General features: G+C 69.3%; 781 protein-coding genes, 7 tRNA genes, 3 rRNA genes, 39 pseudogenes and 1 riboswitch (1 of these 831 cut by a window edge). Of the genes and pseudogenes, 484 read left to right on the top strand and 346 right to left on the bottom strand.

From position 1 onward, the window contains the following. Positions 1 to 137: 137 nt before the first annotated feature. The 7 genes from OG609_RS11500 to OG609_RS11470 all read left to right on the top strand — a co-directional run bounded on the left by OG609_RS11500 (position 138) and on the right by OG609_RS11470 (position 1,862). On the top strand, positions 138 to 515 hold the full coding sequence (locus OG609_RS11500; RefSeq protein WP_327272721.1) for a hypothetical protein: 378 nt from the start codon (positions 138 to 140) through the stop codon (positions 513 to 515). Between the two features lie 18 nt (positions 516 to 533). Beyond that, entirely contained in the window at positions 534 to 1,229 is a 696-nt protein-coding gene (locus OG609_RS11495; RefSeq protein WP_327272720.1) for an HAD family hydrolase, read from the top strand. A 148-nt stretch (positions 1,230 to 1,377) separates the two neighbouring features. Next, positions 1,378 to 1,449 (top strand) — tRNA-Gln (locus tag OG609_RS11490). A 25-nt stretch (positions 1,450 to 1,474) separates the two neighbouring features. Next, positions 1,475 to 1,547: transfer RNA gene (locus OG609_RS11485), tRNA-Glu, on the top strand. Between the two features lie 60 nt (positions 1,548 to 1,607). After that, a tRNA-Glu gene (locus OG609_RS11480) sits at positions 1,608 to 1,680 on the top strand. A 12-nt stretch (positions 1,681 to 1,692) separates the two neighbouring features. Then, positions 1,693 to 1,764: transfer RNA gene (locus OG609_RS11475), tRNA-Gln, on the top strand. Between the two features lie 25 nt (positions 1,765 to 1,789). Further along, a tRNA-Glu gene (locus OG609_RS11470) sits at positions 1,790 to 1,862 on the top strand. 92 nt (positions 1,863 to 1,954) lie between these two features. Here the strand turns inward: OG609_RS11470 and OG609_RS11465 are convergent. Further along, entirely contained in the window at positions 1,955 to 2,596 is a 642-nt protein-coding gene (locus OG609_RS11465; protein ID WP_327272719.1) for a MerR family transcriptional regulator, read from the bottom strand. 92 nt (positions 2,597 to 2,688) lie between these two features. Between OG609_RS11465 and OG609_RS11460 the strand changes: the two genes are divergently transcribed. Continuing rightward, complete coding sequence (locus OG609_RS11460) at positions 2,689 to 3,186, top strand: DUF4188 domain-containing protein (protein ID WP_327272718.1); 498 nt, start codon at positions 2,689 to 2,691, stop codon at positions 3,184 to 3,186. Positions 3,187 to 3,242: 56 nt separating this feature from the next. On the opposite strand, the gene ndgR is transcribed toward OG609_RS11460, so the two are convergent. Then, positions 3,243 to 3,959 carry an IclR family transcriptional regulator NdgR gene (gene ndgR, locus OG609_RS11455; RefSeq protein WP_018521358.1) on the bottom strand — a complete coding sequence of 239 codons (717 nt, stop codon included), beginning with the start codon at positions 3,957 to 3,959 and terminating at the stop codon, positions 3,243 to 3,245. Between the two features lie 174 nt (positions 3,960 to 4,133). Here ndgR and leuC point away from each other — a divergent pair, with 174 nt between their 5' ends. The 4 genes from leuC to OG609_RS11435 all read left to right on the top strand — a co-directional run bounded on the left by leuC (position 4,134) and on the right by OG609_RS11435 (position 7,301). Continuing rightward, complete coding sequence (gene leuC / locus OG609_RS11450; protein WP_327272717.1) at positions 4,134 to 5,558, top strand: 3-isopropylmalate dehydratase large subunit; 1,425 nt, start codon at positions 4,134 to 4,136, stop codon at positions 5,556 to 5,558. Positions 5,559 to 5,563: 5 nt separating this feature from the next. Beyond that, positions 5,564 to 6,157 carry a 3-isopropylmalate dehydratase small subunit gene (gene leuD / locus OG609_RS11445; protein WP_114246873.1) on the top strand — a complete coding sequence of 198 codons (594 nt, stop codon included), beginning with the start codon at positions 5,564 to 5,566 and terminating at the stop codon, positions 6,155 to 6,157. Between the two features lie 104 nt (positions 6,158 to 6,261). Continuing rightward, complete coding sequence (locus OG609_RS11440) at positions 6,262 to 6,489, top strand: hypothetical protein (RefSeq protein ID WP_072487271.1); 228 nt, start codon at positions 6,262 to 6,264, stop codon at positions 6,487 to 6,489. Between the two features lie 143 nt (positions 6,490 to 6,632). Further along, entirely contained in the window at positions 6,633 to 7,301 is a 669-nt protein-coding gene (locus OG609_RS11435; protein ID WP_327272716.1) for an HU family DNA-binding protein, read from the top strand. Between the two features lie 91 nt (positions 7,302 to 7,392). On the opposite strand, the gene OG609_RS11430 is transcribed toward OG609_RS11435, so the two are convergent. Both OG609_RS11430 and cofC read right to left on the bottom strand, forming a co-directional pair. Further along, the gene (locus tag OG609_RS11430; RefSeq protein WP_327272715.1) at positions 7,393 to 7,596 is read right to left on the bottom strand and encodes a hypothetical protein; all 204 of its coding nucleotides are present in this window, start codon (positions 7,594 to 7,596) and stop codon (positions 7,393 to 7,395) included. Positions 7,597 to 7,606: 10 nt separating this feature from the next. Further along, the gene (cofC, locus tag OG609_RS11425; RefSeq protein WP_327272714.1) at positions 7,607 to 8,290 is read right to left on the bottom strand and encodes a 2-phospho-L-lactate guanylyltransferase; all 684 of its coding nucleotides are present in this window, start codon (positions 8,288 to 8,290) and stop codon (positions 7,607 to 7,609) included. 149 nt (positions 8,291 to 8,439) lie between these two features. On the opposite strand from cofC, the gene OG609_RS11420 reads away from it, so the two are divergent. From OG609_RS11420 to OG609_RS11410, 3 genes are all read left to right on the top strand, one after another. Beyond that, positions 8,440 to 9,192: a lysophospholipid acyltransferase family protein gene (locus tag OG609_RS11420; RefSeq protein ID WP_327272713.1), complete on the top strand. Its 753-nt coding sequence runs from the start codon at positions 8,440 to 8,442 to the stop codon at positions 9,190 to 9,192. Then, positions 9,189 to 10,199 (top strand): NAD(P)H-dependent glycerol-3-phosphate dehydrogenase, encoded by a 1,011-nt coding sequence (locus OG609_RS11415; RefSeq protein WP_322110114.1) that lies wholly within the window; start codon positions 9,189 to 9,191, stop codon positions 10,197 to 10,199. Before OG609_RS11420 ends, OG609_RS11415 begins: the two co-directional genes overlap by 4 nt. Positions 10,200 to 10,316: 117 nt before the next feature. Next, a complete protein-coding gene (locus tag OG609_RS11410) occupies positions 10,317 to 11,474 on the top strand; it encodes a D-alanine--D-alanine ligase family protein (RefSeq protein WP_327272712.1) in 1,158 nt (385 codons plus the stop codon). Between the two features lie 49 nt (positions 11,475 to 11,523). Here OG609_RS11410 and OG609_RS11405 read toward each other — a convergent pair whose 3' ends face one another. Further along, positions 11,524 to 11,979, bottom strand: a complete 456-nt coding sequence (locus tag OG609_RS11405) for a DUF3515 domain-containing protein (protein ID WP_327278010.1) — start codon at positions 11,977 to 11,979, stop codon at positions 11,524 to 11,526. Between the two features lie 50 nt (positions 11,980 to 12,029). Then, on the bottom strand, positions 12,030 to 12,263 hold the full coding sequence (locus OG609_RS11400; protein ID WP_093899132.1) for an Lrp/AsnC family transcriptional regulator: 234 nt from the start codon (positions 12,261 to 12,263) through the stop codon (positions 12,030 to 12,032). A gap of 336 nt (positions 12,264 to 12,599) precedes the next feature. Here OG609_RS11400 and OG609_RS11395 point away from each other — a divergent pair, with 336 nt between their 5' ends. Continuing rightward, positions 12,600 to 13,571, top strand: coding sequence for a thiamine-phosphate kinase (locus OG609_RS11395; protein ID WP_327272711.1), 972 nt, complete (start codon positions 12,600 to 12,602; stop codon positions 13,569 to 13,571). A gap of 10 nt (positions 13,572 to 13,581) precedes the next feature. After that, positions 13,582 to 13,767 (top strand): annotated as a pseudogene (locus tag OG609_RS11390) (bifunctional hydroxymethylpyrimidine kinase/phosphomethylpyrimidine kinase); the annotation flags it as partial. 115 nt (positions 13,768 to 13,882) lie between these two features. On the opposite strand, the gene rpmB reads toward OG609_RS11390, so the two are convergent. Continuing rightward, on the bottom strand, positions 13,883 to 14,068 hold the full coding sequence (gene rpmB, locus OG609_RS11385) for a 50S ribosomal protein L28 (RefSeq protein WP_030928661.1): 186 nt from the start codon (positions 14,066 to 14,068) through the stop codon (positions 13,883 to 13,885). A 258-nt stretch (positions 14,069 to 14,326) separates the two neighbouring features. Between rpmB and OG609_RS11380 the strand changes: the two genes are divergently transcribed. The 9 genes from OG609_RS11380 (at position 14,327) to mutM (ending at position 23,688) form a co-directional block, all read left to right on the top strand. Then, positions 14,327 to 15,940: a DAK2 domain-containing protein gene (locus OG609_RS11380; RefSeq protein ID WP_327272710.1), complete on the top strand. Its 1,614-nt coding sequence runs from the start codon at positions 14,327 to 14,329 to the stop codon at positions 15,938 to 15,940. Between the two features lie 321 nt (positions 15,941 to 16,261). After that, positions 16,262 to 18,532, top strand: a complete 2,271-nt coding sequence (gene recG / locus OG609_RS11375) for an ATP-dependent DNA helicase RecG (RefSeq protein ID WP_327272709.1) — start codon at positions 16,262 to 16,264, stop codon at positions 18,530 to 18,532. Positions 18,533 to 18,628: 96 nt separating this feature from the next. After that, complete coding sequence (gene rsmD / locus OG609_RS11370; protein ID WP_327272708.1) at positions 18,629 to 19,213, top strand: 16S rRNA (guanine(966)-N(2))-methyltransferase RsmD; 585 nt, start codon at positions 18,629 to 18,631, stop codon at positions 19,211 to 19,213. Positions 19,214 to 19,239: 26 nt separating this feature from the next. Further along, positions 19,240 to 19,719 (top strand): pantetheine-phosphate adenylyltransferase, encoded by a 480-nt coding sequence (gene coaD / locus OG609_RS11365; protein WP_327278009.1) that lies wholly within the window; start codon positions 19,240 to 19,242, stop codon positions 19,717 to 19,719. Positions 19,720 to 19,817: 98 nt separating this feature from the next. Then, positions 19,818 to 20,885, top strand: coding sequence for an ATP synthase F0 subunit B (locus tag OG609_RS11360; RefSeq protein WP_327272707.1), 1,068 nt, complete (start codon positions 19,818 to 19,820; stop codon positions 20,883 to 20,885). 147 nt (positions 20,886 to 21,032) lie between these two features. Next, positions 21,033 to 21,704, top strand: coding sequence for a YceD family protein (locus tag OG609_RS11355; RefSeq protein ID WP_327272706.1), 672 nt, complete (start codon positions 21,033 to 21,035; stop codon positions 21,702 to 21,704). Positions 21,705 to 21,706: 2 nt separating this feature from the next. Further along, positions 21,707 to 21,880, top strand: a complete 174-nt coding sequence (gene rpmF, locus OG609_RS11350; RefSeq protein ID WP_003965982.1) for a 50S ribosomal protein L32 — start codon at positions 21,707 to 21,709, stop codon at positions 21,878 to 21,880. 19 nt (positions 21,881 to 21,899) lie between these two features. Beyond that, on the top strand, positions 21,900 to 22,724 hold the full coding sequence (gene rnc, locus OG609_RS11345) for a ribonuclease III (RefSeq protein WP_327272705.1): 825 nt from the start codon (positions 21,900 to 21,902) through the stop codon (positions 22,722 to 22,724). Between the two features lie 94 nt (positions 22,725 to 22,818). Then, positions 22,819 to 23,688, top strand: a complete 870-nt coding sequence (gene mutM, locus OG609_RS11340) for a bifunctional DNA-formamidopyrimidine glycosylase/DNA-(apurinic or apyrimidinic site) lyase (protein ID WP_327272704.1) — start codon at positions 22,819 to 22,821, stop codon at positions 23,686 to 23,688. On the opposite strand, the gene OG609_RS11335 is transcribed toward mutM, so the two are convergent. Next, positions 23,661 to 24,089: a winged helix-turn-helix transcriptional regulator gene (locus OG609_RS11335; protein ID WP_327272703.1), complete on the bottom strand. Its 429-nt coding sequence runs from the start codon at positions 24,087 to 24,089 to the stop codon at positions 23,661 to 23,663. The two genes, mutM and OG609_RS11335, sit on opposite strands and share 28 nt — an antisense overlap. Positions 24,090 to 24,162: 73 nt before the next feature. Next, entirely contained in the window at positions 24,163 to 25,104 is a 942-nt protein-coding gene (locus OG609_RS11330) for a CAP domain-containing protein (protein ID WP_327272702.1), read from the bottom strand. Between the two features lie 145 nt (positions 25,105 to 25,249). Here OG609_RS11330 and OG609_RS11325 point away from each other — a divergent pair, with 145 nt between their 5' ends. The 5 genes from OG609_RS11325 (at position 25,250) to OG609_RS11305 (ending at position 31,752) form a co-directional block, all read left to right on the top strand. Then, positions 25,250 to 25,531, top strand: coding sequence for an acylphosphatase (locus tag OG609_RS11325; RefSeq protein ID WP_093778642.1), 282 nt, complete (start codon positions 25,250 to 25,252; stop codon positions 25,529 to 25,531). Positions 25,532 to 25,740: 209 nt separating this feature from the next. Beyond that, positions 25,741 to 25,881: a hypothetical protein gene (locus OG609_RS11320; protein WP_229846040.1), complete on the top strand. Its 141-nt coding sequence runs from the start codon at positions 25,741 to 25,743 to the stop codon at positions 25,879 to 25,881. Between the two features lie 88 nt (positions 25,882 to 25,969). Next, positions 25,970 to 26,182: a hypothetical protein gene (locus OG609_RS11315; RefSeq protein ID WP_327272701.1), complete on the top strand. Its 213-nt coding sequence runs from the start codon at positions 25,970 to 25,972 to the stop codon at positions 26,180 to 26,182. Positions 26,183 to 26,485: 303 nt separating this feature from the next. Then, the gene (smc, locus tag OG609_RS11310) at positions 26,486 to 30,106 is read left to right on the top strand and encodes a chromosome segregation protein SMC (RefSeq protein ID WP_327272700.1); all 3,621 of its coding nucleotides are present in this window, start codon (positions 26,486 to 26,488) and stop codon (positions 30,104 to 30,106) included. Positions 30,107 to 30,333: 227 nt separating this feature from the next. Next, positions 30,334 to 31,752 carry a sugar porter family MFS transporter gene (locus OG609_RS11305; RefSeq protein WP_327272699.1) on the top strand — a complete coding sequence of 473 codons (1,419 nt, stop codon included), beginning with the start codon at positions 30,334 to 30,336 and terminating at the stop codon, positions 31,750 to 31,752. Positions 31,753 to 31,828: 76 nt separating this feature from the next. Here OG609_RS11305 and OG609_RS11300 read toward each other — a convergent pair whose 3' ends face one another. Both OG609_RS11300 and OG609_RS11295 read right to left on the bottom strand, forming a co-directional pair. Next, the gene (locus OG609_RS11300) at positions 31,829 to 32,794 is read right to left on the bottom strand and encodes an LLM class flavin-dependent oxidoreductase (protein WP_327272698.1); all 966 of its coding nucleotides are present in this window, start codon (positions 32,792 to 32,794) and stop codon (positions 31,829 to 31,831) included. A gap of 58 nt (positions 32,795 to 32,852) precedes the next feature. Further along, complete coding sequence (locus OG609_RS11295; RefSeq protein ID WP_327272697.1) at positions 32,853 to 34,253, bottom strand: purine-cytosine permease family protein; 1,401 nt, start codon at positions 34,251 to 34,253, stop codon at positions 32,853 to 32,855. Between the two features lie 109 nt (positions 34,254 to 34,362). On the opposite strand from OG609_RS11295, the gene ftsY reads away from it, so the two are divergent. Further along, complete coding sequence (ftsY, locus tag OG609_RS11290) at positions 34,363 to 35,574, top strand: signal recognition particle-docking protein FtsY (RefSeq protein WP_327272696.1); 1,212 nt, start codon at positions 34,363 to 34,365, stop codon at positions 35,572 to 35,574. A gap of 164 nt (positions 35,575 to 35,738) precedes the next feature. On the opposite strand, the gene OG609_RS11285 is transcribed toward ftsY, so the two are convergent. Further along, on the bottom strand, positions 35,739 to 36,398 hold the full coding sequence (locus OG609_RS11285; protein WP_327272695.1) for a bifunctional DNA primase/polymerase: 660 nt from the start codon (positions 36,396 to 36,398) through the stop codon (positions 35,739 to 35,741). 422 nt (positions 36,399 to 36,820) lie between these two features. Between OG609_RS11285 and nsdA the strand changes: the two genes are divergently transcribed. The 5 genes from nsdA (at position 36,821) to ffh (ending at position 44,533) form a co-directional block, all read left to right on the top strand. After that, positions 36,821 to 38,296 carry a transcriptional repressor NsdA gene (gene nsdA, locus OG609_RS11280; RefSeq protein ID WP_327272694.1) on the top strand — a complete coding sequence of 492 codons (1,476 nt, stop codon included), beginning with the start codon at positions 36,821 to 36,823 and terminating at the stop codon, positions 38,294 to 38,296. Positions 38,297 to 38,667: 371 nt separating this feature from the next. Continuing rightward, positions 38,668 to 40,026 (top strand): ammonium transporter, encoded by a 1,359-nt coding sequence (locus OG609_RS11275; protein ID WP_327272693.1) that lies wholly within the window; start codon positions 38,668 to 38,670, stop codon positions 40,024 to 40,026. Next, the gene (locus tag OG609_RS11270) at positions 40,023 to 40,361 is read left to right on the top strand and encodes a P-II family nitrogen regulator (RefSeq protein ID WP_327272692.1); all 339 of its coding nucleotides are present in this window, start codon (positions 40,023 to 40,025) and stop codon (positions 40,359 to 40,361) included. Before OG609_RS11275 ends, OG609_RS11270 begins: the two co-directional genes overlap by 4 nt. A 29-nt stretch (positions 40,362 to 40,390) precedes the next feature. Beyond that, positions 40,391 to 42,850 carry a [protein-PII] uridylyltransferase gene (locus OG609_RS11265; RefSeq protein WP_327272691.1) on the top strand — a complete coding sequence of 820 codons (2,460 nt, stop codon included), beginning with the start codon at positions 40,391 to 40,393 and terminating at the stop codon, positions 42,848 to 42,850. Positions 42,851 to 42,982: 132 nt separating this feature from the next. Further along, on the top strand, positions 42,983 to 44,533 hold the full coding sequence (gene ffh / locus OG609_RS11260) for a signal recognition particle protein (protein WP_327272690.1): 1,551 nt from the start codon (positions 42,983 to 42,985) through the stop codon (positions 44,531 to 44,533). Between the two features lie 59 nt (positions 44,534 to 44,592). Here ffh and OG609_RS11255 read toward each other — a convergent pair whose 3' ends face one another. The 8 genes from OG609_RS11255 to yhfZ all read right to left on the bottom strand — a co-directional run bounded on the left by OG609_RS11255 (position 44,593) and on the right by yhfZ (position 52,485). After that, a complete protein-coding gene (locus tag OG609_RS11255; RefSeq protein ID WP_327272689.1) occupies positions 44,593 to 45,834 on the bottom strand; it encodes a phosphopentomutase in 1,242 nt (413 codons plus the stop codon). 163 nt (positions 45,835 to 45,997) lie between these two features. After that, positions 45,998 to 47,161 carry an alanine racemase gene (locus tag OG609_RS11250; protein ID WP_327272688.1) on the bottom strand — a complete coding sequence of 388 codons (1,164 nt, stop codon included), beginning with the start codon at positions 47,159 to 47,161 and terminating at the stop codon, positions 45,998 to 46,000. Between the two features lie 2 nt (positions 47,162 to 47,163). Further along, the gene (locus tag OG609_RS11245; protein ID WP_327272687.1) at positions 47,164 to 48,279 is read right to left on the bottom strand and encodes an aminotransferase class V-fold PLP-dependent enzyme; all 1,116 of its coding nucleotides are present in this window, start codon (positions 48,277 to 48,279) and stop codon (positions 47,164 to 47,166) included. A gap of 2 nt (positions 48,280 to 48,281) precedes the next feature. Further along, the gene (locus tag OG609_RS11240; RefSeq protein WP_327272686.1) at positions 48,282 to 49,238 is read right to left on the bottom strand and encodes a phosphotriesterase family protein; all 957 of its coding nucleotides are present in this window, start codon (positions 49,236 to 49,238) and stop codon (positions 48,282 to 48,284) included. A 35-nt stretch (positions 49,239 to 49,273) separates the two neighbouring features. Beyond that, a complete protein-coding gene (locus OG609_RS11235) occupies positions 49,274 to 50,608 on the bottom strand; it encodes a YhfT family protein (protein ID WP_327272685.1) in 1,335 nt (444 codons plus the stop codon). Between the two features lie 41 nt (positions 50,609 to 50,649). Continuing rightward, positions 50,650 to 51,006, bottom strand: a complete 357-nt coding sequence (locus OG609_RS11230; protein WP_327272684.1) for a DUF2620 domain-containing protein — start codon at positions 51,004 to 51,006, stop codon at positions 50,650 to 50,652. Positions 51,007 to 51,073: 67 nt separating this feature from the next. Continuing rightward, entirely contained in the window at positions 51,074 to 51,460 is a 387-nt protein-coding gene (locus OG609_RS11225) for a PRD domain-containing protein (protein ID WP_327272683.1), read from the bottom strand. An 86-nt stretch (positions 51,461 to 51,546) separates the two neighbouring features. Further along, positions 51,547 to 52,485, bottom strand: coding sequence for a GntR family transcriptional regulator YhfZ (yhfZ, locus tag OG609_RS11220; protein WP_327272682.1), 939 nt, complete (start codon positions 52,483 to 52,485; stop codon positions 51,547 to 51,549). Positions 52,486 to 52,650: 165 nt separating this feature from the next. On the opposite strand from yhfZ, the gene ftsH reads away from it, so the two are divergent. Further along, positions 52,651 to 54,564 carry an ATP-dependent zinc metalloprotease FtsH gene (ftsH, locus tag OG609_RS11215; RefSeq protein ID WP_327272681.1) on the top strand — a complete coding sequence of 638 codons (1,914 nt, stop codon included), beginning with the start codon at positions 52,651 to 52,653 and terminating at the stop codon, positions 54,562 to 54,564. A gap of 31 nt (positions 54,565 to 54,595) precedes the next feature. On the opposite strand, the gene OG609_RS11210 is transcribed toward ftsH, so the two are convergent. After that, positions 54,596 to 55,456 carry a methyltransferase domain-containing protein gene (locus OG609_RS11210; protein ID WP_327272680.1) on the bottom strand — a complete coding sequence of 287 codons (861 nt, stop codon included), beginning with the start codon at positions 55,454 to 55,456 and terminating at the stop codon, positions 54,596 to 54,598. Positions 55,457 to 55,694: 238 nt separating this feature from the next. Here OG609_RS11210 and proS point away from each other — a divergent pair, with 238 nt between their 5' ends. From proS to OG609_RS11110, 20 genes are all read left to right on the top strand, one after another. Continuing rightward, positions 55,695 to 57,110, top strand: coding sequence for a proline--tRNA ligase (gene proS, locus OG609_RS11205; RefSeq protein ID WP_327272678.1), 1,416 nt, complete (start codon positions 55,695 to 55,697; stop codon positions 57,108 to 57,110). Positions 57,111 to 57,325: 215 nt separating this feature from the next. After that, complete coding sequence (locus OG609_RS11200; protein WP_030928573.1) at positions 57,326 to 57,919, top strand: hypothetical protein; 594 nt, start codon at positions 57,326 to 57,328, stop codon at positions 57,917 to 57,919. Between the two features lie 157 nt (positions 57,920 to 58,076). Beyond that, the gene (gene rpsP, locus OG609_RS11195) at positions 58,077 to 58,520 is read left to right on the top strand and encodes a 30S ribosomal protein S16 (RefSeq protein WP_030928571.1); all 444 of its coding nucleotides are present in this window, start codon (positions 58,077 to 58,079) and stop codon (positions 58,518 to 58,520) included. 2 nt (positions 58,521 to 58,522) lie between these two features. Then, positions 58,523 to 58,762, top strand: a complete 240-nt coding sequence (locus tag OG609_RS11190; RefSeq protein ID WP_005311361.1) for an RNA-binding protein — start codon at positions 58,523 to 58,525, stop codon at positions 58,760 to 58,762. An 80-nt stretch (positions 58,763 to 58,842) separates the two neighbouring features. Further along, positions 58,843 to 59,427 carry a ribosome maturation factor RimM gene (gene rimM / locus OG609_RS11185; protein ID WP_327272677.1) on the top strand — a complete coding sequence of 195 codons (585 nt, stop codon included), beginning with the start codon at positions 58,843 to 58,845 and terminating at the stop codon, positions 59,425 to 59,427. Then, the gene (gene trmD / locus OG609_RS11180; RefSeq protein ID WP_266357523.1) at positions 59,427 to 60,248 is read left to right on the top strand and encodes a tRNA (guanosine(37)-N1)-methyltransferase TrmD; all 822 of its coding nucleotides are present in this window, start codon (positions 59,427 to 59,429) and stop codon (positions 60,246 to 60,248) included. Before rimM ends, trmD begins: the two co-directional genes overlap by 1 nt. A 129-nt stretch (positions 60,249 to 60,377) precedes the next feature. Further along, positions 60,378 to 60,728 (top strand): 50S ribosomal protein L19, encoded by a 351-nt coding sequence (gene rplS, locus OG609_RS11175; protein ID WP_096626352.1) that lies wholly within the window; start codon positions 60,378 to 60,380, stop codon positions 60,726 to 60,728. 45 nt (positions 60,729 to 60,773) lie between these two features. Further along, the gene (gene lepB, locus OG609_RS11170; RefSeq protein ID WP_327272676.1) at positions 60,774 to 61,544 is read left to right on the top strand and encodes a signal peptidase I; all 771 of its coding nucleotides are present in this window, start codon (positions 60,774 to 60,776) and stop codon (positions 61,542 to 61,544) included. Continuing rightward, positions 61,537 to 62,613 (top strand): signal peptidase I, encoded by a 1,077-nt coding sequence (lepB, locus tag OG609_RS11165; protein WP_327272675.1) that lies wholly within the window; start codon positions 61,537 to 61,539, stop codon positions 62,611 to 62,613. The genes lepB (OG609_RS11170) and lepB (OG609_RS11165) overlap by 8 nt, the downstream gene beginning before the upstream one ends. After that, positions 62,513 to 63,409, top strand: coding sequence for a signal peptidase I (lepB, locus tag OG609_RS11160; RefSeq protein WP_327278008.1), 897 nt, complete (start codon positions 62,513 to 62,515; stop codon positions 63,407 to 63,409). Before lepB (OG609_RS11165) ends, lepB (OG609_RS11160) begins: the two co-directional genes overlap by 101 nt. 164 nt (positions 63,410 to 63,573) lie before the next feature. Continuing rightward, a complete protein-coding gene (locus OG609_RS11155) occupies positions 63,574 to 63,981 on the top strand; it encodes a hypothetical protein (protein ID WP_327272674.1) in 408 nt (135 codons plus the stop codon). Positions 63,982 to 64,306: 325 nt separating this feature from the next. After that, complete coding sequence (gene lepB / locus OG609_RS11150; protein ID WP_327278007.1) at positions 64,307 to 65,212, top strand: signal peptidase I; 906 nt, start codon at positions 64,307 to 64,309, stop codon at positions 65,210 to 65,212. A 51-nt stretch (positions 65,213 to 65,263) separates the two neighbouring features. Next, positions 65,264 to 66,010 carry a signal peptidase I gene (gene lepB, locus OG609_RS11145; protein WP_327272673.1) on the top strand — a complete coding sequence of 249 codons (747 nt, stop codon included), beginning with the start codon at positions 65,264 to 65,266 and terminating at the stop codon, positions 66,008 to 66,010. After that, positions 66,000 to 66,488, top strand: coding sequence for an NUDIX hydrolase (locus OG609_RS11140; RefSeq protein ID WP_327272672.1), 489 nt, complete (start codon positions 66,000 to 66,002; stop codon positions 66,486 to 66,488). The genes lepB (OG609_RS11145) and OG609_RS11140 overlap by 11 nt, the downstream gene beginning before the upstream one ends. A 64-nt stretch (positions 66,489 to 66,552) precedes the next feature. Beyond that, complete coding sequence (locus OG609_RS11135; protein WP_003965949.1) at positions 66,553 to 66,861, top strand: DUF2469 domain-containing protein; 309 nt, start codon at positions 66,553 to 66,555, stop codon at positions 66,859 to 66,861. 126 nt (positions 66,862 to 66,987) lie between these two features. After that, positions 66,988 to 67,347: a YraN family protein gene (locus tag OG609_RS11130; protein WP_093899088.1), complete on the top strand. Its 360-nt coding sequence runs from the start codon at positions 66,988 to 66,990 to the stop codon at positions 67,345 to 67,347. Then, the gene (locus OG609_RS11125) at positions 67,347 to 68,972 is read left to right on the top strand and encodes a YifB family Mg chelatase-like AAA ATPase (RefSeq protein ID WP_327272671.1); all 1,626 of its coding nucleotides are present in this window, start codon (positions 67,347 to 67,349) and stop codon (positions 68,970 to 68,972) included. The genes OG609_RS11130 and OG609_RS11125 overlap by 1 nt, the downstream gene beginning before the upstream one ends. An 86-nt stretch (positions 68,973 to 69,058) precedes the next feature. Then, positions 69,059 to 70,213: a DNA-processing protein DprA gene (gene dprA, locus OG609_RS11120; RefSeq protein WP_327272670.1), complete on the top strand. Its 1,155-nt coding sequence runs from the start codon at positions 69,059 to 69,061 to the stop codon at positions 70,211 to 70,213. A 242-nt stretch (positions 70,214 to 70,455) separates the two neighbouring features. Further along, positions 70,456 to 71,292, top strand: a complete 837-nt coding sequence (gene whiG / locus OG609_RS11115; RefSeq protein ID WP_093899085.1) for an RNA polymerase sigma factor WhiG — start codon at positions 70,456 to 70,458, stop codon at positions 71,290 to 71,292. A 117-nt stretch (positions 71,293 to 71,409) separates the two neighbouring features. Next, positions 71,410 to 71,976, top strand: coding sequence for a TetR/AcrR family transcriptional regulator (locus OG609_RS11110; RefSeq protein WP_327278006.1), 567 nt, complete (start codon positions 71,410 to 71,412; stop codon positions 71,974 to 71,976). 221 nt (positions 71,977 to 72,197) lie between these two features. Here the strand turns inward: OG609_RS11110 and OG609_RS46175 are convergent. Then, a pseudogene (locus OG609_RS46175) lies at positions 72,198 to 72,692 on the bottom strand (peptidoglycan DD-metalloendopeptidase family protein); the annotation flags it as partial. A gap of 277 nt (positions 72,693 to 72,969) precedes the next feature. Between OG609_RS46175 and rpsB the strand changes: the two are divergent. The 10 genes from rpsB (at position 72,970) to OG609_RS11055 (ending at position 83,592) form a co-directional block, all read left to right on the top strand. Next, positions 72,970 to 73,893, top strand: coding sequence for a 30S ribosomal protein S2 (rpsB, locus tag OG609_RS11100; protein ID WP_266748965.1), 924 nt, complete (start codon positions 72,970 to 72,972; stop codon positions 73,891 to 73,893). Positions 73,894 to 73,995: 102 nt separating this feature from the next. Further along, positions 73,996 to 74,832 carry a translation elongation factor Ts gene (gene tsf / locus OG609_RS11095; protein ID WP_327272669.1) on the top strand — a complete coding sequence of 279 codons (837 nt, stop codon included), beginning with the start codon at positions 73,996 to 73,998 and terminating at the stop codon, positions 74,830 to 74,832. A gap of 160 nt (positions 74,833 to 74,992) precedes the next feature. Beyond that, the gene (gene pyrH / locus OG609_RS11090; protein ID WP_266357511.1) at positions 74,993 to 75,769 is read left to right on the top strand and encodes a UMP kinase; all 777 of its coding nucleotides are present in this window, start codon (positions 74,993 to 74,995) and stop codon (positions 75,767 to 75,769) included. 180 nt (positions 75,770 to 75,949) lie between these two features. Further along, complete coding sequence (frr, locus tag OG609_RS11085; RefSeq protein WP_037690170.1) at positions 75,950 to 76,507, top strand: ribosome recycling factor; 558 nt, start codon at positions 75,950 to 75,952, stop codon at positions 76,505 to 76,507. Further along, the gene (locus OG609_RS11080; protein ID WP_327272668.1) at positions 76,507 to 77,592 is read left to right on the top strand and encodes a phosphatidate cytidylyltransferase; all 1,086 of its coding nucleotides are present in this window, start codon (positions 76,507 to 76,509) and stop codon (positions 77,590 to 77,592) included. The genes frr and OG609_RS11080 overlap by 1 nt, the downstream gene beginning before the upstream one ends. Before the next feature lie 102 nt (positions 77,593 to 77,694). Then, positions 77,695 to 78,801 (top strand): 23S rRNA (adenine(2503)-C(2))-methyltransferase RlmN, encoded by a 1,107-nt coding sequence (gene rlmN / locus OG609_RS11075; RefSeq protein ID WP_093899078.1) that lies wholly within the window; start codon positions 77,695 to 77,697, stop codon positions 78,799 to 78,801. A gap of 232 nt (positions 78,802 to 79,033) precedes the next feature. Next, positions 79,034 to 80,143 carry a thiamine ABC transporter substrate-binding protein gene (locus tag OG609_RS11070; protein ID WP_327272667.1) on the top strand — a complete coding sequence of 370 codons (1,110 nt, stop codon included), beginning with the start codon at positions 79,034 to 79,036 and terminating at the stop codon, positions 80,141 to 80,143. Between the two features lie 146 nt (positions 80,144 to 80,289). Next, on the top strand, positions 80,290 to 81,903 hold the full coding sequence (locus tag OG609_RS11065; RefSeq protein ID WP_327278005.1) for an ABC transporter permease: 1,614 nt from the start codon (positions 80,290 to 80,292) through the stop codon (positions 81,901 to 81,903). A gap of 2 nt (positions 81,904 to 81,905) precedes the next feature. Beyond that, positions 81,906 to 82,931: an ABC transporter ATP-binding protein gene (locus OG609_RS11060; RefSeq protein ID WP_327272666.1), complete on the top strand. Its 1,026-nt coding sequence runs from the start codon at positions 81,906 to 81,908 to the stop codon at positions 82,929 to 82,931. Positions 82,932 to 83,139: 208 nt separating this feature from the next. Beyond that, positions 83,140 to 83,592, top strand: coding sequence for an SRPBCC family protein (locus OG609_RS11055; RefSeq protein WP_327272665.1), 453 nt, complete (start codon positions 83,140 to 83,142; stop codon positions 83,590 to 83,592). 12 nt (positions 83,593 to 83,604) lie between these two features. Here OG609_RS11055 and OG609_RS11050 read toward each other — a convergent pair whose 3' ends face one another. From OG609_RS11050 to OG609_RS11030, 5 genes are all read right to left on the bottom strand, one after another. After that, positions 83,605 to 84,729 carry an LOG family protein gene (locus OG609_RS11050; RefSeq protein WP_327272664.1) on the bottom strand — a complete coding sequence of 375 codons (1,125 nt, stop codon included), beginning with the start codon at positions 84,727 to 84,729 and terminating at the stop codon, positions 83,605 to 83,607. Positions 84,730 to 84,784: 55 nt separating this feature from the next. Further along, positions 84,785 to 85,969 carry a hypothetical protein gene (locus OG609_RS11045; protein ID WP_327272663.1) on the bottom strand — a complete coding sequence of 395 codons (1,185 nt, stop codon included), beginning with the start codon at positions 85,967 to 85,969 and terminating at the stop codon, positions 84,785 to 84,787. Further along, entirely contained in the window at positions 85,951 to 86,688 is a 738-nt protein-coding gene (locus OG609_RS11040) for an ABC transporter ATP-binding protein (RefSeq protein ID WP_327272662.1), read from the bottom strand. Before OG609_RS11040 ends, OG609_RS11045 begins: the two co-directional genes overlap by 19 nt. A 334-nt stretch (positions 86,689 to 87,022) precedes the next feature. Beyond that, on the bottom strand, positions 87,023 to 88,402 hold the full coding sequence (locus OG609_RS11035; RefSeq protein WP_327272661.1) for an aspartate aminotransferase family protein: 1,380 nt from the start codon (positions 88,400 to 88,402) through the stop codon (positions 87,023 to 87,025). Beyond that, the gene (locus tag OG609_RS11030; protein ID WP_327272660.1) at positions 88,387 to 88,893 is read right to left on the bottom strand and encodes an Lrp/AsnC family transcriptional regulator; all 507 of its coding nucleotides are present in this window, start codon (positions 88,891 to 88,893) and stop codon (positions 88,387 to 88,389) included. The genes OG609_RS11035 and OG609_RS11030 overlap by 16 nt, the downstream gene beginning before the upstream one ends. Positions 88,894 to 89,056: 163 nt before the next feature. Here OG609_RS11030 and OG609_RS11025 point away from each other — a divergent pair, with 163 nt between their 5' ends. From OG609_RS11025 to OG609_RS11015, 3 genes are all read left to right on the top strand, one after another. Further along, a complete protein-coding gene (locus OG609_RS11025) occupies positions 89,057 to 90,496 on the top strand; it encodes a gamma-aminobutyraldehyde dehydrogenase (protein ID WP_327272659.1) in 1,440 nt (479 codons plus the stop codon). A 215-nt stretch (positions 90,497 to 90,711) separates the two neighbouring features. Beyond that, complete coding sequence (locus OG609_RS11020; protein WP_327278004.1) at positions 90,712 to 91,875, top strand: ABC transporter substrate-binding protein; 1,164 nt, start codon at positions 90,712 to 90,714, stop codon at positions 91,873 to 91,875. 53 nt (positions 91,876 to 91,928) lie between these two features. After that, entirely contained in the window at positions 91,929 to 92,471 is a 543-nt protein-coding gene (locus OG609_RS11015; protein ID WP_327272658.1) for a hypothetical protein, read from the top strand. 1 nt (position 92,472) lies between these two features. On the opposite strand, the gene OG609_RS11010 is transcribed toward OG609_RS11015, so the two are convergent. The 4 genes from OG609_RS11010 to OG609_RS10995 all read right to left on the bottom strand — a co-directional run bounded on the left by OG609_RS11010 (position 92,473) and on the right by OG609_RS10995 (position 95,492). Further along, a complete protein-coding gene (locus tag OG609_RS11010) occupies positions 92,473 to 92,679 on the bottom strand; it encodes a hypothetical protein (protein ID WP_382906169.1) in 207 nt (68 codons plus the stop codon). Between the two features lie 184 nt (positions 92,680 to 92,863). Further along, positions 92,864 to 93,664, bottom strand: a complete 801-nt coding sequence (locus tag OG609_RS11005) for an SAM-dependent methyltransferase (protein WP_327272657.1) — start codon at positions 93,662 to 93,664, stop codon at positions 92,864 to 92,866. Between the two features lie 66 nt (positions 93,665 to 93,730). Next, on the bottom strand, positions 93,731 to 94,435 hold the full coding sequence (locus OG609_RS11000) for a glycerophosphodiester phosphodiesterase (RefSeq protein ID WP_327272656.1): 705 nt from the start codon (positions 94,433 to 94,435) through the stop codon (positions 93,731 to 93,733). Between the two features lie 22 nt (positions 94,436 to 94,457). Beyond that, positions 94,458 to 95,492 carry an adenosine deaminase gene (locus tag OG609_RS10995; protein ID WP_327272655.1) on the bottom strand — a complete coding sequence of 345 codons (1,035 nt, stop codon included), beginning with the start codon at positions 95,490 to 95,492 and terminating at the stop codon, positions 94,458 to 94,460. A gap of 134 nt (positions 95,493 to 95,626) precedes the next feature. On the opposite strand from OG609_RS10995, the gene OG609_RS10990 reads away from it, so the two are divergent. Beyond that, on the top strand, positions 95,627 to 96,352 hold the full coding sequence (locus OG609_RS10990) for a DUF4190 domain-containing protein (protein WP_327272654.1): 726 nt from the start codon (positions 95,627 to 95,629) through the stop codon (positions 96,350 to 96,352). 110 nt (positions 96,353 to 96,462) lie between these two features. Here OG609_RS10990 and OG609_RS10985 read toward each other — a convergent pair whose 3' ends face one another. Next, on the bottom strand, positions 96,463 to 97,002 hold the full coding sequence (locus tag OG609_RS10985) for an NADAR family protein (protein WP_442818069.1): 540 nt from the start codon (positions 97,000 to 97,002) through the stop codon (positions 96,463 to 96,465). 215 nt (positions 97,003 to 97,217) lie between these two features. Here OG609_RS10985 and OG609_RS10980 point away from each other — a divergent pair, with 215 nt between their 5' ends. The 8 genes and pseudogenes from OG609_RS10980 to OG609_RS10945 all read left to right on the top strand — a co-directional run bounded on the left by OG609_RS10980 (position 97,218) and on the right by OG609_RS10945 (position 106,992). Beyond that, complete coding sequence (locus tag OG609_RS10980; protein WP_327272652.1) at positions 97,218 to 98,732, top strand: gamma-aminobutyraldehyde dehydrogenase; 1,515 nt, start codon at positions 97,218 to 97,220, stop codon at positions 98,730 to 98,732. A 40-nt stretch (positions 98,733 to 98,772) separates the two neighbouring features. Continuing rightward, positions 98,773 to 100,023 carry a polyamine ABC transporter substrate-binding protein gene (locus tag OG609_RS10975; RefSeq protein WP_327272651.1) on the top strand — a complete coding sequence of 417 codons (1,251 nt, stop codon included), beginning with the start codon at positions 98,773 to 98,775 and terminating at the stop codon, positions 100,021 to 100,023. Between the two features lie 55 nt (positions 100,024 to 100,078). Next, a complete protein-coding gene (locus OG609_RS10970; protein WP_327272650.1) occupies positions 100,079 to 101,227 on the top strand; it encodes an ABC transporter ATP-binding protein in 1,149 nt (382 codons plus the stop codon). Then, positions 101,224 to 102,150: an ABC transporter permease gene (locus OG609_RS10965; RefSeq protein WP_327272649.1), complete on the top strand. Its 927-nt coding sequence runs from the start codon at positions 101,224 to 101,226 to the stop codon at positions 102,148 to 102,150. The genes OG609_RS10970 and OG609_RS10965 overlap by 4 nt, the downstream gene beginning before the upstream one ends. Next, positions 102,150 to 102,950: an ABC transporter permease gene (locus tag OG609_RS10960; RefSeq protein ID WP_093899058.1), complete on the top strand. Its 801-nt coding sequence runs from the start codon at positions 102,150 to 102,152 to the stop codon at positions 102,948 to 102,950. Before OG609_RS10965 ends, OG609_RS10960 begins: the two co-directional genes overlap by 1 nt. A 24-nt stretch (positions 102,951 to 102,974) precedes the next feature. Beyond that, complete coding sequence (locus tag OG609_RS10955; protein WP_327272648.1) at positions 102,975 to 104,390, top strand: NAD(P)/FAD-dependent oxidoreductase; 1,416 nt, start codon at positions 102,975 to 102,977, stop codon at positions 104,388 to 104,390. A gap of 149 nt (positions 104,391 to 104,539) precedes the next feature. Beyond that, a pseudogene (locus OG609_RS10950) lies at positions 104,540 to 105,000 on the top strand (hypothetical protein). A 171-nt stretch (positions 105,001 to 105,171) separates the two neighbouring features. After that, entirely contained in the window at positions 105,172 to 106,992 is a 1,821-nt protein-coding gene (locus OG609_RS10945; RefSeq protein WP_327272647.1) for a chitinase, read from the top strand. On the opposite strand, the gene OG609_RS10940 is transcribed toward OG609_RS10945, so the two are convergent. Continuing rightward, positions 106,943 to 107,758, bottom strand: a complete 816-nt coding sequence (locus OG609_RS10940; RefSeq protein ID WP_327272646.1) for a phosphatase PAP2 family protein — start codon at positions 107,756 to 107,758, stop codon at positions 106,943 to 106,945. The genes OG609_RS10945 and OG609_RS10940 overlap by 50 nt on opposite strands. A gap of 148 nt (positions 107,759 to 107,906) precedes the next feature. Continuing rightward, entirely contained in the window at positions 107,907 to 109,247 is a 1,341-nt protein-coding gene (gene gabT, locus OG609_RS10935; protein WP_327272645.1) for a 4-aminobutyrate--2-oxoglutarate transaminase, read from the bottom strand. A 301-nt stretch (positions 109,248 to 109,548) separates the two neighbouring features. Between gabT and OG609_RS10930 the strand changes: the two genes are divergently transcribed. The 3 genes from OG609_RS10930 to OG609_RS10920 all read left to right on the top strand — a co-directional run bounded on the left by OG609_RS10930 (position 109,549) and on the right by OG609_RS10920 (position 115,316). Beyond that, entirely contained in the window at positions 109,549 to 111,942 is a 2,394-nt protein-coding gene (locus tag OG609_RS10930; RefSeq protein WP_327272644.1) for an ATP/GTP-binding protein, read from the top strand. A gap of 123 nt (positions 111,943 to 112,065) precedes the next feature. Then, the gene (locus tag OG609_RS10925; protein ID WP_327272643.1) at positions 112,066 to 113,652 is read left to right on the top strand and encodes a PucR family transcriptional regulator; all 1,587 of its coding nucleotides are present in this window, start codon (positions 112,066 to 112,068) and stop codon (positions 113,650 to 113,652) included. 218 nt (positions 113,653 to 113,870) lie between these two features. After that, the gene (locus OG609_RS10920; protein ID WP_327272642.1) at positions 113,871 to 115,316 is read left to right on the top strand and encodes an aldehyde dehydrogenase family protein; all 1,446 of its coding nucleotides are present in this window, start codon (positions 113,871 to 113,873) and stop codon (positions 115,314 to 115,316) included. A gap of 217 nt (positions 115,317 to 115,533) precedes the next feature. On the opposite strand, the gene OG609_RS10915 is transcribed toward OG609_RS10920, so the two are convergent. The 6 genes from OG609_RS10915 to OG609_RS10890 all read right to left on the bottom strand — a co-directional run bounded on the left by OG609_RS10915 (position 115,534) and on the right by OG609_RS10890 (position 119,374). After that, positions 115,534 to 116,277, bottom strand: a complete 744-nt coding sequence (locus OG609_RS10915) for a helix-turn-helix transcriptional regulator (RefSeq protein WP_327272641.1) — start codon at positions 116,275 to 116,277, stop codon at positions 115,534 to 115,536. Positions 116,278 to 116,289: 12 nt separating this feature from the next. Next, positions 116,290 to 117,090: a hypothetical protein gene (locus OG609_RS10910; protein WP_327272640.1), complete on the bottom strand. Its 801-nt coding sequence runs from the start codon at positions 117,088 to 117,090 to the stop codon at positions 116,290 to 116,292. Positions 117,091 to 117,404: 314 nt separating this feature from the next. After that, the gene (locus OG609_RS10905; protein ID WP_327272639.1) at positions 117,405 to 118,064 is read right to left on the bottom strand and encodes a hypothetical protein; all 660 of its coding nucleotides are present in this window, start codon (positions 118,062 to 118,064) and stop codon (positions 117,405 to 117,407) included. Next, positions 118,061 to 118,261, bottom strand: a complete 201-nt coding sequence (locus tag OG609_RS10900) for a DUF5999 family protein (RefSeq protein ID WP_327272638.1) — start codon at positions 118,259 to 118,261, stop codon at positions 118,061 to 118,063. Before OG609_RS10900 ends, OG609_RS10905 begins: the two co-directional genes overlap by 4 nt. A 337-nt stretch (positions 118,262 to 118,598) precedes the next feature. Beyond that, positions 118,599 to 119,048, bottom strand: coding sequence for a DUF6415 family natural product biosynthesis protein (locus OG609_RS10895; RefSeq protein ID WP_327272637.1), 450 nt, complete (start codon positions 119,046 to 119,048; stop codon positions 118,599 to 118,601). Then, complete coding sequence (locus tag OG609_RS10890; RefSeq protein ID WP_327272636.1) at positions 119,045 to 119,374, bottom strand: ATP-binding protein; 330 nt, start codon at positions 119,372 to 119,374, stop codon at positions 119,045 to 119,047. The genes OG609_RS10895 and OG609_RS10890 overlap by 4 nt, the downstream gene beginning before the upstream one ends. A gap of 375 nt (positions 119,375 to 119,749) precedes the next feature. Between OG609_RS10890 and OG609_RS10885 the strand changes: the two are divergent. After that, a pseudogene (locus OG609_RS10885) lies at positions 119,750 to 120,019 on the top strand (transposase); the annotation flags it as partial. Between the two features lie 134 nt (positions 120,020 to 120,153). On the opposite strand, the gene OG609_RS10880 reads toward OG609_RS10885, so the two are convergent. From OG609_RS10880 to OG609_RS10840, 9 genes are all read right to left on the bottom strand, one after another. After that, entirely contained in the window at positions 120,154 to 122,241 is a 2,088-nt protein-coding gene (locus tag OG609_RS10880) for a SpoIIE family protein phosphatase (protein ID WP_327278003.1), read from the bottom strand. A 652-nt stretch (positions 122,242 to 122,893) separates the two neighbouring features. After that, positions 122,894 to 123,736 carry an IS5 family transposase gene (locus OG609_RS10875; protein ID WP_327272635.1) on the bottom strand — a complete coding sequence of 281 codons (843 nt, stop codon included), beginning with the start codon at positions 123,734 to 123,736 and terminating at the stop codon, positions 122,894 to 122,896. 111 nt (positions 123,737 to 123,847) lie between these two features. After that, positions 123,848 to 125,038 (bottom strand): helix-turn-helix domain-containing protein, encoded by a 1,191-nt coding sequence (locus tag OG609_RS10870; RefSeq protein WP_327272634.1) that lies wholly within the window; start codon positions 125,036 to 125,038, stop codon positions 123,848 to 123,850. A gap of 544 nt (positions 125,039 to 125,582) precedes the next feature. Beyond that, complete coding sequence (locus tag OG609_RS10865; protein WP_327272633.1) at positions 125,583 to 126,071, bottom strand: response regulator transcription factor; 489 nt, start codon at positions 126,069 to 126,071, stop codon at positions 125,583 to 125,585. 200 nt (positions 126,072 to 126,271) lie between these two features. Further along, a complete protein-coding gene (locus OG609_RS10860; RefSeq protein WP_327272632.1) occupies positions 126,272 to 126,718 on the bottom strand; it encodes a hypothetical protein in 447 nt (148 codons plus the stop codon). Positions 126,719 to 126,825: 107 nt separating this feature from the next. Continuing rightward, a complete protein-coding gene (locus OG609_RS10855; protein ID WP_327272631.1) occupies positions 126,826 to 127,608 on the bottom strand; it encodes an aldo/keto reductase in 783 nt (260 codons plus the stop codon). Next, positions 127,605 to 128,201, bottom strand: coding sequence for an AAA family ATPase (locus OG609_RS10850; protein ID WP_327272630.1), 597 nt, complete (start codon positions 128,199 to 128,201; stop codon positions 127,605 to 127,607). Before OG609_RS10850 ends, OG609_RS10855 begins: the two co-directional genes overlap by 4 nt. After that, positions 128,198 to 128,800 carry a 3'-5' exonuclease gene (locus OG609_RS10845; RefSeq protein WP_327272629.1) on the bottom strand — a complete coding sequence of 201 codons (603 nt, stop codon included), beginning with the start codon at positions 128,798 to 128,800 and terminating at the stop codon, positions 128,198 to 128,200. The genes OG609_RS10850 and OG609_RS10845 overlap by 4 nt, the downstream gene beginning before the upstream one ends. Then, positions 128,797 to 129,885 (bottom strand): radical SAM protein, encoded by a 1,089-nt coding sequence (locus OG609_RS10840; RefSeq protein WP_327272628.1) that lies wholly within the window; start codon positions 129,883 to 129,885, stop codon positions 128,797 to 128,799. Before OG609_RS10840 ends, OG609_RS10845 begins: the two co-directional genes overlap by 4 nt. A gap of 118 nt (positions 129,886 to 130,003) precedes the next feature. Here OG609_RS10840 and OG609_RS10835 point away from each other — a divergent pair, with 118 nt between their 5' ends. Further along, complete coding sequence (locus OG609_RS10835; RefSeq protein ID WP_327272627.1) at positions 130,004 to 131,068, top strand: DNA-binding protein; 1,065 nt, start codon at positions 130,004 to 130,006, stop codon at positions 131,066 to 131,068. Here OG609_RS10835 and OG609_RS10830 read toward each other — a convergent pair whose 3' ends face one another. Continuing rightward, the gene (locus OG609_RS10830) at positions 131,069 to 132,082 is read right to left on the bottom strand and encodes an NAD-dependent epimerase/dehydratase family protein (RefSeq protein WP_327272626.1); all 1,014 of its coding nucleotides are present in this window, start codon (positions 132,080 to 132,082) and stop codon (positions 131,069 to 131,071) included. Positions 132,083 to 132,113: 31 nt separating this feature from the next. Here OG609_RS10830 and OG609_RS10825 point away from each other — a divergent pair, with 31 nt between their 5' ends. Continuing rightward, the gene (locus tag OG609_RS10825) at positions 132,114 to 132,293 is read left to right on the top strand and encodes a hypothetical protein (RefSeq protein ID WP_327272625.1); all 180 of its coding nucleotides are present in this window, start codon (positions 132,114 to 132,116) and stop codon (positions 132,291 to 132,293) included. A gap of 173 nt (positions 132,294 to 132,466) precedes the next feature. Here the strand turns inward: OG609_RS10825 and OG609_RS10820 are convergent, their stop codons facing one another. Continuing rightward, positions 132,467 to 133,696, bottom strand: coding sequence for a PP2C family protein-serine/threonine phosphatase (locus tag OG609_RS10820; RefSeq protein ID WP_385654977.1), 1,230 nt, complete (start codon positions 133,694 to 133,696; stop codon positions 132,467 to 132,469). A gap of 739 nt (positions 133,697 to 134,435) precedes the next feature. Between OG609_RS10820 and OG609_RS10815 the strand changes: the two genes are divergently transcribed. Further along, entirely contained in the window at positions 134,436 to 135,071 is a 636-nt protein-coding gene (locus OG609_RS10815; protein WP_327272624.1) for a hypothetical protein, read from the top strand. 200 nt (positions 135,072 to 135,271) lie between these two features. Here the strand turns inward: OG609_RS10815 and OG609_RS10810 are convergent, their stop codons facing one another. Continuing rightward, complete coding sequence (locus tag OG609_RS10810) at positions 135,272 to 135,565, bottom strand: hypothetical protein (RefSeq protein ID WP_327272623.1); 294 nt, start codon at positions 135,563 to 135,565, stop codon at positions 135,272 to 135,274. A gap of 1,165 nt (positions 135,566 to 136,730) precedes the next feature. On the opposite strand from OG609_RS10810, the gene OG609_RS10805 reads away from it, so the two are divergent. Continuing rightward, positions 136,731 to 136,946, top strand: coding sequence for a hypothetical protein (locus OG609_RS10805; protein ID WP_327272622.1), 216 nt, complete (start codon positions 136,731 to 136,733; stop codon positions 136,944 to 136,946). On the opposite strand, the gene OG609_RS10800 is transcribed toward OG609_RS10805, so the two are convergent. Together OG609_RS10800 and OG609_RS10795 are read right to left on the bottom strand one after the other, a co-directional pair. After that, complete coding sequence (locus OG609_RS10800; RefSeq protein WP_327272621.1) at positions 136,903 to 137,730, bottom strand: hypothetical protein; 828 nt, start codon at positions 137,728 to 137,730, stop codon at positions 136,903 to 136,905. The genes OG609_RS10805 and OG609_RS10800 overlap by 44 nt on opposite strands. A 66-nt stretch (positions 137,731 to 137,796) precedes the next feature. Beyond that, on the bottom strand, positions 137,797 to 138,303 hold the full coding sequence (locus tag OG609_RS10795) for a SigE family RNA polymerase sigma factor (protein ID WP_327272620.1): 507 nt from the start codon (positions 138,301 to 138,303) through the stop codon (positions 137,797 to 137,799). 233 nt (positions 138,304 to 138,536) lie between these two features. On the opposite strand from OG609_RS10795, the gene OG609_RS10790 reads away from it, so the two are divergent. Next, entirely contained in the window at positions 138,537 to 138,671 is a 135-nt protein-coding gene (locus OG609_RS10790; protein WP_327272619.1) for a hypothetical protein, read from the top strand. 536 nt (positions 138,672 to 139,207) lie between these two features. Here OG609_RS10790 and OG609_RS10785 read toward each other — a convergent pair. Further along, positions 139,208 to 140,908, bottom strand: a complete 1,701-nt coding sequence (locus OG609_RS10785) for an amidohydrolase (protein ID WP_327272618.1) — start codon at positions 140,906 to 140,908, stop codon at positions 139,208 to 139,210. Positions 140,909 to 141,114: 206 nt separating this feature from the next. Next, on the bottom strand, positions 141,115 to 141,285 hold the full coding sequence (locus OG609_RS10780; protein WP_327272617.1) for a hypothetical protein: 171 nt from the start codon (positions 141,283 to 141,285) through the stop codon (positions 141,115 to 141,117). Between the two features lie 342 nt (positions 141,286 to 141,627). Between OG609_RS10780 and OG609_RS10775 the strand changes: the two genes are divergently transcribed. Beyond that, a tRNA-Met gene (locus OG609_RS10775) sits at positions 141,628 to 141,701 on the top strand. A gap of 73 nt (positions 141,702 to 141,774) precedes the next feature. Here the strand turns inward: OG609_RS10775 and OG609_RS10770 are convergent. Beyond that, a complete protein-coding gene (locus OG609_RS10770; protein ID WP_327272616.1) occupies positions 141,775 to 142,284 on the bottom strand; it encodes a hypothetical protein in 510 nt (169 codons plus the stop codon). A gap of 1,278 nt (positions 142,285 to 143,562) precedes the next feature. Next, on the bottom strand, positions 143,563 to 143,727 hold the full coding sequence (locus tag OG609_RS10765) for a helix-turn-helix domain-containing protein (protein WP_327272615.1): 165 nt from the start codon (positions 143,725 to 143,727) through the stop codon (positions 143,563 to 143,565). A gap of 212 nt (positions 143,728 to 143,939) precedes the next feature. Here OG609_RS10765 and OG609_RS10760 point away from each other — a divergent pair, with 212 nt between their 5' ends. Beyond that, on the top strand, positions 143,940 to 144,881 hold the full coding sequence (locus OG609_RS10760) for an N-acetylmuramoyl-L-alanine amidase (RefSeq protein ID WP_327272614.1): 942 nt from the start codon (positions 143,940 to 143,942) through the stop codon (positions 144,879 to 144,881). Beyond that, positions 144,881 to 145,000: a holin gene (locus OG609_RS10755; protein ID WP_327272613.1), complete on the top strand. Its 120-nt coding sequence runs from the start codon at positions 144,881 to 144,883 to the stop codon at positions 144,998 to 145,000. The genes OG609_RS10760 and OG609_RS10755 overlap by 1 nt, the downstream gene beginning before the upstream one ends. Positions 145,001 to 145,112: 112 nt before the next feature. Here OG609_RS10755 and OG609_RS10750 read toward each other — a convergent pair whose 3' ends face one another. Then, positions 145,113 to 145,802 (bottom strand): GNAT family N-acetyltransferase, encoded by a 690-nt coding sequence (locus tag OG609_RS10750; protein ID WP_327272612.1) that lies wholly within the window; start codon positions 145,800 to 145,802, stop codon positions 145,113 to 145,115. A gap of 13 nt (positions 145,803 to 145,815) precedes the next feature. Between OG609_RS10750 and OG609_RS10745 the strand changes: the two genes are divergently transcribed. Further along, the gene (locus OG609_RS10745; protein WP_327272611.1) at positions 145,816 to 146,271 is read left to right on the top strand and encodes a TetR family transcriptional regulator C-terminal domain-containing protein; all 456 of its coding nucleotides are present in this window, start codon (positions 145,816 to 145,818) and stop codon (positions 146,269 to 146,271) included. Between the two features lie 246 nt (positions 146,272 to 146,517). Here OG609_RS10745 and OG609_RS10740 read toward each other — a convergent pair whose 3' ends face one another. Then, a complete protein-coding gene (locus OG609_RS10740) occupies positions 146,518 to 147,603 on the bottom strand; it encodes a PP2C family protein-serine/threonine phosphatase (RefSeq protein ID WP_327272610.1) in 1,086 nt (361 codons plus the stop codon). A gap of 845 nt (positions 147,604 to 148,448) precedes the next feature. Between OG609_RS10740 and OG609_RS10735 the strand changes: the two genes are divergently transcribed. The 9 genes from OG609_RS10735 (at position 148,449) to OG609_RS10695 (ending at position 159,894) form a co-directional block, all read left to right on the top strand. After that, on the top strand, positions 148,449 to 150,395 hold the full coding sequence (locus OG609_RS10735; RefSeq protein ID WP_327272609.1) for an acyl-CoA dehydrogenase family protein: 1,947 nt from the start codon (positions 148,449 to 148,451) through the stop codon (positions 150,393 to 150,395). An 82-nt stretch (positions 150,396 to 150,477) separates the two neighbouring features. Beyond that, the gene (gene aroA, locus OG609_RS10730) at positions 150,478 to 151,719 is read left to right on the top strand and encodes a 3-phosphoshikimate 1-carboxyvinyltransferase (RefSeq protein WP_327272608.1); all 1,242 of its coding nucleotides are present in this window, start codon (positions 150,478 to 150,480) and stop codon (positions 151,717 to 151,719) included. A gap of 34 nt (positions 151,720 to 151,753) precedes the next feature. Then, positions 151,754 to 152,383: an LppU/SCO3897 family protein gene (locus OG609_RS10725; RefSeq protein ID WP_327272607.1), complete on the top strand. Its 630-nt coding sequence runs from the start codon at positions 151,754 to 151,756 to the stop codon at positions 152,381 to 152,383. A gap of 179 nt (positions 152,384 to 152,562) precedes the next feature. Next, entirely contained in the window at positions 152,563 to 153,825 is a 1,263-nt protein-coding gene (dxr, locus tag OG609_RS10720) for a 1-deoxy-D-xylulose-5-phosphate reductoisomerase (RefSeq protein WP_327278001.1), read from the top strand. Beyond that, entirely contained in the window at positions 153,822 to 155,132 is a 1,311-nt protein-coding gene (locus tag OG609_RS10715) for a M50 family metallopeptidase (protein WP_327272606.1), read from the top strand. Before dxr ends, OG609_RS10715 begins: the two co-directional genes overlap by 4 nt. Before the next feature lie 179 nt (positions 155,133 to 155,311). Beyond that, positions 155,312 to 156,466: a flavodoxin-dependent (E)-4-hydroxy-3-methylbut-2-enyl-diphosphate synthase gene (gene ispG, locus OG609_RS10710; protein WP_327272605.1), complete on the top strand. Its 1,155-nt coding sequence runs from the start codon at positions 155,312 to 155,314 to the stop codon at positions 156,464 to 156,466. A 167-nt stretch (positions 156,467 to 156,633) separates the two neighbouring features. Further along, a complete protein-coding gene (locus OG609_RS10705; protein WP_327272604.1) occupies positions 156,634 to 157,479 on the top strand; it encodes a GNAT family N-acetyltransferase in 846 nt (281 codons plus the stop codon). 64 nt (positions 157,480 to 157,543) lie between these two features. After that, positions 157,544 to 158,113: a GNAT family N-acetyltransferase gene (locus OG609_RS10700; protein WP_327272603.1), complete on the top strand. Its 570-nt coding sequence runs from the start codon at positions 157,544 to 157,546 to the stop codon at positions 158,111 to 158,113. An 80-nt stretch (positions 158,114 to 158,193) separates the two neighbouring features. After that, positions 158,194 to 159,894 carry a proline--tRNA ligase gene (locus OG609_RS10695; protein ID WP_327272602.1) on the top strand — a complete coding sequence of 567 codons (1,701 nt, stop codon included), beginning with the start codon at positions 158,194 to 158,196 and terminating at the stop codon, positions 159,892 to 159,894. A 62-nt stretch (positions 159,895 to 159,956) separates the two neighbouring features. Here OG609_RS10695 and OG609_RS10690 read toward each other — a convergent pair whose 3' ends face one another. Genes OG609_RS10690 through OG609_RS10680 form a run of 3 tightly spaced genes read right to left on the bottom strand, consistent with a single transcriptional unit; the run spans position 159,957 to position 161,933 of the window. Continuing rightward, complete coding sequence (locus tag OG609_RS10690; protein ID WP_327272601.1) at positions 159,957 to 160,862, bottom strand: aminoglycoside phosphotransferase family protein; 906 nt, start codon at positions 160,860 to 160,862, stop codon at positions 159,957 to 159,959. A 28-nt stretch (positions 160,863 to 160,890) separates the two neighbouring features. Then, positions 160,891 to 161,409 (bottom strand): ferritin-like domain-containing protein, encoded by a 519-nt coding sequence (locus tag OG609_RS10685; RefSeq protein WP_327272600.1) that lies wholly within the window; start codon positions 161,407 to 161,409, stop codon positions 160,891 to 160,893. Further along, the gene (locus tag OG609_RS10680) at positions 161,406 to 161,933 is read right to left on the bottom strand and encodes a hypothetical protein (protein WP_327272599.1); all 528 of its coding nucleotides are present in this window, start codon (positions 161,931 to 161,933) and stop codon (positions 161,406 to 161,408) included. The genes OG609_RS10685 and OG609_RS10680 overlap by 4 nt, the downstream gene beginning before the upstream one ends. Before the next feature lie 176 nt (positions 161,934 to 162,109). On the opposite strand from OG609_RS10680, the gene rimP reads away from it, so the two are divergent. The 9 genes from rimP (at position 162,110) to OG609_RS10635 (ending at position 174,084) form a co-directional block, all read left to right on the top strand. Then, positions 162,110 to 162,607, top strand: coding sequence for a ribosome maturation factor RimP (gene rimP / locus OG609_RS10675; protein ID WP_327272598.1), 498 nt, complete (start codon positions 162,110 to 162,112; stop codon positions 162,605 to 162,607). Between the two features lie 2 nt (positions 162,608 to 162,609). Next, entirely contained in the window at positions 162,610 to 163,650 is a 1,041-nt protein-coding gene (nusA, locus tag OG609_RS10670) for a transcription termination factor NusA (protein WP_327272597.1), read from the top strand. Between the two features lie 188 nt (positions 163,651 to 163,838). Next, positions 163,839 to 164,117, top strand: a complete 279-nt coding sequence (locus OG609_RS10665; protein WP_327272596.1) for a YlxR family protein — start codon at positions 163,839 to 163,841, stop codon at positions 164,115 to 164,117. 147 nt (positions 164,118 to 164,264) lie between these two features. Continuing rightward, a complete protein-coding gene (gene infB / locus OG609_RS10660; protein ID WP_327272595.1) occupies positions 164,265 to 167,381 on the top strand; it encodes a translation initiation factor IF-2 in 3,117 nt (1,038 codons plus the stop codon). Between the two features lie 137 nt (positions 167,382 to 167,518). Continuing rightward, positions 167,519 to 167,815, top strand: a complete 297-nt coding sequence (locus OG609_RS10655) for a DUF503 domain-containing protein (protein ID WP_093894188.1) — start codon at positions 167,519 to 167,521, stop codon at positions 167,813 to 167,815. A gap of 25 nt (positions 167,816 to 167,840) precedes the next feature. Continuing rightward, complete coding sequence (gene rbfA / locus OG609_RS10650; protein ID WP_093894187.1) at positions 167,841 to 168,293, top strand: 30S ribosome-binding factor RbfA; 453 nt, start codon at positions 167,841 to 167,843, stop codon at positions 168,291 to 168,293. Continuing rightward, the gene (gene truB / locus OG609_RS10645; protein ID WP_327272594.1) at positions 168,290 to 169,189 is read left to right on the top strand and encodes a tRNA pseudouridine(55) synthase TruB; all 900 of its coding nucleotides are present in this window, start codon (positions 168,290 to 168,292) and stop codon (positions 169,187 to 169,189) included. Before rbfA ends, truB begins: the two co-directional genes overlap by 4 nt. Positions 169,190 to 169,391: 202 nt before the next feature. Next, complete coding sequence (locus OG609_RS10640; RefSeq protein ID WP_327272593.1) at positions 169,392 to 173,087, top strand: serine protease; 3,696 nt, start codon at positions 169,392 to 169,394, stop codon at positions 173,085 to 173,087. 43 nt (positions 173,088 to 173,130) lie between these two features. Further along, on the top strand, positions 173,131 to 174,084 hold the full coding sequence (locus OG609_RS10635) for a bifunctional riboflavin kinase/FAD synthetase (protein WP_327272592.1): 954 nt from the start codon (positions 173,131 to 173,133) through the stop codon (positions 174,082 to 174,084). Between the two features lie 66 nt (positions 174,085 to 174,150). On the opposite strand, the gene OG609_RS10630 is transcribed toward OG609_RS10635, so the two are convergent. Further along, the gene (locus OG609_RS10630) at positions 174,151 to 174,597 is read right to left on the bottom strand and encodes an MFS transporter (RefSeq protein ID WP_327278000.1); all 447 of its coding nucleotides are present in this window, start codon (positions 174,595 to 174,597) and stop codon (positions 174,151 to 174,153) included. Positions 174,598 to 174,739: 142 nt separating this feature from the next. Here OG609_RS10630 and OG609_RS10625 point away from each other — a divergent pair, with 142 nt between their 5' ends. Then, positions 174,740 to 175,864: an XdhC family protein gene (locus OG609_RS10625; RefSeq protein ID WP_327272591.1), complete on the top strand. Its 1,125-nt coding sequence runs from the start codon at positions 174,740 to 174,742 to the stop codon at positions 175,862 to 175,864. A gap of 72 nt (positions 175,865 to 175,936) precedes the next feature. On the opposite strand, the gene OG609_RS10620 is transcribed toward OG609_RS10625, so the two are convergent. From OG609_RS10620 to eccE, 9 genes are all read right to left on the bottom strand, one after another. Continuing rightward, complete coding sequence (locus tag OG609_RS10620; protein WP_327272590.1) at positions 175,937 to 176,932, bottom strand: ABC transporter ATP-binding protein; 996 nt, start codon at positions 176,930 to 176,932, stop codon at positions 175,937 to 175,939. Then, the gene (locus OG609_RS10615) at positions 176,929 to 177,957 is read right to left on the bottom strand and encodes an ABC transporter ATP-binding protein (protein ID WP_327272589.1); all 1,029 of its coding nucleotides are present in this window, start codon (positions 177,955 to 177,957) and stop codon (positions 176,929 to 176,931) included. The genes OG609_RS10620 and OG609_RS10615 overlap by 4 nt, the downstream gene beginning before the upstream one ends. Beyond that, positions 177,954 to 178,889: an ABC transporter permease gene (locus OG609_RS10610; protein ID WP_327272588.1), complete on the bottom strand. Its 936-nt coding sequence runs from the start codon at positions 178,887 to 178,889 to the stop codon at positions 177,954 to 177,956. The genes OG609_RS10615 and OG609_RS10610 overlap by 4 nt, the downstream gene beginning before the upstream one ends. After that, positions 178,886 to 179,968: an ABC transporter permease gene (locus OG609_RS10605; protein WP_327272587.1), complete on the bottom strand. Its 1,083-nt coding sequence runs from the start codon at positions 179,966 to 179,968 to the stop codon at positions 178,886 to 178,888. The genes OG609_RS10610 and OG609_RS10605 overlap by 4 nt, the downstream gene beginning before the upstream one ends. A 91-nt stretch (positions 179,969 to 180,059) precedes the next feature. Further along, positions 180,060 to 181,931, bottom strand: coding sequence for an ABC transporter substrate-binding protein (locus OG609_RS10600; protein WP_327272586.1), 1,872 nt, complete (start codon positions 181,929 to 181,931; stop codon positions 180,060 to 180,062). A 197-nt stretch (positions 181,932 to 182,128) separates the two neighbouring features. After that, entirely contained in the window at positions 182,129 to 184,861 is a 2,733-nt protein-coding gene (locus OG609_RS10595; RefSeq protein WP_327272585.1) for an SCO5717 family growth-regulating ATPase, read from the bottom strand. Positions 184,862 to 185,189: 328 nt separating this feature from the next. Next, positions 185,190 to 185,423 carry a DUF397 domain-containing protein gene (locus tag OG609_RS10590; RefSeq protein WP_327272584.1) on the bottom strand — a complete coding sequence of 78 codons (234 nt, stop codon included), beginning with the start codon at positions 185,421 to 185,423 and terminating at the stop codon, positions 185,190 to 185,192. Between the two features lie 85 nt (positions 185,424 to 185,508). Next, the gene (locus tag OG609_RS10585; RefSeq protein ID WP_327272583.1) at positions 185,509 to 186,219 is read right to left on the bottom strand and encodes a hypothetical protein; all 711 of its coding nucleotides are present in this window, start codon (positions 186,217 to 186,219) and stop codon (positions 185,509 to 185,511) included. Then, positions 186,216 to 187,556 (bottom strand): type VII secretion protein EccE, encoded by a 1,341-nt coding sequence (gene eccE / locus OG609_RS10580; protein WP_327272582.1) that lies wholly within the window; start codon positions 187,554 to 187,556, stop codon positions 186,216 to 186,218. The genes OG609_RS10585 and eccE overlap by 4 nt, the downstream gene beginning before the upstream one ends. A 183-nt stretch (positions 187,557 to 187,739) precedes the next feature. Between eccE and eccB the strand changes: the two genes are divergently transcribed. The 3 genes from eccB to OG609_RS10565 all read left to right on the top strand — a co-directional run bounded on the left by eccB (position 187,740) and on the right by OG609_RS10565 (position 191,185). Next, on the top strand, positions 187,740 to 189,272 hold the full coding sequence (gene eccB / locus OG609_RS10575; RefSeq protein ID WP_327272581.1) for a type VII secretion protein EccB: 1,533 nt from the start codon (positions 187,740 to 187,742) through the stop codon (positions 189,270 to 189,272). Between the two features lie 13 nt (positions 189,273 to 189,285). Further along, entirely contained in the window at positions 189,286 to 190,542 is a 1,257-nt protein-coding gene (gene mycP / locus OG609_RS10570) for a type VII secretion-associated serine protease mycosin (RefSeq protein WP_327272580.1), read from the top strand. Between the two features lie 172 nt (positions 190,543 to 190,714). Continuing rightward, positions 190,715 to 191,185: a hypothetical protein gene (locus OG609_RS10565; RefSeq protein WP_327272579.1), complete on the top strand. Its 471-nt coding sequence runs from the start codon at positions 190,715 to 190,717 to the stop codon at positions 191,183 to 191,185. A 604-nt stretch (positions 191,186 to 191,789) separates the two neighbouring features. Here OG609_RS10565 and OG609_RS10560 read toward each other — a convergent pair. Then, complete coding sequence (locus OG609_RS10560; RefSeq protein WP_327272578.1) at positions 191,790 to 192,239, bottom strand: hypothetical protein; 450 nt, start codon at positions 192,237 to 192,239, stop codon at positions 191,790 to 191,792. A gap of 716 nt (positions 192,240 to 192,955) precedes the next feature. Here OG609_RS10560 and OG609_RS10555 point away from each other — a divergent pair. The 3 genes from OG609_RS10555 to OG609_RS10545 all read left to right on the top strand — a co-directional run bounded on the left by OG609_RS10555 (position 192,956) and on the right by OG609_RS10545 (position 195,021). Further along, on the top strand, positions 192,956 to 194,215 hold the full coding sequence (locus OG609_RS10555) for a S8 family serine peptidase (protein WP_327272577.1): 1,260 nt from the start codon (positions 192,956 to 192,958) through the stop codon (positions 194,213 to 194,215). Between the two features lie 79 nt (positions 194,216 to 194,294). After that, positions 194,295 to 194,654 (top strand): WXG100 family type VII secretion target, encoded by a 360-nt coding sequence (locus tag OG609_RS10550; RefSeq protein WP_327272576.1) that lies wholly within the window; start codon positions 194,295 to 194,297, stop codon positions 194,652 to 194,654. A gap of 64 nt (positions 194,655 to 194,718) precedes the next feature. Beyond that, positions 194,719 to 195,021, top strand: coding sequence for a WXG100 family type VII secretion target (locus OG609_RS10545; RefSeq protein ID WP_327272575.1), 303 nt, complete (start codon positions 194,719 to 194,721; stop codon positions 195,019 to 195,021). 549 nt (positions 195,022 to 195,570) lie between these two features. On the opposite strand, the gene OG609_RS10540 is transcribed toward OG609_RS10545, so the two are convergent. Further along, positions 195,571 to 195,840, bottom strand: coding sequence for a hypothetical protein (locus tag OG609_RS10540; RefSeq protein WP_327272574.1), 270 nt, complete (start codon positions 195,838 to 195,840; stop codon positions 195,571 to 195,573). A 96-nt stretch (positions 195,841 to 195,936) separates the two neighbouring features. Continuing rightward, a complete protein-coding gene (eccCa, locus tag OG609_RS10535) occupies positions 195,937 to 199,911 on the bottom strand; it encodes a type VII secretion protein EccCa (RefSeq protein WP_327272573.1) in 3,975 nt (1,324 codons plus the stop codon). A gap of 235 nt (positions 199,912 to 200,146) precedes the next feature. On the opposite strand from eccCa, the gene eccD reads away from it, so the two are divergent. The 6 genes from eccD to OG609_RS10505 all read left to right on the top strand — a co-directional run bounded on the left by eccD (position 200,147) and on the right by OG609_RS10505 (position 207,389). Continuing rightward, positions 200,147 to 201,649 (top strand): type VII secretion integral membrane protein EccD, encoded by a 1,503-nt coding sequence (gene eccD, locus OG609_RS10530; RefSeq protein WP_327277999.1) that lies wholly within the window; start codon positions 200,147 to 200,149, stop codon positions 201,647 to 201,649. A 278-nt stretch (positions 201,650 to 201,927) separates the two neighbouring features. Continuing rightward, positions 201,928 to 202,218 (top strand): 30S ribosomal protein S15, encoded by a 291-nt coding sequence (gene rpsO / locus OG609_RS10525; protein ID WP_003965855.1) that lies wholly within the window; start codon positions 201,928 to 201,930, stop codon positions 202,216 to 202,218. Positions 202,219 to 202,551: 333 nt separating this feature from the next. After that, positions 202,552 to 204,765 (top strand): polyribonucleotide nucleotidyltransferase, encoded by a 2,214-nt coding sequence (locus OG609_RS10520; protein ID WP_327272572.1) that lies wholly within the window; start codon positions 202,552 to 202,554, stop codon positions 204,763 to 204,765. Beyond that, entirely contained in the window at positions 204,762 to 206,141 is a 1,380-nt protein-coding gene (locus OG609_RS10515) for a M16 family metallopeptidase (RefSeq protein WP_327272571.1), read from the top strand. The genes OG609_RS10520 and OG609_RS10515 overlap by 4 nt, the downstream gene beginning before the upstream one ends. A 24-nt stretch (positions 206,142 to 206,165) precedes the next feature. Then, positions 206,166 to 206,918 carry a 4-hydroxy-tetrahydrodipicolinate reductase gene (dapB, locus tag OG609_RS10510; protein ID WP_327272570.1) on the top strand — a complete coding sequence of 251 codons (753 nt, stop codon included), beginning with the start codon at positions 206,166 to 206,168 and terminating at the stop codon, positions 206,916 to 206,918. A 12-nt stretch (positions 206,919 to 206,930) separates the two neighbouring features. Beyond that, positions 206,931 to 207,389 carry a tetratricopeptide repeat protein gene (locus tag OG609_RS10505; RefSeq protein WP_327272569.1) on the top strand — a complete coding sequence of 153 codons (459 nt, stop codon included), beginning with the start codon at positions 206,931 to 206,933 and terminating at the stop codon, positions 207,387 to 207,389. Between the two features lie 91 nt (positions 207,390 to 207,480). On the opposite strand, the gene OG609_RS10500 is transcribed toward OG609_RS10505, so the two are convergent. Further along, entirely contained in the window at positions 207,481 to 208,032 is a 552-nt protein-coding gene (locus OG609_RS10500; protein WP_327272568.1) for a hypothetical protein, read from the bottom strand. Positions 208,033 to 208,126: 94 nt separating this feature from the next. Continuing rightward, entirely contained in the window at positions 208,127 to 208,366 is a 240-nt protein-coding gene (locus tag OG609_RS10495) for a hypothetical protein (RefSeq protein ID WP_327272567.1), read from the bottom strand. Positions 208,367 to 208,552: 186 nt separating this feature from the next. On the opposite strand from OG609_RS10495, the gene thyX reads away from it, so the two are divergent. The 7 genes from thyX to OG609_RS10460 all read left to right on the top strand — a co-directional run bounded on the left by thyX (position 208,553) and on the right by OG609_RS10460 (position 218,214). After that, entirely contained in the window at positions 208,553 to 209,290 is a 738-nt protein-coding gene (gene thyX / locus OG609_RS10490; RefSeq protein ID WP_327272566.1) for an FAD-dependent thymidylate synthase, read from the top strand. Between the two features lie 152 nt (positions 209,291 to 209,442). After that, positions 209,443 to 210,342, top strand: a complete 900-nt coding sequence (gene dapA, locus OG609_RS10485; protein WP_327272565.1) for a 4-hydroxy-tetrahydrodipicolinate synthase — start codon at positions 209,443 to 209,445, stop codon at positions 210,340 to 210,342. Positions 210,343 to 210,471: 129 nt separating this feature from the next. Further along, on the top strand, positions 210,472 to 212,157 hold the full coding sequence (locus OG609_RS10480; RefSeq protein ID WP_327272564.1) for a ribonuclease J: 1,686 nt from the start codon (positions 210,472 to 210,474) through the stop codon (positions 212,155 to 212,157). A 618-nt stretch (positions 212,158 to 212,775) separates the two neighbouring features. Beyond that, a 16S ribosomal RNA gene (locus OG609_RS10475) occupies positions 212,776 to 214,301 on the top strand. Positions 214,302 to 214,599: 298 nt separating this feature from the next. Further along, positions 214,600 to 217,724: ribosomal RNA gene (locus OG609_RS10470) — 23S ribosomal RNA — on the top strand. 79 nt (positions 217,725 to 217,803) lie between these two features. After that, positions 217,804 to 217,920 (top strand): 5S ribosomal RNA (rrf, locus tag OG609_RS10465). The 16S, 23S and 5S rRNA genes sit together here with 1 tRNA gene alongside, the layout of an rRNA operon. A gap of 221 nt (positions 217,921 to 218,141) precedes the next feature. Further along, a tRNA-Thr gene (locus OG609_RS10460) sits at positions 218,142 to 218,214 on the top strand. Positions 218,215 to 218,353: 139 nt separating this feature from the next. Here the strand turns inward: OG609_RS10460 and OG609_RS46170 are convergent. Continuing rightward, the gene (locus OG609_RS46170; RefSeq protein ID WP_385656294.1) at positions 218,354 to 218,506 is read right to left on the bottom strand and encodes a hypothetical protein; all 153 of its coding nucleotides are present in this window, start codon (positions 218,504 to 218,506) and stop codon (positions 218,354 to 218,356) included. 312 nt (positions 218,507 to 218,818) lie between these two features. Beyond that, positions 218,819 to 221,434, bottom strand: a complete 2,616-nt coding sequence (locus tag OG609_RS10450; RefSeq protein WP_327272563.1) for a SpoIIE family protein phosphatase — start codon at positions 221,432 to 221,434, stop codon at positions 218,819 to 218,821. A gap of 415 nt (positions 221,435 to 221,849) precedes the next feature. Between OG609_RS10450 and OG609_RS10445 the strand changes: the two genes are divergently transcribed. The 8 genes from OG609_RS10445 to OG609_RS10410 all read left to right on the top strand — a co-directional run bounded on the left by OG609_RS10445 (position 221,850) and on the right by OG609_RS10410 (position 235,650). Then, positions 221,850 to 227,279 carry a HAMP domain-containing protein gene (locus OG609_RS10445; protein ID WP_327272562.1) on the top strand — a complete coding sequence of 1,810 codons (5,430 nt, stop codon included), beginning with the start codon at positions 221,850 to 221,852 and terminating at the stop codon, positions 227,277 to 227,279. A gap of 244 nt (positions 227,280 to 227,523) precedes the next feature. Continuing rightward, on the top strand, positions 227,524 to 228,201 hold the full coding sequence (locus OG609_RS10440) for a response regulator (protein WP_327272561.1): 678 nt from the start codon (positions 227,524 to 227,526) through the stop codon (positions 228,199 to 228,201). Between the two features lie 251 nt (positions 228,202 to 228,452). Beyond that, positions 228,453 to 231,233, top strand: coding sequence for a DNA translocase FtsK (locus tag OG609_RS10435; RefSeq protein ID WP_327272560.1), 2,781 nt, complete (start codon positions 228,453 to 228,455; stop codon positions 231,231 to 231,233). Positions 231,234 to 231,437: 204 nt separating this feature from the next. After that, the gene (locus tag OG609_RS10430) at positions 231,438 to 232,238 is read left to right on the top strand and encodes a helix-turn-helix domain-containing protein (protein ID WP_327272559.1); all 801 of its coding nucleotides are present in this window, start codon (positions 231,438 to 231,440) and stop codon (positions 232,236 to 232,238) included. A gap of 149 nt (positions 232,239 to 232,387) precedes the next feature. Continuing rightward, positions 232,388 to 233,863 carry a 30S ribosomal protein S12 methylthiotransferase RimO gene (gene rimO, locus OG609_RS10425; RefSeq protein WP_114247011.1) on the top strand — a complete coding sequence of 492 codons (1,476 nt, stop codon included), beginning with the start codon at positions 232,388 to 232,390 and terminating at the stop codon, positions 233,861 to 233,863. After that, positions 233,860 to 234,651, top strand: coding sequence for a CDP-diacylglycerol--glycerol-3-phosphate 3-phosphatidyltransferase (gene pgsA / locus OG609_RS10420; RefSeq protein ID WP_327272558.1), 792 nt, complete (start codon positions 233,860 to 233,862; stop codon positions 234,649 to 234,651). The genes rimO and pgsA overlap by 4 nt, the downstream gene beginning before the upstream one ends. Beyond that, on the top strand, positions 234,648 to 235,157 hold the full coding sequence (locus OG609_RS10415) for a CinA family protein (RefSeq protein WP_327272557.1): 510 nt from the start codon (positions 234,648 to 234,650) through the stop codon (positions 235,155 to 235,157). Before pgsA ends, OG609_RS10415 begins: the two co-directional genes overlap by 4 nt. Before the next feature lie 109 nt (positions 235,158 to 235,266). Continuing rightward, a complete protein-coding gene (locus OG609_RS10410; RefSeq protein ID WP_030927058.1) occupies positions 235,267 to 235,650 on the top strand; it encodes a helix-turn-helix domain-containing protein in 384 nt (127 codons plus the stop codon). Between the two features lie 712 nt (positions 235,651 to 236,362). On the opposite strand, the gene OG609_RS10405 is transcribed toward OG609_RS10410, so the two are convergent. The 3 genes from OG609_RS10405 to OG609_RS10395 form a co-directional block, all read right to left on the bottom strand. Then, the gene (locus tag OG609_RS10405) at positions 236,363 to 237,127 is read right to left on the bottom strand and encodes an SDR family NAD(P)-dependent oxidoreductase (protein WP_327272556.1); all 765 of its coding nucleotides are present in this window, start codon (positions 237,125 to 237,127) and stop codon (positions 236,363 to 236,365) included. A 36-nt stretch (positions 237,128 to 237,163) separates the two neighbouring features. Next, positions 237,164 to 237,964, bottom strand: coding sequence for a DNA-formamidopyrimidine glycosylase family protein (locus OG609_RS10400; RefSeq protein ID WP_327272555.1), 801 nt, complete (start codon positions 237,962 to 237,964; stop codon positions 237,164 to 237,166). 101 nt (positions 237,965 to 238,065) lie between these two features. Next, positions 238,066 to 242,757: an Lhr family helicase gene (locus OG609_RS10395; protein WP_327272554.1), complete on the bottom strand. Its 4,692-nt coding sequence runs from the start codon at positions 242,755 to 242,757 to the stop codon at positions 238,066 to 238,068. Positions 242,758 to 242,847: 90 nt separating this feature from the next. Here OG609_RS10395 and OG609_RS10390 point away from each other — a divergent pair, with 90 nt between their 5' ends. From OG609_RS10390 to OG609_RS10380, 3 genes are read left to right on the top strand one after another with little or no spacing between them, the layout of a single operon-like run. Then, entirely contained in the window at positions 242,848 to 243,711 is an 864-nt protein-coding gene (locus OG609_RS10390; protein ID WP_327277998.1) for an AraC family transcriptional regulator, read from the top strand. Between the two features lie 10 nt (positions 243,712 to 243,721). After that, on the top strand, positions 243,722 to 244,525 hold the full coding sequence (locus OG609_RS10385; RefSeq protein ID WP_327272553.1) for an AzlC family ABC transporter permease: 804 nt from the start codon (positions 243,722 to 243,724) through the stop codon (positions 244,523 to 244,525). Continuing rightward, a complete protein-coding gene (locus OG609_RS10380) occupies positions 244,522 to 244,827 on the top strand; it encodes an AzlD domain-containing protein (RefSeq protein ID WP_327272552.1) in 306 nt (101 codons plus the stop codon). Before OG609_RS10385 ends, OG609_RS10380 begins: the two co-directional genes overlap by 4 nt. Before the next feature lie 76 nt (positions 244,828 to 244,903). Here the strand turns inward: OG609_RS10380 and OG609_RS10375 are convergent, their stop codons facing one another. Further along, entirely contained in the window at positions 244,904 to 245,053 is a 150-nt protein-coding gene (locus OG609_RS10375) for a hypothetical protein (protein WP_327272551.1), read from the bottom strand. Positions 245,054 to 245,746: 693 nt separating this feature from the next. Next, positions 245,747 to 246,661, bottom strand: coding sequence for a hypothetical protein (locus OG609_RS10370; protein WP_327272550.1), 915 nt, complete (start codon positions 246,659 to 246,661; stop codon positions 245,747 to 245,749). A 79-nt stretch (positions 246,662 to 246,740) separates the two neighbouring features. Between OG609_RS10370 and OG609_RS10365 the strand changes: the two genes are divergently transcribed. Both OG609_RS10365 and OG609_RS10360 read left to right on the top strand, forming a co-directional pair. Continuing rightward, positions 246,741 to 246,935, top strand: coding sequence for a DUF3046 domain-containing protein (locus OG609_RS10365; protein WP_266357346.1), 195 nt, complete (start codon positions 246,741 to 246,743; stop codon positions 246,933 to 246,935). 172 nt (positions 246,936 to 247,107) lie between these two features. Next, positions 247,108 to 248,274 carry an AI-2E family transporter gene (locus OG609_RS10360; protein WP_327277997.1) on the top strand — a complete coding sequence of 389 codons (1,167 nt, stop codon included), beginning with the start codon at positions 247,108 to 247,110 and terminating at the stop codon, positions 248,272 to 248,274. A 59-nt stretch (positions 248,275 to 248,333) separates the two neighbouring features. On the opposite strand, the pseudogene OG609_RS10355 reads toward OG609_RS10360, so the two are convergent. Then, a pseudogene (locus OG609_RS10355) lies at positions 248,334 to 248,518 on the bottom strand (short-chain dehydrogenase); the annotation flags it as partial. A gap of 240 nt (positions 248,519 to 248,758) precedes the next feature. Here OG609_RS10355 and recA point away from each other — a divergent pair. Next, complete coding sequence (recA, locus tag OG609_RS10350) at positions 248,759 to 249,886, top strand: recombinase RecA (RefSeq protein WP_114247024.1); 1,128 nt, start codon at positions 248,759 to 248,761, stop codon at positions 249,884 to 249,886. A gap of 3 nt (positions 249,887 to 249,889) precedes the next feature. Further along, positions 249,890 to 250,618 (top strand): recombination regulator RecX, encoded by a 729-nt coding sequence (gene recX / locus OG609_RS10345; protein ID WP_327272549.1) that lies wholly within the window; start codon positions 249,890 to 249,892, stop codon positions 250,616 to 250,618. 33 nt (positions 250,619 to 250,651) lie between these two features. Here the strand turns inward: recX and OG609_RS10340 are convergent, their stop codons facing one another. After that, entirely contained in the window at positions 250,652 to 251,290 is a 639-nt protein-coding gene (locus OG609_RS10340) for a DUF6197 family protein (RefSeq protein ID WP_327272548.1), read from the bottom strand. Positions 251,291 to 251,493: 203 nt separating this feature from the next. Between OG609_RS10340 and OG609_RS10335 the strand changes: the two genes are divergently transcribed. After that, positions 251,494 to 251,721, top strand: coding sequence for a hypothetical protein (locus OG609_RS10335; RefSeq protein WP_327272547.1), 228 nt, complete (start codon positions 251,494 to 251,496; stop codon positions 251,719 to 251,721). After that, the gene (locus OG609_RS10330) at positions 251,718 to 254,276 is read left to right on the top strand and encodes an FtsX-like permease family protein (RefSeq protein ID WP_327272546.1); all 2,559 of its coding nucleotides are present in this window, start codon (positions 251,718 to 251,720) and stop codon (positions 254,274 to 254,276) included. The genes OG609_RS10335 and OG609_RS10330 overlap by 4 nt, the downstream gene beginning before the upstream one ends. A gap of 114 nt (positions 254,277 to 254,390) precedes the next feature. Here OG609_RS10330 and OG609_RS10325 read toward each other — a convergent pair whose 3' ends face one another. From OG609_RS10325 to OG609_RS10290, 8 genes are all read right to left on the bottom strand, one after another. Beyond that, the gene (locus OG609_RS10325; RefSeq protein ID WP_327272545.1) at positions 254,391 to 254,798 is read right to left on the bottom strand and encodes a rhodanese-like domain-containing protein; all 408 of its coding nucleotides are present in this window, start codon (positions 254,796 to 254,798) and stop codon (positions 254,391 to 254,393) included. Beyond that, positions 254,795 to 255,316: a cysteine dioxygenase gene (locus OG609_RS10320; RefSeq protein ID WP_327272544.1), complete on the bottom strand. Its 522-nt coding sequence runs from the start codon at positions 255,314 to 255,316 to the stop codon at positions 254,795 to 254,797. The genes OG609_RS10325 and OG609_RS10320 overlap by 4 nt, the downstream gene beginning before the upstream one ends. 103 nt (positions 255,317 to 255,419) lie before the next feature. Continuing rightward, positions 255,420 to 255,467, bottom strand: a complete 48-nt coding sequence (locus OG609_RS10315; RefSeq protein WP_309506048.1) for a hypothetical protein — start codon at positions 255,465 to 255,467, stop codon at positions 255,420 to 255,422. A gap of 71 nt (positions 255,468 to 255,538) precedes the next feature. Continuing rightward, positions 255,539 to 257,152 (bottom strand): FAD-dependent monooxygenase, encoded by a 1,614-nt coding sequence (locus tag OG609_RS10310; protein WP_327272543.1) that lies wholly within the window; start codon positions 257,150 to 257,152, stop codon positions 255,539 to 255,541. Between the two features lie 209 nt (positions 257,153 to 257,361). Next, the gene (locus tag OG609_RS10305) at positions 257,362 to 258,273 is read right to left on the bottom strand and encodes an amino acid ABC transporter permease (RefSeq protein WP_327272542.1); all 912 of its coding nucleotides are present in this window, start codon (positions 258,271 to 258,273) and stop codon (positions 257,362 to 257,364) included. Beyond that, positions 258,270 to 258,935 (bottom strand): amino acid ABC transporter permease, encoded by a 666-nt coding sequence (locus OG609_RS10300; RefSeq protein WP_327272541.1) that lies wholly within the window; start codon positions 258,933 to 258,935, stop codon positions 258,270 to 258,272. Before OG609_RS10300 ends, OG609_RS10305 begins: the two co-directional genes overlap by 4 nt. A 75-nt stretch (positions 258,936 to 259,010) precedes the next feature. Further along, positions 259,011 to 259,856: a glutamate ABC transporter substrate-binding protein gene (locus OG609_RS10295; protein WP_327272540.1), complete on the bottom strand. Its 846-nt coding sequence runs from the start codon at positions 259,854 to 259,856 to the stop codon at positions 259,011 to 259,013. A 70-nt stretch (positions 259,857 to 259,926) separates the two neighbouring features. After that, complete coding sequence (locus OG609_RS10290; protein ID WP_327272539.1) at positions 259,927 to 260,712, bottom strand: amino acid ABC transporter ATP-binding protein; 786 nt, start codon at positions 260,710 to 260,712, stop codon at positions 259,927 to 259,929. 353 nt (positions 260,713 to 261,065) lie between these two features. Between OG609_RS10290 and OG609_RS10285 the strand changes: the two genes are divergently transcribed. Together OG609_RS10285 and OG609_RS10280 are read left to right on the top strand one after the other, a co-directional pair. After that, a complete protein-coding gene (locus OG609_RS10285; RefSeq protein WP_189279749.1) occupies positions 261,066 to 261,758 on the top strand; it encodes a response regulator transcription factor in 693 nt (230 codons plus the stop codon). A 15-nt stretch (positions 261,759 to 261,773) separates the two neighbouring features. Beyond that, positions 261,774 to 263,168, top strand: a complete 1,395-nt coding sequence (locus OG609_RS10280) for a sensor histidine kinase (RefSeq protein ID WP_327272538.1) — start codon at positions 261,774 to 261,776, stop codon at positions 263,166 to 263,168. A gap of 57 nt (positions 263,169 to 263,225) precedes the next feature. On the opposite strand, the gene OG609_RS10275 is transcribed toward OG609_RS10280, so the two are convergent. Beyond that, positions 263,226 to 264,224: a TAXI family TRAP transporter solute-binding subunit gene (locus tag OG609_RS10275; protein ID WP_327272537.1), complete on the bottom strand. Its 999-nt coding sequence runs from the start codon at positions 264,222 to 264,224 to the stop codon at positions 263,226 to 263,228. Positions 264,225 to 264,404: 180 nt separating this feature from the next. Here OG609_RS10275 and miaB point away from each other — a divergent pair, with 180 nt between their 5' ends. Together miaB and OG609_RS10265 are read left to right on the top strand one after the other, a co-directional pair. Further along, on the top strand, positions 264,405 to 265,898 hold the full coding sequence (miaB, locus tag OG609_RS10270) for a tRNA (N6-isopentenyl adenosine(37)-C2)-methylthiotransferase MiaB (RefSeq protein WP_327277996.1): 1,494 nt from the start codon (positions 264,405 to 264,407) through the stop codon (positions 265,896 to 265,898). A gap of 68 nt (positions 265,899 to 265,966) precedes the next feature. Beyond that, complete coding sequence (locus OG609_RS10265) at positions 265,967 to 266,680, top strand: class III extradiol dioxygenase subunit B-like domain-containing protein (RefSeq protein WP_327272535.1); 714 nt, start codon at positions 265,967 to 265,969, stop codon at positions 266,678 to 266,680. 93 nt (positions 266,681 to 266,773) lie between these two features. On the opposite strand, the gene OG609_RS10260 is transcribed toward OG609_RS10265, so the two are convergent. Then, positions 266,774 to 267,094: an antitoxin gene (locus tag OG609_RS10260; protein ID WP_327272533.1), complete on the bottom strand. Its 321-nt coding sequence runs from the start codon at positions 267,092 to 267,094 to the stop codon at positions 266,774 to 266,776. A 296-nt stretch (positions 267,095 to 267,390) separates the two neighbouring features. Here OG609_RS10260 and miaA point away from each other — a divergent pair, with 296 nt between their 5' ends. The 6 genes from miaA (at position 267,391) to hflX (ending at position 275,383) form a co-directional block, all read left to right on the top strand. Then, on the top strand, positions 267,391 to 268,329 hold the full coding sequence (gene miaA, locus OG609_RS10255) for a tRNA (adenosine(37)-N6)-dimethylallyltransferase MiaA (RefSeq protein WP_327272532.1): 939 nt from the start codon (positions 267,391 to 267,393) through the stop codon (positions 268,327 to 268,329). Between the two features lie 107 nt (positions 268,330 to 268,436). After that, entirely contained in the window at positions 268,437 to 268,874 is a 438-nt protein-coding gene (locus OG609_RS10250; RefSeq protein WP_114249333.1) for a hypothetical protein, read from the top strand. A gap of 126 nt (positions 268,875 to 269,000) precedes the next feature. Next, positions 269,001 to 269,873, top strand: coding sequence for a diaminopimelate epimerase (dapF, locus tag OG609_RS10245; RefSeq protein WP_327272531.1), 873 nt, complete (start codon positions 269,001 to 269,003; stop codon positions 269,871 to 269,873). Between the two features lie 140 nt (positions 269,874 to 270,013). Continuing rightward, positions 270,014 to 272,170 (top strand): RelA/SpoT family protein, encoded by a 2,157-nt coding sequence (locus tag OG609_RS10240; protein ID WP_327272530.1) that lies wholly within the window; start codon positions 270,014 to 270,016, stop codon positions 272,168 to 272,170. A 96-nt stretch (positions 272,171 to 272,266) separates the two neighbouring features. Beyond that, the gene (locus OG609_RS10235) at positions 272,267 to 273,721 is read left to right on the top strand and encodes a M1 family metallopeptidase (RefSeq protein WP_327272529.1); all 1,455 of its coding nucleotides are present in this window, start codon (positions 272,267 to 272,269) and stop codon (positions 273,719 to 273,721) included. Between the two features lie 141 nt (positions 273,722 to 273,862). Continuing rightward, entirely contained in the window at positions 273,863 to 275,383 is a 1,521-nt protein-coding gene (gene hflX, locus OG609_RS10230; protein WP_327272528.1) for a GTPase HflX, read from the top strand. A gap of 79 nt (positions 275,384 to 275,462) precedes the next feature. Here the strand turns inward: hflX and OG609_RS10225 are convergent. Then, a pseudogene (locus OG609_RS10225) lies at positions 275,463 to 276,077 on the bottom strand (trypsin-like serine peptidase); the annotation flags it as partial. A gap of 326 nt (positions 276,078 to 276,403) precedes the next feature. Further along, positions 276,404 to 277,624, bottom strand: coding sequence for a trypsin-like serine peptidase (locus tag OG609_RS10220; RefSeq protein WP_327272527.1), 1,221 nt, complete (start codon positions 277,622 to 277,624; stop codon positions 276,404 to 276,406). 328 nt (positions 277,625 to 277,952) lie between these two features. On the opposite strand from OG609_RS10220, the gene OG609_RS10215 reads away from it, so the two are divergent. Genes OG609_RS10215 through OG609_RS10195 form a run of 5 tightly spaced genes read left to right on the top strand, consistent with a single transcriptional unit; the run spans position 277,953 to position 286,088 of the window. Next, a complete protein-coding gene (locus OG609_RS10215; protein WP_327272526.1) occupies positions 277,953 to 279,332 on the top strand; it encodes a diaminobutyrate--2-oxoglutarate transaminase family protein in 1,380 nt (459 codons plus the stop codon). Positions 279,333 to 279,361: 29 nt separating this feature from the next. Continuing rightward, complete coding sequence (locus OG609_RS10210) at positions 279,362 to 281,251, top strand: IucA/IucC family protein (RefSeq protein WP_327272525.1); 1,890 nt, start codon at positions 279,362 to 279,364, stop codon at positions 281,249 to 281,251. Positions 281,252 to 281,295: 44 nt separating this feature from the next. Further along, complete coding sequence (locus OG609_RS10205; protein WP_327272524.1) at positions 281,296 to 282,102, top strand: GNAT family N-acetyltransferase; 807 nt, start codon at positions 281,296 to 281,298, stop codon at positions 282,100 to 282,102. Between the two features lie 60 nt (positions 282,103 to 282,162). Next, positions 282,163 to 284,067, top strand: coding sequence for an IucA/IucC family protein (locus tag OG609_RS10200; protein ID WP_327272523.1), 1,905 nt, complete (start codon positions 282,163 to 282,165; stop codon positions 284,065 to 284,067). Between the two features lie 50 nt (positions 284,068 to 284,117). Beyond that, the gene (locus tag OG609_RS10195; RefSeq protein ID WP_327272522.1) at positions 284,118 to 286,088 is read left to right on the top strand and encodes an ATP-dependent DNA helicase; all 1,971 of its coding nucleotides are present in this window, start codon (positions 284,118 to 284,120) and stop codon (positions 286,086 to 286,088) included. Positions 286,089 to 286,171: 83 nt separating this feature from the next. Here OG609_RS10195 and lexA read toward each other — a convergent pair whose 3' ends face one another. Further along, positions 286,172 to 286,966, bottom strand: coding sequence for a transcriptional repressor LexA (lexA, locus tag OG609_RS10190; protein ID WP_093898912.1), 795 nt, complete (start codon positions 286,964 to 286,966; stop codon positions 286,172 to 286,174). A gap of 534 nt (positions 286,967 to 287,500) precedes the next feature. Here lexA and nrdR point away from each other — a divergent pair. Both nrdR and OG609_RS10180 read left to right on the top strand, forming a co-directional pair. Beyond that, positions 287,501 to 288,013 carry a transcriptional regulator NrdR gene (gene nrdR / locus OG609_RS10185; protein ID WP_327272521.1) on the top strand — a complete coding sequence of 171 codons (513 nt, stop codon included), beginning with the start codon at positions 287,501 to 287,503 and terminating at the stop codon, positions 288,011 to 288,013. Between the two features lie 162 nt (positions 288,014 to 288,175). After that, positions 288,176 to 291,079, top strand: coding sequence for a vitamin B12-dependent ribonucleotide reductase (locus OG609_RS10180; protein WP_327272520.1), 2,904 nt, complete (start codon positions 288,176 to 288,178; stop codon positions 291,077 to 291,079). Between the two features lie 164 nt (positions 291,080 to 291,243). Here OG609_RS10180 and OG609_RS10175 read toward each other — a convergent pair whose 3' ends face one another. Then, positions 291,244 to 291,780 carry a TerD family protein gene (locus tag OG609_RS10175; RefSeq protein ID WP_327272519.1) on the bottom strand — a complete coding sequence of 179 codons (537 nt, stop codon included), beginning with the start codon at positions 291,778 to 291,780 and terminating at the stop codon, positions 291,244 to 291,246. A 133-nt stretch (positions 291,781 to 291,913) separates the two neighbouring features. Next, positions 291,914 to 292,870: a DUF1152 domain-containing protein gene (locus OG609_RS10170; protein ID WP_327272518.1), complete on the bottom strand. Its 957-nt coding sequence runs from the start codon at positions 292,868 to 292,870 to the stop codon at positions 291,914 to 291,916. 89 nt (positions 292,871 to 292,959) lie between these two features. Between OG609_RS10170 and OG609_RS10165 the strand changes: the two genes are divergently transcribed. Next, positions 292,960 to 293,565: a YdbC family protein gene (locus OG609_RS10165; protein WP_114247054.1), complete on the top strand. Its 606-nt coding sequence runs from the start codon at positions 292,960 to 292,962 to the stop codon at positions 293,563 to 293,565. A gap of 57 nt (positions 293,566 to 293,622) precedes the next feature. Here OG609_RS10165 and OG609_RS10160 read toward each other — a convergent pair whose 3' ends face one another. Further along, a complete protein-coding gene (locus tag OG609_RS10160) occupies positions 293,623 to 294,330 on the bottom strand; it encodes a TetR/AcrR family transcriptional regulator (RefSeq protein ID WP_327272517.1) in 708 nt (235 codons plus the stop codon). Between the two features lie 167 nt (positions 294,331 to 294,497). Between OG609_RS10160 and OG609_RS10155 the strand changes: the two genes are divergently transcribed. The 6 genes and pseudogenes from OG609_RS10155 to OG609_RS10130 all read left to right on the top strand — a co-directional run bounded on the left by OG609_RS10155 (position 294,498) and on the right by OG609_RS10130 (position 301,104). Beyond that, a complete protein-coding gene (locus tag OG609_RS10155) occupies positions 294,498 to 296,108 on the top strand; it encodes an ABC-F family ATP-binding cassette domain-containing protein (RefSeq protein ID WP_327272516.1) in 1,611 nt (536 codons plus the stop codon). Positions 296,109 to 296,133: 25 nt separating this feature from the next. After that, the gene (locus OG609_RS10150) at positions 296,134 to 296,793 is read left to right on the top strand and encodes a histidine phosphatase family protein (protein WP_327272515.1); all 660 of its coding nucleotides are present in this window, start codon (positions 296,134 to 296,136) and stop codon (positions 296,791 to 296,793) included. A 12-nt stretch (positions 296,794 to 296,805) separates the two neighbouring features. Continuing rightward, positions 296,806 to 297,708, top strand: a complete 903-nt coding sequence (locus OG609_RS10145; protein WP_327272514.1) for an ADP-ribosylglycohydrolase family protein — start codon at positions 296,806 to 296,808, stop codon at positions 297,706 to 297,708. 449 nt (positions 297,709 to 298,157) lie between these two features. After that, positions 298,158 to 299,314, top strand: a pseudogene (locus OG609_RS46165) (DUF4153 domain-containing protein); the annotation flags it as partial. 398 nt (positions 299,315 to 299,712) lie between these two features. Then, the gene (locus OG609_RS10135; RefSeq protein ID WP_327272512.1) at positions 299,713 to 300,423 is read left to right on the top strand and encodes a ribonuclease HII; all 711 of its coding nucleotides are present in this window, start codon (positions 299,713 to 299,715) and stop codon (positions 300,421 to 300,423) included. Between the two features lie 60 nt (positions 300,424 to 300,483). Further along, positions 300,484 to 301,104 carry a hypothetical protein gene (locus OG609_RS10130; RefSeq protein WP_327272511.1) on the top strand — a complete coding sequence of 207 codons (621 nt, stop codon included), beginning with the start codon at positions 300,484 to 300,486 and terminating at the stop codon, positions 301,102 to 301,104. A gap of 67 nt (positions 301,105 to 301,171) precedes the next feature. Here the strand turns inward: OG609_RS10130 and OG609_RS10125 are convergent, their stop codons facing one another. Then, on the bottom strand, positions 301,172 to 301,810 hold the full coding sequence (locus OG609_RS10125) for a hypothetical protein (protein ID WP_327272510.1): 639 nt from the start codon (positions 301,808 to 301,810) through the stop codon (positions 301,172 to 301,174). Positions 301,811 to 302,027: 217 nt separating this feature from the next. Continuing rightward, on the bottom strand, positions 302,028 to 302,219 hold the full coding sequence (locus OG609_RS10120) for a hypothetical protein (RefSeq protein ID WP_327278409.1): 192 nt from the start codon (positions 302,217 to 302,219) through the stop codon (positions 302,028 to 302,030). A 226-nt stretch (positions 302,220 to 302,445) separates the two neighbouring features. Between OG609_RS10120 and OG609_RS10115 the strand changes: the two genes are divergently transcribed. Continuing rightward, positions 302,446 to 303,594 (top strand): PP2C family protein-serine/threonine phosphatase, encoded by a 1,149-nt coding sequence (locus OG609_RS10115; protein ID WP_327272509.1) that lies wholly within the window; start codon positions 302,446 to 302,448, stop codon positions 303,592 to 303,594. A 14-nt stretch (positions 303,595 to 303,608) separates the two neighbouring features. On the opposite strand, the pseudogene OG609_RS46160 reads toward OG609_RS10115, so the two are convergent. The 3 genes and pseudogenes from OG609_RS46160 to OG609_RS10105 all read right to left on the bottom strand — a co-directional run. Continuing rightward, positions 303,609 to 303,782 (bottom strand): annotated as a pseudogene (locus tag OG609_RS46160) (transposase family protein); the annotation flags it as partial. Between the two features lie 221 nt (positions 303,783 to 304,003). Next, positions 304,004 to 304,712 (bottom strand): annotated as a pseudogene (locus tag OG609_RS10110) (cation transporter). 2 nt (positions 304,713 to 304,714) lie between these two features. Further along, a complete protein-coding gene (locus OG609_RS10105) occupies positions 304,715 to 305,050 on the bottom strand; it encodes an ArsR/SmtB family transcription factor (RefSeq protein WP_327272508.1) in 336 nt (111 codons plus the stop codon). A gap of 780 nt (positions 305,051 to 305,830) precedes the next feature. Between OG609_RS10105 and OG609_RS10100 the strand changes: the two genes are divergently transcribed. Then, complete coding sequence (locus OG609_RS10100) at positions 305,831 to 307,990, top strand: RecQ family ATP-dependent DNA helicase (protein WP_327277995.1); 2,160 nt, start codon at positions 305,831 to 305,833, stop codon at positions 307,988 to 307,990. Between the two features lie 31 nt (positions 307,991 to 308,021). Then, a pseudogene (locus OG609_RS46155) lies at positions 308,022 to 308,322 on the top strand (DUF4158 domain-containing protein); the annotation flags it as partial. On the opposite strand, the gene OG609_RS10095 reads toward OG609_RS46155, so the two are convergent. From OG609_RS10095 to OG609_RS10070, 6 genes and pseudogenes are all read right to left on the bottom strand, one after another. Further along, positions 308,226 to 308,546, bottom strand: coding sequence for a hypothetical protein (locus tag OG609_RS10095; RefSeq protein ID WP_327272507.1), 321 nt, complete (start codon positions 308,544 to 308,546; stop codon positions 308,226 to 308,228). The pseudogene OG609_RS46155 and the gene OG609_RS10095 overlap by 97 nt on opposite strands. A 26-nt stretch (positions 308,547 to 308,572) precedes the next feature. Further along, a complete protein-coding gene (locus tag OG609_RS10090) occupies positions 308,573 to 309,850 on the bottom strand; it encodes a glycosyltransferase family 39 protein (RefSeq protein ID WP_442818068.1) in 1,278 nt (425 codons plus the stop codon). Beyond that, on the bottom strand, positions 309,850 to 311,073 hold the full coding sequence (locus tag OG609_RS10085; RefSeq protein ID WP_327272506.1) for a bifunctional glycosyltransferase family 2/GtrA family protein: 1,224 nt from the start codon (positions 311,071 to 311,073) through the stop codon (positions 309,850 to 309,852). The genes OG609_RS10090 and OG609_RS10085 overlap by 1 nt, the downstream gene beginning before the upstream one ends. Before the next feature lie 69 nt (positions 311,074 to 311,142). Further along, positions 311,143 to 311,649 (bottom strand): hypothetical protein, encoded by a 507-nt coding sequence (locus tag OG609_RS10080; protein ID WP_327272505.1) that lies wholly within the window; start codon positions 311,647 to 311,649, stop codon positions 311,143 to 311,145. Positions 311,650 to 311,660: 11 nt separating this feature from the next. After that, positions 311,661 to 312,167 (bottom strand): SigE family RNA polymerase sigma factor, encoded by a 507-nt coding sequence (locus tag OG609_RS10075; protein WP_327272504.1) that lies wholly within the window; start codon positions 312,165 to 312,167, stop codon positions 311,661 to 311,663. Between the two features lie 151 nt (positions 312,168 to 312,318). After that, a pseudogene (locus OG609_RS10070) lies at positions 312,319 to 312,516 on the bottom strand (IS701 family transposase); the annotation flags it as partial. A 288-nt stretch (positions 312,517 to 312,804) separates the two neighbouring features. Here OG609_RS10070 and OG609_RS46150 point away from each other — a divergent pair. From OG609_RS46150 to OG609_RS10035, 10 genes and pseudogenes are all read left to right on the top strand, one after another. Further along, positions 312,805 to 312,924, top strand: a pseudogene (locus OG609_RS46150) (SDR family NAD(P)-dependent oxidoreductase); the annotation flags it as partial. Further along, positions 312,899 to 313,123: pseudogene (locus OG609_RS46145) on the top strand (SDR family oxidoreductase); the annotation flags it as partial. The pseudogenes OG609_RS46150 and OG609_RS46145, both read left to right, overlap by 26 nt. 47 nt (positions 313,124 to 313,170) lie before the next feature. Further along, positions 313,171 to 313,263, top strand: a pseudogene (locus OG609_RS46140) (hypothetical protein); the annotation flags it as partial. A gap of 80 nt (positions 313,264 to 313,343) precedes the next feature. Beyond that, positions 313,344 to 313,442 (top strand): annotated as a pseudogene (locus tag OG609_RS46135) (hypothetical protein); the annotation flags it as partial. 245 nt (positions 313,443 to 313,687) lie between these two features. Further along, positions 313,688 to 314,986 carry a DUF4192 domain-containing protein gene (locus OG609_RS10060; protein ID WP_327277993.1) on the top strand — a complete coding sequence of 433 codons (1,299 nt, stop codon included), beginning with the start codon at positions 313,688 to 313,690 and terminating at the stop codon, positions 314,984 to 314,986. A gap of 375 nt (positions 314,987 to 315,361) precedes the next feature. Continuing rightward, positions 315,362 to 316,126 carry an NUDIX hydrolase gene (locus tag OG609_RS10055; protein ID WP_266357133.1) on the top strand — a complete coding sequence of 255 codons (765 nt, stop codon included), beginning with the start codon at positions 315,362 to 315,364 and terminating at the stop codon, positions 316,124 to 316,126. Between the two features lie 112 nt (positions 316,127 to 316,238). After that, the gene (locus tag OG609_RS10050) at positions 316,239 to 318,002 is read left to right on the top strand and encodes an ATP-binding cassette domain-containing protein (protein WP_327272503.1); all 1,764 of its coding nucleotides are present in this window, start codon (positions 316,239 to 316,241) and stop codon (positions 318,000 to 318,002) included. A 160-nt stretch (positions 318,003 to 318,162) separates the two neighbouring features. Next, the gene (locus tag OG609_RS10045) at positions 318,163 to 319,050 is read left to right on the top strand and encodes a FadR/GntR family transcriptional regulator (RefSeq protein WP_327272502.1); all 888 of its coding nucleotides are present in this window, start codon (positions 318,163 to 318,165) and stop codon (positions 319,048 to 319,050) included. Between the two features lie 324 nt (positions 319,051 to 319,374). Beyond that, positions 319,375 to 320,922, top strand: coding sequence for an RNA polymerase sigma factor (locus OG609_RS10040; protein ID WP_327272501.1), 1,548 nt, complete (start codon positions 319,375 to 319,377; stop codon positions 320,920 to 320,922). A 131-nt stretch (positions 320,923 to 321,053) separates the two neighbouring features. After that, entirely contained in the window at positions 321,054 to 321,884 is an 831-nt protein-coding gene (locus tag OG609_RS10035; protein ID WP_327272500.1) for a S1 family peptidase, read from the top strand. Between the two features lie 100 nt (positions 321,885 to 321,984). Here the strand turns inward: OG609_RS10035 and OG609_RS10030 are convergent, their stop codons facing one another. Continuing rightward, positions 321,985 to 322,218, bottom strand: coding sequence for a DUF7455 domain-containing protein (locus OG609_RS10030; protein WP_024489001.1), 234 nt, complete (start codon positions 322,216 to 322,218; stop codon positions 321,985 to 321,987). A 434-nt stretch (positions 322,219 to 322,652) separates the two neighbouring features. On the opposite strand from OG609_RS10030, the gene OG609_RS10025 reads away from it, so the two are divergent. From OG609_RS10025 to OG609_RS10000, 6 genes are all read left to right on the top strand, one after another. After that, positions 322,653 to 324,773, top strand: a complete 2,121-nt coding sequence (locus OG609_RS10025) for a DNA gyrase/topoisomerase IV subunit B (RefSeq protein ID WP_327272499.1) — start codon at positions 322,653 to 322,655, stop codon at positions 324,771 to 324,773. Between the two features lie 128 nt (positions 324,774 to 324,901). Next, entirely contained in the window at positions 324,902 to 325,420 is a 519-nt protein-coding gene (locus OG609_RS10020) for a DUF1453 domain-containing protein (protein ID WP_327272498.1), read from the top strand. Continuing rightward, complete coding sequence (locus OG609_RS10015) at positions 325,417 to 326,580, top strand: sensor histidine kinase (protein ID WP_327272497.1); 1,164 nt, start codon at positions 325,417 to 325,419, stop codon at positions 326,578 to 326,580. Before OG609_RS10020 ends, OG609_RS10015 begins: the two co-directional genes overlap by 4 nt. Next, positions 326,577 to 327,254, top strand: a complete 678-nt coding sequence (locus OG609_RS10010; protein ID WP_327272496.1) for a response regulator transcription factor — start codon at positions 326,577 to 326,579, stop codon at positions 327,252 to 327,254. The genes OG609_RS10015 and OG609_RS10010 overlap by 4 nt, the downstream gene beginning before the upstream one ends. 130 nt (positions 327,255 to 327,384) lie before the next feature. Beyond that, a complete protein-coding gene (locus OG609_RS10005) occupies positions 327,385 to 327,828 on the top strand; it encodes a DUF485 domain-containing protein (protein WP_327277992.1) in 444 nt (147 codons plus the stop codon). Next, complete coding sequence (locus tag OG609_RS10000) at positions 327,825 to 329,417, top strand: solute symporter family protein (protein WP_327272495.1); 1,593 nt, start codon at positions 327,825 to 327,827, stop codon at positions 329,415 to 329,417. The genes OG609_RS10005 and OG609_RS10000 overlap by 4 nt, the downstream gene beginning before the upstream one ends. 31 nt (positions 329,418 to 329,448) lie before the next feature. On the opposite strand, the gene OG609_RS09995 is transcribed toward OG609_RS10000, so the two are convergent. Beyond that, positions 329,449 to 330,132, bottom strand: coding sequence for a DUF7342 family protein (locus tag OG609_RS09995; RefSeq protein WP_327272494.1), 684 nt, complete (start codon positions 330,130 to 330,132; stop codon positions 329,449 to 329,451). Beyond that, entirely contained in the window at positions 330,129 to 331,820 is a 1,692-nt protein-coding gene (locus OG609_RS09990; RefSeq protein WP_327272493.1) for a sensor histidine kinase, read from the bottom strand. Before OG609_RS09990 ends, OG609_RS09995 begins: the two co-directional genes overlap by 4 nt. A 117-nt stretch (positions 331,821 to 331,937) precedes the next feature. On the opposite strand from OG609_RS09990, the gene OG609_RS09985 reads away from it, so the two are divergent. Continuing rightward, a complete protein-coding gene (locus OG609_RS09985) occupies positions 331,938 to 332,957 on the top strand; it encodes a LacI family DNA-binding transcriptional regulator (RefSeq protein ID WP_327272492.1) in 1,020 nt (339 codons plus the stop codon). A gap of 29 nt (positions 332,958 to 332,986) precedes the next feature. On the opposite strand, the gene OG609_RS09980 is transcribed toward OG609_RS09985, so the two are convergent. Next, the gene (locus tag OG609_RS09980) at positions 332,987 to 334,303 is read right to left on the bottom strand and encodes a citrate synthase (RefSeq protein WP_327272491.1); all 1,317 of its coding nucleotides are present in this window, start codon (positions 334,301 to 334,303) and stop codon (positions 332,987 to 332,989) included. Positions 334,304 to 334,413: 110 nt separating this feature from the next. Between OG609_RS09980 and OG609_RS09975 the strand changes: the two genes are divergently transcribed. Both OG609_RS09975 and OG609_RS09970 read left to right on the top strand, forming a co-directional pair. After that, complete coding sequence (locus OG609_RS09975; RefSeq protein WP_382910159.1) at positions 334,414 to 335,574, top strand: citrate synthase/methylcitrate synthase; 1,161 nt, start codon at positions 334,414 to 334,416, stop codon at positions 335,572 to 335,574. Positions 335,575 to 335,595: 21 nt separating this feature from the next. Then, a complete protein-coding gene (locus tag OG609_RS09970; RefSeq protein WP_327272489.1) occupies positions 335,596 to 336,729 on the top strand; it encodes a CobW family GTP-binding protein in 1,134 nt (377 codons plus the stop codon). 29 nt (positions 336,730 to 336,758) lie between these two features. Here the strand turns inward: OG609_RS09970 and OG609_RS09965 are convergent, their stop codons facing one another. Beyond that, the gene (locus tag OG609_RS09965; RefSeq protein WP_327272488.1) at positions 336,759 to 339,209 is read right to left on the bottom strand and encodes a DNA gyrase/topoisomerase IV subunit A; all 2,451 of its coding nucleotides are present in this window, start codon (positions 339,207 to 339,209) and stop codon (positions 336,759 to 336,761) included. A gap of 270 nt (positions 339,210 to 339,479) precedes the next feature. On the opposite strand from OG609_RS09965, the gene OG609_RS09960 reads away from it, so the two are divergent. The 4 genes from OG609_RS09960 to OG609_RS09945 all read left to right on the top strand — a co-directional run bounded on the left by OG609_RS09960 (position 339,480) and on the right by OG609_RS09945 (position 344,552). After that, on the top strand, positions 339,480 to 340,868 hold the full coding sequence (locus tag OG609_RS09960; protein ID WP_327272487.1) for a M16 family metallopeptidase: 1,389 nt from the start codon (positions 339,480 to 339,482) through the stop codon (positions 340,866 to 340,868). Positions 340,869 to 340,894: 26 nt separating this feature from the next. Then, the gene (locus tag OG609_RS09955) at positions 340,895 to 342,277 is read left to right on the top strand and encodes a M16 family metallopeptidase (RefSeq protein WP_327277991.1); all 1,383 of its coding nucleotides are present in this window, start codon (positions 340,895 to 340,897) and stop codon (positions 342,275 to 342,277) included. 352 nt (positions 342,278 to 342,629) lie between these two features. After that, positions 342,630 to 342,796: riboswitch (cyclic di-AMP (ydaO/yuaA leader) on the top strand. 13 nt (positions 342,797 to 342,809) lie between these two features. After that, entirely contained in the window at positions 342,810 to 343,610 is an 801-nt protein-coding gene (locus tag OG609_RS09950; protein ID WP_327272486.1) for a M23 family metallopeptidase, read from the top strand. Positions 343,611 to 343,838: 228 nt separating this feature from the next. After that, a complete protein-coding gene (locus tag OG609_RS09945) occupies positions 343,839 to 344,552 on the top strand; it encodes a GntR family transcriptional regulator (protein WP_327272485.1) in 714 nt (237 codons plus the stop codon). A gap of 146 nt (positions 344,553 to 344,698) precedes the next feature. Here the strand turns inward: OG609_RS09945 and OG609_RS09940 are convergent, their stop codons facing one another. After that, positions 344,699 to 344,980, bottom strand: coding sequence for an HPr family phosphocarrier protein (locus tag OG609_RS09940; RefSeq protein WP_093898943.1), 282 nt, complete (start codon positions 344,978 to 344,980; stop codon positions 344,699 to 344,701). Positions 344,981 to 345,152: 172 nt separating this feature from the next. Between OG609_RS09940 and OG609_RS09935 the strand changes: the two genes are divergently transcribed. From OG609_RS09935 to OG609_RS09915, 5 genes are all read left to right on the top strand, one after another. Beyond that, positions 345,153 to 348,107 carry a bifunctional acetate--CoA ligase family protein/GNAT family N-acetyltransferase gene (locus OG609_RS09935; protein WP_327272484.1) on the top strand — a complete coding sequence of 985 codons (2,955 nt, stop codon included), beginning with the start codon at positions 345,153 to 345,155 and terminating at the stop codon, positions 348,105 to 348,107. A 129-nt stretch (positions 348,108 to 348,236) separates the two neighbouring features. Then, positions 348,237 to 348,833: a DUF5998 family protein gene (locus OG609_RS09930; protein ID WP_093898945.1), complete on the top strand. Its 597-nt coding sequence runs from the start codon at positions 348,237 to 348,239 to the stop codon at positions 348,831 to 348,833. Beyond that, positions 348,833 to 350,020, top strand: a complete 1,188-nt coding sequence (locus OG609_RS09925; RefSeq protein ID WP_327272483.1) for an alkaline phosphatase family protein — start codon at positions 348,833 to 348,835, stop codon at positions 350,018 to 350,020. The genes OG609_RS09930 and OG609_RS09925 overlap by 1 nt, the downstream gene beginning before the upstream one ends. An 81-nt stretch (positions 350,021 to 350,101) precedes the next feature. Then, positions 350,102 to 350,752: a thymidine kinase gene (locus OG609_RS09920; RefSeq protein WP_327272482.1), complete on the top strand. Its 651-nt coding sequence runs from the start codon at positions 350,102 to 350,104 to the stop codon at positions 350,750 to 350,752. 43 nt (positions 350,753 to 350,795) lie between these two features. Then, the gene (locus OG609_RS09915; RefSeq protein WP_327272481.1) at positions 350,796 to 351,674 is read left to right on the top strand and encodes a PaaX family transcriptional regulator; all 879 of its coding nucleotides are present in this window, start codon (positions 350,796 to 350,798) and stop codon (positions 351,672 to 351,674) included. A 20-nt stretch (positions 351,675 to 351,694) separates the two neighbouring features. Here OG609_RS09915 and OG609_RS09910 read toward each other — a convergent pair whose 3' ends face one another. Then, positions 351,695 to 352,471: a VOC family protein gene (locus OG609_RS09910; RefSeq protein ID WP_327272480.1), complete on the bottom strand. Its 777-nt coding sequence runs from the start codon at positions 352,469 to 352,471 to the stop codon at positions 351,695 to 351,697. A 233-nt stretch (positions 352,472 to 352,704) separates the two neighbouring features. Here OG609_RS09910 and OG609_RS09905 point away from each other — a divergent pair, with 233 nt between their 5' ends. After that, the gene (locus OG609_RS09905) at positions 352,705 to 353,532 is read left to right on the top strand and encodes a sulfurtransferase (protein WP_327272479.1); all 828 of its coding nucleotides are present in this window, start codon (positions 352,705 to 352,707) and stop codon (positions 353,530 to 353,532) included. Positions 353,533 to 353,703: 171 nt separating this feature from the next. Here OG609_RS09905 and sepH read toward each other — a convergent pair whose 3' ends face one another. Then, complete coding sequence (gene sepH / locus OG609_RS09900; protein WP_327272478.1) at positions 353,704 to 354,771, bottom strand: septation protein SepH; 1,068 nt, start codon at positions 354,769 to 354,771, stop codon at positions 353,704 to 353,706. A 497-nt stretch (positions 354,772 to 355,268) separates the two neighbouring features. On the opposite strand from sepH, the gene OG609_RS09895 reads away from it, so the two are divergent. Beyond that, positions 355,269 to 356,222 (top strand): hypothetical protein, encoded by a 954-nt coding sequence (locus tag OG609_RS09895; protein ID WP_327272477.1) that lies wholly within the window; start codon positions 355,269 to 355,271, stop codon positions 356,220 to 356,222. A gap of 13 nt (positions 356,223 to 356,235) precedes the next feature. Here the strand turns inward: OG609_RS09895 and OG609_RS09890 are convergent, their stop codons facing one another. Together OG609_RS09890 and OG609_RS09885 are read right to left on the bottom strand one after the other, a co-directional pair. Then, entirely contained in the window at positions 356,236 to 357,558 is a 1,323-nt protein-coding gene (locus tag OG609_RS09890; RefSeq protein ID WP_327272476.1) for a D-arabinono-1,4-lactone oxidase, read from the bottom strand. Continuing rightward, the gene (locus OG609_RS09885) at positions 357,515 to 358,762 is read right to left on the bottom strand and encodes an MFS transporter (RefSeq protein WP_327272475.1); all 1,248 of its coding nucleotides are present in this window, start codon (positions 358,760 to 358,762) and stop codon (positions 357,515 to 357,517) included. Before OG609_RS09885 ends, OG609_RS09890 begins: the two co-directional genes overlap by 44 nt. Before the next feature lie 154 nt (positions 358,763 to 358,916). On the opposite strand from OG609_RS09885, the gene OG609_RS09880 reads away from it, so the two are divergent. Further along, the gene (locus tag OG609_RS09880) at positions 358,917 to 360,044 is read left to right on the top strand and encodes a ferrochelatase (RefSeq protein ID WP_327272474.1); all 1,128 of its coding nucleotides are present in this window, start codon (positions 358,917 to 358,919) and stop codon (positions 360,042 to 360,044) included. Between the two features lie 201 nt (positions 360,045 to 360,245). Continuing rightward, positions 360,246 to 361,064, top strand: coding sequence for an inositol monophosphatase family protein (locus tag OG609_RS09875; RefSeq protein ID WP_327272473.1), 819 nt, complete (start codon positions 360,246 to 360,248; stop codon positions 361,062 to 361,064). 82 nt (positions 361,065 to 361,146) lie between these two features. Here OG609_RS09875 and OG609_RS09870 read toward each other — a convergent pair whose 3' ends face one another. Next, positions 361,147 to 361,320 (bottom strand): hypothetical protein, encoded by a 174-nt coding sequence (locus OG609_RS09870; RefSeq protein WP_327272472.1) that lies wholly within the window; start codon positions 361,318 to 361,320, stop codon positions 361,147 to 361,149. A gap of 373 nt (positions 361,321 to 361,693) precedes the next feature. Between OG609_RS09870 and OG609_RS09865 the strand changes: the two genes are divergently transcribed. The 4 genes from OG609_RS09865 (at position 361,694) to OG609_RS09850 (ending at position 365,259) form a co-directional block, all read left to right on the top strand. Next, the gene (locus OG609_RS09865) at positions 361,694 to 362,347 is read left to right on the top strand and encodes a response regulator transcription factor (protein ID WP_093898955.1); all 654 of its coding nucleotides are present in this window, start codon (positions 361,694 to 361,696) and stop codon (positions 362,345 to 362,347) included. A 6-nt stretch (positions 362,348 to 362,353) separates the two neighbouring features. Then, positions 362,354 to 363,583 (top strand): sensor histidine kinase, encoded by a 1,230-nt coding sequence (locus OG609_RS09860; protein ID WP_327272471.1) that lies wholly within the window; start codon positions 362,354 to 362,356, stop codon positions 363,581 to 363,583. A 404-nt stretch (positions 363,584 to 363,987) separates the two neighbouring features. Further along, positions 363,988 to 364,284 carry a DUF4193 domain-containing protein gene (locus OG609_RS09855; RefSeq protein WP_003965732.1) on the top strand — a complete coding sequence of 99 codons (297 nt, stop codon included), beginning with the start codon at positions 363,988 to 363,990 and terminating at the stop codon, positions 364,282 to 364,284. A gap of 12 nt (positions 364,285 to 364,296) precedes the next feature. Further along, complete coding sequence (locus OG609_RS09850) at positions 364,297 to 365,259, top strand: hypothetical protein (RefSeq protein ID WP_327272470.1); 963 nt, start codon at positions 364,297 to 364,299, stop codon at positions 365,257 to 365,259. Positions 365,260 to 365,358: 99 nt separating this feature from the next. Here the strand turns inward: OG609_RS09850 and OG609_RS09845 are convergent, their stop codons facing one another. Beyond that, positions 365,359 to 365,814 carry a DUF3093 domain-containing protein gene (locus OG609_RS09845; RefSeq protein ID WP_093898958.1) on the bottom strand — a complete coding sequence of 152 codons (456 nt, stop codon included), beginning with the start codon at positions 365,812 to 365,814 and terminating at the stop codon, positions 365,359 to 365,361. 58 nt (positions 365,815 to 365,872) lie between these two features. Here OG609_RS09845 and OG609_RS09840 point away from each other — a divergent pair, with 58 nt between their 5' ends. The 7 genes from OG609_RS09840 to OG609_RS09810 all read left to right on the top strand — a co-directional run bounded on the left by OG609_RS09840 (position 365,873) and on the right by OG609_RS09810 (position 372,671). Beyond that, positions 365,873 to 366,457, top strand: a complete 585-nt coding sequence (locus tag OG609_RS09840) for a PaaI family thioesterase (RefSeq protein WP_327272469.1) — start codon at positions 365,873 to 365,875, stop codon at positions 366,455 to 366,457. Beyond that, positions 366,457 to 366,990: a dUTP diphosphatase gene (gene dut / locus OG609_RS09835; RefSeq protein WP_093898960.1), complete on the top strand. Its 534-nt coding sequence runs from the start codon at positions 366,457 to 366,459 to the stop codon at positions 366,988 to 366,990. The genes OG609_RS09840 and dut overlap by 1 nt, the downstream gene beginning before the upstream one ends. 1 nt (position 366,991) lies before the next feature. Beyond that, positions 366,992 to 367,765 (top strand): DUF3710 domain-containing protein, encoded by a 774-nt coding sequence (locus tag OG609_RS09830; protein ID WP_093898961.1) that lies wholly within the window; start codon positions 366,992 to 366,994, stop codon positions 367,763 to 367,765. A 346-nt stretch (positions 367,766 to 368,111) separates the two neighbouring features. Continuing rightward, positions 368,112 to 368,201: a K(+)-transporting ATPase subunit F gene (gene kdpF, locus OG609_RS09825; protein WP_327272468.1), complete on the top strand. Its 90-nt coding sequence runs from the start codon at positions 368,112 to 368,114 to the stop codon at positions 368,199 to 368,201. Between the two features lie 7 nt (positions 368,202 to 368,208). Continuing rightward, positions 368,209 to 369,873, top strand: coding sequence for a potassium-transporting ATPase subunit KdpA (gene kdpA, locus OG609_RS09820; protein WP_327272467.1), 1,665 nt, complete (start codon positions 368,209 to 368,211; stop codon positions 369,871 to 369,873). Then, positions 369,870 to 371,996: a potassium-transporting ATPase subunit KdpB gene (kdpB, locus tag OG609_RS09815; protein ID WP_327272466.1), complete on the top strand. Its 2,127-nt coding sequence runs from the start codon at positions 369,870 to 369,872 to the stop codon at positions 371,994 to 371,996. Before kdpA ends, kdpB begins: the two co-directional genes overlap by 4 nt. Before the next feature lie 6 nt (positions 371,997 to 372,002). Then, complete coding sequence (locus tag OG609_RS09810; RefSeq protein ID WP_327272465.1) at positions 372,003 to 372,671, top strand: potassium-transporting ATPase subunit C; 669 nt, start codon at positions 372,003 to 372,005, stop codon at positions 372,669 to 372,671. A 61-nt stretch (positions 372,672 to 372,732) separates the two neighbouring features. On the opposite strand, the gene OG609_RS09805 is transcribed toward OG609_RS09810, so the two are convergent. Then, the gene (locus tag OG609_RS09805) at positions 372,733 to 374,163 is read right to left on the bottom strand and encodes a M1 family metallopeptidase (protein ID WP_327272464.1); all 1,431 of its coding nucleotides are present in this window, start codon (positions 374,161 to 374,163) and stop codon (positions 372,733 to 372,735) included. 22 nt (positions 374,164 to 374,185) lie between these two features. Further along, a complete protein-coding gene (locus tag OG609_RS09800) occupies positions 374,186 to 375,094 on the bottom strand; it encodes a M28 family peptidase (RefSeq protein ID WP_327272463.1) in 909 nt (302 codons plus the stop codon). 253 nt (positions 375,095 to 375,347) lie between these two features. Here OG609_RS09800 and OG609_RS09795 point away from each other — a divergent pair, with 253 nt between their 5' ends. The 8 genes from OG609_RS09795 to OG609_RS09760 all read left to right on the top strand — a co-directional run bounded on the left by OG609_RS09795 (position 375,348) and on the right by OG609_RS09760 (position 387,960). Next, complete coding sequence (locus OG609_RS09795; protein ID WP_327272462.1) at positions 375,348 to 378,638, top strand: ABC transporter permease; 3,291 nt, start codon at positions 375,348 to 375,350, stop codon at positions 378,636 to 378,638. Then, a complete protein-coding gene (locus tag OG609_RS09790) occupies positions 378,635 to 381,457 on the top strand; it encodes an FtsX-like permease family protein (protein ID WP_327272461.1) in 2,823 nt (940 codons plus the stop codon). Before OG609_RS09795 ends, OG609_RS09790 begins: the two co-directional genes overlap by 4 nt. Before the next feature lie 22 nt (positions 381,458 to 381,479). Further along, entirely contained in the window at positions 381,480 to 382,382 is a 903-nt protein-coding gene (locus OG609_RS09785; protein WP_327272460.1) for an ABC transporter ATP-binding protein, read from the top strand. Positions 382,383 to 382,465: 83 nt separating this feature from the next. Continuing rightward, positions 382,466 to 383,215 carry an ABC transporter ATP-binding protein gene (locus tag OG609_RS09780; protein ID WP_327272459.1) on the top strand — a complete coding sequence of 250 codons (750 nt, stop codon included), beginning with the start codon at positions 382,466 to 382,468 and terminating at the stop codon, positions 383,213 to 383,215. A gap of 155 nt (positions 383,216 to 383,370) precedes the next feature. Continuing rightward, positions 383,371 to 385,914 carry a sensor histidine kinase KdpD gene (locus OG609_RS09775; protein WP_327272458.1) on the top strand — a complete coding sequence of 848 codons (2,544 nt, stop codon included), beginning with the start codon at positions 383,371 to 383,373 and terminating at the stop codon, positions 385,912 to 385,914. A 70-nt stretch (positions 385,915 to 385,984) separates the two neighbouring features. After that, positions 385,985 to 386,677: a response regulator gene (locus OG609_RS09770; protein ID WP_327277990.1), complete on the top strand. Its 693-nt coding sequence runs from the start codon at positions 385,985 to 385,987 to the stop codon at positions 386,675 to 386,677. 98 nt (positions 386,678 to 386,775) lie between these two features. Further along, entirely contained in the window at positions 386,776 to 387,192 is a 417-nt protein-coding gene (locus OG609_RS09765; protein ID WP_327272457.1) for an OB-fold nucleic acid binding domain-containing protein, read from the top strand. 3 nt (positions 387,193 to 387,195) lie between these two features. Next, positions 387,196 to 387,960, top strand: coding sequence for a DUF3159 domain-containing protein (locus OG609_RS09760; RefSeq protein ID WP_266357071.1), 765 nt, complete (start codon positions 387,196 to 387,198; stop codon positions 387,958 to 387,960). A gap of 80 nt (positions 387,961 to 388,040) precedes the next feature. Here OG609_RS09760 and OG609_RS09755 read toward each other — a convergent pair whose 3' ends face one another. Next, positions 388,041 to 388,721 carry a potassium channel family protein gene (locus OG609_RS09755; protein ID WP_327272456.1) on the bottom strand — a complete coding sequence of 227 codons (681 nt, stop codon included), beginning with the start codon at positions 388,719 to 388,721 and terminating at the stop codon, positions 388,041 to 388,043. Further along, positions 388,721 to 389,389 carry a potassium channel family protein gene (locus OG609_RS09750; protein WP_072485889.1) on the bottom strand — a complete coding sequence of 223 codons (669 nt, stop codon included), beginning with the start codon at positions 389,387 to 389,389 and terminating at the stop codon, positions 388,721 to 388,723. The genes OG609_RS09755 and OG609_RS09750 overlap by 1 nt, the downstream gene beginning before the upstream one ends. Positions 389,390 to 389,651: 262 nt before the next feature. On the opposite strand from OG609_RS09750, the gene OG609_RS09745 reads away from it, so the two are divergent. From OG609_RS09745 to OG609_RS09710, 8 genes are all read left to right on the top strand, one after another. Continuing rightward, positions 389,652 to 390,308, top strand: a complete 657-nt coding sequence (locus OG609_RS09745; protein WP_327272455.1) for a GntR family transcriptional regulator — start codon at positions 389,652 to 389,654, stop codon at positions 390,306 to 390,308. 94 nt (positions 390,309 to 390,402) lie between these two features. After that, a complete protein-coding gene (locus tag OG609_RS09740; protein WP_327277989.1) occupies positions 390,403 to 391,428 on the top strand; it encodes a 1-aminocyclopropane-1-carboxylate deaminase in 1,026 nt (341 codons plus the stop codon). Positions 391,429 to 391,540: 112 nt separating this feature from the next. Then, positions 391,541 to 393,589 (top strand): APC family permease, encoded by a 2,049-nt coding sequence (locus tag OG609_RS09735; protein WP_327272454.1) that lies wholly within the window; start codon positions 391,541 to 391,543, stop codon positions 393,587 to 393,589. Between the two features lie 100 nt (positions 393,590 to 393,689). Next, positions 393,690 to 395,018, top strand: coding sequence for a class I SAM-dependent RNA methyltransferase (locus tag OG609_RS09730; RefSeq protein ID WP_327272453.1), 1,329 nt, complete (start codon positions 393,690 to 393,692; stop codon positions 395,016 to 395,018). A gap of 1,277 nt (positions 395,019 to 396,295) precedes the next feature. After that, positions 396,296 to 396,499, top strand: a complete 204-nt coding sequence (locus OG609_RS09725; protein WP_045556499.1) for a cold-shock protein — start codon at positions 396,296 to 396,298, stop codon at positions 396,497 to 396,499. 346 nt (positions 396,500 to 396,845) lie between these two features. Further along, positions 396,846 to 398,339 carry a DEAD/DEAH box helicase gene (locus tag OG609_RS09720; RefSeq protein ID WP_327272451.1) on the top strand — a complete coding sequence of 498 codons (1,494 nt, stop codon included), beginning with the start codon at positions 396,846 to 396,848 and terminating at the stop codon, positions 398,337 to 398,339. Positions 398,340 to 398,385: 46 nt separating this feature from the next. Then, positions 398,386 to 398,790: a CBS domain-containing protein gene (locus OG609_RS09715; RefSeq protein WP_327272450.1), complete on the top strand. Its 405-nt coding sequence runs from the start codon at positions 398,386 to 398,388 to the stop codon at positions 398,788 to 398,790. 50 nt (positions 398,791 to 398,840) lie between these two features. Next, positions 398,841 to 399,149, top strand: coding sequence for an SCO5918 family protein (locus OG609_RS09710; RefSeq protein ID WP_327272449.1), 309 nt, complete (start codon positions 398,841 to 398,843; stop codon positions 399,147 to 399,149). 264 nt (positions 399,150 to 399,413) lie between these two features. On the opposite strand, the gene OG609_RS09705 is transcribed toward OG609_RS09710, so the two are convergent. Both OG609_RS09705 and OG609_RS09700 read right to left on the bottom strand, forming a co-directional pair. Beyond that, a complete protein-coding gene (locus OG609_RS09705; RefSeq protein ID WP_327272448.1) occupies positions 399,414 to 399,773 on the bottom strand; it encodes a hypothetical protein in 360 nt (119 codons plus the stop codon). Positions 399,774 to 400,058: 285 nt separating this feature from the next. Then, positions 400,059 to 400,406 (bottom strand): helix-turn-helix domain-containing protein, encoded by a 348-nt coding sequence (locus OG609_RS09700; RefSeq protein WP_327272447.1) that lies wholly within the window; start codon positions 400,404 to 400,406, stop codon positions 400,059 to 400,061. 800 nt (positions 400,407 to 401,206) lie between these two features. Between OG609_RS09700 and OG609_RS09695 the strand changes: the two are divergent. The 6 genes and pseudogenes from OG609_RS09695 to OG609_RS09670 all read left to right on the top strand — a co-directional run. Continuing rightward, a pseudogene (locus tag OG609_RS09695) lies at positions 401,207 to 401,399 on the top strand (ATP-binding protein); the annotation flags it as partial. Between the two features lie 799 nt (positions 401,400 to 402,198). Next, the gene (locus tag OG609_RS09690) at positions 402,199 to 402,372 is read left to right on the top strand and encodes a hypothetical protein (RefSeq protein ID WP_327272446.1); all 174 of its coding nucleotides are present in this window, start codon (positions 402,199 to 402,201) and stop codon (positions 402,370 to 402,372) included. A gap of 1,248 nt (positions 402,373 to 403,620) precedes the next feature. Then, positions 403,621 to 403,959 (top strand): helix-turn-helix domain-containing protein, encoded by a 339-nt coding sequence (locus tag OG609_RS09685; RefSeq protein ID WP_327272445.1) that lies wholly within the window; start codon positions 403,621 to 403,623, stop codon positions 403,957 to 403,959. A 241-nt stretch (positions 403,960 to 404,200) separates the two neighbouring features. After that, a complete protein-coding gene (locus OG609_RS09680) occupies positions 404,201 to 404,404 on the top strand; it encodes a cold-shock protein (protein WP_019072426.1) in 204 nt (67 codons plus the stop codon). A gap of 1,354 nt (positions 404,405 to 405,758) precedes the next feature. After that, the gene (trhA, locus tag OG609_RS09675) at positions 405,759 to 406,412 is read left to right on the top strand and encodes a PAQR family membrane homeostasis protein TrhA (protein WP_327272444.1); all 654 of its coding nucleotides are present in this window, start codon (positions 405,759 to 405,761) and stop codon (positions 406,410 to 406,412) included. Positions 406,413 to 406,623: 211 nt separating this feature from the next. Beyond that, a pseudogene (locus tag OG609_RS09670) lies at positions 406,624 to 406,997 on the top strand (PRC-barrel domain-containing protein). A 281-nt stretch (positions 406,998 to 407,278) separates the two neighbouring features. Here OG609_RS09670 and OG609_RS09665 read toward each other — a convergent pair. Beyond that, positions 407,279 to 408,445, bottom strand: coding sequence for a PP2C family protein-serine/threonine phosphatase (locus OG609_RS09665; protein WP_327272443.1), 1,167 nt, complete (start codon positions 408,443 to 408,445; stop codon positions 407,279 to 407,281). A 1,475-nt stretch (positions 408,446 to 409,920) separates the two neighbouring features. Further along, positions 409,921 to 410,454, bottom strand: coding sequence for a hypothetical protein (locus OG609_RS09660; RefSeq protein ID WP_327272442.1), 534 nt, complete (start codon positions 410,452 to 410,454; stop codon positions 409,921 to 409,923). A gap of 167 nt (positions 410,455 to 410,621) precedes the next feature. Here OG609_RS09660 and OG609_RS09655 point away from each other — a divergent pair. The 6 genes and pseudogenes from OG609_RS09655 to OG609_RS09630 form a co-directional block, all read left to right on the top strand. Further along, a pseudogene (locus tag OG609_RS09655) lies at positions 410,622 to 411,056 on the top strand (TetR-like C-terminal domain-containing protein); the annotation flags it as partial. A gap of 172 nt (positions 411,057 to 411,228) precedes the next feature. Continuing rightward, entirely contained in the window at positions 411,229 to 411,786 is a 558-nt protein-coding gene (locus OG609_RS09650; RefSeq protein WP_327272441.1) for an EF-hand domain-containing protein, read from the top strand. 176 nt (positions 411,787 to 411,962) lie between these two features. Then, positions 411,963 to 412,637, top strand: coding sequence for a TenA family transcriptional regulator (locus tag OG609_RS09645; protein WP_327272440.1), 675 nt, complete (start codon positions 411,963 to 411,965; stop codon positions 412,635 to 412,637). A gap of 612 nt (positions 412,638 to 413,249) precedes the next feature. Next, the gene (locus OG609_RS09640; RefSeq protein ID WP_442817959.1) at positions 413,250 to 414,443 is read left to right on the top strand and encodes a serine/threonine-protein kinase; all 1,194 of its coding nucleotides are present in this window, start codon (positions 413,250 to 413,252) and stop codon (positions 414,441 to 414,443) included. A 106-nt stretch (positions 414,444 to 414,549) separates the two neighbouring features. Next, entirely contained in the window at positions 414,550 to 417,582 is a 3,033-nt protein-coding gene (locus tag OG609_RS09635; protein ID WP_327272438.1) for an SNF2-related protein, read from the top strand. 1 nt (position 417,583) lies between these two features. Beyond that, positions 417,584 to 423,130, top strand: a complete 5,547-nt coding sequence (locus OG609_RS09630; RefSeq protein WP_327272437.1) for a DNA methyltransferase — start codon at positions 417,584 to 417,586, stop codon at positions 423,128 to 423,130. A 44-nt stretch (positions 423,131 to 423,174) separates the two neighbouring features. Here the strand turns inward: OG609_RS09630 and OG609_RS09625 are convergent, their stop codons facing one another. Both OG609_RS09625 and OG609_RS09620 read right to left on the bottom strand, forming a co-directional pair. Further along, the gene (locus tag OG609_RS09625) at positions 423,175 to 423,360 is read right to left on the bottom strand and encodes a DUF397 domain-containing protein (protein WP_327272436.1); all 186 of its coding nucleotides are present in this window, start codon (positions 423,358 to 423,360) and stop codon (positions 423,175 to 423,177) included. After that, the gene (locus tag OG609_RS09620) at positions 423,357 to 424,244 is read right to left on the bottom strand and encodes a helix-turn-helix domain-containing protein (protein WP_442817958.1); all 888 of its coding nucleotides are present in this window, start codon (positions 424,242 to 424,244) and stop codon (positions 423,357 to 423,359) included. The genes OG609_RS09625 and OG609_RS09620 overlap by 4 nt, the downstream gene beginning before the upstream one ends. A 639-nt stretch (positions 424,245 to 424,883) precedes the next feature. On the opposite strand from OG609_RS09620, the gene OG609_RS09615 reads away from it, so the two are divergent. Together OG609_RS09615 and OG609_RS46130 are read left to right on the top strand one after the other, a co-directional pair. Further along, on the top strand, positions 424,884 to 425,933 hold the full coding sequence (locus OG609_RS09615; protein ID WP_327272435.1) for a MarR family transcriptional regulator: 1,050 nt from the start codon (positions 424,884 to 424,886) through the stop codon (positions 425,931 to 425,933). A 51-nt stretch (positions 425,934 to 425,984) separates the two neighbouring features. Then, positions 425,985 to 426,239: pseudogene (locus OG609_RS46130) on the top strand (inositol monophosphatase family protein); the annotation flags it as partial. A 200-nt stretch (positions 426,240 to 426,439) separates the two neighbouring features. Here OG609_RS46130 and OG609_RS09610 read toward each other — a convergent pair. From OG609_RS09610 to OG609_RS09600, 3 genes are read right to left on the bottom strand one after another with little or no spacing between them, the layout of a single operon-like run. Beyond that, positions 426,440 to 427,090 (bottom strand): hypothetical protein, encoded by a 651-nt coding sequence (locus OG609_RS09610; RefSeq protein ID WP_327272434.1) that lies wholly within the window; start codon positions 427,088 to 427,090, stop codon positions 426,440 to 426,442. Between the two features lie 57 nt (positions 427,091 to 427,147). Further along, on the bottom strand, positions 427,148 to 429,442 hold the full coding sequence (locus tag OG609_RS09605) for a hypothetical protein (RefSeq protein WP_327272433.1): 2,295 nt from the start codon (positions 429,440 to 429,442) through the stop codon (positions 427,148 to 427,150). A gap of 13 nt (positions 429,443 to 429,455) precedes the next feature. After that, a complete protein-coding gene (locus tag OG609_RS09600; RefSeq protein WP_327272432.1) occupies positions 429,456 to 429,911 on the bottom strand; it encodes a hypothetical protein in 456 nt (151 codons plus the stop codon). Positions 429,912 to 430,283: 372 nt separating this feature from the next. On the opposite strand from OG609_RS09600, the gene OG609_RS09595 reads away from it, so the two are divergent. The 6 genes from OG609_RS09595 to OG609_RS09570 all read left to right on the top strand — a co-directional run bounded on the left by OG609_RS09595 (position 430,284) and on the right by OG609_RS09570 (position 443,433). Continuing rightward, entirely contained in the window at positions 430,284 to 430,742 is a 459-nt protein-coding gene (locus OG609_RS09595; protein ID WP_327272431.1) for an ATP-binding protein, read from the top strand. A gap of 101 nt (positions 430,743 to 430,843) precedes the next feature. Further along, positions 430,844 to 432,130 (top strand): DUF262 domain-containing protein, encoded by a 1,287-nt coding sequence (locus OG609_RS09590; protein WP_327272430.1) that lies wholly within the window; start codon positions 430,844 to 430,846, stop codon positions 432,128 to 432,130. Continuing rightward, positions 432,127 to 433,314, top strand: a complete 1,188-nt coding sequence (locus tag OG609_RS09585; RefSeq protein WP_327272429.1) for an AAA family ATPase — start codon at positions 432,127 to 432,129, stop codon at positions 433,312 to 433,314. The genes OG609_RS09590 and OG609_RS09585 overlap by 4 nt, the downstream gene beginning before the upstream one ends. Before the next feature lie 48 nt (positions 433,315 to 433,362). Beyond that, positions 433,363 to 434,307 (top strand): hypothetical protein, encoded by a 945-nt coding sequence (locus tag OG609_RS09580; protein ID WP_327272428.1) that lies wholly within the window; start codon positions 433,363 to 433,365, stop codon positions 434,305 to 434,307. Between the two features lie 106 nt (positions 434,308 to 434,413). Further along, positions 434,414 to 441,169, top strand: coding sequence for a DEAD/DEAH box helicase (locus tag OG609_RS09575; protein WP_327272427.1), 6,756 nt, complete (start codon positions 434,414 to 434,416; stop codon positions 441,167 to 441,169). Continuing rightward, positions 441,166 to 443,433 (top strand): UvrD-helicase domain-containing protein, encoded by a 2,268-nt coding sequence (locus tag OG609_RS09570; RefSeq protein WP_327272426.1) that lies wholly within the window; start codon positions 441,166 to 441,168, stop codon positions 443,431 to 443,433. The genes OG609_RS09575 and OG609_RS09570 overlap by 4 nt, the downstream gene beginning before the upstream one ends. Before the next feature lie 41 nt (positions 443,434 to 443,474). Here OG609_RS09570 and OG609_RS09565 read toward each other — a convergent pair whose 3' ends face one another. The 12 genes and pseudogenes from OG609_RS09565 to OG609_RS09510 form a co-directional block, all read right to left on the bottom strand. Beyond that, positions 443,475 to 443,705, bottom strand: a complete 231-nt coding sequence (locus OG609_RS09565) for a hypothetical protein (RefSeq protein WP_327272425.1) — start codon at positions 443,703 to 443,705, stop codon at positions 443,475 to 443,477. 117 nt (positions 443,706 to 443,822) lie between these two features. Next, the gene (locus OG609_RS09560; protein ID WP_327272424.1) at positions 443,823 to 446,393 is read right to left on the bottom strand and encodes a GmrSD restriction endonuclease domain-containing protein; all 2,571 of its coding nucleotides are present in this window, start codon (positions 446,391 to 446,393) and stop codon (positions 443,823 to 443,825) included. A gap of 83 nt (positions 446,394 to 446,476) precedes the next feature. Beyond that, positions 446,477 to 446,623: a hypothetical protein gene (locus OG609_RS09555; RefSeq protein WP_327272423.1), complete on the bottom strand. Its 147-nt coding sequence runs from the start codon at positions 446,621 to 446,623 to the stop codon at positions 446,477 to 446,479. A 40-nt stretch (positions 446,624 to 446,663) separates the two neighbouring features. Then, a complete protein-coding gene (locus OG609_RS09550; RefSeq protein WP_327272422.1) occupies positions 446,664 to 447,377 on the bottom strand; it encodes an HAD family hydrolase in 714 nt (237 codons plus the stop codon). Between the two features lie 6 nt (positions 447,378 to 447,383). Beyond that, a complete protein-coding gene (locus OG609_RS09545; protein ID WP_327272421.1) occupies positions 447,384 to 450,425 on the bottom strand; it encodes an alpha-mannosidase in 3,042 nt (1,013 codons plus the stop codon). 136 nt (positions 450,426 to 450,561) lie between these two features. Further along, positions 450,562 to 450,913 (bottom strand): annotated as a pseudogene (locus OG609_RS09540) (alpha-amylase family glycosyl hydrolase); the annotation flags it as partial. A gap of 244 nt (positions 450,914 to 451,157) precedes the next feature. Then, positions 451,158 to 452,912 carry a glycoside hydrolase family 35 protein gene (locus tag OG609_RS09535; RefSeq protein WP_327272420.1) on the bottom strand — a complete coding sequence of 585 codons (1,755 nt, stop codon included), beginning with the start codon at positions 452,910 to 452,912 and terminating at the stop codon, positions 451,158 to 451,160. 57 nt (positions 452,913 to 452,969) lie between these two features. Next, positions 452,970 to 454,934, bottom strand: a complete 1,965-nt coding sequence (locus OG609_RS09530; protein ID WP_327272419.1) for a glycoside hydrolase family 5 protein — start codon at positions 454,932 to 454,934, stop codon at positions 452,970 to 452,972. A gap of 85 nt (positions 454,935 to 455,019) precedes the next feature. Beyond that, on the bottom strand, positions 455,020 to 455,865 hold the full coding sequence (locus OG609_RS09525; protein ID WP_327272418.1) for a carbohydrate ABC transporter permease: 846 nt from the start codon (positions 455,863 to 455,865) through the stop codon (positions 455,020 to 455,022). Between the two features lie 5 nt (positions 455,866 to 455,870). Then, positions 455,871 to 456,863 carry a carbohydrate ABC transporter permease gene (locus OG609_RS09520; RefSeq protein ID WP_327272417.1) on the bottom strand — a complete coding sequence of 331 codons (993 nt, stop codon included), beginning with the start codon at positions 456,861 to 456,863 and terminating at the stop codon, positions 455,871 to 455,873. After that, the gene (locus tag OG609_RS09515; protein WP_327272416.1) at positions 456,860 to 458,134 is read right to left on the bottom strand and encodes an ABC transporter substrate-binding protein; all 1,275 of its coding nucleotides are present in this window, start codon (positions 458,132 to 458,134) and stop codon (positions 456,860 to 456,862) included. The genes OG609_RS09520 and OG609_RS09515 overlap by 4 nt, the downstream gene beginning before the upstream one ends. Before the next feature lie 141 nt (positions 458,135 to 458,275). Beyond that, complete coding sequence (locus tag OG609_RS09510) at positions 458,276 to 459,433, bottom strand: ROK family transcriptional regulator (RefSeq protein WP_327272415.1); 1,158 nt, start codon at positions 459,431 to 459,433, stop codon at positions 458,276 to 458,278. Positions 459,434 to 459,670: 237 nt separating this feature from the next. Here OG609_RS09510 and OG609_RS09505 point away from each other — a divergent pair, with 237 nt between their 5' ends. The 4 genes and pseudogenes from OG609_RS09505 to OG609_RS09490 all read left to right on the top strand — a co-directional run. After that, entirely contained in the window at positions 459,671 to 461,707 is a 2,037-nt protein-coding gene (locus OG609_RS09505; RefSeq protein ID WP_327272414.1) for an alpha-galactosidase, read from the top strand. Between the two features lie 44 nt (positions 461,708 to 461,751). Beyond that, entirely contained in the window at positions 461,752 to 462,612 is an 861-nt protein-coding gene (locus OG609_RS09500) for an alkaline phosphatase family protein (protein WP_327272413.1), read from the top strand. 99 nt (positions 462,613 to 462,711) lie between these two features. Beyond that, positions 462,712 to 464,544, top strand: coding sequence for a glycoside hydrolase family 36 protein (locus OG609_RS09495; protein ID WP_327277987.1), 1,833 nt, complete (start codon positions 462,712 to 462,714; stop codon positions 464,542 to 464,544). A 68-nt stretch (positions 464,545 to 464,612) separates the two neighbouring features. After that, positions 464,613 to 464,876: pseudogene (locus OG609_RS09490) on the top strand (transposase); the annotation flags it as partial. 368 nt (positions 464,877 to 465,244) lie between these two features. Here the strand turns inward: OG609_RS09490 and OG609_RS09485 are convergent. After that, a complete protein-coding gene (locus tag OG609_RS09485; protein WP_327272411.1) occupies positions 465,245 to 465,421 on the bottom strand; it encodes a hypothetical protein in 177 nt (58 codons plus the stop codon). Positions 465,422 to 465,740: 319 nt separating this feature from the next. On the opposite strand from OG609_RS09485, the pseudogene OG609_RS09480 reads away from it, so the two are divergent. The 4 genes and pseudogenes from OG609_RS09480 to OG609_RS09465 form a co-directional block, all read left to right on the top strand. Next, positions 465,741 to 466,100, top strand: a pseudogene (locus OG609_RS09480) (MMPL family transporter); the annotation flags it as partial. Between the two features lie 395 nt (positions 466,101 to 466,495). After that, positions 466,496 to 467,185, top strand: coding sequence for a 4'-phosphopantetheinyl transferase family protein (locus tag OG609_RS09475; RefSeq protein ID WP_327272410.1), 690 nt, complete (start codon positions 466,496 to 466,498; stop codon positions 467,183 to 467,185). Positions 467,186 to 467,395: 210 nt separating this feature from the next. Continuing rightward, the gene (locus tag OG609_RS09470) at positions 467,396 to 468,517 is read left to right on the top strand and encodes a DmpA family aminopeptidase (protein WP_442818067.1); all 1,122 of its coding nucleotides are present in this window, start codon (positions 467,396 to 467,398) and stop codon (positions 468,515 to 468,517) included. Between the two features lie 112 nt (positions 468,518 to 468,629). After that, complete coding sequence (locus OG609_RS09465; protein ID WP_327272408.1) at positions 468,630 to 469,184, top strand: hypothetical protein; 555 nt, start codon at positions 468,630 to 468,632, stop codon at positions 469,182 to 469,184. A 302-nt stretch (positions 469,185 to 469,486) separates the two neighbouring features. On the opposite strand, the gene OG609_RS09460 is transcribed toward OG609_RS09465, so the two are convergent. Beyond that, complete coding sequence (locus tag OG609_RS09460) at positions 469,487 to 470,323, bottom strand: acyl-CoA thioester hydrolase/BAAT C-terminal domain-containing protein (protein ID WP_327272407.1); 837 nt, start codon at positions 470,321 to 470,323, stop codon at positions 469,487 to 469,489. 118 nt (positions 470,324 to 470,441) lie between these two features. Next, positions 470,442 to 471,326 (bottom strand): SIS domain-containing protein, encoded by an 885-nt coding sequence (locus OG609_RS09455; protein ID WP_327272406.1) that lies wholly within the window; start codon positions 471,324 to 471,326, stop codon positions 470,442 to 470,444. 186 nt (positions 471,327 to 471,512) lie between these two features. Between OG609_RS09455 and OG609_RS09450 the strand changes: the two genes are divergently transcribed. The 22 genes from OG609_RS09450 to OG609_RS09345 all read left to right on the top strand — a co-directional run bounded on the left by OG609_RS09450 (position 471,513) and on the right by OG609_RS09345 (position 496,543). Further along, positions 471,513 to 472,313 carry a DeoR/GlpR family DNA-binding transcription regulator gene (locus tag OG609_RS09450; RefSeq protein ID WP_093899008.1) on the top strand — a complete coding sequence of 267 codons (801 nt, stop codon included), beginning with the start codon at positions 471,513 to 471,515 and terminating at the stop codon, positions 472,311 to 472,313. 515 nt (positions 472,314 to 472,828) lie between these two features. Beyond that, positions 472,829 to 473,803 (top strand): ABC transporter permease, encoded by a 975-nt coding sequence (locus tag OG609_RS09445; protein WP_327277986.1) that lies wholly within the window; start codon positions 472,829 to 472,831, stop codon positions 473,801 to 473,803. Next, on the top strand, positions 473,800 to 474,759 hold the full coding sequence (locus OG609_RS09440; RefSeq protein WP_327272405.1) for a carbohydrate ABC transporter permease: 960 nt from the start codon (positions 473,800 to 473,802) through the stop codon (positions 474,757 to 474,759). Before OG609_RS09445 ends, OG609_RS09440 begins: the two co-directional genes overlap by 4 nt. Before the next feature lie 52 nt (positions 474,760 to 474,811). Then, positions 474,812 to 476,452, top strand: a complete 1,641-nt coding sequence (locus tag OG609_RS09435) for a hypothetical protein (protein ID WP_327272404.1) — start codon at positions 474,812 to 474,814, stop codon at positions 476,450 to 476,452. A 62-nt stretch (positions 476,453 to 476,514) separates the two neighbouring features. Continuing rightward, a complete protein-coding gene (locus tag OG609_RS09430) occupies positions 476,515 to 477,687 on the top strand; it encodes a Gfo/Idh/MocA family protein (RefSeq protein ID WP_327272403.1) in 1,173 nt (390 codons plus the stop codon). Between the two features lie 335 nt (positions 477,688 to 478,022). Further along, complete coding sequence (locus tag OG609_RS09425) at positions 478,023 to 479,024, top strand: MBL fold metallo-hydrolase (protein WP_327272402.1); 1,002 nt, start codon at positions 478,023 to 478,025, stop codon at positions 479,022 to 479,024. Between the two features lie 83 nt (positions 479,025 to 479,107). Next, complete coding sequence (locus tag OG609_RS09420) at positions 479,108 to 480,484, top strand: ATP-binding protein (protein WP_327272401.1); 1,377 nt, start codon at positions 479,108 to 479,110, stop codon at positions 480,482 to 480,484. Beyond that, the gene (locus OG609_RS09415; RefSeq protein ID WP_327272400.1) at positions 480,481 to 480,906 is read left to right on the top strand and encodes a roadblock/LC7 domain-containing protein; all 426 of its coding nucleotides are present in this window, start codon (positions 480,481 to 480,483) and stop codon (positions 480,904 to 480,906) included. The genes OG609_RS09420 and OG609_RS09415 overlap by 4 nt, the downstream gene beginning before the upstream one ends. Then, positions 480,903 to 481,256, top strand: coding sequence for a DUF742 domain-containing protein (locus OG609_RS09410; protein ID WP_327272399.1), 354 nt, complete (start codon positions 480,903 to 480,905; stop codon positions 481,254 to 481,256). The genes OG609_RS09415 and OG609_RS09410 overlap by 4 nt, the downstream gene beginning before the upstream one ends. Then, a complete protein-coding gene (locus OG609_RS09405; RefSeq protein ID WP_327272398.1) occupies positions 481,234 to 481,848 on the top strand; it encodes a GTP-binding protein in 615 nt (204 codons plus the stop codon). Before OG609_RS09410 ends, OG609_RS09405 begins: the two co-directional genes overlap by 23 nt. After that, positions 481,845 to 483,119 (top strand): cytochrome P450, encoded by a 1,275-nt coding sequence (locus OG609_RS09400; protein ID WP_327272397.1) that lies wholly within the window; start codon positions 481,845 to 481,847, stop codon positions 483,117 to 483,119. The genes OG609_RS09405 and OG609_RS09400 overlap by 4 nt, the downstream gene beginning before the upstream one ends. Positions 483,120 to 483,223: 104 nt before the next feature. Further along, a complete protein-coding gene (locus OG609_RS09395) occupies positions 483,224 to 483,622 on the top strand; it encodes a cell division protein SepF (protein ID WP_327272396.1) in 399 nt (132 codons plus the stop codon). Between the two features lie 161 nt (positions 483,623 to 483,783). Then, positions 483,784 to 485,067, top strand: a complete 1,284-nt coding sequence (locus OG609_RS09390) for an ATP-binding protein (RefSeq protein ID WP_327272395.1) — start codon at positions 483,784 to 483,786, stop codon at positions 485,065 to 485,067. After that, entirely contained in the window at positions 485,064 to 485,432 is a 369-nt protein-coding gene (locus tag OG609_RS09385) for a nucleotide pyrophosphohydrolase (protein WP_327272394.1), read from the top strand. Before OG609_RS09390 ends, OG609_RS09385 begins: the two co-directional genes overlap by 4 nt. A 124-nt stretch (positions 485,433 to 485,556) precedes the next feature. Beyond that, complete coding sequence (locus tag OG609_RS09380; RefSeq protein ID WP_327272393.1) at positions 485,557 to 486,093, top strand: DUF6099 family protein; 537 nt, start codon at positions 485,557 to 485,559, stop codon at positions 486,091 to 486,093. A 136-nt stretch (positions 486,094 to 486,229) separates the two neighbouring features. Beyond that, entirely contained in the window at positions 486,230 to 487,153 is a 924-nt protein-coding gene (locus tag OG609_RS09375; protein ID WP_327272392.1) for an LLM class F420-dependent oxidoreductase, read from the top strand. A gap of 114 nt (positions 487,154 to 487,267) precedes the next feature. Beyond that, the gene (gene mmuM / locus OG609_RS09370) at positions 487,268 to 488,233 is read left to right on the top strand and encodes a homocysteine S-methyltransferase (protein ID WP_327272390.1); all 966 of its coding nucleotides are present in this window, start codon (positions 487,268 to 487,270) and stop codon (positions 488,231 to 488,233) included. 52 nt (positions 488,234 to 488,285) lie between these two features. Further along, positions 488,286 to 489,827, top strand: a complete 1,542-nt coding sequence (locus tag OG609_RS09365; RefSeq protein WP_327272389.1) for a 3' terminal RNA ribose 2'-O-methyltransferase Hen1 — start codon at positions 488,286 to 488,288, stop codon at positions 489,825 to 489,827. Beyond that, the gene (locus OG609_RS09360; protein ID WP_327272388.1) at positions 489,824 to 492,397 is read left to right on the top strand and encodes a polynucleotide kinase-phosphatase; all 2,574 of its coding nucleotides are present in this window, start codon (positions 489,824 to 489,826) and stop codon (positions 492,395 to 492,397) included. The genes OG609_RS09365 and OG609_RS09360 overlap by 4 nt, the downstream gene beginning before the upstream one ends. A gap of 92 nt (positions 492,398 to 492,489) precedes the next feature. Then, on the top strand, positions 492,490 to 493,722 hold the full coding sequence (locus tag OG609_RS09355; protein WP_327272387.1) for an arginine deiminase: 1,233 nt from the start codon (positions 492,490 to 492,492) through the stop codon (positions 493,720 to 493,722). A gap of 186 nt (positions 493,723 to 493,908) precedes the next feature. Next, on the top strand, positions 493,909 to 494,916 hold the full coding sequence (gene argF / locus OG609_RS09350) for an ornithine carbamoyltransferase (protein WP_327272386.1): 1,008 nt from the start codon (positions 493,909 to 493,911) through the stop codon (positions 494,914 to 494,916). Between the two features lie 187 nt (positions 494,917 to 495,103). After that, a complete protein-coding gene (locus tag OG609_RS09345) occupies positions 495,104 to 496,543 on the top strand; it encodes an amino acid permease (protein ID WP_327272385.1) in 1,440 nt (479 codons plus the stop codon). Positions 496,544 to 496,575: 32 nt separating this feature from the next. Here OG609_RS09345 and OG609_RS09340 read toward each other — a convergent pair whose 3' ends face one another. Further along, positions 496,576 to 497,007, bottom strand: coding sequence for an ATP-binding protein (locus OG609_RS09340; protein WP_327272384.1), 432 nt, complete (start codon positions 497,005 to 497,007; stop codon positions 496,576 to 496,578). 227 nt (positions 497,008 to 497,234) lie between these two features. On the opposite strand from OG609_RS09340, the gene OG609_RS09335 reads away from it, so the two are divergent. Together OG609_RS09335 and OG609_RS09330 are read left to right on the top strand one after the other, a co-directional pair. Then, positions 497,235 to 498,062 (top strand): enoyl-CoA hydratase family protein, encoded by an 828-nt coding sequence (locus OG609_RS09335; protein ID WP_114247191.1) that lies wholly within the window; start codon positions 497,235 to 497,237, stop codon positions 498,060 to 498,062. A gap of 4 nt (positions 498,063 to 498,066) precedes the next feature. After that, positions 498,067 to 500,409: a bifunctional salicylyl-CoA 5-hydroxylase/oxidoreductase gene (locus tag OG609_RS09330; protein WP_327272383.1), complete on the top strand. Its 2,343-nt coding sequence runs from the start codon at positions 498,067 to 498,069 to the stop codon at positions 500,407 to 500,409. Here the strand turns inward: OG609_RS09330 and OG609_RS09325 are convergent. The 3 genes from OG609_RS09325 to OG609_RS09315 form a co-directional block, all read right to left on the bottom strand. Next, positions 500,396 to 500,707, bottom strand: a complete 312-nt coding sequence (locus OG609_RS09325) for a hypothetical protein (RefSeq protein ID WP_442817957.1) — start codon at positions 500,705 to 500,707, stop codon at positions 500,396 to 500,398. The genes OG609_RS09330 and OG609_RS09325 overlap by 14 nt on opposite strands. Before the next feature lie 115 nt (positions 500,708 to 500,822). Further along, positions 500,823 to 501,644: a GNAT family N-acetyltransferase gene (locus tag OG609_RS09320; protein WP_327272382.1), complete on the bottom strand. Its 822-nt coding sequence runs from the start codon at positions 501,642 to 501,644 to the stop codon at positions 500,823 to 500,825. A 48-nt stretch (positions 501,645 to 501,692) separates the two neighbouring features. Then, the gene (locus OG609_RS09315) at positions 501,693 to 503,294 is read right to left on the bottom strand and encodes an AMP-binding protein (protein WP_327272381.1); all 1,602 of its coding nucleotides are present in this window, start codon (positions 503,292 to 503,294) and stop codon (positions 501,693 to 501,695) included. 104 nt (positions 503,295 to 503,398) lie between these two features. On the opposite strand from OG609_RS09315, the gene OG609_RS09310 reads away from it, so the two are divergent. Together OG609_RS09310 and OG609_RS09305 are read left to right on the top strand one after the other, a co-directional pair. Next, positions 503,399 to 504,526, top strand: a complete 1,128-nt coding sequence (locus OG609_RS09310) for an acyl-CoA dehydrogenase family protein (protein ID WP_327272380.1) — start codon at positions 503,399 to 503,401, stop codon at positions 504,524 to 504,526. Continuing rightward, entirely contained in the window at positions 504,523 to 504,924 is a 402-nt protein-coding gene (locus OG609_RS09305; RefSeq protein ID WP_327272379.1) for a RidA family protein, read from the top strand. Before OG609_RS09310 ends, OG609_RS09305 begins: the two co-directional genes overlap by 4 nt. 58 nt (positions 504,925 to 504,982) lie before the next feature. Here the strand turns inward: OG609_RS09305 and OG609_RS09300 are convergent, their stop codons facing one another. Further along, positions 504,983 to 506,116, bottom strand: coding sequence for an FAD-dependent monooxygenase (locus tag OG609_RS09300; protein ID WP_327272378.1), 1,134 nt, complete (start codon positions 506,114 to 506,116; stop codon positions 504,983 to 504,985). 43 nt (positions 506,117 to 506,159) lie between these two features. After that, positions 506,160 to 506,369, bottom strand: a pseudogene (locus OG609_RS09295) (ATP-binding protein); the annotation flags it as partial. A gap of 405 nt (positions 506,370 to 506,774) precedes the next feature. On the opposite strand from OG609_RS09295, the pseudogene OG609_RS09290 reads away from it, so the two are divergent. The 8 genes and pseudogenes from OG609_RS09290 to mnhG form a co-directional block, all read left to right on the top strand. Then, positions 506,775 to 507,055: pseudogene (locus OG609_RS09290) on the top strand (response regulator transcription factor); the annotation flags it as partial. A 118-nt stretch (positions 507,056 to 507,173) separates the two neighbouring features. Further along, a complete protein-coding gene (locus OG609_RS09285) occupies positions 507,174 to 507,860 on the top strand; it encodes a hypothetical protein (protein ID WP_327272377.1) in 687 nt (228 codons plus the stop codon). 423 nt (positions 507,861 to 508,283) lie between these two features. Next, complete coding sequence (locus OG609_RS09280; protein ID WP_327272376.1) at positions 508,284 to 511,211, top strand: Na+/H+ antiporter subunit A; 2,928 nt, start codon at positions 508,284 to 508,286, stop codon at positions 511,209 to 511,211. Continuing rightward, positions 511,208 to 511,813 (top strand): Na(+)/H(+) antiporter subunit C, encoded by a 606-nt coding sequence (locus tag OG609_RS09275; protein ID WP_327272375.1) that lies wholly within the window; start codon positions 511,208 to 511,210, stop codon positions 511,811 to 511,813. Before OG609_RS09280 ends, OG609_RS09275 begins: the two co-directional genes overlap by 4 nt. Continuing rightward, a complete protein-coding gene (locus tag OG609_RS09270) occupies positions 511,810 to 513,465 on the top strand; it encodes a Na+/H+ antiporter subunit D (protein ID WP_327272374.1) in 1,656 nt (551 codons plus the stop codon). The genes OG609_RS09275 and OG609_RS09270 overlap by 4 nt, the downstream gene beginning before the upstream one ends. After that, positions 513,462 to 514,085 (top strand): Na+/H+ antiporter subunit E, encoded by a 624-nt coding sequence (locus OG609_RS09265; RefSeq protein ID WP_327272373.1) that lies wholly within the window; start codon positions 513,462 to 513,464, stop codon positions 514,083 to 514,085. Before OG609_RS09270 ends, OG609_RS09265 begins: the two co-directional genes overlap by 4 nt. Next, on the top strand, positions 514,082 to 514,444 hold the full coding sequence (locus tag OG609_RS09260) for a monovalent cation/H+ antiporter complex subunit F (protein WP_327272372.1): 363 nt from the start codon (positions 514,082 to 514,084) through the stop codon (positions 514,442 to 514,444). The genes OG609_RS09265 and OG609_RS09260 overlap by 4 nt, the downstream gene beginning before the upstream one ends. Continuing rightward, positions 514,441 to 514,794, top strand: coding sequence for a monovalent cation/H(+) antiporter subunit G (gene mnhG, locus OG609_RS09255; protein ID WP_327272371.1), 354 nt, complete (start codon positions 514,441 to 514,443; stop codon positions 514,792 to 514,794). The genes OG609_RS09260 and mnhG overlap by 4 nt, the downstream gene beginning before the upstream one ends. Positions 514,795 to 514,907: 113 nt before the next feature. Here mnhG and OG609_RS09250 read toward each other — a convergent pair whose 3' ends face one another. Then, the gene (locus OG609_RS09250; RefSeq protein WP_327272370.1) at positions 514,908 to 515,726 is read right to left on the bottom strand and encodes an AraC family transcriptional regulator; all 819 of its coding nucleotides are present in this window, start codon (positions 515,724 to 515,726) and stop codon (positions 514,908 to 514,910) included. 73 nt (positions 515,727 to 515,799) lie between these two features. Here OG609_RS09250 and OG609_RS09245 point away from each other — a divergent pair, with 73 nt between their 5' ends. The 4 genes from OG609_RS09245 to OG609_RS09230 all read left to right on the top strand — a co-directional run bounded on the left by OG609_RS09245 (position 515,800) and on the right by OG609_RS09230 (position 518,782). Continuing rightward, positions 515,800 to 516,375 (top strand): TIGR03086 family metal-binding protein, encoded by a 576-nt coding sequence (locus OG609_RS09245; RefSeq protein WP_327272369.1) that lies wholly within the window; start codon positions 515,800 to 515,802, stop codon positions 516,373 to 516,375. A gap of 177 nt (positions 516,376 to 516,552) precedes the next feature. Beyond that, positions 516,553 to 517,146, top strand: coding sequence for a DUF5994 family protein (locus OG609_RS09240; RefSeq protein WP_327272368.1), 594 nt, complete (start codon positions 516,553 to 516,555; stop codon positions 517,144 to 517,146). A 60-nt stretch (positions 517,147 to 517,206) separates the two neighbouring features. Beyond that, the gene (locus OG609_RS09235) at positions 517,207 to 517,680 is read left to right on the top strand and encodes a DUF5994 family protein (protein WP_327272367.1); all 474 of its coding nucleotides are present in this window, start codon (positions 517,207 to 517,209) and stop codon (positions 517,678 to 517,680) included. Positions 517,681 to 517,939: 259 nt separating this feature from the next. After that, on the top strand, positions 517,940 to 518,782 hold the full coding sequence (locus OG609_RS09230; RefSeq protein ID WP_327272366.1) for a hypothetical protein: 843 nt from the start codon (positions 517,940 to 517,942) through the stop codon (positions 518,780 to 518,782). 485 nt (positions 518,783 to 519,267) lie between these two features. Here the strand turns inward: OG609_RS09230 and OG609_RS09225 are convergent, their stop codons facing one another. Further along, positions 519,268 to 519,459, bottom strand: a complete 192-nt coding sequence (locus OG609_RS09225) for a hypothetical protein (RefSeq protein WP_327272365.1) — start codon at positions 519,457 to 519,459, stop codon at positions 519,268 to 519,270. Between the two features lie 317 nt (positions 519,460 to 519,776). On the opposite strand from OG609_RS09225, the gene OG609_RS09220 reads away from it, so the two are divergent. Both OG609_RS09220 and OG609_RS09215 read left to right on the top strand, forming a co-directional pair. After that, the gene (locus tag OG609_RS09220; protein WP_327272364.1) at positions 519,777 to 522,416 is read left to right on the top strand and encodes an SdrD B-like domain-containing protein; all 2,640 of its coding nucleotides are present in this window, start codon (positions 519,777 to 519,779) and stop codon (positions 522,414 to 522,416) included. Between the two features lie 117 nt (positions 522,417 to 522,533). Further along, positions 522,534 to 523,364, top strand: coding sequence for a hypothetical protein (locus tag OG609_RS09215; RefSeq protein WP_327272363.1), 831 nt, complete (start codon positions 522,534 to 522,536; stop codon positions 523,362 to 523,364). Positions 523,365 to 523,472: 108 nt separating this feature from the next. Here the strand turns inward: OG609_RS09215 and OG609_RS09210 are convergent, their stop codons facing one another. Next, positions 523,473 to 524,813, bottom strand: a complete 1,341-nt coding sequence (locus OG609_RS09210) for a right-handed parallel beta-helix repeat-containing protein (RefSeq protein ID WP_327272362.1) — start codon at positions 524,811 to 524,813, stop codon at positions 523,473 to 523,475. Between the two features lie 57 nt (positions 524,814 to 524,870). Here OG609_RS09210 and OG609_RS09205 point away from each other — a divergent pair, with 57 nt between their 5' ends. Beyond that, positions 524,871 to 526,082, top strand: a complete 1,212-nt coding sequence (locus tag OG609_RS09205) for a Dyp-type peroxidase (protein WP_327272361.1) — start codon at positions 524,871 to 524,873, stop codon at positions 526,080 to 526,082. 205 nt (positions 526,083 to 526,287) lie between these two features. Here the strand turns inward: OG609_RS09205 and OG609_RS09200 are convergent, their stop codons facing one another. Beyond that, positions 526,288 to 527,658 (bottom strand): tyrosine-type recombinase/integrase, encoded by a 1,371-nt coding sequence (locus OG609_RS09200; protein ID WP_327272360.1) that lies wholly within the window; start codon positions 527,656 to 527,658, stop codon positions 526,288 to 526,290. 321 nt (positions 527,659 to 527,979) lie between these two features. Between OG609_RS09200 and OG609_RS09195 the strand changes: the two genes are divergently transcribed. Beyond that, the gene (locus OG609_RS09195) at positions 527,980 to 528,213 is read left to right on the top strand and encodes a helix-turn-helix transcriptional regulator (RefSeq protein WP_327272359.1); all 234 of its coding nucleotides are present in this window, start codon (positions 527,980 to 527,982) and stop codon (positions 528,211 to 528,213) included. Between the two features lie 26 nt (positions 528,214 to 528,239). On the opposite strand, the pseudogene OG609_RS09190 reads toward OG609_RS09195, so the two are convergent. Next, positions 528,240 to 528,647 (bottom strand): annotated as a pseudogene (locus tag OG609_RS09190) (transposase family protein); the annotation flags it as partial. 523 nt (positions 528,648 to 529,170) lie between these two features. Between OG609_RS09190 and OG609_RS09185 the strand changes: the two are divergent. From OG609_RS09185 to OG609_RS09175, 3 genes are all read left to right on the top strand, one after another. Beyond that, entirely contained in the window at positions 529,171 to 529,503 is a 333-nt protein-coding gene (locus OG609_RS09185; RefSeq protein ID WP_327272358.1) for a hypothetical protein, read from the top strand. Beyond that, positions 529,496 to 530,074 (top strand): hypothetical protein, encoded by a 579-nt coding sequence (locus tag OG609_RS09180; RefSeq protein ID WP_327272357.1) that lies wholly within the window; start codon positions 529,496 to 529,498, stop codon positions 530,072 to 530,074. The genes OG609_RS09185 and OG609_RS09180 overlap by 8 nt, the downstream gene beginning before the upstream one ends. Before the next feature lie 290 nt (positions 530,075 to 530,364). Continuing rightward, on the top strand, positions 530,365 to 530,739 hold the full coding sequence (locus OG609_RS09175) for a transposase family protein (protein ID WP_442817956.1): 375 nt from the start codon (positions 530,365 to 530,367) through the stop codon (positions 530,737 to 530,739). 153 nt (positions 530,740 to 530,892) lie between these two features. On the opposite strand, the gene OG609_RS09170 is transcribed toward OG609_RS09175, so the two are convergent. From OG609_RS09170 to OG609_RS09160, 3 genes and pseudogenes are all read right to left on the bottom strand, one after another. Next, positions 530,893 to 531,780 (bottom strand): phosphotransferase family protein, encoded by an 888-nt coding sequence (locus OG609_RS09170; RefSeq protein ID WP_327272356.1) that lies wholly within the window; start codon positions 531,778 to 531,780, stop codon positions 530,893 to 530,895. After that, on the bottom strand, positions 531,777 to 532,790 hold the full coding sequence (locus OG609_RS09165; RefSeq protein WP_327277985.1) for an XRE family transcriptional regulator: 1,014 nt from the start codon (positions 532,788 to 532,790) through the stop codon (positions 531,777 to 531,779). The genes OG609_RS09170 and OG609_RS09165 overlap by 4 nt, the downstream gene beginning before the upstream one ends. A 228-nt stretch (positions 532,791 to 533,018) precedes the next feature. Beyond that, a pseudogene (locus OG609_RS09160) lies at positions 533,019 to 533,168 on the bottom strand (helix-turn-helix domain-containing protein); the annotation flags it as partial. Between the two features lie 175 nt (positions 533,169 to 533,343). On the opposite strand from OG609_RS09160, the gene OG609_RS09155 reads away from it, so the two are divergent. From OG609_RS09155 to OG609_RS09125, 7 genes are read left to right on the top strand one after another with little or no spacing between them, the layout of a single operon-like run. Further along, positions 533,344 to 533,817, top strand: a complete 474-nt coding sequence (locus OG609_RS09155; protein ID WP_327272355.1) for an ATP-binding protein — start codon at positions 533,344 to 533,346, stop codon at positions 533,815 to 533,817. Positions 533,818 to 533,856: 39 nt separating this feature from the next. Continuing rightward, positions 533,857 to 534,309 (top strand): DUF6415 family natural product biosynthesis protein, encoded by a 453-nt coding sequence (locus OG609_RS09150; RefSeq protein WP_327272354.1) that lies wholly within the window; start codon positions 533,857 to 533,859, stop codon positions 534,307 to 534,309. Next, the gene (locus OG609_RS09145; protein WP_327272353.1) at positions 534,306 to 534,710 is read left to right on the top strand and encodes a DUF6302 family protein; all 405 of its coding nucleotides are present in this window, start codon (positions 534,306 to 534,308) and stop codon (positions 534,708 to 534,710) included. Before OG609_RS09150 ends, OG609_RS09145 begins: the two co-directional genes overlap by 4 nt. Then, a complete protein-coding gene (locus OG609_RS09140) occupies positions 534,674 to 534,784 on the top strand; it encodes a DUF6302 family protein (protein ID WP_327277984.1) in 111 nt (36 codons plus the stop codon). The genes OG609_RS09145 and OG609_RS09140 overlap by 37 nt, the downstream gene beginning before the upstream one ends. A gap of 44 nt (positions 534,785 to 534,828) precedes the next feature. After that, positions 534,829 to 534,987, top strand: coding sequence for a DUF5999 family protein (locus OG609_RS46125; RefSeq protein WP_389904472.1), 159 nt, complete (start codon positions 534,829 to 534,831; stop codon positions 534,985 to 534,987). Next, the gene (locus tag OG609_RS09130) at positions 534,984 to 536,186 is read left to right on the top strand and encodes a tyrosine-type recombinase/integrase (protein ID WP_327272352.1); all 1,203 of its coding nucleotides are present in this window, start codon (positions 534,984 to 534,986) and stop codon (positions 536,184 to 536,186) included. The genes OG609_RS46125 and OG609_RS09130 overlap by 4 nt, the downstream gene beginning before the upstream one ends. After that, positions 536,179 to 538,638: a tyrosine-type recombinase/integrase gene (locus OG609_RS09125; protein WP_327272351.1), complete on the top strand. Its 2,460-nt coding sequence runs from the start codon at positions 536,179 to 536,181 to the stop codon at positions 538,636 to 538,638. The genes OG609_RS09130 and OG609_RS09125 overlap by 8 nt, the downstream gene beginning before the upstream one ends. Positions 538,639 to 538,675: 37 nt before the next feature. On the opposite strand, the gene OG609_RS09120 is transcribed toward OG609_RS09125, so the two are convergent. Continuing rightward, on the bottom strand, positions 538,676 to 539,008 hold the full coding sequence (locus tag OG609_RS09120) for a hypothetical protein (protein WP_327272350.1): 333 nt from the start codon (positions 539,006 to 539,008) through the stop codon (positions 538,676 to 538,678). 43 nt (positions 539,009 to 539,051) lie between these two features. Here OG609_RS09120 and OG609_RS09115 point away from each other — a divergent pair, with 43 nt between their 5' ends. The 8 genes from OG609_RS09115 to OG609_RS09080 all read left to right on the top strand — a co-directional run bounded on the left by OG609_RS09115 (position 539,052) and on the right by OG609_RS09080 (position 548,780). Then, positions 539,052 to 539,276, top strand: coding sequence for a DUF5999 family protein (locus tag OG609_RS09115; protein ID WP_327272349.1), 225 nt, complete (start codon positions 539,052 to 539,054; stop codon positions 539,274 to 539,276). Next, positions 539,273 to 539,926, top strand: coding sequence for a hypothetical protein (locus OG609_RS09110; RefSeq protein WP_327272348.1), 654 nt, complete (start codon positions 539,273 to 539,275; stop codon positions 539,924 to 539,926). Before OG609_RS09115 ends, OG609_RS09110 begins: the two co-directional genes overlap by 4 nt. Before the next feature lie 188 nt (positions 539,927 to 540,114). Next, positions 540,115 to 540,294, top strand: coding sequence for an FxLD family lanthipeptide (locus OG609_RS09105; RefSeq protein WP_327272347.1), 180 nt, complete (start codon positions 540,115 to 540,117; stop codon positions 540,292 to 540,294). 110 nt (positions 540,295 to 540,404) lie between these two features. After that, a complete protein-coding gene (locus OG609_RS09100; protein ID WP_327272346.1) occupies positions 540,405 to 543,500 on the top strand; it encodes a lantibiotic dehydratase in 3,096 nt (1,031 codons plus the stop codon). Next, entirely contained in the window at positions 543,497 to 544,762 is a 1,266-nt protein-coding gene (locus OG609_RS09095; protein WP_327272345.1) for a lanthionine synthetase C family protein, read from the top strand. Before OG609_RS09100 ends, OG609_RS09095 begins: the two co-directional genes overlap by 4 nt. A gap of 21 nt (positions 544,763 to 544,783) precedes the next feature. Beyond that, positions 544,784 to 546,853, top strand: a complete 2,070-nt coding sequence (gene fxlM / locus OG609_RS09090) for a methyltransferase, FxLD system (protein WP_327272344.1) — start codon at positions 544,784 to 544,786, stop codon at positions 546,851 to 546,853. Between the two features lie 90 nt (positions 546,854 to 546,943). Continuing rightward, on the top strand, positions 546,944 to 548,074 hold the full coding sequence (locus OG609_RS09085) for a hypothetical protein (protein WP_327272343.1): 1,131 nt from the start codon (positions 546,944 to 546,946) through the stop codon (positions 548,072 to 548,074). Between the two features lie 196 nt (positions 548,075 to 548,270). Then, on the top strand, positions 548,271 to 548,780 hold the full coding sequence (locus OG609_RS09080) for a topology modulation protein (RefSeq protein WP_327272342.1): 510 nt from the start codon (positions 548,271 to 548,273) through the stop codon (positions 548,778 to 548,780). A gap of 85 nt (positions 548,781 to 548,865) precedes the next feature. On the opposite strand, the gene OG609_RS09075 is transcribed toward OG609_RS09080, so the two are convergent. The 4 genes from OG609_RS09075 to OG609_RS09060 form a co-directional block, all read right to left on the bottom strand. Then, the gene (locus OG609_RS09075; protein WP_327272341.1) at positions 548,866 to 549,369 is read right to left on the bottom strand and encodes a DUF6924 domain-containing protein; all 504 of its coding nucleotides are present in this window, start codon (positions 549,367 to 549,369) and stop codon (positions 548,866 to 548,868) included. A gap of 64 nt (positions 549,370 to 549,433) precedes the next feature. Further along, positions 549,434 to 550,612, bottom strand: a complete 1,179-nt coding sequence (locus OG609_RS09070) for a cytochrome P450 family protein (protein ID WP_327272340.1) — start codon at positions 550,610 to 550,612, stop codon at positions 549,434 to 549,436. Positions 550,613 to 550,631: 19 nt separating this feature from the next. Further along, complete coding sequence (locus OG609_RS09065; RefSeq protein WP_327272339.1) at positions 550,632 to 551,798, bottom strand: MAB_1171c family putative transporter; 1,167 nt, start codon at positions 551,796 to 551,798, stop codon at positions 550,632 to 550,634. Next, on the bottom strand, positions 551,795 to 552,337 hold the full coding sequence (locus OG609_RS09060) for a regulator component (RefSeq protein WP_327272338.1): 543 nt from the start codon (positions 552,335 to 552,337) through the stop codon (positions 551,795 to 551,797). Before OG609_RS09060 ends, OG609_RS09065 begins: the two co-directional genes overlap by 4 nt. Before the next feature lie 344 nt (positions 552,338 to 552,681). Between OG609_RS09060 and OG609_RS09055 the strand changes: the two genes are divergently transcribed. After that, positions 552,682 to 553,524 (top strand): MmyB family transcriptional regulator, encoded by an 843-nt coding sequence (locus OG609_RS09055; protein WP_405668214.1) that lies wholly within the window; start codon positions 552,682 to 552,684, stop codon positions 553,522 to 553,524. A 42-nt stretch (positions 553,525 to 553,566) separates the two neighbouring features. Here OG609_RS09055 and OG609_RS09050 read toward each other — a convergent pair whose 3' ends face one another. Further along, positions 553,567 to 554,013: a Secondary metabolite protein gene (locus OG609_RS09050; protein ID WP_093798523.1), complete on the bottom strand. Its 447-nt coding sequence runs from the start codon at positions 554,011 to 554,013 to the stop codon at positions 553,567 to 553,569. A gap of 440 nt (positions 554,014 to 554,453) precedes the next feature. On the opposite strand from OG609_RS09050, the gene OG609_RS09045 reads away from it, so the two are divergent. From OG609_RS09045 to OG609_RS08985, 13 genes are all read left to right on the top strand, one after another. Beyond that, entirely contained in the window at positions 554,454 to 554,780 is a 327-nt protein-coding gene (locus tag OG609_RS09045; protein ID WP_327272337.1) for a transcriptional regulator, read from the top strand. Between the two features lies 1 nt (position 554,781). Further along, the gene (locus tag OG609_RS09040; protein WP_327272336.1) at positions 554,782 to 555,801 is read left to right on the top strand and encodes a hypothetical protein; all 1,020 of its coding nucleotides are present in this window, start codon (positions 554,782 to 554,784) and stop codon (positions 555,799 to 555,801) included. Beyond that, positions 555,801 to 556,505: an ATP-binding protein gene (locus OG609_RS09035; RefSeq protein WP_327272335.1), complete on the top strand. Its 705-nt coding sequence runs from the start codon at positions 555,801 to 555,803 to the stop codon at positions 556,503 to 556,505. The genes OG609_RS09040 and OG609_RS09035 overlap by 1 nt, the downstream gene beginning before the upstream one ends. A gap of 115 nt (positions 556,506 to 556,620) precedes the next feature. Next, on the top strand, positions 556,621 to 557,187 hold the full coding sequence (locus OG609_RS09030) for a WhiB family transcriptional regulator (RefSeq protein ID WP_040025632.1): 567 nt from the start codon (positions 556,621 to 556,623) through the stop codon (positions 557,185 to 557,187). Beyond that, positions 557,184 to 558,251, top strand: coding sequence for a DUF2637 domain-containing protein (locus OG609_RS09025; RefSeq protein ID WP_040025634.1), 1,068 nt, complete (start codon positions 557,184 to 557,186; stop codon positions 558,249 to 558,251). The genes OG609_RS09030 and OG609_RS09025 overlap by 4 nt, the downstream gene beginning before the upstream one ends. Before the next feature lie 102 nt (positions 558,252 to 558,353). Beyond that, positions 558,354 to 558,578 (top strand): hypothetical protein, encoded by a 225-nt coding sequence (locus OG609_RS09020; protein ID WP_327272334.1) that lies wholly within the window; start codon positions 558,354 to 558,356, stop codon positions 558,576 to 558,578. Then, positions 558,575 to 559,240: a MobC family plasmid mobilization relaxosome protein gene (locus OG609_RS09015; RefSeq protein ID WP_040025635.1), complete on the top strand. Its 666-nt coding sequence runs from the start codon at positions 558,575 to 558,577 to the stop codon at positions 559,238 to 559,240. Before OG609_RS09020 ends, OG609_RS09015 begins: the two co-directional genes overlap by 4 nt. Continuing rightward, on the top strand, positions 559,240 to 561,012 hold the full coding sequence (locus OG609_RS09010; RefSeq protein ID WP_327272333.1) for a relaxase/mobilization nuclease domain-containing protein: 1,773 nt from the start codon (positions 559,240 to 559,242) through the stop codon (positions 561,010 to 561,012). The genes OG609_RS09015 and OG609_RS09010 overlap by 1 nt, the downstream gene beginning before the upstream one ends. A gap of 106 nt (positions 561,013 to 561,118) precedes the next feature. Further along, the gene (locus OG609_RS09005; RefSeq protein ID WP_327272332.1) at positions 561,119 to 561,523 is read left to right on the top strand and encodes a hypothetical protein; all 405 of its coding nucleotides are present in this window, start codon (positions 561,119 to 561,121) and stop codon (positions 561,521 to 561,523) included. Positions 561,524 to 561,717: 194 nt separating this feature from the next. Then, positions 561,718 to 561,870 carry a hypothetical protein gene (locus tag OG609_RS09000; protein ID WP_234308088.1) on the top strand — a complete coding sequence of 51 codons (153 nt, stop codon included), beginning with the start codon at positions 561,718 to 561,720 and terminating at the stop codon, positions 561,868 to 561,870. Positions 561,871 to 561,889: 19 nt separating this feature from the next. Beyond that, entirely contained in the window at positions 561,890 to 562,042 is a 153-nt protein-coding gene (locus tag OG609_RS08995; protein ID WP_327272331.1) for a hypothetical protein, read from the top strand. A 41-nt stretch (positions 562,043 to 562,083) separates the two neighbouring features. Then, on the top strand, positions 562,084 to 562,182 hold the full coding sequence (locus OG609_RS08990) for a hypothetical protein (RefSeq protein ID WP_327272330.1): 99 nt from the start codon (positions 562,084 to 562,086) through the stop codon (positions 562,180 to 562,182). Then, on the top strand, positions 562,179 to 562,484 hold the full coding sequence (locus tag OG609_RS08985) for a MerR family DNA-binding protein (RefSeq protein WP_327272329.1): 306 nt from the start codon (positions 562,179 to 562,181) through the stop codon (positions 562,482 to 562,484). Before OG609_RS08990 ends, OG609_RS08985 begins: the two co-directional genes overlap by 4 nt. A 90-nt stretch (positions 562,485 to 562,574) precedes the next feature. Here OG609_RS08985 and OG609_RS08980 read toward each other — a convergent pair whose 3' ends face one another. Together OG609_RS08980 and OG609_RS08975 are read right to left on the bottom strand one after the other, a co-directional pair. After that, positions 562,575 to 563,084: a hypothetical protein gene (locus tag OG609_RS08980; RefSeq protein ID WP_327272328.1), complete on the bottom strand. Its 510-nt coding sequence runs from the start codon at positions 563,082 to 563,084 to the stop codon at positions 562,575 to 562,577. Between the two features lie 90 nt (positions 563,085 to 563,174). Further along, the gene (locus OG609_RS08975; protein WP_327272327.1) at positions 563,175 to 563,438 is read right to left on the bottom strand and encodes a hypothetical protein; all 264 of its coding nucleotides are present in this window, start codon (positions 563,436 to 563,438) and stop codon (positions 563,175 to 563,177) included. A 140-nt stretch (positions 563,439 to 563,578) separates the two neighbouring features. Here OG609_RS08975 and OG609_RS08970 point away from each other — a divergent pair. Beyond that, positions 563,579 to 563,831 (top strand): annotated as a pseudogene (locus OG609_RS08970) (YnfA family protein); the annotation flags it as partial. Between the two features lie 204 nt (positions 563,832 to 564,035). On the opposite strand, the gene OG609_RS08965 reads toward OG609_RS08970, so the two are convergent. The 5 genes from OG609_RS08965 to OG609_RS08945 form a co-directional block, all read right to left on the bottom strand. Beyond that, on the bottom strand, positions 564,036 to 564,269 hold the full coding sequence (locus OG609_RS08965) for a hypothetical protein (protein WP_327272326.1): 234 nt from the start codon (positions 564,267 to 564,269) through the stop codon (positions 564,036 to 564,038). A 31-nt stretch (positions 564,270 to 564,300) separates the two neighbouring features. Further along, entirely contained in the window at positions 564,301 to 564,537 is a 237-nt protein-coding gene (locus OG609_RS08960) for a MarR family transcriptional regulator (protein WP_327272325.1), read from the bottom strand. A 102-nt stretch (positions 564,538 to 564,639) separates the two neighbouring features. Next, on the bottom strand, positions 564,640 to 564,957 hold the full coding sequence (locus OG609_RS08955; protein WP_327272324.1) for an esterase: 318 nt from the start codon (positions 564,955 to 564,957) through the stop codon (positions 564,640 to 564,642). 101 nt (positions 564,958 to 565,058) lie between these two features. Continuing rightward, on the bottom strand, positions 565,059 to 565,271 hold the full coding sequence (locus OG609_RS08950) for a hypothetical protein (protein WP_129826083.1): 213 nt from the start codon (positions 565,269 to 565,271) through the stop codon (positions 565,059 to 565,061). 100 nt (positions 565,272 to 565,371) lie between these two features. Further along, a complete protein-coding gene (locus tag OG609_RS08945) occupies positions 565,372 to 565,719 on the bottom strand; it encodes a DUF317 domain-containing protein (protein WP_327272323.1) in 348 nt (115 codons plus the stop codon). A gap of 217 nt (positions 565,720 to 565,936) precedes the next feature. Here OG609_RS08945 and OG609_RS08940 point away from each other — a divergent pair, with 217 nt between their 5' ends. Continuing rightward, positions 565,937 to 566,200 (top strand): hypothetical protein, encoded by a 264-nt coding sequence (locus tag OG609_RS08940; protein WP_327272322.1) that lies wholly within the window; start codon positions 565,937 to 565,939, stop codon positions 566,198 to 566,200. Between the two features lie 4 nt (positions 566,201 to 566,204). Here OG609_RS08940 and OG609_RS08935 read toward each other — a convergent pair whose 3' ends face one another. The 16 genes and pseudogenes from OG609_RS08935 to OG609_RS08865 form a co-directional block, all read right to left on the bottom strand. Continuing rightward, entirely contained in the window at positions 566,205 to 566,693 is a 489-nt protein-coding gene (locus OG609_RS08935; RefSeq protein ID WP_327272321.1) for a hypothetical protein, read from the bottom strand. Positions 566,694 to 566,750: 57 nt separating this feature from the next. After that, a pseudogene (locus OG609_RS08930) lies at positions 566,751 to 567,694 on the bottom strand (DUF317 domain-containing protein). A gap of 115 nt (positions 567,695 to 567,809) precedes the next feature. Continuing rightward, on the bottom strand, positions 567,810 to 568,649 hold the full coding sequence (locus OG609_RS08925) for a winged helix-turn-helix transcriptional regulator (protein ID WP_327272320.1): 840 nt from the start codon (positions 568,647 to 568,649) through the stop codon (positions 567,810 to 567,812). A 24-nt stretch (positions 568,650 to 568,673) separates the two neighbouring features. Then, positions 568,674 to 569,495: a large ATP-binding protein gene (locus tag OG609_RS08920; protein WP_327272319.1), complete on the bottom strand. Its 822-nt coding sequence runs from the start codon at positions 569,493 to 569,495 to the stop codon at positions 568,674 to 568,676. Then, positions 569,492 to 570,157 carry a hypothetical protein gene (locus tag OG609_RS08915; RefSeq protein WP_327272318.1) on the bottom strand — a complete coding sequence of 222 codons (666 nt, stop codon included), beginning with the start codon at positions 570,155 to 570,157 and terminating at the stop codon, positions 569,492 to 569,494. The genes OG609_RS08920 and OG609_RS08915 overlap by 4 nt, the downstream gene beginning before the upstream one ends. Beyond that, on the bottom strand, positions 570,154 to 570,630 hold the full coding sequence (locus OG609_RS08910; protein ID WP_327272317.1) for a type II toxin-antitoxin system RelE family toxin: 477 nt from the start codon (positions 570,628 to 570,630) through the stop codon (positions 570,154 to 570,156). Before OG609_RS08910 ends, OG609_RS08915 begins: the two co-directional genes overlap by 4 nt. After that, a complete protein-coding gene (locus OG609_RS08905; RefSeq protein ID WP_327272316.1) occupies positions 570,627 to 571,397 on the bottom strand; it encodes a glycosyl hydrolase in 771 nt (256 codons plus the stop codon). Before OG609_RS08905 ends, OG609_RS08910 begins: the two co-directional genes overlap by 4 nt. Further along, positions 571,394 to 571,993, bottom strand: coding sequence for a DUF4913 domain-containing protein (locus tag OG609_RS08900; protein ID WP_327272315.1), 600 nt, complete (start codon positions 571,991 to 571,993; stop codon positions 571,394 to 571,396). Before OG609_RS08900 ends, OG609_RS08905 begins: the two co-directional genes overlap by 4 nt. A 93-nt stretch (positions 571,994 to 572,086) precedes the next feature. Next, positions 572,087 to 572,992, bottom strand: a pseudogene (locus OG609_RS08895) (DNA cytosine methyltransferase); the annotation flags it as partial. 121 nt (positions 572,993 to 573,113) lie between these two features. Further along, positions 573,114 to 573,215 (bottom strand): annotated as a pseudogene (locus tag OG609_RS08890) (DNA cytosine methyltransferase); the annotation flags it as partial. A gap of 153 nt (positions 573,216 to 573,368) precedes the next feature. Further along, on the bottom strand, positions 573,369 to 574,541 hold the full coding sequence (locus OG609_RS08885) for a DnaB-like helicase N-terminal domain-containing protein (RefSeq protein ID WP_327272314.1): 1,173 nt from the start codon (positions 574,539 to 574,541) through the stop codon (positions 573,369 to 573,371). Beyond that, positions 574,538 to 574,768, bottom strand: coding sequence for a hypothetical protein (locus OG609_RS08880; RefSeq protein WP_327272313.1), 231 nt, complete (start codon positions 574,766 to 574,768; stop codon positions 574,538 to 574,540). Before OG609_RS08880 ends, OG609_RS08885 begins: the two co-directional genes overlap by 4 nt. Further along, positions 574,765 to 576,033, bottom strand: a complete 1,269-nt coding sequence (locus tag OG609_RS08875) for a type IV secretory system conjugative DNA transfer family protein (RefSeq protein WP_442817955.1) — start codon at positions 576,031 to 576,033, stop codon at positions 574,765 to 574,767. The genes OG609_RS08880 and OG609_RS08875 overlap by 4 nt, the downstream gene beginning before the upstream one ends. A gap of 79 nt (positions 576,034 to 576,112) precedes the next feature. Continuing rightward, positions 576,113 to 576,553, bottom strand: coding sequence for a hypothetical protein (locus OG609_RS46120; RefSeq protein ID WP_442817954.1), 441 nt, complete (start codon positions 576,551 to 576,553; stop codon positions 576,113 to 576,115). Between the two features lie 853 nt (positions 576,554 to 577,406). Beyond that, positions 577,407 to 578,132 carry a hypothetical protein gene (locus OG609_RS08870; RefSeq protein ID WP_327272312.1) on the bottom strand — a complete coding sequence of 242 codons (726 nt, stop codon included), beginning with the start codon at positions 578,130 to 578,132 and terminating at the stop codon, positions 577,407 to 577,409. Positions 578,133 to 578,289: 157 nt separating this feature from the next. Beyond that, entirely contained in the window at positions 578,290 to 578,526 is a 237-nt protein-coding gene (locus OG609_RS08865; protein ID WP_442817953.1) for a hypothetical protein, read from the bottom strand. A 530-nt stretch (positions 578,527 to 579,056) separates the two neighbouring features. Here OG609_RS08865 and OG609_RS08860 point away from each other — a divergent pair. The 3 genes from OG609_RS08860 to OG609_RS08850 all read left to right on the top strand — a co-directional run bounded on the left by OG609_RS08860 (position 579,057) and on the right by OG609_RS08850 (position 584,451). Further along, on the top strand, positions 579,057 to 581,174 hold the full coding sequence (locus tag OG609_RS08860; RefSeq protein WP_327272311.1) for an ATP-binding protein: 2,118 nt from the start codon (positions 579,057 to 579,059) through the stop codon (positions 581,172 to 581,174). 140 nt (positions 581,175 to 581,314) lie between these two features. Next, positions 581,315 to 583,624 (top strand): WD40 repeat domain-containing protein, encoded by a 2,310-nt coding sequence (locus OG609_RS08855; RefSeq protein ID WP_327272310.1) that lies wholly within the window; start codon positions 581,315 to 581,317, stop codon positions 583,622 to 583,624. Next, on the top strand, positions 583,624 to 584,451 hold the full coding sequence (locus tag OG609_RS08850) for a hypothetical protein (protein ID WP_327272309.1): 828 nt from the start codon (positions 583,624 to 583,626) through the stop codon (positions 584,449 to 584,451). The genes OG609_RS08855 and OG609_RS08850 overlap by 1 nt, the downstream gene beginning before the upstream one ends. A 318-nt stretch (positions 584,452 to 584,769) precedes the next feature. On the opposite strand, the gene OG609_RS08845 is transcribed toward OG609_RS08850, so the two are convergent. The 11 genes from OG609_RS08845 to OG609_RS08795 form a co-directional block, all read right to left on the bottom strand. Then, positions 584,770 to 585,534 carry a hypothetical protein gene (locus tag OG609_RS08845; protein ID WP_327272308.1) on the bottom strand — a complete coding sequence of 255 codons (765 nt, stop codon included), beginning with the start codon at positions 585,532 to 585,534 and terminating at the stop codon, positions 584,770 to 584,772. 50 nt (positions 585,535 to 585,584) lie between these two features. Then, positions 585,585 to 585,980: a hypothetical protein gene (locus OG609_RS08840; RefSeq protein WP_327272307.1), complete on the bottom strand. Its 396-nt coding sequence runs from the start codon at positions 585,978 to 585,980 to the stop codon at positions 585,585 to 585,587. Then, complete coding sequence (locus OG609_RS08835) at positions 585,981 to 586,196, bottom strand: hypothetical protein (protein WP_327272306.1); 216 nt, start codon at positions 586,194 to 586,196, stop codon at positions 585,981 to 585,983. A 130-nt stretch (positions 586,197 to 586,326) separates the two neighbouring features. After that, positions 586,327 to 586,962 (bottom strand): hypothetical protein, encoded by a 636-nt coding sequence (locus tag OG609_RS08830; protein WP_327277982.1) that lies wholly within the window; start codon positions 586,960 to 586,962, stop codon positions 586,327 to 586,329. Between the two features lie 95 nt (positions 586,963 to 587,057). After that, positions 587,058 to 588,563: an ATP-binding protein gene (locus OG609_RS08825; protein ID WP_327272305.1), complete on the bottom strand. Its 1,506-nt coding sequence runs from the start codon at positions 588,561 to 588,563 to the stop codon at positions 587,058 to 587,060. 25 nt (positions 588,564 to 588,588) lie between these two features. Beyond that, positions 588,589 to 589,041: a DUF6238 family protein gene (locus OG609_RS08820; RefSeq protein ID WP_327272304.1), complete on the bottom strand. Its 453-nt coding sequence runs from the start codon at positions 589,039 to 589,041 to the stop codon at positions 588,589 to 588,591. Between the two features lie 25 nt (positions 589,042 to 589,066). Then, positions 589,067 to 590,533 carry an SCO6880 family protein gene (locus OG609_RS08815; RefSeq protein ID WP_327272303.1) on the bottom strand — a complete coding sequence of 489 codons (1,467 nt, stop codon included), beginning with the start codon at positions 590,531 to 590,533 and terminating at the stop codon, positions 589,067 to 589,069. 131 nt (positions 590,534 to 590,664) lie between these two features. Further along, the gene (locus OG609_RS08810) at positions 590,665 to 592,074 is read right to left on the bottom strand and encodes an SCO6881 family protein (RefSeq protein WP_327272302.1); all 1,410 of its coding nucleotides are present in this window, start codon (positions 592,072 to 592,074) and stop codon (positions 590,665 to 590,667) included. Between the two features lie 28 nt (positions 592,075 to 592,102). Continuing rightward, positions 592,103 to 592,783, bottom strand: coding sequence for a hypothetical protein (locus tag OG609_RS08805; protein ID WP_327272301.1), 681 nt, complete (start codon positions 592,781 to 592,783; stop codon positions 592,103 to 592,105). Then, positions 592,783 to 593,091 carry a DUF6112 family protein gene (locus tag OG609_RS08800; RefSeq protein ID WP_023421641.1) on the bottom strand — a complete coding sequence of 103 codons (309 nt, stop codon included), beginning with the start codon at positions 593,089 to 593,091 and terminating at the stop codon, positions 592,783 to 592,785. Before OG609_RS08800 ends, OG609_RS08805 begins: the two co-directional genes overlap by 1 nt. An 89-nt stretch (positions 593,092 to 593,180) precedes the next feature. After that, complete coding sequence (locus tag OG609_RS08795) at positions 593,181 to 594,326, bottom strand: C40 family peptidase (RefSeq protein ID WP_327272300.1); 1,146 nt, start codon at positions 594,324 to 594,326, stop codon at positions 593,181 to 593,183. 578 nt (positions 594,327 to 594,904) lie between these two features. Between OG609_RS08795 and OG609_RS08790 the strand changes: the two genes are divergently transcribed. Beyond that, positions 594,905 to 595,651: a DNA-methyltransferase gene (locus OG609_RS08790; protein WP_047471334.1), complete on the top strand. Its 747-nt coding sequence runs from the start codon at positions 594,905 to 594,907 to the stop codon at positions 595,649 to 595,651. 54 nt (positions 595,652 to 595,705) lie between these two features. On the opposite strand, the gene OG609_RS08785 is transcribed toward OG609_RS08790, so the two are convergent. Beyond that, on the bottom strand, positions 595,706 to 596,635 hold the full coding sequence (locus tag OG609_RS08785; protein ID WP_327272299.1) for a DUF5655 domain-containing protein: 930 nt from the start codon (positions 596,633 to 596,635) through the stop codon (positions 595,706 to 595,708). Positions 596,636 to 597,137: 502 nt separating this feature from the next. Here OG609_RS08785 and OG609_RS08780 point away from each other — a divergent pair. The 3 genes from OG609_RS08780 to OG609_RS08770 all read left to right on the top strand — a co-directional run bounded on the left by OG609_RS08780 (position 597,138) and on the right by OG609_RS08770 (position 601,041). Next, entirely contained in the window at positions 597,138 to 597,521 is a 384-nt protein-coding gene (locus tag OG609_RS08780; protein ID WP_327272298.1) for a hypothetical protein, read from the top strand. Positions 597,522 to 597,610: 89 nt separating this feature from the next. Continuing rightward, positions 597,611 to 599,068, top strand: a complete 1,458-nt coding sequence (locus OG609_RS08775) for an ATP-binding protein (RefSeq protein ID WP_129266099.1) — start codon at positions 597,611 to 597,613, stop codon at positions 599,066 to 599,068. Further along, positions 599,065 to 601,041 carry a Druantia anti-phage system protein DruA gene (locus OG609_RS08770; RefSeq protein WP_327272297.1) on the top strand — a complete coding sequence of 659 codons (1,977 nt, stop codon included), beginning with the start codon at positions 599,065 to 599,067 and terminating at the stop codon, positions 601,039 to 601,041. Before OG609_RS08775 ends, OG609_RS08770 begins: the two co-directional genes overlap by 4 nt. A 195-nt stretch (positions 601,042 to 601,236) precedes the next feature. Here the strand turns inward: OG609_RS08770 and OG609_RS08765 are convergent. From OG609_RS08765 to OG609_RS08740, 6 genes and pseudogenes are all read right to left on the bottom strand, one after another. After that, a pseudogene (locus tag OG609_RS08765) lies at positions 601,237 to 601,362 on the bottom strand (IS5/IS1182 family transposase); the annotation flags it as partial. Between the two features lie 310 nt (positions 601,363 to 601,672). Next, positions 601,673 to 602,866 (bottom strand): hypothetical protein, encoded by a 1,194-nt coding sequence (locus OG609_RS08760; protein WP_327272296.1) that lies wholly within the window; start codon positions 602,864 to 602,866, stop codon positions 601,673 to 601,675. Then, a complete protein-coding gene (locus OG609_RS08755) occupies positions 602,863 to 603,429 on the bottom strand; it encodes a DUF4365 domain-containing protein (RefSeq protein ID WP_327272295.1) in 567 nt (188 codons plus the stop codon). The genes OG609_RS08760 and OG609_RS08755 overlap by 4 nt, the downstream gene beginning before the upstream one ends. 503 nt (positions 603,430 to 603,932) lie before the next feature. After that, the gene (locus OG609_RS08750) at positions 603,933 to 609,497 is read right to left on the bottom strand and encodes a DEAD/DEAH box helicase (protein WP_327272294.1); all 5,565 of its coding nucleotides are present in this window, start codon (positions 609,495 to 609,497) and stop codon (positions 603,933 to 603,935) included. Next, positions 609,494 to 610,585: a hypothetical protein gene (locus tag OG609_RS08745; protein ID WP_327272293.1), complete on the bottom strand. Its 1,092-nt coding sequence runs from the start codon at positions 610,583 to 610,585 to the stop codon at positions 609,494 to 609,496. Before OG609_RS08745 ends, OG609_RS08750 begins: the two co-directional genes overlap by 4 nt. Further along, complete coding sequence (locus tag OG609_RS08740) at positions 610,582 to 613,479, bottom strand: hypothetical protein (protein WP_327272292.1); 2,898 nt, start codon at positions 613,477 to 613,479, stop codon at positions 610,582 to 610,584. Before OG609_RS08740 ends, OG609_RS08745 begins: the two co-directional genes overlap by 4 nt. A gap of 190 nt (positions 613,480 to 613,669) precedes the next feature. On the opposite strand from OG609_RS08740, the pseudogene OG609_RS08735 reads away from it, so the two are divergent. Beyond that, positions 613,670 to 614,160: pseudogene (locus OG609_RS08735) on the top strand (hypothetical protein). 1,094 nt (positions 614,161 to 615,254) lie between these two features. On the opposite strand, the gene OG609_RS08730 reads toward OG609_RS08735, so the two are convergent. Both OG609_RS08730 and OG609_RS08725 read right to left on the bottom strand, forming a co-directional pair. Beyond that, positions 615,255 to 616,784: a helix-turn-helix domain-containing protein gene (locus OG609_RS08730; RefSeq protein ID WP_327272290.1), complete on the bottom strand. Its 1,530-nt coding sequence runs from the start codon at positions 616,782 to 616,784 to the stop codon at positions 615,255 to 615,257. A 275-nt stretch (positions 616,785 to 617,059) separates the two neighbouring features. After that, positions 617,060 to 617,683 (bottom strand): RraA family protein, encoded by a 624-nt coding sequence (locus OG609_RS08725; RefSeq protein ID WP_327272288.1) that lies wholly within the window; start codon positions 617,681 to 617,683, stop codon positions 617,060 to 617,062. A 338-nt stretch (positions 617,684 to 618,021) separates the two neighbouring features. Here OG609_RS08725 and acnA point away from each other — a divergent pair, with 338 nt between their 5' ends. Continuing rightward, on the top strand, positions 618,022 to 620,736 hold the full coding sequence (gene acnA / locus OG609_RS08720; protein ID WP_327272287.1) for an aconitate hydratase AcnA: 2,715 nt from the start codon (positions 618,022 to 618,024) through the stop codon (positions 620,734 to 620,736). A gap of 86 nt (positions 620,737 to 620,822) precedes the next feature. On the opposite strand, the gene OG609_RS08715 is transcribed toward acnA, so the two are convergent. Beyond that, on the bottom strand, positions 620,823 to 621,020 hold the full coding sequence (locus OG609_RS08715) for a DUF397 domain-containing protein (RefSeq protein ID WP_327272286.1): 198 nt from the start codon (positions 621,018 to 621,020) through the stop codon (positions 620,823 to 620,825). After that, on the bottom strand, positions 621,017 to 621,847 hold the full coding sequence (locus OG609_RS08710; RefSeq protein ID WP_327272285.1) for a helix-turn-helix domain-containing protein: 831 nt from the start codon (positions 621,845 to 621,847) through the stop codon (positions 621,017 to 621,019). Before OG609_RS08710 ends, OG609_RS08715 begins: the two co-directional genes overlap by 4 nt. A gap of 204 nt (positions 621,848 to 622,051) precedes the next feature. Here OG609_RS08710 and OG609_RS08705 point away from each other — a divergent pair, with 204 nt between their 5' ends. Beyond that, positions 622,052 to 622,936, top strand: coding sequence for an aminoglycoside phosphotransferase family protein (locus tag OG609_RS08705; protein ID WP_442818066.1), 885 nt, complete (start codon positions 622,052 to 622,054; stop codon positions 622,934 to 622,936). Positions 622,937 to 622,968: 32 nt separating this feature from the next. Here the strand turns inward: OG609_RS08705 and OG609_RS08700 are convergent, their stop codons facing one another. Continuing rightward, the gene (locus OG609_RS08700) at positions 622,969 to 623,244 is read right to left on the bottom strand and encodes an ArsR/SmtB family transcription factor (protein WP_327272283.1); all 276 of its coding nucleotides are present in this window, start codon (positions 623,242 to 623,244) and stop codon (positions 622,969 to 622,971) included. A 287-nt stretch (positions 623,245 to 623,531) separates the two neighbouring features. Here OG609_RS08700 and OG609_RS08695 point away from each other — a divergent pair, with 287 nt between their 5' ends. After that, positions 623,532 to 624,194 carry a histidine phosphatase family protein gene (locus OG609_RS08695; RefSeq protein ID WP_327272282.1) on the top strand — a complete coding sequence of 221 codons (663 nt, stop codon included), beginning with the start codon at positions 623,532 to 623,534 and terminating at the stop codon, positions 624,192 to 624,194. A 168-nt stretch (positions 624,195 to 624,362) separates the two neighbouring features. Here the strand turns inward: OG609_RS08695 and OG609_RS08690 are convergent, their stop codons facing one another. Further along, a complete protein-coding gene (locus OG609_RS08690) occupies positions 624,363 to 628,208 on the bottom strand; it encodes a GH92 family glycosyl hydrolase (RefSeq protein ID WP_327272281.1) in 3,846 nt (1,281 codons plus the stop codon). A gap of 503 nt (positions 628,209 to 628,711) precedes the next feature. Here OG609_RS08690 and ngcE point away from each other — a divergent pair. The 9 genes from ngcE to OG609_RS08645 all read left to right on the top strand — a co-directional run bounded on the left by ngcE (position 628,712) and on the right by OG609_RS08645 (position 640,922). Next, positions 628,712 to 630,160, top strand: a complete 1,449-nt coding sequence (gene ngcE / locus OG609_RS08685) for an N-acetylglucosamine/diacetylchitobiose ABC transporter substrate-binding protein (protein WP_327272280.1) — start codon at positions 628,712 to 628,714, stop codon at positions 630,158 to 630,160. A 50-nt stretch (positions 630,161 to 630,210) separates the two neighbouring features. Then, positions 630,211 to 631,134, top strand: coding sequence for a carbohydrate ABC transporter permease (locus OG609_RS08680; protein ID WP_327272279.1), 924 nt, complete (start codon positions 630,211 to 630,213; stop codon positions 631,132 to 631,134). Between the two features lie 91 nt (positions 631,135 to 631,225). Further along, complete coding sequence (locus OG609_RS08675; protein WP_327272278.1) at positions 631,226 to 632,143, top strand: carbohydrate ABC transporter permease; 918 nt, start codon at positions 631,226 to 631,228, stop codon at positions 632,141 to 632,143. Positions 632,144 to 632,341: 198 nt separating this feature from the next. Next, positions 632,342 to 633,541, top strand: coding sequence for an ROK family transcriptional regulator (locus tag OG609_RS08670; RefSeq protein WP_327272277.1), 1,200 nt, complete (start codon positions 632,342 to 632,344; stop codon positions 633,539 to 633,541). Between the two features lie 123 nt (positions 633,542 to 633,664). Further along, positions 633,665 to 634,762 (top strand): substrate-binding domain-containing protein, encoded by a 1,098-nt coding sequence (locus OG609_RS08665; RefSeq protein ID WP_442817952.1) that lies wholly within the window; start codon positions 633,665 to 633,667, stop codon positions 634,760 to 634,762. Positions 634,763 to 635,041: 279 nt separating this feature from the next. Beyond that, a complete protein-coding gene (locus tag OG609_RS08660) occupies positions 635,042 to 635,836 on the top strand; it encodes an ATP-binding cassette domain-containing protein (RefSeq protein WP_327277980.1) in 795 nt (264 codons plus the stop codon). Further along, positions 635,833 to 637,146 (top strand): sugar ABC transporter permease, encoded by a 1,314-nt coding sequence (locus tag OG609_RS08655; RefSeq protein WP_327272276.1) that lies wholly within the window; start codon positions 635,833 to 635,835, stop codon positions 637,144 to 637,146. Before OG609_RS08660 ends, OG609_RS08655 begins: the two co-directional genes overlap by 4 nt. A 167-nt stretch (positions 637,147 to 637,313) precedes the next feature. Beyond that, positions 637,314 to 639,236, top strand: coding sequence for a 1-deoxy-D-xylulose-5-phosphate synthase (gene dxs / locus OG609_RS08650; protein ID WP_327272275.1), 1,923 nt, complete (start codon positions 637,314 to 637,316; stop codon positions 639,234 to 639,236). A 174-nt stretch (positions 639,237 to 639,410) separates the two neighbouring features. Next, positions 639,411 to 640,922 (top strand): amino acid permease, encoded by a 1,512-nt coding sequence (locus tag OG609_RS08645; protein WP_327272274.1) that lies wholly within the window; start codon positions 639,411 to 639,413, stop codon positions 640,920 to 640,922. 68 nt (positions 640,923 to 640,990) lie between these two features. Here OG609_RS08645 and OG609_RS08640 read toward each other — a convergent pair whose 3' ends face one another. Beyond that, positions 640,991 to 642,097 (bottom strand): LCP family protein, encoded by a 1,107-nt coding sequence (locus tag OG609_RS08640; protein WP_327272273.1) that lies wholly within the window; start codon positions 642,095 to 642,097, stop codon positions 640,991 to 640,993. A 181-nt stretch (positions 642,098 to 642,278) separates the two neighbouring features. Here OG609_RS08640 and galE point away from each other — a divergent pair, with 181 nt between their 5' ends. The 7 genes from galE to OG609_RS08605 all read left to right on the top strand — a co-directional run bounded on the left by galE (position 642,279) and on the right by OG609_RS08605 (position 654,002). Next, positions 642,279 to 643,265, top strand: a complete 987-nt coding sequence (gene galE, locus OG609_RS08635) for a UDP-glucose 4-epimerase GalE (protein ID WP_114247269.1) — start codon at positions 642,279 to 642,281, stop codon at positions 643,263 to 643,265. 107 nt (positions 643,266 to 643,372) lie between these two features. Continuing rightward, positions 643,373 to 644,482: a hypothetical protein gene (locus OG609_RS08630; RefSeq protein ID WP_327272272.1), complete on the top strand. Its 1,110-nt coding sequence runs from the start codon at positions 643,373 to 643,375 to the stop codon at positions 644,480 to 644,482. A 348-nt stretch (positions 644,483 to 644,830) separates the two neighbouring features. Beyond that, entirely contained in the window at positions 644,831 to 646,687 is a 1,857-nt protein-coding gene (locus OG609_RS08625; protein ID WP_327272271.1) for a stealth family protein, read from the top strand. Continuing rightward, positions 646,684 to 647,625, top strand: a complete 942-nt coding sequence (locus tag OG609_RS08620) for a hypothetical protein (RefSeq protein WP_327272270.1) — start codon at positions 646,684 to 646,686, stop codon at positions 647,623 to 647,625. The genes OG609_RS08625 and OG609_RS08620 overlap by 4 nt, the downstream gene beginning before the upstream one ends. 9 nt (positions 647,626 to 647,634) lie before the next feature. After that, positions 647,635 to 650,508: a stealth conserved region 3 domain-containing protein gene (locus OG609_RS08615; RefSeq protein WP_327272269.1), complete on the top strand. Its 2,874-nt coding sequence runs from the start codon at positions 647,635 to 647,637 to the stop codon at positions 650,506 to 650,508. A gap of 58 nt (positions 650,509 to 650,566) precedes the next feature. Next, positions 650,567 to 652,570 carry a PIG-L family deacetylase gene (locus tag OG609_RS08610; protein ID WP_327272268.1) on the top strand — a complete coding sequence of 668 codons (2,004 nt, stop codon included), beginning with the start codon at positions 650,567 to 650,569 and terminating at the stop codon, positions 652,568 to 652,570. 43 nt (positions 652,571 to 652,613) lie between these two features. Next, positions 652,614 to 654,002 carry a hypothetical protein gene (locus OG609_RS08605; RefSeq protein ID WP_327272267.1) on the top strand — a complete coding sequence of 463 codons (1,389 nt, stop codon included), beginning with the start codon at positions 652,614 to 652,616 and terminating at the stop codon, positions 654,000 to 654,002. A gap of 15 nt (positions 654,003 to 654,017) precedes the next feature. Here OG609_RS08605 and OG609_RS08600 read toward each other — a convergent pair whose 3' ends face one another. The 6 genes from OG609_RS08600 to OG609_RS08575 form a co-directional block, all read right to left on the bottom strand. Next, the gene (locus OG609_RS08600) at positions 654,018 to 654,365 is read right to left on the bottom strand and encodes an NYN domain-containing protein (protein WP_327272266.1); all 348 of its coding nucleotides are present in this window, start codon (positions 654,363 to 654,365) and stop codon (positions 654,018 to 654,020) included. A 329-nt stretch (positions 654,366 to 654,694) separates the two neighbouring features. Beyond that, entirely contained in the window at positions 654,695 to 656,824 is a 2,130-nt protein-coding gene (locus OG609_RS08595) for a 3-hydroxyacyl-CoA dehydrogenase NAD-binding domain-containing protein (RefSeq protein ID WP_327272265.1), read from the bottom strand. Next, complete coding sequence (locus OG609_RS08590; RefSeq protein ID WP_327272264.1) at positions 656,821 to 658,050, bottom strand: thiolase family protein; 1,230 nt, start codon at positions 658,048 to 658,050, stop codon at positions 656,821 to 656,823. The genes OG609_RS08595 and OG609_RS08590 overlap by 4 nt, the downstream gene beginning before the upstream one ends. Before the next feature lie 325 nt (positions 658,051 to 658,375). Then, complete coding sequence (locus OG609_RS08585) at positions 658,376 to 659,650, bottom strand: ribonuclease D (RefSeq protein WP_327272263.1); 1,275 nt, start codon at positions 659,648 to 659,650, stop codon at positions 658,376 to 658,378. A 117-nt stretch (positions 659,651 to 659,767) separates the two neighbouring features. After that, the gene (locus tag OG609_RS08580; RefSeq protein ID WP_093899280.1) at positions 659,768 to 660,430 is read right to left on the bottom strand and encodes a helix-turn-helix transcriptional regulator; all 663 of its coding nucleotides are present in this window, start codon (positions 660,428 to 660,430) and stop codon (positions 659,768 to 659,770) included. 250 nt (positions 660,431 to 660,680) lie between these two features. Next, on the bottom strand, positions 660,681 to 661,340 hold the full coding sequence (locus tag OG609_RS08575; RefSeq protein ID WP_327272262.1) for a DUF3000 domain-containing protein: 660 nt from the start codon (positions 661,338 to 661,340) through the stop codon (positions 660,681 to 660,683). A 91-nt stretch (positions 661,341 to 661,431) separates the two neighbouring features. Between OG609_RS08575 and hemE the strand changes: the two genes are divergently transcribed. Then, on the top strand, positions 661,432 to 662,505 hold the full coding sequence (gene hemE, locus OG609_RS08570; protein ID WP_442817951.1) for a uroporphyrinogen decarboxylase: 1,074 nt from the start codon (positions 661,432 to 661,434) through the stop codon (positions 662,503 to 662,505). A 28-nt stretch (positions 662,506 to 662,533) separates the two neighbouring features. On the opposite strand, the gene OG609_RS08565 is transcribed toward hemE, so the two are convergent. Both OG609_RS08565 and OG609_RS08560 read right to left on the bottom strand, forming a co-directional pair. After that, the gene (locus OG609_RS08565) at positions 662,534 to 663,922 is read right to left on the bottom strand and encodes an FAD-dependent oxidoreductase (protein ID WP_327272261.1); all 1,389 of its coding nucleotides are present in this window, start codon (positions 663,920 to 663,922) and stop codon (positions 662,534 to 662,536) included. A gap of 37 nt (positions 663,923 to 663,959) precedes the next feature. Continuing rightward, complete coding sequence (locus OG609_RS08560; RefSeq protein ID WP_327272260.1) at positions 663,960 to 664,937, bottom strand: DUF4349 domain-containing protein; 978 nt, start codon at positions 664,935 to 664,937, stop codon at positions 663,960 to 663,962. A 127-nt stretch (positions 664,938 to 665,064) separates the two neighbouring features. Here OG609_RS08560 and hemG point away from each other — a divergent pair, with 127 nt between their 5' ends. Beyond that, positions 665,065 to 666,552: a protoporphyrinogen oxidase gene (gene hemG / locus OG609_RS08555; protein ID WP_327272259.1), complete on the top strand. Its 1,488-nt coding sequence runs from the start codon at positions 665,065 to 665,067 to the stop codon at positions 666,550 to 666,552. 4 nt (positions 666,553 to 666,556) lie between these two features. Further along, complete coding sequence (gene hemQ / locus OG609_RS08550; protein ID WP_327272258.1) at positions 666,557 to 667,270, top strand: hydrogen peroxide-dependent heme synthase; 714 nt, start codon at positions 666,557 to 666,559, stop codon at positions 667,268 to 667,270. Between the two features lie 351 nt (positions 667,271 to 667,621). On the opposite strand, the gene OG609_RS08545 is transcribed toward hemQ, so the two are convergent. The 5 genes from OG609_RS08545 to OG609_RS08525 form a co-directional block, all read right to left on the bottom strand. Continuing rightward, a complete protein-coding gene (locus OG609_RS08545; protein ID WP_442818065.1) occupies positions 667,622 to 668,164 on the bottom strand; it encodes a DoxX family protein in 543 nt (180 codons plus the stop codon). A 454-nt stretch (positions 668,165 to 668,618) separates the two neighbouring features. Continuing rightward, a complete protein-coding gene (locus OG609_RS08540) occupies positions 668,619 to 669,410 on the bottom strand; it encodes a TIGR04222 domain-containing membrane protein (RefSeq protein WP_327272256.1) in 792 nt (263 codons plus the stop codon). 97 nt (positions 669,411 to 669,507) lie between these two features. After that, positions 669,508 to 670,551 carry a TIGR04222 domain-containing membrane protein gene (locus OG609_RS08535; protein WP_327272255.1) on the bottom strand — a complete coding sequence of 348 codons (1,044 nt, stop codon included), beginning with the start codon at positions 670,549 to 670,551 and terminating at the stop codon, positions 669,508 to 669,510. A gap of 5 nt (positions 670,552 to 670,556) precedes the next feature. Further along, positions 670,557 to 671,864, bottom strand: a complete 1,308-nt coding sequence (locus OG609_RS08530; RefSeq protein ID WP_327272254.1) for a DUF692 domain-containing protein — start codon at positions 671,862 to 671,864, stop codon at positions 670,557 to 670,559. Positions 671,865 to 672,078: 214 nt separating this feature from the next. Next, the gene (locus OG609_RS08525) at positions 672,079 to 672,837 is read right to left on the bottom strand and encodes a peptidyl-tRNA hydrolase (protein WP_327272253.1); all 759 of its coding nucleotides are present in this window, start codon (positions 672,835 to 672,837) and stop codon (positions 672,079 to 672,081) included. Between the two features lie 72 nt (positions 672,838 to 672,909). On the opposite strand from OG609_RS08525, the gene OG609_RS08520 reads away from it, so the two are divergent. Genes OG609_RS08520 through OG609_RS08505 form a run of 4 tightly spaced genes read left to right on the top strand, consistent with a single transcriptional unit; the run spans position 672,910 to position 675,351 of the window. After that, on the top strand, positions 672,910 to 673,587 hold the full coding sequence (locus OG609_RS08520; RefSeq protein WP_327272252.1) for an AIM24 family protein: 678 nt from the start codon (positions 672,910 to 672,912) through the stop codon (positions 673,585 to 673,587). Then, complete coding sequence (locus tag OG609_RS08515; RefSeq protein ID WP_442818064.1) at positions 673,584 to 674,483, top strand: ATP-binding cassette domain-containing protein; 900 nt, start codon at positions 673,584 to 673,586, stop codon at positions 674,481 to 674,483. The genes OG609_RS08520 and OG609_RS08515 overlap by 4 nt, the downstream gene beginning before the upstream one ends. Continuing rightward, positions 674,480 to 675,148, top strand: a complete 669-nt coding sequence (locus OG609_RS08510; RefSeq protein ID WP_327272251.1) for an ABC transporter — start codon at positions 674,480 to 674,482, stop codon at positions 675,146 to 675,148. The genes OG609_RS08515 and OG609_RS08510 overlap by 4 nt, the downstream gene beginning before the upstream one ends. Before the next feature lie 14 nt (positions 675,149 to 675,162). Continuing rightward, entirely contained in the window at positions 675,163 to 675,351 is a 189-nt protein-coding gene (locus OG609_RS08505; RefSeq protein ID WP_327278407.1) for a hypothetical protein, read from the top strand. On the opposite strand, the gene OG609_RS08500 is transcribed toward OG609_RS08505, so the two are convergent. The 4 genes from OG609_RS08500 to zapE all read right to left on the bottom strand — a co-directional run bounded on the left by OG609_RS08500 (position 675,348) and on the right by zapE (position 679,567). Further along, positions 675,348 to 676,238, bottom strand: coding sequence for a polysaccharide deacetylase family protein (locus OG609_RS08500; RefSeq protein ID WP_442817950.1), 891 nt, complete (start codon positions 676,236 to 676,238; stop codon positions 675,348 to 675,350). The genes OG609_RS08505 and OG609_RS08500 overlap by 4 nt on opposite strands. 228 nt (positions 676,239 to 676,466) lie before the next feature. Beyond that, entirely contained in the window at positions 676,467 to 677,843 is a 1,377-nt protein-coding gene (locus OG609_RS08495; RefSeq protein ID WP_327272250.1) for an alkaline phosphatase PhoX, read from the bottom strand. A gap of 125 nt (positions 677,844 to 677,968) precedes the next feature. Continuing rightward, positions 677,969 to 678,394: an OsmC family protein gene (locus OG609_RS08490; protein ID WP_327272249.1), complete on the bottom strand. Its 426-nt coding sequence runs from the start codon at positions 678,392 to 678,394 to the stop codon at positions 677,969 to 677,971. Between the two features lie 81 nt (positions 678,395 to 678,475). Continuing rightward, entirely contained in the window at positions 678,476 to 679,567 is a 1,092-nt protein-coding gene (zapE, locus tag OG609_RS08485) for a cell division protein ZapE (protein ID WP_327272248.1), read from the bottom strand. A gap of 37 nt (positions 679,568 to 679,604) precedes the next feature. Here zapE and OG609_RS08480 point away from each other — a divergent pair, with 37 nt between their 5' ends. The 4 genes from OG609_RS08480 (at position 679,605) to msrB (ending at position 682,822) form a co-directional block, all read left to right on the top strand. Beyond that, positions 679,605 to 680,369 (top strand): pyrimidine reductase family protein, encoded by a 765-nt coding sequence (locus OG609_RS08480; protein ID WP_327272247.1) that lies wholly within the window; start codon positions 679,605 to 679,607, stop codon positions 680,367 to 680,369. A 147-nt stretch (positions 680,370 to 680,516) separates the two neighbouring features. Further along, positions 680,517 to 680,969, top strand: a complete 453-nt coding sequence (locus OG609_RS08475) for an indole-3-glycerol phosphate synthase (RefSeq protein ID WP_327277976.1) — start codon at positions 680,517 to 680,519, stop codon at positions 680,967 to 680,969. Positions 680,970 to 681,010: 41 nt separating this feature from the next. After that, entirely contained in the window at positions 681,011 to 682,405 is a 1,395-nt protein-coding gene (gene murC / locus OG609_RS08470; protein WP_327272246.1) for a UDP-N-acetylmuramate--L-alanine ligase, read from the top strand. Positions 682,406 to 682,414: 9 nt separating this feature from the next. Continuing rightward, positions 682,415 to 682,822, top strand: a complete 408-nt coding sequence (gene msrB / locus OG609_RS08465; RefSeq protein ID WP_327272245.1) for a peptide-methionine (R)-S-oxide reductase MsrB — start codon at positions 682,415 to 682,417, stop codon at positions 682,820 to 682,822. Between the two features lie 34 nt (positions 682,823 to 682,856). On the opposite strand, the gene OG609_RS08460 is transcribed toward msrB, so the two are convergent. Beyond that, entirely contained in the window at positions 682,857 to 683,327 is a 471-nt protein-coding gene (locus OG609_RS08460) for a hypothetical protein (RefSeq protein WP_327272244.1), read from the bottom strand. Positions 683,328 to 683,462: 135 nt separating this feature from the next. After that, the gene (locus OG609_RS08455; RefSeq protein ID WP_327272243.1) at positions 683,463 to 685,892 is read right to left on the bottom strand and encodes a GTPase-associated protein 1-related protein; all 2,430 of its coding nucleotides are present in this window, start codon (positions 685,890 to 685,892) and stop codon (positions 683,463 to 683,465) included. Positions 685,893 to 686,150: 258 nt separating this feature from the next. On the opposite strand from OG609_RS08455, the gene OG609_RS08450 reads away from it, so the two are divergent. From OG609_RS08450 to OG609_RS08440, 3 genes are all read left to right on the top strand, one after another. Then, positions 686,151 to 686,579 (top strand): hypothetical protein, encoded by a 429-nt coding sequence (locus OG609_RS08450; RefSeq protein WP_327272242.1) that lies wholly within the window; start codon positions 686,151 to 686,153, stop codon positions 686,577 to 686,579. 142 nt (positions 686,580 to 686,721) lie between these two features. After that, complete coding sequence (locus tag OG609_RS08445) at positions 686,722 to 686,829, top strand: hypothetical protein (protein WP_327277975.1); 108 nt, start codon at positions 686,722 to 686,724, stop codon at positions 686,827 to 686,829. Between the two features lie 199 nt (positions 686,830 to 687,028). Then, complete coding sequence (locus OG609_RS08440; RefSeq protein ID WP_327272241.1) at positions 687,029 to 687,913, top strand: peptidase S1; 885 nt, start codon at positions 687,029 to 687,031, stop codon at positions 687,911 to 687,913. 87 nt (positions 687,914 to 688,000) lie between these two features. Here the strand turns inward: OG609_RS08440 and OG609_RS08435 are convergent, their stop codons facing one another. The 3 genes from OG609_RS08435 to OG609_RS08425 form a co-directional block, all read right to left on the bottom strand. After that, complete coding sequence (locus OG609_RS08435; protein WP_327272240.1) at positions 688,001 to 688,198, bottom strand: DUF397 domain-containing protein; 198 nt, start codon at positions 688,196 to 688,198, stop codon at positions 688,001 to 688,003. A 170-nt stretch (positions 688,199 to 688,368) separates the two neighbouring features. After that, positions 688,369 to 689,013: a response regulator transcription factor gene (locus OG609_RS08430; RefSeq protein WP_327272239.1), complete on the bottom strand. Its 645-nt coding sequence runs from the start codon at positions 689,011 to 689,013 to the stop codon at positions 688,369 to 688,371. Next, positions 689,001 to 690,155: a sensor histidine kinase gene (locus OG609_RS08425; protein WP_327272238.1), complete on the bottom strand. Its 1,155-nt coding sequence runs from the start codon at positions 690,153 to 690,155 to the stop codon at positions 689,001 to 689,003. Before OG609_RS08425 ends, OG609_RS08430 begins: the two co-directional genes overlap by 13 nt. A 188-nt stretch (positions 690,156 to 690,343) precedes the next feature. Here OG609_RS08425 and OG609_RS08420 point away from each other — a divergent pair, with 188 nt between their 5' ends. Then, a complete protein-coding gene (locus OG609_RS08420; protein ID WP_327272237.1) occupies positions 690,344 to 691,501 on the top strand; it encodes a serine hydrolase domain-containing protein in 1,158 nt (385 codons plus the stop codon). Positions 691,502 to 691,905: 404 nt separating this feature from the next. Here OG609_RS08420 and OG609_RS08415 read toward each other — a convergent pair whose 3' ends face one another. Continuing rightward, positions 691,906 to 692,436: a TetR/AcrR family transcriptional regulator gene (locus OG609_RS08415; RefSeq protein WP_327277974.1), complete on the bottom strand. Its 531-nt coding sequence runs from the start codon at positions 692,434 to 692,436 to the stop codon at positions 691,906 to 691,908. A 137-nt stretch (positions 692,437 to 692,573) separates the two neighbouring features. Here OG609_RS08415 and OG609_RS08410 point away from each other — a divergent pair, with 137 nt between their 5' ends. Continuing rightward, positions 692,574 to 693,317, top strand: coding sequence for an SDR family NAD(P)-dependent oxidoreductase (locus tag OG609_RS08410; RefSeq protein WP_327272236.1), 744 nt, complete (start codon positions 692,574 to 692,576; stop codon positions 693,315 to 693,317). A gap of 235 nt (positions 693,318 to 693,552) precedes the next feature. Here OG609_RS08410 and OG609_RS08405 read toward each other — a convergent pair whose 3' ends face one another. Next, positions 693,553 to 694,281: an SDR family NAD(P)-dependent oxidoreductase gene (locus OG609_RS08405; RefSeq protein WP_327272235.1), complete on the bottom strand. Its 729-nt coding sequence runs from the start codon at positions 694,279 to 694,281 to the stop codon at positions 693,553 to 693,555. Between the two features lie 320 nt (positions 694,282 to 694,601). Between OG609_RS08405 and OG609_RS08400 the strand changes: the two genes are divergently transcribed. Continuing rightward, positions 694,602 to 695,426, top strand: a complete 825-nt coding sequence (locus OG609_RS08400; RefSeq protein ID WP_327272234.1) for an LLM class F420-dependent oxidoreductase — start codon at positions 694,602 to 694,604, stop codon at positions 695,424 to 695,426. A 79-nt stretch (positions 695,427 to 695,505) separates the two neighbouring features. Further along, on the top strand, positions 695,506 to 695,934 hold the full coding sequence (locus OG609_RS08395; RefSeq protein ID WP_327272233.1) for a TIGR03668 family PPOX class F420-dependent oxidoreductase: 429 nt from the start codon (positions 695,506 to 695,508) through the stop codon (positions 695,932 to 695,934). 133 nt (positions 695,935 to 696,067) lie between these two features. Here the strand turns inward: OG609_RS08395 and OG609_RS08390 are convergent, their stop codons facing one another. The 8 genes from OG609_RS08390 to OG609_RS08355 form a co-directional block, all read right to left on the bottom strand. Further along, positions 696,068 to 696,790: an SGNH/GDSL hydrolase family protein gene (locus OG609_RS08390; RefSeq protein ID WP_327272232.1), complete on the bottom strand. Its 723-nt coding sequence runs from the start codon at positions 696,788 to 696,790 to the stop codon at positions 696,068 to 696,070. A 184-nt stretch (positions 696,791 to 696,974) separates the two neighbouring features. Then, positions 696,975 to 697,748 (bottom strand): sugar phosphate isomerase/epimerase family protein, encoded by a 774-nt coding sequence (locus OG609_RS08385; RefSeq protein WP_327272231.1) that lies wholly within the window; start codon positions 697,746 to 697,748, stop codon positions 696,975 to 696,977. Positions 697,749 to 698,150: 402 nt separating this feature from the next. After that, a complete protein-coding gene (locus OG609_RS08380; protein WP_327272230.1) occupies positions 698,151 to 699,578 on the bottom strand; it encodes a polysaccharide lyase 6 family protein in 1,428 nt (475 codons plus the stop codon). Between the two features lie 129 nt (positions 699,579 to 699,707). Further along, entirely contained in the window at positions 699,708 to 701,141 is a 1,434-nt protein-coding gene (locus tag OG609_RS08375; RefSeq protein ID WP_327272229.1) for a polysaccharide lyase 6 family protein, read from the bottom strand. A gap of 45 nt (positions 701,142 to 701,186) precedes the next feature. Continuing rightward, entirely contained in the window at positions 701,187 to 702,542 is a 1,356-nt protein-coding gene (locus OG609_RS08370; protein WP_327272228.1) for an alpha-L-fucosidase, read from the bottom strand. 298 nt (positions 702,543 to 702,840) lie between these two features. Then, positions 702,841 to 703,707: a carbohydrate ABC transporter permease gene (locus OG609_RS08365; RefSeq protein ID WP_327272227.1), complete on the bottom strand. Its 867-nt coding sequence runs from the start codon at positions 703,705 to 703,707 to the stop codon at positions 702,841 to 702,843. Beyond that, positions 703,704 to 704,678, bottom strand: coding sequence for a carbohydrate ABC transporter permease (locus OG609_RS08360; protein WP_327272226.1), 975 nt, complete (start codon positions 704,676 to 704,678; stop codon positions 703,704 to 703,706). The genes OG609_RS08365 and OG609_RS08360 overlap by 4 nt, the downstream gene beginning before the upstream one ends. Continuing rightward, complete coding sequence (locus tag OG609_RS08355) at positions 704,675 to 706,003, bottom strand: sugar ABC transporter substrate-binding protein (RefSeq protein WP_327272225.1); 1,329 nt, start codon at positions 706,001 to 706,003, stop codon at positions 704,675 to 704,677. Before OG609_RS08355 ends, OG609_RS08360 begins: the two co-directional genes overlap by 4 nt. A gap of 460 nt (positions 706,004 to 706,463) precedes the next feature. Between OG609_RS08355 and OG609_RS08350 the strand changes: the two genes are divergently transcribed. Next, entirely contained in the window at positions 706,464 to 707,474 is a 1,011-nt protein-coding gene (locus OG609_RS08350; protein WP_327272224.1) for a hydroxyacid dehydrogenase, read from the top strand. Between the two features lie 319 nt (positions 707,475 to 707,793). Then, positions 707,794 to 708,666, top strand: a complete 873-nt coding sequence (locus OG609_RS08345) for an alpha/beta fold hydrolase (protein WP_327272223.1) — start codon at positions 707,794 to 707,796, stop codon at positions 708,664 to 708,666. Positions 708,667 to 708,858: 192 nt separating this feature from the next. On the opposite strand, the pseudogene OG609_RS08340 reads toward OG609_RS08345, so the two are convergent. Continuing rightward, positions 708,859 to 710,472: pseudogene (locus OG609_RS08340) on the bottom strand (SGNH hydrolase domain-containing protein); the annotation flags it as partial. Positions 710,473 to 710,474: 2 nt separating this feature from the next. Here OG609_RS08340 and OG609_RS08335 point away from each other — a divergent pair. The 4 genes from OG609_RS08335 (at position 710,475) to OG609_RS08320 (ending at position 715,736) form a co-directional block, all read left to right on the top strand. Then, entirely contained in the window at positions 710,475 to 712,130 is a 1,656-nt protein-coding gene (locus OG609_RS08335) for an alkaline phosphatase family protein (RefSeq protein ID WP_327272221.1), read from the top strand. 294 nt (positions 712,131 to 712,424) lie between these two features. Next, positions 712,425 to 713,453: an L-threonine 3-dehydrogenase gene (tdh, locus tag OG609_RS08330; protein WP_327272220.1), complete on the top strand. Its 1,029-nt coding sequence runs from the start codon at positions 712,425 to 712,427 to the stop codon at positions 713,451 to 713,453. Between the two features lie 36 nt (positions 713,454 to 713,489). Next, a complete protein-coding gene (locus OG609_RS08325; protein WP_327272219.1) occupies positions 713,490 to 714,683 on the top strand; it encodes a glycine C-acetyltransferase in 1,194 nt (397 codons plus the stop codon). Between the two features lie 120 nt (positions 714,684 to 714,803). Further along, complete coding sequence (locus OG609_RS08320; protein WP_327272218.1) at positions 714,804 to 715,736, top strand: LysR family transcriptional regulator; 933 nt, start codon at positions 714,804 to 714,806, stop codon at positions 715,734 to 715,736. 77 nt (positions 715,737 to 715,813) lie between these two features. Here OG609_RS08320 and OG609_RS08315 read toward each other — a convergent pair whose 3' ends face one another. Then, positions 715,814 to 718,492: an ABC transporter permease gene (locus OG609_RS08315; protein ID WP_327272217.1), complete on the bottom strand. Its 2,679-nt coding sequence runs from the start codon at positions 718,490 to 718,492 to the stop codon at positions 715,814 to 715,816. Between the two features lie 14 nt (positions 718,493 to 718,506). Beyond that, positions 718,507 to 719,232: an ABC transporter ATP-binding protein gene (locus OG609_RS08310; RefSeq protein ID WP_327272216.1), complete on the bottom strand. Its 726-nt coding sequence runs from the start codon at positions 719,230 to 719,232 to the stop codon at positions 718,507 to 718,509. A 164-nt stretch (positions 719,233 to 719,396) separates the two neighbouring features. Between OG609_RS08310 and OG609_RS08305 the strand changes: the two genes are divergently transcribed. Continuing rightward, entirely contained in the window at positions 719,397 to 720,626 is a 1,230-nt protein-coding gene (locus OG609_RS08305; RefSeq protein ID WP_327272215.1) for a sensor histidine kinase, read from the top strand. Continuing rightward, positions 720,614 to 721,273 carry a response regulator transcription factor gene (locus tag OG609_RS08300; RefSeq protein WP_327272214.1) on the top strand — a complete coding sequence of 220 codons (660 nt, stop codon included), beginning with the start codon at positions 720,614 to 720,616 and terminating at the stop codon, positions 721,271 to 721,273. The genes OG609_RS08305 and OG609_RS08300 overlap by 13 nt, the downstream gene beginning before the upstream one ends. A 360-nt stretch (positions 721,274 to 721,633) precedes the next feature. Here OG609_RS08300 and OG609_RS08295 read toward each other — a convergent pair whose 3' ends face one another. Then, the gene (locus OG609_RS08295; protein WP_327272213.1) at positions 721,634 to 722,026 is read right to left on the bottom strand and encodes a VOC family protein; all 393 of its coding nucleotides are present in this window, start codon (positions 722,024 to 722,026) and stop codon (positions 721,634 to 721,636) included. Between the two features lie 132 nt (positions 722,027 to 722,158). On the opposite strand from OG609_RS08295, the gene OG609_RS08290 reads away from it, so the two are divergent. Together OG609_RS08290 and OG609_RS08285 are read left to right on the top strand one after the other, a co-directional pair. Beyond that, entirely contained in the window at positions 722,159 to 722,794 is a 636-nt protein-coding gene (locus OG609_RS08290; protein WP_327272212.1) for a nucleoside/nucleotide kinase family protein, read from the top strand. A 171-nt stretch (positions 722,795 to 722,965) separates the two neighbouring features. Continuing rightward, complete coding sequence (locus OG609_RS08285) at positions 722,966 to 724,093, top strand: aminopeptidase P family protein (protein WP_327272211.1); 1,128 nt, start codon at positions 722,966 to 722,968, stop codon at positions 724,091 to 724,093. Between the two features lie 9 nt (positions 724,094 to 724,102). Here the strand turns inward: OG609_RS08285 and OG609_RS08280 are convergent, their stop codons facing one another. Continuing rightward, entirely contained in the window at positions 724,103 to 725,110 is a 1,008-nt protein-coding gene (locus tag OG609_RS08280; protein WP_327272210.1) for an aldo/keto reductase, read from the bottom strand. A 63-nt stretch (positions 725,111 to 725,173) separates the two neighbouring features. Continuing rightward, entirely contained in the window at positions 725,174 to 726,955 is a 1,782-nt protein-coding gene (gene treZ / locus OG609_RS08275) for a malto-oligosyltrehalose trehalohydrolase (RefSeq protein ID WP_327272209.1), read from the bottom strand. Between the two features lie 183 nt (positions 726,956 to 727,138). Between treZ and OG609_RS08270 the strand changes: the two genes are divergently transcribed. Then, positions 727,139 to 728,506 (top strand): GH1 family beta-glucosidase, encoded by a 1,368-nt coding sequence (locus OG609_RS08270; RefSeq protein ID WP_327272208.1) that lies wholly within the window; start codon positions 727,139 to 727,141, stop codon positions 728,504 to 728,506. Here OG609_RS08270 and OG609_RS08265 read toward each other — a convergent pair. Then, entirely contained in the window at positions 728,495 to 729,721 is a 1,227-nt protein-coding gene (locus tag OG609_RS08265; protein WP_327272207.1) for an MFS transporter, read from the bottom strand. The genes OG609_RS08270 and OG609_RS08265 overlap by 12 nt on opposite strands. Before the next feature lie 95 nt (positions 729,722 to 729,816). Between OG609_RS08265 and OG609_RS08260 the strand changes: the two genes are divergently transcribed. The 4 genes from OG609_RS08260 to OG609_RS08240 all read left to right on the top strand — a co-directional run bounded on the left by OG609_RS08260 (position 729,817) and on the right by OG609_RS08240 (position 731,787). After that, positions 729,817 to 730,935: an alpha-L-fucosidase gene (locus OG609_RS08260; RefSeq protein WP_327272206.1), complete on the top strand. Its 1,119-nt coding sequence runs from the start codon at positions 729,817 to 729,819 to the stop codon at positions 730,933 to 730,935. Positions 730,936 to 731,110: 175 nt separating this feature from the next. Then, positions 731,111 to 731,350: a tyrosine-type recombinase/integrase gene (locus tag OG609_RS08250; protein ID WP_327272205.1), complete on the top strand. Its 240-nt coding sequence runs from the start codon at positions 731,111 to 731,113 to the stop codon at positions 731,348 to 731,350. After that, complete coding sequence (locus tag OG609_RS08245; protein ID WP_327272204.1) at positions 731,340 to 731,498, top strand: hypothetical protein; 159 nt, start codon at positions 731,340 to 731,342, stop codon at positions 731,496 to 731,498. The genes OG609_RS08250 and OG609_RS08245 overlap by 11 nt, the downstream gene beginning before the upstream one ends. Positions 731,499 to 731,541: 43 nt before the next feature. Further along, positions 731,542 to 731,787 (top strand): hypothetical protein, encoded by a 246-nt coding sequence (locus OG609_RS08240; protein WP_327272203.1) that lies wholly within the window; start codon positions 731,542 to 731,544, stop codon positions 731,785 to 731,787. Positions 731,788 to 731,953: 166 nt separating this feature from the next. On the opposite strand, the gene OG609_RS08235 is transcribed toward OG609_RS08240, so the two are convergent. Further along, positions 731,954 to 732,907, bottom strand: coding sequence for a GNAT family N-acetyltransferase (locus tag OG609_RS08235; RefSeq protein ID WP_327272202.1), 954 nt, complete (start codon positions 732,905 to 732,907; stop codon positions 731,954 to 731,956). A gap of 183 nt (positions 732,908 to 733,090) precedes the next feature. On the opposite strand from OG609_RS08235, the gene OG609_RS08230 reads away from it, so the two are divergent. The 3 genes from OG609_RS08230 to OG609_RS08220 are packed head-to-tail and all read left to right on the top strand — an operon-like array spanning position 733,091 to position 735,040. Next, a complete protein-coding gene (locus tag OG609_RS08230; protein WP_327272201.1) occupies positions 733,091 to 733,657 on the top strand; it encodes a DUF1707 and FHA domain-containing protein in 567 nt (188 codons plus the stop codon). Between the two features lie 40 nt (positions 733,658 to 733,697). Next, positions 733,698 to 733,961: a hypothetical protein gene (locus tag OG609_RS08225; RefSeq protein WP_327272200.1), complete on the top strand. Its 264-nt coding sequence runs from the start codon at positions 733,698 to 733,700 to the stop codon at positions 733,959 to 733,961. Between the two features lie 44 nt (positions 733,962 to 734,005). Then, positions 734,006 to 735,040, top strand: a complete 1,035-nt coding sequence (locus tag OG609_RS08220; protein WP_327272199.1) for a cytochrome P450 — start codon at positions 734,006 to 734,008, stop codon at positions 735,038 to 735,040. Here OG609_RS08220 and treY read toward each other — a convergent pair. Beyond that, positions 735,000 to 737,396, bottom strand: coding sequence for a malto-oligosyltrehalose synthase (gene treY / locus OG609_RS08215; RefSeq protein WP_327272198.1), 2,397 nt, complete (start codon positions 737,394 to 737,396; stop codon positions 735,000 to 735,002). The two genes, OG609_RS08220 and treY, sit on opposite strands and share 41 nt — an antisense overlap. Before the next feature lie 102 nt (positions 737,397 to 737,498). After that, complete coding sequence (glgX, locus tag OG609_RS08210) at positions 737,499 to 739,664, bottom strand: glycogen debranching protein GlgX (RefSeq protein ID WP_327272197.1); 2,166 nt, start codon at positions 739,662 to 739,664, stop codon at positions 737,499 to 737,501. Between the two features lie 356 nt (positions 739,665 to 740,020). On the opposite strand from glgX, the gene OG609_RS08205 reads away from it, so the two are divergent. Both OG609_RS08205 and OG609_RS08200 read left to right on the top strand, forming a co-directional pair. Further along, positions 740,021 to 741,253 carry an SAV2148 family HEPN domain-containing protein gene (locus tag OG609_RS08205; RefSeq protein ID WP_327272196.1) on the top strand — a complete coding sequence of 411 codons (1,233 nt, stop codon included), beginning with the start codon at positions 740,021 to 740,023 and terminating at the stop codon, positions 741,251 to 741,253. A 188-nt stretch (positions 741,254 to 741,441) separates the two neighbouring features. Next, positions 741,442 to 742,170, top strand: coding sequence for a 3'-5' exonuclease (locus OG609_RS08200; protein WP_327272195.1), 729 nt, complete (start codon positions 741,442 to 741,444; stop codon positions 742,168 to 742,170). Positions 742,171 to 742,194: 24 nt separating this feature from the next. Here OG609_RS08200 and OG609_RS08195 read toward each other — a convergent pair whose 3' ends face one another. From OG609_RS08195 to OG609_RS08170, 6 genes are all read right to left on the bottom strand, one after another. Beyond that, positions 742,195 to 742,548, bottom strand: coding sequence for a DUF4333 domain-containing protein (locus OG609_RS08195; RefSeq protein ID WP_327272194.1), 354 nt, complete (start codon positions 742,546 to 742,548; stop codon positions 742,195 to 742,197). A gap of 197 nt (positions 742,549 to 742,745) precedes the next feature. Next, positions 742,746 to 743,258 carry a hypothetical protein gene (locus tag OG609_RS08190; protein WP_327272193.1) on the bottom strand — a complete coding sequence of 171 codons (513 nt, stop codon included), beginning with the start codon at positions 743,256 to 743,258 and terminating at the stop codon, positions 742,746 to 742,748. Between the two features lie 60 nt (positions 743,259 to 743,318). Continuing rightward, positions 743,319 to 743,816, bottom strand: a complete 498-nt coding sequence (locus OG609_RS08185) for a hypothetical protein (protein WP_327272192.1) — start codon at positions 743,814 to 743,816, stop codon at positions 743,319 to 743,321. A 58-nt stretch (positions 743,817 to 743,874) separates the two neighbouring features. Continuing rightward, entirely contained in the window at positions 743,875 to 745,185 is a 1,311-nt protein-coding gene (locus tag OG609_RS08180) for a hypothetical protein (protein ID WP_327272191.1), read from the bottom strand. 11 nt (positions 745,186 to 745,196) lie between these two features. Continuing rightward, positions 745,197 to 745,601, bottom strand: coding sequence for a hypothetical protein (locus tag OG609_RS08175; protein WP_327272190.1), 405 nt, complete (start codon positions 745,599 to 745,601; stop codon positions 745,197 to 745,199). 244 nt (positions 745,602 to 745,845) lie between these two features. After that, on the bottom strand, positions 745,846 to 746,712 hold the full coding sequence (locus tag OG609_RS08170; protein ID WP_327272189.1) for a phosphotransferase enzyme family protein: 867 nt from the start codon (positions 746,710 to 746,712) through the stop codon (positions 745,846 to 745,848). Positions 746,713 to 746,837: 125 nt separating this feature from the next. On the opposite strand from OG609_RS08170, the gene OG609_RS08165 reads away from it, so the two are divergent. The 7 genes from OG609_RS08165 to OG609_RS08135 all read left to right on the top strand — a co-directional run bounded on the left by OG609_RS08165 (position 746,838) and on the right by OG609_RS08135 (position 753,776). Continuing rightward, a complete protein-coding gene (locus OG609_RS08165; protein ID WP_327272188.1) occupies positions 746,838 to 747,788 on the top strand; it encodes a carbohydrate ABC transporter permease in 951 nt (316 codons plus the stop codon). Continuing rightward, positions 747,785 to 748,624: a carbohydrate ABC transporter permease gene (locus tag OG609_RS08160; protein WP_327272187.1), complete on the top strand. Its 840-nt coding sequence runs from the start codon at positions 747,785 to 747,787 to the stop codon at positions 748,622 to 748,624. The genes OG609_RS08165 and OG609_RS08160 overlap by 4 nt, the downstream gene beginning before the upstream one ends. Continuing rightward, positions 748,624 to 749,919 carry an ABC transporter substrate-binding protein gene (locus tag OG609_RS08155; protein ID WP_327272186.1) on the top strand — a complete coding sequence of 432 codons (1,296 nt, stop codon included), beginning with the start codon at positions 748,624 to 748,626 and terminating at the stop codon, positions 749,917 to 749,919. Before OG609_RS08160 ends, OG609_RS08155 begins: the two co-directional genes overlap by 1 nt. A 17-nt stretch (positions 749,920 to 749,936) precedes the next feature. Next, positions 749,937 to 751,169, top strand: coding sequence for a macrolide-inactivating glycosyltransferase (mgt, locus tag OG609_RS08150; RefSeq protein ID WP_442817949.1), 1,233 nt, complete (start codon positions 749,937 to 749,939; stop codon positions 751,167 to 751,169). Between the two features lie 314 nt (positions 751,170 to 751,483). Beyond that, positions 751,484 to 752,686, top strand: a complete 1,203-nt coding sequence (locus OG609_RS08145; protein WP_327272184.1) for a S8 family peptidase — start codon at positions 751,484 to 751,486, stop codon at positions 752,684 to 752,686. A gap of 122 nt (positions 752,687 to 752,808) precedes the next feature. After that, entirely contained in the window at positions 752,809 to 753,384 is a 576-nt protein-coding gene (locus tag OG609_RS08140) for a DUF1697 domain-containing protein (protein WP_327272183.1), read from the top strand. Then, on the top strand, positions 753,381 to 753,776 hold the full coding sequence (locus tag OG609_RS08135; RefSeq protein WP_327272182.1) for a nuclear transport factor 2 family protein: 396 nt from the start codon (positions 753,381 to 753,383) through the stop codon (positions 753,774 to 753,776). Before OG609_RS08140 ends, OG609_RS08135 begins: the two co-directional genes overlap by 4 nt. Before the next feature lie 6 nt (positions 753,777 to 753,782). Here OG609_RS08135 and OG609_RS08130 read toward each other — a convergent pair whose 3' ends face one another. Together OG609_RS08130 and OG609_RS08125 are read right to left on the bottom strand one after the other, a co-directional pair. After that, positions 753,783 to 754,568 (bottom strand): ABC transporter ATP-binding protein, encoded by a 786-nt coding sequence (locus OG609_RS08130; RefSeq protein ID WP_327277973.1) that lies wholly within the window; start codon positions 754,566 to 754,568, stop codon positions 753,783 to 753,785. 83 nt (positions 754,569 to 754,651) lie between these two features. After that, positions 754,652 to 755,521, bottom strand: a complete 870-nt coding sequence (locus tag OG609_RS08125; protein WP_327272181.1) for an aldo/keto reductase — start codon at positions 755,519 to 755,521, stop codon at positions 754,652 to 754,654. 127 nt (positions 755,522 to 755,648) lie between these two features. On the opposite strand from OG609_RS08125, the pseudogene OG609_RS08120 reads away from it, so the two are divergent. The 4 genes and pseudogenes from OG609_RS08120 to OG609_RS08105 all read left to right on the top strand — a co-directional run. Further along, positions 755,649 to 755,999 (top strand): annotated as a pseudogene (locus tag OG609_RS08120) (ketopantoate reductase family protein); the annotation flags it as partial. A gap of 71 nt (positions 756,000 to 756,070) precedes the next feature. Then, on the top strand, positions 756,071 to 756,655 hold the full coding sequence (locus tag OG609_RS08115) for a TIGR03086 family metal-binding protein (protein ID WP_327272180.1): 585 nt from the start codon (positions 756,071 to 756,073) through the stop codon (positions 756,653 to 756,655). Between the two features lie 68 nt (positions 756,656 to 756,723). Next, positions 756,724 to 757,356, top strand: coding sequence for a mycothiol-dependent nitroreductase Rv2466c family protein (locus OG609_RS08110; protein ID WP_327272179.1), 633 nt, complete (start codon positions 756,724 to 756,726; stop codon positions 757,354 to 757,356). 155 nt (positions 757,357 to 757,511) lie between these two features. Then, positions 757,512 to 760,133 (top strand): right-handed parallel beta-helix repeat-containing protein, encoded by a 2,622-nt coding sequence (locus OG609_RS08105; RefSeq protein WP_327272178.1) that lies wholly within the window; start codon positions 757,512 to 757,514, stop codon positions 760,131 to 760,133. Positions 760,134 to 760,183: 50 nt separating this feature from the next. Here the strand turns inward: OG609_RS08105 and OG609_RS08100 are convergent, their stop codons facing one another. The 14 genes from OG609_RS08100 to OG609_RS08035 all read right to left on the bottom strand — a co-directional run bounded on the left by OG609_RS08100 (position 760,184) and on the right by OG609_RS08035 (position 773,672). Beyond that, complete coding sequence (locus tag OG609_RS08100) at positions 760,184 to 760,948, bottom strand: sirohydrochlorin chelatase (RefSeq protein WP_327272177.1); 765 nt, start codon at positions 760,946 to 760,948, stop codon at positions 760,184 to 760,186. 8 nt (positions 760,949 to 760,956) lie between these two features. Continuing rightward, positions 760,957 to 761,835: an ABC transporter permease gene (locus OG609_RS08095; RefSeq protein ID WP_327272176.1), complete on the bottom strand. Its 879-nt coding sequence runs from the start codon at positions 761,833 to 761,835 to the stop codon at positions 760,957 to 760,959. Beyond that, positions 761,822 to 762,610 (bottom strand): ABC transporter ATP-binding protein, encoded by a 789-nt coding sequence (locus tag OG609_RS08090; RefSeq protein WP_327272175.1) that lies wholly within the window; start codon positions 762,608 to 762,610, stop codon positions 761,822 to 761,824. Before OG609_RS08090 ends, OG609_RS08095 begins: the two co-directional genes overlap by 14 nt. 42 nt (positions 762,611 to 762,652) lie before the next feature. Next, complete coding sequence (locus tag OG609_RS08085) at positions 762,653 to 763,768, bottom strand: aliphatic sulfonate ABC transporter substrate-binding protein (protein WP_327272174.1); 1,116 nt, start codon at positions 763,766 to 763,768, stop codon at positions 762,653 to 762,655. 245 nt (positions 763,769 to 764,013) lie between these two features. Further along, positions 764,014 to 765,363 carry a sulfate adenylyltransferase subunit 1 gene (locus OG609_RS08080; protein WP_327272173.1) on the bottom strand — a complete coding sequence of 450 codons (1,350 nt, stop codon included), beginning with the start codon at positions 765,361 to 765,363 and terminating at the stop codon, positions 764,014 to 764,016. 1 nt (position 765,364) lies between these two features. Further along, entirely contained in the window at positions 765,365 to 766,300 is a 936-nt protein-coding gene (gene cysD / locus OG609_RS08075; RefSeq protein WP_327272172.1) for a sulfate adenylyltransferase subunit CysD, read from the bottom strand. Continuing rightward, positions 766,297 to 766,842, bottom strand: coding sequence for an adenylyl-sulfate kinase (gene cysC, locus OG609_RS08070; RefSeq protein ID WP_385647836.1), 546 nt, complete (start codon positions 766,840 to 766,842; stop codon positions 766,297 to 766,299). The genes cysD and cysC overlap by 4 nt, the downstream gene beginning before the upstream one ends. Positions 766,843 to 766,865: 23 nt before the next feature. Beyond that, the gene (locus OG609_RS08065; protein WP_327272170.1) at positions 766,866 to 767,579 is read right to left on the bottom strand and encodes a phosphoadenylyl-sulfate reductase; all 714 of its coding nucleotides are present in this window, start codon (positions 767,577 to 767,579) and stop codon (positions 766,866 to 766,868) included. Next, the gene (locus OG609_RS08060; protein ID WP_093895403.1) at positions 767,576 to 767,755 is read right to left on the bottom strand and encodes a hypothetical protein; all 180 of its coding nucleotides are present in this window, start codon (positions 767,753 to 767,755) and stop codon (positions 767,576 to 767,578) included. Before OG609_RS08060 ends, OG609_RS08065 begins: the two co-directional genes overlap by 4 nt. After that, positions 767,752 to 769,449: a nitrite/sulfite reductase gene (locus tag OG609_RS08055; protein WP_327272169.1), complete on the bottom strand. Its 1,698-nt coding sequence runs from the start codon at positions 769,447 to 769,449 to the stop codon at positions 767,752 to 767,754. Before OG609_RS08055 ends, OG609_RS08060 begins: the two co-directional genes overlap by 4 nt. A gap of 114 nt (positions 769,450 to 769,563) precedes the next feature. Beyond that, entirely contained in the window at positions 769,564 to 769,647 is an 84-nt protein-coding gene (locus OG609_RS08050; RefSeq protein WP_317864749.1) for a putative leader peptide, read from the bottom strand. A gap of 170 nt (positions 769,648 to 769,817) precedes the next feature. Next, positions 769,818 to 770,411 (bottom strand): GNAT family N-acetyltransferase, encoded by a 594-nt coding sequence (locus tag OG609_RS08045; protein ID WP_327272168.1) that lies wholly within the window; start codon positions 770,409 to 770,411, stop codon positions 769,818 to 769,820. A gap of 91 nt (positions 770,412 to 770,502) precedes the next feature. Then, positions 770,503 to 771,789, bottom strand: coding sequence for a helix-turn-helix domain-containing protein (locus OG609_RS08040; RefSeq protein WP_385647838.1), 1,287 nt, complete (start codon positions 771,787 to 771,789; stop codon positions 770,503 to 770,505). Positions 771,790 to 772,034: 245 nt separating this feature from the next. Continuing rightward, positions 772,035 to 773,672 carry an acyl-CoA dehydrogenase family protein gene (locus OG609_RS08035; protein ID WP_327272166.1) on the bottom strand — a complete coding sequence of 546 codons (1,638 nt, stop codon included), beginning with the start codon at positions 773,670 to 773,672 and terminating at the stop codon, positions 772,035 to 772,037. 104 nt (positions 773,673 to 773,776) lie between these two features. On the opposite strand from OG609_RS08035, the gene OG609_RS08030 reads away from it, so the two are divergent. Then, positions 773,777 to 774,862, top strand: a complete 1,086-nt coding sequence (locus OG609_RS08030) for a YihY/virulence factor BrkB family protein (RefSeq protein WP_382902885.1) — start codon at positions 773,777 to 773,779, stop codon at positions 774,860 to 774,862. Positions 774,863 to 774,940: 78 nt separating this feature from the next. Further along, positions 774,941 to 775,624, top strand: a pseudogene (locus OG609_RS08025) (DUF6597 domain-containing transcriptional factor); the annotation flags it as partial. A 38-nt stretch (positions 775,625 to 775,662) separates the two neighbouring features. Here OG609_RS08025 and OG609_RS08020 read toward each other — a convergent pair. From OG609_RS08020 to OG609_RS08010, 3 genes are all read right to left on the bottom strand, one after another. Then, on the bottom strand, positions 775,663 to 776,055 hold the full coding sequence (locus OG609_RS08020; protein ID WP_327272164.1) for a VOC family protein: 393 nt from the start codon (positions 776,053 to 776,055) through the stop codon (positions 775,663 to 775,665). Positions 776,056 to 776,197: 142 nt separating this feature from the next. Then, positions 776,198 to 777,757 (bottom strand): 3-hydroxyacyl-CoA dehydrogenase, encoded by a 1,560-nt coding sequence (locus tag OG609_RS08015; RefSeq protein ID WP_327272163.1) that lies wholly within the window; start codon positions 777,755 to 777,757, stop codon positions 776,198 to 776,200. Then, complete coding sequence (locus tag OG609_RS08010; protein ID WP_327277972.1) at positions 777,649 to 778,602, bottom strand: CoA transferase subunit A; 954 nt, start codon at positions 778,600 to 778,602, stop codon at positions 777,649 to 777,651. The genes OG609_RS08015 and OG609_RS08010 overlap by 109 nt, the downstream gene beginning before the upstream one ends. A gap of 199 nt (positions 778,603 to 778,801) precedes the next feature. On the opposite strand from OG609_RS08010, the gene OG609_RS08005 reads away from it, so the two are divergent. After that, a complete protein-coding gene (locus OG609_RS08005) occupies positions 778,802 to 779,731 on the top strand; it encodes a LysR family transcriptional regulator (protein WP_327272162.1) in 930 nt (309 codons plus the stop codon). Positions 779,732 to 779,834: 103 nt separating this feature from the next. After that, positions 779,835 to 781,064 carry an acetyl-CoA C-acetyltransferase gene (locus OG609_RS08000; protein ID WP_327272161.1) on the top strand — a complete coding sequence of 410 codons (1,230 nt, stop codon included), beginning with the start codon at positions 779,835 to 779,837 and terminating at the stop codon, positions 781,062 to 781,064. Positions 781,065 to 781,179: 115 nt separating this feature from the next. Here the strand turns inward: OG609_RS08000 and OG609_RS07995 are convergent, their stop codons facing one another. The 4 genes from OG609_RS07995 to OG609_RS07980 form a co-directional block, all read right to left on the bottom strand. Next, positions 781,180 to 782,646: a sialate:H+ symport family MFS transporter gene (locus tag OG609_RS07995; RefSeq protein ID WP_327272160.1), complete on the bottom strand. Its 1,467-nt coding sequence runs from the start codon at positions 782,644 to 782,646 to the stop codon at positions 781,180 to 781,182. 63 nt (positions 782,647 to 782,709) lie between these two features. After that, the gene (locus OG609_RS07990) at positions 782,710 to 783,390 is read right to left on the bottom strand and encodes an N-acetylmannosamine-6-phosphate 2-epimerase (RefSeq protein ID WP_327272159.1); all 681 of its coding nucleotides are present in this window, start codon (positions 783,388 to 783,390) and stop codon (positions 782,710 to 782,712) included. Further along, a complete protein-coding gene (locus OG609_RS07985; RefSeq protein WP_327272158.1) occupies positions 783,387 to 784,376 on the bottom strand; it encodes an ROK family protein in 990 nt (329 codons plus the stop codon). The genes OG609_RS07990 and OG609_RS07985 overlap by 4 nt, the downstream gene beginning before the upstream one ends. After that, complete coding sequence (locus tag OG609_RS07980; RefSeq protein ID WP_327272157.1) at positions 784,373 to 785,332, bottom strand: dihydrodipicolinate synthase family protein; 960 nt, start codon at positions 785,330 to 785,332, stop codon at positions 784,373 to 784,375. The genes OG609_RS07985 and OG609_RS07980 overlap by 4 nt, the downstream gene beginning before the upstream one ends. Positions 785,333 to 785,485: 153 nt before the next feature. On the opposite strand from OG609_RS07980, the gene OG609_RS07975 reads away from it, so the two are divergent. Continuing rightward, the gene (locus tag OG609_RS07975) at positions 785,486 to 786,184 is read left to right on the top strand and encodes a FadR/GntR family transcriptional regulator (protein WP_327272156.1); all 699 of its coding nucleotides are present in this window, start codon (positions 785,486 to 785,488) and stop codon (positions 786,182 to 786,184) included. 57 nt (positions 786,185 to 786,241) lie between these two features. Here the strand turns inward: OG609_RS07975 and OG609_RS07970 are convergent, their stop codons facing one another. Next, positions 786,242 to 786,832 (bottom strand): TetR/AcrR family transcriptional regulator, encoded by a 591-nt coding sequence (locus OG609_RS07970; protein ID WP_327272155.1) that lies wholly within the window; start codon positions 786,830 to 786,832, stop codon positions 786,242 to 786,244. Between the two features lie 115 nt (positions 786,833 to 786,947). Here OG609_RS07970 and OG609_RS07965 point away from each other — a divergent pair, with 115 nt between their 5' ends. Both OG609_RS07965 and OG609_RS07960 read left to right on the top strand, forming a co-directional pair. Then, the gene (locus tag OG609_RS07965) at positions 786,948 to 788,069 is read left to right on the top strand and encodes an ABC transporter permease (RefSeq protein ID WP_327272154.1); all 1,122 of its coding nucleotides are present in this window, start codon (positions 786,948 to 786,950) and stop codon (positions 788,067 to 788,069) included. After that, a complete protein-coding gene (locus tag OG609_RS07960; RefSeq protein ID WP_327272153.1) occupies positions 788,066 to 788,758 on the top strand; it encodes an ABC transporter ATP-binding protein in 693 nt (230 codons plus the stop codon). Before OG609_RS07965 ends, OG609_RS07960 begins: the two co-directional genes overlap by 4 nt. A 20-nt stretch (positions 788,759 to 788,778) precedes the next feature. Here the strand turns inward: OG609_RS07960 and OG609_RS07955 are convergent, their stop codons facing one another. From OG609_RS07955 to OG609_RS07940, 4 genes are all read right to left on the bottom strand, one after another. Further along, positions 788,779 to 789,957: an FAD-dependent monooxygenase gene (locus tag OG609_RS07955; RefSeq protein WP_327272152.1), complete on the bottom strand. Its 1,179-nt coding sequence runs from the start codon at positions 789,955 to 789,957 to the stop codon at positions 788,779 to 788,781. Positions 789,958 to 790,073: 116 nt separating this feature from the next. Next, complete coding sequence (locus tag OG609_RS07950; RefSeq protein ID WP_327272151.1) at positions 790,074 to 791,513, bottom strand: sialidase family protein; 1,440 nt, start codon at positions 791,511 to 791,513, stop codon at positions 790,074 to 790,076. A gap of 206 nt (positions 791,514 to 791,719) precedes the next feature. Next, a complete protein-coding gene (locus OG609_RS07945; RefSeq protein ID WP_327272150.1) occupies positions 791,720 to 792,733 on the bottom strand; it encodes an acetylxylan esterase in 1,014 nt (337 codons plus the stop codon). 183 nt (positions 792,734 to 792,916) lie between these two features. Then, entirely contained in the window at positions 792,917 to 793,648 is a 732-nt protein-coding gene (locus OG609_RS07940) for a FadR/GntR family transcriptional regulator (protein WP_327272149.1), read from the bottom strand. Between the two features lie 172 nt (positions 793,649 to 793,820). On the opposite strand from OG609_RS07940, the gene OG609_RS07935 reads away from it, so the two are divergent. The 5 genes from OG609_RS07935 (at position 793,821) to OG609_RS07915 (ending at position 800,427) form a co-directional block, all read left to right on the top strand. After that, complete coding sequence (locus OG609_RS07935; protein ID WP_327272148.1) at positions 793,821 to 795,416, top strand: ABC transporter substrate-binding protein; 1,596 nt, start codon at positions 793,821 to 793,823, stop codon at positions 795,414 to 795,416. Positions 795,417 to 795,571: 155 nt separating this feature from the next. Further along, complete coding sequence (locus tag OG609_RS07930; protein ID WP_327272147.1) at positions 795,572 to 796,522, top strand: ABC transporter permease; 951 nt, start codon at positions 795,572 to 795,574, stop codon at positions 796,520 to 796,522. A gap of 1 nt (position 796,523) precedes the next feature. Then, positions 796,524 to 798,491, top strand: coding sequence for a dipeptide/oligopeptide/nickel ABC transporter permease/ATP-binding protein (locus OG609_RS07925; RefSeq protein ID WP_327272146.1), 1,968 nt, complete (start codon positions 796,524 to 796,526; stop codon positions 798,489 to 798,491). Beyond that, positions 798,488 to 799,495, top strand: coding sequence for an ABC transporter ATP-binding protein (locus tag OG609_RS07920; RefSeq protein ID WP_327272145.1), 1,008 nt, complete (start codon positions 798,488 to 798,490; stop codon positions 799,493 to 799,495). Before OG609_RS07925 ends, OG609_RS07920 begins: the two co-directional genes overlap by 4 nt. Next, on the top strand, positions 799,492 to 800,427 hold the full coding sequence (locus OG609_RS07915; protein WP_327272144.1) for a dihydrodipicolinate synthase family protein: 936 nt from the start codon (positions 799,492 to 799,494) through the stop codon (positions 800,425 to 800,427). The genes OG609_RS07920 and OG609_RS07915 overlap by 4 nt, the downstream gene beginning before the upstream one ends. Positions 800,428 to 800,589: 162 nt before the next feature. Here OG609_RS07915 and OG609_RS07910 read toward each other — a convergent pair whose 3' ends face one another. Beyond that, positions 800,590 to 801,423 carry a chaplin gene (locus tag OG609_RS07910; RefSeq protein WP_327272143.1) on the bottom strand — a complete coding sequence of 278 codons (834 nt, stop codon included), beginning with the start codon at positions 801,421 to 801,423 and terminating at the stop codon, positions 800,590 to 800,592. 460 nt (positions 801,424 to 801,883) lie between these two features. On the opposite strand from OG609_RS07910, the gene OG609_RS07905 reads away from it, so the two are divergent. The 6 genes from OG609_RS07905 (at position 801,884) to OG609_RS07880 (ending at position 804,937) form a co-directional block, all read left to right on the top strand. Continuing rightward, positions 801,884 to 802,285 (top strand): rodlin, encoded by a 402-nt coding sequence (locus OG609_RS07905; protein ID WP_327272142.1) that lies wholly within the window; start codon positions 801,884 to 801,886, stop codon positions 802,283 to 802,285. Between the two features lie 295 nt (positions 802,286 to 802,580). Then, positions 802,581 to 802,814 carry a chaplin gene (locus OG609_RS07900; protein ID WP_327272141.1) on the top strand — a complete coding sequence of 78 codons (234 nt, stop codon included), beginning with the start codon at positions 802,581 to 802,583 and terminating at the stop codon, positions 802,812 to 802,814. A 246-nt stretch (positions 802,815 to 803,060) separates the two neighbouring features. Continuing rightward, positions 803,061 to 803,351: a hypothetical protein gene (locus tag OG609_RS07895; protein WP_327272140.1), complete on the top strand. Its 291-nt coding sequence runs from the start codon at positions 803,061 to 803,063 to the stop codon at positions 803,349 to 803,351. A 186-nt stretch (positions 803,352 to 803,537) separates the two neighbouring features. Beyond that, positions 803,538 to 803,948, top strand: coding sequence for a rodlin (locus OG609_RS07890; protein ID WP_327272139.1), 411 nt, complete (start codon positions 803,538 to 803,540; stop codon positions 803,946 to 803,948). A gap of 258 nt (positions 803,949 to 804,206) precedes the next feature. Next, positions 804,207 to 804,407, top strand: coding sequence for a hypothetical protein (locus OG609_RS07885; protein ID WP_114247398.1), 201 nt, complete (start codon positions 804,207 to 804,209; stop codon positions 804,405 to 804,407). A 119-nt stretch (positions 804,408 to 804,526) separates the two neighbouring features. Then, positions 804,527 to 804,937 (top strand): rodlin, encoded by a 411-nt coding sequence (locus OG609_RS07880; RefSeq protein ID WP_327272138.1) that lies wholly within the window; start codon positions 804,527 to 804,529, stop codon positions 804,935 to 804,937. Between the two features lie 160 nt (positions 804,938 to 805,097). Here OG609_RS07880 and OG609_RS07875 read toward each other — a convergent pair whose 3' ends face one another. Next, a complete protein-coding gene (locus OG609_RS07875) occupies positions 805,098 to 805,598 on the bottom strand; it encodes a DUF5949 family protein (protein ID WP_327272137.1) in 501 nt (166 codons plus the stop codon). Positions 805,599 to 805,973: 375 nt separating this feature from the next. Between OG609_RS07875 and rsgA the strand changes: the two genes are divergently transcribed. After that, positions 805,974 to 807,149, top strand: coding sequence for a ribosome small subunit-dependent GTPase A (rsgA, locus tag OG609_RS07870; protein ID WP_327272136.1), 1,176 nt, complete (start codon positions 805,974 to 805,976; stop codon positions 807,147 to 807,149). A gap of 70 nt (positions 807,150 to 807,219) precedes the next feature. Further along, positions 807,220 to 808,569, top strand: coding sequence for a DNA-3-methyladenine glycosylase 2 family protein (locus tag OG609_RS07865; RefSeq protein ID WP_327277971.1), 1,350 nt, complete (start codon positions 807,220 to 807,222; stop codon positions 808,567 to 808,569). On the opposite strand, the pseudogene OG609_RS07860 reads toward OG609_RS07865, so the two are convergent. The 4 genes and pseudogenes from OG609_RS07860 to OG609_RS07845 all read right to left on the bottom strand — a co-directional run bounded on the left by OG609_RS07860 (position 808,566) and on the right by OG609_RS07845 (position 813,138). After that, positions 808,566 to 808,909, bottom strand: a pseudogene (locus OG609_RS07860) (PPOX class F420-dependent oxidoreductase). The gene OG609_RS07865 and the pseudogene OG609_RS07860 sit on opposite strands and share 4 nt — an antisense overlap. Before the next feature lie 79 nt (positions 808,910 to 808,988). Continuing rightward, positions 808,989 to 811,373 (bottom strand): glycosyl hydrolase family 95 catalytic domain-containing protein, encoded by a 2,385-nt coding sequence (locus OG609_RS07855; RefSeq protein WP_327272135.1) that lies wholly within the window; start codon positions 811,371 to 811,373, stop codon positions 808,989 to 808,991. A gap of 165 nt (positions 811,374 to 811,538) precedes the next feature. Continuing rightward, positions 811,539 to 812,021 (bottom strand): DUF456 domain-containing protein, encoded by a 483-nt coding sequence (locus tag OG609_RS07850; RefSeq protein WP_327272134.1) that lies wholly within the window; start codon positions 812,019 to 812,021, stop codon positions 811,539 to 811,541. A 127-nt stretch (positions 812,022 to 812,148) separates the two neighbouring features. Further along, the gene (locus OG609_RS07845; RefSeq protein WP_327272133.1) at positions 812,149 to 813,138 is read right to left on the bottom strand and encodes a helix-turn-helix domain-containing protein; all 990 of its coding nucleotides are present in this window, start codon (positions 813,136 to 813,138) and stop codon (positions 812,149 to 812,151) included. A gap of 210 nt (positions 813,139 to 813,348) precedes the next feature. Between OG609_RS07845 and OG609_RS07840 the strand changes: the two genes are divergently transcribed. From OG609_RS07840 to OG609_RS07830, 3 genes are all read left to right on the top strand, one after another. Next, the gene (locus OG609_RS07840; protein WP_327272132.1) at positions 813,349 to 817,113 is read left to right on the top strand and encodes a S8 family peptidase; all 3,765 of its coding nucleotides are present in this window, start codon (positions 813,349 to 813,351) and stop codon (positions 817,111 to 817,113) included. A gap of 126 nt (positions 817,114 to 817,239) precedes the next feature. After that, entirely contained in the window at positions 817,240 to 818,868 is a 1,629-nt protein-coding gene (locus OG609_RS07835; protein WP_327272131.1) for a protein phosphatase 2C domain-containing protein, read from the top strand. Positions 818,869 to 818,933: 65 nt separating this feature from the next. After that, the gene (locus OG609_RS07830) at positions 818,934 to 820,676 is read left to right on the top strand and encodes a pyruvate dehydrogenase (protein ID WP_327272130.1); all 1,743 of its coding nucleotides are present in this window, start codon (positions 818,934 to 818,936) and stop codon (positions 820,674 to 820,676) included. Positions 820,677 to 820,735: 59 nt separating this feature from the next. Here OG609_RS07830 and OG609_RS07825 read toward each other — a convergent pair whose 3' ends face one another. Beyond that, positions 820,736 to 823,849 carry an alpha-mannosidase gene (locus tag OG609_RS07825; protein WP_327272129.1) on the bottom strand — a complete coding sequence of 1,038 codons (3,114 nt, stop codon included), beginning with the start codon at positions 823,847 to 823,849 and terminating at the stop codon, positions 820,736 to 820,738. Between the two features lie 161 nt (positions 823,850 to 824,010). Between OG609_RS07825 and OG609_RS07820 the strand changes: the two genes are divergently transcribed. From OG609_RS07820 to OG609_RS07790, 7 genes are all read left to right on the top strand, one after another. Next, the gene (locus OG609_RS07820; protein ID WP_327272128.1) at positions 824,011 to 825,171 is read left to right on the top strand and encodes an NAD(P)/FAD-dependent oxidoreductase; all 1,161 of its coding nucleotides are present in this window, start codon (positions 824,011 to 824,013) and stop codon (positions 825,169 to 825,171) included. Between the two features lie 37 nt (positions 825,172 to 825,208). Then, positions 825,209 to 825,535, top strand: a complete 327-nt coding sequence (locus tag OG609_RS07815; RefSeq protein WP_327272127.1) for a (2Fe-2S)-binding protein — start codon at positions 825,209 to 825,211, stop codon at positions 825,533 to 825,535. Then, positions 825,516 to 826,994: an FAD/NAD(P)-dependent oxidoreductase gene (locus OG609_RS07810; protein ID WP_327272126.1), complete on the top strand. Its 1,479-nt coding sequence runs from the start codon at positions 825,516 to 825,518 to the stop codon at positions 826,992 to 826,994. The genes OG609_RS07815 and OG609_RS07810 overlap by 20 nt, the downstream gene beginning before the upstream one ends. Positions 826,995 to 827,094: 100 nt before the next feature. Further along, complete coding sequence (locus OG609_RS07805; RefSeq protein ID WP_327272125.1) at positions 827,095 to 828,003, top strand: dihydrodipicolinate synthase family protein; 909 nt, start codon at positions 827,095 to 827,097, stop codon at positions 828,001 to 828,003. Between the two features lie 89 nt (positions 828,004 to 828,092). Beyond that, on the top strand, positions 828,093 to 829,094 hold the full coding sequence (locus OG609_RS07800; RefSeq protein WP_327272124.1) for a proline racemase family protein: 1,002 nt from the start codon (positions 828,093 to 828,095) through the stop codon (positions 829,092 to 829,094). Then, a complete protein-coding gene (locus OG609_RS07795; RefSeq protein ID WP_327272123.1) occupies positions 829,091 to 830,035 on the top strand; it encodes an ornithine cyclodeaminase family protein in 945 nt (314 codons plus the stop codon). Before OG609_RS07800 ends, OG609_RS07795 begins: the two co-directional genes overlap by 4 nt. An 88-nt stretch (positions 830,036 to 830,123) precedes the next feature. Further along, entirely contained in the window at positions 830,124 to 830,852 is a 729-nt protein-coding gene (locus OG609_RS07790) for a GntR family transcriptional regulator (protein WP_327272122.1), read from the top strand. A gap of 264 nt (positions 830,853 to 831,116) precedes the next feature. On the opposite strand, the gene OG609_RS07785 is transcribed toward OG609_RS07790, so the two are convergent. Further along, entirely contained in the window at positions 831,117 to 832,589 is a 1,473-nt protein-coding gene (locus OG609_RS07785) for an aminopeptidase P family protein (protein ID WP_327272121.1), read from the bottom strand. A 338-nt stretch (positions 832,590 to 832,927) separates the two neighbouring features. Here OG609_RS07785 and OG609_RS07780 point away from each other — a divergent pair, with 338 nt between their 5' ends. Next, positions 832,928 to 835,315 carry a M9 family metallopeptidase gene (locus OG609_RS07780; RefSeq protein ID WP_442817948.1) on the top strand — a complete coding sequence of 796 codons (2,388 nt, stop codon included), beginning with the start codon at positions 832,928 to 832,930 and terminating at the stop codon, positions 835,313 to 835,315. A gap of 97 nt (positions 835,316 to 835,412) precedes the next feature. Here the strand turns inward: OG609_RS07780 and OG609_RS07775 are convergent, their stop codons facing one another. Together OG609_RS07775 and OG609_RS07770 are read right to left on the bottom strand one after the other, a co-directional pair. Next, positions 835,413 to 835,799, bottom strand: a complete 387-nt coding sequence (locus OG609_RS07775) for a barstar family protein (RefSeq protein ID WP_327272119.1) — start codon at positions 835,797 to 835,799, stop codon at positions 835,413 to 835,415. 92 nt (positions 835,800 to 835,891) lie between these two features. Continuing rightward, a complete protein-coding gene (locus OG609_RS07770; protein WP_327272118.1) occupies positions 835,892 to 836,284 on the bottom strand; it encodes a ribonuclease domain-containing protein in 393 nt (130 codons plus the stop codon). A 341-nt stretch (positions 836,285 to 836,625) separates the two neighbouring features. On the opposite strand from OG609_RS07770, the gene OG609_RS07765 reads away from it, so the two are divergent. Then, positions 836,626 to 836,988 carry an ATP-binding protein gene (locus OG609_RS07765; protein ID WP_327277970.1) on the top strand — a complete coding sequence of 121 codons (363 nt, stop codon included), beginning with the start codon at positions 836,626 to 836,628 and terminating at the stop codon, positions 836,986 to 836,988. A 43-nt stretch (positions 836,989 to 837,031) separates the two neighbouring features. Here the strand turns inward: OG609_RS07765 and OG609_RS07760 are convergent, their stop codons facing one another. Both OG609_RS07760 and OG609_RS07755 read right to left on the bottom strand, forming a co-directional pair. Beyond that, entirely contained in the window at positions 837,032 to 838,108 is a 1,077-nt protein-coding gene (locus OG609_RS07760) for a DUF2637 domain-containing protein (protein WP_327272117.1), read from the bottom strand. A gap of 191 nt (positions 838,109 to 838,299) precedes the next feature. Then, positions 838,300 to 839,148, bottom strand: a complete 849-nt coding sequence (locus OG609_RS07755) for a (2Fe-2S)-binding protein (RefSeq protein WP_327272116.1) — start codon at positions 839,146 to 839,148, stop codon at positions 838,300 to 838,302. A gap of 146 nt (positions 839,149 to 839,294) precedes the next feature. Between OG609_RS07755 and OG609_RS07750 the strand changes: the two genes are divergently transcribed. Then, positions 839,295 to 840,059 (top strand): GntR family transcriptional regulator, encoded by a 765-nt coding sequence (locus OG609_RS07750; protein WP_327272115.1) that lies wholly within the window; start codon positions 839,295 to 839,297, stop codon positions 840,057 to 840,059. Positions 840,060 to 840,081: 22 nt separating this feature from the next. Here the strand turns inward: OG609_RS07750 and OG609_RS07745 are convergent. Then, positions 840,082 to 840,866: pseudogene (locus OG609_RS07745) on the bottom strand (hypothetical protein). Positions 840,867 to 841,029: 163 nt separating this feature from the next. Next, positions 841,030 to 842,757, bottom strand: a complete 1,728-nt coding sequence (locus tag OG609_RS07740; RefSeq protein ID WP_327272114.1) for a PucR family transcriptional regulator — start codon at positions 842,755 to 842,757, stop codon at positions 841,030 to 841,032. Between the two features lie 433 nt (positions 842,758 to 843,190). Between OG609_RS07740 and OG609_RS07735 the strand changes: the two genes are divergently transcribed. From OG609_RS07735 to OG609_RS07705, 7 genes are all read left to right on the top strand, one after another. Beyond that, a complete protein-coding gene (locus tag OG609_RS07735; protein WP_327272113.1) occupies positions 843,191 to 844,081 on the top strand; it encodes an FAD binding domain-containing protein in 891 nt (296 codons plus the stop codon). A 2-nt stretch (positions 844,082 to 844,083) separates the two neighbouring features. Further along, positions 844,084 to 844,677, top strand: a complete 594-nt coding sequence (locus OG609_RS07730; RefSeq protein ID WP_327272112.1) for a (2Fe-2S)-binding protein — start codon at positions 844,084 to 844,086, stop codon at positions 844,675 to 844,677. Between the two features lie 2 nt (positions 844,678 to 844,679). Next, a complete protein-coding gene (locus OG609_RS07725; RefSeq protein WP_327272111.1) occupies positions 844,680 to 847,064 on the top strand; it encodes a xanthine dehydrogenase family protein molybdopterin-binding subunit in 2,385 nt (794 codons plus the stop codon). A 349-nt stretch (positions 847,065 to 847,413) separates the two neighbouring features. Next, positions 847,414 to 848,865, top strand: coding sequence for an NCS2 family permease (locus OG609_RS07720; RefSeq protein WP_327272110.1), 1,452 nt, complete (start codon positions 847,414 to 847,416; stop codon positions 848,863 to 848,865). A gap of 57 nt (positions 848,866 to 848,922) precedes the next feature. Then, a complete protein-coding gene (locus tag OG609_RS07715) occupies positions 848,923 to 850,074 on the top strand; it encodes an XdhC family protein (protein WP_327272109.1) in 1,152 nt (383 codons plus the stop codon). A 105-nt stretch (positions 850,075 to 850,179) separates the two neighbouring features. Further along, positions 850,180 to 853,938, top strand: a complete 3,759-nt coding sequence (locus tag OG609_RS07710) for a S8 family serine peptidase (RefSeq protein WP_327272108.1) — start codon at positions 850,180 to 850,182, stop codon at positions 853,936 to 853,938. Positions 853,939 to 854,189: 251 nt separating this feature from the next. Continuing rightward, complete coding sequence (locus OG609_RS07705) at positions 854,190 to 854,918, top strand: DUF4097 family beta strand repeat-containing protein (RefSeq protein ID WP_327272107.1); 729 nt, start codon at positions 854,190 to 854,192, stop codon at positions 854,916 to 854,918. Here the strand turns inward: OG609_RS07705 and OG609_RS07700 are convergent. After that, complete coding sequence (locus OG609_RS07700; protein WP_327272106.1) at positions 854,905 to 856,137, bottom strand: MFS transporter; 1,233 nt, start codon at positions 856,135 to 856,137, stop codon at positions 854,905 to 854,907. The two genes, OG609_RS07705 and OG609_RS07700, sit on opposite strands and share 14 nt — an antisense overlap. Positions 856,138 to 856,369: 232 nt before the next feature. Here OG609_RS07700 and OG609_RS07695 point away from each other — a divergent pair, with 232 nt between their 5' ends. From OG609_RS07695 to OG609_RS07680, 4 genes and pseudogenes are all read left to right on the top strand, one after another. Beyond that, complete coding sequence (locus OG609_RS07695; RefSeq protein ID WP_327272105.1) at positions 856,370 to 856,885, top strand: DinB family protein; 516 nt, start codon at positions 856,370 to 856,372, stop codon at positions 856,883 to 856,885. Positions 856,886 to 856,999: 114 nt separating this feature from the next. After that, positions 857,000 to 857,676: pseudogene (locus tag OG609_RS07690) on the top strand (RNA-guided endonuclease TnpB family protein); the annotation flags it as partial. Positions 857,677 to 857,700: 24 nt separating this feature from the next. Further along, positions 857,701 to 858,279: a dihydrofolate reductase family protein gene (locus tag OG609_RS07685; RefSeq protein ID WP_327272104.1), complete on the top strand. Its 579-nt coding sequence runs from the start codon at positions 857,701 to 857,703 to the stop codon at positions 858,277 to 858,279. A 105-nt stretch (positions 858,280 to 858,384) separates the two neighbouring features. Beyond that, positions 858,385 to 858,810: a nuclear transport factor 2 family protein gene (locus tag OG609_RS07680; RefSeq protein WP_327272103.1), complete on the top strand. Its 426-nt coding sequence runs from the start codon at positions 858,385 to 858,387 to the stop codon at positions 858,808 to 858,810. A gap of 89 nt (positions 858,811 to 858,899) precedes the next feature. Here the strand turns inward: OG609_RS07680 and OG609_RS07675 are convergent, their stop codons facing one another. The 10 genes from OG609_RS07675 to OG609_RS07630 form a co-directional block, all read right to left on the bottom strand. Further along, entirely contained in the window at positions 858,900 to 860,039 is a 1,140-nt protein-coding gene (locus OG609_RS07675; protein ID WP_327272102.1) for a zinc-binding dehydrogenase, read from the bottom strand. After that, positions 860,036 to 860,338, bottom strand: coding sequence for a putative quinol monooxygenase (locus OG609_RS07670; RefSeq protein ID WP_327272101.1), 303 nt, complete (start codon positions 860,336 to 860,338; stop codon positions 860,036 to 860,038). Before OG609_RS07670 ends, OG609_RS07675 begins: the two co-directional genes overlap by 4 nt. A 7-nt stretch (positions 860,339 to 860,345) precedes the next feature. Then, entirely contained in the window at positions 860,346 to 861,005 is a 660-nt protein-coding gene (locus OG609_RS07665; RefSeq protein ID WP_327272100.1) for a glycerol-3-phosphate responsive antiterminator, read from the bottom strand. A 43-nt stretch (positions 861,006 to 861,048) separates the two neighbouring features. Beyond that, entirely contained in the window at positions 861,049 to 862,602 is a 1,554-nt protein-coding gene (locus tag OG609_RS07660) for an FAD-binding oxidoreductase (protein ID WP_327272099.1), read from the bottom strand. Then, positions 862,599 to 864,272 carry a glycerol-3-phosphate dehydrogenase/oxidase gene (locus tag OG609_RS07655; RefSeq protein WP_327272098.1) on the bottom strand — a complete coding sequence of 558 codons (1,674 nt, stop codon included), beginning with the start codon at positions 864,270 to 864,272 and terminating at the stop codon, positions 862,599 to 862,601. Before OG609_RS07655 ends, OG609_RS07660 begins: the two co-directional genes overlap by 4 nt. 75 nt (positions 864,273 to 864,347) lie before the next feature. Then, a complete protein-coding gene (locus tag OG609_RS07650; protein WP_327272097.1) occupies positions 864,348 to 865,925 on the bottom strand; it encodes an FGGY family carbohydrate kinase in 1,578 nt (525 codons plus the stop codon). Between the two features lie 90 nt (positions 865,926 to 866,015). Then, positions 866,016 to 867,470 (bottom strand): MFS transporter, encoded by a 1,455-nt coding sequence (locus OG609_RS07645; protein WP_327272096.1) that lies wholly within the window; start codon positions 867,468 to 867,470, stop codon positions 866,016 to 866,018. Between the two features lie 457 nt (positions 867,471 to 867,927). Continuing rightward, complete coding sequence (locus OG609_RS07640; RefSeq protein ID WP_327272095.1) at positions 867,928 to 869,481, bottom strand: peptidoglycan-binding protein; 1,554 nt, start codon at positions 869,479 to 869,481, stop codon at positions 867,928 to 867,930. A 216-nt stretch (positions 869,482 to 869,697) separates the two neighbouring features. Next, complete coding sequence (locus OG609_RS07635) at positions 869,698 to 869,964, bottom strand: hypothetical protein (protein ID WP_327272094.1); 267 nt, start codon at positions 869,962 to 869,964, stop codon at positions 869,698 to 869,700. A gap of 27 nt (positions 869,965 to 869,991) precedes the next feature. Further along, complete coding sequence (locus tag OG609_RS07630) at positions 869,992 to 872,409, bottom strand: endonuclease/exonuclease/phosphatase family protein (RefSeq protein WP_327272093.1); 2,418 nt, start codon at positions 872,407 to 872,409, stop codon at positions 869,992 to 869,994. A gap of 237 nt (positions 872,410 to 872,646) precedes the next feature. On the opposite strand from OG609_RS07630, the gene OG609_RS07625 reads away from it, so the two are divergent. Further along, entirely contained in the window at positions 872,647 to 873,456 is an 810-nt protein-coding gene (locus tag OG609_RS07625; RefSeq protein ID WP_327277969.1) for an ArsR/SmtB family transcription factor, read from the top strand. Positions 873,457 to 873,559: 103 nt separating this feature from the next. After that, entirely contained in the window at positions 873,560 to 873,736 is a 177-nt protein-coding gene (locus tag OG609_RS07620) for a hypothetical protein (protein ID WP_327272092.1), read from the top strand. 21 nt (positions 873,737 to 873,757) lie between these two features. Here the strand turns inward: OG609_RS07620 and OG609_RS07615 are convergent, their stop codons facing one another. Next, positions 873,758 to 874,126, bottom strand: coding sequence for a nuclear transport factor 2 family protein (locus tag OG609_RS07615; protein WP_327272091.1), 369 nt, complete (start codon positions 874,124 to 874,126; stop codon positions 873,758 to 873,760). Between the two features lie 225 nt (positions 874,127 to 874,351). Beyond that, on the bottom strand, positions 874,352 to 874,804 hold the full coding sequence (locus OG609_RS07610) for a DUF5709 domain-containing protein (RefSeq protein WP_327272090.1): 453 nt from the start codon (positions 874,802 to 874,804) through the stop codon (positions 874,352 to 874,354). A 244-nt stretch (positions 874,805 to 875,048) separates the two neighbouring features. Here OG609_RS07610 and OG609_RS07605 point away from each other — a divergent pair, with 244 nt between their 5' ends. Further along, positions 875,049 to 875,279, top strand: coding sequence for a DUF6296 family protein (locus OG609_RS07605; RefSeq protein WP_327272089.1), 231 nt, complete (start codon positions 875,049 to 875,051; stop codon positions 875,277 to 875,279). Positions 875,280 to 875,363: 84 nt separating this feature from the next. Here the strand turns inward: OG609_RS07605 and OG609_RS07600 are convergent, their stop codons facing one another. Further along, positions 875,364 to 875,789, bottom strand: coding sequence for a cold-shock protein (locus OG609_RS07600; protein ID WP_327272088.1), 426 nt, complete (start codon positions 875,787 to 875,789; stop codon positions 875,364 to 875,366). Positions 875,790 to 875,935: 146 nt separating this feature from the next. Further along, positions 875,936 to 876,811 carry a DMT family transporter gene (locus OG609_RS07595; RefSeq protein WP_327272087.1) on the bottom strand — a complete coding sequence of 292 codons (876 nt, stop codon included), beginning with the start codon at positions 876,809 to 876,811 and terminating at the stop codon, positions 875,936 to 875,938. Positions 876,812 to 876,941: 130 nt separating this feature from the next. On the opposite strand from OG609_RS07595, the gene OG609_RS07590 reads away from it, so the two are divergent. Continuing rightward, the gene (locus tag OG609_RS07590) at positions 876,942 to 878,096 is read left to right on the top strand and encodes a winged helix DNA-binding domain-containing protein (RefSeq protein WP_327272086.1); all 1,155 of its coding nucleotides are present in this window, start codon (positions 876,942 to 876,944) and stop codon (positions 878,094 to 878,096) included. Positions 878,097 to 878,111: 15 nt separating this feature from the next. Here OG609_RS07590 and OG609_RS07585 read toward each other — a convergent pair whose 3' ends face one another. Next, positions 878,112 to 878,954 (bottom strand): response regulator transcription factor, encoded by an 843-nt coding sequence (locus OG609_RS07585; RefSeq protein ID WP_327272085.1) that lies wholly within the window; start codon positions 878,952 to 878,954, stop codon positions 878,112 to 878,114. A gap of 133 nt (positions 878,955 to 879,087) precedes the next feature. On the opposite strand from OG609_RS07585, the gene OG609_RS07580 reads away from it, so the two are divergent. After that, the gene (locus tag OG609_RS07580) at positions 879,088 to 880,764 is read left to right on the top strand and encodes an AMP-binding protein (RefSeq protein WP_327272084.1); all 1,677 of its coding nucleotides are present in this window, start codon (positions 879,088 to 879,090) and stop codon (positions 880,762 to 880,764) included. Beyond that, the gene (locus OG609_RS07575; protein WP_327272083.1) at positions 880,761 to 882,368 is read left to right on the top strand and encodes an AMP-binding protein; all 1,608 of its coding nucleotides are present in this window, start codon (positions 880,761 to 880,763) and stop codon (positions 882,366 to 882,368) included. Before OG609_RS07580 ends, OG609_RS07575 begins: the two co-directional genes overlap by 4 nt. A 22-nt stretch (positions 882,369 to 882,390) precedes the next feature. On the opposite strand, the gene OG609_RS07570 is transcribed toward OG609_RS07575, so the two are convergent. The 3 genes from OG609_RS07570 to OG609_RS07560 form a co-directional block, all read right to left on the bottom strand. After that, positions 882,391 to 882,612: a hypothetical protein gene (locus OG609_RS07570; protein ID WP_327272082.1), complete on the bottom strand. Its 222-nt coding sequence runs from the start codon at positions 882,610 to 882,612 to the stop codon at positions 882,391 to 882,393. 76 nt (positions 882,613 to 882,688) lie between these two features. Continuing rightward, positions 882,689 to 883,243: a GNAT family N-acetyltransferase gene (locus OG609_RS07565; RefSeq protein ID WP_327272081.1), complete on the bottom strand. Its 555-nt coding sequence runs from the start codon at positions 883,241 to 883,243 to the stop codon at positions 882,689 to 882,691. A 73-nt stretch (positions 883,244 to 883,316) separates the two neighbouring features. Then, positions 883,317 to 884,045, bottom strand: a complete 729-nt coding sequence (locus OG609_RS07560) for a hypothetical protein (RefSeq protein ID WP_327277968.1) — start codon at positions 884,043 to 884,045, stop codon at positions 883,317 to 883,319. Between the two features lie 341 nt (positions 884,046 to 884,386). Here OG609_RS07560 and gcl point away from each other — a divergent pair, with 341 nt between their 5' ends. Then, complete coding sequence (gene gcl, locus OG609_RS07555; protein ID WP_327272080.1) at positions 884,387 to 886,162, top strand: glyoxylate carboligase; 1,776 nt, start codon at positions 884,387 to 884,389, stop codon at positions 886,160 to 886,162. Positions 886,163 to 886,538: 376 nt separating this feature from the next. Here gcl and OG609_RS07550 read toward each other — a convergent pair whose 3' ends face one another. From OG609_RS07550 to OG609_RS07540, 3 genes are all read right to left on the bottom strand, one after another. Next, positions 886,539 to 887,996 carry a catalase gene (locus OG609_RS07550; RefSeq protein ID WP_327272079.1) on the bottom strand — a complete coding sequence of 486 codons (1,458 nt, stop codon included), beginning with the start codon at positions 887,994 to 887,996 and terminating at the stop codon, positions 886,539 to 886,541. 229 nt (positions 887,997 to 888,225) lie between these two features. Next, a complete protein-coding gene (locus tag OG609_RS07545; RefSeq protein ID WP_327272078.1) occupies positions 888,226 to 889,125 on the bottom strand; it encodes a 2-hydroxy-3-oxopropionate reductase in 900 nt (299 codons plus the stop codon). A 47-nt stretch (positions 889,126 to 889,172) separates the two neighbouring features. Beyond that, a complete protein-coding gene (locus OG609_RS07540) occupies positions 889,173 to 890,012 on the bottom strand; it encodes a TIM barrel protein (RefSeq protein ID WP_327272077.1) in 840 nt (279 codons plus the stop codon). A gap of 224 nt (positions 890,013 to 890,236) precedes the next feature. Between OG609_RS07540 and OG609_RS07535 the strand changes: the two genes are divergently transcribed. From OG609_RS07535 to OG609_RS07495, 9 genes are all read left to right on the top strand, one after another. Continuing rightward, positions 890,237 to 891,433 (top strand): lactonase family protein, encoded by a 1,197-nt coding sequence (locus OG609_RS07535; protein ID WP_327272076.1) that lies wholly within the window; start codon positions 890,237 to 890,239, stop codon positions 891,431 to 891,433. Between the two features lie 98 nt (positions 891,434 to 891,531). Further along, positions 891,532 to 891,783, top strand: a complete 252-nt coding sequence (locus OG609_RS07530) for a hypothetical protein (protein ID WP_327272075.1) — start codon at positions 891,532 to 891,534, stop codon at positions 891,781 to 891,783. Beyond that, positions 891,780 to 892,157, top strand: a complete 378-nt coding sequence (locus OG609_RS07525; protein ID WP_093895924.1) for a helix-turn-helix domain-containing protein — start codon at positions 891,780 to 891,782, stop codon at positions 892,155 to 892,157. Before OG609_RS07530 ends, OG609_RS07525 begins: the two co-directional genes overlap by 4 nt. 191 nt (positions 892,158 to 892,348) lie before the next feature. Continuing rightward, positions 892,349 to 892,861 carry a 2-oxo-4-hydroxy-4-carboxy-5-ureidoimidazoline decarboxylase gene (gene uraD / locus OG609_RS07520; RefSeq protein WP_327272074.1) on the top strand — a complete coding sequence of 171 codons (513 nt, stop codon included), beginning with the start codon at positions 892,349 to 892,351 and terminating at the stop codon, positions 892,859 to 892,861. Continuing rightward, a complete protein-coding gene (gene uraH / locus OG609_RS07515) occupies positions 892,861 to 893,250 on the top strand; it encodes a hydroxyisourate hydrolase (RefSeq protein ID WP_327272073.1) in 390 nt (129 codons plus the stop codon). The genes uraD and uraH overlap by 1 nt, the downstream gene beginning before the upstream one ends. A gap of 7 nt (positions 893,251 to 893,257) precedes the next feature. Next, the gene (pucL, locus tag OG609_RS07510; protein ID WP_327272072.1) at positions 893,258 to 894,214 is read left to right on the top strand and encodes a factor-independent urate hydroxylase; all 957 of its coding nucleotides are present in this window, start codon (positions 893,258 to 893,260) and stop codon (positions 894,212 to 894,214) included. Between the two features lie 68 nt (positions 894,215 to 894,282). Further along, positions 894,283 to 895,680 carry a nucleobase:cation symporter-2 family protein gene (locus OG609_RS07505; RefSeq protein ID WP_327272071.1) on the top strand — a complete coding sequence of 466 codons (1,398 nt, stop codon included), beginning with the start codon at positions 894,283 to 894,285 and terminating at the stop codon, positions 895,678 to 895,680. A gap of 44 nt (positions 895,681 to 895,724) precedes the next feature. Further along, a complete protein-coding gene (locus tag OG609_RS07500) occupies positions 895,725 to 897,122 on the top strand; it encodes an 8-oxoguanine deaminase (protein WP_327272070.1) in 1,398 nt (465 codons plus the stop codon). A 246-nt stretch (positions 897,123 to 897,368) separates the two neighbouring features. Beyond that, the gene (locus OG609_RS07495; RefSeq protein WP_327272069.1) at positions 897,369 to 898,823 is read left to right on the top strand and encodes a nucleobase:cation symporter-2 family protein; all 1,455 of its coding nucleotides are present in this window, start codon (positions 897,369 to 897,371) and stop codon (positions 898,821 to 898,823) included. Between the two features lie 93 nt (positions 898,824 to 898,916). Here the strand turns inward: OG609_RS07495 and OG609_RS07490 are convergent, their stop codons facing one another. From OG609_RS07490 to OG609_RS07475, 4 genes and pseudogenes are all read right to left on the bottom strand, one after another. After that, positions 898,917 to 899,795 (bottom strand): chitosanase, encoded by an 879-nt coding sequence (locus tag OG609_RS07490; protein WP_327272068.1) that lies wholly within the window; start codon positions 899,793 to 899,795, stop codon positions 898,917 to 898,919. 170 nt (positions 899,796 to 899,965) lie between these two features. Next, positions 899,966 to 900,247 (bottom strand): annotated as a pseudogene (locus OG609_RS07485) (transposase); the annotation flags it as partial. Positions 900,248 to 900,400: 153 nt separating this feature from the next. Continuing rightward, a complete protein-coding gene (locus tag OG609_RS07480) occupies positions 900,401 to 900,709 on the bottom strand; it encodes an SH3 domain-containing protein (RefSeq protein ID WP_327272067.1) in 309 nt (102 codons plus the stop codon). Positions 900,710 to 900,898: 189 nt separating this feature from the next. Then, positions 900,899 to 901,678 (bottom strand): chitosanase, encoded by a 780-nt coding sequence (locus tag OG609_RS07475; RefSeq protein WP_390094525.1) that lies wholly within the window; start codon positions 901,676 to 901,678, stop codon positions 900,899 to 900,901. A 120-nt stretch (positions 901,679 to 901,798) separates the two neighbouring features. Here OG609_RS07475 and OG609_RS07470 point away from each other — a divergent pair, with 120 nt between their 5' ends. Beyond that, on the top strand, positions 901,799 to 902,482 hold the full coding sequence (locus OG609_RS07470) for an alpha/beta fold hydrolase (protein WP_327272065.1): 684 nt from the start codon (positions 901,799 to 901,801) through the stop codon (positions 902,480 to 902,482). Positions 902,483 to 902,584: 102 nt separating this feature from the next. Next, positions 902,585 to 904,714: a hypothetical protein gene (locus OG609_RS07465; protein WP_327272064.1), complete on the top strand. Its 2,130-nt coding sequence runs from the start codon at positions 902,585 to 902,587 to the stop codon at positions 904,712 to 904,714. Positions 904,715 to 904,837: 123 nt separating this feature from the next. On the opposite strand, the gene OG609_RS07460 is transcribed toward OG609_RS07465, so the two are convergent. Then, complete coding sequence (locus tag OG609_RS07460; RefSeq protein WP_327272063.1) at positions 904,838 to 905,452, bottom strand: TIGR03086 family metal-binding protein; 615 nt, start codon at positions 905,450 to 905,452, stop codon at positions 904,838 to 904,840. Positions 905,453 to 905,488: 36 nt separating this feature from the next. Further along, the gene (locus OG609_RS07455) at positions 905,489 to 905,713 is read right to left on the bottom strand and encodes a hypothetical protein (protein WP_327272062.1); all 225 of its coding nucleotides are present in this window, start codon (positions 905,711 to 905,713) and stop codon (positions 905,489 to 905,491) included. Positions 905,714 to 906,311: 598 nt separating this feature from the next. Here OG609_RS07455 and OG609_RS07450 point away from each other — a divergent pair. Further along, positions 906,312 to 907,304, top strand: a complete 993-nt coding sequence (locus tag OG609_RS07450) for a fibronectin type III domain-containing protein (RefSeq protein ID WP_327272061.1) — start codon at positions 906,312 to 906,314, stop codon at positions 907,302 to 907,304. A 63-nt stretch (positions 907,305 to 907,367) separates the two neighbouring features. Here the strand turns inward: OG609_RS07450 and OG609_RS07445 are convergent, their stop codons facing one another. Beyond that, on the bottom strand, positions 907,368 to 908,003 hold the full coding sequence (locus tag OG609_RS07445) for a vWA domain-containing protein (RefSeq protein ID WP_327277967.1): 636 nt from the start codon (positions 908,001 to 908,003) through the stop codon (positions 907,368 to 907,370). Between the two features lie 145 nt (positions 908,004 to 908,148). On the opposite strand from OG609_RS07445, the gene OG609_RS07440 reads away from it, so the two are divergent. Next, positions 908,149 to 910,437 carry a glycosyl hydrolase family 18 protein gene (locus OG609_RS07440; RefSeq protein WP_327272060.1) on the top strand — a complete coding sequence of 763 codons (2,289 nt, stop codon included), beginning with the start codon at positions 908,149 to 908,151 and terminating at the stop codon, positions 910,435 to 910,437. A gap of 873 nt (positions 910,438 to 911,310) precedes the next feature. Next, positions 911,311 to 912,501: a hypothetical protein gene (locus OG609_RS07435; RefSeq protein WP_327272059.1), complete on the top strand. Its 1,191-nt coding sequence runs from the start codon at positions 911,311 to 911,313 to the stop codon at positions 912,499 to 912,501. 512 nt (positions 912,502 to 913,013) lie between these two features. On the opposite strand, the gene aceB is transcribed toward OG609_RS07435, so the two are convergent. Together aceB and OG609_RS07425 are read right to left on the bottom strand one after the other, a co-directional pair. After that, positions 913,014 to 914,633, bottom strand: a complete 1,620-nt coding sequence (gene aceB / locus OG609_RS07430) for a malate synthase A (RefSeq protein WP_327272058.1) — start codon at positions 914,631 to 914,633, stop codon at positions 913,014 to 913,016. A gap of 235 nt (positions 914,634 to 914,868) precedes the next feature. Then, the gene (locus tag OG609_RS07425) at positions 914,869 to 915,474 is read right to left on the bottom strand and encodes a nucleotidyltransferase family protein (protein WP_327272057.1); all 606 of its coding nucleotides are present in this window, start codon (positions 915,472 to 915,474) and stop codon (positions 914,869 to 914,871) included. Between the two features lie 237 nt (positions 915,475 to 915,711). Between OG609_RS07425 and OG609_RS07420 the strand changes: the two genes are divergently transcribed. Next, complete coding sequence (locus OG609_RS07420) at positions 915,712 to 916,026, top strand: DUF5955 family protein (protein WP_327272056.1); 315 nt, start codon at positions 915,712 to 915,714, stop codon at positions 916,024 to 916,026. A gap of 16 nt (positions 916,027 to 916,042) precedes the next feature. Here OG609_RS07420 and OG609_RS07415 read toward each other — a convergent pair whose 3' ends face one another. Continuing rightward, a complete protein-coding gene (locus OG609_RS07415; protein ID WP_327272055.1) occupies positions 916,043 to 916,675 on the bottom strand; it encodes a response regulator transcription factor in 633 nt (210 codons plus the stop codon). After that, on the bottom strand, positions 916,672 to 917,889 hold the full coding sequence (locus OG609_RS07410; RefSeq protein ID WP_327272054.1) for a sensor histidine kinase: 1,218 nt from the start codon (positions 917,887 to 917,889) through the stop codon (positions 916,672 to 916,674). Before OG609_RS07410 ends, OG609_RS07415 begins: the two co-directional genes overlap by 4 nt. A gap of 110 nt (positions 917,890 to 917,999) precedes the next feature. Between OG609_RS07410 and OG609_RS07405 the strand changes: the two genes are divergently transcribed. After that, complete coding sequence (locus tag OG609_RS07405; RefSeq protein ID WP_327272053.1) at positions 918,000 to 919,094, top strand: ABC transporter permease; 1,095 nt, start codon at positions 918,000 to 918,002, stop codon at positions 919,092 to 919,094. Further along, positions 919,091 to 919,771, top strand: a complete 681-nt coding sequence (locus tag OG609_RS07400) for an ABC transporter ATP-binding protein (protein WP_327272052.1) — start codon at positions 919,091 to 919,093, stop codon at positions 919,769 to 919,771. Before OG609_RS07405 ends, OG609_RS07400 begins: the two co-directional genes overlap by 4 nt. Positions 919,772 to 919,804: 33 nt before the next feature. Here the strand turns inward: OG609_RS07400 and OG609_RS07395 are convergent, their stop codons facing one another. After that, positions 919,805 to 920,605: an IclR family transcriptional regulator gene (locus OG609_RS07395; protein ID WP_327272051.1), complete on the bottom strand. Its 801-nt coding sequence runs from the start codon at positions 920,603 to 920,605 to the stop codon at positions 919,805 to 919,807. A 341-nt stretch (positions 920,606 to 920,946) separates the two neighbouring features. Between OG609_RS07395 and allB the strand changes: the two genes are divergently transcribed. Together allB and alc are read left to right on the top strand one after the other, a co-directional pair. Next, positions 920,947 to 922,290 (top strand): allantoinase AllB, encoded by a 1,344-nt coding sequence (gene allB, locus OG609_RS07390; RefSeq protein ID WP_327272050.1) that lies wholly within the window; start codon positions 920,947 to 920,949, stop codon positions 922,288 to 922,290. A 2-nt stretch (positions 922,291 to 922,292) separates the two neighbouring features. Further along, positions 922,293 to 922,746 carry the 5' end (the start) of an allantoicase gene (gene alc, locus OG609_RS07385; RefSeq protein ID WP_327272049.1) on the top strand. 662 nt of this gene lie beyond the right edge of the window, so the window shows 454 of its 1,116 coding nt (coding positions 1–454); it begins with the start codon at positions 922,293 to 922,295; its stop codon lies beyond the right edge, outside the window.

Genomic DNA, 922,746 nt, shown 5'->3' with positions numbered 1-922,746 from the left:
TGCTTCTGTGCCCGTCGCGCGATCGAACTCGCCGCGCACTGGATGTACGACCGGGGCAGCTCACTCCGGGCGCCGTACAAGACGGATCTGAACGCGATGCTGCACGAGCCTCGTTCCAGAAGCTCGGCGGGCCCACCGTGAACGCCAAGATGGACATCGTCCCGCGCCAGGGGAGCCACGCCGTGCACAAGCAGGCGACCGTGCCCCCGCAGACCGCCGTCGCCGGCTTGCGTGAGCTTTCCCGCTCCCTCTACTGGTCCGCCCGCACCTGCACCGGTAAGAACCACGAGCTTCCCACCGCAGGCATGGCGTTCGATACCGCCGCCATCCCACACCTCATCTCGCCGGAGGCCCGTCTCAAGAAACAGGCCGAACTGCGAATGCGGGTGGCAGCCCCTTCCATGACCGGCGCCCGGCGGTCCGGACGACCTGTTCATCCCGAGGAGAGCGACGACCTGAAGGTTGTCTTCATCGGCCTCCAGCGCACCGCGAAGCCCACCGCGCTCGCCGCGTAGGAACCTAAGCTGGGCCGCATGACGATCCGCGCGGTCCTCTGGGACATCGACGACACGATCTTCGACTACACGGGCGCCGACCGCGCCGGCATGAGCAAGCATCTCGAACACGAGGGCCTGCCCGACGGATACGACTCCGTCGAGCAGGCCCTCGCTGCGTGGCGGGCGATCACCGATGTGCACTGGGCACGGTTCGCCGCCGGGGAGACGGACTTCCAGGGGCAGCGCCGGGACCGGGTCCGGGAGTTCCTCTCGCGGGCGCTGGAGGATGCCGAGGCCGACGACTGGTTTGCTCGGCACGCGGCCCACTACGAGGCCGCCTGGTCGCTCTTTCCCGATGTGCTGCCCGTGCTGGATGTGCTGGCGGGCGGGTTCCGGCACGCGGTGCTGTCGAACTCCAGCATTCACAACCAGGACCGCAAGCTGCGCACGCTCGGTGTGCGGGAGCGGTTCGAGGCCGTGGTGTGCGCTGTGGAGCTGGGCGTCTCCAAGCCCGAGGCCGGTGCCTTCCACGCCGCCTGCGACGCGCTGGCGCTGGAGCCGCAGGAGGTCGCGTACGTGGGGGACGAGCCGGACATCGACGCGGGCGGCGCGGTCGCCGCGGGACTGATGGGGATCTGGCTGGATCGGGGCGGACGTGGCGGGCGGCCCGAGCTCGTCCGTATCAGCGGGCTCGATCAGCTGCCCGGCCTGCTGAGGCCTGCCCGACCCTGATCCGCCGGACAAGCCCTGGCGGGCAATACCCGTTTTGGAGCGCCGGACACCTTCAGGTAATGTTCTTCCTGCGCCGCCCGAGCGGGACGGAAGATCCGAACGGAAAGCGCAAACCGAACAAAACCCCTTCCGGGGGGTTGAGTTTTGGTGGGCTATGGTGTAATTGGCAACACTACGGTTTCTGGTACCGTCATTCTAGGTTCGAGTCCTGGTAGCCCAGCGCAGAAATGCAACAGTAGTAACAAGCCCCCGTTGTGTAGCGGCCTAGCACGCTGCCCTCTCACGGCAGTAGCGCCGGTTCGAATCCGGTCGGGGGTACAGATCCTTCCCGCGAGATCATCTGGGTCGCACCCACGATCTCGATGCAGGATCGCTAGGGCCCCCGTTGTGTAGCGGCCTAGCACGCTGCCCTCTCACGGCAGTAGCGCCGGTTCGAATCCGGTCGGGGGTACTTGCAACACCATGGGCTATGGTGTAATTGGCAACACTACGGTTTCTGGTACCGTCATTCTAGGTTCGAGTCCTGGTAGCCCAGCGCAGAAATGCAACAGTATTAACAAGCCCCCGTTGTGTAGCGGCCTAGCACGCTGCCCTCTCACGGCAGTAGCGCCGGTTCGAATCCGGTCGGGGGTACAACAGAGCGACAGACAAGGGCCCTTCACCTCGGTGAGGGGCCTTCTGCTTGCCCGCCAGAACGCCCGCCGGAATGTCTGCCGGATTGTCCGTCAGAGTCCGTACCGCCGGGCCGACTCCTCCTCCTGGGCCATCCTGCGCAGCGACATCAGCAGCGGCTCGTAGAGCACGGCCGACGCGACCGCCGTCTCCACCTGCTCCACCTCCGTGGGGTACGTATCCATCATGTCCAGGTCCTGGACGGCGACTTGGTGCATGAGGCGGGCCTGCTCAGCCAGATATTCGACATCGCAGGGATAGCCGAGCCGGATGAGGGTGGCCACCGACGACACCAGCGCGCGATGGGCGGGGGACAGGGAGCCGAGCTCCTGCGAGGTCGCCCAGCCGAGCCGGTCCAGGAGCCGTTCGACCTCCGCGCGGGCGGTCGCTGTCTCAGGGGCATCCTCGTCGGGGTCCGGACCGTGCGGGAGCGACCACAGGGCGGCGCCCAGGCGGATCGTGCGACCCAGGGACTCGTCGTCGACATGGGAGAGGACCTCGCGGGTCGTGGCCACGGGGAGACGGCCGACCTGGATCAGGGCCCGCACCAGGCGCAGCCGACGCAGATGGCTCTCGTCGTACTCGGCCTGCGTCGCGCTGACCCGGTGACCCGGCCGCAGCAGTCCCTCGCGCAGGTAGTACTTGATCGTCGCGGTCTTGACGCCGCTCTTCTCGCTCAGTTCCGACAGTCGCATGTTCCGTGCCTTCCCTTGCGCCACCCCTTGGGCAGTGCCACTATCCAACCATTGGATAGTGGCACTCTCCAACAGGAGAAGGGGGTACGGCCATGTTCGCGAAGCCGATTCCGGGGCGGACGACCGCCGCAGCCGAGGGGGAGGTGGCCGTCCTGCTCATCGGGATGCGCATCAACCACTTCCGGGGCGTGCATCATTGGCTGCCGGTGCTGGTGGCAATGCCGCGCATGCTCCGGGAGTTGAGCAAGGACAAGGGGCGCGGTCTGCTCGGCTACACGCTGCTGTCCGGCTCGCCCAGGACGTACTACGTCGTCCAGTACTGGGAGTCGAAGGAGAAGCTGTACGCGTACGCGAGCGCTCCCGACATGTTGCACCGCAAGGCGTGGGCGATGATCAACCGCAACGAGAAGAAGTCCCGGCAGCACGTGGGCCTGTGGCACGAGACCTACATAGTGCCCGAGGGCGGCTACGAATCGATCTACGCCGATATGCCGACCTATGGACTGGCCGCGGCGACCGGCGTACTGCCGATCGAGGGGCGGGGTCGCCGGGCGGCGGACCGTCTCGCGCACCGCTCGTCCGCGAAGTGAGGTGCTGAGAGGGAGGCCGCCACGACGCTGGGGCGGCCAGGAGGTGCGCGCGGGCGTCAGCCGTTGCGGCGCAGGGCCTCGCTGAGCCTGGCCGCCGAGTCGATGACCGCCTGGGCGTGCATCCGGCCCGGGTGCCGGGTCAGCCGCTCGATCGGTCCGGAGACCGAGACGGCGGCGACCACCCGGTTCGAGGGGCCGCGCACCGGCGCGGAGACCGACGCGACACCCGGCTCGCGCTCGCCGATCGACTGGGCCCAGCCCCTGCGCCGTACGCCCGAGAGCGCCGTCGCCGTGAAACGGGCGCCCTGGAGGCCGCGGTGCAGGCGCTCCGGCTCCTCCCAGGCCATCAGGATCTGCGCCGACGAGCCGGCCTTCATGGTGAGCGTGGAGCCGACCGGCACGGTGTCCCGCAGACCGGACAGCCGCTCCGCCGCCGCCACGCAGATCCGCATGTCGCCCTGTCGCCGGTAGAGCTGCGCGCTCTCGCCGGTGATGTCACGGAGGTGGGTGAGCACCGGTCCCGCCGTGGCCAGCAAGCGGTCCTCGCCCGCCGCCGCCGCCAGTTCCGACAGCCGGGGGCCGAGAATGAAACGGCCCTGCATGTCCCTCGCCACCATGCGGTGGTGTTCGAGTGCCACGGCCAGTCGATGAGCCGTGGGTCGTGCGAGCCCGGTCGCCGCGACCAGTCCGGCGAGGGTGGCCGGACCGGACTCCAGGGCGCTCAATACCAGAGCTGCCTTGTCGAGAACGCCGACGCCGCTAGAGTTGTCCATACGACGATACTCCCGTCTCACTCTGTGAAACGCAAGTTCAATTTTCGGCGGAAGTTGCGAACCTGTAGGGGCGGCCACACAACGGCCCGTAGCCACCGCCCCGCACGGGGGTCCGGACGGCGGCGCACCGAATCTCTAGTTGGGCCGGCGAAGACGCCGGCCGGAGGGAAAGCGATGGGTAGGACACTCGCGGAGAAGGTCTGGGACGACCATGTCGTCCGGCGCGCCGAAGGTGAGCCCGACCTCCTCTTCATCGATCTGCACCTGCTGCACGAGGTGACCAGCCCCCAGGCCTTCGACGGCCTCCGTCAGGCCGGGCGCCGGGTGCGACGCCTCGACCTCACCATCGCCACCGAGGATCACAACACCCCGACCCTCGACATCGACAAGCCCATCGCCGACCCGGTCTCCCGTGCCCAGTTGGAGACGCTGCGCAAGAACTGTGCGGAGTTCGGTGTACGGCTGCACCCGCTGGGCGACGTCGAGCAGGGCGTCGTGCACGTGGTCGGCCCGCAGTTGGGGCTGACCCAGCCCGGCACCACGGTCGTCTGCGGCGACTCCCACACCTCCACACACGGTGCGTTCGGCGCGCTGGCGTTCGGCATCGGCACCAGCCAGGTCGAGCACGTGCTGGCCACCCAGACGCTGCCGATGGCCCGCCCGAAGACGATGGCGATCACCATCGACGGCGAACTGCCCGACGGCGTCACGGCCAAGGACCTGATCCTGGCGATCATCGCCCGGATCGGCACCGGCGGCGGCCAGGGCTACATCCTCGAATACCGCGGCTCGGCCATCGAGAAGCTCTCGATGGAAGCCCGGATGACCATCTGCAACATGTCGATCGAGGCCGGCGCCCGGGCAGGCATGATCGCCCCGGACGAGACCACGTTCGACTACTTGAAGGGCCGCGACCACGCCCCGCAGGGCGAGGACTGGGACGCCGCCGTCGCGTACTGGAAGACGCTGCGCACGGACGACGACGCGGTCTTCGACGCCGAGGTCGTCATCGACGCCGCAGAACTGGCCCCGTTCGTCACCTGGGGCACCAACCCCGGCCAGGGCGCGCCCCTGTCGGCCAACGTCCCCGACCCGGCATCGTACGAGGACGCCTCGGAGCGCAACGCCGCCGAAAAGGCCCTGGAATACATGGGGTTGACCGCCGGCCAGCCGCTGCGCGAGATCAACGTGGACACCGTCTTCGTAGGCTCCTGCACCAACGGCCGGATCGAGGACCTGCGTAACGCCGCCGCGATCCTGGACGGCCGCAAAGTCGCGAGAGGCGTACGGATGCTGGTCGTCCCGGGCTCGGTCCGGGTCGCCCTGCAGGCCGTCGAGGAGGGCCTGGACAAGGTCTTCACCGCCGCCGGCGCCGAATGGCGTCACGCGGGCTGCTCGATGTGTCTCGGCATGAACCCCGACCAGTTGGCCCCCGGCGAGCGCTCCGCCTCCACCTCGAACCGCAACTTCGAGGGGCGGCAGGGCAAGGGTGGCCGTACGCACCTGGTCTCCCCGCAGGTCGCCGCCGCCACCGCCGTCCTGGGCCACCTGGCCTCGCCGGCCGACCTGTCCGACGCCCGTACGCCCGCCGGAGTCTGAGAATCATGGAAGCTTTCACCACACACACCGGCCGGGCCGTCCCGCTGCGCCGCAGCAACGTCGACACCGACCAGATCATCCCCGCCCACTGGCTGAAGAAGGTCACCCGCGACGGCTTCGAGGACGGACTCTTCGAGGCCTGGCGCAAGGACGAGAACTTCGTCCTCAACCGCCCGGAGCGCAGCGGCGCCACGGTGCTGGTGGCCGGTCCCGACTTCGGCACCGGATCCTCCCGCGAACACGCCGTGTGGGCGCTGCAGAACTACGGTTTCAAGGCCGTCATCTCCTCCCGGTTCGCCGACATCTTCCGGGGCAACTCGCTGAAGAACGGGCTGTTGACCGTCGTCCTCGACCAGAAGGTCGTCGACGCGCTCTGGGAGCTGACCGAGGCCGACCCGACCGTCGAGATCACCGTCGACCTGGAGGCGCGCCAGGTCCGTGCCGAGGGCATCACGGCCGACTTCGAGCTCGACGAGAACGCCCGCTGGCGACTGCTGAACGGGCTGGACGACATCAGTCTCACCCTTCAGAACGAAGCGGACATCGCGACTTATGAGGTGGCAAGGCCGACCTTCAAGCCGCGTACAATTAACGCCTGAGCAGCGCGTTTCCAGGACTGCGCCCCCTGCCATCTGGTAGGGGGCGCAGTCGCTTGTTGAGACCCCGTCGGGCGACAACTCGCCCCAGATGGCACAATCGGTGCATGGAACGCGACAGCCAACTCAAGCTTTACGGCCAAGTCGCCGACCGATTGAAGGAAGCGCACACAAGAGTGCGCGCACTGCAAGTCCCGGAGGGCGTAAGGATGGCGCTGTCCCGGAAGCTGTTGGTCATCACGGCCGCGGCTAAGCACGATCTCCCGGATGCGGCAAGGCGTCTGGACCGGTTGATGAAGGACCTCGATGAGGGCCGATTCCCCGAAGGTGACTGACTCTGCGGAACTGCGCAGCGGTCGACTTCGTTGCGGCACTAGGGTGATTAGCCCGTTTCGTGTTTGATTTGCGGTATATATCTGCCTAACGTGCGAAAACGCTTGAACACTTTCGTTCTGGCAATGTCTCCGAAGGGGAAGACGTGAACAAGGCGCAGCTCGTAGAAGCGATTGCCGACAAGGTCGGCGGCCGTCAGCAGGCCGCAGACGCCGTCGATGCGGTGCTCGACGCGATCGTCCGTGCGGTTGTCGCGGGGGACCGTGTCTCGGTCACCGGCTTCGGCTCGTTCGAGAAGGTCGACCGCCCCGCCCGCTACGCCCGCAACCCGCAGACGGGTGAGCGGGTGCGGGTCAAGAAGACCTCGGTGCCCCGCTTCCGCGCGGGACAGGGCTTCAAGGACCTGGTGAGCGGCTCGAAGAAGCTCCCCAAGCACGATGTGGCCGTGAAGAAGGCGCCCAAGGGCAGCCTCACGGGCGGTGTTGCCCGTACGACGGCCAAGGCCGCGGCCAAGAAGGCCACCGCCAAGAAGGCCGTCGCGAAGAAGGCCGTCGCGAAGAAGGCCGTGACCGCGGCGAAGACCACCGCCGCCAAGAAGACCACCGCGAAGAAGACCACCGCGGCGGCCAAGAAGACCACGGCGGCGGCCGCGAAGAAGACCACCGCCGCGGCGGCGAAGAAGACGACGGCCGCCAAGAAGGCCGTCGCCAGCAAGACCGCGCCCGCCAAGAAGGCCACGGCGAAGAAGGCGCCCGCGAAGAAGGCCACGGCGCGCAAGACCACGGCGAAGAAGGCCACTGCACGGAAGAAGTGAGGCCGAGCAGCGCAGGGCTACTCACGCGCCGGGCCGGGCTCCCCTCGGGGAGCCCGGCCCGCGGGCTGTTGTGGGCAGTGTGCGGAGCCGTTCAGAACGTCTGCAGCGTCACCAGCGTGATCTGCAGATCCGCGCCCTCGCCGGTGACCTCGATCCGCACCCGCTGCCCCGGACGCAACAGCCGCAGACCGCCCGCGTCGAAGGCCCGGGCGTCGAATTCCACCGGGGTGCCGTCGTCGAGCAGCACACTGCCGGTGCGGGTCTCGGGGTCGTACGTGTACGAGGTCGCCTGCATGAACGGCAGCCTATCGGTCCCCGAGGGGCGCTCCGGCGGCCCAGCGCCCCGCCGTGTGCGGGCCGACGCCCAGGGCCAGGGCCGCCCGCAGATCGTCACCGGTGTCCACGTCCTGGCGGACCGAATCGATGCCGGTCAGGCTGATTTCCACCGCCCCCGAGTCCAGATGCCGGGCCCGGGAAGAACCCCCGAAAGCCGGTCGCAATTCCACTCCCGGCGCAGCCGACAGAAATGTTGTACCGATTCCCGCCGCATCGGTGACAAATGCGCGGGGAAATGCGGCGGAAAAATTGAGCACCCGGGACAATTCTCCGGGGCGCAGCGCGGGAAGATCCGCATTGAGAGCGGCGAGAGCCGCCCCTGGCCGCTCGGCCCGCACGGTCCGCTCACCATGCGCCAGGGCGGCGTTGAGCCCGTGGTCCGGTTCGTCGGGGACGATTCGCGCCCCGAGTGCCGCGAGGGCCGCCCCGGCCTCCGTGTCGTCCGTGACGACCACCACATCCCGTACCGCCGGGCAGGACAGGGCGGCGGCCACGGTGTCCCGGGCGAAGGCGAGGGCGAGCCGCGGGCGCAGCGCGGCGCCCGTCGCAGGTGCGAGCCTGCTCTTGGCCCGTGCCAGGGGCTTCAACGGGACGACCAGCGACCAAGGACCGGCCGGGTCGGTGTTCGTGGCGATCTGCCTCTCGATGCGCATCGCCGCTTATTCTCGCCTGCCGGTGCGAGAACCCGGGGGTTCGGTCCCGAAAGCGGGGCGTACGGTGTTCTCGACAGAGCAGGGGCCTGGGGCGAGACTTGACCGTCGGTAGCCAGGCAGCAGTCAGGTCCTTAGAGGAAGGTGTCCGAGTGTCCCGCCGCAGAATCGGCTTCTGGTACCGCCTGGCGGCGGTCATCGCAAAACCGCCGTTGGTGGTTCTGTTCAAGCGTGACTGGCGGGGGATGGAACACATTCCGGCCGACGGCGGATTCATCACTGCGGTCAATCACAACTCGTATCTGGACCCGCTTTCCTACGGTCACTTCCAGTACAACACCGGCCGGGTGCCGCGGCTTCTCGCAAAGGCGGGCCTCTTCAAGACCCCCTTTGTCGGAATGATGCTGCGCGGTACCGGACAGATCCCCGTATACCGCGAGACGACCAATGCGCTGGACGCCTTCAGGGCCGCCGTCGACGCCATTGAACGCGGTGAATGCGTCGCCTTCTACCCGGAGGGCACCCTCACCCGCGACCCCGACATGTGGCCGATGGCCGGCAAGACCGGTGCGGCCCGCGTCGCGTTGATGACGAAGGCCCCGGTCATCCCCGTCGCCCAGTGGGGCGCCAACCTGGTCATGCCGCCGTACGCCAAGGAGAGCAAGCTCCGGCTCTTCCCCCGCAAGACCCTTCAGGTGCAGGCCGGACCGCCCGTCGACCTCTCCCGGTTCTACGACAAGGATCCGACGCCGGACGTCCTGCGCGAGGCGACCGAGGTCATCATGGCTGCGGTGACCGCGCAGCTGGAGATCGTGCGGGGCGAGAAGGCACCCGCGGAACCGTACGACCACCGCAAGGCCCGTGCAGAACAGCGGCGCAAGGCCGAAGGAAAGGGACCCAAGTGACGCACCCCGCAAAGGCAGCCGTCTTCGGAACCGGCTCATGGGGTACGGCCTTCGGCATGGTTCTCGCCGACGCCGGCTGCGAGGTCACCCTCTGGGGCCGTCGCGCCGAAGTCGCCGAGGCCGTCAATACGACCCGTACCAACCCGGACTATCTGCCGGGAATTGAACTTCCCGCGTCGATCCGGGCCACCACCGACGCCGCAGAGGCGCTGCACGGCGCCGACTTCGCCGTGCTCGTGGTGCCCTCGCAGACACTGCGCGCCAATCTCGCCGACTGGGCCCCGCACCTCGGCTCCGACACCGTCCTCGTCTCGCTGATGAAGGGCGTCGAACTCGGCACCGCGAAGCGGATGAGCGAGGTCATCGAGGACGTCACCAAGGTCTCCGCGGACCGCGTCGCCGTCATCACCGGCCCCAACCTGGCCAAGGAGATCGCCGAACGCCGCCCCGCCGCGGCCGTTGTCGCCTGCCAGGACGAGTCGGTGGCCCGTCGTCTCCAGGCCGCCTGCCACACCTCGTACTTCCGCCCGTACACCATCACCGATGTGGTCGGTGCCGAACTCGGCGGCGCGGTCAAGAACGTCATCGGTCTCGCCGTGGGTATCGCCGACGGCATGGGTCTCGGTGACAACGCCAAGGGCTCGCTCATCACCCGCGGTCTCGCCGAGACCACCCGTCTCGGCCTCGCCATGGGCGCCGACCCACTGACCTTCTCCGGACTCGCGGGCCTCGGCGACCTGGTGGCGACCTGCTCCTCGCCGCTGTCGCGCAACCACACCTTCGGCACCAACCTCGGCCGCGGCATGACGCTGGAAGAGACCATCGCCGTCACCAAGCAGACCGCCGAGGGCGTCAAGTCCTGTGAATCAGTGCTCGATCTGGCGCGCAGGCACGGCGTCGACATGCCCATCACCGAGACGGTCGTCGGCATCGTCCACGAGGGCAAGCCGCCGATGGTCGCACTGGGTGAGCTGATGTCGCGCAGCGCGAAACCCGAGCGACGCTGACGGGTTCACCGGGGGAGGACCTGAAAGGGGCGCAAGCCGGTGAACGTCCGCGGCCATCGCTCCAGCGGCCCCGGCCACGCTGACGCGATTGGTACCAGCAGGTACGCTCAACGCGATATGAGCAGCGAGAACCTCCCCCAGAGCCCGGAGCAGCAGCTCCGCAAGCCGCGCGTGGCCGTCGTGTTCGGCGGCCGCAGCTCCGAACACGGCATCTCGGTCGTCACGGCAGGTGCCGTCCTGAACGCCATCGACCGGACGAAGTACGACGTCCTGCCGATCGGCATCACGACGGACGGCCGCTGGGCGCTCACCGCCGACGAGCCCGAGCGCATGGCCATCACGGACCGGAAGATGCCGGACGTGGCCCAGCTGGCCGAGTCCACCGAGGGCGGCGTGGTGCTCTCCGTCGACCCCGGCAGCCGTGAAGTGGTGTACAGCGAGCCCGGCTCGGTCCCCAAGGCGCTCGGCGAGGTCGACGTCGTCTTTCCCGTGCTGCACGGCCCGTACGGCGAGGACGGCACCCTTCAGGGGCTCCTGGAGCTCTCCGGCGTGCCGTACGTCGGCGCCGGGGTGCTCGCCTCGGCGGTCGGCCAGGACAAGGAGTACATGAAGCGGGTCTTCACCTCGTTCGGGCTGCCGGTCGGCCCGTACGTCGTGGTACGTCCCCGCGAATGGGACACGGACCCCTCCGCTGCCCGCAAGCGCATCGTGGACTTCGCCGGTGACCACGGCTGGCCGCTCTTCATCAAGCCCGCCCGGGCCGGCTCGTCGATCGGCATCACCAAGGTCGACGATCTCTCCGGTCTCGACGAGGCGATCGAGGAAGCCCGCCGTCACGACCCCAAGTTCCTGGTCGAGTCGCTGCTGCGCGGCCGCGAGATCGAGTGCGGGGTGCTGGAGTTCGAGGACGGACCGCGCGCCAGCGTGCCCGCCGAGATCCCGCCGGTGACCTCGCACGACTTCTACGATTTCGAGGCCAAGTACATCGACTCGGCCTCCGGGATCGTGCCCGCCCCGCTCACCGAGGAGCAGACGGCCGAGGTTCAGCGGCTGGCGGTCGACGCCTTCGAAGCCGTGTCCTGCGAGGGCCTGGTGCGGGCCGACTTCTTCCTCACCGAGGACGGCAGCTTCGTGATCAACGAGATCAATACGCTGCCGGGCTTCACCCCGATCTCCATGTACCCGCGGATGTGGCAGGAGAGCGGCGTGAGCTACCAGGAGCTGGTGGACCGGCTGATCCAGGCCGCGTTGAACCGGCCGACCGGCCTGCGCTGAGAAGAGTCCCGCGCCGTAGGGCGTGCGCTCCCGCCCGGGAGCGCACGCCCTACAGGCTGCTGGGGACCGTCTTGCGGATGGCCGGGCCGAACGCTGCCAACGGGCTCGCGTCGTGGGCGTACGCCGTCGACAGGCTCACCTCGACATACGCCTTGCGGTAGGTCGTCGTAAAACGCGGACCGGCGTCCTCCGGCTGCTCCAGCAGCCAGTTGACGCGGTCCGCTTCGGCCCCCTTCGCCATGGGGTCGTCCATCTTCGCGGGCCGGGGGACACCACAGCGCAGTACGATCGCTCCGTCCCCCCACTCAGCGGTCAGTTCGGACTTCGTTCCGGTGTCACCGCGGTCGAGTCCGGCAACGGTCTTCGGCAGCTCCTTGTGCAGTGCACGGCAGTAAGCTGCGGCTTCCGGTGACGGCGTGGGAACCGTGATCGACGCCGCGGCGTCGGTTGAGGAGCAGCCCGCCGCGGCCAGCAGCAGCGCGGCAACGGACGGACCGAGAAACACGGGGTGGCGGAACCGGCGCAATGATCTCACCGGCCCAGCGTAGACGGGGACTACAGATGAACGACCGGGCAGGTCAGGGTTCTGGTGATGCCTTCCACTTGCTGGACCTTGGCGACCACCATGCGGCCGAGTTCATCGACCGTGTCGGCCTGGGCGCGCACGATCACGTCGTAGGGGCCGGTGACGTCCTCTGCCTGGATCACTCCCGGAACTTTGGCGATGGTCTCGGCGACGGTCGACGCCTTGCCCACCTCGGTCTGAATAAGGATGTACGCCTGTACCACGGAACCTCCAGGGCGGCCACGAGGATCATGTGGGGGAAAGGGACGCCACGGTATCGCGTTGCCGCGGGCTGCGGGGAGACCTACGGGGCGGTTGACGTCCACAGCGTGGCGCACGCAAGACACAAGTTGACGTATCTATTGACAGTACCGACAGCAGTGACGGCCCGCGACCGCATGTGCAGCGGTGCGGAAGAGCGTTGCGGGAGGGGGACAGACATGCCGATGAGAACCGGTGCAGACTGCTCCCTGCGGCGGCGGCCGGTCCACGATCCGGACCCCCGGCCGCTGAAGCAGCCCGGACGATCGTCCGGGGCGATAGATGAGAGGTGAGACTCGGTGAAGGGAACCGTGGGCGAGTTGGGGGAGTTCGGGCTCATCAGGGAGCTCACTTCCCGGCTCACCACCACTCCGGCGGTACGGCTCGGCCCCGGCGACGACGCCGCGGTCGTGTCCGCTCCCGACCGCAGGGTCGTGGCCAGTACGGACATCCTGTTGGAGGGACGGCACTTCCGTCGCGACTGGTCGACGGCGTACGACGTCGGCCGCAAGGCCGCCGCCCAGAACCTCGCCGACATCGCCGCCATGGGCGCCGTGCCCACCGCGCTGCTGCTCGGCCTGGTCGTCCCCGCCGAACTCCCGGTCACCTGGGCCGGCGAGCTGATGGACGGCATCCGTGACGAGTGCCAGGTCGCCGGCGCGGCCGTGGTCGGCGGCGATGTGGTGCGCGGCGAGACGATCACCGTCTCGATCACCGCACTCGGCGATCTGCGCAACCATGAACCGGTCACCCGGTCCGGCGCCCAGCCCGGCGACGTCGTCGCCGTCACCGGCTGGCTCGGCTGGTCCGCTGCCGGATACGCCGTGCTCTCCCGCGGCTTCCGCTCGCCCCGCGCCTTCGTCGAGGCCCACCGGCGCCCCGAACCGCCGTACCACGCAGGCCCCGCGGCCGCCGGACTCGGCGCCACCGCGATGACGGACGTGAGCGACGGACTCGTCGCCGACCTCGGGCACATCGCCGAGGCCAGCAAGGTCCGGATCGATCTGCGCTCCGGACTCATCGACATCCCCTCGCAGATGTCCGACATCGGACAGGCCGTCGGCGTGGACCCGCTGCAGTGGGTGCTGACGGGGGGAGAGGACCACGCGATCGTCGCCACTTTCCCGCCGGACGTGAAACTGCCCGCCCGCTGGAAGGTGATCGGCGAAGTCCTCAACCCCTCGGCGCTGCCACAGGTGACGGTCGACGGGGCGCCCTGGACCAGCAAGGGCGGCTGGGACCATTTCGGGGACATCGAGGACGCTCAGTAGATTTCGGCGTATGCCCATATCCGCTGCTGTACCCGCCCGTGCACGCACCGTCGCCGGTTCCGATTCCGGCGGCGGTGCGGGCATTCAGGCCGATCTGAAGACGATGCCGGCGCTCGGTGTGCACGGAATGAGCGTGCTGAGCGCCGTCACGGCCCAGAACTCGCTGGGGGCGCAGGGCGCCGGAATCGGCCCCGTCGGCCATGGCCGGCGGACGCGCACCGTGTGAGGGCCCCCGGAGCACAGCAAAAAGCCGGTCCACCGAGGTGGACCGGCTTTTTGGGCAACCGGAAGGCTGCGCTACGACGGGAACGTCAGCGCGCGACCTTGCCGGCCTTGATGCACGAGGTGCAGACGTTGAGCCGCTTCGGCGTCCGACCGACCACGGCACGCACGCGCTGGATGTTGGGATTCCAGCGACGGGACGTACGGCGGTGCGAGTGCGAAATGTTGTTGCCGAAGCCCGGCCCCTTGCCGCAGACGTCGCAGTTGGCAGCCACGGGTCACTCCAAAGACTTCAGGTGCACTTACAGTGAATTCCGGCGCGCCGGAATCATTTGACTGAAGTGGCGGCACCGGAGGAATGGCCCGACTCTCATCGGGCAACCGAAGCAGCATACAACGGCTGCGTCGGTAGAACGAAACTACCATGGGTTCCGCCGCCCCCTGCCCCGCCCCTGTCCCCGCCGGACCCGGCGCGCGGAGCTACTCTGCGGTGCAGCCGGCCACCCACGGCCGATTTCGAGGAGGACCGACAGGTGCCGCAGACCGCCGACGACATGGGCGCCGTCGCGGTGCGTACCTGGTGCTCACTGGCCCTGGAGGCACTGGGCCGGGAGCGCGAGGCGATCGACGCGATCAACGTCTACCCCGTCGCCGACGGGGACACCGGTACGAACCTCTATCTCACAGTGGAGTCCGCGACCCAGGCCGTCGAAGCGGTCTTCGCCGCCCATGAGACCGGTACGACCGTGCCCGTCGCCGCCGACGCGGTACGGGCCATGGCGCACGGAGCACTGATCGGTGCGCGCGGAAACTCCGGCACGATCCTGGCTCAACTGTTGCGCGGCATGGCAGGGGTGCTGGCCGACGGGCACGACGCGGACCATCTGCGCCGGGCGCTCACCAGGGCCGCCGCATCCGCCCGGCAGGCCGTCGCCCACCCCGTCGAGGGCACCGTGCTGACCGTGGCCACCGCGGCCGCCGAGGCCGCCGGGCGCGCGGCGGACGACGCCGGAACCGCGGCGGTCGCACGGGCGGCGTACGAGGGAGCGCGGACGGCCCTGGAAGCGACCCCCGGACAGCTCGCCGTCCTCGGACGGGCGGGCGTCGTGGACGCCGGCGGACGGGGCCTGGTGACGGTGCTCGGGGCGCTCGTCGAAGCGGTCTCCGGGCGGGCTCCCGAGCGCACATACGTGGCCGTGCCCGCGGCCGTGGTCCCTGTGCCGCAGGACTGCGCGGAGGGCGGACCGGCCTTCGAGGTCATCTATCTGCTGGAGGCCACGGACAACGCCGTGGACCGGCTGCGGGCCCGGCTCGACAGGCTCGGCGACTCGCTCGTGGTGGTGGGCGGCGACGGGCTGTGGAACGTCCATGTGCATGTCGACGACGCGGGTGCGGCGGTGGAGGCCGGTGTCGAGGCGGGGCGGCCGTACCGCATCCGGATCACCCACTTCGGCGCGGACCGGGTGCACCCCCACACCGAACCCGTGCAACGCGCGGTCGTCGTGGTGGTCCCCGGCGACGGGCTCCGCGGCCTGTGCAAGGAGGCCGGGGCGACGACGGTCCTGGCGCGCCCCGGGGAGCCGCCTGCCAGCGGCGAACTGGTCGACGCGATCCGCCGGGCGCACGCCCGTGAGGTGGTTCTGCTGCCCAACGACGCGGAGCTGCGCCACACCGCCGCTGCCGCCGCCGAACAGGCCCGCGCGGAGGGTGTCCGGGTCGCCCTGATCCCGACCCGGGCCGCCGTCCAGGGCATCGCGGCCCTCGCCGTCCACGAACCCGACCGCAGCTTCGACGAGGACGTGGTGGCGATGACCGCCGCGGCCGGTGCCACCCGCTACGCCGAACTGGCCGTCGCCGAGCGGCAGTCCTGGACCATGGCGGGTATCTGCCAGGCCGACGACATCCTGGGCCTGATCGACGGCGATGTCGCGGTCATCGGCGAGGACGTACCGGAAACGGCCCGGAACGTGCTGGACCGCATGCTGGCGGCGGGTGGCGAATTGGTCACCCTGGTACTCGGCGAGGACGTCCCCGACAGCCTGGCCGACGAGCTGGAGGAGCATGTACGCGAGGGCTATCTGGCGGTCGACACGGTGGTGTACCGGGGCGGCCTCCAGTGCGCTCCGCTGCTGATCGGGGTGGAGTAGGGCGGCGCACGGCCGGCGCGGGTGTCCTCAAGCGCCGGACGGGATTGGATTCCTGGCCAGGTACTTCAGCAGCGCCTCCGCCTCCGCCGGGCGTGCCCGGCCCCGTCTCGCCCGGTTCCTCGTCCCCGTACGCATCGAGGACACTGCGAGCCCGTGCCCGGGCCGCGTCCGGGCATGGGCGCGGGTCGGGCGATCCCGTGAGAGGTGATCGCGAGCCGGAGGCGCGGGAGCCGATCCTGGAGGCGTGGCGACAATTCCAACCAGCGGATTCCGGTGTACCGGGTGGTGCCCGGCGGACATCTGTCAGTGGTGTGGTGTGCAATGGATCGCGTGTCTGCGTTCGATGAACCCCTCAAGAAGCTGCTCGGCGGAGCCACCGCGAAGGTGATGGCCGAACACCTCGACCTGCACACGGTCGGTGATCTGCTGCACCACTACCCGCGGCGGTACGAGGAGCGCGGTCGGCTCACGGCGCTGACCGACCTTCCGCTGGACGAGCATGTGACGGTGGTCGCCCAGGTCGCCGACGCACGCGTCATGATGTTCAACAACGGCCGCGGCAAGCGCCTCGAAGTGACCCTCACCGACGGCAGCGGCCGCCTCCAGCTGGTCTTCTTCGGCCATGGCGTCCACAAGCCGCACAAGGAGCTGTTGCCGGGCCGGCGGGCGATGTTCGCGGGCAAGGTCTCCGTCTTCAACCGGAAGATGCAGCTGGCCCACCCCACGTACCAGCTGCTGGACGCCGAGTCCGTCGACGGGGCCGAGACCACGGAAGCGGTGGACGCGTTCGCCGGGCGGCTGCTGCCGATCTACCCGGCCTGCAAGCAGCTGGACTCGTGGCGGATCGCCAAGGCCGTCGACACCGTGCTGCCCAGCGCGCGGGAGGCCGTCGACCCGCTGCCGCCGAGTCTGCGCGAGGGCCGCGGGTTCACCCCGCTCCCGGAAGCGCTGCTGAAGGTCCACCGCCCGCAGACCAAGGCGGACATCGCACAGGCCAGGGACCGGCTGAAGTGGGACGAGGCCTTCGTCCTCCAGGTCGCGCTGGCCCGCCGCAGATACGCCGACACCCAGCTCCCGGCAGTGGCCCGCAGACCCAGGCCCGGCGGACTGCTCGACGCCTTCGACGCCAAGCTGCCCTTCACCCTCACCGAGGGACAGCAGAAGGTCTCCAAGGAGATCTTCGACGACCTCGCGACCGAGCACCCGATGCACCGGCTCCTCCAGGGCGAGGTCGGGTCCGGGAAGACCATGGTCGCGCTGCGCGCGATGCTCGGCGTCGTCGACGCGGGCGGGCAGGCCGCCATGCTCGCGCCCACCGAAGTGCTCGCCCAGCAGCACCACCGCTCCATCACCGAAATGATGGGCGAGCTGGCCGAGAAGTGGGGCCTGTGGCGCGAAGCGCCTCCTCAGGAGGGGCGGCGGTCGGGCGACGGGCGGGAGCTCGGCGGCTCCGAGCAGGGGACGAAGGTGGTGCTGCTCACCGGCTCCATGGGCGTCGCGGCCCGCCGCCAGGCCCTGCTCGACCTCGTCACGGGCGAGGCCGGGATCGTGATCGGCACACATGCGCTGATCGAGGACAAGGTGCAGTTCCACGACCTGGGGCTGGTCGTCGTCGACGAACAGCACCGCTTCGGGGTGGAACAGCGCGACGCCTTGCGCTCCAAGGGAAAGCAGCCGCCGCACCTGCTGGTCATGACCGCGACCCCCATTCCCCGTACGGTCGCCATGACCGTCTTCGGCGACCTGGAGACGTCCGTACTGGACCAGCTGCCGGCCGGCCGCTCGCCGATCGCCAGTCATGTCGTACCCGCCAAGGACAAGCCGCACTTCCTCAGCCGCGCCTGGGAACGGGTCCGCGAGGAAGTGGAGAACGGGCACCAGGCCTATGTGGTCTGCCCCCGCATCGGCGACGACGCCGAAGACGAGGCGACGGGCAAGAAGGGGAAGAAGAAGGCGGCCGAGGACGACGGCGAGAAGCGCCCGCCACTCGCCGTCCTGGAGATCGCCGAACAGCTCGCCAAGGGCCCGCTCGCCGGTCTGCGCGTCGAGGTACTGCACGGCAGGATGAACCCCGACGACAAGGACGAAGTGATGCGCCGCTTCGCCGCGGGCCAGGTCGACGTCCTCGTCGCCACCACCGTCATCGAGGTCGGGGTCAACGTCCCCAACGCCACCGCCATGGTGATCATGGACGCCGACCGGTTCGGGGTCTCCCAGCTCCACCAGCTGCGCGGCCGGGTCGGCCGCGGCTCCGCCCCTGGACTCTGTCTGCTGGTCAGCGAGGCCCACGAGGCCAGCCCCGCCCGCGCCCGGCTCTCCGCCGTCGCCGCCACCCTCGACGGCTTCGAGCTGTCCCGGATCGACCTTGAACAGCGCCGTGAGGGCGATGTCCTCGGTCAGGCCCAGTCCGGGGTCCGCTCCTCGCTGCGGATGCTCACCGTCATCGACGACGAGGAGGTCATCGCCGCCGCCCGCGAGGAGGCCGCCACGATCGTCGCAGCCGACCCGGAGCTGGAACACCTGCCCGCGCTGCGGATCGCGCTGGACGCGCTGCTCGACAAGGAGCGCGAACAGTACCTCGACAAGGGGTGACGGGTGCGCGGGCCCCATCCGCCACGACGCCATATCGTGGGTGGCACGGCGCCGCAGCATCCTGTGGGCCACCCACGAACCGAGGATCAGACACCCATGACCCGCGTGATCGCCGGCTCGGCCGGCGGACGCCGCCTGGCCGTCCCGCCCGGCACCGGCACCCGCCCCACCTCCGACCGTGCACGCGAGGGCCTCTTCTCCACCTGGGAAGCCCTCCTGGGCAGCCTCCACGGCACCCGTATCGCGGATCTGTACGCGGGTTCCGGCGCCGTCGGCCTGGAAGCACTCTCCCGCGGCGCGGTCCACGCCCTGCTCGTCGAGGCCGACCCCAAGGCCGTCCGCACCGTCCGGGACAACGTCCGCACACTCGGCCTGCCCGGCGCCGAAGTCCGTACCGGCAAAGCCGAACAGATCGTGACGGGACCGGCGCCCGCGGAGCCGTACGACGTGGTGTTCCTGGACCCGCCGTACGCCGTGACCGACGACGATCTTGGCGAGATACTGCTCACACTCCGTGCCCAGGGGTGGCTCACGGCCGACGCCCTCGTCACCGTGGAACGCAGCACCAGAGGCGGAGAATTCAACTGGCCCAAGGGATTCGAGCCACTGCGGGCCCGTCGCTACGGCGAGGGAACGCTTTGGTACGGTCGCGCCGCCTCTACGTGCGAAGACGCACGATGACCGGACCGGAGAGCGAGGGAACCAAGTTGCGCCGCGCCGTCTGCCCGGGGTCATTCGACCCCATCACCAATGGACACCTCGACATCATTGGCCGTGCCTCGAAGCTGTACGACGTCGTACATGTCGCGGTGATGATCAACCAGTCCAAGAAGGGCCTGTTCACGGTCGACGAGCGGATCGACCTCATCCGCCAGGTCACCGCGGACTTCGGCAACGTCGAGGTCGAGTCCTTCCACGGTCTCCTGGTCGACTTCTGCAAGCAGCGCGACATCCCGGCGATCGTGAAGGGCCTGCGGGCCGTCAGCGACTTCGACTACGAGCTGCAGATGGCCCAGATGAACAACGGCCTCTCCGGCGTCGAAACGCTCTTCGTGCCGACCAATCCCACCTACAGCTTCCTGTCGTCCTCCCTGGTCAAGGAGGTCGCCACCTGGGGCGGCGACGTCTCCCACCTGCTGCCCCCGGTGGTCCATGAAGCCCTCACCGAACGCCTCGCTCAGCACTGAATAACTGACGAACCGTCAGCAGGTGTCGGGCGGGCGCCGACTGGCCGTACAGTCGTCCCGTCCGTCTCCAATCGGCTGTAGAGAGTGGCGAGCACACGGTGGACGTGCAGAAGAAGCTCGACGAGATCGTCGAGGCGGTCGGGAGCGCCCGGTCCATGCCCATGTCGGCTTCGTGCGTGGTCAACCGCGCCGAGCTGCTCGCGATGCTCGAAGAGGTGCGCGAGGCCCTGCCCGGCTCGCTCGCCCACGCTCAGGAGCTCATCGGTGGGCGGGAGCAGATGGCCGAGCAGGCCCGTCAGGAGGCCGAGCGGATCATCGAGGCCGCACGCGCCGAACGCGCCTCGCTGATCTCCGGGACCGAGGTCGCCGTGCAGTCCCGCAGTGAGGCCGACCGCATCCTCGGCGAGGCCCGCCGGGAGGCCGAGGAGGTCCGTGCCGAGGCCGACGAGTACGTCGACAGCAAACTCGCCAACTTCGAGGTCGTCCTCACCAAGACCATCGGCTCCGTCGACCGGGGCCGCGAGAAGCTCCTCGGCCGTGGCCAGGCCTTCGACGAGCAGGGATACGAGGACCCGGACTTCGCCGAGGCCCCCGAGCGCAGCACCGACCCGGCCACGCTCCAGCGCCGTGCGGACGAGTACGTCGACACCAAGCTCGGCGCCTTCGAGGCCGTGCTCGCCAAGACCCTGGAGGCGGTCGGCCGCGGCCGGCAGAAGCTGCACGGCCGGGTCGCCACCGACGAACTCGGCGCGCACGTGGCCGCCCAGGACGCGGCGGGCAATCAGGGGCACATGAGCGACGAGGACCACTGGGCCGGCCTCGCCGAGCTCGCCACCCCGCAGCCGGTGCACCAGCAGGTCCAGCCGCACTTCCCCGCCCCGGCCCAGCCGAGCTACGCGGAGACGTACGCGTACCAGGAGCAGCCGCAGCAGGACGTCTACGGGTACCAGCAGCAGCCGGACCCGTACGCCGCCTATCAGCAGCAGGGCTACGACCAGAGCCAGGCCCAGATCCCGGCCCAGGGGTACGACGGCTGGCAGCAGCAGCCCGTGCAGCCCCAGCAGGCGCTCCAGCCGCAGGGTGAGAGCGCCCTCGACGAGACCAGCCTGTTCGACACCAGCATGATCGATCTGGACCAGCTCCGCCGGTACGAACAGGAGCGCTGACCGGGCGGCACATAGCCGGGGCGGACCGGATTGGGAGCTGGGCGGCGCGTCCAGTATCCTGGCTCTTCGGTCGCGCGTATGTCCGCGATCCCGGCTGCCCGTTTCGAATCCGAATCCGGTCGGCCCTCCCCACGATGCGCGATGCACATGATTCCGAAAGCAGGAAAAGCCCTGAACGGCCACCTCGACCACCGAAACCCCCTCGTGTTCGATACGCACGAGCTGGGTCGGCGTCCCGGTGCCCTCCAGCGGCTGACCCGCTCGGTGGACGCACCCGGTTCACCGGCCCTCGGCATCGACGGGGTCATCGGTGTGCCGGAAGGCGCACCCGTGGAGCTGGACCTCCGTCTCGAATCGGTCATGGAAGGGGTGCTTGTCACAGGCACCGCCCGTGCGTCGGCCGAGGGGGAGTGCGTAAGGTGTCTGGAGCCGCTGCACCAAGAGGTTGTGGCGGACTTCCAGGAGATGTTCTCGTACCCTGACGCCGATGACCGGGGCCGCAGCAGCAAGGCGGAACCGGCCGACGACGCCGAGGACGACGAGGACAGGCTCTTCATCGAGGACGGCCTGTTCGACCTCGAACCAGTGCTGCGCGATGCGGTGGTGCTCGCACTGCCGATGCAGCCGGTGTGCCGGGAGTCCTGTGCAGGTCTGTGTTCCGAATGCGGAATCAGGCTGGACGAGAACCCCGGTCACCACCACGATGCCGTCGACATCCGTTGGGCGGCATTGCAAGGACTCGCCGACACCGTTCAGGACGGCGAGAAGGACAACATGGGCGGCGCCGAAGCGGGCGTCGACGAGAAGCAGGAGAAGTAGCCGTGGCTGTTCCGAAGCGGAAGATGTCGCGCAGCAACACGCGCCACCGCCGGTCGCAGTGGAAGGCTGCGGTCCCCACCCTGGTTTCGTGTGAGCGTTGCCAGGAGCCGAAGCTGCAGCACATCGCGTGCCCCAGCTGCGGCACGTACAACAAGCGCCAGGTCCTCGAGGTCTGAGCGGCTGGTGAGAGGCCCGATGTCTGAGTTGTCCAACGCCAAGAAGCAAGCAGACAACGTCAACACAGCCTCGTCCCACACGCTTCTGGAAGGGCGGCTCGGGTATCACCTCGAGTCCGCCCTTCTGGTGCGTGCGCTGACCCATCGTTCGTACGCATACGAGAACGGCGGTCTGCCCACCAACGAGCGGCTCGAATTCCTCGGGGATTCGGTGCTCGGCCTGGTGGTCACGGACACGCTGTACCGTACCCACCCCGATCTGCCCGAAGGCCAGCTGGCCAAGTTGCGGGCCGCGGTGGTCAACTCGCGTGCACTTGCGGAGGTGGGCCGCGGCCTCGAACTCGGCTCCTTCATCCGGCTCGGCCGGGGTGAAGAGGGCACGGGCGGCAGGGACAAGGCGTCCATCCTCGCCGACACCCTTGAAGCGGTGATCGGCGCGGTCTACCTCGACCAGGGTCTCAGCGCGGCCTCGGAGCTGGTCCACCGGCTCTTCGACCCGCTGATCGACAGGTCCTCGAACCTCGGCGCCGGCCTGGACTGGAAGACCAGCCTCCAGGAACTCACCGCGAGCGAGAGCCTCGGCGTCCCCGAGTACCTCGTCACGGAGACCGGCCCGGACCACGAGAAGACCTTTACTGCTGCTGCTCGCGTCGGTGGTGTCTCGTACGGCACCGGCACCGGCCGTAGCAAGAAGGAAGCGGAGCAGCAGGCGGCGGAGTCCGCCTGGCGTGAGATCAGCGCCGCCGCGGAAGCGCGGGAGGCTGCGGCGAAGGCCGCCGCCGACGGAGGGGCCGCCGACACCCCTGCCGACCCGTCGCCGTCCACGGACGCCGCTCCGGCCTGACCCGAGAACCCCCTCGGTGCCCTGTGCACCGAGGGGTTTTTCCTGCCCGGATATTCTTTTCATCTCTCCAGTTCACTTCTCCAGGAGCGACACCGTGCCCGAGCTGCCCGAGGTCGAAGTCGTACGACGGGGTCTTGAGCGCTGGGTCACCGGCCGAACCGTCGGCGACGTCGAGGTGCTGCACCCGCGCGCGGTCCGCCGCCATCTCGCGGGCGGCGTGGACTTCGCGGCCCGGCTCGGCGGCGCCCGCTTCGGAACGGCCATGCGCCGCGGGAAGTACCTCTGGGTGCCGTTGAACGATGCGTCCAGCTCACTGCTGGGCCACCTCGGCATGAGCGGCCAGCTGCTCGTACAGCCGCAGGACACCCCCGACGAGAAGCATCTGCGCGTCAGGATCTGCTTCGACGACTCGCTCGGCACCGAGTTGCGCTTCGTCGACCAGCGGACCTTCGGCGGGCTCTCTCTCCACGAATGCGCCGCCGACAGCACGGACGGGCTGCCCGACACCATCGCGCACATCGCCCGCGACCCCCTGGACCCGGCGTTCGACGACGACGCCTTCCACACCGCGCTGCGTCTGCGCCGTACGACGGTCAAGCGCGCCCTGCTCGACCAGTCGCTGATCAGCGGCGTCGGCAACATCTACGCGGACGAGGCGCTCTGGCGCACCAAGCTGCACTACGACCGGCCCACCGCAACCCTCACCCGCCCCAAGTCGGCCGAACTGCTGGGCCATGTCCGCGACGTGATGAACGCGGCGCTCGAACAGGGCGGCACCAGCTTCGACAGCCTCTACGTCAATGTGAACGGCGAGTCCGGCTACTTCGACCGCTCGCTCGACGCGTACGGGCGGGAGGGCGAGCCCTGCCACCGCTGCGGTACGCCGATGCGCCGCCGCCCGTGGATGAACCGCTCCAGCTACTTCTGCCCGCGCTGTCAGCGATTGCCGCGCACGGCTTCCTGAGCGCCGGTCTCCGGACTCGGGTGGGCCTCGTCGTAACGGTCACGGGCCTGGAGCACCTCGGGCATCCGGCCCTCGACGAGCTCGATCAGTCCGAGCAGCCGCTCGGCGACCTGCCGGCCCAGAGGCGTCAGCTCGTAGTCGACGCGCGGGGGATTGGTCGGCTGGGCCTCGCGGTGGACCAGGCCGTCGCGCTCCAGGGCGTGGAGCGTCTGCGAGAGCATCTTCTCGCTCACCCCGTCGACCCGGCGACGGAGTTCGTTGAAGCGGAAGCTGCCCTCGTACAGCGCTCCCAGCGTCAGACTGCCCCAGCGCCCGGTGACATGCTCCAGGGTGCCGCGTGAGGGGCACTGTCTGGAGAACACATCAAAAGCGAGCGCATCCAGACGGGTGTTCTCGTCCATGCCGACCAGCGTACGCCGCACAGCGCTTACCACTGGGGTGCGCTTTCTCCCGGTGGGCGCCCCCCGGGAGTGCTCAGAAACCGAAGTCCTGGGTCCACCAGGGGCCGCCCGCACCGAAGTGCACGCCGACGCCGAGCGTCTTGTAATCGCAGTTGAGAATGTTTGCCCGATGGCCGTCGCTGCTCATCCAGGAGTCCATCACGGCCTGCGCGTCGGCCTGGCCGCGGGCGATGTTCTCGCCGCCGAGCCCCTGCACGCCGGCCTTCGAGGCACGGTCCCAGGGGGTCCGGCCATCGGGGTCGGTGTGGTCGAAGAAGCCGCGGGCAGCCATGTCGTCGCTGAAGTCCTGAGCCAGCGAGGCCAGTGGGGCGCTGGCCGTCACGGGGCTGCAGCCGACCTTCGCGCGCTCCTGGTTGACCAGGGTGAGCACAGCGGCCTGCGTGGAGCCGGCGGCGGCCGGCGTCGGCTCCACGGACCTGCGGGCGGCCGGAGTGGAGGCCGCGGCCGTCGGCGCGGCCGACGACTCCTCGACCGTGGCCGGGGCGGTGCTCTTCCCGGCTTCCGTCGCAGCGGACTCGGACGACGTCGGAGATTCGGACGGCTTTGCCCGCCCGGTCGGTCCGGATGTCTTCGACGCGGAGGCGGACGACGGGGACCCGGTGGGGGACTTCGCCTTCGTCGGGCCGTCGGCACGCCCGACGCCGCGGCCGGCCGCGGCGTCGCGGTCGGCAGGGCCGGTGGTGGAGGCGCCCTGGGTCAGCAGATCCGGGGCTCCTTTGGTACGCACCTGGTCGGCAGCCGTGTCGCCGCCGACCGTGTAGGTGTCGCCGCCGGGCAGCAGACCGGAGGCGACCGCCACGGCCCCCATGGCAAGGGCCGCGGACGCGCCGATCAGTCCCGTACGAACAGGTATCGCGGACCGCTTCCTGCGACGCGCACCCCGGTGCCGGCCCGCGTCCCCCGCCGCCTGGTACTCAGCGGCAGGAGCTGCGGCGGAGCGTCGATGGCGTCCCATCTGCTGAACCCTTCCGGGGGTCTGGACGCCGCTCTCGGCGTCAACACGATTCACCCGATGGGGTGAAGCTATTGCGACGGGACTGTAGCCCATGCCCTATCGGCAGGAAGTGTTCCGAGAGCAATTGGCCGGTTAGCGTTCGGGCATGAACGAAGATGTACGACTCACCGCCTGGGTACGCGGCCGAGTACAGCAAGTAGGGTTCCGCTGGTTCACCAGGGCAAACGCTCTGGAGATCGGTGGCCTCACCGGATTCGCCCTGAATCTCGACGACGGCAGAGTGCAGGTCGTCGCCGAGGGGCAACGTGAGAATTGCCACCGTCTGCTGGAATGGCTGCGCTCGGACGACACACCCGGGCGCGTTGACGGAGTCACTGAGATCTGGGACACCCCGCGCGGCGGATACGAGGGTTTCGCGATCCGCTGATCCGGGCTCGATCCGGGGCCGTCCAGGGAGGCTGTGTTCGGACCGTGTTCGATGGGCGCCGCGGGGTGACGGAGCGGGCGCTCATCTGTGTACACATGAAATGACCTGCGGAATGACCGGGTGGTTGCCAAGATTCGGTCGGCGTGCCAGGCTGCGGCAGTAAGGATGATCTCCACGCCCCCGAGGGTCCCGCAGGAGAGTCGCGCCGCATGATCGTCAAGCCGCGCGCCCCGGGCCGCCCGTCTCTACAGGGCGTGATCGTGTTGACCGTCAAACTTTTTGGTGAGACGCTGAAATCCCCGCGCACCTTAGCTGTTTGGCAGAGCTGTTTGGCAGCAGAACAGCAGTGAATACAGAGCACTGCCGAGCACCGCGGGTGCGATTCCCTCACGACCCACACCGCATCGGTCGGTCACTCAGTGTGGAGGACCATCCATCATGGCAAAGGCGCTTCTCGGTTACGTCGGCGGTTCCGACCCGCGACTCCTCGCCGAGATGCGACGGCTCCAGCAGCGCGTCCAGGACCTCGAATCCGAGCTCGTACGGATTCAGGACGAGAACGACGCACTCAATGCCGCCGCCCAGCACCAAGAGTCGCTGCTCGACAGCATCGACATCGACGTACCTCGGGCGGAGCCGGCGCTGACCTGACCGATGGCCCTCAGGGCCGGTCGGGCTGTCCGCGTCAACCGTCCGAGATCATCACCCGGATCGTCGCCGGATCATTGAAGATCACTGCTCTTGATCTGTCACCACCGTGACATGTCCTTGATCCGTCATGCGCTGCACCAGCAACACCGCACAAGATTTACAAGGGGCGCTTCGGCGTCCCTTCTTTCTTTTCCGCTCGGACCTGTGCGGGACCCGCCCCGGACCTACACCCCTTCCCTTACCGTCTGATGTGCCCTGCACCTTCATCAGCGAAACCGAGAGTGAAAGGTAGAGTCCGGCGGCGTGCACCTCAAGGCCCTGACCCTGCGTGGTTTCAAATCCTTCGCCTCCGCCACGACGCTGCGGTTCGAACCCGGTATCACGTGCGTCGTCGGTCCCAATGGGTCGGGCAAGTCCAATGTGGTGGATGCGCTCTCCTGGGTCATGGGGGAGCAGGGTGCCAAATCCCTGCGCGGCGGCAAGATGGAAGACGTGATCTTCGCCGGCACCACCGGGCGGCCACCGCTCGGGCGGGCGGAAGTTTCGCTGACCATCGACAATTCCGACGGCGCACTGCCCATCGAGTACGCCGAAGTGACGATCACTCGGATCATGTTCCGCAACGGCGGCAGCGAATACCAGATCAATGGCGACACCTGCCGGCTCCTGGATATCCAGGAACTCCTCTCGGACTCCGGCATCGGCCGCGAGATGCATGTCATCGTCGGCCAGGGCCAGCTGGACTCCGTACTCCATGCCGATCCGATGGGGCGGCGCGCATTCATCGAGGAAGCCGCGGGCGTGCTCAAGCACCGCAAGCGGAAAGAGAAGGCGCTGCGGAAACTGGACGCGATGGGGGCCAATCTGGCGCGCGTCCAGGACCTGACCGACGAGCTGCGACGGCAGCTGAAACCTCTGGGCCGGCAGGCAGCCGTGGCGCGCCGGGCCGCCGTCATCCAGGCCGACCTGCGCGACGCCAGGCTGCGGCTGCTCGCCGACGACCTGGTGCGGCTGCACACCGCGCTGCGCAGCGAGATCGCCGACGAAGCGGCGCTCAAGCAGCGTAGGGAGGCCGCGGAGGCGGATCTCAAGTCCGCCCTGGCGCGCGAGGCGGAGCTGGAGGACGAGGTACGGCGGCTGGCGCCGCGGCTGCAGCGCGCCCAGCAGACCTGGTACGAGCTCTCACAGCTGACCGAACGGGTGCGCGGCACGATCTCGCTGGCCGATGCCCGGGTGAAGAGCGCCGGCGCCGCCCCCCTGGAGGAGCGGCGCGGCGCGGGATTCAGGGACCCTGAAAGCATGGAGCGCGAGGCAGCCCGGATCCGTGAGCAGGAGGCGGAGCTGGAGGCCGCGCTGGAGGCGGCGGAACGCGCACTGGAGGACACTGCCGCCCACCGGGCCGAACTGGAAAGGGAGTTGGCGGCCGAGGAACGCAGGCTCAAGGATGCCGCCCGCGCCATCGCGGACCGCCGAGAGGGGCTCGCCCGGCTGAACGGACAGGTCAACGCGGCCCGTAGCCGGGCCGGTTCGGCGCAGGCGGAGATCGACCGGCTTGCCGCCTCGCGCGACGAGGCGCAGGAGCGGGCGGTCGCCGCGCAGGAGGAGTACGAACAGCTCAAGGCCGAGGTCGAGGGCCTGGACGCGGGCGATGTGGAGCTGGGTGAGCGGCACGAGGCCGCCAAGCGGGAACTCACGGAGGCGGAGGCGGCGCTCTCGGCGGCCAGGGAGGCCGCCACCGCCGCCGAACGGAAGCGGGCGGCGGTCGCGGCCCGCCATGAGGCACTTGCCCTCGGTCTGCGCCGCAAGGACGGTACCGGTGTGCTGCTCGGCGCGCGGGACCGCCTGTCGGGCCTGCTCGGTCCGGCCGCGGAACTCCTGACGGTGGCGCCGGGGCACGAGGTGGCGGTGGCGGCGGCACTGGGCGCGGCGGCGGACGCGGTCGCGGTGACGGACCCGGCCACGGCAGCGGAGGCGATCCGGCTGCTGCGTAAGCAGGACGCGGGGCGGGCGGCGCTGCTGTTGGGCGGGGCGCGCGATGGGGTACCTGATCAGGGTGGTGCCGGTGGGGTCGGTGGTGCTTCTGGTGCCTCTGGCGTCGATGTGGCCGGAGCGCCCGCCGGGGGGCCGCCCGCAGTGGCCGACCTCGTCCGTGGGCCCGTCGAACTGGTGGGCGCCGTACGGAGGCTGGTGCGGGACATGGTGGTCGTCGGCACCCTGGAAGATGCCGAGGATCTCGTCGCCGTACACCCGGAACTGACGGCCGTGACCGCCGAGGGGGACATCTTCTCGGCCCACTTCGCGCACGGCGGTTCCGCCGGGGCGCCGAGCCTCCTCGAAGTGCAGGCATCGGTCGACGAGGCCGCTGCCCAGTTGGAGGAACTGGCCGTACGGTGCGTGGAGTTGACAGAGGCCCAGCGGCTCGCGGGGGAGCGCCGCAGCGCGAGCGCCGGGCTGGTCGAGGAGTTGGGGGAGCGGCGTCGGGCCGCCGAGCGGGAGAAGTCCGGGGTGGCCCAGCAGCTCGGGCGGCTCGCCGGGCAGGCCCGTGGCGCCGCGGGCGAGGCCGAGCGGATGACCGCGTCCGCCGCCCGTGCCCAGGAGGCGCTGGAGCGGGCGACGGAGGAGGCCGAGGAGCTGGCCGAACGGCTGCTCGTCGCCGAGGAGATGCCGGTCGAGGAGGAGCCGGACACCTCCGTACGCGACCGGCTCGCCGCCGACGGTGCCAACGCCCGCCAGACCGAGATGGAGGCACGCCTCCAGGTGCGTACCCATGAGGAGCGGGCCAAGGGACTTGCGGGCCGCGCGGACTCCCTCGACCGGGGCGCCCGCGCCGAACGCGAGGCCCGTGCCCGCGCCGAGCAGCGCCGCGCCCGACTGCGGCACGAGGCGGCGGTGGCCTCCGCCGTCGCGTCCGGCGCCCGTCAACTGCTGGTCCATGTCGAGGTGTCCGTCGTACGGGCCGGGCAGGAGCGGGTCGCGGTCGAGGCGGCGAAGGCGGAGCGGGAGCGGGAACTGGCGGCCGAGCGCAACCAGGGCCGCGAGCTCAAGAACGAGCTGGACAAGCTCACCGACTCCGTCCACCGCGGCGAGGTGCTCGGTGCCGAGAAGCGGCTACGGATAGAGCAGCTGGAGGCGAAGGCGCTGGAGGAGCTGGGCGTCGAGCCGGCCGGGCTGGCCGCCGAGTACGGCCCCGACCAGCTCGTACCGCCGTCACCGGCCGCCGAGGGCGAGGAGCTGCCGGAGGACCCGGAGCACCCGCGCAACCAGCCGAAGCCGTTCGTCAGGGCCGAGCAGGAGAAGCGGCTGAAGTCGGCCGAACGGGCGTATCAGCAACTCGGGAAGGTGAATCCGCTTGCGCTTGAGGAGTTCTCGGCGCTGGAGGAGCGGCACAAGTTCCTCTCCGAGCAGCTCGAAGACCTGAAGAAGACCCGGGCTGATCTGATACAGGTCATCAAGGAGGTCGACGAGCGGGTCGAGCAGGTGTTCACCGAGGCGTACCGGGACACGGCCCGTGAGTTCGAGGGTGTCTTCTCGCGGCTCTTCCCGGGCGGCGAGGGGCGGCTCATCCTGACCGACCCGGACAACATGCTCGCGACCGGTGTGGACGTCGAGGCCCGGCCGCCCGGCAAGAAGGTCAAGCGGCTCTCGCTGCTGTCCGGCGGGGAACGCTCGCTCACGGCGGTGGCGTTGCTGGTCTCGATCTTCAAGGCCAGGCCGAGTCCGTTCTATGTGATGGACGAGGTCGAGGCGGCGCTCGACGACACCAATCTGCAGCGGCTGATCCGGATCATGGAGGAGCTCCAGGAGAGCTCTCAGCTGATCGTGATCACGCACCAGAAGCGGACGATGGAGGTCGCCGACGCGCTGTACGGCGTCTCGATGCAGGGAGACGGCGTCTCCAAGGTCATCAGCCAGCGGCTGCGCTGAGCCTTTACCAAATCTTCAATACTTCAACGTACCTTTCGGGCGTTCCTGTGAGATGTGCACCAATGGCAAATCTTGACTTCGAAACTTAAAGACATACTCTCTGAAACGTCGTCTTTACATTCAAGTGGTGTCCGTTGTGAAGTTATGCGCCACTTGGAAGAGCTCGCGCCCCCACGAGAGCTCGCCCCCCCCACACCTGACGACGCGGCCAGGCATCAGGAGTACATGTGACCAGCACATCGCAGGGACCGGCGTCCGGAGCCCGAGAAGCCCATCCGGACCACCTCGGCCATGTCATCTTCATCACGGCAGCCGCTGCGATGGGTGGCTTCCTGTTCGGCTACGACAGCTCCGTCATCAACGGCGCCGTCGAGGCGATCCGCAGCCGGTACGACATCGGCTCGGGGACGCTCGCCCAGGTCATCGCCATCGCCCTGATCGGCTGCGCGATCGGCGCGGCGACTGCGGGGCGCATCGCCGACCGCATCGGCCGGATTCGCTGCATGCAGATCGCCTCCGTGCTCTTCACCATCAGCGCCGTCGGTTCCGCGCTCCCGTTCGCCCTCTGGGACCTGGCGATGTGGCGCATCATCGGCGGCTTCGCCATCGGTATGGCCTCCGTGATCGGCCCGGCGTACATCGCCGAGGTCTCGCCGCCCGCCTACCGCGGCCGGCTCGGCTCCTTCCAACAGGCGGCGATCGTCATCGGCATCGCCATCTCCCAGCTGGTCAACTACGGCATTCTCCAGCTCGCCGGCGGAGATCAGCGCGGCAAGATCGCCGGCATCGAGGCCTGGCAGTGGATGCTCGGCGTGATGGTCGTCCCCGCCCTCCTGTACGGACTCCTGTCGTTCGCGATCCCCGAGTCGCCGCGGTTCCTGATCTCGGTCGGCAAGAAGGACCGGGCCCGGCAGATCCTCGAGGAGGTCGAGGGCAGGAACGTCGACCTCGACGCCCGGGTGGCCGAGATCGAGACCGCCATGCACCGTGAGCACAAGTCCAGGTTCAAGGACCTGCTCGGCGGCCGCCGAGGATTCCTGCCGATCGTCTGGGTCGGTATCGGCCTGTCGGTCTTCCAGCAACTCGTCGGCATCAACGTGGCGTTCTACTACTCGGCGACGCTGTGGCAGTCCGTCGGCATCAACCCCTCGGACTCGTTCCTCTACTCGTTCACCACGTCGATCATCAACATCGTCGGTACCGTGATCGCGATGGTGCTGGTGGACCGGGTGGGCCGCAAGCCGCTCGCGCTGGTCGGCTCCACCGGTATGGCCATCGCCCTCGCCTTCGAGGCCTGGGCCTTCTCCGCCCACCTGGTCGACGGCAAACTGCCACACACCCAGGGCATCGTGGCGCTCGTCGCGGCCCATGTGTTCGTGCTCTTCTTCGCCCTGTCGTGGGGTGTCGTGGTCTGGGTCTTCCTCGGTGAGATGTTCCCGAACAAGATCCGCGCCGCCGCGCTCGGCGTGGCCGCGTCCGCGCAGTGGATCGCCAACTGGGCGATCACCGCGAGCTTCCCGAGTCTGTCCGACTGGAACCTGTCGGGCACGTACATCATCTACGCATGCTTCGCCACGCTCTCGATCCCCTTCGTGCTCAAGTTCGTGAAGGAGACCAAGGGCAAGGCGTTGGAGGAGATGGGCTAATCCCCGCTGCCCCTCTCCTCGACCACGGAATGCCCCGGCCCGCACCCGCGCGCCGGGGCAGTTCCGGTGGCCCGGGTCAGCGCGCGACCGCCTCGCAGAACAGCCGCAGACTGCGCCACCCCTCCTCGACGGGCATCCCGCCGCACAGCGGATGCAGCACCAGGCTGTCCAGTTCCCCGGCCGCCCCGGCGCACTCGTCCGGCGTGATGACCCGGTAGACCCCCTCGTCCCGCAGCTCCGCCACAGTCGTCGCCGCCGAGCGTACGGCCGAGCGGATGTCCTTGGACTGCCAGGAGCTGTACGTGCGAGCCTCGTGCAGGAAGTGCTCGCCGTACTCCACCCAGGTCCGGTCCGGGTTCTCGGACACATGCAGCAGCGGCGTCTCGGCGGACGGCATCATGCAGAAGCCTTCCGTCCCGAATTCCGCGCGCCGCTCGTGGTAGTACGCCTCCAGTTCCGGCAGATGCGCGCTCGGGAAGAACGGCAGCCCGAACCGGGCCGCCCGCCGCGCCGCCGCCCGCGAGCTGCCGCCCACCAGCAGCAGCGGATGCGGCTGGGTGTACGGGCGTGGCGTGATCCGGACCGTACGGCCCCGGTACGGGAACGGTTCCCCGGTCCACGCCTGCAGCAACGTCTCCAGCAGCTCGTCCTGGAGCCGGCCGCGCCTGCTCCATTCGACACCCGCCTGTTCGTACTCCTCGGGCCGGTAGCCGATCCCCGCCACCGTGACCAGCCTGCCCGCGCTCAGCAGGTCGAGGACCGCGATGTCCTCGGCCAGCCGCAGCGGGTCGTGCAGGGGGCCGATGATCGCCGAGACGGTGACCGCGATCCGGCGGGTGGCGCCGAAGACCGAACCCGCGAAGACGAAGGGGGAGGGCAGCCAGGAGTTGACGGCGCCGTGGTGCTCCTCGGTCTGTACGGTGTCGACGCCGTGCTCGTCGGCGTACGCGGCCATCTCCAGCGCGGCGCGGTACCGGGCCGAGAGCGACTCGGGGGTGGCATCGGGATCGACGAGATTGAGCCGGACCACTGTGAAGGCCATGACACTTGTCCCCTGCGTCGGGCGGACTCGGCGAGGAGGGACATTAACTGACACGGCGTCAGAAGTGTAGAGGTGCGATGTCTTCGGGCCGTTCCCGGCCGGCGGGACGCGGCAGGATCGCGTACAGCGCGGCGGACACGGCGATCGTGGCCGCCCAGCCCAGTCCGTGGCGCCCGATCCAGGTGGCGGCGAGCGGGCCGGAGAACCACTCCACGCCGGTGAAGAGCAGGCCCACCGCCAGGCCCACGGTCCACGCGGCCACGGCGGTCACGGCGAAACCTCCGGTGTACCAGTAGGCGCTGGCGGGTGTGGTGTCCAGGAGCGCCGCGGAATCGTACGTACGCCCCCGCAGCTGATCCACACCGAAGACGCCGATCCATGCCGAGAACGTCACCGCGAGCAGCGTCAGAAAAGAGACGAAGGAATCCAGGAAACCCGCCGCCGTCATCATCAGCAACGAGCCCAGAAACAGACTGATAGCGGCATTCACCCCGACCGCCCACGCACGGGGGATCATGAATCCCAGTGTCTGTGCGGTGAATCCGGCCGAATACATCGACATCGCATTGATCAGCACCATGCCGACCACGGCGATCAGCAGATACGGCACCGAGAGCCAGTCCGGCAGCAGGGGGCCGATGAACGAGACCGGATCCTGGCTGACGGCCAGGCCGGGCGTGGCGACCGCCATCACGGAGCCCATCAGCACCATCGGCAGAAACACGATCCCGGCGCCGCCAACGGTCGCCACGATCATCGCCCGGCCGGACGCGGTGCGCGGAAGATAGCGGGCGAAGTCGGGTCCGGTCGGAACCCAGCTGATCCCGCCGGCCGCCAGTGTGCCGACTCCGGCGATCATCATCGCCGTGGGGCCGGCGGGCCTGTCCAGGACATCCCGCCATTCGGTCCGGTCGATGAGGTGGATCAGCGCGAGGACGCTGAAGCCCCCGAAGAGATACGCCGACCAGGTGCAGCACACCCGCAGAGCGCGCACGCCCAGCCCCGACACCAGGAAGCTGCTCCCCACGAAGGCGAGCAGGGTCGCCATGATCAGGGTGTTGCTGCTCTCGATGGAGAAGAGCAGATTCAGTACGGCGAGCAGGGCGTAGGCGCCGGTTACCCCGTTCACCGTCTCCCAGCCCCAGCGGGCAACCCAGATCAGCGCACCGGGCAGCAGATTGCCGCGCTGGCCGAAGACGGCCCGGGAGAGTGCCATGCCGGGAGCCCCGCCCTGCTTGCCCGCGATCGAGACCAGGCCGACCAGTCCGAAACCGACGACCGGCGCCGCGATCGCGACGGCCAGCACCTGCCAGAAGTTCAGCCCGTTGAAGACGACGAGCCCTGCACCCATGGTGAGCAGCAGCACGGTCAGGTTCGCGCCGACCCAGGTGGGGAAGAGGGTCCGGACCCGGCCGGTGCGCTCGCTGTCGGGGACTGGTTCCAGGCCACGGGTCTCCACAGGCAGGATCGTACCTTTACCCCCAAAGGGGGCATTACGGTCAAAGTGCTTCGAGGGTGATCCTGCGGGGCGGCCCCCCGTGGCGGACGTGACTGATACTGGGTGGGTTATGGAATTCGTCATCCTTGCTGTAGTCATCGCCCTGGTCGCGGTCGGCGTGATCAGCGGGCTCGTGGTCAGCAGCCGCAAGAAGAAGCAGCTGCCCCCGGCGCCGTCGAGCACGCCGACCATCACTCCTCCCGCCGAGCCCCATGTCGGCGAGGAAGCCGAGACGCCGCGCGAGGAACCGCGCCGCACCATTGAGGAGGTCGGTCCCCCTTCGGCCGAGGCTCCCGCCGAGGAAGCCCCCGAGGCCGTCGAGCCGGAGGCGCCCGCCGCCCCCGCCATCGAGGTGCCCGAGCCCACTGCGGGCCGTCTGGTACGGCTGCGTGCCCGGCTCGCCCGCTCGCAGAACTCCCTCGGCAAGGGGCTGCTCACGCTCCTGTCCCGCGACAACCTCGACGAGGACACCTGGGAGGAGATCGAGGACACCCTCCTCACCGCCGACGTCGGCGTCGCACCCACACAGGAACTGGTGGAGCGGCTCCGTGAACGCGTCCGTGTTCTCGGCACCCGTACCCCCGAAGGGCTGCGCTCGCTGCTGCGCGAGGAGCTCCTCACCCTGCTCGGCACCGACTTCGACCGTGCGGTCAAGACGGAGAGCGGTGTCGACACACCCGGTGTCGTGATGGTCGTCGGTGTCAACGGAACCGGCAAGACCACCACCACCGGCAAGCTGGCCCGGGTGCTCGTCGCCGACGGCCGCAGCGTCGTGCTCGGCGCCGCCGACACCTTCCGGGCCGCCGCCGCCGACCAGCTCCAGACCTGGGGCGAGCGCGTCGGCGCCCGCACCGTGCGAGGACCCGAGGGCGGCGACCCGGCGTCGATCGCCTTCGATGCGGTGAAGGAAGGGATCGCCGAGGGCGCCGATGTCGTCCTCATCGACACCGCGGGACGGCTGCACACCAAGACCGGACTCATGGACGAGCTCGGCAAGGTCAAGCGCGTCGTCGAGAAGCACGGACCGCTCGACGAGATCCTGCTCGTCCTCGACGCCACGACCGGACAGAATGGTCTGGTGCAGGCCCGGGTGTTCGCCGAGGTCGTCGACATCACCGGCATCGCGCTGACCAAGCTGGACGGCACCGCCAAGGGCGGCATCGTCATCGCCGTCCAGCGTGAACTGGGCGTGCCGGTGAAGCTGGTCGGTCTTGGTGAGGGACCGGACGACCTGGCTCCGTTCGAGCCGGAGGCGTTCGTGGACGCCCTGATCGGAGACTGACGCCTCACGCGCCGACAACAGAGCCCGACCGCATGATGCAACTGCGGTCGGGCTCTTCGTCTTGTCGGGCCCTGCGCCTGGACTGTCGGGCTCTGCGTCCGAGAGCGACCACCGGTTGAGCAACCCCGACGGCGGGACCTCACCTCCGCGAAAGCGGCGGCGGTTCAGCCGCAAAGGGGGGCGCGATGGCAGCTGTACGCCAGCGTGCCCAGCAGCAGTCGCGCCTGCGGCGGTGCGGCCGCCGTGTCCAGCACCGGCGGGCGCAGCCACCGGACCGGGCCCAGGCCGCCCTCGTCGGACGGCGGGGCGGTGATGTGGCAGCCGGGCCCCAGTGCCCGCAGGTCCAGACCCGCGTCGTCCCAGCCCATCCGGTACAGCAGCTGCGGGAGTTCGGCGGCGGCACCCGGGGCCACGAAGAACTGCGCGCGCCCGGCCGGCGTCACCGCGACCGGGCCGAGTGGCAGCCCCATCCGCTCCATGCGGACCAGGGCCCGGCGCCCGGCCGCTTCGGCGACGTCGAGGATGTCGAAGGTGCGGCCCACCGGAAGCAGCATCGAGGCGCCCGGCACCTGGGCCCAGGCGTCCGCCGCCGCGTCGAGAGTGGCCCCTGCGGGGACCTCTCGGGCGAAGTCCAGTGGATGGGCGCCGGGGGAGGGGCACCTCGCCTCCCCGCACGAGCAGCGGCCGGCCGCTGCCCGCGCTCCCGGCGCGACGGCCCAGCCCCACAGCCCTGTGTACTCGGCCACTGCCGTGCACTCGGCCGCACGGCCGCGGCGCCGTGAGCCGGTGCGCATCTCGCGGATGCCGCCGATCGTGAAGCCCATGCCCCCTCCAACGTGTCCGACTCGCCAGTGGTTACGACGTGGATTCCAATCGTGACGCTCCGTCGTCGCTGTCGATCCGTGGCGCGCCGGTGCACTCGGAGTCTTGCGACATGTTCCATGCGCCCCGTCGTGCGTCACTGCGCCCACTGCTGATCGCCGTGTGTCAAGTGAATCGCGCCCGGCTGCGGTGGCGTTCATTCGAAGGGGTGGCGAATGGTGGCGTTTCTGTAATCGCCCTCGCGGAGGCGGTGATCGTAGGATTACCGTCGGTACACGAACCATGGAAGTATGTGCGCCCATGGGTATGCCGGAGGCAATCCGATTTCCTGTTCGATCGTGCGCAACCTCCGTATGGGCAGTACCGGATCAGGGCAATCTGATAGTGGTTCGCGCGACAGTATTCAGCGGATGGGGGCGTTCCAGTGAGTGGCAGCGGCGCAGGCGACACGAATGCCGGTAAGCGCCCCAACGGGCAATTGGGCTCGTGGTTCGTGCGCAGCGGCTGGTCGAAGGGTGAGCTGGCGCGGCAGGTGAACCGCCGGGCGCGCCAGATGGGCGCTCACCACATCAGCACCGACACCTCCCGGGTGCGGCGCTGGCTCGACGGTGAACAGCCGCGCGAGCCGATCCCGCGCATCCTCTCCGAACTCTTCTCGGAGCGCTTCGGCTCCGTCGTCGCCATCGAGGACCTCGGACTGCGCGCGGCGCATCAGTCACCATCCGTGTCCGGCGTCGACCTGCCCTGGGCGGGCCCGCAGACCGTCGCCCTGCTCAGCGAGTTCTCCCGCAGCGATCTCATGCTCGCCCGCCGCGGATTTCTCGGCTCCTCGCTCGCGCTCGCCGCAGGACCCGCCCTGATCGAGCCCATGCAGCGCTGGCTGGTGCCCGTCGCCGCCACCGGACCCGCACAGCCGGAGTCGGCTGCCGCGGCCCGCCGACCCTCCCGGCTCTCCAGCCCCGAGCTCGACCTGCTGGAGTCGACCACCGCGATGTTCCGCCAGTGGGACGCGCAGTGCGGCGGCGGACTGCGCCGCAAGGCCGTCGTCGGTCAACTCCACGAGGTCACCGACCTGCTGCAGGAACCGCAGCCGGCGGCCACCGCGAAGCGGCTCTTCCGCTGCGCGGCCGAACTGGCGGAGCTGGCGGGCTGGATGAGCTACGACGTCGGCCTCCAGCCCACCGCCCAGAAGTACTTCGTTCTCGCGCTCCACGCCTCGAAAGAGGCCGGCGACAAACCGCTCGGTTCGTATGTTCTGTCCAGCATGAGCCGCCAGATGATCCACCTCGGACGGCCCGACGACGCCCTCGAACTGATCCATCTCGCGCAGTACGGCAGCAGGGACTGCGCCACTCCGCGCACCCAGGCCATGCTGTATGCGATGGAGGCTCGTGCCTACGCCAACATGGGCCAGCCCAGCAAGTGCAAACGAGCCGTCCGGATGGCCGAGGACACCTTCCTCGATGTCGGGATCGACGGCGAGCCCGAGCCCGACTGGATCCGGTTCTTCTCCGCGGCCGAGCTCGACGGCGAGAACTCCCACTCGTACCGCGACCTCGCCTATGTCGCGGGCCGCAGCCCCACGTACGCCACGCTCGCCGAACCCCTCATGGAGAAAGCCGTCCAGCTCTTCGGCGAGGACGACGAGCACCAGCGGTCGTACGCACTCAACCTGGTCGGCCTCGCCACCGTCCACCTCCTCCAGCGCGAGCCCGAGCAGTCCGCGGTGCTGGCCGAGAAGGCGCTGCGCGTCGCCAAGAAGATCCGCTCCGAGCGCGTCAACACCCGGCTCCGCAAGACCGTCGACACCGCTGCCAGGGACTTCGGGGACATTCCCGAAGTCGCCAGGCTCACCGATCTCCTCACCGAGCAGCTGCCCGAGACCGCAGAAGCGGTCTGAGCCGCACCCCAGGCCCCGGCCACGGCGACCACCCCGCACAGACCGACTTCGGCTCCCCCAATTGCCAGGTCAGTGGGTGGTCGGCGTGGCCGGTTCGCGTTGCCGTTCCCGTACGGGAGAGTCATAACCGCACCGTATGCGGCCGCGGCATGAGGCCGCGGCCGCAGAGTAGCCCCGGCCCCGGATACGCCACGGCCGGTTCATGGCGACGTAACACACCGGACCTCTTCGTCACTACCGCGAAACACCGTGCGGCATCGACGGAAACCGTGCTGGGCGAATCTCATGGCGCATAACCGGCCCGCACCTTTTCCCCAGTGGCCCCGCTCTTATCGCCCGCACGCGGCCGCACCGACGACGAGGAGACGCCGATGCCCCCAGGCATCACGACGCTAGCCGCAGACGCCCCGACGCTGTCTGCCGCCAACACCGGGTTCATGCTCATCTGCTCCGCCCTGGTGATGCTCATGACCCCGGGCCTGGCCTTCTTCTACGGAGGCATGGTCCGCGTCAAGAGCACCCTCAACATGCTGATGATGAGCTTCATCAGCCTCGGGATCGTCACGATCCTGTGGGTGCTCTACGGATTCAGCCTCGCCTTCGGCACCGACATCGGCTCCGTCATCGGCTGGAGCTCGGACTACGTCGGCCTCAGCGGGATCGGTATCACCCAGCTCTGGGACGGCTACACGATCCCCGTCTACGTCTTCGCCGTCTTCCAGCTGATGTTCGCCGTCATCACCCCCGCACTGATCAGCGGCGCCCTCGCCGACCGGGTCAAGTTCACCTCCTGGGCCCTGTTCATCACGCTCTGGGTCACCGTCGTCTACTTCCCCGTCGCCCATTGGGTCTGGGGCGCGGGCGGCTGGCTCTTCGAGCTCGGCGTCATCGACTTCGCCGGCGGCACGGCCGTCCACATCAACGCAGGTGCCGCGGCGCTCGGCGTGATCCTCGTCATCGGCAAGCGCGTCGGCTTCAAGAAGGACCCGATGCGGCCGCACAGCCTGCCGCTCGTCATGCTCGGTGCCGGACTGCTCTGGTTCGGCTGGTTCGGCTTCAACGCCGGCTCGTGGCTCGGCAACGACGACGGCGTCGGCGCGGTCATGTTCGTCAACACCCAGGTCGCCACCGCTGCCGCGATGCTCGCCTGGCTCGGTTACGAGAAGCTCCGCCACGGCTCCTTCACCACCCTCGGTGCGGCCTCCGGCGCGGTAGCGGGCCTCGTCGCCATCACACCTTCCGGCGGCGCGGTCAGCCCGCTCGGCGCCATCGCGGTCGGCGCCATCGCCGGTGTCCTGTGCGCCATGGCCGTCGGCCTGAAGTACAAGTTCGGCTACGACGACTCCCTGGACGTCGTCGGCGTCCACCTCGTCGGCGGTGTCGCCGGTTCCCTCCTCATCGGCTTCTTCGCCACCGGTGGTGTCCAGTCCGACGCCAAGGGCCTCTTCTACGGCGGCGGCCTCGACCAGCTCGGCAAGCAGGCCGTCGGCGTCTTCGCCGTCCTCGCGTACTCTCTGGTCGTCTCCGCGATCCTCGCCTTCCTCCTGGACAGGACGATCGGCATGCGGGTCGACGAGGACGACGAGATCTCCGGCATCGACCAGGTCGAACACGCCGAGACCGCGTACGACTTCAGCGGAGCGGGCGGCGGCGCGGCCCCGCGCACCAACGCCTCCTCAAACGCACCGGGCACGACGGCAGCATCGCAGACGAAGAAGGTGGACGCATGAAGCTCATCACCGCAGTCGTGAAGCCACACCGGCTCGATGAGATCAAGGAGGCCCTGCAGGCCTTCGGCATCCAGGGCCTCACGGTCACGGAAGCCAGTGGATACGGGCGTCAACGCGGCCACACCGAGGTCTACCGGGGCGCCGAGTACACCGTCGACCTCGTCCCCAAGATCCGTATCGAGGTCCTTGTCGAGGACGAGGACTCCGAAGAGCTCATCGACGTTGTCGTGAAGGCCGCCCGAACCGGCAAGATCGGTGACGGCAAGGTCTGGAGCGTGCCGGTCGACACCGCGATTCGCGTACGAACGGGCGAACGCGGCCCGGACGCACTCTGACCCACGGTCCCGAAACGAAAGGCAGCCGGGTGACGAGCACCGAAGTGACCACCGAATCCGATGACTCGGAACCCAGCAGCTACGCGGCGGCCCGGCTGCGCCTCCTCCAGGAGAAGGCGCAGTCCGGGCCGCCGCGCCGTGCGGCCCTCGCTTCGCTCACCGACGACTGGCTCACCACGCTGTTCACCGCCGCGGCCGAACAGACCGGCGTCCGCGGCGCCGCCCTCGTCGCCGTCGGCGGCTACGGCCGCGGTGAACTCTCCCCGCGCAGCGACCTCGACCTCCTGCTCCTGCACGACGGCAACGCCGACGCCGGGGCCATCGCCTCCCTCGCCGACCGCATCTGGTACCCCGTCTGGGACCTCGGCCTCGCTCTCGACCACTCCGTACGCACCCCCGCCGAAGCCCGGAAAACGGCCGGCGAGGACCTCAAGGTCCAACTCGGACTGCTCGACGCCCGGCCCGTCGCCGGAGACCTCGGCCTCGTCGCCGGTATGCGCACCGCGATCCTCGCCGACTGGCGCAACCAGGCTCCCAAACGCCTCCCCGCCCTCGATGAGCTCTGCCGCGAACGCGCCGAACGCCAGGGCGAGCTCCAGTTCCTCCTCGAACCCGACCTCAAGGAGGCCCGCGGCGGACTGCGCGACGCCACCGCCCTGCGCGCCGTCGCCGCCTCCTGGGTGGCCGACGCCCCCCGCGAAGGCCTCGCCGAAGCCCGTCGCCTCCTCCTCGACGCCCGCGACGCGCTCCACCTCACCACCGGCCGTGCCACCGACCGCCTCGCCCTTCAGGAACAGGACCAGGTCGCCACCGCCCTCGGGCTCCTCGACGCGGACGCCCTGCTCCGCCAGGTGTACGAGGCCGCCCGCACCGTCTCCTACGCAACCGACGTCACCTGGCGCGAGGTCAACCGCGTCCTGCGCGCCCGCTCGGCGCGCCCCCGGCTCCGCGCGATTCTCGGTGGCGGCAAGACCGCCGCCACCGAACGCACCCCGCTCGCCGAGGGTGTCGTCGAGGCCGACGGCGAAGTCGTCCTCGCCCGCTCCGCCCGCCCCGAACGTGACCCCGTGCTCGTACTGCGCGCCGCCGCAGCGGCCGCCCAGTCCGAACTCCCGCTCTCCCGCCACGTCGTACGCCACCTCGCCACCGCCGCGCGCCCGCTGCCGGTGCCCTGGCCCGCCGAGGCCCGTGAGGAACTCGTCACCCTCCTCGGCGCGGGCGAGGCCACCGTCCCCGTCTGGGAAGCACTCGAAGCCGAAGGACTGATCACCCGGCTGCTCCCCGACTGGGAACGCGTCCACTGCCGCCCCCAGCGCAACCCCGTCCACACCTGGACCGTCGACCGCCACCTCGTCGAAGCGGCCGTCCGCGCCTCCTCCCTCACCCGCCGCGTCGGCCGCCCCGACCTCCTCCTCGTCGCCGCACTCCTGCACGACATCGGCAAGGGCTGGCCCGGCGACCACTCCGCCGCCGGGGAGGTCATCGCCCGCGACATGGCGGCCCGGATCGGCTTCGACCAGCACGACGTGGGCGTCATCGCCACCCTCGTACGCCACCATCTGCTGCTCATCGAGACCGCCACCCGCCGCGACCTCGACGACCCGGCGACCGTGCGCTCCGTCGCCACCGCCGTCTCCACCACTTCCACCCTGGAGCTCCTGCACGCCCTCACCGAGGCCGACGCACTCGCCACCGGGCCCGCCGCCTGGTCCACCTGGCGCGCCTCCCTCGTCGCCGATCTCGTCAAACGCGTCACCGCCGTGCTCGCCGGCCAGGCCCCGGAGGAACCGGAACCTGCCGCCCCCAGTGCCGAACAGGAACGCCTCGCCATCGAGGCCCTGCGCACCGGCGAACCCGTCCTCGCCCTGCACGCTCAGGCCGAGACCCCGAACGGGGACGGCGAACCGGAACCCGTCGGCGTCGAACTCCTCATCGCCCTGCCCGACCGCCCCGGCGTGCTGCCCGCGGCGGCGGGCGTCCTCGCCCTGCACCGCCTCACCGTGCGAGCAGCCGACCTGCGGGCCGTGGAACTCCCCACCGAGCTCGGCGAGGGCGAATCCACCGACCTGCTGCTGCTCAGCTGGCGGGTCGCGGCCGAGTACGGCTCCCTGCCGCAGGCCACCCGCCTCCGCGCCGACCTCGTACGCGCCCTGGACGGCTCCCTCGACATCCGGGCCCGCCTCGCCGAACGCGAGGCCGCCTACCCGAGGCGGCGCGGGGTGAAGGCCCCGCCGCCGAGGGTGACGGTCGCGGCGGCCGGTTCACAGCTGGCGACGGTGATCGAGGTACGGGCCCAGGACGCCCCGGGACTGCTGCACCGGATCGGCCGGGCGCTGGAGCAGTGCGACGTACGGGTGCGCAGCGCACATGTTTCGACGCTGGGTGCGAACGCGGTGGACGCGTTCTACGTCACGGATACGGACGGTGAGCCGTTGCCCGAGGTACGGGCCGCGGAGGTGGCCCGGGAGGTCGAGAAGGCGCTGGGCTGAGCCACGCTGCCGCGCCCGCAGGCCCTCGTCCGTCAACGAGAATCGGGCGAGGGCTTTGTGTTTCCCGGGGTCCGGATACCCTTGGGGACGACTGACCTGCCCCGCCCCCGACCCTGAGGACCGACGAGCGCCGTGTTCGATACTCTCTCCGACCGCCTTAGCGCGACTTTCAAGAACCTCCGGGGCAAGGGCCGCTTGTCCGAGGCGGACATCGACGCCACGGCCCGCGAGATCCGTATCGCCCTGCTCGAAGCGGATGTCGCGCTGCCCGTCGTCCGCGCCTTCATCGGCAACGTCAAGGAGCGGGCGCGCGGCGTCGAGGTCTCCCAGGCGCTGAATCCCGCCCAGCAGGTCGTCAAGATCGTCAACGAGGAGCTCGTGGGCATCCTCGGCGGCGAGACCCGGCGGCTGCGGTTCGCCAAGAACCCGCCCACCGTGATCATGCTCGCCGGTCTCCAGGGTGCCGGTAAGACCACCCTCGCCGGAAAGCTCGGCCTCTGGCTCAAGGGCCAGGGCCACTCCCCGCTGCTCGTCGCCTGTGACCTCCAGCGCCCCAACGCCGTCAACCAGCTCAGCGTCGTCGCCGACCGCGCCGGTGTCGCGGTGTACGCGCCGCAGCCGGGCAATGGCGTCGGTGACCCGGTCCAGGTCGCCAAGGACTCGATCGAGCACGCCCGCTCCAAGCAGTACGACGTCGTGATCGTCGACACCGCCGGCCGCCTCGGCATCGACCAGGAGCTGATGCAGCAGGCCGCGGACATCCGCGACGCCGTCAGCCCCGACGAGATCCTCTTCGTCGTCGACGCGATGATCGGCCAGGACGCGGTCAACACCGCCGAGGCCTTCCGCGACGGTGTCGGCTTCGACGGCGTGGTGCTCTCCAAGCTCGACGGTGACGCCCGCGGTGGTGCGGCCCTGTCGATCGCCCACGTCACGGGCAAGCAGGTCATGTTCGCGTCGAACGGTGAGAAGCTCGAGGACTTCGACGCCTTCCACCCCGACCGCATGGCGTCCCGCATTCTCGACATGGGTGACCTGCTCACCCTGATCGAGCAGGCGGAGAAGACCTTCAGCCAGGAAGAGGCCGCCAAAATGGCCTCCAAGCTGGCGTCCAGCAAGGGCAAGGACTTCACGCTCGACGACTTCCTGGCCCAGATGGAGCAGGTCCGGAAGATGGGCTCCATCTCCAAGCTGCTCGGGATGCTGCCCGGCATGGGGCAGATCAAGGACCAGATCAACAACATCGACGAGCGCGACGTGGACCGTACCGCCGCGATCATCAAGTCGATGACCCCGAAGGAGCGCGCCGAGCCGACGATCATCAACGGCTCGCGCCGGGCCCGTATCGCCAAGGGCTCCGGTGTCGAGGTCAGCGCAGTGAAGAACCTGGTGGAGCGGTTCTTCGACGCGCGCAAGATGATGTCGAAGATGGCGCAGGGCGGCGGCATGCCGGGGATGCCCGGGATGCCGGGCATGGGTGGCGGTCCCGGCCGGCAGAAGAAGCAGATCAAGCAGGCCAAGGGCAAGCGCAAGAGCGGCAACCCGATGAAGCGCAAGGCCGAGGAGCAGGCCGCGGCGGCCCGTCGCGAGCAGGCGGCGGCTCAGGGCGGTGCGTTCGGTCTGCCGGCGCAGGAGGACAAGAACTTCGAGCTGCCGGACGAGTTCAAGAAGTTCATGGGCTGATCGCCCGGGAACGTGCGCAAGGGGCGCCCACCGCCGGTGGGCGCCCCTTGCGCACGCTTCTATGCTGCGTGCCGTCCCGGCCGCAGCGTCGTGCCGTTGGCCAGCCCCGCCGGGTCCAGGGACAGCGATGCGGCCGCGGTGGCGCCCACATCCGCGAGGCTGTCCGCGTCCGGCAGCAGTTCCACGCCGTCCGTGCCGGGCCGGTGGATCAGCACCGGCACGTACTCGCGGGTGTGGTAGGCGTGCCCGATCGTGGGGTCGTTCCCGTGGTCGCCGGTGACGATCAGCCGGTCGCCGGGGCTGTCGAGCAGCGCCACGAGCCCGGCGAGCCCGGAGTCCACCTGCTCCAGGAGGTGTCCGTAGCACTCGGTGTCCTGCTGGTGCCCCGCCAGGTCGGTCTCCTGGACGTTGGCGACGACGAGCGCGTCGCCGGGGGCGCGTACCGCTTCGAGGGTGTGGGAGAGCACGTCGGCCGTCTTCACGGCCGGGTGTCGCCGCGCCGCCTCGCAGGCCAGGATGTCGGCGGCCTTCCCCACCAGGGTGACCGGGATGCCCGCGCGGGCGGCCAGACCGGGGAGCTGGCGGGTGTGGTCGAGCTCGGCGCCCAGGTGCTGAACTTCCAGGCCGCCGTTGCGGTAGAAGCCGGTGGCGGGGGTGTCGAGTCCGACGGTTCCCGCATCGCCGGGGCGCACGAACTGCCTCAGCGGGCCGTCCGCGTGGCCGCCGACCGCGATGACCCGGGCGACGGGCGCGACCGCGCGGACGGTACGGGCGACGGAGAGGATTCCGCCGGGGCCGTCGAAGGACAGGTCGTCCAGGCGGCCGGAGGCGTTCCAGTTGATCCCGGGGTCGGCCTCCAGGTTGTCGTGGACGAGGACCGTGCCGTCGACGACGAGGAGCGGCTTGCCGTCCAGCGGTTCGACGCGGTGGCCGGCCGCTTCGAGGGCGGCGGCCACCGCGGCCAGATGGTCGGCGAGCCGGGCCACGGTGACCCGGCTGAAGTCGGCGCCCATCATCGTCTGGTGGCCCGCGAAGGTGTCGGCGCCGGGATAGCCGAGCGCGGCGCGGCCCGCGGCGACGGGCAGATGGGTACGGCGGGCGAGGTCCTGGTGCGGGTGGACCAGGCCGAGACCCAGCGCGCCGAGCACGGGCAGGCGCAGCGGCCGGCCGAGGGCCACGCGGCAGTGGTCGAGGACGTGTCCGCAGGTGTCGGCGGTGAGATCGCCGGGGCGCAGGGTGCCCGCGTCGGGCATGGCGCCGATGCCGAATCCGTCGATGACGACGATGACGGTCTTGGCCATGGGTGCCTCCTATTCAGGGGTCGGCCTTACGACCTCGCCCGCGATTGTCAGCGGCGTCGCGGTGTCCGGGACCTCCGCCTCCGGCGTCGGCGACTGACGACAACGCCGAGGCGGAGGTCCCGGACGCCGCTCCCTCTCCCACTGCCAATCGTGGGCGAGGTCGTTACAGGGCCCGGCCCTGGGCGTCGTACAGCCCGCTCAGCCGGGGTGTGCCGGAGGCGAGTCCGGAGACGACGGCAACGGTCGAGCGCGTGACGAAGATCTGGGTACGGAAGGCGAGCAGTGCGGTGTCGCCGAGCCGGACGTCCTGGCCGTCGGCGGGAGCGTCGAGCAGCCGGTAGTAGTCGATGTTCTCGGCGGGTGCGTCCTGTACGCCGAGGCGTGCGCCGGTGCGCGGCAGCAGAGCGCTGCGGATGTGGGACCGGGCGTAGAAGCCGCCGCCGCGGATCGCCGGGCGGCCGTCGTCGAGGGTATGGGCGATCTCGCTGACGTACACGTACGCGGGCTTCTCGGGCTGCTGCGGGTCGAGGGCGTGCAGCGGGGTGGTGCCGGTGAGGGCGTGGCCGGGTTCGCCGTGGGTGGCGCCGAGTTCGGCGAGCAGCGGGAGGGACGCCATCGAGGTGGCGCTGGGGGCGCTCAGCTTCAGGTGTTCGTGTCCCCGGGCGGCCAGGACTTCTCGGGCCTTGAGGGCGAGCGCGAAGTTGGGGGTGGCGCGGGGGACGCCGGTTGCCGGGTCGCACAGGACGCAGGGGAAAGCGGTGACGCCCGCGATCCGGATGCCGGGCAGTTGCTCGGCCGCTTCGGCGAACGAGTCGAGGCGGCCGAGCGGGACGCCGCCCTCCTGGCCGGGGTAGACGGCGCCCTCGGCGCCTTCGAGGCGTACGAGAACGTCCTGGACGAAGCCGAGCCGCTGGGCGGTCTCGGACACGGCCCGGGCGTTGGCGAGGTCGAACACGGTGACGGTCTCGGGGCGCCAGGCCAGCATTTCGGGCAGTGCGCGGCGGGGGATCTGGACCAGGTGGCCGAGGTTGCCGGCCTGTGCGCCCGCGGCGTGCAGGGTGCGGGCCTCGGGTGGGTCGATGGCGGCGAACCTGGGGATGTGCCGGGCGACGGCCCTGATCAGCTCGGGGTTGCGGCCCAGCTGTTTGACGACGAACCAGAGGCCGATGCCGACCCGTTCGGCCTCGGCCGCCAGCAGCGCGGCGTTGGCCTCGACGCCGTCGAGGTCCATCACGTAGGTGTCGGGCGGGATCTCGCCGCGCCGGTGAAGGGTGGCCGCGGCGTCGACGAGCTCGGGGTTGCGGGTGAGCACGGTGTCGAGAAACACGGTCAGTCGTCCTTCGGGTCGTTCAACACGTCGAGCGAGCGGCGCAGGATGTCGATGACGAGATCCGCGCCCGCCCGCATCGGGTTGATGCGTACGGTCCAGTCGGCCAGCTCGGGGGAGTCGTCCAGGGCGGAGCTGGACATCCGGTAGAAGAGCGGCGCGATCTCGTAGCGCGAGTTGGAGCCGACGGGGTAGGGAGCGGCTCCGAAGCGGGCGGCGACGGCGGGCAGTTCCTTCGCGGCCGGCCGGTCGAGGCGGACGAGCAGGCAGCGGTCCTGGGCGTTGGCGATCCGTACCTCGGCGACGCCGTCCACTTCGCCCGCGGCCAGCCGCTCGGCGACCTCGGCGCCGACCCGGGACTGCACGGACCACATGACCGGTACGTGGGTGAGGGCGCGCAGGGCGTCGAGCGCCTGATGGCCCTGGACCTGTCCGCCGCCGGAGTAGTTGTCGCGGCGGATGCGCCCGACCAGATCGCGGGCGCCGACCACGATGCCGACGCCCTCTGGGCCGTGCAGTTTGAACAGGGAGAAGCAGGAGGCGTCGGCGCCGAGCTCCACCCCCGAGGCGGGGGTGCGCATGACGGCGTAGTTGTCGTCGACGAGGGTGCGGACTCCGGCGGACCGGCAGGCGGCGAGGACCTCCGCGGGGTCGTACGAGTCGGCGAGCCGCTGCCGGGTGTGCTGGACGTAGGCCCACCGGAACCGGCCGGACTCCAGGGCCTCGTGCAGCGCCCGCGCGTCGTTGAAGTCGACCTCGGCGGTCCGTACACCGATGCCGCGCAGCGTGACCTCGGTGGTGCGGTAGACAGGGGCCCGGTGGATGAGCAGCGGGTCGCCCGCCCGTACGGCGGCGCCCAGGGCGGCGCGGATCGCGCCGGTGCCCGCGCCCTGGACGAAGGCGGCGTCCTCGGCGCCGAAGAAGTCCGCGAGTACGGCTTCGACGCGGGCGGTGGTGCGGGGGCGGCCGAGACCTGGGACGACTCCGGCGTCCGCGTCGAAGAGCTGGGGGCCCTCGAAGTGCGCGGCGGTGGCCTCCAGGAGCCGGAACTGTCTGGCGATCGCGTCGTCCAGCTCCACCGTCGCGAGCGGGAAGGTCTGCGGAAGTACAGGGCTCATGGTCAGAACTCCTCCACGCGGGCGCCGGTCAGGAAGCAGAGCGGATTACGGCGGGTCATCAGGTCGATCAGGTCGTCGTCGACACCGGCCGCGCGGGCCTTGGGCAGGAAGCTCCGGAAGAGATGTCCGTATCCCCGGCCGCCCTCGTCGAGGAGGTAGCCGTGGCGGGAGATGTCGCAGCTGAGCAGCACCCGGTCGGCGTGCCCGGCCTCGACGAGGGCGAGCAGCAGTCGCAGCCGGGTGTCGTCGCTCTGGTAGCCGTCCTTGCCGACGGTGTCGAACGCGACGTACGCCCCGCTCGCCGCGAGCTCCTTGTGGACGGCGGGGTCGTCGAGCAGATCCTGGTGGCCGATGCTGATGCGATGGGCCGGCAGGCCCTCTCCGGTCAGCAGCTCCAGCTGGGCGATTCCGCCGCGGCCGAGCTGGGCGTGGGTGGCGACGGAGAGGCCGGTGGCGAGGGCGGCCCGCGCACTGGCGCGCAGCACCTTGGCCTCGGGCGTGGTCGGGGTGTCGCCGTGGCTGCCGATCTCGCCGAGAACACCGGGGCGGATGCCGGTGGCACCGATACCGCCGTCGATCTCCTGGACGAGCGCGCCGGTGAGCTCCTCGACGCTGCTGCCGTCGATCTCGGGGGTGTGGAACGGTTCGTAGTACCAGCCGGTCGCGGCTACGACGGCGATACGCGCGTCCCGGGCGATGCGGGCCAGGGCGCGTACGTCGCGGCCCATGCCGCGGCAGGTCAGCTCGACGACGAGGGAGAGACCGAACTCGGCGCGCAGCGCGGCGAGCTCGGCGGTGACCGCCGCGGAGTGGAGTTCCGGGTCGAGGACGGCCGCGCCGTCGCCCTTGTGGTCCAGGTCGAGGACGAGGTGCTCATGGGCGAGGGCGGGGCCGGCCACGGAATCGGCTGCGAGATCGCCGACGACGGTGCGCAGGACGGGCGGTGCGGGGTGGTTCATCGTGGGGGGTTCCTTCTTCGTGTACGTACCCGGCCTCAGCCCTTGATCGGGGTGAACAGGTCGAGCCAGTACAGGACGTTGAGGAGGATGCCGCCGACGATCACCGCGGCGGGAGCGGCGGCCATCTTCACGACCGGCCGGCCCATCGCCTCGTTCAGCAGGTAGAGCCCGCCGACGACGAGGATGCCGAGTCCGCCGCCCATGGCGTTGGCGGCCATCAGCGAGCCGAAGAGGATCGCGAGCTGCAGGGTGTCCCCGATGGCGCTGCGCAGGTGTTCCGAGGAGTCACGGACGCTGGGGAGCTTGCCGAGGACCTTGCCGATGTACGAGAGGGCCAGGACCTCGGCGGCGAAGACGACGGCGCCGACGACCGCTGCCAGGAACGGGTTCGGCATCAGATAGCCGATCGGGTACACCAGCGTGAATCCCGCGATGCCGTACGCGCCGGAGGCCAGCGCGGTCGTCGCGATCAGCGGGATGAAGCCGAAGACCCGGTAGAAGTCGACCTGGGCGGCCTCGGAGTACTGCCCCTTGGCGATCAGGAAGCTGGTCGCTTCGCCGCCGCCGAATATGTGCATCTGGGCCAGCACGCAGACTCCGGCGCCGAGCACCATGAACAGCGGGAGGTACTTGCGCAGGCGGGCCGCGCTGGCGCTGAAGAGCGAGGCCATCGGGTCGTCCTCCAGGACGACCTCGGTGACACCCGCGGCCCGGTCGGCCCTGCGCTGTTTCATGTCCTTGGCGACGGCCAGGGCGATCAGCATCAGCACGCCGACGGCCATGGCCAGCGCCCCGGCGAACATCTTCGGCCAGACCTTCATGGTCATGACCACCAGGGCGAGTTCCAGGACTCCGGCGATGCTGCCCCACTTGCGGCCGAACTGCTTGGTGATGGCGAGCACCGGGAACAGCGTGAAGAGGAAGAGGATCGGCGTCGACATCTGCTGCATGGCGGTGATGAAGTCGACGGGCAGGTCGTGCGCGACGTTGTTGGCGCCGTTCAGTCCGAAGACGACGACCGCGCCCCAAGCGCCGCCGAGGATCGGCGCGAGCCACTTCTTCGGCGCGAGCATGCCGAGGATGTCGGTGGGCAGGAAGACGAGCCACGGGTTGAGCACGCCGGTGGAGAGTGCCATCGGGGCGCCGAGTCCGAAGATGAACCCGGCGGAGAGGCCGAAGGAGACCGCCGTCGTGGCGCTGCGGGTGGTGCGCCCCTGGATGAAGTCCAGCAGGAACGGACGTACGCCGTCGTTGAAGACGGCCAGAGCCATGTGCGAGATGTATGCCGTCAGCGCACAGAGGGCTATTACGGTCAGTTGCTGGGCCAGCGTGAAATCAAGGCTGGTACCGGCGGCGAGTGTGGTGCTCACGAATCACTCCTTCGTGCCCGGGACGGGGAGATGCGGCCGGGTCAGCCGCGGGCGGCGATGGCGCGCGCCATGAGTGGGGCGATGGCGTCGATCTGGTCCATCGAGAAGCCGAAGACCTTCTTGCCGTCGGCGATCAGGGCGCTGATCGCCTCCTCGGTGGGCACGCTGCGGCCGAAGGTGTGGCAGGCGGCGCTGCCCATGAGGCCGACGAGGACGCCGAGGGAGGCACCGGCACCGGTGTGGCACGTACCGAGGAAGTAGTCGGCCTGCCCGACACGGAGCTTCATCGCTGCGTCCATGTCGCTGGAGGTGACGACGTCGAGGGAGTCGATCCCGAGCTTGCCGATGGCCTGGGCGACCTCGACCTTGCCGACTCCGCCGGTGAGGATCTTCGTCATGGCTGTCTCTTCTCTCTGTGTCTGTTTCCGCGTGCCGGGGCGTGTCTGTTCCGTGCGCCGGGACCGGTCACGAAGTGGGGGTGGCCGGTGACTGCTGGGCCAGGACGGCGAGGTGCATGCCGAGGAAGTTGACCTCCGAGTCGGGGAGCGCGGCGCCGAGCTCCCGCTCGGCCCGCGCGGATACGGCGCGGGCGCGTTCGACGGCGTCGGGGTGTCCGGCCAGCTCGGCGGCGACCTGGTCGTCGGTGAGGAACTGTTCGATCGGTTCGCCGTCGAGCAGCCGGGTGAGCGCCATCATCAGATGGCTGGTCAGCATGCCCGCGGTCGCTTCGGTGACGGTGCGGCCGTCGGCTTCGAGGGCGGTCAGCTCGGCGGCGACGAAGTCGGCCACCTCGGGCCGGACCTGACCGCCTTCGCGGAAGAGCTGGATCCGCAGTGCGAGCTGGTCGTCCATGGTGATCCTCCTAAAATCAACAGTAACCAGGATTCTGTATTTTGATCACGGGCGTCCCGCGAGATCTACGTCACCCGACCCGCCGGTCAGTACGAGGGCACGCGCTCGCCCCGCAGTACTTCGCTCTGCAGCCGGGTCACCAGGGACAGGTCGAGCGAGTCCCGGACCGCGGCGAGGGCCTTCGCCCCGTCGGTCCGGCCGATGACGGCAGCACTGGAGTTGCGCAGCGACAGCTCCCGGGTGACCTCGTCGCCGAGCGGGAGCACGTCGACGCCGAGCCCGAGCCGGTCCTGCACCTCGTCCAGGTTCCAGACGGTGGCGTCGACCTCGTTGCGGGCGAAGAGATCACGCAGCTGCATGTACGAGACCTCCAGCCATTCGATGTCCTGCCGGCCGGCGAAGACCCGCTCCACGAGCATCCGCAGATCCTCGGATGCGTGGTCGACGGCCACCCGCAGCCCGGGGGAGTCCAGGTCGACGCCGTGCCGCAGCAGCATGCCGTGCGCGCCGACGTAGGTGGCGGGGCCCAGGTCGGCGACCAGCTCCACCGGGTGCTCGGCGATCAGCTGGTCGGCCGCGAAGCGGGACAGGACGACGAGGTCGACCTTGCCCTCCAGCAGCGCGGCCGTACGGGCTCCGGCGCCCCGCATGAACGTGATCGCGAACGGGGCGCCCGCCTTCTCGAAGGCGCCGCGCAGCCCGGTCGCCAGGCCTTCGTACCTGCGTGAGTACGGGAGCGGCATCGCGGCGAGCAGTGTGCCGAGTCCGGACAGCCGCCAGAGGACGGAGCGGTCCGAGCGGACGAGGAACGTGCCCAGATGGCCGCGGGCGGTCGTCTCGATCGCCCCGGAATCCTCCAGCAGTTGCAGGGCCGCCTGAACGGTCCCGTTTCCGCAGCCCAGCTCCTCGGCGAAGTCGCGCACTCGGGGCAGGCGGGTGTCCGGCTCATGGTTGAGCAGCAGGACGGCGAGCTGCCGGGCGGCGAGGCCGTTCCGGGTGAGGAAACGGTCATCGAAATCGTTCACGAATCAAACAGTAAACAGGATTCTGGATATTGACAAGGGGTTCGCAAGGGACTCATCCGTCGGGCGCCGCTTCCCTCTGTGGGCCCACTGAAAGGGTCCACGGGGAGCTTTGGGTCGGTTTCTCATCTAATGTCACATTCACTGGCTGTCGGCAGAGGAGCGCGCGTGACCACCCCCGTACCTCCCCGCGATCGAACCGATCAGCCGTGGCGCTCCGAGGGCGCACCGCCGCCCCCACCGCCGGGCCGCAAGATGCCGGGAGGCTGGGGCGGGCTGCTGCTGACCGCGCTCGCCGTATATCTGATCGCCAATCTGGTGCTGTCCTTCTTCAACGGGGCGGAGGAGCGGACGATCGCGTACACGGAGTTCAGCAAACAGGTCACCTCGGGCAATGTCTCCAAGATCTACTCCAAGGGCGATGCCATCCAGGGACAGCTCAAGAAGGAGGCGAAGGTCCCGGGGAGCGACAAGAAATACACCAAGTTCGTCACTCAGCGGCCTGCCTTCGCGGACGACAACCTCTGGGCCGAACTGGTCAAGGGCGACGTCACGGTCACCGCCGAGCCGGTCGTCCAGCAGCGCAGCTTCCTCGCGAATCTGCTGATCTCGCTGGCCCCTATGCTGCTGCTCGTCCTGCTCTGGGTGTTCATCGCCCGGCGGATGTCCAGGGGCATGGGCGGCGGGATGGGCGGCTTCGGGCGCAAGGCGCCGCCCAAGCCCGTCGAGCTGGAGGGCGGGAAGCGCACCACCTTCCAGGACGTGGCCGGGATCGACGAGGTCGAGGGCGAGCTCAACGACGTCGTGGACTTCCTCAAGAACCCGCAGGCGTACCGGAAGATGGGCGCCCGGATGCCCGGGGGAGTGCTCCTCGCCGGACCGCCCGGCACCGGCAAGACACTTCTCGCACGGGCCGTCGCGGGTGAGGCCGGGGTGCCGTTCTTCTCGGCATCGGCCTCCGAATTCATCGAGATGATCGTCGGCGTCGGCGCGAGCCGGGTGCGGGAACTCTTCGCGGAGGCACGCAAGGTCGCCCCCGCCATCGTCTTCATCGACGAGATCGACACCATCGGCCGGGCTCGTGGCGGCGGTTCCGGCATGGGCGGCCACGACGAGCGCGAGCAGACGCTCAACCAGATCCTCACCGAGATGGACGGTTTCTCCGGTTCGGAGGGCGTCGTCGTCCTCGCCGCCACCAACCGCGCCGACGTCCTCGACCCCGCCCTCACCCGGCCCGGCCGCTTCGACCGGATCGTTCAGGTGAGCCCGCCGGACAGAGGCGGCCGAGAGGCGATCCTGGAGATCCACACCCGGCAGATCCCGCTTGCCGAGGATGTGAACCTGGCCCAGGTCGCCGGTACGACCCCCGGTATGACGGGCGCCGATCTCGCCAACCTGGCCAATGAGGCCGCGCTGCTCGCGGTCAAGCGCGGGCAGTCCGAGGTCGGCCAGTCCGATCTCTCGGACGCCCTGGAGAAGGTCCAGCTGGGGGCGGAGCGCTCACTGGTCATGTCGGACGAGGAACGCCGCAGGACCGCGTACCACGAGAGCGGGCACGCCCTGCTCGGCATGGTCCAGCCGGGCGCCGACCCGGTCCGCAAGGTCACCATCGTGCCGCGCGGCCGGGCCCTGGGCGTCACCATCTCGACGCCGGACGCCGACAAGTACGCGTACACCGAGGAGTATCTGCGTGGCCGCATCATCGGTGCGCTCGGCGGCATGGCTGCCGAGCAGGTGGTCTTCGGCATGGTCACCACAGGTGCGGAGAGCGACCTGGAACAGGTCACCAACCTGGCCCGCGGCATGGTCGGCCGCTGGGGCATGAGCCACAAGGTGGGCAGGCTGACGGCGATCCCGAGCGATGCACAGCAGGCGTACGGACTCTCCGCAGCCCCGGCGACGCTCGACGCGGTGGACGGCGAGATGCGGCGCATCGTCGACGAGTGCTACGAGGTGGCGTGTCGGCTCCTGGGCGAGAACCGGGACAGGCTGGACTCGCTGGCCGCGGCGCTGCTGGACAGCGAGACGCTGGACGAGGCCGCGGCCTACCGTGCGGCCGGTATCACCCGTCTGGGCAAGTAGCGGCCGGTGCACATGAGGTTCACGGAACGGCTCAGGTGGTGCACACGAGATAGCGGAAGACGTTCGGCATCCAGATCGTGCCGTCCCGGCGCCGGTGCGGGTGCAGGGCCTCCGCGACCTCTTTGGCCACCTGGTCCCGGTCCGTCGCCCGCACCGCCGTATCGAAGAGCCGCGTCGACAGCAGCCCCCGCACCGCACTGTCCATGTCCGCGTACCCGAACGGGCACGCGACCCGGCCGGAGCCATCCGGATTCAGACCGGCCCGGAACGCCACTTCTTCCAGATCGTCCCGGCTCCACGGCCGCCAGCCGCCCGTGCGCGGCGCCCGCGACCCGTCGGAGAGCCGGCCCGCCACCCGCAGCACCGGCGCCGTCGCGCACCGCTCCGGCGGACCCCACCCGGTCAGTACGACCGTGCTGCCCCGGGCGGCCAGCGGTACGGCGGACCGCAGCGCGTCCACGAGCCCTTCCCCGTCGCCGGGCGAGCAGCCGATCGGGGTGAACGCGGTGAGCAGGTTGTACGGCGTTCCGTCGGCAGGGGCGGCCGCGGACGGATCGCCGTCCAGGAGCCGCGGATGCCCGGTCGGCGGCCCGGGGTCGCTCCCCGGACCGGGCAGCAGCCGGGCCCGGGCGAGTGCCAGCCGTTCGGGGTCGGTGTCGACGCCGGTGACGAGCGCTCCGCGCGCGGCCGCGATCAGCAGCGCGAGACCGGAGCCGCAGCCGAGGGAGAGCAGCCGGCTGCCGTTTCCCACTTCGAGCCGCTCGTACACCGCTTCGTACAGCGGTGCGAGCATCCGCTCCTGAATCTCGGCCCAGTCCCGGGCACGGTTACCGGAGTCCACCGGGGTGTCCGTGTGCGCGTAGCTGTGGTGCCGGACGAGCGTTGGTGTCATGGAAGCGCCCCAATCCGCCGAGAGGTCGGTCATGTCCGATCGGTCGTGCCCCGAGTGGATGTCCCCCTGTGCGTGTGCGCCCGCACCCCCCGTATGTCAGAGAACTGCGCATCCGCGCCCGCGTCCAGGGGGCTGATGGCAATGCTTTCGTGCTCCGGTGGTGAGCCCGTGGGGACGGCCCGTGGAAGCAGGGCCCGTCGCCCTGTGTGGTGGGCGGTATCGCCGTACGATGCGCGCCATGGCAAAGGCACCCGTTCTCACGCCCCAGGCCGAGGACTTTCCCCGCTGGTACCAGGATCTGATCAACAAGGCCGAACTCGCGGACAACGGTCCGGTGCGCGGCACCATGGTCATCCGGCCGTACGGATACGGCCTGTGGGAGCGGATGCAGCAGGAGATGGATGCCCGTATCAAACAGGCGGGCGCCCGGAACGCCTACTTCCCGCTCTTCATCCCCCAGTCTTACCTGACACGCGAAGCCGAGCACGTCGAGGGCTTCGAGCCGGAGCTCGCGATCGTGACCCACGCCGGTGGAAAAGAGCTCGAAGAGCCCGTGGTGGTGCGGCCGACGTCCGAAACGATCATCAACGAGTACTTCTCGAAGTGGGTGCAGAGCTACCGGGATCTGCCGCTGCTGATCAACCAGTGGGCGAACGTCGTGCGCTGGGAGATGCGCCCGCGGGTCTTTCTCCGTACGACGGAATTCCTCTGGCAGGAGGGCCACACCGCCCACGCCACCTACGAGGAGGCCCGGGAGTACGCGGCGTACATCCAACGGGACGTCTACGCGGACTTCATGGTCGAGGTACTCGGCATCGATGTGGTCCTCGGCCGCAAGACCCCCGCCGAGCGGTTCGCCGGGGCCGTCAACACCCTGACGCTCGAAGGGATGATGCGGGACGGCAAGGCCCTGCAGATGGGTACGAGCCATGAGCTCGGCACCAACTTCGCCAAGGCCTTCCACACCAGCTACCTGTCCAGGGAAGGCAGGCAGGAACTGGTCTGGCAGACCTCGTGGGGCTCGTCGACCCGCATGGTCGGCGGGCTGATCATGGCGCACGGCGACGATCACGGCCTCCGGGTGCCGCCGCGGCTCGCGCCCGTCCAGGCGGTCGTCCTCGCGATCAAGGGCGACGAGGCGGTGCTGACCGCGGTCCGGTCCATCGGGGAGCGGCTGCGCGCCGCGGGGATCAGGACCGAGGTCGACGACCGCACCGACACCCCGTTCGGCCGCCGCGCGGTCGACTGGGAGCTGAAGGGCGTGCCGGTACGGATCGAGATCGGCCCGCGCGATCTGGAGAACGGCACCGCGATGCTGGCCCGGCGTATCCCCGGCGGGAAGGAGCCGGTCGCGATCGAGGCCCTGCCCGCGCTGCTTCCGGCGGTTCTCGAGGAGGACCAGGCGACGCTGCTGAGGGAGTCCCGGAGCCGGCGCGAGTCGTCCACCAGCGAGGTCGCGTCCGTCGACGAGGCCGTGGAGGCGACGGCCGCGGGCGGCTGGGCGCGTATCGACTGGTCGGCCCTCGGCGCGGCGGGGGAGGCCCGGCTCGCGGAGCACGGGGTGTCCGTACGGTGTCTGGTCGCCGAGGACGGGTCGGTGCCGGACGCGGACGACGCCCCCGGTACTGTCGCCCTGGTGGCCCGTGCCTACTGACGCGGAGCCGCTCGGCACTCCGGCGTACGGTTGCCGCCTACGCGTCCGGGCGTACGGGTCGCTACGTACCACCTTGGTGTGAGCTGTGAGACTTCTCCGCAGATCTGCGCACCCGCCCTCGTCAGGACGCATCAACGGCAACTGACTGGTACGTGCAAATTATTTGGGATGGCCCGGAATCGGAACACCTGGGCACTCGCGCTCGTTGTCACGACGTGAGCACGACACCACCTGTACTTGCCGCAGAGCTGGCGCAGGCGTGGGCCGACATTCAGCGGTACCACCCCGAGCTGCCGGATCTAGCCGCGCCCGAGTCCCTGATCGGAGAGTCCTCGTCCGCCTGTGGCGCCGAGCTCTCCTTCGAACGACTGCTGCACGAGGCAGTCCATGGCATCGCCGCCGCGAGAGGTGTCCGCGACACCTCACGAGCCGGCCGTTACCACAACCGTCGATTCCTCGCGATCGCCGAGGAGCTGGGCCTCGACCATGCCGAGGAGCCCCACCCCAGCAGTGGCTTCTCGCTGGTCACGCTCAACCCCGAGGCCAAGCGCAGGTACCGCCCGACGATCGAGCGGCTGCAGCGCGCCCTCAAGGCGCATACGGTCGCCACCGCCGCCGACACCAAGCGTTCCTTCCGTGGCCCGGCCGCCCGGCACGGCTCCTCCGGCGGAGGCGTCCGCGTCAAGGCCGTCTGCGACTGCGGACGCAATGTGCGCGTCGTCCCGTCGGTCCTGGCGCAGGCTCCGATCGTCTGCGGTGGCTGCGGAAAGCCGTTCCGCATCCCGGAAGCCGCGGTCGCGGTGGGGTGACCCGATGTGGTGTGGCACAATGGCTAGCTGTACTCGACAGTCGCACAGGACCCCTCTCTCCTCCGGCTGACGCGTCCATCGGGCACCCGAGTACCGCAACCCCACGTGGCATCTTCGTTGTGCCCAACCACGTCATAGACCAGGAGACACCACTTCCGTGGCAGTCAAGATCAAGCTGAAGCGTCTGGGCAAGATCCGTTCGCCTCACTACCGCATCGTCGTCGCCGACTCCCGTACCCGCCGTGACGGCCGGGCCATCGAGGAGATCGGCCTGTACCACCCGGTGCAGAACCCCTCGCGCATCGAGGTCAACTCGGAGCGTGCGCAGTACTGGCTGTCTGTCGGCGCCCAGCCGACCGAGCCGGTTCTCGCGATCCTGAAGCTCACCGGTGACTGGCAGGCCCACAAGGGTCTCCCGGCCCCCGCGCCGCTGCTGCAGCCGGAGCCCAAGGCCGACAAGCGCGCCCTGTTCGAGGCCCTGGCCAAGGACACCGGCGAGGAGTCCAAGGGCGAGGCCATCACGCAGAAGGCGAAGAAGGCCGACAAGAAGGCGGACGAGGCTGCTGACGCCGCCGCGCCCGCCGAGTCGACCGAGGCCTGAGCATGCTCGAGGAGGCTCTCGAGCACCTCGTGAAGGGCATCGTCGACAACCCCGACGATGTGCAGGTCGCCTCGCGCAACCTGCGCCGTGGTCGCGTACTCGAGGTCCGGGTCCATCCCGACGACCTCGGTAAGGTGATCGGCCGCAACGGCCGCACCGCACGCGCACTGCGAACCGTCGTGGGCGCCATCGGCGGCCGTGGCATCCGCGTCGACCTCGTCGATGTGGACCAGGTTCGCTGACAGAGTTGAACACCGGCACGGGCCGGGGAGGGCCAATGCGCCCGCCCCGGCCCGTCGTCGTATGACAGGAGAGACACAAGGTGCAGTTGGTAGTCGCGCGGATCGGCCGTGCCCACGGCATCAAGGGCGAGGTCACCGTCGAGGTGCGTACGGACGAGCCGGAGCTGAGGCTCGCGCCCGGGGCCGTACTCGCCACCGAACCGGCCACCGCCGGACCGCTGACGATCGAGACCGGCCGGGTGCACAGCGGAAGGCTGCTGCTCCGCTTCGAGGGCGTACGCGACCGTACGGCTGCCGAGGCCCTGCGTAACACGCTCCTGATCGCCGAGGTCGACCCGGCGGAACTCCCCGAGGACCCCGAGGAGTTCTACGACCATCAGCTCATGGACCTCGACGTGGTCCTCGCCGACGGCACCGAGATCGGCCGGATCACCGAGATCACGCATCTGCCGTCCCAGGATCTCTTCATCGTCGAGCGGCCGGACGGCAGCGAGGTGATGATTCCGTTCGTCGAGGAGATCGTCACCGAGATCGATCTGGAGGAGCAGCGTGCGGTGATCACCCCGCCGCCCGGTCTGATCGATGAGAGCCAGGCCGTGATCGACTCCTCGCGCGACGAAGAGGGCGACGGGGACGAGGCGCCCGAGCCCGGGAGGGATGCCTGATGCGCCTCGACGTCGTCACGATCTTCCCGGAGTACCTGGAACCGCTGAACGTCTCGCTCGTCGGCAAGGCCCGCGCGCGCGGTCGCCTGGATGTGCACGTGCATGACCTGCGGGACTGGACGTACGACCGGCACAACACGGTCGACGACACCCCCTACGGCGGCGGCCCCGGCATGGTCATGAAGACCGAGCCGTGGGGCGAGGCGCTGGACGACGCCCTGGCGGGCGGGTACGAGGCCGGGGCGCACTCCCCGGTACTCGTGGTGCCCACACCCAGCGGCCGCCCGTTCACCCAGGAGCTCGCCGTCGAGCTCTCCGAGCGGCCTTGGCTGATCTTCACACCGGCCCGCTACGAGGGCATCGACCGGCGGGTGATGGACGAGTACGCGACCCGCATGCCGGTCGTCGAGGTGTCCATCGGGGACTATGTGCTGGCCGGCGGGGAAGCCGCGGTGCTGGTGATCACGGAGGCGGTGGCCCGACTGCTGCCCGGCGTGCTCGGCAACGCCGAATCGCATCGGGACGACTCCTTCGCCCCCGGCGAGATGGCCAATCTGCTGGAGGGACCCGTCTACACCAAGCCGCCCGAGTGGCGCGGCAGGGGCATCCCGGACGTCCTGCTCAGCGGTCACCACGGGAAGATCGCACGCTGGCGGCGGGACGAGGCGTTCCGTCGTACCGCGCTCAACCGGCCCGATCTCATCGAGCGCTGCGAGGCGAGCGGCTTCGACAAGAAGGACCGTGAGATCCTCTCCATCCTCGGCTGGTCCCCGGAGCCCGGTGGCCGATTTTGGCGCAGGCCCGAGGCCGTGGAAGAATAGGCCGCTGCTGTACGTCCGGCGTGCGCCCCTGCCACAGGGGGAACGACGCCCGCCCGACGCGATCAGCACCCCCATCTCCTTACTATCTCCCGTCGATGACCTGTGGCATCGGCGAAGAAAGCAGACAACATGGCTTCCCTGCTCGATGGCGTCAACGCCGCATCGCTGCGTACCGACGTCCCGGCGTTCCGCCCCGGTGACACCGTCAACGTCCACGTCCGAGTGATCGAGGGCAACCGCTCCCGTATCCAGCAGTTCAAGGGCGTAGTCATCCGTCGCCAGGGTTCGGGCGTCAGCGAGACCTTCACGGTCCGCAAGGTCTCCTTCAGCGTCGGCGTCGAGCGCACCTTCCCGGTGCACAGCCCGATCTTCGAGAAGATCGAGCTCGTCACCCGCGGTGACGTCCGTCGCGCCAAGCTGTACTTCCTCCGTGAGCTGCGCGGCAAGGCCGCGAAGATCAAGGAGAAGCGCGACAACTGAGCTGACTCCGAGGTCCACAGGACGGCCGGATAAGCTCTGGCCCCGATGGACACGGAAGCCAAGCCCTCGGAGCGCGACCGCTCCTCCGCACCCGCAGCAGGGTCGGAGGAGAGGTCGCGCTCCTCGCGTATTCCGGACCGGTTGACCGCCTCGATCTCGTGGCGGCGGACCGCCGCACTCGGAGCGGTCTGCTCGGTCTTCGTGCTGCTCCTCAGCGCCTTCGTGGTGCAGCCCTTCCTGATTCCCAGCGGTTCGATGGAGCCCACACTGCGAGTGGGGGACCGGGTGCTGGTCAATAAATTGGCGTACCGTTTCGGCTCCGTACCGCAGCGCGGCGATGTGGTGGTCTTCGACGGCACCGGATCGTTCGTGCAGGAAGCTCCCCAGGTGAATCCCGTCACCGGGCTGCTGCACGGTGTGGCAGCGTCCCTCGGGCTGGCAGAGCCTGCCGAGACCGACTACGTGAAGCGGGTGGTGGGCGTGGGAGGCGACCGGGTGGTCTGCTGCGACAAGCGCGGAAGGGTCGAGGTGAACGGCCGGCCGGTCGACGAGGGCTACCTGTATCCGGGAGATGCGCCGTCCGGGGTGCGCTTCGACATCGTCGTTCCCGACGGCACGCTGTGGATGATGGGCGACCACCGCAGCAATTCCCGCGACTCACGTGACCACCTGGGAGAACCGGGCGGTGGCATGGTCCCGGTCGACATGGTGATCGGCAGGGTGGACTGGATCGGCTGGCCGCCGGCCCGGCTGGGCTCGCTGCCGGACAGTGCCGCCTTCGCCGGTGTGCGGGCGACGGGCGGGGCCCATGGGTAACCGCGGGCGGCGGCAGGGCGGGTCCGACCCCGAGATACCGGTGCCGACCGGCAGCCGGCCGACGGCCACGCGCTCACTGCCGACCAGGGCGGAGCGGCGCAAGCTGGCCCGCAAGGTCAAGCGGCGGCGGCGCAGGTCGGCGGTGCGGGAGATCCCCCTTCTCATCACTGTGGCGCTGCTGATCGCGCTCGTGCTCAAGACCTTCCTGGTGCAGGCCTTCGTGATCCCGTCGGGGTCGATGGAGCAGACCATCCGGATCGGCGACCGGGTGCTCGTGGACAAGCTGACGCCCTGGTTCGGATCCAGGCCCCAGCGCGGCGATGTCGTCGTCTTCAAGGACCCGGGCCGCTGGCTGAAGCAGGAGAAGACCGGCAAGAAGAACCCGCCCGTCGTCGTCAAGCAGCTGAAGGAGGCACTGACCTTCATCGGGCTGCTGCCGTCCGACGACGAACAGGATCTGATCAAGCGGGTGGTCGCCGTCGGCGGCGACACGGTGAAGTGCTGCGACAAGGACGGCCGGATAACCGTCAATGGCGTGCCCCTCGATGAGCCCTATCTGCATCCCGGTAATCCGCCCTCCCTCATCAAATTCGAGGTAAAGGTTCCGGCCGGCCGGATCTTTGTGATGGGCGACCATCGGTCCGATTCGGCCGATTCGCGCTATCACCTGGACGAGCCGGAACACGGCACGGTTTCCGAGGACGAGGTCGTGGGACGGGCTGTGGTGATCGCCTGGCCCTTCGGTCACTGGCGAGAACTGGAGGAACCAGCGACATTCGACTCGATCCCTGACGCGCGCGCCGGGACGGCTGCTGCGTCGGGCCCGTCGAATAGTGTGTTGTCCAAGGATCCCAACGGAATGATCCCTCTCCCGACCCCTGCGGAACTCCCGCTCGTTATGGGAGTGGTGGGCCTGCACCGGCTAGGGCGCAGGCGGTGGCACGGAGTAAGGAGTGGATGTGGGGGATTTGGCGGTCGGCGCACGATCCGGACACGAGGAACCCGAGGACCGGCCGGACCATTCGGGGAATGCCGAGTCTGCCGGGACGACGGGCCGCACGGGGAGTGACGGCGACTCTCCGGAGGGCGCTGTTGGGGCCATGAGGAAGCCGCGCTCCTTCTGGAAGGAGCTCCCCCTGCTCATCGGTATCGCGCTGGTTCTCGCGCTGCTGATCAAGACGTTTCTGGTGCAGGCGTTCTCGATCCCCTCGGACTCGATGCAGGACACGCTCCAGCGGGGCGACCGGGTGCTGGTCGACAAGCTGACCCCTTGGTTCGGCGCGGAGCCCAAGCGCGGCGAGGTCGTGGTCTTCCACGACCCGGGCGGCTGGCTGGAGGAAACCCAGACGCCCAATCCGAATGTGGTGCAGAAGTTCCTCAGCTTCATCGGACTGATGCCCTCCGTCGAGGAGAAGGACCTGATCAAGCGGGTCATCGCCGTCGGCGGCGACACGGTGGAGTGCAAGGAGAACGGCCCTGTCGTGGTCAATGGCAAGGCCCTGGACGAGAAGTCGTTCATCTTCCCGGGTAACACGCCCTGCAACGACGAGCCGTTCGGCCCGATCAAGGTGCCTGAGGGCCGGATCTGGGTGATGGGTGACCACCGCCAGAACTCCCGCGACTCCCGATACCACCAGGAACTGCCGGGCAGCGGCACGGTCTCCAACGACGAGGTCGTCGGCCGGGCCATCGTCGTGGCATGGCCGATCAACCGCTGGGCGACCCTGCCGGTCCCGAACACCTTCGACCAGCCGGGCCTGAGTGCCGTGGCGGCCGCGGCGCCCGGTGCGATCGGCCTCGCCGCCGCCGTGCCGATCGTGATCTGGCGCAGGCGGGCCGGCCTGAATTCCGGACGGCAGAATTGACTGACGGACTGTCATGATCTTTTGATTCGCGTTGATTTGGCAGGATGCCGCCGTGAAGTCGTGATCAAAGCAACAGCAAAATTAGGTAGATGTGGAGTTGCTCGCAGGACTGCTCTTCATAGGATCTTGAAGACCGTTCAGTACAGCTGCTCAAGGGGGAAGATGTGGCACGTATTTCTCGGTTGAAGGTCATGGGCGCTGTTGCCGCGGCCGTCGTAGGCGTGGCAGTTGCGAGCTCTCCGGCTACCGCCGACACGGGGCACTCCTACGGTTACGGCTCCTGCACCCACACGTCCGACGGCTGGTTCATCAGCAACGGGGACACGCTGTACCTCAAGGACACGTGTGCGGACGGCTTCTCCGCCGCTCTCAAGGTCGACGTGGCGCCCATCAAGACGGGCGAGGGCTACGACTTCATGGTGTGGAACAGCAACGGCAACGGCACCACGAAGAAGGAAGACAGTCACAATTTCCCGGAGGGCGTGAAGATCTGCATCAAGGCCGGCCTCGGCCACCCGTCCACCGGTGAGATCGGCGGGTTCGCCTCCGGCTGGGTGTGTGGCACGACCTGAACCCGGTCCCCCGTCTCCGCTGGTCGGAGATGGGCCGGACAGCCCAGGCCGTCCGGTACGCGATAAAGGATGCTGGTGCCCGTGACGCGGGTACCAGATGGCACGATGAACCGCCCTCCGGTTGCTCGACGAGCACGCTGAGCAACCGGAGGGCGGTTGTCGGTGGTGGGTGGGCCGGGATGCCAGGCAGCCCGCAGACGGCAAGGTGGTCGGACAAGCAGTAGCCCTGGGGAACTCCCGCTCGTTGTTCGGGGCAGTGGGTCTGTGAATGGACAGGGCCCAGAGGGCAGGTGTGGACGCAGAGTGAGGACTGGATGTGAGCGACGTGGCTGCCGGTGCACGACCTGGACATGGAGAGCCCACGAAGAGGCCCGAGCAGCCCGCTGAGTCTGCCGTCGATCCTGAAGGAGAGACACGGGATCCAGACGCGCTCGCGAATGCCCACGCTGCGGACGGGGGCGGCAAGGGAGTAGGGAAGCAGCGTTCCTTCTGGAAGGAGCTGCCCCTGCTCATCGGTATTGCGCTGGTTCTCGCGCTGCTGATCAAGACGTTTCTGCTGCAGGCGTTCTCGATTCCGTCGGACTCGATGCAGGACACGCTGCAGCGTGGCGACCGGGTGCTGGTGGACAAGCTGACACCGTGGTTCGGCGGGGAGCCCGATCGTGGTGAGGTGGTCGTGTTCCATGATCCGGACAACTGGCTGGACGGGGAGCCGACTCCTGAGCCGAACGTGGTGCAGGACTTTCTGAGTTTCATCGGTCTGATGCCGTCGTCCAAGGAGAAGGACCTGATCAAACGGACGATCGCGGTCGGTGGCGACACCGTGGAGTGCGCGAAGGGTGGCCCGATCAAGGTCAACGGGAAGGCGCTCGACGAGCCGTACATCTTCCCAGGTGACACGGCGTGCGACGACATGCCCTTCGGGCCGCTCAAGGTGCCCGAAGGCAAGATCTGGGTGATGGGCGACCACCGGCAGAACTCCTGGGATTCGCGCTATCACACCGAGGATGCGACCAAGGGCTTTGTACCCGTCAAGGACGTCGTGGGGCGGGCCGTAGTGGTGGCGTGGCCGATCAACCGCTGGGCGACGCTGCCGGTCCCGGACACCTTCGACCAGCCGGGTCTGAGTGCCGCGGCGGCCGCGGCGCCCGGTGCGATCGGTATCGCCGGCGCTGTGCCGATCGTGATCCGGCGCAGGCGGAGGCTGACCAGCAGGCGTACCGCCGGGTAGGGTGCCGACTCGGATCAGCGATTGTCGATCTCCGAGGTGGGGGACGCTGGGATGAGTGGAACAGGACGTACGGATGGCGGCCACGGCCGGCTCGGCAGCATGCTGTCGGGGCTGGCCGTGGCCGTCGGCTGTGTGCTCTTCCTCGGCGGCTTCGCCTGGGGAGCCGTGGTGTACAAGCCGTACACCGTGCCGACCGAGTCGATGACACCGACGGTGCACGCCGGTGACCGGGTGCTCGCACAGCGGATCGACGGCAGCGAGGTGCACCGGGGCGACGTGGTGGTCTTCACCGATCCGGTATGGGGTGACATGCCGATGGTGAAGCGGGTTGTCGGGATCGGCGGCGACAAGATCGCCTGCTGCGACAAGGGCCGGCTCACCGTCAACGGCAAACCCATTGAGGAACCGTATCTGCAGACCAAGGGCCTCGCTTCGGTGAACGACTTCACCGCCGATGTTCCCAAGGGGCAGCTCTTCCTGCTCGGGGACGAGCGCAGCGCCTCGCTGGACTCCCGGGTCCACCTGGACGACCCGGGGCAGGGCTCCGTGCCGCGCAGCGCGGTGCAGGCCCGGGTGGACGCCATCGCCTGGCCGCTGGGCGGCATGGTCGGACGGCCGCGGATCTTCGCCTCCTTCCCCGGTGGGGTGTCGTCGCCCGGACCGCTGCGGCTGCAGCTCGGGGCCGTGGTGGCGGGTGTGGCGCTCATCCTCGTCGGTGCCGCATCCGGCCCGATCGCGGCACGGTCCGCGCGGTCGGCACGGAACAGGCGCGAAAGGGTGCCTGCCGGTGCGCGTTGAGGAGCGGAAGGTCGCCAGGGTGGTGCTCCTGGACCCTGATGACCGCATTCTCCTGATACACGGGTTCGAGCCGGAGGACCCCGAGAGCACCTGGTGGTTCACCCCCGGCGGCGGTCTGGAGGGCGACGAGACCCGGGAACAGGCCGCGCTGCGGGAGCTCGCGGAGGAGACCGGGATCACCGATGTCGAGCTGGGCCCGCTGCTCTGGCAGCGGATGTGCTCGTTCCCGTTCGACGGGCGACGCTGGAACCAGGACGAGTGGTACTTCCTGGCCCGTACGACGCAGACCGACACCGATACCAGTGGGCTGACCGGGCTGGAGCAGCGCAGCGTCGCGGGTCTGAGGTGGTGGACCTCCGCCGAACTGTCGGTGGCGCGTGAGACGGTGTACCCGACCAGACTCGCCGAGCTGCTGCGCACGCTGCTCGACGAGGGTCCTCCGCGTACGCCACTGGTTCTGGCTCCCGAAATCGCCTAAGTGCCCAGGGGCACCGGAGCCTGGCGCACAATGGGGGCACGTACGGCTGAAGGGGAACATGCCAATGAGCGCCGAGGACCTCGAAAAGTACGAGACCGAGATGGAGCTGAAGCTCTACCGGGAGTACCGAGATGTCGTCGGTCTGTTCAAATATGTGATCGAGACCGAACGGCGCTTCTACCTCACCAACGACTACGAGATGCAGGTGCACTCGGTTCAGGGTGAGGTGTTTTTCGAAGTATCCATGGCGGACGCCTGGGTCTGGGACATGTACCGGCCCGCACGGTTCGTCAAGCAGGTACGGGTGCTGACGTTCAAGGACGTCAACATCGAGGAGCTCAACAAGAGCGATCTCGAACTTCCGGGTGGCTGAGCCCTTTTTCCGGGGGATTGATTCCCACTTCCGGGTGGCTGAGTTATCCACAATCCCGGAGTTGTCCACCAAGATCCACCAGCTGGGACCGGACGCGTCAGAGTCGGTGCCGGAGGTGGTGCCGATATGAACGCACGGGGGGCACTCGGGCGGTACGGCGAGGATCTGGCGGCGCGGCTGCTGACCGACGCCGGCATGTCCGTACTGGAACGGAACTGGCGCTGTCGTGCCGGTGAGATCGACATCGTTGCGATGGACGGCGACGCACTCGTGGTCTGCGAGGTGAAGACCCGCAGGGCAGGTGCCTTCGAGCATCCGATGGCAGCCGTCACACCGGTCAAGGCTGAGCGGCTGCGGAGGCTGGCCGGGATCTGGCTCCACCGGCACGGCGGTCCGCCGCCCGGTGGGGTCCGGATCGACCTGGTCGGCGTCGTGCTGCCCAGGCGCGGAGCACCCGTCGCCCAGCATGCACGGGGGGTGGCCTGATGGGGTTCGCTCGGGCGTGTTCGGTGGCGCTCGTCGGCGTCGAGGGTGTGGTGGTGGAGGTCCAGGCGGACCTGGAGGCGGGGGTGGCCGCATTCACCCTGGTGGGGCTGCCGGACAAGAGCCTGGTGGAGAGCCGGGACCGGGTCAGGGCCGCGGTTGCGAACTCAGGGGCCGAGTGGCCGCAGAAGAAGCTCACGGTGGGCCTGTCACCGGCCTCCGTACCCAAAGGCGGCTCCGGTTTCGATCTGGCGGTTGCCTGTGCGGTGCTGGGCGCGGCCGAGCGGATCGACCCGGCCTCCATCGCCGATGTGGTGATGATCGGTGAGCTCGGGCTGGACGGCAGGGTGCGGCCGGTGCGCGGCGTGCTGCCTGCCGTGCTCGCCGCGGCAGAGGCCGGGTACCGCCAGGTCGTCGTGCCCGAGCAGACCGCGGGGGAGGCGGCGCTGGTGCCCGGGGTCTCGGTCCTCGGGGTACGGAGCCTGCGGCAGCTGATCGCGGTGCTCTGCGACGAGCCGGTGCCGGACGAGCGGCAGGCACACGACGAAGGGCGCCCCGACACCATGCTGGCCGGGCTGATGGTGCCCGGCGCGGGTATCGGCACCGGGCTCGCCCGGGTGCCCGGGCAGGGTGATGGCAACCCGCCGGATCTGGCGGATGTGGCGGGGCAGGAGCGGCCCCGCAAGGCGCTGGAGGTCGCCGCGGCGGGCGGTCACCACCTGCTGCTCTCCGGACCGCCGGGCGCCGGCAAGACCATGCTGGCCGAAAGGCTGTCGGCGATTCTGCCGATGCTGACCAGGAAGGAGTCCCTGGAAGTCACCGCGGTGCACTCGGTGGCAGGCATTCTGCCGCCGGGGGAACCACTGGTCACCCGGGCGCCGTACTGCGCACCGCACCACTCGGCGACCATGCAGTCGCTGGTGGGCGGGGGAAACGGGCTGCCGCGGCCCGGTGCGGTCTCTCTGGCCCACCGGGGCATTCTCTTTCTGGACGAGGCGCCGGAATTCTCCGTGCGGGCGTTGGATGCGCTGCGCCAGCCGCTGGAGTCGGGGCATGTGGTGGTGGCACGCAGCGCCGGGGTGGTGCGGCTGCCCGCCAGATTCCTGATGGTGCTGGCCGCCAATCCCTGCCCGTGCGGCCGGCACACCCTCAGCGGTGCCGGTTGCGAGTGCGCGCCCTCGATGGTCCGGCGCTATCAGGCCAGACTCTCCGGACCGTTGCTGGACCGGGTGGATCTGAGGGTGGTTGTCGACCCGGTCAGGCGCGAGGACCTGATGGGGCAGGGCGGCAGGGGTGAGTCGACGGCCACCGTCGCGGCCCGGGTCCGGGAGGCCAGGGCGCGGGCGGCGGACCGGTTGGCCGGCACCGTGTGGACCACCAACAGCGAGGTGCCCGGCCATGAGTTGCGGACCCGGCTGGTCGTGGCGCCGGGCGCGCTGATGGAGGCCGAACGGGACATGGAACGGGGCGCGCTCACCGCACGGGGCCTGGACCGGGTGCTCAGGGTGGCGTGGACGGTCGCCGATCTGCGCGGTGCCGACCGCCCGGACGCCTCCGACATCGCGGTGGCGCTGGAACTGCGGACCGGGATCCCACGGGGCGCCTTGACGAAGGCCGGAGCGTCATGAATCCGCGGCCGGACCCTGGGCAGGGGCAGGAACCGGGGTGCCTTCCGGCGCGGGACCCGGAGCGGGGCACGCGGCCGGGGGCGGCGGTGAGCGATCGGGAACGGCTGGCGCGTGCTGCGCTGACCCGCATTCTGGAGCCGGGGGACGAGCGCGGCGGCCGCTGGCTGCGCGAGTGCGGTGCCGTCGAACTGTTACGGCGGATCACCACCAGGGACGGGGCCGCGGAGCGGCTGAGCGGAATGACTCCGAAACGTCTGGAGGGATACCGGTTACGGGCCGAGAGCGCCGAGCCCGAGCGGGACCTGGCGGTGGTCGCCGCGCTCGGCGGGCGGTTCGTCTGCCCCGGCGACCGGGAATGGCCCAGCCAGCTCGACGACCTGGCAGACGCCAGGCCGACCGGCCTCTGGGTGCGGGGGCCGCGCGATCTGCGGCTCTGGGCGCTGCGCTCGGTCGCCGTGGTCGGCAGCCGTGCCTGCACACCGTACGGATCCCATATGGCGGCGAGCCTCGGCGCGGGGCTCGCGGAGCTGGGATGGGTGGTCGTGTCGGGAGCGGCGTTCGGGGTGGACGGGGCAGCCCATCGTGGTGCGCTCGCCGTTGACGGGGCGACGATGGCGGTCCTGGCCTGCGGGGTGGACGTCGCCTATCCCCGGGGACATGCCGAGCTGATCGGACGCATGGCGGAACAGGGGCTCGTCATCGGCGAATTACCACCGTCCGATCATCCGACCAGCCGCAGATTCATTCTTCGGAACCGGGTCATCGCCGCGTTGACGCGCGGGACGGTCGTGGTCGAGGCCGAATACCGCAGCGGTTCGCTGGTCACCGCGCGCAGCGCGCTGCGGCTCGGCCGCTTCACCATGGGCGTGCCGGGCCCCGCCACCAGCGGGTTGTCAGCAGGAGTCCATGAACTCCTCCGGGGGGAGGGCATCCTGGTGACGGATGCCTCGGAAGTCGCCGAACTGGTGGGGGACATCGGCGAACTCGCTCCGGCCAGACGCGGCCCCGTACACCCCAGGGACCTGCTGGACGAGGTCTCCGCCAGGGTTCTCGACGCGCTGCCGTCCCGCGGCGCCGTCGGCGGGCGCGATGTGGCCCGCGGTGCGGGAACCAGCATCGATGAAGCGCTCGGCAGACTGTACGAACTGCACTCACTGGGGTTCGTCGAACGTGATGGCGATGGATGGCGGTTGACGCCGAGACCGACATGCAATGGCGACGCGCGGCGAGGCGGTACTTGACCTGGAGCATTCGGGTGAAAAGGTGATGCCGATGACCTCGGCGGATCCTTCAGTGACGCCTCCGGGGCCGGCGCACGTGGCGACGGCCTCGGACCTCAGTCATGTTCGATCGGCCGGAATCGCACAGCGCCGATCCACTGTCCTGCGCGGACCGCGACGCTTCAGTCACGCTACGCTCACATGAATTCCGACTCAGACATAAGTCCCCCAGCACTTCACAGCAGAACGGCTCAAGGCACCACATGCCCCAGCACACCTCCGGGTCTGACCGCGCGGCAGTACCACCGGCTGCGCGTGGCACTGTGCGCCCCCCCGCCCCCTCCTCGCTCGACGAGTTGTGGCGTTCATACAAGTCCACGGGCGACGAGCGGCTGCGGGAGCAGCTGATCCTGCACTACTCGCCGTTGGTGAAGTACGTCGCGGGCCGGGTGAGTGTGGGCCTGCCTTCCAATGTCGAGCAGGCGGACTTCGTCTCCTCAGGGGTGTTCGGACTGATCGACGCGATCGAGAAGTTCGACATCGAGCGCGCGATCAAGTTCGAGACGTACGCGATCACCCGCATCCGTGGCGCGATGATCGACGAACTCCGTGCGCTGGACTGGATCCCACGCTCGGTGCGCCAGAAGGCGCGGGCCGTGGAACGCGCCTATGCCACGCTGGAGGCGCAGCTGCGACGCACGCCTTCCGAGCCGGAGGTCGCTGCGGAGATGGGCATTGCGCTGGAGGAACTGCACGCGGTTTTCAGCCAGTTGTCGCTGGCGAACGTGGTCGCGCTGGAGGAACTGCTGCATGTCGGCGGCGAGGGTGGTGACCGGCTGAGCCTGATGGACACGCTGGAGGACACCGCCGCCGACAATCCGGTGGAGGTCGCCGAGGACCGTGAGCTCAGACGGCTGCTCGCCCGGGCGATCAATACGCTTCCGGAGCGCGAGAAGACGGTCGTCACGCTCTACTACTACGAGGGCCTCACCCTCGCCGAGATCGGCAATGTGCTCGGGGTGACCGAGAGCCGTGTGAGCCAGATCCACACCAAGTCGGTGCTGCAACTGCGCGCGAAACTGGCCGACGCCGGACGCTGATGCCACCAGTGGCCGCTGACGGCCATGGCTGCTTCGGCCACTGATCGGGGCCGCACCCGCCCTCCCGAACACCGGTCGCCGTAGAGTGGATGCGTGCCCAGGATTCGAGCGGCCTCGGTGGCCGAGCACCGGACCATGCAGCGCGGCGCCCTCCTGGACGCTGCCCGCTCCCTGCTGTCCGAGGGGGGGACGGAGGCATTGACCTTCCCCGCCCTCGCCGAACGCACGGGCCTCGCCCGGTCCTCCGTCTATGAGTACTTCCGCTCCCGTGCGGCCGTCGTCGAAGAGCTCTGCGCCGTCGACTTCCCCGTCTGGGCGGCCGAGGTCGAGAACGCGATGGAGCAGGCCGCCACGCCCGTGGGAAAGATCGAGGCCTACGTACGACGGCAGCTCGACCTCGTCGGAGACCGCCGCCACCGAGCGGTCGTCGCGATCTCGGCGAGCGAGCTGGACGCGGGCGCACGCGAGAAGATCCGGGCCGCGCACGGCGGGCTCATCGCCATGATCGTCGAGGCGCTCGGCGATCTCGGCCACGAGCAGCCGAGACTGGCGGCGATGCTGCTGCAGGGCTCGGTGGACGCCGCGGTGAGGCGTATCGAACTCGGCGTGGCGGAGGAGCCGGCCGTGATCGCGGACACCGCCGTCGCCATGGTCCTGCGAGGCGTACAGGGCGTACTGGACTGACGTCGGTGCCGCGCCGCGGCACCGACGAACAGAACGCCGGGGGCGGCGAGTCCGTCCCCCTCCCCGGCCCCCTCGGCCGAGGGCCGGGGCTCCGGCACGCCGAACACCGGCAGCAGCCGGGACGGGCCCCGTCGCAGCAGCTCCGGCGGCAGCAGCGACAGCGGATCCAGATATGCGTCAGCGCGCCGCAGTCCCCAGTGCAGACAGCCCGATGTGCAGTGGAAGGGCCCCGCCTCCACGACCGCCACTACTTGTCCTGCCGTCACCTTCTCGTCCTTCGCGACCAGCGCGCGCACCGGCTCGTACGTGGTCCGCAGCGGCGGAGCGCCGGTCCCGGCCACCTCGATCGCCATCACCCCACGCCCCGCCACACGCCCTGCGAACGAGACCCGGCCCGAGACCGCGGCGAGCACCGCCGTGCCCGGCTCTGCGGCAAGATCCACCCCGCGGTGGCCTCGTCCGTAGGCACTCGCCGGCGGCTCCCATCCCCGTACGACCGCAGGCCGCCCGGCAAGCGGCCACAACCGGTCACCGTCCGGCCGGGGCTCCGGTGGGGGCGCGGGCGCGGGAACAGGCGCGGGCGCCGACTCCTCGGCTGCCGCGACCGGCGCGCCGCACAGCGCTGAGAGAAGGACCAACAGCGCCACGAGCGCGGCGTCGCAGAAGCGGAATCTGTGCCTGAAAAGGGAAACGGTCGGATCCGTTGTGCATCGCATGGCAGAACCGTCCCGCACCGCCCGGGATCGCGGGGATCATGAACCGGATCTGTGGACTACCGACCGGTTGTGGACAGCGCCGTCACCCGGCACCCGACCTGTCCCGTACACTTCCTATGGCGATCCGGGTCACCGGGTCGACTTCGCACGCCCCGCCACCTCCCACTCTGCGGACGGTGGCCGCGCTCCTCGGTCCCTTGTGGCACGGCGCGTCGGGGCGTCAGGCGCGACAGCAATCCTGCGGTCGCGACAACCGAGCACCTCAAGGAGTACGGCCATGGCCGTCGTCACGATGCGGGAGCTGCTGGAAAGCGGCGTCCACTTCGGTCACCAGACCCGTCGCTGGAACCCGAAGATGAAGCGCTTCATCTTCACCGAGCGCAACGGCATCTACATCATCGACCTGCTCCAGTCGCTGTCGTACATCGACCGCGCCTACGAGTTCGTCAAGGAGACCGTCGCCCACGGCGGTTCCATCATGTTCGTCGGTACCAAGAAGCAGGCGCAGGAGGCCATCGCCGAGCAGGCGACGCGCGTCGGCATGCCGTACGTCAACCAGCGTTGGCTCGGTGGCATGCTCACCAACTTCTCCACCGTCTACAAGCGCCTTCAGCGTCTGAAGGAGCTCGAGCTCATCGACTTCGAGGACGTGGCCGCCTCCGGCCTCACCAAGAAGGAGCTCCTGGTTCTCTCCCGCGAGAAGGCCAAGCTGGAGAAGACCCTCGGTGGTATCCGCGAGATGCAGAAGGTGCCGAGCGCCGTCTGGATCGTCGACACCAAGAAGGAGCACATCGCCGTCGGTGAGGCGCGCAAGCTCCACATCCCGGTCGTCGCGATCCTCGACACCAACTGTGACCCCGACGAGGTCGACTACAAGATTCCGGGCAACGACGACGCGATCCGCTCCGTCACCCTGCTCACCCGCGTGATCGCCGACGCCGTCGCCGAGGGCCTCATCGCCCGTTCCGGTGCCGCCACCGGTGACTCGAAGCCGGGCGAGAAGGCTGCCGGCGAGCCGCTCGCCGAGTGGGAGCGCGACCTGCTCGAGGGCGACAAGAAGGCCGACGCCGAGGTGCAGACCTCTGCTGAGACCGAAAAGGTCGCGGACGCCGCCGAGACGCCGGCCGAGGCCGCTGCCGAGGCCCCTGCTGCCGAGGCCCCCGCTGCCGAGGCTCCGGCCGCGGACGCCGAGCAGGCCTGACACCTCCGTCACGGCTGAATGACGGCGGGGGCCGGTGCCACGAGCACTGCCCCCGCCGTCCACCCGTAGATCTTTCAGACTTCGAGAGAGAAACACAGACTCATGGCGAACTACACCGCCGCTGACGTCAAGAAGCTCCGCGAGCTGACCGGCGCCGGCATGATGGACTGCAAGAAGGCGCTCGACGAGGCCGAGGGCAACGTCGACAAGGCCGTCGAGGCGCTCCGTATCAAGGGTCAGAAGGGCGTCGCCAAGCGCGAGGGCCGTTCTGCCGAGAACGGCGCCGTCGTCTCCCTCATCTCCGAGGACAAGACCTCCGGCGTTCTGCTCGAGCTGAAGTGCGAGACGGACTTCGTCGCCAAGGGCGAGAAGTTCCAGACCGTGGCCAACACGCTCGCCGCCCACGTCGCCGCGACCTCCCCTGCCGACCTGGCCGCGCTGCTCGCCTCCGAGATCGAGGCCGGCAAGACCGTTCAGGCATACGTCGACGAGGCCAACGCCAACCTCGGCGAGAAGATCGTCCTGGACCGCTTCGCGCAGTTCACCGGCGGTTACGTGGCTGCGTACATGCACCGCACGATGCCCGACCTCCCGCCGCAGGTCGGCGTCCTGGTCGAGCTCGACAAGGAGAACGCCGAGGTCGCCAAGGACGTCGCGCAGCACATCGCCGCCTTCGCCCCGAAGTACCTCAACCGCGACGAGGTCCCGGCCGAGACGGTCGAGAACGAGCGTCGTGTCGCCGAGGCCACCTCTCGCGAGGAGGGCAAGCCCGAGGCCGCCCTTCCGAAGATCGTCGAGGGCCGCGTCAACGGTTTCTTCAAGGACGTCGTCGTCCTGGAGCAGGCGTTCGCCAAGGACAACAAGAAGTCCGTCCAGAAGGTTCTGGACGAGGCCGGTGTCACCCTGAAGCGCTTCTCGCGCATCAAGGTCGGCATCTGAGTCCGTCCGCGAACAACGGTGGACCCCGATAGGGTCTGGTGCAGTCGTCGGCCGCACACATGCCGTACGACCGCAGATCTTGACGAGGAGGCCATTGCCGCTGAGGGACACCAGACCCACCGGCAATGGCCTTCTTCGTATGTGCACGAGGAGAATCTCCATGAACAAGGGCGCGGACGCCGCAACAGGTGACCACAAGCGCGACGACGGCAAGGTACCCGGGCGCTTCATGCTGAAGCTGTCCGGAGAGGCGTTCGCCGGCGGCGGGGGTCTCGGTGTCGACCCCGACGTCGTACACGCCATCGCCCGGGAAATCGCGGCAGTCGTCCGCGACGGCGCGCAAATCGCGGTCGTCATCGGCGGCGGCAACTTCTTCCGCGGTGCCGAGCTCCAGCAGCGCGGCATGGACCGGGCCCGCTCCGACTACATGGGCATGCTCGGCACGGTCATGAACTGCCTGGCACTCCAGGACTTCCTGGAGAAGGAGGGCATCGACTCCCGCGTCCAGACCGCCATCACCATGGGACAGGTCGCGGAGCCGTACATCCCGCTGCGCGCCGTGCGCCATCTGGAGAAGGGCCGTGTCGTCATCTTCGGCGCCGGCATGGGGATGCCGTACTTCTCCACCGACACCACTGCCGCCCAGCGCGCCCTGGAGATCGACGCCCAGGGTCTGCTGATGGGCAAGAACGGGGTGGACGGGGTCTACGACTCCGACCCGAAGACCAACCCCGACGCGGTGAAGTTCGACGCCCTTGAGTACAGCGAGGTGCTCGCCCGCGATCTCAAGATCGCCGACGCCACCGCCATCACGCTCTGCCGTGACAACCAGCTGCCGATCCTCGTCTTCGAGCTGACCGCCACGGGCAATATCGCCCGCGCGGTCAAGGGTGAGAAGATCGGCACGCTCGTGAGTGACCAGGGCACCCGGGCCTGAGAACCGGGGGACCTTCCCGGGAAGTCGAGGGAAGGTCCGGGGCCTGCGGGGAACACCCCGGGACAGGTCCCGAAGGATGGACAACGGCCTGCCGGTCGGACACCGTGCAGGTGAGGACGCGACGCAGGACCCGCCGGGCCCGAGCACGCCGGGCCCACTCAAGACACGCAGGAGCACGTGGTGATCGAAGAAACCCTCCTTGAGGCCGAGGAGAAGATGGAGAAGGCCGTCGTCGTCGCGAAAGAGGACTTCGCCGCGATCCGTACCGGCCGTGCGCACCCGGCGATGTTCAACAAGATCGTCGCCGACTACTACGGCGCGCTGACCCCGATCAACCAGCTCGCCTCGTTCTCGGTGCCCGAGCCGCGCATGGCCGTCGTGACGCCGTTCGACAAGACCGCGCTGCGCAACATCGAGCAGGCCATCCGCGACTCGGACCTCGGCGTCAACCCGAGCAACGACGGAAATATCATCCGGGTGACCTTCCCGGACCTCACCGAGGAGCGTCGCCGCGACTACATCAAGGTCGCGAAGACGAAGGCCGAGGACTCCAAGATCTCCATCCGGGCCGTGCGCCGCAAGGCCAAGGAGACGCTCGACAAGCTGGTCAAGGACAAGGAGTCCGGCGAGGACGAGGTGCGTCGCGCTGAGAAGGAGCTCGACGACACCACCGCGAAGTACGTCGCACAGGTTGACGAGCTGCTCAAGCACAAGGAAGCCGAGCTGCTCGAAGTCTGATGAACGACTCTTCCTGGGGCGCCCCGCAGGGAGCCGGCCGCTGGGGTGCGCCCGAGATGCAGGCCGCCCCGGCGGGTCCTGCATACGATGTGCATGACGCCCAGCAGACTCGGCCCATGCCCATAGTGCCGGACGGTCCCGACGCAGGTAGAGACGCTGACGACCGTGATGACCGGGACCAGGGGGCCGCACGCCTGAGCGGCGGCCCCCTGTTCCGTGACGAGAAGCCGCAGGAGCCCATGTCCACCGCGCCACCGCCCCCGCAGAAGAAACGTGCGGGCCGTGATCTGCGATCCGCAATAGGGGTCGGTGTGGGGCTCGGCGCCGTCATCGTCGCCTCGCTGTTCATCGTGAAGGCCGTCTTCGTCGGTGTGATCGCCGTCGCCGTCGTCGTGGGGCTGTGGGAGCTCACCTCCCGGCTGGAGGAGCGCAAGGGCATCAAGGCGCCGCTCATCCCGCTGGCGGTCGGTGGCGCGGCGATGGTGGTGGCCGGATACGCACGGGGTGCCGAGGGCGCCTGGGTGGCGATGGCGCTGACCGCACTCGCGGTGCTCGTCTGGCGGATGACCGAGCCTCCCGAGGGCTACCTCAAGGACGTTACGGCCGGCGTCTTCGCCGCGTTCTACGTACCGTTCCTGGCCACCTTCGTCGCCATGCTCCTGACCGCGGACGACGGCCCTCAGCGGGTGCTCACCTTCCTCCTGCTGACCGTGGTCAGCGACACGGGTGCGTACGCCGTCGGCTGGCGCTTCGGCAAGCACAAGCTCGCGCCGCGCATCAGCCCCGGAAAGACCCGCGAGGGCCTGTTCGGGGCCGTCGCCTTCGCGATGGTCGCCGGTGCGCTGTGCATGCAGTTCCTGATCGACGGCGGTTCCTGGTGGCAGGGACTGCTGCTGGGGCTCGCGGTCGCGGTCAGTGCCACTCTCGGTGACCTGGGCGAGTCGATGATCAAGCGGGACCTCGGGATCAAGGACATGGGCACGCTGCTGCCGGGCCACGGCGGCATCATGGACCGGCTGGACTCGCTGCTGCCGACCGCCCCGGTGGTCTGGCTGCTGCTGGTGCTGTTCGTGGGTTCCGGCTGATCCCCGAGCTCTACCGTCCCTGACCTGGGCTTTTGCCGGTGAGGGTCCGTTGTCCACAGGGCGGCGGGCCCTCACTGTTCTGTCTGCGACACTGGATGAACCATGCCTAAGCCCGGAGAACTCACTTTCGTCGCGCCCCGCGGAGCCAAGAAGCCACCGCGGCACCTCGCCGACCTCACGCCCGCCGAGCGCAAGGAAGCCGTCGCCGCGATCGGCGAGAAGCCGTTCCGCGCCCAGCAGCTCTCACAGCACTACTTCGCGCGGTACGCGCACGACCCGGCCGAGTGGACCAACATCCCGGCCGGTTCGCGGGACAAGCTCGCCGAGGCGATGTTCCCCGACCTGATGTCGGTGGTCCGCCACATCAGCTGTGATGACGACACCACCCGTAAGACGCTGTGGAAGCTGCACGACGGGACACTCGTCGAGTCCGTCCTGATGCGTTACCCGGAGCGGGTGACGATGTGCATCTCGTCGCAGGCGGGATGCGGGATGAACTGCCCGTTCTGCGCCACGGGCCAGGCCGGTCTCGACCGCAATCTGTCGACCGCGGAGATCGTCCACCAGATCGTGGACGGCATGCGCGCGCTGCGCGACGGGGAGGTCCCCGGTGGTCCGGCGCGGCTCTCCAACATCGTCTTCATGGGCATGGGCGAGCCGCTCGCCAACTACAACCGAGTGGTCGGCGCGATCCGCCGGCTGACCGACCCGGAACCGGACGGGCTGGGGCTCTCGCAGCGCGGGATCACCGTCTCCACTGTGGGCCTGGTGCCCGCGATGCTCCGCTTCGCCGACGAGGGCTTCAAGTGCCGCCTCGCCGTCTCCCTGCATGCACCGGACGACGAGCTGCGCGACACGCTCGTCCCCGTGAACACGCGCTGGAAGGTGGGCGAGGTGCTGGACGCCGCGTGGGAGTACGCAGAGAAGTCCGGCCGCCGCATCTCCATCGAGTACGCGCTGATCCGGGACATCAACGACCAGGCGTGGCGCGGTGACCGGCTCGGCCGGCTCCTCAAGGGCAAGCGGGTGCACGTCAACCTGATCCCGCTGAACCCGACGCCCGGCTCCAAGTGGACCGCCTCGCGGCCCGAGGACGAGAAGGCGTTCGTCGAAGCGATCGCGGCACACGGAGTGCCGGTGACCGTGCGGGACACCCGCGGTCAGGAGATCGACGGGGCCTGCGGGCAGTTGGCGGCAGCCGAGCGCTGAGGCCGGAACGGCCCGTGTAGCCTGGGCCTGAAATCAACTTCATATTCCGACAGGGGAGCGCCACAGCGCTGAGAGTGCGGCACCGAGAACAGGTCGGCCGCAGACCCTCTGAACCTCGCCCGGGTCATTCCGGGTAGGAAGTTCGGTCATCAACTCATGCTGTTGCGCCCTGCCCGCTTCTCCAGGGGTGGGGCCGCGTCTCTTCCTGGCCAAAACCCAGGAGGAATCCACAATGAGCACCACACGCAGAACCAAGCAGCTTGCGGCGACGGCTGTCGCCGCCGCGCTCGGTGTCACGGCACTTGCCGGATGCGGGAGTTCCGACAAGTCGGACTCCGGTTCCGGCTCCACGAAGAGCTCCGGTTCGAAGACCGTGACTCTCGTCAGCCATGACTCCTTCAACGCCTCCAAGGATGTGCTCAAGGAGTTCACCGAAGAGACCGGTTACACCGTCAAGGTGCTGAAGAGCGGTGACGCGGGTGTTGCGCTCAACCAGGAGATCCTGACCAAGGGCTCCCCGCGCGGCGATGTGTTCTTCGGCGTCGACAACACCCTGCTCTCCCGCGCTCTCGACAGCGGTCTCTTCACGCCGTACGAGGCGAAGGGCCTCGACCAGGTGGCGGCCGGCACCCAATTGGACGCCGAGCACCGGGTCACCCCGGTCGACACCGGCGATATCTGCGTCAACTACGACAAGAAGTACTTCGCCGACAAGAAGCTCGCGCCGCCTCAGTCCTTCGACGACCTGGCGAAGCCCGAGTACAAGAACCTCCTCGTCACGGAGAATGCCGGGACCTCCTCGCCCGGCCTCGGCTTCCTCCTCGGTACCGTCGCCAGCTACGGCGAGAAGGGCTACCAGGACTACTGGAAGAAGCTGAAGAGCAACGGCGTCAAGGTCGTCGACGGCTGGGAGCAGGCGTACAACGAGGAGTTCTCCGGCTCCGCGGGCGGCAAGAAGGCCAAGGCCGACCGGCCGCTCGTCGTCTCGTACGCCTCCAGCCCGCCCGTCGAGGTGCTGTACGCGAAGCCGCAGCCGGCCGAGGCCCCGACCGGGGTCGCCACCGGGACCTGCTTCCGCCAGATCGAGTTCGCGGGTCTGCTGAACGGCGCGAAGAACGAGGCGGGCGGCAAGGCCCTGCTGGACTTCCTGATCAGCAAGAAGTTCCAGGAGGACATGCCACTCAACATGTTCGTGAACCCGGTCACCAAGAGCGCGGAACTGCCGGAACTCTTCACGAAGTTCGGCGTGACGGTGGACAAGCCGACGACCGTCGCCCCCGACAAGATCTCCAAGAACCGTGAGCAGTGGGTCCAGTCGTGGTCCTCGCTCGTAGTGAAGTAGCGAAGACTCCCGTACGCGGAACGGACGCGGGCGGGAAGAGCGAGCACGGGGAGGGGGCGCGCGGGAAGAGGCCGCGCGCCCGCTCCGGGCACGCGAACTCGGCGCGCGCAAAGGCCTGGCGTGCGAGCGCGGTGCGGCTCGGCCTGATGGCCGTGCCTGTCGCGTTCTTCGCGTTGTTCTTCGCCTACCCCGTCGCCGCGATCGTCGGCCGCGGGCTGAAGGTGGACGGTGTCTGGCAGTTCGGCCGGATCGGCGAGGTGCTGACCCGGCCGGACATTCGCGACGTCCTCTGGTTCACCACCTGGCAGGCGCTCGCCTCGACCGCGCTGACCATGCTGATCGCGCTGCCCGGCGCCTATGTCTTCGCCCGCTTCGACTTCCCCGGCAAACAACTGCTGCGGGCGGTCGTCACCGTGCCGTTCGTCCTGCCGACCGTTGTCGTCGGGACCGCCTTCCTGGCGCTGCTGGGACGCGGCGGCTTCCTCGACGAACTCTGGGGCGTACGGCTCGACACCACCGTCTGGGCAATTCTGCTCGCCCATGTGTTCTTCAACTACGCGGTGGTCGTACGGACCGTGGGCGGGCTGTGGTCACAACTCGACCCACGGCAGGAGGAGGCCGCCCGGGTGCTGGGCGCCGGGCGGTTCGCCGCCTGGCGGCGGGTCACCCTGCCGGCCCTCGCGCCCGCCGTGGCCGCCGCCGCGCTGATGGTCTTCCTCTTCACCTTCACCTCCTTCGGGGTCGTACAGATCCTCGGCGGCCCGGGGTACTCCACGCTGGAGGTGGAGATCTACCGGCAGACCGCCCAACTGCTCGCCCTGCCGACAGCCGCCGTGCTGACGCTGGTGCAGTTCGCCGCGGTCGGCGCGATCCTCGCCGTCCACGCGTGGACCGTACGGCGCAGGGAGACCGCGTTGAAGCTGGTCGACCCGGCACAGACTGCCCGCAGGCCGCGCGGCGCCGGGCAGTGGGCGCTGCTCTGCGGGGTGCTGCTGACCGTGCTCGTGCTGATACTGCTGCCGCTCGGGGTGCTGGTCGAGCGCTCACTGGACACACCCGGCGGCCATGGCTTCGACTTCTACCGCGCCCTGCGGTCCGCCGACGCCGGCGGCGGTACGTTCCTGGTCCCCCCGCTCGAAGCGATCTGGAACTCAACTCAGTACGCACTGGTCGCGACCGTCATCGCGCTGGTCATCGGCGGGCTCGCCGCCGCGGCGCTGACCCGGCGCGCGGGGCGGCTCGTTCGCGGCTTCGACGCCTTGCTGATGCTGCCGCTCGGGGTGTCCGCGGTCACCGTCGGGTTCGGCTTTCTGATCACCCTGGACAAGCCACCGCTGGACCTGCGGACGTCATGGATTCTGGTGCCGCTCGCCCAGGCGCTGGTCGGTGTGCCCTTCGTCGTACGGACCATGCTGCCGGTCCTGCGGGCGGTGGACGGACGGCTGAGGGAGGCGGCCGCGGTGCTCGGGGCGTCACCCCTGCGGGCCTGGCGGGAGGTCGATCTGCCGCTGGTGCGGCGGGCGTTGCTGGTCGCGGCCGGCTTCGCGTTCGCCGTGTCGCTCGGTGAGTTCGGCGCGACGGTGTTCATCGCACGGCCCGACCGCCCGACGCTGCCGGTGGCCGTGGCCCGGCTGCTGGGACGGGCCGGGGAGCTCAACTACGGCCAGGCAATGGCCCTCAGCACCATTTTGATGGTGGTCTGCGCCCTCTCGCTGCTGCTGCTCGAACGTATCCGCACCGACCGATCCGGGGAGTTCTAGAAATGCTGACACTGGAATCGGCCACGGTCCGCTTCGGTGAGCGGGCGGCACTCGACAGGGTGGATCTGGAGGTCGCCGAGCACGAGATCGTGTGCGTGCTGGGGCCGAGCGGCAGCGGCAAGTCGACCCTGCTGCGGGTGGTCGCCGGACTGCACCCGCCGGACGGCGGCCGGGTGCTGCTGGACGGCGCGGACCAGGCCGGGGTGCCGGTGCACCGGCGCGGACTCGGCCTGATGTTCCAGGACCACCAGCTCTTCCCGCACCGGGATGTCGGCGCCAATGTCGCCTTCGGGCTGCGGATGCGCGGGGTGTCGCGGCGCGATCAGGAGCGCAAAGTCGGTGAACTCCTCGACCTGGTGGGCCTGCCCGGCTCCGAACGGCGGGCCGTCGCCGCGCTGTCCGGCGGTGAGCAGCAGCGCGTCGCCCTCGCGCGGGCGCTCGCGCCGAGCCCGAAGCTGCTGATGCTGGACGAGCCGCTCGGCCAGCTCGACCGCGGCCTGCGTGAACGGCTCGTCGTCGAACTGCGCACGCTCTTCGGGCAGTTGGGTACGACGGTGCTCGCCGTCACCCATGACCAGAGCGAGGCGTTCGCCCTCGCCGACCGGGTGGTGGTGATGCGCGGCGGGCGGATCGCCCAGGTGGGCACGCCGATGGAGGTCTGGCAGCAGCCCGCCTCCGCCTTCGTCGCCCGGTTCCTCGGCTTCGACAACGTGGTGGAGGCGACGGTGGCCGGCACGGCCGCCGACACGGTGTGGGGCAAGGTGCCGGTGCCCACGGGCTCGCCGCAGGGGGCGTGCGATCTGCTGGTGCGCCCGGCCGGGGTCCGGATCGGTTCCCCGGACGGGGGGCTGCGCTGCACGGTCGGGGCGCGAACGTTCCGGGGCAACCACGTCGCCGTACAGCTGACGCCGGTGGTCGGTCCGGTCCTGGAGGCGGAGTGTGCGCTGCGGGAGGCCCCGCAGGAGGGCGCGACGGTCGGGGTCGGCTTCGACGCGGCGGAGACCGTCGTCCTGCCCGCCGTCTTCTGACCGGCCTCGCGCCTCCGGCAAAGGACGTGGCCAGGTTCACTTGACCGGCCGAGCCGTATCCGACGATCCCGCCCGCCGTCTCCCGGCCTCCGGAACTGCTGGAGCGGCCCGGACCGAATCACACGCGGCGGGTCTGCGCAGTGGTGTCCGTGCAAGCTGTAGGAGGACATGCGGCAGATCCGGAACGACTCCGAGAAGGACGGGAACAATGACTGAGTCAGCACGCGAGGGCATCGACATCACCCGCGTCCTCGACGCCCCGCGGGAACTGGTCTTCGAGGCCTGGACGACGCCCGAGCACTTCGCCGCCTGGTACGGCGGGGACGCCGAGGTGCCGCTCGAGCGGGTGTCGATGGATGTCAGGCCGGGCGGCGCCTGGAGCCTGGTCATCGTGGTGCCGGGCACCGAGATGCCCTTCCACGGGGTCTACCGCGAGGTCCTTGCCCCCGAGCGGCTGGTGTTCACGCTGAAGGACGCCACCGCACCCGCCGACGTCGAGGGCGAGACCGTCACCGTCACCTTCACCGACCGCGGCGACAAGACCACCGAAATGGTCTTCAAGCAGCGCGGCGGCAACCTCACGGCAGAGCAGTACGCAGCCGCCGAGGACGGCTGGGAGGCCTTCTTCGACGCGCTCGTGGCCCGTCTCGCGTCCCTCTGAACCGGCCTCGGCCTACCGCTTCGCAGACAACCGGGCGAGTGCCTCGGCGGCCTCGTCCACCGTGTCGACGAGCGCGATACGGGACTCCATCGGCCGGCTGTCGGCCAGTGCGCGCAGCAGTGGCCACGCGGGCAGCTCCCTCGTCCAGTGCGCGCGGCCGACCAGCACCATCGGGGCCGGCCTGCCTCGGGAGCCGTAGTAGTTCGGCGTCGCGTTGTCGAAGATCTCCTGAACGGTGCCGGCCGCGCCCGGCAGGAAGATCACGCCCGCCGAGGAGCGGGCGAGCAGCCCGTCCTCGCGCAGTGCGTTGGCGAAGTACTTGGCGATGTGATCCGCGAACGGGTTCGGCGGCTCATGTCCGTAGAACCAGGTGGGGATCGAGACCGAGCCGCCGCCACCCGGCCAGCGCTCCCGTACGGCGAAGGCGGCCAGCGCCCAGTCGGTGACCGACGGGGTGAACGAGGGGGTGGCGGCCAGGAGTTCGCAGGCCTTGTCCAGCATCGGATCGGGGTGCGGCGCCGCGTACGCCCCGAGGTTCGCGGCCTCCATCGCGCCCGGCCCGCCACCGGTGGCCACCGTCAGGCCGCTCCGGGCCAGCGTCCGGCCCAGCCGGGCCGCGGCCGCGTACTCCGCGCTGCCGCGGGCCGTCGTATGGCCGCCCATCACCCCGACGACAGAAGCGCCGACGAGGTGTTCGTCCAGCGCGTCGGAGACCGCGTCGTCGTGGAGCGCACGCAGCATCGACGCGAAGGTGTCGCCGCTCGCCCGGGTCTCCTGGAACCAGCGGTACGCGCGGGCATCGGGCGTCGCCGCGTAGCCGCCGTCCGTAAGCCCTTCGTAGAGCGCGTCGGGGGAGTAGAGCAGGCCGCGGTACGGATCGAAGGGCAGTCCGGGCACCGGCGGGAAGACGAACGCACCGTCGGCCCGTACCTTCGCGGCCGTTCCGGGCGTCATCAGACAGCCGAGGAAGACGGTACCGGCCGTATCGGCGGCCAGCAGGGCGGCGCCCCGGTCCGTCAGGTCGACGGACTGGACCCGGTGTCCGGCCAGCCTCCCGGAGGCGACCGCCGCGTCGAATTCGGCGAGCGACTCGATCTCCGGGCCGGGTACGGGATTGCTGTCGTCCGGGTTGTCCACGTTGTCATGCTACGTAGCGGCCGAGGTGCACGGGCGTGGCCGGGACGCGGTGCCCTCAGGCCGTCAGCGGCAGCGCCGCCAGCTCGGCGACCAGCCAGGTCAACGGGGCGAAGACGACCAGCAGCGCGGCGGCGCGAAGGGCCGTCGCGGCCCACAGCACCGAGGCCGGGGCACCCAGCCGCGACAGCGCCTGCGCCGTCCGGGTGCGGGCCTGCTTCGCCTCCAACGCCGAGGTCAGCAGCGTCGCCGACGTACAGCCGAGGACGAGCACCGCTCCCAGTGCCGTGAGCGGGCCGAAGGGGCGTGGCCCCGTCCCGTACAGCGCGTAGGCGGCGATCATCGCGGAGAGCACCGCGCAGACCACACCGAGCGGCCCGCCGATCCGGCGCGCCTCGCCCATCAGCACGCGGCCGGCCAGCAGCCGTACGGCGCCGGGGCGCACCGCCTGCAGCAGCCGCCCGCAGAGATATGCCAGGCCGGATCCGGCCACGGCCAGGCCGATCGCCGTCAGCATCCACCCCGCCAGCACTCCGGCCGGGGTGGCGTTGAACCTGCCGGGGAGCGGGAGCAGACTGCGCCCGTCGCCGCGGCTCAGGTAGGCCTCTACGGCGAGACCGGCCGCGATCAGCGCCACCCCCCACGGCAGCCCGGTCGGGGGCGCCGCCGGAGTGGGTGGCCGGTGCTCCGGCGCGTCGTCCGAGGAGACGTTGTCCGGGACCGCTGCCTGGACCGGCCGGGTGCGCAGCGCCAGCCCGCACGCCGTCGCCGCGGCCACCGGGACCAGGGCCAGCAGCATGAGCACGGCTGCGAGCGGCAGCGGGGCGTCCGCGTCGAGCAGCCCTGCTGCCGCACCGTCGAACGGCAGCCCGGACAGATCGCCGCGCAGATGCAGGAAGAACAGCAGCGCCACCATCGAGCCGAGGGTGCAGGAGACGGCTGTGGAGACCGCGGCGAGCGCCGTGAGCCTGACCGGCCCGAGGCCCACGGCGGACAGCCCGGAGCGTGGCCGGGTGCTCGGGTCCGTACGGGCCACCGCGACCGCGAGCTGCACGGTGGCGGCGAGCGGTACGAAGCACCACAGCAGCCGCAGCCCGGCCGCAGCGGAGTGCGCCGGGTGCCCCGATGCGTAGCCCAGGGCACACAGCAGCAGGAAGCCGACCCCGGCGGAGGCGGCCGCGACCAGCAGCCGCCGCATCAGGACCAGCGGATGGGAACCCCGGGCTAGACGGAGAGCGAGCACGCCGCCCTGCCCTCCGCATCGGATACTCCGGGCAGGGCGACGGTGGCGACGGGGCGGCCGTCCAGCAGCGGGACCGTACGGTCGGCGAGGGCGGCGACCTCCGCGTCATGGGTGGCGAGCACGACCGTGATGCCGTGCGAGCGGGCCGCGCTGGTGAGGGTGCGCAGCACATGCGTCCGGTCGGTGCGGTGCAGGGTCGCGGTCGGCTCGTCGGCGAAGATCACCGAGGGGGAGGCAGCCAGCGCGCGGGCCACGGCGATCCGCTGGCGCTGCCCCTGGACCAGCGTGTGCGGTCGCTTCTTGGCGCACGCGCCGATGTCCAGCCGCTCCAGCCACTCCAGGCCGGTCTTCTTCGCCTCCCGGTGCGAGGCGCCGCGAAGCAGCAGCGGAAGAGCCACGTTCTCCCAGGTGTTCAGCTCCGGTACGAGCTGGGGCTCGGGGGCGATCCAGCCGAACTTGTCGCGGCGCAGCCGTTCGCGCAAGCGGGGGCCCATGGTGTGGACGGGGACGCTGTTGAACCACACCTCGCCCTGCTGGGGCACCAGTTGACCGGAGAGGCAGTGCAGCAGGGTCGTCTTGCCGCTGCCCCTGGGGCCGGTCACGGCGAGGATCTCGCCGTCGTGGACACCCATGGAGACGCCACCGAGCGCGGGTGAGCCGTTGTGGGAGTGGTGCAGGGAACGCGCCCAGATCACGTCGTTGTCCGGCGGGGCCACCATGGCGTACACCTCGGTTCAGATCGTATGTCCCGTCCCCCTTACGGGGGAACGAAGAGGGGGCCGATCGGTCACTCGGCACCGTAAGGATTCGAACCGCGGTGTGGGCACAGCACACGGCCCGGGTGCGCTCCATCCCACTCGAATGGGCGCATCCGGGCCGTGTGGACCGTATGAAATGACCGCTGGAAGCCGGTCAAGCGGTGGTCAGCCGGTGGTCAAGCCACAGGGCCGTCCGGCGGATCACGGCCGGACAGATCCTGGCCCGTCGGGCGGACGGGCGGACAGGGGCGATCGGCCGGCCGGTCCGTGGCCGGTCAGCCGATCGAACCGCCGGTCAGAGCTTGGTCCACGCCTCGGTGAGGACGGTCCGCAGAATGCCCTCGATCTCGTCGAACGTCGACTGGTCGGAGACCAGCGGCGGCGCGAGCTGGACGACCGGGTCGCCGCGGTCGTCGGCCCGGCAGTACAGGCCGTTGTCGTACAGCGCCTTGGAGAGGAAGCCGTACAGGACGCGCTCGGTCTCCTCGTCGGTGAAGGTCTCCTTGGTAGCCTTGTCCTTCACCAGCTCGATGCCGTAGAAGAAGCCGTTGCCGCGGACGTCGCCGACGATCGGCAGGTCGAGCAGCTTCTGCAGCGTCGTGTAGAAGGCGTTCTCGTTGTCCAGGACGTGCTGGTTGAGGCCCTCGCGCTCGAAGATGTCGAGGTTGGCGAGGCCGACCGCCGCGGAGACCGGGTGGCCACCGAAGGTGTAGCCGTGCAGGAAGGTGTTGTCACCCTCGTAGAACGGCGCGGCGACGCGGTCCGAGACGATGCAGGCACCGATCGGGGAGTAGCCCGAGGTCATGCCCTTGGCGCAGGTGATCATGTCCGGCACGTAGCCGAACTTGTCGCAGGCGAACATCGTGCCGAGACGGCCGAAGGCGCAGATGACCTCGTCGGAGACGAGCAGCACGTCGTACTTGTCGCAGATCTCGCGCACGCGCTGGAAGTATCCGGGCGGCGGCGGGAAGCAGCCGCCTGCGTTCTGTACCGGCTCCAGGAAGACCGCGGCGACCGTCTCCGGTCCCTCGAAGAGGATCTCCTGCTCGATCTGGTCGGCGGCCCAGCGGCCGAAGGCCTCCGGGTCGTCGCCGTGGATCGGGGCGCGGTAGATGTTCGTGTTCGGCACCTTGTGCGCGCCGGGGACCAGCGGCTCGAAGGGGGCCTTCAGGGCCGGCAGGCCGGTGATCGACAGGGCGCCCTGCGGGGTGCCGTGGTAGGCGACCGCACGCGAGATGACCTTGTACTTGGTCGGCTTGCCCTGGAGCTTGAAGTACTGCTTGGCCAGCTTCCAGGCGGTCTCCACGGCCTCGCCGCCACCGGTGGTGAAGAAGACCTTGTTGAGGTCGCCCGGCGCGTAGTCGGCGAGGCGCTCGGCGAGCTCGACGGCCTTCGGGTGGGCGTAGGACCAGACCGGGAAGAAGCCCAGCTCCTGGCCCTGCTTGTACGCCGCCTCGGCGAGCTCGTGACGGCCGTGACCGGCGTTGACCACGAACAGGCCGGACAGGCCGTCGAGGTAGCGCTTGCCCTGGTCGTCGTAGATGTAGGTGCCCTCGCCACGCACGATGGTGGGAACGGGCGCGTTCTCGTAGTCCGACATGCGGGTGAAATGCATCCACAGGTGGTCGTACGCGGTTCGGCTGAGGTCCTTGCTCACGGCTATCGGGTTCCCCACATATAGGTCTGCTTCTTGAGCTTCAGGTACACAAAGCTCTCGGTGGAGCGCACACCGGGGATGGCCCGGATGCGTTTGTTGATCGTTTCCAACAGGTGGTCGTCGTCCTCGCAGACGATCTCCACCATCAGGTCGAAGGAGCCCGCGGTCATCACCACGTACTCGCACTCGGCCATGGCCGACAGCGCCTCGGCGACGGGATCGAGGTCGCCGTCGACATTGATGCCGACCATCGCCTGTCGTCGGAATCCCACGGTGAGTGGGTCCGTGACGGCGACGATCTGCATCACGCCCTGGTCGAGCAGCTTCTGGACACGCTGCCGCACGGCCGCCTCGGAGAGGCCGACGGCCTTGCCGATCGCGGCGTACGGACGACGCCCGTCCTCCTGGAGCTGCTCGATGATTGCGAGGGATACGGCATCGACCGCTGGGGACGATCCGCTCCCGGTCCTGGAGTCTGCGCTGCGACTGGCCACGCATCCACTGTGCACCGGGACTCGTCGGTCTGGCAACCCCGAATCGATGAAATTCGTTGTCTGAGGGTCCAGATCTCACTGAATCCGAAGTTCACGGCGGTTGGGCATGTCGAAAGCGATACCTGAGCGACTAGGCTGGTCATCTCATCCATTGGACGTGTCGACAGGAGGGGTGGTTGTGACCACCGAGGTGCGCCGTCTGCGCAACTACATCAACGGAGAGTTCCGGGACGCCGCTGACGGGCGGACCATCGACGTGGTCAATCCGGCGACGGAAGAGGTCTACGCGACCTCGCCGCTCTCCGGCCAGGCCGATGTCGATGCCGCGATGGACGCCGCCGCGGCCGCTTTCCCCGCCTGGCGCGACGCCACGCCCGCCGAGCGCCAGAAGGCCCTGCTGAAGATCGCGGACGCCTTCGAGGAGCGCGCCGAGGACCTCATCGCAGCCGAGTCGGAGAACACGGGCAAGCCGATCGAGCTCACCCGCACCGAAGAGATCCCGCCGATGGTGGACCAGATCCGCTTCTTCGCGGGTGCCGCGCGGATGCTCGAGGGCCGCTCGGCCGGCGAGTACATGGAGGGCCTCACCTCGATCGTCCGCCGCGAGCCGGTCGGCGTCTGCGCACAGGTCGCGCCGTGGAACTACCCGATGATGATGGCCGTCTGGAAGTTCGCCCCGGCGCTCGCCGCGGGCAACACCGTCGTCATCAAGCCGTCCGACACCACCCCGGCATCGACCGTGCTGATCGCCGAGATCATCGGCCAGATCCTCCCCAAGGGCGTCTTCAACGTCATCTGCGGCGACCGCGACACCGGCCGCGCGATGGTCGAGCACCCGACCCCGGCGATGGCCTCCATCACCGGTTCGGTACGGGCCGGCATGCAGGTCGCCGAGTCCGCCGCCAAGGACGTCAAGCGGGTGCACCTGGAGCTCGGCGGCAAGGCCCCGGTCGTCGTGTTCGAGGACACCGACATCGCCAAGGCCGTCGAGGGCATCTCCGTCGCGGGCTACTTCAACGCGGGCCAGGACTGTACGGCCGCGACCCGCGTCCTGGTCCACGAGTCGATCCACGACGAGTTCGTCACCGCCCTCGCCAAGGCCGCCGCCGACACCAAGACGGGGCAGCCGGACGACGAGGACGTGCTGTACGGCCCGCTCAACAACGCCAACCAGCTGAAGCAGGTCAGCGGCTTCATCGAGCGGCTCCCCGCCCACGCCAAGGTCGAGGCGGGCGGCCACCGGGTCGGAGAGAAGGGCTACTTCTACGCCCCGACCGTCGTCTCCGGCCTCCAGCAGGACGACGAGATCATCCAGAACGAGGTCTTCGGCCCGGTCATCACCGTCCAGAAGTTCACGGACGAGGCCCAGGCCGTCGAGTACGCCAACGGTGTCGAGTACGCCCTGGCCTCCTCGGTGTGGACCAAGGACCACTCCCGCGCCATGCGGATGTCCAAGAACCTCGACTTCGGCTGTGTGTGGATCAACACCCACATTCCGCTCGTCGCCGAGATGCCGCACGGCGGGTTCAAGAAGTCCGGCTACGGCAAGGACCTCTCCGCGTACGGCTTCGAGGACTACACCCGCATCAAGCACGTCATGACCTCGCTCGACGGCTGAGTCTTCGTCAGTTGCGGTGAGCGGCCCCGGGCATGAGTCCGGGGCCGTTTCCGTTCGGCATCGGCATCGGCATCGGCATCGGCATCGGCATCGGCACCGGCGACGGCATCGACAGGGTGTGCGGACGGAGCGTGTGCCGCTGGACGGTTGGTCCATTGCCCCCGCCGTCGCCCGACCGGCATCCTGCGCAGGTGCGAGCAACCCCGAAGAACCTCATGTCCCGCCGGTCCCTGCTGCGCGCCTTCGGGGCCACAGCGGCCGGCGTCACGCTGGCCGGCTGCGGAGTGCCCGCCGCCTATGTGGAGCCCGGTGACCGCGCCGGTCGCGACACATCGGCGCGTGACCACTTCCTGCACTTCGCGAACTGGCCCCTGTACATCGACACCGACGACGAGGACACGTCGAAGCGGCCCACACTCGACGCGTTCAGCAAGCGGACCGGGATCTCCGTCACGTACACCGAGGAGATCAACGACAACGACGAGTTCTTCGGAAAGATCAGCCCGGCCCTGATGAACCACCAGGAGACCGGCCGGGACCTGATCGTCATCAGCGACTGGATGGCCGCCCGGTTCGTCCGGCTCGGCTGGGTGCAGGAGATGGACCGGGCCGAGCAGCCCAACGTCGCCAAGTACCTGGATCCGCAGCTGCGTTCGCCCGCCTTCGACAAGGGCCGGATGCACAGCGTCCCCTGGCAGTCCGGGATCACCGGCATCGCGTACAACCGCAAGAAGCTCGGTCGGGAGATCAAGCACCTGAGCGATCTGTGGGCGGACGACCTGCGCGGCAAGGTGACGCTGCTGTCCGGGCTCGACGAGTCCTTCGCCCTTCTGATGCAGGGCAACGGCGTCGACATCACCCGCTGGAAGCGGGACGACTTCTACGAGGTGTGCGAGCAGGTGGAGAAGCTGGTGAAGAAGAGGCACATCCGCCGCTTCACCGGCAACGATTACATCAAGGACCTGTCGACCGGCGATGTGCTCGCCTGCCAGGCCTACTCCGGCGATGTCATCCAGCTCCAGGCAGACAACCCGGAGATCGAGTTCGTGGTGCCCGAGGAGGGCGCCGAACTCTGGGCGGAGTCCCTCATGATCCCCAACCTCGCCCGCCACAAGCGCAACGCCGAGAAGCTCATCGACTACTACTACGAGCCGGAGGTGGCCGCGGAGCTGGCGACCTGGGTGAACTACGTCTGCCCCGTCCCGGCCGCCCGCGAGGTGCTGGCCTCCTCCAAGGACGAGGAGGCCGCCGCGCTGGCCGAGGACCCGCTGATCTTCCCCGACGACGCGATGCGCAGACGGCTGGCGATCGCCCGCGACATCACGTCCGAGGAGCGCACCGAGTTCGCCAAGAAGTGGAACTCCGTAGTCGGCCTGTGAGCCGTATCGGGGGTGGCGTAAAGAGCCGGTAAATACGGGCGTACGCTGCAGACATGAGCGAGCGAAGCGCCCTGCTGAGGCACATACGCGTGTGGTTGGTCGCCTTTGTCGTCTGTCTGGCGCTGAGCGGGCTGACCGCCTTCCCGCTCGTCCATGAACTCCACTGGGCCGAGGACCTGTTGAAGTCCTCGGCCTCTCCGGTACCTGAGCACTTCCCGGCCCTGATGGAGTGGATCACCCGGGTCCGCACCGGTCTCGACGAGGCAGACGCGAAGTACCCCTTCGTGCTGTACGGCACCGACTGGCTGGCCTTCGCGCACCTCGTGATCGCGGTCGCCTTCTACGGCCCCTACCGAGACCCGGTCCGCAACATCTGGGTCGTCGAGTTCGGCATGATCGCCTGCGCGGGGATCATCCCGCTCGCCCTGATCTGCGGACCGATCCGGGACATCCCCTTGTGGTGGTCGGTCATCGACATGTCGTTCGGGGTCTTCGGGATGATCCCGCTGCTCGTCGTACGCCGCATGATCAAGCGGCTGGAGGCCCTGCCGCAGACACCGTCACCGGAACCGCTCTCCGCCGCGACGGCCGTCTGAGTCACTCCCGCGCCGGGGCTCCGAAGGCGCTGACGATCAGGCCCACCACGACGTCGTTGGTGCCCTGCCCCTTCGCGTCCGTGGAGTTCACGCTGTGGACGAGGGTGCGGGAGAGATCGCGGGTGCCCCCTGTTCCCGCGTTGTAACCCCAGCGGCCACCGGTCTTGCCCCAGACCTCGTGGCCGCCCAGCCGCCACGACGCCGCCACACCAGCGGCACCACGGTGAGGGTGGTCAGCAGATACGCCGTCGCCGGCTCCAGACGGGGGATCCCGGGGGACGACCCACGGCATCGACAGGCGGCCTGCACCAGCGGGGCCACCCCGATGTCCGTCGCCCAGGGGCCGGTGTTCCACAGCTCCCGGGCGCGCGCCCACACCCCACGTATGTCCATTACGGCTTCCGCGCCACCGCGCCGAACTGGGCGACCTCCATCGCACCGGGCTCGGCGCGCCAGCGTGCGCACGACACGATGCCCGGCTCCACGAGTTCGAGCCCCGTCAGGAACGCGGCGAACTCGGCGCGGCTGCGCGCGGTGATCGGCGGGGTGGCGTTCTCGTTCCAGAACCGCATCGCCGCCTCGTTGCCCTCGCCGCCCAGCTCCAGCGTGGGGTGGGTGAGCACCAGATGGCTGCCGGACGGCATCGCGTCCATCAGCGTCCGGACGATGCGCTGCGCCTCGTCCGCGTCGAGGACGAAGTTGAGGATGCCGAGCAGCATGACCGCGACCGGCTTCTTCAGGTCCAGCGTCGGTTCGACGGCCCGCAGGACCTGCTCCGGGTGGCGCGCGTCCGCGTCGATGTACTCGGTCGCGCTCTCCGGTGAGCTGGTGAGCAGCGCGCGGGCGTGCGCCAGCACGATCGGGTCGTTGTCGACGTACACGATGCGGGAGTCGGGGGCGGTGTGCTGGGCGACCTCGTGCGTGTTGTCGGCGGTCGGCAGGCCGGTGCCTATGTCGAGGAACTGGCCGATCCCCGCGTCACCGGCGAGATACCGGACGGCCCGCCCCAGAAACGCCCGGTCGGCGCGTGCCACTTCACCGATGCTCGGATACATGCCGGTGACCTGGTCGCCGACGGCGCGGTCCACGGGGTAGTTGTCCTTGCCGCCGAGCCAGTAGTTCCAGACCCGCGCGTTGTGGGCGATGTCGGAACGGATGCGGTCGTTGTGAAGGGTGGTGCGGGCTTCGGTCACGTCTCTGCTCCTCTGGCTCCCGGCCTGGCATCACGGCGGATGCGGCTGTCCATGATGCCGGACCGATCAAGTGGAGCCGGTGGCCGAGGAGTTGGTGAGAACGCTCTGCAGGGCGTCGACCCGGTTGGTGGTGATCGAGTCGACTCCCTGCCGGACGAGGCGGCGCATGGTGCGCTTGGTGTCTGCCGTCCAGGCGGAGACCAGCAGTCCGTCTTGGTGGAGACGGTCCGTCAGCTCCCGGTCCACCAGGCCGAACCGGTAGTTCAGCCACCTCGGCCTCACCGCGTCGAGCAGCGCGGCGCGTGGTGGCGCGAGTGTCGTCCAGGTCAGGGCGATCTCCGCGGACGGATCGGCGGCGCGCACCCGCAGCATGGCATCCGGGCCTGCGCAGTAGTACGCCCGCTCACCTGCCCCGCACTCGCGCACCACGCCGACGATCCTGCGTACCGAATCACCGGTGGAGCCGGGCAGATCAACCATGACGCGGTGCGTCCCCGCGGCGAGCAGCGCGTCGCGCAATGTGGGCACACCGCCCGCGGTCAGCTCGATGAGCTCCTCGTGGGTCAGTCGGTCGAGACGCACGTCATGGCCCCACAGCCGCTCCAGCGTGGAGTCGTGCAGCAGGACCGGTACACCGTCGCGGGTGACACGCACATCGACCTCGACCGCGTCCGCCCCCCGTTCGAGGGCGGAGCGGATCGAGGGCAGCGTGTTCTCGCGGACACGGTACGGATCGCCGCGATGGGCTACGGCGGTGACAGTGGTGGCCATGGGGCCATTGTGGCCACCGGGGTCAGCGGCCGGTGCGCTCCAGCCAGTTCGTCGTGTACGTGTCGATCTCGGCGGCCAGCGTCCGCTTGCCGGCCGCGTCGAGGTACGACGCCTCGACCGCGTTCTTCGCCAGCGCCGCGAGACCCCGCTCGTCGAGACCGAGGAGACGGGCGGCCACCCCGTACTCGTTGTTGAGGTCCGTGCCGAACATCGGCGGGTCGTCGCTGTTGATGGTGACCAGGACGCCCGCCTGCACCATCTCCCTGACCGGGTGCTGCTCGATGTCGGCCACCGCGCGGGTCGCGATGTTCGAGGTCGGGCAGACCTCCAGCGGGATGCGGTGCTCGGCGAGGTGGGCCAGCAGGTTCGGGTCCTGGACGGAGTTGGTGCCGTGGCCGATGCGTTCGGCGCGCAGATGGGTCAGCGCGTCCCAGACGGTCTGCGGCCCGGTGGTCTCCCCGGCGTGCGGTACGGAGTGCAGGCCCTCGGCGATCGCCCGGTCGAAGTAGGGCTTGAACTGCGGGCGCTCCACGCCGACCTCCGGGCCGCCGAGCCCGAACGAGACGAGCCCCTCGGGACGGAGGTCCACGGCGAGCCGGGTGGTCTCCTCGGCTGCTTCGAGCCCGGCCTCGCCGGGAATGTCGAAGCACCAGCGCAGAACGACCCCGAGCTCGGCCTCGGCGGCCTTGCGGGCGTCCTCTATCGCCTCCATGAACCCCTGCTCCGGGATGCCGCGCCGGGTCGAGCTGAACGGGGTGACGGTCAGCTCCGCGTAACGGATGTTCTGCCGGGCCATGTCACGGGCGACCTCGAAGGTCAGCAGCCGGACGTCCTCCGGGGTGCGGATCAGGTCCACGACGGAGAGATACACGTCGATGAAGTGGCTGAAGTCCGTGAACGTGAAGTAGTCGGCCAGTGCCTCGGGGTCGGTGGGGACCTTGGAGTCGGGGTGGTGCGCGGCCAGCTCGGCGACGATACGGGGCGAGGCGGACCCGACGTGGTGGACATGCAGTTCCGCCTTGGGCAGCCCCGCGATGAAGGGGTGCAGATCGGTCATCGGATACTCCGGGGGCGTGGGACGGTTCGGGTGCCGGGCGCGGTCGGCCGGGCAGGGGACGGGGATCATCGTAGGCCGGGTCCTGCCGGACGGTGGTGGGCCGTAGCATGACGGGATCACGATGGGGGAGGCCCATGTCAGACAACACAGAGCAGCCCGCGGGCGGGGCCGCGCCGCGCGATCCGTGGGCTCCGCCGGACAGCAGGGTGCCGCTGGAGAAGCCGGCCGGTGATCCCCGGCCGCCTGCTGTGCACGGTCAGCCGACGGTGACCTCGATGCCGGGTGTGGGGGACGGCCCCACGCCGGCCACGGGACCGGGGTTCGGCCCGGGAGGGCAGACCGGGCCGGTGTCCGGCTCCGGGGCCGGGTTCGGCCCCGGGGAGGTGCCGCCGCCGCCGATCGCACCGAACGGACCGGGCCAGCAGGTCCCGCCGGCCGCGGGGCAGTACGGCTACCCTGCCGCGCCGGCTCCGCAGTACGGCAGCTACCCGGGGTACACCGGCTACAACCAGGCACCCTGGGGCGGAACCACGCCGTCCAACGGCATGGGTACGGCAGCCATGGTGCTCGGCATCCTGGCCATCTGCCTGTTCTGCATCTACGGGATACCCAGCCTGATCCTGGGCGTACTCGCCCTGATCTTCGGCATCCTGGGCCGCAAGCGGGTGCAGCGCGGCGAGGCGACCAACAGCGGTCAGGCGCTCGCCGGGATCATCATGGGGTCAATCGGCATCGTTTTCGGTGTGGCGATCATCAGCTTCTTCATCTGGCTGTTCGCCACCCACGCCGATGAATTCAACGACAACTCGTACAACGACGACCCGTACTCCACGTCTCTGGTCGTCGACGTCACGCGATAGCCGACGTCGAGCGCCGGTGCCGGATCCCTTGCGGTGCCGGTGCCGTATCCCACCCGATGGCCGGGCGGGCCGGACTGCGGCCCGCCCGGCCATCGGTCATCCCGGCCGCCTCATGGAGCGCGCAGCTCCGCCCGCGCGTCCATCAGCGCGAACCCCAGCAGATTCAGCCCCCGCCAGGTCGCCGGATTCTCCGCCCGCGGGTCGTCCGCCGCCAGCCCGATGCCCCAGATCCGGTCCATCGGGCTCGCCTCGACCAGCACCCGGTCCCCGGTGTTCAGCAGGAACTCCCGCAGCTCCGGGGCCTGGGCGAACTTGTGGACGCTGCCGGCCACCACCAGTGCGTACCGCTCGCGCTCCCACACCGCCTCGTCGAAACCGCGGACCAGCCGGCCCACCTTCTTCGCCTGGGCCGGGCTCTTCGCCTCCACCGCCTTGGCCTCCGACTCCGTGTCGCCAAAGAGCCGCGCCTTGGCGGCCATCATCCAGTGCTCGGCCGACGCGTACGTCACCCCGTCGACCGTGAAGGGGGCCGGCCACCACTGGCTGAGACAGCTCGCACCGATGCTGCCGTCGGGCCGCGGGCGATGCCCCCAGAAGTGCAGGTACTTCACCTTCTCGCCGCGCTCGGTCCGAGCCAGGAGATCGTGCATGTGTTCCATGACACGCGAGTCTGGCATCCGCCACTGACACTCCGTACGGGGAATTCCGCAAGAACGCGACACATGGTCGACAGATTCCGTTGCGTAACCAAAAGGCAACAACGGAATCACTTGTTGGGGTCGATCCGCTCTGTCAGGATCGGCACTCAAATCGAGCAAAGGCTACGCCGCCCCACATTCCAGGGACTGCGGCGGAGGAGAGCGTCATGGGCAACGGCATCCAGGTGCGGGACCGCTTCGCGGACGGCGCACAATTCATCGGCGGAAAGCTGCGGTCCGGTACATCGGGACGTCATCACGAGGTGGTGAACCCGGCGACGGGCGAGACCGTCTACACCTACGAACTGGCGGGCACCGCCGATGTCGACGCGGCCGTCGCCGCCGCACGTGAGGCGTTCCCCGGCTGGTCGGGTGCGACTTTGGCGGAGCGGGCCGAGGCGATGCACCGCTTCGCCGCCGTCCTCGCCGAGCAGGCCGACGACTTCGCCTACGTCGAGTCCCTCCAGTGCGGCAAGCCGATCAAGCTCTCCACCGAGTTCGATGTGCCCGGCACCGTCGACAACACCTCCTTCTTCGCGGGCGCCGCCCGCCATCTGGAGGGCAGGTCGGCCGCCGAGTACGACGGCGACCACACCTCCTACGTACGCCGTGAGGCGATCGGCGTCGTCGGCTCCATCGCACCCTGGAACTACCCGCTCCAGATGGCCGCCTGGAAGATCCTCCCAGCCATCGCCGCGGGAAACACGATCGTGCTGAAGCCCGCCGAGATCACCCCGCTGACCTCGCTGATGTTCGCCCAGGCGGCCACGGAGGCGGGCATCCCCGACGGTGTGATCAACATCGTCACCGGGGCGGGCAAGGAGGCCGGTGAGCATCTCGTCGGCCACCCGGACGTCGTCATGACCTCATTCACCGGCTCCACCGCCGTCGGCAAGCGGGTCGCGGAGATCGCCACCTCCACCGTCAAGCGCCTCCACCTCGAACTCGGCGGCAAGGCTCCCTTCGTGGTCTTCGACGACGCCGACCTCGAAGCCGCGGTTCACGGCGCGGTCGCCGGAGCGCTCATCAACACCGGCCAGGACTGCACCGCCGCCACCCGCGCCTATGTCCAGCGCCCGCTCTACGACGCCTTCGTGCAGGGCGTCGCCGAGCTGATGGAAACGGTCCGGCTCGGCGACCCCTTCGACCCGTCGACCGACCTCGGCCCGCTGATCAGCCACGCCCAGCGGGACCGGGTCGCCGGATTCGTCGAGCGAGCCCGCGCATACGCCACCGTCGTGACCGGCGGCGAGGCCCCCGGCGGCGAACTGGCGGCAGGTGCCTACTACCGGCCGACCCTGGTCGCCGGTGCCGCCCAGGACAGCGAGATCGTCCAGTCGGAGATCTTCGGCCCGGTCCTGGTCGTGCTGCCCTTCGACACGGACGACGAGGGCATCCGCCTCGCCAACGACACCCCGTACGGCCTCGCCGCCTCCGCCTGGAGCCGCGACCTGTACCGGGCGAACCGTGCCACCCGCGAGATCAAGGCGGGCTGCGTCTGGATCAACGACCACATTCCGATCATCAGCGAGATGCCGCACGGCGGATACAAGGCCAGCGGCTTCGGCAAGGACATGTCGGTGTACTCCTTCGAGGAGTACACGCAGGTCAAGCACGTCATGTACGACAACACCGCGGTCGCCCGGAAGGACTGGCACCGCACGATCTTCGGGGACCGATAACCCGGCCGACCCCGGCCACACACCCGAAAGGGCAACGCGCATGGAGCAGTACGAGCCCGAGCGTCTCTCCGCGGCCCAACTGGCCGCGATGCGACGCAGTCTGACCAGCGGCCGGGGCGCCCTGACCCGCCGATCGCTGCTGCGCGCCTCCGGCATGGGGGCGCTCGCGATCGGCGGTCTCGGCACGCTGAGCGCCTGCGGCATCCCGCCGGCGAAGCGGGAGGGGGACGCCGCGGCGGCTTCCGACGACCACTCGGCGACGGAGAAGCAGGTCAACTTCTCCAACTGGACCGAGTACATGGACGTCACCGACGACGGCAAGCACCGGCCCACCCTGGAGGCGTTCACGGAGCGCACCGGGATCAAGGTCAAGTACACCGAGGACATCAACGACAACGTCGAGTTCTTCGGCAAGATCAAGCCGCAGCTCGCGGCCGGCCAGGACACCGGCCGCGACATCATCTGTGTCACCGACTGGCTCGCCGCCCGCATCGTCCGACTCGGCTGGGCGCAGAAGCTCGACCCCTCGCACCTGCCGCACGCCTACGCCAACCTGTCGGCGCAGTTCCGCTCCCCGGACTGGGACCCCGGCCGCGCCTACTCGTACCCGTGGGCGGGCATCCCCGCCGTCATCGCCTACAACTCCAAGGCGACCGGGGGCCGCAAGGTCGATTCCGTCAGCCAGCTGCTCGACGACCCGAAGCTCAAGGGACGGGTCAGCTTCCTCTCGGAGATGCGCGACTCCGTCGGTCTGACCCTGCTCGACATGGGCAAGGACCTCGGCACATTCACCGACGCCGACTACGACGCCGCGATCGGCCGGCTCCAGAAGGGCGTCGACAAGAACCAGATCCGGCGGTTCACCGGCAACGACTACACGGCCGATCTCGACAAGGGCGACATCGCCGCCTGTGTCGCCTGGGCCGGTGACATCATTCAGCTCCAGGCCGGAAACCCGGACATCAAGTACGCCGTCCCGGCCGCCGGATACGTCATATCCAGCGACAACCTGCTCGTCCCGGTGAAGGCCAGGCACAAGACCAACGCCGAGAAGCTCATCGACTACTACTACGAGCCGACGGTCGCCGCCCAGCTTGCCGCGTACATCAACTTCGTCTGTCCGGTCGACGGGGTCCGCGACGAACTGGCGAAGATCGACCAGGCGATGGCCGACAACGTCCTGATCCTTCCGGACAAGGAGATGGCGGCCAAGTCGCACGCCTTCCGCTCCCTGACGGCCGAGGAAGAGACGGCGTACGAGGAGAAGTTCGCCAAGCTCATCGGTGCCTGACCGCCGCGCGTTTTCCTTTTTCCGATCTCCCCTGACACCAATGGGACCGCGATCCATGACACAGCAGCAGACAGGCGGCGACGTCCGCCTCACCGGGATCAGCAAGACGTACGGCTCCTTCGCCGCCGTCAAACCGCTCGATCTGACCGTCCCGCAGGGCTCCTTCTTCGCGCTGCTCGGCGCGTCCGGCTGCGGCAAGACCACCACCCTGAGGATGATCGCGGGCCTGGAGGAGGCGACCACCGGCACCGTCTCGCTCGGTGGCCGGGACATCACCGACCTGCCCCCGTACAAGCGGCCCGTCAATACGGTCTTCCAGAGCTATGCGCTCTTCCCGCACCTCGACATCACCGAGAACGTCGCCTTCGGTCTGCGCCGGCGCGGCATCAAGTCGGTGAAGAAGCAGGTCGACGAGATGCTGGAGCTCGTCCAGCTCGGCGACTTCGCCAAGCGCAAACCGCACCAGCTCTCCGGCGGCCAGCAGCAGCGCGTCGCCGTCGCCCGCGCCCTGATCAACCACCCGCAGGTACTCCTTCTCGACGAGCCGCTCGGCGCCCTCGACCTCAAGCTGCGCCGCCAGATGCAGCTGGAGCTCAAGCGCATCCAGACCGAGGTCGGCATCACGTTCATCCATGTCACCCACGACCAGGAGGAGGCCATGACCATGGCCGACACCGTCGCGGTGATGAACGGGGGCCGGGTCGAGCAGCTCGGCGCCCCCGCCGATCTGTACGAGAACCCCAAGACGACCTTCGTCGCCAACTTCCTCGGCACCTCGAATCTCATCGAGGGCGAGATCGTCTCCGCGGGCACGGACATCGTCGTGGCGGCTGGCGGCGGAAAGCTGCGGCTGCCCACCGAGCGATGTTCGGCCCCGACCGCCGACGGCGGCAAGCTGCTGCTCGGCGTACGCCCGGAGAAGATCTCGCTCGCGCACGCCGACGACGCGGACGCGATAGCCGAGGGCCGCAACCGGGTCACCGGCCGGATCGTCGACTCCAGCTTCATCGGAGTGTCCACGCAGTACGTGGTGGAGAGCCCGGCCGGCAAGGCGCTGCAGGTGTACGAGCAGAACGTCGAGAGGCGCGCGGGACTCACGGCCGGTGCCGAGGTCGTCCTGCACTGGAACCCGGCCCACACCTTCGGCCTGGACGCCGCCCAGGACATCGACGCCGGTGTGGAGACGGTGGAGGACGCGGCGTGACCGTCACCCAGGCGCCACCTGTCGCGCCGCTCACGGAGCCGAAAGTACGCAAGGCCTCCACCCGCAAGCGCCTCGTCCCCTACTGGCTGCTGCTTCCCGGCATCCTGTGGCTGGTCGTCTTCTTCGCGCTGCCGCTGGTCTACCAGGCATCGACCTCCGTACAGACGGGATCCCTGGAGAAGGGATTCGAGGTCACCTGGCACTTTCAGACCTACTGGGACGCGCTGAAGGACTACTACCCGCAGTTCATCCGGTCCCTGCTGTACGCGGGCACCGCCACGCTCCTGTGCCTGCTGCTCGGCTACCCGCTCGCGTACCTCATCGCCTTCAAGGCGGGCCGCTGGCGCAATGTCGTCCTCGTGCTGGTCATCGCGCCGTTCTTCACCAGCTTCCTGATCCGTACGCTCGCCTGGAAGACGATCCTCGCGGACGGCGGCGCGGTTGTGGACGTACTGAACACGCTGCACATCCTGGACGTCACCAGCTGGCTCGGCTGGACCGAGTCGAACCGGGTGCTGGCCACGCCGATGGCGGTGGTCTGCGGTCTCACATACAACTTCCTGCCGTTCATGATCCTGCCGCTCTACACCTCGCTGGAGCGGATCGACGGCAGGCTGCACGAGGCGGCCGGCGATCTGTACGCCACCCCCGCCACCACCTTCCGAAAGGTGACCTTCCCGCTCTCCATGCCGGGTGTCGTCTCCGGAACTCTGCTGACCTTCATCCCGGCCAGCGGTGACTACGTCAACGCGGAACTGCTGGGTTCCACCGACACCAAGATGGTCGGCAGCGTCATCCAGACCCAGTTCCTGCGCGTCCTCGACTATCCGACGGCGGCCGCGCTCTCCTTCATCCTCATGGCGGTCGTCCTGATCATGGTCACCGTCTACATCCGCCGCTCCGGGACGGAGGACCTGGTCTGATGCCCGTACTGCGCTGGATACGCCGGAATCTGATCGTCATCGCTGGTCTGCTGACCCTGGCCTACATGATCCTTCCGAACATCGTCGTGATGGTGTTCTCGTTCAACAAGCCGAAGGGGCGCTTCAACTACGCCTGGCAGCACTTTTCGCTGGACGCCTGGAAGGACCCCTGCGGCGTCGCCGACATGTGCGGCTCGCTCTCCCTGTCCCTGCAGATCGCCACCTGGGCCACCGTCGGCGCGACCGTCCTCGGCACGATGATCTCCTTCGCGCTGGTCCGCTACCGCTTCCGGGCGCGCGGCGCGATCAACTCGCTGATCTTCCTGCCGATGGCGATGCCCGAGGTCGTCATGGCCGCCTCGCTGCTCACGCTCTTCCTCAACATGGGCGCACAGCTGGGCTTCTGGACGATCCTGATCGCGCACATCATGTTCTGCCTGAGCTTCGTGGTGACGGCTGTCAAGGCGCGTGTGATGTCGATGGACCCGCGGCTGGAGGAGGCGGCCCGCGATCTGTACGCGGGACCCGTGCAGACCTTCCTGCGGGTGACGCTGCCGATCGCCGCCCCCGGAATCGCGGCGGGAGCGCTGCTGGCCTTCGCGCTCTCCTTCGACGATTTCATCATCACCAATTTCAACGCGGGCTCCACCGTGACCTTCCCCATGTTCGTCTGGGGATCGGCACAGCGCGGCACGCCCGTGCAGATCAACGTCATCGGTACGGCGATGTTCATCATTGCGGTGCTGGTGGTTGTCGTCGGTCAGCTGATCGCGAACCGGCGGAAGAACACCGCACGATAGAAAGCCCTGAAGGAGTTGGAAACCATGGCCCCAGCTGCCATGCGTACTGCTGCACAATCACTCTCCGACGCCAAGCCGGTCTCGTTCTGGCTCGACGACCCCGGCAGGCTCGAAGCGCTGCCCGCGCTCACCGGTGACGAGCACTGCGATCTCCTCGTCATCGGCGGCGGCTACAGCGGACTATGGACCGCGCTGATCGCCAAGGAACGTGACCCGGAGCGTGACGTCGTACTGATCGAGGGGCACGAGGTGGGCTGGGCCGCCTCGGGCCGCAACGGCGGATTCTGCGCCGCCTCCCTCACCCATGGCCTGCCCAACGGGCTGGAGCGCTGGCCGGACGAGATCAGGAAGCTGGAGGAGCTGGGCGAGCGGAACCTCGACGCCATTGAGGCCGCCGTCGCCCGCTACTCCATCGACTGCGAATTCGAGCGCACCGGCGAAATCGATGTCGCCACCGAACCCCACCAGCTGGCAGAGCTTCAGGAATGGCACCAGGAGGCCGAAAGGCTCGGCTTCACGGGGGTGGAATTCCTGGACCGGGACGCGCTGCGCGCCGAGGTCGACTCGCCCACGTTCCTCGGCGGGCTGTGGGACCGGCGCGGGGTCGCCATGTTGCATCCCGCCAAGCTGGCCTGGGGCCTGAAGCAGGCATGCCTGGACCTCGGGGTGCGGATGTACGAGCACACCCGAGGCCTCGAACTGGCCAGGTCCACCACGGGAATGGCGGTCCGCACGCCGTACGGGAGGGTCTTCGCACGCCGTGTCGCCCTCGGTACGAACATCTTCCCTTCGCTGGTCAAGCGGGTGCGCCCGTACACCGTGCCGGTCTATGACTACGCGCTGATGACCGAGCCTCTCACTGCCGACCAGCTCGCCTCGATCGGCTGGAAGAACCGGCAGGGACTGGGCGACAGTGCCAACCAGTTCCACTACTTCCGGATGTCGGCCGACAACCGGATTCTGTGGGGCGGGTATGACGCGATCTATCCGTACGGGGGTCGGCTGAGCGCCGATCTCGATCAGCGACCGGAGACCTTCCTCAAGCTCGCGGGCCAGTTCTTCGACTGTTTCCCGCAGCTGGCCGGTGTCCGTTTCAGCCATGCCTGGGGCGGGGCGATCGACACCTGTTCCCGCTTTTCCGCATTCTTCGGTACGGCCCATCAGGGCCGGGTCGCCTATGCCGCCGGATATACCGGACTCGGCGTCGGAGCCACCCGGTTCGGGGCCGATGTGATGCTCGATCTGCTGGCGGGCGAACAGAATGAGCGGACCGCTCTGGAAATGGTCCGCAGCAAGCCGATGCCGTTCCCGCCGGAGCCCTTCGCCTGGGCCGGGATCGAGCTCACCAAGCGGTCCCTGGCCAGGGCGGACAACAATGGCGGCCATCGCAATCTGTGGCTGCGGACGATGGACCGGCTGGGGCTCGGCTTCGACAGCTGAGCACGGCGTGCGCCCGCCCCGGCGGGGGGCGTGAACCAGTTCACTGCCAACCGGTGGCCCGAACCCGCGTAATGATTCGGCGTCGCCCCTCTCTTCCGTGTGGACGCACCGGCAACGCATGGCCGGTACACACGGAATGGAGGTCGGTCATGGCTGGCGCGGGGGCCAAAGCTGCGGTCGAGTGGCTCGCATCGGTGGCACCGGAGCCGGACGCCTGCCGGCGGGAGTGGGAGCGCGATCCCCAGGGGGTCGCGTTCCTTCCCGCCGGTCGGCGCTGGGACGTACTGATTCTTCCGGGGGAGCTGGGCTGTCCCACGCGCGATGCGCTCACCCGTCTCATCGACTGCCCCGGGCCGGTTCTCTCCGACTCGGCGATGCCCGCATGGGCTTCTTCGTGCCGCCGGGCACCGTCACCCGCTGGGTCGGCACCGGTGTACGGGGAGCGGGGCGGGGGACCTGGAGAGTCGTGCCGTACCCGGGGCGGGAGGCCGCGGGAGGGGTGCGCCGGCTGATACCGCCGGACGGCTCGGGAACGCTCACCGACGCGACACTTCTGGAGCTTGCGATACATGAGGCGGCGGAGGGAAGGGCCGGGAGCGGCGGGAACTGACGGGGAACGGCGGGGCCGGAGACAAGGGCCGCGGGGATCGGGCGTCGGGAACGGCGGACGCCGCCGCCGGCACCCCGGCGGGCCGGGGTGCTGCCAGAGGTCTTGACAACCTGATTGGTCTGGACCATGTTGTGGCCGCCGCACTCAATTCCCCCATGCACGGAGGCCGTTGTGGAACGCACGGGACCCCCCGCCCGATTTACCGGACTTCTGGCCGCTTTCTCGGCGGCCCTGCTCGCCGCCGGCGGCCTGGCCGCCACCGCACCGTCCGCCGCCGCTGCCGACTCCGATCTGGCGCGCAACGGCGGCTTCGAGGCCGGCCTGGACGGCTGGAGCTGTACCGGCGGCAGCGGAGCCATCGTCAGCATGCCGTCCCACAGCGGAACTTCGGCGCTGAAGGCGACCCCGGCCAGCAGCGACAACGCCAAGTGCTCCCAGTCCGTGACGGTCAAGCCGGACTCCACGTACACGCTGAGCGCCTGGGTGCAGGGCAGTTACGTCTACCTCGGAGCGGACGGCACCGGCACGACCGACGTGTCCGCCTGGACGCAGTCGGCGGCCGGCTGGCAGCAGCTCACGACCACGTTCAAGACCGGCCCGTCCACCACCTCGGTGACCGTCTACACCCATGGCTGGTACGGCACACCCGCCTACTACGCCGACGACCTCACGCTGGTCGGCCCCGGCGGCGACCCGGTCGCGCTTCCGGCCGCCCCCACCGGACTGAAGACCGGCACGACCACCGCCTCCTCGGTCGCCCTCTCCTGGACCGGCTCCACGGGGGCCACCGGCTACAACGTCTACCAGGGCGGCACAAAGGTCCTCTCGGTCACCGGAACCTCCGCCACCGTGACGGGCCTGGCCGCGTCGACCGCGTACAGCTTCCAGGTCGCCGCAGCCAACTCCGCCGGCGAGTCCGCCAAGTCCGCCGCCGTCTCTGCCACCACCACGGCGGGCGGCGGAGGCGGCTCCGGCCTCCCCACCCACGCACTGGTCGGCTATCTGCACTCCAGCTTCGCCAACGGCTCCGGCTACACGCGGATGGCGGACGTCCCCGACTCCTGGGACGTCATCGACCTGGCCTTCGGTGAGCCGACCTCCGCCACCTCGGGCGACATCCGGTTCTCGCTCTGCCCGATCGCCGAGTGCCCGAACGTCGAGTCCGTGGCCGAGTTCAAGGCGGCCATCAAGGCCAAGCAGGCCGCGGGCAAGAAGGTGCTGATCTCCATCGGCGGCCAGAACGGCCAGGTGCAACTCTCCACCACCGCCGCCCGTGACACCTTCGTCTCCTCGGTCAGCAAGATCATCGACGAGTACGGTCTGGACGGCCTGGACATCGACTTCGAGGGCCACTCGCTCTCGCTGAACACCGGCGACACCGACTTCCGGAACCCCACCACCCCGGTCATCGTCAACCTGATCTCCGCGGTGAAGACCCTCAAGGCCAAGTACGGCGACAAGTTCGTCCTCACCATGGCCCCCGAGACCTTCTTCGTACAGCTCGGCTACCAGTACTACGGCTCGGGCCCCTGGGGCGGTCAGGACCCCCGTGCCGGTGCCTACCTCCCGGTCGTCCACGCGTTGCGCGACGACCTGACCCTGCTGCACGTCCAGGACTACAACTCGGGCTCCATCATGGGTCTGGACAACCAGTACCACTCGATGGGCGGCGCGGACTTCCACATCGCCATGACCGACATGCTGCTCGCCGGTTTCCCGGTGGCCGGCGACCAGACCAAGGTGTTCCCCGGGCTCCGTCCCGACCAGGTCTCCATCGGTCTGCCGGCCTCCACCCAGGCGGGCAACGGCTACACCACGCCCGCCGAGGTCACCAAGGCGCTGAACTGCCTGACGAAGAAGACCGACTGCGGCTCGTACGCCACCCACGGGACGTGGCCGGGGCTGCGCGGACTGATGACATGGTCGATCAACTGGGACCGCTTCAACAACGGGGAGTTCTCGAAGAACTTCGACGCCTACTTCGGCAGCTGAGGCCCAGCGGCAGGAGCAGCAGCCCGCACAGGAACCAACTGCCCAGCACATCCAGCGGCCAGTGATAGCCGCGCAGCACCAGACCGATGCCCGTCGCCGCTGTCAGTGAGACGGCGGCGACGGGCATCATCCACGACCGCCTCGCATACGGCGAGGTCAGCAGCGCCGCCGCCCCGTACGCCACCGCGGCCGTCGCCGCATGGCCGGACGGGTAGTAGCCGGTGGCGTCGGTCAGGGGGCCCGGGCGGGCGATCCAGTCCTTCAGCGGGACGACCAGCAGGGGCACCGCCACCATGGTGAGCGCCGCGTACAACGGCTCACGGCGGGCGCCGCGCACCAGAGCCCAGACGATCGCGCAGCCCAGCACCGGGAGTGCGAGCTGCATATTGCCGAGGTCGGCGAGGAATTCGGTCAGCCGGGCGGGGCCGTGTCCCACGACGGCCCGGCCGGTCCGCTCGTCCAGCGAGCGCAATGGACCGTCGGCCGCGACCTGCCAGGTGGTGAGCGCGAGGAGTGCCAGGAGGGACGACACCAGAGAAATGAGAAGAGCCGGCCGCCCGGGAACAGGGGGGGTGGTTCCGGGGCGGCCGGTCGGATCGGTTTGCCGCGCGCCCCGGGGGGTTTGGGGCGAGCGGCCATCCGATCGGTGAGGAGTTCCGGAGCCAGAGGCTCCAGTGGTGTGCGCGAAGGCACGGCCAGGACGGTGCTGGGGAAGCTCCGGCCCGGCGTCGCCGGCAGTCCCCTGCGGGCGGGGTGTTTCTCTCATCTGCGGAAACCGTACGTCAGCCGACGGGGGACCGACAGACGGAAACGGATCCCGCCATCGGCCCCCCACACGTTCTTCACAGGCCGTCACGCGGGCCCCCTGCAGCCCCGGCGAAAACGTCTTCCGCCACCGCCGGGGTTCGCACAGGTCAGATCTGGCCGAAAGCCTGCTCGATGACGTCGAGAGCCTCGTTCAGCAGGTCCTCGCCGATCACCAGCGGCGGCAGGAAGCGCAGGACGTTGCCGTACGTGCCACAGGTCAGGACCAGCACGCCCTCCGCGTGGCAGGCCTTGGCGAGCTTCGCGGCGGCCTCCGGGTTCGGGTCCTTCGTGCCGGACTTCACCAGCTCGATCGCGATCATCGCACCGCGGCCGCGGATGTCACCGATGAGATCGCCGTTCGGCAGCTTCGCCTGCATCTCGGCGAGGCGGCCCTTCATGATCTCCTCGATGCGCTTCGCCTTCCCGTTCAGGTCCAGCTCGCGCATCGTCTCGATGGCGCCGAGCGCACCCGCGCAGGCCACCGGGTTTCCGCCATAGGTGCCACCGAGGCCACCGGCGTGGGCGGCGTCCATGATCTCGGCGCGGCCGGTCACGGCGGAGAGCGGCAGACCACCCGCGATGCCCTTGGCGGTGGTGATCAGGTCGGGGACGATGCCCTCGTCCTCACAGGCGAACCACTGGCCGGTGCGGCAGAAGCCGGACTGGATCTCGTCGGCGACGAAGACGATGCCGTTGTCCTTGGCGAACTGCGCGATCGCCGGGAGGAAGCCCTTGGCCGGCTCGATGAAGCCGCCCTCGCCGAGCACCGGCTCGATGATGATCGCGGCGACGTTGTCCGCGCCGATCTGCTTGGTGATCTGGTCGATGGCCTGAGCGGACGCCTCGGCGCCGGCGTTCTCGGCACCGGTCGGCCAGCGGTAGCCGTACGCCACCGGCACCCGGTAGACCTCGGGTGCGAACGGGCCGAAGCCCTGCTTGTACGGCATGTTCTTGGCGGTCAGCGCCATCGTCAGGTTGGTGCGGCCGTGGTAGCCGTGGTCGAAGACGACGACCGCGGTGCGCTTGGTGTACACGCGGGCGATCTTCACGGCGTTCTCGACGGCCTCGGCGCCCGAGTTGAACAGCGCGGACTTCTTGGCGTGGTCGCCCGGCGTCAGCTCGGCGAGCTGCTCACAGACCTCGACGTACCCCTCGTACGGCGTGACCATGAAACAGGTGTGGGTGAAGTCGGCGAGCTGCGCGGACGCACGGCGTACGACGGCCTCGGCGGAGGCGCCGACCGACGTCACGGCGATACCGGAACCGAGGTCGATCAGACGGTTGCCGTCCACGTCCTCGATGATCCCGCCACCGGCGCGGGCGGTGAACACCGGCAGGGTGGAGCCCACACCTGCGGCCACCGTCGCGAGACGGCGGGCCTGCAGCTCCACCGACTTCGGGCCGGGAATGGCAGTGACGACGCGGCGCTCCTGCGGAATTGCGGTCATGAGGGGCTCCTGTGGGGTGTTTCGGACGCTTCTCTTTCTGCAGGCTATGGGCGAGGCCCGGGGTCCGGCATGTTCCGTTCGGGAGTGGTGGCCGGACGCGGTTGTCCGCCAAGGACATAGCGACGGGGTGCGGGGGCCGGGCCGAGGCGGTGCGCGGGCGGGACGAAGGGCTCCGGGGCACGGGCGAAGACTTCCCGCCGTACCGCGTCCGACGGGGTGGTACGGGGCACTAGATTGATGACTTCGGGCGCCTGCGCCCGGAGTTACCGGTCGGCGCTGGTCAGGGGACGAGGGACAGCACATGGACACCGAGGGCACGTACGACTCGCGGGGCACCCGCTCCGGTCATCCGGTGCCGCGCCCGGCCGGCCCGCCACCGCCCGAACTGCCGCCCAGGCCTGGCTACGCCCCCGCGTCCGGCCCCTCCCTCGGGGACTGGCTCCGCACCCCGAGGCCCGTCGCGGATCCCGGTGTCTGGCGGCTCGGCCATGCCCCCCGGCCCGCCGAGGAGAAGGAGCGCACCCCGGACCGCACGCTGGTGAGCGGCGCGGTGATCTCGCTGCTGGCCTGCATCCTCGTCTGGTCGCTCTGGCGCAACAACTACATCCCGTACTGGCGGGTTCCGCTGAAGCTCTTCACCCCCGGCGACTGGTGGGGGCCGTTCGGCGACGAGCCGCAGACCCGGGGCGCGGTCCGTGCGCTCGACATCTACCGTCTGCTGATCATCGGGGGCCTCGTCTACGGATTCGGCCGGCTGGGCAACTGGCCCGCCGCATTCGAGCGGTGCGTCGCCGCCAAGGGGGCCGCCGCACGGGCGGGCGGTGCGGCGATCGGTGCGCTGCTGGTCTGGCTCCTCGTCTGGAACGGGACCGTGCCGGGGATGGGACTGGTCTTCGGCCTGGTGCCGGATGGCTGGCTGGGCCACGACCGCACGCAGTCCACGCTGATCAGCTACGGGCTGTACACCCTGCTCACCCTGGTGATCGTGTGGCCGTTCGCCAGGCTCGGGCGCTGGGCCGAGCTGTGGCGCCGCAGCCGCTCCGGGCAGCCGGCTCCCGGCCGGGACGGCCGCGACCCGGCGAAGCCGCACGCGCCCGACGGTGCGGACGTCATCGTCGAAGGCAGCGAGGAGGACCCGGCCGAATGGCCCGATCTGCGCGCCGCCGGACAGCACCAGGCCGCCGCCGCGCTCGCCAGGGAAACCCGGTCCGGGCGGATGAACGATGTCGACTACGCCCGCATCCGCCGCGCCTGGACATCCGTGCGCGCCGACCACTCCAGGCTCTCCGCCTTCACCGACACCGTGCTGCGCAACGGCTCCGCCGCCTGTACCCACCCCTCCGGCGCACGTGACCTCCCGGTACGCGCCGCCCGGCACGATCTGCTGGTCCAGCAGGTCAGGCTCGGCACCGTCGAGGGCGGCGAGCGCAACCCGTACGCCCGCCGCGGCAGCGGCATCGCCCTCGATCCCGGGCTGCTGGGCACATCCCTGCTCGCCGTCGGCCCGCCCGGCGCGGGCAAGAGCCGGGCACTGATCCGGCCCGTCGTCGAATCCCTCGCACTGCAGGCGCTCGCCGGACAGGCCGCCGTCGTCGCCGTGTGCGCCGCCGGTACCCAGCTCGGCGGCGACCAGGGGTTCGACGTCGTCATCAAGGTCGGCGACCCGTCATCCGTGCACGATCTCGATCTGTACGGCGGCACCACCGACCCCGACGAGGCCGCGACCGTCCTCGCCGACGGCCTGGTCGGTGACCTCCCCGAGGTGGACGGCAGACGCGCCGCCACGGCCCTCGCCCAGCTCCTCGGCCCCTTCCGGGCCGCCCACGGCCGTTTCCCCTCCGTACCGGAGCTGCGGGAACTCCTGGACGGTGTGCCCGGCGCCCTCGCCGCTCTGCGAGAGGCGCTCGACGCGACGGGACACCCCGGCATGCAGCGCGAGCTCGACGGCCGCGCCCGCCAGTCCGGTGCGCCCGGCGACCCGGGCCCGGCTCTCGCCGACCGCGTCGCCCTGCTCGACCGGCCCGCCTTCACCGAGTTCTTCGACACCACGGGCAAGGCCCGCCCCTTCTCGCTGCGGGCCCTGGAACACCCGCTCCGGGTCCGTATCGATCTACCCGAACGCGGCCACGCCGAGGCGTCCCGGGTACTGGCACGTCTGGTACTCGCGCAGTTCACCGCGAGCGCCGCGGCCCGCACCGACCGTTCCCTCTTCGCCTGTCTGGTCCTCGATGACGCGACCCACACCCTGACCCCCGACACCGTTCGCGGAATCCAGCGGCTGCGCTCCGCGCACGCCGGGGCCGTACTCACCCTGCGCACCCTCGACGACGTACCGGAGCAACTGCACACGGCGCTGCTCGGTGCGGTCGGCTGCCGGATGGCGTTCTCCGGAATCACGACGTGGGACGGGAAGAAGTTCGCCGAGGCCTGGGGAACGGAGTGGGTCGAGACCCGCGACGTCACCCAGCGCACCGTCTTCGCCGACCAGCCGATGACCCGGGCCATCCACGCCTTCCGCAAACTCGTCACAGGCAAGGCGGTCACCACGGACGCGGTGACCGTGCGCCAGGTCGAGCGGGAACGCTGGTCGGCCTCCGAACTGGCCCACCGGGTACCCGCCGGACATGCGGTGCTGTCCCTGACGACCGTACGGGGGGAGCACGCGCCGCCCCTGCTGGTGGATCTGAACGGCTGAGCGGTACGCAGAGTGGCCCGCGGCGCCGGAGCGGTTACGGCAACCCTGCCGCCCTGGCAGAATCGGTAGGAGTCGTTCGTACGGGACGGCGAAAATCGAACTCCCTGAGGTCCCGCGGTCCCCATGCCCCCCACTCTCGCCTCGCTCGTCCAGCATTCGGCGCTCAAACTCACGGTGCGTGCGGGGGCGGACCGGCTCGACGCGCCCGTCCGCTGGGCGCACGCCAGCGAGCTGACCGACCCCGTCCCGTACATGGAGGGCGGTGAGCTCCTGCTCGTCACCGCCACCAACCTCGACGCCGGGAACCCCGAGGCGATGCGGCGGTACGTGCGGCGGCTGGCCGGGGCCGGAGTCGTCGGGCTGGGCTTCGCCGTCGGCGTCCACTACGACGACGTACCGCAGGCGCTGATCGACGCCGCCGAGGAATCGGGACTGCCGCTTCTCGAAGTGCCGCGCCGCACCCCGTTCCTCGCCATCGCCAAGGCCGTGTCGTCGGAGATCGCCGCAGATCAGTACCGGGCGGTGACGGCGGGGTTCGAGGCCCAGCGGGAGCTGACGAAGGCCGCACTCGCGGGCGACGGCCCCGGCGAAATCCTCACCCGGCTCGCCGCCCATGTCGACGGCTGGGCGGCGCTGTACGACGCCTCCGGCGCGGTCGTCGCCGCGGCCCCCGACTGGGCCGCCCGCCGGGCCGCCCGGCTCACCCCCGATGTGGAACGGCTGCGGGAGCGCCCCGCCCCGGCCAGCATGGTCGTCGGCGACACCGAAGACCGGGTCGAGCTCCAGTCCCTGGGCACCGGCCGCCGGGTCCGGGGCGCGCTGGCCGTCGGTACCGGCGCGGCACTGGGCACCGCCGAGCGGTACGCCGTGCACTCGGCGGTCGCGCTGCTGACCCTGACCACTGCCCGCTCCCGGTCCCTCCAGGGTGCGGAGCAGCGACTGGGCGCGGCGGTGCTGCGCATGCTGCTCGCCGGCCAGCCGGACCACGCACGGGCGGTCGCCGGGGATCTGTACGGCGGGCTGCTCGACGCCCCGTTCCGGCTGCTCATCGCGGAGGCGTCCGCCCCCTCGACACCGGCCCCGCTCGGCGAGGCGATGGAGGCGGCGGCCTTCCGGACCGGAGAGACCCTGCTGGCCGTGCCCGAGGGCGAACGGCTCGTCGTCCTGGCCGCGGACGGCGGAGCGGCGGTCGCGGCCTGTGCGGCGTACGCGGAGGCACAGGAGGCCCAGCAGGCGCGGGCCCCGCGCGAACCGGCGACGGCGGAGGAGGGCCAGGTGGTCATCGGCCTGTCCGCACCAGCGGGCCCCATCGCCGTCTCCGCCGCGTATAAGCAGGCGGAGCAGGCCCTGTCGGTGGCCCGCCGCCGGGGCAGGGCGCTGGTCGAGCACGAGGAGCTGGCGACCGGCTCGGTGCTGCCGCTGCTGGCGGACGACGCCGTACGGGCCTTCGCCGACGGAATGCTCCGCGCCCTGCACGAGCACGATGCCAAGGGCCGCGGCGACCTGGTCGCCTCGCTGCGGGCCTGGCTCTCCCACCACGGCCAGTGGGACGCGGCAGCGGCGGACCTGGGCGTGCACCGCCACACCCTGCGCTACCGGATGCGCCGGGTGGAGGAGATCCTGGGCCGCTCACTCGACGATCCGGACGTGCGGATGGAGCTGTGGCTGGCGCTGAAGGCCACGAGCTCCCCGTCGACGCCGGAGCCGTAGCGGTTGCCGTCGTCGTCGGCGGAAGGGCAACGAACTCCCCGCCGACGCCGGTGCCGTAGCCGCTGCCGGAAGGCCGTGCGCCCCTGCTCACGCCGACGCATCCGACAAACCGGCGTGTACCCGCCGTGCTCTGCTCCACGCCGGACAAACGCCAGGTCGGCCGCACGGCCCTACGGTGGGGGCAACACACCCCACGACTCCGAAGGGCCGGAACCTCCATGACTTCCACCCACGCCTTCTGGCTCGCCGGCCGCCAGGCCACCGGCGAGGACAGCTTCGACGTCACCAACCCCTGGGACGGCCGTCTCGTCGGCACCGTCAGCGTGCCGACCGACGCGCAGATCGAGGAGGCCGTCGCGGCCGCGCACGCCGTGCGCGAGGAGTTCGCCGCGACCCCGGCCCACGTCCGGGCCGCCGCGCTCGATCACGTCGTACGGCGCCTGGTGGAGCGCACGGAGGAGATCGCCCAGCTGATCTCCGCCGAGAACGGCAAGCCCATCAAGTGGGCGCGCGGCGAGGTCGGCCGTGCCGTCTCCGTGTTCCGGTTCGCCTCCGAGGAAGCCCGCCGCTTCAACAGCGGTGACGCCCAGCGCCTCGACACCGACGCCGGTGGCACCGGCCGTCTCGGCCTGACCCGGCGGTTCCCGCGTGGCACGGTCCTCGGCATCGCACCGTTCAACTTCCCGCTGAATCTGAGCGCCCACAAGGTGGCCCCGGCCATCGCCGTCGGTGCCCCGATCATCCTGAAGCCCGCCCCGGCCACCCCGATCTCGTCGCTGATCCTGGGTGAGCTGCTGGCCGAGACCGACCTGCCGGCCGGTTCGTGGTCCGTGCTGACGGTCCCCAACGACCGGATGCCCGCCCTCGTCCAGGACGAGCGGCTGCCCGTGATCTCCTTCACCGGGTCCGCCCCGGTCGGCTACTCGATCATGGAGTCGGTGCCGCGCAAGCACTGCACCCTGGAGCTCGGCGGCAACGGCGCCGCGGTCGTCCTCGGCGACTACGCCTCCGACGAGGACCTGGACTGGGCCGCGACCCGTATCGCGACCTTCTCCAACTACCAGGGCGGCCAGTCCTGCATCTCGGTGCAGCGCGTCATCGCGGACGCCGCGGTCTACGACCGGCTCCTCCCGAAGATCGTGGCGGCCGTCGAGGCCCAGGTCACCGGCGACCCGTCCGACGTCGCCACGGACGTCGGCCCGCTGGTCAACGAGGATGCCGCCAAGCGCGTCGAGTCCTGGGTCGACGAGGCCGTGGAGGCCGGCGCCCAGCTGCTCACCGGCGGCAAGCGGGACGGTGCCACCTACGCGCCGACCGTGCTCGCCGAACTCCCGGACAACGTCACCCTCTCCTCCGAGGAGGTCTTCGGACCGGTGCTGTCCGTGCAGAAGGTGGACGGCGAGGCCGAGGCCTTCGCAGCCGTCAACTCCTCCAAGTACGGCCTGCAGGCAGGTGTGTTCACGCACGACCTGCAGACCGCCTTCCGTGCCCACCGCGCCCTCGAGGTCGGCGGCGTGATCATCGGCGACGTCCCCTCCTACCGCGCGGACCAGATGCCGTACGGCGGCGCCAAGCAGTCCGGCGTCGGCCGTGAGGGCGTCCGCTACGCCATGGACGACTACACCTACGAGCGCGTGCTGGTCCTCACCGGCCTTGCCCTGTAGGTCCATGAACAGGATCGAACCGATCCACCAGCGTCGCCTGTGATCCGCCTGGACAGCACGACAGCAGGCGGCAGATGAACGGCCGGAGCCCACTGTGCGGGGGCTCCGGCCGTTCCTGTCGACGTCGCCCCGTACGAGGTCGGCCCACGCGGTGAGGAGATGCCGTTCTGTTGCACCCCAGCGCTGTGCCCCCGCCCACCGCGGCCGTACCCGTCGGTCAGATCAAGCCCTGGCGCATCGCGAACGCAACGGCGTGGCTCCGGTTGCGAAGCTGGTAGCGGGTCATCACCCCTTGCAGCGCGTTCTTGATCGTGCGCTCGGAATAGGCGAGCTTCGTCGCGATGACTTCGGTGTCGTGTCCTTCGGCGACGAGGCGGAGCACGTCGATCTCACGGGCGGACAGACCGCTGAAGTGCCGTCCCTGCGGGAGGAGCACGTTCTCCTGCAGCGTGCCAACTTCCGACATGAGCGCCCCCAGCAGGTTGGGGGGCATGTAGCCGTCGCCCGCCGCCACGGTCTCTATGACGTGGACCAGATGTTCCGGCGTGGCCTCGCTGCGGGGCACGAGCCCCGCTCGCGGGTCGGCCAGGACCCGGTCGGGCATGGCCTTCGCGTGGTGCCCGCCGACCATCAGGGCGATGGCCGGGTCCAGGCTGGCCGCGATGCGCGCGGACATTTCGTAGGTTGGGGCGAGGAGGTTCATGGCCGCCCACCGGGGCCGTGCTGCGTTGACGAGCTCCGCGGTCTCGACTATGCCCAGTCCGTGCGCCTCGGCGTCGAGCACCCCTACGTTGAAGCCGGCCTTCTGCGCGTACGTGGCGATGTAGGCCATGCCCAGTACCGGCAGGGTGTAGTCGTTGGTTCGCGGGCGCTGGTCGTAGTCGCGCAGTGGTGCGTTCACGAACAGCGCGTCGAGCGAATGGGCCGGATCGGAACCTGTGATCAGCGATAACTGCGGCATTGATCCTCCTGGTCAGCGGGCATGGGAGCCCCAGGTGAGGGTGGAGAGGGTCAGGGTGTGCAGAGCAGTACGGTCGGGGCCGGCCATGCCGGTCCACATCGGGCCGAACGCCTTGTCCTTCTTGTCCGGCCAGGGGTAGGCGGGCGCGATCTGCGCGGCCCAGGTACGCACGGCGAGGTCGTCGTGCGGGTAGACGCTGAAGTCGCCGGTGACGTCGGCTGCGGCTGCCGCAGCGGTCCACGGGCCGATGCGGGGCACGCTCGTCAGCGCGGCTGCCAATTCGGGGGCGTCCATACAGAGCCAGTCGACGGCGTGCAGCTCGTAGTGCTGGGCGGCGGCCTGCAACACGCTGCGGTGAAACTTGGCTCCGACGGCTGCGAACTGTTCATCACCCAGCGCCAGCACCTGCATGGGCGTGGGAGCGACGGCAAGCTCACCAAAGGGGCTGGCGAGGGTGGTTCCGTAGGTCTTGCACCAGGCCCGGTAGAGCTTGCGGGCCTGCCCGGCGCGCACGACCTGACGCAGGATCGCCGTGGTGATCGCGTCCCACAGCCACGGGTTGGCGAGCCGCCGCGTGAGACCGAGGTCATCGAGCCCCGCCTTGAGTTCGGCGGGGACGCTGCTGGGCAGGCGAGCGGGATCGGTGGTGACGAACTCCGGCTTCACGTCCTCGGTGCCGTCCACACAGTTCATGTGCAGGCCGCTTCGGTCCCACGACAGGACCCAGACCCCGGTGGCCGCGTGCACGGCTCGCGCGCGGCCACCGGCCTCGGTCTCGATCCAGGCGGGGTGATCGGTCGTCAGGACGCTCATGGGGGTGCTCCTCATGTGGTGCGGTTGTTGCGCCGTAGCCTCTCGCGTCGAGGAAGGTCTGTGCGCGCGGCCACGGGAAGCGGAGCGAGTTCAGTCGATGAGACGGCGCCGGACCAGATAGCTGCGCATCATGCGGAACTCGCCCAACGCTGCGGGCCTGGACTTGGTGGGCCCTCTTGCGCGTCGGGGGAGGGGCGGAAGTTGGTCAGCCAGAGCGGCGGGGCGCGCACTCGGCGGCGGTGACGATGAAGACGATGGCAGTCAGGAAGGCTGCTGCCTGGTACACGCGACGGGACATGGGCCCTCCAGGACGTTCAGGCATACGAGTCGGGCGTCGTGAGGTCGTCCAGGTCGACGACCGTGAAGTCCTGCAAGCAGCGAACGAGCTGTGAGGCCAGGAACCACCTCAGCTTTGACGTTCGGTACGGAATGGGCGTGTCGTCCCCGGGCAGTGCCTTGATCCCCTGGGCAGTCCACTGGTAGGGCGTGCCGATGACCCCGTAGAGGGGGGCGCTGCGCACCATCAGGGCGGTGTAGCCCTTCTGAAGATGCGGACACTGCTTGACTGCGACGTGCCGGTGCGCCAGGCAGACCGGGGGCTGAGCGGTGCGGAGAATGTCCCCAGGCCGTGCAACGCCGCTGGCGGCGCGTGGTTCCAGGAACAGGTGTCCCTCCGGTGTTCTGGTAGGGCCTACACAGATCTGGCAGCGCAGCTGTGTCATCGTTTCGCGCTGCCTGGCGGGGTGGACGAGCCGCCACTGTGGCCGCCCGGACGGCAACCCGTCCCGACCGATCAACTGCGAGCACCGGCCCCACAGCACACCCCGCGGATCGCGGTCCTCTCGGCTCTCGTCCCAGTAGCCCAGGGCTGACCGGCCGGCGCGGTCAAAGGTGGCGCGCAGGGCCAGGATCGATTCGGGTTCCTCGCCTTCGCGGGCTGTGATGTACGGGACGAGGCGGCTCACCGTGCTCATGCGGCTGCTCCTGTCAGCGCAGTGGGGCGGCGCGGGGGAATGATCTTGCCGTCGGGCAGCAATTCACCAGTGTCGTCAAAGAGCAATACGCCGTTGCAAAGCAGGGTGTAACCCAAGACGTCGTCTCGTGCCACGGCTCTGGCCGCCTCGCGATCCGATGCGTCCGTGCTGGGGCAGGGAGTCTTGTGCTGGCACATGTGCGTCGCATTCCTCTCGGACGTGCTGCGGTGGGGGCCCTCTCCGGCTGAACCTACGAACCGCGGGGGAGCGGAGTTGGATCGCCGGAGAGGGAGTTTTCGGGGGAGGAACTGTTGGGCGGCCCGGCCGCCCTACTTCATCCACAAGCAGGGCGGCCGGGGCTCACACCCGTGGTTGGCGGGGGAGTGTGAGCCGGTCCTCCGTTCGCGCAGTTCCGCCGACCAGCGCCCGCCGGTGCAGGGGCGGGGCGATCGAGGCGGAATCGGAGGACCCCGATGGAAGGTCGTCTCCACGGAGCGACAACACAGCGGCGTGGAGACGACCAGCTCTGAGGCGTCATGCGACGTCCTTGATGTACCGCCCCTCGATCAGTTTCTCGACGAGGTCGGAAGTCACGAAAGCCATGCACCGAGCCATCCCGACGGCCTCCTGATGGTCGTCTGGCAGACGCGCATCCTGCATGGAGCGTCCTCGCTCGATGAGCTGCGCCATTTCATCGGTGGGCGGGAACTTGGTGTCGGCTACCGCGATTGTGCTGAGCCGTTTCAGATAGCTACGCAAGCGTTCGACAAGCGCCGGGATCGCGGCCTCGGGCGGCGGCTGGTTTCCGATCGTCGTGTCCAGGTCGTCGAAGATCGCCTCGACGTCGAGCGGAGTCCACGCAGCAACCCGCTTCAGGACATGCCTCAAGGCGTCCGGGTCGAGCGGAGGTGTCCACTTCGGGACGTTGGCCATAGGACGAACGACGCGCTTGTCCAGAACCGGAGCGGTGAGAGAGATCGTCATGCCGCTACCGGCCCTGGTGTCATACGTGCGCGCACCGTCTTGCCGACGCGTTCGTGGCACAGGAACCACGACAGTTCACCGCCGAGCCGACGGAGTGTCCAGAGACCGCGCCCCTCCTGACCGGCCGCGGCTTGCTCGAAGTCCCGGAACTGCGGGATCGGATCACGGACGTCGATCGTCAGCTCGTGGGCCTCGGTGACGGCGAGCCTGAGCCGCACCTGCCGGTTCTCTGCCGTCGGGCCCGGGTCGGCATGGTCCACGGCGTTGCGGACGAGGATTCCTACGACAGCCGTTGCGCCTTCGACGTTCCCGGCCCACTTGAGCATGGTCAGCCGTGTCCGCGTGTGCAGGCGAGCTAACTGGGAAGCCGGCAGTAAGAGATCAAACGTCCTCGACCACTCCTGAGTGACCAGTGAAGCGGCGAGTAATGGTGCTCGGGCGGGTACAGCAGCGCCTCGACTGGAGCGGTGCTGGGCCGCGGATTGCTGTGTAGTCGTCATGGTCGGCTCCATGTCGAAGTGGCAGTGACGACATGGTGGCGGCACGACAAGGCCCCAACTGACAGTGAATTACTGTCAGTTGGGGCCAAGGCTTTACTTAGAGCTCGCGCAGATAGGCGGCGTGGGCAGCCCCGGCAACAAGGTGGGAACAGGTCCCGGTGATCATGGAGTTGCGACGCTCTGTGACCACTGGGGAGATCTGTGCCCGTCCTTCCATCATGGCTGACCGACCCGCTCTGGGATCAATTCGTGGCACTGCTGCCCGGGCGCCCTGCGGTCGATCCGGCCCACCCGCTGGGTTGCCACCGCCGCCGTATCAGCGACCGGATCGTGTTCGACAAGCTGCTCCAGATCCTGCGGTTCGGCTGCTCCTACCAGGCGGTCTCCGACACGACCTGCTCGGCGACCACGATCCGCAACCGCCGCAACGAGTGGATCCGGCTCGGCGTCTTCGCCCGGCTCAAACAGATCGCGCACGTCTGGCAGAACGCTTTCCACCGGCTCCGATCGGCGGTGGGCTCGGAAAGGGAGGCATGCTTCACCGAGCCCGGCGGCGTCGGCGGGGCGGAGACTGGAGCCCCGCCGAGCCGGGCGGGCCTTTGGTGTCAGCGGTCGTGTTGTTGAGGCCGGATGAGGAGCAGGGCGATGTCGTCGTTGCGGGGGGCGGACCGTTGGGCGTGGTGGATGAGGGTGTCGGCGAGGGCGTCCAGGGTCTGGCCCTGGGCCTGTGCGAGCTGGGCGGCGAGGTCGGCGGTGGCGTCCTCGATGTCGATGCCGGGGGTTTCGACGAGTCCATCGGTGTACAGGGCAAGCACGGCCCCGGGCGGTAGGGGGATGTCGGTTTCCGGGTAGTCGGCCGCGGGGTCGATGCCGAGCAGGAGCCCGGGCGTCAGCGGAAGGATCTCAGTGTGTAGGTCGGGGTGGCGCAGGAGTGGGGGCGGGTGGCCGGCGGTGGCCAGGCAGGCGCGGTGGCGTGCCAGGTCGAGCTGGACGTAGAGGCAACTGGTGAACAGGCCGGGGTCAAGGTCGGTGAGCAGGCGGTTGGTGCGGGCGAGGACTTGGCCGGGCGATGCGCCGGCGGTGGCGTGGACGGCGGTGCGGACCTGCCCCATGAGGACGGCGGCGTTCACGTTGTGGCCTTGGACGTCGCCGATTGTTGCGGCGGCTAGGTCGGTGTCGAGATGAATGAGGTCGTAGAAGTCGCCGCCGACGTCGATGCCGTGAGCGGTGGGGAGGTAGCGGGTGGCCACGTCCAGGCCGGGGACGTGGGGTAGTGCTTGGGGCAGCAGGCTGGCTTGCAAGCTGTGGGCGAGAGCCTGTTTGGCGTCGTAGAGGCGGGCGCGGTCCAGGGCCTGGGCGATCAGCCCGGCGGTCGAGGTGAGGACAGCTCGTTCCTCGGGCGTGAAGGGATGCGGCCGGTCGTACGCGAGGACCAGCGAGCCGACGGGGCGGCCGGAGGTGATCAGGGGCAGGAAGGCCCAGGCGGCCTTGCCGTCCTGCAGGACGGCGGGGGGATGAGCGCGCTTGAGGTCCGCGAAGGTGGCGTAGAAGCTGGGGACGCCGCTGGTCAGGACACGCACGGCAGGGGTGTTGGAGGCCAGGGGGGTGCCGTCGAAGCGGTCCATGAGTTCGGCGGGGTAGCCGCGGTAACCGATGATCCGCAGCCGGCCCTCCTCGGCGATCATCAGGGCGAGGGCTTGGGCCTCGAAGGCGGTCGGGACCAGGTCATCGATCCGGGCGATCACGTCCATGACCCCGACGGCCTCGGTCAGCGTGGCGGCGAGGTGCATCAGGAGGTGGTGGGCGGTCGACCGACCCGGTGCGGCCGACGGTGCGGGGTGCAGAACCTCTGACGTCTCCGAGGCAGGGGACGGGGAGGCCGGGGCGATGCGGACGCTGATGCCGCAGACGTCCGGGTACAGGTGGAAGGACAGCCACCGGTCCGGTGGGCGCAGGGCGGTGAAGGAGGTGGCCTCCTGGCTGAGCACCGCGGCCCGGTAGCGGTCTTCGACGACTGGGTCGTCCAGCCACGGCAGGACCTGCCGGGGCAGGACGCCCAGCAGGTCGACGGCGCTGGCGCCGAGGAGGTCGGCGGCGGTGGTGGTGATGAAGGTGATCCGGCCGTCAAGGTCCAAGGTGCAGCATCCTCCGGGCAGGCGCTCGGCGAAGTCCGCCGCTGCCGCCTCCTGGGTTGGCCCGCGAGCGCGGGCACGCAGGGGGGCCAGGACCTGCGGCTCGGACCCGGGCAGCAGCGGGTGGCCGCTGTCGGCTGCCTGCCGCAGGAGAAGGCCCAGGCGGCGGCAGGAGGTACGGACCGCGTTGCGTTCGTGTCGGGTCAGCGGCGATGGATGCGAGCTGGGCCACCGCGCAACCAGGGCGCCCCAAGCGGTGGTGCCGGTGGTGATCGGGGCAGCGGCCGCCGAGAAGGGGTAGGGCAGCGCGAGCGCCATCTGCGGGTAGTGCCGCGCCATCTCTTCCTGGCCGCCTATCCACACCAGACGCCGCTCGCGCACGGCGTCGGTCGCCGGGGTGCGGGCCGCCAGCGGCACCTGCGTCCAGTGCGCGGCGATCTGCCGGGGAACCCCCCTCAGCACCGCCAGCCGCAGCACCCGCTCGCCCGGCGGCAGCAGGTATACCAGGCCCCCGGAGGCGCCTGTCTCCCGCATGAACTGGTCCAAAGCGGCGCAGAGCATATGCGTGCCGGAGCCTGTGCCGGTGCCGAAGCCGGCAAGGTCCCTCGTGCTCTCGCCCTCCCGAGCGGCACCAGGCAGGGATTCCTGCAGGCGCCTGAAGCGGCATCTGGCCGCCTCCGCGCTGATGCCCAGGCCAGCACCGATCTGCGCCCAGCTGGCCCCGGTTCGTCGGTCCGCCAGCACCGCGGAGCGCATCAACTGCCCGGCCAGCCCGGGTACCTCCGCCACGGCGGCAACATGGCAGCTCTCCGCTCCTCGCCCCGGGCGCGAGTCGCTCGCCTGCTGGGTTGCGGCCTGCACCTGTGTCAGGAGATCCGCTTCCGCGAACGCCAGCGCCTGCCGCGCATCCGCCGCCGCCTGCCAGCGACGCCTGGCTCGCCAGGCCGCCTGCCGATGCGCCTGACCGCAATACCGCCGACCCGGGCCTGCCGACTCCGGCAGTGGAGCTTCGCACCAGCCACACCGATCGTCACCCATATACCGATCGTCGCCCATATAGGGGAAATATGCTCTACTGCCGTGACGACGTGCTGCACACGTCCACCGGGGCGGTGGCGGCCGTACCTATACGTCGGCAGGCATACGTACCGATCATGTCGGCATCAAGATGCCCAAACTGCTGCACTTAGACGCTGCGTAGATCGGCACTCGCTCATGGGCGGCGGTTCGGACGGTTGTCCCAGCGGTGGGTCGTCCATGCCCTGCGGAGCAGGCTACGGACGGTGATGATCGTATCGGCGAGGTCGAAGAACGCGTCGATGACCGCGACACGGCGTTCGTAGCATCGGGCGAGCCGGTAGAAGGCGTTCTGCCAGGCGTGGGTGCGCTCGACGTGCCACCGCTGGCTCGCCTGGATCGGTACCTTCTCGCCCTTGTGCGCGATGCGGCCGTGCAGACTGCGCGCGGCGAGTTCGGCGCGGGTCTTGTCCGAGTCGTAGCCGGCGTCCAGGTGCACAGTGATGGCCTCGGGCAGCGGTCCCAGGTCCACCAGCAGGTCCAGGGTCGGAGCCAGCAGCGGAGAGTCGTGGCGGTTCGCTCCGGCGAGGACCCTGCCGAGCGGGATCCCATAGCCATCCGTCATGCCGGAGCGTTTCAGGCCCTGTTTGCCGCGGTCGACCGGCGAGCGCCCGGCCGCTTCACTGCCGCCGGGGGCCTTGGTGATGGAGCCGTCGACGGCGATCTGGTCGAGCACGAGCCCGACGATCCGGTCGTAGGACTCAAGCGCGATCTGTTTGAGTCGGGCGAAGACGCCGAGCCGGATCCACTCGTTGCGGCGGTTGCGGATCGTGGTCGCCGAGCAGGTCGTGTCGGAGACCGCCTGGTAGGAGCAGCCGAACCGCAGGATCTGGAGCAGCTTGTCGAACACGATCCGGTCGCTGATACGGCGGCGGTGGCAACCCAGCGGGTGGGCCGGATCGACCGCAGGGCGCTTGGGCAGCAGTGCCGCGAATTGATCCCAGAGCGGGTCGGTCAGCCATGATGGAAGGACGGGCACAGATCTCCCCAGTGGTCACAGAGCGTCGCAGCTCCATGATCACCGGGATCTGTTCCCACCTTGTTGCCGGGGCTGCCCACGCCGCCTATCTGCGCGAGCTCTTAGAGCAACTTAGCGTGAGGAGCTGAGCCAGGAGCCGTAGGAGAGGAAGCTGTCAGGAAGCTGGCGGTGGGCGGCTTCCAGGCCCTCGTACGTTTCCCTGACGGTCGGGTGATACTTCGCCTGCTGTGGTGCGATCTTCCGTGCCATCAGCAGGTTGCTGAACGCCCCGTCCAACTTGCCCGTCCACATCTGGGCGCGGGCCACCTCGGCGAGGTGGTGGCTTGTGCGCGACTTAGGCCAGTCGCGCGGAATGGCGATGTCGGCTGACGCCTCGACGGCTTCGCCGTACTTGTCCAGCTCGGCGAGAACCGCGACCCGATGCACCTTGACGTTCGTCGGCCCGTACGCGAGCCAGTGAACCTTCACGGCCTCGCCAGTCTCGCCAGCGATGTGTTCGGAGCTCAACAGGTGTCCCTGGGCGCGGTCCTCATCGTGGGCGCGGCCGGCCATCACCGCGGCCCCGAGGTGGAGCTGCCCCGTGAGGATCTGGCGTTCACGGCTTGCATCGGATTGTTGCAGAGTCGAGAGCCCCATGGAGATGAGGCGGTCGCCTGTGCGGTACTGCCCCTCCCGCAGGTAGGTGAGGGCACGTAGGTAGTGGAACATGCCACCGAGTACCGCATCCGAGCCCATTTGTGCGGCCCAGTCCAGACGTGCGAGGGAGAGAGCGGCCAGGTCAGGGAACCCCAGCTTTGCGGCAACGTCGTAGGCGGTTCGGTAGAGACTCGCGAGGGTGAGCCACCCTTCGTGCGCCCCCGCTGCATGCGCTGCGGTCGTCGCTTCCTGGATGAGGCCGGCGACTTCACTTGCGGCCATCTTGATTTCGCCGCCGCGAACGGCGGCACACAAGCGCTCGGCTTCTGTGTTCAGATCAGCAATGCTTCGTGCGTTGATCTCGGGGTCTACGCCGAGGTCGTAGACGTCCAGAGCCTCGCGAATGGGCCTTATCAGTACGTCTAGTTCATCGGCTCGAAGTTCGTCCACGTATGGCTGGCCAACGATGGTTGCTACCGACACACCCAGGGCCCGCGCGAAGCACGCGGAAACGTGCGGAGTGAGGGGGAGTACGCCCCGCTCGGTCTTCGTCACGAGACTGGCTGACACGCCTGCCAGTTGAGCAAGTGCCGTTTGTGTCAGGTGGCGCTCTCGACGGAGGCGCGCGATGCGCGTTCCGGTGTGGTCGTGCGGCAGAGCATGCATACTGGCTCCTGTTCTGACTCGACAACAGAACAGTACTCGCGGTCGGCTCCGGGGGTACACGATCGGCCCCGCCCCTGATATGGGGTGGGGCTTCGTGCTTGTCTGGGGGCTGACCCGCACAGTCCCCGGATCCCGCATTGCGGTCGGCGTAGTGCCGACCACGGAGCGCGACCGTGGGCAGCCATCCACGTGGATCTTTTTGGCCAGCTTGGGTCCTGGCGCAGGCTCGTGGAGCCCGGGTGTGGATAGCGCAGGTCTGGGCACTTCGCGTTCGCCGCATTCCCATGGTTTTCCCGCGGGAAAACGGCGGCGGGCCGAAACGGCTGGAGACGGGCCAGGACGGGCCAGGACGGGCCGAAGCGCTGAGCATTCGTGCAGGTCAGGGGAAAACCGCAGGTCAGGGCGCTGTGGGGGGCCCACTGTGCGGGGGCTCCGGCCGTTCCTGTCGACGTCGCCCCGTACGAGGTCGGCCCACGCGGTGAGGAGATGCCGTTCTGTTGCACCCCAGCGCTGTGCCCCCGCCCACCGCGGCCGTACCCGTCGGTCAGATCAAGCCCTGGCGCATCGCGAACGCAACGGCGTGGCTCCGGTTGCGAAGCTGGTAGCGGGTCATCACCCCTTGCAGCGCGTTCTTGATCGTGCGCTCGGAATAGGCGAGCTTCGTCGCGATGACTTCGGTGTCGTGTCCTTCGGCGACGAGGCGGAGCACGTCGATCTCACGGGCGGACAGACCGCTGAAGTGCCGTCCCTGCGGGAGGAGCACGTTCTCCTGCAGCGTGCCAACTTCCGACATGAGCGCCCCCAGCAGGTTGGGGGGCATGTAGCCGTCGCCCGCCGCCACGGTCTCTATGACGTGGACCAGATGTTCCGGCGTGGCCTCGCTGCGGGGCACGAGCCCCGCCACCCCGCACCCCACTGCCCTGAACACCGCCTGCTCCGTGAGTTCAGCCAGGATGAGGAGGACGCGGGTGGTGCTGGTACGCCGGGTCTTGCGCAGCAGCACCAGTACATCCTCGCTGACGGTGTCGGCCACTATGACTGTCACCTGCGGGTCATCGGATGGATCTCCGCCTACTGCGAGGGCGATCTCGGGGCGTGTCCGCAGGTGTGTGCGAACTCCCGCTTCAGAGACAGGGTCTCCGGCAAGAACCTTGACCGTGGTCCGGGTGCTGCCAGCGGGAGATTCGATAGTTCTCATTGGTGGCCCAGCTCCAGTTGTGCCTTGGTTTGACGCTACAGCTCCGGGCCGGCGCTGTAGCACCCGCTGGAGGCGACCGACTCAAGTTGCTGCACCGTTCCGGATTGGAGATGAGCGACTGCGCCGATCGCGAGTGCCTGGAGACCGATGAGCGCTCGTGCCCGCGCATCTTCCGGGAGTTCAGCGATGGCCCGGACGGTGGGCAGGGCGCGTAGGACGGCCCGCGGGTCGCGGTAGCTGAGGAAGGCGGTGTCCTCGCGGGTGATCGGGCCAGTCACCAGGATGTGCGTGATGATCTTCCGGCGTCGCATCTGGACTTCGTCCACGGCGACCCGCCGCAGGATGGGGAGACCGCTCGGCACGCCGGCCAGTACGTGCTGAGCTGCCTGCTCCGGTGTCTTACCGTCCTCTACGGGACCGACAGGGAGCACGAGGTCACCGTGACCAGTCATGTCGGCGAGGAGCAGACCGTCGCCCCCCACGGGGACGAGTAAGGACACTCCGATCACTGGTGGTCGCCAGTTCTCGTACGGTGCACGGGCCCGCAGTGCACTTTCTCGTGCGGCTGGTATCGCCGGGGTGGTCCGCATCAGGACCAGCCCCCGGCCGTTACGGCTCTCACGATCTCTTCGAGGTGTTTCGGCTGGCTCGTGCTGGGGATGGGCGCCACGATATCGCCGAGCTGGAGAAGCCAGTTGAGGGCGGCGAATACCCCGTGAGCTTTCGCCAGAGTGCCCGCGTCGAGTGGCCGGTAGGGCACGTAGGGGATGCCGAGGTCTCGGCAGAGTTCGAGGGCTGGATCGTGGCGGTCGGTCATGTTGAGCACGTTCTGGACCGCCGCGATGGTCACCTCTTTCCCGGCTCTGCGGATGTCTTCGGAAGTGACCTTCGAGAGGCCGATGTGCCCGATCTTGCCTTCGTCCTTGAGCGCGTGGAGGGTGCCGAGCTGGTCCGCGAGCGGCACTTCCGGGTCGATGCGGTGCAGGTAGCACAGGTCCAGCCGCTCTGTGCCCAGTCGGCGGAGGCTGGCTTCGACGCAGGCCCGCAGATAGACGGGGTGGCCGTGTGGCGCCCACAGGTTGGGGGCCGGTCGCACCATGCCGACCTTCGTCGCGATCAGCAGTTCCTGGGGGTACGGGTACAGCGCATCGTGGATCAGGTGCTCGGCGGTGTGTGGGCCGTAGGCGTCCGCGGTGTCGATGTGCGTGATGCCGTGGGTGTGGACGGCCTGCCGGAGGACACGCACCGCCTGGTCGCGGTCGACGGGGTCGCCCCAGGTGCCGGGCCCGGTCAGCCGCATCGTCCCGAATCCGAGGCGGGACACGGTCTTTCCAGCGAGCCCGATCACGCCCCCGGGCCGCGCGGCGTTCATACGGCGGCCGCCTTGAGGTAGATCTCAAGTGCCTGTGCGACGGCGTTCGCCTGGCTGGCGGGGTCGCTGGTGACGCGCAGGTGGGGAATCGTCTCGGCGGCGAGGAGCGCGTGTACGTGGTGGTCGACCAGTACGCGGTACCGGGGGTCGTAGTCGTGCTTCTGCTCGACCGGAATCGTCTTGTCGAGCACCGTCGCCAGGAGCAGGTCGTACTTCGGCAACTGTGTAGAAGCCAATAGCAGCAGCCGCTCCCGCTCCAAGCGGTGGATCTGCTCACCGCGGAACTGAAGAGCGGCGTTGAAGTAGGCGAGGGCGTCGTGGGCAGCGCGGTCCGCCAGGATGACGTCCGCGCCCTGGGCGGCTGCGGCGATCTCGTCGGCGATGCCCTGCGTAATGATCCACTCGGTGGACGCCACGGTGTGCTTCTGCATCTTGGGCAGCCCGTTGAGGGCGGCACGCTTCCCGATGCTGCCGGTCCTCGCCGGGGTCACACCGTTGCCTCGCAGCTCCATCTCGATGCGCTTGAGCAGCATGGTCTTGCCAGTGGAATGAGCGCCGAGCACGCCGATACGAATGGGCGAAGTCGTAGTCACCACAGGGTGGGTTCCTCTTCTGGTTCGGGGGCTCCGGGCGGGCCGGGCGGCACAGCCGCGGCGACGAGCTGGTCCCAGGTGTCGTAGTGGGCGGCCATGGCGATCAGAAGCTGCGCCGTGGCATAGGCGTCGAACGTGGCGCGGTGCCGCTGTGCGGAGGCCGCGCGCAGGTCCGGCTGGACGTGCTCGATCAGGGCGTCGAGCGAGTATTTCGGCAGGCCCGGGTAGGTGGCCTTGGCCAGACGGAGCGTGTCGAGCACTCCGGCCGGCCGCCATTGCGGAAGGTGCGCCGACAGCACCTTGTAATCCACATGCGCGTTGTGGGCGCAGATCCACGAGTCACCCAGGAGCGTGTGGACCTTGTCGGCGATCTCCTCCCAGCCCGGCTCGCGCTCCAGCCGCAGATTGGTCAGGCCATGGACGCGGGCGGCGAACGGCGTGACGGGGCGGCGCGGCTTGGTCAGCCACGCCCCTGCCGTACTCGTGTCCGGCCGCCCGTCACGTACGGGAAGCGCGGCGACCTCGACCAGGTCGGGCGGGTTGGTGCCGTTGCCCTCGACATCGACAACGAGGAGTGAGGGCCAGGAGGAGAAGTTCATGCGGCTCCGGTTCCGTTCCCCGCCTTCCAGCCGATGGGAGCACGGCCGTGCTGGCGGTGGTGGTGAGGCTTGCTTCGGTCGTGGCACTGGTAGCCGAAGCCGTGCTGGAGGAAGTAGCGCGGCGGTTCGTCCAGTCCCTCCACGACGATGGCACGATCGTTGATCTCAATCTCACCCGTTGCGCCGAGGACTCGGGCTTCCTGGGTGACTGTCGCCAGATCCGGCTTGACCCACGCCGCCTGGCATCGCGCGATCTGGTCCTCGGGACAGATGTCGCACAGCTCGCGGACGCCGTAGTGGCCGTTGTAGTCGGCCTCTTTGTGGGCGTAGGCGACACCGCAGCTCGTCTTGCGGAACAGAGCCCCCCAGGCGCTGTCTTGGAAGGCGGCGAGTATCCGCTCTTCGGCGGCCTCCGGCGTGATCTTCCGCCGTGCCGTCTCGTCGTACGGCATCGGCAGGCCGTGCGACTCGTAGTAGGAGGCGATCTCCTCGCGGAAGAACAGGCCAGTGAAGACGGTGGCGTGTGCGTGCTGGGACAGCTCCCGGGCCCGCTCGATGTCGGTGTCGGAGTCGTTCAGGCCGGGCACGATCGGCCGCCAGTACAGGACGGTGCGGTACCGCTCGGCGTGCTCGTACAGGGTGCGCAGGCTCTCTGCGGCGATGCGGGAGTCCACGGGCTCGATGGCCGGGTCGGCGATGTTGGAGTGCGTGACCAGCACGGTCAGACGCAGGTTCGTGAAGCTGTTGAGGACGGCGCAGTCCTTGGGGGTCACCCGCCACCGAGTGATGATCAGGACGTGATTGGTCAGGCCCTGCTCGTCCAGGTTCCGCAGCACGTTGAAAACATGCGGCTTGACGATCGGCAGCATGGGGTCGGTGGCCCGGTTGAGAAGCTGGATGGGCGTCTTGTGGGCCCGGAAGTACGGGTGGCTGACGAGGCGGGTGACGGCCTCCTCGTCGCTCATCAGGCGGCGGGGAACCTTCATCTCGAAGTTGTCGAAGAGGTGCCGGACGCAGTATCCGCACTCCAGCGGGCAGCCGACGATCCAGTTCAGCGACAGACCCGACTTGCGGTACTCGATCACGTCGGCCCCGCCAGCGACTTCCCTACCTGGCCACACGCAAGGCCAACCCGGTCTTCCAGTTCGCTGAAGCCCTTTGGTACCTGGCCGACGCCGTAGCCTCTCGCGTCGAGGAAGGTCTGTGCACCCCGATGTACCGACGTTCGACTTGGAAGCCGAGATCGCAATGACCGCACATGAAGCACAGGACGATGCTGGCGCCGCTGCCGCATCCTCCGTCTCCGACCTGACCGTCGACCAACTGCGTGACGACGTACACGCGCTGGCCAGGAACTACGGCAACTTGACGGCTCTCGACGTCTGGCAGCAAGCCAAGAATCTGCGGGAGGACGTGCAGAACAACCGCGACCGCACCGCCGTCCCCGCTCAGCAACAAGCGCTGCTCATTCTCGCGGGCGAGGCATCCGCGCTGCTGGCTACCGCTGCGTTCGACCTGGGCTCTCTCGACGCAGCCAAGCGTCTGGCACGCACGGCTGCACTCTACGGCGAGACCGCGCGGTACGAGCCGCTACGTGCCTATGCCGCAGGCAGCCTCGCTTACATCGCCTACTACTCCGGCGATCTGTCGCTGGCCCCTGTCCACGCCCGACACGCGCTCACCTACGGAGGTCTTGGAGACGTAGCGGCGCGGCGTCTTCACTCGATCGAGGCTCGGGCCTATGGACACCTTGGGCATACAAAGGCAGCCCGACGTGCACTGAGCATGTCGGAAGAGGTGGACACCGACACCACGGACGAACTACACGACTGCGTTGGCGGCGAGTTCGGGTTCGCCGACGACCGGTTGGCCATGTCGAATGCCTCGACCGCTTTGCTCCTGGGCGACGGCCGCACCGCGGAGGTGTCAGCCCTGCGGGCGCTTGAACTTGTGGCGGCCAAGCCGGCTAAGCACCGATCCTCCATCGTTTCCGGAAAGGCATCAGCCGACCTCGCCACGGCCCGGCTGCTGACGAATAATCTGGACGGGGCAGCAGAAGCCATTGAGGCGATGCTGTCGATCAACAGCACGCATCGGGGGACCGGGCTCGTGACCAGGGCTATGAGTCTGCGGCGCGCTCTCACCCAGCAGCACCTGCAGGGGACGGCCCTCGCCGCCGATCTCGGCGAGCGGCTGGAGGAGTTCACCCGCTTTCCAGTCCAGCATCAGCTCCTCCCCCCGTACGGAATGCCCGCGCTGGACGCCTGATCAGAGCGAAGCGAGAATCTTCTCCTCCTTCTCAGGGCTGATCCCGTGTTCCGCCCACCGCGGGTGGTCCACGGGACAGCCGTCGTTCTGCAGCCAATTCCAGGTGTCGCGAATGGTCTCGCGCAGCGGCCGGCAGCGGAGTCCTGCGGCAACAGCGTGACTCGAATCCACTGACCAGACACCGCCGTGGGTACGCCACAGGGGAAGTTCGGTCCACTGCTTCACGCCGTTTTCGATGAGGATGGCGGGGTCCACCCATACGGGGCGCCCGGCTCCGCCCGTGGCTTCTAGGCAGGCCGCCACGAAGTCCTCGAAAGTGATGCCTTCCGGGTGGGTGACGTTGTAACTGCTGGTCTCATCGCTTGCGGCCTGATGGAGCGCGAAAGCAGCAACATCGCGGACGTCCACCGGCTGGATCAGCTGCTTTCTAGGTGCGGGCGCCAGGACGTGACCTCCCTGATGTGCACGGCGCAGCCACCACGGCAGGCGTCCGACGTACTCGCCAGGGCCGAGGATCACGCCAGGGCGAAGGATTACGGATCGGCCGGCGAATGACTCGGTCACGGCTCGCTCGCCACCCGCTTTCTGGTAGCCGTAGACCGTCGGGCTGCCGTCCTCGCCGGTATAGCCGTAACTTTCATCCGCGTCCGCCGGGCACTCCAAAAGCTCTGAGCCGTCAGTCAGGTGGTGGTGGGGCCAGCCTCGGTAAACGGACACGGTAGAGACGTGAACCCAGCGGGCAGCACAGTCCTTCAGCGTCGAGGCCGCCAGCAGCACATCGCGTGGCGGCAACTCGGAACTCGATGTGTCGATGACGGCATCCCACGGACCATGCGCTGCGAGCCCCCGCACGTCGTCGATGACGGTTCGGTCCCCGTGAACAAGCTTGACTCCGGACACGTCCTTGCCGGTCCGACCCCGGTTGAAGGTCGTCACGTCCCAGCCCCTGGCCAGGGCCTCTTCGGCAATGTGCCTGCCCAAGAACCAAGTGCCACCCATCACGAGGAGTCTCATAGCTACGGATCCTCCCCTAAAAGCTGTACCGATGTTCCCTGAGACCGGCGAATCACCTCAGAACTGTGCTCACTACCTGCGCGGTGTGCTGATCAGTCAGCTCGTGCGCCGGATGAACGGGGTCACCGTGGTCGACCTCGACCAGGAGCTGACCGCAGACCCGCAGCGCGCCGGTACCGAGACCTGCCCCGGCGGGCAGCTCGCGCGGTGAACCCGTAAGACCACCTTGGTCGGCCACCCTCTTTGGCCGGCTGAGGCCTCTACTCCCGCTCGCAGCTGATGATTGCGCCGACCAGCTGCGGGCGGGGCACGCCCGTACCCGGGGCTGGCGGTGGCGAGGCGCGGCCGACGACCCGGCGGTGAGCGCGGTGGTGGCCGCCTCTGTCACAGGCGTAGGACGACCAGGGCGGTGTCGTCGATGGCACCGGCAGGTGGGGTCAGGTCAGCCAGGAGGGCGTCGGCGAGCGTTTCGGGATCGGCGCCCTGGTGGCGGGCGAGGGAGTCGGCAAGTCGGGTCAGGCCGACATCGATGTCCTCGCTGCGGCGCTCGATCAGCCCGTCGGTGTACAGCACAAGGGTGGCCCCCTCGGTGAACGCGGTCTCGGCCTGGGGGCGGGGGATATGTTCGGGGCGGGCGCCGAGCGGGGGGTCGGTGGCCTGGTCGAGGAAGTCCACGGTGCCGTCAGGGTGCAGCAGAGCTGGTGGAAGGTGGCCGGCGCTGCTGTAGGCGATGGTGCGGTTGGTGCCGTCGATGACGGACAAGACGGCCGTTGTCGATTCCGCGCCGTCGACCGAGCGGGCGTACAGGCCGAGGGCTTCCAGGGCCTGGGCGGGGCCGTCGGCGACGCGGGAAGCGGCGCTGAGGGCGCTGCGCAGCTGGCCCATGACGCAGGCGGCGGCCAGGCCGCAGCCGACGACATCGCCGACGGCCACCGCGATGCGGTCGCCAGGCAGGTCGACGAGGTCGTACCAGTCCCCGCACACGTTCAGCCCCCCGACCGCCGGGCGGTAGCGCACTGCTGCGCGGTGATGCCTCACAGGCCCGGGGGCGGGCAGCATCGCCTCTTGCAGGCTCAGGGCGACTTCGTGTTCGCAGGCGTGCGCCTCACGCAGCCGTTCGTTGACCCCCTGGAGTTCCCCGGCCCGGGTGTACAGCTCGGCTTCCAGTACCGTCGGCCGGTCCCCGCTGCCTCGGCCACTGAGGGTGCGGACCAGCTCGGTGATGTCCTCCTCCCGGTGCAGCAGCAGCGCCACCCGCCCGTCCGGGCCGAAGACGGGGACGTTCACCGGACTCCAGTACCGCTCCTCCCACACCCCGGGCCGGTCCGGGAGCTCCACGTCGTAGCGGTGCAGCGTCATGGCGTCGCGCTTCCCTGTGGCAGCCACCCACCGCAGCGATGCCTGCAGCTTGCGCATACCGGTTACGGCAGGGTCCTTGGGGTCGTCGGGGAAGGCATCAAACAGGTAGCGGCCTACCACCTGGCCACGGGTACGCCCCATGCTGCTCAGGAACGCCTCGTTGACGTCGACGTACACCAGGTCCGTGGTGAACAGGGCTACCGCGCTCGGCAGCGCCTGGAATACCGCCTCGTAGTCGATCCCAGATGCGTTCACGATGCCACCTGCCCACGACGCTATGTCGATCACGTGCACTTTCACGATAGGCACCAGCGGCGCTCCGGGCAGGTCAGCACTCCAGGGCTCCGCGGCCGCTAGGTGTGGGCGCGGACTGCTCCTATGTGCACGAGCCGCGCACCAGTGAGCCCCGGCTCACGGATCATTCCGCGCTGTCGCGGAATCTGGCTCTGCGGCCGGTGGCGCCGCTGCCGGTCACTGTCCCGGCCCATGCCGCTGACGCGGTCACGTGAGGCCGGATGCCCACCTGCCGCGCTCGCCCACACCGTCGACCGCCTATCACCGCAGCGGTCGTGCTCGTGCTCGTCTACGTGGTGATCGTGTTTGCTGCCATGCACCGCCCGATCTGACGGGACAGGCGAGGAGTTTACGATCACCACCAACACCGACGAACTCGCACGCTGTGGACGGGTGTCCCAGTCTGAACCGAGGCTTTCGGTCACGCTTGGCGGCCAGTGCGGGCTCGTGGGGCACTGGAGCGGATACCCGCAGGTCAGGGCGCACTTCGCTTTCGTGGCTTCCGTGGTGCTCCCGTGGGAGCACGAGGGCGGGCTGAAACGGCTTGAGACGGGCCAGGACGGGCCGGGACGGGCCGAAGCGCTGAGCATTCGTGCAGGTCAGGGGAAAACCGCAGGTCAGGGCGCTGTGGGGGGCCACTGTGCGGGGGCTCCGGCCGTTCCTGCGTATCTGCACCCTGACCTGCAAGTATCGCTAGATCTTGGCTAGTTCAAATGGGTGGCAGTGCGAGCGCTTCGACAACGAGGGCTCGGCCAAGGTCTTCAAGGATGCCGTTGACGAGGCCGGGCAGCACTGGCCCCCCGGCTGGGTGAAGGGCAACGGCTACATCGCCCCGACGGCTGCGGACGAGCTGCGCTACCGCTGGTCCGTTGAGTCCGTCGGGAACCGCACCGCGAGCAAGGGCTACAAGCAACAGCGCATCCGTGCGCTGGAGATGTACATGTTCTCCTCGCGGCCCCGCTGCCGGGCATCCGCGAAGCGCTCGGCGCCGCAGCCACGTACATTCCGCGGCCCGACACCGCCCGCTGGGTCGGCGAGATTCGCCGGTTGTCTCATCCGGCGACCTGCGTTGCGGCGTCAGCCAGGGCTACAGCTCACGCCGGTGCCCTCGACTACCCGGGAAATCTCGCCGAGTTCGGGGCCGCGTGCCTCAGCCTGCGAGCCCGTAAACCCCCGACGCTCGGCAGCGCGCGCCGCCGATGAGCGCAACGGCGGGTGGCTGACCGTCAGCGGGGGCGCGGACGTGTTCGCCGTGGTACCCGATGGATACCGCGAGGTCAGCGAGGCCGAGTTCAACAAGGCGGCCGGCACGATCATTCTGCCTGCTCCCCAGTAGGGCCAGCCCGCCCCGGACTGCGCGGTGCAGTCGGCTCGTCCCGGCGGCACCGCGCACCGTCTCCGTAGGTGGGCGTCTGATGGATACCCCGCGGTCGGGGGCGAGCCATCGTCATGGCGTGGCCGTTGCGCCCCGCCACGGGGGTGTGAACGACGTTGAGACGGGGCCGGGCTCCGGGGGCGGCCGATTCTGAAAGCCCATCAGGCGTGAATCACGGACACGGCGACTGCACTGATGATCAGGAGCCCCAGGGCGGTCTGAGCCCCACCCAAGATGCGTACGCGCCGCTGCTGGTGCTCTGTATTGGCGAGAAAGACCATCCCGGGGTGGTCGACGCCCCGTCGCTTGAGGCGGCGGAGATGGTAGGGGTCGAAGAAGGCGGGGTTCAGATAGATGTTCACGACTCGGTGTGCGAGGCCGCGGTAGTTCGCTGCCAGGGCGAGGCCGAAGAGGAACAGGCCAGCTCCGAGCAGCAGAGGCACAACGAGTTTCATCTGACCCTCCGAGGTGAGAGTTGCCGGATCCGGTGACAATACGCGGCGGCCTACGTGGGCCGACATGGCTGGAAACGGCAGTCTGCGGCCCGGCATACTGCCGGGCCGACACGGGGGTGCGAGGTCTCTTGCCGACCCCGCTGGCGAGAGCGCAGCGACCGAGATATGAGGCCGCAACTGCCGTGTCAGGGGTGTAAGTGCTGCGCCCCCACTGGGCGTTGCGCCCCCCCGTGCTGCTGTGCCCCGATCAATGCGGTCCTGCGGATAGCTACGGTGAAGGCAGCAAGAAGCCCGCAGCGGAGGCTTCCCAACCAACACGCTGCGGGCATCCACCCAGGCAGAACCTGAAAGGTGGTCCCTGTGACCGTACCGCAGTCAATCCCTCTTCCCCACGGCGCTCAGTGGGGGTACGAAGTCGTCGTCATTGTGTTGGTCATCGTCGTCGTGCTCGCCTGCGCGGGTGTGAGCCCTGAATGGGTGACGGCAGCTACGTCGCTCGTGGTTGCTGTGGCGGCAGCGAACCGAGCGAGCCGATAGCGGCACACGCCACACATACCGTACCGGGCGGGGGTGCTCAGCCAAGAGTGCCCCCGCTCCTGCACGGCTGGACTTCCCGTGCAGCCGCTGGTTCTGGGCCGGGCCGACCAACCCTTATTGGAGGCCCCGTGTCCGGCCCGCTCCTCGCCCATGCGAGCACCTTCCGTACAACGCGTATCGATGGCTGTGGGCGCCCTGTCTGCGGACCCGATAGCGCCTACGTCACCGACTGCTTCGCCTCCCTCGCGATGAACGCCAACATCGAGGACGGCGAGGACATCACGTTCAAGGCGGCGAACGGCCGCCAGTGCGGTTACAAGAAGGGCTGCCCGACCCCCAACGGGTGCGACATCGAACTCGTCTTCTACCAAGCGTCGCCCGAACTGATCGAGATCACGACCGGCAGCCCGGTGCTCTACGACTATGCCGGCAAGCCGATCGGGTTCTCCGACGGCTACGCGAGGCGGACCGCTACACCCGCCATCCGGTCTCGCAGTACATCGTGCGCAAGAAAGACCAGTTCAGGCGAGGGATACGACGGGTTCCGGAGAAGGTCATCACCCTTACGCCCGCGATACTTCAGTAGCTCAAGCAACGGCGTTGCGACAACGGCATCAAGTGGCGGGCGATGCCAGCGGACTTCCCACCGTGGGACCGGGTATACGCGTTCTTCCGCCGCTGGCGCGCGGTGTACCACTACTTCGGCCTGTGGCGGGACGACGGCACCGACCAGAACCTCCATGACCTGTCGGTGCAGCAAGTCATGGAGGTTCTGCCCCCATTTTCGGCAATGCAACGGGTCAGCCGACGGCACCGAGGATCAGCGCCCAGGTGGGACCGGTGAGTGCGGCCACCGCCTGCTTCTGGGAGAGCGGGGGAGCGTCACGGGTCGGCTTCAGCCTGTTTCCGCTACCGAAGTCGTCGGCGGTGTTCCACTGCACCATCTGAAGCTGGGCGCCGGTCGACTTCAGGGTCACCGTCGTCGTCCAGCGGTGAGCGATGTCGGAGTCGGGGACGGGGTCGGCACCAATCGGCTGAATTTCCGCGATCTTCTCCGACATCACCAGGGCTCCGCCGGGAAGCGCGGCGCTGCTCGGCAGCTCGCTCAGCTCGCAGGTGTCGCCAACCTCAGCACGCCCGGCCGTATTGTCGCAGTTCAGCCCTTCGCCGTCCCTGAGCGGCAGCTTGAGCCGCAGGGCCGAGACACCGACGTTGGCGGCGCCGTGCCCGTCGTTGACGTCCACTCCGCCGTTGGCGACCCACCCGCTGGACGGATTCGAGGGGTCGTTGCTCTGTCCGTCCTCGTGGCCGAACCGGCTCCCGGGGAACGTCTTCTTCACAGCGTCGATCATCTGGGTGCCGCTGATCGCGGAACGGGGCATCGCCAGCGCCACCGTTTCCATGCCGGATCCTGCGGAGCGAGTCCCTGCGAGCGCGCCGGGGAGCACCAGGCCGGCTGCCGCGATCGCGGCGCAGGCGCCGACCCCGGCGATGACGGCGGCGCTGCGCCGACGCCGACTGCGGCTCCGCCCGCGCTCGACGGCTCCGCTCGTGAGCGTGGTGAGATCGGGTTCGAGGGAGTCGGTCGTGCGGTCCAGGGCGTGTGCGAGGTCTGCTTCGAACGGCATGCTGGCGTCACCTTTTCTGTCGCTGATGGGGATTTTGCGGTGGGTTCGACCTGTGTGCACCGGTGTTCAGTGCGGAACCAGGTCGGACAGGCTGTCGCCGAGCAACGCACGCACCCTGTTGAGTGCCCGGGTGCCCTGGGAGCGGACCGCGCTGCTGCTCAGCTTGAGCATCTGGGCGGTCTCCTCGATGCTGCGGTCCTCCCAGTAGCGCAGCAGCAGCACCGCCCGGCCTCGGGGTGGCAGTTGGCCGAGCGCGTCCAGCAGGGTGAGCCGCAGTGCGGCGTCCGGGCCGGCCGCCGCGCTGTCGGGCATCTTCCCGATGGGGCGCTCGCCGGTGCTTCGCCGACGCCGCAGGGTGAGGGAGGTGCGGACCAGAACCGTCTGGGCGTAGGCCGCCGGGCTGTCCGCTCTGGCCACCCGCTTCCAATGCACGTACACCCGGCTGAGGGTTTCCTGGACCAGGTCCTCGGCAAGATGTGTGTCGCCCGCCGCGAGAACGTACGCCGAGCGGTACAGCGCCTTCGCCCTCGCGGCCACGAACTCCAGGTACTGATCCTCCTGTGCTGATTTCACTCGGCCCCCGCTTGTTCTCTTGTTCCGTGATCCCCGTGCATACCCCTCTTGACTACGTGAGACGGCAGGATGTCGCGCGGCAGGAGCACCTTCTTTTCCACCGCTGCCGCGTCCGCAGTGTTCCGCGGGGGGCGGAGGCGCGATGCCCGGCCCGGCGGGGGCCGACTGGGGTGCGTTGTCGGTACCTCTCAAGTCTTCGCCGAAACCGGCCGATCGATGCGGGCCCGGGACCTGTGCGAGGCGAGGCCCTCGACCTGCCCATCCTGCCGAAGAACACCGAGGGCATCCGCTTCAAGTTCAAGCGCATGGTCAGCCGGGGGATCCTCACCGAGCCCGAACCCGGCTTGTTCGCCCAGCCCCAGCCGTAACGCCGGCTACGAACCCGCGACCAGCGAACCTCACCCAACCCCAAGAATGAAACCGACATCAAACCTCATAACGCCCTCCGAGAAAGCTCGGGCCTCTCGCAGCCACCGCCTTCGACCGCTCTCCTCCCGTCGCCTACGCCCAGGGCGCCGGGCGCGTGGAGTTCGCCGAGTTCGTCGCAACTACGCCGCGAACGAGGCCGTGCTCTGCCCCATCCGCACCCGCTGTCAGGGAGGACGACCGGTGGACGTCGTCCTTTTTGGCAGCATGGAGCACGTCGAAGGGTTTCGTCCCGGAGACGCGATCGACGCGGGTCGGGTCTCGTCCGCGGCCCCGGCGATCGAGGAGCGTCGAGGGCCTCCAGCGTGATCAGTTCCTTTCCCCCGTGCTTGTGACCTGCGGCGACCAAATCAGCTGAGACAAGCAGCGGCTCGAAATCTCAACTGATCTGGTCCGGTGCGTGTGGATGCTGCACGTCGTCCCGGTCGATCTGGTCTGCTGGTGCTCAGCCCCTCAACTGGGTGACCTTCCCGGGGCGTCAGCAGTGGTGGGCAAAGGCTGCGGACATTGCCTTATGCAGGACGGGGGCGGGCTCTGGGCGTGCGGGAGGGGGCGGGAAGACGGTCCTGCCCTCCTTAATGGTCTCCACGACGGTGATGTCCTTGATCTTTTGCTCGGGGATCGTCAGCGGGTTGTGGCTGAGGATCACAAAGTCGGCGAGCTTGCCAACCTCGATGCTGCCCTTGGTGTCCTCTTCGAAGTACTGGCGGGCGGCGTTGATGGTGATGGACTTCACCGCGTCCAGGACCGACACGCACTGGTCCGGGCCCAGGACGCTTCCTGAGGTCCGGGTGACACGGGTGACCTGGCTGGACAGGATGGCGATCGAGTTGGGCAGGGCGACGGGGGCGTCGTGATGTGAGGTGTAGGCCATGCCGCGGTCCACCGCCCACCGGGCCGGCGAGATGTTGACAGCCCGTTCGGGGCCGAGCACGGTCTTGCGGTACCAGTCGCCCCAGTAGTAGGTATGCATGGAGAAGAACGACGGGATGATGCCGAGTTCCCGAAACGCCTCGACCTGGTCCTCGCGGGCGGTCTGGCAGTGGATGGCAGTCGTGCGCCGGTCCTGCCCGGCTTCCTTGGTGGCCGCGCGCACGCACTGGAGGAGTTGGTCGATGGCGGCGTCGCCGTTCACGTGTGCGATGACGTGCCAGTTGTTGGCGAAACCCGCCCGGACCTGGGCCAGGACGTCCTTGTCCGGCAGGGTCGCATAGCCGCGGTAGTCCTCGTCCTGACCGTCGGGCGGCGTGAGGTAGGGCTCGGTGAGCCAGGCGGTGCGCCCCTGCGGCGAGCCATCCAGGACCAACTTCACCCCGGCCGCACGCAGGCCCTTGGTGTACTCCCGGCTCGCCTGGACCGTGTCAGGGGATTTCATGGCCTGGTCAGCCTTTACGTAGACGACCACATCGGTGGGCAGGCCGGCGGGGTGGGCGTCCGCGACCTGCCGCAGGAGGCCCAGGACCTCCAAGCTCGCTGCCCCCTCCTGCACGGTCGTGAAGCCGAAACTCGCCGCCGACAGGAGGCCCACGGGCAGGAACTGCCCGCTGTCGATGGGGTCCATTCCGGCGACGGCCAGGTCGGCGGCGGGGTTGAACGCAGTCTCCTCCAGCACCCCGTTCGGCTCCCCGTACACGGGCCCGGATTCGGTCCCGCGCTCCAGCCTCCGCCGGATCACCCCGCCCTCCGGGTCCGGTGTCATGGCGGTGTACTGGAGCCGTTCGAGTCCCAGGCTGTTGACCACTCCCAGATGGAAGGACTGGTGGATCGCCAGGACAGGCTTCTCGGTGGATACCACGTCCAGGTCGTGGCGGGTGGGGTGCTTGCCCTCGGTGAGCATGGAGTCGTCGTAACCGAAACCGACGATCCAGTCCGAGCGTTTCCCCACCGCGCTTTCGGCGAACTCGCGCAGCTTGCCCTGGAGGGACGCGATGTTGGTGACGTTGCCGTCGGGAGCGGCCAGGAGGTTGGCGATCGTGGCCTGCAGGCCGGTGCCGACCACGTGGCCGTGCGCATCGATGAAGCCCGGCAGCAGGGCCTGGTCCGGCAGCAGGTCGTGCAACCGCGTGTCCGGCCCCCGCCACTCGGCTTGCGCCTGGGACAGGTTGCCGACGAAGACGATCCGGCCGTCCTTGACTGCCACCGCCTCGGGCGCCACCGACTTCTCGTCGGTAACCGTCACGATGGAACCGCCGGAGAAGATGATGTCGGCATCTCCAGACCGCGTTCCCGGCAAGTTTTCCTGGGACATCACGCACCGCCTGTTCCCCTGAGAATGATCAGCTTTCACTGCGAAGAGTAGCCTTTTGTGCACGGAACGTAATTGATTGAGGTCGGCCAGTAGCCGGATGAAGCCGACTTGACGCATCGCACACGAAACTCACAGATCTACATGACCGACACGATGTTCTTGGCTTCGAGTAGATCCCCATCCGCGTTGACCATGGCCGAAGCCTGGGTGTACGGGGAGGTCACCGGCTTCGGGGCCGCGTGGGCGGCCGGAGCGAGGGCGGCCGTCAGGGCGACGGCGAGCAGCAGAGCGGCAACGATGCGTCGCATCATTGTCCTTTCGACTCGTGCGCTGAAGATGCGCGTTAACTTCACGAGCCGAGAAGTGCCCCCTCACTCCTCCGCGGACATGCCGACGGTCCCCTGGTTCCGCCGCAGTCCACCCACAAGGGGCGCAGTGAACCCGCCGGATGGGCGGCACACCCAGCTAGTGAGCCCCGTGCCGCGCCGCCATCTCGCCCCGAGGATGAAGGTCCCACTGCCGCGTCTCCTGGCGTGGGGCGAGACTCGGATGGTGGCCGGCCGACAGCGGCCACAGATGCGCTGGCACTGCCTCCAAGCGAAAGCCGATTCGGCCGAGCCGGGTCGGTGCCGTACAGTTCACCGTACCGACGCGGGGTGGAGCAGCTCGGTAGCTCGCTGGGCTCATAACCCAGAGGTCGCAGGTTCAAATCCTGTCCCCGCTACTCAAACGTGAAGGCCCGGTGGATACCGGGCCTTCACTGCGTCTGGCCCCGCTCGAACCTGGTCCTTAGTAGCTCATGACGCGCCGCCTGGCCCGGCCACGCCCTGCGCGAGCGTGAACCGGCCCGGTGCCGGCTCGGCCAGCCAGCCGCGCGCGACCAGGCGTTTCGCCTTCGACCGCAGGGCTTCCACCCGCGCCGGCACTACCTCCATGCCGAACATGGCAGCCATCTCCTGGCAGGTCAGCGGACCTTGCCCGAGCCGGAGACGGTCCGCGAGGGTCTGCAGGATGCGCTGGTAGTCCACCGAGAGCACCGACCAGGAAAGGCCCTCACGCCACACCGGCACCTGCGACTTCGGCTTCGCCGCATCCCCCGGACCCGGGGCGTCCTCCGTGTCGGCGGTGCCGCCGCCATCCGGAGCCAGCACCGTATCGACTCGCCTGCGAGCGATCGCCCACTCCTGCCATTCCTGCTCGGCCACGGCCAGCTCGGCCTGGATGCGGTCGGCCTCCTCACGCAGCCCGTCGACCCGACGGCGAGCGGCGAGCTCGTACTGTTCCAGCAGTCCAACAACCGACGGCATCCGCGATCTCCCAGGGAGCGACAACACGACAGGCCACGACTCCCACGGAATCACCACCCCTATGCCTGACCAGTGAAAACGCCGTCCTCAAGTCCGGAAAGACAACAGCTTCTAAAAGACGGCGTCCTGTTTATCTGGTGCGGCGGCCTCTTTCGGTCGCTGCACGGCCACCGGGTTTGCCCCCCCCTATGCTTAGGGCTATTTTCCAGCGCTGACGCGAGGTCCTCATGAAGTTCCTGCATCACATCGTGGCTACGACCGCTGTCTTAGGGATGGCAGCAGGCGCCGCTCCCGTCGTTGCCTCAACCTCGACGGGTACCGATCACGCTCCGACTGAGGCCGCAGCGGCCGGCCGGCCGCTGGCATATGAGGCGGACTCCAAGACAGGGCGCTACGTCCCCCTGGGGTTCGTAAGTCCAAACGGCCAAGTGGTGCCGTTTTCTGCAGGGCAGCAGGGCTACATTGCTGATCCGCGTACCGGCAAGCTCGCGCCCGTAAGGGAGGGGCAGCTCTCCTCCCCGGCGCCGGCCGACTACACCCAGCAGCCAAGGTGAAGAGCGGCAATGCCCCACCGTCGGGTGGGGCGTTGCCGTTTGTGGCGCGTGCCAGACGTCCTGAAGTGCTCCAGGTGCTCAGGGCAATCGCCGTTGGGCGGAACCGGGCTCGTCCCTACGACGCGAGGGCGCTCCCTAACAGCGCGGACGAACGTGCGGTGCTGTGTCTCCGAGGCCCGGCCGGGGGCTGTCCAGGATCCGAGGTCAAATCCCAGGTTCGTACGCCCAAAGGCTTCACGGAGATCCGGCCGGGTGCCGATGTTGTACCTGGTGCCGCGCGGATCTTCCGCAGGGCCTGGGGGGAGCACAGTGTCTTTCGGCGGTCGCCGAAGTGCCTGACGTAATGGCGTCTGCCTTTAAGACGGGCCAGGACGGGCCAGGACGGGCCGAAGCGCTGAGAGTTCACGCAGGTCAGAGGAAAATCGCAGGTCAGGGCGCTGTGGGGGCCCACTGTGCGGGGGCTCCGGCCGTTCTGCGTGTCTTCGCCCTGCCCTGCAAGTACCGCTAAATCTTGGCCGGTTCAAACGGGTGGCTGGGAAAACGGTGGGAATACGGAGCTTGTGGCTCGTCACGCAGCCTTGGCCGGGTTGGAGGGCGGCGAGCATGTGCCGCACGCCGTCGTACCGGTTGTAGGTGGCCCACAGCCTGCGCGGACGCCTTGCCGGTCCCCACACCTTGCCCTTGTGGGGCATCAGGTTCAGCGGTCCGAACTCGTCGACGCGTATCACCCGCCCGTCGGGGGCGGGGTCTTGGGGTGTCCCTCGCTCCATCTTGGGTCCAGCGCGTCGAACCCCCGCTCGTTGAAGGCGTGGATGACATCGCGGACGTAGTCCTCGCCAACCCGCATCAGCGTGGTGATGTCCTTGACCGTCTGCCCCCGGGCGGACATCAGCACCAGCTACGTGCTGGCAGTGCCGCCGTCGCGGATCACGTGGACGCGCACCACCAGCTGGGGCACGAAGTACACGGACCCCGCTGCGGATTCCACGTGGCGGGGTCCGTATGTCGGGGTGGAGAAGGTAGAAGGAACCGACGAGGGGAAGAACGGTTACCAGGGGAATGTTCCGCAGCATCATCTACACCGCAGGATAGGGAAATCGCATGGCAAACCCGATGTCTGCTGCTCAGGTCATATCTGCTTTGCGTGCCGAGGGAGTGCGCGTGGTGGAGGTCGGTAACTGGCGTACGCACAACCGGAACTCGAAGGGTGCATGGGGTCCGGTCAACGGCAGCATGGTGCACCACACGGTCACCAAGGGGACCGCGGCGACCGTGGCCATGGTCCGGGACGGGTACGCGTCCCTGCCCGGTCCGCTGTGTCACGGGATGATTGCGAAAGACGGCCGGGTGCACCTGGTCGGCTGGGGCCGCGCGAATCACGCGGGCGGCGGTGACCCACGCGTTCTGGAGCAGGTGATCGCCGAGTCGTACGGCAGCCGGCCGACCCCGCCCACGAAGGGCAATGCGAACGGAACCGACGGCAACGCGCGCTTCTACGGCTGGGAGTGCGAGAACCTCGGCGACGGCAAGGACCCCTGGCCCAAGGCGCAGTACGACGCGATCGTCCGGGTGCAGGCGGCGTTGTGCCGGGCGCACGGCTGGTCGGCGAAGTCCGTGATCGGCCACCTGGAGTGGTCGAACGACAAGGTCGACCCCCGTGGTTTCACCATGGCCGAGCTCCGCGCCGATGTGGCTGAGCGGCTGAAGCACCCCGCGAGCTGGAACCCGAATGAGGAGGACCCCATGGCAGGGATCACCAAGCGCGACATTTTCGACGCCGTCTGGAAGACCGACGCGATCGGCGGCCCGACAGACGCGGCAGACCACGGGACGAATCCCACGTGGCAGCCGCAGTCCATCTTGAAGGACATGCAGGCCCGCATCCGTTCCATGGACAAGCGGATGGCCGCCCAGACCGCCGCGATCACCGCGCTCGCCGGTCAGGTCGGCACGGGCGCCGACACTCAGACCATCGTCGCCACGGTGGAGGCCGCGATCGAGCGGGCCGTCATCGACGTCGACATCAACACCAGGGAGACCTGATGACGTCGATCTCCACTGCCACGTTCTGGGGCGCGACGGCGGAGCGCACTGTGCGGACCGCGCAGACCTTCATCGCAACGCTCGGCCTCGACACCGCCGGTGTCCTCGACGTCGACTGAGGCCAGGGCCTCTCGCTCGCCGGCAGCGCCGCACTCCTCACCGTCCTTACCGCGATCACCGCGATCACCGCGTCCGGGAGATCTGGCCCGAGGGCGGCTGACGCTTCGGGCTTCAGGGCCGGTAGACGCACTCCGCCATGGTCGCGTGCTTCTTCCAGCCCAGCGTCTCGTACAGCGCGCGCCCGGCGGCGGTCGCGCCGAGGACTCCGAGGCCGGCACCCTCCTTCAGGGCATGGTCGGCGAGCGTGCGCATCACCAACTGCCCCAGCCCGCGCCGACGGTGGGCATCCTCGGTCCGCACTCGGTCCACGACTGCCGCATCCCCGAGCAATGCCATCTGCCCCTGGGCCGCCTGCTCGCCCGCCGCGTCCAGCACCCGCGCGAAGACGACGGCTCCGACGGTCTCCACCGTCACGGTGTATCCCTCTGGCTCGACCCGGTGGGCGGCCATGAGATCGGTGACCATCAGGTGTCCGGTCTCCTCGTACGCCACCACCCACCCGGGGGACAGCCACGGCTCGATCACCTCTGGCTCCACGGGCATCTTCATCCAGGTCCGCGGCACGGCCACTGAGGCACAGGCGCTGCGGACCCGCAACTCATCGGCTTCGGGCAGGACATGGCGTCCCACTTCACCCGGGCTGTCGGCCACCGCGATGTAGAACCCCCAGGGCATCTCGACCGGCGGCGGCGTCCGCCGCGATACGGCCCAGCCCGCCACCCAGGTCTCGACCAACTCCGCAACCATCAAATCCTCCCGTGCCACCAGCAGTTGAGTAATAGTTACTCGCCTGGTGTGCACGTTACATCTCCGTATGCGGTGGCGGCACCCTTCTGGCGAACGCCGCAGGTTGACACGTCGGCCGCGACCGAGATCGGCAGCACGGTCGGCGCTTTGCATGCAGGGAGACCGGAAGCCGGCCTCGGTGACGGCTCCGCGTCCGCGCACCGTCGAGGAACTGGTCGATGGCATGGTGCTGCTCGCCCGACACCGACTCACCGGCAAGGGCCGCCGCCGATCGCTCGCCCGTTACGCCTGCGCCGTTGAGAGTGTGCGCGACCCGGAGCTGCGCGAAATCCTTGCGCCCCGCGAGAACGCCGGCCGGGAGGCCGTTCGACTGTTCCTCGCAGGCCACGGTGTGACGGACGTCGAGAACCGTACGCACACCCTGCTGACCTGCATGGACGGACTGGTCTTCGACGGGCTGGTCAGTGGCGGCGAAGTGCCACGCCAGGCCCTCGAAGACCTGGTCGCCGCCGCCCTGCGTTAGGAGCCGGCGGTCCACGGTTCCAGCCTGAGCGATATGTGGCCGTCGCCGCCCAGGAGCGGGCTCACTACACGCCATACGTGCGTTCCTCGTGGGACCAGCCGGGCAGGTCCTGGCCCGCCAAATGAACTTCCGCTCGCAGCTGACAATCGCGCCGACCAGCTGCGGGCGGGGCGCACCCGTACCCGAGGCCGGCAATGGCGGGGGTGCGGGGTGCAAGGCGGGCGGGATCTCAAGATCTTCAGGACGCTAGTCGGGCAGGTGGTAGATGGCGAGGGCCGCGGTGTCGTCGTCGAGGTGGTTGTTGCTGTAGATGAGCAGATCGTGGTGGAGGCGGTCGAGGAGTTCCCGGGGCTGGAGAGGACCCCAGGAGAGGACACGCTGGGGGAGGGGGTAGAAGGCCCCGGTGTGGTCGCGTGCTTCGGTGACGCCGTCGGTGTAGAGCAGCAACTGGTCGCCGGGACCGAAGGGGTACTCGTCGACCCGGTAGGCCTCCGTGATGAGCATGCCCAGGTTGAGGGGCGGTGCGGGGTCGGCCGTCTCCAGCTCGGTGACCCCGTCGGAGCGGATGAGGAGGGGCGGGGGATGGCCGCAGTTGACGATGCGGACCACGTGACGGTGGGGGATCTCCGCGAAGACAGCGGTGACGAAGCGCTCGCCCACGTCGTTTCCGGCCAGGCGGGCGGCCCTGCGATTCATGCTCGTCTCCGCCCGGCGGGCAACGGCGGCGAGGTCGGGTTCGTCGTGGGCGGCCTCGCGAAAGGCGCCGAGGAGCGTAGCGGCCGTCTCGACGGCGGGGAGTCCCTTGCCGCGGACGTCGCCGATGACAAGGCGGAGTCCGTACGTGGTGGGGACGGCCTCATACAGGTCACCGCCGATGCGTGCTTCCGCGGCGGCGGACAGGTAGAGGGCTTCAACCAGAATGGGGCCGACGCGGTGAGGGACCGGGCTGAGCAGGACACGCTGCGCGATCTCGGCCACGAAGCGCACGTTGGCGAGGGTGCGTTCCCGGCGCACGCGGTGGGCAGCCAGGATTGTTCCGAGGACGCCGACCACAGCGGTGCTCAGGTAGGTGGCCACGTAGTGGCGCTCCCACACGTAGCTCACCGGTCGGCCCGCGCAGCACGGGGTGCCGGCCAGGACCCCTTCGAACGCGATCGCGAACACGGTGACGCCGGCGACGGCGGCGGGGCCGTGGGCGAAGGCGGCGATCACGGGGAGGGCGATGAGCAGGAAGCTCACCGGCCACTGCACGGGCGTAAGGGGTTCGAGCACCAGGATGCCCGCGATATAGAAGGCGGGCAGCCAGCGCATCCATGCGGGCGCGGCCGGCACCTGCGGCCCCCCATCGCCGGGCCGCGCTGCCCAGTCGCTCGCCGCCCCGGGGCGGCCCGGCCACCTCACTGCTCACTCCGTCGCAGAGCGAGCGGCGCGAGCACGGACGCTGCCCAGTCGCAGGACGGAGCCGCCGCGTGGGCCTGCATGCGGACGGTGCTCCTGGCGGCTCCACTCAAACAGCCTGTACACGCGGGACTCCTGGCACATGACGTGGTCAAGACGTCCATCCTGCTGCCCTGCAACGCTTCGGACCGGCCATTGCTCCAGCCAATGGCATGTCAGGGCCTTCGCGCGGGGTTGGTCCGCCGGGACCGGGGGGAAGGCCGTGTATGTCAGGATCGCGCCTCAGTCCTGCCTGGTCGGGCCATGACCATCGTGTGGCCGCACCCGTGTGGCCATGGCCGCACCGGCGCGGACGCGCACGCGTACCCGCAGGTCAGGACTGCTTCGTGTGCGCGGTTCCCATGAGGTGTTCCCGCGGGAACATGACGGCGAGCTGAAGCGGCTCAAAGCGGGCCGGGACGGGTCGATACGGGCCGAAGCGCTGAGCATTCGTACAGGTCGGAGGAGAACCGCAGGTCAAGGCGGTGCGAGGGGCCCACAGTGCGGGGGCTCCAGCCGTTTCCGCTTCCCCCGCTCACGACCTGGCCGCCGTGTCACTGCGGGGCTGGCCAGTGGAGTGGCTCCCGACCCGATCGGCGTCCGGGGGATGGTGGGAGTGCCGGTAATCGGGTACATCAGGACAAGTAGCACCGGTTGGTACGGCTCGGCAGGCGCCCATGCGCGCTCCGCGCGGACCGGCCGCGTCCGCCCACCCCACAAAGCGGCGAGGTGAGCTCCTCATGTCCGCACCATCCGCTCCGAAGAACACGCCCAAGGTCACCGAGCGTGAAGCGCGCCAAGTGGCCGAGGCCGCTCGCGAACAGGACTGGCACAAGCCCAGTTTCGCCAAGGAACTCTTCCTCGGGCGCTTCCGGCTCGACCTGATCCATCCGCATCCGCTGCCGGCCGCGGACGACGTCCGGCGCGGCGAGGCGTTCCTCGCCCGGCTGCGCGATTTCTGCGAAACCAGGATCGACAGCGCCCTCATCGAGCGTGAGGCGAGGATTCCCGACGAGGTGATCAACGGCCTCAAGGAACTCGGCGCGCTCGGGATGAAGATCGACCCGAAGTACGGCGGCCTCGGCCTCACCCAGGTCTACTACAACAAGGCCCTCGCCATGGTCGGCTCCGCCAGCCCCGCGATCGGTGCACTGCTCTCCGCCCACCAGTCCATCGGCGTACCGCAGCCGCTGAAACTCTTCGGCAGCCAGGAACAGAAGGACACCTTCCTGCCCCGGTTGGCCAGCACCGACATCTCGGCGTTCCTGCTCACCGAACCGGACGTCGGCTCCGACCCGGCCAGGCTCGCCACCTCGGCGGTTCCGGAGGGACCGGACTACATCCTCGACGGTGTGAAGCTGTGGACGACGAACGGTGTCGTCGCCGACCTCCTCGTCGTGATGGCCCGCGTCCCGAAGTCGGAAGGCCACAAGGGCGGCATCACGGCCTTCGTCGTCGAGGCGGACTCCCCGGGCATCACCGTCGAGAACCGCAACGCCTTCATGGGCCTGCGCGGCCTCGAGAACGGCGTCACCCGCTTCCACAGGGTCCGGGTCCCGGCCGCGAACCGCATCGGCCCCGAAGGCGCAGGGCTCAAGATCGCCCTCACCACGCTCAACACGGGACGGCTCTCCCTGCCCGCCATGTGCGTCGGCGCCGGGAAGTGGTGTCTGAAGATCGCCCGCGAGTGGTCGGCGGTCCGTGAGCAGTGGGGCAGGCCGGTCGCCCGGCACGAGGCTGTCGGCGCCAAGATCTCCTTCATCGCCGCAACCACCTTCGCGCTCGAAGCGGTGGTCGACCTCTCCTCCCAGATGGCGGACGAGAACCGCAACGACATCCGGATCGAAGCGGCCCTCGCCAAGCTGTACGGCTCCGAGATGGGCTGTCTGATGGCCGACGAACTGGTCCAGATCCGGGGCGGCCGGGGCTTCGAGACAGCCGCGTCCCTCGCCGCCCGCGGCGAACGGGCCGTCCCTGCCGAACAGCTCCTGCGCGATCTGCGGATCAACCGGATCTTCGAGGGCTCCACCGAGATCATGCATCTGCTGATCGCCCGTGAGGCCGTCGACGCCCATCTGAAGGTCGCGGGGGACATCATCGACCCCGACAAACCCCTTTCCGCCAAGGCGAAGGCGGGCGCGAACGCGGCCGGCTTCTACGCCCGATGGCTTCCCAAGCTCGTCGCAGGGCCAGGACAACTCCCGCGTACGTACGGGGAATTCAACCCATCCGGACACCCGGACCTGTCCACCCATCTGCGCTACGTCGAACGCTCCGCCCGCAAGCTCGCGCGCTCCACCTTCTACGCCATGTCGCGCTGGCAGGGCCGGATGGAGACCAAGCAGGGCTTCCTCGGCAGGATCGTCGACATCGGTGCGGAACTCTTCGCGATGAGCGCCGCCTGCGTCCGTGCCGAACTGCTGCGCTCCTCCGACGACCACGGCCGCGAGGCCTACCGGCTCGCCGACACCTTCTGCCGCCAGTCCCGCGTCCGGGTCGAGGAACTCTTCACCCGCCTGTGGTCCAACACCGACGACCTGGACCGGCGCGTGGTCGACGGCGTCCTGTCCGGCGCGTACACGTGGCTGGAGGAAGGCATCATCGATCCGAGCGGCGAAGGCCCGTGGATCGCCGACGCCACTCCCGGGCCGTCCGTCCGGGTCGACGTCCACCGCCCCGTTCGCTGAACCACGGACCGCCGGGCGGGCGCACGTCCACTCACCGGACGTACCCCGCCCGGCCGTGCGGGGTACGGCAGGATGACGGCCCGTGACCGTCATCCACATCCCCGGCTCCAAGTCCGTCACCGCGCGTGCCCTGTTCCTGGCCGCCGCCGCGAACGGCACCAGTACCCTCGTACGGCCCCTGCGCTCGGACGACACCGAGGGGTTCGCCGGAGGCCTCACGCGCCTCGGCTACCGCGTCGGGCAGGAAGCGGACCGCTGGCACATCGAGGGCAGCCCCTCCGGCCCCGCCGTCACCGACGTCTACTGCCGCGACGGCGCCACCACGGCACGCTTCCTGCCGACCCTTGCCGCGGCCGCCGCCTCCGGCACGTACCGCTTCGACGCCTCCGCCCAGATGCGCCGCCGCCCCCTCGCCCCGCTCACGGAGGCCCTGCGCACGCTCGGTGTCGACCTGCGCCACGACGCGGCCGAGGGCCACCACCCGCTGCGGATCAGCGCATCCGGCATCAGGGGCGGCGAACTCACCCTGGACGCGGGGGAGTCCTCCCAGTACCTCACCGCGCTCCTGATGCTCGGACCGCTGACCGCTCAGGGGCTCCGGATCACCGTCACCGACCTGGTCTCCGCCCCGTACATCGAGATCACCCTCGCGATGATGCGCAGCTTCGGCGTCGAGGTGACCCGCGGCGGCCACGACAACAACGTCTTCACCGTGCCACCCGGCGGCTACCGGGCCACCACCTACGCCATCGAGCCCGACGCCTCCACCGCGAGTTACTTCTTCGCCGCGGCGGCCCTCACCGGCCGTGAGATCACCGTCCCCGGCCTCGGCACGGACGCACTCCAGGGCGACCTCCGGTTCGTCGATGTGCTGCGCCGCATGGGCGCCGAGGTGCACACCACCGCCGAAGCCACCACCGTCCGCTCCAGTGGCGCTCTCTCGGGCCTCACCGTCAATATGCGCGACATCTCCGACACCATGCCGACGCTGGCGGCGATCGCCCCCTTCGCCTCGGGGCCGGTACGCATCGAGGACGTGGGCAACACCCGGGTGAAGGAGTGCGACCGGCTGGAGGCCTGCGCCCAGAACCTCAGGCGGATGGGCATCACGGTCAAAACGGGCCGGGACTGGATCGAGATCCATCCCGGCGCACCCCGCCCCACCGAGATCGCCACCCACGGTGACCACCGCATCGTCATGTCGTTCGCCGTCGCCGGCCTGCGGGTGCCGGGCATCACGTTCGACGACCCCGGTTGCGTACGGAAGACGTTTCCCGGGTTCCATGAGGCCTTCGCCGGGTTCGCGGAACTCACGAACCGTTAGGGTTCCTGGGCCCACGCCGTCTCCGGGAGTTCTCATGTCCACGCCGCCCCACCACCCGCCGACCTCCTACGGATCCGTTGCGTCGTGCCATATCTGCGGCGCGATACCGGCGGTCCACGCCGTGGTGCGTGGACACCGCGGGCTCGTCGTCACACTGCGCTTCCTGACCGAGGAGGGCGCCTTCTGCCGGACCTGCGGAACGGCCACATACCGCCGGATGACCTCGGACACCCTCTGGCAGGGCTGGTGGGGTCTGCTGTCGGTGTTCGCCGCACCGGTCACGATGGTGATGAACATCGGCGCCCGCTCCCGGATCCGCGCCCTGCCCCACCCGGTGGGCAGTCTGCGGCCCCAACTCGCCCCGGGGCGCCGGGTCCTGGCCCGGCCGCCCGCGCTGGTCATCCTGGCCGCCCTGGTCGTGGCCCTGGGCGCGGTCGTGGTCCCTAAGCTGATTCCGCACACCCAGCCCACGTTCACCGCCGGTGACTGCATCCGCAACCATGCGAAATGGCCCGAGCAGGACCTCGAAGAGGTCGGCTGCAGCTCCCCCGAGGCCGAGTACTGGATCTCCGACGGGGACAAGTGCTGGGGCAAGGACTGGCTGCTGTACCTGGAGTACAGCGCGGAGAAGAAGACCCTGTGCGCTCACCCCATGTCGAAATGACCGCCCCGGCGACTCCAAGGATTACGGCGGCCCGGTGGGCGGTTCCGCGCCAGGACGGCTGAGATCGGCCCCGGGCGGACCGCGCCGGCCCGGCGTGGGGGACGCACTGTCCGCACCCACAGCCGATGCGGCAACAAGTGGGGGACGCACTGTCCGCCCCCACAGCCGATGCGGCAACAATGGGGGGCATGAGCGACAGCCCTGCCCCCCTCGCCGACCCGCACGTCGTCTTCGATGCCACGGAAGGACCCCGGGATCTCGTCATCCTCGGCTCCACCGGCTCCATCGGCACCCAGGCCATCGACCTGGTGCTGCGCAACCCCGACCGCTTCCGCGTCACCGCGCTCTCCGCCGCGGGCGGCCGGGTCGCACTCCTCGCCGAGCAGGCGCGGCAGCTGCGGGTGCGTACCGTGGCCGTCGCCGCACCGGACGCCGTACCGGCCCTCCGCGAGGCGCTGCGCGAGCAGTACGGGACCGGCGAGCCGCTCCCCGAGATCCTGGCAGGGCCCGAAGCCGCCACCCAGCTCGCCGCCGGCGACTGCCACACCGTGCTCAACGGAATCACCGGATCGATCGGTCTCGCCCCCACGCTCGCCGCACTCGAAGCGGGCCGCACGCTCGCCCTGGCCAACAAGGAGTCGCTGATCGTCGGCGGCCCGCTGGTCAAGGCGCTGGCCGCGCCCGGCCAGATCATCCCGGTCGACTCCGAGCACGCCGCCCTCTTCCAGGCGCTCGCCGCCGGGACCAGGGCCGACGTACGCAAGCTCGTCGTCACAGCATCCGGCGGCCCCTTCCGGGGACGAACCAAGAGCGAGCTCGTGAGGGTCACCCGCGAGGAGGCCCTCGCGCACCCGACCTGGGCCATGGGGCCGGTCATCACGATCAACTCCGCCACCCTGGTCAACAAGGGACTGGAGGTCATCGAGGCGCATCTCCTCTACGACATTCCGTTCGACCGGATCGAGGTCGTGGTCCACCCCCAGTCGTACGTTCACTCCATGGTGGAGTTCACCGACGGCTCCACCCTCGCCCAGGCCACACCCCCGGACATGAGGGGCCCGATCGCCATCGGCCTCGGCTGGCCCCAGCGCATCCCGGACGCCGCACCGGCCTTCGACTGGTCGAAGGCGTCCAGCTGGGAGTTCTTCCCCCTCGACAACGAGGCCTTCCCGTCCGTGGGACTGGCCAGACACGTGGGCACGCTCGGCGCCACCGCCCCGGCCGTGTTCAACGCCGCGAACGAGGAATGCGTCGACGCATTCCTGGCAGGACGGCTGCCGTTCAACGGAATCATGGATACGGTCACGGCGGTGGTGGCCGAACACGGCACCCCCGCCACGGGAACTTCGCTCACGGTCGCAGACGTCCTCGAAGCGGAGACCTGGGCACGCGCCCGGGCCCGTGAACTCTCGGCGAAAGCGACAGCGGAGGCGCGCGCATGAGTATTACGACGGTCCTGTTGACGATTCTGGGCATCGTCGTCTTCGTCATCGGGCTGCTGTTCTCGATCGCCTGGCACGAGCTGGGGCACCTGTCGACCGCGAAGCTCTTCGGCATCCGCGTCCCCCAGTACATGGTCGGCTTCGGACCGACGGTCTGGTCGCGGAAGAAGGGCGACACCGAGTACGGGATCAAGGCCATTCCGGCCGGCGGCTACATCCGCATGATCGGCATGTTCCCGCCGGGTCCGGACGGGCGCCTGGAGGCGCGTTCCACGTCGCCGTGGCGCGGCATGATCGAGGACGCCAGGTCCGCGGCCTTCGAAGAGCTCGAACCAGGTGACGAGAAGCGGCTCTTCTACACGCGCAAGCCGTGGAAGCGCATCATCGTGATGTTCGCCGGACCGTTCATGAACCTGGTCCTCGCCGTCGCGATCTTCCTCGGTGTGGCGATGACCTTCGGGTTCCAGACCCAGACCACCGAGGTGGCGGGTGTCCAGAAGTGCGTGATCGCCCAGAGCGCGAACCGCGACACCTGCAAGAAGTCCGACCCGGTCTCGCCCGCACAGGCCGCAGGACTCAAGAAGGGCGACAAGATCGTCGCCTTCGACGGCCAGAAGGTCGACGACTGGGCCACGCTCTCCGACAAGATCCGCGACACCATCGGCCCCGCCACGATCACGGTCCAGCGCGACGGCCGGGAGCAGACCCTCCACGCGGTGCTGAAGAAGAACGCGGTGGCGAAGAAGGACTCCAAGGGAGAGGTGGTCCCCGGTCAGTACGTGACGGCCGGCTACCTCGGCTTCGCCGCCCAGACCGAGATCGTTCCGCTCTCCTTCGGAGACTCGGTCGTCCGCATGGGAGACATGATCGAGAACGGCGTCGACTCGATCATCGCCCTGCCCTCCAAGATCCCGGACCTGTGGAGCGCAGCCTTCGGCGGCGGTGAGCGCGCAGCGGACTCCCCGGTCGGTGTGGTCGGTGCGGCCAGGATCGGCGGCGAGGTGATGACGCTCGACGTCCCGGCGACGAACCAGATCGCGATGATGCTGTTCCTGCTGGCCGGCTTCAATCTCTCGCTGTTCCTCTTCAACATGCTGCCCCTGCTGCCGCTCGACGGCGGGCACATCGCCGGAGCGCTCTGGGAGGCCCTGCGCCGCAATGTGGCACGGGTCTTCAGGCGCCCCGACCCGGGCCCCTTCGACGTGGCCAAACTGATGCCGGTCGCCTATGTCGTCGCAGGTGTATTCATCTGCTTCACACTGCTGGTGCTGGTGGCCGACATCGTCAACCCGGTCAAGATCTCCTGATCTCCCGACCGGCCCGGTGAACCATGGGTGACGGCCCGGCACGCAGCGTGTGTACGGGCCCGCCCCGTTGCGCGGCACTCCCGGACGCGGTGTGCTCCGGGGTCACCGGTGCCGTAACCTCGAAGCCCGGAGCCCGCCGATCTCGGGACCTTGATCCACACCTTGGGGATGCTCAGCGCATGACTGCGATTTCTCTCGGAATGCCGTCCGTTCCGACCAAGCTCGCCGACCGGAGGGTCAGCCGCCAGATCCAGGTCGGGTCGGTTGCGGTGGGCGGGGATGCGCCGGTGTCGGTGCAGTCGATGACCACGACGCGTACGTCGGACGTCGGTGCGACGTTGCAGCAGATCGCGGAGCTGACGGCGTCGGGCTGTCAGATCGTGCGGGTGGCGTGTCCGACGCAGGACGATGCGGACGCGCTGGCGACGATCGCGAGGAAGTCGCAGATTCCGGTGATCGCGGACATTCATTTCCAGCCGAAGTATGTGTTCGCGGCGATTGATGCGGGCTGTGCGGCGGTGCGGGTGAATCCGGGGAACATCAAGCAGTTCGACGACAAGGTGAAGGAGATCGCGCGGGCCGCGAAGGATGCGGGTACGCCGATCCGGATCGGTGTGAATGCCGGTTCGCTGGATGCGCGGCTGCTGAAGAAGTACGGGAAGGCGACTCCGGAGGCTTTGGTGGAGTCGGCTCTGTGGGAGGCGTCGCTCTTCGAGGAGCACGGTTTCCGGGACATCAAGATCTCGGTGAAGCACAACGATCCGGTGGTGATGGTCAATGCGTACCGTCAGCTGGCGGCGCAGTGCGATTATCCGCTGCATCTGGGTGTGACGGAGGCGGGGCCGGCGTTCCAGGGGACGATCAAGTCGGCGGTGGCGTTCGGTGCGCTGCTGAGCGAGGGGATCGGGGACACGATCCGGGTGTCGCTGTCGGCGCCGCCGGCCGAGGAGGTCAAGGTCGGGCTGCAGATTCTGGAGTCGTTGAATCTGAAGCAGCGGCGGCTGGAGATCGTGTCGTGTCCGTCGTGCGGTCGGGCGCAGGTGGATGTGTACAAGCTGGCGGATCAGGTCAGTGCGGGTCTTGAGGGCATGGAGGTGCCGTTGCGGGTGGCCGTGATGGGCTGTGTCGTCAACGGTCCGGGTGAGGCCCGTGAGGCGGACCTGGGTGTCGCTTCCGGGAACGGCAAGGGGCAGATCTTCGTGAAGGGCGAGGTCATCAAGACCGTGCCCGAGTCGAAGATCGTCGAGACGCTGATCGAAGAAGCCCTGAAGATCGCCGAGCAGATGGAGAAGGACGGCATCGCCTCGGGCGAGCCCCAGGTCTCCATCAGCTGAACCAGAACCCGCACCACCGCGCCCCGCCGGACGAACACCGCCCGGCGGGGCGCGGTCGTGAGCGACCTCACGAGCCCCCGCAGCCGCTGTTCCCGGGCACGGGCGGCGCCGATGAGCCTCTTTCGGTACAGTGCGGAAATCAGCAGACCGCATGGTGAGGCCCCCTCGTGTTGACGCAGACCACCACCCGGGTCCTCGAACCCAGCGACCTCGGCGCCGTTCTCGCCATCCTGGAGAGCGAACCCGTCGCCAATGCCTTCGTGACGTCCCGGGTCCAGATCGCAGGTCTCGATCCCTGGCGCCTCGGCGGCGAGATGTGGGGCTGGTACGCCGATGGACGGCTGCGCTCGCTGTGCTACTCGGGCGCCAACCTCGTACCGATCTGCGCCACCCCCGAATCTGTCAGGGCCTTCGCCGACCGGGCCCGCCGGGTCGGCCGACGCTGCTCCTCGATCGTCGGCCCCGCAGAGCCCACCACCCAGCTGTGGCGGCTCCTCGAACCCGGCTGGGGCCCCGCCCGCGAGGTCCGGGCCCATCAGCCGCTCATGGTCACCCAGAGCCCGTCCGCCGACGTCACACCCGACCCCCTGGTCCGCCGGATCCGCAAGGACGAGATGGACGTCCTGATGCCGGCCTGCGTGGCCATGTTCACCGAGGAGGTCGGCATTTCCCCGCTCGCGGGCGACGGCGGACTCCTCTACCAGGCACGCGTCGCCGAGCTCATCGGCGCCGGCCGCTCGTTCGCCCGGATCGAGGACGGCCGGGTCGTCTTCAAGGCGGAGATCGGCGCGGCCACCTCGCAGGCCTGCCAGATCCAGGGTGTCTGGGTCGCCCCCGAACACCGCGGCCGAGGACTCTCCGAGACCGGCATGGCGGCGGTCCTGCGCTACGCACTGGCCGATGTCGCACCCGTCGTCAGCCTGTACGTGAACGACTACAACACTCCTGCGCGCAAGGCCTACACCAGGGTCGGCTTCCGCGAGGTCGGCGCGTTCATGAGTGTGCTGTTCTGACCGGTCGGCGGCCGGTGCCACAGACCCGTACCACCCACCCCACCCGGGCCAGTAGGGTCGGCGCATGGCAGCAGTTTCCGGGGACGGCCCCCACACTCCCAGCGTCCGGATCGGACCGATCGATCTTGCCGCGCGCGTGGACGAGGCGCTCGCGGTGCAGGCTGTCGCCTTCGGCCTGGGACCGGAAGAGATCGAAGTACGGCGCCACATCGTCCTCAGACACCTCGACCACCCCTGCGCCCGCGCGCTGGGCGCCACCACCCCGGGCGGCCGGCTCGTCGGCTTCGTCTACGGCCTGCCGAACGAACGCGGCCAGTGGTGGTCCACCGTCGTCGAGCCCTACCTCCGCGCCACCGGCTGTGCGCACTGGCTCGACGACTCGTTCGTCATCACCGAGCTGCACGTCCTGCCGAAGTTCCAGAACCGCGGCATCGGCCGCGCGCTGATCACCGCCATCACGGACGCCGTCGACCAGCCCCGGTCCATCCTCTCCGCGATCGACACGGAGAGCCCGGCACGTGGTCTCTATCGCAGTCTCGGCTACCAGGACCTGGCCCGGCAGGTGCTCTTTCCCAGCGCTCCCAAGCCGTACGCGGTGATGGGAGCCCCGCTTCCGCTGCGTCGCAAGGGCTAGGACGGAAGCCAATGGATTTCCGCCCACCCGTACGACCCGGCTAACCTCCTGCACATCACCCTTCCGAGCAGGAGTTCATCATGGCCCAGGTCCAGCGCATGTCCCGATTGATGATCAAGACACTGCGCGATGACCCGGCGGACGCCGAGACGCTCAACCACAAGCTGCTCGTCCGGGCCGGATACGTACGCCGCACGGCGGCCGGAATCTGGACCTGGCTGCCGCTCGGCAAGAAGGTCCTGGAGAACATCACCCGCGTCGTGCGCGAGGAGATGGACGCCATCGGCGGCCAGGAAGTGCTGCTGCCCGCGCTGCTCCCCAAGGAGTCGTACGACGCCAGCGGCCGCTACCACGAGTACGGCGATCTGCTCTTCAAGCTCAAGGACCGCAAGGGCGCCGAGTACCTCCTGGGCCCCACCCACGAAGAGATCTTCACCCAGGTCGTCAAGGATCAGATCACGTCCTACAAGGACCTGCCCGTGATCCTGTACCAGATCCAGACCAAGTACCGGGACGAGGCCCGCCCGCGCGCCGGTGTGCTGCGCGGCCGCGAGTTCCAGATGAAGGACTCGTACTCCTTCGACACCACGGACGAGGGGCTCATCGAGGCGTACCAGCTGCACCGCGCCGCCTACATCCGGATCTTCGAGCGGCTCGGCCTCGACCACCGCATCGTCTCCGCCGTCTCCGGTGCGATGGGCGGCTCGGCCTCCGAGGAGTTCCTGGCCCCCGCCCCGGCCGGTGAGGACACCTTCGCCGACTGCCCCGCCTGCGACTACGCCGCAAACACCGAGGCGGTGACCTTCAGGACCACCCCCGTGGACGGCTCGGCGCACGGCCCCGTCGAGGAGCTGGACACCCCCGACACCCCGACCATCGAGACGCTCGCCGCGCACTTGGGCGTCCCGGCCTCCGCGACCCTGAAGAACCTGCTGGTCAAGGTCGACGGCGAGATCGTCGCCGTGGGCGTGCCCGGCGACCGCGAGGTCGACCTCGGCAAGCTCGGCGAGCACCTTGCCCCCGCTGTCGTCGAACTGGTCACCGCGGAGGACTTCGAGGGCCGCGCCGACCTGGTGCGCGGCTACGTCGGCCCGCAGGGTCTGGAGAAGGTCCGCTACATCGCCGACCCACGCATCGCCGCCGGCACCGCCTGGATCACCGGCGCGAACAAGCCCGGCACCCACGCGAAGAACGTCGTCGCCGGCCGTGACTTCGAGGTCGACGACTACCTCGACGTCGTCGTCGTCGAGGCGGGCGACCCGTGCCCCAAGTGCGGCACCGGCCTCAGGCTGGACCGCGCCATCGAGATCGGCCACATCTTCCAGCTGGGCCGTAAGTTCGCGGACGCCTTCCAGCTCGATGTGCTCGGCCAGAACGGCAAGCCGGTCCGGGTCACCATGGGTTCCTACGGCATCGGCGTCTCCCGCGCCGTCGCCGCGCTCGCCGAGCAGACCGCCGACGAGCAGGGGCTGTGCTGGCCCCGCGAGATCGCCCCGGCCGATGTCCATGTCGTCGCGGCGGGCAAGGCGCTCCAGACGGAGCTGGCCCTCGACGTCGCCGAGAAGCTCGCCGCCGCCGGTGTGAGGGTCATGGTCGACGACCGCGCGGGCGTCTCGCCCGGTGTGAAGTTCACCGACGCCGAGCTGATCGGCATCCCGAAGATCCTGGTCGCCGGCCGCCGCTCGGCAGAGGGCGTCCTGGAGCTCAAGGACCGCCGTACGGGCGAGCGCGAGGAGCTCACGGTCGACGAGGCGATCGCCCGCTTGACCGCTCAGGGCTGACACCGCGACGCAAAGCCGTAGGCCCCCGCGCACCGCGGGGGCCTACGGCTTTGCGAGGGCATTCACAGCCAGCCCGCGAACTCCAGCGTCAGCTCGCCCTCCTGGCGACGGCCGACCGCCAGCGCCCGGGTTCCCGACTCCACCGCGCGGAACAGCGTCCAGCCGTGCAGCCGCTCCCGGTCCACGTCCAGCGAATCGGCGAGCTTCTTGATCCGCCGACGGGCCGTCACCGGGCCGCCGGGGGAGGCGATCAGATCCTCGACGCGGTCACGCACCAGGCGCGCCAGATCGTAGGCCCGCTCACCGACCAGCGGCTCCGGCCCGACCGTCAGCCAGGGCACCCGCTCGCCCGCGAGCACCTTGCTCTGACGGAAATTGCCGTGCAGCAGCAGGAGTTCGGGGGAGTGGGCGACAAGCTCCTCACGCGCCGCGAGCGCCGCGGAGACCAGCGGCTCCAGGCTCGGGTCGGCTGCGGCGTAGGCGCGCATCGGCTCCGTACGGCGCCCGGTCCGCTCGGCGACCGTCTCGAATCCATGGCCGGCCGGCGGCTCGACCCAGAGCCGGCGCACCGTCCCCGCCGCCTCCAGCAGCGCCTTCGCCTCCGGCAGTGAGCGCAGCGACACCTCGGGATGCAGTCGTTCGAGCAGCAGTGCGTTGGGGCCGCCGTTGAGGAGCTGCACCGCGCCCCAGCCGTTCCAGTGAGCGAGCGCCGCCTGCTCCAGCTCGGGCGCGGCCCCGGACGGAGCGATCTTCAGCGCGGCCGGGGTGCCGTCGGAGCATGTCACCAGCAGGACCAGACTGCTGCGGCCCCCGGGGGCCGCGACCCGTTCCACGGTCAGCTGCTGCCCGGTCGAGGACAGCGCTTCCTCGGTCAGTGCGGGAAGCTGCGCGAGCCAGTCGGCGGCGGCCGCATCCCCGTACGACTCGCCGAGCGCTCGCACCAGACGCTGCGGCGGTTCGAAACCCATACGTGCTTTGTTCCCTTTCAGAGGTTCTTCAGTGCGTCGCGCCGGTCCGGTTCGTCACATCGGTCCCGTGGATCGCGTCGGACCCGGCGTTCGCATTGGTCCCTGCCGTCGCGCGGGTCCCGGCGGCGGTCCGCTCGGCGAGCCCGGGAAAGGGTACGCCGCTGCCCCGCCAACGGACCGCACGCACCGCGGCCTCCCGCAGCGCATCCGCGGCCTCGCGCCTGAGCGGACCCGCGGCGGCCCGTACGAGATCGGAGTACACGTCCGCGACCCGGTCCTCGAGCAGGGCGGCCAGTCGCACCGCCGCAGCCTGGTCCGGCACCGCGAACGGCAGAGCGTAAGCGGCCTGGGCCGCCACAGGTTCACCGCCCAGGTCGCGCACGGTCCGTGCCAGCGCATCGCGCCGGGCCCGGTGCGCGTGGTAGGCCGCAGTGGCCTCGGCCCGTCGGCCGTCGGCGACCCGGCCGCCGACCACCCCGTACGCGTACACCGCCGCGTGTTCGGCGGCCAGGGCCGCCTGAGCCGCCTTCTGTGTTCCGGCGCTCATGACGAGGTCTCCTTGGCCAGTTCGGTCAGCAGATAGGCATGGGCCGCGCCCGCCGCCGCGATCGACGCCAGCAGCCGGGCCAGCTCCGGCGGCGCTTTCAGCAGCGTCGCCGTGTGGGCGTCCGCGGTGCGGCGTTCCGCCGCGGCCAGCTCCTTGAGGGCGGCCTCGGCGTCGGTCGCCCGTGTCCGCGAGAACACGAGCGTCTTGCCGCCATCAGGCACCAGTGCCTTGGCATGGGCCCGTACGGCGTCCTGCAGCGGCGAGAGCCCGGCGGCGGTCGCCGGATAGGCCCTGACCACCTGTTCGTACCGGGCGAGCAGCTCCCTGCTGGTACGCGCGGCACCCGCCCGCAGCGTCTTCTCCGCCCGTGCGGCGGCGGCCTGCTCGGCCGCGGTCGCCGCGTCGGCCCGTGCGGAGCCCTTCCGGGGCCCGGTCCCGTCGCCGCAGCCGGCCAGCACCGCCGCCATGGCGATCGCCCCCGTCGCGGTGAACGCACCTCTGCGCGTCGTCCCCGTGCGCCGCACTTGTTCTCCTTCGGGCTTGGACCTGTCTTGACTGGATCTGTCCTGAAGTGATCACCGCAGGCGAGCGTACCCGCGGCAGCGGAGCAGGCGGACGGCAACACCCCTCGGGACCGGATACCCTTTGACCTGACACGCGAGATCCCCACAACAGCACACGCGGCCGAGGAGTCACCCGGATGAGCACCACCCAGAGCGAGAGGCTGCGCGGACTGCTCGAACCGCTCGTCAGCGCCGAGCAGCTGGATCTCGAAGAGATCGAGGTGTCCCGGGCGGGCCGCCGCCGGGTGCTGCGGATCACCGTGGACTCCGAAGAAGGCGTGGAGCTGGACACCTGCGCCGAGCTGAGCCGCGCGATCTCCGAGAAGCTCGACGAGACCGACGCGATGGGCGAGGGCGAGTACGTCCTCGAAGTCAGTTCCCCCGGTGCCGACCGACCGCTGACGGAGCACCGCCACTACGTACGTGCCACGGGCCGCCTGGCCAAGCTGCACCTGCGCGAGGGAGACGAGCTGGTGGCTCGCATCCTCGCCGTGGACGAAGAAGGACTCGACCTCGAAGTGCCGGGCGTCAAGGGCCGCAAGCCCACGTCCCGCCGGGTCGCCTTCGACGAGATCGCCAAGGCGCGCGTGGAGATCGAATTCAGCCGCAAGGACAAGAAGGAAGAGGAGGCGTAGCCGTGGACATCGATGTGAAGCTCTTGAAGGGCTTGGCACAGGACAAGGAGATCCCCTTCGACGTGCTCGTCGAGGCGATCGAGTCGGCCCTCCTCATCGCCTACCACCGTACGGACGGCAGCCACCGCCGCGCGCGCGTGAAGCTCGACGAGCGCGGCCATGTGACGGTGTGGGCGAAGGAGGACCCGGCCGACCTCGAACCGGGCCAGGAGGCCAAGGAGTTCGACGACACCCCGTCCGGCTTCGGCCGGATCGCCGCGACCACCGCCAAGCAGGTCATCCTGCAGCGACTGCGCGACGCCGAGGACGACAGGACGTTCGGCGAGTACGCGGGCCACGAGGGCGATGTCGTCACCGGCGTCGTCCAGCAGGGCAAGGACCCGAAGAACGTCCTGGTCGACATCGGCAAGCTGGAAGCGATCCTGCCGGTGCAGGAGCAGGTGCCGGGCGAGGAGTACACCCACGGCCTGCGTCTGCGTACGTATGTCGTACGGGTCGCCAAGGGCGTGCGCGGTCCGTCCGTGACGCTGTCGCGGACCCACCCCAACCTGGTGAAGAAGCTCTTCGCGCTGGAGGTCCCGGAGATCGCGGACGGTTCCGTCGAGATCTGCGCGATCGCCCGCGAGGCAGGTCACCGCACCAAGATCGCGGTCCGTTCGACCCGTTCCGGGCTGAACGCCAAGGGCGCCTGCATCGGCCCGATGGGCGGCCGGGTGCGCAATGTCATGGCCGAGCTGCACGGCGAGAAGATCGACATCGTGGACTGGTCGGACGACCCGGCCGAGATGGTCGCCAACGCCCTGTCGCCCGCGCGGGTGAGCCAGGTCGAGGTCGTGGACCTCGGCGCACGGTCCGCCCGGGTCACCGTTCCGGACTACCAGCTGTCGCTCGCGATCGGCAAGGAGGGACAGAATGCCCGCCTCGCCGCCCGCCTCACCGGCTGGCGCATCGACATCCGTCCGGACACCGAGACCGACGCCGAGCGCGACGTCGCCGACCGGGAGCGGGCCGAGCGGGCCCGCGAGCGTTCGGAGCGCCGCTGACCGACCCGGCGGTCGCCGGGCTGCGGCCCGCGCCGGACTCCTGGCGCCTCCCCGGAAGGGGTGCCAGGGGGCTCGGTCGCGCGGGCCGCAGGGAATACATCTGGGCGGCATACCGCTGAGAACACGACAACATCCGTTCGATTTTTGCCCCAAAGGGGTGAGGTCGGCGCGGGGAGGTAGACTTAAGCGTGTCTGGCCGGACGCACGCCCGCGCTTGCCCTGAGCGAACCTGTGTGGGATGCCGGGAGCGGGCGGCCAAGAGCGAGCTGCTGCGCATCGTCGCGGACGAGGACGCCTGCGTCCCTGATCCTCGCGGTACGCTGCCCGGCCGGGGTGCATACGTACACCCCGTCTCTGTCTGTCTGGACCTGGCGGTTCGCCGCCGGGCGTTCCCCCGGGCCTTCAAGGCCAAGGGGCCGTTCGACCCCGCCGCAGTGCAGCGGTTCGTCGAGCGGGTGACACCGTAAGAAGTGAACGGCACGGGACCCCGTGCGGTCAGGTACCTCGCGAGTTGGAAGTAGGTCGAGATTGCGATGAGCACTCGATGAGTACGCGATGAGTACGCCCATGAAGTAGCGACGGTCCGGCGGTAACCCGGACCTAAAAGGAGCGAAGTGGCTAAGGTCCGGGTATACGAACTCGCCAAGGAGTTCGGCGTCGAGAGCAAGGTCGTCATGGCCAAGCTCCAAGAACTCGGTGAATTCGTACGTTCGGCGTCCTCGACGATCGAGGCGCCGGTTGTACGCAAGTTGACTGACGCACTGCAGGGGCCCGGCGGCAACGCCGGCAAGTCCGCTGCAAAGCCTGGCGCGCCCCGCAAGGCGACGCCCGCAAAGCCCGCAGCGCCCTCCCCGGCCGCTGCGGCACGTCCCGCTGCCCCGAAGCCCGGCGCCCCGGCCCCCAAGCCGGCCGCAGCCGAGGCCCCCAGCAGTACCCCTTCCGCTGCCGCGCCTTCCGCGCCGTCGGCGGGCCCGCGTCCGGGTCCCAAGCCCGCGCCGAAGCCCGCTCCGGTCACCCCGGTGCCCGTAGCGGAGTTCTCCGCTCCGGCTCCGGCCCAGCCGGCCGCGCCGCAGCAGGCCCCGCGTCCCGCGGGTGCCACCCCCGGGCCCCGTCCTGCCGGTGGTCATGCCCGTCCGGCTCCGGCCGGCGGTCAGCGTGACGGCGGCCGTGGTGGCGAGCGCGACGGTGGCCGTGGCGGCGACCGTCCGGCCCGTCCCGCAGGCCAGGGTGCCCCGCGCCCCGGCGGCGCCCGTCCGGCGGGTCCCCGTCCGGGCAACAACCCCTTCACTTCCGGCGGCTCGACGGGCATGGCCCGTCCGCAGGCGCCCCGTCCCGGCGGCGCACCGCGTCCCGGTGGCGGTCAGGACCGTCCGGGCGCCCCGCGTCCCCAGGGCGGCCCCGGTGGTGCCCCGCGTCCCCAGGGTCAGGGCGGTGCCCGTCCGACCCCGGGCGGCATGCCCCGTCCGCAGGCTCCCCGTCCGGGCGGTGCCCCCGGTGGTAACCGGCCGAACCCGGGCATGATGCCGCAGCGTCCCGCTGCGGGCCCGCGTCCCGGTGGTGGCCCCGGCGGTGGCCGTGGTCCCGGTGGTGGCGGTCGTCCGGGTGGCGGTGGCGGCGCAGGCCGTCCCGCCGGCGGCGGCTTCGCAGGCCGTCCGGCCGGTCCCGGTGGTGGCGGCGGCGGTTTCGCCGGTCGTCCCGGTGGCGGCGGTGGCGGTGGCGGTGCGGGTCGTCCCGGTGGTGGCGGCGGCTTCGGCGGTCGTCCCGGCTTCGGCGGACGTCCCGGCGGCCCCGGTGGCCGTGGTGGCACACAGGGTGCGTTCGGCCGTCCCGGCGGTCCCGCGCGTCGTGGTCGCAAGTCGAAGCGGCAGAGGCGCCAGGAGTACGAGGCCATGCAGGCCCCGTCGGTGGGCGGCGTCATGCTGCCTCGCGGCAACGGACAGTCCGTCCGTCTGTCGCGCGGTGCCTCCCTCACCGACTTCGCGGAGAAGATCAACGCCAACCCGGCGTCGCTCGTCGCCGTGATGATGAACCTCGGCGAGATGGTCACGGCGACGCAGTCGGTCTCCGACGAGACGCTGAAGCTGCTCGCCGAAGAGATGAACTACGTCCTGGAGATCGTCAGCCCGGAGGAGGAGGACCGCGAGCTGCTCGAGTCCTTCGACATCGAGTTCGGCGAGGACGAGGGCGGCGAAGAGGCTCTGGTCTCGCGTCCGCCGGTCGTGACCGTCATGGGTCACGTCGACCACGGTAAGACCCGACTTCTGGACGCGATCCGCAAGACGAACGTCGTTGCGGGCGAGGCCGGCGGTATCACGCAGCACATCGGTGCGTACCAGGTCTCCTCCGAGGTCAACGGCGAGGACCGCAGGATCACCTTCATCGACACCCCGGGTCACGAGGCGTTCACCGCCATGCGTGCCCGTGGTGCGAAGTCCACCGACATCGCGATCCTCGTGGTGGCGGCGAACGACGGTGTGATGCCCCAGACGATCGAGGCGCTGAACCACGCCAAGGCGGCCGACGTGCCGATCGTGGTCGCGGTCAACAAGATCGACGTCGAGGGCGCGGACCCGACCAAGGTGCGCGGCCAGCTCACCGAGTTCGGTCTGGTGGCCGAGGAGTACGGCGGCGACACGATGTTCGTCGACATCTCCGCCAAGCAGGGCCTCAACATCGAGGCTCTTCTGGAGGCCGTCGTCCTCACCGCCGACGCCTCGCTCGACCTGCGGGCCAACCCGGAGCAGGACGCGCAGGGTATTGCGATCGAGTCCCACCTCGACCGCGGCCGCGGTGCCGTTTCGACCGTCCTGGTCCAGCGCGGCACGCTGCGCATCGGCGACACGATGGTGGTCGGCGACGCGTACGGCCGTGTCCGGGCGATGCTCGACGACAACGGCAACAACGTCGAGGAAGCGGGTCCGTCGACCCCCGTCCTCGTGCTGGGTCTCACCAACGTCCCGGGTGCCGGCGACAACTTCCTGGTGGTCGACGAGGACCGTACGGCCCGTCAGATCGCCGAGAAGCGTGCCGCCCGTGAGCGCAACGCCAACTTCGCCCGCAAGGGTGTCCGGTTCTCCCTGGAGAACCTGGACGAGGCGCTCAAGGCCGGTCTGGTCCAGGAACTCAACCTCATCATCAAGGGCGACGCGTCCGGTTCGGTGGAGGCTCTCGAGTCCTCGCTGCTCCAGCTCGACGTCGGTGACGAGGTCGACATCCGGGTCCTGCACCGCGGTGTGGGTGCGGTCACCGAGTCGGACATCGACCTGGCGACCGGCTCCGACGCCATCGTGATCGGCTTCAACGTGCGCGCCGCAGGGCGTGCGCAGCAGATGGCCGAACGCGAAGGCGTGGACGTCCGGTACTACTCGGTCATCTACCAGGCGATCGAAGAGATCGAAGCGGCCCTCAAGGGCATGCTCAAGCCGGAGTACGAAGAGGTCGAGCTCGGCACGGCGGAGATCCGCGAGATCTTCCGCTCGTCCAAGCTGGGCAACATCGCCGGTGTGCTGGTCCGGTCCGGCGAGGTCAAGCGCAACACCAAGGCGCGCCTGCTGCGCGATGGCAAGGTCATCGCGGAGAACCTCAACATCTCCGGTCTGCGCCGCTTCAAGGACGACGTCACCGAGATCCGCGAAGGCTTCGAGGGCGGTATCAACCTCGGAAACTTCAACGACATCAAGATCGACGACGTCATCGCGACGTACGAGATGCGCGAGAAGCCGCGAGGCTGACCCGTACCTCAACAGTCGGGGCCGGTCGACGGGTCGTATTTCCGTCGATCGGCCCCGGCCGTTCCGTGTACGGTTCTTGTGTCCCTGCCAAGCGCTGGCAGGGCACGAACCCGAACCGGCGGGACATCCGGACATACATGTATGTGGGGACACTGTCCTTCGATCTGCTTCTCGGCGACGTACGGTCGTTGAAGGAGAAGCGCTCCATCGTCCGTCCGATCGTCGCCGAGCTCCAGCGCAAATACGCGGTGAGTGCGGCGGAGGTGGGCGGTCAGGATCTCCATCGCAGGGCCGAGATCGGCCTCGCCGTGGTCTCCGGGGACACCGGACACCTCACAGACGTACTCGACCGGTGCGAGCGGCTGATCGCCGGCCGGCCCGAGGTGGAGCTGTTGTCCGTACGACGACGGCTGCACAGCGACGAAGACGATTGAGCAAGGCAAAGAAGGAGACGGACCAGTGGCCGACAACGCGCGGGCGAAAAAGCTGGCGGACCTCATCCAGGAGGTGGTCGCCGAGAAACTGCAGCGCGGTATCAAGGACCCGCGTCTGGGTACGCACGTGACCATCACGGACACCCGGGTCACCGGCGACCTGCGGGAGGCCACGGTCTTCTACACGGTCTACGGCGACGACGAGGAGCGGGCGAGCGCGGCGGCCGGCCTGGAGAGCGCCAAGGGCATCCTGCGTTCGGCGGTCGGAGCGGCGGCGGGGACGAAATTCACCCCCACCCTGGCCTTCGTGGCGGACGCCCTCCCGGAGAACGCCAAGGCGATCGAGGACCTCCTCGACCGGGCACGGGCCTCGGACGCACGGGTGCGCGAGGCGTCCTCGGGCGCGACGTACGCCGGTGGCGCGGACCCGTACCGCAAGGCGGAGGACGAGAACGACGAGGACACCGCCTCCGAATGACATCGCAGAACAAGACGCCGGACGGCCTTGTCATTGTGGACAAGCCGTCCGGCTTTACTTCGCACGACGTTGTCGCCAAGATGCGCGGCATCGCCCGGACCCGCCGCGTCGGCCATGCCGGCACGCTGGATCCGATGGCGACGGGCGTTCTCGTGCTCGGTGTGGAGAAGGCCACCAAGCTGCTGGGCCATCTCGCGCTGACCGAGAAGGAGTACCTCGGCACGATCCGGCTCGGCCAGAACACCATCACGGACGATGCGGAGGGCGAGATCACCTCGTCCACCGATGCGTCCGGTGTGACGCGTGAGGGCATCGACGCCGGGGTGGCGGCCCTGACCGGACCGATCATGCAGGTGCCGTCCAAGGTCAGCGCCATCAAGATCGACGGTAAGCGGTCCTACGCACGGGTGCGCGGCGGCGAGGAGTTCGAGATCCCGGCCCGGCCGGTGACGATCTCGTCCTTCAACGTCTACGACGTCCGCGAGGCGGTCGCCGAGGACGGGACGCCGGTTGTCGACCTGGTCGTCTCCGTCGTCTGCTCCTCGGGTACGTACATCCGCGCGATCGCCCGCGACCTCGGCGCCGGGCTCGGCGTCGGCGGGCATCTGACCGCGCTGCGGCGCACCAGGGTCGGGCCGTACGGCCTCGATGTGGCGCGGACGCTCGATCAGCACCAGCAGGAGCTCACCGTGATGCCGGTGGCCGAGGCCGCGGCCTCGGCGTTCCCCCGCTGGGACGTGGACGAGAAGCGCGCCAAACTGCTGCTGCACGGGGTGCGGCTCGACATGCCGGCCTTCCCGCCGGGACCGGTCGGGGTCTTCGGGCCCGACGGGCGGTTCCTGGTACTCGTCGAGGAACAGAAGGGCAAGGCCAAGAGCCTCGCCGTCTTCGCCTGACCGGCGACCCGGGTCCTGAGACCCCATCGTGGAGCGGGCGGGGCCCCTGTGCCCGCTCCACGATCCCCCAAAGGTTTCTGTCCATCGGACGCCATGAATTCACCCCAACGAGCAGGCGCTCGGAGTGAATCAGGGGTGCATTCGGGGGCGCTTTTACTCCGAGTGGTATTCGCGCCGATCACCGTCGGCCTAACGTCGGACCATGGGAAGCGGGGACCGGACAGCGCTGGTACGTATCTGCGATTCGGCCGGCCGGCCGCGGGGGACCGGATTCGTCGCCGACGACCGGGGCACGGTGGTGACCAGCCACGAAGCGGTCGACGGCCTCGCCCGGCTCGTCCTGTACGGAACGGACGGTCGCAGCTGCCCCGTCGAGGCCGCCGATGTCACCGCGCTGCCCGAGCTGGACCTCGCCCTGCTGCGCACCTCAGGGCTCTCCACGCTCGGCGTGGAGCCGATGCCGATCGCCTTACGGGACCGGATCGGCGCCGGTACGTATGTGACGATCGCCGCCCACGGCTGGCGCGAGGCGCGGGTGCTCGGCACCGCCCCGGTGACGTACACCGCGAACGGCAGCTCCCATCGGATCGGCGCAGCATTGGAGCTGGCGCTCGGTACGGACGGCAGAGACGCGCTGCGGCTCGGTGGCGCGGCGGTGGGCGGGCCCGTCCTCGATCCGGAGAGCGGCGCGGTCATCGCCGTGCTCGGCACCGCGCTGCGCGTCGGCCATGCTGCCGCAGGGTTCGCGGTGCCGCTCAGTTGCGCGGGCAGCGACGGTCCGCTGGGCGAGCTGCTGCGGCGCAACGCGACGAGCGTTCCCGGATACGGACGCGACCTGAATCTCGCGGGCGCCCTGCACCTCACCGCGACATCGCTCGGCTCGGCGGGCGGGCCGGCCGGCTGTTCCGATCCGGTCGAACGCCCGGACGTCATCGCGGAGTTCAGAGCCTTCTCGACCCCCGGCCCCTCCTCGTCCGCACCGCACGGCCCCGCCGTGCTCCTCGGTCTCGTCGGAGCGCCGGGCACCGGCCGCACCACCGAACTGGCCGCACTCGCCGCCCGCCGTACCCGCGGCGCCGTACCCGCGCCCACCCTCTGGCTGCGCGGCGCCGATCTGCTGGCCGACGACGCCTCGGTCGCCGACGCGATCGCCCGTACGCTCCGGCGGGCCGGGCGGATCGTCACCGCCGCCGGTGCGAGGGGCGACATGGCGAGCGCCACCCCCGAGCGGGTGGCCGGGCTGGCCGAAGAGTCCGGGAGCCCGCTGCTCGTCCTGCTCGACGGCCCCGAGGAGATGCCTCCCGTACTGGCCCACGGGCTGGCCCGGTGGACCGCGGGCACCGTCGACTGGCTGCGGGAGTGCGGGGCGCGGCTCGTGGTCGCGTGCACGCCCGAGCACTGGGAGACGGCCGGTGCGCTCTGCCCGCCCGGTTCCCTGCACCGCCCCGCCAGGCCTGCGAGGCGGCTTCCGTCCGCGGTCCGTCTCGGCGACCTCACCGCGAGCCAGGCCGAACAGGCCCGGGATCGGTACGCCATCCCGCCCGATGCGCTCGCCCCGGGCCACGGCCGGCACCCGCTCACCCTGCGTCTCCTCGCGGAGGTGCGCGAGGCACTGCCCGAGGACGTCGCCGGGCAGCCGGCCGCGGAGGACGTCTTCGGCGCCCACCTGGACCTGATGTGCCTGCGCATCGCGGTCCGCATCGCAGCCGGATCGGGCCCGGCGCCCGGCGGCACCGCGGTCCGCCGGCTGGCCGCGCAGGTGGCGGGGCAGGTCCACGAAGCGGCGCGGCGTTGTCTGGGTCCCGGACAGGGGGAGCTGGACCGGGCGGCGTTCGAGGAAGTGTTCCCCTGGCGCGCGGGCTGGGCGTCGGCGGTTCTCACCGAGGGGCTGCTCGTCCCGGCGGGAGCGGGCTACCGCTTCGCGCACGAGGAGCTGGGGGACTGGGTACAGGGCGCCCACCTGGACCTGGACGCGGCGCTGCACGCGCTGGTCCACCGCTGGCATGCGGAGAAGGGACCGGGAGCGATGGCGGCGGAGCCACGCGTTCCGCAGCCGAGGAGTCCGCGTACCGGGCGCAGCCGGGCGTCCGTGCCCGAAGTGGCAGTGGAAGCCGCGGTGACGACGGGGCCGCGCACCCTGCCCGTCCCGCGCCATCGGACCGGCCCGGTGATCCAGGCCCTGCTGCTCCTGGGCCGCCGCCAGGGCCCTGCCGCGCTGGCGCACCGGCTGGCCGATCTGATCGAGGCCCTGGACCGGATGTCGCCGGGGCCGGGGGCGCGTGCCGAGGCCGGCCATGACGCCCGCTGGTGGGCGGTGCACCTGCTCTCGGAGACGCTGCTCCGGGTGCCCGATGCCCGGCCCCATCTCGGGGTGCTGCGGATGCTCGCCGGCCATATCGTCCGGCGTGCGGCCACGGCCGGGCCGGGGAGCCAGGGGGCGGGGGTGTACGCCGAGTTCGGGCCGTGGTTCTGGCGGCGGCTGAGGCTGCCCGAGGCGGACCGGATCGATCTGTTCCGGCGTCTCGTCCCCGCCGACGGCCCGCGCCGTGCCGACCCCCGTGGTGATGACGGTGACCGCACCTGCGACCCGTACCCCGACGGCAACAGCGGCGAGCGGTTTCTGGATGCGGTCGCGCGGCGGCTGGTTGCGCAGCCCCGGACCATGCAGCCGCTGCTCTGCGGCTGGTTCACCGACGAGCGCCCTCTCCCTGGCGATGAGGGCGTCACGATCCGTCCGACCGTGGCCGCCGCCGCTCAGGCGCTGCTCTACGCCCGTCGGGACCTGGCCGTCGACGATCTGACCGACGCACTCGTCTCGACCGCCCACCCCCGGGCCGGGGAACTGCTCGCCGCGCTGGCCGAGGACGAGCCCTCCGCGCTCTGCCGGGCCGTCGACAGATGGGCCCGTGACGAGGGCCGGCCCGCACGCCGGACCGCCGCCGCCTCGTACGCACTGGTCACCGCGGCGCACGTCACCCTCGACGCCGACCGCGAGCTGCTGCGCCGAGCCGCCCGCGCCCTGCTGGCCCACCCGGCCGACGCCTCCCTGCACGGGGCCGCGCTCACCCTCCTCGTACAGGATCCGCAGACCAGGGACCGCTATCTCCCGCAGGCTCTGCGGGCCTTCGCCGCGGGCGAGCCGCAGCTGCCCGCGCACGCGCTCACCATCGCGCTGCCCTCCCATGCGGAGCAGGTGCTCACCGCGTTCCGGGAGCGGCTCACCCGGCCCGACGAGGGGGCGGGCGAGGTGCTGTGCTCGCTGGCCGGGATCGACGCCCCCGCGCTGGCCCTGCACGCCGCCGGGCTCGTGCGGGCATACATCGACAGCCACCCGGACGACGCCGTGCACGCCGCCTCGTACATCGACCGGAGGCTGGAGCACGGACCCGCCGCCCGCGCCCTGCTGCTGCCCCTGGTGACCGGACTGCTGCGGGACCGTCCCGTGCCGCCGCCGGTGCGCGGCGGGCTCGCCGGGGTGCTCGCGGCGCCCGGCAGCCCCGCCTCCGGGCAGCTGAGGGGCGAGCTGCTGGAGGTCCTGCTGGAATTCGAGCAGGACGCCCACCGCGACCCGGCCGTGCTCGACGCCCTGCTGCGGGCTGCCGCGACCGGCTCCTGCCAACGTGCACCGGCCCGCACCCGCGCCCTGGTCCACCGCACCGGGATGCTGCTGGTCCGTACCCCAGAGGGCGCGGTCCGCTTCGACCGCCGACTGGTCGAACTCGCTCGTGACGTGCCCGGATTCGCGGCCCTGGTCACCGGGTGGCTGGCAGACGCCCCGCAGGAGTGGGCGGCGCTCGTCGGCCCGAGCGCGCGGCGGACGGTGGAGGCGCTGGGAAGCCCCAAGACGATGCCGGTGCAGGCCGCGGGGCGTGAGCATGGCAGTCTTAGACCTGCGTAACAGGCAATCTCACGTACACGGGTTCGGGCGAGGAGCGGTCACAGTGCAGCGCTGGCGTGGCTTGGAGGACATCCCCCAGGACTGGGGACGCAGCGTCGTCACCATCGGCTCCTATGACGGGGTGCACCGCGGACACCAGCTGATCATCGGGCGGGCCGTGGAACGGGCACGCGAGCTGGGTGTGCCGTCGGTCGTGGTGACCTTCGACCCGCATCCCAGCGAGGTCGTACGGCCCGGCAGCCACCCGCCGCTGCTCGCCCCGCACCACCGGCGCGCCGAGCTGATGGCGGAGCTGGGGGTGGACGCGGTGCTGATCCTGCCGTTCACCACCGAGTTCTCGAAGCTGGCGCCGGCCGACTTCATCGTGAAGGTGCTCGTCGACAAGCTGCACGCGCAGCTGGTCATCGAGGGCCCCAACTTCCGCTTCGGTCACAAGGCGGCCGGGAATGTGCAACTGCTCACCGAGTTCGGCGAGACGTACGACTACGGCGTCGAGGTCATCGACCTGTATGTGAGCGGTGCGGCGGGCGGCGGCCAGCCGTTCTCCTCCACCCTCACCCGACGGCTGGTCGCCGAGGGCGATGTCGCGGGCGCCGCCGAGATCCTGGGCCGGCCGCACCGGGTCGAGGGCGTCGTGGTCCGCGGCGCACAGCGCGGCCGTGAGATGGGCTTCCCCACGGCCAACGTGGAGACGCTGCCACACACCGCTATCCCCGCCGACGGCGTCTACGCGGGCTGGCTCAATGTGAACGGCGAGGCGATGCCCGCCGCGATCTCGGTCGGCACGAACCCGCAGTTCGACGGCACGGAGCGGACGGTGGAGGCGTACGCGATCGACCGCGTCGGCCTCGACCTGTACGGGCTCCACGTGTCGGTGGACTTCCTCGCGTACGTACGCGGGATGCTGAAGTTCGACTCGATCGACGACCTGCTCGTGGCGATGGCCGCCGATGTGAAGCGGTGCAGCGAGCTGATCTCCGCGTACGAGCGCGGCTGAGCCTTTCCTCGTACACGACCGGGGCCGGGACCGTGGAGAACGGTCCCGGCCCCGGTCGTGTCGGAATCAGCTGTTCAGCTCCTCCAGCGTGCGCCCCTTGGTCTCCACGGCGAACCATGCGACCACGGCACCGGCCACCGCGACGCAGCCCAGCTGGGTGAGGACCATCGCGAGGCTGCCGCCCGAGCCGATGATCGCGCCGACCACGATGGGCCCGAGGATGACGCCGAGCCGGTTCCACACCCCGCCGAACGACGCTCCGCGCGCCCGGCTGCGGGTCGGGTACAGCTCGGGTGTGTACAGGTAGAGGCTGACACTGGTGGCGAACACGAAGAGCGTCGCCACCGAGGCCCAGACCGCGACCTGGCCGTCCGAGGTGGCGCCTGAGACGGCCGGCGAGAGCAGCGCGACCGCCGCGCCGCCGAGCCCGACGGTGAGTGAGATCCGGCGTCCCACCTTGTCGATGACCAGGGCGACCAGCAGACAGCCGATCAGCCCGGTCACATGGGACAGCAGCGAGTAGTTCAGGGCGGTCCGCAGATCCAGGCCGAACGTCTTGGGAAGCGCCTAGTGGTCAGTATCTGACCGCTAAAGCATCGTTTATGGTGAGGCCGCATCGAGCCGGACCGCATCCGGCCGGGAGGAGGTCCGTGCCGTGCGTGAACTGCTGTCGGAACTGCGTGCCTGGCACGACGCCGGCACCCCCTTCGCCCTGGCGACCGTCGTCTCCGTACGCGGCAGCGCCCCACGCGCACCCGGCGCGATGATGGCCGTGACCGCAGAGGGCGCGGTGGCGGGCAGCGTCTCCGGAGGCTGCGTCGAGGGCGCGGTGTACGAGGTGGCGGGCGAGGTCCTCGCCACCGGGAGCCCTCAGCTGCAGACGTACGGGATCAGCGACGACGAGGCGTTCGGCGTGGGCCTGACGTGCGGCGGCACGATCGAGGTGTTCGTCAGGTCCTACGCGTCGGCGGCCGACCGGGCTCGGCTGCGGGAGGCCGTCGACAGCATCGGCAGGGGTGAGCCCGTCGCCGTCGCCACCGTCATCTCGGGCGAGGCGGAGACCGGCGCCTGCCTGGTCGTCCGGGCACGGACCACACAGGGAACGCTCGGCGACGAAGGGCTCGACTCGGCCGTCACCGACGACGCCCGGGGACTGCTCGCCCAGGGTGCGACCGGCGCCCTGCGGTACGGGGCGCACGGCGAGCGCCGGATGCAGGAGGTGTCCGTCTTCGTCCAGACGTACGCGCCACCGCCCCGGATGCTCGTCTTCGGCGCCATCGACCATGCGGCCGCCACCGCACGCATGGGTTCCTTCCTCGGATACCGGGTCACCGTCTGCGATGCCCGCCCGGCCTTCGCGACCCGGGAACGCTTCCCCACCGCCGACGAGGTGGTCTGCGCCTGGCCGCACACCTATCTGGGGGCGACGGACATCGACGAGCGGACGGTCATCTGTGTACTGACGCACGATCCGAAGTTCGACGTTCCGTTGCTGGTGGCCGCGTTGCGCACACCTGCCGCGTACATCGGGGTCATGGGCAGCCGGCACACCCACCTGGACCGGGCCGCGCGGCTGCGGGAGGCCGGGGTCGACGCGGCCGAACTGGCGCGGCTCGCCTCGCCCGTCGGGCTGGACCTCGGTGCGCGCACACCGGAGGAGACCGCCGTCTCGATCGCCGCGGAGATCATCCAGCACCGGTGGGGCGGGACGGGCAGGCCGCTCGGCGAGCTGACCGGGACGATCCACGGCCGGGCAACCGGCAGCCCGCCCGGCGCCTGACGGCGCGGCGTCCGCCGGCCGAGCCGGGGCCCGTCCGAGGGTGATCCGCCGGACAGGCCCCAGGTCACCCCGCTACGCCCGCGCCTTCGCAGCCGCGCCCGCCCAGTGGCACGCCACCTGTGTCTGCCCGCCGCCCGCGAGCACCGGCAGGTCCTTCGTACGGCACGCGCCCGCGACACCCGCCCTCTCGGCCTCGCCCGAGGCCAGCACCTGGCAGCGGGCATGGAACCGGCACCCGGACGGCACCCTGGACGGGTCCGGCGGCTCACCGGTCAGAATCACCGGGTCGCCCCCGGCCTCCGGCAGGACCGACAACAGCGCCTGGGTGTACGGGTGCTGCGGAGCCGTCAGGATCTGCTCCACCTCGCCCGTCTCCACGATCCGCCCGAGGTACATCACCGCGACGCGGTCGGCGATGTTCCACGCCAGGCCGAGGTCGTGCGTGACCACCAGAGCGGACAGACCCAGTTCGTCCCGCAGCCGCAGCAGCAGGGCCAGGATCTCGCCGCGCACCGAAGCGTCCAGCGAGGCCACCGGCTCGTCGGCCACGATGAGTTCCGGCTCCAGCACGAGCGCGCCCGCGATCACGACCCGCTGGCGCTGACCGCCCGACAGCTCGTGCGGATAGCGCAGGAAGAACCGCTCGGGAGGCCGCAGCCCCGCCCGCGACAGCGCCCCGGCCACCGCCGCCCGCTCGTCACCCGCGTACCCGTGGATCCGCAGACCCTCGGCGACGGCGTCGTACACCGTGTGCCTCGGGTTGAGCGAACCGCTGGGGTCCTGGAGCACCAGCTGGACCCGCTTGCGGTACGCCTTCAGCGCCCGGCTCGCATAGTCGAGCGGCTGCCCGCCGAAGGTCACCTGCCCGGACGTCGGCGGGACGAGGCCCAGCAGCGAACGCGCCAGCGTCGTCTTGCCGCAGCCCGACTCGCCGACCAGGGCGACGATCTCGCCGGGCCGGATATCCAGGTCGACGCTGTCCACGGCACGCGCCGGGGCAGCCCCGCGCCGACCGGGGAAGGTGACCTTCAGCCCCTGGGCGCTGAGCAGGGGAGTGGTGGTCGTCATGATGTGCTCCTTGCTTCCTCGGCACCCGGCCGGGCCGGGACCGCGGCCACTCCCGGCTCCACCAGCACACAGGCGGCCCGCCGCTGTGGCCCCGCGTCCCGCAGCTCCTGGTCCTGCGTCGTGCAGGAGTCCAGGGCCACCGGGCAGCGCGGGTGAAAGGTGCAGCCGCCGGGCAGCGCCGACGGGTCCGGCGGATCGCCGGGCAGCCCGCGGGGCGCGAACCGGGAGGCCGGGTCGCCGATGCGCGGAAAGGCGCCGGACAGGGCTTTGCCGTACGGGTGGTGCGCGTTCTCGTAGACCTCGGACGCCGGGCCCTCCTCCACGACCCGGCCCGCGTACATCACCGCGAGCCGGTCGCAGGTGTCCGAGAGCACCGCGAGGTCATGGCTGATCATGATCAGGCCGAGGTCCTGCTCGGACACCAACTGCTCGATCAGCCGCAGGATCTGGGCCTGGATCATCACATCAAGAGCCGTGGTCGGCTCGTCCGCGATGATCAGGTCCGGATCGCAGGCCAGCGCCATCGCGATCATCACGCGCTGCCGCTGCCCGCCGGACAGCTCGTGCGGATAGGCGTCCGCGCGGGCTGCCGGCAGCCCCACCTGTTCCAGGAGTTCGCCGGCCTTCCTCGCCGCCCCGGCCTGCGTCGCCTTCTTGTGCAGCAGGATCGGCTCGGCGATCTGCTCCCCGATGCGGTGCACCGCGTTGAGCGAGTGCATCGCGCCCTGGAACACGATCGATGCCCCCGCCCAGCGCACCGCCCTGACCTGGCCCCACTTCATGGTGAGGACGTCCTCGCCGTTCAGCAGGATCTCGCCGGAGACCTTCGCCCCGGCGGGCAGCAGCCGCAGCAGCGCGAGCGCCAGCGTCGACTTCCCGCAGCCGGACTCACCGGCGATGCCGAGCTTCTGCCCAGCGTCGACGGTGAGGTTCACGCCACGGACGGCCTGCGCTCCACCGGCGTACGTCACCGTGAGGTCCCGTACGTCGAGAAGTGGCGTCTTCTGGATGCTCGTCGTACTCAACGGGCCACCCCCAGCTTGGGATTGAGGACGGACTCGATGGCGCGGCCGCACAGCGTGAACGCCAGGGCCACCACGGCGATGGCGATCCCGGGCGGTGCCAGGTACCACCAGTCGCCCGCGCTCACCGCGCCCGCCTCGCGGGCGTCCTGGAGCATGCCGCCCCAGGAGGTGGTGGTCGGGTCGCTGAGGCCGAGGAAGGCCAGGGTGGCCTCCGTGAGGATCGCGCTGGAGATCACCAGTGTGGTCTGCGCGAGCACCAGCGGCATCACGTTCGGCAGCACGTGCCGGACCATGATGTGCCCGTGGCCGCCGCCCAGGGCGCGGGCGCGCTCGATGTACGGGCGGGACTCCACGGCAAGGGTCTGGGCACGGACCAGCCGGGCCGTGGTCGGCCAGGTCGTGACGCCGATCGCGATGATGACCGTCCACATCGAGCGGTCCATCACGGTGGCGAGCGCGATCGCGAGGACCAGGGTCGGCATGACCAGGAACCAGTCGGTGACCCGCATCAGGACCGTCGAGTACCAGCCGTGGAAGTGCCCCGCGACGATGCCGACGACCGTACCGATGGCGACGCACAGGAACGCCGCGAGCAGGCCGACCGTCAACGAGACCCGGGCGCCCCACACCAGCAGGGCCAGCACGCTGCGTCCGAACTGGTCCGTACCGAGCGGGAATTCACCGCTCGGCGACTCCAGCGCACCTCCCGGCGCGCCGGTGACGCTCTGCGAGTCGGCGCCGACGAGCTGCGGCGCGAACACGGCGATCAGCGCGATCAGGACGAGCGCGGCCAGACCCCACAGTCCGCTCCTGTGGCTGCGGTACTCCCGCCAGAAACGGGCGACGGACCGGCGCTTACGCGCCCGGGCCAGAGCGCGCGGGTTCTCGGCCGCTTCGGCCTTCGTGGGCGTGGGCATGGATTCGGTCGTCATCGGCCCACCCGGGGATCGAGCAACGGATACAGCACATCGGCAAGGGTGTTCGCCAGGATCACCGCGGTGGCGAAGACGAAGAACAGCCCCTGCACGAGGGGGAGATCGGGCACGCTGAGCCCCTGGTAGAAGAGACCGCCGAGGCCCGGCCAGGAGAACACCGTCTCGACCAGGATCTGCCCGGCGACCACCTGGCCGAGGTTCACGAACATCAGCGTGAACGTCGGCAGCATCGCGTTCGGCACGGCGTGCTTGCGGCGTACGACATCGTCCCGCAGCCCCTTCGCGCGGGCCGTCGTCAGATAGTCGCTGCCCATCTCGTCCAGCAGCGAGGAGCGCATCACCAGAAGCGTCTGCGCGTACCCGACCGCGACCAGCGTGATCACCGGGAGGACCAGGTGATGCGCCACATCGAGGATGTACGCGAATCCGCTCTCGCCGCCCGATTGCATTCCGCCCGTCGGGAACATCCCGGGGATCGGTCCGATGCCCACCGCGAAGACGATGATCAGGAGCAGGCCCAGCCAGAACGACGGCACCGAGTAGAGCGTGAGCGCGAACGCGGTGTTGAAGCGGTCGCTCATGGAGCCGTTGCGCCAGGCGGTACGGGTGCCCAGCCAGATGCCGAGCGCGGTGTACAGGACGTACGACGTGCCGGTGAGGAGCAGGGTCGCGGGGAGCGCCTCGGTGATCTTGTCGATGACGGGCGCGTGGAACTGGAACGAAGTGCCGAAGTCGCCCGTGAGGGCGTCGCCGACGTAGCTGGTGAACTGCCGCCACATCGGCTGGTCGAGGCCGAACTGACGACGCAGCGACTGGAGCTGTTCGGCGGAGACGGGACGGCCGCCCGTCATCTGCTTCACCGGGTCGCTGGGAATGAGCCGGAAGAGGAAGAAGCTGGTGACCAGGACCGCGAACAGGGAGACGGCCGCTCCCACGATCTTGGCCGCCACGTACTGGAGGTAGGCCTTGGTGTTACGCGCCCGTGGGCCGCGGGCGGCCGACGGCCCGGCCTGAGCCGGACCTTCGGTGTCCGCGTCCGCGACCTGCACGAGCGCCGGAGTGCTTTCAGCTGTCATGGGGAACTCTCGTTACTCGTCCTGCACTTAGAGGAACCGGCGGGGCGGCTGCGCGCCGCCCCGGCCGGCCCCTCTCAACCCTTCCGTGTGATTACTCGCGGTCGTCCGCGGTGGTACGACGGCGCTTCGCGATGAACAGCCCGCCACCGGCGAGTACCACGACCGCCACGATGATGCCTACGACCACTCCGGTGGAGCCGGACCCGCCGGAGCTGTCCGAACTGCTGCTGCCCGCCGGAACGGCCGACCACCAGCTCCAGTACCCGTCCTGGCCGTAGATGTTGCCTGCCGCCTCGGGCATGGTCTTGATCGACTTGATCTGGTCGGTGCGGTAGGCCTCGACCGCGTTCGGGTACGCGATGATGTTCATGTACCCCGAGTCGTACATCCACGACTGCATCTGCTTGACGATGTCCGCGCGCTTGGCCGGGTCGTACTCGGCGAGTTGCTTCTTGTAGAGCTCGTCGTACGTCTTGTCGCAGATGAAGTTGTCGGTGGTGGCGCTGTCCTTGGCCTTGACGGGCAGCGCGCCGCAGGTGTGGATGCCGAGGACGAAGTCCGGGTCCGGGTTGACCGACCAGCCGTCGAAGGCGAGGTCGTACTCACCGGCGTACCACGGCACCGAGACGTTGTCGAGACAGTCGACCTTGAGGCCGATGCCGAGCTTGCCCCACCACTCCTGGAGGTACTTGCCGATCGCCTTGTCGTTCGGATCCGTGGCGTGGCACAGGATGCGCAGGTCGAGCGGCTTGCCGTCCTTGCCGACGCGCTGGTCGCCCTTGAGCGGGTAGCCCGCCTCGTCGAGGAGCTTGGCGGCCTTGGCCGGGTCGTAGGCGAGGCTCTGGTCGGCGGAGGGCTGCCAGAAGTACGTGGAGAAGCGCGGCGGGATGTAGCCCTGGCCCTCGACGGCGTGGCCCTGGAAGACCTTGTCGATGATGGTCTTGCGGTCGATGGACAGGAAGAGGGCCTGGCGCACCTTCTGGTCGAGAAGGGCCTTGTTGCCGTTGCCGAACTTCTTGCCGTCCTTGGTCTGCGCGCCCGGGTTGGTGGCGAGCGCGAAGAAGCGGCGGCCCGGACCCTCGTTGACCTTGACGTTCTTCTCGCCCTTGAGGGAGGCGGCCTGAGCGGGCGTCAGGGCGGGGGAGCCGGCGACGAAGGAGACCTCGCCCTTGCGCAGCGCGGCGACCGCGGCGTCCTGGTCCTTGTACGTCTTGAAGACCAGCTCGTCGAACTTCGGCTTACCGCGCCAGAAGTCCTTGTTGGCCTTGAGCTTCACATACTGGTCGACCTTGTAGTCCGTCAGGATGAACGGCCCGTTGCCGACGATCGGGAACTTCGTGTCGTTGTTGAACTTGGAGAAGTCACCGACCTTCTCCCAGACGTGCTTCGGGACTATCGGCACATCGAGTGCGGCCATGGTGGCCTGCGGCTCCTTGAGCTCGATGACCAGCTGTGTCGGGCTCGGAGCCGTCACCTTCTTGAAGTTCGCGACGAAGTTGCCGTTGGCCTGCGCGGCGCCCTCGTCGGTCATCATCTTGTTGAACGTCCACGCCGCGTCCTCGGCGGTGGCCTGCTGGCCGTCCGACCACTTGGAGTCGGACCGGATGGTGTACGTCCAGGTCAACTTGTCCGCGGACGGCTCCCACTTGGTGGCGAGGGCGGGGACCGCGTGGTTGTCCTTGGGGTCGTAGTTCGTCAGGAAGTCGTACATGAGCCGGCTGACGCTCGTGCTCATCAGCTTCTGAGCGAGGAACGGGCTCAGGGAGTCGACGCTCTGTGCGACGGCGACGGTCAGCGTCGACTTGCCGCTGTCGGCGGCCTGCGCCTGCTGCGGCGCGGCACCGAGGGGCACGCCCGGGACGATGGATCCGGCGGCCAGCGCCAGAGCAGCGGCCCCGGAGGCCAGGAGGACACGCAGACGTGAGCGTGGCTGGGCAGGGGGTGGTGGAACTCTTTCGACCATCGTCAGGGACCTCGCGTCATGACTCGCACGGAGAAGGCGGGTTGATCTGTGGTTCGCCAGCTGGTGAAGCGAAGGTTTATCAGCGGGGGTCGAGCCGCGTCAACGGTCACCGAAACGGCGTGTGGTCTGCGGGAATGCGCAGAGGGCCCGCACCGTGGAGACGGTGCGGGCCCTCATTGGTTTAGACCTCTGTTGCCTTACTGCTGAGGCGCTGGCGGCGGCTGCTGCGGCCAACCCGCGGGCGGTACGGGACCCTGCAGTTCGGGCGGGATCGGCTGTCCGGGTTGACCCGGCTGACCGGGCTGCAGCTGGTGAGGCGGCGGCGGTCCGGCCGGGCTCGCCGCGGACTGCGCCTGGGAGGGCAACGACTGCTGCCAGCCGTTCTGTTGCACTCCGGGACCGGGCTGAGGGGGGTACGGCTGAGGGGGGTGCTGCTGCCCGCCGTACGGCTGTTGCTGCGGCGGGTACGGCTGCTGCGGGGAGTACTGCTGCTGGCCGGGCATCGGTGGGGCGTACTGCGGGGGCGGGTTGGAGCCGCTCGACGTCCAGAGCCCCTGCTGCTGCTGGGCGCGCGCGAAGTCCTCCGCGACCATCGCGGAGAGATTGAAGTACGCCTCGCGGGTCTTGGGCCGCATCATGTCGAGGTCGACCTCCGCACCGGCCGACAGGTGCTCGTCGAACGGTACGACCACCACGCCCCGGCAGCGCGTCTCGAAGTGCTGCACGATGTCATCGACCTTGATCATCTTGCCGGTCTCGCGGACACCCGAGATGACGGTGATGGAGCGCTGCACGAGTTCCGCGTATCCGTGCGCCGACAGCCAGTCCAGCGTGGTGGACGCGCTTGACGCACCGTCGACCGACGGCGTCGAAATGATGATCAGCTGGTCGGCGAGGTCCAGCACTCCGCGCATCGCGCTGTAGAGCAGGCCGGTGCCCGAGTCGGTCAGGATGATCGGGTACTGCTTGCCCAGCACATCGATCGCGCGCCGGTAGTCCTCGTCGTTGAACGCCGTGGAGACCGCCGGGTCCACGTCGTTGGCGATGATCTCCAGGCCGGAGGGCGCCTGCGAGGTGAAGCGGCGGATGTCCATGTACGAGTTGAGGTACGGGATCGCCTGGACCAGGTCACGGATGGTGGCCCCGGTCTCCCGGCGCACCCGGCGGCCGAGCGTGCCCGCGTCCGGGTTGGCGTCGATGGCGAGGATCTTGTCCTGCCGCTCGGTGGCCAGGGTCGAGCCGAGGGCGGTGGTCGTCGTGGTCTTGCCGACGCCGCCCTTGAGGCTGATGACCGCGATCCGGTAGCAGGACAGCACGGGCGTACGGATCAGGTTGAGCTTGCGCTGCCGCTCGGCCTCCTCCTTCTTGCCGCCCAGCTTGAAGCGGGCCGCGCTGGACGGCGTACGGCTGCTCTTCGCCTTCTGCTTGTTACGGAGCAGCCGGTCGGAGGAGAGCTCCACGGCCGCCGTGTACCCGAGCGGGGCGCCGGGCACGGAGCGCTCGCGCTGGTCGTGGGTGACCGGGGTCGGCCAGGCGGCGCCGGTCCGCGGGTCGACGGGCTGTCCCTGCTGCTGCGGCTGGGGGTGGGCCGGCTGCTGGTGCGCGGGCGGCTGCGGGGCGACCTGCGCGGGCAGATCGGGCGTGCCCCGGACCGGCTGCTGGGGCGCCTGGGGGACCTGCGGCGGCAGCGGCACGCCCCGCTGCGCGGGCCACTGGGGCTGCTGGGGGGCCTGCGGCGGCTGGGGGAAGCCGTAAGCACCCTGGGGCTGCTGGGGGGCCTGCGGCGGCTGGGGAGTTTGCGGTGTGTACGGCGTCTGGGGTGGCTGCGGGAACCCGTAACCGTCCTGCGCCGGTCCCTGCTGCTGCGGGGGAGCGGGCTGCTGCGGGAATCCATAGCCACCGTGCGGAGGCTGTGGTGCCTGAGGCGGCTGAGGCGCTCCGGCGTTCGGGAATCCGTAGCCGCCGGACGCCTGGTCGGCCGGAGTCCGGGCGGGCCACTGCGGCGCCGACTGGGGCGCGGAGGGCTGCGGCGTGGCGGGCTGGAAGGTGGGTGGCAGCGGCGGCAGACCGCCCTGCGGCGGCGCCGGGGTCCAGGGGGTCGGCATGGCGGGCGCCGGTGCGTCCTGGGGTACGTTGGAGGGCGGTACGTCCTGGGGTGCCGCGTCCGTGACGGCGTCCGAGGGCGCGGCGCCCTCCGGTCCGTCGGCAGCACCGCTCGTGGCGTCGTCCGGAGTCTCGGCAGTCGCCTCTGCATCGGCACCGGAATCCGTGGCGGCAGCGCCGTTCGGCTCATCAGCCGAGTCCGTCGCCTGCGCGGAACCGGAACTGGGGGTCTCGCCCTCGTCAGCACCGTCAGCACCGGCCCTCACGGAACCGGATCCCGAACCCGAGACGTCCCCGTCCGCGTTCCTCGGCGCCTCCTCGCGCTCCGCGATCTCCCGCTTCAGCGCGGCCGGTGAGAACCGCATGGTCGCGCCACTCTCCACATCACCGCCCCCGAACGGGTCCGTCATCCCGTCGGGAGCCCCTGCTCCTGCGCCCTCTGCAGGAGCAGGAGAAGGAGCGGAGTCCCCCGCCGCGGAATGAACAGGAGCCGGAGCCGTAACAGGAGCCGGGTCCGGTGCGGGAGCCGGTGCCGGAATCGGAGCTGGTGCCGGAGCCGGCGCGGGCGGCGCCGGAGCCCAGTTGGGATCGAAGCCGCCCCCGACCGGCGGCGCGGGCACGGACAACGGCGCACCGTTGGGCGGCGGAGGCGGCGCCAGGTGCGATCCGGCACCGCCCGACGAGTCACCCGGCGCGTTCTGCGTGTACCAGGCGGGCGGGGTGTAGTCGATGGTGAACTCACCCGTCATCTCGGCGGGCTCCGCGTCGGACGACTCGTCGACGGGCTTGTTCCAGCCCCCGCGGATCTCGTCCCGATCGCCGTTCACTTTGCCTCCTGGTGTGGTCGAGCACCCTTGTGCCGTGGTGGGTGGGGGCGACCGTTTCCGTCTTCCTAACCGCCCGGCTCTTCCCCCGGGACACGCATCGCCTGCCCGCAGGTTCTTCTGCCGCGCCCGGACCCACCCTAATCGTCATGGGGCCCGCTCCGGCAGGCCGTACCGCACTGCAAGAGCTGTCCCGTACATCACGTACTGCCCTCAAGTGAACCGAGTACGGCAGGGCACACAGACCGAAGCGGTCAATTCGATACATGTCCAGGCGTGGTGAAAGGGTGGCCGCCGTGTTCGGACAGCCACCCTTTCACCCGACCCTTGCCTACGTGAGGTCGAACTCACCGTCCCGTGCGCCCAGTACGAAGGCGCGCCACTCGGCCTCCGTGTACCGCAACACGGTCTCCGGTTCCAGTGACGAGCGCATGGCGACTGCACCGCCTGGCAGATGCGCGATCTCGACCCGTTCCTCGACGTTCTCGGTCCCTGGTGCGCTCAGCCACTCCACATCCGAGATGTCGAGAGCGTAGAGCTCTTCCTTTTCCTGCTGGGTGCCCATGCCGGCGTCCCTTCGATCGAACCGTGTCGTTCCCCGGTCATCCTCCCTGGAAGCGGCAGGCCCGGGGTCGCGAACGAAACAGTATTCAGTCCATCCGGCGAGCAGTGCCCAGCAGGCCGTTCTCGATGTCGGTCGCGCTGGTCATCACCCAGTGGCGCTCGCGGCCCGCCACCCAGAGCGTGACACCGTCCGCCAGGGTGGGCAGGGCCTCGCTCTCGGCCCGAGCGAGCCCCAGGATCCGGCCGATCTGGTCCGCCTCGGCGGGCGAGACCCGCTGGATACCCACGAGCGTCGACGCCCGCATCAACCGGGGCGCCACAGGGCTCAGATAGGGCAGCAGCGTCAACACCGACTGCCATGGCGAGGACACCACCCGGCCACGGGGCGGGCGCATGCCACAGTCGCGCACCACCACCACCGGGCTGCCCACGGTCGCTCCGGTCGGTGGAACCCGGCCCACGTCATGGAGGGAGACGCACTCAAGACCGGCACCCGCGGCTTGCGCCAGAGTGGTCCAGGCCTGGGTCCGCCCGGTCTCGACCGCTACCCGCGCACCCGTGGCCGCCACGCGCAGCGCCAGCACCTGCGCGGTCCACAGGCCGCCGATCAACAGGACGTCGTACGGTGCCGGGCGGTGGAACCCGATCATCTGCGTGCGTCCGTCGGCATCGCTGCCGATGATCACGCCGTCGTCCCCGACCGGCAAGGACAGCGCGCCCAGGTGCTCCGCCGCCAGGGTGTGCCCCGCGTGGCGAGGGCCGCGCAGTCCCCGCCTCGGCTCGATGCGATTCGTCATTGTGCGCCTCCCAGCGGGAGCGTCGCCAGCACGCCCGGCAGCTGCTCGCGGTCCAGCCGCACCAGGCCGACCTTGGCGTGCCGTGCGGCTTGCTCCAATGTCCTTCGTACCCCGACCAGTTCGGTATCGGATCCGCCAGTGATCCGTACGTGACCGGACACGGACACAGCGCCCTGGTGGGAACCACGCCGCACCGTCAGGCTGAAGGTCGTCGCATACGCGGGGACCGAGGTCAGCAGCGATACGAGGCGCGGGAGAGGAGTCGCCCCCCGGCCCAACTCGGGCCAACGGTCCACCGCATAGGCGGTGTGCCAACGGTCGTCGCACCGCCAGACCCTCGATGTCTCCATCGTCCGCCGCTGCGGCGCGGCATTCTGACGTCCGACGCGGGCCGACAGGATGGGATTGGCACACGCGGATGTCGCCACGGCGGAGTGCAGCTCTTCCTGATCCAGCACCACGGCCCGGAATCCGGCGCCGGTGATCCGGCTCGCCACATGGTCCGCAACCCGAACCAGACAGCGCTGAGCTCCGCCGATTCCGCCCCCGCGCGCCTCGACCGCCTCCCGGCACAGTTCCGGATCCAGTTTCACAGCCACCCAGGTCATCCGCAGCGCGGGCGCCCCGGCCTGCTCCTGAAGGGGGGTGTAGGAGAGCCGCGCCGCCGACTGCTGCGGCAGATGCTGCGCCGGAGCGGGGCGTACCTGCTGCACGAGCTGCGCGGACTCCAGCACGATGTCGTCCACCGAGAGGGCATCGCCCAGGAGGGACAGCGGAAGCGCCCGCGCACCGAGCGCCTGGCGGAGCGATTCACCGCCGGCCTCGACCCGTACGACAGCGGTCAGGAACGTGCCGTCCCCGAGCATGCCCACCGTGCGGCGGTCCCGGTCGACGTAGATGTACGGAGCGAATCCCGGCACACTTTCCGCGACCGGCGCCAACTGAGGCTCCGCATCCGCGGCGGATGCCACGGCGGTCCGCCTGCGATCGCGGAGGGAGAGTGTCGTCGACAGCCAGTCCTGCACGGCGCGGCCCCGGCGACGTACCACCGCGAGAAGCACCAGCAGGCAGGCGACCGCGACTGCGGGCACCAGCCAGGGACCGCCGAGCGCGGCACCCACCGCGGCGACCGCCAGGGCCGCCTCGACGAGCACCATCTGGCGGAGCAGGGGACCGAGGCGACCGGTCCGCGAGATCGGCCGCAGAGTCGTCGCCGCGGGGGCGTTCACCGACGGGGCGGGTGCTGCGCCGGCCGGCTCGTTGCCGTGTTGCCTTCGAGAAGGGCTGGACGCTCGATGGGTAGACCGCCCCGTGCGCTCGCGCGTCGCTGCACCCATCGCCGCATTGCCCCCTCGTATCCCTGTTTACCGCTTCGTTTCACGGGCGTTGACCGGGCGATCACCCTACCTGAGCAGTGACGGTCAAGTGCCAACAGGCATAGTAGGGGGCCCAGTCGACGGCAGTGGCGACGACGTGTGTGGGAACCTGGTCGCCCACTGGGGAAAAGGGGCAGCGGACAGATGGCATCACGGCGGGACGAACTCAACGCCTACACCTTCGCGAAGCGGAGGTTGATCGCACAGTTCCTGCAACCCAACCCGAGCGGATCGGAGGAGGGTGCGCCGCGCCCCCTGCGTGCGGTGATGCCCGGTGCGATCGTCGGCGTCGTCATCCTCGCGGCGTTCGGAGCCTGGGGGATGTTCAAACCCGTAGCACCCCAGAAATGGGACACTCCCTACGAGAACGTCATCATCGCCAGCAAATCCACCACGCGCTATGTGGTGTTGAAAACCGATGGCAAGACGCAGCTCCACCCGGTGCTGAACATGTCCAGCGCCAAGCTCCTCCTTGACCCGGACAAGGGCAAGGTCATCAACGTCGACGAATCGATCCTCGACAGCGGTAAGATCCCGCACGGTGCCACGCTTGGCATCCCGTACGCCCCCGACCGGCTGCCGGACAAGAACGAAGCCGGCTCGAAGAAGCGGTGGGCCGTCTGCGAGCGGCCCGGCGAGGGCGGCAGGGCCATCCAGAAGGCGGCGTTCGTCTTCGCGGAGCGCGACCAGAAGAAGACCGAGGGCGCGGGCCGGCTGCACGGCGGTGAGCTGATGTACGTCGAGGGACCGGGACCGGACAGAACCCGCTACATCGTGGACGCCGCGGGCAAGGCGTACAAGGTGAAGAAGGACGAACTGCTGCTGCGCGCCCTGCTCGGCGACGGCCGCGCCCCCCAGCGGGTCTCCGCCGCGTGGCTGGACACCCTGCACTCCGGAGACGCGGTCGACTTCCCGACCGTCCCCGGAACCCCCGGCGCCGACGCGGGCATTCCGGGGGAGCTGCCGCCCAAGGCGAACAAGGTGGGCATGGTCCTCGCGGCGACATCCGGCACCAAGACCCAGCAGTACGTGGTCCTGCCCGGCCGGGTCGCCCCCGTATCGGACTTCGTCGCCAAGCTCCTGCTCAGCAGCCGGCCCCTGGTCAACCTTGGCCAGGACGGCAAGGAGAGGCATGTCAGCGCCGGAGCGTTCGAGCCCGGCGAGGCCTTCGGGCAGGACATGGACTGGCCCACGAGCGAGCCGACGCCCGTCAACTCCGCGAGCGCCGCGGCCGGCAGTCGCAACACCGTGTGCAACGTCCTGCGCGGTGTCGCTACGAAGGACGGGGCCAGCACGCTCAGCACGTGGGCGGGCACGGGCTTCCCCGCAACGCTCCCCACCGGCTCGAGCAGCGCCTACGTCACCCCCGGATCCGGACAGCTCTTCCGGCAGTTCAAGGGGGCCAGCGCCGACTCCGGCCCCCTCTTCCTGGTCACCGACACCGGTCTGCGCTATGCCATGCAGTCCAACGGCGACAGCGTGCAGGACGACTCCGGCATCGGTGAATCAGGCTCGAAGGAGGAGAAGGCGCAGCGGCAGCAGGAGGCGCAACAAGCGCAGAACCGGCTCGGATACAAGGAAGTCACGCCCGCGCCCATCCCGGCCGCCTGGTCCTCGTTCCTGCCCACGGGACCACGCCTGTCGACTGGCGCGGCCCGTCAGCCGCAGGGTTCCTGAGGAGCGTATCCACATGACGACGCACTCCTTTCCGTACCGGCGCCCGCTGACAGCCGCAGCCGCCACCGCCGTCCTCTTCGTCACGCTGCCCGTACTGCCCGCCGCCGCGGACGACTCCACCCAGTGCACCTTCCACGGGAAGAAGTACGCGGGCCGCCCCTGGTCGTTGCAGCGCGTCCTGATGGACGAGCTGTGGAAGCAGTCCACCGGCAAGGGGGTACGGGTGGCCGTCATCGACACGGGCGTGGACGTCAAGAACCCTCAGCTCAAGGCGGCCGTGGATACCAGGAGCGGCCACAATTTCCTGGACAAGAACCTCAAGGACGAGAACGGCAACAAGATCGAGCGCGGCAACGAGAACGGCACCACCGACACGGTCGGTCACGGCACCAAGGTCGCCGGAATCATCGCCGCGCGAGAGGCGAAGGGCACCGGCTTCACCGGCCTGGCTCCGGACGCGACGATCATTCCGATCCAGCAGAACGACGCCGAGGGCCACGGAACAACCGAAACGCTGGCCGCCGCCATCCACTACGCAACCGATGTCGCCCACGCGAACGTCATCAACATCTCCCAGGACACGGCCAACGCGGTGAAGCCCGCGCCCGCCCTCAAAAAGGCGGTGGACGCCGCCCTGGCCAAGGAGATCGTGGTCGTCGCCTCCGCAGGCAACGACGGGCTGGGCGGCAACGTCAAGGAGACCTACCCGGCCTCGTACGACGGTGTCCTGGCCGTGGCCGCGTCGGACCGCAACAACGAGCGGGCGGCCTTCTCCCAGTCCGGCGAGTTCGTGGACGTGGCCGCCCCCGGCGTGGACATGATCTCGACAGTGCCCGGCGGCGGACACTGCGCCGACAACGGAACCAGCTTCTCTGCCCCGTACGTCGCAGGAGTCGCCGCCCTCATCAAGGCCAAGCACCAGGACTGGACACAGAAGCAGATCGTCGCCCAGATCGAGCAGACGGCGGAACGCTCGGTCGCGGGACACGACCGTCTGGTGGGCTGGGGCGTCGTCGACCCGGTGCGTGCTCTGACCGAGGACGACAAGCCCATCGAAAGCCCGGTGGCGAACGAAGGTGTGAGCAAGGGCGAAGCGCCGACACCGGCGTCACTCCACCTGGGCGAAACGGCGGACGAACGCAACGAACGCCTGGCGACCTACGTGGTGGTGGGCGGAGCAGTGCTGGTCGCCGCGATTGCGGGTATCGCCGTGGCCGTGCGCGACACCCGACGGCGGGCCAGGCGCCTGGGAAGAGCCGGCAATGCCTGACGAGGCCATCAACAACGGAAGGGTCTGCGGAAGTTACGTGATGGATAAGAGGGTTGGTCCTCTCGTAGCCAGTGGATAGAGTTTGTGGAATGAGGTCAGACTTGTTCACACGGGTGCGATAGCAACGAGTGAACAAGTCTGAGCAAACGGGGAATCGGGGAGGGGCGGGATCGTGACCGATCCAGGTGGTGGCGGGGGAGGCCGGGGCGACCTCCGGCGTGGTGTTGGCGCGCTGGAGACGTTCAGGGGGCGTGTCAATACGCTCCTTGCGGACCTCGAGGGTTCGGCAGCCGGCAAGTCGAAGATTGCGGCGCAGACGGTGTCGCGTGCTGCCCTGAGTGGTCAGAACGCGTGCTTCGCGGAGGCGGACGGGCTGTACGCGCAGTACAACCGCGTCCACGAGGCGCTCGTCTCGCTCTCCAAGTCTCTCGGTGACCAGATCGAGTACTTGAGCCTCGGCGTGCACGCGGCGGCCGTCGGCTTCGACAACGTGGACGACGACGTGCGGCGCCGGTTCTACGAGATCCAGGTCCGCCTGGACAAGGAGCAGGAGAAGGTGCAGGCGGAGAAGACCGACAAGCCTGAGCAGCCGCGCTCCGACAGCAAGGCCGGCTCTGCCTACGACGACCTGGGTGATAGCTGATGAGTGACGACAAGCAGCCGGAACCGACCCCCAAGGAACAGCAGGCGCAGGACCAGCAACGCGTCCAGGCCCAGCTGATCGTCACTGACGTCAACCGGCAGGTCCAGAACGTCATGGAGTCATTCGGCTTCGGGCGTTCGGGCTCCTCAGGACGGACTTCGTTCGAGGGCCACGAGCTCAACGCGATGATCGACCTGATCGAGAACTCCAATCCGGAGCACCTCGAAGACGCGGGTGAGGCGCTCCTGACGGCAAGGTCGGCCATCAACAAGGCCGCGGATGAGCTGAGCGACTTCATCAAGGCTGTCGACTGGGAGGGCGAGTCCGGAATTGCCTTCCGCGACTGGGGCAACGGCCTGGTCGCCCACGCCATGAAGCTGGGCGATTTCGCGGAGACGGCCGGGACACAGATCACGGTCGCGGGCACGGGCCTCGCCTCGGTGCGCAAATCCCTGCCGCCGCGCGACAACCGCCTGGACCGCAAGTCCGTGGAGGACATCGAGGCCCCGAAGCGGATCGATGGCAACCCGGAGTACGCCGCGGCGGTGAAGGTCGAGAAGGACCGCCAGGAGGCCATCAACCAGGCGAACCGACTGGCGTCGTACTACTCGGTTTCGGAGGAGACGCTGGCGGCGCAGGAGCCGCCGCGGTTCGAGAAGAAGCTTGATGTTGCGATGCCGCGGCCCCTGAATCGCATCGAAAGGACATCTGATTCCGGCAGCTCGTCAAGAAGCGCCGAGCCGTCGGTCAGCAGCACGACGCGGGGTGCGTCGGAGCCCACCGCGAAGCATGAAGTCAGCAGTTCAGGCAATACCAGGCACAGGACGTCCGCTGAGGAACTCGGGTCGGCCTTGCCTGTTCCCGACAAGGGCACATCGACTGAGATCAACAGTGTTGCTGCTCCGCCAGCCCCAGTGACCGATTCCGGTCCATCCCCCACGCCTTCGACCACAAGTCCTGCAGGTCCGGGCGGCGGTCCGACCCAGCCCACGGCGACTCCCTTGCTGAACCCTGTGACAGGGAACTCGCGACGACCCACGATGTCGACCGGCATGCCCAGAGCGATCGGCCAGCCCGGAAACGGCGTGGTCAGACCTGGCGGCTCCACACATAGTGACCCTGGGGTGAATGGACGCACCGGAGCACCAGTTGGACGCCCAGCCCCCGTGAGCGATGGCTCAGGCACGACCGGGCGCGCCGGTGGAGGCCAGGCACCCGTTGCCGGTCGGTCCGGTGTGACTGGTGGAAGGCCGACGGCAGGAGGCCATGCAGGCGCGTCCGGACCCTCCGGTCCCCGCGTCGGCCGAGGAAGCGGCATCGTGGGCGGGACACCTCAGCGTGCGGCTACGAATACAGGCACACCTGGCGGGGCTCGTGCTGTTCCACGCGGAACGGTCATCGGCGCCGGGGAAGCAGCGCAAGCGCGCGGCGGCCTTGCCGGTAGCGCCGGTCGGCGAGGGGTCATCGGAGCCGGCGGCGCGAGCGGCGTGCCCCGTCCCGGTGGGCGCGGCACTCCCAGCTCGAACGGAGTCGTGGGTACGCCTCGTGGTGGTGCAGCCGGGACCGGCTCGGGCACAGAGGGCTTCACGGCTGGGGGAGCAGGCCTCGTGCGTGGGCCCGCAGGCCGGGGTGACTCCGACCGTGAGGGCCACGATGGCGGAACGGCGCGTCCGGACTACCTGACTGAGGACAGAGAGACGTGGGAGGCCGGACGGCGTGGAGTCGCACCTCCGGTGATCGAGTAGATACAGGGAAGGTTCGGAAGTCAGGATGACAGCAGGAATGAGCCAGACCCGGAAACGCCGCATGCCTGTCGGATTGCGTGGGCGTCTACTCGGCGCGATGGCTGTGACTGCTGCTTGGAGCGTGGGATTCGCAGGAGCGGCAACCCCAGCGGTTGCGGCGGACGTGCAGTCCAAGCAGTGGTATCTCGGCCCGATGCATGCGGAGGAGATGTGGCAGGTCACCACAGGCGAAGGCATCAAGGTTGCTGTCATCGACTCCGGCGTCAACCCGTCGACACCATCCCTGAAAGGGCAGGTCCTGAAAGGATTCGACGCCACAGGAGCTGGCGGCGATGAGTACGATGACTATGACGGGCACGGCACAACCATGGCCGAGCTGATTGCCGGAACGGGTAAGGGCGGGGGGCTTCAAGGCCTCGCTCCGGGCGCGAAGATCATCCCTTTTCGAGTCACCGATACGGAGTTTCAGAACAAGCACTCCGTGAACGCCCATGACACCGAAGACGCTATCCGGGCCGCAGCGGACAGCGATGCGCGGATCATTAGCATGTCGATGGCGAGCGATTTCCCAGGCCGGGGAGAACGAGAAGCAGTCAAGTACGCGGAAAGCAAGGGGAAGCTCTTCTTTGCTGGGGTTGGAAACAATGCCGGGGAGGGAAACAAGGAACAGTTTCCCGCTTCGTATCCGCAGGTGGTAGGCGTCGCCGCAACTAACAGTACTGGCAAGGCTTCCACGTACTCTCAGCACGGAAGCAGCGTAGACATCGCTGCTCCCGGAGACGGCATTCCAACCTGGTGCGATGCGAAGTTTCAGCGTTACTGCGACTCCGAGGGCGGGACCAGCCAGGCCACTGCCATCACGTCAGCCTCCGCCGCCCTGATCTGGTCCGCCCACCCCGACTGGACGGCCAATCAGGTTCTCAGCGTCCTGTTCGATACGGCTGGACGAGGGGACTGGGAGAAGGGCACCCTCAGTAACTACCTCGGCCACGGCATCATTCGTCCGGCCGTCAACATCCTCAAGGGCAAGGGCAACCCCGGCGCCCCGGACATCAGCCCCCTCACCAAGGAAAAGACGTCCGGCTCCTCGGCCTCCCCCGCCCCGTCTGCACCAGCTTCGTCACAGCCCGAGAAGAAAGAAAAGGCTGACGACGTCGTCGTGGCAGGCTCCAGCAAGGAGAAGGACGACGGCAGTTCGCTCGGCCTGATCATCGGCGGAGCGGCAGCGGTAATCGTGCTCGGCGGCGGAGCCTTCGCGCTCGTCCGTAAGCGCCGCACCGCCTGACTGACCGTAGGTTCTTCACCCGTACCCACCGGCGAGTAAAGCCGGACCGAATAAGAGCACCAGAAAGGAAGCCGAAAACATGGCCGATCAGAAGCTCTCAGATGCCGCTCTCCTCAAGCTGGAGGGTGAGCTCTCCACGCGGTTCGACTCCGTGAAGGGCCAACTGAAGACCCTACAGGCGACGATCGACAGCCTGGAAGGCGCCTGGAAGGGCATCGGCGCCGGCGCCTTCAACACGAAGCAGGAACAGATCAACCTGAAGATGGTCAGCATCGCCCGTCGGCTCCTCAACTACCAGGAGGCCATCAAGGCGGCGCGAACCATTTCGGGCAACACCGAAGACGAAGTCAGGCAGGCCCTCCAGGGCATCGACGTCGTCGACGGTTACTCGGGTGACGCGACCGCAGAGGCCAGGATCTCGAACCTCAACAAATTCTGACCTTGCCGCGCCCGTACCACGTACGAGGCCTTCATACCAAACCTAGATAACACGGGAGGACCGCATGCCGAACAACAACGACGGCACGATGGTTGTCACTTACTCGAGCCTGGATCTCGCAGCCGGTGCCATTGACCGGCAGAGCAAGCAGCTCCAGGAGGACCTCGCGTCCATCAAGCGGATGATCGCCAATGTGTCCGAGCTCTGGGTGGGCGAAGCCAAGAGCGCCTATGACACTGCTCAGGCCGGCTGGGACGAGGACGCCAGGCAGATTCACACCGCGCTGAGCGAGATCTCCCGCAAGGTGCGCGAAGCTGGTGCTGCTTACCATGCCGGCGACAAGCGGGCGAGGGCCAACTTCGAGTAGAACTCGGCAGAACACAGGTCAGGGTGGGCACGCGCGGGAGGTGCCCACCCTGACCTGTGTCCCGAACACCAAGCCAAGCACAACGCGGCGCCCCTGCCACGAGGCAGGGGCGCAGTAACCAGACCCCGGAGCAGCCCCATTACCCGTCTCGGAGGCTCAGCAGGTATGGGGCGCTCACCAGGCCTTCAGATTCCTGTTGCCGGCGTAACGGCCGTTGCACGGCGTTTTACTGCCACAAGTGATCAGCTGCCGAGTGTGGCGGAGGGCCTGTCGCCCTTCTGCGCTTGCTCGGCACGCACGCTGAACAGCGAGGTCATGTCTTTGATGAGAGCGTCGTCGATGTCGCCCTTCCGGGCGCCCGTGAGTCGACCCGCACCTGAGCCACCGCACCCGGCTCGGACTTGAAACCCACAGTGCCGAAACGAGCGTTGCTCTCTTCCCCGAGCCCGCCGTCTGTGGCCGCCTCAAGGGACGGCCACAGGGTCTGCGCTGCATGCGGCGTCGCCCCCACGGCCATCTCCCGGGAGAGCGGGCCGTGGGGCGTGGGTGTCAGGCCGTGCAGCCGAGAGCCTTCTTCACCTTCGGTACGAAGTCGAGGGTGAAGGCCTTGATGTGCTTGCGACGTTCGGCAACGTCGCCGCTCGTCTTGAGACTTATGGTGACCAGTACAACGAGGTGGTCCGCCGTCGGGGCCGCGCAGCCCGTACTGACCATGGCGTTGTAGTCGCCCATCGCCCCCAGGCCCTCGGATGGCAGGTCCTTGATCTTCTCCCGATTCCGGAATCGGAAGCTGTCCAGGTCCGCAGCCGCGCGAGCCACCGCCCCATTCCCGGCGCGGAGAGCGCGCGGAGTACGAGGCAGGCGGGAACAGCCGCACAGGCCGTCCCGACTGCCCCGTCCGCCCCGCAGGCAGCCCTACCGCTCCCCAGCCATGAGCCCGGACTGCACCAGCGGATTTCCGCGCCGCCGCGTGACGAAGACCCCGCGCCCCGGGGGCATCGGGCGCGGCCGTACGTTGCCGAGGACGTCCCCCTCGATGGGGTCGCCCGAGAGCATCAGGCCCTGCGCGCCCAGCTCCATGATGCGCTGCATGAACGGCTCGTACAGGGCCCGTCCGGCGCCGGCCGTGCTACGGGCGATGATGAACCGGACGCCGACGTCACGTGAGAACGGCAGCATCTCCGTGAGCTTGGCCAACGGGTTCCCGCTGGACGTGGAGACCAGGTCGTAGTCGTCGATGACCACGTACACCGTCGGGCCGCTCCACCAGCTGCGCTCGCGCAGCTCCTGTGCCGTGACGTCGGGCGACGGCGTACGGCGCTTCATCAGGTCGTACAGCGCGTCCATGTGGTGCTCCATGTTGTTGGACATGGGCACGTACTCCGCCAGGTGCGTCGCAGGGGTGACGTCCAGGAGCGCTCGCCGGTTGTCGATGACGAAGAACTTGCAGACGTTACCGTCGTACCTCTCGGTCAGCTGCTTGATGAGCAGCCGCAGCAGGTTGGACTTGCCGGACTCGCTCTCGCCGAACACCAGGAAGAACGGGTCGCGCTCGAAGTCGAGGAAGACCGGCTCCAGGTTGTTCTCGTCGATACCGAACGCGATACCCCGCTCCGGATGCGCGTGGCCCGCGGGCAGTTCGTGCACCGGGAGTTCGCGGGGCAGCAGACGGACCGCCGGGGCGGGTGCCGCGGTCCAGTGCCGGGCGACCTCCTGGTTCATGGCCGCCGTCGCCTCGGAGAGGTCGCTGTCGGAGTTGATGCCGTCGATCCGCGGTACCGCGGCCATGAAGTGCAGCTTCTCCGGTGTGAGACCACGACCGGGCACGCCGGCCGGCACGTTGACCGCGGCCTTCCGGTCCAGCTCGGAGTCCATGACGTCACCGAGCCGCAGTTCGAGCCGGTTCATCAGGTGGTCCTTGAGATTGGCCCGGACCTCCATGGAGCGCGACGCCGTGACGATCAGGTGGATGCCGTATCCGAGGCCGCGTGCCGCGATGTCCACGGCCGCCGCTTCCAGGCCCTCGTAGTCCGTACGGAAGTTGCCCCAGCCGTCGATGATCAGGAAGACGTCGCCCCACGGCTGGTCCGTGACCGAGATGTCGCCGCGCGCCCGCAGCCTGCGGAAGGTGGCGATGGAGTCGATGCCCGCGCTGCGGAAGTACTCCTCGCGCCGCGCCATGATCCCGTACACCTCGGAGACCGTACGCCGCACCCGCTCCGGGTCGAGCCGGGAGGCGATCCCGCCGACGTGCGGCAGACCGGAGACCGAGGCCATACCGCCGCCACCGAAGTCGAGTCCGTAGAACTGGACCTCCTGGGGCGTGTGGGTGAGTGCGAAGCCCGCGATGAGTGTGCGCAGCAGCGTGGACTTGCCGGACTGCGGACCACCGGTGATCTGCATGTGGCCTGCCGCACCGGAGAAGTCCCGGTAGAGCGTGTCGCGCCGCTGTTCGTACGGTTTGTCGACCACACCCAGCGGTACGACGAGGCGGCCCGAACCTTCGAATCCGGGCTGGGTCAGCCCACGGCCTTCGACCGCGGAGAGTCCCGGCAGGAGCTCGTCCAGCGACGGCGGGTTGTCCAGCGGAGGGAGCCACACCTGGTGCGCGGAGGCTCCCCGGCCCTCCAGCCGGCGCACGATCACATCGAGCACCGTGTCGGCCAGGGCGTCATCCTCCGGTGTACGCGCCTCGGGCACCGAGGCCCCGGTCTGCGGGCTCGGCTGTACGTACTGCACCGGCACCGGAGCCGCCGTGAACACCACCGGCCTGCGGTCCACCGGCAGAGGGCCGGAGGATACGGCCGACTGGGCGCCCGAGCGGTACACCCCGGAGACGTACGCGGCCTTGAAGCGCACCATCTCGTCCGTGCCGTACTTCAGGTAGCCGGAACCGGGGACATTGGGCAGATGGTAGGCATCGGGCACACCCAGCGCCGCCCGGGACTCGCCCGCCGAGAACGTGCGCAGGCCGATCCGGTAGGACAGATAGGTCTCCAGACCGCGCAGCCGCCCCTCTTCGAGGCGCTGCGACGCCAGCAGCAGATGGACGCCCAGCGAACGGCCGATGCGTCCGATCTGCACGAACATCTCGATGAAGTCGGGCTTGGCGGTCAGCAGTTCGCTGAACTCGTCGATGACCAGGACGAGGGAGGGGATGGGCTGCAGCGGAGCGCCCGCGGCACGCGCCTTCTCGTAGTCGTGGATGTTGGCGTAGTTGCCCGCGTCGCGCAGCATCTCCTGTCGGCGGTTGAGCTCACCGCTGATGGAGTCACCCATGCGGTCAACCAGCGTCAGATCGTCCGCGAGGTTGGTGATCACGGCTGCGACGTGGGGCATCTGTGCCATACCGGCGAAGGTGGCACCACCCTTGAAGTCCGCGAGGACGAAGTTGAGCGTCTCCGAGGTGTGGGTGACGGCAAGGCCGAGTACGAGCGTACGCAGCAGTTCGGACTTTCCGGAACCGGTGGCGCCGACGCACAGGCCGTGTGGCCCCATTCCCTCCTGCGCCGCTTCCTTGAGGTCCAGCATCACGGGGCTGCCGTCCTCGCCGACGCCGATCGGGACGCGCAGCCGCTCCGCCTGGGAGCGGGCCCGCCAGGTCCTGCTGACGTCGATCGATGCCGCGTCACCGAGGTTCAGGAGATCGGTGAATTCGAGATTGGCGAGCAGCGGCTCGTCGTCGTCCCCGCCCGAGGCGACATGGAGCGGAGCCAGTTGCCGGGCCAGTGCTTCGGCGGCCTCATAGCTGAGCAGGTCGGGAAGGCCGTCGTAGACCAGACCGTGGCCGGACTCCAGCCGCAGCGAATGGGGGTGAACCGTGACGGACAGGCCGCCGCGTGCCCCGTTGACCTCACCCGGTACGACCTCGACGACCGTCACACCCTGGAGGCCCTCGGCCGCAGCGAGCGCCGACACGGGCGATACGGACTGGCCGTCGAGCACGACGACGACATGAGGCTGGTCCATGAGCGGCTGTCCATCGGGCTGGAAGCGCGGCCGGCCGTCGAGCCGGCCCGCGAGCATTTCCTCCAACTCCGCCATGCTCGTGCTGATCAGCCGGCGGCCGCCGGCACCGTCGATGAAGTCCGGGGCCTGGACGTGCGGAAGCCACTTCGCCCATTCCCAGCGCGGCGCGGCGTCCCGGTCCGTCGCGACGGCGATGATCAGGTCCTCGGGGGAGTGCAGCGAGGCGAGTGCACCGACCATCGCACGGGCCGTGGAACGGACGGACTCCGCTTCGCCGCTGATCGTCAGGTGGTAGAAAGCGCGCAGCGAGACCGCCATGGGCAGGCCGTCCAGTGTGCTGTGGGTCGTCAGGAACTGCTGCATCGCCCCAGCGGTCAGCGGCTCCAGCTCATCGACCGGCGCGGTCTCGGGCGCGATGAGCGGTGTGGCGAGTTCCTGACTGCCCAGGCCGATGCGTACCTGCGCGAAGTCGGCGTCACCGACGCGGCGCTCCCACACTCGGCTGCCCTCGGCGACAAGCGCCCACAACTGCTCCGGCGACGGGTGGAGATAGAACTGTGCGTCGCGCTGTTTGCGGGCTGTCTTCAGCACGGCGCGTCTGGTCTGCGTCAGATACTTCAGATAGTCACGCCGCATGTCGGCGAGCTGTCCCTGGGTGCCTCGCCGGAAGCGGACGAGCATCGCAACGGCCATGGCGACCGTTGACGCGATCATGATCATGCCCATGATCCGCATGATCGGGTTCGGGGTCATGAAGAAGAAGACGACGGAACCACCCATGCCGAGCATCGGCAGCAGCTGCATCATCACCCCCTCCTGCTGACCGCGAGGAAGTTCGGGCGGAGGTTGCAATTGCACCTGCTCGCCCGGTACTTCGGAGGGCAGGGCCCGCGGTGGGCGCTTGACGACGATCTGGCTCACAGCTCACCAATTCCCTTGCCGGACAGAACGGTTCGTATCGGCGCCCCCGTGGCGACGGGCTCCATCCGCGGGAGGATCCTACTGGCGTACGAGATGACACCGGGAGCGATAGGGTGTCGCGACGCGTGTAAGCATTCGCTAACTACCGCACGGAAACGGTCATTCGGGGCGCGAGCGAGGCCCGCGATCCTGGGGTTCGTTTCAGTGGAACGATGAGGGGGAGCAGCAGGTGACTATGACGGCCCAAGCGGCGGCCACCGGACAAGGTCGGCCGGGTCCCGGAGTTCCGGCCGGCAACGGAACCGGATTCTGCCGGGTCACGGTCGTCGCACCCGACAGTCGCGTCGACGTGGCGCTGCCCGAGGACATCCCGGTCGCCGACCTGTACCCGGAGATCCTCCGGCTGTCGGGGCAGAGCCCCGCCCAGGGCGCTCCGGTCGGCTATCACCTGGTGCGCCGCGACGGCACCGTCCTCGACGGCGGGCGCACCCTGGCCGGCCAGCGCATCCTCGACGGTGAACTACTGTCCCTGCGCCCCTTCTCCGAGTCCCTGCCCCCCGCGGTCTTCGACGACGTCTCCGACGCAGTCGCCTCCGCCGTCGTCCGGGACCGCACCCTCTGGGGCGACAGCCTCATGCGCGGAGCCGGGCTCTTCGGCGGTTCGGTCCTGCTGGTCCTGCTCGGTTTCGTGCTGTGGACCTCCGACGTCCGGCACGACATGCACGGCCTGCCCGGCGTTCTTGCTGCTGTCGTTGCCGTACTCGCTCTCGCGCTCGCGTGCGTACGTGCGCGCGTCTATGACGACCGGGGATCGTCGACAGCTCTGGGGATCGGCGCGCTCGCGAACGCGGCGGTCGCCGGTGCCGGGCTGCTGCCGCTCGGTGAGGGCCAGGGCATCGGCAGGCTCCAGTTCCTGCTCGCCTGCGCCGCCGTGCTGGTGGCGGCGGTGATCCTCATGATCGCCGCCCCTGGCGGGGACGGTCTCTTCGTCGCGTTCGTGTTCGCTGCCGCCATCGGTCTGCTGGTGACCTTCATCGCGATCACGACCGGCATGGAGCCTGCCGAGACCGCGGCGGTGTGCGCCCCGCTCTCCGTGGGTGTCCTCGCCTTCCTGCCCGGTCTCTCCACCCGTTTCGCCCGCCTTCCCATCGGCTTCGAGCCGCCCCGTACCACCGCCGGTGACTACGGGACGTCCGAACCGGCGCCGCAGGGCCCGGTCGACGCCGACCGCATCGCCGCCCAGGCGCGGCGCGGACACGAACTGCTCGTCGGCCTGGTCGGCGGATGCGCGCTGGTGGCCGTGGGCGCCGCAGCCGTCCTGGGGTTCTCGGACAACATCTGGGGCCAGTTGTTGGCGCTCGCCACCGGAGTCGCCATGCTGATGCGTTCCCATCTGTTCCGTTACACGGCCCAGGTCGGCTGCGCCCTGGCGGCGGGTCTCGGCGCACTTGTGCTCCTGGGCCTCGGCCTGTCCCTCAATCCGCCGACCGAAATGCTGCGCGAGGCTGTCATGGGGGACAGCACCGCGCTCGACATCCATACGATCTGGATCACCGCAGCCGTTGCCGGCGCCGCCGCCCTGATCACTGCCATAGGGCTGATCGTGCCGCGCAAGGGAGTCACCCCGTTCTGGGGACGCTTCCTGGAGATCGCCGAGGCGTGTGTGCTTCTGACGCTGATGCCCCTGTGCCTCGCAGTCTTCGATCTGTACCACTCGATCCGCGCCCTCACCAGCTGACCCCGGGGGCCCGCCCGGCCGAACCCGGCTCAGCCGGGCAAAAGAGCCCGTCCAGCGATCGAGGACAAGGCGGCTCCCCGGCCGCTCCCGGGCCATCGCACCCCCGACCGAACCGGCTCCGCCGGACTGGTACGCTGGGTGACGGCCGTTTGTGTACGCGCTCCCGGATCATCCTGGGAGCTGCGCTCATCGGACCTTCGCCCCCGAGTAACGGAAGAACCCCTGCGATCAAGACCAGGGGCACTCGTGGACGCATCGAACATCAAAGAGGAGTACGCGTGCCGCTCGACGCCGCTACGAAGAAGCAGATCATGTCCGAGTTCGCCCAGAAGGAGGGCGACACCGGCTCCCCCGAGGTCCAGGTCGCGATGCTCTCCCGCCGCATCTCGGACCTGACGGAGCACCTCAAGACGCACAAGCACGACCACCACTCCCGCCGTGGTCTGCTGATCCTGGTCGGCCAGCGTCGCCGCCTTCTGCAGTACCTGGCCAAGAAGGACATCCAGCGCTTCCGTGCCCTGGTCGACCGCCTCGGCATCCGCCGCGGTGCGGCCGGCGGCGCCAAGTAATACGCCGTGAAGGGAGCGGTTCCCACTACTGAGGGGGCCGCTCCCTTTGTTGTACGTACGATTGTGCGTACGTATGTATGTACGGGATGTGGCGGGCCCGCCCGCACGACCGGAATGCCAAGCTGAGCCGAATCTCAGTAACCTGGTCGCAGAACGTCCCACAGACGAGCGAGAGGAAGACTCCCCGCCGCCGGTCCTCGGTAGTGGCCCCCGGACACAGCAACCCGGGTGCTTCGATCGAAGACCGGCCCGCCGATGGAGCGCTTCTCCGCAACCGTCCCCCGCCACACGGGCGTGGGGGCGAGAAGACGATATGTATCGGAGAAAACGCTAGTGGAGAACGAGACCCACTACGCCGAGGCCGTTATCGACAACGGAACCTTCGGCACCCGCACCATCCGCTTCGAGACGGGCCGCCTGGCCAAGCAGGCCGCCGGCTCCGCCGTTGCGTACCTGGACGACGACACCATGGTGCTGTCGGCCACCACGGCTTCCAAGAAGCCCAAGGACCAGCTCGACTTCTTCCCCCTGACGGTGGACGTCGAGGAGCGGCAGTACGCCGCGGGCAAGATCCCCGGCTCCTTCTTCCGTCGTGAGGGCCGGCCCTCCGAGGACGCGATCCTCACCTGCCGCCTGATCGACCGCCCGCTGCGCCCCTCCTTCAAGAAGGGCCTGCGCAACGAGATCCAGATCGTCGAGACGATCATGGCGCTCAACCCCGACCACCTGTACGACGTGGTCGCGATCAACGCCGCCTCCTGCTCCACGCAGCTGGCCGGCCTGCCCTTCTCCGGCCCGGTCGGCGGCACCCGTGTCGCCCTGATCAAGGGCCAGTGGGTCGCCTTCCCGACGCACACCGAGCTCGAGGACGCCGTCTTCGACATGGTCGTCGCCGGTCGCGTCCTGGAGGACGGCGACGTCGCGATCATGATGGTCGAGGCCGAGGCCACCGAGAAGACCATCCAGCTCGTCAAGGACGGCGCCGAGGCCCCGACCGAAGAGGTCGTTGCCGCCGGTCTCGAGGCCGCGAAGCCCTTCATCAAGGCCCTCTGCAAGGCCCAGTCGGACCTCGCCGCCAAGGCTGCCAAGCCCACCGGCGACTTCCCGGTCTTCCTGGACTACCAGGACGACGTCTTCGAGGCACTCGCCGCCGCCGTCACGTCCGAGCTGGCCCAGGCGCTCACCATCGCCGGCAAACAGGACCGCGAGGCCGAGCTGGACCGCGTCAAGGAGATCGCCGCCGAGAAGCTTCTCCCGGCCTTCGAAGGCCGCGAGAAGGAGATCTCCGCCGCGTACCGTTCGCTGACCAAGAAGCTGGTCCGCGAGCGCGTCATCAAGGACAAGGTCCGCATCGACGGCCGTGGCGTCACGGACATCCGTACGCTCGCCGCCGAGGTCGAGGCCATCCCGCGCGTGCACGGCTCGGCGCTGTTCGAGCGTGGCGAGACCCAGATCCTGGGCGTCACCACCCTCAACATGCTCCGCATGGAGCAGCAGCTGGACACCCTCTCCCCGGTGACCCGCAAGCGCTACATGCACAACTACAACTTCCCGCCGTACTCCGTCGGTGAGACCGGCCGCGTGGGCTCGCCCAAGCGCCGTGAGATCGGCCACGGCGCGCTCGCCGAGCGCGCCATCGTGCCGGTGCTGCCGACGCGCGAGGAGTTCCCCTACGCGATCCGCCAGGTCTCCGAGGCGCTGGGCTCCAACGGCTCGACGTCCATGGGCTCGGTCTGCGCCTCCACCATGTCGCTGCTGAACGCCGGTGTGCCGCTCAAGGCCGCTGTCGCCGGTATCGCCATGGGCCTGATCTCCCAGGAGATCGACGGCAAGACCCACTACGTGGCCCTCACCGACATCCTCGGTGCGGAGGACGCCTTCGGCGACATGGACTTCAAGGTCGCCGGCACGAAGCAGTTCGTCACCGCGCTCCAGCTCGACACCAAGCTCGACGGCATCCCCGCCTCGGTCCTGGCCGCCGCGCTGAAGCAGGCCCGCGACGCCCGCCTCCACATCCTCGATGTGATGAACGAGGCCATCGACGTCCCGGACGAGATGTCCCCGAACGCCCCCCGGATCATCACCGTCAAGATCCCGGTGGACAAGATCGGTGAGGTCATCGGCCCCAAGGGCAAGATGATCAACCAGATCCAGGAGGACACCGGCGCCGACATCACGATCGAGGACGACGGCACCATCTACATCGGTGCCGCCGACGGACCGGCCGCCGAGGCCGCCCGCGCCACGATCAACTCGATCGCCAACCCGACCATGCCGGAGGTCGGCGAGCGCTACCTGGGTACGGTCGTCAAGACCACCACCTTCGGTGCGTTCGTGTCCCTCATGCCGGGCAAGGACGGCCTGCTGCACATCTCGCAGATCCGCAAGCTCGCCGGTGGCAAGCGCGTGGAGAACGTCGAGGACGTGGTCGGCGTCGGAGCCAAGGTTCAGGTCGAGATCGCCGAGATCGACTCCCGCGGCAAGCTCTCCCTGATCCCCGTCATCGAGGGTGAAGAGGACGAGAAGAAGGACGACGCCGCCAAGTGACGTCCCGTAGTTCCGTGACGACGGCCCGCGCCTCCTCGAAGGCGCGGGCCGTCGCCCGTACCCAAACGCTTCTCAAGGGCACCAACGGCATCGGTACGGTCCGCCGCACCGTCCTTCCCGGCGGTCTCCGGGTCGTCACCGAGACGCTGCCCTCCGTCCGCTCCGCCACCTTCGGGATCTGGGCCAACGTCGGATCACGCGACGAGACCCCCACCCTGAACGGTGCGACGCACTACCTCGAACACCTCCTCTTCAAGGGCACCGCCAAGCGCAGCGCCCTCGACATCTCAGCCGCCATCGACGCGGTCGGCGGCGAGATGAACGCCTTCACGGCGAAGGAGTACACCTGCTACTACGCGCGGGTCCTCGACACCGACCTGCCGCTGGCCATCGACGTCGTCTGCGACATGCTGACCGGCTCGCTCATCACCGCCGAGGACGTCGATGCCGAGCGCGGCGTCATCCTCGAAGAGATCGCGATGACCGAGGACGACCCGGGCGACTGCGTGCACGACCTGTTCGCGCACACGCTGCTCGGCGACACCCCCCTCGGCCGCCCGGTCCTCGGCACCGTCGACACCATCAACGCGCTCGACCGCGGCCGGATCGCCCGCTTCTACAAGAAGCACTACGACCCCACGCACCTGGTCGTCGCCGCCGCGGGCAACATCGACCACGCCACGGTCGTACGCCAGGTCCGCAAGGCCTTCGAGCGCGCGGGCGCCCTGTCCCGCACCGAAGCCGTCCCGGTCGCCCCGCGCCAGGGCTCCCGCACCCTGCGCACCGCGGGCCGCGTCGAGCTGCTGAACCGCAGGACCGAGCAGGCCCATGTCGTTCTCGGCGTGCCCGGCCTGGCCCGCACCGACGACCGCCGCTGGGCGCTCGGCGTACTCAACACCGCCCTCGGCGGCGGCATGAGCTCACGCCTTTTCCAGGAGGTACGGGAGAAGCGCGGCCTCGCCTACAGCGTCTACTCGTACACCTCGGGCTTCGCCGACTGCGGACTCTTCGGCGTGTACGCGGGCTGTCGTCCCAGCCAGGTCCACGATGTCCTCAAGATCTGCCGGGACGAACTCGACCGGGTAGCGTCCGAAGGGCTGAGCGACGAGGAGATCGGCCGCGCCATCGGGCAGCTCTCCGGCTCCACGGTTCTCGGCCTGGAGGACACCGGCGCGCTGATGAACCGTATCGGCAAGAGCGAACTGTGCTGGGGCGACCAGATGTCGGTCGACGACATGCTGGCCCGGATAGCGCGGGTCACCCCCGATGACGTCCGCGCGGTGGCGGGCGAGGTCCTCGGACACCGCCCCTCGCTCTCCGTCATCGGCCCGCTCAAGGACAAGCAGGCCGACCGCCTCGACGAAGCGGTCTCCTAACTCCACCGTTAAGGAAGCAGACCAATGAGCAAGCTGCGCGTGGCCGTTCTCGGCGCCAAGGGCCGTATCGGATCCGAGGCGGTACGAGCCGTCGAGGCCGCCGACGACATGGAGCTGGTGGCCGCCCTGGGGCGTGGCGACAAGCTGGAGACCCTCGCGGAATCCGGCGCCCAGGTCGTCGTCGAGCTCACCACCCCCGCGTCGGTGATGGGCAATCTCGACTTCTGTATCCGGCACGGCATCCACGCCGTCGTCGGTACGACGGGCTGGTCCGACGAACGGCTCGCGCAGCTGAACACCTGGCTCTCCGGCTCCCCGGAGACCGGTGTGCTCATCGCGCCGAACTTCTCCATCGGCGCGGTCCTCACGATGAAGTTCGCGGAGCAGGCCGCCCGCTACTTCGAGTCCGTCGAGGTCGTCGAACTGCATCACCCCAACAAGGCCGACGCCCCCTCGGGCACCGCCACCCGCACTGCCCAGCTGATCGCAGAGGCCCGGAGGAAGGCCGGCTGCGCCCCGCAGCCGGACGCCACCACCACAGCCCTGGACGGCGCCCGCGGCGCGGACGTGGACGGAGTCCCGGTCCACGCGATCCGGCTCCGAGGTCTCCTGGCCCACCAGGAAGTGCTGCTCGGCGGTGAGGGCGAGACGCTCACCATCCGCCACGACTCCCTGCACCACAGCAGCTTCATGCCGGGCATCCTGCTCGGCACACGCCGCGTGGTGACCACTCCCGGCCTCACGTTCGGCCTGGAACACTTCCTCGACCTGAACTGACTGAGCCCTGCCATGCGCGCAAAGATCACTTACTTCGTCACCGCTGCCGTCCTGGTCTTCTACTTCGCCCTGGTCGGCAGCCGTGGCGTCCTGCTCATCCGGCACGGCACGCTGCTGACGGTCACCTTCGGGGTCGCGGTGCTGATCCTGCCGGTGATCGGTATCTGGTTCCTCTGGAAGAACACCCAGTTCGTGGCGCGAGCCAACGCGCTGGCCGCGGAACTGGACGCGGAGGGCGGCCTGCCGGTCGACGAGCTGGTCCGCACCCCGTCCGGACGCATCGACCGCGCCTCGGCCGACGCCGTGTTCGCACGTCGCCGGGAGGAGACCGAGGACTCGCCGGGCGACTGGCGCTGCTGGTTCCGCCTGGCCGTCGCCTACCAGGACGCCAGGGACACCCCCCGCGCCCGAAAGGCCATGCAGCGCGCCATCGCCCTGCATACGAAGCCCACCCGGCCCAGCACGCCCTGACCCGGGCCGACGGGCTGTCCGACCGAATCATCGAGCCCGTCCGGCGCCTGAGGACAAAACGGCTACCGGGCGGCCCCGGTAGCCGGACGCCTCAGCCCCGCCGATACTCGTCCCCCCACGCCTCGACCGTGTCGGCCGCACGGTCGAACGCCTCACCCCGCGCCAGGAAATCCGCGTTGCTGTCGGTGAGCAGGGGCGGAATAGCCTCGCCCCCCTGGCGTACGACGATCAACGCCTGCCCCTGCACGGTGCGGGGAAACCCGAGCCACCTCACCGGCTGCTGCACCGTACGGACGGCCTCGACACGGTTCCACGGCACGGTCGTCGTCGTGAAGAAGGAGATCCGGCGCACGCCGTGACGGCTCACCCAGGCGCCGACCCGCAACAGCCGCAGGGCGCAGCCGATGACCACGACGGCGAGCACCAGACATGCGGCGGCGCCCGGCACCGCCCCGGCGAACACGATGATCATCCCCGCGAGCAGGATGAACGACGCGAGCAGCAGCAGGGAGGCCGCAGCCGCAACCCGCCAGGGTCCTGGGCGGTACGGACGCCGCCAGCTGTCGTGGTCGTCGAACGGCAGCGCGATGTCCTCAGCGCTCGCGTCAAACGCGCGGTCGGCCGTCAGAAAGGGCAGGGGCACGACTGATCCTCACTCACAAGCACGCTCGATTGCTGTGCCCGGTGAGGCTACCGAGGAGGCCGCCGACCAGACCACCCCAGGGGGCCCGTAGGAGTCAGCGCCCGTGGGCAGCTTCGGTCTGCTGGGCGTGCGACGGCCCCTGGGTGGGGCTCAGAGCGGGCAGGCCGAGGATCAGCGACCCGACGAGACCTGCGACGACCGTCAGCCCGACAAGGGAACGGCCGGCCAGCTGGGAGACGGTGGTGCGCTCCCGCGGGGGCGGGGTGACGTTACTGCGGAATCGGTCGGCCTCGGCTACGAACGAGAACGGGACGGATTCACGCCGGCGGAACATGAGGAAGCTCTCCTTGAACTCTGTTACGGATGCTGCTACCGGGTCAGACGTACGGCAGACCCGTTCGGTGCCCCGAATCGCCGAATTCGTCGAAGAAATCCCTGCACGACCCTTCCGGCCCTCGTTGTCAGCGGCGGCCCGTAGAGTGGGCGCCGCCCGAGCGACGCAATTGGAAGGACCCCGCCGGTGACCGAGACCCCCGAGCCCGTAAAGCCCAGCTTCCGCAGTGATGTCACCGTTGACCTGGTGAAACACGCCGCAGGCGACTCCGACGTCCTGTTCGCGGCCCGTGTCTCCACGGCCGGTGAGCAGTCCCTGGAGGAGGTCACCAAGGACCCTGAGCGCTCCAAGGGGCTCATCAACTTCCTGATGCGCGACCGGCACGGCAGCCCGTTCGAGCACAACTCGATGACCTTCTTCATCAGCGCCCCGATCTTCGTGTTCCGCGAGTTCATGCGCCACCGCGTCGGCTGGTCGTACAACGAGGAATCGGGCCGCTACAGGGAGCTGGAACCGGTCTTCTACGTTCCGGGGGAGTCCCGCAAGCTCGTCCAGCAGGGCCGCCCCGGCAAGTACGAATTCGTCGAGGGCACCCAGGCCCAGCAGGAGCTCACCGGCCGCATCATGGAGGACTCCTACCGCCAGGCGTACGAGGCGTACCAGGAGATGCTCGCCGCAGGAGTGGCCCGTGAAGTCGCCCGCGCGGTGCTCCCCGTCGGCCTGTTCTCCTCGATGTACGCCACATGCAACGCCCGCTCGCTGATGCACTTCCTCGGCCTGCGCACCCAGCACGAGCTGGCGAAGGTGCCGTCCTTCCCGCAGCGGGAAATCGAGATGGTCGGCCAGCAGATGGAGGAGCACTGGGCCCGGCTCATGCCGCTCACCCATGCAGCCTTCAACAAGAACGGACGTGTAGCCCCGTAAGCGGTGTCCGTATTGCGGCGTTTCGTGAAGTTCATCTAGGCTGATCAAACGGACCCGGCACTGCTTGAACCCCCGAGCAGGCAGTGCCGGGCTCCTAATGTGTGTCCCCCCGAGGGGGCATTGGGCGCTGAGCAACGAGTAGCGTGTTACCCATGGCTCCGATCTCCACTCCGCAGACCCCCTTCGGGCGGGTCCTCACCGCTATGGTCACGCCCTTCACGGCGGACGGTGCACTCGACCTCGACGGTGCCCAGCGGCTCGCCGCCCATTTGGTGGACGCAGGCAATGACGGCCTGATCATCAACGGCACCACCGGCGAGTCCCCGACCACCAGCGACGCGGAGAAAGACCAGCTCGTAAGGGCCGTACTGGAAGCAGTGGGAGACAGGGCCCACGTCGTCGCCGGCATCGGCACCAACGACACCCGCCACAGCATCGAGCTCGCCCGCACGGCCGAACGCTCCGGTGCTCACGGCCTCCTCGCGGTGACGCCGTACTACAACAAGCCGCCGCAGGAAGGCATCTTCCGCCACTTCACGGCCATCGCCGACGCCACCGGTCTGCCGGTGATGCTCTACGACATTCCGGGCCGCAGCGGTGTGCCGATCGACACAGAGACGCTGGTACGGCTTGCCGAGCACCCGCGCATCGTCGCCAACAAGGACGCCAAGGGCGACCTCGGCCGCGCCAGCTGGGCCATCGCCCGGTCCGGCCTCGCCTGGTACTCCGGCGACGACATGCTGAACCTGCCGCTTCTCTCGGTCGGGGCCATCGGATTCGTCTCCGTCGTCGGCCATGTCGTCACCCCCGATCTGCGCGCCCTCATCGAGGCGTATCTCGGCGGCGACGTTCAGAAGGCCACGGAGATCCACCAGAAGCTCCTGCCGGTCTTCACCGGCATGTTCCGTACCCAGGGCGTCATCACCACCAAGGCCGCGCTGGCCCTCCAGGGCCTCCCCGCAGGCCCTCTGCGACTTCCCCTGGTGGAACTCACCGCACAGGAAACGGCGCAGCTCAAGATCGATCTCGCCGCCGGTGGGGTAGAGCTGTAACCACAGACTTCACAACTGAATAAGCGAAGAACACTCGCAAGAGTGACAACACAGACAACAGCAAGTGCACGAATGACATGCGCGCCACGTGCCCAAGCGGTACGTGGCGCGCGTGGTAAGGAGAGTCTTTTGAGTCATCCGCATCCCGAACTCGGCACCCCGCCGAAGCTCCCGAAGGGCGGCCTCCGGGTCACCCCGCTCGGCGGCCTCGGCGAAATCGGCCGCAACATGACGGTCTTCGAGTATGGCGGCCGCCTGCTCATTGTTGACTGCGGAGTTCTCTTCCCGGAGGAAGAGCAGCCCGGAATCGACCTGATCCTGCCGGACTTCACCACGATCCGGGACCGTCTCGACGACATCGAGGGCATCGTCCTCACGCACGGTCACGAGGACCACATCGGTGGTGTCCCGTACCTGCTGCGACTGAAGCCGGACATCCCCCTCATCGGCTCCAAGCTGACCCTCGCGCTGATCGAGGCGAAGCTCCAGGAGCACCGCATCCGCCCGTACACCCTCGAAGTCGCGGAAGGCCAGCGCGAGCGCATCGGCGTCTTCGACTGCGAGTTCATCGCGGTCAACCACTCCATCCCGGACGCTCTCGCGGTAGCCATCCGCACGCCTGCGGGCATGGCCGTCGCGACCGGTGACTTCAAGATGGACCAGCTCCCGCTGGACGGCCGGCTCACCGACCTGCACGCGTTCGCCCGGCTGAGCGAGGAAGGCATCGACCTTCTCCTCTCCGACTCGACCAATGCGGAGGTCCCCGGTTTCGTACCGCCCGAGCGGGACATTTCCAACGTTCTGCGCACGGTCTTCGCCAATGCCCAGAAGCGCATCATCGTGGCGAGCTTCGCCAGCCATGTGCACCGCATCCAGCAGATCCTCGACGCGGCACACGAATACGGCCGCCGGGTCGCCTTCGTCGGACGCTCGATGGTCCGCAACATGGGCATCGCCCGTGATCTCGGCTATCTGAAGGTGCCGGCGGGCCTGGTGGTCGACGTCAAGACCCTCGACGACCTGCCGGACGACGAGGTCGTGCTGGTCTGCACGGGATCCCAGGGCGAGCCGATGGCCGCACTGTCCCGTATGGCCAACCGCGATCACCAGATCCGCATCGTCCAGGGCGACACGGTGATCCTTGCGTCGTCCCTGATCCCGGGCAACGAGAACGCGGTGTACCGCGTGATCAACGGCCTGACCCGCTGGGGCGCCAACGTCGTCCACAAGGGCAACGCCAAGGTCCACGTCTCGGGCCATGCCTCGGCCGGTGAGCTGCTGTACTTCTACAACATCTGCAAGCCGAAGAACCTGATGCCGGTCCACGGCGAATGGCGCCACCTCAGGGCCAACGCCGAACTGGGCGCCCTCACCGGTGTACCCAAGGACCACATCGTCATCGCCGAGGACGGCGTGGTCGTCGACCTCATCGACGGCAAGGCCAAGATCGTCGGCAAGGTCCAGGCGGGCTATGTATACGTCGACGGCCTCTCGGTCGGCGATGTCACCGAGACCTCCCTCAAGGACCGTCGCATCCTCGGCGAGGAGGGCATCATCTCCGTCTTCATCGTGGTCGACAGCTCCTCCGGAAAGATCACGGGCGGACCGGACATCCATGCCCGCGGCTCCGGCATCGACGACTCGGCATTCAGCGCCGTCGCGCCGAAGATCGAGGAAGCGATCAACAGGTCCGCCCAGGACGGCGTGATGGAGCCCCACCAGCTCCAGCAGCTGGTCCGCCGTACGGTGGGCAAGTGGGTCTCCGACACCTACCGCCGGCGACCGATGATCCTTCCCGTCGTCGTCGAGGTCTGACCCCGACAGTCGCGAACTCCGGAGCGGGGCCCCCGATTTGCATCGGGGCGCCCCGCTCCAGTACGTTTACGGCTCCGCCTGACCGGGAAGCACCGCGCACGCTCATGTGCAGTGGGCATCCCGAACGGAGCGGGAATTCCGACTCGGAACTTCTGATAAAGTCGGATCCGCCGAAAGGCAAGGCCACTCCAAAGGCCATCGGAATTCAAATTCGGACCGGAAACGGAACGAAAAGGAATCTGGTAAGGTTGGAACCGCCGGAAAGGGAAACGCGAAAGCGAAGAACTGGAAAGCGAAACCCGTTTCGACCGGGAATCGGACACGAAAGAGTCTGATAGAGTCGGAAACGCAAGACCGAAGGGAAAGCCCGGAGGAAAGCCCGAGAGGGTGAGTACAAAGGAAGCGTCCGTTCCTTGAGAACTCAACAGCGTGCCAAAAGTCAACGCCAGATATGTTGATACCCCGGCCTGTTTCGGCAGGTTGGTGGTTCCTTTGAAAGTCCTGCCGGGCCTCACGGTTCCGGTAGGCAATTTACACAGCGAGGACGCTGTGAACGATCGGTCTTATTCCGGCTGATCGTTCCGCTCTCGTGATGTGTGTCCCGATTACGGGAAAACATTCACGGAGAGTTTGATCCTGGCTCAGGACGAACGCTGGCGGCGTGCTTAACACATGCAAGTCGAACGATGAAGCCCTTCGGGGTGGATTAGTGGCGAACGGGTGAGTAACACGTGGGCAATCTGCCCTTCACTCTGGGACAAGCCCTGGAAACGGGGTCTAATACCGGATAACACTCTGTCCCGCATGGGACGGGGTTGAAAGCTCCGGCGGTGAAGGATGAGCCCGCGGCCTATCAGCTTGTTGGTGGGGTGATGGCCTACCAAGGCGACGACGGGTAGCCGGCCTGAGAGGGCGACCGGCCACACTGGGACTGAGACACGGCCCAGACTCCTACGGGAGGCAGCAGTGGGGAATATTGCACAATGGGCGAAAGCCTGATGCAGCGACGCCGCGTGAGGGATGACGGCCTTCGGGTTGTAAACCTCTTTCAGCAGGGAAGAAGCGAAAGTGACGGTACCTGCAGAAGAAGCGCCGGCTAACTACGTGCCAGCAGCCGCGGTAATACGTAGGGCGCAAGCGTTGTCCGGAATTATTGGGCGTAAAGAGCTCGTAGGCGGCTTGTTGCGTCGGTTGTGAAAGCCCGGGGCTTAACCCCGGGTCTGCAGTCGATACGGGCAGGCTAGAGTGTGGTAGGGGAGATCGGAATTCCTGGTGTAGCGGTGAAATGCGCAGATATCAGGAGGAACACCGGTGGCGAAGGCGGATCTCTGGGCCATTACTGACGCTGAGGAGCGAAAGCGTGGGGAGCGAACAGGATTAGATACCCTGGTAGTCCACGCCGTAAACGTTGGGAACTAGGTGTTGGCGACATTCCACGTCGTCGGTGCCGCAGCTAACGCATTAAGTTCCCCGCCTGGGGAGTACGGCCGCAAGGCTAAAACTCAAAGGAATTGACGGGGGCCCGCACAAGCAGCGGAGCATGTGGCTTAATTCGACGCAACGCGAAGAACCTTACCAAGGCTTGACATACACCGGAAAGCATCAGAGATGGTGCCCCCCTTGTGGTCGGTGTACAGGTGGTGCATGGCTGTCGTCAGCTCGTGTCGTGAGATGTTGGGTTAAGTCCCGCAACGAGCGCAACCCTTGTTCTGTGTTGCCAGCATGCCCTTCGGGGTGATGGGGACTCACAGGAGACTGCCGGGGTCAACTCGGAGGAAGGTGGGGACGACGTCAAGTCATCATGCCCCTTATGTCTTGGGCTGCACACGTGCTACAATGGCCGGTACAATGAGCTGCGATGCCGCGAGGCGGAGCGAATCTCAAAAAGCCGGTCTCAGTTCGGATTGGGGTCTGCAACTCGACCCCATGAAGTCGGAGTTGCTAGTAATCGCAGATCAGCATTGCTGCGGTGAATACGTTCCCGGGCCTTGTACACACCGCCCGTCACGTCACGAAAGTCGGTAACACCCGAAGCCGGTGGCCCAACCCCTTGTGGGAGGGAGCTGTCGAAGGTGGGACTGGCGATTGGGACGAAGTCGTAACAAGGTAGCCGTACCGGAAGGTGCGGCTGGATCACCTCCTTTCTAAGGAGCACTTCTTACCGGGCTTGCTCGGTCAGAGGCCACTACGTCGGCAAATGTTCGGCGGTGGTTGCTCATGGGTGGAACGTTGACTATTCGGCACGACAGGTTGTTTTTCACTAGTACTGCTTCGGCGTGGAACGTGGGAAGGGATCGGTTGTGTCGGGCACGTTGTTGGGTATCTGAGGGTACGGCCGCAAGGTTGCCTTCAGTTGCCGGTCCCAGTGAACTCGCCTTTCGGGGTGGGGTGATGGGTGGCTGGTCGTTGTTTGAGAACTGCACAGTGGACGCGAGCATCTGTGGCCAAGTTTTTAAGGGCGCACGGTGGATGCCTTGGCACCAGGAACCGATGAAGGACGTGGGAGGCCACGATAGGCCCCGGGGAGCTGTCAACCGAGCTTTGATCCGGGGGTGTCCGAATGGGGAAACCCGGCAGTCGTCATGGGCTGTCACCCGCTGCTGAACACATAGGCAGTGTGGAGGGAACGAGGGGAAGTGAAACATCTCAGTACCCTCAGGAAGAGAAAACAACCGTGATTCCGGGAGTAGTGGCGAGCGAAACTGGATGAGGCCAAACCGTATGCGTGTGATACCCGGCAGGGGTTGCGCATGCGGGGTTGTGGGATCTCTCTTTCACGGTCTGCCGGCTGTGAGACGAGTCAGAAACCGTTGATGTAGGCGAAGGACATGCGAAAGGTCCGGCGTAGAGGGTAAGACCCCCGTAGCTGAAACATTAACGGCTCGTTTGAGAGACACCCAAGTAGCACGGGGCCCGAGAAATCCCGTGTGAATCTGGCGGGACCACCCGCTAAGCCTAAATATTCCCTGGTGACCGATAGCGGATAGTACCGTGAGGGAATGGTGAAAAGTACCGCGGGAGCGGAGTGAAATAGTACCTGAAACCGTGTGCCTACAAGCCGTGGGAGCGTCGCTGTTGTTCTTCGGAGCAACGGTCGTGACTGCGTGCCTTTTGAAGAATGAGCCTGCGAGTTTGCGGTGTGTTGCGAGGTTAACCCGTGTGGGGAAGCCGTAGCGAAAGCGAGTCCGAATAGGGCATTTCAGTAGCACGCTCAAGACCCGAAGCGGAGTGATCTAGCCATGGGCAGGTTGAAGCGGAGGTAAGACTTCGTGGAGGACCGAACCCACCAGGGTTGAAAACCTGGGGGATGACCTGTGGTTAGGGGTGAAAGGCCAATCAAACTCCGTGATAGCTGGTTCTCCCCGAAATGCATTTAGGTGCAGCGTCGTGTGTTTCTTGCCGGAGGTAGAGCACTGGATAGGCGATGGGCCCTACCGGGTTACTGACCTTAGCCAAACTCCGAATGCCGGTAAGTGAGAGCACGGCAGTGAGACTGTGGGGGATAAGCTCCATGGTCGAGAGGGAAACAGCCCAGAGCATCGACTAAGGCCCCTAAGCGTACGCTAAGTGGGAAAGGATGTGGAGTCGCAGAGACAACCAGGAGGTTGGCTTAGAAGCAGCCACCCTTGAAAGAGTGCGTAATAGCTCACTGGTCAAGTGATTCCGCGCCGACAATGTAGCGGGGCTCAAGCGTACCGCCGAAGTCGTGTCATTCATACATTAAGGGCTAACGCCTGTGTGGATGGGTAGGGGAGCGTCGTGTGCCGGGTGAAGCAGCCGCGGAAGCGAGTTGTGGACGGTTCACGAGTGAGAATGCAGGCATGAGTAGCGATACACACGTGAGAAACGTGTGCGCCGATTGACTAAGGGTTCCTGGGTCAAGCTGATCTGCCCAGGGTAAGTCGGGACCTAAGGCGAGGCCGACAGGCGTAGTCGATGGACAACCGGTTGATATTCCGGTACCCGCTTTGAAACGCCCAATACTGAATCAGGCGATGCTAAGTCCGTGAAGCCGGCCCGATCTCTTCGGAGTTGAGGGTAGTGGTGGAGCCGACGAACCAGACTTGTACTAGGTAAGCGATGGGGTGACGCAGGAAGGTAGTCCAGCCCGGGCGGTGGTAGTCCCGGGGTAAGGGTGTAGGCCGTGTGGTAGGTAAATCCGTCACACGTTAAGGCTGAGACCTGATGCCGAGCCGATTGTGGTGAAGTGGATGATCCTATGCTGTCGAGAAAAGCCTCTAGCGAGTTTCATGGCGGCCCGTACCCTAAACCGACTCAGGTGGTCAGGTAGAGAATACCGAGGCGTTCGGGTGAACTATGGTTAAGGAACTCGGCAAAATGCCCCCGTAACTTCGGGAGAAGGGGGGCCATCACTGGTGATCCGATTTACTCGGTGAGCTGGGGGTGGCCGCAGAGACCAGCGAGAAGCGACTGTTTACTAAAAACACAGGTCCGTGCGAAGCCGTAAGGCGATGTATACGGACTGACGCCTGCCCGGTGCTGGAACGTTAAGGGGACCGGTTAGCTGACTTTCGGGTCGGCGAAGCTGAGAACTTAAGCGCCAGTAAACGGCGGTGGTAACTATAACCATCCTAAGGTAGCGAAATTCCTTGTCGGGTAAGTTCCGACCTGCACGAATGGCGTAACGACTTCTCGACTGTCTCAACCATAGGCCCGGTGAAATTGCACTACGAGTAAAGATGCTCGTTTCGCGCAGCAGGACGGAAAGACCCCGGGACCTTTACTACAGTTTGATATTGGTGTTCGGTTCGGCTTGTGTAGGATAGGTGGGAGACTTTGAAGCAGCCACGCCAGTGGTTGTGGAGTCGCCGTTGAAATACCACTCTGGTCGTGCTGGATGTCTAACCTGGGTCCGTGATCCGGATCAGGGACAGTGTCTGATGGGTAGTTTAACTGGGGCGGTTGCCTCCTAAAGAGTAACGGAGGCGCCCAAAGGTTCCCTCAGCCTGGTTGGCAATCAGGTGTTGAGTGTAAGTGCACAAGGGAGCTTGACTGTGAGACCGACGGGTCGAGCAGGGACGAAAGTCGGGACTAGTGATCCGGCAGTGGCTTGTGGAAGCGCTGTCGCTCAACGGATAAAAGGTACCCCGGGGATAACAGGCTGATCTTCCCCAAGAGTCCATATCGACGGGATGGTTTGGCACCTCGATGTCGGCTCGTCGCATCCTGGGGCTGGAGTCGGTCCCAAGGGTTGGGCTGTTCGCCCATTAAAGCGGTACGCGAGCTGGGTTTAGAACGTCGTGAGACAGTTCGGTCCCTATCCGCTGTGCGCGTAGGAATATTGAGAAGGGCTGTCCCTAGTACGAGAGGACCGGGACGGACGAACCTCTGGTGTGCCAGTTGTCCTGCCAAGGGCATGGCTGGTTGGCTACGTTCGGAAAGGATAACCGCTGAAAGCATCTAAGCGGGAAGCCTGCTTCGAGATGAGTATTCCCACCAACTTGATTGGTTAAGGCTCCCAGTAGACGACTGGGTTGATAGGCCAGATGTGGAAGCCCGGTAACGGGTGGAGCTGACTGGTACTAATAGGCCGAGGGCTTGTCCTCAGTTGCTCGCGTCCACTGTGTTAGTTCTGAAATAACGAACGGCCGTGTTGTTTTCCGGTGTTGGTTAATTTCATAGTGTTTCGGTGGTCATTGCGTTAGGGAAACGCCCGGTTACATTCCGAACCCGGAAGCTAAGCCTTTCAGCGCCGATGGTACTGCAGGGGGGACCCTGTGGGAGAGTAGGACGCCGCCGAACTTCTTTTACGGGAAAGCCCCGCACCTCTGGTGCGGGGCTTTTCTGCGTTCACCCGCGTGTACGGCTGGCCGGCTCGGGACGAGGCAGGCGTGGGCCACGCATGCGTCGTGGCGCGAGGGGCGGCGGGGTCCGGTGAGAGTCCGTCAGAATCTTGTGTGGCCAGTGGTTCTGAGTACCCCTGAGTTCAGGGTATGCTTTACCTCGTTGCCACAGCGCAGCAGGCCCCAATAGCTCAGTCGGTAGAGCGTCTCCATGGTAAGGAGAAGGTCTGCGGTTCGATTCCGCATTGGGGCTCAGGCAAGATGAAAGGCCCTCGCCACTCGGCGGGGGCCTTTCGCATGTTCCGATGCTTCCGCGCTCACTGCCCGTCGGTGTGGTGCGAATGGAGACGGGCGAATTCGTCTGGCCAGTATGTGAGGGCCTGATGCAGCGTTCAGGCCAGCCGGACCTGCGCCACCGTCGCGCCATGTGCGCGGGCGATGGCGAGCAGCTCGTCGTCGTTGGCGCCCGTGGTGTTTGCGCTCTCCTTGCGTCCCTCGCCGACGACGGAGAAGAAGGGGGACGAACGCGGTGCCCTGCTCTCCACGGAGCCGCAGAACATCGTCCGTGCCCGCGTTGCGGGAGTCGAGGCCGTAGCGGTTCTGGATGCACACCACCGGATGGCCCGGGCGTGGCAGATGAGGCCGGCGTTGCGGAACTCGGACAGGGCACCGAAGTGTTGCGGGGTGAGCGCCTGGTTGATCAGTTCCTGGCGAACCGCAGCGACGAGAAGCAGAACGCGGCGGTGTCGATGTGGTGCACGCCGAGCTCGATCGCATGCCGGAGCGCGCTGATGGACTGTTCGTCTCTGCATCCATGGGCCAGAGTGTTTCGGAGCCTTCGGCCCGATGAAGTGCGGTCAGGTGGTGGGCGGTTCAGGGACGCGCATGGCGAGGATGGCCATGTCGTCGGAGGCCGGCTCGGCGGCGAAGCGTTCGACTGCCCGCAGGATGCGTGCTGCCACCGCGCCGGCCGTGAGGCCGGTACAGGTGGCCAGGACGTCCGCCAGACCGTCGTCGCCGAGCATGCGGGTGCCCTCACGGCGTTCCGTGATGCCGTCGGTCACGCACAGCAGGACATCGCCCGGAGCGAGGGTCACCGTCTGCTCGTACAGTTCGAGGTCCTCGATGACGCCCAGCAGGGGCTGAGGTTCGGCCGCCGACTCCACCGAGCCGTCCTGGCGCAGGCGCAACGGCAGTGGGTGCCCCGCGCAGACCACCTTCAGGAGCGCGCTGCCGTCCTCCTGGGGCCACAGCTCCCCGTACAGGAGGGTCAGGAAGCGGCTGCGGGCGCCTTCGTCCAGGATGGCGGCGTTGAGGCGCTCCAGAACGGCCGGGCCGCCGAAGCCTTCGCGGGCGAGGAGGCGCAGGGCGTGGCGGGCGAGGCCCGTGACGGCCGCGGCCTCCGGGCCCGTACCGCAGACGTCACCGATGGCGAAGCCGTAGGCGCCGTCGCGGATCGGGAAGACGTCGTAGAAGTCGCCGCCGACCTCGTTGCCCTCGCCCGCCGCGCGGTAGATGACCTCGATCTCGACATTGGGGACCTCGGGCAGCCCCGGCGGCAGCAGGCTGCGCTGCAAGGACTGGCTGATCGCCATGCGCTCCGAGTAGAGGCGGGCGTTGTCGAGGGCAAGGGCGGCGCGGCGGGAGAGGTCCTCGGCCAGTTCCAGGATCTCCTGGCGGAAGTGGTCGTCGGAGGGCTTCCCGAGCGTGAGCATGCCGATGACGCGGTTTCGGGCGACGAGTGGCAGGACCACCGTCTCCCCGCCCACCGCGGCCGCGGTGGCGAGCGTCGTACGGATGCCGGAGCCGAGCCCGCCGGGTTCGCCGAGGCCGAGCGTACGCATCGAGGTGCGCAGAGCTGCCTGGTGGGCGGCCTCCGACGGGGCCGCCCAGACACGGGCGCCTGGGGTCGGCACGGGGTCCGGAGGAGCGATCTTGGAGAGCAGGGCCTTGAGGCCGTCGATGAGCTCCTCGTCCTCGTGCAGGACATAGGAGAGATACGGCTCCGAGGACTGGTCCGCGATCGTGTAGACGGCGCACCATGTGGCCAGGGTGGGGACCGTCATCTGGGCCATCAGCGCCAGGGTCTGGTCGCGGTCGAGGGTGCCCGCGAGCAGGTCGGAGGCCTCGACGAGGAAGGAGAGGGAACCGCGGCGCAGGCGTTCCAGCTCGCCCAGACGGGCCGATTCGACGGCCAGCGCAATGCGGTCCGCGGCGAATTGGAGGCGTAGAGCCTCCTCGTTGGAGTAGCGGCCTGCTGCTTCCGCGGCGACACCCAGCGAGCCCGTGAGGCGACCCTCGACCTTCAGCGGGACGGTGACGACGGAGCGCATCCCCGTGCCGCCGAGCAGGGGAACGGCGCCAGGCACGTTGTCGAGGTCTTCGTGGACGGCGGGCATCCGGGCGGAGCCGTAACGTCCGGTACCGGCCTCCACCGGAACCCGGGCGAAACGCTGGCGGGCGGAGGGAAGACCGGTCGTGGCCCGTACCTCCAGTTCCGTTTCGTCGTCCGTGGCCAGCAGCAGGAAGGCCGAATCGGCGTCGAGCATGTCGCGCGCCCGCTCGACCGTGCGCTGGAGCAGGCCGTCGAGGTCGTCGGGGGCGGGGGAGCCGATGAAGATCTCGAACGGGTCCGTCTTGTGGCTCTCGGCGTTCGCGTCGGAGACCGGTGTGCGTACCGGGGACTGGAGCACGGCACGTTCGTAGTCGCGGACGAGCAGACAGACCGTGGACGGTTCGCCGTGGGTGTCGCGGACCCGGAGATGCGAGGCGTAGACGGGGATGGTGCGGCCGTCGGCGCCCCGGATTCCGTAACTGCCCTCCCAGCGCGAGAGCTGCAGTGCGTCCACGATGCCGGTGTTGGTGCCGGGCGTCTGCGGCCAGGCGGTGAAGTCGGTGAGTTGCTTACCGGTGACCTGGTCCGCGGCGTATCCGAAGAGGAACGCGGCGTCCTCGTTCCAGGCGGCGATGGAACCGGTGCTGTCGATCTGGACGACGGCCACCCGCACGCGCTCGTCGGCGACCGGGAGCAGGCCGACCGGGAGCAGGGGGCCGGCGGAGCGGATTCCCACAGGGCGCTCGGGAAGATCGAGCTGGAACCAGACATGCTTATGGGTGGGCGAATACTCGACGCCCCACCGGGAAGCGAGCGCCGCGCAGAGCAGCAGTCCGCGGCCGTTCTCACGGTCAGGGCTGCCGAAGTGCAGACCCGTGCTCTGGAGGGGGATCTCGCGTTCCGGGTAGTGGTCGGAGACCTCGATCCGGACGCCGTCCTCTGTGCGCAGGCAGAGCACGTCCGCGGCGGTGCCTGCGTGCACCACCGCGTTGGTCACGAGCTCGCTGGTGAGGACGACGGCGTCGTCGACGACATCCGTGTATCCCCACCCCTGGAGGGTGTCACGGACAAAGGCACGGGCGGTCGCGACGGAGCGCCCGACCGGGTCGAAGGTGGCAGCCGCGCGCGCGGTGATCACAGCACTCCCCATATGGTGTCTCGTCGCTTCCCCGAGTCCTGTGCCCGTTTCTCGCCGCTTCGATTCGCCTAGCCAGGCTAGACGCTCGGTCTCGGTGCCGGGTACACGAGGGCCGACTTCGGGCAGGAACGACCAGGAACAGGCGTGTGACCGGACAAGTTTGGGCTTCCCAACAGGGTGATGTGGGGCAACCGTTGGAGGCTGCACCCCGATTGGTTCGGGCCTGGTACGTTTCAACGATTTGACGTCCGCATGGTCACCCGTCGACGGTGGGCTGTGACGGTGAGCCAATGAGGAACTGGGCAAGCTCCCAGATAAGGCCCGAGCGATACGGTCAACCCCTGCGGGAGGGATCACGGTGGAGTCTGGCGTGGCGGCGCGGGGAACAGGCACGCGCACAAAAGGCGGACAGTCCGTGAAAAAGCAGCGCAATGGAACCATCGACGTCGACGCGGCAGCGCTCAACAGACTGTTGGCAGGCCTGGTGGCGATGCGCGACGGGAACTTCCGCAGGCGCCTGACCGTCTCGGGCGACGGCGTGATGGCGGAGATCGCGGCAGTCTTCAATGAAGTCGCCGACCGGAATCTCCATCTCACCGGCGAGCTGGCCCGGGTGCGGAGGGTCGTCGGACGTGAGGGGAAACTCACCGAGCGGCTGGAAACGGGCGCCTGCGAGGGCTCCTGGGCCGCCGCGATCGACGCCTCCAACGAGCTGGTCGACGATCTGGCACGCCCGGTCTCGGAGGTCGGGCGGGTGCTGTCGGCGGTGGCCGACGGTGATCTCGAGCAGCGGATGGAGCTGCGGTCGCACACGGCCGATGAGACGGTACGGCCGCTGCGCGGCGAGTTCCTGAAGGTCGCCCGTACGGTCAACAACCTGGTCGACCAGCTGTCGGCGTTCACCGAGCAGGTGACGCGGGTCGCGGTCGAGGTGGGTACCGAGGGCAAGCTGGGCGGGCAGGCCCAGGTGCGCGGGATGTCCGGGTCATGGAAGGACCTCACGGACTCCGTGAACACCATGGCGTACCGGCTGACCGCGCAGGTGCGGGACATTGCCCTGGTGACGACGGCGGTCGCCAAGGGCGATCTGTCGCGGAAGGTCACTGTCCATGTGGCCGGCGAGATGCTTCAGCTCAAGAACACCGTCAACACGATGGTCGACCAGCTGTCGTCGTTCTCCTCCGAGGTGACCCGGGTCGCCCGCGAGGTGGGCACGGAGGGCGAGCTGGGCGGGCAGGCGACCGTGCCCGGTGTGGCCGGGGTGTGGAAGGACCTCACCGACTCCGTCAACACGATGGCCGGGAACCTGACCTCCCAGGTGCGGGGGATTGCCGAGGTGACGACCGCGGTCGCCAATGGTGACCTGTCCCAGAAGGTCACTGTGAGCGCCCGCGGCGAGGTCGCACAGCTCGCCGAGACCATCAACCAGATGACCGAGACACTGCGGACCTTCGCCGACGAAGTGACCCGAGTGGCCAGTGAGGTCGGTGGCGAGGGGCTGCTCGGCGGTCAGGCGCAGGTGCCGGGGGCGGCGGGGACCTGGAAGGACCTCACCGACTCGGTGAACACGGTCTTCCGGAACCTGACGACTCAGGTGCGCGATATCGCGCAGGTGACCACGGCGGTGGCCAGCGGCGATATGACGCAGAAAGTCACCGTCGATGTGGCCGGGGAGATGCTGGAGCTGAAGAACACCGTCAACACGATGGTGGATCAGCTCCAGTCCTTCGGTTCGGAAGTGACCCGGGTGGCCCGGGAGGTCGGCGTCGAGGGCCGACTGGGCGGTCAGGCCGAGGTGCCGGGGGCGGCGGGGACCTGGAAGGACCTCACGGACTCGGTGAACACGGCGTTCCGGAACCTTACGGGGCAGGTGCGCGACATCGCGCAGGTGACGACCGCGGTCGCCAACGGTGACCTCTCGCAGAAGGTCACCGTCGATGTCGCGGGCGAGATGCTGGAGTTGAAGAACACCGTCAACACGATGGTGGCGCAGCTGTCGTCCTTCGCCGACCAGGTCACGCGGATGGCGCGTGATGTGGGTACGGAGGGCCGCCTCGGTGGCCAGGCGCGGGTCGACGGCGTTTCCGGTACGTGGAAGGAGCTCACCGACTCCGTCAACTTCATGGCGGGGAATCTGACCTCCCAGGTGCGCCAGATCGCGCAGGTGACCACGGCGGTGGCACGGGGCGACCTGTCGCAGAAGATCGATGTTGACGCGCGCGGCGAGATCCTGGAGCTGAAGAACACCATCAACACGATGGTCGACCAGCTCTCCGCCTTCGCCGAGCAGGTGACCCGGGTCGCCCGCGAGGTGGGCACCGACGGACGGCTCGGCGGGCAGGCGCAGGTGCCCGGTGTGGCCGGTGTGTGGCGTGATCTGACCGATTCGGTCAACGGCATGGCGGGAAACCTCACCGCTCAGGTCCGTAACATCGCCCAGGTCGCCACCGCGGTGGCGCGCGGTGATCTGTCGCAGAAGATCGATGTTGACGCGCGCGGCGAGATCCTGGAGCTGAAGAACACCCTCAACACGATGGTGGACCAGCTCTCGAACTTCGCCGAGCAGGTGACGCGGGTCGCCCGTGAAGTGGGTACGGAAGGCATCCTCGGCGGCCAGGCCGAGGTGCAGGGGGTGTCCGGTACGTGGAAGGACCTCACCCAGTCCGTCAACGGCATGGCCAACAACCTGACCCTGCAGGTCCGTAACATCGCCGAGGTCACCACAGCGGTCGCCAAGGGCGATCTTTCCAAGAAGATCACCGTCGATGCCAAGGGCGAGATCCTCGAACTGGTCACGACCGTCAACACCATGGTCGACCAGCTGCTCAACTTCGCCGACGAGGTGACGCGGGTCGCCCGCGAGGTGGGTACCGAGGGCATCCTGGGCGGCCAGGCCCGGGTGCGTGGTGCGACCGGTATCTGGAAGGACCTCAGCGACAACGTCAACCTGATGGCCAACAACCTGACCAGTCAGGTGCGGAACATCTCCCGGGTCTCGTCCGCGGTCGCCAACGGCGATCTGACGAAGAAGGTCACCGTCGAGGCGCGCGGCGAGGTCGCCGAGCTCGCCGACACCGTCAACACGATGGTGACGACGCTGTCCTCGTTCGCCGACGAGGTGACGCGAGTCGCCCGCGAGGTGGGCACGGAAGGTGAGCTGGGCGGCCAGGCACGTGTTCCGGGCGTCTCCGGTACGTGGAAGGACCTCACCGAGTCCGTGAACTCGATGGCGTCCAATCTGACCGGGCAGGTGCGCCAGATCGCCACGGTCACCACGGCCATCGCCAAGGGCGACCTCACCAAGAAGATCGACATCGACGCCCGCGGTGAGATCCAGGAGCTGAAGAACACCATCAACACGATGGTCGACCAGCTGTCCTCGTTCGCCGAGCAGGTGACCCGGGTCGCCCGCGAGGTGGGCACGGAGGGGCAGCTGGGCGGCCAGGCCCGGGTCCGGGACGTCGACGGCACCTGGCGCGACCTCACCGAGTCCGTGAACGAGATGGCCGGCAACCTCACCCGTCAGGTGCGGGCCATCGCGGCCGTCGCCACCGCGGTGACCCGCGGCGATCTCAACCTCAAGATCGATGTGGATGCGGCCGGCGAGATCCAGGCCCTGCAGGACAACATCAATACGATGATCGCCAACCTGCGTGACACCACGGCCACCAACAAGGAGCAGGACTGGCTGAAGGGCAATCTCGCCCGGATCTCCGGTCTGATGCAGGGGCGGCGCGATCTCGACGACGTGGCCTCGCTGATCATGAGCGAGCTGACCCCGGTCGTCTCCGCGCAGCACGGTGCGTTCTTCCTGGCCATGGCGACCGGTGACACCGACGCGGTGGGATCGGACAGCGACAATGACAGCTCGTACGAACTCCGTATGAGGGGCAGCTACGGATACTCGGCGGGATCGATGCCGACATCCTTCCGGCCCGGTGAGACGCTCATCGGCACGGCGGCGGAGGAGAAGCGGACCATCCAGGTGGACAATGTTCCGCCGGGGTATCTGAAGATTTCCTCCGGGCTCGGTGAGGCACCGCCCGCGCATGTGATCGTGCTGCCGGTGCTCTTCGAGGGGAAGGTTCTCGGTGTGATCGAGCTGGCCTCCTTCCAGCCGTTCACCCATATCCAGCGGGACTTCCTCAATCAGCTCGCCGAGATGATCGCGACGAGCGTCAACACCATCAGCGTCAATACGAAGACCGAGAAGCTCCTTGAGCAGTCGCAGGAGCTGACGGAGCAATTGCGGGACCGTTCACAGGAGCTGGAGAACCGGCAGAAGGCACTTCAGGCCTCCAACGCCGAACTGGAGGAGAAGGCCGAGCTGCTGGCCCAGCAGAACCGCGACATCGAGGTCAAGAACACCGAGATCGAGGATGCCCGGCAGGTCCTGGAGGAGCGCGCCGAGCAGCTCGCGGTGTCGATGCGCTACAAGTCCGAATTCCTGGCGAACATGTCGCACGAGCTGCGTACCCCGCTCAACTCGCTGCTCATTCTGGCCAAGTTGCTCGCGGACAACGCCGAGGGCAATCTCTCGCCGAAGCAGGTGGAGTTCGCCGAGACGATCCATGGAGCCGGTTCCGATCTGCTTCAGCTGATCAATGACATCCTCGATCTGACGAAGGTCGAGGCGGGCAAGATGGACGTCAGCCCGACCCGGATCGCACTTGTCCAGCTGGTCGACTATGTGGAGGCGACATTCCGGCCGCTCACCGCGGAGAAGGGGCTCGATTTCTCCGTACGGGTCTCACCGGAGCTGCCCGCGACACTGCACACGGACGAGCAGCGGCTGCTTCAGGTGCTGCGCAATCTCCTTTCCAACGCGGTGAAGTTCACCGACAGCGGGGCGGTCGAGCTGGTGATCCGGCACGCCAACGAGGATGTGCCGAACGCCATCCGCGAGCAGCTCCTGGAGGCCGGCTCGCTGCGTGACGCCGATGCCGATCTGATCGCCTTCTCGGTCACCGACACCGGTATCGGGATCGCGTCCAGCAAGATGCTGGTGATCTTCGAGGCGTTCAAGCAAGCGGACGGTACGACCAGTCGCAAGTACGGCGGTACGGGGCTCGGCCTGTCCATCAGCCGGGAGATCGCCCGGCTGCTGGGCGGCGAGATCCACGCGGCGAGCGAGCCGGGCCGCGGCTCGACGTTCACGCTCTATCTTCCGCTGCACCCGTGCGAGTTGCCGCCGCAGGGCTATCCGCAGATCGGTCCTGGGCCCATCGAGGCACACGGTGCCGCAGTCAAGGAAGGTCTGCTTCCGGAGGCCGGTCCGAGCGCCGACTCGACGGCCACCGTGCACGATCCGGCGGGTGCCGCCGGGCTGATGCGGCGTCGCCGCAAGACCCTGGGGAGCGCGGAGCGGCGGCTCGCGCTGCCGTCCCGCGCCGCCGCCCCGGCTGCTCCGCAGGAGCCGTGGACGCTTGCCGGGCAGGAGGAACCGGAGGTCCGCAGGACGTTCCGGTTCCACGGCGAGAAGGTGCTGATCGTCGACGACGACATCCGTAACGTCTTCGCGCTCACCAGCGTGCTGGAGCAGCACGGTCTTTCGGTCCTGTACGCGGAGAACGGACGTGTGGGCATCGAAGTCCTGGAACAGCACGACGATGTGACGGTCGTACTGATGGACATCATGATGCCGGAGATGGACGGCTATGCCACGACGGCGGCGATCCGCAGGATGCCGCAGTTCGCCGGGCTGCCGATCGTCGCGCTGACCGCGAAGGCCATGAAGGGTGACCGGGAGAAGGCGATCGAATCCGGCGCTTCCGACTATGTCACCAAGCCTGTCGATCCTGATCATCTTCTTTCCGTTATGGAGCAGTGGATGCGCGGAGAGTGATCATTAATTGAAAGAATCGCGATGAGTTGATGAGCGGCTGTGCTCGCAGGGGTGTGAGAAGGCGCTGTACGGGGAACCTTCTGGTCCCCCACCGCGTTTCTGTTGTGTGCACAGTGACATCGCGGTGACAGGGTGTGGTGACGGGCGGGGTGCGGCTACCATGACCGGCACAAGGATGGACGGCGTAAGGGAGTCGTCCCCTGGGGCGGCGCCCGGTGCAATTCCGGGGCGAGGAGGACGGGCCATGGTGCAGAAGGCCAAGATCCTCCTGGTCGATGACCGGCCGGAGAATCTGCTGGCGCTGGAGGCCATCCTCTCTGCGCTCGATCAGACACTGGTACGGGCATCGTCAGGGGAGGAAGCGCTCAAAGCGCTGCTCACGGACGACTTTGCGGTCATTCTGCTGGACGTCCAGATGCCAGGCATGGACGGTTTCGAAACCGCCGCGCACATCAAGCGGCGGGAACGGACCCGGGACATCCCGATCATCTTCCTCACCGCGATCAATCACGGTCCGCATCACACCTTCAGGGGGTACGCGGCCGGCGCGGTGGACTACATCTCGAAGCCGTTCGACCCATGGGTGCTGCGGGCCAAGGTTTCGGTCTTCGTCGAGCTCTACATGAAGAACTGCAAGCTGCGCGAGCAGGCGGCGCTGCTACGGCTCCAACTGGAGGGCGATGCCAACGGCAGCGCGGGCCACGAGAATGAGCCCGCAGGGCTGCTGGCCGAGCTTTCGGCGCGGCTCGCGGCCGTCGAGGAGCAGGCCGAAGCGCTCTCCAAGCAGCTCGACGACGAGTCGGCGGACGCCGCGGCCGTGGCCACCGCCGCCCATCTGGAACGCAAGCTGACCGGCCTGCGCCGGGCACTCGACGCGCTGGAACCCGGCACCGGCAGCGGCGCGGCAGTCCTTCCCTCGTAGCGCCGTACTGCCCCGCGACTCCATGGCGGGGAGCGGTCCGGCGTACGACCTCAGGCCGAGGAACGGGCGGTTGTCGGGACGCTCGGCCCAACTGCCCTGCCGTCTCGACCGTTCGACGGTTCGGCAGCAGGGGCATCCAGCGGCGCGGCGGCGTGAGGACACGTCAGTTTCCTGCCTCTGTACAGCGACACGGTCGGGTGAAGCGGCAGGCACACGTGTTCACGGCCGTCGACACCGGTAACCTCGGCACCATGGCCTCACGTACGTCCGGCAAGGGTTCCCAGGGCACGGCGGGCACCGCGAAGCGCGTCGGCCGTACCGCGGGGCCGGCCAAGAAAGCCGCACCCGCGAAGAAGACCGCCGCGAAGAAGACCGCGCCCGCGAAGAAGGCCCCTGCCAAGAAGGCGGTGGCCAAGAAGGCGGCCGCGCCCAAACCGGCACCGTCGCCCACCAGCGGTGTGTACCGCCTGGCGCGCGCCGTCTGGCTCGGTGCGGCCCACGCCGTCGGCGCGATGTTCCGTGGGATAGGGCGTGGCGCCAAGGGACTCGATCCCGCGCACCGCAAGGACGGCATCGCGCTGCTGCTGCTCGGTCTCGCGCTGGTCGTCGCCGCGGGTACCTGGTCGAATCTGCGCGGGCCCGTCGGCGACCTCGTCGAGATGCTCGTCACCGGAGCCTTCGGCCGGCTCGATCTGCTCGTACCGATACTGCTCGGCGCCATCGGTGTACGGCTGATCCTCTACCCGGAGAAGCCCGAGGCCAACGGCCGCATCGTCATCGGGCTCTCCGCCCTGGTCATCGGGGTGCTCGGACAGGTCCACATCGCGTGCGGATCGCCCGGCAGGGGAGACGGCACCACGGCGATGCAGGACGCGGGCGGACTCATCGGCTGGGCGGCCTCCAAACCGCTGGTCTACACGATGGGCGAGGTCCTCGCCGTACCGTTGCTGCTGCTGCTCACCGTCTTCGGACTGCTGGTCGTCACCGCCACCCCGGTGAACGCCATTCCGCAACGGCTCCGGCTGCTCGGCACCAAGCTGGGCATCCTCGACCCGGTGTACGACCCCGACACGGAAGAGGAGAGCGACGACGAGCGCTACGACGAGCAGTGGCGCGAGGCGCTGCCCGCCCGCTCCCGCCGCTCCTCCGCACGCCGCTCCGAAGCGCCTGCGGAGTACGCCCCCGACCAGGCGGAGGCGGACGCGCTCTCCAAGCGCCGCAGGCCGCGCAGGCCTTCCGTGCAGCCCACGATGAACCGCACCATGGACGCGGTGGATGTCGCGGCCGCCGCGGCCGCCGCGCTCGACGGGGCCGTGCTCAACGGCATGCCGCCCTCGCCGATCGTCGCCGACCTCACCCAGGGCGTCTCCGTCGAGCGCGAACGCCCAGGCACGCCGGTGCCGGGCGCCAGAGAGGGCGAACCCGCCGACGGGGGAGGGAAACCGGAGAAGGGGGCGGTGCCCTCGGGCGGCGTACCCGATCTGACGAAGCCCGCGCCCGACCGGTCGCAGTCCCAGCCGTTGCCCGCCCGCGCCGAACAACTGCAGCTCTCCGGCGACATCACGTACTCACTGCCCTCGCTCGACCTGCTGGAACGCGGCGGGCCCGGCAAGACCCGCAGCGCCGCCAACGACGCGATCGTCGCGTCCCTGACGAACGTCTTCACCGAGTTCAAGGTCGACGCCGCTGTCACCGGCTTCACCCGCGGACCCACGGTCACGCGGTACGAGGTGGAGCTCGGTCCCGCGGTGAAGGTCGAGCGGATCACCGCGCTCGCCAAGAACATCGCATACGCCGTCGCCAGTCCCGACGTCCGGATCATCTCCCCGATCCCGGGTAAGTCGGCGGTCGGCATCGAGATCCCCAACACCGACCGGGAGATGGTCAACCTCGGCGATGTGCTGCGCCTCGCGGACGCCGCCGAGGACGACCATCCGATGCTGGTCGCGCTTGGCAAGGACGTCGAGGGCGGATATGTGATGGCCAACCTGGCGAAGATGCCGCACGTGCTGGTGGCCGGTGCGACCGGTTCCGGCAAGTCGTCCTGCATCAACTGTCTGATCACCTCGGTCATGGTGCGCGCGACGCCGGACGACGTACGGATGGTGCTGGTCGACCCCAAGCGGGTCGAGCTGACCGCGTACGAGGGCATCCCGCACCTGATCACCCCGATCATCACCAATCCCAAGCGCGCCGCCGAGGCCCTCCAGTGGGTCGTGCGGGAGATGGACCTCCGGTACGACGATCTCGCCGCGTTCGGGTACCGGCACATCGACGACTTCAACCAGGCCGTACGCAACGGCAAGGTCAAACCGCCGGAGGGCAGCGAGCGCGAGCTCTCGCCGTACCCGTATCTGCTGGTGATCGTCGATGAGCTGGCCGACCTGATGATGGTCGCTCCCCGTGATGTGGAGGACGCCATCGTCCGTATCACCCAGCTGGCCCGCGCTGCCGGTATCCACCTGGTGCTTGCGACCCAGCGGCCCTCGGTCGACGTCGTCACCGGTTTGATCAAGGCGAATGTGCCCTCCCGGCTCGCCTTCGCGACGTCTTCGCTGGCTGACAGCCGCGTCATCCTCGACCAGCCCGGCGCCGAGAAGCTCATCGGAAAGGGTGACGGTCTGTTCCTGCCGATGGGGGCCAACAAGCCCACCCGAATGCAGGGTGCCTTCGTCACCGAGGACGAAGTCGCGGCCATCGTCCAGCACTGCAAGGATCAGATGGCGCCGGTCTTCCGCGAGGACGTGGTGGTCGGCACCGCCAAGAAGAAGGAGATCGACGAGGACATCGGCGACGACCTGGATCTGCTCTGCCAGGCCGCCGAACTGGTCGTCTCCACCCAGTTCGGGTCCACCTCGATGCTTCAGCGCAAGCTGCGGGTCGGCTTCGCCAAGGCCGGCCGGCTGATGGACCTGATGGAATCGAGGAACATCGTCGGGCCGAGCGAGGGATCCAAGGCGCGCGACGTCATGGTGAAACCGGACGAGCTGGACGGGGTGTTGGCACTGATCCGCGGGGAAACCGCTTCGTAGGAGAAGAACGGGCAACCGTTTCGTCGGGTCGTACGTCAACTTGAAGGGAGGGGCGGCAAGATTGTCCTTCTCGGGGTGGCCCAGAGAATCGGACGGCGTTCGAGTCTGATGGCGTACAAAGTCCTTCCTCCCGGTTGCCCCACCCTTTCGTACCCCCCCTAAACTGAACACCCAGCAGGTGGCTCACGCTCGAAAGGCGCCCCCGTGTCCATCGGCAACTCCCCCGAAGACGACCGGCCTTCGATCGGTCGAGTGCTCCAGCAGGCTCGTATCGCCGCAGGTCTCACGGTCGAAGAGATCAGTTCGTCCACCCGGGTGCGCATCCCCATCGTGCACGCGATCGAAGAGGACGACTTCTCCCGCTGTGGCGGCGACGTGTATGCGCGCGGCCATATCCGTACCTTGGCGCGTGCCGTCGGGACCGATCCGGAACCGCTGGTTTCGCAGTACGACGCCGAGCACGGCGGCCGTCCCGCACCCACGCCCGCGGCGCCGCTGTTCGAGGCCGAGAGAATCCGTTCCGAACCCCGTCGGCCCAACTGGACGGCGGCCATGGTCGCCGCGATCGTCGCCGTCGTCGGATTCGTCGGCTTCACCTTCTTCAAGGGCGGCGACGACGGCTCCACGACCACACAGGTCGCGGAGGGCTCGACGCCGAATACGAAGAGCCCCAAGCCGAAGACCAACAAGCCCGTCGACCCCAAGCCGCAGCCCTCCGACAGTGCCATCGCCGCGGCGCCCAGGGACAAGGTGACGGTGAAGCTCAGCGCCAGCCAGGGCAAAAGCTGGATCTCCGCCAAGGACCACAACGGGCGGCTGCTCTTCGACGGGCTGCTGCTGCAGGGCCAGTCCAAGACCTTCCAGGACCAGGAGCGGGTCGACCTCGTCCTCGGTGACGCCGGGTCCATCGAGCTCTTTGTGAACGGCAAGAAGGTCGAGGACAAGTTCCAGCCGGGCCAGGTCGAGCGGCTCTCGTACACGAAGGGCGACCCGGCGGTCGGCTGACCCGTACACACGCGGTTCCCCCCCAAGCGGCATCAGCAACGCGGCGAGCGCCTGGCAATCCTGCCGGGCGCTCGCCTGCTTTGTCACTGGGTGTGACGGTGGAACCCTGCACGGCAGGGCGAGTGCCGGGACAAAGTAGTCTTGAGCCCATGCCCGAACGCCGTACCGTCGCCCTTGTCACTCTTGGCTGCGCCCGTAACGAGGTGGACTCGGAGGAGCTTGCAGGCCGCTTGGCAGCGGACGGCTGGGAGCTCGTCGAGGATGCCTCCGACGCGGATGTCGCCGTCGTCAACACCTGTGGATTCGTCGAGGCCGCCAAGAAGGACTCCGTCGATGCCCTGCTCGAAGCCAATGATCTGAAGGACCACGGCAGGACCCAGGCCGTGGTCGCCGTCGGCTGCATGGCCGAGCGCTACGGCAAGGACCTCGCCGAGGCCCTGCCCGAGGCGGATGGCGTCCTCGGATTCGACGACTACGCCGACATCTCCGACCGCCTTCAGACCATCCTCAACGGTGGCATCCACGCCTCGCACACCCCGCGCGACCGCCGCAAGCTCCTGCCGATCAGCCCGGCCGAGCGGCAGGACGCCGCTGTGGCCCTGCCGGGGCACGCACAGGAGGCCGCACCGGCCCCCGCCCCCGAGGACCTTCCCGACGGAGTCGCTCCGGTCTCCGGGCCGCGGGCGCCCCTGCGCCGTCGGCTGGGCACCAGCCCCGTCGCCTCGGTGAAGCTCGCTTCCGGCTGCGACCGCCGCTGCTCCTTCTGCGCCATCCCTTCCTTCCGCGGCTCCTTCATCTCGCGCCGCCCGTCGGACGTGCTGGGGGAGACCCGCTGGCTGGCCGAGCAGGGCGTGAAGGAGGTCATGCTGGTCTCCGAGAACAACACCTCGTACGGCAAGGACCTCGGCGACATCCGGCTGCTTGAGACGCTGCTGCCGGAGCTCGCCGACGTCGAGGGGATCGAGCGGATCCGGGTCAGCTATCTGCAGCCGGCGGAGATGCGGCCGGGCCTCATCGACGTACTGACCTCGACCCCGAAGGTCGCCCCGTATTTCGACCTGTCCTTCCAGCACTCGGCCCCCGGCGTGCTGCGGGCGATGCGCCGCTTCGGTGACACCGACCGCTTCCTGGAGCTCCTGGACACCATCCGTAGCAAGGCGCCGCAGGCCGGTGCCCGCTCCAACTTCATCGTGGGCTTCCCCGGCGAGACCGAGGCCGACCTGGCGGAACTGGAACGCTTCCTCACCGGCGCCAGGCTCGACGCCATCGGCGTCTTCGGCTACTCCGACGAGGAGGGCACCGAGGCGGTCGGTTACGAGAACAAGCTGGACGCCGACGTCATCGCGGAGCGGCTCGCGCACATCTCGCAACTGGCCGAGGAACTGACCTCGCAGCGCGCCGAGGAGCGCCTGGGAGAGTCCCTGCAGGTGCTGGTCGAGTCCGTCGACGAAGAGGACGGTGCGGTGGGGCGCGCGGCGCACCAGGCCCCTGAAACGGACGGCCAGGTGCTCTTCACCGCACGCGAGGGCCTCGTGCCCGGCCGTATGGTCGAGGCAAAGGTTGTGGGCACCGAAGGAGTGGACCTGGTGGCCGAGTGTTCTGAGCTCGTGGAGGCGGCCAGATGACGGGAGTCCCGGCATCCGCGGCAGGCGGCTCCGGCGCGAAGCCGGTCCGCGGCGGCAAGCTGGGTACTGCGGCCGTCAACCAGGCCAGCCTGTGGAACATCGCCAATCTGCTCACCATGCTGCGGCTGGTTCTGGTGCCCGGATTCGTGATGTTGCTCCTGCACAACGGCGGCTACGACCCGGCCTGGCGCTCGTTCGCCTGGGCGGCGTTCGCCATCGCCATGATCACCGACCTGTTCGATGGTCATGTCGCGCGCACATACAACCTGGTCACCGACTTCGGGAAGATCGCGGACCCGATCGCGGACAAGGCGATCATGGGTGCGGCGCTGATCTGTCTGTCGTATCTCGGTGATCTGCCCTGGTGGGTCACGGGCGTGATCCTCTTCCGCGAGATCGGCATCACGCTGATGCGGTTCTGGGTGATACGGCATGCGGTGATCCCGGCCAGTCGTGGCGGGAAGATGAAGACTCTGGCGCAGGGGACGGCTGTCGGGATGTACGTCCTCGCGCTGACCGGTCCACTTGCCACCCTGCGCTTCTGGGTGATGGCGGTGGCTGTCGTGCTGACGGTCGTCACGGGACTCGACTACGTGCGCCAGGCCGTCGTGCTGCGACGCAAGGGGATCGCGGCCGAGCGCGCCGCTGCGGAGGAGGCTGCTGGGGCCGCCGGAGCCGCTGGGGCGTCCGGAGGATCTGCGGGGCCTGGGGCGTCCGGGGCTGCTGAGGGTTCAGGGCCGGTCGCCGGGGCCTCGAGTGTCCGTGGTTCGGCGGAGGCCGAGCGGTGACTGCCGCGGCCCGGGTGCTGGAGCTGCTCGTGGAGCGCGGTGAGACTCTTGCCGTCGCCGAGTCGCTGACCGGCGGTCTGGTCGCGGCGGAGCTGACTTCCGTACCGGGTGCCTCGAACTCCTTCCGCGGGTCCGTGACGGCGTACGCAACGCCCTTGAAGCGGGAATTGCTGGGTGTCGACGGCGTCCTCCTGGCGGAGCGCGGTGCGGTCGACCCGGAGGTGGCGCGGCAGATGGCGGCAGGTGTGCGCCGTGTTCTCGGGGCAGACTGGGGTATGGCCACCACCGGCGTTGCGGGCCCCGAGCCGCAGGACGGCAAACCCGTCGGCACGGTCTATGTTGCGGTGGCAGGGCCGGACGGCGCGGAGAATGTGACCGCGCTGCGATTGAACGGCGGGCGTGCGGACATCCGGAGAGAGAGCGTACGGAGCGTGCTGGCATTGCTCTCCGCCGAACTCGGCAAGAATGCAAGCGCACAGGATACGGAACAGAACGGGGGGAATTGATGTTTGCAGCCCTGAGTGAACACGACATCGCTCCCCGCACGGCCGCGGCGCAAGGCGGTACGGTGGGGCGTGAAGGATGCGGCTACGCGGTCCGAGGAGGGAGCCACCGATGATTCTGCTCCGTCGCCTGCTTGGTGACGTGCTGCGTCGGCAGCGCCAGCGCCAAGGCCGTACTCTGCGCGAAGTCTCCTCGTCCGCCCGAGTCTCGCTCGGCTATCTCTCCGAGGTGGAGCGGGGGCAGAAGGAGGCATCCTCCGAGCTGCTCTCCGCTATTTGCGACGCGCTTGACGTACGGATGTCCGAGCTCATGCGTGAAGTGAGCGATGAGCTGTCGCTGGCCGAACTGGCCGAGTCGGCAGCAGCCGGCGATCCGGTGCCTGTGCCGGTACGTCCAATGCTCAATTCCGTCTCCGTGACGTCGGTGGCAGGTGTGCCGACGGGACGGGTGACCATCAAGGCGCCCGCGGAAGCGGTGGATGTCGTCGCCGCCTGACCCGCGAGGTCGATGTGAAGCAGAGCCCCGGTCGGCCCCTCAGGGGCGGCCGGGGCTCCTGCATGGTCCGGGGTGGTGGGCGTGGTCCGTTCTGGATGCGGCTCGGGAGTGTCTGGGTGAGACTGCGAGTAGGAGGCATCGATCAGAAAGATCACGGGTGACCCGACACGGTCTGACGTGGCCTGACGTGTCTCGATGCGGTCTGCACCCGGGTGCCTGAGTGCCTCTGGCTCGGGTGGAGCCGCGATCCGGAGCAAGCCCGGATGTCCCGGGCGGAGAGCGCACAACGGTCTGCGGCAGCGCACTGCGCGCCGGTGGTGCACCGGTGCGCCCTCCCGCCGGGCGAGCGGGCCGGACTAGGTTCGGCCGGAGGAGGCAGCCATGGTACGGCGATGGGTGCCGGCGCTCGTTCTCGGCGGGGTGTGGTGGTGGGCCGTGCTGCGGCTCGTGCTGGAACCGGCCCATGCGGGGCTTGTCGAGGGTGCGGTGGCGGCGGGCGGATGGGGGCTGAGCCTCCTGCCCGTGCATGTGGCCGCGACCGCTGGGCCGACCAGGGCGGATGCGGGGCGGTGGTCTGCTCTTGGGATGCGGTGTGCGGGTTGGTGGTCCGACATCGGGACGCGGTGCCTGGGGCGGTGGTCCGCTCTTGGGATGAGGTGCGTGAATCAATGGTCCGCTGTTTGGATGCGGTGCGGTGGCCGGGCCTGGCGGACTACCAGGGCATGGCTACGCCGCCGTTCGGGCGGAGGATCTGACCGGTCATGAAGGCCGACGCATCGGATGCCAGATAGACCAGGGTGTGGGCGACGTCCTCGGGCTCGCCGACTCGGCCGAGCGGGGAAATCCGCGCCATCGTGGCCTCCGCCCGGTGTTGTTGTTCCGCGTCGTGGCGGGCGGTCATGGGCGTACGGATCCAGCCCGGGGCGACGGCGTTGACTCGGATGGAATGAGGACCCAGCTCGGTTGCGAGGGTCTTCGTCAGCTGGACGACCGCCGCCTTGGCCGCGCTGTAGCAGAGCAGCCCGGGGCTCGCGGCATCGACCGCTCCCGAGGCCATGGTGATCAGCGAGCCGGGTGCGCCGCGCGCGATCATGCTGCGGGCAACTTCCTGACAGGCGTACAGAACGCCCTTGAAATTGACTGAGAGGACGCGATCGAGGTCGTCGTCCGCGGTCTCCAGGACGCTGCTCGTATGCATGATTCCGGCAACGGCGGCCAGGATGTCGAGCTTGCCCGCGGCGGCCACCGCGGCCCTGATCCGAGAGCGGTCGGTGACATCGAGGGTGTGGATGTGGGATGTGCCACCGGCTTCGGCGATCAGGTCCCGGGTCTCCAGCAGGCCCTTCTCGTCGCGGTCCGCGCAGTGCACGGTGGCGCCCGCCGCTGCGAGCAGGACAGCGCCTGCGCGGCCGATGCCACCAGCCGCGCCGGTGATGAACGCGGAGCGGCCCGTGAGGTCGTACGCGGTGAGGGACATGACCGGACGGTACGACCGAATCTGACGGATCGTCAACTAGCCTGTGGGGCCCGATTGACAACGCGGGCACCAGTAGGTGGGGCGGGCGTCCTGATCGGCTGTGCGGATGGGCGTGCCGCAGCGCAGGCAGGGACGGTTGGTCCTTCCGTAGACCCAGAGCCGTTCGTTCGCGCCGTATCCGCGGGACGCCGCGCCGGTCGTCGTGCGCATGGGTCGGTCGCGGTTGGCTTCGAGGAGCTGTTTGGCCGTGGTGACAAGACGGGCGGCGGTGGGGGCGGCCAGGTCGCCGATGGGGAGCCAAGGGGTCGCACGGGCGAGGAAGCAGAGCTCGGCCTTGTAGATGTTGCCGATTCCGGCCAGGTTGCGCTGGTCCAGGAGGGCCTCGCCCAGGGGACGGGCGGGGTCGCTGAGCAGATTGTGCAGAGCGGTTTCGGCGTTCCAGTCGGGGCCCAGCAGATCGGGGCCGAGATGACCGACCGCGTTCTCCTCGTCCTGGGTGAGGAGGAGTTCGAGGACGGGGAGCCGGTAGCCGACGGCGGTGTGTTCCGCGTTGGCGAGGATGGCGCGGATCTGGTGGGCAGGGCCGCCGCGCCAGCGCTCGCCCGGTGCATAGATGCGCCAGACGCCGTCCATCCGCAGATGGCTGTGGAGGGTGAGGCCGCCTTCGATACGGGTGAGGAGATGCTTGCCGCGCGAGATGACGTCCAGAACCGTCCGGCCGGTGAGGTCGGCGGTGGCGAACCGGGGGACGCGCAGGTCGGAGTGGGTGAGGACCTGGCCGGCGAGTGCGGTGTGCAGACGTTTGGCGGTCTGCAGGACGGTGTCTCCTTCGGGCATGCCTCCATGATGCGGGGTCGGGTGGGGAGTGTGGTGTGCTGGGTGCGGGTGGTGTTGGGGACGGGCAGAGTGGCGTAGGAGGCGTGAGGTGTGCAGGTGGTTCAGGCGCGCAGGCGGAGTCCCCTCGGGGTGGCCAGGAATCCGGCCGCCTCCAGCGTGCGGCCGAGCGGGGAGGTCAGGGACGAGGCGCCGTTGGTGCGCTCCACCGTGACCGTGCCGAGCGCCCCCGCGCGGGCGGCTGCCGCCAGTGCCCCGGCTGCCGCGAGGAGTGCCGGGTCCTCCGGGTCGGTGGGCCAGGCGAGCAGCGTCTTGCCGCCACGCTCCATGTACATCGCCAGCTCGCCGTCGACCAGCACCACCAGGGCGCCTGCCTTGCGGCCAGGTTTGTGCCCGGCGCCGTCCGGCGGTTCGGGCCAGGGCAGGGCCGCGCCATAGGCATTGGCCGGGTCCGCCGCGGCGAGGACCAGGGCGTGGGGTGCGGCTCCCGGCTCCGTACGGTCACGGGCGGTGGACGTGGCACGCAGCCGGTCGACCGCGCCGTCCATCGCGAACTGGGCCGCTCCCAGGCCCTCGACGACATAGCCGCGCCGGGCCTGCCCGTTGTCCTCGAAGGCGGAGAGGACGCGGTACGTGGCGGAGAAGCCGCCCTCGACGCCTTCGGCCTGGACCGCGCCGCGGGTCACCACCCCGTGGCGGTCGAGGAGTGTGCGGGCCAGCGCGTGCGCACGGTGCGTGGGGTCGGGTTCGGTGGAGGGCAGCAGGGACCAGCGGCCCGAGACGGTGGGCGGGCCGGTGCGGGACACGGGCCGGGCGGCGCCGGTGAGTGAGCCGTAACGCCCGCGCGGGACGCTCCGTTTGGCGCGGTGGGCGGTCGATCCTGCCGTGCGACCGGAGCCGAGGAGTGAACGCAGCGGGGCGAGCGTGTCATTGGTGAGCCGGCCCGACCAGGCCAGGTCCCAGACTGCATCGGCCAGTTGCGGATCGGTGCAGTCCGGGTGGGTGGTGGCGCGGACCTGGTCGGCGATTTGCCGGAAGAACAGTCCGTATCCGCCAGTCAGGGCCGTCAGGACGGATTCGTGCAATGCGCTCAGTTCGAGCGGGTGCGGGGGCGGGAGGAGCAGGGGTGCGCTGTCGGCGAGGTAGAGGGACAGCCAGCCGTCCTTGCCGGGAAGGGCACCCGCACCGGCCCAGACGACCTCGCCGGTGGTGGTCAGCTCGTCCAGCAGCGCGGGGGAGTAGCCGGTGACCCGGCCCGGCAGGATCAGTTTCTCCAGGGCCGACGCCGGGACGGGCGCACCCTGCAACTGCTCGATGGCGCGGGCCAGTCCGTCGATGCCGCGCAGGCTGTTGTTGCCCAGGTGCTGCCACTGCGGAAGGAAGCCTGCGAGGGCGGCGGGCGGGACCGGCTCCAGCTCATGTCGGAGCGCGGCGAGCGAGCGGCGGCGCAGTCGGCGCAGCACGGTGGCGTCGCACCACTCCTGGCCGATGCCGGCGGGGTGGAACTCGCCCTGGACGGTCCGGCCGGTCGCGGCGAGCCGCTGCAGCGCGCCGTCCGTGACAGCGGTGCCGAGGCCGAAACGGGTGGCGGCCTCGGTGGAGGTGAACGGGCCGTGCGTACGCGCGTATCGGGCGAGAAGATCGCCGAGTGGGTCCTTGACCGGTTCGGTGAAAGCCTCGGGGACACCCACCGGGAGGGCGGTGCCCAGTGCGTCGCGCAGCCGTCCCGCGTCCTCGATCGCGGCCCAGTGGTCCGCTCCGCCGATCCGGACCCGGATGGCCCGGCGGGCCGCGGACAGCTCCGGAGCCCAGGGCGGCTGGGCGCCGCGCTCGGCCAACTCCGCGTCGGTGAGCGGTCCAAGGACCCGAAGGAGATCGGCGACCCCTTCAATGCCCTTGATCCGGCGGTCCTCGGTCAGCCACTGGAGTTCCTGCTCCAGCTCGGTCAGGACATCGGCGTCGAGCAGTTCGCGCAGTTCTGCCTGGCCGAGGAGCTCGGCCAGGAGGTGGGAGTCGAGGGAGAGGGCGGCGGCCCGCCGCTCGGCGAGGGGCGAGTCGCCCTCGTACAGGAACTGGGCGACATAGCCGAACAGGAGCGAGCGGGCGAAGGGCGAGGGCTCCGGGGTGGTCACCTCGACCAGCCGGACACGGCGTGCTTCGAGGTCGCCCATGAGTTCCGCCAGCCCGGGGACGTCGAAGACATCCTGGAGGCATTCGCGGACCGCTTCCAGAACGATCGGGAAGGAGCCGAACTCGGAGGCGACCTGGAGGAGTTGTGCGGCGCGTTGGCGCTGCTGCCAGAGCGGGGTGCGCTTGCCGGGGCTGCGTCGCGGCAGCAGCAGGGCGCGCGCCGCGCATTCGCGGAACCGCGAGGCGAACAGGGCTGATCCGCCCACCTGGTCGGTGACGATCTGGTTGATCTCGCCCTGGTCGAAGGTCACGTCCGCAGCGCCGACGGGCGGTTGCCCGCTGTCGTAGGAGGGGCCCGGCAACGGTGCCTGATCCTGGGCCGGGTCCTGCGCCGGATCGAAGTCCAGGAGGTCCAGGCCCATCAGGTCTGCGTCGGGCAGCCGCAGCACTATGCCGTCGTCGGCATGCATCACCTGGGCGTCCATGCCGTACCGCTCGGCGAGGCGGGCATTCAGCGCCAGCGCCCATGGGGCATGTACCTGCGCGCCGAACGGGGAGTGGACGACGACCCGCCAGTCACCCAGTTCGTCACGGAAACGCTCGACGAGGATGGTCCGGTCGTCCGGTACGTGACCGCAGGCGCGGCGCTGTTCGTCGATGTACGACAGGGTGTTGTCGGCGGCCCAGGTGTCGAGACCGGCGGCGAGCAGACGCTGCCGGGCATCTTCCTGGGACAGTCCGCCGATCTCGCGGAGGAACGCGCCGAGCGCACGCCCCAGCTCCAGTGGACGGCCCAGCTGATCGCCCTTCCAGAACGGCAGCCGGCCGGGAACCCCGGGGGCGGGCGACACCAGGACCCGGTCGCGGGTGATGTCCTCGATCCGCCAGGACGTGGTGCCCAGCGTGAAGACGTCGCCCACCCGGGACTCGTACACCATCTCCTCGTCCAGCTCGCCCACCCGGCCGCCGCCCTTCTTGGGGTCGGCGCCGACGAGAAAGACCCCGAAGAGCCCGCGGTCGGGGATGGTCCCGCCGGACGTGACGGCGAGTCGCTGGGCGCCGGGGCGGCCCGTGACCGTACCGGCCACCCGGTCCCAGACCACACGCGGGCGCAGCTCGGCAAAAGCATCGGAGGGATAGCGCCCGGCGAGCATGTCCAGCACGGCGGTGAACGCCGACTCGGGCAGGGCGGCGAAGGGGGCGGCGCGGCGGGTCACGGCCAGCAGGTCATCCACCTGCCACGTGTCCAGGGCAACCATGGCGACGAGCTGCTGGGCCAGCACATCCAAGGGGTTGGACGGGATCCGGAGCGCCTCGATGGAGCCCTCGCGCATCCGCTCGGTGACCACGGCAGCCTGCACCAGATCGCCCCGGTACTTCGGGAAGACCACTCCGGTGGAGACCGCACCGACCTGGTGCCCGGCCCGGCCGACCCGTTGCAGCCCGGAGGCGACCGACGGCGGCGACTCAACTTGGACCACCAGATCGACCGCCCCCATGTCGATGCCCAGCTCCAGACTGGAGGTGGCGACCACGGCCGGCAGGCGGCCCGCCTTGAGGTCTTCCTCGACCTGGGCGCGCTGTTCCTTGGAAACCGAACCGTGGTGTGCGCGGGCGAGGAGCGCGGGGGCGCCCTTCGCCGCGCCCGACTGAGCCATGATCTCGGCCGGGGACTGTGCTTCCGGCAGCGCCGTGGCGGAGCTGTGCTCATCGAGCACAGTGCCGGTGGCCCGCTCATACGCGATCTCGTTGAGCCGGTTGCAGAGCCGCTCCGCGAGGCGGCGGGAATTGGCGAAGACGATGGTGGAGCGATGCTCCTGGACGAGATCGACGATGCGTTCCTCGACATGGGGCCAGATCGACGGCTTGTCCGCCTGGCCCGCCTGGCCCGCCTGGTCGGTGTCGGTGGCGGGGGAGCCGCCGAGCTCGCCCAGATCCTCGACCGGCACGACCACCGACAGGTCGAACCGCTTGGTGGACGGCGGCTGGACGATCTCCACCTTCCGCTGCGGTGAGAGGAAGCGCGCCACCTCGTCGACCGGACGGACCGTCGCCGACAGGCCGATCCGCCGTGCGGGCCGCGGCAGCAGCTCGTCGAGACGCTCCAGCGACACGGCGAGATGGGCGCCCCGCTTCGTACCCGCCACGGCATGCACTTCGTCAAGAATCACCGTCTCTATGCCGGACAGCGCCTCCCGGGCCGATGAGGTCAGCATCAGGAACAGCGATTCGGGCGTGGTGATCAGGATGTCCGGCGGCCGGGTCGCCATCGAGCGGCGCTCGGCGGGCGGGGTGTCGCCGGAGCGGATTCCCACCCGGACCTCGGGCTCGGGCAGCCCCAGACGCACCGACTCCTGGCGGATGCCGGTCAGCGGCGAGCGGAGATTGCGCTCGACATCGACCGCTAGGGCCTTGAGGGGCGATACGTACAGCACGCGGCAGCGTTTCTTCGCCTCGGCGGGAGGCGGGACGGACGCAAGACCGTCCAGCGCGGCGAGGAACGCGGCCAGGGTCTTGCCGGAGCCGGTCGGCGCGACGACCAGCACGTCGGAGCCCTCGCCGATCGCGCGCCAGGCGCCTTCCTGCGCGGCGGTGGGCGCGCTGAAGGCACCCGCGAACCAACTGCGGGTCGCAGGGGAGAACGAGTCGAGCGCAGAGCCGGCCATGTCCCCCATCGTGCACCCCGGCACTGACAACGGCTGTGACGGCCATCGGCGACCGCACCCCGTAGCTGCGAGAATTCGTCCATGGTGGCAATGCCGGAGTCGGGGTCAGGAGAGTGGGCGAGGCACTGGCAGTACGCGGAGCTGCCCGACCTCGATCTGCTGCGTGCCCGGTACGTGCGGCACACCTTCCCGCGCCACAGCCACGAGGGCTATGTATTCGGCACCATCACCCGAGGGGTGGAGGACGTCGGGCTGCCCGGCGGCACCGTCGTACACGCGGGCCCCGGCGCCGTAGTCATGATCAATCCGGAGGTGCCGCACACCGCCCGCGCGGGTGTTCCGGAGGGCTGGGTGTACGCCACGCTGTACCCGTCCGCGCAGGTGATCAACGACATCGCGGCCGATACGACGAGTCTGCGCGGCACGGTCGGTTTCACCGAGACCAGCGTCATGGACCCGTACGCGGCCCGGCTGATCGGCGAGGTCCACCGGGCAGCCGAGGAGGGCAACGCACTCGCCGCGGACACCGTGCTGCGGGTGATGGTCGCGCGGCTGCTGAACCTGCACGGCAGCGCGCTGCCGGCGCGCGTGCCCCGATCGGCGGGTGCCCGTGACGCGGCGCGGGCCCGCGCGGTGCTGGAGGGCAGGATGGCGGAGCCGCCCACCTTGGAGGCGCTGGCCGCGGAGCTCGGAACCAGTCCGTTCGCGCTGCTGAGGGCCTTCAAGAAGCAGTACGGGATGCCGCCGCACGCCTGGCTCACCGATGCCCGGGTGCGGGCCGCGCGCCGGATGCTCGACGCGGGGACAGCACCTGCGGAGGCGGCCGCCGAGGTCGGCTTCACCGATCAGCCGCATCTCAACCGTCACTTCACCCGGATCGTGGGAGTGCCGCCCGGCGCGTACCGGCGCGAACGTGCAAGAACGTACAAGACCGGGCGCGACCTGCCCACGTAGCGTTCCGGTCGTGGCAGAACAGACAAGACTCCCAGAGGGCGTCGGCGAAGCAGCTGGTGCCCCCCACGGCAGCGCGACCGTCCCGACGGCGCAGCCGGACGCCGTCGGGGCGAAGTCGGACGCGGCCGTCGTACGCGACGCGCTCGGTGTCGGCATAGCCGTCGGACTTTCCGGCTTCGCCTTCGGCGTGACCTCGGCCGGCTCCGGACTGAGCCTGCTGCAGACCTGCGCGCTCAGCCTCGCTGTCTTCACCGGCGCCTCACAGTTCGCCCTCGTGGGCGCTCTCGCGGCGGGCGGCAACCCGTACACCGCAGCTGCCGGGGCTTTCTTCCTCGGCGTACGCAACTCGTTCTACGGCCTGCGGCTGTCGCAGCTGCTCGCCCTTCCACGCGCGCTCCGCCCCTTCGCCGCCCAATGGGTCATCGACGAGACGACCGCCGTGACACTGCCGCAGCCCACTCGGCGGGCCGCACGGATCGGTTTCGCCGTCACCGGACTCACCCTCTACGTGCTGTGGAACCTGACCACGCTGCTGGGGGCCCTCGGCGCCGAGGCGCTCGGTGACACCGACGCCTGGGGGCTGGACGCGGCATCGCCTGCGGTCTTCCTCGCCCTGCTCGCGCCGATGCTGAAGAGCACGACGGAACGCATCACCGCCGCAATCGCGGTTCTGCTCGCGCTCGGACTGCTGCCCGTACTGCCCGCAGGTGTACCCGTCCTGCTGTCCGCGCTCGCCGCACCCGCCGTCCTCTTCCTGAGCGGACGCCGGAAGGGAACGAGCCGGGGCACGGCCACGGGGGAGGAGAACCGATGAACATCTGGATCGCCATCGTGCTGACCGCCGTCGGCTGCTACCTCGCCAAACTGCTCGGACTGCTGGTGCCCGCCGGGGTGCTGGAACGTCCGCTCGCGCAGCGTCTCGCCGCGCTGCTGCCAGTGGCGCTCCTGGCCGCCCTCACCGCGCAGCAGACGTTCGGCGACGGGCAGCACCTGACGCTGGACGCCAGGGGCGCAGGGCTCGCCGCGGCGGCGCTCGCACTTGTTCTGCGCGCGCCCTTCCTCGTGGTCGTAGGGGCCGCCGTGGTCGTCACTGCAGGGGTACGTGCCCTCGGTTAGACACCTTGTTGAGACACGCGTGTAAGGGGCTCGGTTCATGGGACCGAGCCCCTTACACACTTACTTGGCGACCCGTTCAGTGCACTGCGAGGCCCATCGGCGCGGTCTGGGCCACATCGAGCCGTGCCGCGTCCTTCTCCGGCCGGAGGAAGCAGACAGCGAGCACACCGGCCGCCGCCACCAGCCCCGCCATCAGCAGATACGCCGAGTGGAAGCCCGTGGGCACGGAGGGGGCCAGGGTCCTCGCCCTGCGCTGCGAGCCCAAGGTCCATGAGCTGGCGCGGCGGATGACCCGCAAGTCCTTCGAGCAGCTCCCCGGATACGCCGGACTCCCGGACGACATGAAGGACCTGGAGATCGCCGCGACCATCCGGCACGGCGTACGTCTCTTCCTTCGCCGCGCCACGGAACCACACCCCGGTCCCGGCGGGCTCCGCCTCTTCCGCGAACGGGCGGTGCAGCGTGCCGAGGAAGGGATGTGCCGCTGCATCTGTTGCTGCGCAGTCACGTGCTCGGCATGTACGTCCTGTGGCAGTCGCTGCGTGAGACCGCCGGGCCGGGTGAGGAGGGTGCGCTCATCGAACTGGTCGATCTGCTGCTCCAGTCGCACCACTCTCTGGTCGGTGCAGTGGCCGAGACGTTACATGGACGAGCGATCCGCACTGGAAGCGGAACAGCGCGAGCAGCGCCGCTCCCTGGTACGCGGTTTTCTCGACGGGACGCTGGAACCTGGCCGTGCCTTGCTCGAGCAGCTCGGTCTCGACGGGCCCGCGCTCGTGCTCGCCGTCGTCCTGGAACCCTCGGCCGACGCCGACGCCGACGCCGACGCCGACGCCGACGCCGACGCCGACGCCGACGCCGACGCCGACGCCGATTCGGAATCGGGCGGCGCCCGCTGCGCCGCCTCGCCCGCCTGGTCTCAGCCGAGGCTGCGCCCATGGGCCCGCAGTGTCAGGAGCGCCTTGAGCGTCACGATGGGCCGTCCCTCCAGAGCCGTCCCAGGCGCCCACTGCCGCCAGTTCACCGGCCAGCCGCCGTCCGTCTGCTGCTCGGCCGCAAGATGGTCGAGCGAGCGGGCCAGCTCCTCGTCGGTGAACCAGCGGCGGGCGAGTGAATCGGGTGTACGGGCGTAGTCGTACGGGAAGTGCCGCTCGCCCGGTGCGTATCCGGCCGCCACCGGGTACTCCTCGCTCCTCTCCGGATCCAGCACGGCGAGCCGCTGTTCCCGCACCAGTCGCCCGAGCCGGTCGGCCGCCGCCTCCGCACGGGCCCGGTCCGGAGCGCCGTCCAGAAAGGCGAGGGCCGCCTCGATCTCGTACGGATGCGACTGCTCCAGAGCGTCGACCGCCGCCCAGCAGAAATCGGTGGCCCGGAACAGCCAGGCATGCCACACCGCATTGCGGTGCAGGAGCCCGACGACGGGGCCGGTGGCCAACAGTGCCGCGGGCGGGTCGTCGACGATCGGGATGAACGGTGCCGCCGGATAGCCGCGCTGCGACGGCAGGAGAGCGGGCAGCGCCCCCTCCTTGGTGGACGCCTCGGTCAGGAAGCGGCAGATCCGCTCCACTCGCAGCCCGCTGCAGCGGCCGATGGAGTCGAGGACGCTGAGTGCGTGCGCGGTGTGCAGTGGCTGACTGACGGGGCCACGCAGATCGGGTTCGAGTGCGTGCCCGAATCCGCCGTCCTCATTCAGATAGGCGGTGAGTGCGGTCTCCACGGCCTCCGCACTTCCTTTCAGGAAGTGATGGGCGAACCGCTGCTGTTCTAGCACACGGGCCGTGAGCCAGATGAACTGCTCGGCACGGTTGAGGGGACTTGTTCCGGTTCCAGCCATGGACCGACCGTAGGGCGGTAAGCGCTCTCGGCAAGACGTAGCGGCATGGCTGCACTCTCAGGAGCGGGATACTGAGGTCATGCGGTTGACGATTTTCTGGGAACGGATGGCGGACCACTTCGGCGCGGGATACGCCGATTCCTTCGCGCGCGATCATGTGATGGCCGAACTCGGCGGGCAGACGGTGCACCAGGCGCTGGCCGCGGGCTGGGAGGCCAAGGATGTCTGGCGCGGTGTCTGTACCGCGGTCGGCATCCCCGCCGACAAGCGCTGATCGTCGGCTCGTCAATGGCCGGACCTGTGATGTTGTCCGGGGCGGGCGGCTGTTTGTCACAGCCGTAGGCGAGACTGGAGCCGTGTCACCGACAGACGAGACAGCCCAGACCCAGACGCCTCTCACCCAGCCCGCCCCGCCGGTCCCACCGTCCGGCAACGGGCCGGCCCGTATGCCCGCGTGGCTGCCGCGTGCCATGGTGCTCGCCCTGGCGCTCTACGCCTGTTTCCAGCTCGGCAGCTGGGCGTTCGACCAGCTCATCGGGTTGCTGATCAATGTGCTGATCGCGTTCTTCCTGGCGCTCGCCATAGAGCCCGCGGTGAGCCGGATGTCGTCGCGCGGCATGCGTCGCGGCCTCGCCACTTTCCTGGTCTTCCTCATCGTGCTGATAGCGGCGGCCGGTTTCGTCGTGCTGCTCGGCTCGATGCTCGCGGGCCAGATCGTCGACATGGTCGAGGAGTTCCCGAAGTATCTGGACTCGGTGATCAACTGGGTCAACCAGAGCTTCCACACCGAGCTCTCCCGGGTCGAGGTCCAGGACAGCGTGCTGCACTCCGACTGGCTGCAGAAATATGTCCAGAACAGCGCGACCGGAGTGCTCGACATCTCCACCACCGTGCTCGGCGGGCTGTTCCGTCTTCTGACGATCTTCCTGTTCTCGTTCTACTTCGCCGCCGACGGTCCCAGACTGCGGCGCGCCCTGTGCTCCGTACTGCCACCCGCCAAGCAGGCCGAGGTCCTGCGGGCCTGGGAGATCGCGGTCGACAAGACCGGCGGCTACCTCTACTCGCGCGGTCTGATGGCACTCGTCTCCGGGATCGCGCACTACATCCTGCTGGTGATCCTCGGCGTTCCGTACGCGCCCGCGCTCGCCATCTGGGTCGGACTGGTCTCCCAGTTCATCCCCACGATCGGTACGTATCTGGCAGGCGCCCTGCCCATGCTGATCGCGTTCACCGTCGACCCCTGGTACGCGTTGTGGGTGCTCGGATTCGTCGTGATCTATCAACAGTTCGAGAACTATGCGCTGCAGCCCAAGCTCACCTCCAGGACCGTCGACATCCATCCGGCGGTCGCCTTCGGATCGGTCATCGTGGGCACGGCGTTGATGGGTGCCGTGGGTGCGTTGATCGCGATCCCGGCCGTCGCCACGCTTCAGGCCTTTCTCGGCGCCTATGTGAAGCGGTACGACGTGACGGACGACCCGCGGGTGCACGGCCGCCACCAGCAACGTGGTGAGCCGGTGCTCACGCGGCTGCGCCGGTCCTGGCGGACTGCCGGGAGCAATGAGGGCCGGGGCGGACAGGACGGCGCCGGGGAGCATCCGGAACGTGCCTGACCGGCTCGGTGGTGAGGGCTCGTCTCAGCGATAGTCCACGAGAGCCGCTGTCTCCTTGAGGTCTTGGGGCGGTTCATCTCCGAGCGCTGCGACCCGCTCGTCCGCCCCGTGACGTATCGGTCGCTCCGGTCGCACCCGGCTGAACCGCCATGCCGCGGCCCGCACCGCGCGTCGCCCTGGACACCAGAGCCACTTTGCCTGTCGGCTTTGTCCCCGTATGGACGGAATTTGGCGTGGCGTCGATCGCTGATCTTGACTCCCCCGAGGGTGGAGTGCTAGGGCGCTACGCTAGGGGCAGTTCGGTCCGACGCGGTGTGCTTGACACTAAAATCGAACATCCATTCTCATGGGATTCCGGCCGGGTTTTCCCGGGCCCGACCGTGGAGTTGTCCACAGGCCGGGAGGACGTCGAGGCCCATTGTCAGTGGCAGGGGTTAGCGTCTTTGACGTGAAGCGATCGACTCAAGCAAATCGGGTGGAACCCATGGCAGGAACCGACCGCGAGAAGGCGCTGGACGCCGCACTCGCACAGATTGAACGGCAATTCGGCAAGGGCGCGGTGATGCGCCTCGGTGAGCGGCCGAACGAGCCCATCGAGGTGATCCCCACCGGGTCGACTGCCCTCGACGTGGCCCTCGGCGTCGGCGGCCTGCCGCGCGGCCGTGTGGTGGAGGTGTACGGACCGGAGTCCTCCGGTAAGACGACGCTGACGCTGCACGCGGTGGCGAATGCGCAGAAGCTCGGCGGCTCGGTGGCCTTCATCGACGCGGAGCATGCCCTCGATCCCGAGTACGCGAAGAAGCTCGGCGTCGACATCGACAGCCTCATCCTGTCCCAGCCGGACAACGGTGAGCAGGCCCTCGAAATCGTGGACATGCTGGTCCGCTCCGGCGCCCTCGACCTGATCGTCATCGACTCCGTCGCGGCGCTCGTGCCGCGTGCGGAGATCGAGGGCGAGATGGGCGACTCGCACGTGGGTCTGCAGGCCCGCCTGATGAGCCAGGCACTCCGTAAGATCACCAGCGCGCTCAACCAGTCCAAGACCACCGCGATCTTCATCAACCAGCTCCGCGAGAAGATCGGTGTGATGTTCGGCTCGCCGGAGACCACGACCGGCGGCCGGGCGCTCAAGTTCTACGCCTCGGTGCGCCTCGACATCCGCCGGATCGAGACGCTGAAGGACGGCACCGACGCCGTCGGTAACCGCACCCGCGTCAAGGTCGTGAAGAACAAGGTCGCGCCGCCCTTCAAGCAGGCCGAGTTCGACATCCTCTACGGCCAGGGCATCAGCCGCGAGGGCGGTCTGATCGACATGGGCGTGGAGCACGGCTTCGTCCGAAAGGCGGGCGCCTGGTACACGTACGAGGGCGACCAACTCGGCCAGGGCAAGGAGAACGCCCGTAACTTCCTCAAGGACAACCCCGATCTCGCCAATGAGATCGAGAAGAAGATCCTTGAGAAGCTGGGCGTCGGCGTCAGGCCTGATGCCAACGCCGCCGAGCCCGGTGCGGATGCGGCGGGCGGCGCCGCAGCTTCGGCCGACAGCGCGAAGTCGGTGCCCGCTCCGGCCGGCAAGGCCAAGCCGGCCAAGACCGCGGCGGCCAAGAGCTAGACCGTGACGCGTCGTACGGAGTGGCCGGTCAGCGCCACTACTGACCATGGCGCCGGTCCTGGCCCCGAATTCGCCGCCGGACACACGGCCGAATCCGAGGGTGCGTACGAGCCGGTGGCCGGCCACGGCACCGACTCGGGCGCCGGATTCGGTGAGGGGGCGGGTCGTGGTGCCCGCTCCCGTTCCAGGAGCAGCGGCTCCCCTTCCTCGTCGAGGGCCGAGAAGGGGGAGCCGCGAGACCCGGTCGAGCAGGCGCGCAACATCTGTCTGCGGCTGCTCACCGGGACCCCGCGCACCCGAAAGCAGCTTGCGGATGCCCTGCGCAAGCGGGAGATCCCGGACGAGGCGGCCGAAGAAGTGCTGTCGCGCTTCGAGGATGTCGGGCTGATCGACGATGCCGCGTTCGCGGACGCCTGGGTGGAGTCCCGGCACCACGGCCGAGGGCTGGCCCGCCGCGCACTCGTCCGTGAGCTGCGCACCAAGGGGGTGGATTCCGCCGTGATCGACGAGGCCGTCGGGCAGCTCGACTCCGAGCAGGAGGACGCGACAGCCCGAGAGCTGGTCGCGCGCAAGCTGCGCTCCACTCGCGGCCTGGACCGCGACAAGCGGCTGCGCCGCCTTGCGGGCATGCTCGCCCGCAAGGGGTACGGGGAAGGCATGGCCCTGCGCGTGGTGCGGCAGGCGCTGGAAGAAGAGGGCGAGGACACGGAAGGCCTGGACGAGCCCTACTGACCGGGCCCGTACTGGGCGGGGCGGTTGTGGTGATTACTGCCCGGCGCGAGCGGCGCGGCTGATGGTGGCGTCGATCAGGGCGAGCGCATCTGCGGCGGTGCGGCCGGGGTGCCGGTTCCAGGGTCCGATCAGCCCGGTCCAGCCCTGGGAGCGGAGCTCGGCGACGAGCCAGGCGCCGGCCCGGTCCACGGTGTCGCGGGAGCCGTAGCCCAGGCGGTGTGCGGTGAGGAGGGCGCCGCAGATGCACCGCGCGCCGCGGGCGTTGCGCAACCGGTACGGGGTGTTCTGCCAGCCCCACTCGGTCAGGATCTGTCGTGCGTAGGCGAGATGGGTGGAGGGACGCACCTCGGGCTGCCCGATGCGCCGCCAGGAGTGGAGCCGGTCGGGGAGGATCGCACCCAGGCGCCCGGGGAGGGGCCGTTCGCATGGCGCGGTCGCCGGCAGGGCACGGACGGAGTCGGCGATGAGCTGGTCGACCGGTACGGACAGCAGGTCACGCCAGTCGGCCGGGTGGCTGACCGGCAGTTGTTCCGCGGTGCCGGGGGAGGAGGGGAGTGAGGGTTCGGGGGCGGTGAGGCCCCAGCCGGAGACGATCTGTTGCCACGCCTCGGTGTCGTGGAGGCGAGTGGCCTGAACGTCGAGCTGGTCGGGGGTGAGGGTGGGGGTCGGCATGAGTGCGAGGTCTCCGTCACGTCGGTCCTTGGCGTTGAGGCGAATGTCTGTCGCGCACGGGGATTGCTCCACCGGAGCGTGGCGTTCGGGTGTGTCGGGGTGGATTCGGGGGACCGGCAACGGCGTGCGGGGGGTAGCCCCAGTACGAAGACGCAGGCGCGCTCCAGTGCACGGATATCCGGGCACAGAGCACTGTGTGACGCATGGCAGAGAAGCCACCCATGGCAGCCGTGCGCGACACACACGCCGTGCACGACACACACGCCGTGCACGACACGGACGCTGCGCACGCCACCAGCGATCACCCGCGTGCACTGGCCCTGCGCGCCGGCCTCGCCCTCTTCGAGCAGCTCCAACGCGGAAGCGACCCGGCGCCGGACCCGGCCGTGACCCCGGCGGACAACAACAGAAAAGAGACGGACGCACCATGATGCTGCGCTATGCCCTGCAGACGATCCGGGACCGTAAGGGCGGATTCCTCGGTGCCTTCCTGGCCCTCATGTGTGCCGCAGCCCTCATCACCGCTTGCGGCACGCTGTTGGAGACCGGCCTGCGCGGAAGGATCTCCACCGAACGCTATGCCGCCGCGCCGCTCGTGGTCTCCGCCGACCAGAACGTCCACCGCACCACCGTCAAGCACAAGGGCAACGGAAAGACCAAGGTCAAACACAAGTCGAAGCCGGTCGCCGAGCGCGCCTGGCTGCCCACGGCGATCGCTGATCGGATCAGCAATCTGGAAGGCGTACGGAAGGTGATTCCCGAACTGACCTTTCTGGCCCAGCCCGTGTCTCGATCTGCGACCCAGTCCCAGCTCGCCGCCCGCCGCTCGTACGGCCACTCCTGGGCCTCCGCCCCACTCACCCCCTTCGCTCTTGTCTCAGGCCGCGCCCCCGCCTCCGAGGACGACGTGGTGATCGACCGCGGCCTCGCCGAACGGAAAGGCCTGAAGCCCGGGGACCGGCTCGTCGTCCAGTCCACCAGCGCCCCCCGCCCGTACCGCATCAGTGGCATTGCGGCCCCGGCCGGCCGGGGCGATCTACGGCAGCAGTCCTCGCTCTTCTTCTCCACCGCCGAGGCCGAGCGACTTGCCGCCCGTCCCGGCCGGATCAGCGCCCTCGGCGTGATGCCCGCGCCCGGCACCGACCTCAACCGGTTGAAGCAGCAGGTCGAACAGGCGCTCAAGGGCACCACCGCGCAGGTCGCCACCGGTGATGACCGCGGGCCCGTCGAGTTCCTGGACGCCGCGGGAGCCCGTATCAAGCTGGTCTCCATGGGCGGCGCCATGGGTGGTACGTCCCTCCTGGTCGCGATCCTCGTCGTGGTCGGCACCTTCGCGCTCTCCATCCAGCAGCGCCACCGCGAACTGGCCCTGCTCCGCGCCATCGCTGCCACCCCGCGTCAGGTCCGCCGCCTCCTCGGCCGTGAGGCCCTGGCCGTCGGAGCCGTTTCCGGTGTCCTGGGCGCGCTCGCCGGGCTGCCCCTCGCCGGCTGGCTGCACAATCGATTCATCGACATGGGTGTGATCCCGGCGACCCTGGAACGCACCGCAGGTATCTTCCCGGCCTGCGCAGCCCTGGCCGTCACTCTCCTCGGCGCCTGGGCGGCGGCGAGGATCTCAGGCCGCCGTATCGCCCGTATCCGTCCAGCCGAGGCCATGGCCGAGTCCACGGTCGAGCGCGGCCCGGCCCGCGGCCGGATCGTCGCGGGTCTCGTACTGCTCGCGGGCGGCGCCGCTCTCATTGCCGTACTGAGCGTCCTGCGTACCGAGGCCGCCGCGACCCCTGTCACGTTCCTGGCCGTCGTCGTGTCGGCCACGGCCGTGTCACTGCTGGGCCCGTTCCTCGTGCGACTGGCTTCTGTACTGCTCGCGGGACCACTTCGACTGGCAGGTTCCGGGGGACCGCTCGCCACCGCGAACATCCGCGGGAACTCCACCCGGATGGCCTCCGTCGTCACCCCGCTCACCCTGCTCATCGGGATGACCTGCACGGTTCTCTTCGTTCAGCCGACGCTCGGCGACGCCGCCCGCGCCCAGGCCCACGACGGCGTCCGCGCCACCTGGGTACTGGCCGCACAGGGGCCAGGTGTCCCGTCCGCGGCCGCCGAGACCGTCCGTAGGACGCCGGGTGTCACGGCCGCCACCGAGGTCGTACGGACCACCGTGCGCGTAGGCCTGGACAAGTACCCGGCCCAAGGCGTCACCCAGGCCGGACTCGCCCGCACCTGGGACCCTGACGTGACGAGCGGATCGCTCACCGGGTTCACCGCCGGCCCCGGCACCGCCGCGATCAGTGAACTCGCTGCCGACCGGCTCGGCCTCCACCCCGGCAGCAAGTTGAAACTTCACCTCGGCGACGGCACCCCCGCCACCCTCACCGTCGCCGCCGTCTACAGCCGGGGCCTGGGCTTCGGCGACCTGACCCTGCCCCATGAGCTGCTCGCCCGCCACATGGACAACCCTCTTGCCGCCACGGTCCTGGTCGCCGGGGACAGCGGCCGTGACGAACTCGCCGCCGCACTCAAGCAGTTCCCCGGCGTCTCCGTCCTGGCTCCGGCGACCGCCGACCGGCTCCAGGCGGACCGACAGCAGGAGAATGCGGCGGTCAACCATCTCGCCATGGGCCTGGTCCTGGCGTTCACCGCCATCGCGGTCGTCAACACCCTTGCCATGTCCGTGTCCGAGCGCATCAGGGAGTTCGCCATGCTCAGGCTGGCCGGCGCGACCCGGCGTCAGGTCCTGCGGATGCTCCGCATCGAGGCCCTGTCGGTCCTGCTGATCGCCGCTGCCCTCGGCAGCGGTATCGCACTGGCTGTACTGACCGCCTTCAGCATCGGCATGACCGGCAGTGCGGCGCCCGCGGTTCTGCCGCTGGTGTACGCGACAGTGGTGGGCGTCGCCGCACTGCTGGCACTGACCGCCACGGCGCTGCCCGGCCGACTGGCACTCAGGGTCCGCCCGGTGGAGGTAGCCACGTCCAGGCAGTGACCCTCCGACGGGATCCGGCGTCGGCGTCCTGCGGCTGGGGCGCTCCGCCCGGCTCCGCCCGACACCGGACTCCGGCTGGACGTTCCGGTCCCTGCCCCGTTCCAGCGCCGTCCGTCAGGGCTCGACCGGAAGCCCCGCAGCACGCCACGCCCGGAACCCGCCGATGAGATCGGTCGCCCGGTGCAGCCCCAGCTGCCGCAGGGACGCGACGGCGAGACTCGACGCGTAGCCCTCGTTGCAGACCACCACGATGTGGAGATCGTGGCTCACCGCCTCCGGGGCCCGATGGCTTCCCTGCGGGTCGAGCCGCCACTCCAGCTCGTTGCGCTCGACGACCAGCGCCCCCGGAATCAGTCCGTCCCGTTCCCGCAGCTCCGCATAGCGGATGTCCACGAGCAGCGCCCCGTCCGCAGCGGCGGCGACCGCCTCCTGAGGGCCGACCCGGACGAACCCGGCCCGGACCTGATCCAGTAGTTCGTCGATCCCGACGGGCTCCGTACCACTGCGACGGCTGTCGCTCACTGCCAGTCCTCCGGCCGTTCGACCTGCTCAAGACGGAGCACCGCACCGGTACGGCTGTAGCGCCGGATCTGCGGCAGCGGTGGGTAGTACGCATGGACGGTGACGGCGTGGTCCGTGCCGGACTCGTTCAGCATCTCGTGGACGTGGTGGCGGCCGAACGTCCTGCCCTGGCCGGTGGCCAACTGCCGGGAACGGTCGATGCCCTCGGCGAGTTCGAGGGTCTTCCAGCCGTCGGTGGGGAGCCGGGCGGCGAGCGACAGCTCCTTGAGGGTGCCGGCTGCGGTGGTGAAGGCACCGATCGAGTCGGCGTGGTCGTGCCAGCCGGTGCCGGTACCCGGCGGCCAGCCGATCAGCCACGCCTCACTGCCGCCCGGTCCTTCCAGCTGGACCCAGGTGCGGCCCTCGGGATCGAGGGGGAGCGAGGCTACGATCTCGGCGTCGGCGGCGACCCCGCGGACGAAATCGAGCAGCTCTGCGGCCGTCGGACCGGTAGCACCGTCGGCGGCGGAGGAGGACATGCGTACAGAGTGTGACGAAGGGGCAGACACAGAGACCGTCCTGAGGGTTCGCGCGGATGCACGGCCGCACGACAGAGCGCACGGCGCGGCAGGAGGAGGCGATTCAGCAGGACGGGCGACACACGCAGCCCGCATAGCGGACGAGGTCCATATGGACCCTCCGCCACAGGCGCACATCGGTGTCGGTCACGTTTCGGAGTACACCATGTGCGCCTGCGACGGTCAATTGATGTCCGCTGTCCGGTCGGAGCGTACTGAGGTGCGTGCCGCGCCGCCGCGCATCGCGTCCGCCGCCGCGAGGAGCTCCCCGGGCCGTACCCCGTTGAACGACGCCACCAGGTGACCGTCCGGCCTGATCAGCAGCACCGTGTGCGCCGACGCCCCTGGATAGCTCTCGGTCACCAGCAGTTCGCCCTTCACCGGCAGCGCGTCGACAGCCGCGACGAGGCGGGGCATGACGCCCGCGGACATCCAGTGCCGCCGGTCCCACACCCCGGTTCCGGGCGCCACCAGGACCACCAGCAGATGACCCTGCCCCAGCCGCTCGCGCAGCCGAACGGTCGTGCCGTCGGGTGCCGTCACCCGTACATCGGTGACCGGCGCACCGGGGGGCGTACCGACAGATGTGTGCGCCTCGGCGCGTGCGGGCGCAAGGGGCGAGTGCGAGTACGAGGGGGGCGCACCGAGGGGGCCGCACCCCAGATGTCCGTCGGTGAGCAGTGAATCGTGCCCCCGTGCGCTCCCCGGTACCAGGGTCCGCAGACCTCCGCCGCCGCGCAGTATCGGCAGCGACTGGTCCGCGGCGCGCAACCGTGCGGCGACCGCGGCCCGGCGCTCCGCCTGGTAGCTGTCGAGCAGTACCTCGGAGGCGCCGTAGTGCCAGGCCTGGGCCAGCTTCCAGGCCAGGTTCTCGGCGTCCCGCAGCCCCTCGTCGAGCCCCTGGGTGCCCAGCGCGCCCAGCAGATGGGCGGCATCCCCGGCCAGGAAGGCCCGGTCGACCCGCCAGCGCAGGGCGAGCCGGTGATGCAGCGTGTACACGCCCGTGTCCAGCAGTTCGTACGGCGGTGTCTCGCCGCACCAGCCCGCCAGGGTGTCCCGGACCCGGGTGATCAGGGCGTCCGGGGTGACGAGTTCGCCACGCGGCGGAAGCAGCCAGTCCAGCCGCCAGGCGCCGTCCGGTAGCGGCCGCGCGGTCACCTCGGCGCCGCCGGTGCGCCACGGCGGCAGCCGGTGCAGCACGGCCTGCCCGGGCCAGGGAAGTTCGGTGCGCAGCGCGGCGACGGCATGCCGTTCCACCGCCGTACGCCCGGGGAAACGGATGTCGAGGAGCTTGCGTACGGTGGACCTGGCGCCGTCGCAGCCCACCAGGTAACTCCCGCGCCACCAGGTCGCGTTCGGCTCCCTGGTGTGCACCGTGACCCCGGCGGGGTCCTGCTCCAGCGTGTCGATCCGGCCGTACGGAGCCACCTGCACCAGCTCCTGTGCGGCCACCGCGTCCCGCAGCCCGCGCGTCAGGACGTGCTGCGGCAGGTGGATCGGGGCCGGCGACGGATCACCGTCGGGGGAGTCCTCGCCGAGCGCCAGCTCACGCACCAGCTGCTTGCGCCGCATGGACCGCCAGCCGGACCACCGGATGCCCTCGTGCCGCAGCGCCTTGCAGCCGAGCCGTTCCACCAGGGCCGCTGTGTCCTCGCGCAGCACCACAGTACGGGCGGGACGCGTCTCGTCCTTGGCCGGATCCTCGTCGAGAAGGACGGAAGGGACGCCCTGTGCCGCGAGGGCGAGCGACAGCACCAGACCGACGGGCCCGGCGCCGACGACGATCACCGGGTCCACGACGAAGCTCCTCGAATCCGTGCAGGCAATGCAGGTGAAAGGAGCGAAACGGGCGTAGGGGGCGGAGGAGGTGTGGCGGCGGGGGCTCGGTGCGCGATCACAGAACGTATGCAACCTACTGCCGGTGCTTGCGTCAAGCGACACCGGAACGCGGCGAGGGGCGGTGGCTGATCTGCCACCGCCCCTCGGGAGCACCATGCGACGAGCCGTCAGACGGCGCGTCCGTCGTCGATGACGAGCGACGGCGTACCGATCGTCTCCGGTGCGCCCCCGGGCACGGTGCCGGGCGCGGCCGTCTTGCCCTTCCTGTTGCGCCGGAGCCACCGCTCCAGCCAGCTCGCGAACGACGTGAGTGCGAAGTTCACGGCGACGTAGATCACGGCGACGATCGTGAAACACGCGATGGTGTTCGCGCCGTAGTTCGCGCTCATCGGGCGGATCGAGGCCAGCAGCTCGGGGAAGGTCATCATGGCGCCACCGAGTGCGGTGTCCTTCACGATGACGACGAGCTGGCTGACGATCGCCGGCAGCATGGCCGTCACCGCCTGCGGCAGCAGCACGAACACCATGGTCTGGCCCTTGCGCATCCCGATCGCCTTGGCAGCGTCCGTCTGGCCCTGTGGAAGGGAGTGGATACCGGCTCGCACGATCTCGGCGAGCACCGAGGCGTTGTACAGGACCAGACCGGTCACCACGGCGTACAGCGGCCGCGAGTCGCTGCTGATGTTCGTGTACTCGGAGTACACCGCATTCGCGATGATCATCAGGATCAGCACCGGGATGGCGCGGAAGAACTCCACCACCGCACCGGCCGGCAGCCGTACCCAACGATGGTCGGAGAGTCGTCCGATGCCGAACAGCGCACCGAGCGGCAGCGCGATGAGCAGGGCGAAGAACGCGGCCTTGAGCGTGTTCTGGAGGCCCGGCCAGATGTATGTCTCCCAGGGCTGCGCGCTGGTGAAGAAGGGCTTCCACTTGATCCAGTCGAGCTGGTGCTTGGAAGCGAGGCTGTCGTACACCCACCACACCGCCGCCGCGGCGCACAGCACGAACAGCACCGTGTACAGGATATTGCGCTGCTTGGCGCGCGGTCCCTGGGCGTCGTAGAGGACGGAAGTCATCGCTTCACCGCCACCTTCTTGCTCACCCAGCCGAGGATCAGGCCGGTCGGGAGGGTCAGAACGATGAAGCCGAACGCGAAGACCGCGGAGATCAGGATCAGCTGGGCCTCGGCCTCGATCATGCCCTTCATCAGGTACGAGGCTTCGGCGACCCCGATCGCGGAGGCGACCGTGGTGTTCTTCGTCAGCGCGATCAGCACGTTGGACAGCGGGTTGACGACTGCGCGGAACGCCTGCGGGAGGACGATCAGCCGCAGTACCTGGGTGAAGCTCAGACCGAGGGCACGCGCCGCCTCGGCCTGGCCCACGGGGACAGTGTTGATGCCGGAGCGCACGGCCTCGCACACGAAGGCGGAGGTGTAGGCGATCAGGGCGAGCACCGCGAGCCGGAAGTTGATGTCCTTGAAATCGCTGGCGCCGAGGCTGATGTTGAGGGTTTGGAAGAGACCCAGCGACGAGAACACGATGATCACGGTCAGCGGAATGTTCCGGACCACGTTCACATAGGCGGTGGCGAAGCCGCGCATCAGGGGGACCGGGCTGACCTTCATGCCGGCCAGCAGCGTTCCCCATATGAGGGAGCCGAGGGCGGAGTAGACGGTGAGCTGCACCGTCACCCAGAAGGCCCCCAACAGGTCGTAACCTTCAAGAAAGTCGAACACGATCTCCCGCGCTTCCGCGTGTAGGAGGGCATGGCGCGCCGCCGTTCACGGACGACGCGCCGGGTCAGCCCTGCTTCACTTGACGATGTTGCCGATCTTCGGGGCCTGCTCGTTCTTGTAGTTCGCCGGACCGAAGTTGGCCTTCACGGCCTTGTCCCAGGAACCGTCCGAGACCATCTTGGTGAGCGCGTCGTTGATCTTCTTCTTGAGGTCGGCGTCGCCCTTCTTCAGGCCGATGCCGTAGTTCTCGTTGGTCATCTTGAAGCCGGCCAGCTTGAACTTGCCCTGGTTCGCCTGCTGCGCGGCGTATCCGGCCAGGATGCTGTCATCGGTGGTCAGCGCGTCGACGGCCTTGTTCTCCAGACCGGACAGGCACTCCGAGTAACCGCCGTACTCCTGGAGCTGAGCCTTCGGCGCCAGCTTGTCATGGACGTTCTTCGCCGAGGTCGAGCCGGCGACCGAACACAGCTTCTTGTTGTTCAGATCGGCTGGGGACTTGATCGAGTCGTCGTCGGCGCGCACGAGGATGTCCTGGTGCGCCAGCAGGTACGGGCCCGCGAAGTCGACCTTCTGCAGCCGCTCGTCGTTGATCGAGTAGGAGGCGGCGATGAACTTCACGTCACCGCGCTCGATCGCCGTCTCGCGGTCGGCGCTCTTGGTCTCCTTGAAGACGATGTCCTTGGCGTCGTAGCCGAGTTCCTTGGCGACGTACGTGGCGACATCGACGTCGAAGCCGGTGTACTTGCCGTCCGGCGTCTTGAGGCCGATACCGGGCTGGTCGATCTTGATGCCGATCGAGATCTTCTTGCCGCCGCCCGAACCGTCCGAGCCGCCGTCCTTGTTGTCGGAACCACAGGCGGTGGCGGTCAGGGCGAGGGCGAGCACGGCGGCCGAGGCGGCGGTGACCTTGCGAAGCTGCATGATGAATTTCCCTAGAGTTGACGCGATGTGAGTGATCAGCCCGGTCCGGGAACCGGTAGTGAAGGATCAATCAGTGGTGAAGGATCTTCGACAGGAAGTCCTTGGCCCGGTCACTGCGCGGGTTGCTGAAGAACTGGTCGGGCGTGGCCTCTTCGACGATCTTTCCGTCCGCCATGAAGACGACGCGGTTCGCCGCCGAGCGCGCGAAGCCCATCTCATGGGTGACGACGACCATCGTCATGCCGTCCCGGGCGAGCTGCTGCATGACCTCCAGCACCTCATTGATCATCTCCGGGTCGAGCGCGGAGGTCGGCTCGTCGAAGAGGATCACCTTGGGGTCCATCGCCAACGCCCGGGCGATCGCCACGCGTTGCTGCTGACCACCGGAGAGCTGGGCGGGGTACTTGTCGGCCTGCGTCGCCACGCCCACCCGGTCCAGCAGCGAACGGGCCTTGTCCTCGGCTGCCTTCTTCTCCGTCTTGCGGACCTTGAGCTGGCCCAGCATCACGTTCTCGAGCACCGTCTTGTGCGCGAAGAGATTGAACGACTGGAAGACCATGCCGACGTCGGCGCGCAGCCTGGCCAGCTCCCTGCCCTCCTCGGGCAGCGGCTTGCCGTCGATCGAGATGTCGCCCGAGTCGATCGTCTCCAAGCGGTTTATCGTGCGGCACAGCGTGGACTTACCGGACCCGGAGGGCCCGATGACGACCACGACCTCGCCACGGGCGATGGTCAGGTCGATGTCCTGGAGCACATGCAGCGCGCCGAAGTGCTTGTTGACGTTGCTCAGTACGACAAGGTCGTTCGCCGCAGGCGCGGCGTCCTCGGCGCCCTTGGTCACTGAAACTCCGCTCATCGGCTTCTTGCTCCGTCCTCCTCGGTTGGGAAGGACCCTAGTGACGCAGTGCGACCAGCGTCATTACATCTGAGCGGAAATTGAGCATAACGATCCGGCGGCAACCGGACACTCCGCGTGAAGGGGACGGCGGGCGAGACTCCTGGGGCGTACCGGGTGGATAACAGATGGCTCGATGCAGTGGGCGGGCCCTTGACTGACGTACCGGTCATCGGAGTGGATGCCCTGGTACGCCATGACGTGAAACACCTCGGTACGGGGAAGTGACGAGAGGCGTACGAGAAACCGCACCGACACGCACCGGCGCCGCACCGACGGAAGGCCGGTACGCCGCACCTTCGGAAAGGGGGGTCATGAGACTGCTGCTCGTCGAGGACGACAACCATGTCGCGGCCGCCCTCTCCGCGATCCTCGCCCGGCACGGCTTCCAGGTGGTGCACGCCCGCAGCGGCGAGGAGGCACTGCAGGCGCTGCTGCCCGCGGACACGGAGCCCTTCGGTGTCGTGCTCCTCGACCTCGGCCTGCCCGACCAGGACGGCTACGAGGTGTGCGGGAAGATCCGCAAGCGCACCTCCACCCCGGTGATCATGGTGACCGCGCGCGCCGATGTCCGGTCGCGGATCCATGGCCTCAACCTCGGGGCGGACGACTACGTGGTCAAGCCGTACGACACCGGCGAGCTCCTCGCCCGTATCCACGCCGTCAGCCGACGCAAATCGGCCGGCGAGGACACCGTGCCCACACCCGTCGCCGCTCTGCGCCTGGGGCACGTCCATATCGAGCTGCCGACCCGCCGGGTCAGCGTCGACGGATCGGAAGTCCAGCTCACCCGCAAGGAGTTCGACCTGCTCGCGCTGCTCGCCCAGCGCCCCGGCGTCGTCTTCCGCCGGGAGCAGATCATCAGCGAGGTGTGGCGCACGAGCTGGGAGGGAACGGGACGCACGCTCGAAGTGCACGTCGCGTCCCTGCGTTCCAAACTGCGGCTGCCGGCACTGATCGAGACGGTGCGCGGGGTCGGCTACCGCCTCGTCGCACCGTCCGCGTAGAGGCGTACGTCCCAGGTGCGCACCCGACTGCTTCCGCTGCTCATCATTCTCATGGCGAGCGTGCTGCTCGCCCTCGGCTTTCCCCTGGCCGTCAGCGTGGCCGGCGCCCAGCAGCAGCGCGTCGTCATCGACCGCATCGATGACACGGCACGCTTCGCCGCGCTAGCCCAGTTCATCGCCGAGCGGACCCCCGGTTACGACGAGCGGCGCCGCACCCTGCGGAGCGAACTCGACACCTACGCATCGGTGTACGGCATCCGCGCCGGTGTCTTCTACCGCGACGACAGTGCCATGGCGAAGGCCCCGGCCACCTGGCAGCTCCCGATCCAGGGGGAGGGGAGAGAGGCCTTCAAGGAAGCGCTCCTGGGCCGTCGCAGCCACGATCCGCCGCAGGTCTGGCCCTGGCAGCGGGGCAGGGTCGTCGTCGCCTCACCCGTCGTACGGGACGGCGATGTCGTCGCCGTCGTGGTCATCGACTCGCCCACCTCCGAAATGCGCGCACGCACGCTGCGCGGCTGGTTGCTCATCGCGGTCGGCGAAGTCGTCGCGATGCTGGTGGCGGTCGGCGCCGCGATCCGGCTCACCGGCTGGGTACTGCTGCCCGTACGGACCCTGGACGCGGCCACCCACGACATCGCCAGCGGCCGGATGAGATCCCGGGTCGCGGCCTCCGGAGGGCCGCCGGAACTGAGGCGCCTGGCCCGCTCGTTCAACGAGATGGCCGACAACGTCGAGGACGTGCTGGAGCAGCAGCGCGCCTTCGTCGCCGATGCCTCGCACCAGTTGCGCAACCCCCTTGCCGCGCTACTGCTGCGGATCGAGCTCCTCGCGCTCGAACTCCCGGAGGGCAACGAGGAGATCGCCTCCGTGCGCACGGAGGGCAAGCGCCTCGGGCAGGTTCTCGACGACCTGCTCGACCTGGCGCTGGCCGAACACGCCGATGCCGATCTGCGGCTCACGGACATAGGCGCACTGACCGCGGAACGCGTTGCCTCCTGGCGTCCGGTCGCCGAGGAGAAGGGAGTACGGCTCAGGGCGAACGGCTCATCCGCCGTGACCGCCTGGGCGGACCCCATCGCCCTGTCGAGCGCCCTGGACGCCGTCATCGACAACGCCCTGAAATTCACCCCTGCCGACGAAGAGGTCCTCGTCACGGTCGCCTCCGGTCACGATGACGTCACGGTCGTCGTCGCCGACCGTGGACCGGGTCTCACCGCACAGGAGATGGAACGCGTCGGCGACCGCTTCTGGCGCAGCGCCCAGCATCAGAACGTGAAGGGTTCCGGCCTCGGGCTCTCCATCTCCCAGGCCCTCCTGGTGGCGGGCGGCGGCTCCATCGGCTATGCCGCCCATGAGCCGCACGGGCTGCGGGTGACGGTGTCGGTGCCACGCCAGGGCCCGCAGGGCTGAGCACGGACGGGAGAGGGCCCGGCTCGGGGATCGGGCCCGACCGAGCGGTGCCGGGGATCAGGGCTTGACCGAGCGGTAGTAGCGCTTGGCGCCTTCGTGCAGCGGCAGCGGATCGGTGTAGATCGCCGTACGCAGATCCACCAGCTGGGCCGCGTGCACCTCGCGCCCGATCCGGTCCCGGCTGTCGATCACGGTCCGGGTGAACGCCTCGGTCATCGCCGGATCCGTACGGTCCGTGGTCACCAGCACATTGGCGACCGCCACCGTCGGTACCGCCTGCCCCTGCTGCGCGTTGCGGTAGGCGTCGGCGGGCATCACAGCCGACCGGTAGTAGCGGGCGGACCCGCCCACCGCCTGGAGCTCCTTGATCAGCGGGGCCTCCAGCGGCACCAGCCGGATCGCGAACCGGTCCGACAGCTCCTGGACGGCGGAGGTGGGCAGTCCGCCGGACCAGAAGAAGGCGTCGAGCAGGCCGTTCTCCAGCTTCTCAGGCATGGTGTCGATACCGTCGGGAAGCGGCGTCACATCGTTCGAGGGATCGAGACCGGCGGCTGTCATCACCCGGTCGGCGACCAGCCGTACCCCGGAACCCGGCTGCCCCACCCCAACGCGCTTGCTGATCAGGTCCGAGACCCTCCGCACCTTCGAGTCACGCGGCACGACCAGCTGGATGTAGTCGTCATACAGCCGCACACAGCCCCGCAACCGGTCGGCGCCCGGCTTGCCGCTGCGCAGATAGGTGGCCAGGGCATCGGCGGTGGCGATGGTGAAGTCGGCCTTCCCCGTCGCCACCCGCGCGATGTTCTGCTGCGAGCCCTCACTGGTCTGCAGCCGTATCGACACCTGGGGCAGATCCGTGGCCAGGTCTCCCTTGAGCCGCTCGCCGTAGCGCTGGTAGACCCCGCTGCGTACGCCGGTGCTGAAGGTCAGCGTCCCGCTCGGCGTTGGTTCCCCGAGCGGGAGCAGCCACCACAGCAGCAGCCCGAGCACGACGACGAGGGCGGCGCACGCCTGAAGGGTGCGCCGTCGGCCGATACGGGACAGTGCCTGGAGCATGGCGGCGATCCTGCCAGCCCGCCGGGGCGATGACCAGGGCCGGGCCCCGGCGGCACGGGGCCTCGGTCCCCGCACCCGGACGCAGGGCCGTGAGCCCGGCCGGAGAGGTATTCATCATTGCCGCCCGATCGGAGCCCTTACCCTGGACGGGTGAGCGGCAACGACGTGGCTGGTGGAGTAGTGGACGGTTTGAAAACGTACGAGGTGCGCACCTACGGGTGCCAGATGAACGTCCATGACTCCGAGCGGCTGTCGGGGCTGCTGGAGGACGCGGGTTACGTACGTGCCGCCGAGGGCTGCGACGGCGATGCCGACGTCGTCGTCTTCAACACCTGCGCGGTGCGGGAGAACGCCGACAACAAGCTCTACGGGAATCTCGGCCGGCTCGCCCCGATGAAGACCAAGCGACCCGGCATGCAGATCGCCGTCGGCGGCTGCCTGGCGCAGAAGGACCGCGACACCATCGTCGAGCGGGCCCCCTGGGTGGATGTCGTCTTCGGCACGCACAACATCGGCAAGCTGCCGGTGCTGCTGGAGCGCGCCCGTATCCAGGACGAGGCGCAGATCGAGATCGCCGAGTCCCTGGAGGCGTTCCCCTCCACGCTCCCCACCCGCCGCGAGTCCGCCTATGCGGCGTGGGTCTCCATCTCCGTCGGCTGCAACAACACCTGCACCTTCTGCATCGTCCCGGCGCTGCGCGGCAAGGAGAAGGACCGCCGCACCGGCGACATCCTCGCCGAGATCGAGGCACTGGTCGCCGAGGGCGTTTCGGAGATCACCCTGCTGGGCCAGAACGTGAACGCGTACGGCTCCGACATCGGCGATCGCGAGGCCTTCTCCAAGCTGCTGCGCGCCTGCGGGAAGATCGAGGGCCTGGAGCGGGTCCGTTTCACCTCGCCGCATCCCCGTGACTTCACGGACGACGTGATCGCGGCGATGGCCGAGACGCCCAATGTGATGCCCCAGCTGCACATGCCGATGCAGTCGGGCTCGGACACCATCCTCAAGGCGATGCGGCGCTCTTACCGGCAGGAGCGCTTCCTCGGCATCATCGAGAAGGTGCGCGCCGCGATGCCGGACGCCGCCATCTCCACCGACATCATCGTGGGCTTCCCCGGCGAGACCGAGGAGGACTTCGAGCAGACCATGCACGCGGTCCGCGAGGCGCGCTTCGCCAACGCCTTCACTTTCCAGTACTCCAAGCGGCCCGGAACCCCGGCCGCAGAGATGGAGGGGCAGATCCCCAAGGAGGTCGTCCAGGAGCGGTACATGCGCCTGTCCGCCCTCCAGGAGGAGATCTCCTGGGAGGAGAACAAGAAGCAGGTCGGCAGAACGCTGGAGATCATGGTTGCGGAGGGCGAGGGTCGCAAGGACGGCGCAACCCACCGCCTCTCCGGCCGCGCCCCCGACAACCGCCTGGTCCACTTCACCAAGCCGGACGAGGAGGTGCGTCCGGGCGATGTGGTGACCGTCGAGGTCACCTACGCGGCCCCGCACCACCTCCTCGCCGAGGGCGTTCCGGTGGGCGTACGGCGGACCCGGGCAGGGGACGCCTGGGAGAAGCGCACCGCCACCGAGGCCGCCAAGCCTGCCGGAGTGATGCTTGGGCTGCCCGGTATCGGGGCCCCGGCGCCGCTGCCCGCAACCGCGGCCCCCGGCTGCGGCTGCGACTGACACCGGCAGGACGCAGCCGGCGACGGTGGCCGACGAGCGCATCGCACCCAAGCAGTACGCTGCCCACCATGCTTGTCGCCGCCGCTGTCTGCCCCTGCCCGCCCCTGCTGGTACCGGAGGTCGCCGCCGGTGCCGCGCCCGAGCTCGACGCCCTGCGGGACGCCTGCGCCGATGCTCTCGGTGTGCTCGCTGCCGCCCGGCCCGATCTGCTGATCGTGATCGGGCCCGCGGACCATGCGGGGCGTGGCCCGCATCCCGAGGGGGCCCCCGGCACCTTCAAGGGCTTCGGCGTCGACCTCGGTGTGCGGCTGGGGCGTGGAAAGGGGCCGGTGACGGACCGCCCGCTTCCGCCGTCCCTCGCCGTCGGTGCCTGGCTGCTCGCCCGCGCGCAATGGGCCGAGGCGCCGGTCGAAGGGCTCGGCGTGGGGGAGCCGCTCGAAACCGTTCGCTGCACGAGCACCGGACGGGACCTGGCCGCCAGGGCGGACCGGGTGGCCCTGCTGGTGATGGGCGACGGCAGCGCCTGCCGCACGATCAAGGCCCCCGGCTATCTGGACGACCGTGCCGCGGCGTTCGACGCGGCGGCCGCCCATGCGCTGGGCACGGCGGACCCCGACGCGCTGATCGCGCTGGACGCGTCGCTGGCGCACGAACTGAAAGCGGCGGGCCGGGCGCCCTGGCAGGTGCTCGCGGGCGCCGCCGAGGGGTCGGGCCTGGGCGGCCGGCTGCTGTACGAGGACGCCCCGTACGGCGTGGGTTACCTGGTCGCCACCTGGTCCTGAGCCCCCGTCCGTACCCCTGCCCGAGCAGATACAGCCGACGGCCGTGCAGCGTTGTCGCTCCACGGCCGTCCGTCCGGCTTGATCAGTTGATGTTCAGGAAGCGGGCGGCGTGCCCGGCGGCGTACCGCCCGGCGTGTCCGGCGGCGTACCGCCCGGCGTACCCGGCGGCGTACCGCCCTCGTCGTGCTTGGTACCACCCTCGTCGTGCTTGTGGGACAGGCGCTCGACCGCTTCCTTGGCCTTCTTCGTGCCGGACTCGATCTTGTCGCTGTACTTGCCCTTGGTTTTTTGGTCGACCGTCCGTGCGGCCTTGTCGAGCCCTTGGTCGATCTTGTGCCCGTGCTGATGCGCGAGATCGCCGACCTTGTCCTTGGCGGGGTTCAGCTTGGCCTTCAAATTGTCCAGGAAGCCCATCGGGCACCTTCCCTGCTGGGGGACTAGGGTCGGGCGTCCTCTCCGACCTCGCTGCCGACGACCTCATCAGGCAGCCCTGAGAGTGAACGGCAAACCGTGAAAAAACGCCCGCATTCACTTACGAATTCTACTGGTCCGGACGAAGAACCGCGCCGCTCGGAGCGTCACACCCCGCCACTCGCCTGCCCCTGGGCCAGGGCCTGGGGCAGGTGGCCGGAACGGCAGACGGCTCCCGTTTCGGAGCGGGACACCCCACTCGTTCCGGAAGAGTGCCGGAGGTTTGCGAGACTGGGGCGGTGAGAAGTTCAGCTCCCGCACCGCGGGTCATCACCGTCGTCGGTCCCACTGCAGCCGGAAAGTCCGATCTGGGGGTATTCCTTGCTCAGCAGCTCGACGGCGAAGTGGTCAATGCCGACTCCATGCAGCTCTACCGGGGGATGGATATCGGCACTGCGAAGCTGACGCTCTCCGAACGCGGAAACGTTCCGCACCACCTGCTGGACATCTGGGACGTCACCGAGACTGCCAGCGTCGCCGAGTACCAGCGGCTGGCCCGCGCCGAGATCGACCGGCTGCTTGCCGCGGGCCGTACCCCCGTCCTGGTCGGCGGCTCAGGGCTGTATGTGAAGGGCGCCATCGACGCCATGGAGTTCCCGGGCACGGACCCCGGTGTACGGGCCAGGCTGGAGGAGGAACTGGCCGAGCGCGGCTCCGCGGCACTGCACGCCCGGCTCGCGGCCGCCGATCCCGAAGCGGGCCGGGCCATCCTGCCGAGCAACGGCCGCCGAATCGTCAGGGCCCTCGAAGTCATCGAGATCACCGGCCAGCCCTTCACCGCCAATCTCCCCGGTAACGATGCGGTGTACGACACCGTCCAGATCGGCGTCGACGTGGCCCGCCCCGAACTCGACGAACGCATCGCGCTGAGGGTCGACCGGATGTGGACGGCCGGACTCGTGGACGAGGTGCGCGCCCTGGAGGCGCACGGTCTGCGCGAAGGACGGACCGCCTCCAGGGCGCTCGGCTACCAACAGGTGCTTGCCGCACTGGCCCAGGAGTGCACCGAGGACGAGGCGCGTGCCGAGACCGTGCGCGCCACCAAACGATTCGCGCGCCGTCAGGACTCATGGTTTCGCCGCGACCCGCGGGTCCACTGGCTGAATGGCGCCGCGGAGCACCGCGGGGAACTCCCGCACCGGGCGCTGGCGTTGGTCGAACGAGCGGTTACAGCCTGATCACGTGATGGCATCGGGAAGCCCTGCCCGTCATTTCGGTGACCAGGAGCGTGCCATCATCGAGCATCGATCGACCAGTGGAGTCCGAGTTGGGAGGGCGCGTGGCGATGGAGGCCGGCCCTCGCGACACAGAACAAGACGCACCGGACACGCTGCACGAGGCAGGACGCTTGAGCCCCGACGGGCCCGATGAGCTCGAGGTGACCCCCGAGGTCGAGGTCGAGCTGCGGCCCGCGCGGCGTCTGCGCATCTGGCAGCTCGCACCGATCGTCATGCTCGCCGCCGTGGGATCGCTGATGTTCGCGTTCCCTCTGGCCTTCGAGTTCGGCGACGGCGGCGCGGTCGTCGCCATGCTGGGCCTGCTGATCAGCTGCTGCGCCGCGGGCTGGGGCATGATGGCCGCCCGCCGCGTGGGTTACACCTGGCCCGGGCTGCCGCAGCGGGGCTCGGGTGAGCGATCCGACTGGCGCGTGATCGCGCTGTACGTCGCCGTGTGCGCCGCACTGGTCGCACTCGCCGTCTGGCGCGTGGCGCGGCTCCGCTGACGGACGGAGCGGCTGCGGCAGTGTGGCACGGGGACCCTGCTTCGGCATGCTGGCCGGTCGCTGCCCGGTGCACCCTTGCGCGGCCCGGTTTCGTCGGCTGTCGGCGCCGCCTCGTACAGTTGCCCTGTGAGCACCTCGCAGATCGCCTTCCTCAAGGGCCACGGCACCGAGAACGACTTCGTGATCGTTCCCGACCCGGACAATGCCGTCGACCTGCCAGCCTCCGTCGTCGCCCGGCTGTGCGACCGCCGGGCCGGTATCGGTGGTGACGGCGTGCTGCACGCCGTACGGTCCGCCGCGCACCCGGAGGCGCGGGCCATGGCGGGCGAGGCCGAGTGGTTCATGGACTATCGCAACGCCGACGGTTCGATCGCCGAGATGTGTGGCAACGGCGTACGGGTCTTCGCCCGCTATCTGCAGCATGCCGGATACGTCGAGGAGGGCGACCTCGCCGTCGCGACCCGGGGTGGCGTGAAGAAGGTGCATATCGCCAAGGGCGGCGACGTCACGGTCTCCATGGGGCGTGCGCTCCTTCCCGAGGACGGCGTCACGGTCAGCCTGGCGGGCCGCAGCTGGGACGCCCGCAATGTGAACATGGGCAATCCGCACGCGGTTGCCTTCGTCGATGATCTGGCGCACGCCGGCGATCTGCTCTCCGTACCGCCGTTCAGTCCCGCGGCCGTCTACCCCGACGGCGTCAACATCGAATTCGTCGTGGACCGCGGACCGCGTCATGTCGCGATGCGGGTCCATGAGCGCGGTTCGGGCGAGACTCGCTCCTGTGGCACGGGCGCCTGCGCCGTCGCCGTCGCCGCGGCCCGCAGGGACGGCGCCGACCCCACGGAGACCGGCACCCCGGTCACGTACACGGTGGATCTGCCCGGCGGCACCCTCGTGATCACCGAGCGGCCGGACGGCGAGATCGAGATGACCGGAGCCGCCGTGATCGTCGCCGAGGGCTTGATCGACTCCGCCTGGCTCGAAACGGCGATCGGCTAGAGCTTCGCTCGAATGGGTGATCCGTTTCACGCTGAGCGAGAGCCGGACTCCGCCACGTGGTGGGCTCGGTAGCATCAAGCACCGGCCCGGAGGCGCGTCCGCACCTCCCCACCGCCGGTCGACGTTGCCGGAGGTGCCCCATGAGTGCAGAGGCCACCAACTCAGGTGCTCCCATCCGCAGGCGGAGCCGTCCCCGGATCGATCTCCGCAGGCTCGGCCGCGTCGCGCTGCTCGGCCCTGTCTCCCGCGACCGGCTGCCCGACGCGATCGGCCATGTCGCCGAGGCCCACCGCGCGCACTACCCGGATGCCGACCTCTCCATCCTGCACAGGGCCTACGTACTCGCGGAGTCCTCGCACCGCGGACAGATGCGCAAGAGCGGCGAGCCGTACATCACGCACCCGCTCGCCGTCACGCTGATCCTCGCCGAGCTCGGCGCCGAGACCACGACACTCACGGCCTCACTGCTCCACGACACCGTCGAGGACACCGAAGTGACCCTCGATCAGGTGCGGGAACAATTCGGCAAGGAGGTCTGCTACCTCGTCGACGGCGTCACCAAACTCGAAAAGGTCGACTACGGAGCGGCGGCCGAACCCGAGACCTTCCGCAAGATGCTGGTCGCCACCGGGGACGACGTCCGGGTGATGTCGATCAAGCTCGCCGACCGGCTGCACAACATGCGGACCCTGGGCGTGATGCGTCCCGAGAAACAGGCCAGGATCGCCAAGGTCACCCGCGACGTGCTGATCCCACTGGCCGAGCGGCTCGGCGTACAGGCCCTCAAGACCGAGCTGGAGGACCTCGTCTTCGCGATCCTCCGCCCCGAGGAGTACGAACACACCCGCGCACTGATCGCCGCCGCGTCGGCGCAACCGGACGCCTCCGGCGCCGCGGCCACCCAGGACCCGCTCGCCGCCATCGCCGAGAATGTCGCAGCGGTGCTGCGGGAGGCCGGCATCCCCGCAGAAGTCCTCATCAGGCCGCGCCACTACGTCTCCGTACACCGCGTCAGGATCAAACGCGGCGAACTGCGCGGCACCGACTTCGGCCGGCTGCTGGTTCTCGTCGGCGAGGACGCCGACTGCTATGCCGTGCTCGGTGAACTGCACACCTGTTTCACCCCGGTGATCTCCGAGTTCAAGGACTTCATCGCCGCCCCCAAATTCAACCTGTACCAGTCACTGCACACCGCGGTCGTTGGCCCCGACGGGGCGGTCGCCGAAGTCCTCATCCGTACGCACCGGATGCACAAGGTCGCCGAAGCGGGCGTCATCGCCCTCGGTAATCCGTACGCCGCGGACAGCGGCTCCGCGCCGCAGTCCGCCGAACCCGCGGACGGGGAGCGCGCCGACCCGACCCGGCCCGGCTGGCTCTCCAGGCTTCTGGAATGGCAGCAGTCCGCCCCGGACCCCGACACCTTCTGGACCACACTCCGCGCGGACCTCGCCCAGGACCGGGAGATCACGGTCTTCCGTACCGATGGCGGCACGCTCGGACTGCCCGCCGGAGCCAGCTGCGTCGACGCCGCCTACGCGCAGTACGGGGACGAGGCGCACAGCTGCATCGGCGCCCGGGTCAACGGCCGGCTGGCCACCCTCGGCACCGTATTGAGCGACGGCGACACCGTGCAGCTGCTGCTCGCCGAGGACGCCGCCTCCGGCCCCTCGCCCGACTGGCTCGACCACGCCCGAACCCCAGCCGCCCGTATCGCCATCACCGGCTGGCTGGACGCGCACCCCGAGGATGCCCAGGGCCCGCACAGCATCAGGCCCGCGGAGCCCAGGCCCGAACCACAGCCCCAGGAAAACACCGACCCCGGGCACGCCAGGTCCGCGAGCCGCACCGCAAGTGCTGTGGTGGACCGGCCGGATGCCACCGTACGACTCGCGGGCTGCTGCACCCCCGTACCACCCGACGCCGTCACCGGATTCGTCGTGCACGGCGGCGCCGTCACCGTGCACCGGCTGGAGTGCCCCGCGGCGGCCCGGATGCAGTCCGCCGGCCGGGCGCCGGTCTCGGTGAGCTGGGGCGACGCGGCCGGGTGCCGGGTCACCCTGGTTGCCGAGTCCTTCGGACGGCCCCGGCTGCTCGCCGATCTCACCGAGGCGATCGCGACAGCGGACGCGGCGATCATCTCCGCCACCGTCGAACCGCCCAGCGAACAGCGCGTCCGGCACACCTACACATTGCAGCTCCCCGATGCCGCCGGACTGCCGGCGCTGATGCGCGCGATGCGTGACGTACCCGGGGTGTACGACGTGAGCCGCGCCCAGCACCCCGCCGCCACTGCCTGACCCCGCCGCGCAGCGCCATCTGCCACAGCGATCTCGTTCGAGTGGCGTGGCGCGTGCCGCGCCTGCCCGGGTGGGAGTCGCTGGTAGCGGTAGTCCATGCCGATCATCTCCCGCCGTCTGCGGGCCGCTCTGCTGGCCACCGCATCGGCCGCCCTCGTTGCCGCCGCCCTCCCCTCACCCGTGCCGCTCGGAATCGGTGATCCACTCTTCCCGCGCCTCGGCAATCCCGGGTACGACGTCCTCTCGTACGACATCGGACTGACCTACCACGGCAGCAACAGCAAGCCGCTGGACGCCGTTACCACGATCGAAGCGCGGACCACCGAGCCGCTGGACCGGATCAACCTCGACTTCGCCCAGGGCACTGTCCGTACGGTCGAAATCAACGGTGTGCGCGCCGACTTCGCCGCGGTGGACGAGGACTTGGTCATCCAGCCCCCCGGCCGGCTCCCGGCCGGAGCGCCGCTGCACATCACCGTCCGGCACACCAGCGACCCGAACGGCAGCCAGGACAGCGGCGGCTGGCTGCGCACCGCCGATGGTCTGGCCATGGCCAATCAGGCCGACGCCGCGCACCGGGTCTTCCCGAGCAACGACCACCCCGCCGACAAGGCGTACTTCACTTTCCGGATCACCGCACCCAAGGACCTCACGGTGGTCGCCAACGGCCTGCCCGCAGGCACGGCCCGCAACGGTGCCGAGACCACCTGGACCTATCGGACCGAACACCCCATGGCCACTGAACTGGCCCAGGTCACCATCGGCCGTTCCACCGTCCTGAAACGGACCGGGCCGCACGGACTGCCGGTGCGCGACGTGGTGCCGAGCGCCGACCGCAAGCTGCTGGAACCCTGGCTCAGCAAGACACCGGGTCAGCTGGAATGGATGGAACAGCAGGTCGGCCCCTACCCCTTCGAGACATACGGACTGCTGGTCGCCGCCACTGACACCGGCTTCGAGCTGGAGACCCAGACACTCTCGCTCTTCGAACGGTCCCTGTTCACCCAGACCGCCTACCCCAAGTGGTATGTCGAATCGATCATGGTGCACGAGCTCGCCCACCAATGGTTCGGTGACAGCGTCTCCCCACAGGCATGGTCCGATCTGTGGCTCAACGAGGGACATGCCAGCTGGTACGAGGCCCGCTACGCCGAGGAGCACGCCGACAAGCCACTGGAAAGCCGGATGCACGACGCCTACATCAAGTCCGACGGCTGGCGGGCCGCGGGCGGCCCCCCGGCCCGCCCCGAGGTTCCGGCGCCCGGACAGAAGCTCAGCCTGTTCCGGCCGGTCGTGTACGACGGCAGCGCACTGATCCTCTACGCGCTGCGCACGGAGATCGGCGAGAACGCATTCGACCGGCTGGAGCGGAGCTGGGTGAAGAAGCACCGGGACTCCAACGCCGCCACCGCGGACTTCGTCCGGCTGGCGTCACAGACCGCGGGCCGCGACCTGACCTCGTTCTTCGACGGCTGGCTGTACGGCGAGAAGACCCCACCGATGCCGGGGCACCCGGACTGGCACAGTGCCAAGCCCGACGGACAGCGATAAACCCGGGTGACGGGCCCGGCGGACCATGCCACTATCGACGGGTCGCCGCGGCGGCCGGACCGGATTCCCGACAGCGGGAATCATCGGGAGAGGTCACGCGTTGTGACTGATGTAACGGACTTCCATCGACGTAAGGATCCAATGACCTCCTCTTCTTCCCTCCCCCAGGACGCGCAGGACGCGCAGAGCGCTACGGAGAATGTCACCGAGAGCCTCACGGAGAGCCTTCGGGCCGACGCCCTGATGGAAGAGGACGTCGCCTGGAGCCACGAGATCGACGGAGAGCGGGACGGCGAGCAGTTCGACCGCTCCGAGCGCGCAGCACTGCGGCGTGTGGCAGGACTCTCGACCGAGCTCGAGGACGTCACCGAGGTCGAGTACCGACAGCTGCGCCTGGAGCGTGTGGTGCTGGTCGGTGTCTGGACCTCGGGGACCGTGCAGGACGCGGAGAATTCCCTCGCGGAGCTGGCCGCACTTGCGGAGACTGCAGGCGCCATGGTGCTCGACGCCGTCTTCCAGCGCCGCGACAAGCCCGACCCGGCCACCTACATCGGCTCGGGCAAGGCGCTGGAGCTGCGCGACATCGTCCTCGAATCAGGGGCCGACACCGTCGTCTGCGACGGTGAGCTCAGCCCCGGCCAGCTGATCCATCTGGAAGACGTCGTCAAGGTCAAGGTGGTCGACCGGACCGCTCTGATCCTCGACATCTTCGCCCAGCACGCCAAGTCCCGAGAGGGCAAGGCGCAGGTCTCGCTGGCACAGATGCAGTACATGCTGCCCCGGCTTCGTGGCTGGGGTCAGTCGCTCTCCCGTCAGATGGGCGGCGGCGGTTCCAGCGGCGGTGGCGGCATGGCAACCCGCGGTCCCGGTGAGACCAAGATCGAGACGGACCGACGTCGGATCCGCGAGAAGATGGCGAAGATGCGCCGGGAAATCGCGGAGATGAAGACCGGCCGCGAGATCAAACGCCAGGAGCGCAAGCGCAACAAGGTGCCGTCGGTCGCCATCGCCGGCTACACCAACGCGGGCAAGTCCTCGTTGCTCAACCGGCTGACCGGTGCGGGCGTCCTGGTGGAGAACGCACTGTTCGCCACCCTGGACCCGACCGTACGCCGGGCCGAGACGCCGAGCGGCCGGATCTACACCCTGGCCGACACCGTCGGGTTCGTACGGCATCTGCCGCACCACCTCGTCGAGGCGTTCCGCTCCACCATGGAGGAGGTCGGTGAATCCGATCTGATCCTGCATGTGGTGGACGGCTCCCACCCTGTGCCGGAGGAACAACTCGCCGCGGTGCGCGAGGTGATCCGCGAAGTGGGCGCGGTGGACGTGCCCGAGGTCGTGGTGATCAACAAGGCGGATGCGGCCGATCCGCTGGTGCTGCAGAGGCTGCTGCGAATCGAGAAGCATGCGATCGCCGTCTCGGCGCGTACCGGCGCCGGTATCGCCGAGCTGCTCGCACTCATCGACACCGAACTGCCTCGGCCCTCGGTCGAGGTCGAGGCGCTCGTCCCGTACACCCAGGGCGGACTCGTCTCCAGGGTGCACGCCGAGGGCGAGGTGATCTCCGAGGAGCACACGTCGGAGGGCACCCTCCTCAAGGCGCGGGTCCATGAGGAACTGGCAGCCGCCCTCTCCTCGTTCGTCCCCGTGGCGCACTGACCGCAGCGCGGTACGGCTCAGAACGGACCGAAGGCCCGCTCCCTCGTCGGGAGCGGGCCTTCGGGCGTACGCGCGGCTGCTACTGGCTGCCGAACTTCTCGCTCATCGCGGTGAAGACGTCCTGTGCTCCCTTGCCCAGGTGGGGGCTGGCGAGCCAGCCCGAAGTCACCGGGCCGATGGAGGTGTTGGAGACCAGTGCGAGCTTGCCGGCACTGCCTTCGCTGAACCACCCGCCGGCGGAAGAGCCGCCGGTCATGGTGCAGCCGATGCGGTACATGGTCGGAGTGCTCGGGCTGACGGAGAGCCGGCCGGGGCGGTCGACGCACTTGTGCATGATCAGGCCGTTGTACGGTGGGGCGGCGGGGTAACCCCAGGCGCCCATCGCGCTGATCGTCGAGATCTCGGGGGCATCGAAGTTGACCGGCAGGGCATTGCCCACGGTCTCCTCCAGGGACTTGCTGCCCTTCTCCGGCTTCACGCGCAGTACCGCGTAGTCATAGGGGGCGCCTTCGCCCCCGGTGGGACCGCCATCGGCGAGCCATTCACCGGACGTCGTGGCCCAGTCGGCCCAGTACGCGCCGTACGGGGCGATCTCCTGCGGCTGCGCGTTCTCCAGCGCGGCGGCGGACTTGGCCTTGTCGTTGTACGCGGGCACGAACACGACATTGCGGTACCAGCCGCCCTTCGAACCGGCCGTGGCCGTCAGCGCGAGCGCCGCGACGAGGCCGGTCGCGGCGAGCAGCGGACGTATGGGCCGCATGGAAAAGATTCGCCCTGAAATCTCCGAAATTGCCATGAACTTGTCATGCAAAACGGTGGCCGGACCAACGGCCACCGACGATGCAGGCCCACCCTATGACGGTGCGGACCGTGCTCTCTGCCGCAGAGACACGACCCGCATGAGGTGCGGGCCACTCGGGGCCGTAGCGCGACAGCAAAGGCCCCGGCGGGCAACAGCCGCACCGGGGTCTCTGATGTGCCGTCACCGTCACCCGATCCTGGCCGGGTGACGGTCCGTCGTCACTGCCCTGCGTACTTCTTGCTGACCGACTCGTAGACGCCCTTGGCTTCCTTGCCGAAGCGCGGTCCGGCCAGCCAGCCGGCCGTCACCGGGCCGATGGAGGTGTTCGAGACGAGGGCGGGCTTGCCGTCCTGACCCGCCGCGACCCAGCCACCACCGGAGGCACCGCCCGTCATGGTGCAGCCGATGCGGTACATCGTGGGGTCCTGCGCGGTCAGCGAGAGCCGACCCGGCTTGTCCGCGCACTGGAAGGCCTTCTGGCCGTCGTAGGGCGGAGCGGCCGGGAAGCCGGTGGCGGTCATGCTGTCGATGTTCGGCACAGCCGGGGCATTGAACTCGACAGGCAGTGCGGAGCCGACCGTTTCCTCCAGGGACTTACCCGTCGAGCCCTTCTCCGGCGTGACATGCAGCACCGCGAAGTCGTACGGGGCGCCCTGCCCGCCGATCGAGGAACCCTGAGAGATCCACTGGTCGGACGTCTGTGCCCACTGGCCCCACCACACGCCGTAGGGCGCGATCTCCTGCTTGGTCGCCTTCTGCAGCTCGGCCGTCGACAGACCGCTGTTGTTGTACGACGGCACGAAGGCGATGTTGCGGTACCAGCCGCCCTTCTTGCCCGCGTGCACACAGTGCCCCGCGGTCCACACCAGGTTGGACTTTCCGGGGTGCGCCGGGTCCTTCACCACGGTCGCGGAGCAGACCATGGAGCCCTCGGGGCTGTCGAAGAGCAGCTTCCCGGACTCTGCGGCATTGGCGTGGTACGGCGTCCGGACACCGGCGGCCCGGACCGGCGCAGGCGTCGGGTCCGTCACACCCACGTCACCCGAGATGTCATTGTCGACGGGCTTCTCCGGAGACTTGTCGGCATCCCGCATCCGGTCCGGGTCCCAGAGGCCTTCGATGATCGGGTTGACGAAGTCCTTGGCCTCGCGCAGCCACTTGTCCTTGTCCCAGTTCTTCCACTCGCCGTTCTTCCACTGGTCGAGGTCGATCCCGTGTTCCTTGAGCCGGTCCTTCAGATCGTCCGGAATGGTGATCTTGCCGTCCGAGGGCCGGCCGGCGGAACCGCTCGGCTTGTCACTGGCGTTGTCCTCGTTCGGACCGCAGGCAGTGGCGGTGAGCGCAAGGACCGCAGTGACCGCGGCCACGGCGAGCACCGAGGGGCGCGTGCGACGTGCGCTCCCCTGACGTGCGGTGAGAACTGGTCGAATGAGTCGCATGTGGTGATCCCCCTGGGACTTCGTAACTCAACACTTCTGTACTGCACTTCGGTACTGCTCCGAGCCACCTGCTCCGAACGTCCTGCGGACTCCCGGAAATCTGCCCGAGCCCTCCGTGCGGCCCCCACTATGCCGGTGCCGATGGGGACGGTGCGCAGCAGGGCCACGGTTCCGCCCCGCAAGGATCTTCGGAATTGCCCGTGATCCCCTGCGTCCGGCGTCGTTGGTACGTACGAGGGACTCGAGGACAGCGTTCATCCCCGCAGTCCGTCCGTGCGCCGACGTACTGACGTGCGACACAACTGTTACAGCGGGAGGACCAACAGCCGTGGCCGTGACCGAACCAGCCCCGGTGGCAGCACCGGCGGTGCACGAGGGGATCCTGCGCCGCCAGTCGCTGCGTGAATCCGCCGCCCGTACCTATGCGCGTTCGCTGCCGATCGTGCCGGTACGCGCCCGTGGGATGACCATCGAAGGCGCGGACGGGCGGCGATACCTCGACTGTCTCTCCGGAGCCGGCACCCTGGCGCTCGGGCACAACCATCCGGTGGTTCTGGAGGCGATCAGGAAGGTGATCGACTCGGGCGCACCGCTGCAAGTGCTCGACCTCGCCACCCCCGTAAAGGACGCCTTCACCACGGAGCTGTTCGCCACCCTGCCGCGGCAGTTCGCCGACAACGCCCGGATCCAGTTCTGCGGACCTGCCGGTACGGACGCCGTCGAGGCAGCGTTCAAACTGGTCCGTGCCGCGACCGGCCGCAGCGGACTCCTCGCCTTCACCGGCGCCTACCACGGGATGACGGCAGGAGCCCTTGCCGCCTCGGGCGGTGCCGAGGACGTACGGGTGACGCGTCTGCCCTTCCCGCAGAACTACCGTTGCCCCTTCGGTATCGGCGGTGAGCGCGGCGCGGAGATCGCCGCCCGGTGGACCGAGAATCTCCTGGACGACCCCAAGGGAGGCGCGCCCGCGCCGGCCGGGATGATCCTCGAACCGGTGCAGGGGGAGGGCGGTGTGAACCCTGCCCCCGACAGCTGGATGCGCCAGATGCGCGAGATCACCGAGACCCGGTCCGTCCCCCTGATCGCCGACGAGGTCCAGACGGGCGTCGGCCGCACCGGTGCCTTCTGGGCGGTTGAGCACAGCGGGATCGTGCCCGATGTGATGGTGCTCTCCAAGGCCATCGGCGGCTCCCTCCCGCTCGCAGTGATCGTCTACCGCTCCGAACTGGACACTTGGCAGCCGGGCGCCCACGCCGGCACCTTCCGGGGCAACCAGCTCGCGATGGCGGCGGGCACCGCCACCCTTGCCTTCGTGCGGGAGCACCGACTCGCCGAGCGCGCCGCGACACTCGGCGCCCGGATGGTCGCACGCCTCCAGGCACTGGCCACGGACCACCCGTCCATCGGGGACGTCCGCGGACGGGGCCTGATGATCGGGGTGGAACTCGTCGACCCCGAGGCTGCTGCGCGGGGCGGCAGCCCTGAGCCACCGCCCGCCCCGGTCCTCGCCGCAGCCGTCCAACAGGAGTGCCTGCGCCGCGGGCTCATCGTCGAACTCGGCGGACGCCACTCCACCGTCGTACGCCTTCTCCCGCCCCTCACCCTCACCGACGAACAGGCAACAGCGGTCGTGGACCGCCTCGCCGACGCCCTGGCGGCCGCCGAGCGCCTGCCGCACCGCCGGACCGCGACCGGGTCGATCCGCTGACGCCGGACACCATCACAAGAAGGACCGCCGTGAACCCCACCACCGCACCCCAGGCCGACGGCCCTCCCCCCACCCAGCAGCGAGGACAGGCCGCGCTCACCGGCAACCTCGTCGTCGACCAGACCACCGTGCCCCGTCAGATGGCGGCACTGCACGAGGAGCGGTACGCCCCGACGGCCACGTTCACCTGTGCGGCACCGGCCGACCTCCTCGACCATCCGGATCCATTGAGGGCCGCCGACATGGCGGGTGTCGAGAATCTGCTCCGCTGCTGGGTCCGGGAGAGTGACCTGCCCCGGCCGGACGGGGATACGCTCCGAATCCCGCTCCCCGCCAGCGGAACCGCTCTGCTCGTCCCCGTCCTCTACTGGTCCGCCACGGGCTGGCACCGCTTCGGCATGCCCACCCTGGAGGGGGCACCCGAAGGAGCACCGCCCACCGACGCCGTCACGGTTGCCGCTCTCCTGGGCCGCGAGGCCGACCGCCACGAAGGCGCCGACATGGTGGCCCGGGTCGCCGACTCCGTACAGCGGACGGCCGGTTTCATCGCCGAGCGGCGCCGCACCCCCGGCGCCCCGGCTGAAGCGGACCTCTTCCTCACCGCCGAGCAGTCACTTCTCCTCGGACATCCGCTCCACCCCACCCCCAAGAGCCGTGAAGGCCTCTCGGACTCCGAATCCCGCCTCTACTCACCCGAGTTGCACGGCTGCTTCCCGCTGCACTGGATGGCTGTCGACCGGTCCGTGCTGGCCACCGACTCCGCCTGGACCGACGGAGGCCGTCCCGTATCGGCCACGGAACTGATCACCTCCCATGCCGAAGGACTGCAACTCCCCGACAACACCACACCGATTCCGCTCCACCCGTGGCAGGCCCGCGAACTCGGACACCGGCCCGCAGCCGCCGCCCTGCTCGACGCCGGACTCCTGCATGACCTCGGACCGCACGGGAAGCACTGGTACCCCACCTCATCCGTCCGCACCGTGCATCGGCCCGGTGCCGAGCTCATGCTCAAGCTCTCTCTCGGCGTTCGCATCACCAACTCCCGTCGAGAGAATCTCCGCAAGGAACTTCACCGTGGAGTGGAGGTCCACCGGCTGCTCCGCAGCGGACTCGCCGCGCAGTGGCATGCCGTCCACCCGGGCTTCGACATCGTCCGCGACCCCGCCTGGCTCGCCGTCGACGACTCGGACGGCGAGCCTGTCGCAGGCCTCGACGTGATGCTGCGCCACAACCCGTTCGGTCCGTACGACGATGCGGTCTGCATCGCCGCGCTCACCGCCCCGCGCCCCTGGCCGGGCCGTACGGGCATGCACTCACGCCTCGCCGAGATCGTGATCTCCCTGGCCGCTGCCACCGGAAGAGCCGTAGGCGCCGTCGCCACCGAGTGGTTCCTGCGATACCTCGACCGTGTCGTACGCCCCGTGCTCTGGCTCGACGCCCACGCAGGCGTGGCCCTCGAAGCCCACCAGCAGAACACTCTGGTGCTGCTCGATCCCCACGGCTGGCCCGTCGGCGGCCGATACCGCGACAACCAGGGCTACTACTTCCGTGAGTCCCACCGTGCGGCACTGGAGCACCGGCTCCCCGGCATCGGATCGGTCAGCGACACCTTCGTCTCCGACGCGGTCACCGACGAGCGCTTTGCCTACTACCTCGGCATCAACAATGTGTTCGGCCTGATCGGAGCCTTCGGCGCCCAGCACCTCGCCGACGAACACGTGCTCATCGCCGCGTTCCGTCGATTCCTCGGCTCGGCCGCCGCACTGGGCTCCCCGCTGCCCACACATCTGCTGGAAAACTCCCACCTGCGGTGCAAGGCCAACCTGCTGACCCGGCTGCACGGCCTCGACGAACTCGTCGGGCCTGTCGACACCCAGTCCGTCTACGTCACCATTGCCAACCCCCTATGTGCCTGAGGGAACATGACCACCGCCTGAACCGCCGAGAGGAGAGCGACACCGTGGCTCCCGCCGATGCGCACACCGACGCCGGTACCGGCCCTGCCCCACAGGCCGACACAGGTGCCGAGGACACCTTGGACCTGCCGCTCTCCGAAGAACTCCTCGCGCTGTTCGGCGAGGACACACCCGCCACCGCGACACGCCCCCAGCCGCCGAACGCGTCCGCGTCATCCGAACCGGACGAAGCGGGCCCGGCCACAGGCACGCAGGCAACCATGCGCAGGTCGGCCGCCTCGGATCTGCTCGACCGCCCTGCCGACTGGGGACCGGTCACCACCCCGGCCGGAGTGTTCCAACTCGTCCCCGTGCGAGTGGAACGCGATCTCGCCGTGATCAGCCGCTGGATGAACGACCCCGCAGTCGCCGCATTCTGGGAACTCGCCGGATCCGAATCCGTCACAGCCGACCATCTGCGCCCCCAACTCGACGGTGACGGACGCAGCGTCCCGTGCCTCGGCGTGCTGGCAGGCGTTCCCATGAGCTACTGGGAGATCTACCGCGCGGATCTCGATCCGCTGGCGCGCCACTACCCCGCTCGGCCGCACGACACCGGAATCCACCTGCTCATCGGCGGTGTGAACAACCGCGGACGCGGGGTCGGTACCACCCTGCTCCGGGCCGTCTCCGACCTCGTACTCGACAACCGTCCCCTGTGCGCACGTGTTGTGGCGGAGCCCGACCTGCGTAACACCCCTTCCGTTTCCGCTTTCCTCAGCGCAGGCTTCCGCTTCTCCGCAGAAGTCGAACTCCCCGACAAACGAGCCGCCCTGATGCTCCGCGACCGAACCCACCGTGCCCAGCTGTGAACGGCCTGCTGCTTTGCATACACCGCTCGAACCCCATCGGTTTCATCCCGAGGAGTCCCCGTGCCGAAATATCCTGCGAGCCATGATTCAGCGGAGTCTGCCGACCTGCTCAGCACGCCAGAACTGGACCGGACGGTCTGGGACGGAGCCGCTGCCCGACTGCTCGCGAAGATGCTCGGTCAATTCGCCTACGAGGAAGTCATCGCGCCGGTCCGGCAGGACGACGGGGGCGATACGTACACCCTCGGGCTCGATGACGGTGGAACCCTGAGCTTCAGCGCCCGGCGGGGCGTGTACGGCAGTTGGCACATCGCCCCCGATTCGGTTCTGGAGACGTGCGGGAGCGCCCGGGAGTCGCCGACGGACTCGACGCGGGACAGCGGCCGGGGCGCGCCTGCCGAGCCACTGCGGGACCGGAACTCCGACACCGTCCCCTTCCGCGACCCGCTGCAGTTCCTCGCCCGCGCCCGCCACACCCTCGGGATCGACGGCGCCACCCTCGGCCACCTCATCCGCGAGATCACCACCACCCTCGCCGCCGACGCCCGGCTCGACCACACCGCGCTCCCCGTCGACCGGCTGGCCGATCTCGACTACGCCGAGCTGGAAGGGCACCAGACAGGACACCCCTGGCTCGTCGCCAACAAGGGACGCCTCGGCTTCTCCGCCACCGACGCCTCCCGTTACACACCGGAGGCCCGCACGCCGGTCAGGCTGCCGTGGATCGCCGTCTCCACCAGGATCGCCACCTACCGCGGAGTGACCGGCCTGGCCACCCCCGAGCAGCTGTACGTGCAGGAACTCGACCCGTCGGTCCGCGACTCCTTCGCCGCCGTGCTCCGCGCCCGCGGCCTCGATCCCGGCAGCTATCTGTGTCTTCCCGTGCACCCCTGGCAGTGGGACGAATGGATCGTTCCGGTCTTCGCCCCGGCCATCGCCGCAGGCGACATCGTTCCGCTCCACTCCGACGCCGATCTCCGGCTGCCTCAGCAGTCCATTCGCACGTTCACCAACGTGGCCCGCCCCGACCGGCACACCGTCAAACTGCCCCTGTCGATCCTCAACACGCTGGTCTGGCGAGGACTGCCCACCGAACGCACCCTCGCGGCCCCCGCCGTCACCACCTGGGTCCAGGGCCTGCGCGACCGGGACGCCTTTCTGCGCGACACCTGCCAGGTCATCCTGCTCGGCGAGGTGGCCTCCGTGACCGTCGAGCATCCGCTCTACGACCACCTCCCGGAAACCCCGTACCAGTTCAAGGAAATCCTCGGCGCGATCTGGCGAGAACCCCTCCAGCCCCGGCTCGCGCCGGGCGAACGGGCCCGGACCCTCGCCTCGCTGCTCCACACAGATCCACGGGGCCGCGCCTTCACGGCCGAGCTCGTCGCCCGCTCGGGGCTCACGCCCACCACCTGGCTGACCCGGCTCTTCTCCGCGCTGCTCCCGCCGCTGCTGCACTTCCTCTACCGCTACGGCACCGTGTTCTCCCCGCACGGCGAGAACGCCATCGTCGTCTTCGACAACCAGGACGTACCGGTACGCCTGGCGATCAAGGACTTCGTGGACGATGTGAACATCAGCGCCCAGCCGCTGCCGGAGCATGAGTCGATGCCACAGGACGTACGCCGCATCCTGCTCACCGAGGAGCCCTCCTTCCTCACCCAGTTCATCCACGCCGGACTTTTCATCGGTGTCTTTCGCTTCCTGTCCCCACTGTGCGAGGAACAGCTGGGAGTTCCGGAGGCCGATTTCTGGTCACTCGTGCGGGCCGAGATTCTGCGGCACCACGCCCGCTTCCCCGAGCTCAAGGAGCGATTTGAGATGTTCGACATGCTGACGCCCCGCATCGAACGTCTCTGTCTGAACCGCAACCGCCTGCACGTGGACGGCTACCGGGACCGCCCCCGGCGCCCGCACGCCGCCATCCACGGGACCGTGCCCAACCCGCTCCACCCCTCCGTCTGAGTCCGGGAGTGATCGCCGTTGTCAGTGGTGCCCCGTAGGCTGGTCGGGCTATGACAAAGCCATCCCTCCCCGAGCTCCTCCACGCCGCAGTGACCGCCGTCGGCGGTACGGAACGGCCCGGCCAGGCCGCCATGGCCGAGGCCGTTGCCGAGGCTGTCGACGACAATGCCCATCTGCTCGTCCAGGCCGGCACCGGCACGGGTAAATCCCTCGGCTACCTGGTGCCCGCACTCGCGCACGGGGAGCGCGTCGTGGTGGCGACGGCGACCCTGGCACTGCAGCGCCAGCTCGTGGAGCGCGACCTCCCGCGCACGGTCGACGCCCTGCATCCGTTGCTGCGCCGCCGTCCCCAGTTCGCCATGCTGAAGGGCCGCTCGAACTATCTCTGCCTGCACCGGCTCCATGAAGGAGTGCCCCAGGACGAGGAGGAGGGGCTCTTCGATCAGTTCGAGGCAGCGGCCCCGTCGAGCAAGCTCGGCCAGGATCTGCTGCGGCTGCGGGACTGGTCGGACGAGACCGAGACCGGCGATCGCGACGACCTCACCCCGGGCGTATCCGACCGTGCCTGGGCGCAGGTCTCGGTCTCCTCCCGCGAATGCCTGGGCGCCAGCAAGTGCGCGTACGGCGCGGAGTGTTTCGCGGAGCAGGCCCGTGAGCGTGCCAAGCTCGCCGATGTCGTCGTCACCAATCACGCCCTCCTCGCCATCGATGCCATCGAGGGCGCCCCTGTGCTTCCGCAGCATGAGGTACTGATCGTCGACGAGGCCCATGAGCTGGTCTCCAGGGTCACCGGAGTGGCCACCGGCGAGCTCACCCCCGGCCAGGTCAACCGCGCGGTGCGCCGAGCGGCGAAGCTGGTCAACGAGAAGGCGGCTGACGCCCTGCAGACCGCGTCGGAGGGCTTCGAGCGAGTGATGGAGCTGGCGCTCCCCGGTCGCCTGGAAGAGGTCCCCGAGGACCTCGGATACGCGCTGCTGGCGCTTCGTGACGCCGCGCGTACGGTGATCTCGGCCCTGGGCGCCACCCGGGACAAGTCCGTCCAGGACGAGGACGCCGTCCGCAAGCAGGCACTCGCATCGGTGGAGACGATTCACGGCGTCGCCGAGCGCATCACCCAAGGCTCGGAGTACGACGTCGTCTGGTACGAGCGTCATGACCGTTTCGGCGCCTCAGTGCGGGTCGCCCCGCTCTCCGTATCCGGACTTCTGCGCGAGAAGCTCTTCGCCGAGCGGTCCGTCGTCCTCACCTCGGCCACGCTCAAGCTCGGTGGGGATTTCAACGGGGTGGGGGCGTCGCTCGGACTCGCTCCCGAAGGCACTGCGGGCGACGACATTCCGCAGTGGAAGGGACTCGACGTCGGGTCGCCGTTCGACTACCCGAAGCAGGGAATCCTGTACGTCGCCAGGCATCTGGCCACGCCCGGTCGGGAGGGTTCTCGCACCGACATGCTGGATGAACTCGCCGAACTGGTGGAGGCGGCGGGCGGGCGCACCCTCGGTCTGTTCTCGTCCATGCGGGCGGCCCAGGCCGCCGCCGAGGAAATGCGCGGCCGAGTCGGCAAGCCGATCCTGCTGCAGGGCGAGGAGACCCTCGGAGAGCTGATCAAGAACTTCGCAGCCGATCCCGAGACCTGCCTCTTCGGCACGCTGTCGCTCTGGCAGGGCGTGGATGTGCCCGGGGCCAGCTGCCAGCTGGTGGTCATGGACAGGATTCCGTTCCCACGTCCCGACGACCCGCTGATGAGCGCACGCCAGAAGGCGGTTGAGGAGGCTGGAGGCAATGGATTCATGGCCGTCGCGGCGACGCATGCCGCGCTGCTGATGGCTCAGGGCGCCGGCCGGCTCGTACGGGCCACGGGCGACAAGGGAGTGGTCGCGGTGCTCGATCCGCGGCTGGCCAACGCCCGGTACGGCAGCTATCTGCGCGCCTCGCTGCCCGATTTCTGGTACACCACCGACCGCAACCAGGCGCGCCGCTCACTCGCGGCTATCGACGCGGCAGCCAAGGCCAACGACCAGTAGCAAGCCCCGGGTGCCCGGTGGCACATGCAGGGCCCCGGGATCGGCGCAGTGGATCCCGGGGCCCGGTCGGAACCGGCGAGTCTTCACACCCGCCGCAGCACCGCCACCACCTTGCCGAGAATTGTCGCTTCGTCGCCCGGGATCGGCTGGTACGCGGAGTTGTGCGGGAGCAGCCACACATGGCCGTCCTCCCGCTTGAAGCGCTTGACCGTGGCCTCGCCGTCCAGCATGGCTGCCACGATGTCGCCGTTCTCCGCGACCGGCTGGCGGCGCACAGTGACCCAGTCGCCGTCACAGATCGCCGCCTCGATCATCGAGTCACCGACGACCTTGAGGACGAACAGCTCTCCGTCACCGACCAGCTGGCGGGGGAGCGGGAAGACGTCCTCGACCGATTCCTCGGCGAGGATCGGGCCACCGGCTGCGATCCGGCCGACCAGCGGCACATACGACGCCGCGGGCTTTCCCGTTGTATCGGTGGGCTGCGAGCTGGGCTGGTCCGAACCGCGGACCTCGTACGCCCGCGGGCGATGTGGGTCGCGACGCAGGAAACCCTTGCGCTCCAGGGCCATCAGCTGATGGGCGACGGAGGACGTGCTGGACAGGCCCACCGCCTGACCGATCTCCCGCATCGAGGGCGGGTAGCCACGCCGCTGCACGGAGTCCCGGATCACCTCGATCACTCGCCGCTGCCGGTCCGTGAGCCCCGAGCTGTCCGCCCGGATACCTGGAGGTCGGCCGGGCAACGAGCGCGCCGGGCGCACGGGCTCTGGCCCCTCCGTGTTCGTGACTGAGTCATTCATGGCATGCACCGGCTCGAGTCGGCTCTGGGAGCGGTCCTGGGCAGTGATGGTGGCACTGTCTGCGGTGGTGGTCACGTCGGCCCCTCTCGAATGGTCTCCCTAGCTGGACAACGGTAGTAGCTTTCGAAAGGTTGCGCCAAACACACGTTCGAGTGAAAAACGAATAAAAGTCTGCCGTGTATTCACTGCTGGGTGTATGTGCAATGACTGGAGCGACCGGGACCCTGCTTGGGTCGGCCTCGTGGACCGACCGGCAATTCGGACTATTACGGTAGCGTTCGCCGGCGCGGCGTCGCCATGCGGGGTGGCCTCTGCGTCGTTGTCCGAGTCTGACAGCAGGAGCCCCGCAATCCTGGCAGCCGCGCGGTTCCCGTAACCTCGTGCTCGGCCGTACGCTGCCTGCCGTCCGCCCGTGATGGGCGACACGCGCTAGGGCTGAATGAGCGGCCAAACCCAAGATCTAGTGGTTGGATTGTTCCAGCCGCCCAGAAGTTGTGGTCCCCGGTCCGTCGGGGGTGCGGCCATCGCCTATGCTTGTGACTGCTTCGAGGGGCCCTGGCGGGCCCTGAAGAGGCTATTCAGTCGTGCTGTGAAGGAGGGTTGGGAGCCATGCACTGCCCCTTCTGCAGGCACCCCGACAGCCGCGTCGTCGACAGTCGCACCACCGATGACGGCACGTCGATCCGCCGTCGCCGTCAGTGCCCCGGCTGCTCCCGCCGTTTCACGACGGTGGAGACCTGCTCGCTGATGGTGGTGAAGCGCAGCGGTGTGACCGAACCCTTCAGCCGTACCAAGGTCATCTCCGGCGTGCGCAAGGCATGCCAGGGGCGGCCGGTCACCGAGGACGCCCTCGCCAAGCTCGGCCAGCGGGTCGAGGAGGCGGTGCGTGCCACCGGCAGTGCCGAGCTGACCACCCATGACGTGGGTCTGGCGATCCTCGGCCCCCTGCAGGAACTCGACCTCGTCGCGTACCTGCGTTTCGCGTCCGTGTACCGGGCGTTCGACACACTTGAAGACTTCGAGGCCGCCATCGCGGAACTCCGCGAACGGCGGCCTCCCGTGGAGGAGCGCGGGAGGGGCGAGACCCTTGAGGTCCCCGTTCCCGCCGTCGCCGCCGACTGAGCGACACCGGCCGATCGGCACAGGTCCGTGGATCGGCGGCAGGGCGGCTGTATATAGACCCGCTCCGGGTGCTGTGCGTGGCACCCGAAGCATTAGAGACAGACTGTGCCCCGGGAAGTTCTGGGCACTTCAGGGCGTTTTTGCCCACATATGGGAGGCGGCATGACAGAGACGGCGAGCGGCCCGGCACGAGGTTCCCGAGCCAAGGGATCCAAGTCGAGCAAGGGTCTGCGCATCGAGCGCATCCACACCACCCCCGGCGTGCATCCGTACGACGAGGTGGCGTGGGAGCGCCGTGACGTCGTCATGACCAACTGGCGCGACGGCTCGATCAACTTCGAGCAGCGTGGCGTCGAGTTCCCCGACTTCTGGTCGGTGAACGCGGTCAACATCGTCACCAGCAAGTACTTCCGCGGGGCCGTCGGCACCCCGCAGCGCGAGACCGGTCTGCGACAGCTCATCGACCGGATCGTGAAGACGTACCGCAAGGCCGGCGAGGACCACGGCTACTTCGCCTCTCCCGCGGACGCCGAGATCTTCGAGCACGAGCTGGCATACGCCCTCCTGCACCAGGTCTTCAGCTTCAACTCGCCGGTCTGGTTCAACGTCGGAACGCCCCAGCCGCAGCAGGTGTCCGCCTGCTTCATTCTGGCCGTCGACGACTCCATGGAGTCGATCCTCGACTGGTACAAGGAAGAGGGCATGATCTTCAAGGGCGGTTCCGGCGCAGGCCTGAACCTCTCCCGTATCCGCTCCTCCAAGGAACTGCTGTCCTCCGGGGGCAACGCCTCCGGCCCGGTCTCCTTCATGCGCGGTGCCGACGCCTCCGCCGGAACGATCAAGTCCGGTGGCGCCACCCGACGTGCGGCCAAGATGGTCATTCTCGACGTCGACCACCCCGACATCGAGAACTTCATCGAGACCAAGGTGAAGGAGGAGGAGAAGATCCGCGCCCTGCGCGACGCGGGCTTCGACATGGACCTGGGCGGCGACGACATCACGTCCGTCCAGTACCAGAACGCCAACAACTCGGTCCGTGTGAACGACGAGTTCATGAAGGCAGTCGAGTCCGGCGGCAAGTTCGGGCTGCGCGCCCGGATGACCGGTGACGTCATCGAAGAGGTCGAGGCCAAGTCCCTCTTCCGCAAGATGGCCGAGGCGGCCTGGGCCTGTGCCGACCCGGGCATCCAGTACGACGACACGATCAACCAGTGGCACACCTGCCCGGAGTCCGGCCGGATCAACGGCTCGAACCCCTGCAGCGAGTACATGCACCTGGACAACACCTCGTGCAACCTGGCCTCGCTGAACCTGATGAAGTTCCTCAAGGACGACGGCAAGGGCAACCAGTCCTTCGAGTCCGAGCGCTTCGCCAAGGTCGTCGAGATGGTCATCACCGCGATGGACATCTCCATCTGCTTCGCCGACTTCCCGACCCAGAAGATCGGCGAGAACACCCGCGCCTTCCGTCAGCTCGGCATCGGTTACGCCAACCTCGGCGCCCTGCTGATGGCGACCGGCCACGCGTACGACAGCGACGGCGGCCGCGCCCTCGCCGGTGCCATCACCTCGCTGATGACCGGCACCTCGTACAAGCGCTCCGCCGAGCTCGCCGCGGTCGTCGGTCCGTACGACGGCTACGCCCGCAACGCCGAGCCGCACCAGCGCGTCATGAAGCAGCACGCCGACGCCAACGCCGCGGCCGTCCACATGGACGACCTGGACAACCCGATCTGGGCCGCCGCGACGGAGGCCTGGCAGGACGTGATCCGCCTCGGCGCGAAGAACGGTTTCCGCAACGCGCAGGCCTCGGTCATCGCCCCCACCGGCACCATCGGTCTCGCGATGTCCTGCGACACCACCGGCCTCGAGCCCGACCTCGCCCTGGTCAAGTTCAAGAAGCTGGTCGGCGGCGGCTCGATGCAGATCGTCAACGGCACCGTCCCGCAGGCCCTGCGCCGCCTGGGCTACCAGGAGGAGCAGATCGAGGCGATCGTCGCCCACATCGCCGAGCACGGCAATGTGATCGACGCCCCCGGTCTGAAGACCGAGCACTACGAGGTCTTCGACTGCGCGATGGGTGAGCGTTCCATCTCCGCGATGGGTCACGTGCGCATGATGGCCGCGATCCAGCCGTGGATCTCCGGTGCGCTCTCCAAGACGGTGAACCTGCCGGAGACGGCCACCGTCGAGGACGTCGAGGAGGTCTACTTCGAGGCGTGGAAGATGGGCGTCAAGGCGCTCGCGATCTACCGCGACAACTGCAAGGTCGGCCAGCCCCTCTCCGCGAAGACCAAGGAGAAGGGAAAGTCCGCAGCGGATGCGGTCACGGCCAAGGCCGAGGAGACCATCCGTACCGCGGTCGAGAAGGTCGTCGAGTACCGCCCGGTCCGTAAGCGCCTCCCCAAGGGCCGTCCCGGCATCACCACCTCCTTCACGGTGGGCGGTGCCGAGGGCTACATGACCGCCAATTCCTACCCGGACGACGGTCTCGGCGAGGTCTTCCTGAAGATGTCCAAGCAGGGCTCCACCCTCGCGGGCATGATGGACGCCTTCTCCATCGCAGTCTCGGTCGGTCTGCAGTACGGCGTCCCGCTGGAGACGTACGTCTCCAAGTTCACCAACATGCGCTTCGAGCCGGCCGGTATGACGGACGACCCGGATGTGCGGATGGCGCAGTCGATCGTCGACTACATCTTCCGCCGTCTCGCGCTGGACTTCCTGCCCTTCGAGACCCGCTCGGCACTCGGCATCCACTCGGCCGAGGAGCGTCAGCGGCACCTCGACACCGGTTCGTACGAGCCCTCCCTGGAGGACGACGAGCTGGACGTCGAAGGCCTGGCCCAGTCCGCCCCGGTGCGGACGGAGCCCCTGAAGGCGGTGGCCGCCGTGCAGGAGGCCGAGAAGCCGGCCCCGAAGACAGCGCACACCTCGGCGGAGCTCGTCGAGATGCAGCTGGGCATCAGCGCGGACGCGCCGCTCTGCTTCTCCTGCGGTACGAAGATGCAGCGCGCCGGATCCTGCTACATCTGCGAGGGCTGCGGCTCGACCAGCGGTTGCAGCTGACGCCGGGCGCCATCGCGTGGGACACGACGCCCGACGTAGCCTGCACGCCTAGCTGATCAGCAGCTCGCACGAAGGGGACCGACCGATGGTCGGTCCCCTTCGTCGTGCCGCAGCTCCTGGGCAGGGACGGGACATGTGCTGCGTGGACCGCGCCCTGTGACGTGTCACGTTCCGGGCGTACGGCTTCCCATCATTCCGGCGAACGAATCGGGGTCCCCGTCGAAGCCCCGGACCGATCCGTGGAACTCCCAGCCGCCGGAGGCACCGCGGATGAACTCGGCGACGGTTGCCGCGGTGGCGGCGCCGACCGCGGAGAAGTCGTTCTCCGTGAGATTCGTGTAGCCCTCCCGAATCTCAACGCCGGTGTTCGCTATTTCGGCGAATGTCCTTCGGCCGTCGCGCTGCTGAATGGCGACTCCGACGACGACCCGGGTGTACGTGGTCGACAACCGGTCCAGTTCCAGAGTCATGACCTCGTCGAAACCGAGGCCCTGACCGGTCCTGCTGTCGCGGTTGAGGGTGATGGTGCCGTCCGGGGAGCGGCTGTCGAAGTGCACGAGATATGCAGGGCTGCCGTACGGCGCCTCGGCGAGGTAGGTCGCCGCGATGATGTCGAGGTCATGGGCCGGGGCACCCGGAGGGCTGGGATCCCATTTGAGCCTGACTTCGACCTTCTCTATGTCCTTGTTGGGCGTGCTCATCGGACTTGCCTCCCTGGCTTGCCGCTGGGCCGTCGTCGGGCTGTTCACACCACCCGATCATGTCCGTAACCGGCCGCGGATCCAACCGGCTTGGCCGTCGGCGACGGAATCGGGCCATTGCCGGTCAGGCGGTTCAGTGCGGAATCCGGCGCGGTGGTCTCTGGCGGACCTCTTCCCGGAAGATCTCGATGGCGCTGCTGACCTGTCGGATGAGGTGGGTGTGCTCGATGCGGTCGAGATAGAGGCAGTTGCGGGCCACTCCGTCCAGCTCGAAGGCGAAGCAGAGCGTCATCAGCGGATTGATGAAGAGTTCGCTGCCACGGGTGCGCGAGGTGAACTGGGCGTCTCCGAAGGCTCCCTGGACTGCTGCGGCAATCGACCCGTTGACGATGCTGGGGTGGTCAGGAGTGTGGTGCTGAGCGTGTGCCACCGCATCGACGAAGAGGGCGCCTTCGCGTGTCGTGCGGGATACGGAGAATGCGCCGAGGAAGGAACCGTCGCGTTCGAGGGTGGCGATGTTCTCCAGTACGAGGCCGTGGCTCACCCCGTGATAGGCGTCGATACCGAAGCCGATGGACACAACCAGGCGTTCCGGTACGTCGATTGCGGCGAGTGCCGCGACGCTGGTCAGGTCCTCCTCCGGTGTGCCGAGACCGGATTCGTCGCCGCGCATCAGGATGTCCGTACCGCCGTCGACCAGGACGACCGCATCGATGTCGTATTTCTCGATCAACGCCCGGTAGGCGGCGCGCAGCGGTTGCACGCCCACTCGGGAGAAGGCGTGCACCCTGCTCGGGTAGCCGTGCAGGGCGAGCCACTGGGCGAGGGTGCGTTCCGGGAAGTAGGCCTGGTGGAGGGCTGTTTCGGGGGTGATGACGGCGACGTCCGGCGCGAGCCAGGCGTCGAGGGGCAGCCCTTCGAGAGCGCTGAACGACAGACTGGCGAGCTGGACGTGCCTGCCCTGGTGGAGCAGGGAGAGCGCGATGGGGAGCCCCGCATAGATGTCGAAGCCGCCGCCGGCCCCTGCGACGAGGATGCGTTCTGCGGATTCGAGTCGGGAGAACAGGGAGTTGGTGTGCAACGAGGCCATGGAGATCATTCTGCGATTCACGGCCATTGATTCGGGCGTACTCCAGCAGAGCGTGACCCGTGCCACGTTCGGCACCGTACGATGGCGCAGTGCTGGTCAAGTGGATTCGTTGCACCGTGGTGGACCGTCGAGGTTTTGAGCGGGGACAGCGAAAGTGGGCGGGGCTGCTGGGTGAGCCGGGGTTCAGGGGACAGGGCGGCGGGTGGAGTCGAGGGCGTCCGGAAGTGGCCCACGTCTTTGCTTTCTGGGAGAACCGTGTCTTCTACGACTCGTTCATGGCGCGCGCGCACGACCGACTGGCCGCCGAGCAGTCCGGCACGTACAGCAGCATCCAGGTCAAGCTGTTCGAGTACCGCTTCGATGTGAAGACCGGCTTTGAGCCCCGCTTCACCGATGCGGATGTTGTCAGGGTGGCACACAGCAAGGTGCACGAGGACCGGGTCGAGCATTTCGCATTGATGCAGGAGCGGGTGTGGAATCCGGCAATGGCCGGATCACCGGGCATGCTGCGAGGGGTGTTCGGGGAGGCGCCGGGGCACGAGTTCCTCGTGTTGTCCATGTGGCAGTCGAGCGCCGAGCGTGGGAAGTATCGGGCGGGGAGCATTGAGCGGCTGACTCAACGGGCGCGGACCGAGGACGATGTGGCGGCAGTGACGGGAGACGTCGTGCAGCTCGAGCCGTCCTGGACGGTGTGATCGGCCGACACGGATCGGTGTGGCGGGGACGGTGCGCCGGGGCGATTCGGCTGCTGATCAGGCAGGTTCGGCCGAGATGGGTGGAGTCGAGATGGGCGGAGTGCTGAAGACGCCCGCTCGAGCAGCTGCCAGGGCCGCGTCGGCAGCCCGGTCGGCCAGCGTCTCGCCGATGGGCTCGCGGGTGATGAACAGCCTGAAGAACAAGGGCGAGGCTACGGCCCTGACCAGCGCTCCCGCGTCCGTGTGCCGGTCCAGTTCGTTGCGGGCGACGGCGCGGGCGACGATGACCTCGCAGCGGGCGAACCGCTCCGAGTAGAAGGTGCTCAGCGCTTCGGCGGCGCGCTGGGACTGGAAGGCCGCGGCGATGAACGCGGTCGGTGCGGCCGCTGCGGCAGGGTCGGTGAAGGCGTCGGCTGTCGTGTGCGCCAGGGCGCGCAGATCTCCTTCCAGGCTTCCGGTGTCGGGTGGTGTCCAGCTGTCCTCTCCAGCCAGGTCCAGGGCGTCCACTACGAGCCCTTCGAGGTTTCCCCAGCGGCGGTAGAGGGTCGTCTTGTGGACGCCGGAATGCTCCGCGACGTATTCGACGGTGAGACCTGGGTAGCCGTGCTCGACCAGGCCGGTGAGGACGGCATCCCGGACCGCCGCGCGGGTGCGAGCGGTGCGGCCGCCCGGGCGGCGGGTGCCGGGGGCGAGCGGGGCTGCCGGAACGTCGGTCTCCGGGGAGGCTTCCTGCCCGGCCTCCCCGACGGCTCCCTGTCCAGTCAATTGCTACTCCTGTTGCGTTAGTGTGTTCCAGTCTGCCACACTTGGCTTAATGCGACATCGATTGCGTTTATCCGCGGTCGCGAGGTGGAGCGGGGCTTTTCCCGGTCGTTCCCCGCCGGTCGCCGCTGTTTCCGTTGCCTGTTGGTTGTCCGCGTCCGGAGGCACCCTTGCCCACGCAGATCTCTCTGCATGCCGTGACCGTGTCCCGCGGTGAAAGGCTGTTGCTCGACGATGTCTCGCTGGCCGTGCGCCCAGGTGAGCGGATCGGCGTCGTGGGGGAGAACGGCGCGGGGAAGACGACGCTGCTTCGCCTGCTCGCAGGCCTCGAACCGCCCGCTTCCGGCAGTGCGTTCACAGCCGCCGGCCACGGCACGGGTCTGCTGGCCCAGACTCCACGGCTGCCGCCCGACAACACGGTCCAGGACGCGATCGACGACGCCCTGGCGGAACTGCGCGCCATGGAGCGGAAGTTGCGGGAATCCGAGGCGGAGCTCGGCACGGCCGACAGCGCCGCGCTGGCTGCCTACGGAGACTTGCTCACGGCGTTCGAGCTGCGCGGGGGATATGAAGCGGACGCGCGCGTCGAAAAGGCGATGCACGGCCTCGGCCTGGCACACATACAGCCGGTAAGGAGGCTCGGCAGTCTCTCCGGTGGTGAGCAGGCACGGCTCGGCATCGCCTGCCTGATAGCAGCGTCCCCCGAGGTGGTGCTGCTCGACGAACCCACCAATCACTTGGACGGAGCCGCTCTCGAATGGCTGGAGGGTGCCCTGCGGTCCCATCCCGGCACGGTGATCGCCGTGTCCCACGACCGGATCTTTTTGGAGCGCGTGGCCACAGCAGTCCTGGAGGTCGACTCCGACCGCCGGACGGTTGTGCGCTACGGCGGCGGATATGCGGGATTTCGGACGGAGCAGAACGCAGCGCGGCGGCGCTGGGAGCAGTCCTACGCGCAGTGGTGTGAAGAGACGGCACAACTGGAGGAGTACACGGCGACCACGGCTCACGGTGTCGCGGCCGGCCGCACCATCAAGGACAACAACAAGATGGCGTACGACCGGGCTGGGGGCCGGGTCCAGGCCTCGGTGTCCGGGCGGATCCGCAATGCTCGCAAGCGACTGGAGCGTCTGAAGGAGGAGCCTGTCCCCAGGCCGCCTGACCCGTTGCGCTTCACCGCTCGGCCCACGGCCGGCGCGACCGAAGGGGAGCTGGTGTCCCTGACGGACATACGGGTCGGTGATCGGCTCGCAGTCGACCGGCTCTGCGTGGTGGCAGGCGACAGACTGCTGATTCACGGTGGCAACGGAGCAGGGAAATCCACTCTGCTCCGCGTCATGGCAGGCGTACTCGAACCGGACGCGGGCCGAGTGGTCCGGCGGGGTGGAATCGGCTATCTCGCACAGGAAATACCCATGCACCGCCCGGCGGAGCGTGTGCTCGCGGCATTCGGCCGAGGACTGGCGCTCACCGACGAAGAACAGGCGGAACTGCTGCTCTCGTACGGACTGTTCCGGTCCCGGGATCTCCAGGTGCCGGTCGGATCGCTTTCCGCGGGGCAGCGCAGACGGCTCTCCCTCGCCCGTCTGCTGGCCCGGCCCGCGGACCTGCTGCTGCTCGACGAGCCCGCGAATCATCTGGCACTCGGACTCGTGCAGGAGCTGGAAGAAGCTCTGACCCTCTGGCAGGGCGCGCTGGTGGTGGTCTCCCACGACCGGCTGCTGCGCCGCCGCTTCACCGGCGACATCCGTCGGATGGAGTCCGGACAACTGCTCGAATGAGCCACAGCCGATCTAGGGTCACTACATGGCACGACCGCAACGCATTGTCCTCGTCCGGCACGGGGAGTCCGAGGGCAACGCCGATGACACGGTGTACGAGCGTGAGCCGGACCATGCGCTGAGGCTCACCTCCACAGGGCTGCGGCAGGCCAGGGAGACGGGCGTGCGGCTGCGCGAGCTGTTCGGCGGCGAGCGGGTCAGCGTGTATGTCTCGCCCTATCGCCGCACGCACGAGACGTTCAGGTCCCTCGGGCTGGACCTTGAGCGGGTGCGTGTGAGGGAGGAGCCGCGGCTGCGGGAGCAGGACTGGGGGAACTGGCAGGACCGGGACGACGTGAGGCTGCAGAAGGCATACCGGGATGCGTACGGTCACTTCTTCTACCGTTTCGCGCAGGGAGAGTCCGGAGCCGATGTGTACGACAGGGTCGGGGCCTTTCTGGAGAGTCTGCACCGCAGCTTCGAAGCCCCCGACCACCCGCCGAATGTTCTGCTGGTCACGCACGGGCTGACCATGCGTTTGTTCTGCATGCGCTGGTTCCACTGGTCGGTGGCAGAGTTCGAGTCACTGTCCAATCCGGGCAATGGGGAGACCCGGACGCTCATACTCGGAGAGGACGGGCGCTACACCCTTGACCGGCCGTTCGAGCGCTGGCGTACCCCTGAGCCGTACGGCATCACCGGATAGAGTGGAAGGGCGATGACAACCGCTGACTCTGCTTCCGACCAACGTTTCGAACGCGCCCTCGCCAGCCTGCGAGGGCTGTCCGTGGGGGACGCACTGGGTTCCCAGTTCTTTGTGCCCGCCAACTATCCGCTGCTGAAGCAGCGCGAACTCCCCCCCGGCCCCTGGCAGTGGACGGACGACACCGAGATGGCCTCGTCGGTGCTGGCCGTGCTGGTGGGTCACGAGCGAATCGATCAGGACGCGCTCGCTCGTTCCTTCGCCGAGCATCATGACTTCGACCGGGGATACGGCCCCGCCGTGAACCGGCTGCTCAGGCTGGTACGGGAAGGCGGCGACTGGCGGGAGCTGGCGTCGGCACTGTTCAAGGGCCAGGGCTCCTGGGGCAACGGCTCGGCGATGCGCATTGCGCCGCTCGGCGCCTGGTACGCGGACGATCCGGAGCAGGCCACACACCAGGCCGAGATCTCCTCGTACCCCACGCACCAGCATCGCGAGGCAGTCGTGGGCGCGATGGCGGTTGCGGCCGCAGCCTCTCTGGCGGCGGCAACCGCGGGACCACCCACTCCGACAGAGCTCCTCGACGGCGTGATCGCACTCGTACCGCGTAGCGCGGTCGGTGCCGGACTGCGCCGTGCACGCGACATGCTCGACTACGGTGATGCCGGGACGGTCGCCGCGGTGCTCGGCAACGGCCGACGTACCAGTGCGCATGACACCGTTCCGTTCGCCCTCTGGTCGGCGGCACAGAACCTTGGAGATTTCGAGCAGGCTTTCTGGCTGACGGCCCAAGCGGGCGGCGACGTCGACACGACCTGTGCGATCGTCGGAGGGATCGTCGCAGCGGGCAAGGCGGGCGCACCGCCTGCCGACTGGTCGGCACAGACGGAAGAGCTGCCGGACTGGCTCCCGCAATAGTCCGAAGGCGACGACAGCGCCGCCCACGATGCGGCCGCGTCAGCTGGGCCATCCCACTGTCACGGTACTGCCACAGCCCTTCCTCACGCGGTCGGAGACAGTAAGGGGAAGCTACTCCTTCGGCCACGCCGCCCTCGGTGATCATCCTGATGGGTGTGCACCGAAATGAGACGCCGGGGTGCCCCCGCGCTGCCCAGCGGCGGTGCGTGCAGACCCCGGTGGGCGGCCCATGTCCGATCACACGTCAGAAACGCCCCGGCAGGAAGATGCATCCGAGCGGTCCGAGCCGTCGGGTCAGGCCGGGACGTCCGAGTTGGCCGCATTGTCGAAGGCTTCGCTGCCGGAGCCTCGCGGAGCCGCTCCCGAGCCGCCGAAAGTGCCGGCATACGCGCAACCGGGCGGGCAACAGCATTCGCCCAACCCCTGGCGGCCGCCAACCCCAGGCCCCGGCGCTCTCGCGGCTGCGCCCGGCCAGGCCCGCCCTCATTCAGAGCGCGACGCTCTACTCCGTCCTTGCCACCGCGATACTGAGCGCCCTGCTGCTGGGTGACGGCCTCGGCCTGAATCTGCTGATCGTCGCGGTCCCCGCAGCGCTCGCGGCCTTCTTTGCCGCACGGGCGGCCGGCCGTCGCCTCCGCCCATGGACAGCTGTCTGGGCGGTCAGTGGCTTGGCGCTCCTCGCCGTCCCGGCCCTTCGGGACGCCGGATGGCCCACCTTCCTCGCCGTTGTGTCGGCCGTCGCCCTGGGCTCACTCGCCCTGCACGGCAGCCGCAGCTGGCTCGGGGTGTTTCTCGGCTCACTGGGCCTGTTCAGCTCCGTCGCCGACGGTCTGGCCTGGGGCGGGCGAGGCGTGCGCGAGCGCATGGCAGGCTCCCGAGGCCGGTTGGGCGCGGTATTTCGTGGCAGCTTCTCTGGGCCACACTCCTCACGCTGCTGGTGATCGCACTCGCCCTGCGCTGGGCCCCTCGCGGACGGGGGAGCGACCGCACTCTCGTCCGGAGCGTGCTCGGCGTGCTCTGCCTGCTCACGCTCATCGTCGTGGCGTCCGCGCTGAGGCGCATGGACCTGTACGTCGATGCGTACGGTCTGACGCGGCTGCGAATATCCGTGGCTGCGGTGGAACTCTGGCTGGGCGTGGTGCTCGTCCTGACCACGGCAGCCGGAGCGTTCGGCGCCCGCCTGCTGCCGCGAACCGTGGCTGCGAGCGCAGCCGTCGCCGTGCTCGCGTTCGGACTGATCTCGCCCGACGGGCTGGTGGCGGAGCAGAACGTTCAGCGGTACCGCAACGACCACTCGATCGACATCGACTACCTCCGGGGCCTGTCGGCCGACGCCGTACCCGCTCTGGACACACTGCCCGAGCCGCTCCGCTCCTGTGCCCTCATGGATATTGAACGGTCGCTGCGAGACTCCGACGATCCCTGGTACGCCACCAGCTGGGGCGAGGCGCGGGCCCGGGACATTCTGAGAGGGGGTTAACGACCTCTGAGAAAGCGGGGTTCGAGCGATCTGGCGCAGGCATGCAACGCTTCGCGTACGAGCAGCGGAGGCAGCGATCGCGGGGGTGACGAAGACGATCCGTACGATCCCTACGACCCGTACTGACGTGGACTGAGCCGCACAGGTGCAGGTCGAGCGACCGCGGTGCGGCCTGCACCTGGTGTGTGGGGCTGAGGCGGCGTGCTCAACGCTCTGTGCGAGTGGCAGAAGGTCCGCCGCCGCCCGGGTTCCGCGCTGCGTTCCGTACTTCACGAATGTGATGCAGTCACTGCTGGGCACCCTCAGTCGGTGATCCTCAGTCGCGTTTTCCTGGTGTCTGCACAACACTTCGTGAGCACCGGCTTCGTACGCACAGCTCCTCGGACGCATGTACCGCAGCAAACTGAACGCCGGTGCCCATGACCGTGCCGCAATCCGCTCTGTGGCTCGGTGTGCGGCCGGGGCGGCCGTCGGGCGCCCCGGGGTGTTGTCGGCGTCCCCATCGGCGTACGCTGACAGGCGCCATGCCGTACGAACCACCCACGCACACCGTCGAGCGCTCACTGCGCGCTACCACTGGTGCCAAGACCGTCGCCGGTGTCGACGAGGTCGGACGCGGAGCGTGGGCGGGTCCGGTCACTGTGTGTGCGGCCATCACAGGCCTTCGCAGACCTCCCGCCGGACTCACCGACTCCAAGTTGATCAGCCCCAAGCGCCGCGCGGAGCTGGCCCCGTTGCTGGAGCGCTGGGTCACCGCGTTCGGCCTGGGTGATGCCTCACCGCAGGAGATCGACGACCTGGGGATGACGGCTGCACTGCGCCTTGCCGCTGTGCGCGCCCTCGAAGCCCTGCCGGTGCGGCCCGACGCGGTGATACTCGATGGCAAACACGACTACCTGGGACGGCCGTGGCAGGTCCGCACAGTGATCAAGGGCGACCAGTCCTGTATCGCGGTCGCTGCTGCTTCGGTGATCGCGAAGGTCCGACGGGACACGATGATGGCCGAACTGGGCGCGGATTCCGGCGAGTACGCCGCCTTCGCCTTCGGTGCCAACGCCGGTTACCCGTCGCCCGTGCACAGGGCCGCGCTGGAGGAGTGGGGACCCACACCCCACCACCGCCTCTCGTGGTCCTACCTCGACGCGCTGCCCAGGTGGCAGCACCTCAAGAAGGTCCGCTTCTCCGCCGAGGCGGCTGCACTGGAAAGCGGGGGCCAACTCGGCTTCGACTTCTGATTGCGCACATGTACCCACCCGCTGATGCCTTGCGTGTCGGCGTTTGATAGACAACCACCCATGCCTCTCATCCCCGAGGAGCCTCAGATTCACGAGAGCGTCCAGGGTCCCCGCGTCTCTCCGGCCGCAGGCCGCACCGCGTCGACCCCCCGTCCTGTACCCGGTCCGCGTTCAGCGGCCATGCCGCGCCCCGGTCGCCCGGGACCCGGCCCCGCGAGGCCCGCGCCCCCGGCGCAGCGTCCGCACTCCACCTCCGGCCAGCCCCAGGCGGCCCGGCCGGAGAATCGTTCCGCACCGCAGATCCAGCTGATCCCTGCCTCGGCTGCCGGCGCACTCGACGCTGCCGACGAAGCGGTGGACCTGCTGCTCGACTCCGGACGCGCACCAGGCGACATCCTGGTGCTCACCACTGGTGAGCAGCACCCGTGGGCGGTGCACGAACTCTCCTTCGGCGAGGCCGCCTACTGGGCGCAGCACGAAGCCGGCGATGACGTCTTCTTCGCCGGTGCCGCAGCCACGGAGCGGGTGAAGCCCCGCCCCGTGGTGATCGTCGCCGTCAACGGCGACAGCGGTGACGCCGTTGCCGGCGCACTGTCCGGTGCGCGGGAACACGCCGGTGCCCTGCTGATCGTGTGCGGGGACCCGCAGCGGATCAACGCGGTGCTCGGCGTCGGCGTCTGATCCGTAGAGGACACAGGGCCGTGGTGACCCGGCTGCCCGACAGGGCGGCCGGGTCCGCAACCACGGGTCAGCGTGCCGCGGTGCGTCGCAGCGACTGAGCAGCACCGCCGCCGGTGCGCAGCGGGACCGGATCGTGGTCGAGCGATATGTCGGCAGGAGCGAACGGCTGTGATGTCGAGGTGGGCCGACGCCCGCCCCGGCCCTCGCCCAGCACCTGCCAGCCGTCGCGGGTCAGCGTGATGTACGCGCCGCACCGAAGGCCGTGCAATGTGCAGGCGTCCCGCAGGCCCCACATCCACGCTCCATCCTCCTCCGTCCAACGCTCGTCCCCCTCACGGCAGTAGAGCAGGACTGCGGTACGGACAGGTGTGCGGCGGCGCAGGTCGTGCGGGATGACCCGTCGCAGATGCGCCAGCAGCGCGTTGCGGAACTCCCAGCCGTCTGCGGCTATGGAGCGGCGGGCGAACGAGGCGCTGGCCGTGAGGTGTTCCTCATGGTCGAGTACGGCGACGACAGCCGTCGCCGGGGTTGGCCGGTGTCGGGCGTGCAGGCCGCTGACAACCTCGCGGGGACTGCGCAGCAACGGTATGCCCGCTTCGGCCCACTCGGCCGGTTCGAGCATCCTGGCAAGGCGGTTGGCGGAATCGGCGGATGCCGAGGACGCCGACATCGAAGTGGCTGCGGACGGAGCGAATCCGAAGGTCACGATCCTCCCTTCGCATACGCGCCCACGGTGCGGGCAGGGTCGGGTGGGGGCGCACCGCGGCACGGCCCTTCCGGGCCGCGAAAGGGCCGTGCGGGGAGCGAGTCCAATTCTTCCTGGCGTATCGGTGGGCGGCAACGAGCAATTGGCGCAGCTGACGGGAATCAGCCGGAATGACTCTGATATCCCTGCCCACGCCGTGCCTGGATGACGCCTCCTGTCACGCCTGAACGACAAGGACCAGCGGAAACACTCCCTGCGCCCCGGCACGGCGCAGCAGCCGCGCGGCCACGGTCGGTGTCCAGCCGATGTCGGAGAGCCGGCCAAGTGCGCGGCCGGTGAACGACAGTTCTCCGGCAGGAATACGGCCCTTGAGATCAATGCCCACGGCGGCGGGACCGGTCGGCCACATCTTGCGGGGCGCCTGGTGTCGTACCAGCCGACCCACTGGACAACGGGGCTCGACCCCGAAGTCGTCGCGGAGGACCCCGGTGGCCGCGTGACACGTCAGGAGATGACGCGACCGTGGCCTTCTGCCCATGGCGACCTCGCCAGCTGCGGACGGTCACGGCCAAGACCGCTCCAGCGGGACCGGGGACCGACCTGCGGGACCGCCGAGCGGATGTTAAACCGGAGGCATGGGACTGTGGCGGCGGCTCTCGTTCCGCCAGCATTCCTGGCAGGCCAGCGATGCTCTGCTGGCGATCCCGCTCGCTCTGATCGCGGGCATCGTGCTGGCCGACGCAACGATCGGGCCCGACGTGCCGTTGGGCCCCCTGCTGATCGTGGCGCCCGCGCTCACCGCCTCTTTCGCCGGCCCCCTCCTGACCGCCCTGGTCGGAGCCATCGCCGTGGCGGCCCTGTTCGGTATCGGCGTGGGGCTCCAGATCCTGACCACGGAGGGCATCGGCGCGCAGATCGTCGCCGTGGTGGTGGTCTCGACGATCGTGACGGTGTTCCGGTGGCTGCGGGACCGGTACGGTCGTGAACTGGCGCAGGTGCGGACGGTGTCGGAGGCCACGCAGCGAGCGGTGCTCAGACCACTGCCGCGGCGGATCGGGCCACTGCGGGTGGCGTCGGTGTATCTCGCGGCGGAGGAGCAGGCACAGATCGGCGGCGACCTGTATGCGGCCACCCGCACCTCGGCCGGCACCAGACTGATCATCGGGGATGCGAGGGGCAAGGGCCTGACCGCGATCGGTGATGCCGCGCTGCTGCTAGGTGCGTTCCGGGCGGCCGCACACCGGCAGTCCTCCCTACCCGACCTCATGGCCTACCTGGAGAACAGCGTGTGCTGGAGCATGGTCGAACCCACCGAGTCGGAGCAGGAGGGGGAGTGCTTCATCACCGCCGCGGTCATCGACATTCCCGACGCGGGTCCAAAGGTGGAGATGATCAGCTGCGGGCACCCGCCCCCCTTGCTGCTACGCGATGGGCAGGTCACCGCGCTCAACGCCACCCGTCCCGCGCCGCCGCTGGGCCTGGGCGAGCTGACCACAACGGAGTACCTGGTGGACACCTTCGCACTGGAGCCCGGGGACCTGCTGCTGCTGTACACCGACGGCGTGGTGGAGGCCCGGGACTCCGGCAGGGTCTTCTACCCGCTGGCCGAGCGTGCCGCCTCTCAGGTGCACGACAGTCCCCAGGCCCTGGTCCACCACCTGCGCGCCGACCTGCTGAGCCATGTCGGCGGGCACCTGGGCGACGACGCCGCCATGGTCTGCATCCAGCGCACCTCCGGCCCCGCTCCGGCGACCTCCACGGCGGCAATACAGCAACCGCCGTGACCGCGCGACTTGTGCCAGCGGATGCGCGCCGTCCGGCCGCCGTAGGGCAGATGCCGAGGCGCGGTGACGGGCCGGTCCTTGCGCACGGTGGAGACGACGCCGCAGGTCGGACACGCCCGCGCGGACTCGTCCGTGGTGGCCACATGCACCCTCGGCCCGGGGCGGGAGTTCACCGTGCGGGCAGCCATCGCCGCGACCGGTGACTACGGCACACCCTTTGTTCCGGACGTTCCCGGGCGGTCGGATTTCGGCGGCCGGGTGCTGCTTCCGGACCTGCCCGGCGGCCCACGCCCCCTGTGCGGCGGGGGCGCCGCCGACGAGGAACGAGGAGGGCGGGCTGCCCCGAAGGGCCGCTACAACCGCTGTCCAGGCCCCGTCGGGTCCATGTCCCCGCAAGTCCCCGCACCGGTCAGCAGCAGTCGCAACCGGGTAGGCAGCCGCAGGCGTCCGCCTCGGCGCCCGGGGACGGCACCGCGGCGGACGGCGGCGCGCAACAGCCCTCTCCCCGCCAGGCGTCGCGGCCTTCCTTGACCGCGATGGCCGCGATGACCAGGGCGGCGATCGGGTCGGCCCAGGACCACTCGAGCGTGGCATTGAGGACCAGGCCGATCAGGAGGACGGCGGAGAGGTAGGTGCACAGCAGGGTCTGCTTGGAGTCGGCGACCGCGCTGGCCGAACCCAGTTCGCGCCCGGCCTTGCGCTGGGCCGCGGACAGGAACGGCATGATCGCCAGGGACAGCGCGGCGATGACGATGCCGGGGACCGACCGCTCCGCCTCTCCGGTGCCCGCCAGTGCACGGACGGCGTCGACGGTGACATACGCGGCAAGCGCGAAGAACGACACCGCGATGATCCGCAGGGTCGTCTTCTCCCTGGCCTCGCACGGCGTGCTCGCGGGCAGAGAACTGCCAGGCGACCGCCGCGGCGGAGGACACCTCGATGACCGAGTCCAGGCCGAAGCCGACCAACGCGGTGGAGGAGGCCATCGTCCCGGCGGTGATCGCGACGATGGCCTCGATGACGTTGTACGTGATGGTCGCGGCGACCAGCAGGCGTATGCGGCGAGCCAGTACGTCACGGCGGGCACGGGCGGGGCCTACAGATGGCTTCGCGGCCATGGTCAGCAGCAGCCCTTCTCCGCGGCGTCCACACAGGTCTTGTCGGCCTCGACCGCCAGCACGGCGGAGCGCAGATCCTCCAGCGCGTGCCCAAGACGCTCGTCGGCGAGTTCGTAGCGGGTGCGGCGGCCCTCAGGTACGGCCACGACCAGGCCGCAGTCGCGCAGGCACGCCAAATGGTTCGACAGCCGGGTGCGGGAGATACCCAGCGCCTCGGCGAGGTCGGAGGGGTGGGCCGGGGCCTCGCGCAGCGCGAGCAGCAGGCGGCAGCGGATCGGATCGGCCAGCGCCCGGCCGAACCGGGTCAGAGCGTCGAGGTCGGTGGCGAGGGTCAGCATGGACAAGACGATACATGGATGCTTGAATTCAGGAAATCCTGAACTGTGGGAGCTCTGTCGAGTCCGCGTCCCCATGCCGGCGCGCCTACGTGCGGCGTTCACCGCCGAGATGGCCACTGCCCCGGCCCGACGGCAGGACGGTGGCGGGCCGCCGAGCGGGCCCCACTGTGCGCTGCTCTGCTGATGCAGCGGACGGTGCCTTGGCGGGCGTGAGGTCCAGCCGGTACAGGCGCCAAATGAGTACCTCGCTGACGGAATCCGCCTTCAGGCGTCGCAGCTGAGCTGGGGCTGACTGGTGAGGATTGGGGCTGACTGGTGAGGAGATGAACAGGCTCCTGTTCGGGCTCACCCTTACGACCTTCGCCGGCGGCGGACACCAGGGTGATTCCGCTCCGAAGCGGCACCTGTCCGCGGTCAGTTCTCCGGCCCCTGGGGCTGCATGCGCGTCGTCGGCATCCGCGGCCTCCCGCCGCCCCGACTCCTAGGCCACCTCGGGACATCGTGGGAGGCATGGGGCTCTGACCCGCAGTGAATTGAGCAAGCGGACACAGCGTGAGCGTGGAGAATCCGGTGCTTCGGGGCTACGGAACTGGGAGGGCATTCGAATTCCAGCCGGAATCGACGCCCTGACCTGCGTAAACGTACTGTTCGAGGGTGGTCGTGGCTGAAGGGTCCGCCTCGTCCGTCCTCGATAGGTGTGTGCCCGGTGGGCCGTTTGTGAGTTGGTTGTCACGCGGGGTGAAGTGGTGGATTGTCCTTGCTATCGGGTTGCATGGGGGCATGGACAACCTGGAGCTCCGCACTGAAGCCGATGCCATCCTCGCTGAGCTCGTCGGTGACCCCGGGGGTTCGGCGCGGCTGCGGGAGGACCAGTGGCAGGCGGTGGCGGCTCTGGTGCAGGAGCGCCGTCGTGCACTGGTGGTGCAGCGAACCGGCTGGGGCAAGTCGGCTGTGTATTTCGTGGCCACCGCACTGCTGCGGCGGCGTGGCTCGGGTCCTACGGTGATCATTTCGCCGCTGCTGGCGCTGATGCGTAACCAGGTCGAGTCGGCGGCGCGGGCGGGTATTCATGCGCGCACGATCAACTCGGCCAACCCGGAGGAGTGGGAAACGATCTACGGGGAGGTGGAGCGCGGTGAGACCGACGTTCTCCTTGTGAGCCCGGAACGTCTCAATTCTGTGGATTTTCGCGATCAGGTGCTGCCGAAGCTCGCGGCCACGACTGGTCTGCTGGTGGTCGACGAGGCGCACTGTATTTCCGACTGGGGGCACGACTTCCGGCCTGACTACCGTCGGCTGCGGGCGATGCTGGCCGAGTTGCCCGCAGGCGTGCCGGTGCTGGCCACCACCGCGACCGCCAACGCGCGGGTCACCGCGGATGTGGCCGAACAGCTGGGCACCGGTGCCGGCGAGGCCCTGGTGCTCCGCGGTCCGTTGGAGAGGGAAAGCCTGCGCCTCGGTGTGGTCCAGCTACCGGATGCCGCGCACCGCCTGGCCTGGCTCGCAGAGCATCTGGACGACCTGCAGGGCTCGGGGATCATCTACACCCTCACTGTTGCCGCGGCCGAGGAGGCCACCGCCTTCCTGCGCCAGCGGGGCTTCCGCGTGGCCTCGTACACGGGGAAAACGGAGAACGCTGACCGGCTGCAGGCCGAGGTCGACCTGCAGGAGAACCGAGTGAAGGCACTGGTCGCGACTTCGGCGCTGGGCATGGGCTACGACAAGCCGGACCTGGGGTTCGTGGTGCATCTGGGGTCGCCCTCCTCACCCATCGCCTACTACCAGCAGGTGGGGCGTGCGGGGCGTGGTGTGGCCCACGCCGATGTGCTGCTGCTGCCGGGCAAGGAGGATGAGGCCATCTGGCGCTATTTCGCTGATACGGCATTCCCGCCCGAGGCGCAGGTTCGGCAGACACTCTCGGCCCTTGCCGGTGCGGGACGGCCGCTGTCGGTGCCGGCCCTGGAGGCGGCGGTGGATCTTCGGCGCAGCCGGCTGGAGTCGATGCTGAAGGTGCTGGATGTCGACGGTGCCGTCAAGCGGGTGAAGGGCGGCTGGACGGCCACGGGAGCCGAGTGGGTGTACGAGGCTGAACGTTACGCGTGGGTCGCCAAGCAGCGGGCGGCCGAGCAGCAGGCCATGCGCGATTACGCGAGCGCGTCCCGGTGCCGGATGGAGTTCCTGCGCCGGCAGCTGGACGACGAGGGAGCGGCGCCGTGCGGTCGTTGCGACAACTGCGCCGGGCCCTGGGCTGATCCTTCCGTCTCGGCGGAGGCGTTGACGGGGGCGACGAAGGAACTGGACCGCCCCGGGGTGGAGGTCGAGCCGCGCCGCATGTGGCCGACGGGGATGCCCGCACTGGGCATCGACCTCAAGGGACGTATCCCAACCAAGGATCAGTGCGCCATCGGGCGTGCTCTGGGTCGGCTGTCGGACATCGGCTGGGGCAACCGGCTGCGCCCGCTGCTGGCTGAGAACGCACCCGATGGGCCGGTCCCCGACGATGTCCTGCAGGCCGCGGTGGCGGTCCTCGCCGACTGGGCGCGCTCCCCGGGCGGCTGGGCACCGAATGCCCCGGACGCCACTGCCCGGCCGGTAGGAGTCGTTGCTGTGCCGTCCCTGACCCGCCCGCAACTGGTCGACTCCCTCGCCGAGGGAATCGCGACCATCGGCCGCCTCCCCTTCCTGGGCGCCCTGACGTATGCCGGGTCGAACGGCACTCACGCGGCACGCCGGAGCAACTCCGCCCAACGCCTCAAGGCGCTGTCCGGCGCCTTCACCGTCTCTGAGGAACTGGCTGGCGCCCTGGCTACCTCTCCCGGCCCCGTCCTGCTCGTGGACGACTACACCGACTCCGGCTGGACCCTCGCGGTCGCTGCCCGCCTACTCCGCCAGGCAGGCAGCGAAGGGGTTCTTCCGTTGGTCCTCGCTGCGGCAGGCTGAGCTGCTGCCTGGACAGCGAACCACCCAAACGGAGACGGAGCTGAGGGTGTGGGTGGACGCGGGCCTGGACGACCGGGGAGGGCCCGAAGGCGCTGTTCGACGCGGCGACGGGGTCGTTGTGCGAGCGGCGGGTGCTGCTGCCTGGCGTGACCACACTCGCGCGGCTGGTCGCTTCTGTACGGGAAGCGGCGAACCAGCGGCTGTGGGACACCCTCTACGGTCTGCTGAGCATCGGTCAGCGGGCAGTGCTCGATTCCCTGTCGACCGTGCCGCCGGGGGTGCGGGTGTCGGAGCTGGACCGGTTGCGACGCGGTCCGGTGCGCCTCGGCGGACAGATGCCGCCGACGTACATAGCGCTGATGAGGGGCTGCCCGTCGCGGACCGGGCGGCGGGCGAGGGAGTCGTCGCAGCCCTGTGGGCTGAAGTCGCCGATGAGGACCTGCCGTCCGTTCCCGGGGGCGCCGGTGGGGTTCCGTACGGGACCTGGATCGCGTGCAGGATCACGGTGTGCCGGACTCGAGGTCGACTGCTTGGCGGTGGGCAGGGTCGTGGGCATCGGGCATCCATTCCTGGGTCCGTCGATTACGGGACGCCGAGCTCGAAAAGGCCGTAGCCCGCGTACGAGCCGGAAGCCAGGGCCGCGATGCCGAGGAGCATGAGCTGGTGGGTCAGGCTGAGGCGGCGCAGGGCGAGGGCGAGCGGGAGAAAGAGCGGGAAGAGGGGGAGCAGATAGCGGGAGACGTTGCCGAATATCTGCTGGCTGCCCAGGACGAGGACGAGGGTGAGGACGGTGTAGACCATCAGGACGGCCGGGGGACGCAGCCGGATCAGCAGCGAGAGCAGTGCGAGCGCGAGCAGGACGACACCGACGCCGATCAGGTCCGCGAAGGGCCAGGCGGAAAGATAGTCGAAGTGGCCCACCGGGACGGACGTGAGGACGTCGAGGGTGTGCCGGCCGTAGTCCCACTCGTGGGCCCAGGCATCGGACTGAAGCCTGAAGTAGCCGCCGTAGTCCCCCATTTGGTGACCCACCCAGCCGAGATAGGCGAGGAGGCCGAGCGGGGCGACGGCCATCGCGGCCACCGGACGCAGGATGCCGTCCCGGGGACGGTAGAGCGCGAGCAGGGCCGCGACGGCGACGGCGGCGATCAGCGCCACGGCGGTGGGCCGGTTGAGCCCTGCCACGCAGGTGAGGAGACCGGCGGTGAGCCAGCGGCGGCTCAGGACGGCATGGCAGGCCCAGACGGCCAGGGCCACGTAGAGGGAGTCGGAGTAGACCGCCCACTCCACGCCGGAACCGGGCCAGACGGCCCAGAGTCCGGCCGCGGCCAGCCCGGCCCGCCTGCCGCCGAGGCGTTCGGTGATGGCGTAGATGCCCAGGGCGGCGGCCAAGGAGGCGACGACGGAGACCAGCAGGCCGGCGCCGTACACGCCGAGGCCGGTGAGCTCGGAGACCAGCCGCATCAGCGCCGGGTAGAGCGGGAAGAACGCCGCCGAGTTCCCTTCGAGGGTGATCGGGCCGGTGGCGCCGGGGATCGGGACCAGCCGAGGGTCGTACCCGTGCACGGCGATCTGCTGGTACCACCAGCCGTCCCAGCTGGCCAGGACGTCCCACGGGCGGGCGCCGCCGCCGAAGCGCGGGTTCTTCGTGCGGTAGTCCCCGGCGGAGTGCAGCAGCCACATGAAGGCGGCGAAGCCGATGAACTTGAGCGTGCCGTAGACGGCCAGTACGGGGCCGTAGTGCTCGGCTGTGCGGCGCAGCCGGCGCCGGCGGTCGGGGCCCGTGGTGGCGGGCTGCTGCGAAAGCCTCGCGTTCCAGCTCGGGGTGGTGGTCGCGGTCGTACGGGCGGTGGTCCTGATCACGCGCGGAACACCCACGCTCGGAAGAACAGGAACCGCAGCAGCGTCGCGCCCAGGTTGGCGGCGAGGAGTACGGCGAGTTCGGTGGCCTGCCCGGCCGAGGGCACCGCGTGGTGCAGGGCGGCGAGCGATCCGCCGGTGAACGCCAGGCCGATCAGGAGGACTACCAGGCCCCTGCCCTGGTGGCGCAGCACACCGCCGCGGCCACGGAGGCCGAAGGTGAGCCGCCTGTTCACGGCCGTGTTGGCGACGGCGCAGACCAGCAGCGCGAGTGCGTTGGCGGCCTGGGATCCGGCCACCGGGCGCAGCGCCGCGTAGAGGAGCAGGTATGCGAGGGTGCTGACGGCTCCCACGGCGGCGAAGCAGACGAGTTGGGTGACGAGCCTGCCCGGTGCTTCGGCGCCACCGTCGCGGAGCGACCCGCCCGGCGGCAGCGCGCCCCGCGCCAGTGCCCCGCCGATCCTGACGATGCCGCGCAGGTCGGCCAGTGCCGTGGCGAGGATGTCGACCCGGGTGTCGGGATCGTCCACCCAGTCGACCGGCACCTCATGGATGCGCAGCCCGGCACGCTCGGCGATCACCAGCAGTTCGGTGTCGAAGAACCACTCCGAGTCCTGTATGAGCGGCAGCAGTCGCTCGGCCACATCACGCCGCACCGCCTTGAATCCGCACTGCGCGTCGGAGAAGCCCACGGCGAGGACGGAGCGCAGGAGGGCGTTGTAGCAACGAGAGGTGATCTCTCGCTTGGGGCCGCGCACCACCCGGGAACCGGGGGCCAGGCGGGTGCCGATGGCGATATCGGAGTGGCCGGAGAGCAGCGGGGCCACGAGCGGCAGCAACGCCGTCAGTTCCGTGGACAGGTCCACGTCCATGTACGCGAGTACGGGGGCCGACGAGAGCGACCAGGCGGTACGCAGTGCCCGGCCGCGCCCCTTCTCGGCCAGCCGAAGCCACTGTGCTTCGGGCAGTTCGTCTGCCAGCCGAGCGGCGATCCGCGGGGTGCTGTCCGTGCTGGCGTTGTCGGCGATGGTGATACGGAACGGATAGGGGAAGGTCTCGCACAGGTGTGCGTGGAGCCGCCGCACGCTCGGCTCCAAATCTCTCTCCTCATTGAACACGGGGACGACCACGTCCAGGACGGGCTCCGGGTGGTGCGTCGCCACCGGTGCGCGGTGCGGCAGTGGGCTCAGGTCCTTCAGGGCCAGTGGCCCTTGGTTTCTCATGTTTTGTCCTTTTCGTGGCCTGGTGCGGGGCAGGCCGAAGAGACTCGGGGCGACGGTGTGCTAACCCCGTTACGGGGTGACGAGCGAGGACGAGGCGGTCGACGGCTGGTTCCGCGCGGTCGCCGTACCCGAAGGCGGGGCCGAGGTCGAGGGCGGCGACGCGCCCTCTGCGCTCCCCGGCAGGGTCTCGGTGGCCGTGGCCGTACTCCCGGTCGTGGCCGGCGGCGTGATTGCGGCGGTCCCGTCCGGGGGCGCGGGGGCAGTGGAGGCGCCCGAGGAGGAGGGCGCGCTCGGGGACGCGTCGGGTGTCGCGGGCGAGGCGGAGGGTGACGGGCTTGTCGTGGGCTGTGGGCCGGGGTGGCTGGGCTCGACCCGGGTCGCATGGCCGGGCAGCAGGAGCAGCCCGACACTGAGCCCGACGACGGCCAGGACGGAGCCGACTGCCCTCTGTGCGGCCCGTCTCCGACAGCGGACACGCACCCCTGCCTGGAGACGTTCCCGGTGCCTCGGCTCGAACGGTGCGGGTGCCTCGGTGTCGCGCATCATCTGTGCCAGCTGCCGCTCGAAGTGATCCATGGGGTTCTCCTTCACCGCACCGGCTCGTTCACATTGCCCAGGAGCTGCCTCAGCCGCGCCACTCCGCGTGCGGCATGGGACCGAGCCGTGCCCACCGGGCACCCGAGCACCTCCGCCACCTGCCCCTCGGGCAGGTCCTGGTAGTAGCGCAGCACTACCGCCACCCTCTGCTTCGGCGACAACTGGGCCAGCGCGGCCTCCAGCCGAGAACGCTCCACCACGTCCGTGGACACATCGCCGACCACCGCCGCCTCGGGCAGCTGTTCGACGGGGCGTTCACCCCACCAACGCCGCTGTCCCGAGCGTGCCGCCGCACGCATCATCACCTTGCGGACGTATGGCTCCGGTGCGTCATCCGCGACCTTGGGCCAGACGAACCAGAGCTTGACCAAGGACTCCTGCAACAAGTCCTCGGCCCGATGTCGATCGCCTCCGACGAGCAGACGAGCCAGGTGGACCAGCGCCGACCAGCGGGCAGCCACGAACTCGTCGAACGCGCGGGCTCGACTCTGCTCCATCCACACTGTCCCTGTTCTCGCCGGTTGCCTACACCCTGTAGAAGGCACTGGCATGCGGCCCACGATGCACCTGCGGCCCGTGATCTGGATCACAGGGCATGCCGACGACAAGCGCGAGACGCTCCTCCGTCCCGTCCCGTCCTCCTGCTTCGCTCTGGAAGCATTCCTCGACAGCCCAGCGACTGCAGGCGATCCGGATCAGTTGATCAAGTGTGGTGTCTGAGCGGCAGTAGGCGATGTAGTAGGAGATCTCGTCGGGGCGGCTGACGCTGCGGCGGGCGACCACCCAGTGTCGGCGATCCTCCCGGTGTCAGGGCCGCACCTCGACGCGCGCCCAGTCGCCGCCCCTCGGAGTATTCAGGCCCCGCTGAGCCCATCTCCGGCGCGCCTCAGGACTTGGGAGAGAAGCTCAGCCGCGTAGCAGCCAGGGCGCCGAGGGCCAGCAGGACGACGGACACCCACAGGCCGGACAGATGGTTGCCGGTGGCGTCTTCGGTGTAGCCCATGATGTAGGGGCCGACGAAGCCGCTGGTGATGCCGATGGTGTTGAGCAGTGCCAGGCCGCCCGCGAGGGTCTTGCCCGCGAGCCGAGTGGCGGGGAAGTTGAACAGCAGGGGCTGGACGACGCTCGGTCGACTTCCTCGTACCCGCTGCCGGGATCTATCCCGAACAGGCCGTCGCCGACATGACTGACGAGCAGTGGAACGCGGTTATCTCGGTCAACCTCAACGGTGTCTTCTACCTCACCCGCGCCGTCCTGCCCCCACCTCAAAGAGGACGGCAGCATCGTCAATCTGACCTCCATGGCCGGTCACCGCGGCAGCGTCCGGCACGCGCACTACTCGGCGACCAAGGGCGCACTGGACGCCTTCTCCCGCAGCCTCACCTGGGAACTCGGCTCCAGGGCACGGATCAACATGGTCTCGCCCGGAATCATCGAGACCTCCATGACCCGCGACTACGTCGCCACCCGCGGTGACACCGCTCTCTCCGCCACCCCCTCGGCCGACCGGGCAGGCCGGAGGAAGTGGCCTCCGTCGTCGCCATCTTGTGCTCGCCCGCGGCGAGCTTCGTGCGGGCGAGGTCATCCATGTGAACGGCCGCATGCACATGGCCTGAGCACACACGAGAACAACGGTGGAGAACGCGGTACAGCGAGTGGGAGCGGAGCGGAACATGACGACCGAAGCGGCGATCTACCCCGACCTGAGCGGCAGGTCCGTGTGCGTCACCGGCGCCGCGCGTGGTTTGGGCCTGGCGATGGCGGACGCCTTCGTGCGCGCCGGATGTCATGTGCTGCTGCTCGCCACTGCTCCTCCCGCAGCCTTGCAGCGCCTGAGGTGTCCCCGACGAGTCGGGCAAGTACGGAATCAGCTGAAGCCCTGAGCTCTGCGCGGTCTGCGTTGGTCATGCCCCATGCAACCCGATGGCTACGACAAACCGCGAACGGCCCCGCTGCCCTGTGGATAAAGTTATCCACAGGGGTCGCGGAATTCGGCCGCCCGCGGGACGGTCATGCCATGAATCAGCACCACGAATCCACCGGTCCGGCCGACGAGCAGCAGATCACTCTGCGGGGGCCTGCCGAACTTGCCGATGCCCTCCCGTATCTCATGGGGTTCCACCCGAACGACAGCGTGGTCATGGTCGCCCTGCACGGCGGCCGGGGCCGTTTCGGCGGGCGGCTCAGGCTCGGCATCCCGCAGTCACCTCAAGAATGGCCACCCGTCGCCGAGCAGCTTGCCGAGTGCCTGATTAAGGGGAGCGAGCGGCGTGGGGAGCGCCCTGACGCGATCGTCATCTTCCTCTGCCAGGATCCTGCCGAAGGTGAGAGCGGCAGTCAGATCATGGAGCGGCTGAAGCCCCTTGCCCAGCGTTTGCGTACGGCCTGTGGTGCGTTCGACGTACCCGTACTCGAAGCGCTCTGCATCTCTGCCGGCCGGTACTGGTCGTACTGCTGCCCGGACGAGCGATGCTGCCCGGTCGAAGGAAACCAGCTGGCTCTGCCCGGTACCTCGGTGATGGCGGCTGCCGCCGCATACGCGGGCATTCAGGTGCGCGGAACGCTTCGGGAGATGGAGGCCAGGCTTGCACCCCTGAACACGACGGTGGCTGCAGAACAGCAACGGGCACTCGACTCGGCCGGGGCCGAGCTGGTGCCGAAGATCCTCGACGAGGTGGGACGCAAGGACGTGGCCCGAGAGACCTTGGGGCTTGCCCGAAGGCTCATGAAACGCCTCATGGAGGCGCCGGTTACGGTGTCCTCCGCGTCGGACATCAATGACGACCGGCTGATCAGCCATGACGAGGCCGCTGCGGTGATCCTCGGTCTGCAGGACCGGGAAACCCGTGACAAGGCGGCCGAATGGATGGAAGGGCCCGAAGCCGATTCCGCGTTGCGACTCTGGCGGGCGCTGTCCCGTCGCTGCGTCGCACCGTACGAGGAGCACGCCGCGGCGCCGCTGACCCTGGCCGGGTGGGTCTCCTGGTCGACGGGCGATGAACCGGGCGCGCGGGTCGCGCTGGGTCTCGCCCTGCGGGTGGATCCCGGGTACACCTTTGCTCAACTTCTCCATGAGGCGTGCAACCAAGGCCTTGATCCGGAGACGCTGCGTCGCTGTCTACGGCGGGAGCGCAGTGCTCGTACGGGCCGTCGCGGCCACCGTACGGACCGGAGCACGCGGTCCCGCGCGGCACGCCCGACCGCCGCACGGCGAAGGAAGACCCCATCCGGTTCCGCCCGCCCCGAAACGGCAACCACCCGACGCCGGCCAGGGCAAGCCTCCCCCAGCCGTCGCGGGTCCAGGAGCGGTCGGTGATCCTCGTGCCTTGTCGCTCCGCCCCTGACGGGGGCCGGCAGCGCCCGGGCTGTCGTCGTCGACGGTCGTCGCCGGAGGCTGTGAGGGCGGCCGGTGCTCCGTGCGACACCGGTTTGAGGGGGTACACGGCCCACTGCGGTGAAGTCGGTGCCGACTCAAAAGCCGACCGCGGTTCGATCTCCATGCTGCGGGGACTGCCGGCAGGAGTCGCCATGGTGCGCGGACTCGGTGATCTTCAGGGCGTCCATGGCCGACGCCCTGAAGATTTCCGGCCGGTGAGCGGGCCGGGGCCACAGCGAGGAATCTGGCGTCCTGACGGACGAAGAGCACGGCGAAGGGAGTGTTTATCGTCAGGCAGACGACTATGATCGCCGCATGCCGCCCTACGACCCGTCGACCTTCCCGCCTTTCGCTGTCACCGTCGACCTGGTCGTGCTCACGGTGCGCCGTCATGCGCTCTGCGCGCTGGTGGTACGCCGCGGTGAGCCGCCGTTCCAGGGCCGATGGGCGCTGCCCGGCGGGTTCGTCAAAGCCGATGAGGATCTCGGAGCCGCAGCAGCACGCGAGCTCGTCGAGGAGACCGGCCTGTGCGCCCAGGATCCTGCAGCCCCGGCGGTGGGCAACGGCGCCCATCTCGAACAGCTCGCCACCTACGGCGACCCCGGGCGTGACCCCCGGATGAGGGTTGTCAGCGTCGCTCACCTCGCTCTGGCCCCTGACCTTCCGGCCCCCCGGGCGGGTGGCGATGCGAACAGTGCGCGTTGGGCGCCTGTTGAGGATCTGCTCGGACCGGAGGGTGGCTTCGGCCATGAGGGCGAAAACCAGGCCCCGTTGGCCTTCGATCATGCGCAGATCCTTGCCGACGGCGTCGAACGGGCGCGTTCCAAGATCGAGTACTCCTCCCTGGCCACCGCTTTCTGCCCGCCGGCTTTCACGGTCGGTGAGCTTCGGAGGGTGTACGAGGCGGTGTGGGGCGTGGTTCTCGACCCGCGGAACTTTCACCGCAAGGTGACAGGCACGCCCGGCTTCCTGGTGCCTGCCGGTGGGACGACTACTCGGCAGGGCGGCCGCCCTGCCCAGCTCTTCCGGGCCGGTGCGGCCACGGTGCTCAACCCGCCGATGCTGAGGCCAGAAGTCTGACCTTGCGGAACGCCCGCAAGGTCGACCCTGCGCAAAAAGTCGGATATGTCGCGTTATCTTGCTGCGGTACCCTCCCTGCCGCCGAGCGGTCTCATCTTCCGCGAGAGAAGCGATGCTCCAGGCCATCGGACTCACCAGCGCCCGCCGCCGTGGCCTTCCGGCCGCCGTGGACGATCTCACCTTCGAAGCCCGGCCCGGCCGCGTCACCGCACTTCTGGGCGCCCCCGGCTCGGGCAAGACCACAGCCCTCCGCTTGATGCTCGAACTCGACTCGGGGCGGGGGATCACCTACTTCCGGGGCAGACCGTTGCACCACATCCCGCACCCCGTGCGTGAGGTGGGCGTACTCCTCGGGGACGTGCCCGGTCACCCCGCCCGTACCGTTCGCGGCCAACTCCGCATGCTCTGCGCCGCCGCAGGCGTACCGGCGTCCCGGGCCGACGAACTGCTCGAGGCCGTCGGTCTTGCCGGACTCCGGGACCAGCGCATCGGCACACTCTCGCTCGGCATGGACCGCCTCCTCGCCCTCGCTTCGGCGCTGCTCGGCGACCCGCACACGCTCATCCTCGACGACCCCGTAGAAGGTCTCTCTCCGCGCGAGGAGTGCTGGTTGCACGGGCTGCTGCAGGCCCATGCCGCCCAGGGCGGGACCGTTCTGTACACCACGACCGATCCCAAGGAGGCCGCGCGAGCAGCCGACCATGTGGTCACCATCGACGGCGGACGTCTGATCGCCGACCAGAGCGTCAGGGACTTCTCCCGGACCCGACTCCGCCCCCGGGTCGCGGTCCGTAGCCCCCACGCAGCTCGCCTTGCCGCCGTCGTCAGCCGCGAGGCCCGAGCGGCCAGGCGCTCGGTCGAGGTGGTCGCCGAAGCAAGCAGCCTCCTCTCCGTGTACGGCTCCACCTGCGCGGAGATCGGCGACGCGGCATTCCGGCACGGGCTCCCGGTGCACCGGCTCGCCGACGAGGTCGCCGACATCGGTCCCACAGAACCTGCAGATGCCGCAGACCCCGCTGTCGGCGAAGGCGAAGGGCAAGTCGAACCTCGACCGGCCGCGCGGGCAGCCGGTCCGGAACTCTCGCCGCCGATCCGGCGCCGACCGCCCCGTGGCCCGCTCCACCCGCTGCGATACGAACTGCGCCGCCTCCTCGGGGTCAGGACAACAACCTTGATCGTGGGTGCTGTTCTGGTCGCCTCGATCGGGATTTCCGTCCTACTCGCCCGCTCCGGCCATGCTCAGCTGCCGAAGGTGTTGGCGGCCTGGCCGTCGCTGCTGCCACTGCCGCCCGCAGCGGTCGGGGCCGGACTGCTCGGTGCCTTCTCGTTCGGCGACGAGTTCCGCTACCCCGCGTTGGCGGCGGGTCGAGGCGCCGTTCCCCACCGCCTGGGGTTGCTTCTTGCCAAGCTCGTGGTGTCAGCGGGCGTCGCCCTGGTGCTCGCTCTGGCTGTCGTGCTGGCCTCCGCCGAAGCCCTTCACCTCGTGTACGGCAACGAGATCAGGGTTCCTTCGAATTCGGTATATCTGAGTGCGAGTTGGGCGGGGCTGACCGTGGGCTGCGCCTGGGCGGGCCTCCTGGCCGCCGGAGTCTTCAGAGCGACGACGGCCGGTATCGCTGCGGTACTTGCCGTTCCTGTGCTCGTCGTGCCGATTGTCCAGGGCTTGCTGACGGGGCCGGCCTCTCGTCCGGTCGTCGGGCTTCCAGCCAGGCTCCGCGAGCTGGTGTGGCCGCGCTGGCCGCAGGAGACGGACCGATGGGTGGCAGCTGTCGTGCGCGTGGTGGCACACCCGGTGGGGGCTGCGTTGTCGTTGTCGTTGTCGGTCCTGATCTGTGCGTATCTGTTCACCAGCCTTCGCGGCAGGGTCCGTTGGTGATCGCAGGGTGGTGGCAGATCGCTCGGAGCCTCACAACTTCCTTGAAGATGCCCGATTTCAACCAATAAGGCGTCAATTGGGGGGTGGGTGCCGATCACCCTTTCGTGTGCTTTTCACCAAAGACCTCAAGGGTCGGCTGGGCCGCGCCGACAAAGGATGCGTGAGTACCCTTGCGCACACCATGATGACCGCCGCCCGCTCCGCCGACTCCGGCCTCGCCGGTCCGGGTGAACTCGACCGCTACCCGTATGCGGAGGCGCCGGCCGGCGAGCGTGCCGCTCTTCGCTCCTGGGACGGTCCCGATGCCGAGCTCGGCCGGGCGAGCCGACGAGGCTCGGCCAGCCGTGGCCGTGGCCTCCACGGCCAACTCGTTCAGCAGTTGGGCCAGATGATCGTCTCCGGTGATCTGGGCGCCGACCGCCCCCTCGTGCCGGAAGAGATCGGTCAGCGTTTCGAGGTCTCCCGCACCGTCGTACGTGAATCACTGCGTGTTCTTGAGGCCAAAGGCCTGGTCAGCGCCCGGCCCAATGTGGGTACCCGGGTCCGCCCCGTCAGTGACTGGAATCTGCTGGACCCTGACATCATCGAGTGGCGTGCCTTCGGTCCTCAGCGCGAGGATCAGCGCCGTGAGCTGGGGGAGCTCCGGTGGACGATCGAGCCGCTCGCTGCCCGTCTCGCCGCAGGTCACGGCCGTGAGGATATTCAGCAGCGCCTCAGTGACATGGTCGAGATCATGGGGCACGCGCTCGGACAGGGCGACGGGATCACCTGCTCCCGGGCCGACGCGGAGTTCCACTCCCTGCTCATCCAGGCGGCGGGCAATCGCATGCTTGAGCACCTCTCCGGCATCGTCTCGGCGGCCCTGCAGGTCTCGGGCGGTCCGGTCACGGGCTGCGACCGCCCCAGCGAGACATCCCTCGGCCACCATGCCCGGATCGTCGATGCCCTCGCATCCGGCGACTCGGCGGGTGCCGAAGCTGCCATGCGTCAACTGCTCGTCGTCCACCCCGAGGTGGAGCGGGTGGTGCCCGCGCCCCGCGAGCACTGAGCGCAACACGGCCAGGGTGTACGAAGCACGTGTCGCCGGGCCCCAGTGGTCCGGCGGCACAATTGTGGGGGGATGGTACCTCTGGTCACGTTCGTCGCAAATGAGGTGTGACTCGGGCCACGCGGATTGGGCGTAACACTCCTCGAAACAGTGCGATGACTTAAGAGGTGACCGCCGCGGAAGGAATACAGCAGCCGTTCAGTGCGCTGTGCAGTTCTGAGGCCAAACCCGCGCCGTCGGTACATTCCCAGCCCGACGGTCGTCGGCTCCAGCCCTCTCCAGGGCCGGGCCGGAAGCCGTTTCCATCGTTCCGAGAGGTTGTTCGTGTCGGCCAGCACATCCCGTACGCTCCCGCCGGAGATCGCCGAGTCCGAGTCTGTGATGGCGCTCATCGAGCGGGGAAAGGCTGATGGGCAGATCGCCGGCGATGACGTGCGTCGGGCCTTCGAGGCTGACCAGATTCCGCCAACCCAGTGGAAGAATGTTCTGCGCAGCCTCAACCAGATCCTCGAGGAAGAGGGTGTGACGCTGATGGTCAGTGCCGCGGAGCCGTCAAAGCGTGCCCGCAAGAGCGTCGCAGCAAAGAGCCCGGTCAAGCGCACCGCCACCAAGACTGTCGCGGCCAAGACGACCGTGACCAGGACCGTCGCGGCCACTGCCGCCCCGTCGGCAGAGACCGTGGACGTGGTGGCTGACGACGCTGCCGCGGCCGGCCCTGCGAAGAAGGTGGCAGCCAAGAAGACGGCTGCCAAGAAGACCGCCGTGAAGAAGACGGCGGCCAAGAAGACCGCAACGAAGAAGTCCGGAAAGCAGGACGACGAGCTCCTCGACGGCGACGAGGCGGCCGAAGAAGTAAAGGCCGGCAAGGGCGAGGAAGAGGAGGGCGAGGGCGAGAACAAGGGCTTCGTCCTCTCCGACGACGACGAGGACGACGCACCTGCGCAGCAGGTCGCCGTCGCCGGCGCCACCGCCGACCCGGTCAAGGACTACCTGAAGCAGATCGGCAAGGTTCCCCTCCTCAACGCCGAACAGGAGGTCGAGCTCGCCAAGCGCATCGAGGCCGGTCTGTTCGCCGAGGACAAGCTGGCGAACTCCGACAAACTCGCGCCGAAGCTCAAGCGCGAACTGGAGATCATCGCCGAGGACGGCCGCCGCGCCAAGAACCACCTGCTGGAGGCCAACCTCCGTCTCGTGGTTTCGCTGGCCAAGCGCTACACCGGCCGCGGCATGCTCTTCCTGGACCTCATCCAGGAGGGCAACCTCGGTCTGATCCGCGCGGTCGAGAAGTTCGACTACACCAAGGGCTACAAGTTCTCCACGTATGCCACCTGGTGGATCCGTCAGGCGATCACCCGCGCCATGGCCGACCAGGCCCGCACCATCCGCATCCCGGTGCACATGGTCGAGGTCATCAACAAGCTCGCCCGTGTGCAGCGTCAGATGCTCCAGGACCTGGGCCGCGAGCCCACTCCGGAGGAGCTGGCGAAGGAACTCGACATGACCCCCGAGAAGGTCATCGAGGTCCAGAAGTACGGTCGTGAGCCGATCTCCCTCCACACCCCGCTGGGTGAGGACGGGGACAGCGAGTTCGGTGACCTGATCGAGGACTCCGAGGCGGTCGTCCCGGCCGACGCGGTCAGCTTCACGCTCCTTCAGGAGCAGCTGCACTCGGTGCTCGACACGCTCTCCGAGCGTGAGGCGGGCGTGGTGTCAATGCGCTTCGGTCTCACCGACGGGCAGCCGAAGACGCTGGACGAGATCGGCAAGGTCTACGGCGTGACACGCGAGCGCATCCGTCAGATCGAGTCGAAGACCATGTCGAAGCTGCGCCATCCGTCGCGTTCGCAGGTGCTGCGCGACTACCTCGACTAGGTCGCAGGAGTGCACAGACCGAGGGCCCGGATCCCGTGGGGAGCCGGGCCTTCGGCCTATCTGCGGGTGCGGTCGGCGACGGGTCGGATGACTCTGGGTGGGAATGGTTCACCACAGAGTCAGGAGTGTGCATGTCCCGTACAGTTTTTCGCGCCATGGCCGAGGTGTTCGCCCTTGTTGCCGCCACGGCTGCGATAGCGCTCGGATCCCCCGCTGCGGCTGTCTCGGACAGCATCGTCATCGGTGGCCAGCCCGCACACATCAAGGACAGCCCCTGGGTTGTGGCACTGTCCAGCCGGGACCGGTTCGGAGAGACGCGCGCCGGGCAGTTCTGCGGCGGTGTCGTGGTGGCGCCGAAGAAGGTACTGACCGCTGCGCACTGCCTGAGCCGAGAGGCGCTCGGCGTCGACGTCGGCGAGGTGCGCGATCTGCGGGTCATCTCCGGCCGGGACGCCCTGCGCGGGACCGGAGGGCAGGAGACACCGGTACAGGCGGTGTGGAGCAATCCGAGGTTCGACCCCACCACGAACGCGGGGGATCTGGCGGTGCTCACCCTGGCCGACGAGCTGCCCGCCAAGAGCGTGATCCCGATGGCTGAATCCGGTGACGCGGCATACGAGCCGGGTACCGGCGCCGTCGTCTACGGGTGGGGTGACACGACCGGCAACAGCGACTATGCGTCATCACTCCGCTCCGCCGAAGTGAGCGTCCTGCCGGACAGTCTGTGCCGGCAGGCCTACCCGGGCGGCAGAGACGGTACGTACGACGCCTCGGCGATGCTCTGCGCGGGCGAACTGCTGGGTGGGCACGACGCATGCCAGGGCGACAGCGGCGGGCCGCTGGTGGCCCGTGGGCGGCTCATCGGGCTGGTGTCCTGGGGGAACGGCTGCGCCCGGGTCGGGAGCCCCGGCGTGTACACGCGGATCTCCGCTGCGATCGGCTGGATGCCGGGCGGCAGCTGAACGACATCACTGCGGGTACGAGAACGGGCGGCTCCCCATTCGGGAAGCCGCCCGCCGTCAGGTCTGGGACCCGACCCTGGCTCGTCGTGGATGCGAGGTGTCAGTGTTGTTCCTCTTCGGCGGCTTGGGCCTGCACGGCCGTCAGCCGGTCCGTCTCATCCTGTATTTCCGCGGCGATCTTCTTGAGTTCCGGCTCGAACTTGCGACCGTGGTGGGCGCAGAAGAGCAGTTCACCGCCGCTGATCAGGACGACGCGCAGATATGCCTGGGCGCCGCAACGGTCACAGCGGTCTGCTGCGGTCAGCGGGCTCGCGGGGGTCAGAACAGTAGTCACGTCGCCTCTTCTCTAGCTCGACGAGCTGTCGTACCAGGGTCAACATCCAACCAGGCCGAAAACGTTCCCGCTCGTGGCTTTTCTTCGAAACTTCTTCTCAAGATGGCTGTCTGTTGCCGGTTCGCGGCGAATGTGCCGTATTGCGTAGCGCTACGGTTTCGCGTTGCTTGTCTTGGTGGATCCTCCCGGCTGGCTTGCCGGTTTGTTCATGAGGACGTGCCCGGAGCCTAAATGGTTCATGCCTGGAAGGGAACGTGATGTTCACGTCACTCATACGAGGGATCGAACGTGTATGCGAGGCTGGACTAGTGTGAGGGTTCTCGGAGGGTGGCGTTACATCCGCTCTACCAGGCCTCGGTACCCTCTCAGCGGCGACCGAAGCCGAGCCCGTTACCGACTGGGCCTCAAATGAAATTCAGCGAGGAGCGAACCGCGTGACCGCCGATACGTCCGTGCCGTCCACTGCGCTGCTGACCGGAGCAGACCGAGACGGTTCCAACTACACCGCGCGGCACCTGCTCGTACTCGAGGGGCTCGAAGCGGTTCGCAAGCGTCCCGGGATGTACATCGGGTCCACCGACAGCCGCGGTCTCATGCACTGCCTCTGGGAGATCATCGACAACTCGGTCGACGAGGCTCTTGGTGGCTACTGCGATCACATCGAGGTCATCCTCCACGAGGACAATTCCGTGGAGGTCCGGGACAACGGTCGCGGCATCCCCGTCGACGTCGAGCCCAAGACGGGCCTGTCCGGCGTCGAAGTCGTGCTGACCAAGCTGCACGCCGGTGGAAAGTTCGGCGGCGGCTCGTACGCCGCGTCGGGCGGTCTGCACGGCGTCGGCGCCTCCGTGGTCAACGCGCTCTCCGCCCGGCTGGACGTCGAGGTCGACCGCAACAGCGCGACCCACTCGATCAGCTTCCGGCGCGGAGTCCCGGGGATCTTCACCGAGCAGGGGCCTGACAGCCCGTTCGACCCGGCCAACGGCCTGCTCAAGGGCAAGCGGGTGCCGAAGGCGCGCACCGGCACCAGGGTGCGTTACTGGGCGGACCGGCAGATCTTCCTCAAGGACGCCAAACTCAACCTGGAGACGCTCCACCAGCGGGCGCGGCAGACGGCCTTCCTCGTCCCCGGCCTCACGATCGTCGTCCGTGACGAGCGTGCTCTCGACGGCGAGGGCAAGACCGAGGAGACTTTCCGCTTCGACGGCGGAATCAGTGAATTCTGCGAGTACCTCGCCCAGGACAAGGCGGTCTGCGACGTCCTGCGCCTGACCGGTCAGGGCACGTTCAAGGAGACCGTGCCGGTCCTGGACGAGCGCGGACACATGACGGCGACCGAGGTCACCCGTGAACTCGCTGTCGACATCGCCCTGCGCTGGGGCACCGGATACGACACCAACCTCAAGTCCTTCGTCAACATCATCGCCACCCCCAAGGGTGGCACCCATGTGACCGGATTTGAACGCTCCGTGACCAAGACGGTGAACGAGGCGCTGCGCTCCGCCAAGATGCTCCGCGTCGCCGAGGACGACATCGTCAAGGACGACGCACTGGAGGGTCTCACCGCGGTCGTCACCGTGAGACTGGCGGAGCCGCAGTTCGAGGGCCAGACCAAGGAGGTGCTCGGCACCTCGGCGGCCAACCGGATCGTCGCCAACGTCGTGGCCAAGGAACTCAAGGCGTTCCTGACCTCGACGAAGCGCGATGCCAAGGCCCAGGCCAGGGCGGTCCTGGACAAGGCCGTGGCGGCCGCGCGCACCCGCATCGCGGCCCGCCAGCACAAGGACGCACAGCGCCGCAAGACAGCGCTGGAGTCCTCCTCGCTGCCGGCGAAGCTCGCCGACTGCCGCAGCGACGACGTGGACCGCAGCGAGCTCTTCATCGTCGAGGGCGACTCCGCGCTCGGTACGGCCAAGCTCGCCCGGAACAGCGAGTTCCAGGCACTGCTGCCGATCCGGGGCAAGATCCTCAATGTCCAGAAGGCGTCGGTCTCGGACATGCTGAAGAACGCCGAATGCGGTGCGATCATCCAGGTCATAGGAGCCGGGTCGGGGCGGACCTTCGACATCGACGCCGCTCGCTACGGGAAGATCGTCCTGTTGGTGGACGCCGATGTCGACGGCGCGCACATCCGCATTCTGCTGCTGACGCTGTTCCAGCGCTACATGCGGCCCATGGTCGAGGCAGGTCGGGTCTTCGCCGCTGTGCCCCCGCTGCACCGGATCGAGCTTGTTCAGCCCAAGAAGGGCCAGGACAAGTACATCTACACGTACTCCGACGGCGAGCTGCGTCAGCGGCTGCTGGAATTGCAGCGGAAGAACATCCGGTACAAGGACTCGATCCAGCGCTACAAGGGTCTGGGCGAGATGGACGCCGACCAGCTGGCGGAGACCACGATGGACCCTCGGTACCGCACACTGCGGCGGATCAACATCGGCGACCTGGAATCGTCCGAGCAGGTCTTCGATCTGCTGATGGGCAATGAGGTGGCGCCGCGCAAGGAGTTCATCACCAGCTCGGCCGCCACCTTGGACCGCTCACGCATCGACGCCTGAGCGTCGCCGTCTCCACCCCTGGGTGGAGACGGCGACTCCACCCAGGATCAACCCCTGAGCCGATCCCTTGACCTGATCGTTTCCGTAGCGTCGAAGGCGTTCAACCTTCCCGCATCTCGGAGGCAGCCATGTCGGGGCTTGTCAATGTCCTGGTGATCGTCGCCGTCATCGCTGTTGTCGTGGTCCGCCAGTGCTCGGCAGGGCGGATCTCCGACGACAAGCGCTGGTGGATCCTGCCGGGCATTCTCCTCGTCATGTCGCTGCGCGAGCCCGGGCTGGTGGATCCGCGTCACGAGGCGCTCTCCGTGGCGGTCCTGGGCGCAGAGCTGGCGGTGGGGCTGGTGACCGGCGCCGGCTGGGGCTGGACCTCTCGGCTGTGGCGCGAGGCGGACGGCTCGCTGTGGAGCAAGGGCACCAAGGCCACCGTCTTCGTCTGGACAGGGGGACTGGCGCTGCGGGCGGCCCTCTACGGGGCTGCCGCGCTGATGGGTATACATCAGGGCAGCGCCGCACTGCTGTCGGCTCTCGCGGTCACGTTGGCGGTGCGCAGTGGTGTGCTGATGTGGCGGGCCGCGCAGATGCGTCCGGCGTACGGTGGCTCTGCCGACGGGATGTCGTCGCAGCCGGCGTGGAAGGACCGCGTGTGACTCGCACGATCTGGACGAGTTGGCCGTCCAGGGAAGCCCTCTCGCGGGTGAGCCGCGCCCGCCCACGGGCGGCGATCGCCTGGTCCATCCGACTGGGTCTGCTCACCGCCATGTTCTGGGGCACATTCACCGGCGGGCGGTTCGGGCCCTGGGAAGTCGCGCTCGGGCTGGTGGGCGTTCTGGGCTGTGCGGTTGCCGCGTGGGCGTTCTTCCGGACCAGCCTGGAACACCGGCTGTGGCCGTCGCTGGGACTTCTGGCGTTGCTGATGGTGGCGGCACTCGTTGCGCGACAGACCGGCGCCGGTGTGCCCGCTGTGATCCTGTGGTGCGGTTGCGCGGTCGCCGCGCTGGAGAGGTTGCCGCTCGCGGCAGGTCTCCCGACCACGGCCGTCGCACTCGGCGCATACGCCGCCGTCAACACTGACGGCTGGCTGACCATGGCCATGACCACAGCGGGCCTCTCCCTGGCGGGCTACGTGATCAGACTGGATGCCGAGGCCCGCGGCAGCGCCCAGAGACTTCTCGCGCAGGAGCGGGCGGCCCGTGCGGCCGAGGCCGAGACGGCTGCCCTGGACGAGCGGGCCAGGATCGCCCGGGAGATCCACGATGTGCTCGCTCACAGCCTCTCGGCGCAGCTGGTACATCTGGAGGCGGCGCGACTGCTGATCGAGCGGGAGCCCGCGGGGGAGTTCCGGGACCGGGTACTCGAGCGGGTGGTGGCGGCACGCTCCATGGCGCGGGAGGGGCTTGCGGAGACCCGGCAGGCTCTATCGGCGCTCCGGGGGGAGGTGTCCCCGGTGGAGGATTTCCTGCGGCAGCTGGTGGCCGCGGAGCCTGCCGAGGTCAGCGTGTCGGGGGAACAGCGGACGCTGACCGCTGAGGCGTCGCAGACGGTCCGGCGGGTGGCGCAGGAGGCCTTGACCAATGTGCGCAAGCACGCACCGGGGGCCAGGGTCCTCGTACGGCTGGAGTATCTGCCGGACGAAATCGCCTTGGAGGTCCGGGACTCGGGCGGGCACGGACACGAGGAGGAACTCGCCGTCAGTGGCTCCGGATACGGTCTGCTGGGGATGCGGGAGCGGGCCGAGCTGATGGGCGGGACGCTGGAGGCCGGTCCCGGGGAGGAGGGTTTCGTGGTGAGTCTGCGGGTGCCCGCGTGAACGCGCGGGTCGTGGTCGCCGATGACCAGTCGGTGGTGCGCGAAGGAATCGTGATGCTGTTGGGGATGCTGCCCGGAATCGAGGTGGTCGGTTCGGCGAAGGACGGTGAAGAGGCCGTCGCGCTCGTGGCCGAGCTGGCCCCCGACGTGGTTCTGATGGATCTGCGGATGCCCCGTTGCGACGGGGCGGAGGCAACACGGCGGATCCGCAAGGAGTATCCGGGAACCCAGGTGGTGGTGCTCACGACATTCGCGGATGACGACTCGCTCTTCCCCGCGTTGCAGGCGGGAGCCCGGGGCTATCTCACCAAGGACGCCGGGGGCGATGAGATCGTGCGGGCCATCCAGGCTGTGCTGTCGGGCGAGGCCGGGCTCTCGCCTTCCGTGCAGCGCCGTCTGCTGGAGCGCGTCACCACGCAGCCCCCGCCGCCCGGTTCGGCCCCCGATCCCCAACTGCCCGACGGTCTGACACCACGTGAGCTGGAAGTGCTGGTTCTGATCGCGGAGGGTCTGTCCAACCTGGAGATCGCCCGCAGGCTGCACATTTCGCAGGCCACCGTGAAAAGCCACATCAACAACCTCTTCGCCAAGGCCGGGGTACGCGACCGGGCACAGGCCGTTCGCTATGCGTACGTTCGGGGCCTCGCACAGCCGCCCGGGTCAACCTTCACCTGAAGTGGTGAAGACCGGCGAATGAATGCCCGGGATCTTCCCGATCTGCCCATTCTTGGATATGCGGCCGAAGTGGTCCGTGGACAAGGGGAGTTGTTCGGTGGAGAAGGAAGCAGGGCACGAGGCCGCAGCGATGCGACTCGACGACCCGTGGGACGACGTGCTGGCCTCCGGATGGGGCGAGCTGGACGGTGCGGGGAGCTTCGCTCCCGCCGGACCACCCGGGCCCGCTGACCCGCAGCGCGGCCACAGTGCGGCCGACATCTATCTGGAAGTCCAGCGCAGCGAGGCCTTCCAGGAAGTGCGCCGTCGGTACCGGCGGTTCGTCATCCCCGCCACCCTCGCCTTCCTCGTCTGGTATCTCGCCTATGTCGTCGCGGCGGTCACCGCACCCGGGCTGATGGCCCGTCCGGTGGCCGGAGCGGTCAATGTCGCGATGGTCGCGGGGCTCGGACAGTTCCTCACGACGTTCCTTCTCACCGGGGCGTACGCACGTCACGCACGACTGCGCAGGGACCGGGCCGCACTCGATCTGCGCTGGGAGACACAGGAGATGACGCGGGGGATCGGGCGTTGAACGGGAACCACCAGACCTTGGCGCTCCTGTTGTTCAGCGCCTTCATCGCAGTGACGTTTGCCATCACCACCTGGGTGAGTCGTAACCGGCACGGCTCGGCAGAGGAGTTCTATGCGGGCGGCCGACTGTTCTCCCCCATGGAGAACGGTTTCGCCATCGCCGGCGACTACATGTCGGCCGCGTCCTTCCTCGGGATCTCCGGTCTGATCGCCCTCTTCGGCTACGACGGCATGCTCTACTCGGTCGGGTTCCTCGTCGCCTGGCTCGTCGTCCTGCTCCTGGTCGCCGAACTGGTCCGCAACTGCGGCCGGTTCACGCTCGCCGATGTGGTGGCGGCGAGGATGGCGGAGCGCCCGGTCCGGATCGCCGCGGGCACCTCGTCCGTCACCGTCTCCGTGCTCTATCTCGTCGCGCAGATGGTGGGTGCGGGCAGCCTGGTCGCCCTGCTTCTCGGCGGTACGAGCAGCGCCGCCCGCTCCTGGACCGTCATCGGTGTCGGGGCGCTCATGGTGATCTACGTATCGCTCGGAGGGATGCGCGCCACCACCTGGATCCAGATCGTCAAGGCCGTTCTGCTGATGGCGGGAGCGGTCGTGCTCGCCGTGCTCGTCCTGGTCCACTTCCATGGCAACTTCAATGCCCTGCTCAACTCCGCCGCCGAACGGAGCGGGCATGGGAGACGGTTCCTCTCGCCCGGCCTCCGGTACGGCGGATACTGGACGGCACGCATCGACTTCATCAGCCTGGGCCTGGCCCTGGTACTCGGTACGGCGGGGCTGCCGCACATCCTGTCGAGGTTCTACACCGTGCCCACCGCCCGTGCGGCCCGCCGTTCGGTCGTCTGGTCCATCGGGCTCATCGGCAGCTTCTACCTGATGACGATCGTGCTTGGATTCGGGGCGGCGGCACTGGTCGGCTCGGCGGAGGTACGAGCGTCGAATCCCGCGGGGAACACAGCGGTTCCGCTGCTGGCCCTGGTCCTCGGCGGTGGCGAAGGATCCACCGGGGGAACGATTCTGTTCGCCGTGGTCGCCGCCGTCGCCTTCGCGACCATCCTTGCCGTCGTCGCGGGGGTCACCCTCGCCTCGTCCGCCTCTGTGGCCCATGACCTCTATGCCTCGCTCAGGCGTCCTGGCTCCAAGCAGTACAGCGAGGTCACCGTGGCCCGGGTCGCCGCAGCGGGGATCGGGGTTGCCGCCATCGGGCTCGGTCTGGTCGCCCAGGACCTGAATGTGGCGTTCCTGGTGGGGCTCGCCTTCGCCGTCGCCGCTTCGGCCAATCTCCCCGTGCTGCTGTACTCCCTGCTCTGGCGGAACTTCACCACCCGGGGAGCGGTCTGGTCGGTCTACGGCGGGCTGATCCCCGCCGTGCTGCTCGTGCTGCTCTCCCCGGTCGTCTCCGGCAGCCCCACCTCGCTCTTTCCCGGCGCCGACTTCCAGCTCTTCCCCCTGGAGAACCCCGGCCTCGTCTCCATCCCGCTGGGTTTCCTGGCCGGCTGGATCGGAACGGTCACGTCCACCGAGCCGCCCGACGCCGCCAAACATGCGGAGACCGAGGTCCGTGCGCTGACCGGGGCAGGGGCGGTGTAGCCGCGCGTGTGCACCGTACGGACCGGATCTGTCAGGCCTGCCCGCCGGTGGACCATGTGTAGCGGTGTTCCGGGCGGCCCGTCTCGCCGTACCGCAGCGTCAGCCGCACTCTGCCGGTCCTTTCCAGCAGCTTCAGATAGCGCTGGGCGGTCTGCCGGCTCATCCCGGCGCTCTCCGCGATCTCCTGTGCGGAGAGCGGCCCTTCGGCGCTCCGAAGTGCTTGTTTGACCAGCTCCGCCGTGGTCGGTGAGTGGCCCTTGGGCAGGTCGGGTTCGCCCGCCGCCCACAGGGCGCCGAAGAGCCGGTCCACCTCACCCTGCTCCGCCTCGCCGCCGCCTTCGAGGGCGTGGCGCAGAGTCGCGTACGCCTCCAGCTTGGTACGCAGCCCCGCGTAGGTGAACGGCTTCACCAGGTACTGCAGCGCGCCATGTCGCATGGCCTCCTGGACGGTGGCGACGTCGCGCGCCGCCGTCACCATGATCACGTCGGTGTGGTGACCGAGCCGGCGCAGCTCACGCACCATCGTCAGACCGTTGCGGTCGGGCATGTAGTGGTCCAGCAGGACCAGGTCCACACGCTGTTCCTCGATCGTGGCGAGGGCTTCGGCGGCGGAGTGCGCCTGGGCGGTCACCCGGAATCCCGGCACCCTGGAGACATAGGCCGCATTGACCTTCGCGACCCGGATGTCGTCATCCACGACCAGGACCTCGATCACTGAGCCTCTCCCGCGATGCCGGTTTTCGGTTCGGTCATTTCCCGTTCAGTCATTTCAGGGTCCGTCATCTCCGGGACGGCCAAGGCTTCCGGCAGTACGACGGTGAACTCGGCACCACCGTCCGCGGCCCCGTCGACAGTGACTCCGCCACCCTGCCGTTCCGCCAGCCGCCGCACCAGTGCAAGGCCCAGCCCGCGCTTGCCGTGCGCCGGGAGTTCCTTCGTCGACCAGCCCTCCGTGAAGATCGATTCGCGTTGCCCGGGCGGAACCCCGGGGCCGCTGTCGCGGACTTGCAATACCACGGTACGGCCCTCGGCGTGCAGGCCCACCTCGATCAGTGCGCCGTCCGCTCCGGCCGCCGCGTCCAGTGCGTTGTCCACGAGATTGCCGACGACGGTGACCAGCCCGCGAGGGTCCACCAGCCGGTCCGGGAGCAGGGTCCCGGGGGCCATGCGGAGCGCGACACCGCGCTCCGCCGCGACCGTGGCCTTGCCGACCAGTAGCGCGGCCAGCAGTGGGTCGTGCACCTTCTCGGTGACCTGCTCGGCCGTTGCCCGGTGGACGCCGACGACCTCGGTGACGTACTCCATGGCGTCCTCGTGCATGTCCAGCTCCAGCAGCCCCAGGAGGGTGTGCATCCGGTTGGCGTGCTCGTGGTCCTGGGCCCGCAGCGCGTCGATCAGGCCTCGGGTGGAGTCGAGTTCGCGGCCGAGATGTTCGAGTTCCGTGCGGTCGCGGAGGGTGGCGACGGCGCCGCCGTCGTCGGTCGGCATCCGGTTGGCGAGCAGGACCCGGGTGCCCTGCACCGTCAGCAGATCGTCGCCGACCACCCGGCCGGCCAGTACATCGGCGGTCCGCCCCTCGCCGAGCACGGCGTCGAGCGGGCGGCCCGCGGCATCGGGGCCGAGCCCGAGCAGCCGCTGCGCCTCGTCGTTCAGGAGCCGGATGTGGCCGGTCCGGTCGAGTGCCACGACCCCTTCCCGGATGCTGTGAAGCATCGCCTCGCGCTCCGTCAACAGCGCGGAGATATCGGAGAAGGCGAGGTCATGGGTCTGCCGCTGGAGGCGTCGGGAGATCAGATAGGCGGCCAACGCCCCGACAGCGAGCGCCCCGCCCGCGTAGGCGAACAGCCCGGGAATCGCCGCGAGGAGCCGGGCACGGACACTGTCGTACGCGATCCCGACGGAGACGGCGCCCACGATGCGGTCCGTCCCGTCGCGCAGAGGCACCTTCCCGCGGGCCGAGCGGCCTAGCGTGCCGCTGTCGATCTCCATGACGTTCCGGCCGGCGAGCGCGTCGCTCGGGTCGGTGGAAACGACCTGGCCGATCTGGTCGGTATCGGTGTGCGACCAGCGCACCCCGCGCCGGTCCATGACGACGATGTACTCGGCGCCGGTGGCGCGTCTGATCCGCTCGGCCGCGGTCTGTACGGGCCCGGTGGGGGCCGGGGCCGTGGAGAGCAGCGACTGCGCGATCTGCGGCTGGGCCGCCGTGCTCTGAGCGATGGCGAGTGCACGGCGCATCGCCTGATCATCGAGCTGTGCGCTGAGGGGTGCCAGGAAGAGGCCGGTGGCGAGTACGGTGACACCGGTGGCGATGGCCAGCTGCATCAGCAGAACCTGGGAGAAGACCCGCTGCGGCCAGCCGAGTCGGCGTGCTCTCCTGGCGGTGGGCGATGCGGCTCTCATCGTATGAACGGTAGAGGACATTCTGGCGCTTTCCGAAATTCCCTTTCGCTTTCCGGGATTCTCCTCCTTTCCATATTTACGTAATCCATTTGCACTTCTTGCGTTAATCTTGCGCACATGACGCGACGACTTGCTCAGGTGGCGCAGAAGGTGGGAGTCAGCGAGGCCACGGTCAGCCGGGTGCTCAACGGCAAGCCCGGCGTCTCCGACGCCACCCGGAAGGCCGTCCTCTCCGCGCTCGACGTCCTCGGTTACGAGCGCCCGACCCAGTTGCGCGGCGAGCGGGCCCGGCTGGTCGGCCTGGTCCTGCCCGAGCTGCAGAACCCGATCTTCCCCGCCTTTGCCGAGGTCGTCGGCGGCGCGCTCGCCCAGCAGGGGCTCACCCCGGTGCTGTGCACCCAGACGAAGGGCGGCGTCTCCGAGTCCGACTATGTCGAGTTGCTCCTTCAGCAGCAGGTGTCGGGCGTGGTCTTCGCCGGCGGGCTCTACCACCAGGCCGACGCCCCGCACGGCCATTACAAGGTGCTTGCCGACCGCAGGATCCCGGTCGTCCTGATCAATGCGGCCATCGACGATCTCGGCTTCCCCGGCATCTCCTGCGACGACTCCGTCGCCGTGGAACAGGCCTGGCGCCATCTCGTCTCGCTCGGCCACGAGCGCATCGGTCTGGTACTCGGCCCCTCCGACCACGTCCCCTCGCAGCGCAAACTGGCCGCCGCTCGCGCGATCGCCGGGGAGTCGGGCACCACCGTGCCGGACGAGTGGGTGGCCCGGGCCATGTTCTCGCTGGAGGGTGGGCAGGCCGCCGCCATGCGCCTGCTCGACCAGGGCGTCACGGGCATCATCTGCGCCAGCGATCCGCTCGCGCTCGGAGCTGTGCGCGCCGCGCGCCGTCGCGGTCTTTCGGTCCCCGCCGATGTCTCGGTCGTCGGTTACGACGACTCGGCCTTCATGAACTGCACCGAGCCTCCGCTGACCACCGTCCGACAGCCGATCGAGGCCATGGGGCGCGCCGCCGTCGAGCTGCTCTGCGTGCAGATCGGGGGGCGTACTGTGCCGTCCGACGAGCTGCTCTTCGAGCCGGAACTGGTGGTGCGGGGCTCTACCGCCCGGCCGCCGCGCACCGCTTCTCGCTGACCGTCCCGATTTTGCGTTGTACGGACTGCCTATTGCATCGGTCCACCCGTAGCGGTGGGCGGCGGCTGAGGGGGACGGGGGCCTCCGTACTGGCCACTGGGGCGTATACGCAGCGGCCGTTCCCCGTACTCCTCCAGCGCATGCGCGATCCAGCCCGCCGTGCGTGACACCGCGAACACCGTCTCGCCCGCCTCCGCGGCCATGCCCGAGGAGACCGAGAGCACGGCGAGCGCCAGGTCGACATTGGCGTGCAGGGGTGCGTGGCGGGCGGTCGTGGTGACCACGTCGCGCGCTGCGGCGAGCGCGGGGGCCGCCTGCGGGACGTTCGCGAGCAGGGCGAACAACGTCTGTGCCCGCGGGTCCTCGGAGGTGTACAGACGGTGGCCGAGCCCCGGGACCCTGCGTCCGGTACGGAGATGATCCGCGACCACCGGTACCGCGCTGCCCCGCTCCAGGACCTCGGTCAGCATTCGGTGCGCCAGACCGCTCGCGGCCCCGTGCAGTGGGCCCTCCAGGACTCCCAGGCCCGCGGAGACCACCGCGTACGGATGGGCATGGGCGGATGCGGCGACCCTGGCGGCCAGTGTCGACGCCGCGAGATCGTGGTCGATCAGCAGGACGAGGGCGGTGTCCAGCGCGGCAACTGACGGCTCGTCGGCCGGCTGGGCAGTGAGCTTCGGCCACAGCCGCCGTGCCAGCCCGGCCCCGTTCCCGTCCGCCCTCCCTTCGGATCCGTCACCCGTCGAAGATGCGTCCGAGGTCAGGGGCAGCGCTCCGACCAGGGTCGGAATCAGGCTCCGTGCACTGGCGAGCACCGCCTCGCGCGAGAGGTCGAAGCGGAGCGGATCGGCGGTCGCCGCGGCGATCACGGCCACCCGCAGCCGGTCCGTCGAGCCGCTGTGCGCGGGCAGCGCTTCGACCGCCCGGCGTGCCGCAGCCAGCGCCTCAGCAGGTGCCGTGAAGCGGATGCCGGGCCGCAGATCTCCGGTCCAGAGCCATTCGGCGACCTCCTCGTAGGCGTACTGCCTGGCCAGTGCGGTCGCGTCGACGCCACGGAAGTAGTAGCGGTCTCTTTCGATCAGGGTGATGCCGGTGCGGAAGACCAGATCGCCGGTGGCGGCCGAGGACTCCCGGCGGCCCGTGCGCCGGGCCAGCGCATCGACCTCCGCGACGTCGAACGTGCTGCCGCGTCCGCCGGGAGCGCGCCTGCTGCTCAGCTGACCCCGGCTGACATAGGCGTACACCGTCTCGGGCTTCACACCTAGGCGCTCAGCCGTCTCCCGGGTGCTGAGCCGCTGCGGGGCCGTCGCACCGGGGCCGTCGCCGGGTGCTGCTTGATCGTTCATGTCGCCAACCGTATCCATATTGATTCAATCAACATTGACAGGATTGAAGTCAATTATAGATGGTCGAATCAATATTGATGAGATCCACCGGGACGCTCACGGAGGAAGAGATGCCGACCATGACCAGCGGAACCCCGCTCGACGTACCTCGAGGGCTCGCCGGAGTCGTCGTCACCGACACGGCCCTCGGCGATGTCCGCGGGCGCGAGGGCTTCTACCACTACCGGCAGTACTCGGCGATCGAACTGGCACAGACCCGCAGCTTCGAGGACGTCTGGTACCTGATGTTCGAGGGCACGCTGCCCGATGCCGCAGCCGGTGCCGAATTCGCCGCCCGCACCGCCGCACTGCGCCGACTGCCCGCGGAAGTACGCGAGGCACTGCCCGCCATAGCCCGCGCGGGGGCCGTCTCCGGACCCCTGGCCGGCCTGCGCACCGCCCTCTCGCTCCTCGGCGCCTCGGCCGGCTTCCGGCCGGTGTACGACATCGGCGCCGGCCGGCGCCGCAGCGACGCCCTGGCAGCCTGCGCCGCCGTCCCCACCGTGCTCACGGCCCTGCACCGGCTAGGCCAGGGCCTCGAACCGGTTGAGCCACGCGATGATCTGCCCTACGCGGCCAACTACCTCTACATGCTCACCGGTTCCATACCGGACGCCGTACGCGTCAGGGCCGTGGAGCAGTACCTGATCTCCACCATCGACCACGGCTTCAACGCCTCGACCTTCACCGGCCGCGTCGTCGCCTCCACCGGCGCCGATGTCGCGGCCTGTCTGGTGGCGGCCGTCGGCGCGCTCTCCGGACCGCTGCACGGCGGAGCGCCCAGCCGCGCCCTCGACACCCTGGACGCCATCGGCACCCCCGACCGCATCGACGGCTGGATCCGCGAACGGGTGCTCGCGGGTGAGCGGATCATGGGCTTCGGTCACCCCGTGTACCGCACCGAGGACCCGCGCTCACGCATGCTGCGCGGAATCGCCCAGGGCTTCGGCGGCCCGCTCGTCGACTTCGCCGTCGAGGTCGAACGGCAGGTCGAGGCGATCCTCGCCGAGCTCAAGCCGGGCCGTGAGCTGCACACCAACGTGGAGTTCTACGCCGGAGTCGTCATGGAGCTGTGCGGGCTGCCCCGAGAGATGTTCACGCCGACGTTCTGTGCGGCGCGGGTGGTCGGCTGGAGCGCCAATATCCTGGAGCAGGCGGAGGACTCGAAGATCATCCGCCCGGCGGCCCGATACGTCGGTACGCCCCCGCCGCAGCCGGTCCCTGCGCCCTGACGTCCCCGAGGAAGGTCCCCGTTGAACCCGTCGTCCCCGCCCCGCAAGCAGCAGATCCCGGTCATCGTCCTTGCGGGGTTCCTGGGATCCGGCAAGACGACACTGCTCAACCACCTCCTCCGTAACCGTGCGGGAAACCGGATCGGCGTGATCGTCAACGACTTCGGCTCCATCGAGATCGACGCCATGACGGTCTCGGGGCAGGTCGGCTCGACGGTCTCGCTGGGCAACGGATGCCTGTGCTGCGCGGTCGACGTGAGCGAACTCGACACCTTCCTGGAGACGCTGACCCGGCCCGCCGCCCGCCTCGACGTGATCGTCATCGAGGCCAGCGGACTGGCGGAGCCGCAGGAGCTCGTGCGCATGCTCCTGGCCAGCGACAATCCGCACATCGTGTACGGGGGACTGGTGGAGGTCGTCGATGCCGCAGAGTTCGATGCCAGCCGGGAGCGCCATCCGGAGATCGACCGCCATCTCGCTGTCGCCGATCTTGTCGTGCTCAACAAGACCGACCGGGTCGGGAGCGAGGAACAGGCCCGTATCCGGGACGTCATCGCTGCGGCAGGTGCCCCGGTCGGCGACGCAGCGGCGGGTGGCAGCGCGGCCGCCGTCATCTGCGCCACGTACGGACGCATCGACCCCGAGCTGCTCTTCGATCCGGCGCTGCGGCCGGACGGTGAGGAGAAGGCGCGCCAGCTCACTTTCGAGGATCTGCTCCTGGCGGAGCGGGCCGAGGAAGAGGCCGGTGCCGGTCACGGTCACCATCTGCATGCGGCGTACCAGAGCGTGTCCTTCACCGCGGACGTACCCATGAACCCCCGCCGATTGATGGAGTTTCTCGACTCCAGACCGCAGGGTCTCTACCGGATCAAGGGGTTCGTCGACTTCGGCGTGGGCGACCGCGGCAATAAGTACGTCCTGCACGCGGTCGGCAGGTTCCTGCGGTTCGACCCGCAGCCGTGGACCCGCGACGAACCGCGCCTTACGCAGCTGGTGCTGATCGGCTCAGGCATCGATCCGGAGCAGCTTCACAAGGAGCTGGCCGACTGCCGCGAGAGCGCCGCACCGACGCCTGACACGACGCAGGACGCCGCACATGAACGAAGCATGTGGGGCGTCCTGCGGTACGTGCAACGGCCCGACGACGACGCGTAGCGGCAGGCCACCCGTCGTCGGCCGACTGCCTACACCGGCCCCGCGATCACCGCGACCGGCTTGGCCAGTGGCGTCCCCGAACCGTCGCGCCGCGGGTCGGGCTCCGGCAGCTCGGTCGGCGTGCCGTTCTTCTGCGCGGCCCGGGCAGGCGTTGCGCCCGCCCATCCGAACACCAGAACGTCCTCGCCCTTGAGGAAACGCTGGCAGCGCACCCCACCAGTGGCCCTGCCCTTGCGCGGATACTGGTCGAACGGGGTGAGCTTGGACGTCAGCACCGAGTCGTCCAGCGTGCCGTGCGAGCCCGCCACCGTGAACACCACGGCGTCCGCCGCCGGATCCACCGCCGTGAACGAGATCACCTCGGCATCCGCCGTGAGTTTGATCCCCGCCATGCCTCCCGCGGGCCGGCCCTGCGGCCGCACCTGTGCCGCCGGGTAGCGCAGCAACTGCGCGTCGGACGTGATGAAGACCAGGTCCTCCTCGCCCGTACGCAGTTCGGCCGCGCCGACGATCCGGTCGTCGTCCTTGAGGGTGATGACCTCCAACTCGTCCTTGTTGGCCGGGTAGTCCGGCACCACCCGCTTGACGACCCCCTGAAGAGTGCCGATCGCCAGGCCGGGGGAGGCCTCGTCGAGCGTGGTGAGGCAGATGACCTCCTCGTCGCTCTCCAGCGTGAGGAACTCCGAGACCATCGCACCGCCCGAAAGGTTGGGCGCGGCATGGGTGTCCGGCAGCTGGGGCAGATCGATCACCGCGAGCCGCAGCAGCCGCCCTGCGGACGTCACCACGCCCACATCGCCACGGGCCGTCGCCGGTACGGCCGACACGATCGCATCGTGCTTGGCACGCTTGGCGTCCTCGGCGAAGACGATCGGATCGTCATTGGCGGTACGGGCCAGCAGGCCGGTCGAGGACAGCAGCACCCGGCACGGGTCGTCCGCGACCTCGAGCGGCACCGAGGCGACCTGCGAACCGGCCGACTCCAGCAGCACCGTACGCCGGTCGGTGCCGAACTTCTTGGCGACCGCTGCCAGTTCGGAGGAGACGAGCTTGCGCAGCTCGGTGTCCGATTCGAGGATGGCGGTCAGCTCGTCGATCTCGGTGTTGAGCCGGTCCCGCTCGCTCTCCAGCTCGATCCGGTCGAACCGGGTCAGCCGGCGCAGCGGGGTGTCCAGGATGTACTGCGTCTGGGTCTCGCTCAGCGAGAAGTGCTCGATCAGCCGCTCCTTCGCCTGCGCCGAGTTGTCGCTGGACCGGATGAGCCGGATGACCTCGTCGATGTCGATCAGCGCGACGAGCAGGCCCTCGACCAGATGCAGCCGGTCGCGACGCTTGCCCCGGCGGAACTCGCTGCGCCGGCGCACCACGTCGAAGCGGTGGTCGAGATAGACCTCGAGGAGCTCCTTGAGGCCCAGAGTGAGCGGCTGTCCGTCGACCAGCGCCACATTGTTGATACCGAAGGAATCCTCCATCGGAGTCAGCTTGTAGAGCTGCTCCAGCACGGCCTCCGGCACGAAGCCGTTCTTCACCTCGATGACCAGGCGCAGGCCGTGCTCGCGGTCGGTGAGGTCCTTCACGTCCGCGATGCCCTGGAGCTTCTTCGCCGAGACCAGATCCTTGATCTTGGCGATCACCTTCTCCGGACCGACGGCGAAGGGAAGTTCGGTGACGACCAGACCCTTGCGGCGCGCCGTCACATCTTCCACGGCGACGGTCGCACGGATCTTGAACGTGCCGCGCCCGCCGGCGTACGCATCCTTGATGCCGCCCAGGCCCACGATCCGGCCACCCGTCGGCAGATCGGGACCGGGGACGAACCGCATCAGGGTCTCCAGGTCTGCACCCGGATGCTTGATCAGATGGCGGGCTGCGGCGATGACCTCGCCCAGGTTGTGCGGCGGCATATTGGTCGCCATGCCGACCGCGATCCCGGACGACCCGTTGACCAGGAGGTTGGGGTACGCGGCGGGGAGAACGGTCGGCTCCTGCTCCTGGCCGTCGTAATTCGACTGGAAAGCGACGGTGTCCTCGTCGATCGACTCCGTCATCAGTGACGTCGCGTCGGCCATCCGGCACTCGGTGTACCGCATGGCGGCCGGTGGGTCGTCGTTTCCGAGCGAGCCGAAGTTGCCGTGGCCGTCGACCAGGGGGAGCCGCATGGAGAACGGCTGCGCCAGACGGACCAGCGCGTCGTAGATCGACGCATCGCCGTGCGGGTGCAACTTACCCATGACCTCGCCGACGACACGAGCGCACTTCACATAGCCGCGGTCGGGGCGCAGGCCCATCTCGTTCATCTGGTACACGATGCGGCGGTGCACCGGCTTCATGCCGTCACGGGCGTCCGGCAGGGCCCGTGAGTAGATCACCGAGTACGCGTACTCAAGGAAGGAGCCCTGCATTTCGTCGACGACGTCGATGTCGAGGATCTTCTCCTCGAAGTCGTCCGGCGGCGGGGTCTTCGTGCTGCGGCGGGCCATCGCTGCTGCGACTCCTTCACGGATTCTGTTCGGGCAACCTCAGGTTCTGACGCGGACCATTGTGGACCGCCGCACTGACATCGCCGACCTCGACCCGTCCCAAGAGCCGTTCCCGACCCCTGCCGAGGTGGTTTCACAACCCATCCCGCGGGGGATGCGCCCCTCTTTCACGCGAACTTCCGCGGTATGGGAACTTCGCCAGGTGCCTGTGCGCTTGCTTACAGTGGCAGGTCTCGCAGGAAATCCAGTATCGCGATCGAAGGGACGTACATGCCCAAGGGTCACACGGCCACAGCCCAGGCCGGCTCCGGCGGCTTGACAGCGACCGAGCACCGTCTGGCCAACGGCCTGCGCGTGGTGCTCTCCGAGGACCATCTGACCCCGGTCGCCGCGGTCTGCCTCTGGTACGACGTCGGCTCGCGCCACGAGGTCAAGGGACGCACCGGTCTGGCTCACCTCTTCGAGCACCTGATGTTCCAGGGCTCCGGCCAGGTCAAGGGGAACGGACACTTCGAGCTGGTGCAGGGAGCCGGCGGTTCGCTCAACGGGACCACCAGCTTCGAGCGCACCAATTACTTCGAGACCATGCCCACGCACCAGCTGGAGCTGGCTCTCTGGCTCGAGGCCGACCGGATGGGCTCGCTGCTCGCCGCGCTCGACGAGGAGTCCATGGAGAACCAGCGCGACGTCGTCAAGAACGAGCGCCGCCAGCGCTACGACAACGTTCCCTACGGCACGGCGTTCGAGAAGCTGACGGCACTGGCCTACCCCGATGGTCACCCGTACCACCACACGCCGATCGGCTCGATGGCGGACCTGGACGCCGCGACCCTCGAGGACGCCCGCGCCTTCTTCCGTACGTACTACGCGCCCAACAACGCGGTGCTCTCGGTCGTCGGCGACATCGACCCCGAGCAGACCCTCGCCTGGATCGAGAAGTACTTCGGCTCCATCCCGTCCCACGACGGCAAGCAGCCGCCGCGCGACGGCACGCTCCCCGAGACCATCGGCGAGCAGCTGCGCGAAGAGGTGCACGAGGAGGTTCCGGCGCGGGCGCTGATGGCCGCCTACCGGCTGCCGCACGACGGCACCCGTGAATGTGACGCGGCAGACCTCGCGCTGACCGTGCTCGGCGGCGGCGAGTCGTCGCGGCTGCACAACCGCCTGGTCCGCCGTGACCGCACGGCCGTGGCGGCCGGGTTCGGGCTGCTGCGGCTGGCCGGTGCGCCCTCGCTCGGCTGGCTGGACGTCAAGACGTCCGGCGGCGTAGAGGTGCCGCAGATCGAGGCCGCGGTCGACGAGGAGCTTGCCCGGTTCGCCGCCGAGGGCCCCACGCCCGAGGAAATGGAACGTGCGCAGGCCCAGTTGGAGCGCGAGTGGTTGGACCGGCTTGGTACGGTCGCGGGCCGCGCCGACGAACTCTGCCGGTTCGCCGTGCTGTTCGGCGACCCGCAGCTCGCCCTGACCGCCGTACAGCGGGTACTCGATGTCACCGCGGCAGAGGTCCAGGCGGCCGCCAAGGCCCAGCTGCGCCCCGACAACCGGGCGGTGCTGGTCTACGAGCCGGTCGAATCGGCCGAGCCCGCAGACGCAGCGGACACCGAGACCGGCGCCGACGGCGCCGACGACACCGACGCGCACGAAGGAGCGGACAAGTGACCGACGCTGCCGCGACTGGAGTTTCGATGCAGTACCACCCGCAGCCGGCCCCCGGCCTTGCCCGCCCCTGGGCCTTCCCCGCGCCGGAGCGCGGCGCCCTGCCCAACGGCCTCACGGTGCTGCGCTGCCACCGCCCCGGCCAGCAGGTCGTGGCGGTCGAGATCTTCCTCGACGCCCCGCTGGACGCCGAGCCCGAGGGCCTCGACGGCGTGGCCACGATCATGTCGCGGGCGCTGTCCGAGGGCACCGACAAGCACACCGCCGAGGAGTTCGCCGCCGAGCTGGAGCGCTGCGGCGCCACCCTCGACGCGCACGCAGATCACCCCGGCGTCAGGGTCTCCCTGGAGGTCCCGGCCTCCCGGCTGGCCAAGGCGCTCGCGCTGGTCGCCGAGGCGTTGCGGGCGCCCGCCTTCGCCGACAGCGAGATCGAACGGCTGGTACGCAACCGGCTCGACGAGATCCCGCACGAGCAGGCCAACCCGGCCCGGCGTGCCGCCAAGCAGCTCTCCAAGGAGCTCTTCCCGGCCGCGGCGCGGATGTCGCGCCCGCGCCAGGGCAGCGAGGAGACGGTGGAGCGGATCGACTCGGCGGCTGTGCGTGCCTTCTTCGACGCCCACGTCCGGCCGTCCACGGCGACCGCCGTGGTCGTCGGTGACCTCACCGGCATCGACCTGGACGCCCTGCTCGCCGACACCCTCGGCGACTGGGCGGGAGACACCGCGGAGCCTCGGCCCGCCCCGCCGATCACCGCCGACGACACCGGCCGAGTGGTGATCGTCGACCGTCCGGGCGCGGTGCAGACGCAGCTGCTGATCGGCCGGATCGGCGCCGACCGGCACGACAGCGTGTGGCCGGCCCAGGTGCTGGGCACGTACTGCCTGGGCGGCACGCTCACCTCCCGGCTGGACCGTGTGCTGCGCGAGGAGAAGGGCTACACCTACGGCGTACGGGCCTTCGCCCAGGTGCTGCGGTCGTCGGCCCCGGATTCCGCCTCGGGGGCGACCGGTGCCGCGATGCTCGCCATCAGCGGATCGGTGGACACGGAGTCCACGGGACCGGCGCTGAAGGACCTGTGGACGGTCCTGCGGACCCTGGCGGCCGAGGGGCTGACCGATGAAGAGCGTGAGACGGCCGTGCAGAACCTCGTGGGTGTCGCACCGCTGAAGTTCGAGACGGCGGCCTCGGTCGCGGGCACCCTCGCCGACCAGGTCGAGCAGCACCTCCCGGACGACTACCAGGCACAGTTGTACGCCCGGCTCGCGGAGACCGGCACGGTCGAGGCGACCGCTGCGGTGGTCAACGCCTTCCCGGGTGACCGGCTGGTCACGATCCTCGTCGGTGACGCGTCACAGATCGAGGAGCCGGTCCGGGCCCTGGGCATCGGAGAGGTGTCGGTGGTCGCCGGCTGACGGGCATACCCGTCGTGGACACCGGACGACCGGCCGGGCCGAGGCGGGCGACCCCCGCCCGCCCGGCCCGTTGCGTGTGACAGTCCACCGGTCGACTTTCACGTTCGACCGAAGCACCGAAGGCAACGGCCGGTCCACTGACCTGTCATATGTCCGCACATCGGGACAGAAGGAAGACCCGTGTGAGCGAAATCTCGCCGAGGTCTTCCTTTTTCTCCGTTTTGGTGGGGAGGTTGCCTGTCTGCCCTGTGGGATGCGCTACAAAACGGCCTGTCCGTTTGGTGAATGTAAATGACCCCGCTTAGCGTCGGCTGGGCTGTCCGTCACTCGTATGCCGCATCCGTGACATACCGGGCAGTCATCGCCGAGTCCCCGTCAGGCGCGAGCCTGGGGAGCCGGGGACCCATGCAGTCCCTGGGGTGAATCGGATGCCTGAGCCCGGATGAGGCCGGGGCGTCCGTAGGAGACCTTCCTGCTCCGAACCCGTCAGCTAACCCGGTAGGCGAGAAGGAAGGAAAGGATCAGCCACTCCATGGCGTTCACCCGTGCCACCGGGAAGCATCGTGCCCCGAGCCGACTGACGCGCAGCAGCGCGAAGATCGCCGGCGTCGCCGCTCTGGCCACCACCGGCGTCATAGGCGGCATGGCCTCTCCGGCCCTCGCCGCGGACTCCTCCGTCAGCGAGACCGGTCTGAACCAGGTCATCGCCATTGAGGGCACCCTCGCCGACCAGATCGACGCCCAGGCCGACGCGCAGAAGCGCCAGGCCGATGTCGCGGCGAAGGCGAAGGCGGAGGCGGAGGCGCAGCGAAAGGCCGAGGCCAAGAAGAAGGCCGAGGCGAAGGCCAAGGCCGACGCGAAGCGCGCGGCCGAGGCACGCGCCGAGAAGGCCCGCGCCGCCCGGTCCGCCGAGCGCACCCGCCTGGGTTACTTCCAGCTCCCGGTCGCCGGTTCGTACGTCACCACCGGCTACAAGTCCAGCGGCTCGCTCTGGTCCTCCGGCAGCCACTCGGGCATCGACTTCCACGCCGCGTCCGGCAGCTCCGTCGTCGCCGTCGGAGCCGGTACGGTCGTCGAGGCCGGCTGGGGAGGCGCGTACGGCAACAACATCGTGCTCCGGATGACGGACGGCACGTACACGCAGTACGGCCACCTCTCCTCGATCGGCGTCTCCGTCGGCCAGAGCGTCGGCGCGGGCCAGCAGATCGGCCTCTCCGGCTCGACCGGCAACTCCACCGGTCCGCACCTTCACTTCGAGGCCAGGACCACGCCGTCGTACGGCTCCGACATGGACCCCGTCGCGTACCTGCGCGCCCACGGCGTCAACGTCTGACCGACGCTCCACCCGCAGCACCCCTTCGAAGGCCCCGGCAGCGCGCCGGGGCCTTCGCCGTGCCTGGCCTCCGCGCCCGCCCGCAGTACCTGCTCCCCGAACCGTCCTGTGACCAAAAGATATTCATGAATTTCCACCCGGCATCGGAAATGCGGCCGCATTGCAATAGAGTCGCAGAACAGGCGTCGGTCGGCCGTGTTTCACGGGGATTAAGGCGGAGGTTCGGACATGCGCATTCCGGCACATTCGGTATGCACGGCAATCCGTGACGACATCGTCTCCGGTTTTTTCGAACGCGGAAGCCGGCTCACCGAGGAGTTGCTGGCGCGCCGTTACGGAGTCTCCCGTGTTCCGGTACGGGAGGCGCTGCGCACCCTGGAGTCCGAGGGCTTCGTGGTAACCCGCCGGCACGCGGGCGCCTGCGTCGCCGAGCCGACCGAGCAGGAGGCCGTCGACCTCCTGGAGGTCCGGATGCTGCTGGAGCCGCTGGGTGCCGCGCGCGCCGCGCAGCGCCGCACCGAGGCGCATCTCAAGGTATTGCGCGGTCTGGTCAGGCTCGGTCAGGAGCGGGCCCGGCGGGGCGAGGGGGAGGACCTGCGCTCACTGGGCGGCTGGTTCCACGAGACGTTGGCGCAGGCCTCCGGCAGTCCCGGCCTGATCGCGCTGCTCACCCAGCTCCGCCACAAGATCGCCTGGATGTACACGGTCGAGCAGCCGGCCCGCCCGGTGGAATCCTGGGCCGAGCGCGGGGCCATTGTGGACGCGGTGGCGAGGCGTGACGCGGAACGGGCCAGGGTGCTGGCCACCCAGCACGCCGAACGGGCCGCGGCCGCGCACCGGCTGCGCCGCGCCGACCGGCCGGGCCGTCGGCCCGATGCCCTGCGCGCCGACCGGGTGAGGGCTTCGCAACACTCCGTAAACACCATGGGTGTTCGGAATTAACAATTACGCCGTATACAAAGAGTAGTAATTCTTCGAGGGCTTTCTTTGGGTTGCCTGAATTTGCTCCGATCGTCCGTCCCGGGTCAGGGAAGTGAAAAAGCCGCGGCCCTCAATAAGGGTGCCGCGGCTCTCTTGCGGAGAATGGTTCAGACGGTCTCCGGAAGCTCGTCGAGCCCTTCGGCGACCAGCTTCGCCAGACGGTCCAGGGCGGCTTCGGAGTCGTCGGCCTCGGACGCGAGCACGATCTCCTCGCCGCCGTGCGCGCCGAGACCGAGCACCGCGAGCATGGAGGCGGCGTTCACCGGGTTGCCGTCGGCCTTGGAGATCGTCACGGGGACGCCGGAAGCCGTAGCGGCACGGACGAAGATGGAAGCGGGGCGGGCGTGCAGGCCCTCGGCCCAACCGACGTTGACGCGGCGCTCAGCCATGGTTCTGCCCTTCACGAATCAATGGTTGTCTAGACCAGTCTCTCATGTGGTGCGCGATGCTCCGGCCGACCTGCGGCACGCCCACAACCCGTGCTCCACCGCCGATCGGCCCCCTCAGACTGCCCCGGCCCCAAGGCCTACGCGACCGCTGACGGAGCCGTAGTCTTTGCGCATGCAGCCCTCGCCGGAGCAGAGTCCGCATCACGCGTACCCCGACCACTGGGAAGCGGACGTGGTCCTCCGCGACGGAGGAACCGCCCGGATCAGGCCCATCACCACGGACGACGCCGAACGGCTGGTCAGCTTCTACGAGCAGGTCTCCGACGAGTCGAAGTACTACCGCTTCTTCGCCCCGTACCCGCGTCTGTCCGACAGGGACGTGCACCGCTTCACCCATCACGACTACGTCGACCGGGTGGGGCTCGCGGTCACGGTCGGCGGCGAGTTCATCGCGACCGTCCGCTACGACCGGATCGACGAGCGGGGCAGGCCCGCTTCCGCGCCCGCCGACGAGGCCGAGGTCGCCTTCCTCGTCCAGGACGCGCATCAGGGCCGGGGCGTGGCATCGGCGCTCCTCGAACACATCGCGGCCGTCGCCCGCGAGCGCGGCATCCGCCGCTTCGCTGCCGAGGTGCTGCCCGCAAACAACAAGATGATCAAGGTGTTCCGGGACGCCGGTTACACCCAGCAGCGCAGTTTCGAGGACGGCTCCGTCCATCTCACCCTGGACCTCGAACCGACCGCCGAGTCGCTCGCCGTGCAACGCGGCCGTGAGCAGCGGGCCGAGGCGCGCTCCGTGCAACGGCTGCTCGCCCCCGGATCCGTCGCCGTCATCGGCGCGGGCCGCACTCCCGGCGGGGTCGGCCGCACGGTCCTGCGCAACCTCCTCGGGGCCGGCTTCACGGGCCGTACGTACGCAGTGAACCGCGCCTTCGCCGCCGACCAGGGCACGATCGACGGTGTCCCCGCCCATCGTTCCGTCGGTGAAATCGACGAACAGGTGGATCTCGCGGTTGTCGCCGTCCCCGCCGACCGGGTTCCGGAGGCCGTCGCCGACTGCGGTGAGCACGGTGTCCAGGGCCTGGTCGTCCTCTCCGCCGGGTACGCCGAATGGGGCGCCGAAGGCAGGGAACGGCAGCGTGAACTGGTCCGCCAGGCGCGCTCGTACGGGATGCGGATCATCGGCCCGAATGCCTTCGGTGTCATCAACAACTCCGACGCCGTCCGGCTGAACGCCTCCCTCGCCCCCGAGCCGCCCGCCCCCGGACGCATCGGCCTCTTCACCCAGTCCGGAGCGATCGGCATCGCGCTGCTCTCCGGGCTCTACCGGCGCGGCGCAGGCCTGTCCACCTTCATCTCCGCCGGCAACCGCGCCGACATCTCGGGCAACGACTTCCTGCAGTACTGGTACGAGGACCCGGACACCGACGTCGCCCTTCTGTACCTCGAATCGCTCGGCAACCCGCGCAAGTTCACCCGCCTCGCGCGGCGCACCGCGGCCGTGAAGCCGGTGGTCGTGGTGAAGGGCGCCCGGCACAGTGGCTCCACCCCACCCGGCCATGCGGTGCCGGTCAGCCGGATCCCGGACGCGACGGTCTCCGCGCTCATGCGGCAGGCGGGCGTGATCCGCGTCGACACCGTTACGGAGATGGTCGACGCGGGTCTCCTCCTCGCCGATCAGCCCCTCCCGGCGGGCCCGCGGGTCGCGATCCTCGGCAACTCCGAATCGCTCGGCCTGCTCACGTACGACGCCTGTCTGGCCGAGGGACTGCGCCCGCGCCCGCCCCGCGACCTCACCACCGCCGCCACCCCGCAGCACTTCCGGGATGCCCTGGCCCAGGCCCTCGCCGACGAGGGCTGCGACTCGGTGGTCGTGACGGCGATCCCGTGGGTGGGCGAGAACGGCGAGGCGGAATCGGGCGACGGCGAGGTGCTGGCGACCGCGCTGCACGCGGCCGCCGCGGCCGGTCCCGCCAAGCCGGTGGCCGTCGTCCATGTGGAGATCGGCGGCCTGGCGGAGGCCCTCGCCGCGGCCACCAGTACGGTCGCACTGCCGCGTCCTTCGACACAGTCCTCCGCAGCCGCGACATCCCCGCGCGCAGCAGCCGCCACCACGACCGGCCCCGCCCTTGCGCGTACCCCGTCAGCACCCGGAACCGGCAGCGGCACAGCCGGCGCCGCCACCGATGCGGGCAGCGACGACGGCGCCGGTGCCGCCGCGGGCGCTGACGGCGGCCCCGGCATCCGGACCGGCCGGATTCCCGCCTACCCCGCCGCCGAACGGGCCGTGCGTGCCCTGGCCGAAGCGGTGAGGTACGCGCAGTGGCGACGGCAGGCCGCCGTGCCCGGCAAGGTGCCCGAGTTCCTCGACGACACCATCGACGAGCCGGGTGCCGCCGACCTGATCGACACCCTCCTCGGCCCCGACCCCGACCCGCGGGGCAGACCGCTCGCACACGACGAGGCGCGCGAACTCCTGGGCCGCTACGGCATCACCGTACGGCCTACACTTCCGGCCTCCGACCCGGAAGCCGCTGTCGCCGCGGCGGCACAGCTCGGCTATCCCGTGGCGCTCAAGACCACCGCGCCCCATCTGCGTCACCGTGCCGATCTCGGCGGTGTCCGGCTGGACCTCGCCAACGAGAGCGTGTTGCGCCGGGCGTACGGCGAACTGACCGAACTGCTCGGCAAGCCCGCCGAGCTCCAGCCCGTCGTCCAGGCCATGGCTCCGCGCGGCGTCGACACCGTCGTAAGGGCCACGATCGACCCGGCGGCGGGTGCCGTCCTCTCCTTCGGGCTCGCGGGCGCGCCCTCCGAACTCCTCGGCGACACCGCCCACCGCCTCGTTCCGGCCACCGACCGCGACGCCGCCGAGCTGATCCGGTCCATCCGGGCGGCGCCGGTGCTGTTCGGCTGGCGTGGTGCGGCGCCCGTGGACACCGCAGCGCTGGAAGTGCTGCTGCTGCGGGTGTCCCGGCTGGTCGACGACCATCCCGAGGTGGTCTCCATCGCCCTGGAACCGGTCGTGGTCGCCACTCAGGGGCTGACCGTCCTCGGCGCGAGCGTCCGGCTCTCGCCGCCGCCGGCCCGCACCGACCTCGGTCCCCGCCGCCTCCCCAACTACTGACCGGCGGCGAGCCGTTTCGTCCCCGAACGCCGTACGGGCGCCAAACCGAGTCCCTTCACCGCTGAGGCCCCGGTCCGCCCTGCCGCACAACGTCCCCGGCAGTCATCCGTCCCCCGTAGGATGGTCCTCATGGCAAAGACCGGTACGACGACCCAGGGGCTGCGCGCGGCGATCGAGCGCAGCGGCTACTACCCGGCCCTCGTGGCCGAGGCGGTGGAGGCCGCCGTGGGCGGTGAGCCGGTCGCTTCGTACCTGGTGCACCAGGAGACCACCTTCGACTCCAACGAGGTGCGCCGCCACGTCACGGTCCTGGTCCTGACGGACAACCGTTTCATCGTCAGCCACACGGACGAGCAGAACGCGGACACCAGCTCCCCGACGCCGTACGCCACGACCTCCACCGAGTCGGTCAAGCTCGACCGGATCTCGTCGGTCGTGGTCAGCCGTGTCGTGGCCAACCCCGAGAAGTACGTACCGGGCACGCTGCCCCGCGAGGTCGTCCTCACCATCGGATGGGGCGCGGTCTCCCGGATCGACCTGGAGCCGGCCGCCTGCGGCGACCCCAACTGCGAGGCCGACCACGGCTACACCGGCAGCTCCACCGCCGACGATCTGAGCCTGCGGGTCAGCGAGGCCGGTGACGGCCCGGACACCGTGCGCCAGACCCTCGCCTTCGCCCAGGCGCTCTCCGAGGCCACGGCCGCGACCGCGGCGACCGGTCGCTGATGGCCCAGCCGGCCTGGCAGGACCCCGTTCTGCTCCCCGTGGACACCGCCCCCGTACCGGAGTACGGCAGCGGCTCGCTCTGCGATCTGCTGCCCACGCTCGCCGCCGGACAGGGCGTACCCGGCTTCACCGCCGCGATCCCCGAACTCACCCCTGCCGACCGCAACTGCGTGTTCCTGATAGACGGTCTCGGCTGGGAGCAGATCAAGGCCCACCCGGACGAGGCACCGTTTCTGCACTCACTGCTGCCCACCTCGCGCGGCGGCACCGGCCGTCCGATCACGGCGGGCTTCCCGGCCACCACCGCGACCTCACTGGCCTCGGTCGGTACCGGACTTCCGCCGGGGGAGCACGGCCTTCCCGGCTACACCGCGCGCAATCCGGAGACCGGCGAGCTGATGAACCAGCTCCGCTGGCAGCCCTGGACCCCGCCGAAGGCCTGGCAGCCGTACCCGACCGTCTTCAAGCTCGCCGACGCCGCCGGTGTGCGCACCGCCCAGGTCTCCGCCCCCGCCTTCGAGCAGACTCCGCTCACCAAGATCGCGCTCAGCGGGGGCTCGTTCCTCGGCCGGCTGTCCGGCGAGGAGCGGATGGACGTCGCCGCCGAACGGCTCGCCGCAGGTGACCGGTCGCTCGTCTACACGTACTACAGCGAGGTCGACGGCAAGGGCCATCGCTTCGGCGTCGACTCCGACGCCTGGCGCGGACAGCTGATGTACGTGGACGGCCTGGCCCGGCGGCTGGCCGAACAGCTCCCGCCCCGCTCGGCGCTGTACATCACCGCCGACCACGGCATGATCGACATCCCCTTCGACGAGCAGTCCCGGATCGACTTCGACGAGGACTGGGAGCTGCGCGCCGGCGTGGCCCTGCTCGGCGGCGAGGGCCGGGCCCGTCATGTGTACGCCGTCCCCGGGGCCGAGAGCGATGTGCTGACCGTCTGGCGGGAAGTGCTCGGCGAGCAGTTCTGGGTGGCGAGCCGGGACGAGGCGATCGCGGCAGGCTGGTTCGGCCCGAAGATCGACGAACGTGTCCACGGCAGGATCGGCGACGTCGTCGCGGCGGCCCGCGACGACGTGGTGATCACGGCTTCGGTCAATGAGCCGCACGAGTCCGCGATGGTCGGCATGCACGGTTCGATGACCCCCGTCGAGCAGCTCGTCCCGCTGCTCGAAGTACGCTCGTAGGCGCGTTTTCCCTTTCCAGCGTTCCCCCACCAGCGTTTCCCCTGCCCCGCTTCGCCCCGCCCGAAAGGTGCTCAGCCCCTCATGCCCGAGCTTGTGTTCTTCTCCGGAACGATGGACTGCGGAAAGAGCACGCTGGCGCTGCAGATCGGCCACAACCGTTCGGCGCGCGGCCTGCAAGGCGTGATCTTCACCCGCGACGACCGGGCGGGGGAGGGCAAGCTCTCCTCACGTCTGGGGCTGGTCACCGAGGCCGTCGAGGCCGATGCGGGCATGGATCTGTACGCGCACCTCGTCGACCTCATCAGCCGGGGCGGGCGGGCGGACTACGTGATCGTGGATGAGGCACAGTTCCTGGCTCCCGTCCAGATCGACCAGCTCGCCCGTATCGTCGACGACCTCGGCATGGACGTCTTCGCTTTCGGTATCACCACCGACTTCCGGACCAAGCTGTTCCCCGGATCCCAGCGGCTGATCGAACTGGCCGACCGGGTCGAGACGCTCCAGGTCGAGGCGCTCTGCTGGTGCGGTGCACGGGCCACGCACAACGCCCGAACGGTCGGCGGCGAGATGGTCGTCGAAGGCGCCCAGGTGGTCGTGGGAGACGTCAACCAGCAGGCGGGCGAGGTCGGTTACGAGGTTCTGTGCCGGCGTCACCACCAGCGCAGGACGACCAGCGCGAGCGCCCGAGCGGCCGCGCTCTCGCCCGACGTGCTGCCCGTCACCTCTGTCTGAACCGTCCCCTCGGGCGTCGGGTGCGGATGCTTAGGATGACGCTGTGAACACGGTGAGCGGAAAAGAGGCCGAGTCCGAATCGGGCCCGCTGGGCAAGGTGCAGCCGAGGCAGCTGATCGTGACGGTCTACGGGCTGTACGCGCGCGACACCGAAGGCTGGATGTCCGTGGCCTCGCTGATCCAGCTGCTCGCCGACCTCGGCGTCGAGGGGCCGACCGTGCGGTCCTCGGTCTCCCGGCTGAAGCGCGCCGGACTACTCGAAGCCGAATCGGTCTCCGGAGCTGCCGGATACCGGATCTCACCCGAGACCGAGCGGATTCTGCGCGACGGCGATCCGCGGATCTTCGCGGCCCGGCGGGCCACCGCGGACGAGGGCTGGGTGCTGGTCGTCTTCTCGGTGCCCGAGTCCGAACGTGCCAAGCGGCACACCCTGCGCACCCAGCTCACCCGGCTCGGCTTCGGTTCCGTGTCCGCCGGGGTGTGGATCGCACCGGGCCATGTGCACGACGAGGCGGAGGACATGCTGGCCCGGCACGGGCTGCGCTCGTACGCCGACCTCTTCCGGGCCGACTATCTGTCGGTGGGCGGGGGCACGGACGGGAGCGGGGATCTTGCGGCGAAAGTGCGCTCCTGGTGGGACACCGTCCGGCTGCAGCAGCTGTACGTCGAATTCCTCGCGGTGCACCGTCCGGTCGCCCAGCGGATCGCGAGCGGAAGTCCGGTGACGGACCGCGAGGCGTTCACGACGTACATCAGGGTCCTCACCGACTGGCGCCGGCTCGTCTACCTCGACCCCGGTGTCGCGCGTGAACTGCTGCCAGCCGAGTGGAGCGGAACCGAGGCTTCCGAGCTCTTCGACGAGTTGCACGCCCAGCTGGCCGGCCCCGCCCATCGGCATGTCGAACGGGTCCGGGCCGGCTGACCGCCCTCGCAGCCGGCGGCTCAGCGAGCGGCCGTCCGTACGATTGTGAACACCGCACCCTCCGGATCGGCCACGGTCGCCACCCTGCCGCTCGACCCCTCCCGGACCGGCTGCAGGATATATCCGCCGAGCTCCACCACGCGGTGCGCGGCCGCGTCGGTGTCGGTGACCTCGAAGTACGTCATCCAGTGTGGGCCCCGGTCGCGCGGCAGGGCGTGGCCCACGCCGTGCAGCGAGGCCACCGGGCGGCCGTTCAGATGCAGGGTCTGGTAGTCGAAGTCGGCCGAGACGACCGCCTCCGCCTCGTAGCCGAAAACCGTCTGGTAGAACTTGCAGACCGTCGAGGTCTCGCTGGTCACCAGCTCGTTCCAGACCGGTGTCCCGTGGGCTCCCGCGAGCGCCGTACCGACATGCGCGGCGGCCTGCCAGATCCCGAAGACCGCGCCGCTGGGGTCGGAGGCGATGGCGAGCCGGCCCGCCTCGCCCGCGTCGAGCGGTCCGACGGCGACCGTGCCGCCGCAGGAGCGGATCATCTCCGCCGTGACATCGGCGTCGTCGGTGGCCAGATAGGTCGTCCAGGCGACCGGCAGATGGCGGTCGGGCGGCAGCTGCCCGATGCCCGCGACCACTTTCCCGTCGATCAGCGCGCGGACGTACGGACCCAGCTGGTCCGGGCCGGGCACGAACTCCCAGCCGAACAGATCGGCGTAGAAGTCCTGGGTCGTGCTCAGGCCGTGCACAATCAGACTCGCCCAGCATGGTGTTCCGGGCGTGCGCCGGGCGGCAGCCTCGGTCATCGTCACTCTCTCCTCGGACCATCGTGGTGGCCGTACGGGGGGAACGGGGCCGGTGTGCCGCCGTGCGGTACAGGATGTGTACGCCCCGTGCAGATGTTTGCACCACTCGGCGCACGATGTGCCCCGGCCGCGCCGCACTTTCCGGGATCTCGACAGAGAGAGACCGGTTTAATGCGATACGTCCGTTTCGAAGGTGTTACGGGTAGGGCGGCTCCTGCGCGAGGATGGCACCCATGAAGCCCATCATCACCGCATCCGAATGCGCGAGCGAGTCGGCGGGGCCACGTCCGCCGGTGCTCCTGGACGTACGTTGGCAGCTGGGCGGCCCGCACGGCCGTCCTGGCTACGAGGCCGGGCACATCCCCGGTGCGGTATTCGTCGATCTCGACGCGGAACTTGCCGGTCCGGCAGGCAGCGGCGGCCGTCACCCGCTGCCCGATCCGGAGGAATTCGGCGCGGTGATGCGCCGAGCAGGTGTCTCCCGGGGCACTCCCGTGGTCGTGTACGACGGCGGCCAGGGCTGGGCGGCGGCGCGCGGCTGGTGGCTGCTGCGCTGGACGGGGCACGAGGACGTCCGGGTTCTGGACGGCGGTCTCGCGGCCTGGGAGGGGGAGCTCCAGACGGAGACCCCGACCCCGGTCGAGGGTGACTTCCGGCCCGTCCCCGGTGCTCTGCCGCTGCTGGACGCGGAGAGGGCGGCGGCGCTGGCCCGCTCGGGTCTGCTGCTCGACGCGCGAGCCGCCGAACGCTACCGGGGCGATGTGGAGCCGATCGACCGGGTAGGCGGCCACATCCCAGGTGCCGTCTCGGCCCCGACCTCCGAGAACGCGGGGGACGACGGCCGATTCCTGCCCGCCGAATCGCTGGCGGCCCGCTTCGAGAAACTCGGTGTCGGCCGGTCGCCGGAGGTGGGCGTCTACTGCGGCTCCGGTGTCTCCGCCGCCCATGAGGTGCTGGCCCTGGCCGTTGCCGGGATCCCTGCGGCGCTGTACGCGGGCTCCTGGTCCGAGTGGTCCGGTGACGAGTCCCGTCCGGTCGCAAAGGGCCCCGACCCCCAGTGACGGAGCGCGCACCGGCCCGAGGGCAAGGAACCGCCTCAACGGGTTCGGTACGCGCACGGCACGAGCGGCGCACGCGGTACGAGGGACGTTATGCGACACGAGGCTCGCATGCCGCACGAGGGCCCGTACGCAGCGGCGTACGGGCCCTCGTCATGCTGCGGTCACCCCGCCTCAGTCCTGCTTCTTCCGGCGTGTACCGAAGACGATCTCGTCCCAGCTCGGCACGGCGGCCCGGCGGCCCGGTCGGACGCCGTCCGCCTCGGCCTGGCGGTCCGTCGTCCCGGTCAGCCGGTCGCGATGGCCGGCCACCGCTCGCGGCATGAGCACATCCGCGTAGGCGGAACCGGCGCCTGCGGAGGCTGCCGCGGCCGGCGGCTCATCGGCCTCCGGCTCCTGCGCGGCAGGCTCGATGGCCGGAGGCTCGGGCGGTGCGGGCCGTTCCGGCACCACCATGTCGCCGCGGAAGCTCGGCACCGCCTCCAGCAGGCTGGTCAGCGAATCGCGCTCGCCGGCCGAGATGCCGCCGATGTGTTCCTCCGGCTCGGGCACGGGTGCCGGCGCCGTGGGGCGCTCCATCTGGCGGTCCAGGGCGCGGTCCAGCGGCCGGTCGCGGGGCAGCCGGGCGATCCGCGGTACGAACGGGAAGCTTGGTTCGGGCGCGGCGACGTCGTCGGTCTCGCCGATCAGCGAACGCGCCTCGTCGTCCACGGCCTGGACCAGCCGGCGCGGCGGGTCGTACGTCCAGCTCGCCGAGTGCGGCTCGCCCGCGACCCGGTAGACCAGCAGGACTTCCCAGGTGCCGTCGTCACGGCGCCAGGAGTCCCACTGGACGGTCTCCTTGTCGGCGCCGCGCAGCAGCAGTCGCTCCTGCACCGCCTCGCCGAGCTGGGGGCCGGTGTTCTCGCCGGGACGGCGCACAGGAGTCTTCCGGGCCCGCTCGGCCATGAAGGCGCGCTCCGCGAGCACGGGGCCCTCGAAGCGGCGGACACGGTCGACCGGAATCCCGGCGAACTGAGCTACCTCCTCCGCGGAGGCACCGGCTCGTATCCGGGCCTGGATGTCGCGGGGGCGGAGGTGGCTCTCCACCTCGATCTCGATCTGGCCGAGCCGCGCGCGGTCGTTGCGCACGGCGGCTCGCAACCGCTCGTCGATCGGAAGCGTGTACTCCGTGCTGTCCGCAGCCTTGAGCACCAGTCGTGTGCCGTCGTTGGAGACGGCCACGACACGCAGTTCGGGCATGGGGACCTCCCGGGTGGTGCCTGCCGACGTCACGTGCGTCGCTGCTTCCGCTAGTCGAGTGTGGCCTGCCCGGGTGCAGCCTGCCACAACATTGCCGTGTTGCCCGGCGTGTCGGGCGTGAGCCCTTGATCGCCGGTATGACACGGTGACCTATTGTGCAACACAAAGTGACCGTTGGTCGCCTCGCGTAGCCAGTCTCCGTGCGATGCCGTGGCGCCGCCGGATCGAGTGCCTCCTTCGGCCCCCTCCCGAAGATCCCGGACACCCGTGTGGGAGTCCGGCCCCAGGGCTCGCCACAGTACTCCATTCGGGCCATGTGGGTGGACCGCCGCGCCGCCGAAGTTCTCGTGAGGTGCGGGAGTTGAGCTACCCGGCAGGGTGCGGGACGACCTTCATGCGTGTCCTGCTTCACAAAATCTCCCGAAGCGGAACTATTCACTTCGCTCAAATGTCCCTTCCTGTTGCATGGTGGGAGAGATGTCAATCAAGGGCTGGAAATGGTGCAGAAGCCAGAAAGTGACATAGAGCCCAAAGAAAGGCGTATAGATCTGAGCCTGCCGCAGGTGGCGGGCAGTGCCGTGGCAGCAGTCGCGGCAGCGGTGGCGGCCTCCCAACTGGGCGTGTACGGAACGATCCTCGGTGCCGGGGTGATGAGCGTCGTCGCCACGTGCGGCGGTTCGGTCTTCCAGCACTTCTTCCGCCGCACGGGGGAGCAGATCCGCGAGGTCACGGTCCAGGTGAAGCACCCGGGCCGCGAGGTGACCGTACATACGCGTGAGACGGGTGGTGCGCGCGTCGCGGCGACCGTGCAGCGCGAGACGGACGCCACGACCGTACTGCGCAACGTGGCAGACGATCCGGACCGTACGCAGCTGCTGAGGCCGCTCGACGGGACCCAGTTGCTCACCAGGGGGCGCCCGGTCCCGGACGAGGAGTTCTCCGAAGCCACCACCCACGGCACCCGCATCCGCGGCTGGAAGCGCTCGGCGCTCGGGGCGGTCGTGGTCTTCGCCGTGACCATGGCCGGCATCACCACGTTCGAACTGGTCTCCGGCAACGGCCTGAGCGGTGGCACAGGAACGACCGTCGGCTCCGTCGTACGCGGCGGGGAGCGGAGCTCCGGGTCGAGCGACCCGGCACCGGCCACCGGCACCGACCCCGGTCAGGGGCGGACCCCGGGCCAGGAGAGCGGCGTGACGCCCGGTACGGATTCGCAGGGAGGACAGAGCCGGAACCCGGACTCCGGTCAGGGCGAGGGCTCCTCGGCCGATCCGACGCCCAGCCCCAAGCCGTCCGACAACACCGGTGGCCAGACGAATCCGTCCCCGGCGACCACCCCCTCCCCGGCAGCGCCCGGCGGCGGCAGCACAGTCGGCCCGGACCCGTCGGGTGCGGGCGACGCCCCGGCGCAGGGCGACCGCCCCACCACCGGCACGGATACCGCGCAGTGAACGGCCGCGACGCTCAGTCGCCCAGCACCCGGCGCAGGTAGTCGTTGCCGAAGAGGCGGTCCGGGTCCAGCCGGTCGCGTACGGCGGTGAACTCGCCGAACCGTGGGTACACCCCGGCGAGGTACTCGGCGTCGCGGGTGTTGACCTTGCCCCAGTGCGGGCGGCCGGCGTGGGCGGTCATGATCCGCTCGACGGCAGTGAAGTACGCCTGGTAGGGCGTGCCCTTGTACAGATGGACGGCGATGTACGCGCTCTGACGGCCCGAGGCCGTGGAGAGCGCGATGTCGTCCGCGGGGGCGGTACGGACCTCCACCGGGAAGCTGATCCGCAGGGGTGAACGCTCGACCATCGCCTTGACCTCGCGCAGCGCCTCCACGACGGCCTCGCGCGGCAGCGCGTACTCCATCTCCACGAAGCGGACCCGGCGTGGGCTGGTGAAGACCTTGTACGGGATGTCGGTGTACGTACGGGCCGACAGGGCGCGGCTGGAGAGCTTGGCGATCGACGGAATGGCGGCGGGGACCGCCCGGCCGAGCGAACAGGCCACCTGGAAGATCCCGTTGGAGAGGAGCTCGTCCTCGATCCAGCCGCTGACCTTTCCGGGCGGGGCGGCGGGGCCCGCGCTGCGGTTGTTGCGCTTGGTGTTGCAGTTGCCGGTGTGCGGGAACCAGTAGAACTCGAAGTGTTCGTTCTCGGCGACCAGCTCGTCGAAGTCGTCCGTGACCCGGTCGAAGCTCATCGGCTCCTCACGGGCCGTCAACAGGAAGACCGGCTCCACGGCGAAGGTGATCGCTGTGACGACACCCAGGGCGCCGAGCCCGATCCGGGCGACGGCGAAGATGTCGGCGTTCTCCTTCTCCGAACAGGTCAGCACTGTGCCGTCGGCCGTCACCAGTTCGAGGGCACGGATCTGCGCGGATATGGATGCCGAGTCGCGACCGGTGCCATGGGTGCCGGTCGAGGTGGCGCCGGCGACCGTCTGCTCCATGATGTCGCCCATGTTGGTGAGCGACAGGCCCTCCCGCGCCAGGGCGGTGTTCAGCCGCTTCAGCGGGGTGCCCGCCTCGACGGTCACCGTCATCGCCTTGCGGTCGATCTCCCGGATGCCGGTGAGCAGATCCGGACGGATCAGCACACCGTCGGTGGCCGCCGTCGCGGTGAAGGAGTGCCCGGTGCCCACCGGCTTCACCCTCAGACCGTCCTCGGACGCGCGGCGCAGCACCTCGGCGAGCTCCGCCACGGAGGCGGGGGACACGGCCCGTACCGGACGGGCGCTGACGTTCCCCGCCCAGTTACGCCACGCGCTCGTCGTCGTCCGTGCGTCGGTGTCGGTCATCTTCCCCGCGCCCTTCCGTAGGAACCGGCCCGCTGAGCCGGCGATACCCCAGGAACGCCACCGCGGCCGCGAGCGCTCCCGCCACGGCGGGCACCGCGTACCCCGCCTCGGCTCCGGACGCGTCGACCACCCAGCCGGCGGCCGATGAGCCGAGTGCCACACCGACGGCGAGCCCGGTGCTGGTCCAGGTCATGCCCTCGGTCAGTTCGGTGCGCGGTACGTGTTGCTCGACGAGGGCCATGGTGGTGACCATCGTCGGTGCGATGGCGAGGCCCGCGACAAAGAGCGCCACGGCCAGAAACGGGAGGTTCCCGGCCAGTTGGAGGGGGATCATACTCACGGCCATCGCACACACACCCACCAGCCACCGGGTGGACGGCTTCCCCTTGAGGTGCAGCAGACCGAAGACCGCTCCGGCCAGGCAGGACCCCAGCGCGTACACGGCCAGCACGAGGCTCGCCGCGGCCTTGTGACCCTGCTCCTCGGCGAAGGCCACCGTCACCACGTCGACCGCCCCGAAGATCGCACCGGTCGCCACGAACGTGACCACGAGCACCTGGAGGCCCCGCGAGCGCAGCGCGGAACCGCCGGTGTGCTGCTCGCGCGGATGCGGCACCGGCTCGGTGGCGCGCTGGGCGGTCAGCCAGAAGACACCGACCAGCAGGAACCCTGCGGCGAGAAGCGGCCCCGCCTCGGGGAACCAGGCGGTGGACAGACCGATCGAGATGATCGGCCCGAAGATGAAGCACACCTCGTCGACGATCGACTCCCACGAGTACGCGGTGTGCAGCTGCCGCGGTGAACCGCGGTAGATCTCCGCCCAGCGGGCCCGGATCATCGAACCCACGCTGGGGACGCAGCCGGCGCCCGCCGCGAAGACGAAGAGCGTCCAGTCCGCCAGCCGCTGCTGCGCGCAGATCAGGAGACCGGCCACCGCCGCCAGCGCGACCAGGGTGGCGGGACGCAGGACGCGGCGCTGCCCGTGCCGGTCGACGAGCCGGGAGATCAGTGGCCCGATCACCGCCGCCGACATCGCCAGCGTCGCGGAGAGCGCGCCCGCGAGCCCGTAACGGCCGGTGAGCTGGGAAACCATGGTGACCACACCGATGCCCATCATGGACAGCGGCATCCGGCCGAGGAATCCGGCCGCCGAGAACCCCTTGGTGCCGGGGGCGGCGAAAATCGCGCGGTAGGGACTGGGCAAAGGAGGGCTCCGGAACAGCGTGATCACACGCGCTTGTAATGCGTGAACGTAGCCGATACAGCCTACGGTTCGGGTGGTCCGTCCGACACCGGGGTGGGCCCGGGAGCCGATGTCGGTGAAAGCGCTGTCCGAGACGAGTGGCAGGATCGATGCCATGTCCGATCTGCGCGATCCCGCTCCCTATGACGCCCTGCTGCTGCTCTCCTTCGGCGGCCCCGAAGGCCCTGACGACGTGGTCCCGTTCCTGGCGAACGTGACCCGTGGCCGTGGCATCCCCGAGGAGCGGCTGAAGGAAGTCGGCAAGCACTACTTCCTGTTCGGTGGCGTCAGCCCGATCAATGCCCACAACAGGGCCCTGCTGGAGGCCCTGCGCAAGGACTTCGCGGAGCACGGACTCGATCTGCCGGTGTACTGGGGCAACCGCAACTGGGCGCCGTACCTCACCGACACCCTGCGTGAGATGACCGCGGACGGACACCGCCGCATCGCAGTCCTCGCCACCAGCGCATACGCCTCCTACTCCGGCTGCCGGCAGTACCGCGAGAACCTCGCGGAGTCGCTGGCCGCCCTGGAGGCCGAGGGGCTGCGGGTGCCCCGGGTCGACAAGCTCCGGCACTACTTCAACCATCCCGGGTTCGTACGGCCCATGGTGGACGGCGTCCTCGCCTCCCTGGCCGACCTCCCCGAGGACGTACGGACGGGGGCGCACCTCGCCTTCACCACGCACTCCATCCCCATCTCCGCCGCCGACGCCTCGGGCCCCGTGGAGGAGCACGGCGACGGCGGCGCCTATCTCGCCGAACACCTCGACGTCGCCCGCCTGATCATCGACGCGGTGCGCGAGGAGACCGGCGTCGAGTACCCCTGGCAGCTCGTCTACCAGTCGCGCAGCGGCGCCCCGCACATCCCGTGGCTGGAGCCCGACATCTGCGACCACCTGGAGATGTTGCACGACGAAGGCGTCCCCGCCGTGGTGATGGCCCCCATCGGTTTCGTCTCGGACCACATGGAAGTGCTGTACGACCTCGACACGGAGGCCACCGCGAAGGCCGCCGAACTCGGCCTTCCGGTGCGCAGGTCCGCGACGGTGGGCGCCGACCCGCGCTTCGCCGCGGCCGTGCGCGAACTGGTGCTGGAGCGCGCCGCCACCGAGCAGGGACGCATCGCGCGGCGGTGTGCGCTCGGCGCGCTCGGCCCGAGCCATGATCTCTGCCCGGTCGGCTGCTGCCCCGCCCGGGCCCTCAAGCCAGCCGCTGCGGGCGCCGACAGCCCATACGCCTAACGACCTCGCCCACGATTGGCAGTGGGAGAAGGGGCGGCGTCCGGGGCCTTCGAATCCAAGGCGGAGGAGGGAGTCGACGCGGAGCGTCGGCGACTGACGACAACGCCGGAGGCGGAGGTCCCGGACACCGCGACGCCGCTGACAATCGCGGGCGAGGTCGTAAGAAGCCCCTGCCATACGCCTAGAGACCCCTGGAGCGCCGTGACCGACCCGAGCCTGTCCGAACTGCTCGACCTCGCCCTGGAGGCCGCCCGCCGTGCCGGTGCGCTGCTGCGCGACGGCCGCCCGGCCGATCTGGGGGTGGCCGCGACCAAGTCCAGCCCGATCGACGTCGTCACCGAGATGGACATCGCCGCCGAGAAGCTGATCACCGGCTTCCTCACCGAGCGCCGTCCCCAGGACGGCTTCCTCGGCGAGGAAGGGGCGAACGCGGAGGGCAGCAGCGGTATCCGCTGGGTCATCGACCCGCTCGACGGCACCGTGAACTACCTGTACGGACTGCCGACCTGGGCCGTCTCCATCGCCGCTGAACGGGACGGCGAGCGGGTCGTGGGCGTGGTGGAGGCCCCGATGCGCCGTGAGACGTACCAGGCGGTGCTCGGCGGCGGTGCATACGCGAAGGGTGGTGCGTACGGCGAAGGCACCGCGCTGCGCTGCCGGCCCGCGCCGCCGCTCGACCAGGCGCTCGTCTCGACCGGCTTCAACTACGTCAGCCACGTCCGTACGCACCAGGCGGACGTGGCCCAGAAGCTGATCCCGCGGCTGCGTGACATCCGGCGCAGCGGCTCCGCCGCCGTGGACCTCTGCGATGTGGCATCCGGCCGCCTCGACGGCTACTACGAGCGCGGGCTCCACCCGTGGGATCTGGCGGCCGGTGACCTCATCGCCCGCGAGGCGGGCGCCCGCACCGGCGGCCGTCCCGGGCTGCCCGCCGACGGTGATCTGACGGTCGCCGCGACGCCGGGTGTCTTCGAGCCGCTGCAGGGCCTCCTGGAGGAGTTCGGAGCCTGGCACGACTAGAACCGAGGTCGACCGGGTCCTTCCGGCACGTGAGAAAGGCCCCTGACGCCGGTTGCGGCATCAGGGGCCCTTCTCGCGTGACTCAGATGCTGGTGGCGCCGATTTCGACGCCGTGCTCGGCGGCGAGGCGGTGCAGGTCGTCCAGCTCGCCCTGCTCGACATCCGCGAGGAAGTCGTCGCCCGTCTCCCGAGCTTTCGTGAGGTCGGACTCGGTGGTCTTGATTCGTTGCAGCAGACCTGCGGTGAAAGCGTCCATAATGCGCCCCCTCATCGTGGGTCGGTGGCACGGGGGTGTGCCCGGGTTTCCCTCCGCACGGAGGCGGTAGGGCGGGTGATCACGCGCTCTCCGGGGACGGAGTGGCCTGTGGCACGCCACATTCAAGGCGTGATCGCGGGTGTGAATGCGTCCTCCCCAGCCCGAAGCTCAGAGAAACCTCAACTGGCCCGGAAATCCGGTGTATTCCCCGGAGCTCCAGGTCGGCCAGCGCCGTCTTACCGCCGGTTTATACGCGTTGCGGGCAGGATGGAGCCGCACAGACCAGTACCGATGAGCGGTCCGGATCACGGACCGTGGTCACATCGGGACGTTCTGAAGTCACCTACTGAAGTTTCTAAGGAAGGACAGCGCCGTGCGCGTACTCGTCGTGGAGGACGAGCAGCTGCTCGCCGATGCGGTGGCCACCGGATTGCGCCGTGAGGCCATGGCCGTCGATGTCGTGTACGACGGTGCGGCGGCCGTGGAGCGCATCGAGGTCAACGACTACGACGTCGTGGTGCTGGACCGGGACCTCCCCCTGGTGCACGGCGACGACGTCTGCAGGCGGATCGTCGAACTGGGCATGCCCACCCGGGTGCTCATGCTCACCGCGTCGGGGGACGTCAGCGACCGGGTGGAGGGGCTGGAGCTGGGCGCCGACGACTATCTGCCCAAGCCGTTCGCCTTCAGCGAGCTCACCGCGCGGGTCAGGGCGCTGGGCCGGCGTACGACGGTGGCGCTGCCGCCCGTCCTGGAGCGCGCCGGAATCAAGCTCGACCCCAACCGCCGCGAGGTCTTCCGGGGTGAGGCCGAGATCCAGCTCGCGCCGAAGGAATTTGCCGTGCTGGAGGTCCTGATGCGCAGCGAGGGCGCGGTCGTCTCGGCCGAGCAGCTGCTGGAGAAGGCCTGGGACGAGAACACCGACCCGTTCACCAATGTCGTCCGGGTGACCGTCATGACACTGCGCCGCAAACTCGGCGAACCGCCGGTGATCGTCACCGTGCCCGGCTCCGGCTACCGGATCTGACGGCCGATGCCCACCGTCCCCGCGCCGCCGACGGCGCCCCCGAAGCCCACCTGGGAGCCCAAACAGCAGGAGCCGCCCTACTGGCTGCGCCCGACCATCCGGATACGGCTCACGCTGCTGTACGGCGGCATGTTCCTGATCGCGGGCATCCTGCTCCTCTCGATCATCTACATGCTGGCCGCCCAGGCCCTCCAAGTCGGCAGCGAGCTGCCGTTCAAGATCGTGAACGGCCAGGTCGCCAGTGACGTGTGCAACTTCCACGGCATTACCACGCCCGACGCCGCCAACGCGGCCATGAACACCTGCGTCAACCATCAGCGCCAGCAGGCGCTGGACACGCTGCTGAACCGGTCGCTGCTGGCCCTGGTCGGCCTCAGCGTCATCGCCTTCGCCTTCGGCTATGCCATGGCGGGCCGGGTGCTCTTCCCGCTGGGCCGGATCACCCGCACGGCCCGCCAGGTGGCCGGAACCGATCTGTCCCGCCGGATCGAGCTGGACGGCCCGGACGACGAGCTGAAGGAGCTCGCCGACACCTTCGACGAGATGCTCGACCGTCTGGAGCGCGCCTTCACCGCCCAGCAGCGGTTCGTCGGAAACGCGTCGCACGAGCTGCGAACCCCGCTCGCGATCAACCGCACGCTGCTGGAGGTCCATCTCTCCGACCCCCAGGCCCCGCCGGAGCTGAAGCAGCTCGGCAAGACTTTGCTGGCCACCAATGAGCGCAGTGAGCAGCTTGTCGAGGGCCTGCTGCTGCTCGCCCGCAGCGACAATCAGATCGTCGAGCGTAAACCGGTCGACCTTGCCGAGGTGGCCTCGCGCGCGATCGACCAGACGCGCGGCGAGGCCGAGGAGCGGGGCGTGGAGATCCGTGGTGAGCGGGCCCTGGCAGTCGTCCAGGGCAACGGCGTCCTGCTGGAGCGGATCGCGCTGAACCTCGTACAGAACGCTGTGCGCTACAACGTCCCGGAGGGGGGCTGGGCGGAGGTCACCACAGAGCTCCAGTCCGGCCAGGCCTTGCTGGTGGTCTCGAACACGGGCCCAGTGGTGCCTGCGTATGAGATCGAGAACCTCTTCGAGCCCTTCAGGCGGCTGCGTACGGAGCGAACAGGCAGCGACAAGGGGGTCGGGCTCGGCCTGTCGATCGCGCGGTCCGTGGCGCGCGCTCACGGCGGCCGTATCGTCGCGGAGCCCCGCGAGGGCGGTGGTCTTGTGATGCGCGTCTCACTGCCGGCCTGAGAGGCCGGGCGCGGCGATTCGTGCTCAAATTATTTTGTTCGCTTTGAGCGGAATTTTCGGGACCTGTGCCCGAAGTTGCCGTGTGTGATCGATCACAGGTGCGAATTTCTCGATGTCAACGCTCCGTGATCAGGGCCATCACCGGAAAGCCCGCAAAAGTAGGGGTTTTCGGGGTTCGATATCACGGGAAGTACACGGGGTGGCGCCCGTGAAGCGCGAGACCGGGACCGTGTACGGTCCCCATCGCCACCCAAGTCGACCACTCCCGAGCGGTCCTTTTGGGTGTCGATTGAGTAACAGACCTTGATGTGAGGCAAAATCTCCGCCTCAGGTCGGGCACAAGTCCGGCCTCTCACGCGTTACGTGCGCTGAGACACCGCAGACACCCAGAGGGGGAGAGCGACATGGCAACGGATTACGACACCCCACGCAAGACCGATGACGACGTCGACCAGGACAGCCTTGAAGAGCTCAAGGCTCGCCGGAGCGACAAGACGGCGTCCGCCGTCGACGTCGACGAGTTCGACGCGGCCGAGGGACTGGAGCTGCCCGGAGCAGACCTGTCCAACGAAGAGCTGGCCGTAAGGGTCCTGCCCAAGCAAGCCGACGAGTTCACGTGCATGAGCTGCTTCCTCGTGCACCACAGGAGCCAGTTGGCGCGCGAGAAGAACGGCCAGCCGATCTGCCGCGACTGCGACTAGGTCGAACCGACCGTGGCAGGCGACACACCGTTCCGGAAGCGACGCTTGCGGCGCAAGAGGTCGTCGGAGGCGAATCAGGGCGGCACAGGCCCGGCAGAAGGCGTAGCAGCGCCTGCTGAGCGGTCCGCCCTGCCACCCTCCTCGGGTGAGCGGGACGACGAGCGGGGCCGGTCGGCCTCGCTCGAAGCAGTCACGGCAGTCGAAGGAGTTGAAGGAGTCGACACGGCCGATGGGGCCGGACAGGTCGACAGGACGGAGTCCGTGACCGGGGCAGGCCGTCTGAGTTCAGTGAAACGGGGAGTACGCAAGGGTGGGGAGAGCGCAAAGGCAGCGATCGGTCATGTCGCCGACCTGATCATCGAGACCGCTCCCCGCATCCCTGTGCGCGATCTTGCGACCCTGCGCAAGCAGTTCCCGGGTCTCGGGCCCGAGGAGCTCGCCGACAAGCTCATCGCAGGCGCGAGCAAGGCGTCGGCCACCGTCGGTGCCGGAATCGGCGCGGCGGCCATGATGCCCGTACCGCCCGCCATGCTCGCCGAGCTGGCGGCGGAGATCACCGGTGTGGCCGCGATCGAGATGAAGCTCGTCGCCGAGCTGCACGAGGTCTACGGGCTGCGCCCGCCGGGCGGGCTCACCCAGCGTTCCACCGCCTACCTCACGTCCTGGACGGAGGAGCGCGGTATCGATGTCACCCACCCCGCGACGGTCGATGCGGCGCTGGGCGGCCAGATGAAACGGGAGCTGCGCCAGCAGATCACCAAGCGCATGGTGCGCAATCTGCCGAACCTCGTTCCGTTCATGCTCGGCGCCGCCGTAGGCGCGATGATGAACCGGCGCGACACCAGAAAGCTTGCCGAACGGGTCAGGAGGGACCTGCGCAAGCGCCGGATCCCCTGGGACCGGCTTCCGGAGCTGCCTCCGCTGGAGCGGCAGGAGGTCCTACGCAAGGACCTCCCGGGCGAGCTGGAGAGCTAGGGCGTCCAGGCGCCCGACGGGGCACGTCCCCGCCCGACAGGGCCTGTGGGGCCCGAGAGGGCCCGCGAGGAGTCCTCCCGGAGGGGAGAACTTCCGAAGTCAGGCCCGCACCGCGCTGAGTGCTGCGACCAGGGCCTGCGGCTCGCGGGTCGACAGATAGACGTACGGAGTGGGGTCCTGCGGGTCGGTGACCTCCACCCGGACCGCCGTCGGGATGTAGCTGCGCAGCAGCATGAACGCGCGGGTGTCCGCCTTGTACGAGCGCCACGCGCGCGCCTCCTCCGCCTCCAGCACCTCGGCCTCACCGAGCGCCGTCACCGGAATCCGTGCGTCGCCGGCCACCAGGGCGCCCGCGACCACCCGGATCCTGGCAGAACCGTAAGAGCTCACCGCGACCGCCGACAGGGCCGTTCCGCCCGCCAGGCCCGCCAGCAGGGGCAGGGTGCCGAGCGGCAGCAGCATCAGGGCACAGGCGATGCCGACCAGGAAGGCGATGAGCCACCACGAACGGGGCGCGGTCAGACGTTCGTCGAAAGGCGGGGTGGAAGGCTGCATGAACCCAAGCTTGGCACGGCGCGACCTGCGGGTGGCCGCGCGGGTAAGGTCTGCGCCTGTGAGTGGAACATCTGTGGCTCTGAAGCCCCCGGCCGATGCGGTGAAACCGGTCCGGCACCCCGAAGCCCCGGCCCCCGGCGAACTCCTCGGCGCGCACTACGATCACTGTTTCGGGTGCGGCGAAGGACAGCCGCACGGGCTGCACCTCCAGGCGCGGGCCGGCGAGGGTGTCAGGATCACCGCCGAGTTCACCGTGAAGGCTGCCCACCAGGGCGCCCCGGGGCTGGCCCACGGTGGCGTCCTGGCCACCGCGCTGGACGAGACGCTCGGCTCGTTGAACTGGCTGCTGCGGGTGATCGCGGTGACCGGGCGGCTGGAGACCGACTTCGTGCGCCCGGTTCCCGTGGATACCGTGCTGCACCTGGACGCCGAGGTCACCGCGGTGCACGGCCGGAAGATCTACTCCCGGGCGACCGGCCGGATCGGCGGTCAGGACGGCCCGGTGGCGGTCCGCGCCGAGGCCCTCTTCATCGAGGTCAAGGTCGATCACTTCATCGAGAACGGCCGCCCGGCCGAGATCCAGGCAGCGATGGCCGACCCGGACCGGACCAAGCGCGTCCGTGCGTTCGAGGTGAATCCCTGATGCGTCACCCCGTAGACGTACTTATTCGCCGTGTCGACCCGGACGTTCCGATTCCGGCCTACGGACACCCGGGCGACGCCGGGGTCGATCTGGTGACCACCGAGGCCGCCGAACTTGCCCCGGGCGAGCGCGCTGTGCTGCCCACCGGGGTGTCGATCGCGCTGCCCGACGGATACGCCGCGTTCGTGCACCCGCGGTCCGGCCTCGCCGCGCGCTGCGGAGTCGCTCTTGTGAATGCCCCGGGGACGGTTGATGCCGGGTACCGTGGAGAGATCAAGGTGATCGTCATCAATCTCGACCCGCGCGAGCCCGTGCGGTTCGAGCGGTTCGACCGGATTGCCCAACTGGTCGTCCAGCAGGTCGAGAAGGTGCGCTTCCACGAGGTGGCGGAGCTACCCGGCTCGGCCCGCGGTGAGGGAGGCTTCGGATCCACCGGAGGCCATGCCTCCGGCGATGTTGATGGCGTCAGGGGCGGGATTACCCAGGGCGGGAACAGCTACGCTTCGGTCGTACCCGACCGGGAAGGACAGTGACGTGTTCGGACGTCGCAAGAAGAGTGGTTCCGCCGAGGACGTGGCGGACGAAGCGCGCGAGGCCGAGCAGGTCGTCGACGAGCTCGATGACGCCGATGGAGCCGACAGCGGCTCGCGTCGGGTGAATCTCCCGCCGGCGCCGCGGCCGGACGGACCGTGGGACATCACCGAGGTCTCCCAGCCCGGCGAGGGCCGTGTCGACCTGGGTGGCATCTTCGTGCCCGGTGTCGAGGGCATGGAGCTGCGCGTCGAGGTGGCCGGTGACGCGATCGTCGCCGCGACCGTGGTGCTGCGCGACAGCGCCATCCAGCTGCAGGCCTTCGCCGCCCCCAAGAAGGAGGGCATCTGGGGCGAGGTCCGCGAGGAGATCGCCTCCGGCATCACCCAGCAGGGCGGGATCATCGACGAGGTCGAGGGTCCGCTGGGCTGGGAGCTGCGTGCCCAGGTCCCCGTACAGCTCCCGGACGGGACGAACGGCGTGCAGCTGGTGCGCTTCGTCGGCGTCGACGGGCCGCGCTGGTTCCTGCGCGGCGTGATCTCCGGCCAGGGTGCCGTGCAGCCGGAGGCCGCAGGGCTGCTGGAGACGATTTTCCGGGACACCGTGGTCGTCCGTGGCGAGGGCCCGATGGCGCCGCGCGACCCGATCGTCCTCAAGCTCCCCGACGACGCCCAGATGGTGCCCGAGGGCGTTCAGCAGGAGAACCAGGAGGGCTCGAAGTTCTCCGGTGGCATGGGCCAGCTCCAGCGTGGACCCGAGATCACCGAGGTGCGCTGAGCTGATACGGGCAGCCGCCCGGCACAGCTGAAGGCCGGTGGGCCGTACCCCTCCCCAGGGGGTACGGCCCACCGGCCTTTCTGCGCGCCCAGGGCGGGCTCCGGGGCGCACGACAGGGGCGCGTATGGAGCGCGTATAGGGCACGTATGTGCACCGTCAAGGGCTCGCCCTTCCCCGTATGGAAGCCATCAACGCAGGCCAGGACGGCTGTGACGCGAGGTTTGCTCATGAGGTCCGAGAATCCGTATCTCATCTAGGAGCACACGATGGCCGATGTGGCCTTCGTCGTCACCACGATCGCGGTGTTCGCGTTGGTGGCTCTCGTCGCCAGGGGGGTGGCGAAGCTGTGACTGCCGAGAACATTGTCGGTCTGATCGTGGCCGTTGCCCTGTTGGGCTATCTCATCCTCGCCCTTCTGTACCCGGAGAGGTTCTGAGCCCGATATGAGCCCCGTCCTCGCTGGTGTGCTCCAGCTGCTCGCGCTCGTTGTGGCGCTGGGTCTGGCGTACCGTCCGCTCGGTGACTACATGGCCGGCGTCTACTCCTCGAAGAAGCACCTCCGGGTCGAGAAGTGGATGTACAAGGCCATCGGCGCCAATCCGAACACGGAGATGCGCTGGCCCGCCTATCTGCGTGGGGTGCTCGCGTTTTCCGCGGTGAGCGTCCTCTTCCTCTATCTGCTGCAGCGGCTCCAGGGCAGTCTGCCCGGCTCGCTCGGCTTTGTCTCGATCGACCCGGATCAGGCGTTCAACACGGCGGCGTCGTTCGTCGCGAACACCAACTGGCAGTCGTACTACGGCGAGCAGGCGATGGGCCATGTCGTACAGACCGGCGGCCTGGCGGTGCAGAACTTCGTCTCGGCCGCCGTCGGTATCGCGGTCGCGGTGGCGCTGGTACGCGGTTTCGCCCGCTCCCGCACGGGTGAGCTGGGCAACTTCTGGGCCGACCTGGTGCGCGGCACCGTACGGATCCTGCTGCCGATCTCGGTGATCGGTGCGGTCCTCCTCGTCGCCTGCGGCGCCATCCAGAACTTCTCCGGCATCCATGAGGTCGGGCAGTTCATGGGCGGCTCGCAGCAGTGGAACGGTGGCGCGGTCGCCTCCCAGGAGGCCATCAAGGAGCTGGGCACCAACGGCGGCGGCTACTTCAACGCCAATGCGTCCCACCCGTTCGAGAACCCCAACGGGCTCTCCAACCTCCTTGAGATCTTCCTGATCCTGGTCATTCCGTTCGCGCTGACCCGCACGTTCGGCCGGATGGTCGGTTCGCTGAAGCAGGGCTACGCGATTCTGGCGACGATGGGCGTCATCTGGCTCGGGTTCACCGCGCTGATGATGTGGACCGAATTCGCCCACCACGGGCCCGCGTTCGACATTGCGGGCGGGGCGATGGAGGGCAAGGAGACCCGGTTCGGGATCGGCGGCTCTTCGATCTTCGCGGTGGCCACGACGCTGACGTCGACCGGTGCGGTGAACTCCTTCCACTCCTCGTTCACCGGTTTCGGTGGCGGGATCACGATGCTGGGCATGCAGCTGGGCGAGATCGCTCCCGGTGGTACGGGCTCGGGCCTGTACGGCATGCTGATCATGGCGATCATCGCGGTGTTCATCGCCGGTCTGATGGTCGGCCGCACCCCGGAGTATCTGGGCAAGAAGATCGGTACCCGGGAGATCAAGTTCGCGGCCTGCTACATCCTGATCACGCCGACTCTGGTGCTGTGCTTCACTGCCGCGGCGATGGCCCTGCCCACCCCGCCCCACTCGATGACCAACACCGGCGCTCACGGATTCTCCGAGATTCTGTACGCCTACACCTCGGGTGCGAACAACAACGGTTCGGCGTTCGCCGGGCTGAACGCGGACACGCAGTGGTTCAACACCACCATCGGGCTGGCGATGCTGCTGGGCCGGTTCCTGCCGATGGTGTTCGTGCTGGCGCTGGCCGGCTCGCTCGCCGAGCAGAAGCCCGTACCGGCGACCGTGGGAACCCTGGGCACGCACAAGCCGCTGTTCAGCGGACTGCTGGTCGGCACGATCCTGATCATCACCGGGCTGACCTACTTCCCGGCACTCGCGCTGGGACCGCTGGCCGAAGGGCTGGCGTCATGACCACTCGTCTGAAGCAAGAGGACTCGATGTCCACTGTCACGCCCACCCGGGCACCGCATCAGGACGCGCCCACGGGCCACCAGAGCGAAGGACGCGTCGGCGGGGGCCTGTTCGACCCCAAGCAGCTGCTCAAGTCCTTCCCGGACGCGGTACGCAAACTGGACCCACGGGTGATGGTCAAGTCACCTGTGATGTTCGTGGTGCTGATCGGCTCGGTGCTCACCACCGTGCTCGCGGTGCTGGATCCGGGCGACTGGTTCGGCTGGGCGATCGCGGTCTGGCTGTGGCTCACGACGATCTTCGCCAACCTGGCGGAGGCGGTCGCCGAGGGGCGCGGCAAGGCGCAGGCCGACACGCTGCGCAAGGCCAAGACCGACACCGTCGCCCGGCGGCTGACCGGCGTGAACGAGGAGCGGGTGCCGGGGACCGAGCTGCGTATCGGTGATCTGGTGGTCTGCGAGGCCGGTGACATCATTCCCGGTGACGGGGATGTCGTCGAGGGTGTCGCGAGTGTGGACGAGTCGGCGATCACGGGCGAGTCGGCGCCGGTCATCCGGGAGTCGGGCGGTGACCGCTCGGCCGTCACCGGGGGTACGAAGGTGCTCTCCGACCGGGTCGTCATCAAGATCACCACGAAGCCGGGTGAGACGTTCATCGACCGGATGATCGCCCTGGTCGAGGGCGCCGCCCGGCAGAAGACACCCAACGAGATCGCGCTGAACATCCTCCTGGCGTCCCTCACCATCGTCTTCCTGCTCGCCGTCGTCACTCTGCAGCCCTTCGCGATCTACGCGGGCCAGAAGCAGTCGATGATCGTGCTGACCGCCCTGCTGGTCTGCCTGATCCCGACGACCATCGGTGCGCTGCTCTCGGCGATCGGTATCGCCGGTATGGACCGGCTGGTGCAGCGCAACGTCCTTGCCATGTCGGGGCGTGCTGTTGAGGCCGCGGGGGATGTCTCGACCCTGCTCCTCGACAAGACCGGCACCATCACGCTCGGCAACCGCCAAGCCGCCGAATTCCTCCCGGTCAAGGGCACGACCGAGGCCGAACTGGCGGACGCCGCCCAGCTGTCCTCACTGGCCGACGAGACTCCCGAGGGGCGTTCCGTCGTCGTGCTCGCCAAGGAGAAGTACGGGCTGCGCGAACGACACCAGGGCGAACTGCGGCACGCCGAGTGGGTCGCGTTCACCGCCCAGACCCGCATGTCGGGTGTGGATGTCGACGGACGCAAGGTCCGCAAGGGCGCGACCGGTTCGGTCGTCGCCTGGGTGAAGGAGCGCGGCGGCAGCGTCTCGCAGGACGCGCAGGCACTCACCGACCGGATCTCCCAGGCCGGCGGCACACCGCTGCTGGTCGCCATGGAGGACGAGCACGGCGCCCGGGTCCTGGGTGTCATCCACCTCAAGGACGTCGTCAAGGAAGGCATGCGGGAGCGGTTCGACGAGCTGCGCCGCATGGGCATCAAGACGGTCATGATCACCGGGGACAACCCGCTGACCGCGAAGGCAATCGCCGAGGAGGCGGGAGTCGACGACTTCCTCGCCGAGGCCACGCCCGAGGACAAGATGGCCCTCATCAAGCGGGAGCAGGCCGGCGGCAAGCTCGTCGCGATGACCGGTGACGGCACCAACGACGCCCCTGCGCTGGCCCAGGCGGACGTCGGCGTGGCCATGAACACCGGTACCTCGGCCGCGAAAGAGGCCGGGAACATGGTGGACCTGGACTCCAACCCCACCAAGCTGATCGAGATCGTCGAGATCGGCAAGCAGCTCCTCATCACCCGCGGAGCCCTGACCACCTTCTCGATAGCCAACGACGTCGCGAAGTACTTCGCGATCATCCCGGCAATGTTCGCGGTGGCCTACCCCAGCCTGGACAAGCTCAACATCATGCAGCTGTCCTCTCCCCAGTCCGCGATCCTGTCCGCGGTCGTGTTCAACGCGCTGATCATCATCGCGCTCGTGCCGCTCGCCCTGAAGGGCGTGCGCTACCGGCCCAGCAGCGCCGACTCGATGCTCCGACGCAACCTCGGGATCTACGGACTGGGCGGCCTGGTCGCCCCGTTCATCGGCATCAAGATCATCGACCTGATCATCTCCCACATCCCCGGAATCGGCTGACCTGCCATGAACAACTCCGTAGGAAACACCGCCCGGCTGCTCTGGGCCGGACTGCGCGCCCTGCTCGTCCTCACCGTCGTGTGCGGCGTCATCTACCCGCTCGCCGTCACCGCTGTCGCCCAGGGCATCTTCCCCGACAAGGCCAACGGCTCCGAGATCAGCTCCAACGGCAAGGTCGTCGGCTCCGAACTCATCGGCCAGCGCTACGACCTGCCGCTGAAGAAGGGACAGGAAACCGCGGCCCCGGACCTCAAGTGGTTCCAGCCACGCCCCTCCAACGGACTCGGCACCAACAGCGTCAACACCCAGTACAAACTGATCCTCTCCGGCGCGACCAACCGCTCCGGCGACAACAAGGAACTCATCGACTGGGTCACCGCCGCCAAGGCCGCCGTCGTCAAGGACAACTCCGTCCCCGGCCACCCCGTCAACCCCGCAGATGTGCCCGCCGACGCCGTCACCTCCTCGGGCTCCGGCCTCGACCCCGCCATCTCCCCGGCATACGCACAGCTCCAGGTACGCCGCGTCGCCGAGCGCAACCACCTCGACGCCGCCCAGGTCGAGAAGCTCGTCGAGCAGCACACCGACGGCCGGATCCTCGGCTTCGTCGGAGAACCCAGGGTCAACGTCCTCCAGCTCAACATCGCACTCAAGCAGCTGGTGAACGGGGCTTGAGGGCACTGAGGCCGGCCGTGGTGGCCGGCCTCAGGCCGTTGGGGCCCCGTTGCACGCCGGTTCAGTGGGCCGGCGTGCCCAGGCTGCCCGGATAGAGGTACTTCTCCGGCGGAATCACCGTGCCGTCGACCCACGCCCCGAAGAACCCCTTGAGGTCCTTGCCCGAGACCCTCGTCGCCAGCACCTCGAACTGCCGGAACGAGGCGTTGCCGTACGCGTGGTCGCGGGTCCAGGTCCTGAGCGTCCGGAAGAACGCGTCGTCACCGACCGTGCGCCGTAGGGCGTGCAGCATCAGGGAACCCTTGAAGTACAGCGCGGGAGCCAACTCCTTGCCCTGGCCCGGGTCATAGAGCTTGGTGGACCAGAACGAAGGGTCGTCCCTGCTGTCCTCGACCTCGGATCGGTAGTAGTCCTTGTCGAGATCGGCGCCCTTGTGCTCCTCCCACAACTGCCCGGCGTACTGGGCGAAGCACTCCGCGACGCAGCCGTCCCGCCAGTCCTCGAACGACACGCTGTCGCCGAACCACTGGTGGGTGTTCTCGTGGACCACCGAGGCGTCGAAGAGCATCGCGCCGTACGTGGGGCGGCTCTGCGTCTCCAGGGCGATGGGGCCGCCGGTGGGCTCCTTCGTGGCGCCGACGACGATGGCGCCTGCCGAGGAGAAGGGGTACGGGCCGAACTTCGCGGTCAGGAAGTCCAGAATCTCCGTCTGCTCGGCCTCCGCGTCCGGGTCGATGACGGCGTCCGGGCTGTATGCCGTGATGACCGGTGTTCCGGCGGCCGTCTTTCCCCGGTGGACGGTGAACCTGTCGATGGCGACGGTGCTGAGGTACGTCGCCAGCGGCTTGTCCTCGAACCAGCGGAAGGTCTTTCTGCCGTCCTTGACGGTGGCCGGGCCGGGCAGGCCGTTGCCGATGACCGTCCAGCCGTCGGGCACCGTCGCGGTGAGGGCGAAGGTGGCCTTGTCGGACGGGTGGTCGTTGGCGGGATACCAGGAGGTCGCGGCATGCGGTTCGCCCGCCACGTACGCGCCGCCGCTCTTCAGCGTGTGCCAGCCCTCGGCGTCGGGCTTGCCCGCGTACTTCACCCGGACCGCGAACGTCGTGCCCTGCACGACCGGGCGGGCCGGGGTGATGACCAGCTCATGGGCCCCGGACCGGGAGAACGCCTTCACCGGGGTGCCGTCCACCGTGACCGATGCCACGGTGAAGCCTTTGAGGTCCAGGCTGAAGCGGTCCAGGCCGGTCAGGGCGCGGGCGGTGACGGTGGTGTCGCCGTCCAGGTGGTCGGTGCGCGCCGGATCGTAGGCGATACGGACGTCGTAGCGGGAGACGTCGTAGCCGGAGTTGCCGTCGTCGGGGAAGTACGGATCACCGACGCCCGGACCGCCGATGGCGGCCGAGGCGGGGAGAATGGTCAGGACGGTGCCGCTCACCACCGCGGCCACGAGGGCGGCAGCGGTTCTGCGGCGTCGGTTCAGCAGTCTGCGCATGTCTCGATCCTGGGGATGGGGGTCAGCGTCGGGCAGTGGTGGCGGCGAGTTTCCACAGCACGCCGATGAGGGCATCGGTGCTGGTCGTCTCCGTCTTCGGGTCCACGTTGGCCAGGTTGTCGCACGCCTCGTGGATACAGTCCGAGATACCGGTGCTGAAGCCCGACGACGGGATGCCGGCGTTTCCGAACGACTCGTGGTCCGAACCGCCGACGCCGATGTCGAACGTGGGGATGCTCCGTTCGGCGAACCATGCCTCGAACGCCTGCTGAGCTTCGGTCTCGCCGTGCTCGTCGTCGTGGACCACGAGCCACTGCCGGGTGTTCTTGCTGCCCGCCTGGTCGAAGTTGAGGTAGACGTCGATCCTGCGGCGCTCGGCCCCGGAGAGCTTCCCGACGTAGTCCGCCGAGCCGATCAGTCCCGACTCCTCCCCGCCCCACCATGCGAACCGGAGGTGCCGCTCGGGCTTGAGACGGGACTTGGCCACCTGGAGGGCGGTGGTCAGGACCGCGGCCGAGCCCGAGCCGTTGTCGTTGATCCCCGGGCCCTCCTTGACGCTGTCGAGGTGGGCGCCGGTCAGCAGCACGTGATCCGGGTCGCCGCCCGGCCAGTCGGCGATCAGGTTGTTGCCGGTGGCGCCGTTGTAGGTGAAGGGGACCAGTTTCGTGCGGAAGCCGGCCCGGTCCAGGGCGTTCTTCACATAGGCCACCGAGTCCGCGTATCCCTGCGTGCCGTGCGCGCGGTTGCCGCCGTTGCGGTCGGCGATGCGCTGCAGCGCGCGCAGGTGGGGCATCACCTGCTGCTCGGAGACGGTGGGGGCGGTGGGGGCCTGGGCTTTCGCGGTTGCGGTTGCGGCGGGGACCGCGGACAGGGTCAGGGATATCCCGAGGGCTCCGGCGACAAGCCCGGGAAGGCTCCTTCGTAACGTCATGCGCACCCTTTCAAGGACGGGGCACTCGCCCCGGTGGACCCTGGCAAGGCTGGTCAGTCGGTGTCAGGAAGTTGTCGGGAAGCGGTTGTACTCCGATAAAGAGAACGTCCGTGCCGTTCGACGCTGCGAAGTGGCTGTCCGTCAAGTTCACGCCCGGCGATGGTGTCCAACTTGTCCAGACCATTGCGGCACGTATGACGTCCACCCATACTGGCTTGATCATCCGGGGGGATGAGAGGGGCCAGGGGGACTGGTGAGGAAACGGGGAAGGCGGACGCCTGCGCTGCTGCGCCGCAGCAGGCACCACGGTCTGGTGCTCTGCGCGGCCGGACTCGCGGTGCTGCTCGCGGCCACCGTGCTGGCGGCGCTGGCCGCCCTCACCGAGCGCGCGGTCGAGGGCGGGGTGCAGCGGCGGCTCGCTGCGGACTCCGGAGCCGCCGTCCAGGTCGCGGGCCGTCACGGTGCCGGGGAGGAAGCGGCGTACGTCCGTACCGACAAGGCCGTACGTGCCGCGATGGACGATGTCTTCGCCGGTGTGCCGCAGCACACCTGGGCGGCGCACCGGGCACCGGCGGCCATGTCCAGCGGCTACCCCGTAAGCGGTGCCGACGGCCGTACGGTCGAGGACCTGACCGTCTCCGTCGTCGCACTCCAGGACCGGACGCGCCACGCCCGGCTGCTCTCCGGCCGTTGGCCGCGCGGCTCCACGGCAGGTGGTGCGACGGAGGCGGCACTGCCCAGGGTCCTCGCCGCCCGGCTCCAGTTGCGCCCCGGCAGCCGGTTCACGGTCGACGCCAACGGCCGGGGCCGGGTGTCCCTGCGGCTGAGCGGGACCTACTCCGCCCAGGGCCGGTCGCCCGCCGTCTGGGACGCCCTTGCCGGGGACTACGGAAGCATCGAGAACCTGGTCCTTCTCGCCCCTGAAGCCTTCACCGCGAACCCCCGGCTGGCCGGGGACTCCAACGATCTGTGGCTCGGCGTACCGGTCGCCTCCGGCCTGCGACTGGACGGCATCGACGCACTCGCCGAACGGCTGGACAACTTCAGCGGCAGCGACACCGGCCGTTCCGTCTTCCACGGCGGTCCGGCCCCCGGCTCCGAACTCGCCGTACTCGACGGACTCGCGGACACCCTGCGTGAACTCGACACCCCCATCGCCGTCGCCCGCGCCGGCCTCTACATCCCCGCCACACTGCTGGCGGCACTCGCCGCCGCCGCGCTCGTCCTCACCGCCCGCCAACTCGCCGAACACCGCAGGCCCGAACAGGCCCTGCTCGCGGCACGCGGCGCCGGGGCCCCGCGGATCACCGGCGCGGCCGCCGCCCAGTGGGCGGCCGTAGCCCTCCCGGCGGGCTGCGCCGCACCGTTCCTCGCCGGACCGCTGCTACGACTCCTGGACCGGGGCGGGCTCGTCCCCGGAGGCGTCCCCGACGAGCCGTCGACACTCGCCCTCGCCTGGGCCGTCGCGCTGCTCGCCGTCGTCATGCACGGCGCCGCGCTGCTGCTGCCGACCGTGCGTGCGGTACGCGACCGGCGCACCGTCTCCCGGCTGCGACAGCGCCTGAGCCGGTACTCCGGCGCACAGCGCACGGGAACCGATGTCGCCCTGGTCGCGGTCGCCGTGCTCGGCTGGCTCCAGCTGCGGCAGCACCGGTCCCCGGTCCTGGCGGGCAATGGCAGCAGCGGCGTCGATCCGGTGCTCGTCCTGGCGCCCGTCGCGATGACCACCGCGGCCGTCCTGCTGGTCCTGCGGCTGCTGCCACTGGCCGGCCGGCTCCTCGACCCGATGGCCCGGCGCGGCACCGGACTCGTACTCCCACTCGGCGGCTGGCAGATCGGCCGCCGCGCCTCCCGGCACGCCGGACCGACCCTGGTCGTCGCCCTGGCACTGGCCGTCGGCGCGCTCAGTGCCACTGCCCTGGCGATCCTCGACCGGGGCGACCACGACCAGGCCGTGTTCGCCGTCGGCTCGGACCTGAGGATCACCGCGGGGCCCGAGGGCGCCGGAGGCGTACCGGCGGGGGAGCGCAGAGCGGCCTACCGGAAGCTGCCGGGCGTCGACGCGCTCACCCCCGTACTGGAGGCGCCCGGCTACGTGGCGGACAAGCCCGTCGCGGTCACCGGAATCAACACCGCACGCGGTCCCGTGCCCACCCTGCGCCCCGACCTCTCCGACCGGCCGCTCGCCGATCTCCTGCGCCCGCTCGGACGCACCGTCCCACGCCATGGACTGGCGCTCGCCGGGACTCCTCGCACCCTGCCGCTGCGGGTGGCGCTCAGCGCCGACGGCCCCGGCACACCCGCACCGATCACCCTCACCGTCACCTTCGAGGACGGCGACGGCCTCGCCCACGAGAGCTCCGTGGTGCTGCGCACCACGGGCACGCGGGCCCGCACCGTACAACTGCCCGTGCCCGCGCGCACCGGGCCGCTGCGGATCCTCCGGGTCAGCCTGAACATGCGGGGTGAAACGGTCCGCCGCACCTACCGCCTGACGGTCGACCGGATCCCGGGCGCGACCGCGCCGGCGTCCCTGAAGGATGTCACCGGCACCGACGTGTCCGATCCGGGCACCGCGGGCTGCCCCGGCGTGGAACCCGATACGTTCGCCCCGACCCCCGGTACCGGGCCCGTGCTCTGCGGCAACCGGCCGCGGGCCGGCGCACTCCTCGACGCGGTGCTGCGCGGCCCCGACGTCGCATCGACCTCGCCCCTGTGGGACATCCGGCTGGCGGTCGGCACCGTGCGGGTCACTCCCGATGTGCCCGCCCTGGCCGATGCGGCGCTGCTCGCCCAGGGCACTGTCAGGATCGGGGACACCGTGGACGTGGCGCCGCCCGACGGGGGCGCCCTGTCCTTCAAGGTGATCGGCCGGATCGAGGCCGTTCCCGGCGTCGACCGGGACTTCCCGCGCCTCCTCGTCGACTCCCGGGCGCTGACCGGTCTGCTCGCCGCCCAGGGCCGGCTGCCCGAGGCCGAGACCGGCTGGCTGGCCTCGGTCCGGGGGCACGATGCGAGCGCCGCGCTGCGGGCGGTGGTCGCGGATCCGCGGCTCGGTGTCGCGACGGACGTGCCCCATGAACGAGCCCGGCTCGCCGACGATCCGCTGAGGCACGGCGCTCGCGGCGCCCTCACACTCTGCCTGCTGCTGGCCCCCGCCTTCGCGGTGATCGCCTTCACGCTGCACACCGCGCTCTCCGCGAGGGACCGGCGCCGGGAGTTCGCGCTGCTGCGGGCCATCGGCGTACGGCGCGGCCAGCTCGCCGCGTACCTCTGGACCGAACAGCTGGGGCTGTCAGCCGTCGCCGCGCTGCTGGGCACCCTGCTCGGCACGTTGCTCGCGGCTGCGATCATGCCGGTGGTCACGGTGAACACCGACGGACAGCAGGTCTTCCCCGTCCTGCTGACGTCCGTGCCCTGGGCGCGGGTGGCGATGACCGGGGCGGCCACGACCGTACTGATCTGCGTGGTGGTCGGTTTCGCCGCCCGGTTCCTGGCACGGGTGGATCTGGCACGGGTACTGCGAGCGGGGGACGACGGATGAGCGACCGAGCACCGGGCGCGGAGCCCGCCTTCACCGGTGGCCTCGTCGACAGGGTTCGCGCGCTCCGCTCCTGGCGACCCGACGTGCTGACGATCCGTGAGGCGCGGTCCGACGCCGTACTGCTGGCCTGTCTCGCCGCGCTCGTCGCCCTGCTCACCGCCGCGGCCGCCGCCGCACCGCCGCTCATGGACCGGCTCGCCGGACATGCCCTGCTCGACCGGGTGGCCGCCGTCCAGGCGAACGGGCCAGGCCTGCAGTTCAGTTCGGCGCTTGAAATCCCCCACACCAAGAGGACCGAACCGGTCACGTTCGGGCGGGACCTCGACGACTCGGGCAAGCACATCATGAGTGCCGCGCCCGTTGTGCTCACCGACCGCCTGGTGGCCCGGTCCGCCCGCGTGGAACTCCCGCCGGTGGCGGCCACGATCGGCGACGAGTCCGTCGCGCTCGGCCTGCTGTACGCGAACGACGCGCCCCGGGGGCGTTCCTACACCGCGGGCCGGGCACCGGGCGAGAACCGTAGCCGGGTCGAGATCGCCGTATCGGCCCGGACGGCGGACGTGCTGGGGCTCCGCGTCGGACAGCGTCTCACCCTCCGGCAGGGCAGCCTGCCCGTGACGACTCCGGCCGTGGTGGCCGGTGTCTTCGAGCTCGGCTCGCAGCGGATAGGCCGCGAAGTACCACTGCTCGGCGACCCGTTGAAGGTGCCCGGCGCCACCACGGGCATCGACCGGCAAGCCACCGCACTGACCTCGCCCGGCGCGCTCGAAAGGCTCCAGAGGTCAGGACAGGTCCAGCTCTCCGCCACCTGGAACCAGCAGCTCGACCTGACAGGTGCCGAAGCGATCCGGTTCAGCGGTGCACACGGCAGCGCGGAGCTTCAGCGCGGGCTGTACCAGTACGGGCAGCTGGTCGACGACTCGTTCTGCCGACAGGACGCCGACGGATACCAGGTCTGCACCGTCGGTGCGCACGGGGCGTCCCCGCTGACCATGTCGAGCCAACTGCCGGACATGGCAGCGCGGTTCACCACCGAATGGCACCGCGCCGAGGCCGTCATCTCGTTCTCACTCGTCTCGCTGATCAGCGTCGGCCTGGCCACCTGTGTCGTCACGGCCCTGCTCGCCGTACGCCGCAGGCTCGACGCACACCGGCTCCAACGGGCCCGGGGGGCTGCCGCGCTCGGCCTCGCCGCCACCCGTGCCGGACAGACCGCCCCGGTCGTGCTGATCGGCATGCTGGTGGGCCTCGCAGTGGCCTGGTCCGTCGCACCTTCGGGCGCGAGCAGCCCGGCCTACGGCACGGCGGCGGTCGTCGCGGCACTCGCCTGGCTGGTGCTGCCCGCGCTGACCTGGAACGCGGTACGGGACAGAGCGCCGCGACGGCCCGCCGACGGCCGGGACGGGGCACGCGCCGGCGCACGCCGGATCACCGCCGAGGCCACCGTGCTGCTGCTCGCCGCCGCAGGTGTCCTCGCCCTGCGGACCCGGGGCATGCAGGATGCGACCGATCCCCAACTCGCCGCTGTGCCTGCCCTGCTGGGGCTGGCGACCGTTCTGCTGCTGGTGCGCTGCTACCCGCCCCCGGTTCGGTTCCTGGCCCGCTGGTCCGCGCGCCGTCGCGGCGCCGTCCCGATGATCGCGCTCGCCCGGGCTGCCAAGGACGCCCCAGCGCGCGCCCTCGCACTCCTCGTCCTGGTCATCACCCTGGGCACCGCCGTCTTCAGCAGCCTCGTCGCCGGGACGATCGCCGAAGGACGCCGCACCGCCGCCGACTGGCACGTCGGAGCCGACGCCTCCTACGCCGGCGCCCAGGCCGACCCGGAGACCGCGCAGAAGCTGTCCCGCGCCCCGGGGGTCCGCCACCGGGTGACCGTCTCCCGCACCTCTGCGGCGCTCATCGGCGCCGAGGACGGCGGCAACTACGGCCGGGCCGACCTGGTCTCCCTCGACGCCTCCGAGCTCGGTGCCGCGGCGCCCGGCTCCCCGGCCGCGGCGGCCCTGTCCCGGGCCCCGCGCGCCGGCCACGGGGCCGTCCCGGTGCTCACCGGACCCGGGCTGCCGGTCGGGACGACGTACACCAGCACCCTGCGCGGCCGGACCCTCACCTTCACCGTCGTCGGCAGGCTCACCGACGACGCGGCCCACGACCCGGCGCTCGGCCCGGTGCTCGAAGACCGCGACAGCCGCGTGCTGCTCGCCGACGCGGCAGCGCTCACCGGGTTCCGCGCCAAGGACCAGGAGGAGAAGACGCTCCTGCTGTACGGCTCCGCAATCGACGCGGACGTGCTGCGCGGCATCGCGCCACGGGCCACCGTCAAGGACAGTGCGGGCGAGCTGCGGATCCGCTCCGAGGCGGAGGCCCGAGACCGGGACGACGGTGTGCTCGTCGCCCTGTCCACCGCGCACACCGTCTGCTCGCTGCTCGCGGCCCTGCTGGCCTTCGTCGCGCTCGTGCTCGATCTGCTGCTCTCCGCGCCCGAACGCGGCCGCACCGCGGCGAAGCTCCGTACGCTGGGCCTCGGTACCCGCGCCGTCGGAGGGCTGCAGATCCTGCAACTGCTGCCGATGGCACTGGCCGCCGCGGCCGGCGGGGTCGCTCTCGGCGCGGCGCTTCCGGCCCTGCTCGGACCGGCCCTGAAACTGCGCTACTTCACGGGCGGCCCCGCCGAACCGGCCCTGCACGCCGATTACGCACCGGTGGCCCTGCTGGGCGTCGGATTCGCCGTACTGATCGCGGCGGCCGTCGCCGCGGAGACCTGGCTGGCCCGCCGCCGCGGACTGGGGGCGGTCCTACGAGTGGGGGAGAACGGCACATGACGGATGACGAGGAGAAGACCGCATGACGGACCTCCGTGAACTTGAGGCGCGCGCCAGGGCAGGCACCGTGCCCGCCCCCGACGAGGGCCTGGTCATCTGCGACAACGTCGTACGCGTCTACCGCACAGAGGACGTCGAGGTGCAGGCGCTCCAGGGCCTCGACCTCGTCGTGCGGGAGGGCGAGTGCATTGCGCTCGTCGGAGCCTCCGGCTCCGGCAAGTCGACCCTGCTCGCCATCCTGTCCGGCCTCGACACCCCCACCGCGGGATCGGCCAGGGTCGCCGGGCACGACCTGCTGTCCATGCGCCGCCGCGAACGCCTCGACTACCGGCGGCGCACCGTCGGCTTTGTCTGGCAGCAGACCGGACGCAACCTGCTGCCGTATCTCACCGCCGTGGAGAACGTCACCCTGCCGATGAAGTACACCGGTGTCCCGCGCGCCCGGCGCGAGGCGCGGGCCACCGAACTCCTCGGCGTCCTCGGCATCGCGCACTGCCGCGACCGCAGACCCGCCGAGCTCAGCGGTGGCGAACAGCAGCGCGTCGCCGTCGCCGTGGCTACCGCCAACAGCCCCCGGGTCCTGCTCGCCGACGAGCCGACCGGCGAACTCGACACCGCCAGTGGCGAGGACGTCTTCGCCGCCCTGCGCCGCGCCAACGACGAACTCGGCGCGACCGTCCTGGTCGTCACCCACGACCCGATGGTCTCCGGGCAGGTGCGGCGTACGGTACGCATCCGCGACGGCCGGACCTCCACGGAGACCCTGCGCGACGGCGGCCCCGGCGGCGGCGCGGAGGAATTCGCCGTACTCGACCGGGTGGGGCGGCTGCAGCTGCCCGACGACTATCTGCGACGGTACGGGCTCCGCCACCGGGTGCGCCTCACCGCCGAGAACGACCACATCGGCGTCTGGCCGGACGCCTGACCACCGCCCTTCGGCCATTGCCCAGTCCTGTGCCCGATGCACATACTGGCGGCCGACGGGACCGATCACGTACGGGGAGAGACATGACCGACAACACCGGCCGGACGAGCACCGGCGGGCAGAGCGGCGCGGCGGTCGACGAGGACCCGGCCCGCGGGCCCATGGTCCGGGTCGAGGACCTGCACCGCTCGTACGGCACCGGCGCCGCGGTCGTGCACGCGCTGCGCGGGGTGTCCTTCGAGGTGCCGCGCGGTGAACTCGTCGCGCTCAAGGGGCGCTCGGGCTCAGGCAAGACGACGCTCCTCAACCTCGTCGGTGGCCTCGACAGCCCCGACGGCGGCCGGATCACCGTCGGGGGCACGGACCTCGCCGAACTCGGCGAGAACGGGCTCCTGGAGCTGCGCCGGGACCGGATCGGCTTCATCTTCCAGTCGTTCGGCCTGATCCCGATCCTGACCGCCGCGGAGAACGTCGGCGTACCCATGCGGCTGCGCAAGGCGGACCCGCGCGAGCGCGAGGACCGGGTGGCGCTGCTGCTCTCCATGGTCGGCCTCGCCGACCACGCCGCCCAGCGCCCCGGCGAACTCTCCGGCGGCCAGCAGCAGCGCGTCGCGATCGCCCGCGCGCTGGCCAACCGCCCCGCGCTGCTGATCGCGGACGAGCCGACAGGGCAGCTCGACGCGGAGACCGGTCTCGCGGTGATGGAGCTGCTGCGGGCGGTGGTGCGGAGTGAAGGCGTCACGGCGCTGGTGGCGACGCATGATGCGCAGCTGCTGGGGCTGGCGGACCGGGTGCTGGAGCTGAGCGACGGGCACATCGTCGAACACGAGTAGTGGGACGGGGCGGGGGCCGGGTCCCTCCGAGGCGTCAGAATCCTGTCAATTCGGCCCCTCGCCCCACCCCCCGTCCCATTTGTCGAGAATCCTCGGGGTAGCTTCGAACCGGCTGCCGCATCGGCGGCAGCCGGTTCAGAGAAGACAATGGGGCCATGGCACGCGGCAAGCTTCGGATCTACCTGGGTGCGGCACCCGGTGTCGGCAAGACGTACGCGATGCTCTCCGAGGCCCACCGCCGTGTGGAACGGGGCACCGACTGCGTCGTCGCCTTCGTGGAGCACCACGACCGCCCGCGCACCGAGGTCATGCTGCACGGCCTGGAGCAGATCCGGCGACGTGAGATCGAGTACCGCTCCGCCGTCTTCACCGAGATGGACGTCGACGCGGTCCTGGAGCGCGCCCCGGCCGTCGCCCTGGTGGACGAACTGGCGCACACCAATGTGCCGGGCTCCCGCAACGCCAAGCGCTGGCAGGACGTGGAAGAGCTCCTCCAGGCCGGCATAGACGTGATCTCCACCGTCAACATCCAGCACCTGGAATCACTCGGCGACGTCGTCGAGGCCATAACCGGCGTACGGCAGCGCGAGACCGTCCCCGACGAGGTCGTGCGCAGGGCCGACCAGCTCGAACTCGTCGACATGTCGCCCCAGGCGCTGCGCCGCCGGATGGCCCACGGCAACATCTACAAGCCGGACCGGATCGACGCGTCCCTGTCCAACTACTTCCGCCCCGGCAACCTGACCGCCCTGCGCGAGCTGGCCCTCCTCTGGGTCGCCGACCGGGTCGACGAATACCTTCAGCAGTACCGCGGCGAGCACAACATCCGCACCACCTGGCAGGCCCGCGAACGCATCGTCGTCGGACTCACCGGCGGTCCCGAGGGCCGTACGCTCATCCGCCGAGCGTCCCGGATGGCGGCCAAGGGCTCCGGCAGCGAGATCCTCGCCGTCTACATCGCCCGCAGCGACGGACTGACCTCCGCCTCGCCCAAGGAACTCACCGTCCAGCGCACCCTCGTGGAGGACCTCGGCGGCACGTTCCACCATGTCATCGGCGACGACATACCGTCGGCCCTCCTCGAATTCGCCCGTGGGGTGAACGCCACGCAGATCGTCCTCGGCTCCAGCCGCCGCAAGGCCTGGCAGTACATCTACGGACCGGGCGTGGGCGCCACCGTCGCCCGCGAGTCCGGCCCCGACCTCGACGTCCATATCGTCACCCACGAAGAAGTCGCCAAGGGCCGCGGGCTGCCCATCGCCCGCGGCGCCCGGCTGGGCCGGGTCCGGATCATCTGGGGCTGGCTGGTCGGGGTGGGCGGCCCGGCCCTTCTCACGCTGCTTCTGATCGGCCTGAACAGCGGCCCCGGGCTCGCCAACGACGTCCTGCTGTTCCTCTTCATGACCGTAGCGGCGGCCCTGATCGGCGGGCTGCTGCCGGCCCTCGCCTCGGCCGCCGTGGGCTCGCTGCTGCTGAACTACTGGTTCACCCCGCCCACCCATACGCTGACCGTCCAGGATCCGGAGAACTTCGTCGCCATCGTGATCTTCTTCGCGGTGGCTGTCTCGGTCGCCTCGGTCGTCGATCTGGCGGCCCGCCGTACCCACCAGGCGGCCCGGCTGCGCGCCGAATCGGAGATCCTCTCCTTCCTGGCCGGCAGTGTGCTGCGCGGCGAGACCACTTTGGACGCGCTCCTGGACCGGGTCCGCGAGACCTTCGGCATGGAGTCCGTCGCCCTGCTGGAGCGGCAGAGCGACGTCGATCCGTGGACGTGCGCCGGGAGTGTCGGGCCGAGCCCGGTGGCCCGGCCGGAGGACGCGGATGTGGACATGCCCGTCGGCGACCACATGGCGCTCGCGCTCTCCGGCCGGGTGCTGCCCGCCGAGGACCGCCGGGTGCTCGGCGCGTTCGCCGCCCAGGCCGCCGTCGTACTGGACCGCCAGCGCCTGGTCGACGAGGCGGAGGAGGCCCGGCGGCTCGCCGAGGGAAACCGGATCAGGACGGCCCTCCTCGCCGCCGTCAGCCACGATCTGCGCACCCCGCTCGCCGCCATCAAGGCCGCTGTCAGCTCCCTGCGCTCCGACGACGTCGCCTGGTCCGACGAGGACCAGGCCGAACTCCTCGAAGGCATCGAGAACGGCGCCGACCGCCTCGACCACCTCGTGGGCAACCTCCTCGACATGTCCAGGCTGCAGACCGGCACCGTCACCCCGCTGATCCGCGAGATCGACCTCGACGAGGTGGTCCCGATGGCGCTCGGCGGCGTCCCCGAGGGCAGCGTGGACCTGGACATTCCCGAGACCCTGCCGATGGTCGACGTCGACCCCGGGCTGCTGGAGAGGGCCGTCGCCAACATCGTCGAGAACGCCGTCAAGTACAGCCCCTACGCAGAACGCGTCACGGTGGCCGCCAGTGCGCTCGGCGATCGCGTCGAGCTACGGGTGGCCGACCGCGGCCCCGGCGTCCCCGACGACGCCAAGGAGCGCATCTTCGAGCCCTTCCAGCGCTACGGCGACGCCCCACGCGGCGCAGGCGTGGGACTGGGCCTCGCCGTCGCCCGTGGCTTCGTGGAGTCCATGGGCGGCACGCTGGACGCCGAGGACACCCCCGGCGGCGGCCTCACCATGGTGCTGACCCTCAAGGCGGCATCGGGATACGTTCCCGTCAGCCCCGACCTGCCCGCGCGGGTCACCTCATGACCTCGCGGGTCACCTCATGATCTCCGCAACATTCCAGGAGATCGCCGTACAGCAGAAAGGCAGGACCCCCATGACCCGGGTGCTTGTGGTCGACGACGAGCCGCAGATCGTACGCGCCCTCGTGATCAACCTGAAGGCGCGCAAGTACGAGGTGGACGCCGCGCCCGACGGCGCGACCGCCCTCCAGCTCGCCGCCGCCCGTCACCCCGATGTCGTCGTCCTCGACCTCGGGCTGCCGGACATGGACGGCGTCGAGGTGATCAAGGGGCTGCGCGGCTGGACCCGGGTGCCGATCCTGGTGCTCTCCGCCCGCCACACCTCCGACGAGAAGGTCGAGGCCCTGGACGCCGGAGCCGACGACTACGTCACCAAGCCGTTCGGCATGGACGAGCTGCTGGCCCGGCTGCGTGCCTCCGTCCGCCGCGCCGAACCCGTCGGCCAGCACGGCTCCGACGACGTCGTGATCGTCGAGACCGATGGGTTCACCGTCGACCTGGCGGCGAAGAAGGTCCACCGCGAGGGACGCGACGTACGGCTCACCCCCACCGAATGGCACCTGCTGGAGGTCCTGGTCCGCAACAGCGGCCGGCTGGTCAGCCAGAAGCAGCTGCTCCAGGAGGTCTGGGGGCCCTCGTACGGCACCGAGACCAACTACCTGCGGGTCTACATGGCGCAGCTCAGGCGCAAGCTGGAGGCCGACCCCTCGCATCCCCGGCACTTCGTCACCGAGCCGGGGATGGGCTACCGCTTCGAGCGCGGCTGAACGGTCACCGGGTCCTGTCCCGTAATCCTTGCGAGTAACTCCTTCGAGTGAGACCCGGGACACCCGCTCGGAGCACGGGAGACCGGTACCCTTCGGATATGAGTGCTGTTCCTCGATCCGAGAAGCCCGGCAAGGCTGTGAAGCCGTCCGGCCGCTTCCGGCGGATGCTCGACCGGCTGTCCAGCTCCCAGGAGGACCTGGAGTCCGAGGAGCTGCAGGAGGACTCGCAGGCTTCGGGTTGCACGCGCATCTCCGAATGCACCGACCGCCAGATCGTCAAGGTGACTGGTACGTTGCGGACCGTCACCCTGCGGCCGCGCGCCGGAGTGCCCGCCCTGGAGGCGGAGCTCTTCGACGGCACCGCTCCGCTGGACGTGGTCTGGCTGGGCCGGCGCTCCATCGCGGGCATAGAACCGGGGCGCAGGCTCATCGCCTCGGGCCGGATCGCCATGAGCCATGGACGCCGGGTGCTGTTCAACCCCAAATACGAACTCCGACCGCTCGGCAAGGAGTAGCCGGTGACGTCTCTCGACAAGCCGACGTCCGACAAGGACCGCACCACCCGCACCGACCAGCAGGAGGCCGACGCGAAAGCGGTCACCGAGGCCGCGCTCTTCGAGGCGTTCGGCGGTGTCCGGGGGATGGTGGAGACAGTCGTTCCCGGGCTGCTCTTCGTCACGATCTTCACGATCAACAAGGATCTGCACCTCTCGGCCATCGCGGCCCTGGTGGTGTCCCTGGTCCTCGTCGCCGTGCGGCTGATCCGCAGGGACACCGTCAAGCACGCCTTCAGCGGTGTCTTCGGCGTGGCCTTCGGTGTGGTCTTCGCGATGATGACCGGCAATGCCAAGGACTTCTATCTGCCGGGCATGCTCTACACGCTCGGCCTGGCACTCGCCTACCTGATCACCACCCTCGCCGGGGTGCCGCTGATCGGTCTGATGCTGGGCCCGGTGTTCAAGGAGAACCTCTCCTGGCGCACCAGGAACCCCGGCCGCAAGAAGGCGTACGCCAAAGCCAGTTACGCCTGGGGGCTGATCCTGCTCGCCAAGTGCGCGATCCTCTTCCCGCTGTACTGGTGGGCCGACACCACCCAGTTCGGCTGGGTCCTGGTCGCCCTGAAGATCCCGCCGTTCCTGCTCGCGGTCTATCTGACCTGGGTCTTCCTCGCCAAGGCGCCGCCGCCCATCGATGTCTTCGCCGAGATGGAGGCGCAGGAGCAGGCCGAGAAGGCCCGCAAGGCGGAGGCGGCCGCCGCCGCGACGCGTCACCAGGAGTTCTGAACCGCCCACGACAGACGGAAGGGGCCCGGCACCGTGCGAAAACGGTTCCGGGCCCCTTCCGTCTGCCTGCCCTGCCTCGGTCAGTCCTCCTCCGAGTCGCCCCGGCGTACCGACAGCAGGTCCTCCAACTGCTCCTCACGTGCCTGTGCGGCCACGAACAGCAGCTCGTCACCGGCCTCCAGCGTCTCCTCGGTGCTCGGCGTCAGAACACGCTGCCCGCGGATGATGGTTACCAGCGAGGTGTCCTCGGGCCAGGCCACATCGCCGACCTGGGTGCCGGCCAGCGCCGACTCCGGGGGCAGCGTCAGCTCGACCAGGTTGGCGTCGCCATGGCTGAAGCGCAGCAGCCGGACCAGATCGCCGACGCTCACCGCCTCCTCGACCAGGGCCGACATCAGACGCGGCGTGGAGACCGCCACATCGACGCCCCAGGCCTCGTTGAACAGCCACTCGTTCTTCGGGTTGTTGACCCGGGCGACGACCCTCGGCACGCCGTACTCGGTCTTGGCGAGCAGCGAGACGACCAGATTCACCTTGTCGTCGCCGGTCGCGGCGATCACGACGTTGCAGCGTTGAAGCGCCGCCTCGTCGAGTGAGGTGATCTCGCAGGCGTCCGCCAGCAGCCACTCGGCCATCGGCACCCGCTCCACCGAAATGGCCGTCGGCGCCTTGTCGACGAGCAGCACCTCGTGCCCGTTCTCCAGCAGCTCGCCTGCGATGGAACGGCCCACCGCACCGGCCCCGGCAATCGCGACACGCATCAGTGACCGCCCTCCTCAGGACCCTCGGCGAAGGCCGCCTCGACCTTTGCGATCTCGTCCGTACGCATCATCACGTGGACCAGGTCGCCCTCCTGCAGCACCGTCTGCGAGGTGGGCAGAATGGCTTCGCCCAACCGGGTGAGGAACGCCACGCGGACGCCCGTCTCCTCCTGCAGCGTGCTGATCTTGTGGCCGATCCAGGACGGTGTGGTGTGTACCTCCGCGAGCTGCACACCGCCGCTCGGATCCCGCCACAGCGGCTCGGCGCCCGAGGGCAGCAGCCGCCGCAGCATCTGGTCCGCGGTCCAGCGCACGGTGGCGACCGTGGGGATACCGAGGCGCTGGTAGACCTCGGCGCGCCGGGGGTCGTAGATCCGCGCCGCGACATTCTCGATGCCGAACATCTCGCGGGCCACCCGGGCGGCGATGATGTTCGAGTTGTCGCCGCTGCTCACCGCGGCGAACGCACCGGCCTCCTCGATCCCCGCCTCACGGAGGGTGTCCTGGTCGAAGCCGACACCGGTGACGCGCCGCCCACCGAATCCGGACCCGAGGCGCCGGAACGCCGTGGGGTCCTGGTCGATGACGGCGACCGTGTGCCCCTGCTGCTCCAGGGTCTGCGCGAGAGCGGCTCCTACTCGCCCGCAGCCCATGATGACGATGTGCACCTTGCGCCTACCTCGCAGTCCTGGTTGTCCGGCTGACCTGCGAAAACACCCTGCTCACACTTCTTCCTCAGCTTGCCGGGCAAACAACGGGGCAACGGTCTGTCCCGTTGCCCAGGATGAGCTTATGCGGCCGGGAGTGCGAAGCCTCATCCGAGTGCGCCTTCGCCGCGCCTCGTGATGCGGACGGGGCCGCCCGCCGGATTCAGACACTGCGGGACGGACCCTTGAGTACGACGACTGCAGACATCTAACATGTCAGTTCATGGAGACCCTGCGCCCCGTCCGACGGACCCTGCTGCGGGACACCGCGTACGAGGCGATCCGTGACGCCATCGTCCGCGGCGACATCCCGCCCGGTGCCCCCGTCCGCGACGCCGACCTCGCCGAACGGCTCGGACTCTCCCGGGCCCCGGTCCGCGACGCACTGTCCCGGCTCTCCGGCGAGGGCCTCGTCGAATCCAAGCCGCAGAGCTACACCCGGGTGACCCGGCTGGTGCCGCGCGACGTCCGGGACGCGGCGGCGGTCGTCCGGGCCATGCAGGAACTCGCCGCCGGGACGGCCGTACCCCTCCTCACGGATTCGGACATCACGGCGATGCGCGAGGCGAACGACCGCTTCCGGGACGCGACCCGCCGCGGCGACGTGGCGGACGCACTGCGCGCCGACGACCGGCTCCACGACGTCCTCGTCACCGCCTGCGGCAACCGCGCCGTGGCCGCCACCGTCCGGCGCTACTCGCCCTTGATCCGGCGCCTGGAGTGGCGGCAGTTCGGCACGGCCGGCGCGGCACACGGCTCGGCGGAGCTGCACGACCGGCTGATCGAGGCGTGCGCGCGGCGCGATGCCGAAGCCGCGGCCCGGGTCACCGCGGAGATCTGGCGGGCGCTCGAAGAACTGGCCGACGAACCGCTCGAGTAGCCCGCAGCGCGCGATGCCCACCGGCCGAGCGATTCCGAGCGCGAGTGGACCCACCCCACCCCACCTCACCCCGACCAAGGGAGCCCCAGTGTCGATCTCGATCTCTTCGTACGACCGCTACCCCCTCCTCTTCGGCCCCTCGCCCGTGCACCGGCTCGACCGGCTCACCGAGCACCTCGGCGGCGCCGAGGTCTGGGCCAAGCGGGAGGACTGCAACTCCGGCATCGCCTACGGCGGCAACAAGACCCGCAAGCTCGAATACCTCGTCGCCGACGCCCTCGCGAAGGGCTGCGACACCCTCGTATCCATCGGCGGCGTCCAGTCCAACCACACCCGCCAGGTCGCGGCGGTCGCCGCCCGCGCCGGTCTCAAGTGCGTACTCATCCAGGAGAGCTGGGTCGAGTGGCCCGACGCCGTCTACGACAAGGTCGGCAACATCCTGATCAGCCGCCTGGCGGGCGCCGACGTCCGTCTGGTGCGCGCCGGGTTCGGTATCGGGGTCAAGGAGAGCTGGGAGCAGGCGCTGCGCGAGGTGGAGGAGGGCGGCGGCAGGCCGTACGCGATCCCCGCGGGCGCGTCCGACCACCCGCTGGGCGGGCTCGGCTTCGCGAACTGGGCGTACGAGGTGGCCGAGCAGGAACGCGCGCTCGGCGTGTTCTTCGACACCGTGGTCGTCTGCTCGGTGACCGGCTCCACCCAGGCCGGCATGGTCGCGGGCTTCGCCGCGCTGGAGGAGGCGGGCGCCCGCCCACGCCGCGTACTGGGCATCGACGCCTCCGCCGAGCCCGCCCGTACCCGCGAGCAGATCGCCCGGATCGCGGCCGGCACCGCACGGCTCATCGGGGTGCGCCGGGAACTCACCGTGGACGACATCGAGCTCGACGAGCGCTACCACGCGGGCACCTACGGCATCCCCGACGACACGACCCTCGACGCCATGCGGCTGGCCGCCCGTACCGAGGGCATGGTCACCGACCCCGTGTACGAGGGGAAGTCGATGGCGGGAATGGCCGATCTCGTGGCCCGCGGCGAGATCGCCCGCGATTCCACCGTCCTTTACGCACATCTCGGCGGTCAGCCCGCATTGAATGGTTACAGCGCACTTTTCGCGGACGCTTAGTGCAAGGATTTCGTTAAGGATTTCGTGGCTTTTTCGTCCGAGCGCAGGAGATTGCGGGGCCACGGGGGTGGTGGGTCCGCGGCTTCCATACGGAACGCTTACGATCCTCTGCGTGTCCAAACTGACCGACGTGCCCAAACGGATCCTGATCGGGCGCGCACTGCGCAGTGACCGGCTCGGAGAAACACTCCTGCCGAAGCGCATCGCCCTCCCCGTCTTCGCCTCCGACGCCTTGTCCTCCGTTGCCTACGCGCCTGGCGAGGTTCTGCTCGTCCTGTCTGTCGCGGGCGTGTCGGCGTACCACTTCAGCCCGTGGATCGCCCTGGCGGTCGTGGTGGTGATGTTCACCGTGGTGGCGTCGTACCGGCAGAACGTGCACGCGTACCCCAGCGGCGGCGGCGACTACGAGGTCGCCACCACCAACCTCGGCCCCAAGGCCGGCCTGACGGTCGCCAGCGCGTTGCTTGTGGACTACGTCCTCACCGTCGCCGTCTCCATCACCTCCGGCATCGAGAACCTGGGCTCGGCGATCCCGTTCGTGGTCGAGCACAAGGTGCTGTGCGCCGTCGCGGTGATCCTCCTGCTGACGCTGATGAACCTGCGCGGCGTCAAGGAGTCCGGGTCGCTCTTCGCGATTCCGACGTACGTGTTCGTCGTGGGCGTCTTCATCATGGTCGCGTGGGGTGCCTTCCGCACTCTCGTGCTCGGCGACACCATGCGCGCGCCCACCGCCGACTTCCACATCAAGGCGGAGCAGGAGGGCCTCGCGGGCTTCGCTCTCGTCTTCCTGCTGCTGCGCGCCTTCTCCTCCGGCTGTGCCGCGCTCACCGGCGTCGAGGCGGTCTCCAACGGCGTCCCGGCCTTCCGCAAGCCCAAGTCCAAGAACGCGGCGACGACGCTCTCGATGATGGGCGTGCTCGCCATCACCATGCTCGTCGGCATCATCGCCCTCGCCCTGGTCACCGACGTCCGGATGGCCGAGAACCCGGCGCAGGACCTGCTGAAAGGCGGTGTGCCGGTCGGCCCCGGCTATGTGCAGGACCCGGTGATCACGCAGGTCGCCGAGGCCGTCTTCGGCAACGGCAGCTTCCTGTTCATCGTGCTCGCCGCTGCCACCGCCCTGGTGCTGTTCCTCGCGGCGAACACGGCGTACAACGGCTTCCCGGTGCTCGGCTCGATCCTCGCCCAGGACCGCTACCTGCCGCGCCAGCTGCACACCCGCGGCGACCGCCTCGCCTTCTCCAACGGCATCGTGCTGCTCGCCGGCGCGGCCGCCCTGCTCGTCGTCGTCTACGGCGCCGACTCGACCCGGCTGATCCAGCTCTACATCGTCGGCGTGTTCGTGTCCTTCACGCTCAGCCAGACCGGCATGGTCCGCCACTGGAACCGGCACCTGCGCACCGAGAAGGACGCCGACAAGCGCCGCCACATGATCCGCTCCCGTGCGATCAACGCCTTCGGCGCCTTCCTGACCGGCCTCGTCCTCGTGGTCGTCCTGGTCACCAAGTTCACCCACGGTGCCTGGGTCGCCCTGCTCGGCATGTGCATCTTCTTCGCGACGATGACCGCGATCCGGAAGCACTACGACCGGGTCGCCGAGGAGATCGCCGCGGAGGAGACCCCGGCCGACGAGACGATGCGGCCCTCCAGGGTCCACTCGATCGTCCTGGTCTCCAAGCTCCACCGGCCCACGCTGCGCGCCCTCGCCTACGCCAAGCTGATCCGCTCCCACCAGTTGGAGGCGCTCTCCATCAGCGTCGACCCGGCCGAGACCAAGGCGCTCAGGGAGGACTGGGACCGGCGCGGCATCGACATCCCGCTGAAGATCCTCGACTCCCCGTACCGCGAGGTGACCCGCCCGGTCATCGACTACGTGAAGGGTCTGCGCCGGGAGAGCCCGCGCGACGTCGTGAGCGTGTACATCCCGGAGTACGTGGTCGGCCACTGGTACGAGCACCTCCTCCACAACCAGAGCGCCCTGCGCCTCAAGGGGCGGCTGCTGTTCACCCCGGGCGTGATGGTGACCTCCGTGCCGTACCAGCTGGAGTCCTCCGAGGCGGCGAAGAAGCGCGCCAGGAAGCGCGCCGAGTGGAGCGCACCGGGCTCGGTGCGCCGCGGACCCGTGGAACGCAGGCCCAAGGAACCCGCCAACAAGGGCTGACCGCGCCCGCCCGATCGTGGTAAACGGCCGGACGACACCCACGTAGACTCGTGGGTTGTTGTCCGGCCGTTTTTCCCTTGATCTCTGGAGCCACCCCCTCATGCAGAACGAACCCACGTCGTCGCTGGTCGGGGAGGAGTACGAGGTCGAGGTCGGGCCCGTCGCACACGGCGGCCACTGCATCGCCCGTACCTCGGAGGGCCAGGTCCTCTTCGTACGGCACACGCTTCCCGGCGAGAAGATCATCGCCAAGGTCACCGAGGGCGAGAGCGACTCCCGCTTCCTGCGCGCCGACGCGGTAAGGATCCTCGAGGCGTCCAAGGACCGCGTCGAGGCGCCCTGCCCGTACGCCGGTCCCGGCAAGTGCGGCGGCTGCGACTGGCAGCACGCCAAGCCCGGCGCCCAGCGCAGGCTCAAGGGCGAAGTGATCGCCGAACAACTTCAGCGCCTCGCGGGCCTCACCCCCGAGGAGGCGGGCTGGGACGGCACCGTCATGCCGGCCGAGGGTGACAAGCTTCCGGCGGGCGAGGTACCGGCCTGGCGCACCCGGGTCCAGTACGCCATCGACGAGGACGGCCGTGTCGGCCTGCGCAAGCACCGCTCGCACGACGTGGAGCCGATCGAGCGCTGCCTGATCGCGGCCCCCGGCGTCACCGAGCTCGGCATCGAGAAGCGGGAATGGCCCGGCATGGCCTCGGTGGAAGCCATCGCGGCCACCGGCTCCCACGACCGCCAGGTGATCCTCACCCCGCGGCCGGGCGGCCGGCTGCCCCTCGTCGAGCTCGACAAGCCCGTCTCGGTGATGCGCGTCGACGAGCGCGACGGCGGGGTCCACCGCGTGCACGGCCGCGCCTTCGTCCGCGAGCGCGCCGACGATCGCACCTACCGGGTCGGCTCGGGCGGCTTCTGGCAGGTCCACCCGCAAGCCGCCAACACCCTCGTCCGCGCCGTCATGCAGGGCCTGCTGCCCCGCAAGGGCGACACCGCCCTCGACCTCTACTGCGGCGTCGGCCTGTTCGCGGGCGCCATCGGCCAGCGCATCGGCGAGAAGGGCGCCGTCCTCGGTATCGAGTCCGGCAAGCGCGCCGTGGAGGACGCCCGGCACAACCTGAAGGACCTGGAGCGGGTCCGCATCGAGCACGGCAAGGTCGACCAGGTCCTGCCGCGCACCGGCATCACCGAGACCGACCTGATCGTCCTCGACCCCCCGCGCGCAGGCGCCGGCAAGCAGACGGTCAAGCACCTGACCGGCCTCGGCGCCCGCCGCATCGCCTACGTCGCCTGCGACCCGGCGGCCCTCGCCCGCGACCTGGCGTACTTCCGCGACGGCGGCTACCGGGTGCGGACGCTGCGCGCGTTCGATCTGTTTCCGATGACCTCGCATGTGGAGTGCGTGGCGATTCTTGAGCCTGCCGCGAAGGGTGCCTGACCTGCGGGTTTGCGGCCCTGGTGGGTTGCTCGACCTGTTTCCCTCCGTGCATGCGATCAAGAGGCCGGTTTGGTCAACAAGCCCGTTCTGACCTGCGGCTTCATGGAAAACCAACGGCTGGACCGGCGACGGTGGCAGGGCCTGTTCAGAATTCTTGACGCTCGAATGACGCTTGCAGGGAAGCCTGACCAGGCGTGTGACCGGGTGTGCGCACGACCTGCCAGTCGGTCTCCCCGAGCCGCTGGGCCTGGCGTCGGCGAGCGGCATGTCAACGGTGTACGGGGCGACCGGCTGGTCCAGGTACTCGGCCGCGCAGCAGACCGCATCCTGGCGCCGTACGGCCTCGGCCTCCGGGGTTCCGGCCGCGATGGCGGCTCCCCTGGCCTGGAGGGCGGCGTTGGCGCCGACGTGGGTCGGAATGCCAGTGGGTGTTCACGACCAGGCCGGTCTCCCCGGCGCGGACGCGGGCCCTGGGGACGGCCGCTGCCACCACGTTACGCAGGGTGGCAGCAGGGGTGCGTGCTCACTGGTCGGACTTGTTGACCGGATGAGTGTCTGCTGCCGTTGACGACGAGCTTGCGCTTGCCGCCCAGCTGGACACCGAGCACCTCCAGCCGGCACACGCTCAGGGTGCGTCCGGGCTTCAGGACAACCCGGCGGCTGATGTGTTGTCTTGTCGCTGGGGCCGGTGGCCATGAGGCCGGGGTCGTCGATGGCGAAGAGCACATCGCCCAGCCATGGTCGTTGCGGTTGATCCGCAGCGAACCCGGCATGAATGGACCACTTATGGCGGCAGCGGCGTGCTCCCGCTGACGCAGGCCCCCAGACGGTCAGAGGGGGACCAGTCGTACTGCGGGATCCTGCCCCTGAGCGCCTTCAGGAGCCGCTGGTCGCCTCCTGAAGGGCGATCTTGCGGACAGTCGCGTACGTCTTCCCGCCCCTGGCAGCCCCGGTTGCAGTGGGCGAGTCTTCTGAACTTTGCACTCCGGGTGAATCAATATCTGCGCCCGTGAAATGAGAGTTTTACGGACCGTGTAGTGAGAGTTTTTGCCGCGATGAGCAAGGTGGAATTATGCGGCGGGCGCAGGCTGTTCCTGCGTGCTACTGTTGATCTCAGTTGCAGTTGTGGTTCCCAAAAACTTCAAGTGCCCCCACCCGGCTCCTGCCGGTGGGAGCGCTTTTGTATTTCCGGTCATTTTCCGGGCGGGGTAATCATCGCGGCGACACGGCGTCCGCGCAGTGTGGATTCCGATGTACTGCCCCAAAGGAGATATGACATGGCTGCTGGTACCGTGAAGTGGTTCAACGCGGAAAAGGGATTCGGCTTCATCGAGCAGGACGGTGGCGGCCCCGACGTGTTCGCCCACTACTCGAACATCGCCGCTCAGGGCTTCCGTGAGCTGCTCGAAGGCCAGAAGGTGACCTTCGACATCGCGCAGGGCCAGAAGGGCCCGACGGCCGAGAACATCGTTCCGGCCTGACGCTGACGCACACTTTGTAGCTGGGGCCCGCATCCTTCGGGGTGCGGGCCCCAGCTGCACGCATTTCCCGGAGCGGTTTCACCGACGGGGCGACGCGGAGGAATCCGCAGTTTCACCACGCCCGGGTTCGCCTTCAAGGCTGCCGGTGCATCCCGAATAGCTATGCCGCAGTCGGCCCCCAGATTTTACGTCCCCCGTCGCGTCACCTGTTTGAGCACCCTGCGCCCACGTGAATTTCCGTCGGCCGGATGTGCTTTCTTTCGCCATCGGTCCATACTTGTAGTTCTCGATGCCGCTCATCGCTGCGGGAATTCCTTGATATGTGCCACATCGAGGAAGGTTCCGCATGAACCGCACACGCACGAACGGCCGTTCCGCCCGCACCCCTAACGGCACTGCCGACACCGGAAGAGGCGGCAGCCGCTTCGGCTCGCAGGCACCGCGCCGTTCCGGCGGGCCGGTCCGCTCCGGTGGTCACGGCCGCCGGCCCGCCGCAGTGCAGGGTGAGTTCGCGCTCCCCAGGACGATCACCCCCGCGCTGCCCGCCGTCGAGGGCTTCGCCGATCTCGACATGCCCGAGCAGCTGCTGGCCGAACTCGGCAGGCAGGGTGTGGCCGCGCCGTTCCCGATCCAGGGCGCGACGCTGCCGAACTCCCTGGCGGGCCGTGACGTACTGGGCCGTGGACGCACCGGTTCCGGAAAGACCCTTGCCTTCGGCCTCGCCCTGCTCGCCCGCACCGCCGGACAGCGTGCCGAGCCCCGCCAGCCGCTGGGGCTGATCCTCGTACCCACGCGTGAGCTGGCACAGCAGGTGACGGACGCACTCACGCCCTACGCCCGTTCCGTCAAGCTGCGACTGGCCACGGTCGTGGGCGGGATGTCGATCGGCAAGCAGGCCGGCGCGCTGCGAGGCGGGGCCGAGGTCGTCGTCGCGACCCCCGGCCGGCTCAAGGACCTCATCGACCGTGGCGATTGCCGGCTGAACCAGGTGGGCATCACGGTGCTCGACGAGGCCGACCAGATGGCTGACATGGGTTTCATGCCGCAGGTCACCGCGCTGCTCGACCAGGTGCGTCCGGAGGGGCAGCGGATGCTGTTCTCCGCCACCCTGGACCGAAACGTCGACCTGCTGGTGCGCCGCTATCTGACCGACCCCGTCGTGCACTCGGTCGACCCGTCGGCCGGTGCGGTCACGACGATGGAGCACCACGTCCTGCACGTCCACGGCGCCGACAAGCACGCCGCCACGACCGAGATCGCCGCCCGCGACGGTCGCGTGATCATGTTCCTGGACACCAAGCACGCCGTCGACCGGCTCACCCAGGACCTGCTCAACAGCGGTGTCCGGGCGGCTGCGCTGCACGGCGGCAAGTCACAGCCGCAGCGCACCCGCACCCTTGCGCAGTTCAAGACTGGGCACGTCAGCGTGCTGGTAGCGACCAATGTCGCGGCGCGCGGTATCCACGTCGACAACCTCGACCTCGTCGTCAACGTCGACCCGCCGACCGACCACAAGGACTACCTCCACCGCGGCGGCCGGACCGCCCGCGCCGGCGAGTCCGGCAGCGTCGTCACCCTCGTCACACCGAACCAGCGCCGCGACATGGTGCGCCTCATGTCGGACGCCGGCATCCGGCCGCAGACCACACAAGTCCACTCGGGCGACGAGGCACTGAGCCGGATCACCGGAGCCCAGGCCCCTTCCGGCATCCCGGTCGTCATCACCGCACCGGTGACAGAACGCTCCAAGCGCAGCGCCTCCTCCCGCGGCCGACGCCGCCCCGCTTCGGCAACCCGGCGCACACCGGTACGCGAGTCTCGCTTCGACGCGGCAGCTTAGAACGTTCGTTATCAGGAAGCTGACCCACTTCTGCAGGAGGCACCTTTTGACGCTGGTTCAGATGCAGCCCCGCCCGGCGCGCGCCGACTCCGTGCACCGGCCGGTGGCCGAGGGCATGGACGCGGCCGGGCCGCAGGTCTGTGACGACATGAGCGTCGAGGTGGCGCTGGCAGTAATGGCCGCCGCCCGCACGGGCCGACTGGTCGTCTGCGACCAGGACGGCCAGTGCACCGGCCTGGTCACCCAGGCCGAACTCGCCGCCGTCCGGGACGGCTCCGTCTACACGGACCGCGTCCGCCTGCGCGACATTCTCGGCGACCACGGATCGTTCACCTCACCCGTGACCGGTGCGGCCGAAGCCGAGCACGCGATGCGCCACCTCCGGCTCGGTGCTCTGCCGGTGGTCGACGAGCAAGGCAGCGCCCTGGGCGTCCTCGCCCTCTCCCGCTGACCCGCCGCACCTCTGGTCGGACCGTTCTCCCCTTCTCCTTGTGAGGCCACATGCGCTGTGTCATCGCCCGCTTCCCGTTCGATCTCACCAGAAGCGGCGTGCTGGAATCGATGAGGGGCATCAAGCCCGAACCGGGCACCGGCGAATCCGTGACCATCGGCCGCCGCCACTACCCCGTCAAGCAGGTCGGCCAGGTCATCACACACCAGGACCGACGTGACTTCAGCGCCGCCGAAGTCCTCCGGGCCATGACCAAGCTCGGCTTCACCTGCCGCACCCTCCCCGAGGCCGCACCCGTAGGCATCCTCAGTTCGCTCCAGCGAGCTTCTGCGATGCTCGGCACCCCCGCATCCGCCTGAGAGCCTGTCGGGTGACCTCCGACCGGGCGGCCACGCCCGGGCACGCACGCTTCCCGCGTTGTCGTCGGTCGCCAACGCTCCGCGTTGACTCCCTCCTCCGCCTTGGAATCGCACGCACCAGACCGCGTCCGCTATCCGATCTGAGGTCACCCGACAGGCTCTGAACCGACGGGAAAGCGCCGACACCTGAACACCAGGGTGGGCCCGACCGGCGTGCCGGTCGGGCCCACCTGCGTGCGACCAGTTCCCGCCGCAGGGGACTGCTCAGAGGTCGGAATAGCTGAAGTCGCCCACGGTCCAGGCGCTGACGTCCTCGATCGCCACACGGTACATCCCGCCCGTCTCCGGGATCCCCACCGTGCCCTGCAGGATCCGGGCGACATGGAAGTGCAGATGCGTAGGCGCCCCGTCCTTCTTCGCGGGGGCCTTGAAGACGGCGGAGAACTCGCCCAAGCGGTCCGAATCCGTGAGCACATCCGACACCCTCAGCCTCCACACTGCTTCGGGAACCAGCCGGCCGGTGATGACAGCACCACCGGTGACCACGGTCAGGGACATCTGGTTGCTCTGCCCGGATTCCACCAAGGCGGCGACGTCAACGAGGAGCTCGTCAGGCTTCGACATGACGCAGATTATATTCACCGGCCATCCAGCCGCTTCAGTAGTGGCGCTACGGGCAGGACGGACACTCACGGACCGCCGCCGGAGGCCCGGCGGATGACCGCGGTGCACGGGGCACGGGGCAGGCTGACCGTGGGCCGGCCGAAACCCCAGTACCGCCATGCACGGTAGGGCCGCGCATGCGCGGCGCCTGCCGATCGGCGTCGGAAGACGAAGTTGCCCCGGACGCTATGTGTCCCGGGCAGCATGTGTGGGCGGCAGCCGAAGTGCCTGGGGGAGTTGCAGGTCTCAGCCGTCTCCGGCCGCGGTTGTGGGGTTCACCGGCCCGGCGGTGCGGCGGTGTTCGGCGTTGATGCGCTGGGCTTCTTCGAGCTGGTCTTCGAGGATGACGATGCGGCAGGCGGCCTCAATGGGGGTCCCGTGGTCGACGAGCTCACGCGCTCGGGCCGCGATGCGCAGTTGGTAGCGGGAGTAGCGGCGATGGCCGCCCTCCGAGCGCAGCGGGGTGATCAGGCGGGCTTCGCCGATGGCGCGGAGGAAGCCCTGGGTGGTGCCGAGCATCTCGGCGGCCCGGCCCATGGTGTAGGCGGGGTAGTCGTCGTCATCGAGACGGCCGAACGAGTCGTCTGCTGTCACTTGCACCTCTCTGTGGAACGCGTGGAGGGGCCCTGGTGCCATACCGGCACCAGGGCCCCGAAGGAACTACTACACCATCTGCCGGCCCTGGTACTGCGCCGGCCTTCTGTTTCCGCAGACCCGACCGAGATGCTGCCGGGAGTGCGCGGATCGCGGTTGCTTGACCGGAGACCACCTCACTATCGATGTCCTGCGGTACCCAGGCCCAAGACTTCCGCCCGGGCGATCCTGATGGCGCCTGGCTCCTCCGTTCTTCCCTCTGGGATCAATCACTTACCTGACGCTGTACTGCTCTGTGGCCTGTGACAGCGCCGCTCTTCGGCAGCCAGCCCCGTTGCCCGTCCTGCGTCTGCTCTGGCTTGGAACCCCACTGCCGAACCTCCTGGTGCGCGCGTCCGCAGCCGACGCCTTCACCGAGGTGCTGCTCACTGACTTCACTGCTGGGTACTGCGCACTGCACTTACGGGTACTGCACTGCGGTACTGCTTCACGGTGGCCCCTGATCACTGCGGGCCACCCGGTCCGGTCGTCAGTCCCGTCGCCGTCCTGCAACAACCCTGGCTTCGGAACTCCACCACCAAACCGTCCTGCGAACTACAACTACCTGTACTACTGCCCGGCAGTTCATCTCTGCCAGGCTCCGTCGATCTCGGCTACGAGAGAAACCATAACCATGCCGCCACCCAATGTCTACTCCAGCCAAGACAGATTTTTATGCCTGCGGCGGCGAGGTAATCGACCTCGAACGCTGAGGTGCAGAGAAAGGGCTGTCGAGTGGCTTGGAGACCGCGGGCCGGGAGACCGAAGGCCCCGACGGCATCGGCATGGCCGTGCACGACCGCAGCCCGCGGGCGCCCCGCATGTGTACCCCCGACCTGAACGGCGGCACTGGAGGATTCGGCTGGCCCATGGTCAACCACTTCGCCCTCACCACCGCTGTCACCCGCCGAGCGCCCGGCGGCAAGACCGTCCAGTGCCCTTCTGGCCCGGTAGCGCCAAGGCGGCTGCGCCCCCTGGGGGGACCGTTGACCTTCCCAGGGTCCATCTCACGGACGACCGCTGCACCAACAGCCGCGACGAGAAGAGCGGCGAAAAGTGGTTCGACGGCGAACTCGTCAGTCAAGGGCGGCAAAGGCACCGACATCATGCCGCGGGCTCCAGGGGAGCAGATCGCCACGGCGTCGAAGGGGCTGTCCACAAGGCGGCGGCCCAGGCTCATTTGACGCTCCGGGACCCGAGAGGTCACCTCCCGAGCCGAGAAACCGGCTCTGACCAGCGGTTTCTGCTGACTCGCTCTCTGTGACATCTTTTCGATGACCTCGCACGTGGAGTGCGTGGCGATTCTTGAGCCTGCGGCAAAGGGCCTCTGACCTGCTGGTTCTCTGATTCTCAGGTTTTCGGGCGGGTCACTCCGTCATGTTTGCGTGGGCCGACCACGTGGAGTGTGTTGCGGACCAGCGGTGCTGCCTCTGCCTACCCACGACCCGAGGAACCCGGAGCACCCGACCTGACCGCCGGGCCATTCCCACCCGCTGACAGCCACGAACCTCCACAGTCAACCCAGCTCAGCCGACCCGACCGAAACGGGAAGGCCAAGGGACCTGCGCTCCAGAAACCGCAAATCGAGCGCCACCAAACACTTCTGCCGGGAACACAATGAAGTGTGTGGGCATCGCTGCGGCGAGCTGCTGGAGAGCACGGCCGTCGGAGGAGGCGCGGCGCTGCGATGCCCATTGTTTCCGCTCCGGGGCCAGGGGCAGGCGGATGAGTGAGTGCCTACGAAAGGACCGACATGAGTGCCGGAGAGAAGGCCAAGGCCAAGACCGAGCAGGTTGTCGGGAAGGCCGTCAGGAAGGTGGCCCACGCGGTGGGCAACGAGACCACCGCAGCAAAGGGAGCCGCACTGGAGGCCCGGGGCAAGGCCCGGGACATCAAGGAGAGGTCGAAGGACAGCTTCAGGCGCTGACCACGCCACGTCGTGGGCGGAGCCGGTGTGAGGCCCGAGCAGGTTCGTGCGTCCGGCGGTGCGCAGCTGGGCTTGGGGCGCTGCAACGGCTTGCCAGCGCACATCGCGTCGCACCGGCCCGCTCCGGCGCGCACGCGTGCGGCGGCGGCCTCTGCCGCTCGTGCCCCGGCGCTGATCTCCGCACGCACTCGCCGACTTCGCCCTGCTCGGCCTGCGCCCGGGCCGCCGTGGCAGGCGCGTGTCCCGGTGATGCGGTGACCAGGGGCAGAGCACCCCGCTTCGCCGCCCGGCCAGGGCGGTCTGCCCGGTGTTTGTGGCCCCGGCCTGCGGCGCGATAACCGCTCGGTACCTTCCGGCTGTGGAGCGTGTCCGGCTGATCACCGACGTAGCCGGACGGGCAGGCCGCGGTGTTCGCGGTGTCGAGGCTGGCGTAACGGCGCTGCTCGGAGCTGGGCCGCCGCGTGCCCCTTCTGTGGTCGAGGTCGACTATCTCGCTGACTAGCGTACGAAAATCTATGTCGGCTGGAGTAGACATTGGGTGGTGGTGTGGTTATGGTTTCTCTCGTAGCCGAGATCGACGGGGCCTGGCAGAGATGAACTGCCGGGCAGTAGTACAGGTAGTTGTAGTTCGCAGGACGGTTTGGTGGTGGAGTTCCGAAGCCAGGGTTGTTGCAGGACGGCGACGGGACTGACGACCGGACCGGGTGGCCCGCAGTGATCAGGGGCCGCCATGGCAGTACCGCAGTAGCAGTTCAGCAAGTGCAGTTCGCAGTACCCAGCAGTGAAGTTGAGTGAGCAGCACCTCGGTGAAGGCGTCGGCTGCGGGCGCGCGCACCGGGAGGTTCGGCAGTGGGGTTCCAAGCCAGAGCAGATGCAGGACGGGCGACGGGGCTGGCTGCCGAAGAGTGGCGCTATCGCAGGCCACTGAGCAGTACGCAGTACCAGCAGTACCAGCAGTACGCAGTCCCCGCTGGCAAGTGTTGGTCAAGAGGGAAGAACGGAGGAGCCAGGCGCCATCAGGATCGCCCGGGCGGAAGTCTTGGGCCTGGGTACCGCAGGACATCGATAGTGAGGTGGTCTCCGGTCAAGCAACCGCGATCCGCGCACTCCCGGCAGCATCTCGGTCGGGTCTGCGGAAACAGAAGGCCGGCGCAGTACCAGGGCCGGCAGATGGTGTAGTAGTTCCTTCGGGGCCCTGGTGCCGGTATGGCACCAGGGCCCCTCCACGCGTTCCACAGAGAGGTGCAAGTGACAGCAGACGACTCGTTCGGCCGTCTCGATGACGACGACTACCCCGCCTGCACCATGGGCCGGGCCGCCGAGATGCTCGGCACCACCCAGGGCTTCCTCCGCGCCATCGGCGAAGCCCGCCTGATCACCCCGCTGCGCTCGGAGGGCGGCCATCGCCGCTACTCCCGCTACCAACTGCGCATCGCGGCCCGAGCGCGTGAGCTCGTCGACCACGGGACCCCCATTGAGGCCGCCTGCCGCATCGTCATCCTCGAAGACCAGCTCGAAGAAGCCCAGCGCATCAACGCCGAATGCCGCCGGAGCGCCGGACCGGCCAATCCACCAGCTGCAGTTTGAGATGACGCCCGTCGGCATCGGCGGGCACCACACGCACCGTCCCGGGGTGCGGCGTGATCGCTTTCTATGGTGACGCGGTGTGTGGGCGTGTAGCGTCTGCGTCAGCTGTCGTGGTTCGGAGTTCCCCTTTGCCCGCGCCTTTGGTGTGGGCGTTTTGCTGTGCTGTGCCGCAGGGACCAGGGCGATCACCTCTACCTTCCGCATGGCGTGGGAGGCGTTCATCGACTGGAAGGTATGAGACATGGCTACGGGAACTGTGAAGTGGTTCAACGCGGAGAAGGGCTTCGGCTTCATCGCCCAGGACGGGGGCGGCCCGGATGTCTTCGCCCACTACTCGGCGATCAACTCCTCGGGCTTCCGTGAGCTCCAGGAGGGCCAGGCCGTGACGTTCGACGTCACTCAGGGCCAGAAGGGCCCGCAGGCCGAGAACATCAACCCGGCCTGACCTGGCAGCCCTGTCCGAGGGATCGTGCACACCGCGTCCGGTGACTGCCGTCGCCCGTGCGGGCCGTGCTGCTCACCCGGACACGGGGACCTGCTCTCGTGCCGGGCGTCGACAGGACCTGTGCCTCAACAGATCAGGGGCCGCGCAGCAATGGCTGCGCGGCCCTGATCTGTTGAGGCACATCCGGGGCCGGCGCGACCTCGGCCGGGAACTTCCTGAACTCGGTCGCTTCAAGCGTTGTCCCGGGCTCGGTCGGCCGCCTCACCGTTCGATTTGCCGATGGGCCCGGCCATGACGCTATGGTCCAGGTCGCTGGCGCGTAGTTCGTCGGCGACCAGGATGTTGCTCGGAAGTGGCAGGAGCACAGCTGGATGAGTAGGGATACGAGGCCGGAACCGCGCGCCATAGGTCGGCTCGGGCGCCGCATGCCCTGTGCGATTGTCGTGCACACCTGCGGTCTGCGTGCAGGACGCGCCAGGCGGTGAGCTCGAGATCTCGGAGCCACAGTTCTCCGATGACCTGTGTCTTGAGGTCGGGAAAATGGTCGGACTCGGTGAGGGCTTGACCGATCACCTCCCCGGCTGCGACGTGTTGGGGCGGGGTCATCTCATCGACGGCCGAGAGGATTTGTCGGGCCAGGCCGGTTCCTTCTCCTGCCAGGGAACGCAGCACCGGAGCCTTGATGTTGACGGGTAGCAGGTACGCGGTGCCCGAAGACCTCCACAGGTCCGACCAGAAGCGTTCTCCTGCCTTGGTGGGGGCAGGTAGCGCGGCCAGCAGCGCGAGGAGATGGCTGAGGGCCGCATAGCCACTGGAGTGGGCAGCTACGACCACTGCGATGCTGGCGACGCGCTCCAGATCGAGATGGCCGGCTTCGAGATGCGGAGCCAGGCCCAACTGGTGTTCCAACTGGAGTGCGAGGGGGCGGATACGTGGGGGCGGACCTCAGGAAGCATCGGCGATCCTGGCGGGCAGGCGAGCGGAGATGCCCGTTCGGGAGCCCTGATCGTTCCCATGACCAGCCGATCTACTCGGCTTCGGCAGACTCAATTGGCGGCAGGATCAACGGGGCTGGGGTTCACACGGCGGCGAAGCGGCCATGCCAGGCGACGTGGGCCTGGATTTCGAGACCGACCTCCCAGAATGCTGTCCGGGTGAGGTCTCCTAGCATGACCGCATGATTACCGGTGACACCCAGGAGTCCGAGGGAGGACGAGAAGCTGTGTCTCGCGACGCTGCTGAAGCCGAATACATTCACGTCGCCCCAGTGCGTGGAGAACGTCGTGAAGACGGGCTGCCCTGCGGATCACAAGGTGACGATGCAGGGGGGAACGCTCACTCGGTTGCCAGCCTGGTGGAGCGGGCGGCCGACCTGGCCGAACCGATCAAGCCGAGGTTGCGTGGCTGGCTGCATGCCGGAATGGTCCCCGCCGCACTGATCGCAGGCATCGTGCTCATCTGCCTGGCTCGTACCCCGCAGGCGGCCCTGGCCTGCGGGGTGTACTCGGTCACCGCCTGGCTGCTGTTCGCAACGAGCGCCATCTACCACCGCGGCACCTGGGGGTCGCTCGGCGAGGCTCTTCTGCGACGTCTCGACCACGCCAACATCTTCCTGATCATCGCCGGCACCTGCACCCCCCTGGCCGTGCTCCTCCTTCCGCCGGAACAGCGGTCCGTGCTGCTGTGGGTCGTGTGGGCGGGCGCATTGGCCGGCATCGCGTTCCGGGTCCTGTGGGTCGGAGCTCCGCGCTGGCTGTACACCCCGTGCTACCTGGCCCTGGGGTGGGCACCGGTGCGCTACCTGCCCGACTTCCTGCACACCGGCGGAGCGGCCGTACTCGCCCTGATCGTGGCTGGCGGTCTCCTCTACAGCGCGGGCGCGGTCGTCTACGCCCTCCAGCGACCCGACCCCTCGCCCCGCTGGTTCGGCTTCCACGAGGTGTTCCACGCTCTGACCGTGGCAGCCTTCACCGCGCACTACGTCGCCATCTCCCTGGCCACCTACTGACCGCGACCGCGTACCGGCTCGCGTCGCTCGTCACCCACGTTGCTACGCGCTGGGCCACGACGGGCCGGATGGCCGCCGAGGCATCGCGCCGCGCACGAAAGCCGTCCGCCGCTTCGGCCTGCAAGTTGGCTGTTCTTCAGGGTGTGACGCCCCGTAGCCCGGTAAGGAGGGAGGAGCGAGAGAAAAGACGAGACAGCGGTCTTCAGCTGACCTGCGACAGAGGGGGCCCGCGTTCGAGGCGGAAGACATCAGGGAATGGCGAGGCCACGACGTGGTCGACCACGAGCAGCACAAGATCGGCGTCCTGGAGGCGGTCTACGTCGACACGGCCACGGACCAGCCCGCGTTCGCGACAGTCATGGTCGGTCTGCCGACCCGGCACCGGCTGGTGTTCGTCCCCCTGGGCGACGCGACGGTCGGTCCCGGATATCTGAAGGTCGCCTCGACAAGAAGCAGGTCATGGAAGCGCCCTCGATCGGCACGGACGGCGAACTGCTCGCGGAGGACGAGAAGACGGTCTTCGCGCACTACGAGCTCGCCTACCGGGCGGGTGCGGGCGGCGAACGTCGCCTCGCCCGCCGCTGATGGCCCCACCAACTTCCCCCCCCCATGAGGTGACACGGATGGCTCTCTTCCTCCTGCTGGTCGTTGTGGCCATCGTGCTCGGCATCATCGGAGTGGTGGCGAAGGGCCTGTTCTACCTGTTGGTCATCGGTGTGATGGTTTTTGCTCGCCGACTTCGTCCTCCTCGGCCTGCGCCTGGGCCGCCGCAGGCGCCTGCCCCGGTGACGCGGTCACCTGGGGCAGAGCACCCCGCTTCGCCCGCCCAGGGCCGGCCGAAGCGGGGTATCGGAGCAGTTTTTGAGTCATCGCCCAGTAGTGGTCCGCTCCGTCCGCGACGGGGCGGAGGCGTCGGCGAGGTCGGCGCCGGTGTCGGCGTCCCGCTGGGAGTGACCGACGCCGCGCCAGTCCAGGCACATGACGGTCGCGTCGTCCTGCAGGTGACCGTGGTTGGCGTCAACGACCGCCGCGATGAGGGTGCGGGCGGCCTCACGGGGATGCAGCGCGCGGGTGCGGACGATCAAGTCCGACAAATTGAGGCTGTTGGTGTTGCGCTCCACCATGCCGTCGGTCAGCATCACCAGCCGGTCGCCAGGCCGCAGGTCCAGCGACTGGACCCGGTAGCTGTGAGGGGCATGGAAGCCGAACGGCATATCGACCTTCGGAGTGATCTCCCGCACCTGTCCGTCCCGCATCCGCAGCGGCCAGGGGTGCCCGGCGTTGATGAACTCGGTCTTGCCGTCGATCAGGCTGATACGCAGGAGCTGGCCGGTGACGTAGCCATGGCGGCCGTGCTCACCCACGGCCTGGTCGGCCTGGCGGCCCTGTTCGGCGAGGTCGGCACCGGCCCGCCGTGCCCGGCGCAGAGCGCCCACCAGGAGAGTGGCCAGCAGCGCGGCGTCGACATCGTGACCCATGGCATCGGTGACTGAGAGCTGGACCGAGTCCCGGTCGATCACGTAATCGAAGGTGTCACCCCCGACACGGTCGGCCGGCTCCAGCGCCCCGGCCACCGCGAACTGCGCCGCCTCACACGCCAGCGACGCCGGGAGCAGCCGGTGCTGGATCTCCGCAGCCAGGCTCAGCGGGACGGTACGGCGGCCCCACTGGTACAGGTCGGTGAAGGACCGGTTCGCGATGACAATGTATGCCAGGGCGTGCGCGGTCTCGCCGACCTCCCTCATCACCTGCGCGTCCGGCGCCACGGGCAAGAACAGTTCCAGGAGCCCGATGGCGTCCCCGCGGTTGGTCACCGGGGCGACGATCCGCACCAGCGCGCCCTCGCCCCTATCCTCCACGCTCGGCCGCTGGGTGCGGATCACGTCGTCGTACAGGGTGCCCCGCAGCGTGATGCGCCGGGCAGGCTCATCGGTCTCGACGCTGCCCGCCGCCCCCAGCCGTACGACCGAGCCGCCGGTGAAGTCGGTGATCAGGAACGACACCGACGCGGCCCCGAGGTGCTCCTTGAGCATGCGCGCGACCACGTCAAGCGACTCCACGGGCGCCGCAGTCTCCGCCGCCGCCAACGTCCCCGCCAAGGTCATCGCCCTGCCCCGGCCACCCCCGTTCTCGGGAAGATGAGTGGTCGGCCCACCGTCCCCGTCAGGCCCGCATACGGTCACGGTCACTCCTCGCTGCTCGCGGCGTTCAGGGTTCCGTCCCGGGTGGGCGCTGGGCCGACGCCAAGCTCGGTGCCGGGCAGATGTTATTGCACCACAGAGCCTCTGAACGGATGCGCCTGTCGGCCAACCGCCCGTCGAACGGCCCGGCACCGGCGTGTGGAACGCCCGGGCCTCGCAGTCGCCCGGCCTACCAGAGTTCGTGTCACACCGGCACCGGCAGCGACCCATGGTGCTTGCTGGTATTGCGCTCCAGGATGCTCGTTGACGCCCGGACGTCGCAGGCGCGATGCGGGCCGGCTCATGCCGAGCGCCTGTGCCGCCAGTGGAGAAGTGGTCACAGCCCACGCAGCGGGCACGCTCCGCCGCCAGCGGCGACGAAATGAGGTTCCGTCGGCGGGGGTGTGAACCGTCGGTCCGCGACGAGGGCGGAATGCCGGCGGCCCAGGTGATCGGTGCCTCGCTCGCCGCGCTGAACGGGGGCGACGTGGTGTGTGTGTACCCGGACTCGGCGACCTCGCTCCGATCGAGGAGCTGAGGGCGGCGGAACTCGGCATCCGGGCGGCGGCCAACCGCAGCCAGCGCCCATCGAGGCGGAGTTGATGCCCGCGCAGACCCGAGGTCGGTTGTAGCAACTCCGGGGAGGTCGTGTTCAAGAACGGCACCGGGATCCGCAGTTGACTGACGAGCGTCCTGGAGCCCGAGCTGGTCCGTGCAATGACGGGGCACGGCACTGCGGTGGTGCAGGAGTCGGTGGCCGGCGTCCTGCTGTACGACTTGGCAGACATACCCGGCCGGGTAACACGGGTGGTGTGAAAGCTGAGCGGGACGCTCCTGAGGAAGCACTCTTGTCTGCATGGGCGCGAGGGAGTGCCGCGCCGACCGGAGATGACGCTCATTTGACGCTCCGAGCGTCCGCAAGGCCCCTCCGGGTAGGCGAAAACCGCTGCTGACCTGGGACTATGCAAGGTCTCGCATCTTGCGACATGGTTTCGATGACGCATCATGTGGAGTGCGTGGCGATCCTCGAGCCCACCGCCAAGGGCGCCTGACCTGCAGTTTTAGGTGGTGTGCATTATGTGCGATGTGGGCGCTACGGGCGATATCGTGACGCATATTCGACGCACGTGACGCACGTTTGACGCACGTTCTGACGGAGCGTCAGTCGAGTGATCAGGCAGGTCAGCGCAGGCGGAAGGCTTGCTTCCGGAGGCCGGGCTTTACCGTCTCTTGGCGAAGATCTGCCTGGTTTTGCCGTCGCTGATTGCGGTGGTGGGCGTGCTGGCCGGTGCGGTTTGGCGGGCTGGGAGTCTGGCGGAGCGGGGCGTTCAGTAGCCGGGCCCGTAGGGGCTCCAGCCGTGCATGAAGGGCTTGAGTTCCTCGTCGCGGGGCTCGGGGATTTCCGGTAGCAACGGTGAACCGTTGAGCGGATTGAGGCGTTGCACGTGGCTCTCGGCCCAGGCGATCCAGGTCTCGGCCTCATCCCTGGCCGGTCCCGTCGGCAGATTCTCTGCGTGGAGTCGGAGCGCGCTGATGTACTCGACCAGGTCCGCTGCGCGCCGCCACGCCGCATGTGGTGCTTCGAGGTGCTGGACGCGATACGCCTCTGCGTATTCGGTCTTGGCCTGCCGCTCAGCAGCCTCCCACCGCACGCGTTGCTGCTGTGCTCTCTCCAGATCGGCCAGACGCTGGCGTTCGGCTGCCTCTCCGCGGAGGTCGACCTCCTGCACGATCTCGGCGAGTTGGTCCTCCAGGGGCCGGCCAGGGAGGTCGGTCCATTCCGTGGCGCGGTGCGGGGAGTCGCCACGGAGGATGAAGCGGAGCCGGTTCGAGGGGGTGTAGTCGAAGCGAGGGATGCGCATCCATGTGTGCTTCTTGGCGTCGGAGAGTTCCTTATCGGTGGGATTGTGTTCGCTGCGGTCTTGTTCTTGGAGGACGAGGAAGCCGACTTCTTCCTGTTGCGCGGTGATGGTGAGGTGCGGTGGCGCGCTGCGGCGTCGATGCGGCGGGGGAGCGCCGAGGGTCGGTCGGCTACCGTCGCTGGGCCATCGCCCATCCCGAGCACTTCCAGCTCCTCTACGGAACGCGGCTACGGGACTACGCGGCACCCATCGAAGGCCCGACCACCCAGGCGTCGCGCCGGATGAGTGCGATCTTCGAGCGCGAGATGTTCGACGGGTTCACCTCGGCGCAACTTGCCGCAGTCGACACCCCCGCACTCTCACCCGCACTCCGGGCCTATCTGGACCAGCTGCCGCATTACGGCCTGGGATATCTGCCGCCCCCAGCGACCGCGCTCCTGCTGATCGCGTGGGGACACCTGCATGGCCTCGTCGCCCTTGAGGTGTTCGGGCACACCTCTTTCCTCGGTGACCACCAGACTGAAATCTTCCGCACAGCGATGCGGAACCTTCTTGAGGACATCCACCGCCGGATCGCGGTCGCGCTGGCGCCACGCCCTTGAACCGCGCTGAAACTGCCAGGTCGAATTACTCACTCGAATGAGTGGTGAAGCTTTGGTGCCGGCGCCCGGGAAGGGAAACGCTGCCACCCTGAGCTCACGAGTCATTGCTCGTGGACCGGGTCGCGGTGGGTATTCGATTCGCCCACCGCACAAGAAAATTCGAGGTCTTCGCATGCCGGAAAAATCCATTATCCACAGCAAGGCCCAGCATTACTACAACGTGTTCCATCACGAGCGCGACGGGTGGGTCAGCGAAACCGACGTGTACGCCTGGGTGGACCGCACGACGCGGGAATTCAAGCTCACGCCAGGAACCGCCCCCGCCAGCGCGCTGCAGAGATCCCTTCTGGAGTACTGGAAGAGATTGTTTGTCCCTATGGACACAGACGGGGACGGCGTCGTATCACGCGACGAATTCCTGGCCGGGTTTGTCAGCCTGGGGGACAAGCCGGATGATTACGCGCGGATTGTCACGCCGTCCGCCAAGGTCTTCGTGGCCACCGCCGACGTCGACGGAGACGGCGAACTCGACAAGTCCGAGTTCAAGCGCCTGTTTCAGTCCTCTTTCGCGCTGAGCGACGAAGACATCGACGTGTCGTTCGCCGACATCGACACCGACAGCTCCGGCTCCATCTCAACTGACGAGCTGAGAGCGGCCATTCGCGTGTTCCACAGCAGTACTGATCCGAACGACCGAGGTCACCGCCTCCTGGGAGCCCTGCGTTCCTGAGCCGACAGAACCGGACAGCGTCCTCTCGTCCAGAGCCCCTCACCGTCGTATGCTGATTCCACTCGGCACCGGCGATCAGAGGGGCTCCGCCGGTCCCGCATCGAGCCGCGCTCAGGAACAACACGCCAGGAGAAGCGACCGTGACCACCCATCTGCGGACAACCAAGGCCCCGCTGGTGACAGCGCACGCCAAGCACATCGTGGCCGAGACCGGTGTCCTGAACAATCCGTACTTCCGAACGCTGGTAGACGGAAGCATGTCGTTGGAGAACTTCCGCACAAGCCAGGAGCAACTAGGTTTCGCCGTCACCTACTTCGCCCGTCCGATGGCTGCGCTGGTGTCCCGGATCGAGCACCCCGCGGATCGCATCGGCATCCTGGGCAATGTCGTGGAAGAACACGGCGGATTCCGCCCCCAGGAATTCCATCACGAGACCTTCCGCGGATTTCTGGCCAGCATCGGCAGCGACACCGTACGGCTGAACGGCCTGAAGATGATGCCGGCCGTCCACGCGTACAACAGCGTTCTCAGTGCGGTGTGTACGTTGGAGGACCCGCAGGTAGGAATTGGCTGCATGGGCGCGATCGAGTACGCATTCGCCTCGGTATCGGCCATCACGGGCAACGCGGCTGTGAACCGCGGTTGGGTCGCTCAAGCCGACCTGATGCACTACGGCCTCCACTCCGAAATCGACGAACAACACGCAGAGGACTTCTTCCTGCTGCTGGAACCCCACTACCGAAACCCAGCCGCACGACGCCGAATCGACCAGGGCCTCGGCCTGGGCGCGTACGCGCTGAACCGCCTCTACAGCGATCTGTCCGAACTGGGTCGTTCACAGCAAAACTGATCACGGCTGGGCGAGCAGGAAGACTGCGAGCGCGGTGAATACGGACAGGATCGCGTTTTCCACCGCCCGGGGCGACCGTCCCAGAAGCCTGATGAATGAAGTTCCCCCGCTGAACTGGACAGCCTGATACTGGGACGGTTGAGTCCCGGAGGAAGCAGTCCAGTTCAGCGGGGGAACTTCAGGCCAACTCGGTTGCCCTCACTTGGGACCACGACGGGCTCCGCCCCCCTCACCCAGACGGAACGTATCCTCTCGGCCAGCACCCCTCAAGACACCGTCGACGAGCGATTCTTCGCCGTAGTAACCGACCTCATCGGCACCCCGCGCCCGTTCCTTTGAGGGCGGCGTCGGTTGTTTTGAAGGGTGTCGGAAGCCGAGACCGGCGAGGCCTGAGGCCACGCGGCTGGACATTCGCGATTGGTGCTGTGGTCCAGAGACGGCAGATGCATTCACCGCTCAAGTCGCGACCCCCGCCCGCTGCTCCCGTCGCGCGGGCACCCGCCCGAAGAGGCAGCACAGGGGAAGTGCGGGCTTGCATAGACTGACTCCGGTCCGGGTCTGCCCGCAGTCCAGAGCCGTGGTTGCAAGCCATACAGGGGGAGGCGTAGCGCCGTGGAACCACTTAGAGACAACGACCCGAAGTCGATCGGGGGCTTTGCGCTCGTTTGCCGGATCGGGGCCGGCGGTATGGGCCAAGTGTTTCTCGGTGAATCCGCGGCCGGTCATCAGGCCGCGGTGAAGGTCATCAAGGCCTCCGTGCTCGACGAGGACACCCGTGCCCGGTTCCTGTCCGAAGTGGACAGCATGCGCACCGTGTACGGGCCGTTCGTCGCGGGCTTCGTGGGCGCCGACGCGGCCGCGGAGCAGCCCTGGCTCGCCGTGGAATACGTCCCCGGCCCGGATCTGCGCACCTACGTCGCCGGGCACGGCCCCCTCCCTCTCGCCGAGACCGCCAGTCTCGGGGCGCTGCTGGCCGAGGGCCTCGGCACGGTCCACGATGCGGGACTGCTCCACCGTGACCTGAAACCGCAGAACATCCTGCTGTCCGAGTACGGTCCCAAAGTGATCGACTTCGGCCTCGCCGTGCTCGCCGAGCGTCGCACCATGCTGACGGCGACCGGCTTCGTCGTCGGCAGCGTGTTGTGCATGCCGCCGGAACAGGCCCGGGGCGAGCACCAGCTGGAGCGGTCGGCCGATGTCTACGCGCTGGGCGCGGTGCTGCTGTTCGCCGCGGCCGGACACTACCCGTACGAAGGGCCGACCTGGCAGGCCGTCGCGCTGAAGATCGAGGACCCCGCGACGCCGCCCGACCTGACCGGCCTGCCCCCGGAACTGGAGGGCCTGGTCACGGACATGCTGGCGCTGGACCCTGCGGCCCGGCCGACGCTGCCGCAGGTCATCGAGAGGCTCGTGCGGGTCATCCACGGTCTGGGCCTGACCGCCCTCCAGGCCAAGCGCCGGCTCGCCGGCCTGACCCCCGAGATCGTGGTGCCGCAACTGCCCCCACCCGCTTTCGACCCCGGCAGCGGCGACGCGGCCTACACACCCACCACCGTCGACGCGGCAGCGGCCGAGGACGACGAGGAGACCGGCGCACCGGCGACGGCCGGAGCCGAGCGGCCTGGCATCGGCACAGAGCCCGGCGAGGAACCCGAGGATGCTGTCCTCGCCGCACCGTCGGGGGCGGTTCCCGGGCCTGGCGGAACCCCGCCCCGAGGCCGTGCGGCCACTGCCGTCCGCCCCGCAGCGCCCCTGCGGATCGCCGAGCGGATCCGTGCCGCCTATGCCCGGGAGGCACGCTTCTGAGCTGTGACATCACCCCTCTCGGAAGCCCGGCCGGCCGGCCTTGCCCCACGTGACAGACTTGGCGTCGCAGGGCCGCACGACGCAGGCGACAACGGAGGGACGACGGGTGACCGACCACGGGGCGAAGCCGAGGGAGACCCGGTTCCCGCCGGGGGCGCAGATCCTTGTACGCGACGAGGAGTGGCTGGTCCGCAACACCGCCCCGACCGATCACGACGGTGAGCGGATCGACGCGGTCGGCGTCTCGGAGTTCGTCCGCGACGAGGAAGCCGTCTTCTTCAGCGGGATCGACCGCGTGGAGCTGCTCGACCCGGAGAAGACCCGCCTGGTCCCCGACACCTCCTCGTACTTCCGGCGCAGCCGCCTCTTCCTCGAAGCGATTCTGCGCAAGACGCCGCTGCCCCAGTCCGAGCGGGGACTGGCCCTCGCCGACCGCTTCCTGCTCGACCCGCTCGTCTACCAGCAACGCCCCGCCGAGCTCGCCCTGTCCATGCGCAACCTCCGGCCCCGGGTCCTGATCGCCGACGTCGTGGGCCTCGGCAAGACGCTCGAGATCGGCCTGACCCTCGCGGAGCTCATCCGCCGCGGCCGAGGCGAGCGCCTCCTGATCGTGACCCCGCAGAGCATCCTGGAACAGTTCCAGCACGAGCTGTGGACCCGCTTCTCGATCCCGCTCGTGCGGCTCGACTCCCTCGGCATCCAACGCATCCAGCGCGAGATCCCGGCCGGCCGGAACCCGTTCACGCACTACAAGCGCGTGATCATCTCCGTCGACACGCTCAAGAACATCGGCCAGTACCGGCACCACCTGGAGCGCATCCGCTGGGACGCCGTCGTCATCGACGAGTCGCACAACCTGATCAACCCCGGCAGTCAGCGGCGCGCCCTCGCCGAGATCCTCGCCCCGCGCACGGACGCCCTGCTGCTCGCCAGCGCCACCCCGCACAACGGTGACAAGCGCTCCTTCGCCGACCTGATCTCGCTCCTCGACCCGGCCGCCATCGCCGACCCCGACCACTACGACCCGGCCGAGGACCTCGGCCACCTCTACATCCGGCGGACCAAGATCAGTCCCGAGGTGCGGGACGAGATGGGCACCGAGTGGCCCGACCGCGGCCCCACCGTCTCCCTCCACTGCGGCGCCGGTGAGGCGGAGGAGCGGATCTTCGCCGAGCTCGCCGAGCACTGGCTCCCCGCCCCACAGGTAAGTACGGAGTTCGGCACGGCCGAGCAGGACCGCACCTCGGTCGCCACCGAGCAGCTCTTCGCCTACAACCTGCTCAAGACGTTCCTGTCCTCCCATGTCGCACTCGGTGAGACGGTCGACAACCGTGTCGCCACGCTCGGCGAGCGGATCCGCAAAGCCGGGGAGAAGGGGCTGCGGCCCGACCCGGCCATCGTCCCGGAGCAGGCTGCCCTGGCCCGGCTGCGGGAGATCGTCGCGGACATGGGCGACGGCACCGCACCCGGCGACTCCGCCAAACTCGACGCGCTCGTGGAGCAGTTGAAGGAAATCGGCGTGGGACCCCGGTCCGCGACCCGGGCCGTGGTCTTCTCCGAACGCGTCCGTACACTCACCTGGCTGGCCGAGGTCGTTCCGGCCCGCCTCGGCTTCCCGGTCGGGGCCGACGGCACGGCGAAGGCCGTCACCGTCATGCACGGCGGCCTCAGCGACGACGAGCAGGCCAAAGTCCTGGAGGCGTTCGGCCTGGCCGACAACGCGGTCCGGCTGCTGTTCACCGGCGACGTCGCCTCCGAGGGCGTCAACCTGCACCGCCAGTGCCACCACCTGATCCACTACGACATCCCGTGGTCGCTGATCCGCATCGAGCAGCGCAACGGCCGTATCGACCGGTACGGGCAGAAGCACGAGCCCCAGTTCCGAGCCCTGATCCTCACCTCCGCGATCCCCGGTGCCAAAGACGACCGAACGGTCGCCGAGAAGCTGCTCCTCCGGGAGGAGGAGGCGCACAAGCTGGACGGGACGGCCGAGGCCGTGTCCGGCCTTTACCGGGCCGAGGAGGAGGAGCGCCGGCTCATCAGGGAACTGGTCCGCGGCGGCACGGTCGAGGACTTCCTGGAGTCCGCCCCGGCCGAGGACACCGCCCTAGCCGACCTCTTCGGCCAGGTGGGCACGATCACCGAGCAGGAGCTGCCCGCACGCGCCGAGCTGATCTCCCTCTTCGAGGGGGACACGGCCGACTTCGTCGACACCGCTCTCGACGAGGTCTACGAGGACCGCGCCCAGGAGCTGATCGGCCTGGCGTCCGGCACCGACGCCAAGGGCGGCGCGTACTTCTCGCTCTCCCCGGCCCTGGCCCCCGATCTGCTGCACCGCCTCAAGGCGCTGCCGCCCTCCTACCTGAAGGAGCAGCGTGTCGCCGAGCGGATGCTGGTCACCTTCGACCGCGCCCTCGCGCAGCGCAAGCTCACGGAGGCCAGGGAGAGCAGCGGCACCATGTGGCCGGAGGTGTCCTTCCTCACCGACATCCACCCGGTGGTGGAGTGGCTGACGGACAAGGTCCTCGTCGAGTTCGGCAGGCAGGAGGCCCCGGTCATCACCACACCTCACGTCGAGGGGCCCGTGTTCCTCGTCCAGGGCATCCACTCCAACGCTCTCGGCCGCCCCACCGTGGTGCGGTGGATGGCCGTGACCGGGCTCGACGCCGACGGCACCGGGACACCCGAGGTGCGTCCCATGGCGGACGCGCTGCGCGACGCGAAGGTCGGCCCGAGGCTCGCCCGCACCGGCGGGCCGCGTGACCCGGACCGGCTCCAGGCCCTCGTGCCGGCCGCCGTCGCCGCGGCCCGCGCACACCTGGAGACGGGAAGGGCCGCCTGGGAGGAACAGATCAGCGAGCCGCTCGCCACCTACCGCGGCCATGTCGCCCAGTGGCGTACGGAGTCCCTGCTGCCCGGCATCACCGGCCGCCGCGAACGCCTCGTCGAGGAGACCGCCGACGAACTGGCCCGGCTGCTCGACCAGTTGCACACCACCGGCCGTCCGCTGCTGCGCGTCCTGGCCGTCCTCGACCGCCCCGGCGACCCGGACGCCCCCGGCGCCGGGAACGACGCGGACCTGACGGCCGAGTCGTTCACTTCCCACCCTCACCCGTCCGACGCCCAGGCGGAGAACTGACGTGACGTACGACTCGCTGGTCAACCAGGGCGACTACCTCTCGGCCCACTATCTCGCCGAAGTCCTCCCCAAGGATCTCAAAGCCAAGGACGGCCTCCTCGCCCGCTGGGCCGCCTTCGAGGAGGAGGAACGCCGCCGCCACGCCGACGCCGTCGCGGACGCCAAGCGCCAGGGCCTCGACCCCGCCTCCGTACCTCCGCGCGCCCGCACCCCCCGTGAGGGACTGCGCGCCCTGCGCGGCCCCTACTTCGCGGGCCGCGCCGCCCTCGCCGAGGACGCGGAAGCGCTCGCCGACCCCGATGCGCCCGAGCCCGAGGGCTGGCAGAAGCGGTGCACCGAAGTTCATCTGGACACCCTGCACGCCCTCGGCTACACCGCCGCCCACGAGCAGACTGTCACCGTCCACCGCGCCGACCACGAGTACACCGTCCAGGTCGCCCACGCGGAACCCGGCCTGTACGCCGTCTCCTGCGGCTGGACCACCGAGCCCGACGCCGCTCTCGACCCGGACGGCGCCGGCCGCCTGCTCCACCCCGTCGCCCTGGAGGCTTCGGCGATCCTCGTGGACGCCAAGGCCGTCACCGACTTCCTCTTCGCCTGCGACACACCTCCGCGCTATGTCCTGCTGCTCGTCGGCGGCGTCATCGTCCTCGCCGACCGCCTCGCCTGGCACGAGGGCCGCTACCTGGCCGCCGACCTCGACGCGGCGCTCAACCGCCGCGACGACCGCCACGGCGGCGAACTCGACACGGTGGCCGCGCTGTTCGGCGCCGACTCGCTGCGCGTCCCCACCGAGGGTGGCACCGCACCGCTCGCCGCCTTCCTCGACAAGTCCGGCAAGCACGCCGTCGGCGTCTCCACCGAACTGCGCGAGGGCCTGCGCCTGAGCGTCGAGTGGATCGCGGGCGAGGTCCTGGACCGCCTGCGCGAACCGGAGAACGGCATCACCCCGGCCGAACTCGACGACCCGGCCCGCCTGGCCAAGGAGCTCAGCCGCGAGGCGCTGCGCTACCTGTACCGGATCCTGTTCCTGCTGTACGCCGAGGCCAGCCCCGCGCTCGGCATCCTGCCCTCCGACTACCCGGAGTACGAGCGGGGGTACGGCCTCCAGCGCCTCGGCGACCTCGTCCTGCGCGACCTCGTCGGCGAGCGCTCCCGGCGCGGCTTCCACCTGTTCGAGTCGTTGGACCTGCTCTTCGACAAGGTCGAGAACGGCCACCGCCGCTACGGCACCGAGCCCGAGGACCTGACGGCCGAGGCCGCCGCCCGCGAGGCCGCCCGGGCCGAGCAGGAGGCGGCCGAACTCCTCGCCGCCGGCACGATCACCCAGGCCGAGCACACCGAACGCGTCCGCGAGGCCGACCGGGCCCGCCGCGCCGCCGCCCGCAGCACCAGCGCGGGACTGCGCTTCGAGGCCCTGCGCTCCGAGCTGTTCACCAAGGAGGCCGTCCGTCTCATCTCGGACGACCAGATCGAGAACCCGGCGTACCGGGGCGGCGAGGGCGAGCGCCGCCGCCCGTTCCTGGACACCCGGCTGCGCAACGAGACACTGCACAAGGTTCTGCGCCGCCTGATGCTCACGAAGGGCCGGGGCAGGGAGCGCGGCGGGTTCATCTCGTACGCCCAGCTCGGCATCAACCAGCTCGGCGCGGTGTACGAGGGCCTGATGTCGTACACCGGTTTCATCGCCGAGGAGGAGCTGTACGAAGTCGCCAAGGGCGGCGACCCCTCGGGCGGCAGCTGGATGATCCCCGCCTCCCGCGTCCAGGACTACCGGGACGAGGTCTTCGTCCAGCGGACCAACGCCGAGACCGGCCGCCCGGAGCGGGTGGTCCACCCGAAGGACACGTTCGTCTACCGCCTGGCCGGCCGCGACCGCCAGACCTCCGCCTCGTACTACACGCCGAAGTCATTGACCGAGGTCACGGTCGAACTGGCCCTCAAGCACCGCCTGGACCAGCACGACACCAGGACCCCGGCCAGGGAACTCCTGGAGTGGAAGATCTGCGAGCCGGCTCTCGGCTCGGGCGCGTTCCTCAACGAGGCGATCGACCAGGTGGCCGCCGAGTATCTGAGGCGGCGCGAACACGAGCTGGGGCGTCGCATCGACCCCGAGCTGCGCCAGATCGAGCTCCAGAAGGCCAAGGCGTACGTCGCCCTCCACAACGCCTACGGGGTCGACCTCAACGCCACGGCGGTGGAGCTGGCCGAGGTCTCGCTCTGGCTCAACTCCATGCACCCGGGCATGCGGGCCCCCTGGTTCGGCCTGCACCTGCGGCGCGGCAACTCGCTCATCGGCGCGGGCCGCAAGGTCTACGAGGCCGACGTCCTGACGGACGGCCAGTGGCTCGCGAAGAAGAACACCCTGCCGCCGACCGACCTGCCGTTCCGGGACGGCCCGCTGCCCGAGGGTGCGGTGCACCAGTTCCTGCTGCCCGCGATCGGCTGGGGCGCGGTCGCGGGCGAGGCGGAGGCGAAGAAGCTCGCGGAGGAAGCGGCGAAGGCGCTCGGCAGGTGGCGCAAGGGCGTGCAGAAGGCGCCGAAGGGGCCGAAGCCATTCCAGGAGCGCGGCGACGAGACCGACGAGGCACGGCAGAAGCGCTACGAACGGTGGCGCAGGGCGGCGGAGAAGACCGAGCTGGGCCGGCTGCAGGGCGTGGCCCGCCGCACCGAGTTCCTGTGGTCGTTGGTCGCCACCCGGCTGGAACTCTCCGAGCGGACGATCGCCCGCCGCATCGACGTGTGGGGCGCGGACTGGCTGGAGCAGTCCTCGGAGGCAGCGGACAAACAGAAGGTCCTCGACGACCTGACACGCCACGGTACGCCGTACTGGCGGCTGAAGACCGTGATGGACGCGTGGTGCGCGCTGTGGTTCTGGCCGCTGGACAAGACCGGCGAACTCGACGGCACGGATTCGGTGTACGGGACGGGCGGCGCGCTCGTCGACGAGTCGTCGGTTGCGGGGCTGATGCGCGGGGCGCGCCCGGCGGTGGCCGCCGAGGTGCCGGTGGAGCCGTCGGGCCCGGCGCCTGGGGACCAGCTGTGGCAGGCGACCGGGCTGTTCGACGACCCGGACGGCGAGCAGGAGGAGCTGGGCGCGGACGCGGGGCTGGCGACCGGGTCCAAGCGGGGCTCGTCGGGCCGCCGGGCTCAGGTCAAGGACCAGCGGCGCGCGTGCATCCCGTTGGTGACGTTCGCCGATTGGCTGGACTTCCTGGAGTCGGTCCTGGGCAAGGAGGACCTGCCCGAGGGGTCGTACCTGGCGGGCATCGATGACTTGGACCCGGACGATGCGCTGGAGCTGCTGAGCGATGTGGAGGACCGCCTGGAGGGCCTCCTCGGCATGGACACCCCGGCGCGGCTGCCGTTCCGCTTCCCGTGGCTGAGCACGGTCGAGGACATCGCCGGCACGACGGAGAAGGACATAAAGGCGGAGGACGGCCACGGCTTCTTCCACTGGGAGCTGCACTTCGCGCACGTGTTCCGGGGGGCGGGGGGCGGGTTCGACCTTCAGGTGGGGAACCCGCCTTGGGTGCAGCCAAGGTGGGAGGAGAACGCGATTCTCGCCGAGCACGAACCGTGGTTCATGCTCACCGAGAAGCCGACCAAGGCGGAACGGACGCGGCGACGTGACGAACTTCTGGCGTCGGAGCGCGTACGCGCGTATCTGCTTGCCGAGCTTGCGTCGACCAGCGGCATGGCAGAGATGCTGGGTTCCGGCCCGGTGTATCCCTTGCTCGTGGGAACCCAACCGGACCTGTACCGGGCGTTCATGTGCCAGACATGGCAGCACACGGCGAATAACGGCTCCGTGGGCCTGGTCCACCCGGACTCGCACTTCAGCGGGGACAGGGAAGGACGACTGCGTGAGGCTGCATACACAAGGCTGCGGGTCCACGGCGACTTTGTGAACGCGGGCAATCGGTTCTTCGCGCCACCGGTCGGCCGGTCCAGCCACTTCGGCGTGCACATCTACGGTCAGGTGGGCGAGGTCGGGTTCGACCACCTGTCGTGGCTTTTCTCCGTGGATGCCTTGCGCCGTTCGGCGGACGACGACGGCACGGCTCCCGACCCCGGGGTCCGCTACGGTGACAGCTGGGACGAACGCCCGCACCGCAAGCGGATCGTCCGGGTGGATGAGGCAACGCTTGCTCGGTGGCAGAAGTTGACCGGCGACGAGGCCCAGCCTGTCCGCCAGGCCCGGCTGCTGTCACCGGTGAGCACGGCGGAGGTGCAGGCGATCGAGGCGCTGGCGGACTATTCGCTGCGGCTTGCGGAGTACGAGCCGCAGATCAGCAGCGGCTACCACGAGAGCGGGGCCAAGGCGGCTGACCTCATCGACTACAACGCGCCGGATGACACAGGTGTGGTCCGGCGGCCAGCCGACTGGTCCGAGGTGATCCTCAAAGGTCCGCAGATCGGCCTTGCCAACCCCATGTTCAAGCAGCCGAGCCAGGGCGGCGGCGAGGTCCTGGGCCTCAATCCGATGACCCTGGCGGACGACGCCGTGCCCGAGTCCGAGTACGTCTACGTCGCGAAGCCCGAGGTGTACCGGGCCGCGCAGGACGTGTGGAGCGACGGCAGGACGCTGGAGCAGCTCAAGGCGTCCGAGCGCGAGGTGACACGGGCACGGAACGCCGCAGCAGGGCGCTTCGGGGTGGCACCGGCCGACGTTACGGACGAGCAGGTGGATGCGGAGCTCTTGCGGCGGCTGCGACGGCCGTACACGGAGTTCTACCGGATGGCGTGGCGCAAGATGATCGCGCCGGATACGGAGAGGGCGCTCTACACCGCCTTGTTGCCCACTGGGGCCGCGCACGTTGATGCCTTGCGCAGTGCGGCGCTGTCTGGCAACCGGAGCACTGCGCTGTTGGCTGGCTTCTGGGCGTCGCTTCCGGTGGACTATCTGCTACGCACGGTTCGAGTGAGGAACCTCGACGTGGCTACAGCGAGGCGGCTGCCTGCGCCGACCGCCGAACACCCGCTTGCCGCAGCTCTCTTGTTGCGTACATTGCGCCTGAACTGCCTAACTTCTGCCTACACGGAGTTGTGGGCGGAGCTATATGAGTCAACCTGGCCCGGCTACGAGCCCTGGGCTGTGGAGTGGCCAGGCATGCAGCCTCTCCATGATGTCGGTCCCACGTGGGAACGAGCGACTCCCCTCCGGAGCGAGCGAGCCCGCCGCGCCGCACTCGTAGAGATCGATGCCCTGGTCGCTGTCTGGCTTGGGGTGAGTGCTGACGCGCTCGCGGCCATGTACAAGTCCCGATTCCCGATCATGCAGGACTTCGACGCGGTCACTTGGTTCGATGCTGGTGAACGCAAGATCGCAGGTGACCGATACACGTACGGCTTCGGGCAGACCAAGGAGCAATACGACCATCTCCTCGCTTACAACAAAAGGGAGCGGTCAGAGCCTCCCGAGGGCTACACCGCGCCCTTCTACAAGGCCGACCGGGAGAAGGAGATGCGCGCAGCGCACACGTACTTCTCCGCACGGCTTCAGGAAGCCGTCGACACGGGGAAGTGGACGCCGCCTGCCCGGTGAACGGCAGCGCCCCGCGCCGGACGGTCCGGTGCGGGGCGTGAAGGTTAGCCCTGGGCTGCGTAGGAGACGAAGTCGTCCCATGCGGCGGGGGAGAGGGCGAGTTCCGGGCTCAGTTGGTCCTTGGAGTCGCGGACATGGATCGCCTGCATCCCCTTCGCCACCTCGATGCAGGCGTCACCCTGCGAGCCGCTGTAGCTGCTCTTGAACCAGGCCAGTTCGGACGTGCTCATAGCGCTCCTCGCAATCGCTTCAACAGGCCCAGGGAGTCTACGGGGGTCAGGGCCTGTGAGCGCAGTTTCGCATACCGCTGCTGGAGCAGACTGATCTCTTTCGCGTTGGCGATCAGCCGTCCGTTCTGCTGTCCCTCCGAGTAAGCGAACCACCGGTTCTCGGGAGTCTCGGCCAGCATGATCGGCCCGTCCATCCCCGCGTGCGACGGCTGCCGCAGCGGCATCACCTGAAACTCCACGTTCCAGTTGTGCTCAATCAACTCCAGCAGCCGGTCGAACTGTTCCCGGGTCACCGCCTCCCCGCCCGTCCACCGCTCCAGCACCGCCTGCTCCACGATGAAGCTGAACGCCGTCGGCGGCTTCCGAGTCACCGCCAGCAGCTCCTGCCGGGCCAGCCGCGCCGCGATCCGCTCCTCCAACTCGTCCGGGTCGGGCAACGGCGGCACGTCCAGCGACACGGCTCGCGCGTACGCCTCCGTCTGCAACAGGCCTGGCACCACCCGGCATTCGTACGTGTACAGGCTGATCGCCGTCGTCTCCACCCGCGCCCACTGGCGGAACCAACTCGCCAGCCCCGCCTGCCGCGTCAGATGTGGCGCCGCCTTCCGTAGCGCGCCGGTGTTCCCGAGCGCCGCCTCCGCGCGTTCCACGAAGTCGCGGTCCGGCATCCGTCGGCCCTGCTCGATCGAGGCGACCGTGTGCTTGGAGAAGCGCACCAGGTCGCCGAACTCCTCGCGGCTGAAGCCCGCGTGCTCCCGTAAGGCCTGGACGAACGCGCCGAACGTGCGCAGACTGTCCGACACCCCGGGCTCGGCGCCGGCTCCCGCGCCCGTTCCTCCCTCCGCCGCTCCCGCAGCGCTGTCGTCCGTGTTCTCGTAGGCCACCGTCGGCCACCTTTCGCGCGCACCCGCCCAGCCGTACCGCTTCTGACTCGGTTCCATCGTCACGCCGAGTGATGCGTACTGTCCACTCATTGTGCGCGTACGCTGACGCAGCGTACGCGCGGCGAAAGCGGTGCATCCTGGCGTTCGCCCCATGCGCGGGGCGCCCGACCGCCTGCCCCGGCCCCCCGCCCGCCGAAGAGGCGGCAGCTGTACTTCTGTTCAGGCGGAAGCACGCGGTGGCTCACTTCGACGGGGACGCCGCGCTTTGCGGGGACCCGGACGTCGGCCTCGGAACTCGCGTCCCGAGTCTTGGGGTTCGAGCACCGTGCACCGTCCTGTCACTCGTTCGGGGGTCCGGGAGAGGTGCGCGGCCCGACGCTTGAGCTCCGGCGTCCGAGGGTCGGGATCCGAGGTCCGGGATCCGAGCGGTGTTGTTCATCCAGGAGGTAGGTAGGGGGTTTTGGGGAAACCTTCCCACCCTCCCTACCCCGTCCCGGCCGGACAGTATGACTAATTGTGAGCAAGTTGCAGCGGAGGATAGCGGCTGCTTACGGTGCCCTCAACGAAACGACCCCGACGCGGTGTTAGCAGCACCGGCCGGGGTCTCACCCAAGATCGACACACTAGAAAGACGATCTCGTGGCTATTCAGCATCCTAACTCCGCGCTGCCCGCCCCCGCAGCCTCACGCCCGTACCGCAAGGCCCACACCGGCTACGGCAAGCAGTCCGTCCCCGGCCAAGGCCGGCCCGGCGGCGACGACTTCGCCTTCCTGCCGGAGCGTGAGCGGTATGTCGCCGGGTATGTCGACCACCTGCCCGACGGCGCCGCCATGGACATCAAGTCGCTGGCCAAAGACCTGCCCCTGTACGGCCAGATGGCCATCGGTACCGCCCTGCGCGCACTCGCCGTGGCTGGGCACCTGCGCCGCGTACGCTGCCGCGTCGAGAGCGGCGGTCAGCACCGGTGGGTGACGCTCACCTACTGGTCACGCGCCGCCCACGACAACGAGTGGTGGGCCGCCCGGCTCGCAGGTGGAGCTGCCACGCCGGAGCAGGTATCCGTACCCTCCGCCGAGCCGGGGCCCGAACCGGTCGTACCCCGGCAGCGCACCGCGGAGTCGCCCCCGGACCGGCCGCTGGAAGCAGGCACCACGGCGCCCCCTGGCCCGAACCCGCCGCTACCCCCGGCGCCGGAATACGAGCCGGTCGCAGCCGCCCCTTCGGCTGCTGCGGCTCCTTCCCCCGCGTACCTCGCTCTGGCCGAACTCGGGCGCCGCGAAACCCGCCTGGCGCTCTCCGCCGCCGACTGCGCCGCCCTGGAGCCACTTGCCGTCGCTTGGTTCGCGCGCGGTGTCAGCGCCGACTACCTGACTTCGGTGCTCACCGCCGGGCTTCCAGAGCGGATCGGATCACCCATCGGCCTGGTGCGCCGCCGCCTCACCGACAAGATGCCGCCCCAACTGCCCGTGGCACCGGCATCGGCACCGGCCGCTCCGACCCGCCAGGTGCTCATGGAGTGCACAGAATGCGGTGCACCCGGACAGCCTGAAGCTCTGCCCGACGGCCTCTGCCGTCCTTGTCGCACACAGGCAGCGAGCGCGACCCCGGCCGCCCCGGTCGAGCCGCCTGCCGAGCGCGACGTCCAAGCGCTGGTCAGCGGCCTCCGGGACCTGCTGCGAGGCCCCTGAGCTCAAGGCGTCGAGCGGGTGTCGGGCAACGGCATCCCGCTCTTTGTACGCATGGGGATCTCCCCAACGCGGTACTACAGGTCGCGTCTGGCCGACCTGCCCGTCGAGGTCAAGACCGACCGAACACTCCTCACACAGGCCGACATCGCAGTCCAGGAGTTGGTCGTGGCGGCGATCCGCGACTTCGATGGCCCCGACGCGGTAGTGATCGCCGAGGAAGACGAGCAGTCCGAGCCCCGCGCAGAAGTGGCCGATTCCGGCGGACGGCTGTGGGTGGTGGACCCGATCGACGGCACCGCGGAGTTCGTCCGAGGCGAGAGCGGGCCGCCGACTGCCACCGCCGCTGGAACAACGTCATGGCAGTGGCCATCGCATGACAGGAACCTCACGAGTCACGAACTACAGCTGCCGTGTCTGTGTGATCGCCGTCACGCTTCGGCCTGTCCGGCTGCCGTGGAGGATCGTGATTCGGGGGTCGGGTCCGCCCAAATCGTAACTGGTCCCGCTCAGGAGACCTTTACTGAGGCGGGCAGCGTGCTGGGCACGACGGGCTCGTTCTGGCAATCGAGTGTGCCGGCCATGACGCGGGCCGAATGGAGGAGGAGTGTGAGGTGGTCTCGAACGGTCACACCGTCGGTGAGCGTGTCGGTCAGCTCGCCCGTCAGAGGGACTTCGCGCTCCTGTCCTGCCGGGGTATCCGGTACCTTGCACTGCACGTAGACCTGGTATCTGGCTTCCCTGTATTCATCGGCCCCGTAAACGAGCTTCACGTCCGAATTGACCTGCGTCAGACGAGGCTCCGAAAGGATTCCGTTCTTGGTCCCTTTGTCGAACGCAGTATCGAAAGGGAAGGGGGAAGGTTTGTACGTGAGGCCGATTTGCATCCCCGTGGAGATGTCGGTCCGGATCACGCACATATTCGACTCGACGTACCGGGTTGGCTTACTCTCGGGAGTCCACTTCCGGACTTGATCATGGTGGCGAGATCGGGCATCAGCCAGAGAGGCCGGGCTCCTGAAACGCAACTCTTCGGATCCTTCGACTCCACGGTCTATCTGTTTCAGCCCGGACGTGCCGAACAGTTCCTGGCATGCCTTGCGCTGTGCGGCAGCCACATCCGCATCTGTTTCATCCGTCGTTTCCGAGCAGGCGCTCACTCCGAGAGCCAAGGAACACATCAGGAGGATGTGGACAGGTGTAAGTGTCCGCATACGTCACCACCCCCGGGCGTCGTCGGTGTCGCTGAGCCGTCCGCCCCTGTTGTACGAGTCCTCGGCCGTCCCCATCAGTTTGCGGACCTCACCGCTCTCCATGTTGTGTGCCTCCACGTAGTTGAGGAGGGGCCCCATCGCGTTCTGCCGCCCTTCAGCCTTGGCCTTGTCGATTCCCTGGGCTGCTTCGTCGTGGTTCTCGAACTCATGGTCCTTGAGCCACTGCATGGTTTCGTTGCCGAACTGTGTGTTGGCAGCGCCGCCAATGGTCTCGATGGCCAGAGGAACAGCAACCACGGCTACTGGTCCAGCGGGAACTATCGCCGCCGTCGTGACACCCACCGCAACGCCGATCGTGGCCTCGGCAGCGAAGTCGCGCCATGCGCCCTGTTGTTCCAGCTTCAGGTTACGTTCGGTCTTGTCGTCCGCGAATTCTTTGCCTATGGCCTCGATACGGGATTCGTCCAGCATGCCGTGCATCTTGACGCTGTGCAGGCCGGCCGCGATGGCGGAGTCGCTGTCGTCGCCTTGAGCCGTCATGAGGCTCGACCCATAGACCTGTTGGGCCACGGAGAGGGTCGCGTGCGAATCCTCGTCGGCTCCCAGGGCCCGCATGAACTGCATGCTGCCCGTCTCGCCGAAATCACGGAGACGATGGGTGTCCTTCCCGAACAAGCCGTCTCGATCCACGAGATCGCCACTACCGCCCATGTTGTCCATGGAGTAGTTCAGGCTGTCGATATGGCCTGCCGCCATGTTGGTCAGGCTGTCGCGGACTCCGTCCTGCTTCTCGATCGCGTCGGCGGTCTTGTAATGGTCGACGACCTTCTCCATGAGCTCGGTTCGCTCGTCGCGCGCCGCGTTCTGCGCCTCGGAGCCCAGCTCTGGAATCGAGGGCGGCGAGGCATCGTACGCGTACCCGAGTGTTGCCGACTCCAGGGCGTGCCCGAGGTTCGTGTAGCCGGTTGTCTTGCCGTCGTCGTCGAGCGGCCAGGTGCGGGCGTCCTTGCTGTCCTTGTCGACCAGATAGTCCCAGTTGCTGACGGTGTCCAGGTCGTCCTTCTCGCCCTTGCCGGACGAGCCGTTGAAGAAGTCCAGGGAAGCCTCGGGGCTGTGCCCAAGCGCCTCCATGAACCCGGCGACCGGGTCGTTGTCCGGCTTGTTGGTGTTCGGGGGGTAGTCGAGCTGAGCCGCGTGGCCCGGGTTGCCCCAGAGCCAGTCCGGGCCGGCCCGTTTGTTGCTGCGTTCGAACGCGATCAGACTGTCGCCGTAGTCGTTGAGGAAGGCCCCGTCCCACTTCCCCTTGGTCATCAGACTGCTCATGACCTGGTATCCGTACGGGGCACTCATGATCCCCGGATGCTTGATCCGGTCATCGCCCGCGGCGATGATCCCGTCCTTCCACTCCTGCATGGCAGGCGAGTCGACACGTGACGCGGTGGCCAGCGTCAGGCCGAGATTGTCCTGCACCGTGGACAGGATCTTCGCGCGGTCGCCGGTCGGGGCGTCACCGTGGCCGGGATCGGCAAGGCTGCGCCAGAACTGGAGCGTGCCCTCCGGCCCCAGCTTCGTCGCGAAGCGTTCGGCGAAAGCCGGATTGTCCCGTTGGTACTTGGCGACCTCGTTGAAGTGCTTCAGCTGCGCGTCGGTCATCCCGTCGGCCTTGGCCGCGAGCTTCAGCATCGCATCCGCGTCTTCGACGCCCTGCTTGCGGTCCGCGTCCTCCAGGCCCTTGTAGCCGGCCTCGCTGAAGTTGTACTTCCCCGCCGCGTGCTTACGCAGGGCACGTGCGGCGATCCTGTCGATCTCGTCCGCCGCCGAGAGGATCCGGCCCACCTCGGCGGCAGCCGTGTCGACCTCGTCCTGGGTCGCCGGCTCGATCTTTGCCGTGCCGGCCGCCGCTCCGGATGGCACGGAGCTGACCGCCCCACCGTCCTCGTTGATGTGCACATTGCGCCTTGCCCACCGATCGATGGTGGTCTGAAGGTCTTCCTTGTGCTTCTTGAGATCGTCATGGGAGTCCTGCAGAATCTTGTGTACGCTGCGCGCCTCGGTCACCACATCGGTGAACTCCGCCGCGGTCTTGGTGACGAACTGCCGCGTGACACTGGCGTTCTGCCCTTCCCATTCGGCGTTCTCCGCCTGCACCCTGAGCTCCGAAGCGTTCACGCCACCGGTGCCCGCGGAGCCTTCGCCGGTGGCCAGGGACTGGAGCTTGGAGACCATCTGCCCCCAGTCGGCCACCGCCGAATGCAGCGTCCCCAGGCGCAGGTTGAGCAGTTCCGAGACCTTCAGCATGCTGCTTCCCCGTCTACGTCCAGTAATCCTGTATGCGTGACTCAGTCATGGGCGTTCCCTCTGCATCCCGCATCGTGGTCGCGATCTGCACTTCGTCCTTGGCGTGCTGTGCTCGCGAGTAGTCGAGATGGTTGGAGATGTGGGCGCAGGCTTCCTTGAGCGTCCCGACCTTGGTGTTCCACGCGTCGTGGAGCTCGGTGAGGGCGGAGCCCATGTCCAGACCGTCGTTGAAGAGCTCGATGGAGGCGTCGAAGGTGTTCTGACGCGCATGATCCGCGTCAACGCGCAGACCCTCCCGCAGCGCGTAGGCCAGGTTGCCGAGCTTTCCCAGCTGGTCGTTGTGGACAACCAGATCCTTCTGGCTGCCCCCGCCACCGCCTGAGGCAGCCGCCTGGTTCAGTTGCATGTGCGCCGCGCTACGTTTCGCCGCAACCCCGGCCTTCACCTGGTCCCACTCGTCCCATGCCATGCGACAGCCAGCTCCCCCGTGCGCGATCAGAAAGTCCGTGCGCACGCCAACGTATCAAGGAGCCCCTTCCGGCCTGACGGTATGGACCGGCCGTTGGTGGGCTGTACGAACTGATGAAGCTCTGCTGGACGGGCTTACAACCAAGGTCACCCGTGCCGACCGGGAGCTGGTGCTGACCCGCGCTCCCGGGGCCGTCGAGGTGTCCGAAGCGCGCGGTGAGCGGCGGCCGCCCGCACCGGGCAGCCTCGGCCGGTCCGGGCCTGCCGAGGGCGTCTTTCCTTCGGTACCGCCCATGGCGCGTGTGCGTACGCTGACATGGCGTACGCGGGTTCCTGCTGGAGAACGGTCTGGATATACCGCCAGATTGGGCGCATGAATCCACCGTCCACCCCCGCGACCGGTCAAGCGCTCCTCACCGTTCGTGTGTTCGTCCAGCGCTTCAGCTCCACTCCGCGTGGCGCACGCCTCGCCCGCCGGCTCGTGCTGCACCAGCTCGACGCCTGGGGCGTGCCGTACGGCAGTGAGGTGTCCGACACCGCCGCCCTGCTCGTCGCAGAGCTTGCCGCCAACGCCGTCACGCACGGCCGCGTCCCCGGCCGGGACTTCGAGGTCACCGCCGAGATCCTCGGCCGGACCCTGCGTATCGCGGTCTCCGACACCCGGGGCGAACTCCGGCCGCCTGCCCCGGGCGCGCCACGCCCCCCGATGTCGCCGCTGGCGGAGACCGGCCGGGGCATGCTTCTGGTGGAGGCGCTCGCCGACCGGTGGGACGTCCTTGACCGCGTGCCCGTCGGCAAGACGGTCGTGGCCGAGCTGGACCTGCCGCGCTGACGGTGCCGACGGCCCCGGATGGTCGCGCTGACAGGCCGTAAGGCCCGTCTATAGGCTGGGACGGGAACGGCATCGGGCGGCGACGGAGGGCTACGGGGACCATGACGGACCTGGAGGGCAGTGCCGACGACCGGAGCACCGGACGGAACCGGCCGGGGGAGCCCCGGGGATACGCCGTGGCCGAGGACGTCGACGAGCCGGACGCGCTCTTCCTGCCGCTGGGGGCGCCCCTCGAAATCGGGTCCGACGGCCGACCGACCGGCGTGGAGCTGGAGCTGCCTGCCGACGAGGAGGGCGAGGACTACAGCGACGCCGACGGCATCTCCGCCCCGTTCCGGCCCGACAGCATCAAGATCCATACGGAGACCACCACCGTGGATCTGCTGCTGTCCCGGCTGCGGGAGGGCATGATCGACCTCGCGCCGGACTTCCAGCGCCGGGCCGGGATCTGGAGCGACCGTTCGCAGAGCCGGCTGATCGAGTCGCTGCTGCTGCGCATCCCGATCTCCAACTTCCACATGGCCCAGGACGACGACGACAAGTGGGCCGTGGTGGACGGCGTGCAGCGGCTCACCGCCATCGCCCGGTTCATGGAGCCCAAGCTCACGGGCCTCGGCCCGCTGGCCCTCCGGGGCCTGGACTACCTCTGGAGATTCAACGGCAGCACGTACCAGGACCTGACCGGGCGGCTGAAGATCCGGTTGCGTGAAACCCAGCTCACCGTCCACATCATGCAGCAGGGCACCCCGGAGGCCGTCAAGTACAACGTGTTCTCCCGGATCAACACCGGCGGTATGCCACTGAAACCGCAGGAGCTGCGGCACGCGCTGGTGCGGGGGCCCGTCCGGGCGTTCCTCGCCGACCTGGCCGAGGACCCGGCGTTCGGTGAAGCCACCCGGTGGAGCGTGTCCGACGAACGGATGGCCGACCGGGAGATGGTGCTGCGCTTCCTCGCCTTCCGCCTGGCCAATCCGGCCGAGCACACCGAGAAGGACTTCGACCAGTTCCTCATCAACGCGATGTACCAGGTCAACGGCCTAGCGGAGGAGCGGCGGGAACAGCTGACACGAGAGTTCCGGGTGGCCATGCGGTGCGCGCGGGAACTGTTCGGTGAGCACGCCTTCCGCAAGTGGCGTGGGGGGCCGCGCAGTTCCCCCGCCATCAACAAGGCACTGTTCGAGACGATCTCCGTCCATCTCGCGCTACTCGACGATCACGAGCGGGACAGACTGGTAGCGTCTCGGGCGAAGGTGCACAGCAGGTTCTTTGAGCTCATGGACGACTGGGACTTCGACCGGTCGATCTCCATCGGCACCGGGGACCCGGCAAAGATCCGCACACGATTTCAGCACGTGGCGCGGCTGTTCCGGGGGGTAGCTGAGCAGTGATCGACCGTCTGACGCTCCACAACTACAAGGCGTTCCGCGACGCGGCGCTTCCGCTAGGCCCGCTCACCCTCCTCACCGGGCTCAACTCGTCCGGCAAGAGCAGCGTTCTCCAAGCCATCGCGCTGCTGCGCCAGTCGTACGAGGCGGGCGATCTCGCGGTCTCCGATTTCCTGCCCGAAGCGCGACGGGCGGGAATGACGGGCAGTGTCGCGAACCAGGGTTTTCTGCTCAACGGCGAACTCGTGGGTCTCGGCACCGGAGAGGATGTCCTGCACGAGGACTTCACGGAGGACGAGGCCCGGATCGCCCTCGCGGTCGACGAAGGGCCGTACCACTACGGCTGGACCGTCGAGTACGACCCCGAGCAGAACCTGCTGCCTCTGCTCGATGAGGACCTGCCGCTCACCTCGGAGGGACCCGACGCCCCGACCGGTTCGGAGGGCGTGTCCCCGTCGTTCTTCACCGCGCCCTTCCAGTACCTGCACGCCGACCGGATCTCGCCCGCCGAGTTCTACCCACGTGATCATCACGCGGCCATCGGCCGCGGCTTCCTCGGCGTCCGCGGTGAACACACCGTCAACTTCCTTCGCGACCAGGCGCGGAACCCCGTCCCCGAGGGCCCGTTGCGCCACCCCCGCGCCGCGTCCGACCTCCTGCTCGACCAGGCCGCCGCCTGGATGGGCGAACTGTGCCCCGGGGTGGACATCCAGGCCGACGCCATCGAGGGCGCCGACGCCGTACGCCTCTCGTACGGGTTCCAGGGCACACTCGGCGCCACCCGGCGCCGCCGCCCCACCAACGTCGGCTTCGGCCTCACCTACGTCCTGCCGATCGTGGTGGCCTGCCTGACCGCCCGCCCCGGCTCCCTGGTCCTCCTGGAGAACCCGGAGGCGCACTTGCATCCGCAGGGCCAGACCCGGATGGCCGCGCTGGCCGCCGCGGCCGCTGCGCAGGGCGCGCAGGTGATCATGGAGACCCATAGCGACCACGTCATCAACGGCGTTCGGCTCGCCGTCAAGCGGGGGCGGCTCACCCCCGCGCAGGTGGTGCTGCACTACTTCCGCGGTGACGGCACGGGCGTGGACTTCGTCAGCCCGCAGGTCGACACGGACGGGATGCTCGACCAGTGGCCCGAGGGCTTCTTCGACGAGCTGGAGAACACGCTCGACCAGCTCATCGGCTGACACCCGCCGGGGGGCGGGGCAAGGCGCACACCATCCGGAGGGGGATACGTGCCGCAGCTGTTCCTGAACGAGAATTCCTGTGAGACGACGGCGGACCCGGATCGGGTCAACCGAGCCATGACCGAGCTGGTGAAGGCCATCGTCGCCGTCGCCAGGGTGGATCGACAGGGCACGGAACTGGTTTCCCGGGAACCCGTGAACGCCCTGCAGCTGGCCCAGGGCCATCCGATCGGCAAGTGGATCGGGACTCCCGCCGCCAAGGACCTGTGGAAGCGATTGCTGCAGATGCAGACGAAATGGCCCCACCAGAAGGTCTTTCCCGAAGGGGAGACCTTCTCCGACGTCGAGTACCGTCACGGCGGTGAGCTCGCGACCGGGCTGGGCATCGCACATCTGATGGGCGGGGTTGGCATCTCCCTCCCGTTGGAGGCCCGTTGGGCCGAGGACCGGATCACCCTGGTCCGAGAAGAGCTCGTGGACGACGAGGACACCGGCTCCGTGGTCACCAAGGTGAAGGTCCGGCACGCCGCCCATGCCGCGCACGTCGACTCCCACCTGCCGTGGATCCGTGAGGAGAAGGAAGCCGCCCTGCGCGGCGACCTGAGTGCCATTCGCACCGGTGCCGAGCTGTGGGACCGGTGCGCCGACCTCTTTCCCCACCTGCGCTTCCTTCCTCACGTCGAAGCACAGCTGCGGGAGCTGAAGCAGTACTGGGTCCACCCGGTCCGTAAACGGCTCGCGGAGATGGACAGTGCCGTCCTGCTCTGGGATGCGGCGACCGAGCTTGACGGGCCCCGGTGGGGGTCGGCCGTGACGCCGGAACGCTCGACCCGTAAGCGTGACTACTGCAAATTCACCGACCTCGACGGTGCGCCCCAGTACTTCGACACCCACCTGCGCTTCACACCCGACGAGGGACGGCTGCACTTCCGGTTCGTGGCAGCCACCCGGAGGGTGCACATCGCCCACATCGGGCGGAAGCTCGGCATCTGAGGCCCGTCGGGGCCGCCCCGGCCGTCCCGTTACCGTAGGGCGGTGAACGGGAGCCCCCGGCCTGCCCCGCTCCCACCCGCCCCACCAGCACCAAGGAGGACCGCGCGTGCGTCCCACACTCGCCGCCGACCAGGTACGGGCCAGTCTGAGCCAGTACCTCGCGACGACGTACGCGCTGGCCGACGAGAGCACCCGCCGCGCCCTGGAGGGCTTCCTCGGCGACGCCGACGACGGCATCTTCCGCGGCCCCTACCTCCGTATCCGCACACCCTTCCGGAGCGCCGAGGGCGACGACTGGCAGCGGCACCTGACCTGGTGGCCCCGCGGCTTCACCCCGCACCGGCACCAGGAGCTCGCCTGGGAGCGGCTGTCCACGCTGCACGGTGCGGCGCGGCCCACCCTCGTCACCACCGGCACCGGGTCCGGGAAGACCGAGTCGTTCCTGATCCCGCTGCTCGACCACTGCCGCCGCGAGCGCGAGGCGGGCCGGGAGGGCGTCAAGGCGATCCTGCTCTACCCCATGAACGCCCTCGCCACCGACCAGGCCCACCGCATCAACAAGCGGCTCGACGACCCCCGGGACACCCGGCTGCGTGATGCGGGTGTGCGGGCCGGGCTCTACATCGGCGACAAGCCGTCGCAGGAGTTCAAGCAGGCCAACCCCGCGATCACCGTCGACCGGGACGAGATCCGGCGCACCCGGCCGGACATCCTGATCACCAACTACAAGATGCTCGACCTGCTCCTCCAGCGTCCCGAGGACCAGCGGCTGTGGCAGGACTCCGCGCTCGCGTACGTCGTCCTCGACGAGTTCCACACGTATGACGGTGCCCAGGGCACGGATGTCGCCATGTTGCTGCGCCGCCTCGGGTCCGTCACCGGACTCGCGGAACCCGGCCGCCCGCTGGGGCCGGTCTGTCCCGTCGCCACGTCGGCCACGCTGGGGGAGAACGACCCCGGCGGGACCGGGCGGGCGGGCGGCGGGCCCGGCATGCTGGAGGTCGCCGAGCAGGTCTTCGGCGTGCCGTTCCCGCCCGAGTCGGTCGTCGGTGAGGACAGGCGCTCCACCAAGGACTTCACCGGCGAGAGCGACTTCACGCTGCCGTTCCCCTCCCCGCAGGAGGTCGCCGAGCTCGGCGACCCCACCCGCGATCCGGACGCCATGGACGGCCTCGTCGCCGCGTTCACCGGCCTGAGCGGTCCCAGCCCGGAGGAGCTCGGCGGCGTGCTGCGCCGCCACCGGCTCACCGCCGCCGTCCTGGAGATCCTCGACGGCACCCCCAGGACCCTCGCCGAGATCACCGAGGTGCTGCCCCGCTACGCCTACCACTGGGGCATGGCCGTGCAGCAGCGGCCGCGCACCGCCGCCCAGGCACTCGCCCGCTACATCGCCCTCCTGTCGTACGCACGCGACCCCGAGCACCCCGGGCGGCCCCTGCTGGCCATCGAGATCCACCACTGGGTACGGTCCGTCTCGCGCGTGCTGCGCGGCATCAGCGCGGCCCGTGCGGAGTTCCGCTGGGACGACGAGCGCGTCACCTCCCGCGGCGCACTGGCCCGCAAGGACCACGGACCGGCCGCCCGGACCTCGCCGTACGACGGGGAGGACCCCGTCGTACCGGCCGACGTGGCCGAGCAGGCCGCCGTACCGGCCGACGACAGCGCCCCGCCGCCCGCCGAGGTGTTCCTGCCCGCAGTCTTCTGCCGCGAGTGCGGCCGCTCCGGCTGGGCCGCGTACTCGCCGGAGGTCGACCCGGCCGAACTCGACCTGAACGCCTCGAAGATCCGCCGCGCCTCGGTCGGCCGCGACAAGCGCCGGGTGCGCAACATGATCGCCGCGACCCCGCAGGAAGTGCACGACGCCGCCTTCGCGGCCGGGGCGGAACGCCGGCGCGGCGGACCCGCCGTCATGGTCCTGGAAGGTGCCGGCGGACGGCTGCGTCCCCTCTCACCCGAGACCGACTTCACCGCCCCCGCCGACGGCGACGGACCACGCCGGGCCAGGCCCCTTCACAACGCCGCGTTCGTCCACGCCGACCTCGACGGCGACCGGGCTGCCGAACGTGACCAGTGTCCCGCCTGCCGCACCTTCAACTCCATCCGCTACCTCGGCACCGGTCTGGCCGCGCTTGCCGCCGCCGCCGTCACCCAGCTCTTCACCGGCGGCGAACTGGACAAGAACAAGGGCGAGAACAAGACCCTCCTCTTCAACGACTCCGTCCAGGACGCCGCCCACCGCGCCGGATACGTCGCCAGCCGCTCCTATACGTTCTCGCTGCGCGCGCTGCTCGCCAGCCGCATCGACGAGGACGAGCCGATCACCCTGAGCGATCTGGCCGCCGACCTGATCGCCGATGTCGTCGACAGCAAGGCGGTGCAGGCAGCCGTCATCCCGCCGGACCTGCATCTGATCCGGGGCGTGGACACCCTGCTCTCCGGACGCAGCCGCGGGTCCCGGGCCACCTGGGAACTGATCGCGCAGCGCCTGGCGTTCGCCACCGTCATGGAGTTCGGCCTGCGGTCCCGGCAGGGCCGCACCCTGGAACTCACCCGCACCGTCGCCGCCGACGTGCCCCTGCCCGACGCCGACGCCGTCGCCGACCTCGTACGGGAGACGCTGCTCACCACACCCGGAGAGATCGCGCTGCCCGACGGATCGGTGCCCGGCACCGACCGGTACACCGGCTTCGTCCGGGGCCTGCTGGAGCGGCTGCGTATCCGGGGCGCCGTCCGGCACGCCTGGCTGGACCCCTGGCTCGACCAGGCAGGGGTGCGCCGGTGGGCGATCTGGGGCGGACGCGAGACCGGCATGCCGGCCTTCCCCCGCGGGGTCTCCGCGCCCGCGTTCCTGCTCGGCACCCCCAAGCAGGGCAGTGAGGACTTCGACGTCCTCACCGGCCGGCTCGGCTGGTACCAGGACTGGGCCGTACGCGCCCTCGGGCTGCGCAGGGAGGCCGCCACCGACTTCCTGACCCGGCTGCTGCCCGCCCTCGCCGACACCGGGGTCCTCGCCGTGCGCACCGCACTCGACGGGGCCACTCGCGTCTACGGCCTCCAGCCCGGACACATCCGGGTCCGCAGACTCGCCGACGACACACTGCCCGACGCCACCGCGCACTGCCCGGTCTGTTTCTGGGAGCAGACCGTCCACCCCGACCTCGCCGACCAGTGGCACGGGCAGCCGTGTCCGCGCTACCGCTGCGCCGGAATCCTCGCCACCGGCCGCGACCTCGACAGCGGCCTGCGGCAACGGGACTTCACCGACGACTTCTACCGGCGTATGTACCGCGAGGCCGGCGTCTTCACCATCAACACGGCGGAACACACCGGCACACTCAGCCGCGCCAAACGCGAGGCCGTCGAGAAGGCCTTCCGCGAGGGTACCGACGTCCACTACGCCAACCCGCAGGTGCTGTCCTGCACCCCCACCCTCGAACTCGGCATCGACATCGGCGACCTGTCGGCCGTCGTCCTCGCCTCCCTGCCGAAGGGCCCGGCCAACTACATCCAGCGCGTGGGCCGGGCCGGTCGCTCGACCGGCAACGCGTACCTGCTCACCATGGTCGACCGCGGTCCGCGCGACCGCTACTACCTGGAAGAACCCCGGCTCATGATCGCCGGGGACGTCCTGCCGCCCGGCTGCTACCTGTCCGCGGTCGAGATCCTGCGCCGCCAGTACCTCGCCCACCTCCTCGACCTCGCGGGCGCCGGACGGCTGACCGCCCCCGACGGGACGCCACTGCGGCCGCTGCCCGGACGCGCCACCGATCTGTTCGGGGCCTCGGCCTGGCAGGCCGAGTTCGCCGAAGCCGCGCTCGCCGGCGGACCACGGCTCGTGCAGGGCTTCCTCGACCTGTTCCCCGCGTACGACGAGAGCCGCGGCACGGGCGTCAGCCCGCAGGCCCGCGCCGCTCTCGTCACCTACGCGACCGACACCGGCGAGGAGGGACTGGGAGGCGCCCTGGAAGCCGCGTGCCGGCGTTGGGAGGACCGCCGCGCCGACCTGCAGCGCCGGACCGAGGCCATCGACCGGGCCCACGGACTGCTCGTCGCAGGCGACCCCGACCACGAACGGCAGGGGCGCGAACTGCGCGCCGAGCGCCGGGACGTGGCACGCGTCTCCCGCGAGATCAGCCGCACCACCGCGCACGGTGCGCTCGTCGATCTCGGCCTGCTGCCGAACTACAGCCTGATCGACTCGGCGACCGAACTGGAGGCCACTCTCACCTGGACGGAGAAGCAGGCCGACGGCACCCGCAAGGACCACAGCAAGACCCTCCACCACAGTCGCCCCGCGCGCCTCGCCCTCTCCGAATTCGCCCCCGGCAACCACTACTACGCCCAGGGTTACAAGCACCGTGTCACCGGACTGGACATCGGCAGTCCCGGCCGCCCGGCCTGGATCTGGTGGCGCGTCTGCCCCGACTGCGGGCACGTCCGCACCCACCGTGCCGAGCAGGACCCCTCGCCCTGCCCCCGCTGCCGGTCCGCGGCCATCGGAGACGTCGGCTGCCTGCACAAGGTCCTGGTGCCGCGCCGCGTCACCTCCCGGGACGAACGCGACGACGTCCGCGTCCGCGACGACAGCGACGAGCGGGAGAGGCGGCACTACACCGTCGTGCCCGCCGTCGACATCGACGCGAAAGACGTCGAACAGGCGTGGAAGCACGAACACGCCACCTTCGGGTGGGAGTTCACCCGCCAGGCACGCATCCGCCACATCAACACCGGAGCCACCCGGGTGGACGGCGGTACCGACACGGCCTTCGCCGGGCGGGAGGTCCGCCTCAACCCCTTCTGGGTCTGCGACGCATGTGGCTTCGCCGACCCCGACGGCGGCCCCGCCGCCCAGGACACCGGTGACGCGGCCGCATACGGCAAGTACCACCGGCCCTGGTGCCCCAGGCGGCGCAGCGGGGCGGATACCGCACGGCGGGGCGAGAAGGTGCTGCTCGCCCACGAGCTGCGCACCGACGCCCTGCGCATCCTCATCCCCGCCGTCACCGCCCACACCCAGGAACGGCTCGCCTCCTTCAAGGCGCTGCTGCTGGCCGGTATCGCCCGCAGCTACGGCGGCGACCCCGACCACCTCGCCGTCGTCACCGACTCCATGCCCGAGGAAGGCGGCGAGGCCGCTCTGCGCCGCCACTTCCTCGTGCTGTACGACACGCTGCCCGGCGGCACCGGATATCTGCACCGTCTCGCCGGCCAGGACGGCCTCAGGGGCGTCCTGGAAGACGCCCGCCAGGTGATCGAGACCTGCGTGTGCGTCGGCCAGGGCCGGCCCGCGTGCCACCGCTGCCTGCTGCGGCACGTCACCGACGGCGAGTACGAACTCGTCTCCCGCGAGCACGCGCTGGACATGCTCGGTGACCTCTTCGGCCGCACCGCCGACCGATGGAGTACCGAACCCGTCGCCACCGCCCGGGACATCACCCTCGTGCACCAGGTGGAGAGCGAACTGGAGGCACTCTTCCGGCACGGGCTGCTCGAATGGGCCGAGCGGGTGGACGAGGTCAGCGTCCGCACCGCACTCACCGCCGACGGCACCAGGGACACGACCCTGCGCTTCACCGCACCCGACGGCACGGTCCGCGGCTGGCAGATGGAGACGCAGACACCGCTCGGCTTCACCCGGCCCGACGTCGTCTTCCGCAGCACCGACGACGACCGGCGGGTGGCCGTCTACCTCGACGGCTATCGCTACCACGCGAGCCCCGAGCACCTCACCGCCGAGGACGACGCGGGCAAACGCACCCGTCTGCGGGCGGAAGGCTGGCAGGTCTTCCAGCTCACCTGGGACGACGTGCAGGAGTGGACAGGGCGGACGAAGCCGCAGGCCGACCCCGTCTGGAAGCCGTACCCGAACACCGCGCAGAAGACGGCCATGGACGTTCACCGGCGCATGCACGGCGGAGACACCCGGGACCTGTCGCGCTTCGTGTGGGCCAACCCCGTCGAGACACTGATCGGGTACCTCACCGACCCGGACCCCGACGCCTGGCGGCGCCGCACCCAGAGCGCGCTCGCGGGCTTCGCCGCCGTGTCGGCGACCAGCAGGGCGTTGGCCGACGGCCAGGAAACCGGCCGCAGGATCAGCGAAGCGCTGCACGGGCGGCGGCTCGCCGGAGGACAGGGCGCCGTCCAGGTCATGGCGACCCGGGACACATCTGGATGTCCGCTCACCATCGCGCTCGACCTGCGCAGGGGGCAGACCGGGGCGGTCTGGACGGCACTGACCGTGCTCGACGACAGCACAGACGCGGTCACGGCGGACGAGGCCGCCCACCGGCGGCGCTGGCAGGCCTGGCTCTACTGGAGCAACCTGCTCCAGTTCCTCGACGCGGGCGAAGGAGACGGGGTCCAGCTCACAGCCGCCATGCTGCCGGGATTCGACCCGGCCGAACTGGCGGTCACCGGCGGCGCCGGGTGGCTCACCTCCCAGCGGCGGGCACACGAACCCGAGGCGGTCAGGCAGACCGCCGAGGAGGCCCCCGCGGCCGTTCGCGACCCCGCCTGGGACGAGGTCATCGAGTTCCTCATCGACGACCCCGGCCTCCCCGACCTCGCCCGCGCCCTCGCAGGCCTCGGCCTGCCCGCGCCCGAGGCGGGCTACGAACTCGGAGCAGCCGCCTGGCCCGCCGAACTCGCCTGGCCTGCCCGGCGGATCGGTGTCGTCCTCGCGCACCGGCCGGACCCGGGCAGCAACCGGGACATCGACGCCGAACAACGCGACCGGGCCTACCGGGATGCGGGCTGGCAGGTCCGCACCGCGACGGAATGGGACGCCGGCGAACTCGCCGGGCTGGTAGCCGGAGTTGCCGGTCCGGCCACGAACGAACACGAGGAGAACGAGCGATGACGGTCACCGGCGCGCCCAGGACCGGCGTGACCCTGCGCCTGCTGGACAAGGCCGACAAGGAAATCGTCAAACTGGACCGCGCCGTCCTCGGGGCGTTCTACAAGTTCCAGCACGACTTCCGCCGCAACCCGGACGCCGGCGGCTTCGACCTCAAACAGCTGGAAGGCCACGACCGGCTCTGGTCGGCTCGCGTCAACCGAGAGTGGCGGGCCCTGATGATCCGCCTCGGTGGTGACGACTGGCTTCTCGTCTCGGTCAAGCACCGCGGCCACGTCCACAAGAACCTGGACCGGCTCAACTACGGCATCAACCACATCACCGGCGCCATCGAATACGTCGACCTCCAGGTCGTCGAGGAGCACGTGCGGCGCCGCGAACCCGCGCCGCCCGCAACCCCCGCTCCGGAACCCGCCCCTCGGCGCAAGCCGGTGGAAGAGCCCCTGTTTGCCGCGTACACCGACGAACAGCTCGCGGACCTCGGCGTCGCCGAACCGCTCATCCCGATCGTCCGGAAACTCACCACGGACGACGAGCTGCTCGGTCTCGCCGAGTACGCGCCCCGCCACACCGGGGAAGTCCTCCTGCGGCTGCGCGACGGCGTCCCCTACGACGCGGTCATGGACCAGGTCACCACGCCCGTCGCCGTGAGCGAACCCGAGCAGAACCTCGACACCGACGACTGGCAGGCGGCCGTCGACCGCTCCCAGACTGTGGTCATCACCGACGACGAGTCCCTGCAGAGCATCCTGGAGGAGGGCGACTTCGGGCGGTGGAAGATCTTCCTCCACCCCACTCAGGAGAAGCTGGTCCACCGGCGCTACTCCGGCCCGGCCCGGGTCGGCGGCGGGCCGGGGACGGGCAAGACGATCGTCGCCCTCCACCGTGTGTGCCATCTGGTGCGAGCGCTCCCGCCCGGTCGTAACAAGCCCGTCCTGCTCACCACGTTCAACAAGAACCTCGCCGCCGATCTGCGGGCCCGGCTCCTCTCGCTCGGCGGCCCCGACGTACTGGCCCGGGTCGACATCGCCCACGTCGACCAGCTCGCCACCCGCCTCGTCAGCGAGGCCGACCCGGGCAGCGCCAAGCGGCGGATCGACGACACGGCAGCCTTGCGCGAGTGGCGGGAGCTGTTGGTGGAGGCGGGGGAGACCCGCTGGAGCGCCGAGTTCCTCAGCGACGAGTGGAACCAGGTCATCCTCGGCCAGGCCGTGACCTCCCGGAGCGATTACTTCGCCGCCCGGCGCGCTGGCCGAGGACGCAGCGTCACACGCGTTGAGCGAGCCGGAATCTGGCAGCTCGCCGAACGTTTCACCCAGCGCCTGGAGACCAAGGGGCTGGAGACCCACCGCCAGGTCGCCGAGCGAGCGGCACGGCTGGAGATCGCTCGCAAGGCCAGAATCGACCGGCGGTCGGAGGAACGCGACGACCGGGGAGGCCTGGACAATCGTCACGTCGAGGCCGGCTCCGGTGCCTGGCTGCGGTACCGCTACCGGCACATCGTGGTCGACGAGGCGCAGGACCTCAGCGCCGCCCACTGGAAGATGCTGCGCGCCATGGTGCCGGCCGAGCCCGACGACATCTTCCTCGTCGGCGACACGCACCAGCGGATCTACGACAACCAGGTCACACTCGGCAGCCTCGGCGTCCACATCCGCGGCCGGTCCTCCCGGCTGACCCTCAGCTACCGCACCACGCGGGAAATCCTGCGCGACGCCATCCGGGTCCTGGACGACGCGGACTACGACGACCTCGACGGCAGTGCCGAGACGATCGCCGGATACCGCTCCGTCCTCCAAGGCTCGAGCCCGTCCCTGCGGGGCGCACGCAGTTGGGACGAGGAGATGGATCTCGTCGTCGAGCAGCTACGCGACTGGCACGACGTGCCACGCGAATCCACTGCGATCTGCGTCCCGACCAACGACATGGTCACCCAGCTCGCCGACCGCCTCGCGCGACGCGGCATCACTCCGACGGAGATCACACAGGACGGACCGCGGAACGACCAGGGTGTCCACATCGGCACCATGTACCGATTCAAGGGACTGGAGTACCGCTGCCTGATCATCGCCGGGGTGGCCGAGGGACTCGTACCCCGCGCCTCTGTGGATGCTTGGGAACGCACGGACCCGAGCCGCCACCAGCGTGAACTGCACCGGGCGCGCTCACTGCTCTTCGTCGCGGCTACCCGCGCCCGTGACGCGCTCGCCATCACCTGGCACGGTGAGCCGAGCCGCTTCCTGGAACCGCTGCTTCCGCCCCGCTGAAAGGGAGCGAACCGCCTCTGACCTGGTATTTTTTCCCAAATTCACTGAAGGTGACATCTTTCCGATGACTCACCCGCCTCGCCGAAGTGCGGCCGGCCGTCGTGGGCCCGCGTGCCGAGGACGACGTGGTGCGTGGGGGCCTGCGCCGCAGTTGGCGCGCCCTCTGCGAGGATCAGCGGCGGGCCGTCGAAGGTCGGCCGCAGCGTATCGAGAAGATCCTGAAGGCCGCTGCCATCGAGGAGGCAGCCGGTCGCTGCCGAGGCGGGCGCCATCGGGGGTGCGTGGCTCCGTCCTCACCTGGGCGCCCTGGCGGGGCGAGGACTGCCAGGGCGCCCTCTTCGACGCGTGAGTGGAGGGGCGTCCGACCCATCGGCTCGGCGCACGCGCGCTCAGGCTGTGTCCCGGTTCTCCCAGCAGTCCCGGAACCATGCCAAGGTCTCGGCGAGCAGTTCGCGGTTGTGATCCTTCTCCAGCAGTGACAGACGGAAGTTGGGGCGCAGCTCTATCTTTCCTTCCGGGATGGCAACACCCTCCAGGACGTTGAGCCGCCTGAGGAGTTCAGCGCGCAGTGCGCGGTCGGTGAACGGTTCACGTGCCGCCAGGTACTGGAACACCACCTCCGCCGTGCCGCCACGCCCGCCGCCCGGGTAGAGCGTCAACGGCCAGATCCCGCGGCCCGGCGCGCCCGCCTCCCCGAACATGAGGAAAGCGCTCGTCGTGACCTGGCCCGCCCCGTGCCCGATCCAGCCGCCGAGCTCCTCCCAGCGGGCGAAGACCGCGCGCACCGCCTCCACTGTCTCGGGCGAGTCGTCCGCCGCGAGCTGACGGAAGAACCGGTTGGCGCGCGTCTCCTCACCCTGACCGTCCGGCGTGCGCTGCGCGGTGTCCTCGCCCTCGGCCTGATCGTCGTCCTCGGCGACCAGCAGGGCGAGCTCGTCGGCGGTGAGACGCTGCGCCGGATCAGCGGCTCCGTTCACTGTGAAACGGACGCCGTCGGCGATCAGCCGGGTACGGACGTTGCCTCCTTCGTCCACGGGTGTCCAGCGGAAGCCGTCGGAGACCTTGCCCTCGGAGGTGAGCACCCGGTACGCGTTGACCACCCCCGGCGTGTTCGCCAAGTGGTTTCCCACGGCCTGGGCACCGGAGCCGAGGAACGCGGCGAGATCGCCGTAGGACGTCCACGTGCCGTGGGGGAGTGCCGCGAGCACCTGATGCGCCAGGTGCCAGTCCCGGCTGCGCTCCGCGCGGCCGACTCCGCGCAGCGGGGCCGGCCACAGCGCGATCGCACGGTCGGCCAGCTCGTCGGCACGAGCCAGGATCTCCTCCGCGCCCCAGCGCTCGGTCGCGGCGATGCGACGGTTGATCTCCAGGTGGCTTCCCTGCAGCAGGCCCTGCTTGCGCTCGAAGGGATGGTTCGACAGTTCTGAGTTGACCGCAGTGAGCGTCAGGTTCCCGAGTGTGTGCTGCAACCGGGAGTGCAGGTCCTCCGCGCTCTCTCCGTCGGCCGTGTCCTCACCCAAGATTCGGATCCACTCGTCGCCGGGCGACTGCGGCATGACGTGCTCGATGGTGAGCTGCGCGGCGGCGAAGTCCACCGGCTCGGGATGCTCGTAGCTCTCCTCCAGCCGCTGCAGCACCATCTTGCGCTGGTGCCAGCGTCCGAACTGATAGAAGGGCGCCGTTCGGATCTTCTCCCGCAGCTCGCCGTCGGAGGGCCAGAACCGATTGTCGGCGGAGAGCAGCTGGTGCAGCCCGTCGGCGACGGGCACGTCGAGCGGCAGCTGCCCGGGCATGGCCTGAAAGACTCTGTTGAGGTTGTTCGTCGGTACCCGGCAGATCATTCGCCGCACCAGAAAGCTCTCGACGTACGACATCGCTCGGGCTGTGTCCGAGGAATCGAGTTCCCCACGCTCGCGCCGGTCGAGCAGCAGCATCAGAGCGGGATAGGTGACCTGGGCCTGCCAGGCGTCCAGGCGGTGCAGATGGGCGCGGATCGATGCGTCCGGCTCCTCCTCGGGATGGAGTAGCCGGCGGAAAAGAGCGGCCCGGCGGTGCAACTCCCTGACGTACGCCTCGATCTCCGCCTCGCCTGCCTCGCCCCGCTCGAAACGCTGCTGCTGGGCCGCGTACAAGTCCTGGCGGCGCGCCCGGTCGTCACCGTCGAGGACCAGTTGCAGCCACATGAGCTGTTCCAGCTCTTCATTGCTCAGGCTGTCCTGCAGCGGAAGCCAATAGGTCTCGTAGACGTGCTCACCGCGGGTCGACAGCCGCATGAACAGGTAGTTGCGCAGCAGGTCCGCCTGGCTGAGCTTGAGCCCCGTATTGTTGAGAGACTCGAAGATGCGGTGCACGTTGTCGCCGCGCTCGGCGGTCACCGCCACCAGCGTCAGCCTGGAGGTGATGGCCTGCTCGATTCGGAACACGTCCTGCGGGGCAGTGGGCCCGGCCGTCTCGACCAGCTTGCGGCGGAAGAAGCTGTAAGCCGCGGCGACACTTCCGCCGGCGGGCCGCTCCGCGAGCGGGCCGCGGACGTGGGCGGCGAACTGCGGCCGGTCCGCCTGGGTCGGCAGCAGCCGGAAGTGCTCGTTGCCGCTCTTGCGCTTGTTGATCAGGTATTCCTCGCCTATGCGTTCGGCCTCGTCGGGCTCGGCGTCCTTGATGTGATCGCGGATCGCGGCCAGGGCGAGGGAGAGCGTGGTCAGCCGCTGCTGACCGTCGACGACGAGCCAGCGGGGGAACGTCGCCTCGTTCTGCGGGGACGGCGCGAGCACCACGGACCCCAGGAAGTGCGTATTCGCTTTCTCCCCGCGCTCAATCAGCTCAGCCTGCTCCAGGATGTCGCTCCACAACTGTCTGAGCTGCTTCTCCGTCCAGGAGTACGTCCTTTGGTAGAGCGGCACTTGGAACTGCTGGGCCCTCCCCTGCACGAGATCGGCGAACATCGTCTCTTTCGCCTGCATCGTGGGTCCCCCTTGGCGGTTAATGCGGCCGTGACACGTGGGAACGACCCTAGGGCCTTCCGCTGAGCGGCGGCGGGACTTCCTCAGCGCTCGTCCGAGCAGGCACACCACAGTGCATAGGCGCGGTCCATCTCATACAGAGCTGCGCGAGTGAAGCGAACATCGGTGAAGGCGCGGTCTACGAGCGAGACCAGATGGGCGGCGCCGTGCTCCACGCGCTCCCTGCGCACCCGGTCCTGGACCCGCTAGCGCGAGCAGTGGGTGACGGCATCAGGCGGTCTGCGTCGTCGGCACGGTCAGCGCGGAGAGCAGCGCCAGGTCGGCCTGTTCGAGGCTGTCCAGCAGGGTGATCCGGGCGGCCTCGGCGATCGGCACGGTGGAGGGGACGGCCACCACCGAGCAGCCGGCGGCATGCGCGGAGGCGACCCCGGCCGGTGTGTCCTCGACGGCCACGCAGACCGAGGGGTCCAGGCCGAGCCGATCAGCGGCGGCCAGGTAGGGGGCGGGGTCGGGCTTGGTGCGTTCGGTGTCCTCGGCGGCGAGGGTGACGGAGAACCAGCCGTCGCCGAGGTGGCCGAGGACCAGGTCCACTATGCGGCGGGGGGAGGCCGAGACCAGCGCGGTGGGCACGGCTGCGTCGTGCAGTGCGGCGAGCAGTGCCAGGGCGCCGGGCCGGGGGACGACCCCGGCGGCGACCTTGACGCGGAACGCGTCGGTGAGGAGCGCGGCCAGGGCATCCGGAGTGAGGCCGGTGCGGGTCATGCGGTGCAGATGTGCGGCGGTGTGGTCGACGGCGCGGCCGAGCACCTCGGGCAGGTCCTCCTCGGTGAGGGTGTGGCCGAGGCCGGCGGCGAGTTCGGCGGTGACCTGGAGCCAGAGGTGCTCGGTGTCGACCAGGGTGCCGTCCATGTCGAACAGGACGGCGGCGGGGAGTGCGGGCACGGCGGTCCTGCCTTCGTGGGTGTGAGGTGTTGCGACGGCCACGGGTACTCAAGCCCCCTGCCGGGGCCTCAGCCGGAGAGTGAGGATCTGGAACGGGCGGAGTGCCAGGCGCACCCTTCGGCCGTCCGCTTGTACGGCGTCCACGTTCTCGCGCGGGTCGAGTTCGCGCTCCAGCAGATCGGTCTCGGCCGCCGACGCCAGCGGGAAGCCGGCGGTCAGAACGGTTCGGGCGCGTCCGCCGTGGGCCTCGTAGAGGCGTACGACGATGTCGCCGGAGCGATCGTCGGCAAGTTTGACCGCCTCGATGACGACGGCCTCGTTGTCCGCGGTGACGAGCGGTTGGACCTCGGTCGAGCCGGGGAGGCTGCGCTCCGGCTGGTTGAACTCGTAGCCCTCGCGGACGGCGTCGGCGATGTCGGCGCCGATGACGAACCCGTAGCGCAGGCGGTGGTGGCCCTGGTCGGCATCCGGGTCGGGGAAGCGGGGAGCGCGGAGCAGGGAGAGCCGGACGGTGGTGGTGGTGCCGCCGCCTGCGCGGACGTCTCGGGTGACCTCGTGCCCGTAGGTCGAGTCGTTGACCACAGCCGCGCCCCACCCCCGTTCGCCGAGGTGCAGGAAGCGGTGGGCGCAGATCTCGAACTTGGCGGCGTCCCAGCTGGTGTTGGTGTGGGTGGGGCGCCGGACATGTCCGAAGGGGATCTCCGCACTGGAGTGGTCGGCCCGCACGTCGAGCGGGAAGGCGGCCTTGAGGAGCTTCTCCTTCTCGTGCCAGTCGATCTCGGTGTCGATGTCCAGACGGCGGGAGCCTTCGGAGAGGGAGACCAGCTGTTCGATGCGGGAGTCACCGAAGGTCCGCACGATCCGGACACCGCCTTCCTCCGCCCTGACCGAGTCGGCGTCGAGGAGGTTGTGAACGGTGTTGCGGTAGAAGGCGTCGATGTCCCAGGCGTCGTACTCGTTGGGGAAGTCCTGGTGCAGCTGGAGGAGGTTGGCGGCGGCGCCGGGGGCCAGCGCTTCGCGGTCGGCCGCGATGTCGTACGCCGAGGTCACCAGGCCCTGGGCATCGATCCGGACGCGGACCAGGCCGTTGTCCAGCGCGAAGCCGTCCCCGCAGGGGACCGGGGCGACGGGTCGGCCCGGCGGCCGGGTCCGGAGCGTGGCGCCGAGGGCGGGGACACCGCCGCGGGCGAACGGAGCGGCGTTGAAGACCACGGGCAGGTTGCCTTCGCCGGCCAGGGCGCGCTGGGCGGCGTCCGTCATCGCGCACAGCTCGGCGGTGACGGCGGCGTAGGTCTGCTCCGCCTCCCGGTGCACCCAGGCGATGGAGGAGCCGGGCAGGATGTCGTGGAACTGGTGCAACAGGACCGTCTTCCACAGCCGGTCCAGGGCCTGGTAAGGGTACGCGAATCCGGTGCGCACGGCGGCGGTCGCAGACCACAGCTCGGCCTCTCGCAGCAGGTGCTCACTGCGCCGGTTGCCCTGCTTGGTCCTCAGCTGGCTGGTCAGCGTGCCGCGGTGGAACTCCAGGTACAGCTCCCCCTGCCACACCGGCGCGTCGGGGTATTCGGCATGTGCCCGCTGGAAGAAGTCCGCAGGGCTCTCGATGACGACCCTGGCCGAGCCCTCCAGGTCGACGAGACGCTCGGCCCGGGCCAGCATCTCCCGGGTGGGACCGCCGCCGCCGTCTCCGTAGCCGAACGGGAGCAGCGAGCTGTTGGCTGCCTCCTTGTCCTGGAAGTTGCCGACGGCATGGGCGAGTTCGGCGCCGGTGATCTCGGCGTTGTAGGTGTCGACCGGCGGGAAGTGGCTGAAGATCCTGGTGCCGTCGATGCCCTCCCACCAGAAGGTGTGGTGCGGGAACTTGTTGGTGGTGTTCCAGGAGATCTTCTGGGTGAGGAACCACCGGACCCCGGCCAGTTTCATCAGCTGCGGCATGGCCGCGTTGTAGCCGAAGGTGTCGGGCAGCCACATCTCCTCGGTCTCGACGCCGAACTCGTCGAGGTAGAAGCGCTTTCCATGGATCAGCTGCCGGGCGAGGGCCTCGCCGCCGGTGATGTTGGTGTCGGGTTCCACCCACAGGCTGCCGACGGGGAGGAACTGCCCCTTCTTCGCCTTCTCCTGGACCCGGCCGTAGACCTCGGGGCGGTGCTCCTTGAGCCAGGCCAGCTGCTGGGCCTGGGACATGGCGAAGAGGAAGCCCGGGTGGTCGTCCATGAGATGGGTGACGTTGGAGAGCGTCCTGGCGACCTTGCGGACGGTCTCGCGCAGCGGCCACAGCCAGGCGGTGTCGATGTGGGCGTGTCCGACGGCGGACATGCGGTGGGCGCTGGCGGCCGCAGGGGCGGCGAACGCCGGGCGCAGCACCTCGCGGGCGGCGGTGGCGCTGCCGGCGATGTCCTGCAGGTCGACTGCGTCCAGGGCCCGCTCGATGGTGTGCAGGAGCTGCCAGCGGCGCGGGTCGGCCTCGGGCAGTTCGCGCATGAGCCCCCCGAGGACGTCCAGGTCGTGGACGAGTTCCCACACCTGCGCGTCGAAGACCGCCAACTCCAGTCGGAGCAGCTGGTACAAGGGTGCGCTCTCGGAGTCGGCTCCCGTCATCCAGGAGGGCCGGTCCCCGGTCCGGGACGGGATGTGGTCATCGACCAGGTTGGGGTTGGCGGCGGCCTCGACGTAGTAGGTGAAATCCTCGCCGCCGACCGCCGGGTCGGCGACCGGAATATAGGCGTTGCGGGGGTTGAGGGCTTTCACCACGCTGCCGTCCGCCCGGTAGACCAGGCCCTCGGCGGAGAAGCCGGCGCCGGTGACGTTGAAGCCGAGGTCGATGACCGCCTCGACCCGCAGGCCGGCCCACTCCTGCGGAACCCTGCCGCTGATCCTGAACCAGCTCGTGGACCAGGGCGGCCCCCACCGGTGCCCGAGCGCCACGGGTTCGTACGGTGCGGCCAGGCCGTCGGACACGGGGACCGGCTCGCCCGGCACGCTCCAGATCGCGATCTCGACCGGGACGGGACGGGCGTGGACCGCGGGCCGGATGCGCTGGTTCAGCACCCGGTCGAGCCGCTGCTCGGTGAGGCGTCGCTTGCTGTGCATTGGATTCCTCTGTCGTCGGTGGAGGACGGTGATCTTGTTGCGGCCAGCCGGCCGGCCGTCAGGAGCGGCGCGGGAACGGGGGCGCCAGACCGTCCACCACACCGTGGTGTTCGCGGCCGGCTCGAAGCTCGCGCCGTGGGAGCCCTACCACGATGATGCGCAGCCAAAGCGCGTGGGCGTCCCGGATCAGCGCGTCGGCGTCAAGCCGCGTGCCGAGCGCGGGCTGGACCGCACGGTGGTCGGCGATGTCGTAGCCGACGGTCGGCCTGTGGGGAGGCGTAGAAGGGGTTCAGCCACAGGGCGTCGACGCCGAGCTCCTTCAGATACGACAGCCGGCTGCGCACGCCCGGGAGGTCACCCACGCCGTCGCCGTTCCGGTCGGCGGAACTGCGCGGGTACAGCTGGTGGATGACGGCCTGTCTCCACCGGATTGCCGGGGATCCGGCCGGGGCGGCGGTGTCATGGGCACCGGCAGGGTGCTGGGGCATTCTCGGTCCCTCTGGAGGTTCGTGTCGGCGTGGCCGGTCGGTCCACCGGCTGAGAGCCTGTCGGGTGACCTCTGATCGGGCGGCCACGGCCTGGCACGCACGCTTCCGGCGTTGCCGAAATACCCTAGTAGCTCCGCTACGAGGCCATCCCGGCGCCTTGGAATCGCACGCACCATGCCGCGTCCGCTCTCCGATCGAAGGTCACCCGACAGGCTCTGAGGCGTACCGACCGGTGTCGCGGACGTCAGTCCTCGATGGGGCCCAGATCTGGAGTGCCTCGCAGTTCCACCGTGCGGGTGGTGGAGCCGTGCAGCTCGAGGACCGTGATCTCGTTCCGGCCGGCATTCAGGATCGGTGCGGGGACGTAGAGAGTGGTCTGCGGTCCTCGGGACCAGTACCGGCCGAGTGCGAAGCCGTTGATCCAGACGTGGCCCTTGGTCCAGCCGTCCAGGGCGATGTAGCCGTCGGCCGGCTGCTCGATGTCCAGGTGTCCACGGTGGAACGTGGGGCCGACCGGGGGCGAGGCGGGATCGAACGCGGTGAAGGACAGCCGGCCCAGATCGTCGAGAGGTAGCGACCGGCTGTACCAGCCGTCCGGGGCCAGTGCGTTGACGGAGACCTCGCCGAGCAGTCCCTTGCGGTCGTGCATGCGCTGCCCGTAGTTGACCCTGCCCTGGTTCTCCACCAGCACGGCCAATTGCGCGCCGCGCCGGGGGGTGTGGAAGGCGAGGGTGTGCTCATGGTTCTCGCGTTCCAGGACGCCGACCGGCTGGCCGTCGACGAAGACCTGGGCGCGATCGTGCACCTCGGCGATGCGGAGGACGGTCGGCCCGGCCGCCGGGAGCGCCGTCTCGTACAGGATGAATCCGAGGGACTGGCCGAGCTGTTCCATGACCTGCGGGCGGTCGGCGTGCACCGCGCTGCCGAGCCGTTCGCGCTGGTCCAGGAGGCTTGCGCATGCGGTGAGTTCGGCGACGACCGGGTCGAGCTTGGGCGCGGGGGCGGGTACCGGTTCCTCGGGGACGGGCGCGTACCGGGCGATGACCTCGCGGAAGGCGGCGTATTTGGCGGCGGGGTCGCCGGCCTCGTCCAGAGGCGCGTCGTAGTCGTACGACGTGACGGTGGCGCGGTACGTGCCCTTGTCGTTGGCGCCGTTGGTGAAACCGAAGTTGGTACCGCCGTGGAACATGTAGATGTTGACCGAGGCACCGGCCGCGAGCAGCCGGTCGAGGTCCGCTGCGGCGTCGGCCGCGCTGCGGGTGACATGGGTGCCGCCCCAGCGGTCGAACCAGCCGATCCAGAACTCGCTGCACATCAGCGGCCCGGACGGCTGATGCGTGCGCAGTTCGGCGAGCCCGGCGTCCACCCGGCTGCCGAGATTGACGGTGCGCAGGACGCCGTCGAGGCCGCCGCGCTCCAGGTCGGAGGGCTGGTCGCACGTGAACAGCGGCACGTCGACTCCGTGCCGGTGCAGCAGCTCCGCCAGATTCTCCAGGTAGCCGGAGTCGTCGCCGTACGCACCGTATTCGTTCTCCAGCTGCACGGCGAGGACCGGGCCGCCACGAGTGGAGAGGTAAGGAAGGACGGGCGGCAGCAGGGCAGCGAGGTAGTCGTCCACCGCCTTCAGGTAGCGCGGGTCGCGGCTGCGCAGTTCGATGTCCTCGTCGGCGAGCAGCCAGGAGGGCAGGCCGCCGCCCTCCCACTCGGCGCAGATGTACGGTCCGGGGCGGAGCAGCACATGCAGGTCTTCGGCGGCGGCCAGGTCGAGGAACCGGGGAAGATCGAGACCTGCGTCCAGCCGGAACTCACCCGGATGGGGCGAATGAAGGTTCCATGGGACGTAGGTCTCGATCGTGTTCAGTCCCATCAGGCGCGCCTTGCGAAGCCGGTCGGCCCACTGTTCCGGATGGATCCGGAAGTAGTGCAGCCCGCCGGAGATGATCCGCAGCGGTCGGTCGTCGAGACGGAAGCCGTCTGCGGCAACCTCGAGTCGTGGCATGGCCGTGGTCTCCTCGATGATGGAACTGATGGAACTGATGGAACTGATGGGGGTGGGTCAGCTCAGCGGACGGCAGAGCAGTGCGTCGGGGACACCGCCGTTGTTCCACTTCCAGGTGAAGGCGACGCCGGCGATGTACTCGTTGTCGGTGCACTGACCCTTGTAGTAGCCGGGGGCCCAGTCGCTTTCGATCGAGCCGCCCGTGGCGGGGCGGTTGTCGCCGTGGTCGAACCAGACGTTGCGGCCGTTCAGCGGCAGCGGCGCGGCGGACGGCGCGCAGAGCAGGCCGGCCATGGAGTTGCCGTTGACGCTGTAGCCGACGGCGAAGGTGTTGTCGGGGCACTGGAGCTTGTTGTAGCCCGAGGCCCAGTCACCGTGGGTGACGTAGCGCTCGTCATGGACGGCCACCCAGGCGCCGGCTCCCTTGGCGGGCTGGTTCGCGTCGGTGCACAGGCCGCGCTTGTCGCTGCGGCCGAGGCCGGTCAGGCGCTGGCTGTCGGGGCAGTTGCCCTTGCGGTAGCCGGGGCTCCAGTCGCCCTGGGCGAGCATGCGGGAGGAGACGTTGTGGTCGCGGAAGTCGAGGTTGAGCATGTTCCAGTGGTCGACCTGTGCGACCGGACCGGAGACGCCCGAGGCGTTGACCAGCTTGTTCCAGTCGGCGGACCGCCAGTCACCGGAGTCGCTGAGGCTCTGTCGTTTGCCGGCGGTGTCGTAGGAGATCAGGGCCCAGGTGTCCTGCGGCGCGCCGTTGGCGCCGGTCCATCCGACCAGCGGCCAGATGGCGAAGTCGGTGTCGTTCTCGACCAGGATGTCGGTGAAGTTGCCGAACCAGGTCTTCTCCTTGGTGTCCTGCGACCCTCGGCCGCCGGCACCGAACTCGCTGATCCAGACGGGGGCAGTGAAGTGCTGGCCGGACTGGGTGACGAACAGGGCCTCGTCGTGCACCAGTTGCTTCAGCTTGTCGAGCGGGAAGTCCTCGTACGGCCAGTCGTTGGTGTGCCCCGGTCCGCTGCCGGCACCCGTGTAGTTCGGCCCGGTGTAGCCGTAGAAGTGCGCGGCGTAGACCAGCTTCCCGGAGGAGATCAGGGTGTTGGAGAGTTCACGGACCGGCGTCAGCATCGGCCTGCCGTAGTTCAGCCCGTCCAGTGGGATGCCGTACCAGTTGATGCCCTCCATGATGACCAGCATGTCGGGGTCGGCTCCCAGGATGCGCGTGCCCGCCAGCTCGAAGGCCGCGTAGGTGTCGTGGTCGTCCCCCCAGCCCCAGTTGGGGTCGTCCCAGGTGTCGCGACGAATCTCGTTGCGCAGGTCGGCGCCGACGACACGCTTGTTCGCCTTGTAGCGGTTCACCAGGAAGAGCCAGTCCTGCTGCCACTGCTCGGCGGACTGGCCGCTGTTCCAGCGCTCGTTGCCGTCCAGGCCGCAGCAGAAGCGGTAGGTGGTGGTGTGGTTGTTGAGGATGACCGCGAACCCGTCGGCGGTCAGGGCCGCGACCACCGCGTCGTACACCTGCAGCGGGGTCTTGCCTTTCAGCTGCGGGTTGGCCGCGACCGCGGAGTCCGGTACGACCGTGGTGTCGCGCATCATCGCGTTGGCGAACGGCAGGCGGATGCTGTTCAGCCCGAGCTCGTGGAAGTCGGCCATGATCTGCGTCATCGGCGCGCGGTCCAGGCCCAACGGGATGTTGTGCGACATCTGGTCCGCCTGGTGGTTCGCGGGGTCGTTGACGTCGCCGCTGCCTTCCCAGGTGCCCTGGGCGCCGGCCCAGTTGCCGGCCTTCAGCTTGAAGCGGTTGCCGTTGGCGTCGACGATGTACCGCCCGCGGGTACTCAGCGGTCCCGTCCAGGAGGCTGCCAACTGCGGTCCGGTCATCGCAGTGGCGGTGACGGTGCTGGTGGCGCTGGGGGGCGCTGCGGCGGAAGCGGAGGTTCCCGCGAGGACGAGGGTAACCGCGGCTGCCGTGGCAGGCAGGATTCGGGAGAAGAATTTTCTGACGGCGGGAGCCGACCTGTCGGATCTCATGATTTCCCCTCCATGGGGGGTGGGAGTGGGGGGTCGGATCTTCAGGTGGTGCGGCCCGGACCGGTGGTCCGGAGTCAGGAGCGGCTCAGCCCTTGAGGCCGCTGGTGGCGATGCCTTCGACGATGTAGCGCTGGGCGACCAGGAACATGGCCACCAGTGGGGCGATGGTCACGACGGCTCCGGCGAACAGTCCGGGCAGGTTGATGGTCTGTGAGGTGAGGAACGTCGACAGGGCGATCTGGGCCGTCCACGCGGACGGGTCCTGGCCGATGACCAGCGGCCACAGGAAGGCGTTCCAGCTGTCGATGAAGGCGAGCGCGCCGAGCGAGGCGAGCATCGCTCCGGACGACGGCAACGCGATCCGGCGGTAGAGGCCGAGCCAGCCGAGCCCGTCCAGGCGTCCCGCTTCCTCGATCTCGCTGGGGAACTGGAGGTAGAAGTTGCGGAAGAGCAGGACGGCGAATGGGTTGAACAGCCCGGGGGCGATGATTCCCCACAGAGTGTTGACCCCGCCCATGGAGCCCACGACGACGAAGGTGGGCACGAACGTCACCGAGCCGGGGATCATCAGCGTGGCCACGACCAAGGCGAGCAGGACGCCGCGTCCGGGCACCGGGATCCGCGCGAGGGCGTATCCGGCGGCCGAAGCGAGGAGCGTCGACACCGGGGCGGTGATCGCGGCGATCAGCAACGAGTTGCCGAGGGCCTGGCCCATGTGCAGGGTGGGGTCGCTGAAGAGCGAGGTGAAGTTCTCCCAGTGCATCGTCGACGGCCACCACGTCCAGTGCGGTGACGTCAGGTCCTGCGTGTCCATCAGCGCGTTGCGCAGCATCAGGTAGAAGGGTGCCAGGAACACTGCCGTCAGCAGGCCGGCCAGCACGCCGCGCACGGACCGGCGCAGTACCTGCGGCAGTTGTCGGGTGGTTGCCATGTTGCTCACTCCTCACCCTTGCCGAAGCCGGTGAGCCGGCCCTGGACCAGGGTCACAACGACGATGAGGGCGGTGAGCACGAAGGCTCCGGCCGACCCGAGGCCGTAGTTCTGGGCGCCCATCGCGGTGTCGTAGAGGTAGCCCAGAGGGGTTCGGATCGGGGCCGCGGCCGACCCGGACAGCCCGCTGTTGAACAGGTTGTAGAACTCGTCGAACGCCTGGAAGGCGGCGATGAACTGCAGCATCAGGACGGCCACCGAGGTGTTGCGCAGCATCGGCAGGGTGATCCTGCGCAGCAGGCGCAGGCCGGTGGCGCCGTCGAGGGCGGCGGCTTCGTACATCTCCTTGGGGATGGCCTGGAGCCCGGCGAGGAAGAGCACCATGTAGAAGCCGACCTGGAGCCAGAGGCGGAGGGTGATGAGGACGACCCAGTACAGCGGTGGCGAGGTGGTCTGCAGCCACGGGACGGCATCCATGCCGAACCATCCGCCGATCGTGTTGGCGATGCCGCTCGGCAGCCCGTTGAACAGGCTCATCTTCCACAGCAGGGAGGCTGCGACGTAGGAGACGGCGGCCGGGATCAGGAAGGCGGTGCGCAGCACGGCCCGGCCGCGCCGGATCCGGTGCACCAGCAGCGCCAGTCCCAGCGAGGCTGCGAACGTCACCGGCACGATGAACACCGTGAACAGCAGGATCTGGCCGAGCGACTTGCGGAACACCGCATCGGAGAGCAACGCCTGGTAGTTGTCCAGGCCGACCCAGTGACCCAGGGCGATGCTGCCGCGGGCCTCACTGAGGCTGAGCAGGAAGCTCCAGCCGATGGCGACGTACTTGAAGAGGCCCAGGCCGATCAGCAGGGGCCCGGCGAGCAGTGCGAACGCTCCCCAGGCACGCCAGTCCGGGCGGGAACGGCGGACGGGGGCGGTGCCCCGCGGCTCGGCCGCGGGGCACCCGACACGCTCGTGGTGAAGCGTGGGTGGAGGTGCGGACTTCATCATGCGCGCTGCTTGTCGATCTCGCCCTGGGCCTTCTTGGCCGCGTCGGCCAGGAGCCGCTCCGCATCGCCCTTCCCGCTGACGATCTTCGCCGCAGCCGCGGTGAAGAGGGAGCTCACAGCACTGTTCCAGGTGCTGGGGTTGTTCCTGCCGTACTCGGCGGCGAGCTCGACGGTCTCCTTGGCGGGCCCCTGGGTGAGCTTGTCGGCGGTGGCGGCGACGGACGTGCGCGGCGGGATGTGGAGGCCGTAGCTCTGCGACCAGTCCGTCTGGAGGTCGGTCTGCTGGATCCAGAGCCACTGGACGAACTTCTTGGCCGCGTCCACGTTCTTGCCCTTGGCGTTGACGCAGGTGCTCCAGCCGCCGACGCGCACCACGGGCTTGCCGCCGGGCTTGAAGGCGGGCCACGGCAGGACGCCGAAGTCGTCGCCGAGCGCGGTCTTGATGGCGGGCATCGACCAGAGGCCACCCCACTGCATCGGGACGACGTTCTGGGTGAGGGCGGCGGGATCCCACCAGTCGGTGGTGAAACCGAGCAGCAGGGACCGGTCGTCGTGAAGGCGCTTGAGCCCGGCCACGGCCTCGGCGGCCTGGGAGGAGCCGAAGCCCGCCTTGCCGTCGTCGGTGACGAGGTCGCCGCCGTTGGAGAACACGGACAGGATGGCGCTGTCGCCCAGGCCGTCCTGGCCGACGAACAGACCCTTGGTCTTCTTGGAGCTCAGGGCCTTGGCCGCGTCGGCGAGCGCGTCGAAGCTGTCGGGCGGGGTGATGCCGGCCTTGGACAGCACGCTCTTGCGGTAGTAGAGCATCATGACGTCGTCGAGCGTCTTGACGCCGTAGAGCTTGCCGTCGACGGTCACCATGTCGCGGGCGCCCGGGTTGAAGTCGGACTTGGCACTGCCGTAGATGTCGTCCAGTTGGGCTATCTGGCCGTGCCGGGCGAAGCTCTCGCTGAAGTCGCCTATCTCGAAGACGTCCGGGGCGGCGTCGGTGAGCAGGGTCGCGTAGAGCTTGCCGGAGTAGTCGCCCGGGGTCCAGGTGACCTTGACCGCGATGTCCGGGTTGGCCTTGGTGAACGCGGTGGCATAACGGGTGAGGGCCTGCTGGGTGCCGGCCTCGCCGTAGGCGTGGGACCAGACGTTCAGGGTGGTCTTCGCACCGGAGGAGCCACCGCCGGCCGGGTCGGTACTGCAGCCGACCGCTGCTCCGGCGACGAACAGGATGGATCCGCCGAGGAATCCTCTGCGGCTAAGCTTGGAGCTCCGTGCGCTCACTTCGCGTCCTTCAGGTTGAGAGGGTTGGGTGTACGTGTTGTTGTCCGGCGCAGCCGGTGTCCGGCATTCACAGTTGGCAGACGGTGATGGACATCGGTTGCGCCGGAAGCTTGGGCCGGCGAACAGGATGGTGACACTCGTTCAGGGGAATAGGGCTTGGATGCCGACGACGGCGGCGCCGCGGGCCCACTCCTCCCAGGGGAGCGGACGCAGGGTCAGCGGGCATTTCGCCGCTGCTTTGAAGCAGTGCGCTTCGTAGGCGTCCCTGATGTGCATTCCGAAAAGGTCGTAGGTGTCGAGCCCCTCGCCTGTGACGACGACGCGCTCGGGACCTACGAGGTTCACAAGTGTGGCGATGCCGACGCCGATGGCGTGGCCCGCCCTCGCGAAGACGCCCTGCGCGGCGGGGTCTCCACCACGGGCGAGCTGAACGGCGCCGTCGAAGTCCAGGTCCGGGTCGTCGGTGGCGCAGCGGATGGCGGCGAGGACGGCGTCGCTGGAGGCGATGGCCTCGACGCAGCCGACCTGGCCGCAGTGGCACCGTGGCCCGGCCGGGTCGATGCTGATGTGCCCCATCTCTCCGGCGACGCCGTACGCGCCTGCGACCAGCTCACCGTTGATGACGATCCCGGAGCCGATCCCGGCTCCGATGGTGACCAGCGCGAAGTACTCGGTACCGATGCCCTCGCCGAACCAGTGCTCGGCGGCAGTGATGGCCTTGACGTCGTTCTCCACGGTGACGGACAGGCCGGTCGCCGCGGCGACGGTATCGGCCAGCGGCACGTCGCGCCAGCTGGGGAGCACGGAGTAGCGGACACGCCCGCAGGGGCGGTCCACGTCGCCGGAGACCGCGATGCCCAGATGCCGGGTGCGGGCCCGGTACTCGGGGTTCGCGTCGAGAAGTTCGGCGACGAGGTCGGCCAGTAGCCCACAGACGGCGGCCGGGTCGCGGTCGCCCAACGGCCGACTGGCGGTGGTGCGCATCCGGGCCCGCAGGTCGCAGACCGCGCCGAAGAGGGTGTCGGCACTGATCTTCACACCGACGACGAACTCCCGGTCGGGAGTGACGGCCAGCGGGTTCACGGGGCGTCCGGCCCCCGGAGCGGTGCGCTCCGGGGGGAGCTCGTGCAGGTAGCCGTCGTCGATGAGCGGTCGCGCAGCCTTGGTCACAGCGGTCGAGGACAGGCCCGTCCGGCGGGCCAGCTCCACCCGGCTGAGCGGGCTCTCGGCCAACAGCAGGGCGAGGATGGCGGTTTCGGCCGGTGCGGTGACCAGTGGCCGCGAGTGGTTTGGAAACACGGCGGCAACCTACCGGCAAATAAATAACTTCGTCCAGTATTGATTTTCCCGCCCGGGCAGTCCTACGCTCTGGCCCAACTCCGGGCGCTTCCACCGTTGTTCATCATGGCCGGCCGCCCGGTCCTCACCGACGCTCGACACCCCTCGGGACCTCCTGTGCCTCCCACGCCCTCATCCGTTTCGTTCGACCCCGCCCGCGGGCTAGCGGTCCTGCGGACCCCGCACAGCGTCTACGCCGTGCGCATCGGCGCCGACGGCAGCCCCCGGCATCTGCACTGGGGGGAAATGCTCGACACCGACGCCCTCGGTGGACTGCCCGCGGCCACCTCACCTGCCGCGAGCAGCTTCGAGGCAGAGCCCGCCCCGGACGAATTGGCCCCGCAGACCGGTGCGCGGTTCGGGCCGGCCGGCCTCCAAGTGCGGTTCGCCGACGGCACCCGCGGCGCTCAGTGGTCCTTTACCGGGCACACGGTCCGGGACGGGGAGCTTCGCCTGCACCTGGCCGACCGCCGCTACCCGCTGGCCGCCGAACTGTGCTACCGCGTCCGCCCCGGCAGTGACGTCATCGAGCGCTGGGTGGAACTCACCCACACCGGAGCCGACGACTCGGGCCCGGTCACCGTCGACCGGCTGGACTCGGCCTCCTGGACGGTACCGGCACTGCCCGACTACCGGCTCAGCCACCTCGTGGGCGGCTGGAACAGCGAGTTCCAGCTGCACCGCGACCGGCTCCCGGTCGCCGAGACCGTGCTCACCAGCCGCCGCGGCGTCACCAGCCACCACGCCAACCCCTGGCTCGCCCTCGACGACGGCACCGCCGACGAGGAACACGGCGAGGTCTGGAGCACTGCCCTGGCCTGGAGCGGAAGCTGGCGCATCACCGTGCACCGCGACCCGGTCGGCCGGACCACTTGGACCGGCGGCTTCGGCCACGAAGGACTCAGCTGGACCATCCAGCCCGGCCAGAGCCTGCACACACCCGTCTTCGCCGGCCTCTACACCCCCGGCGGCTTCGGCGCCGCCAGCCGCGCCTGGCACACCCACATCCGCACCAGCGTCCTTCCCGCCCCCGACCACGACCGGCCCATCGTCTACAACTCGTGGGAAGCCGCCGGCTTCGACGTCGGCCAGCCCGGCCAGCTACGCCTGGCCCGGCTGGCCGCACGTCTGGGCGCCGAACTCTTCGTCCTCGACGACGGATGGTTCGGCGGCCGTACCGGCGACCGGGCGGGCCTCGGCGACTGGACACCCCGGCCCGAGGCGTTCCCCGACGGGCTGCGCCCACTGGCCGACGAGGTGCACCGCCTGGGCATGGCCTTCGGACTGTGGGTGGAGCCGGAAATGGTCAACCGCGACAGCGACCTCTACCGTGCCCATCCCGACTGGGTCATCCACGCAGCGACTCGGGACGCCACCGAGCTGCGCAACCAGCTCATGCTGAACTTCGCCCGACCTGACGTCGAGGCCTGGGCCCACCGGACCCTGGACCAGCTGGTGCGCGACCACGACGTCGACTGGCTCAAGTGGGACGCCAACCGGGTCGTCACCGAAGCCGGATGGGCCGGCCACCCGGACCCCGACCGGCTGTGGATCGACCACACCCGCGCCGTCTACCGGATCATGGACCGCCTCCGCACCGACCACCCCGGCCTTCGCATCGAGGCCTGCGCGGGCGGTGGCGGACGGGCCGACCTCGGCATCCTCGCCCGTACCGACCAGGCCTGGACTTCCGACAACACCGATCCCGTCGACCGGATCAGCATCCAGCACGGCTTCAGCCAGCTCTTCCCCGCCCAGTCCATGGCCGCCTGGGTGACCGACAGCCCCAACGTCACCACCGGCCGCACCACCCCTCTCCGGTTCCGCTTCCACGTCGCCATGGCCGGAGCGCTCGGCCTCGGCGGAGACCTCACCGCCTGGTCCGAGGAGGAGCTCGACGAGGCCACCGCGCTCGTCATCCGCTACAAGCAGATCCGCCCCCTGGTCCAGCACGGCCGCCAGCACCGCCTCCACGGCCTCGGCGGAGTGACAGCCGTGCACTACGCGTCCCAGGACGACACCGAACACGCCGTCCTTGCCTGGCGCCCCGCAACCCGCTTCGGCCACCAGCCCCCCAGGCTCGCCCTGCCGGCCCTGGACCCCGCGGCCCGCTACCTCGACATCGACGAGGGCACCGCCCACAGCGGCGCCGTCCTGACCCGGCGGGGCATCGACCTGCGGCTGCCCGCCGACGACTACGCCAGCCGCCTGATCCGGCTGAGCCGGACCGTCTGACCCCCCGCCCCCTTCTGCCCCCGACTCACGAAGGAACCGAGAACATGCCCACACCCCGTGTCCTGGTCGTCGGCATCGACGGCGTCCGCCTCGACCTGTTGCCCCTGCTGGACACCCCCAACCTCGACGAACTCGCGAACGCCGGCTTCCTCGCGCCCGTCCACATCGACGACGACACACCGACCATGTCGGGCCCCTGCTGGACCACGATCGTCACCGGTGTCGGCGTGGCCAAGCACGGAGTCTGGGGCAACAACTTCACCGGAAACCGGCTTGGGGTGTTCCCCGACTTCACCACCCGGCTGGCCGCCGAGCACGGGCTGCGGACCTTCGCGGCCGGCGGTTGGGAACCCCTGTTCCTGGCCCGGCAGGGCGGCCCGGTCTTCGCGGCCCCGAGCAGGCTCGCCTACATCGCCCCGCGCGAAGACACCCCGCAGGCCTGGGAAGAATGCGACCAGAGCGTGACCGACGAAGCCGTAAGGGTTCTCAGCTCCGGCGAAGACCTGGACGCCTCCTTCGTCTACCTCGGCGCCGTAGACGAGACCGCCCACTACCTCGGCTGCGGCCCCGAGTACCGGCACGCGATCGAGACCGCCGACCGACGACTCGGACAGCTCCTCACCGCCGTACGCGGACGTCCCGACGCCCGGTCCGAGGAGTGGACCATCATCGCGGTGACCGACCACGGCCACCGCGACGAAGGCGGCCACGGCGGGCGCAGCGCATCGGAACGCACCGCCTGGATCGCCGCGAACGGCCCCGGCATCACCCCCTCCACCACACCGGACAGCCTCCGCCACGCCGATGTCGCCCCCCACGTCTACGCCGCCCTGGGTATCGCGCCCGACCCGCACTGGACGCTCGACGGACGGCCCTTCCACTCCCTCACACCGCAGATCGCCTGACGCCGGCAGGAAACTGCCGGCCGGCGACCCCCAGGCGCGGCAGCCAACCACAAGGACGCCCCACTCGCGTCCCGCAGAGAGGTCCCCTCCGTGGACACCATGTCCATCCACTCCGTCGACCTGTCCGCCTTCGACCCCGGCCAGTGGGAAGACGGCGAATACACCCTCAATGTGGGCGACACACGAATCAGCCTGCGTACCCTCGCCGACAGCGCCACCCTGACCCTGCCGCACGACGGCGCTGCCGGGACCGACGCTCTTGTCACGGCAACGGCGGACGGCACCGTGACCCTGCGCCTGGACGTACCACTGGGCGACGCCGCGGGCTTCTGGCACCCCGACGCCGGCTGGGAGCGCACCCTGCCCGCCGACTGGTCGGCATGGCGCGGCCTGTCACTCGTACGATCCGCACCCGTCGGCTGCCTCTACGACACCGCCGGTCGCAGCCTGCTCGCCCTCGCCACCGACCGCACCGTCCAAGAGACCTGGATCCGCTTCGGTGTCTCCGAGGAGCGCAAGCGCTTCGGCGTGTGGCTGCGGCTCCCCCTCGCCGCCGGGCAGACCTGCCGAGTCCGCATCCCCGCGCCGGGCACCACCATGGCTGCCGCCCTCCGCCGGCTCCGCCAGTGGCTCGCCTGTCTGCCCGACGGTGAGCCGCTGCCCGTTCCGGAGTTCGCCCGGACGCCCGTCTACTCGACCTGGTACGCCTTCACCCAGGACATGACCGCCGCCGAGGTCGAGGAAGAGGCCGCCCTCGCCGCCACCCTCGGCTGCGGCCAGCTGTTCCTGGACGACGGCTGGCAACTGCACGGCAACGGCCGCGGCTACGCGGGCTGCGGCGACTGGCAGCCGGACCCCGTCAAGTTCCCCGACTTCCGCGCCCACGTCAGAACCGTTCGCCAGACCGGACTGCGCTACACCGCCTGGATCGCCCCGCTCCTTCTGGGAGAGCACTCCTCCGCCTACCAAGCCTGGGCACCGTACGCGCCGCACCACGTCCCGCACCTCGACTGCCACATCCTCGACCCCCGCCACGCCGAGGTGCGCGCACACATCGCGGACACCTGCCGCACCCTGGTCGACAAGTACCGACTCGACGGCCTGAAAATCGACTTCCTCGACGAGGCCATGGCCTACGCCGCCGCACCCGACCAACCGGCCCCCAGTTACATTCCGGACGTCGGAGAGGCGATGGCCGCGCTGCTCGCCGACATCCGCGACGCCCTGCGGGCCCTGCGCGGCGACCAGTTCGTCATCGAGCTGCGCCAGCCCTACACCGGGCCGGCCATGACCGCACTCGGCAACGCGCTGCGCGCCACCGACTGCCCGGCTGATCCCGTCGCCAACCGCATCCGGACGCTGGACATCGCGCTGCTCGCACCCGGCGGAGCAGTCCACTCCGACATGCTGATGTGGGATCCGCGGGCAACACCGGAAAGCGTGGCCCGCCACTTCCATGGGGCCCTGCACTCCGTGCCGCAGATCTCCGCTCGCCTCACCCGGCTCTCCCCGAACCACCGCGACACCCTCGCATTCTGGCTCGCCACCTGGCGTCGACTGGCTCCCGTCCTTACCTCCGGCCACTACGAACCCGGCCGCCCGGACGAACTCTTTCCCCAGGTAACGGCCACCTGCGGAAACCAACGGGTCATCACCAACTACACCGACAAGGTCGTCCCCCTCCCCACCGAGGCCTGGCGTTCCCTCTCCCTCATCAACGCCCCCACCGCTTCACGGATGGTGTTCGACGTGTCCGGACCACCCCGCCGGGTCTGCGTACAGACGTATGACGCCCGAGGTCGATTGCAGCAGGCCACGGCTCTCTCCCTCACACCAGGCATCCACACGATCGAGGTACCGCCCTCCGGATTGTGCGTCCTCGACGGGAGTGTCATGAATCAGGCGCTGACTCTCCAAGAAGGAGTCACCTGATCGAGTCCGCTGAGGGCGCGTCGCTTGCCGGGTCCGGCGAAGGGGTCCAGGGTGCCGACGTGAAGTCGGTGCCGGTATCCGTGAACGGTCTGTCCGTCGAGCTGCTGGAGGAGCCGGCCGCGCTCGCGGCGGAGCGTACGGCCGAGGGCGGGCTGCGGCTGATGGGCGAGGGCGGGCTGTTGCCCGAGCCGGCCCAGCACCTGATGCAGGCCGCGCTGGAGGCCGAGATGGACCAGCACCTGGCCGCGGGGGCCGGACAGGCCGGCGGCCGTGGGTCACGTTCGGGCGGCAACACCCGCAACGGCTACCGGGCCAAGAAGGTCATGACGGAAGAGGACTCGACCGCATCGGCCGCACGATGAAGGACATCCATCGTTGGGTCTACGACACCACTGACCAGAACTTCTTCGGTTTGGCGGTCCTGCGGCCACGCGCGTTTGTGTGGCGATCGACATGGAGCGCCTGCGACGCATCGCGCACAAGACCAACGCCCCCACCACCCGAAGCCGCGTGCTGGCTGCCTTCGAACACGTCGTCCAACAACCCTCCGGCGTCTCCCGCTTGGTCACCGAGGTTCGTGACTGGCAGCAGGGCAAGGTCTCCGCTCGGGGCGGCAGCCTGGAATCGAGGGAAGCCGCTGCTGAGCGAGGGCGAGCGGCCGCCGTTGCGCTTTGCAACGGCGGCCGCATCCAGAGGGCTGTTACGACAGCTCTCGCTCGATCTGGCTTTCGTTGATCTTCTCTTCTCGCATGGTCTTCTCGTTCTGGACGGCGTAGCGAGTCTTCGCCCCGCTGCCCTCGGTCTGCCGGATCTCGCCCTGCTGCTTCTGGTTCTGCTGGTCCCGGTACTCGACGCGCTGTCCCTGGCGGTATGTCATGGGAATCTCCAAGTCTCGTGTGGGTTGACGGAGGGCCGACCCCGCTCGTTCGGCGAGGGATGCGCCTCCTCGGCGCCTGCGACTGTCGCTCGGCATCCTCTGACAGCCCACCCCCATGTCCGCGCTACGGCAACCACTGTGAGGCGAACGGGGTATGGCTCGACCCCGGCCGAGGTCGCGCCAGTGGTGATCAACTTTCGGTGACGGCGGTCAAGCGATACTGATGCGGGACAGTCGAGCTTCGCTGAGGGCGCGGGCTGCCGGAGCCTCGAAGGTCCCCGTCCAGGTCACCCTGAAGCCGGGGGCGCACACCAGCTTCCACGGCGCGGATGCCCGCACGGCGATCGAGTCCGGCTTCCGGCACAGCGCGAAGGTCGTCACGACCGCAGCCCTCATCATGATCTCCGTATTCGCCGGCTTTGTCGGTTCGCACGACGCCATGCTCAAGTCGATGGGCTTCGGCCTCGCGATCGCGGTCTTCTTCGACGCCTTCATCGTCCGCATGACAATCGTGCCCGCAGTACTTGCCCTCCTCGGCAAGCGCGCCTGGTCCCTGCCCGGCTGGATCGACCGCATCCTGCCCAACGTCGACATCAAAGGCGAAAAGCTCACCCAACGGGCACCGGACAAGCAGCACAAGGACGAGGACAAGCTCCCGCAGTACAGCAGCAGCCACTGACCGAAACCCTGGGGTGCAGCACGCCCGTGTGCTGCACCCCAGGCATGTATCCCAAGTCCTGGACCCACGACCACAGGACTTCTGAGCGCTGCCGAACGTCCTCCCAGACGTCCACGGTCCGTCAACCCGCCCGTCGTCCAGGCGCCGCCGCACCGAAGGCACCCAGCAGCCTGGTGTGGGGCATGGCTGCCGTTGCTGCCTCGGCCATCCTCGTATCCCTGCGTGCCACACAGATCCGTTGGCCGAGCCTCGCCGAGACGAAACCCGATCCCTCGGTCCTGACGTGACAGTTGCAACACCGGTCCGGTTCGCCACGAACTGAAAACTCTTCAGTCTTCGGGCAGGCTTCGGAGACGATGCAGAGGATGGATCAACCAGCCGGTACGAGGGGGAACATGATTGAGAAGATTCTGCCGTCCCAGGTGGCCGTTGCCGAGGCGCTCTCCGACCCGCCAGGCGCGGTTCTCTTTCCCGGTGAGGAAGAGCTGATCCGTAATTCCGTGGAGGGCCGGCGCAAGGAGTTCACCACCGCACGCTGGTGCGCCCGGCGCGCGCTCGGCGAACTCGGTCTCGCACCCGCCCCCATCCTGAAAGGCGAACATGGTGCGCCGATATGGCCGGGAGGAGTGGTCGGAAGCATGACCCACTGCGCGGGCTACCGAGCAGCTGCAGTCGCCCGCCGGGCGGATGTGCTCACCGTCGGCATCGACGCCGAACCGCATGAGCCACTGCCCGACGGGGTGTACGAGATGATCGCGCTCGCGACGGAACAGCAGCGCGAGCTCGAGCTGCGTCGGGCGTGCCCCGAGATCTGCTGGGACCGGCTGCTGTTCAGCGCGAAGGAGAGCGTCTACAAGGCGTGGTTCCCGCTCACCCACCGCTGGCTCGGCTTCGAACAGGCCGACATCGTGCTCCACTCGAACGGCAGCTTCACCGCCGGGCTGCTGATCTCCGCCACGGAGCCGGACCTGGCTGCGGGGGCAACGGAGCCCCCTACGGCTTTCAGTGGCCGCTGGCTGGTCGCGGACGGTCTCGTGGTGACCGCCATCGCTGTCGGGAGCGAGCCGAAAGCGCCCACCGGGTAGCGGGGCGCCGCATGCGGTCACCACTGCGGTACATGGCACGGCGCGCAGTCCGGGGTGACGCGTGAGGAGACCCGGGAGAATCATGCCGGTTGCCGAACGCGTCGTCTCGAACATCAGCGGCGGGGAGGCCGGATACGACGAAACGTCGGCTCGCACCTCGTCCGACGTGCGGGTGTTCCCGTAATCTCTGACCGCATGAGTGCAGACCGCATGGGCGAAGACCGCAAGCGTGCACGTGAGTTGGGCATCCCTCTGACAGGTGAGCCGGGGCCGTGGAACGCGATCACGGACGTGCCCGGTGTCGAGGTAGGGTACGTCACCCTGGTCGAGGGCGAGGACGTACGCACCGGAGTTACGGCGCTCCTGCCGCGCGGGCGGGACGGCGTGGGTACGCCCTGCGCGGCCGGCTGGCACTCGTTCAACGGCAATGGTGAGATGACCGGAACCGCCTGGATCGAGGAGAGCGGCTCACTCGCCGTGCCGGTGGTCATCACGAACACGTACGCGGTCGGCCCGGTGCATCGCGGCGTGGTCGAGTGGGTGCGCGCCAACCGTCGTGGTATGGCACCGGAGTGGCTGCTGCCGGTGGTCACCGAGACCTGGGACGGCCACCTCAACGACATCCATGGCTCGGCCGTGGAGTCCCGTCATGCGGCGGACGCGATCGAGGCGGCGGCCTCCGGCCCGGTCGAGGAGGGATGCGTCGGCGGCGGAACGGGCATGCGCTGCTACGGCTTCAAGGGCGGCTCGGGGACCGCATCGCGGGTGGTGCAGTACGGCGAGGACCGCTACACCGTCGGCGCCTTCGTGCAGGCCAACTTCGGCGCACGGCGCGAACTGATGGTCGCCGGTGTGCCGATGGGACGTGAACTGTCCGATCCGGCCGAGACGCCGGCCCCCGAACCGGTGCCCGGTGGGGAGCCCCAGGTGCCGCCCGGCGCGGGCTCGGTGATCGTGGCCGTGGCGACCGACGCGCCCCTGCTGCCGGGGCAGTGCAAGGCGTTGGCCCGGCGGGTGACGCTGGGCCTCGCCCGCACCGGCACCACTGGAAGCCACTTCTCCGGGGATCTCTTCCTGGCCTTCTCCACGGCCAACCCGTCCGCGCTGACCAGTACGTTTCCCGCGGACGACGGCAGCGCGCCGTACGAGTCGATGCGCTTCGTGCCATGGGGCCGGATGGATCCCTTCTACGGTGCGGTGGTCGAGTCGGTGGAGGAGGCGGTGCTCAATGTGCTCACCGGCGCACACTCGATGACCGGCCGGGCGGGTCACCACGTCCCGGCCCTCCCACTGGGCCAGGTGACCGAACTTCTGGCGGCGCGCAGACAGTGACGCAGCGCGGAGGCGTGGCTGACGGCGCATTCGGAGGTCGCAGCCGGGACAGACGGGCGCAGAGCGTGGCGGTCACTGGTCTCGTACAGGTTAGTCGGCCATACTGCCCGCCGTGGAGCAGCGCATAGATCCGAACACTCAGCCCGGGTACGCCGCGGGGACAGACCCGGCGTACATCCCTGGTTTCACGGCCCCTGTTATTGCCGGAAAGCCGGATACGAGCCAGGAACAAACAGACCAGGAACAGACGGACCAGGAAAGGACAGAGGAGCGGGCGCCCGGCGCCGTCGCCCGCGACGATGCCGTTGCGGAGGCCGTATCCGACGATGCGACAGCCGGCGGGGAGGCCGCTGCCGAAGCGGCGGCTGACGACAAGGAGGCGGAGGACGGCCCCGTATTCGAGGTGAGCGACCGCCGTGGGTCGATCACCGCGGACCGTGACGGCGTCCGGTTCCGGCTGGACGACCAGGAGGCCGAGTTCCACTGGGACGAGATCGGTGCCGTTGAGGTGAAGACTCCTCGGTTCGGCCGCCGGTTCACCGTTACGGTCCATATGTCGACTCGTCGATGGTTCAACGCCGAGGTCGAGGCACCGGCCAGGAACGATCTCAAGCAGTGGGCAGGAGAACTTGACGCGGTCCTGGACGTCTATTTCGAGGAGTCCTGACCACGGCGGTGTCGCCCGAGAGGCGGGGCCGGCGGCCGAAACGGCCGCCGGCCACGTCACGACCCCTGCCCCCCGACCGAGCGTATGCCGGGCGGTGGAGCGGCTGAGAGGCCGGCACGGAGCGTGCGGCAGCGCAGCGCGCGGTGGGACCGGGTGCCCGTCCGGGGCCTCGGCTGTTGCCGCAGCGGACGACTGACCCCCAAACACAGCGGCGGAGCCCGACACCCAAGCGCCGCGTCGGACAGGGACGCTCAAGCGACGTCACGCGCGTCGCAGCAGACACCCGACGCGCTCAAGTGCCGTCAGACGCCGCCCTGACACGCGCCGCGGAGCACACCGAGTATGTGGGGCCAGGCTGCCGCGCCAAGCGCCGCGTCCGCCGCGGCTGAGCCTCCGTACAGGAAGTGCGCGGATGAGGGGGCAGGGCCCTCGCCCGGAAGTCGCGGGCGGTGGCCTGCGTCGGGGCTGCTGATCACCCGTACGGGCAGGTCGGCCGCCCTGCGACGGGCGGCCAGTTCGTCGGCATAGGGCAGCGAGGGCCACATCGCATCGTCCCCGCCGGCGACGAGCACGAATTCGGCGGAGGACTTCTCCACCGCGATCGTCGCCGCGTCGACGCGGTCGGCGAACGTCTGCCGGCTGCGCTCGTACCAGCCACGGATGGCGACGGGAACGCCCTCGGGCTGTGCGGGCGTCGGCGCCCAGGAAGTGTCATGGGGGACGAACGGCAGCGGCTCACCCCGCCAGGTCCAGGAAGACCGGTGGGGCCGGGTCTGTCCGTCCCGGCCGGGGCCGACGTTTGCCCAGGTCATTGATGTGGGGGAGACCGCCACCACCGCGTCGATACCGGGCAGCAGCACGGACAGGTGCAGGGCGGCTTCAGCCCCCTTGGACACACCCAGGACGCCGATCCGCCGGGCACCGCCCGCGCGGAGCGCCTCGATCGCGGACCCGAAAGTCTCCAGCGGGATTTCACAGATGCCGGGCGGCTGCCCGACCCCGCCGAACCAGCGGATCGACAAGGCCGTCAGGCCCTCCCGGGCCAGGATCCGGCACCGCTCGTCCTCGATGCGCCCACTGGACCCGGAGAGGACGAGCACCCCGATATCGCCGCCACGTGCGCGGCCACGCGCGGGCATGGCCAGGAACCCCTCACGAATGCCCGGGTGAGGGACTTCGCAAGGGGTTCCGTGGGCAGCCTTGCGAGCGCCCCCGCTCAGACCGTTGAAGGTGCGCTCGACGATGTCCATCGGTCGGTCAGGCGCCGGCGAGCACCACCGAGCGGGTCAGATGGCGCGGGCTGTCCGGGTCCAGACCGCGGGCGGCGGCACGGGCGATCGCCAGACGCTGGACGCGTACCAGCTCGGCCAGCGGGTCCAGGCCGCTCTCCACCCAGCGGGCGCCGGTCGAGAGCACCTGCTCGGCGAGGCCCTCGGGGGCGGTGCCGAACATCCAGGTCGCGGTGCCGGCGGTGGCGATGCTGATGGGACCGTGGCGGTACTCCATCGCGGGGTACGCCTCCGTCCAGGACAGGGACGCCTCCTTCATCTTGAGCGCGGCCTCGTTGGCGAGACCTGCCGTCCAGCCACGGCCGAGGAAGGTGAACTGGGTGCAGTCCAGCAGGCCTTCGGGCAGCGGCTCTGCCAGTGCGGTCTCCGCATCGCGGACCACGGCGTCGGTGTGCAGACCGAGGTGGGCGCGGAGCAGTGTGAGCAGCGTGGTGGCGAACCGGGTCTGCACGACGGACTGCTCGTCGGCGAAGTCCAGCACGACAACCTCGTCGGCGGACGTCATGACCGGGGTGTCCGGGTCGGCGGTGATGGCCACGGTGCGGGTGGCACCGCGGAGCCGGTTGAGCAGTTCCAGCACCTCGGTCGTGGTCCCCGAGCGGGTGAGGGCGACAACCCGGTCGTAGCTGCGGCCGAAGGGGAACTCCGAGGCGGCGAAGGCATCGGACTCGCCCTGCCCGGATTCCTCACGGAGCGCGGCGTATGCCTGAGCCATGTAGAAGGAAGTGCCGCAGCCGACGACCGCGATGCGCTCACCGGTGGCGGGCAGAGCGGCCGCCTGCGTCTGGGCCAGCTCGGCGGCGCGTCGCCAGCACTCCGGCTGACTGGCTGTCTCGATCTCGACAAATGACACTCTTGCACTCCGTACTCGTAGTGGGATGCTCGTTTGCGCACGTTATACACGTGGTACAAGCATTATCAAGCATTCTGCTTGCAGGAGGCTTGACTGGGGAAAGCCTTGTGCGACGCTTGCGCGTGTCCGGTGACACGTACCCAAGGGGATGGGTGCCCGAAGCCCGGGCTCGTAAGGAGATTTCTCTTGTCCAGGGATGCCCGGTGGAACGCGCTGCTGGAACTTGTCGGTAAGAACGGCAGGGTGGAGGTCGAGGACGCCGCCGCGACGCTGGATGTCTCGGCCGCGACCATCCGTCGTGACCTGGACCAGCTCGCCGAGCAGCAGCTGCTCACGCGCACCCGCGGTGGCGCGGTCGCGCACGGTGTCAGTTACGAACTGGCCCTGCGCTACAAGACCGGCCGTCACGCCCCGGAGAAGCAGGCCATCGGCCGCGCCGTCTCGGAACTGGTGGCGGTCGGTGAAGTGGTGGGACTGACCGGCGGAACGACGCTGACCGAGGTGGCCCGTTCGCTGGCGGTGCGCTCCGATGTCGTCGGTGACACCGCGGCCGGGATGGGCGGTCAGCCGACCCTGACCGTTGTCACCAACGCCCTCAACATCGCCAACGAGCTGGTCATCCGGCCGCAGATCAAGATCGTGGTGACCGGCGGAGTGGCCAGGCCGCAGTCGTACGAGCTGACGGGCCCCCTGGCCAGCGGGGTACTGGGCGAGATCACGCTGGATGTCGCCGTGCTGGGCGTCAATGCGATCGACACCGAGCGCGGTGCATATGTACACCACGAGGGCGAGGCCAGCATCAACCGGCTGCTCGCCGAGCAGGCGCAACGAGTGGTCGTGGCTGCCGATTCCTCGAAGATCGGCAAGCGGGCCTTCGCACGGGTCTGCGATCTCGGGCAGGTCGATTTCCTGGTCACCGACAAGGGGATCACGCCCGAGGCGACCGCCCGCTTCACGGAGGCCGGCGTCACCGTCATCGCCGTCTGAACCACTCGTCCGAACGGCGGGTCGCCACCACGGGGGTGGCGACCCGCCGTTTTTTGTTTCTGCGTGGCCGGAACCGGGTTCGGCCACGCACAAGGGCGTAGGGGCGGCGTCCCGGACTGTGCTTGAGGATGTCGTCAGAAGTGACCTTGAGTGCGTGATCGTGCATTCAGGATCGGCTCCTGGCTTGCCCGCAGGACTTCCCGACGGTCGCCTCGTGCCGCTTCCGTGCCACTTCTGTGCCCTTTGTGGGTCTTGGGTAACGCCGACGAGGTGCTCATGGGGACCACGTAGAAACTTTTCTATGCCAATAGATGTTCGTTACCTCTGTGAAATGAACAAGTCTTGCCATCAGGGCGCACAGTCGTGAACTATGTGCCTGTCGCCGCGAAGGAGCGCCGGCCGCATCCACAGTGATGCGGGCCGCCTCCGTGGATGCGGGACACTCCCTTGCTCCATCAGCCCTGGAGGTGCCTGTGACGATGGCAGATGCGCCGGTCTCGGCCGTGCGGTCGCCTGTGCCGCAGCCCCGTGATCCCGACGACGCGGATCGCTCCGCCGGGAAGAAGCGCAAAGACATACGAACAAAGCAGCCGCTCCGCCATCGCCTCAAGCGGGACAGGGCACTTCTGCTGTTCTGCCTGCCGGGTGTTCTGTACTTCGCGCTCTTCTTCTACCTGCCGCTCGCAGGCAACGTCATCGCCTTCCAGGACTACCAGCCGTTCCTGGGCTTCAAGCAGAGCCCGTTCGTCGGCCTCGCGAACTTCACCGCGCTGCTCGCCGAACCGGACTTCTGGAGCGCGGTCTCCAACACCCTGCAGATCACCGCGATCCAGCTGCTGCTCTACTTCCCCGCACCGATCGCCCTGGCACTGCTGCTCAACTCGCTCATCAGCGAGAAGATCAAGCGGTTCATCCAGACCGTCGTCTACCTCCCGCACTTCCTGTCATGGGTCGTCGTGGTCGCGATGTTCAAGCAGGTGCTCGGCGGCGCGGGTTCGGTCACCACGCTCCTGATGGAGCACGGGGTCAACATCGGCAACGTGATGACGGACCCCGGCACCTTCAAGCTGCTGATCACCGCCCAGGCCATCTGGAAGGACTGTGGCTGGGGGACGATCATCTTCCTGGCGTCCATCGCCTCGATCGACATGGCCCAGTACGAGTCCGCCGCGATGGACGGAGCCGGCTGGCTCCGCAGGATCTGGCACATCACCCTGCCGGGCATCCGGCCGGTGATCCTCATGCTGCTGATCCTCCGGCTCGGCGACATCCTCTCGGTCGGCTTCGAGCAGATCATTCTGCAGCGCGACGCCGTAGGCCCGGACGCCTCCGAAGTCATGGACACCTACGTCTACTTCCACGGCGTCATCGACGGCGACTGGGGGATGAGCACGGCCGCGGGTCTCATGAAGGGCGTCATCGGATTCGCCCTCATCCTCGCCGCAAACAAGCTGGCCCACCGCTTCGGTGAGCAGGGAGTGTACCGATGAGTCAGCAGACCCTTGCGTCACGGCTGCGCACCGCCCGGTTCGGCCCCCGTGGCGGCGAGCGCCGCCGCGCCTCGTCCGGCCGCCCGCCGTGGATGGAGCGCCCGCACTGGTACGGGCAGGGCGCGAAGGCAGCCGCCCTGGTCGTCCTGACAGTGATCGTGCTCTACCCGTTCGTCCTCGCCATCGGCACCAGCCTCGCCGGGCGCGAGGAGCTCAACGCCAACGGCGGCTACGTCCTGCTGCCCAAGCACCCGACGCTTGAGGCATACCGGGTCATCCTCTCCGGCGGCGTCGTCACCCAGGCGGCCGTGGTCTCCATCTTCATCACGCTGATCGGCACCGCGCTGAGCCTGGCGTGCACGGTGCTGATCGCGTACGGCACCTCGCGGCCGGGCACCGTTCTCGGCAAGCCGATCCTGCTGCTGGTACTGGGCACCTTCCTCTTCGCCCCGGGCATCATCCCCACGTACCTGGCCGTCCAGCAGTTCAAGATGCTCGACACCTACGCCGCGCTGATCCTGCCCGTACTGCTCAACGCGTTCAATATCGTGGTCGTGCGCTCGTTCTTCCAGAGCATTCCCGAGGAGCTGTACGACGCCGCGCGGATCGACGGCGCGGGTGAGGCGACCGTCCTCTTCCGGATCGTCCTCCCGCTCTCCAAGGCGGTCCTCGCCGTGGTCGGCCTCTTCTACGCGGTCGGCTACTGGAACAGCTTCTTCAACGCGGTGCTCTACCTCAACGACTCCAGCAAGTTCCCCATTCAGGTGATCCTGCGCAGCTACGTCCTCAACGGCCAGAGCATCAACGCGCAGGCCATGGGCGTTCACGCGGTGCCGCCCGCGACCTCCTTGCAGATGGCCGTGCTGATCATCGCCATCGTGCCCATCTTCTGCGTCTACCCCTTCCTGCAGAAGTTCTTCGTCAAGGGCGTCCTCACCGGGGCGATCAAGGGCTGATCCGCCCGCCCGGACACCGCCCCACGCACTTCACAAACTTCAAGGAGCATCCATGTCCACCAACTTGTCCAGGCGCGGTTTCATGGGCGCGGCGGGGATCGCCGGCCTGACCGCGGCCGGTCTGACGTCCCTGACCGCGTGCGGCAGCGGCGCGACCATCAGCAAGGGCGGAGCCAAGGCGTCCGCCAAGCTGAAGCTCCCGGCGTACGTCGCCGCGCAGACCGCCCCCGCGGACCTCGCGGGCAATGCGGCCGGGCTGGACGCCACATATCTGCGCTACCCGGAGAAGCTGACCAAGTCCGTGGCCAAGGTGCCCGGCGACGGCAGCCGCATCACGGCCCTCACCGAGACGTTCACCACCCCCGCGCCGCCGCAGGCCAAGAACGCCTACTGGCAGGAGCTGAACAAGCGCCTCGGGGCGCAGTTCGACATGACGATCGTCGTCGACCAGGGCGTCGACGCCTACCTCACGAAGTTCAACGCCATGATGGCCAGCGGTGACATCCCCGACCTGGTCTGGTTCCCCCCGAACCAGGGCATCCAGCGGGTGCCCGAGCTGCTGGACGCCAAGTTCCACGACCTCACGCCGCACCTGTCCGGCGACGCGGTCAAGCAGTACCCCAACCTGGCGAACCTGCCGACCACCGCGTGGAAGACCGCCGTGATCAATGGCAAGATCCGCGGTGTCACCGTCGCCTACGGCTCCATGGGCCAGGTCTACGTCGTCAACCAGGACTTCTGGAAGCCGGTCGGCGGCGCCGAGTTCACCAGCGCCGAGGACTTCCTCGCCAAGGGCAAGGAGCTCCTCGACGCCAAGCGCAACAAGTACGTCCTGGAGCCGGCGTACGTGAACCACGTCGGCATGTTCGGCCAGTGGTTCGGCGCCCCCAGCAGCTGGCGGCTGGAGGGTGGCAAGCTCACCCATATGTACGAGACCGAGGAGTACCAGGAAGCCCTGGCCTTCGGCGTCAAGGTGGCCAAGGCCGGTCTCTTCTGGCCCGACCCCAACCTCTCCACCACCATGGAGAAGATGGCACAGGGCTCGCTGGGCGCCTATGTGCAGTCCTTCCCGAGCTTCCTGGTGGACGTCAAGAACTACGACTTCCCGTTCGGCGTCATCGTGCCGTTCGCCGCCAAGCCCGGCGCGAACCCGCGGTACACCATGGGCTACGGCTCCGTCGGCTACACCGCCATCAGCAAGAAGGCCGACGACAAGCGGGTCAAGATGCTGCTGGGCGTGTTGGACTACCTGGCGGCTCCATTCGGTACCGAGGAGCGGCTCTTCCTCGACAACGGCATCGAGGGCAAGCACTTCACCCGCGCGTCGAACGGCGATATCAAGCTCACGGCCAAGGGGAACGCCGAGGCAGTCACCACCGCCATGCCGCTGGCCTTCCTGGGCGCCGGGCCCGAGTACATCTACCTGCCCGGCAAGGCAGAACTGGCCGGAAAGAGCCACGGCTGGCAGCAGGAACTCCTCAAGATCAGCCAGACGAACCCGGCCAGCGGTCATTTCTCCGACACATACACCCGCAAATATGCCTCTCTCACCACGGCCATGAGCGACGTCCAGAAGGACATCGTCGCGGGTCGCAAGCCGATCTCCGCCTACAAGGAGGAGCTGAGCAAGTGGCGCTCCGGTGGCGGCGACAAGATGCGCGCCGAGTACGAGGCATCGCTCGCCGGTAAGTAGCCCCCGTCCGCACCGCCAGGACGGACGCGCCCGCACCACCAGTACAGACAGAAGGGACCACCGTGTCAGACCTGCGACTCGGCGTCATCGGGCTCGGCCTGCGCCGTTCCATCGCGATGTCCGCCCACCACCCCGGACAGGGTTCGGCGATCACCGCCGTCTGCGACCTCGACCCCGAGGTGCGGCAGCGGGAGGCCGAGCGCTTCGGCACCGATGTCGCGGTCGAGGACTACAAGCTGCTCCTCGACCGGGACGACCTCGACGCGATCATCATTGCCACGCCGGACGACACCCACGAGACCATCGCCATCGATGCGCTCCGGGCCGGCAAGGCCGTCTTCGTCGAGAAGCCGCTCGGCATCACCGTCGAGAGCTGCGACAACGTCCTGCGTGCCGCTTACGAGACCGGGACCCGGCTGTACGTCGGACACAACATGCGCCACATGGGTGTCGTGCGGCTGATGCGCGACATCATCGCCCGCGGCGACATCGGCGAGCCCAAGGCCGTGTGGGTGCGGCACTTCGTCGGCTACGGCGGTGACTATTACTTCAAGGACTGGCACGCCGACCGGACCCGTACCACCGGCCTGCTGCTCCAGAAGGCCGCCCACGACATCGACGTCCTGCACTGGCTGGCCGGCGGCTACACCCGCCGTGTCAACGCGCTCGGCGACCTCCTCGTCTACGGCGACCTGCCGCGCCGCGAGCCGGACACCCCGCGCCCGGCGAACTGGCTGCGCGAGTTCGACTGGCCGCCGACGGCCCGCAAGGACCTGCACCACATCGTGGACGTCGAGGACGTCTCGGTGATGAACATGCAGCTCGACAACGGCGTCGTGGCCGCCTACCAGCAGTGCCACTTCACTCCGGACTACTGGCGGAACTACACCGTCATCGGCACCGAGGGCCGTCTGGAGAACTTCGGTGACAGCCCCGGTGACGAGGTCAAGGTCTGGAACACCGGCCCCAGCGGATACCGCGGTGACGCCGACATCACCTACCGGGTGCCGGACGCCGGCGGTTCGCACGGCGGCGGGGACACCCGGATCATGGAGGAGTTCTGCCGGTTCGTGCGCGACGGGGGCGTCACCGACACCTCGCCGGTCGCCGCCCGGATGAGCGTCGCCGCCGGTGTGCTCGCGACCCGTTCCCTGCGCGAGGGCGGTGCACCGTACGACGTACCGGCCCTCGCCCCGGAGCTGATTGCGTACTTCGAACGTGGTCAGGTCCGCTAGGAACCGGCACGAGGCGTTTCGACGACTTCCGGTGACAGCGCTTCCGGCGCCGTCACCGGAAGTCTCGGTACAGCTGTTTTCAGCCATGCTCGGTGGGTAGTCGGCTCTTTCCGGTTTGGCGATGGCTCGATCGGTGTCCGCCGCGATGCGTGACACCGGCGGGTGAATTATGGGTGATCATCCGGAAGATGTCGTATGGGGGTGCGGGGTGCCGGTCTCGTACGGTCACCGAGCCTGTGGCACCGGCGAGCGCGAGCGGCGATTTTGCGCCAATGGGATCTCGTGGTGGCCGAGTTCGAACGCATGGCCGGATCGTGGTCGGCATAATCGCGTCCATGTCGATCACGGGTGGAGACGTCGTTGACCTGGGGCGGGGCCTGTACGCATGGCTCCCGCCGAAACGGGGCTGGGGGCTGGCGAACTGCGGTCTCCTCGTCTCGCCCCGTGGCGCGCTCTGGATCGACACCCCGTACGACGCCGTGCTGGCCGGCCAGTTCCTGGCCGAGTCCACGAAACGGCTGCCCGACGGTGTCTCCATCGACCGGGTGATCGTCACCCACGCGAACGGCGACCACTTCTGGGGAGCGGGCGTACTCCCGGACGCGGAGATCATCGCGACCCGGGAGGCCCGCGAGCACATCCATTACGAGCCCACGCCCATGCAGCAGCACGCGCTGGTCACCACCGGCGATCCGGCCACCGCGCTCGGGGCCTACCTCGGACGTCACTTCGGCCCCTTCGACTGGTCGCAGACCGAGCCGGTGCAGCCGACGACATACTTCACCGGGGAGCTCGAACTGGCCCTGGGGGAGTACCCGGTCCAGCTCTCCGCCCTGCCGTCCGCGCACACCACCGGCGACCTGATGGTCCATCTGCCCGCGCAGCGTGCCGTGTTCAGCGGGGACATCATCTTCTCCTCCACCCCCGCTCGGCCGGGCGACCACCCGGTGCACTGGGCGGGTCCGCTGAGCAATGTGATCGGGGCCTGCGAGCGGGTGCTGGCCACCGGCGCCGAGACCATCGTCCCGGGGCACGGACCGGTCCTCGACCAGGCCGGGGTGCGCGATCACATCGTGTATCTGGAGTATGTGCGCGAGCGCGCCCACGCCTTTCACACAGCTGGGATTCCCGCCCTTGAGGCGGCCCGCCGGGTCATTGCCGAGGGGCGCTACCCAGAGCTCGGCCTCCCCGAGCGGCTGGTGGTGACCATCGGAAGCGAGTACCGGCAGCTCGACGGTTCCGAACTGCCCGGAGTGCTCCAGGTGATGACCGATGTCGCCGTGGTCGCTCAAGAGGTGGAGCAGGCCCGTGAGTCGGCGGGGCCGGCGGAGAAGTAAGCAGGCCCGGCGGAGAAATGAGCGGAGCTTCCGCCGCCGCTTCGGCCGGAAGGCCGATCCGACAACAGAAATGCGGTGACGGCATGGGATGGATCGTGGCGGTGATCGCCGTCGCTGCTGCCGTGGCGGTGGCTGTTCGCGCACAGAACGCTGCGCGCTCGGAGCGCCTGGCCCTGGCCCGCGCCGAGCTGGCCGAACGGCAGTCGAAGGCGGCAGAGACCCGTACCGCCGCCCTCACCGACGAGATCCGGCAGCTGGCCCGCAAGCGGATACCCGCCGCGGCGCTCGCCCTCTCCCACCCCACCGCCCAGGTCCCCGGACTGCGGGAGGCGGCCGAGGTCGACGGCGATTCCGCGCGGCTGCTCACCGAGGCCGTACAGGCCGCTCGCACGGCGGTCGTCGAGGAGCGCGGGCGCGTCGACGCGGCCGCCCGGGCGGCGATGCGCGGCACCTCGGCCAAGATCCAGTCCCTGCTCAACCAGTCCCAGCAACTGCTGCACGAGCTCCAGCACGAGTACGACGACCCGCGGATCCTGCAGCTGGACTTCCGTAACGAACTGGCCTTGCGGCGTACCCAGTCCACTGCTGTGCTCTGCGACGCCTGGCCGGGGCTCGCCCGCCAGAACTCGCCGCTCGTCGAGATCGTGCTCGGCGCCCAGTCCCGGGTCGCCGGCTATGAGCGGATCAAGGTCGCCAACCATCTGCGCGACGAACGGCTCGCGCTCGTCGCCCGCGCCGCCGAACCTCTCGCGATCGCGCTCGCCGAATTGCTGGCCAACGCCACGGCCTACTCGCACCCCGACACCGATGTACAGGTGACCGTCCAGCAGAGCGGTGGCCGTGGCGCGTTCCTGGTCGTGGACGACGCGGGCATCGGCATGGACGACGATGCGCTCGACCGGGCCCGCGCACTGCTGGCGGGCCCGTCCGAAGTGCTCCTGACCGAGCTGGGAGACCCACCGCAGACCGGTTTCGCAGTCGTCGGCCGGCTCGTCGTGCAGTACGGCTTCAATTGCCACATCGAGGCATCGCCGTTCGGCGGAATGCGTACGATCCTGCGTGTCCCCGCCCATCTGCTCACCGTGATGGAGGACGACCGCAGCCTCTCCGCCCTCGCCCCGAAGCCGGTGCAGGCGCACGCCATTTCTTCGGTTTCCGCCCCCGCCGAGCCGGAACCCGCACCGGCACCGCAAGCCGCCGGCGGGCACCCTGCCGAGCTGCCCAGCCGGCGCCGACGTTCACCACGTCCGACCCCGGCCCGGTCCGCATCCGCCGCCGTCGCCCGGGACCAGGAGCAGGTGTCCCGTACACCCGAGCAGGCCGAGGCTTCCTGGGCGGCACTCCAACAGGGCACCCTCAATGGCAGGAGCGTCGCCGGGCGGTCATCCGCACCGGCAGCGGACGATCACCACCCGGACGACCACGACGGCCAGGACGACCAAGGAGACGACGAGAAGTGAGCGCCCCCACTCCCACCACCGGTGACCTCGCATGGGTGCTGACCCCCCTGCTGGAGCTGCCCGGAGTCCAGCACGCCGTCGTCGCCACCGGCGACGGCCTCGTCGAGGGTGCCTCACCCGGCCTGGACCGGGCGTCCGGCGAGCGGGTCGCCGCCATGACCGCCACGGTGCACGCCGCGGCCCGCGCGTTCACCACGGCCTTCACCGATGTCGAGGCACCACGCCTGGCCCAGACGGTTGTCGAGTCCGACCAGGGCTTCGCCATCGTCGTACCGGCCGGGAACAACACCACACTCGCCCTGTTCGCGGAACCCGGAGCCAAACTCGGCGACATCGCCTACCAGATGCAGGTGCAGGTCACCGCCCTGACCCGGGCGATGAACGCGCCCGCCCGCCAACCGGACACCGCCGCCCGGCCATGACCTCCGGCCGCGGACGCCGTCTGATCCCCGCCTATCTGGTCACCGGCGGCCGGGCCCGGCCCGCCGGTCCCGCGCTCGACCGGCTTGCCGTGCTCGTACGCACCGACACGGACCTGCCCCCGGACACCGGCTCGGAACAGCGCAGGCTGTGCGAGCTGCTCGAACCGGGCGCGCTCACCGTCGTCGAATCCGCGGCCCACCTGGATCTGCCGGTCAGCGCCACCGTCTTCCTGGCCACGGACCTCGCGGCCGCCGGACATCTGCACACCCGACCGCCCATCCCCAGCGCCGGGGAGATCGACCGGTCGCTCGTCGAGAGGCTGCTCGTTGGACTCCGCTCCCTCCACTGACCGGACCGGCATCGGCTATCTGCCGCCTGCCGCCCGGACCCTGATGAAGCTCGTCGTCACGGGTCCCTTCGGCGTGGGCAAAACCACCCTGATCCGTACGCTGTCGGAGATCGCCACGCTCCACACCGAAGAGGCGATGACCCAGTCCAGCACCCGGCTCGACGACACCGCAGGCCTGCCGGACAAGACCACGACCACCGTCGCCATCGACTTCGGCCGGCTCACCGTCCTCGACGACCTGGTGCTCTACATGTTCGGCACGCCGGGCCAGCAGCGGTTCCTCCCACTCTGGGAGGACATCGCACGCGGTGCGCTCGGCGCACTCGTCCTGGTCGACACCCGCAGGCTCGCCGACTCCTTCGCGGTCATGGACATGGTCGAGGAGCAGGGACTGCCGTACGCCGTCGCCGTCAACCGTTTCCCCGACGCCCCAGCCCACACCGACGAGGTCCTGCGTAAACACCTCGACCTCGCCCCCGAGACCCCGCTGGTGCAGTGCGACGCCCGCGAACGCCGCGGCAGTATCGACGCACTGATCGTGCTCGCCGAGCATGTGCTGGCCGGAATGCCCCGGCCCGAGGACCCGTCATGACACCGCCCGTACAGCCGCCGCAGCCTCTCGCGCTGTACGGCCCGGACTTCGCCGCCGACCCGCAGAGCCACTACCGGCGCCTGCGTGAACACGGCCCCCTGGCCCCCGTCCGGCTTGCGCCCGGCATCGAAGCCCTGCTGGTCACGGACTACCAGGCCGCCGTCGACCTGCTGCGCGATACCCACACCTTCACCAAGGACCCGCGCGCCTGGCAGGCCACCGTCCCCGACGACTCGCCGGTCCTGCCCATGCTCGGCTACCGGCCCACCGCGCTCTTCAGCGACGGCGACGTACACGCCCGTTACCGCGACGCCATCAACGACAGCCTCGCCCTGATCGAGCCCCACGTCCTGCGGGCCGAGGTCGCCCGGGTCGCCCAGATGCTCATCGGTGAATTCGCCGCCACCGGCAGCGGCGACCTGATCGCCCAGTACGCCCGACGACTCCCGGTGCACGTCTTCGTCACCTGGTTCGGCGTATCGCCGGGCGACAGCGAACGCATCGTCAACGGCATCGCCGGCATGTTCAACTCGGCCGAGGACGCCGCCACCGCGTACGCCGACCTCGTCGAAGTCGTCACCGATCTGGTCGCCGACCGGCGCGCCCGGCCGCGCCGCGACCTCACCTCGTACCTCCTCGCCCATCCGGCCAACCTCGACAACGACGAGACTGTGCGTCAGATCACTCTGATCATGAGCGCGGGCCACGATCCGACGACCAATCTGATCGGCAACGCGCTGCTGCACATGCTCACCGACGCACGCTACGCCGGCTCGCTGCACGGCGGCGCGATGACGGCACACGAGGCGATCAACGAGGTCCTCTGGCAGGACCCGCCGCTGGCCAATTTCGCGGCGCACTACCCGCGCCACGACACGGAGTTCCACGGCGTCCGGCTGCGCACCGGACAGCTGCTCCTCGTCTCCTACGCCGCCGCCAACACCCAGTCCGTGCCCGACCTTTCGAACCCCGGGGTCCGCTCCGGAGCCAGTGCCCATCTGGCCTGGTCGGCCGGTCCGCACCGGTGCCCGGCGAAGCAGCCGGCGCTGCTCATCGCCATGACCGCGATCGAGCAGCTCACCAGCCAGCTGTGCGACGCAGAACTGGACGTTCCGGTCAACGGACTCAAGTGGCGGCCGGGACCGTTCCACCGTGCTCTGGTGCGGCTTCCGGTACGTTTCACGCCCGTCGACATGACTGCGGAAACGGACCGGCACGACGCGGCCGAGGGCGCTTCGGACGGGCCGTCAGCGGTGTCGATCAGCCCGTGAACCGTGTCGGTGGTACGCCGAACGGGTGAGGGGCGAGAGAATTGCCCGATGAACAGCGAGCGCAGCGGGCGCAACGCCGACCGAAGCACAGACGGGGTGGTCCGGTGAGCAGGTACGACAGGTACGACGTCACGGACGAGCAGTGGGAGGGGCTTGCCCAGGTCGTACCTCTGCGCGGCCGCGACCAGTGGCCTTCCAGGGTCGATCACCGTACGGTCCCCGACGAGAGCGCGGCAGCCGAACAGCGGCGCCTCGTCGTGCTGCGGGTCCAGGTCTTCGCGGACGCGCGGGAGGTGGCGGAGTACCTGGTCGCACAGATCCCGGTGCTGCTCGATCTGACCAGCGCGGAGACGGATGTGGCCAAGCGCATCCTGGACTTCACCAGCGGGGTGGTATTCGGTCTGGGCAGCGGAATGCACCGGGTCGACCGGAATGTCTTCCTGCTGTCGCCGCTCGGCATGGAGGTCGAGGGGGTTACGGCGGCAGGCGTACCCGGGCCGTAGGAAGGCCGCCGGGGGTGTTGCCAGGGTAGGTGCGGCGGTCGACGTCCTTCGATCGTGGGAATGCCGTCCGGGCGGGGTTGCCGCGGCAGGCGTAGCCCGATCGTAGGAAGGTCGTTCAGGCGGAACGGTTCGCCGCTCCGCGGTCTGCGTACGGTCCGCCCATGAGTGCACTCCGCCCGGGGATCACCCCGCCACCGTCCGCCCGTACATCCGTGCTTGGCGAAGCTCCTGCCGCTGCCGGCACATCCGTGTTCGGTGATGGCCCCGCCGCTACGGATACGCCGGCCCGGCCGGAAGCCGTGTGGCGTTCCGGCGGTCCTGTCCGCTCCGCCGGACCTGTCGTCACCGAACTGCGGTTGTCCGCCTTCGCCTCGCACCGGGGCGCCGGCTTCCCCATCGGCCCGGTCACGCTCTTCGCCGGACCCGGCGGCAGCGGCAAGTCGAGTGCGTTGCGTGCGTACGAGGCGCTGGCGCGGCTGGGCAGCGGAGACCCGCTCGACGAGGTCTTCCCGGACCCGGCGGGGTGCGTACCGGAAGGCGCCGTGGCCGATGCGCAGGGCCGCCGCGGATTCCGGATCGGCTGCACGACGGACGGTCCGGCAGGACCGGTACGGCTCGACGTGGCGGTTCAGGCGGAGCCCACCCTCCGTATCGTCGGTGAACGGCTCACCGGCGGTGGCGAGACCCTGCTCACCACCGCATTGCGTGACCCGGGGCGCTCGACGGTCCAGGCGGCCTGGCACACCGCGGGCGCGGTCCCTGTGACGCGTGCGCCGCTGCCGGACGACCGCCTCGGAACTGCCCTGCTGCCGCTGCGGGTGGCGGGCAGGACCGAGGGGCAGTTACAGGTCCTTGCCGCCGCCGAACAGATGGTCGTGGCTCTGCGGTCGGTCTTCGCCTGTGAACCGCAGCCGCCGCGGATGCGTGCGCCCGTACCCGCGGGCGACGGCCGGCTGCGCCGCGGCTGCGACAACCTCGCGGCGGTGCTGGAGCGCACACACACGCAGTGCGCCCAACGCCACGCCCGGCTGGTCGCGGCGACTCACGCAGGATGCGCGGGGCCGGTGACCGCACTCGGTGTCGAGCGGCTCGCGGACGGGTTGCTGCGCGCGACCGTCGGGCGCGGCGGGGGTCATGCGACGCCGGTCGGCCGGCTCGGCGACGGTGAGCTGAGGTACCTCGCGCTCGCTCTGGTGCTGCACACCGGCCCCGGGGTGCTGGCGGTGGACGCCGCGGGCGAGGTGCCGTCGGCCATGCAGACCCTCACCGTGCTGGCCGACGGACTCGACCGGGACCTGGACGGAAGGCAGTTGCGCGGACTGCTGGATCTGGCGGTGTCGATCGGGGCGGCCGGGCACCTCAGGCTGGTGGGGACGGTCACGGAGTCGGGTGCGGTGCGAGCCCGGGAGACGGCCGGGGTGACGGTGGTAGACCTGAAGGCGTGACAGAACTTGATGTACGTGCCCTGCAGCAACGGCTCGCCGCGTTCGCGGCTGCGCGGGACTGGGAGCAGTACCACACCCCGAAGAACCTGGCGGCGGCGCTGAGCGTCGAGGCGTCCGAACTGGTCGAAATCTTCCAGTGGTTGACGCCGGAGCAGTCGGTGCGGGTGATGGAGACACCCGAGACGGCGCACCGGGTGGCGGACGAGGTCGCGGATGTTCTCGCTTATCTGCTGCAGTTCTGCGAGGTGTTGGGGATCGACGCACTGGCGGCGCTGGCGGAGAAGATCGACCGGAATGAGGCCCGATTCCCGGTGCCGGAGCGCCCGGACCCCCTTGATTCGCCAGATCGTCACTCTTCGGAGTGATCAACTTATTCACAGTCGACTTCGTGTCCACAGATTTCCGAATTCCCCTGGCTTTTCGGTACCAGCACCCTCACTGTGGGTAATGGATGAGTTGAGCGGCTTTTCGTACGGACGGGGGTAACGCATGGAAGCGGAGCGGCTTGTGGGAGTCAGCCGGCGTGCTCTGGCACAGAGCCGCTGCACGCCGGACATCATCGCCGAGGCATGGCAGGCCCAGGCGCTCGCTCAGGCGATCGGCAGCCGGCTGGCGGCGGACGGGCCCAAGGAGCTACGGGGAGAGGCGCGTGGGCTCAGCGAGATCGGCGGAAGGAGCGGCGGGGCGCTGGACCACCCGGCGGCGCGGGCCGGAGTGGCGCGGGCCGCGCAGCTCTCCGAGCTCGCCGAACCGAGGGCGACGCTGACGGGGCTGGGCACACTGCTCGGGGAGGTGGGGATAGCCCTGGTCGGGGTGGCCTGCGAGACCGACGAGCAGGGGCTCTACTGGCAGTGCATGGAGGCGATCGACGCGGCCGACGAGTCCATGGACCGGGTGCACGGAATGCTCCGGCGCCTCGACGAGCAGGACCGGGAGCGGCAGCAGGATCTGGAGCGGGGCCGGGAGCGGGACGGCCCCTACGGTGCGATCCGCGGACCGGCGGGCTCGGCGGCGGGACAGCTGTGACCGCGCAGGATTCAGGAAGTGACGAGGGACGGGACGGTGTAGGGGACGGCCGTGACCGTGGAGGGCTTCGGCAGTGGCGGCGCGTGGCAGGGAGAAGGAGGGGAATGACCGGCATCCGGAGGTGCAGGATGGATGCATGGATCTTCGAATCTTCACCGAGCCCCAGCAAGGGGCCGACTACGACACCCTGCTCACCGTCGCCAAAGCGGCCGAAGACCTCGGCTTCGACGCCTTCTACCGCTCCGACCACTACCTCCGCATGGGCCCGGGGGACGGGCTGCCCGGCCCGACCGACGCGTGGATCACCCTGGCCGGGCTGGCGCGCGAGACCAAGCGGATCCGGCTCGGCACGCTGATGACCGCGGGTACCTTCCGGCTCCCCGGCGTGCTCGCCATCCAGGTCGCGCAGGTCGACCAGATGTCCGGCGGACGCGTCGAGCTCGGCCTCGGCGCAGGCTGGTTCGAGGAGGAGCACAAGGCCTACGGCATTCCGTTCCCCAAGGAGAAGTTCGGCAGGCTGGAGGAGCAGCTGGAGATCGTCACCGGGCTCTGGGCGACCGAGATCGGCAAGACGTTCAGCTTCGACGGCACTTACTACCAGCTGACCGATTCGCCCGCGCTGCCCAAGCCGGCGCAGGCCAAGGTGCCGGTCCTGATCGGCGGTCATGGTGCGACGCGCACACCGAGGCTGGCAGCGCAGTACGCGGACGAGTTCAATATTCCCTTCGCGTCGCTGGAGGACAGCGAGAAGCAGTTCGGCCGGGTCAAGGAGGCGGCGAAGGCGGTCGGCCGCGGACCGGACGACCTGGTGTACTCCAACGCCCTGGTGGTCTGCGTCGGTAAGAACGACGCCGAGGTGGCGCGGCGCGCCTCCGTCATCGGCCGTGAGGTGGCGGAGCTGAAGGCGAACGGGCTCGCGGGCTCACCCGCCGAGGTGGTCGACAAGATCGGCAGGTACGGCGCGATCGGGTCGTCCCGGATCTACCTCCAGGTCCTGGATCTGGACGACCTGGAGCACCTGGAGCTGATCTCCTCCCAGGTCCAGTCCCAGTTCACCTGAGCCGGGAACCATCCCGGCTCGCCTGAACCGGGAACCATCCCGGCTCACCCGAGTCAGGGATCGGTCGCCGCTCACCCGAACCAGGTCCGGGTCCGGCTCACGAGGGAGTCACCCATGCAACCCGTCCGTTCAGCCAACGGTTCGCCCGCCCGTGCGCTCGATCGTGCCCTCTTGGAGGGGACGGTCCTGCTCGACGGTGGTCTCTCCAACCAGCTGGAGGCGCAGGGCTGCGATCTGTCCGACGCCCTGTGGTCGGCCGGGCTGCTGGCCGACGGGCCGGGGCAGATCGAGGCCGCGCACACTGCCTATGTGCGGGCGGGTGCGCAGGTGCTCATCACGGCCAGTTACCAGGCGACCTTCGAGGGATTCGAGGGGCGGGGTATAGGACGGGCCCAGGCGGCGGAGCTGTTCGCCCGCAGTGTGCGGCTGGCGCGGCGGGCCGCGGGTGCGGTGGAGCGGGAGATCTGGGTCGCCGCCTCGGTCGGCCCGTACGGGGCGATGCTGGCGGACGGCAGCGAGTACCGGGGCCGCTACGGGCTCTCCGTCCGGGAGCTGGAGCGGTTTCACCGGCCGCGGGTGGAGGCGCTGGCCGCCGCAGGGCCCGATGTGCTGGCGCTGGAGACGGTGCCGGACATCGACGAGGCCGAGGCGTTGCTGCGGGCGGTCGAGGGGTGCGGGGTGCCCGTCTGGCTCTCGTACAGCGTGGCGGGGGACCGGACCAGTGCGGGGCAGTCGCTGGAGACGGCCTTCGCCCTCGCCTCGGGGCATGACCGTGTGCTGGCAGTCGGGGTGAACTGCTGTGATCCGTCGGACGCGGACCGGGCGGTGCGGGCGGCGGCGGAGGTGGCCGGGAAACCGGTCGTGGTCTATCCGAACAGCGGTGAGCGGTGGGATGCCGGCGGCCGGGAGTGGGCTGGTGCCCCCACCTTCGATCCCGGGAGAGTACGGGCCTGGAAGGACGCCGGCGCCCGGCTGGTGGGTGGCTGCTGCCGGGTCGGCCCGGAGACCATCGCGGAGCTGGCCGGGCTGCTCGGCGCAGCGACGGCAGGTGAAGGGAAAGGAGGGTCGACAGTGCCGTAGACACATGAAAATACCTGGTGGGGGGCGAGTGAAGCGGACCATACTCGGACGTGTGTTCCTGACAATCAGCGCGACCGGCAACCCGGAACGTCCCGCGACCGACCTCGGCTTTCTGCTGCACAAGCATCCCGAGAAGGCGCAGACGTTCTCCACCTCCCATGGCACCGCGCATGTCTTCTATCCCGAGGCATCCGCCGAGCGCTGCACAGCGGCGCTCCTGCTGGAGGTGGATCCCGTGGCGCTGGTGCGGCGCGGCAAGGGCAAGGGCCGGGGCGGCGCCCCCGACGCGGCGCTCGCGCAGTACGTCAACGACCGTCCGTATGCGGCGTCCTCGCTGCTTTCCGTCGCGATGAGCACGGTCTTCAAGACCGCGCTGAACGGTGTGTGCCGCGCACTGCCCGAACGTGCACAGGCGCCGCTTCCGCTGAGGATCGAGGTGCCCGCACTGCCGGCGCGCGGCGGCGCGGAACTGGTGCGCAAGCTCTTCGGGCCGCTCGGCTGGAAGAGCGTGGACGCCGTGGCCGTACCTCTGGACGAGCAGTTCCCGGAGTGGGGGGACTCGCGGTACGTACGGCTGGTGCTGGAAGGCGAGTTGCGGCTGGCGGATGCGTTGCGGCAGCTGTATGTCCTGCTGCCGGTGCTCGACGACGCCAAGCACTACTGGGTCGCACCGGACGAGGTGGACAAGCTGTTGCGGGCCGGCGAGGGCTGGCTGGCAGGCCACCCCGAGCAGAAGCTGATCACCAGCCGCTATCTGTCCCGACGCTGGGGGCTGACGCGGCAGGCGATGCAGCGGCTCGAACTGGTGCGGCTCGCCGAATCGGACGACCTGGACGTCGAGAGCATCGACAACGCGGTGGACGAGACGACCGACACCGAGGAGAAGCCGGTGCCGCTCGCTGAGCAGCGGCGCACCGCGATCCTCGACGCGCTGCGCACCGCCGGGGCGAGCCGGATCCTCGACCTGGGCTGCGGTCAGGGCCAGTTGGTGCAGGCACTGCTCAAGGACGTGGGCTTCACGGAGATCGTCGGCGTCGATGTCTCGATGCGCGCCCTCACCATCGCCTCACGACGGCTGAAGATGGACCGGATGGGGGAGCGGCAGGCCGGACGGGTCACACTTCAGCAGGGCTCCCTCACCTACACCGACAAGCGGCTCAAGGGGTATGACGCGGCCGTGCTCAGCGAGGTCATCGAGCACCTCGACCTGCCGAGGCTGCCCGCGCTGGAATACGCCGTGTTCGGTTCGGCCCGACCGCGGACCGTGCTCGTGACGACGCCGAACGTCGAGTACAACGTCCGCTGGGAGACCCTTCCGGCCGGGCATGTGCGCCACGGCGACCACCGGTTCGAGTGGACCAGGGCCGAGTTCCGCGACTGGGCCCAGGAGGTGGCACAGCGGCATGGATACGGCGTCGATCTCGTCCCCGTGGGGCCCGACGACCCCGAGGTGGGGCCGCCCACACAGATGGCGGTGTTCACGATGACCCCGGCCGATGGGGGCACGACTGAGAGCGAGAGCAAGAACGAGAGCAAGAACGAGTCCTGGCACGAGACCGCCAACGAGACCGAGAAGGAGGCGAAAGTCGCATGACCAGTACTTCGCGCACGTTGCCGGTGACCGACCTCTCCCTCGTGGTGCTCATCGGAGCCAGCGGTTCCGGCAAGTCCACCTTCGCCCGTAAGCACTTCAAGCCCACGGAGATCGTCTCCTCGGACTTCTGCCGCGGCCTGGTCGCCGACGACGAGAACGACCAGAGCGCCAGCCGTGACGCCTTCGACGTCCTGCACTACATCGTGGGCAAGCGGCTCGCCGCCGGGCGGCTGACCGTCGTGGACGCCACCAGCGTCCAGTCCGAGAGCCGCAAGCAACTGGTCCAGCTGGCCAGGAGCCACGACGTGCTGCCCATCGCGGTCGTTCTCGACCTGCCCGAAGAGGTCTGTATCGCGCGCAATGCGGCCCGCCCCGACCGCGCCGACATGCCGCGCCACGTCATCCAGCGCCACCGCCGTGAACTGCGCCGCTCGCTGAGCGGCCTGGAGCGCGAGGGCTTCCGCAAGGTGCATATTCTGCGCACCGAAGAGGAGGCGGAGCACGCCGAAGTGGTGCTGGAGCGCCGCTACAACGACCTCCGCCACCTCACCGGACCTTTCGACATCATCGGCGACATCCACGGCTGCAGTTCGGAGCTGGAGGCCCTGCTCGGCAAGCTCGGCTACGTCGACGGTGCGCACCCCGAAGGGCGTACGGCGGTCTTCGTCGGCGACCTCGTGGACCGCGGCCCCGACAGCCCCGGGGTACTGCGCCGCGTCATGTCCATGGTGTCGGCGGGCAACGCCCTGTGCGTGCCGGGCAACCACGAGAACAAGCTCGGCCGCTACCTCAAGGGCCGCAAGGTCCAGCACACCCATGGACTTGCCGAGACCATCGAGCAGTTGGACCGCGAGGACGAGAAGGACCCCGCCTTCCGTGAGCAGGTGCGGGAGTTCATCGACGGGCTCGTCAGCCACTACGTGCTCGACGAGGGCAAGCTCGTCGTCTGTCACGCCGGACTGCCCGAGAAGTACCACGGGCGCACCTCCGGGCGGGTCCGTTCGCACGCGCTGTACGGGGACACCACCGGTGAGACCGACGAGTTCGGCCTGCCCGTGCGCTACCCGTGGGCGCAGGAGTACCGCGGCCGTGCCGCCGTGGTCTACGGCCACACCCCGGTGCCCAACACCTCCTGGGTCAACAACACCATCTGCCTGGACACCGGTGCGGTCTTCGGCGGGAAGATGACCGCGCTGCGCTGGCCGGAGCGCGAGCTCGTCGACGTACCGGCCGAGAAGGTCTGGTACCAGCCGGCCAAGCCGCTGACCACCGAGGCGCCCGGGGGCAGGGAGGGCAGGCCGCTGGACCTCGCAGATGTGCACGGCCGCCGGATCGTGGAGACCCGGCACATGGGCCGCATCTCGGTCCGCGAGGAGAACGCCGCGGCGGCGCTCGAAGTCATGAGCCGGTTCGCCATCGACCCGCGGCTGCTCGGCTACCTCCCGCCGACCATGGCGCCCACCGCCACCTCGCACGAGGACGGTTATCTGGAGCACCCGGCCGAGGCCTTCGCCCAGTACCGGGCGGACGGTGTCACCAAGGTCGTGTGCGAGGAGAAGCACATGGGCTCACGCGCGGTGGTGCTGGTCTGCCGGGACGCGAACACCGCCCGTGAGAGGTTCGGCGCAGGGGGGACCTCCCACGCCTCCGGCGGTGAGGGAGGTCCGACCGGGGCTCTCTACACCCGCACGGGAAGGCCGTTCCTCGACGACGTCGCACTCACCGAGGTGATCCTCGGCAGGCTGCGCACCGCCGTCGCCGCCGCCGGACTCTGGGAGGAATGGGACACCGACTGGGTGCTGCTCGACGCCGAGCTGATGCCGTGGTCTCTCAAGGCGGCCGGGCTGCTGCGCTCGCAGTACGCCGCGGTCGGTGCCGCATCCGGGGCGGTCTTCCCGGAGGCCAACGCGGCACTCGCGGCAGCGGTGGCCCGTGGGGTGGACGTGGGCGCGCTCGCGGACCGCCAGCAGGGACGGGCCGAGGACGCGATCGCGTTCACCGAGGCGTACCGCCGCTACTGCTGGAGCACCCAGGGCCTGGACAGGGTGCGGCTCGCGCCGTTCCAGATCCTCGCCGTGCAGGGCCGCTCGCTGGCCTCCGTACCGCACGACGAGCAGTTGGCCTGGCTCGACCGGCTGGTCGAGCACGATCCGACCGGTCTGCTCCAGGTCACCCGCAGGCTCGTCGTCGACACCGGTGACGAGGCGTCGGTGCGCTCCGGTATCGACTGGTGGCTGGAGATGACCGGCCGCGGCGGCGAAGGCATGGTCGTCAAGCCGCTCGCCGCGCTCGTACGGGACGGCAAGGGCAGGCTGGTCCAGCCGGGCATCAAGGTGCGCGGCCGGGAGTACCTCCGGATCATCTATGGCCCCGAGTACACCCGCCCGGAGAATCTGGAGCGGCTGCGCGGCCGGTTCCTCGGCCACAAGCGGTCGTTGGCGCTCCGGGAGTACGCGCTGGGGCTCGAAGCGCTGGACCGGCTGGCCGACGGGGAGCCGCTGTGGCGGGTCCACGAGGCGGTGTTCGCGGTGCTGGCCCTGGAGTCGGAGCCGGTCGACCCACGGCTGTAGGCAGTGGCGTCAGCGGGTTTTCCGGTGAGATCAACGGAAAACCGCTGGCGATTCGCCGGGTGAACGGCGCTCCGCACGGTGAGGATGGATGCATGGGATTCCATGTCGACTCCGAGGCCGGGCGGCTGCGCCGCGTCATCCTGCACCGTCCCGATCTTGAACTGAAGCGGCTCACCCCCAGCAACAAGGACGCGCTCCTGTTCGACGACGTGCTCTGGGTGCGCCGCGCCCGCCAGGAGCACGACGGCTTCGCGGACGTGCTGCGCGACCGCGGAGTGGAGGTGCACCTCTTCGGCGATCTGCTCCGCGAGTCGCTGGAGATTCCGGTGGCCAGGCGGCTCGTCCTGGACCGGGTCTTCGAGGAGAAGGAGTACGGCCCGCTCGCCACCGAGCATCTGCGGGCCGCCTTCGAGGAGTTGCCCAGCGCCGAGCTGGCCGAGGCGCTGGTCGGCGGGATGACCAAGCGGGAGTTCCTGGAGCGGCACAGCGAGCCGACCTCCGTCCGCTTCCATGTCATGGACCTGGACGACTTCCTGCTCGGCCCGCTGCCGAACCATCTCTTCACCCGGGACACCTCGGCCTGGATATACGACGGGGTGTCGATCAACGCGATGCGCTGGCCGGCCCGGCAGCGCGAGACCGTCCACTTCGAGGCGATCTACCGCCATCACCCCCTCTTCACCGGCCCCGACGCAGGCGTCTTCCACCACTGGTCGGAGGGGCAGGACGACTACCCCTCCACCATCGAAGGCGGCGACGTACTGGTCATCGGCCACGGCGCGGTACTCATCGGGATGAGCGAGCGCACCACCCCGCAGGCGGTGGAGATGCTGGCCCGTGGACTTTTCGACGCCGGCTCGGCGCACACGATCGTCGCGCTCGACATGCCCAAGCGCCGGGCGTTCATGCACCTCGACACGGTCATGACGATGATCGACGGCGACACCTTCACCAAGTACGCGGGGCTGGGCATGCTCCGCTCGTACACGATCGAGCCCGGTGAAGGGCCGAGGGACCTGAAGGTCACCGACCATCCGCCGGAGCACATGCACGACGCGATCGCGCACGCCCTGGGCCTGGACTCGATCCGGGTCCTCACAGCCACCCAGGATGCGCACGCCGCCCAGCGCGAGCAGTGGGACGACGGCTGCAATGTGCTGGCCGTCGAGCCGGGCGTCGTCGTCGCGTACGAGCGCAACGCCACCACCAACACCTATCTGCGCAAGGAGGGCATCGAGGTCATAGAGATCCGCGGCAGCGAACTCGGCCGGGGCAGGGGCGGCCCCCGCTGCATGAGCTGCCCCGTGGTGCGTGATCCGGTGTAGCGGTGCACGACCTGGTGCAGCGGTGCGCGACACGGCGCAAGGAAAGAGACTCTGCACAAAGAGTCCCCCACGAAAAGACTCCGCCCGAAGAGTCGTCGTATAAGGGCTCCGTATAGCAATGCAGTGCTTCGTATAGACTTCCAGGGTCATTGTATGCACGACCTCACCGGACCCAGGAGCAGTCTCATGGCCATAGATCTCGCAGGCCGCCACTTCCTCAAGGAGCTGGACTTCACGGCCGAGGAGTTCCGCGGCCTGATCGATCTCGCGGCCGAGCTCAAGGCCGCCAAGAAATCGGGGACCGAAGTGCAGCGGCTGCGCGGCAAGAACATCGCGCTCATCTTCGAGAAGACCTCGACCCGTACCCGCTGCGCCTTCGAGGTGGCGGCCGCCGATCAGGGTGCGTCCACGACGTATCTCGACCCCTCCGGCTCGCAGCTGGGGCACAAGGAGTCGGTGAAGGATACGGCCCGCGTCCTCGGTCGGATGTTCGACGGCATCGAATACCGCGGTGACAGCCAGGCGGCCGTCGAGGAGCTGGCTGCGTACGGCGGCGTTCCGGTCTTCAACGGACTCACCGACGACTGGCACCCGACCCAGATGCTCGCCGACGTCCTCACCATGGCCGAGCACAGCGAGAAGCCGCTGGAGCGGATCGCCTTCGCCTACCTCGGCGACGCCCGCTTCAACATGGGCAACTCCTACCTGGTCACCGGCGCCCTGCTGGGCATGGACGTACGGATCGTCGCGCCGAAGTCGTACTGGCCGGCCGAGGAGATCGTCACCGAGGCCCGCAGGCTGGCCGAGGCCAGTGGTGCGACGGTCACTCTCACCGAGGACATCGCCGAGGGCGTCAAGGGCGCGGACTTCGTCGCCACCGATGTCTGGGTCTCCATGGGCGAGCCCAAGGAGGTCTGGGGCGAGCGCATCGAGGCTCTCGCGCCGTACGCCGTGACCATGGACGTCCTGCGCGCCACCGGCAACGCCGACGTGAAGTTCCTGCACTGCCTCCCGGCCTTCCATGACCTCGGCACCAAGGTCGGGCGGGAGATCGAGGCCGCCCACGGGCTGACGGAGCTGGAGGTCACCGACGAGGTCTTCGAGTCCACGCACTCGGTCGTCTTCGACGAGGCCGAGAACCGGATGCACACGATCAAGGCCGTTCTGGTGGCAACCCTGACGGCCACAAGCTGACTGCTGCATGATCATGCGCCTGATTGGGTGAACATGCGCGAAGGCGACTAATATGTTGTCTCTTGGTGGGGTTCGAGCTCGCACGTTCGAACCCCATTTTCGCGTGTGTCACCAGAACCCGGAGCTCCCCCACAGGGCCCCGGGTGCATATCCCCCCACATGCTCCACCAGAGAAGAGACCATCCCCGTGAGTCCGCTGCGCCCACCGAGCTCCCTGCGTCCCTCCGGGCCACGCATCAAGAGCCCCCACCAGCTGATCGCCGAGTCCGGTGCCGACCTGGAGGGGCACGGCCTCAAACGCACCATGGGGCTCTTCCAGCTGGTGTGCTTCGGTGTCGGCGCCGTCGTCGGCACCGGAATCTTCGTCGGCCTCTCCGACAGCGTCGCCGAGGCGGGCCCCGCGGTCGTGCTGTCGTTCGTGCTCGCCGCGATCACCTGCATCTTCACCGCGTTCTCCTTCGCCGAGCTGGGCAGTGCGATCCCGGTGTCCGGCAGCTCGTACTCCTTCGCCTACGCGACCCTCGGCGAACGCATCGCGTTCCTCGTCGGCTGGTGTCTGCTGCTGGAGTACGGAGTCTCGGTCTCCGCGGTCGCCGTCGGCTGGAGCCAGTACGTCAATGAGCTGCTGAACAGCTTGTTCGGCTGGCAGTTGCCGGCGGCCCTCTCGGCGGGACCCGGCGACGGCGGAGTGATCAATCTGCCCGCGGTCCTGGTGGTCATGATGGCCGCCACCCTGCTGGTGCGCGGCGTCCGGGAGAGTGCGGGGGCCACCACCGCGATGGCGGTCCTCAAGATCGCCATTCTGATCATGTTCTGCGTCATCGCCTTCACCGCCTTCGAGCATGGGAATCTCACGCCGTTCGTCGCCCACGGGGCGGGCGGGGTCACCGCCGGTGCGTCGCTGGCCTTCTTCTCGTACATCGGCTTCGACGCCATCACCACCGCGGGCGAAGAGGTCAAGAACCCGCGGCGGAACATCCCGATCGCGATCATGGTCTGCATCGGCCTCGTCACCCTGCTCTACTGCGCCGTCGCGCTCGCCGCCATCGGTGCCCTCGGCCCGGAGGCCGTCGCCGACAAGCCGGCCGCGCTCTCGATCGTCGTCGACCAGGTCACCGACTCGACCGTCGGCGGTGGAATCATCGCTTTCGGAGCGGTCGTCGCGATCGCGTCCGTCGTGCTCGCGGTGATGTACGGGCAGACCCGCATCCTGATGTCGATGTCCCGCGACGGTCTGATCCCGCGGGTCTTCGAGCGGGTCTCGCCGCGGACGGCGACACCGGTCGCGAACACCTGGATCGTGGCGGCCGTTTTCGCGATCCCGGCGGCCTTCTCGTCGCTCGACGTGGTGGTGAATCTGACGACCATCGGCACGCTGGGCACCATGGTCGCGGTGAACATCGCGGTGATCGTGCTGCGCCGCCGAAACCCTGAGGTGACGGGCTCGTTCCGGGTGCCGCTCTACCCGGTGAGCCCGCTCCTGGGTGTCGTCTTCTGCCTCTATCTGATGTACGGGACGGGCTGGGCGACCTGGGTGCAGTTCGCCGTCTTCCTGATCGTCGGTGCGGCGGTGTACGCCTTCTACGGCCGCAGCCGTTCCCGTCTGGCCGCTGCCGACGCGGGTTGATGAGGGCGGCCGGTCAGCTCCGAGATGTCCGGTCAGCTCCGAGGCGTACGGGACGGCAGGGTGAACCACACCGCCTTGCCGTGCTCCGTCGTGCGGTGACCGCAGGACGAGCTGAGTGTACGGATCAGCAGCAGACCCCGGCCGTGTTCCTGCCAGGGGTCCGGCGCACTGCCGGGCTCCGGATAGGAGAGATCGCCCGGCGGGGCCGGGTCGCGGTCGTGCACCTCCACCTGGCAGCCGGTCGGCAGGAGCTCCACCACCAGCTCGATGGGTTCGTCGCTGCGGGTGTGCTCCACGGCGTTGGCGACCAGTTCGGCGGTGAGGAGCTCGGCGGTATCGGAATCGGCCGGTGCTGCGATGTCCGCCAGTGCCGTACGGATCAGGGCGCGAGCGACCGGTACGGCCACCGTCGAATGCGGCAGGGCGATCCGCCAGGAGGCGGGGAGAGGGACATCGGAGGGCACAGCACGGTTTCCGTTCCGGAGTTCACGAACTTCCTGGAGGTCAAGACTTCTCGGTTTCAACTTTACGAAGTGAAACGACACGGGCAAGGGGCCGCCGACCGGTACGAAGGGGACGTTCGGCATTAAGTTCTCACGCTCCGCCTATTGCGTGCTCGTGACGGGAGTCACGTACGAGTGATAAGTTCGTTCGCAGGTAGCAGCCCGACGGCTGAAGGGGAGCCCCCTCGATGAGCCCGTTTCCCAGCTCCGCCCCCCGTACGGATGACTGGCGCCATCTGCGGCTGACGACGGACGACGGAGTTGCCACCGTCACCCTCGCCCGCCCCGAGAAACTCAACGCTCTCACCTTCGGTGCCTACGCCGACCTGCGCGACCTGCTTGCCGAACTGTCCCGCGAACGCACCGTGCGCGCTCTGGTGCTCGCGGGGGAGGGCCGCGGTTTCTGCTCAGGCGGAGATGTCGACGACATCATCGGCGCGACACTCGCCATGGACACCGCCCAGCTCCTCGATTTCAACCGCATGACCGGCCAGGTGGTGCGGGCCCTACGTGAAACCCCCTTCCCCGTCATCGCCGCCGTACACGGCGTGGCCGCAGGTGCCGGCGCGGTTCTTGCGCTGGCCGCCGACTTCCGGATCGCCGATCCGTCCGCCCGCTTCGCCTTCCTCTTCACCAAGGTCGGTCTCTCCGGCGGCGACATGGGCGCCGCCTATCTGCTGCCGCGCGTCGTCGGCCTCGGCCATGCCACCCGGCTGCTGATGCTCGGCGAACCGGTCCGCGCACCCGAAGCGGAACGGATCGGACTGATCAGCGAGCTGACCGAAGAGGGCCAGGCGGATGTGCGTGCGGCAGCACTCGCCCGCCGCCTCGCCGACGGACCGGCCCTCGCCCTCGCCCAGACCAAGGCGCTGCTCACCGCCGAACTCGACATGCCGCTCGCCGCCGCGGTCGAGATGGACGCCGCGACCCAGGCCCTGCTGATGCACGGTGACGACTACGCCGAATTCCACGCCGCCTTCACGGAGAAGCGGCCACCGAAGTGGCAAGGCCGGTAGCACGATGCCGCCCGACACCAGCGCGACCGGAACCGGGCCGTCCGCCGCGACGGCGCCCGGCGCGAATCGGACCGGCGTGAAGCGCATCGCGGTCATCGGCGGCGGCCCCGGCGGACTCTACGCCGCGGCCCTGCTCAAGCGGCTCGACCCGGAACGCGACATCACCGTCTGGGAGCGCAACGCCCCCGAGGACACGTTCGGCTTCGGCGTCGTCCTCTCCGACGAAACCCTCGGCGGCATCGAGCACGCCGACCCCGTCGTCTACCGGGCACTCCAGGACGAGTTCGTACGGTGGGACGACATCGACATCGTCCACCGCGGCGTGACCCAGACCTCCGGCGGTCACGGCTTCGCGGCGCTGGGCCGGCGCAGACTCCTGGAGATCCTGCACGAACGCTGCGACTGGCTCGGCGTACGGCTCCGCTTCCGCACCGAGGCACCGCCGGCCGCCGAGCTGGCCGCCGCCTACGACCTGGTGATCGCCGCCGACGGCGTGCACAGCCTCACCCGCGCCGCGCACGCCGACACCTTCGGCCCCCGCCTCACCACCCACCGCTGCCGCTACATCTGGCTCGCCGCCGACTTCGCCCTCGACGCCTTCCGCTTCGAGATCGCCGAGACCGCCTACGGGGTGATGCAGCTCCACGGCTACCCCTTCTCGGCCGACGCCTCCACCGTCATCGTCGAGATGCGCGAGGAGGTCTGGCTCGCCGCCGGATTCGACACCTGCGACGTGGAGCACTCGACCGTACGCTGCGCCAAGATCTTCACCGAGGCGCTCGGCGGCCGGCCGCTGCGCTCCAACAACTCCTCCTGGCTCACCTTCCGTACCGTCGTCAACGCCCGCTGGTCGCACGGCAACACGGTCCTCATCGGCGATGCCGCCCACACCGCGCATTTCTCCATCGGCTCCGGCACCAAACTGGCCGTCGAGGACGCCCTCGCGCTCGCCGCCTGCATCGAGGAACAGCCCGACCTGCCGGGCGCACTGGCCGCGTACGAGACCGAGCGCCGGCCGGTCGTCGAATCGACCCAGCGGGCCGCCGCGGCCAGCCTGCGCTGGTTCGAGGAGCTCGGCACCTACGTCGACCAGCCGCCCCGCCAGTTCGCCTTCAACCTTCTCACCCGCAGCCGCCGCGTCACCCACGACAATCTGCGGCTGCGCGACCCCTCCTTCACCGCCGCCGTCGAGGAGGAATTCGGCTGTGCCCCGGGCACCCCGCCGATGTTCACCCCGCTGCGGCTGCGCGGCCTCGAACTCCGCAACCGCGTCGTCGTCTCACCCATGGACATGTACTCGGCCGTCGACGGCGTCCCCGGCGACTTCCACCTCGTCCACCTGGGCGCACGCGCACTCGGCGGCGCAGGGCTCGTCATGACGGAGATGGTGTGCGTCAGCGCCGACGGCCGCATCACCCCCGGCTGCACCGGCCTCTACACCCCCGAACAGGCTGCCGCCTGGACCCGGATCACCGACTTCGTCCATGCGAGCGCACCCGGTACGGCCATCGGCGTCCAACTCGGTCACTCCGGGCGCAAGGGCTCCACCAAACTGATGTGGGAAGGCATCGACCAGCCCCTCGACCACGGCAACTGGCCGCTCACCGCCGCCTCCCCGATCCCGTACACCGACGGCGTCAACCAGGTCCCGCACGCCTTGGACCGGGCCGGCCTCGATGCCGTACGCGAACAATTCGCAGCCGCGGCCCGGCGTGCCGACCTCTGCGGCTTCGACCTGCTCGAACTCCACTGCGCCCACGGCTACTTGCTCTCCGGCTTCCTCTCGCCGCTCACCAACCACCGCACCGACCACTACGGCGGATCGCTGCAGGGCCGACTCCGCTTCCCCCTCGAAGTCTTCGACGCGATGCGCGCCGACTGGCCCGACGACCGGCCCATGACCGTCCGTATCTCCGCCACGGACTGGGCCGAGGGCGGCACGACGGCCGAGGACGCCGTCGAGATCGCCCGCGCCTTCGTCGCCCACGGAGCCGACGCCATCGACGTCTCCACCGGTCAGGTCGTCCCCGACGAGAGCCCCGAGTACGGCCGCTCCTACCAGACCCCGTACGCCGACCGGATCCGTAACACGCTGTGCGTGCCCGTCATCGCGGTCGGTGCGATCTCCTCCTGGGACGACGTGAATTCACTGCTGCTCGCGGGCCGGACCGACCTGTGTGCCCTGGCCCGTCCCCATCTCTACGACCCGCACTGGACGCTGCACGCGGCGGCCGACCAGGGCTACAGCGGACCGGGCGCGCCCTGGCCGCTCCCGTACCGTGCGGGCAGCCGCACCCCGCCGACGGGCCGCACGGACGCACCGAAGCCGCGGCTCACTCTGGGATGACAGGCAGGCACGCGTGGCAGAGACAGGCATCGGGGTGCGGAGCCCCGTGACGGGCATGCCGTTCCTCCCCGGCGACCCGCTCCAGCAGGGCGGCCGGCTCGTCGGCCTCCTGTCTCGTGGCAGCGCCCGGACCGGCACGCCGCTGCAGCACGGCCGGGATGTACACCAGCTGCGCCCGGCAGGCGTGCAGATGGCGGGTCCCCGTGGCGACGGTGATCCAGCGGCCGGTGTGCCGCGCATGTCCCATCGTGGTCAGCTGCTGGTGGCCCATCCCGGGACAGGTGTCGATGACATACACCTTCGCCCGTCCCGGTACGCCTTCGTGCCGGGACGGAGCTCCTGCCCGAGGTCCCCGTACCGCCGCCACCGCACCACATTCGCCGCGACCAGCCACGCAGGTTCCGGCGGTCGGCTCATCGCTCTGCCGCGCTGATCAGCAACCGGTCCGAGACCGCCCGGTAACCGATGCGCTGATACACGCCGTTGCTGGTCGGGTTCGCGAGGTCGGTGAAGAGCAGCACCTCCTGCGCGCCGTCCTCCCGTGCCGCCCGGCTGACCTCCGCCGTCACCGCGGCCGCGTAGCCCCGGCCGCGGTGCTCGGCAGGCGTGTAGACCGGCGCGATCCGCACCGTGCCCGCGATCCGCGGGGAGACGCCCGCCATCGACACCGGGACGCCGTCGACCTCCCAGAGGGTCAGCCTGCCGGACGCCGTCCGTTCGTCCACCTGCCGTTCGGCATGGGTGGCGGGCCGGCCGACCTCGTCGGCGAACGCGAGGAACCAGCGCACCAGCAGTTCCCGGTCGGCGGCGGTGGCGGTTCTGGGCCGGCCCGAGGGGGCGGGGGAGGGCGGGATCAGTGTCCCCAGCCGGTAGAGCCGCTGCTCCTGGACGACCCGGTGGCCGGGCCAGTTGGCGGCCAGCGCCTCGGCGACGGCCCGGTCCGCGTTGACCTCGGTCAAAGAGAGCGAGGCGGCCAGCGGAGCGACCGCCTCCGGGGCGATGGCTGTCAGTACCGGCGGATGCGGCGGTGTCTGCACGAGCGTCCCCGCGACCTCGCCGTCCGCCCCGCGCCACCAGCCCAGCAGCGGGTCGGCGTCACCGTAGGCGTGCGGGCCGCTGCGGCGCAGGGTCGCGGTCACGGTCAGAACAAGGGTGTTCTCGGCGGGCCGGGCGACCAGCGAGGCGCCGGCCGCGTCGAGAAAGGCGTTGACGTCATCGGTGAAGGTCCAGGTCATGCCTCATCCTGCCGGGTGTGCGTGGAGCGAGACACCCGCATTTCCGGGTCAGTCGTCCCGCAGCCGGAAGCGCTGCAGCTTCCCGGTGGCGGTGCGGGGGAGGGCGGGCAGGAACTCGATGACGCGCGGGCACTTGTGCGGGGCCAGTTCGCTCTTCATGTACGTGCGCAGCTCGTCGGCGTCCAGTTCCGCGCCCTCTCGCAGCACCACGTACGCCACCACGATCTGGCCGCGCAGCTCGTCCGCCCGGCCCACCACCGCGGCCTCGGCCACCGCGGGGTGGTGCAGCAGGGCGTCCTCGACCTCGGGGCCCGCGATGTTGTAGCCGGAGGAAATGATCATGTCGTCGGCGCGGGCGACGTAACGGAAGTAGCCGTCCGGCTCGCGCACATAGGTGTCGCCGGTGAGATTCCAGCCGTGCGCCACGTAGTCCCGCTGGCGCTCGTCGGCGAGATAGCGGCAGCCGACCGGACCGCGGACGGCGAGGAGTCCGGGCTCCCCGTCCGGCACCTGCCTGCCCTCGCGGTCCAGCACCCGGGCCTGCCAGCCGGGCACGGGAACTCCGGTGGTGCCGGGGCGGACCGCGTCGTCGGCGGCGGAGATGAAGATGTGCAGCAGTTCGGTGGCGCCGATGCCGTTGATGATGCGCAGACCCGTCCGCTCGTACCAGGACCGCCAGGTGGCGACCGGAAGGTTCTCGCCGGCCGAGACACAGCGCCGCAGCGCGCTCAGGTCGTGCTCGTCGATGTGGTCGAGCATCACGCGGTAGGCGGTCGGTGCGGTGAACAGCACCGAGACACGGTGGGCGGCGAGCGCGGGCAGCAGCTGCGTCGGGCCGGCCTGTTCGAGCAGCAGGGCACTGGCACCGGCCCGCAGCGGGAAGACCACCAGACCGCCGAGCCCGAAGGTGAAGCCGAGCGGCGGACTGCCCGCGAACACATCGTCGGACGTGGGGCGCAGGACATGGCGCGAGAACGTGTCGGCGATGGCCAGCACATCCCGGTGGAAGTGCATACAGCCCTTGGGGCGCCCAGTGGTGCCCGAGGTGAACGCGATCAGTGCGACATCGTCCGCCGCCGTGTCCACCGGACGGTACGGCCCCGTCCTGGCCTCGGCCAGGTGCAGCAGATCGTCCGGGGCGTCACCTCCGTACGCCGTGATCCGCAGCCCCGGCACCTGAGCCTTCACCAGGTCGTCGACCGCCCGGATGTCGCACAGTGCGTGGCTCACCCGGGCGATCGAGCAGATGGTGGCGAGCTCGGCGGACCGCTGCTGGGCCAGCACTGTGACGGCGATCGCGCCCGCCTTCAGCACCGCGAGCCAGCAGGCGGCCAGACGGGGTGTGGTGGGGCCGCGCAGCAGGACACGGTTGCCGGGTACGACCCCCAGATCGGAGGTGAGGACATGGGCGATCCGGTCCACCCGGTCCCGCAGCTCCCCATAGCTCCAGACTCCGCCGTCGGGCGTACGGAAGGCGGTGCGCCCGGGGCCGAAGCGGTCGACCGTACGGTCCAGCAGTTCGGCCGCGCAGTTGAGGCGGGCCGGATACTGCAGTTCGGGAAGGTCGAAGAGCAGTTCCGGCCACTGGTCCGAGGGTGGCAGGTGCTCCCTGGCGAAGGTGTCGAGGTGCGCTGAGGTCTTCGGGTCCATGACGGATCGCCCCCTTGTCGCCTCTGGAGCGTATCGTTTGGGTGACGGTAGTCAACGGTCCGCGATAAGAAGAGAAGACGAGACGCGACAAGAGAGGCGCCGGTATGACGGCATTCTCGCTCGATCCGGCACAAATCGCCTGGTGTGAAGAGCTAAGAGCCCTTGCCGAGCAGCAACTGCGCCCCCTCGCCGAAAAAGGCGACCCGGGCCACGTCAACCGCCCCCTGATCGCCGCACTCGGTGAGTCCGGCCTCCTCGACCGACTGCTGAACTCCGGCGCCCTCGACCTCTGCCTGCTCCGCGAGTCCCTGGCCCGCGGTTGTACGGAGGCCGAAACCGCACTGGCCCTCCAGGGCCTCGGCACCCACCCCGTGGTCCAGGCAGGCACCCCGGCCCACCGCGAACGCTGGCTCCCCGAGGTGCGCGCCGGCCGCGCTGTCGCCGCCTTCGCGCTCAGCGAACCGGGCGCGGGCTCCGACGCGGCCGCCCTGGCCCTGAACGCCGAACACGCCCCCGACGGCTGGCGGCTGACCGGCGAGAAGTGCTGGATCTCCAACGCACCCGAGGCCGACTTCTACACCGTTTTCGCCCGTACGACCCAGGGCGCCGGATCACGTGGCGTCACCGCGTTCCTGGTCCCCGCCGACCGACCCGGACTGACCGGCACCGCACTCGACATGCTCTCGCCGCACCCCATCGGGGGCCTGGTCTTCGACGGCGTCCCGGTCACCCCCGACGATGTGCTCGGCGAACCGGACCGCGGCTTCCGGGTCGCCATGAACACCCTCAACCTGTTCCGTCCCAGCGTCGGCGCCTTCGCCGTCGGCATGGCCCGCGCCGCCCTCGATGCCACGATCGCGTACACCGCCGAACGCACCGCGTTCGGCGGTCCGCTGAAGGACCTTCAGGCCGTCTCCCACCAGGTCGCCGAGATGGCCACCCGTACCGAGGCCGCCCGGCTCCTGGTGTACGCGGCCGCCGCCGCATACGACGCGGGGGAGGCCGGAGTACCGCGCCGCGCGGCCATGGCGAAGCTGTACGCCACCGAGACCGCGCAGTACGTCGTCGACACCGCCGTCCAACTGCACGGCGCCCGCGCCCTGCGCCGCGGTCACCTCCTCGAACACCTCTACCGGGAGGTCCGCGCCCCACGGATCTACGAGGGCGCCAGCGAGGTCCAGCGCACGATCATCGCCAAGGAGCTGTACGCGAACCGGGAGGCGTCCGCATGAGTCCGGTCCACCGGATCAACCCCGCCGAACTCTCGCCGCCCGCGGGCTTCTCGCACGCCGTCACGGCCACCGGCGGCCAACTGGTCTTCCTGGCCGGGCAGACCTCCCTCGACCAGGACGGCAAGGTCATCGGCGCCGCCCTGCCCGAGCAGTTCGCGACGGCGCTCACCAATCTGCTGACCGCCCTGCGCGCGGCGGGCGGCGCCCCGGCGGACCTGGCCCGGGTCACCGTGTACGCCACCGATGTGGCCGACTACCGGACCCATGCCGGGGAACTGGGCCGCATCTGGCGTCAGTTGGCGGGCCGCGACTATCCGGCGATGGCGGTCATCGGAGTGGCGAGACTCTGGGACGAGCAGGCGCTCGTCGAGATCGACGGGGTGGCGGTGCTGCCGTGAACGCGCCGGACGGGCCGGCCATGCCGAGCCCGTCCGGCAATGCGCGGATCCGCGCGGATCAGTAGGGCTTCACCAGCACATGCGCCGCGCCCGGAATGCCGACCTTCAGCAGTTCGTCCTCCTCGGGCGTGGTCCCGGTGCCCGTCTCCTGCTTGAGCACCGCACGCGACATGGCCTGCACCCACATGGCGCGCGGACGACGGCGCGCCTCCCACGCTTCGAGGGCCGCGGCCACACCGGCCTCGGCGTCCAGCGACTCGGCGAGCACCAGCGCGTCCTCGACGGCCATCGCCGCACCCTGCGCGATGTGCGGGGTGGAGGCGTGCGCGGCGTCACCGGCCAGCACCACCCGGCCGACGTGCCACGGCTCCTCGACCGTCACCTGGGAGATCCGTGAGTACACCACCGCGGCCGGTTCGGTGACGGCGGCGAGCGCCTCGGCGACCGGTCCGGAGAACATCGCCAGCCGCTGCGTGAGCTGCTCATGGGCCCGCTCCGGGTCCGGCCGGAATTCCTCGGACTCCGCGAACACCGCACCCAGGTACATCAGTTCATCGGTGATCGGGGTGAGCAACGCCTTGGCCTCCTTGCCCGCGGTGCCCATCACCACACCCCGCACCTGGGGCTGCCGGGGCACTGTTACACGCCAGTTGGCGAAGCCGGTGTACTCGGGGGCGTAACGGTCCCCGTACAGCCGGGTGCGCAGCGGCGAACCGATGCCGTCGAAGCCGGCCACCAGGTCCCAGCGGCCGGTGGAGCCGTCGGAGAGGGCGACGTCCACGCCGGAGCCGTCGTCGGTCAGCTCGGTGATGGTGGTTCCGAAGCGGATCGTGGCCCCGGCGGCGACGGCGGCGGCGCTGAGCACCTGGGCCAGGGCGGGGCGCGGGATGCCGTTGTTGGAGGGCGCGTCGCCCATCCGCGGCTGCGGTATCTCGGCGAGCGTGTTGCCCGCCGGGTCGGCGATGGTCAGGATCTCCCACTCGAAGCCCGCCTTGAGGCAGTCGTCGAGAACCCCGATCTCCCGCATCACATGGAGGGCGTTGGACGGCTGGATGATGCCGACGCCGAGTGCGTCCAGCTCGTCGCGGAGCTCGGCGACCTCGACGGTGTGGCCGCGCCGGGCCAGCGCGGTGGCGAGGGTGAGCCCGCCGATGCCGCCGCCGTGAATCAGGACGTGCAGGGGTGATGCCATCTCAGATCTCTCCAGAGCGAGAAAAGTAAGGGGGAACGAACGGTCAGCCGGCCGCGACGGGCAGGCTCATCAGGTGGTCCACCAGGGCCAGCAGCACGTCCCGGCCGAACGGCCGCTCACGGACGTCGCCGATCAGCAGCGGAACATGCGGATCGAGGTCGAGAGTGGCCCTGATCTCGTCCGGCGTACGGGTGTTGTGGCCGTGGAAGCGGTTGATCGAGACCGCGAACGGGATGTCCCGGCTCTCGAAGAAGCGACGGCCAGTACGAGCAGGGCCGTCCGCAGCGACATGGTGGTCGATTCGGTCCGCCGTGAGGCGCGCGTGCGCAGGGCGTGCTCCTTGACGATGATGCCAGCCTCACGACTGGTCAAATCCGTTGAGAACTTCGACGCATCGATATTAGTCACACTGCAAAAATGAAAAGAAAGTGGGCTCACCAGTGCATCACTGATCACGCACATCTCCGCCATCGAGACCCGGAGGTGCCGCCCGGTCCGGACCGGTCCGAGTAGCGGGTCGGGTGATCGCGAGGGACGCTCCGTGGTTCAAGCGGTTGATCACCGCGCACGAGGTGCATCTGTTCTTCACGCCGGGCCGGGATGAGGCCGAGTGGGCCGCTGATGTGACGTACTGTCACGAGCATCTGCCGGCAGGAGACGCGTCGCCGATGGCGGGGCCGCCATGGACCCGGCCGTCATCGCCAAGCTGCTGTCCAGCGGGTCCTCGAACCGACGACTCGGACGGCTCACCGAACGCGAGCACTCCGTGCTCGGCCTCATGGCCGAAGGATTGTCCGATCAGGCCATCGGCCGGCAGCTCTTCCTCAGTGAAAGCGCCATCAGCAAGTACACCACCTTCCTGTTCGGCAAACTCGGCATCACCAGTGGCGACAACACCGTCGCGTCCTCGCGGTCCTCACCTACCTGAACAAGCCCTGACCGACCGGGTCGACGCCGGGACCCGCGCGGAGGCGGCCCGTCAATCTCCCGGGCGGGATGCCTCGGTGTAGCGAATGCGGTCGACAATCAGCTCGCTCCGCAGGGAGAATCGGCCGCCATGCGGAAGAACAGAGCCACGATACTGATCCTGGCGGGCATCCTCCTGATCTCAAATGTCGTCCTGCTGACGATCCTGGTCAGTACGAACATGTTGTCCGAGGGTGATGTTGCGATAGGCAAGGCCGCCCCCCGAGGTGCGCCTGTCAACCTTCCTGTGCTCAAGGGTGGGGCAATCCTGCCCGCGAATCAGTGGCCGGACGCGTGCTCGTTCGTGGACCAGGAGGAGATCAAGGCGATCTTCCCTGGCGTCAAGAACATCGAACAGGAGAGCCGCCCGATCAATGCCTTGTCCATCAAGGAATTTGCTGCGGACTCTTCGTGGAAAGAGAGTGACAGGTCCGAGTCCGGCCAGTGCCTCTACAGCATGCGCCTTCCGGGCGAGACCTACAGCGCTACCCAGTTCTGGTTCCGGATCGAGGCCGTGGCCGACCCCAAGTTGATTGCCAGCTACGTCGATCGTGCCGCGCTGGGAACCAATACCAACCAGGGTGCGAGGGGTGCGGATCACTGTGTCATCACCGGGAACCACGAGGGCAGTTGGAACTGCCGCAAAGGCCCGCTGCTGTTCACCGTAGGCGGGCAGACCACCGTGACTTTCAAGGGCATGCCGGCCCCAGCACCTTTCGTCTGGCGGGACGATGTGCTCCCTGAGTTCGTCCAGACCATCGCCGCGAAGATCAAATAGCTTCCCCAGAAACGGCAGAAACTACGTTCATCTGCGCGGGCCCGGTGTCGCCGAGTACAAGACCAGCCACCCCTGTGCGGCGATCAGCGGCTGTTTCCCGGACGAGGCCGACGGCTGCTGGTCCCACCGGCCATCGCGCCGCGGCGGAGCTCGGAGGAACCTGCGGGATGTCGCACAGGCGTCGCTCCAGGAGACCCGGATGATGCTGTGCGGTTGCGGACGCACCGGGAACGCGCCGTACTGCGACCACGGCGGGGTCTGCGGCGAGCACAAGTGAACCCACCGCGCCGAGCGGGGCGCGGCGCGCCGTACGGGTGAAGCACGGTCGGGGATATATCTGTATTTAGTGCCCTTTGCCCGTGACGCATCGCCCAGGCCCCGGACGCCCGACCGGGGCGGGCGCGGAACGCCCCCCGGGGCCGTATGACCGCGCTCGTCGTCTGCCACTTCGTCCTGGCCGCCTGCGCGAGCCCGCTGGTACGAGCGCTGGGCAGGCGCGCCTTCATCGTGCTCGCGCTGCCACCTGCCGCCGCCACCGTATGGGCCGCCACACAGTGGGACACCGCGGCGTCCGGCGGCTCGGTCACCTGGTCGTGGCAGTGGATGCCGGCGTACGACGTCACCGCCGATCTGCGGCTCGACGCACTCGCCGAACTGATGGTGCTGCTCGCGGCCGGAATCGGCACGCTCGTCCTGCTGTACTGCGCCTCGTACTTCACGGACGAGACCCCACAGCTGGCCGGCTTCGCCGGGAACCTCCTCGCGTTCGCGGGCGCCATGCTCGCCCTGGTCCTCGCCGACGACCTGATCTCGCTCTATGTGTTCTGGGAACTGACCACCGTCTTCTCGTACCTGTTGATCGGGTACGACAGCGAGCAGAAACACAGCCGCCGCTCTGCGCTCCAGGCGCTCACCGTGACCACGCTCGGCGGCCTCGCGATGTTCGTCGGCTTCCTGATCATCGGTCAGTCGGCGGGTACCTACCGGATCTCCGCCATCCTCGCCGACCCGCCCGGGGCGAGCCTCGGCGTCTCGGTCGCCGTGGTGCTGATCCTGTGCGGGGCCCTGTCGAAGTCGGCGATCTGGCCGTTCAGCCTCTGGCTGCCCAACGCCATGGCCGCGCCCACCCCCGTCAGCGCCTATCTGCACGCCGCCGCGATGGTGAAGGCCGGTGTCTACCTGGTTGCCCGGCTTGCGCCCGGCTTCGCCGACGTGCCGGTCTGGCGCCCCGTCGTGATCGTCCTCGGCGCCGCGACCATGCTGCTCGGCGGCTGGCGCGCGCTGCGCCTGAACGACCTCAAGCTCGTCCTGGCCTACGGCACCGTCAGCCAGCTCGGCTTCCTCACTCTGCTCGCCGGAGTCGGCAACCGGGACACCGCACTGGCCGCCGCCGTCATGATCCTGGCCCACGCCCTTTTCAAGGCCCCGCTGTTCCTGGTCACCGGCATCGTCGACCACGCGGCCGGCACCCGGGATCTGCGCAAGCTCTCCGGTGTGGGCCGGGCGCTGCCGCACGTCTGCACGGTCGCGGTGGTGGCCGCGGCGTCCATGGCCGCCCTGCCCCCGCTGCTGGGCTTCGCCGCGAAGGAGGCCGCGTTCGAGGCGCTGCTGCACGGAGACACCGCCGACCGCTGGGCGCTGGGCAGCACGGTCGCGGGCTCGGCGCTGACCGTCGCGTACACGCTGCGGTTCGTCTGGGGTGCCTTCGCCCGAAAACCCGGGGTCGAGGACACCCCGGTGCACCGGGTCGGCTGGGCGTTCCTCGCGCCGCCCGCCCTGCTCGCGGTCTGCGGGCTGGTGCTGGGACCTGGCGTCGGATGGGCCGACCGGCTGCTCAGTGCGTACGCGGACACGTTCCCCCCGTCCCCGCATCCGTACCATCTCTCGCTCTGGCACGGATTCGGGACCGCCCTCCTGCTCTCGGCCGTCGCCATGGCGGGCGGCGTGGTGCTCTTCGCCGTACGCACCACCGTGACCCGGCTCTCCCGGCGGATCGCCTGGCCGACCGCCGACAGCGTCTTCGGTCACCTGCTGCTCGGCCTGGAACGGCTCTCCCTCCAGCTCACCGGCCTCGTCCAGCGCGGCTCGCTCTCCGTCTACCTCGCCACCACCCTGCTCGTGATGCTGGCCGGCCAGCTCACCGTCCTCGGAGTGGACCGGCCCTGGCACGGGGCGGCCGTCCCAAGGGTCTGGGACGCACCGCTGCAGGGCGCCATCGCCGTGCTGACCTGTGCGGCCGCACTCCTCTGTCTCACCGTCAGGCGCCGGATGAAGGCAGTGGTCCTGGCCGGGCTGACCGGGTACGGCGCGGCGCTGCTCTTCGTCGTCCAGGGCGGTCCGGACCTGGCGCTCACCCAGTTCTGCGTCGAGACCGTGTCGATGATCGTGTTCGTGCTGGTGCTGCGGCGGATGCCGGTGCACTTCCAGGAGTCGGTCAGTACCTGGCGGCGTGCCGCACGCATTCCGGTGGCGCTGGCCGCAGCGGCGACACTCGGCGTGGTGGTGTGGGTCGCTGCGGCCGCCCGCAGGGCCGCCCCGGCGGGCGCGGCCATGGTGGAGGAGACCGCCCACCACGGCCTCAAGGACGTCGTGGCCACCATCCTGGTCGACCTGCGCGCCTGGGACACGATGGGGGAGTCCGCCGTGCTTGCCGCGGCGGCGATCGGGGTGACGAGCCTGATCTACCTGCACCGCCGCACCGAGGGATCGTCGCTGCGGGAAGAGTTGCACGGGCGTACCGCTTGGTCGCTCACGGCCCCCGAAATGACGGGGCTTCCGCACGGCGACGAAGGGGCACCGGAGCGCAGCTGGCTGGCGGCCGGCTCGACGCTCGCACCCGAGCACCGCTCGATCGTCTTCGAGGTCGTGGCCCGGCTGCTGTTCCACCCAATCCTGGTGCTCTCGGTCTATCTGCTGTTCTGCGCCGAGAACATGCCGGGCGGCGGCTTCGTCGGCGGGCTCGTCGCCGGGCTCGCCCTGATCACCCGCTACCTGGCGGGCGGCCGTTTCGAACTCGCCGAGGCCGCGCCGCTGCAGCCCGGACTCTTCACCGGCCTCGGCCTGTTCATCTCCACCGGCGTCGCCCTGCTCGGCCTCGGCGAGGGAACGGTCCTGCACGCCTGGACCCACCACGGCCGGCTGCCCCTGATCGGCGAGTACCACCTGGGCACCCCGGTCCTCTTCGACTTCGGCGTCTATCTGCTGGTCCTGGGCGTGGTGCTGGACATCGTGCGCGCCCTCGGCGCCAAGATCGACCGGCAGATCGAGCGAGCAGCGGTCGAAAAGGCAGCCGCGGCGAGCACCACCACCCGCCCGGGAACCGCACCCGGGACGGGAGGCACGCCCGGATGAGGGTCAGCTTCTCGCTCCTGGCCACCGCCTCGGTGCTGTGCGCGGTCGGCGGCATCCTCATGCTCACCCGGCCCCTCACCCGCATCCTGCTCGGCGCGGTGATCGCGGGCAACGGCATCAATCTGCTCGTCCTCGCCGCGAGCGGATCGGCAGGCCGGGAACCACTCCTCTACGGCGTCCCGCTGGGACAGGTCACCGACCCCCTGCCGCAGGCCATCGCACTCACTGCGATCGTCATCACCCTCGCCACCACGGCGTTCCTCCTCGCCATGGCCTACCGCAGCCACCAGCTGACCGGCACGGACGAGGTCCACGACGACCTGGAGGACCGGCGCATCGCGCTGCGCTCCGAGGTACTGGGGGAGCGGGACGAACTGCGTGAGCGGTACCGGGCCGCCCCGGACGTCACGGACGAGGAACGCGCCCGGTACCGCGAGGAGCGCCGCCGCCTGAGGGCCAGGCTGCGCGCCGACCGAGCCCTGCAGGCCCGCGGCCGGTACGCCACCGGAGACCTCTGGCACGACGTACTGGGCGCGGACCCCGCGGACTACGCCCAGCAACAGGACCACCCCGCCGACGCCGACCCAGGAGCCACCGGATGAACGCACTCGTCCCCCTGCCGGTGCTGCTGCCGCTCTGCGCCACCGGCCTGAGCCTCGCCTTCGGCACCCGGCTCAAGCAGGTCCAACGCCTCATCAGCGTCGCCGTGCTCAGCGCCGTACTCGCACTCTCCCTCACTCTGATGATCGTCGCCGACACCCGCGGCCCGCTCTCCGTCCACCTCGGCGACTTCGCACCACCGCTCGGCATCACCCTGGTCGCCGACCGGCTGTCCGGGCTGATGCTGACCGTCTCCTCCGCCATCACGCTCTGCGTGCTGGTCTACTCCCTGGGCCAGGGCATGGCCGACCGGGACGAGGTAACACCCGTCGCGGTCTTTCACCCCGCGTATCTGATCCTGGTCGCCGGGGTCTCCTGCACCTTCCTCGCCGGTGACCTCGTGAACCTCTATGTCGGCTTCGAGATCATGTTGGTCGCCAGCTTCGTCCTGCTCACCCTCGGCGGCACCGGACCCCGCGTCCGCGCAGGCTCCACCTACGTGATCATCTCGCTGTTCTCGTCGATGCTGTTCCTCACCGCCATCGCCATGACATACGCGGCGACCGGCACCGCCAACTTCGCCCAGCTGGCCGGACGGCTCGCCGAACTCCCGCTCGGGGTACAGACCCTGATCCAGGCGATGCTGCTCACCGTCTTCGCCATCAAGGCCGCCGTCTTCCCGCTCGCCGCCTGGCTCCCCGACTCGTATCCGACCGCGCCCGCACCCGTCACCGCGGTCTTCGCCGGTCTGCTCACCAAGGTCGGTGTCTACTCCATGCTGCGTACGGAGACCCTGCTATTCCCCGGCAACCGGCTCGGCGATCTGCTGATGGCCGCCGCACTCGCCTCGATGGTCGTCGGCATCGTCGGAGCCGTCGCCCAGACCGACCTGAAGCGGATGCTCTCCTTCACCCTCATCAGCCACATCGGCTACATGGTCTTCGGTATCGGCCTCGCCACCCGGGACGCGTACGGCGGCGCGATCGTCTACGTCGCCCACCACATCACCGTCCAGACCACGCTCTTCCTGGTGACAGGGCTGATCGAACGCCGGAGCGGCACCACCGAACTCACCCGGATCGGCGGACTGGCCAAGGCCGCCCCGCTGCTCGCGCTCCTTTTCTTCGTACCCGCCATGAACCTGGCCGGCATCCCGCCGCTGTCCGGATTCATCGGCAAGCTCGGGCTGATGCGGGCCGGTGTCGCCGACGGCGGCGTCTGGGCGTGGATCCTCGTCATCGGGTCGGCCGTGACCAGCCTCCTCACGCTGTACGTGATGGCCAAGGTCTGGAACCTGGCGTTCTGGCGGGCCGCGCCCCCCGGGCAGGCCGCGTACGGCACCGTCCTGGAGTCCGACGCCGACGAGGACGACACCGACGCCGACGAGGGCCCCGACCACATCCCGGGCAGCGGCGACGAACCTGTCCGCCCCCGCCATCAGCCCGCCGGGCGCGCGGTCGCGGCCACCCTGCACGGACACGCCGTCACCACCACCACGAAACTGCCGCGGCCGATGACCGCGGCCACCGCCGCAGCCGTCGCCCTCGGACTCGCCTTCACCGTTTTCGCCGGACCGCTGACCTCCTACACCGACCGTGCGGCCGCCGAACTCCTCGCACGTGCCCCCTATGTCGAGGCGGTGCTCGGCCGGTGAAACGCCTGATCAAGCCGTCCTTCCGGAACAAGGACCTGCCGCCCTTCAGCTGTGAGTTCGGCGGGCGGGGACGTGTGCTCGACCTCCCGCTGATCGCCTGGCTCACCCTCATCTGGGTGCTGCTGTGGTCCAGCCCGAACTGGGCCAACGTACTGACCGGTGTGCTCGTCGCGGTCGCCGTCTGCCTGGCCTTCCCGCTGCCCCGGGTCGACCTCGGGCTCCGTCTGCACCCATGGGGCATCCTGATGCTCGCCGGCTATCTGCTCTACGACATGTACACCTCGGGTGTACGGGTCACCCGGCAGATCTTCGTCGACCATCCGCACCGGGCCGCCGTCATCGCCGTACCGCTGCGCTGCCGCTCCGACCTGATGCTCGCGGCCACCGCCGTCGCCGTGTCGAATGTGCCCGGCGGATCGGTCGTCGAAGTGCGCCGCGCCACGGCCACCGTCTTCCTGCATGTCCTCGACGCGGACAGACCCGCCGCACTCGACGCGGCGCGGCACTCCGTCTGGCGGCTCGAGGAGCTGACGGTACGGGCCTTCGGCACCCCCGACGAGATCGCCCGCGTCGCCGAACCACCGCCACCGATCAGGCACGACAGGGGGGACGGCGCATGAGCGTGCCGGAGACCGTCGACCGGGTACTGCTCACCGCGGCCGTCGTCGTGATCACCGTCGCCGGAGCGGGGCTCCTCACCCGGATCTGGCGAGGCCCCTCCATGCTGGACCGGGCCATCTCGCTGGATGTGTGCGCCGCCCTCATCATCGCGGGTCTCGGCGCCAAGTCCGCTTTCGCGCGCGACCCGTTCTACTTCCCGATCATGCTGGTGCTGGCCTTTCTCGGGTTCACGGGGTCGGTCGGCATCGCCCGCTTCATCGCCGCACGCGACCGGCCGGCGCTGCGGCGAGGTGCGGACGGAACCGAAAGCAGCGACGGACAGGGCGGCAGCGACGGACGCGAGGGGGAAACACGGTGAGTCTCTGGCTCCAGATCCTCGACACGGCCGGTGCGGTGCTGGTCTTCATCGGTGCGGCCATCTGTCTGCTCGGTGTGATCGGGATGCTACGGCTGCCGGACGTGCTGTCCCGCAGCCATGCCGCCACCAAACCGCAGACGCTCGGCATGCTCCTGGTCCTCGCCGGAGTGGCCCTGCGGCTGCGCAGCGGCATGGATCTCGCCACCCTCGCGCTGATCGGCTTCTTCCAGCTGATGACCGGCCCGGTCGCCGCCCACCTGGTGGCGCGATCCGCCTACCGGACCGGCCAGACCGGCCACAGCGAGCTGCTCTTCGACGAACTGGACGAGCAGCTGACCGAGGAGCGCTGACCCTCTCCCGCCGTCAGCAGTCGTGGCGCGCCGCGCTCCGGCCGGGAGCGGGCGCGGTCGGTAGGGGTGACATCGGGGCGGTCCGGCGTCCTGAACGCGAGGCGGGGTGACGGTCAGTGCGTCGGGGTTCGCGCGGCCCGGCGGGTGTACTGGTCCGGGGAGGTGCCCACGGTGGCGGTGAAGTCACGGACGAGGTGGGACTGGTCGCTGTAACCGAGTTCGGTGGCCAGTTCGGCCCAGTCGATGGACGCCCGGCGCATGGCCGCCTCCGCGGCTTCGTGGATCCGGCACCGGTTGATGACCCACTTGGGGCTGAGGCCCACATGATCGGCGAACAGCCATTGCAGCTTGCGCGTGTTCATTCCCAGCCGATCGGCGAGATCGCCGACTCTGGTCAGCGACCTGTCGGCGACGATGAGGCCGACCACGGCGTTCAACGGCCCGGTCGCGGGCAGCGGTTGTGCGTCCAGGGAACGGAGAAGGTTCTCGACGACGGCCGTCGACCCGTTCACGTCGTCCGCCCCAGCCAGCACACGCGCCGTGGCGTCGGCCTCCGCGCCGAACACGGCCGACGCCGCGAACCGCTGCCCGGCGACGGCGGACACCCGGCCACGCAGAAAGGGCCGGAATCCCGCCGGCCGGAATTTGACGCCGAAGACCTGGCCACGGCGCTCCAGCCGTCGCACGAACTCGTGCGGCGAAATGGCCTCGATCGTGGCGGCACCGGCCTCGAACACCAGATGTACGGCGGCGTGCGGGATCACGCGCTGCTCGTAGGACTCCCCGTCCGGCATGTCCCAGCGAACGACCCAGTAGCAGTCCACCGCCCAGGCCAGGTCTGGTGAGGGCAGGTGCCGGGTCAGCTCGAAGTGCTCGAATCCGGCGCGGAAGTCGACGATGCCGCGGGTGTCCTGATCGGTGGGCCGGGTCACGGAACCATGCTAACGAGGCCGCGGTGTCGGGTTTCTTCAAGACTGCGTCAACAGGGCCGCCTAGGCTCCGGCCATGAGTGAAGTCGATCTTCTTGCGGGTGTGCTGTCCAAGACCGGCGACGTCATCGAGGGGGTCGGAGCCGACCAGCTGAGCCTTCCGACGCCGTGCGACGACTACGACGTCGAGGCTCTTGTCAATCACATCGTCGGGTGGCTCCTCGTATTCGAGGCCGGCGCCCAGGGCCGGCCCCACGAAGCCGACGCGGCGAACCACAGATGCGGCGCCGACCCCGCCCGCGAGTTCCGCGCCGCCGCGGCCGGCGTCGTCGAGGGCTGGGAGAAGTACGGCTTCGACCGCCAGGTCACCGTCACGGGCGGCAAAATGCCGGGCGAATCGGTGTTCAGCATGACCGTCATGGAGTACCTGACCCATGGCTGGGACCTGGCGGTCGCCACCGGGCAGCCGATCCCCTACACCGACCAGGAAGCGGCAGAGACCCTCGCCCGCGCGGAGGCCACCCTGCCGCCGCAGTACCGGGGCGAGAACATGCCCTTCGGCCAGATCGTTCGCGTCGACGCGGACGCGACGGCCGTGGACCGGCTCGTGGCATTCCTCGGACGCCGGCCGGTGCCGTCCCCGACGCGTTAGCCGCTTCTCCCGGACACGGCCCATGGCCATACGGCAGCGGAACGGCCCGGCTCGGTCCGGCCAGGAGTACCCTGGAGTTACCGAGGACAATTCGTGCACCCGCTTTCAGGTTGGTGCCGCTCTCGGCGATTCACGACACCGGGCCGGTCATGACCGGCCCGGAGCAGGGTTCGCGTCATGACCGCGATCAGTCAGTACACGTCCGCGGTCGAAGACCGGACCCCTTCTTCGTTGCCGCTCCGACTCATGCTGGCGCCCGCCGGCACCTCTCCGGCTCTGGTCGACGGTGCATGGTGGCCCCGCTCCCGCGACCTGACGACGGAACTTCCGTCGCTGACGGCGGTGCTGGATCCGTTGTGGGGCCGGATCACCCGGGTCACCGTGAACCCCACGTTCTGGCCGGTTGTCCCGCGCAAGGTGCGTGTCACCGGGCATCTGGTCCATGTCGGCTGGTTCAAGGCCGAACAGGACCCCCATAAGCTCCTGCTGCTCTCCTACACGACCGGTCGCTGGGACCTGCTGGTGATCCCGCCGGAAACCGGCCCGGCCACAGCTGCCCGGCTCATGACCGCAGCCACCGACCCCTTGCGGGTTCTCACCGCGAGCGGTCTGATGCGGGAGGCGGAGTTCTTCCGGATCGCGGCCGACGCCGATTGGGACTCGACGCGGGAACTGGTCTGGGACTCCGAGGGTGGCCAGGGCGCATCTCCCCGGATGCCGGCCGCCCGACGAGCCGTTCCCGAGGGAACGGCCCCGGGCGGAGGGGCGTGAAGACCTTCGGCACCAAGGGTTGCCGGCTCCAGCAGGTGATCTCCAGACAGGTGGCAACTCATGACTGCCGACGAACGTACCCCGGGGCTTGTCCTGCTCCTGGCGGACACCGGTGATCAGCCGGTGCCCGGCAGCGCTGTTCTGCGGATGGAGACGACCTCCAGCCGGGCCGGGTTCTTCGACGGCGCCTGGTGGCCGCGCTCCCGTGACATCAAAAGCCAGTTGCCCGACCTGATCGACGCGCTGACGGTCAGGCTGGGCCCCATCGCGCGGGTCGGCCTCGACGCGAGTGCCTGGGACGAAGCCCCGGGACACCTGGTCATCGGCGACCGCAGGATTCGTATCGACTGGTCCGCAGTCGACGACAGCACAATGATCGTCACCCGCGGCCATCAGGACCACTTCTCGTTCCTGGTGATCCCGCCGCACGCCTCCGCCTCGGCCGCACACGCCGCGATGACCATGGCTGTACGGGACGGTAACTGCGCATCGGCAGAGCAGATTCTCGACGCCGCCGGTATCGTCGCCACGTAGCCGGGAGGCAATACACAACAACGACCCCGGCAATACGCACCGGGGCCGCCCTTCCGGGCCGTGCACGTGAGCGTGCACCAACCCAAACATGATACGCCTGGGGGACATTTCCGTCAGAAGGCATCAGTGGCGCGGACTGGTGGACTGAAGCGGCGCGGGCCCGTCATCTTCGCCCCATGTGCTGCTCCGTGTTTCGCAACACCGCCGCCCCGACCGGTTTCTCCCACGAGCGGGTGGTACCCGCGACTAGCCTCCGAGCATGCTGCGTATCGCCGACACCCGCACCGGTCACCTCGTGGAGATCCCCGCCGCACCCCGCCGCCTGCTGCGCAGCTGCGTCCATCTGCCGGCCATCGGCACCGGGGTCGGTCCGGTGTACCTGCGTGTGCCGCTGGTCGGTGACGTACTGGCGCGCACCGCGGAGCTGAACGGCCTCCAGGTCGTCACGGTCCTCACCACCCCCGACTTGACGCGCGATCAGGCCCGGGCGCTCGACCGCGTCATGACGGTGCTCGGCATCCATCCGCCCCTCCTCGTCTCAGGCCACCATCCGGACGGGGCACTCGGCGGCCCCGCCGACGTACACGTGGTCGCCCAGGGCGCCGACACGGACGACGCCATGGGTGGGGTCCGGATCGATGTGGGGCAGGTCAGTACGGCGCCGCTGGACGATGGTGTCCCAGACCCCGGTCACCTTCTCTCCCCGGATCTTCCGGACGTACTCGTACCGGAGGTCGCCGACCCACTGGCCGTGCGCCTGCTGTTGCTCGGCCGCCCTTATGGCACACCTGTCACGGTCACCGGTGAAGCGCTGGCCGACGCCCGGCGCACACTGCGGCAGTGGCGTCAGCAGGTGGCCGACTGGGCGCAGGAGCCGTCCAGGCCGATCCCCGCCGACCTGCTGCGACAGTCGCATGCAGCGCTCGTCGACGACCTCGGTGTCGACGCCGTACTGGATCTGCTGGCCGACGTCGCGGGACGGTCCGATGTGCCGGCCGGTGCCAAGTTCGAGACCTTCGCCCATCTCGACCGCGTCCTCGGCCTGGACCTCGTCCGCGACGTCGGTCGCCAGCGCCGCCCGGAACGGCCGACGGCCCCGTGAGCAGGCGCAGTGCCTGGACCGGGGAACCGTCGGGTCACACCCCCTGGACGTCGCGGAAGGGGCTTCGCGTATCGTCCCGCACTCCGTGATGATCTCGCGGTGTGGGGCGAGGGGATCTTTCTGACGAGCAGTGGGCGATGCTGCTCGTCAGTGTGGCGACGGGGTCGCACAGTGCGCTTGCGGGCTCGTTCGTCACGGCGGGCATGGCGATTCTCCGGGTCGCCTTTTTCTACGGCGCGTGTGACAGCGCGGGGGCGTCGGTGCGGTGGATGTCGCGTCCGACCGGGCCCGTACCCTCACGTGTCTGCCGACGAGACATCCGCGACGGCCGGTTCACCATGCCCCGGCGACACCCAGGTCGGCAGCAGACGTCGTCGCCCGTCGCCCTCCTGGGGGGCACCACTGTCACCTTCCTTTCCCGCTCCGCCGCAGCGCCTTGCTCATACGGTCTGCCCCGGGCCCGGCCGTTTCCGGTCCCCTTCCCTTCACTTGTGTGGCCCCGTGAGGGGGCGGTGCGGTACGGCGATCCCCCGGGCGCGCTGGCCGGAACTGCGGTCGGCGGTGCGGACCCGGCGAACGATCACGATGACTGTGTCGTCGTCGAGTTCGGCCAGAACCCGGAGGGCGTCCGCGTCTGCAGCGACCGGTGCGACAGGCGTGGGAGCTTCGCTCGCCACCTCGCCACCTCGCCTGCGATGCGCTCAGAGGCCGTTGCGCGAGGGTTTGGCGGAGGACGAGTTCGCCATTCCGCCACGATCTTGCCCAAAGCCCTTCTAAGATCGCTGGCAAGGCGGTTCTCCGCATCTCTATGTACTCCCCCACGAGCAGGGCGTCAGGCCCTTCTGAACGCTGAGAGCAGGAGATGACATCTATAAATGAACAAGCGAAGGGAGCCGCGCCCGAGTCACGTCGGCGGCGGCCGAGCGTGCTCGGTCGCCGCACTGTTGGCTGCGTGGTCGCGCTCGCCTTGGGAATCGGTAGTGGCTCGTTAGCCATGGCGCCTGCGGCGTACTCGCAGGCGGACGACGGGTCGGTGACGGTCCGGGTGATCCGGGCCGTGGACACCAGCGGCGTGTGGACGCCCGCGCTGGAACCAGGCATCGCGGGCGTCAAGGTGACCCTCACCGACGACGCCGGGGCGGGTATCGAGGGGGTGACGGTGGCCGACGGCACCGTGACTCTGACCCCGGCGGCGGGCGGGACCGCCAACGGCAAGTACCGGGTGCAGGTGGTGAATCCGAAAGCCGGTGTGCTGTTCCCGGCCTTCGCCTCGCGCCAGGGACTGGACGGTGCGCCCAACCAGTTGAGCAGCAACGAGGAGTTCGTCGACCTCTCCGGCGGGAAGAGCGTGGCGTACACCACCGGGCTGTGGAGCCCCGGTGACTACTGCCAGAAGAACGCACCGCTGATGACGACCTGTCAGCCCACCACGCGCGAGGGTGGGGCTCAGCGCACGCTGGTCTCCTTCCCGTACGACGCACGCGGCCAGGACGGCGTCGACGTCAACGTCACGGACATCGCCACCAACGCCGACACCGGCACGCTGTTCGGCATCGCGTGGAACAAGGCAGACAAGCGGGTGTTCTCCTCGGCGGTGGCCAAGCGCACCACGGACTACGGTCCGGGTGGCGCCGGGGGCATCTACGTGACCGATCGCGCGCAGAAGAAGACCACCCTGTTCACCGTCGTCCCGGACGCGGGGACGACGGCGCACGGGTCGGGGCCTGACGATGCCTTCCTTGCCGTACCGGGCAAGGAGAGCCTGGGCGGCATCAAGATCACCGATGACGGCAAGGACCTGTTCGTCGTCAACCTCAACAATCGCAAGCTCTACCGCTACGACGCCACGGCGGCGACCGCTTCGGCGCCGAAGGCCGTCTACGCCATCCCGGACCCGGGCTGTCCGGCGGCCGGGGACTGGCGCCCCTTCGGCCTCGGCCTGCAGGACGGCGTCGGCTACCTCGGCGGCGTGTGCTCCGGCGAGTCCACCGGGAAGCTCTCGGACCTGCGCGCGGTGGTCATGCCCTTCGACCTCGCCACCGGAGCGTTCCGCAAGGCGGTGCTGGACCAACCGCTGGACTACCCGCGTCAGTCCACGGTTGGCAGTGGCCCATGCGACGGCGCGGGCTGGTTCCCGTGGACGAGCACCTACCCGGACTCGCAGAACGGCCGGCCGTGTGGCAACTCCACCATCGCCAAACCCGAACCGGAGTTGGGCGAGATCGCCTTCGAGACAGACGGCTCGATGCTGCTGGCCTTCCGCGACCGCTTCGGCGACCGCGCGCCAGCCGGTCCCACGCCGAACTCCGCCGCCATCGTCATGTCGGGTGGTGACCTGAACAAGGCCTGCCCGGCGGACGGCATGTATGTGATGGACACCAACAACGGCTGCGGGCTCTCCCCCCGGGGCACCCGTTTCTTCGACACCAGCTGGGGTGGTCACCGCAACACGGCGTTCGCCGGCATGACGCTCTCCAAGGCCGAGAACACCATTGCGACCTCCGCTTTCGACCCCAACCACACCGCCCTCGGGTACGGCACGTCGTTCCTCCAGCGCGACGGCACGCAAGACCCGAAGTTCGGCCTGCGCCTCAACCCGCCGGGCACCGTAGCCCCGTTCGGCAAGGGCGCCTCGATGGGCGACCTGGAGGTGCTCTGCGACCAGGCCCCGCTCCAGATCGGCAACCGGGTCTGGTACGACCCCGAGCGCAAGGGCATCCAGAACCCGGGCCAGCGGCCGGTCGTGGGCGCGACCGTCAACCTGTACGACGAGTCGGGGAAGCTCGTGGGCACGACCGAGACGACGGCGCGTGGCGAGTACTACTTCGACGACTCCAATGTCACCGGCGGCCTGAAGCCGAGGACCAAGTACACCATCCGCCTCGACAAACCGGCCGACTACGCCAAGGGCGGCCCGCTCCACCAGTGGGTGCCCACAGAGGCGGATGTCGGCGACAACCACTTCATCGACTCCAAGGGAATCGTCCCGTCCGGCGCGAAGTACCCGGAACGGGCGCTGACCACCGGCGGGCCGGGAGAGAACGACCACACCTACGACTTCGGCTTCCGGCAACAGGAAGGCGCGCTGCGCCTGGTCAAGCACGACCAGGACGGCAAGCCGCTGGCGAAGGCGAAGTTCCAGCTGTGGAAGGAGACGAATGGTTCCGACGGCTTGCAGGCCACCGGGACGGAGCCGGACACGCCGGTCGACAAGCCCTGCCTGACCGGGACCGACGGCATCTGCCAGGGCGCCGGCGCGCCGGGGACGTACTACTGGCAGGAGGTCAGCCCGCCCGAAGGGTACGCCGTACCCGACGTGGCGGTGTTCGGGCCGCTGGTACTGACCTCCGACAACCTCGACGAGGGGGTCTCGGTGACCGCGGTCAACGAGCGGCTGCCCGGCCCCACTCCGACGCCGACACCGACGACGCCGGCGCCGGGCAAACCGGGTTCGCCGGGGGCTCCAGGCGCCCCGGGTGTACCGGGTGCACCGGGCCACGCGTCCAACTCGGGCCTAGCGTCCACCGGCATGAGCCAGGCGGTTCTGCTGGCCCTGGCCGGCTGCGCCGCGCTCACCGCCCTCGGCGGGGCTCTGGTCGTACTGATGCGCAGGCGAAGGGCACAGCACCGCTAGCCCCGAAGCGGGGCGACCGGCACCGGTGACCCTCCGGGCCGGACTGGGCGGGTTCGCGGACCAGCGGTTCGCGAACCCGCCCTCCTGTGTGACCGACCGACGAGAGAAGGCGACCGCATGGCTCGGAAGAGAAAGACCGACGGCCGTACGCCGCGTCGGGCCCTCTGGTTGAGAACACTGATCGCGATCACGGCGTGCGGTGTCGCAGTGGGCGGCCTGGCCGCCTACCGGACCTTCTCCGACGACACCGCCACCGAGCGGCCGGTGACGACGGAGGAGGCGTCCAGGCTGGCGCTGTCGCGGCTGAATCTGTACCAGGCCAGTCCCGTGGCGGTGACCCTCACGGCCACCGAGGGCGGCGGAGTGGTGGTGCGGGTCAAGGGGGTCGTGGACTACCGAACCCACCGGGCCGTGGGGAGCTACCAGGTCACCGGGGCCTCCGGTTCCTCCGGGACCTCCGGACCCGCCACCGGGCAGCTCGACCACGGGCTGATCGTCTGGGACACCGGCGGCCTCGGCCTGGCCCCCGCGCCCAAGGGAGACAACAGCCAGGCCTGGCAACAGGCCGAGCACATCCCGCGCTCGGGCTGGTCCGCGCGCTCCTACACGACCGATCCTCTGGACGCCGGGCTTCAGTTGCTGATCGGGCTGGGCGCGGACCGCCCCGACAACCCGCTGTTGCTCGCACAGTCCGGGGCTCGCCGGCTGGGGCGCGAACGCATCGACGGCCGCAGCTACGACCGGTTCGCCGGGCCGCGAGCCCAGGGTGCCACGCCCGGTGCGGGGCCCGACGGCGGACGGTCGCCGCTGACGTACTGGGTCGACGGTGACGGCGGCCTGCGACGGGTGACGATGCGGATGCCGGGCCTGGGGACCCCGACCACCCTGGAGTTCTCCGGACGCGACGGCCGCGCGAAGCTCCCCGAGGCGCCGTGGGCCACCAGCTGACATCTCTGTGCCGATGCGCCCCGGCTTCCGTGAGTGCCGACGACGCTCCTCGGCCCACCCTTCGGGGCGGCACGGTGAACGGGGACCGAGTCCACCGCGGCACCATGCTCAGCGCGAGTGCGGCACTGCGTCCACGTCCTTCGGGAGCGGGTACGCGGCCGCGTCGACGGCCCCCGGCAGGCCGGTCGCCGGGCTGCCCGGGGCCGTCGGGTCCGGCATGGACGGCTGGGCGGGTGGGGCCGGCACCTGGCTGAACGGAACGCCGGGCGGCGCCTGCACCGGCGCTGTCCGGCCGCTGGGCAGCGCGCCCCGACCGCGGGCGCCGCAGCCCGCGCGCCCCTCCAGGCCGTCCGGGCTCTGGGTGGCGGGCCGGTTGCCGGCGAAACAGTTGCCGGGGTCGACAGAGGCCAGCACGAGGTCGATGCCATTGCCGGTGGCGCGGTTGCCCTCGACGCGATTGCCGCTCGCCGGATGCCCCGGCGGGTCGGTGACGATCACTCCGGCCGCCCGGTTGCCCCGGACCAGGTTGCGCTGGACGCGGTTCGCGGTGCCGCCGCCGATGCCGATGCCGATGCCGAAGCCCCCGTCCGCCTGCTCGGGCGTGTCGGCGGCGTTGTTGTCTGCGACCACGTTGCCCGCGATCACCGCGCCGTGCTGCGGGGCGAGGGCCTCCAGGTCGTTGGAGTTGACCGTGACGCCGACCCGGTTGCGGGCGACGCGATTGCCCAGCACCGACAGGCCGTCCGAGGCATTGGTCAGTTCGATGCCGACCGCGTTGCGCTCCACCGTGTTGCCACGGACGACGGTGGCGCAGGGCTTGCACTGGCCGACGTAGATGCCGGAGTCTGCGTGCCCGGAGGCGTAGGAGTCCTCGATCACGCCGTCGCGCGCGTCAAAGGCGTAGATGCCGTACAGACCGTTGTTGTACGACGTCACCCGGGTCGCGCGGAAGCCCCGGACGGGAGGGAAGCGGGTGGTGTCCAGCGGGTCGTAGGCGGAGCCGCCGGCGCCGCGCTGCTGCAAGCGCTCGTCGGTGACGCCGGTGAACAGCACGCCGTTGGCGAGATAGCCGTGCACGGTGAGGTTCTCGACCACCGAGCCGGCGCCGGTCACGGTGATGCCGTTGGCCAGACGCACGCCGCCGTCGAAGACCACCTTGTTGCGGTCCGTTCCGCGCAGTACCACGCGGGGCCTGGTGACGCGCACGCTCTCCCGGTACACGCCCGGGCCGATCAGCACCGTCTCGCCCTCACGAGCGGCGTCGACCGCCTGTTGCACCGAGGGGAAGTCCTGCGGAACGCGCAGCACGCTCCCCGCCGGATGCCGCGCATCGTCCGACGGCGACCCCGTACCGGAGCACCCGGTGGCCGCCATGGCGACCGAGACGACCAGCACCGACAGACGCAGCGCCGCCCGGAAGACGGCCGCCGGAACGGCCGAACGCGTCAACAGGCCTTCTCCAGACAGGATTTGCATGGCAGTTGTTTTATCGTCTCCAATAGGCGTATGCCCACCGAACAGGGAAATGCGCAGGATTCACCCCGACCCGCGGCAACCCGTTTCGGGCGGCGCCGAGCACTGCTCGCCGGCGGAGCGGTGCTTGCCGCCGGGATCGGCGCGGCGGCCGACGAACTGGCGAGAGACGGCCGGACAACCGTCCGTGCCACCACCGGCGCCCCGGCGGCCGAGGCCGCGATTCCCTTCCACGGCGTCCGACAGGCGGGTGTCACGGCGCCCCAGCAACCGGCGACGTACCTGCTCTCCTTCGACCTCCCGCAGACCTCCGCCGCCACCGACCAGAAGACCCTGCGCGGCGTCCTCGACGCGTTGACCCGCACGCTCGCCACCGCAGCCTCCGACGCCCCGCCGGACCCGCGACTCCGGGGCGGCGGCGCGACCCGGCTCACCTCCCTGGTCGGCATCGGCCCCGCCCTTGCCACCCGCCTCGGCCTCAACGTCCCCGATTCTCTTGGCGAGTTGCCGCCCTTCCCCGGCGACCGTCTCGACCCGCACCGCAGCAACGGCGACATCCTGGTCCAACTGTGCGCAGCCGACCGCTGGACCCTCACCATCGTCGCCGAACTCGTCGGCACGGCCGCACACGCCGCCGGCGCCGTACCGCGCTGGACCCAGTCCGGCTTCCTGCCCCACACGGCGCCGGGCACCACCCCGCGCAACTTGTTCGGCTCCAAGGACGGCACCGCCAACCCCGATCACGCGGCGGCCGAGCGGTGGGTCTGGGGCCCATCCGGAGCCCACCGGAACGGCACCGTTCTGGTCTACCGCAGGATCCACATGGACGTCACCGGCTTCGCGGCCCTTCCCGAGGGCCGGCGCGACCGGGTGATAGGCCGCCGCGCCCGCGACGGTGTCCCCCTCAGCGGTACCGCCGAGCATGACGAGCCGGACATCTACGCCAAGAACCCCGACGGTTCCTACGTCATCCCGGCCACCGCCCACGTGCGTCTTGCCAGCCCCCGCTTCGACGGCGGCGCCCGTATGCTCCGCCGCAGCTACAGCTACGACGACGGCCCGACCGACCGCGGCCTTCTCTTCTGCGCCTTCATGCGCGACCCTGCCCAGTTCACCCGCGTCCAGGACCGTCTGGCCGCCCGCGACGCCCTCACCCCCTTTCTCCAACATCGCGCCTCGGCCGTGGCCTACGTCCTGCCCGGCACCGCACCCGCCGGGACTTTCGGCGAACAGCTCTGGACATGAAGTCCGCCTCGCTCACTCCGCCCCACCTCGACCACCGGCCAACAGCGGCGGCGGGCTGCTGCCGGAGATCACCCGCGACGTGGTCCTCGACGGCGTCGGACGGTCAGATGTCGCGGAACTCATAGACAAAGCTTCTGGCCTGGGCAAATGACCCCTCTCGAAGATCATCTTGCACGGTTGTTGCACAGGCCGAACGGAGCAGGAGTCACGCGGCCCTGGTGTAGGCGCTCCGGACCGCGATGCGGACCTTGGAACCGGCTCCCACGACCCGGTGCACGTATTTACGCAGGGTAAACGCGGGATCGGCGTGTCCGAGGCGGTCCGCGAGCGTGTACACGTCTACCCCGCCGTTGATCATCATCGACGCGTACAGGTGTCGGAGCGCGTGCATCATCACGTCGCGGGACTTCTCCCAGCGTCGTCCCTTCGCGTCGGGCTCAAGGGGCTTGATGAGGCCGGCCGACGCCAGGGCGGGCTTCCAGCGGTAGGAGTTGAACCAATTCGACTGAATGGCGGTCTTCTCCCGGGTGTAGAAGATCAGCCGCACCGTGACCGGGTCGCCGCCTTTGCTGCCCCACGGTCGGGTCACCTCGACCGGCGGGTACTTCTGCATGTGCTCGCGCAGGGGGATGGCCACGTCGTCGGTCAGCTCGACCCACCGGTCCTTCGGCTCCTCGTCGTCTCCGCCCTTGGGGAGGGCGTATACGAGGAACGAGCCGTCGTGGACTACTTGCCGTTGCACGTGCACCATGACGCCGTCTGGATGTGCCCAGTCGATATCTTCCGGTGACAGGCCGAATATCTCTCCTTGCCGAAGACCCAGGCCGCGACCACAGTCAACGAGTGCTTTGTAGCGGTCGGGAAGTTCGGCACGGATCTTCTCGGTGTCCTCCCACGTTAGGGTCAGCTCTGCCCGGCCGCCACCTCCTCGCTTCGGCTTGGCGTCCTGCACCGATTTGGCGAGGCAGGGATTTTTGTGTATCAGGCTGTCGTCCACGGCCAGGTCAAAGACAGCCCGAAGATTGTCGAAGACCAGGCGCAGCGTGGAACTTTCGAGTAGCCTGCGACGGTCGTGCAGCCAGTCCAGCAAAGATGAGGCGTTCACGTCCTTTACGCGCATCTTCCCAACTGCGGTAGGAACGACGTGCAGGAGAATCCGCTCCTTGTGGCGTCGGTAAGTCCGTGGATTCTTGTGTTCGTGCCCCTTGAGCCACGTGAGGGCGAGTTCACCGACCCTGACCTCACCGGCGCGAGGGTTGATGTACGAGCCGTCGTCCACTCCGGACCGCATCTTGGTCTCGTGCTTGCGGGCTTCGACCTCGGTGCGGAACAGCTCCGTCTGCTGGACATCTTCCCGGTTGCGCCATCGGGCCTGCCACCGCTTCCCCGTCCCGTGATCCCGCGTCGGGACCTTGCCGTGTTCCTTGCAGGTCGACTCCCCATCTTTCGGGCGTGACTTGTGCCAGCGGTCGTACGGCATCGACTCAACTCCTAGTTTCCAACGGCCCTTTGAGTCTATTTGTGGACTCTTTTTAATCAGGGTCATCGTCGACGGCGAGATTGTCTGCCCGTTCATCGCGCCCTGAGTGAATTGGATGTTGATCCAGGCGAGCTGAAGATGTCAAATGCATTCTTGGGGTCTTCGCGACAAAGGGTGCAGAGTGGTAGAGAAGATTTCACCTAGGCGAATGCTCGCTGAGGGTTCGACGAGGGCTCGCCGAACCCTCAGCGAAGATTCGCCGGTGTCCTTCGAGAGTTCGCAAGAGTCGTAGGCGTTTCGTCGAAAGGCCCTCTGTTTGGTCCGGCCGGAATTTAATGCAAACGTCCTGTGTACCACCACGGCGGAATACCGCTCACGTGGTTCTTTCCTGCCCGCTCGAACCGTTCTGGAGTGCCCATGCGTCGAACCACTGCCCGCGAGGAAGAAGCCGCTAGTGGCGCGGGGGGCCGTTGTCCCTTGATGAGCGCGGAGGAGCTGGCCGACTTCCTGGGCGTACCTCTGAATACGGTCTATATATGGAATCACCGACACAAGGGTCCGCGAGCCCACAAGATCGGCCGCTATTTGCGCTACCGCTGGCCGGAGGTGGAGGCATGGCTCGAAGCTCAGGCGGTGGATCGCACGGTCTGATTGGCCGTGAGCCTTTTGCATCTTGATCAGGTGGCGAGTTTGAGGGCGACGACGGCACGGACGACGGCGGTGATCCGGGTGGTGCTGCAGCGGAGTTTCCGCAGGAGCCGCCAGCATTTGAGGGTGGCCATGGCGCGTTCGCTGAGGCTGCGGGTCTTGGCGTGATCGCGGTTGTGACGTTGGCGGCAGCCGCGCAGGTTCTTTCCCCGGAACGGGACACGGATCGCAGGGCCAGCGCCCTGATATGCCTTGTCGGCCCAGCATTTGATGTCGTCTGCGGCGAGGGCAGCGGGAATGCCGTGGACCCCCGCGCCGCGGTCTGGTCGTGTGTGGCTCCCGGCAGCGCGTCCGAGCCCCAGAGCAGGTGTCCGGGAAGGACCGGCGAGGACTTGCACCTTCATCCCATGGTGCCTCTTCTTCCTGGAGTAGTCGGCCGGTTGCGGCGATGCGGTCGATCGGCAGCACGGTGCCGTCGAAGATCACGTACGCCCTCTTCCGCACGGCCTCCATGGCCTGTTCCAGCGTGGCGCGAGGGCGGCCAGGAGGTCGACGGCCTCGCGTATCTACCGGTGGACCGTCGCGATCCCGACGCAAAAACTTGCTGCGAGACGGGCGTAGGTGTCGCCTCAACGCAGGAGCGCCAGGACGGACAGGGCCTGCCGACCACAAGTCAGGCGACGCCACCGGGAGCCGATCCGACGACGGCGACCTGCGAGGAGACCGGAGAGGTGTCGCAGGGTGCGGCCGGACGGATCGATACCGGACGGGTAGACAAGCACGCGAAAGCTCCTGGCGGATTGGTGATCTTGGTCGTGAACCCGTCTACCAGGAGCCTTCTTCATGCCCACCGCCGGGGTTGCCCGTCCAACCACCCGTCAGGTCGGAAACGGCTCCTTGTATGTGCAGAGATGCGAGAGACAGCCGACGCGCAACGGGGACTGGCAATAGTCTTTGCCCATGGCGACCTTCAACCAGCACAACCAGACCGTTTACGGCGGCCAGAACAACGCCGAGACCATCAATCAGGTCCAGTACAGGACAGAACGCATCACTCTTGAAGCAGCTCGTGAACAGCTGGACGAGGTCATCGATGTCGCGTGCGCAGAGGACTCCCAGCTTGACCAACTAGGGCGAGACGAGCTAATTGCGGCCCGTCGAGACCTGGAGACAGGCGACACCGCCACCGCAAGGCGGCGCCTCGAGCGTGCACGTGCTTGGCTCGCAGATGCTGTTGGGTTGGCGACACTGGCAGCAACCGTCGGCCAGATTGCCGGGGGCTTGAGTGGCTGAAGCTAGTTTCAATCAGAGCCGACAAAGCGTCACAGGAAACCAGTACAACGCTGAGCATATTATTTTCGGGGCGACAGGCGGGCTGGATAGGGTCCGCCATGAGCTGGTCCTTGATATATACGCAGAGGGGAATGCCCTACTGGACGACTTCTGTCGCACCGTGAGAGAGATGTCGTTTCTTCATCTTGCCGACTGGTCAAAGAAAGTCGAATACCCTAAAGAATTTGAGGCGCGGTGCGATTCACTGCTGCGCCTAGTGCTGAAGGCCAAGGCGCTCAGCGTTCAGACGCGCGACTCCCCGCTAGAGGATGTCCTCTCGATCCTACTCACCTGGATCAGGAGTATAAGAAAATTTACCGCTGGTGACCCGACGATTCAGCGAGCAACTGCAATGGAGGCGATCTTGGTGTACATGTATTCCTTGGAACACGAAGAGGATGCGTCTACACTCGGAGATCTAGCGGAATTGATGGCGGGGGACAAAATTCTATTGGGCTATAGCGATGTGGTACTCAGGAAATCAGTAATAAACGCCCTGGACATGCTGCGACATGCTGAATTTGGCGTCTGATGACGCCATCGCAGACGCGACGGGGTGGTCGGCAGGCCCTGTCCGTCCTGGCGCTCCTGCGTTGAGGCGACACCTACGCCCGTCTCGCAGCAAGTTTTTGCGTCGGGATCGCGACGGTCCACCGGTAGATACGCGAGGCCGTCGACCTCCTGGCCGCCCTCGCGCCACGCTGGAACAGGCCATGGAGGCCGTGCGGAAGAGGGCGTACGTGATCTTCGACGGCACCGTGCTGCCGATCGACCGCATCGCCGCAACCGGCCGACTACTCCAGGAAGAAGAGGCACCATGGGATGAAGGTGCAAGTCCTCGCCGGTCCTTCCCGGACACCTGCTCTGGGGCTCGGACGCGCTGCCGGGAGCCACACACGACCAGACCGCGGCGCGGGGGTCCACGGCATTCCCGCTGCCCTCGCCGCAGACGACATCAAATGCTGGGCCGACAAGGCATATCAGGGCGCTGGCCCTGCGATCCGTGTCCCGTTCCGGGGAAAGAACCTGCGCGGCTGCCGCCAACGTCACAACCGCGATCACGCCAAGACCCGCAGCCTCAGCGAACGCGCCATGGCCACCCTCAAATGCTGGCGGCTCCTGCGGAAACTCCGCTGCAGCACCACCCGGATCACCGCCGTCGTCCGTGCCGTCGTCGCCCTCAAACTCGCCACCTGATCAAGATGCAAAAGGCTTGGGTACGCCTGGTGCGATTGTGTCGGCAGGGCGACAGAACCCGGCGTATAGCGCGACTCGTCTACCGCGTACTGCGACTTCGCCTTAGAAAGGGCATCTGACGTGCGTCGGAGGTCCTTTCTGAAGCACCCCGGGTCAGAGGATTCCCGTCCAGGACCACGGCCGCGGGCCGGATCGACCACGGAGACAGTCGATCCGGTACTGCGCCTGGCTTCTCCACTCCGCGTTGCTGGCTGAGTGCTGCGCCGCGTACGTCACCATGCGTAGCTCACGGGCGCGCGCGAGGACGGGATAGCCCTCCCACGCCGTCACGTCGTACCCGTACGCCGCACAGAAGCGGTCGTACTCGCGGGCGCTGACGGCGCCCGTGGTCTTCGCGCGCACGGCAGTGGACACGAGATCCCACTCCGGCGGCCCGACAGAAAAGCGCTCCAGGTCCATCATCAGGACCCCATCGGCCGTGCGGACGATGTTGCCGGGCCAGGCGTCACCGTGCACGGCCCGATCAGGGAGACCGGCCGGCCGCTCGGCCCAGGCTGCTACGAGGTCGCGGTGAAGGGCGTGCAGCCACTGCCTGTCGTCGTCGCGGATCGTGATGGCCGCGTGCAGCCGTTCGCCGACCCGGACGAAGGGATCGAGGTACCCCAGCTCGATCGCCGGCGTGGGCAGGGAGTGGAGCCTCGTGAGGAGTTCAGCGACATCCTCAACCGAGCCGTGCTGCTGCGGTGGCAGTTCTACCCAGAAGGTCACGGGTCTACCGTCTGCCTCTACCGGCTGCTCCACGTCGGCCAGGCGAACGGCCGGGACGTTCTCATGGGCGAGCCAGCGTGCGACGCGCACTTCGCGGGCCGCCGCAGCGCTCTGTCCTCCCCGGGCGATCCGCACGATCACTCGCTGACGAGGCAGCCGCCATATCTGGTTCTCGGCCAAGCGGAGAGGCTCCGCTCCGTCGGAGTCCAATCCCACCGCCGAACAGGCCTGCTTCAGGACATGACGTGCAGATTCGGATGCCGAAGGAGTCATGCGGAAACCGTAGCGGCGATCCGATCTCGCAGCGCTGAAGCCTCCTGGACAGTCCGATGCTTGGAGGCGAAGCGGCCGAGCTGCCGCAGATCGTCGGCGGCTCGCCGGGAGGTGAGTCGGCCTACCTCGTTCAAGGCGTCGTGGCCGAGCGCCGCCGCCTGGCGAGGGTCTCCCTTGGCCATGAGCAGGGAGGCCAGCTTCGTCCGCGAGATCGCACGTGACCGCTTGTAGGCGTCCGTGTGTCCGTTCACCGCTGTGTTGAATCGGCGCGCTGCCCGGCCCGGGTCCTGTCCGGCGAGGATCGCGAGATCGAACAGGGCGTGAGCCGTGTCCCCGTTGTGCTGCGCCTCGTCGTAGTAGGCCATCCACGGCGATTCTTCGGTGGGCCGGGCCCGAGTGAACGCCTCGTCTGCGGCGCCGACGGCCGCCATGGTGTCCCGGACGTTGCCCATCTTCCCGAAGGCCCTGGCCCTTGCCGTGTGAAGCATCGCCTGCTCGGTCGCCGTCAGACGGTCGGAGCGCACAAGCCCCTTCTCGGCGTACGTGAGGCCGTCATCGGGGGCCCCGATCCATACGGCTTGCCGTGCGAGGAACGAGTAGGTCTTGGCCCGCAGATGCCAGTCGCCTGCCTCCTCGGCGCAGTCTGCTGCGAATCGGAACGTCTTGGTGGCTTCATCGTGGTGGTAGGAGTCGAAGGCAGAGGCGCCGACCACGATGCCAAGCCGTGATACGGCGGCGAACAGGTCGGTTCGCATGTGCTCGGGGAACCGGGTTTGCAGCAGGCCGGCCGACCACTGCATCGCTCGGGCGGCTACGTCACGCACCACGCCACCCCCACCCAGCTCGTTGTCCATGCCGCTGATGGCGGTGGCGGCCGCCAGGACCTGGTCGACGTGGCTCGGGTTGACGTTAGTCGGGAGAGACAGTTCGGCGGGCGCGAAGACGTCGGTGAAGTTGAGAGGGGCTATGGCGGCGAGGCCTCCGATGTGGAGGAACGAGCGTCGAATCACGGGATCATGGCTCCCAGGGCGAAGAGTTGTTTCGTCTCTGCCCAGGATGCGGCCTGTCGGCACCCGCGTGGGTTTCTCCTCTCGGCGCGTGGAGGCCTTATCGGCATCAGCTCGCTTTTTATCGGTATCACGGTTGCCGAAGACCATCGGCCACGCCCGGTCGAGGAGTCCTCCCGTGCCGAGGACGTCGTCGAGCCGCTGAGCCACATCGCGGCGACAACTCGGGTACTTTCCCTTCTCGATCGACAGGATCATGTCGTCGCTGACCTGCACTAACCGCCCCAGCTCCTTGGCCGACAGCCCTTGCCCAAGGCGCAGTCTGCGCAGCTCGTTACCGAACCACTCCCTGGGGGACGCCCCGGGATCGAGCTGTTTCATTGGCTGCGGCATGTTCTGCCCCCGAAGTCGTTGATGCCGAACTCTTCACCTCTCGGCATCAGGCTCTGCACGTTTTCGGTGCGCTCTGCCTAAATGGTTGCTGATCGGTTCCAGTCCAGTACACACCGCAACCCACCCCTGCTGAAGGGGTTCCGGCAGAACGGAGGAAGCAGCGATGGAACTACTTGTCGACACCCGCGAGCGGGATGCTTCTGTTCGAGCCACGTCCAGGAGCGTGGACGGTCAACTCGACATGAGTTTCAACGTCCGGGCCGAAGATCTGGGCACCGTGCGGGACATCGTCGCAGCGCACCTTTGCTGGTGGCGCGTCGACAACGGCACCGCGTTCCGCGTCCTGACCGTGGTCAACGAACTACTCACCAACGTCTTGCAGCACACCCCTGCGGACGCCGACGGGTGCCGGATGGCCAGCCTGCTCCTCCAGAAGGTGCCGGACGGTGTCACCGCCATCGTTCGCGACCAGGACCGCTGTCCGCCGGTGTACTCGTCACCGGCCCCCCTGGCCGAGGAGGGGCGCGGGCTGATGCTGCTGGGTGCTCTGGCCGACGACACGTCCGTGTCCATGACCCCAGCGGGCAAGGACGTGTGGGTCTTCATGGCGATCCCGGAACTGACTGAGCACTTGTAGCCCTCCGCGGCCGGTACTTGGCTCTTCCCAGGAGTCCCGATGTCCCTCACCGTTCTGGTTCCGGAGAATGACGTGGTTCTTCCGCCAGCCGACGAGCCCCGCACACCGCAGTGGAGCCCTCCACTCGACGCAGAGGGTTTGTGGTCCGTCCTGGAACGGATCAAGAACTGGAAGCCGCTCGACGTGGAGGAGGTCTTTGACGACCTCGACACGGCGATCGGCAACCAGACGCCGCCCGCCGCGGTGACCGACACCCTGGTTGACCGTCTTCGGGACCATCTGAAGCAGCTCAGCAACATCGCTGTCGCGGACGAGCAGTACCCGCCCACCGCGGAGATGCTCCGACTCGTTGTACGCGGGGTCCCCCTGCGGGAGGAGTGCGTGCCGGCCGACTACCAGCAGGCCGTCGGCCTCGCTCGTCGTCTGGCCTTAGTCACCTCTGACCTGGTCGAAGAGCTCATCGAAGCCCACTACATCAAGGAGGCGGAGTGACGCACAACCTTGACTCCGCTCGGCGCTCGGTCGTGACGGCCAGGGCGATGGCCCTCCCGCAAGACGCGTACGACTTCGAGTACTACGAGAAGCGGATCTCCGACAACTGGCTCCTGGAGAAGAGCGTCGCCATGCGCACCACGCGCATGCCGTTCCTCGCAGTCCCCGTCGGGGGCACGAGGCGCGGCAGGGGCTACCCGGCGTCGTGTCTGTTCTCCGGGCTCAAGGTCTGTGACCTCCTTCTTGGGTGTCCGGGCTTCCCCGACCTGCGCGTGCAGTGGTCGTCTCACCCGGATCCCTGCTTCGTTGTCGAGTGGGGGGAGAGAGACCACTCACGCTCGAGGGCGACCGCACTGCCACCACCCTGGGGCGCTATTACGGCTACAGCGAAGCAGCCATAGCGGCCTTCATGGGGCGGTGCCACAAGTCCCCCTCTTCGGCCGTGCCCGAACCGTGTTCCCCCACGGCACCGTAGCTGGCCGAAGAGGGCCCAACTTCCCACCCGAGAGGACGAGCACCATGTGTGCGCACAACCCGCCGTGCCCCACGGCCATGGCTCCCGACAGGGAGGCCGCGCGACCCGTCGCGCACCGCCCTGAGCAGGGCTGGTGTGTTAACTGCACCTTCTTGAGGTCGTTGGGCACTGCGATGTCCGACTGCCCAAGGAGTTCTGTGTGACGTCGCATCTGCGCAACCAGCTGATGGAGGGGCGGGCTGTCCTGCCCCGCGTCGGCTCGGTCGTTCAGCTGGAGACCCAGCACCCGGCGTACGCCGTACTCGACCCCGCTGGAAGCCCGGTCGAGTCGGTGACGCCCTACCTGCGGGACCTCGCTCTGAACGACAACAGCCCAGCAACCAGCCGCAGTTACGCAAACGACCTGCTGCGGTGGTTCCGGTTCCTGTGGCTTTTGAACGTGACCTGGAACAAGGCAACGGAAGGGGAGGTGGCAGTGATAGTGGGATGGCTTCGTACGGCACCGAATCCGCAACGCCGCCGCACCCGGCCGGACGCGCCACAGCCCGGCTCGGTCAACCCCCGCACCGGCAAGCGATACCTCAAGGCCGGCTACGCCCCGTCGACGATCAACCACGCCCTGACCGTGGTGGCCAGCTTCTACGACTTCCACCGCGACCTGGGCAACGGGCCGTTGATGAATCCGGTGCCGGTTTCCGAGGCACGGCGTCGGGCTCTGGCCCACCGCAGTCCGGCAGAGGCCGTGCCGGCCTTCCGCCGCTCCCGTCTGCGTCAGCGTGTCCCGGCCACCGAGCCCCGGGCCATCCCGGACGCGATGTGGGACGAGTTCTTCGCGGCCATGAACCACGACCGGGACCGAGCCGCGGTGCTGCTCTACGTCTCCAGCGGGGCCCGCGCCTGCGAGCTGCTCGGCGTTACCCCGGCAGACGTCGACTGGCCGGCTCAGATCGTCTACGTCGTCTCCAAGGGCACGAAGCTGCGCGAGCCGATCCCGGCGAGCCCGCAGGCCCTGGTGGTGCTGGCCGCCTACCTCGACGCGATGGGCATGCCTGCCCCGCACGAGCCGGCCTTCCGCACCCGCCGAGGCCCGGACAAGCCGCTCACCTACTGGGCGATGCGGCGCGTCATCCAGCGGGCCAACGACCGGCTGGGTACGAACTGGAGCCTGCACGACCTGCGGCACACGGCGGCCGAGAGGATGGCGAACGACCCGAACCTGACCCTGGTCGAGGTCCGGGCCATCCTGCGGCACGCGGACCTGGCCACCACCGGCCGCTACCTGCACGCTCGCGTCGAGGACCTCTTCGACGCCCTCCAGGCGCACTACCAGCGCCCCCGCCTCCAGCCCACCATCGCCCCCGGCTACGACCCGGACGACTTCAAGGCGGTGTTCGGTGGCTGACCTCCAGACCTTCACCGCCCGCAACCGCCGCGTCGACTACGGCGGCGATGAGCCGTTCGTCCCCGCTCCCATCACGCGGTTCGCCGGCGCGGAGCTCAAGGCGGCACCGGCGCCGCTGCCCAGCACACCTCCCGGCCCCTTCGGGGACCTCTCCCGGGCCCCGGCCTCCGAGATCCTGCGCATCGTCGAGCGGATCACCAAGGGCTGGCCGAACCCGGGACGCCGGCGGACAGCCGTCCGGCGGGTCTTCTCCGTCCTGGAGGAGATGCCCGGCGACAGCTGGCAGGAAAGGTGGCAGGCCAGCGGCTTCGACGACGAAGGCGCCGAATCGCTACGCGTCCTCGCGCGCGAGGGGGACCGCGTTGACAGCGCAGATCTGATCGCCGGGATCAAGCTGGCGTTCTGCCTGCGGGTCATCCGGCCGTCGATCTCCGGCTTCCGCGCGAACAAGTTCCTGGACTACCCGCAGAGATTCCGCGAACTCCAACCCGATCCGTTGCTGGAGAAGTTCTTCGTCGCGGCCGACGCCTTCGACGTCCACCACATGCACCGCGTCCGGGCGAAGTTCGACCTGACAGCCGCCCTGACCACGGGTGGCATCGCGCTGGAGGACCTGACGCCATCGGCGCTGCTGCACTTCGGCATGGAGTGCAAGCGGCTCGGAGTGACCCACGGCAGCAAGGCAGGGGCGACCCGTTTCGCGGGCCTGGGCACCTGGCAGGTGCTGCACCAGATGGGCCACTTCCCGCCCGGCACCCCGCCGCCCCTGCGGGCCTACGTCTATCGCGGCCAGCTCACCGTCACCCAGCTCGTCGACCGCTACCCCATCCAGCACCAGGGCGTCCGCCAGCTGCTGATCGACTACCTGACCCGGCGCCGGGCCGGAACCGACTACACCACCATCACCGCTCTGACCCGCCAGCTCGCGAACACGTTCTGGGCCAAGATCGAGAGGATCAACCCGGGACAGCAGGACTTGGCGCTGAGCCCGGAGGTCTATGACCAGTGGCGCGAGGCCATCAAGCGGTGGGACCGCGACGAGCGCCGGACCCGCGCGGACGACTCCGGCATCCTCCTGGCCGTCCGCGCTCTCTATCTCGACCTGCACAGCTGGGCTATCGACGAGCCCGAGCAGTGGGCTCAGTGGGTCGTGCCCTGCCCGATCCGGCCGAAGGAGCTCAAGGGGTTCGCCAAGCGCAAGCGGGAGATCCACCAGCGGATGTCCGACCGAATCCGGGTCCGCCAGCCACTACTGCCCACCCTGGTCGCGCACGTCGAGGGCCGATACGAGCACCTGACGGGCCTGCTCAAGAAGGCCCGCGCGGTCGAGTTCGGAGAGCACTTCGAGCACGACGGGCACTCCTACCGGCGCACGGCCAGCGACCGCGATCGCACTTGGGCCAAGAGCCAGGACGAGCCGCCAGTCCGCGTCACCGATGAGGACGGGCAGGTCCTCAACGTCACGCTCACCGAGGACACCGCGTTCTGGGAGTGGGCTGGCCTGGAGATCCTGCGGCACAGCGGCATCCGCGTCGAGGAGCTCTGCGAGCTCACCCACCTGAGCATCCGCCAGTATCGGCGGCCGAACGACGAGGTCATCGCCCTGCTCGTCATCGCCCCGTCCAAGAGCGAGCGCGAGCGCGTCATCCCGATGTCCGCGGACCTGTTCCACGCGGTCGCCCAGATCATCCGTCGCCTCACCCCCGACGGCCGGCCGGTCCGCCTGCTCAACCGCTACGACCCGCACGAGAAGACCTGGTCAGAGCCCATGCCGTTCCTCATGCAACGGCAGAACGGCACACAGCGATCAGTGATCTCACCGACCACGTTCATCCACATGTTCGCCCGCAGCTGCGAGGAACTCGCCGAGAATCACCGGGCCTTCGCCGATATGACCTTCACGCCGCACGACTTCCGGCGGCTCTTCGCCACCGAGATCGTCAACGGCGGCCTGCCCATCCACATCGGCGCCGCCCTGCTCGGCCACCTGAACCTTCAGACCCTTCAGGGCTACGTCGCGGTCTTCGCCGAAGACATCGTCACCAACTACCAGCGGTTCCTTAACCACCGTCGCTCCCTCCGACCGGAGATCGAATACCCCGAGGTCACGCCCGAGGAATGGGCCGACTTCGAGGAGCACTTCGACAAGCGCAAGGTCGAACTCGGCAACTGCGCCCGCCCCTACGGCACCCCCTGCAACCACGAACACGCCTGCATCCGCTGCCCGATGCTCCAGGTCAACCCCAAGATGCTGCCCCGCCTCGCGGAGATCGAGAAAGACCTCCTCCTGCGCCGCAAGCGAGCCCAGGAGGAGCACTGGCTCGGCGAGGTCGAAGGCATCGACTCGACCCTGACCTTCCTCCGCGCCAAACAGGCTGAAGCCGCCCGCCTCACCAAGAGATCCGCCACCGACCTCGGCATCCCACGCCCACGTCCCGAGGGGACCCCATGAGCACCGTCCGAATGAACACGGCTGACAGCATCATGCGCTACCAGATCAGCACACCGCCGGCGGAGCCTCGCGCACGCTCGGCCGCGTCCTCGATGTTCCTCAAGCGTTCCGAGATCTGCCAGACGTACTCGGCGTGTGACTTCGCCGGATCGGTACGCGGGGCCACGACTTCAAGTTGGCTGCGGATCAAGGCACACTCGGCCAGAAATTCCGTCACCTGGTCCGGGAACACCTTCAAGTCACCGCTGGCCAGAGCCGGAAAGAAGCTCGCACCCAGTGAGCGAACGGCGTCGGACCCCCACACCGAAGTGCGCCAGCGTTCGAAGCCCGCAAGGTCCGAACTACCTTCCGGAACGTCCAGCACATTCACCTGGCCGTCCTCACCGACGACGAAAACATCCACGGACAAGCTCATGAGTCCAGTGGATCACGGCCAGACGACGGCGGTCCACGTGGTTCCTCCTGCGGCCCGGCCTTGGTCACCAGAGCCACTGACCACTCGATCGGCTGAAGTGCAGAGAAGGAGCCTGCTGTGCAACGGAGTGCTTGTCTTCGAGGACACCGGAGAGCTCCTCCCCGACGGCCGTATCGTCGCCCCCCACCGGCCGCTCGCGCTCAGGGTCGGAAGCGCGGAATGACGATCACCGCAGCCGACCTGGTCGTTCCGTACATCACCGCCCGTGAAGGCGAAGAGGCGGACTCCCTCCTCAACCTGAACGTACGCATCGGTCCTGACCGGCGCCCGCGGCTCGGGTACAAGGACGAGGCAGGGCCCGACCGAGATCTCCGCGGCGTGCTGTGGGCCCGGTACTCCATGTCACTCGGCTTCGCGGGACAGCCCACCGGGAACCCGAGGTGGCGGCTGGTGCACCCGCTCCGCCAGCGCATCACGATGGCGCTCCTGCGCTGCCAGGTGTGCACGGTCCCGCTGAAGCGTAGCGACGGCATCCTCTTCGTAGAGACGGCCGACGACGGCGACGACTACACCGGGCCGGTGAAGACCGCGCAGCCGCCGGTGTGTCTGGAGCACGCCCGGATGGCGGCCCGGCGGTGCCCCCGGCTCAGGAGCAAGGGACACGTCGCCCTGCTGGCCACGCGGTTCCCGCTCTACGGCGTCATCGGCACCCCGTACCAGTACACCGCCGACGGCATCCAGCCCCTCGCCGCCTCGGATGCTCCCCTGCCCTACAACCACCCCCAGATCGGCTGGTTCCTCGCCTCTCAGCTCGTACGCGAACTGCGGGACTACGAGGTCGTCAGCCTGGACGATCTTGTGCCCGCCGCATAGACGGCTGCTCGACGGTCCTGGGCAAAGGACCGGACTGTCGAGCGGCACCCCAGAGCTTCCCGGCCCGACCATCGGACCGGGATGGCCAGAACCTGAACCCATGGCGCAGCCCCGTCGCTACGCCACGGCCCTCAGTGCGCTGGCAAGCACCACCTGTCCTACACACCAACGAATCACCTGGAGTTGTTATGACGCGAATCGTCACCAAGAGCACCACCCAGGTCCAGGAGCCGACGGCCGGCGGCCAGTCGGACGGGTTCGACCTGAACATCTCCCTCCTGGAGGTGTCCGACGCGGCCGGGCTGACCGTTCTGACCGACGACGGGTGCGGCAGCTCCTGCGGTGCCTGCGTCACCTTCACCGACTGACCCTGACCGTCTGAACCCGGTCATCAGGTCATGAACCGCGGTCGGTGCTGTCGCGCTACTTGGCGCGTCGGCTCCGACCGCCCCTCCAGACGCACGAAGGGACACGTCACGTGGCTATACCCCCAGCGTTCAAGGCGGGCACGACCGCCCTGGTGCGCGCAGCCGCTCGACCGTCGGTGACCCAGCTTCCCCTACCGGACTTCGACGACCGGCCCTTCCGAGCCGAGGAGTTGGAGGAGGTCACCACCGGACGCCTCGCCTGGATTCGCAGCATCTGGCACGACCCGGGCATCGCACAGGCCCTCCGCCATGCCAGCCCGGCTCTCGCCGCCGAAGTCGAGGCCCTGGAGAGCGCTAGCTCCCCTTCTACCCGCGAAGTCCGCCGCGTTGGAGTGTCGGTGGCGCGCTACCTCCTGCGCGCGCTGCACCGGCCCACACCGTTCGGACTGTTCGCCGGAGTCACCACGGCCACCTTCGACGCCGAGCCCCACGCCCGCTGGGGCCAGAACCACGTGGTCGTGGCCCGCGCCGGTGCGGAGTGGGTGGGGAGGCTGATCGAGCAGTTAGAAAGGAGCGGAGAGCTGCTGCCGCTCCTGTCGGTCGTCGTCAACAACACCACCTTCGAGCGCGACGGCAGTCTCGTCGTCCCCTACCAGGACGACGGGCCGACTGGTCAGCGGCGAGCGGTCGAGGCGTCCGTCGAGCTGTCGTCGCCGGTCCGGCTTATCCTCCGCGCGGCTGACGCGCCGATCCGGATCGGGGAACTCGCCGAGAAGCTGATGGCCGAGTTCCCGGCCGTGGCCCCGGAGCGCGTCAAGCGGCTCCTCGCGGGCCTGGTGCGGCGGCGCGTGCTGATCACCAACCTCCACGCGCCGGCGACCGAGACCGACGCGCTCGGTCACCTCGTCACCCAGCTCGACGCGGTCCGTGCCGAGGACATTCGTCTCCTGGCACCCGTCGTCCGGGAGCTGCGCGCCGTCCACGCCGGGCTGGAGCAGTGCGGCACCACAGAGGGCCGGGACGCCGTAGCGACCCGGATGCGCGATCTGGTGCCGGGCCTCCGCCGTCACCCGCTCGCCCTGGACCTGTGCCTGGACGCCACCGTGGTGCTCCCCGATCTGGTCGCCCGCGAGGTCGAGCGCGCCGCCACGATCCTCACCCGTCTCTGCGCCCGCCCGTACGGTACCGAGCCGTGGAACGAGTACCACCAGCGGTTCTACGAGCGGTTCGGCGTCGGCACCATGGTGCCGCTTATGGAAGTTGTCGCAGACAGCGGCGTCGGCTACCCGGACGGGTACCCGGGCAGGCCGACCGGCGAAGGCCGCCGGCGCCTGTCGCCGCGGGACGACGTGCTGCTCCGCCTCGCCCAGGCCGCGGCGCTCGACGGCCGCGACGAGGTCGTGCTGACCGACGAGATCGTGGCCGCCCTGGACCGAGGCCCGCAGGAGCTGCGGATACCGTGCCACCTGGAGGTGGGCGTGCGGCTGCACGCGGCCACCCTCGCCGAAGTCCGCCGTGGGCGGTTCACCGTGGAGTTGACCAGCGTGTCACGCGGAGCCGGGGTTACCGCCGGACGCTTCCTCAGCGTCCTCCCGGCCACACAACGCGAGTGCCTGCGCGCGGAGTTGGCTGACCTACCCACGGCTGACGAGGGCACGGTGGCGGCGCAGCTTTCCTTCCCCGCGCTGCTGCCCGACACCGCCCACGTCACCCGAACCCCGCGCGTGCTGCCCCTGGTGATCAGCCTGCAAGAGCACCGAGCCCCCGACGCCACAGTGCTCTCGCCGGCGGATCTGGCGGTGGCGTGCGACGGGCGCCGGATGTACCTGGCGGCTCCGAGCCGCGGGCTGCGCGTCGAGGCCGTCGGCATGCATGCACTGAACCTTGCCGAGCACACCCCGCCCCTGGCGCGGTTGATCACCGAGGTGTCCCGGGCGCAGAACGCCCAGGTCACCCGGTTCGACTGGGGCGCCGCCGCAGCAATGCCGTTCCTCCCCCGCCTGCGGTACGGCCGCATCGTGCTGGTAGCAGCCCGCTGGAGGCTGGAGGCCGACGACCTCCCCGACCGCCGCTGCCCCGGCGCGGACTGGGACGCCGCGCTGTCCGGCTGGCGGGAGCGCCGACGCCTGCCGCAACACGTGCACCTCGTCCAGGACGACCGGCGCCTGCCGCTCGACCTCGATGAGCCCGGCCACCGGAGCCTGCTGCGCCAACACCTCGACCGCACCGGTACGGCGCTGCTGACGGAAGCCGCTCCGCCCGGGGCGGACGGCTGGAGCGGGGGCCGGGCCCACGAGATCGCGGTACCCCTCAAAGCGGTCCGGCCTCTGGCCTGGCCTGCGCTGCCCACGCCGACCACCGCCCGCGCGCTGTCCCCAGCCCAGATCCAGACGCCGGCCGCCTCGCCGGTGCTCCTCGTGGCCCTGTACGGCGACCCGCGGCGTCAAGACGCCCTGCTGACCCGGCACGTGCCCGACCTGATGCGGCGCCTCGGCTCTCCTCCCTGGTGGTACGTCCGCTTCCGCGACCCCCAGCAGCACCTTCGCCTGCGGATCGCGCTGCCCGACCCGGACGACTTCGCCGACACTACCCACACGGTCAGCGCCTGGGCCGACGAACTGCGGACCGCGGGGCTGCTGGCAGACCTGCGGTACCCCACCTCCTACCGCGAGACGGGCCGGTGGGGCTCCGGACCGGCATGGGACGCGGCCGAGGCCGTGTTCCGCGCGGACTCCCTGGCCACGGTGGCGCAGCTCGCCCAGCCCGTCCGGCCCGCGCAGCGCACGCTCGTGGCCGCGCACTTCTTCGCCATCGCCTCCGCCCTTCTCGGCGGCCCGGACACCGGCGCGCGCTGGCTGATCGACCACATCGAGCCGACCGCGCCCAATCCGGTCCCACGCTCGCAGTTCACCGACGCCGTGCGGCTGGCAGACCCACGCGGTGACTGGGCGGCCCTGCGGTCAGAGCCCGGCGGCCCCGCGATCGTGGACGCCTGGGCCGAGCGCACTGCTGCGCTCGCCACGTACAGGCCGCACCTGTCCGGCCCACACGCCGATGGCATCGCCGTGGACGGGGCGCTGACCTCCCTGCTGCACGTCCACTTCGTACGGCACATCGCGGTGGACTTCCCCGAGGAAGAGGTCTGCCTGTACCTGGCCCGCGCCGCCGCCCTGGCCTTCACCGCCCGCGCCAGGAGGCGACCGTGACCCACACCGCAGCCGCGGTGGCCACCGCGGTCGCCGACCGGCTCGCCCACCCCGACCAGGCGCCGACGGCGGTCACCGCCGACGACAACCGGCAGCACCTTGCCTACGGCCCGACCGGCATCGCTCTGCTGCACATCGAGCGCGCCGCGGCCGGGCTTGCCTCCTGGCAGCGCGCCCACGACTGGCTGTCCGCCGCGGCCCGCGAGCCCTTCACCAGCGGCCCAGACAGCCACCCCTTCTACGGCGCCCCGGCGCTCGCCCATGCCGTGGCGTGCGCAGCCGACCAGCTTCCGGACTCCTACCGGCGTGGCCTCGATGTGCTGGACCGGCAGGTGATGACGGACGCCCGGCGGCGGCTGGACGCCGCGCACCGCCGGATCGAGGCCGGGCAGCTTCCGGCGCTCGCCGAGTTCGACGCCATCCGGGGCCTGACCGGGTACGGCGCCTACCTGCTGCGCCGCGACCCGGCGGGCCCGGTGACCCGGGCCGTTCTCGACTACTGCGTGCGCCTGACCAACCCGGTCACTCACGACGGCGAACGCCTGCCGGGGTGGTGGGTACCGACCGGGCCGTCCGGCCGACCGGACGACCGCTTCCCCGGCGGGCACGCCAACCACGGTATGGCGCACGGCGTCGGCGCGGTCCTTGCGCTGCTGGCGCTCGCCACCCGCCGGGGCGCTACCGCCACCGGCCACCATCAGGCGATGCGCACCATCCTTGCCTGGCTGGAGCAGTGGAAGGCGCCCACCGGGCCCGGCACTGCCTGGCCGTACTGGATCACCCGCGAGGAACTGCGCAGCGGCCGGCCCGCGGCCGCGGCACCACGGCGGCCGAGCTGGTGCTACGGCACCGCGGGCTTGGCCCGTGCCCAGCAGCTCGCCGCGCTCGCTCTCGGCGACAGCGACCTCCAGGTCGAGGCCGAGGCCGCCCTGCTGAACGCGCTGAGCGACCGCGCGCAGCTTCGCGCCACCACGGACAGCGGCCTGTGCCACGGCTTCGCCGGTCTCGTCCACATCGCGGCATGCGTTGCCGCCGACGCAGACCATGCCACCGCCGGTCAACTCCGCGCCACCATCCCCGCCCTTCTCACCGTGCTGGTGCCGCCCGGCTCCGCCCCCGGCGACGCCGCCGCCCTGCTGCTGAAGGACGCGGCGGGCGCCGGTCTCCTCGACGGCGCCGCCGGAACCGCGCTGGGACTGCTCACTGCGGACAGCGCGGAGCCGCCCCGCACCGCCTGGGACGCCTGCCTGCTCACCGCCTGAACTCGACCGAAGGACTTCGCAATGCGCTCCGACCGCTGGCAGCAGCACAACATCTCCTTCCCTGACCGGGACACCGGGCGGCGCGCCGTCACCGACCGCCTCGCCCCGGCGCTGCTGGCGGCCGAGGCCGATGGGCAGCTCAGCGGCTGGTGGTTCATGAACAAGCAGCCCTGGCGCCTTCGGTACGTCGCCGACCAGCCGTCCCCGATCGTGCTGACTCTGCTGGACGAGTGGGTGGCCGACGGCACCGCGCAGTCCCACATGACCGGCATCTACGAGCCGGAGACCGAGGCGTTCGGCGGGGCGGACGCCATGACGGCCGCGCACGCCCTCTTCCACGAGGACAGCCGCCACCTGCTCACCTATCCCGTCAAGGACGGGCACCTGGGGCGGCGCGAGACCGCCATCCTGCTGATGAGCAGCCTGATGCGCGCCTCGGGTCTCGACTGGTTCGAGCAGGGTGACGTGTGGGCGAAGGTCTCCGCACTACGCCCCGGTGCCAGCACGCCCGCGTCCACGCGCCTGACCTCGGCGATGAGGAGCCTGATGACGACCGAGGCCCGCAGCCTGTGCCGCGAGCGCGGGCCGCTGGACGGCCACGCCGACTGGATCGCCGCCTTCGAGAGCGTCGGCACCACGCTCGCCTACCTCGCCGCCCAAGGCGACCTGACCCGTGGACTGCGCGCCGTCATCGCACACCACACCATCTTCCACGCCAACCGTGCCGGTCTGCCGTCCGCCGACCAGCACACCCTGTTCCACATCGCACGAGAGGCAGTCATGGGATCGAGTGAAAACACCGCGTCAGCAACAGGATCGGGCTCCGCGGCCCATAGCGTCAGTACGGTGAACACCGACACACTCACCGCCCCCGAGGCCGACGCCGAACAGCTCCGCAACGCCTTGGTGGACCAGATCCAGGCCGACGGCCACGCCAGCACCCCCGCGGTCGAAGCCGCCCTGCGCACCGTGCCCCGGCACCTGTTCGTCCCCGACACCCCGCTGGCCGACGCCTACGCCAACAACCCGGTCAACGTGAAGTACGACCCCGAGGGCACCTCGATCTCCTGCGCCTCCCAACCGGCGGTCGTCGCCCTCATGCTGGACCAGCTCGACGCCCAGCCAGGGGAGCGCATCCTCGAACTCGGCGCTGGCACCGGCTACAACGCTGCCCTGATCGGCCACCTCGTCGGCCCGAGCGGACACGTCACCACCATCGACGTCGATGACGACCTGGTCGAAGGCGCCCGAGCCCACCTCGCCGCCGCCGGCGCCACCAACGTCGAGGCCCTGACGCGCGACGGCGCCCTTGGCCACGCCGAAGGCGCCCCGTACGACCGGATCATCGCCACCGTTGGCGCGCACGGCATCCCCCACGCCTGGCTCGACCAGCTCGCCGAAGGCGGCCGACTCGTCACCCCGCAGCGACTCACGGGCAGCGTCTCGCGCTCCATCATCTACGTGAAGCGCGACGGCCGGTGGCAGTCGGTCGGCTCGGAGATGAACACCTTCATGCCGCTGCGCCGAGGTATCGCCGACGACGACCGCCGCGCCGTGCCGCTCAGCACGGACGGCGCCGTGCGCCTCCAGGCCCCGGCCGGCCTGGCGCTCGACGCCGACGCCCTTGCCGGTGTCCTTGACCAGCCGCGCGTCGAGGAGTGGACCGGGATGACGGTCCGCGCGGGGGAGTCCCCGGAGTGGATGGAGCTGTTCGTCTCCTGCGTCCTGCCATCCGGGCTGATCCGGATGCTCTTCCACCAGTCCGTCAAGGGCACGGTGCTCACCGATGACCCCTACCCCTCGGCCACGGCCGCCGTCGAGAAGGGCGCCGTCACCTATCTCGCACGGCGTCCCTCGGAGCAGAAGACCCCCGAGGGCGACAAGCTCTGGGAGTTCGGCGTCATCGGCCACGGCCCCGGGAGCGATGATCTGGCCGCCAAGGTCGCTGAGGCCGTCCGCACCTGGGACCGCGAGTACCGCGGCCGGGACGCAACCTTCGAGATCCTGCCGCTTGACGCGCCCGCGGACGAGCAGCCCGGTGTCTTCGTCCTCGGCACCCCGCTGAACCGCGTCCGCGTCACCTGGCAGTAGCTGATCCGCCTGCGTGGTGCCCGCCGACCGGCCGGCGGGCACCACGCGGCCCTTCCCCGCTCCTCGTCGTCTTCATCCCCGGGGGACCTCATGGACCTGAACGGACCCATAGCCCAGCGCTTTCCGCTCATCTACCGATTCCGACCCGCGTGCCTGCCCCTGCCCCGGCGCGTGCACGGCTTGGCCGAACTCGCCGACGCCGCAGCCGCAAAGGCTGACCAGGGCCTCGCCTCGGCCGTCTACAACCAGGCCGCCCTCATCGCCTCCGACCTCGGGCTGCCCGACCTCGCGCGGAAGATGTGCCACCAGCACGCCGCCGCCTACCTCCACGCCACCCCCCTGCCCGGCATGACCGCGATCCGCGCCCTCGAACCCGTGGTGAACCTCGCCCGCCTCCAGATCCGCGCGGGCGCCGCCGACGACGGGCGTCACCGTCTGCTGCACCTCTTCGACGCCGTCACCAACGGCACCAGCGCTCAGTTCGAGGGAGTCCACGTCCCGGCCGACCTCACCCTCACCGACACCGACCGCCACGAGGTGCGCACCTGGCTGTGGAAGGTAGTCCTGGCCGACGGCACCCGCACCCTGACCACGGCCGGCCGCTGGGCGGAGGCGCTGGCCCACATCGAGGAACACCGGGGCATCGGGCAGCGCATGCTGGACGGCCGCCAGGTCGCCTTCCTGGCCGCACTCAGCCACACCCCCACCGACGCCGCAGCGCTCATCACCATGACCACACCCGGAGAACGCTGGGAGAACGCCGTCACCGGCTGCCTCGACGTGATGTGCAAAAAGGCCCTTCGCGGCCCGGCCTTACCCCTCCTCGGCACGCTGGTCGAGGACTACGTCGAGCACCAACCCGACCAGGGCATGACCGTCTTCGACACGCGCCTCGGCCTGACGATTCTGGACCTGCTGGAGCCGCACCAGGAAGACGAAGCGCACCGGATGGTTGCAGAGCTCCACCGCCGGGCCGTCGTGGCGACCGACGGCTATGCCGCCCGCGAGTGCCTGGCTGACCACCGGTTCACCAGCCTCGCCGAGCCGCGCCAGGTCGAGGCGGCCCGACAGCTCGTCCGTGCATGCGCGCTGGGGAGGGGCAGCCTCCCCGAGCTCTGGGTCGCAAGGATGACAGAGGCGCTGCGGGGCAGCGACGAGGTGATCCGTGCCAGCGTCGGGCGATCCCACCCTCAGCAGGAAGGGACTGGTGCACAGGTTTGAGGTGTAGCGCTTGGGCAGCCAGAGCAGCCCACCCTGCACGGCGTCGAGCACCAGGGGAGCCAGGGGCGTGTGGCAACGCTCATCGTCGGTAGAGGGCTCTATGAGCGCCGAACTGAACAGGCAGGAGAAAGGCCAAACACACCACGGCCCGCGAGTTGGCTCGCCGATCACCACAACCTTTCTACGCTGGAGCACCATGAGGAAGGTCGCCATCGTCGGCTGCGGAGGTAGTGGCAAGTCCCACGTGGCCCGCGAGCTGGGCAGGATCCTCGACGCCCCGGTGACGCACCTGGACGCCGCGTTCTACGACGACGAGTGGAACGCGTTGCCCAGGGACAAGTTCACCGACGTGCAGCGCGAGCTGGTCTCGCAGCCGCGGTGGGTGATCGACGGCAACTACAACTCGACGCTGCAGGTACGGCTCGAAGCCTGCGACACGGTGGTCCTGATGGACGTGTCGACCGTGGCGGCCCTGTACGGGATCTTCTCCCGGCAGCTCCGGCACGGGGCCGGGCACAAGGGCAACGGAGTGCACAACCGCATCCACTGGGGCGTGATCAAGTACGTCGCCACGTACCGGCGCAAGATGCGACCCCGCGTGATGGCGAAGATCGAGGAGTTCGGCGCCGGCGCCAACGTGGTGCTGCTGGCCAACCGGCGCCAGACGCTCCGCTGGCTGCGGAAGGTGGCCGCCGAGCAGTCCTGACCGGCTCGCGCCCCGGTCAGGGGGGTGCGGGATGAACGAGCCCAACCCGTTCCTCTGTCGAGGAAGCGGCCGACCGCTGTTGCGCTCAGATGGGCCGCAGTACCTGATCAGGCTCTGCGGAAGCAGCCGCAGCGTACTCTGCGAAGTCCACGTTGCCGAGCGCCAGGTCCGCCTGGACGCCGTGTACCGCGGCGGGCACGGCTCGAAACTCACGGGGCTCCGGCGACTCGATGAGTTCCTGGTAATAGACGGGGTCGAGGCCACTCACGTCCTCCCAGAGTGTCGACAGAGCCAGCAACGCCCGCGCCGGCGACTTCATCGTGTCGCGGTCAGCGAGGAAGACGACAATCAGGTCCCCATCCACCACGGCGGCAAGAACCTCGTCGGGCGTGGCTCCTGACCAAGCGGGCGCTTCTACCAACTGCACTGTTGCGGCAATCTCACCGCCTGGCCCCCACGGGCGGTGCAACTCCCCAACCACCGCATTCCACGACTCGTCGTCGCTGAAGTCGGTCCTGATGACGAGAACGTCGAACAAGTCTCGTCCAATCTCAGGCAGCACTCGCGCAGGGCCCTCCGGCATCGTCATGCCCAGCACTCTCACACGCCGCACTGACATCCAGCCCCTGCGGGAGCGATCCAGAAGAAACGTCCTATTTCAGGACGGGAAGCGAGGCCAGACCGCGTACAAGACGGGCGTGCCGCCACTGAAGCTGGTCGGGCGGTACGGCGAGCCGGAGGCCCGGGAACCGTGTCAGTACCGCGCGCAGCGCGATTTCGGCCTCTGCCTTGGCCAGGGGAGCGCCGACGCAGCGGTGGATACCGTGCCCGAAGGCGAGGTGGCCGGCAGCGTCCCGGTTCGCATCGAGCTGGTCCGGTGACGGGAACCGTTCCGGGTCGCGGTTGGCGGCTCCGAGGGCGACCAGGACCGGTGCGCCTGTCGGGATGTCGGTGCCGCCGAGCGTGATGGCCTCCGTGGTGTACCGGAAGGTGGCCGTGCTGACGGGGGAGTCGAATCGAAGCAGCTCGTCCAGCACCGTAGGGATGTCGTCCGGGTTTTGGCGGAGGCGGTCGAGTTCGGCCGGGTGCTGGAGCAGGGAGAGGGTCGCGTTGCCGAGGAAGCTGGTGGTGGTCTCGTGGCCGGCCACGAGTAGGAGCACCGCGAGGGAGACCAGTTCCTCCTCACTGAGCCGGTCGTGGCCGTCGCGGGCCGAGATCAGGCGGTCGAGGAGCGATTTGGCGGGGTGTCGGCGCTTGGCGGCGATGAGGTCTGTCATGTAGTCGGCCAGGGAGTGCGAGGCCGCGTCGATGACCTCTGGCTGTCCGGCCGCGAACAGTTCGCCGGACCAGCGCTGGATGTCGGGCCGGTCTTCGTCCGGTACTCCGAGCAGTTCGCAAATCACGATGACGGGTAGCGGGACGGCCAAGCCGGTCACGAAGTCGAAGGGCTCACCGACAGGCCACTGGTCCAGCAGGTCGTCGGTGACCCTGGCGATGAACGGGCGCAGTTCCGCGACCGCCCCGGTCGTGAACGCCTTGGTGACCAGCTTGCGCAGCCGGGTGTGCTCGGGCGGGTCGCTCGACAGCATGTTGTGCGCCACCGCGGGGTGGAGGCGCCCCTTTGATTCCTTGCCCGCGAAGAACGCGGCGGTGTCCTTCGAGAGCCGGGCGTCGGCGAGTGCTTCCCGGGCTTCGGCGTATCCGGTGACCAGGTAGCTGAGGCGCCCGCCGGATCCGCCGGCTACGGCTTGTACGGGGCATGCCGAGCGCATGGCCGCGTAAGTGGGGTAGGGGTCTTGGAGATAGCGGGGGTCCTGAGTCGGGTCGGTCATGTCTTCAGGTTCCAATCGTTCATGGCCGGCCGTCGACGCCGACACGCCCGACGTGGGCGTAGGCGTCGGCCACCAGGAGGAGCCACTGTGTGTCGGCCCGAAGATCCTCGCGGGCGGCGGCGTCTACCGACGGAGGTGCGACTTCGTCCGCGTACCGGCCAGCCTTCGAGTCTGCCAGTGCAGCTCGAACCACAGCCGCCTCCACAGCGGCGGCGCCCTGCTCGGTAGCGGTGTGGAAGTTCGACGCCGCGCTCTCCTGCACCCTGCGCGACCGGTACGGCCGGAGGGCGAGGATGCCGTCGCTGATCTCGATGACGCGCCGCTGCAGTCGGAAGTCGGAGTCGTCGGAGATGCCTTCGACGTCCTCGGCCGGCGACAGGACGATCTGCGGCATCGCGGTTGACAGGTCCTGCCAGAGGGGGCGGAGCGTCTCGAAGGACCGGGTTTCCCAGCGACGACGGCGGGCTTGGTTGATCGGGTAGAGGACAGCAGGCCACGTGAGGCCGAGACAGATCAGCAGGACGGCGAGCGCCGGCGAGGTGACGCTGAAGGCGCACGTCGAGGTCACGAGCGATGAGCACTGCGCGTGCGTTTCGTCGCCCAGTCCCAGACCGAGGCCGACGACGCGTGTCAGCTTGTAGACGACGTAGACGAGAGCGAACACGCAGCCTGCCGCGGCCACCCGCAAACCGCCCCGGATGCTGTCGCGCCGAGCCGCCTTCGACTGGCGTACGGCCTGCATCAGGAAGTCGACTACGGAGAACCCCAGGAAGGAAATGTAGGGGAGTAGGTAGAGCGCGTAGACCTGCGGAGAACGAGCTGTCAGCTGCTCGTAGACGAACAGCGCGGTCATAATGACGACCGACGCGGTGAGCAGGGCGAGGCGGACCCTGATGCGCCGCCGCGCCTCGTAGGGTTCGAGGTTGAGCAGGAAGGAAACGGCCAGGACCGCTGTGGCGGCACCCAGAGAAGCGCAGTTACTCAGCAGTCGGCCGACGTGCGGCACGATCGACTCCGCGACGTTTCTGAACAGCGGCGCATAGGAGGCGAAGGCCATGGCGAAGGAGCCGAGAAGCGCGCCCATGGCCGACGTACCGGTCGGGCGGGGCCTTCCGCGTCCGAGCACCCAGTAGCCGGCTATCGACGCGAGCAGCAACGCCATCCCTAGGAAGACAGCATTCGTCATGCGCGGAAGCCGCCTCTCCTGATGGGCTGGGTGAAGAGGGCTTCCCAGCTGTCCGGGCCCCTCTCGGGGCGGTGCGAAGGGGCCTCGCGTTCGCGGTAGATGCGTTGGCGGACGACCGTCGCCATCATCTCCGCCTCGCGCTCGTCAGCAGTCGAGTAACTCGTCCGCCCGGACATACGCATCACCAGCGTCGGGTTGACTCCCAGGGAGCGGGCCGTGTCCGCGTTGACCTCCAGGCTTCCCGGATGGTCGCAGTACACGTGGCACAGCTCGTGCGTGAGGATGTGCCGCTGGTGGTGGACGGACGTGCCCTCCTCGTAGAAGAGGAGATCGGCGTCCGGGGTCTCGATTCTCATTCCGCACGGCGCATCGATCGCGCCGAGCGTGCTCAGCGGCTGCAGGACGATGGGCTTCCCGCGAAGCTCGGCTATGGCCTCGCTCAACTGGCGGGTGGTGAATCGGTGCGGCAGACGTAGGAGGTTGATCTGCTCTTCGCACGATGCGCGCAGTCGACGCGTGTCGACTTCTGGCAAGGACACGGTGCTCCCCTTCGGCCTCGGCGGGGCGTCAACTTGTGGGTGGACGGAAGCCCCGAGGATGCCAAGAGAACGCAGGAACTCACGCTTCCTGGAAGTGGCAGTTCCGATTACGCATGGTGACTGGCGGAGGGGGTGAGCCTTCCCGGTCACCCCCTCCTCGCCGTTGGCCGGAAACGTAGGGGGCCGGTGATTCGGGCGCGAGGCGGTTCGCACTCTGAGTAGTTGATTACTTGATTATCCGTTATGTCTGACTACGCTGAATGACTGAACCATGATCGACCGGATGGGAGGTTGGGCGCTCTATGGCGCATGTCACCCAGTGAGCGCATCCTAGGCTCGCCCTTATGGGCGTGCGGGGCGGGCGGGTCGCGGGTGGCGAAGGTGATGGCGAGTCGCTGCCTGAGCTGTTGCAATCGTGGCGTCGGCGGGTGAATCCCGATGAGATCCCCGGGCTGACCTCTCCGGGCCGTAGGGCGAAGGGTCTGACACAGCGTGACGTGGCTCGGCTGACCGGGGTGAGTGAGCGCTGGTACGGGGCGCTGGAGCGGGGCATGGAAGCCAAGTACTCCGCTGACTTTCTCGATCGACTCTCGTCGGTGCTGGGTCTGAGTCGCGCCGAGCGCGACGCCCTATACCTGATGGCGCTGGGTCATCCGCCGGTGGTCGCCGCGGTTCCGGAGGCCGATGCGGCGGCGGAGATGGACGAGGTGCTGCAGCGCTTTCTGGACGGCCAGGCCCCCGATCCCGCCTTCGTGACGGACCTCGCCTGGAACGTGATCGGGTACAACGAGCCGCTGCTGGACTGGTTTCCGTGGGCGGCTCACCAGGCGAACCAGATGCGGTGGGCCTTTCTCAGTCCGGAGGCCCGCGAGCAGCTTGTGAACTGGGAGCAGGACTGGGCTCGCTCCTACCTAGGGCAGATCCGCTACGAGCGCGCCCGCCATCCGGACCACGAAGCGCTGCGACAGCTGGAGCGCGACATCCTCACGAGTTCCCCGGCCGCACGGCAGATGTGGGACCGCCGCGAGGTGGTCGAACACGCCGACGGAGACCTGCGCAGGCTTCGACTTCCCCACCATCGGGGCCGAGAAGTCGGCGTGCGGATCATGGCCCTGCGGCCCATGCGCAGCGACCTCCTCCGGGTGATCGTGCTGATGGAAACCGACTCTGAACCTGTCGAGACGTGATCGACGGGAGCGGTACGCGCTGCTCTGTGTGCGGCCAAGCCCTTACTTGTCGTCGAGCAGTCCCGACGCTTCCGACTCGTCGGGCATTCCTTCCAGTCTTCGGGCCTGGTCGATCACGGTGTTCACCATGTTCAGGCTCGAAGCGCTGAGGCCGTTCGCGCGCAGAGCGACCCGGCGCACCCCCTGGTCGCGCATGGCGGCGACCAACTGGATCTCGGCACGCTGGCGTTCCGCCTCCTCCTCGTCGAAGAAATAGCCCGGGTTCACGCCGAAGAAACCGGCCAACGCGCGGATGGTCTGCATCTTCGGGTTCGAGTTGGTGCCGGTGCGGAGCTGCTGGATGGCGCTCGCGGAGATGGTGACGCCGGAGGTGTCACGGATGCCCTGAGAGACCTCCGCGTAGGTGTAAGGGCCGCGGCCCTTCGGGTGCACCTCTCGGAACAGGTAGTCGAGCAACTCCGAGAAGGTGCGCTCGCGCGATTCGGTCATCCCCAGATCTCCGTCATTGCGGCCATCATATCCACCTCAGTGGTGATCATGGTTACCCAGGTCCAGTGTCTCGCCATTGCAGTTGACGGCATGGCGTAACTGCAATGTACGTTGTCCATCGAAAACATCCATTGCAGTGTTCCACTGCTGGTGGGGGCTGGTCTATAGAAGCTGGACTTGGGCCGAGGGTCGCCCTATGGTCCTGGTGCCCACAGGCGGAGATCACTGGCCGACGGAACAGCCGGGAGGGGAAGGAGACGAGCACCCGCGGGTCATGACGACCGCAGGGTGCACAGGGGTGGATGAGACCGGCGCCCGGGAGCTACCAACTCCCGAGCACCGGGCCGACACCCCGAGGGGTACCGATCCACATCTCGCGGGCGGCGGGGCTTTTGCACGAGAACCGCCGCACCGCGTTCCTACGAACAACGGAGTATCACATGCTCGCCACGCCGAGCGTCAACCCAGCCTGCCCGGATACCCAACGACAGCACCGTCTCGCTGCTCAGCTCGCAGAGATGATCCCGGGCGCGGCCACGATCCGAGTCAGCCTCACCGACCCGAGCCGGGCGTGGCCCCACCCGCGTGCCGCTATCCGGGACGAGGGCGGGAAGGCCCTGGAGGTGAGCCGGACGACGGCGACGGTCGCCGCCCGCTGGATCCTGCGGGTCTGGCCGGAGGCGGACTGGACCCGGCCGCACACCTTCGACATCCAGCGCGCCGCCCTCACTTGCAGCGACCTGATCGCCGCCGGTCGGAGCCGCTGACATGGCCCGGATACGCACCATCAAGCCGGAGGCGTTCTTCTCCGAGTCGCTCGCCGAAGTGAGCGTGGAGGCCGAGCGGACCTTCTTCGGCCTCCTCACGCAGGCCGACGACCACGGACGGCACCGCGACAACGCCGCGATCATCGCTGGGCTCCTGTGGCCCCTGCGCGCCGAGCACACCTCGGTCCACGTCGAGGACGATCTCCACCAGCTCGCGAGCGCCGGCCTGATCTGCCGGTACACCGGCTGCGACGGCCGCCGCTACCTCCACATCGTGACCTGGTCCGAGCACCAGAAGATCGACAAACCGAGCCAGTCCCGCCTGCCATCGTGCCCGCAGCACCAGGCTGCCGGCCGGTGCGGCCCCTGCAAGGGCAACTGCACCAAGCAGACCGAGGGCTCGCCCACCACTCCCGGAGGACTCGCCGAGACCTCGCCGAACGCTCCCCGACCCCTCGATCTGCCCGCCCAGGCCACCTCGACGTCTCCCGGGCACGCGATTGTGTCCCCGGCCGACCGGCAGGCAGCCACCGATCACCTGGTCGACGTCCCTGGCGGCTCCCGATCGGAAACCCCAGGTCAGGAGGCATTCCCCGAGGACTCCTCGAACCTTCCCCGAAGCCTGCCCGAAGGCTCGGCGCCTGGATCTAGGATCTTGGATCCTGGATCTCTTGTCCCTACGGGGCGCACAGCGCCCGCAGCCGGCATCTCCGCCAAGGACCTCGTCGGGGAGTACGTCGCCGGGTGCGACCAGCGCCCCCCGAGCGACGTGATCGGGCACCTCGGTCGGATCATCAAGAAGCTCCTGGACGAGGGCATCGCTCCGGTGCACATCCGAGCCGGGCTGGCGAATTTCACGGCGAACCCGAAGCACCCGAGCGTGCTGACCAGCATGGTCAACGAGGCGATGAACGCTCGCTCCGGCGGTTTGGCGCGGCCGGGAATGCGGCCTAACGTGCCCGCCCACCAGGCGTGGACCAACCCGGTCAACGCTTCCGCCGCCTACGCCGAGGAGCTGTGATGCACACCCGTCACCGCGAACCGCAGCTCCTCGGCAGCGAAGCCACCCTGGAGCGCATGGCCAGGATCCTGGCCGCCCGCAACATCGACCCGGCCTCCGCCACGCTCCCCGACGACGCCGAGCCCTTCTCCCCGCTGGACGCCCTGTTGGCCGGGATGCCCCCGCGCTACCAGGCGGCTGTCGCCGACCACCCCACGGTCCTGGACTGGGTCCGGAAGGTCACCGAGGCAGCCGTCGCCCCCAGCCGAGGAGCCCGTCGACAGGTCACCACCGGACCTAGCCTGCTGATGGCCGGAGTCGTCGGCGCGGGCAAGACACACCAGGCGTACGGCGCAGTCCGAGCGCTGGTGCAGAGCGGCGTCGGTGTTCGCTGGCGCGCGACCACCGCTGCCGACCTCTACGCCGATCTCCGCCCCCGGCCCGGGGTCGACAGCGAGCGGGAACTGGCGGCGGTCAGCCGCTGCCCGCTGCTGATCATCGACGACCTCGGCGCGGCCAAGGCCAGCGAGTGGGTCGAGGAAGTTACGTACCGGCTGATCAACCGGCGGTACAACTACGAACTCCCCACGCTGATCACCACCAACCTGGCGATCAAGGACCTCCGCTCCTACCTCGGGGACCGCGTCGCCAGCAGGCTCGCGCAGATGACCACCCGAGTCGAGTTCGAGGCCGTCGACCGCAGACGCCACAGCGCCGCCGCCTGACCCTCCACAGGCCACCCCGCCGGACCGCGCCCCCGCCGCGCCGCCCCGGGCACCTGCCGCCAGCGCACCTCTCCGCCGACGCCCCTGCGCGCGGAGAGCGATCGGAGCACCCCGCATGACAAGCACGATGAACAGCCCTGCCCGCCACCGCCAGCTCGGCGACCACACCTGGCAGGCCGACGCCGTCTGCCAGAGCACGGAGTACAACCCGGTGGACCCCGAAGCCTTCTTCCCCGAGCCCGACGAGACCGCCAAGATCGCCACGGCCAAGGCCCTGTGCGGCCAGTGCCCGGTGCGCCGCACCTGCCTGGATGCCGCCCTGGAGAGCGGCACCACCGACGGTATCCGTGGCGGACTCACCGAGGAGGAGCGGCGGCCACTGCACGAGAAGATCGCGCACCGCCTCGACTACAGCCGCGTCAACGACACCATCGGCGGACGCGACATCCACCTCACCAAGGCCGAGCGCCGCGCAGTCGTCTACGCCGCCTTCCGCCACGGGGTAAGCGAGCAGCGCCTGGCCTGGCTTCTGAAGATCACCGAAGAGCACGCCCAGAAGCTCTACCGCGAGACCCGCCGGGCCTTGCGCAACCGAGACCTGAACCAGACAGCGAAGACCGCTTCGCCACCCGACGACAGCGGCGAGCACCTGAACCGTGACGACTTCGGGACGGCGGCATGAACACCAGGAGGCTGGCGAAGCCAGCGCACGTATCCGGCTGGGATCGCGCGGCCGTCGTTGCCCTCGGGGGCGCGGGATGCGCGCTGTCGTACGACGCCCTACAGCAGATGGCCGTCGCCATCCACATCCGGGGCTTCCTCACCTTCGCCTTTCCCCTGGTGATCGACGGGTTCATCGCCTACGGCATCCGAGCCCTCCTGGTCCTGCGCGACGCACCGCTGCGCGCTCGGCTCTACGTCTGGACGCTCTTCGGTACGGCCACCGCCGCCAGCATCTGGGCCAACGCACTCCACGCGGTTCGCATCAACCAGGACACGGTCGCCGGCACCGGCCTCCGGCTCGGTAACGCGGTGGTCGCGGTGCTCTCCACCATCGCCCCGCTCGCACTGGCCGGAGCGGTCCACCTCTACATCCTCATTGCCCGGGGCCCGGTCAAGGACACTGACCGGCAGAACCTCGGTCAGCCCGGTCACCTCGGTCAGACCGATCGGGGCGACGCCATCGAGGTCACCCGGACCGACCGAGCCGGTCAGCAGCGGTCAGCGGCCGGTCAGGTCAAGTCCGGTCAGTCGGTCACCGCTCTGACCGACCGGCTGCCGCTGTCCCCGACCGACGAGGACACCGCCACCCGGTCAGCGACCGGAGACTCGGCCCCGGCCACCAGCGGCCAGTCGGTCACCGACCACCGCAACCGGAGCCACGGTGCCCCTGACCTGCCGGGACAGGCGGACAAGGGGCGGACGGTCGCTGACCGCCCCGACAGTGCGGCCCCGGTCGGTGATGGCCAGGGCAGCCCGGCGGCGGTCAGTGCCCCGCCGGTCACCTCGCCGCCGGTCACTGACCGGGCCGCTCGGCCGACTGGTGACCGGCGTCCTGACCCAGACACCGAGGAGCTGCTGAAGATCGCCCGGTCGGCGGTCAGGGCCGAGGACAAACTGACCCGCAAGGTGGTCGCCCAGGCGATCCGAGGTCAGCAGATCCCGCTGTCCAGCGACACCCTGACCGCGCTGATGGCCCAGCTGCGCGAGCAGCACCGCCAGCCGGTCACCTCCTCCCGGCCCTGACCGAACCTCCACGGAGTGGGTGACCAAGCCGGTCACCCCGGCCGGTCACCCGCTCCGCATGTCTCCGAGACACCCCGCCACAGCAGAAGCGGAGAGCACCCGATGCGCACTCACCCGGCCACGCCCGCCGAAGTCGACTCCTGGCTGACCGTCCTGCACCAGCACGGACACCTCCACCGCGCCCAGTCCGGCCCCGACACCACCTGGATCGTGCAACGCGAGCAGCACGACCGGCCCTGGACCCTGCACCACCCCGTCCTGGCCATGGACTGGATCGAGGAACTCGTCCGCGAAATCCAGCAGCAGGACCCGGAGATGAGCCGGTGAACACCAACGACCCGGTGGCCACCCCCGCTGGACAGCAGCGTGACCCCACCACGGCTCCTGGCGGAGCAAGCTATCGCGTACGACGGTCCTACGGCCCGTCGTACGCACTTGCCCCCGCCCAGGAGGGCGGGGGAAGCCCGGCTGGTCCCCGAGCGAGGGCGCACGGGGACCAGCCGGGCAACCGGCACCAGGGGGCGCCGGTCACCGGGGGAGAAGCAGATGACCCTGCCGACCGCGAGCAGCCGAGCCCGAGCACGCCCGCCTTCCCCGACCGCACCCCGCGCCGCCGTAGCCGCAACCCGAGCGAGCGCGCCCGCAAGACGACCACCCGCCTCTCCGACACCGAGAAAGCCGAGATCACCGACGCCGCCACCCAGCGCGGCGTCACCGTCGCCCGCTTCCTCGCCACCGCCGGCCTGAGCGCCGCCCGCGGACGCGCCGCCGTGCACAGCAACGACCAGCTCGACACCGCCATCGACGAACTCGCCGCTCTACGCACCGCGCTGGCCCGGATCGGCAACAACATCAACCAGATCGCCTTCGTCCTCAACAGCGGTGGCCAGCCGCGCGCCGGTGAACTCGAACACGCGCTGGGCACGCTGACCGGACTTCTCGCCCGCGTCGATGACGCGGCGAACGACCTGGTGACCCGGCGGCTGTGATGGTTCCCGACATCGGACGCGGCTCCCGCACCCACGGCCTCCTCGTCTACCTGTACGGCCCCGGACGGCGCGAGGAGCACACCGACGCGCACCTCGTCGGCTCCTGGGACGGCTTCGCCCCCGACCCCGGCCGCGACACCGGCCTCGACCCCGACCCGAAGGTCACCCTCGCCCGGCTCACCGCCGCCCTGGACCTGCGGGTCAAGCAGGCCGGCGACCGCGCGCCCGCCAAGCACGTCTGGCACTGTTCGGTCCGTACCGCCCCCGGGGACCGGCGGCTGGACGACGAGGAGTGGAACGCCGTCGCCCAGCGCATCGTCCACGCCACCGGCATCTCCCCGGCCGGAGACCCCGACGGTTGCCGGTGGATCGCCGTCCGCCACGCGGAGGACCACATCCACATCGTCGCCACCCTCGTACGCGGCGACCTGCGCAACCCGCGCCTGAACTACGACTTCAACAAGGCCCAGGCCGAATGCCGCCGCATCGAGAAGGAGATGGGCCTGCGGCGCCTGAACGCCGGCGACGGAACCGCAGCGAAGAATCCCAGCAGCGCCGAGAAGTTCAAGGCCGAGCGCACCGGCCGCCCGGAGACCTCGCGCGAGACGCTCCGTGAGGCCGTTCGTCGAGCCGTGGCGGGAGCGGATTCGGAAGAGGAGTTCTTCACGCGGCTCCGAGAGGCGGGGGTGCGGGTGAAGCTGCGGCACGCTCCGTCCGGTGACGCGCTCGGCTACAACGTGGCCCTGCCCGGCGACCGCAACCGCGACGGAGACCCGGTCTGGTACCCCGGCTCCAAACTGGCCCCCGACCTCTCCCTTCCGAAGATCCGCCTACGCCTCACCGACGGGGCCGCCGAGCCGAGCGCGCCCGCGGTCGCCGCTGACCGGACGAACTGGTCACCGCCCGCCCGTCAACGACGCAACGCAGTCGTCATCGCCGAGCGCTCGGTCACGCTCCTGGAACGCGACGAGGACGGCGAGGCCGCCGCCCAGCTTGTCGGCGTCGGAGAACTCCTCGACGCGGTGGCCCAGACCTCACCGGCCACCACCCGCGCCGAGCTGGCCGCCGCAGCTCGCGCCTTCGAGCGGGCGACCCGCAGTCATGTCCGCGCCGAACGCGCCGACACCCGGGCTCTCCGCTCAGCCGCCCGGGGCATTGTCCAGGCCGGCGGGGCGCTCGGCCGAGGCGAGGACGGCGGCACCACCGCCATGCTCGTCTCCACCCTCGTCCTGGTCACCCTCGCCGCCGCCCGCTGGCACTCCGCTCGCGGACACGCTCAGCAGGCCCACGCCTCCCGACAAGCCGCCGCGCACCTGCGCACCGCCTACCGGCAGGCCGCCGCCACGCCGATGCGAGTGCTGCACGACCAAGGTCGGGCCCTTCCAGAAGCCCAGCGCCGCACGCACGAAGCCACCCTTCGCGCCGTCCTGCCGGAGAAGGTCGTACGGGCAGGGGGCATGGAAGCGAGGACCGACGCCTTGGTCGCCACCCTCGCCCAGGCCGAGCGGGCGGGCCACGACTCCGAAGCCCTCCTGCGCCAGGCCATCGACATGCGCGAACTCGAAAGCGCCGATGACGTGAGCGACGTCCTGGTCTGGCGCCTGCGGCGCATCGCCCAGCTCCCGGCACACCCGGGTGACGGTGCCCGTCGTCCGCAGGCCGCCACCCGCCAGGCCACCACGCCGAGCAACCGCACCAGTGAACGAAACACAACGGCAGCCGCACCGCTCGGGACTGTTCAAGACCCAAACCGCCGCTCGTCACGTCGCTGACCAGGTCGAACCGGTAGTCGACCACCGACCGAGCGGACGCTGCGAAATGTATGGACAGCCGGTTCCACCGGCTGTTACGGATGAAGACAGGACCGACAACCGGGAGATGACGCTCGTGCTCAGAACCACCACCCGCACCACGGAGCCGGCACCCGCGCTGCCCGTCCTCCCCACTGGTACCGACCCCCTGCTGCAGCTCCAGGCCGAGACGCGGCCGGTCGACGGCCCCGGGGCGATTCGCTGCGTCGGCCACTCACGCGAACTCGCTCTCGGGGGCATCCCCGTGATGTGCTCCGCCTGCCGTGCCCGACGCGACTGGCTGCTCATCAACCACGGGCGCAACGTCTGGGTCCGCTGCCGGTGCGGCAACCAGTGGCTCGAGCCCGAGATCAGCCGCGCCGACTTCGACGCCCTGGTCGGCGGCCCGCTCGGGACGACCTACCCGAGTGTCGAAGCGGGCTTGGCCGCGCTCGGGTTCGACGGCGTATTCGCCGGCATCTACCTGGAGTAGGCGAGCACCAGACGGAACGCCGAGGGGCGCCACCGGTGATGGGGCTCTTTGAAATCGGCCACCCCATACTCGGCCCACCCCACACATGCTCAGTGGATCTCCCCACCTGTAGCCGCAGCCAAGACTTGAAACCTGCACCTAGGTACAGGTTTACCGTTGAAGGTGCCCCCGCCCTCGGGGGCGTGATGACGGCGATGAGTGATCTGGCGTGGGTGCCCCAGTCCTGCACCCTGCCCACCGAGGAGCGGCCCTTGCGGGTCGCGGAGTGGGATGCGCTGTTGTCCCAGCGGCTGACGTCGCTGTCCCGGCCGCAGCCGCTCCGGCTGCGCCTGGACCTGGGGCGTTGAGGAGCGGGTCCGTGCCCTGGTGGAGCGTGAGAGCGGCTGCTGCTCGTTCTTCACCTTCACCGCCACCCCGGGCGAGGACTTGATCTCTCTGCACATTTCAGTGGACCCGGCGCGCGAGGCGGTCCTGGACGCCCTGGCCGCGCGGACCGCTGCCTCGCAGGAGTCTCCCTGAGCTCGGGCCTGCGCAGCGGGCAGGTCGCCGAGGCGGCCGGGGTGAACGTGTGGACGCTGCGCTACTACGAGCGGCGCGGCCTGCTGGCCGAGCCGGAACGAAGCATGGCGGTCACCGCCTGTGCGGCGAGGAGGCGGTGACCGCGCTGGGGGTGATCAAGGCGGCCCAGCGGCTCGGGTTCACGCTGGAGGAGGTCGCCGAGTTGCTGGAGGCCGGCCGCCACCGCCACGGCTGCCCCGTGGCGGGGCTCCAGGAACGTGCTGCGGCCAAGCTCGCCGAGGTCGACGCGAAGATCGCCGACCTGGCCACCATCCGCACCGCCCTGGTCGCCGCCGACGAGGCGGGCTGCGACAACCTGACCGTGTGCGCGTTCAGCGCCTGCTGTCCCATCGCCTTCACCGAGTTCGCCGAGGAGAACTGCCATGCCGGACCTTGCTGCTGACCACCGCCCCCACCGCGCCCCGAAGGCGCTCGGGGGCCTGGCCGCCTTCGCGTGTGTGGCGCCATGACTTCAGCGGTCCACAGATCTTGACTATTGCTCCGACCGTCCACACAGCGCACAGGCCACGGCAGTCTCCACGCAGGTCTTCCCGGCGCGGAAGTCACTGCCAACGAACATCTCCGGAGAGCCCGGCACGCAGTCATAGAACTTGCTCATGAACGCGTGCGCCTGCTGCTCGGCGCTCTTGGCCGTGGCCTTGTCGGGCAGAGCGTCGGAGAAATGGGCCTGGATTAGCGTGTGTTGCCAGCGATTGGCTTCCCCGATGTGCCGGGTGAGGCGTTCCCACGGAGCGCTGCTGTACCCGATCTTGATGCGGGGTGTGTGTCCTGCGATCTCCAGGACGTAGAGCCGATGTTCACGGTACCCGTGCTCGCGAAGGAAGTCATTGGCGGTGGCGCGGGCGCGGTCCTGGATGCGCAGGGCAAGAACGGGCAGCGGCCTGCTGCCGGCCTCCTGCATGAGCCGTCGGGCCAGGCTGCGGGGCTTCTTGATGATGACGCTCCGCTGCGACGGTGGAGGAGGGGGGATCGGTGCCAGCATGCAGAGATTGTCGCCCAACGACCCTGCGCGGTAGGCGGGTTCGCCGGAACTGCATGCAAAGGAACCTACTCGTCACCTGTAGACGCCCGCCTAGTCGTCGTTCGGCAGGTACCACCCGTGCTCGCGATGCCTGGGCTCTGGTGGGTTCGGGTTCTCGCGGGCATAGGCCTCGTTTGCACGGCGAATCAACTCTGCGTCGTAGCGGTGCAGCTCGTCGTACAGTTTATCCGCTTCAATGACATCCCCAGCGGATACGTAACGCTCTCGCAGCGCCTCGCGTTCGTCTGCGAGTTCCGCGTCGGACAGCGGGCGGAGGCTACCGAGGCCACGCGCGATGGAGTTGAAGATGCCCATGCGTTGATGTTGTCACGCTGGGGGCTACCGCCGCGCTGTTGTCCGCCAATACCGCCTCGAAGGTGCGCGAAAACGCCCGGCTCGCGGCTGCTGAGATCACCCCGTCGAAAGGTCCCATCCACAGCTCTTGACTGTTGTTCCGCGAGCACCAGGGCTGGATCTGGATCGGCGCTGGCGTCATCGCGCTGGGCTTGTATGGGGTGGTGGCCACTTTCCAGTCCGACGACAACTTTGGGCGCATCCTCGCCGTGTACGGCGGGATCTTCGTGGCCGGGTCGATCGCCTGGGGGCATGGTCGCCGATGGCTACCGGCCCGACCGCTGGGACGTGATCGGCGCCCTGGTGTGCCTCGCGGGGATGGCCGTGATCATGTACGCGATCCGTAGCCACTGACCGACCTCGTCCACCGTTTGTCAGCACCCAGCAGGGATGACCTGATCTCCGCTCTGGTGTTCCTCAGTGTCGGACTCACCATGCTCGTTGCCACTCCCCACTCTGTTGAAGCCCTGACCGAGTGGGGCGACGAGCAGCCCTGGCCGTTTTCAAGAGTCCCCATCACCGGCGAATCGGTGGCGCTCCTCGGCGTGCAGGTGAGGGTCAGCCGCGTGCGCTGTCCTTTGACAGCCCGCCCCGGAAGTCACACCCCGGGCATTCGTCCTCACCCTTGACGTGTCCTTCGTACCAGCCGTGGACCGCCGCATGCAGGATGGCCTCCTCTACGGTGGCCTCGCCGCTACGGACCGACTCGATGGCCCGGCCGACGATCAACCCGAGTACGGCGTTGTCGGTCGAGGGGAATGGGGGCGAGGGCATCTGCGAGTCGGGCGTCATGCCCGCAGCCTACGGGCGAGTACCCGCTCGGTCAGTCGGTCGGGGTGGTCTCCTGTCGGGGGGAGCTGTGCAGGTCGCTGCGAAACCCCCAGCCGACCGGCCTCCAGTTCTGGAACGTGGACGGCTTCCAGCGGGGACGGTCCGGCACGCTGTCGTCGTCGGGCGAGGGCAGGCTGCCCCGGCTCTTGCGACTGCGGGTCGCGCCGACGCTGATACCCAGGTGGGCGGCGACCTCCGGGTATCCCCAGAGCCTCTGGTCGTCGGCCATGGTGTCCTCCTTCGTCGGGTCGAGCGTACGCAACGAACGGGTGGACGCACGACGAGGCCGCCCCTGCCTGAGCGGCGTGGGGCGGCCTTCGGCGGTCCTCGTTCAGACCCCGGCGAGCCGGTTGGAGAGGTCGAGGGCGTCGGTCGCGAAGGAGAGGGCGGCGCACAGGCCGGTCACCTCGTACAGGGTCGGGCGGACCAGGCGCGGCCAGTCGTCCGGGGCGGCGGGCCAGGAACCGAGGAGCAACTCGGCAGTGGTCAGCCCCAGGTACGTCGTGACGTCCCAGCCGCTGCGCGATGCGGGCTCCCAGCGCAGTCGGATGCGCCCGAGGGGGAGTCTGGACGTCTCGGCGGCGAGCCAGGTGATGTCGAGGGGGCCGTCGGGGCGGGTGGAGATGCGCTGGAGAAGCGCGCTGTGCACGCCGTGCGGCATGGGGCGCGCCGCGACAGTGTGCAGTGCGAGGCGGGGCGCGGGGCGCGAGAGTGACGAGATGGGAAGCCTCCGTGATGGTAGGGAAGCGATCAGGCCCAGGTGAGGGCGTCGCGCGCCCCCACCGGGAGGTAGTCCTCCTGGCCGTCGTCGGCGATGTACGCCTTGCCGTCGCGGACGACGACCTTGGCCCCCACGAAGTGGGCGAAGGGGAAGTCGGGGTTGACGGCGAGACGGACCGGCAGGTTGGGGTCGAGTTCCTGGAGCTGGCGGAGCAGGTGGCCGACGGTCAGGTACTGGGGCAAGGGAGTCTCCGTGAACGGTGGACATTGACGGGGCTGGTCGGCCCGACGACGGGGAGTCGTCGAGCCGTCGGTGGATGTATGAGCGGAGCCTGATCGGCAGTCAGTACGAGGAGTTGGTGACCAGGGCGGCGAGGAATCCGGCAACGGCCTCGGAGGGGGTGTGGAGACCGAACTCCTGGACCCATGCGTCGCCATCGGCGGGCTGCACCCGGACGTGCCAGACGATGTTGCGCTGCCAGGCCGACGGGTCCTCGGGGAGCCAGCCGACGTAGACACAGCCGTCGGGGCTGGTCGCGTGGACGTTGGCCTCGGGGGTGTCGACGATCGCCCACCCGAGCGCGTCCAGGAGATCGAGCACCGGGCCCGCACCGTGGTCGGCGGAGAGCCAGTGGAGAGCATCCGCTGTGGGGCGGACAACGGCCGGAAGGAGGGTGGCAGAGGTGCTCACGGTTAGATGGGTCCCTTCGTTGACCTGCGGTTTTCCCGACATCCGTACGTTGGCATGCGGCATGCCGAAGTGCGTAGTCGTTTCCCGGCAAGGACGTCTGCCGTGGGCGAACTCGGGGTCGTCGGCAGGTGACGGGAGACCGGGGAATGGACAGGCCACCGCGGTTGTCCTACATGGGTTGCGGTGACGGGCCGCAGGCGAGAGAAGGGGGACAGCGATGGCCGAGGCGAGCAGACACTGGGACGGCGCCGGGTTGGAGCGCAAGATCCGCGCGGCCGGGCGGCCGTGGACCGTGGGCGACATCGCGATGGTCGCCGACGGCCAGTGGGGAGTCGGCGCACAGCCCGACCAGTGGCCGGACGAGGAGACGGTGGAGCGCCGGGTCGCCGAAGGCCGGCGCGTGGAGTTGACGATGGAGGAGCTGGCCCGCGCGGTGGGCCTCCGCGCAGAAGAGGCCCACCGCGACGAGAATCAGAGCTAACCGTTCAACGTCGGGGGCCCGTTGTGGGCGCCGACGGCCCGACGACAGCCGCCGGAGAGGACGGTTCGGGCACGGCCCCCGGGGCGTGCCGCGTCCACCCGGAGCGGGCGACAGCGGCCTGTGCCAGCCGAACCGTCGGCGCCTCAACCTCGGGTGCGGCGGCCTCACGAGCCTCCACCACGCGCCGGATCGCCTGGAGGTACGCACGGCTCTCCGCGTGGGCGACGCGGAGGCTGACCGCCGCTTCGGTGATCCGGTCGAGTTCGTAGAAGTCAGGCACGTACCCATGCCGGGACAGGGCGTGAAGACGGTCCTGGTGGACGGTTACCGCGTTGTCCGTGATAGCCAGGTCCGTTCGGGTGTGCATGGCGCAGCGCAGGAGCGGGTCCTCGCTGGGGCGGCGGACCCCGAGGACCTCAAGAGCTTCGATGGGCTGGCCCCAGGCGTTCTCGATCATGGCTGTGGCCTGGTCGAGCATGGTGGTGGTGGGCATGGTGGAACTCCTGTTGTGCAGGGACGGTCGCGATTGGAGCGCGGCTTGGGGTGGGAGTCAGCGCCCGCGCCGTGGCGCCGGCGAGCTGGCCGGCAGCCGGGCGGAGGTCGCGGGGTGTCCCGTCCGTTTCTGCGCCGCACCCGTGGAGCGGCTCTGGGCGGCCATCACCCGGAGGTCGGCTGCCGTGCGTGGTGCCCGCGCGGCACGGTGTACGGCCTGGGTGACCGCGGTGCGGCGTACGTCCAGCGGAGTCGGAGCGCGCGAGACCTGAGCCTCGGCGATCGGCGTGGCCGAAGCGACAGGGGTCATAGAGACCAGGTGCTGCATACGCCGGTCGACTTGGTGGCGTTCGCGGACCACCGGGGTCGACTTCGCCATCACAGCGGCGGTTGCGGCGATCAAATGGGATGGAGTGCGGGCCGTGAAGGTCGCTTCGGCACGAGTGCCCCAGCCCGGCGGACCAGCCCACAGCTCGACGGTCCTGCGGTCGGAGCCGTAGCCGCGCCGATCGATAAGGATGCCCGCTTGGTCGTCAGGAGCGATGATCTCGACGGTGCCGAGTTCAGCAGCTCCGTCAAGGTTCCAGCCGGCATCGGTCAGCGGCCGGACGGTGTCCCTCCAGGGGACGGTTGGCCCTGTCAAGAAGCGGCCGAGGGTGTCGGAAGCGATGGCTTCGTCGTAGTCCTGGACCAGTGTGGCGGTGAGGCCAGCGACCATCTCGGCCGGGGTGACGTGGTTGAACGTTGCCGTCCAGCGAGGCGCTGAGAAGGCGTCCTCGGCTGCGCTGATCTTCCACAGTTCGAAGTCGTCGCCGAACCAGCCGATCCGAACCGTTGGTCGGGAGAGGTTACGAGGAGCTGGCAGGGGCCCTCATCGAGGTACTGATGAGGCCAGTGGGCGACGGGCGCGAAGCCAGCCTCGCCGGTCCCGTTGGAACCAGCCAGATACATGGGGCTGACCAGTACCTCTTGGTACCGGGTCAGGTCATCAGGGGCGTACATGGTCGAGTCTCCGGAAGCGAAGGAGGAGAACGGATCCGCGTGGGCAGCGGCGGGAGCCGCTGGAGTGCACGCGGATGCCGTGGCGGCGGCGAGTGGCCTCTAGTTCTCACTCCCGTCACCGGCCCCGGCCCGGTGCCGACTGAGCGGTCACGGCCGCCGGCACCCGCGGTTCCGGCTGAGGCGCGTGGCTGAACATGACGTTGGACGCGGCGGCGCTCCGCCGTAGGGCCGCCGCGGTCCGGGCGCTGTCGGCCCCCGCCCCCAGCGGAATACCGACGTGGGTGCGCGTTGCTGCCGCTGGCGCTGTTCCACTTCGCAGCGCGAAGGGCTGGCTCCAGTGCTCGACACTCGCGTAGACGGCCCCCAACGCATGGCCGGCATCGGTGAGCACGTAAGGGTCTCCGTGCCGGGAGCCCGTCCGCGTGACCAGGCCATCGGCCTGAAGCCGGACAAGTCGCTGCCGTGCGAGGCCGTTGTCCAGGCGCGCCGCCTCGGCGATGTGAACGAACCGCATCTGGCCGTCAGCCGAGTCGAGGGCCTGAATCACAGCAGTCGAGTGCCGAAGATGCAAGCGGCGCAGCGCGTCCTCGACACGCTCGGCTTCGGCCATCGGCTCCTGTGTCAGGTGGGTGCGGGACCAGTCCGACACCGTGCGGAGGACGGGGGCCAGAGACGTGCCGAGCGCGCTGAGTCCGTACGGCGCGCCCCGTCGGCCGTCATCGCGGATCACCAGTCCGTCAGCGTGCATCGTGGCCAGCCGTTTGCCGACGAACTGCTCGCTGACGAAGGGGAGCTGCGCAGCGACGTCGCGGACACGCATAGGGCCGTTCACCTGGGCCAGGGTCATCGCGGTCCAGGTGGTCCACTTGGGCCCGATCCGGGCGAGAGCTTCCTCGACGCGCTGGGCATCGATGGAAGCGATGGAGAAGGTGGGAGGCAGGCCGGGGGTAGGCATGGTGGCGTCCTTATCGGGATGAGGTCAGCGTGAGCGGGGAGCCGCGAGGCAGGTCCTGGCGACGGGCGTGGCGGCCGAGTCGGCGAGCGCGCCTGACGTGGTCTGCGTGGTGGTGCGGCCGAGGGCGGCGTACACCCGTGACGTCGTCGCGCGACCATCACGCAGGGCGGCTTCACCCTGCGAAGTGAGTGAGAGGAGCTGGCCGGGCCGATACACGTTCTCGGTGGTGTCCTGATGCAGTAGCCCGTCGGCGACCAGCCGCTGCACGGTCTGCGGGAAGACCGTCGGGTCCTGCCGCTGGGCCTTCTCCCGTGAGATGTACGGGTCCTCGCCGATCGCGTTGCGACGAAAGCGAACGCCTCCGGCCGCAACGGCTTCGAGGGCTACCAGCCCGCGCTCCCCGGCGACGGCCCAGTCGTCGTCCCGGTCGGGCCTCGTCTTCTGCCCGTAGCTCTTGTTGGTCGCGCGTTGAGCAGGCTCAGGCGAGGACAGAAGCCGCCGGTAGGCGGACAGGGGCTCGACGAACTGGCTGTACGCCCGGTCTTGCTGCGCCAGAACGTCTCCGAGTTCGGGGAGTGCGGTCCGCAGCAGCGCGTACGACACCTGGGCGCGGCCGACTTCACCGCGACCGATGCGTTCGAGCAGCCGCTGAGCCCGCTGGACCGCGTCGAGCACGCTCTCGTGTCGCTCGTCCAACGTCGCTGCGGCTTCGATGACGCGCGTAGCGGCCTGGTGCAGCGGCTCCCCCGGACCATGCGCGAGGGCGGGTACGCGGACATCCCCGACACCGAGCACTTCGACGACGAGATAAGGCCCAGGGTGTGTGCCTGCGTCGTACGGGTTCACTCCGTCGCCTCCATCCGGGCGAGCAAGGAGCGGACCAGAGCGGGCAGGCTCCCGGGGTCGTCGCCGAGCCGAGGGCGGTCGCTCGCTTCGCGGAGGAGATCGGCGTCATCGAGCAGACCGCTGGAGATCTCCATGCAGGCGTCGGTGATCCGGGCGGCGGCGAGCAGCGACTGGGAGAGAACCTCGACGTAGTCGTCCGGCGCGAGGCCGGCGGCCTCGGCTGCGTTGCGGGCCGCCTCCAACTCAAGCGCGCTGAAAGCGAAGTCGAACTCGTCGTCCCGCTCGGTCCCGCCGGATGCGGCGACGATCGGGGCGCAAGGCTCCGTAGGGATGCCCACGCGGGTACAGATCTCGTCGACCGAGGAGGTCAGCTCGGCGAACGACTCGGTGAGCCACCCCAGCGCGGAGGCGTAGGAGGCCAGAGCGAACAGGCCCGCCGAACCAGCGGGGCGTGGCTCGGCGACCACGAAGCCCTCGAACCGGTCGTTCAGCCCGGTGATCACGCGGGGCCCAGCGGCCAGCGGACCCAAGACGGGATGCAGGTAGGAGCGGGCGACAGCCGTCGGGTACTCGGCGGCAGGGATGCCGCCGACGTTCTGAGCGGCCTCGGTGAGGAGATCCGCCAGCTCTGAACGGGTGAGCGCAGTACGGTCGTTGGTCATCGCTGGGCGGCCTTTCGGGGGGCAGTGGCCGAGGGCGGCGCTGTTGACGGGGCAGTCGCGCGGCCCGCTGTCGGACGTTCGGCGGTGAGCGTCGAACGAGACCGGGCGGCCTGCACGCGGGCCTCCGTGGCGGAGTCCTGGCCGACCTCTTGCTGGGGGCCGGTCCGCAGGTGGGCCGCGCGGTAGACCGCGTAGTCCTTCCGGCTGCCAACGGCTACGAGGTAGATCTCGCGCTTGTGAGTCGAGGTCGGTGGGGCCTGGCGGAACTGGATGACCAGCCGGTAAGCGACCTCCGGGTCGACGTACACCTTGTGGAAGCCGGCGAGACGGCCCTTCAACGGCAAGCAGTCGTCGCTTCCGTGGACCAGGTTCTGCAGCTCCAGCAAGGCCAAATCGCGTATTCCAGCGGGGAGTTCCCGCAGGTCGGCGATGGCGTCAGGGTGCGCGGCGAAGGCGAAGCGGGCGCGGCTCACAGCAGCCTCCCCTGGACCGCGCGCTGAACCGGTACCGCCGCTGTCGCGCGGGGCGCGTCGAGCCCGGTCTGCGGTGTCGGAGAGGTACCGGCGGACCGGGAGAGGGCGATGCGGGCCCGGACTACAGCACCGTTGTGGTCGCTGTACTCCGGAGGCTCGGGCAGCGGTTCGCTGCGTTCGTCCAGCCAGGTCTGGGCGACGCCGACGTCGGGGAAGGCGCCCTCGCGCATCGTGTACGTGCCGGCATCGTGGTTCCACTCCTCGTAGAAGAGGCGAACCGGTGCCTGGGTGGCCTGGGAGTCGTTGACGAGTGTCCACGCCTCGCTGGGATTGTCGTCGGAGGTGTAGGTGTCGATGCCCTCGTAGCGGGTGCCCGACTTCTGGATCTGCTGTTCCACCTGGACGGTGAGGTCGTCGGCGGGCTCGATGTAGTCGCCACCGCGCAGTGCGATCCGTTCGAGCGGGCAGCCGCGTTCTGCCAGCCAGTTCTGGGCGAAGGACGCCGTGGCGTGGTGACTCGTCTCGAACGTGAACGTGGACTGCCGCAGATCCCGAGCGACCGCGATCGCAACGAGCTGTGGCTCGCCGGGTACCCCCCAGGTGACCGATCGGTCGTGGGCGAGGACGAAGCTGTGTGAACCGTTGGGCTTGGTGTGGTGTTGGGACAGCACCGTCAAGTCGCCAGGCCAGAGGGCCTCCATCGCCTCCTCGGAGTCGTCGTCGACCGGCGAGAGATCGTCGAGGTCGAAGTCGAGGATGTCGTTCACGCCGCCACCCCCGACTGCTCGGGCGCCGGGGTGGCCAGCACCCGGTGATTGGGGCGAGTTGCGCTGGTCGTGCAGGCCGCGAAGGGTCCGTCGGGTGCACGCAGGTGCGCCAGGGTCTGGTCCAGGTGGTCGCGGTGCCAGGTCGACGGGCCGGACAGGCCGGCCTCCGTGTCGGTGAACTGCTGCCAGGCGAGCCAGAGTGCGTGGAGCCGAGCGACGGCCTCGGGGTGTTCGTGCCAGTGCGCGCACCAGGGACGGCTCGTGCTTATCTCCCGGCCGTACACCGGCAGGAAGAGGTAGTTCACCCAGTCGCTGAGTGCAGCGAGTTCGACGGCGTATGCCTCGCCGCCCAGGGCGAGGATGAACACCGAGGCGGGGCCGTCGGCCTTCTTGCCGTCAGCCGCCTCGGCTTCCGGAGTGCCGTCCGGCGGCTGGATGGCGACGGATTCGGGCTCGGAGCCGAGGCGGTCGAGGATGACGCCGTGCTGCCTGACCTCGGCCATGGTCTTGGCGAGGATGCTGGCGAGGTCGTCAAGGTCTGCGTCGGGGACGCGGTACGGCTCGGGGCCGGGGGAGGTCGGGCTGGTGTCGGCCATGGGGGTGTGCTCCATCTGTGAGACGGCGACATGCCCGAGAGGATCCGGAGAATCAGCGATTTGGTCCGGCCGGAAGAACGCGGTAGTGGGGCGCTATCGGTCGGCGCAGCGGGGACAGCGGGGAAAGGGTGGGGCCAGCAACTGCAAGGCACGCGCAGCCTGTTGTGGGACGACGCCGTTGCCGAGCGCGGTGAGCTGCGCTGGACGGCCGAGCCCTGGAGTCGCGGTGACCCAGCCGGCGTCGAGGCCCTGCATCCACTCCACGAAGTCCGCGCGGAGCCGACCGGCCGCGTCCGTGGGAGCCGGGGCAGGACGGGTGAGCCTCTCCCATCGGGTGATGGCGGATCCGTACGCTCCCCATCGCCTGTCCGCGCCCCCGCCTCCGGCGTCTCCTCCGCCCAGAGGGGCAGGACCACCGCTGACAAGGGAGGCCGCCATCCCTTCCCGGGGCGGCGGCCCGGGGTGCCCGTGTCGCTGGCCCTCGGCGTCGGCAACAGAGACGCCGCGGCACTGGGCAGGGTCATGTCGCCATTGCCGTGCCGCTGGTTCGGCGAACCCTTGATTCCGTCCGACGCCTTCGGGGTCGGCAGCAGCAGCCACTCGACCTCGTCGGCCAGGTTCGGACCGTGCCCCCCGCTCTTCCGCTTCGACGGATGCTGCGAGCCGCCGTTCTTCCCGATGTTGCTGGTCGGCGTCTTCAGCAGGGTGGCCGGCGGGCCATGCGGCGAGGAAGGTCCGCTCGCGGCGGTGCGGGGCCCCGACGTCGGAGGCGCGAAGCACGAGCCACTTCGCGTCGTACCCGAGGTCGGCCAGGGATCCGAGTACGGCACCGAGTGCCCGCAGAGCAGGCTGACCTGCGGTGTCTCCCAGACACCACGGGCAGAGTTCCACGTCGCCAGGGGAACCGGCGGGGGAGGTGAGGAGGCCGCGCACATTCTCGATCACAACCAGGCAGGGTCGGAGGGCATCGACCGCACGGGCGACGTGCAGCCAGAGCCCGGAGCGGGTCTGGGCGTTGAGTCCGGCCCGGCGGCCGGCGACGGAAACGTCTTTGACAGGGGAAGCCGGCCGTCAGGACGCACACCCGAGGAGCGGCGGACCAGTCGACGGCGGTGATATCACCCAAGTTCGGGACGCCGGGCCAGTGGCGGGCCAGGATGCGCGCGACGTTCGGGTCGACCTCAGCGTGCCAGGCCAGCGTGCCGCCGATGGCGGCCTGCACTCCCAGGTCGAGACCGCCGTACCCCGAGCAGAGAGACCCGATCAACGGGGCGGCGAGGCTCGGGTCCGTGGCGCGTAGGTCCGGCGCGGCTGAGGAGATGGGGTAGATCAAGGCGAGGTCCAGGGGCAGAAGAGGCTGGTGGGGAGGGGGGTCTCACGAGTGGCCGCGCGAGGGTGGTCGGGCTGCTGACAGCGTGGGGAGACGGCTGGCCGAGGCTGGGGGTGACGCGCCTGGGCGGGGTGTGCTGCGTGCGCGGGCGGCCTTCACTCGGTCGGGCGGCGGCTCGCCCGTCGGCGTAGCGGATGCCGTGGCCTTCGGAGCCGGACTGCTGTTCGCGGTGGCCCAGCGGGCACGTACCTCGTCGAGCGGACCGAGCGCGTGCAGGGCGTGGTTGATCAGCCGACCGGGCCCCAGAACCTCGTCCTGGGCCAAGGTCCGGATGGCTCGCGCGGAGGCGGCAGCGGTGCGGGTCACGGAGGAGCGCATCACCCGCTGCCCGAACCAGTCAGCGCTGCCGGGGACCATGCCTTCGCACACGGAGGCCAGCTGCTCGCTCGACAGGGTGCCGTCGGCCAACAGACCGCGTCGCTGGGCCTCCCAGAGCAGGGTGATCCGGTCGATGGGTTCACCCCGGTGGTGCAGCGCGCCCAGGCACCGGTAGAGCTGCCCGTGGGTCGGGTCGGCGAAGTCTCCCGGCCGCAGCCAGGCCACCACCTCGCCCATGGCCCCCGGCTGTTCGGCGAGGACGGCCAGGAGGAACCGCTCGTCCTCGGCGACCTGGCCGCTCTGTGCCGGAGGCGGGATGTCCGTGGCGGCAGAGGGCCCAGCGGTGGGTGGGACCGGTCGAGGGTCGGTTCCCCAGCGTCGTGCAAGGTCGGTGAGTACGCCGGTCAGGACGTCCGCCGTACGCAACGCTCCCTCGACCTCGCCCTGGACGGCGTCGGCCCGAGCCGCCTGGTGGAGACGGATCGCGTGCTGGGCGACGGTGCGGTGAATCGCCCCCTCCAGCACCATGCGGCCGTACACCGGGGCGTGCTCGGTTCGGGGACACGCCTGGATCAGGGTGTGGGCGTACGCCGCGGTCAGCCCGCGCACGTGCTGTCCGGCCTCCCCGACCGCGTCGGTCACCCACGACAGCGGCAACGGACCATCGGCCGAGAGCGCGGGATGCTCGTCGTTGCGCAGCTTGCGGAGGGCGTCGAACAGCGCCTGGTGGACGGGCCGATAGAAGTGGCCCGCAGCGAGCCACTCCAGGTGCGTGAGCTGCTCGGGGTCGAGGAGCACGGCGCCGAGGACCGCCTGCTCGGCACTCATCAGCGGGTTCACTGCTGGCCGCCGGGATCAACGGAGGGCACCTCGTCCTGCCGGATAAGGAGGTTGGCGACTGCCCGGTCGGCAGCGGCCATCGACAGGGCGAAGTCGTCCAGGGCGGCGGTGAAGGCAGGATCGGAGGCGGGGATCGAGCCGGCCCCGCAGTCAAGCCGCCACCGGCCACCGCGCAGAACGACCGGAGCGTGGGCCAACCGCCCCTGCTGTGGTGTGGGCGCGCTCATGCCGACAGTCCAAGATCGTCCTGGTCGATGCTCTTCGCGAGGGCACGCTCGGTGATCGCCTTCGTGGCGCGAGCGGAAGCTGGGCCGACCACCTTGGCGGAGGGCTCCTTGTACCAGGGCTTGAGGTTGAGCATGGCGACCCGGATGCCGGTGGCCAGCAGCAGCACCTTGCCCTTGGGCAGGGCGCGGATAGCGTCCGGCGGCAGAATCCGCTCGGTGCGCATGCTCACCGAAGTGGACTTGCCGCCCTCACTCGTCGACACCGAGGTGGTCTGGACGTCGTGGTCGCCCACCTGACGGCTGAGCCGGTCGGCGAAGTCCGCGTCGTCGATGCCCGATCCGATGATCTTGATGGTGGCGGCGGAGTACAGGGCGTCCATACCGGCCTCGCCCCAGCACCGCTGGCCCTGACGGTAGGACTGCAGGATCGTCATCGGGATGACGCCCCGGCTGCCCAGGTGCGAGTACAGGTCGGGAAGGTCGCTGATGCGGCACACGTTCGCCGCCTCGTCGAGGACACACAGGGCGGGCGGGTCGAGTCGCCCGCCGGAGCGCTCGGCGACGATCACGGCCGCGTGCATCACGGCGTCGGCCGCCGCCGCTATGATCGCGGACGCGCTGCCGCCGCCGTCCTTGCTCAGCAGGTACAGGGTGTCGCGGGACGTGGCGAAGGCGAACGGCTGGAACTCGGGGAGGTCGTCGTTCGGGGTGACCCAGGCGGCGACGTCCGGGTCGAGCAGGCAGCTCGCGTACTGCCTCGCGGTCTCATAGATTCCGTCGCGCGTTTCGGTCGCGCCGGAGACGGTGCCCTGGAGCTGGGCGGCGACGGCATGGTGGCCGGCGTCGGTGAGCAGGTCCACCGGGGTGCGGTCGGCCGGCATCGCGAGCCAGGCCAGGACGTCGGTGATCGGCCGCCGGTGGGACGCGGCAGCGAGGAAGAGAGCGCCGAGGGTGTTGCTCGCGGCGGTGGACCAGAAGTCGGAGCCGCTGGACTCGTCCACACTCGCGGTGACGAAGTGCCCTGCCAACCTCTTCGCCCCGGCGAGATCGCGGGCGTCAGCGAGGATGTCCCACCACATCTCGCGCGGGTGGCGGGCGATCTGCTGCGGATCGAGGGTCCAAATCGTGCCGACCTCGGCGCGGGCGTCCACCGTGGTGGTGAAGGCGTCGTTCGCGGCCTTGTTACTGGTGAGCAGGACTGGACCCGGTGCCGAGAGGATCGCGGGGATCGCCAGCCCGGACGTCTTGCCGGAACGCGGGGCCATGATCGCGACGATCACGTCCTCCCAGGACGCGCGGACCTCCGCACGACCGGGATCGAGGGTGCCGAGCAGGATGCCGCGGTCAGCTGGCAGGACCTCTTTTACTCTCCCGGCCGCCCAGGCTCGGGCGCAGGCTCTTCGCCTTGGCGACGATCTCCTTGTCCAGCAGCGGCGCCAGATCCGCCTTGCGGGCGAGGCCGGACTTGGACCCAGAACGCCAGCGCACCCACAGCACCGCAGCGGTGACGACCAGGGCCACGGTGAACAAGCCGGGGACGACGCGGGCACCGACCATCAGCATGCTGGTGCTCAAGGTCGGCCACAGCACCTCCGGGTGCAGCAGCGCGTCCATGACGCGGAAAGGGGCCCATGTCCCGCTCCCGACATAGGTATTGGTGAGATTTCCGGTCAGCCAGGCGAGGGAGCCGAAAGCCATGACGGTGCCGAGGATGCCGAACAGGAGGTAGAGGAGCGCGTCCGACCCGGTGGTGGTCGAGGGCGCGCTGGTGCGCGGGGAAGGCACGGTGGTTCCTTGGGTGTGCGAGCGGGTGGGGGCGGGGCGCGCTCGGCTCTCGTGCAGCTCACGGGGATACGTCCTGGACGTGTGAAGCGGAACGTTTCAGCGAGGTCGGCCAGCAGGACGCGACGCCGGCGGAGGCGCTGCGCTGGCCGGCGGACTACCAGTCGACGGCGACGGTCCGGCGCACGGCGAGGAGGCACGGGCGGCTCGCTGCCGGTCTGAATCGTAGTTCCGGGCAGCGGACGGCGCAGGAGCTACTTCGGCACCGAGGACATCGTCGAGCAACTCCCGGCTGCGCAGGGCGTTGACCATTTGGTGGTGTCGGGGGTCTGTGCGCTCTGCGGGACAGGCGGCGACACCGTCCTCGGCGACCTCCAACTGCTCACGGACGTCCTGGAGCATTCTGCAAGCGGCGGCCAGTCGCGTCCACGTCTCGAAAGCCGGATGGTGACTCGGGTCGTCGAAGTCGAGATGGGCGCGAGTCCAGTCGGCGGCAGAGGCGACGAGTTCAGGGTCATCTCGGGCAGGGCCCCGACCAGTGCGCCGTTGACCTCCTCGATGATGCCCGCCAATCCATCGGGCGAGGCGTCCTCGTGCAGGCGAGAGATCATCCCTCGCACCGAGTACGGATCGGCGGAAGCGCTGGGCAGGTGCCTGACCTGCAGCGGCTTGTCGGAGCCCGGTGCCGCGCTGCGGTGGGCGAGCCGAATGTTGTGTTGCATAGCCGCACCGACGGCCTCGCCGATGCTGGAGTAATACTCGGGCATGTTGCCTCTTCGGGTGAGTGGTCCTGGACGGGCGAGTCGAGCGGGTGCGCCCGATGTACTGGTGGCCGACGGGAACGGAGCGGCCGGGGTCACCGTCGGGGGGTTGAGGCGCGCGGCGGGTGACCTGGGGTGGTGAGAGGCGCCGTCTGGGAACTGGACGTCGAGGAGACCTTGGCCTGGTTCGCCGCAGGAGAAGTGGTCAGAGCGGCACCACGGTGATCACGGACGGTCCGAGCTGCGGAGTGACTCGTCGAAGCGGTGCCGACGCGCCGTAGCTCGGCCTCGGAATCGACGAGTTCAGACTGGGCCGAGCTGACGAACTCCGAGGCGAAGCCGAACCGGTCAGCGAGCGCATACGCTTCGTCGTCCAAGTCGGTGACCTTTTCTCCCGCCGTTTTCAGCGCCTCCCGGACACGCTCCAGAGCACCGTGCTCGGGGTGAACGAGGTGGTCAACTGCTCGCTGAAGGCTGGCCCCGTCTACGGCCGCGCGGATCCGGTCCGTGATGCTGAGATGTTCGGCTCCGGCGGCGTAGGGCCCGAGCGCATGCACCGGAGGGCTCATCCGGGCCGTGTCGAGAGAGGGCGGAAGGGTGACGTCATAGCGAGCAGCTCGAAGCATCTCGGCCGCATGGGTGGCGATGGCGACCTGCTCGGCGAGCGGAGTGGTGGTGGGAAGGCGATGGCGTCGGCCGTGCCAGTCGTCGATCTGCTTGAAACCGGCGTGGCGGAGGAGCTGCGCGGAGAGGTCATCGGTAGCGCCCTTGGCAACGACGCTGCCGCTGAACTCGGACGTGATGGTGATCGAGGTAGGCACGGAAGTCTCCGGAGCAGAGGGAGCGAAGGACCCGTTGGAGGCGGGCCAGTGGACAGAGCGTCCGGCAAATCCGGGTTTTGGTCCGGCCGAGAATCGCTGTAGAGGCCACATGGTGGCGGTCAGCCGGGTGCCCCGCCGCAGCAGGGCACCCGGTCGGTCAGAAGAAGGGATTCTCTGTCGGCCGGTCGGCCCCGGTGGCGGCTCGGAGCAGTTCGGTGAGGTCCTTGGGCTCGGACGTCCTCTGGCCTATCCACCACCCGGCGCGGGTCACAGTACGAGCGCTCTCCTTAATCGCCGACCACTCCGCTTCGCGCGTCTCGCCTTCGCTGACCAGCGCGGTGTAGGCGTTGGCGAGAATCTGGTGACGACTGCCCATGTCCGCGTACAAGGTCATGCGCAATGGCCAGTACAGGCTCACGTACACAGTCCGGTTGCCATCCAGAGGGGGCCGGCCGATAGCTGCCGAGCCTCGGGCTGGGCCGAGTTGTCCAGGGTGGGCGGAGCCCAGCGCGGAGCGCCGCCGCAGGCGCCCTTGACCACTCGGAACGGCCCACAGACTTACCCGTAGGGCGGCCCCACCACCCACTTCTTGTGGCTGAGGTATGGAATCTGGATCTTTGCATTTGAGCCTGTACCGACCTGTGTACGTGAGCCAGTACACCGACAGCCCGCGCCCCAGGGGACGGCCTGTGCCGCCTCGCCGTGGGCATCGCCCTCCGGGTGGGCACAGGTGGCGGAGGTGCGTCTGCGGGCCGGATTGAGCCTGGATGGCCGGATATCTCTTCGCGATGCTCCGCGACGGAACTTTCTAGAGCTCCCTGGGGCGCAAGCAGTACCCGCGATCCCCGGACGGACAATCGCCACAGTGGCATAACGTACTCCCGCTACAGTGAGCGCAGTTGGAAGCAGACAAGGGTGTCAAGCATGGGGGACAACGCGGAGCAGACGCCTTTGCTCGCCAAGGCTGTCGTCGTGACGATGTCGAAGTTCCGCCTTCCGGTGCCAGAGGACGAGGAGCCGGAAGACTGGGACCTGGAGGACGAGGATCCACCCGGTCGGTCCAGCTGGAGAGACCTCCGCTTCGCGCCAGCGCTCGGGCGCCGGGTGGCTGCCAGACTCAGCCCGTTGGTCGCGCCCGAAACGACTCACCTGCTGGATCTCGACAGCGAGTCGTTGAACGCCCGTATGGCCGAGGTCCTAGCCGCGATCAAGGGCGGGGACCGGATGGTCGTCCACATGCTCAGCCACGGCTTTCTCGACCGTCGCCGAGAAACCGACCTGATGATCGCTGCCACCGATACTCCCGACCCCGGCCACGACGACGCCCCCGAAATGTCCTTCGCCGTCCGCACCTTCCTCAGTCGGGCGGACCGAGAGGACCCGAGGTCGGGGCACCTGTTGCTCCTGGTGGATGCATGTCACGGTGGCGGTGCTCTGGACTGGACAAATAACATTAAGTACACAAGACGGAAGGCTTTTGTGATCGCCGCGTGCCCGGGCGACGAACAGGCATGGGGCGGGCGGTTCTCCGAAGCAGTGTGCGAGGTTCTCTCTGGGGTCGTGCGCGGCCACAAGGACATCAATCCGAGCCAACGCTTCGTACGTCTCACGTGGTTCAAGGATGAGCTGCATCGCACGGTGATGGAGCTATGCAAGAAGGCAGGGGCTCCCGAGCAGGAAGTGATCTCCAGTGCCTTAGAGGGCCCGAGCACGGAGTTTCTACTCAATCCCTGGTTCCGCGAAGACCCGGCGGAACGGTATGAACTGAAAAGCTACTGGGACCTCAAGCACTTCATGGCCGAGGTCCATCCGGCTCTAGACGTCGACCACTACCTCTCCAAGGCATCTGGGCGGCACAACGTCGACCCTGCCAACGGGGTCAGTCTCTTCTCCGGCAGGACGGACCAGTTGGTGAAGGTGGCCGACTGGCTGTCGGACGGCGCGGAACACGGCACATTGTGTGTCGTAACCGGCAGTCCGGGGGTGGGCAAGTCCGCTCTTCTGGGCGCCGTCGTCTGCTGCACGCAGACCCAACTGGCCAGAGTGATGCGCGGCACGCTCGTACAGCAGATCCCACCGCGCGCGCGACCCGAGCAACGCCCTTTGGTCGCTGCGGTACACGCGCGGCAGATGACCTTGGCCGACACCATGGACAGCATCGGCGCTCAACTCGACCTGGAGCAGCCGATCGAGGGCTGGAGCTCCCAGCAACTCGTCAATGCCGTCGCCTCGCTCCCTGATGAGCCGCTCATCGTGGTCGACGGACTGGACGAGGCCACCGACAGCGTGCAGATCACCGTGGAACTCCTTCTGCCACTGGCCGAGCAGGTCTTTCCCGACGGGCCACGTAGGCGGGCATGCCAGCTCCTGGTGGGCGTACGGCCGCACTGGGACCAACTGCCCCAGCTGGCGGCCACTGTGTTCGGCGGCAGTCAACTTCTGGTGGACCTCGACGCCGCGGACCGAAGACAGCTCCAGCAGGATCTGGAAATGTACGTGGAGCGACTGCTCTACGAGACCGATCCCTACTCATCCGAGCGAGAGCTGCGCATACGGATCCCACGGACTGTCGCGGAGCGCGTGGTGGGGTCGTCACACGGCGGTGAATTCCTCAAGGCTCAGATGGCTGTGCGGTCCCTCGCTCAGGCAGCCCCCCTCACCGAGGACGCAGTCGACGCTGCGGTGGCCGAAATGCCGATGACCTTCGCCTCCCTGTTGGAGGGACAGTTGACGGACGAGCGCACGCACCCATGGGCACGCCGTGTCATGACGGCCCTAGCCTTCGGCAAGGGCAGCGGTATGCCGGCTCATCTGCTTCCCCAGGTCGCCGCCGCGCTCCCGCCCGCCTGCGACGCTCCGGGCCGCGAAGACGTCGACGCGGTGCTCACCGGAATGTCGTTCTACCTGAGGCAGGACGTCGACCCCTCATACGGCACCACTCTGTACCGCCTCTTCCACCAGGAACTTGTCGACCACCTGCGCGCGTCCGCCAGGGAACTCCCTGATCCGCATGCCCTCCGGGACACCGGAGATGCATCATGAACGGTCCGGAGGATGCGGTCTTCCGCGAGTTACTTAAGGCCCTTCCACACTCGGGTGGATCCGATCGCTGGGACCTAGCCGACCCGTACATGCGCCGGCATGCCGTCGAGCATGCCGCACGCGTCGGCTGGCCTGCTCTGATGCGTCTCTTCTCGGACGGCGAGTTCCTCATCAACGCGGAACCCCGGTCGATTCTCGCCGCGCTGCCCCCTTTCCGTGACGATCTTCCCGGGCTGACCCGCCAGCTCCTCGACGTGTATTGCGCCTCGCTGAGTTGGCATCAGCACGTGGACACCGGTGCCAGACGTCAGATCCTCGCTCTAGACGCGAGGCGACTCGGACACGGGGATCTTGCGGAGCGGATCGAGATCTCGCCGGGAGGACGGCAACCGACCTGGCGCTGTGTCTGGTCAACCGCCGACAACGTCTCCTCGTCGGCCGGCGCCACCATGTCCGGGCATGGTGGGGGCATCAACGCGATCCTTGTCGCAGGGCTCATCGACACTGCCGTGGCCGTTACGGCCAGCGCGGACCGTACGGCACGAATCTGGGATCTCCGCACCGGCCAGGCACGGCACGTTCTGCTGCACACCGCTCCTGTTGACGCTGTCGCGGTCGCATCTGTGCAGGGGCGGAGCATCGTCCTGACGGGGAGCGACCGGCTCGTGTGGTGGGACCCGCTGTCGGGTGAACCGCTGGGTGTTCTGGACACGGGCAGCGCGGTGAGACAGCTCGCCCCCGCCGCAGACGGCCGCGTCGTCCTGGCGACGGGCGGCGGCCCCGTCGTGGTCGACCTGCCCCGGGGGACACGGGCCGTGCGCGCGATCACCGTCACCGCCGCTGGCAGGCAGGCACGGTACGTCGCCGCCTGCCGGGAACGCGGCACACGGTTCGGCCTCAGCGTGACCGAGGGAAATGTCGTCAGCGCCTTCACCCTCCCCGACGGAGCCATATTGCACCGTGGTGTGCTGCGCAAGGCCGACCGAGTCACCGCCCAGTTCGTCGGCGACGTCGGGGACCAGAGCATCGCCCTCTTCGGTCATGCCAGCGGCGCCTGCACCGTCGTGCACGCACACACTGGAACGGTCCTCCATACCCTCCACACCCTCCACGCCCCCGGCGCCACACGGCTGCGGGACGCTGTGACAGCCCTCACCGTTCATGCCTCCCGCGACCGCTGGTGCGCCATCGTCGGCCACCGCGACGGAACCCTGCGTACCTGGAATCTCGACTCGGGCGAGCTCCTGAAGACGACACAGGCCCACGCAGCTCCCATCACTGTCATCACAACCCACACCGTCGGAGGTCGGCGCGTTCTGCTCACGTCCTCCGAAGACGACACCGTCCGTACCTGGGACGCCGAATCCGGTCAGCCTCGCGACGTTCTCGCAGGACACACAAGTGACGTCACCGCCATGGCCGCCGCCGACGTGGAAAGCCGTCCCATCGCGGTGACCGGCTCGAAGGACTGCACGGTTCGGACCTGGGACCTACGCCGCGAGCGGCCGTCCGAAGCTCCCGAGGGGCACGGGAACTGGGTCCGCGCCGTCGCACTGCACCAGGAGGACGGCCTGCTTCAGGCCGTCACCACCTGCAGTGACCCGTACGTGCGGATTTTCGACGCGGGCACGGGGCGGTCCCTGGCCCGCGTGACGGTGCCCGAACGGGACTTCCTCCAGGCGTGCGCCGTCTTCGCCCACGATCACCGGGCGAAAATCGTCGCCGGTGGAGCTGGCGGCGTGCTCGCCGTGTGGGACTACGCCACGCGACGACGCGACGTCACCCTCCGCATGGGCAGCGCGGCGATCAACACAGTGGCCGTACACACCGGCGTCAATGGACGAATCCAGGTGATCGTGGGAACGAACGACGGCACCGCCGCACGTTGGGAGCCCTACACGGGCCGCCAGCCCGACCGCCTGCTCGTTCCCTCCTCACGCGAAGAGAGCGTCGCCTGTCTGGCCATCGCCGACGGCGCCCACGGACCTGCGGTCGTCACCGGCCACTTCAACGGCGACTACCGCGTCATCTCACTGGAGGACGGTCGGCCACTGCAACGGCGATTCCACAGCGAGGCTGTCAAGGCCGTAGCAGCGGCCGAAATCGACTCGACGCCCTGTACCGCGGCCGGAGACGACGCCGGATTGATCACGCTGCGACGCCTCGACGACGGCGCCCTACTACGCACACTGCGCGGGCACCGAGACGCCGTTCGGTCCCTCGTGTTCGGTGAACTCGCCGGGCATCGGGTCCTGTTCTCCGGCAGCAGGGACGGCACGGTGCGCATCTGGGATCCAACGAGCGGAGACCAGATCGACCGCATCGACCTGCCCGACTTCGTTCAGACAGTCGCCCATGAGAACGGAACTCTCGTCGTCGGATACGGCCGCGAAGTCTCCGTCTTCACCACCACCCAGCAGCAACCGCCCGCACCGCGAGGAAGTGACTGATGCCCCACATCCTGACCATCCACGGCGTCAACCAGTTCGATCCCGACCGTGAACCGCCCGCTGCCGCCGCCCGCCTCGGCGCGGTGTGGACCGCGGCTCTCAACCGCGGGTTGGAAACTCCCGTCGAGGCGGCGGACGTGCACATGGTGTACTACGCGGACCTCCTGCAGCCCACCGGCGAGATCCCCCAGGGTGAGGACCTGGACCACTTGCCGCCCGAGGCCGCCGACGCCGCCCGCCGATGGGCCGAACTGCACGGCGTGAACCTCGACGAGGCCCAAGGGCGCATTGCCACTCCCTTGCGCTGGGTTGCCGATGCGGTCGCCCGCCGAAAGGGGCTCGACAACGACACCGTCCGGCGTCTGATCGCCCGCTTCTTCCCCGACCTCGTCGCCTACCTGCACTCCCCAACCACTCGCGAAGCGGTCCAGGCACGGCTCGTGGAGGCAATCGAGCGGACTTCGCCCACCGTACTGATCGCCCACTCGCTGGGATCCGTGGTGGCATACGACACCCTGTGGCGGCACGACGTGAAGGTGGACGCCTTGATCACCGTCGGGTCCCCGCTCGCCATGCCCGACATCGTCTTCCCGCACCTTCAGCACCCGTACACCGACGGCAAGGGGAGCCGACCGCACGGCGCGGCTGCCTGGGTCAACATTGCGGACCCTGGCGACCTCGTCGCAATCCCCCAGCCCCTCACCGAGCACTTCGACAAGGTGACCACCAATGCCCGAACGGGGATCGGAGCCTTCGCCTTCCACAAAGCGGCCGGCTACCTCGCGAACCGGGAGACGGCCCAGGCCGTAACCCGCTATCTGGGCTGATCGAAGCAACAGGCGAGCCAAGCACGCGCCCCGGCGGCAGCAACGATGCCGCCGTGGCCGGAGCTGTCCCAGAGCGGACGCCGCCGTCTCACATGCGAGGGTGACGGCGGGTGCCTCTGTCCGAAGAGGGTGCGCTGGCGATGAAGTGGGAAGCCTGCTCTGTTCGTGTATCTGGTACGTGATCCGATTGGTCTCGGCGTCGACGCCTTCAGTGGGGCCGTTGCTGTACGGGAGCGCGGCGGCCGCGCTCCCTGTGCCCGAGACAGAGGAGGAACGTCATCCCTCCCAGTCGTCGGCCACCCGACTTACCTAGTTGGATCAGCGGTCGCGTGAGTACGCGATGCGGGGGTCAACCGGCCGGACCGCCGCTGTGGTGACGGCGGAGGCGGGGACCGGCGCCCTGCCCGGGATACCGGCACGGGCCGGGCTGGCGGCGAGCGCGGCGGCGCTCAACGGAGACGCGCGAGCGGGACCATGGCCGCGCTCACGGCCGGCGGCCGGCGTGGCAGCAGGACGGGGCCGGGCTGTCACCTCTTGAGCGAGGCGGGGCTGCACTGCGACCTGGAGCCCCGAACAGTGCAGGGCCACCGTGGCGTCGGCGACTTTCCCCAGCGCCTCGACGCGATCGGTAGTCGCGGGGAGCGTGTAGATGTCCAGGCTCGAGTTGTGCCGCCAGCCGTCCTCCACCAGCACGAGCCCGCTGAGGCCGAAGACGCGGTCGTCGAGGGCTGCGACGATGCCGAGCTGCGGGTGATCGGCGAAGGCGACGTCTGGTTCACCAAGCGGACCGCGGTCGCGTACCTGTGCCGTGTCGGGCGCCAGTGCAGGGTCAAGTGCGGCGTCCACATCGACCTGGTAGCCGGCCTTGCGCAGCAGCTCGATGGCCCGGCTCGTACGGCCGTGTCCGTCACGGTTTTGGTCGGCCAGCGCGTACAACGTCGGCTGGTCGCGGACGGGATGGAAGTCGAATCCCTTGAGCATCCAGGTGCTGGCCGCGAGGTTCTTCGGGTTCGCGGCGACGATGCCGTGGACGGGGTGGTGGCCGAAGGCCAGGTCGGGCAGCACGTCGTAGTGGCTGGGCATGGCAGATCCATCCGAGGCGGGTGCGGTTACGGGTGCGGGCGACGGGCGGATCAGGTCTGGGGGTGCGGTGCACGGAGGACTCCTGGGTCGCGGTCGATCAGAGCCTGGGGGGCGGATGAGGGACGAGCCGGCGGCAGCGCGGCCCGCGCGGAAGACTCCGTCGGCGGACCGGTCGGGAGCACGTGCTGGCCGATCGACGGCGAAGAGGCGAGAGCGACACTCGCCCGGGATGGAGCGGAGTCGGGCGGGAGCACGTTGGCGGCGCGCTCCTTGCCGGATCGTTCCTGCTCCTGGCGGGGCGGTACGCCAAGCTGGTCCAGGCGAGCGTCGACAGCGGAGAGGAGATCCGGCACGCTGCCGCCGTGGCGCGCATGCGGACCGTCTGGCTCGGAGTCGTAGATCACCTCGTAGACGGCAGGCTCGGCGGACCGGTGGCGGGTGACCATCTAGCCTTCCGGGGACTCGGGGTGCGCGGAGGGCGGCTCCTGCGGGGGCGAGATGATCAGCGAACTACCGTCGGGAAGCTCGGCGTGGACGATGTAGTCGCTGAGGCCGTACTCGACGGTGCACTCCAGGCCGCGCTGCCCGAGCGCGGAACAGAGGGCGGCCTGAAGGCGACGCGGATCGGACTCGGCGGTCGGGGGCGGGGTTTCGTGGTGCATGGAGTTCTCCGTTGCGAACGCCCCGTCGGACGGTGGGAGCCGCCGGGAGTGTGGAGCTTGAAGGAGTGCGGTGGTCCATGAGGATCCGATGATCGGGCGGTTTGGTGCTGCCGTGACTGCGTGCTAGGGATCACCGCGAGCGACCGGGAGTCGGCGGATGCGATGCCGGGGGGACCTGGGGCGAAGCGGGCGACACAGCAGGGGTGTTGTGAGTGGACCGGGTCAGGGCGACGCGCGCCCGTTCGGTCTGCGCCGGCCGTTCGGCGTCCGCCCGGTGAGTGAGGTATTCGCCGACGCGCACCAACGCCGTTCCCTGATGCGACAGTTCGTGTGCGTAGTGCCAGCCTTCGGTGTTGCGGTGCTCCTCGGCGCGCTCCTGGTAGAGGTGGAGCACGCTCGGCTGCAAACCGTCCATGAGCGCCATGACGCCGTCCCATTCGTGCCGCAGCTCCTCCGCCCGGAGCAGGGTGGTGTCGATCCCGCGCAGCCGACGGAGGTCGTCACTGATCGGTCCCTCGACGTAGTCGGGGCCGTCGGCGGCGGCGCGGACCCCGGCCAGCACCTCGGGTCCGTGGTCGAGGAAAACCTCGGCGTGCTTCCACGCTTCGGCGTCTCGCTTGACCTTCCCGTCCCCGTAGACCTTGTCGTCCAGCGGCCAGCCGTCCGCGTCGCAGAGGGAGTCCGAGACCGCGTCCCAGGCGTCGGACGCCTCGTTGATGCCGGCGGCGGCCGAGGCCAGTGCCGGGAGGTGCCGTCGCCACGCCAAGGGGTCGGTGGCCTGCGACGGCTGGTTATCACCGGAGGAAGGAGAAGTAGAAGAAGCAGACATGATCGATCCCTTTTGCTGAGCTGGTCGTTGGGCTAGGCCGCCATGCGGGCATCGGTGTCGAACAGCTCCCGCTCGGCCGGGTGGAGGATGTGCTGGGTGATGAAGGAGCGGTCGGCGACCTTCCACAGACCTCGGCCCTTGGTCAGGGCGGACACCGCCTGGGTCTCGACGCCGGTCAGGCCGAGCAGAGATGCAGCGGCGGCGAGCTGGTCGGGCTCCTGGCGGTAGATGATGCGGGTGGAGCAGTCGGCCAGCAGGCCCTCGGCCAGGACTCGGCCGCGTGAGCCGGCGTCGCCCGCCGAGAGCAAATCGCTGAGGCGGTGGATCACCATCAGGTTCGCGATGCCCAGCCCTCGGGAGAGCTTCCACTGGCTCTGCATCCGCTCCAGCAGCCCGACGTGCCGCATCAGCCGCCACGCCTCGTCGTAGATCACCCAGCGTCGACCACCATCGGGATCACTGAGGGCTGACTCCATCCACGCGCTCGCACACGTCATCGCCAGCACCAATGCCGTGTCGTCACCGGAGCCGCCGAGACGGGAAAGATCGATGGACAGCATCGGTGTGGTCGGATCGAAGGACACGGTGCTCGGGGCGTCGAACATGCCGCTCAAATCGCCGTGCACGAGACGCCTCAGGGCGTGCGCGAGGTCCTGGGCGGCCGAACCGAGGTGCCCCACCTGGTGGCCGAGGGCCTGGTCGAGGCGTTCGGGGGAGCCGAGTACGTGCGCGATCTCGCCGAGCAGCGGCACCGTGCCCCGGGCGGCGGCGTCAGCGACGACCAGATCCAGGGCCAGGTCGAGGGCGGTGTGCTCCATCGGCAGCAGGTCGCGCTTCAGTACGGTGCGGGCGAGGCTGGCCAGCAGCAGCAGACGGCGCTTGCGAACCTCCGTAAACCAGTCCTCCTCGCTCACGGAGGCGGGCCGGGCCGGGGCGTCCAGCGGGTTCAACCGGCCGGGGAGCCCCGGGCCCAGGGCGATGCTGTAGCCGCCGAGGGCCTGCGAGACACCGGTCCACTCCCCCTTGGGATCGCAGGGGATGTAGATCCGGTAGCCGTGGGCGATCGACCGGGTGGCGATCGACTTCGCCAGCGCCGACTTGCCCATGCCGATGATTCCGGCCAGGACCGCGTTGGGGTTGGTGAAGCCCTCCACCCTGCCGCTGTTGTAGAGCGAGAACGGGTCGAAGCAGAAGGCCGCCTCCGCGTGCACATCGCGGCCGATGAACACCCCTTCGGCGCCCAGGCCGCCCTCGGCCACGAACGGGTACGCGCCACTGGCTGTGGCGGTGGTCATCCGGTGGGCGGGCAGGGCGAGCTTGCCACCGCGGGCGGAGGCCGGACCGGGGCGACCGGCGAGCGGATAGGTGGGCCGCAGATCCGGGTCGAGGGTCTGCTCGGCGCGGTGCTTGGACGGGTTTCCGGCGAGGCGTGCCTGGCGGCGGGCTTCGGCGAAACCGGATCGGGCGGCCCGCTGCTCGGCGCGCGTCGCCTTACGGGGCACAAACAGAGGGGAGGCACTGGCGCGGGTATGGGGCATGACGTTTCTCCAGGTGAGGGGTGGATCAGCGGCGGACGAGGCCGGTGAACGGGGCGTGCAGGTCGGCCGGGGTGGTGCGCCGCCGCACGAGATGCGCTGTGCGCTGGTGGCGCTGGCAGATGGTCAGTTCCGGTGCTCCCTCTGGAAGGCCGGCCTGGCACCCCTCCGGTTCGGGGATCTCGCCGGAGTCCGGCCGGGGCGCCGCGTGGTAGGCGGCGTGGAGGTACTCGGCGGCCTGCCAGATGCGGGTGCGGGCGGTACGGAGCTGGTCGCCCTCGACCGCGACGAGCTGCCCGGTGCGACCGGCGTGGGCGTCGAGCAGCCCGTACAGCGAGACGAGGTGGGCGTGCAGGACGTCCAGCTCGGCCCGGGTGGTGACCAGCGGGCCGCCCGGGATGTTGAGTGCCCGGTGGAAGTCGAGCGCGGCGGTGGCGAAGGGCACGAAGTCCTGCGCGGTCGGGCTGGCGGTGCGGGACATGAGGGTGCTCTTTCGAAGGGAAGGGTCAGGCAGCGAGCGCGAGCGGCAGGGCGGCGGCGGTGAATGCCTCGGCCTGCTGCCAGGTCAGGGGCCGGAGATCGAGCTGGGCGCCGACGGCGGCGGTCTCCACGACGGCGCAGGCGGTGCGCAGCTCGTCCTCGGTGTCGGCCGAGACGGTCAGCAGACCGGTCAGGGCGACGTCGGCGTGCCCGGCGATGAGCTGGCGTTCGCGGGACTTGATGTCCTGGTATTCGATCGAGTCCGCCTCGGAGTCGACCTGACCGCGCCGGGCCCGCTCGGCAGCATCGGCGATCACGCTGGACTTCTTGCGCTGCACGTCGCGCAGGGCGGCGTCGAGGTTCTTCGGCTCGTAGGACAGCGACAGCGTGCGCCGGACCCCGCCGGTGAACAGCAGCTGGTGCAGGAAGCCGGCGCTGGTCTCGGTGCGCGGCCAGTTCTCCACCCAGTAGGTGGCGTGCACGGCGGAGTCGGTGGCGATGTGGTCCGCCTTTTCGACGACCACGACGGGGCCGGCGGCGGCGGGCTCGGCCTCGGGGCGACCAGCCGTGGACCAGCGGTCGAGTGTCGCCAGCGCTTTCGGGTCGTAGGAGGTGCGCACCACAGCGGCGATTTCGCGTGCGGTGAGCCAGCCTGTCGGGGTGAGACCGGCGGTCCGCGCCGCCTGGTCGAACGTCGAGGTGAGCTGGGCGAGGACACTAAAGGCACCGGTGAGACCGCCGCCGGCCTGGTTGATCAGTCGGCGGGCCGCCCTGGTGTCCAGGGAAACCGCGACGTACGCCTCGTGCGGGGCGGCTGCGGGACCGGCGCTCTGGATCAGCTCGTTGTAGATCGCGCCGGCCATCGGGGTGTCGGGTCGACCGTGCTCTTCCCAGTAGCGGCGCAGCGCGTCGCCGGAGTCGGGGATGGTGCGCTCGATCACCTGGATGCGGGCGATCTGCCCGGTACGGGCGAGGGCCGCCAGCGCGCGTCCCCAGCCGCCGACGTTGGCCTGCTGGGTGCCCGGGTCGAGCAGGGCGTAGGCGCGGGAGGAGACCTTGACCACCGCGGTCAGCGTCCCGGTGTGCGGGTTGTGGACGGCGCCGTACTTGCCATCGGGAGCAGTGGTCACGCGCAGGCTGGCAGCGGTGCCGGGAAGGTGGAGCAGTCCCTCGCGGGTCGGTCGGCGGGAGGGCCGGGTGAGCCAGACGAGCTGGCCTCGCATCCGGCGCAGCGCGTATCGGACGACGATCGGGGCCCAGTCCGCCAGAGCACGGCCTCGGTGGCGGACGAAGACGAGCAGCGCGATGACCGCCCACAGCGGTATGAGCTGGAGGGCGCCGACCACACCGCGGGCGAGGATCACGGCGAGAAGGAGAAGGCCGGTGAGTCCAGCGACGACCAACTGCGGGATGGTCAGGCCGAGCAGGACGCCGCGCCTGCTGCGGTGGGGAAACTTCACGGTGGGCGTGGAGGACTGGTGCTTGCCGGACATGGTGGTTCCAGACGGTGGGAGCGGGCAGAGGACGGGGCGCGCGGCGGTCTTCTGGACGTCATGGCGAAACCTTCCTGCTGGTGGGGAGGCGGGGGCGGGCCGTGGAGTGCGGCCCGCCCCCGGGATGTGGGTCAGGAACCCGACGGCGACTGGGTGGGATACACCCAGTTCGTCGGCGTCGCAGAGCCGGTGGCCGACGGTCCGGACGCGGACGCCGGAGTGCCCGAGGCCGAAGGTCCGGGGTTGGCTGGCGGCATGGAGGTCATGTCGCCGCCTGGAGCCGATGCACCTGTGAGGTGACCGGAGCCGCCCGCAACGCCTTGGGCAGTCACTTCGGCCCCGTCCGGTTCGTCCTCGCCGTGACGTGTGATCAGCGGCGGGATCCCGGGGCGCTGGATCAGGGCCCGGCCCTTGTCGCCGCTCGCGTTCGGGTCTTCGCCGTACCGGAAGCGGGACTGCTGCTTGGGCGGACCAGCGTCGATGCCCTCCTTGCTGAGGGTGCCGCCGGAGGGGTTGATGCCGGAGGCGACGCCATCGGTCCCTGCACCCGGGACCTGGTTCGGACCCTGCGGAGCTGGGGTGCCGGTACCGGCCCGCAGTGCGAGGCTGCCTGCGGTCTTCGCGGCTCCTGCGGCGACCGCCATGCCGGCGACACCAGTGCGGTGCATGTCGTCGTGGCCGCCGCCGTCGCTGGCCCAGTGGACGAACTTGTACGTCGCGTAGGGGCAGAGCAGCACCAGCACCATCACGACGATGCCGGCCATCGCGTCGGACAGGGCCGCCATTCCGTCGCTGGCGTCGGTCTTGCCCATGGCGGAGACGCCGATGAGGAAGACGACGGTCATCAGGAGCTTGGAGACGATCAGGGTGCCGGTGGCCTCGATCCAGCCGCGCCGCCACCGCTTGGCGACCTCCCAGCCGCCGCCGGCCCCCGCGAATACCGCGAGCGCGACCATGATCAGGACGCCAACCTTGCGGGCGACCATCACGCCCCAGTAGAGGAAGGCGCCGATCGTGCACCCGAAGGCGACCAGCGCGGGCACACCCCAGCCGAGGCCGTACATGGCCCCCATCTGATCAACCTTGATCACACGGCGGATCGCGTCGTCGATCGAGGTGTTGGCGGCTTTGAAGAGGCCGTCGGACAGCGCGTCCACGACGGTGATGGCGACGGTGGTGAAGGCGATGGCGGAGAAGCTGAACAGGACTCCGGTCATGGTGCCGAACGCCGCCTTGGCGAGGGCACGTTCGTCTCGGCGCCAGGCCGCGGTCATGAGCTGGATGCAGAAGATGCCGACGGTCAGGACGAGGCCGATAGGCAGCAACAGCTCGTAGTTGTCCCGGAACCACCCGGCGTTGAGATCGATGGCCGTCGTCTTGTTGACGGCCTTGGCGGCCAGGTCGGCCGCGCTGGACGCCAGCTCGCCCGCCGACTTCGCGATCCACGCGCCGAGACCGTCGGTGACGGTGCCGGCGGGGTTGGTGGCGAAGTCGACGGCGCCGCACACCTTGTCCATCAGCGGGAAGTCGCAGACTCCCATGGGTCGTACCTCCGTTCTGGGGCGAGGGTCAGGGCGCGACGGACGGCATGACGCCGACCAGGGCGCAGGGGTGGTTGGGTCGGCACTGGACCGCGAGGGTGGTGGAACGGCTCTCCGCGCCGCCGGCGGACGAGCCCTTCCAGCGAATCGACTGCTTGCCGGAGACCGTGACGGCGTAGACGTACGCCTGGGTGATCGCCCCGGGGTCGTCCTGGAGGGCCTGGGTGAAGGCGTGCGGGAAGTGCCCCTCGTTGATCTTGGCGATGGCGACCTGCTTGTTGGCGGCCATCTCCTTCCACAGCACGGCCGAGGGGACCACCTGGTCGACGGAGTCCGGATCGGCGTACTTCGACTCCATTGTCAGCCAGCCGCGCAGCGCCTTGCGCAGCTCGGGTTGCGAGTACGCGCGGGTGTCGTACGACCACAGCGTTGCTGCGGCGGCCTTCCCGTACGTGATCGGGTCGTGCGTTTTCGGCGGAACGGGGAGAGCGCGGGGCCGGGTGTGCGGCCCGGACGGTGCCGCGGACGACGAGGACGCCGTGGGCGAACTCGGCGGTGGCGCCGCAGTATCGGAGGGGCTTCGGCCCTCGCGGGTGAGGTAAGCGGCCAGGCCGGCGAGGGCGACGAGCACCGCCAGGACGGCTGCGCCGAGCAGCGCCCGGCGGCGCACGCGAGATGCGCCGCCGGGGTGGGTGGAGTGCTGAGCCATCAGTGGACCTGCGTCCCGAGCGTCGAGAAGAACGCCACCACACCGTTGGCCGCACCGAGTAGAAGGGCCGCGCCCGCGCTCACCAGCACGCCCTTCTTCCCGTTCGCCTCGGCCTGGTGACCACCCGAGTGGTGGCCCCAGGCCCACACGCCCGCACTGACGGCGAGGGCGCCGACCACGGCGATGAGCCCGAAGAGGTTGATCGAGCCCATTACCTGCTTGAGGACGTTGAGGCCAGGGAGCCCGCCCTCGTTCGGCTTGATTCCGGGGTCGTAGGCGAGCTGTATGACCTGGTCAGCGAGATACATGGGAACTCCAGTTCGAATGAGCGCACGCCAAAGCCCGGCGGGGCGAACCAGCGGTGCGAGGGGGAGGTGAGGAGGGGGAGGAGCGCCGGTCAGACGACTCGGCGGGCCGCGAGAATCCGCGATTTCCAGGACGCGACGGTGGTGATCCGTACGACGTCACCGGTGTGCGGGGCGTGGACGATCAGGCCCTGTCCGATCGCCATCCCGACGTGTTCCGGTACGGCGGCCGTCCCCTCGGTGAAGAGGAGGTCGCCCGGCTTGAGGGCATCGACCGAGACGGCCTTGCCGTCCTTGACCTGCGTGTACGTGGTCCGCGTCAGGGTGACCCCGGCGGCCTTGTACGCGCCCTGCATCAGGGAGGAGCAGTCGCAGCGGCCCATCGGGTTCTTGCCGTGGGAGTCGGTGCAAGTGCCGCCCCACTGATACGGGGTGCCGAGCTGGCCGAGCGCCCACCGGATCGCCGTCTGCACCTTCGGCGGCGCGGAGGCGGGAATCTTGTACTCGTCCGGCAGCGCGCCCGCCGGGATGGTGCCGAAGTCCGTTCCATCGCCGTCCGCCGAACAACCGCCCGCGGAATCGGGAGAGGGGCTGCCGGTGTCGGCAGAGCCGGACGGCGACGGGCTCGGCGATGCACCGCCGGCCTTCTGCAGCAGGGGCTCGATGGCCTTCTGCAGGGCGGTGGCCAGCGGCTCCCACTTGGCGTACGCCTCCGGGAAGCCCGACTTCTGCACCGCCTGGGCGGCCTGGGCGACAGATAGGGACTGCCAGCCGGAGACCTTCTTGAGCCCCTCGTAGAACTTCGTCGAGGCGTGCACCGGGTCAAGGATCTGGCTGGCCGTGCCCCAGCCCATCGACGGCCGCTGCTGGAAGAGACCCAGCGAATCGCGGTCGCCGTAGGTCAGGTTCCGCAGGCCGCTCTCCTGCAGAGCGGTCGCCAGGGCGACGACCTGCCCTCGGGCGGGGATGTTCATCGCGACGCCCGTGGCCTGGATGGTCTTGGCGTTGGGCACCTGATCGGCAGGTGCGTCCAGGCCCGGCACGGAGACCGATCCCTTGTCGCCGCCGTCCAGGATGGCCTTCACCTGCTTGGCGACGGCGGAGGTGTCCACACCCTGTGCGCCGTCGGTCGAGCACGAGGCCGAGGCGGTCCCGGCACCGATGCCAAGGATCGGCAGTGCCAGCAGCAGTGGTCCGGTGGCGCACAGACCGACGAGTGCTCCGGTCGTCTTCTTCATCGCCGCCGCCGCTCAGTACGACTGCGGTGCCGACCAGGTGACGGAGGGGGGTCCGGGCGTGGGTGTGTCAGGGCATGCTGCATCGCAGCGGCTCCTCGGTGTTCGTAGGAGGCGCGGTGCCGACTTCTCGTGCAAAGCCGTCGGCACCGCGCCGATGTGTATCCGCCTCTCGGCGGGCCCGGGTCAGAGGAGTTGGTAGCTCCCGGACGCCGGTTTCAGGTCACGCGCGGCAGCCAGCCGCGCTCGTAATCTCAGGCAGTGCACAGGGCCTCCTCACGGCGCTCGCGGGCAGATGGGCAACATGCCTCCGACGCGGCTCGATTGGACGAGACGGCACGGATAAGCACAGCTCAACGGGGGTGGAGCAGCACTCCTTCCCGGTGGCACGGCGAGACAGTAGACCGGGATTCCGGCCGCACCAAACGACTGCCGTCCCGGGGGCCGAAGAGGGAGCAGCCTCGTTAGGTGCGGCCGGAATTCGCCGTTAACCTCCGCTGCAACCTCGCGCCGGATACACGCCGTTGAGCGCTGTCCGGAGCGGGTCCAGACTCCGCCGAGCCCGAAGAGAGGCCCTCCCTATGAGCTACACGCTGCACCGAGGCGATGCCCTGACCGTCCTGAAGTCCCTCCCGGACGAGAGCGTCCAGGCGGTGATCACCGACCCGCCGTACAACTCTGGGGGCCGCACCAGCTCCGATCGAACCGGCCGTACCGCCCGTGCCAAGTACGTCACGAGCAACTCGGCGCACGACCTCGCCAACTTCCCCGGCGAGAACCGCGACCAGCGCTCCTACCGCTCCTGGCTCACCGAACTGCTCACCGAGGCGTACCGGGCCTCGACCGAGCACGCGGTCGCGATGGTCTTCACCGACTGGCGACAGGAGCCGACCACCTCCGACGCACTGCAGATGGCGGGGTGGACCTGGAGTGGCACGATTCCGTGGATCAAGCCGTCCAGCCGGCCCCGCAAGGGCGGACCGAAGCAGGACTCGGAGTTCATCATCTGGGGCGTCAAGGGCTCCCTCGACAACACCCGCGACCTCTACCTGCCGGGCCACTACATCGCCTCCCAGCCCCGCAAGGGCCGGGTTCACATCACCCAGAAGCCAGTCGAGGTCATGCAGCAGCTCGTCCAGGTCTGCCCCGAGGGCGGCACCGTCCTCGACCCGTTCACCGGCAGCGGCTCCACCGGGGTCGCGGCCCTGCGCGAGGGACGCCGCTTCGTGGGCGTCGAGCTGTCCGCGCACTACGCCGACGTCGCCGAGGAGCGGCTGCGGGCCGAACTGACGAAGGACGACTTCGAGCTGGCCGGACCGGAGGCATGAGCGTGAGAGCGGAGAGGCCGGGGCCGGCGGCCCGCAGCCGCCCCTCCTGTTACGTCAGGCCGACTCGAACGCCCGCCGGATCAGCGGCGTCGCCTTCTCCAAGTCGGCTGCCGAGACGACGCGGACCTCCAGGTCGCCGGTCCCGAGGTGTCCGATGCCGCGCATGTCCCGGGTGAAGCCCTCCTCCAGCTCGACTGTGTCCGGGTCGAGCCTGAGGTACACCAGGATCGCCTCGTGCTTCGGACGGAAGATCACCGACGCCACGTTCACCAACCGCCGGTAGGCGATGTAGTGCCGCAGCGACGCCACCTCCACCTCGCCCCACGCCGTGAGCGCCTCGTCCAGCTCCGCGTACAGGTCCCGCAGGCACTCCGGCACCACCCCGCCACCCGAAGGAATCGCCGGAGCCGTCGGAACGCTGTCGACCACGGTTGCCCGCTCCCGGCCCCGGCGAGACGCGGCAGCGCTCGGGAAGCCGGTCACGGAGTCAACGAGTAGCAGCCCCAGCAGGCCACCGTCGAAGATCCGGTAGCGCACCAGGTCGATCCGCTCGGGCAACCTTTGCACGGCCACCCGGTCGTGGTGCGAGAAGCCGGCAGCGATGCAGATCATCCGCGGACGACGCCAGTCGACGGACTCGGCGGCCTCCGCGCCCAGCACCTTCCGCACGAGCGCCTCGAACTCGTGGTGCGCCGACTCGAGCCAGGACAGGTAGGACACCGCCTGAGATATCACTCCGCTGTCGGAGCCCTTCTTGAACTCGATCACCACCGGGCTGCCGTTCTCGTCCAACCCAATGGTGTCGATCCGCCCTCGGTGCCACGGACCGGTCGGATACTCCGACGCTAGGAAGCTGACGCCCAACATCTGCTGCAGGCCGGCCTCGACCCGGCGCTGCAACTCCACCTCCAGCGGCACCGTAGAACTGGACAGCTCGACATCCCGTCCGTCCGCGTCCCGTCGGAACATCATCAGCTCGGCCACCAGCACCCCTCCTGTGATCTCTGCAAGAAGACCAATCGAACGAACGCATTGCATATTCCATCTGCGGGCAGCTCGATCACTCAGCAAGGCGACGCTCAAGGGGTGTGCACATGCTGGGCTGGAAGGGGATGACGCTGTGGAAACCGATGCGCCGCTCAGCCTCCGCCGTGACGGCCCGAAGGTCGGCGTGCGGTCGTCACCGCTTGCGCACTGACCAGCCGGACCGATTGCCCGCCCGCGGTCTGAAGGACCTCGGAGACCCCGCCACCGGACCGGCCATCCGGCACCCATCTCTAGCCGAAACCGTCAAATCATCCTAAAGCGGATCAGGATTCACGCGGTGGATCGAGGCTGAGGGGAAGGTGTGCCGGTTACCAAGGGGGCAGCGAACCATCGTGAAACTGCGAGTTTCTCCCACGGAGGGCGTCCCTCACTGAGCTATCAAGGGGGCAATCGATCAGCCCGGCGCCTGCATGGCTCCTCCATCCGTCATGATGCTTGCATGGCCACCATCCAGTCAGCAGCAGAGATCATGCATCTGCTGGAGCCCCTCATGGGGCAGAAGATCTCCGTACTCCAGGTGCTTGGCATCAACTCGCTGAAGACGATGCTGCCGCCTCTAGAGGCGCTAGCGGGGGAGGTGGTGACAGCGGCGGACGTCGTCGATCGCACCCTCCGTGTCGACACGACGAGCCATGTCATCTCGTTCGATCTGCAGCGCACGGGTCGGGTTGTCCTGCTCGAGTCCGCGGAGCCCTATCGGTTCGTTGCTGGGGCCAATCGTCCTACAGCCCGTCTCCTGATGGCGGATGGGTCGGGCCTGGATCTGGTCGAACCAGCCAAAACCAAGCGGATCACGGTCACGATCGGGACCAGGCCGGCCTGACCTCTGCCGCACCAAGATGATCTACTTCCCAGGCCGCCTCGATGCAGCTACTCTCGGTGCAGGCATTTGAGCAAGTCATGGGAGTGGCGATGGGCCAGCAGACGCACCGGAAGGACGACCTCCTGGTCTCCTCCAACTTCATCCGTGCGATTCGGGAGTCAGGCTACGTCAGCCTCTCGACCGCCCTGGCGGAACTCGTCGACAACTCCCTCCAAGCTGAAGCGACCGAGGTCGCGATCACGGTTGTCCGAGCCAAGGCGGACGGTGATCCGGAGATCTGTGTCGAGGACAACGGCCGCGGGATGTCGCGTTCCGAGATCGAGGCGTGTCTCCGCTTCGGTGGCTCGTCACGCTTCGACGAGCGACGGTCGTTCGGTCGGTTCGGCATGGGGCTGCCTGCCGCATCGCTGAGCCAAGCTCGACGGATCGAGGTAACGGCCTGGCAGAACAACCGAAGTGCATATCAGGTCTTTTTGGATGTTGACGCGGTCGTTGCTGGTGCCCCAGTCGATCTTCGTGCCCGTCGCCTATCTGGCAGTACTGTGGGCTCGGGGTGCCGGGTGGTCTGGCTGAACTGCGACCGCATCGAGTATCGGCGCCTCGCCTGGCTTGAGCGGGCCTTGCGTCGTGACCTCGGACGTCTGTACCGCCGCTTCCTAAGCAGCGGCGGACTGACCTTGACCATCAATGGGAAGCGTGTCGACCCAATCGATCCCACGCTCCTCACGACCAAAGTCGAGGGCCGCAGCGCGCGGCTGGCCTTCGAGCCGATCCGGTACGAACTTGCCACCTCAGCGGGCAAGACGGCCTTCGTCTCCGTCCGGTTTGTGATGCTGCCGGTTCAGCACTGGCATCACCTAGACAACGTGACCAAACGACGCATGGGCATCGTCGGCGGGGCAGGCGTCTCCATCCTGCGTGCCGGCCGAGAGATCGCGAGTGGCTGGCATCTCATGGGGGCGAAGCGCAAGGAAAACTACGACGACTGGTGGCGATGTGAGATCGACTTCGATCCTGTCCTCGATGAGCACTTTGGAATCACGGTAAACAAGCAGGGGATCCGGCCGTCTCAAGAACTTCAGGAGGCCCTGGGGCCGGAGCTGGAATCGATCGCCCGGCTGTTGAATGCGCGCGTACGTCAGGCCTTCGAGGAGGTGAAGTTCCAGGCGGCAACAGAGACGTCCTGCCGCATAGCGGAGGCCGCGGACGCGGACCTGCCCGTGATCCGGTCGACCGGCAAGGGGTCGGGCGCCCTGAGCTACAGGATCGGGTCCGAGCAACTGCCGATCGAGACGATGTTCACCTCGGCCCTGAAGCGGCGCACGCTCGATGTCACGCTCAATATTGATCATCCGGCTTTCGCGGCATTGTACCGTCCCCTGCAGGCGCTGAGTGACGAGGCAGGGAAAGACCTGCGCACGGCTCTCGAACTGTTCCTCCTGTCCTTCGCCCGCACCACGACCCTCCTGGTCAGCGATGGTCACGACTGTGACGACCTCCTGAGACTATGGAGCAAAACCTACGGACGGATGCTCCAGAAGTCATGAAAGAAGAGGCCAAGCCCGTCACCCTCAGCCTCCCCGCCGACGCCTCCCGCCAGGAGACGCAGGCGTTCGCTCGCCTCTGCACCCTGCTGGCGAGCGCTCCGCTTGAATCCATGGGGGTGAACAGCCACGATCACTGGATCCAGGCAGCCAAGATCAAGAACCTGTATGAGCAGCCGCTGCTCGCGGCAGCTGCTTACACGGCCATCGATCTGGTAGATCAAGGCTGGACAATTCAGGCCGCTAAGCCCGGGCCCGTGTTCACACCCCCGCTGGCGAGCGGCGACCGGGAGACAGAGAAAGCCCGTGTCCAACGGCAGGAGCATCTGCGTCGAGATGAGCAGCTTAGGCAGAGCAGCGTTCGGCGCTTCGTCGAGAGGATGGAGCGCACGCACCAGCACGGCGACCGGCTGATCTCCATCTTCGACCTGATGCGCGACGGCCGGGAGCTGGCGGACGCACTACAGAGTGCCGGCGTGACCACGGAGGTCATCAGCCCGTACGTTCAGATCGTCGACTCCTCGACCTGCGAGCTGACAGGCTTCAAGCTGCACGACATCTGGCGATACTTCCGTCACACTTGGTCCAACGCTTATGCAACCGTGCCTGGCCGTTCAATGCCAATCCTGATCCGGGACGCAGCCACTGAGTGCCACGCTGTCATTGGACTGGCGGCCATCTCCAGTCCGGTTGTCCAGATTGCCGAGCGCGACCACTGGATGGGCTGGGAAACTGACCAATTTCTCGAGCAGGTGCGGGCGGCACCGACTGCCGATATCGCTCGCTGGCTTGCCCGACGAATCAAGACTCAGCAGGAAGAGATCTACGTTGACGATCTCCTCCGTGACGGGGTCCTTCAGCCGACCGACCTAGCGGCGCCCACCTCGGAAGTGATCGGCCAACTGCGGGCTGACGCAGAACGGCATCGTCAGCGGCACCACCAGGCCAGCACTATTCGCGAGGTCCGCAACATAGAGCGTGATGCGTGGGTGGATAGGGCCACAACGGACCTATTTCGCAGTAAGCGAGCAGCAGCGCTCGCCGAGACCTTGGAGGTCGTCACCCTCCTTGGGGCGTACCTCTCTCCCCCCACAGCCGAAGGACTTGCCAAAGCCTTCTCGGACTCGAAGGCGCGGGCACAGATGCGCCGCGTGGTCCGCCGTACACGAGGAGAGCGGGTCGGCACCGTGATCGCCGACCTCACCGTCTGTGGAGCCGTAGCACCCTATAACGCGCTGGTGGCGGGCAAGCTAGTAGGGGCCCTAGCCGTCTCACCGACAGTGCTGGCTGCTTACCGCAGCAAGTACGCACGCCCCAGTGAAATCGCCTCTGCGATGGCTGGCCGTCCGATCCTGCGCGAGCCGCGCCTCTCCTTCATCGGAACCACCTCGCTCTACGGTACTGGTTCGAGCCAGTACAACCGGTTGTTTTGGCCCGCCGAGGTTATGGGAGGAATGAGGGAAAACCGGATGGGATTCCATGAACTCGGGCGGTCGCGCTCCTTTGGAACCTCCCATTTCTCCAGTGAGACCGTCGAAGCACTTGTCCGGCTCTCAGCCCTGCGCGGATCACTCGTACGAGTCAACAATCTGTTCGGTGAAGGCGTCAGCCCCCGTCTGCGTAAGGTGAGGCTAGGAATCGCCGCACTTGGGTGGCCCGCCAACGACCTCCTCAGGCACGGACGTGAACGCATCCTCTACGGCGTTCCGTTGGTCGAAAACCTGCGGGACTACTCACTCGGCATCGACGAGAAACCGGAGTACCTACTTAATCCCGAACTGCCTGAGGCAGACGCCAGGGTTGCCGACTGGTGGTTCGAACGCTGGTGCCGGCGGAGGGTGGCACGCCAGGACGTCCTTGAGTCCATGCGCACCCACAGCCTGGTCCGGCCAGTCCGGCATGGTGCCCGGGTACCGTTGCCCGCCGGAAACGAGACGCTTCCGAACGACCAAGAGATGTTGCCCATCTTCACGTAGCGGGGGCCGCTCCTCTTGGGCGAGGGCGCGGTCATGTCCTGCGCGCCGCAGAGCGTCAGGTACGTCAGCGCAGCACGGCTGTGATGAGGTCAACGGCACGGTGGTCGCTTGCCTCATGGTCGACCCGGTGGACTCCAGCAGGGGGCTCCCGTGGCCGACCGCGATGAGGGCGGGAGTGCCACGGTGAGGCGGTTATACGGGTGTGACGAGCACATGCTGGTGCGGCGGGAGTTTGGACCGCCGGTCAGCTTCGCGGGTAACGATGAGCATCGTGACCGACTTGACCAGCGTGTGCGGGAGGTCGAGAACGGCAGGGGCCAGGGTCCAACAGAAGGCTCCTGCTTGTAAGTTGAGGCGTCGAACACACCCCTTGATGGGACGGAAGCCTCGAGCGTTGCGGTCCCGTCCCATCACACGGACGTCACCCGATCAGTGCCCACGCTGGAAGCGCTTTGACGGGCCCTTGTAAGGTTTCAGCCTCAAACGGCGCGGCCCCGCCTGTAAATGCTGCCCCTGTGCACGCAGAGCTAGAACTTGTCGGCCAACTCTCGCTTGTGCTCGATCGGCAGCCACTCAGGACGGAAGTCGGAATGGCCGGCATGCGCCGCAACGAGTTCGTACATGACCTCCCTCAGGACCTCCCCGAGTCGGGATTGTCCGTGCCCGAAAGGTGGCGCAGGAAGCTCGGATCGACCTCGATGCGGCCGGTCAGGCGCCAAGCACGGCGTTCGTAGGTCAGGTCTCCTGTCACGGTGAAGGGAAGTTGACGCTCATAGGCCATGATTGCCCAGTTGTGGTCCTCCCCCGTTAGCGGAACATGAACTCGCAAGGTCTTTCGGTTCACCTCCGCCGCGATAATAGCTGTCCCTGCCTCTTCACTATCGGGCATCGAGTCATCCCGTATGAGCGATTTAACGAGACCGGCGAGCCTTTCGCGCCGTACGGGCTCTTCCCTACGTACGAGTTGTTCCCGGACACGCGGAAGCTCGCCAATCGTGTCTCGGTCCAGCGTAATTGTCGCTAGGCCGACGTCTGGCCTTCGTTCAGCCGCTGCCCATTCGAAGGAGAAGTCGAGCGTGCGGAGGTGCTGTGGCTGAGACATCTCTTCGAGCGACTCCACTAGCCCCGCACTAAGGCCCAGGCTGCTCGGAGATGAAAGTGCCTCCTGATCCCAGGATTGTGTCAGACGTTTCGTGCTCTCGAGTCCTCTGGCCAGAGTTTCCATGACGTGCCGCGGGAAAACCATAGCGGGTTGCTCTTGGCCATCGATTGACTGCGGATCAGTTTCGCCTAGACGGGACACCACGGTAAACACAAAGCTGCCGCGCTTTGTGTGTCCCAGCCTTACATCCTCTTCCATATACTCGTTAACCGGAGCTGGCCTCCTGCCCTTATGTGGATGGTGTGGGTCCGCGGCTGTAGTTGCAGCTGACTTCATCAACTTGAGAATCGCTTGCATCGTCTTTTCAGCCTGCTGAAAAGGAATCGTGCCATCGATCATTTCCTGATCGAGACGCACGAAGAATAGGTCCGCACGTGTGGCGATGATGCGGTCTAGTAGTTGCTCGGCGTCCCAGTCGTGAATATGGCCAAGCGACTCCAACGCGTCCACGAAGCGCGGTGTGAAGTCGGCGAAATCTGTGGCTAGCGGAACCATGACACGCGGCGCGGTGGCCAACGAGGTTGACCGATAGCGCCATACCTCGCGAACTTCTGGCTGCTTCTGTTCCAGTTCCCAGTCGTGATAAGCCAGAAACTGGGAGACCGCGGAAGGGGTCAGCGTGGATGCAATCTCACGGTAGCTGTTAAACGCGGATCGGTTCACCTCAGGCCCCTCTCTGCTTCGCCGATCGACTTCATGATGCCTAGAAGTTGCTCCCCCGTGAAGAGGTTCTGACGAGGTAGATGAACCGTGTGGTGCTCACCGATCGGGCCGTCGTGTCTCAGGTTATCCGCGGACTCCCAAAACATACGGCTTCGTGTGTACAGGCCGTATTCATTCGTGTGCAGCCATGGCTCTGGCTCGCGCGGGATGAGAAGCACGCCAAGGTAGGCAGGAATGAATCGCTTCGTGCGAGTTAGCTTCCGGAACGGCTTTGCCTTCATCTTCCACGTCATGCTGTCATCTTTAAGTAGGCTCTCTTGGTAGGTGCACTTCAGCTGAAGCTCGAATTGCGGTCCATAGTAGCCGTGATATTCTGTTGAAGAAACGACCGTGATATCAACGCCCTCGTAATCGGTCTCGTGAGTTTTTATGGAGCATCCCACCGCGTAAGAGATCATTCGCGTGTACGACACGCTGAAGTGTTCCTGTAGTGCGGTGATGGGAACCTGGCCCTCTGCCAAGTCATGCTCGCCCATCTTTTCCTCAGTGCTGTCTTCGGCCACAGTTCCCCACTGGGTATGACTTAATCGTTTGCCGGAACTAAGGGCTGTCCCGTAGCCCCGGGTGGGTCAAGGGCGCGGCGTCAGATGCGGTGCATCGCAAGGCGCCGGAGCGCCCTCGTCGCGGAGCGATCGGGCGTTTCGGCAACGCGGCGAGGTGCCGTAGCTGTCGTCGCACGCCCGCGAGGGGTTACGGGACAGTCCTTAGTCTCGAGCAAGAGAGTGACGTGCGGGATTATTTAGGTCCTAGCCCGTGCTAATTACACCTTTCGTCTTGCGGGGCGTCGCTAGGTGCCGCCATGGTTCCAGCAGCGGGCGACGGCCCACGTAGCGGTACACGGGCCGTCGCCCCATGGGGTGCCTTCCCTTAACCTGCGAGCAGGAAAAGACAATGGGAACTAACTTGGCCGGCCCCGGAATTCTGTGCCAGCCGGTCTAATCGACCAGTGCCTGCAGAATCGCCCCGTGTACCTGACCGCTTACGGTGCATCGAATCCTGTTCTGGCTCATGCCAGAGCCTGCAGAACAGTCTGCGTCGCGAACGGCAGGTTCTGGGAAATCACCAGGTCGTCGACCAAGTGAACCGAAACGCCACTTCGCTTGGCACTGTCGTGGGCACGCCGCAGTTGCTCGTTCGGTGCTACGCCCGGTGTTAGCGGGCTGTGCACACCGATGATCCATTCGCGGCCACCCTGCCTTGCCAGAATCGGAGCGGTGACTGGCCCTACGCCCTCAACGTCGATTTTGGCACCTCTCTCGAACGAGATGCCGAGCTCTCGGCTGTCCAGATCCTCGAAGAGGATGTCGGCCGAGCGGGCAAGCCGTGCCTCGGCAAGAGCCGGTGGCGTGTCGTTCATCAGGTAGCGCAGGAGACTGGCCCCGACGTGGCGATCAAGGAGGTTGTGTTCGAACCGGTTGCGGAAGCTGCGCAGACAGCGATAGCAGGACTCATCGCAGTTGGCTGGGCACTCTTCGAGAAGTTCCAACGTCCGCTTGAAGATTTCTACACCGTGGTCGTTGACACGACGAGTGAAGCCTGCACCGCCAGCGAGGGTGTCGTACATGTAGATGTCGGCTTCCCGACCTTCACCACCAAGGGGCGTCAGTGCAGGACGGTATTCTGCTTGCAACTCCGAGGTCTCGATGCCGAGCTTCCGTGTCGCAGCAATCGTCAGGGCCTCAGCAATTGTGCGCAGCGCGATGTGCGTCGATAGGTAGGCCGGATCGAGGGTGATGGGCGCATCCACCTTCAGACGCACCAGGAGCACGTCGGAGATGAAGTCCGTACCCAGCACCAGACCGCGGGTCGAACGCGACCCGGGACAGTTCGGCTCCTTATCGTCGGGGTAGGGCTTCTTGTGTGTCCCATTGACCACGCCTGTGGCCGACGCTGTCGGCTCGATGAGACCGCACAGCGTGCAGTAGGTGTACCCCTCGTTGCGGGGACCGGTGTTCGTAACTAGCAGCGTCTCGCGGTGATAGGTCTGCTCTAGCCGGTCCGTGTCTGTGACGCGTTGCCAGGCGCTCTCCTCGGTCGGTCCGGACGCCATGAGCTTGGCTCGTGTGGCGTAACTGCGGGCCGGCGCCTTGTCTGCACTGGTGCCGGGGTCCTTCTTGGCCGGGTGCGCGAACCCTGGCGGGCGCATCCAGTTTTTGGCCTTGCCGAACTTTCCGTCGGCTCGACAGGCCGGGCAGTCACGTTCATCCCCGGGCGCGGCCTCGCCGTATGAGTAGTAGTTCGCGTAATGGCACACTTGGCACTCGAAGTAGAGCAGCCTTTCCTTCCAAGCTTGGTGGCGCGTCTCCTGGACTGGTGCATAGATCGCCTCGGAGGTCCACTCCTTGTTGTCGATCCACACCACCTTGCCCGGGGCGTACTGGCTGAGCGCTACCGCAAGACCCTGACTGGGCGCGTAGTGGAACTCAGGCCTGAAGCGAGTAGATCGATCGAGATCGAAAACGTGGAATGAAACGACATCCGTTGGGAACGCGTAACGCGGTAGTACTCCCTTGTACAGGAGTCGATCGAGCAGGTTCTTTTGGGTCCGCCGGGCATCCGGCGCCTCCGCACCCTCGCTCGGATCCTCCTTGCCAGACTCCGATGATGTGTCACTCGTGGAAGCAGTCACGGGGTTTCCGCTGGCATCGAGGTCAAGAGCCTTGTCGATCTCGTCGAGTGTCCTTGTGACGAAGTCCTCGAGGACGGACCGGAGGCCGTCTTGGCCGAGCTCATCGGGGAGCCATGCCGCAATGTCTTGGCGAAGAGTCGTCTCATTGACGCCCAGCCATTCTTCCAGGTCGACCCTGTTCAGTGGAGAGGATGATCCGGTGAACTCCGCAATCGTTCCCAGTACCTCGAAAAGCTGCGGCTGCGCGTCTGGGGCGATGTCAGGAAGGCGATCCTGGTGGTAACGCTGCAGTAGATACGCGATCACGTGACGGCGTGTAATCTCGTCGTTGTCCATCGTCAGTACCGGGTCGTCAACTTCACCGCGGATCATCAGTTCCGGCTGGCGGAAGTAATGATCATCGTGGGTGTCGGCACTGCCAAAGGCCAGCACGGTGGCGACTGCGTTGCCCCGCCGACCAGCTCGCCCTGCACGTTGCTGATAGTTAGCCCGCGAGGGTGGCATGTTGCGCAGGGCGACACCGGACAGGTTCCCGATGTCGATGCCTACTTCCATAGTGGTCGTGCACGACAGGACATCGATGGCGGCGGGTTTTTTCCGGTCTCCGGATCCGGGCAAACCGAGGTCGACGTCTTGGAAAAGCAGCTCGTGCTCTTCTGCCTTGGAGAAGACGGCGTCTGACTGATCCGCGGCATTGAGCTGCGCCGTATGCTCGGCAGCGATGATGCTCATCGGAGGCTCGGAAGAGTCCCGCAGAGCCCGTGCGGCGCTAGCGCGGTAGTACCCCTTGCGAGCCTGGAAGACTGGGTCCGTATCAGGGTCTAGGACACGAACTTTCTCGTCTCGGCAGTTGATACACCGAGAAGAACCGGGGAACGGCCGCTGAGTGAAACGACAGCGCTCACAATAGCCCCAAGTCGTTTCGAGGTCCAGGTACACCTTTGAGGCAGACAGGCGGAACTTCCCAGCCACAGCATCGCAGAATTCTTGAAGCAGTTTGGGCAGCCATGTGTCGCTGAACTGTTTCTTCGCTGCCTTAGTTTCGAGCCACTGGCCAATCGTGTTGAACTTCCCTGTGTGCGGACGAACGCCGCCGTCCGTCATCCACCAGTCTCCATCAGTCATCGACGGGAACCAGATGCCGGGCGTAGTCCACTGCATGAGCCACATCCGCATGAGAGCCAGCTTGGACTCGTCACTTGTGGCGACACCCTCGATGTCGGGGAGCAGCCCGAGCAGATCGGCAGTCCTGGCTCGCGGCTCGCGTAGGGACGCGAGGCCGAGAGACGCAAGCCCGAAGTATTTGTTAGTGAGTGTCGTGTACATCGTCCGCATCAGCGCATGCGGTGGCGAGTCGGTGATGCCGAACAACTGCATTAGCTCGCCAAAGTTTCCTGCAAGCGCGCCCTTCTCGATAGCTGTTTCAACTCGGTCCAGTACGTGAAGTGACTCAGAGGGGCGAAGTTCAGGGCGAAGCCGGACCGAAAGCTGGCGGGATCCAACCATGGCTGCCAAATACAGTTGGTTCAGGGACAGCATGGGCTCGAGCGTTGTATTCTCCAGCTCTTGCCACCCGCGCAGAATCAGGGGTCGCATGGCGTCGCGCATGGAATAGCTCTGCAGGTTTGGAGCGAGCTTGGCGGCAACCTGCCGGGAGTCGGAGAAAGCGAGCACCTTACGCCCACGCAACGGTGCGAAGTCGGTGTTTGGTTGCGCGCCGGGTGGCTGCACCTCAAGCTGACGGGTCACCAAGGCTTGGAACGGTTGGTCACCCTTCGTCTGGTGATCTTGCACTGACGAGCGGCCGTAGCCGGCGCGCTGACCGCAGACACCGCAGGGCTTGAACTCGCCGTCCGCTTCGGTCTCGTCGCCGTCCTCTTCGCCCTTGATTACTTCCCCGCTCCGAAGACGAGGAAGGAATACGCTTCGGACCCGACGATCGATTACCTTCTCCGGGTTGAGCCTGCCGGTGACCAGGTCGAGGTCGGCGATCTCGACGTTCTTCTCGTAGGGCTCCTCGAGGAGGAGGTCCAGGGGCTGGAGTTCGGGAATGGAGCCGGACGCGGACTGGAAGGCTCCTCCCGGCTCATTCCACAGGTGAGACGGGTTGGAGAGGTCGTCGGTATACGCCCGTGCATAGGAGGAGCCGCAATGCCGGCATGTGTACAGCTCAAAGACCCTGGCGCCGCAGTCACAGGTCGCTCGGGGCTGGGCATGAAGCTGGCCCACTGGCCCCGGCTCCGGGTAAGCCTCCCGGTCGACCTCCGGGCAGTCGGCGTCGAGGCATGCCCACAGCCCGGGTAGCCCACGGAAGAACGCATGCACACGGCACGGCAGCAGCCCTGCACCATCCGCCGACCGCCGGGCTGCACTACCGAGCGCGACCAGAGCAGAAACGGCCTTATCCGCGAGCTTCTGGTCCACACCCGGGAAGATGAAGGTGCCCAAGTCACTGACGGGCTGAGCCTGCTTCATAGTCTCGTTGACGAGGAGACCCATCGGACCGAAGGCGTCGAGCGCTTCGTGTAGCAGCTCGCCGACCGGGACAGCCGGTCTTGGGCTCACTCCGCAGTAGTCCAGCAGGGATTGAACCGCAGCGATGCGGGCCTCGTCCCCAGCACCTTCATAGAACTCGTGCATCGGTACGGCGGCCAGAGCCTGTGCGTCCTGCAGGCTGCCTGCGCTGGCGCCCGGGCGAAGGGACAGCTTGCCTTCCACGCTCTTGAAGCCAGCCTCGGACTTGCCGCTCAACTGCGCGGCGAACTGGCGCGCATACTGGGGGGTCGTGAAGCTGGCACTTGTGCAGATCACCTGCAACTGGCTCGCCGGGATACCGAGCCTCGCGCGTAGACGACGAAGGAGGAGTGCCACCTCGGCGCCGGCGGCTCCCCGGTACATGTGAGCTTCATCGATGATCAGAAGAAACTTCTCGTCGGGATTGTTCGCCAACCAGTCCCGCGTTGCATCAAAGACCGGCCGCTCGAGCGGACGCATCATCATGTACTCGAGCATCGAATAGTTAGTGATTAGAACGTCTGGGGGCTCCGCCAGCACCTCGTGGCGGGTCAGTAGCTCCGAATCTTCGGGGCGGGTGATGGCACGGATGAACTCACCGGCCTGGTTCTGCCACCGGGCTCCGCTCCTGCCGTACCACGCCTTCAAATCCGGCTTAGCCGGCCACTTCCCACGTGACTCCAGTGCCTTGATGAGAGCATCTGCTTCGTCGCGCTGCGGCGAGGAGGCGTCGTTCGCCAGATCGATCAAGTTGATGTAGAAGTCCTCGATGGCGTGAAGACGCTCCTTGTCTTTCTTGACGTTGCGTACGCCGGGATACAGCGTCCGGCTGGTATAACGGGCGAAGCGCGCCGGGCGGCCGGCCCACTCGTGGAACCTGGCAGTGACACGAGGATCGCTCAGCAGGAGCCGAAGACGGCCCAACTGGTCGTTCACTAGCGCATTCATCGGGTAGAGGATCAGAGACCTGACAGCAGGGACCTTGAAGGACTCCGGCTTGTGTGCGGCCTCTGCTGCGAGTTTGGCCAGCATCGGCAGAAGGAACGACTCGGTCTTCCCTGAACCTGTGCCGGTTGTGATGGCTAGGCTCCGGCCATCGCGTGCAGTCCACTCGAGTGCCTCAGCCTGGTGGGTGTAGGGCGGGTCGTACAGCAGGCGTTTCGAACCGGCCGTATCCGTCGACAGAGCGCCGAGGAGCTCCCGCACGGTGTCGTCGAGGTCCAGATCATCGAAGTGGCGGTCGGTCTGGTACCGAGGAGTGCTTTCGATGAAGGGAGCTTGGAACAGCACTCCCTCTTGCTCGAGCAGTGCACGACGCTGGTCGAGCACAGTGCGATGCCCGATATGATACGTCGCTTCGATGTAGTCCCGCAGGGCCGTCTGGATCTTGCTGATCGTCTCCGCGATCGTTGGCGCTTCCACTGTCACGCCACCCCTCCCTCTTCGCTGACATGCATCCATAGCATGTCAGCGAAAAACACCGACAAGTTGTCAACCGCCAACTTCGGTACGCGGTAAGAGATGAGCGCACCCTTTGCCCGTGAGATGGGAGTCCCCACGAGCTCGAGGTAGCGCTGTGCCCACCTGGGGACGGGGCCGAAGAGATCCAGACGTCTCTCGCCCGGGGCGCCGGACGCGGGGCTTACTCGCATGGCTTGCGGTGTGCCTGCCAGGGCGTCGATGGCCGCCTGGGTGCGCCAGGCCTCGTCGCAGCCTGCCGCGGTGAGGTCATCAGCCGGAAGGTCCACCAGTGCGCGAGGGAACCCGTGTTCCGCACGCACGAAGCACCACAAGTCGGCACCGTAAGCTTGCGGCCGGCGGGCAACGAAGTCTCCCGAGTCACGGGGTTCGAGCGGCCGCCAGCGGCCTCGGTAGTAGAGGACTGATGCCGTCGGGTCGAGGATCGTGAGACCGCCTATCTGGCCGGACTCGCCGACTCGGTCCAGGCGCTGACGCATCACGTCGACCACCGCAGCTGCCTGCTCGACCCTAGGCCGCTTGAACCAGTGATCGCGAGGCAGAACGTGCAGGCCAGCGGCACGCAAGCGGGCCGGAGCGAGCTGAGCGTCGAGCCTGAGGGACCGGGTGTGACCTTCGTTCTGCACTTCTGCGCTCAGCGACTCGTTTACAAGCGGTTTGCCGTTGGGCCGCACACCGAGCAATAGATATTGTCCGGGGGCCTTCTCCACGAATGAGGGTGGGGCCAGGTATATCTGGCGGCTTATGCGATCCGGTTGAGCAGGAAGCTCGATCAGGTCACCGATCGATACCAAGAGGTCCAGGTACGTCGCTACCTGTTGTCGTGTAACCAGGGATGCTTCGTCCAGTGGGCTGAGAGCCTCAAGAACTGCGTCTACGAGTCGGCGCGGAGGTGCCGGGCAAAGAAAGGACGCCGCACGGCGAAGCAGAGCGGAGAGCGCCTCTGCAGAAAACGCGTCAGTTGTTGTCTCATCCAGCCAGAGTGAACGAACTGTGAGTTCTGCGGCCTCCTGTTTTCCGAGCACTGTTACCTTCACTGGAAACCTCCGATCATCGTCGAACGTTCTGAGCCCTCATGAAGGTCCTCAATACCCAAGATTGCGAATCGAGCCGCTCGGATAAGTACGGGGGACACCAGCACGCATGTCAGCATCCTGTCGAGCTCGGTGCTGTCCCCACCGTCCAGGGAGCCGGGTCGGCTTGCAAGAAGCAGTAGAAAGTCCGCTGCGTCACGCGGGTTCCCGATACCAGTGCTAGCGGTAATGGGGGCGATTGCCTCGCCCAAACCTTCCCGCAATGCAGACAGGGACTTCGACCACTGCCAGAGATGTCTGGCGATGTAACGAGCCACATCACGCTGTGCCTGCGAATCTCCTACAAGCTGCTGCATCTCATCCAGCATGTCCGGTCTCCTCGGCGCACTGAGGCGACCTCGTCGGCGTTCCAAGTTGGCCCATCTACTCCCGGCCATGAGTGACGCGAGGGCCGTTGTGATCGCGTCGAGCACCAGTTTTCGCTGATGGTGGGAGAAGGGATCGGCCGACAGGTCGGCGTCCTGCCAATAATGGTAATTACGTATCAGTTTGAGCGCTTCGGGCAGCGGGGCGCCTGTGCAGCGGATAATTGGCTGAGTACCCGCTCTCTGGCGCAGCCAATTGGGGTCAGGTGGCAGGATGATGGCTGCGGTCGCATTGTCGGAAACGGCTCGGAGCATGCCGCCACCTACGGGGACGTCAACCGGTTTCCAGGCATCTCTCTGCTCGCCGACCAGTGGATTCTCCACAGAATATAGGAGTACTTGCGTTTCATTACGGCCTGTACGGTCAATCAAGCGTACTGTGTGCCTGTCATTGCGCTGCTTTGTTGGTACCCAGCGAAGGGGGTAAAATCCGCGTTCGCATACAAGGGATGCGAAGCCTACCCCGCTTCGGGAGACTGATACTTCACATGACTCAGCGATACTGTAGACGCTTTGCAGTTTCCCTTTGCCCGTGCGGAATTCCTGAGCCGCCAGTTTCGTCCATGCACTGTCGGTGAAAGGGAACGAAATAGTATGGCGCAGGTGCATTAGTTCCTTACCGGCGTCGTCACGCAGTACGACAGTCAGCTCGGCCTTAGTGCCGGCTGGGCCGTCTGCCGATAGACTTGCCCGGCCATCCCATATCTCGGTTAGCTTTGGACGGGCTGGAGTGGCATACAGGCGGATGCCTGATCCCTCTGTGTGGTCTTCCAAGTTCGAATGAGGATCGCGAATGGTGGCAGCAAGTGACCCGCTTGCGAATGACCCGCCTGCATCTCCGGACAGTAGTGCAACGTGCACCTCGTGTGTACCTACGGAGAGTCCCTCTAGAGCGAAAATCAGTGACTGACTGCCTTTTGGCCATTCGAGCGGAAAAGGTGAACCGCCGTCTACTCGCACTGAACATCTCTCTGTCACATGAGTGGACGTCACCGCTAGAAGTGCTGGATCCCCAGCCATCCACTCGGCGGATCCGTCGCCATCCCACGAAGCTGGAACAACGCCTACAGGGTGGATGGAAACGTTCGACACCGCCGACAGCCCGGTTGCCGCAAGCTGGGTTATCTCCACGTCATTTAGGGTTTGGGGCACCTTCACATCGAAAGCGTTCACTTCATCGGCGTGGACAACGGATGGAGATATCCACGGAAGTGCCGGGGGAGATATGCCGGTGCGGCCGACCAAGCAGTATTCATGACCTGGCCGGACGAGGCCGCCCTTTATTTCGACAGCTAGTCCGCCGGGCTGTTTCCGGAAGAGCCACCATGGTCCCTTAGTGATGGCGCAACGTTCGGCTATCAACTCATTGACATGCCTGGATCCTTGCTCCAATTGGATAATGGGGGTGCCTGGCCGGGGCCACGCGGTCAGCAGCACTCTGCCTGGGTACAAGAGCTTTCCGCGAGGAAGTGGCTGACGGCGTCCTTCAATCTTCGGGCGTAGTCTCCGCAGCTCCTCGCTTATCTGGTCATTTTCCGCTTGTAGAGTCGTGAGGTCGGGTAGCTCCAAGCAGGGACGCCATCCGCCTCCCTCTTGTTGCAAAAGAAGTCGCGGATGCGATGCAGTAGAGGTGTACTGCCCTTGGCGCTCTTTCCCTGAGCTGGTATTCGTCGGAAGGAAACCGGCAGAGCGCACTGTGTGCGCTGAATTTATTGCCTGATCCAGCCAGTCCCTCGACTCGTGTTCCTTCGATAGGGCGTCAACCAGGCGGGCGAGCGTTGATTGCACCAGGTACGGGGATCCCTCGTCGTCGCCTGACAGTAGCGCTGCGGCGATATGTCCGAGCAGGATCTGATTCGAGCAGAACTTTTGGAAGCGGTCGCTGTACCCGCCCGTGCGCGCTGCCAGGCAGGAGCCCAGTTTGTGCGGATCATTCAGCATGGATGACGTAAGTATGGCACGCGCTTCGTAAAGGAGTTGTGCCATTTGGCGCTGCAGATCGGCTGGCATGATGGCATGCGTGATAGGCCATGCGATGATGCTGAAGTTCGAGGCAAAGGCTCCCCTGGGTTCGATTCCTCCATATTCAGCTGCGAACCGTTCGAACCATTGTTTAATATGTCTGCGATTATCGTAAATCTTCCATTGTGGGCCGCGCTCCCATCCTGATGTCTCTTGAGAGAACAGGGGCCAGTACTCGTCTCCGGTATAGAGGTATCCGATTTCGGCGGCATATACTACGAAGGGCAGCCACCAGGTGCGGTGCCGAATATCGAATCCTTCTGTGACGGCCCCGCGCACCGTGGTCGAAAGTAGATCCAGGTCGTTCTGGCTGAGATCATGCTCCAGAGCAAATACGGGGGCCGCTGGCTGCAGCGCCTGGCGATGTGCGTGAAGGGTTCGAAAATGCTCATCGAGGTATTCGTGTAGATGCTTGAGCATTTCGATCGAACCGCCAGGCGTCTTTGCCATGCTCGGTCTCCCTCCCCTGGGTCCCGCCTTGCACTAGACACAGTCTGGAGCAAGCCAACGACACTCCGTACGTCGATCTCTTTGAGAGTGCCCACCGATCGGGTGACCGGCCGGCGTTCCGCAAAGCACGAAGCTCCTGTGCCGTTGGCAGAGGTGTTCGACGTCTCAACTCATCTGCGCAGGAGCCTCGTTGGTTTCCTATCCTGCCGCACTCGACTTGCCTCACGTCCTGGTCGAGTGGGTAATCATGCTCATCGTCACCCGTGGGGGTGACCGTCGCTGCAAGCTCCCGTCCCATCAGCGTGCTCTCGTCCGCTGGTCTACCTTCGGCGGCACGAACCGCTCACACGGATCGCCGTCGTCACCGCTGCCGTAGGCCACCGCGCCCGCCGGGCACCCGGGCGCTAAGAATCCTGCGGGAGACCGACCCCGACTACGTCCCGCTCGACGGAACGCTTGCCGCGTGCGGCCGGGTCGGCGACAGGTGGGCCGACTTCTCGCTGGAGCACCGCCGCCCCGGCGTGAATGTACAGGTTGTCCCCGATCCCGGGGCGCGAGCACCCGGCGGGCGAGGCGTTGCGCGGCTGAAGTCCTGGCGCATCTTCCGCCGAGCCCGTTGTAGTCCCAACCGCATGAACGTTCATCGCTGCCGCCGTCCTAACTCTGGAGAGACAACTCTGAAAGGGCTCACCGGTAGGCGAGATCGACTTCTTGAGTCGGACGGGGAGGCGTCTGCATGAACTGCCTGGGGCAGCCGGTCCGGCCACGTGAAGGGGGCGTATCGACCCGCGACGCGCAGCAGTGGGTCAGAGTTCGTCTGGTGCCAGCCACTGATGCGGAAGGTGGCTCTGGTTGGTCGTTCTGTCCGGTACGCAGCGGAGACGGACGCAGTTGGATGACGAGGCGCGTGTCCTCTTCTCGGCTGCTGACAGGTGCCGGGCAGGTGTCCTACGCAAGAGTTCCCATCCGTCCGACCAGTTGGGTACGTGAATCGCCCGCAGGGCGCCCTCGGAGCAGGGACGTCCCAGGAACTTTTCAGGGCTTTTCGCGTCTCTCTCAGGGAGGTTCCGGGGACTTTCCGCCAGATAAGCAAGGAAGGCCCTGACAGCGCTGAAAGATGGAAACGGGCTGGTCAGGGCCTATGGCATCAGCACTCGATGGCGTTCACCGCGAGCCCGCCGGGGGCCGGGGCATATCACCCGGGGTTCCGAGGTGGCTGAGTGAATGTTCCCCATGAAGGAGCCTGTCACGCCGATCCCCGTGCCGCTATCAGTTCCTCGTCCCAATCCTGACCACCTGCTAGTGGGGCTCGGCGACGGCAGCACATACCTCACTGCACACCTCGACGTGTTACAGGGCAGGGCGCTATCGGCGAGCGCCTCGGTCAGCAAACCACCGACCCGGACGTGCGGGTCAGCCGGATGATCGAAGGAGCGCCGGTACTCGTGGAGGTCCGGGCCGGGACTGGCCGTAGCCGTGTGGTGCGCTTGATGCGGGCGCGGCGAGGGCTGAACTCCGAATTTAAGGAACGCCAGTGGCGGCGTCGTTGCGGGCATGGCGAGGCCCCTCTGGTGAGCACTCTCCGTAAAGGGTGACGGGCAATCAGGCGTGCCTGACGCATGGTTACCCATTCAAGATCATCTTGCACACGCGTTGCACAAGGTGATGAAAAGCAGCGGTGATCAATGGAAGGTCGAGAAAGGGTATAACCGCAGGTCGTCAGGCATTTAGGGGTGTCGTGCCCCGTGCCGCCTAAGGGCACGACACCCCGCCCGTCAGATGTCGCGGAAGATCTCGATCTGCGCGCCCACGGAGTTGAGCCGTTCCGCCAGCTCCTCGTAACCGCGGTTGATGACATAGACATTGCGCAGTACGGAGGTGCCTTCCGCCGCCATCATGGCGAGCAGCACCACCACGGCGGGCCGCAGCGCGGGCGGGCACATCATCTCGGCGGCGCGCCAGCGGGTCGGGCCCTCGACCAGTACCCGGTGCGGGTCCAGGAGCTGCAGCCTGCCGCCGAGGCGGTTCAGATCGGTGAGGTAGATCGCCCGGTTGTCGTAGACCCAGTCATGGATGAGGGTCTGGCCGTGGGCCGAGGCGGCGATGGCCGCGAAGAAGGGCACATTGTCGATGTTGAGCCCGGGGAACGGCATGGGGTGGACCTTGTCGATCGGCGCCTCCAGCTTGGAGGGGCGGACCGTGAGGTCGACCAGCCGGGTACGGCCGTTGTCGGCGGCGTACTCGGTCGTACGGTCGCAGTCGACGCCCATCTCCTCCAGGACCGCGAGCTCGATCTCGAGGAACTCGATCGGCACCCGGCGGATCGTCAGCCGGGACTCCGTGACCACGGCGGCGGCGAGGAGGCTCATCGCCTCGACCGGGTCCTCGGAGGGGGAGTAGTCGACGTCCACATCTATGTGCGGGACGCCGTGCACAGTCAGTGTGGTCGTGCCGATGCCGTCCACGCGTATGCCCAGTGCCTCCAGGAAGAAGCACAGGTCCTGGACCATGTAGTTGGAGGATGCGTTACGGATGACGGTCGTGCCGTCGTGCCGGGCGGCGGCCAGCAGCGCGTTCTCGGTCACGGTGTCCCCGCGCTCGGTCAGCACTATGGGACGGTCGGGCGTGACCGAGTGGTCTATCTGCGCGTGGTAGAGCCCCTCCGTCGCGGCGATCTCCAGCCCGAACCGGCGCAGCGCGATCATGTGCGGCTCGATGGTCCGCGTACCGAGGTCGCAGCCGCCCGCGTACGGAAGCTTGAACGAGTCCATCCGGTGCAGCAGCGGACCGAGGAACATGATGATGGAACGGGTCCGGCGGGCGGCGTCCGCGTCGATGGCGTCCATGTCGAGCCGGGCCGGCGGGACGATCTCCAGATCGACTCCCTCGTTGATCCACCTCGTCCGCACGCCGATGGAGTTCAGCACCTCCAGGAGCCGGTAGACCTCCTCGATGCGGGCCACGCGGCGCAGCACCGTACGGCCCTTGTTGAGCAGCGAGGCGCAGAGCAGTGCCACGCACGCGTTCTTGCTCGTCTTGACATCGATGGAACCCGAGAGGCGGCGCCCGCCGACCACCCGCAGGTGCATGGGCCCGGCGTATCCGAGCGACACGATCTCGCTGTCGAGTGCCTCCCCGATGCGCGCGATCATCTCAAGGCTGATGTTCTGATTGCCGCGCTCGATGCGATTGACGGCGCTCTGACTGGTGGCGAGCGCCTCGGCGAGCTGACTCTGTGTCCAGCCCCGGTGCTGACGGGCGTCACGGATGAGCTTGCCTATGCGTACGAGATAGTCGTCTGACATGACGAAAGGTTATCTCAGATATGAGATGAGACCTGTGGTGGGGTGTGGTGTTCGGGTGACGGCTGCGTGTGGAGGCACGGAAGTTACGCAGCCTGATGTACGTGAAAGGTGCTGGCTACGGGTGCACCGTGCGTTCCATGGTCCACCCGGATCGCCGCGACGGCGCGCGGTGTACGTCCATCCGGGGGGACGGGCGTCGGCCTCGCCCCGGCCCCGGTCGTCGGGCCGGGCGAGGCCGGGGAACGGCGCAGGCCTGACGGATGCCTGGCGTCGAATCAGCCCTCGAAGCCGCCTTCGGCCAGGATCTTGTCGATACGGGCGCGATGCGCTTCCTCCCACACATCGAGGGATTCGCCGGCCTCCTTGGCCAGCCTCTTCCGGGCGTCGAGGAGTACCTGCTCCCGGCGGGCGCGGGGAGTGACCACGATGCCCTCTTCGTCGGCCACCACGATGTCGCCCGCGTCGACGCTCACGCCGCCGCACCGCACCGGGCCGTTGAGCGGCTCAATGGCCTTCTTGGTGCCCGGGACGGGGATGACTCCCCTGGCGAAGACGGGAAAGCCCATCTCGCGCACCTCGGCGAGGTCACGGATCACCCCGTCGGTCACGAACGCCGCGATCCCGCGGCGCTGAGCGACGGCGCAGACGTTTCCTCCGGCGAGTGCGTAGTCGACGTCACCTGCCTCGACGACGATGACCGAGCCCGGCTCCGCGCGGTGGATGGCCGCGTGGAGCATGAGGTTGTCGCCCGGAGGGCACCGCACGGTGAACGCCGGGCCGGCGACGCGCGGGATCGAGGGCCACAGGGGGCGGATGCCGATGTCCATGACCTGCTCGCGTCCCAGGAGATCGGCGAGGGTGGTCGGGGAGATGTCCTTGAACTCGGTGACGTCGTTCATGTTCCTCCTTCGTCCGGGCGCCGCTTCCCGCCGATGAGGGCACGTTCCCGCGCCGCCGCGGGGTCGATATGTTCATCGGGAGAAGAGGTGTGCGGCGGCGAGACTAGCGGGCGCGGCGCAGCCGCGCCGCCCGCGCATGACCGTGCGGCGGTGATGTACTAGAGTTATCTCGACATCGAGATATATGCCAAAGGCGCACCGCAGTCCGCCAGTCGGTAAGGGTTACCTAACTAAGCCTTACCTTAGCGGATGGTCGAGGGGCCGTAGGCGGCACCACGCGGCGCCCGCCGTAATGAGGCGCGGCGCGGAGTACGCGCACATTGATGAAGGAGACTGTCGTGTCGGCGAACAGCTTCGACGCCCGCAGCACGCTGCGCGTGGGCGACGAGTCGTACGAGATCTTCAAGCTGGACAAGGTCGAGGGCTCCGCGCGCCTCCCTTACAGCCTGAAGGTGCTGCTGGAGAACCTGCTCCGCACCGAGGACGGCGCGAACATCACCGCCGACCACATCCGGGCGCTCGGCGGCTGGGACTCCCAGGCACAGCCCAGCCAGGAGATCCAGTTCACGCCGGCCCGCGTGATCATGCAGGACTTCACCGGTGTGCCGTGTGTCGTGGACCTCGCCACCATGCGTGAGGCCGTCAAGGAGCTGGGCGGTGACCCGGCCAAGATCAACCCTCTCGCCCCGGCCGAGCTGGTCATCGACCACTCCGTCATCGCCGACAAGTTCGGCACCAACGACGCGTTCGCGCAGAACGTCGAGCTGGAGTACGGCCGCAACAAGGAGCGCTACCAGTTCCTGCGCTGGGGCCAGACCGCCTTCGACGAGTTCAAGGTCGTCCCCCCGGGCACCGGCATCGTCCACCAGGTCAACATCGAGCACCTGGCCCGTACGGTCATGGTCCGGGGTGGCCAGGCGTACCCCGACACCCTCGTCGGCACCGACTCGCACACCACCATGGTCAACGGCCTCGGTGTGCTGGGCTGGGGCGTCGGCGGTATCGAGGCCGAGGCCGCGATGCTGGGCCAGCCGGTCTCCATGCTCATCCCGCGCGTCGTCGGCTTCAAGCTGACCGGCGAGCTCCCGGCCGGCACCACCGCCACCGACCTCGTGCTGACCATCACCGAGATGCTCCGCAAGCACGGTGTCGTCGGCAAGTTCGTCGAGTTCTACGGTGAGGGCGTCGCCGCCACCTCCCTCGCGAACCGCGCCACCATCGGCAACATGTCGCCGGAGTTCGGCTCCACCGCCGCGATCTTCCCGATCGACGACGAGACGCTGAAGTACCTGCGTCTGACCGGCCGTGACGAGCAGCAGGTCGCGCTCGTCGAGGCGTACGCCAAGGAGCAGGGCCTCTGGCTGGACCCGGCCGCCGAGCCGGACTTCTCCGAGAAGCTGGAGCTGGACCTGTCGACGGTCGTCCCGTCGATCGCCGGCCCTAAGCGCCCGCAGGACCGCATCATCCTTGCGAACGCCAAGCAGCAGTTCGCCCAGGACGTGCGCAACTACGTCTCCGAGGACGAGGAGTCGGGCAAGGAGTCCTTCCCGGCCTCCGACTCGCCGGCCTCCTCCAACGGTGTCCCGTCGCGTCCGACCACGGTCACGGCTCCTGACGGCACGACGTACGAGATCGACCATGGCGCCGTCACCGTCGCCGCGATCACCTCCTGCACCAACACCTCGAACCCGTACGTCATGGTCGCCGCGGCGCTCGTGGCCAAGAAGGCGGTCGAGAAGGGCCTGACCCGCAAGCCGTGGGTCAAGACCACCCTCGCCCCGGGCTCGAAGGTCGTCACCGACTACTTCGACAAGGCGGGCCTGACCCCGTACCTCGACAAGGTCGGCTTCAACCTCGTCGGCTACGGCTGCACCACCTGCATCGGCAACTCCGGCCCGCTGCCGGAGGAGGTCTCCAAGGCGGTCAACGAGCACGACCTGGCCGTGACCTCCGTGCTCTCCGGCAACCGTAACTTCGAGGGCCGGATCAACCCCGACGTCAAGATGAACTACCTGGCGTCCCCGCCGCTGGTCGTCGCGTACGCCATCGCCGGTTCGATGAAGGTCGACATCACCAAGGACGCCCTGGGCATCGACCAGGACGGCAAGCCGGTCTACCTCGCGGACATCTGGCCCTCCGAGGCCGAGGTCAACGACGTCGTCGCCAACTCCATCGGCGAGGACATGTTCAACAAGTCCTACCGGGACGTCTTCGCGGGCGACGCCCAGTGGCAGGCGCTGTCGATCCCGACCGGCAACACCTTCGAGTGGGACCCGCAGTCCACCTACGTACGGAAGCCCCCGTACTTCGAGGGCATGACGATGGAGACGACCCCGGTCGCCGACATCACCGGCGCGCGCGTGCTCGCCAAGCTGGGCGACTCGGTCACCACCGACCACATCTCCCCGGCCGGTGCGATCAAGGCCGACACCCCGGCCGGCAAGTACCTGACGGAGCACGGCGTCGAGCGCCGCGACTTCAACTCCTACGGCTCGCGCCGCGGCAACCACGAGGTCATGATTCGCGGCACCTTCGCGAACATCCGCCTGCGCAACCAGATCGCCCCGGGCACCGAGGGTGGCTTCACCCGCGACTTCACCCAGGCCGACGCGCCGGTGTCGTTCATCTACGACGCCTCGCAGAACTACCAGGCCGCCGGCACCCCGCTGGTCATCCTGGCGGGCAAGGAGTACGGCTCCGGCTCCTCCCGCGACTGGGCCGCCAAGGGCACCGCGCTCCTCGGCGTCAAGGCCGTCATCGCCGAGTCGTACGAGCGCATCCACCGCTCGAACCTCATCGGCATGGGCGTCCTCCCGCTCCAGTTCCCGGAGGGCGCGACCGCCGAGGCCCTCGGACTGACCGGCGAGGAGACCTTCTCCTTCACCGGCGTGACCGAGCTGAACAACGGCACCACGCCGCGCACGGTGAAGGTCTCCACCGACACCGGTGTGGAGTTCGACGCGGTCGTCCGCATCGACACCCCCGGTGAGGCGGACTACTACCGCAACGGCGGCATCATGCAGTACGTGCTCCGCAGCCTGATCCGCAAGTAGGCAGCAGGCAGTCAGCAGAGCCGAAGGGCCGCATCCCGGATCTCCCGGGGTGCGGCCCTTCGCGTTGTACGGCGCCTGCGGTTGTCCTACCGCTTGATGGTCCGCACGAACGCTGCCCAGCCTGCGGCCCGGAAGGCCAGGACCGGGCTGTCGGCCAGCTTGGAGTCGCGTACGGGGACGAAGCCGGGGACGTTGTCGGCGACCTCGACGCAGCTTCCACCGTCTCCGTTGCTGTAGGACGAGGTCCGCCAGGCGGCACTGCTGAGGTCGGGCGTGCTGTTCATCGGTCGCAGTCCTTCGCCGCCGAGGCGATCAGTGCCAGGGACGCCTCCGGCGACAGCGCGACGGCCCTGGCCAGATCGTATGCCGATCGATACTGCGCCACCAGAGCCGCCTCCTCGACGAGTTGACCCGTGTAGGCGCCCTCCGTGTAGACGACGGGCGGGGCATCGGCGAACTGCATCAACGAGGACATGGTGTTCAGAAAAGGATGGAAGCCGGCGGAGAATGGCAGAACCTGCAAGATCGCATGAGGATGGGCCTGGGCTGTCTCGACGAGATGGGCGAGCTGATCCCTCATGGTGGGGAGGCCGCCGATCGGCACGCGCAGTGCGGCCTCGTGAATAATCGCCCAGAAGTCCGGCCTGTTCTCGCAGCTGAATAGTTGAGCGCGCTCCATGCGAGCGCTGACCGTCCGTTCCACCCCCTCGTCGGACGTCCGCCGCATCGTGCCTCTGGTCAACGCTGTTGCGTAGGCACGCGTCTGGAGCACACCCGGGATCAGCATCGGCGCGTACTCCTCGATGGACCTGGCCCGTTTTTCCAGTTCCGCCGCATCCGCGAAGTAGCCCGCCACCTTCGACTTCCGCGCCAGCCGGCACAGCCGCTGAAGGTGCTCGCCGCTCCCCAGCAGTTCGTCGAAGGCGCGGGACATGTCCTCCTGCGGGCGCCGCTCCGCCATCTCGAACATCCCGATGTACGTACCCGAGCAGAACACCCGGTCGCCCAGCTCGCTCTGGGACATCCCGGCGGCCTCGCGCAGGCGGCGCAACTCGGAGCCGTAGAAGGCGCGAGCGTCGGTGTACGGGTCGAGATCCTTGGGCTGCGGCATACGCCGGAATGTAGTGGAGCACGGGCGCACCGGACCGGGGATCGGGGAAGGTGCCACCCGTAGGTGGCTGTGGCCGTCCGGTCGGCGAGGGCCGTGTGCGGTAAACGAGTTGACGGGCGGTGCGGGCGAGCGTTCGGATGGCCGTCGGCCGCCAACCGTCGGTCGGTGCCCCACTCCTGAAGGGTCCTCATGCACATGGGCAAGATGCATGCCGACGAACCGGACATCGGCGAATCCCTCGTGCACCGGCTGATCGCCTCGCAGTTCCCGGGCTGGGCCGGACTGCCCGTCGAACCGGTCGTCCCCGTGGGCACGTCCAACGCCATGTACCGGCTCGGCGAGGACCTGGTGGTGCGACTGCCCCGTACCGCGGGAGCCGCCGGCGACGTGGAGAAGGAGCACCGCTGGCTGCCCCGGCTCGCCCCGTCGCTTCCCGCCGCGATCCCCGTACCGCTGGGCAGGGGCGGGCCCGCGGAGGGCTATCCGTGGCACTGGTCGGTCTTCCGATGGCTCGACGGCGCGAACCCGGCGGTCGGGGAGGTCGTCGAACCCGGCCCGCTCGCGGCGGACCTCGCGGACTTCGTCATCGCGTTGCACCGGATCGATCCCGCCGACGGGCCGCCGTCCTTCCGTAGCGAGCCCCTGGCGGCCCGCGACACCGCGACGCGCGCCGCGATCGCGGAGCTGCACGAGGCCGTGGACGCCGGCGCGGCGCTCGCCGTGTGGGAGGCGGCGCTGCGGGCCTCCGCGCCGACCGGTCCGGCGGTCTGGATCCACGCGGATCTGCAACCCGGCAACCTGCTGCTCGTGAACGGACGGCTCAGCGCCGTCATCGACTTCGGCTGCATGGGGCTGGGCGATGCCGCCGTCGACCTGATCGCGGCGTGGTACCTGCTGCCGGCCCACGCGCGCGGCGTCTTCCGTACGGCTCTGCGGGCCGATGACGCGGCCTGGGCACGAGGCCGCGGCTGGGCGCTGTCGACCGCGCTCGGCGAACTGCGCTACTACCGGGACTCGAATCCGGCCATGGCGGCGATCGCACGACACGTCATCCGTGAAGTCCTCACCGACGACGGATCCGCGCCGTGAAGCCGGTGTGACATCGCCCGGCCGGCCCGGCTTCAGGAGTGGGTGCGGATCAGGTCCAGCAGCCCCGGGAAACGCTTGTCCAGCTCGTCCTTGCGCAGCGTGGCCGCGCGGCTGTTGCCACGGTCCACCTGCCGGACCAGCCCCGCCTCCCGCAGGGTCCTGAAATGGTGCGTCGTCGTCGACTTGGAGACCGGCAGGTCGAAGGACGCGCAGGTGCGGGCCGTGCCCTCCGGCTCGTGGAGCAGGGCCACGACGATCCCCCACCGCAGGGGATCGGAGATCGCGTTCAGGACCGTGCGCAGGTCCATTTCCTCCGGTTCCGGATGGCCTTCCTCGTCCTGTGCGCCGTCGTCTTCGCCCTGCTGCGCGGTGGCAACCGCCGGGAGCAGCGCGCCGCGTGACCGGTTGCGGCCCTGTCGGGTCCGGTCCGTCAGGCTGGGGCATTTGACGGAATGTCGCGGACCACGCGGCTGCCGTACCCGGAAACGAGCCACCGCCCGCTTCATCGTGGGCGCACGGAATGCGATGGTCGACCAGCGGGTTTGCAGATCTGCGAGCCACGCGGAACGAACAGCACAGAGAGCGGATGACACCCATGGGCGAGTTGATCCTGATCCGGCACGGCGAGACCGAGTGGTCGCGGTCCGGGCAGCACACGAGCCACACCGACCTGCCCCTGACCCCCCTCGGCGAACGTCAGGCACGCGCGCTGGCGCCCCTGCTCGCCGACCGGCAGATCGCACTCACCCTGGTCAGTCCCGCGGTACGCGCCCGGCGCACCGCGGAGCTCGCCGGACTCGCCGCCCCCCGCATCACACCCGAACTGCGCGAATGGGACTACGGCGGCTACGAAGGGGTGACCACCGAGGAGATCCACCGCACCCGTCCCGAGTGGAACCTCTGGACCGACGGAGTCGCCCCCGGCCCCGATGCGCACCCCGGAGAAACCCCTGCCGAGGTCGGAGCCCGCGCCGACCGGGTGCTGGCCGAAGTCGTGGAGGCGGCGAGCCGCGACGCGGACGAGGACATCGCGCTCGTTGCCCACTCCCACTTCCTGCGCGTACTGACCGCCCGCTATCTCGGCCTGACGCCGGCCGAGGGCACGCTGTTCCAGCTCGCCACGGGGGCCGTCTCCCGGCTCGGCACCGAGCACGGTCAGCCGGTCATGACGGCGTGGAATGTGACATTGCCCGAGGGGCTGTTCCCCCGGGCTGTTCCGGATTCCCCGAGCGGGAGCGAGGGTGTCGTGCCCAGCTGAGGGGGCACCGGCTGCTGCCTCGTCGTCCTGAGCGCCGTGGCCGACCGGAGCCGTGATGTCGTCCCCGTCCCACCCTCGGAGCAACGCAGGGCGGCCGGTACCTCACAGGGGAGGTACCGGCCGTCCGTGTGGAACGCGGGTGGTGCCACAAGCGAGGGGAGCGTCGGATCAGGAGAGCAACTCCAGCTCCGCGAGCCTCCCTTCACCGGCGAACACCAGGCGGTAGTGCGCGTACAAGCCCGGCGTGCTCACCGAGAACACCCTCGTCTGCTTGTCCCAGGCGAACGACTGGGCCGACCGCTTGTCGAGGTCCTTCCACGTCGTGCCGTCCGACGAGCCCTGCAGGACCCACCCGGTCGGGGCCTTGTCCGCCGCGCTCGATGTCAGCGTGTACTGGACCGCGTTCGTGGCCGAGGGCACCGGCAGGTCCACCGAGGTGACCGACGCCGAGGTGGCCGATGTGTTGTCGAACAGGGCGCCCTCGCCCTTCAGTACGTCTGCCTTCGGCGATGCCACCTTGTCGTCCGTGGTGATCGAGGTCGGCGCCGCGTCCTTGCCGGTGCCCCACGACGACGGCTCGGCACCCATGTCGAAGTCCAGCACACCGCCCTTGGCCAGCAGGTCGTGCGGCAGTGAAGTCGATTTCCACTTCTTGCCGTTGACCTTCAGGCCCTGCACATAGATGTTCTTCGCGCTGTTCTTCGGCGCCCTGACGACCAGGTCGTGGCCGTTCTCCAGATGGACCGTGGTCTTCGTGAAGAGCGGGGAGCCGATCGCGTACTCGCCACTGCCCATGACGAGCGGGTAGAAGCCGAGCGAGGAGAAGAGGTACCAGGCCGACTGCTCGCCGTTGTCCTCGTCGCCGTGGTAACCCTGGCCGATCTCGCTGCCCGTGTAGAGGCGGCTCAGGACCTCGCGGACCTTCTCCTGCGTCTTCCAGGGCTGCGAGGCCGCGTCGTACATATAGGTGACATGGTGCGCGACCTGGTTGCTGTGGCCGTACATGCCCATCCGTACGTCACGAGCCTCGGTCATCTCGTGGATGACACCGCCGTACGAGCCGACGAACTCGGGCCCGGCCGTCTCCGGTGTGGAGAAGTACGTGTCGAGCTTCTTGGCCAGGCCGTCACGGCCGCCGTACAGGTTCGCCAGGCCCCGGCTGTCCTGCGGGGCCGTGAAGGCGTAGCCCCAGCCGTTCGTCTCCGTGTAGTCGTAGCCCCAGACCCGCGGGTCGTACCGGTCCGACGGGAGCCGCCAGTCGCCCTTGGCGTCCTTGCCCTGGAAGAAGCCGGCCTTGCCGTCGAAGAGGTCGACGTAGTTGCGGGCGCGGTTCAGGAAGTACTCGGACTCCTCCTTGTACCGCTCCCTCTTCGTCTTCTTGTAGAGTGCCCGGCCCATCTGCGCGATGCCGTAGTCGTTGAGGTAGCCCTCCAGCGACCAGGACAGGCCCTCGTGCGTGGAGGTGTTCGCGTAGCCGACGAACGGGGACGTCTCCATGCCCTTGCGGCCGACGCCCGAGGACGGCGGGACCACGGTGGCGTTCTTCAGAGCCGCGTCGTACGCCGCCTCGGCGTCGAACTTCACGCCCTTGACATAGGCGTCCGCGAACGCGACATCCGAAGAGGTGCCGGTCATCAGATCGGAGTAGCCGGGGGACGACCAGCGGGAGATCCAGCCGCCGTCCTTGTACTGCTGGACGAAGCCGTCCACCATCTCGCCGGCCTTGTCCGGCGTGAGGAGGGAGTACGCGGGCCACGTCGTCCGGTAGGTGTCCCAGAAGCCGTTGTTGACGTACACCTTGCCGTCGACGATCTTCGCGCCCGTATGGGTCGGGGTGTCGGAGCCGACCTGCGGTGAGAAGGGGCTGGCGTACTTGTCCTTGCCGCCGACCTTCTCGAAGCCCGAGTTCGGGTACAGATACAGCCGGTACAGGCTGGAGTACAGCGTGGTCAGCTGGTCGGCCGTTGCGCCCTCGACCTCCACCTTGCCCAGGATGTCGTCCCAGGCCTGCTGCGCCCGGTCCTCCACCCGGCCGAAGGAACGGGAGGCGGGGATCTCGGCGGCGAGGTTCTGCTTCGCCTGATCGATGCTGATCAGTGAGGTCGCCAGTCGCAGGTCGACCGTGCGGTCCTTGCCCGCGTCGAAGCGGAGGTAGCCCGTGACATCGTCGCCACCACCGCCGGACAGCTTGCCGCTCGCGGTGACCGGCGCGTCGAAGACGCCGTAGACGAAGAGGCGGGTGGCGCCGGTCGAGCCGCCGCTTTTCACATCGGAGAAGCCGGTGAAGGAGCTGCTCTTCGGGTCGAGGGTGAGCCCGCCGTCGTTGGAGACGTTGTCGAAGACGATGCTCGCGTCGTCACCCGGGTAGGTGAACCGCATCCGGGCGGCGTGGTCGGACGGTGTCATCTCGGCCTTGAGGCCGTTGTCGAATGTCACACCGTAGTAGTGCGGCTTCGCCGTCTCGTTCTCGTGGTGGAACGGCAGGGCCCGCGCCTTGCGGGAGGCGTCCGGGGTGCCGGCGACCGCCGACGGCATCAGCTGGAAGGTCTGCCGGTCGCCCATCCACGGGCTCGGCTCATGGCTGGCGCTGAAGGCCTGGAGCGTGGGCAGGTTGTCGTCGTTGTTGCCGCGCGCGTAGTCGTACAGCCAACTGGTCGATCCGGCGTTGGTGACCGGCGTCCAGAAGTTGAAGCCGTTCGGGAGCGCGGTGGCGGGGAAGTTGTTGCCGCGCGAGAAGGAACCGCTGGAGTTGGTGCCGCGGACCGTCGACGCGTAGTCGGAGAGGTGCGAGCGGCGCTTCTCGGGTGCCTTCGGGGCGATCTTGATGTCGTCGATCCAGCCCTGGAACTTCGCCGGGCCCTTGGGGGAGTCGTACGCCACCAGAATCCGGTCGACGGTCTTGCCCGCCGCGACCGAGCCGATCGTCGAGTCGACCTTGTTCCACTGGTTGACGTACAGCCGCTTGGCATCGGCCTGGCCCTGCGGGGTCAGCAGGCCGCCGTTGCTGTCGGTGGCCCGCAGATCGCTCAGATACGTGCCGTCCGTGAACGCCAGGTCCACCGAGACATGCGTCGCCGGGTAGGAGAGGTCCGTCTCGCCCATCTGGGGGTAGATCAGATAGGAGAGTGAGGTGTCGCGGGTGACAGCCGTGCTCACATCGAAGATCTTGTTGTACGAGTAGGCCCGGCCGTCCGCCTTGTGCGTACCGGCGTACCGCAGGGCCTTCTTGCCCGTGAAGCCGGCGCCCGCCTTGGCGGTGGGGGAGCCGGACGGGCCGCGGTCGATCTGGCTGCGCATCGAGTCGGGCGCCGGGACCGGGGTGCTGCCGTCGGAGAACTGGACGTCGGCGAGCTGGGTCGCGTCGGAGGCGCCGTTGTTCTTCGTGATCTGCAGACGGTAGTGCTGGTATGCCGTGTCGGATGTGAAATCGTACGACTTCGTCTGGAACCGCTCGGTGAACGTCTGGCCGGTCCGGGAGTCGAGGTCCTTCCAGTCCTTGCCGTCGGCGGAGCCCTGCAGGGTCCAGTCCTTCGGATCGCGCTCGTCGTGATCATTGGCCGACGTCAGCGCGTATGTCACGACCTTCACCGGTTCGGTGAGATCGAACTCGACCCAGGCGGTGGGCTCGAAGGACAGCCACTTGGTGCCGGACTCCCCGTCGATCAGGTTCTCCTTCACCTCCCCGCCGCCGGTGTTCTCGCCGCTGGCGCGGACGTCTGTCACCTTGTCGGTCACATTGCCCGGTATTCCGGCGGAGAAGCCGCCATCGACACCCGATGACCGCTTCTTTCCGTCAGGACCTTCTTCGACGGTGTTACGCCAGTCCGGCTGCTTTTCGTCCGATTCGAAGGACGAACTGAATGTCCGTTCCCCCAAGGGGCTTTGGCCCTTTTCGCCTGTCCCTGCCGACTGAGCGGCGGCCGCGGTGGGGGCTGTCACGACCAGAACCAGTGAAGCCGCGATCAGCGCGGCCGTACGGCTTTGTCTATTGCGAGAACCATGTCGGGGCTGCATGCCGAGCCATTCCTCCCGAGGAAGTGCGCTTGGACAACGTTGTCACCGAGTTGCGCAGGATCCAGTAGGGAGCCAAGTGGCGGGATGTGTCAAGGGTGTTGGGCGTGAACCGCCGACGGAATCGACCGTAATGCGGAAATCGTTACACCCGGATCGGGACGCACGGGGTCCAGGTATCCGCGAGGTCTCAACTCGGGAAAGACTGCTGCTCAAACTTGCATTCGATCTTGCTCAGTTGGTCGCAAGTGGACTATACCTGTCGGCGTCTGCACAGTCGTTTCCGGCGACGCGGACAGGGGGACACGGGGGAACGGCCGAGGACGGCACAACAGGTGCGATCCAATGTCCGAACTCCCTCAACCCCCCACTGCACATGGCTAGCCTGAAATCAGCACTACCCAAGCGCAACTGACCGCGGTGGCGGGGCCCTTCGCCTGTCTGGCGAATATCGACGGGCGACCGGTACACACCGCCTGAGTCCTGGAGAAGGCGAGGACTTGAGCATGGGATCCACCTCCGCCCACAAGAATGAGGGCCTTGGCCGTCGCGATGTGATCAAGCGATCTGCCGCACTCGGCCTGATCAGCGTGCCGACGATGAGCTTCCTGTCGGCGTGTGCGAGCAGTGACAGCGGCAGCGACAAGAAGGTCGAGAAGGGCAAGACCAGCAAGACGAACCCGCTCGGCGTCAACGAGACGGCTCCCCTAGAGGTAGTCATCTTCGACGGTGGTTTCGGCCAGCAGTACGCCCTCGACGCGGAGAAGAAGTACAACGCCGCGTTCCCGAAGGCCCCGAAGGTCAAGCACGCCGCGACCCAGAAGATCCAGTCGCAGCTGCAGCCGCGCTTCAACGGCGGCACCCCGCCGGACCTGATCGACAACTCCGGCGCCGAGCAGATGGACATGGGTGTCCTGGTCGGCAAGAAGCAACTGCTGGACCTGACGCCGCTGATGGACGCCCCGTCCATCGACGACCCGACCAAGAAGGTCCGCGACACGCTGCGCCCGGGTGTCCTGGAGATGGGGCAGTTCGACGGCGACCCCGTCTGGATCATGTACTACGCGTACACCGTGTACGGCGTCTGGTACTCGCAGACCGCGCTCGACAACCTCGACGCGCAGTACCCCGAGAACTGGGACGACATGCTCGCCCTCTGCGCGAAGGCGAAGAAGAAGGGCATCGCCGGCTGGACGTACCCCGGCAAGTACCCGTACTACCTGCCGTTCTCGCTCTACCCGTTCATCGCCAAGATCGGTGGCCGGGGGGTTCTCGACAAGATCGACAACCTGGAGCCGAACGCCTGGATGGACCCCGCGGTGAAGGCGGCGTTCGAGGCGTACTACGAGCTCTACCAGAAGGGCTACATCCTCAAGGGCACCCCCGGCCTGACCCACATCCAGTCGCAGACCGAGTGGACCAAGGGCAAGGCGCTGTTCATCCCGAACGGCTCGTGGGTGGAGAACGAGGCGGCGCCGACCACGCCCAAGGACTTCAAGATGATGGTCGCGCCGCCGTCCGGCCTCGACTCGTCCGACAAGATGCCGTTCGGCACCATCTGGGCGTCCGGCGGCGAGCCGTTCATCGTCCCGGCCAAGGCGAAGAACCCCGAGGGCGGCATGGAGCAGCTGCGCATCATGCTCTCCGAGGAGTCGTCGAAGAACTTCACCAAGCAGGTCAAGTCGCTCAGCGCCTTCAACGGCGGCACCGACGGTCTGACCCTGTCGACCGCCATGCAGGCCGGTGTCGACTCGCTGAAGAAGGCCGGCGACAACGTGGTGAACCCGCGGCTGCAGGACTGGTACGTGAAGCTCCAGAAGGAGCAGATCGGCGTCGCCGGTATCGGCGAGATGATGGCCGGTCGCGCGACCCCGGCCGAGACCCTCAAGAAGATCCAGGCTTTCGCGGACGCGGCGGCCAAGGATCAGTCCATCAAGCACTACAAGCACCAGTGAGCAACCGTCACCAGCGGCGGCACCCGCGGAAAGATCGGGGTCGGTAAACGATGCAGCATGGCAAGTACCGTTTCATCGTGGGGTTCTTGGTGGTCCCACTGGCGTTGTACGCGGTCTTCGTCATTTGGCCGTTCATCCAGTCCATTTACTACTCGTTCACGGACTGGACCGGCCTGAGCCCGGACTTCAAGATGGTCGGGTTCGACAACTACACGAGGATGCTGAAGGACGACGTCTTCTGGAAGTCGTTGCAGCACAGCGTGTTGCTCGTACTGCTGCTGCCGCTGGTGACGCTGGGCCTGGCGCTGTTCTTCGCCTTCATGCTCAATGTCGGAGGCCGGCGGCGCAAGAATGCCGCGGTCTCCGGCGTGCGGGGCTCGTCCTTCTACAAGATCGCTTATTTCTTCCCGCAGGTGCTCTCGATCGTCATCGTCGCCCTGCTCTTCCAGTTCGCCTTCAACCCCGTCAGCGGGATGCTGAATTCGACACTGAAGGGAATCGGTCTGGGCTCCATCCAGCCGGACTGGCTGGGCGATCCGAGTCTCGCGCTGGTCTGCGTCATGTCGGTGCTGGTCTGGTCGACGGTCGGATTCTTCGTCGTCCTCTTCTCGGCCGGCATGGCGTCCATCCCGAAGGACTTCTACGAGGCGGCGCTCCTCGACGGGGCCAACCGCTTCACCACGTTCTTCCGGATCACGCTTCCGCTGCTCTGGGACACGGTGCAGTCGGGCTGGGTCTACATGGGGATCCTGGCCCTCGGCGTGGAGGCGTTCACCGCCGTACAGGTCATGACCGTGGGCCCCGGTGGTCCCGACTACTCGACCACGGTCCTTCCGCTGTACGTGTACCAGACGGCCTTCCGTGACGGGCAGGCCGGATACGCGACAACGATCGGTGTCGGACTGCTCATCGTCACCATGGCCTTCGCCGCCGTGGTGATGCGACTGGGCCGGCGCGAGCGGCTGGAGTTCTGATGCTGCGATTCACGGGGGACGGCCCACGGACCCCCAGCAGGCACCACAGGTCGGCCTCCGTGTCCGGCTCGACAGTACGAGGTGAGTACACGTGAAGACGACTGACACCCCTCCCGCGGCACCGGCGGCCGACCCGGCACCCGTGGCCAAGGCGCCCGCGCCCGCCGTCAAGGAGAAGAGCGGCGAGGGCCAGGTCCTCAATGTCTTCTCGCACGGTGTGCTGATCATCTGGGCGATCCTGGTCGTCCTACCGCTGCTCTGGGCGGTGATGGCGTCCTTCAAGACGGACGACTCGATCCTGTCGACGCCGTGGGCGTTGCCCGACAAGCTGCACTTCGAGAACTGGTCGCGCGCCTGGAGCCAGGCGCACATGAGCGACTACTTCTTCAACACCGTGGTGGTGGTGGGCTGCTCGCTCGTCGGAACCCTGCTGCTCGGGTCGATGGCGGCGTACGTACTGGCGCGGTTCGACTTCCCTGGCAACCGCTTCCTCTACTACCTGTTCATCGGCGGGATGAGTTTCCCGATCATCCTGGCGCTGGTCCCGCTGTTCTTCGTCATGAACAACATGGGCCTGCTGAACACGCGGCACGGACTGATCATGGTCTACATCGCGTATTCGCTGCCGTTCACCGTCTTCTTCCTCACCTCGTTCTTCCGGTCACTGCCGAGCTCGGTGGCGGAGGCGGCGATGATCGACGGGGCCTCGCACACCCGGACCTTCTTCCAGGTGATGCTGCCGATGGCGAAGCCCGGCCTGATCAGCGTCGGTATCTTCAACTTCCTCGGGCAGTGGAACCAGTACATGCTGCCGACGGTGCTCAACACCGATCCGAACCACCGGGTGCTCTCCCAGGGCCTGGTCGAACTGGCCAACAGCCAGGGGTACAAGGGTGACTGGTCCGGTCTCTTCGCCGGTCTGGTGATGGCGATGCTGCCGGTCCTCGCGGCCTACATCATCTTCCAGCGCCAGGTCGTCGCCGGGCTCACCGCGGGTGCGGTGAAGTAGCACTCGTACCCTCCGTACACACACGAACCGCCCGTCGGCCATGCGCCGACGGGCGGTTCGTGTGTGCGGGACGGACGCCCCGGGCGCGGGTGCGGTGCTCATCCGAGGCTTCGCATGCTCAAGGTCTTGACGGGGAGCACCTCAAAACGTCAGCTTAGAGTTCACATGTTAGAGAAATCGGTAGGAGTGAGAGAGTCGATGGAGACTCCGGGTTCGCAGACATCTCTGCATCGCGCCAACCTTGAGCGGGTGGTGCGCGCGGTACGCATGGCGGGCTCGCTCACCCAGGCGGAGATCGCACGGAGCACCGGCCTGTCAGCGGCCACCGTCTCCAACATCGTTCGCGAACTGAAGGACGGCGGCACGGTCGAGGTGACCCCCACCTCGGCGGGCGGCCGGCGGGCCCGCAGCGTCTCGCTCAGCGGTGACGCGGGCATTGTGATCGGCGTCGACTTCGGGCATACGCATCTGAGGGTGGCGGTCGGTAATCTCGCCCACCAGGTGCTCGCCGAGGAGTCCGAGCCGATGGATGTCGACGCCTCGGCGGCGGAGGGGTTCGGGCGGGCGGAGCGGCTGGTCAGACGACTGATCGAGACGACCGGGATCAGCCCGGACAAGGTGATCGGGGTCGGCCTCGGTGTTCCGGGCCCGATCGACGTCGAGTCCGGCACACTGGGCTCCACGTCGATCCTGCCGGGCTGGACGGGCATCAACCCCAGCGAGGAGCTCGCAGGCCGTCTCGGCGTTCCGGTGTACGTCGACAACGACGCCAACCTCGGGGCGCTCGGCGAGCTGGTCTGGGGGAGCGGCCGCGGGGTCAAGGACCTCGCGTACATCAAGGTCGCCAGCGGTGTCGGTGCCGGTCTGGTGATCGACGGGCACATCTACCGGGGGCCGGGCGGCACGGCCGGCGAGATCGGGCACATCACGCTCGACGAATCGGGCCCGGTCTGCCGCTGCGGCAACCGGGGGTGCCTGGAGACGTTCACAGCCGCGCGATACGTCCTGCCACTGCTCCAGCCCAGTCACGGACCCGATCTCACCATGGAACGGGTGGTCCAGCTGGCCCGCGGGGGCGATCCGGGCTGCCGTCGGGTGATCGGGGACGTCGGGCGGCACATCGGCAGCGGGGTGGCCAACCTCTGCAATCTGCTCAACCCCAGCCGGGTGGTGCTCGGCGGTTCGCTCGCCGAGGCCGGCGAACTGGTGCTCGCACCGATCCGCGACTCGGTCTCCCGCTATGCCATTCCCAGCGCCGCCAGGCAGCTCTCCGTGCTGCCCGGGGCGCTCGGCGGCCGGGCCGAGGTGCTGGGCGCGCTGGCCCTGGTACTGAGCGAGATGGGGGATTCAACCCTTTTGGAAAGCACTTTGCCGTCAACAGCCCCCGCCTTCACTTAGATAACGAATGGCACCGTTGTCATCTCGTTAAGAATTTACTCCTTGACGCTGACGTCGCAGCCGAGTTGACTTCCAGCCACCTCGGCCGCAACGCTGCGGCCTCGTCAGGGAGGCAAACCCGCAATGAACGCAATGACGCGACGCATCGTCATAGGCACGGCCGCAGTTTCGATGGCCGTCTCCCTCGCAGCCTGCGGCAAGGCGGGCGGCGACAAGGACAGCGGCAGCGGTGGCGACGGCAAGACCATCGGTCTGCTGCTGCCGGAGAACAAGACGACGCGTTACGAGACGTTCGACCGCCCCATCATGGAGGCGAAGATCACGGCGCTCTGCGCCGACTGCAAGGTCAAGTACAACAACGCCGCGGGGGACACCGAGACCCAGAAGAAGCAGTTCGACGCGCTCGTCACGCAGGGTGTGAAGGTCATCATCCTCGACACCGTCGACTACAAGGCCGCGAAGTCCTGGGTCCAGCAGGCCGCGAAGAAGGACGTCAAGGTCGTCGCGTACGACCGTCTCGCCGAGGGACCGATCTCCGCCTATGTGTCGTACGACAACGAGAAGATCGGCCAGCTCCAGGGTGAGGCGCTGGTCAAGGCGCTGGGCGCCAAGGCCAAGGACAGCAACGTTGTCATGATCAACGGCTCGCCGACCGACCCGAACGCCCCCTTCTTCAAGAAGGGCGCGCACAGCGTCCTCGACAAGCAGGTCAAGAAGGTCGTCTACGAGCAGGACATCCCGGACTGGTCGGCGGACGAGGCCAACAAGAAGATGGGAGCGGCCATCGACTCCCTGGGCAAGGACGGCTTCCAGGGTGTCTACTCCGCCAACGACGGCATGGCCGGCGGCATCATCACGGCCCTGAAGAAGCAGGGTGTGAAGGTTCCGGTCGGCGGTCAGGACTCCGAGCTCGCCGGTCTGCAGCGCATCATCGCGGGCGAGCAGGCCTTCTCGATCTACAAGCAGATCAAGCCGGAGGCCGAGACCACCGCCGAGATCGCCGTCAGGCTGCTCAAGGGCGAGAAGATCGACGATCTGGCCCCGATCAAGGTCGACAGCCTCTCGGGCGAGTTCAAGGGCACCCCGTCGAAGCTGTACGACGCCTCGGTCGTGACCAAGGAGAACATCGCCTCCACGATCGTCGCGGACAAGGTCTACAAGGTCGAGGAGATCTGCACCGCCCAGTACAAGGCGGCCTGCGACGCCGCCGGCATCAAGTAGCACCCGAGGACAAGCTCCCCCGGGCACCTCTGCCAGTCCGGCACCCGCCCCGTCAACGCCCCGCAAGCGGGGGTGGGCGCCGGACTCCTTCTCAGGTCCGGTCGTCTGACCGCCGCCGCCTCCTCGGGCGACGACGGCGTCCCGACGACGGGACCTGGGGGCACGTCGTCACCCCGCCGTCTGTCGAGCGACGGCCCTCCGGGGCAGGACAGCGGTCGGACGACGGCCCTACCCCCTGTGCTCAGCAGCACCATCCCCGCCGGTCAGGCGGCGAAGGAGATGATTCACGTGTCCGCTACGCCCGTGCTGGCGTTGCGCGGAATCTCCAAGCGGTTCGGCGCCGTCCAGGCGCTCACCGACGTGGACCTGGAGATTCACCCCGGCGAAGTGGTTGCCCTGGTCGGCGACAACGGCGCCGGCAAGTCGACCCTCGTCAAGACCATTTCGGGTGTCCACCCGATCGACGAAGGCGCCATCGAGTGGGAGGGCGAGACGGTCCGGATCAACCGGCCGAACGACGCCCAGGAGCTCGGAGTCGCCACCGTCTACCAGGACTTGGCCCTCTGCGACAACCTCGATGTCGTCGCCAACCTCTTCCTCGGCAGCGAACTGCGCAAGGTCTCCGTCCTCGACGAGATCGCGATGGAGAAGCGCGCCAAGGAACTGCTGGACACGCTGTCCATCCGGATCCCCAGTGTCCGTATCCCGGTCGCCTCGCTCTCCGGTGGTCAGCGCCAGGTCGTGGCCATCGCCCGCGCCCTGATCGGCGACCCCAAGGTCGTCATCCTGGACGAGCCGACCGCGGCCCTCGGCGTCGAACAGACCGCCCAGGTCCTCGACCTGGTCGAGCGGCTGCGCGAGCGTGGCCACGGCGTCATCCTCATCAGCCACAACATGGCCGACGTGCGCGCCGTCGCGGACAAGGTCGCGGTGCTCCGCCTGGGCCGCAACAACGGTGTCTTCGACGTCGCGAGCACCTCCCACGAAGAGATCATCGCCGCGATCACCGGCGCCACGGACAATGCCGTCACGCGCCGCCAGGTACGCACAGCCACGAAGGAGGACGCGAAGTGAGCGACCTCGCCAAGACCCCCGGGACTTCCACCGAGAAGCCCGCCGCCACGGCACCGGCCGCCGAGCAGTCGGCAGCCCCGACCTCCGCCGTGGACCCGCGGCTCCTCGTACGCGAAGAGGGCTTCAAGGGCTACTGGTCGGAGTTCACCCGCAAGGTACGTGGTGGTGAGCTGGGCTCCCTGCCGGTCTTCGTCGGCCTGATCGTCATCGCGATCGTCTTCCAGTTCCAGAACAGCAACTTCCTCTCCGCCAGTTCCGTCGCCAACATCGCGGTCTACAGCTCCGGCCTCGGCATCATGGCGGTCGGCATCGTGTTCGTCCTGCTGCTCGGCGAGATCGACCTCTCGGTCGGCTCCGTCGCCGGCGTCGGCGCGGCCGTCTGGGCCGTACTCAACGTCAACAACGGCTGGAACGAGTGGCTCGCGATCACCGTCGCCGTGCTCTCCGGAATGGCTCTCGGTGCGCTGCACGGCTTCTTCTTCGCCAAGATCGGTGTACCGGCGTTCGTCGTCACCCTGGCGGGCTTCCTCGGCTGGAGCGGTCTTCAGGACTGGATGATGGGCGGGGAAGGCTCGATCAACACACCGTCCGGCAGCACTGTCGAGAACCTGACCAACTACTTCTTCGAGGACAAGGCCGCCGGCTACGGACTCGCCCTGGTCGCCGTCCTCGCGTACGCCGCCTCGCTCCTGGTGGACAGCAGGCGCCGCAAGGCCGCAGGCCTGCCCGCCCGGCCAACCAGCGAGGTCGTGCTGCGCACCGCCGTCGTCGCGGTCCTGTGCTTCGTCGTCGCGTATGTCCTGAACGAACCCGAGGGCGCCCGTGGCCTGCCGCTCGCCCTGGTGCTCTTCCTCGCCGTCCTGGTCGTCGCGGACTTCGTCGCCCGGCGCACGAGCTTCGGCCGTCAGGTCTTCGCGGTCGGCGGTAACCCGGAGGCCGCGCGCCGTGCCGGTATCAACGTCGACCGGGTCCGGATCACCGTCTTCGCCCTGTCCGGCACGCTGGGTGCCTTCGGCGGCCTCTTCATCGCCAGCCTCTCCGGCGGCGCCACCAAGAGCGTCGGCGGCGGCAACACACTGATGCTGGTCATCGCCGCCGCCGTCATCGGCGGCACCAGCCTCTTCGGAGGCCGGGGCAAGGTCTGGTCCGCGCTGCTCGGCATGATCGTGATCCAGTCGATCCAGCAGGGCCTGAACATGATCGGTATGGCCAACGCCATTCAGTACATGATCACCGGCGCGGTTCTGCTGGCCGCCGTGGTCATCGACTCGGTCTCCCGCCGCACCCAGAAGACCGCAGGTCGCGCGTAACATCACGCCCGCCCGATCCAGTGCCCGGCGCCCGATCAGGCGCCGGGCACTGTCGGCTGCGGGGAGGGGTGTGACTGCACACCCCCTGCCCGATGCCTGCCACGACGGGCGGAACACTAGACTCATCGGATCGGCATGCTCGACCAGCTCAACGCAAGGAGGAACGGGTGGCTCTGCTGACCCGCATCGGTGGACCGCGCGACCTGGACCGGCTCACTCCCGAGCAGCTGGACCAGCTCGCCGAAGAGATCCGGACCTTCCTCGTCGACGCCGTATCGAAGACCGGCGGCCACCTCGGCCCCAACCTGGGCGTGGTCGAGCTGACCATCGCTCTGCACCGGGTCTTCGATTCGCCGAAGGACAAGGTGCTGTTCGACACCGGTCACCAGAGCTATGTGCACAAGCTCCTCACCGGTCGCCAGGACTTTTCGAAGCTCAAGAGCAAGGGCGGCCTCTCCGGCTACCCCTCGCGCGCCGAGTCCGAACACGACATCATCGAGAACTCGCACGCCTCCACCGTGCTCGGCTGGGCCGATGGCCTCGCCAAGGCCAACGAGGTGCTGAAGAAGGACGACCACGTCGTCGCGGTCATCGGCGACGGCGCGCTCACCGGCGGTATGGCCTGGGAGGCGCTGAACAACATCGCCGCCGCCAAGGACCGCCCCCTCGTCATCGTCGTCAACGACAACGAGCGTTCCTACGCCCCGACCATCGGCGGCCTCGCCAACCACCTCGCCACCCTGCGCACCACCGACGGTTACGAGCGCTTCCTGGCCCGCGGCAAGGACATCCTGGGGCGCACCCCCGTCGTCGGGAAGCCGCTGTACGAGACGCTGCACGGCGCCAAGAAGGGGCTGAAGGACTTCATCGCCCCGCAGGGCATGTTCGAGGACCTCGGCCTGAAGTATGTCGGCCCGATCGACGGCCACGACATCGAGGCCCTGGAGTCCGCGCTCCAGCGCGCCAAGCGCTTCGGCGGGCCCGTCATCGTGCACTGCCTCACCGAGAAGGGCCGCGGCTACACCCCCGCCCTGCTCGACGAGGCCGACCGCTTCCACGCCGTCGGCAAGATCCACCCCGACACCGGCCTCCCGGTCGCCACCTCGGGCCTCGACTGGACCTCCGTCTTCGGCGAGGAGATGGTCAAGCTCGGCAAGGAGCGCGAGGACATCGTCGCGATCACCGCGGCCATGCTCCAGCCGGTCGGCCTGACCAAGTTCGAGAAGGCGTTCCCGGACCGGATCTACGACGTCGGCATCGCCGAGCAGCACGGCGCGGTCTCCGCGGCCGGCCTCGCCACCGGCGGACTGCACCCCGTCTTCGCGGTGTACGCCACCTTCCTCAACCGCGCCTTCGACCAGGTCCTCATGGATGTCGCCCTGCACAAGTGCGGTGTGACGTTCGTCCTGGACCGTGCCGGTGTCACCGGCACGGACGGTGCCTCGCACAACGGCATGTGGGACATGTCGATCCTGCAGTGCGTGCCCACCCTCCGGATCGCCGCCCCGCGCGATGCCGATCAGGTCCGCGCCCAGTTGCGCGAGGCCGTCGAGGTCGACGACGCCCCGACCGTGGTCCGCTTCTCCAAGGGCGCGGTCGGCCCGGCGGTCAAGGCCGTCGGCCGGGTCGGCGGCATGGACGTCCTGCGCGAGCCCGGCACCATCCGGCCGGACGTCCTCCTGGTCTCCGTCGGTGCGCTCGCCCCGATGTGCCTGGAGATCGCAGACCTGCTGGACGCCCAGGGCATCACGACGACGGTCGTCGACCCGCGCTGGGTCAAGCCCGTCGACGAGGCCATGGCCCCGCTCGCCGAGCAGCACCGCGTCGTCGTCACCGTCGAGGACAACAGCCGGGCCGGCGGCGTCGGCTCCGCCGTCGCCCAGGCGCTGCGAGACGCCGGGGTGGATGTACCGCTGCGCGACTTCGGCATCCCGCCGCGCTTCCTCGACCACGCCTCCCGCGCGGAAGTCATGGCCGAGATCGGACTGACCGCGCCGGACATCGCCCGTCAGGTCACCGGCCTGGTCGCCAAGCTGGACGGCCGCTACGACACGGACAGCAACTCCGTGATCGAGCCCGTCCGCGACTGACCCGTTCGACCCCGGTCCTCGCGGCCGGTACGCGATACGGCCAATGGGCCGGTCGGACCACCCTGTACGAGTGGTCCGACCGGCCCATTCGCGTGAAATCGCCCGGTGCGGAGCTCTGCGCCGCAAATACGGTCCCAATCATGGCGTACACGACGAGTGCGTGGAGGTACGCCGGTGACTGCCCAGCAGGACACACCACCCAGCAGTGGCGGACTGTTCCGAACCAAGACGGTCGAACAGTCCATCCGCGATACCGAGGAGCCGGAGCACGCGCTCAAGAAGTCCCTCTCCGCGCTGGACCTCACAGTCTTCGGAGTGGGCGTCATCATCGGCACCGGCATCTTCGTGCTCACGGGCAAGGTGGCCAAGGAGACCGCGGGCCCCGCCACCGCCCTCGCCTTCGTGGCCGCGGCCATCGTCTGCGCCCTGGCCGCGCTCTGCTACGCCGAGTTCGCCTCCACCGTCCCGGTCGCCGGCTCCGCGTACACCTTCTCGTACGCTTCTCTCGGCGAACTGATCGCCTGGATCATCGGCTGGGACCTGGTGCTGGAGTTCGCACTCGGCACGGCGGTGGTGGCGGTCGGCTGGTCCGGTTATGTCCGCTCGCTGATGGGCAACTTCGGCTGGAGCATGCCCGAAGTGCTCTCCGGACCCGATGTGGCGAAAGGATTCGGCTTCGACATCCTGGCCTTCGCCCTGGTACTCGTCCTGACCGTCGTGCTGGTGCTCGGTATGAAGCTCTCCGCCCGGGTCACCACCATTGTGGTCGCCATCAAGATCGCCGTGGTCCTGGTCGTGATCATCGCGGGACTGTTCTTCGTCAAGGCCGCCAACTACTCGCCGTTCATCCCCGAGGCACAGCCACAGCCCTCCGGTTCCGGGCTGACCGCGCCGCTGATCCAGCTGATCTTCGGCTATGCGCCCACGAACTTCGGCGTCCTTGGCATCTTCACCGCCGCCTCCGTCGTCTTCTTCGCCTTCATCGGCTTCGACGTGGTGGCCACCGCCGCCGAGGAGACGAAGGTTCCGCAACGTGACATGCCACGTGGCATCCTCGCTTCGCTCTTCATCTGCACTGTGCTCTATGTCGCCGTGTCACTGGTGGTCACGGGCATGCAGCACTACAGCGAGCTGTCGGTCGAGGCCCCGCTTGCCGATGCCTTCAAGGCCGTCGGCCATCCCGTCTACGCGGGATTCATCAGCTTCGGCGCAGCGATCGGCCTCACCACGGTCTGTCTGATCCTGCTGCTCGGACAGACCCGGGTGTTCTTCGCGATGAGCCGCGACGGTCTGCTCCCGAGGTTCTTCTCCGTGACGCACCCCCGCTTCCGCACCCCGTACCGCCCGACCATCCTGCTCGGCGTGATCATCGCGATCGTCGCGGGCTTCACGAGCATCAACGAACTGGCGACGCTGGTGAACATCGGCACGCTCTTCGCGTTCGTCGTCGTGGCCCTGGGCGTCATGGTGCTGCGCCGCACCCGCCCAGATCTGCACCGCGCGTTCCGCACCCCGTGGGTGCCGCTGATCCCGATCCTCTCGGTGGCCGCCTCGGTCTGGCTGATGCTCAATCTGCCGGCCGAGACCTGGCTGCGGTTCGCCATCTGGATGGCCATCGGCGTGGTCATCTACTTCGCGTACGGGCGCGGGCACAGCCGGATCAACGAGCCCGTCGGCCGGCCGTAGCTCCGTCGGTACGCGACAGGTCCGTCGGTACGCGACGGAGCGTCATGTCCCGGCCGCGCCCCGCTCCGTCAGCCGCCGGTGGCGGGGGACTTCTTCGCGGACTCCGGGATCGTGCCGTCCTTGCGGATGGCCGTCCAGAGGTCGTCGGCCTGCGGCTGGGCCGCCACCACGCGGTTGGGGTCCTGCTTGTCGTACGCCACCGGCAGCATGATCGTTTCCATGGTGCCCGGGTCCACGCCGTTCATCGACCGGGCGAACTTCGAGAGCGACGTCAGCGAGGCGAGACCGTCGTCGGTCGTCAGCGACTTGGTCGCCGAGTTGGCGATCTTGTACGTGTTCGTCGGGCTGCTCAGCAGATCCTGCGACTTGACCTCGCTCAGCAGCGCCAGCAGGAACTGCTGCTGCAGGCCGATCCGGCCGAGGTCACTGCCGTCCCCGATGCCGTGCCGGGTGCGTACGTACGCGAGCGACTGGGTGCCGTCGAGCTTGTGCGGCCCCGCGGTGAGGTCGAGGCCGGACGACTTGTCGTGGATGTCCTGCGGAACATCGACCGTGACGCCGCCGATCGCGTCGACCAGATCCTTGAACCCGGCGAAGTTGATCTCCAGGTAGTGGTCGATCCGGACCTTGGACATCTTCTCGACGGTCTTGACCACACAGGCCGGACCGACCTGCGAATAGACGGAGTTGAACATCACGCGGTTCGCCGACGGAACGGCCGAGCCGTCGGCCTTCGTGCACTCGGGCCGGGTCACCAGGGTGTCACGGGGTATGGACACGGCGACGGCCTTGGTACGGCCCTCGGGAATGTGCACCACCATCGCGGTGTCGGACCGGGCGCCGCTGACGTTTCCGCCGCCGCCCAGCTCCTTGTTCTCGGCACCGGCCCGGGAGTCGGAGCCGAGCACCAGCAGGTTCTGACCGCTGGTCGGCAGCTTCTCGGGGCGGTCGTCGCCGAGCGCCTTGTCGATGTCGACGCCCTTGATGTTCCCGTCGAGGCTGCTGTAGAGCCAGTAGACGGTGCCGCCGCCGGCGAGCAGCAGGATGAGCAGGACGCTGAGGGTGATCTTGAGGCCGCGGCGGCGCTTGCGAGGGGCTCCCCGCTGCTTCCGTCCGCCGTCACCGGAGGCCGGGCGACCGTCGTGCGTGCCCTGTGTCATGGCGTCGTGGCTCATCCTGGTCGAGTCCTCAAATCTCATGGCCCGAGGTGGGCTGTGAAGTGCGTGGGACTCGGGTGGGGGGTGTGGCCGGTCCGTGCATGCATGACTGAGCGTGCACTATAGAACAGAGGATCGTGCGAATGGGTGTTTTGGCCCCCGGAATCGTGTTCTGTGCTGCTCGAACTACTATTCGTTCATGACTTGGTTGATCACGGGTGGTGCGGGCTTCATCGGGGCGCATGTCGTCCGCGCTATGCGCGAGGCCGGTGAGTCGGTCGTCGTGTACGACGATCTCTCGACGGGCGACCGCTCGCGCGTGCCCGCGGATGTCCCGTTCGTCCAGGGATCGACGCTCGACGCGGCACTGCTGCGGAGCACCCTGGCGGAACTGCCGGTGCGGGGGGTGGTCCACCTCGCCGCGAAGAAGCAGGTGGCGGAGTCCGTCGAGCGCCCGCTGTTCTACTACCGGGAGAACGTGCAGGGCCTGCAGACCCTGCTGGAGGCCGTGGCCGACAGTGAGGTGCGGGCGTTCCTCTTTTCCTCGTCGGCGGCCGTCTACGGAATGCCCGACGTACCGGTGGTGACGGAGACGACTCCGTGCGCCCCGATCAACCCCTACGGCGAGACCAAGCTGACGGGCGAATGGATGGTGCGCGCCGCAGGGAAGGCGCACGGCATCGCCACCGCCTCGATGCGGTACTTCAACGTTGCCGGCGCGGCTACACCGGCCCTCGCCGACACGGGCGTCTTCAACCTGGTGCCCATGGTTTTCGAGAAACTCACGCGGGGCGAGGCGCCGGTGGTGTTCGGTGACGACTACGACACCGAGGACGGCACCTGCGTGCGCGACTTCATCCACGTCGCCGACATCGCCTCGGCGCACCTGGCCGCGGCGCGAGCACTCCTCGACCGTGAGCCGGGCACCGACCTGACCGTCAACATCGGCCGCGGGGAGGGTGTCTCCGTGCGGGAGATGATCGAACTGATCGGGGAAGTGACCGGATACGGTGCCGCCGCCACACCCGTGAGCGCCCCGCGCCGGGCCGGTGACCCTGCCCGCGTCGTGGCCGCCGCCGACCGCATCCGCGGCGAGCTGGGTTGGCACGCGCAGCACGATGCGCGTGCCATGGTCGCTTCGGCATGGGCCGGGTGGTGTCTGCGGATGCCGCAGGCGCGGCGCTGAACCGAGCGTCGACGACCCGCCGGGGCGGGGTGACGCTGAGCATATGATGTGTCGGCCCCGTGAGGGCAGGATGAAGAACCGGTGAGGCAGAGAGGGTGTTGCGGGTCATGCGGAGAAGAGGACCGGACTCCGCGAGCAGTGCCCGCCCTCTCGTCCCGTCGTCCGGGTGCCACCAGGTCTCCGGAACGCCGCGTGGCCGCTGGATGCCGCTCGGCAGGGACGGCAGGCTCACGCTCTACGCCCGCACGGACGGCGGTCTGTTGCGCTGGACGCAGCGGAGTCCGGGCGGGGACCGGTGGGACGGCCCGGAGTTCGTGCCGATCGCGGACCTGACGGACCTGACCGTCGTTCAGGGTGCCGACTCCTACGTGCACTTCCTCGGGCGGCGTGAGCGCCGTGGTTCCGAGGGGCCGGGCGTGGACTTCGTGCACGCCATCCAGTACCAGACCGGTCGTCCCGTCACCGAATGGCGCTCCCTCGGCAACTTCTACCGTGACCGGGAGGCGGGTCGGAAGGTCGGTGCGCCGGCCGGGGCAGTCGACGCGCAGGGCACTGTCTTCGTCTTCGTGCGCAACGCGGGTCGCGGACTACAGGTGCGCCGCGAGGGGAAGGGCGGTAAATGGGGAGCCTGGCAGGACCTCAAGGGGGTCGGGCTCGCCGCCGAACTTGTGCCGTCGGTGACCTCGAGCGGGCTCGTGGAGGTCTTCGCGCCCAGCGATCGCGGGGTGCAGCAGTGGCGTCAGGATGATCCGGACGGCCCGCTGCAGATCGCCCCGCCCTTGCAGTTCTATGCGCTGACGGGTTCCGTTACGGCGCTGGAGACGGCGCCGGACCGCCTCACCTACTACTGGACCGATGCGAACACGGCAGGGGTCGTCGCCTACCGGGCGGGCGCCTGGCCCGTGCCGGTGGGCGGGTACCCCGGGGACGGCGCAGTCGTGGCGCTGCGCACCCCGCTCGACGGTTACGACTGCACGGTTCTGGCGCAGCGCGGGGCGGGTGGCACTCTGCTGATCGGGGTCTGCGGTACCGAGGGGGAGCAGCACGGCGTCTGGTGGTCGGACACCACCGAGGAGTGCGTCGGTGACCCCGCGCTCGCCCTCGACGGACACGGTCGCGTCGTCGTAGCGATTCGCGGGCGGGACGGGGTCGTGTCCGTCGCCCGGCAGGAAGCGGGGCCCGGGCTCACGCTCTCGCCGCACTGGCACCGGCTGTGACCCTCCGGGGGAGCGTCCCGGATCGCCTTCCAGGGTGCCGGGCGACATAGGTGCGTCACCTCGATGTCATGTGATGTTCTCGCGAAGTTGTAAAAGGTTGTACGAGTAACCGGTGGGATTCCTCACGCTCGCATGTCGTATATGTCCACTCTTTTGGCTGGACGTTGATCGGTTCTTTATGTGAAAGTTCTGTGACTTGCTCGCGGGTGGGCAGGTCTGACCGTCCGGTGGGGCGGTCTGCATGGTGGATGACAGGTTTCGGTCTAATACCGTCCGCAGTCCGGGCACGAGGTTGTGTCCTGGCCGCGGTAGGCGCTGGACCGCAGTGGCGTGGGTGGTGGATGCCTCGTGGTCGGTTCCGGTAACCCGGAGACGGGATCGCTGGTCTCGGCCTATCGGTCCGTGGTGCCGGTGGGCGCGCGAAGGGGCATCGTCCGCAAGGTGCCGGCCCCGCTGCGCTCCGCCGTCAAATCCTCGTTCACCTCCGTCGAAGCCATCCGGTCGGCGACGGTCGTCTGGGCGATGGGCGGCCGCCGCAAGGTGCCCCGGCACAGTGCGGCCTCCGCGCGCCGGGTGGTGCGCGTCGAAGGCCGGCACATGCGTGCCCTGCTCGTGGAGGGCGCCACGGCGTGGGCGGCCCGGGCCCGCAATCTGCACATTCTCATCTCCGCGCTGGAGGCCGGGGACGTCGAATACTTCTGTGTCCGCGGTGCCACGAAGGACGTCCCGACGGTCGCGGTGCCCGTCGCGCTGCGTGAGTCGGCGGAGGAGATGCTCCAGATCGCCTTCGAGCAGACCCCGGGCTACGTGGGCGTGGCCACCGCATCGGAGTCGGACATGCGACCGGGCGACGACGACAAGTCCTGGCGCCAGCTGCGCAAGCACGACGCCCTCCGGCTCGCCTGGTACGTCACCGATCCCACGCAGCACCTCGTCTTCGGCACCGACCAGGGGTGCGACCTCGAGTTCTGGACGGAACGGGACGGCCAGTACGAGGCCCCCCGCCCCAATCGAGTGGTCGATCTGGTCCGCGCAGACACGCCGCGACCGGCCGCTCCGCAGGCCCTGTTCGCCCTCGTGCCCGGCGCCTACACCACCGGCGTCGCGCGTACCCTGCCGGAGTTCACCCAGCCGCTGCCGGACGACCACCTCTTCCCCATCGACATCGTCTACACCTGGGTCGACGACTCCGACCCGGTGTGGGCGGCGGAACGGGACGCCGCCCGTTCGGGGCGCCCCGGCGCGCCCGCCCCGAGTCTGCACGCGCAGGCCGCCAACGACGCCCGGTTCACCAGCCGCGACGAGCTGCGCTACTCGTTGCGCTCCCTGCACCAGTACGCACCCTGGGTGCGCAACGTCTACCTGGTCACCGCCGGGCAGGTGCCCGCGTGGCTCGATACCGACGTGCCGGGCCTGCAGGTCGTCGACCACCGCGAGATCTTCTCCGACCCCACCGCTCTGCCGACCTTCAACTCGCATGCCATCGAGAGCCAGTTGCACCGAATAGACGGGCTGTCCGAGCACTTCCTGTACCTCAACGACGACGTGTTCTTCGGCCGCCCGCTCACCCCCGGACACTTCTTCCACGCCAACGGACTGAGCAAGTTCTTCCAGTCCAAGGCGGTGGTGCCGACCGGCTCCTCGAACCACGAAGACCTGCCGGTGAACGCCGCGGGCAAGAACAGCAGGGCCCTGATCGAGCGGTCCTTCGGCACCCGGATCGCGCAGAAGATGAAGCACACCCCGCACGCACTGCGCCGCAGCGTCCTCGCCGACATCGAGCTGGTGTACGGCGAGGAGCACCGCCGCACCCAGCACTCACGCTTCCGCTCGCCCCAGGATGTACCGATCGCCTCGTCCCTGCACCACTACTACGGCTTCCACACCAGCCGCGCGACCGTCGGCAACCTGCGCTACGTCTATGTGGACCTCGCCGCCGACCAGGCCCAGCGCCGCCTGAACTCGCTGCTCGCCCGCCGCGACTTCGACACCTTCTGCCTCAACGACACGGTCGTGCATCCCGACCCCGAGGCGCAGGACCGCATGGTCCGGTCGTTCCTCGAGAGCTATTTCCCCGTCCCCAGCCGATACGAGCTGCCCGACGGGGCCACCGGTCCCACCCGGCTCACCGACCGCCGCATCCTGCCCCCGAGTCTGGACGCGGTCCCCACCCACCACGGCCTCGCCGACGGAGTCGCCCAATGAAGCGCCGACGACCCCTGCGCGCACTGCGCCGCCGGATGCGCCGCCAGACCACTCGCGTCCGGTCGGTCCTGCTGCGCCGGTTCTTCCTGCCCCGGCGCAAGGGCCGGGCGGCCGTACTCCGCTATGCCGCGGTGCTCGACGGGCAGACCGTCAACCTGCACGCCCGGATGCCGCACTGGGTCCGGCCGGAGGAGGGGGCCCGGATCGAACTGAGACGCCGAGGCCGTCGGCTCGCCACAGCCGCCAAGGTCTACACCGACCACGACGGAGGCGTCGCGATGGACGCCGCGATCCTGCTCGGGCAGGACGTGAACGGCCTGCCCCTGACCCCCGGCCGCTGGAAGATCCGGCTGCGCCTGTCACGGGGGCTGCGCCGCCGCACGCTGCCCCTGCTCCTCGTCGACCTTCCCGTGCCGTACGGCGGCCCGACGCGGCCCATGGAGGCATCTGCGGCGACCGGGGCCCGTTACCGGCTGGGCCGCAGTGTCACCGGGAGCGCCCGGGTGACGTTCAGCCCGTCCCAGCCCTCGGCGGAGGTCGTGCGCGTCCATGTGGCCCACAGCCAGGTCGAGGTCGCCTTCCGTGTGGTCGGAGGTGAACCCGAAGCCCCCTGGGCCGAGTTCGTCGCCTCCGGGCGTCGTCTGAAGGTCGACGTCGACCGGCTCGACGGAGGGCTGTGGCAGGTGTCCGTGCCGCTGCACCTCATGGCGCCGCGCCGCGACCGCGCCGAGCAGTGGGACCTGGTCCTGTGCTCGGACAACCTGCGCGACATGCGCCTGGGGCGACGCCTGCACGACGTTCGCAACCCCGGGCGGGTCTTCGCCTTCCGGCAGACCGCCGTGACGCCCGTCGGCCGGCACCCCATGCTCGTACTGCCCCGCTACACACCCGCGGGTAACTTCCGCATCCAGTGCAGCCCGATGACGGAAGCCGCGTAACCGCACACAATGAAGATCACCTTTCTCCTGCTCACCGCGGACGCCGTCGGGGGCACCGAACGAGCAGTGTTCAACCAGGCCGCCGAACTCGTGGGCAACCACGACGTCCGCGTGCTGAGCATCCTCAAGACCCAGCCGCAGTTGTTCTTCCCGGTCGACGAGCGCATCCGTGTCGACTATCTGATCGACCGGACCGGGCCCGTTCCCGTCCCGATCCGCCCCACCGGCCTGACCGCCGAGGCATGGGCGCAGGTGGCCGACCGGCCGAGCACCCTGGTGGATCCCGCCTGGGAAGCGGCGTTCAGCAGGCTGACCGACCTGGAACTGGAGTACGCGCTTCAGCACACCGACACGGATCTGCTGATCACCACCACACCGGCGCTCATGGCGCTCGCGGTGCAGTTGGCGCCCCCGCATGTGATGACGCTCCATCAGGAGCACCGTGTCTCCGAACTGCGGGGTCCCAGCGCCGAACCGCTGTTGCGCTACGCCTCCCGCCTGGACGCGCTCGCCGTGCTCAGCGACCGCACGCGCAACTGGTTCGCCGAGACCCTCGGCCACAGTGCGCCGCGCATCGATGTCGTCCCCAACGCCCTGCCGCGCGGGTTCCGGCCACGCTCCACTCTGGAGACCCGGACCGTCGTCATCGCGGGCCGTCTGGTCGGCGAGAAGCAGATCGACCACGCCATCACCATCTGGGACACCGTGGCCCGTCGGCACCCCACCTGGACGCTGCGCATCTTCGGTGACGGCCCACTCGCCGGCGCCCTGCGGCGACAGATCGACGTGCTCGGCCTGCACGACAGTGTCCAGCTCAACGGCAACTCCCCCCACCTGGCCGAGGAGTGGGCCAAGGCCAGCATCGCTCTCATGACGTCCCGCAACGAGGCCTTCCCGCTGGTGCTGACCGAGGCCCAGGCCGCCGGTGTGCCCGTGGTCTCCTACGACTGTCCCAACGGCCCGCGCGAAGTCGTCCTGGACGGGCAGACCGGTATCCTCGTGCCGGCGGGCGACACCGATGCCGCCGCCCAGGCGCTCATCCGGCTCATCGAGGACGCCCCTCTGCGCCACGGCATGGGGCACGCGGCCGCCGAATCGGTCGCCCGGCTCGCTCCGCCCGTGGTGACCGCGATGTGGGAGAACGTCTTCGCCGAGTTGGCAGGCGAGCGGGCATCCGGGGAGCGTGAGGCCCGCAAGGCGGAGCGGCAGGCGCTGCACTCCTTGATGAGCGGCCAGGAAGGGATCCTCCGTCCGGCCGCCCCGGCCCCCGCCACCACCATCGACACCAAGGAACAGCGGGCCCTGGAGGAGCGGCTGCTCCGTTCCGACCGAGGTCTCGTGCGCGACGGCGGACAGCTGTGCCGTCGGCTGGGGAGCGAATCCCCCTGGGACGTGGTCCAGCACAATCTGGCGTTGGTCGCCACGGCCCTGGAACACGCGCAGATCCCGTACTTCGTCACCCGGGACACCAACGTCCGGCACGCGGTCGCCGTCCACGCCTCCAACCGGGAGGTCGTGCTCAAGGCACTCACCGCCGCGCACGGTGGCAGCGCGGTCTACGTGGCGCTGCTCAACGAACGCCAGAACCCGACCGCCACAGTCCTCGCCGCCTTTGCCGAGCAGTACGCTCAGACCCCCTGCTCGGCCGTGCGCGTCTACCAGAACGCCGTCACGCCCGCCCGCACGCTCCGCCTCGCCGGGGTCTACGGCTGCACCATCAACTTCTGGGAGGAGGACCCGGAGGACCCTTCCATGATGGTCTCCCCGGTCCGCACTGTGGTGGGCGACAGGGTGCCCACGCAGACCATGAGCCTGACCGGGACCGTGCTCGGCGGGCGCACCTATCCCACCATCGAGCCGTACGCCCATGCCGTCCACGGGGACGTCGACTTCCCCGTCGACGCCGTGTACACATGGGTCAATGGAGGCGACATCTCCTGGCTGGAGCGGAAGAACGCGGTGATGCGCGCCCTCGGCATGCAGACCGAGGACTCCGCGAGCAGCGCCGCCCGCTTCCGCAACCGGGACGAACTGCGCTACTCGCTGCGCTCCATCGACATGTACGCCCCGTGGATCCGCACCATCTACCTGGTCACCGACCAACAGGTGCCGGAATGGCTCGACCTGAACCATCCGCGGGTCCGCGTGGTCGACCACAGGGAGATCTTCGCCGACCCGTCGGTGCTGCCCACGTACAACTCGCATGCCATCGAAAGTCAGTTGCACCACATAGACGGGCTGTCCGAGCACTTCCTGTACTTCAACGACGACGTGTTCATCGGCCGTGTGCTCCAGCCGAGCGTGTTCTTCCACAGCAACGGCGTCGCGAAGCACTTCATGTCTCCGACAACTGTGCCCATGGGGCCGACCACGACCGGCGACGAGTTCAACATGAGCGCGGCCAAGAACAACCGCGGTCTGATAGCCAACACTTTCGGGCAGGTTCTCGCCCACTCGTTCCTGCACGCGCCGCATCCGCTGCGCCGCAGCGTCCTCTCGGACATCGAGCGTCACTACCCGGATGCCGTCGAGGCGACCGCCGCCAGCCGCTTCCGCAGTCACTCCGACCTTGCGGTCGCGTCGTCGCTGCACCACTACTTCGGCTTCCACACACAGCGTTCGGCACCGGGCAGCATCAACTGCGGCTTCGTCAACGTGGGGCTGAGCGAGCACAAGCAGCGGCTCTCCCGCCTCCAGCTCAACCGTCCGCACGACGTCTTCTGCCTGAACGACTACCACGACGGTGATGTCACCGAGGACGAGCAGGATGCCGTCCTGGCGGCGTTCCTGCCGTCGTACTTCCCGGTGGCCAGCCAGTTCGAGGCAGGTTCCCCGCGCAATCAGCGCTTCCACGCCGGACATCTGCCGGGGTGGCCGCTGTGAGCGTGTCCCGCACCGCCTGCCGTTCGTCAGCCGCGCCCGATCGGAGCGTCCACCGACCATGACCCAGCCCGCCGAGGCGAACTCCACCTCGTTGTTCCAGGTGTTCGCCCACGCCGACGACGATCTCTACTTCGTCAATCCCGATCTGTACCGGCTGCTGGCCGCAGGCCACCGTGTCACCAGCGTCTACCTCACGGCCGGCGAGGCCGACGGGCGCAACGTGGACACCCGTGACCCGCTGCGGGAGCAGGCCCCGGTCGACTTCGCCGGCTACATGGAGGCACGCCAGAACGGACTGCGCGCCGCCTACGCCACCATGGTCCTCGGCAAGAGGGAAGCCGCCTGGGTCCGGGAGCCGGTCGAACTCGTGCCGGGTGTGGCCGCGGAGCGGTGCTATCTGTCGGAGGCGCCACACGTGCAGCTCTTCTTCCTGGGCCTGCGGATGGTGGACGCCGCACACGGCTTCCCCGCAGACCAGCCGTCGGTCCGGCTGACGAGCCTGTGGGACGGACGCGCCGCCCGTCAGCCCACCCTCGTCGCCGCCGAGTCCGAGCTGCACCAACCGCTGGCCCTCGGCTGCGAGGACGTCGTCGCCGCCCTCGCGCAACTTCTCTCCTACGCGCAGCCCACGCTGCTGTGGACCATGGACCCGGACCCGCTGCACGAGTCGTACGACGAGGCACGCGGCATCACCTCCAGCGACCACGCCGACCACACCGCCACAGCCCAGTTCGCCCGCGAGGCGCTCCGCCGTCACCTGCGCGCCGGAGGCCGGCCGCCGCTGACCGAACACTTCACGGGCTACGGCAACAAGAACTGGCCGAACAATCTGAGCGAGCGCTCCCACGCGCTGAAGAAGTCCCTGGTCGATGTGTACGCGGGGGCCGACGGCCACGCTTGTGCGCACCGCTACTGCGGCGACCTCCAACTCGGTGACGGAGCCGACATCCGCCGTTACGGTTGGAGTACCCGCAGCCGCTACCCGCAGGGCACACAGTGGCTCCACCGGCAGACCGACGGCCGGCTCGCCGCCTACACGGTCCTCGGCGACCAGGCCGCAGTGTGGACGGAGACCGAAGCCGGCGCCGGACGCTTCGAGGGACCGCTGCTGCTGCCCGGCGGTGACCTCCTGCCGCACCTCGCCGTCGCCCCCGACCGCACCGGCGGCGTCCACCTGGTCGGACTGCGCCGCCTCCCGGGCGCCGAGGGCCGGGTCGATGTCGAAGTGGTGCGCATGTGGCGCCAGGCGCACACCGGCTCCGTGCTGCCCTGGGAGTCTCTCGGCAACCCCGACGAGACCAGCCGCGACTGGCGGCGCTGCCGCGAGGTCGGTGTGCCCGCGGCGGTGGTGGACCCGGCCGGCCACCTCCACGTCTTCGCACGGAACTTCTCGGTGGGCGTCAGCATGCGACGCGAGACGCCGGAGGGGCTGACCGCCTGGGAGGCGCTCGGTGGGCGCTGGATGCAGGACGCCCTGACCACTGTGCTGCGCTCCACGGGCCGTATCGACATGTACGCCACGAACCGCACCGGCGGGGTGAGATGGCGGCAGGAAGCCGTGTACGGACCATTCAAGCTGGAGGACCAACTGGTCACCGGCGTGCCGGAGAGCTGGCGGCCGGCCTCCGGTCTCACTCCCGTGCAGGTCGGCCGCAACCGCATGGCGTTGTTCTACCGGGAGGAGGACTCCGGAGCGGTGATGTGCCACCAGCAGCGTCCCAACGGAACGTGGGAGCAGCGGGTGGAGCGGCTCAGCGACGACGGTGGCACCGGGGCCGTCGCCGCGGCCCGGTTGCTCGCCCCGGACCATGATCTTCTGGTCGTCGCCCGCAGGGACGAGCGGAGCAGGCCCGCGGTGACCGTGCTGTCCGCGGACGACCACATCTCGTCGCGGCCCGACTGGGAACGCCACGAGATCCAGATGGTCGGGGCACCGGCGATCGCCGCCGACGCGCACGGCCGGGCGGTCGTCGCGGTGTTCGGTACCGACGGCCGACTGCACTGGGCGCGGCAGCAAGAATCTCGGCCGGGCGTCGGCTTCGGCCCCTGGCAGGCGTGCTGACCCCCGACCCGGGGCCACGCGACAACGGAGACGAGAAGAAGACATGCGAAAGATCTGCGTCATCGGCAACTCGGTGGCCGCCTCCCGCACGGCGGAGGAGGCGCCGCTCGCGGGCTGGGGTCAGTACCTCGAGGAGTTCGTGGGGCCCGACTGCGACGTACGCAACTACGCGCGCGACGCCATGACGCTGCGGGACTACCACACCGGGCGGTTCGCGGCGCTGCTCACGTTCGTCAGCCACGGTGACCTCGTGCTCATCGCCTTCGGCCATGTCGAGCAGCGCATCAACCAGCTCAACCGGTACCACGGCCCCCAGGAGTACAAGGAGTATCTGCGGCTGTATGTCGAGGCGCTCCGGGCCGAGGGCGCCCTGCCGGTCCTCCTGACCCCGGCGGCCCGCTGCGTCTTCGACGTCTCGGGGAATCCGGTGGACACCCACGACGGATACCCGCGGCTGACTCTGGAGGCAGCCGCGGAACTCGGCTGCCCGGTCATCGACATGACCGCTTCCACCACCCAGCTCCTCGCCGAGCTGGGTCCCATGCGGGCCCGGGGACTTTTCCGGTGGCTGGACCCCGGAGAGCACCCGGCGCACCCGCACGGCATCGTCGACGCCTCCCATTTCAACCATGTCGGGGCCCGGGCAGCGGCTCGGCTGGTGGCGAGCGGTCTGGCCGGCCTGCCGGGACTGCCGCCCGGGATAGTGGACATCCAACGGCTGGTGCCGGGGCAGATGCCGCCGGTGCAGACCGAGTTCACCGTGCAGCAGCCGCAGCTCGCGCTGACCGCGCAGCCCGAGGTGGCCGTCGCCCCGGCCGTCACGTCGCCGGCCCTCGCTGAACTGGTCGGTGCCGGACGCAAGCTGACGGGAACGGCGCCGGAGGGCGCCGAGTATGTGCTCTTCTTCGAGGAGGGCGATTACCTCGGTGGGGCTCGCACCGCCGAGGACGGGACATGGCAGTGGCGGCGCGCCGTGCAATGGCCCGTCGGCCGGCACAAGGTGACTGCGATCGCCCTCGCAGGCACCGAGGTGTCCACGGAGGCGGAGACGGAGTTCGAGGTTCTCGACCGGTTGGAGGCGCCCGAGGTGATCGGGCCGCGCCGGGGAGCGTGGAGCGGCCCCCGCCCCCGGTTCTCGGGCACGGCTGGGCGCGGCGTCCAGAAGATCATGGTGCTGGAGCAGGGCCGGCTGATAGCCGAGGCCCCGGTGCAGGACGACGGAAGCTGGCGGGTCACGCACCTCCACGACTGGCGACCGGGCACCTACACGGTGGAGTTCGTCGCGGTGTTCAGCGCCATCCACTCACCTCCGACGCGTCTGGAGCTGAAGGTGCACGGCGTTCCCGAGGACAGTTGGCTGCATACGTCGATGTCCGCGCGTCTGCCCTGCGGCCCGGACTGCGAGCACTATCCGGCCCTGCCCGTCTGGTGACGTGGTGCGGGGCCGTCACGAATACACGGTCCTCGGCCCCCCACACCTGGCCCCCGCTTCCTCCGCCCTGCGCCGTAGTTCACGGTCGGCGGTGACCACGGTGCACGGGCGTCCGAGCCGCCCCACGAGCTCCACGATGTGGTCGTCCCCGCTGCCCGCCGCCGACTCCACCCGCACCCCGGGCACGGACTCGACCCCTCGCGCCGCACCCTCGACCACCAGGATCACGTCGACGCCCTGCTGCTCCCCGTATGCGACGAGCCGGTCGCGCAGGCGCTCGGTGGCGCCTCGCCGGTCGCGCCACCAGCCGTCCGGCACGGACCCGACGACGTTGGCCCCGTCGACCACCAGCAGTTCCTTCATGCGCCCAGGGTCGCACGCGCCGCCGACGGGCCGAATATGTGGCTCCGCCGCGTGGGCGCGACCAACGACCTCGCCCGCGATTGTCAGCGGCGTCGCGGTGTCCGGGACCTCCGCCTCCGGCGTTGTCGTCAGTCGCCGACGCTCCGCGTCGACTCCCTCCTCCGCCTTGGATTCGAAGGCCCCGGACGCCGCTCCTTCCCCCACTGCCAATCGTGGGCGAGGTCGCAACTGCACGGCACGATCGAAAGGGGCGCGGGGAACTGCCGACCGGCCACAGCCGGTCGGCAGTCGCCCCACGCCCCTCGGCCAGCCGGGACGGAGCGAATCCGTTACGCCGGAACGCTCGCCACGCCCTGCGCCAGGAACTTCTTGCCGTTCACCCGCTCCGAGACGCCCTCACGGTCCAGGTACGGCGTGATGCCGCCCAGGTGGAAGGGCCAGCCCGCGCCGGTGATCAGACAGAGGTCGATGTCCTGGGCCTCGGCGACGACGCCCTCGCCCAGCATCAGACCGATTTCCTGCGCGACCGCGTCCAGCACACGGTCGCGGACCTGCTCCTCGGAGAGGACGACATCGCCCTGCTTGAGGAGCGCGGCGACCTCCGGGTCCAGCTCCGGCTTGCCGGACTCGTAGACGTAGAAGCCGCGCTTGCCGGCCTTGACGACCGCCGCGAGGTTCTCGGAGACGGTGAAACGCTCCGGGAAGGCGCGGTTCAGGGTCTCCGAGACATGCAGACCGATGGCCGGGCCGACCAGCTCCAGGAGCACCAGCGGCGACATCGGCAGACCGAGCGGCTCGATGGCCTTCTCGGCGACCTCGACCGAGGTTCCCTCGTCGATGATGTTCTGGATCTCGCCCATGAAGCGGGTGAGGATGCGGTTGACGACGAACGCCGGGGCGTCCTTCACCAGCACCGCGGTCTTCTTCAGCTTCCGCGCCACACCGAACGCCGTGGCCAGCGAGGCGTCGTCGGTCTGCTCGCCGCGGACGATCTCCAGCAGCGGGAGGATCGCGACCGGGTTGAAGAAGTGGAAGCCGACGACCCGCTCCGGGTGCTGCAGCTTCGACGCCATCTCGGTGACCGAGAGGGACGAGGTGTTGGTGGCGAGGATCGCGTGCGCCGGCGCGACCGCCTCGACCTCCGCGAACACCTGCTGCTTGACGCCGATCTCCTCGAAGACGGCCTCGATGATGAAGTCGGCGTCGGAGAAGCCCTCCGCCTTGTCCAGCACACCGGAGACCAGGGCCTTCAGACGATTGGCCTTGTCCTGGTTGATCCGGCCCTTGCCCAGCAGCTTCTCGATCTCGGCGTGGACGTAACCCACACCCTTGTCGACGCGCTCCTGGTCGATGTCGGTGAGGACGACAGGGACCTCCAGGCGGCGCAGGAACAGCAGCGCCAGCTGCGAGGCCATCAGACCGGCACCGACGACGCCGACCTTGGTGACCGGGCGGGCCAGGCTCTTGTCCGGGGCACCGGCCGGGCGCTTGGCGCGCTTCTGGACCAGGTTGAAGGAGTAGATCCCGGAGCGCAGCTCGCCGCCCATGATCAGGTCCGCGAGGGCCTGGTCCTCGGCGTCGAAGCCGGCGCTCAGGTCGCCGTTCTTCGCCGCGGCGATGATGTCCAGCGCGCGGTACGCGGCCGGGGCGGCGCCGTGCACCTTGGAGTCGGCGATGGCCTTGCCACGCGCGACGGCCTGGTCCCAGGCGTCACCGCGGTCGACCTCGGGGCGGTCCACCGTGACGGTGCCGTTCAGTACGTTCGCGGTCCAGATCAGCGACTGCTCCAGGAAGTCCGCACCTTCGAAGAGGGCGTCGGCGATCCCGAGCTCGAAGACCTGCTTGCCCTTGAGCTGGCGGTTCTGATTCAGCGAGTTCTCGATGATGACGGAGACCGCGCGGTCGGCACCGATCAGATTCGGCAGCAGTGCGCAGCCGCCCCAGCCGGGGACCAGACCGAGGAAGACCTCGGGCAGCGAGAACGCGGGCAGAGCCTTGGAGACGGTGCGGTACGAGCAGTGCAGACCGACCTCGACACCGCCGCCCATCGCCGCGCCGTTGTAGTACGCGAACGTCGGGACCGCGAGGCCGGAGAGGCGGCGGAAGACGTCGTGGCCGCCCTTGCCGATGGCGAGCGCGTCGTCGTGGTTCTTCAGCAGCTCGACGCCCTTGAGGTCGGCGCCGACCGCGAAGATGAACGGCTTGCCGGTGATGCCGATACCGGCGATCGCACCCTCGGCGGCCTCCTTCTCGACCTGGTCGATGGCGGCGTTCAGGTTCGCCAGCGACTGCGGTCCGAAGGTGGTCGGCTTGGTGTGGTCCAGGCCGTTGTCCAGCGTGATGAGGGCGAACCTGCCCGCACCCGCCGGGAGGTCGAGGTGGCGTACGTGCGCCTGCGTGACAACCTCGCCGGGGAACAGCTCGGCCGCACCCTTCAGAAGCTCAGTGGTGGAGCTCACTTGTTGCCTCCGTCTGCCTTGTCGAAGTGCGGGTTTTCCCAGACGACCGTCGCGCCCATGCCGAAGCCGACGCACATGGTGGTCAGGCCGTAGCGGACCTCAGGCTGCTCCTCGAACTGACGGGCCAGCTGAGTCATCAGACGCACACCGGACGAGGCCAGCGGGTGACCATAGGCGATGGCGCCGCCGTACTGGTTGACGCGCGCGTCGTCGTCGGCGATGCCGTAGTGGTCGAGGAAGGCGAGCACCTGCACGGCGAACGCCTCGTTGATCTCGAACAGACCGATGTCGTCGATGGTCAGCCCCGCCTTGGCGAGGGCCTTCTCCGTCGACGGGATCGGGCCGTAGCCCATGACCTCGGGCTCGACGCCCGCGAAGGCGTACGACACGAGGCGCATCTTGACCGGGAGGCCAAGCTCGCGGGCGACGTCCTCGGCGGCGAGCAGCGAGGCGGTGGCACCGTCGTTGAGACCCGCGGCGTTACCGGCGGTGACGCGGCCGTGCGCGCGGAACGGGGTCTTCAGACCGGCGAGGGAGTCCAGCGTGGTGCCCGGACGCATCGGCTCATCGGCGGTGACCAGGCCCCAGCCCGTCTCGCCGGCCTCGGCGTCGGTGCGGCGCACCGAGATCGGCACCAGGTCCTGCTGGATCTTGCCGTTGGCGTACGCCTTGGCGGCCTTCTCCTGCGAACGGACCGCGTACTCGTCGGCGCGGTCCTTGGTGATCTGCGGGTACCTGTCGTGCAGGTTCTCCGCGGTCATGCCCATGAACAGGGCGGACTCGTCGACCAGCTTCTCCGAGACGAAGCGCGGGTTCGGGTCCACGCCCTCGCCCATCGGGTGGCGGCCCATGTGCTCGACACCACCGGCGACGACGACGTCGTACGCACCGAAGGCGATGGAGCCGGCCGTCGAGGTGACGGCGGTCAGGGCGCCCGCACACATGCGGTCGATGGAGTAACCGGGGACGGACTGAGGCAGCCCGGCCAGGATTCCGGCGGTACGGCCCAGCGTCAGACCCTGGTCGCCGATCTGCGTGGTCGCGGCGATGGCGACCTCGTCGATCTTCGCGGGGTCCAGGTCCGGGTTGCGGCGCAGCAGCTCCCGGATGGCCTTCACGACGAGATCGTCGGCGCGGGTCTCGTGGTAGATGCCCTTCGGGCCCGCTTTGCCGAACGGGGTGCGGACGCCGTCGACGAAGACGACGTCCCGGATGGTACGAGGCACGGTGGCTCTCCTCCAGGGTGCGGGATGGCACTGCTGCGGGGCACGCCCACAGGCGCGCCGCTCCCCTCATGCTACTTGCGGGTAACCAGACTGCCCAGCCCTTGTGGCGGGAGCGGCGAAGGTCACATGCGGATGGGCGGGCGCGAGGACCGTCTCGGGCTCGAACGCCGGCCGGGCCGGCGGCGGACTGCCGGACGTGCCGAGGCCCCGCCGGAAACGACAATCGCCGGACGGGGCGGTGAAAACAGCCCGTCCGGCGATTGAGGACAGAGTGCGGCCGGAGACCGCGCAACCTGGCGTGATTTCGACCCTCAGGGGTGAGCCCTCAGGCCGCCGATACCAGCGCCCGGACCAGAAGTGGGGTCACCTGTTCGATCTGCCAGCGCCGCGCGCCGTACCCGGTGAGCGCGGACTCGATCGCGTCCGCGGTCGGATTCTTCGGCGGCTCCCAGCAGACCCGGCGCACCGTGTCCGGGGTGATCAGATTCTCCTGCGGCATGTGGAGCCGCTCGGCGAGCTCCGACACCGCGGCGCGGGCGGCCGACAGCCGGGCCGCTGCCGCCGGGTCCTTGTCCGCCCAGGCACGGGGCGGCGGCGGACCTGCGAGGGTCTGGCCGGGCTGGGGGAGCTCGGCGTCCGGCAGTGCCTTGGCCCGGTCGATGGCCGCCTGCCACTGCTCCAGCTGACGCCGGCCCATGCGGTGGCCGAAGCCCGGCAGGGTGGTCAGCGCCTGGATATTCGGTGGGAGCGAGAGGGCCGCCTCGACGATCGCGGCGTCACCGAGGACCTTGCCGGGCGAGATGTCACGGCGCTGCGCGACCTGATCACGGGCGTTCCACAGCTCCCGTACCACCGCCATCTGACGTCGGCGGCGGACCTTGTGCATGCCGGAGGTGCGGCGCCACGGGTCCTTGCGCGGGGGAGCGGGCGGAGCCGAGGCGATCGCGTCGAACTCCTCCCGCGCCCACTCGAGCTTGCCCTGCCGGTCGAGCTCGTCCTCCAGGGCGTCGCGCAGATCGATCAGCAGCTCGACGTCGAGCGCCGCATAGCGCAGCCAGGGGTCGGGCAGCGGACGGGTGGACCAGTCGACGGCGGAGTGGCCCTTCTCCAGCGAGTACCCGAGCACGCTCTCGACCATGGCGCCGAGGCCGACCCGCGGGAAGCCGGCCAGCCGTCCGGCCAGCTCGGTGTCGAAGAGCCCGGTGGGAGCCATCCCTATTTCGCGCAGACAGGGCAGGTCCTGAGTGGCGGCGTGCAGGATCCACTCGCTGCCGCTCAGGGCATTGCCGAGTCTCGACAGATCGGGGCAGCCGACAGGGTCGATCAGGGCGCTGCCCGCGCCGTCGCGGCGCAGCTGTACGAGATAGGCGCGCTGGCCGTAGCGGTAGCCGGAGGCGCGCTCGGCATCGACGGCCACGGGGCCGGAGCCAGCGGCGAAGGCGGCGATCACCCGGGCGAGGGCGTCGTCGGATGCCACCACCGGGGGAATGCCCTCTCGAGGTTCGAGCAAGGGGATCGGCGCCGGGGCGACGTCGTCCGGGGGGGCGCCCCCGGTGGTTCGCAGTGAAGTGTCTGCTGCGGTCTCTTGGGCGTCGGTCACGTGTCAAGGGTATCTGTGTATGTACGGCGCCCGTCGACGGAACGTTCCGTCGACGGGCGCCGATGAATGTAAACCAGCCGGTGCGTATGGCTGTGTGTACTTGCCGGGGTGTGGGGGTCAGTGGATGATGCCCGTTCGCAGGGCGACGGCGACCATTCCTGCGCGGTCTCCGGTGCCGAGCTTGCGGGCGATTCGGGCGAGGTGGCTCTTGACGGTCAGGGCGGACAGGCCCATGGAGACGCCGATGGCCTTGTTGGACTGGCCTTCGGCGACCAGCCGGAGGACCTCGACCTCGCGGCCGGACAGTTCGCGGTAGCCGCCCGGGTGGCTCGGGGTGCCGGGGGGCCGACGGTGCATACGGGCGGCAGTGGCGCCGATGGGAGCGACGCCGGGACGGGTGGGGTGGCCGATATTGGTTCGGGTGCCGGTGACGACGTAGCCCTTCACGCCGCCCGCCAGGGCGTTGCGTACGGCGCCGATGTCATCGGCGGCGGAGAGGGCGAGGCCGTTCGGCCAGCCGGCGGCTCGGGTCTCGGACAACAGGGTCAGCCCGGAACCGTCGGGCAGGTGGACGTCGGCTACGCAGATGTCGCGTGGATTGCCGACGCGGGGACGGGCCTCCGCGATGGACGACGCCTCGATGACGTCACGTACTCCGAGTGCCCACAGATGGCGGGTGACGGTGGAACGGACGCGCGGGTCGGCCACGACGACCATGGCCGTCGGCTTGTTCGGGCGGTAGGCGACCAGGCTTGCGGGCTGCTCTAGGAGAACGGACACCAGGCCTCCTGGGGAGTGGCGGGACGGGCCGGCTCGGGGATGAAGCCGGGGCGAACCGTGCTTGAAGGGTCATTGACCTCTTCGGCAGCAGACCCGTCCTCCTTTAGAGGAAGATCACTATTTGGTGAGTAACAATTCGGGCAAATCGGGCATGCGATCGATTGTACGAAAAGAATGCCGGTGACTTTGCGACGGTTATGACGCAGCGTTACCGGCAAGAGGAAGGGTTCGGGGCGGATTCAGGACAGATTCAGGGAACCTGGGGGCCGCGCCGCTGGGGGAGTGTCACCACCGCGGCATCGGCGGGGCCGGACGGTGGCAGGCCGGCGATCTGACACAGCAGATCGCCCCACGCCATCAGATGCGCCGCCGTGTCCGGCACCCCGCCACGGCCCTCGCGCGGTGTCCATGACGCCCGGATCTCGATCTGCGTCGCCGGGCGTCGTGTGGCCAGCGCGCCGAAGTAGTGCGACCCCGCCCGGGTCACCGTGCCGCCGGCCTCTCCGTACGACAGACCGCGCGCCTCCAGCGCACCGGTCAGCCATGACCAGCACACCTCCGGCAACAGCGGATCGGAGGCCATCTCCGGCTCCAGCTCGGCCCGTACCAGCGTCACCAGGCGGAAGGTGCCGTGCCAGGCGTCGTGCCCGGCCGGATCGTGGAGCAGTACGAGGCGGCCGTCGGCCAGATCATCCTCGCCGTCCACGACCGCGGCCTCCAGGGCGTACGCGTACGGAGCGAGCCGCTTGGGCGGCCGCGTCGGCTCCACTTCCAGCTCGGGACGCAGCCGCGCCGAGCGCAGCGCGTCCACTGCCGACCGGAACGCGGGCGGGACGGAACCACCCTCCGCGCTGTCCTTGCTGTCAGCGCCATCGGTTTGATCGGAGAACTGTCCCTGAGCCGGAGCCATGCGGGGAAGAGTAGGCGGAACCGGAGCCTCGCGCAGGGAGGGACACCCGGGCGGGCACGGCTGCTTGCGGCTTCGTGCGAAGATTCTGTGTGTGAGTGCCAACGACCGCCCCATGGGCCAGCAGACGAAGACATCCGCCACCCATGGGTCGGCGTTCCTGAAGGCGTGCCGCCGCGAACCCGTGCCGCACACGCCGGTCTGGTTCATGCGTCAGGCAGGGCGCTCGCTGCCGGAGTACCTGAAAGTGCGCGAGGGCATCCCGATGCTCGACTCCTGCATGATGCCGGAGCTGGTCGCGGAGATCACGATGCAGCCCGTCCGCCGCCACAAGGTCGACGCCGCGATCTACTACAGCGACATCGTCGTACCGCTCAAGGCCATCGGGATCGACCTCGACATCAAGCCCGGCGTCGGCCCGGTCATCGCCGATCCGATCCGCACCCGCGCCGATCTGGCCCGGCTGCGCGACCTCACGCCCGAGGACGTCAGCTACGTCACCGAGGCCATCGGCCTGCTCACCGCCGAACTGGGCTCCACCCCGCTCATCGGCTTCGCGGGCGCGCCCTTCACGCTGGCGAGCTACCTCGTGGAGGGCGGCCCGTCCCGCAACCACGAGCACACCAAGGCCCTGATGTACGGCAACCCGCAGCTCTGGGCGGATCTGCTCGACCGGCTCGCCGAGATCACCGGCGCCTTCCTCAAGGTCCAGATCGAGGCCGGTGCCTCGGCCGTCCAGCTCTTCGACTCCTGGGTGGGCGCGCTGGCCCCCGCCGACTACCGGCGTTCGGTCCTCCCCGCCTCGGCGAAGGTCTTCGAGGCCGTCGCCCCGTACGGGGTCCCGCGCATCCACTTCGGTGTCGGCACCGGCGAACTCCTCGGCCTGATGGGCGAGGCGGGCGCGGATGTCGTCGGCGTCGACTGGCGGGTTCCCATGGACGAGGCCGCGCGCCGCGTCGGCCCCGGCAAGGCGCTCCAGGGTAATCTCGACCCCGCGGTGCTGTTCGCGCCGACGGCGGCGGTGGAGGAGAAGACCCAGGAGGTGCTGGACGCGGCCGCAGGTCTCGAGGGCCATGTCTTCAACCTGGGCCACGGTGTCATGCCGTCGATGGACCCGGACGCGCTGACGCGGCTCGTGGAGTACGTGCACGAACGGACCGCGCGCTGAGCGGGAGAGGACACCGGGCACCGCGCGCTCAGGCGGTGCCCGCCCTCCGCAGTGCCGTCACCGCCTTGCGGGCCGCCACCAGGACGGGGTCCCAGACCGGTGAGAACGGCGGGGCGTAGCCCAGGTCCAGGGCGGTCATCTGGTCCACCGTCATCCCGGCCGTGAGCGCCACGGCCGCGATGTCCACACGCTTGGCCGCCCCCTCCCGGCCCACGATCTGCACACCGAGGAGCCGCCCCGTGCGGTACTCCGCGAGCATCTTCACCGTCATGGGCTGCGCCCCCGGGTAGTAGCCCGCCCGGCCCGTCGACTCGATCGTCGCCGTGACGAACCGCAGGCCCACCGCGCGGGCGTCCTTCTCCCGCAGCCCGGTGCGGGCGATCTCCAGATTGCACACCTTGCTCACCGCGGTACCCACCACCCCCGGGAACGTCCCGTAGCCGCCTCCCACATTGGCCCCGATGATCTGGCCGTGCTTGTTGGCATGGGTACCCAGTGCGATATGGCGGGTACGGCCCGCCACCAGGTCGAGGACCTCGACACAGTCACCGCCCGCATAGATGTTGTCGTGCCCGACGACCCGCATCGACAGATCGGTGAGCAGGCCGCCGTGCGGGCCCAGCGGGAGGCCGACGGCCCGCGCCAGCGTCGTCTCCGGCTCCACACCGATACCGAGCACCACCACGTCCGCCGGGTAGGAGGCGTCGCCCGCGGCGACGGCACGGACCCGGCCGTCCGGGCCGGTGCGGATCGCGGTGACCTCGGCCCGGTTGACCGTGGTGATGCCCAGGCCGTCCATCGCGTCATGGACCAGCCGCCCCATGTCGGGGTCGAGCGTCGCCATCGGCTGCTCGCCGCGGTTGAGCACGGTCACCTCGAAGCCGTGCTTCAGCATCGCCTCCGCCATCTCGACGCCGATGTAGCCCGCCCCGACGACGACCGCCCGCCTGCGCCCCGGCGCCACCCGGTCCAGCGACTCCAGCAGCGCCTGCCCGTCGTCCAGCGTCTGCACCCCGTGCACCCCGGGCGCGTCCATGCCGGGCAGCGCCGGACGTACCGGCCGGGCTCCCGTCGCGATCACCAGCTTGTCGAAGCCCGTCCAGTAGGCCTCACCGGTCTCCCGGTCCAGGGCCCGCACCCGCTGCCCGGCCACATCGATCTCCGTGATTTCTGTTCGCATCCGCAGGTCGATGTCGCGGGCCCGGTGCTCCTTCGGCGTACGGGCGATGAGGTCGTCCCGCTCCGCGACGTCGCCACCGACCCAGTACGGGATGCCGCAGGCGGAGTACGAGGTGAAATGGCCCCGCTCGAAGGCGACGATGCTCAGCTCGTCGGGGCCCTTGAGCCTGCGGGCCTGTGACGCGGCGGACATGCCCGCCGCGTCACCGCCGATGACCACCAGTCGCTCCGCCGTCATGCCTGGTCCCTTCGACACCGAGTCCGAAGGGACCACGCTACGACGCCGGCGGCGTGGACGAGGACTCGGACCGCTCGGGCGCCCGCCGCGCACGGCGTCCGGGCAGACGGCCCGGGAGCAGCCGCCACAGCAGCAGGAGTACGGCGGCCGCGGCCAGGAACGGGGCCGCGGCCCCCACCGCCATCGCGAGCCACCGCAGCATCGTGACGAACGCGTGCCAGCCACCGCCGAGCGCGTCCAGGAAACCGGGGTCGTCGCCGTCCTTCGCCACCGTCTCCGGCTCGGAGAGGTCGAGCGTGATCGTGGCGAGCGTGGTGCGGTCCTTCAGCGACTCCTGCTGGGCGAGCAGCGACTCCAAGGAGGCCTGACGACTGCTCAGTTCACCTTCCAGCGCGACCACATCGGTGAGCTTCTCGGCCCGGTCCATCAGCTTGCGCACCCGCGCCACACTCGCCCGCTGGGTGGCGATCCGGCTCTCCACGTCGACCACCTGGTCGGTGACGTCCTTCGCGGACGACGTGCGCGACAACAGCTTCCCGGCGCCCGCGAGATCCCGCAGCACCGCGTCGTACTCACCCTGTGGAACACGCAGCACGATATGTGACATTTCATGCGTGTCGTCGACCCGCTCCGTCTCCTCGCGGGCCACCAGACCGCCCGAACTCGCCGCGACCGAGCGGGCGGCCGCGGCGGCCTTCGGCACGCTCTTCACCTCCACCGAGAGCGTGGCGGTACGGATGACATGGGTGCCGGCGGGCAGGGTGTCGGGCTTCTTCCGCTCCGCCGACGAACCGCCGGCCTCCTGCGGATCCTGTGCCGTCTTCCCGGCCGCGGTGTCCGCGGCGCCCCGCTCGTCCGCGGAGATCGCCTTCTTGTCGTCCCTGGAACTCGCGTCGCTCGCACTGTCGGCGGCGCCGCAGCCGCTCAGTGCGAGGAGGCCGGCCAGCAGCCCGGCGGCCAGGATCGTGCTGGAACGACGGGCGGATGAACGGCCAGGATGCCGGTCCGTCTGCATAACTGCTCCCCCGAGGTGGGTGGTTGATGGTGCCGGTTCGACGTGCGGGGCGGTGGTGCGGGTTGCCTGATACCGGTTTCGAAGCGGTCACGTTCAGGACTCGGAAGAGGTTTGAGAGAGTGGAGGCATGCAGCGTTCAATAAACCGCGCGGACACAGGTACGGGTCATGTCGTCGTCATCGGCGGCGGCATCGCCGGTCTCGCCGCCGCCCACCGGCTCCTCGGGGCCGGGCTGCGGGTCACCCTCCTCGAGGCCACCGACCGGCTCGGCGGCAAACTCATGACCGGTGACATCGCGGGTACCCGGGTCGACCTGGGCGCCGAGTCGATGCTCGCCCGGCGCCCCGAAGCGGTCGCCCTGGCGCGCGCCGTCGGGCTCGGCGACCGCCTCCAGCCACCCGCCACCGCCACCGCATCGGTCTGGACGCGCGACGCCCTGCGGCCCATGCCCAAGGGCCATGTGATGGGCGTACCCGGCGACCCGGCGGCGCTCAGCGGGGTGCTCTCCCCGGAGGGCCTCGCGCGCATCGCGCAGGAGCGCGACCTCACCCCGACCGCTGTCGGCGACGATGTCGCGGTCGGCGCGTACGTCGCCGACCGGCTGGGCCGCGAGGTCGTCGACCGGCTCGTGGAACCGCTGCTCGGCGGCGTGTACGCGGGCGATGCCTACCGGATCTCGATGCGCGCCGCCGTACCGCAGCTCTTCGAGGTGGTGCGGGAGGGCGGCTCGCTGCTCGACGGTGTCCGGCGCATCCAGGAGCGGGCCGCGGCCCGGCAGCAGACCGGACCGGTCTTCCAGGGCATCGACGGCGGCATTGGCACCCTGCCGTACGCGGTCGCCGACGCCGTACGCGCGGCAGGCGGGGAGATCCTGACCGCCACCCCCGTCCTCGGCCTGACCCGTACCACCGACGGCTGGGACGTCCGCACGGACACCCGGGTGATCACCGCCGACGGCATCGTGCTCGCCGCCCCGGCCTGGTCCGCCTCCACCCTGCTCGCCGCCGAGTCCCCGGCCGCCTCCGCCGAGCTCGCCGGTGTCGAGTACGCGTCGATGGCGCTCGTCACCATGGCGTTCCGCCGCTCCGACGTGGCTGCCATCGGCGCGTTCGACGGACGCTCCGGCTTCCTCGTACCGCCGGTCGACGGCCGCACCATCAAGGCCTCCACCTTCTCCACCCACAAGTGGAACTGGGTCGCCGACTCCGCCCCCGACCTGTTCGTCCTGCGCACCTCCGTCGGCCGGTACGGCGAGGAGGACCACCTGCACCGCGAGGACAGCGAGCTGGTAGGCGTATCGCTGCGTGACCTCGCCGAGGCGACCGGACTGGCCGCGAAGCCCGTGGGCACCGAGGTCACCCGGTGGATCGGCGGACTGCCCCAGTACCCCGTGGGCCACCTCTCCCGGGTCGCCCGGATCCGTGACGAGGTCGCCAAGCTGCCCGGCCTGCGGGTCTGCGGAGCGGTCTACGACGGGGTCGGCATCCCGGCGTGCATCGCGAGCGCCCACCGTGCCGCCGACGAGATCGCCCGCGACCTCACCGGCGGGTCCGGGGAAGAGATCATCGCCACGTCGACCCTGGTTCAGGGCACACGGAGCGAGGCGGGACAATAGCCGTATGAGTGCGCCTGAGAAGATCCCCAACGCCGGTAAGAAGGCCAAGGACCTCAACGAGGTCATCCGCTACACGCTGTGGTCCGTCTTCAAGCTGCGCGATGTCCTGCCCGCGGACCGTGCCGGTTACGCCGATGAGGTCCAGGAGCTGTTCGACCAGCTCGCAGCGGAGGACATCACCGTCCGCGGCACCTACGACCTCTCCGGCCTGCGTGCCGACGCCGACATCATGATCTGGTGGCACGCCGAGACCGCGGACGAGCTGCAGGAGGCGTTCAACCTCTTCCGGCGCACCAAGCTGGGCCTGGCGCTGGAGCCGGTCTGGTCGAACATGGCGCTGCACCGCCCGGCCGAGTTCAACAAGTCGCACATCCCGGCGTTCCTGGCCGACGAGACGCCGCGCAACTACATCAGCGTCTACCCCTTCGTGCGCTCCTACGACTGGTACCTGCTGCCGGACGAGGACCGTCGCCGCATGCTCGCGGACCACGGCAAGATGGCCCGTGGCTACCCCGACGTCCGGGCCAACACCGTCGCCTCCTTCTCGCTCGGCGACTACGAGTGGATCCTCGCCTTCGAGGCCGACGAGCTGCATCGCATCGTCGACCTGATGCGCCACCTGCGGGCCTCCGAGGCGCGGATGCACGTCCGCGAGGAGGTCCCGTTCTACACGGGGCGCAGGAAGTCGGTTGCAGACCTGGTGGCCGGACTCGCGTAGCGAGCGGGCTCCGACCACCCCAACCCGGAAGATCAGACGACGGGCACCGGCGCGTTCCGCGCTGCCCGTCGTTCCAGCGACACCGGGTTCGGCTCCGGGTTCGCCGCAGGCTCCGACCTGCGGCGACCCCGGAACCCACAGACATTCACGCGGAGCACGGTTCTTCTCCGCGGTGGCGTTGAAGGCGCCGAGCTCGAACGGGACACCCGTCTCTTCGAGTTGCCGGGAGGCGCAGCCCGGAGTGCTCCGCGCGACATCTTCGTGTGGTCATCGCGAATACGGCGGCGTACGGGGACTCACACGTCCAACCGCCGACCGTCGGCAGGCCCTGCCTCAACCGAGGCGACGAGGCTAGAGGTTCAGCGCGATGGCGGCGGCGATGCCGCCGAGGCACAGCGCGAAGGCGGCTTCACGCCAACCGCCCCTTCCCCAGCGGAAGGGCCGGTCGAGAGCGAGCCGTCCGGGGCCGATGGCGGCGATGGCAAGTGCGACGACCGCGACGCACAGGTTGTACTCCACGCCACCCTGTGTTTCCCATAGACCGTGTGCCGCGGTGACGGTCACCATGGCGTTGATCATCACGCCGATCAGGGCAGCCGCCGCCAGTGGCGTGAACAGCCCCAGGGCCAGACCGATGCCTCCCAGGAGCTCGGAGCCGCCGCAGATGGCGGCGTAGAGGGTCCCGGGGTGGTAGCCCAGCGCGGCGAACCCCTTGCCCGTGGCGGTGAGGCCGTCACCACCGAATATTCCGAAGAGTTTCTGACTGCCGTGCCCGGCCATCAGCAGGCCGAACGTGATCCTGATGAGAAGCAGCCCGCAGTCGCCGGCGGACACTGCCGGCCGTGCCGAGGCGTCGGCCGCAGGCTCGGGTGAGGCGCGCAGCTGCTCAACTATGTTCTTCACCGGGGGCTCTCTTTCCGCTCCGAGGTCCCGGGGCGGTGCCGACCGACCACCAAGGAAACGGCAGGGCGGGTTGTTCAGCCACTAGGGCGTTTGCAAGGGAATGCCGTGGGCGGAAGACCGCGACGTTGCCGGGACGCAGTCGCTACAGGAAGTCCGCTGGGCTCTCGCCACCGTTCTCGCATCAGTCCGGTCAGGCCGCCGGTCATTTTATGAAATGTGAAATACGTGACGTCGGCTGGTCGATTTCCATCATTACTCCTTTCCTCCCCTGATACCGAGCCTGCGGCGGGGGAGGGCATGAGTTACCTGCGGGAGGAGGTGACAACCGACCGGGCCGACTGCGATGCGGGGACATCAGCCCGTCCTGGTGCCGGCCCTTCGTGCCACTGCTGTCCCTGCTTGTCAACGGCACCCCCCATGAAGAGAACTGACTCTTCATCAGTGATCAGCTGGAAGGACGGCGGACCCCGAGCGCGGCCCGCAGCGCCGGATCGTCCACGGCGCGCACACCCCGTACGGCAATCGCCGCCAGGACGCCATGGTCCTCCGCCGCCGGGATCTCGTTCGCGGCAAGCAGTCGCTGCCCGGCGGGTGAGGCCCAGGAGCTGTACGGATGGATCTCCATCCGGGCGATGATCAGACAGCCCAGCGTCAGTGCGAGCGGCAGCGCGAACCAGACGAGCGGCGGGACCACCGGACCGTCGGCGCTTCGCTCCTGACCGGACATCAGCAGTGCGACAGCGCCCATCGCGACCACCAGCAGAGCCGCGCCGCGCACCGCCCGGACCGCGGCGGCGACATCGGTTCCGGCGCCGCCCGGGACGGCCAGGCCCGCGGTGACGAGCCGGTCGGCCAGGGCGCGCACGGCTTCGGCGGTCGCCGCGGCCGTCCGTACAGGCGGTATGGGGGACTGGCCCTGCGGACCGATGGCACGGATCACCGTGCGCTCCATCTCGTCCCGGCCCTCCGGGTCGACGACCGTCGCCCACCCGGTGCGGGCGAGCAGCAGCCGCCGCCGAAGATGCATGGTGACCAGCGCCAGATCGACCACCCGGTGCGGGCCGCCGGCCAGGAACGCGGTCTCGTACAGGGTCAGTTCAGGACCGTCCGGCACCTTCCGTACAGAATCCGCGGATGCGTCGTGCAGTAGCCCCGTGCGGGCGGCCACGATACAGAGCCGGATGCACGAGATGGCCGCCGCACCCCATGCGACCAGCAGAAACAGTACCCAGAGCATGGCGGATTCCTATGCGAGACGGGCGTGGAACGCCATGGCCTGTTCATCATGCGGACGGTTCGGCGGCGTGGGCCGGGCAGCGGGACGCCGCCGTCGCTCAGGAACTGCTGCCACAACTGGACCCGCCACCGCAGCTGGAGCCGCTGCTGCTGGAGCAACTGGAGCCGCTCGACCCGCCGCAGCCCGACCCTGAGCTGCAACTGGACCCCGAACCGCAGCTCGACCCCGAACTGCACCCGCCGCCACCTCCGCTGCTGCCACCGCCATTGGAGCTTCCGCAGCTGCCGTTGCCGGGGCCCGTACCGGCGCACCACACAGCCGGTGCGACGAACATGCCGGAGGAGTCCGAGGACGAGGACGAGCGCGAGCCCGAGTGCAGGCGCCGTCCCGCCGGGCGCATCCTGGCCGCCGCGATCAGCTGCGTCTGCAGTACGGGATCGGGGAGGGCCCGCAGTCCGTGCGTGGCCACCAGATGGGCCGGGTGCGGGTTGTACGCATGGGCGGTGCGGTACGCCTCGGCGGCCCGGCGCCCCGCCTTGGTGGCCCGCCCCCGGGCGACGGCGGCGCAGACGAAGCCGATCGGGAAGCCGACCAGCAGGAAGGGGAGGACTTTGAAGATGAACGGTACGGAGAAGTCCTCGTCGGCCGCGTAGTCGGCCATGGACTGCACAGCCGTCATCACGACCGTGAGCGGGATGGCCAGCAAACAGACCAGCCCCTGCGCGATGCCCCAGCGGCGCCACGTACGGCTCGCCGTGGGCGAGGCCAGCAGACCGCGGGCCGCGAGCGCGTCGCCGATCTCCTGCACCGCGGGGTGCCGCATCACCGCGTCGCGCAGGGTGTGCAGCGCGCCGCTGGGCGCCATGGCGTGTTCCTGGAGCACCGCACGCTCCACCGGGTCACGGGCGTCCATCTGCTGGACGGCGACGATGCCGGGACCGCCGATGGCGAGCCGCCCGTCCGTCTGCATCGCGGTGAGCGCGGTGTCCACCACCCTGCCCGGACCGCCGTTCAGGAAAGCGACTTCGAAGAGGTCGTGGGCGGGGCCGCCGGACCCGCCGCGGGCACGGGTGAGCCCCACGATCAGGAGGACCGACGAGACCACGATGCCGAGATCCACCAGCACTGCGAGGGTGTTCATGCCGGTCACCTTCCGACCAGGGCCGCGCGGGCCGCTCGTACCAGCCGGGTGGAGCGGCGCGGTGGTCGCGCGGCGGCCCGGTCCTGCCACCAGTGGGTCAGTCGGCGCCGTGCCGCGTCGTCGGTGGGACGGCCGGCGATCAGCAGCCCCTCGGCGAAGTCCAGCGCGTCGCGCCGGTAGCCCGCGGACATGGGACGGGTCCTGGCGTACGCGAGGAAGGCGTCCCGGTAGCCGGCGCCCAGAATCTCCGGCAGCTCGGGTGCCACCTTGGCGACGACCCCGGCCCGCTTGGCGGCCAGGGCACGGCTCTGGATCCCGAGACGGCGGTGGTCGAAGCCCTGCGGAGCGGGGGTGCCCGCGACGAGGGCGGAGAGCAACGCGGTCTGGGCGCCCGCGACCCGGTCGCGCACGGATTTTTGGGACGGACCGGGGTTCCGGGCAGGTCGCGATACGGATTTCCCGGCGTGCGCCGACGCACCGGTGCCGAGGGCAGCCGCCCGGTCCAGCGTGGCGCGGATCGTGATCAGTTCGCCCGCCAGCTCCTCGGCCGGCGGGAAGTCGTCGTCCCGTTCCAGGAGTACGCCGGGCGGGTCGACCCGGGAGCGCAGTCCGGAGAGGACGTCGAGTACGGGCTCGGTGACCGGGTGGGCGTGGGTGTCGTGCCAGACGCCGTCCTTCTCGACGCCGCCCGCCACATGTACGTACGCGATGGCCTCCACCGGCAGCTCGTCGAGCGCGGTGGCCGGGTCCTCGCCGCGGTTGACGTGGTTGGTGTGCAGATTGGCGACATCGATCAGCAGCCGGACGCCGGTGCGCTCGACCAGCTCCGCCAGGAACTGCCCTTCGGACAGCTCCTCGTCGGGCCAGGAGATCAGCGCCGCGATGTTCTCCAGGGCCAGCGGCACCGGCAGCGAGTCCTGCGCGATCCGTACGTTCTCGCACAGCACGTCCAGCGCGTCCCAGGTCCGCGGCACGGGCAGCAGATGGCCCGCTTCCAGCCCCGGCGAGGCGGTGCGCGGCCCCCCGGCCCTTACGAACGCGATGTGCTCGGTGACCAGGGGCGTGGAGAGCAGCTCGGCCCGGGCCGCGAGATCCGCGAGCCGGCCGGCGTCGGGGCGCTCCGCCCCGCCCAGGCCGAGCGAGACGCCGTGCGGGACGACGGTGACACCGCGTGCCCTGAGCCGCACCAGCGAATCGGGCAGATGGTCGGTGCAGATGTTCTCCGCGACCGCCTCCACCCAGTCGATCCCCGCCAGTGCCTCGACGGCGTCCGCGATCTCCGGCCGCCAGCCGATGCCGATTCCCAGCTTCATGTGGTCCCCCTCCTCCACTCCGTGCAGGGCTAATGGCCCTCGCGGGCGGTGGTGAATCCGAAGAGGGGGACGTTCAGAGGTTGATTTGAGGTTCCCGGTCCGGCATGGTCAGGGCATCGAACACTGCCGGTACGGCAGTACCGGGAGGTACGTATCACCGCACCGGGATGTTCAACGAGCCGGGCGGACAAGGGGGAGCGGCCCCCGCCCCCGCTCAGCCGCGCAGCGCGGGATGGTCGGCGACCACGGTGCACGACCCCGGAGCGATCTCGGTGAACCCGGCGTCACGCACCACCGGAAGCCCGCTCACCGTGAGTTCCTGCCAGCGGCCCGCCTCCGAAGTGGCGACCGACAGCGGGAAGCCCGCCTCGCGCCATGCCTTGCGCTCCGTCTCCGACAGCTCCCACCAGGCGAGCTGCGCACCGTGCCCGGCCTGTGCCATCGCCTTGCCCGCCGACATGTCCAGCTCCGGGTTCAGCCACAGCACCGGGACCGCGGGATCGGGTGCGGCCGGTGGCTCGGGGTCGTCCAGATCGGTCCCCGACACCTGAAGCTTCGCCAGCTCCTTCGGCCAGCCGTCCAGAGGCACCGGCGGGAAGACCCGCACCTCGGCGCTCTCGCCGGTGACCGTGATGCCGGGCAGCGCGGACGCCTTGCGCCACTCCGCGCCGCGCGCCCGTCGCACCACCTTGCGGATCCGGGCGTCCTGCCAGTCCCGCATCGCCTGCGCCCACTCGCCCTCGCCGGCCGACCGCTCGTCGGAGAGCATCACGAGCACAGCGCGGGCGGCGGTCCGCAGCGCGTCGGTACGGGCCGGGGGAGCCGTCTTCTCGATGTGCACGACCAGCGGCAGCACGAACTGCTGGGCCTCGTCGCGGCGCGTCCGCTCGGACCTGAACGGGCTGTCCGCCGTGGGGGAGTAGGACGTGGCCGGGGATTCTGACGGGAATGCGGGGGTGTCGTTGTCGCTCACCCGTCCCAGTCTGCCAGCCGCCCGAGAAACGCTTCTTGGCGGAATGAATCGCTCCGGGTGAGGATGCACCGCATGAAGAGCGACCTCTTTTCCAGCGAGAACATGGCGCAGCAGGCAACCGCCCCCGGGATGACCCTGCAGAACGCCAAATCCATCAAGTACGCCGTCAACGGCGAGATGCACGCCCGCCAGGGATCGATGATCGCTTTCCGCGGTGATCTGCAGTTCGAGCGCAAGGGCCAGGGCCTCGGCGGCTTGCTCAAGCGCGCCGTCACCGGTGAAGGGCTGCCGCTGATGGCGGTCCGCGGCCAGGGCGAGGCCTGGTTCGCGCACGAGGCCGCCAACTGCTTCATCGTGGACGTGGAGCAGGGCGACGTCCTCACCATCAACGGCCGCAACGTGCTCTGTTTCGACGCCACGCTCTCCTACGAGATCAAGACGGTGAAGGGCGCCGGGATGACCGGCGGCGGCATCTTCAACAGCGTCTTCACCGGATACGGCAAGCTCGGCCTGATGTGTGAGGGCCACCCCATCGTGATACCCGTCACACCCCAGCAGCCGGTGTGCGTCGACACGGACGCGGTGGTCGGCTGGAGTGCCAACCTGACCACATCGCTGCACCGCTCGCAGAGCTTCGGCTCGATGATGCGCGGCGGGTCCGGAGAGGCCGTCCAACTGCGGCTGGACGGCGAGGGATTCGTGATCGTACGGCCCAGCGAGGTCAAGCCCGAGAAGGCATCGGCCAACTGAACCTGAGCGGGGTGGGCCGCCGGTACGGCCTCGGCGGACCATGGGTGCTGCGCGGGGTCGACCTCGACCTGCCCCCGCACACCCTGATCCGCATCGAGGGCGCCAACGGCACCGGCAAGTCGACGCTGCTGAGGCTGCTCGCCGGGATCGACGCCCCGACGGAGGGCCGGATCACCGGCCGCAGGCCCCGTACGGCATACGTCCCCGAGCGCTTCCCGGCCGCGCTGCCGTTCACCGCGGCCGGGTACCTGGTCCACCTCGGCCGGATCCATGGTCTGCGGACCTCCGAGGCGGCGGACCGGGCGCAATCGTGGCTCGCCCGCTTCGGGGCCGCCGGCCATGCCCGTACACCTCTTCCGGAACTCTCCAAAGGGACCAGCCAGAAGGTCGCCGTCGCTCAGGCGCTCCTCGCCGATCCGGAGCTGCTGGTCCTGGACGAGGCATGGACCGGCCTGGACGTCGCGGCCCGCGACGAGCTGGACCGGGCCGTGGCCGAGCGGGTCGCGGCGGGCTCCACCGTCGTCTTCGTCGACCACGACCCGCGCCGGCTCGCCGGGGCGGTCGACGCCGCGTTCCGGGTCGAGGGGCACGGGCTCGCCGCCGTACCCGTGGCGCGAGCTGCGGGGACCGGGCCGCGGGTACGCATCGAGGCGGCGGGCCCACCGGGCGCCGCACTCCCCGCCGGGCTGCCGGGTACGCCCGAGCGCACGCCCGCGGCAGACGGGGCCGTACGGCTCACCGTCGCGGCCGCGCACTCCGACGCGCTGCTGCGCGCCCTGCTCGCCGCGCGCCCGCCCTGGCACATCCGACAGCTGACGACCACCCCCGGCGCCGCTCCGCATACGAAGGCCGCCCCGGCTCCCAGCGCCCACCGCTCGACCCCCGAGGCACCATGACCGCCCTCCTCCGCTACCAGACCGCACTGCTGATCCGCTCCCAGCGCTGGCTCGCCCCCGTTCTGCTGTACGCGGCCTTCCTCGGCATCGGCGTGCAGTCGGGGCAGCCCGTCCTCGACTCGCTCGGATACGCCGCCGCCGGGCTCCTGCCCGTCACCGCCTGGCTCGTACAGCTCTGTGTCAACCAGGAGCCGCCCGCCGCCCGGACGATCACCGCCGCGGTGGCGGGATCGCCGCGGGTCCATCTGGCATCGCTGCTCGCCGCGCTCGGGTGCGCCGGGCTGCTGGGCGCGACCGCCACCCTGATCGTGCTGCTGATCAGCAAGCCGGCCAGCGCCGACAACGCCGTCCGGGTGCCACTGCTGCCCGCCGGGCTCGCCGGACTGCTCGCCGCCGTCTGCTGCGTGCTGCTGGGGGCGGCTGTCGGTGCGCTGTGCACCCGGCCGCTGCTGCACCGGCGCGGCTGGTCCGTCGCCACCACCGTGCTTGCCGCGCTGCTGGCCCTGGTGACCGGCGGCTCGCCCGCGAACCACGCCGTGACGGGCCTGGTCACCGGCTCGCAGACCGGCACGGTGCATGTGCCGCTCCTGCCGTTCGTCGCAGCTGCCGCTCTCGCAGCGGCGGCTGCGGCGCTCGCCTGCAGGCTCACTTCGCTGCGCGGCTGAGTAGGCTCGTACGCATGGACGAGCGCATGGACGAGTCGTACTGCGGGACGCCTGCTGTGGCCTCCGCGCCCGCCGCGGGACCTCCGTACGCCGAGTGCGTGCTGTGCCGGAAGCCGACGGAGTACCCGGAGTCGGCCAAGGGCGTCACGCTCTGCCCGGTCTGCGAATGGCAGGAGGCCCAGCGCACGGCGTGCTCCGGCTAGGACGGGCGCGTTCGCATCAGGTCGGAGACCTTCACGAAGCGGTACCCGCGCTTGCGCAGCTCCGGGACCACCCGGCGCACCGCCTCGTCCGTGACCGGTGCCGCGCTGCGGGTGCAGTGCATGACGACCACCGAGCCCGGCTTCACTCCGTTCAACACCTGCTGCGCCACCGCGTTCGCATCCGTCGCGAACGCGTCGCCGCTGACGACGTCCCACTGCACCGCCGTCACCTTCTCGGGCGCGAGTGCGCGCAGCGACGCATCGTCGTAGCAGCCGCCGGGGAAGCGGAAGTACGGCACCACATTGCGCACACCGGCCTTCCGGAACGAGGCGAAGGCCCGTTCGACATCGCCGCGCATCGCGCCCTTCGTCACGGTCGGCAGTCCATAGCAGGGGGACTTGAAGGCGTAGTGGCTGTACGAGTGGTTGGCGATCTCGAAGAGCGGATCGGCGCCGATGGACCGGGCCTGCGTCGGGTACTCATCGGCCCACCGCCCCGTCATGAACACCGTCGCGGGAACCTTCAGCCGGCGCAGCAGCGCGATCAGTCCGGGGTTGTCGAAGTGCTCGCCCGCAGCCGCGCGCGGCCCCTCGTCGGCCGTCATATCGGCGTCGAAGGTCAGCGCCACAACCTTCCCGGCCGTCCTGGCCCCGTGCGTGAAGACCGGCGTCAGCGCGTCCGGGCCCGGTGTCATGGTGGGCGGCTGCTCCGTCGCGGTGGGGGGTGCGCTCACGAGCGGCGGTGCCGAGGCCGTCCGCGACGGTGCGTCGGCGACAACGGGCGTACGCTCCGCGGCCGGGGAGCCTCCCGGGCTCCCGCACCCGGCAAGGCTGCCGAGTACCGTGCCCAGGACAGTCAGAGCCGTCAGATTCCGTACAGAGTTCATCACTCACGGAAAGTATCGGATTATCTGACTGATAGTTGTATGTGGTGCTCCTCCGCATCGAAGTCGCTTTCGGATTCACTCCGGCCGTGGAGCCCCCGCCGAGAAGTGTCTGATCAGTCATTGAGCAGATGCTCCGCGGTGAAGCCGAGGTGGAAGGCTTCGCAGGAGCCCGGCCCCGCAGTGCGCAGGGGGCGGGCGACAGTTGCCCACCCCCTGCGCGTCAGCGCGTCAGCGCCACGGCCCCGTCACCGCGAACGTCGTCCCCGGCGTATAGCAGTTGACGAACATCGTCCCGCCGTCCGGAGCGAACGTGACCCCGGCGAACTCGCCCCACGCGGGCTCCTCGGACGTCCCGATGTTCTGCCGGCCCCGCGCCATCGCGTACACCTCGCCGCCCCGCGTCAGGCCGAACACATGCTGCGCGCCGTCGCCGTCCTCGCACACCATCAGTCCGCCGTCGGACGCCAGGCAGATGTTGTCGGGGGACTCGCCGGGCAGTTGCACGTCCGTACCGGGACCGAAGACGATCACCAGCGTGAGACGGCGCCGCTTCGGCTCGTACCGCCACACCTGGCCGTAGTGGTCGGCCGCCGAACCTTGCGAGCTGTGCGCGAAACTGGAGACGAAGTAGACCGCGGACCCGCCCCAGTAGCAGCCCTCCAGCTTCTGCGCGTGCGTGATGCCCTTCGGGCCGAAGTCCTGGAACCGGATCGGGGTCCCGGCCGCCTGCGGATCCGGTACGGGAACCCACTCGACGCCCTCGAAACTCGCACCGGTCTCCTGGATCGCGGAGAGGTCGGGGACGCCGGGCACCCGCATGGCCTCCAGATGGCCGCCGGCCCGCAGCGAGCCCGTCCTGCCGAGCGGCTTGTTCGGCAGGAAGCGGTAGAAGAGCCCGAACGGCTTGTCGAACGCGTCCTCCGTCTCGTACACGATCCCGCTCTTCGGGTCGATCGCGATCGCCTCGTGCTGGAAGCGGCCCATCGCGGTGAGCGGCACGGCCCCGGTGCGGTGCGGATCGGCGCCGTCCACTTCGAAGATGAAGCCGTGGTCCTTGGTGTAGCCGTTGGTGCCGGCCTTGTCCTCGGTCTCCTCGCAGGTCAGCCAGGTGTTCCAAGGGGTGCGGCCGCCCGCGCAGTTCACCGCCGTACCGGCGATGGCGACGCGTTCGCCGAGGACGTTGTTGCGGCCGTCCAGCTCCAGGGCCGTACAGCCGCCCTTGCCCATCGGGTCGTAGGTGAGGCCCTCGACGGTCGGGACCGGGATTCTTCCGGTGACGCGGTTCTCGTGATTGCGTACGAGACGGACGTGTCCGTGCCGGCCCGCGAAGGCGGCCATGCCGTCGTGGTTGCTGGGGACCTGGCCCTCGCCGGAGCGGAGCGGGTCGCCCTCCCGGGACAGGACCCGGTAGCGGAAGCCCTTCGGGAGGTCGAGCAGACCGTCGGGATCGGGCACGAGCGGGCCGTAGCCGCTGTGTCCCCGGGCGGCGGCGGTACCCGCGAAGAGTTCGGAGAACGCCCCGGCGAAGGCGATCGAGGCAACGGCCGCGCCGCTGCCGGCCAGGACCTGTCGTCGTGTTGCGAGTCGTGCTGCTGCTGATGGCATGAGGCAACTCCCTGCTGGCGGACAGGAGAAGTGACCCGCATGTGTGTACCACGCGTATCGCCGCGCGGGAACCATGCGGGTCACTGAGCCTCGTGTGTGTCACGGGCCCACCGGGGCCCGTGCGGTCAGGCCAGGGACGCGGTGAGCGTGATCGTCGTGCCCGTGAGCGCCTGGCTGACCGGGCAGTTCGCCTTGGCATCCTCGGCGGCCTTGACGAAGCCCGCCTCGTCGAGACCCGGCACCTCGCCCTGGACGGTGAGGTGAATACCGGTGATGCCGGTACCGGGCTGGAAGGTCACGTCGGCCTGGGTGTTCAGCCGGGTCGGCGGGGTGCCGGCGGTGGCCAGGCCATTGGACAGCGCCATCGAGAAGCAGCTGGAGTGGGCTGCCGCGATGAGCTCCTCGGGGCTGGTCTTTCCGTTCGCCTTCTCCGCGCGGGACGGCCAGGAGACCTCGTAGTTGCCGATGCCGGAGGAGTCGAAGGTGACGACTCCCTTGCCCTCGATCAGGTTGCCTTCCCAGACCGTGTGCGCCTGACGCGTGGTAGCCATGCTGGATCCCTTCAAACGGTGTGCGCGGTGATACGGGAGAAACGAGGCGCGCCGGGGCGCCTCGGGTGGTACGCCCCGAACCTACTGCGCCACCAGACCCTTTGCGTCGCGCGCCAGCGCCGTCAGCCGGGAGATCGCCCGGAAGTACTTCTTCCGGTACCCGCCGTTCAGCATCTCGTCGCTGAACAGCCTGTCGAACGGCACCCCGGAGGCGAGCACCGGCACCTCCCGGTCGTACAGCCGGTCGGCGAGGACGACGAGCCGCAGCGCGGTGGACTGGTCCGGCACCGGCTGGACCTCGGTGAGGCAGACCGCCCGCAGTCCGTCCGTCAGCGCGCCGTAGCGGCTCGGATGGACCCGGGCGAGATGGTCGAGGAGCGAGGGGAAGTCGTCCAGGCTGGCGCCCTCGGTGGCGTACGCGGCCTCGGTGACCTGCTCGGCGGAGTACGGCGCGGGGGCCTCGGGCAGCCCGCGGTGGCGGTAGTCCTCGCCGTCGATCCGCAGCGGGCGGAAGTGCGAGGACAGTCCCTGGATCTCCCGCAGGAAGTCGGCGGCGGCGAACCGGCCCTCACCGAGCTTGCCGGGCAGCGTGTTGGAGGTGGCGGCGAGCGCGACCCCCGCCTCGACCAGCCTGCTGAGCAGCGACGACACCAGGACCGTGTCGCCCGGGTCGTCCAGCTCGAACTCATCGATGCACAGGAGCCGGTGCCCGCTCAGCGTCCGCACGGTCTGCTGGAAGCCCAGCGCACCCACAAGGTTTGTCAGCTCGACGAAGGTGCCGAACGCCTTCAGAGACGGCGCGGCGGGCGTGGCGTGCCAGAGAGAGGCCAGCAGGTGCGTCTTGCCGACGCCGTAGCCGCCGTCGAGGTAGACCCCGAGAGGCCCCGCGGGCACGGCCGGCTTCTTGCTGAACCACTTGCGCTTTCCCGAGCCGCTGGCATGCGCCCCGCCCAGCCCGGCTGCGAAGCCGCTCAGGACCTCGACCGCCTCGACCTGGCTCGGCTGGTTGGGGTCCGGGACGTACGTACCGAAGCGCACCGAGTCGAAGCGCGGCGGCGGCACCATCTCGGCGACCAGCCGGTCGGCGGGGACATGCGGCTCAAGGGCGCACAGGGACAGTGGGGCCGTTTCGGCTATGGGGCTCTGCCCAGGCACGGCGGTGGAGGACGACACAACCATCAACCTTAAGCGCCGTGCCAGACTGCAGAACATGCGACGCCTCTTCCCTGTGACCGACCTGACACCGGCTGACGACGAGGGGGAGTGGAGTCTGGACCATCTGGCCGACGCCTACGCGTACCCCGAACAGGACGGCCCCTGGCTGCGCGCCAACATGGTTTCGACGCTCGACGGCGCCGCTCAGCACGATGGGCGCTCACAGCCGATCTCCTGCGAGAGCGACATGCGGATCTTCGGTACCCTGCGCGGTCTGGCCGATGTGGTCGTGGCGGGGGCGGAGACCGTACGGCTGGAGGGCTACCGGCCCGCCAGGGCCCGCGAGGCCTTCGCCGCCCGCCGGGCAGCGGCCGGGCAGGGGCCCGCACCGGCGATCGCCGTGGTGAGCGGGAGTCTGGACCTGGACTTCTCGTTGCCGCTCTTCGTCTCGCCGCTCGTCCCGACTCTCGTGCTGACCGGCAACGGAGCCCCTCCGGACCGGATCGAGGCGGCGCGGAAGGCGGGCGCCGACGTGGTGATCGCGGGGGAGGGCTCCCGGGTGGACCCCGCCAGGGCCGTACGTGAGCTGGCGGACCGCGGACTCAAGCGGTTGCTGACCGAGGGCGGACCCAGGATGCTGGGCCAGTTCGTGGCGGCCGGGGTGCTGGACGAGCTCTGTCTGACCCTCTCGCCGATGCTGACCGCCGGAGACGCGCAGCGGATCGCCGGTGGCCCCTCGGTGGCCGTGCCGGAACGATTCGCCCTGACATCGATGCTGGAAGAGGCCGGGTTCCTCTTCACCCGATACCGTCGGATCTGACAATCGGCGGAATTTACCGTTCCGGTTAGCCTCCGGTGGGCACAATTACTCGCAGACCCCGTGCGAGCACGGGGAAGGATGGTTTCAGCAGAGACCGGCGACGGTTACTGAGGCAGAAGGGCGCCCGTGGTGTTCACCAGCGTTTTGATGATCGAGAAGCCCCTCACTTCCGAGGACGTCGAGTTCGTCACCACCCTGCACGGGGAGGAGCGGACCTCCTTCGTCGTGCTCATGCAGCCGCGCGGTGACCAGGCCGATGTGCTGTTGCGGGCCATCGACGACCTGGCGATGGGCGAACTGAAGGAAGCCGCCCGGGAGGGTGAGGAGCCCGAGGGCAAGAATGCCAGGCAGTCCGCCGAACTGGCGCTCGAAGTGTCGCTCGAGGCCCTGCGGCGGGCAGGCTCCGAAGCGGTCGGGCAGGTGATCGAGGAGCACCCGCTGGACAAGCTGAAGTCCGTGGTCGACGACGCGGAGGCCGATGAAGTCATCGTGCTGACCGCGCCGCACTACGTGGAAGAGTTCTTCCACAGGGACTGGGCGTCCAGGGCCCGGCACAAGGTCGGCGTACCGGTGCTCAAGCTCTTCGCGCACAGCGAATAGGCTGGGCGGGTACTCGTTTCAACTTCTGGGGAGACACACGCATGGCACCCGGTATTCCTGCCGCCATGGAACGACCGCACTTCATCGGCATCGGCGGCGCCGGAATGTCGGGCATCGCGAAGATCCTCACCCAGCGCGGTGCGAAGGTCGCGGGCAGTGACGCCAAGGAGTCGGGAACGGCCGAGGCGCTGCGGGCGCTGGGGGCGACCGTCCACATCGGGCACGCCGCCGGACATCTGGCGGACGACGCCTCGTGCGTGGTCGTCTCCAGCGCCATCCGCACCGACAACCCGGAGCTGGTGCGCGCCGCCGAGCTGTCGATCCCCGTCGTGCACCGCTCCGACGCGCTGGCGTCCCTGATGGGGGGCCTGCGCGCGATCGCGGTGGCCGGTACGCACGGCAAGACGACCACCACATCGATGCTGGCCGTCGCCCTGTCCGAGCTGAACCTCGACCCCTCGTACGCCATCGGCGGCGACCTCGAGGGCCCCGGCACCAACGCCGCGCACGGCGAGGGCCGGATCTTCGTCGCCGAGGCGGACGAGAGCGACCGCAGCTTCCAGAAGTACGACCCCGAGGTCGCGATCGTCCTCAACGTCGAGCTGGACCACCACGCGAACTACGCCTCGATGGACGAGATCTACGAATCCTTCGAGACGTTCGCAGGCAAGATCGTCCCCGACGGCACCCTGGTGATCGCCGCCGACCAGCCCGGCGCCGTCGAGCTGACCGAGCGGGTGCGCGCCCTGTCCTCGGTGAAGGTCGTCACCTACGGCGAGTCCGAGACCGCCGACGTACGCGTCCACAAGGTCACCCCGCGCGGTCTGACCAGCGAGGTCACGGTCATCCTGAACGGGAAGTACCTCACGTTCACGGTCTCCGTGCCCGGCCGCCACTACGCCCACAACGCGGTCGCGGCCCTCGCCGCCGGTGTCGCCCTCGGTATCCCGGCCCACAACCTGGCCTCGGCCCTCGGCAAGTACACCGGGGTCAAGCGCCGCCTCCAGCTCAAGGGCGAGGCCGCGGGCGTGCAGGTCATCGACTCGTACGCACACCACCCCACCGAGATGACCGCGGACCTCGAAGCGATGCGCGGTGCCGCATCCGACGCCCGCCTCCTGGTCGTCTTCCAGCCCCACCTCTTCTCCCGCACCCAGGAGCTGGGCGCAGAGATGGGCCAGGCTCTCGCACTGGCCGACGCCTCCGTGGTCCTGGACATCTATCCGGCCCGTGAGGACCCGATCCCCGGCATCACCAGCGACCTGATCACCGACGCCGCGAGGTCCGCGGGCGCCGATGTCACCACCGTCCACGACAAGGCGGCGGTCCCCGAGGTCATCGCGGGAATGGCGAAGCCCGGCGACCTCGTTCTCACCATGGGGGCGGGCGACGTCACGGACCTCGGCCCGCAGATCCTGGACCACCTGTCGAGCTGAGGGAGCGACGTGTCGTACGACATCGAGAAGCCGGACGAGCAGTGGCGGGCGGAGCTGTCGCCCGCCGAGTATGCGGTCCTGCGCCAGGCCGGCACCGAACCCGCCTTCGTCGGCGAGTACACCGACACCAAGACCACGGGCGTCTACTCCTGCCGCGCCTGTGACGCGGAGCTGTTCCGCTCCGACACCAAATTCGAGTCGCACTGCGGCTGGCCGTCCTTCTACGACCCGAAGGACACGGACGCGGTCGAACTGATCCAGGACCGCAGCCACGGCATGGTCCGCACCGAGGTCCGCTGCGCCCGCTGCGGATCGCACCTCGGCCATGTCTTCGAGGGCGAGGGCTACCCGACCCCGACGGACCAGCGGTACTGCATCAACTCGATCTCGCTGCGCCTGACACCCGACGAGGGCTGACGGCCACGACCTGAGCGAGGGCTGACGCCGGGCGTCAGCCCTCGTCCTCACCCTCGGGGTTCTCCGGCCGCAGCAGCGGGTGGGCGACCCCCGGGAAGACCCTGGCCCGCACGACCGGCTCCGCGGACCCGCCCTGGACGACCGTCTCGGCGACACCCCACGGCCGGCCGGGCAGCACGACCGTCAGGATGTACGAGGACGCGCAACCCGTGCAGTCGTAACGGTCCGCCCAGGTCTCCACGTCCGTGACACTGCCGGGGTAGCGCGCCACATGCCGGTGCAGCGCGTGGCAGCGCTCGCACCGCTCGCCCGGCTCGCACGTACCACCGCAGGGGCACGGAACGTCGAGCGAGTCGGCGGGACGCCAGCGCTGGGTGAGGACGGCCTCACGCGTGGCGCCCATGTCCTTCATCGCCTTGAGATTGCGGGCGGCGACGTTGTACGACTCGCCGGTCGCGGCCATCCGGTCCCGGATGACATCCTTGCGTCCGCGGTTCGTCGTCATCTGTTCCTCCTGGGGGTGTCACGCAGCCCGCCGGGAGCACACGAGATCGATATGTCACACGGTACCGGTCCCCCGGGCGGGCCATGACACCCGCGGCGGGCCATGACACCCAGGGTTCCCGACGGGATTCCTGCCCTACGACCGCCGCACCCGTGCCGTCAGCCTGCTGCCGAGCCGTCTGCCGAAGCCCCCCGGCCGGCTCCACGCCCGGAACGCCTCCGCCGTGCGGCTGCTGCCCGTACGCTCGGCGGCCTCCTCCACCGCCGCCACCTCGTCGGCGGACAAGCTGCGCACCACGGGCCGCAGCACCTCCTCCAGCAGCGCCGCCCGCGTCTCGCCCCAGGCGCGGCCCGCATGCGGGTGCGAGCTCCAGACGGTGAAGCAGTCGGCCACATAAGCCGGTTCGGAACGCAGCCGGGCGAGGACGGTGTCATGCCGGGCGGCCCTGCCGTAGGCCGCGATGAGGTCCCCGTCGTCGCTGTGGACGAACGCGTACAGCTCCGCCTCGGGCCGGTCCGGAGCGAGCAGCCTGCCGGCCAGGGCGCCGAACGCCTGGTCGCGCACGCCGGGCTCCACCGGGTCGGCCCCGGCGCACAGCTTCCGGGCCCGTTCCGTCCAGCCGGGCTCCGCCGCCCCCGACCGCACGTCCCGCGCGAACTCCAGGAGCAGCAGGGCGCCGCGCACCCGCGCATCGATCTCCTGCGGGAAGCCGCGCAACAGGTCATGGGCGAGTTCGGGGGCCTCCTCGTCGTCGGTGGGGGCGCCGAGCGCCGCCGCGACGAGAGTGGACCATGTACCGGCCGTACGGTGCGCGTCGGAGGTGGTCTCGCCCAGCAGCAGCCGGGCCTCGCCCGCCGTGGGCGTGTCCCCGCCCCACACAAGACCCACTGCGGTCCGCAGCACCAGCGGTTCGGTGAAAGGCGACATTCCACCGGCGCGGACCACCGTGTGCAACACCTTCACCCGGTCGCCGCCGCCCGTCCTGGCGTCCGGCGCCGCCGCGCACATCCGCAGATGCGGCAGCGCCTGCGTCCCGGTGAACGGCAGGGCGACACCGGTCAGCAGCCGCTCCGTCCCCGCCGGATCGTGCGGGGCGATCCGGTCCAGCTCGCCCAGCAGCGCGGTACGGACATCGAACTGTTCGTCCAGGAGGCCGAGCAGCACAGGCCCGCAGTCGGCCGCCCCTTCGCCCAGCAGTGACCGGGCCATCCCGTGTACGACATCGGGGAGCAGGTCCGCGCAGTCCACGTCGAGCAGCCGCGCGATCCGCAGCAGCTGCACGGTGCGCGCCACACTGCGGCCGGGCACGGTGGGCGCACCGGTGGCGAGTTCGGTGCGCAGGTCGTCGCCCAGGGCCGTGACGAGTGCGGCGGCGGCACGCTCCCCGGCCGGTTCGGCGAAGGCCGAGCGCGCGGGCGGTTCGAGTGTGACATTGCCACCGCGTACCGCCTCCGTCACCAGAAGAGCGGCGAGCGACGCGGTCGTGGCGGCGGGGGACCGTCCGTCGAGAGCGGTCAACAGCCGTGCCACACAGGACAGTTCGGCGCTCGTGCGGTCGATGCCGGGAGCGGTCAGCGCGTCGGTCAGCCGCCGCGTCCGCTCCTCGTCCAGCGCGTACGGCCGTTCGGAGGCCCAGTCTGCTGCCGCGGCACGCTCGGCGGGGCCGAGCGCGACGCCCGCGCAGAGTGCCGTGACGGCGAGCGGTCCGGCGGCGAAGGGTTCGCCGGGCAGCTCCGCCGCCGCCCGGAACAGCTCCGGAGACCGGCTCCGCCAGATCCGGGCGCAGGTCTCGGCCCAGGTGTCGTCCACCGGTCCTTCCGGGCGTGGCCCGGCGCAGGTGTGCACCCGCAGTCCGTTGTCGGAGCCGTTCGGTTCCGGTACGTCCTCCGGCAGCACTCCGACAACCCGGTGCGAGGACTGCGCCGGACGTCGGGTGTAGGTCGTGAAGGTCAGCCGCTGTGCTTTCTCCGGCGGGAGTACGGCTGTGGCCAGGGCGATCCACCGGGCCACATCGGCGCTCTGCCGCTCCACGATGACCACTCGCGTCGACGACGATTCCTCGCTCGCCCGGCGCAGGTCGGCGAAGACCGCCGCCAGCCAGGGGCTCCGGGAGACCGCGAAGTCGTTCAGCGCCTCCGGCCCGAAGGAGGCGGAGGCGGGCAGCGAGGCTATTCGGCCGGGCGTGCCGCCGTCCGGTGTGGTGGAGGCCCAGTTCGGCGACCGCCAGGCCGTGATCGCCGGCACGTCGCCCGGCAGCCCGGTACCGGCCGGGAGATGCACCGCGTGCGCGTGGAAACGGCCTGCGCCGGGGCCGCCGAGCGCCACCGTACGGCTCAGCAGATGGCTGCCGTCGGACAGCGCGCTGAAGCTGAACGCCTCGGGAAACAACCGGAGTTCAGCGGTCGTGGGGTGGTACGGGGCCCCGGCCGGCGGCTCGTAGCCGAGGAGCTGCTCGGTCTCGGCCAGCACCGGCGTGGGTATACCGGCGCTGACCGCTGTGAACCGTGCGCCGCCCCCGTCGTCCCCCGCAGAGGCAGAGGTGTAGTGCAACTGCGCGAGGCTCATGCGTCGGCCCTCTTCGTCCTTGCCGCGAACGTCCCCGTACCGTCAGCACGCCCGCTCCGTCGGCCGTCCGTCGAGGGCGGGCCGTCCGGGCGCAGCGACGACCCCGGCGGGGAGCGGTCCGCAATCGCGGGAGCGACGCTATCAAGGCACACCGCTCCCGCATGCACCCTGCCGGAAGGTCGCCCGGTCATCCCTTGTCGGGGCGTTCGGTCCAACGGGACGGTACGCAGCGCCCGTACGCCCGGCACGGTCGGAGTTTTGACGTTCAGTCGGCCGGCGTCGGCCCGAACACCCGCGCCGCCGTTCGGTTCCACCCTCTGGTCGCCCGACACCAGGCAGGCGTACTTCGAGGGCCTCCCCGCCTTCGAAGAGGAGACCGCCCGCCTGACCGAGGCGGCCGCGGTCGACCCCCGCCGCCATCTCCCGGGGCTGATCGCCACCCACCGCAGGATGACCATCCGTTCGGCGCTCCACCGGGAGAACCGCACCCATCGCATCCTGAAGCCGCTCCGGCCGGTCTTCGACGAGGGTGTGGCACTCGCCCGCCGCCTGGACGACCTGGGCGCGCAGGAGGGCCGGGCCCTGCTGGCCAGGGCTCTGACCGACCGTTCCATGTTCCTCCTCGCCGCCAAGCAGTACGGCGAGGCCCACGACGACTTCCTCGTGGTCACGACCCTGCTGGACTGACAGGAACAGAACGACGGACAGGCCACAGAGGCGTGCGGGCGCGCTCAGTCCAACGGGACGGTGCGCAGCGCCCGTACGCCCGGCGCGGTCGGGGTTCCGCAACACGCCACAGAAGGTCAAGGACCTCACCGACGTAGTCTCCATCTCCGTCGGTTGCTACCACGTCCTTGCCCTCACGGCGGACGGCGCCGTCAAGTCCTGGGGCTACAACGGCTTCGGTCAACTGGGCAAGTCCAGCTTCGCGTACTGATCCGAGCCGGTGGTTACGTCCTTGCCGCCCCCGCCCGGCGCGCGACGCGCGGCAAGGACCCTGCCCAGTGCTCCCCCATCACTCCAATGACCTACGCACCCCGGGCTGTGCCAGTCGTTGGTGGTCTTCGGATTGACCAATCCCCCGTGGGCACGGCTCTCCAGGCCCAAGGGTTGCTCTGCGTACAGGAGTTACACGGATGATTCTCAAGACGCTCCCCGCGGTCGCCGCCGTTCTGACGCTGGCCGGTCTCACCGGTGCGTCCACGGCCGACGCGGTGCCCGGCACGGTCTCCGGCGACGGTGGCAACCGCATCGGCGTCCTGAAGGACAACGGCGATGCCTACGTGAAGGCGGGCGGTCTCGGCGCGACGTGGGTCAAGGGAGCCGGGGAGGTCAAACAGGTCGCCCTGTCCGGCGACCGTATCGGTGTTCTCACGGGTGACGGCGTCGCCTGGGTGAAGGAGGGCGGCCTCGGCGCGACCTGGGTCCGGGAGGCCGACGACGTCAAGCAGATCGCCCTGTCCGGCAACCGCATCGGCGTCGTGAAGGACAACGGCGACGCGTACGTCAAGGAGGGCGGCCTCGGCGCCACGTGGGTCAAGGAGTCCCGCAAGGTCAAGGAACTGGAACTGTCCCGCAACCGTATCGGCGTCCTGAAGGGCAACGGCGACGCGTACGTGAAGGAGGGCGGTCTCAGCGCCGGCTGGGTCAAGGAGGCCGACGACGTCATCGGCATCGACCTGGCGGGCAACCGCATCGGTGCTCTCACGGGTGACGGCGTCGCCTGGGTGAAGGAGGGCGGCCTCGGCGCCACGTGGGTCAGGGAGTCCCACGACGTCATCCAGCTCGAACTCTCCGGCAAGCGCATCGGCATCCTCAAGGACACCGGCGTCGCCTACGTGAAGGAGGGCGGCCTCAGAGCCACGTGGGTCCACGAGTACGAGCACGCCATTCAGATCGCCCTGTCCGGCAAGCGCATCGGCGTCCTCAAGGGCGACGGCGACGCGCGGGTCAAGGAAGGCGGCCTGAAGGCGACGTGGGTCCTGGAGGCCGGCAACGTCACCGAGCTGGCGCTGTCCTGACGCCTGACCGCTGACCACTGATACCCGCCGCGCCGCGCAACGGAGTTGATTCTCTGCGCGGCGCGGAGTCGTGCGGTCCGAGTCCGGTCAGCCGCTCATGGCGTACGCGACGAAGCCGGTCCAGGCGGCGGGGAAGAGGGCGAGCTGGAGGCCCTGCTCGACCTTGGAGTCCCGGACGTGGACGGTGGTGGGGCAGGTGGCTACCTCTACGCAGTCGTCCCCGGAACCGCTGCTGTAGCTGCTCTTGAACCAGGCCAGGTCGCCTCCGCCTCCAACTGCGCCCACTGACGGAACCAACTCGCCAACCCCGGCCGCCGCGACAAGTGCTTGGCCGCAAATCAGTCAGCGCGGGCCGCGATCCACGAGGCAAACGTTGCTGATGTGGCACTAGATCGCCGATCACGGCTCGGACCCTCACGTCAACCCCCGAAGGACTTCCGGAGCCGACCACTTAGTTAGTGGCGGCTGAGATAGGTGAGGACTGCGAGGACGCGGCGGTGGCCGCTGTCGGCCGGTGAGAGGCCGAGCTTGGCGAAGATGTTGCCGATGTGTTTGTGGACGGCGTTCTCGGTGATGACGAGCCGGGCTGCGACCGTGGCGTTGTCCTTTCCTTCGGCCATCAGGGCGAGAACTTCGCGTTCGCGTGGCGTGAGGGCGGCAATCGGGTCGCGGGCGTGACGGGTGAGGAGCTGCCCGATCACCTCGGGGTCCATGACGGTACCGCCGGCGGCGACCCGCCGCAGCGCGTCGATGAACTCGCTCACCCGGCTCACCCGGTCCTTGAGAAGGTAGCCGACGCCGCCGCGTCCATCGGAGATCAGCTCGCCGGCGTACTGCTGCTCGACGTATTGGGAGAGGACGAGCACGGGCAGGCCGGGGTGCTGGCGACGGGCGTGGATGGCGGCGTGGACGCCCTCGTCGCGGAAGGTTGGCGGTAGCCGTACGTCGACGATGGTGACGTCCGGTCGGTGTTCGGTGACGGCAGCGACGAAGCCGGGGGCGTCCTGGGTGATCGCGGCGACATGAAAGCCCTTGGCGGTCAGCAGGAGTTCCAGCCCATTGGACAGCAGGACATTGTCCTCGGCGATCACGACCCGCACGCCAGCCTCACAGTGATCGTGGTCGGGCCACCGCTGGGGCTGTGGATGTGGACTGTGCCGTCGAGCGCCAGGACACGATGGCGGATTCCGGCGATGCCGGTACCCAGCGTCTCGTCGGCGCCGCCGACTCCGTCGTCGGTGACCTCGATCGACAGCCGGTCACCTTCGCGTGCGACGCGGACGGTGGTCCGGGTGGCCTGGCTGTGCTTGGCAACGTTCGTGAGCGCCTCGGCGATCGTGAAGTAGGCCACGGCCTCGACCGCGGCGGGGATCGTGCCGAGGTCGCCGATATCGAGGGTGGTGTCGATCGCCGATCGGGTCCCCAGCGCGGCCAGCGCCCCGGCGAGGCCGCGATCGGCGAGGATCGGCGGGTAGATCGTCCGGATCACCGCACGAAGCTCCACCATGGCCTCCTCGGTACTCTCATGCGCTTCCTCCAAGAGTCTGGCCACCGTCTGGGGGTCCTCGCTCAGCGACTCACGGGCCACGCCCAGCCGCATCGCGATGGCCACCAGCCGGGCCTGGGTGCCGTCGTGCAGGTCACGTTCGATCCTGCGGAGTTCCGCGCCGTGCGCGTTCATGGCGTCGGCCCGCGTCTCGGTCAGCGTCTCCACACGCTGCGCCAGCCTCTCGGCGGCCGAGGGGGACAGCAACGCAACACAGATCCGGGCGTGTAGGCGCGCCAGCAGTGGAACCAGCCAGTAGGTCAGGGCCGCGAAGATGACGACTTGTGCGGTCCCCAGGGTCAACGCCGTGCCCCACCCGGACAGTGGAACACCGTCGGCGAAGCCGCCCGCGCGGGTGCCGGCGGGCAACGCCCACCACAAGGGCACCGTGATGGCCGTGGCCACCGCGTTACCTGCGCACAGCACCACGACGAGCCCGAACGCCAGACTGGTCACCATGCATGTGCACAGCCACCCGAGAACACGCCACGTACCGACACGGACGGGACCAGAACGCGGAGAGAGCAGCAGCCGGTCGGCGCGGCGACGATGCCAGGACGCCCAGGCGCGAGCCATCATCGGGACGATGAGTACGGGCAGCGTGAACAGGGCGACTGCAGCGGTGAACAGGCTTCCCAGTAGATAACCCAGACCGCGCCACATCGCCGAAAGCCGACTGGCCCCATGGTGGTTCATTCGCACAAGTCTGAGCCATGGCGACCGAGCCTGGCACTACAGCCCACTACCCCTTTTTCTCACGGGTGAGCGGTACCGTCTGCTCACCTCAGCCAGACCTAGTGTCAACGCCCATGAAGAGTTCACCGATTCGTACACCGCGGCGGCGCGGCCGATCCATCCGACGGAACCTGACGCTGGCCGCCATCGTGGCCGGAACCCTTTCCGCCAGTGTGCCCGGCGCAATAGCCACCCAACAGCAGGACGACCGAATCCAGCTCCAGATCCAGAACGACGCCGATGCGCTCACCGCACTCGGCGTGACAGGAGTGCAGGCCCGCCTGGTCACCTCCGACGGCCGGAACCTGACCGCCACGAGCGGCGTCGCCGACCTGACGGACCGTCGGCCGGTCCCTCAGGATGGTCACTTCCGGATAGCCAGCGTCACCAAGGCGTTCGTGGCGACCGTGATCCTGCAACTCACCGGCGACCACAGTCTCTCCCTGGACGACTCGGTCGAACGATGGTTGCCCGGTGTGGTCTCCGGAAACGGCAATGACGGTCGCGCGATCACCATCCGCCAACTGCTCCAGCACACCAGCGGCATCCACGACGACTACCCGGACTACACCTCGGCGGAGGACTTCTACCAGCACCGATACGACACGTACACACCCGAGCAGACCATCGCCCGGGCGATGCGCCACCGCCCGGACTTCCAGCCCGGCAAGCACTGGCGTTACGGCAACACCGGTTACGTCCTGCTCGGCCTGATCATCGAGCGGGTCACCGGGCACCCCTGGCATGAGGAGGTAAGAGATCGGATCGTCCGGCCGCTCGGCCTCGATCACACCTTCTGGCCGGGTACTTCACCCACACTGCCCCAGCCACATGCCGAGACCTATCAGAGGTTCAAGGCCGACGAGCCGCTCGTGGACGTCACCGAGCAGGTCGGCTCGGGCACCAATGGAGAGGCCGGGCTCGTCTCCACCACCGCCGATCTCAACCGATTCTTCCGCGCCCTGCTCAGCGGCCGACTCCTGCCACCGGCACAGCTGACGCACATGAAACGCACCATCCGGGTCAGCAAGGAGTTCAAGCAGTTCATGCCGGGCGCCCGCGACGGGCTGGGGCTCTTCTCACGCCCGCTGTCCTGCGGTGGGGTGTACTGGGGCCACGAGGGCGGCGATTCCGGCTGGATCAGCGCCGCCGGCGTCACGGCCGATGGCCGGCGCAGCGTCACGGTCTCGTTGTCGGGCCTCCTCACCGATTCCGCGGACGACTTCCTGCGCGTGGCACAGGCCGAGAGCAAGCTGGTCGACGACGCCCTGTGCACGACTCCGAACGCCGACCGTCAGCGGCGTTGAGGTCCTCCGCATGGAGTGGGTACGGGACATCTGCGCGGCGCACGGTCCGGAATCAGGAAGGCCGGGCGGCGACGGCGGCGTACGCACTCCCGTAGCGGATCCGGCGTCATCTTGACTACATCGCCTGGCTGGTCGATAGATGCAACACCGGCTTTGGAGTCAACCCCCGAAGGACTTCCGGAGCCAACCACTGAGCCGCGATGCACCGACGGCGGATGCGGGGCCGGCGCCGGTGGAGCGTCTGGCAGAGCAGGCGCGGCTGCTGCAACTGACCGGCCGGGCGATCACCCCCTGTGCCGCAACGACCGACGGTTCGCCAAAGCGCAGCACAAGCCCGCAGAAGCTCACTTGCGACGTCCGTCGCCCGGATCGGGGGTTGGTGATCGCGGTCGACGCGGGCTTGTTCAGTCCGGGACGGCGGCGTCTACCTGGGCGGCGGCTACGGTGCGAGCCGCTGTTTCGGCGCTGGGGTCGCGGTCCAGCCAGGCGCTGACTCCGGCGTGGAGCAGTACCAGTTGTTGGGCGAGTGATTTCGTGTCCTTCGCGCCTGTCTGCCGGGCGAGGCCGAGGGAGAGGTCGTGCAGCCAGGTGCGGTAGTCGTTCGCGGCCTGTTCGACGACACCGCCGGGCGGGGTGTCGTCGCTCGCGCTGATGAACGCGCAGCCACGGAACCCCGGCTCGGTGAACGACAGCCCCTGTACCTCGAACGCGCCGACCAGGCGCTCCTTCGGGGTGTCGTCATGCGTTTCGAGCTGGCGTGTCATGTGCTCGGCGGTCGCGGCGTGCCGTGCCTGTAGGTACGCTCGGACCAGCCCGTCCTTGCTGCCGAAGGCGCTGTACAGCGTTGCCTTCGCGGCCCCGGCGTGCGCGATGACCCGGTCGATCCGGACCGACCGCACGCCCTCGGCGCAGAACAGCTCGTCGGCGGTGGTCAGCAGCCGCGCCCGTGCTGCGTGCCTGCGGTGAGAGCACCTTCGTAGACATATCCGCCCAGTGCCAGACAGGTCTGTCCAGATTGGAGATGTTAGCCGGACACGCCGGTCTGGCAGAACGATTCGGAGAGGTGCATCCCATGTCTGTGGAGCATGCGAACCCCGACCTGCACCCCACTACTGCCCTGGTCACCGGGGCCACGTCCGGCATCGGCCGGGCGGTCGCCAAGCGGCTCGCCGCCGACGGAATGTCCGTCGTCGTGGTCGGCCGCAACGCCCGGCGCGGCGCCGAGACCGTCAACGAGATCACCACCGACGGCGGCCGGGCGCGGTTTGTCGAGGCGGACCTTGAGGACCCGGCCGGCATCGACCGGCTCGCCGCGGAGGTCGGCGAGATCGACGTCCTGGTCAACAACGCCGGGCAAGCCATCTGGGCACCGACCGAGGAGATGAAGGTCTCCGACTACGACGCGATGTTCGCCAGCAACGTCCGCGCACCGTTCTTCCTCGTGGCGGCTTTCGCCCCGGCGATGGCGGCGAAGGGATCGGGCAGCGTGATCAACATCGGCAGCATGGCCGGCAGTCTCGGCCTGGCCACCGGCGCCGCGTACGGTGCGACCAAGGCCGCGCTGGCGTCACTGACGCGAGGCTGGACGGCCGAGTACAGCGGCCGCGGCGTCCGCTTCAACACTGTCGCCCCCGGCCCCGTCTACACCCGCCCCGAGGCCCGCGACCTGTTCGACGCGCTCGCCGAGACCACCGCGATGAAGCGCGCCGCCCAGCCCGCCGAGATCGCCGAGGCCGTCGCATTCCTCGCCTCGCCGAAGGCCGGCTACATCACCGGCGCGACCATCGCTGTCGACGGTGGCCGCACCGCCATCTGAACCCGCCTGCTCCGAGCGGAAAACACTCATGAGCAACGCACGCACTCGACCCGGACGGGGCCGCCCCCTGGGCCCGGCACCGTGCCGTGGATGCCCAGTGCGGCCCAGGCGAATTCGTGGGCGTGGGCGGTTTCGCCGTTGACGCTGAAGAGGCCGTCAGCGATCTCGCGGGTGACAGCGAGACCTTTGGGGCCGAGCGCGCAGAAACGACACTGTCCGATGCGCCGTTGCGGTATCAGATCTGCGCTCTGCCACCATCAACGAAAAGTTCGATTCCCGTGACGAAGCTGGAGTCGTCCGAGGCCAGGAAGAGCGCCGCCTTGGCAACTTCGTCGGGCTCCCCCATGCGGCCCATCGGGATGGTCGATGCGATCCTCTCGATGGCGTCTTGGGGTTGCGCCGCCACAAGCGGCGTTTCGATCGGACCGGGACTGAGGACGTTGGACCGGATACGGCGATCCTTCAGCTCTACCGTCCATCCTCGAACGAAATTTCGGATGGCAGCCTTGCTTGCACCGTAAACCGAGAACGCGGGGGTTCCCTTGACGCTCGCAACGGAGCCCGTGAGAATGATGGAGGCGCCGTCATTCAATAGCGGTAGGGCCTTTTGTACTGTAAAGAGTGCCCCCTTCACGTTGATGTCGAAAATTTTGTCGAAATGGTCTTCCGTGACGTCTTCCAGCGGAGCGAACTCAGCCAGACCGGCGTTGGCGAAAACGATGTCGATCCGTCCCTTCGCCTTGACGGTTTCGTAGAGGCGGTCAAGGTCGGCCGGTTCGGCGACGTCGCCCTGAACGCCGGATACGTTGCCGCCGATTGCCCGCACGGCTTCGTCGAGTTCTTTCCGGCGGCGGCCCGTGATGAAGACATGGGCGCCCTCTCTGACGAAGAGCTTTGCTGTGGCCAGCCCGATCCCTGTGGTGCCGCCGGTGATGACCGCCACTTTTCCCTGCAGCTTGCCCATGGTCACTACTCCCGACAGTGGTGGATGCGGATGAAGCAATCATCATTCGGAAAGTTCGGGTCGAGCCGATGAACCCACGCCCAATGGCGAAATTAATCCGCAGGGCGGCAGTCCTGTGCCCAAGTCAAGGGCTCGGGCATCGGTTGTTCTGCGAGCCGAAGCGGTCGCCGGTACCCCGGCACATGGTCGCAGCAGCAGGCCCGGAACCATGCGCCGTGATGGTTCTCCCGGGTGGTCATGGGGGCGGGATCATCCGGGGAGGGTAATCAGGGATCTGTGCCGCCCGTGCTGTCCCGTACCCGCCCCTTTGAGGAGCCGTCGTGAAATTCGGGGTCTCGACCTTCATCACCGACCAGGGCATCAGCCCCACCTCGCTCGGAACCGCCCTTGAGGAACGCACGTTCGACTCGTTGTTCATTGCCGAGCACAGCCATATCCCGGCGAGCCGCGAGACGCCCTACCCCGGCGGTGGTGAGCTGCCGGAGATCTACTACCGCACCCTCGACCCCTTCGTCGCCCTGACCGCGATCGGTGTGGTGACCGAGCGGCTGCTGCTGGGGACCGGCATCGCGCTGATCCCGCAGCGCGACCCGATCACCACGGCGAAGGAGGTGGCCTCGCTCGACCTGGTCTCCGGTGGCCGCGTGATTCTCGGCGTCGGTGTCGGCTGGAACCGTGAGGAGATGAGGAACCACGGCACCGACCCCGCCACCCGCGGCCGGCTCACCGACGAGCGGCTGCGCGCCATGCGGGAGCTGTGGACCGAGGAGAAGGCCGAGTTCCACGGCGAGTTCGTGAACTTCGATCCGGTCTATGCCTGGCCCAAGCCCGTGCAGCGCCCCCATCCGCCGATCTACGTCGGCGGTGGCGAGGGCGCGTTCCGACGGGTGGCGCACCTCGGAGACGCGTGGCTGGCCAACAGCATGTCGCCGCAGGAGCTCGGTCCGCAGATCGAGCGGCTGCGCGCCCTCGCCGACCGCGAGGTGCCGGTGACGGTGTACGCGGCTCCCGACGACCCCGGGCAGGTCGAGGGCTATGCCGGTCTGGGGGTCGAGCGGCTGCTGTTCTACGTACCGACGATGCCGGAGCGGGAGACGTTGGAGTACCTGGACCGACTGGCCGAAGTCGCTGCCCGGTACCGCTGAGGCGCCGGAGAGCGCTGCGCCTCGGAAGTGGGACCGATCCGAAAGTCCGTAACTGACACGACTGTTGGGAAGACGCGCGATGCCTGCTCTGACGAGTGTTGAGGCACGGGAGCGGTTCGCCGTGGCGCGCATCGCCCACCTTGCGACGGCCGACACGGAGGGCCGCCCGCACCTGGTTCCGGTGGTGTTCGCCGTGGACGGCGACACGGTGATGCTGGCCGTGGACCACAAACCGAAGCGGACGACGCGGCTGAAACGTCTGGCCAACATCGCCGCCAACCCGTCGGTCTGCCTGCTCACCGACCACTACGAGCAGGACTGGGACCGCCTGTGGTGGTCCCGGGCCGACGGCGAAGCCCGTGTGCTCCCGCCGCCGGAACGGTCCCCCGAAGCAGCCCGCTGCATCGGCCTGCTCACGGCGAAATACCAGCAGTACGCCGGCCGGCCACCCGGCGGACCGGTGGTCGAGGTCTCGGTCCTGCGCTGGAGCGGCTGGCGCGCCTCATGACAGCACGTCGGCAGAGAGCGCGAGCACTCCGGCCTTCAAATCCAGGAGGCGCCCCGGGGCACCACTGCCGGCAGCCCTTCGACGTAACGGGCGGACACGCCTGTACCGCCCGCCCCGGGCTCCTCCTGGCTGTTCAATCGTGTACGCCCCCTCCTCCGGGCATCCCGGGGTCGCCCTCCGGGCGGACCGGCCGCCTCTCGCAGCGCGCTGCCGTCCCGGGTCCGAGGCGGACAGGGTCGACCTCGGCAAGCCAGGCGTCGGCGATCAGCCTGTGGCCGAGGGGACTCGGATGGACCCCGTCCGGGGCCAGCTCCGCTGCCCCTTGCTCCTCTGCGGCGCGAAGCAGGGCGAGGTCCGCACGAACCACCTGGGCTCCGTTGGCCAGCGCGGCGCGAAGGACGGCATCGGTACGGGGCGACAAGTCCTCGTACCAGGCTTCCTGGCCGGATCTGACCGGGAGCAGAAAAGGGGTGATGACCACCAGTCGTGCGGACAGTTTCCGCGCGGTGTCCGCGAGGAGGCGGTCGAGGCATGCTTCGAACTCGTCGACCGGGCTGATGAGTCCCTGGTCATAACGCCGCCAGGTGTCGTTGATGCCGATCTTGACCGTGACCACGGTGGGCCGGTGGTCGATGACGTCGGTGGTCCAGCGGGATTCGAGGTCGTACACACGATTGCCGTTGAGGCCTTTGTTGATGACAGCGGGGCCGTGTCCGGCGCTCGCCCGGGCGCGCAATGTCTGCGCGATCTCATGGACGAATCCGCTGCCGAGCGAAGCGGAACGCGTACGGTCGCGGCCCGCATCGGTGATGGAGTCACCGATGAACAGGAGTGTGTCCTTGTCCTTGATGCGCATGTCTACCGTCCTGGTGTCGGGGGGAGTGGGATGGGAGTCGCTCGTCAGCAGGTCGCGCACACGCATTCCCATGCCGGTGACAGCGCAGATCACCATGGGATGCGCCAGGGCGAGGTGATCTCGACGATCGCCACGCCGGTGACTGCCGCGCGATACTCCCGCCAGATCGTCTTCGTGCGGTCAACTACGCCGGAGGACCAGGTCGGTGAGTTGCCGCGCGCCGCAGGGTCGCGGCCTCGCGCGCCAGCACGGCGGGGTCGTCGCCGGGCACGAACTCCAAGAGCGCCTCAAGCCCCTCGCTCCGCCCCTTCAGCAGGTCGAAGACTCCGGCCCACAGGCCCTCACGATCTGCCAGCCGCAGTCGGCGATTGCCCGGCCACCACGAGAAAACATGCACCGCGCTGACCCGGTCGCCGAGCTCGGCAAGCCCCGCCACCGCCTCCTCGTCGGGAGCGTCGAGCGGCGGCTGCCAGTAAGTGCGGAGATTGTCCGCTCCCACCTCGTCCAGCAGCCGAAGGGTAGAGGCGACGGTGTCGCTGAGGGTCATCGAATGGAACTCCAGCGCGAGCTCCAACCCGTGGTCCGCGGCGATCCTGGCAGCCTCCCGCAGGCAGGCCACGATCCCGCGCCGCTCCTGCGGCGTGGCGGCCCGCGACCCGACTCCGCCCGCCCAGACCCGCACCCGCGGCGCCCCGAGGAGCACCGCGGCACGGGCGACCGCCGGAAATTCGGCCAGTTCGCCCGGGGTGGCGCGGAAGTACGAGCCGTACGAGCAGCAGGCGAGCCGGTACCTGTCGGAAGCGTCACGGGCCGCGCGGACAATGCCGGGCTCCTCCGGAGGCGCATGCACGTCCGCTCCCCACTCGACCACCTCCAGGCCCGCGTCCGCGGCGCAGCGTGCGACCTCGGCGGCGGGCAGCCGCCGGAAGGTGACCGAGCACAGACCCAGCCTGGTCACGGTGTCACCCGACCCGGTCGGTGGACGGCTCGGAACGCGGTACGCCGCACTACGCCTCTTCTCCTCACGGTCACGACATTCCCTTCCTGCGGTCGCCTTGCGGCGGCCCTTCTGCGGCCCTTCTCGGGGCCGTACGGTGGCGGTCGACGGCCGCGGCGGGCCCTCTGGTCGGGCAAGACCCGGAAGGAAGCCGTGGAGACTGTCCTGGGAGGCGAACTGCCCGCGCGGTTCTGTGGGCACGGCCACCGAGCGGTGGCCGGGGAAACGGCCTGCGGCCGGTACTCGGGCCTGCCACGGATCCGGAGACCCGGCCGGTCCGCTCCGCGCGGGATGACGGCGAAGCGGACCGGCCGGGGGCGGAGGGGCGGACCATCTCACCGGCGCCCCGTCACCAGCGAACGCTCACGATGCGTTCGGACCCACGTCCGCAGTCGTGAGGGGATGGCGGAGGGCGGGCAGAGTCGAGTACTCGTCGGCACCGATGTCCCGCGTGCTGCCGCGCGAGTCGCCGTCGATGTCATCGTCCACGGCCGGGCTGCCCAGCGTGGCCGCGCCGATCGCCGGGCTTCCCGCCGACAGCCGGAGTACCCCGTCGGATCCCTGACGGAGCTGGGGGTCGACCCGGGTGTAGCCGCCAACCGGGATATTGCCGTTGGACGCCGCACCCCACACCATGTTGCTCTGCCAGGTGAAGCCGGTGGTCGTCCCCATCGCGACGAGGCTGCCGGAGTCGCCGACGAGCAGGTTGTCGGCGATGACAACGTCCCGGGGCTCGTACTCCCGGGTCTCGCCCGAGAGCGTGCTGGAGTTGCCGAGCAGGGAGTTGTGCACGATCACCGCGCGGTCGCACGCATCGTTTCCCCTCCTTTCATCCGCCGTCTCGCCGGAATTGTGGTCACGGGTGGTGCCACTGCCGATCACCAGGGCCCGGGACGACAGTCCGCTGAGGTAGTTGTTGACGATCAGGTGATCGTTACCGTACAGGCGCACCCCGTCGGTGCCGCCGATCACGTAGTTGCCCTCCACCGTGGAGCGGTTGCCGTGGCGCAGCACGATTCCGCCACGGCTGTCGCGGATGGTGTTGTAACGGACGGTGTTGTCCGAGGACTTCACCGAGATGGCCTCGGGGTCGCCGTCGCAGCGCTCGAACAGGTTGTACTCCACGACCGCGTGGGCGCTGGACAGTGCCCGGCCGCTGACGCCGAGCCGGATCGGCTCACCGCCGTTGGACCCGGTGAAGCTGTGGTCGGAGAAGTGGTTCCTGAAGATGTGGAGGTTCTGGGCCATGGCGGTCGAGCCGGGGCCGTCGACGACGATGAAGATGCCGGCGGTGGTCTTGTCGTGGAAACGGTTCCGGTCGATCTTCGAGTCGTTCGCCCGTACGACGACCCAGTACAGGCCGTCGATGTCCGCGAACTGGAAGTCGTTGCGGGTCAGCCGGATCGCCGAGCAGTTCTCCGGGATCTCCATCGTGGCGCTCTGCCGGAAGGCGAAGCCACTGATGGTGATGTTGCTCGAATTGCTGAAGACGAAGCTGCGTTCGCCGCGCAGCACGGCACCGCCGCGGGTTTTCGAGACGATGGTGATCTGCGCGGCGCTGGTGCCGTTCTTGGCGGAGACGTTGATCGCGCCCCCCGACGGCACGGTGTAGGTACCGTCGGCCAGGACGATCCGGTCGCCGGGTGCGGCGCCGTTGATCGCGCTCTGGAGTTCGGCCAGGGAGCCGACCGGTATGTCGGCCGCCGATGCGCTCCCCGACAGCGAGGTGGTGAGGGGCACGGCGGCGAGTGCTGCCACCGCGGTGCTCCTGAGGAACGTGCGTCGTTGCATGATGCCTCCTGTAGCGACAAGAACGTACCGGGCCGGGCCGTACGGCCCCTGCGGCCGGACGCGTCGGGTGACCGGCGGTGGGGACGGCCGGCGGCGGACCGGGCCGGCCGTCCCTGCTCGTGGACGTGCTCAGCGAGCGTAGGGGCCGACGTCGGCCGGGGTCAGCGGCCGGCGCCTGGGTGGCCTGTTCGTGTACTCGTCGGCGCCCACGTCCCGGGCCCGCCCGCGCGGGTCCCCGTCGATGTCGTGGGTGACGGGCGGCCACCTGAGCGTGCCCGCGTCGATCACCGGGCTGTCCGGGGCCGGCCGGGCGATGCCGTCCGGGCCTGTGAGCAGCTTCGGGTCGATACGGGTGTAGCCACCGGCCGGGATGTTGCCGTCGGCGGCCGCACCCCACAGGATGTTGCCCGACCAGGTGAAACGTACCGTGTTCGCCATCGCGACCAGTTCCCCCGAGTCCGCGACGAGCAGGTTGTCGGCGACGGTCACGTCCCGCGGCTCGTGGGGGCGTTGGCTCTCTCCGGAGAGCGTCTGCCCGTTGTTCAGCAGGGTGTTGTACGCGATGACGACCCGGTCGGGTGCGTCGTTGCCACGACGCTCGGCGGCCGGCTCCCCGGGAAGGTGGTCGCGCTCCGAGCCGCTGCCGATCACCAGGGCCCGCCCGGACAGTCCGGCGAGGTAGTTGTTGACGATCAGGTGGTCGTTGCCGTAGATCCGCAGGCCTTCCGTGCCGCTGACGAGATGGTTGCCGTCCACCCGGTTGCGGTTTCCGTGCCGCAGGACGATCCCGCCGAAGCTGTCGCGAATGGTGTTGTACCGGATGACGTTGTCCGAGCTCTTGACGGAGATCGCCTCCGGGTCGCCGTTGGCCCGCTCGAACAGGTTGTACTCCACGACCGCGTGGGCGCTGGACAGCGCCCGGGGGCTGACGCCGAGCCGGATCGGCTCACCGCCGTTGTCACCGGTGAAGCTGTGGTCGGAGAAGTAGTTCCGGTGGATGTGGACGCGCTGGGCCATCTCCTCCGTGCCCGCGCCCTCGACACCGAGGTAGATGCCGAGCGTGCTCTTGCCGTGGAAGTGGTTGTGGTCGACCGAGCTGTCGTCCGCACGCACCATCACCCAGTGCACGCCCTCGATGTCAGCGAGCTGGAAATCGTTGCGGGTGAGCCTGATGTGCGAGCAGGTCTCGGGGATCTCCAAGGTGCTGCTCTGACGGAAGGAGAAGCCGCTGACGGTGATGTGGCTGGACCGGTCGAAGACGAAGCTGTGGGCGCCGTCGAGGACGACGCCGCCGCGGGACTGGGCGACGACCGTCACGGGCGCGCGCTCGGTGCCCTGCTTGTTCCGGATGGTGACGGGCCTGTCCGACGGGACGGTGTATCTGCCGTCGGCGACGATGATCCGGTCGCCGGGTCGTGCATGGTCGATCGCGGCCTGGAGCTCGTCCAGCGAGCCGACGGCGGCCGGGGCCGCCGTCGCGCTCGCGGTCAGGAGACCGTCGGTGGGGACGGCGACCAGCGCCGCCCCTGCCGCGGTACCCATGAGGAACGTGCGTCGTTGCATGATGCCTCCGTAAGTGTGGTGGTGGATCGGGGGCCGGGACCTGTCTCAGCCGTCGGCCGGGTCGGCCGGAGTGTCCAGGTACAGCTCGATGACGGGCACGGGGGTGTCGGGGCGCTGGACGGGGACCTGGAGCGTGAGCGTTCCGGCGGGCTGCCCGCCCATCTCGGTGTTGAGCGCGGGCCGGTCCGGGTCGATATGGACCTGGGCGATCTCGGACGCGTCGTTCAGCAACTGGGCGTAGCGCACCCGGCCGGCGAGTCCCGGCAGGTGCAGATGGCGCAACGGCCAGGCGAACAGGTGGACGTAGAGCCGGTCGCCGCGCTGGGTGTACCGGCACTCGGTGGGGGCGGTGTACGGGGACGGGCCGCAGCCGTGGACCGACCGCTCGTGCAGCTCCATCCACCTGCCGATTTCCCCGAGGACGGCGACGGCGCGCGGGTCGAGGTCGCCGCGGCCGGTGGGGCCGACGTTGAGCAGCAGGTTGCCGCCCTTGGACACCCCGTCGACGAGCATGCGGATCAGCAGGTCGGCGCTCTTGTAGTCGAGGTTGTCGCGGTCGTAGCCCCAGCTTCCGTTCAGCGTCTGGCATGCCTCCCACAGCACAGGCTGCCCGTCCTTGGTCATGGGGCCTGAGGGCTGGTACTGCTCGGGCGTGACGAAGTCGCCGGGAAGGCCGGTCCTGTCATTGACGAGGACGTGCGGCTGGAGTTCGCGGATCGTCTCCAGAAGCTTCGGGGAATCCCAGTCGTGCGGGCCCTTGCCGCCCCACCAACTGCGGCCCGCGTACGAGAAGTCGAAGAACAGGTAGTCGACGCGTCCGAAGGACGTGAGCAGTTCACGGACCTGGCCGTGCAGATAGCGCTGGTAGTCGCGGATGTCGCGGTCGGCGGTCGCGGCCTTGAACTCCTCGTCGTCACGCTGCGGATGGGTGCCGTCCACGGGAAAGGACGGGTGGTGCCAGTCGATCAGGGAGTAGTAGAGGCCGACCTTGAGCCCTTCGGCGCGGCACGCTTCGACGAACGGCCCGACGAGGTCGCGGCCATGCGGGGTGTTGGTGACCTTGTAGTCGGTGAGGGCGCTGTCCCACAGGCAGAAGCCGTCGTGGTGCTTGGTGGTCAGGACGACGTACCGCATGCCCGCCGCTCTGGCCTCCTTGGCCCACTGGACGGGGTCGTAGCGGTCGGGATCGAAGTGGTCGAAGTAGACCTGGTATTGCTCGTCGGTGAGCTTCTCCCGGTTCTTGACCCACTCGTGCCGTGCGGCGAGGGAGTACAGGCCCCAGTGGACGAACATGCCGAACCGGTCAGTGGTGAACCAGGTCGTCTCCGGGGTCACCGCAGGATCCGAGGGCGCGGCGGGCGCGGACGGGTACACCGATGGGGTGTCAGTGCTCGGGGTCATGGGGGCATCGCTCCTTGTCGTCGGCGTCCGGTGGCGCGTTCGGTGCGCTGTCGGTGCTCCGGTCGGCGCGACCGGAGGGCTGGTTGTGCGGGGTGGTTCTGGATATGGCGGTCGCGGGCGGGATTCAGACCGGCTGACGGACGTCCTCGCGCAGCCGGTCGGCGGGGCGACACCAGGTGGGCGGCGCCGTCGCGACGCGTCAGCCCGCGGGCCAGGCACTGCTCGTGCGGACGGGCAAGCGCGTCGCGGTACAGCTCCACTCCGGGACCGGGGTCCTGACGGCAGACAGCTTGCCGGGTCAGCCCTTCAGGGCGCCGGAGGACAGACCGTGGACGAAGGAGCGCTGGAAGAACAGGAAGACGATCACGGAGGGAAGAAGGGCCAGCAGGGAAGCGGCCATCACCACTCCGGGAGTGACTGCGGGGTCGATCCGCAGGGTTCGCAACGCCAGGGGGAGGGTGTAGGAGGAGGAGTTGGTGGAGACGAGCAGGGGCAGCAGGTACTGGTCCCAGATCATGGTGAAGCCGAAGACCCCGATGACCCCGAGCGCGGGCTTGCACATCGGCAGGATGATCTGGGCAAAGATGCGCAGGTCGCCGGCACCGTCGATACGAGCGGCCTCTTCGAGTTCCCGGGGCACGTCCTTCATGAACTCGGTCATCACCAGGATGGAGAATCCCCAGGCGCCCAACGGGACGATCATTCCGGCCAGGGTGCCGATGAGGTTGAAGTGGACGATCGGCAGGTCGGCGAGGATCAGGGACAGCGGGAGGGCCAGGATCTCCTCAGGCAGCATCAGCGTTGCCAGGATGGCGACAAGCACCAGCGTCATCCCGGGGAAGACTTTCCTGGCCAGCGCGTATCCGGCCAGGACGGAGACAGCCACCTGGAGCAGCAGTCCGAAGCCGACCACGAAGAACGAATTCAGCAGGTACGCGAGCACGCCCTGGTCGAAGGCGATCCTGAAGTTGTCCAGAGTGGGGCCCGAGGGGATGACGCTCAGCTGTGTCGGGTCCTTGACGTGGCTGAAGGCGCTGACCAGCAGGGCCATCAAGGGCCCGGCGAAGACGATCAGGACCAGCAGGTAGGTGACGGCCTTCAGGATCCGCCCGCCCATGCTCCTGCTCTCGGTCAGGCCCAGCGCGGTCTCGGTCGGCGCGTTCATTTGCTCTCCCTCCGTCGCAACAGGTGGACGACGACTGTCAGGATCAGCGTCGCGATGAACAGAAGGACGGCCCCCGCCGCGCCGACGCCAAGTCGGTTCTGCTCCAGCCCGAGCTTGTAGATCAGGGTCATCACGACCTCGGTGGAGCCGTCGGGCCCGCCGTTGGTGAGCAGGAACACCTCGGTGAACACGCGCAGTCCGCGGATCGCGGCGAGGATGAACAGGATCGAGAACACCGACCGCAGTCCGGGCACCGTCACATGCCATACCCGCTGCAGCCTGGAGGCACCGTCGACCTTCGCCGCCTCGTACAGACCGCGGTCCACACTCGTAAGCCCGGCGAGGAAGATCATCATGTCGTACGGGGCGCCCCGCCAGATGCCGGTGAGCATGATGGAGGCCATCGATGTGTCGGGGTCGTTGATGAATCCCGAGGGGCCGAGCCCCACCAGGCCGAGGATGGAGTTGAGCATTCCGTCCCCGGTCGGGTGGTACATGATCCGCCATAGCTCGGCGACGACCGCGATCGGCACCACGACCGGCAGGAACGCCGCGGAACGCACGAATCCCAGTCGGCGGCCCTGTCCTTCCATCAGCAGCGCGAGCACCAGGCCGAGAGCCATCGAGCCGGCCGTCTGCCCGGCGGCGAGGACGACGGTGTGCCACGCGGCCTCGCGGAAGCCGTCGGAGTGGAGCACCGTGGAGTAGTTCTCGGTGCCGACCCACTTGTTTCCGAGATAGGGCTGGACGTCCTGGAAGGACATGGTCAGCGCGCTGGCCATGGGGATGAACTTGAAGTACAGGAAGAGGAGCAGTGCCGGGGCCAGGAACAGCCACGGCGTCCACCACCGGCCCGCCCGGCCGTTGCGCCTGCGGCGGTCGGCAGCGGCCCCGCCGGCCGGGCGGCCCGTTGCCCGGGTGGCGGGGCCGGCCGCCGAGGAGACGGCCGGATTCGCCTGGTCGAGACTCATGACGCGGCGATTCCCTGTTCCTTGAGGATGTCGGCGAGCTGCTTGTCGAGCTCGCCCAACTTGGTCTCGACGTCCAGGTCGCAGTCGGCCATCAGTGCGTTGATGGTCTCCGCGGTCGTCTGCCGCACCGGGGTCCAGTTCGGGATGGACGGTGCGTACCGCCCGGAGTTCTGGTACGCCGTGGCGTAGGTCGTCCAGCGGGGGTCGGGGCGGACCTTGGAGATGTCCACCGTCTTGTTGACGGGCAGCTGCACGGTGAAGCCGGTGTCGCCCTGCATCCCGGTCTTCTGGCCCTCGGTGGAGATGGCGAAGTCGGCGAAGGCGTCCTGGCCCGCCCGGTTCTCGGAGCCCGCCATCAGGTAGATGGAGCCGCCCTCGGCAAGCACGGTGGCGTCCTTCGGACCCTTGGGCATCGGCACGACCTCGTACTTGTCCTTGCCAAGGGTTTCATCGAAGCGAGGCATGAGGTACGGGCCGACGACGAACATGCCGGTCCGGCCCGCCTCGAACGTCTCATTCGTGGGCGGGGTTTCCATGGTTACGGCACCGGGCTGGATGACCTTGTCCTTGCAGCCGAGGCCGCGGAACCACTGCACGGCCTCGACCGATTGCTTCGTGGTCATCGCGGGCTTGTACTTGCCGTCTCCGGTCTCTGTGATGAAATCTCCGCCCGCGGCCCAGAGGAAGTTGGAGAAGTACCAGGAGGCGTATCCGCGCTTGGTGGACAGGGGAGCGGCGAGGCCGAAGGTGTTCTTCTTGCCGTCACCGTCGGGGTCCCTGGTGGTGAAGGCTTCGGCCATCGCGGCAAAGTCGTCCCAGTTCTGCGGGACCTGGAGCTTCAGTTTCTCCCGCCAGTCCTTGCGGATGAGCAGCGCGGACGCCTGCGCCGAGTACGGCAGGCCGAACTGCTTACCGTCCACGCTCTTGCCGGAGTCCAGCGCCTGGCCGACGGCCTGCTTACTGCTCTTGACCTTGTCCAGATCGATCTCCCGGAGCAGGCCTTGGCTGTGCATGGCACCGAGCTGCGTCACATCGTTCATGACGATGTCGGGGAGGTTCTTCTGCGCGGCCCGCTGCTGCAGCTTGGTCTCGAAGTCGTCGAAGATGGCCGTGACCTCGACTTTGTAGCCCGTGGCCTTCTCGAAGGCGGCAGCGACTCTGAGCGTGCCCTGCTCTCCCGGTCCGCCCGGTGTCGTCCTGACCCATAGCTCGAGCGGTGCCTTGGAGTCCTGCTTGGCGTCCACTCCCGCAGGCCCGGATGTACAGCTGGTGAGGACCAGTGCCGAAGCGAGAAAACCCGCACCGACCCACCGCGATCTCTTCATGACAACTCCCGTTTCCCGCATCACAGTTGGCCTGGAAAGCGCTTGCTGGGGACGCTAACGGGGACCGAATCGACGGTCAATAGTCCGATGAATACAAAAATTTCGCGATGGCTCGCGAGATCTGCGCAGATACGCCTCCGTGCGCCACTCCCGCAGTCCGGCGCCCCTGCGAGCGAGGTGGGTGCCCCGAAGTATTGCCTGAAAGGAGGGCAGTTCAGTCACGCAAGGTACCGGACGCCGAACATGGTGCACGATCGTGACCGCCGCCGGGGCGGCGAACGCCAGGCGGCTCAAGCTTCACTTGAGGGTTTTTCAGTCATCCGATGTATCGTGCTGCAAGTGTGTTGTCGGGGCGCTGATCTTCGACATCCGGTCAGACATTTCCCCACACGCCCGACCAGGGGGCGCGAGTCGATTCGCTGACGGCCTGTCAGCGAAAGAGCTGAGGAGTGCAACCGATATGAACGAGCCGGCACCCAGACCGACAGCACTGCTGGTCATGGAGGAAGAACGCAGGGCAGACGTCTATCCCCGCGAGGTTCTGGCCGAAATCGACCGGCTCGTGCACCGGCAGGGTCCACCTCTCACACGGCAGCAGCTCGACGAGGATCCCGACGTGCTGGGACGGATCGACGTCCTGCTCACGGGCTGGGGCGCGCCCGTCCTCGATGCCGCCTTCTTGTCGCGCGCCCCTCAGCTGCAGGCCGTCCTCGTCGCGGCGGGCTCCGTGCGGCACCTGACCACGCCCGCTTTCTGGGCACGCGGTATTCCGATCGTCTCCGCGGCCGCGGCCAACGCCATTCCGGTGGCGGAGTTCACCCTCGCCCAGGTCCTCCTCGGGCTGAAGCAGGTACACCGCATCACCCGGGAGGTGGCGAGCAGCCGTCGCTTTCCTCACAATCCCAAGGTCCCGGGTGCCTACCGGTCACGCGTGGGCTTGATGGGGCTCGGGCACATCGGTCGTCTCGTCGCGGCCCACCTCAGCCGCTTCGACATCGAGATCCTCGCCACGGACCCCATCGCCTCCGCAGACACCGCCCGGCGGACGGGCGTCCGGCTCGTCGGCATCGAGGAGCTCTTTGCCACCTGCCACGTCGTCAGTCTTCACGCACCACTCCTGCCTGAGACCCGCGGCACGATCGGGGCACGGCTGTTGAACTCCCTGGGGCCGGGCGCGACGCTTATCAACACCGCGCGTGGCGCGCTCATCGACGAGCGAGCCGCAGTGGAGGTCCTGCGTGCCAGACCCGACCTCACCGCTGTACTCGATGTCACGCACCCGGAGCCTCCGGCCCGTGACTCGCCACTCTTCACCCTTCCCAACGTTGTCCTGACACCCCACCTCGGCGGCGCCCTCGGGGCCGAACGTCACCGTCTCGGACAGCTTGTGCTCGACGAACTCCGCCGCTTCACGGAGGACCAGCCTCTTCAGTACGCCATCGACCCCACCCGCGCCGCGTCCCTGGCCTGACACCGCGGAAGTCGCACCGGCACCTTCGGGCCGGGCGTTCGGGCAGGTGCAGATGGTGAGCCAACGAACTTCACGATGCGGCAATTTGCGCCACTGCTGGAGTGCTCGTCGGCTGCCGTCCTCGTGCGGGGCGGCCTCGCTCACGTGATCAAGCTTCTCGCCATGCATACGCCCGAATCCAGCCCACCGTCCGTCCGATCCGACAGCACTCGCACTCCTCAGCAGGGTCGGGGATGCGGTGCTCCGGCGTGCGCTGCCGGAGTAGGTTCGGGTCAGCGCACGACCCTGTCCGTCGGAAACCGAGGAGAGTGCACACGCCGTGACCGAACAGCACCGCACATCGCCGGCACCGCAAGCGGCCGAAGTCCAACTGTCCGCAGGCCCGGTGGAGTACCAGGACACCGGTGGTGACGGCCCCGTCGTCGTCCTGCTGCACGGCGTGGCCATGGACGGCTCGCTCTGGCGGCATGTCGTCGCCGATCTGAGCTCCGATTACCGATGTGTTGTACCGACCTTGCCGCTCGGTGGCCACCGTCGGCCCATGAAGCCGGCCGCCGACCTGTCGGTCCTCGGTGTGGCCCGGCTGGTCGCGGAGTTCCTCGATGCGCTCGATCTCGCCGATGTCACCCTCGTGATGAGTGACTGGGGCGGAGCGCAGGCTCTCGTTGCGGACGGGCGGGATCAGCGGATCGGAAGGCTTGTCATCACGTCCTGCGAGGCGTTCGACAACTTTCCGCCGGGGCTGCCCGGGAGCAACCTCCACACCTCTGCGAAACTGCCCGGCGGGCTGAGATTGGCCTTCTCCCTGCTGAAGGCGAAGCCGATGCGGCGGCTGCCCATGACCTGGGGGTGGATGAGCAAGCGTCCGGTGCCGCACGAGGTGATGGACGCGTGGTTCCGACCGCTGTGGACGTCGAAGGAGATCCGGCGGGATCTGCGGAAGTACGTCCTCGGCGTGCCGCCCAGGAGCGAACTCCTGCGGTGGGCGGAGAAGTTGCGCGACTTCGACCGCCCGGCGCTGGTGGCCTGGGCGGCCGAGGACAAGGTCATGCCACCCGAGCACGGGCGCAGGCTCGCCGAGATGCTGCCCAAGGGTGAACTCGTGGAGATCGCCGACAGCTACACCCTCATTCCCGAGGACCAGCCGCAACAACTCGCCCGGCATATCAGGAACTTCTTGCGGAACTCCTGAAACTTGGACCGTGTCCTGTGTGGTGAGGCGGACGAGTCGCTTGTAGCAGCAGACAGCGCGGCGAGGCCGAGAACGATGAGGGGGAGGGGGCAGGTGCGGAGAGAGCGCGGCCTGCAGGGTGCGCCGACCCGGTCTTCACCACCTCGATGAGCTACTACAAGGGCCGCAAGCGCCGGGCGGGAGCATGACGGGTCAGGAGCCGGCGCCCTCCCGGGTCGAGACGGTGACGTGCTGGATGCGCATCGGGTGCCCGGGCTCGGTGGCGGGGCCCGCGGTGGCGCCGTCGGCGGTCGGGAGCATGCCGCCCATGGCCACGTTCAGGATCAGGAACAGCCCGTGGTGCACCGCCCGGTCCCAGGTCCGGGCATCCATCTGGGCAGCGGTCACCCGGTGGTACTCCCGCCCGTCCAGATACCAGCGCACCTCCTCGACACCGGCCTTCAAGTCGACCTCGACCGCGTAGGAGTGGAACGCGGCACGGCAGCCGGAGCACGGTTGCGGTCCCGAGGTGAGGCCCACGGGTTCCTTGCAGGGGCCGCCCCCGAGGACGCCGCAGTGCATGCTGCCGAAGACGGTGTCGCGTCCGTTGACGGACTCCATGACATCGAGTTCGCCGACGGACGGCCACCCCGTGTACCCGTCGCGCAGCTTCGCACCCAGGGTCCAGAAGGCCGGCCAGTAGCCCGCCGCCGCAGCGCCGGTGACATCCGGCAGCGCGATCGACGCCTCGATCCGCATCGCGCCACCCGGAGGCGGGGCAAAGTCCGTCCGCCTGGACTCGATCCGGCCGGAATACCACGTACCGTTCCTGCGGACGGGGACGATCTCCAGTGAACCCTTGCCGTCCAGCCGCACGTTGTCGGTGGAGTCCGTCATGGTCTCGATCTCCCCGGTGCCCCACCGGGGGGCCGGGCAGCCCGGATAACAGGTGCCGACGTCGTACTTCCAGCGGCCGGCGGACGGGCGGCTGCCCGCCGGCCCGTCGAAGTCGTCGTGCATGATCCGGGCCCAGCCGTCGGCCTCCTGCGCGGGGCCATCGGACAGTGCCCCGGCGTTCGAGAGGAGCCGTTCGAGCCGGGGTGTCAGGACCACGGCAGCGACATTGGTCAAATGGGCGTCGTCCCGGTACAGCAGGATGCGGTCCAGCACCGCCGGGCAGGTCGCCCCCTTTGCCGGGCACAGCACCGAGTTCACCGAGACGGCCCGTACTCCCGGCAGTCGGCCGGCCGCGATTCTCCGCGCGAGCGGATCGGGCCACCGGGCCGAGGCGCGGTCGTATGCGCAGGCTGCCGGGTTCTCGGTGTGAGCGGAGACGCAGGCCGGGATGTCGGTACCCGGCACCGGGGTGTCCTCCAGGTACACGATCGGCACCCCGAGCGCGCGCAGCGGTTCCAGTGTCTTCTCCCAGCCATGGCTGAGGAGTTGCTGGTCATCGGTGTAGCGGTTGAGAGAGGCGATCACGATCAGGCGAGGTTTCGGCCCCTTCCGCAGCCGGTCCAGGGTGTCCGCCCGCCAGGTGCCGCACTCGTGGTAGTCGCGGCCCAACTGTGGGTTTGTGACGCGCAGTTCCGGCAGCGGGCACCCCTGTTTCACCAACTCCTGAAGCGCCCAGCCGCGTTCGGCCGCCAGGGCGAGCATCGGGGAGAACCACTGCCCGGCGTGCGAGTCTCCGAGCAGAACGATCCGGTCCGGGCTGTCGGTCGCCCCGAACAGGCACGGCGGGCTGCTGGTCACCTGCGGCGCCACCTCGCACCCTCCGTCCGGTGGGAAGTCCTTGCGCGCCTGGACGGCGCTGGGCACCACGGGGCGTGAGCCGGGCCACCGGGGACGTCGTCGTCACCAACGCCAAGGGCATCGGAACCCGCGGCACCCCCAGCCAGAACAGCCAGGGCCCGAGCGCCGGACCCAACAACGGTGGTACGGCGACCGGTCACAACACGTACAACGACACCGCCTCCGTCACCACCTTCCCGATGCCGTCCAAACGACAGCTCGGGGCACTCACCCACCGGGTCTTCATCAACAACGACTGGGCGAAGCTGCTGAAGCGGAAGCAGACCTATGGCTCGGCGCACGACCGCGAGCAGGTCATCCCGGCCAAGCTCGGCAGCCCCTCCAAGATCAAGCACATCTTCCTGATCATCAAGGAGAACCGCACCTACGACCAGGTGCTCGGCGATATCGGCAAGGGTGACAGCGATCCGTCCCTGGCCCAGTTCGGCCGGACCGTCACACCCAACCAGCACGCCCTGGCGGACGAGTTCGGCGTCAACGACAACTTCTACGACGTCGGTACGCTCTCCGCCGACGGCCACAACTGGCTTACCCAGGGCGACAACAACGACTACATCGAGCACGAATTCGGTACCTGGTACCGCAGTTACCCCTCGCTCGGCAATGACGCCCTCGCCTACCAGCGCAGCGGGTTCCTCTGGAACACCGTCGAGCGGGCCGGCAAGTCCGTCGACAACTTCAGCGAGTACGCGGGCAACATCGCCCTCCCGGCGACCGGCGCGCCCACCTGGGCGCAGTGGTACCACGACTCTCAGGTGCTGGAGGGCAAGGCGACCGGGGAACTCAACACCCCCATCGGCGCCTACCCCTCGACCTCCGACGTCCCCTCCGTCAACAAGATCAACCACCCGGACTACCCGACCTTCGACACCGACATCCCCGACCAGTACCGGGTCGACATCTGGCAGCGGTACTTCAAGGAGTACGAGAAGAAGGGCAAGCTCGCCAACTTCACCATGATGGCGCTGCCGCAGGACCACACCAACGGCACCAGCGGCATCGACCCCTACCCGACCGCGATGGTCGCCGACAACGACCTCGCCGTCGGCCGGGTCGTCGACACGATCTCGCACAGCAAATTCTGGAAGGACACGGCGATCTTCGTCCTCCAGGACGACTCGCAGGCCGGTGTCGACCACGTCGACGGGCACCGCGCACCCCTCTGGGTGATCAGCCCCTACGCCAAGCGGGGCGCCGTCACCTCCACGTACTACACCCAGATCAACGTGGTGAAGACCATCGAGCAGATGCTCGGGGCCCAGCCGATGAACCAGATCGACCGGGCTGCCGAGCCCATGCGTGACCTGTTCACGAAGAAGCCCGACTTCACCCCGTACACCAGCATGCCCAACGGGATCCCGCTGGACTACGGGCTCAAGAAGCCGGCCTCGGCGGCCGCCGCGAAGGCGGCCGACAGCGGTGCCCAGCGCCCGCAGGTGCCCACCCATCTGCGGGAGATCGCCGCGCAGTGGGAGGCCTGGAGTGCGATCCAGGCGAAGAGCACGGGCGGCTCCCACCCCGTCGAGGACCAGGTGAACCCGGCGCAGCTGAACCGGATCACCTGGTACGCATCCACCGGATGGACCAAGCCGTACCCGGGCGACAGCCGCGTCCTGGCACCCAATGAGGTACCGGGCCGCGACAACCCGCCGCAGGAGCTCGGCGACTGATCACGGACACATGCGCGGGGGCCGGTCGCCTTTTGAGGGGCGGCCGGCCACTCGGCCGGTCGTACGGAGATCAAGAGGGCATGAAGCGGAGCTGCGGGCGCGCTTAAGAAAACCTCGATGGACCTGTGGCGCGGGGTGCGGCAGATTTCTCCGTGACGGCAGAGGATGGTGCGCGGCAGCCGATCGACGCGTGCTGCCATGCCGTCCCTCTTTTCTTCCCCGGGCCGCAGGCTTCCTCAAGGCTGTCCCCGGCCCGGGGCACTCAACGCCGTACCAGCGCAGGGAGCCGCAGCCGTGAAGGCACTCGTGAAGCAGAAGGCCGAGCCGGGACTCTGGCTGATGGACGTGCCCGAGCCGGAGATCGGCCCCTCGGACGTACTGATCAAGGTGCTCCGCACCGGCATCTGCGGCACCGATCTGCACATCCGGAACTACGACGGCTGGGCGCAGCAGGCCGTGAAGACCCCGCTCGTCCTCGGCCACGAGTTCGTCGGCGAAATCGCGGAGATCGGCGCCGATGTCGTCGACATCAACATCGGTGACCTGGTCAGCGGCGAGGGCCACCTCGTGTGCGGGAAGTGCCGCAACTGTCTGGCAGGCCGCCGCCACCTGTGCCGCTCCACGCTCGGGCTCGGCGTCGGCCGGGACGGGGCGTTCGCCGAGTACGTCGCCCTGCCCGCGTCCAATGTCTGGGTGCACCGGGTCCCCGTCGACCTCGACGTCGCCGCGATCTTCGACCCGTTCGGCAACGCCGTGCACACCGCGCTCTCGTTCCCGCTGGTCGGCGAGGACGTACTGATCACCGGCGCCGGACCGATCGGCATCATGGCCGCCGCCGTCGCCCGGCACGCCGGCGCCCGTCACGTCGTCATCACCGACGTCAGCGAGCCCCGGCTGGAACTGGCCCGGAAGATCGGCGTCAGCCTCGCCCTCAACGTCAGCGAGGAGACCATCTTCGAAGGGCAGAAGCGCCTCGGACTGCGCGAGGGCTTCGACGTCGGCCTGGAGATGTCCGGGCGGCCCGAGGCGATGCGCCACATGATCGAGAACATGACGCACGGCGGCCGGATCGCCATGCTCGGACTGCCGTCCGAGGAATTCGCCGTCGACTGGTCCCGCATCGTCACCTCGATGATCACCATCAAGGGCATTTACGGCCGCGAGATGTACGAGACCTGGTACGCCATGTCCGTACTGCTGGAGGGCGGCCTCGACCTCGCCCCCGTGATCACCGGCCGGTACGGCTACCGAGACTTCGAAGCAGCCTTCGACGACGCGGCGAGCGGCCGCGGCGGCAAGGTCATCCTCGACTGGACCTCCTGACCCGACGCCCCCGTAGACAGCTGGGAGACACCCCTCATGTTCGACTCCGTACGCGACGACATGCGCACCACCCTCGACGAGATCGAAGCCGCCGGACTGCACAAGCCCGAGCGCGTGATCGGCACCCCGCAGTCCGCGACCGTCGCCGTCACCGCGGGCGGCCGCCCCGGTGAGGTGCTCAACTTCTGCGCCAACAACTACCTGGGCCTCGCCGACCACCCCGACGTGATCGCCGCCGCCCACGATGCGCTGGACCGCTGGGGCTACGGCATGGCCTCGGTCCGCTTCATCTGCGGCACCCAGGAGGTCCACAAGGAGCTGGAGCAGCGGCTCTCCACGTTCCTCGGCCAGGAGGACACGATCCTCTACTCCTCCTGCTTCGACGCCAACGGCGGTGTCTTCGAGACCGTCCTCGGCCCGGAGGACGCGGTCATCTCCGACGCCCTCAACCACGCCTCCATCATTGACGGCATCCGCCTCTCCAAGGCCAAGCGGTTCCGCTACGCCAACCGCGACATGGCCGACCTGGAGACGCAGCTGAAGGAGGCGTCAGGGGCCCGGCGCCGGCTCGTCGTCACCGACGGCGTCTTCTCCATGGACGGGTACGTCGCCCCGCTGCGCGAGATCTGCGACCTGGCCGAGCGCTACGACGCCATGGTCATGGTCGACGACTCGCACGCCGTCGGCTTCGTGGGCCCCGGCGGCCGCGGAACGCCCGAGCTGCACGACGTGATGGACCGCGTCGACATCATCACCGGCACCCTCGGCAAGGCGCTCGGCGGTGCGTCCGGCGGTTATGTCGCGGCCCGCGCCGAGATCGTCGCGCTGCTGCGCCAGCGCTCCCGCCCGTACCTCTTCTCCAACTCGCTCGCCCCGGTCATCGCGGCGGCCTCGCTCAAGGTCCTGGACCTGCTGGAGGCCGCGGGCGACCTGCGGGAGCAGCTCAATGCCAACACCGCGCTCTTCCGTACCCGGATGACCGAGGAAGGCTTCGACGTCCTGCCCGGCGACCACGCCATCGCCCCCGTCATGATCGGGGACGCGGCGAAGGCAGGCCGGATGGCGGAGCTCCTCCTGGAGCGCGGTGTGTACGTGATCGGGTTCTCCTACCCGGTGGTTCCGCAGGGCGCGGCCCGTATCCGTGTCCAGCTCTCCGCCGCGCACTCCACGGCGGATGTGAACCGCGCCGTGGACGCGTTCGTCGACGCGCGGGCCGCGCTGGGGGAGTAGCGGCCCGAGGGCGGGGCGCCGCACGGTGTCCCGCCCGTGTCCTCGTCTTTGCCTTCGTGCTTGTCCGGGAGCCTCACCCGGGCGGCCGGGTTCCCTGCGTGACCTGGGACAATGGGTCACATGATCGATGCACGGCGGCTGCGTATTCTCCGTGCGGTGGCGGACCACCGCACGGTGACGGCCGCAGCCGCAGCGCTGTACCTCACGCCCTCCGCGGTCTCCCAGCAGCTTGCCGCGCTGGAACAGGAGACCGGGCACCGGCTGGTCGAACGCAACGCGCGCGGCGCCCGGCTCACCCCCGCCGGGGAGATCCTGCTGACCCACACCAATGCGGTGCTGGCCCAGCTGGAACGGGCCGAGGCGGAGCTCGCCGCGTACAGCGCCGGTGACGCCGGTACGGTCACGGTCGCCGCGTTCGCCACCGGCATCGGCCTGGTCCTCGCCCCAGCGATCGCCGAACTGACGCTCACCGCGCCCGGCATCCGGGTCCGCGTCCAGGACGCCGAGGGCGATGCGAGCGTGCCGATGGTGCTGGACCGGCAGGTGGATGTCGCGGTCGCCGTCGAATACCGGGGCGCGCCGGGAGAGGACGACCGTCGGCTTACCCGGGTACCGCTGTACTCGGAGCCGTTCGACGCGGTGCTGCCGGTGGATCATCGGCTGGCCGGTCAGGAACAGGTGGCGATCGCCGACCTGGAGAAGGACCAGTGGATCGGCCCGTACCCCGGCAATCCGTGCCATGACGTGGTGGTCCTGGCCTGCGAGTTCGCCGGGTTCCAGCCGAGGCTGGAGCACTCCTCGGACGACTTCCGCGCGGTGGTCGCGCTGGCCGGCGCGGGTGCCGGGGTGGCGCTGGTGCCGCGGTCGGCGTTGCGGGGGATGGAGCTGACGGGGGTGGTGGTGCGGCCGGTGGAGGGCAGCGCCCCGACCCGCCGGGTCTTCGCCGCGGTGCGGCACGGGGCGGAGGGCCATCCGCTGATCGCTCCGGTGCTCGACGCGTTGGCCGCGGCGGCGGTACGGGAAGGGGCACTGCCGCTGCCCACCGCACCATGACGCGCGCCCGGGGGCGGGGCGTCCGCCTCCCGTGACGCGCGTCGGCGGCGGGCGTCGACCTCTTCCGCCGGATGGGCTCAGACTCGGCGCCCCAGGACGAACCGGCCGCCGGACGACCCCGGCCACATCGCCCCCGCACCTGCCGCCACCGTCACGGCCAGCACCAGCACCCCGTACTGCACCGGCGGCAGATACGGTGCCGAACCGGCCGTCGACACCGCGAACGCCACCAGCGGGACGGCCGCCACCAGCGTGCCGATCACCAGGCCCGTCACCGCCACCAGTCCCGTTTCCAGGACCAGCGTCCGCCTCACCTGGCGACGGCCCGCGCCGACCATCCGCAGCAGGCGGAACTCCGGGCGACGGCCCACCGTGATGAGGGACAGCGTGCTGATCACCGCGAGCAGCGCGAAGCCTCCGATCACCCCGACACCGATGATGATCAGGGCGTTGTCCTCGTCCGACGTCGACGGGGCGATCCGTACGTCGTCCGCCGTCGCGGTACGGACCCGCACGCCGGCGTACGGGGCAAGGGCGCGCCGTACCGCAGAGGCCGAAGCCGCCCCTCCGTGCTCCGACCGGATCAGGATCTGCCGGTCGTGCGGCGCCGAGACATGCCCGGTCAGGGCCTCGCGCGGCAGCATGAACTCGCCCAGTCCCAGGGCCCGTTCGTAGAGCGCCACCACACGGAGCCGCACCTCCGTACCGTCACCGAGGCGGAGCTTCACCGTGTCGCCGGTGCCGATGTCGAGGTCGGCGGCCCGGTCCTTGCCGACCGCGACCGTGCCCCTGCCGGTGAGGTCCGCCAGATCACCGGCCGTGACGTGCGGATCGAGCGTGCCGGACAGCTGGTCCGCCGTCACTCCCAGCACCGGGAACCGGTCGAGCTTCGGATCACCCATCTCACGATGCGCGAGGACGACGCCGGAGCGCAGCACACCGGTCGCCGCAGCGACCCCGGGAGCCTTGCGCACCGCCTGCGCGGCGGCGGACGGCAGCCCGGCGGCCGGGCCCGTCGCCACCAGGTCCGCCCGGAGCGCGGCGGCGGCCTGCCGGTCGGCGGCCCGCTCCAGCGTCGAGTTGGCCGCCAGCTGTACGCAGACGAACGCCACGACCAGCACGATCGGGGTGATCGCCGCACCGAGCCGCCGATGGTGCGCGGCGGCGGACTTCGCGGCCAGGAACCCGGAGACCCCGCCCGCACGCCGTGCCGGTGCACCGAGCACCCGCATCGCCACCCGAGCGATCCACGGACCGAGCAGCGCCACCGCGATGATCAGCGAGGTCGCCGCGCCGGAGGCGGCCATCGCGGCGGCCTGCCCGCCCTGCGCCGTCGCCGCGCCCGCTGAACCGACGCCCGCGACCGCCAGCACCGCACCGCAGACCGTACGCAGCCGGCCCGGCTCGCTCGGCTCGGGCGCTCGGGCCGCTCCCAGCGCGGCGGCGGGCCGCAGCCGGGTGATGGACCTGGCCGCGAGCATCGACACCGGACGGGCCGCCAGTGAGACGAGCGCCGCGGCCGTGGCGCCCGCGGCGAACGGCAGCCACACCGGGACGGGCAGCGGCAGCGGGTCCGTGGTCAGGAGCGACCGCATCAGCAGCCCCAGCGGTACGGCTGCGATCCCGCCCAGCACCGCGGCGGCGCCGGCCACCCGGCTCACCTCACGGCCGACGGCCGACCTGAGCTGCCGTGGCGTCGCCCCGACCGCGCGCAGTAGCGCCAGTTCGCCGGAGCGCTGGTGGACCGCCTGGGAGAGGGTGGTGGCGATCACCAGGAGCGCCACCATGAGGACCGTTCCCGCGATGGAGGCGAGCAGCGGAAGGAGATCGCCCCGTGCGCCGAGCGCGTCGACGTACTCGGCCTGCCCGCGCTCCGAGCCGGTGAGGACCCGGATCTCGCGGTCGCCGTGCGCGCGGTCGGGCAGCGCGTCGTCCAGTGACGCCCGCAGCGCGTCGGCCGAGACGCCCTTCTCGGCAATGATGCCGATGGCGTCGACCGTGCCGGGGTGTCCGGCCAGGGCGGTCAGCCGCTGCCCGGTGAAGAAGACGGCTGGGGCGGCGCCCCGATGCCGGGTGTCGGCGACACCGCTGACGGTGTACGGGCGGGGGGCCCCGTCGACCTGCAATGTCACATGGCTGCCGGGCTTGCTCCCGACGGCGGCCGCCAGCGCGCTGTCGACGACCACTTCGGTGGGCGTGCGCGGCGCGTGTCCGTCCGTCAGCCGGTACGGGGTGAGCGCGGCGGATTCCCAGGAACGGCCGACGCCCGAAGCGGGACCGCCCCCGGTCCCGCCGCCCACGGCCACCGGGACCGAATCGTCCGCGACGGCCTTCGCGACCCCGTCGGCGGCAGCCGCCTTCGCCACCGCGGAGCGGTCGAGACGGACCCGCTCCGGCAGATACGTCTTCGCCGTCTGCGGCTTGCTGCCCCACGGCTTCGCCGTATACGTCACCTGCTGGTCGGCCGCCACCACCGCGTCGGCCCCGGCATACCGGTCCACCGGAGGCTGCGCCAGCAGCAGCGAACCGACGACGAAGGCGAACGCGCCGATCAGCGTGGCCGCGGCGGTCGTCGCCGCGAACACCGCGGCCCAGGCCCTGCGATGGGCCTTCAGCGAACGCCGGGCGAGGAACGCCGACGCCCGCCGCACACCGGACCGTACGTCGGCGCGCGGCCCTGGCGCGTCCGTGCCGGTACCAGCGTCCCTGCCCGTATCAGCGCCCGTGCCCGTATCAGCGTCCGCACGCGTGCTCATGTCCGCGTTCGTGCTCATCGCAGCCGGCCGCCGTCCATCGTCAGCACGGTGTCGGCCCAGCTCGCCGCCACCGGATCATGGGTGACCATGACGACCGTACGGCCGTCGATCCGTACCGCGTCCCGCAACAGACCGAGCACCAGCGACGCCGACTCCGGGTCCAGGGACGCCGTCGGTTCGTCCGCGAAGATCACATCGGGTTCGGTCACCAGCGCCCGCGCGACCGCGACCCGCTGCTGCTGGCCGCCGGAGAGCGTCGCGGGGCCCTGCCCGCCGCGGCCCGTCAGGCCGACCCGGGCCAGCAGATCCCGGCCGCGAGCCAACACTCGTTCGTCCGCCGGATCGGCGCCCGCCAGCACCAGCGGCAGCACGACGTTCTCCTCGATGTTCAGCGACGGCACCAGATTCAGGGCGTGCGACTGGAAGACGAAGCCGATCCGGTCACGGCGCAACCGGGTCAGTGCGGCCTCGGACAGCGAGCCGAGATCGGTGCCCCCGACCCGTACCGTCCCCGCCGTCGGACGGTCCAGGCCCGCCGCACACTGCAGGAACGTGCTCTTCCCCGATCCCGAGGGGCCCACCACCGCGGTGAAGCTCCCGGCCGGGACCGCACAGCTCACCGCGTCGAGCGCGATCGCCTCCTGGCTGCCGCCGCCACGCCGTCCGTAGCGTCGGCTCACCGACTCCAGACTCAGCGCGGTCGCCCGCACCGCTGTGATCGTGTCCACCGTCGACTCCACCGTTCCTTCTCCGCCTCGTTCTTTCCGAGCGTCATAAACGCTATGAAGAAGCGGGTCTCCGGGCGAGGGTGCGCGCTCCCGGACAGGGGGTTCAGCCAGCTCCACCACGGTCAGGGGGAGGCCCCCACTCCGGTGGCGGGTGAACCCCCGTAACGTGCTGTGCCATGAGCACCACTCCCGCCCCACTGACGGTCGCCATCCGGCGTTCGTGGGATGCGTCGCGCTATCTGTTCATCGGCATTCCGATCGCGCTGCTCGCATATGTGGGCACGTTCCTGGTGGTGGCGGCCCTGATGTTCGCTGTTGTGATCATCGGGCTGCCCGCCCTGCCCGAGGCCGCCAAAGTGCTGCGCCGGTTCGCGGAGTTCGAGCGCCGTCGGGCAGCCGCGCGGCTCGGCGTGCCGTTCACGCCGACGCCGTATCCACCGCTGGACGGCGGTGAACTCTCCGAGCGGGTCCGACGCGTGCTCACCGACCCGACGGTCTGGCGCGACGCGCTCTGGCTGCCGATCCAGGCGCTCATGGGCAACCTCCTCGGCTACCTCACGATGGTGCTGTGGCCGGTCGGGCTCCTCGTCGACGGGGCCGCGCTGCCCGTCGTGCACCTGCTGGACCGGCGGGCCGCCGACGAGTACGGGACACCGCTGCCCGCGCGCCGGGGATGGATGCTGCGCTGGCATTGCGTACTCGCGGATCTGTCGGCGAGCTGGACCCGGTCGCTGCTCACCTCCTCGCCGTCCACCGCGCTCGCCGAGCGGATCGCCCAGCTGACCGAGAGCCGGGCCGGGGCGGTCGAGGCGCACGGCGCCGAACTGCGACGCATCGAACGGGATCTGCACGACGGCGCCCAGGCCAGGATCGTCGCCCTGTCCATGCGCATCGGCCTCGCCAAGCAGCTCCTCGACCGCGACCCGGCCGCCGCGCGCATCCGCCTCGACGAGGCACAGGACGGCGCGGAGGCGGCACTCGCGGAACTGAGGCATGTGGTGCGCGGCATCCATCCGCCCGTACTGACGGACCGTGGTCTGGCCGGTGCGGTACGGGCGTTGGCCGCCGACGTCAGCGTGCCCGTCACCGCGGAGATCGACGGTGTCGAGGACGGGCGACGGCTGCCGGCCGCGATCGAAGCCGCCGCCTACTTCGTCATCGCCGAGGCCCTCACCAACATCAGCAAACACAGCGGTGCGACAGCCGCGACCGTACGGATCGACCGGACCCCCGGCACCCTGCGGGTGGCCATCGGCGACGATGGTCACGGCGGCGCGGACGAACGCGCCGGCAGCGGGCTGGTCGGAATCAGGCGACGGATCGCCGCCCTCGACGGCACCACCCGCATCAACAGCCCCACCGGGGGGCCGACGCACATCGAAGTGGAGCTGCCGTGCGGATCGTGATCGCCGAGGACAACGCGCTGCTGAGGGAGGGGCTGATCCTGCTGCTCACCAGCTCGGGCCACGAGGTGGTGGCCGACGCGGCGACCGGACCCGAGGTGCTGCCCGCCCTGCTGGAACACCGCCCGGACGCCGCCGTGCTCGACGTACGGCTCCCGCCCACCTTCCGCGACGAGGGGCTGCGTGCCGCACTCGCCGCCCGCGCGGAGATGCCCGAACTGCCGATCCTGGTCCTCTCGCAGTACGTCGAGGAGACGTACGCCGCCGAGCTGCTCGCCCAGGGCGCCCAGGGCATCGGGTACCTGCTGAAGGACCGGGTGGGCCGCGTCGACCAGTTCCTGCAGGCGCTCGACCGGGTGGCGGGCGGCGGCACGGCGCTCGACCCCGAGGTCGTGACCCAGCTGCTGACCCGCAAGTCGTCGGCCCAGCCCCTGCAGAGCCTCACTCCGCGCGAGCGCGAAGTCCTGGAACTGATGGCACAGGGCAAGGCGAACGGCACCATCGCCACCGAACTGGTGGTGACGGAACGGGCCGTGAGCAAGCACATCGGCTCGATCTTCGCCAAGCTCGGCCTGGAACCGGACGACGGCACGGTGCACCGGCGGGTGCTTGCGGTGCTGGCCTATCTGGAGGGCAAGGGCACGCGCTGACGCGCGCCGTGCCCGGTTGACGGGGGCACTGTGCGGCCGGGGCCGGTTGCGCACGGTCTCGCCCCGGCCGTTCGTTCGGCCGTGCCGGTCGTGCGGCGTGCGACCGGCAGGGCAGTTCATCCAGCCGTGCTGGTCCTTCATGCGGGCCACGGCCCACCTCGCCGATCCCTGCCTTCACCTGCTACGTCGCGCGCTTCATCAGGACCTTCGCCGCGGTCAGCGATTCACGGGCGAGATCGGTCCGCGCCGCCGCCGGTTCGGCGAGGCCCGGACAGGTACGCAGCCGGTGAAGGGCACGATCGCCACGTGCCCAACGCGACGGCGACCACCGACGACTCCTGCGGACGCAGGTGCCGCAGGTCAGGGCCGCGTGGGCTGAAGCAGATCCCAGCGATTGCCGTACAGGTCCTCGAAGACCGCCACCGATCCGTATGCCTCGTGCCGCGGCTCCTCCAGGAACCGCACCCCGGCGGCCAGCATCCGGGCGTGGTCGCCCGCGAAGTCCTCGGTGTGCAGGAAGAAGCCCACCCGGCCGCCCGTCTGTGCGCCGATGCTCGCCCGCTGCGCCTCGTCCTTGGCGCGGGCCAGGAGCAGCCCGGTCCCCTCCGTGCCGCGCGGACGCACGACCACCCAGCGCGAGCCGTCGCCCCGGTCGGTGTCCTCCACCAGCTCGAAGCCGAGGGCATCGGTGTAGAAGGAGACTGCTTCGGCGTATTCACGGACGACCAGGGTGACCAGGGCGATGTGCGGCATGGGATTCCTCGGACGGGGGCGGCAATGGTGTGGTGAGCCAGTTCGTTATACGTAACACTACCTGCCCCTGCGGAACCGCACAGTCCGCACCACCATCACATCCGTCGGGCACGCGGCGGGACAATGCCCCGCATGGACATCAGCGACCTCAGCGAGCTGACGGCGCGCGCCCTGCGCCTCGCCGTCCCCGGCCACCGCCGCATCCTCGGCATCGCGGGACCGCCCGGAGCCGGGAAGTCCACCCTGGCCGCACAGCTCGTCGACGCTCTCGACGGTCTCGCCGTCCTCGTCCCCATGGACGGCTTCCACCTCGCCCGGGCCGAGCTGGAACGGCTCGGCCGCGCCGGCCGCAAGGGCGCCCCCGACACCTTCGACGCCGCCGGTTACGCGGCCCTGCTCCGGCGTCTGCGCCTCCCGGAACCGGAGACCACCGTGTACGCCCCCGCCTTCGACCGCGCCTTGGAGGAGCCGATCGCCGGGGCCGTCCCCGTCCCCCCGGACATCCCGCTCGTCGTCACCGAGGGCAATTACCTCCTGCACGACGAAGGGGCCTGGGCGTCCGTGCACCGGCTGCTCGACGAGGTCTGGTTCCTGGAACTCGAACCGGCTCTGCGGGTACGCCGGCTCGTCGACCGGCATGTGCGGTTCGGCAAGCCCCGGCCGTACGCAGAACAATGGGTGGCCGGGTCCGACGAACCCAACGCACGCCTGGTCGAACGGGGCCGCGCCCGCGCCGGCCTCGTCGTACGGCTGCACCCGGAAACCTGACCGTTCCCAGCCAGTGCGCATGAGTGAGTCCTGGACCCACCGATGTGCACTGGGCGCATCCCGAACGGCGTTGGATGCGCTGTACCGACAGCAGTTCACAACCCCCGCTCGCGTGGACGGGCACGTACGGGCAGGATGCTGTATGCCGTGTCGCGTCGCCAGGAGGTCCGCATGTCCAGCCCGAACCAGCCCGTACCGTTCACCGCCGACGACTACCGGGCCCGGATGACGCGTGCCGCCGAGAGCGCCGCCGAGGCCGGGCTCGCGGGGGTGCTGGTCGCCCCCGGACCCGATCTCGTCCACCTCACCGGCTACCAGCCCGTGAACACCGAACGCCTCACCGTCCTCGTCCTCACACCGGGCCAGGACCCGGTCCTGGTCGTCCCGACCCTGGAGGCTCCGGACGCCGAGAAGGCCGTCGGGGCGCCCGCCCTCACCCTCCGGGACTGGACCGACGGCAAGGACCCGTACGCCGTCACAGCCCCGCTGCTCGACGGCCGGGGCCGGTTCGCGGTCAGCGACAACGCCTGGGCGATGCATCTGCTCGGGCTGCAGCGGACGCTTCCGGACACCTCGTACGTCTCCCTCACCGAGGCCCTGCCGATGCTGCGCGCGGTGAAGGACGCCGCTGAGCTGGAGCGGCTCGCGGCTGCCGGGGCCGCCGCCGACGCCACGTACGGCGAGATCCTCAAGGTGCGCTTCGCCGGCCGCAAGGAGACCGACATCGCCGCCGATCTGGCCGATCTGCTCAAGCGGTTCGGGCACTCCCAGGTCGACTTCACCGTCGTCGGATCCGGCCCGAACGGCGCCAATCCGCACCACGAGGCGGGCGACCGCACCATCGAGCAGGGCGACATGGTCGTGCTCGACTTCGGCGGCCTCAAGCACGGCTACGGCTCCGACACCTCCCGTACGGTCCATGTCGGCGAGCCCACCGCCGAGGAGCAGCGGGTCCACGACATCGTGCGGGAGGCCCAGGAGGCGGGCTGCAACGCGGTCCGGCCCGGCGTCGCCTGCCAGGAGATCGACCGGGCGGCCCGCGCCGTCATCACCGAGTTCGGCTACGGCGAGCGCTTCATCCACCGCACCGGCCACGGGATCGGCGTCACCACCCACGAACCGCCGTACATGATCGAGGGCGAGGAGCAGCCGTTGGTGCCGGGGATGTGCTTCTCCGTGGAGCCGGGCATCTATCTGCCGGGCCGGTTCGGTGTCCGGATCGAGGACATCGTGACCGTGACCGAGGACGGTGGCCGACGCCTCAACGGCACCGCGCGCGAACTGGCGATCGTCGAGTAGCACCCGGCCCTAACGGTCCCGGTCGCTCAGCCGCTCCAGGATGTCGTACGGATACGGCAGCGGGCGGGCGCTCGCCGCGTCCAGCCTCGCCGTCTGCTCGGCCGTCAGCTCCCAGCCCACGGCGCCGAGATTGTCGGTGAGCTGCTCGATCGTGCGCGCCCCGATGATGGGGGCGGTGACGCCCGGCCGCCCGAGGAGCCAGCGGAGTGCGACCTGGGCGGGGGTGCGGCCGGCTTCCTCGGCCACGGCCAGGACGGCGTCCACGACCTGCCAGGTCTCCTCGTTGTCCCGGCGCCGCCAGTCGTCGCCCCCGTTTGCCCGGTTGCGGGCCGCGCGGGAGTCTGCGGGCGCGTCCGTCATGCCGCGCCGGTACTTGCCGGACAGCCAGCCGCCGTCCAGCGGCGACCACGGGATGATCCCGACGCCCTCCCGGACGCTGAGCGGTGCCAGCTCCCACTCGACCTCGCGGTGCAGGAGGTTGTAGAGCGGCTGGAGGCAGACGTATGGCGTCCGGCCGCGGTGCCGGGCGAGATCGAGGGACAGCTGGAGCTGTGAGGCGCAGAGGTTGCTCGCACCGAGGTAGCGCACCTTGCCCGACTCGACCAGGGTGTCGAGCGTGGCCAAGGTCTCCTCGATCGGTGTGTTCATGTCCCAGAGATGGGTCTGGTAGAGGTCGATGTAGTCCGTGCCCAGACGGCGCAGGCTCGCCTCTACGGCCGAGAGGATGTGCTTGCGGCTCAGCCCGGCGTCGTTGGGGGAGTCGCTCATCTGTCCCCACACCTTGGTCGCGATGACGAGGCTGTCGCGGTTGTGACCTTTGAGCCAGCGGCCGAGCACCTCCTCCGAGCCACCGCGGTCGTACATGTCCGCCGTGTCGATGAAGGTGCCGCCCGCCTCGGTGAAGGTGTCGAGGATGCGGTGGGCGGCCGCTTCGTCGCCCGCCCTGGTGAACGTCATGGTGCCCAGGCACAGTTCGCTGACGCGCAGTCCTGTCCTGCCGAGAAAACGCTGTTTCATGGCCATGACCGTACGAGTTGGAGCGCACCCGAAGGCAAGGGCTTCACCGCGCGCCCCCGGAGATCAGTCGTCGGCCAGCACCACGCACGACTGGGGCGGCAGATGCAGCAGCCCGTCGCCGCCCGGGGCCTCCACCGGCTCCCACGCGGCCACGACTCTGCCTCCGGCTCCCCGGCGCCGGCCGCCGCCCAGCGGGATCATGGCCGGCTTCTCGTCGAGGTTGACGGCGATCCGCAGATCTCCCCTCCGGTATGCCAGCCAGCGCGCCTGTTCGTCGTGGGCGGTCCGCACCGACGCCAGGTCCGGGTCGGAGAGGTCGGGCAGGGTGTGGCGCAGTGCGATCAGCTCGCGGTACCAGGCGTGCAGACGGGCGTGCGGCTCCTGAGCCGGTTCGCTCCAGTCCAGGCAGGAGCGGTTCCGGGTGGCCGGGTCCTGCGGGTCCGGAATGTCGTCCGCCGCCCAGCCGTGCGCCGCGAACTCCCGCCGTCTGCCGCCCCGGACCGCCTCGGCGAGCGCCGGATCGGTGTGGTCGGTGAAGAACTGCCAGGGGGTGCGCGCGCCCCACTCCTCGCCCATGAACAGCATCGGGGTGAAGGGCCCTGTCAGTACGAGGGCCGCGGCGCAGGCCAGCAGACCGGGCGAGAGCGTGGCGGAGAGCCGGTCGCCCAGTGCCCGGTTGCCGATCTGGTCGTGGGTCTGGGCGTAGCCGACGAAGCGGTGGGCCGGGGTGCGGGCGATGTCGACGGGGCGGCCGTGGGTGCGGCCGCGGAAGCTGGAGTACGTGCCGTTGTGGAAGAACGCACTCGTCACGGTCTTGGCCACGGCGGCCAGCGGGGCGGCGGCGAAGTCCGCGTAGTAGCCCTGGGACTCACCGGTGAGCGCGGTGTGCAGGGCGTGGTGGAAGTCGTCGTTCCACTGGGCGTGCAGGCCGATCCCGCCCGATTCGCGAGGTGTCGTCGTCCGCGGGTCGCAGAGGTCGGACTCGGCGATCAGCGAGAGCGGACGGCCGACTTCCGCAGCGAGCGCGTCGGTCGCCGTGGACAGCTCCTCCAGGAAGGTCAGCGCCCGCGTGTCGGCCAGGGCATGGACCGCGTCCAGCCGCAGTCCGTCGAGTCGGTAGTCGCGCAGCCAGGCGAGCGCGCTGCCCAGCAGATACGCCCGCACCTCGTCCGAGCCGGGCGCGTCGAGGTTGACCGCCGCGCCCCACGGTGTGTGGTGGGTCTCGGTGAAGTACGGGCCGAAGGCCGGGAGGTGATTGCCGGACGGGCCGAGGTGGTTGTGGACGACGTCCAGGACGACCGCGAGCCCGAGACCGTGCGCCGTGTCGACGAAACGCTTAAGCCCCTCCGGGCCGCCGTACGGCTCGTGCACGGCCCAGAGCGACACCCCCTCATACCCCCACCCGTGGGTACCGGGGAAAGGGCAGACCGGCATCAGCGACACATGGGTGATGCCCAGTTCGGCGAGATGACCGAGCCGGGCCGCCGCGGCGGCGAGGGTGCCCTCGTCGGTGTACGTACCGATGTGCAGCTCGTACAGGACGGCGCCCGGGAGCCCCCGGCCCGACCAGTCATTGCGCCAGGTGTACGCCGAGTGGTCGACGACGGCGCTCTCGCCGTCCGGCCCGTCCGGCTGACGGCGCGAGCGCGGATCGGGCAGCACGGGCCCATCGGCCCCGCCGTTCGCGCCCCCGTTCAGCACAAAGCCGTAGCGGTCCCCGTCCGACGCCTCCGCCTCGGCTGTCCACCAGCCGGCCCGTACGGGATCACGCCCCATGGCCCGCAGCGCACCCGCCAGCCGCAGTTCGGCCGAGTCCGCATCCGGTGCCCATACCTCGAACAGCATGCAACGCTCCTCGTCTCCTCGCCCCCGTGCCCCATGGTCGGCATCAGCCGCGACGACTGACTCGCGACACTGGATCGAGCCCGTTACTGGCGATTAAGGTCTGGTTCTGATCATTGCCCCGCCAGGTTCTGCTCAATACGCGCTACTCAATACGCACTCCCTCTTACGGCTGTGGAGGCCGAGATGAATGTGCCGTCGTTCCCGCCCGGTTTCCTGTGGGGAGCCTCCGCCTCCGCGTTCCAGACCGAAGGGGCGTCCGACACCGACGGCAAGGGCCCCTCCGGCTGGGACGCCTTCGCCGCACAGCCCGGACGGATCAAGGACGGCACCGACACCACCCGCGGGACCGGCTTCCACCAGCACTACCGCGAGGACGTCGCCCTCCTGGCCGGCCTCGGCGCCGACGCCTTCCGGTTCTCCGTCAGCTGGCCGCGCGTGGTGCCCGGCGGCAGCGGACCCATCAACCCGCAGGGGCTCGACTTCTACGACCGCCTCGTCGACGAACTCTGCGCCCACGGCATCACCCCGGCCCCCACCCTCTACCACTGGGACACCCCGCTCCCGCTGGACGAGGAGGGCGGCTGGCTCAACCGGGACACGGCCTACCGCTTCGCCGAGTACGCGGGCATCGTCGCCGAGCGCCTCGCCGACCGCGTACCGATGTGGATCACCATCAACGAACCGGCCGAAGTGACGATGCTCGGCTACGCCCTCGGCGAGCACGCACCGGGCCACACCCTCCTCTTCGACGCCCTGCCCGCCGCCCACCACCAGCTCCTCGCCCACGGCCTGGCCGTCCGCGCGCTGCGCGGCGCGGGCGCCGACAACATCGGCATCGCCGTCTCGCACACCCCCGTCTGGACCGCCGGGGACCGTGACGAGGACCGCCTGGGCGCGCAGCTGTACGACACGATCACCAACTGGATGTTCGCCGACCCGATCCTCACCGGCCGCTACCCCGACGAGAACTTCGCCGCGCTGATGCCGGGCCCGGTCGAGGACGACCTGTCGACCATCTCCACCCCGATCGACTGGTACGGGGTCAACTACTACAGCCCCACGCTTGTCGGCGCCCCGAACACGGAAGCCCTGGAATCCTTCTCCGGCTTTGAGATGCCCGCCGAACTCCCCTTCGGCATCCGCGAGATAGAGGGCTACGAGAAGACCGACTTCGGCTGGCCCATCGTCCCCGACGGCCTGCGCGAGACCCTCGTCCAGCTCCACAGCCGCTTCGGCGACCGGCTCCCGCCGCTCTACATCACCGAGAACGGCTGCGCCGTCGACGAGCCGGCCCGGGACACCCGCCGGATCGCCTACCTCGAAGGACACCTGAAGGCCCTGCGGACGGCCATCGACGCGGGCGTCGACGTCCGCGGCTACTTCACCTGGTCGCTCACCGACAACGTCGAATGGACCGAGGGCGCCAGCAAGCGGTTCGGCCTGGTCCACATCGACTACGAGACGCTGCGCCGGACGCCCAAGGACTCGTACGCCTGGTACCGCGATCTGATCCGTGCGCAGAAGACCGGCACCGGCGGCTCAACTCACTGACCTGATCCGCCACACCAGCACCCCGCCCACCACCGTCACCACGGTCGACGCCAGATACAGCCCGGCATAGCCACCCGCGTACGCCACGATCGGCGCGGCCAGTGCCGGGCCGAGGACCTGCGGTGCGGAGTTGGCGATATTGATGACCCCCAGGTCCTTCGCCCGGTCGACGGCCGTCGGAAGGACCTGGGTGATCAGCGCCTGGTCGACCGCCACATAGATGCCGTAGCCGAGCCCGAGCACCGCCGCGGCCACCATCGCAGCCGGCCAGGTGTGCCAGAACGTCAGCAGCAGCGACCCCGCCGCCATCACCATCGAACAGGCGCTGACCATCATCTTCCGCTTTCCCAGACGGTCCGAGACGATCCCGCCCGCCACCGCCGTCACGACCACACCACCGGTGTAGAGCAGCGTCAGATACAGCACGCCCATGTCCGGATCCGGGTAATGCACCGCGTCCTTGAGGAAATACAGCAGATAGAGCGTGCCGATCGCATTCCCCAGCTGGACCAGGAAACGGGTCAGCCACGCCCACCCGAAGTCGGGATGCAGCCGCGGACTCACCCAGAAGTCCCTCAGCCGGACCACCGGCCCCCGCACCCCGGGCACGACCGGGTCGCGGGTCATCAGCACGAACGGCAGTGCACACAGCACCACGAGCCCCGCAAGCACCAGGTAGCCCGAACCGGTCCCGGTCACCGCCACCGACACCAGCAGTACCCCGAAGACCAGCCCCAGTGTCTGCGGTATGCCGATGAACCCCGAAACCGCCGCCCGCTGCCGCACCGGCACCTGGTCGGGAACCACCGCGCTGGTGCCCGCCAGCATCGTGTTCAGCCCCAGTTGCGCCAGACACCAGCCGAGCGCCACTCCGACCACCGTGGTCTGCGCCGCCGTCACCGCCAGACCCGCCGCGCCCACCAGCGCACCGCCCAGGATCCACGGATGCCTGCGGCCGAACCGTCCGCCCGTACGGTCCGACAGCGCGCCGGCGACGGGGTTGGCGATCACCGCGACCAGCGCCCCGGCCCCGGTCGCCCAGCCGAGCGCGACCTCCTTGCCGGACGAGGTCAGATCGTCGATCTGCTCCGCGAGCAGCACCTGGATCGGGGTGAGAAAAGCCATGTACAGGCCGAGATTGGCCAGCACCAGACCACCGATCCAGCCACCGCCGACGCGGCGCTGCGGTTCCGTACGGGGATCGTCCAGGATCATCGGCCGCTCGCCATCAGCTCGTCAGGGTCCGGCAAGGTGCCCCGGAGGTGCCCGGATCTTACGAACGACCCCCTGTGTGATCAATACTTCGCGCCATGGTTGCTTCATGGTGGTCCCGGGCCCGACTGGGGATCTTTGTGCACTGGACGCCCGCCTCCGTACCGGGCTGGGCCCCGCCGTACGTCCCCGCGGACGAGCTGCCCCTGGCGGGCCGCCGCTCGCCGCTCGGCTGGACGTCGTACGCCGAGTGGTACGAGAACGCGCTCCGCTTCCCCGACAGCCCCGTCTCCGCCCACCACCGCGCGACCTACGGCACCCGCCCGTACGCCGCCTTCGGGGGCGACTTCAACGACGCCCTGGACTCCTGGGACCCCGCCGCCTGGGCCAGCAGCTTCCGCGCCGCGGGCGCCCGCTACGCCGTCCTCGTCACCAAGCACCACGACGGCTTCTGTCTCTGGCCCTCCGAGGTCGGCAACCCGCACCGCACCGGCTGGCACACCTCGCGCGATGTGGTCGGTGAATTCGCCGAAGCCGTACGGGCCGAGGGCCTGCGCTTCGGCGTCTATTACTCCGGCGGCCTCGACTGGACCTTCGACGACCGGCCCATCGGTACCGGCGCGGACACCGTCTCGGCCGTCCCGCGCGGCAGCTACCCCGCGTACGCGGGCGCCCAGATACGCGAACTGATCCGCCGCTACCGCCCCGACATCCTCTGGAACGACATCGCCTGGCCCGGCTCCCGCTCCGACGTCCAGCGGCTGGTGGAGTACTACCGGTTCACCGTCCCGCACGGCGTCGTCAACGACCGGCTGTTCCCGTACGCACCGAGGTGGCGTGCACTGCAACTCCCGGGCGCCAAGGCCCTGTACGACCGCTGGGAGCGCCGCACCATCGCCCAGGGCGAAGGCTTCGTCCCGCGCAAACCCCCGTACTACGACTTCCGTACGCCCGAATTCGCCCGCTACACCGGCCCCGACCCGTACGAGATCACCCGTGGCATCGACCACAGCTTCGGCTACAACCGCAACTCCCCGCCCGAGGCGTTCCTCGGCCGGGACGCGCTGGACTCGCTGGTACGGGAGACGGCGTCGGCGGGCGGCAATCTGCTGCTCAATGTGGGGCCGCGAGGCGAGGATGCGACGATCCCCGCCGAGCAGCAGCTCCGCCTGGACTGGCTGGCGGAACTCACACCGGACGGATGCATTCCTGGCTGATGCGATGGCCGGCCGGGCGAACGCGACCGCCATCGGCGCGTTGCCCCGGTCGGTGGCGCCCGCGACGGACTTGGCGCCCTGAGCAGCCAGGAAGTGCGCGCACTCGGCGAGCAGGCCGTATCCGAGCAGTGCCCGCGCTGCTCGGGTACTGTTCCGGCCGCCGGCGGGCGCTCCCATGACCCGCAGCGCGATCGAGGACCCGGCGGCCCGGCTGCGCAAGCGGACGGGGATCGGGCACTTCACGCCGCATGTGCTGCGGCACAGCCGGGCGACCCGGTTGCTGCGGGCCAGGGTTCCCATCGAGGTCGTGGCCGAGTTGCCGGGGCATTCGTCGTCACCGGCATCCGGGTGTATCTCTCAGCCGGCTGCCACAACCCCCGGCCCCGGACTTCACCGCGCGCACGATGACGGCTGAACGCGGCCCGGACGGGCGCGCGATCGTGCGCGCCCAGGTCATCAACACCGGGCGCCGAGCTCTGGACCTGTCCGGCACCCTGAAGCTGTCCTCGGTGTCGGGAAGCCTCAACGCGGCCCCTACCAGGTACAGCTGGGCACGAGCTTAGCACCCCATCAGTCCGAGCCAGTGATGATTCGGTAACCGACGAAGTGGCCGACGGCCCTTGGCGCGCCACCCTTGAACTGAAAAGCGGACTGCTCGTCAAGAAGTTCCACGCGAAGATCAGATTCCCGCACGGCCAAGGCATCGCCCCGGCCGCAGCCGTGGACGCCGAAGCGTCCGGTGGTGTCGCACTCAAGGCGCTGGTCCCCGGGATCCTGCTGTTGGTTACCGCCCTTGTGATCGCCGGCGTCCGTGTCCGCCGCCTACGCAGTGGAAGAACGGCCGGCGTGTGACGGCCCCCCTGCTCCGACGGCTTCGTCCATGGCGGACACGCCCCCCCATGCGAACAACCAGCCCGGACGCCATGACCACCAGCTGAACCGCCCGTGATCCAGGACCTTCCTCGGTTCCCGGGCGGGCGGTCACCGTAACCGGCGGTCCGGCGGACCGTCCACCGGATCAATCCCAGACCATGTCGAAGGAGCGCTCGAAGTTCACATATCCGAGGCGCTGGAAGGACTTGGCCATCGGGATGTTGCCGAGATCGGTCGAGGCCCGGATCCGTTCCACGCCGTCCTGTGCGGCCAGCACCCTGGTCCCCTCGGCGAGGATGTCGTCGATGTAGCCGTGGCCGCGCAGGGCCGGCAGCACGCCGATGTAGGCGATGACCGGGTTGTAGTTGTTGCGCGCCGGGATCACGAACCCGACGGGTTCACCGCCCGGGAGTTCGGCGATGCGCCACCACTCGCGCGGTGTCGTGTACGTCGCCAGCTCCTCGTCGTAGTGCTTCTCGGCCGCCTCGCGGGCGCCGAGTCCGGATGCCAGGTCGGCCCGGCCGTGGGCGTCGAGGGTGCCCTCCATCACCGGTGTCATCAGCGCGAGGAGATCCTCCCGCCCGTCGACCGGGCGGAACCGCAGCCGGCCGCTGTCGGCGGGGACCGGCGTACCGGCGCGCCATTCCAGGCGCAGCCGCTCGACCATCATCCGCGCACCGGAGCGCTCCATGACCCGTATCCGGGCCTCGACGACATCACGGGCCGCAGGGTCCTCGCGCCAGTCGGCCGGTACAAAGCGTCCGTACTCGGGCCGTGGGGCACCGGCGGGCACGACCGCTGCCGTCGCCGCCTCCAGCAGTCGCAGGCCCGCCTCGCCGCGTTCGGGCTCGGGCAGGGTGTCGTCGAGGTCGAAGAAGTCGAGGAACAGGGGTACGTCACCGTCCCGGCTCCACCAGGCGATCCGCGCGACCACGCGTTCGCCGCGCAGTGCCACCCACATCCACTCGGGACGGCGACGCCCGCTCTCCAGGTCCTCGCCGAGCTCGTGATCGAGTACGTACGACAGTCGGCGGAAGAGCACGAGCTCCTGCGGACCGGCGAGCGGACGGATGGTCAATTCCTTTGGCGCATGGGTCACAAAGTCTCCTTGAGGCGCGCAGAAGGCATGCGGCGATCGACGGGCGGCCTGCGGCGGGAGAGAGTAGCAACGTCTGCCCGGCACTGCTCAGAAATTCCGGAGCAGGTGTTCCGTGCAGGTCAGGAGGGCGGAATGCGGGGTTGTTCTGGACACTCCGGGGCGGTCGGCCCGACAATTGGCTGCGTGACGTCTCCCTTCGAGTTCCACACGTATCCCGCGCGGCTGTCCGATGCCCAGCGCGACCGTGTTCTCGGCGTGCTCAGAGACGGCGCTGCGCAGGGCAAGCTGTCCCACGACACCTTCATGCGGCGCATGGAACTCGCCCTCACCGCCCGGCGCTCGGAGGAGCTGGAGGCGCTCACCGCCGACCTGGAGAGCGAAGACCGCTGGTCACGGCGGATACTCCGGGTCGTGAGCGGAGTGTCCGGCTTTCCCGGCCGGGTGCGCCGGGTCTGGCAGACCGAACGCCTCCCGAAACTCCTGCTCCCCACTCCCAGCCCACACCCCCTGCTGATCGGCCGCGATCCGGGCAACGGGCTGCGGCTCAACCACGAGACCGTCTCCCGGCTCCATGCGGAACTCACCGTGCAGGGCGGCCGCTGGCTGCTGCGCGACCTCGGCTCGACCAACGGCACCTGTGTCAACGGACAGCGGGTCACGGGTACGGTCCCGGTCCGCGACGGGGACCAGGTGAGCTTCGGACGGATGAGCTTCCGGCTCTCCGCGCCCGTCCTCGGGCCCCCTGCCTGAGTCGTACGGCAGGCCTGGCGACGCGGCATCAGGACTGCTGATGGAGGCCGTGGCCGGCGAGGGTGAGGAAGGCTGCGCCGACCGCCTCGGAGAGCGTCGGACGGTCGTGGCTGTCCAGTACGGCCGCACCCTCCGTGTCGAGCTGACCGGGGCCGCCGCCGCGTTCACGGATCCGCTCGGAGTCCCCTGGCCGTTCCGCCCCCGGTCGCCCACGGACCGGGGCCCGGCCCGGCCGGGTACACCGTCGCCACCCGGACGGCCGTACACCGACTGCGCAACGCCCCCGTCGGTGATCCGCTGGTGAGGAACCGCGCCGCACACCGGCGCCCTTACGCCCCGGGGGTACCGATGCAGGCCGACGCGTCCGAGGGCATACCCGCACCGGACCCCGGCCGCCGGACCGGACGGACGGCGCGCGGATGCCGCCCCGGCACCGGCCCCAGCCTGCTCGCACCCGGCGCCGCACACGACCCGTACCGGCTCTACCGCATCCTGCGCGCGGAATACCCGCTCAGCTACGACGCGCCCCTGGGCGCCTGGCTGGTCAGCCGCTACGCGGATGTGACCACGGCCCTCAGCGACCCCCGGTTCACCGGGTTCCCGCACGACAGCGCGCCCCGCGGCGGCCCCGCACCCCTCGGACTCTGCCACGGCAGCACCCTGTGCACGCCCCGCAAGCAGCGCAGGGCCGCGACCGGTTCAGTGCCACGTCACATGACCGAGCGGATCGAGCGCACCGCCTACGTGCTGGCGCACCGCATCGCAGGCCGCCAACAGGCCGACCTCGTCGAGGAGTTCTGCCGCTGGCTGCCCGCCGGTTCCGTAGCCGACACGCCCGCCCGCCCGTACGCGACCCGGCTGCCCCGCACCGGATCGGGAGGCACCGCCACCGCACCCTGCACCCGGCACACCGGCCTCCGCGAGACCGCGCTCGCCTCCTTCCTCGCCAACCTGCTCGACGTCCCCGACCTCCTGGCCGCGCTGCGCATCGAACCCGCCCTGGCCGTCCGGGCCTGGACGGAGTCGCTGCGCCGTGACCCGCCCGTCCAGGTCGTGCTGCGCCGCACCGTCACCGATGTCACCCTCAGCGGCGGCACGCTGCCTGCCGGGGCACCCGTCGCCTGTCTGATCGGCTCGGCGGGCCGCGATCCGGAACGGTTCTGTGCACCCGACCTCTTCGATCCCTTCCGCCACGACCAGGGCCGGTCCCTCACCGGACCGGCGGGCTGCCCGGCCGTCGTGCTCGGCCGGCTGGAGGCCCAGCAGGGCCTGCGGGCCCTGCTCGACGCGATGCCGCGGCTCCGCTGGGCGGACGGATTCCGCCCGGCCGGCACGGGGGTGCTCACGCGCGGTCCGCGGGCCCTTCTCGTCCGACCCGGCTGAGCAGCGCCACCGGACGCTGCGCGAAGAGCTCGACGAGCGCGACCGTGGCCCCGGTGAACTTCCGGCCGGGCGCCAGCAGATCGGTCCACGGCCCGTCGTCCGGCAGCGTCAGCTCCGTCCCGCGCCAGCCGCCCGACTCCGTCAGCCGCAACGACAGCCTGGTCACCGCGGTGACCACCTCGCCCGAGCGGCAGAAGGCCAGACAGTGCGTGGCCGCCGGGCCGTAGGCGCTCAGCGGGGCGTACGTGCCCGACTCGCCGAACACCTCCGGCCGTTCGCGCCGCAGCCGCAACGCCGCCGCGGTGAGCTCCCCCTTCTCGCTGAAGGCCCCGTCCCCGGACGGGTGGCGAAACGGCCGCCGGTTGTCCGGGTCGACCAGCGCCAGGTACTCCCGTTCCGTGCCCTGATACAGATCAGGCACACCCGGCATCGTCAGCTGCACCAGCGCCGCGCCGAGCACATTGGCCCGTACGTACGGGTCGAGCGTGCCCGCGAAGCGCTCCAGCGCCTCGCGCACCGGACCGTTGCCGGCGGCCGGTCCCGCCGCGACGAAGTCCGTCATCGCCCGCTCGTACGCCGGATCGGGCTCGGTCCAGCTGGTGAAAAGACCCGACTCGCGGACCGCCTTCAGCAGTGCGGGCTCCAGCCGGCCCGCCATCTCCCGGACCGGCAGCTTCACGCAGCCGAAGGCCGTCTGCCAGGCCTGCCAGGCGAACTGCGCATCGGGAGCGGTCGCGGGAGTCACCCGCCCCAGCTCCACCAGCAGCCAGGACCACTGCTCCGGGCACTGGGTCAGCACCGCGACCCGGGCCCGTACATCGGCGCTCCGCTTGGTGTCGTGCGTGGTCAGCGTCGTGCCGGTGGTCGGCCAGTCGCGCGCCAGCCGGGCACAGAACGCATGGAACTCCTCCGGCGTCACCGCAGGCTGCCCGGGATCGCCGCCCACCTCGTTCGCCGAGATCAGCGGAACGTACCGGTAGAACGCCGTGTCCTCGACCGACTTGGCGCGCAACGCCGACGCGGTCTGGGCGAACCGGGCGCAGAACGCCGCCCGGTCGGGCCCCTCGCCCAGCCGCCCCATTGCCAGATCCCGCACGACCTCGACGGCCGAAGCCTCCTCCGGAACGGAGAACACCGCCTCCGCATCCCGTACGGCCGCATCCGAGAGCGTCGTCTCAGCCGTCTTCGCGCGGGGCCCGCCGGGTGTCACATACGGGCGGTAGACGGGTACGCGTACAAGAAGTTCACACACGGCGGTGTGCAGCGTCCACGGTGCGTGGTCGCGCAGCGCGGGGTCCTCGGCGCAGATACGTACGGCGAGCCGGGTCAGCAGCCCGGTCTCGGCGGCCAGCTCATGCGTCACCACCCGTAACGCGGCCCGGCGGACGGTCGACGTCCAGTCACCCCCGCGGTCCCCGGCGGGCCCCGCGTACTCCCGGTAGCGGCCGAGCAGCTCCGCGGCGCCCATCGGATCGACGAAGAGGCCGTCGATCCGGTGCAGCGCGTCGTACCCGGTCGTCCCCGCGACGGCCCAGCCCGCGGGCAGCGGCTCGGTACGGCCGAGGATCTTCTCCACCACCGTCCACCGCCCGTCGGTCGCCGCCGAGAGTCGCTCCAGATAGGCCGCAGGATCGGCGAGCCCGTCGGGGTGGTCGATGCGCAGCCCGTCGACGACCCCGTCCCGGACCAGTTCGAGGATCTTGCTGTGGGTGGCGGCGAAGACCTCGGGGTCCTCCACCCGCACCCCGATGAGGTCGGAGATGGTGAAGAACCGCCGGTAGTTCAGCTCGGTGCGGGCCAGCCGCCACCAGCCGAGCCGGTAGTGCTGGGCATCGAGCAGCTCGGGCAGCGGCAGACGAGCGGTGCCGGTCCGGAGCGGGAACTCCTGCTCGCCGTAGCGCAGCACCTCCCCGTCGACCCGGAGCCTGTCGATCTCGTCGCCGATCCGTCCGGCCAGCACCGGCAGCAGCACCTTGCCGCCGCCCGCCGCCCAGTCGATGTCGAACCAGCGGGCGTACGGGGACTCGGAGCCCTCGCGCAGCACCTCCCGCAGTGCGTGGTTGTGCCGGGGGACCGCGGCCATGTGGTTCGGCACGATGTCCACGACCAGTCCGAGACCGTGCTCATGCGCCGTGCGGGCCAGCTCCCGCAGCCCCTCCTCACCGCCGAGCTCGGCACGTACCCGGCTGTGATCGACGACGTCGTACCCGTGTCTGGAGCCGGGCACGGCTTCCAGGACCGGGGACAGATGCAGATGGGAGACGCCGAGCGTGGCGAGATACGGCACGGCGTGTCCGGCGGCCGCGAACGGGAAGTCCGGCTGGAGCTGCAGCCGGTAGGTGGCGGTGGGCGTCATGCGCCGTTACGTACCCAGCCTGCGGGCTCCTGTGTCACCGAACGCCGCAAAGGGCTCGACCGGCGGTGTCGTCGAATCAACGGCCGGGCCGGAAGCCCGGACCTAGGCGGGCCGCTGCAGCACCGCCATGCTCCGCCCGACCAGCGTCACCCGTTCACCCGCCGACACCTTCGGCCCCGAGCCGGGAAGAACCCCGATGGGGCGCGCCGTGTCGACCACCACCAGCCACTGCCGGCCGTGATTCACCGGAACGGAGAACTCCAGCGTGTCGGCGCTCGCGTTGAACATCAGCAGGAACGAGTCGTCGGAGATCCGTTCGCCGCGCGGCCCCGGCTCCGAGATCGCATGGCCGTTGAGGAAGACCGTCAGCGCCTTGGCGTGCGCGGCCTGCCAGTCCCGTTGCTTCATCTCGCCGCCCTCGGGTGTGAACCACGCGATGTCCGAGAGCTCGTCGTGTGTGCCCTCGACCGGACGGCCGTGGAAGAACCGGCGGCGCCGGAAGACCGGATGGTCGCGGCGGAGCCAGACCATTGCCCGGGTGAACTCCAGCAGACTGCTCCCGAGACCGTCTTCTTCGGCCGGATCGGTTTCGTCCGCATCGTCCGTCGCTGCCTCGGCCGGGGCGGGCCAGTGCACCCACGACAGCTCGTTGTCCTGGCAGTACGCGTTGTTGTTGCCCCGCTGCGTACGCGCGAACTCGTCGCCGTGGCTCAGCATCGGCACGCCCTGCGACAGCATCAGCGTGGCGATGAAATTCCGCATCTGCCGTTCGCGCAGCTCCAGAATCTCCGGCTGGTCCGTCTCGCCCTCCGCGCCGCAGTTCCAGGACCGGTTGTGGCTCTCGCCGTCCCGGTTGCCCTCGCCGTTCGCCTCATTGTGCTTGTCGTTGTACGAGACCAGGTCGTGCAGCGTGAATCCGTCGTGGCAGGTGGTGAAGTTGATCGAGGCGAGTGGCCGCCGGCCGTCGTCCTGGTACAGGTCCGACGACCCTGTCAGCCGCCCGGCGAACTCGGCGAGGGTCCGCGGCTCGCCCCGCCACAGGTCCCGCACGGTGTCCCGGTACTTGCCGTTCCACTCGGTCCACAGCGGCGGGAAGTTCCCCACCTGGTAGCCGCCCTCACCCACGTCCCACGGTTCGGCGATCAGCTTCACCTGGCTGACCACCGGGTCCTGCTGCACCAGATCGAAGAACGACGACAGCCGGTCGACCTCGTGGAACTGCCGGGCCAGGGTGGCCGCCAGATCGAAGCGGAAGCCGTCCACATGCATCTCCGTGACCCAGTACCGCAAGGAGTCCATGATCAGCTGCAGCACGTGCGGCGAGCGCATCAGCAGGGAGTTCCCGGTTCCCGTGGTGTCCATGTAGTACCGCTGGTCGTCCGCGAGCCGGTAGTACGAGGCATTGTCCAGGCCTCGGAAGGAGAGCGTCGAACCCAGGTGATTGCCCTCTGCGGTGTGGTTGTAGACCACGTCGAGGATCACCTCGATACCGGCCTGATGCAGCGCCCGAACGGCCTGCTTGAACTCCAGCACCTGTTCACCGCGGTCCCCCCAGGAGGCGTACGCGTTGTGCGGGGCGAAGAAACCGATGGTGTTGTAACCCCAGTAGTTGGCCAGCCCCGCGTCCACCAGCCGGTGGTCCTGGACGAACTGGTGAACCGGCATCAATTCGATCGCCGTGACGCCCAGTTCCGTCAGATGGGCGATCACCTCCGGATGGGCCAGCCCCGCGTAGGTGCCGCGCAGTTCCTTCGGCAGCCCCGGATGGAGCATCGTCAGACCCTTCACATGGGCCTCGTAGATCACCGTGCGGTGGTAGTCCGTACGGGGCCGCCGGTCGTCGCCCCAGTCGAAGTACGGGTTGACCACGACCGAGGTCATGGTGTGCGGCGCCGAGTCGAGATCGTTGCGCGCGTCGGGCCGGCCGAACGGATAGCCGTACACCGCCTCGCCCCACTGGATCTGCCCGGCGACGGCCCTGGCGTACGGGTCGAGCAGCAGTTTGGCCGAATTGCAGCGGACGCCGCGCTCCGGTTCGTACGGCCCGTGGACCCTGAATCCGTACCGCTGACCGGGCATCACCCCGGGCAGATAGGCATGGCGGACAAAGGCATCGGTCTCCCTGAGTTCCACCGCCGTCTCGGAACCGTCGTCGTGCAGCAGGCACAACTCGATTCGGTTGGCGGCCTCCGAGAAGACCGCGAAGTTGGTCCCGGCGCCGTCGTACGTGGCACCGAGGGGATACGCCTGTCCCGGCCAGACCTGCATAGGTTGACTCTTCCACTTCTGATCCGGGTGCCTGGGGCTTGCGGGCTGCTTGAGCCAGATCTTCCCCGAAAGAGGTGCGGCTACCTAGGACGTCGCGCGGTCCGGTCAACATCGGGCCTCTCCGTGTCGCCCGGATCCGGGATCCGGGGACCTGAGCCGGTCGCAGGCCCGGTACAGGGCCCCGGATGGGGTGCTTAATCACTATGAATCCGCTCACTACGGCAGATCTTGCCGTGAAGAACGTGCGTGTGTCATAGGGGAGTTGAGGAAGCAGCCTGTGCATCCGGCTGCACCGGCTCCCGCTCGCGGAGTACCCTTCCTTGATCGTTGGTGGGGGAGTGGAAGGCGGTGCGCGGGTGAGCTCGGGAGGGTTCGAGCTGCCCCCAGGTGACACAGGTCACGAGGGGGACTCAACCGATGCCCCGCCCGGGGCGGTCTCACTTGCGCAGCCCATGGAGATCGGCGCGGAACTGGACTGGGGAGCGGACGCCTGGAGCGAGGTGCGCACGCGCGCCCAGCGGGCCGGGCGTGCCTATATTTGGCTGAATCTCGTGGAGCAGCGGCTGCGCGCCGTGGTCGCCGCGGTGCTCCGGCCCATCTACGAGCCGGTCCACGGCGAGGACTGGGTGGTGGCCGCCGCCGGACCCGCCGGGCAGGAGTGGGTGCAGCGCGCCGTCGCCGTACGCGAGGTCTCCCGCCGCAAGGGCTATTTGCTGGACCCGGCCGACGACAACGTTCTCAGCTTCCTCACGCTGCCGCAGCTGCGTGAGCTGATGGTCCAGCACTGGCCGTGCTTCGAGCCGTACTTCGACGACCGGCGCGAGGTGGAACTGGCGCTCGACGAGCTGGAGGTCGCCCGCAACGTGGTCTCCCGCAACCGCGCCCTGAACGAGGCGGTCCTCGCCCAGGCCGAGCGCGCCTCGGCCCGGCTCCTGGAGATCCTGGGCAGCGGCGCCGCGGTCCCGTCGGCCGACCGGCTCCCGGTCGACGCCGTCGAGGAGCTGGTCGGCGACCGGTACGCGGACGTGGTCTCCGTCCACTCCGACCGGGTGCGGCTCCAGCGCCAGCTGCCCGCCGAGGATCTCTTCGGGGGTTCGCGCCGGCTCGACGCGATCGGCATAGGACTCAACCTGCTCGTGCAGAACTTCTCCGGCCGCAGGCTGATCCGGCTCGCCGAGTCGGGCTGCCGGGTCCGGCTGCTCTTCATCAACCCGGCGAGCAGCGCGGTCAAGCGCCGGGAGCGGGAGCTGGGTCTCAAGAAGGGCGAGCTGAGCCGCTCGGTGGAGATGAACATCCTCCATATGCGCCGGGTCCGCTCCAAGCTCCGCGATCCGGGCGCCTTCGAGATCCATGTCTTCGACGAGACGCCGCGCTTCACGGCCTATCTGGTGGACGGCGACGGGGCGGACGCGGTCGGGGTCGTCCAGCCGTATCTGCGGCGCGCACGCGGCATGGAGGCGCCCGTGCTGGTGTTGCGGGGCGGTGGGCGCGCGGTGGTCCGGGCGGGTCAGGACAACGAGCACGGGCTGTTCGAGACGTACCGCGAGGAATTCGAGTCCGTGTGGACGGACTCCCGGCCCGTCTCCTGACGCCCCTCACGGCGTTGTCAGTGGTGCATGCGAAGGTGGTCATCACTTGGGGGAACGCACCACAGAAGGAGTTACGGGATGAGCTGGCACCAGGAGCGCCCGGTCGGCTTCGGCCTGGAGGAGACCGGCACGGACCCGCTGGAGGCCCAGACCGCCACCGCCGCGGTCGTCGGGGCGGGGGCAGTCCGATGAGCTGGATCAGCGGGCCGTTGATGGCGTTCGACCTGGAGACCACGGGGACGGATGTCGAGACCGACCGCATCGTGACTGCGGCGGTCGTCCGGCTGGAGGCGGACGGATCAGTGTCGCAGGAGCGGACCTGGCTGCTGAATCCCGGTGTGGCCATACCCGAGCAGGCATCGGCGATCCACGGCATCTCGACGGAACGTGCCCGCGAGCACGGGGCGCCGGCCGCCTCCGCGGTCGAGGAGATCACACGGGCCGTCGCCGACGGGCTGCGCTCAGGGACGCCGCTGGTGGTGATGAACGCCCGCTACGACCTGTCCCTGCTCGACCGAGAGTGTCGGCGGTACGCGGTCGAGTCGCTCAACGAGCGGCTGGGCAACGCACCTTCGCCCGTCATCGATCCGTTGGTGATCGACAAGCATGTCGACAAGTACCGGAAGGGGAAGCGAGCCCTCCACGCGCTGTGTGCCCACTACGGGGTGTCGCTCGACGACGCGCATGACGCGAGGGCGGACGCCGTGGCCGCTGCCCGCGTGGTGCGACGTATGGGGGAGAAGTACCAGCCCGTCGGAGTGATGCCGTTGGAGGACCTGCACGGTCTTCAGATGCGCGCGGCGGCCGAGCAGTCGCTCTCCCTGCAGGCCTACCTCCGGCGCACCGCGGATCCGGCTGCGGTCGTCGAACCGGCCTGGCCGCTCATCCCCCGGAGGCGGGAGCCCGCAGGCGGTTGAGGGTGATCCGACGGGCGAGGGGTGTCAGTTCGGAGCCGGCGAAGCCGTCTCGTCGGCCTTGAAGTCGTAGTGGATCTGCTTTCCGTCGACGGAGGTGACGGTGACCGTCACGCCCAGGGTGCTGCCGTCGTTCGAGGTGAGCGTGCACCGGGTTTCGGTGCCGACCTTCCCGGCGAGGTCCTCCGGGCACGTGATGTCCGGCTTCGGCTGGCCCGTCGTGGAGGCGAGCTTGTCGGCGAGCGAGGCGGCCAGCTTGTCCGAGGACAGCTTCGGCTCGGACTTGCCGGCGCTGACCGACGCCGAGCAGCCGACGAGCAGCGCGCCGGCGGCCACGGCCGAGAGGCTCCACTTCGCTGCGGTCGAGCGGGCTATGGTCATGGGTGCTCCATTCCGAATGATCAAAGCAGTCGCCGGAAGCATACGTGGGACCGTGTTCCGCGGATGCCGCCGGAAGGCGGTCGGCCCACCTCCGGCAGCAGGCGGGAACATGCCGGGCCGACCTCGGTCGGGGAGGGCGTCCCCGCGGAAGGCGGGGGAGGCCGCGGGGTGGGCGGCGAGTCGTGGTCCCGCAGACCTCACAACTTACCGAAGATCACTCCGCGCCAGGTCCAGCCCGACTCGAGGGCGGCGTTTCGCAGGGGGTTGGTCAACTGCGCGCTGTCGAAGCTGAATGTCTCCGTCGCTTCGAGGCGGCCGTTCTCTCCGCGTTGGAGCGTCCAGCGGCGGGAGACGGTCCTGCCCGCGCCGCGCGCGTACTCCGCCGAAGTCTGGAGCCGCGGAGGATTCCCGACGCGGGTGACCTCCCACTGCTCCTCGACGGCACGCACCTCAGGGACCTCCTCGACCAGGCGCATCCGGATCCGGAGGGCGTGCGTCAGCTGAGACCCGATGAAGAAGGTCTGCCAGGCGGGCTCGGCGATCCGCCACTCCGCCACCAGATCGGCGTCATGCGCTGCGCCGTCGCTGATGATGTACGGGACATCCGGCCGGTTGAGGCTGAGCAGGGCTGCCCGCAACTCCTCGGCTGAGCGTGGCACGACCCCGTCCTCGGGGTGCTTGGTTCCGGTCAGCATGTCGAAGAATCCCATGAGGTCAACCTATGAGGGGTCGGATTGGCGGTGCAAGAAGGGCCGTTCCGGCGGGACGGCCTACGTAGCCGCGCCGGTGTCCGGGCGGACCGTGCGCACGAAGTCCCGGAAGTCCTCCAGGACGGCGAGGTGCTGGGACGCGGTCACCGTCAGGATCAGACGGATCACCGCCCGCCTGCTCGGATCGGTGACGTCCAGCATGGACAGGTAGACCTGCGACTGCACGAGGTTGCGGAGGGTGCCCCCTGCGACGGCCGAGACGGCCAGGGTCTGGGTGAGGCCGGGTGCCTCCGCGGAACCGACCTCGCGGCGTTCGGCGACGTCGACCGACGCGGCGGACCGGCGCAGGTTCTCCACCGACTCGTCGGCGATCTCGGGGAGCGTCGCCGTGTCCGGGCGGAACTCGCCGTCGATCGTGATGTTCGCGGTGAATCCCGCATCCGGATGCGGGTGCAGTGCGACGAATGCCGCGCCCGTCGCGCCCACTCCGTCCGGCGGTGTGGCGCGCCAGTCGTCCGGCAGTTCGAATGCGATCGGTACGGGCAGGGTGGTGGTCATCCCGGTCTCTCCTTACGGCAACGGTGTGCTTACGGCAGCGGGTCCGCGGTGGCGTGTGTCAGAACAGGCTGCCGATCCCGCCACCCACCCAGCTCGCTGCATCGCCCACCGTATCGACGACCTTCCCCGGGTCGACGGTGAACTCGAAGCCCACGGCGCCACCGAGGGCAGGGGAAATGCCCACCTTGGGGCCGAAGTGCCAGACGCCGTTGGCGTCCTTGCTGGCGTTCAGACTTGCCTCCGCGCCGGGACCGGCCCAGCCCTCGGCCGTGACACCCACGCCGATTCCCCCGACGTCCGCGCCCGCGCCGACGCCGCCCTTCGCGCCGGCGAAGGCCTCGGCGCCCAGCTGCACCCCGTCCAGACCCGCCCCCGCGTTGACACCGGCCTCGGCGCCCGCCATGGCCTCCGCCCGCCCGTACACCCCGACGGGGCCGGCGTCGGCGCTGCCGTTGGCCGAAGCCTCGCCGCCCGCGAAGGCACCGGCCTCGGCCTGGACGCCCTCATGGGTGATGCCGGCGGCCGCCGAGCCCTTGGCGCCCGCATAGGCTTCGGCTTCTCCGGCCAGCTTGAGCGGACCGTTGGTGAGCGTGCCCTCCGCGCTGGCGCGGCCGAGGTCGGCGTTCGCCTCGGCCTCAGCCAGCTTCCCCTTCCCGATGTTTGGACCGCTGGCCTCCGCCCCGACTCCTGGCCCCGAGGCCTCGGAGTCGGTCTCGGAGACCCATCCGTCCTTCTTGCCGGGCTTGGGGTCGGGCTTACCGGCCTTCGCCAGATCGCCCTCGGCCTGCGTGTTGAACCCGCCGATGCCGATACCGTCCAGCGAGACGTCGCTCGTCGCGCGGGACAGCGCACGCTTCACACTCTGGTCGGCGGCGTCGACGGCCTCGACCGCCTTGGCTATCTGATCGGTCCAGCCCTGAGCCTTCTCGCGGGCGTCGGCCAGCAGCGTGGGGTAGTCGGGGTCGTGATGGAGGGCGTACCGCTCCTGCTCGGAGAGCTTGTCGTACCCGATGTAGGTCGCCTTGCCGGAGCCGTCGACCTTGTAGTCCTTCTTCTCTGCGTCCTCGACCAGGTCCTTGACCGCCTTCTGCAGGCGGGTCAGCTCGGTCTGCGCATCCGTGAGAAGGCTGGCGATGGCCAGGGCCTCCCTCTTGGCCGCCCCGTACTCGAAGCCGGTCGCCGCGGCGGTGTGCTGCTGGGCACCGTAGGCGAGCCCCTGCCAGTTCCCGTTGCCCAGCACGCTCTGCACATGCTTCTCGTAGTTGATCTTGAGCTCACCGAAGCGCTCACCCATCTTCTTCCAGGCCCCCGCGACATCCGCGAAGGAAGACAGGTCGGCCGTCACCACATCGTGATAGTTCAGCGTCATGGCGGTGCCCGTCACATCCCGTCGAAACTGCTGGGGAGCCGTATGGAGTTCGTCTGAGCGCCGGCGATGAGGTCCTGGTCCCGGAGCGTGTTCCGAGCGCCTTTCAGCCCGGCAAGCTCTTGCTGCAACCGCCCCATCAGCCGGTTCGCCTGTCCCTGCCACGCGACCAGCGCGTCGGAGACGCCCTGGTCCGAGGCCCAGCCGGAGAGCCCCTGCAGTCCGGTGTCCTGCTTCAGCAGGGGGCTCGCGGGGGCCGTAGGGGCGAGGAAGAGCGCCCGCACCGCTCCACCGCCGGACGCCATGAGGGCGGCCGACTCGGTATCAGGTATCTGGTGATCGTTCATGTACGTCGCCGCGCGCTTCTTGTCGCTCGGCGAGCTCGCGAGCGTCTGCTCGCCACCTTCTCCGGCTCCCATGGGCAACCCCCGTTGCAATCACACCTGTTCGGCCTTACGGCCAAGAGGCATGGTACGGAAGGTCATTGGGCACCGGACAGGCGCCCTCGGGCCTCGGTACCGCACCCTCGCCCGAGCAAGGGCATACGCCCGTGAGGACCGCTCGGCGGACCGAAGGGGAGGTATGGGTGTCCGGGTGCACGACGGTGCGGGCGGGGCGCCCGCCCGCGCGCATCCAGCACTTACGCGCGACGGGAAGCGCGGTTCAGAAGGGGTACCAGCGCACCTCGGGGGCGTCCTCGCGCAATGACGCCACCCTGCGCCGGAATTCCGTCAGCGCCTTGGGGTTCGACGGGGCGTGCTGGGCGACCCAGGCGCAGCTCGCCGTCTCGCGGGCGCCGCGCAGAACCGCGCATCCTTCCCAGGTGCGTACGTCCCAGCCGTACGTTTCGGTGAACGCGTCGTAGGCGTGGGCGGGCAGGCCGTACCGGTCGCGGGAGAGTGCGAGGACCACCAGATCGTGCTCGCGTAGATCGGTGGAGAAGGTCTCAAGATCGACCAGCACCGGCCCGTCCGGGCCGACGTGGACGTTGCGGGGGAGCGCGTCGCCGTGGATGGGGCCCGGCGGCAGGTGCGGGGCAAGGGCTGCCGCGGCCTTCGCGAAGCCGTCGCGCCGGCCGCGCAGATAATCGGCGTCGGCCGGATCGATCGCGTCGCCCGCGAGCCGCAGCCAGCGCTCGACGCCGCCGAGCAGCTCACGGCGCGGCAGCGTGAAGCCTTCCGGGGCGGGCAGCGCATGCACCTGGGTGAGCAGCGGGGCGAGATCGCGCGGCTCGGCAGGGCGCACGGCGTCGGGCAGCCGGTGCCAGAGCGTCACCGGGTGGCCCTCCACCAGCCGCGCCCCGGGCTCGGCGACCCGTACGGCGGGGACACCGGAGGCGGCCAGCCACTGAGCGACGGCCACCTCGCGCTCGGCCCGCTCCCGCAGTTCCGGGTTCTGCACGGCGTCCCGGCCGACCTTGACCACAAGGTCGGCCACGGCGAACACCGCGTTCTCACCCAGCGCGAGCAACTCCGCGCCGCCGGACAGTCCGGCAGCGGTCAGCACCTCGCGCGCACGCATCTCGTTCATGGCTCCGATTTTCGCATCTGTGCAGGCCTGCTTGACGAACCGACGGCCCGTCAGCACGATGACGAGGGCCACCTGAGCGGCCAGAACGGTATGAAACCGATCGAATGACGCAAGGGGGCGAATTCATGACATTGGCGAGTGCAACCGTACGATCCGGAAGGCACGGTCCGTCCGGCAGCCCGCACGACAAGCAGACCCGGCCGGTCAACCGGAATGCCGGCACTTGGTTCCTGGTACTGCCCGCGCTGATCCCGATCCTGATCCTCAGTGTCGGCCCGCTCCTCTACGGCATCGCGCTGGCCTTCACCGATGCCCAGTCCGGCCGCACCCGCTCCACCCAGTGGGTCGGCGGGCTGAATTTCCAGGACCTGCTCCACGACGCCCTGTTCTGGGACTCGTTCCGGATCGGTCTGCTCTGGGCGGTCGGCGTCACCGTCCCGCAGTTCGTACTGGCGCTCGGCCTCGCCCTGCTGCTCAACCAGAATCTGCGCATGCGCTGGCTGGCGCGGGCGCTGGCGATCATTCCGTGGGCGATGCCCGAGGTGGTCGTCGGCATCATGTGGCGGCTCGTGTACAACCCGGACGCGGGCATCCTGAACGAGACGATCCGCGATCTCGGCCTCGGCGACGGCCGGGACTGGCTCACCGGGCTCGCCACCGCCCTGCCCGCCGTGGTCGTCGTGGGCGTCTGGGCCGGCATGCCCCAGACCACCGTCGCCCTCCTGGCCGGACTGCAGAACACCCCGCACGAACTCCACGAGGCGGCCGCCCTGGACGGCGCAGGTGCCTGGCGCCGCTTCCGCACGGTCACCTGGCCCGTCCTCAGACCGGTCGCGCTCTCCATCACCGCGCTCAACTTCATCTGGAACTTCAACTCCTTCGCCCTGGTCTACGTACTGACCAACGGAGGACCCGGCGGCCGCACCCGGCTGCCGATGCTCTTCGCGTACGAAGAGGCCTTCCGCTACGGACAGTTCGGCTACGCCGCGGCGATGGGCTGTGTGATGGTCGCGGTGATCTCCGTGATCCTCGCGGTGTATCTCGTCGGCCGGCTCAGGGGAGGCGAGGACCGGTGAGCCCGCGTACCAGCAGATCCGCACGCGCCGGACAGTACGTCGCACTGCTCGGTTATCTCGTCTTTCTGGCGTTCCCGTTCCTGTGGCTGATCTCCACCGCCTTCAAACCGGCGCGCGAACTGGGTTCCCTGCACCCGACCTGGATCCCCGAGCATCCGACGCTGGACAACTTCCGCAAGGCATTCGACGAACAGCCGCTGCTCCAGGCCGCCTCCAATTCGCTGATCGCCGCGCTCTGCGCCGCCATCGTCGCGGTGCTCATCGCCACGCCCATGGCCTATGTCATGGCCCGTCACCGCTCCAGGCTCTCGACGGCCACCACCGGATGGGTCGTGGTCAGCCAGGCGTTCCCGTTCGTCCTGCTGATCATTCCGCTCTTCCTGGTCCTGAAGAATCTCCATCTGATCAACACCCTGTGGGGGTTGATCATGGTGTACGTCGTCTGGGCGCTGCCCTTCGCGCTGTGGATGCTGGTGGGGTACGTACGAGCCGTGCCCGCCGAGGTCGAAGAGGCCGCCTCGGTCGACGGCGCGGGCCGGCTGCGGACGCTCGTCTCGGTCACCGCCCCGCTGCTGGCCCCCGGCATCGTCGCCACCGCACTCTTCGCGTTCATCACCGCGTGGAACGAGTTCTTCTTCGCACTCGTCCTGCTCAAGACACCGGAGAAGCAGACCTTGCCGGTCGTACTGACCCACTTCATCGGGGCGGAGGGCGCGGCCGACCTCGGGCCGCTCGCCGCCGCCGCGTTCCTCGCGACCCTTCCCTCGCTGGTCGTCTTCGCGATCATCCAGCGGCGGATCACGGGCTCCATGCTGGCCGGGGCGGTGAAGAGCTGATGCGTGCACTACGGACGGCGACCGGCGCCGTGGCCACGGCACTGGCCCTGCTGCTCACCGGCTGCTCGGGGACGGGCGGCGGCAGGGACGGCAACGGGCGGACCGAGCTCAGCTTCCAGTCGCTGGCCTGGCAGAAGGAGTCCGTCGACGCCAACAAGCAACTGGTGAAGGAGTGGAACGAAACCCACCCCGACATCCATGTCAACTACGTCCAGGGCAGCTGGGACACCGTCCACGACCAGCTGCTCACCTCCTTCGAGGGCGACGAGGCGCCGGATGTCATCCATGACGCCTCCGACGACCTCGCCGACTTCGCGTACGGCGGCTACCTCGCCGATCTGCGGACGCTGCTGCCGGACCGGCTGACCTCCGACATCCCGCAACAGAGCTGGCGGACGACCACCTTCGGCGATGGTGTCTACGGAGTGCCGTTCCTCCAGGAGCCCCGTGTCCTGATCGCCAACACCAAGATCCTCAAGGAATCGGGGGTCCGTATCCCGACGCCCGGCAACCCGTGGAGCTGGACCGAGTTCCGGCAGATCACCAAGGAGCTGACGGGCAAGGGGAGATACGGCGTCGCCTGGCCGCTCAAGGAGCCCGTCTCCGTCACCCTCAACCTCGGCCTCTCCGCCGGCGGGCGGCTCTTCCACCCGGGCGCCGACGGCAAGGTGACCATCCGCGCGGGCGAGGGCGACCAGGTCGTCCCCGGCACCATTCACGATCAGGTCGAGATCGATCACAGCGCCGCCCGCACCACGCTCGGCATGGGCGGCTCCGACACCCTACCCGGATTCTTCGGCGGCAAGTACGCGATGGTTCCGCTCGGCTTCTCGTACCGCCAACAGGTCGTCGAGCAGGCCCCCGAGGGCTTCGAGTGGACCGTCCTGCCCGCCCCGGCCGGCAGCGGGGGCCTCGCCCAGGGAGTGAGTCCGCAGACCCTCTCCGTCTCGGAGGCCAGCCCGCACAAGAAGGAGGCCACGCAGTTCATCGACTTCCTGCTCCGGCCGCAGAACATGGTGCGCCTGGCCAAGGGTGACTGGATGCTCCCGACCGGCACCGCGGCCCTCGCGGACCCGGCCCTGCACACCGACAAGGACGGCTGGTCGACCGGGGTCGCCGTGGCGAAGGCGTTGCGTCCGGCGCCCGCCCAGTCGGTCCGCGGCTACCCGGAATGGAAGGACAAGGTCGCCACACCCGCCCTCCAGGAGTACTACAGCGGGGCGATCGGCGCGGAAGAGCTGAGGAAACGTCTGGTCGACGACGGGAACCGGGTGCTGGCCCGCTATCAGCGCTGAGGCACCCCGAAAACAAAATGCACGAGACGTCTCGTCTCGTCTACGGTGAGCGCATGACGAATACCGAGCGCGCCCATATCGCCATGTTCTCCATCGCCGCCCACGGGCACGTGAACCCGAGTCTGGAAGTCATCCGGGAGCTCGTCGCCCGTGGGCACCGCGTCAGTTACGCCATCCCGGCGTCGTTCGCCGAGAAGGTCGCCGCCACCGGCGCCGAACCGGTGCTCTACACCTCGGTGCTGCCGACCGAAGAGGCCCCGGACGCCTGGGGTACCGAACTCATCGACAACCTCGAACCCTTTCTCGACGACGCCGTCCAGGCCCTGCCTCAGCTCATCAAGGCCTTCGACGGGGACGAGCCCGCTCTCGTCCTGCACGACATCACCTCCTACCCGGCGCGGGTCCTTGCCCATCGCTGGGGTGTGCCCGCCGTCTCCCTCTCACCCAACCTGGTCGCTTGGGACGGATACGAGGAGGAGGTCGGTGAGCCGATGACCGCCGAGCTGAAGCGGTCCGAGCGCGGGCGGGCGTACTACCGGCGCTTCCAGGACTGGCTCACCGGGAACGGGATCGACCAGCACCCGGACCCGTTCGTCGGCCGGCCGCCGCGGTCGGTCGTCCTGATCCCCGAGGTGCTCCAGCCGAACGCCGACCGTGTCGACAGGTCGGTCCACACCTTCGTGGGCGCCTGCCAGGGCGACCGCGCGGACCAGGGGGAGTGGCAGCGCCCCGAGGGTGCCGACAAGGTGCTGCTGGTCTCGCTCGGCTCGACCTTCACCAACCAGCCCGGTTTCTACCGCGACTGCGTCACGGCCTTCGGCTCTCTGCCCGGCTGGCACGTCGTGCTCCAGATCGGCGCCTGGGTCGACTCCGCCGAACTCGGCGACGTACCGGCCAATGTGGAGGTGCATTCCTGGGTGCCGCAGCTCTCGGTGCTGAAGCAGGCGGACGCCTTCATCACCCACGCGGGCGCCGGGGGCAGCCAGGAGGGGCTCGCCACCGCCACCCCGATGGTCGCCGTGCCGCAGGCCGTCGACCAGTTCGGCAACGCCGACATGCTCCAGGCGCTCGGCGTCGCCCGTCATCTCCCGATGGCGGAGGTGACCCCCGAGTCGCTGCGGGCGGCCGTGCTCGGCCTGGTGGGTGACCCCGAGGTGGCGAAGAGGGCCGCGGCCGTGCGGGAGCGGATGGCGGGGGAGGGCGGCACGAAGGGGGCGGCCGACCTCATCGAGGCCGAACTGCCCACCTGACGGACGGGGGCGGAATCAAGCCGTGTCCTCGCCCACCCGGGTGCGCCGGCGGGGTCCGCCTTCCCTCTTGCGAAGTGCGCGGGTCACTGCTGTGGGAGCGGTAAGCCCCTTACGTGTGACGGATGTTGCCACGACTGTGACCGACTTGGCTGCAGCTGGCCGGTTTCTTATTACGAAACCTTGTTGAGTAAGTCACAGCCGCATGAAGGTCTTGATCTGAGCGCGTCAATCGGCGAGGGTTTCGAGCCAACCCCCGGAGATCATTCGGCCGGGGGTCAATCCCCCCACAAAGAATGACGAGGAGACCCCTCTTCATGGCAATTCACAAGCGCGCACGTCGGATCAAGCTGACCGCGGCGATAACCGCAGTGGCCGCGGCGGCCGGAGTCAGCCTGCTGGGCACCTCCCTCGCCGGAGCCGCGCCGGCTCCCGCGATGGGCACCGTCTACGGTGCCGACGCGGCGACCGCCGTCCCGGGCAGCTACATCGTGATGCTGGACCAGAAGGCCGACAAGGCGAAGCTCGCCAAGGAGTACGGCGGCAAGCTCAAGCGGAACTACAACTCCGCCATCAACGGCTTCTCCGCCAGCGGTCTTTCACTGACCGAGGCCAAGCGTCTGGCGGCCGACCCGGCCGTCTCCAAGGTCGTCCAGAACAAGAAGTTCCACATCGACGCCACCCAGGACAACCCGCCGTCCTGGGGGCTGGACCGCATCGACCAGGCCGAGACGGCCGGCGACAACGCGTACACCTACCCGGACAGCGCGGGCGAGGGCGTCACCGCATACGTCATCGACACCGGTGTCCGTACCACGCACAACGAGTTCGAGGGCCGGGCCGCCTCGGGCTACGACGCCGTCGACAACGACGACAGCGCCGACGACGGCAACGGCCACGGCACCCACGTTGCGGGCACCATCGCCGGTGCGACCTACGGGGTCGCCAAGAAGGCGAAGATCGTCGCCGTCCGGGTCCTCGACGACTCCGGCTCGGGCACCACCGAGCAGGTCGTCGCGGGCATCGACTGGGTCACCGCCAACCACGAGGGCCCCTCGGTCGCCAATATGAGCCTCGGCGGCGGCGCGGACGAGGCGCTCGACGCCGCGGTCCAGAAGGCCATCGCCTCCGGAGTCACCTTCGCGGTGGCCGCCGGAAACGAGTCCACCGACGCGAGCGAGAGCTCCCCGGCCCGCGTCCCGGAGGCCATCACGGTCGCCTCGTCCACGGTGGACGACGAACAGTCGTCGTTCTCCAACTACGGCTCGATCGTGGACATCTACGCCCCCGGATCCGACATCACCTCGTCCTGGAACGACAGCGACGACGACTCCAACACCATCTCCGGTACGTCCATGGCGACCCCGCACGTCGTCGGTGCCGCCGCCGTCTACCTCTCCGGACACCCGGACGCCACCCCGGCGGAGGTCGCCACGGCGCTGACCGATGGAGCCACCGCCGACGCGATCTCCAATGCGACCGGGGGCACGCCGAACAAGCTGCTGAAGGTCGTTGAGTAACCGACCTCCGCAGCCGTGACCGGGCGGCAGACGTCCGGCGCAACGCAATCGGCGGCCGCCGCGCCCTCCCCCACGGGGCGCGGCGGCCGCACTGCGTGGACGGATCGTCCTATGGTGTGCCCATGACGATGTACGCGGCGCTGTTGCGCGGGATCAATGTGAGCGGCCACAAGAAGGTTCCGATGGCCGAACTCCGCACGCTGCTCACCGAACTCGGCCACGGGGACGTCCGTACCCACCTGCAGAGCGGCAACGCCGTCTTCAGCAGCGCGTCGGACGACGAGAACGCACTCGCCGCCGAGTTGGAGCGGGCCATCGAGAAGCGGTTCGGCTTCCCCGTCCCCTGCCTGGTCCGGGACGGCGGCTACCTCGCCGCAGTTGCCGCGGCCTGCCCGTTCCCGGCCGCCGAACTCGAAGGCAAGCAGCTGCACATCACCTACTACGGGCAGCCGGTCGACGCCGACCGCTTCGCCGGGATCGACCCGGCGGCCTTCCTTCCCGAGGAGTTCCGGCTCGGCGACCGCGCGCTCTACCTCTACGCCCCCGACGGACTGGGCCGTTCCAGACTCGCCGATGCCCTGTCCCGGCCGTCCCTCACCAAAGGCGTCATCGCCACCTCGCGCAACTGGAACACCGTGGTCAAGCTGGTGGAGATGACCGCGCCGACGGGTACCGCAATCGACGGAGTACGCACGTGAGCGAACCGTCCCCCGGCGTGGCCGCAGCGGTGGAGGGCGAGCTCCGCCTCCTCGACCCGGTGGTACGCGCCTGTGCCGAACTCCTCTCCCAGGTGCTGCACCCCGAGTACCGCGAGATCGATTCCGCAGGCCGGGTCTGGGACCGTGACACGATGATCGCCTCGCTCACCGCCGAGAACGCCCCGCGCCCCGGCCCGCTCACCGCGTCCCGGATGTGCGGAGTCCAGGTGGACGACGAATGCGTCCACCTCACCTACGACACCGAGACGAAGGGGCACCTCGCTCACCGAAGTTCGCTGTGGCGGCTGACCGGCGCGGGCTGGGTGCTCTACTTCCACCAGGCCACGCCGTTCGGCGACACCGCGAACGCCGGTCCGGACGCCGACGGATGAACCCGTTCAGCGACGGGTGACGCGCTGCGCCCGCGCCGTCCACCGGCCGTCCGTACGGGAGATCCGCACCGGGTGTCCGAAGCAGTCGCTGACCTGATCGGTGGTCAGTACCTCGTCGGCCGGGCCCGATGCCAGACAGCGGCCGCCCCGCAGCAGCATCGCATGCGTGGTCGAGGCGGGCAGCTCCTCCAGATGGTGGGTGACCAGGACCGTCGCCAGCTCCGGATGCTCCTCGCGCAGCGTGTCCAGACTGTCGAGCAATTGCTCACGGGCGGCAAGATCGAGCCCCGTGGCCGGCTCGTCGAGCAGCAACAGCCTCGGTTGCGGCATCAGGGCGCGGGCGATGAGCGTACGGCCGCGCTCACCCTGCGAGAGCGCGGGCCAGCGCGACCGGGTCCCGCCGCCCATGCCGAGCATCTTCAGGAGCCGATCCGCCCGCGCCCGTTGTTCCTGGCTCGCGGACCAGCGCGGTACCGGCTCGACCGAGTTGGTCAGACCGGTCAGCACCACCTGGTGCACCGACAGCGGCGAACGCAGCGGATGGCGGGGATCGACATGACCGAGCAGCGACCGGAGCTCCCGCAGATCGACCCGCCCGAGGGTTCGCCCCAGCACCTCGACCGCGCCCCTGGTGGGGTGGTTGACCGCGCCGAGCAGCCCCAGCAGCGTGCTCTTTCCCGCCCCGTTCGCACCGAGCAGGGCCCAGTGCTCACCGCTGCGTACGGTCAGGGAGACCGAGTCGAGCAGGACATTGCCCTCCCGGACGAGCGAGACACCCTCGGCCCGGATCACCGGGACGGCGGCGGGCGAACCGGAAGCACCGGCCGGGGCGCGAACAGCGGAGGTGGTACGTGTGGTCACGTGCGGGTACTCCTTCATGCGGGTGCGAGCGACTCCAGGCAGCTCATGTCCTCGGCGGACAGCCGGATCTCCCGCGCCCCCAGGTTCTCCGCCAGATGAACGGGAGAACCGGTGCCCGGAGTCGGACACAGCGCAGGGGAGCGGTGCAGCAGCCAGGCGAGGGCGATCTGCCCAGGGGTGGCACCGTGCCGATCGGCGACACCGGCGAGTGCCGCGGCTGCCTCGCCGGTCAGAGCACCGTTGGCCAGTGGGAACCAGGGCAGAAAAGCCAGGTGGTGGGTCTCGCACAGCTTCAGTACCGCGTCCGACGAACGGTCGAGGAGATTGAAGCGGTTCTGCACCGAGGCGATCCCGGTCAGGGAGAGAGCCTGCTCCAGCTGGTCGGCGGTGAGGGTGTCCAGACCGATGTACCGGATCTTACCCTCCTGCCTCAGCGCATCCAGGGTGCCCAGCTGGTCGGCCATGGGTACGTCCGGGTCCAGCCGGTGCAACTGGTAGAGGTCGATCCGGTCGGTCCGCAGCCGCCGCAGACTGGCCTCGCACATCGCCCGCAACTGTTCGGGACGGCCCGCGATGTGCCAGGCACTGTCGCTTGTGCGCACCACACCGCCCTTGGTCGCGATCACGAGATCCTCGCGGTACGGGTGAAGAGCCTCGGCCACCAGCTCCTCGGCCAGCCCGGGGCCGTAATTGTCGGCGGTGTCGATGAGCGTGACACCCCGCTCGACGGCCGCCCGCAGCACGGCCACGGCGTCCTGCCGCTCCCCGCGCGGCCCCCAGTATCCGGGGCCGGTCAGCTGCGCGGTGCCGTAGCCGAGACGGCGTACGGGCAGCTCGCCACCGAGCAGGAAGACATCATCGAGAGGGCGTGACGTGGAAGACATGACGGGAACACTAGTGGCAATCGGCGCCAGGACTTCTCGTCCTGTGCCGAGGTGTTGCCGGTCCTTCGGGGATCGGCGTTCTCACCTGTGAGGCTGCGGAACGGGGGCGGGATGCGTTGCACGGCTCGCCGAGGGCCAGGCCGTGCTCGCGGCCGCCGGGATCGATGCGGTCGGCCAGGAGGAACAGGCCGAGGCCAGGGCCGGCAGGATCCGCTGCGAGCCGTTCGACGGGTCCCCGCGTGGCGCCGGTTCGTCCTGGCAGAGCCTCAGCCGGGGCACGGGCACGGGCACGGGCACGGGCACGATCGAGGCCGACTACCTCAACGGCGAGATCGTGCTGCTCGGCCGGTTCCATGGCGCACCCACTCCGGTCAATGACGTCCTGCGGCGCACCGCGAACACGTTCGCGCTCGAGCGCCGGAATCCCGGCTCGATGTCGGTGGCCGAACTTGTCGCACTCGTCGACGCCGCCTCCTGAAGCCACAGGTCCGGGGGCGCCGTCGCTTTTCTTCAAGAACGGTGTCAGTGGCTCGTCCTAGCGTGGGGCGTATGAAGAACGAGCACGCTCATATGACCGAATGCGCTGCCGAGGCGGCCCGTATCGCCCGCTCCATCAGTGCCGAACAGCTCGACGTATCCACCACACCGTGCGGCGACTGGGACCTGCGCGGACTCATCAACCACTGGGTGCTGTACACCTCCCACGGCCTGGAGCACCGCGCCCTGCGCAAGGACCTCCCCGACGAGCTCACCACCTGTGACTTCACCGCCGACGCCGACTGGGCGCAGAAGTACGCGGCGCAACTGGACCGCGCCGTCGCCGCCTGGTCGGACCCGGCGGTCTGGGAGGGCGAGATCGACCTCGGGGGTTCGACCTCCCCGGCCTCCGAGATCGCCGCGATGCTCATCGAGGAGACGGCCCTGCACACCTGGGACGTGGCCCGCGCCATCGGAGCGGACGTCCGGCTCTCCGACGCGGCGGCCGCCTATGTCCTCGATGTCGTCGACGGTACCGCCGCGCTCTACCGGCAGTACGACGGCTTCGCCGACGAGGTGACAGTCCCCGCATCGGCGTCGGTGTTCGAACGGGTGCTGGCCCACAGCGGCCGCGACCCGCACTGGACCGGGGCCTGAAAGTGGCCCAGTTGACCGGACGGCAAATGGCCCAGACCGGTGAGCCAATGCCTGACTAGGCTCGGCGCATGACCACTCACCGCACCCCGGAGACGGGCAGGACCGCCGTCGATTTCTACTTCGACCCGGCCTGCCCGTTCGCCTGGATCACCTCCCGCTGGATGCTGGAGGTGGAGCAGCAGCGCGACATCGAGCTCCGCTTCCACGTCATGAGCCTCTACCTGCACAACATCGGCAATGAACTCCCTGACTGGTACCGGGAACTGGTCGACAAGTCGATCGGTCCGGTGCGGGTCGCGGTCGCGGCGGCCGCCGACCACGGTGATGCTGTGCTCCGCGATCTCTATACCGCGATGGGCAGCCGTATCCACCAGCAGAAGAACGAGGACTTCGACGAAGTGATCGCCGAATCCCTCGCGGAGCTCGGTCTGCCCGCCGAGTTGGGCGCCGCCGCGCACTTCGAGACGTACGACGAGGCACTGCGACGCAGCCACGACGCCGGCAAGGATCCGGAGGCGGACGCCTACGTCGGTACGCCCACGATCCATGTCGACGGCTCGGTCTGGTTCGGGCCGGTCCTGCGGGCCGTACCGCGTGGCGAGGAGGCGGCGCGGGTCTTCGACAGCTTCCGGGTACTTGCCGGGAATCCGGACCTCTTCGAACTCAAGCGGACCCGCACGGGCGGCCTCGACTTCGGCTGACTGCCACCTTCTGTACCGGGCACGTATAGCCATTGGTCCGATGATTTCTGTGAAAGTGAGGGATCAGGGCGGAAATCCTGTACCAAGCGTTGACCGTTCCACGTCAACCCTCCTACGTTTCTCGTGCCTGACGAGACTGACCCCAAGGAGGGAAGATGCTCGTATCCCGAAGAGCCGCGCTTGTCGCGGCTCTCTCCGTGGTCCTGGCGCTCGGCGTCCCCGGCAGCTCGACCGCGGCCGGAGCCGACTCGGCCGACGCGCACTTGGCAGATGTGTATGTGTCCCCCATGGGTGACGACCACGCGCAGGGCATCGCGCGCCACCCCGTCAAGACCCTTCAGCGTGCGCGTGATCTGGCGCGCGCGAGGGCCGCGCACGCAGACGGCGACCTCACCGTGCACCTCGCCTCCGGTACGTACCGGACAAAGAAGCCGCTCGTCCTCGACGCCCGGGACTCCGGCCGCGACGGCCACAGGATCATCTGGCAGGGGACCGGATCCACGGTCATCAGTGGCGGCCGCAAGGTCGAAGGCTGGAAGCCGGTCCGTGGGCGTCCCGGGCTCTACTCGGCCCCCGCGCCCCAAGGTCTCTCCGACACCCGGCAGTTGTACGTCGACGGGGTGCGCGCCCAGCGCGCACGCGGCGAGGTGCCCGTCGGGCTGACGGTCACACCCACCGGGTACACCACAACCGCGGACACCCTCGCGCACTGGCGTCATCCGTCCGACGCCGAATTCGTCTACTCGAGCGGCGAGGAGCTCTGGAACGTCGAACGCAACGGCCTCGGCCAGTGGACCGAACCGCGCTGCCGGATCGCCGAGGCCGAGGGCACCACCCTCACCATGGTCCAGCCGTGCTGGGACAACTCCAACAAGCGTGTGGAGTTCCCCGACATTCCGGGCCGCTCCGTCTCCATGGTCGGCCCCGGCCACCTCACCAACGGCGGCAGGGCCTCGTACATCGAGAACGCCTATGAACTCCTGGACCAGCCGGGCGAGTGGTACCTCGACCGCTCGGCCCGCACCGTCTACTACCTGCCGCGCAAGGGCGAGGACCTGCGCCGTGCGGACGTCGAGGCGGCCTCGGCCGAGAAACTCCTCGACGGCCGCGGCACCGCCACAGCACCCGTCCACGATGTCGTCTTCCGCGGGCTGCAGTTCAGCTATGCGACCTGGCTGACCCCGTCGCGGCCCGAGGGCTTCTCCGAGATCCAGGCCGGCTACACCATTACCGGACCCACCGGCTGGGCCACTCAAGGATTGTGCGGGTTCGTCGAAGGCGGCACCTGCCCGTTCGCCTCCTGGACCAAGATGCCGGGCAATGTCTCCTTCACGTACGGCAAGCGCATCGAATTCAGCGACAGCGTGTTCACGCATCTGGGCGCAGCCGGACTCGAACTCGGTACCGGTACGGCCGACACCCAGGTCAGTGGCAGCATTTTCACCGACATCTCGGGCAATGGTCTGGAGATCGGCGGTGTGGACGGCCAAACCCCCGCCAGCGGCGTGGAAGTGACGAACAATCATCTCTATGGACTGCCTCGTGAGTACCACGGGGCGGTCGGCATCCTCAACGGCTACACCCAGCACAACACCATCGCGCACAACCAGCTCGACCATCTCGGTTACAGCGCGATATCCATGGGCTGGGGAGGCTGGCCCGACAAGATCGGCTCACCGGCGACGCCCAACCCCAGCCATGACAACGTCGTGAGCGACAACCTCATCTTCGACTACATGCAGATGTTCGACGATGGTGGTGGCATCTACACCCAGGGCATGACCGGCACATCGCTCGCCGACGGTGAGAAAGTCACCGGCAATGTCATCCACGACCAGTGGGGCCTGGGCAAGAGCGTCTACACCGACAACGGCTGCACCTACGAGACCGTCGAGGGCAATGTGCTGTACGGAGCCTCGTACGCCAATGTCGCCAGCCGCCACACCGACTACCGCGACACGCTCGGCAACAACGACCCGACGCTCGTCAAGGACAACTGGTGGGAGGAGGGCACGAGCGACGGCGACAACAAGGGGCTGGTGACCACCGGCAACCGCATCATGACCTCCCTCGCCGACGTACCCGCCGCGATCGTCGACAACGCCGGAGTGGAGCCCGCGTACCGGGGGATTCTCACGCGCAGGACAGGGGCGCTCTCCGTGCCCGAGGCGCCGTCACGGGTCGGTACCAGCACAGCGGGGGCCGACGCCCTGTACGCCACCTTCAACCCCAGCTTCGTAGAGGGTGGTTCACCGGTTCTCAGTTACACCGCGCATGCCCTGCGGCTGGACGGGGCGGAGGTGGCCGCGTCGACCGCATCGGCCGCCGACTACAAGCGGCTGGCCTACATCCGGATCGGCGGACTCCCCGAGGACGACGGACCTTTCACCGTCATCGTCACCGCCGCCAACGCACAGGGCACGAGTGCCCCGTCCCTCGCCTCCGCTCCGCTCCTGCCGACGGCGGCCACGGTGCCGGCCGACGCCCCCACCGGGCCGAAGCTGCGCACTGCGGCCCACGCCGCGACTGTGGCGTGGACCCCGCCCGTGAAGATGGGTGACGCCAAGGTGATCGGCTACCGGCTGACGCTCTCCGACGGCCGGACCATCGAGGTCACCGGGCGGGACGCCCTGGTCGGCCAGCCCTCGGGCAAGGGCATGTTCCGGGTGATCGGCGGGCTGACCCCCAGTACCGCCTACACCGTCACGGTTGCCGCTGTCACCGCAGCGGGGGCCGGTCCGGCAGCCACGGTCACGGCGACGACCAAGGCCGGTTAGACGGACTCCGAGTGGGCGCCGGGCATCCCGCGGCGCCCACTTCGGGCCGGTCAGGCGGTGAGTGCCGCCATGCGCGGCAGGCACGCCTCGTGATAGCGACGGAGCAGAAGCTGTGCCAACTCCGCTGAAGAGCCCAGCACTTCGGCCAGTACATCCGCCCCCGCCTCCCTGGCGCCCGCACCGATACGGTCCGGGAGCCGGCCGGGTGCGATGACGTAAGGGGCCACCGCCACCCGCCGCACGCCTTCGGCCCGCAGGGCCTGTACCGCGTCCTCGGTGCGGGGGTACCCCGCGGGTGATGCAGCGGAGGCGAACGCAGGCCGCACGGCGCACCAACCGGTGTGCCGCAGCTCCCGCGCGATTTCAGCGATCACTGCGATCGCCTCCGGGTCTGTGGAGCCCGCCGAGGCCAGGACGAGCCCGGTCGAACTTCGGTCACCGGGATGGACCCCGGCTTCGTACAGCCGCCGTTCCAGTGCCGAATTCAGCAGGGGTGACGGGCCGAGCACCTCGGCCTGCCGGATGCGCAGCCGAGGCAGTCCGGTCCGGGCCTCGTGCAGCACCGTGGGGATGTCGGCCTTGGCGTGGAAGGCCCGGGTGAGCAGCAGGGGGAGCGCGATGACGTCCCCCGCGCCCTTCGCGGCCAGCCGCTCCAACAGCCTCGGTATCGACGGCGCGTTGAAATCCAGGAAACCGGTCTCCACGCGCAGCCCCGGCCGCAGCGACCGAACCCGCGCGGTGAGCGCGTGCACGGTCGCGGCGTGCCGCGGGTCGCGGCTGCCGTGGGCGATGACGAGGAGGACCGGGGCGGACATGGCGTGGCTCAGTTCTTGACGAGGAGACCGCGGCTGCGCAGCACCCACCGCTCCAGCGGACTGAAGATCAGCAGGTCGATCGCGATGCCGACGAACAGAATCAGGATGATGGCGAGGAAGATGCCGGGCATGTCCGCGTTGTTGCGTCCGTTCTCCAGCAACTGACCGAGCCCCAGGCCGAGATCGGGGGAGGATGCGATGATCTCGGCGGCCATCAGTGAGCGCCAGGAGAACGCCCAGCCCTGCTTGAGACCGGCCAGATAGCCGGGCAGCGTGGCCGGCAGCACGATGTGCCAGGTCCCGCGCAGCCCGGTCGCGCCGAGCGTACGGCCCGCCCTCAGGAACAGCGGTGGCACCTGGTCGACGCCGGAGACCAGCCCGTTGGCGACCGAGGGGACGGCGCCCAGCAGGATCACGGCGTACATCATCTTGTCGTTCAGTCCGAGCCAGATCACGGCCGGTGCCACCCAGGCGACCGACGGCAGGGACTGCAGCCCGGACAGGATCGGGCCGATCGCGGCCCGTACGAACTTCACCCGGGCGACCAGCAGACCCAGCGGCGTACCGATGGCCACGGCCATCAGGAAGCCGAGCAGACCACGCGAGATGCTGGTCCAGACGACCTCCAGCAGCGTGCCCTGCAGCCACATGTCCAACGCGCTGTGCCACACCGCGGCCGGTGAAGGCAGTTTGTAGTCGTCGGTGACCTGGGCCTCGACGAGCAGCTGCCAGATGGTGATCACCAGCGCCACCGCGAGCACGGGCGGCAGCACCTTGTGCAGCAGCACCTCGCGCACCGGGGTGCGGCGCACCTGCACAGCGTCCAGCGCGTCGAGCCCGGCCTCCAGACCGGCCAGATCGTCGGGCTTCGTGTCAGTGCTGGCCATGACGGCGGATCTCCCCACGCAGTTGTTCGGTGATCTCGACGGACAGCTCCGCGACCGCGTTGTCCTCGATACGGCGCGGCTGCTCGATGTCGACCGTCCACTCACGGGCGATCCTGCCGGGGCGGGACGACAGCAGGACGACCCGCTCGGCGAGCCGCACCGCCTCGCGCACATTGTGTGTGACAAAGAGGACCGAGACGTTCGTCTCGCGCCAGATCCGGGTCAGCTCGTCGTGCAGCACATCCCTGGTGATGGCGTCGAGCGCGGCGAACGGCTCGTCCATCAGCAGCAGTTGACTGTCCTGGGCGAGGGCCCGGGCCATTGCCACCCGCTGCCGCATACCGCCCGAGAGTTCATGCACCCGCTTCCCGTACGCTCCGCCCAGCCGTACGAGTTCCAGCAGCCGCTCCGCTTCCGTGCGGCGCTCCGACTTGGGTACGCCGCGCAGCCGCAGCGCGAGTTCGACGTTCTTGCCCGCGGTCAGCCACGGGAACAGGGCGTGTTCCTGGAACATCAGGGCCGGCCGCCCGCCGGGGGTCTCGATGGACCCCGCGGTCGGGCGGTCGAGTCCGGCCACCAGGTTGAGCAGCGTCGACTTTCCGCACCCGGAGGCTCCCAGGAGGGTGACGAACTCGCCCGGTGCGACATCGAGCGTGATGTCGTCCAGGACGAGCTGCTGCCCCTCCGGTCCGCCGAAGGACTTGGAGACATGTGCGATACGGGCGGCGTGCCCGACCGCTGTACGGTCCTGGGTCTTGGTGAGGGTGGTCGCCATGGTCGTCACCTCCTGGGAATCCTGGGTTCGGGTTCGGGCGGCTTACTTGACGCCGAGACCGGCGTCGGCGACCTCGGGCTTGCCCGCGGCCTTCAGGACCTTGTTCAGCGGCTTCAGGTCGTAGATGCCGGTCAGGTCCGGCTTCTCCAGCAGACCGGCCTTCACCGCGTGCTCGGCCTGCGCGTTCAACGTGGCGGCCAGTGGGTCATCGGTGATCTGGATCGACTTCCACGCCGGGTCGAGGACCTCGGCGGGCAGCGCCTTGCCGGTCAGCTTCTCGAGCGCGGCGTTGGCGGAGGCCTTCGCCTTGTCCGGGTTGGCGTTGATCCACGCATTGGTCTTCACCGAACCGCGCAGCACCGCCTCGACGACATCCGGGTGCTCGCTCAGGAACTTCTGCGACACGATGATGTTCGTGATCACGAACTTGTTGTCCGGCCACAGCGTCGACTCGTCGAGCAGTTCCTCGGCACCCTCGGCGACCAGCTTGGACGCGGTGGGCTCGGGGACCCAGGCGCCGTCGATGGAACCGGACTTGTAGGCGTCCGGCGTCACCTTGTTGTCCGTACGGACCACGGAGACGTCGCCCTTGCCGCTCTGGGCGTCGACCTTCCAGCCCTTCTCGGAGATCCAGTTGAGGAAGGCCACGTCCTGCGTGTTGCCGAGCTGCGGGGTGGCGATCTTCTTGCCCTTGAGGTCGTCCAGGGTCTTGATCTTCTTCGGGTTCACGACCAGCTTCACCCCGCCGGAGGCGGAGCCGCCGATGATCCGCAGGTTCTTGCCCTTGGACTTGGTGAAACCGTTGATGGAGGGCGACGGGCCGATGAATCCGATGTCGATGGAGTCGGCGTTGAGCGCTTCGATCTCGGAAGGACCCGCGTTGAACTGCGAGGTCTTGAGCCGGGTGCCGCCGAGTTCCTTCTGGAAGAGCCCCTCCTGGTCGCCGACCAGCGCGGTGGCGTGCGTGAGGTTGGGGAAGTAGCCGATCCGTACGGTGTCGGTGGAGAGCTTCTTCGCGTCGGCGGCGACGTCCGACTTCCTGGAGTCGTCGTCCTTCGCCTCGGAGCCGTAGCCGCAGGCGGTGAGCGCCACGGCGAGCAGCGGCAGGGCGGCAGCAGCGGCGAGGCTGCGGCGGAGCGTGGTACGGGGGGCAGGCACGGGAGGTCATCCTCTCGTTGGCCCGGTGATCGCGTCCCCCCGGAAACTATGGGGACGCGGCCGGGAAGTCGGCAGGTCTTCGTCTGAACTGGCTGTGCAGGCGGTGCGGTTGGTGCAAGCGGGCGCGCAGGCGGTGCGCGTACGTCATCGCGCACATCGTGCGACCCCGCCCTGGCCGCTGCCGAGGGCGCCGCTGCCGACGCGGCCGCCCTCCTTCGCGAAAGTGGAGTAGATGTCGATACTCATCAGAAGCTCCATTCGGCGTCGTCGGTGGCCGCGGCCGCGGCCTCGGGCTCGGCCACGGCGGCGAACGAGGCACCGGCCATGCCGGCCGTCAGCGTGGTGCCGTCCGCCGGGTCGATCAGGAGGAAGGAGCCGGTGCGCCGGGAGTCCGCGTACGCGTCGAGCGCCAGCGGCTCCGCGGTGCGGACGACGACCCGGCCGATGTCATTGGCGACGAGCCGGCCGGGTGCCGGGTGCTGGGAGAGGTCGTCCAGCGTGAGGCGCGAGGGGATGTCCTTGACGATCGCCTTGACCGTGCGGGTGGTGTGCTTGAGCAGCACCCGCTGGCCCACCGTGAGCGGCTGGTCCGCGACATGGCAGACGGTCGCCTCGACGTCCCTCGTGACCGCCGGTGCGTCGTCGGCCGGGGCGATGAGATCACCGCGCGAGATGTCGATGTCGTCGGCCAGCCGGATCGTCACCGACTGGGGCGCCCAGGCGATGTCCACGCTCTCGCCGAGCGCGTCGATCGCGGTGACCGTCGACGTACGGCCCGAGGGCAGGACGGTGACGGCCTCGCCGACGCGGAAGGCACCGGCCGCGATCTGGCCCGCGTAGCCCCGGTAGTCCGGGTGCTCGGCCGTCTGCGGCCGGATGACGTACTGGACGGGGAAGCGGGCGTGGCAGGCGGTGAGGTCATGGCTGACCGGCACCGTCTCCAGGTGTTCCAGGACGGTCGGGCCGCCGTACCAGTCCATGTGCGAGGACGGTTCCACGACGTTGTCACCGGCCAGCGCGGAGATCGGGATCGCGGTGATCTCCGGTACGCCGAGGGATGCGGCGTACGCGGTGAACTCCTCGGCGATGGCGGCGAACACGGGCTCCGCGTAGTCGACCAGGTCCATCTTGTTGACGGCCAGCACCACATGCGGCACCCGCAGCAGCGCGGCGACCGCGGCATGGCGGCGGGTCTGCTCGACGACACCGTTGCGGGCGTCGACCAGGACGACGGCGAGCTCGGCCGTCGAGGCCCCCGTCACCATGTTCCGGGTGTACTGCACATGCCCCGGGGTGTCGGCCAGGATGAACCGTCGGCGCGGCGTCGCGAAGTAGCGGTAGGCGACATCGATGGTGATGCCCTGCTCGCGCTCGGCCCGCAGCCCGTCGGTCAGCAGCGCCAGGTCGGGCGCCTCCTGGCCCCGGCTGCGCGAGGCGTGCTCGACGGCCTCCAGCTGGTCGGTGAGGACCGACTTGGAGTCGTGCAGAAGACGTCCCACGAGGGTGGACTTGCCGTCGTCGACGGACCCCGCGGTGGCGAACCGCAGCAGGGTGGTGGTCGACAACTGCTCTGTGTGCTGGGTGAGTGCGGTCATCCTAGAAGTACCCCTCGCGCTTACGGTCTTCCATCGCGGCCTCGGACATCTTGTCGTCGGCACGCGTCGCGCCCCGTTCGGTGAGCCGGGAGGCGGCGATCTCGGTGATCACGGCGTCCAGCGTCGTCGCATCCGAGTCGACGGCGCCGGTGCACGACATGTCGCCGACCGTGCGGTAGCGCACCTGCCGGGTCTCGACCTGCTCGCCCTCCTTGGGGCCGCCCCAGTCGCCCGCGGTCAGCCACATGCCGGAGCGGTTGAAGACCTCGCGTTCATGGGCGAAGTAGATCTCCGGAAGCTCGATGCCCTCACGGGCGATGTACTGCCAGACGTCCAGCTCGGTCCAGTTGGAGATCGGGAAGACCCGGACGTGCTCACCGGGGGCGTGCCGGCCGTTGTACAGCTGCCACAGCTCCGGGCGCTGGCGGCGCGGATCCCACTGGGAGAACTCGTCGCGCAGCGAGAAGACCCGCTCCTTGGCGCGCGCCTTCTCCTCGTCACGGCGCCCGCCGCCGAACACGGCGTCGAAGCGGTGCTGCTGGATGGCCTCGGTCAGTGGCACGGTCTGCAGCGGGTTGCGGGTGCCGTCCGGGCGTTCGCGGAGCTTTCCGGCGTCGATGTACTCCTGCACGGAGGCGACATGGAGCCGCAGCCCGTGCCGGGCCACCGTCCGGTCGCGGTACTCCAGCACCTCGGGGAAGTTGTGCCCGGTGTCGACGTGCAGCAGAGTGAACGGCACCGGCGCGGGCGCGAACGCCTTGAGCGCCAGATGCAGCATCACGATGGAGTCCTTGCCGCCGGAGAACAGGATCACCGGCCGCTCGAACTCGCCCGCCACCTCGCGGAAGATGTGTACGGCCTCGGACTCCAGGGAGTCCAGGTGGCTGAGTGCGTACGGATTGTCGGTGCCTTCCGACACGGTCGCGACGGTCGTCACGCTGCACCCCTCTCGCTCAGCAGCGCATACAGCTCCGCCGCGGACTCCTGCACGGTCTGCCGGTGCGACTCGATCCGCAGGTCCGGCGACTCGGGCGCCTCGTACGGGTCGTCGACCCCCGTGAGCCCGCTGATCTCGCCGGCCGCCTGCTTCGCGTAGAGGCCCTTCACATCGCGTACGGAGCACACCTCGACCGGAGTCGCGACATGCACCTCTAGATACGCGGTGCCCTCGGCCTGGTGCCGCTTGCGTACCGCGTCCCGGCTGTCCGCGTACGGGGCGATGACCGGGACCAGCACCTTCACGCCGTTGGCCGCCAGCAGCTCGGCGACGAAGCCGATCCGCTGGACATTGGTGTGGCGGTCCTCGCGGGAGAAGCCGAGACCCGCGGAGAGGAAGTCCCGGATCTCGTCGCCGTCGAGCACTTCCACGCGGTGGCCCTCGCCGCGCAGCCGCCCGGCCAGTTCGTACGCGATGGTGGTCTTGCCCGCGCTCGGCAGACCGGTCAGCCAGATGGTGGCTCCCGTCTCCGTCACGCTCATCGAAGTCTCCTGATCAGTCGTCATCAGTCGTGCAGCCCGCACTCGGTCTTGCCCCGGCCGGCCCAGCGTCCGGCGCGTGCGTCCTCGCCCTCCAGCACCCGGCGGGTGCAGGGCGCGCAGCCCACGGAGGCGTAACCGTCCATCAGCAGCGGGTTGGTGAGAACGCCGTGCTCGGCCACGTACGCGTCGACGTCGTCCTGCGTCCAGCGGGCGATCGGCGAGATCTTCACCTTCTGCCGCTTCTCGTCCCAGCCGACGACCGGGGTGTTCGCCCGGGTGGGGGACTCGTCGCGGCGCAGCCCGGTCGCCCAGGCCGCGTAGGAAGTCAGGCCCTCCTCAAGGGGCTTGACCTTCCGCATCTTGCAGCACAGGTCCGGGTCGCGGTCGTGCAGCTTCGGTCCGTACTCGGCGTCCTGCTCGGCCACGGACCGGCGCGGGGTCAGCGTGATGACGTTGACGTCCATCACGGCCTCGACCGCGTCACGGGTGCCGATCGTCTCGGGGAAGTGGTAGCCGGTGTCGAGGAAGACCACGTCCACGCCCGGAAAGGCACGCGAGGCGAGGTGGGCGACGACGGCGTCCTCCATGGACGAGGTGACGCAGAACTTCGTGCCGAAGGTGTCGGCTGCCCATCGGAGGATCTCCAGCGCGGAGGCGTCCTCCAGCTCCCGGGCTGCCCGCCCGGCCAGTTCCTTCAGCTCCTCGACAGTGCGTTCTTCTCTCTGAGTATCCGTCATATCCCGTCCCGTTCAACGTCGTTACGCTGCAGCCCCCGGGTCAGCAGACCCAGGAACTTCAGCTGGAACGCGCGGTTGCAGGAGGCACATTCCCAGGCGCCGTGGCCGGTCTCGTGCGGGCGCAGGTCCTCGTCACCGCAGTAGGGGCAGTAGAACGGGGCGGCGCGTTCGCTCATGACAGCGACTCCGCACTGGCACGCGCCGCCCAGGTCGCGAACCGCTCGCCGTCCTCGCGCTCCTCCTGGAAGCGGCCCAGGACCCGCTCGACATAGTCGGGCAGTTCGGCCGAAGTGACCTTCAGGCCACGGACCTTCCGGCCGAACCCGGCCTCCAGGCCCAGGGCGCCGCCCAGGTGCACCTGGTAGCCCTCGACCTGGTTGCCGTCGGCGTCCAGGACGAGCTGGCCCTTGAGGCCGATGTCCGCGGTCTGGATGCGGGCGCAGGCGTTGGGGCAGCCGTTGATGTTGATGGTGAGCGGCTCGTCGAACTCCGGCAGGCGGCGCTCCAGTTCGTCGATCAGCGAGGCGCCGCGCGCCTTCGTCTCGACGATCGCCAGCTTGCAGAACTCGATGCCGGTGCAGGCCATCGTGCCCCGCCGGAACGGAGAGGGCTTCACCTGGAAGTCGAGCGCTTCGAGGCCGGCGACCAGGGAATCCACCTGGTCCTGCTCCACATCGAGGATGAGCATCTTCTGCTCGACGGTGGTGCGCAGCCGGTCCGAGCCGTGGGCGGCCGCCAGGTCGGCGATCTTGGCCAGGGTGGAGCCGTCCACACGGCCGACCCGGGGTGCGAATCCGAGGTAGAACCGTCCGTCCTTCTGCTGGTGGACGCCGATGTGGTCGCGCCAGCGGCTGCTGGGCTCCGCGGGCGCGGGCCCGTCGACGAGCGGACGCTTCAGGTACTCGTCCTCCAGTACCTGGCGGAACTTCGCCGGGCCCCAGTCGGCCATCAGGAACTTCAGACGGGCGCGGGTGCGCAGCCGGCGGTACCCGTAGTCACGGAAGATGCCGACGACCCCGGCCCAGACGTCCGGCACCTGTTCGAGAGGCACCCAGGCGCCCAGCCGCTCGGCGAGACGCGGGTTGGTGGAGAGCCCGCCACCGACCCAGACGTCGAAGCCCGGGCCGTGCTCGGGGTGGACGACGCCGACGAACGCGATGTCGTTGATCTCGTGCACCACGTCCTGCACCGGCGAGCCGGAGATCGCGGTCTTGAACTTGCGCGGCAGGTTCGAGAATTCCTTGTTGCCGATGTAGCGCTCGTGGATCTCGTCGACCGCCGGCGTCCCGTCGATGATCTCGTCGGCGGCGATCCCGGCCACCGGGGAGCCTATGATCACGCGGGGGCAGTCACCGCACGCCTCGGTGGTGGAGAGCCCGACGGCCTCCAGCTTCTCCCAGATCGCCGGGACGTCCTCGATGCGGATCCAGTGCAGCTGGATGTTCTGCCGGTCGGTGATGTCCGCGGTGCCGCGCGCGTACTCCTGCGAGATCTCGCCGATGACCCGCAGCTGCTCGGTGGTCAGCCGGCCGCCGTCGATCCGGACCCGCAGCATGAAGTACGTGTCGTCCAGCTCCTCGGGCTCCAGGATCGCGGTCTTGCCGCCGTCGATCCCGGGCTTGCGCTGGGTGTAGAGGCCCCACCAGCGCATGCGTCCACGGAGGTCGTTGGGGTCGATCGAGTCGAAACCGCGCTTGGAGTAGATCGTCTCAATGCGTGTCCGCACATTGAGACCGTCGTCGTCCTTCTTGAACTGCTCATTGCCGTTGAGCGGAGTGTGGTGCCCCACGGCCCACTGGCCTTCGCCACGGTGGCGTCCGGCCTTGCGGCGAGGCGTGGTGGTCGCAGGCTGTTCCGGGGTAGCGGCCATGACGGTACGTCCTTCGGGACTGCAGGAGGGCGGCTCTGAACTGCACACTCGCGCTGAGGCGCGGCGGTGCGCAGGGTTTGCAGAGAAAAGAGGATCGCGGCGGTGCTGGGACTCTCAGCTCGCCGGACAGATGGCGCTGGACACGCGGCCGAGGTCGACGTGGCGTCGACTCACCAAGGCAATTCCAGTTCCAGGCATGACGGAAGCCTGTCACGCGAATCTCGGGCCAGTCCACCACTATCCATGATGTGGACGAGAGTGTCCCGTGATGCGAGACGGTGTGGCACCCATCACTCGACCCGCCCGGGCCGGGCCTTCCGTAATAGCCGCAATCCCCCTACTTGTCGCCGGGAGTCGCTGTCCGCGCGCTACCGCGCCGCCCCCGGCCACGGCCCCGGCGTCGCCGCCTCGGGCTCCAGCTCCACCTTCGTGTCGAACAGCTTGAAGCCGCGCCGCAGATAGTTGTCCATGGCGTGCGGGCCGTCCTTGGAGCAGGTGTGCAGCCACACCCGCTTCGTCGGTGTCCGCTCCGGCCAGCGTTCCGCCAGGTCCCAGGCGCGGGCGACGCCGTGCGAGAGCAGATGGCCGCCTATCCGGCGCCCCCGGAAGGCCGGTATCAGCCCGAAGTACATGATCTCGACCACGCCGTCGTCCTGCGGGTCCAGCTCGATGTATCCGGCCGGCGTGCCGTTCTCGTACGCCACCCAGGTCTCCGCCCCGGGCCGGTCCAGGGCCTCCTGCCACTGCGCGTACGTCATCGTGAGCCGGTCCGTCCACTGGATGTCGCCGCCTACCGCCGTATACAGGAACCGGCTGAACTCGGGCAGCGGGACCTCGGACCGCACGATCCGCACGTCGCCCTCCGGGACCGCGGCGGGGCGCAGATCGTCGGGGGAGGTCTGTTCCAGGGACCAGATGGTCACCTCGGCGGTGGTCGCAGCGGTGTGCGTGGGGTTGCTCATGGCTGCCAGGGAACCATGCCGCGAGGCCAGGGCCAAAGCCGGTCCCGCGGCTCGGACAACGAGACCGCCGGCAAGCGGCGGGAGCGAGGTCCTAGGAGCCCTTACGTGCCCTGACCACGACCGGAGCCGTCGAGCGCGGCAGCAGGTCGGCCGGATGATCCGGTTGGATCACCTCCACCTCGACCTCTTCGCCGAAGCGGTAGGGGCGGTGTGCGAGCACCTCCGCGAGATGGCGGCGTATCCGCGAGATCTCCGCCCGCACCGTCACCGTCCGGGTCGCGTCGCCGAAGATGTCCTCCGCCAGCTCGGATGCCGTACGTCCTTCGCGGTGCAGCGCCAGGGCGTACAGCAGCTCCGCATGGCGCGGCGAGAGCCGCTGCGTACAGGAGTCCACCGCACTCACCACATTGACCGTGAGCCCGCGCGGCCGGCTCAGGTCCAGCACCACCCGTCGCGGCGGCCCGTCCGATGGCCCGTCCGTGACCTGCACCAGCCAGCCGCCTGGCAGCGGCTCGACCCGACACATACCGAGCGACGGCAGCCACACCCGGCCCGGCTGCAACGACTTCGGCAGCGGCAGCCGGTCGACCGGCGGCATCCCGGTCACCGCGGCGAGCCAGCCGTGGGCGTCCACCGCCAGGGCCCGTCCGCCCAGCCGGCACAGCAGCGGCGCCGCCACCGAACGCAGCCGGTCGATCGCCTGGAGGTGGCGGTTCCTGATCTCGCTCTCGGCCAGCCTGGCGACCGAACCGACCAGGGCGAGCGAGGTCGGATGGAACGTGGAAGCCGCACCGCTGATGTCGACGATGCCGATCAGCCGACTGTCCCGCGGATCACGCACCGGGGCCGCCGCACAGGTCCAGTTGTGCAGACTGCGCACGAAATGCTCCGACGAATGAACCTGGACCGGTGTGCGCGAGAAGAGCGCCGTACCGATCGCGTTCGTCCCCGTGCTCGCCTCCGCCCAGGCCGCGCCCTCCGCCAGACAGATGCCGTCAGCCCGGCGCAGCACCCCCGTATTGCCCTGGCGCCACAGCACCCGGCCCTCCACATCGGTGACCACCACGATCTGCTGGGCGGCATCCGCCAGGGAGACCAGGCCCTCGCTCAGCAACGGCATCACCTCGCCCAGCGTCGAGCTCCGGCGCCGGTGCTCGATCTCGTCCATGTCCAGCAGCACACTCTCGGTGGACTGATCCGGATCGACACCGCTGCTCAGCACCCGGTCCCACGAGGCGCCGATCTCCGCGCGCGGCGCCACTGGTGAACGCTCGCCCACGAGTTTCGCCTCCCTGGCCCGGTGGATCATGCGTAGGGCCTGGACGGACCGCGGCACAGCCGGTCGCGTCGCCTCGGCAGCGCTTGACTCCACTCTCATTCCCCCTAGATGCCAGGGCCGGAGAAACGGCCGCCGGTCCCATCCTGCCCGCTGCGAGGGTCCCGGCAGGGCGCACTTCGCACAATGGTTGCAACCCTTTGCAACTCTGGCGAGGGAGTGCCGGTCCGTACGAGAGTGACGGAACACCGCACAGCGGCGCCTGTGCCCTGCCGTTCGGTGTGTACAACATGGAGGGTGGTGCCGTGTCGGCGCAGCACCACCCTCCGTTGTTGTACGTCTTGGGGCTAACGCTCCACGGGCCGCGCCCGTTCCACGACCGATGCCAGATCGAGGCTGTGCGGCAGCGTCCCGAATGCCGTGCCCCAGTCCCTGCCCAGTCGTGACGCACAGAACGCGTCGGCGACTTCCGGCGGCGCCCAGCGCACCAGCAGCGAACCCTGCAGCACCAGAGCCATCCGCTCGACCAGCCTGCGGGCCCGCGCCTCGATCCCGTTCAGATCGGCGAGCTCCGTCAGCATGTCCTTGATGGCCCCGTCCAGCCGGTGATCGGCGCCGCGCGCCCGGCCGACCTCCTGGAGGAACGCGTTCAGCGCCAGCGGCTCGCGCTGCAGCGCCCGCAGCACATCCAGCGCCTGTACATTCCCCGAGCCCTCCCAGATCGAGTTGAGCGGTGCCTCGCGCAGCAGCCGCGGCATCCCGGACTCCTCGACGTAACCGTTGCCGCCGAGACATTCCAGTGCCTCACCCACCATCGGCGTGCACCGCTTCGTCACCCAGTACTTCGCCGTCGGCACCGCGATCCGCAGGAAGGCGCGCTCGCTCTCCGTATCGGCGTCGTACGCCGCCGCCAGCCGAAGCGCCAGCACCGTCGCGGCCTCCGACTCCAGCGCCAGATCGGCCAGCACATTGCGCATCAGCGGCTTCTCGATCAGCACCCCGCCGAACGCGCTGCGGTATGTGCAGTGGTGGATCGCCTGCGCCACCGCCTGCCGCATCAGCGCCGCCGAGCCGACCACACAGTCCAGCCGGGTCGCCGCCACCATCTCGATGATGGTGCGCACCCCGCGCCCCTCGTCGCCGACCCGGCGCGCCCATGTCCCGTCGAACTCGACCTCGCTCGACGCATTGGACCGGTTGCCCAGTTTGTCCTTCAGCCGCTGGATCGCGAACGTGTTCCGCGTGCCGTCGGGCAGTACCCGGGGCAGCAGGAAACACGTCAGGCCGGCGGGCGCCTGCGCCAGCACCAGGAAGCCGTCGGACATCGGCGCCGAACAGAACCACTTGTGCCCGGTGAGCAGATACTCGCCCTCCGCCGCCAGCTGCTCGGCCCGCGTCGTATTCGACCGTACGTCCGTGCCGCCCTGCTTCTCCGTCATGCCCATCCCGAAGAGCACACCGGCCTTCTGCGCCGCGGGCCGCAGCCCCTGCTCGTACACCTTCGAGGTCAGCAACGGCTCCCAGTCGGCGGCCAGCGCCGGATCGGTCCGCAGTGCGGGCACCGCCGCGTGCGTCATCGACAGCGGGCAGCCGTGCCCCGCCTCGGCCTGTGTCCACACCAGGAATCCGGCCGCCCGCCGCACATGGCCGCCCGGCCTGCCCCAGGCGTCGGTCAGACCCGCGGCGACCGCATGACCCAGCAGCCGGTGCCAGGCCGGATGGAACTCCACTTCGTCGATGCGATTCCCGTACCGGTCGTGGGAGCGCAGCACCGGCGGATTCTCGTTCGCCTGCGCCCCCCACGCCTGCGCCTGCGCGGAGCCCGCGGATCTGCCCAGCTCGCCGAGCTCGCCCCGGGCCTCGTCGAGGAGCTCGGGCGGCATGTGACGTTGCACCGCCTCCGTGAGCGCGCGGTCGGTGGCGAAGACGTCGTAGCCGACCAGCGGCGGTACCTGGTTGGACACTGTGTGGGTGGTGGCTGCCATGCCGCTACGGTAAGGACGTGCAGGCAGCAAATGAAACACCCGAGCGGCCACCGGGTCGGCTCCACCGGGCCCGAGTCCTCTACCGCAACGTCTCCAAGCGGCAGATGGTCTGGCAGTTGCTCAAGGACACCGTCAACTCGTGCATGGAGTACCGCATTCTGGGACTCGCCGCCGAGGCGGCGTTCTTCACCCTGCTGTCCCTGCCTCCGCTGCTCCTGGGCCTGATCGGTCTCCTCGGTTACGTCGATGAGTGGACCAACACCACCACGGTCGCCTCCATCGAGCGCAACATCCTCAACGCCGCGCAGACGGTGCTCAGCCAGCGGGGTGTGAACGACTTCGCCAAACCGCTCCTGGCGGACGTCACCACCGGCGCCCGGCCCGATGTCATCTCCATCGGCTTCGCCATCGCGCTCTGGTCCGGCTCCCGCGCGGTCAATGTCTTCATCGACACGATCACGGTGATGTACGGCCTCGACGGCCAGCGCGGCATCGTCAAGACGCGGCTGCTCTCCTTCCTGCTGTACGTCGTCGCGCTGCTGCTCGGTGCCGTCGTGCTGCCGCTGCTCGTGGTCGGCCCCGACCGGGTCGTGGAGTTCATCCCGTGGGGCACCGAGGTCATAAGCGTTCTGTACTGGCCGCTGGTGATCCTGCTGTCGATCGCGTTCCTGACGACGCTCTACCACGTGTCCGTACCGGTCCGTTCACCGTGGATCGAGGACGTGCCGGGTGCGCTGGTGGCGCTCGCGATGTGGGTGCTCGGCAGCTTCCTGCTGCGGATCTACCTCACCAGTACGGTCGAGGGGCCCACGATCTACGGTTCGTTGGCGGCCCCGATCGCCGTCCTGCTGTGGATCGGTATCTCCGCGTTCGCGGTGCTGGTCGGAGCGGCGGTCAATGCCGCGATCGACCGGGTGTGGCCCTCGCTGGCGACGGCCGCGGCACGTGCGGCCAATGAGCGGGTACGGGCGGCCCAGGCCGCGGAGTTCGTCGCGCGGACGCAGGCGGAGAACCGGGACGGGGACTGGGACGATGACGACGACGATGACGACGACGGTGACAGTCCCTATATGCCGTCCGAGTTCCCGGAGCGCTGGTCGAGGTTCCTGCCGCCGGACGATGTGAAGTCCAGGCTGCAGCCGAGCCGCGACAAGGAGTCGGACAAGTCGAACAAGCCGTCCGACGGCTGAGGACGCCCGCTTTCCGGCGGGTACAGCCGGTGCGGCGCCCTGGCGGGCCGATTCCGTTCGCCGAAATAGCGTGGGGGTATGGTCGGCAGGTACGAGGAGTGGGCGTCGCGGTTCGACGGTGCGACCGTGTGGACACTGAGTGTGCCGGGAGGATCGGTCCACCCGGTGCTGCCCGACGGCTGCATGGACCTGCTCTGGATCGACGGACGGCTGCTCGTCGCGGGCCCCGACACCCATGCCGGGACGTCGGCCGCCGGTACCGGCGGGCAGTACACCGGAATCCGCTTCGCGCCCGGCACGGCCCCCGCGCTCCTCGGCGTACCGGCGCACGAACTGCGCGACCGCCGGGTCGACCTCGCGGACCTGTGGCCCGGCGCGCTGGTCCGCGTACTCAACGAGCGCCTCGCCGAAGCCCCCGACCCCGCCGCCGCACTGGAGACCATCGCCCTGCGGCGGGCGGCCGACACGGCACCGCCGGACCCTGTGATGCGGTCCGTCGCCGCACAGCTCGGCGCCGGGCGGTCCGTCGCGGACACCGCGCAGACGGCCGGCCTCGGCGCCCGCCAGCTGCACCGCCGCTCACTCGCGGCCTTCGGCTACGGGCCCAAGATGCTCGCCCGGGTCCTGCGGCTGCAGCGCGCGCTCACCCTCGCCCGGTCCGGAACGCCGTACGCCGAAGCGGCGGTCGAGGCGGGCTGCACCGACCAGGCCCATCTGGCGCGGGAGATGCGCGACCTGGCCGGGACCACCCTGACCGCCTACCTCACGCCCACGTAACGGGGCCGGGCAGCCACTCGGTCTCAGCCGTTGGCGGCGAACAACGACACCGCGCAGCCGTCCGGGTCGAGGACCGTCGCGTATCGCTGCCCCCACACCGCGTCCCACGGCTTCAGATGGCCTCGGTATCCGGCGCCGGTCAGGTCGTCGTACACCGAGTCCACCTCCGCCGGGCTGTCGCAGAGGAAGGCGAGTCCGAGGCGTTCCCCGCCGCGCGGCGGGGACCAGTCGGGGTCGAACGAGCCGATGACGTCCTCGGTGTCCCACAGCAGTCGCTGCCCGCCCGGGAGTGTCACTTCGACATGAGGTGCGGATTCCGCATCGGCGGGGATGTCGAGACCGAGCCGGCGGTAGAAGGCGAGCGATGCGGCCAGATCCGCGGTGATGATGGCGATCGCGTCCATTCGTGGAGTCATGTTCCGACCGTAGGCCGGGCCCCACCACGGGTCTTGTACGAAACGGACATGGGCCGTGAGCCTCAGACATCTCCGAGGACGCGGACCGCGTACGGCGGGACCCGCCCGGGATCGCAAGCCCCCGGCAGGTCCCGCCGCGCCGTCACGACGACGCGGTGCCGCCCGTGCAGTCGGCGGGTGACGTCCCCGGGTCCGTCAGCGCCAGACCGAGCTGGGCGCGTTCGGTGACCCAGCGGCTCGGGCGGTGACGCGGGTCGCCCGTCGTGCGGTGCAGCGCCCGGTGCAGCTCCAGCATCCGTTCGGCGCCGATCCGGTCGCCCCAGGCCAGCGGGCCGACGGGATAGCCGAGTCCGGCCGTGACGGCCAGGTCGATATCGGCGGGGGTGGCGATGGAGCGCTCCGCGATCGATGCCGCGACCGAGACGATCGAGGCGAGCAGCCGCTGAGCGACCGAGCCCGCTGTGTCCCGTACCACCGAGACCGCGTAGGGCTCGTCGCCGTCCGCCGCCCGGGCCAGCACCGCGCGGGCGTCGCGCGCGGCGGCCGGGTCCGCCGCCGGGGTCACGGCCAGCACCCGGCGCCGGCCGGCCGGGGGCAGCGGGTCCACGCCGAAGGTGCGCCCCGCGGGCAGCCGGTGTGCGGCGACCGAGGAGGCCACCGTGGTGCCCCAGACCGGGACCAGTACGAGGGCATCGGCGGACGGCTCCGTGCCCGTCTCGACGACGGCGCCCGCAGCGGTCAGCGCCTCACGCAGCGCGGCCGCGTCCCGGTCCTGCGGTGCGGCGCCGTGGACGAACACCGGGCGGTCCGCGTCGCCCGTGACCGGTGGTTCCGGGGCCGGGGCGGGCGCCTCGGCGCCGTAGTCGAACCAGCCGCGCCCGGTCTTGCGGCCGTGCAGCCCGGCGGCCACCCGGTTCGGGGTGAGATAGGAGGGGCGGAGCCGGTCCGCGTACCGGAATCCCTGCCAGATCGAGTCGATCACCGCGGCCGTCACATCCAGACCGGTGAGGTCCATCAGCTCGAACGGGCCCATCCGCAGGCCGAGCACATCACGGGCGATCCGGTCGATGCCCGCCGGGTCGCCGACCGTCTCCTCCAGCAGCGCGAGCGCCTCGGTCACCAGACCGCGGCCGGCGTGATTGACCAGGAATCCGGGGGTGTCGGCGACCGTGACCGCACGGTGCCCGCAGCTCTCGACGAGCGCGGTGAGGGACGGCACGATCTCCGCACGGGTGGCCGCACCCGGCACGATCTCGACGATCCTCATCAGCGGTACCGGGTTGAAGAAGTGCAGCCCTGCCAGGCGCGTCGGGTCCTTCAGCGCCGCGGCGATCCGGGTGACCGACAGGGACGAGGTGTTGGTCGCGAAGACGGCCGTCGCGGGGAGCGCCTGCTCCAGCCGGCCGAAGACCTCCGTCTTGGTGTCGAGGTCCTCCCGCACGGCCTCGATGGCCAGCTCGACGTCCGGGCCCTCCCCCCAGGGGTCGTCCAGCGGGAGCAGCCGCTCCAGGGCGGCGACGGAGTCCTCGGCGGACATCCGGCCCTTCTGCACGGCCCGTTCGAGCATGGACCGTACGAAATCCACGGCGGCCGTCACCGCCTCCGTCCGTACGTCGCACAGCTCGACGGTGTGTCCGGCGGTCGCCGCCCACTGGGCGATGCCGCGGCCCATGGCCCCGGCGCCGACGATCCTGATACGCATGGCGGTTGCGGTCCTCTCGGGATGTGACATGTGATTCGTCTCAGCGAAGATAGACGCGGTCCGGGTCCACGTCCTCGCGCAGCAGCCGCAGTTCGGCCGCGGTCGGCGGCGGTACGGTCCCGACCTCGTCGGCGACCAGCAGGTCCCAGCCGGTGGCCGCGCGTACAGACGACGACCGCGTCGACCGCATGGGCGGGGACGAGCGTACGGTTCGGGTCCGAGCGGATCGCCTCGTCGTCGACGATCTCCTCCGCGACGACGACCGCCTTGTCCGCCGCGTGGACCGCCTCGGCCTGGATGCCGGTCAGGCCCCACATCTGGGTGTTGCCGCTGCGGTCGGCGCGCTGGGCGTGGATGATCGCGACATCGGGGTTGACGGGCGGTACGACATAGATCTGCTCGGCCTCGCCGTCCGGGCCCGGGTAAGGCGAAGTCACCTTGCGCAGATCGCTGTTGACGGACGGCAGATCGCTGCCGCCGTAGCTGCGCAGCGGGTGGAACGGCAGCCGCTGGGCACCGGCGGGATAGCGGCAGATCATTCCGTAGTGGCTGTACTCCTCGAAGGCGAGCGGCGCCGGGTCGGCGCTCTCGATGCGACGGCGCAGCTCGCCGAGCGATCCGGCGGAGGAATTGCCCACGAAGGAGGAGACCAGCCGCGAGACACAGCCCGCGGCGATCATCTGGTCCACCACGATGTCCGCGGTCATCCGGACGACGGTGAGGTCCCGGCGGCCCTGGCGGATGATCTCGTGGCCCGCGGCGGTGGGGACGAGATGGGTGAAGCCTTCGAGGCAGACGGTGCCACCGTCGTGGACGAAGGCGGCCACCGCAGCCTTCATCGACATCGTCTTGTCTTTCCGGTCCGTCGTGGCCACGGTGCTCCTCCGGCTCTGCGTGCGCCCGTGTTGATGCGCGTGGCTCCACCGTGTCAGTGGCTATTGATTGCTGTCCAATACCAAATTAAGGTCGCATCAAGACGTCTGATTAATGAATCGGATCGATGGATCCGGTCGGTGGAGACTGCCGGTGACCGCAGGAGCGGGCATGGAACTGCGTCATCTGGCCGCGTTCGTCGCGGTGGCCGAGGAACTGCACTTCGGGCGGGCCGCGAAGCGGCTTCAGATGGCCCAGCCACCGCTGAGCCAGCAGATCCGGCAGCTGGAGAAGGAGCTGGGCGTCCAGCTCTTCGAACGCAACACCCGGTCGGTGCGGCTCACCGGTGCGGGGGAGTCCTTCCTCCAGCCGGTACGGACCGTGCTCGACGACCTCGACACAGCGGTGCGGGCAGCGAAGGCGGCCGGCCGCGGCGAGTGCGGACGAGTCACCATCGGCTTCGCGGGCGCCTCCAGCCACGAGACGCTGCCGCTCCTCACCAGGGCCGTGCGCGCCGCCCACCCCGCCCTCGAACTGGTCATGAAGGGGCAGACTTACGCCAATGTCGCCCTCGACCGGGTCGCGGACGGCTCGCTCGACCTGGGGTTCGTCCGGCTGCCGGTGACCCGGCCGGGGGTGGCGTACCGGGTGATCGACGAGGAGGAGCTGGTGTGTGCACTGCCCTCGGACCACCGGCTCGCCCGGCTGGAGAGCGTCCCTATCGACGTCCTCGCCGAGGAGCCCTTCGTCTCCTTCCCCGCCAACACCGGCTCCACGGTGCGCGATGCGATGGTCGGGGCCTGCGAGGCCGCCGGGTTCAACCCGCGTGTGGTGCAGGAGGCGCCCGACTCGTACACCATCCTGGCGCTGGTGGCCGCCGGCGTCGGCGTGACGCTCACCGTCACCTCCGTGCAGCACATCCAGCAGAACGGCCTCGTCTACCGGCCCCTGTCCGGACCGCCCATCCGTCTCCAGGCGGCCCTGGCCTGGCGGGCCGGCAATCCCTCCGCCGCGCTGTGGGCGGTGCTCGCGGTGGCGGAGGAAGCCCTGCCCACGCCGGCGGGTCCGGCCGGGGACCGAACCACCGCAAGCCGCCATTGAGACGCGTCACGTCTTGAACCAGGGCGAACTGGATATTGGACCGACTCAGTCGCCGGGTGCAAGGGTCGGCGACGTACGCCCCTCGCCACCGAAAGGTCACGCCGTGCCCGACCAGCAGCTCGATGTCGTCATCTGTGAACCGCTGCGCACCCCCATCGGCCGTTTCGGCGGAGTGTTCGCTCAGCAGACGCCGGCCGCACTCGCCGCACGCGTCATCGCCGAGGTCGTGGCCCGCACCGGAATCGACCCCGCCGCGGTCGACGAGGTGATCCTCGGACACGCCTACCCCTCCGCAGAGGCCCCCGCCATCGGCCGGGTCGCGGCCCTCGACGCCGGACTGCCCGAGACCGTCACCGGATCCCAGATCGACCGCCGCTGCGGCTCCGGCCTCCAGGCCGTCCTCGACGCGGCGATGCAGATCCGGGCCGGCTTCAGCGAGGTCGTCATCGCGGGCGGCGTCGACGTGATGAGCGCCGCTCCGTACTACACGCACGACGGCCGCTGGGGCATCAAGGGCCCCGGCCTCCAGCTCCACGACGCACTGGCCCGCGGCAGGGTCACCGCCGGCGGCGTCAACCACCCCGTACCGGGCGGCATGATCGAGACCGCCGAGAACCTGCGCCGCGCGTACGGCATCAGCCGCGAAGAGCAGGACGCCCTCGCCCTGCGCTCGCAGCAGCGCGCCGGCCGGGCCGCGGCGGAGGGACGGTACGACGCGGAGACCGTCCCCGTCACCGTACGGACCCGCAAGGGCGAGACGCTTGTCGCCGCCGACGAACACCCCCGCCCCGACACCACCGCCGAACAACTCGCCGCGCTGCGCCCGATCATGGCGAAGTCCGACCCCGGGGCGACCGTCACCGCGGGCAACGCCAGCGGTCAGAACGACGCGGCCGCAGCCTGCCTGGTGACCAGCGCGGCCACCGCCGAACGGCTCGGCCTCACTCCGCTGGTCCGGCTGGTCTCCTTCGCCCGCGCCGGGGTGCCCGCCGCGACCATGGGCATCGGCCCCGTCCCGGCGACCCGGGCCGCCCTCGACCGCGCCGGACTCAGCCTCGCCGACCTCGACCTGATCGAGCTCAACGAGGCCTTCGCCGCCCAAGTGATCGCCTGTACCCGCGAGTTGGGTCTCGGCGACACCGACCACGAGCAGCGCATCAACGTCAACGGATCCGGCGTCTCCCTCGGCCACCCGGTCGGCGCCACAGGCGCCCGGATCCTTGCCACACTCACCCGCGAGCTGCACCGCCGCGAGGCCCGGTACGGCCTGGAGACCATGTGCATCGGCGGCGGACAGGGCCTCGCCGCGATCTTCGAGCGCATCGCGTCCTGAGGAACGCCACGTGCAGTGAGAGGTCGCGCGGGGCGGCGTGGAGATGGCCCGGGCGTTCACCTTCGAACTCGCGGGGTCCGCGAAGCCGCCCCACGTTCCCGGAATTCCCGTTGTGTCAGCCGGCCGTCAGGCGCGAGGCCGCGTCCCGCTCCGTCTCCAGCGGCACCGCGAGATGGTCCCGCTCCGCGTCCGGATCGGTCAGCCGGTTCAGCCTGGCCGGTACGTCGAACCCGACCAGCAGCACCACGATCACCGTGCCCGCGAAGGTCAGCACGGCCAGCGCCTGCCCGAGATCCATCCCGGACGCCAGATGTGCACCCAGTACCGGAGCCACGGCACCGCCGAGCGCTCCCACGTTGTACGTGAAGCCGAGCGCCGCGCCCCGGCTCGCGGTCGGGAAGTGCCCGCCGATGTAGCGGGGGAGCAGCCCGGAGATGCCGAAGCTGGTCGCCTGCAGCAGGAAGAGCAGGATGCCGAGCAGCAGCAGGTTGTCGTGCACGGCGAAGACCGGATAGACGAAGGCGAGCGAGGCGAGCAGCGTCAGCGCGTACGCCTTCTTCGCGCCGATCCGGTCACCGAGGAAGCCCGCGGTCCAGCAGCCGACCATGGTGCCGAAGCCCGCGAAGTACAGGACGTCGGTGACCTGGTCGGTGGTGTAGCCGAGTTCCGTCTTCAGATACGTGGGCAGCAGCGCCTGGATCGGCCACGAGTAAAGGAACGCGAAGAACAGCGTCACGATCATCGACAGATACAGCACCCAGCCGCGCTTCCCGCCGAGCTGGACCGCGAACGTGGCGAGTGCCAGTCCGGCGGCCACCGAGAGCACCGGCACCATTCCGGCCCCTCCCGGGGTGAAGACCAGGAACAGCGAGACGGTGGCGACGACGACCAGGACCGTATTCACGGCGGCCCGGCCCCTGGTCATGAACAGCGGCCGGAACGGGTTGGGCTTGGCACCCTTGTCCGCGACGCTCTCCGTCCACTCCTCGGCCTCCGGCAGGGCACGCCGCATCCACAGCGCGATGGCGATCGGTATCAGGCCGAGGTAGAACATCCACCGCCAGCCGAGCGACGGCACCACCCAGTTGTAGACCTGCGCGGCGAGCACCGAACCGACCGAGAAGCCGGAGATCAGGAAGCCGCTGGCCCGGCTGCGGAGCCTCGCGGGCCAGCTCTCCATGACGTACGTGGCGCTGGCGCTGTACTCACCGGCCATGCCCATGCCGATGGCCAGCCGGGCGGCGAACAGACTCTGGTAGTTCCAGGCGAAGCCGCAGGCGAAGGTGCCGAGCGAGTACAGCAGGATGCTCAGGACCATGGAGAGCTTGCGGCCGTACCGGTCGCCTATGGCGCCGAGCACCGCACCCCCCAGCCAGCGGGTGATGAACGCGCCGGAGATCAGGCTGGCGGCCTGCACCGTGCTCAGACCGAAGTCGTCGCTGATCTCGGTGAGCACGAGTGTGATCAGGACGAAGTCGAAGCCGTCGAGGACGTAGCCGATCCAGGCGGCGAGGAACGACTTCCACTGGGTACCGCTCACCTCTCGGTACCAGGGAAGCGTAGGGGGTGATGTGGTCTGCACGGTGACTCCAGGATGCTGGACGGCGCTCGCCCTTGAGCCGCCGGTCCGCGTGATGGGGGCAGGTCAGTGCCGGGCGATGCCTGCGACGAAGCGGGCGGTCAGGGCGGTGGGTGCGGTGATGGCGGTGCCGACGACGACGCTGTGTGCGCCGCGCGCCAGGGCTTCGGCGGCATCGTCGGGGGTGTTGATACGGCCCTCCGCGACCACCGGGACGTCGATCGCGGCGGACAGCGAGGCGACCAGGCCGAGATCGGGGCCGGTCTGCTTCGGTGTGCCGGGAACATAGCCGGAGAGGGTGGTGGAGACGAGGTCCGCGCCCTGCCCGGCCGCCGCGATGCCTTCGGCGAGCGTGGAGACATCGGCCATCACCAGGGCGCCGGCCGCGTGGACCGCCTCGACCAGCTCGGCGAAGGTGGAGCCGTCGGGGCGCGGCCGGTCGGTGGCGTCCGCCGCGACGACATCGGCACCTGCCTCGACGATCGCGAGGGCGTGCCGGACGGTCGGGGTGATGTAGACGCCGGTGTCGCCGTCCTTCCACAGACCGATGACCGGAAGATCCACGGCCTCGACGATTGCGGCGACGACCTCCGGTTCGTTGGCACGGATCGCGGCGCCGCCGCCGGCTACGGCCGATCGGGCGAGCCGGACGAGGGTGCCGGTCTCCCGCATCGGGTCGCCGGGAGGTGCCTGACAGGACACGATCAGCCTGCCCTGGAGGGAATGGGTGAGTTCCTGCGCGGTCATCGAAGGGCTCCCGGGTGGTGGAGGGGAAGAGTGGCGGTCAGGGCGGCGGCGCCGAGCACGGCCGCGTCGGCGCCGAACCGCGGCGCCTCGGGTACCAGTCCGCGCAGCGCCGGCATCAGTTCCGCGGTGAAGGCGGCGGTCAGGGCCTTCCCGTACAACGGGCCGATCCGCGGCACTCCGCCGCCCACGACGACCCGGTCGGGCCCCAGCGCGTTGGCGAGTCCGCCGAGTGCATGGCCCGTGGCGGCCGCGCCGGTGGTGATGGCGCGGACGGCGGCCGCTTCGCCCCGCGCGGCCCGCGCGGCGACGGTTTCGAGCCGGTCCACGGGGGCGCCGGTCAGCCGCTCGTAATGGGCGGCGATGCCGGGCCCGGAGGCGATGACCTCCAGATGCCCGGTGGCACCGCAGGTACAGGGCATTCCGGCCGCTTCGGGGCTGGGCAGATGGCCGAGATGCCCGGCGATGCCGGCGGCGCCGTGCAGCATCCGTCCGTCCACGGCGACCGCACCGCCCACGCCCGTACCGACGGCCACGAACAGCAGCGACCCGTGGCCCGAGCCGTCCGCCATCTGCGCCGCGAGTTCCGGTCCTGCCGTGGCGCGTACGTCGTTGTCGCAGGCGACCGGGTATCCGCTGCGGTCCGCGAGACCGGCGCCCAGCGCGGTGCCGGCCCAGCCGCGTATGGAGTCGGTGGCGCTGGTGACCATGCCGGTACGGGGGTCGACGACCCCGGCTGCCGCGATGCCGAGCGCTGTGGCCAGCCGCTCCGGATCGACGGAGGCGGCCGCTTCGGCGAGTGCGTCCAGTACGGCCGTCGCGCCGTCCTGGGCCGGGGTGGGCCGGGTGTGCCGTGCCAGGACCGCGCCGTCGGCGCCGAAGAGCGCGGCGGCGATCTTCGTGCCACCGAGATCGAGACCGATCACCGCGGCTCCCGCAACGGCTCCGGTACCTGCTTTGCCGGCCGCCGACCGGGAGGGGACGTTCATCGGACCGGCGGCAGACCGGCGGCCCGCAGGCGCTCGGCGACCAGGGCGACGGACTCGGCGCTCAGCCGGATCTGGGGGAAGGCCGTGTCACCGCACCGGATGATGCCGAGCAACTGGAGCGCCGCCTTGAACGAGCCGAGCGCCGAGGAGCTGCGGCCCATGTCCGCCTCCGGACCGACGTCGACCATGGCGAACAGCTCGACGAGCCGCTCCTGCTCCTTCGCCGCGAGCGCCCAGTTCCCGGCCCGTGCGGCGTCGTAGAGCCGTACGTAACCGGCCGGGTCGACATTGCCGATGCCCGGCACGACACCGTCGGCCCCGGCCAACAGGGCCGCGTCCACGGTGAGTTCGGAGCCGGTGAGCACACTGAACCGCGGCGCCGGGCCGTCCTTTCGGCCGTCGCGGCCACCCAGCTCGACGATCAGCCGGCGCAGTCCGCCCTCGTCGCCGCTGCTGTCCTTGAGGCCGGCCAGCGTTCCGTCCTCGGCGAGCTCGCGCACCAGCGCGGCGGAGAGCTTGCTGTGCACGGCGACCGGAATGTCGTACGCGAACAGTGGCAGGTCGACCGCCGCGCGCAGCCGCCGGAAGTGCTGGGCGATCTCCTTGCCGTGGGTGCGGGTGTAGAACGGCGCGGTCGCGACCAGGGCGTCCGCGCCCAGCTCGGCGGCGGACCTGGCGTGCTCGACGACTCGGGCGGTGGTGGTGTCGATGACACCGGCGAGCACCGGAACCCTCCCGTCGGTCACATCGACCACGGTCTCCAGCGTCGTGGCGCGCTGTTCATCGGTGAGGTAGGCGACCTCGCTGGTGGATCCGAGCGCGAACAGTCCGTGCACACCACCGCCGATGAGGTGCTCGACGAGGCGGGTGAGGGACGCGGTGTCGACCTCCCCCCGGGAGTCGAGCGGGGTGCAGACCGGCGGGACTACGCCGTGCAGCGGTGCGGTCAGAGACATGGTGAGGGCTCCAGCTCGGTTGATGCGCCGATCCGTGGCCCGAGGCGGCTGCACGGATCAAGACGTGAGACGTAAGATGTCCTATGTCTGGCCTTACCTTAAACAGATGCTCCTGCGACCGGTCAAGGGGCAATGGCACCTCGGGAGGACGTTGTGGCGCGCCCCACCATGGCTCAGGACATAGAGCGTCGGCTCAAGGAACTGATCCTGGAACGCAGACTCGCCCCGGGCGACGCACTGCCCACCGAGACGGAACTGATGGAGCTCTTCGGGGCCGGCCGGGTGTCGGTGCGCGAAGCCCTCAAGGCGCTCCAGGCCGTCAATGTCGTGGAGATCCGCCGCGGCTTCGGCACCTTCGTCGGATCGCTCTCCCTGTCGCCGTTCGCCGAGGGGCTCGCCTTCCGTGCCGCCGTCCGTCATCGGCGGGGCGAGCCGGGCCTCTTCGAGCTGATGAAGGTGCGGGAGGCGCTGGAGGCGGGTCTGGTCGGCGCCGTCACGGCCGGTATCCCCGACGAGGACGTCGAAGTGCTGCGCGGCCTCGTCGCGAAGATGGAGGCCGAGGCCCGCGACGGCGGCCGGGTGGCGCGCGGCACCGACCGGGCGTTCCATCTCGCGCTGTACGCCTCGCTCGACAACCACCTGCTCAGCGAGGTTCTCGATGCATTCTGGGCGGCCATGGACCGGGTGCGCGAGGACCTCGACGACGGCCATCAGGACCCCGCGGCCACCTGTGCACAGCACCGCGAGATCGTCGAGGCGATCGAGGCGGCCGACGGCGAACGCGCGGTACGTGCCATGCGCACCCACTTCGACGGCATCCGCGGCCGCCTCGAACCGGTACCGGCCCCGTAGCGCGGCGCCTCGGGTGGCAGCGGGTCGCGGGGCCGCCGGCCGCGCGACCCGCCCCCGTCACCGTCCTGCGGCCGCTCCCGTGATCGCGGTGACCGCCATCCGTACGGCCCGGTCCGTCACTGCCGCATGGTCGTCGCCGGCCTCGATCGCCGTGGTGGCGGCGTTGACGATCCCCTGCAGCAGCAGTGCCGTGCGCCGCGGGTCCTCCTCGCCCAGCTCGGTGAGCGCACCGATCAACGGGGTGAGCAGCTCCCGGTGGACCCGCGCCGCGCTCTCCCGTACCACTGTCGCGTCCCGGACCCCGGCCAGCGCCTGGGCGATCCGGTGCTCCCCGCTGCGCACCAGCTCCAGCTGGGACGACACATAGGCGGCGATCTTCTCCTCGGGCGTAGCGGCCACCGACATGCCGGACTGGATGGCGTCCGTCCAGCGCGGCATCGCGTCCTCGACGACGGCGGCGAGGAGTTCGGGGCGGCCGGGGAAGTATTTGTAGACGCTGTTGCGGGCGAGGCCCGTGGCCCTGGCGACCGCGGTGAAGGTCACGGCCTCCGCGTCGCCGTCCTCCAGCAGTTCGCGCGCCGCCCGCACCAGGGCCAGCCGCTGCTGGGCATGGTGCTCGGCGACCGTGGCGGCTCTGATCTTGGGCACGGGCCCAGTCTAGAAGCCCCGGCTCGCCGTCGACCCCCACTTGGGGACGCTGCGTCCCCATCATCTATGTTAGCGACGCACTGTCCCTAACATCGATCCATCGAAGGGAACCGCCGTGTTCCTCGCTCTGCTGGAGCTGCGCGCCGCCCGAGGGCGCTTTCTGCTCATGGGCTCCGTCGTGGTGCTCGTCGCCGCACTCGTCGGCATCGTCTCCGGCTTCACCACCGGTCTGGGTGACGACACCATTTCCGCGCTGCGCCGCCTCCCGGCCGCGCAGTTGGTCTTCTCCTCGGACGCCCGGTCCGACCAGTTCGCCCGCAGCCTCCTGGACGAAAGGACCGCCGCTGCCTGGCGCAAGGACGCGGGCACCGACATGACACCGCTGGGTGTCTCCATCACCCGCGGTACGACGGACCGGGGCGCCGAGGTCGACCTCGCGGCCTTCGGAGTCGAGCCCGACTCCTTCCTCAGCCCCTCCGTCACCCAGGGCGGCGACCTCGCGGACGCGTCCGCGGACAGCATCGTGATGTCCGCCGAACTCGCCGACGAGGGCGTAAGGATCGGCGACACCCTGGTCATCGACCGGCTCGGTATCGAGCTGCATGTCATCGGGCTGACCGAACGCTCCAGTTACGGCCATGTCCCAGCCGCCTACGTCCCGTTGCAGACCTGGCAGCGCATCCGCTTCAGCGCTCCGGGCTCCCCGGCCTCCGCTGCCACCGCGATCCCCGACCAGTTCAACGCCCTGGCCCTGCGCACCCCGGCCAAGGCATCGACCGCCGACCTCGACAAGCGGCACTCCACCACCACCCTCACCAAGGAGAAGGCGTACGAGGCGGCCCCCGGCTACACCGGCGAACGCGTCACCATGAACTCGATCCAGGTCTTCCTCTACCTGATCACGCCCCTGGTGGTCGGAGCCTTCTTCGCCGTATGGACCGTACAGCGACAGCCGGAACTGGCCCTGCTGCGCGCACTGGGCGCATCACGGCGTCGCCTGCTCGCCCACACCGTGCTCCAGGCGGCCCTCGTCGTCGTACTCGGCACCGCCGCCGGCGCCGTACTGGCCGGAGCCGTCGGGCTGCTGGTCGGTGAACAAGTGCCGTTCAGCCTGCCCGCCACCACCCTCGCCGGCACCATGTGCACCGTTGCGGCCGTCGGCCTCGCGGGCACCGCCCTGACCCTGCGCCGGGTCACCCAAGCCGACCCGCTGACCATGCTGGGAGCCAACCGATGAGCCTCGAACTGACCGGCATCACCGTCACGTTCGGCCGCGCCGACGCCCGTACCACCGTTCTCGACGGCCTCGACATCACCTTCGAACCGGGCCGTATGACCGCCCTCGTCGGCCCGTCGGGCTCCGGCAAATCCACGCTGCTCGCCGTCGCGGGCGCGCTGCTGCGCCCCACGGCCGGCCAGGTCCTGCTGGACGGCGAGGACCTCGCCGGACTCTCCGACGCCCAGTGCGCCAGAGTGCGCCGGGAACGCATCGGCTACATGTTCCAGAGCGGCAATCTGCTCTCCGGACTGGCAGCCGTCGAGCAGCTCCTGGCCGCCGCGTACATCAGCGGCGAACGGCCCCGCACGCACCGTTCCCGCGCCGAAGAGGCCCTGACCGGAGTGGGCCTCGGCCACCGCCTGCGCCACCGCCCCGAACAGCTCTCCGGCGGCGAACGCCAGCGCGTCGCACTGGCCCGTGCGCTCTTCCTCTCTCCGAAACTCCTGCTGGTCGACGAACCGACCGCGGCCGTCGACCGTTCGCAGGCCGGCGAACTGGCCGAACTGCTCGCCGAGCGCACCCGCCGGGACGGCTGTGTGACGGTCGTCGCCACGCACGACCCCGCCGTGGCCGCGGCGGCCGACCGGGTCGTGGACATGGCTGAACTGAGCGCCACCGGAGCTTCGGCCGGGCTGTCCGGCCGCTGAGCCGCGCGGTGACGGGCCCGTCAGCGCTGATGAACGCCGTCGTACAGATAACTTCTGGCGCCGTTCAACGTGGCACGGCTCCAGGCGTTCACATCGGCGGGCCCCATCGTCGGCCAGTCGGGCGTGTTCTCGACCAGTGCACGCCCCAGCCTGCGTCCCAGCCCGACCAGGCGGGCCCCTTCGGCGGTGCGCTCGGCCGCGTACCGGCGTAATGCCGCGGCTGCCGAGGGGGATTCGCGCAGTGCCCGCTCCAGACACAGCGCGTCCTGGAGCGCCTTGACCGCGCCGCTGGCGGTGTGCGGCCTGGTGACGCTCGCCGCGTCGCCCGCCAGCAGGAACGGTGGTTCGGCCGCCCGGGGCACGACGAAGTCGGCAACCGGATGGAGCGCCTGGGAGGTGTGCTCTCCCCGGGCGACGACATCGGCCCACTCCGCCGGGAAGTGCTCATCGGCGATGTTCCGCACATACGCGGTGGAGACCGGGACTTCCGAGGCCGAAGCCGGGGGATATGCGTAGATGGCGTATGCCAGCAGACGCGATCCCGGAAGCGCACCCGGAATCAGGTAGAACACACCGTGCCCGCCCGGAAATCCCAGCGTGATCCATGCGGTCTTCAGCAGCTCCAGCTGCTTGGGATGGTCGCGGAGCGCGCTCAGCGGAATCGTGCCCCGCCACACCAGGTATCCGGCGGGAGCAGGACATACCTCGGGTGCGATCAGCTCGCGGGTGACGGACCGGTGCCCGTCGGCCCCGACGACGATGTCGAATTCCTGCTCCCGGTCCGCGGTGCGGATCAGGGCGTGGCCGGAGCGCGTACGGCCGACGGAGCCGACGGGCAGCCCGCGGTGGTACGCGCTCTCCCCGATGTTCGAGCGCAACGCCCGCCACAACAGGCCCCAGTTGCACGGCGTCACCGGGCTCGCCTGCCGGGCCAGCTCACGCGCCGAGTGCCGCCCCGGAGCCCGCGCGAGCCAGATGCGGGTGGCGACCGGCGTCGTGGGCATGTCCGCGCCCAGGTACCCGCCCGCGACCAGCTCCTGATGCAGCGGCGGCGGGATGACGATGCCGAACCCCCGGTCCTGAAGCTCGCCGCTGCTGCGCTCGTGGACGGTGACCTCCGCCCCGGCTCGGCTTCCGGCGATCGCCATGGCGCAGCCGGCGATACTGCCGCCGACCACCCCGATGCGTAAACCCGTCACTGTCACCTTGCTACCGCCTGTTCTGACGCTCCGGGAGGTGCTGAACGCCCTCATCGTCGCACCCGGGCACGGGCGGGACGATGACGCGCACACCTCCCGGAGGGTCCGTCAGGGTGTTACGGGGTCACGGCCGCCGTCCCGCTGCCGGAGGCCTGCAGCCCGCCCGTGCGGTACGTCGCGGTGAGTGCGGCGTTGCCCGACGCCCCGGCCGCCACGGTGACCGGAACCTTGACGTTCGCGCCCTGGCCCGGGTTCAACGCGGGGACGGTCACCTGCTTCGCCGTCCAGCCGGCCGGCACGGTCAGACCGACCGTTCCCGGCCCGCGCCGCACATCCATCCGGTTGACGACGCGGACCGTGATCTTCGCGTCCGCTCCCGCCTTCAGGTTCGTGGGCGGGGTGATCGTGATGTCCGCGCAGGTGCCGCCCAGCCACTTCAGATCGAACGACGCGTAGGTGATGTGCTGGTAGTCGGCCCGCTCGTAGAGCAGTCCGAGGCGCCCGTCGGGCAGCCGGGTGAGCGTCGAGTAGGCCGCCGCGCCCGGGTCGACGACCTTCCTGATCGGCCAGGTCCTCCCGTTGTCGCAGGACATCTTCACCGTGAGGTTGCGCCGGGCCGAGGCGTCCTCCGTGTTGCTGAACAGCAGCCAGGACGACTGCGGGTCCGACGCAGGGGCGTCGGCGTTGTAGCGCATCACCGATGCGTTGTTGGCGGGGTCGGTCAGCTGGGTGTCCTGGGTGAACGGGGTGTAGTTGACCCCGCCGTCGGTGGAGTAAGCGATCGTCCGGTACGGCTTGGAACGGTTGTTGAGCATGATCCGGCCGTCGGACAGTTCGACGGTCTTGTTCTCGTCGCCACCAGGACCGACCGGGTTGCCCATCTTCCAGGTCTCGCCGTGGTCGTCGCTGTAGGCGCCGGCCGCGTAGTTGGTGCCGTTGATGCGGACGGCGTACTGCTGGATCAGCCGGCCCCTGTACGCGCCCTGCCGCACCTGGATGCCCTCACCGGAGGCCGCGAACATGCCCGCCCAGGCAGGGTTCTTGATCTGCTCGGTGATACGGCGATGGGTCCAGGTCAGCCCGTCGTCGTCGGAGTAGCTGTAGTCGGCCTGGAGGACGTTCGGGTCGTTCTCGTCGTTGCCGGTGCCCGAGCCGAAGAAGCCCTGGTTCACCGAGGCCGCGTAGAAGAGGAAGATCCGGCCGGTGGTGCGGTCGACGAGCAGGCTCGGGTCGCCGTAGCCCTGGGGAGCGGCATCCTTGCGGACCACCTGCTGCGGCTGCCAGGTCACACCGCCGTCCGTGCTGCGGCGCAGCATGATGGAGATGTTGCTCGGCAGGTCACCGAGGGTGGGGCGGGCGTCGTAGGCCGCGAGGACCGTGCCCTTGCCGGAAGTGGTGAGCGCCGGGATGCGGTAGTGGGGCGACCCCACCCCGTCGGCGGTCAGATCCTGGAAGGTCGGTTCACCGGGGGCGGGAGCGGCACCATGGGCGGTGCCGGCCGCGGTGGCCACCAGCATGGCGGCGCTGAGCAGGGCGACGGAGACTTTTCGCTGCATGGACGATCTCGCTTCTCGGAAGGGGTGGTGCTTCTCGGAAGGGTGGAGACTCGGGGAACGTCCCGCGGGGAACGGGAAGGGGCCGCCGTCGGCGGGGCGCGGGGAACAGCCGGTGCGGCGCTACGGGACGCGCGGCGAGCAGACCCGGCTGCTGATGTCCAAGACCCGCAGTGCACGGATCGTCTGCGCACGGGAGGTGCCCCCGGTCAGGAGCGTCCGGCCCGCCCCGACGGCGGGCCTGCGAACAGGGAGTGCACCCAGGCCAGTTGCTCCCGCTGCTGATACGCCGCGCCGCCCTCGTGTCCGTTGAACTCGTAGACGCGTACGTCCTTGGGCCCCGCGTAGTGGTTGTAGGCCGTGAAGCAGGTGGAGGGCGGGCAGATCTCGTCCATCATCGCGATCGAGAACAGCGCGGGAGCGGTGGCGCGGGTGGCGAGCAGCGCGGCATCGAAGTGCGACAGGGTGGTGAACACCGTCTCGGTGCGGTCGCGGTGGAGCTTCAGATACTCGGCGATCTCGGCGTACGGCGGGTGGCCCGAAATCTCCGCGGCCCGCCGGAAGTTGCAGAGGAACGGCACGTCCGGCATCACCCCGGCCAGCCCCGGCACGAGTCCCGACACCGCCAGTGCGATGCCGCCGCCCTGGCTGAACCCGGTGACGACGATCCGGTCCGGATCGACCTCGGGATGGGCGCGCATCGCCTCGACGCAGCGTACCGCGTCGGTGAACACCCGTCGGTAGTAGTACGTTTCAGGGCTTTCGATGCCGCGCGTGACGAAGCCGGGGACGGTGCCTGCCGCACCGGCGTCCGTATCGGCGGTGGAGCCCTCCGCGGCCGACCAGCCCTGACCGCGGGTGTCCATGATCAGGTGTGCGTGACCGGCGGACGCCCAGAGCAGGTTCTCGTGGGCGAGGCCGCGCCCGCGTCCGTACCCGAGGAACTCGACGACACAGCCGAGCGGTTCGGTGGCCCCGGCCGGCAGGTGCAGCCAGCCGTGGACCGGCCGTCCGGCGAAGCCGGGCAATGTCACATCGTACGTATGGATTTGGGTGAGCCCGGTGTCCACCGGCGCGAACACCGGTTTCTGCGCCGAGCCCCGGTTGTCGGCGGCGTGAGCCCCGCTCAGCGTGCTCGACCAGAAGGTGTCGAAGCCGGCTGGAACCGGCAGTTCGGGCCGGAAATCGCGGCAGTCCGCGAGCGAGAGGTCCGTCAACGGCATGGAGGTGCCCTCCTGGGTCGAACCGGGGTGATGACCGCCGGGCATCAAGACAGAAGACGTCAGATGTCTTATCGGCACACGGACCCTAGGCACCGCTCGCGGTGGCCGTCAAGGGCCCCGCCGGACCGCGATCTGTCCCGGCAGGGCCCGGCTCCGTCCCCCTGGAAGGGCGGGGGGAGAGGGTCAGCCCCGGGCGTTGTCGCGGGCGCGGGCCTCGGAGATCCGACGCCTGACCGGGGCGTAGTGCTCGCTCAGCGCCTTGGTGAAACCGGCGATGTCCCCGGCCCGCGCGGCGTCCACGATGTTCTGGTGCGCCGCGATCGTCTCCATCTCGTCGGCGTGTGTGAATCCGTCGAGATGCGGCGCGACGATCGTGTACACGTCCCAGAAGGCCATCGAGAGCTGGCCGATCAGTTCGTTGCCGAGCGGCGCCACCAGCAGCGCGTGGAACGCCCGGTCCGCCTCCACGAAACCGTGCCCGTCCTGGACGCCGGTCTCGCGCATGGTGGCGATCAGGCCGTCCAGCGCGTCGAGCTGGTCCTCGCTGAGCAGCGAGACGATCCGGTCGGCCATCCCGCGCTCGAAGAGCTCACGTACGTCGACGAGATCGGCCATCACCTGGAAGTCGTCGTCGGGGGAGAGCAGTCCGCGGAAGGTCAGGCTCTCCACCAGGGCCGACAGGCTCAGCCTGCCCACGTATGTGCCGTGCCCGTGGCGCACCTCCACGATGTCCAGCGCGTTGAGGATCTTGACTGCCTCGCGGACGCTCGACCGGCTGGCGCCGAGCGCCTCGCACAGGGCGGGCTCGGTGGGCAGCGAGTCCCCGGGGCGGAGCCGCTTTTCGAGGATGTAGCGCTTGATGCCCTCGACGACTTCCTGCCGGAGCAGCTGCCTGCCGGGCCTCGCACCGGACATATGTGAACTCCCCACCTCTTGACCCCTCTCAATTGTCAAGCTACGTTCCCACGCTATCAAGGCATCAGACATCTGACGTCTGATGCTTCCGGTCCCTTGGTCCTCGTGATCCTGCGTTCCGCCACTCGTTTCCCCGCCTCAACGTTCCACCTTCGACGTCCCTGGAGGACCCGTGCCCGAGCTGAGACCAGCCGGTGTCGAGCGCCGCACCTTCCTGCGTTACACCAGTGCTGTCGGTGCGGCAGCCGCCATCACGGCGAGCCTTTCCGCCTGCGGCGGCCCGTCCTCGACCGCCGACGGCACGGCGGGCAAGGGGAGCGGCAACGGCCTCATCGAGGCCGGTCTCTCGTACCCCCTGTCGACCGGCTTCGACCCGATGATCACCTCGGGCGCGACCCCGTACGCCGCCAACATGCATATCTTCGAGGGCCTCGTGGACCTCGATCCGGCAACGCTCGTGGGCCGCCCCGCGCTGGCCACCGAGATGCCGAAGAAGATCAACGCCACCACGTACCGGGTCTCGCTCCGCAAGGGCGCCACATTCCACGACGGGTCGCCCGTCACCGCCGACGACGTGGTGTTCAGCTTCGAACGCATCCTGGACCCGAAGAACGCCTCGCTCATGGCACAGTTCGTGCCCTTCATCGACACGGTGAAGGCCGTCGACGCCGGCACCGTCGAATTCAAACTCAAGTACCCCTTCGCGCTCTTTCCGTCCCGTATCGCCGTGGCCCGGATCGTCCCGAAGAAGATCGTCGAGCCGGACCCCAAGGCCTTCGACGCCAAGCCGGTCGGCTCCGGACCGTACAAGTTCGTCGAGGCGACCCGCGAGGACAAGATCGTCTTCGAGGCGTACGACAAGTACAACGGCGCGCACCCGGCCAAGGCCAAGAAGATGATCTGGCGCCTGATGTCCGACCAGTCGGCGCGCGTCAGCGCCATGGAGTCCGGCCGGGTCCAGGCCATCGAGGACGTCCCCTACATCGACGTCAAGCGCCTCGCGGGCTCCTCGAAGACCGAGTCCGTGCAGTCCTTCGGCCTGCTCTTCCTGATGTTCAACACTGCCGACGAGCGGTTCGCCGACAAGCGCGTGCGCCAGGCGCTGCACTACGCCCTGGACACCGAGAAGATCATCTCCACCGCCATGGTCGGCAACGCCGCACCCGCCACCGGGTACGTCCCCGCCACCCACCCCGACTACCACAAGGCCGCCACGGTCTACACGCACGACGTCGGCAGGGCGAAGCAGCTGCTTGCCGACGCGGGTGCCAAGAGCCTCTCGTTCACCGTCCTCACCACGGACACCGGCTGGGTCAAGGACATCGCGCCGTTGCTGAAGGAGAGTTGGGAGGCGGCAGGCGTCAAGGTCACTCTCGACATCGCCCAGTCCCCGGCCCAGTACGCCAAGATCGACAAGGGCACCTTCGACGTGCTGGTCGCCCCCGGCGACCCGTCCGTCTTCGGCAACGACGCCGATCTCCTGCTGCGCTGGTTCTACTACGGCTTCTGGCCCGAGAGCCGCTACGGCTGGGGCAGGTCCGCCGCGTACAAGAAGGTCAAGCAGACCCTGGACAAGGCGGCCCAGGCTGCCGACGAGGCGAAGCGCAAGGAGCTGTGGGGCGAGGTCACCGACCTGGTCGCCGACGAGGCCGCGCTCTACCCGATTCTCCACCGCAAGCTGCCCACGGCCTGGAACGAAAAGGCCCTCCCGGGCTTCAAGCCGCTGCCCACCACGGGCCTGTCGTTCCTGGACGTCAGCCGCGCCTGACCGAACCGCACCGGCGTACCCGAGACCTGTCGGCGAACCTCCGTACTGCGGGTGGCGGTCCGGTGACGGGGCCCGGCGCGCCCGACAGCCCGGTCCGGGACACCCGCCCCAGGTGTCCCGGACCACCAGCCCGCCCAACCGCAAGGAACCCGACGATGGTTGCTTTTCTCCGGCTCGCGCTGCGCCGCGTCGCGATGATGCCGGTGATGATCCTCGGTATCGCGCTGCTCGTCTTCGTGGTGCTGCAGTTCTCGCCGGTCGACCCGGCCTTCAACGCGCTCGGGGAGAGCGCCACCCCCGAGGCCCGTGCGGCCTTCGCCGAGGCCAACGGCCTCGACGACCCGCTCCCGGTAAGGTACTTCCGCTTTCTCGGACAGTTGCTCCACTTCGACCTCGGAGTGACCGTCCCGCCGAGCCAGCCCGTACTCGACCGGATCACGGCAGCGTTCCCGCTCACCCTCCAGCTGACCCTCCTCGGACTGGTCATCGCGGTCGTCCTGGCAGTCCTGTTCGGTGTGGTCGGCGCGATGTACCGGGACCGCTGGCCCGACCAGCTGTTCCGGCTGGTCTCCATGGCCGGTGTCGCCATCCCGTCCTTCTGGCTCGGCGTGCTGCTCATCCAGCAGTTCGCGCTGAACACACGGATCTTCCCGACCGGCGGCTACACCAACCCGGCCGACTCCTTCAGCGGCTGGCTCACCACCATGGCGCTGCCCGCGGTCTCGCTCGCGCTGCCGGTCTCCGCCTCCCTCGCCCGTCTCGTACGGACCTCGATGGTCGCCGAATTCGACCGCGACTACGTGCGCACGGCCCGTGGCAACGGCCTCCCGCCGCTGCTGGTGATCCGCTCGGTGCTGCGCAACGCGCTCGTCACACCGCTGACCGTGCTCGGCATCAAGGTCGGCTACATGCTCAGCGGCGCGGTCGTCATCGAAGCGATCTTCGACCTGCCCGGCATGGGCAAGCTCATCCTCGAAGGTGTCACCGGCGGCGATGTCGCCCTGGTCCAGGGCACCGTACTGACCATCGCCATCGCGTTCCTGGTGGTCAACGTCATCGTCGACCTGCTCTACCTGCTGGTCAACCCGCGCATCAGGACGGTGTGACATGTTCTCCACCGGCCGTCTGGCCAACAAACTGTCCCGACCGGGCATCGCGTTCCGCGCCCTCCCGGTCACCTCCCGCATCGCCCTCGGCATACTGATCGTCGTCGTACTCGGCGCCGTCCTCGCCCCGCTGTTCACCCAGGACCCGCTGACCACCGGCACCCCGGTCCAGGCCCCCGGCGGCGCCCACTGGTTCGGCACCGACCGGGCCGGCCGCGACGTCTTCGCCCGGGTCGTGCACGGCTCGCGCTACTCGCTGATCATCGGCCTCGGCGCAACCGCCGTGGCACTGGTCGCCGGTGCGCTGCTCGGCTCGCTCGCCGCCACCTCGCGCAAACTCGGCGACGAGTCCGTGATGCGAACCCTCGACGTCGTGATGTCGTTCCCGCCGATCGCGCTCGCCGCCGTGCTCGTCGCTGTCTTCGGCACCAGTATCCCGGTGATCATCTTCACCATCGCGTTCGTCTACACCCCGTCGCTGGCCCGCGTGGTCCGCGCCAATGTGCTGTCCCAGTACGGCGAGGACTACGTCGCCGCCGAGAAGGTCATCGGTGCCCGTCGCGGCTACATCGTGCTCCGCCACGTCGCCGTCAACTGCATGGCCCCGGTCATGGTGTTCGCCACCGTCATGGTCGCCGAGGCGATCATCTTCGAGGCCAGCCTCTCCTTCATCGGCGCCGGAGTGCAGGACCCCGACCCCAGCTGGGGCAGCGTCCTCGCCTACGGCCGGCAGATCCTCCTCGCAGGCGGCTGGTGGGCCACGTTCTTCCCCGGCCTCGCGCTGCTGACCACCGTCCTCGCGCTCAACATCCTGTCCGAGGGACTCACCGACGCCTCGGCCGCGCCCAAGAGCGCCAAGGCCTGCGCCGACCCCACCACGGCCACCGCACCCGACCCGGTCGAGGCAGCCTCCACCGCCGACATCGACGCCGCCCTCACGAAACTCGCCGACCGCATCAACGCCACCGAGCCGTCCATCACTCCGGTACGGGAGGACGCCGCCGAACTGCTCGCCGTACGGGACCTGGCGATCCGCTTCCCCGACCGCTACGGACAGATCCCGGTCGTCGACTCGCTGAACTTCACCGTCCACGAAGGCGAAACCCTCGGCCTGGTCGGCGAGTCCGGCTGCGGCAAGTCCATCACCAGCCTCGCCGTCATGGGCCTGCTCGCCCGCAACGCCGAGGTCAGCGGCGAGATCCTGTACCGCGGCCGGGACCTGCTGAAGCTCCCGCCGAAGGAACGTCGCGCCCTGATGGGGCCGGAGATCGCGATGGTCTACCAGGACGCGCTCTCTTCCCTCAACCCGTCCGTACTGGTCGGCACGCAGCTGAACCAGCTCACCTCGCGCGGCGGTACGAAGACCCCCGCCGAACTCCTCGAACTCGTCGGCCTCGCACCCGAACGCACCCTGCGCAGCTACCCCCACGAGCTCTCCGGGGGCCAGCGCCAGCGCGTCCTGATCGCCATGGCACTGTCCCGCGACCCCCGCCTGCTCATCGCCGACGAACCGACCACCGCCCTCGACGTCACCGTCCAGGCCCAGGTCGTCGAACTCCTCGTCAGGCTTCGCGACGAACTCGGCTTCGCGATGGTCCTCGTCTCGCACGACCTCGCGCTCGTCGGCGACCTCGCGCACCGCGTCGCCGTGATGTACGCGGGCCGCCTCGCCGAGATCGGCGACACCCGCTCCGTACTCACCGACCCCATCCACCACTACAGCCGCGGCCTGCTCGGCTCGGTCGTCTCCCTGGAGGCCGGCGCCGACCGGCTGCACCAGATCCGCGGCATCGTCCCCGCGCCACAGGGCTTCGGCACCGGCTGCCGGTTCGCCTCGCGCTGCACGGCCGCCACCGAGCTGTGCCGCACCACCGCACCCGAACTCACCGCGCGCGGCACCACGAACGACCACGGCTTCGCCTGCCACCACCCGGCGAAGGCCGCACAGCTGGAAGGGAGCGCCCTGTGATCAGGCTCGACGGCGTCCACGTACGCCACAAGGCACGCAGCGGTGGAGTGTTCCGCCGGGACGCCGTGCACGCCCTCACCGACGCCACCCTGGAGATCGAGCGAGGCGAGATCGTCGGTCTGGTCGGCGAATCCGGCTGCGGCAAGTCCACCCTCGCCCGGGTGCTGACCGGCCTGCAGAAGCCCACCGAGGGCGAGGTCCGCTTCCACGGCCGCGACCTTTGGGAGATGTCGGCCGCGCAGCGCCGCGACGACTTCGGCTCCGCTGTCGGCGTCGTATTCCAGGACCCCTCCACCGCTCTCAACCCCCGGCTCACCGTCCGCCACATCCTCCGCGACCCCCTCGATGTGCACAGGCGGGGCACCCGGGAAGAGCGCGAGGCACGCGTCGAGGAACTCCTCGACCTGGTCGGCCTGCCCGGCCACACCCTCGCCGCACTGCCCGGACAGCTCTCCGGCGGCCAGCGCCAGCGCGTCGCCATCGCCCGCGCCCTGGCCCTGGAACCGGAACTGATCGTTGCCGACGAACCGACCTCCGCCCTCGACGTCTCCGTCCGGGCCCAGGTCCTCAACCTCCTGGTCGACCTGCGCGAACGTCTGGGTCTCGGCATGGTGTTCATCTCGCACGACATCCAGACCGTGCGCTACCTCGCCGACCGTCTCGCCGTGCTCTACCTGGGCCGGATCGTCGAGGAAGGGCGTGCGGCCGATGTGGCGGGCGCCCCCGTGCACCCCTACACCGAGGCATTGCTCTCCGCGACCCCCAGCCTGCTGGAGACCACTGAACGCATCGTGCTCACCGGACCGGTGCCCTCGGCGACCAACCCACCCTCCGGCTGCCCGTTCCGCACCCGCTGCTGGAAGGCGGACGAGGTCTGCGCCACGGTCTTTCCGACGGAGGCCTTCGGCCCGGGCGAGCACCGCTGGCACTGCGTCCACCCCCAGAGCCCCGCGTCCCCCGCCGGGGACCCGGCACCCGTATCGTCCGCGAGGAGCACCGCATGACCGCCCGAAACCCCCGCTACCGCGGAGTGATCCCGCCCGTCGTCACCCCGCTCACCGCGGACGGTGACATCGACCGGCCTTCCCTGGAGCGGGTCGTGGGGCATCTGCTCGACGGCGGTGTCAGCGGTCTGTTCGCACTCGGCAGCTCGGGCGAGGCGGCCTATCTGACGCCCGGGCAGCAGGACGAGGTCATCAAGGTCATCACGGCCGCGGCCGCCGGACAGGTCCCGGTCCTCGTCGGTGCGATCGAGACCACCACCAACCGGGCGATCGAGCGGGCCCGCGCAGCCGCGGGCCTCGGCGCCGACGCCGTTGTCGTCACCGCGCCGTTCTACACGCGCACGCACGAGACCGAGATCGACCGTCACTTCCGCGATGTCTCAGCCGCCCTCGACCTGCCGGTCCTCGCGTACGACGTGCCGGTCTGCGTGCACAGCAAGCTCGACCCGGAACTGCTGCTGCCGCTTGCCGCGGACGGTGTGCTGGCGGGGGTGAAGGACTCCAGCGGCGACGACGGTTCGTTCCGACGCCTGGCCATCGGGGCCCGTGAACTGCCGGAGTTCTCTGTTCTCACCGGGCACGAACTGGTCGTCGACGCGATGATGCTCGTCGGTGCGGACGGCTCCGTCCCCGGGCTCGGCAATGTGGACCCGCACGGGTACGTACGTCTCCACGAGGCCGCGGTACGTGGCGACTGGGCCACCGCCAGTTCCGAACAGGAGCGTCTCGTCGCGCTCTTCGACATCGTTCGTGCGGCCCGTCCCGGCACGGTGTCCGCCACCGCAGCGGGCCTCGGCGCGTTCAAGACGGCCCTCATGGTGCGCGGGATCATCGCCACCAATGCGATGAGCCTGCCGATGCGTCGTCTGGACGCGGCCGAGACTGCCACGATCGCGGCCTGCCTGGATCGCGCGGGGCTCTCCCGGGCCTGAGCCGGGGCACACCGGCCCGCGCTCCACCCGCTCGGCACCGACTGACCGCGTTTGACCGTCGGCGGGGCCCACCGATCGAGTTCCGTACGCACAGCAGGTCCGGTCGGACAGCATCGGCTGTCCGACCGGACCTGTTCGTCTCCCGGCTGACTGATTCGTGGATCAGCTCTGCGAGCGGCGGACCCGGCGCATCAGCACCGCCCCACCGAGCATCAGCGCGGCGCTCGTGCCCGCAGCCACGCCGAGATCAGCGGCACCGGTGTGGGCCAGCTGGCCGCCGGTGCTCACCGGCGTCTCGGTGGCCACCGGCACACTGCTGGTCGGGGGCTCACCGACGACGGACGTGTCCACCGGCGGTGCGACTACGGGGGGCTCGACCACCGGAGGCGTGACCACCGGGGGTGTGACCACCGGAGGCGTGACCACCGGGGGTGTGACCACCGGGGGTGTGACCACGGGGGGTTCGACCACCGGAGGTTCGACGACGGGGGGCTCGACGACAGGGGGTTCGACGACGGGCGGTTCGACGACGGGCGGTTCGACCACCGGCGGCTCGACGTCCGGCCCGCTCACGTTTGAGCACTTGTTGCCGGACGCCGGGTTCAGGGCACCGACGATGTCGACGCTGTTGCCGCAGACGTTGACCGGGACGTCCACCGGGGCCTGGATGAGGTTTCCGGACAACACACCGGGAGAGTCGGTCGCGGTGCCCTCGGCGCTCGCACCCCCACCGCCGTTGCCGTTCCCAGCGCCGCCCTTGTTCTCGCACTCATTGCCGAACGCGGGATTCAGCAGACCGATCACATTGACCGTGTTGCCGCACACGTTGACGGGAACGTGCACCGGCACCTGCACGGCGTTGCCCGAGCCGACGCCCGGCGAACCGGTGGCGGCGCCATCGGCCGACGCGTCCGCGAACGCGTACCCGCCTGCCGCGGTCAGAATGCCTGACGCCGCCGCCATGACCAGCACGCTCTTACTCAAGGCTTTTCGCATTGGTTGCCCTTCCTTAGGACATTCCGTGCGAGCGGAAGGCTCGCGGTTCATTCATCAGGCGATGCGGCTTGCGCCGGGGACGCCACCCCGGGGGTCTTCCCACGTGAGTCGGCAAGCGGCGATTGCGGAAAGGCGGAGAGACCACGAAGAAGCGTTCTTCATGTGATAAGTCCTATTCCTGCTCGGTGAACGCCCAAGCTGCATGCCCGTATAGAAGTCATAACGAGGAGGAATTGTTGAGGAAACTTGAAAGTTCGTGGGAATTTTGTGACCGCTCGAACGGGTTAATTATGCGCGTTCATGCTGACGCTGCTCGTCGTGCGCAGGTGCCCCCCGCGGCGTTGCCTCGTACTGCTGTCCACGCACCTCGGCAATCGGGTGAATGGAGAGAACCAAACGCCTGGTCATGAGTTGGGCAGGAGGCTCCGGTACGGGGCATTCAGTACGAGAAGGGTTGATCGTGATCAAGAGGGCTCTGGCCACGGGTGCCGTTGCCGCCTCCATCCTGGGCCTTGGTGCGACGCAGGCCATGGCGATCGGCGACGACAACGGTACGACCTCGGTCAACGGCAACGGAGCCTCGCAGTCGTTCGGCAGCTCCGAGACCCGTGGTGACGGCAGCCCGCAGTTCGGCCTGGCTCAGGGCAGCTTGAACAAGCCGTGCATCGGCCTGCCGGCCAGGGCCGACGTCGGCTCGTTCGTCGGCCTGGTCCCGGTCGCGGCCCAGGACGTCAACGCGCTTTCCTCGCCGCAGAACCAGCAGTGCACGGAGAACTCCACCCAGGCCGAGGGCGACGATCCGCTGTCGCACATCCTGAGTGGAATTCCGGTGCTGTCCGGCAACGGTGCCGGCAACAGCTGATTCAGTCGCAATGAAAGGCCCGGGGCGTCGGAATTCCTCCTCCGTGCGGCTCGGGTTCGTTGGCCGCCTTTCTTGGTACCGGCGCATCGGATTGTCCGATGATCGCGCCCGTGACTTTGAGTGAACGATACTGCGTCATTCGGGCGGTTTTTCGGAGATCTTCTCCTCAAAGAGTTTCGCCTACGGTCTTACATCGTTACCAATTGCAGCGGCGGAGTTACGAGTGATCAGGACCGCGCTCGTGCGGCACGAAAGACGTGGCCGCTCCGGACTCCGTCAAACGAAAGGGAAAAAAGTGAAGTACACCAAGGTTGCCGCCATTGCCGCCGGAACTCTGATGGCGATGGGTGCTGCCGCGCCCGCCTTTGCCGACGCAGGCGCCGACGGCAGCACCGCCAACTCCCCGGGCGTGGTGTCCGGCAACGTTGTCCAGGCTCCGGTCCACGTTCCGGTCAACCTCTGCGGCAACACCGTGAGCGTGATCGGGCTGCTCAACCCCGCCTCCGGCAACGCCTGCTCCAACACCTGATCTCCGGTCGGCCCGGCCGAACGCTCATGACCGGGAGGCCCCGGCACGCATCCGATGCGTGCCGGGGCCTCCCCCCATTTCCCGGTGTCGATCGAGTGGTCCCGGAGAAGAGGCGGCCCCGTCCAGTCGCCGTGTCGGGACCGCATCGCCACCCAGGGCGAAAGCGGCAGAAGGCACAGCTGAAGAAGGCTTGTGCGGCGCGGATACGCGACCGAAACAGATGCCGCTGCAGAAGGGAACCTGAAAGTGAAGTACGCGAAGACCGCTGCGTTCGTTGCCGGTTCCGTGGTTGCTCTCGGAACGGCTGCTCCCGCCTTCGCCGTTACCACCGCCACGGCCCCCGACTTCAGCCTCAACGGCGGTGTCAACCAGGTTGTGGACGGCGCCCCGCAGGCTGTCGACCCGATCGTCGACACGGCCGACGGCGCCGCCGATTCGGCGCAGAAGAACGGCACCGTCACCAAGCTGGCCGGCCAGGCCACCGGTGCGGCCAAGGGTGCGACCCCGCTGATGGGCGGCCTGCCGCTCGGCGGCTGATCCGTCACGCCACGGCAGTGCCCGCTCCTCGGCAGCATTTCGCATACCTCCGGTGCTGTGCATTCGGCGAACAACCGGACAGCAGAAGCATCGTTCGAGTGAAGCGGCACAACCACCCCCGCTGCCCCGAGTCGGCCAGAGCGCTCCGGACAGGCGGGCAACAGAAAACCCCAGAAGGGCTATTTGGTGATCAAGAAGATTATGGCCTCGGCAGCCGTCGCTGCTTCGATCGTCGGCGTCTCCGCCGCGATCGCTCCGCAGGCCATGGCCGTGGGCAACGACGGTGGCACGACGTCGTTCAACGGCAACGATGCTGTCCAGTCGTACGGCAACTCCGCCACCCACGGTGACTGGAGCCCGCAGTTCGCGCTCATCCAGGGCTCACTCAACAAGCCTTGCATCGCCCTGCCGGCCAAGGCCGGCGTCGGTTCGGCCCTCGGCGCCGTGCCGGTCGCGGTCCAGGACGTCGACGCCCTGGCCTCGCCGCAGAACCAGCAGTGCACGGAGAACTCCACCCAGGCCAAGGGTGACGAGGCGCTGTCGCACCTCGTGGACGACATTCCGGTCCTGTCCGGCAACGGTACCGGCAACAGCTAGAACCGTGAGGCTCCGGTCGCTCGTCGCTGATTCCTCGAATTCGTGGAGGCACGGGCGGCTTCGAGTACGCCTGTCCGCAGTGTGTGAAACACCCGTGGGGTCGGCACATCCACGTGGCAGCCGTTCTTCGGCGGCCCGGATGCGCCGGCCCCATGTCGTGCGTCCGGGGCGCCGCCGAACCCTCGAAGGGACGGGCGTACTGGGCCGGTTGCCGTAGTGACGGCAGGCGTCACCACTCACACCGGGTAGGGGCTGTTCATGGACCAGTACGACAGCCAACGCCCCAGCGGCCGGCAGCGGCACGCGCAGGACGTCACACCCATCTACGACCGGCTGCTCGCCGAATGGCAGGCGGCCCGCGGCGGCCCGGAGCCGGCGCCGTCCGCGCAACCCCATCGACCTTGTGCGGGAAGTCGCGTTCCTGCGGCCCGTATCTCCGAAGAGGACGTCGACGGGTGAGGGCGCGGCGTCGAAATCACGCCGGATCAAACCCATTTGAGTGGTAATGCGGAATCGACGCCTCCGTAGCAGGTTGATCAATACGTTCCACAGCGGGACGCTCCGAAAGGTAAAGCGTGATGAAGAAGATGACGGCCGGCGCGGCAGTGGCCGTGTCCTTGGTCGGTCTGTCTGCCGCCGCTGCCCCCGCGGCCATGGCGAGCGGTGATGACCAGGGAGCCACGTCGGTCAACGGCAACGAAACCGTGGGCGAGTTCGGCAACAGCGTGACCCAGGGCGACGGCAGCCCGCAGTTCCAGCTCGTCCAGGGCACGCTGAACAAGGCCTGCGTCGGCCTGTCGGCCAAGGCCAACGCCGGTTCACTCGTCGGTGTGCTGGTGCCGGTCGCGGCTCAGGACGTCGACGTCCTGGCCTCGCCGCAGAACCAGCAGTGCGCCGAAAACTCCACCCAGGCCGAGGGCGACGAGGCACTGTCGCACCTCGTGGACGACATCCCGGTGCTCTCGGGCAACGGGGTCGGCAACAGCTGAGACTCCTGAAGTGCGGGCGATTCGGGGCTCCGCCCGGCTATCGCCCGCACTCCGGCATACGACACCACCGAGCAGTATCCGGGGCACAGCCCCAGGGCTTCGCACACGTTGACGCCCACCGTTCCACGGGGGGCGGTGGGCATCTGGCGTACGGGGCGGCTCAGCCCAGGCTGCGTGCCGGAAGGACGCAGTGGGCGGAGGTCATGATGACCTCTTCGTCGCCTGCGAACGACCGCAGCAACTCCTCGCTGACCGGCCGGCCCGGCGTGCCCTGGGGCCACGGACGGGTGGCGAACATCGCGTGTACCTCGCCCCGCTCGTGGGCCGCGGCCAGCCACTCGGGCGGTGCGGGGTACTGAGCGGTGAAATGAGGAAGCGTCAGGACCGCCTGACCGGCCTGGACGAGCAGCGTCACCGGTAGGCCCGGGGTCTCGGCGGCGTGGACGGGACCGGCGCCGACCGGCAGTCCACTGCGGTCCAGGGCCACGCGCATGGCGGCCTCCCCGGCGGCCGGGCCGTCCGTCCCGTCACCCAGTGAGTAGACGAGAAGGAAGGCGACGTCGTGGCCGCCATCGGGGTGTTCGCCGCTCCACCCGATCAGCGTGATCGTGCCCAACTGGGCGCGTGTGAACGTGCCGGTGGCGGTCCGGGGGGAGGTCATGCTCGGCACCATAACGGCCCGGGACCGGTCGTTGTGCATATGTATCACCTGATCGAGGGAGATCAACGGATATCTCCGATGAATGCGATAGCGAAGTGCCCCGGGGCGGGGCTGCCGGATCCCGTGGATCAAATGTGTTGACGGCCCCCGACGGTCGCGGGCTATCGTGTGCAGCGTTCCGGACGGCGGACAAGAACCGCCGGTGTCGGCCCCGTGCTCGAACCAGGAGGTGAGGACATTGATGACTGTCGCCGCGGTGGGCGTTGCCCACAACCAGAAGAGCATCGTTCCCACCCCCGTGGTCGCCGGCTGACCTTTCCGTAACTCTTCGCGCCTGTGTGCGCGTTGCCGGGGCCACCCTTTGAAGGGTTTCCCTTGTCTTTCCCGTCTTCTCAGTCCTTCGTCTCTTCTCTTCAGGGCTTGTCCGCGTCGCATCCGCTGTCCCCGTACGGCTGGGACGACAACTGGGCCGCCGAGTTCGCTCCGTACGCCGGACAGGGTCTGCTGCCCGGACGCGTGGTGCGGGTGGACCGCGGGCAGTGCGATGTCGTCACACCGCACGGCACGCTCCGGGCCGACACCGCCTTCGTCGTCCCGCGTGATCCGATGCGGATCATCTGCACGGGCGACTGGGTCGCCGTCGACCCCGACGGCGATCCGCAGTTCGTACGGACGCTGCTGCCGCGGCGTACGGCCTTCGTCCGCTCGACTTCGTCGCAGCGCTCCGAGGGGCAGGTGCTGGCCACCAACGTCGACCACATCGCGATCTGTGTCTCGCTCGCCGTGGAGCTCGACCTGGGGCGGGTGGAGCGCTTCCTCGCGCTCGCCATGTCCAGCTCCAGTGGCGACGCGCTGCTGCGCGACGGGGCGTCCGCCGCGGACGGCGCCGCCCAGCCGATCGTGGTGCTCACCAAGGCCGATCTGGTGCCGGACACCGCCACGCTGTCGTACCTCGTCCAGGACATCGAGGCCATCGCGCCCGGTGTACAGGTGCTGCCCGTCAGCTCCGCCACCGGGGAAGGGCTCGATGTCTTCGGCGCCATCGTCGCGGGCGGGACGAGCGTGCTGCTCGGGGCGTCCGGCGCGGGCAAGTCGACCCTCGCCAACACCCTCCTCGGCCGCGATGTGATGGAGGTGCAGGCCGCCCGCGATGTCGACGGCAAGGGCCGGCACACCACCACGACCCGCAATCTGCTGGTCCTGCCCTCCGGGGGCGTACTGATCGACACCCCCGGACTGCGCGGGGTGGGGCTCTGGGACGCGGAGACCGGCGTCGGCCAGGTCTTCTCCGAGATCGAGGAGCTGGCCGAGCAGTGCCGGTTCCACGACTGCGCCCATGAGTCGGAGCCCGGCTGCGCGGTACTCGCCGCGATCGAGGACGGTTCGCTCTCGGAGCGGCGCCTCGACAGCTTCCGCAAGCTGCTGCGCGAGAACCAGCGCATCGTCGCCAAGACCGATGCCCGGGTGCGGTCCGAAATGCTGCGTGAATGGAAGCGCAGAGGGGCCGAGGGCCGGGCGGCCATGGACGCGAAGCGGGGCCGGCTGCGGTAGGCCGCAACCCTGCTCGACGTCCGAATACCGCCAGTGCAGTACCCGGAGGTGCCGCACACTGGACGGTGTGATGGACGAACAGACCAGGTACGAGGCGGTGAGCAGCCGTGACGCCCGTTTCGACGGGGAGTTCTTCTTCGCCGTCGCAACGACCGGCATCTACTGCCGGCCGAGCTGCCCCGCCGTCACCCCCAAGCGGAAGAACGTCCGCTTCTACCCGACCGCGGCCGCCGCCCAGGGCAACGGCTTCCGGGCGTGCCGACGCTGCCGCCCGGACGCCGTGCCCGGCTCCGCCGACTGGAACGTCCGGGCCGATGTCGTCGGCCGAGCCATGCGGATGATCGGCGACGGCGTGGTCGACCGGGAGGGCGTGCCCGGTCTCGCCCACCGGCTCGGCTACAGCTCACGGCAGGTGCAGCGGCAGCTCAACGCGGAGCTGGGTGCCGGACCCGTCGCGCTCGCCCGCGCCCAGCGGGCCCATACCGCGCGGGTGCTGCTCCAGACGACCGGGCTGCCCGTGACCGAGATCGCCTTCGCGTCCGGCTTCGCCAGCGTGCGGCAGTTCAATGACACGATCCGGCAGATCTATGCCCGTACGCCGAGCGCGCTGCGCGCCGAGGCCGGGACGGGGCTGGGAGCGGCGGTACGGGAGGCGCGCACCACCGGGATCCCGCTGCGGCTCGCCCACCGGGGGCCGTACGCGGCCCGCGAGGTCTTCGATCTCCTGGCGGGCGAGACGGTCGCCCGGATCGAGGAGGTCAGCGGGGATCCCGGTGCCCGTACCTACCGGCGCACCCTGCGGCTCCCGTACGGCACGGGCATCGTGGCCGTCGACGAGCAGTCCGCCGGGTCCTGGCTGGACGCCCGGATCCACCTCACGGACCTGCGGGATCTGACGACGGCCGTGCAGCGGCTGCGGCGTCTCTTCGACCTGGACGCCGATCCGTACGCCGTCGACGAGCGGCTCGGCACCGACCCGCGACTCGCCACGAGTGTCGCCGCCCGCCCGGGGCTGCGCTCGCCGGGTGCCGCGGATCCGGAGGAGTTCGCCGTACGGACGCTGGTGGGCGGGGCCGGGGCCGAGCGGCTCGTCGAGATGTACGGGAAGGTCCTCGACGTCCCCTGCGGCGGGCTCACGCATGTCTTTCCCGAGCCGGGAGTGCTGGCCGGTGCGGTGGACGGCCCGGCGCTGCGGGCTCTGGCGACCGCGCTCGCCGACGGGGACGTACGGCTCGACGCCGGGGCCGACCGCGACGAGGCCGAGCAGGCGCTGCTGCGGCTGCCGGGGATCGGTCCGGCAGCCGCGGCGCTCATCAGGATGCGTGCGCTCGGCGACCCCGATGTGGATCCGGACGCGAGGCCCGAGGCGGAGCGGTGGCGGCCCTGGCGTTCGTACGCCGTACGGCACCTGAGCCTCTAGGCCTCCTCGTCGAGGCCGCAGCTGTGGATCCGCACTGGGCGCCGAGGTCGTGCGGTCCCTTGAGGAGTTCGGCCTCGCCGCGGACGTCGATGCCGCGTACCGCCCACGGCCGTAGGCTCACGATGTCGTCCACGGCCAGGGCCACCTTCGGGTTGGCCTGGAGGCTGCGCTGTTTCTTCGTCGTCCCGAGTGCGTAGCCGCCGACCAGGACCGTCCCGTCGTCCTGCGGGAAGAAGCCGACGGGATTGGCCTGTGGCCGGCTGTTCGGTTCGACGGTGGCCGGCCGCCCCAGCCGTTGGGTGCTGAGGTACGCGCGCTCGGCCTCGCTGAATCCGGTCATGGAGTCAGCCTCACACGCGTACCCGCCACTTGCGCCGTCCGACGTATCGGACACCGGTCCCAGGACTTCGGGCCGGGGCTCAGGCCGGCAGGCCCCAGCGTGGCGCGGGCTCGTTCGCCGTGACCGGGCGGACGGTCAGGACCGGGCGGTCGCCCTCTGCCGTGATCAGCGCGGAGTCGCCCTTGCGCAGGCGGATGCGTACCGCACCATCGGCCAACTCCTCGTAACTCAGCGGGCGTCCGTGCCGGTCGCGAATCTCGATGGCACCCTCTATGCCATGGCGTACGACGCAGGGTGCGCCCGCCTCGCTGGTCACCCGCACCCAGCGGGTCCGCCCCTCTTCACGTACCGCACTGAGCAGGAACGCGCCCTGCGTACGGAAGTCATGGACGGTCATCTCCCGCCAGGCGGCGGGCAGCGCCGGGAAGACCCTGATCGTGCCGCCCCACGACTGGCACACCATGTCGTGCAGCGACTGGGCCGCCGACAGCGGGGTCTCGATGACCGGGCCCGACTCCTTGTACATGGTGTTCGCCTGGATGAAGCGGCTCATCAGCTGGCCGAGATACTTCAGCGCGTCCTCGCCCTTGCCGAGCAGTGCGGACATCGACGCGGCGCCGGTGAAGGTGTAGCCCTGCAGAGCGCCTTCGAACCCCACCCAGTGGGCAAGGGACTTCTCGATCAGGGCGCGCTCATCGGGCGTCGCCCCCGTCAGCTCGTACAGCGGGTAGACCGCGAGCATGTGCGAGTAGTGGCGGTGCGACTTCGCGAACGGCACCCCGGCGCCGATCATGAAGCCGTTGGCGTCGACCGGGTACGGCGCGAGCCTGGCCAGAACCTCCTGCCAGCGGGCAGTCAGCGGGTCGTGGATGCCGAGCTGCTCCGCCGAGTCCAGCAGGGTGCGGCAGCCCCAGCGCAGCAGCATCAGGTCGTAGTTGCAGTCGGGGGCGTTCACGCCGTACTCGGGGGAGAACGTCGCCGGGAGATGCAGCTTTCCGTCCGCGCCGGGCGTCAGGAAGTGCAGGTAGTAGTTGACGGCCTTGCGCAGCAACGGGAAGAGCGTGTCGCGCAGGATCGACTCATCCATGGTGTGGCGGTAGGAGAGCCATACGTTGTGCAGCGCCCAGGTCAGATTGCCGACCTCGGGGGTGGGCGGGTCCTGGCCGGGGATGCCGACGCCGAAGCCGCCGTCGGGGACCGACGCTCCGTTGACCAGCTGGGGGTCGGTGGTGCGGGGCATGCCGGCCGAGTCCGCCCGGTAGGGGGCCGCGACCTCGCGGGAGAGCTGGTCCCGGAATTCGCTCAGGGCGCGGGTGACGGCGTCCAGTTCCAGGTGGTTGGAGCCGTGGATCAGCCAGTACTCCAGCTGGACGTTGAGGTTCCACCAGGTGTTCGGCCACGGGGTGGGCTCCAGCCAGGGGCCGGAGGTGGCCATCACGGGAGCGTCCCTGCGGGCCGCCGAAGCCGTCTTGTACAGCTGGATCCAGTAGAAACGCTGCAGCCGGGCGTCGGGCAGGGACAGGAAGCTCTTCCGGTAGAACCGGTCCCACCAGGTGCGATGAGGTGCGGCGAGCAGACCGTACGGCAGCGCGGAAGCGGTCTTGACGGCACGCAGCGCACGGGTACGGGCTGTCGTCCCCGGGTGGGAGTGCGTGACGGTGACGTACAGGGTGCGGTTCGTGCCCCTGCTGCGCTCCTGCCAGGCGGTGACGTGCTGACCGCCCGCGAGCAGCGGCTGGACGGCGGCGGTGATCTCGCCGTGCTCTTCGGTCACTGCGGGCGGGTTGCCGGTGTAGCCGTCCGGGAGGGGCTTGAAAGCGGCACGCGGGCTGATCGCGTCGGCCGGGTGAAAGACCCAGCGGAAATCCTGCTCGCCCGCGCTCGGGGTGACCTCCACGGCGAGCAGATCGCTGGAGGAGTGGACGAAGGCGCGGAGCTTCAGGGTGCCCGCGGTCGTGGTGACGGTGCCTTCGAGTTCGGCGGTGCGCAGCCGCATCCACCACTCGATGCCCGTGATGGTGCCGGCCGGTTCCAGGGTGAAGTGGCCGATCGGGAGGCGGGCGAGGCCGAAGAGGGAGCCGAACTCGGGGCGGTGGTCCTGGACCTCGGAGTGCTGGACGTTGAACCGGACGGCCGTGGTGGTGGCGCCGGGCTCGGCGTAGATGCCGGAGCCGAGGCGGCCGTTGCCCAGATACGGCCCCTCGTACCAGGTCTTCGGCAGCTTCTGCCAGAGCAGGTCGGCGTCGTCCAGGACCGTGCGCCAGCTGTCGTCGGGGGAGTGCACGGTGACAGGGGCCGGGGCGGCGGGTCCAGGGGCGGCAGGGGCGGCTGCCTGGGCGGGGACGGACGCACCGCCCACCACGAGTGCGCCGCCGATCGCGGTGCCGGTGGCGAGAACGCTTCTTCGGGAGGGGGACGGGGCTTCGTTCCGGGACGGGCGGGAGGGGTCCGGTGCTGTGGGCAAGGCGTCTCCTGGCGACTCGTACGCAGGCACATCAATTCATCCGAGCTATTCCTTCAAGGAAGGTAGGCACGGGGCATCCATGCGTCAACAGAGCGAGAGAGATCGGATGTGTTTCCCTCTATCTGGACAGCATCCATCCAGATGGTCGGGGGAGGGGTGCGGAGGTCAGGCCCAGATCACCGCGCTCAGCCAGGCCCCCGTCACCAGCAGGCATGCGTAGAGCTCGACGAGCACGGAATAGCCCGTCGCCCGCATCACCGAGCGGACCGATGCCCACCCCGCCCCGTGGCTGCCGAGCCGCAGCCGCTCCGCCCCGTAGACCGCCCCCACATAACCGACGATCCCGCCCACCACCGGCACCACGAAGAAGCCCACGATCGCGCCGGCCCCGCCCAGCATCAGAGTCTTGCGCGGTGCACCGGACTCACGGGGGCGGCGCGGCGGCAGCAACGGCTTCAGCGCCTGGTTCAGCAGAAGCAGTGCGGTGGCGCCCATGAGTACCCCCCAGGCGGCCGGAGTCGTGTCGGTCAACGCCCACCACAGCACGGCGGCCCAGACGATCGCCTGCCCCGGCGCCCCCGGAACCAGCACGCCGACCAGGCCGAGAAGCATCACCAGGCCGACGGCGACGAGCTGCCACACTCCCATCTGACCAGCCTGCCGGAGTCCGGCCGGTGCCGCCCGTCAGCGCGGCTCGGGGCGGGGTGCCGGTGCAGCTCGGGGCCGCAACGAAGTGGCGGGGACACCGGGCCGGGGTATCCGGCGGGGGCCTCGTTCAGGTCCGCGGCGTCCGGGACACCCAGCCCCGCTCGTACGCGTGCCAGCCCAGCTGAAGCCGGGTCGACACCCCGGTCAGCTCCATCAGGCCCTTCACCCGTCTTTGCACGGTCCGCAGCCCCAGCTCCAGCTGCTTCGCCACGCTCGCATCCGTCAGCCCGGCCAGCAGCAGCGAAAGAATCTCCAGGTCCGTCGCATCGGGCCCGGTGGATTCCTCCTCCAGCCGGCCGCTCTCGCCGAGCCTGAGCGGCATGGCGTCGCGCCACACCGCCTCGAAGAGCCCCATCAGTGACTCCAGCAGCCCGGAGGCATGCACCACCAGCGCAGCCGGCTCGGCGCCCCGTCCGGTCAGCGGCACCATCGCCAGGGCGCCGTCGGCGACGACCAGCTTGGTGGGCACCCGGTCGACGACCCGGCACCGCTCGTCACGGCTCAGCGCGGCCGACAGTTCCAGGATCCCGGACGGCAGCGACAGCACCTCGCGCTCGATGACCACCCGGAACGACACCCCGCGCGTGGCGGCCTGCTCCTCGGCCTCGTTCTCCATTCCGCTCACCGCGATCGGCTTCCCTGTGACCAGGGCGCACACCTCACTCGTCGCACCCAGCTGCAACTGGTGGAAACGGTGCGCCACCGCGCTCGCGCCCGTGACCACCTCGACCAGATCGTGCACGGCCGAATCGGTGGCCTCCGCCCGGTACTCCTCGGCGAGCAGCGCCGCCGCCAGTTCCGCCTGCTCCAGCTCATGGCGCTGCTGGGTCAGCAGCGCACCCAGCGCCACCGCCGGCGGCGCGGCCACCCAACGGCCCGTACGGGCCGACGACTGGGCGGCCAACCCATGCTGTTCCAGCCGGCGCAACGCCCGTTCGGTGTCCGACTCGGGAAGTGCCAGCCGGTGCGCGAGATCGGAGACCTCTGCGGCTCCCACCGCCACGAGCGCGCGGTACGCCGACTCCTGTATCTCGTCGAGACCTATGGCTCCCAGCATCCCCGGACCCCTCCCGGACGCATTGATTCCGCACGATGTCGCTGTCTTCAGGCGCCCGGTCGTGGCGGAAAGCGGCCACGGCGTAAACCCGCCGTGTACATCATCCCTTTATCGCCCGTCGCTCTGCCAATGTGGCGCCACCGCAGTACCAACAACCTCCGGAATGCCGCGGTTTGTTCAGAGATATTCCGGTTTCACTTGGGGAGAGCGATGCGTCCGATATCGCGTACGGCACTGGGAGCGGCCACCGCCGCCGTCCTGGCCGTCACCGCGATCGCACCGTCCGCGGCAGCGCCGCAGGACGAGACGACCGCGAAGAGACCACTGACCGGCAGCGCCGCCGCCGACGCCAAGGAGGGCAAGCCGGTCACCGTCACCCTGGTCACCGGCGACAAGGTCCTGGTGAGCAGGGACAGTTCGGGGGCCGCATCGGTCACCGCGCTGCCGCGCGAGGACGGCACCGTCCCCCTCGTGCAGACCAGGCAGTCCGGCAAGGACCTCTACGTCTACCCCGACACCGCCACCGACGCGCTGGCTGCGGGCACGGTCGACGAAGAACTCTTCAACGTCACCGGACTCATCCGTCAGGGCTACGACGACGCGAGCACCAAGTCGCTGCCGCTGATCGCCGTCTACGGCAAGGACACGGCCCGCTCCGCACCCGCCACCCCGCGCGGCGCCAAGCGCGGACTCGCGCTCGACGCGATCGACGGCGTTGCGCTCAAGGCGGACAAGGAGAAGGCCGCCGACTTCTGGTCGGACGTCACCAACACCCGTTCCCGCTCGGCCTCCGGTCTGAAGAAGCTCTGGCTCGACCGCAAGGTTCAGGCCACCCTCGACAAGTCGACCAAGCAGATCGGCGCCGACCTCGCCTGGGCCGCCGGATACGACGGCAAGGGCACCAAGGTCGCCGTGCTCGACACCGGTGTCGACGCCGAACACCCCGACCTCAAGGGCCGGATCGCCGCCTCGGAGAACTTCACCGACTCCGACACCACCGACGACCGGCAGGGCCACGGCACCCACACCATCTCCACCGTGGGCGGCTCCGGCGCGGCCAGCGACGGCAAGAAGAAGGGCGTCGCCCCCGGCGCCGACCTGCTCGCGGGCAAGGTCCTCAACGACAGCGGCTCCGGCGCCGAGTCCTGGATCATCGCCGGTATGCAGTGGGCCGTCGACCAGAAGGCCGACGTCGTCTCCATGAGCCTCGGCAGCCCGACGCCGACCGACTGCACCGACCCGATGAGCGTCGCCGCCGAGGAACTCGCCCAGAGCAAGAACACCCTGTTCGTGATCGCGGCCGGAAACTCGGGACCGACGCTGAACACCGTCTCCTCGCCGGGCTGCGCCCCGAGCGTGCTGACTGTCGGTGCCGTCGACCGCGACGACTCCACGGCCCAGTTCTCCAGCCGCGGACCCGTGATCGGATCGCACACCCTCAAGCCCGAGATCGCCGCTCCCGGCGTCGCCATCTCGGCCGCCTCAGCCGGCGGCCGCGGCATCTACGCCTACCGGACGATGTCCGGTACGTCGATGGCCACCCCGCATGTCGCGGGCGCCGCAGCCATCGTGAAGCAGCGTCACCCGGAGTGGACAGCTCAGCAGATCAAGGCGGCCCTCGTGTCGTCCGCGAAGAGCGACATCCCCGGCGACGTACGCGAGACCGGAGGCGGCCGCCTCGATGTGAAGGCAGCCATCGACACCACCGTCGTCGGCGCCCCCGCCGTCCAGGGCGGCACCTTCAACTGGCCTCAGGACAAGAGCGACCGCACCACGGTCGACGTCCCGTACACCAACTCCGGCACCAAGCCGGTGAAGCTGTCGCTGAAGGTCCAGGGCGTCACCGGCAACGACGGGTCGGACGTCCGCTCCTCGGTCGCGAAGCTCGACGCGAGCACCGTCACCGTTCCGGCCGGAGCCACCGTCAAGGTCCCGCTGCACATCGACCCGACCGCGAAGCTGAAGGCCGCCCAGTACGGCGATGTCACCGGACGCGTGCTCGCCACCGGGCCCGACGGCGCCAAGGTCTCCACCCCGTTCTCGATGTACGTCGGACCGGAGACCGTCACCCTGCGCGTCAAGCTCGTCGACCGCACCGGCAAGCCCGCCACGGGCCCCTCCTCGGTGGACCTCATCGGCACCGACACCGCCAGCGGTGAGCGACGCTTCAACGACGGCGCCACCGACCAGGTCTACCAGGTCCGCCCCGGTGCGTACTTCGTCTCCAGCTTCATCACCACGCCCGACACGAAGGACGCCACCGGCAAGGCGGTCGAGTCCGTCGGCTACCTCGCCAGGCCGCAGTTGAACGTCGCCAAGGACACCACCCTGGTACTGGACGCCCGCAAGGCCCACCGGATTCAGGTGAAGACGGAGGACCGCGCGTCCGAGAGCCGCTCCACGACACTCTCCTTCGGCCGCAGCTGGGACGACGCCTGGCTGCACTCCGGTTCCATCACCGGCACCGGCACCGGCATGAACTACCTGGCCGACGTGCAGGGCAAGGCGAGTGACGGCGACTTCGAGTTCGCCAGCCTCTGGCGCGCGTACGCCCCGCAGATCGAGAAGCTGTCGGTCGTCGGCGGCGCCGCACTGCACCCGACGGTGGCGAGCACCGGATCCGTCAACCTCGACGGTACCGGGGAGGCCGCACTCGTCGACGCGGGCACCGGTACCCCCGACGAGCTGAAGGCCGCCGGTGTCTTGGGCAAGATAGCCCTCGTCAAGATCGCCGATGACGGGGCGATGGCCACTCAGGCGCGGAACGCCAAGTCCGCGGGCGCAAAGGCGGTCATCGCGTACCGTCCGTCCGCGGGCCCCTGGAAGCCGTCCGTCGGATACGGTTCGGCGCCGCTGCCCTCTCTCGGTATCGAGTCGAGCGAGGCGGACGCCCTGAAGGCCGCCCTGGCCGACGGCCCCGTGAAGCTGAGCTGGAAGGCCACCGCCGCCAGCCCGTACGTCTACAACCTCGCGTTCCCCGAGACCGGCCCCGTCACCTCGGACCGTACATACAAGGTCCGTGACAGCAAGCTCGGCAAGACCACCGCCACGTACGAGGCGATGGGCGTCGCGGCCGACTACGTCGACACGATGATCATCAACCGCCCGTACGGCGGGAGTTACTCCGGTGGATTCGACACCGTCGCCGTCCCCGGCGAGCGCACCGAGTACTACTCGGCGGGCGACACCGGCTGGGAGCGCTACCTCTCCTCCAGCTTCCCCTGGGGCGAGTACATGGTCGACCAGCCCCGTACCTACACGGCGGGCTCGAAGCGTACGGAGAGCTGGTACCGGGGCATCCCGGCCCCGGCCGCTCCGCGTGACGCCGCGGGCAAGGTCCAGCTCGCCGCCGAACGGCAGGACAACCTGATCGGCGTCGCCCCGGGCTTCTGGAGCGACACCGAGCACGCCGGTCTCCAGGGCTCCTTCGGAGACATCGGCAACATGCGGCTGACCAGCGGTGGCGAGGTGCTCGGCGAGTCCGGCTGGCCGTCCGGGGTGTTTACCGTCCCGGCCGGGGACGCCGCGTACGAACTCACCATGACCACCACCAAGTTCGGCCAGCCCGCGGCCGTGTGGAAGCGGTCCACCCAGACCGAGACCACCTGGAAGTTCCGCTCGAAGCGGGACGAGAACGTGTACTCGCAGGGGATTCCGCTGCTCTTCCCGGGCTACGACCTGGAGACCGACGGGCTCAAGACCCTTGCGGCGAAGGACGGTCAGACGATCGGTCTGAGCGTCACCGGCCACGCGGGCTACACGCCCGGAAAGCTGGTCGCCGCCGAGGTCTCCTACTCGTACGACGGTGGCGAGACCTGGACCCGGGCCACCACCGCACAGCAGGGCGGCCACTGGACCGCGACCGTGAACCACGCGGGCGCGGCCGGCAAGCCGGTCACCCTGAAGACCGAACTGACGGACGCCAACGGCAACTCCGTCATCCAGACCGTGAACAACGCGTACGCCGTGCGCTGATCACGTCCTGACCGGTCCGCCGGGCGTCCTTCCCGTGGGGGGTGGGGCCGCCCGGCGGACCTTTTTCATGGCCACTTTTTCCGGATGACCCGTTTTCGTAAGGCCCGTGCGGTGGACAATAAGGGCATGAGCCAGCAGGGGGAGAGGCCCGCCGCCCACGAGGACGACTGGTGGCGCAGGCTGTACGACGAGACCGCCCGGGACACCGGGGCGAGCAACGCGGCCGACAGCCTCGACGACCGCTTCGACTCGGCGTCGGATGCGGTGAGTCCGGGCGGGCACGGGGGGTTTGACGGAACGGGGGAGGGGGCTGGGCTTCTGCTTCCGCCTCCGGCGGTGGTGCCGGGCACGTCGGCCGGGCCGCCGCTGTCGCCCCCGCCGTCCACGCCTCCGCCTACGCCGGTCGCGCCGGCCGGGCCTGCGCCGTCCGCGCCCGTGGTGCCTGAGCCGGTGCGGGTGCGTGCTCCGTGGGAGCCGCCGGTTGCGCCCGTACGCGGCCCCGGTGCGTCCCCGGCCGGCTCTTCGCAGCCGCGCACCTTCGCCGCACCGCCGGTTCCGGCCGGCCCTCCGGCCGCCGCCGACCTGCCATCCGGGCCCGAGCTTGCGCCCGAGCCGTCCATCGCCGATGGGGCGTCCGCGCCGGCGCCGCCGCTGCCCGGGCGGCCGGGCGACGAGGGGCCCGCCGCCCCGCAAGCCTCCGTCAGCACGGTCACCGCGCAGGCACCTGCACCCGAGTCCGAACGCGTACCCGCACCCACACCCGCCCCACTCCGCCCTGTGATCGGCCATGTGGGTGACCGGCCGCCCACCTACGACGCCGAGCCCACCACGCTGCCCGCCACCGTCCCCCAAGAGCTCGACGGTCTCGTCGCCGACACCGTGCTCGACGGCGCCGAATACGGCACGTACACCCTGCGCGCCGCCTCCGTGCGCGGGGACTCCGCACGGTTCAGGGGCGAGCCCCGCCGCGATGCGCTGCTCACCGTCCGCTTCGGCACCGACAGGAGCGCGCTCGTCCTGGTCGCCGTCGCCACCGGGGCCCGCGCCACCGAGCGGGCGCATCTGGCGGCGGCCGACGCCTGCCGCTGGATCGGCGGTGCCGTCGGCCGCAGCCATGTCCGGCTCTCCGAGGACATAAGGGCCGGCCGCCGTGGCGACCTCAAATCCGGCCTGCACCGCCTCACCGACCGCAGCTACGGCAAGCTGCGGGCCCGCGCCGCAGAGCTGGGACTCGAACCGCAGCAGTACACGGCGGGCCTGCGCTGCCTCCTGCTGTCGGCGGACCCGGACTGCCGTACCAGGGTTTTCTTCGGCGCCGGCACCGGTGGGCTCCTCCGGCTGCGCGACGGCGTCTGGCAGGACCTCGAACCGGAGGTTCCGGAAGCCGGTGACATCAGCGGCGAAGCCGCGGTCGGATTCGGCTCCCCCTCTCCCGGGAGCGGCCCCGACGGAGACCACCTCACCATGGATCCGGGCATCGCCACGCCCTCGTCCCCGTATGTCGAGGGCCCGCTCGCCCCGCCCGCCGAGCCGTTCCGGTTCCGGGCGTCGGTGGCCCGGCCGGGGGACACCCTGCTGCTGTGCAGCAGCGGCCTCGCCGAACCCCTGCGCAGCGAGCCCGCGCTCGCCCAGGAGCTCGCCGAACGCTGGACTCCCGACCAGGCACCCGGGCTCGCCACTTTCCTCGCGGACACCCAGCTCAGGGTGAAGGGGTACTCCGACGACCGTACGAGTGTCGGCGTCTGGGAGGCGTAACCGCGCGCGCCATGGGTTGATGGATGCGGAGTCCGGAAGCCGAAGCGCGGAAAGGGTATGCACCCATGGCCAAGCAGAACGTGTCGGAGCAGTTCGTCGACATCCTCGCCCGGGCGGGCGTCAAGCGTATGTACGGCGTCGTCGGCGACAGCCTCAACCCGGTCGTCGACGCCATCCGCCGCAACTCGGCCATCGACTGGATCCAGGTCAGGCACGAAGAGACCGCCGCGTTCGCAGCCGGAGCCGAGGCCCAGATCACCGGCTCGCTGGCAGCCTGCGCCGGATCCTGCGGCCCCGGCAATCTGCATCTCATCAACGGCCTCTACGACGCCCACCGCTCCATGGCACCCGTTCTCGCCCTCGCCTCGCACATCCCTTCGAGCGAGATCGGTCTCGGCTACTTCCAGGAGACCCATCCGGAGCTGCTCTTCCAGGAGTGCAGCCACTACAACGAGATGATCTCCAACCCGCAGCAGATGCCGCGGCTGCTCCAGACGGCCATTCAGCACGCGATCGGCCGAGGCGGCGTCAGCGTCGTCTCGATGCCGGGTGACATCGCATCGCAGCCGGCCCCGGAGAAGTCGATCGAGCACGCCCTCGTCACCTCGCGGCCGACGGTACGGCCCGGCGACGAGGAAATCGAGAAGCTCTGCCGGATGGTCGACGAGGCGAAACGTGTGACATTGTTCTGCGGCAGCGGCACGGCGGGTGCCCACGCCGAGGTGATGGAGTTCGCCGAGCGGGTGAAGGCCCCGGTCGGGCACGCGCTGCGTGGCAAGGAATGGATCCAGTACGACAACCCGTACGACGTCGGCATGAGCGGACTGCTCGGCTACGGGGCTGCCTACGAAGCGACCAACGAGTGCGATCTCCTCATCCTGCTCGGCACCGACTTCCCGTACAACGCCTTCCTTCCCAGCGATGTCAAGATCGTCCAGGTCGATGTGCGCCCTGAGCACCTCGGCCGCCGCTCCAAGCTGGATCTGGCGGTCTGGGGCGACGTCCGCGAGACGCTGCGATGTCTGACCCCGCGGGTCAGGACCAAGACCGACCGCAAATTCCTCGACCGGATGCTGAAGAAGCACGCCGACGCCCTGGAGGGCGTGGTCAAGGCGTACACCCGCAAGGTCGAGAAGCACATCCCGATCCACCCGGAGTACGTCGCCTCGGTGCTGGACGATCTGGCGGACGACGACGCCGTGTTCACCGTCGACACCGGTATGTGCAACGTCTGGGCCGCCCGCTACCTCTCGCCCAACGGAAAACGCCGCGTCATCGGTTCGTTCAGCCACGGCTCGATGGCCAACGCGCTGCCGCAGGCCATCGGCGCCCAGTTCATCGACCGGAACCGGCAGGTGGTTTCGATGTCCGGCGACGGCGGGTTCACCATGTTGATGGGCGACTTCCTCACCCTGGTGCAGTACGACCTGCCGGTGAAGGTCGTGCTGTTCAACAACTCCTCGCTCAGCATGGTCGAGTTGGAGATGCTGGTCGCCGGCCTGCCGTCGTTCGGTACGACCAACAAGAACCCGGACTTCGCGGCGATTGCCAGGGCCGCCGGGGCGTACGGCGTACGGGTGGAAAAGCCCAAGCAGCTCGAAAGCGCCCTCAAGGACGCCTTCAAGCACAAGGGCCCGGCGCTCGTCGATGTCGTCACCGACCCCAACGCGCTCTCCATCCCGCCGAAGATCAGCGCGGAGATGGTGACCGGCTTCGCGCTCTCCGCCAGCAAGATCGTGCTGGACGGCGGAGTCGGCCGGATGGTCCAGATGGCCCGCTCCAACCTGCGGAACGTGCCCCGCCCCTGAACGAACCCGAGCAGAGGGGCGGGACGGGCCGGGCCTTCACACCGGGGCCGGCCGGGACCTCATGCAGAGGTCAGGCGGACCGTCAGGATCTGGAACGGACGCAGCGACAGTACGAGACCGTGCTCATCGGTGTCCGCCTCGTGCAGCGGTCGTTCCAGCAGGTCGGTGATCCGGGCCTGTACGACGGGAAATCCCACCCGCAGTGTCGTGTCGGCGCGCCCTCCCGCCGACTCGTACAGCCGCACGATCACATCGCCGCTGCGGTCCTCGGCGAGCTTGACCGACTCCACCGTGACCGCCGGATGTCCGGTGCTGATCAGTGACGGCAGGGCCGGCGCAACGGCCGCCCGCAACGGGAGATTGAGCGCCAGCCCCTCCCGTACCGCATCCGTGACCTCACCGCCCGGCGCCAGCGCGTACCTGAACCGATGCCTGCCGAGGTCGGTCTCCGGGTCCGGGCTGTGCGGGGCGCGCAGCAGCGTCAGCCGTACGGTCGTGCCCAGGCCCGAACCGTGCGGAGTCCGGGTCACCTCGTGCCCGTACGTCGAGTCGTTGAGCAATGTGATGCCGTACCCCGGCTCGGCGACCCGCAGCCAGCGATGGGCGCAGATCTCGAAACGGGCCGCGTCCCAGCTGGTGTTGTCGTGCGTGGGGCGGTGAATGTGTCCGAACTGGATTTCGGCCGCGGACCGTTCGGCGTGCACATCGAGCGGGAACGACACCTTGAGGACCTTCTCCGACTCCCGCCAGTCCACCTCGGTGTCGACGTCGATCCGCCGACTGCCCGCGGTCAGCCGGATCTCTTGCACGATGCGCGACGCCCCGAACGACCGCATCACACGGACGGCGGCCCGCAGCGGCCCCTCCTCGACCAGTTCTACGGAGTCGGCGTCGGTGACATCGGTGCGGGTGCGGCGGTAGTGGCGGTCGATGTCCCAGGCGTCCCAGTGATTGGGGTGATCCGGATGCAGCTGGAGGAGGTTGGCCCGGTGACCGGGGGCGAGGACGTCCCGCCCCGCGCCGAGATCGCGGACGGCGGCGATCAACCCGTCGCCGTCGACCACGACCCGCAGCAGCCCGTTGTCGCATACGAATCCCTCGTCCGCCGAACCCGTCACCGTGACCGCATGCTCTGGTACCGCCGAACCGTCCAGCAGACCAGCGCCCAGCCCGGGTGTCTCGGCGAGCACCGCTGTACGCCCGTCGCCCAGCGGCTGCACATGCGCGCCCGAGGGCAGCATCGCGCTTGCCTCGGCGTCCAGCTCGACCACCTGACTTCGCTGGTAGGGCGATGAGTTGAGCGCCACGAGACCCTCGGCCCCACCCAGTGCCGCCACCGCGTCCGCCACCAGCTCGGCCAGCTCCTCCCGTACCCGTTGGTATGTCTCGTGGGCCTCCCGGTGCACCCAGGCGATCGACGAGCCCGGCAGGATGTCATGGAACTGATGCAACAGCACCGTCTTCCACAGCCGGTCCAGCGCCTCGTACGGATAAGGGTGGCCGGGAGTCCGCAGCGCCGCCGTGGTGGCCCACAACTCGGCTTCACGGAGCAGGTGTTCGCTGCGCCGGTTGCCCTGCTTGGTCCTGGCCTGGGTGGTGTACGTGGCCCGGTGCAGCTCCAGATACAGCTCACCGGACCAGACCGGTGCCTGCGGCCCGTACTCCTCCTCGGCCGCCGCGAAGAATGCCGACGGCCTCTCGATCTCGACCCTGGGCGAACCCTCCAGATCCCTGAGCCTGCGTGCCTTCTCCAGCATTTCTCGGGTCGGACCGCCCCCGCCGTCACCCCAGCCGAACGGGACGAGGGAGCGGGTCGCCAGCCCCTTCTCCGCGAAGTTTCTTTCCGCATGGGCCAGTTCGCGGCCATGGAACTGTGCGTTGTAGGTGTCCACCGGCGGGAAGTGAGTGAAGACCCTGGTCCCGTCGATGCCCTCCCACCAGAAGGTGTGATGTGGCATTTTATTGCTCTGGTTCCAGGACAGTTTCTGCGTCAGGAACCATTTCACCCCAGCCAGTCGCGCCAGCTGCGGGAAAGCGGCCGTGTAGCCGAAGGAGTCCGGCAGCCAGATCTCCTCCGTCTCCACCCCCAGCTCCTGCTCGAAGAACCGCTTGCCGTGCACGATCTGCCGGGCAAGTGCCTCACCGCCCGGCATATTTGCATCGGACTCCACCCACATCGACCCCACGGGCGCCCACTGTCCGTCCGCCACGGCCTGCTTGATCCGCTCCCAGATGTGCGGCTGATGCTCCTTCACCCAGGCGTACTGCTGGGCCTGCGACGCGGCGAAAACCAGCTCCGGATAGTCCTGGGCAAGCGCGGTGACATTGGCGAAGGTGCGCGAGGCCTTGCGCACCGTCTCGCGCAGCGGCCACAGCCACGCCGAGTCGATGTGCGCATGTCCGGCGGCCGAGATCCGGTGTGCGCTCGCCGACGCCGGCCGGGAGAGCACCTCGGTGAGCCGGCCCCGGCCGGCTCGCGCCGTGCCCGCCACATCGTGCAGATCCAGCGTATCGAGCATGCGCTCCAGCGCCCGCAGGATCTCGTGCCGCCGCGACCGGTCGACGGGCAGTTCCCGCATCAGCTCGGAAAGCACCTCGATGTCCAGAACGAGATGCCAGACCTCCTCGTCCAGCACGGCGAGGTCCGCGGAGGCGAACCGGTAGAGGGGCCGGTCACCTGCTGTGAGTACGTCCCCGAGCGGCGTCGGCGCGAAGCCGTGCTCCAGAACCGCCGGGTTGGCCGCCGCCTCCAGGAGCAACGAGACCGGTTCACCGCCGGCGGCCTGGGGCGCGACCGTCAGATGCCGATTTCGCGGATGGATGCCCTTGAGCGGAACGCCTGCCGCGTCGTACAGCATCCCCTCGGCCTGGAATCCGGGCCCCTGGCCGGAGAAGCCGGGGTCGACGACCACCTCGACGCGCCGCCCCGCCCAGTCCGCGGGCACCGTCCCCTCCAGCCGGAACCAGCTGGTGGACCACGGCTTCCCCCACTTTGTACCGGTACTGAACGGCTCGTAGGTTCCCTCCAGTGCCTCGGCCACCGGTACGGGTTCGCCGGGGATGTGCCGGGCGGAGAGGGTGAGCGGGGTCCGGGCCGGGTACTGGGCCGGGCGGATGAACTGGTGCAGGGCCCTTTCGAGGCGGTCCTCAACCAATGCGCGGTCGTCGTGCATCACGGCTCCTCGGGTCGGCGCCTTGGGGTGTTCATGGCTCCACTTCCCCGGCGGCGGAACCGGCACCCCTGCGAGCGGCGCGACGGGGTGATGGTTGATCAACTGGCCCTGCACACACCCTTGGCGACTCCAAAGCAATGTGACATATTACTGTCGTGTTCATGAGACAGCCCCTGGATGTCGTCATCGTCGGGGCCGGAGTGGTCGGTGCCGCCTGCGCCTACTACGCCTCCCGGTCCGGACTGTCCGTAGCCGTCGTCGACCGAGGGCCGGTCGCCGGAGGCACTACCGGAGCCGGAGAGGGCAACCTCCTGGTCTCCGACAAAGTGCCAGGACCTGAATTGGAACTGGCTCTTCTCTCCTCCTCCTTGTGGCGCCAACTGTCGGAAGAACTGCCTCCGGACATCGAGTACGAGCTCAAGGGCGGCCTGGTCGTGGCGGCGTCAGAGGAGTCCTTGACCATACTTTCCGCGACGGCCGCCGGCCAGCGAGGAGCCGGAGTCGAGGCGTACCACGTCACATCCGACCGGCTCCGCGATGCCGAGCCTCACCTCGCACCGCACCTTGCCGGAGGCTGCCACTACCCGCAAGACGCCCAGGTTCAACCAGCGCTGGCAGCGGCCGAGTTGTTACGGGCAGCCGGCCGCTCCGGAGCACGCCTCTGCCCGGGGGAGGAAGTCGTCGGGATACTCAGGGATCGGGATGGCGCGGTACGCGGGGTGCGCACCGCACGGAGTGAACTGCGCGCCCCGGTGGTCGTCAACGCGGCGGGCACCTGGGGCGGTGACCTGGCCGCAATGGCCGGGGTGGACCTGCCGGTCCTGCCGCGCCGGGGGTTCGTGCTCGTCACCGAGCCGTTGCCGCGGCTGATCCGGCACAAGGTCTACGCGGCGGAGTACGTGTCCGATGTGTCGAGCGGGTCCGCGGCGCTGCAGACCTCGCCCGTGGTGGAGGGAACTCCGTCGGGGCCGGTGCTGATCGGGGCCAGCCGTGAACGGGTCGGCTTCGACCGGACGTTGTCGGTTCCGGCGATCGCCCGGCTGGCCTCCCAGGCCGCCGCTCTCTTCCCCGTACTGGCGGATGTGCGGGTGATGCGCGCCTACCACGGGTTCCGCCCCTACCTGCCCGATCATCTGCCGGCGATCGGCCCGGACCCCCGGGTGCCAGGCCTCTTCCACGCCTGCGGCCATGAAGGCGCCGGGATCGGGCTGGCCCCCGCGACCGGACTGCTGATCGCCGACGCGATCGCCGGGCGACAGCCGGTACTCGATCTCGGACCGTTCGCCCCGGACCGGTTCGACACCACGTGCCATGTCACATGACTGCGAAGGGGGCTCGCGTGCCCCAGGAGAGGACCCTGTGAGACGTACCCGTGCACGTACCCCGGCCGAGCTCGTCGCGGCGCAGCCCGAACCGGAATTCCAGCTGACCTTCGACGGGCGCCCGATCCGTGGACTGCCGGGCCAGAGCATCGCCGCGGCCCTCTGGTCGGCGGGCATCCTGACCTGGCGCACCACCAGGGTCCACGGCCGGCCGCGGGGAGCCTTCTGCGGCATCGGTGCCTGCTACGACTGCCTGGCCACGGTCAACGGCCGGCCGAACCAACGCGCATGCCTGCTTCCCGCCTGCCCCGGCGACGCGATCACCACACAGGAGGGCGACGGGTATGCCGCACTCGACAGATGAACGCCGCCCACGGGACGCGGACTGCGCCGGACTCGCCGTGGTGGGCGCGGGACCGGCCGGCCTGGCCGCCGCCGTCACCGCGGCCGATCACGGGCTCGACGTGGTTCTGCTGGACTCGGCCGTCACGCCCGGTGGGCAGTACTACCGAAGCCCGCCCGACGGGCTCGGCGCGACCCGGCCCGGCGCCCTCCACCACGGTTGGCCCGTCTTCGCCGAGCTCTCCGCACGACTTGCCGCGCACCGCGAATCCGGGGCGATCCGCCATCTCCCCGACCATCAGGTGTGGACGGTCGAACGAGCCGGGGAGGGCGACTGGATCCTGCACGCCGTCACCGGAGCCGATGGGGGTCGACGTTCCGCGGTCCGGGCCCGCCGTCTGCTGTTGGCGACGGGTGCCCATGAACGTCAACTTCCCTTCCCCGGCTGGACGCTTCCGGGCGTGGTGAGCGCGGCCGGCGCCCAGGCCATGCTCAAGTCCGGCCTGGTCCTGCCCGGCCGCCGGATCGTGGTCGCGGGGAGCGGCCCGCTTCTGCAGGCCGTCGCCCTCTCGCTGACGCGCGCCGGCGCGAGCGTTCCCGCACTCATCGAAGCGTCCGGTTACGGGGCGTATGCGCGCGCTCCCCGAGTGCTGGCCGCCAACCCCGGCAAGATGGCGGAAGGCGTCCGGTACGGGGCGGCACTGACCGGCGCCGGAGTTCGAATGCTGACTCACCGGGCGGTGACCGACGTGCACGGCGACGACCGGGTGGAGGCGGTGACCGTCAGTCGGGTGGACCGCCGGTGGCGCCCCGTGCCGGGGACCGGCCGCAAGATCGCCTGCGATGCGCTCGCCGTCGGACACGGGCTCGTTCCTCAGCTGGAACTCGCCGTGGCGGCGGGCTGCGATACACGCGCGTGCGCGGACGGCACGCATGCGGTCACCCTCGACGAGCAGCTCAGGACCACCGCGCCGGGGGTCTGGGCGGCGGGAGAGGCAGGCGGCATCGGCGGCGTCGAACTTGCTCTCTGTGAAGGAGAGTTGGCAGCGCTTTCGGTCATTCGCGAGATGCGGGGCGCTGTGCAGCGGGCAGCGGCGCGCAGAGCAGTCGCCCTGCGTCGTTCCCGACGCCGTCTGCGGGCCTTTTCCGCGTTGATGGGTGCCGTGCACCGGCCGGGGGCGGGGTGGAGCGAATGGCTGACCGGCGAGACGGAGGTCTGCCGTTGCGAAGAAGTCACCGCGGGCCGGATCCGTACCGCGTGCGAGGAGCTCGGAGCCGGTGACACCAGGACCGTCAAACTGCTCACCCGGGCCGGAATGGGGTGGTGCCAGGGCCGGACCTGTGGAGTCGCCGTCCGCGAACTGGCCGACGCGCACGGCGCCGGACGCGGCGCCGGTGAAGAGCCGGACGGCCCCGACCGGCGCCCGCTGGCCTGCCCGGTAAGGCTTTCCACGCTCGCCGACCTGGCCGATCCCGGATAGACCCGCGGCCACTCCCCGACACACCTCGGCACCGCGTGCCGTCAGATGCTGCCCACGCTTCCACCACACCGTGAAATATCACACCTCTCAAGGAGCCACGATGCAGACGAACACCCACCCGCGAACCCGCCCCTGGCACGGGGTCATGGTCGCTACCCCGCTCACATTGCGCGATGACTGCACGATCGACTACGACGCCTATGCCACGCATGTTCAACAGCTCATCGCGGAGGGCTGCGACGGTGTGGTGCCCAACGGGTCACTGGGGGAGTACCAGACCCTGACCGACAGCGAACGCGAGCAGGTGGTCCGGGTCGCCGTCGAGGCGGCAGGCGACGGCAGCCGCGTCATGCCGGGCGTCTCCGCCTACGGCAGCGCGGAGTCGCGGCGCTGGGCGGAACAGGCCGCAGAGGCGGGCGCCGGTTCCGTGCTGCTCCTGCCGCCCAACGGGTACCGCTGCGAGGACGCGGCGGTCCGAGCCCACTACGCCGCTGTGGCCGAAGTCGGGGTTCCGGTCGTCGCGTACAACAACCCGTACGACACCAAGGTGGACCTGACACCGAGCCTGCTCGCCGCTCTCCACCAGGAGGGCAGCGTCGTGGCGGTCAAGGAGTTCAGCGGCGATGTCCGAAGGGCCTACGAGATCGCCGAACAGGCGCCCGGCCTCGACCTGCTCGTGGGCGCCGACGACGTACTTCTGGAACTGGCACTCGCCGGGGCCGTCGGCTGGATCGCCGGCTGTCCGAACATGCTGCCGTCCTGCTGTGTCGAGCTGTACCGGGCCGCTGTGACAGGCGACATGGCAACTGCCCTGCCGCTCTACCGCGAGCTGCATCCCCTGCTGCGGTGGGACTCGAAGCCGGAGTTCGTCCAGGCCATCAAGGCCTCCATGGACGTTGTCGGGCGCCACGGCGGCCGTACCCGTCCGCCACGCCTCCCCCTGCCCGCCGACGACGAGGCAGCCGTACGTGCCGCGACGGAGAAGGCACTGGCCGGGGGCCTCGGCTGAGCGCGGTTCGGGCGCTGTACGTCCGGACAGCGCCCGACCCAGCCCGTTCTTCGTGTTGTTCATGACGAACCGACGAACCAGGAGGAGCCTTGCAGACACGTCACATCTTCCACGCGGTCGACTCACACACCGAGGGCATGCCCACCCGCGTCATCACCGGCGGCATCGGCACCATTCCCGGCGCCACGATGGCCGAACGGCGCAGGTACTTCCAGGAGCACCGGGACGCCGTGCGCACGCTGCTCATGTACGAACCGCGCGGCCACGCCGCCATGAGCGGCGCGATCCTCCAGCCGCCCACCCGGCCCGACGCGGACTTCGGCGTCCTCTATATAGAGGTCTCCGGGTTTCTGCCGATGTGCGGGCACGGCACCATCGGAGTCGCGACCGTTCTGGTGGAGACCGGCATGGTCGAGGTCACCGAACCCGTCACCACCGTACGGCTGGACACCCCGGCCGGACTCGTCAGCGTCGACGTCCAGGTGAAGGACGGAGCGGCCGCCGCCGTCACCCTGACCAACGTTCCCGCATTCAGCGTCGCACTCGACCGGACGGTGGACGTACCCGGCTACGGACCGGTGCGCCACGACCTCGCCTACGGCGGCAACTTCTATGCGATGGTGCATCTGGCCGACCTCGGGCTGCCCTTCGACCGGGCGCGCAAGGACGACATCCTGGCGGCCGGACTCGCCGTGATGGACGCGGTCAACGCCGTCGACCGGCCCGTCCACCCGGAGGACCCGGACATTCACGGCCTCAAGCACGTGCAGTTCATCGCACCCGGTTCCGATGCCCGCCACTCCCGACACGCGATGGCGATCCACCCGGGCTGGTTCGACCGGTCGCCCTGCGGAACCGGCACCTCGGCGCGCATGGCCCAGCTGCACGCCCGTGGTGAATTGGCCCTGGACACCGACTTCGTGAACGAGTCGTTCATCGGAACCTCGTTCACCGGGCGTCTCGTCGAGAAGACCACCGTGGGGGGCCTTCCCGCCGTCGTCCCCACCGTCACCGGCCGTGCCTGGATCACCGGTACCGCACAATTCTTCCTGAACCCGTCCGACCCCTTTCCCGAAGGATTCCTGCTGTGAATCTGCCCCTGCTCGGCGCCGGCGACATCGAGGCCCTGGGACCGACCGGAGCCGTGGACGCCTTGGAGGCGGCGCTGAGCGGGGGACTCGATCCGGAGACGTCCCCCGCCCGGCACCATGTCACAGTGCCCGGCGGAGAACTGCTGATCATGCCCGCCACCACCCAGCAGGTGACCGGAGTGAAGATCGCCGGAGTCGCCCCCGGCAACCCGGCACGCGACCTGCCACGGATCACCGGAAGCTACCTGCTGCTCGACGGCCCCACCCTGCTGCCGCTCGCCCTGCTCGACGGGGCCGCGCTCACCACACTGCGCACACCGGCCGTGTCGGCACTCGCGATCCGCCACCTCACCCCGCCCGTCCTGCGCCATCTGGTGCTCTTCGGAACCGGCCCCCAGGCGTACGGTCACCTTGCCGCGGTGCTCGCGGAACGGCACGTCGAACGGGTCACCGTGATCGGCCGTACCCCGCACCGGGTCGCCGCACTGGTCGAGCACGCGCGTCAATGCGGCGTGGACGCCCGTGCGGGTGAGGCGCACGGGGCCGAGCAGGTCGCCACCGCCGATCTGGTGCTCTGCTGCACCACGTCCGCCACTCCGCTGTTCGACGGCACCCTCGTGCCCGACGGCGCGACAGTCGTCGCGGTCGGCTCGCACACCCCGGACGCCCGGGAGGTCGACACGGCTCTGGTGTCACGCTCCACCGTGATCGTCGAATCGAGGGCGGCAGCCCTGTCGGAGGCGGGCGATCTGCTGATTCCGGTGGCGGAAGGAGCTTTCGGAGCCGAGGACATCGCCGGCAACCTCGCCGACCTGGTGACCGGTCGGATCCTCGGTGAGAAGCCGGCTGCCTTCGTGCGCCCCCGGTTCTTCAAAAGCGTCGGAATGGGCTGGGAAGACCTTGCGGTCGCCGCTGCGGTGCACCGGAAGTCGGCGCCCTGACCGAGTTGTCGACAGGTCAGGAGCGACGGGCCCGAGTGGAAACGTGACATTGTATTCTGAGGGCCCGCACGGCGTTGGAGGAACAAACATGGCCCGCCTGTCGACGCTCAATGTCATCTCGGCGCAAGAACACTTGCGCGACCAGGTGGCGAACGCCCTCAGGGCGGCCCTGATCGCCGGGGACCTCCGTCCGGGCATGATCTACTCCGCGCCTGCGCTCGCTGCCGAATTCGGGGTGTCCGCCACCCCGGTCCGCGAGGCCATGCTCGACCTGGCGCGTGAGGGCCTGGTCGAAGCGGTTCGCAACAAGGGCTTCCGGATAACGGAGTTGACCGATCAGGACCTCGACGACTTCACCGAACTCCGCGCCATGATCGAGGTACCCACCGTCGGCCGCATCGCCCGGATGGGCAAGGTCACGGAGCTGCAGGCACTTCGGCCGCTTGCCCTGGCGATTGTCGCTGCTGCCGCCGAGCACGACATCATCGGCTATCTGGAGGCCGACCGTCGCTTCCATCTCGAACTGCTAGGTCTGGCGGGCAACCGCAGGCTGGTGGAGGAAGTCGGCAACCTGCGCAAGCGATCGCGCCTCTTCGGGCTGAACCGGCTTGACGCAACGGGGCAGCTGACCGTATCGGCCGAGGAGCATGTCCAACTGCTCGACCTCGTGATCGCCGGTGACGCCCAGCGCGCCGAGGCCTGCATGCTGGCCCACATGTCACATGTCAGGTCGATATGGGCCGAGGAGGACGGCGGCGACGTCGGCGCCGGAGGCACCCGGGTCAGCAGGGCGTCGCTGCCGGTCGCAGAGGCCTGAGAGCCTGTCGGGTGACCTCTGATCGGGCGGCCACGCCCTGGCACGCACGCTTCCCGCGTTGCCGAAATGTGCTAGTAGCGGAGCTACTAGGACATCCCGCCGCCTTGGAATCGCGCGCACCAGGCCGCGTCCGCTATCCGATCGAGGGTCACCCGACAGGCTCTGAGCCACCGGTTTCGTTCCGGAGCCCCAAGCGGCACTCCGTCCTCCACCGGCCGCCCCCGCCCTCCGCGCGGGGGCGGCCGGTGGAATGGGCCGTCCGGTTCAACCGTCCAGCAGGGCGGCCATCCACTCCTCGATTCCGTCGGCAGTGCGCGGCAGTGCGGACGACATGAGGCGTGCGCCGTCGGTCGTGATCACGAGGTCGTCCTCTATCCGCACCCCGATCCCGCGCAGCGACCGGGGCAGCGTCTCGTCGTCGGGCTGGAGATAGAGCCCCGGTTCCACGGTCAGTACCTGGCCGACTTCCAGGCGTCCGTCCAGATAGCGCTCAGCGCGCGCCTGAGCACAGTCGTGAAGGTCCATGCCGAGCATGTGACCGCTGCTGCAGAGCGTGTACCGGCGGTAGAAGCCGTTGTCGGCGTCGAGCGCCTCATCGGCGGACATCTGCAACACGCCCCATCCGTACAGCCCTTCGGCGATGACCCGCATGGCCGCCAGGTGGAAGTCACGGAATCGTGCCCCAGGGCGCAGGGCCGCGATGCCCGCTTCCTGCGCGGCGAGCACCAGCTCGTAGACGCTGCGCTGTGCGGGGGAGAAACGGCCGGACAGCGGCAGGGTGCGGGTGATGTCGGCGGTGTAGAGCGAATCGGTCTCCACCCCGGCGTCCAGTAGCAGCAACTGGTCGCGTTCCAGGGGGCCGTCATTGCGGATCCAGTGCAGGACACAGGCGTGCGCCCCGGCTGCGGCTATCGTGGAGTACCCCGGACCGTTCCCCTCCAGCCGGGCCCGTAGATCGAAGACGCCCTCGATCCAACGCTCACCGCGCGGGTGCCGCAGCGCCTGCGGGAGGCTCCGCACCACATCCTCGAATCCTGTCACCGTCGCATCGACGGCTTGCTGCAACTGGCCGGTCTCCCAAGGGTCCTTGACCAGTCGGAGCTCGCTGAGCACTGCTTCCAGTCCTGCCGGCGCCGAACGTCGGCGCTGGAACGAGCGGCAGGAACACAGTAGTTCGTCGACGGCAGGGTCCGCCCCTCCCAGCGCCCGTACCGGTGGCTGTGGCCCGGTCAGCAGCTTCTCCCAGGCGTCCAGGTGTGCACAGCGGATGCCGGTCATCCGGGCGGCTTCCTCCAGGTCGGGTCTGCGCCCGACCCAGAACTCCCCGTATCTGCGGTCGCGGTAGAACTCGCGGCCGGTGCGAGGTGACCGAGGCCGCAGATACAGCACCGCCTCGTGCCGCTCGTCGCCGTCGGGTTCCAGGACGAGGACGTGTCCGGCCTGGTCCTCGCCGGTGAGGCCGGTGAGCCAGGCGTAGCCGGTGTGCGGACGGAAGCGATAGTCCGTGTCGTTGGAGCGGACCGTGAGCGCGCCTGCCGGGATGACCAGGCGCTCGCCCGGGAAGCGGGCGGCTAGCCGTGCACGGCGGGCGGGGGTGGCGTCGATGGAGGGGACGCGAAGGTCCGTCGGCAGCGGGGACTTGGCCCAACCAGTGCCCATGAAGGCGTCCAGGGCGGGTGACACCGGCAGATCGTGGCTGCCGGTGCGGGGCGCGGAGAAGGAACGGGACACGGGCATTGCTCCTCGGGGCTCTGTGGGACCGGGGTCGGGGCCGGAACTCCGGCTCTCCAGCGGACACGGTGGTGCGGTGGTCGGGAAACCGGTGGTGGCCGCCGGTGTGTTCAGGGCCGCATGTCATATCCCGCGCTGTCACGAGAAGTTGTCGCGCGGATGAATGTGCGCGAGAGGGGTTCCAAAGAACATGTGACATGTGCCATTGTACAGCGCGCAAGGGAAAAGGTGCCGTGCTCATGTCACGTCGTGAGTGCAGTTCAGACCTGGTCCGGCGCCGACCTCTTGCATTCCCCCACAACTGCGCCCCGTCGCGCGGTCACCACTCCGCTGGGAGGCGGCACGTGAAGAACCTTAGGGTTCGACAGAGAATAACCGGATTGTCCACTGCGGTCCTGGCAGCATGCCTGGGCGTGGGCCTGTTCACGGCACCGAGCCAGGCCGTGGAGCAACGCCCCGCCGCGTCGGCCGCGGCCCCCCACTTCTCGGGCGCCGCTCAGGAACGGGCGGAAACGCGGACCGAGGACCCCGGCGGCCCCACTGCCGAGGCGCTGACGGCACCCGCCGACGATGCCGCTCACGTCGAACGCAAGTCGCTCAAGGCCGCTGACCAGCCGCCGCTGTCCGCGTCCAAGGACGCGCTCAAGCGGGACTACGACGACCCGGCCACCTCGCTTCCGAGCCACATAGCACCTTCGATGAAGGCCGAGAAGCGGGCCCTCGCCAAGAGGTCCGGCAAGGCTGTGGCCGAGTGCAACACCACCGATTTCACCAACAACACCGGAAGCGCCCTGGTCGAGAAGGTCAAGGCGGCGACCACCGACTGCGTCAACACGCTGTTCCGTCTCAAGGGCCAGGACGGCTACAACGCCTTCCGCGAGGACCAGATGGTCACCATCGCCGATGCGATGCGCGACGCGTCGGCCTCCTACCCCGGTGACGGCAGCACCGGCATGCCCCAGCTGGTCCTCTTCCTCCGGGCCGGCTACTACGTGCAGTACTACGACCCCGACACCGTCGGACAGTACGGGCCGCGCCTGCGCACGGCCATTCAGGGCGCGCTCGACGGCTTCTTCGGATCCTCGCACGCCTTCGACGTCACCGACGCCAACGGCGAGAGCCTGTCCGAGGCGATCATCCTGATCGACAGCGCCGAGGAGAACGCCCGCTACCTGAACATCGTCAAGCGGATGCTGGCCGGCTACGACGCTTCGTACAACAGCTCCTGGTACATGGTCAACGCCGTGAACAGCGTGTACACGGTCATGTTCCGCGGTCACCAGGTGCCCGAGTTCATCAGCGCCATCGAGGCCGACTCCAGCGTGCTGAACTCCCTGCACGACTTCGCCGCGAACCACCTCGACATGCTGGGCACCAAGCAGTCGTTCCTGGCCTCCAACGCAGGACTCGAGCTCGGCCGCTTCCTGAAGGAGGACTCGCTGCGCGCCAAGGCGAGCCCGCTCGCGATCGACCTGATGGGCAAGAGCTCCATCGACGGCCCCACCGCCTCGCTCTGGGTCAATCTGGCCAAGATGGTCGACGCCTACGACAAGGACAACTGCGCGGCCTACGGCGCCTGTGACCTCGCTGAGCGTCTCGAGAAGGCCGTCCTGCCGGTGAAGCACACCTGTAGCGACAGCATCACCATCCGGGCGCAGGACATGACCGCGGAGGAACTCGAAGCCAGCTGCACCAGCCTGCGCAACCAGGACGCCTACTTCCACGAGGTGGCCCGGGACAACGGGGCGGTCGCCGACGACAACAACAAGACCATCGAGGTCGTGGCCTTCGACTCCAGCACCGACTACCAGACCTACGCCGGAGTGATCTTCGGCATCGACACCAACAACGGCGGCATGTACCTGGAGGGCGACCCCAAGGCCGAGGGTAACCAGCCCCGGTTCATCGCCTACGAGGCCGAGTGGGCCCGCCCCGACTTCCAGATCTGGAACCTCAACCACGAGTACACGCACTACCTCGACGGTCGCTTCGACATGTACGGCGACTTCGCCGCCGGAATGACCACGCCGACCGTCTGGTGGGTCGAGGGCTTCGCGGAGTTCGTCTCCTACTCGTACCGCAAGCTCGACTACCAGGCCGCCATCGCCCAGGCCGCGAACCGCACCTACACCCTGCGCACCCTGTTCGACACCACCTACGACAACGCCGACCAGACCCGCGTGTACAACTGGGGCTACCTGGCCGTCCGTTACATGCTCGAATCCCATCGTTCTGACGTCGACACCCTGCTCGGCCTCTACCGCAAGGGCGACTGGGACGGCGCCCGCACCCTGCTCACGTCGACCATCGGCAGCCGTTACGACGCCGACTGGAACACCTGGCTGGCCGCCTGCGCGGCCGGCGCCTGCGGCAGCGGGTCCACCAACCCGCCCGGTGAGATCACCGAGTGCAAGGACGCCGACACCAGGATGCTGGGCCGGAACTGCATGCGCAGCGGGCTGAAGGCCGTCAAGGGCGACTACGCCTACCTGGCCGTCCTCATCCCGGCCGGCACCACCCAGCTGAAGATCACCGCCTCCGGTGGCACGGGTGACGCCGACCTCTACTACAGCTCGCAGGAGTGGGCGACCACCAAGGTCTACACCGACAAGTCCGTCGGCGCGGGCAACGAGCACACCCTGACCGTCAACAACCCGGCGCCGGGCTACCACTTCATCAGCCTCTACGGCACCGAGCAGTTCGACGGCGCCAAGGTCACCACCGAGTTCTGATCCCTACAACCCCCACGGTATCGGCCGGCCGAGTGATGACCCGCTCGGCCGGCCGGTGCCGTCCTCCGGGCCGCGTCCTCCGGACACGGCCCGGGGCTCACGAAAGCCGCAAGGTGCCCGGCCCGTCGTTCGACAGGATCTCCACGAGCTGCTCGAAGAGCGTCGGTCCGCGCCCCGCGAGGGCCTCGTCGAGCCGGTGGCGGAGCGCCGCCCGGTTGCTGGGGTGGGCCCGGTCCAGGCTCCGCCGCAGCTGCCGCGCCGTCTCCGCATGGCCCAGGGCCCGTGCCGAGAGGGCGTGGTTACGCCACTCGAAGACGAAGTCACCGTCGTCCGGAGTGCCCATCCCGCCGCTGAGACAGTCCGCGAGGGCATCGAAGTTGCGGCCGAAGTATCCGCCCGGGCCGTTCACGGCCTCGCCGATCACATTCCAGAACTGCTCCAGGCCGGTGACCCGGGAGCCGTCGATCACATAGGTCACGGTCATGTGGGGAGGGTACAAGTGGGGCCGCTTCCAGTGGTCCGTGATCCGCGCCGCAGGTGGGGGGCTACGGCGCGGACCGGCTCGGAGAGTGGGCTTCAGCAGCCCTGGTCGATCAGGTCGAACGTGGCGTAGTGGTCGCTGGTGTAGTAGTCCTCCTGCACCTCTTCACCCGTGACGATCCGACGCGCGCCCCGGGTGGGGGAGCCGGGGGTGATGACCGTGTACTCGTGGTAGTAGCCGGTGCTCTGGCTCGGCAGGACGCCTTCACGGTTCTGGAACACGGCACCGTCCTGCGAGTAGGGGAACGGGCCGCCCGTGTCGATCAGTTCGAGGGTGTCGTGCGCCTGGGCAGGCAGCGCCGAGTAACAGATGCTGCCGACCGAGGTGGTGGCGGCCGTTGCGGTCGTGGGGACCGGGCCGCCGATGAAGAGGACGGACAGGAGGGCGGCAGCGCCACCGAGCGTGGTGATCCGTGGGGGGATTCGCATAGCCACCATGATGACGCGCGTAGACATGGTCCCGTCAACGTCAACCGGTGTGAATTTTTTGGGAGTTAACCGGGGAGGCGGAAATGTGACATCCATGTGTCCGCCGCTCTGGGCCGTGCCGCCCGTTCTCTGTTCACTTATTGATGAGTCGACAAGCGTGGCGGCCCGCCTGTGGGGCATGCATCCCCAGACGACGAGAAATCGAGAAGTCGAGAAGGAGGCGATTCACTGTGCGGGCGGGGGAAACGATGGAGCGTCAGGGAGATGCCGAATCCATGGCAGGCGGGGCGGCGCACGAGTCAGGTGCACAGGGGCAGCAGCCGGTCCGGCTGCGTCGCAGACTGGCCCACACAGATCTGGCGGCCGTGAGCGAAGTGCGGTGTGCGTTGCGGGAGTTCCTGCGATACCGGTGGCGGACCGAGCCGGCCGAGGTGGCGGAGCTCCTGCTCAGCGAGCTGGTGACCAATGCGCTGATCCATACGAGGCACGGCGCGGTCGTCACGGTGAGCGTGGCACCCGCGAAACTGCGGGTGGAGGTTCGGGACTTCGTATCCGGAATGCCCTTGTCGTACGTACCGAACGCCGACGACGGTACGCATGGCCGAGGGCTGATCCTGGTGCAGAGCCTCGCGGACGCCTGGGGGGTCAGCGCACACGCGCTGGGCAAGGTCGTCTGGTTCGAGCTGGACGGCGAAAAGCCCTGAGAGTCCGGAAGGGACCGGACCATCAGGGCTTTTTTGTGACGGATCAGCCGAACTGCTGCTCCAGGTCCTTCAGCTTCCGCTCCAGCGAATCGAGCCGGGGCAGTGCCTGGGTGTCGTCCTCGGCGGTGAGGTCGACGGTGACCGGATCATTGGACTTCCGGTCCGAGGCGCTGGAGCTCGGACCCGTCACGGCCTGCAGGGACGGCCGGGGGCGCAAGGGCAGTTGTCCCGGCTCGGATATGGCGGGCTCCACGACGGAATGCGCGGAGCCCGGCGCGGGGGCGATGGCTTGAACGTCCACCTGGGTGCCACCCCGGCCGACCCTGCGCCAGGCCCGGTTCTGCCGGTTCAGCGCCCTGATGTGGGCCCTGTCCAGCTTCTCCTGGTCCTTCCTGCGGAGACGGTTCTGCTCCTTCTCCCGCCGGTCCTCACGTACCTCGTCGACCGCTTCGTCCAGGGTGCGTACGCCCTCCAGCAGCATCAGCGACCAGGCGCCGAAGGTCTCCCGGGGGGCGCGCAGCCACCTTACGATCCGGATCTGCGGCAGCGGACGGGGCACCAGGCCCTGTTCGCGCAGCGCGGCCCGGCGGGTCTGCTTCAGTGCCCGGTCGAAGAGCACAGCTGCCGAGAGCGACATCCCCGCGAAGAAGTGCGGGGCGCCCGCGTGGTCGATACCGCGCGGCGCGTGCACCCAGTTGAACCAGGCGGCCGCGCCGGCGAACGTCCAGACGAGCAGCCGCGATCCGAGCGCCGCGTCACCGTGGCTGGCCTCGCGCACCGCGAGTACGGAACAGAACATCGCGGCCCCGTCGAGGCCGAACGGAACGAGATACTCCCAGCCCCCGGAGAGGCCGAGGTTCTGCTCGCCGAAGCCGACGAGCCCATGGAAGGAGAGGGCGGCAGCGACCGCCGCGCAGCAGAACAGCAGGACGTACGAGGCGGAGGCATACAGCGTCTCCTTACGCCTGCGACGCTCCTCGCTGCGCTCCCAGCTGTCGTCGGCCGCGGAATTGTCAGCGGCGCGCTTGCCGCGTGCGACCACCGCCACCGCCGCCAGGACCCCCACGAGCAGTACGGCGCCCGGAAGCAGCCAATTCAGCGATATGTCGGTCAGTCTCATGCGCGGTCCCTTGTGTCGCGTAGGGCATTTCGGGCGCCATAATTGCCGAAACCCCGTCACGCTCAGGGGGTTTCGGGGCAAGAGAACGCCATTGGGTTGGCAGGGCATACGGATAGCCAGGATCTGATCGAATATCCGTACGCGGCCAGTGATCTGCGTTCGAATAGTACTACTCGTACGAGCGGTGTGGATCAATGAGTGGGCGTCAGTTTCCGTACCCGCTCGGCGTCACAGGTGCGCGGGCAGGTGACGCAGGTGTCCTCGGGGCGCAGCGTGTAGAAGAGACAGCAGCTCGCGCGGTCGCGGGTGGGCAGCGACTCGCCGTTCGGCCCGGTCAGTTCACGGAAGCCCGCCGCGCCGACGTACGGCTTCGTGGTGCCCGGCAGGAGCGCCTCCAGCTCGGTCATCGCGCGCCGCTCCTCGCCGAGCAGGTGGGCGATGTACCAGAGGCCCTCGACGACCTCGTCCGTCGCCATGCCCCACAACGCCCGCCTGCCGCGCCGCATCCGCGGGCCGAAGCCGTCCAGCACCGGACCGATGTGGTCGGCCACGGCGGCGAGTACCTCGGCCCGCAGCGCTGCCTCGTCCGGGACCACCCGGGCGCCCGGCAGTCCGGCCGCCGGATCGTCCGGAAGGCAGGCGAATTCCCTTATGCGGACGGTCAGATGGCCCAGCGCCCGCTGGAACGCCACATCCCCGACGGGGATCCGGGGCACCCGCCGGTGCAGGAACCACGGCACCGTCACCAGCAGGCAGGCGGGCCAGGCGTACCGGTGCAGCCCGAAGCTGGCGACCACATCGGGCCGGGGCTGCTGACCGTAGTCCCGCAGCACCTGCGCGTGGTCCCAGGCGAGGAAGGCGTCGAGCGAGGCACCACCCGCCGCGAGCTCGTCCGCACCCACCCAGCCGGCACCTCGAGGGGCGGCCTCGCCGTCCTCCAGCACCTCTGCGCGGAGCCCGGGGAAGACCTCGGCCAGGCGTGCGTACGCGCCCGTCACGGCGGACGCGGTGGTACCGGGAAGCAGGGTGGCGAGTGTCATGCAGGGCCCACCGAATCACGATCGTTTTGCAGGTAAGCCTTACCTTACCCGAATGGATCGATGTTTGAACTGCGGCCCGCGCCGCCTATCGTGCAGAGGGGCATGGCGCACGCGAGCCGCGCCCACGGCAGGCCGAGGAGGTCCGAGTGGAGCAGGGCAGAGCGCGTGAGCAGGCGCGACCGCCGTACGCGTCCGCCGCGTCCGCGACGACCCCTGCGTCCGTACGCGTGCCCGAGCAGGTACGTGGCGAGCACACCCACAGCGAGCCGCTGCCCGCTCCGCGGCCGGCGGTGCAGCGGCACTCCGTGCGCGGCCAGATCCTCGACGCCCTGCGCGCCGCGCTGGTCGACGGTCAGCTGGTTCCGGGGCAGGTCTACTCCGCACCGGCTCTCGGTGCCCGCTTCGGGGTCTCCGCGACTCCCGTGCGCGAGGCGATGCAGCAGCTGGCCATCGAGGGCGCCGTCGAGGTCGTACCGAACCGCGGTTTCCGGGTGTCCCAGCGGGGCCCGCGCGAGCTGGCCGAGCTGGCCGAGGTACGGGCCCTGATCGAGGTCCCTGTCATGCTGCGGCTGGCCCGCACCGTCCCACCGGCCCGCTGGTGCGCCCTGCGCCCGCTGGCCGAAGCCACGGTTGCGGCGGCCGCAGTGGGCGACCGGGCGAGTTACGCCGAGTCCGACCGGGCCTTCCACGGCGCGGTCCTCGGGCTCTGCGGCAACGAGCAGTTGGTGATGGTCGCCGACGACCTGCACCGCCGCGCCCAATGGCCCCTGGGAAACACCCCCGCCACCCGCCGCGCCGACCTGCTCGCCGACGCCGCCGAGCACACCGCCCTGCTCGACGCGCTCATCGCCCAGGACCTGACCGTCGTGCAGTCGCTCGTACGGGAACACTTCAACGGCGCCGAGAGCTGACGTCACACCGGCCCTCCGGGGCTCAGTTCGCCTCGGCCGTCTCCGGGGGCGGCGGGTCCAGGTGCGGAGCCAGCCATGTCGGAACGCCCCCGAGCAGCCGGAAGAGCCGGCCCGCCTCGGCGCGCAGCCGGGTCGCCGCCTCCGGCTCCGGCTCGGAGTCCGCCAGCGCGATGAGGGCCGGAGCCGTACCGATCAGATAGCCCAGCTCCTCCCTTATCCGCAGGGATTCGGCGAAACCGTGGCGCGCCTCCGCCAGTTCGCCCTCGCGCAGGGCGAGCAGGGCGAGATGGCGCCAGGTCGAGGAGAGCAGCAGCGCATCGCCCTGGGCGGTGGCGCCGGCGTGGGCCCTGCGGTACGCGGCACGCGCGGCCTGAGGCGAGTCGGCGATGTTCTGCGCGATCAGGCCCCGGCGGAAGTCCAGCAGCGGACGTCCCGGCGCTGACGGGGCGAGCAGCGCGGCGGCCCGGCTCAGGGCGACGCTGGCCTCGTCGGCCCGGTCCCGTACGCCGAGAAGCGTCGACGCGTAGGCCAGATGGCCACGCTCACAGGCGGCTGCGCCGCGTTCGGCGTCGTCGTGGGCCAGCGCCTCGGCGGTGCGCAGGGCGTCCTCGGCGTCGGTCCAGCCCTGCCGGTGTACAGGCACCGCTCGGTCAGCAGAGCGGTGCGCTGGAGTGCCGCTGCCGGATCGGTGGCGGCGTCGTGCTCCAGCAGCGCGGCGGCGTCCGTCCAGCAGGCGCGTGATCGCAGCCGCCATACCGCTGTCTGGAGCGGCGGATCGTCATCTGCTGTCGTTCCGGAACCAGACATGGCGGTATGCGCCACATTGCCCTCCCCGAGCGCGCCATTGAGCTGTTGAGTCTGGCCGCATCTCAGCACGGAATGGCACGCCGGGCCAAGGGGTCGGGTCAATGTCAGGTGAAAGATTTCACAAACACCCGGACCCGCCGAGAGCCGTGGCAGGGCCCGGAAGTCAGCTCATACGCAGGGCGAGGAAGAAATCGAGCTTGTCCTCCAGGCGCGAAAGGTCACGCCCCGTCAACTGCTCGATTCGCCCGACCCGGTAGCGCAACGTGTTGACGTGCAGATGGAGCCGGGACGCGCAACGGGTCCAGGAACCGTCGCAGTCCAGGAACGCCTCCAGCGTCGGGATCAGCTCCGCGCGATGGCGCCGGTCGTAGTCGCGCAGCGGGTCGAGCAGCCGTGCGGTGAACGCGCGGCGCACGTCGTCGGGGACGAATGGCAGCAGCAGTACATGCGAGGCCAGCTCGTGGTGCCCGGCCGCGCAGACCCTGCCGGGGCGTGCCGCCGCCACCCGGCGGGCGTGCCGGGCCTCCTCCAGGGCGCCGCGCAGACCCTCGGGGGAGTGCACCGCTGCGCTGACACCCAGTGTCAGCCGACCGTCGTCGGCGAGGCCGGCGGAGAGCGGTTCGCGGACGGCGGCGAGCAGCACGTCGGCGTGCAGCGCGGGATCCTCGTCGGCGGAGGCCTCGGCGGGCGCCGTGTCCGGGCCGGAGTCGTGGGCCGGTGCGGGCGCGGTGAGGGCGGGCAGGGGCACGAGGGCGACGGCCTCGTCGCCCGTGTGGGCGACCGCGATCCGGTCCGCGGAGTCGGGGCCGGTGACCGCGGGGTCGACCAGGATTTCCTCCAGCAGCGCCTGGGCGACCGGGCCGCCAGCGACGGCGGCGGAGCCCTCCGCGACACCCCATTCGACCCGCGCCACCACGACCTGCCAGTGCGGCGCGGTCCCGAGACCCGGGAGCAGTACCGGGGCGGCGACCCGCAGCCTGGCGGCGATCTCGGCCGGCGGGGCGCCCGTCTGGACCAGTTCGAGGACTTCCTGGGCGAGCCTGCGGCGTACCGTACGGGCCGCGTCGCGCCGGTCCCGTTCGACCGCGATCAGCTGGGTGACGCCCTGGAGCAGATCCAGCCGGGCGGGCGGCCAGTCGCTCGCGTCCGCCTCGACCGCGAGCAGCCAGTCGGAGAGCACCGACTCACGCACATCGCGGGAGGCGGGGGCGGTGCCCCGCCCGGCGTTCCGGATCGGGAAGAGCGAATACGTGGTGCCGCCGACCATGGCCCGGTGCGGGGCCCGGCGGCCGGTGCGGGTGGCGGCCAGGTGGTGGCCGGCGAGCGTCGCGCCGACCGGTCCGGCCAGCGGTGCGTCACCGGCGCCCGCGATCTGCCGACCGGTGGGGGAGAGCACCCAGGCGTGCAGGTCGAGGTCGGATCCGAGCAGATCGAGGACCACCTCGGGCCCTCCGCCCGCCGGGCCCGAGGTCATGAGCCTGCGGTGCCGGTCCACGACCGCGGCCAGATCGCCCGCACGCTCCCCGGAGACCTGGCGCACCACGTACTCGGTGATCGTTGCGAACGCGACGGTCTCATGGACGGCGAAGAGCGGCAGGTGATGCCGCTCGCACGCCTCGATCAGATCGCCCGGGATCTCGCCGAGCTCCGCCTCGCCCGCCGCGAGCCCGGCGACCCCGGCGCCCGCCAGGATCCGTACGAACGGTTCCGAGTCCGTCGCGTCCCGGCGCCAGGCCAGGCCCGTCAGGACCAGCTCGCCGCCCGACAGATAGCGGCTGGGATCCCGCAGGTCGGTGGTCATCACGCCGCGGACGGACCGGTCCAGCTCGTCCTCGCCGCCGAGCAGCCGCAGGCCCAGCGCGTCGGTCTCCAGCAGTGCGCGCAGCCGCATCTCGTCGCCGCCGATCTCTTTCGTTGGTGCGGGTGAAAACTGGGTATTGCGGTGAGGTTACTGACCCCCGCCATTCGTTCGAATCTACAAGACGAGGAGATCGACCAGCCAACTCCTTCATGGTTTCGGTGACTGCACCGGGTGGAGCACGGCTTGTGTACTTGGCCCCACACCGCGTTAACAACACATGAACGACCAGTCGAGGGCCGGCCGTCCCCAGGGCCTGTCGTCGGTCTGCCGTCTGTCGCCCGACGTCTGGCACGCACGCTCGCGGCGTTGCCGAAGAGCCTTAGTAGCTCCGCTACGAGGACCCTCCGGCGCCTGGCGATCGGACGCACCAGACGCCGTCCGGCCGTCCTGCGGACGACGACGGCAGACCGACGACAGGCCCTGGCCCCAGCGAACGACCCGATTGAGAAGAAGAGAGCCACTCATGGACTTCCTTCGCCCCGCCAGCTGGGATGAGGCGCTCGCCGCCAAGGCCGAGCATCCGACGGCTGTGCCCATTGCGGGGGGCACCGATGTGATGGTCGAGATCAACTTCGACCACCGGCGGCCCGAGTACCTCCTGGACCTGAACCGCATCGGAGAACTGTCCGAATGGGAGGTGGGCCAGGAGAACGTACGGCTCGGTGCCTGTGTCCCCTACAGCCACATCATGGAGCATCTGCGCGCCGAGCTGCCCGGACTGGCACTCGCCTCGCACACCGTCGCCTCGCCGCAGATCCGCAACCGCGGCGGCGTCGGCGGCAACCTGGGCACCGCGTCGCCCGCCGGAGACGCCCACCCGGCGCTGCTCGCCGCGGGCGCCGAAGTCGAGGCCGAATCCGTACGCGGGACCAGGATGATCCCGATCGACGCCTTCTACACCGGCGTCAAGCGCAATGCCCTCGCCCCGGACGAGCTGATCCGGGCCGTGCACATCAAGAAGGCCGACGGGCCCCAGCAGTACTCCAAGGTCGGCACCCGCAACGCGATGGTCATCGCGGTCTGCGCCTTCGGTCTGGCCCTGCACCCCGAGACCCGCACGGTCCGCACCGGCATCGGCTCGGCCGCCCCCACACCCGTCCGGGCGAAAGAGGCCGAGGAATTCCTGAACGCCGCGCTCGAGGAGGGCGGGTTCTGGGACAGCCGCACGGTCATCACGCCGTCCATCGCCGCGCAGTTCGCCACGCTCGCCGCCGGTGCCTGCAACCCGATCGACGATGTGCGCGGCACCGCGAGCTATCGCAGGCACGCGGTCGGGATCATGGCCCGCCGCACCCTCGGCTGGACCTGGGAGTCGTACCGCGGCAACGGCCGCAGCACCGAAGGAGCTGCCTGATCATGCGCGTCAATTTCACGGTCAACGGCCGCAGGCACGAGGCGGACGACGTCTGGGAGGGCGAGTCCCTCCTCTACGTGCTGCGTGAGCGGATGGGCCTGCCCGGCTCGAAGAACGCCTGCGAGCAGGGCGAGTGCGGTTCCTGCACGGTCCGTCTGGACGGTGTCCCGGTCTGCTCCTGTCTGGTCGCCGCGGGCCAGGTGGAGGGCCGCGAGGTCGTCACCGTAGAAGGTCTCGCCGACTTCGCCGCCCACCGCTCCCAGGCACACCCCGGCAGCGGCTGTGCCTCCGGCGCCTGTGGCACCGCACTCGACAAGGCCCGGCAGTGGGAGGCCGAGCCGGCCGGTGAGGATACCCGGGACACCGGTGAACTCTCCCCGATCCAGCAGGCGTTCATCGACGCGGGCGCCGTCCAGTGCGGCTTCTGCACCCCCGGTCTGCTGGTCGCCGCCGACGAGCTGCTGGAGCGCAACCCGGAGCCGTCCGACGCGGACATCCGCGAGGCGCTCTCCGGCAACCTCTGCCGCTGCACCGGCTACGAGAAGATCCTCGACGCGGTCCGTCTCGCGGCCGCCCGCGCGGAAGAAACGGTCTGACGATGGGCGTTACCGGCAACCCCACCAGCATCAACCAGGGCACCCGCACCAAGGGCGGCATCGGTGAGTCCACGCTGCGCCCCGACGGCATCCTGAAGGTCACCGGCGAGTTCGCGTACTCCTCCGACATGTGGCACGAGGACATGCTCTGGGGCCACACGTTGCGTTCCACGGTCGCGCACGCCGAGATCGTCTCCATCGACACCTCGGAAGCGCTCGCCACGTCCGGCGTCTACGCCGTACTCACCTACGACGACCTGCCGACCTCGGTGAAGAACTACGGGCTCGAGATCCAGGACACCCCGGTCCTCGCCCACGGCAAGGTCCGTCACCACGGCGAACCGGTGGCGCTCGTCGCCGCCGACCACCCGGAGACGGCCCGCCGCGCCGCCGCGAAGATCAAGATCGACTACCGCGAGCTGCCCGTCATCACCGACGAGGCGTCCGCCACCGCCCCCGACGCGATCCTCGTCCACGAGGGACGCGACGACCACCACGCGGGGCACGTCCCGCACCCGAACATCGTCCACCGCCAGCCCATCGTCCGCGGCGACGCGGACGCGGCGGCGGCCCGCGCCGATGTCATCGTGAGCGGGGAGTACGTCTTCGGCATGCAGGACCAGGCCTTCCTCGGCCCCGAGTCCGGTCTGGCCGTGCCTGCCGAGGACGGCGGCGTCGACCTGTACGTCGCCACCCAGTGGCTGCACTCCGACCTGCGCCAGATCGCCCCCGTACTCGGCCTGCCCGAGGACAAGGTCCGCATGACGCTCTCCGGCGTCGGCGGCGCCTTCGGCGGCCGCGAGGACCTGTCGATGCAGATCCACGCCTGCCTGCTCGCCCTGCGCACCGGCAAGCCGGTCAAGATCGTCTACAACCGGTTCGAGTCCTTCTTCGGACACGTGCACCGCCACCCCGCCAAGCTCTGGTACGAGCACGGTGCCACCCGCGACGGCAAGCTGACCCATATGAAATGCCGCATCGTACTGGACGGCGGAGCTTATGCCTCCGCTTCTCCGGCCGTCGTCGGCAACGCCTCCTCGCTCAGCGTCGGTCCGTACGTGATCGACGACGTCGACATCGAGGCCATCGCGCTCTACACCAACAATCCGCCGTGCGGCGCCATGCGCGGCTTCGGCGCGGTCCAGGCATGCTTCGCCTACGAGGCCCAGATGGACAAGATCGCCGCCGAACTCTCCATGGACCCGGTCGAGTTCAGACAGCTCAACGCCATGGAGCATGGCTCCCTCCTGCCGACCGGACAGGTCGTCGACTCGCCCGCCCCGGTCGCCGAGCTGCTGCGCCGGGTCAAGGCCAGGCCGCTGCCGCCCGAGCGCCAGTGGGAGGTGGCCGGCGAGCAGGCCGATGTACGGGCCCTGCCCGGCGGACTGTCCAACACCACCCACGGCGAAGGCGTCGTGCGCGGCATCGGCTACGCGGTCGGCCTCAAGAACGTCGGCTTCTCCGAGGGCTTCGACGACTACTCCACCGCCCGGGTGCGCATGGAGGTCATCGGCGGCGAACCTGTCGCGACCGTGCACACCGCGATGGCCGAGGTCGGGCAGGGCGGGGTCACCGTCCACGCCCAGATCGCCCGCACCGAACTCGGTGTCGCCCAGGTCACCATCCACCCGGCCGACACCCAGGTCGGCTCGGCCGGCTCCACCTCCGCCTCCCGGCAGACGTATGTCACCGGCGGTGCAGTGAAGCACTCCTGCGAGGCCGTCCGCGAGAAGGTCCTGGAGATGGGCCGCCGCAAGTTCGGTACGTACCACCCCGCCTGGGCCACCGCCGAACTGCTCCTGGAGGGCGGCAAGGTCGTCACCGACGGCGGCGAGGTGCTGGCCGATCTGGTCGACGTACTGGAGGACGAGGCGGTCGACATCGAGCTGGAGTGGCGTCACCGGCCCACCGAGGCGTTCGACCTCCGTACCGGTCAGGGCAATGGCCATGTCCAGTACTCCTTCGCCGCCCACCGCGCGGTCGTGGAGGTCGACACCGAACTCGGCCTGGTCAAGGTCATCGAACTGGCCTGCGCCCAGGACGTCGGCAAGGCCCTCAATCCGCTGTCCGTCGAAGGACAGATCCAGGGCGGCACCACCCAGGGCCTGGGCGTCGCCGTCATGGAGGAGATCATCGTCGACCCGAAGACCGCGAAGGTGCGCAACCCGTCCTTCACGGACTATCTGATCCCCACCATCCTGGACACCCCGACGATCCCGGTCGATGTCCTCGAACTCGCCGACGACCACGCCCCGTACGGGCTCCGTGGCATCGGTGAGGCCCCTACCCTCTCGTCGACCCCGGCCGTTCTCGCGGCGATCCGGAACGCGACGGGCCTGGAGCTCAACAGGACGCCGGTACGCCCCGAGCACATCACCGGCACCTGAGTCACTGTTTCCTCCTGAACTCTCCGGGCGGTGCGTGCCTCCCAGGCACGTCACACTTCCGCCGCCCGCACCGCCCGGAGTGACCAAGTGCCGTACCGCTCACGGCCATTGATTCCACCGTGCACCGAACAAGCAGTACTACGCAGTACCCGTAGTAGCGGTACCGCAGTACCGCAGTACCGCAGTACCGCAGTGCGGGTGACGCCGCATGCAACACGTCACATTCCACTCTGCATGAACAGTTCGTCTCGGGCCGTCCCCCGGGTCGTGCCGCCAGCGCAGTCATCCCAAATCCCGCATATCGATTCTTCATCGCGGGTGCCCCTGTGAACCTTGGGAGTCAGGCATCATGACCCAGCAGTCAGTGGAGCCCAGGACCAGTGCGGAGGATGCGGGCCCGGGCTCGCGCGTCCCCGCCGGAAGATCCTGGCTCGACCGGTACTTCCACATCTCCGACCGTGGCTCCACCGTCGCACGCGAAGTGCGCGGCGGCATCACCACCTTCATGGCGATGTGTTACATCCTTCTGCTCAACCCGCTCCTGCTGTCCGGCCCGGATGCGGCGGGCCACCGCCTCAGCCACGCCGGGCTGATCACGGCGACCGCGCTCGCCGCAGCCGTCTCCACCCTGCTGATGGGCTTCATCGGCAAGGTGCCGCTCGCTCTCGCCGCGGGGCTCTCCGTCTCCGGCGTGCTCGCCACCCAGGTGGCACCCCATATGACCTGGCCGCAGGCCATGGGCATGTGTGTGATGTACGGCGCGGTGATCGTGCTGCTGGTCGTCACCGGGTTGCGCGAGATCATCATGAACGCGATACCCCTGGCCCTGAAGCACGGCATCACCATCGGCATCGGCATGTTCATCGCGCTGATCGGCCTGGTCAACGCCGGCTTCGTGGGCAAGGGCGCCCCGGTCACGCTCGGCGTCGGCGGGCAGCTCTCCGGCTGGCCCGTACTGCTCTTCTGCGTCACCCTGCTGCTCATCTTCATGCTCCAGGCCCGTAATGTGCCCGGCGCGATCCTGATCGGGATCGTGGTCGGCACGATCCTCGCCGTCGTCGTCAACGCGGTCGGTGACATCAGCCCCGAGGCATGGGGCGGCAGCGCACCCGAACTACAGGGCAGCGCCGTCTCGATGCCGGACTTCGGGCTCTTCGGACATGTCGAGTTCGGCGGCTGGGGCGACATCGGCGTCATGACCGTCGGCATGATCGTCTTCACTCTGGTGCTGGCCGGCTTCTTCGACGCGATGGCGACCATCATCGGCGTCGGTACGGAGGCCGGGCTCGCCGACAGCAAGGGCCGGATGCCGGGCCTGTCCAAGGCGCTGTTCATCGACGGCGCGGGCGGGGCGATCGGCGGTGTCTCCGGAGCTTCCGGCCAGACCGTCTTCATCGAGTCGGCGACCGGCGTCGGCGAGGGGGCCCGTACGGGTCTGTCCTCCGTCGTCACCGGTGTGCTCTTCGTCGCTGGGCTGTTCTTCACCCCGCTCGCCCAGATCGTGCCGGGCCCGATCGCCGCCGCCGCACTGGTCGTCATCGGCGCGATGATGATGCAGAACGCCCGCCATGTCGACTGGAGCGACCGCTCCGTCGCGGTGCCGGTCTTCCTGACCGTGGCCCTGATGCCGTTCACGTACTCCATCACCGCCGGAGTCGGCGCCGGAGTGATCTCCTTCGCCGCGATCAAGGCCGCGCAGGGCAAGTTCCGTGAAGTCGGTGCCTTCATGTGGGTGCTGACAGGTGTGTTCGTCGTGTACTTCGCGCTCAGCCCGATCGAGAGCTGGATCGGCGCCAAGTAGGACCGGCCCGCAGAAGGCTCCTTTGCCCCTCCGCACACTCGTAGAAGGAGAAACGCCATGCTGGACATCGCCGAAGAGCTCAACCGGTGGGTCGAGCAGGGACGCGACTTCGCCGTGGCCACTGTTGTGGCGGTCGGCGGCAGCGCGCCCCGGCAGCCGGGAGCCGCCCTCGCCGTCGACCGCGACGGAACGGCGATCGGATCGGTCTCCGGCGGGTGTGTGGAGGGCGCGGTGTACGAACTGTGCGGTCAGGCGCTGGACGACGGCATCACCGTGCGCGAACAGTTCGGCTACAGCGACGAGGACGCTTTCGCGGTCGGACTGACCTGCGGCGGCGTCGTCGACATCCTGGTGACACCGGTCCGTGCGGACGACCCCGCACGGGCCGTGTTCGCCGCCGCGCTCGCCGCCGCCGCACGAGGTCGGGCGGCGGCGGTCGCCAGGATCACCGACGGGCCCGCGGAACTCCTCGGCCGCCCCCTGCTCGTCCACCCCGACGGCTCGTACGAGGGCGGGCTAGGCGGACATCCGGAGCTGGACCGCACCGCTGCGGCTGACGCCCGCGCGATGCTGGACGCGGGTCGCACCGGCTCCGTCACCATCGGCGCCGAGGGCTCGCGCTGCGGGCAACTGCTCACCCTGCTCGTCGAATCGAGCGTCCCGCCGCCCCGGATGATCGTCTTCGGGGCCATCGACTTCGCCTCGGCTCTGGTCCGCGCGGGAAAGTTCCTGGGGTACCACGTCACATTGTGCGACGCTCGCCCCGTCTTCGCCACGACGGCCCGCTTCCCGCAGGCCGACGAGCTGGTCGTCGACTGGCCGCACCGTTATCTCGCGACGACCGACGTCGACGCGCGCACCGTCCTGTGCGTGCTCACCCACGACGCCAAGTTCGATGTTCCGCTGCTGGAACTGGCGTTGAGGCTGCCGGTGGCGTACGTCGGAGCGATGGGCTCGCGCCGTACCCATCTGGAGCGCAACGACCGGCTGCGTGACGTCGGCGTCACGGAGCTGGAACTGGCCAGGCTGCACTCGCCGATCGGCCTCGACCTCGGTGCCCGTACCCCTGAGGAGACCGCGCTGTCGATCGCCGCCGAAATCGTGGCCGACCGGCGCGGCGGCAGCGGCGTACCACTCAAGGGCGCACACACCCCGATCCACCACGAGGGCGGCCGGCCGTCGACGGGATTGATCACATCCGTGGCCTGAACCGTCCCGTGAACCATGATTGTCCGTGGGCGGGTTGCCGCCACGGCGGCTTCACGCCAGGTGTGAACTCAACCGTAGCTTCGTTTTTGCCTTTAGATCTGCTGCATGACATTCACACCCTCCTCCGCTTCCGGCCGGGCGAGATCCGCTCGTGCGGGACGCAGGGCTCTGCTCATAGCGACTTCGGTCGCCCTGGTGAGTGGCGCACTGTTGCCCGCAGCGGGCTCCGCTTCCGCCGCCGCAGGTAAGTCCGGGCCCGTCGACCGCCAGGCCGCCGCCCCCGTCAAGGAGTACGACATCACCCTGCTCACGGGCGATGTCGTGCACTATTCGGACGGCGTCGGCAAGCAGGACACCGTCACCGTGGACCGCCCCGATGGAGCGGTCGGCGGCGTGCATGTCCAGCAGGCCGGTGACGATCTGTACGTCCTGCCCGACGAGGCCAACTCCCTTCTCGCAGCAGGCAAGTTGGACCGTCGGCTGTTCAACGTCTCGGCTCTGGCCAAGATGGGGTACGACGACAAGAAGTCGGGCGGCATTCCGCTGATCGCCACCTACACGGCGAGCCAGGGCCGTTCACTGCCCGCCGCCCCTCGTGGCGCGAAGAAGACCCGCACTCTGGAGAGCATCCACGGCGCCGCACTGAAGGCCGAGAAGGACACCACCCGGGCCTTCTGGAACGACATCGCCCGTACCGCCACGGCCCGTTCGCTGGACAACGGCATCGCCAAACTCTGGCTCGACGGCCGGGTGGAGGCCGCCCTCAAGGACTCCGTGCCGCAGGTCAACGCCCCGCAGGCGTGGGCCGAAGGCTACGACGGCAAGGGCTCCAAGGTCGCAGTCCTGGACACCGGAATCGACGCGACCCACCCGGACGTCAAGGACCGCATTCTCGAAACCAAGAGCTTCGTGCCGGGCGAGGAGGTCCTCGACAAGCACGGCCACGGCACGCACGTCGCCTCCACGATCGCGGGCTCCGGCGCCGCCTCGGAGGGCGTCAACAAGGGCGTCGCCCCGGGCGCCGACCTGATCATCGGCAAGGTGCTCAGCAACGAGGGTTCCGGCGCGGACTCCGGGATCATCGAAGCCATGGAGTGGGCGAAGGCAGAAGGCGCCGACGTCGTCTCCATGAGCCTCGGTTCCAGCATCCCGGACGACGGCTCCGACCCGATGTCCCAGGCCGTCGACGCGCTCTCCGCCGACGGCGGGCCGCTGTTCGTGATCGCCGCGGGCAACGCGTACGGCGCGGGCACCATCGGCTCGCCCGGCTCGGCGGAGAAGGCACTCACCGTCGCCGCCGTCGACAAGCAGGACAACCGCGCGGACTTCTCCTCGATGGGCCCGCTCGTCAGGTCCTACGGCCTGAAGCCCGACCTGTCCGCACCGGGTGTGAACATCAACGCGGCCGCCTCGCAGGCGGTCCCGGGCGTCAGCGGGATGTACCGGTCGATGTCCGGTACGTCGATGGCGACCCCGCATGTCGCGGGCGCCGCCGCCATCCTGAAGCAGCGTCACCCCGACTGGTCCGGCCAGCGGATCAAGGACGCGCTGATGAGCTCGTCGAAGAAGCTCGACGCGTACACCCCGTACGAGCAGGGCACCGGCCGGCTCGATGTGAAGGCGGCCGTCGACACCACCGTCGAGGCCACCGGCTCCGTCGCGGTCGCCTCCTACGACTGGCCGCACTCCGCGTCCGACCCGGTCGCCCAGCGGACCATCACGTACCGCAACACCGGTACGAAGGACGTCACCCTCGACCTGGCCACCGACACGGACGCCGACGCCTACACCCTGTCGACGAAGCAGCTGACCGTCCCGGCCGGTTCCACCGCCGAGGCCGTGCTCTCGCTGGATCCGTCGAAGGTCGCCAGCGGAACCCAGTTCTCCGGTCAGGTCATCGCCAAGGACGCGGCGGGCACCGTCGTCGCGCACACCGGCTTCGCCCTGAACAAGGAGCGGGAGCTGTACGACCTGACGCTCAGGCTCCGTGACCGCGACGGCAAGCCGATGGACGGCCTGGTCGTCATCGGCGAGCTCGGCGACCCGAACCTGGGCCTCGTTCAGGTGTCGGGCGAGACCACGCTGCGGCTGCCGCCGGGCAACTACACCGCCTGGAGTTCCGTCGACATCGCCGGTGACCGCGCCGACTCGAAGGCCGTGGCCTTCCTCGCGGCTCCCGAGACGATCCTCGACAAGGCGACCACGGTCACCCTGGACGCGTCCAAGGCCCGCAAGGTCAGTGTGCGCACGCCGAAGGAGACCGAGACCCGACAGCTGCGCTATGACATGGCACGTACCGCACCGGACGGCACGGTCCAGCGCGACGCGTACCAGATCCCGTTGACCTACGACCAGCTGTGGGCCAGCCCCACCAAGAAGGTCACGCAGGGCAGCTTCTCCTTCCTGACCCGCTGGCGGCAGGGCGAGAAGCAGCTGGACGTGTCGGCCGAGGGCCGCGATGTGCCGGTCCACCCGCAGGGCGGTGCGGCCATCGCCGAGAACGGCGAGAAGAAGCTGGCCGGCGTCTTCGCGGGCAACGGCGCCGTGGCCGACTACAAGGGTCTGAACGTCAAGGGCAAGGCCGTCGTCATCCGCAGCAGCGACGCGGTCGCTCCCGCCGACCGGCTCGCCAACGCGGTGGCCGCGGGCGCCGGGGCACTGTTCGTCGTCAACGACGGCGACGGCGTCCTGATGGAGAGCTATACCCCCTACGGGACCAAGGGCGCCATCCCGGTCGCCTCGGTCCAGCGCCTGGCGGGCGAGGACCTGATCAAGTCCGTCCAGCGCGGTGCCAAGTTGACGATCGATCAGCACCGTTACGCCCGCTACGTGTACGACCTGGTCGACCGCCACGACGGCGTCGTCCCGGACCGCTCGCTGGCCTTCGCTCCGTCGACCGGTCAGCTGGCGAAGGTGGAGAACACCTTCTACGGTCACAAGGACGTGCTCGGCGCGGGCTTCCGCTACGACATCCCGGACTACGGCCCGGGTCTCGGCTTCGAGGAGTACGAGAAGTTCCCCGGCACCCGCGAGGAGTGGGTCAACCCGCTTCCGGGCGCCTCCTTCTGGTACGAGAACCACTCGGTCTTCAACTCCGCCGAGACGGGATTCGCGCACGAGATGCGCAGCGGCGACCTGGACTACACGGCGGGCCGCACCTACTCCGCCGAGTGGTTCGCGCCGATCTCCCGCCCGCGTCTGGGCACCGGCTACTGGGGTCCGTTCCGTACCGTTTACAACGACATGCAGTTCAACCTGACCGCGTGGACGGACTCGGGCGCGGGCCACTCGGGCTCCATGCCTGAGGACGAGTACGACACCACCACCACCGCGATCTACCAGGGCGACACCCTGATCAAGAAGGTCGCGGGCAGGGCCGGCTACTTCGGAGACCTGTCGCCGGAGAAGCTGCCCTACCGCTTCGTGCTCGACTCCACCCGTGACGGCGACCTGTGGAAGACCTCCACCCGCACGCACACCGAGTGGAACTTCGTCTCGGGCGCCATGGACGAGAACGGCCCGTACCGGGCCGACCTTCCGCTGCTGCAGCTGGACTACAAGGTCCACACCGACCTCGCCGGTGACGTCAAGGCCGGCCAGTGGACCGAGATCGGTCTCACCTCCGGTACGCAGGAGTGGCTGGACGGTGCGGTGAAGGCGAAGAAGGCGTCGTTGTCGGTCAGCTACGACGACGGCAAGACCTGGGACGCGGTGGAGCTGCGCAAGACCTCCGAGGGCAACTGGACCGCCCGGTTCAAGACGCCCAAGAAGGCCGGTGGCTTCGTCTCGATCAAGGCGCACTCCGAGGCCGGGGACGGGCTCGGCATCGATCAGGAGATCATCCGGGCATTCGGCCTGAAGTGACCTGCTGAGGTTTGCACGTGAGGCGGCCGTACACCCTTGAGCGGGGTGTACGGCCGCCTCTTCTGTCGACTGGCGCGGCTTCCGGAAATGAAAGTGACGACCCATCACCATGTCGTGGAACGGAGGGGTTTCCCCCGCCCGAGCCGGGGGCCTGCCCCATGGTCGCCCCCGGACACGCCTGGATAGCCTGCGCTGAGCACCGGCCCCGAGCGGGCCGGAGACCAGGCTGATCGGGAACCAGGGGGAGATTCATGCGTCACCGGCTCAGGGCGTTCATGGCGGCAACGATGGCGGGAAGCGGTCTGATCGGGCTCGGCGCATGCGGTCTCATCGACTGGAACACCTTCGAGGACGACGCCCATGTCTCGCAGAAGATCACCTCCGTCCGACTGGATCTCGGCTCCGGCCGGGTGAATCTGCGGGGCGTGGCGAAAACCGCCGACGTGTCCCTGCACCGCTCGGTCCGCTATCGGGGGGACAAGCCCGAAGGCGCATCGCACCGGGTCGAGAACGGCGTCCTGGTGCTGAGCGGCTGCGGCAGCCAGTGCTCGGTGTCCTACACCGTCGAGGTGCCCGAGGGCCTCCCGGTCTCCGGCCGGACCTCGTCCGGATCCGTGGTCCTGGCCCGAGTGGGGCCGGTGAACGTGACCACACACTCCGGACGGATCGAGCTGGACGGAGTGACCGGCCCGGCCGATGTGCACACCTCCAACGGCCGGATCGAGGGGCGTGGACTCGCTGGTCCCGTCCGGGCCAAGACCTCCAACGGCCGGATCGAGCTGACCCCGGTGAACCCGCAGGATGTCCGGGCCAGGACATCCAACGGGGCCATCGTCGTCACTGCGCCGACGGGCCGGTACGTGGTCGCCGCCAGCACTCACCACGGCCACAAGGACATCGGCATCGCCAATGACCCGGCCGGCGACCACAAGATCGATCTGGCCACCGCCAACGGTTCCATCACGGTCAGGAACGGCTGATCGCGCCGCGAGCCACCGCAGCCGCACACAGCAGCGCAGGTACCGCCGCGACCGCGAAGCAGACGGCCGGCGGCAGACGGTCCACCAGCAGACCCACTGCCGCGGTGCCCGCCGAGGACCCGGCATTGACCGCGGTGTTGACCCATGCACCCGCCTGTGTGCGGCTGTCCGCGCCCACGGACTCATCCGCGACGAGATACGCGGTGGTCAAGGCCGGGGCGACGAAAACCCCGGCGGCCGTGACCACCGCGACCAGCACGTACACATTGGGCGACATCCCGGCCGCGACCATCGCCACACCGAGACCGGCAGCCGGCACCGGCAGCCGCACCCGGTTCGACGCACGCCATGAGACGGCACCGTAGGCGAGCCCACCGATCGCGCTTCCGGCGGAGAGGGCCGCGAGCACCCATGCCACCGCCGCGCCCCGGTGGTGCTGCTCGGTGAACGCCACCACCAGCAGATCCAGCGCCCCCAGACACAGCCCCACGGCGGCTGCCACGATCGCGGCGTGCCGCAATCCGGCGATGCCGAGCAGCCGCTGCCTGCGGGGCGTGTGCTGTGACGCAGCGGCCTTCTCCGTCGACGGTGGCGCGCCGATACCGCGCACCGCGGGTGAGGACACCAGTGCCGCCGCGCCCACCAGCACGAGCCCGGCACTGATCGCGACACCTGCCGCGGGGACGGTGAACCTCATGACCAGACCTACGAGCAACGGCCCGATGACGAACAGCAGTTCCTCGGCGACACCGTCCAGGCTGTACGCGCGCTGCAACAGCTCACGGTCGGGAACGAGACTGCTCCACAGGGTCCGCATCACCGGTCCCAGCGGCGGGGTGCAGGCGCCTGCCGTCACGGCAAGCACCCCCAGCAGGAGAGAGGAAGCACCCGGCCGCCAGGTGACGTAGGCCAAGGCGGCGAGCAGCGCGGCGTAGACACCGGCCATCGGTGGCAGTGCCCGCCGCGGCCCGTACCGGTCGATCAGTGCGGCACGGGCGGGGGAGAGGAGGACACTGGTCGCCCCGAACAGAGCCATGACGGCGCCCGCGACGGAGTACGAGCCGGTGGCTTCCTTCACCGCCAGCATCAGGGAGAGGGAGACCATCCCGTACGAGAGCCGCCCCAACAGAGCGGCACCGAAGGTGCGGGAGGCGTGAGGAGTACGCAGGACGGTGGCATACGAAGGGGCGCGCGAGGGCGCGGGCGAAGGCGAGAGCATGAGGACGTTCCTCGTGAGGGCAGCGTGGCATGCGGCGCTGCGGGCATGCGGGGACACCGAAGTGCCGCACCCGGTGGGACGGGGTGCGGTCAGTACGGGGTCCTACGCACGGGAGAGGAACACGCCGGCCAACTTATCAGGACAAGAAGCGTGTTGTGGAGGGTCGCTTCAGGGTCGCAGCGGGCGAAAATTGCTGTGAGATGTGACAGCGCATCGAGTAGCCTCGGCGCCCATGTCACTTTCCCCTTCCCGTAATCGCCCTCCCTACGACGCGGACGAGCGGACTCAGCTCGTCGGCTGGCTCGACATGCAGCGGGCGGTCGCCCGCTGGAAATGCGAAGGGCTTTCCGAGGCCGACGCCCATCGGTCCGTCCTGCCGTCCTCGCCCCATATGACGGTGGCGGGTGTCATGTCACACCTTCGATGGGCCGAGCACCTCTGGTACGAGGTCGTTCTGCTGGGCCGCCCGGCCGTGGGGCCCATGTTCGACGGGCCCGAGGCCGCCGACATGATGGTCGAAGGCGTCCCGCTCGCAGAGCTCCTCGACAACTACGACCGGCAGATCGCGGTGTCGAACGAGATCGTTGCATCGAAGTCGCTCGACGACGTGGGCCGACACCCGGACTTCGACGCCTCGGCCGCGAGCGTGCGCTGGATCATGTTCCATATGATCGAGGAGACTGCCCGGCACGCGGGCCATCTGGACGCCATCAGGGAGATCCTGGACGGCGAGACGGGCTACTACTGACCCGGTTTCCGCCGCCTCATCCGATGATGTCGGTATTGGCCGCCAGGATTTCCCCGGCGGTCCGCCTCAGCCGCGGGAGGAAGCCGATGACCTCCTCGGCACGGTGCAGAAGGGCTGTCTCGTAAGGCGAAGGGGTCGAGGAACCGGAACAGGCAGCGGATCAAGGTGGCCCGTGCTCATGCGAGGGTGGCCGATGCGCGCAGGGACTTTCACCACAAGCTGTCCACGAAGCTGATGCGCGAGAACCAAGCTGTCAGCATGGAGAGCCTGAACGTGAAAGGACTCGCCCGCACCCGCCTGGCGAAGTCCGTGTACGACGCGGGTTGGTCCTCCTTCGTGACCATGCTGGACTACAAAGCGACCCGGTACGGGCGCACTCTGACCAAGGTGGATCGCGCCTTCCCGTCCTCGCAGGTGTGTTCCGCCTGCGGTCACCGCGACGGGCCCAAACCGTTGCACATCCGGGCATGGACCTGTAACGCGTGCGGCACCCGGCACGACCGGGACCACAACGCGGGCCAGAACATCAAGCACGAAGGACGGCGCATCCGCGCCGCACAACAGGCTGTACCACCCACCCCCGGACCGGGGGCCCTCGCCCGGCAACGGACAAGGTAAACGCCTGCGGAGTGCACGTAAGACCAGGACCCGTCCCGGCAGCGCGCACAACCCCCACCCATTGGTGGGGAGGAACCAGGAACCCGCCCCAAGGCGCACCGCACACACGGACGCCAGGGAGAGAATCCCCCACATCCATTGGGGGGAGGAGGTCAAACACTCGTATGGCGTGACGGCTCCGGCAAGAGAGGACTGCGATGAGAAAGATCATCCTGATGATGTCGATGTCCCTCGACGGCTTTATCGAGGGACCGGACCGTGAGATCGACTGGCACCTGGTCGACGACGAACTGCACATTCACTTCAACGAGCAGCTCAGGACCATGGGCGGCTTCCTGGACGGCCGTGTGACATATCAACTCATGGCCGATTTCTGGCCGACCGCCGATTCCGACCCGTCAAGTACCGGACCCATGGCGGAGTTTGCGGCCATCTGGCGGGACATGCCCAAGACCGTGTTCTCCCGGACCCTGGAGCGGGCCGACTGGAACACCACCATCATGAGGGAGGTCGATGTCGACGAGATCACGGCTCTCAAAGCGCGGCCCGGCGGAGATCTGGCGCTCGGCGGTGCCGATCTCGCCGCGTCCTTCATGCGGCACGACCTGATCGACGAGTACCGCATCTACGTCCATCCGGTCCTCATCGGACGAGGCAAGCCCCTGTTCCCGGCCTCGGATACCCGGACACATCGTCGACTGGCCGAGACCCGCACCTTCGGCAACGGGGTCGTGCTCCTGCGCTACGAACGCCCGGCGGCTGCTCCACCGGGATGAACTCCCCGAGCCCACGGTGGCAGGACCGCTGCATTGCCGGGCCGTACGGGAGATCTCCCCGTATAACTGCCGAACCGTCGCGAGATCTCACGAAAGGACCGGCGCATGACACTCGGAGCCGAGGACCGCCTGGCCATCAATGAACTGATCGCCCTGCAATGGCACCTGGTCGATGACGGTGAACTCGACCGACTGGACGAGCTGTTCACCGCCGACGTCGTCTACGACGCCTCCGCCCTGGGCCACGGATCGATGCACGGGCTGGAGGCCTTCCGGGACGCGGCCAGGGCGATGGGGCAACGCGGCCTCGTCAGTCATCACGTCACCAACGTCGTCCTCACCGAGGTCGGCGACGATCAGGTGCGCGCCCGGTCCAAGGGGATCGGAATCAAGGCGGACGGTACGAGCGGAAGTGTGACGTACGAGGACGTGATCGTGCGTGGTGAGAGGGGGTGGCGCATCAACCGTCGCAAGGTCGCCGTACGGCACGCGCCCACCGGTGCGAATGACGCGAACAAGCGGCCCGAATGACATGTCGCATGTCCCCGGATACCGCAGGCGGATACTGACGGCGCCCCTGCAGCCCGCAGGGGCGCCGTCAACGGATTCCGGGCGACGCGTTAGGCGTTCAGCATCCCCGACGTGTCGATGACCTGGCGGATCGCCCGGCCCGAAGCCAGTTCCTCCATCGCCGCGTTGATATCGGCCAGCGGAAGCGTGCCCGTGTGCATCTGCTCCACCGGCATCAGGCCCGCCCGCCACAGGTCCAGGAACCTCGGAATGTCACGGCGCGGGACCGCGTCGCCCATGTACGAGCCCAGCAGGGACTTGCCCTCGCCCGCGAACGCCAGGGCCGGGACCTCCAGCACCCGGTCGGGGGCGGGAAGGCCCACCGAGACGACCCTGCCGCCCCGGGCCACGACCGTCAGGCACTCGGCCATGACCTTGGGACTTCCCACCGCCTCCACTGCCAACTCGGCGCCACCCGAGGTGAGTTCGCGGACCGCCTCGATCGCTTCGCCGGGGGCGTACGCATGGGTCGCACCCAGCCGGACGGCCAGGTCGCGCTTCTCCTGAACCGGGTCGACCGCGATGATCGGATACGCCCCTGCCGCGCGGGCGCCCAGGACCGCGGAGAGGCCCACGCCGCCCAATCCATAGACGACCGTCGACTGGCCGGGGCGCAGCGCCGCCGTGTTGATGACGGCACCGGCGCCCGTCAGGACCGCGCAGCCGAACATCGACGCGACGGTGAACGGGATGTCCTTGGGGATCGGCACCACCGACTCCTGGGCCCGCACCGCGTGTTCGGAGAACGCGGAGACACCCAACTGGTGGTGGACCGGGTTGCCGGAGGCGTCGGTCAGCAGCGACGGGCCGTGCAGCAGCGCGCCCGAGCCGTTCGCCACCGCTGCCTGCGCGCACAGGGCCGGGCGGCCCGCCGCGCAGTCGGCGCAGAAGCCGCAGCTCGGCACGAAGACGAGGGCCACATGGTCACCGGGGGAGACCCGGCCGACACCCGGTCCGGTCTCCTGGACGACGCCCACCGCCTCGTGGCCGAGCGCCATCGGCAACGGGCGGACCCGGTCGCCGTTGACCACCGAGAGGTCCGAGTGGCAGAGCGAGGCGGCCGCGATACGGACCAGCACCTCACCCTCGCGCGGGGCGCCCAGCTCCAGTTCCTCCACCTCGACCGGGCGGGTCCCGGAGTAGGGGCGGGCCGTCGATACCCCGCGCAGGACCACGGCACGGGTTTTCACGACTGCACCTGTGCACGCGGAGTGCAGCGCAGCACGTCGCGGCTCTCCAGCAGCGGGACGACCTTGTCGAGCACGATCTCCTGGAAGTGCGGGGTTGCACAGTGCGCGGTGAAGTCGGCCTCGGAGGCGTACTCCTCGTACAGCACGATCGCCTGCGGGTCCTCGATGCCCTGGTGGACCCGGTAGGCGAGATTGCCCGGCTCCTCGCGGGAGGCGGCGGCCATCGTGTCGAGCAGGGGAAGGACGGTGTTCTCCTCGCCGGCCTCGGTGCGGTAGCGGGCTATGACCACATAAGTCATGGGGGGATTACTCCTGGGGTGTGGCGGGCCTCTTCAGGGCGGTGGGAGGGACCGGTGGCAACTGGTCCCGGCGCAGGTGCCAGAGGCGGGGGTCGGACGTGGCGGCCGCGGCCGACCCGAGGGCCAGCGCGAGCGCCACGTCCGCGGCGGTTTCCACGAAGCCGGCGGCGACCGACGGGGACATCGCGCGCTGTGCCTGCGCGCTCATCCGGGCGACGATCGGGGCGGGCATGATCTCGACCAGGTCCGGCGCCCCGCGCGAGATGGCGTCCGTGGAGCGGCGAAGATTGGACCGGTCGGTGACGAACACCTTCATCATCGTCAGCAGGCCGAGCGGGCGGCCCTTCTCTATGAGGGAGAGCCGGGTGCTGACCACGCCGTGCGCGCCCATGTTCTTGATGAACTCCAGCGCGCCCCGGTCCTGAGCCAGACCGGGGCTGCTGTCCACGTTCACGAACACGGTCTTCCCCGCCCGGCCCAGCGCCGGTACCACCTGGGGCAGCTGCCCCACCGCGAGCGACGCGAGGATGCACACCTTCGCCGGTGCGGTCAGGAACTGCCGCAGCGGCTGGGTGCCGACGACCGACGCGACGACCGGCACCTCGGCGAAGGCCGAGGCGAGCCGGGGGTCGAGTGCGGCACCGGACCGGGACGGGGAAGGGGTCATGGCAAGGGCCTGCCTGGAGAAGGAGGGTTCGTGGCTGCTGATGTCAGTTCAGCGGGGACGTACCGAATCGGCTGGGAAGGCCCAGTTTGCCAGGGTTGAGAATGCCGGCCGGGTCCAGGGCCTTCTTCACCGCGACGAACGTCGCGAAGCCCGCCCCGAGGGACTCCTCCAGGTAGGGGCCGCGCAGCAGACCGCAGCCGTGGTGGTGGCTGAGCGCCGCCGCGTGCTCGATGAGTACGGCGTTGGCCGCGTCCCACACCGAGCGGTACCAGTCGCGGCGCGACTCGGGCGCCACATCGCCGCGCAGCGAGAAGTAGACGCAGGCGCCATCGGTGTACGCGTGGGACTGGTGGGCCGAGGCGGCCAGGGTGCCGGGCACCGACTGGATCGCGGCGACCACCTCGTCGTAGATGACCGGGAGGTCGGTCCAGGACGCGGCCATCTCCAGGGTGTCGGCGACGAAGCCCGGACCCGGCTCGAAGCCGTCGGCGGACTTGCCGACCAGCATCCGTTCGTCCAGCCAGCGCTCGAAGACCGCCTTGCTGTCCAGCTCGGGGCCGTATGCCCCGCAGACCTCCCTCGCCACCTCGATCGAGGCGTCGACGATGGCCGGGTCGCCCTCGTCGGCGATGAGCAGGAGGTTGGTTTCCGGGTGGCCGAAGTGGGTGCCCGACTCAAGGGTGTCGTACAGCCGCAGGACGGCCGGGGTCGCACCGCGCTGCATGATCCTGCGGCAGGCGTCCAGGCCCTCGGCGAAGGTCTTGAAGCCGAACGCGACGGCATTGGCGTACTCCGGCAGCGGGTGGACCCGCAGCCGCGCCGAGACGATGACACCGAGGGTGCCCTCGGAGCCGATGAACAACTGGCGCAGGTCCGGGCCGACCGCGGCACGGGCGTAGTCGCCGTATGTGGCACGCGTACCGTCCGCGTGCACGACGTCCACGCCGACGACCATGTCCTCGATCTTGCCGTAACGGGTGGAGAGCTGACCGGCGCCGCGGCAGGCGATCCAGCCGCCGACCGTGGAGACGGCGAACGCGGACGGCCAGTGGCCGGTGGTGACGCCGTACTCCTCCTGGAGCTGCTTCTCGAAGAGGTCGCCGAACATGCCCGCCTGGACGTCCACGATGTTCGACTCGGCGTCGAAGCCGGTGATCCGGTTCAGCCCGCAGACATCCAGGACGACGCCGCCGAAGACGGGGAGCGCCGCGCCCGTGACGTTGGAGCGGCCCGCGGACGGGGTGACCGGGATGCCGGCCTCGTGGCAGATCCGCAGCACGGCCGCGACCTGGTCGGCGTCGGCCGCCTCGACGATCACGGCGTTCGGCGTCGCCGGACGCCCCTCGGTCTCGCCGATCATCGAGCCGGCCCACCAGTCGCGGGTCCGGGTGACGACCTCGTCGCGGGAGGTGTGCACGGCGTGCGCGGCCTCGCGCAACGCCTCGACCACGGCCTCGGGGACCTCGACCGGGTCGGTCTGGAGGGCGGCCTCGCCGTCCCCGATCGGGGTGTTCTGCGCCCACTTGGCGAAGCTGGGGGCGCCGATCGTGTAGTTGCCCCGGTTGAACGGGTGGGTGATGGTCTGACGGCTGATCATGCTGCTGCCCCTTCGAGGAGTACGGACTTTTCGTGACGGACGGCTGCGAGGTACTCGGAGACCGAATGCTCCACCTCGGCCTCCGAGAGGTTCAGTTCCCGGCCGAGGATCGCGCCGACGGCCTCGGCCGCGTCGAGGGAGGCGTCCCGGGCGAACAGACGGGCGCGCATCCGGCGGGAGAGCACGTCGTCGACCGAGCGGGCCAGTTCGGCGCGGGCCGCGTACACGACCTCCGCCTTGGTGTACGGGAGTCCCGCGACGATCGGCTCGGCCAGTGCGGGGTCGTCCTGGATGAGGTCGCCGACGAAGCGGGCCTCGGTGCCGAAGCGCTCGCCGAGATGCGCGGCGATGCCACCGGACGCGGCGACGGCCTCGGCGTCGTAACCGGCGCCGCCGAGCAGCGGAAGGTCGGTGGTGCGGCTCTTCCCCTTGCGGCCGAGGACGGTCATCACCTTGTCGATGACGAGCTCGCCCATGTGCCGGCTGGTGGTGAGCTTGCCGCCGGTCACCGTCACCATGCCGGTGCGGCCGATGGTGATGTGGTGGTCGCGGCGCATGTCGAGCGTGGCGCCCTCCTTGCCGCCGACCAGCGGACGCAGACCGCCGATGGAGCCGACCACGTCGTCCGGGGTGAGCTTCCCCTCGAAGGCGGTGTTGGCGCCCTCCAGCAGGAAGTCCATCTCCTCGCGGGTGCAGTGCACATCGTCGGGGGAGCCCCGGTAGTCCTCGTCGGTGGTGCCCAGCACGACGCTGTTGCCCCAGCGGGTGCAGGTCGCGCGGCGGGCCCGGCCGGGGATCGGCACGGTGACCGTGCAGTTGATCCGGACCTTGTCCCACGGCACCACGATGTGGACGCCCTTGGCGGGCCTGACCTGCGGCTTGTGGCCGTCGTCGGCCTTCGCGTCGAGCTCGTCGGTCCATACACCGGTGGCGTTGACGACGGCCCGCGAGCGGATGTCGATGCTGTCGCCGTCCGCCGAGACCCGGGCACCGGCCACCTTGCCCATCTGCATCAGCAGACCCTCGGCCTTGGCACCGTTGAGGATCGTCGCGCCGAGCGCGGCGGCGGTCCGGACGATGGTGAGGACGAGCCGGGCGTCATCGGTACGGGCGTCGAAGTACATCAGCCCGCCCTTGAGGTTCTCCGTGCGCAGCGTCGGCGCCTGCGCGAGGACCTCGGGGACGGTGAGCCGCTGGTGGAGCTTGCCGATCCGCCAGCCGCCGACCAGGTCGTACGTCCACAGCAGACCCTCGAAGCCCTTGGCGAGGCGGGCGTCGAAGATGCCCTCCTTCTCCAGGATCGGGAAGAGGAACGGCAGCCGGTGCACCAGATGCGGGGCGTTCTTGCGGAAGCGGTGACGCTCCAGGAGCGAGTGGCGGACCAGGTTGACGTTGCCCTGCTCGATGTAGCGCAGGCCGCCGTGCACCATCTTCGAGGACTTCGACGACGTGCCGGATGCGAAGTCGTCCTTCTCGATCAGCGCCGCGCGCAGCCCGCGCGAGGCCGCGTCGAGCACGGCGTACGCCCCGGTGATGCCGCCGCCGATGACGAGCACGTCGTATGTGTCGTCGGCCAGCCGGCGCTTGAGGGCTGCCCGGTCGAGCAGCAGCGGCGTTCGGCGGGTCGCCGCGGCGCTGCGCCGCGGTTTCCGGGCGGGCATGGTGATCACAACATCAACTCCTGGTGTTTCGGTGCGGCGCCCGCGTGGTCGGGTACGGGGCGCCAGTGCGACGGTGAGGGGCCGTCAATGGGGGGTGTGAGGTTTGGGTGCGGGATCCTTCAGAGGGAGCAGTGCGGGGTCGTCGAGGTGGGCGATCAGCACGTCGCGCCAGGCGGCCCGCTGCTCGGCGCGCTCGGCCGCCGTGATCGACGGCTCGAAGACCTGGCCGTGCGGCTGTGCCTCGACGACCTCCTCGAGCGAGGACCACAGACCCTGGGCGACCCCGGCCAGGTAGGCGGTGCCGCGCAGGCTGGCGGTCGCGGAGTCGGAGACCCGCTCCAGCGGCAGGCCGGTCAGGTCGGCCTGGATCTGCATGAGCGGGTCGCTGCCGGAGACGCCGCCGCCGACCCGGAGCCGGGTGAACGGCGTGCCCATGGTGTCGGCGACCCCGTCGATCAGGTCGCACACCGAGTGCGCGATCCCGTCCAGCACGGCGCGCGCGAGATCGGCGCGGGTGGTGGCGAGGGTGAGCCCGGTGAGGGATGCGGTGGCCTCCGGGTGCCAGACCGGCGTACGGACCCCGGCGAGTGCCGGGACGAAACGCGGGGTGCGGCCCGGCCGGGTGGGGACCCGGCCCGCCTCCTCACCGAGCTCCTTCGGCGATGCGAACAGGCCCAGGTCGTCGCAGAGCCAGCGCAGCGCCGAACCCGCCGTGGAGGTGTAGGCCTCCAGGCTGTAGTGGCTGATGTCGCCCTGCCGCCGGCCGGGCTGGGCGAGCACCCCGGAGATGTCCGGCCGGGGCAGGGCGGGCGTGGTGCCGGTCGCCGCGTCGACGAAGGCACCGGTCCCGTACACGCACATGCCCTGCCCGGCGGCGAGACCGCCGAGCGCGACGAGTGCGGCGTGCTGGTCACCCATGGAGGCGGCCAGCGGGACGGCGATCCCGAGGGCGGCCGGGTCGGTCGTACCGAATCCGGCGTCGTCGGAGCGGAGTTCCGGCAGCAGGTCGAGGGGGAAGCCGAGGTGGCTGATCCACTCCTCGTCCCAGGCGTGCCGCTCCAGCAGATAGCCGCCGGTGGATGCGGCGTTGGTCGGGGTGGTGGCGTGCATGGCGCCGCCGGTGAGGCGCCAGATCAGCCACGTGTCGACGGTGCCGAAGAGCAGCCGGCCCTCGCGGTGGGCGGTGGCCACCTCAGGGTGCGCGGCGATCTGCCGGGCTGCCCAGAGGAACGGGGCGCGGGCGCCGACCGGCCGGCCCTGACGGGCCAGCAGGGCGGCGTCCCACCCCGTCTCGTACGCGGTGAGCTCGGTCGCGTACCGCCGGTCCTGCCACACCACCGCGGGCAGCAACGGCCGCCCGCTGACCCGGTCCCACAGCATCGCGGTGGCCCGCTGGGTGGAGAGCGCGACCGCGGTGATGTCGATGCCCTCCTCGCGGGCACGGCCGACGGCCCGGCGCGCCACCTCGACGGTGGCGGTCCAGATCTCCATCGGGTCCTGCTCGACCGAGAGGTCGTCCGGATGACTGACCTTGATCGACCGGTAGAACACCTCGTGGGCGGCGCCCGAGTCGAGGACGACTCCGGCCCTGGTGCCCGTGGTGCCCTCGTCGATGGACAGCACACCGCGCCGTGGGGCGGCGCCGGGGAACGTCTGCGTCATTGCAGCCCTTTCATCGCGAGCATCGCGAGCTGTGCGGAGGGATACGGAGGGGAGAGGACCATCGTGTGATGCGACAGGTCCGGCGGCCGGTCAGCGCGCGGTCACGGACTCTGCGGATTCTGTCGAGCCGGACCGGGCGCCGGCCGCGGCACGGTCCTGTCCGGCGGCCTCGTCGGGCGAAGCGGCCTTCGTCGGATCCCACTTGATCGCCAGACAGGTGATCAGGCCGAGCAGCGGTACGACGGAGAGCACCAGGAACGTGTCGGCGAGCCCGAGCGAGTCCTTGATCTGCGGGAAGACATACAGCCCGACGACACTGCCGAAGCTGCCGACCATCCCGGTGACACCCGTGCCGAGCGCACGGACATCACTGCTGTACGAGAGCGCGGCGATGGACTTGCCGTTGGCGCCGGGGCCCGAGGAGTGGCAGAGGATGAACAGGACCGGCAGCAGGAACGCCACGGCGGTGGGCACCTTCTCGAAGGTCAGCCCCATCGCGAGCAGGGCGACGAAGACTCCGGCGAATCCGGCGGCGGAGCTGAGCCGCAGTCCGAGCCGGCGGCCGAAGTACGCGGACAGGAGCCCGCCCGCGATACCGAAGGCGTTGAAGACCATCGAGCCGATGGTGGCCTTCTCGAAGCTCTCGCCGAAGATCGTCAGGCTGATCAGCGGGAGGTACCAGCCGACCGCGAAGTACTGCATCGACTGACCGAGCGATATCACCGAGGAGAGGACCGTGCGCGGCAGGTACTCGCCCTTGAAGAGCAGTCCGGCCTGGCGGAACCCGATGGCGGGAGCCTCCGTGGCGGCGCGGGTCGCCTCGTCGGGATTGCCGGCGACGGCCTTGATCTTGTAGATCCTGTCCAGATTGACGACCGCCTCGTCCAGACGGCCCTTGCTCGCCAGCCAGGTGGGACTCTCCTGGAGCATCAGCCACTGGCCCACGAGCAGCGCGACGGCGACGACCGCGGCCGAGCCGACCGACCAGCGCCAGATGTCCGCGCCGACGTCCAGGTTGAAGAAGAGCAGGGCGAGCGCGAGGTTGCTGGTGGTGGCGACGTACCAGACCGCCTGCCACAGGTTCAGCCGGCCGCCCAGCTTCGCGGGGGTGTACTCGGCGAGCAGCGCCATGGCGACCGCGAAGTCGATGCCGTACGCGACACCCACCAGGACCCGGCCGAACCAGACGACGGTGAAGTCACCGGCGAAGGCGGCGAGCAGGGCGCCCGCGATGGCGAACACCTTGGCGATGAGCAGCGGGGGGACGCGGCCGATCCGGGTGGCGAGCCAGCCGCCGACCGGGTTGAAGATGATCGCCAGGGCCGGAGCGGTGGCCGTGAGGATCGAGACCTGGGTGCTGGTCAGCTCCATCTGGGACGTCATCGGTCCCAGACCGGCGCTCAGCGCGGCATTCGAATAGGCGTCGAGAAACAGCCCGCCGAACACGAGAAACCAGATGACTTGCGCCCGGCCGGTGATCTTTCCCAGCCCATCGATGAGCGCAACGACGTCGGCGACGCCTTTGACGCTCGGACGTTGTGCCATGAATCCGCCTTCGAGGAAGACCCATCGGCGGCACGGGGAGCACAAAAAAACAGGCATGACGAAACCACCGACAGGTGGTCTATGTCTGTGCCTGTCAAAACACTGCGGAAAGCGCCGCAGCACGTGAACTGCAAGAAGTACGAACTACGCAGTGAGGTTAAGAACGAGTCGGGAGAAACGTCAAGGGTTTCCGGCAGGTTACTGAAACGTGACGGTGCTGGGGGGAGGGCGCTCCGGTGGCCTGTGACAGCCCCCGGAACGCACCCGTGCCCGGTCAGGCCGCAGAGGCCGCCCGTTTCGGCGCGGCGGGAGCCTCCGGGGTGGACAGGTCGTCCCGGTGACTTTCCTCGTCAGCGAGATGGCGACGGCGGCACGAGACGAAGAAGCGCGAGCGGTATGCGAAAGGCGGGGTGGTGCGCGATCCGCACCACCCCGCCCCGCGCCCGTGAGGTTTTCGTCAGTGCCCCGCCTGCAGCGCCGTCCAGGTGTTCGCCCCCACGACGCCGTCGGCCGTCAGGCTCCGGCTCGCCTGGTAGCTGCGCACGGCCGTCGCCGTCGCCTGGCCGAAGCTCCCGTCGATGCCGACAGTCGAGCCGAGCGCCGCGGTCAGCGAGCGCTGGAGCCGCTTCACTCCGTCGCCCGAGTCGCCCTGCTTGAGGGCCGTCGTCGGGCCGGCCGACAGCAGCGCGGTCCAGGTCCTGTTTCCCACGACGCCGTCGGTCGTCAGTCCATGGTTCGCCTGATACGCCATCACCGCGTTCTTTGTGGCCGGGCCGAAGCTGCCGTCCACCGCGCCCACCACGTAGCCCTGCTCGTTCAGCAGCTGCTGAACCGCCTTGACCTGGGGGCCCGTCGAGCCGCTCCGCTGGGTCGCGTACGCGGTGAAGCTCAGCCCGTCACCGCTGTTGCCGCCGCCGGTGGCCCCGCCCACCAACTGCATATAGCGATTCCAGTCCCAGTACGGGCCCGGGTCCGTGTGGTCGTTGCCCGGTGCCTCGCTGTGTCCGATGATGTGCGCCCGGTCCTTCGGGATGCCGTACCGGTCGCACAGGTGGCGGGTCAGGGCCGCCGAGGAGCGGTACATCGTGTCCGTGAACCAGGAGGGGTCGTCGATGAACCCCTCGTGCTCGATGCCGAGCGCCGAGGCGTTCTGGCTCCGTGCGTGGTACGCGGTGTCGCTGTCTCGCACCATCTGGGTGATCTGGCCGTCGGAGGAACGCACCACATAATGGGCGCTCACCTCGGCCGTCGGGTTCTGGAACCAGCTGATCGAGCCCGCGTACGAGCCCTGCGTGACATGGATGATCACCTTGTCGATCTTGGCTGTCCGGCCCACGGTGAAGTTGTTCGCATTGGCCGGAACCCACAATGCGGACGGGTAGTCGGTGCTCTGTGTGCGTACGTCGGTGGTGTCGAGCGAGCCCTTCTGCGGTGAGACCGGACGGGCCGTCACCGAGATGTGCTCACCCCCGGGGACGGTGGCGTAGAGCCCGTGGGCCAGGAAGGTGTACACGGCGTCGGCGTAGAGGGTGGCGGCGGGTCCCGTCGAGCCGCTGTACCGGGCGACGGCCGGGTACCAGGCGTTGACGTCGTCGCGCTTATGGTCGTCGAGGCCGAGCTTGTCCGCGTAACTGCGCAGCACCGCCGCGCCGCCCAGGATGTTGGCCTCGGTGTCGGTGCGGAGGTCGGCGAGGGGCTCGCCGGTGAGGGCGGCCGCCTGCTCCAGCATCGGGTTCGTGGGGTTGCTCACCAGGTGCATCACGCCGTACCCGTTCGCCTGACTGGGGCGCCCCGAGTGGCCGTCGAGATGGGTCTCGCCGTACCCGACGGCGGCGAGCAGATCACGCGGTACGTCGAACTTCGCGGCCGCCCGTGCGAACGCCTGGTTCATGGAGTGGCCGTCGGCCGGAGCGGCGAAGGCCGGGCTTCCGGTCGCGGCCAGGGCCGTGGCGATGAGGGCCGCTAGGACGGATGCGCGGCGCTTTGTGTGCGCGGCGGCTCGTCTGGGCATACCTGCTCCTGCTCTGTGGGGGAGAAGAACGGCCCCCGGGCCCGAGTGGGGTGGGCCGAGGGGCCGAAGCCCGCTCAGAGTATCGGCGTGTCCAGGGCATGACAATCATTTGGCCGTGTGTCGAACCCCCTTTCACTCCAACGCAGTTGAGGCGCAGGTCGGAGCCCTGCCAGGTGACCTGTTCGGCGGTCACCGGGCAGGGCCGAGAGGCGGACGTCAGACGCGCACCGCACCACACTCCCGTTCGGCGACGAGCTGCAGTGCCACATCGGTGATCACGTCCTCCTGACCGCCGACGTACCCCGCCTCGCCCACCCTCCGCAGGATCTCGTGCGCCGGTACGCCGTACCGCTCACCGGCCCGCTCCCCTTCCCGATGAACCGTGGCTCGTGACGGTCGTCGACCGCATCGGCTCGACGCCTGGTGATCGCTGCCCGACGCCGGGCCGCCGACACCGGCCCGCGCCCGGACCCCGCTGAACACCCGGGGCCGGGCCGGGGCGCCGTCCGGTCAGTGCCCGCCGTGGCCCGGGGCGTTGACGTCCACCCGCACGATCTGCGGGTCGTGGTCGCTCGCCTGGTCGGCGAACTCCGCGTTGATGTGCACCACGTCGTAGTCGAAGCGGCGGACGCCGGGGCTGGTCAGGATGTGGTCCAGAGTCTGCGAGTTGCCCTCGTACACATAGCTGTACTGCTCGCTCGCGGGCAGCGTGGTGATCAGTGGCTTGAGTACCCCGCCGCTGGTCAGCGCGTCCATCGTCGGGGAGAAGGCGAAGTCGTTGAGGTCGCCGAGCGTGATGATCCGGGCAGAATCGTCCGCGGCCAGAAGCGACTTGACGAAGGTGTTCACCTCCGCTGCCTGCTTCACCCGCTTGGTCTCCGAGCTGCGCCGCGGCTCCTGGTACCGGCCGTGCAGGGGCTGGTCGCCGCCCTTGGACGTGAAGTGGTTGCCGATGACGAAGACCGGCTTCCCGTGGAAGCGGAACTCGCCGACGAGCGGCTTGCGGCTGTCGGCCCACGCGTCACTGGTCGGGGCGATCCGGCCGGGCGACGCCGAGAGCGTCACCCCCTTCTTCGTCTTCACCGCGGTCACGGCGGTGGTCGCGTCGCCGCCCGCACGGTCCACGAAGTCGACCCTCTTGGGATTGAAGAGGAAGACGTTGCGGATGTTGCCGCCGGGTTCGCCGCCGTCCTTGCCGTTCTCGGGGGCGACGTACCGCCATGCGTACTGCGGACCGCCGGCGGCGACGATGGCGTCGGTGAACCGCTTCAGCGTCGCCTCGGAGCCGACCGTGCCGTCGTTCACCGCACCGTTGTCGTCCTGGATCTCCTCCAGCGACACGATGTCCGGGGAGGAGAGGTTGACCGCGACGCCCTCGGCGAGGGTGTCGAACTTGGCCTGCTCGTCCAGCGCGTCCAGGTTCTCCACGTTGTACGTGGCGACGGCGAGCTCGTTGCCCTTCTGCTTCCGGGTGACCTCGCGCCTCAGGTGGTTGTCGGTGAGCGTGCCGAGCTCGGTGGCCTGGAGGTTGTAGCCGCCGAACGACGCGTAGTCCACGACACCGGTGGTCGCGCCGGACAGCACGTCGCCGACGTCGGCGACGGGGACCGGCTTGGCCGGGTCGAGCGACATCACCTTGATGCGGCCGGTGTTCTGGTCGTTGTACGAGGAGTACAGCGTGCCGCCCCGCCCGGTCCGGTTCTCGTCCGGCTTGACGGTCACCCAGACCTCGTCGTACGCGGTCGTCGCGCCCGTCACCCGGGTGTCGGAGATCCGGACCCGGGTGCCTTCGAGCGATTCGTAGAGGTCGAGGGCGTACGCGGACGGGTCGAGGGCCAGCGAGTCGATCGAACCGCCGTCCGCCGACGGAGCGTACGCGTCCGGCACCGAGGCCGCGTCGAGTACGACCGGGGCCGGCAGGGCGTTGCCCGAGGACAGGACCGTCGTCTTCGGGGCGGTGATCTCGGTGATCGACTGGGTGGTCGTCGACGGGTAGTACTCGTCCACCTTGCCGCTGACCAGCACCGAGTCGCCCACGGCGACCTCCGGGGCGGTGGAGCCGGTGAAGACGAACACGCCCTCACTGGTCCGGGCGTCCGCGTCCGGCGCGGTGTCCTGGATCCAGAAGCCGCGCGAACCGGTGGTCCGTACGCCGGTGACGATGCCGGGGACCCCGGTCACCTGCCGGCCCTTCAGCGGCGACACCCGGGCGGTGCCCTGGATGTCGTGGATCCGGACGGTGCCGGGCTCGGTCGGGCCGCCGGGGTCACCCGGGTCGGAGCCGCCGGAGGTCTCACCGGCCGCGTTGACCGGCGTCGGGGTGCCCGCGGTGAAGTCGGCGGCGTTGTCGTCGGTGTCGACGAGAGACGCACCGCGCGCCACCGAGGAGGTGTTCGATGCCCCCGCCGCCGGGCCGCTGCCCTCCCGTACGACCGCGGAGCCGTAGCCGACGAGATCCACGATCCGTGGGTCGGCCGCGCAGTCGGCCGCCGTCTTGCAGGTCAGCGGAGTCGTGCCGGAGACCAGCGCGACGGTTCCGCCGCCGGCCGCCATCGCGACCGTGCCGGTGGCGTCCGGCGTCGGCAGGGCGACGGTGCCGCCAGTGCCCGCGGCCTCGGCGACGAGGTAGCGGCCGCCGGGGGCGACGGACCCGCTCAGTGCGGAGACCTGCCACAGCGAACCGGCGGAAGGAGAGGCCGGCAGATACTGCACGCTGAAACCGGACAGGTCGTACGAGGCGGAACCGGCATTGGCCAGTTTGATGAAGTCGCGGGCGAGTGTCGCACCCGAGTTGCCCCCGCCGCCGTACACCTCGGAGATCACGGCGGTCGAGGACGGAGCCGCGAAGGCGGCGGGCAGCGCGGTGGCCGACAGCGTCACGGCGACGGCGCCGGCCAGCAGGACGGAACGGGGTCTGGATATGTGCACGGTGGGTTGCTCCCGAAGTGTGGTGAGGGCAAAAGCTATGCGCGTAGAACCAGCCGTGACAAGACATCAGAAGTTAATTCCAGAAATCGTTCCGGCGGCCCGGAAGCGATGGGGCGAGGAGCGTGGAGGTGTGGGGGCCTCTTCGGGCCGGCCCCGGCTCGACATGCAACCAAAAGGTTGCCTATGCTGCAGAGGGGCTGAGAACACGAATAGGCGATGGTGACCGCTATGGCGGCGATGGACCCGATATTCAAGGCACTCGCCGATCCGAGCCGCCGGGAGCTCCTCGACCGGCTCAACGCGCGGGGCGGCCAGACCCTGCGCGAGCTGGGCGAGGGCCTGGACATGAGTCGGCAGGCGGTGAGCAAACACCTGGCGGTGCTGGAATCGGCGCTGCTGGTCACTGCCGTGCGCCAGGGCAGGGAGAAGCTCCACTACCTCGACCCGGTGCCGATCCAGGAGCTCGCCGACCGCTGGATCGGCCAGTACGAACGCCACCGCCTGACCGCGCTGTCCCAACTCAAACAGACCCTGGAAGGAACGGCCATGGACAAGCCCGAGTTCGTCTACGTCATCTACATCCAGACCACCGCCGAGAAGCTCTACCAGGCGCTGACCGACCCCGAGTTCATCAAGATCTACATGGGTGGTTACGGTCCCGAGTCGACCTGGGAGGTCGGCGCGCCGGTCCGCTGGAAGATGGACCCGGACGGCGAGTTCGAGGAGGTCGGCCAGCGGGTCCTGGAGGCGGAGCCCGGCAAGCGGCTCTCGTACAGCTGGCACACCCTGCAGCCCATGCACCGCCAGATGTTCGACTTCGGCTCGGACGAGGAGTGGGACAGGGCCGTCCAGGAGCGGTCCAAGGTCACCTTCGACATCGAGCCGGCCGAGGAGCCCGAGATGGGCATCAAGCTGACGATCACCCACGACGGGTTCGACAGCCCGGACAGCAGGATGCTGGAGGGTGTCAGCGGCGGCTGGGTCGTGATCCTCTCGTCGCTCAAGACCCTTCTGGAGGGCGGGAAGTTCCTCGACGAGCCGGCATGACGACCAGGCGGTCCGGCGTCGGCTTCGGGGCGGCGCCGGAGGCCCGCCGCGGCAGCGCAATGCGCGGGCAGAACACGGCAGGCGCGGGCGCGGGTACCTGACTGTGCGTCAATCGGTACTGTACGTCAATCGATCGGCCGGCTCGTCGGTGGCCGCGGTCACCGCACCTTTCGCCGGTACGGCGGAACGCTCCGCGGCCCCGCGCCCCGCCGGCAGGCTGTTCGAGACCGTCGACCGCGGCGACGGTCATCTCGGCATCGGACTGGCGGAGCTCGCGTGACGGCTGTCTCCTGCCCTCGGCTCAGGCTCCGGGTACCCGGTCGAGGAAGCCGCTGACCGAAGTGATGCGTCCGTCGTCGGCGAGTGTGAGTACGTCCGACCCGGCGACAGGCGCCGAGCCGTCGGCGGTGGAGACCAGTTCCCAGCTGAAGCGCACGATGTCGTGGTGCCCGTCCGGGGTGCCGGTCAGCCGGAACTCGAAACCGGGGAACTGCTGATGGGCCCCGTTGATCGTGGCCGCGAGCTCTTCGTGGCCGTGCACGTCGGCCAGCGGGTCGGTGTAGGTGGCGCTCTCGGCGAAGGCGGCCGCCACGGCCTTCTCCAGGTCCTCGGGGGTGGCCGCGTTCCAGGCGACGAAATAGCGCTGAACAGCGTCCTCGTATGCGGTCATCGTGCTGTCCTCTCTCGCGTCCCGGCCCCTGGGGCCGGGCTCCCGTGTGCTCGTGAGGAACACGATGCTCGATGGCGCGGAAGGCGTCGATTACCTCCGAGGTCATGGTCCGAGCGCCGCCGGTGAGATGTCACATCGCAGCAAAGCGGAAGTAAAGAATTCCTGGCGTCAACGTATTCCCGCCGAGGCGTTCCTGGCGTCGGTGCAAGGGGAAGAAGCGCCTCCTCACCCCACGCTGTCCGGGATGACATGCATGGCGGCTTCCTCGGCCGATGCTGCCGCTCCGTCGATCCCGACGTCCTCGGCCGCCAGGGTGTCCGGCTCGTTGATGTCCAGCTGCCGGGTCAGCCGGCCGGCGCGTACCGTACCGACCTCCGCGTCCCAGAGTTCGCCGTCACCATCGGACAGATCTCCCAGGTCGTCGCCGTCGGCTTCGGTGACATCGGGCAGTTCCCGTGCCAGCCGGCCCTCCAGCGGCTCGCCACTGTGCTGTTCGGCGGCCGTGGTGCCCAGATCCTCCACCGCCCACGGCCGCTCGGGCGGGGAATAGCCCTCATCGAGAAGGTCGGTCAGCCCCCGGTTGTCCAGGGTGTCCTCGATGTCGAGCTGCTCGGCGGGGTCGGAGGCCTCAGGCTGTTGGGGCTGGTAGACATCGTCTCCCATGTCGGCATCCTTCATGGTGTGTCCCTTCCCGGTTTCGGGGTCCCGGTCGTGCCTGCCGCGCACGCGACCCGGGAGAAAGGGGGGCATGTATTCGGTAAGCGCCCGAGTGCCGTCGAACCGCCCGTATGGGTTCAGGATAAGTGGCCCCGGTATGAGCCCGCAGCCGTGGGCCGCTGCCCGGGCGCGGCAGGCCGGTCCGAGGGACGATGGAAGCTGCAGGCGGAGCATGCCCCGCCCCATCCGTATCGGGAGAACCGTCATGGATTACCCGGAGAGCTACCAGTTGGTATTTCAGTCCTCCGCCGTGGAGGACGACACGGTGATCGTCCGGCGTACGGCGCAGTCGGGGGCGGGTGGATACCCGATCTACGAGGACGAGACCGGAATCGTGCGCGCGGAGATCAGCGACCGGGGAGAGGTGCGCATGCTGGCCAGCGGTGGACACCAGGTGTTCGGCACCCCGCTGGTCGTGCGGGAGCCGAGTGCCTGAATGAGCCGGGGGCCCGTCCGGCGGATCATTCACCGGACGGGCCCCCGGCACTACAGGAAGGCGGGCCGGTGCCGCGCCGCCCCGTCAGCCCTCGGTCCAGCCGTGGTTCTTGGCGAACTGCAGCAACCCGCTCCGGACCTGCAGGATCTGAGCCCCCGTCAGCGACGGCGTCGACTCCAGCAGTACGTCGGTCACCTCCTTGGTGAACTCGGCCGCACTGAGCACATCGCACAAGGTGTCGTCGTCCGCCGACCCGGAAACGCTGACCGAGGCGAGCCTCGGAGGGGTCAACGGCTTCCCGTCGGGCCCCTCGGCGAGCCGGACGGACGAGGCCTTCAGCCCGCGGTCACCGTCCTCGATCTCGAACTCGACCGCCGTACCCGTGTGCACATAGGACTCGGGGATCAACATGTCGTTCACATGGAGAAACACATCCTCACCGCCGTGATCGGGTGAGATGAAGCCATATCCCCGTGCGCCGTCGAACCGCACCACGCGACCAGAAACCACACCAACCCCCAAGAAAGAACCGGGCCCCTTGCCCGTTTGCCACACATGGCTCGACCGGAGAATAGCCCTGCGCGGCCGGGCGGCGCGACCCTGTGGCGGGAATCGCCCGGACCGGTACAAGGGCCTTTGGCCGGGCGGCGGAAGGCTCACCTGAGCTTGCGTGCGGGCGGGGGCGCGGTTCCGGACGCCAGCGGGGAGCGGGCCAGCTCGACGCAGCCCACCGTGATCAGGGTGAGCGCTACCAGTTCGGGCAGCACCCACCACCCGGTGCGCAGTTCCTCGCCGAACAAGGTCACCCCGTACAGGACGCTGATCAGCGCGTCACCGAGGGTCAGCGGCGGCTGGACGGCGACCAGCATGCCCGCCTGGAGGGCGTTCTGGAGGAGGAACAACGCACCCACTCCGGCCGCGGCGGTGGCGTACAGCTGCCAGGACGTAAAGAGCGCCACCGCTCCGCCGCCCCCTTCGAGCCGGGCCATGGCGTCCTTCATGAGTGCGGCCGTGAGGGCATACCCGCATGCGGCGGCGAGGCCGAGCAGTGCGCCCCGGGGGTTGCCTCGCGTGCTCAGGGCCGCGCCGATCAGTGCGGCCTCGAAGATTCCGGTCACGATCAGCGCCGTGATCCAGACAGCTCCCCGTACGGACGTGCTGCCGCCGCCCGGGGCCGCGGAGGCCATGCCGAGGGCCAGCCCCAGCGTCACGGCCGCCACCGCGTACCAGATCTGCCGGGGGATACGGACCCGCAGAACGAACCCGGCCATCAGCAGTGTGGCCGGCAGCTCGATCACAAAGATCGGCTGGACCAGGGCGATCGGCCCGGTCGCCAGCGCCACGGCCTGGCAGACGGCCGCGACGATCACCAGGCCGATCCCGGCGAGCCACACCCTCCGGCGCAGCAGATGCCCGATCAGCGCCAGACGCATCGCCTCGCTGTCGGGCACGGTGCGGGCGGCACGGCGCTGGAGAACGGAGGCCGCGCCGTTGCTGATCGCGGTCAGGATGGCGAACAGGACACTGATCACCAACCCATGATGCGGGTGGCGGGCCCACGATCCGGGGTCCTGCGGGGCGGCGGCATGGCGGGCGTGCGGATCGGAGCACCTCACCCGATGAGGACCGAAGATGTCCGCAAGTCCGCGTAGCGTGCCGTCCATGGCCGCGACGAAGAACCCCACCGCATCCGCCGTGCTCTCCCCGCGTACGCTGAGCCGCGCCACGCTGGAGCGTCAGTTGTTGCTGCGCCGGACCGCGATGTCCGCGAAGGAGGCCGTCGGGCATCTGGTCGGCCTCCAGGCGCAGAACACCAAGCCGCCGTACTACCAGCTCTTCGCGCGCCTCGACGGGTTCGACCCGGCCGAGCTCGCCGGGCTGATGGAGTCCCGCGAGGTGGTCCGTATCGTCACCATGCGCTCCACCATCCACCTGCACACGGCCGCCGACGCGCTCACCCTGCGCCCGCTCGTCCAGGCGGCGCGCGACCGGGAGCTCAGGACGTTCCGCAAGGGGCTCGCCGGGGTGGACCTGGACCGGCTCGGGGCGGTCGGCAGGCAACTCGTCGAGGAGCGGCCCCGTACCCCCAAGGAGATCCGCGAGGCGCTGCTCACCGAGTGGCCCCACGCCGACCCGCAGGCACTGGGTGTGGCCGCCCGCTGTCTGCTGCCACTGGTCCAGGTCACCCCGCGTGGGGTGTGGGGAAGGAGCGGCGGGGTCGTGCTGACCACCGCCGAACACTGGCTCGGCAGCCCGTCGGAGCCGGTCCCCGCACCGGAGGCCACCGTGCTGCGCTATCTCGGAGCCTTCGGGCCCGCCTCCGTGCAGGACATGCAGGCGTGGGCCGGACTGACCCGGCTGCGAGAGGTCTTCGAACGCCTGCGGCCGCAGCTCGTCACCTTCCGGGACGAGAACGGCGTCGAACTCTTCGACCTGCCGGACGCCCCACGCCCCGACGAGGACACCCCCGCCCCACCGCGCTTCCTGCCCGAGTTCGACAATGTGCTGCTCGGCCATGCGGACCGTACGCGCGTCATCCCGCCGCAGTACCGGGGGCGCAACGGGAACGGCAATCAGGCGTACGGCACGGTGCTGGTCGACGGATTCCTCGCGGCGATCTGGCGGCTCGGCACCGGGGCCGGCACGGGCTGCGGTGCGAGGACCCTCACCGTGCAACCGCTCGGCAGGCTGAGCCGGGCCGATCGCGACGCCGTCACGGAAGAGGCCGTACGGATGCTCCGCACCATGGCGACGGCGGACACCGACGCGAACGGATACGACATCCGGTTCACGACGTTCGTCGACTTCGAGCGGTGAGCTCCCGCCGTAGCGCTACGGCAGCAGCCCCGCCCGCCGCGCCGCCACTACCGCCTCGAGACGTGTGTGCGCACCCAGCTTGCGCATCGCCGAACGCAGATACCCCTTCACCGTCTCCGGCCGCAGCCCCAGCCGTTCCCCCGCCCCGGCGTTCGTCGTCCCCGCCGCCACACAGGCCAGCACGTCCACCTCGCGCGGCGCCAGGTGCACCCCGCAGGGCTGCGGCGCGCGGGCACCGGTCGCCGAGGCGAGCCGTCCGCACACCGAGAGCAACTCGTCGCGCAGCGCCGGGTCCACGACCTTCGGCACCAGGGCACGCAGTTCACGATGGGCCTCGCGGACGTCCTCCCATGCCTCCGGCGCGGCCCTCGGGTCCGTGACCTGTTCCCGGGTCACGGCCAGGAGCTGCTGCACCTCGTCCCGTACGACCAGGGCCTGTTCCACATCGCGGGCAGCGGCGACCGCCGCGTCGAACGTACGGTCCCCGAGCGAGACCGGCTCGCGCAGCGCCCCGTACAGCACACCGCGCACCTTGCGCCGTACGACGACGGGCACCGCGACCACCGAGCGCAGGCCCTCCGCCGCCACCGCCATGTCGTACTCGTGGCTGATGTGGCGCGAGGAGCGGTAGTCGGTCACCGCGCACGGCCGGGACAGGGCGATCGACTTGCCGCCGAGCCCGCTGCCCGCCGAGATGACAAGACCGCGCAGGGCGGCGGTCTGCGCCCCGTTCAGCTCGGCGATCCGGGCGTGCCGGGCATCCGAGAGCAGCCCGCCGAAGGCCACGGGCAGCCCACTGGTCCGGCGCAGCCGCAGCAGCGCTGTCTGCATCTCGACCGCATCGACGGATTCCGGCACGTTGACGCCTCTCTGCCCGGCTCCGGAGGCTCGGCAGCCTCCGCCTGCTGCACCCCCGTTCGGGGGTGGTGAGACCTGGGTCACTGTTTACATGATGTTAAGTGACCGGTCCGGTCCGCAATGAGGAGGGCACATGTCGGCAATCAGCGCGACGGAGACGTTCCGGGCCGCCCGGGACTTTCTGCTGCAGCACCGCGAGGACTACCACGCGGCCTACGAGGGCTTCCGCTGGCCCCGGACCGACCATTTCAACTGGGCGCTCGACTGGTTCGACGCCATCGCCGAGAACAACGACCGCACCGCCCTGCACATCGTGGAGGAGGACGGCGGCCGCACCGAGGTGTCCTTCGCCCGGATGTCCGCCCGCTCCAACCAGGCCGCGAACTGGCTTCGCGCCCAGGGGGTACGGGCCGGGGACCGCATCCTCGTGATGCTCGGCAACCAGGTCGAGCTGTGGGAGACGGCGCTGGCCGCGATGAAGCTGCGCGCCGTCGTCATCCCCGCCACCCCGCTCCTCGGCCCGGTCGATCTGCGCGACCGGGTGGAGCGTGGCCGGGTCCGGCACGTCCTGGTACGGGACACCGACACCGCCAAGTTCGACGAGGTGCCCGGCGACTACACCCGGATCTCGGTCGGCGCCGACGTGCCCGGCTGGCTGTCGTACACCGGCGCCGACGATCGGCCGGAGACCTTCGGGGCGGACCGGGAGACCGACGCCGACGAGCCGCTGATGCTCTACTTCACCTCCGGTACGACCGCCAGCCCCAAGCTCGTCGAGCACACCCATGTCTCCTATCCCGTGGGCCACTTGTCGACGATGTACTGGATCGGCCTCAAGCCCGGGGACGTCCACCTCAACATCTCCTCGCCCGGCTGGGCCAAGCACGCCTGGTCGAATCTCTTCGCGCCCTGGAGCGCCGAGGCGACCGTCTTCATCTTCAACTACACCCGCTTCGACGCGGGCCGGCTGATGGCCGAGATGGACCGCTCGGGCGTCACCAGCTTCTGTGCCCCGCCCACCGTCTGGCGGATGCTGATCCAGGCCGACCTCTCCCAGCTGAAGACCCCGCCGCGCGAGGTCGTCGCGGCCGGTGAGCCGCTGAACCCGGAGGTCATCGAGACGGTGCGGCGCACCTGGGGCGTCACCATCCGGGACGGCTTCGGCCAGACGGAGACCGCCGTCCAGGTCGCCAACACCCCGGGCCAGCTGCTGAAGGCCGGGTCGATGGGCCGGCCCAGCCCCGGCTTCAAGGTCGAGCTGCTCGACCCGGTCACCGGTGAGCCCGGCGCGGCCGAGGGCGAGATCTCCCTCGATCTGTCGGACCGTCCGGTGGGTCTGATGACCGGCTACCACGGTGACCCGGACCGGACCGCCGAGGCCATGGCGGGCGGTTTCTACCGCACCGGTGACATCGGCTCCCGCGACGAGGACGGCTACATCACCTACGTAGGCCGCGCCGACGATGTCTTCAAGGCATCCGACTACAAGATCTCGCCGTTCGAGCTGGAGAGCGCCCTGCTGGAGCACGAGGCGGTCGCCGAGGCCGCCGTCGTCCCGGCCCCCGATCCGGTACGGCTCGCGGTGCCGAAGGCGTACATCGTGCTCGCGGAGGGCTGGGAGCCCGGTCCGGACACGGCAAAGGTGCTGTTCGAGCACTCCCGGGCGGTCCTCGCCCCGTACAAGCGGGTCCGGCGGCTGGAGTTCGCCGAGCTGCCCAAGACCGTCTCCGGCAAGATCCGTCGCATCGAGCTGCGCGAGCGCACGGCCCAGGGCACCGGCACCGAGTACGACGAGGGGGATCTGCGATGAGCGAGCTGTCCTACGCGCACGGCACGGGCACCACGGCGCTGCTCGGTGACACCATCGGACGCAATCTCGACCGCGCCATCGAGGCGTTCGGTGAGCGCGAGGCGCTCGTCGACGTCGTATCGGGGCGACGCTGGACGTACGCCGAATTCGGCGCGGCGGTCGACGAGCTGGCGCGTGCGCTGATGGCATCGGGCGTGGCCAAGGGGGACCGGGTCGGGATCTGGGCGATCAACTGCCCCGAGTGGGTGCTCGTGCAGTACGCCACCGCCCGCATCGGCGCCGTCATGGTCAACATCAACCCGGCCTACCGGGCGCACGAGCTGGAGTACGTGCTGAAGCAGGCCGGGATCTCGCTGATGGTCTCCTCGCTCTCGCACCGCACCAGTGACTTCCGCGCCCTGGTCGACCAGGTCCGCGCGGGCTGCCCCGACCTGCGCGCCGTGCACTACATCGGCGACCCGTCCTGGGACAGGCTGCTGGCTGCGTCCGAATCCGTGACTGACGGGCAACTCGCGGCCCGCGAAGCTGAGTTGTCCTGCGACGACCCGATCAACATCCAGTACACCTCCGGCACCACCGGCTTCCCCAAGGGTGCCACCCTCTCCCACCACAACATCCTCAACAACGGCTACTTCGTGGGGGAGCTGGTCGCCTACACCGAACAGGACCGGGTCTGTCTGCCCGTCCCCTTCTACCACTGCTTCGGCATGGTCATGGGCAACCTCGGCATCACCTCGCACGGTGCCTGCATCGTGATCCCGGCCCCCGCCTTCGAGGCCGCCGCCGTGCTCGCCGCCGTTCAACAGGAGCACTGCACTTCGCTCTACGGCGTCCCCACCATGTTCATCGCGGAGTTGAACCTCCCCGACTTCGCCTCGTACGACCTCTCCTCGCTGCGCACCGGCATCATGGCCGGATCGCCCTGCCCGGTCGAGGTGATGAAGCGGGTCGTCGCCGAGATGCACATGGACGAGGTGTCCATCTGCTACGGCATGACGGAGACCTCTCCGGTCTCCACCCAGACCCGCCGCGACGACGACCTGGAGCGCCGCACCGGCACCGTCGGCCGCGTCATGCCGCACATCGAGGTCAAGGTCGTCGACCCGGTGACCGGCGTGACCCTGGAGCGCGGTGCGGCGGGCGAACTCTGCACCCGCGGCTACAGCGTGATGCTCGGCTACTGGGAACAGCCCGAGCGCACCGCGGAGGCGATCGACGCGGGCCGCTGGATGCACACCGGGGACCTCGCGGTGATGCGGGAGGACGGCTACGTACAGATCGTCGGCCGGATCAAGGACATGATCATCCGCGGCGGGGAGAACGTATATCCGCGGGAGATCGAAGAGTTCCTCTACGGCCACCCGAAGATCGCGGATGTGCAGGTGGTGGGCATACCGGACAACACCTACGGCGAAGAGATCCTGGCCTGCGTCATCCCGAGGGACCCGGCGAACCCGCCGACTCTGGAAGAGGTGACGGGCTACTGCCGTGGACAGCTGGCGCACTACAAGATCCCGCGGTGGCTGCAGATCCTGGAGACCTTCCCGATGACGGTCAGCGGGAAGGTCAGGAAGGTCGAACTGCGGGAGGGCTACGGGCAGTAGGACCGGATCGCCCCGGGCGTTGTCAGGCGGCCTCGATGATGTCGCCGGCAACGCCCCGGGTCGCGGCCGCCCATTCGATCAGCAGCACTTCGTAGGCGGCGGACTCCACGGAGGACCAGTCCTGTCCGGCGCGCGCGTCGACCAGGGCCCGTATCGCCTCGTTCGCCTCGGCGGCGGACGAGGACGTCGCTCGGGTCGTGCGCGGCGGGTCGACAGGTGGTGTGTGCCGTGGAGTTAAAGCCATGTTCCCTACCTTAAGGCCCGACACTGACAACCGGCCGAACATTTGTGGCCCTCGGCCCGAACGTGACCGATTGCACTCACTGTTGTCGGTCGGTTCCGCTGAGGTGCGGGTCGTGCCCGGCGTGCGGGATCTCGCGCCGCATGCAGACCCTCGGCCAGCGGTCCAGGCCGTGTTCCGCCTCCTCCGCCCTGATCTTCCTCAGCCCGTCGGTCAGTTCGGCCTCGCCCAGCGTGCGGAAGCCGAGGCGGGCGTAGTACGGCGCGTTCCACGGGACGTGCGAGAAGGTCGTCAGCGTCAGCGCGCCCAGCTGCCGCTCGTGCGCCCACCCGGTGAGGTGGTCGATGAGCGTGCTGCCCAGGCCGCGCCGTGCGGCGGACGGATGGACGGAGACCTGTTCGATGTGGGCCGCGCCGTCGACCAGGTCGGCGATCAAATAGCCGACCGGGCGGTCTTCGGGGTCGGCGGCCACCCAGGCCCGGCCGGCCCGGCGGTAGTCGTCCAGCAGTCCGAGCGGCGGGGGATCGTCATCCGCGATGGCGGACATACCGAGCGCGCGGAACGGTTCGCCGGCGGCGCGCTCGATGTCCTGAAGCAGCGGAAGATCGGAGCGGCGGGCGGTACGGATACGCATACGGCCAGTATGGCGCCCCGGGCGGGGTGCGGACCGACCGGCACGTGGGGGGCGCCCCATGTGCCGGCCGGTCTCAGGCGCCGGTGCTGATCAGCTCGTCCGCCGGGCTGTTGACCGGCTGTGGCGTTCCCGTGCGATCCATGACGAACAGCGGGATGCCGAGGCCGTCCGCGCGCGCTTCGGCGTCCTGCGTGTACCCCGCGAGCGAGAAGAACACGCTCGTGAGCGATGCGCTCAGCGTGTTCAGCCAGAGGCACTCGACGTCGCGCAGGACGGTCGGCCGGGAGACCGCGTCGACCTGGGCGATCAGCCCGGTGGCCCGCAGATCGATCCGCGCGGGGGAGCGTTCCGCCGGCTGTACGACATCCTGGTAGCCCAGCCACTTCAGATACAGGGCGGCGCTCGCGACCGCATCGTGTGCGGTACGGATCGGCAGGGACCGGAACGCCGGCCGGGGCGGCGGCGCCGTACGCGGCAGCGGAATGTGGGACGGCCGGTCGGGCCGGGCCCCGTCGGAGGGTCCGGGGATGCTGTCGGTTTCCGTCACCGGCCGGACCGGTATCCGCAGCACCGTCCCGCACGGGCAGCACAGCTCCGGTTGCGGCCACTGGTCGCGGCGCCCGCAGGTGCGGCAGCGCACCGTCACCCAGTCGTCGTTCCAGGTGCGGTGCGTGATCGGTACGACCGGGGCGCCGCGCAGCACGGGCGGGGCGCTCGGCGCACCGCACGGGCAGGGATAGGCCGGCGTGCTGTACGTGTGGTCGCGGCGGCAGGCCGGGCAGCGTACCGGCACCGACTCCACCATGAACTCCCTCCGGCCCCGGCTGCGTGCCCCGGCGACGGGGCCACCTCGGCGCACCGAAGCGCGCCGGCGCCGACGGACGCGGGCCGACTCCGCTCCGTATGCCCATGGTCCACCAAGAGCGAGGACCTGGGGAGTGACTTGGCGTATTTCGTGGACCGGTGCGCGTATCGGCCGCCCCACGCCCACTCTCTTGACGGTCATCCGGCCGCACTTTAGATTGACTTCCGTATAACAGAATCAAGTTTCCGTAATGCGGAATCAATACGGAATTGGTGCTCTCAGGTGGCGCGACAGAGCCCGACTCCACCAGGTCCGAGCAGGAGCACTCAATGCCTCGAATGACCGCTGCCCGAGTGGCAGTTGAGATCCTCAAGCGCGAAGGCGTCAGCAACGCGTTCGGTGTGCCGGGCGCGGCGATCAACCCCTTCTACGCGGCCCTCAAGGCCTCCGGCGGGGTTCATCACACGCTCGCCCGCCATGTCGAGGGCGCCTCCCACATGGCGGAGGGCTACACCCGGGCGTGCCCGGGCAACATCGGCGTCTGCATCGGTACGTCGGGACCGGCCGGCACCGACATGATCACCGGCCTCTACTCCGCCATTGCCGACTCCATTCCCATCCTCTGCATCACCGGGCAGGCCCCGACCGCCGTGCTCCACAAGGAGGACTTCCAGGCGGTCGACATCGCCTCGATCGCGGCGCCCGTCACCAAGGCCGCGACGACCGTCCTCGAAGCCGCCCAGGTCCCGGGTGTCTTCCAGCAGGCCTTCCACCTGATGCGCACCGGCCGCCCCGGCCCGGTCCTCATCGACCTGCCCATCGATGTCCAGCTCACCGAGATCGAGTTCGACCCGGACCTGTACGAGCCGCTGCCGGTGCACAAGCCCGCCGCGACCCGCAAGCAGATCGAGCGAGCCCTGGAGATGCTGAACGCCTCCGAGCGCCCGCTGCTCGTCGCGGGCGGCGGCGTCATCAATGCCGACGCATCCGAACTCCTGGTGGAATTCGCCGAGTTGACGGGCGTCCCGGTCGTCCCGACCCTGATGGGCTGGGGCGTCATCGCCGACGACCACGCTCTGAACGCAGGCATGGTCGGCCTGCAGACCTCGCACCGCTACGGCAACGCGAACTTCCTGGAGTCCGACTTCGTCCTCGGCATCGGCAACCGCTGGGCCAATCGCCACACCGGCAAGCTGGACGTCTACACCCGGGGCCGCACCTTCGTCCACGTGGACATCGAGCCCACCCAGCTCGGCAAGATCTTCGCCCCCGACCTCGGCATCGTCTCCGACGCCAAGGCCGCGCTGGAACTGTTCGTCGAGGTGGCGCGCGAGCTGAAGGCGGCCGGAAAGCTCAAGGACCGCTCGGAGTGGGCCGCGTCCACCCAGGAACGCCGGGCCGGGCTGCAGCGCCGTACGCACTTCGACAACGTGCCGCTGAAACCGCAGCGGGTGTACGAGGAGATGAACCGGGCCTTCGGCCCCGAGACCCGGTACGTCACCACGATCGGCCTCTCCCAGATCGCCGGTGCTCAGATGCTGCACGTCTACCGGCCACGCCACTGGATCAACTGCGGACAGGCGGGCCCGCTCGGCTGGACCATCCCGGCCGCGCTGGGCGTCGCCACGGCCGACCCGGACGGCTCCGTCGTCGCGCTCTCCGGCGACTACGACTTCCAGTTCATGCTGGAGGAGTTGGCCGTCGGTGCGCAGCACCGCATCCCGTACGTCCATGTCCTGGTGAACAACTCCTACCTGGGGCTGATCCGCCAGGCGCAGCGCAACTTCGACATCGACTTCCAGGTCAACCTGGAGTTCGAGAACCTCAACTCGCCGGAGATCGGCGTCTACGGCGTCGATCACGTCAAGGTCGTCGAGGGCCTGGGCTGCAAGGCGATCCGCGTCACCGAGCCGGAACAGCTGCTGCCGGCCTTCGAGGAGGCGAAGAAGCTGGCTGCGGAGTTCCGGGTCCCGGTGGTGGTCGAGGCGATCCTGGAGCGCGTGACGAACATCGCGATGAGCGGTACGGACATCGCGTCCGTCAACGAGTTCGAGGACATCGCGACGGACCCGTCCCACGCACCGACCGCGATCCGCCCGCTCATGACGTCCTGACGACCTGCCGGCCCGCCCGTGGCCCCCGCTCCCGACAGTCGGGGGCGGGGGCCATGGGCGTTCTCCGGCCCGGCCGGAATGTGAGGGGGGAACCCCTGTGGCGGGGGCCGGCACCGCGGGCGCAGCCGGAAACGCCGAGAAGGGCGCGGAGCACGGGACCGTATCCGTACTCCGCGCCCTGGCACGGGTGAAGCAGAACAGGGGTCGCGGCGGCGGCGATCGGGCCCGAAGCCCCATCTCCTTCAGGTCAGGAGACGGGAGACCCCGGGCCCCCACCACCGCACTGGCGTCGCACAACCGCCGCGACCTCGTCCTGCCCGCGCCGTGTGACACCCCTCATCCGGGTACACGGCGCGAGCAGGATTCAGTGGGAGGCTCAGTCCTCGCGCAGGGCGCGGACGGCCTCCTCCGCGCGCTTGCCGTAGTCGGCATCGGCGGCGTGGAAGTGGGCGAGGTTCTTCTCGATCACGTCGTCGCGGGTCACCTGGGACAGCCCCCCGGCGATGTTGGCGACCAGCCGGCCCTTCTCGTCCTCGGACATCAGCCGGTACAGCTCGCCCGCCTGGAAGAAGTCGTCGTCCTTGGTGTGGGCGGGCGCTTCGTGGGTGCCGGTCCAGCCGTGGATCGCGAGCGGGGCGGAGAGTGCCGCGCCGGTCTGGGCGGGGCCCGCGTACGAGTTGGGCTCGTAGTTCTTGTCGTGGCGCGCACCGTTGCGCGTGGCGTGCAGTCCGTCGCGGCCGTAGTTGTCGACGACGGCGGTGCGCGGCGCGTTCACCGGGAGCTGTGTGTGGTTGACGCCCAGCCGGTAGCGGTGCGCGTCCGCGTAGGCGAAAAGCCGGCCCTGGAGCATCTTGTCCGGGGACGGACCGATGCCGGGCACGAAGTTGTTCGGGGAGAACGCGGCCTGCTCGACCTCGGCGAACACATTGTCCGGGTTGCGGTCGAGGACCAGCCGGCCCACCCGCTGCAGCGGGTAGTCGCTGTGCGGCCACACCTTGGTCAGGTCGAACGGGTTGAAGCGGTAGTCCGCGGCCTCGGCGGCCGGCATGACCTGCACGTACAGCGTCCAGGACGGGTTCACCCCGCGCTCGATGGCCTGCAGCAGGTCCGTCTGGTGCGAGTTGCCGTCCTTGCCCGCGAGTTCGGCGGCCTGCTCGCTGGAGAGGGAGCGCACACCCTGGTTGGTCTTGAAGTGGTACTTGACGAAGAAGGCCTCGCCCGCGGCGTTCGTCCACTGGTACGTGTGCGAGCCGTAGCCGTTCATGTGGCGGTACGAGGCGGGGATGCCGCGGTCACCCATCAGCCAGGTGACCTGGTGCGTCGCTTCGGGTGCGTGGGCCCAGAAGTCCCATACGTTGTCCGGCTCCTGACGGCCCGTGAACGGGTCGCGCTTCTGCGAGTGGATGAAGTCGGGGAACTTGATCGGGTCCTTGATGAAGAACACCGGGGTGTTGTTGCCGACCAGGTCGTAATTTCCCTCGTTTGTATAGAACTTGAGGGCGAAGCCGCGCGGGTCGCGCACGGCGTCCGCGCCGCCCAGCGAGTCGGCCACGGTGGAGAAGCGGATGAACGTCTCGGTGCGCTTGCCGACCGCGGAGAGGAAGTCGGCGCGGGTGAAGGCGGTGACGTCGTCGGTCACTTCGAAGTAGCCGTACGCGCCGGAGCCGCGGGCGTGGACCACGCGCTCCGGTATGCGCTCCCGGTTGAAGCGGGCCAGCTTCTCCAGCAGGTGCTGGTCCTGGAGGAGGATCGGGCCACCGACGCCGGCGGTGGCGGAGTTCTGGTTGTCGGCGATCGGGGCGCCTGACTCGGTCGTAAGCACACGCTGCGTCATGGTGTCGGGGCGACCTTCCGTACGGGAGCTGCTGAGCTACTGAACTGCGACGGCTTGAGGCTCCAGGAGCGTAAATACGCCCCGAACCAGACGTCAACAGTTTGTTGAAGTTTGGAGTCTGTGTTCCGGACGGCGCCGACGCCTGGGCGCGACAGGACAGGTGTCAGCGCCGACGCCATCCGGAAGTCTCTGGGTGGCCGATCGGGGTGGCCGATCCGGGCCGGACCGGTCAGGCCCGGACGGGCTGCCCCGACAGGCGCTCGACCGAGCGCAGCAGTGCCGAGTGGTCCAGGCCGCCGTCGCCCTGTGCGCGCAGCGAGGCGACGAGTTGCGCGACCACGGAGCCGACGGGCAGTGCGGCACCGACATTGCGGGCGGCGTCGGTGACGATGCCCATGTCCTTGTGGTGCAGGTCGATCCGGAAGCCCGGCGCGAAGTCCCGCTTCAGGAAGTTGTCCTTCTTGCGGGTCAGCACGGTCGAGCCGGCCAGCCCGCCGTTCAGCACGTCGAGCGCGGCGCAGAGGTCGACCCCGGACTTCTCCAGGAAGACGACCGCTTCGGCGCACGCCTGGATGTTGACCGCGACGATCAGCTGGTTGGCGGCCTTCACCGTCTGGCCGGAGCCGTGCGGACCGCACAGAACAATGGTCCTGCCGAGCGCCCGGAGGATCGGCTGCGCCGCGTCGAAGTCGGGCTGCTCGCCGCCGACCATGATCGACAGCACGGCCTCGATCGCACCGGCCTCGCCGCCGGACACCGGGGCGTCCAGCACCCGGATGTCTTTGTCCTTCGCGTTCTTCGCGAGGTCCACGGAGGTCTGCGGGGTGATCGAAGACATGTCGATCAGCAGCGCGCCGCGCTTCACGTTCTCCAGGATGCCGTCGGGGCCGTACGCGATGGCCTCGACCTGCGGGGAGGCGGGCACCATCGTGATGACGACATCGGCGTCCCGGACCGCCTCGGCGATCGAGCTCGCGCCCGTGCCGCCGGCCGCGACCAGCCGGTCGATCTTCTCCTGCTCCAGGGTGTGACCGGTGACGTCGTACCCGGCCTTGATCAGGTTCTCGGACATGGGGGAGCCCATGATGCCGAGCCCGATCCATGCAACCTTGGGGAGGTTGTTGCTCATGAGGGTGCCTTCCGATAAGCGTGTGTACGAGGGGGAGTTCGCCGCCCTCAGCGGGCGGCCCGCGCGGTGGCCGGGAGCCACTCGAAGGCCTCGGCGCTCGGCCGGTCGCCCGGCTTGTACTCCAGGCCGACCCAGCCGTCGTAACCGGCCTTCGTCAGCTCGTCGAGGAGCTGCTCCAGCGGGAGCGAGCCGGTGCCTGGCGCGCCGCGCCCCGGGTTGTCGGCGATCTGGACGTGGCCGGTCTTGTCGGCGTACGCCGTGATGACCTGGCCGAGGTCCTCGCCGTTCATCGAGAGGTGGTACAGGTCCAGCAGGAACTTCGCGTTCCCGAGCCCCGTCGCCGCGTTGACCTTGTCGACGATCTCGATCCCGGCCGGTGCGCTCGCCAGGGGGTAGCGCGGCGATTCCGGCTTGTTGAGGGTCTCGATCAGCAGGACCGCCCCGATCCGGTCGGCCGTCCGGGCGGCGACGACCAGGTTCTCCAGGGCGAGTTCGTCCTGCACGGCCGGGTCCACACCGTCGACGCGGTTGCCGTAGAGCGCGTTGAGCGCCTTGCAGCCGACCGAGGCGGCGAAGCCGGCCGCCACCTCGATATTGGCGCGGAAGCGGTCCGACTCCGAGCCGGGCACGGAGAGCGCGCCGCGGTCGGGGCCGGGCAGCTGTCCGGCGTAGAAGTTCAGCCCCACCAACTGGGTGCCTGCGTCCTCGAGCGCCTTCTTGAGGGCGTCGAGCTCGGCCTGAGGCGGAGTGGGGGTCTCGATCCATGGCCACCACAGCTCGACCGCGGTGAAGCCGGCCGCGGCGGCGGCCGCGGGGCGCTCCAGGAGCGGGAGTTCCGTGAAGAGGATCGAAAGGTTCACATCGAAGCGCTGGTCCGGGTAGCCCATGAGGGTTTCGGCGCTCCTTCCGTATTGCGGAAGTTAGTTTCTACACAACGGAAGATTGCCCGGAGCTGGGAGAGCTGTCAAGGGGGTGCCCGGAATTCGGCCGGGTGCCTTCGTGCGGGTTGTGCAAGGTGCAACCGGAATTGCGCCGCTTGCTGAAGGGGTGCGGGGCGGGTCAGGGTGGCTGGTGCATCCGATGCAGCCGACCCCCACACGAGGTGCCTCGCATGAACCACGCCACCAGCCGGCGCACCGTCCTCGGAGCCCTGTTCGCCGGTGCCGCCCTGACCGTGGCCCCCGCGCTGCCCGGCTCTCCCCGGCCCGCGCCGGACCCCGCACCCATGGCCGGTTCGCGCCCGCGCACCCCCCGGCAGCTGCTGCTCGGTACGTACACCTCGGCCGAGGGCGGCGGTAAGGGAATCGGCACGGCCTCGTACGACACCACAACTGGGGCGATCTCCGCCGGCCCCGCGATCACCGGCGTCGACAACCCCTCGTACCTGGCCATGCACCCCTCGGGCGCCACCGTGTACGCAGTCGACGAGCAGGACCGGGGCGGGGTGACGGCCGTCGCCCTGTCACCGGACGGCGGCCACCGGGTGCTGGGAACCCGCAGCACGGGCGGGGCGGGGCCCACCCATCTCTCCGTCCACCCCACGGGAAGGTGGCTGCTCACCGCGAACTACACCTCCGGCAGCGTCGTGGTGCACCCCATCCGGGGCGACGGCTCGCTGGGGGAGCGCACGGACCTGGTCGCCCACACCGCGCCGCCCCCCGGCCCCGGCCAGGACGGGCCGCACGCCCACCAGATCGTCACCACCCCGGACGGCGGCCACATCCTTGCCGTGGATCTGGGCAACGACTCCGTGTACACGTACCGGCTCGACGAGAACCGCGGCACGCTCGACCAGGTCTCCCGCGCGGCCCTGCGCCCAGGGGCCGGACCGCGGCACATCACATTTCACCCGGGTGGCCGCTTTGCCTACCTGGCCTGCGAGGTCGACAACACCGCGGTCGTCTGCGGCTACGACCCGGCCACCGGCACCCTGTCCCTGGGCGCCCCGCAGCCCACCGGGACCGATGCCGGCACCAGCTATCCCGCGCAGTTCCTGGTCACCGGCGACGGCCGGTTCGCCTACCTCGCCAACCGGGGCCACAACAGCCTGACGCGATACGCCGTCGAGGACGACGGCGCCGTACTGCGGCTGCTCGACACGGTGCCCGTCGGCGGCGACTTCCCCCGGCAGATCGCCTTCTCGCCGGACGGGAAGCTGCTCTTCGCAGCGAACCAGAGGTCCAGCACGGTGACGGTGTTCCGGGTCGATGCCCGCAGTGGCTGCCTGACCCGCACCGGTGACACCTGCCCCGCCCCGGTAGCCGTCTGCGTGCTCCCGTACCGGAGTACGAGCCCGGCCGGCGATTGAGGGTGAAACCGTCACCGGACGGCCCCCGCACCCGTCGGTTAGGGTCGGGCCCGAGCCGCGGGTTCACGAAGACGTGGCGAACGCATGAGGGAGGCACAGTGCGCTTGAGAGTGGAGTTCACCACCGAGCCCTTCGATCTCGACGAGGCGCCCGCCCACGCGGTCGTGGCCCGCGAGGTCATCCAGACAGCCGACCTGGACGCAGTGGACGTCGGCCCCTTCGGCAACACGGCGGAGGGCGGCGCGGACCAGGTGCTCACCGCGGTGGACTCCTTGCTGCGCAGCGCTCTGGCATCGGGTGCCACCCGGGTGTCGCTCCAGGTCAACGTCATCGGGGAGGACTCGAAGTGACCGAACCGGCGGACCACCCCCTCGTCACCGCGGTCAAGCCGCTCGTCGACGCCATGGGCGCCGAACTGCTCGGGCCCGAGCAGGCGCAGGCCGACGACGTCGTGCTGGCCTGGGAGGGCGAGGACGTCATAGCCGTCCGGCTGCCCCAGCTCTCGGAATCGCTCGACCACATCCTGGCCGCCATGGAGCGACGGCACGGCATGCCGCTCGCCGAGCTCGACCGCAAGGCCAAGCAGTCGGTGGTGCGAACCCTGGAGGCGCGCGGTGCCTTCTCCGTACGGCACGGCGTGGAGACGGTGGCGGGTGCGCTGGGGGTCAGCCGCTTCACCGTCTACAACTACCTCAACAGGGAAAATGCCGCCAAAGGCGAGTAGTTGAAGCCGTAGGTGAGCGAAGGCAGGGGAAGGCCACGGAAGGCCGTCGTCCGGAGCATCGGGCGACGGCCTTTTACATTCGCGTAATTTCAACAAAGTGTTGACGTGGTGTTGTGGAGGGCGTTAGCTATCCGCAGCCCGACCGACGCGACGCGAAGAGACGCACAGCGAAAACAGCCACGGAGGCTCCCGTGACTTCGAGCTCCACACCGGGCCTCGCCCGGTTCAACACCCTGGCGGACGACGAGGCCGCCGCCGCGTTGCACGAGGTGTGTGCCAGTGCGGCATGGGGGAGAGCGATCCTCTCCCGACGCCCGTACGCCACCGCACAAGCCCTCCTCCTCGCCGGTGACGCCGCCACGGCCGCGCTGACCCCGGAGGATCTGGCCGATGCGATGGCCGGTCACCCGCCGATCGGCCGCCCGAAGCCCGGAGACCCGACCTCCTCCCGTGAACAGCGGGGGATGGCGGACGCCACCGAGGAACTCAAGGCCGAGATGCTCGAACTGAACCTGGCCTACCAGGAGCGGTTCGGACATGTCTTCCTGATCTGCGCCACCGGAGCCACCGGTGAGCAGATGCGCGACGCGGTGAAGTCCCGGATCGGGAACTCTCCCGAGCAGGAGCGCGACATCGTGCGCACCGAACTCGGGAAGATCAACCGAATCCGGCTGACCCGTCTCGTGGAAGAGGACAAGGACTGATGAGCACCGAAACCACCGCATCGGTGTCCACGCACATCCTGGACACCAGCGTCGGACGCCCCGCCGAGGGTGTCGCCGTCTCGCTCGCGGCCCGCTCGGGCCCGGCAGCCGCCTGGGTGGCGCTCGGCGGCTCCGCGACCGACGCGGACGGGCGGTGCAAGGACCTGCCGGCACTGCCGGAAGGCACAACTCACGTACGACTCGACTTCGAGGTCGAGACGTACTTCTCCAAGAAGCAAGCCGAGGCGCAGCAGGACGCCCCCCGCGTAAGGGACAGCGGTGCGTTCTTCCCGGAGGTGGCGATCACTTTCGCCGTCAGGCCGGGCGAGCACTATCACGTACCGCTGCTGCTCAACCCGTTCGGCTACTCCGTTTACCGAGGGAGCTAGCACCGACATGACCGCCGATTCCCACCGCCCCCGCCCTGTGATTCTCGGCCAGAACCAGTACGGCAAAGCAGAGAACCGCGTCGTCAGGATCACGCGGGACGGCGACACCCATCACATCAAGGACCTGAACGTCTCGGTGGCCCTCTCCGGAGACATGGAGGATGTCCACTACTCCGGCTCCAACGCCCACGTCCTGCCGACCGACACCACCAAGAACACGGTGTACGCGTTCGCCAAGGAACACGGCATCGAGTCGGCCGAACAGTTCGGCATTCACCTCGCCCGCCACTTCGTGACGTCGCAGGAGCCGATCAGGACGGCCAGGATCCGGATCGAGGAGTACGCCTGGGAGCGCATCGCCACCTCGGACGCCAACTCACAGTTCATCGGCGCCGACGAGGTCAAGCACTCCTTCGTACGCAAGGGCCAGGAGACGCGCACCACCCAGATCACGTTCGACGGAGAGAAGTGGCAGATCATCTCGGGGCTCAAGGACCTCGTGGTGATGAACTCCACCAACTCCGAGTTCTGGGGCTATGTCAAGGACAAGTACACGACGCTCAAGGAGGCGTACGACCGCATTCTCGCGACCGAGGTCTCCGCCAAGTGGCGGTACAACTGGACCAGTGACGACGTGCGGATGCCGAACTGGGAGAAGTCCTACGAGCAGACGCGCAAGCACATGCTCCAGGCCTTCGCCGAGACGTACTCGCTCTCTTTGCAGCAGACCCTGTACCAGATGGGCTCGCGCATCATCAACAGCCGCAGCGAGGTCGACGAGATCCGCTTCTCGCTGCCGAACAAGCATCACTTCTTGGTGGACCTGGAGCCGTTCGGCCTCAAGAACGATACCGATGACAGCGCTGTCTACTTCGCGGCGGACCGCCCGTACGGCCTGATCGAGGCCACCGTGCTGCGGGACGGAGTCGAGCCGCAGATTCCGGTCGACATGACCAACCTCTGACGCGGCGCCGATCCGGTCCCCGCCCGCACACAGCCGGGCGGGGTCCGGCCGGACCGGAGGGAACTTCCATGACACAGCCTGTACTTGGGCCGACAGAAGCAGAAGGCCCGTGTCCCACCCCGCCGGAGACCTCGGTCCACCCGGTGGACGAAAAGCTCCGCCCCTCGCGGCTCGTCCCCGCCGCGCTCCAGCACATCGCCGCCATGTACGCGGGCGTCGTCACCCCTCCGCTCATTGTCGGCCAGGCCGTCGGCCTCGATCCGGCGGGCATGACCCGGCTGATCGCGGCGAGTCTCCTGATCGCCGGCTGCGCCACCGTCCTGCAGACCCTGGGCGTCGGCGGCTTCGCCGGGAACCGGCTGCCGTTCGTCAACGCCGCCTCCTCCGCCGGAATCGCCCCGATGCTCGCCATCGCCGAGACCACCGCGCCCGGCCACCAACTCCCAGCGATCTACGGGGCGGTGATCGTGGCCGGAGTCTTCTGCCTGGCCGTCGGACCGTTCTTCGGCCGGCTGCTCCGATTCTTCCCGCCGCTGGTCACCGGCGTCGTCATCACCCTCATCGGCGTCACCCTGATGCCCGTCCCGGTCTCCTGGGCGCAGGGCGGCGACAAGAGCGCCGCTGACTTCGGCGCGATGAAGTACCTCGCGCTGGCCGCCTTCACGCTCGTCGTCATTCTGCTGATCCAGCGGTTCGGACGCGGTTTCCTCAAGCAAGTCGCCCTGCTGATGGGCATGTTGATCGGCACTCTGGCCGCGATCCCGTTCGGACTGGCCGACTTCACCGCGCTGAAGTCCGCACCGGTCGCCGCCCTGCCCACCCCCTTCGCCTTCGGCGCCCCCGAGTTCCGGCCCGCCGCGATCCTCTCGCTCTGCATCGTCATGCTCGTCCTGATGACCGAGTCCTCCGCCGGAATGCTGGCGCTCGGCGAGATCTGCGGCCGGCGCACCGACGGCCGGACCATCACCCGAGGACTGCGTACCGACGGCATCGCCACCCTGCTCGGCCCGGTCTTCGGCGGCTTCCCGACGAGCGCCTTCGCGCAGAACGTCGGCGTGGTGTCACTGACAAAGGTGCGCAGCCGCTATGTCGTCGCGGCCGCAGGCGGTGCGTTGCTGGTCCTGGGCGCCTTCCCGGTGCTCGGCGCGGTCGTCTCCCTCGTGCCGATGCCCGTGCTCGGCGGCGCCGGCATCGTCCTGTTCGGCTCGATCGCGGTGAGTGGCATCCGTACGCTCTCCGAGGCCGGACTCGACGACAGCTCCAACATCATCCTGGTCGCCGTGGCGCTCGGCGCGGGCATCATCCCGCTCGCCGCGCCCGGCTTCTACGCGGGATTCCCGTCCTGGGCCCAGACCGTCCTGGGCTCCGGCATCAGCGCCGGAGCGCTCGTCGCGGTCCTGCTCAATCTGTTCTTCCACCATCTCGGCACCCACGGCCGCCCGGCTGTGGCACTCAAATCCTCCTAGGGTCCTGCCGTGCCCACATCGCCGGAAAAGAATGAGGAAGCACCATGGCAGCATCGGCAGCTCCTGAGCACATGGAACGCATCGTCATCGAGAACTGTTCGATCGCGACCGTCGACGCCGACGACACCGAGTACGCCTCGGGCCATGTCGTCGTCGCGGGCAATCGCATCGAATCCGTCGGCGCGGGCCGGGCACCCCAGGGCCTGGAGGAAGTCGTACGCCGTATCGACGGCACCGGGCATCTGGTCACCCCCGGCCTGATCAACACGCACCACCACTTCTACCAGTGGATCACCCGCGGCCTCGCCACCGACCACAACCTGTTCGACTGGCTGGTCGCGCTGTACCCGACGTGGGCGCGCATCGACGAGCCGATGGTCCGCGCAGCCGCGCAGGGCTCGCTCGCCATGATGGCCCGCGGCGGCGTCACCACCGCCATGGACCACCACTACGTCTACCCGCAGGGGACCGGCGATCTGTCCGGCGCCATCATCGGGGCCGCCCGTGACATGGGCGTACGGTTCACCCTCGCCCGCGGCTCCATGGACCGCAGCGTGAAGGACGGCGGGCTGCCGCCGGACTTCGCCGTGGAGACCCTCGACGGCGCGCTGGCCGGCACCGAGGCGACCATCGACGCCCACCACCACGCCTCGTTCGACGCGATGACCCAGGTCGCCGTCGCACCCTGCTCCCCGTTCTCCATCTCCACCGAACTGCTGCGACAGGGCGCCGAGCTGGCCCGCCGCAAGGGGGTGCGCATGCACACCCACGGATCGGAGACCGTGGAGGAGGAGAAGTTCTGCCACGAGCTGTTCGGGATGGGCCCGACCGACTACTTCGAGTCGACCGGCTGGCTCGGCGACGACGTATGGATGGCGCACTGCGTCCATATGAACGACTCCGACATCGCCGCCTTCGCCCGCACCGGAACGGGCGTGGCGCACTGCCCCTCGTCCAACGCCCGGCTCGCCGCGGGCATCGCCCGGGTGCCCGACATGCTCGCAGCGGGCGTCCCGGTCGGCCTCGGCGTCGACGGCACCGCCTCCAACGAGTCCGGCGAACTCCACACCGAACTGCGCAACGCCCTCCTCATCAACCGCCTCGGCGCCCACCGCGAGAAGGCCCTGAACGCCCGTCAGGCCCTGCGCCTGGGAACGTACGGCGGCGCCCAGGTACTCGGCCGCGCCGACCAGATCGGCTCCCTGGAGCCCGGCAAGCTCGCCGACCTGGTGCTCTGGAAACTGGACACCCTCGCCCACGCCTCCATCGCCGATCCGGTGACCGCACTCGTCTTCGGCGCCGCGGCCCCCGTCACCCTCTCCCTCGTCAACGGCAAGCCGGTCGTCGAGGGCAACCACCTGATCACCGCGGACGAGGACGCCATCGCCCGCGCCACCCGCGACGAGGCCCGCCGCCTCGCGCAGATTGCCGCCGGAGCCTGACGCTCCGGGGCACCCCCCGATACCGGCCGGCCGAGGGGGACGGCCCTCGGCCGGCCGCCGTGGACCCGAGCGGGGTCCACGGCAACCGGTGCAGGGGGCGGGTACTGCATGTACGCGCCCCCGTACCGGCGAAGAAAGCTGCCCGCACCAGCTGCACGACCTGCCCCACCTGCACCAACGCACCACTTGCACCACCTCCCTGACACCCACGTCGCCGCAGACGTGTACCCGACCGGAGGAACCGCCGTGGCAGCTACGCCCAGGTTTCGCAACGACGCAGTCGCAGCACCCGATGCCGACCCCCACCTCGCCCCCGCCCGCGATTCGGCCTCGGCAGACCGGAAACACCCGGTCGACGAAACACTCCCCCCGCTGAGGATGTTCACCAGCGGCCTCCAGCACGTGGCCGCGATGTACGCGGGCGTGGTGGCCCCGCCGATGATTCTGGGACCCGCCGTGGGCCTCACCCCCAAGGAGACCGCCTTCCTGATGGGGGCGAGCCTTTTCACCGCGGGCCTGGCCACCCTGCTCCAGACCCTCGGCTTCTGGCGCATCGGTGCCCGGCTGCCGTTCGTCAACGGTGTCTCGTTCGCCGGGGTGACCCCGATGGTGGCGATAGGAAAGGACCGCGGACACGACGGCATAGCCGTCATCTTCGGCGCGATCATCGTCGCCGGCCTGCTCGGCTTTCTGCTCGCCCCGTACTTCTGCAAGCTGGTCCGCTTCTTCCCGCCCGTCGTCACCGGCACCGTGATCACGCTGATCGGCGTCTCGCTGCTGCCGGTCGCCTTCAACTGGTCCCAGGGCGGCAATGCCACGGCCGGCGACTACGGCTCGACGACCAACATCACCATGGCCGCGGTGACGCTGGTGATCGTCCTCGCCCTGCGCAAACTGCTGCGCGGCTTCCTCCAGCAGATCGCCATCCTGCTCGGACTGGTCGTCGGCACGCTGATCGCGATCCCGGTCGGCATCACCGACTTCGGCGCCATCAAGGACGCCGACCTGGTCGGCTTCCCGACGCCGTTCCACTTCGGGGCACCGCAGTTCGAGGCCGCCGCGATTGTATCCATGTGCATCGTGATGCTGGTCTGCATGACCGAGTCCACCGCGGACATGCTGGCTCTCGGCAGGATCGTGGACCGTCCGGCCGACGAGCGGACCATCGAGGGCGGCCTGCGCGCCGACACCCTGGGCAGCGCCATCAGCCCGCTCTTCAACGGCTTCATGTGCAGTGCCTTCGCCCAGAACATCGGGCTGGTCGCGATGACCAAGGTCCGCAGCCGCTTCGTGGTGGCCGCGGGGGGCGGCATCCTGATAGTGCTCGGGCTGGTCCCCGTGGCCGCATCCGTCATCGCGCTCGTCCCGCTGCCCGTCCTCGGCGGCGCGGGCATCGTGCTCTTCGGTTCGGTCGCCGCGAGCGGCATCCAGACACTGGCGACCGCCGCGTTGGAGAAGGGCGAGAACGCGCTGATCGTGGCAGCGGCCGTGGGCATCGGCCTGATCCCGATCGCCGCACCCGACTTCTACCACGCGTTCCCGAAGGATGCGCTCGTCGTGCTCGACTCCGGGATCTCGACCGGATGCGTCGTGGCGATCGTGCTCAACCTGGCCTTCAACCACCTCGGCAGGAAGCCGGATCCGGATCCGTCGCCGCAGGAGCAGAGCCCGGCGGCAGCGGCTGCGGTGGCCGCACACTGACCGAAGCCGGCTTCGGCCGGCAGGGCGCTGTGGCGCGTACGGAGACCCCGACGGGTGCTGCCGTACGCGCCTCAGCCGTGACCCGGGTGTGTGTCAGCCGATGTGGTAGCTGTCGCCGTACACCTTCCAGTCGAGCGGCGGATCCAGGTTCAGATTGCCCTTCTTCAGGAAGACCCGCTGAGCGGTGTCCACCCGGCTGGTGTCCGAGTGGGCCTCCTCCTGCTGCATCGCCCAGACCCGGGCGTCCAGGAAGGCGTTGAGATACGTGACTTCGTTGCCGCCCTGGGCCGGCGGCTTCGCCTTCGAGAGGGCCCGTTTGCGGATGGAGCCGAAGCTGGTGCTGTCGCCGCCGTTGCCGTGCATGACGATGGCGTCGTAGTACGCGAACTGGCCCAGCGTGCCGATGCCGTCGGCCTTGCCCTGGCTGACCGCCGGGTTGAAGTACACCCGGTCCCGCTCGTCGTTCTGCGCCTGCTTGAACGCCGAGTCGGACGCGGCGGTCGCCCAGTCCTTGGTGAAGTTCGGGTCGAGACCGCTGTGGGAATCGGTGCCGTCCACCTTCCGCAGCGCGGGGAGGTACTTCGCGAGGACGTTGCCCGGCTTGCGCTGGGTGTACAGCTCGACGAGGTCGAGCATGTCGCCGGTGCCGGAACAGAAGCCGATGATGCCCGCGGTGTAGCCGCGGCCGTCGTCGATGTCCTCGATGTACTTGTACTGGGCCTTCCAGTTGAGTGAGGAGTTCTCCGCGCTGGAGACCAGCTGCATGGCGATATCCTTCTTCGCCGGATCGTCGAGCCCGGTCGCGGCGGCGGCGTGCTGAACCACCGCCGTCTGCTGATGTACCGCCGGGTGCGTGGGGGCACCGGCGTAGGCCGTGACGGGTATCGCCGTGAGGGTCAATCCGACCGCGATGACCGCGATGCGCACGGAGCGGGTGTTGCGACGTGCGGTGCGTGTGTGGGGAGTGTGCACCAGTCCTCCAAAGGGAGTTCGTCGTTCCAACATTCTGTTAGGAAGCTTTCCTATCAGAGTGGAGCGAGTGTCGTACACCCCTTCGACACAAGGGAGTTGGGGACGAGTCCCGGGGCGCAGGCAGGCCGCACCGTGCGGAAGGCGGATGCTGTTGGTTGTTTCCGGGCCTGCTTCGCCCCGTCGGCCGTTTGACCGACGGGACGAAGTGCTGCGAAGCGGCCTGTGCGGGTGCGGGCTCGGGGTGTGTCGGTGAGGTGGGCGTCGATGCGGGCAAGGTTGATCGCTGCTCCGGTGAGCCGGTGCTGGCGGCTGGTCCCGGCGAGCCCGCGGTAGCGGGATCTGCGTAGGCCACAGCGTCGAACGCCCTGGGAAATTGTGCCTTCGACGTCGGCGCGCATCTTGTAACGCTCTTTCCGCCGCGTGGTCTGCTGCTCGGCCCGGCGCCGGTGCAGCACCTCAGGCCGCCCGCGCGACCCGCACTGTCTCCGCCGGAACCCCACCCGGTCCACTCGGCCGCATCGACATCGGCACACTCCCCATACGACAACGTCGGTTCCCAGGACCACAACCAGGTCTTGGGAACCGACGTCACACGTGCGCCGTCCTCAGCAGTCGAGGTAGGCCGCGTGGATCCAGACGCCCGTGGGGCCGCCCCACAGGTCACCCATGATCCAGTTGCCCTGCCGGCCGCGGTAGTTGAGGTTCTGGCCCCGGTTCACCTGACCCAGGACCGGGTACTCGGATCCCGGTCCGCCGCGGAAGTTCACCCCGTTGTCGTTGACGGTGCAGACCGCGGCCGGCGCCTTCGCCGTCTGCGCGGCGGCCGGGCTCTGCACGGCCTGGGCGACAGGGCCGAGGGCCAGCCCCAGACCGGCGGCCAGGACCGTCGCGGCCAGCATCATCTTCTTCATCATGCGGAACTCTCCTCCGTATTCCGGCCCACATCCGCGTGTGCCGTTCGTCAGCCTCAACGGAGCCGCAGACCGTCGGGTCACGGGTCCGGATCACCCTGCGTGGAGGAGTGAAAGCGCAGGTCAAATGGCATGTGCACCGGCGTACGCAGTCAGCGGGGCGGACGCTTCCCGCGCCCGTCGATCACGGGTTTAACGGGCGTCGATCCGGTAACCGTCGCCGTACACCCGCCACCGCAGCGGTGTCTCCAACCCGAACCTGCCCTCCCTCACGAACACCCGCTGAGCCGTCTCGATCCGGCTGGTGTCGGAGTGCGAGGGCTCCTTACGGATCGCTGCGACACGGGCGTCGAGGAAGGCGTTCAGATAAGCCGCCTCGTCCCCGCCGCGCGCCGGTGGCGCGGCCGCGGCGATCGCCTCGTGGCGGATCGTACGGAAGCCGACCGTGCCGTCCGTGTCGCCGTATCCGTGCATCACATAGGCGTCGTAGTAGATGAACTGTCCCAGGGCGCCGAGTCCGTCCGCCTCGGCCCGGGCGACCGCCGGGTCGAAGTACGACCGGTCGCGCTCGGCGTCCTGCGCCGACCGGAAGGCGGGGTCGGCGGCCGCCTCGGCCCAGGCCTCGGTGAACGGGCCGCCGAGCCCGTCGTGCGCATCGCTGCCCTGTACGGAGCGCAGGGCGGGGAGGAACCGTGCCAGCGGATTGCCGGGACGCGCCGCCGCGTACCGCTCGACGACCTTCAGCATGTCGCCGGTGCCGGAACAGAAGCCGATGATGCCCGCGGTGTAGCCGCGGCCGTCGTCGATGTCCTCGATGTACTTGTACTGCGCCTTCCAGTCGAGTGAGGAGTTCTCCGCGCTGGAGACCAACTGCATGGCGATCTCCTTCTTCGCCGGATCGCCGAGCCCGGCTTCCGGTCCGCCCTCGGCGGACCCGGCGGACGAGCAGCCGGAGAGCACGGAGACGGCCATGACGGCAGTGGCGACGGCGATGAGCAGCGGGCGGGGAACGACGTTCACCCCTCAACCCTGCCAGGCCGCGGGGAGCCGTGGGTGAAAGGTCTTCGCTCATTCGGCTGTAGCGTCATGGGTATGGAAGATCAGTCTGTTGTGGATGTCGGCGATGTACGGCTGGCGTATCGGACCTGGGGCGACCCCTTCGGCTCGCCCGTGGTCCTGCTGCACGGCCTCGGCGGCTCCGCCGCGAGCTGGGAGGCGGCCGGGAGTCTGCTCGGCGAACAGTGGCGGGTGTACGCCATCGACCTGCGCGGTCATGGCGAGAGCGACTGGCCGGACGAGTACTCCGTCGAGCTGATGCGGGACGACGTCCTCGGCTTCCTCGACGAGTGCGAGCTCGACCGGGTGGGCCTGGTCGGCCACTCGATGGGTGGTGTCGTCGCCCATCTGCTCGCCCAGGAGCACGCGGACCGGGTGGAGCGGCTGGTGCTGGTGGAGACCCCGCCGCCGTTCCCGAGCGAGCTGAAGCCGGCCGCCGAACCGGAGGGGCCGGTGGACTACGACTGGGCTGTCGTCGCTCCCATCCGGGCCGAGGGGGCCGACCCCGACCCCGAGTGGGCGGCCGGCCTCGGCGAGATCGTCGCGCCGACGTTGATGATCGCCGGCGGCCCGGAGTCCACCATGCCCCAGGGGCGCCTGCAGGACATGGCCTCGCTGATCCCGGACTGCCGGCTGATCACGATCGGGGGCGGTCACCGGGTGCATGAGGTCCACCCCGACCAGGTCGCCCAGCAGATCACGGAGTTCTTCACCAGCTGAACGGCGAGCGGCTGCCGGCCCACGGCCCGGCCGGCAGCCGTGTGCTGCCCTCCGGCTCCACCCGCCGCCGGGGTGTCAGTGCTGGGTGCCATGATCCGCTCCATGGAACTCGCACCGTTCTTCGCCGATGTCGACGCCCAGCCGTGGGCCGAACTGCAGCATGCCTACGGGAGTGCCGCCGACGTGCCCGACTGCCTGCGGGCACTGGCCGGCGACGACGAGCATGCGGCGTCCGAGGCGATCTCGGAGCTGTACGGCAGCATCCTGCACCAGGGCTCGGTCTACGAGGCCACGGCCCGCGCCGTGCCGTACATGGCACAGCTCGCCGGGGCCGGGTACCGCACGGAGGACCTGCTGGTGCTGCTCGGCGGGATAGCGGAGGGCGGCGCGGACCACGGCGACACGGACGAAGCCGCGTGCCGGTCGGCCGTCGTCGGTCAACTGCCCCTGATTCTCACGTCGGTCGACGCCGAGGGGTCCGGGCTGCGGCGGGCCGCGGTGTGGGCCGCCGCGATGACGGGGGCCGCTGATCGGGTGCTGCCGGTGCTCCGGCGGCGCCGGAGGCAGGAGAGGGATCCCCTCGTACGCGCCGAACTCCTCGGGGCCATGGCGCATCTTGATCCGGCGGGGACGGCTGCCGCGGCAACCGAAGCCATGGGCACGGACGAGCCCGGCGAGGTGAGGATCGCGGCACTGCTGGCCTGTGTGGACGCCGGACTGCCGTGGACCTCCGCGCACCACGAGGCGATGCTGTCCCTCCTTCCCGCGGACGAGCTCGTCGAGGGCCGCCTCGACCTGGAGCGGAACGAACCGCTGCAGTATGTCGTCGAAGCGCTGCTGCTCCGCGACACCGACGCGGATCGCGAAGCGGTGTACAGCCTGCTCGACGCCGCACTGCGCAGTGCGGTGCCCGAAGCGCGTGCGGAGGCGCTCTGGGCGGCCGAGACGGCCTGCCGGCTCTCGCGCAGCGCCCCGGAACGGCTGGTCGCTTCCGTGGTGGCGTCGGTCGCCGACCCGGCCTCCGTACCCGCGGCGTACTCGCTCCTCAACAAGCTGGGCACACATGCCGTGGCGGCTGCTCCGGTGCTGGCCAGGCTGGCCGAGGGAGAGGGCGATCCTGCGGACCGGGCCTTGGAAGCGCTCGTCGCCGTGGCCCCGGACCGGGCCGCGCCCCTCCTGGCCCGTGAGCTGGGGCAGCGCCCGCGTGCGCTCGGTGCGGCCTGCGGCTTCCTGATCGGAGGGACGGCCGACACCTCGTTCCCGTACGACCCCGCACTGCTGGACGCCATACGGACCCGGCTGGGCGCATACGACCTGGACGGCAACGAGCCCATCCGGTTCACGGCCCTGCTCGGTGCCTGGGGGAGCCGGGCGTCCGCCGCCCTGCCCGAACTGCGGTCCGCGCTGCCGAGATTCCCGAAGGTGGTGCCGCAGGCGCTGGCCGCGGTCTGCCCACCGGAACACCGCGCGGCGACGGCGGAAATCCTGACCACCGCGGCCCGCTCCGGACCGGAGGGCGGCCGGGTCGCCGCGGCAAAGGCTCTGCGCCGACTGACCGGGGAGACCGGCCCATTGCTGGCGGCGGTTGCCGCCCAGTTGGCCCGGGGCGGCCATGACGTGCGCGAGGCTGCGGGACTTGCCGCCGAGTTGGGCCCTGAGGCGGCCGGGCTGGTGCCCGCCCTGCGGTCCGCGCTCAGCGCGCCCGAGGAGGACCGCAACATTCCGCAGCTCGACAGCGACGTCGAGATCGCCGCAGCCCTGTGGCGCATCACCGGTGACGCGGAATTGGCGGTGCCGGTCCTGGCCGGTGTGCTCGCCGAGGACGGGCCGATGTGGATGCGCTGGACGTTCAGCCGTGCCGCACGGGCAGCGGCCCGCATGGGCGCCGCGGCCCGGCCGCTGGTTCCCGCGCTGGAGGGCTTGCTGACGGACCGGCTGCAGACTCCGGCCGCCGTGCTCGCGCTGCACGCGATCGCACCCGAATCCCTCGACGGCCCCCGTCTGGCGGGTCTGGTCCTGGATTCCGCCGAGGAGGACGCCGACGCCGTGACCGCGCTGGAGGCGCTCGTCGTCCTCGGCCGCACCGCGCTCACCGAAGACCACCGCCGCCGCCTGACGGCTCTTGCCGAGCGCGACCTCAGGGTGACGGCCTCGGGCCTGGAATCGGGGATGGCCCCGGCCGACGAACGACTGCGTGAGCAGGCACGTGAGGCGGCGCGCATGCTGAGCTGACCCGGGCCGGGTCCGGCGCGCATGCTGAGCTGACCCGGGCCGGGTCCGGCCACCGGCCGTCCCGGCCCAGCGCCTCGGGCCGTCCCGTTTCGCCCCGGCCCACCGGCCTCGGCTGCCCGCCGCTCAGTCGCCCGGCTGCCAGTCCGGGCGGCGGCCGCTCATGGCGACGGCCCGGTCGACCAGGGGTGCGTCGTCCGGGACCGGAACCGGCGGACCGAAGACGTGCTCGGACCGGGGGACGGTGTCGCTGGGAGTCAGCATGGCCAGCGAGACGAGAAGGCTCGCCTCGTCCGCCTCGTACTTCTGGCCGGTCGACCGGGCCAGGTCCCAGCCGTGGATGACCAGCTCGTCCAGCGCGATCACCGCGGCCACCTCGCCCGGCAGATCCACGCCGCCGGCCCTGGTCATCCCCTGCCGGGCGGCAGGATCGCGCCATGCCGTCACCAGCTCGTCCAGCAGTGGCGGCAGCGCTTCGCGCCAGCCGTCACGGAGGACCGGGAGTGTGGCGTCGGGGGCGGTGTCGGCCGTCGGTCCGAAGTCCTTGCGTGCCGCGTCGCGGAAGGCCGTGGTCAGCCCGATCACGTGGGCGAGCAGCTCCCGTACCGTGTAGTCGGGACAGGGCGTCGGGCCGGCCAGCTGCTGTGCGTCGATACCGTCGAGCAGGCCGGCGATCTGCCGGGCCGCGGGCTCCAGATCGATCGTGGGAATCGTGGGTGCCGTCTCCAGGTGCGTATCCATACAGTGCAGACTGCTCCGGCGCCCGGAACTCATCGCTCATCGCACGACGCGTCCCCGGAGCACGATCCGGTTCGGGTGATCCAGCGCGGCAGGGCCCAGGGTCGGGTCGGTCGCGTACGCGACGACGTCGGCGGGAGCGCCGTTCACGAGCCCCGGCAGACCGAGCCAGGCCCTCGCCGTCCAGGACGCCGAGCCCAGCGCCTCCTGGGCCGGCAGCCCGGCCCGTACCAGCCATCCATCTCGTCGGCGACCGTCCCGCACGGAAAGGAGTCCGTCCCCGCCGGCACCGTCACAGCTGCCTTGTGGGCCGCGCGCACATTGCTGAGCATGGTGTCCCAGCCGGCCGGCCAGAGATCACGCCGCACGCTCGGCTCCCGCGCTCGCATCGCGTCCACCTTCGCGCCGAAGACGCTCAGGGTCGGGACGAACGCCGTGCCCTGCGCGGCCATCCGGTCCAGCAGCGCCGCTCCGGACTGTCGGCGCCCGCCAGTACGGCATTTCGCGTGCCCTCGGCGGTCCGGCAGTGCACCGCCACCCTGCCTCCGGCCGCGCGCACCGCCTCCACCGCCGAGCCAACAGCGGCAGCGGTACGGCGGGTTCGTCGGCGCGCCAGTCACCGATGACCTCGCACCACCCGGACGATGCGGCCGCCTCCTCCACGGCCGCGCGCACCAACTCGGCCTCGCGCTCCGGCAGCACAATCCCGCGTACGCACAGCATCAGCCGACCGTACGTCACATCCGTCACCCCGCCGACGCACGATCGTCTGCGCACACCGGCACATTGCGGAACGTTCCGCTCCACCCTCTTGTCGGCGACCCTCACACCATGCGATACAGGTCTGGACCATTGCTGCCGAATGGAAGGCACGACCGTGCAACGCCCCCACGCAACCGCCGCGTCGGCCTGCTCCGCCGCCCTGCTCCTCGCCGCGCTCACCGCCTGCGGCTCCACCCCGGAGGCGGACACCCGCAAACCCACGACACCGGGCCATGTGACAGCACAGGCCAGCAGCGCCACCTCCGTGCACGTCATGTGGGAGCCGGCCTCCGACAACAAGGCGGTCACCGGCTACGAGGTCTACCGCAAGGGCAAGAAGGTCAAATCCGTCCCGGCGGCCAAGGTGATGACCGACGTCGACGGGCTGACCGCCTCGACCCCCTACGCCTTCACCGTCCGCGCCCGCGACGCCGCCGGGAACCTCTCCGCGCCGAGCAACGCCGCAAACGTCACCACACCCGCCCCGACCCCCGCCGACCACGAGCCGCCGACCCGCCCGGTGAAACTGCGCGGCACGGCGGACGGCAGCCGGGCGGCAGACCTCTCCTGGGGCGGCTCGACGGACGACGTCGGCGTCACCTCGTACGACATCTACCAGGAGGACTCCCGGATCCACAGCGTGCCCGGCACACAGACCACGGCGCATCTGACCGGACTGCGCCCCGGCACCGTCTACACCTTCACCGTCCGCGCCCGCGACGCCGCCGACACCTCTTCGCCCGACAGCAACGCCCTCGACCTCACCACCGCGTCGGCGCCGGGCGCGCCGGCCAGTACTGCCCCCACCGACCTGCGGATCAGCAACCGCGTCCAGGGCAAGGAGTACGTCATCGACCTGAACTGGAAGCAGCCCGAGACGGGTGGCGAGATCCCGGCGTACCAGCTCTTCATGGGCGGCCGGCTCACCACCACGATCGTGTGGGGCTCCACCCCGCCCGCAGGCCGGGCAAGTTACCGGCTCACCGTCAGCGACCCGCGGGGCACCCGCTATTCGATGAAGATCCGCGCCAAGCTGCCTGACGGGAAGTGGGGGGACTTCTCCGCTCAGCGCACGGTCGCCCTCGGCGACTGAGCCCACGTACGGTCCGTTGTTCCCGGGGCGGGTGCGGTGGGTGACGTGACGCCCCGGCCGGCCTCAGGAGGTGACGCGCACGGTCTCCACCCACCGAGGGGGCTGCGGGGCGTCCGGGCCGATGAGTGCCGCGACGAGCCGGCACGAGGGGGCCTCGTCAGGCCAGGGCGTACAGCCGTCGGTGAGGACGACGACGATGTTCGGACGGTCCCGCGCCGCGAGGGCGGCGGTGATGCCCACCCGCATGTCTGTGCCCCCGCCCCCGCTCAGCGTGATCTGCTCGGCGGCCGTCACCCGGGACACGCTCCGCACATCGGCGTCGCAGGCCAGCACGGTGACGCGGTTGCCCCGGATGCCCACCTCCCGCAGCACTCCGGTGACCTCCGCCAGCGCCGAGGCGAGCTCGTCGTCACCCATCGACCCCGAGGTGTCGATGACGACGGCGACACGGGGCAACGGTCGGCGCAGGCTGGGCAGGACGACGCCGCGGAGCGCCGCGCTGCGGCGGGACGGGCGGCGGTAGGTGTAGTCGATCGCCCCGGCGGCCCACGCGGCGGCCTCCTGTACCGCGCCCGCGGGCGCCTGCCGCCAGTCGACCGTGGGCTCCAGGACCTGGTCCGCCCAGCGCTGCCAGCCCGCCGGGAGGCTGCCCCGGCTGCGCCGATGAGCGCGCATGGCCTCCGCGGTGTGGCGCCGCAGCGCATCCGCCTCGACCGGGCCCCAAATGGTCTGTACCTATTGACGAGTTGGTCCAGACCATTTAGCTTTCCCTGTGCTCCATGGCACCGAGGAATCCCGCTCCCCCTCAGGACCGCCTCACCGGTCCCTGCCTCAAGGGAGAACCATGTTTGAGCACATGACCTTCGGAAGAAGAACGTCGACCGCCCTCGTCGCCGTTCTCGGACTCCTACTCGCACTGCTGTCCTTACAGGCCGCACCCGCACACGCGGCGGGCAAGCTGACGGCCACCTTCGCCTCGGCCGACAACGGGTCGTGGTGGAAGGGGACTTACGTCCTGCACAACGACACCGACACCGCCGTCACCGGCTGGAGCCTCGAATTCGACCTGCCGGCCGGGGTCGCGATCGACACCTCCTACAACGGCGCCGTCACCACTCGGGGCAGCCACATCACCGCGGTCAACGCCCACTACAACGGTACGGTCGCCGCGCACAGCACCACCGAGCCGTACAGCTTCTGGTTCGTGGCCACCGGCCCGATCGCCGCGCCGACCGGCTGCCGGATCAACGGCGACAAGTGCGACGGCTCCGCGGATGTGCCGCCGGGCGCGCCGAGCGGGCTGAAGCAGACCGATGCCACCGCCCGCACAGCGTCGCTGTCCTGGACGGCGGCCACGGCGGGTGACTTCCCCGTGGCGTCGTACGACATCCTGGCCGGCGGCAAGGTGGTCGGTACCGCCACCGCAGTGACCTCCGCCACGGTCACCGGGCTGACCCCGGCGACCTCCTACTCCTTCACCGTCCGGGCCAAGGACACCCGCGGCAACACCTCCGCCGAGAGTGCCCCGCTGGCCGTCACCACCGTCGACCCGGCCAGTGACACCTCTCCGCCCACCGCCCCCGGCTCGCTGCACTCCACGGCAACCGACTCCTCGTCCGTCACCCTGGCCTGGACCGCCGCGACGGACAACCAGCGGGTCGCCGCGTACGACGTCTACCGGGGCGGCCAACTCGCCACCACGGTCTCCGGTACGACGACCACCGCCACCATCGGCGGACTCTCGCCCTCGACCTCGTACACCTTCACCGTCAAGGCCCGCGACGCGGCGGACAACGCCTCCCCGGCCGGCAACGCGCTCACGGTGAAGACCGACGACATCGTCGGCGCGGACAACTACGCCAAGGTCGGCTACTTCGTCCAATGGGGCATCTACGGCCGCCAGTACTTCGTCAAGAACCTCCACGACTCCGGTGCCGCGAACAAGCTCGACATAGTCAACTACGCCTTCGCCAACATCGATCCGAACAACCTCACCTGCCTGAACGGTGTCACCAGGGGCACCACCGCCGACCCCCAGGACCCCGAGCAGGGCACCGGTGCCGGTGACGCCGACGCCGACTACGCCCGCCCGTTCAGCGCCGCCCAGTCAGTCGACGGCGTCGCGGACGACGGCTGGGGCAAACTCCGCGGCAACTTCAACCAGTTGAAGAAGCTCAAGAAGCTCCACCCGAACCTGAAGATCGTGGTCTCGCTCGGCGGCTGGACGTACTCGAAGTACTTCTCCGACGTGGCGGCGACCGACGCCTCCCGCAAGAAGTTCGTCTCCTCCTGCATCGACATGTACATCAAGGGCAACCTGCCCGAATACAACGGCGCGGGCGGCCCCGGCACCGCAGCCGGAATCTTCGACGGCTTCGACGTCGACTGGGAATGGCCGGGCACCGGCACCGGGCACCCCGGCAACCACTACTCACCGGACGACAAGACCAACCTGACCCTGCTGCTCGCCGAGTTCCGTAAGCAGATGGACGCCCTCGGCGGCGGCCACCGCCTCCTCACCGCCTTCACCCCCGCCGACCCGCAGAAGATCGGCGACGGCTGGGACCTGAGCAAGGTCTTCGACTCCCTCGACGTCGCCAACGTCCAGGGTTACGACTTCCACGGCTCAGGCAGTGACAACTCCTGGGAACCGAGCCGGACCGGCCACCAGGCCAACCTCTACACCGACGACCAGGACCCGTACGACGTCCACTTCAGCGCCGACGCCGCCATCAAGGCCTACACGGACGCGGGCGTCGAACCCCGCAAACTGACCCTCGGCATCCCCTTTTACGGCCGCGGCTGGCAGAACGTCACCGACGGCGGGGCGGCGGGCGAATGGCAGCCCGCCCAAGGCGCCGCCCCCGGCCAGTTCGCGGAGGAGGCCGGCACCCGTGGCTACGTCAACCTCATCGGTGCGTACCCGACGATGACGGTCCATCACGACGAGCAGTCGGTGTCCACGTACGGCTACACCGGCAACCAGTGGTGGTCCTTCGACGACACCTGGTCCATCGGCAAGAAGACGGAGTACGTGAAGAACAAGGGTCTGCTGGGGGTGATGGTCTGGGAGATGTCCGGTGACACGGCCCAGGGCACCCTGCTCAACGCCCTCGACACCGGGCTGAAGTAACGGCACGGAGCGTCCGGCCCCGCGGAGTGCGCAGGGACGCCGTCGGTCAATTCGGGGGCTCGCGTGACGTCGGTTCCCAAGACCTGGTTGTGGTCTCGGGAACCGACGTTGTCATAGGGCGAGAGTGTCGATGCCGATGCGGCCGAGCCGGCGGTTGGATCGGAAGGGACGGGGTGCGCACGGCCGTCCTCTCGTCCGAAGCGCCCCACTGACTGCGGGCGGTGCAACAGGAGGAGGTCCTGCGGCAGGTATGGGTGCAGCACTTCCACCTGGCTGAAGGCCAAGTGAGGCGGCGGGACCCAAAAGACCGGCCACGCTCAGCGACTTCGACCTGGTCCCGGCTGTTCATACCGGTCTCGACCAGCGCCGTCCGCTTCCTGACGAGCACCTGGTCGACACCGGCCACGTCACCGCCCGGCACATCGTGACGGCCAGGCGTGACCACGGCGTGGACCTGGTGGGGCCGATGAGGCCCGACACGGGCCGGCAGGACAGGTCGGGGACCGGTTTCCCCGTCGGCGCCTTCGCTGTCGACCGGGACCATCAGAAGGTGACCTGCCCCGGCGGGAAGACCAGCACCCGGCTGGGCGAGGGAACCCGTCCGGGACAAAGTCGGGATCCGGGTGCAGTTCTCGATGACCGACTGTGCCCGGAAGGATGCAGGCGGGAGCGAGAAAATATCGGACTTGTGCTCGTAGCGGCGGTGCCCCTGCAGGGTGCGCAGCGGGTTGCTTGACGAGCGGTCGCCCTGATCTCGCCCTGTGGTGGCTGATGCCCACCTCCCACTGGGCATCGGACGAGTCAGCCGTCGGCTACGTTCACAGGCCGGGCAGCGGCTACGGTGCTCTTGTGATGATCAACGGGGAGGGCGGCATGGCATCCGGGACCGCGCTGTTAATCGCGGCAGCCCCGGCCGGCAAAGGCTGTCTCATCCACGCAACCAGCGTCCTGCCCACGCTCGCGGCGGTCCCGCCCAGCTTCCTGACCGGCACGACAGCGGCCACCATCGTTGAACTCGCCGACCCGACCGACCCGCAGACCGTCCTCACCCGCATCCGCGCCGCGGCCGCCACACCCGGCCCGCTCTCCCTCTACATCACCGGACAACTCCACCTCGACCACAAGCAGCGCCTGATCCACCTCGCACTCGCCCGGACCACGCCGACCACCCTGCGCTACACCGCATTGCCCTGGCACTGGCTGGTCGGCGAACTCAAACTGCGCCGCCCGGGCACCACCACCGTCGTCACCGACATGGTGGCCGCCCCCGATGCCTGGCAGCAGCTCCGTACCGAGGGTCTCGTCCTGGGCCATGGGATCCGCGTATACGGCCGGATCACCCCGCCGCCGCCCCGCCACCGGATCGTAGAACCGGCCTACCTGAAGGCCCTCGCCGCCACCTGGCGCAGTGGCGTCAACCCGCCGCTCGCCCAGCTCCATGAACAGGCCGCCGCCCAGGCCGGCCCCGACGGCGCGCTGTTCCTGGCCGTTGACCACACAGCCGTCCCCGTCCCTGCGGCATCGGCTGTGCCGGCACCGGGCCGGCCACACCAGGAGCCTGCACCTGTTCCGACGGCTCCTGCTCCGATTTCGGAGAACACCGAGGTGGCCGTAGAAGATCCGCTGCCTGCGATTTTTGCCGCCGCCCACGCGGGGCGGCACGGCGAGGCCGCGTCGCTCGCAGCCATGTGGGAGGGGTGGGCTCTGCGTACCTACGGCGCGGGCTCAGTGCAGGCCACCCACTGGCTGGAGGTCCGGGCCGACCTCGCTCGTCTGGCCGACGATCCGGCACACAGCTGCGAGTTGTGGATGGCTGCCGCCGACGCCCGTCTTGCCCGGCAACAGCCCCCGGACGACCCCGCCGTAGAAGGAGCCGTGGACCGTGCCCACCACCAGTGGCAGGAAGTTCGTGACCCGCAGCGGGCCCGGGAACTCGGCCCGCCTCTGGTCTCGTTGCGCCGACACGTTCCTGGCCGCCGCTCCGGGGCGGTCGAAGCCGTCCAGCGCCGACTGGAGCTGTTGCACACCATGCCCCTGGTACGGGCCCGACGTGCGGGATCCTGACGAGGGACAGGCACGTCCCTCACGCGTCAGGGTCGAACCTCGTGCTCAGACGGCCGCTGAAGCGGAGCAAGGGCCGTCCCTCGCGCGCCCAGGTCGAACATCTGGAACCCGGCGCGCAGCAGGTGGTACGACGGTCGTCCGTCACGTACGCGGGCCGGTGGTGACCTGCCCGAACACCGCCGCCCAGTGGCGCCGCCCGCAATCTGTTGGGTGCCTCGTTGCACAACCCGTTGCGCAACTGGCCGGCGCCGGCCGTTACGCAACCCGCTGGGCAACCAGGTAGGCGGCCCTGTGCTCCTGGTCTCGCGGCTCGCGGCTCGCGGACCGCTGGTGTGCCGTGCCGCGCACCGGAGCCCCGGGCGAGTGCGTCCGGGCGGAGGTCGGCCTGGACGTCGGAACGCGCTGAGACCGCCTCCTCGCGGGGCGGCCCGACGCATCCGGGAACGCCCCGGCACTCCGCCCCCGGTGCTGTGCGGTACCGGGGGCGAAGTGCCGGGGCGGAAGCGGCGGGCTCAGCCCAGCTGTTCGTACGCCGGCAGCGTCAGGAAGTCCGCGTAGTCCTGGTCCAGGGAGACCTGGAGCAGGAGGTCGTGGGCCTGTTGCCACTTGCCGGATGCGAATGCCTCGTCGCCGATCTCGGAGCGGATCGCTGCGAGTTCCTCGGCCGCGACCTTGCGGGCCAGGTCCGCCGTGGCGTGCTCGCCGTTCTCGAAGACCACGTCCGCGTTGATCCACTGCCAGATCTGCGAGCGCGAGATCTCGGCGGTGGCCGCGTCCTCCATGAGGTTGAAGATGGCGACGGCGCCCATGCCGCGCAGCCAGGCCTCCATGTAGCGGATGCCGACCGCGACGGCGTTGCGCAGGCCGTCGTAGGTGGGCTTGGCGTCCAGGGTGTCGATGGCGATCAGGTCGCCCGCGGCCACCGAGACGTCCTCGCGCAGGCGGTCCTTCTGGTTCGGCTTCTCGCCGAGGACCGCGTCGAAGGAGGCCAAGGCGATCGGGACCAGGTCCGGGTGGGCGACCCAGGAGCCGTCGAAGCCGTCGTGGGCCTCGCGGTCCTTGTCGGCCTTGACCTTCTCGAAGGCGACCTTGTTGACCGCGGCGTCACGGCGGGACGGGATGAAGGCCGCCATGCCGCCGATGGCGTGCGCGCCGCGCTTGTGGCAGGTGCGGACGAGGAGTTCGGTGTACGCGCGCATGAACGGGGCGGTCATCGTCACCGCGTTGCGGTCCGGCAGGACGAACTTCGATCCGCCGTCGCGGAAGTTCTTGACGATGGAGAAGAGGTAGTCCCAACGGCCCGCGTTCAGCCCGGAGGCATGGTCGCGGAGCTCGTACAGGATCTCCTCCATCTCGTACGCGGCAGTGATCGTCTCGATGAGGACGGTCGCGCGGATTGTGCCCTGCGGGATGCCGACGTAGTCCTGGGCGAAGACGAAGATGTCGTTCCAGAGGCGGGCCTCCAGGTGCGACTCCGTCTTCGGGAGGTAGAAGTACGGGCCCTTGCCGAGGTCGATGAGGCGCTGGGCGTTGTGGAAGAAGTAGAGACCGAAGTCGACCAGCGCACCTGGCACCGGGGTGCCGTCGAGCTGGAGGTGACGCTCGTTCAGATGCCAGCCGCGGGGACGGGTGACGACCGTCGCGAGCTCGCCGGCGGGCTTCAGGGCGTACGACTTACCGGACCCGGGGTCGGTGAAATCGATGTTTCGGGTGTAGGCGTCGATCAGATTGAGCTGGCCGAGGATGACGTTCTCCCATGTGGGGGCGGACGCGTCCTCGAAGTCGGCGAGCCAGACCTTGGCGCCCGAATTCAGGGCGTTGATGGTCATCTTGCGGTCGGTCGGACCGGTGATCTCCACCCGGCGGTCGTTCAGTGCGGCCGGGGCCGGCGCGACCTTCCAGGAGTCGTCCGCGCGGATCGCCGCTGTCTCGGGCAGGAAGTCCAGCGTGGAGGTACGGGCGATCTCGGCGCGGCGCTCGCCCCGGCGGGCGAGCAGCTCGTCACGGCGGGGCGTGAACTGCCGGTGCAGCTCGGCCACGAACGCGAGGGCCGCGTGGTTGAGGACCTCGTCCTGCCGGGGCAGGGGCTCGGCATCGACGATGGCCAGCGGGGACGGCGCTGGTGCGGGCATGAGCTGTCACTCCTTCAGCGGGCGGTGCGGGCGGCTTCTCACGGCCGCCGGGTCGCCTGAAACGGCATGGCGTGCCATGGCTCCGGGATACGGCCGGTGGGCGCCGTCCGGGGTGCAGAGGCCTTCTGACCAGTGGATAGTAATTTCCTCATGGTGGAAGTTCAATGGTTTGTTGATGTCGAGATTCTCCGGGTCGACAGAAGTGGGGCGGTGCCGGCGCCGGGTGCCAGTGGGTTCACTCAAGGTGCTTGAGGTCCTCCACCGTGTCGATGTCGTACGCCTGAGCCACATCGGAACACTCGACGAGCGTGATCGCATCGCGGTGTGCCCGCAGATACGTTCGAGCGCCCCGGTCGCCCACCGCTTGCGCCGCGATGTCCGACCACCGGTCGGCCCCGAACAGCACCGGATGGCCGCGTTCACCGTCGTACGAGGCGGCCACGAGACTCGTCCGGGAGCGGTACGCCGATCGCACCCGTGCCACCGCGTCCGCGCCGATACCCGGCTGGTCGACCAGGAGGACGAGCGCCGCGTCCGCTCCCGTACCGGAGAGCGTCCCGAGCCCCGCCCGCAGCGACGAGCCCATGCCCTCGGTCCACTCGGGGTTGACGGTCACCGTGCAGCCGGCGAGGTCGGCGCGTGCTCGTACCTCTTGCGCCGCGGCGCCCAGGACCACATGGACGCGGTCGCAGCCGCCCTCCCGGAGCACGCGTACCGCGTGCTCCACCAGCGGCCGGCCGCGGTGTTCGAGCAGTGCCTTGGGCTGCCCGCCGAGTCGCCGTCCGCCGCCCGCGGCGAGCAGCAGCCCGGCGACCACCGGGGTCTGTGTTGTCCGAGTCATGCGGACTGGATACCTCAGATGTACCCTCCTCGCGCAAGCGGGCCACAGGAGGGTACGGACGGGCGGCGCCGTCCCCGGAGCCACCTGCACGTCACCCTTACGGGGCACCCTGAATTCTGTCTGCGGAGTGGCGCTCGACACCTGTCATGGCGTTAACTTGCGGGCATCCCCGGACACTTGACCGCGGTCCGGGACCCGGTCGAAACACTGGCACAAGGATGTGCGAGGGGGAGTGCTTTGTTGCGAAGCGTGGGGCAGACGCGGGTGACCGGCAGTGATGAGGATCCGAGGGTGACGGAGCTGCGTACGGCCGTCTCCCGACTCCGCCGAGAGCTGGCGGGGCATCCCGCGGAGTTCCCGGACCGGGGGATCGCCGAGGACGAGCTGGCCGCGCTGGATGCGATGGCCGTCAGTGGCGCACCCGAGATTCCGCGCCTGCGCCGTTCGCTGCTGCTGATCGCGGGGGCGATCGGCTCGGTCAGCGCACTGGCCTTCGCACTCAGGGACGTACGGGTCGCCGTGGATCTCTTCGGCGAGCCGCCGCGCCGCTGACGTACGACGCCGGGAATCAGCGGCGGATCAGCCGACGGGCCGTCGCCGCCGCGACCGCCGAGGTGCGGGAGTCCACGCCCAGCTTGGCGTAGATGTGCACCAGATGGGACTTCACGGTCGCTTGGCTGAGGAAGAGCCGCTTGCTGATCTGCAGGTTCGACAGGCCCTCGCCGACCAGCTGCAGCACTTCCAGTTCGCGCTTGGTCAGGGCCTCGGCCGGAGTCCGCATGCGGTCCATCAGACGGTGGGCGACGGCCGGAGCGAGTGCCGACCGGCCGGCCGCCGCCGTGCGTACCGCCGCCGCCAGTTCCTCCGGCGGGGCGTCCTTCAGTAGATAGCCGGCGGCGCCCGCCTCGACCGCGGCCAGGATGTCGGCGTCCGAGTCGTACGTGGTGAGGATCAGGACCCGGGGCGCGCCCGCCTGTGCCGTGATGGCCGCAGTAGCCCGGGAACCGTGCATGCCCGCACCGAACTGCAGGTCCATGAGGACGACGTCGAACTCGCCGGTCGCGGCGAGCGCGACGGCCCGTTCGGCGGTCGCCGCCTCGGCGACCACACAGAAGTCGGATTCGGCGTCGAGCACGGCCCGCAGCCCCGCCCGTACGACCGGGTGGTCGTCGGCGAGCAGCAGCCTGATGGGGGTGGTCATGCGGCGTCCTGTCCTGGTCGGCCGTCGGGGAGCGGAACGGGAAGCGGAAGGGTGAGGGCGACCGCCGTGCCCTGACCGGGCGCCGACTCGACACTCAGCGTGCCGCCCAGCGAACGGGCCCGGGAACGCATCGCGGGCAGGCCGAAGCCGCCGGTGTCGGTGTGCGCCGCGACCGGCCCGCTCCCCGGGGCGAAACCGCGGCCGTCGTCGACGACGTCCAGCGACACCGAGGTGTCCATGAAGCTGAGAGTGATCTCCGCACGCCGCGCCCCGGCGTGCTGCACCGTGTTGGCCAGCGCCGACTGGGCGGCACGCAGCAGCGCCACCTCGTACGGGGTCGGCAGCTCCACCGGGGGGCCGCTGGCCGCGAACTGCACCGTGAGGCCGGGGCCCGTGGTGCGGGACGCGAGGCGTTCCAGGGCGGCCGCCAGGGAGCCGTTCTCCAGGTCGGGCGGCGACAGGGCGCGTACGAAGCGGCGGGCCTCGGCGAGATTGTCCTGCGCGGCCTCGCGGGCCCGGCGGACGTGGGCGGCGGCGGGAGCGTCGGCGGACAGGGTGCGTTCGGCGGCGCGCAGCAGCAGCTGGATGCTGGACAGGCCCTGCGCCAGGGTGTCGTGGATCTCGCGGGCCAGCCGCTCACGTTCGGTGAGCGTGCCCGCCGTACGTTCCGCCTCGGCCAGCTCTGCCCGGGTCGCCATCAGCTCCTCGATGAGCTCGCGGCGCCGTTCGCTCTCCCGGGACAGCGCGTCGTACCCGAGGACCGTCGCGACCGCGACCGCCGCGCCGAGCAGCGGACCGATGAAGGCGCCGGGCGTGACGGCCTGGCCGTGCAGCACGAAGCTCGCGATGGCGGCGGCCGCGGTGGCCGCGACGGTCGGAAGGGCCCATCGCGTCGGCAGCAGATGCAGCTGCAGGAAGTAGAGCGGGAACGCCACCCACAGGGCGTCGGGCGACAGGACGAGCAGCACCAGCCAGACGGCGCCCAGCAGCGCCAGCCACAGGGCGGACGGTCGGCTGTGCGGTTGTACGGCGGGGATGAGCGCTCCCGCCGCGTACACGGCGGCCATCACACAGGTGACCACGATGACGGCGGCGGTGTGCGGGGCACCGTCACGGACAGCCTGTACCGCCGCGAGCGCGAGCAGCCCCACGAGCAGCGCGTGCAGACACAGCCGCAACGCGGCGGCGACCGGGGGATGGGTACGGGAATCCATGATTCGTCCAGCGTAGACGGACGGCCCCCGCGGCCGGTCAATCGAAAGGTTGATGTCAGGCCCCACCGCCGATCGATGCCTACGGGGGCCTGTGTGCCGAGGCTGGAAGCATGTTCGTCGCATGGAGAGATCTCAGGTTCGCCAAGGGGCGGTTCGCGCTCATGGGCACGGTCGTGGTGCTGATCACGCTGCTCGTGGGCCTGCTGTCCGGCCTGACGGCCGGCCTGGCCCGGGAGAACACCTCGGCCGTCACGGGGCTGAACGCAGACCACCTCGCGTTCGCCGCCCCGCCCGACGGCCAGTCGGTGTCCTTCACCAATTCGACCGTCGAGGAGAGCGTCTGGCGGAGCTGGGCCGAGCAGCCCGGTGTGAGTGACGCGGAGCCGCTCGGTATCCGCACCCTCAACGCCGCAGCCATCGAGGGGGAGCGCACGGCCGCCGTCTCGGCCTTCGGTGTCGAGCCGGAAGGGGGCCTGGCGCCCGTCGGCGGTGCGCGCGTCGGCACCGGGAAGGTGGTGCTGTCCGAGCAGGCCGCCGACGATCTGGGGGCCCGGGCCGGAGAGCGGCTGCGGCTCGGCAGCAGCGAGGTGACCGTGGCGGCGGTCTCGGGAGATGCCTCGTACAGTCATACACCGGTCGTGTGGACCTCGCTCGACGACTGGCAGCGCTTCGGGGCCGGTGGCTCCGGCGGGGCGCAGCATGCCACGGTGATCGCCCTGACCACCACCGCCGGCGCCGACCTTGCCGCAGGCGACAAGGCGGCGGGCACCAGCACGCTCTCCCTCGGGGAGTCGCTCACCGCGATCGGCTCCTACCAGGCCGAGAACAGCTCGCTCCAGCTGATGCGCGGCTTCCTCTTCGCCATCTCCGCCCTGGTGATCGGCGCCTTCTTCACCGTCTGGACGATCCAGCGCAGCGGCGATGTCGCCGTCCTCAAGGCGCTCGGCGCCTCCACCCCGTATCTGCTGCGCGACGCGCTCGGGCAGGCCGTGGTGATGCTCGCCATCGGTACGGGGGTGGGCACCGTGCTCGCCTCGGGCATCGGTGCGCTGGTCAGCGGCGGGGCCGTGCCGTTCGTTCTCGACGCGGCGACCGTCCTGGTCCCGGCGGCCGTGATGATCGTCCTCGGCGCCGCCGGGGCGGCCCTGTCCATCCGGCGGATCACCGCCGTCGACCCGCTCATCGCACTCGGGAGTGCCCGATGACCCTCACCCTCGCCGATGTCACCCTCACCTACCCCGACGGCGACGGCCGGCTCACCGCCCTGGACCGCGTCTCGCTGGATGTGCCCGCCGGTTCGCTCACCGCGGTCGTCGGACCGTCCGGCTCCGGCAAGTCCAGCCTTCTGGCGGTGGCCGCGACCCTGGTCACCCCGGACGGGGGACGGGTCGTCGTCGCCGGTACGGACACCGCGGGCCTCGGCCGTGCGGAAAAGGCGGCGCTGCGCCGCGAACGCATCGGCATCGTCTTCCAGCAGCCCAACCTGCTGCCGTCCCTCACCGCGGCCGAACAGCTCCAGGTGATGACCCATCTGTCGGGCGGCACCGTACGCGGAGCCCGCGGCCGGGCGCTGGAGCTGCTGGACGCGGTCGGCCTCGCGGACAAGGCCGGCCGCAGGCCCCATCAGCTGTCGGGCGGACAGCGTCAGCGGATCAACATCGCCCGAGCCCTGATGAACGACCCGGCGGTGCTGCTCGTCGACGAACCGACCAGCGCACTCGATCACGAGCGGGGTGCGGCAGTGCTCGACCTGCTGGTCACGCTCACGACGGAGCGGTCGACGGCGACAGTGATGGTCACGCACGACCGGGCCCATCTGGACCGGGTGAACCGCACCGTCACGATGGACGACGGACGTCTGACAGCGCCCGTAGTGACCTGAGGCGTCATGGGGGAGCCAGGCCCCCATGACATCTCAGCCGGTGGGACCGCTGCTGGCCAGCGCGTCGGCGAGGTCCTTCGCGGCCTGCTGCAGAATCGGCACGATCCGCTCCGTCGCCGCCTCCGTCACCCGGCCCGCCGGACCCGAGATCGAAATCGCGGCCGAGGTGGGGGAGTCGGGTACGGAGACCGCCAGACAGCGCACCCCGATCTCCTGCTCGTTGTCGTCGACCGCGTAGCCGACCCTGCGGACCTGCTCCAGCGCGTCGAGGAAGCCGTCAGGAGTGGTGATCGTCTTCTCGGTGGCGGCCGGCATTCCGGTACGGGCGAGCAGGGCCCGTACCTCCTCCGGGGGCGTATGCGCCAGCAGCGCCTTGCCGACCCCCGTGGAGTGGGGGAGCACCCGGCGGCCCACCTCGGTGAACATGCGCATCGAGTGCTTGGACGGCACCTGCGCCACGTACACGATCTCGTCGCCGTCGAGCAGCGCCATGTTCGCGGTCTCGCCGGTCTCCTCGACCAGACGCGCGAGATACGGGCGGGCCCAGGTGCCGAGCAGCCGGGACGCGGACTCGCCGAGCCGGATCAGACGCGGGCCGAGCGCATAGCGCCGGTTCGGCTGCTGGCGCACATATCCGCAGATCACCAGCGTGCGCATCAGTCGGTGAATGGTCGGCAGCGGGAGTCCGCTGCTCGCGGAGAGTTCACTCAGCCCGACCTCGCCCCCCGCGTCCGCCATCCGCTCCAGCAGATCGAAGGCGCGCTCAAGGGACTGCACACCACCGCTGGAAGCAGCGGGCTTGGAGTCGGATGTGCTGGCGTGGGACGGCGGCACGTCAACGGTCCTTTCGAGGCGGAAGAGCAAGGCAGCAGCCTACCGGGCGGTTCCCGATCGGCCCACTGCTCCGGGTGCGGGGTCCTGGCCGGTCAGAGCCTGTTTGTCCCGGTGTCTGCAGTCGGCGGGGCAGTTCTGCGGCGCCGCACTGGTCCCATGTTACGTTCCGCTCTCCGAAATCAGTCTTCTACTTTGTGGAAATCTCCAGTTGTGGGTGCGGGTGGCCCACCGGCCGTCCGGCGGGGAAAGTGGGGTCTTGACGGGCCCGAATCCCGAGTGAAGACTCCTTCAACAGTTCGTTGAATTTGTCAGTGGCCGAAAGTCCGAAGTGAGGAGCACGGGTGTCCGGTGCGGACGTGAATCTGGTACTGCGCTCGACGCGTGTCGTCACCCCGGACGGGACGCGTCCCGCGGCGGTCGCCGTCGCCGACGGGAGAATCGACGCCGTCCTGTCGTACGACACCGAGGTGCCGGCCGGTGCCCGGTCGGAGGACTTCGGTGACGACGTCCTGCTGCCCGGACTCGTCGACACCCATGTCCATGTGAACGACCCCGGCCGGACCGAGTGGGAAGGATTCTGGACCGCCACCCGCGCCGCGGCGGCGGGCGGCATCACCACCCTGCTCGACATGCCGCTCAACTCCCTCCCGCCGACCACGACCGTCGGTCATCTGCGCACCAAGCAACAGGTGGCCGCCCCCAAGGCGCACATCGACACCGGATTCTGGGGCGGAGCGATCCCGTCCAATGTCAAGGATCTGCGCCCGCTGTACGAGGCCGGGGTGTTCGGCTTCAAGTGCTTCCTCTCGCCCTCCGGCGTCGATGAGTTCCCGGAGCTCGACCAGGAGCAGCTGGCCAGGTCCATGGCCGAGATCGCCGGCTTCGGCGGGCTGCTGATCGTGCACGCCGAGGACCCGCGCCATCTGGCCTCCGCGCCGCAGCGCAGCGGGCCCGCGTATGCCGACTTCCTCGCCTCCCGGCCCCGTGACGCCGAGAACACCGCGATCGAGGGGCTCATCGCGCACGCCAGGCGGCTGAACGCCCGGGTTCATGTGCTGCACCTCTCCTCCAGTGACGCGCTGCCGGTGATCGCCGCCGCCAAGCGCGAGGGCGTACGGATCACCGTCGAGTCCTGTCCGCACTTCCTCACTCTCACCGCCGAGGAAGTCCCGGACGGCGCGACGGAGTTCAAGTGCTGCCCGCCGATCCGGGAGGCCGCCAACCAGGACGCGCTGTGGGACGGGCTGGCCGACGGGACGATCGACTGCATCGTCTCCGACCACTCGCCGTGCACCACCGACCTCAAGACGCCGGACTTCGCCTCCGCCTGGGGCGGCATCTCCTCTCTCCAGCTGGGGCTCCCCGCCATCTGGACCGAGGCCCGCAAGCGCGGCCACTCGCTCGACGACGTCGTCCGCTGGATGTCGGCCGCCCCTGCGGAGCTGGCCGGGCTCACCCGCAAGGGCGCCATCGAGACCGGCCGCGACGCCGACTTCGCCGTCCTCGCCCCGGACGAGAGCTTCACCGTCGACCCCGCCGAACTCTTCCATCGCAACCAGGTCACCGCCTACGCCGGCAGGACCCTGCACGGCGTCGTGAGATCGACCTGGCTGCGCGGCGCAAGGATCGTGGCGGACGGCACCGTCGCCGGACCCACCGGACGCCTCCTCGAAAGGAACCACTGACCATGACGGCGACAGCCCGCTTCACCGGTGACGCGAATCCGTACGGCGGCGGCGATCCGTACGCCGACTACCGCACCGCCGACTTCCCCTTCACCGACCTCGTCGACCTCGCCGACCGGCGGCTCGGCGCGGGAGTGATCGCCGCGAACGACGAGTTCTTCGCCGAGCGCGAGAATCTGCTGAAGCCGGAGCCCGCCGAGTTCGATCCCGAGCGTTTCGGCCACAAGGGCAAGATCATGGACGGCTGGGAGACCCGCCGCCGACGCGGTGCGAGCGCCGGCCGGCCGCACCCCACGGACGAGGACCACGACTGGGCACTTGTGCGGCTCGGTGCGCCCGGAGTCGTGCGCGGCATCATCGTCGACACCGCCCACTTCCGCGGCAACTACCCGCAGGCCGTCTCCATCGAAGCGGCCTGCGTCCCCGGCACCCCGTCGCCAGGGGAACTCCTCGCAC

This window comes from Streptomyces sp. NBC_01224, from assembly GCF_036002945.1.
Classification (GTDB): Bacteria; Actinomycetota; Actinomycetes; order Streptomycetales; family Streptomycetaceae; genus Streptomyces.
The sequence above is the reverse complement of the archived record's forward strand: the minus strand, read 5'-3'. Positions and strand labels throughout refer to the sequence as shown.

Bases quoted from the DNA above. Each gene is read 5' to 3' on its own strand.
- OG609_RS11255 (WP_327272689.1), bottom strand. From the start codon at position 45,834: ATGGCCAAGACCGTCATCGTCGTCATCGACGGATTCGGCATCGGCGCC.
- OG609_RS10590 (WP_327272584.1), bottom strand. From the start codon at position 185,423: ATGGGCACCCAGCAGGAAAAGGAAGAGCTCTACGCTCTCGACATCTCG.
- OG609_RS07740 (WP_327272114.1), bottom strand. From the start codon at position 842,757: ATGCGGCTGCGCGCACTGCTGGAGACCGACGCGCTGGGCCTGCGGCTG.
- OG609_RS08940 (WP_327272322.1), top strand. From the start codon at position 565,937: ATGGCCGAGGCGAGCAGACACTGGGACGGCGCCGGGTTGGAGCGCAAG.
- dapB (WP_327272570.1), top strand. From the start codon at position 206,166: ATGAGCAAGCTGCGCGTGGCCGTTCTCGGCGCCAAGGGCCGTATCGGA.
- OG609_RS09410 (WP_327272399.1), top strand. From the start codon at position 480,903: ATGACCTCCGGCCGCGGACGCCGTCTGATCCCCGCCTATCTGGTCACC.
- OG609_RS10685 (WP_327272600.1), bottom strand. From the start codon at position 161,409: ATGAGCGCCGGAACACAGAAGGCGGCTCAGGCGGCCCTGGCCGCCGAA.
- glgX (WP_327272197.1), bottom strand. From the start codon at position 739,664: ATGCAGGTCTGGCCGGGACAGGCGTATCCCCTCGGTGCCACGTACGAC.
- OG609_RS09380 (WP_327272393.1), top strand. From the start codon at position 485,557: ATGGAAGCGGAGCGGCTTGTGGGAGTCAGCCGGCGTGCTCTGGCACAG.
- OG609_RS08290 (WP_327272212.1), top strand. From the start codon at position 722,159: ATGGACATCAGCGACCTCAGCGAGCTGACGGCGCGCGCCCTGCGCCTC.
- OG609_RS08280 (WP_327272210.1), bottom strand. From the start codon at position 725,110: ATGAAACAGCGTTTTCTCGGCAGGACAGGACTGCGCGTCAGCGAACTG.
- OG609_RS11335 (WP_327272703.1), bottom strand. From the start codon at position 24,089: ATGGACGAGAACACCCGTCTGGATGCGCTCGCTTTTGATGTGTTCTCC.
- OG609_RS08530 (WP_327272254.1), bottom strand. From the start codon at position 671,864: ATGAAGCTGGGAATCGGCATCGGCTGGCGGCCGGAGATCGCGGACGCC.
- OG609_RS08795 (WP_327272300.1), bottom strand. From the start codon at position 594,326: ATGAAGAAGACGACCGGAGCACTCGTCGGTCTGTGCGCCACCGGACCA.
- lepB (WP_327272673.1), top strand. From the start codon at position 65,264: ATGAGTGGAACAGGACGTACGGATGGCGGCCACGGCCGGCTCGGCAGC.
- OG609_RS09730 (WP_327272453.1), top strand. From the start codon at position 393,690: ATGCAGAACGAACCCACGTCGTCGCTGGTCGGGGAGGAGTACGAGGTC.
- OG609_RS08855 (WP_327272310.1), top strand. From the start codon at position 581,315: ATGCGTCTCTTCTCGGACGGCGAGTTCCTCATCAACGCGGAACCCCGG.
- OG609_RS09855 (WP_003965732.1), top strand. From the start codon at position 363,988: ATGGCAACGGATTACGACACCCCACGCAAGACCGATGACGACGTCGAC.
- OG609_RS10505 (WP_327272569.1), top strand. From the start codon at position 206,931: ATGCGCGCAAAGATCACTTACTTCGTCACCGCTGCCGTCCTGGTCTTC.
- OG609_RS08935 (WP_327272321.1), bottom strand. From the start codon at position 566,693: ATGCCCACCACCACCATGCTCGACCAGGCCACAGCCATGATCGAGAAC.
- rlmN (WP_093899078.1), top strand. From the start codon at position 77,695: ATGCCTAAGCCCGGAGAACTCACTTTCGTCGCGCCCCGCGGAGCCAAG.
- OG609_RS10620 (WP_327272590.1), bottom strand. From the start codon at position 176,932: ATGACGACCACCACTCCCCTGCTCAGCGCCCAGGGGCTGAAGGTCACC.
- OG609_RS09220 (WP_327272364.1), top strand. From the start codon at position 519,777: ATGGCGCCTGCGGCGTACTCGCAGGCGGACGACGGGTCGGTGACGGTC.
- OG609_RS09690 (WP_327272446.1), top strand. From the start codon at position 402,199: ATGAGTGCCGGAGAGAAGGCCAAGGCCAAGACCGAGCAGGTTGTCGGG.
- OG609_RS09625 (WP_327272436.1), bottom strand. From the start codon at position 423,360: ATGAGCACGTCCGAACTGGCCTGGTTCAAGAGCAGCTACAGCGGCTCG.
- OG609_RS09025 (WP_040025634.1), top strand. From the start codon at position 557,184: ATGAACACCAGGAGGCTGGCGAAGCCAGCGCACGTATCCGGCTGGGAT.
- OG609_RS10610 (WP_327272588.1), bottom strand. From the start codon at position 178,889: ATGACGACCGAATCCATGCCCACGCCCACGAAGGCCGAAGCGGCCGAG.
- OG609_RS08660 (WP_327277980.1), top strand. From the start codon at position 635,042: ATGATTCACGTGTCCGCTACGCCCGTGCTGGCGTTGCGCGGAATCTCC.
- OG609_RS09460 (WP_327272407.1), bottom strand. From the start codon at position 470,323: ATGCCCGCGCGTGGCCGCGCACGTGGCGGCGATATCGGGGTGCTCGTC.
- OG609_RS08670 (WP_327272277.1), top strand. From the start codon at position 632,342: ATGGAGACTCCGGGTTCGCAGACATCTCTGCATCGCGCCAACCTTGAG.
- OG609_RS09960 (WP_327272487.1), top strand. From the start codon at position 339,480: ATGCCCAAGGGTCACACGGCCACAGCCCAGGCCGGCTCCGGCGGCTTG.
- OG609_RS08690 (WP_327272281.1), bottom strand. From the start codon at position 628,208: ATGCAGCCCCGACATGGTTCTCGCAATAGACAAAGCCGTACGGCCGCG.
- OG609_RS10365 (WP_266357346.1), top strand. From the start codon at position 246,741: ATGCGGTTGACGATTTTCTGGGAACGGATGGCGGACCACTTCGGCGCG.
- proS (WP_327272678.1), top strand. From the start codon at position 55,695: ATGGCAAAGGCACCCGTTCTCACGCCCCAGGCCGAGGACTTTCCCCGC.
- OG609_RS11320 (WP_229846040.1), top strand. From the start codon at position 25,741: ATGATCGTCAAGCCGCGCGCCCCGGGCCGCCCGTCTCTACAGGGCGTG.
- OG609_RS08375 (WP_327272229.1), bottom strand. From the start codon at position 701,141: ATGCAACGACGCACGTTCCTCATGGGTACCGCGGCAGGGGCGGCGCTG.
- OG609_RS08715 (WP_327272286.1), bottom strand. From the start codon at position 621,020: ATGAACAGCACGCCCGACCTCAGCAGTGCCGCCTGGCGGACCTCGTCC.
- OG609_RS07615 (WP_327272091.1), bottom strand. From the start codon at position 874,126: ATGACCGCATACGAGGACGCTGTTCAGCGCTATTTCGTCGCCTGGAAC.
- rimP (WP_327272598.1), top strand. From the start codon at position 162,110: ATGAGCACCACCCAGAGCGAGAGGCTGCGCGGACTGCTCGAACCGCTC.
- OG609_RS10085 (WP_327272506.1), bottom strand. From the start codon at position 311,073: ATGAGAAACCAAGGGCCACTGGCCCTGAAGGACCTGAGCCCACTGCCG.
- OG609_RS10130 (WP_327272511.1), top strand. From the start codon at position 300,484: ATGCCTCTCATCCCCGAGGAGCCTCAGATTCACGAGAGCGTCCAGGGT.
- OG609_RS10915 (WP_327272641.1), bottom strand. From the start codon at position 116,277: ATGCCGCAGTTATCGCTGATCACAGGTTCCGATCCGGCCCATTCGCTC.
- OG609_RS07715 (WP_327272109.1), top strand. From the start codon at position 848,923: ATGCTGGACATCGCCGAAGAGCTCAACCGGTGGGTCGAGCAGGGACGC.
- OG609_RS11135 (WP_003965949.1), top strand. From the start codon at position 66,553: ATGAGCGCCGAGGACCTCGAAAAGTACGAGACCGAGATGGAGCTGAAG.
- OG609_RS09105 (WP_327272347.1), top strand. From the start codon at position 540,115: ATGACGCGAATCGTCACCAAGAGCACCACCCAGGTCCAGGAGCCGACG.
- OG609_RS09300 (WP_327272378.1), bottom strand. From the start codon at position 506,116: ATGGCATCACCCCTGCACGTCCTGATTCACGGCGGCGGCATCGGCGGG.
- OG609_RS08850 (WP_327272309.1), top strand. From the start codon at position 583,624: ATGCCCCACATCCTGACCATCCACGGCGTCAACCAGTTCGATCCCGAC.
- OG609_RS08265 (WP_327272207.1), bottom strand. From the start codon at position 729,721: ATGATCCTGGACGATCCCCGTACGGAACCGCAGCGCCGCGTCGGCGGT.
- OG609_RS08180 (WP_327272191.1), bottom strand. From the start codon at position 745,185: ATGACGCTGAACTATCACGATGTGGTGACGGCCGACCTGTCTTCCTTC.
- OG609_RS07845 (WP_327272133.1), bottom strand. From the start codon at position 813,138: ATGCTGGGAGCCATAGGTCTCGACGAGATACAGGAGTCGGCGTACCGC.
- OG609_RS11410 (WP_327272712.1), top strand. From the start codon at position 10,317: ATGAGCAGCGAGAACCTCCCCCAGAGCCCGGAGCAGCAGCTCCGCAAG.
- kdpB (WP_327272466.1), top strand. From the start codon at position 369,870: ATGACCACTCGTCTGAAGCAAGAGGACTCGATGTCCACTGTCACGCCC.
- OG609_RS08880 (WP_327272313.1), bottom strand. From the start codon at position 574,768: ATGAGCGCGCCCACACCACAGCAGGGGCGGTTGGCCCACGCTCCGGTC.
- OG609_RS09660 (WP_327272442.1), bottom strand. From the start codon at position 410,454: ATGCGCATCCCTCGCTTCGACTACACCCCCTCGAACCGGCTCCGCTTC.
- OG609_RS07695 (WP_327272105.1), top strand. From the start codon at position 856,370: ATGTCACTTTCCCCTTCCCGTAATCGCCCTCCCTACGACGCGGACGAG.
- OG609_RS11315 (WP_327272701.1), top strand. From the start codon at position 25,970: ATGGCAAAGGCGCTTCTCGGTTACGTCGGCGGTTCCGACCCGCGACTC.
- OG609_RS09945 (WP_327272485.1), top strand. From the start codon at position 343,839: ATGCGCATTCCGGCACATTCGGTATGCACGGCAATCCGTGACGACATC.
- OG609_RS10655 (WP_093894188.1), top strand. From the start codon at position 167,519: ATGTATGTGGGGACACTGTCCTTCGATCTGCTTCTCGGCGACGTACGG.
- OG609_RS09775 (WP_327272458.1), top strand. From the start codon at position 383,371: ATGGCACGCGGCAAGCTTCGGATCTACCTGGGTGCGGCACCCGGTGTC.
- OG609_RS08800 (WP_023421641.1), bottom strand. From the start codon at position 593,091: ATGTATCTCGCTGACCAGGTCATACAGCTCGCCTACGACCCCGGAATC.
- OG609_RS07550 (WP_327272079.1), bottom strand. From the start codon at position 887,996: ATGACGCAGCGTGTGCTTACGACCGAGTCAGGCGCCCCGATCGCCGAC.
- OG609_RS08455 (WP_327272243.1), bottom strand. From the start codon at position 685,892: ATGAGCCTCGCGCAGTTGCACTACACCTCTGCCTCTGCGGGGGACGAC.
- OG609_RS08015 (WP_327272163.1), bottom strand. From the start codon at position 777,757: ATGCGTATCAGGATCGTCGGCGCCGGGGCCATGGGCCGCGGCATCGCC.
- OG609_RS09070 (WP_327272340.1), bottom strand. From the start codon at position 550,612: ATGACCGACCCGACTCAGGACCCCCGCTATCTCCAAGACCCCTACCCC.
- OG609_RS09315 (WP_327272381.1), bottom strand. From the start codon at position 503,294: ATGGACCCGAAGACCTCAGCGCACCTCGACACCTTCGCCAGGGAGCAC.
- OG609_RS09285 (WP_327272377.1), top strand. From the start codon at position 507,174: ATGCGGAAGAACAGAGCCACGATACTGATCCTGGCGGGCATCCTCCTG.
- OG609_RS08915 (WP_327272318.1), bottom strand. From the start codon at position 570,157: ATGACCAACGACCGTACTGCGCTCACCCGTTCAGAGCTGGCGGATCTC.
- OG609_RS09175 (WP_442817956.1), top strand. From the start codon at position 530,365: ATGAAGGTGCAAGTCCTCGCCGGTCCTTCCCGGACACCTGCTCTGGGG.
- OG609_RS07660 (WP_327272099.1), bottom strand. From the start codon at position 862,602: ATGATCAGCCGTCAGACCATCACCCACCCGTTCAACCGGGGCAACTAC.
- OG609_RS09520 (WP_327272417.1), bottom strand. From the start codon at position 456,863: ATGATGAAGTCCGCACCTCCACCCACGCTTCACCACGAGCGTGTCGGG.
- OG609_RS09890 (WP_327272476.1), bottom strand. From the start codon at position 357,558: ATGACCGACACCGACGCACGGACGACGACGAGCGCGTGGCGTAACTGG.
- OG609_RS07735 (WP_327272113.1), top strand. From the start codon at position 843,191: ATGGACTTCCTTCGCCCCGCCAGCTGGGATGAGGCGCTCGCCGCCAAG.
- OG609_RS09600 (WP_327272432.1), bottom strand. From the start codon at position 429,911: ATGGCATGGGACGAGTGGGACCAGGTGAAGGCCGGGGTTGCGGCGAAA.
- OG609_RS07940 (WP_327272149.1), bottom strand. From the start codon at position 793,648: ATGTCCGGTGCGAGGCCCGGCAGGCAGCTGCTCCGGCAGGAAGTCGTC.
- OG609_RS07545 (WP_327272078.1), bottom strand. From the start codon at position 889,125: ATGAGCAACAACCTCCCCAAGGTTGCATGGATCGGGCTCGGCATCATG.
- OG609_RS09680 (WP_019072426.1), top strand. From the start codon at position 404,201: ATGGCTACGGGAACTGTGAAGTGGTTCAACGCGGAGAAGGGCTTCGGC.
- OG609_RS08105 (WP_327272178.1), top strand. From the start codon at position 757,512: ATGCTCGTATCCCGAAGAGCCGCGCTTGTCGCGGCTCTCTCCGTGGTC.
- OG609_RS10195 (WP_327272522.1), top strand. From the start codon at position 284,118: ATGACAAAGCCATCCCTCCCCGAGCTCCTCCACGCCGCAGTGACCGCC.
- OG609_RS10260 (WP_327272533.1), bottom strand. From the start codon at position 267,094: ATGGGCTTCCTGGACAATTTGAAGGCCAAGCTGAACCCCGCCAAGGAC.
- OG609_RS07730 (WP_327272112.1), top strand. From the start codon at position 844,084: ATGCGCGTCAATTTCACGGTCAACGGCCGCAGGCACGAGGCGGACGAC.
- OG609_RS08705 (WP_442818066.1), top strand. From the start codon at position 622,052: ATGCATGCCGACGAACCGGACATCGGCGAATCCCTCGTGCACCGGCTG.
- OG609_RS07565 (WP_327272081.1), bottom strand. From the start codon at position 883,243: ATGCGTATCCGTACCGCCCGCCGCTCCGATCTTCCGCTGCTTCAGGAC.
- OG609_RS09170 (WP_327272356.1), bottom strand. From the start codon at position 531,780: ATGACTCCTTCGGCATCCGAATCTGCACGTCATGTCCTGAAGCAGGCC.
- OG609_RS07760 (WP_327272117.1), bottom strand. From the start codon at position 838,108: ATGAGACTGACCGACATATCGCTGAATTGGCTGCTTCCGGGCGCCGTA.
- OG609_RS09595 (WP_327272431.1), top strand. From the start codon at position 430,284: ATGAATCCACCGTCCACCCCCGCGACCGGTCAAGCGCTCCTCACCGTT.
- OG609_RS08505 (WP_327278407.1), top strand. From the start codon at position 675,163: ATGGACGAGCGCATGGACGAGTCGTACTGCGGGACGCCTGCTGTGGCC.
- OG609_RS07410 (WP_327272054.1), bottom strand. From the start codon at position 917,889: ATGGATTCCCGTACCCATCCCCCGGTCGCCGCCGCGTTGCGGCTGTGT.
- OG609_RS09215 (WP_327272363.1), top strand. From the start codon at position 522,534: ATGGCTCGGAAGAGAAAGACCGACGGCCGTACGCCGCGTCGGGCCCTC.
- dut (WP_093898960.1), top strand. From the start codon at position 366,457: ATGCGTCACCCCGTAGACGTACTTATTCGCCGTGTCGACCCGGACGTT.
- OG609_RS09435 (WP_327272404.1), top strand. From the start codon at position 474,812: ATGTCCACCAACTTGTCCAGGCGCGGTTTCATGGGCGCGGCGGGGATC.
- OG609_RS08840 (WP_327272307.1), bottom strand. From the start codon at position 585,980: ATGGTCACCCGCCACCGGTCCGCCGAGCCTGCCGTCTACGAGGTGATC.
- OG609_RS10995 (WP_327272655.1), bottom strand. From the start codon at position 95,492: ATGACCGATCTGCACCCCTTCATCGCGGGGCTGCCCAAGGCGGAACTG.
- recG (WP_327272709.1), top strand. From the start codon at position 16,262: ATGGATCGCGTGTCTGCGTTCGATGAACCCCTCAAGAAGCTGCTCGGC.
- OG609_RS09665 (WP_327272443.1), bottom strand. From the start codon at position 408,445: ATGCTCAAGGAGCACCTCGGGGCCGCGTCGGTGTCGTTCCTGATCACC.
- OG609_RS11465 (WP_327272719.1), bottom strand. From the start codon at position 2,596: ATGCGACTGTCGGAACTGAGCGAGAAGAGCGGCGTCAAGACCGCGACG.
- OG609_RS08245 (WP_327272204.1), top strand. From the start codon at position 731,340: ATGACGGCTGAACGCGGCCCGGACGGGCGCGCGATCGTGCGCGCCCAG.
- OG609_RS08110 (WP_327272179.1), top strand. From the start codon at position 756,724: ATGACCACTCACCGCACCCCGGAGACGGGCAGGACCGCCGTCGATTTC.
- OG609_RS08020 (WP_327272164.1), bottom strand. From the start codon at position 776,055: ATGACTCCACGAATGGACGCGATCGCCATCATCACCGCGGATCTGGCC.
- OG609_RS07755 (WP_327272116.1), bottom strand. From the start codon at position 839,148: ATGACACTCGCCACCCTGCTTCCCGGTACCACCGCGTCCGCCGTGACG.
- gcl (WP_327272080.1), top strand. From the start codon at position 884,387: ATGACCGCTGCCCGAGTGGCAGTTGAGATCCTCAAGCGCGAAGGCGTC.
- OG609_RS10340 (WP_327272548.1), bottom strand. From the start codon at position 251,290: ATGCCGACCCCCACCCTCACCCCCGACCAGCTCGACGTTCAGGCCACT.
- dxr (WP_327278001.1), top strand. From the start codon at position 152,563: ATGGGGGGCATGAGCGACAGCCCTGCCCCCCTCGCCGACCCGCACGTC.
- OG609_RS11055 (WP_327272665.1), top strand. From the start codon at position 83,140: ATGACTGAGTCAGCACGCGAGGGCATCGACATCACCCGCGTCCTCGAC.
- OG609_RS08125 (WP_327272181.1), bottom strand. From the start codon at position 755,521: ATGTCTTCCACGTCACGCCCTCTCGATGATGTCTTCCTGCTCGGTGGC.
- galE (WP_114247269.1), top strand. From the start codon at position 642,279: ATGACTTGGTTGATCACGGGTGGTGCGGGCTTCATCGGGGCGCATGTC.
- OG609_RS10035 (WP_327272500.1), top strand. From the start codon at position 321,054: ATGTCCCGTACAGTTTTTCGCGCCATGGCCGAGGTGTTCGCCCTTGTT.
- OG609_RS08315 (WP_327272217.1), bottom strand. From the start codon at position 718,492: ATGAGCACGCGTGCGGACGCTGATACGGGCACGGGCGCTGATACGGGC.
- OG609_RS10985 (WP_442818069.1), bottom strand. From the start codon at position 97,002: ATGCACGATCTCCTGGCTCGGACCGAGCGCGGCGAGAAGGTGAAGTAC.
- OG609_RS10905 (WP_327272639.1), bottom strand. From the start codon at position 118,064: ATGAGCACGGTGAGCCGCCTCGTCCCGTACATCACAGCCCGCGAAGGC.
- OG609_RS08440 (WP_327272241.1), top strand. From the start codon at position 687,029: ATGATTCTCAAGACGCTCCCCGCGGTCGCCGCCGTTCTGACGCTGGCC.
- OG609_RS08700 (WP_327272283.1), bottom strand. From the start codon at position 623,244: ATGGACCTGCGCACGGTCCTGAACGCGATCTCCGATCCCCTGCGGTGG.
- OG609_RS09075 (WP_327272341.1), bottom strand. From the start codon at position 549,369: ATGACGATGCCGGAGGGCCCTGCGCGAGTGCTGCCTGAGATTGGACGA.
- OG609_RS07880 (WP_327272138.1), top strand. From the start codon at position 804,527: ATGAAGAAGATGACGGCCGGCGCGGCAGTGGCCGTGTCCTTGGTCGGT.
- OG609_RS09005 (WP_327272332.1), top strand. From the start codon at position 561,119: ATGACGCTCGTGCTCAGAACCACCACCCGCACCACGGAGCCGGCACCC.
- OG609_RS09185 (WP_327272358.1), top strand. From the start codon at position 529,171: ATGGCGACCTTCAACCAGCACAACCAGACCGTTTACGGCGGCCAGAAC.
- OG609_RS07820 (WP_327272128.1), top strand. From the start codon at position 824,011: ATGAGACAGCCCCTGGATGTCGTCATCGTCGGGGCCGGAGTGGTCGGT.
- OG609_RS08010 (WP_327277972.1), bottom strand. From the start codon at position 778,602: ATGTCGATGAAGGCTGCGGTGGCCGCCTTCGTCCACGACGGTGGCACC.
- OG609_RS10765 (WP_327272615.1), bottom strand. From the start codon at position 143,727: ATGTCCGCCCGGGGGCAGACGGTCAAGGACATCACCACGCTGATGCGG.
- OG609_RS08220 (WP_327272199.1), top strand. From the start codon at position 734,006: ATGCAGGCCGACGCGTCCGAGGGCATACCCGCACCGGACCCCGGCCGC.
- OG609_RS09990 (WP_327272493.1), bottom strand. From the start codon at position 331,820: ATGAGAGCCGCATCGCCCACCGCCAGGAGAGCACGCCGACTCGGCTGG.
- OG609_RS09115 (WP_327272349.1), top strand. From the start codon at position 539,052: ATGAGTCCAGTGGATCACGGCCAGACGACGGCGGTCCACGTGGTTCCT.
- OG609_RS09245 (WP_327272369.1), top strand. From the start codon at position 515,800: ATGAGTGAAGTCGATCTTCTTGCGGGTGTGCTGTCCAAGACCGGCGAC.
- OG609_RS08270 (WP_327272208.1), top strand. From the start codon at position 727,139: ATGAATGTGCCGTCGTTCCCGCCCGGTTTCCTGTGGGGAGCCTCCGCC.
- OG609_RS07640 (WP_327272095.1), bottom strand. From the start codon at position 869,481: ATGCCCAGACGAGCCGCCGCGCACACAAAGCGCCGCGCATCCGTCCTA.
- OG609_RS09360 (WP_327272388.1), top strand. From the start codon at position 489,824: ATGACCAGTACTTCGCGCACGTTGCCGGTGACCGACCTCTCCCTCGTG.
- OG609_RS09330 (WP_327272383.1), top strand. From the start codon at position 498,067: ATGCCGCCCGACACCAGCGCGACCGGAACCGGGCCGTCCGCCGCGACG.
- OG609_RS10265 (WP_327272535.1), top strand. From the start codon at position 265,967: ATGCTTGTCGCCGCCGCTGTCTGCCCCTGCCCGCCCCTGCTGGTACCG.
- kdpA (WP_327272467.1), top strand. From the start codon at position 368,209: ATGAGCCCCGTCCTCGCTGGTGTGCTCCAGCTGCTCGCGCTCGTTGTG.
- OG609_RS10400 (WP_327272555.1), bottom strand. From the start codon at position 237,964: ATGCCCGAAGGAGACACCGTCCTGCAGACCGCCAAACGTCTGCACACC.
- OG609_RS08090 (WP_327272175.1), bottom strand. From the start codon at position 762,610: ATGGCGACCACCCTCACCAAGACCCAGGACCGTACAGCGGTCGGGCAC.
- OG609_RS11000 (WP_327272656.1), bottom strand. From the start codon at position 94,435: ATGGCCACCACTGTCACCGCCGTAGCCCATCGCGGCGATCCGTACCGT.
- truB (WP_327272594.1), top strand. From the start codon at position 168,290: ATGACATCGCAGAACAAGACGCCGGACGGCCTTGTCATTGTGGACAAG.
- OG609_RS09020 (WP_327272334.1), top strand. From the start codon at position 558,354: ATGCGCACTCACCCGGCCACGCCCGCCGAAGTCGACTCCTGGCTGACC.
- OG609_RS09785 (WP_327272460.1), top strand. From the start codon at position 381,480: ATGACGGACCTCCGTGAACTTGAGGCGCGCGCCAGGGCAGGCACCGTG.
- OG609_RS11230 (WP_327272684.1), bottom strand. From the start codon at position 51,006: ATGACGAAGATCCTCACCGGCGGAGTCGGCAAGGTCGAGGTCGCCCAG.
- OG609_RS09745 (WP_327272455.1), top strand. From the start codon at position 389,652: ATGGAGACCCTGCGCCCCGTCCGACGGACCCTGCTGCGGGACACCGCG.
- OG609_RS08095 (WP_327272176.1), bottom strand. From the start codon at position 761,835: ATGGCCAGCACTGACACGAAGCCCGACGATCTGGCCGGTCTGGAGGCC.
- OG609_RS08615 (WP_327272269.1), top strand. From the start codon at position 647,635: ATGAAGATCACCTTTCTCCTGCTCACCGCGGACGCCGTCGGGGGCACC.
- OG609_RS07700 (WP_327272106.1), bottom strand. From the start codon at position 856,137: ATGCTCTCGCCTTCGCCCGCGCCCTCGCGCGCCCCTTCGTATGCCACC.
- OG609_RS09470 (WP_442818067.1), top strand. From the start codon at position 467,396: ATGGGCGAAGACCGCAAGCGTGCACGTGAGTTGGGCATCCCTCTGACA.
- OG609_RS08145 (WP_327272184.1), top strand. From the start codon at position 751,484: ATGGCAATTCACAAGCGCGCACGTCGGATCAAGCTGACCGCGGCGATA.
- OG609_RS08425 (WP_327272238.1), bottom strand. From the start codon at position 690,155: ATGAACCACCATGGGGCCAGTCGGCTTTCGGCGATGTGGCGCGGTCTG.
- OG609_RS07850 (WP_327272134.1), bottom strand. From the start codon at position 812,021: ATGGGAGTGTGGCAGCTCGTCGCCGTCGGCCTGGTGATGCTTCTCGGC.
- OG609_RS09155 (WP_327272355.1), top strand. From the start codon at position 533,344: ATGGAACTACTTGTCGACACCCGCGAGCGGGATGCTTCTGTTCGAGCC.
- OG609_RS10295 (WP_327272540.1), bottom strand. From the start codon at position 259,856: ATGCAGCTTCGCAAGGTCACCGCCGCCTCGGCCGCCGTGCTCGCCCTC.
- OG609_RS08980 (WP_327272328.1), bottom strand. From the start codon at position 563,084: ATGCTGGCACCGATCCCCCCTCCTCCACCGTCGCAGCGGAGCGTCATC.
- OG609_RS08140 (WP_327272183.1), top strand. From the start codon at position 752,809: ATGACGATGTACGCGGCGCTGTTGCGCGGGATCAATGTGAGCGGCCAC.
- OG609_RS08350 (WP_327272224.1), top strand. From the start codon at position 706,464: ATGAACGAGCCGGCACCCAGACCGACAGCACTGCTGGTCATGGAGGAA.
- OG609_RS08380 (WP_327272230.1), bottom strand. From the start codon at position 699,578: ATGCAACGACGCACGTTCCTCAGGAGCACCGCGGTGGCAGCACTCGCC.
- OG609_RS07580 (WP_327272084.1), top strand. From the start codon at position 879,088: ATGTCGGCAATCAGCGCGACGGAGACGTTCCGGGCCGCCCGGGACTTT.
- eccB (WP_327272581.1), top strand. From the start codon at position 187,740: ATGGCATCACGGCGGGACGAACTCAACGCCTACACCTTCGCGAAGCGG.
- OG609_RS09495 (WP_327277987.1), top strand. From the start codon at position 462,712: ATGTCCATCCACTCCGTCGACCTGTCCGCCTTCGACCCCGGCCAGTGG.
- OG609_RS09235 (WP_327272367.1), top strand. From the start codon at position 517,207: ATGACTGCCGACGAACGTACCCCGGGGCTTGTCCTGCTCCTGGCGGAC.
- OG609_RS09425 (WP_327272402.1), top strand. From the start codon at position 478,023: ATGTCGATCACGGGTGGAGACGTCGTTGACCTGGGGCGGGGCCTGTAC.
- OG609_RS10390 (WP_327277998.1), top strand. From the start codon at position 242,848: ATGCCGGAGTCGGGGTCAGGAGAGTGGGCGAGGCACTGGCAGTACGCG.
- OG609_RS10405 (WP_327272556.1), bottom strand. From the start codon at position 237,127: ATGTCCCTCACCGCGTACGACCTCACGGGCCGCTCCGCGTTCATCACC.
- OG609_RS10770 (WP_327272616.1), bottom strand. From the start codon at position 142,284: ATGCCGTCGGTTGTTGGACTGCTGGAACAGTACGAGCTCGCCGCTCGC.
- OG609_RS08395 (WP_327272233.1), top strand. From the start codon at position 695,506: ATGCCTGCTCTGACGAGTGTTGAGGCACGGGAGCGGTTCGCCGTGGCG.
- OG609_RS09860 (WP_327272471.1), top strand. From the start codon at position 362,354: ATGCCCACCGTCCCCGCGCCGCCGACGGCGCCCCCGAAGCCCACCTGG.
- aceB (WP_327272058.1), bottom strand. From the start codon at position 914,633: ATGCCCGCACCAGCGCCGTCCCCGCTGGCCATCGTCGATGCCGAGCCC.
- OG609_RS08200 (WP_327272195.1), top strand. From the start codon at position 741,442: ATGAGCTGGATCAGCGGGCCGTTGATGGCGTTCGACCTGGAGACCACG.
- OG609_RS09280 (WP_327272376.1), top strand. From the start codon at position 508,284: ATGACCGCGCTCGTCGTCTGCCACTTCGTCCTGGCCGCCTGCGCGAGC.
- OG609_RS10900 (WP_327272638.1), bottom strand. From the start codon at position 118,261: ATGTGCCAGCACAAGACTCCCTGCCCCAGCACGGACGCATCGGATCGC.
- OG609_RS10050 (WP_327272503.1), top strand. From the start codon at position 316,239: ATGCTCCAGGCCATCGGACTCACCAGCGCCCGCCGCCGTGGCCTTCCG.
- OG609_RS09530 (WP_327272419.1), bottom strand. From the start codon at position 454,934: ATGAGATCCGACAGGTCGGCTCCCGCCGTCAGAAAATTCTTCTCCCGA.
- OG609_RS10435 (WP_327272560.1), top strand. From the start codon at position 228,453: ATGGCCTCACGTACGTCCGGCAAGGGTTCCCAGGGCACGGCGGGCACC.
- OG609_RS07725 (WP_327272111.1), top strand. From the start codon at position 844,680: ATGGGCGTTACCGGCAACCCCACCAGCATCAACCAGGGCACCCGCACC.
- OG609_RS08775 (WP_129266099.1), top strand. From the start codon at position 597,611: ATGGGCCAGCAGACGCACCGGAAGGACGACCTCCTGGTCTCCTCCAAC.
- OG609_RS09545 (WP_327272421.1), bottom strand. From the start codon at position 450,425: ATGCACAGCAAGCGACGCCTCACCGAGCAGCGGCTCGACCGGGTGCTG.
- OG609_RS10810 (WP_327272623.1), bottom strand. From the start codon at position 135,565: ATGAAACTCGTTGTGCCTCTGCTGCTCGGAGCTGGCCTGTTCCTCTTC.
- leuD (WP_114246873.1), top strand. From the start codon at position 5,564: ATGGAAGCTTTCACCACACACACCGGCCGGGCCGTCCCGCTGCGCCGC.
- OG609_RS08560 (WP_327272260.1), bottom strand. From the start codon at position 664,937: ATGCAGACGGACCGGCATCCTGGCCGTTCATCCGCCCGTCGTTCCAGC.
- OG609_RS11240 (WP_327272686.1), bottom strand. From the start codon at position 49,238: ATGAACCACCCCGCACCGCCCGTCCTGCGCACCGTCGTCGGCGATCTC.
- OG609_RS10695 (WP_327272602.1), top strand. From the start codon at position 158,194: ATGGCCCAGGTCCAGCGCATGTCCCGATTGATGATCAAGACACTGCGC.
- OG609_RS07575 (WP_327272083.1), top strand. From the start codon at position 880,761: ATGAGCGAGCTGTCCTACGCGCACGGCACGGGCACCACGGCGCTGCTC.
- OG609_RS09975 (WP_382910159.1), top strand. From the start codon at position 334,414: ATGCCGACCATGACCAGCGGAACCCCGCTCGACGTACCTCGAGGGCTC.
- OG609_RS09765 (WP_327272457.1), top strand. From the start codon at position 386,776: ATGAGTGCTGTTCCTCGATCCGAGAAGCCCGGCAAGGCTGTGAAGCCG.
- OG609_RS09790 (WP_327272461.1), top strand. From the start codon at position 378,635: ATGAGCGACCGAGCACCGGGCGCGGAGCCCGCCTTCACCGGTGGCCTC.
- OG609_RS07425 (WP_327272057.1), bottom strand. From the start codon at position 915,474: ATGACTCGGACAACACAGACCCCGGTGGTCGCCGGGCTGCTGCTCGCC.
- OG609_RS08370 (WP_327272228.1), bottom strand. From the start codon at position 702,542: ATGACCCCGAGCACTGACACCCCATCGGTGTACCCGTCCGCGCCCGCC.
- OG609_RS07570 (WP_327272082.1), bottom strand. From the start codon at position 882,612: ATGGCTTTAACTCCACGGCACACACCACCTGTCGACCCGCCGCGCACG.
- OG609_RS10120 (WP_327278409.1), bottom strand. From the start codon at position 302,219: ATGTGGCCGACCGGTCCCGCCGCCGTGGGCATTGATCTCAAGGGCCGT.
- OG609_RS09935 (WP_327272484.1), top strand. From the start codon at position 345,153: ATGCAGCCCTCGCCGGAGCAGAGTCCGCATCACGCGTACCCCGACCAC.
- OG609_RS09205 (WP_327272361.1), top strand. From the start codon at position 524,871: ATGCCCACCGAACAGGGAAATGCGCAGGATTCACCCCGACCCGCGGCA.
- OG609_RS10585 (WP_327272583.1), bottom strand. From the start codon at position 186,219: ATGACGAATCGCATCGAGCCGAGGCGGGGACTGCGCGGCCCTCGCCAC.
- OG609_RS10440 (WP_327272561.1), top strand. From the start codon at position 227,524: ATGGTGCAGAAGGCCAAGATCCTCCTGGTCGATGACCGGCCGGAGAAT.
- OG609_RS09565 (WP_327272425.1), bottom strand. From the start codon at position 443,705: ATGGCGCCCGCCTCGGCAGCGACCGGCTGCCTCCTCGATGGCAGCGGC.
- OG609_RS08815 (WP_327272303.1), bottom strand. From the start codon at position 590,533: ATGTCCGGCAAGCACCAGTCCTCCACGCCCACCGTGAAGTTTCCCCAC.
- OG609_RS07925 (WP_327272146.1), top strand. From the start codon at position 796,524: ATGTTCTCCACCGGCCGTCTGGCCAACAAACTGTCCCGACCGGGCATC.
- OG609_RS07990 (WP_327272159.1), bottom strand. From the start codon at position 783,390: ATGACCGCGCAGGAACTCACCCATTCCCTCCAGGGCAGGCTGATCGTG.
- OG609_RS46125 (WP_389904472.1), top strand. From the start codon at position 534,829: ATGTGTGCGCACAACCCGCCGTGCCCCACGGCCATGGCTCCCGACAGG.
- OG609_RS08250 (WP_327272205.1), top strand. From the start codon at position 731,111: ATGACCCGCAGCGCGATCGAGGACCCGGCGGCCCGGCTGCGCAAGCGG.
- whiG (WP_093899085.1), top strand. From the start codon at position 70,456: ATGCCCCAGCACACCTCCGGGTCTGACCGCGCGGCAGTACCACCGGCT.
- OG609_RS07650 (WP_327272097.1), bottom strand. From the start codon at position 865,925: ATGACGCAGACGTTCCCCGGCGCCGCCCCACGGCGCGGTGTGCTGTCC.
- OG609_RS09400 (WP_327272397.1), top strand. From the start codon at position 481,845: ATGACACCGCCCGTACAGCCGCCGCAGCCTCTCGCGCTGTACGGCCCG.
- OG609_RS10055 (WP_266357133.1), top strand. From the start codon at position 315,362: ATGCCGCCCTACGACCCGTCGACCTTCCCGCCTTTCGCTGTCACCGTC.
- OG609_RS09050 (WP_093798523.1), bottom strand. From the start codon at position 554,013: ATGACCGAATCGCGCGAGCGCACCTTCTCGGAGTTGCTCGACTACCTG.
- rimO (WP_114247011.1), top strand. From the start codon at position 232,388: ATGCCCGAACGCCGTACCGTCGCCCTTGTCACTCTTGGCTGCGCCCGT.
- OG609_RS10495 (WP_327272567.1), bottom strand. From the start codon at position 208,366: ATGTTCCGCCGGCGTGAATCCGTCCCGTTCTCGTTCGTAGCCGAGGCC.
- OG609_RS08035 (WP_327272166.1), bottom strand. From the start codon at position 773,672: ATGGCAGCCACCACCCACACAGTGTCCAACCAGGTACCGCCGCTGGTC.
- OG609_RS07610 (WP_327272090.1), bottom strand. From the start codon at position 874,804: ATGAAGGATGCCGACATGGGAGACGATGTCTACCAGCCCCAACAGCCT.
- OG609_RS11275 (WP_327272693.1), top strand. From the start codon at position 38,668: ATGCCCCCAGGCATCACGACGCTAGCCGCAGACGCCCCGACGCTGTCT.
- OG609_RS10700 (WP_327272603.1), top strand. From the start codon at position 157,544: ATGGCAGCAGTTTCCGGGGACGGCCCCCACACTCCCAGCGTCCGGATC.
- OG609_RS07720 (WP_327272110.1), top strand. From the start codon at position 847,414: ATGACCCAGCAGTCAGTGGAGCCCAGGACCAGTGCGGAGGATGCGGGC.
- OG609_RS08260 (WP_327272206.1), top strand. From the start codon at position 729,817: ATGGTTGCTTCATGGTGGTCCCGGGCCCGACTGGGGATCTTTGTGCAC.
- OG609_RS09965 (WP_327272488.1), bottom strand. From the start codon at position 339,209: ATGGCCCGCCGCAGCACGAAGACCCCGCCGCCGGACGACTTCGAGGAG.
- OG609_RS07505 (WP_327272071.1), top strand. From the start codon at position 894,283: ATGACACAGCCTGTACTTGGGCCGACAGAAGCAGAAGGCCCGTGTCCC.
- OG609_RS08540 (WP_327272256.1), bottom strand. From the start codon at position 669,410: ATGCTCTGGGTACTGTTTCTGCTGGTCGCATGGGGTGCGGCGGCCATC.
- OG609_RS08610 (WP_327272268.1), top strand. From the start codon at position 650,567: ATGACCCAGCCCGCCGAGGCGAACTCCACCTCGTTGTTCCAGGTGTTC.
- OG609_RS07590 (WP_327272086.1), top strand. From the start codon at position 876,942: ATGGCCGCGACGAAGAACCCCACCGCATCCGCCGTGCTCTCCCCGCGT.
- OG609_RS09150 (WP_327272354.1), top strand. From the start codon at position 533,857: ATGTCCCTCACCGTTCTGGTTCCGGAGAATGACGTGGTTCTTCCGCCA.
- ndgR (WP_018521358.1), bottom strand. From the start codon at position 3,959: ATGGACAACTCTAGCGGCGTCGGCGTTCTCGACAAGGCAGCTCTGGTA.
- OG609_RS09230 (WP_327272366.1), top strand. From the start codon at position 517,940: ATGCTGCGTATCGCCGACACCCGCACCGGTCACCTCGTGGAGATCCCC.
- OG609_RS10060 (WP_327277993.1), top strand. From the start codon at position 313,688: ATGAATCAGCACCACGAATCCACCGGTCCGGCCGACGAGCAGCAGATC.
- mmuM (WP_327272390.1), top strand. From the start codon at position 487,268: ATGCAACCCGTCCGTTCAGCCAACGGTTCGCCCGCCCGTGCGCTCGAT.
- OG609_RS09720 (WP_327272451.1), top strand. From the start codon at position 396,846: ATGAACCGCACACGCACGAACGGCCGTTCCGCCCGCACCCCTAACGGC.
- OG609_RS10955 (WP_327272648.1), top strand. From the start codon at position 102,975: ATGGCCCCAGCTGCCATGCGTACTGCTGCACAATCACTCTCCGACGCC.
- OG609_RS11190 (WP_005311361.1), top strand. From the start codon at position 58,523: ATGCTCGAGGAGGCTCTCGAGCACCTCGTGAAGGGCATCGTCGACAAC.
- cysC (WP_385647836.1), bottom strand. From the start codon at position 766,842: ATGAGCGTGACGGAGACGGGAGCCACCATCTGGCTGACCGGTCTGCCG.
- OG609_RS07415 (WP_327272055.1), bottom strand. From the start codon at position 916,675: ATGACCACCCCCATCAGGCTGCTGCTCGCCGACGACCACCCGGTCGTA.
- OG609_RS09770 (WP_327277990.1), top strand. From the start codon at position 385,985: ATGACCCGGGTGCTTGTGGTCGACGACGAGCCGCAGATCGTACGCGCC.
- OG609_RS10600 (WP_327272586.1), bottom strand. From the start codon at position 181,931: ATGGTCGAAAGAGTTCCACCACCCCCTGCCCAGCCACGCTCACGTCTG.
- OG609_RS08410 (WP_327272236.1), top strand. From the start codon at position 692,574: ATGTCTGTGGAGCATGCGAACCCCGACCTGCACCCCACTACTGCCCTG.
- OG609_RS10880 (WP_327278003.1), bottom strand. From the start codon at position 122,241: ATGCTCTGCGCCGCTTTGGACCAGTTCATGCGGGAGACAGGCGCCTCC.
- OG609_RS08780 (WP_327272298.1), top strand. From the start codon at position 597,138: ATGGCCACCATCCAGTCAGCAGCAGAGATCATGCATCTGCTGGAGCCC.
- OG609_RS09035 (WP_327272335.1), top strand. From the start codon at position 555,801: ATGCACACCCGTCACCGCGAACCGCAGCTCCTCGGCAGCGAAGCCACC.
- OG609_RS11040 (WP_327272662.1), bottom strand. From the start codon at position 86,688: ATGGTGGCCCCGCCGGACAACGACGTGATCTGGGCGCGTTCCCTGCAC.
- OG609_RS08165 (WP_327272188.1), top strand. From the start codon at position 746,838: ATGACATTGGCGAGTGCAACCGTACGATCCGGAAGGCACGGTCCGTCC.
- OG609_RS08900 (WP_327272315.1), bottom strand. From the start codon at position 571,993: ATGGCCGACACCAGCCCGACCTCCCCCGGCCCCGAGCCGTACCGCGTC.
- OG609_RS10395 (WP_327272554.1), bottom strand. From the start codon at position 242,757: ATGGCCGGCTCTGCGCTCGACTCGTTCTCCCCTGCGACCCGCAGTTGG.
- OG609_RS08055 (WP_327272169.1), bottom strand. From the start codon at position 769,449: ATGGCCGCTACCCCGGAACAGCCTGCGACCACCACGCCTCGCCGCAAG.
- OG609_RS09930 (WP_093898945.1), top strand. From the start codon at position 348,237: ATGGCAAAGACCGGTACGACGACCCAGGGGCTGCGCGCGGCGATCGAG.
- OG609_RS08665 (WP_442817952.1), top strand. From the start codon at position 633,665: ATGAACGCAATGACGCGACGCATCGTCATAGGCACGGCCGCAGTTTCG.
- rplS (WP_096626352.1), top strand. From the start codon at position 60,378: ATGGCTTCCCTGCTCGATGGCGTCAACGCCGCATCGCTGCGTACCGAC.
- OG609_RS08740 (WP_327272292.1), bottom strand. From the start codon at position 613,479: ATGGCAAAGACGCCTGGCGGTTCGATCGAAATGCTCAAGCATCTACAC.
- eccD (WP_327277999.1), top strand. From the start codon at position 200,147: ATGACGGCCCAAGCGGCGGCCACCGGACAAGGTCGGCCGGGTCCCGGA.
- OG609_RS07980 (WP_327272157.1), bottom strand. From the start codon at position 785,332: ATGTCTCTGACCGCACCGCTGCACGGCGTAGTCCCGCCGGTCTGCACC.
- OG609_RS09055 (WP_405668214.1), top strand. From the start codon at position 552,682: ATGGGCGTGCGGGGCGGGCGGGTCGCGGGTGGCGAAGGTGATGGCGAG.
- OG609_RS09335 (WP_114247191.1), top strand. From the start codon at position 497,235: ATGAGCCCGTTTCCCAGCTCCGCCCCCCGTACGGATGACTGGCGCCAT.
- OG609_RS08845 (WP_327272308.1), bottom strand. From the start codon at position 585,534: ATGCCCAGCCACTACGACGTGCTGCCCGACCTGGCCTTCGGCCACCAC.
- OG609_RS09200 (WP_327272360.1), bottom strand. From the start codon at position 527,658: ATGAACGGGCAGACAATCTCGCCGTCGACGATGACCCTGATTAAAAAG.
- OG609_RS10360 (WP_327277997.1), top strand. From the start codon at position 247,108: ATGCCCGCGTGGCTGCCGCGTGCCATGGTGCTCGCCCTGGCGCTCTAC.
- recA (WP_114247024.1), top strand. From the start codon at position 248,759: ATGGCAGGAACCGACCGCGAGAAGGCGCTGGACGCCGCACTCGCACAG.
- OG609_RS08710 (WP_327272285.1), bottom strand. From the start codon at position 621,847: ATGCCGCAGCCCAAGGATCTCGACCCGTACACCGACGCTCGCGCCTTC.
- OG609_RS07785 (WP_327272121.1), bottom strand. From the start codon at position 832,589: ATGCCCGTGTCCCGTTCCTTCTCCGCGCCCCGCACCGGCAGCCACGAT.
- OG609_RS11355 (WP_327272706.1), top strand. From the start codon at position 21,033: ATGATTCCGAAAGCAGGAAAAGCCCTGAACGGCCACCTCGACCACCGA.
- dapA (WP_327272565.1), top strand. From the start codon at position 209,443: ATGGCTCCGATCTCCACTCCGCAGACCCCCTTCGGGCGGGTCCTCACC.
- OG609_RS11020 (WP_327278004.1), top strand. From the start codon at position 90,712: ATGTCCCGCCGGTCCCTGCTGCGCGCCTTCGGGGCCACAGCGGCCGGC.
- rpsB (WP_266748965.1), top strand. From the start codon at position 72,970: ATGGCCGTCGTCACGATGCGGGAGCTGCTGGAAAGCGGCGTCCACTTC.
- OG609_RS10550 (WP_327272576.1), top strand. From the start codon at position 194,295: ATGGCCGATCAGAAGCTCTCAGATGCCGCTCTCCTCAAGCTGGAGGGT.
- pgsA (WP_327272558.1), top strand. From the start codon at position 233,860: ATGACGGGAGTCCCGGCATCCGCGGCAGGCGGCTCCGGCGCGAAGCCG.
- OG609_RS07945 (WP_327272150.1), bottom strand. From the start codon at position 792,733: ATGCCGTTGACGGACCTCTCGCTCGCGGACTGCCGCGATTTCCGGCCC.
- treZ (WP_327272209.1), bottom strand. From the start codon at position 726,955: ATGCTGTTCGAGGTATGGGCACCGGATGCGGACTCGGCCGAACTGCGG.
- OG609_RS09980 (WP_327272491.1), bottom strand. From the start codon at position 334,303: ATGAACGATCAAGCAGCACCCGGCGACGGCCCCGGTGCGACGGCCCCG.
- OG609_RS11460 (WP_327272718.1), top strand. From the start codon at position 2,689: ATGTTCGCGAAGCCGATTCCGGGGCGGACGACCGCCGCAGCCGAGGGG.
- OG609_RS10830 (WP_327272626.1), bottom strand. From the start codon at position 132,082: ATGAGACTCCTCGTGATGGGTGGCACTTGGTTCTTGGGCAGGCACATT.
- OG609_RS11210 (WP_327272680.1), bottom strand. From the start codon at position 55,456: ATGACACCAACGCTCGTCCGGCACCACAGCTACGCGCACACGGACACC.
- OG609_RS09270 (WP_327272374.1), top strand. From the start codon at position 511,810: ATGAACGCACTCGTCCCCCTGCCGGTGCTGCTGCCGCTCTGCGCCACC.
- OG609_RS07910 (WP_327272143.1), bottom strand. From the start codon at position 801,423: ATGCGAAAAGCCTTGAGTAAGAGCGTGCTGGTCATGGCGGCGGCGTCA.
- OG609_RS10330 (WP_327272546.1), top strand. From the start codon at position 251,718: ATGATGCTGCGCTATGCCCTGCAGACGATCCGGGACCGTAAGGGCGGA.
- OG609_RS10735 (WP_327272609.1), top strand. From the start codon at position 148,449: ATGTCCGCACCATCCGCTCCGAAGAACACGCCCAAGGTCACCGAGCGT.
- OG609_RS10235 (WP_327272529.1), top strand. From the start codon at position 272,267: ATGCCGATCATCTCCCGCCGTCTGCGGGCCGCTCTGCTGGCCACCGCA.
- OG609_RS07670 (WP_327272101.1), bottom strand. From the start codon at position 860,338: ATGACTTATGTGGTCATAGCCCGCTACCGCACCGAGGCCGGCGAGGAG.
- OG609_RS08155 (WP_327272186.1), top strand. From the start codon at position 748,624: ATGCGTGCACTACGGACGGCGACCGGCGCCGTGGCCACGGCACTGGCC.
- OG609_RS11080 (WP_327272668.1), top strand. From the start codon at position 76,507: ATGAACGACTCTTCCTGGGGCGCCCCGCAGGGAGCCGGCCGCTGGGGT.
- OG609_RS08100 (WP_327272177.1), bottom strand. From the start codon at position 760,948: ATGTCCGCCCCGGTCCTCCTCGTCATCGCCCACGGCAGCCGCGACCCG.
- OG609_RS10805 (WP_327272622.1), top strand. From the start codon at position 136,731: ATGCCAGCGGACTTCCCACCGTGGGACCGGGTATACGCGTTCTTCCGC.
- OG609_RS10175 (WP_327272519.1), bottom strand. From the start codon at position 291,780: ATGAGCACGCCCAACAAGGACATAGAGAAGGTCGAAGTCAGGCTCAAA.
- OG609_RS07405 (WP_327272053.1), top strand. From the start codon at position 918,000: ATGTTCGTCGCATGGAGAGATCTCAGGTTCGCCAAGGGGCGGTTCGCG.
- OG609_RS09500 (WP_327272413.1), top strand. From the start codon at position 461,752: ATGCCCACACCCCGTGTCCTGGTCGTCGGCATCGACGGCGTCCGCCTC.
- OG609_RS10005 (WP_327277992.1), top strand. From the start codon at position 327,385: ATGCGACTCGACGACCCGTGGGACGACGTGCTGGCCTCCGGATGGGGC.
- OG609_RS10715 (WP_327272606.1), top strand. From the start codon at position 153,822: ATGAGTATTACGACGGTCCTGTTGACGATTCTGGGCATCGTCGTCTTC.
- OG609_RS08305 (WP_327272215.1), top strand. From the start codon at position 719,397: ATGAGCACCACTCCCGCCCCACTGACGGTCGCCATCCGGCGTTCGTGG.
- OG609_RS09040 (WP_327272336.1), top strand. From the start codon at position 554,782: ATGGCCCGGATACGCACCATCAAGCCGGAGGCGTTCTTCTCCGAGTCG.
- OG609_RS08630 (WP_327272272.1), top strand. From the start codon at position 643,373: ATGCGGAGAAGAGGACCGGACTCCGCGAGCAGTGCCCGCCCTCTCGTC.
- OG609_RS07625 (WP_327277969.1), top strand. From the start codon at position 872,647: ATGGACCCGATATTCAAGGCACTCGCCGATCCGAGCCGCCGGGAGCTC.
- OG609_RS08040 (WP_385647838.1), bottom strand. From the start codon at position 771,789: ATGAGAGTGGAGTCAAGCGCTGCCGAGGCGACGCGACCGGCTGTGCCG.
- OG609_RS08875 (WP_442817955.1), bottom strand. From the start codon at position 576,033: ATGGCCCCGCGTTCCGGCAAGACGTCCGGGCTGGCGATCCCCGCGATC.
- uraH (WP_327272073.1), top strand. From the start codon at position 892,861: ATGAGCACCGAAACCACCGCATCGGTGTCCACGCACATCCTGGACACC.
- OG609_RS08810 (WP_327272302.1), bottom strand. From the start codon at position 592,074: ATGGGAGTCTGCGACTTCCCGCTGATGGACAAGGTGTGCGGCGCCGTC.
- OG609_RS10845 (WP_327272629.1), bottom strand. From the start codon at position 128,800: ATGAACTTCTCCTCCTGGCCCTCACTCCTCGTTGTCGATGTCGAGGGC.
- OG609_RS08575 (WP_327272262.1), bottom strand. From the start codon at position 661,340: ATGGCTCCGGCTCAGGGACAGTTCTCCGATCAAACCGATGGCGCTGAC.
- OG609_RS10990 (WP_327272654.1), top strand. From the start codon at position 95,627: ATGTCAGACAACACAGAGCAGCCCGCGGGCGGGGCCGCGCCGCGCGAT.
- OG609_RS08365 (WP_327272227.1), bottom strand. From the start codon at position 703,707: ATGAACGCGCCGACCGAGACCGCGCTGGGCCTGACCGAGAGCAGGAGC.
- OG609_RS09895 (WP_327272477.1), top strand. From the start codon at position 355,269: ATGGTGCAGAAGCCAGAAAGTGACATAGAGCCCAAAGAAAGGCGTATA.
- OG609_RS10890 (WP_327272636.1), bottom strand. From the start codon at position 119,374: ATGCTCAAGTGGGCCGGGAACGTCGAAGGCGCAACGGCTGTCGTAGGA.
- OG609_RS09880 (WP_327272474.1), top strand. From the start codon at position 358,917: ATGTCCGATCTGCGCGATCCCGCTCCCTATGACGCCCTGCTGCTGCTC.
- mycP (WP_327272580.1), top strand. From the start codon at position 189,286: ATGACGACGCACTCCTTTCCGTACCGGCGCCCGCTGACAGCCGCAGCC.
- OG609_RS10145 (WP_327272514.1), top strand. From the start codon at position 296,806: ATGACAACCGCTGACTCTGCTTCCGACCAACGTTTCGAACGCGCCCTC.
- OG609_RS09240 (WP_327272368.1), top strand. From the start codon at position 516,553: ATGACCGCGATCAGTCAGTACACGTCCGCGGTCGAAGACCGGACCCCT.
- OG609_RS09950 (WP_327272486.1), top strand. From the start codon at position 342,810: ATGGCGTTCACCCGTGCCACCGGGAAGCATCGTGCCCCGAGCCGACTG.
- OG609_RS10095 (WP_327272507.1), bottom strand. From the start codon at position 308,546: ATGCCCACGACCCTGCCCACCGCCAAGCAGTCGACCTCGAGTCCGGCA.
- OG609_RS08045 (WP_327272168.1), bottom strand. From the start codon at position 770,411: ATGAGCAACCCCACGCACACCGCTGCGACCACCGCCGAGGTGACCATC.
- OG609_RS10825 (WP_327272625.1), top strand. From the start codon at position 132,114: ATGTTCCCTGAGACCGGCGAATCACCTCAGAACTGTGCTCACTACCTG.
- OG609_RS07830 (WP_327272130.1), top strand. From the start codon at position 818,934: ATGGCCAAGCAGAACGTGTCGGAGCAGTTCGTCGACATCCTCGCCCGG.
- nrdR (WP_327272521.1), top strand. From the start codon at position 287,501: ATGCACTGCCCCTTCTGCAGGCACCCCGACAGCCGCGTCGTCGACAGT.
- OG609_RS09010 (WP_327272333.1), top strand. From the start codon at position 559,240: ATGGTTCCCGACATCGGACGCGGCTCCCGCACCCACGGCCTCCTCGTC.
- OG609_RS07930 (WP_327272147.1), top strand. From the start codon at position 795,572: ATGGTTGCTTTTCTCCGGCTCGCGCTGCGCCGCGTCGCGATGATGCCG.
- OG609_RS07680 (WP_327272103.1), top strand. From the start codon at position 858,385: ATGACACTCGGAGCCGAGGACCGCCTGGCCATCAATGAACTGATCGCC.
- OG609_RS11330 (WP_327272702.1), bottom strand. From the start codon at position 25,104: ATGGGACGCCATCGACGCTCCGCCGCAGCTCCTGCCGCTGAGTACCAG.
- OG609_RS08510 (WP_327272251.1), top strand. From the start codon at position 674,480: ATGACCGCCCTCCTCCGCTACCAGACCGCACTGCTGATCCGCTCCCAG.
- OG609_RS09780 (WP_327272459.1), top strand. From the start codon at position 382,466: ATGACCGACAACACCGGCCGGACGAGCACCGGCGGGCAGAGCGGCGCG.
- OG609_RS10335 (WP_327272547.1), top strand. From the start codon at position 251,494: ATGGCAGAGAAGCCACCCATGGCAGCCGTGCGCGACACACACGCCGTG.
- OG609_RS11430 (WP_327272715.1), bottom strand. From the start codon at position 7,596: ATGCAGGCGACCTCGTACACGTACGACCCCGAGACCCGCACCGGCAGT.
- OG609_RS09845 (WP_093898958.1), bottom strand. From the start codon at position 365,814: ATGCAGCCTTCCACCCCGCCTTTCGACGAACGTCTGACCGCGCCCCGT.
- OG609_RS10305 (WP_327272542.1), bottom strand. From the start codon at position 258,273: ATGACTTCCGTCCTCTACGACGCCCAGGGACCGCGCGCCAAGCAGCGC.
- OG609_RS09905 (WP_327272479.1), top strand. From the start codon at position 352,705: ATGAAGCCCATCATCACCGCATCCGAATGCGCGAGCGAGTCGGCGGGG.
- OG609_RS08565 (WP_327272261.1), bottom strand. From the start codon at position 663,922: ATGACGGCGGAGCGACTGGTGGTCATCGGCGGTGACGCGGCGGGCATG.
- OG609_RS09605 (WP_327272433.1), bottom strand. From the start codon at position 429,442: ATGCTGAAGGTCTCGGAACTGCTCAACCTGCGCCTGGGGACGCTGCAT.
- OG609_RS09080 (WP_327272342.1), top strand. From the start codon at position 548,271: ATGAGGAAGGTCGCCATCGTCGGCTGCGGAGGTAGTGGCAAGTCCCAC.
- trmD (WP_266357523.1), top strand. From the start codon at position 59,427: ATGCGCCTCGACGTCGTCACGATCTTCCCGGAGTACCTGGAACCGCTG.
- OG609_RS11060 (WP_327272666.1), top strand. From the start codon at position 81,906: ATGCTGACACTGGAATCGGCCACGGTCCGCTTCGGTGAGCGGGCGGCA.
- OG609_RS07775 (WP_327272119.1), bottom strand. From the start codon at position 835,799: ATGACCGTGACCTATGTGATCGACGGCTCCCGGGTCACCGGCCTGGAG.
- OG609_RS08390 (WP_327272232.1), bottom strand. From the start codon at position 696,790: ATGCGCATCAAGGACAAGGACACACTCCTGTTCATCGGTGACTCCATC.
- OG609_RS09940 (WP_093898943.1), bottom strand. From the start codon at position 344,980: ATGGCTGAGCGCCGCGTCAACGTCGGTTGGGCCGAGGGCCTGCACGCC.
- OG609_RS09755 (WP_327272456.1), bottom strand. From the start codon at position 388,721: ATGCGTGTCGCGATTGCCGGGGCCGGTGCGGTGGGCCGTTCCATCGCA.
- ispG (WP_327272605.1), top strand. From the start codon at position 155,312: ATGACTGCGATTTCTCTCGGAATGCCGTCCGTTCCGACCAAGCTCGCC.
- OG609_RS08480 (WP_327272247.1), top strand. From the start codon at position 679,605: ATGCGACGCCTCTTCCCTGTGACCGACCTGACACCGGCTGACGACGAG.
- OG609_RS08975 (WP_327272327.1), bottom strand. From the start codon at position 563,438: ATGGGCATCTTCAACTCCATCGCGCGTGGCCTCGGTAGCCTCCGCCCG.
- OG609_RS09000 (WP_234308088.1), top strand. From the start codon at position 561,718: ATGAGTGATCTGGCGTGGGTGCCCCAGTCCTGCACCCTGCCCACCGAG.
- OG609_RS11015 (WP_327272658.1), top strand. From the start codon at position 91,929: ATGAGCGAGCGAAGCGCCCTGCTGAGGCACATACGCGTGTGGTTGGTC.
- lepB (WP_327272675.1), top strand. From the start codon at position 61,537: ATGGGTAACCGCGGGCGGCGGCAGGGCGGGTCCGACCCCGAGATACCG.
- OG609_RS10755 (WP_327272613.1), top strand. From the start codon at position 144,881: ATGACGTCGATCTCCACTGCCACGTTCTGGGGCGCGACGGCGGAGCGC.
- OG609_RS07400 (WP_327272052.1), top strand. From the start codon at position 919,091: ATGACCCTCACCCTCGCCGATGTCACCCTCACCTACCCCGACGGCGAC.
- OG609_RS08680 (WP_327272279.1), top strand. From the start codon at position 630,211: ATGCAGCATGGCAAGTACCGTTTCATCGTGGGGTTCTTGGTGGTCCCA.
- OG609_RS08115 (WP_327272180.1), top strand. From the start codon at position 756,071: ATGAAGAACGAGCACGCTCATATGACCGAATGCGCTGCCGAGGCGGCC.
- cofC (WP_327272714.1), bottom strand. From the start codon at position 8,290: ATGCGCATCGAGAGGCAGATCGCCACGAACACCGACCCGGCCGGTCCT.
- OG609_RS08325 (WP_327272219.1), top strand. From the start codon at position 713,490: ATGTTCGACTCCGTACGCGACGACATGCGCACCACCCTCGACGAGATC.
- OG609_RS07435 (WP_327272059.1), top strand. From the start codon at position 911,311: ATGGCATCCGGGACCGCGCTGTTAATCGCGGCAGCCCCGGCCGGCAAA.
- OG609_RS08295 (WP_327272213.1), bottom strand. From the start codon at position 722,026: ATGCCGCACATCGCCCTGGTCACCCTGGTCGTCCGTGAATACGCCGAA.
- OG609_RS07770 (WP_327272118.1), bottom strand. From the start codon at position 836,284: ATGCGAATCCCCCCACGGATCACCACGCTCGGTGGCGCTGCCGCCCTC.
- OG609_RS08825 (WP_327272305.1), bottom strand. From the start codon at position 588,563: ATGCCCCATACCCGCGCCAGTGCCTCCCCTCTGTTTGTGCCCCGTAAG.
- OG609_RS10930 (WP_327272644.1), top strand. From the start codon at position 109,549: ATGGACACCGAGGGCACGTACGACTCGCGGGGCACCCGCTCCGGTCAT.
- OG609_RS09920 (WP_327272482.1), top strand. From the start codon at position 350,102: ATGCCCGAGCTTGTGTTCTTCTCCGGAACGATGGACTGCGGAAAGAGC.
- OG609_RS10100 (WP_327277995.1), top strand. From the start codon at position 305,831: ATGGACAACCTGGAGCTCCGCACTGAAGCCGATGCCATCCTCGCTGAG.
- OG609_RS08475 (WP_327277976.1), top strand. From the start codon at position 680,517: ATGATCGAGAAGCCCCTCACTTCCGAGGACGTCGAGTTCGTCACCACC.
- OG609_RS08050 (WP_317864749.1), bottom strand. From the start codon at position 769,647: ATGCCTGGAACTGGAATTGCCTTGGTGAGTCGACGCCACGTCGACCTC.
- OG609_RS08005 (WP_327272162.1), top strand. From the start codon at position 778,802: ATGGAACTGCGTCATCTGGCCGCGTTCGTCGCGGTGGCCGAGGAACTG.
- OG609_RS07540 (WP_327272077.1), bottom strand. From the start codon at position 890,012: ATGGGCTACCCGGACCAGCGCTTCGATGTGAACCTTTCGATCCTCTTC.
- OG609_RS09310 (WP_327272380.1), top strand. From the start codon at position 503,399: ATGACGGCATTCTCGCTCGATCCGGCACAAATCGCCTGGTGTGAAGAG.
- OG609_RS10020 (WP_327272498.1), top strand. From the start codon at position 324,902: ATGTCGGGGCTTGTCAATGTCCTGGTGATCGTCGCCGTCATCGCTGTT.
- OG609_RS07480 (WP_327272067.1), bottom strand. From the start codon at position 900,709: ATGATGAAGAAGATGATGCTGGCCGCGACGGTCCTGGCCGCCGGTCTG.
- OG609_RS08190 (WP_327272193.1), bottom strand. From the start codon at position 743,258: ATGGGATTCTTCGACATGCTGACCGGAACCAAGCACCCCGAGGACGGG.
- OG609_RS08695 (WP_327272282.1), top strand. From the start codon at position 623,532: ATGGGCGAGTTGATCCTGATCCGGCACGGCGAGACCGAGTGGTCGCGG.
- OG609_RS07885 (WP_114247398.1), top strand. From the start codon at position 804,207: ATGGACCAGTACGACAGCCAACGCCCCAGCGGCCGGCAGCGGCACGCG.
- OG609_RS08790 (WP_047471334.1), top strand. From the start codon at position 594,905: ATGAGCTACACGCTGCACCGAGGCGATGCCCTGACCGTCCTGAAGTCC.
- OG609_RS10725 (WP_327272607.1), top strand. From the start codon at position 151,754: ATGTCCACGCCGCCCCACCACCCGCCGACCTCCTACGGATCCGTTGCG.
- OG609_RS09390 (WP_327272395.1), top strand. From the start codon at position 483,784: ATGAGTGCACTCCGCCCGGGGATCACCCCGCCACCGTCCGCCCGTACA.
- OG609_RS08600 (WP_327272266.1), bottom strand. From the start codon at position 654,365: ATGAAGGAACTGCTGGTGGTCGACGGGGCCAACGTCGTCGGGTCCGTG.
- OG609_RS09910 (WP_327272480.1), bottom strand. From the start codon at position 352,471: ATGACCGAGGCTGCCGCCCGGCGCACGCCCGGAACACCATGCTGGGCG.
- OG609_RS11245 (WP_327272687.1), bottom strand. From the start codon at position 48,279: ATGAGCCCTGTACTTCCGCAGACCTTCCCGCTCGCGACGGTGGAGCTG.
- OG609_RS10115 (WP_327272509.1), top strand. From the start codon at position 302,446: ATGGGACTGTGGCGGCGGCTCTCGTTCCGCCAGCATTCCTGGCAGGCC.
- OG609_RS07470 (WP_327272065.1), top strand. From the start codon at position 901,799: ATGGAAGATCAGTCTGTTGTGGATGTCGGCGATGTACGGCTGGCGTAT.
- OG609_RS08490 (WP_327272249.1), bottom strand. From the start codon at position 678,394: ATGGCTACCACGCGTCAGGCGCACACGGTCTGGGAAGGCAACCTGATC.
- OG609_RS07960 (WP_327272153.1), top strand. From the start codon at position 788,066: ATGAGCCTCGAACTGACCGGCATCACCGTCACGTTCGGCCGCGCCGAC.
- eccE (WP_327272582.1), bottom strand. From the start codon at position 187,556: ATGGGTGCAGCGACGCGCGAGCGCACGGGGCGGTCTACCCATCGAGCG.
- OG609_RS11440 (WP_072487271.1), top strand. From the start codon at position 6,262: ATGGAACGCGACAGCCAACTCAAGCTTTACGGCCAAGTCGCCGACCGA.
- OG609_RS08865 (WP_442817953.1), bottom strand. From the start codon at position 578,526: ATGACCTTGTACGCGGACATGGGCAGTCGTCACCAGATTCTCGCCAAC.
- OG609_RS09590 (WP_327272430.1), top strand. From the start codon at position 430,844: ATGACGGACCTGGAGGGCAGTGCCGACGACCGGAGCACCGGACGGAAC.
- OG609_RS08770 (WP_327272297.1), top strand. From the start codon at position 599,065: ATGAAAGAAGAGGCCAAGCCCGTCACCCTCAGCCTCCCCGCCGACGCC.
- OG609_RS09030 (WP_040025632.1), top strand. From the start codon at position 556,621: ATGACAAGCACGATGAACAGCCCTGCCCGCCACCGCCAGCTCGGCGAC.
- OG609_RS09525 (WP_327272418.1), bottom strand. From the start codon at position 455,865: ATGGCAACCACCCGACAACTGCCGCAGGTACTGCGCCGGTCCGTGCGC.
- OG609_RS09570 (WP_327272426.1), top strand. From the start codon at position 441,166: ATGACGGTCACCGGCGCGCCCAGGACCGGCGTGACCCTGCGCCTGCTG.
- OG609_RS08030 (WP_382902885.1), top strand. From the start codon at position 773,777: ATGGTCTGGCAGTTGCTCAAGGACACCGTCAACTCGTGCATGGAGTAC.
- OG609_RS09375 (WP_327272392.1), top strand. From the start codon at position 486,230: ATGGATCTTCGAATCTTCACCGAGCCCCAGCAAGGGGCCGACTACGAC.
- OG609_RS07865 (WP_327277971.1), top strand. From the start codon at position 807,220: ATGGACGAACAGACCAGGTACGAGGCGGTGAGCAGCCGTGACGCCCGT.
- OG609_RS08360 (WP_327272226.1), bottom strand. From the start codon at position 704,678: ATGAGTCTCGACCAGGCGAATCCGGCCGTCTCCTCGGCGGCCGGCCCC.
- OG609_RS08080 (WP_327272173.1), bottom strand. From the start codon at position 765,363: ATGACCGCACTCACCCAGCACACAGAGCAGTTGTCGACCACCACCCTG.
- OG609_RS08185 (WP_327272192.1), bottom strand. From the start codon at position 743,816: ATGACCACCACCCTGCCCGTACCGATCGCATTCGAACTGCCGGACGAC.
- OG609_RS09475 (WP_327272410.1), top strand. From the start codon at position 466,496: ATGATTGAGAAGATTCTGCCGTCCCAGGTGGCCGTTGCCGAGGCGCTC.
- OG609_RS07705 (WP_327272107.1), top strand. From the start codon at position 854,190: ATGCGTCACCGGCTCAGGGCGTTCATGGCGGCAACGATGGCGGGAAGC.
- OG609_RS09810 (WP_327272465.1), top strand. From the start codon at position 372,003: ATGAACAACTCCGTAGGAAACACCGCCCGGCTGCTCTGGGCCGGACTG.
- lepB (WP_327272676.1), top strand. From the start codon at position 60,774: ATGGACACGGAAGCCAAGCCCTCGGAGCGCGACCGCTCCTCCGCACCC.
- OG609_RS09805 (WP_327272464.1), bottom strand. From the start codon at position 374,163: ATGCGCAGACTGCTGAACCGACGCCGCAGAACCGCTGCCGCCCTCGTG.
- OG609_RS10940 (WP_327272646.1), bottom strand. From the start codon at position 107,758: ATGAGAGAAACACCCCGCCCGCAGGGGACTGCCGGCGACGCCGGGCCG.
- OG609_RS09705 (WP_327272448.1), bottom strand. From the start codon at position 399,773: ATGTCGAAGCCTGACGAGCTCCTCGTTGACGTCGCCGCCTTGGTGGAA.
- OG609_RS11070 (WP_327272667.1), top strand. From the start codon at position 79,034: ATGAGCACCACACGCAGAACCAAGCAGCTTGCGGCGACGGCTGTCGCC.
- OG609_RS10640 (WP_327272593.1), top strand. From the start codon at position 169,392: ATGGGAAGCGGGGACCGGACAGCGCTGGTACGTATCTGCGATTCGGCC.
- OG609_RS08640 (WP_327272273.1), bottom strand. From the start codon at position 642,097: ATGAGCCACGACGCCATGACACAGGGCACGCACGACGGTCGCCCGGCC.
- OG609_RS09535 (WP_327272420.1), bottom strand. From the start codon at position 452,912: ATGCCACGACTCGAGGTTGCCGCAGACGGCTTCCGTCTCGACGACCGA.
- OG609_RS07950 (WP_327272151.1), bottom strand. From the start codon at position 791,513: ATGCAGCGAAAAGTCTCCGTCGCCCTGCTCAGCGCCGCCATGCTGGTG.
- OG609_RS08405 (WP_327272235.1), bottom strand. From the start codon at position 694,281: ATGGGCAAGCTGCAGGGAAAAGTGGCGGTCATCACCGGCGGCACCACA.
- OG609_RS10135 (WP_327272512.1), top strand. From the start codon at position 299,713: ATGCCGTACGAACCACCCACGCACACCGTCGAGCGCTCACTGCGCGCT.
- ngcE (WP_327272280.1), top strand. From the start codon at position 628,712: ATGGGATCCACCTCCGCCCACAAGAATGAGGGCCTTGGCCGTCGCGAT.
- OG609_RS10895 (WP_327272637.1), bottom strand. From the start codon at position 119,048: ATGACGATCTCTCTCACCGCTCCGGTTCTGGACAAGCGCGTCGTTCGT.
- OG609_RS09925 (WP_327272483.1), top strand. From the start codon at position 348,833: ATGGCCCAGCCGGCCTGGCAGGACCCCGTTCTGCTCCCCGTGGACACC.
- ftsY (WP_327272696.1), top strand. From the start codon at position 34,363: ATGGAATTCGTCATCCTTGCTGTAGTCATCGCCCTGGTCGCGGTCGGC.
- OG609_RS11270 (WP_327272692.1), top strand. From the start codon at position 40,023: ATGAAGCTCATCACCGCAGTCGTGAAGCCACACCGGCTCGATGAGATC.
- OG609_RS11300 (WP_327272698.1), bottom strand. From the start codon at position 32,794: ATGGCCTTCACAGTGGTCCGGCTCAATCTCGTCGATCCCGATGCCACC.
- OG609_RS09305 (WP_327272379.1), top strand. From the start codon at position 504,523: ATGAGTCCGGTCCACCGGATCAACCCCGCCGAACTCTCGCCGCCCGCG.
- OG609_RS10960 (WP_093899058.1), top strand. From the start codon at position 102,150: ATGCCCGTACTGCGCTGGATACGCCGGAATCTGATCGTCATCGCTGGT.
- OG609_RS08535 (WP_327272255.1), bottom strand. From the start codon at position 670,551: ATGAACACCCTCGCAGTGCTGGTGGATCTCGGCATCGTGGTCTCGTCG.
- OG609_RS10220 (WP_327272527.1), bottom strand. From the start codon at position 277,624: ATGCGACTCATTCGACCAGTTCTCACCGCACGTCAGGGGAGCGCACGT.
- OG609_RS07465 (WP_327272064.1), top strand. From the start codon at position 902,585: ATGGAACTCGCACCGTTCTTCGCCGATGTCGACGCCCAGCCGTGGGCC.
- OG609_RS07665 (WP_327272100.1), bottom strand. From the start codon at position 861,005: ATGACCCCTTCCCCGTCCCGGTCCGGTGCCGCACTCGACCCCCGGCTC.
- OG609_RS09065 (WP_327272339.1), bottom strand. From the start codon at position 551,798: ATGACGAATGCTGTCTTCCTAGGGATGGCGTTGCTGCTCGCGTCGATA.
- OG609_RS08065 (WP_327272170.1), bottom strand. From the start codon at position 767,579: ATGACGGATACTCAGAGAGAAGAACGCACTGTCGAGGAGCTGAAGGAA.
- OG609_RS10970 (WP_327272650.1), top strand. From the start codon at position 100,079: ATGACACAGCAGCAGACAGGCGGCGACGTCCGCCTCACCGGGATCAGC.
- OG609_RS10290 (WP_327272539.1), bottom strand. From the start codon at position 260,712: ATGAGCGGAGTTTCAGTGACCAAGGGCGCCGAGGACGCCGCGCCTGCG.
- OG609_RS10545 (WP_327272575.1), top strand. From the start codon at position 194,719: ATGCCGAACAACAACGACGGCACGATGGTTGTCACTTACTCGAGCCTG.
- hemG (WP_327272259.1), top strand. From the start codon at position 665,065: ATGCAGCGTTCAATAAACCGCGCGGACACAGGTACGGGTCATGTCGTC.
- OG609_RS07535 (WP_327272076.1), top strand. From the start codon at position 890,237: ATGAACCACGCCACCAGCCGGCGCACCGTCCTCGGAGCCCTGTTCGCC.
- OG609_RS09725 (WP_045556499.1), top strand. From the start codon at position 396,296: ATGGCTGCTGGTACCGTGAAGTGGTTCAACGCGGAAAAGGGATTCGGC.
- OG609_RS09800 (WP_327272463.1), bottom strand. From the start codon at position 375,094: ATGACGTTACGAAGGAGCCTTCCCGGGCTTGTCGCCGGAGCCCTCGGG.
- OG609_RS07805 (WP_327272125.1), top strand. From the start codon at position 827,095: ATGCAGACGAACACCCACCCGCGAACCCGCCCCTGGCACGGGGTCATG.
- OG609_RS10910 (WP_327272640.1), bottom strand. From the start codon at position 117,090: ATGAGCGTCCTGACGACCGATCACCCCGCCTGGATCGAGACCGAGGCC.
- OG609_RS11325 (WP_093778642.1), top strand. From the start codon at position 25,250: ATGAACGAAGATGTACGACTCACCGCCTGGGTACGCGGCCGAGTACAG.
- OG609_RS10250 (WP_114249333.1), top strand. From the start codon at position 268,437: ATGGAGGCCGGCCCTCGCGACACAGAACAAGACGCACCGGACACGCTG.
- hemQ (WP_327272258.1), top strand. From the start codon at position 666,557: ATGAGTGCGCCTGAGAAGATCCCCAACGCCGGTAAGAAGGCCAAGGAC.
- OG609_RS10855 (WP_327272631.1), bottom strand. From the start codon at position 127,608: ATGAACGCCGCGCGGCCCGGGGGCGTGATCGGGCTCGCTGGAAAGACC.
- OG609_RS07645 (WP_327272096.1), bottom strand. From the start codon at position 867,470: ATGGCACAACGTCCGAGCGTCAAAGGCGTCGCCGACGTCGTTGCGCTC.
- OG609_RS08925 (WP_327272320.1), bottom strand. From the start codon at position 568,649: ATGCCTACCCCCGGCCTGCCTCCCACCTTCTCCATCGCTTCCATCGAT.
- OG609_RS09045 (WP_327272337.1), top strand. From the start codon at position 554,454: ATGCTCGCCACGCCGAGCGTCAACCCAGCCTGCCCGGATACCCAACGA.
- fxlM (WP_327272344.1), top strand. From the start codon at position 544,784: ATGCGCTCCGACCGCTGGCAGCAGCACAACATCTCCTTCCCTGACCGG.
- OG609_RS08860 (WP_327272311.1), top strand. From the start codon at position 579,057: ATGGGGGACAACGCGGAGCAGACGCCTTTGCTCGCCAAGGCTGTCGTC.
- OG609_RS07840 (WP_327272132.1), top strand. From the start codon at position 813,349: ATGCGTCCGATATCGCGTACGGCACTGGGAGCGGCCACCGCCGCCGTC.
- OG609_RS07440 (WP_327272060.1), top strand. From the start codon at position 908,149: ATGTTTGAGCACATGACCTTCGGAAGAAGAACGTCGACCGCCCTCGTC.
- OG609_RS10240 (WP_327272530.1), top strand. From the start codon at position 270,014: ATGAGTGCAGAGGCCACCAACTCAGGTGCTCCCATCCGCAGGCGGAGC.
- OG609_RS10560 (WP_327272578.1), bottom strand. From the start codon at position 192,239: ATGCCGGTCGACATCGTGGGTCGTCGCGAGTTCCCTGTCACAGGGTTC.
- OG609_RS07710 (WP_327272108.1), top strand. From the start codon at position 850,180: ATGACATTCACACCCTCCTCCGCTTCCGGCCGGGCGAGATCCGCTCGT.
- OG609_RS11495 (WP_327272720.1), top strand. From the start codon at position 534: ATGACGATCCGCGCGGTCCTCTGGGACATCGACGACACGATCTTCGAC.
- OG609_RS09955 (WP_327277991.1), top strand. From the start codon at position 340,895: ATGCAGTACCACCCGCAGCCGGCCCCCGGCCTTGCCCGCCCCTGGGCC.
- hflX (WP_327272528.1), top strand. From the start codon at position 273,863: ATGACCTCCTCTTCTTCCCTCCCCCAGGACGCGCAGGACGCGCAGAGC.
- OG609_RS08805 (WP_327272301.1), bottom strand. From the start codon at position 592,783: ATGGCTCAGCACTCCACCCACCCCGGCGGCGCATCTCGCGTGCGCCGC.
- OG609_RS10150 (WP_327272515.1), top strand. From the start codon at position 296,134: ATGGCACGACCGCAACGCATTGTCCTCGTCCGGCACGGGGAGTCCGAG.
- OG609_RS07450 (WP_327272061.1), top strand. From the start codon at position 906,312: ATGGAAGGCACGACCGTGCAACGCCCCCACGCAACCGCCGCGTCGGCC.
- OG609_RS10275 (WP_327272537.1), bottom strand. From the start codon at position 264,224: ATGCTCCAGGCACTGTCCCGTATCGGCCGACGGCGCACCCTTCAGGCG.
- OG609_RS10760 (WP_327272614.1), top strand. From the start codon at position 143,940: ATGGCAAACCCGATGTCTGCTGCTCAGGTCATATCTGCTTTGCGTGCC.
- OG609_RS07835 (WP_327272131.1), top strand. From the start codon at position 817,240: ATGAGCCAGCAGGGGGAGAGGCCCGCCGCCCACGAGGACGACTGGTGG.
- OG609_RS10690 (WP_327272601.1), bottom strand. From the start codon at position 160,862: ATGGGTTTCGAACCGCCGCAGCGTCTGGTGCGAGCGCTCGGCGAGTCG.
- OG609_RS10080 (WP_327272505.1), bottom strand. From the start codon at position 311,649: ATGGATCACTTCGAGCGGCAGCTGGCACAGATGATGCGCGACACCGAG.
- OG609_RS07460 (WP_327272063.1), bottom strand. From the start codon at position 905,452: ATGGATACGCACCTGGAGACGGCACCCACGATTCCCACGATCGATCTG.
- tsf (WP_327272669.1), top strand. From the start codon at position 73,996: ATGGCGAACTACACCGCCGCTGACGTCAAGAAGCTCCGCGAGCTGACC.
- OG609_RS07825 (WP_327272129.1), bottom strand. From the start codon at position 823,849: ATGCACGACGACCGCGCATTGGTTGAGGACCGCCTCGAAAGGGCCCTG.
- OG609_RS08320 (WP_327272218.1), top strand. From the start codon at position 714,804: ATGATCGATGCACGGCGGCTGCGTATTCTCCGTGCGGTGGCGGACCAC.
- OG609_RS09320 (WP_327272382.1), bottom strand. From the start codon at position 501,644: ATGACCTGGACCTTCACCGATGACGTCAACGCCTTTCTCGACGCGGCC.
- OG609_RS08495 (WP_327272250.1), bottom strand. From the start codon at position 677,843: ATGCCATCAGCAGCAGCACGACTCGCAACACGACGACAGGTCCTGGCC.
- OG609_RS09355 (WP_327272387.1), top strand. From the start codon at position 492,490: ATGGGATTCCATGTCGACTCCGAGGCCGGGCGGCTGCGCCGCGTCATC.
- OG609_RS07915 (WP_327272144.1), top strand. From the start codon at position 799,492: ATGACCGCCCGAAACCCCCGCTACCGCGGAGTGATCCCGCCCGTCGTC.
- OG609_RS10975 (WP_327272651.1), top strand. From the start codon at position 98,773: ATGGAGCAGTACGAGCCCGAGCGTCTCTCCGCGGCCCAACTGGCCGCG.
- treY (WP_327272198.1), bottom strand. From the start codon at position 737,396: ATGACGCCCACCGCCACCTACCGGCTGCAGCTCCAGCCGGACTTCCCG.
- pucL (WP_327272072.1), top strand. From the start codon at position 893,258: ATGACCGCCGATTCCCACCGCCCCCGCCCTGTGATTCTCGGCCAGAAC.
- OG609_RS08965 (WP_327272326.1), bottom strand. From the start codon at position 564,269: ATGACGCCCGACTCGCAGATGCCCTCGCCCCCATTCCCCTCGACCGAC.
- OG609_RS08730 (WP_327272290.1), bottom strand. From the start codon at position 616,784: ATGTCAGACGACTATCTCGTACGCATAGGCAAGCTCATCCGTGACGCC.
- OG609_RS09485 (WP_327272411.1), bottom strand. From the start codon at position 465,421: ATGACATACCGCCAGGGACAGCGCGTCGAGTACCGGGACCAGCAGAAC.
- OG609_RS09110 (WP_327272348.1), top strand. From the start codon at position 539,273: ATGACGATCACCGCAGCCGACCTGGTCGTTCCGTACATCACCGCCCGT.
- OG609_RS07605 (WP_327272089.1), top strand. From the start codon at position 875,049: ATGGATTACCCGGAGAGCTACCAGTTGGTATTTCAGTCCTCCGCCGTG.
- OG609_RS09985 (WP_327272492.1), top strand. From the start codon at position 331,938: ATGACGCGACGACTTGCTCAGGTGGCGCAGAAGGTGGGAGTCAGCGAG.
- OG609_RS10745 (WP_327272611.1), top strand. From the start codon at position 145,816: ATGCGGTGGCGGCACCCTTCTGGCGAACGCCGCAGGTTGACACGTCGG.
- OG609_RS08285 (WP_327272211.1), top strand. From the start codon at position 722,966: ATGTCCAGCCCGAACCAGCCCGTACCGTTCACCGCCGACGACTACCGG.
- OG609_RS10370 (WP_327272550.1), bottom strand. From the start codon at position 246,661: ATGGCTGGAACCGGAACAAGTCCCCTCAACCGTGCCGAGCAGTTCATC.
- OG609_RS10555 (WP_327272577.1), top strand. From the start codon at position 192,956: ATGACAGCAGGAATGAGCCAGACCCGGAAACGCCGCATGCCTGTCGGA.
- OG609_RS08195 (WP_327272194.1), bottom strand. From the start codon at position 742,548: ATGACCATAGCCCGCTCGACCGCAGCGAAGTGGAGCCTCTCGGCCGTG.
- OG609_RS07790 (WP_327272122.1), top strand. From the start codon at position 830,124: ATGGCCCGCCTGTCGACGCTCAATGTCATCTCGGCGCAAGAACACTTG.
- OG609_RS10870 (WP_327272634.1), bottom strand. From the start codon at position 125,038: ATGCATGCTCTGCCGCACGACCACACCGGAACGCGCATCGCGCGCCTC.
- OG609_RS08060 (WP_093895403.1), bottom strand. From the start codon at position 767,755: ATGAGCGAACGCGCCGCCCCGTTCTACTGCCCCTACTGCGGTGACGAG.
- OG609_RS11130 (WP_093899088.1), top strand. From the start codon at position 66,988: ATGAACGCACGGGGGGCACTCGGGCGGTACGGCGAGGATCTGGCGGCG.
- OG609_RS10320 (WP_327272544.1), bottom strand. From the start codon at position 255,316: ATGTCCTCCTCCGCCGCCGACGGTGCTACCGGTCCGACGGCCGCAGAG.
- OG609_RS09440 (WP_327272405.1), top strand. From the start codon at position 473,800: ATGAGTCAGCAGACCCTTGCGTCACGGCTGCGCACCGCCCGGTTCGGC.
- OG609_RS10605 (WP_327272587.1), bottom strand. From the start codon at position 179,968: ATGACAGCTGAAAGCACTCCGGCGCTCGTGCAGGTCGCGGACGCGGAC.
- OG609_RS10920 (WP_327272642.1), top strand. From the start codon at position 113,871: ATGACTTCCACCCACGCCTTCTGGCTCGCCGGCCGCCAGGCCACCGGC.
- OG609_RS09420 (WP_327272401.1), top strand. From the start codon at position 479,108: ATGGGATGGATCGTGGCGGTGATCGCCGTCGCTGCTGCCGTGGCGGTG.
- OG609_RS11225 (WP_327272683.1), bottom strand. From the start codon at position 51,460: ATGGACGACCAGCTCGCACTGCGGATCCAGCTCTTCCGCGAAGGCGGT.
- OG609_RS08960 (WP_327272325.1), bottom strand. From the start codon at position 564,537: ATGGCCGACGACCAGAGGCTCTGGGGATACCCGGAGGTCGCCGCCCAC.
- murC (WP_327272246.1), top strand. From the start codon at position 681,011: ATGGCACCCGGTATTCCTGCCGCCATGGAACGACCGCACTTCATCGGC.
- rnc (WP_327272705.1), top strand. From the start codon at position 21,900: ATGTCTGAGTTGTCCAACGCCAAGAAGCAAGCAGACAACGTCAACACA.
- gabT (WP_327272645.1), bottom strand. From the start codon at position 109,247: ATGACCGCAATTCCGCAGGAGCGCCGCGTCGTCACTGCCATTCCCGGC.
- OG609_RS09085 (WP_327272343.1), top strand. From the start codon at position 546,944: ATGGACCTGAACGGACCCATAGCCCAGCGCTTTCCGCTCATCTACCGA.
- OG609_RS07985 (WP_327272158.1), bottom strand. From the start codon at position 784,376: ATGAACGTCCCCTCCCGGTCGGCGGCCGGCAAAGCAGGTACCGGAGCC.
- OG609_RS08835 (WP_327272306.1), bottom strand. From the start codon at position 586,196: ATGCACCACGAAACCCCGCCCCCGACCGCCGAGTCCGATCCGCGTCGC.
- OG609_RS09560 (WP_327272424.1), bottom strand. From the start codon at position 446,393: ATGCAGGCGAAAGAGACGATGTTCGCCGATCTCGTGCAGGGGAGGGCC.
- OG609_RS10180 (WP_327272520.1), top strand. From the start codon at position 288,176: ATGACAGAGACGGCGAGCGGCCCGGCACGAGGTTCCCGAGCCAAGGGA.
- OG609_RS10410 (WP_030927058.1), top strand. From the start codon at position 235,267: ATGATTCTGCTCCGTCGCCTGCTTGGTGACGTGCTGCGTCGGCAGCGC.
- OG609_RS11125 (WP_327272671.1), top strand. From the start codon at position 67,347: ATGGGGTTCGCTCGGGCGTGTTCGGTGGCGCTCGTCGGCGTCGAGGGT.
- OG609_RS08355 (WP_327272225.1), bottom strand. From the start codon at position 706,003: ATGAAGAGATCGCGGTGGGTCGGTGCGGGTTTTCTCGCTTCGGCACTG.
- OG609_RS10075 (WP_327272504.1), bottom strand. From the start codon at position 312,167: ATGGAGCAGAGTCGAGCCCGCGCGTTCGACGAGTTCGTGGCTGCCCGC.
- OG609_RS08725 (WP_327272288.1), bottom strand. From the start codon at position 617,683: ATGAACGACGTCACCGAGTTCAAGGACATCTCCCCGACCACCCTCGCC.
- rsmD (WP_327272708.1), top strand. From the start codon at position 18,629: ATGACCCGCGTGATCGCCGGCTCGGCCGGCGGACGCCGCCTGGCCGTC.
- OG609_RS10780 (WP_327272617.1), bottom strand. From the start codon at position 141,285: ATGCGACGCATCGTTGCCGCTCTGCTGCTCGCCGTCGCCCTGACGGCC.
- OG609_RS09195 (WP_327272359.1), top strand. From the start codon at position 527,980: ATGCGTCGAACCACTGCCCGCGAGGAAGAAGCCGCTAGTGGCGCGGGG.
- sepH (WP_327272478.1), bottom strand. From the start codon at position 354,771: ATGCCCGAACTGCGTGTCGTGGCCGTCTCCAACGACGGCACACGACTG.
- OG609_RS08820 (WP_327272304.1), bottom strand. From the start codon at position 589,041: ATGTCCCGCACCGCCAGCCCGACCGCGCAGGACTTCGTGCCCTTCGCC.
- argF (WP_327272386.1), top strand. From the start codon at position 493,909: ATGGCCATAGATCTCGCAGGCCGCCACTTCCTCAAGGAGCTGGACTTC.
- leuC (WP_327272717.1), top strand. From the start codon at position 4,134: ATGGGTAGGACACTCGCGGAGAAGGTCTGGGACGACCATGTCGTCCGG.
- OG609_RS08175 (WP_327272190.1), bottom strand. From the start codon at position 745,601: ATGGGAGCCGGAGAAGGTGGCGAGCAGACGCTCGCGAGCTCGCCGAGC.
- OG609_RS07875 (WP_327272137.1), bottom strand. From the start codon at position 805,598: ATGACCTCCCCCCGGACCGCCACCGGCACGTTCACACGCGCCCAGTTG.
- OG609_RS07685 (WP_327272104.1), top strand. From the start codon at position 857,701: ATGAGAAAGATCATCCTGATGATGTCGATGTCCCTCGACGGCTTTATC.
- OG609_RS08620 (WP_327272270.1), top strand. From the start codon at position 646,684: ATGAAGCGCCGACGACCCCTGCGCGCACTGCGCCGCCGGATGCGCCGC.
- OG609_RS08225 (WP_327272200.1), top strand. From the start codon at position 733,698: ATGGAGGCCGTGGCCGGCGAGGGTGAGGAAGGCTGCGCCGACCGCCTC.
- OG609_RS10285 (WP_189279749.1), top strand. From the start codon at position 261,066: ATGAGACTGCTGCTCGTCGAGGACGACAACCATGTCGCGGCCGCCCTC.
- OG609_RS09260 (WP_327272372.1), top strand. From the start codon at position 514,082: ATGAGCGTGCCGGAGACCGTCGACCGGGTACTGCTCACCGCGGCCGTC.
- mgt (WP_442817949.1), top strand. From the start codon at position 749,937: ATGCACGAGACGTCTCGTCTCGTCTACGGTGAGCGCATGACGAATACC.
- OG609_RS10980 (WP_327272652.1), top strand. From the start codon at position 97,218: ATGGGCAACGGCATCCAGGTGCGGGACCGCTTCGCGGACGGCGCACAA.
- OG609_RS08500 (WP_442817950.1), bottom strand. From the start codon at position 676,238: ATGAACTCTGTACGGAATCTGACGGCTCTGACTGTCCTGGGCACGGTA.
- OG609_RS10105 (WP_327272508.1), bottom strand. From the start codon at position 305,050: ATGCTGACCCTCGCCACCGACCTCGACGCTCTGACCCGGTTCGGCCGG.
- OG609_RS08170 (WP_327272189.1), bottom strand. From the start codon at position 746,712: ATGAACGAGATGCGTGCGCGCGAGGTGCTGACCGCTGCCGGACTGTCC.
- OG609_RS07500 (WP_327272070.1), top strand. From the start codon at position 895,725: ATGGCAGCATCGGCAGCTCCTGAGCACATGGAACGCATCGTCATCGAG.
- OG609_RS08605 (WP_327272267.1), top strand. From the start codon at position 652,614: ATGCGAAAGATCTGCGTCATCGGCAACTCGGTGGCCGCCTCCCGCACG.
- OG609_RS09650 (WP_327272441.1), top strand. From the start codon at position 411,229: ATGCCGGAAAAATCCATTATCCACAGCAAGGCCCAGCATTACTACAAC.
- OG609_RS09275 (WP_327272375.1), top strand. From the start codon at position 511,208: ATGAGGGTCAGCTTCTCGCTCCTGGCCACCGCCTCGGTGCTGTGCGCG.
- OG609_RS11285 (WP_327272695.1), bottom strand. From the start codon at position 36,398: ATGGGCTTCACGATCGGCGGCATCCGCGAGATGCGCACCGGCTCACGG.
- OG609_RS09710 (WP_327272449.1), top strand. From the start codon at position 398,841: ATGCGCTGTGTCATCGCCCGCTTCCCGTTCGATCTCACCAGAAGCGGC.
- OG609_RS09870 (WP_327272472.1), bottom strand. From the start codon at position 361,320: ATGGACGCTTTCACCGCAGGTCTGCTGCAACGAATCAAGACCACCGAG.
- OG609_RS10380 (WP_327272552.1), top strand. From the start codon at position 244,522: ATGAACATCTGGATCGCCATCGTGCTGACCGCCGTCGGCTGCTACCTC.
- OG609_RS07475 (WP_390094525.1), bottom strand. From the start codon at position 901,678: ATGGCCGTCTCCGTGCTCTCCGGCTGCTCGTCCGCCGGGTCCGCCGAG.
- OG609_RS08460 (WP_327272244.1), bottom strand. From the start codon at position 683,327: ATGACGACGAACCGCGGACGCAAGGATGTCATCCGGGACCGGATGGCC.
- OG609_RS10170 (WP_327272518.1), bottom strand. From the start codon at position 292,870: ATGGCCTCGTTGCACACCAACTCCCTGTTCTCCCGACTCGAATCCGCA.
- OG609_RS10925 (WP_327272643.1), top strand. From the start codon at position 112,066: ATGCCCCCCACTCTCGCCTCGCTCGTCCAGCATTCGGCGCTCAAACTC.
- pyrH (WP_266357511.1), top strand. From the start codon at position 74,993: ATGAACAAGGGCGCGGACGCCGCAACAGGTGACCACAAGCGCGACGAC.
- OG609_RS08520 (WP_327272252.1), top strand. From the start codon at position 672,910: ATGAAGAGCGACCTCTTTTCCAGCGAGAACATGGCGCAGCAGGCAACC.
- OG609_RS07810 (WP_327272126.1), top strand. From the start codon at position 825,516: ATGCCGCACTCGACAGATGAACGCCGCCCACGGGACGCGGACTGCGCC.
- OG609_RS11065 (WP_327278005.1), top strand. From the start codon at position 80,290: ATGGCCGTGCCTGTCGCGTTCTTCGCGTTGTTCTTCGCCTACCCCGTC.
- OG609_RS10800 (WP_327272621.1), bottom strand. From the start codon at position 137,730: ATGCCGTTCGAAGCAGACCTCGCACACGCCCTGGACCGCACGACCGAC.